General features: G+C 68.4%; 755 protein-coding genes, 2 tRNA genes, 3 rRNA genes, 5 pseudogenes and 1 riboswitch (1 of these 766 cut by a window edge). Of the genes and pseudogenes, 329 read left to right on the plus strand and 436 right to left on the minus strand.

Going from position 1 to position 786,943, the window contains the following annotated elements; all coding sequences use genetic code 11:
• On the plus strand, positions 1-117 hold the final stretch of the coding sequence (purU, locus tag LRQ07_RS14290) for a formyltetrahydrofolate deformylase (protein ID WP_047524587.1). Its footprint begins 735 nt before the window's first position; 117 of the gene's 852 nt are visible here — the last part of the coding sequence; its start codon lies off the left edge, out of view; its stop codon occupies positions 115-117.
• Positions 118-197: 80 nt separating this feature from the next.
• On the opposite strand, the gene LRQ07_RS14295 is transcribed toward purU, so the two are convergent.
• Complete coding sequence (locus LRQ07_RS14295) at positions 198-1,244, minus strand: NAD(P)H-dependent flavin oxidoreductase (RefSeq protein WP_256534996.1); 1,047 nt, start codon at positions 1,242-1,244, stop codon at positions 198-200.
• Between the two features lie 133 nt (positions 1,245-1,377).
• Between LRQ07_RS14295 and LRQ07_RS14300 the strand changes: the two genes are divergently transcribed.
• Positions 1,378-1,650, plus strand: coding sequence for a DUF6412 domain-containing protein (locus LRQ07_RS14300; RefSeq protein ID WP_256534997.1), 273 nt, complete (start codon positions 1,378-1,380; stop codon positions 1,648-1,650).
• Between the two features lie 66 nt (positions 1,651-1,716).
• Positions 1,717-2,496 (plus strand): YidC/Oxa1 family membrane protein insertase, encoded by a 780-nt coding sequence (locus LRQ07_RS14305; RefSeq protein WP_256534998.1) that lies wholly within the window; start codon positions 1,717-1,719, stop codon positions 2,494-2,496.
• On the opposite strand, the gene LRQ07_RS14310 is transcribed toward LRQ07_RS14305, so the two are convergent.
• The 3 genes from LRQ07_RS14310 to LRQ07_RS14320 all read right to left on the minus strand — a co-directional run bounded on the left by LRQ07_RS14310 (position 2,468) and on the right by LRQ07_RS14320 (position 4,768).
• Positions 2,468-3,385, minus strand: coding sequence for an EamA family transporter (locus LRQ07_RS14310; RefSeq protein WP_256534999.1), 918 nt, complete (start codon positions 3,383-3,385; stop codon positions 2,468-2,470). The genes LRQ07_RS14305 and LRQ07_RS14310 overlap by 29 nt on opposite strands.
• 50 nt (positions 3,386-3,435) lie before the next feature.
• Positions 3,436-4,320, minus strand: a complete 885-nt coding sequence (locus LRQ07_RS14315; protein WP_256535000.1) for an SDR family oxidoreductase — start codon at positions 4,318-4,320, stop codon at positions 3,436-3,438.
• 100 nt (positions 4,321-4,420) lie between these two features.
• Positions 4,421-4,768, minus strand: coding sequence for a hypothetical protein (locus LRQ07_RS14320; protein ID WP_021201203.1), 348 nt, complete (start codon positions 4,766-4,768; stop codon positions 4,421-4,423).
• Between the two features lie 189 nt (positions 4,769-4,957).
• Between LRQ07_RS14320 and LRQ07_RS14325 the strand changes: the two genes are divergently transcribed.
• Together LRQ07_RS14325 and LRQ07_RS14330 are read left to right on the plus strand one after the other, a co-directional pair.
• Positions 4,958-5,437 carry a hypothetical protein gene (locus LRQ07_RS14325; RefSeq protein WP_232763485.1) on the plus strand — a complete coding sequence of 160 codons (480 nt, stop codon included), beginning with the start codon at positions 4,958-4,960 and terminating at the stop codon, positions 5,435-5,437.
• Between the two features lie 87 nt (positions 5,438-5,524).
• A complete protein-coding gene (locus LRQ07_RS14330) occupies positions 5,525-6,073 on the plus strand; it encodes a CinA family protein (protein WP_232763484.1) in 549 nt (182 codons plus the stop codon).
• Between the two features lie 19 nt (positions 6,074-6,092).
• Here LRQ07_RS14330 and LRQ07_RS14335 read toward each other — a convergent pair whose 3' ends face one another.
• The 6 genes from LRQ07_RS14335 to LRQ07_RS14360 all read right to left on the minus strand — a co-directional run bounded on the left by LRQ07_RS14335 (position 6,093) and on the right by LRQ07_RS14360 (position 12,663).
• On the minus strand, positions 6,093-7,187 hold the full coding sequence (locus LRQ07_RS14335) for an alcohol dehydrogenase catalytic domain-containing protein (protein WP_256535001.1): 1,095 nt from the start codon (positions 7,185-7,187) through the stop codon (positions 6,093-6,095).
• Between the two features lie 11 nt (positions 7,188-7,198).
• Positions 7,199-7,906, minus strand: coding sequence for a phosphonatase-like hydrolase (locus LRQ07_RS14340; RefSeq protein ID WP_256535002.1), 708 nt, complete (start codon positions 7,904-7,906; stop codon positions 7,199-7,201).
• A complete protein-coding gene (locus LRQ07_RS14345; RefSeq protein WP_256535003.1) occupies positions 7,903-9,048 on the minus strand; it encodes a TIGR03364 family FAD-dependent oxidoreductase in 1,146 nt (381 codons plus the stop codon). Before LRQ07_RS14345 ends, LRQ07_RS14340 begins: the two co-directional genes overlap by 4 nt.
• On the minus strand, positions 9,045-10,799 hold the full coding sequence (locus LRQ07_RS14350; RefSeq protein WP_256535004.1) for a PhnE/PtxC family ABC transporter permease: 1,755 nt from the start codon (positions 10,797-10,799) through the stop codon (positions 9,045-9,047). Before LRQ07_RS14350 ends, LRQ07_RS14345 begins: the two co-directional genes overlap by 4 nt.
• On the minus strand, positions 10,796-11,626 hold the full coding sequence (gene phnC, locus LRQ07_RS14355) for a phosphonate ABC transporter ATP-binding protein (protein WP_256535005.1): 831 nt from the start codon (positions 11,624-11,626) through the stop codon (positions 10,796-10,798). The genes LRQ07_RS14350 and phnC overlap by 4 nt, the downstream gene beginning before the upstream one ends.
• Positions 11,627-11,733: 107 nt before the next feature.
• Positions 11,734-12,663 carry a phosphate/phosphite/phosphonate ABC transporter substrate-binding protein gene (locus LRQ07_RS14360; protein WP_256535006.1) on the minus strand — a complete coding sequence of 310 codons (930 nt, stop codon included), beginning with the start codon at positions 12,661-12,663 and terminating at the stop codon, positions 11,734-11,736.
• Positions 12,664-12,832: 169 nt separating this feature from the next.
• Between LRQ07_RS14360 and LRQ07_RS14365 the strand changes: the two genes are divergently transcribed.
• Entirely contained in the window at positions 12,833-13,576 is a 744-nt protein-coding gene (locus tag LRQ07_RS14365; RefSeq protein WP_256535007.1) for a GntR family transcriptional regulator, read from the plus strand.
• Between the two features lie 243 nt (positions 13,577-13,819).
• Here the strand turns inward: LRQ07_RS14365 and LRQ07_RS14370 are convergent, their stop codons facing one another.
• Positions 13,820-14,962: a sensor histidine kinase gene (locus LRQ07_RS14370; protein ID WP_256535008.1), complete on the minus strand. Its 1,143-nt coding sequence runs from the start codon at positions 14,960-14,962 to the stop codon at positions 13,820-13,822.
• Between the two features lie 227 nt (positions 14,963-15,189).
• Here LRQ07_RS14370 and LRQ07_RS14375 point away from each other — a divergent pair, with 227 nt between their 5' ends.
• Positions 15,190-15,846 carry a response regulator gene (locus LRQ07_RS14375; RefSeq protein WP_227991794.1) on the plus strand — a complete coding sequence of 219 codons (657 nt, stop codon included), beginning with the start codon at positions 15,190-15,192 and terminating at the stop codon, positions 15,844-15,846.
• 68 nt (positions 15,847-15,914) lie between these two features.
• Here LRQ07_RS14375 and LRQ07_RS14380 read toward each other — a convergent pair whose 3' ends face one another.
• The 4 genes from LRQ07_RS14380 to LRQ07_RS14395 all read right to left on the minus strand — a co-directional run bounded on the left by LRQ07_RS14380 (position 15,915) and on the right by LRQ07_RS14395 (position 24,954).
• Positions 15,915-16,664 carry a TIGR00266 family protein gene (locus LRQ07_RS14380; protein ID WP_256535009.1) on the minus strand — a complete coding sequence of 250 codons (750 nt, stop codon included), beginning with the start codon at positions 16,662-16,664 and terminating at the stop codon, positions 15,915-15,917.
• Between the two features lie 113 nt (positions 16,665-16,777).
• Positions 16,778-18,205 carry an HNH endonuclease signature motif containing protein gene (locus LRQ07_RS14385; protein WP_256535010.1) on the minus strand — a complete coding sequence of 476 codons (1,428 nt, stop codon included), beginning with the start codon at positions 18,203-18,205 and terminating at the stop codon, positions 16,778-16,780.
• 108 nt (positions 18,206-18,313) lie between these two features.
• Positions 18,314-19,177: an EamA family transporter gene (locus LRQ07_RS14390; RefSeq protein WP_256535011.1), complete on the minus strand. Its 864-nt coding sequence runs from the start codon at positions 19,175-19,177 to the stop codon at positions 18,314-18,316.
• A gap of 236 nt (positions 19,178-19,413) precedes the next feature.
• Entirely contained in the window at positions 19,414-24,954 is a 5,541-nt protein-coding gene (locus LRQ07_RS14395) for a DUF11 domain-containing protein (protein WP_256535012.1), read from the minus strand.
• Positions 24,955-25,105: 151 nt separating this feature from the next.
• On the opposite strand from LRQ07_RS14395, the gene LRQ07_RS14400 reads away from it, so the two are divergent.
• From LRQ07_RS14400 to LRQ07_RS14410, 3 genes are all read left to right on the plus strand, one after another.
• Positions 25,106-26,389 carry a M18 family aminopeptidase gene (locus LRQ07_RS14400; protein WP_232763471.1) on the plus strand — a complete coding sequence of 428 codons (1,284 nt, stop codon included), beginning with the start codon at positions 25,106-25,108 and terminating at the stop codon, positions 26,387-26,389.
• A gap of 66 nt (positions 26,390-26,455) precedes the next feature.
• Positions 26,456-27,898: a purine-cytosine permease family protein gene (locus LRQ07_RS14405; RefSeq protein WP_256535013.1), complete on the plus strand. Its 1,443-nt coding sequence runs from the start codon at positions 26,456-26,458 to the stop codon at positions 27,896-27,898.
• On the plus strand, positions 27,895-28,452 hold the full coding sequence (locus LRQ07_RS14410; RefSeq protein ID WP_256535014.1) for a cysteine hydrolase family protein: 558 nt from the start codon (positions 27,895-27,897) through the stop codon (positions 28,450-28,452). The genes LRQ07_RS14405 and LRQ07_RS14410 overlap by 4 nt, the downstream gene beginning before the upstream one ends.
• A 17-nt stretch (positions 28,453-28,469) precedes the next feature.
• Here LRQ07_RS14410 and LRQ07_RS14415 read toward each other — a convergent pair whose 3' ends face one another.
• A complete protein-coding gene (locus LRQ07_RS14415; protein WP_256535015.1) occupies positions 28,470-29,177 on the minus strand; it encodes an MBL fold metallo-hydrolase in 708 nt (235 codons plus the stop codon).
• Between the two features lie 80 nt (positions 29,178-29,257).
• On the opposite strand from LRQ07_RS14415, the gene LRQ07_RS14420 reads away from it, so the two are divergent.
• Entirely contained in the window at positions 29,258-29,782 is a 525-nt protein-coding gene (locus LRQ07_RS14420) for a TetR/AcrR family transcriptional regulator (RefSeq protein ID WP_256535016.1), read from the plus strand.
• Positions 29,783-29,962: 180 nt separating this feature from the next.
• Here LRQ07_RS14420 and LRQ07_RS14425 read toward each other — a convergent pair whose 3' ends face one another.
• A complete protein-coding gene (locus LRQ07_RS14425) occupies positions 29,963-31,336 on the minus strand; it encodes a pyridoxal phosphate-dependent decarboxylase family protein (RefSeq protein WP_256535017.1) in 1,374 nt (457 codons plus the stop codon).
• Between the two features lie 10 nt (positions 31,337-31,346).
• A complete protein-coding gene (locus LRQ07_RS14430) occupies positions 31,347-32,006 on the minus strand; it encodes a TetR/AcrR family transcriptional regulator (protein WP_256535018.1) in 660 nt (219 codons plus the stop codon).
• 80 nt (positions 32,007-32,086) lie between these two features.
• Between LRQ07_RS14430 and LRQ07_RS14435 the strand changes: the two genes are divergently transcribed.
• Genes LRQ07_RS14435 through LRQ07_RS14460 form a run of 6 tightly spaced genes read left to right on the plus strand, consistent with a single transcriptional unit; the run spans position 32,087 to position 38,859 of the window.
• Complete coding sequence (locus tag LRQ07_RS14435; protein ID WP_256536444.1) at positions 32,087-33,127, plus strand: agmatine/peptidylarginine deiminase; 1,041 nt, start codon at positions 32,087-32,089, stop codon at positions 33,125-33,127.
• Positions 33,127-34,854: an amidase gene (locus tag LRQ07_RS14440; RefSeq protein ID WP_256535019.1), complete on the plus strand. Its 1,728-nt coding sequence runs from the start codon at positions 33,127-33,129 to the stop codon at positions 34,852-34,854. The genes LRQ07_RS14435 and LRQ07_RS14440 overlap by 1 nt, the downstream gene beginning before the upstream one ends.
• A 59-nt stretch (positions 34,855-34,913) precedes the next feature.
• Positions 34,914-35,765 (plus strand): tryptophan 2,3-dioxygenase, encoded by an 852-nt coding sequence (locus tag LRQ07_RS14445; protein WP_256535020.1) that lies wholly within the window; start codon positions 34,914-34,916, stop codon positions 35,763-35,765.
• Complete coding sequence (locus tag LRQ07_RS14450) at positions 35,765-36,790, plus strand: hydrolase (protein WP_256535021.1); 1,026 nt, start codon at positions 35,765-35,767, stop codon at positions 36,788-36,790. Before LRQ07_RS14445 ends, LRQ07_RS14450 begins: the two co-directional genes overlap by 1 nt.
• A gap of 1 nt (position 36,791) precedes the next feature.
• Positions 36,792-38,030, plus strand: a complete 1,239-nt coding sequence (locus LRQ07_RS14455) for a kynureninase (RefSeq protein ID WP_256535022.1) — start codon at positions 36,792-36,794, stop codon at positions 38,028-38,030.
• Positions 38,020-38,859: a PaaX family transcriptional regulator C-terminal domain-containing protein gene (locus tag LRQ07_RS14460; RefSeq protein WP_256535023.1), complete on the plus strand. Its 840-nt coding sequence runs from the start codon at positions 38,020-38,022 to the stop codon at positions 38,857-38,859. Before LRQ07_RS14455 ends, LRQ07_RS14460 begins: the two co-directional genes overlap by 11 nt.
• Here LRQ07_RS14460 and LRQ07_RS14465 read toward each other — a convergent pair.
• On the minus strand, positions 38,856-39,350 hold the full coding sequence (locus tag LRQ07_RS14465) for an FBP domain-containing protein (RefSeq protein WP_131492322.1): 495 nt from the start codon (positions 39,348-39,350) through the stop codon (positions 38,856-38,858). The two genes, LRQ07_RS14460 and LRQ07_RS14465, sit on opposite strands and share 4 nt — an antisense overlap.
• Before the next feature lie 223 nt (positions 39,351-39,573).
• Here LRQ07_RS14465 and LRQ07_RS14470 point away from each other — a divergent pair, with 223 nt between their 5' ends.
• Positions 39,574-39,993 carry a DUF1380 domain-containing protein gene (locus tag LRQ07_RS14470; RefSeq protein ID WP_256535024.1) on the plus strand — a complete coding sequence of 140 codons (420 nt, stop codon included), beginning with the start codon at positions 39,574-39,576 and terminating at the stop codon, positions 39,991-39,993.
• A gap of 12 nt (positions 39,994-40,005) precedes the next feature.
• On the opposite strand, the gene LRQ07_RS14475 is transcribed toward LRQ07_RS14470, so the two are convergent.
• The gene (locus LRQ07_RS14475) at positions 40,006-40,383 is read right to left on the minus strand and encodes a hypothetical protein (protein WP_240740505.1); all 378 of its coding nucleotides are present in this window, start codon (positions 40,381-40,383) and stop codon (positions 40,006-40,008) included.
• Between the two features lie 215 nt (positions 40,384-40,598).
• Here LRQ07_RS14475 and LRQ07_RS14480 point away from each other — a divergent pair, with 215 nt between their 5' ends.
• Positions 40,599-40,808, plus strand: a complete 210-nt coding sequence (locus tag LRQ07_RS14480) for a CsbD family protein (RefSeq protein WP_047524645.1) — start codon at positions 40,599-40,601, stop codon at positions 40,806-40,808.
• Positions 40,809-40,888: 80 nt separating this feature from the next.
• Here LRQ07_RS14480 and LRQ07_RS14485 read toward each other — a convergent pair whose 3' ends face one another.
• The gene (locus tag LRQ07_RS14485; RefSeq protein ID WP_017201713.1) at positions 40,889-41,053 is read right to left on the minus strand and encodes a hypothetical protein; all 165 of its coding nucleotides are present in this window, start codon (positions 41,051-41,053) and stop codon (positions 40,889-40,891) included.
• 123 nt (positions 41,054-41,176) lie between these two features.
• Here LRQ07_RS14485 and LRQ07_RS14490 point away from each other — a divergent pair, with 123 nt between their 5' ends.
• The 7 genes from LRQ07_RS14490 to LRQ07_RS14520 all read left to right on the plus strand — a co-directional run bounded on the left by LRQ07_RS14490 (position 41,177) and on the right by LRQ07_RS14520 (position 47,008).
• Positions 41,177-41,443, plus strand: coding sequence for a Rho termination factor N-terminal domain-containing protein (locus tag LRQ07_RS14490; RefSeq protein WP_131492321.1), 267 nt, complete (start codon positions 41,177-41,179; stop codon positions 41,441-41,443).
• Positions 41,444-41,451: 8 nt separating this feature from the next.
• On the plus strand, positions 41,452-42,528 hold the full coding sequence (locus LRQ07_RS14495) for a YbdK family carboxylate-amine ligase (protein WP_256535025.1): 1,077 nt from the start codon (positions 41,452-41,454) through the stop codon (positions 42,526-42,528).
• A 43-nt stretch (positions 42,529-42,571) separates the two neighbouring features.
• Positions 42,572-43,969, plus strand: a complete 1,398-nt coding sequence (locus tag LRQ07_RS14500) for an MFS transporter (protein WP_232763456.1) — start codon at positions 42,572-42,574, stop codon at positions 43,967-43,969.
• On the plus strand, positions 43,966-44,823 hold the full coding sequence (locus LRQ07_RS14505) for an endo alpha-1,4 polygalactosaminidase (RefSeq protein WP_256535026.1): 858 nt from the start codon (positions 43,966-43,968) through the stop codon (positions 44,821-44,823). The genes LRQ07_RS14500 and LRQ07_RS14505 overlap by 4 nt, the downstream gene beginning before the upstream one ends.
• A gap of 90 nt (positions 44,824-44,913) precedes the next feature.
• On the plus strand, positions 44,914-45,954 hold the full coding sequence (locus LRQ07_RS14510; RefSeq protein WP_256535027.1) for an iron-containing redox enzyme family protein: 1,041 nt from the start codon (positions 44,914-44,916) through the stop codon (positions 45,952-45,954).
• Positions 45,951-46,157 (plus strand): CDGSH iron-sulfur domain-containing protein, encoded by a 207-nt coding sequence (locus LRQ07_RS14515; protein WP_047523425.1) that lies wholly within the window; start codon positions 45,951-45,953, stop codon positions 46,155-46,157. Before LRQ07_RS14510 ends, LRQ07_RS14515 begins: the two co-directional genes overlap by 4 nt.
• Positions 46,158-46,222: 65 nt before the next feature.
• Positions 46,223-47,008 (plus strand): DNA/RNA non-specific endonuclease, encoded by a 786-nt coding sequence (locus LRQ07_RS14520; RefSeq protein ID WP_256535028.1) that lies wholly within the window; start codon positions 46,223-46,225, stop codon positions 47,006-47,008.
• Between the two features lie 14 nt (positions 47,009-47,022).
• On the opposite strand, the gene LRQ07_RS14525 is transcribed toward LRQ07_RS14520, so the two are convergent.
• From LRQ07_RS14525 to LRQ07_RS14540, 4 genes are all read right to left on the minus strand, one after another.
• Positions 47,023-47,286: a type II toxin-antitoxin system RelE family toxin gene (locus LRQ07_RS14525; RefSeq protein WP_248541022.1), complete on the minus strand. Its 264-nt coding sequence runs from the start codon at positions 47,284-47,286 to the stop codon at positions 47,023-47,025.
• The gene (locus tag LRQ07_RS14530) at positions 47,283-47,543 is read right to left on the minus strand and encodes a type II toxin-antitoxin system prevent-host-death family antitoxin (protein ID WP_134352170.1); all 261 of its coding nucleotides are present in this window, start codon (positions 47,541-47,543) and stop codon (positions 47,283-47,285) included. Before LRQ07_RS14530 ends, LRQ07_RS14525 begins: the two co-directional genes overlap by 4 nt.
• A gap of 90 nt (positions 47,544-47,633) precedes the next feature.
• Positions 47,634-48,722, minus strand: a complete 1,089-nt coding sequence (locus tag LRQ07_RS14535) for an alkene reductase (protein WP_256535029.1) — start codon at positions 48,720-48,722, stop codon at positions 47,634-47,636.
• A 37-nt stretch (positions 48,723-48,759) separates the two neighbouring features.
• Positions 48,760-49,257, minus strand: a complete 498-nt coding sequence (locus LRQ07_RS14540) for a MarR family winged helix-turn-helix transcriptional regulator (RefSeq protein ID WP_131492306.1) — start codon at positions 49,255-49,257, stop codon at positions 48,760-48,762.
• Between the two features lie 53 nt (positions 49,258-49,310).
• Between LRQ07_RS14540 and LRQ07_RS14545 the strand changes: the two genes are divergently transcribed.
• Positions 49,311-49,466 (plus strand): hypothetical protein, encoded by a 156-nt coding sequence (locus LRQ07_RS14545; RefSeq protein WP_256535030.1) that lies wholly within the window; start codon positions 49,311-49,313, stop codon positions 49,464-49,466.
• 556 nt (positions 49,467-50,022) lie between these two features.
• Here LRQ07_RS14545 and LRQ07_RS14550 read toward each other — a convergent pair.
• From LRQ07_RS14550 to LRQ07_RS14565, 4 genes are all read right to left on the minus strand, one after another.
• The gene (locus tag LRQ07_RS14550) at positions 50,023-50,478 is read right to left on the minus strand and encodes a MarR family winged helix-turn-helix transcriptional regulator (RefSeq protein ID WP_047524442.1); all 456 of its coding nucleotides are present in this window, start codon (positions 50,476-50,478) and stop codon (positions 50,023-50,025) included.
• A 1-nt stretch (position 50,479) separates the two neighbouring features.
• Entirely contained in the window at positions 50,480-52,192 is a 1,713-nt protein-coding gene (locus LRQ07_RS14555; protein WP_256535031.1) for an MDR family MFS transporter, read from the minus strand.
• A gap of 113 nt (positions 52,193-52,305) precedes the next feature.
• Positions 52,306-53,337, minus strand: a complete 1,032-nt coding sequence (gene trpS, locus LRQ07_RS14560) for a tryptophan--tRNA ligase (protein WP_256536445.1) — start codon at positions 53,335-53,337, stop codon at positions 52,306-52,308.
• Positions 53,338-53,351: 14 nt separating this feature from the next.
• On the minus strand, positions 53,352-54,320 hold the full coding sequence (locus LRQ07_RS14565; RefSeq protein ID WP_256535032.1) for a DMT family transporter: 969 nt from the start codon (positions 54,318-54,320) through the stop codon (positions 53,352-53,354).
• Positions 54,321-54,354: 34 nt separating this feature from the next.
• On the opposite strand from LRQ07_RS14565, the gene LRQ07_RS14570 reads away from it, so the two are divergent.
• Positions 54,355-54,954 carry a TetR/AcrR family transcriptional regulator gene (locus LRQ07_RS14570; RefSeq protein ID WP_256535033.1) on the plus strand — a complete coding sequence of 200 codons (600 nt, stop codon included), beginning with the start codon at positions 54,355-54,357 and terminating at the stop codon, positions 54,952-54,954.
• A 65-nt stretch (positions 54,955-55,019) separates the two neighbouring features.
• A complete protein-coding gene (locus LRQ07_RS14575; protein ID WP_256535034.1) occupies positions 55,020-55,910 on the plus strand; it encodes an alpha/beta fold hydrolase in 891 nt (296 codons plus the stop codon).
• 1 nt (position 55,911) lies between these two features.
• On the opposite strand, the gene LRQ07_RS14580 is transcribed toward LRQ07_RS14575, so the two are convergent.
• Positions 55,912-56,673, minus strand: a complete 762-nt coding sequence (locus tag LRQ07_RS14580) for a glycosyltransferase family 2 protein (protein WP_256535035.1) — start codon at positions 56,671-56,673, stop codon at positions 55,912-55,914.
• 86 nt (positions 56,674-56,759) lie between these two features.
• On the opposite strand from LRQ07_RS14580, the gene LRQ07_RS14585 reads away from it, so the two are divergent.
• Complete coding sequence (locus tag LRQ07_RS14585) at positions 56,760-57,494, plus strand: GDSL-type esterase/lipase family protein (protein WP_256535036.1); 735 nt, start codon at positions 56,760-56,762, stop codon at positions 57,492-57,494.
• Here LRQ07_RS14585 and LRQ07_RS14590 read toward each other — a convergent pair.
• From LRQ07_RS14590 to LRQ07_RS14640, 11 genes are all read right to left on the minus strand, one after another.
• On the minus strand, positions 57,463-57,834 hold the full coding sequence (locus LRQ07_RS14590) for a hypothetical protein (RefSeq protein WP_047524437.1): 372 nt from the start codon (positions 57,832-57,834) through the stop codon (positions 57,463-57,465). The genes LRQ07_RS14585 and LRQ07_RS14590 overlap by 32 nt on opposite strands.
• Positions 57,835-57,933: 99 nt before the next feature.
• Entirely contained in the window at positions 57,934-58,083 is a 150-nt protein-coding gene (locus tag LRQ07_RS14595; protein WP_256535037.1) for a hypothetical protein, read from the minus strand.
• A gap of 302 nt (positions 58,084-58,385) precedes the next feature.
• Positions 58,386-58,625: a hypothetical protein gene (locus LRQ07_RS14600; RefSeq protein ID WP_256535038.1), complete on the minus strand. Its 240-nt coding sequence runs from the start codon at positions 58,623-58,625 to the stop codon at positions 58,386-58,388.
• A 1-nt stretch (position 58,626) separates the two neighbouring features.
• Positions 58,627-58,866: a hypothetical protein gene (locus LRQ07_RS14605; protein ID WP_256535039.1), complete on the minus strand. Its 240-nt coding sequence runs from the start codon at positions 58,864-58,866 to the stop codon at positions 58,627-58,629.
• Complete coding sequence (locus LRQ07_RS14610; RefSeq protein ID WP_256535040.1) at positions 58,863-59,180, minus strand: hypothetical protein; 318 nt, start codon at positions 59,178-59,180, stop codon at positions 58,863-58,865. The genes LRQ07_RS14605 and LRQ07_RS14610 overlap by 4 nt, the downstream gene beginning before the upstream one ends.
• A gap of 384 nt (positions 59,181-59,564) precedes the next feature.
• On the minus strand, positions 59,565-63,746 hold the full coding sequence (locus LRQ07_RS14615; protein WP_256535041.1) for a PQQ-dependent sugar dehydrogenase: 4,182 nt from the start codon (positions 63,744-63,746) through the stop codon (positions 59,565-59,567).
• A 100-nt stretch (positions 63,747-63,846) separates the two neighbouring features.
• Complete coding sequence (locus tag LRQ07_RS14620) at positions 63,847-64,599, minus strand: ABC transporter ATP-binding protein (RefSeq protein WP_131492300.1); 753 nt, start codon at positions 64,597-64,599, stop codon at positions 63,847-63,849.
• Positions 64,589-65,329: an ABC transporter ATP-binding protein gene (locus LRQ07_RS14625; protein ID WP_131492331.1), complete on the minus strand. Its 741-nt coding sequence runs from the start codon at positions 65,327-65,329 to the stop codon at positions 64,589-64,591. The genes LRQ07_RS14620 and LRQ07_RS14625 overlap by 11 nt, the downstream gene beginning before the upstream one ends.
• 20 nt (positions 65,330-65,349) lie before the next feature.
• Complete coding sequence (locus tag LRQ07_RS14630; protein ID WP_232763439.1) at positions 65,350-66,465, minus strand: branched-chain amino acid ABC transporter permease; 1,116 nt, start codon at positions 66,463-66,465, stop codon at positions 65,350-65,352.
• Positions 66,449-67,333: a branched-chain amino acid ABC transporter permease gene (locus LRQ07_RS14635; protein WP_047524433.1), complete on the minus strand. Its 885-nt coding sequence runs from the start codon at positions 67,331-67,333 to the stop codon at positions 66,449-66,451. Before LRQ07_RS14635 ends, LRQ07_RS14630 begins: the two co-directional genes overlap by 17 nt.
• Before the next feature lie 10 nt (positions 67,334-67,343).
• Positions 67,344-68,579, minus strand: a complete 1,236-nt coding sequence (locus LRQ07_RS14640) for an amino acid ABC transporter substrate-binding protein (RefSeq protein ID WP_197055682.1) — start codon at positions 68,577-68,579, stop codon at positions 67,344-67,346.
• 160 nt (positions 68,580-68,739) lie between these two features.
• Between LRQ07_RS14640 and LRQ07_RS14645 the strand changes: the two genes are divergently transcribed.
• The gene (locus LRQ07_RS14645) at positions 68,740-69,720 is read left to right on the plus strand and encodes a LacI family DNA-binding transcriptional regulator (RefSeq protein ID WP_256536446.1); all 981 of its coding nucleotides are present in this window, start codon (positions 68,740-68,742) and stop codon (positions 69,718-69,720) included.
• 100 nt (positions 69,721-69,820) lie between these two features.
• Here the strand turns inward: LRQ07_RS14645 and LRQ07_RS14650 are convergent, their stop codons facing one another.
• The 3 genes from LRQ07_RS14650 to LRQ07_RS14660 form a co-directional block, all read right to left on the minus strand.
• Entirely contained in the window at positions 69,821-71,323 is a 1,503-nt protein-coding gene (locus LRQ07_RS14650; protein WP_232763438.1) for an arylsulfatase, read from the minus strand.
• Positions 71,324-71,410: 87 nt separating this feature from the next.
• The gene (locus LRQ07_RS14655) at positions 71,411-72,304 is read right to left on the minus strand and encodes a formylglycine-generating enzyme family protein (RefSeq protein ID WP_256536447.1); all 894 of its coding nucleotides are present in this window, start codon (positions 72,302-72,304) and stop codon (positions 71,411-71,413) included.
• Between the two features lie 75 nt (positions 72,305-72,379).
• Positions 72,380-73,534, minus strand: a complete 1,155-nt coding sequence (locus LRQ07_RS14660) for an ROK family transcriptional regulator (protein ID WP_256535042.1) — start codon at positions 73,532-73,534, stop codon at positions 72,380-72,382.
• Between the two features lie 123 nt (positions 73,535-73,657).
• On the opposite strand from LRQ07_RS14660, the gene xylA reads away from it, so the two are divergent.
• The 3 genes from xylA to LRQ07_RS14675 all read left to right on the plus strand — a co-directional run bounded on the left by xylA (position 73,658) and on the right by LRQ07_RS14675 (position 77,390).
• The gene (xylA, locus tag LRQ07_RS14665; protein WP_256535043.1) at positions 73,658-74,848 is read left to right on the plus strand and encodes a xylose isomerase; all 1,191 of its coding nucleotides are present in this window, start codon (positions 73,658-73,660) and stop codon (positions 74,846-74,848) included.
• A gap of 7 nt (positions 74,849-74,855) precedes the next feature.
• Positions 74,856-76,160, plus strand: a complete 1,305-nt coding sequence (xylB, locus tag LRQ07_RS14670) for a xylulokinase (protein WP_256535044.1) — start codon at positions 74,856-74,858, stop codon at positions 76,158-76,160.
• Positions 76,161-76,622: 462 nt separating this feature from the next.
• Positions 76,623-77,390: a hypothetical protein gene (locus LRQ07_RS14675; RefSeq protein WP_256535045.1), complete on the plus strand. Its 768-nt coding sequence runs from the start codon at positions 76,623-76,625 to the stop codon at positions 77,388-77,390.
• Between the two features lie 41 nt (positions 77,391-77,431).
• On the opposite strand, the gene LRQ07_RS14680 is transcribed toward LRQ07_RS14675, so the two are convergent.
• The 5 genes from LRQ07_RS14680 to LRQ07_RS14700 form a co-directional block, all read right to left on the minus strand.
• A complete protein-coding gene (locus LRQ07_RS14680; protein ID WP_256535046.1) occupies positions 77,432-78,349 on the minus strand; it encodes an aldose 1-epimerase family protein in 918 nt (305 codons plus the stop codon).
• Entirely contained in the window at positions 78,349-79,863 is a 1,515-nt protein-coding gene (araA, locus tag LRQ07_RS14685) for an L-arabinose isomerase (protein WP_256535047.1), read from the minus strand. Before araA ends, LRQ07_RS14680 begins: the two co-directional genes overlap by 1 nt.
• A 34-nt stretch (positions 79,864-79,897) precedes the next feature.
• A complete protein-coding gene (locus LRQ07_RS14690; RefSeq protein WP_256535048.1) occupies positions 79,898-81,481 on the minus strand; it encodes a xylulokinase in 1,584 nt (527 codons plus the stop codon).
• Complete coding sequence (locus tag LRQ07_RS14695; RefSeq protein WP_256535049.1) at positions 81,478-82,197, minus strand: L-ribulose-5-phosphate 4-epimerase; 720 nt, start codon at positions 82,195-82,197, stop codon at positions 81,478-81,480. Before LRQ07_RS14695 ends, LRQ07_RS14690 begins: the two co-directional genes overlap by 4 nt.
• Before the next feature lie 99 nt (positions 82,198-82,296).
• Positions 82,297-83,307, minus strand: a complete 1,011-nt coding sequence (locus tag LRQ07_RS14700; protein ID WP_153242897.1) for a LacI family DNA-binding transcriptional regulator — start codon at positions 83,305-83,307, stop codon at positions 82,297-82,299.
• Positions 83,308-83,364: 57 nt separating this feature from the next.
• Between LRQ07_RS14700 and LRQ07_RS14705 the strand changes: the two genes are divergently transcribed.
• Positions 83,365-84,210, plus strand: a complete 846-nt coding sequence (locus LRQ07_RS14705; RefSeq protein WP_256535050.1) for an NAD-dependent epimerase/dehydratase family protein — start codon at positions 83,365-83,367, stop codon at positions 84,208-84,210.
• A 170-nt stretch (positions 84,211-84,380) separates the two neighbouring features.
• Here the strand turns inward: LRQ07_RS14705 and LRQ07_RS14710 are convergent, their stop codons facing one another.
• The 8 genes from LRQ07_RS14710 to LRQ07_RS14745 form a co-directional block, all read right to left on the minus strand.
• Positions 84,381-85,418 carry an ABC transporter permease gene (locus LRQ07_RS14710; RefSeq protein ID WP_256535051.1) on the minus strand — a complete coding sequence of 346 codons (1,038 nt, stop codon included), beginning with the start codon at positions 85,416-85,418 and terminating at the stop codon, positions 84,381-84,383.
• Positions 85,415-86,494, minus strand: a complete 1,080-nt coding sequence (locus tag LRQ07_RS14715) for an ABC transporter permease (protein ID WP_256535052.1) — start codon at positions 86,492-86,494, stop codon at positions 85,415-85,417. The genes LRQ07_RS14710 and LRQ07_RS14715 overlap by 4 nt, the downstream gene beginning before the upstream one ends.
• Positions 86,491-88,098 (minus strand): sugar ABC transporter ATP-binding protein, encoded by a 1,608-nt coding sequence (locus LRQ07_RS14720; protein ID WP_256535053.1) that lies wholly within the window; start codon positions 88,096-88,098, stop codon positions 86,491-86,493. The genes LRQ07_RS14715 and LRQ07_RS14720 overlap by 4 nt, the downstream gene beginning before the upstream one ends.
• A gap of 78 nt (positions 88,099-88,176) precedes the next feature.
• Entirely contained in the window at positions 88,177-89,184 is a 1,008-nt protein-coding gene (locus LRQ07_RS14725; protein ID WP_256535054.1) for a substrate-binding domain-containing protein, read from the minus strand.
• Positions 89,185-89,370: 186 nt separating this feature from the next.
• A complete protein-coding gene (locus LRQ07_RS14730; RefSeq protein ID WP_256535055.1) occupies positions 89,371-90,909 on the minus strand; it encodes a sugar ABC transporter ATP-binding protein in 1,539 nt (512 codons plus the stop codon).
• Positions 90,909-91,928, minus strand: a complete 1,020-nt coding sequence (locus tag LRQ07_RS14735; protein ID WP_047524284.1) for a LacI family DNA-binding transcriptional regulator — start codon at positions 91,926-91,928, stop codon at positions 90,909-90,911. The genes LRQ07_RS14730 and LRQ07_RS14735 overlap by 1 nt, the downstream gene beginning before the upstream one ends.
• Positions 91,929-92,076: 148 nt before the next feature.
• Entirely contained in the window at positions 92,077-93,003 is a 927-nt protein-coding gene (locus LRQ07_RS14740; RefSeq protein WP_256535056.1) for a carbohydrate-binding protein, read from the minus strand.
• Positions 93,004-93,303: 300 nt separating this feature from the next.
• Entirely contained in the window at positions 93,304-94,563 is a 1,260-nt protein-coding gene (locus LRQ07_RS14745) for an FAD-binding protein (RefSeq protein WP_256535057.1), read from the minus strand.
• A 77-nt stretch (positions 94,564-94,640) separates the two neighbouring features.
• Here LRQ07_RS14745 and LRQ07_RS14750 point away from each other — a divergent pair, with 77 nt between their 5' ends.
• From LRQ07_RS14750 to LRQ07_RS14770, 5 genes are all read left to right on the plus strand, one after another.
• Positions 94,641-95,687, plus strand: coding sequence for a LacI family DNA-binding transcriptional regulator (locus tag LRQ07_RS14750; protein WP_256535058.1), 1,047 nt, complete (start codon positions 94,641-94,643; stop codon positions 95,685-95,687).
• A gap of 95 nt (positions 95,688-95,782) precedes the next feature.
• Positions 95,783-97,120, plus strand: coding sequence for an extracellular solute-binding protein (locus tag LRQ07_RS14755; protein WP_256535059.1), 1,338 nt, complete (start codon positions 95,783-95,785; stop codon positions 97,118-97,120).
• Entirely contained in the window at positions 97,117-98,064 is a 948-nt protein-coding gene (locus LRQ07_RS14760; protein WP_256535060.1) for a carbohydrate ABC transporter permease, read from the plus strand. Before LRQ07_RS14755 ends, LRQ07_RS14760 begins: the two co-directional genes overlap by 4 nt.
• A complete protein-coding gene (locus LRQ07_RS14765; RefSeq protein ID WP_256535061.1) occupies positions 98,064-98,990 on the plus strand; it encodes a carbohydrate ABC transporter permease in 927 nt (308 codons plus the stop codon). The genes LRQ07_RS14760 and LRQ07_RS14765 overlap by 1 nt, the downstream gene beginning before the upstream one ends.
• 51 nt (positions 98,991-99,041) lie before the next feature.
• Positions 99,042-100,577 carry an alpha-N-arabinofuranosidase gene (locus tag LRQ07_RS14770; RefSeq protein ID WP_256535062.1) on the plus strand — a complete coding sequence of 512 codons (1,536 nt, stop codon included), beginning with the start codon at positions 99,042-99,044 and terminating at the stop codon, positions 100,575-100,577.
• Positions 100,578-100,584: 7 nt separating this feature from the next.
• On the opposite strand, the gene LRQ07_RS14775 is transcribed toward LRQ07_RS14770, so the two are convergent.
• Positions 100,585-101,592: a LacI family DNA-binding transcriptional regulator gene (locus LRQ07_RS14775; RefSeq protein WP_413775540.1), complete on the minus strand. Its 1,008-nt coding sequence runs from the start codon at positions 101,590-101,592 to the stop codon at positions 100,585-100,587.
• Between the two features lie 163 nt (positions 101,593-101,755).
• Between LRQ07_RS14775 and LRQ07_RS14780 the strand changes: the two genes are divergently transcribed.
• From LRQ07_RS14780 to LRQ07_RS14800, 5 genes are all read left to right on the plus strand, one after another.
• Positions 101,756-103,045 (plus strand): extracellular solute-binding protein, encoded by a 1,290-nt coding sequence (locus tag LRQ07_RS14780; protein ID WP_256535064.1) that lies wholly within the window; start codon positions 101,756-101,758, stop codon positions 103,043-103,045.
• Positions 103,026-103,964 (plus strand): carbohydrate ABC transporter permease, encoded by a 939-nt coding sequence (locus LRQ07_RS14785; RefSeq protein ID WP_052193815.1) that lies wholly within the window; start codon positions 103,026-103,028, stop codon positions 103,962-103,964. The genes LRQ07_RS14780 and LRQ07_RS14785 overlap by 20 nt, the downstream gene beginning before the upstream one ends.
• Entirely contained in the window at positions 103,961-104,833 is an 873-nt protein-coding gene (locus LRQ07_RS14790; RefSeq protein ID WP_256535065.1) for a carbohydrate ABC transporter permease, read from the plus strand. Before LRQ07_RS14785 ends, LRQ07_RS14790 begins: the two co-directional genes overlap by 4 nt.
• A 29-nt stretch (positions 104,834-104,862) precedes the next feature.
• Positions 104,863-107,190 carry a beta-glucosidase family protein gene (locus LRQ07_RS14795; RefSeq protein WP_256536448.1) on the plus strand — a complete coding sequence of 776 codons (2,328 nt, stop codon included), beginning with the start codon at positions 104,863-104,865 and terminating at the stop codon, positions 107,188-107,190.
• 64 nt (positions 107,191-107,254) lie between these two features.
• Positions 107,255-108,655, plus strand: a complete 1,401-nt coding sequence (locus tag LRQ07_RS14800; protein ID WP_248540984.1) for a threonine/serine ThrE exporter family protein — start codon at positions 107,255-107,257, stop codon at positions 108,653-108,655.
• Between the two features lie 33 nt (positions 108,656-108,688).
• Here LRQ07_RS14800 and LRQ07_RS14805 read toward each other — a convergent pair whose 3' ends face one another.
• On the minus strand, positions 108,689-109,294 hold the full coding sequence (locus tag LRQ07_RS14805; protein ID WP_256535066.1) for a flavin reductase family protein: 606 nt from the start codon (positions 109,292-109,294) through the stop codon (positions 108,689-108,691).
• A gap of 66 nt (positions 109,295-109,360) precedes the next feature.
• Between LRQ07_RS14805 and LRQ07_RS14810 the strand changes: the two genes are divergently transcribed.
• A complete protein-coding gene (locus LRQ07_RS14810) occupies positions 109,361-110,056 on the plus strand; it encodes an ArsR/SmtB family transcription factor (protein ID WP_232763417.1) in 696 nt (231 codons plus the stop codon).
• A gap of 5 nt (positions 110,057-110,061) precedes the next feature.
• Here LRQ07_RS14810 and LRQ07_RS14815 read toward each other — a convergent pair whose 3' ends face one another.
• The 3 genes from LRQ07_RS14815 to LRQ07_RS14825 are packed head-to-tail and all read right to left on the minus strand — an operon-like array spanning position 110,062 to position 113,664.
• Positions 110,062-110,358, minus strand: a complete 297-nt coding sequence (locus tag LRQ07_RS14815; RefSeq protein WP_134352195.1) for a hypothetical protein — start codon at positions 110,356-110,358, stop codon at positions 110,062-110,064.
• A gap of 45 nt (positions 110,359-110,403) precedes the next feature.
• Positions 110,404-112,788 carry a phosphoenolpyruvate synthase gene (gene ppsA, locus LRQ07_RS14820; protein ID WP_256535067.1) on the minus strand — a complete coding sequence of 795 codons (2,385 nt, stop codon included), beginning with the start codon at positions 112,786-112,788 and terminating at the stop codon, positions 110,404-110,406.
• Between the two features lie 48 nt (positions 112,789-112,836).
• On the minus strand, positions 112,837-113,664 hold the full coding sequence (locus LRQ07_RS14825; RefSeq protein WP_232763611.1) for a pyruvate, water dikinase regulatory protein: 828 nt from the start codon (positions 113,662-113,664) through the stop codon (positions 112,837-112,839).
• Between the two features lie 221 nt (positions 113,665-113,885).
• Between LRQ07_RS14825 and LRQ07_RS14830 the strand changes: the two genes are divergently transcribed.
• From LRQ07_RS14830 to LRQ07_RS14845, 4 genes are all read left to right on the plus strand, one after another.
• The gene (locus LRQ07_RS14830) at positions 113,886-114,098 is read left to right on the plus strand and encodes a heavy-metal-associated domain-containing protein (protein ID WP_047522544.1); all 213 of its coding nucleotides are present in this window, start codon (positions 113,886-113,888) and stop codon (positions 114,096-114,098) included.
• Positions 114,099-114,164: 66 nt separating this feature from the next.
• Positions 114,165-116,483 carry a heavy metal translocating P-type ATPase gene (locus LRQ07_RS14835; RefSeq protein WP_232763415.1) on the plus strand — a complete coding sequence of 773 codons (2,319 nt, stop codon included), beginning with the start codon at positions 114,165-114,167 and terminating at the stop codon, positions 116,481-116,483.
• Positions 116,480-118,588 (plus strand): heavy metal translocating P-type ATPase, encoded by a 2,109-nt coding sequence (locus LRQ07_RS14840; RefSeq protein WP_256535068.1) that lies wholly within the window; start codon positions 116,480-116,482, stop codon positions 118,586-118,588. Before LRQ07_RS14835 ends, LRQ07_RS14840 begins: the two co-directional genes overlap by 4 nt.
• Before the next feature lie 54 nt (positions 118,589-118,642).
• Entirely contained in the window at positions 118,643-119,350 is a 708-nt protein-coding gene (locus LRQ07_RS14845; RefSeq protein WP_256535069.1) for a haloacid dehalogenase type II, read from the plus strand.
• A 5-nt stretch (positions 119,351-119,355) separates the two neighbouring features.
• Here LRQ07_RS14845 and LRQ07_RS14850 read toward each other — a convergent pair whose 3' ends face one another.
• Positions 119,356-119,979 carry a metal ABC transporter ATP-binding protein gene (locus LRQ07_RS14850; RefSeq protein WP_256535070.1) on the minus strand — a complete coding sequence of 208 codons (624 nt, stop codon included), beginning with the start codon at positions 119,977-119,979 and terminating at the stop codon, positions 119,356-119,358.
• Positions 119,980-120,033: 54 nt separating this feature from the next.
• Here LRQ07_RS14850 and aztB point away from each other — a divergent pair, with 54 nt between their 5' ends.
• Genes aztB through aztD form a run of 4 tightly spaced genes read left to right on the plus strand, consistent with a single transcriptional unit; the run spans position 120,034 to position 124,308 of the window.
• On the plus strand, positions 120,034-120,948 hold the full coding sequence (aztB, locus tag LRQ07_RS14855; protein ID WP_256535071.1) for a zinc ABC transporter permease AztB: 915 nt from the start codon (positions 120,034-120,036) through the stop codon (positions 120,946-120,948).
• Positions 120,945-122,144, plus strand: a complete 1,200-nt coding sequence (locus tag LRQ07_RS14860; protein ID WP_256535072.1) for an ABC transporter — start codon at positions 120,945-120,947, stop codon at positions 122,142-122,144. Before aztB ends, LRQ07_RS14860 begins: the two co-directional genes overlap by 4 nt.
• Entirely contained in the window at positions 122,141-123,061 is a 921-nt protein-coding gene (gene aztC, locus LRQ07_RS14865; RefSeq protein WP_256535073.1) for a zinc ABC transporter substrate-binding protein AztC, read from the plus strand. The genes LRQ07_RS14860 and aztC overlap by 4 nt, the downstream gene beginning before the upstream one ends.
• 38 nt (positions 123,062-123,099) lie before the next feature.
• Positions 123,100-124,308, plus strand: coding sequence for a zinc metallochaperone AztD (aztD, locus tag LRQ07_RS14870; protein WP_256535074.1), 1,209 nt, complete (start codon positions 123,100-123,102; stop codon positions 124,306-124,308).
• Positions 124,309-124,379: 71 nt separating this feature from the next.
• On the opposite strand, the gene LRQ07_RS14875 is transcribed toward aztD, so the two are convergent.
• Entirely contained in the window at positions 124,380-125,300 is a 921-nt protein-coding gene (locus LRQ07_RS14875) for a HipA domain-containing protein (RefSeq protein ID WP_131492272.1), read from the minus strand.
• Between the two features lie 1,080 nt (positions 125,301-126,380).
• Between LRQ07_RS14875 and LRQ07_RS14880 the strand changes: the two genes are divergently transcribed.
• The 10 genes from LRQ07_RS14880 to LRQ07_RS14925 all read left to right on the plus strand — a co-directional run bounded on the left by LRQ07_RS14880 (position 126,381) and on the right by LRQ07_RS14925 (position 133,236).
• Positions 126,381-126,689: a helix-turn-helix domain-containing protein gene (locus LRQ07_RS14880; protein ID WP_131492271.1), complete on the plus strand. Its 309-nt coding sequence runs from the start codon at positions 126,381-126,383 to the stop codon at positions 126,687-126,689.
• A gap of 90 nt (positions 126,690-126,779) precedes the next feature.
• Positions 126,780-127,490, plus strand: coding sequence for a hypothetical protein (locus tag LRQ07_RS14885; RefSeq protein ID WP_131492270.1), 711 nt, complete (start codon positions 126,780-126,782; stop codon positions 127,488-127,490).
• Entirely contained in the window at positions 127,487-128,188 is a 702-nt protein-coding gene (locus LRQ07_RS14890; RefSeq protein ID WP_131492269.1) for a hypothetical protein, read from the plus strand. The genes LRQ07_RS14885 and LRQ07_RS14890 overlap by 4 nt, the downstream gene beginning before the upstream one ends.
• A 21-nt stretch (positions 128,189-128,209) precedes the next feature.
• Complete coding sequence (locus tag LRQ07_RS14895) at positions 128,210-128,509, plus strand: hypothetical protein (protein WP_131492268.1); 300 nt, start codon at positions 128,210-128,212, stop codon at positions 128,507-128,509.
• Positions 128,506-128,955 (plus strand): hypothetical protein, encoded by a 450-nt coding sequence (locus LRQ07_RS14900; protein WP_131492267.1) that lies wholly within the window; start codon positions 128,506-128,508, stop codon positions 128,953-128,955. Before LRQ07_RS14895 ends, LRQ07_RS14900 begins: the two co-directional genes overlap by 4 nt.
• A gap of 575 nt (positions 128,956-129,530) precedes the next feature.
• Positions 129,531-129,785 (plus strand): helix-turn-helix transcriptional regulator, encoded by a 255-nt coding sequence (locus tag LRQ07_RS14905; RefSeq protein ID WP_240740502.1) that lies wholly within the window; start codon positions 129,531-129,533, stop codon positions 129,783-129,785.
• Positions 129,785-131,215, plus strand: a complete 1,431-nt coding sequence (locus tag LRQ07_RS14910; RefSeq protein ID WP_131492265.1) for a type II toxin-antitoxin system HipA family toxin — start codon at positions 129,785-129,787, stop codon at positions 131,213-131,215. The genes LRQ07_RS14905 and LRQ07_RS14910 overlap by 1 nt, the downstream gene beginning before the upstream one ends.
• Positions 131,216-131,336: 121 nt before the next feature.
• The gene (locus LRQ07_RS14915; RefSeq protein ID WP_131492264.1) at positions 131,337-131,534 is read left to right on the plus strand and encodes a hypothetical protein; all 198 of its coding nucleotides are present in this window, start codon (positions 131,337-131,339) and stop codon (positions 131,532-131,534) included.
• The gene (locus LRQ07_RS14920) at positions 131,531-132,136 is read left to right on the plus strand and encodes a GIY-YIG nuclease family protein (RefSeq protein ID WP_131492263.1); all 606 of its coding nucleotides are present in this window, start codon (positions 131,531-131,533) and stop codon (positions 132,134-132,136) included. Before LRQ07_RS14915 ends, LRQ07_RS14920 begins: the two co-directional genes overlap by 4 nt.
• The gene (locus LRQ07_RS14925; protein WP_131492262.1) at positions 132,118-133,236 is read left to right on the plus strand and encodes a hypothetical protein; all 1,119 of its coding nucleotides are present in this window, start codon (positions 132,118-132,120) and stop codon (positions 133,234-133,236) included. The genes LRQ07_RS14920 and LRQ07_RS14925 overlap by 19 nt, the downstream gene beginning before the upstream one ends.
• A gap of 195 nt (positions 133,237-133,431) precedes the next feature.
• On the opposite strand, the gene LRQ07_RS14930 is transcribed toward LRQ07_RS14925, so the two are convergent.
• The gene (locus tag LRQ07_RS14930; RefSeq protein WP_131492261.1) at positions 133,432-133,854 is read right to left on the minus strand and encodes a hypothetical protein; all 423 of its coding nucleotides are present in this window, start codon (positions 133,852-133,854) and stop codon (positions 133,432-133,434) included.
• Between the two features lie 178 nt (positions 133,855-134,032).
• Entirely contained in the window at positions 134,033-134,518 is a 486-nt protein-coding gene (locus LRQ07_RS14935) for a hypothetical protein (protein ID WP_205802329.1), read from the minus strand.
• A 241-nt stretch (positions 134,519-134,759) separates the two neighbouring features.
• Here LRQ07_RS14935 and LRQ07_RS14940 point away from each other — a divergent pair, with 241 nt between their 5' ends.
• The 4 genes from LRQ07_RS14940 (at position 134,760) to LRQ07_RS14955 (ending at position 138,282) form a co-directional block, all read left to right on the plus strand.
• Positions 134,760-135,545, plus strand: a complete 786-nt coding sequence (locus LRQ07_RS14940) for a CPBP family intramembrane glutamic endopeptidase (protein WP_240740501.1) — start codon at positions 134,760-134,762, stop codon at positions 135,543-135,545.
• Between the two features lie 759 nt (positions 135,546-136,304).
• Positions 136,305-136,841 (plus strand): DUF5067 domain-containing protein, encoded by a 537-nt coding sequence (locus LRQ07_RS14945; protein WP_131492260.1) that lies wholly within the window; start codon positions 136,305-136,307, stop codon positions 136,839-136,841.
• Between the two features lie 128 nt (positions 136,842-136,969).
• Complete coding sequence (locus LRQ07_RS14950) at positions 136,970-137,782, plus strand: GIY-YIG nuclease family protein (RefSeq protein WP_131492259.1); 813 nt, start codon at positions 136,970-136,972, stop codon at positions 137,780-137,782.
• Between the two features lie 125 nt (positions 137,783-137,907).
• Positions 137,908-138,282: a hypothetical protein gene (locus LRQ07_RS14955; RefSeq protein WP_131492258.1), complete on the plus strand. Its 375-nt coding sequence runs from the start codon at positions 137,908-137,910 to the stop codon at positions 138,280-138,282.
• A gap of 87 nt (positions 138,283-138,369) precedes the next feature.
• On the opposite strand, the gene LRQ07_RS14960 is transcribed toward LRQ07_RS14955, so the two are convergent.
• Together LRQ07_RS14960 and LRQ07_RS14965 are read right to left on the minus strand one after the other, a co-directional pair.
• A complete protein-coding gene (locus tag LRQ07_RS14960) occupies positions 138,370-139,275 on the minus strand; it encodes a hypothetical protein (RefSeq protein ID WP_131492257.1) in 906 nt (301 codons plus the stop codon).
• Between the two features lie 523 nt (positions 139,276-139,798).
• A complete protein-coding gene (locus LRQ07_RS14965) occupies positions 139,799-141,127 on the minus strand; it encodes a hypothetical protein (protein WP_131492256.1) in 1,329 nt (442 codons plus the stop codon).
• A gap of 843 nt (positions 141,128-141,970) precedes the next feature.
• On the opposite strand from LRQ07_RS14965, the gene LRQ07_RS14970 reads away from it, so the two are divergent.
• Positions 141,971-142,435 carry a hypothetical protein gene (locus LRQ07_RS14970; RefSeq protein WP_131492255.1) on the plus strand — a complete coding sequence of 155 codons (465 nt, stop codon included), beginning with the start codon at positions 141,971-141,973 and terminating at the stop codon, positions 142,433-142,435.
• A gap of 543 nt (positions 142,436-142,978) precedes the next feature.
• Positions 142,979-143,341: a hypothetical protein gene (locus LRQ07_RS14975; RefSeq protein WP_131492254.1), complete on the plus strand. Its 363-nt coding sequence runs from the start codon at positions 142,979-142,981 to the stop codon at positions 143,339-143,341.
• A gap of 145 nt (positions 143,342-143,486) precedes the next feature.
• On the opposite strand, the gene LRQ07_RS14980 is transcribed toward LRQ07_RS14975, so the two are convergent.
• The 4 genes from LRQ07_RS14980 to LRQ07_RS14995 all read right to left on the minus strand — a co-directional run bounded on the left by LRQ07_RS14980 (position 143,487) and on the right by LRQ07_RS14995 (position 146,880).
• Positions 143,487-143,669, minus strand: a complete 183-nt coding sequence (locus LRQ07_RS14980; protein WP_131492253.1) for a DUF4314 domain-containing protein — start codon at positions 143,667-143,669, stop codon at positions 143,487-143,489.
• Complete coding sequence (locus LRQ07_RS14985) at positions 143,669-143,908, minus strand: hypothetical protein (RefSeq protein WP_131492252.1); 240 nt, start codon at positions 143,906-143,908, stop codon at positions 143,669-143,671. Before LRQ07_RS14985 ends, LRQ07_RS14980 begins: the two co-directional genes overlap by 1 nt.
• 365 nt (positions 143,909-144,273) lie before the next feature.
• On the minus strand, positions 144,274-145,455 hold the full coding sequence (locus tag LRQ07_RS14990) for a hypothetical protein (RefSeq protein ID WP_131492251.1): 1,182 nt from the start codon (positions 145,453-145,455) through the stop codon (positions 144,274-144,276).
• Between the two features lie 190 nt (positions 145,456-145,645).
• A protein-coding gene (locus LRQ07_RS14995) for an IS3 family transposase (protein ID WP_256534569.1) occupies positions 145,646-146,880 on the minus strand; the annotation gives its coding sequence in 2 pieces (ribosomal slippage) (positions 145,646-146,571 and positions 146,571-146,880; 1,236 coding nt in all).
• 755 nt (positions 146,881-147,635) lie between these two features.
• On the opposite strand from LRQ07_RS14995, the gene LRQ07_RS15000 reads away from it, so the two are divergent.
• From LRQ07_RS15000 to LRQ07_RS15020, 5 genes are all read left to right on the plus strand, one after another.
• Positions 147,636-147,854: a hypothetical protein gene (locus LRQ07_RS15000; RefSeq protein ID WP_131492250.1), complete on the plus strand. Its 219-nt coding sequence runs from the start codon at positions 147,636-147,638 to the stop codon at positions 147,852-147,854.
• Positions 147,855-147,932: 78 nt separating this feature from the next.
• A complete protein-coding gene (locus tag LRQ07_RS15005) occupies positions 147,933-148,907 on the plus strand; it encodes a hypothetical protein (RefSeq protein ID WP_165875432.1) in 975 nt (324 codons plus the stop codon).
• A gap of 171 nt (positions 148,908-149,078) precedes the next feature.
• Positions 149,079-149,756 (plus strand): hypothetical protein, encoded by a 678-nt coding sequence (locus LRQ07_RS15010; RefSeq protein ID WP_131492248.1) that lies wholly within the window; start codon positions 149,079-149,081, stop codon positions 149,754-149,756.
• Positions 149,757-150,474: 718 nt separating this feature from the next.
• Positions 150,475-150,960 carry a hypothetical protein gene (locus LRQ07_RS15015; protein WP_131492247.1) on the plus strand — a complete coding sequence of 162 codons (486 nt, stop codon included), beginning with the start codon at positions 150,475-150,477 and terminating at the stop codon, positions 150,958-150,960.
• A 286-nt stretch (positions 150,961-151,246) separates the two neighbouring features.
• Positions 151,247-152,035, plus strand: a complete 789-nt coding sequence (locus tag LRQ07_RS15020) for a recombinase family protein (protein ID WP_131492246.1) — start codon at positions 151,247-151,249, stop codon at positions 152,033-152,035.
• Positions 152,036-152,101: 66 nt separating this feature from the next.
• Here LRQ07_RS15020 and LRQ07_RS15025 read toward each other — a convergent pair whose 3' ends face one another.
• The 4 genes from LRQ07_RS15025 to LRQ07_RS15040 form a co-directional block, all read right to left on the minus strand.
• Positions 152,102-153,904 carry an AIPR family protein gene (locus LRQ07_RS15025; RefSeq protein ID WP_131492245.1) on the minus strand — a complete coding sequence of 601 codons (1,803 nt, stop codon included), beginning with the start codon at positions 153,902-153,904 and terminating at the stop codon, positions 152,102-152,104.
• A 165-nt stretch (positions 153,905-154,069) separates the two neighbouring features.
• Entirely contained in the window at positions 154,070-155,482 is a 1,413-nt protein-coding gene (locus LRQ07_RS15030; protein WP_256535075.1) for a tyrosine-type recombinase/integrase, read from the minus strand.
• A 116-nt stretch (positions 155,483-155,598) separates the two neighbouring features.
• Positions 155,599-155,689: transfer RNA gene (locus LRQ07_RS15035), tRNA-Ser, on the minus strand.
• Between the two features lie 54 nt (positions 155,690-155,743).
• Complete coding sequence (locus LRQ07_RS15040) at positions 155,744-156,790, minus strand: hypothetical protein (protein WP_256535076.1); 1,047 nt, start codon at positions 156,788-156,790, stop codon at positions 155,744-155,746.
• Between the two features lie 130 nt (positions 156,791-156,920).
• Here LRQ07_RS15040 and LRQ07_RS15045 point away from each other — a divergent pair, with 130 nt between their 5' ends.
• On the plus strand, positions 156,921-157,697 hold the full coding sequence (locus LRQ07_RS15045; protein WP_131492242.1) for a hypothetical protein: 777 nt from the start codon (positions 156,921-156,923) through the stop codon (positions 157,695-157,697).
• An 18-nt stretch (positions 157,698-157,715) separates the two neighbouring features.
• Here LRQ07_RS15045 and cydC read toward each other — a convergent pair whose 3' ends face one another.
• From cydC to LRQ07_RS15070, 5 genes are read right to left on the minus strand one after another with little or no spacing between them, the layout of a single operon-like run.
• Positions 157,716-159,383 carry a thiol reductant ABC exporter subunit CydC gene (cydC, locus tag LRQ07_RS15050; protein ID WP_131492241.1) on the minus strand — a complete coding sequence of 556 codons (1,668 nt, stop codon included), beginning with the start codon at positions 159,381-159,383 and terminating at the stop codon, positions 157,716-157,718.
• The gene (gene cydD / locus LRQ07_RS15055; protein WP_131492240.1) at positions 159,380-161,038 is read right to left on the minus strand and encodes a thiol reductant ABC exporter subunit CydD; all 1,659 of its coding nucleotides are present in this window, start codon (positions 161,036-161,038) and stop codon (positions 159,380-159,382) included. Before cydD ends, cydC begins: the two co-directional genes overlap by 4 nt.
• On the minus strand, positions 161,035-162,063 hold the full coding sequence (gene cydB / locus LRQ07_RS15060) for a cytochrome d ubiquinol oxidase subunit II (RefSeq protein ID WP_256535077.1): 1,029 nt from the start codon (positions 162,061-162,063) through the stop codon (positions 161,035-161,037). Before cydB ends, cydD begins: the two co-directional genes overlap by 4 nt.
• 14 nt (positions 162,064-162,077) lie before the next feature.
• Positions 162,078-163,493 carry a cytochrome ubiquinol oxidase subunit I gene (locus LRQ07_RS15065; RefSeq protein WP_256535078.1) on the minus strand — a complete coding sequence of 472 codons (1,416 nt, stop codon included), beginning with the start codon at positions 163,491-163,493 and terminating at the stop codon, positions 162,078-162,080.
• Positions 163,480-164,154 carry a helix-turn-helix domain-containing protein gene (locus LRQ07_RS15070; RefSeq protein WP_047520253.1) on the minus strand — a complete coding sequence of 225 codons (675 nt, stop codon included), beginning with the start codon at positions 164,152-164,154 and terminating at the stop codon, positions 163,480-163,482. The genes LRQ07_RS15065 and LRQ07_RS15070 overlap by 14 nt, the downstream gene beginning before the upstream one ends.
• Before the next feature lie 101 nt (positions 164,155-164,255).
• On the opposite strand from LRQ07_RS15070, the gene radA reads away from it, so the two are divergent.
• Entirely contained in the window at positions 164,256-165,623 is a 1,368-nt protein-coding gene (gene radA, locus LRQ07_RS15075) for a DNA repair protein RadA (RefSeq protein WP_047520255.1), read from the plus strand.
• 57 nt (positions 165,624-165,680) lie between these two features.
• Here the strand turns inward: radA and LRQ07_RS15080 are convergent, their stop codons facing one another.
• From LRQ07_RS15080 to LRQ07_RS15095, 4 genes are all read right to left on the minus strand, one after another.
• The gene (locus tag LRQ07_RS15080; protein ID WP_047520260.1) at positions 165,681-166,091 is read right to left on the minus strand and encodes a hypothetical protein; all 411 of its coding nucleotides are present in this window, start codon (positions 166,089-166,091) and stop codon (positions 165,681-165,683) included.
• A gap of 338 nt (positions 166,092-166,429) precedes the next feature.
• Entirely contained in the window at positions 166,430-167,074 is a 645-nt protein-coding gene (locus LRQ07_RS15085) for a hypothetical protein (RefSeq protein ID WP_131492236.1), read from the minus strand.
• Between the two features lie 70 nt (positions 167,075-167,144).
• Positions 167,145-167,645: an amino-acid N-acetyltransferase gene (locus LRQ07_RS15090; protein ID WP_047520264.1), complete on the minus strand. Its 501-nt coding sequence runs from the start codon at positions 167,643-167,645 to the stop codon at positions 167,145-167,147.
• A gap of 176 nt (positions 167,646-167,821) precedes the next feature.
• Positions 167,822-170,353: an ATP-dependent Clp protease ATP-binding subunit gene (locus tag LRQ07_RS15095; RefSeq protein WP_047520266.1), complete on the minus strand. Its 2,532-nt coding sequence runs from the start codon at positions 170,351-170,353 to the stop codon at positions 167,822-167,824.
• A gap of 176 nt (positions 170,354-170,529) precedes the next feature.
• Here LRQ07_RS15095 and LRQ07_RS15100 point away from each other — a divergent pair, with 176 nt between their 5' ends.
• The 4 genes from LRQ07_RS15100 to LRQ07_RS15115 all read left to right on the plus strand — a co-directional run bounded on the left by LRQ07_RS15100 (position 170,530) and on the right by LRQ07_RS15115 (position 173,577).
• Positions 170,530-171,153, plus strand: a complete 624-nt coding sequence (locus tag LRQ07_RS15100) for a hypothetical protein (RefSeq protein WP_256535079.1) — start codon at positions 170,530-170,532, stop codon at positions 171,151-171,153.
• Positions 171,153-171,791 (plus strand): hypothetical protein, encoded by a 639-nt coding sequence (locus LRQ07_RS15105; RefSeq protein ID WP_047520270.1) that lies wholly within the window; start codon positions 171,153-171,155, stop codon positions 171,789-171,791. Before LRQ07_RS15100 ends, LRQ07_RS15105 begins: the two co-directional genes overlap by 1 nt.
• The gene (locus LRQ07_RS15110) at positions 171,788-172,024 is read left to right on the plus strand and encodes a helix-turn-helix domain-containing protein (protein ID WP_256535080.1); all 237 of its coding nucleotides are present in this window, start codon (positions 171,788-171,790) and stop codon (positions 172,022-172,024) included. The genes LRQ07_RS15105 and LRQ07_RS15110 overlap by 4 nt, the downstream gene beginning before the upstream one ends.
• A 125-nt stretch (positions 172,025-172,149) precedes the next feature.
• Complete coding sequence (locus tag LRQ07_RS15115) at positions 172,150-173,577, plus strand: dicarboxylate/amino acid:cation symporter (RefSeq protein WP_256535081.1); 1,428 nt, start codon at positions 172,150-172,152, stop codon at positions 173,575-173,577.
• 66 nt (positions 173,578-173,643) lie between these two features.
• Here LRQ07_RS15115 and LRQ07_RS15120 read toward each other — a convergent pair whose 3' ends face one another.
• On the minus strand, positions 173,644-175,374 hold the full coding sequence (locus LRQ07_RS15120; protein ID WP_153242926.1) for a cation:proton antiporter: 1,731 nt from the start codon (positions 175,372-175,374) through the stop codon (positions 173,644-173,646).
• A 54-nt stretch (positions 175,375-175,428) separates the two neighbouring features.
• Between LRQ07_RS15120 and LRQ07_RS15125 the strand changes: the two genes are divergently transcribed.
• From LRQ07_RS15125 to LRQ07_RS15135, 3 genes are all read left to right on the plus strand, one after another.
• A complete protein-coding gene (locus tag LRQ07_RS15125; protein ID WP_256535082.1) occupies positions 175,429-176,469 on the plus strand; it encodes an LLM class flavin-dependent oxidoreductase in 1,041 nt (346 codons plus the stop codon).
• A gap of 225 nt (positions 176,470-176,694) precedes the next feature.
• Positions 176,695-177,615 (plus strand): endonuclease domain-containing protein, encoded by a 921-nt coding sequence (locus LRQ07_RS15130; protein ID WP_047520282.1) that lies wholly within the window; start codon positions 176,695-176,697, stop codon positions 177,613-177,615.
• 151 nt (positions 177,616-177,766) lie between these two features.
• Positions 177,767-177,976, plus strand: coding sequence for a methyltransferase (locus LRQ07_RS15135; protein ID WP_232763386.1), 210 nt, complete (start codon positions 177,767-177,769; stop codon positions 177,974-177,976).
• A 130-nt stretch (positions 177,977-178,106) separates the two neighbouring features.
• Here the strand turns inward: LRQ07_RS15135 and pheA are convergent, their stop codons facing one another.
• A complete protein-coding gene (gene pheA, locus LRQ07_RS15140; protein ID WP_256535083.1) occupies positions 178,107-179,090 on the minus strand; it encodes a prephenate dehydratase in 984 nt (327 codons plus the stop codon).
• 45 nt (positions 179,091-179,135) lie between these two features.
• On the opposite strand from pheA, the gene pgm reads away from it, so the two are divergent.
• Entirely contained in the window at positions 179,136-180,779 is a 1,644-nt protein-coding gene (gene pgm, locus LRQ07_RS15145; RefSeq protein WP_134352270.1) for a phosphoglucomutase (alpha-D-glucose-1,6-bisphosphate-dependent), read from the plus strand.
• A 17-nt stretch (positions 180,780-180,796) separates the two neighbouring features.
• Here pgm and LRQ07_RS15150 read toward each other — a convergent pair whose 3' ends face one another.
• From LRQ07_RS15150 to LRQ07_RS15175, 6 genes are all read right to left on the minus strand, one after another.
• Entirely contained in the window at positions 180,797-181,906 is a 1,110-nt protein-coding gene (locus LRQ07_RS15150) for a glycerate kinase (protein WP_256535084.1), read from the minus strand.
• Positions 181,903-182,973, minus strand: a complete 1,071-nt coding sequence (locus tag LRQ07_RS15155; protein WP_232763383.1) for a LacI family DNA-binding transcriptional regulator — start codon at positions 182,971-182,973, stop codon at positions 181,903-181,905. The genes LRQ07_RS15150 and LRQ07_RS15155 overlap by 4 nt, the downstream gene beginning before the upstream one ends.
• Before the next feature lie 186 nt (positions 182,974-183,159).
• Complete coding sequence (locus LRQ07_RS15160) at positions 183,160-184,038, minus strand: sugar phosphate isomerase/epimerase family protein (RefSeq protein ID WP_256535085.1); 879 nt, start codon at positions 184,036-184,038, stop codon at positions 183,160-183,162.
• Positions 184,035-185,216: a dihydrodipicolinate synthase family protein gene (locus LRQ07_RS15165; RefSeq protein WP_232763381.1), complete on the minus strand. Its 1,182-nt coding sequence runs from the start codon at positions 185,214-185,216 to the stop codon at positions 184,035-184,037. The genes LRQ07_RS15160 and LRQ07_RS15165 overlap by 4 nt, the downstream gene beginning before the upstream one ends.
• 8 nt (positions 185,217-185,224) lie before the next feature.
• On the minus strand, positions 185,225-186,388 hold the full coding sequence (locus LRQ07_RS15170) for a Gfo/Idh/MocA family protein (RefSeq protein ID WP_256535086.1): 1,164 nt from the start codon (positions 186,386-186,388) through the stop codon (positions 185,225-185,227).
• Positions 186,389-186,832: 444 nt separating this feature from the next.
• Positions 186,833-187,789 (minus strand): LacI family DNA-binding transcriptional regulator, encoded by a 957-nt coding sequence (locus tag LRQ07_RS15175; RefSeq protein ID WP_256536449.1) that lies wholly within the window; start codon positions 187,787-187,789, stop codon positions 186,833-186,835.
• 142 nt (positions 187,790-187,931) lie between these two features.
• Between LRQ07_RS15175 and galT the strand changes: the two genes are divergently transcribed.
• From galT to galE, 3 genes are read left to right on the plus strand one after another with little or no spacing between them, the layout of a single operon-like run.
• On the plus strand, positions 187,932-189,134 hold the full coding sequence (gene galT / locus LRQ07_RS15180; protein WP_256535087.1) for a galactose-1-phosphate uridylyltransferase: 1,203 nt from the start codon (positions 187,932-187,934) through the stop codon (positions 189,132-189,134).
• A complete protein-coding gene (gene galK / locus LRQ07_RS15185) occupies positions 189,131-190,324 on the plus strand; it encodes a galactokinase (protein ID WP_256535088.1) in 1,194 nt (397 codons plus the stop codon). Before galT ends, galK begins: the two co-directional genes overlap by 4 nt.
• A gap of 49 nt (positions 190,325-190,373) precedes the next feature.
• Positions 190,374-191,354: a UDP-glucose 4-epimerase GalE gene (gene galE / locus LRQ07_RS15190; protein ID WP_256535089.1), complete on the plus strand. Its 981-nt coding sequence runs from the start codon at positions 190,374-190,376 to the stop codon at positions 191,352-191,354.
• 3 nt (positions 191,355-191,357) lie between these two features.
• Here the strand turns inward: galE and LRQ07_RS15195 are convergent, their stop codons facing one another.
• Genes LRQ07_RS15195 through LRQ07_RS15205 form a run of 3 tightly spaced genes read right to left on the minus strand, consistent with a single transcriptional unit; the run spans position 191,358 to position 194,802 of the window.
• Positions 191,358-192,683, minus strand: a complete 1,326-nt coding sequence (locus LRQ07_RS15195; protein ID WP_256535090.1) for an MFS transporter — start codon at positions 192,681-192,683, stop codon at positions 191,358-191,360.
• On the minus strand, positions 192,680-193,609 hold the full coding sequence (locus LRQ07_RS15200) for a polysaccharide deacetylase family protein (protein ID WP_256535091.1): 930 nt from the start codon (positions 193,607-193,609) through the stop codon (positions 192,680-192,682). The genes LRQ07_RS15195 and LRQ07_RS15200 overlap by 4 nt, the downstream gene beginning before the upstream one ends.
• A 44-nt stretch (positions 193,610-193,653) precedes the next feature.
• Complete coding sequence (locus tag LRQ07_RS15205) at positions 193,654-194,802, minus strand: ROK family transcriptional regulator (protein WP_256535092.1); 1,149 nt, start codon at positions 194,800-194,802, stop codon at positions 193,654-193,656.
• Positions 194,803-195,382: 580 nt separating this feature from the next.
• On the opposite strand from LRQ07_RS15205, the gene LRQ07_RS15210 reads away from it, so the two are divergent.
• Both LRQ07_RS15210 and LRQ07_RS15215 read left to right on the plus strand, forming a co-directional pair.
• Positions 195,383-196,075 (plus strand): M23 family metallopeptidase, encoded by a 693-nt coding sequence (locus LRQ07_RS15210; RefSeq protein ID WP_232763375.1) that lies wholly within the window; start codon positions 195,383-195,385, stop codon positions 196,073-196,075.
• 48 nt (positions 196,076-196,123) lie between these two features.
• Positions 196,124-196,648, plus strand: coding sequence for a GNAT family N-acetyltransferase (locus tag LRQ07_RS15215; RefSeq protein ID WP_248540888.1), 525 nt, complete (start codon positions 196,124-196,126; stop codon positions 196,646-196,648).
• A 34-nt stretch (positions 196,649-196,682) separates the two neighbouring features.
• Here LRQ07_RS15215 and LRQ07_RS15220 read toward each other — a convergent pair whose 3' ends face one another.
• Positions 196,683-198,134 carry a gamma-aminobutyraldehyde dehydrogenase gene (locus LRQ07_RS15220; RefSeq protein ID WP_256535093.1) on the minus strand — a complete coding sequence of 484 codons (1,452 nt, stop codon included), beginning with the start codon at positions 198,132-198,134 and terminating at the stop codon, positions 196,683-196,685.
• Positions 198,135-198,233: 99 nt separating this feature from the next.
• Between LRQ07_RS15220 and LRQ07_RS15225 the strand changes: the two genes are divergently transcribed.
• The 3 genes from LRQ07_RS15225 to LRQ07_RS15235 are packed head-to-tail and all read left to right on the plus strand — an operon-like array spanning position 198,234 to position 200,476.
• A complete protein-coding gene (locus LRQ07_RS15225) occupies positions 198,234-198,701 on the plus strand; it encodes an Lrp/AsnC family transcriptional regulator (protein ID WP_047520308.1) in 468 nt (155 codons plus the stop codon).
• Positions 198,702-198,728: 27 nt separating this feature from the next.
• Positions 198,729-200,132, plus strand: coding sequence for an NAD(P)/FAD-dependent oxidoreductase (locus LRQ07_RS15230; RefSeq protein ID WP_256535094.1), 1,404 nt, complete (start codon positions 198,729-198,731; stop codon positions 200,130-200,132).
• Positions 200,129-200,476, plus strand: a complete 348-nt coding sequence (locus LRQ07_RS15235; protein WP_131494358.1) for a cupin domain-containing protein — start codon at positions 200,129-200,131, stop codon at positions 200,474-200,476. Before LRQ07_RS15230 ends, LRQ07_RS15235 begins: the two co-directional genes overlap by 4 nt.
• Before the next feature lie 22 nt (positions 200,477-200,498).
• Here the strand turns inward: LRQ07_RS15235 and LRQ07_RS15240 are convergent, their stop codons facing one another.
• A complete protein-coding gene (locus tag LRQ07_RS15240) occupies positions 200,499-202,001 on the minus strand; it encodes a carboxylesterase/lipase family protein (RefSeq protein ID WP_256535095.1) in 1,503 nt (500 codons plus the stop codon).
• Between the two features lie 29 nt (positions 202,002-202,030).
• The gene (locus tag LRQ07_RS15245) at positions 202,031-203,338 is read right to left on the minus strand and encodes an MFS transporter (RefSeq protein WP_256535096.1); all 1,308 of its coding nucleotides are present in this window, start codon (positions 203,336-203,338) and stop codon (positions 202,031-202,033) included.
• Between the two features lie 147 nt (positions 203,339-203,485).
• Here LRQ07_RS15245 and LRQ07_RS15250 point away from each other — a divergent pair, with 147 nt between their 5' ends.
• Positions 203,486-204,055, plus strand: coding sequence for a TetR/AcrR family transcriptional regulator (locus tag LRQ07_RS15250; RefSeq protein WP_131494361.1), 570 nt, complete (start codon positions 203,486-203,488; stop codon positions 204,053-204,055).
• Here the strand turns inward: LRQ07_RS15250 and LRQ07_RS15255 are convergent.
• The 4 genes from LRQ07_RS15255 to LRQ07_RS15270 form a co-directional block, all read right to left on the minus strand.
• Positions 204,041-205,060 (minus strand): DNA-methyltransferase, encoded by a 1,020-nt coding sequence (locus LRQ07_RS15255; protein ID WP_256535097.1) that lies wholly within the window; start codon positions 205,058-205,060, stop codon positions 204,041-204,043. The two genes, LRQ07_RS15250 and LRQ07_RS15255, sit on opposite strands and share 15 nt — an antisense overlap.
• On the minus strand, positions 205,039-206,088 hold the full coding sequence (locus LRQ07_RS15260; RefSeq protein WP_131494363.1) for a biotin/lipoate A/B protein ligase family protein: 1,050 nt from the start codon (positions 206,086-206,088) through the stop codon (positions 205,039-205,041). Before LRQ07_RS15260 ends, LRQ07_RS15255 begins: the two co-directional genes overlap by 22 nt.
• Positions 206,089-206,204: 116 nt before the next feature.
• Positions 206,205-207,056: an alpha/beta fold hydrolase gene (locus tag LRQ07_RS15265; RefSeq protein WP_256536450.1), complete on the minus strand. Its 852-nt coding sequence runs from the start codon at positions 207,054-207,056 to the stop codon at positions 206,205-206,207.
• 35 nt (positions 207,057-207,091) lie between these two features.
• Positions 207,092-207,829 (minus strand): copper homeostasis protein CutC, encoded by a 738-nt coding sequence (locus tag LRQ07_RS15270; RefSeq protein ID WP_256535098.1) that lies wholly within the window; start codon positions 207,827-207,829, stop codon positions 207,092-207,094.
• A gap of 64 nt (positions 207,830-207,893) precedes the next feature.
• On the opposite strand from LRQ07_RS15270, the gene LRQ07_RS15275 reads away from it, so the two are divergent.
• The 3 genes from LRQ07_RS15275 (at position 207,894) to LRQ07_RS15285 (ending at position 210,024) form a co-directional block, all read left to right on the plus strand.
• Positions 207,894-208,334 carry a MarR family winged helix-turn-helix transcriptional regulator gene (locus LRQ07_RS15275; protein WP_047520323.1) on the plus strand — a complete coding sequence of 147 codons (441 nt, stop codon included), beginning with the start codon at positions 207,894-207,896 and terminating at the stop codon, positions 208,332-208,334.
• A 5-nt stretch (positions 208,335-208,339) separates the two neighbouring features.
• Positions 208,340-209,674 (plus strand): MFS transporter, encoded by a 1,335-nt coding sequence (locus LRQ07_RS15280; protein WP_232763366.1) that lies wholly within the window; start codon positions 208,340-208,342, stop codon positions 209,672-209,674.
• 62 nt (positions 209,675-209,736) lie between these two features.
• A complete protein-coding gene (locus LRQ07_RS15285; RefSeq protein ID WP_047520327.1) occupies positions 209,737-210,024 on the plus strand; it encodes a hypothetical protein in 288 nt (95 codons plus the stop codon).
• 13 nt (positions 210,025-210,037) lie between these two features.
• Here the strand turns inward: LRQ07_RS15285 and rocD are convergent, their stop codons facing one another.
• The 9 genes from rocD to LRQ07_RS15330 form a co-directional block, all read right to left on the minus strand.
• A complete protein-coding gene (gene rocD / locus LRQ07_RS15290; protein WP_256535099.1) occupies positions 210,038-211,240 on the minus strand; it encodes an ornithine--oxo-acid transaminase in 1,203 nt (400 codons plus the stop codon).
• Complete coding sequence (gene ddaH / locus LRQ07_RS15295; protein WP_047520331.1) at positions 211,237-212,115, minus strand: dimethylargininase; 879 nt, start codon at positions 212,113-212,115, stop codon at positions 211,237-211,239. The genes rocD and ddaH overlap by 4 nt, the downstream gene beginning before the upstream one ends.
• A gap of 168 nt (positions 212,116-212,283) precedes the next feature.
• A complete protein-coding gene (locus LRQ07_RS15300; protein WP_256535100.1) occupies positions 212,284-213,291 on the minus strand; it encodes an NAD(P)-dependent alcohol dehydrogenase in 1,008 nt (335 codons plus the stop codon).
• Entirely contained in the window at positions 213,288-213,518 is a 231-nt protein-coding gene (locus LRQ07_RS15305) for a helix-turn-helix transcriptional regulator (RefSeq protein ID WP_256535101.1), read from the minus strand. Before LRQ07_RS15305 ends, LRQ07_RS15300 begins: the two co-directional genes overlap by 4 nt.
• Positions 213,518-213,952 carry a hypothetical protein gene (locus tag LRQ07_RS15310; protein WP_256535102.1) on the minus strand — a complete coding sequence of 145 codons (435 nt, stop codon included), beginning with the start codon at positions 213,950-213,952 and terminating at the stop codon, positions 213,518-213,520. The genes LRQ07_RS15305 and LRQ07_RS15310 overlap by 1 nt, the downstream gene beginning before the upstream one ends.
• 298 nt (positions 213,953-214,250) lie before the next feature.
• Positions 214,251-217,901 (minus strand): proline dehydrogenase family protein, encoded by a 3,651-nt coding sequence (locus tag LRQ07_RS15315; RefSeq protein WP_256535103.1) that lies wholly within the window; start codon positions 217,899-217,901, stop codon positions 214,251-214,253.
• A 104-nt stretch (positions 217,902-218,005) separates the two neighbouring features.
• Complete coding sequence (gene pntB / locus LRQ07_RS15320; RefSeq protein WP_256535104.1) at positions 218,006-219,403, minus strand: Re/Si-specific NAD(P)(+) transhydrogenase subunit beta; 1,398 nt, start codon at positions 219,401-219,403, stop codon at positions 218,006-218,008.
• Positions 219,400-220,953: a Re/Si-specific NAD(P)(+) transhydrogenase subunit alpha gene (locus tag LRQ07_RS15325; protein WP_232763360.1), complete on the minus strand. Its 1,554-nt coding sequence runs from the start codon at positions 220,951-220,953 to the stop codon at positions 219,400-219,402. The genes pntB and LRQ07_RS15325 overlap by 4 nt, the downstream gene beginning before the upstream one ends.
• Positions 220,954-221,125: 172 nt before the next feature.
• A complete protein-coding gene (locus LRQ07_RS15330; RefSeq protein WP_047523568.1) occupies positions 221,126-221,686 on the minus strand; it encodes an acyl-CoA thioesterase in 561 nt (186 codons plus the stop codon).
• A gap of 131 nt (positions 221,687-221,817) precedes the next feature.
• On the opposite strand from LRQ07_RS15330, the gene LRQ07_RS15335 reads away from it, so the two are divergent.
• Both LRQ07_RS15335 and coaE read left to right on the plus strand, forming a co-directional pair.
• Complete coding sequence (locus LRQ07_RS15335; protein ID WP_165875492.1) at positions 221,818-222,327, plus strand: GNAT family N-acetyltransferase; 510 nt, start codon at positions 221,818-221,820, stop codon at positions 222,325-222,327.
• Between the two features lie 68 nt (positions 222,328-222,395).
• Positions 222,396-223,031, plus strand: coding sequence for a dephospho-CoA kinase (coaE, locus tag LRQ07_RS15340; RefSeq protein ID WP_256535105.1), 636 nt, complete (start codon positions 222,396-222,398; stop codon positions 223,029-223,031).
• Here the strand turns inward: coaE and LRQ07_RS15345 are convergent.
• The 3 genes from LRQ07_RS15345 to LRQ07_RS15355 are packed head-to-tail and all read right to left on the minus strand — an operon-like array spanning position 223,006 to position 225,601.
• Positions 223,006-223,923, minus strand: a complete 918-nt coding sequence (locus tag LRQ07_RS15345; protein WP_256535106.1) for an NAD-dependent epimerase/dehydratase family protein — start codon at positions 223,921-223,923, stop codon at positions 223,006-223,008. The two genes, coaE and LRQ07_RS15345, sit on opposite strands and share 26 nt — an antisense overlap.
• The gene (locus tag LRQ07_RS15350; RefSeq protein WP_256535107.1) at positions 223,920-224,702 is read right to left on the minus strand and encodes a MaoC/PaaZ C-terminal domain-containing protein; all 783 of its coding nucleotides are present in this window, start codon (positions 224,700-224,702) and stop codon (positions 223,920-223,922) included. The genes LRQ07_RS15345 and LRQ07_RS15350 overlap by 4 nt, the downstream gene beginning before the upstream one ends.
• The gene (locus LRQ07_RS15355) at positions 224,699-225,601 is read right to left on the minus strand and encodes an SDR family oxidoreductase (protein ID WP_256535108.1); all 903 of its coding nucleotides are present in this window, start codon (positions 225,599-225,601) and stop codon (positions 224,699-224,701) included. The genes LRQ07_RS15350 and LRQ07_RS15355 overlap by 4 nt, the downstream gene beginning before the upstream one ends.
• Positions 225,602-225,768: 167 nt before the next feature.
• On the opposite strand from LRQ07_RS15355, the gene LRQ07_RS15360 reads away from it, so the two are divergent.
• The 4 genes from LRQ07_RS15360 to LRQ07_RS15375 are packed head-to-tail and all read left to right on the plus strand — an operon-like array spanning position 225,769 to position 229,206.
• Complete coding sequence (locus tag LRQ07_RS15360) at positions 225,769-226,527, plus strand: enoyl-CoA hydratase family protein (RefSeq protein WP_047523536.1); 759 nt, start codon at positions 225,769-225,771, stop codon at positions 226,525-226,527.
• Positions 226,524-227,390 carry a CoA transferase subunit A gene (locus tag LRQ07_RS15365; RefSeq protein WP_232763356.1) on the plus strand — a complete coding sequence of 289 codons (867 nt, stop codon included), beginning with the start codon at positions 226,524-226,526 and terminating at the stop codon, positions 227,388-227,390. The genes LRQ07_RS15360 and LRQ07_RS15365 overlap by 4 nt, the downstream gene beginning before the upstream one ends.
• Positions 227,387-228,136, plus strand: a complete 750-nt coding sequence (locus tag LRQ07_RS15370; RefSeq protein WP_256535109.1) for a CoA-transferase subunit beta — start codon at positions 227,387-227,389, stop codon at positions 228,134-228,136. Before LRQ07_RS15365 ends, LRQ07_RS15370 begins: the two co-directional genes overlap by 4 nt.
• Positions 228,133-229,206: an NAD(P)H-dependent flavin oxidoreductase gene (locus LRQ07_RS15375; protein ID WP_256535110.1), complete on the plus strand. Its 1,074-nt coding sequence runs from the start codon at positions 228,133-228,135 to the stop codon at positions 229,204-229,206. The genes LRQ07_RS15370 and LRQ07_RS15375 overlap by 4 nt, the downstream gene beginning before the upstream one ends.
• Before the next feature lie 108 nt (positions 229,207-229,314).
• Here LRQ07_RS15375 and LRQ07_RS15380 read toward each other — a convergent pair whose 3' ends face one another.
• The 3 genes from LRQ07_RS15380 to LRQ07_RS15390 are packed head-to-tail and all read right to left on the minus strand — an operon-like array spanning position 229,315 to position 232,438.
• A complete protein-coding gene (locus LRQ07_RS15380; protein WP_047523522.1) occupies positions 229,315-230,466 on the minus strand; it encodes an acetyl-CoA C-acetyltransferase in 1,152 nt (383 codons plus the stop codon).
• Positions 230,467-230,486: 20 nt separating this feature from the next.
• Positions 230,487-231,275, minus strand: a complete 789-nt coding sequence (locus tag LRQ07_RS15385) for an SDR family oxidoreductase (protein WP_256535111.1) — start codon at positions 231,273-231,275, stop codon at positions 230,487-230,489.
• On the minus strand, positions 231,272-232,438 hold the full coding sequence (locus LRQ07_RS15390; protein WP_256535112.1) for an acyl-CoA dehydrogenase family protein: 1,167 nt from the start codon (positions 232,436-232,438) through the stop codon (positions 231,272-231,274). Before LRQ07_RS15390 ends, LRQ07_RS15385 begins: the two co-directional genes overlap by 4 nt.
• Before the next feature lie 105 nt (positions 232,439-232,543).
• Here LRQ07_RS15390 and LRQ07_RS15395 point away from each other — a divergent pair, with 105 nt between their 5' ends.
• From LRQ07_RS15395 to LRQ07_RS15410, 4 genes are read left to right on the plus strand one after another with little or no spacing between them, the layout of a single operon-like run.
• Positions 232,544-233,410 carry an enoyl-CoA hydratase gene (locus LRQ07_RS15395; protein ID WP_256535113.1) on the plus strand — a complete coding sequence of 289 codons (867 nt, stop codon included), beginning with the start codon at positions 232,544-232,546 and terminating at the stop codon, positions 233,408-233,410.
• Positions 233,407-234,576 (plus strand): acyl-CoA dehydrogenase family protein, encoded by a 1,170-nt coding sequence (locus tag LRQ07_RS15400; RefSeq protein ID WP_256535114.1) that lies wholly within the window; start codon positions 233,407-233,409, stop codon positions 234,574-234,576. Before LRQ07_RS15395 ends, LRQ07_RS15400 begins: the two co-directional genes overlap by 4 nt.
• Positions 234,573-235,541: an acyl-CoA dehydrogenase gene (locus tag LRQ07_RS15405; protein WP_232763351.1), complete on the plus strand. Its 969-nt coding sequence runs from the start codon at positions 234,573-234,575 to the stop codon at positions 235,539-235,541. Before LRQ07_RS15400 ends, LRQ07_RS15405 begins: the two co-directional genes overlap by 4 nt.
• Positions 235,541-236,650 (plus strand): acyl-CoA dehydrogenase family protein, encoded by a 1,110-nt coding sequence (locus LRQ07_RS15410; RefSeq protein ID WP_256535115.1) that lies wholly within the window; start codon positions 235,541-235,543, stop codon positions 236,648-236,650. The genes LRQ07_RS15405 and LRQ07_RS15410 overlap by 1 nt, the downstream gene beginning before the upstream one ends.
• Positions 236,651-236,662: 12 nt before the next feature.
• On the opposite strand, the gene LRQ07_RS15415 is transcribed toward LRQ07_RS15410, so the two are convergent.
• Genes LRQ07_RS15415 through LRQ07_RS15430 form a run of 4 tightly spaced genes read right to left on the minus strand, consistent with a single transcriptional unit; the run spans position 236,663 to position 238,882 of the window.
• Entirely contained in the window at positions 236,663-236,920 is a 258-nt protein-coding gene (locus tag LRQ07_RS15415) for a type II toxin-antitoxin system RelE family toxin (RefSeq protein ID WP_256535116.1), read from the minus strand.
• A complete protein-coding gene (locus tag LRQ07_RS15420) occupies positions 236,917-237,528 on the minus strand; it encodes a nuclear transport factor 2 family protein (RefSeq protein WP_256535117.1) in 612 nt (203 codons plus the stop codon). The genes LRQ07_RS15415 and LRQ07_RS15420 overlap by 4 nt, the downstream gene beginning before the upstream one ends.
• Positions 237,525-238,142, minus strand: a complete 618-nt coding sequence (locus tag LRQ07_RS15425) for a gamma carbonic anhydrase family protein (protein WP_232763347.1) — start codon at positions 238,140-238,142, stop codon at positions 237,525-237,527. The genes LRQ07_RS15420 and LRQ07_RS15425 overlap by 4 nt, the downstream gene beginning before the upstream one ends.
• Entirely contained in the window at positions 238,142-238,882 is a 741-nt protein-coding gene (locus LRQ07_RS15430) for an SDR family NAD(P)-dependent oxidoreductase (protein WP_047523503.1), read from the minus strand. Before LRQ07_RS15430 ends, LRQ07_RS15425 begins: the two co-directional genes overlap by 1 nt.
• 55 nt (positions 238,883-238,937) lie before the next feature.
• Between LRQ07_RS15430 and LRQ07_RS15435 the strand changes: the two genes are divergently transcribed.
• Positions 238,938-239,375 carry a VOC family protein gene (locus tag LRQ07_RS15435; protein ID WP_256535118.1) on the plus strand — a complete coding sequence of 146 codons (438 nt, stop codon included), beginning with the start codon at positions 238,938-238,940 and terminating at the stop codon, positions 239,373-239,375.
• Here the strand turns inward: LRQ07_RS15435 and LRQ07_RS15440 are convergent.
• Entirely contained in the window at positions 239,369-240,247 is an 879-nt protein-coding gene (locus LRQ07_RS15440) for an aldo/keto reductase (RefSeq protein WP_256535119.1), read from the minus strand. The two genes, LRQ07_RS15435 and LRQ07_RS15440, sit on opposite strands and share 7 nt — an antisense overlap.
• Entirely contained in the window at positions 240,244-240,966 is a 723-nt protein-coding gene (locus LRQ07_RS15445) for an SDR family NAD(P)-dependent oxidoreductase (protein ID WP_256535120.1), read from the minus strand. Before LRQ07_RS15445 ends, LRQ07_RS15440 begins: the two co-directional genes overlap by 4 nt.
• 92 nt (positions 240,967-241,058) lie before the next feature.
• Here LRQ07_RS15445 and LRQ07_RS15450 point away from each other — a divergent pair, with 92 nt between their 5' ends.
• Both LRQ07_RS15450 and LRQ07_RS15455 read left to right on the plus strand, forming a co-directional pair.
• Positions 241,059-241,925: a CoA transferase subunit A gene (locus LRQ07_RS15450; RefSeq protein ID WP_047523498.1), complete on the plus strand. Its 867-nt coding sequence runs from the start codon at positions 241,059-241,061 to the stop codon at positions 241,923-241,925.
• On the plus strand, positions 241,922-242,671 hold the full coding sequence (locus tag LRQ07_RS15455) for a CoA-transferase subunit beta (RefSeq protein ID WP_232763342.1): 750 nt from the start codon (positions 241,922-241,924) through the stop codon (positions 242,669-242,671). Before LRQ07_RS15450 ends, LRQ07_RS15455 begins: the two co-directional genes overlap by 4 nt.
• 13 nt (positions 242,672-242,684) lie before the next feature.
• On the opposite strand, the gene LRQ07_RS15460 is transcribed toward LRQ07_RS15455, so the two are convergent.
• Positions 242,685-243,296 (minus strand): TetR/AcrR family transcriptional regulator, encoded by a 612-nt coding sequence (locus LRQ07_RS15460; RefSeq protein ID WP_052193694.1) that lies wholly within the window; start codon positions 243,294-243,296, stop codon positions 242,685-242,687.
• Between the two features lie 110 nt (positions 243,297-243,406).
• Between LRQ07_RS15460 and LRQ07_RS15465 the strand changes: the two genes are divergently transcribed.
• On the plus strand, positions 243,407-245,008 hold the full coding sequence (locus LRQ07_RS15465; protein ID WP_256535121.1) for an AMP-binding protein: 1,602 nt from the start codon (positions 243,407-243,409) through the stop codon (positions 245,006-245,008).
• A gap of 133 nt (positions 245,009-245,141) precedes the next feature.
• On the opposite strand, the gene LRQ07_RS15470 is transcribed toward LRQ07_RS15465, so the two are convergent.
• Together LRQ07_RS15470 and LRQ07_RS15475 are read right to left on the minus strand one after the other, a co-directional pair.
• On the minus strand, positions 245,142-246,362 hold the full coding sequence (locus tag LRQ07_RS15470) for an acetyl-CoA C-acetyltransferase (protein ID WP_256535122.1): 1,221 nt from the start codon (positions 246,360-246,362) through the stop codon (positions 245,142-245,144).
• Positions 246,359-247,177 carry an SDR family oxidoreductase gene (locus LRQ07_RS15475; RefSeq protein WP_231555029.1) on the minus strand — a complete coding sequence of 273 codons (819 nt, stop codon included), beginning with the start codon at positions 247,175-247,177 and terminating at the stop codon, positions 246,359-246,361. Before LRQ07_RS15475 ends, LRQ07_RS15470 begins: the two co-directional genes overlap by 4 nt.
• Before the next feature lie 73 nt (positions 247,178-247,250).
• On the opposite strand from LRQ07_RS15475, the gene LRQ07_RS15480 reads away from it, so the two are divergent.
• From LRQ07_RS15480 to LRQ07_RS15490, 3 genes are read left to right on the plus strand one after another with little or no spacing between them, the layout of a single operon-like run.
• Positions 247,251-248,084, plus strand: a complete 834-nt coding sequence (locus tag LRQ07_RS15480) for an SDR family NAD(P)-dependent oxidoreductase (protein WP_256535123.1) — start codon at positions 247,251-247,253, stop codon at positions 248,082-248,084.
• The gene (locus LRQ07_RS15485; RefSeq protein ID WP_232763338.1) at positions 248,081-248,626 is read left to right on the plus strand and encodes a nuclear transport factor 2 family protein; all 546 of its coding nucleotides are present in this window, start codon (positions 248,081-248,083) and stop codon (positions 248,624-248,626) included. Before LRQ07_RS15480 ends, LRQ07_RS15485 begins: the two co-directional genes overlap by 4 nt.
• Entirely contained in the window at positions 248,623-249,159 is a 537-nt protein-coding gene (locus tag LRQ07_RS15490) for a nuclear transport factor 2 family protein (protein WP_232763337.1), read from the plus strand. The genes LRQ07_RS15485 and LRQ07_RS15490 overlap by 4 nt, the downstream gene beginning before the upstream one ends.
• On the opposite strand, the gene LRQ07_RS15495 is transcribed toward LRQ07_RS15490, so the two are convergent.
• The 4 genes from LRQ07_RS15495 to LRQ07_RS15510 form a co-directional block, all read right to left on the minus strand.
• Positions 249,156-249,875 (minus strand): ABC transporter ATP-binding protein, encoded by a 720-nt coding sequence (locus LRQ07_RS15495; protein WP_232763336.1) that lies wholly within the window; start codon positions 249,873-249,875, stop codon positions 249,156-249,158. The genes LRQ07_RS15490 and LRQ07_RS15495 overlap by 4 nt on opposite strands.
• Positions 249,868-251,685: an ATP-binding cassette domain-containing protein gene (locus LRQ07_RS15500; RefSeq protein WP_232763335.1), complete on the minus strand. Its 1,818-nt coding sequence runs from the start codon at positions 251,683-251,685 to the stop codon at positions 249,868-249,870. Before LRQ07_RS15500 ends, LRQ07_RS15495 begins: the two co-directional genes overlap by 8 nt.
• Before the next feature lie 2 nt (positions 251,686-251,687).
• Complete coding sequence (locus LRQ07_RS15505) at positions 251,688-252,545, minus strand: branched-chain amino acid ABC transporter permease (protein ID WP_047522268.1); 858 nt, start codon at positions 252,543-252,545, stop codon at positions 251,688-251,690.
• A gap of 98 nt (positions 252,546-252,643) precedes the next feature.
• Complete coding sequence (locus tag LRQ07_RS15510; protein ID WP_232763334.1) at positions 252,644-253,864, minus strand: ABC transporter substrate-binding protein; 1,221 nt, start codon at positions 253,862-253,864, stop codon at positions 252,644-252,646.
• A 139-nt stretch (positions 253,865-254,003) separates the two neighbouring features.
• On the opposite strand from LRQ07_RS15510, the gene LRQ07_RS15515 reads away from it, so the two are divergent.
• Entirely contained in the window at positions 254,004-254,783 is a 780-nt protein-coding gene (locus LRQ07_RS15515; RefSeq protein WP_232763333.1) for an SDR family NAD(P)-dependent oxidoreductase, read from the plus strand.
• Positions 254,784-254,823: 40 nt separating this feature from the next.
• Here LRQ07_RS15515 and LRQ07_RS15520 read toward each other — a convergent pair whose 3' ends face one another.
• On the minus strand, positions 254,824-255,396 hold the full coding sequence (locus LRQ07_RS15520; RefSeq protein ID WP_052193436.1) for a PadR family transcriptional regulator: 573 nt from the start codon (positions 255,394-255,396) through the stop codon (positions 254,824-254,826).
• Positions 255,397-255,477: 81 nt separating this feature from the next.
• Here LRQ07_RS15520 and LRQ07_RS15525 point away from each other — a divergent pair, with 81 nt between their 5' ends.
• The 5 genes from LRQ07_RS15525 (at position 255,478) to LRQ07_RS15545 (ending at position 259,696) form a co-directional block, all read left to right on the plus strand.
• Positions 255,478-256,404 carry an alpha/beta hydrolase gene (locus tag LRQ07_RS15525; protein ID WP_256535124.1) on the plus strand — a complete coding sequence of 309 codons (927 nt, stop codon included), beginning with the start codon at positions 255,478-255,480 and terminating at the stop codon, positions 256,402-256,404.
• On the plus strand, positions 256,401-257,999 hold the full coding sequence (locus LRQ07_RS15530; RefSeq protein WP_256535125.1) for a flavin-containing monooxygenase: 1,599 nt from the start codon (positions 256,401-256,403) through the stop codon (positions 257,997-257,999). Before LRQ07_RS15525 ends, LRQ07_RS15530 begins: the two co-directional genes overlap by 4 nt.
• 85 nt (positions 258,000-258,084) lie before the next feature.
• The gene (locus tag LRQ07_RS15535; RefSeq protein ID WP_232763330.1) at positions 258,085-258,828 is read left to right on the plus strand and encodes an SDR family NAD(P)-dependent oxidoreductase; all 744 of its coding nucleotides are present in this window, start codon (positions 258,085-258,087) and stop codon (positions 258,826-258,828) included.
• Positions 258,825-259,265 (plus strand): acyl-CoA thioesterase, encoded by a 441-nt coding sequence (locus tag LRQ07_RS15540; protein ID WP_256535126.1) that lies wholly within the window; start codon positions 258,825-258,827, stop codon positions 259,263-259,265. The genes LRQ07_RS15535 and LRQ07_RS15540 overlap by 4 nt, the downstream gene beginning before the upstream one ends.
• Positions 259,262-259,696 carry a nuclear transport factor 2 family protein gene (locus LRQ07_RS15545; protein ID WP_256535127.1) on the plus strand — a complete coding sequence of 145 codons (435 nt, stop codon included), beginning with the start codon at positions 259,262-259,264 and terminating at the stop codon, positions 259,694-259,696. The genes LRQ07_RS15540 and LRQ07_RS15545 overlap by 4 nt, the downstream gene beginning before the upstream one ends.
• On the opposite strand, the gene LRQ07_RS15550 is transcribed toward LRQ07_RS15545, so the two are convergent.
• Positions 259,683-260,717 (minus strand): MBL fold metallo-hydrolase, encoded by a 1,035-nt coding sequence (locus tag LRQ07_RS15550; RefSeq protein ID WP_256535128.1) that lies wholly within the window; start codon positions 260,715-260,717, stop codon positions 259,683-259,685. The two genes, LRQ07_RS15545 and LRQ07_RS15550, sit on opposite strands and share 14 nt — an antisense overlap.
• Before the next feature lie 87 nt (positions 260,718-260,804).
• On the opposite strand from LRQ07_RS15550, the gene LRQ07_RS15555 reads away from it, so the two are divergent.
• Positions 260,805-262,202, plus strand: coding sequence for an MFS transporter (locus tag LRQ07_RS15555; RefSeq protein ID WP_256535129.1), 1,398 nt, complete (start codon positions 260,805-260,807; stop codon positions 262,200-262,202).
• Positions 262,199-263,359, plus strand: coding sequence for an NADH:flavin oxidoreductase/NADH oxidase (locus LRQ07_RS15560; RefSeq protein ID WP_256535130.1), 1,161 nt, complete (start codon positions 262,199-262,201; stop codon positions 263,357-263,359). Before LRQ07_RS15555 ends, LRQ07_RS15560 begins: the two co-directional genes overlap by 4 nt.
• A 15-nt stretch (positions 263,360-263,374) precedes the next feature.
• Here the strand turns inward: LRQ07_RS15560 and LRQ07_RS15565 are convergent, their stop codons facing one another.
• Genes LRQ07_RS15565 through LRQ07_RS15585 form a run of 5 tightly spaced genes read right to left on the minus strand, consistent with a single transcriptional unit; the run spans position 263,375 to position 268,041 of the window.
• On the minus strand, positions 263,375-263,827 hold the full coding sequence (locus tag LRQ07_RS15565; RefSeq protein WP_256535131.1) for a nuclear transport factor 2 family protein: 453 nt from the start codon (positions 263,825-263,827) through the stop codon (positions 263,375-263,377).
• Positions 263,824-264,570: a hypothetical protein gene (locus LRQ07_RS15570; RefSeq protein ID WP_256535132.1), complete on the minus strand. Its 747-nt coding sequence runs from the start codon at positions 264,568-264,570 to the stop codon at positions 263,824-263,826. The genes LRQ07_RS15565 and LRQ07_RS15570 overlap by 4 nt, the downstream gene beginning before the upstream one ends.
• A 57-nt stretch (positions 264,571-264,627) precedes the next feature.
• A complete protein-coding gene (locus LRQ07_RS15575) occupies positions 264,628-266,289 on the minus strand; it encodes a cytochrome b/b6 domain-containing protein (protein WP_256535133.1) in 1,662 nt (553 codons plus the stop codon).
• Between the two features lie 2 nt (positions 266,290-266,291).
• A complete protein-coding gene (locus LRQ07_RS15580; protein WP_131493985.1) occupies positions 266,292-267,263 on the minus strand; it encodes an electron transfer flavoprotein subunit alpha/FixB family protein in 972 nt (323 codons plus the stop codon).
• Between the two features lies 1 nt (position 267,264).
• Positions 267,265-268,041, minus strand: a complete 777-nt coding sequence (locus LRQ07_RS15585; RefSeq protein ID WP_232763321.1) for an electron transfer flavoprotein subunit beta/FixA family protein — start codon at positions 268,039-268,041, stop codon at positions 267,265-267,267.
• Positions 268,042-268,217: 176 nt separating this feature from the next.
• On the opposite strand from LRQ07_RS15585, the gene LRQ07_RS15590 reads away from it, so the two are divergent.
• Genes LRQ07_RS15590 through LRQ07_RS15600 form a run of 3 tightly spaced genes read left to right on the plus strand, consistent with a single transcriptional unit; the run spans position 268,218 to position 269,666 of the window.
• Positions 268,218-268,754, plus strand: coding sequence for a MarR family winged helix-turn-helix transcriptional regulator (locus LRQ07_RS15590; RefSeq protein WP_047522251.1), 537 nt, complete (start codon positions 268,218-268,220; stop codon positions 268,752-268,754).
• A gap of 1 nt (position 268,755) precedes the next feature.
• Positions 268,756-269,226 (plus strand): SRPBCC family protein, encoded by a 471-nt coding sequence (locus LRQ07_RS15595; protein ID WP_256535134.1) that lies wholly within the window; start codon positions 268,756-268,758, stop codon positions 269,224-269,226.
• Complete coding sequence (locus LRQ07_RS15600) at positions 269,223-269,666, plus strand: YdeI/OmpD-associated family protein (RefSeq protein ID WP_256535135.1); 444 nt, start codon at positions 269,223-269,225, stop codon at positions 269,664-269,666. The genes LRQ07_RS15595 and LRQ07_RS15600 overlap by 4 nt, the downstream gene beginning before the upstream one ends.
• Before the next feature lie 96 nt (positions 269,667-269,762).
• Here LRQ07_RS15600 and LRQ07_RS15605 read toward each other — a convergent pair whose 3' ends face one another.
• From LRQ07_RS15605 to LRQ07_RS15620, 4 genes are all read right to left on the minus strand, one after another.
• Entirely contained in the window at positions 269,763-270,539 is a 777-nt protein-coding gene (locus LRQ07_RS15605; protein ID WP_131493975.1) for an enoyl-CoA hydratase-related protein, read from the minus strand.
• A 109-nt stretch (positions 270,540-270,648) separates the two neighbouring features.
• Positions 270,649-271,536, minus strand: a complete 888-nt coding sequence (mmsB, locus tag LRQ07_RS15610) for a 3-hydroxyisobutyrate dehydrogenase (protein ID WP_232763317.1) — start codon at positions 271,534-271,536, stop codon at positions 270,649-270,651.
• Positions 271,533-272,738: an acyl-CoA dehydrogenase family protein gene (locus LRQ07_RS15615; protein WP_134352302.1), complete on the minus strand. Its 1,206-nt coding sequence runs from the start codon at positions 272,736-272,738 to the stop codon at positions 271,533-271,535. The genes mmsB and LRQ07_RS15615 overlap by 4 nt, the downstream gene beginning before the upstream one ends.
• A 39-nt stretch (positions 272,739-272,777) precedes the next feature.
• Positions 272,778-274,280 (minus strand): CoA-acylating methylmalonate-semialdehyde dehydrogenase, encoded by a 1,503-nt coding sequence (locus LRQ07_RS15620; RefSeq protein WP_256535136.1) that lies wholly within the window; start codon positions 274,278-274,280, stop codon positions 272,778-272,780.
• Between the two features lie 474 nt (positions 274,281-274,754).
• Here LRQ07_RS15620 and LRQ07_RS15625 point away from each other — a divergent pair, with 474 nt between their 5' ends.
• The gene (locus LRQ07_RS15625; protein ID WP_134352303.1) at positions 274,755-275,339 is read left to right on the plus strand and encodes an antibiotic biosynthesis monooxygenase; all 585 of its coding nucleotides are present in this window, start codon (positions 274,755-274,757) and stop codon (positions 275,337-275,339) included.
• Positions 275,340-275,397: 58 nt separating this feature from the next.
• Here LRQ07_RS15625 and LRQ07_RS15630 read toward each other — a convergent pair whose 3' ends face one another.
• Positions 275,398-276,909 (minus strand): alpha-N-arabinofuranosidase, encoded by a 1,512-nt coding sequence (locus LRQ07_RS15630; RefSeq protein WP_256535137.1) that lies wholly within the window; start codon positions 276,907-276,909, stop codon positions 275,398-275,400.
• 328 nt (positions 276,910-277,237) lie between these two features.
• On the opposite strand from LRQ07_RS15630, the gene LRQ07_RS15635 reads away from it, so the two are divergent.
• The 4 genes from LRQ07_RS15635 (at position 277,238) to LRQ07_RS15650 (ending at position 281,564) form a co-directional block, all read left to right on the plus strand.
• Complete coding sequence (locus LRQ07_RS15635) at positions 277,238-278,137, plus strand: carbohydrate ABC transporter permease (protein WP_232763313.1); 900 nt, start codon at positions 277,238-277,240, stop codon at positions 278,135-278,137.
• Positions 278,134-279,015 (plus strand): carbohydrate ABC transporter permease, encoded by an 882-nt coding sequence (locus LRQ07_RS15640; RefSeq protein ID WP_256535138.1) that lies wholly within the window; start codon positions 278,134-278,136, stop codon positions 279,013-279,015. The genes LRQ07_RS15635 and LRQ07_RS15640 overlap by 4 nt, the downstream gene beginning before the upstream one ends.
• A gap of 44 nt (positions 279,016-279,059) precedes the next feature.
• A complete protein-coding gene (locus LRQ07_RS15645) occupies positions 279,060-280,400 on the plus strand; it encodes an ABC transporter substrate-binding protein (RefSeq protein ID WP_256535139.1) in 1,341 nt (446 codons plus the stop codon).
• A gap of 126 nt (positions 280,401-280,526) precedes the next feature.
• Positions 280,527-281,564, plus strand: coding sequence for a LacI family DNA-binding transcriptional regulator (locus tag LRQ07_RS15650; RefSeq protein WP_256535140.1), 1,038 nt, complete (start codon positions 280,527-280,529; stop codon positions 281,562-281,564).
• A gap of 37 nt (positions 281,565-281,601) precedes the next feature.
• Here LRQ07_RS15650 and LRQ07_RS15655 read toward each other — a convergent pair whose 3' ends face one another.
• The 5 genes from LRQ07_RS15655 to LRQ07_RS15675 form a co-directional block, all read right to left on the minus strand.
• Complete coding sequence (locus LRQ07_RS15655; protein ID WP_047521627.1) at positions 281,602-282,735, minus strand: bifunctional 2-methylcitrate synthase/citrate synthase; 1,134 nt, start codon at positions 282,733-282,735, stop codon at positions 281,602-281,604.
• 2 nt (positions 282,736-282,737) lie between these two features.
• Positions 282,738-283,640, minus strand: coding sequence for a methylisocitrate lyase (gene prpB / locus LRQ07_RS15660; protein ID WP_256535141.1), 903 nt, complete (start codon positions 283,638-283,640; stop codon positions 282,738-282,740).
• Positions 283,640-285,166: an MmgE/PrpD family protein gene (locus tag LRQ07_RS15665; RefSeq protein ID WP_256535142.1), complete on the minus strand. Its 1,527-nt coding sequence runs from the start codon at positions 285,164-285,166 to the stop codon at positions 283,640-283,642. Before LRQ07_RS15665 ends, prpB begins: the two co-directional genes overlap by 1 nt.
• The gene (locus LRQ07_RS15670) at positions 285,163-285,849 is read right to left on the minus strand and encodes a GntR family transcriptional regulator (RefSeq protein WP_047521621.1); all 687 of its coding nucleotides are present in this window, start codon (positions 285,847-285,849) and stop codon (positions 285,163-285,165) included. Before LRQ07_RS15670 ends, LRQ07_RS15665 begins: the two co-directional genes overlap by 4 nt.
• An 80-nt stretch (positions 285,850-285,929) precedes the next feature.
• Positions 285,930-286,895, minus strand: a complete 966-nt coding sequence (locus LRQ07_RS15675; protein ID WP_256535143.1) for an EamA family transporter — start codon at positions 286,893-286,895, stop codon at positions 285,930-285,932.
• Positions 286,896-287,081: 186 nt separating this feature from the next.
• Between LRQ07_RS15675 and LRQ07_RS15680 the strand changes: the two genes are divergently transcribed.
• From LRQ07_RS15680 to LRQ07_RS15700, 5 genes are read left to right on the plus strand one after another with little or no spacing between them, the layout of a single operon-like run.
• The gene (locus LRQ07_RS15680) at positions 287,082-287,657 is read left to right on the plus strand and encodes a glucose-6-phosphate isomerase family protein (protein WP_256535144.1); all 576 of its coding nucleotides are present in this window, start codon (positions 287,082-287,084) and stop codon (positions 287,655-287,657) included.
• Between the two features lie 9 nt (positions 287,658-287,666).
• Positions 287,667-289,157 (plus strand): xylulokinase, encoded by a 1,491-nt coding sequence (xylB, locus tag LRQ07_RS15685; protein ID WP_256535145.1) that lies wholly within the window; start codon positions 287,667-287,669, stop codon positions 289,155-289,157.
• Positions 289,133-290,128, plus strand: a complete 996-nt coding sequence (locus LRQ07_RS15690; RefSeq protein ID WP_256535146.1) for a phosphoglycerate dehydrogenase — start codon at positions 289,133-289,135, stop codon at positions 290,126-290,128. Before xylB (LRQ07_RS15685) ends, LRQ07_RS15690 begins: the two co-directional genes overlap by 25 nt.
• Positions 290,125-291,090: a shikimate dehydrogenase family protein gene (locus tag LRQ07_RS15695; protein WP_256535147.1), complete on the plus strand. Its 966-nt coding sequence runs from the start codon at positions 290,125-290,127 to the stop codon at positions 291,088-291,090. Before LRQ07_RS15690 ends, LRQ07_RS15695 begins: the two co-directional genes overlap by 4 nt.
• Positions 291,090-292,061: a phosphotriesterase gene (locus LRQ07_RS15700; RefSeq protein WP_256535148.1), complete on the plus strand. Its 972-nt coding sequence runs from the start codon at positions 291,090-291,092 to the stop codon at positions 292,059-292,061. The genes LRQ07_RS15695 and LRQ07_RS15700 overlap by 1 nt, the downstream gene beginning before the upstream one ends.
• Positions 292,062-292,173: 112 nt before the next feature.
• Here LRQ07_RS15700 and LRQ07_RS15705 read toward each other — a convergent pair whose 3' ends face one another.
• The 5 genes from LRQ07_RS15705 to LRQ07_RS15725 all read right to left on the minus strand — a co-directional run bounded on the left by LRQ07_RS15705 (position 292,174) and on the right by LRQ07_RS15725 (position 297,555).
• On the minus strand, positions 292,174-292,755 hold the full coding sequence (locus LRQ07_RS15705) for a VOC family protein (protein WP_232763302.1): 582 nt from the start codon (positions 292,753-292,755) through the stop codon (positions 292,174-292,176).
• A 140-nt stretch (positions 292,756-292,895) separates the two neighbouring features.
• On the minus strand, positions 292,896-293,897 hold the full coding sequence (locus LRQ07_RS15710; RefSeq protein ID WP_134352317.1) for an ABC transporter substrate-binding protein: 1,002 nt from the start codon (positions 293,895-293,897) through the stop codon (positions 292,896-292,898).
• A 62-nt stretch (positions 293,898-293,959) separates the two neighbouring features.
• Complete coding sequence (locus tag LRQ07_RS15715) at positions 293,960-294,994, minus strand: ABC transporter permease (RefSeq protein ID WP_194239293.1); 1,035 nt, start codon at positions 294,992-294,994, stop codon at positions 293,960-293,962.
• The gene (locus tag LRQ07_RS15720; protein ID WP_131493943.1) at positions 294,994-296,496 is read right to left on the minus strand and encodes a sugar ABC transporter ATP-binding protein; all 1,503 of its coding nucleotides are present in this window, start codon (positions 296,494-296,496) and stop codon (positions 294,994-294,996) included. Before LRQ07_RS15720 ends, LRQ07_RS15715 begins: the two co-directional genes overlap by 1 nt.
• 189 nt (positions 296,497-296,685) lie before the next feature.
• Entirely contained in the window at positions 296,686-297,555 is an 870-nt protein-coding gene (locus tag LRQ07_RS15725) for a sugar phosphate isomerase/epimerase family protein (RefSeq protein ID WP_256535149.1), read from the minus strand.
• 195 nt (positions 297,556-297,750) lie between these two features.
• Here LRQ07_RS15725 and LRQ07_RS15730 point away from each other — a divergent pair, with 195 nt between their 5' ends.
• Complete coding sequence (locus tag LRQ07_RS15730) at positions 297,751-298,752, plus strand: LacI family DNA-binding transcriptional regulator (protein WP_256535150.1); 1,002 nt, start codon at positions 297,751-297,753, stop codon at positions 298,750-298,752.
• A 117-nt stretch (positions 298,753-298,869) separates the two neighbouring features.
• Here LRQ07_RS15730 and LRQ07_RS15735 read toward each other — a convergent pair whose 3' ends face one another.
• Both LRQ07_RS15735 and LRQ07_RS15740 read right to left on the minus strand, forming a co-directional pair.
• Positions 298,870-299,856, minus strand: coding sequence for an aldo/keto reductase (locus tag LRQ07_RS15735; protein ID WP_256535151.1), 987 nt, complete (start codon positions 299,854-299,856; stop codon positions 298,870-298,872).
• On the minus strand, positions 299,843-301,138 hold the full coding sequence (locus tag LRQ07_RS15740; protein ID WP_256535152.1) for an L-fuconate dehydratase: 1,296 nt from the start codon (positions 301,136-301,138) through the stop codon (positions 299,843-299,845). Before LRQ07_RS15740 ends, LRQ07_RS15735 begins: the two co-directional genes overlap by 14 nt.
• Before the next feature lie 124 nt (positions 301,139-301,262).
• Here LRQ07_RS15740 and LRQ07_RS15745 point away from each other — a divergent pair, with 124 nt between their 5' ends.
• Positions 301,263-302,123, plus strand: coding sequence for a fumarylacetoacetate hydrolase family protein (locus LRQ07_RS15745; protein WP_232763297.1), 861 nt, complete (start codon positions 301,263-301,265; stop codon positions 302,121-302,123).
• Positions 302,120-302,869: an SDR family NAD(P)-dependent oxidoreductase gene (locus LRQ07_RS15750; RefSeq protein WP_131493931.1), complete on the plus strand. Its 750-nt coding sequence runs from the start codon at positions 302,120-302,122 to the stop codon at positions 302,867-302,869. Before LRQ07_RS15745 ends, LRQ07_RS15750 begins: the two co-directional genes overlap by 4 nt.
• 163 nt (positions 302,870-303,032) lie before the next feature.
• On the opposite strand, the gene LRQ07_RS15755 is transcribed toward LRQ07_RS15750, so the two are convergent.
• On the minus strand, positions 303,033-303,893 hold the full coding sequence (locus LRQ07_RS15755) for an amidohydrolase family protein (RefSeq protein ID WP_256535153.1): 861 nt from the start codon (positions 303,891-303,893) through the stop codon (positions 303,033-303,035).
• 47 nt (positions 303,894-303,940) lie between these two features.
• Here LRQ07_RS15755 and LRQ07_RS15760 point away from each other — a divergent pair, with 47 nt between their 5' ends.
• Entirely contained in the window at positions 303,941-304,618 is a 678-nt protein-coding gene (locus LRQ07_RS15760; RefSeq protein WP_256535154.1) for a FadR/GntR family transcriptional regulator, read from the plus strand.
• Positions 304,619-304,637: 19 nt separating this feature from the next.
• Here LRQ07_RS15760 and LRQ07_RS15765 read toward each other — a convergent pair whose 3' ends face one another.
• Entirely contained in the window at positions 304,638-305,300 is a 663-nt protein-coding gene (locus LRQ07_RS15765) for a transaldolase family protein (RefSeq protein ID WP_256535155.1), read from the minus strand.
• A gap of 118 nt (positions 305,301-305,418) precedes the next feature.
• On the opposite strand from LRQ07_RS15765, the gene LRQ07_RS15770 reads away from it, so the two are divergent.
• The 4 genes from LRQ07_RS15770 to LRQ07_RS15785 are packed head-to-tail and all read left to right on the plus strand — an operon-like array spanning position 305,419 to position 308,716.
• The gene (locus LRQ07_RS15770) at positions 305,419-306,381 is read left to right on the plus strand and encodes a ribokinase (protein ID WP_131493405.1); all 963 of its coding nucleotides are present in this window, start codon (positions 305,419-305,421) and stop codon (positions 306,379-306,381) included.
• Positions 306,382-306,418: 37 nt separating this feature from the next.
• Positions 306,419-306,823, plus strand: a complete 405-nt coding sequence (rbsD, locus tag LRQ07_RS15775) for a D-ribose pyranase (protein ID WP_256535156.1) — start codon at positions 306,419-306,421, stop codon at positions 306,821-306,823.
• A complete protein-coding gene (locus LRQ07_RS15780) occupies positions 306,823-307,635 on the plus strand; it encodes a GntR family transcriptional regulator (protein WP_256535157.1) in 813 nt (270 codons plus the stop codon). The genes rbsD and LRQ07_RS15780 overlap by 1 nt, the downstream gene beginning before the upstream one ends.
• A gap of 22 nt (positions 307,636-307,657) precedes the next feature.
• The gene (locus LRQ07_RS15785) at positions 307,658-308,716 is read left to right on the plus strand and encodes a PLP-dependent cysteine synthase family protein (protein ID WP_248540848.1); all 1,059 of its coding nucleotides are present in this window, start codon (positions 307,658-307,660) and stop codon (positions 308,714-308,716) included.
• A gap of 4 nt (positions 308,717-308,720) precedes the next feature.
• Here the strand turns inward: LRQ07_RS15785 and LRQ07_RS15790 are convergent, their stop codons facing one another.
• Positions 308,721-309,245, minus strand: coding sequence for a DUF1992 domain-containing protein (locus LRQ07_RS15790; protein WP_256535158.1), 525 nt, complete (start codon positions 309,243-309,245; stop codon positions 308,721-308,723).
• Between the two features lie 109 nt (positions 309,246-309,354).
• Here LRQ07_RS15790 and LRQ07_RS15795 point away from each other — a divergent pair, with 109 nt between their 5' ends.
• A complete protein-coding gene (locus LRQ07_RS15795) occupies positions 309,355-309,870 on the plus strand; it encodes a glycine cleavage system protein R (protein WP_256535159.1) in 516 nt (171 codons plus the stop codon).
• 127 nt (positions 309,871-309,997) lie between these two features.
• On the opposite strand, the gene LRQ07_RS15800 is transcribed toward LRQ07_RS15795, so the two are convergent.
• Positions 309,998-310,681 carry a FadR/GntR family transcriptional regulator gene (locus tag LRQ07_RS15800; protein WP_134352329.1) on the minus strand — a complete coding sequence of 228 codons (684 nt, stop codon included), beginning with the start codon at positions 310,679-310,681 and terminating at the stop codon, positions 309,998-310,000.
• 166 nt (positions 310,682-310,847) lie between these two features.
• Here LRQ07_RS15800 and LRQ07_RS15805 point away from each other — a divergent pair, with 166 nt between their 5' ends.
• The 4 genes from LRQ07_RS15805 to LRQ07_RS15820 are packed head-to-tail and all read left to right on the plus strand — an operon-like array spanning position 310,848 to position 315,336.
• A complete protein-coding gene (locus tag LRQ07_RS15805) occupies positions 310,848-312,083 on the plus strand; it encodes an aminotransferase class V-fold PLP-dependent enzyme (protein WP_256535160.1) in 1,236 nt (411 codons plus the stop codon).
• Between the two features lie 56 nt (positions 312,084-312,139).
• Positions 312,140-313,450, plus strand: a complete 1,311-nt coding sequence (locus LRQ07_RS15810; protein ID WP_256535161.1) for an ABC transporter substrate-binding protein — start codon at positions 312,140-312,142, stop codon at positions 313,448-313,450.
• Positions 313,451-313,453: 3 nt separating this feature from the next.
• A complete protein-coding gene (locus tag LRQ07_RS15815) occupies positions 313,454-314,419 on the plus strand; it encodes a carbohydrate ABC transporter permease (protein ID WP_047522105.1) in 966 nt (321 codons plus the stop codon).
• Positions 314,416-315,336, plus strand: a complete 921-nt coding sequence (locus LRQ07_RS15820) for a carbohydrate ABC transporter permease (RefSeq protein ID WP_205802365.1) — start codon at positions 314,416-314,418, stop codon at positions 315,334-315,336. The genes LRQ07_RS15815 and LRQ07_RS15820 overlap by 4 nt, the downstream gene beginning before the upstream one ends.
• Positions 315,337-315,436: 100 nt before the next feature.
• On the opposite strand, the gene LRQ07_RS15825 is transcribed toward LRQ07_RS15820, so the two are convergent.
• The 3 genes from LRQ07_RS15825 to LRQ07_RS15835 are packed head-to-tail and all read right to left on the minus strand — an operon-like array spanning position 315,437 to position 318,448.
• Complete coding sequence (locus LRQ07_RS15825; RefSeq protein WP_256535162.1) at positions 315,437-316,450, minus strand: aldo/keto reductase family protein; 1,014 nt, start codon at positions 316,448-316,450, stop codon at positions 315,437-315,439.
• 23 nt (positions 316,451-316,473) lie between these two features.
• Entirely contained in the window at positions 316,474-316,965 is a 492-nt protein-coding gene (locus LRQ07_RS15830) for a hypothetical protein (protein ID WP_256535163.1), read from the minus strand.
• Between the two features lie 10 nt (positions 316,966-316,975).
• The gene (locus tag LRQ07_RS15835; protein WP_256535164.1) at positions 316,976-318,448 is read right to left on the minus strand and encodes a PLP-dependent aminotransferase family protein; all 1,473 of its coding nucleotides are present in this window, start codon (positions 318,446-318,448) and stop codon (positions 316,976-316,978) included.
• Positions 318,449-318,500: 52 nt separating this feature from the next.
• Here LRQ07_RS15835 and LRQ07_RS15840 point away from each other — a divergent pair, with 52 nt between their 5' ends.
• Positions 318,501-318,809: a hypothetical protein gene (locus LRQ07_RS15840; RefSeq protein WP_256535165.1), complete on the plus strand. Its 309-nt coding sequence runs from the start codon at positions 318,501-318,503 to the stop codon at positions 318,807-318,809.
• Between the two features lie 40 nt (positions 318,810-318,849).
• On the opposite strand, the gene LRQ07_RS15845 is transcribed toward LRQ07_RS15840, so the two are convergent.
• Together LRQ07_RS15845 and LRQ07_RS15850 are read right to left on the minus strand one after the other, a co-directional pair.
• Positions 318,850-320,475, minus strand: coding sequence for a DUF4407 domain-containing protein (locus tag LRQ07_RS15845; protein ID WP_256535166.1), 1,626 nt, complete (start codon positions 320,473-320,475; stop codon positions 318,850-318,852).
• A gap of 173 nt (positions 320,476-320,648) precedes the next feature.
• Positions 320,649-321,221, minus strand: coding sequence for a TetR/AcrR family transcriptional regulator (locus LRQ07_RS15850; RefSeq protein WP_256535167.1), 573 nt, complete (start codon positions 321,219-321,221; stop codon positions 320,649-320,651).
• Between the two features lie 65 nt (positions 321,222-321,286).
• On the opposite strand from LRQ07_RS15850, the gene LRQ07_RS15855 reads away from it, so the two are divergent.
• The gene (locus LRQ07_RS15855) at positions 321,287-321,913 is read left to right on the plus strand and encodes an NAD(P)H-dependent oxidoreductase (RefSeq protein ID WP_256535168.1); all 627 of its coding nucleotides are present in this window, start codon (positions 321,287-321,289) and stop codon (positions 321,911-321,913) included.
• Here the strand turns inward: LRQ07_RS15855 and rlmN are convergent.
• The 15 genes from rlmN to LRQ07_RS15930 all read right to left on the minus strand — a co-directional run bounded on the left by rlmN (position 321,862) and on the right by LRQ07_RS15930 (position 340,701).
• Positions 321,862-323,151, minus strand: coding sequence for a 23S rRNA (adenine(2503)-C(2))-methyltransferase RlmN (gene rlmN / locus LRQ07_RS15860; protein WP_047520961.1), 1,290 nt, complete (start codon positions 323,149-323,151; stop codon positions 321,862-321,864). The genes LRQ07_RS15855 and rlmN overlap by 52 nt on opposite strands.
• Before the next feature lie 58 nt (positions 323,152-323,209).
• Positions 323,210-325,120 carry a 3D-(3,5/4)-trihydroxycyclohexane-1,2-dione acylhydrolase (decyclizing) gene (iolD, locus tag LRQ07_RS15865; RefSeq protein WP_256535169.1) on the minus strand — a complete coding sequence of 637 codons (1,911 nt, stop codon included), beginning with the start codon at positions 325,118-325,120 and terminating at the stop codon, positions 323,210-323,212.
• Positions 325,120-326,028 (minus strand): 5-deoxy-glucuronate isomerase, encoded by a 909-nt coding sequence (gene iolB, locus LRQ07_RS15870; protein ID WP_256535170.1) that lies wholly within the window; start codon positions 326,026-326,028, stop codon positions 325,120-325,122. Before iolB ends, iolD begins: the two co-directional genes overlap by 1 nt.
• Before the next feature lie 24 nt (positions 326,029-326,052).
• The gene (locus LRQ07_RS15875; RefSeq protein WP_256535171.1) at positions 326,053-327,576 is read right to left on the minus strand and encodes a CoA-acylating methylmalonate-semialdehyde dehydrogenase; all 1,524 of its coding nucleotides are present in this window, start codon (positions 327,574-327,576) and stop codon (positions 326,053-326,055) included.
• Between the two features lie 42 nt (positions 327,577-327,618).
• Entirely contained in the window at positions 327,619-328,518 is a 900-nt protein-coding gene (locus LRQ07_RS15880; protein ID WP_131493381.1) for a deoxyribose-phosphate aldolase, read from the minus strand.
• A gap of 1 nt (position 328,519) precedes the next feature.
• The gene (iolC, locus tag LRQ07_RS15885) at positions 328,520-329,476 is read right to left on the minus strand and encodes a 5-dehydro-2-deoxygluconokinase (RefSeq protein ID WP_256535172.1); all 957 of its coding nucleotides are present in this window, start codon (positions 329,474-329,476) and stop codon (positions 328,520-328,522) included.
• A gap of 57 nt (positions 329,477-329,533) precedes the next feature.
• Positions 329,534-332,218, minus strand: coding sequence for a hypothetical protein (locus LRQ07_RS15890; protein WP_256535173.1), 2,685 nt, complete (start codon positions 332,216-332,218; stop codon positions 329,534-329,536).
• Between the two features lie 43 nt (positions 332,219-332,261).
• Positions 332,262-333,518 (minus strand): CehA/McbA family metallohydrolase, encoded by a 1,257-nt coding sequence (locus LRQ07_RS15895; protein WP_256535174.1) that lies wholly within the window; start codon positions 333,516-333,518, stop codon positions 332,262-332,264.
• Entirely contained in the window at positions 333,518-334,591 is a 1,074-nt protein-coding gene (locus LRQ07_RS15900; RefSeq protein WP_131493375.1) for an ABC transporter ATP-binding protein, read from the minus strand. The genes LRQ07_RS15895 and LRQ07_RS15900 overlap by 1 nt, the downstream gene beginning before the upstream one ends.
• A complete protein-coding gene (locus LRQ07_RS15905; RefSeq protein ID WP_205802363.1) occupies positions 334,591-335,445 on the minus strand; it encodes a carbohydrate ABC transporter permease in 855 nt (284 codons plus the stop codon). The genes LRQ07_RS15900 and LRQ07_RS15905 overlap by 1 nt, the downstream gene beginning before the upstream one ends.
• Positions 335,442-336,386: a carbohydrate ABC transporter permease gene (locus LRQ07_RS15910; protein WP_131493373.1), complete on the minus strand. Its 945-nt coding sequence runs from the start codon at positions 336,384-336,386 to the stop codon at positions 335,442-335,444. Before LRQ07_RS15910 ends, LRQ07_RS15905 begins: the two co-directional genes overlap by 4 nt.
• Positions 336,387-336,388: 2 nt before the next feature.
• The gene (locus LRQ07_RS15915) at positions 336,389-337,798 is read right to left on the minus strand and encodes an extracellular solute-binding protein (protein ID WP_256535175.1); all 1,410 of its coding nucleotides are present in this window, start codon (positions 337,796-337,798) and stop codon (positions 336,389-336,391) included.
• Positions 337,799-337,859: 61 nt separating this feature from the next.
• Positions 337,860-339,023, minus strand: a complete 1,164-nt coding sequence (locus LRQ07_RS15920) for a Gfo/Idh/MocA family protein (protein WP_256535176.1) — start codon at positions 339,021-339,023, stop codon at positions 337,860-337,862.
• Positions 339,020-339,928, minus strand: coding sequence for a sugar phosphate isomerase/epimerase family protein (locus LRQ07_RS15925; RefSeq protein WP_256535177.1), 909 nt, complete (start codon positions 339,926-339,928; stop codon positions 339,020-339,022). Before LRQ07_RS15925 ends, LRQ07_RS15920 begins: the two co-directional genes overlap by 4 nt.
• 71 nt (positions 339,929-339,999) lie before the next feature.
• Positions 340,000-340,701 (minus strand): MgtC/SapB family protein, encoded by a 702-nt coding sequence (locus tag LRQ07_RS15930; protein ID WP_256535178.1) that lies wholly within the window; start codon positions 340,699-340,701, stop codon positions 340,000-340,002.
• Between the two features lie 169 nt (positions 340,702-340,870).
• Between LRQ07_RS15930 and LRQ07_RS15935 the strand changes: the two genes are divergently transcribed.
• The 4 genes from LRQ07_RS15935 to LRQ07_RS15950 all read left to right on the plus strand — a co-directional run bounded on the left by LRQ07_RS15935 (position 340,871) and on the right by LRQ07_RS15950 (position 343,726).
• Complete coding sequence (locus LRQ07_RS15935; RefSeq protein ID WP_131493363.1) at positions 340,871-341,632, plus strand: GntR family transcriptional regulator; 762 nt, start codon at positions 340,871-340,873, stop codon at positions 341,630-341,632.
• 87 nt (positions 341,633-341,719) lie between these two features.
• A complete protein-coding gene (locus LRQ07_RS15940; protein ID WP_047520967.1) occupies positions 341,720-342,358 on the plus strand; it encodes a bifunctional 4-hydroxy-2-oxoglutarate aldolase/2-dehydro-3-deoxy-phosphogluconate aldolase in 639 nt (212 codons plus the stop codon).
• Between the two features lie 14 nt (positions 342,359-342,372).
• On the plus strand, positions 342,373-342,960 hold the full coding sequence (locus LRQ07_RS15945; protein WP_256535179.1) for an ankyrin repeat domain-containing protein: 588 nt from the start codon (positions 342,373-342,375) through the stop codon (positions 342,958-342,960).
• Positions 342,961-342,973: 13 nt separating this feature from the next.
• Positions 342,974-343,726, plus strand: a complete 753-nt coding sequence (locus LRQ07_RS15950; protein WP_256535180.1) for a sulfite exporter TauE/SafE family protein — start codon at positions 342,974-342,976, stop codon at positions 343,724-343,726.
• A 53-nt stretch (positions 343,727-343,779) separates the two neighbouring features.
• Here LRQ07_RS15950 and LRQ07_RS15955 read toward each other — a convergent pair whose 3' ends face one another.
• Positions 343,780-344,610, minus strand: a complete 831-nt coding sequence (locus LRQ07_RS15955) for an SDR family oxidoreductase (RefSeq protein WP_232763269.1) — start codon at positions 344,608-344,610, stop codon at positions 343,780-343,782.
• Between the two features lie 40 nt (positions 344,611-344,650).
• Complete coding sequence (locus LRQ07_RS15960; protein WP_047520971.1) at positions 344,651-345,409, minus strand: SDR family NAD(P)-dependent oxidoreductase; 759 nt, start codon at positions 345,407-345,409, stop codon at positions 344,651-344,653.
• 151 nt (positions 345,410-345,560) lie between these two features.
• Here LRQ07_RS15960 and LRQ07_RS15965 point away from each other — a divergent pair, with 151 nt between their 5' ends.
• Entirely contained in the window at positions 345,561-346,295 is a 735-nt protein-coding gene (locus tag LRQ07_RS15965; protein WP_232763267.1) for an aminoglycoside 3'-phosphotransferase, read from the plus strand.
• A gap of 6 nt (positions 346,296-346,301) precedes the next feature.
• On the opposite strand, the gene LRQ07_RS15970 is transcribed toward LRQ07_RS15965, so the two are convergent.
• The 4 genes from LRQ07_RS15970 to LRQ07_RS15985 form a co-directional block, all read right to left on the minus strand.
• The gene (locus tag LRQ07_RS15970; RefSeq protein WP_232763266.1) at positions 346,302-347,675 is read right to left on the minus strand and encodes a glutamate decarboxylase; all 1,374 of its coding nucleotides are present in this window, start codon (positions 347,673-347,675) and stop codon (positions 346,302-346,304) included.
• Positions 347,676-347,764: 89 nt separating this feature from the next.
• Positions 347,765-348,544, minus strand: coding sequence for an energy-coupling factor transporter transmembrane component T family protein (locus LRQ07_RS15975; RefSeq protein ID WP_256535181.1), 780 nt, complete (start codon positions 348,542-348,544; stop codon positions 347,765-347,767).
• A complete protein-coding gene (locus LRQ07_RS15980; protein ID WP_413775541.1) occupies positions 348,541-349,998 on the minus strand; it encodes an ABC transporter ATP-binding protein in 1,458 nt (485 codons plus the stop codon). Before LRQ07_RS15980 ends, LRQ07_RS15975 begins: the two co-directional genes overlap by 4 nt.
• A complete protein-coding gene (locus LRQ07_RS15985; RefSeq protein WP_232763263.1) occupies positions 349,995-350,648 on the minus strand; it encodes an ECF transporter S component in 654 nt (217 codons plus the stop codon). The genes LRQ07_RS15980 and LRQ07_RS15985 overlap by 4 nt, the downstream gene beginning before the upstream one ends.
• Positions 350,639-350,750: riboswitch (TPP riboswitch) on the minus strand. It overlaps the preceding gene by 10 nt.
• Positions 350,751-350,832: 82 nt before the next feature.
• On the opposite strand from LRQ07_RS15985, the gene LRQ07_RS15990 reads away from it, so the two are divergent.
• Positions 350,833-352,677, plus strand: a complete 1,845-nt coding sequence (locus tag LRQ07_RS15990; RefSeq protein ID WP_256535183.1) for a D-alanyl-D-alanine carboxypeptidase — start codon at positions 350,833-350,835, stop codon at positions 352,675-352,677.
• A 72-nt stretch (positions 352,678-352,749) separates the two neighbouring features.
• On the opposite strand, the gene LRQ07_RS15995 is transcribed toward LRQ07_RS15990, so the two are convergent.
• Complete coding sequence (locus tag LRQ07_RS15995) at positions 352,750-355,002, minus strand: ABC transporter ATP-binding protein (RefSeq protein WP_256535184.1); 2,253 nt, start codon at positions 355,000-355,002, stop codon at positions 352,750-352,752.
• Entirely contained in the window at positions 354,999-356,726 is a 1,728-nt protein-coding gene (locus LRQ07_RS16000; RefSeq protein ID WP_256535185.1) for an ABC transporter ATP-binding protein, read from the minus strand. The genes LRQ07_RS15995 and LRQ07_RS16000 overlap by 4 nt, the downstream gene beginning before the upstream one ends.
• A 232-nt stretch (positions 356,727-356,958) precedes the next feature.
• On the opposite strand from LRQ07_RS16000, the gene LRQ07_RS16005 reads away from it, so the two are divergent.
• Complete coding sequence (locus LRQ07_RS16005; RefSeq protein ID WP_256535186.1) at positions 356,959-358,020, plus strand: hypothetical protein; 1,062 nt, start codon at positions 356,959-356,961, stop codon at positions 358,018-358,020.
• Positions 358,020-358,409: a GntR family transcriptional regulator gene (locus LRQ07_RS16010; protein WP_047520986.1), complete on the plus strand. Its 390-nt coding sequence runs from the start codon at positions 358,020-358,022 to the stop codon at positions 358,407-358,409. Before LRQ07_RS16005 ends, LRQ07_RS16010 begins: the two co-directional genes overlap by 1 nt.
• Before the next feature lie 169 nt (positions 358,410-358,578).
• On the opposite strand, the gene LRQ07_RS16015 is transcribed toward LRQ07_RS16010, so the two are convergent.
• The gene (locus LRQ07_RS16015; protein ID WP_256535187.1) at positions 358,579-359,640 is read right to left on the minus strand and encodes an enoyl-CoA hydratase/isomerase family protein; all 1,062 of its coding nucleotides are present in this window, start codon (positions 359,638-359,640) and stop codon (positions 358,579-358,581) included.
• Between the two features lie 112 nt (positions 359,641-359,752).
• On the opposite strand from LRQ07_RS16015, the gene LRQ07_RS16020 reads away from it, so the two are divergent.
• Positions 359,753-361,768, plus strand: a complete 2,016-nt coding sequence (locus LRQ07_RS16020; protein WP_256535188.1) for an ATP-binding cassette domain-containing protein — start codon at positions 359,753-359,755, stop codon at positions 361,766-361,768.
• Between the two features lie 95 nt (positions 361,769-361,863).
• On the opposite strand, the gene LRQ07_RS16025 is transcribed toward LRQ07_RS16020, so the two are convergent.
• The 11 genes from LRQ07_RS16025 to LRQ07_RS16075 all read right to left on the minus strand — a co-directional run bounded on the left by LRQ07_RS16025 (position 361,864) and on the right by LRQ07_RS16075 (position 370,521).
• Positions 361,864-362,313: a hypothetical protein gene (locus tag LRQ07_RS16025; RefSeq protein ID WP_256535189.1), complete on the minus strand. Its 450-nt coding sequence runs from the start codon at positions 362,311-362,313 to the stop codon at positions 361,864-361,866.
• Positions 362,314-362,408: 95 nt separating this feature from the next.
• Positions 362,409-363,731: a glutamate-1-semialdehyde 2,1-aminomutase gene (gene hemL / locus LRQ07_RS16030; RefSeq protein ID WP_256535190.1), complete on the minus strand. Its 1,323-nt coding sequence runs from the start codon at positions 363,729-363,731 to the stop codon at positions 362,409-362,411.
• 75 nt (positions 363,732-363,806) lie between these two features.
• The gene (hemB, locus tag LRQ07_RS16035; RefSeq protein ID WP_232763255.1) at positions 363,807-364,784 is read right to left on the minus strand and encodes a porphobilinogen synthase; all 978 of its coding nucleotides are present in this window, start codon (positions 364,782-364,784) and stop codon (positions 363,807-363,809) included.
• A complete protein-coding gene (locus tag LRQ07_RS16040) occupies positions 364,781-365,581 on the minus strand; it encodes a uroporphyrinogen-III synthase (RefSeq protein ID WP_047520995.1) in 801 nt (266 codons plus the stop codon). The genes hemB and LRQ07_RS16040 overlap by 4 nt, the downstream gene beginning before the upstream one ends.
• On the minus strand, positions 365,578-366,573 hold the full coding sequence (gene hemC / locus LRQ07_RS16045; RefSeq protein ID WP_256535191.1) for a hydroxymethylbilane synthase: 996 nt from the start codon (positions 366,571-366,573) through the stop codon (positions 365,578-365,580). Before hemC ends, LRQ07_RS16040 begins: the two co-directional genes overlap by 4 nt.
• A 5-nt stretch (positions 366,574-366,578) precedes the next feature.
• Complete coding sequence (gene hemQ, locus LRQ07_RS16050; protein WP_047520999.1) at positions 366,579-367,259, minus strand: hydrogen peroxide-dependent heme synthase; 681 nt, start codon at positions 367,257-367,259, stop codon at positions 366,579-366,581.
• 77 nt (positions 367,260-367,336) lie between these two features.
• Positions 367,337-367,609 (minus strand): hypothetical protein, encoded by a 273-nt coding sequence (locus LRQ07_RS16055; RefSeq protein WP_047521001.1) that lies wholly within the window; start codon positions 367,607-367,609, stop codon positions 367,337-367,339.
• Positions 367,596-368,003, minus strand: coding sequence for a phage holin family protein (locus LRQ07_RS16060; RefSeq protein ID WP_021198266.1), 408 nt, complete (start codon positions 368,001-368,003; stop codon positions 367,596-367,598). The genes LRQ07_RS16055 and LRQ07_RS16060 overlap by 14 nt, the downstream gene beginning before the upstream one ends.
• Position 368,004: 1 nt before the next feature.
• The gene (locus LRQ07_RS16065; protein ID WP_047521004.1) at positions 368,005-368,436 is read right to left on the minus strand and encodes a hypothetical protein; all 432 of its coding nucleotides are present in this window, start codon (positions 368,434-368,436) and stop codon (positions 368,005-368,007) included.
• A 148-nt stretch (positions 368,437-368,584) separates the two neighbouring features.
• On the minus strand, positions 368,585-370,162 hold the full coding sequence (locus LRQ07_RS16070) for a protoporphyrinogen/coproporphyrinogen oxidase (RefSeq protein ID WP_256535192.1): 1,578 nt from the start codon (positions 370,160-370,162) through the stop codon (positions 368,585-368,587).
• Between the two features lie 26 nt (positions 370,163-370,188).
• Positions 370,189-370,521 carry a metalloregulator ArsR/SmtB family transcription factor gene (locus LRQ07_RS16075; RefSeq protein WP_131493328.1) on the minus strand — a complete coding sequence of 111 codons (333 nt, stop codon included), beginning with the start codon at positions 370,519-370,521 and terminating at the stop codon, positions 370,189-370,191.
• Positions 370,522-370,588: 67 nt separating this feature from the next.
• Between LRQ07_RS16075 and LRQ07_RS16080 the strand changes: the two genes are divergently transcribed.
• Positions 370,589-371,500: an NAD(P)H-binding protein gene (locus LRQ07_RS16080; RefSeq protein ID WP_256535193.1), complete on the plus strand. Its 912-nt coding sequence runs from the start codon at positions 370,589-370,591 to the stop codon at positions 371,498-371,500.
• Positions 371,501-371,559: 59 nt separating this feature from the next.
• Here LRQ07_RS16080 and hemE read toward each other — a convergent pair whose 3' ends face one another.
• Entirely contained in the window at positions 371,560-372,582 is a 1,023-nt protein-coding gene (gene hemE, locus LRQ07_RS16085) for a uroporphyrinogen decarboxylase (RefSeq protein WP_248540813.1), read from the minus strand.
• A gap of 86 nt (positions 372,583-372,668) precedes the next feature.
• Here hemE and LRQ07_RS16090 point away from each other — a divergent pair, with 86 nt between their 5' ends.
• From LRQ07_RS16090 to LRQ07_RS16100, 3 genes are read left to right on the plus strand one after another with little or no spacing between them, the layout of a single operon-like run.
• Positions 372,669-373,970, plus strand: coding sequence for a glutamyl-tRNA reductase (locus LRQ07_RS16090; RefSeq protein ID WP_256535194.1), 1,302 nt, complete (start codon positions 372,669-372,671; stop codon positions 373,968-373,970).
• 32 nt (positions 373,971-374,002) lie between these two features.
• Positions 374,003-374,575, plus strand: coding sequence for an HhH-GPD-type base excision DNA repair protein (locus LRQ07_RS16095; protein WP_256535195.1), 573 nt, complete (start codon positions 374,003-374,005; stop codon positions 374,573-374,575).
• Entirely contained in the window at positions 374,572-374,997 is a 426-nt protein-coding gene (locus tag LRQ07_RS16100; protein ID WP_232763247.1) for a DUF1801 domain-containing protein, read from the plus strand. Before LRQ07_RS16095 ends, LRQ07_RS16100 begins: the two co-directional genes overlap by 4 nt.
• Positions 374,998-375,156: 159 nt before the next feature.
• On the opposite strand, the gene LRQ07_RS16105 is transcribed toward LRQ07_RS16100, so the two are convergent.
• Positions 375,157-376,305: an epoxide hydrolase family protein gene (locus tag LRQ07_RS16105; protein WP_256535196.1), complete on the minus strand. Its 1,149-nt coding sequence runs from the start codon at positions 376,303-376,305 to the stop codon at positions 375,157-375,159.
• Between the two features lie 68 nt (positions 376,306-376,373).
• On the opposite strand from LRQ07_RS16105, the gene LRQ07_RS16110 reads away from it, so the two are divergent.
• Complete coding sequence (locus LRQ07_RS16110) at positions 376,374-377,330, plus strand: helix-turn-helix transcriptional regulator (protein ID WP_256535197.1); 957 nt, start codon at positions 376,374-376,376, stop codon at positions 377,328-377,330.
• Between the two features lie 136 nt (positions 377,331-377,466).
• On the opposite strand, the gene LRQ07_RS16115 is transcribed toward LRQ07_RS16110, so the two are convergent.
• The gene (locus LRQ07_RS16115) at positions 377,467-378,852 is read right to left on the minus strand and encodes a glycine--tRNA ligase (RefSeq protein WP_131494150.1); all 1,386 of its coding nucleotides are present in this window, start codon (positions 378,850-378,852) and stop codon (positions 377,467-377,469) included.
• Between the two features lie 113 nt (positions 378,853-378,965).
• Between LRQ07_RS16115 and LRQ07_RS16120 the strand changes: the two genes are divergently transcribed.
• Positions 378,966-380,435 carry a peptide MFS transporter gene (locus tag LRQ07_RS16120; RefSeq protein ID WP_256535198.1) on the plus strand — a complete coding sequence of 490 codons (1,470 nt, stop codon included), beginning with the start codon at positions 378,966-378,968 and terminating at the stop codon, positions 380,433-380,435.
• A 21-nt stretch (positions 380,436-380,456) separates the two neighbouring features.
• On the opposite strand, the gene LRQ07_RS16125 is transcribed toward LRQ07_RS16120, so the two are convergent.
• Genes LRQ07_RS16125 through LRQ07_RS16135 form a run of 3 tightly spaced genes read right to left on the minus strand, consistent with a single transcriptional unit; the run spans position 380,457 to position 383,175 of the window.
• Positions 380,457-381,146 (minus strand): GNAT family N-acetyltransferase, encoded by a 690-nt coding sequence (locus tag LRQ07_RS16125; protein WP_047521025.1) that lies wholly within the window; start codon positions 381,144-381,146, stop codon positions 380,457-380,459.
• Between the two features lie 50 nt (positions 381,147-381,196).
• Positions 381,197-381,817, minus strand: coding sequence for a hypothetical protein (locus LRQ07_RS16130; protein ID WP_232763241.1), 621 nt, complete (start codon positions 381,815-381,817; stop codon positions 381,197-381,199).
• Positions 381,818-381,849: 32 nt separating this feature from the next.
• Complete coding sequence (locus LRQ07_RS16135) at positions 381,850-383,175, minus strand: alpha-hydroxy-acid oxidizing protein (protein ID WP_256535199.1); 1,326 nt, start codon at positions 383,173-383,175, stop codon at positions 381,850-381,852.
• A 61-nt stretch (positions 383,176-383,236) separates the two neighbouring features.
• Here LRQ07_RS16135 and LRQ07_RS16140 point away from each other — a divergent pair, with 61 nt between their 5' ends.
• Positions 383,237-384,679 carry an MFS transporter gene (locus LRQ07_RS16140; RefSeq protein WP_232763240.1) on the plus strand — a complete coding sequence of 481 codons (1,443 nt, stop codon included), beginning with the start codon at positions 383,237-383,239 and terminating at the stop codon, positions 384,677-384,679.
• Positions 384,680-384,717: 38 nt separating this feature from the next.
• Here the strand turns inward: LRQ07_RS16140 and LRQ07_RS16145 are convergent, their stop codons facing one another.
• From LRQ07_RS16145 to LRQ07_RS16175, 7 genes are all read right to left on the minus strand, one after another.
• Entirely contained in the window at positions 384,718-385,311 is a 594-nt protein-coding gene (locus tag LRQ07_RS16145; RefSeq protein ID WP_248540805.1) for a dihydrofolate reductase family protein, read from the minus strand.
• A 57-nt stretch (positions 385,312-385,368) separates the two neighbouring features.
• Entirely contained in the window at positions 385,369-385,770 is a 402-nt protein-coding gene (locus tag LRQ07_RS16150) for a hypothetical protein (RefSeq protein ID WP_232763238.1), read from the minus strand.
• Between the two features lie 29 nt (positions 385,771-385,799).
• Positions 385,800-386,762 carry a serine hydrolase gene (locus LRQ07_RS16155; RefSeq protein WP_256535200.1) on the minus strand — a complete coding sequence of 321 codons (963 nt, stop codon included), beginning with the start codon at positions 386,760-386,762 and terminating at the stop codon, positions 385,800-385,802.
• 111 nt (positions 386,763-386,873) lie between these two features.
• A complete protein-coding gene (locus tag LRQ07_RS16160; protein ID WP_256535201.1) occupies positions 386,874-388,838 on the minus strand; it encodes a M13 family metallopeptidase in 1,965 nt (654 codons plus the stop codon).
• Positions 388,839-388,893: 55 nt separating this feature from the next.
• On the minus strand, positions 388,894-390,273 hold the full coding sequence (locus LRQ07_RS16165) for a hypothetical protein (RefSeq protein ID WP_256535202.1): 1,380 nt from the start codon (positions 390,271-390,273) through the stop codon (positions 388,894-388,896).
• Positions 390,273-391,343 carry an NAD-dependent epimerase/dehydratase family protein gene (locus LRQ07_RS16170; RefSeq protein ID WP_256535203.1) on the minus strand — a complete coding sequence of 357 codons (1,071 nt, stop codon included), beginning with the start codon at positions 391,341-391,343 and terminating at the stop codon, positions 390,273-390,275. The genes LRQ07_RS16165 and LRQ07_RS16170 overlap by 1 nt, the downstream gene beginning before the upstream one ends.
• Complete coding sequence (locus LRQ07_RS16175; protein WP_131494169.1) at positions 391,340-392,185, minus strand: MTAP family purine nucleoside phosphorylase; 846 nt, start codon at positions 392,183-392,185, stop codon at positions 391,340-391,342. The genes LRQ07_RS16170 and LRQ07_RS16175 overlap by 4 nt, the downstream gene beginning before the upstream one ends.
• 111 nt (positions 392,186-392,296) lie before the next feature.
• Here LRQ07_RS16175 and LRQ07_RS16180 point away from each other — a divergent pair, with 111 nt between their 5' ends.
• The 3 genes from LRQ07_RS16180 to LRQ07_RS16190 are packed head-to-tail and all read left to right on the plus strand — an operon-like array spanning position 392,297 to position 393,785.
• Positions 392,297-392,935, plus strand: a complete 639-nt coding sequence (locus LRQ07_RS16180; RefSeq protein WP_256535204.1) for a hypothetical protein — start codon at positions 392,297-392,299, stop codon at positions 392,933-392,935.
• Positions 392,932-393,534, plus strand: a complete 603-nt coding sequence (locus LRQ07_RS16185; RefSeq protein WP_256535205.1) for a molybdopterin-dependent oxidoreductase — start codon at positions 392,932-392,934, stop codon at positions 393,532-393,534. Before LRQ07_RS16180 ends, LRQ07_RS16185 begins: the two co-directional genes overlap by 4 nt.
• Positions 393,534-393,785, plus strand: coding sequence for a hypothetical protein (locus tag LRQ07_RS16190; RefSeq protein ID WP_256535206.1), 252 nt, complete (start codon positions 393,534-393,536; stop codon positions 393,783-393,785). The genes LRQ07_RS16185 and LRQ07_RS16190 overlap by 1 nt, the downstream gene beginning before the upstream one ends.
• Here the strand turns inward: LRQ07_RS16190 and LRQ07_RS16195 are convergent.
• Genes LRQ07_RS16195 through LRQ07_RS16205 form a run of 3 tightly spaced genes read right to left on the minus strand, consistent with a single transcriptional unit; the run spans position 393,754 to position 395,794 of the window.
• Positions 393,754-394,437 carry a class I SAM-dependent methyltransferase gene (locus LRQ07_RS16195; RefSeq protein ID WP_256535207.1) on the minus strand — a complete coding sequence of 228 codons (684 nt, stop codon included), beginning with the start codon at positions 394,435-394,437 and terminating at the stop codon, positions 393,754-393,756. The genes LRQ07_RS16190 and LRQ07_RS16195 overlap by 32 nt on opposite strands.
• A complete protein-coding gene (locus tag LRQ07_RS16200) occupies positions 394,434-395,135 on the minus strand; it encodes a DUF2064 domain-containing protein (protein ID WP_256535208.1) in 702 nt (233 codons plus the stop codon). Before LRQ07_RS16200 ends, LRQ07_RS16195 begins: the two co-directional genes overlap by 4 nt.
• The gene (locus LRQ07_RS16205; RefSeq protein ID WP_047521044.1) at positions 395,132-395,794 is read right to left on the minus strand and encodes a glycosyltransferase family 2 protein; all 663 of its coding nucleotides are present in this window, start codon (positions 395,792-395,794) and stop codon (positions 395,132-395,134) included. The genes LRQ07_RS16200 and LRQ07_RS16205 overlap by 4 nt, the downstream gene beginning before the upstream one ends.
• Positions 395,795-395,907: 113 nt before the next feature.
• Between LRQ07_RS16205 and LRQ07_RS16210 the strand changes: the two genes are divergently transcribed.
• The 4 genes from LRQ07_RS16210 (at position 395,908) to LRQ07_RS16225 (ending at position 399,659) form a co-directional block, all read left to right on the plus strand.
• Entirely contained in the window at positions 395,908-396,636 is a 729-nt protein-coding gene (locus tag LRQ07_RS16210; protein WP_047521046.1) for a response regulator transcription factor, read from the plus strand.
• A complete protein-coding gene (locus LRQ07_RS16215) occupies positions 396,636-397,772 on the plus strand; it encodes a sensor histidine kinase (protein WP_256535209.1) in 1,137 nt (378 codons plus the stop codon). Before LRQ07_RS16210 ends, LRQ07_RS16215 begins: the two co-directional genes overlap by 1 nt.
• A 41-nt stretch (positions 397,773-397,813) precedes the next feature.
• Positions 397,814-399,136 carry an MATE family efflux transporter gene (locus LRQ07_RS16220; RefSeq protein WP_256535210.1) on the plus strand — a complete coding sequence of 441 codons (1,323 nt, stop codon included), beginning with the start codon at positions 397,814-397,816 and terminating at the stop codon, positions 399,134-399,136.
• A 145-nt stretch (positions 399,137-399,281) separates the two neighbouring features.
• Complete coding sequence (locus LRQ07_RS16225) at positions 399,282-399,659, plus strand: hypothetical protein (RefSeq protein ID WP_047521154.1); 378 nt, start codon at positions 399,282-399,284, stop codon at positions 399,657-399,659.
• Positions 399,660-399,689: 30 nt separating this feature from the next.
• Here LRQ07_RS16225 and LRQ07_RS16230 read toward each other — a convergent pair whose 3' ends face one another.
• Positions 399,690-400,367 (minus strand): TrmH family RNA methyltransferase, encoded by a 678-nt coding sequence (locus LRQ07_RS16230; RefSeq protein WP_256535211.1) that lies wholly within the window; start codon positions 400,365-400,367, stop codon positions 399,690-399,692.
• Between the two features lie 79 nt (positions 400,368-400,446).
• On the opposite strand from LRQ07_RS16230, the gene LRQ07_RS16235 reads away from it, so the two are divergent.
• Positions 400,447-401,739, plus strand: coding sequence for an Nramp family divalent metal transporter (locus LRQ07_RS16235; protein ID WP_372491394.1), 1,293 nt, complete (start codon positions 400,447-400,449; stop codon positions 401,737-401,739).
• A gap of 20 nt (positions 401,740-401,759) precedes the next feature.
• The gene (locus LRQ07_RS16240; protein ID WP_232763225.1) at positions 401,760-402,056 is read left to right on the plus strand and encodes a hypothetical protein; all 297 of its coding nucleotides are present in this window, start codon (positions 401,760-401,762) and stop codon (positions 402,054-402,056) included.
• A gap of 22 nt (positions 402,057-402,078) precedes the next feature.
• Here the strand turns inward: LRQ07_RS16240 and LRQ07_RS16245 are convergent, their stop codons facing one another.
• Both LRQ07_RS16245 and LRQ07_RS16250 read right to left on the minus strand, forming a co-directional pair.
• Positions 402,079-403,524: a Na+/H+ antiporter NhaC family protein gene (locus LRQ07_RS16245; protein WP_256535212.1), complete on the minus strand. Its 1,446-nt coding sequence runs from the start codon at positions 403,522-403,524 to the stop codon at positions 402,079-402,081.
• 58 nt (positions 403,525-403,582) lie between these two features.
• Positions 403,583-405,196 (minus strand): amidohydrolase, encoded by a 1,614-nt coding sequence (locus LRQ07_RS16250; protein ID WP_256535213.1) that lies wholly within the window; start codon positions 405,194-405,196, stop codon positions 403,583-403,585.
• A gap of 83 nt (positions 405,197-405,279) precedes the next feature.
• On the opposite strand from LRQ07_RS16250, the gene LRQ07_RS16255 reads away from it, so the two are divergent.
• From LRQ07_RS16255 to LRQ07_RS16275, 5 genes are all read left to right on the plus strand, one after another.
• A complete protein-coding gene (locus LRQ07_RS16255; protein ID WP_232763222.1) occupies positions 405,280-405,936 on the plus strand; it encodes a TetR/AcrR family transcriptional regulator in 657 nt (218 codons plus the stop codon).
• Positions 405,937-405,945: 9 nt separating this feature from the next.
• Positions 405,946-406,575, plus strand: coding sequence for a metal-dependent transcriptional regulator (locus LRQ07_RS16260; RefSeq protein WP_232763221.1), 630 nt, complete (start codon positions 405,946-405,948; stop codon positions 406,573-406,575).
• A 70-nt stretch (positions 406,576-406,645) separates the two neighbouring features.
• Entirely contained in the window at positions 406,646-407,458 is an 813-nt protein-coding gene (locus LRQ07_RS16265) for an HAD-IIA family hydrolase (protein ID WP_047521068.1), read from the plus strand.
• A 3-nt stretch (positions 407,459-407,461) separates the two neighbouring features.
• On the plus strand, positions 407,462-408,040 hold the full coding sequence (locus tag LRQ07_RS16270; RefSeq protein ID WP_047521070.1) for a YdeI/OmpD-associated family protein: 579 nt from the start codon (positions 407,462-407,464) through the stop codon (positions 408,038-408,040).
• Positions 408,037-408,204 carry a hypothetical protein gene (locus tag LRQ07_RS16275; RefSeq protein WP_256535214.1) on the plus strand — a complete coding sequence of 56 codons (168 nt, stop codon included), beginning with the start codon at positions 408,037-408,039 and terminating at the stop codon, positions 408,202-408,204. Before LRQ07_RS16270 ends, LRQ07_RS16275 begins: the two co-directional genes overlap by 4 nt.
• Before the next feature lie 156 nt (positions 408,205-408,360).
• Here the strand turns inward: LRQ07_RS16275 and LRQ07_RS16280 are convergent, their stop codons facing one another.
• The 9 genes from LRQ07_RS16280 to LRQ07_RS16320 all read right to left on the minus strand — a co-directional run bounded on the left by LRQ07_RS16280 (position 408,361) and on the right by LRQ07_RS16320 (position 418,335).
• Positions 408,361-409,989, minus strand: coding sequence for an ABC transporter ATP-binding protein (locus tag LRQ07_RS16280; protein WP_256535215.1), 1,629 nt, complete (start codon positions 409,987-409,989; stop codon positions 408,361-408,363).
• Complete coding sequence (locus LRQ07_RS16285; protein WP_256535216.1) at positions 409,986-411,071, minus strand: serine hydrolase domain-containing protein; 1,086 nt, start codon at positions 411,069-411,071, stop codon at positions 409,986-409,988. Before LRQ07_RS16285 ends, LRQ07_RS16280 begins: the two co-directional genes overlap by 4 nt.
• Positions 411,068-412,279 carry an enolase C-terminal domain-like protein gene (locus LRQ07_RS16290; RefSeq protein WP_256535217.1) on the minus strand — a complete coding sequence of 404 codons (1,212 nt, stop codon included), beginning with the start codon at positions 412,277-412,279 and terminating at the stop codon, positions 411,068-411,070. Before LRQ07_RS16290 ends, LRQ07_RS16285 begins: the two co-directional genes overlap by 4 nt.
• Positions 412,276-412,779, minus strand: coding sequence for a GNAT family N-acetyltransferase (locus LRQ07_RS16295; protein ID WP_232763218.1), 504 nt, complete (start codon positions 412,777-412,779; stop codon positions 412,276-412,278). Before LRQ07_RS16295 ends, LRQ07_RS16290 begins: the two co-directional genes overlap by 4 nt.
• Entirely contained in the window at positions 412,776-413,966 is a 1,191-nt protein-coding gene (locus tag LRQ07_RS16300) for an anhydro-N-acetylmuramic acid kinase (RefSeq protein ID WP_256535218.1), read from the minus strand. The genes LRQ07_RS16295 and LRQ07_RS16300 overlap by 4 nt, the downstream gene beginning before the upstream one ends.
• Entirely contained in the window at positions 413,966-414,871 is a 906-nt protein-coding gene (gene murQ / locus LRQ07_RS16305) for an N-acetylmuramic acid 6-phosphate etherase (RefSeq protein WP_134352393.1), read from the minus strand. The genes LRQ07_RS16300 and murQ overlap by 1 nt, the downstream gene beginning before the upstream one ends.
• Positions 414,868-415,755 carry an ABC transporter permease gene (locus tag LRQ07_RS16310; RefSeq protein ID WP_052193357.1) on the minus strand — a complete coding sequence of 296 codons (888 nt, stop codon included), beginning with the start codon at positions 415,753-415,755 and terminating at the stop codon, positions 414,868-414,870. Before LRQ07_RS16310 ends, murQ begins: the two co-directional genes overlap by 4 nt.
• On the minus strand, positions 415,752-416,723 hold the full coding sequence (locus LRQ07_RS16315) for an ABC transporter permease (RefSeq protein WP_047521078.1): 972 nt from the start codon (positions 416,721-416,723) through the stop codon (positions 415,752-415,754). Before LRQ07_RS16315 ends, LRQ07_RS16310 begins: the two co-directional genes overlap by 4 nt.
• A 67-nt stretch (positions 416,724-416,790) precedes the next feature.
• The gene (locus LRQ07_RS16320) at positions 416,791-418,335 is read right to left on the minus strand and encodes an ABC transporter substrate-binding protein (protein ID WP_256535219.1); all 1,545 of its coding nucleotides are present in this window, start codon (positions 418,333-418,335) and stop codon (positions 416,791-416,793) included.
• A 164-nt stretch (positions 418,336-418,499) separates the two neighbouring features.
• On the opposite strand from LRQ07_RS16320, the gene LRQ07_RS16325 reads away from it, so the two are divergent.
• From LRQ07_RS16325 to LRQ07_RS16335, 3 genes are all read left to right on the plus strand, one after another.
• Entirely contained in the window at positions 418,500-419,402 is a 903-nt protein-coding gene (locus LRQ07_RS16325; RefSeq protein WP_232763213.1) for a MurR/RpiR family transcriptional regulator, read from the plus strand.
• The gene (locus tag LRQ07_RS16330) at positions 419,399-420,544 is read left to right on the plus strand and encodes an MFS transporter (RefSeq protein ID WP_256535220.1); all 1,146 of its coding nucleotides are present in this window, start codon (positions 419,399-419,401) and stop codon (positions 420,542-420,544) included. Before LRQ07_RS16325 ends, LRQ07_RS16330 begins: the two co-directional genes overlap by 4 nt.
• A gap of 121 nt (positions 420,545-420,665) precedes the next feature.
• Positions 420,666-421,001 (plus strand): hypothetical protein, encoded by a 336-nt coding sequence (locus LRQ07_RS16335; protein WP_256535221.1) that lies wholly within the window; start codon positions 420,666-420,668, stop codon positions 420,999-421,001.
• A gap of 17 nt (positions 421,002-421,018) precedes the next feature.
• Here the strand turns inward: LRQ07_RS16335 and LRQ07_RS16340 are convergent, their stop codons facing one another.
• Both LRQ07_RS16340 and pyrE read right to left on the minus strand, forming a co-directional pair.
• Entirely contained in the window at positions 421,019-421,921 is a 903-nt protein-coding gene (locus LRQ07_RS16340; RefSeq protein ID WP_256535222.1) for an ROK family protein, read from the minus strand.
• On the minus strand, positions 421,918-422,478 hold the full coding sequence (pyrE, locus tag LRQ07_RS16345) for an orotate phosphoribosyltransferase (RefSeq protein ID WP_232763209.1): 561 nt from the start codon (positions 422,476-422,478) through the stop codon (positions 421,918-421,920). Before pyrE ends, LRQ07_RS16340 begins: the two co-directional genes overlap by 4 nt.
• Before the next feature lie 37 nt (positions 422,479-422,515).
• Between pyrE and LRQ07_RS16350 the strand changes: the two genes are divergently transcribed.
• Together LRQ07_RS16350 and LRQ07_RS16355 are read left to right on the plus strand one after the other, a co-directional pair.
• Complete coding sequence (locus LRQ07_RS16350) at positions 422,516-423,376, plus strand: exodeoxyribonuclease III (RefSeq protein WP_047521093.1); 861 nt, start codon at positions 422,516-422,518, stop codon at positions 423,374-423,376.
• A gap of 11 nt (positions 423,377-423,387) precedes the next feature.
• Positions 423,388-424,197 (plus strand): HAD family hydrolase, encoded by an 810-nt coding sequence (locus LRQ07_RS16355; RefSeq protein WP_256535223.1) that lies wholly within the window; start codon positions 423,388-423,390, stop codon positions 424,195-424,197.
• A gap of 3 nt (positions 424,198-424,200) precedes the next feature.
• Here the strand turns inward: LRQ07_RS16355 and LRQ07_RS16360 are convergent, their stop codons facing one another.
• The 3 genes from LRQ07_RS16360 to LRQ07_RS16370 are packed head-to-tail and all read right to left on the minus strand — an operon-like array spanning position 424,201 to position 425,981.
• A complete protein-coding gene (locus LRQ07_RS16360; RefSeq protein ID WP_256535224.1) occupies positions 424,201-424,854 on the minus strand; it encodes a dihydrofolate reductase family protein in 654 nt (217 codons plus the stop codon).
• 10 nt (positions 424,855-424,864) lie between these two features.
• On the minus strand, positions 424,865-425,542 hold the full coding sequence (locus LRQ07_RS16365) for a winged helix-turn-helix transcriptional regulator (RefSeq protein ID WP_256535225.1): 678 nt from the start codon (positions 425,540-425,542) through the stop codon (positions 424,865-424,867).
• A 1-nt stretch (position 425,543) separates the two neighbouring features.
• On the minus strand, positions 425,544-425,981 hold the full coding sequence (locus LRQ07_RS16370) for a VOC family protein (protein WP_047521098.1): 438 nt from the start codon (positions 425,979-425,981) through the stop codon (positions 425,544-425,546).
• Between the two features lie 182 nt (positions 425,982-426,163).
• Between LRQ07_RS16370 and LRQ07_RS18535 the strand changes: the two genes are divergently transcribed.
• The 6 genes from LRQ07_RS18535 to LRQ07_RS16395 all read left to right on the plus strand — a co-directional run bounded on the left by LRQ07_RS18535 (position 426,164) and on the right by LRQ07_RS16395 (position 431,388).
• Entirely contained in the window at positions 426,164-426,688 is a 525-nt protein-coding gene (locus tag LRQ07_RS18535) for a hypothetical protein (protein ID WP_319944132.1), read from the plus strand.
• Positions 426,689-426,730: 42 nt separating this feature from the next.
• Positions 426,731-427,429: a sensor histidine kinase gene (locus LRQ07_RS18540; protein ID WP_319944133.1), complete on the plus strand. Its 699-nt coding sequence runs from the start codon at positions 426,731-426,733 to the stop codon at positions 427,427-427,429.
• On the plus strand, positions 427,426-428,112 hold the full coding sequence (locus LRQ07_RS16380; RefSeq protein WP_256535226.1) for a response regulator: 687 nt from the start codon (positions 427,426-427,428) through the stop codon (positions 428,110-428,112). The genes LRQ07_RS18540 and LRQ07_RS16380 overlap by 4 nt, the downstream gene beginning before the upstream one ends.
• A gap of 36 nt (positions 428,113-428,148) precedes the next feature.
• Positions 428,149-429,321, plus strand: coding sequence for a benzoate/H(+) symporter BenE family transporter (locus tag LRQ07_RS16385; protein WP_256535227.1), 1,173 nt, complete (start codon positions 428,149-428,151; stop codon positions 429,319-429,321).
• Between the two features lie 97 nt (positions 429,322-429,418).
• Positions 429,419-430,303, plus strand: coding sequence for an ABC transporter ATP-binding protein (locus LRQ07_RS16390; protein WP_256536451.1), 885 nt, complete (start codon positions 429,419-429,421; stop codon positions 430,301-430,303).
• Positions 430,300-431,388 carry an ABC transporter permease gene (locus LRQ07_RS16395; RefSeq protein ID WP_131494335.1) on the plus strand — a complete coding sequence of 363 codons (1,089 nt, stop codon included), beginning with the start codon at positions 430,300-430,302 and terminating at the stop codon, positions 431,386-431,388. The genes LRQ07_RS16390 and LRQ07_RS16395 overlap by 4 nt, the downstream gene beginning before the upstream one ends.
• Before the next feature lie 97 nt (positions 431,389-431,485).
• Here LRQ07_RS16395 and LRQ07_RS16400 read toward each other — a convergent pair whose 3' ends face one another.
• The gene (locus LRQ07_RS16400) at positions 431,486-434,956 is read right to left on the minus strand and encodes a proline dehydrogenase family protein (RefSeq protein ID WP_256535228.1); all 3,471 of its coding nucleotides are present in this window, start codon (positions 434,954-434,956) and stop codon (positions 431,486-431,488) included.
• A 134-nt stretch (positions 434,957-435,090) separates the two neighbouring features.
• Between LRQ07_RS16400 and LRQ07_RS16405 the strand changes: the two genes are divergently transcribed.
• On the plus strand, positions 435,091-435,999 hold the full coding sequence (locus LRQ07_RS16405; RefSeq protein WP_256535229.1) for a LysR substrate-binding domain-containing protein: 909 nt from the start codon (positions 435,091-435,093) through the stop codon (positions 435,997-435,999).
• Between the two features lie 28 nt (positions 436,000-436,027).
• On the opposite strand, the gene LRQ07_RS16410 is transcribed toward LRQ07_RS16405, so the two are convergent.
• Together LRQ07_RS16410 and LRQ07_RS16415 are read right to left on the minus strand one after the other, a co-directional pair.
• Positions 436,028-437,737, minus strand: a complete 1,710-nt coding sequence (locus LRQ07_RS16410) for an amidohydrolase (RefSeq protein ID WP_256535230.1) — start codon at positions 437,735-437,737, stop codon at positions 436,028-436,030.
• Positions 437,734-439,191: an APC family permease gene (locus tag LRQ07_RS16415; protein ID WP_256535231.1), complete on the minus strand. Its 1,458-nt coding sequence runs from the start codon at positions 439,189-439,191 to the stop codon at positions 437,734-437,736. Before LRQ07_RS16415 ends, LRQ07_RS16410 begins: the two co-directional genes overlap by 4 nt.
• A gap of 100 nt (positions 439,192-439,291) precedes the next feature.
• On the opposite strand from LRQ07_RS16415, the gene LRQ07_RS16420 reads away from it, so the two are divergent.
• The 3 genes from LRQ07_RS16420 to LRQ07_RS16430 all read left to right on the plus strand — a co-directional run bounded on the left by LRQ07_RS16420 (position 439,292) and on the right by LRQ07_RS16430 (position 442,155).
• The gene (locus tag LRQ07_RS16420; protein WP_232763197.1) at positions 439,292-439,894 is read left to right on the plus strand and encodes a TetR/AcrR family transcriptional regulator; all 603 of its coding nucleotides are present in this window, start codon (positions 439,292-439,294) and stop codon (positions 439,892-439,894) included.
• A 102-nt stretch (positions 439,895-439,996) separates the two neighbouring features.
• Positions 439,997-440,584 (plus strand): nitroreductase family protein, encoded by a 588-nt coding sequence (locus tag LRQ07_RS16425; RefSeq protein ID WP_047521123.1) that lies wholly within the window; start codon positions 439,997-439,999, stop codon positions 440,582-440,584.
• Between the two features lie 83 nt (positions 440,585-440,667).
• Positions 440,668-442,155 (plus strand): glycosyltransferase, encoded by a 1,488-nt coding sequence (locus LRQ07_RS16430; RefSeq protein WP_256535232.1) that lies wholly within the window; start codon positions 440,668-440,670, stop codon positions 442,153-442,155.
• Positions 442,156-442,380: 225 nt separating this feature from the next.
• Here the strand turns inward: LRQ07_RS16430 and LRQ07_RS16435 are convergent, their stop codons facing one another.
• Together LRQ07_RS16435 and coaBC are read right to left on the minus strand one after the other, a co-directional pair.
• On the minus strand, positions 442,381-444,597 hold the full coding sequence (locus tag LRQ07_RS16435) for an ATP-dependent Clp protease ATP-binding subunit (protein ID WP_153243046.1): 2,217 nt from the start codon (positions 444,595-444,597) through the stop codon (positions 442,381-442,383).
• Positions 444,598-444,695: 98 nt separating this feature from the next.
• The gene (gene coaBC / locus LRQ07_RS16440; protein WP_256535233.1) at positions 444,696-445,895 is read right to left on the minus strand and encodes a bifunctional phosphopantothenoylcysteine decarboxylase/phosphopantothenate--cysteine ligase CoaBC; all 1,200 of its coding nucleotides are present in this window, start codon (positions 445,893-445,895) and stop codon (positions 444,696-444,698) included.
• Positions 445,896-445,962: 67 nt separating this feature from the next.
• Here coaBC and LRQ07_RS16445 point away from each other — a divergent pair, with 67 nt between their 5' ends.
• Entirely contained in the window at positions 445,963-446,664 is a 702-nt protein-coding gene (locus tag LRQ07_RS16445; RefSeq protein WP_256535234.1) for an NRDE family protein, read from the plus strand.
• Positions 446,665-446,868: 204 nt separating this feature from the next.
• On the opposite strand, the gene LRQ07_RS16450 is transcribed toward LRQ07_RS16445, so the two are convergent.
• A complete protein-coding gene (locus tag LRQ07_RS16450; protein ID WP_047523817.1) occupies positions 446,869-447,843 on the minus strand; it encodes a GlxA family transcriptional regulator in 975 nt (324 codons plus the stop codon).
• An 87-nt stretch (positions 447,844-447,930) separates the two neighbouring features.
• Between LRQ07_RS16450 and LRQ07_RS16455 the strand changes: the two genes are divergently transcribed.
• Positions 447,931-448,092, plus strand: a complete 162-nt coding sequence (locus LRQ07_RS16455) for a hypothetical protein (protein WP_256535235.1) — start codon at positions 447,931-447,933, stop codon at positions 448,090-448,092.
• 58 nt (positions 448,093-448,150) lie between these two features.
• Entirely contained in the window at positions 448,151-448,717 is a 567-nt protein-coding gene (locus LRQ07_RS18500; RefSeq protein ID WP_134352410.1) for a hypothetical protein, read from the plus strand.
• Between the two features lie 52 nt (positions 448,718-448,769).
• On the opposite strand, the gene LRQ07_RS16465 is transcribed toward LRQ07_RS18500, so the two are convergent.
• Together LRQ07_RS16465 and LRQ07_RS16470 are read right to left on the minus strand one after the other, a co-directional pair.
• The gene (locus tag LRQ07_RS16465) at positions 448,770-449,999 is read right to left on the minus strand and encodes a glycosyltransferase family 4 protein (protein ID WP_256535236.1); all 1,230 of its coding nucleotides are present in this window, start codon (positions 449,997-449,999) and stop codon (positions 448,770-448,772) included.
• A gap of 5 nt (positions 450,000-450,004) precedes the next feature.
• Entirely contained in the window at positions 450,005-451,237 is a 1,233-nt protein-coding gene (locus LRQ07_RS16470) for a glycosyltransferase (protein ID WP_131494462.1), read from the minus strand.
• Between the two features lie 125 nt (positions 451,238-451,362).
• Here LRQ07_RS16470 and LRQ07_RS16475 point away from each other — a divergent pair, with 125 nt between their 5' ends.
• On the plus strand, positions 451,363-451,950 hold the full coding sequence (locus LRQ07_RS16475; protein ID WP_256535237.1) for a hypothetical protein: 588 nt from the start codon (positions 451,363-451,365) through the stop codon (positions 451,948-451,950).
• On the opposite strand, the gene LRQ07_RS16480 is transcribed toward LRQ07_RS16475, so the two are convergent.
• The 6 genes from LRQ07_RS16480 to LRQ07_RS16505 form a co-directional block, all read right to left on the minus strand.
• Positions 451,918-453,636 carry an amidohydrolase gene (locus LRQ07_RS16480; RefSeq protein WP_256535238.1) on the minus strand — a complete coding sequence of 573 codons (1,719 nt, stop codon included), beginning with the start codon at positions 453,634-453,636 and terminating at the stop codon, positions 451,918-451,920. The genes LRQ07_RS16475 and LRQ07_RS16480 overlap by 33 nt on opposite strands.
• Positions 453,637-453,638: 2 nt before the next feature.
• The gene (locus LRQ07_RS16485) at positions 453,639-454,484 is read right to left on the minus strand and encodes an ABC transporter permease (RefSeq protein WP_047523802.1); all 846 of its coding nucleotides are present in this window, start codon (positions 454,482-454,484) and stop codon (positions 453,639-453,641) included.
• Positions 454,481-455,365, minus strand: a complete 885-nt coding sequence (locus tag LRQ07_RS16490; protein WP_256535239.1) for an ABC transporter permease — start codon at positions 455,363-455,365, stop codon at positions 454,481-454,483. The genes LRQ07_RS16485 and LRQ07_RS16490 overlap by 4 nt, the downstream gene beginning before the upstream one ends.
• The gene (locus LRQ07_RS16495) at positions 455,358-456,536 is read right to left on the minus strand and encodes a spermidine/putrescine ABC transporter substrate-binding protein (RefSeq protein ID WP_131494466.1); all 1,179 of its coding nucleotides are present in this window, start codon (positions 456,534-456,536) and stop codon (positions 455,358-455,360) included. The genes LRQ07_RS16490 and LRQ07_RS16495 overlap by 8 nt, the downstream gene beginning before the upstream one ends.
• Positions 456,533-457,693, minus strand: coding sequence for an ABC transporter ATP-binding protein (locus LRQ07_RS16500; protein WP_256535240.1), 1,161 nt, complete (start codon positions 457,691-457,693; stop codon positions 456,533-456,535). Before LRQ07_RS16500 ends, LRQ07_RS16495 begins: the two co-directional genes overlap by 4 nt.
• A gap of 148 nt (positions 457,694-457,841) precedes the next feature.
• Positions 457,842-458,114, minus strand: coding sequence for a metal-sensitive transcriptional regulator (locus LRQ07_RS16505; RefSeq protein ID WP_017202671.1), 273 nt, complete (start codon positions 458,112-458,114; stop codon positions 457,842-457,844).
• 69 nt (positions 458,115-458,183) lie between these two features.
• Between LRQ07_RS16505 and LRQ07_RS16510 the strand changes: the two genes are divergently transcribed.
• The 3 genes from LRQ07_RS16510 to LRQ07_RS16520 are packed head-to-tail and all read left to right on the plus strand — an operon-like array spanning position 458,184 to position 460,527.
• Positions 458,184-459,461, plus strand: a complete 1,278-nt coding sequence (locus LRQ07_RS16510; protein WP_256535241.1) for a DUF445 domain-containing protein — start codon at positions 458,184-458,186, stop codon at positions 459,459-459,461.
• A 2-nt stretch (positions 459,462-459,463) separates the two neighbouring features.
• Positions 459,464-460,396 carry an arginase family protein gene (locus tag LRQ07_RS16515; protein WP_256535242.1) on the plus strand — a complete coding sequence of 311 codons (933 nt, stop codon included), beginning with the start codon at positions 459,464-459,466 and terminating at the stop codon, positions 460,394-460,396.
• On the plus strand, positions 460,393-460,527 hold the full coding sequence (locus LRQ07_RS16520) for an ATP-binding protein (RefSeq protein ID WP_256535243.1): 135 nt from the start codon (positions 460,393-460,395) through the stop codon (positions 460,525-460,527). Before LRQ07_RS16515 ends, LRQ07_RS16520 begins: the two co-directional genes overlap by 4 nt.
• Positions 460,528-460,532: 5 nt before the next feature.
• Here LRQ07_RS16520 and hutI read toward each other — a convergent pair whose 3' ends face one another.
• The 3 genes from hutI to hutH are packed head-to-tail and all read right to left on the minus strand — an operon-like array spanning position 460,533 to position 464,919.
• Complete coding sequence (hutI, locus tag LRQ07_RS16525) at positions 460,533-461,708, minus strand: imidazolonepropionase (protein ID WP_256535244.1); 1,176 nt, start codon at positions 461,706-461,708, stop codon at positions 460,533-460,535.
• A 12-nt stretch (positions 461,709-461,720) separates the two neighbouring features.
• The gene (gene hutU, locus LRQ07_RS16530) at positions 461,721-463,385 is read right to left on the minus strand and encodes a urocanate hydratase (protein WP_256535245.1); all 1,665 of its coding nucleotides are present in this window, start codon (positions 463,383-463,385) and stop codon (positions 461,721-461,723) included.
• Complete coding sequence (gene hutH / locus LRQ07_RS16535) at positions 463,378-464,919, minus strand: histidine ammonia-lyase (RefSeq protein WP_256535246.1); 1,542 nt, start codon at positions 464,917-464,919, stop codon at positions 463,378-463,380. Before hutH ends, hutU begins: the two co-directional genes overlap by 8 nt.
• Positions 464,920-464,971: 52 nt before the next feature.
• Here hutH and LRQ07_RS16540 point away from each other — a divergent pair.
• Positions 464,972-465,553 (plus strand): annotated as a pseudogene (locus LRQ07_RS16540) (IclR family transcriptional regulator); the annotation flags it as partial.
• Here the strand turns inward: LRQ07_RS16540 and LRQ07_RS16545 are convergent.
• Entirely contained in the window at positions 465,551-467,068 is a 1,518-nt protein-coding gene (locus LRQ07_RS16545; RefSeq protein ID WP_076689818.1) for an IS1634 family transposase, read from the minus strand. The pseudogene LRQ07_RS16540 and the gene LRQ07_RS16545 sit on opposite strands and share 3 nt — an antisense overlap.
• Before the next feature lie 115 nt (positions 467,069-467,183).
• Here LRQ07_RS16545 and LRQ07_RS16550 point away from each other — a divergent pair.
• A pseudogene (locus tag LRQ07_RS16550) lies at positions 467,184-467,366 on the plus strand (IclR family transcriptional regulator); the annotation flags it as partial.
• A 16-nt stretch (positions 467,367-467,382) separates the two neighbouring features.
• Here the strand turns inward: LRQ07_RS16550 and LRQ07_RS16555 are convergent.
• Entirely contained in the window at positions 467,383-468,900 is a 1,518-nt protein-coding gene (locus tag LRQ07_RS16555) for an IS1634 family transposase (protein WP_076689818.1), read from the minus strand.
• Between the two features lie 114 nt (positions 468,901-469,014).
• Between LRQ07_RS16555 and LRQ07_RS16560 the strand changes: the two are divergent.
• Positions 469,015-469,380: pseudogene (locus LRQ07_RS16560) on the plus strand (IclR family transcriptional regulator C-terminal domain-containing protein); the annotation flags it as partial.
• Positions 469,381-469,433: 53 nt separating this feature from the next.
• Here the strand turns inward: LRQ07_RS16560 and rrf are convergent.
• From rrf to LRQ07_RS16580, 4 genes are all read right to left on the minus strand, one after another.
• Positions 469,434-469,550 (minus strand): 5S ribosomal RNA (gene rrf, locus LRQ07_RS16565).
• A 108-nt stretch (positions 469,551-469,658) separates the two neighbouring features.
• A 23S ribosomal RNA gene (locus LRQ07_RS16570) occupies positions 469,659-472,763 on the minus strand.
• A 414-nt stretch (positions 472,764-473,177) separates the two neighbouring features.
• Positions 473,178-474,701 (minus strand): 16S ribosomal RNA (locus tag LRQ07_RS16575).
• The 16S, 23S and 5S rRNA genes sit together here, the layout of an rRNA operon.
• Positions 474,702-475,275: 574 nt before the next feature.
• The gene (locus LRQ07_RS16580; protein ID WP_256535247.1) at positions 475,276-478,296 is read right to left on the minus strand and encodes an alpha-mannosidase; all 3,021 of its coding nucleotides are present in this window, start codon (positions 478,294-478,296) and stop codon (positions 475,276-475,278) included.
• 160 nt (positions 478,297-478,456) lie between these two features.
• On the opposite strand from LRQ07_RS16580, the gene LRQ07_RS16585 reads away from it, so the two are divergent.
• Entirely contained in the window at positions 478,457-479,488 is a 1,032-nt protein-coding gene (locus tag LRQ07_RS16585; RefSeq protein WP_131493592.1) for a LacI family DNA-binding transcriptional regulator, read from the plus strand.
• A 51-nt stretch (positions 479,489-479,539) separates the two neighbouring features.
• Here the strand turns inward: LRQ07_RS16585 and LRQ07_RS16590 are convergent, their stop codons facing one another.
• Entirely contained in the window at positions 479,540-480,850 is a 1,311-nt protein-coding gene (locus LRQ07_RS16590; protein ID WP_256535248.1) for a glycoside hydrolase 5 family protein, read from the minus strand.
• Positions 480,851-481,026: 176 nt separating this feature from the next.
• Here LRQ07_RS16590 and LRQ07_RS16595 point away from each other — a divergent pair, with 176 nt between their 5' ends.
• The 4 genes from LRQ07_RS16595 to LRQ07_RS16610 are packed head-to-tail and all read left to right on the plus strand — an operon-like array spanning position 481,027 to position 487,405.
• On the plus strand, positions 481,027-482,328 hold the full coding sequence (locus LRQ07_RS16595; RefSeq protein ID WP_256535249.1) for an ABC transporter substrate-binding protein: 1,302 nt from the start codon (positions 481,027-481,029) through the stop codon (positions 482,326-482,328).
• A gap of 3 nt (positions 482,329-482,331) precedes the next feature.
• Positions 482,332-483,258, plus strand: a complete 927-nt coding sequence (locus LRQ07_RS16600) for a carbohydrate ABC transporter permease (protein ID WP_131493597.1) — start codon at positions 482,332-482,334, stop codon at positions 483,256-483,258.
• Complete coding sequence (locus LRQ07_RS16605; protein WP_256535250.1) at positions 483,255-484,190, plus strand: carbohydrate ABC transporter permease; 936 nt, start codon at positions 483,255-483,257, stop codon at positions 484,188-484,190. The genes LRQ07_RS16600 and LRQ07_RS16605 overlap by 4 nt, the downstream gene beginning before the upstream one ends.
• A complete protein-coding gene (locus tag LRQ07_RS16610) occupies positions 484,187-487,405 on the plus strand; it encodes a GH92 family glycosyl hydrolase (RefSeq protein ID WP_256535251.1) in 3,219 nt (1,072 codons plus the stop codon). Before LRQ07_RS16605 ends, LRQ07_RS16610 begins: the two co-directional genes overlap by 4 nt.
• Here LRQ07_RS16610 and LRQ07_RS16615 read toward each other — a convergent pair whose 3' ends face one another.
• Positions 487,406-488,614: an endo-beta-N-acetylglucosaminidase H gene (locus tag LRQ07_RS16615; protein ID WP_256535252.1), complete on the minus strand. Its 1,209-nt coding sequence runs from the start codon at positions 488,612-488,614 to the stop codon at positions 487,406-487,408.
• 226 nt (positions 488,615-488,840) lie between these two features.
• Between LRQ07_RS16615 and LRQ07_RS16620 the strand changes: the two genes are divergently transcribed.
• On the plus strand, positions 488,841-489,086 hold the full coding sequence (locus LRQ07_RS16620) for a hypothetical protein (protein ID WP_047524493.1): 246 nt from the start codon (positions 488,841-488,843) through the stop codon (positions 489,084-489,086).
• A gap of 24 nt (positions 489,087-489,110) precedes the next feature.
• Here the strand turns inward: LRQ07_RS16620 and LRQ07_RS16625 are convergent, their stop codons facing one another.
• Genes LRQ07_RS16625 through LRQ07_RS16635 form a run of 3 tightly spaced genes read right to left on the minus strand, consistent with a single transcriptional unit; the run spans position 489,111 to position 494,799 of the window.
• Positions 489,111-490,745 (minus strand): fucose isomerase, encoded by a 1,635-nt coding sequence (locus tag LRQ07_RS16625; protein WP_256535253.1) that lies wholly within the window; start codon positions 490,743-490,745, stop codon positions 489,111-489,113.
• Positions 490,742-493,309: a GH116 family glycosyl-hydrolase gene (locus tag LRQ07_RS16630; RefSeq protein ID WP_256535254.1), complete on the minus strand. Its 2,568-nt coding sequence runs from the start codon at positions 493,307-493,309 to the stop codon at positions 490,742-490,744. Before LRQ07_RS16630 ends, LRQ07_RS16625 begins: the two co-directional genes overlap by 4 nt.
• Complete coding sequence (locus LRQ07_RS16635; protein ID WP_256535255.1) at positions 493,306-494,799, minus strand: FGGY-family carbohydrate kinase; 1,494 nt, start codon at positions 494,797-494,799, stop codon at positions 493,306-493,308. Before LRQ07_RS16635 ends, LRQ07_RS16630 begins: the two co-directional genes overlap by 4 nt.
• A gap of 194 nt (positions 494,800-494,993) precedes the next feature.
• Between LRQ07_RS16635 and LRQ07_RS16640 the strand changes: the two genes are divergently transcribed.
• Positions 494,994-495,401, plus strand: coding sequence for a hypothetical protein (locus LRQ07_RS16640; RefSeq protein ID WP_256535256.1), 408 nt, complete (start codon positions 494,994-494,996; stop codon positions 495,399-495,401).
• 6 nt (positions 495,402-495,407) lie between these two features.
• Here the strand turns inward: LRQ07_RS16640 and LRQ07_RS16645 are convergent, their stop codons facing one another.
• Complete coding sequence (locus LRQ07_RS16645) at positions 495,408-496,391, minus strand: LacI family DNA-binding transcriptional regulator (protein ID WP_256535257.1); 984 nt, start codon at positions 496,389-496,391, stop codon at positions 495,408-495,410.
• 101 nt (positions 496,392-496,492) lie between these two features.
• Here LRQ07_RS16645 and LRQ07_RS16650 point away from each other — a divergent pair, with 101 nt between their 5' ends.
• Positions 496,493-497,626 carry a glycoside hydrolase family 172 protein gene (locus tag LRQ07_RS16650; RefSeq protein ID WP_256535258.1) on the plus strand — a complete coding sequence of 378 codons (1,134 nt, stop codon included), beginning with the start codon at positions 496,493-496,495 and terminating at the stop codon, positions 497,624-497,626.
• Positions 497,627-497,629: 3 nt separating this feature from the next.
• Here LRQ07_RS16650 and LRQ07_RS16655 read toward each other — a convergent pair whose 3' ends face one another.
• The 6 genes from LRQ07_RS16655 to LRQ07_RS16680 form a co-directional block, all read right to left on the minus strand.
• Entirely contained in the window at positions 497,630-498,070 is a 441-nt protein-coding gene (locus LRQ07_RS16655; RefSeq protein WP_256535259.1) for a DoxX family protein, read from the minus strand.
• 131 nt (positions 498,071-498,201) lie between these two features.
• Positions 498,202-499,302 carry a DUF4185 domain-containing protein gene (locus tag LRQ07_RS16660; RefSeq protein WP_256535260.1) on the minus strand — a complete coding sequence of 367 codons (1,101 nt, stop codon included), beginning with the start codon at positions 499,300-499,302 and terminating at the stop codon, positions 498,202-498,204.
• A 30-nt stretch (positions 499,303-499,332) separates the two neighbouring features.
• Positions 499,333-500,220 (minus strand): carbohydrate ABC transporter permease, encoded by an 888-nt coding sequence (locus LRQ07_RS16665; protein ID WP_256535261.1) that lies wholly within the window; start codon positions 500,218-500,220, stop codon positions 499,333-499,335.
• A 10-nt stretch (positions 500,221-500,230) separates the two neighbouring features.
• Positions 500,231-501,157, minus strand: coding sequence for a carbohydrate ABC transporter permease (locus tag LRQ07_RS16670; protein ID WP_134352435.1), 927 nt, complete (start codon positions 501,155-501,157; stop codon positions 500,231-500,233).
• A gap of 70 nt (positions 501,158-501,227) precedes the next feature.
• Positions 501,228-502,595, minus strand: a complete 1,368-nt coding sequence (locus LRQ07_RS16675; RefSeq protein ID WP_232763949.1) for an ABC transporter substrate-binding protein — start codon at positions 502,593-502,595, stop codon at positions 501,228-501,230.
• A gap of 154 nt (positions 502,596-502,749) precedes the next feature.
• Positions 502,750-503,898, minus strand: a complete 1,149-nt coding sequence (locus LRQ07_RS16680; protein ID WP_256535262.1) for a DUF4185 domain-containing protein — start codon at positions 503,896-503,898, stop codon at positions 502,750-502,752.
• Between the two features lie 71 nt (positions 503,899-503,969).
• On the opposite strand from LRQ07_RS16680, the gene LRQ07_RS16685 reads away from it, so the two are divergent.
• Positions 503,970-504,902, plus strand: a complete 933-nt coding sequence (locus LRQ07_RS16685; protein ID WP_256535263.1) for a hypothetical protein — start codon at positions 503,970-503,972, stop codon at positions 504,900-504,902.
• A 67-nt stretch (positions 504,903-504,969) separates the two neighbouring features.
• On the opposite strand, the gene LRQ07_RS16690 is transcribed toward LRQ07_RS16685, so the two are convergent.
• From LRQ07_RS16690 to LRQ07_RS16735, 10 genes are all read right to left on the minus strand, one after another.
• Positions 504,970-505,839, minus strand: coding sequence for a dihydrodipicolinate synthase family protein (locus tag LRQ07_RS16690; protein WP_232763946.1), 870 nt, complete (start codon positions 505,837-505,839; stop codon positions 504,970-504,972).
• Positions 505,836-507,491, minus strand: a complete 1,656-nt coding sequence (locus tag LRQ07_RS16695) for a tripartite tricarboxylate transporter permease (protein ID WP_131493610.1) — start codon at positions 507,489-507,491, stop codon at positions 505,836-505,838. The genes LRQ07_RS16690 and LRQ07_RS16695 overlap by 4 nt, the downstream gene beginning before the upstream one ends.
• Positions 507,488-508,036 (minus strand): tripartite tricarboxylate transporter TctB family protein, encoded by a 549-nt coding sequence (locus LRQ07_RS16700; protein ID WP_256535264.1) that lies wholly within the window; start codon positions 508,034-508,036, stop codon positions 507,488-507,490. Before LRQ07_RS16700 ends, LRQ07_RS16695 begins: the two co-directional genes overlap by 4 nt.
• An 87-nt stretch (positions 508,037-508,123) precedes the next feature.
• Positions 508,124-509,092 (minus strand): tripartite tricarboxylate transporter substrate binding protein, encoded by a 969-nt coding sequence (locus LRQ07_RS16705; protein WP_131493612.1) that lies wholly within the window; start codon positions 509,090-509,092, stop codon positions 508,124-508,126.
• A 121-nt stretch (positions 509,093-509,213) separates the two neighbouring features.
• A complete protein-coding gene (locus LRQ07_RS16710; RefSeq protein ID WP_232763944.1) occupies positions 509,214-509,876 on the minus strand; it encodes a GntR family transcriptional regulator in 663 nt (220 codons plus the stop codon).
• A 49-nt stretch (positions 509,877-509,925) separates the two neighbouring features.
• Positions 509,926-510,339 (minus strand): heat shock protein transcriptional repressor HspR, encoded by a 414-nt coding sequence (locus LRQ07_RS16715; protein WP_194239355.1) that lies wholly within the window; start codon positions 510,337-510,339, stop codon positions 509,926-509,928.
• Positions 510,340-510,379: 40 nt separating this feature from the next.
• Positions 510,380-511,363: a DnaJ C-terminal domain-containing protein gene (locus tag LRQ07_RS16720; RefSeq protein WP_232763942.1), complete on the minus strand. Its 984-nt coding sequence runs from the start codon at positions 511,361-511,363 to the stop codon at positions 510,380-510,382.
• Positions 511,364-511,370: 7 nt separating this feature from the next.
• Positions 511,371-512,024 carry a nucleotide exchange factor GrpE gene (locus LRQ07_RS16725; RefSeq protein WP_047519806.1) on the minus strand — a complete coding sequence of 218 codons (654 nt, stop codon included), beginning with the start codon at positions 512,022-512,024 and terminating at the stop codon, positions 511,371-511,373.
• Between the two features lie 2 nt (positions 512,025-512,026).
• Positions 512,027-513,892 (minus strand): molecular chaperone DnaK, encoded by a 1,866-nt coding sequence (gene dnaK, locus LRQ07_RS16730; RefSeq protein ID WP_047519808.1) that lies wholly within the window; start codon positions 513,890-513,892, stop codon positions 512,027-512,029.
• A gap of 136 nt (positions 513,893-514,028) precedes the next feature.
• On the minus strand, positions 514,029-515,405 hold the full coding sequence (locus LRQ07_RS16735) for an HNH endonuclease signature motif containing protein (protein ID WP_256535265.1): 1,377 nt from the start codon (positions 515,403-515,405) through the stop codon (positions 514,029-514,031).
• A gap of 170 nt (positions 515,406-515,575) precedes the next feature.
• Here LRQ07_RS16735 and LRQ07_RS16740 point away from each other — a divergent pair, with 170 nt between their 5' ends.
• Positions 515,576-516,376, plus strand: coding sequence for a MerR family transcriptional regulator (locus LRQ07_RS16740; protein WP_232763940.1), 801 nt, complete (start codon positions 515,576-515,578; stop codon positions 516,374-516,376).
• 29 nt (positions 516,377-516,405) lie between these two features.
• Here the strand turns inward: LRQ07_RS16740 and LRQ07_RS16745 are convergent, their stop codons facing one another.
• Positions 516,406-516,867 (minus strand): DUF3817 domain-containing protein, encoded by a 462-nt coding sequence (locus LRQ07_RS16745; protein WP_256535266.1) that lies wholly within the window; start codon positions 516,865-516,867, stop codon positions 516,406-516,408.
• Between the two features lie 145 nt (positions 516,868-517,012).
• On the opposite strand from LRQ07_RS16745, the gene LRQ07_RS16750 reads away from it, so the two are divergent.
• Positions 517,013-517,933: a helix-turn-helix domain-containing protein gene (locus LRQ07_RS16750; RefSeq protein WP_256535267.1), complete on the plus strand. Its 921-nt coding sequence runs from the start codon at positions 517,013-517,015 to the stop codon at positions 517,931-517,933.
• 16 nt (positions 517,934-517,949) lie between these two features.
• Here the strand turns inward: LRQ07_RS16750 and LRQ07_RS16755 are convergent, their stop codons facing one another.
• Positions 517,950-519,146, minus strand: coding sequence for an MFS transporter (locus LRQ07_RS16755; RefSeq protein ID WP_256535268.1), 1,197 nt, complete (start codon positions 519,144-519,146; stop codon positions 517,950-517,952).
• 282 nt (positions 519,147-519,428) lie between these two features.
• On the opposite strand from LRQ07_RS16755, the gene LRQ07_RS16760 reads away from it, so the two are divergent.
• Entirely contained in the window at positions 519,429-520,301 is an 873-nt protein-coding gene (locus LRQ07_RS16760; RefSeq protein WP_256535269.1) for a serine protein kinase RIO, read from the plus strand.
• Here the strand turns inward: LRQ07_RS16760 and speB are convergent.
• Genes speB through LRQ07_RS16780 form a run of 4 tightly spaced genes read right to left on the minus strand, consistent with a single transcriptional unit; the run spans position 520,295 to position 525,928 of the window.
• Positions 520,295-521,251 carry an agmatinase gene (speB, locus tag LRQ07_RS16765; RefSeq protein WP_232763935.1) on the minus strand — a complete coding sequence of 319 codons (957 nt, stop codon included), beginning with the start codon at positions 521,249-521,251 and terminating at the stop codon, positions 520,295-520,297. The two genes, LRQ07_RS16760 and speB, sit on opposite strands and share 7 nt — an antisense overlap.
• 48 nt (positions 521,252-521,299) lie before the next feature.
• A complete protein-coding gene (locus tag LRQ07_RS16770; RefSeq protein WP_256535270.1) occupies positions 521,300-522,916 on the minus strand; it encodes a thiamine pyrophosphate-binding protein in 1,617 nt (538 codons plus the stop codon).
• A gap of 10 nt (positions 522,917-522,926) precedes the next feature.
• The gene (locus tag LRQ07_RS16775; protein WP_256535271.1) at positions 522,927-524,594 is read right to left on the minus strand and encodes an amidohydrolase; all 1,668 of its coding nucleotides are present in this window, start codon (positions 524,592-524,594) and stop codon (positions 522,927-522,929) included.
• Positions 524,591-525,928, minus strand: coding sequence for an MFS transporter (locus tag LRQ07_RS16780; protein ID WP_232763932.1), 1,338 nt, complete (start codon positions 525,926-525,928; stop codon positions 524,591-524,593). The genes LRQ07_RS16775 and LRQ07_RS16780 overlap by 4 nt, the downstream gene beginning before the upstream one ends.
• Positions 525,929-526,149: 221 nt before the next feature.
• Here LRQ07_RS16780 and LRQ07_RS16785 point away from each other — a divergent pair, with 221 nt between their 5' ends.
• Positions 526,150-527,046, plus strand: a complete 897-nt coding sequence (locus tag LRQ07_RS16785) for an Lrp/AsnC family transcriptional regulator (protein ID WP_256535272.1) — start codon at positions 526,150-526,152, stop codon at positions 527,044-527,046.
• A 145-nt stretch (positions 527,047-527,191) separates the two neighbouring features.
• Positions 527,192-528,598, plus strand: coding sequence for an MFS transporter (locus LRQ07_RS16790; protein ID WP_256535273.1), 1,407 nt, complete (start codon positions 527,192-527,194; stop codon positions 528,596-528,598).
• Between the two features lie 146 nt (positions 528,599-528,744).
• Here the strand turns inward: LRQ07_RS16790 and LRQ07_RS16795 are convergent, their stop codons facing one another.
• Positions 528,745-529,317: a MarR family winged helix-turn-helix transcriptional regulator gene (locus LRQ07_RS16795; RefSeq protein ID WP_256535274.1), complete on the minus strand. Its 573-nt coding sequence runs from the start codon at positions 529,315-529,317 to the stop codon at positions 528,745-528,747.
• Positions 529,318-529,420: 103 nt separating this feature from the next.
• Between LRQ07_RS16795 and LRQ07_RS16800 the strand changes: the two genes are divergently transcribed.
• The gene (locus LRQ07_RS16800; protein ID WP_256535275.1) at positions 529,421-530,116 is read left to right on the plus strand and encodes a hypothetical protein; all 696 of its coding nucleotides are present in this window, start codon (positions 529,421-529,423) and stop codon (positions 530,114-530,116) included.
• An 84-nt stretch (positions 530,117-530,200) separates the two neighbouring features.
• Here LRQ07_RS16800 and LRQ07_RS16805 read toward each other — a convergent pair whose 3' ends face one another.
• Complete coding sequence (locus LRQ07_RS16805; protein ID WP_256535276.1) at positions 530,201-530,845, minus strand: TetR/AcrR family transcriptional regulator; 645 nt, start codon at positions 530,843-530,845, stop codon at positions 530,201-530,203.
• Positions 530,846-530,917: 72 nt separating this feature from the next.
• Here LRQ07_RS16805 and LRQ07_RS16810 point away from each other — a divergent pair, with 72 nt between their 5' ends.
• Positions 530,918-531,979 carry an alpha/beta hydrolase family protein gene (locus tag LRQ07_RS16810; protein ID WP_256535277.1) on the plus strand — a complete coding sequence of 354 codons (1,062 nt, stop codon included), beginning with the start codon at positions 530,918-530,920 and terminating at the stop codon, positions 531,977-531,979.
• Between the two features lie 23 nt (positions 531,980-532,002).
• Here the strand turns inward: LRQ07_RS16810 and LRQ07_RS16815 are convergent.
• Positions 532,003-533,103 (minus strand): annotated as a pseudogene (locus tag LRQ07_RS16815) (MFS transporter); the annotation flags it as partial.
• Positions 533,104-533,250: 147 nt separating this feature from the next.
• Between LRQ07_RS16815 and LRQ07_RS16820 the strand changes: the two are divergent.
• On the plus strand, positions 533,251-533,613 hold the full coding sequence (locus LRQ07_RS16820; protein ID WP_248539060.1) for a winged helix-turn-helix transcriptional regulator: 363 nt from the start codon (positions 533,251-533,253) through the stop codon (positions 533,611-533,613).
• Positions 533,610-533,924: an NIPSNAP family protein gene (locus LRQ07_RS16825; protein ID WP_047524237.1), complete on the plus strand. Its 315-nt coding sequence runs from the start codon at positions 533,610-533,612 to the stop codon at positions 533,922-533,924. Before LRQ07_RS16820 ends, LRQ07_RS16825 begins: the two co-directional genes overlap by 4 nt.
• A gap of 69 nt (positions 533,925-533,993) precedes the next feature.
• On the opposite strand, the gene soxR is transcribed toward LRQ07_RS16825, so the two are convergent.
• Positions 533,994-534,434 (minus strand): redox-sensitive transcriptional activator SoxR, encoded by a 441-nt coding sequence (gene soxR, locus LRQ07_RS16830; RefSeq protein WP_047524236.1) that lies wholly within the window; start codon positions 534,432-534,434, stop codon positions 533,994-533,996.
• Positions 534,435-534,549: 115 nt separating this feature from the next.
• Between soxR and LRQ07_RS16835 the strand changes: the two genes are divergently transcribed.
• The 3 genes from LRQ07_RS16835 (at position 534,550) to LRQ07_RS16845 (ending at position 537,522) form a co-directional block, all read left to right on the plus strand.
• Positions 534,550-536,016 carry an MFS transporter gene (locus tag LRQ07_RS16835; RefSeq protein WP_256535278.1) on the plus strand — a complete coding sequence of 489 codons (1,467 nt, stop codon included), beginning with the start codon at positions 534,550-534,552 and terminating at the stop codon, positions 536,014-536,016.
• Positions 536,013-536,423, plus strand: coding sequence for a hypothetical protein (locus LRQ07_RS16840; protein ID WP_134352455.1), 411 nt, complete (start codon positions 536,013-536,015; stop codon positions 536,421-536,423). Before LRQ07_RS16835 ends, LRQ07_RS16840 begins: the two co-directional genes overlap by 4 nt.
• A 67-nt stretch (positions 536,424-536,490) precedes the next feature.
• Positions 536,491-537,522 carry an FUSC family protein gene (locus LRQ07_RS16845; RefSeq protein WP_256535279.1) on the plus strand — a complete coding sequence of 344 codons (1,032 nt, stop codon included), beginning with the start codon at positions 536,491-536,493 and terminating at the stop codon, positions 537,520-537,522.
• A 6-nt stretch (positions 537,523-537,528) separates the two neighbouring features.
• Here the strand turns inward: LRQ07_RS16845 and LRQ07_RS16850 are convergent, their stop codons facing one another.
• On the minus strand, positions 537,529-538,005 hold the full coding sequence (locus LRQ07_RS16850) for a hypothetical protein (protein ID WP_256535280.1): 477 nt from the start codon (positions 538,003-538,005) through the stop codon (positions 537,529-537,531).
• 1 nt (position 538,006) lies between these two features.
• Positions 538,007-538,612 (minus strand): dCTP deaminase, encoded by a 606-nt coding sequence (dcd, locus tag LRQ07_RS16855; RefSeq protein WP_047524231.1) that lies wholly within the window; start codon positions 538,610-538,612, stop codon positions 538,007-538,009.
• A gap of 101 nt (positions 538,613-538,713) precedes the next feature.
• Between dcd and LRQ07_RS16860 the strand changes: the two genes are divergently transcribed.
• From LRQ07_RS16860 to LRQ07_RS16870, 3 genes are all read left to right on the plus strand, one after another.
• A tRNA-Gly gene (locus LRQ07_RS16860) sits at positions 538,714-538,787 on the plus strand.
• Between the two features lie 159 nt (positions 538,788-538,946).
• Positions 538,947-539,990 (plus strand): ParA family protein, encoded by a 1,044-nt coding sequence (locus LRQ07_RS16865; protein WP_256535281.1) that lies wholly within the window; start codon positions 538,947-538,949, stop codon positions 539,988-539,990.
• Between the two features lie 23 nt (positions 539,991-540,013).
• Positions 540,014-540,592: a hypothetical protein gene (locus tag LRQ07_RS16870; RefSeq protein ID WP_256535282.1), complete on the plus strand. Its 579-nt coding sequence runs from the start codon at positions 540,014-540,016 to the stop codon at positions 540,590-540,592.
• On the opposite strand, the gene LRQ07_RS16875 is transcribed toward LRQ07_RS16870, so the two are convergent.
• Both LRQ07_RS16875 and LRQ07_RS16880 read right to left on the minus strand, forming a co-directional pair.
• Entirely contained in the window at positions 540,564-541,730 is a 1,167-nt protein-coding gene (locus LRQ07_RS16875) for a tyrosine-type recombinase/integrase (protein ID WP_256535283.1), read from the minus strand. The genes LRQ07_RS16870 and LRQ07_RS16875 overlap by 29 nt on opposite strands.
• A complete protein-coding gene (locus LRQ07_RS16880) occupies positions 541,727-542,362 on the minus strand; it encodes a helix-turn-helix domain-containing protein (RefSeq protein WP_256535284.1) in 636 nt (211 codons plus the stop codon). Before LRQ07_RS16880 ends, LRQ07_RS16875 begins: the two co-directional genes overlap by 4 nt.
• A 111-nt stretch (positions 542,363-542,473) precedes the next feature.
• Between LRQ07_RS16880 and LRQ07_RS16885 the strand changes: the two genes are divergently transcribed.
• The 6 genes from LRQ07_RS16885 to LRQ07_RS16910 are packed head-to-tail and all read left to right on the plus strand — an operon-like array spanning position 542,474 to position 545,462.
• Complete coding sequence (locus tag LRQ07_RS16885; protein WP_256535285.1) at positions 542,474-542,698, plus strand: helix-turn-helix domain-containing protein; 225 nt, start codon at positions 542,474-542,476, stop codon at positions 542,696-542,698.
• Between the two features lie 2 nt (positions 542,699-542,700).
• The gene (locus LRQ07_RS16890; protein WP_256535286.1) at positions 542,701-543,144 is read left to right on the plus strand and encodes a hypothetical protein; all 444 of its coding nucleotides are present in this window, start codon (positions 542,701-542,703) and stop codon (positions 543,142-543,144) included.
• Complete coding sequence (locus tag LRQ07_RS16895; RefSeq protein WP_256535287.1) at positions 543,141-543,959, plus strand: hypothetical protein; 819 nt, start codon at positions 543,141-543,143, stop codon at positions 543,957-543,959. The genes LRQ07_RS16890 and LRQ07_RS16895 overlap by 4 nt, the downstream gene beginning before the upstream one ends.
• Positions 543,960-543,970: 11 nt before the next feature.
• Positions 543,971-544,465: a helix-turn-helix domain-containing protein gene (locus LRQ07_RS16900; protein ID WP_256535288.1), complete on the plus strand. Its 495-nt coding sequence runs from the start codon at positions 543,971-543,973 to the stop codon at positions 544,463-544,465.
• Positions 544,462-544,749: a hypothetical protein gene (locus tag LRQ07_RS16905; protein ID WP_256535289.1), complete on the plus strand. Its 288-nt coding sequence runs from the start codon at positions 544,462-544,464 to the stop codon at positions 544,747-544,749. The genes LRQ07_RS16900 and LRQ07_RS16905 overlap by 4 nt, the downstream gene beginning before the upstream one ends.
• A complete protein-coding gene (locus LRQ07_RS16910) occupies positions 544,746-545,462 on the plus strand; it encodes a hypothetical protein (protein WP_256535290.1) in 717 nt (238 codons plus the stop codon). Before LRQ07_RS16905 ends, LRQ07_RS16910 begins: the two co-directional genes overlap by 4 nt.
• A 174-nt stretch (positions 545,463-545,636) precedes the next feature.
• Here the strand turns inward: LRQ07_RS16910 and LRQ07_RS16915 are convergent, their stop codons facing one another.
• The 11 genes from LRQ07_RS16915 to LRQ07_RS16965 all read right to left on the minus strand — a co-directional run bounded on the left by LRQ07_RS16915 (position 545,637) and on the right by LRQ07_RS16965 (position 556,555).
• Complete coding sequence (locus LRQ07_RS16915; protein WP_256535291.1) at positions 545,637-545,795, minus strand: hypothetical protein; 159 nt, start codon at positions 545,793-545,795, stop codon at positions 545,637-545,639.
• A gap of 296 nt (positions 545,796-546,091) precedes the next feature.
• On the minus strand, positions 546,092-546,253 hold the full coding sequence (locus LRQ07_RS16920) for a hypothetical protein (protein WP_153243117.1): 162 nt from the start codon (positions 546,251-546,253) through the stop codon (positions 546,092-546,094).
• A gap of 114 nt (positions 546,254-546,367) precedes the next feature.
• Positions 546,368-546,643, minus strand: a complete 276-nt coding sequence (locus LRQ07_RS16925) for a hypothetical protein (protein ID WP_227991843.1) — start codon at positions 546,641-546,643, stop codon at positions 546,368-546,370.
• Between the two features lie 157 nt (positions 546,644-546,800).
• Positions 546,801-548,216: a rhamnulokinase gene (locus LRQ07_RS16930; protein ID WP_256535292.1), complete on the minus strand. Its 1,416-nt coding sequence runs from the start codon at positions 548,214-548,216 to the stop codon at positions 546,801-546,803.
• Positions 548,213-550,249, minus strand: a complete 2,037-nt coding sequence (locus LRQ07_RS16935) for a bifunctional aldolase/short-chain dehydrogenase (RefSeq protein WP_256535293.1) — start codon at positions 550,247-550,249, stop codon at positions 548,213-548,215. Before LRQ07_RS16935 ends, LRQ07_RS16930 begins: the two co-directional genes overlap by 4 nt.
• 53 nt (positions 550,250-550,302) lie before the next feature.
• On the minus strand, positions 550,303-551,469 hold the full coding sequence (gene rhaI, locus LRQ07_RS16940; protein WP_256535294.1) for an L-rhamnose isomerase: 1,167 nt from the start codon (positions 551,467-551,469) through the stop codon (positions 550,303-550,305).
• Positions 551,466-551,828 (minus strand): L-rhamnose mutarotase, encoded by a 363-nt coding sequence (locus LRQ07_RS16945; RefSeq protein ID WP_256535295.1) that lies wholly within the window; start codon positions 551,826-551,828, stop codon positions 551,466-551,468. Before LRQ07_RS16945 ends, rhaI begins: the two co-directional genes overlap by 4 nt.
• A 57-nt stretch (positions 551,829-551,885) precedes the next feature.
• Positions 551,886-552,917 (minus strand): rhamnose ABC transporter substrate-binding protein, encoded by a 1,032-nt coding sequence (rhaS, locus tag LRQ07_RS16950; protein WP_047524225.1) that lies wholly within the window; start codon positions 552,915-552,917, stop codon positions 551,886-551,888.
• Positions 552,918-552,960: 43 nt separating this feature from the next.
• Positions 552,961-554,016, minus strand: coding sequence for an ABC transporter permease (locus LRQ07_RS16955; protein ID WP_256535296.1), 1,056 nt, complete (start codon positions 554,014-554,016; stop codon positions 552,961-552,963).
• On the minus strand, positions 554,013-555,005 hold the full coding sequence (locus LRQ07_RS16960) for an ABC transporter permease (RefSeq protein ID WP_047524259.1): 993 nt from the start codon (positions 555,003-555,005) through the stop codon (positions 554,013-554,015). Before LRQ07_RS16960 ends, LRQ07_RS16955 begins: the two co-directional genes overlap by 4 nt.
• Positions 555,006-555,028: 23 nt before the next feature.
• Positions 555,029-556,555 (minus strand): sugar ABC transporter ATP-binding protein, encoded by a 1,527-nt coding sequence (locus tag LRQ07_RS16965; RefSeq protein ID WP_256535297.1) that lies wholly within the window; start codon positions 556,553-556,555, stop codon positions 555,029-555,031.
• A 160-nt stretch (positions 556,556-556,715) separates the two neighbouring features.
• Here LRQ07_RS16965 and LRQ07_RS16970 point away from each other — a divergent pair, with 160 nt between their 5' ends.
• Positions 556,716-557,720: a LacI family DNA-binding transcriptional regulator gene (locus LRQ07_RS16970; RefSeq protein WP_232763911.1), complete on the plus strand. Its 1,005-nt coding sequence runs from the start codon at positions 556,716-556,718 to the stop codon at positions 557,718-557,720.
• 20 nt (positions 557,721-557,740) lie between these two features.
• On the opposite strand, the gene LRQ07_RS16975 is transcribed toward LRQ07_RS16970, so the two are convergent.
• The 5 genes from LRQ07_RS16975 to LRQ07_RS16995 form a co-directional block, all read right to left on the minus strand.
• Positions 557,741-558,376, minus strand: a complete 636-nt coding sequence (locus LRQ07_RS16975) for a DUF1684 domain-containing protein (RefSeq protein WP_232763910.1) — start codon at positions 558,374-558,376, stop codon at positions 557,741-557,743.
• Between the two features lie 9 nt (positions 558,377-558,385).
• Positions 558,386-559,207 (minus strand): sugar nucleotide-binding protein, encoded by an 822-nt coding sequence (locus LRQ07_RS16980; RefSeq protein WP_256535298.1) that lies wholly within the window; start codon positions 559,205-559,207, stop codon positions 558,386-558,388.
• A 5-nt stretch (positions 559,208-559,212) separates the two neighbouring features.
• On the minus strand, positions 559,213-559,863 hold the full coding sequence (locus LRQ07_RS16985; RefSeq protein ID WP_232763908.1) for an MIP/aquaporin family protein: 651 nt from the start codon (positions 559,861-559,863) through the stop codon (positions 559,213-559,215).
• A 156-nt stretch (positions 559,864-560,019) separates the two neighbouring features.
• On the minus strand, positions 560,020-560,595 hold the full coding sequence (locus LRQ07_RS16990; RefSeq protein ID WP_256535299.1) for an isochorismatase family protein: 576 nt from the start codon (positions 560,593-560,595) through the stop codon (positions 560,020-560,022).
• Positions 560,596-560,691: 96 nt separating this feature from the next.
• Positions 560,692-561,981, minus strand: coding sequence for a serine hydrolase domain-containing protein (locus LRQ07_RS16995; protein WP_256535300.1), 1,290 nt, complete (start codon positions 561,979-561,981; stop codon positions 560,692-560,694).
• 97 nt (positions 561,982-562,078) lie between these two features.
• Between LRQ07_RS16995 and LRQ07_RS17000 the strand changes: the two genes are divergently transcribed.
• Together LRQ07_RS17000 and LRQ07_RS17005 are read left to right on the plus strand one after the other, a co-directional pair.
• Entirely contained in the window at positions 562,079-562,390 is a 312-nt protein-coding gene (locus LRQ07_RS17000; protein ID WP_256535301.1) for a DUF2470 domain-containing protein, read from the plus strand.
• A gap of 81 nt (positions 562,391-562,471) precedes the next feature.
• Entirely contained in the window at positions 562,472-563,119 is a 648-nt protein-coding gene (locus LRQ07_RS17005) for a heme oxygenase (biliverdin-producing) (protein ID WP_256535302.1), read from the plus strand.
• Between the two features lie 11 nt (positions 563,120-563,130).
• On the opposite strand, the gene LRQ07_RS17010 is transcribed toward LRQ07_RS17005, so the two are convergent.
• Positions 563,131-564,516: an ATP-dependent DNA helicase gene (locus tag LRQ07_RS17010; protein WP_047524258.1), complete on the minus strand. Its 1,386-nt coding sequence runs from the start codon at positions 564,514-564,516 to the stop codon at positions 563,131-563,133.
• Between the two features lie 115 nt (positions 564,517-564,631).
• Here LRQ07_RS17010 and LRQ07_RS17015 point away from each other — a divergent pair, with 115 nt between their 5' ends.
• Positions 564,632-565,702 carry a hypothetical protein gene (locus LRQ07_RS17015; protein ID WP_256535303.1) on the plus strand — a complete coding sequence of 357 codons (1,071 nt, stop codon included), beginning with the start codon at positions 564,632-564,634 and terminating at the stop codon, positions 565,700-565,702.
• A gap of 18 nt (positions 565,703-565,720) precedes the next feature.
• On the opposite strand, the gene LRQ07_RS17020 is transcribed toward LRQ07_RS17015, so the two are convergent.
• From LRQ07_RS17020 to LRQ07_RS17105, 18 genes are all read right to left on the minus strand, one after another.
• Entirely contained in the window at positions 565,721-567,733 is a 2,013-nt protein-coding gene (locus tag LRQ07_RS17020) for a cytochrome c oxidase assembly protein (protein WP_256535304.1), read from the minus strand.
• An 88-nt stretch (positions 567,734-567,821) separates the two neighbouring features.
• A complete protein-coding gene (locus LRQ07_RS17025; protein ID WP_017203554.1) occupies positions 567,822-568,109 on the minus strand; it encodes an HU family DNA-binding protein in 288 nt (95 codons plus the stop codon).
• A gap of 454 nt (positions 568,110-568,563) precedes the next feature.
• Positions 568,564-569,388, minus strand: a complete 825-nt coding sequence (locus tag LRQ07_RS17030) for an endonuclease domain-containing protein (protein ID WP_256535307.1) — start codon at positions 569,386-569,388, stop codon at positions 568,564-568,566.
• A gap of 481 nt (positions 569,389-569,869) precedes the next feature.
• On the minus strand, positions 569,870-570,175 hold the full coding sequence (gene rpsN / locus LRQ07_RS17035; RefSeq protein ID WP_017829734.1) for a 30S ribosomal protein S14: 306 nt from the start codon (positions 570,173-570,175) through the stop codon (positions 569,870-569,872).
• A 3-nt stretch (positions 570,176-570,178) separates the two neighbouring features.
• A complete protein-coding gene (gene rpmG, locus LRQ07_RS17040) occupies positions 570,179-570,349 on the minus strand; it encodes a 50S ribosomal protein L33 (RefSeq protein WP_017203558.1) in 171 nt (56 codons plus the stop codon).
• Positions 570,349-570,585 carry a 50S ribosomal protein L28 gene (gene rpmB / locus LRQ07_RS17045; protein ID WP_017203559.1) on the minus strand — a complete coding sequence of 79 codons (237 nt, stop codon included), beginning with the start codon at positions 570,583-570,585 and terminating at the stop codon, positions 570,349-570,351. Before rpmB ends, rpmG begins: the two co-directional genes overlap by 1 nt.
• A 154-nt stretch (positions 570,586-570,739) precedes the next feature.
• Positions 570,740-571,477 carry a DNA-3-methyladenine glycosylase gene (locus LRQ07_RS17050; protein WP_256535308.1) on the minus strand — a complete coding sequence of 246 codons (738 nt, stop codon included), beginning with the start codon at positions 571,475-571,477 and terminating at the stop codon, positions 570,740-570,742.
• Position 571,478: 1 nt separating this feature from the next.
• Positions 571,479-573,308 carry a hypothetical protein gene (locus tag LRQ07_RS17055; protein ID WP_256535309.1) on the minus strand — a complete coding sequence of 610 codons (1,830 nt, stop codon included), beginning with the start codon at positions 573,306-573,308 and terminating at the stop codon, positions 571,479-571,481.
• Complete coding sequence (locus LRQ07_RS17060) at positions 573,298-574,101, minus strand: TIGR03943 family putative permease subunit (RefSeq protein ID WP_256535310.1); 804 nt, start codon at positions 574,099-574,101, stop codon at positions 573,298-573,300. Before LRQ07_RS17060 ends, LRQ07_RS17055 begins: the two co-directional genes overlap by 11 nt.
• Positions 574,094-575,134 carry a permease gene (locus LRQ07_RS17065; RefSeq protein ID WP_131493527.1) on the minus strand — a complete coding sequence of 347 codons (1,041 nt, stop codon included), beginning with the start codon at positions 575,132-575,134 and terminating at the stop codon, positions 574,094-574,096. Before LRQ07_RS17065 ends, LRQ07_RS17060 begins: the two co-directional genes overlap by 8 nt.
• On the minus strand, positions 575,131-575,547 hold the full coding sequence (locus LRQ07_RS17070; RefSeq protein WP_047524209.1) for a Fur family transcriptional regulator: 417 nt from the start codon (positions 575,545-575,547) through the stop codon (positions 575,131-575,133). The genes LRQ07_RS17065 and LRQ07_RS17070 overlap by 4 nt, the downstream gene beginning before the upstream one ends.
• Positions 575,548-575,668: 121 nt before the next feature.
• The gene (locus LRQ07_RS17075) at positions 575,669-576,529 is read right to left on the minus strand and encodes a metal ABC transporter permease (RefSeq protein ID WP_047524250.1); all 861 of its coding nucleotides are present in this window, start codon (positions 576,527-576,529) and stop codon (positions 575,669-575,671) included.
• A 14-nt stretch (positions 576,530-576,543) separates the two neighbouring features.
• Complete coding sequence (locus LRQ07_RS17080) at positions 576,544-577,377, minus strand: metal ABC transporter ATP-binding protein (protein ID WP_256535311.1); 834 nt, start codon at positions 577,375-577,377, stop codon at positions 576,544-576,546.
• On the minus strand, positions 577,374-578,396 hold the full coding sequence (locus tag LRQ07_RS17085) for a metal ABC transporter solute-binding protein, Zn/Mn family (RefSeq protein WP_256535312.1): 1,023 nt from the start codon (positions 578,394-578,396) through the stop codon (positions 577,374-577,376). Before LRQ07_RS17085 ends, LRQ07_RS17080 begins: the two co-directional genes overlap by 4 nt.
• 164 nt (positions 578,397-578,560) lie before the next feature.
• Positions 578,561-580,249 (minus strand): glycoside hydrolase family 13 protein, encoded by a 1,689-nt coding sequence (locus LRQ07_RS17090; protein ID WP_256535313.1) that lies wholly within the window; start codon positions 580,247-580,249, stop codon positions 578,561-578,563.
• A 53-nt stretch (positions 580,250-580,302) separates the two neighbouring features.
• The gene (locus tag LRQ07_RS17095) at positions 580,303-581,181 is read right to left on the minus strand and encodes a carbohydrate ABC transporter permease (RefSeq protein WP_131493533.1); all 879 of its coding nucleotides are present in this window, start codon (positions 581,179-581,181) and stop codon (positions 580,303-580,305) included.
• Positions 581,181-582,119, minus strand: a complete 939-nt coding sequence (locus LRQ07_RS17100) for a carbohydrate ABC transporter permease (protein WP_256535314.1) — start codon at positions 582,117-582,119, stop codon at positions 581,181-581,183. Before LRQ07_RS17100 ends, LRQ07_RS17095 begins: the two co-directional genes overlap by 1 nt.
• Positions 582,116-583,435: an ABC transporter substrate-binding protein gene (locus LRQ07_RS17105; RefSeq protein WP_256535315.1), complete on the minus strand. Its 1,320-nt coding sequence runs from the start codon at positions 583,433-583,435 to the stop codon at positions 582,116-582,118. Before LRQ07_RS17105 ends, LRQ07_RS17100 begins: the two co-directional genes overlap by 4 nt.
• A 100-nt stretch (positions 583,436-583,535) precedes the next feature.
• Between LRQ07_RS17105 and LRQ07_RS17110 the strand changes: the two genes are divergently transcribed.
• Positions 583,536-584,756: an ROK family protein gene (locus LRQ07_RS17110; protein WP_256535316.1), complete on the plus strand. Its 1,221-nt coding sequence runs from the start codon at positions 583,536-583,538 to the stop codon at positions 584,754-584,756.
• 23 nt (positions 584,757-584,779) lie between these two features.
• Here LRQ07_RS17110 and LRQ07_RS17115 read toward each other — a convergent pair whose 3' ends face one another.
• Together LRQ07_RS17115 and LRQ07_RS17120 are read right to left on the minus strand one after the other, a co-directional pair.
• A complete protein-coding gene (locus LRQ07_RS17115; RefSeq protein WP_256535317.1) occupies positions 584,780-586,780 on the minus strand; it encodes a BCCT family transporter in 2,001 nt (666 codons plus the stop codon).
• 192 nt (positions 586,781-586,972) lie between these two features.
• On the minus strand, positions 586,973-587,917 hold the full coding sequence (locus tag LRQ07_RS17120; RefSeq protein ID WP_232763890.1) for an alpha/beta hydrolase family protein: 945 nt from the start codon (positions 587,915-587,917) through the stop codon (positions 586,973-586,975).
• Positions 587,918-588,083: 166 nt separating this feature from the next.
• On the opposite strand from LRQ07_RS17120, the gene LRQ07_RS17125 reads away from it, so the two are divergent.
• Positions 588,084-588,635 (plus strand): TetR/AcrR family transcriptional regulator, encoded by a 552-nt coding sequence (locus tag LRQ07_RS17125; RefSeq protein ID WP_256535318.1) that lies wholly within the window; start codon positions 588,084-588,086, stop codon positions 588,633-588,635.
• 22 nt (positions 588,636-588,657) lie between these two features.
• Here LRQ07_RS17125 and LRQ07_RS17130 read toward each other — a convergent pair whose 3' ends face one another.
• Positions 588,658-589,302 carry a hypothetical protein gene (locus tag LRQ07_RS17130; protein WP_232763888.1) on the minus strand — a complete coding sequence of 215 codons (645 nt, stop codon included), beginning with the start codon at positions 589,300-589,302 and terminating at the stop codon, positions 588,658-588,660.
• Positions 589,303-589,394: 92 nt separating this feature from the next.
• Here LRQ07_RS17130 and LRQ07_RS17135 point away from each other — a divergent pair, with 92 nt between their 5' ends.
• Entirely contained in the window at positions 589,395-590,006 is a 612-nt protein-coding gene (locus LRQ07_RS17135; protein WP_256535319.1) for a helix-turn-helix domain-containing protein, read from the plus strand.
• Positions 590,007-590,146: 140 nt separating this feature from the next.
• Here the strand turns inward: LRQ07_RS17135 and LRQ07_RS17140 are convergent, their stop codons facing one another.
• The 4 genes from LRQ07_RS17140 to LRQ07_RS17155 all read right to left on the minus strand — a co-directional run bounded on the left by LRQ07_RS17140 (position 590,147) and on the right by LRQ07_RS17155 (position 594,888).
• Positions 590,147-591,487 carry a dihydrolipoamide acetyltransferase family protein gene (locus tag LRQ07_RS17140; protein ID WP_256535320.1) on the minus strand — a complete coding sequence of 447 codons (1,341 nt, stop codon included), beginning with the start codon at positions 591,485-591,487 and terminating at the stop codon, positions 590,147-590,149.
• A 122-nt stretch (positions 591,488-591,609) separates the two neighbouring features.
• Complete coding sequence (locus LRQ07_RS17145; protein ID WP_256536452.1) at positions 591,610-592,575, minus strand: alpha-ketoacid dehydrogenase subunit beta; 966 nt, start codon at positions 592,573-592,575, stop codon at positions 591,610-591,612.
• Between the two features lie 11 nt (positions 592,576-592,586).
• Positions 592,587-593,714, minus strand: a complete 1,128-nt coding sequence (locus LRQ07_RS17150; RefSeq protein ID WP_256535321.1) for a thiamine pyrophosphate-dependent dehydrogenase E1 component subunit alpha — start codon at positions 593,712-593,714, stop codon at positions 592,587-592,589.
• Positions 593,715-593,820: 106 nt separating this feature from the next.
• Positions 593,821-594,888 carry a histidinol-phosphate transaminase gene (locus LRQ07_RS17155; RefSeq protein ID WP_256535322.1) on the minus strand — a complete coding sequence of 356 codons (1,068 nt, stop codon included), beginning with the start codon at positions 594,886-594,888 and terminating at the stop codon, positions 593,821-593,823.
• An 84-nt stretch (positions 594,889-594,972) separates the two neighbouring features.
• Here LRQ07_RS17155 and LRQ07_RS17160 point away from each other — a divergent pair, with 84 nt between their 5' ends.
• The 3 genes from LRQ07_RS17160 to LRQ07_RS17170 are packed head-to-tail and all read left to right on the plus strand — an operon-like array spanning position 594,973 to position 595,998.
• Positions 594,973-595,179 (plus strand): ribbon-helix-helix protein, CopG family, encoded by a 207-nt coding sequence (locus tag LRQ07_RS17160; RefSeq protein WP_256535323.1) that lies wholly within the window; start codon positions 594,973-594,975, stop codon positions 595,177-595,179.
• Positions 595,176-595,559 carry a type II toxin-antitoxin system death-on-curing family toxin gene (locus LRQ07_RS17165; RefSeq protein ID WP_256535324.1) on the plus strand — a complete coding sequence of 128 codons (384 nt, stop codon included), beginning with the start codon at positions 595,176-595,178 and terminating at the stop codon, positions 595,557-595,559. Before LRQ07_RS17160 ends, LRQ07_RS17165 begins: the two co-directional genes overlap by 4 nt.
• 34 nt (positions 595,560-595,593) lie before the next feature.
• On the plus strand, positions 595,594-595,998 hold the full coding sequence (locus LRQ07_RS17170) for a phage holin family protein (RefSeq protein ID WP_047524196.1): 405 nt from the start codon (positions 595,594-595,596) through the stop codon (positions 595,996-595,998).
• A gap of 32 nt (positions 595,999-596,030) precedes the next feature.
• Here the strand turns inward: LRQ07_RS17170 and LRQ07_RS17175 are convergent, their stop codons facing one another.
• Positions 596,031-597,320, minus strand: a complete 1,290-nt coding sequence (locus tag LRQ07_RS17175; protein WP_256535325.1) for a hypothetical protein — start codon at positions 597,318-597,320, stop codon at positions 596,031-596,033.
• Positions 597,317-597,574 carry a hypothetical protein gene (locus LRQ07_RS17180; RefSeq protein ID WP_047524195.1) on the minus strand — a complete coding sequence of 86 codons (258 nt, stop codon included), beginning with the start codon at positions 597,572-597,574 and terminating at the stop codon, positions 597,317-597,319. Before LRQ07_RS17180 ends, LRQ07_RS17175 begins: the two co-directional genes overlap by 4 nt.
• A gap of 113 nt (positions 597,575-597,687) precedes the next feature.
• Here LRQ07_RS17180 and LRQ07_RS17185 point away from each other — a divergent pair, with 113 nt between their 5' ends.
• The gene (locus tag LRQ07_RS17185) at positions 597,688-598,200 is read left to right on the plus strand and encodes a low molecular weight protein-tyrosine-phosphatase (RefSeq protein ID WP_256535326.1); all 513 of its coding nucleotides are present in this window, start codon (positions 597,688-597,690) and stop codon (positions 598,198-598,200) included.
• A 23-nt stretch (positions 598,201-598,223) separates the two neighbouring features.
• Complete coding sequence (gene purB, locus LRQ07_RS17190) at positions 598,224-599,606, plus strand: adenylosuccinate lyase (protein ID WP_256536453.1); 1,383 nt, start codon at positions 598,224-598,226, stop codon at positions 599,604-599,606.
• 13 nt (positions 599,607-599,619) lie between these two features.
• On the opposite strand, the gene LRQ07_RS17195 is transcribed toward purB, so the two are convergent.
• From LRQ07_RS17195 to LRQ07_RS17205, 3 genes are all read right to left on the minus strand, one after another.
• The gene (locus LRQ07_RS17195; RefSeq protein WP_256535327.1) at positions 599,620-601,050 is read right to left on the minus strand and encodes an MFS transporter; all 1,431 of its coding nucleotides are present in this window, start codon (positions 601,048-601,050) and stop codon (positions 599,620-599,622) included.
• Positions 601,051-601,126: 76 nt separating this feature from the next.
• Positions 601,127-601,483, minus strand: a complete 357-nt coding sequence (locus LRQ07_RS17200; RefSeq protein WP_256535328.1) for a hypothetical protein — start codon at positions 601,481-601,483, stop codon at positions 601,127-601,129.
• Positions 601,480-602,130 (minus strand): acyl-CoA synthetase, encoded by a 651-nt coding sequence (locus LRQ07_RS17205; protein ID WP_134352497.1) that lies wholly within the window; start codon positions 602,128-602,130, stop codon positions 601,480-601,482. The genes LRQ07_RS17200 and LRQ07_RS17205 overlap by 4 nt, the downstream gene beginning before the upstream one ends.
• A 303-nt stretch (positions 602,131-602,433) precedes the next feature.
• On the opposite strand from LRQ07_RS17205, the gene LRQ07_RS17210 reads away from it, so the two are divergent.
• On the plus strand, positions 602,434-603,357 hold the full coding sequence (locus tag LRQ07_RS17210) for a hypothetical protein (RefSeq protein ID WP_232763878.1): 924 nt from the start codon (positions 602,434-602,436) through the stop codon (positions 603,355-603,357).
• Here the strand turns inward: LRQ07_RS17210 and LRQ07_RS17215 are convergent.
• Entirely contained in the window at positions 603,345-604,184 is an 840-nt protein-coding gene (locus tag LRQ07_RS17215) for a sulfurtransferase (protein WP_256535329.1), read from the minus strand. The genes LRQ07_RS17210 and LRQ07_RS17215 overlap by 13 nt on opposite strands.
• A gap of 173 nt (positions 604,185-604,357) precedes the next feature.
• Here LRQ07_RS17215 and LRQ07_RS17220 point away from each other — a divergent pair, with 173 nt between their 5' ends.
• The 4 genes from LRQ07_RS17220 to LRQ07_RS17235 all read left to right on the plus strand — a co-directional run bounded on the left by LRQ07_RS17220 (position 604,358) and on the right by LRQ07_RS17235 (position 606,860).
• A complete protein-coding gene (locus tag LRQ07_RS17220; protein ID WP_256535330.1) occupies positions 604,358-605,239 on the plus strand; it encodes a DMT family transporter in 882 nt (293 codons plus the stop codon).
• Between the two features lie 61 nt (positions 605,240-605,300).
• Positions 605,301-605,960, plus strand: coding sequence for a GTP cyclohydrolase II (locus tag LRQ07_RS17225; RefSeq protein WP_256535331.1), 660 nt, complete (start codon positions 605,301-605,303; stop codon positions 605,958-605,960).
• 29 nt (positions 605,961-605,989) lie between these two features.
• Positions 605,990-606,463, plus strand: coding sequence for a MarR family winged helix-turn-helix transcriptional regulator (locus LRQ07_RS17230; protein ID WP_232763874.1), 474 nt, complete (start codon positions 605,990-605,992; stop codon positions 606,461-606,463).
• A gap of 64 nt (positions 606,464-606,527) precedes the next feature.
• A complete protein-coding gene (locus LRQ07_RS17235) occupies positions 606,528-606,860 on the plus strand; it encodes a helix-turn-helix domain-containing protein (RefSeq protein ID WP_256535332.1) in 333 nt (110 codons plus the stop codon).
• A 306-nt stretch (positions 606,861-607,166) separates the two neighbouring features.
• Here the strand turns inward: LRQ07_RS17235 and LRQ07_RS17240 are convergent, their stop codons facing one another.
• The gene (locus LRQ07_RS17240) at positions 607,167-607,757 is read right to left on the minus strand and encodes a ClpP family protease (RefSeq protein WP_134352502.1); all 591 of its coding nucleotides are present in this window, start codon (positions 607,755-607,757) and stop codon (positions 607,167-607,169) included.
• Positions 607,754-608,368, minus strand: coding sequence for a ClpP family protease (locus LRQ07_RS17245; protein WP_232763872.1), 615 nt, complete (start codon positions 608,366-608,368; stop codon positions 607,754-607,756). The genes LRQ07_RS17240 and LRQ07_RS17245 overlap by 4 nt, the downstream gene beginning before the upstream one ends.
• 124 nt (positions 608,369-608,492) lie before the next feature.
• Here LRQ07_RS17245 and LRQ07_RS17250 point away from each other — a divergent pair, with 124 nt between their 5' ends.
• Positions 608,493-608,966: an acyl-CoA thioesterase gene (locus tag LRQ07_RS17250; RefSeq protein WP_052193822.1), complete on the plus strand. Its 474-nt coding sequence runs from the start codon at positions 608,493-608,495 to the stop codon at positions 608,964-608,966.
• Between the two features lie 17 nt (positions 608,967-608,983).
• On the opposite strand, the gene LRQ07_RS17255 is transcribed toward LRQ07_RS17250, so the two are convergent.
• Positions 608,984-610,198, minus strand: coding sequence for a trans-sulfuration enzyme family protein (locus tag LRQ07_RS17255; RefSeq protein WP_256535333.1), 1,215 nt, complete (start codon positions 610,196-610,198; stop codon positions 608,984-608,986).
• Positions 610,199-610,310: 112 nt separating this feature from the next.
• Between LRQ07_RS17255 and LRQ07_RS17260 the strand changes: the two genes are divergently transcribed.
• Both LRQ07_RS17260 and LRQ07_RS17265 read left to right on the plus strand, forming a co-directional pair.
• Positions 610,311-610,778, plus strand: coding sequence for an Lrp/AsnC family transcriptional regulator (locus LRQ07_RS17260; protein WP_047524371.1), 468 nt, complete (start codon positions 610,311-610,313; stop codon positions 610,776-610,778).
• Positions 610,779-610,957: 179 nt separating this feature from the next.
• The gene (locus LRQ07_RS17265) at positions 610,958-612,667 is read left to right on the plus strand and encodes an AMP-binding protein (RefSeq protein ID WP_256535334.1); all 1,710 of its coding nucleotides are present in this window, start codon (positions 610,958-610,960) and stop codon (positions 612,665-612,667) included.
• A 4-nt stretch (positions 612,668-612,671) separates the two neighbouring features.
• On the opposite strand, the gene LRQ07_RS17270 is transcribed toward LRQ07_RS17265, so the two are convergent.
• From LRQ07_RS17270 to LRQ07_RS17290, 5 genes are all read right to left on the minus strand, one after another.
• Positions 612,672-613,088 carry a hypothetical protein gene (locus LRQ07_RS17270; protein ID WP_232763869.1) on the minus strand — a complete coding sequence of 139 codons (417 nt, stop codon included), beginning with the start codon at positions 613,086-613,088 and terminating at the stop codon, positions 612,672-612,674.
• A gap of 135 nt (positions 613,089-613,223) precedes the next feature.
• A complete protein-coding gene (locus tag LRQ07_RS17275) occupies positions 613,224-614,696 on the minus strand; it encodes an MATE family efflux transporter (RefSeq protein WP_131494443.1) in 1,473 nt (490 codons plus the stop codon).
• Between the two features lie 139 nt (positions 614,697-614,835).
• Entirely contained in the window at positions 614,836-615,459 is a 624-nt protein-coding gene (locus LRQ07_RS17280) for a response regulator (RefSeq protein ID WP_047524552.1), read from the minus strand.
• Positions 615,456-616,763, minus strand: coding sequence for a sensor histidine kinase (locus tag LRQ07_RS17285; protein ID WP_256535335.1), 1,308 nt, complete (start codon positions 616,761-616,763; stop codon positions 615,456-615,458). The genes LRQ07_RS17280 and LRQ07_RS17285 overlap by 4 nt, the downstream gene beginning before the upstream one ends.
• Entirely contained in the window at positions 616,729-618,858 is a 2,130-nt protein-coding gene (locus LRQ07_RS17290) for an MMPL family transporter (RefSeq protein WP_256535336.1), read from the minus strand. The genes LRQ07_RS17285 and LRQ07_RS17290 overlap by 35 nt, the downstream gene beginning before the upstream one ends.
• Positions 618,859-618,973: 115 nt before the next feature.
• Here LRQ07_RS17290 and LRQ07_RS17295 point away from each other — a divergent pair, with 115 nt between their 5' ends.
• The 11 genes from LRQ07_RS17295 to LRQ07_RS17345 all read left to right on the plus strand — a co-directional run bounded on the left by LRQ07_RS17295 (position 618,974) and on the right by LRQ07_RS17345 (position 630,896).
• The gene (locus LRQ07_RS17295; RefSeq protein WP_256535337.1) at positions 618,974-619,627 is read left to right on the plus strand and encodes an IMPACT family protein; all 654 of its coding nucleotides are present in this window, start codon (positions 618,974-618,976) and stop codon (positions 619,625-619,627) included.
• Positions 619,628-619,696: 69 nt separating this feature from the next.
• Positions 619,697-620,617, plus strand: coding sequence for a DnaJ domain-containing protein (locus LRQ07_RS17300; RefSeq protein ID WP_248539130.1), 921 nt, complete (start codon positions 619,697-619,699; stop codon positions 620,615-620,617).
• 195 nt (positions 620,618-620,812) lie between these two features.
• Positions 620,813-621,817 carry a LacI family DNA-binding transcriptional regulator gene (locus LRQ07_RS17305; RefSeq protein ID WP_256535338.1) on the plus strand — a complete coding sequence of 335 codons (1,005 nt, stop codon included), beginning with the start codon at positions 620,813-620,815 and terminating at the stop codon, positions 621,815-621,817.
• A 68-nt stretch (positions 621,818-621,885) separates the two neighbouring features.
• Entirely contained in the window at positions 621,886-623,151 is a 1,266-nt protein-coding gene (locus tag LRQ07_RS17310; RefSeq protein WP_256535339.1) for an extracellular solute-binding protein, read from the plus strand.
• Between the two features lie 4 nt (positions 623,152-623,155).
• The gene (locus tag LRQ07_RS17315) at positions 623,156-624,052 is read left to right on the plus strand and encodes a carbohydrate ABC transporter permease (RefSeq protein ID WP_131494437.1); all 897 of its coding nucleotides are present in this window, start codon (positions 623,156-623,158) and stop codon (positions 624,050-624,052) included.
• Positions 624,049-624,891 (plus strand): carbohydrate ABC transporter permease, encoded by an 843-nt coding sequence (locus LRQ07_RS17320; protein WP_256535340.1) that lies wholly within the window; start codon positions 624,049-624,051, stop codon positions 624,889-624,891. The genes LRQ07_RS17315 and LRQ07_RS17320 overlap by 4 nt, the downstream gene beginning before the upstream one ends.
• Before the next feature lie 26 nt (positions 624,892-624,917).
• A complete protein-coding gene (locus tag LRQ07_RS17325) occupies positions 624,918-625,919 on the plus strand; it encodes a glycoside hydrolase family 130 protein (protein ID WP_256535341.1) in 1,002 nt (333 codons plus the stop codon).
• 4 nt (positions 625,920-625,923) lie between these two features.
• Positions 625,924-627,951 (plus strand): hypothetical protein, encoded by a 2,028-nt coding sequence (locus LRQ07_RS17330; RefSeq protein ID WP_256535342.1) that lies wholly within the window; start codon positions 625,924-625,926, stop codon positions 627,949-627,951.
• A 59-nt stretch (positions 627,952-628,010) separates the two neighbouring features.
• Positions 628,011-628,430, plus strand: a complete 420-nt coding sequence (locus tag LRQ07_RS17335; RefSeq protein WP_256535343.1) for a Fur family transcriptional regulator — start codon at positions 628,011-628,013, stop codon at positions 628,428-628,430.
• A gap of 66 nt (positions 628,431-628,496) precedes the next feature.
• A complete protein-coding gene (locus LRQ07_RS17340) occupies positions 628,497-629,963 on the plus strand; it encodes a catalase (protein WP_047524506.1) in 1,467 nt (488 codons plus the stop codon).
• A gap of 132 nt (positions 629,964-630,095) precedes the next feature.
• Positions 630,096-630,896 (plus strand): alpha/beta fold hydrolase, encoded by an 801-nt coding sequence (locus LRQ07_RS17345; protein ID WP_256535344.1) that lies wholly within the window; start codon positions 630,096-630,098, stop codon positions 630,894-630,896.
• Positions 630,897-631,027: 131 nt separating this feature from the next.
• On the opposite strand, the gene msrA is transcribed toward LRQ07_RS17345, so the two are convergent.
• From msrA to LRQ07_RS17400, 11 genes are all read right to left on the minus strand, one after another.
• Positions 631,028-631,573 carry a peptide-methionine (S)-S-oxide reductase MsrA gene (gene msrA / locus LRQ07_RS17350; RefSeq protein ID WP_047522878.1) on the minus strand — a complete coding sequence of 182 codons (546 nt, stop codon included), beginning with the start codon at positions 631,571-631,573 and terminating at the stop codon, positions 631,028-631,030.
• Positions 631,570-632,046: a peptide-methionine (R)-S-oxide reductase MsrB gene (msrB, locus tag LRQ07_RS17355; protein ID WP_256535345.1), complete on the minus strand. Its 477-nt coding sequence runs from the start codon at positions 632,044-632,046 to the stop codon at positions 631,570-631,572. Before msrB ends, msrA begins: the two co-directional genes overlap by 4 nt.
• Positions 632,047-632,185: 139 nt before the next feature.
• On the minus strand, positions 632,186-635,131 hold the full coding sequence (locus LRQ07_RS17360) for an exo-alpha-sialidase (RefSeq protein WP_256535346.1): 2,946 nt from the start codon (positions 635,129-635,131) through the stop codon (positions 632,186-632,188).
• A 121-nt stretch (positions 635,132-635,252) separates the two neighbouring features.
• Positions 635,253-636,173 (minus strand): DUF4862 family protein, encoded by a 921-nt coding sequence (locus LRQ07_RS17365; RefSeq protein WP_256535347.1) that lies wholly within the window; start codon positions 636,171-636,173, stop codon positions 635,253-635,255.
• Positions 636,170-636,856 (minus strand): N-acetylmannosamine-6-phosphate 2-epimerase, encoded by a 687-nt coding sequence (locus LRQ07_RS17370; RefSeq protein ID WP_256535348.1) that lies wholly within the window; start codon positions 636,854-636,856, stop codon positions 636,170-636,172. Before LRQ07_RS17370 ends, LRQ07_RS17365 begins: the two co-directional genes overlap by 4 nt.
• The gene (locus LRQ07_RS17375; RefSeq protein WP_256535349.1) at positions 636,853-637,788 is read right to left on the minus strand and encodes an ROK family protein; all 936 of its coding nucleotides are present in this window, start codon (positions 637,786-637,788) and stop codon (positions 636,853-636,855) included. The genes LRQ07_RS17370 and LRQ07_RS17375 overlap by 4 nt, the downstream gene beginning before the upstream one ends.
• The gene (locus LRQ07_RS17380) at positions 637,788-638,735 is read right to left on the minus strand and encodes a dihydrodipicolinate synthase family protein (protein ID WP_256535350.1); all 948 of its coding nucleotides are present in this window, start codon (positions 638,733-638,735) and stop codon (positions 637,788-637,790) included. The genes LRQ07_RS17375 and LRQ07_RS17380 overlap by 1 nt, the downstream gene beginning before the upstream one ends.
• Before the next feature lie 16 nt (positions 638,736-638,751).
• Positions 638,752-639,552 carry an ABC transporter ATP-binding protein gene (locus LRQ07_RS17385; protein WP_256535351.1) on the minus strand — a complete coding sequence of 267 codons (801 nt, stop codon included), beginning with the start codon at positions 639,550-639,552 and terminating at the stop codon, positions 638,752-638,754.
• A complete protein-coding gene (locus LRQ07_RS17390) occupies positions 639,549-641,600 on the minus strand; it encodes a dipeptide/oligopeptide/nickel ABC transporter permease/ATP-binding protein (protein ID WP_256535352.1) in 2,052 nt (683 codons plus the stop codon). Before LRQ07_RS17390 ends, LRQ07_RS17385 begins: the two co-directional genes overlap by 4 nt.
• Before the next feature lies 1 nt (position 641,601).
• Entirely contained in the window at positions 641,602-642,558 is a 957-nt protein-coding gene (locus LRQ07_RS17395; protein ID WP_256535353.1) for an ABC transporter permease, read from the minus strand.
• Positions 642,559-642,635: 77 nt separating this feature from the next.
• Positions 642,636-643,997 (minus strand): ABC transporter substrate-binding protein, encoded by a 1,362-nt coding sequence (locus LRQ07_RS17400; RefSeq protein ID WP_256536454.1) that lies wholly within the window; start codon positions 643,995-643,997, stop codon positions 642,636-642,638.
• A gap of 366 nt (positions 643,998-644,363) precedes the next feature.
• Here LRQ07_RS17400 and LRQ07_RS17405 point away from each other — a divergent pair, with 366 nt between their 5' ends.
• The 5 genes from LRQ07_RS17405 to pnuC all read left to right on the plus strand — a co-directional run bounded on the left by LRQ07_RS17405 (position 644,364) and on the right by pnuC (position 648,804).
• A complete protein-coding gene (locus LRQ07_RS17405; RefSeq protein WP_240740538.1) occupies positions 644,364-645,089 on the plus strand; it encodes a FadR/GntR family transcriptional regulator in 726 nt (241 codons plus the stop codon).
• 78 nt (positions 645,090-645,167) lie between these two features.
• Positions 645,168-646,085: a DUF808 domain-containing protein gene (locus LRQ07_RS17410; RefSeq protein ID WP_134352516.1), complete on the plus strand. Its 918-nt coding sequence runs from the start codon at positions 645,168-645,170 to the stop codon at positions 646,083-646,085.
• 139 nt (positions 646,086-646,224) lie between these two features.
• Entirely contained in the window at positions 646,225-647,433 is a 1,209-nt protein-coding gene (locus LRQ07_RS17415; RefSeq protein WP_256535354.1) for a hypothetical protein, read from the plus strand.
• Between the two features lie 124 nt (positions 647,434-647,557).
• Positions 647,558-648,085: a GNAT family N-acetyltransferase gene (locus LRQ07_RS17420; RefSeq protein WP_256535355.1), complete on the plus strand. Its 528-nt coding sequence runs from the start codon at positions 647,558-647,560 to the stop codon at positions 648,083-648,085.
• 2 nt (positions 648,086-648,087) lie between these two features.
• Positions 648,088-648,804 carry a nicotinamide riboside transporter PnuC gene (gene pnuC, locus LRQ07_RS17425; protein ID WP_256535356.1) on the plus strand — a complete coding sequence of 239 codons (717 nt, stop codon included), beginning with the start codon at positions 648,088-648,090 and terminating at the stop codon, positions 648,802-648,804.
• 20 nt (positions 648,805-648,824) lie between these two features.
• Here the strand turns inward: pnuC and LRQ07_RS17430 are convergent, their stop codons facing one another.
• From LRQ07_RS17430 to LRQ07_RS17455, 6 genes are read right to left on the minus strand one after another with little or no spacing between them, the layout of a single operon-like run.
• Positions 648,825-649,562: an amino acid ABC transporter ATP-binding protein gene (locus LRQ07_RS17430; protein WP_047522888.1), complete on the minus strand. Its 738-nt coding sequence runs from the start codon at positions 649,560-649,562 to the stop codon at positions 648,825-648,827.
• Positions 649,559-650,425, minus strand: coding sequence for an amino acid ABC transporter permease (locus tag LRQ07_RS17435; protein ID WP_256535357.1), 867 nt, complete (start codon positions 650,423-650,425; stop codon positions 649,559-649,561). The genes LRQ07_RS17430 and LRQ07_RS17435 overlap by 4 nt, the downstream gene beginning before the upstream one ends.
• Entirely contained in the window at positions 650,422-651,270 is an 849-nt protein-coding gene (locus LRQ07_RS17440) for an ABC transporter substrate-binding protein (protein ID WP_134352519.1), read from the minus strand. Before LRQ07_RS17440 ends, LRQ07_RS17435 begins: the two co-directional genes overlap by 4 nt.
• Positions 651,271-651,328: 58 nt before the next feature.
• A complete protein-coding gene (locus tag LRQ07_RS17445) occupies positions 651,329-651,757 on the minus strand; it encodes a cupin domain-containing protein (RefSeq protein ID WP_134352520.1) in 429 nt (142 codons plus the stop codon).
• Positions 651,758-651,788: 31 nt separating this feature from the next.
• A complete protein-coding gene (locus LRQ07_RS17450) occupies positions 651,789-653,084 on the minus strand; it encodes an amidohydrolase family protein (protein ID WP_256535358.1) in 1,296 nt (431 codons plus the stop codon).
• Positions 653,081-654,523: an adenosylhomocysteinase gene (locus LRQ07_RS17455; RefSeq protein WP_256535359.1), complete on the minus strand. Its 1,443-nt coding sequence runs from the start codon at positions 654,521-654,523 to the stop codon at positions 653,081-653,083. The genes LRQ07_RS17450 and LRQ07_RS17455 overlap by 4 nt, the downstream gene beginning before the upstream one ends.
• A gap of 78 nt (positions 654,524-654,601) precedes the next feature.
• On the opposite strand from LRQ07_RS17455, the gene LRQ07_RS17460 reads away from it, so the two are divergent.
• From LRQ07_RS17460 to LRQ07_RS17470, 3 genes are all read left to right on the plus strand, one after another.
• Positions 654,602-654,850, plus strand: coding sequence for a type II toxin-antitoxin system Phd/YefM family antitoxin (locus LRQ07_RS17460; protein ID WP_256535360.1), 249 nt, complete (start codon positions 654,602-654,604; stop codon positions 654,848-654,850).
• Positions 654,847-655,104, plus strand: a complete 258-nt coding sequence (locus tag LRQ07_RS17465; RefSeq protein ID WP_256535361.1) for a type II toxin-antitoxin system RelE family toxin — start codon at positions 654,847-654,849, stop codon at positions 655,102-655,104. The genes LRQ07_RS17460 and LRQ07_RS17465 overlap by 4 nt, the downstream gene beginning before the upstream one ends.
• A gap of 96 nt (positions 655,105-655,200) precedes the next feature.
• On the plus strand, positions 655,201-656,583 hold the full coding sequence (locus LRQ07_RS17470) for an LLM class flavin-dependent oxidoreductase (protein ID WP_232763850.1): 1,383 nt from the start codon (positions 655,201-655,203) through the stop codon (positions 656,581-656,583).
• Between the two features lie 83 nt (positions 656,584-656,666).
• Here LRQ07_RS17470 and LRQ07_RS17475 read toward each other — a convergent pair whose 3' ends face one another.
• Together LRQ07_RS17475 and LRQ07_RS17480 are read right to left on the minus strand one after the other, a co-directional pair.
• Positions 656,667-656,843, minus strand: coding sequence for a hypothetical protein (locus LRQ07_RS17475; RefSeq protein WP_047522894.1), 177 nt, complete (start codon positions 656,841-656,843; stop codon positions 656,667-656,669).
• Between the two features lie 9 nt (positions 656,844-656,852).
• Positions 656,853-657,575: a MerR family transcriptional regulator gene (locus tag LRQ07_RS17480; RefSeq protein ID WP_256535362.1), complete on the minus strand. Its 723-nt coding sequence runs from the start codon at positions 657,573-657,575 to the stop codon at positions 656,853-656,855.
• A gap of 61 nt (positions 657,576-657,636) precedes the next feature.
• On the opposite strand from LRQ07_RS17480, the gene LRQ07_RS17485 reads away from it, so the two are divergent.
• From LRQ07_RS17485 to LRQ07_RS17510, 6 genes are all read left to right on the plus strand, one after another.
• Positions 657,637-658,083, plus strand: coding sequence for a DUF6194 family protein (locus LRQ07_RS17485; protein ID WP_256535363.1), 447 nt, complete (start codon positions 657,637-657,639; stop codon positions 658,081-658,083).
• Complete coding sequence (locus tag LRQ07_RS17490) at positions 658,080-658,610, plus strand: putative immunity protein (protein ID WP_256535364.1); 531 nt, start codon at positions 658,080-658,082, stop codon at positions 658,608-658,610. Before LRQ07_RS17485 ends, LRQ07_RS17490 begins: the two co-directional genes overlap by 4 nt.
• A 118-nt stretch (positions 658,611-658,728) precedes the next feature.
• Complete coding sequence (locus tag LRQ07_RS17495; protein WP_047522895.1) at positions 658,729-659,406, plus strand: response regulator transcription factor; 678 nt, start codon at positions 658,729-658,731, stop codon at positions 659,404-659,406.
• Positions 659,399-660,715: a sensor histidine kinase gene (locus LRQ07_RS17500; RefSeq protein ID WP_256535365.1), complete on the plus strand. Its 1,317-nt coding sequence runs from the start codon at positions 659,399-659,401 to the stop codon at positions 660,713-660,715. The genes LRQ07_RS17495 and LRQ07_RS17500 overlap by 8 nt, the downstream gene beginning before the upstream one ends.
• 79 nt (positions 660,716-660,794) lie before the next feature.
• Positions 660,795-661,598 (plus strand): hypothetical protein, encoded by an 804-nt coding sequence (locus tag LRQ07_RS17505; protein ID WP_256535366.1) that lies wholly within the window; start codon positions 660,795-660,797, stop codon positions 661,596-661,598.
• A gap of 96 nt (positions 661,599-661,694) precedes the next feature.
• Positions 661,695-661,922, plus strand: coding sequence for an RNA-binding S4 domain-containing protein (locus LRQ07_RS17510; RefSeq protein WP_131493235.1), 228 nt, complete (start codon positions 661,695-661,697; stop codon positions 661,920-661,922).
• Positions 661,923-661,926: 4 nt separating this feature from the next.
• On the opposite strand, the gene LRQ07_RS17515 is transcribed toward LRQ07_RS17510, so the two are convergent.
• Positions 661,927-662,541, minus strand: coding sequence for a class I SAM-dependent methyltransferase (locus LRQ07_RS17515; protein WP_256535367.1), 615 nt, complete (start codon positions 662,539-662,541; stop codon positions 661,927-661,929).
• Between the two features lie 60 nt (positions 662,542-662,601).
• Positions 662,602-666,570, minus strand: coding sequence for a lectin-like domain-containing protein (locus LRQ07_RS18505; RefSeq protein ID WP_264760417.1), 3,969 nt, complete (start codon positions 666,568-666,570; stop codon positions 662,602-662,604).
• A 676-nt stretch (positions 666,571-667,246) separates the two neighbouring features.
• Between LRQ07_RS18505 and LRQ07_RS17545 the strand changes: the two genes are divergently transcribed.
• Entirely contained in the window at positions 667,247-667,882 is a 636-nt protein-coding gene (locus tag LRQ07_RS17545) for a response regulator transcription factor (protein ID WP_256535368.1), read from the plus strand.
• 371 nt (positions 667,883-668,253) lie between these two features.
• Here the strand turns inward: LRQ07_RS17545 and LRQ07_RS17550 are convergent, their stop codons facing one another.
• Positions 668,254-671,775 (minus strand): hypothetical protein, encoded by a 3,522-nt coding sequence (locus tag LRQ07_RS17550; protein ID WP_256535369.1) that lies wholly within the window; start codon positions 671,773-671,775, stop codon positions 668,254-668,256.
• A gap of 883 nt (positions 671,776-672,658) precedes the next feature.
• Between LRQ07_RS17550 and LRQ07_RS17555 the strand changes: the two genes are divergently transcribed.
• The 5 genes from LRQ07_RS17555 (at position 672,659) to LRQ07_RS17575 (ending at position 677,949) form a co-directional block, all read left to right on the plus strand.
• Complete coding sequence (locus tag LRQ07_RS17555) at positions 672,659-675,256, plus strand: helix-turn-helix transcriptional regulator (protein WP_256535370.1); 2,598 nt, start codon at positions 672,659-672,661, stop codon at positions 675,254-675,256.
• A 252-nt stretch (positions 675,257-675,508) separates the two neighbouring features.
• Positions 675,509-675,979, plus strand: coding sequence for a hypothetical protein (locus LRQ07_RS17560; protein WP_256535372.1), 471 nt, complete (start codon positions 675,509-675,511; stop codon positions 675,977-675,979).
• 223 nt (positions 675,980-676,202) lie between these two features.
• Entirely contained in the window at positions 676,203-676,511 is a 309-nt protein-coding gene (locus tag LRQ07_RS17565; protein WP_232763122.1) for a hypothetical protein, read from the plus strand.
• Positions 676,512-676,705: 194 nt separating this feature from the next.
• Positions 676,706-676,930 (plus strand): hypothetical protein, encoded by a 225-nt coding sequence (locus LRQ07_RS17570; protein WP_232763121.1) that lies wholly within the window; start codon positions 676,706-676,708, stop codon positions 676,928-676,930.
• A gap of 56 nt (positions 676,931-676,986) precedes the next feature.
• Complete coding sequence (locus LRQ07_RS17575) at positions 676,987-677,949, plus strand: quinone oxidoreductase family protein (RefSeq protein WP_256535373.1); 963 nt, start codon at positions 676,987-676,989, stop codon at positions 677,947-677,949.
• On the opposite strand, the gene dnaB is transcribed toward LRQ07_RS17575, so the two are convergent.
• Positions 677,942-679,315, minus strand: coding sequence for a replicative DNA helicase (gene dnaB, locus LRQ07_RS17580; RefSeq protein ID WP_131493208.1), 1,374 nt, complete (start codon positions 679,313-679,315; stop codon positions 677,942-677,944). The two genes, LRQ07_RS17575 and dnaB, sit on opposite strands and share 8 nt — an antisense overlap.
• Positions 679,316-679,846: 531 nt before the next feature.
• On the opposite strand from dnaB, the gene LRQ07_RS17585 reads away from it, so the two are divergent.
• On the plus strand, positions 679,847-680,881 hold the full coding sequence (locus LRQ07_RS17585; protein WP_256535374.1) for a hypothetical protein: 1,035 nt from the start codon (positions 679,847-679,849) through the stop codon (positions 680,879-680,881).
• Between the two features lie 105 nt (positions 680,882-680,986).
• Positions 680,987-682,525 (plus strand): beta strand repeat-containing protein, encoded by a 1,539-nt coding sequence (locus LRQ07_RS17590; protein WP_256535375.1) that lies wholly within the window; start codon positions 680,987-680,989, stop codon positions 682,523-682,525.
• Between the two features lie 317 nt (positions 682,526-682,842).
• On the opposite strand, the gene LRQ07_RS17595 is transcribed toward LRQ07_RS17590, so the two are convergent.
• The 5 genes from LRQ07_RS17595 to LRQ07_RS17615 are packed head-to-tail and all read right to left on the minus strand — an operon-like array spanning position 682,843 to position 687,148.
• Positions 682,843-683,178, minus strand: a complete 336-nt coding sequence (locus tag LRQ07_RS17595; RefSeq protein WP_156118325.1) for a hypothetical protein — start codon at positions 683,176-683,178, stop codon at positions 682,843-682,845.
• Positions 683,179-683,186: 8 nt separating this feature from the next.
• Positions 683,187-684,029, minus strand: a complete 843-nt coding sequence (locus LRQ07_RS17600) for a hypothetical protein (RefSeq protein ID WP_232763117.1) — start codon at positions 684,027-684,029, stop codon at positions 683,187-683,189.
• A gap of 21 nt (positions 684,030-684,050) precedes the next feature.
• Complete coding sequence (locus tag LRQ07_RS17605; protein ID WP_256535376.1) at positions 684,051-684,914, minus strand: amidohydrolase family protein; 864 nt, start codon at positions 684,912-684,914, stop codon at positions 684,051-684,053.
• Positions 684,914-686,110, minus strand: a complete 1,197-nt coding sequence (locus tag LRQ07_RS17610; protein ID WP_256535377.1) for a CaiB/BaiF CoA transferase family protein — start codon at positions 686,108-686,110, stop codon at positions 684,914-684,916. The genes LRQ07_RS17605 and LRQ07_RS17610 overlap by 1 nt, the downstream gene beginning before the upstream one ends.
• Positions 686,111-686,143: 33 nt before the next feature.
• Positions 686,144-687,148 carry an alcohol dehydrogenase catalytic domain-containing protein gene (locus LRQ07_RS17615; RefSeq protein ID WP_256535378.1) on the minus strand — a complete coding sequence of 335 codons (1,005 nt, stop codon included), beginning with the start codon at positions 687,146-687,148 and terminating at the stop codon, positions 686,144-686,146.
• A 193-nt stretch (positions 687,149-687,341) separates the two neighbouring features.
• Between LRQ07_RS17615 and LRQ07_RS17620 the strand changes: the two genes are divergently transcribed.
• Positions 687,342-688,418 carry an ABC transporter substrate-binding protein gene (locus LRQ07_RS17620; RefSeq protein WP_256535379.1) on the plus strand — a complete coding sequence of 359 codons (1,077 nt, stop codon included), beginning with the start codon at positions 687,342-687,344 and terminating at the stop codon, positions 688,416-688,418.
• 370 nt (positions 688,419-688,788) lie between these two features.
• Here the strand turns inward: LRQ07_RS17620 and LRQ07_RS17625 are convergent, their stop codons facing one another.
• Genes LRQ07_RS17625 through LRQ07_RS17650 form a run of 6 tightly spaced genes read right to left on the minus strand, consistent with a single transcriptional unit; the run spans position 688,789 to position 694,661 of the window.
• Positions 688,789-689,622 (minus strand): ABC transporter permease, encoded by an 834-nt coding sequence (locus LRQ07_RS17625; RefSeq protein WP_131493192.1) that lies wholly within the window; start codon positions 689,620-689,622, stop codon positions 688,789-688,791.
• On the minus strand, positions 689,619-690,452 hold the full coding sequence (locus LRQ07_RS17630; RefSeq protein WP_232763113.1) for an ABC transporter permease: 834 nt from the start codon (positions 690,450-690,452) through the stop codon (positions 689,619-689,621). Before LRQ07_RS17630 ends, LRQ07_RS17625 begins: the two co-directional genes overlap by 4 nt.
• On the minus strand, positions 690,449-691,276 hold the full coding sequence (locus LRQ07_RS17635) for an ABC transporter ATP-binding protein (protein ID WP_232763112.1): 828 nt from the start codon (positions 691,274-691,276) through the stop codon (positions 690,449-690,451). Before LRQ07_RS17635 ends, LRQ07_RS17630 begins: the two co-directional genes overlap by 4 nt.
• A 40-nt stretch (positions 691,277-691,316) precedes the next feature.
• A complete protein-coding gene (locus LRQ07_RS17640) occupies positions 691,317-692,291 on the minus strand; it encodes an LLM class flavin-dependent oxidoreductase (protein ID WP_131493186.1) in 975 nt (324 codons plus the stop codon).
• Between the two features lies 1 nt (position 692,292).
• Positions 692,293-693,699, minus strand: coding sequence for a dihydroorotase (locus LRQ07_RS17645; protein WP_256535380.1), 1,407 nt, complete (start codon positions 693,697-693,699; stop codon positions 692,293-692,295).
• Positions 693,696-694,661, minus strand: coding sequence for an alpha/beta hydrolase (locus LRQ07_RS17650; protein ID WP_256535381.1), 966 nt, complete (start codon positions 694,659-694,661; stop codon positions 693,696-693,698). Before LRQ07_RS17650 ends, LRQ07_RS17645 begins: the two co-directional genes overlap by 4 nt.
• Positions 694,662-694,891: 230 nt before the next feature.
• On the opposite strand from LRQ07_RS17650, the gene LRQ07_RS17655 reads away from it, so the two are divergent.
• The 3 genes from LRQ07_RS17655 to LRQ07_RS17665 are packed head-to-tail and all read left to right on the plus strand — an operon-like array spanning position 694,892 to position 697,751.
• A complete protein-coding gene (locus LRQ07_RS17655; protein WP_256535382.1) occupies positions 694,892-695,872 on the plus strand; it encodes a putative F420-0 ABC transporter substrate-binding protein in 981 nt (326 codons plus the stop codon).
• On the plus strand, positions 695,869-696,942 hold the full coding sequence (locus LRQ07_RS17660) for a putative F420-0 ABC transporter permease subunit (protein WP_256535383.1): 1,074 nt from the start codon (positions 695,869-695,871) through the stop codon (positions 696,940-696,942). The genes LRQ07_RS17655 and LRQ07_RS17660 overlap by 4 nt, the downstream gene beginning before the upstream one ends.
• Positions 696,939-697,751, plus strand: coding sequence for an ABC transporter ATP-binding protein (locus LRQ07_RS17665; RefSeq protein WP_256535384.1), 813 nt, complete (start codon positions 696,939-696,941; stop codon positions 697,749-697,751). Before LRQ07_RS17660 ends, LRQ07_RS17665 begins: the two co-directional genes overlap by 4 nt.
• 12 nt (positions 697,752-697,763) lie before the next feature.
• Here the strand turns inward: LRQ07_RS17665 and LRQ07_RS17670 are convergent, their stop codons facing one another.
• From LRQ07_RS17670 to LRQ07_RS17735, 14 genes are all read right to left on the minus strand, one after another.
• Positions 697,764-698,207: a hypothetical protein gene (locus LRQ07_RS17670; protein ID WP_256535385.1), complete on the minus strand. Its 444-nt coding sequence runs from the start codon at positions 698,205-698,207 to the stop codon at positions 697,764-697,766.
• 148 nt (positions 698,208-698,355) lie between these two features.
• Complete coding sequence (locus tag LRQ07_RS17675) at positions 698,356-698,712, minus strand: hypothetical protein (protein WP_232763106.1); 357 nt, start codon at positions 698,710-698,712, stop codon at positions 698,356-698,358.
• The gene (locus LRQ07_RS17680) at positions 698,709-698,987 is read right to left on the minus strand and encodes a hypothetical protein (RefSeq protein WP_232763105.1); all 279 of its coding nucleotides are present in this window, start codon (positions 698,985-698,987) and stop codon (positions 698,709-698,711) included. Before LRQ07_RS17680 ends, LRQ07_RS17675 begins: the two co-directional genes overlap by 4 nt.
• A gap of 112 nt (positions 698,988-699,099) precedes the next feature.
• Positions 699,100-700,113: a 2-phospho-L-lactate transferase gene (gene cofD / locus LRQ07_RS17685; RefSeq protein ID WP_256535386.1), complete on the minus strand. Its 1,014-nt coding sequence runs from the start codon at positions 700,111-700,113 to the stop codon at positions 699,100-699,102.
• Positions 700,110-700,781 carry a 2-phospho-L-lactate guanylyltransferase gene (gene cofC / locus LRQ07_RS17690; protein WP_256535387.1) on the minus strand — a complete coding sequence of 224 codons (672 nt, stop codon included), beginning with the start codon at positions 700,779-700,781 and terminating at the stop codon, positions 700,110-700,112. Before cofC ends, cofD begins: the two co-directional genes overlap by 4 nt.
• 10 nt (positions 700,782-700,791) lie before the next feature.
• Positions 700,792-701,805 carry a glucose-6-phosphate dehydrogenase (coenzyme-F420) gene (fgd, locus tag LRQ07_RS17695; protein ID WP_256535388.1) on the minus strand — a complete coding sequence of 338 codons (1,014 nt, stop codon included), beginning with the start codon at positions 701,803-701,805 and terminating at the stop codon, positions 700,792-700,794.
• Positions 701,802-702,617, minus strand: a complete 816-nt coding sequence (gene cofE / locus LRQ07_RS17700; protein ID WP_256535389.1) for a coenzyme F420-0:L-glutamate ligase — start codon at positions 702,615-702,617, stop codon at positions 701,802-701,804. The genes fgd and cofE overlap by 4 nt, the downstream gene beginning before the upstream one ends.
• Positions 702,614-703,606: a TIGR03557 family F420-dependent LLM class oxidoreductase gene (locus LRQ07_RS17705; protein WP_256535390.1), complete on the minus strand. Its 993-nt coding sequence runs from the start codon at positions 703,604-703,606 to the stop codon at positions 702,614-702,616. Before LRQ07_RS17705 ends, cofE begins: the two co-directional genes overlap by 4 nt.
• A gap of 190 nt (positions 703,607-703,796) precedes the next feature.
• Positions 703,797-705,662: an ABC transporter permease gene (locus tag LRQ07_RS17710; RefSeq protein WP_256535391.1), complete on the minus strand. Its 1,866-nt coding sequence runs from the start codon at positions 705,660-705,662 to the stop codon at positions 703,797-703,799.
• 2 nt (positions 705,663-705,664) lie between these two features.
• Positions 705,665-706,825, minus strand: coding sequence for an ABC transporter substrate-binding protein (locus tag LRQ07_RS17715; RefSeq protein ID WP_232763098.1), 1,161 nt, complete (start codon positions 706,823-706,825; stop codon positions 705,665-705,667).
• Between the two features lie 59 nt (positions 706,826-706,884).
• The gene (locus LRQ07_RS17720) at positions 706,885-708,009 is read right to left on the minus strand and encodes an ABC transporter ATP-binding protein (protein WP_165875405.1); all 1,125 of its coding nucleotides are present in this window, start codon (positions 708,007-708,009) and stop codon (positions 706,885-706,887) included.
• Between the two features lie 56 nt (positions 708,010-708,065).
• Positions 708,066-709,556 (minus strand): DHA2 family efflux MFS transporter permease subunit, encoded by a 1,491-nt coding sequence (locus LRQ07_RS17725; RefSeq protein ID WP_232763097.1) that lies wholly within the window; start codon positions 709,554-709,556, stop codon positions 708,066-708,068.
• Positions 709,557-709,667: 111 nt separating this feature from the next.
• Complete coding sequence (locus LRQ07_RS17730) at positions 709,668-711,281, minus strand: LVIVD repeat-containing protein (protein ID WP_256535392.1); 1,614 nt, start codon at positions 711,279-711,281, stop codon at positions 709,668-709,670.
• A 124-nt stretch (positions 711,282-711,405) separates the two neighbouring features.
• Positions 711,406-712,374 (minus strand): LysR substrate-binding domain-containing protein, encoded by a 969-nt coding sequence (locus tag LRQ07_RS17735; RefSeq protein WP_256535393.1) that lies wholly within the window; start codon positions 712,372-712,374, stop codon positions 711,406-711,408.
• A gap of 83 nt (positions 712,375-712,457) precedes the next feature.
• On the opposite strand from LRQ07_RS17735, the gene LRQ07_RS17740 reads away from it, so the two are divergent.
• From LRQ07_RS17740 to kynU, 9 genes are read left to right on the plus strand one after another with little or no spacing between them, the layout of a single operon-like run.
• Positions 712,458-713,966, plus strand: coding sequence for a 2-hydroxymuconic semialdehyde dehydrogenase (locus tag LRQ07_RS17740; RefSeq protein ID WP_256535394.1), 1,509 nt, complete (start codon positions 712,458-712,460; stop codon positions 713,964-713,966).
• Positions 713,963-714,781, plus strand: a complete 819-nt coding sequence (locus tag LRQ07_RS17745) for a 2-keto-4-pentenoate hydratase (protein WP_319944134.1) — start codon at positions 713,963-713,965, stop codon at positions 714,779-714,781. Before LRQ07_RS17740 ends, LRQ07_RS17745 begins: the two co-directional genes overlap by 4 nt.
• Positions 714,778-715,716 carry an acetaldehyde dehydrogenase (acetylating) gene (locus LRQ07_RS17750; RefSeq protein ID WP_256535395.1) on the plus strand — a complete coding sequence of 313 codons (939 nt, stop codon included), beginning with the start codon at positions 714,778-714,780 and terminating at the stop codon, positions 715,714-715,716. Before LRQ07_RS17745 ends, LRQ07_RS17750 begins: the two co-directional genes overlap by 4 nt.
• Positions 715,713-716,744, plus strand: a complete 1,032-nt coding sequence (dmpG, locus tag LRQ07_RS17755; protein WP_256535396.1) for a 4-hydroxy-2-oxovalerate aldolase — start codon at positions 715,713-715,715, stop codon at positions 716,742-716,744. The genes LRQ07_RS17750 and dmpG overlap by 4 nt, the downstream gene beginning before the upstream one ends.
• Positions 716,741-717,544 (plus strand): 2-keto-4-pentenoate hydratase, encoded by an 804-nt coding sequence (locus tag LRQ07_RS17760; protein WP_256535397.1) that lies wholly within the window; start codon positions 716,741-716,743, stop codon positions 717,542-717,544. Before dmpG ends, LRQ07_RS17760 begins: the two co-directional genes overlap by 4 nt.
• Positions 717,541-717,993 carry a RidA family protein gene (locus LRQ07_RS17765; RefSeq protein ID WP_047523964.1) on the plus strand — a complete coding sequence of 151 codons (453 nt, stop codon included), beginning with the start codon at positions 717,541-717,543 and terminating at the stop codon, positions 717,991-717,993. The genes LRQ07_RS17760 and LRQ07_RS17765 overlap by 4 nt, the downstream gene beginning before the upstream one ends.
• On the plus strand, positions 717,990-718,514 hold the full coding sequence (locus LRQ07_RS17770; protein ID WP_232763091.1) for a 3-hydroxyanthranilate 3,4-dioxygenase: 525 nt from the start codon (positions 717,990-717,992) through the stop codon (positions 718,512-718,514). Before LRQ07_RS17765 ends, LRQ07_RS17770 begins: the two co-directional genes overlap by 4 nt.
• Before the next feature lie 6 nt (positions 718,515-718,520).
• Positions 718,521-719,513, plus strand: coding sequence for an amidohydrolase family protein (locus tag LRQ07_RS17775; RefSeq protein WP_248569975.1), 993 nt, complete (start codon positions 718,521-718,523; stop codon positions 719,511-719,513).
• Positions 719,514-719,542: 29 nt separating this feature from the next.
• Positions 719,543-720,817: a kynureninase gene (kynU, locus tag LRQ07_RS17780; protein WP_256535398.1), complete on the plus strand. Its 1,275-nt coding sequence runs from the start codon at positions 719,543-719,545 to the stop codon at positions 720,815-720,817.
• A 149-nt stretch (positions 720,818-720,966) separates the two neighbouring features.
• Here the strand turns inward: kynU and LRQ07_RS17785 are convergent, their stop codons facing one another.
• From LRQ07_RS17785 to LRQ07_RS18570, 6 genes are all read right to left on the minus strand, one after another.
• Positions 720,967-721,698 carry a GntR family transcriptional regulator gene (locus LRQ07_RS17785; RefSeq protein WP_256535399.1) on the minus strand — a complete coding sequence of 244 codons (732 nt, stop codon included), beginning with the start codon at positions 721,696-721,698 and terminating at the stop codon, positions 720,967-720,969.
• Positions 721,699-721,841: 143 nt separating this feature from the next.
• Positions 721,842-722,294, minus strand: coding sequence for a 50S ribosomal protein L9 (gene rplI / locus LRQ07_RS17790; RefSeq protein ID WP_047523968.1), 453 nt, complete (start codon positions 722,292-722,294; stop codon positions 721,842-721,844).
• An 11-nt stretch (positions 722,295-722,305) separates the two neighbouring features.
• Positions 722,306-722,560 (minus strand): 30S ribosomal protein S18, encoded by a 255-nt coding sequence (rpsR, locus tag LRQ07_RS17795; RefSeq protein ID WP_017203799.1) that lies wholly within the window; start codon positions 722,558-722,560, stop codon positions 722,306-722,308.
• A 56-nt stretch (positions 722,561-722,616) separates the two neighbouring features.
• Positions 722,617-723,129, minus strand: a complete 513-nt coding sequence (locus LRQ07_RS17800) for a single-stranded DNA-binding protein (RefSeq protein WP_045262453.1) — start codon at positions 723,127-723,129, stop codon at positions 722,617-722,619.
• A gap of 5 nt (positions 723,130-723,134) precedes the next feature.
• Positions 723,135-723,503 carry a 30S ribosomal protein S6 gene (gene rpsF, locus LRQ07_RS17805; protein WP_047523969.1) on the minus strand — a complete coding sequence of 123 codons (369 nt, stop codon included), beginning with the start codon at positions 723,501-723,503 and terminating at the stop codon, positions 723,135-723,137.
• Positions 723,504-723,724: 221 nt separating this feature from the next.
• Positions 723,725-724,039, minus strand: coding sequence for a helix-turn-helix transcriptional regulator (locus LRQ07_RS18570; RefSeq protein ID WP_413775524.1), 315 nt, complete (start codon positions 724,037-724,039; stop codon positions 723,725-723,727).
• Between the two features lie 149 nt (positions 724,040-724,188).
• Between LRQ07_RS18570 and LRQ07_RS17810 the strand changes: the two genes are divergently transcribed.
• Positions 724,189-724,416 (plus strand): hypothetical protein, encoded by a 228-nt coding sequence (locus tag LRQ07_RS17810; RefSeq protein ID WP_256535400.1) that lies wholly within the window; start codon positions 724,189-724,191, stop codon positions 724,414-724,416.
• A 40-nt stretch (positions 724,417-724,456) separates the two neighbouring features.
• On the opposite strand, the gene LRQ07_RS17815 is transcribed toward LRQ07_RS17810, so the two are convergent.
• From LRQ07_RS17815 to LRQ07_RS17840, 6 genes are all read right to left on the minus strand, one after another.
• Positions 724,457-724,744, minus strand: coding sequence for a hypothetical protein (locus LRQ07_RS17815; protein ID WP_256535401.1), 288 nt, complete (start codon positions 724,742-724,744; stop codon positions 724,457-724,459).
• 108 nt (positions 724,745-724,852) lie between these two features.
• Positions 724,853-725,692 carry an ABC transporter ATP-binding protein gene (locus tag LRQ07_RS17820; RefSeq protein ID WP_256535402.1) on the minus strand — a complete coding sequence of 280 codons (840 nt, stop codon included), beginning with the start codon at positions 725,690-725,692 and terminating at the stop codon, positions 724,853-724,855.
• Entirely contained in the window at positions 725,685-726,503 is an 819-nt protein-coding gene (locus LRQ07_RS17825; protein ID WP_256535403.1) for an ABC transporter ATP-binding protein, read from the minus strand. The genes LRQ07_RS17820 and LRQ07_RS17825 overlap by 8 nt, the downstream gene beginning before the upstream one ends.
• Positions 726,500-727,411 (minus strand): ABC transporter permease, encoded by a 912-nt coding sequence (locus LRQ07_RS17830; protein ID WP_256535404.1) that lies wholly within the window; start codon positions 727,409-727,411, stop codon positions 726,500-726,502. The genes LRQ07_RS17825 and LRQ07_RS17830 overlap by 4 nt, the downstream gene beginning before the upstream one ends.
• Positions 727,408-728,469, minus strand: coding sequence for an ABC transporter permease (locus tag LRQ07_RS17835; protein WP_047523973.1), 1,062 nt, complete (start codon positions 728,467-728,469; stop codon positions 727,408-727,410). Before LRQ07_RS17835 ends, LRQ07_RS17830 begins: the two co-directional genes overlap by 4 nt.
• A gap of 11 nt (positions 728,470-728,480) precedes the next feature.
• Positions 728,481-730,067 (minus strand): ABC transporter substrate-binding protein, encoded by a 1,587-nt coding sequence (locus LRQ07_RS17840; protein ID WP_134352555.1) that lies wholly within the window; start codon positions 730,065-730,067, stop codon positions 728,481-728,483.
• A gap of 204 nt (positions 730,068-730,271) precedes the next feature.
• Here LRQ07_RS17840 and LRQ07_RS17845 point away from each other — a divergent pair, with 204 nt between their 5' ends.
• Positions 730,272-730,805 (plus strand): Lrp/AsnC family transcriptional regulator, encoded by a 534-nt coding sequence (locus LRQ07_RS17845; protein ID WP_047523975.1) that lies wholly within the window; start codon positions 730,272-730,274, stop codon positions 730,803-730,805.
• Between the two features lie 13 nt (positions 730,806-730,818).
• Here LRQ07_RS17845 and LRQ07_RS17850 read toward each other — a convergent pair whose 3' ends face one another.
• Positions 730,819-731,175: a hypothetical protein gene (locus LRQ07_RS17850; protein WP_226533924.1), complete on the minus strand. Its 357-nt coding sequence runs from the start codon at positions 731,173-731,175 to the stop codon at positions 730,819-730,821.
• Positions 731,176-731,252: 77 nt separating this feature from the next.
• Between LRQ07_RS17850 and LRQ07_RS17855 the strand changes: the two genes are divergently transcribed.
• The gene (locus LRQ07_RS17855; protein WP_256535405.1) at positions 731,253-732,221 is read left to right on the plus strand and encodes a hypothetical protein; all 969 of its coding nucleotides are present in this window, start codon (positions 731,253-731,255) and stop codon (positions 732,219-732,221) included.
• Positions 732,218-733,321 carry a DUF3137 domain-containing protein gene (locus tag LRQ07_RS17860; RefSeq protein WP_256535406.1) on the plus strand — a complete coding sequence of 368 codons (1,104 nt, stop codon included), beginning with the start codon at positions 732,218-732,220 and terminating at the stop codon, positions 733,319-733,321. Before LRQ07_RS17855 ends, LRQ07_RS17860 begins: the two co-directional genes overlap by 4 nt.
• 210 nt (positions 733,322-733,531) lie before the next feature.
• Here the strand turns inward: LRQ07_RS17860 and LRQ07_RS17865 are convergent, their stop codons facing one another.
• Positions 733,532-734,857, minus strand: coding sequence for a glycosyltransferase (locus tag LRQ07_RS17865; RefSeq protein WP_256535407.1), 1,326 nt, complete (start codon positions 734,855-734,857; stop codon positions 733,532-733,534).
• Positions 734,858-734,921: 64 nt separating this feature from the next.
• On the opposite strand from LRQ07_RS17865, the gene LRQ07_RS17870 reads away from it, so the two are divergent.
• Positions 734,922-735,563 carry a TetR/AcrR family transcriptional regulator gene (locus LRQ07_RS17870; RefSeq protein WP_256535408.1) on the plus strand — a complete coding sequence of 214 codons (642 nt, stop codon included), beginning with the start codon at positions 734,922-734,924 and terminating at the stop codon, positions 735,561-735,563.
• 81 nt (positions 735,564-735,644) lie between these two features.
• Here LRQ07_RS17870 and LRQ07_RS17875 read toward each other — a convergent pair whose 3' ends face one another.
• Positions 735,645-736,148, minus strand: a complete 504-nt coding sequence (locus LRQ07_RS17875) for a GNAT family N-acetyltransferase (protein ID WP_256535409.1) — start codon at positions 736,146-736,148, stop codon at positions 735,645-735,647.
• On the minus strand, positions 736,141-736,425 hold the full coding sequence (locus LRQ07_RS17880; RefSeq protein WP_256535410.1) for a DUF1778 domain-containing protein: 285 nt from the start codon (positions 736,423-736,425) through the stop codon (positions 736,141-736,143). The genes LRQ07_RS17875 and LRQ07_RS17880 overlap by 8 nt, the downstream gene beginning before the upstream one ends.
• Before the next feature lie 121 nt (positions 736,426-736,546).
• Here LRQ07_RS17880 and LRQ07_RS17885 point away from each other — a divergent pair, with 121 nt between their 5' ends.
• The 6 genes from LRQ07_RS17885 to LRQ07_RS17910 are packed head-to-tail and all read left to right on the plus strand — an operon-like array spanning position 736,547 to position 742,185.
• Positions 736,547-737,242 carry a DUF1684 domain-containing protein gene (locus tag LRQ07_RS17885; RefSeq protein WP_256535411.1) on the plus strand — a complete coding sequence of 232 codons (696 nt, stop codon included), beginning with the start codon at positions 736,547-736,549 and terminating at the stop codon, positions 737,240-737,242.
• A 28-nt stretch (positions 737,243-737,270) separates the two neighbouring features.
• On the plus strand, positions 737,271-738,767 hold the full coding sequence (locus tag LRQ07_RS17890; protein WP_256535412.1) for an ABC transporter substrate-binding protein: 1,497 nt from the start codon (positions 737,271-737,273) through the stop codon (positions 738,765-738,767).
• Between the two features lie 52 nt (positions 738,768-738,819).
• Positions 738,820-739,782 carry an ABC transporter permease gene (locus LRQ07_RS17895; protein WP_047521443.1) on the plus strand — a complete coding sequence of 321 codons (963 nt, stop codon included), beginning with the start codon at positions 738,820-738,822 and terminating at the stop codon, positions 739,780-739,782.
• Positions 739,779-740,639 (plus strand): ABC transporter permease, encoded by an 861-nt coding sequence (locus LRQ07_RS17900; protein WP_134352565.1) that lies wholly within the window; start codon positions 739,779-739,781, stop codon positions 740,637-740,639. The genes LRQ07_RS17895 and LRQ07_RS17900 overlap by 4 nt, the downstream gene beginning before the upstream one ends.
• Positions 740,636-741,433 carry an ABC transporter ATP-binding protein gene (locus LRQ07_RS17905; protein ID WP_256535413.1) on the plus strand — a complete coding sequence of 266 codons (798 nt, stop codon included), beginning with the start codon at positions 740,636-740,638 and terminating at the stop codon, positions 741,431-741,433. Before LRQ07_RS17900 ends, LRQ07_RS17905 begins: the two co-directional genes overlap by 4 nt.
• A complete protein-coding gene (locus LRQ07_RS17910; protein WP_256535414.1) occupies positions 741,430-742,185 on the plus strand; it encodes an ABC transporter ATP-binding protein in 756 nt (251 codons plus the stop codon). The genes LRQ07_RS17905 and LRQ07_RS17910 overlap by 4 nt, the downstream gene beginning before the upstream one ends.
• An 11-nt stretch (positions 742,186-742,196) precedes the next feature.
• Here the strand turns inward: LRQ07_RS17910 and LRQ07_RS17915 are convergent, their stop codons facing one another.
• From LRQ07_RS17915 to LRQ07_RS17930, 4 genes are all read right to left on the minus strand, one after another.
• Positions 742,197-742,598, minus strand: a complete 402-nt coding sequence (locus LRQ07_RS17915) for a DUF779 domain-containing protein (protein WP_256535415.1) — start codon at positions 742,596-742,598, stop codon at positions 742,197-742,199.
• A gap of 64 nt (positions 742,599-742,662) precedes the next feature.
• Entirely contained in the window at positions 742,663-744,213 is a 1,551-nt protein-coding gene (locus tag LRQ07_RS17920) for an aldehyde dehydrogenase family protein (protein ID WP_256535416.1), read from the minus strand.
• Between the two features lie 184 nt (positions 744,214-744,397).
• Entirely contained in the window at positions 744,398-745,726 is a 1,329-nt protein-coding gene (locus tag LRQ07_RS17925; RefSeq protein WP_256535417.1) for a transcriptional regulator, read from the minus strand.
• A gap of 79 nt (positions 745,727-745,805) precedes the next feature.
• Positions 745,806-747,233, minus strand: a complete 1,428-nt coding sequence (locus LRQ07_RS17930; protein WP_131491679.1) for a CCA tRNA nucleotidyltransferase — start codon at positions 747,231-747,233, stop codon at positions 745,806-745,808.
• 268 nt (positions 747,234-747,501) lie between these two features.
• Here LRQ07_RS17930 and LRQ07_RS17935 point away from each other — a divergent pair, with 268 nt between their 5' ends.
• The 10 genes from LRQ07_RS17935 (at position 747,502) to LRQ07_RS17980 (ending at position 759,827) form a co-directional block, all read left to right on the plus strand.
• On the plus strand, positions 747,502-750,048 hold the full coding sequence (locus LRQ07_RS17935) for a fibronectin type III domain-containing protein (protein ID WP_256535418.1): 2,547 nt from the start codon (positions 747,502-747,504) through the stop codon (positions 750,046-750,048).
• Positions 750,049-750,275: 227 nt separating this feature from the next.
• Entirely contained in the window at positions 750,276-751,325 is a 1,050-nt protein-coding gene (locus tag LRQ07_RS17940; RefSeq protein WP_256535419.1) for an Lrp/AsnC family transcriptional regulator, read from the plus strand.
• 91 nt (positions 751,326-751,416) lie between these two features.
• Complete coding sequence (locus LRQ07_RS17945) at positions 751,417-752,907, plus strand: aldehyde dehydrogenase family protein (RefSeq protein WP_256535420.1); 1,491 nt, start codon at positions 751,417-751,419, stop codon at positions 752,905-752,907.
• Positions 752,904-753,662, plus strand: a complete 759-nt coding sequence (locus LRQ07_RS17950) for a gamma-glutamyl-gamma-aminobutyrate hydrolase family protein (protein WP_256535421.1) — start codon at positions 752,904-752,906, stop codon at positions 753,660-753,662. Before LRQ07_RS17945 ends, LRQ07_RS17950 begins: the two co-directional genes overlap by 4 nt.
• Positions 753,659-754,129 (plus strand): DUF3830 family protein, encoded by a 471-nt coding sequence (locus LRQ07_RS17955; protein WP_017829890.1) that lies wholly within the window; start codon positions 753,659-753,661, stop codon positions 754,127-754,129. The genes LRQ07_RS17950 and LRQ07_RS17955 overlap by 4 nt, the downstream gene beginning before the upstream one ends.
• A gap of 41 nt (positions 754,130-754,170) precedes the next feature.
• The gene (locus LRQ07_RS17960) at positions 754,171-755,250 is read left to right on the plus strand and encodes an ABC transporter substrate-binding protein (RefSeq protein ID WP_232763067.1); all 1,080 of its coding nucleotides are present in this window, start codon (positions 754,171-754,173) and stop codon (positions 755,248-755,250) included.
• Positions 755,247-756,074 (plus strand): ABC transporter permease, encoded by an 828-nt coding sequence (locus LRQ07_RS17965; RefSeq protein WP_047521401.1) that lies wholly within the window; start codon positions 755,247-755,249, stop codon positions 756,072-756,074. Before LRQ07_RS17960 ends, LRQ07_RS17965 begins: the two co-directional genes overlap by 4 nt.
• Positions 756,075-756,076: 2 nt before the next feature.
• Complete coding sequence (locus LRQ07_RS17970) at positions 756,077-756,877, plus strand: ABC transporter permease (protein ID WP_232763066.1); 801 nt, start codon at positions 756,077-756,079, stop codon at positions 756,875-756,877.
• The gene (locus LRQ07_RS17975) at positions 756,877-757,920 is read left to right on the plus strand and encodes an ABC transporter ATP-binding protein (protein ID WP_256535422.1); all 1,044 of its coding nucleotides are present in this window, start codon (positions 756,877-756,879) and stop codon (positions 757,918-757,920) included. Before LRQ07_RS17970 ends, LRQ07_RS17975 begins: the two co-directional genes overlap by 1 nt.
• 155 nt (positions 757,921-758,075) lie before the next feature.
• The gene (locus LRQ07_RS17980) at positions 758,076-759,827 is read left to right on the plus strand and encodes an alkaline phosphatase family protein (protein ID WP_256535423.1); all 1,752 of its coding nucleotides are present in this window, start codon (positions 758,076-758,078) and stop codon (positions 759,825-759,827) included.
• Positions 759,828-759,856: 29 nt separating this feature from the next.
• Here LRQ07_RS17980 and LRQ07_RS17985 read toward each other — a convergent pair whose 3' ends face one another.
• Complete coding sequence (locus LRQ07_RS17985; protein ID WP_232763064.1) at positions 759,857-760,471, minus strand: TetR/AcrR family transcriptional regulator; 615 nt, start codon at positions 760,469-760,471, stop codon at positions 759,857-759,859.
• 74 nt (positions 760,472-760,545) lie between these two features.
• Between LRQ07_RS17985 and LRQ07_RS17990 the strand changes: the two genes are divergently transcribed.
• The 3 genes from LRQ07_RS17990 (at position 760,546) to LRQ07_RS18000 (ending at position 763,100) form a co-directional block, all read left to right on the plus strand.
• Positions 760,546-761,763: an FAD-dependent oxidoreductase gene (locus LRQ07_RS17990; RefSeq protein ID WP_256535424.1), complete on the plus strand. Its 1,218-nt coding sequence runs from the start codon at positions 760,546-760,548 to the stop codon at positions 761,761-761,763.
• 385 nt (positions 761,764-762,148) lie between these two features.
• Positions 762,149-762,838, plus strand: coding sequence for a hypothetical protein (locus LRQ07_RS17995; protein WP_256535425.1), 690 nt, complete (start codon positions 762,149-762,151; stop codon positions 762,836-762,838).
• Between the two features lie 7 nt (positions 762,839-762,845).
• Positions 762,846-763,100 (plus strand): hypothetical protein, encoded by a 255-nt coding sequence (locus tag LRQ07_RS18000; protein WP_232763061.1) that lies wholly within the window; start codon positions 762,846-762,848, stop codon positions 763,098-763,100.
• 31 nt (positions 763,101-763,131) lie between these two features.
• Here the strand turns inward: LRQ07_RS18000 and LRQ07_RS18005 are convergent, their stop codons facing one another.
• The 3 genes from LRQ07_RS18005 to LRQ07_RS18015 form a co-directional block, all read right to left on the minus strand.
• Positions 763,132-763,302: a hypothetical protein gene (locus LRQ07_RS18005; protein WP_256535426.1), complete on the minus strand. Its 171-nt coding sequence runs from the start codon at positions 763,300-763,302 to the stop codon at positions 763,132-763,134.
• 72 nt (positions 763,303-763,374) lie between these two features.
• Positions 763,375-764,430 carry an LLM class flavin-dependent oxidoreductase gene (locus LRQ07_RS18010; RefSeq protein WP_256535427.1) on the minus strand — a complete coding sequence of 352 codons (1,056 nt, stop codon included), beginning with the start codon at positions 764,428-764,430 and terminating at the stop codon, positions 763,375-763,377.
• Positions 764,431-764,458: 28 nt separating this feature from the next.
• The gene (locus tag LRQ07_RS18015) at positions 764,459-765,970 is read right to left on the minus strand and encodes a methyltransferase (RefSeq protein ID WP_256535428.1); all 1,512 of its coding nucleotides are present in this window, start codon (positions 765,968-765,970) and stop codon (positions 764,459-764,461) included.
• A gap of 95 nt (positions 765,971-766,065) precedes the next feature.
• Here LRQ07_RS18015 and LRQ07_RS18020 point away from each other — a divergent pair, with 95 nt between their 5' ends.
• The 4 genes from LRQ07_RS18020 to trxA all read left to right on the plus strand — a co-directional run bounded on the left by LRQ07_RS18020 (position 766,066) and on the right by trxA (position 771,268).
• Positions 766,066-768,198: a DUF6049 family protein gene (locus LRQ07_RS18020; RefSeq protein WP_256535429.1), complete on the plus strand. Its 2,133-nt coding sequence runs from the start codon at positions 766,066-766,068 to the stop codon at positions 768,196-768,198.
• Positions 768,191-769,807: a murein biosynthesis integral membrane protein MurJ gene (murJ, locus tag LRQ07_RS18025; RefSeq protein WP_232763057.1), complete on the plus strand. Its 1,617-nt coding sequence runs from the start codon at positions 768,191-768,193 to the stop codon at positions 769,805-769,807. Before LRQ07_RS18020 ends, murJ begins: the two co-directional genes overlap by 8 nt.
• Positions 769,808-769,899: 92 nt before the next feature.
• Positions 769,900-770,880: a thioredoxin-disulfide reductase gene (gene trxB, locus LRQ07_RS18030; RefSeq protein WP_256535430.1), complete on the plus strand. Its 981-nt coding sequence runs from the start codon at positions 769,900-769,902 to the stop codon at positions 770,878-770,880.
• Positions 770,881-770,944: 64 nt separating this feature from the next.
• On the plus strand, positions 770,945-771,268 hold the full coding sequence (trxA, locus tag LRQ07_RS18035) for a thioredoxin (protein ID WP_047522319.1): 324 nt from the start codon (positions 770,945-770,947) through the stop codon (positions 771,266-771,268).
• A 73-nt stretch (positions 771,269-771,341) separates the two neighbouring features.
• On the opposite strand, the gene LRQ07_RS18040 is transcribed toward trxA, so the two are convergent.
• The 17 genes and pseudogenes from LRQ07_RS18040 to rpmH all read right to left on the minus strand — a co-directional run bounded on the left by LRQ07_RS18040 (position 771,342) and on the right by rpmH (position 786,627).
• Positions 771,342-771,842, minus strand: a complete 501-nt coding sequence (locus LRQ07_RS18040; protein WP_256535431.1) for a GNAT family N-acetyltransferase — start codon at positions 771,840-771,842, stop codon at positions 771,342-771,344.
• A 149-nt stretch (positions 771,843-771,991) separates the two neighbouring features.
• Positions 771,992-772,678 carry a PIG-L deacetylase family protein gene (locus LRQ07_RS18045; RefSeq protein WP_248539243.1) on the minus strand — a complete coding sequence of 229 codons (687 nt, stop codon included), beginning with the start codon at positions 772,676-772,678 and terminating at the stop codon, positions 771,992-771,994.
• A gap of 37 nt (positions 772,679-772,715) precedes the next feature.
• Positions 772,716-773,603, minus strand: coding sequence for a carbohydrate ABC transporter permease (locus LRQ07_RS18050; RefSeq protein ID WP_248539244.1), 888 nt, complete (start codon positions 773,601-773,603; stop codon positions 772,716-772,718).
• On the minus strand, positions 773,603-774,622 hold the full coding sequence (locus LRQ07_RS18055) for a carbohydrate ABC transporter permease (RefSeq protein ID WP_256535432.1): 1,020 nt from the start codon (positions 774,620-774,622) through the stop codon (positions 773,603-773,605). Before LRQ07_RS18055 ends, LRQ07_RS18050 begins: the two co-directional genes overlap by 1 nt.
• A gap of 18 nt (positions 774,623-774,640) precedes the next feature.
• Positions 774,641-775,945 carry an extracellular solute-binding protein gene (locus LRQ07_RS18060; protein WP_248539246.1) on the minus strand — a complete coding sequence of 435 codons (1,305 nt, stop codon included), beginning with the start codon at positions 775,943-775,945 and terminating at the stop codon, positions 774,641-774,643.
• A gap of 25 nt (positions 775,946-775,970) precedes the next feature.
• Positions 775,971-776,927: a GNAT family N-acetyltransferase gene (locus LRQ07_RS18065; RefSeq protein WP_248539247.1), complete on the minus strand. Its 957-nt coding sequence runs from the start codon at positions 776,925-776,927 to the stop codon at positions 775,971-775,973.
• A 113-nt stretch (positions 776,928-777,040) separates the two neighbouring features.
• Entirely contained in the window at positions 777,041-778,228 is a 1,188-nt protein-coding gene (locus tag LRQ07_RS18070; RefSeq protein ID WP_256535433.1) for an exo-beta-N-acetylmuramidase NamZ domain-containing protein, read from the minus strand.
• Positions 778,229-778,378: 150 nt separating this feature from the next.
• Positions 778,379-778,714, minus strand: coding sequence for a tryptophan synthase subunit alpha (locus tag LRQ07_RS18075; protein ID WP_131491656.1), 336 nt, complete (start codon positions 778,712-778,714; stop codon positions 778,379-778,381).
• Between the two features lie 9 nt (positions 778,715-778,723).
• Entirely contained in the window at positions 778,724-780,172 is a 1,449-nt protein-coding gene (locus LRQ07_RS18080) for a sugar porter family MFS transporter (RefSeq protein WP_256535434.1), read from the minus strand.
• 62 nt (positions 780,173-780,234) lie between these two features.
• Positions 780,235-781,206, minus strand: a complete 972-nt coding sequence (locus tag LRQ07_RS18085) for a ParB/RepB/Spo0J family partition protein (protein WP_131491655.1) — start codon at positions 781,204-781,206, stop codon at positions 780,235-780,237.
• Positions 781,206-782,081 (minus strand): ParA family protein, encoded by an 876-nt coding sequence (locus LRQ07_RS18090; protein ID WP_232763048.1) that lies wholly within the window; start codon positions 782,079-782,081, stop codon positions 781,206-781,208. The genes LRQ07_RS18085 and LRQ07_RS18090 overlap by 1 nt, the downstream gene beginning before the upstream one ends.
• 1,485 nt (positions 782,082-783,566) lie before the next feature.
• Positions 783,567-784,255: pseudogene (gene rsmG / locus LRQ07_RS18095) on the minus strand (16S rRNA (guanine(527)-N(7))-methyltransferase RsmG).
• Positions 784,224-784,715 carry a protein jag gene (locus LRQ07_RS18100; RefSeq protein ID WP_131491652.1) on the minus strand — a complete coding sequence of 164 codons (492 nt, stop codon included), beginning with the start codon at positions 784,713-784,715 and terminating at the stop codon, positions 784,224-784,226. The pseudogene rsmG and the gene LRQ07_RS18100 overlap by 32 nt, the downstream one beginning before the upstream one ends.
• Positions 784,712-785,782, minus strand: a complete 1,071-nt coding sequence (gene yidC, locus LRQ07_RS18105) for a membrane protein insertase YidC (RefSeq protein WP_047519766.1) — start codon at positions 785,780-785,782, stop codon at positions 784,712-784,714. The genes LRQ07_RS18100 and yidC overlap by 4 nt, the downstream gene beginning before the upstream one ends.
• 3 nt (positions 785,783-785,785) lie before the next feature.
• Positions 785,786-786,136, minus strand: a complete 351-nt coding sequence (gene yidD, locus LRQ07_RS18110) for a membrane protein insertion efficiency factor YidD (RefSeq protein WP_256535435.1) — start codon at positions 786,134-786,136, stop codon at positions 785,786-785,788.
• Positions 786,133-786,483 carry a ribonuclease P protein component gene (gene rnpA / locus LRQ07_RS18115; protein WP_256535436.1) on the minus strand — a complete coding sequence of 117 codons (351 nt, stop codon included), beginning with the start codon at positions 786,481-786,483 and terminating at the stop codon, positions 786,133-786,135. The genes yidD and rnpA overlap by 4 nt, the downstream gene beginning before the upstream one ends.
• Before the next feature lie 6 nt (positions 786,484-786,489).
• A complete protein-coding gene (gene rpmH / locus LRQ07_RS18120; RefSeq protein ID WP_013584598.1) occupies positions 786,490-786,627 on the minus strand; it encodes a 50S ribosomal protein L34 in 138 nt (45 codons plus the stop codon).
• Positions 786,628-786,943: the final 316 nt, after the last annotated feature.

Below are 786,943 nucleotides of genomic sequence, written 5' to 3' on the forward strand. Positions count from 1 at the left end.
GCGGCCGAGCTGCAGAGCCGCGGGGCCGATGTCGAGCGACTCGTCCTCGCCCGCGCCGTGCAGTGGCACGCCGAGGACCGTGTGATCGTGCACGGCAAGTCCACCGTCATCCTCTAGGCCCTCCTCCGGTCGCACTTTCGCACGCTAAACCGCTGTTTTGACGGCGAAAGTGCGACCGGAGCGACGGTAGAGAGCGATCAGGAGGCGCGCGGCACGCCGGCGGCCAGCTCCGCGAACACCTCGGCGGCGGTGTCGAGGCGCGCGAGCGGGGCAGCCTGCCCCATCCACAGCGACTGGAGCTCCCCGAGATTCTGCTCCCCCGCTGCGGCACGGAAGCGTCCGGTGAGCCAGTTCTGCATCGGGAACGGTGCGATCGTGCCGCTCGCCTCGATCGCCCGCACCGCACGGTTGCGGGCACCCCGGGCCAGGCGACCGCTCATGGCACGGGTGAGTACCGTCTCCTCGGCGGCGGTCGCACGGATCGCGGTGCGATGCGCGGTCGTGGCCACGGACTCCGCCGTCGCGAGGAAGGCCGTCCCGACCTGCACGCCGGTCGCACCCAACGCGAACGCCGCGGCGACTCCCCGTCGATCGGCGATGCCGCCTGCCGCGATCACCGGCACATCCACCGCATCGACCACCTGCGGGACGAGCGCGAACGTGCCGACGAGCGAGTCCTCAGCCGGACGGAGGAACGACACCCGATGCCCGGCCGCCTCGGCACCCGTGGCGACCACCGCATCCACCCCGGCGTCGGCGAGCGCGACGGCCTCGGCGACGGTGGTCGCGGTGCCGACGATGCGGATCCCCCGGCGCTGTGCCTCCTGGACCACCTCGGCCGACGGCACCCCGAACACCGTGCTGAGCACGGCGGGCCGGATCTCCCAGATCGCGTCGAGCTGCTCCTCGAGCGACGGGACGTACCGCTCCGGGGGCGCCGGGACATCGATGCCGACCGCCTCGTAGAAGGGTTGCAGTGCCTGCGCGAACACCGCGTGCTGCGGATTCGGCTCGACCTCGTCGCCGGTGGGGAGCCAGGTGTTCACCGCGAACGGACGATCGGTCGCCGCCCGCAGTGCCGCGCCGGTCGAACGGATGCGGTCGCCGTCGTAGCCGTAGAGTCCGAACGAACCGAGGCCGCCCGCAGCGCTGACCGCAGCCGTGAGGGCGGTCGAGGAGAGCCCGCCGAACGGGCCGAGGATGATCGGTTGCTCGATCCCGAACAGGGCGCGAAGGTCACTCATGCTTTCGACCGTACGCCCCGTCGGCTTTCGAATCGTGCACTGTGCGGCATAAGTGGCCGGGAGCGCACCATTCGCGCGATTCGAAAGCGGCGGCCGCCCCCGGTGCTACCCTCACAACAGGAAGGGAGCGCGCATGAGCGAGTGGTTCGGGCAGATGCTGAGCATCGTCGCGACGGCGCTCGGCCTCGTGTCGATGCCGGATGCCACGGCTCTCGGCCTCGCCGTCGCCCTGCTCGCGGTGACCGCACTCACCCTCGCGATCGTGCTGAGTGTGCGCCCCGAGGCCTCGACCGGTGCCCCGCATCCGTTGCGCGCCATCGACGTCGGCACCCTCCTCACGCAGAGTGATCCTGATGCCGCCGGGCATCCGCGCCCTCGGGCGCCGGGAGTCGCGACCGCCTCGTAGTCCGCTCTTTCGACGGGACCGCGCGGCCTTCGCCGACCCTTCCCAACACCTCGAACGGACACTTCCATGGACCCCTTCGCCTTTCCACCCCTCGCCGCCCTCCTCGACGCCGCCTACGGCGCGCTGACCGGGCTCTCCGACCTGCTCACCCCCATCGCCGGTGCCTCCGCCGCCGCTCTCGCCGTCGTCCTCGTCACACTGCTCGTGCGGGTACTGCTCATCCCCGTCGGCATCTCCCAGGCCAAGGCCGAGCAGACCAGGGCGCGTCTCGCGCCGAAGCTGCGCGAGCTGCAGCGCCGCCACAAGAAGAACACCGAGCGCCTGCAGAAGGAGACGCTGGCGCTGTACCGCGCGGAGAACACGTCGCCGTTCGCGGGGATGCTCCCGGTGCTCGCACAGGCCCCCGTGGTCGGCATCCTCTACACGCTGTTCCTCCGGCCCGAGATCGCGGGACACCCGAACGAGCTGCTCGCGCACGACCTGTTCGGCGCACCGCTGGGCACGAGCCTGGTGTCGGCGCTGTTCGGGGGCACCGCGACACCCGCCACCTTCCTCGTGTTCGGGGTGCTGCTCGCGGTCATGCTCGCGGTCGCCGAGATCACCCGCCGCGTGTTCCGCCCGACGCCGGTCGATGGGGACGACTCACCCCTGAACTCCCCCACCCTGCTGCGCGTCGTCTCGGTGATGCACTACGCGACCGCGGTCTTCGGCGTGTTCGTGCCTCTCGCCGCTGCGCTGTACCTGACGGTCACGGTGGTGTGGACGCTCGTGCAGCGCGTGATCCTGCGTCGCCGGTACCCGCTGCCGGTCCCCGCGGTCAGTCGGGCAGCGGTATCGGCGCGGTGAACGGGGCGGAGGGACCGTCGTCGCGGCGTTCCCTCCGCACCCCGAGCGTGGTCCCGACGCTCGCGGCGATCACGAGGGCGACGGCGAGCATCCGCAGCGGCGTGGCGTCCTGCCCGAGGATGAGCCAGCCGGCGAGCGTCGCGAACGCCGGTTCGAGGCTCAGCAGCACACCGAACACGCGCTGCGGCAGACGGCGCAGCGCCGCGAGCTCGAAGCTGTAGGGGATCACGGACGACAGCACCGCGGTGATCGCAGCGAGCAGGAGCAGCTGCGGATCCATCGCCACCGTCGACGCGGCCGGGATGCCGACCGGGATGAGCAGCACGGCAGCGACCACGAGTCCCATCGCCAGGCCGCTGCTGCCCGGGATGAGGGAGCCGACGCGGGCGCTCATCCGGATGTACATGGCCCAGAAGCCCGCTGCGATCAGGATGAACAGCACACCGAGCGGATCGAGCGGCTCGGCACCGATCAGGCCGTCGATGCCCAGCACGATCATTCCGAGGAGGGCCACTCCGACCCAGACGAAGTCCGTGACCTTCCGGGTGAGCACGGCCGCGAGCACGAGTGGTCCGAGGAACTCGATCGCGACGGCGGGGCCCAGGGGGATGCGGTCGATCGCCGCGTAGAAGAAGCCGTTCATCGCGGCCAGCGAGACGCCGAAGAGCACCGCGGCGAACCACTGCGGGCGGGTCCACTTCCCGGGCCGCGGGCGCACGATGACGACCAGGAGGACCGCGGCGATCGCGACGCGCAGTGAGGTCACCCCCCACGGACCGAGCACCGGGAAGAGCTGGGCCGCAACGGCGGCGCCGAAAGGAAGCGAGAGGCAGGAGCCGATGACGAGCGCGACTCCGACGAGGGGACGGGACGCGGCCGGCTTCTGCACCCCACAAGCTTAGGCGGCGGCTCCCCTCGGTGCCGCCGCCTGAGCACGTGTCAGAGGCCCTTGCCGCCGGTGACCGCGATGACCGAGCCGGACGTGTACGAGGATTCCGCCGATGCCAGGTACACGTAGGCGCCGGCCAGTTCCGCCGGCTGACCCGCCCGCCCCAGCGGAGTGTCGGCACCGAAGGTCGCCAGCCGCTCGGCATCCCATCCGGTCGCGGGGATCAGGGGTGTCCAGACCGGTCCCGGCGCGACGGCGTTGACCCGGATCCCGCGGGGTCCCGCCTCCTCGGCGAGCGCTTTGACGAACGCGATCTGCGCCGCCTTGGTCATGGCGTAGTCGATCAATCCCGGTGAGGGGTTGTAGGCCTGGATGGAAGCCGTCACGATGATGCTCGCTCCGGGCTGGAGGTCGGGGTAGGCCGCCCGCGCCGAGAACAGCATGCCCGCCAGGTTCGTGTCGAACACCCGACGCATGCGGTCCGTCTCCAGACTCCCGAAGTCGTCGATGTCGTGCTGATAGCCCGCGTTGAGCACGAGCACGTCGAGCCCACCCAACTCACTCCGCGTGCGGGCGGCGATGTCGGTCGCGAAAGCCTCTTCTCGCAGGTCGCCTGCGAAGCCCACACCCGTGCGCCCCGTCTCGCGGACCAGGGCGAGCGTGTCCTCCGCGTCGTCCTGCTCCTCGGGCAGGTGCGCGATCGCGATGTCGGCGCCCTCCCGTGCGAAGGCGATCGCGACGGCCCGACCGATCCCGGAGTCACCGCCCGTGATGAGAGCACGGCGACCTTCCAGGCGCCCGTGGCCGACGTAGGTCCCTTCGCCGTGGTCCGGTTCGGGGCGCGTCCGCTCGGTCAGCCCCGGCTGGTCCTGGTGCTGGTCGGGAAAGCCCTCTTCGCGGTGCGCGTGTCGGGGGTCGGTGGTGTCGTCGGTCATGGCCGATCCTCCTCGTCTCGTCGAACGAGGCCCACACTTCCACCCTTGCCCGCCCGTGGTCAGGGGCTTGACATCCCGGGCTCGGAGCCGCGGTCCCGGCTCAGAGCGGAGGGGTGACCGGAACCTCACCGGCACCGGGCTCGTCGCCGGCCTCGGCGGGTTCGGGCACGAGGTACAGCCCGCTCGGCGCGTTCGCGGTGAAGGCGAGTGCCTCGATCCACGCCCGGTTGATGGACGGCTGACGGCTGCCGAAGTACTTGAAGACGAGCGAGCTCCCCGGCTGGATCCACACCGTGGTGCGCCCGCCGCCGACGCTCGCATCCTCACGCCAGCTGAACGGGAAGGGCTCTCCGCGGCGCAGCTTCGCGGTGATGACGAGCTGAAGGTGGGTGAGGGCGCGATCCTCGATCTCGGTCTTCACGCCGCCTTCGTAGACGAATTTACCCATGGGTGGTGCTCCTTGGTCGCTGCCGGGCCGAGACGACGGCTCACCTCATTCTCCCGTACTCGGGAGAAGGTTATCGCCTCCGGGGGCGGTCGACCGCGCGCTGACGACTCGCTGCACCGAAGTCAACCCCCTTCGGCGGAGCGACGGCAGGACCCTAGCCTCGGGACACGCGATTCGAGGAGGACTGCCATGAACGACCGACACATCGACGACCGCCCGGATGACGGATACACCCCCACGACCACGCATGCCGAATGGGGCGCGGGGAACCCTCGATTGCGCATCAGCCGAGACGACGAGCGCACCGAGTTCGCGCTCGAGGTCGACGTGGTCCGGATCGGGTCGGCCGAGGGCAACGAACTGCGCCTCCCCGAGACCGACCCCGTGCACGCGACCATCACGCACGACGACCGCGACGAGTACGTACTGACCTTGAACGGGGAGGGCGAGACCAACGCGAGTCTGGGTGTCGACGCGACTCACGCCGACGAGTCCTCCGAGACGCTGCGCACGGGCGCGCACTTCACGGCAGGCCCGTGGACGTTCGTGTTCGCACGCGACGAGTTCGCCGACCATGGACGTCCGTACGGCGGACGCTCGGGCGGGGAGTATTCCGATCAGCCGCTGCAGCCGCCGCGTCCCGACTACGACGAGGGCGAAGAGCGATGACCACCACGCGTGACCTCACGAGGGCGTCGGCATCCGCGCTCGGGGTCAGCCAGCCTGGACGCATCGCGGCCCGTTGCCGCTGACGCCGTGGACACCGCTGACGCCGAGACCGACGACGCGAGCGCGGTCACCGGCACGCAGAACGACCTCACACGATTGAGCGACCTCGCCGCCGAGCTACGGCTGCGGGTCGGAGTGGCGGAGTCGCTCACAGCCGGCCTGCTCGCGCACACGATCGGTGCCGGCGACTCCGCCTCGGACTGGTTCTCCGGCGGCATCGTCGTCTACCGCACCGACGTCAAGGAGCGCGTTCTCGGACTGACGCCGGGGACGGATCCGTGTTCCGCAGCGTGTGCGGAACAGCTCGCCTCGGGCACACGACGCCTCTTCGACGCCGACATCGCCGTATCGACGACGGGCGTCGGAGGTCCCGACCCCCAGGGAGGTCATCCCCCGGGTACGGTCTACCTGGGTTGGGCCACCGCCGACGAGGTCGGGCATCGGAGACTCGCTCTGGTCGGCGAGCCTGAAGACGTCCTGGCCGCGACCGTCGACGCCGCTGTCCGACTGCTCGTCATCCGCTCCGCAGGTCTACGCCCACCGGGACCGCTGCGGGGTCAGGCGACCGAAGGCTAGTTCCGACACTCGTTCCGGCTCAGCGCCCCGGAACGAGTCCGATGCGCAGAGGCGCAGCCGGAGTGGCAGCTTCCGCGAGAGCCGCGTCGATGTCGGAAAGGTCCCGCACTGCACCGACCGCATCCACGAACGGGTACGCCCGCCCCCGTCCGGAGAGAAAGGCCACGGCCTCCGCCAGCTCGGCGCCCGTGTAGTTGTGGACGCCGGCGACCGTCACGAGGCGCCGCACGATGCTCTCGGCGTCGAAAGGCACCGGGTCCGCGGGGAAGACGCTGCCCACGAGCACGACCGTACCGCCGACTGCGACGCCCTCGAGCGCGTCGTGGACGGCATGGCCCGAGGCCTCGATCACGATGTCGGGCTCGCGGTCCACGGCGATCTCGGTCGCCCCGAATCGCGTGGCGAGTTCCCGCCGCTCCGGGTTCGGGTCGAGCACCTCCACGGTCGCGCCCTGCTCGACGGCGATGGCGGCGGCGGAGAGCCCGACCAATCCCGCGCCGTGGATCCGGACGGCCGCGCCATCGAGGTCTCGGCCCTGAGCGGCCCTGGCCACCGCTGCCCAGGCGGTCGCCGTGGCGCACGAGGCGGGAGCGAGCACGGCGGCGGGGAGCGCTTCCGGCACGCGCACGATCGCGGTGCCCGTGCGCAGTTGCACGTGACTCGCGAAGGCGCCGGTGAGGTCGCCGTGGACACCGACCCGGTCGTGACCGTACTTGCCGAGGTCGCGGCACTTCTGCGGTATCCCGCGCAGGCAGCGGTCGCAGCTCCCACAGGAGACGGTCACCGACCACACCACGCGATCGCCGATGCGCAGCGGGGTGCCGTCGACCCCGCTCGCCCCGGCGTCACCGGTCGCGATCACACGCCCGACGCTCTCGTGCCCGAGCACCAGCGGCACCGGGGCGGAGCGGCGCCCCTGCACGGTGTGGACGTCGGAGCCGCAGATGGTCGACATCTCGACCGCGACCAGCACGTCGCCATCGGCGAGCGCCACTCCCGGCACCGCGATCATCTCGTGCGGGTGTCCGGCGCCGATCCAGACCATCGCGGTCGCCGCCGGGCGCAGCGCGACGTCTCTGCGGTGCCCGGGAGGACGGATCAGCAGCGTTCCCATGTCACGGTCTCTCAGGAGGTCGTGACGAGCGGAAGCAGCTCGCGCTGGGCGAGCACTCCGCGCAACGCGGTGACGTCGGCGAGCACGGCATCGGCGCCCGCTGCGCTCAAGGCCGGTCGATCATGGGCACCGGTCAGCACACCGGCGACGAAGCCGGCGCCGGCCCGGCGTCCGGACTCGACATCGCTGACGGTGTCGCCCGCGACGGCGACCGCGGAGACCGACGAGGTCTGCGTGCGCAGCAGCGCCGTGAGCACGAGGTCGGGAGCGGGGCGACCGCGTCCGGCATCGATCGGCGACAGCGCGAGGTCGACGAGGCCGCGCCAACCGAGACCGTCGAGCAGGGCCTCTCGGGTGATCGGAGCGAAGCCCGTGGTCAGCGCGACCCGCAGTCCGGCGTCTTTGAGGCCCTGGATGGCGTCCGCCGCACCGGGGATCTCGGAGACGCCCTGCTCGGTGATGATCTCGGCGTAAGCGCCCTCGAAGGCCGCGGTCGCCCGTGCCGCGGCGTCGGCATCGCCGCCGGAGAGGTACGTGAAGACGTCGATCTTCGACTGCCCCATCGTCGCACGCACGTGGTCGAGTGCCTCCGCCCACGGCATCCGATCCGCGACGCCCGTGCGCTCGGCCGCGCGTTGGAACGCCTGCTCCACGACGCCGTCGTCGAGCACCGTGGTTCCCGCCATGTCGAGGACGACGAGTTCGATGGGAGTGGTCATGTTGTTCCTTCCCTTGCTGCCGCCCATCCGAAGGCGGCGGTGAGATTGTGTTCCGCGAGACCCAGGCCCGTGGTCATCCCGATCCCGGTCGTGGCGGCGAGCACGAGCACACCGTCGTCGCCCCGATCGATCAGGAACTCCTGCCGACCCTTGGCGTACACGCCCTGCCAGCGTTCGATCACCCGCGGCGCCGGCGCATCGAACAGCGCTTCCGCCTCGGTGAGGAACGCGGTGAAGGCGGCCTCGGGCTGGAACGGCGAAGGAGCCGCGGCGGTCGCGTGCGAGTCCCCGATGATGAGCGTGCCGTCGGGGAGCTGTGTGTACATCTGGTTCAGGTCGAGCGCGGCGAGATCAGGCCGTTCCGCGTGGAGACGTTCGCGCAGCACGGCGGCCTCCGGTCCGTCGGAGAAGCGCCCGTACCGCACGAGCGACCATCCGGTGAGCAAGGGCGCCGCGAGCGGATGCCGGAACGACACGGCCGCCCGCATCATGTCGAGGGCGCAGCGGACGATCCCGTGCCGTTCGGCCACTTCGGGCAGCAGCTGGTCGATGTCGTGGTTCACGGCGACGACCACGCTGCCGCAGGTGAGGGGCCCGCGGGTGGTGTCGACCCGGCCGCGCCCGACTCCGGTCACGCCGGTGCGGAAGCGGAAGTCCACGCCGAGGGCTGCGAGGTGGCGGACGATCGCAGACGCCGCCGTGCGCGGATCGGTCTGCAGGTCGCTCTCGATGTGTGCGCCGCCGACCAAGCCCTGGGCGCGCAGCGGTGCGAGTTGCAGGAGCTCGTCGGCCTCGAGCATCCGGATCCCGCCGTCGTGAGCGGCCGCCTCGAGCACCGCGATCTCGTCGTCGTGGCGGGCGGCGACCAGCGTTCCCGACTCGCGCAGCCAGAAGCCCGCGTCCTGGGAGAGGCGCAGCCACAGCTCGCGCGAGGCGTCGGCATACCGCCGGGCCTCGCCGCCCTGCGCTCCGATGCAGAGGTGTCCGAAGTTGCGGATCGTGGCGCCGACCGGTGCATCGGTGCGGTCGACCACCATCACCCGCAGCCCGCGACGGACCGCCGCGTAGGCCGCGCCGAGACCGACGATCCCGGCCCCGACCACCACGACGTCCGCAGAGTCCGCAGAGCGATCCGGGTTCATCGGAACACCTTCCGCATCCACATGGCGAGGCCTTCGACGACGAGCACGGTGGCGAGGATCATCAGCACGATCGCCGTCACGGTCTCGTAGCGCGAACCCTGGCTCGCGTTGAGCAGGTAGTAGCCGACCCCACCGCCACCGACGATCCCGAGGATGGTCGCCGCACGGATGTTCGTGTCGAGCATGTAGAAGCTGTGACCGATCAGCGCCTGGATCCCCTGCGGCACCGTGGCCGAGGCGTAGGTCTGCAGACGCGTCGCCCCGACGGCCCGGAGGGCGCGCTCGGGTCCGCGATCCACCTCTTCGAACGAGTCGGCGATGAGCTTGCCGAGGAGCCCGATCCCTCCGATCGCGAGGGCGATGACGCCAGCCTGCGCGCCGAGCCCCGTGATCACGACGAGCACGATCGCCAGGATCAGCTCCGGGATGCCGCGGATGCCGACGAGCAGGAGTCGTGCCGTCCCCCGTGCTCCGGAGTTCGGCGCGACGTTGCGGGCGGCGAGCGAGCCGAGCACGAGCGAAGGGAGGAGGGTGAGCACCGTGGCGGCCAGCGCGATCGCGACGGTCTCCCGCATCGCCTCGAACATGGCGCTCGCGTCGTAGTTCCCGAAGGAGGGCGGCCAGAACAGCGCGGCGACCTCGGGCAGCTTGGCCCAGAAGGTGATCAGGTCCATCCAGTTGATCTGGCTGACCACGATGCTGCCGATGACGACGAGCACCGCCACGACGCCGGCGACGGTGTGGCGCACCCGTCGGGCGGTCCAGGGCCGACGCACGGCGGTCTCGGGGCTCGTGGCCCAGGCGGGGCGACCGACCGGCGCGGTTGCGGTGTTCGCTCCGAGGCGCGGGTGGAGGATCCGGTCGATCCACGAGCGGGTGTGCCTCTGCTCGCCCAGCATCGCGCCGCGGACCATGCTCGAGATGACCTCCATCGCGATGCACAGGAGGAAGATGACGAGCGCGATGCCGAGACCCTTGCCGTAGTTCAGCGACTTGAAGGCGTACGACATCTCCAGGCCCAGACCGGCCACCCCGACGTAGCCGAGCACGACGCTGCCTCGCAGGTTGATGTCGTTGCGATGCAGCACGGTGGCCACCCAGCTGGGCAGCACCTGCGGGAGGATCCCCGCAGAGAACTCCTGCATCTTCGAACCGCCCGCCGCACGGATCGCGAGACGGGGGCCCTCGTCGATCTGCTCGATCGCATCGGCGAACATCTTCGAGATCATGCCGATCGAGTGGATGCCGATGGCGAGGATGCCGGGAAGGGTGCCGAGCGAGAACATCAGCACGAACGCCATCGCGAGGACCACATCGGGGAGCGCACGGGTGAGCACGCCGATGAATCGTGCGGCGGCCCGCCAGCCGTTGCCCGGAGTCGTGTTGGACGCGGCGAGGTAGGCGATCGGCACCGAGAGAACCGCGGCGAGCAGGGTTCCGACGAGCACGAGACCGACGGTGAGTGCGATCAGCCAGACGAGATCCCCGGGCGCGGGGAACGTGAGTCCGCCGATGCGGACCATGAAGTTCTCGGCGTTGCCCCAGCTCTGCACCATGGCGGGGATCGAGATGCCGACGTCACGGACGGCGAGGATGCCGAGGACCAGGAGCGCGACAAGGGTGAGGGATGCGGCGATGCGTTCCGGGGAGACCACCCGCTTCGGGGCGCGCTCCCTCACCTGTCCCGCCTGCCGAGAAGCCGCCCCGCCGCCCCGCGTCGAGGAGTCCGTCGACGCGTCGAGAGCCGTCATGATGCGGCCACCTGTGCTGCCGCCTCGACGAGTTCTTCCTGGACGGCACGGATCTCGGCGGTCGTGGTGGCGACGCGGCCGTAGATCTCCATGACCTCGGCCTTGGTGAGGTCGCCGGTCGGGGTGTCAAGCACGACCTCGCCGTGGCGGAGTCCGACGATGCGGTCGGCCCAGCTGATCGCGAGGTCGACCTGGTGCAGGCTGCACACGACGGTGAGTCCCTCGTCGGCGGCGATCTCGCGGATCAGTGCCATCACCTGCTCACTCGACTCCGGGTCGAGCGAGGCGACCGGTTCGTCGGCGAGCAGGATGTCGGGCTTCTGCATGAGGGCACGGGCGATGGCCACCCGCTGCTGCTGTCCCCCCGAGAGGATGTCGCTGCGCTGGTACGCGCGGTCGAGCAGTCCGACCCGGTCGAGGTGCTCGAGTGCGGTGACCTTCGCGGCTCGCGAGTAACCCCAAAGCCCGAGGCGCGGTCCGCGCAGGTCGGAGAGCGAACCGGTGAGGACGTTCTCGAGCACCGTGAGCGAGGGCACGAGCTCGAACTGCTGGAAGATGAAGCCCACGCGGCTGCGGAGGTCGCGCAGTGCCCGTCCCTTGAGCGAGGGGACCTCGGCTCCCAACACCTCGACCGAGCCCGAGGTGGGGATCTCGAGGCCGTCGAGGTGGCGCAGCAGGGTCGACTTGCCCGAGCCGGAGAGCCCGAGAAGCACGACGATCTCGCCGCGGGACACCTCCAGCGAGGCGTCCTGCAACGCAGTGGTCGTCCCGAAGGTCTTCGTCACGCCATCGAGGCGGATGAGGGCGTCGGATGCCGAGGCGGTCATGTCGTGGCTCCTGTGGTGTGGTGAGTCGTGCGGTGGTGCCCTCCGTCTCGTCCGTGCGAGGCGGACGGGACGGAGGGCGCCGATGAGGCGAGGTGGTCAGGCCGGGCTCAGGCCTTGCACTGCTCCGCTTCGGTCTCCTTGCAGATGTCGCGGATCAGGTCGTAGTACGCGTCGTCGACCGGCTTCGTGGCGTAGAACACACTGCGGAAGGAGTCGGTGTCGGCGCTGTCGATGCCTGCGGCGATGATGTCGTCGATCGTGATCTCGGAGAGTCCGTCGATGAGCTTCTTCGAGACGTCGTCGGGGAGCGTGGACGAGTAGACGAGCGGTGCACCGGGCACCATGGTCTCGTCGATGACCTTCACCTTGTCCGACTTCTCGACTTCGGAGTCCTCGGCGAAGCCCGCCTCGCACTCGACACCCTCGCCGACCTTGGTGACGCTGACGTCGTGCTTGCCGGCGAAGACCGGGGTGATGTCGGCCTTCGGGTCGATGCCGGCCTCGAGCAGGTTGTACGACGGGAACAGGTAGCCCGAGGTCGAGGACGGGTCGACGAAGCAGACCTTCTTGCCCTTGAAACCGTCGATGCTCGTGATGTCGCTGTCTGCGGGGACGATCGCCTGCGAGTAATAGCCCGGCTCCTGGCCCTCTTCGGTCACGATCGAGGAGATGGGAGTGAGTTTGGCGCCGTTGTTGGTGGCGGTGACGTAGGTGAAGCCCGAGAACGACGCCACGTCGACCTTGCCGGCCACGGCGGCCTCGATGAGCGCCGCGTAGTCGGTCGACTCGTGGTACTCGACGGACTTGCCCGTGAGGTCGGCGATGTAGTCCATCAGCGGCTGGTAGTTGGTCTCGGTGTCGACCGAGTCGGGCACGACGCCGAAGACGAGCGTGTTCTCGTCGACCGCGAATCCGCTCGCAGAGGACGACCCGTCGGCGCCCGAGGCACCGGTCGCCTCAGCCGAGCCCGAACAGGCGGCGAGACCGAGCGCGAGGATCGCGACACCGGCGAGGGCGGGGAAAGCGCGAAGCTTCATGAGGACCTTTCAGAGTGGGAGGGGTGATCCACGGAAGACTCTGACAGGTACCGCATCGAGATATGTACCTAACTCGGAAGAGTTCAGAACTCGTTTACCGGCCATTCGCCTGGATGAACGCTCCTGGAACGCGATCGCGTGGGTGGGCATGACGAAGTAATGTACCTATGTGGCTGAAGCTGTGTACACCCAGATCGCTGACGACCTCCGCGCTCGGATCGCCGACGGCGGGTTGCGCCCAGGAGACGACGTCCCGACCGAGGCGGAGCTCGCGCAGAGGTGGCAGACCTCGCGCGGCCCGATCCGCAACGCGTTGGCGGCTCTGCGCGCAGAGGGCCTGATCGAGACGACGCGCGGCCGCCCCGCGCGCGTGGTGGCGCGCAAGGCCAATCAGGCGGTGGACGTGTCGGTGCCGTTCACACGTTGGGCGCGCGAACTCGGGGTGTCCCCCGGCGCCCAGACCCAGGAGCTGAGCCTGCGGCGCGCCGGCGCCCTGGGGGCGGTGCTCGGCGTCGACGAGAGCGACACCATCGTGAGCGTCGTGCGACTGCGCTTCCTCGACGGGCGCCCAACCATGCTCGAGCGCCTCAACTACACCGAGGTCGCGGGGCGTCACCTGTTCGAGGTGAACCTGGATGAGGTCTCAATCACCGAGTATCTGGCGTCGGTGGGACACCCCATCGTCACCCTGGAGCACGTGATCGACGCAGTCGCGGCGGATGACCAGGATGCCGCACTCCTGCGCGTTCCACGCGGCACGCCGATCCTGCGCCTCACCCGCACCTCGCGCGACGCGGAGGGACGGATCTTCGAGGCGTCGGAGGACCGCTACCTGAGCGAGGTCGTACGTTTCACCGTCGCCGCGTCGGGAATCTCCACCGATGGGCACTACATGCGAGCGGTGGGCGCGTAGCCCGGGGCCAGAACGGGGCCGGAAGATCGCCCGTTAGCGCAGATGGCGATCGCGAGCGCGCAAAGTGTTTCAGAAGCCAGAAAGACCGCGCTCGCGATCGCAGCGCTGGGGACGCTTTATCTGGGGAGCCTCCAGAATACGGAGAGACTCAACCCGGAACGTAGGGCCGAACGTCGAGGTCTATCTAGACTTTTGTCCAGATTTTGCGGTCATCGACGAAGCGTGCTCACACACTCTAGAGCATCAGACGACCGGAAGGCGGGCCGACACGACCCAGGATCCTTCCTCTTCGCCGGCACTGAACTGTCCACTCGCTCCCATCACGCGCTCCGCCATGCGGGTGAGACCCGTACGGCTCGAGGAGAGCTCCCGGCGTGGGGTGGTCGGGAGAGGACTCCGGAGGATGAGATGCGCGACCTCGTCGTCGACCGCGAGGTGCATCTGCACTTCGCCGGGGCCGGCGTACTTCAGGATGTTCGTGGCGGACTCGCGCGTGATGCGCGCGAGGACGATCTCGACCGCACGCGGGATGCGCTCGTCACGAGGATCTCCCACGCGGTCCACGAAGTGACCTGCAGCCTCGAATTCTTCTTGGGCCTCGTCGATCGCCGCAGCGAGGTCACCGGTCTGCACGCTGGAGGATTGTGGCCCGTCGTCGGCGAGTTCGATCACGAACCGGAGATCGGTCATCGCCTTGCGCGCGGCGACGCGAATCGCCTCTTGCGAATCTGTACTTGTCTGGGGGTCTTCGAGCATCTGCACGTGCAACGACACCACCGTGAGGTGGTGAGCGATGCTGTCATGCAACTCACCGGCGATCCAGCGCCGCTCGGCGAGTACTGCTTGGCGCTCCTGTTCGGCCGCCGCCTGGAGTTCGCGCTCAAGGCGGCTGCCACGGGCGAACGCGAGCCGAAGGGCGAACCCGACGGCTCCGGCCACCGTGGCGAAGACGAGGAAGAGACCAACATTCACATCGGCGTCAGCGTCGCCGTAGGCGACGACTGCTGTCGCGATGAGGAACGCACCGGTGTAGGCGAGGATCAGGGAAGTCCACCCCAGCCTCATGACCAGACCCGACGCGACTGCGGCGGCGGTCAGAACCTGGGACTCAGTTCCCACGAGAAATGATGACGCGAACACGACGCCGAGGGCGCATGTCGCGAGGAGCGGCTTCCAGAGATAGAGGGCGAACGCTGCAGTGGATGCGACGCTCACCACCAGGGCGGCCGGGTTCACACCCGGCGTGGTGAAGAAGCCTATGACGTCGGTGGCGATGGTGATGCCGAGTATGACCAGGACGACGATCCGCTCGATCGTGCTGAGCTTCTCGCCTCGACCCAACCGGAACGAATCCGCAGATCGTCGGGGGGACTGGTCGAAGGCCATACTTCACTATCTCCTATTCGCCAGGTACGCTAGCGGACGAGACCAAAAAACTTGCCAACCTGCTGCCAGAAAGTCATTGCGTTCACCTCCATTATGTAGTCGTTCGTCGATGTCTGTATTCATCTTCTCGGTGATCTTCCCGGGGCACATCTGCCTCAAGTCCAGACCTTTTTAGCCAAAGGTCTACATGCGGTCGTCGAGCCGCTCACGCCGTTAGGCTTCCCTCTATGCAGGAAATCCGTGTCCTGATCGTCGACGACGATCCGCTGGTCCGCTCGGCGCTGTCTCACTTCGTCTCCCGTGACCCCGAGATCACCGTCATCGCCCAGGCGGAGGACGGACTCGAGGCGATCGCCACCGTCGAGCGCGAGCAGCCCGACGTCGTGATGATGGACGTGCAGATGCCCGAGATGGACGGCATCGAGGCCACGGGGGTGATCGCCGAACGTTGGCCGCACGTCCGAGTGCTCGCCGTGACGACGCTGGACGGGAGTGACACGGTCCTCCCCATGCTGAGCGCAGGCGCCTCCGGCTACCTCCTCAAAGACTCCAGCGCCGAAGAGATCGTCATCGGGGTGCGCGAGGTGCACAGCGGAGCGAGCTCACTCTCCCCGCGAATCGCATCGATGCTCATCAAGCACGTCCGCGACTCCACCCCGGCGACCGCCGATGTGGATGCCCTCGAACCTCTCACTGAGAGGGAGGCGGAGGTGCTCCAGTGCCTCGCGAAGGGCATGTCAAACGCCGAGATCGCCAAAGCACTGATCGTCTCCGAGGGGACGGTGAAGGCCCACCTCGGACGCATGATGTCGAAGTGGCACCTGCGCGACCGGGTGCAGATCCTGGTCACGGCCGCGCACGCCGGCCTCGTCAACTTCCGCTGAAAATCAGCGCGTCCCTCCCCTCGACACTCGGTCGACAGAAGGGACGCGGGGCTCAGCGGCGAGTGGCGTCAGCCGAAGATGCTGACGGTGTCGCCGCCGGAGCCGCTGGACGCACCGATGAAGGGGCTCAGCGAACCTGCGAAGGCCTCGACGTTCCGGGTCTGCATCAGAACGACGCCCGGCCCCGTGAAGTGCGCGACCAGCCCTTCGGCGGAGGTGACCGAGCGGAACAGGCTGCTCGCAGCCTTCTTGGTCTTGTACTTCAGGCTCGAGTCCCAGGCCACAACGTGCCCCGTGTCGACGATGTACTCCTCGCCCGCAGCGAGCTTCTTCTGGTGGAGCGCTCCGAACGCCGTCAGGAACATCACTCCGGAGCCGCTCGCACGCAGGATGAACAGGCTGTTGCTACCGAAGAAACCCGCGGAGCCGCCCCACCGGGTGTCGATGTCGATCGCCGGTTCGCTGGCCAGGTAGCCCGAGGCCGCGATGAGGTACTCCCCGTCGAGCCGTACGGGGACGACATCGCCGAGGGTGGCCGGTGCGAGCACGACCTCACCGCCTTCACGTCCCGCGGTAAAGGTGGAGACGAACGCCGAGCGGCCGGCGGCGGAGCGCTTGATCGCCCCCATGATCCCGCCCTCCATCTTGGAGGTGAGTTCGACGGACGCGCTCATCGAGACCATCGCCCCGGCCTGGGCTGCCATCGACGCGCCGGCGGCAAGACCCACGGTGGCCATGGGGAAGGGGGGGCGGTAGTCGACGCGGTAGCCGAAGCCGGTCGCGGCGCCCTCGTTCGGAAGAAGTTCAAAGCTTGACATGCAGCAAGGATAACTGCTATAGGGCGTGCAAAATGAGGGATTTGGCGATATACCGGAATGCGTTCTTCCGCGACGCCGATCACTGAGAGACGCCGATCACTGAGAGACGGCGATCACTGAGCGAGGCATGTCCCCGCAACGCTCGACGGAACCGGACGATGGGGAGCGCGCCAGCGACGCCCCGGATCCCACCACGCGGGACCGCGGATCTGCGGAAGCCCCTCGCTCATCCTGATCTCCCATCCGGAGGTCTCCAGCGAACGGTGATGCCACCAGCACAACGGCACGCCGTTGTCGGTCTGGGTGGGGCCACCCCGGGCATGTTCGACCACGTGGTGGATCTCGCACCAGGACGCGGGAACGTGGCACCCCGGAATCAGGCACTCCCCGTCGCGCGCGACGATCGCGCGCCGCTGGTGCACGGTGAACACCCGATCGCTGACCGTCACGCCGATGATCCGCCCCTCGTCGGTGAGGACACGCTGGATCGCTCCCGCGCACGCGACCTGCGAAGCCACTCCGAGAGGGACCGGCGCCTGCGTGTTCGCGATCGTGGCCCATCCGGTGCCGGTCGCCACACTTTCGGCCCCCACCTGCACGACCAGAGTCGGGGCGGCGCCGCCCAGGCTCGGCATCTCGTCATGGCGCGCTGCGATCCCCAACGCGACGGTCAGCGCATCATGTCGCTTCTGCGCCGCGGAGCGCCCGTCGATCACGTGCCGCGGATCCGTGTTCCACGGCTCAGCGTCCGGCGCTTCTCCCTCGGAGTCGCGGAAGACGACGCCGGGCGGAACCGGAGCGCCGGTCTTCGGATTGCACTGCGCGTCGAGGATCAGCTGCAGCTGCGCCGCGGCATCCGGCAGCAGATTGCCTCGCAGCGGATGCACCCCGTCGCGGAGGCGCCCGACCGTCACGAACCGCTGCTGCTGTGCCCGGAGGTTGGACGGCTCAGCGCCATCCGGATCGAGCGTCATGGCCAGCACCTGCGCGAACTGACGAAGGTCGTCGGGTGTCGCGGGCGGCGCGGAGTCGGCATCCGCGACGTCGTCCGCAGTGGGGTAGCCGCGGGCGATGTCTGCCAGCGCCGCGTCGGCCACCAGCCGCTCCGCGGTACCGATGCGATCGCCCGCCTGATCGATCGGGGTCGTGGCCGCGAGTACGCCGGTCACGCCGATCGCACCGTCGAGGAGTGCCTCACGCAGCGCGGGGTACCGAGCGGGCAGTCGCTCCCCCGCCGACAACGACACCTCGCGACGCACGGCGGAGGCTGCCTTCACGACTCGCGAGGCCCCCGGCGCGTCGAGCCGCAGCACCCTCTGCAGCAGTTCGTTCAGTGAGCGGCACCCGAAGCCGTCGGAGAACCGCTGGTCGGTCGATGCAACCGCCTCCACGATCACCGCCTCCACCCGCCGCAGCGCTTCTCCTGCGGTGCGGAGCACCTCCATCCGCCCGGCATCGGTCTGCCCCGCCAACGCTCCGCTGGAGAGCACTCGATCGAGGTCGGTGACCACCTGATCGAGAGAGTCCAGAAGCGGGTGCATGCCCTCATTCAACGCCCGACCACTGACATTTCGAGCCCGAAACAGGCCTGTTCAGGAGGTGTTTCGCGATATCCCGGAATGCGTTCGGCGGGGAGCGGAGCAGGACGCTCAGAGCGCGAGCAGCACGATCCCCGCGACGACCACGAGCGATGCGGCGATCCGCCATCCCGGACGCGACTCCCGCAGAACGAAGACCCCGAAGAGGCTCACCAGCACGACGCTCACCTCGCGCAACGGTGCGACCAGCGCGACCGGGGCGATCTGGATCGCCGTCAGCACCAGGATGTACGACAGTGGGGAGAGGATCCCGAAAGCGAGGATGCGGCGCCACTGCGTGCGACCGAGCGCCCACACCGCACCCCAGCGGCGACGAACCGCGATCGAGTAGAACGGCACTTGCAACACCGTGGTCCCGACCATGAACGCGACGGGCGAGAGGTCCCACGTGCGCACCGCGTGAGCGTCCCAGATCGTGTAGATCGCGATCGCGACGCCGGTGAGCAGGCCGAACACGATACCGGGGTCGATCCGCCCCGTCCCCGCCCCTCTGCCCCGATCGACGAGACCGACGGCGACGACCCCGGCGATCACCGCCGCCACGCCCACGAGCGCGACCGCCGACGGGCGCTCCCCCAGCACCAGCACGGCGACGATCACGGAGAGGAAAGGGCCGGTGCCGCGGGCGGTCGCGTAGACGGTGGAGAGGTTGCCTCTCTGATACCCGCGCTGGAGGACGGCCATGTAGCCGACGTGAAGGATCGACGAGACGACGACACCGAGGGCGAAGGACCCCACATCGTCGGTACCGAGGCCGCCTGTGAACGGCACGACTCCGGCCCACACGACGGTGCTCCCGACGGCTCCCCACCACAAGAACGGCGCTCCGGCCCTGCTGATGCCGTGCGCGATGATGTTCCACGCCGCGTGGGCGATGGCGGCTCCGAAGACGAGGACGAAGGCGAGAGGCGACACGGCGAGACCCTTCCGTCCGACGCACGGCGCGACGAACAGGGTCCTCCGGGCTTTTGTCCTGTCAGATGACGGCTCTCCTGCGGAGGAGTGCCGTGGCGCCGCTCGGACCAGGCGGGCGCGAACCCCGGAACCCTAGGCGCTATCGAGAAGACCCTACCGTGCCGTGATGAGCACCCGGAAACGTGAAGCGCCCCGCTCGAACCTGGAGCGGGGCGCTTCGCGCGACAGAAGCCGGGTCAGACCTGGATCTCGCGACGACGAACGCGCGCGATCAGAAGTACGAGGGCTCCGACCGCGAGCAGGGCGAAAGCCCAGCCGAGCCCGGTGATCACGCCACCGGTGGCCGCGAGCCCGTTCAGGTCGACCGTCGTGGTCGCGGCGGCGGTGACCGTCACCGTCCCGCCGATGCCGCTCACCGTCGCCACGTTGACGACTGTGCTCGCCGCGACATCGGCCGCCGTGAGGACGTACGTCACCGGACCGCAGTCCGCCGTGGCCCCGGGTGCGAGATCGGGGATCGTGCAGTCGACGAGGCCGCCGAGCTTCCCGTCGTCGATCTGAACGTCCGTCAGCGTCACTGCTCCCGTGTTGGTGACCGTGAACCGGAAGGCGATGGTGTCTCCCGCGGTCACCTTCCCGTCGCGATCGACGTCGACGTAGTCTCCGCCGGTCTTCGTCAGCGCGATGGCCGGCTGTGCCGCGAGCGGGGTCACCACGGTATCGGTGGCTACGGACGGCACATCCGAGGTGCCCGTCCCCGTGGCCGTGGCCGTGTTCTCGATCTCCCCGGTGTCGATCTCGGCCTGCGTGAGCTCCGCGGGGGCTCCGGCGGAGCAGACCGTCGACTCCCCCGGCGCGAGCTCCGTCGCATCGCAGGTGACGGCAGCGCCGAGGCGCGGGTCATCGACCGTGACATCCGAGAGGGTCGTGGTGCCCGTGTTCGTCACGGTGAACGTGTACGCGATCGTGTCACCGGCATCCGTGCGTCCGCTGTCGTTCGCATCGACCACGGCCGCCGCAGACTTCAACAGAGCGATGTCGTCCGCCCCGACGACCGGCACATCGACCTCCGCATCGTCTTCCGCACTGCCGTTGCGCGACTGCCCCTCGACAGTGGCCACGTTGTGCACGACGCCGTCGTCGACATCCTGTTGCGTGAGCGTGTAGTCGACCGGCCCGCAGATCACTTCATCGCCCGGGTCGAGCGCCAGTCCGTCGAGCGCAGCGCACGCGACCGAGCCTCCGAGCGGCGGGTCGTCGAGCACGATGTCCCGGAGAATCGTCGTCCCCGTGTTGCGGATCGTGAAGGTGAAGCCGACCGTATCGCCGGCACCGGCCCGGCCGTCCGCTCCGAGCGCGATCGCACCCGCCGTCTTGCTCAGCTCGATCGCACTCGTGCCGGTGATCACGACGTCGGCCGAGGCGTCGTCCGTGACCGGCCCCAGGGGGCTGGTGCCGGTCGTCGTCGCCGTGTTGCGGACGATCTCCGCCTCCACGTCCGCCTGCGTGAGCGTGTAGGTGAAGGTGCCGCAGGCGGATGATGTGCCGGGCGGGAGGGTGCCGATCGTGCACAGTTCGCCGGCCCCCAGCAGTGGGTCCGAGATCGACACTGCGCTCAGAGTCGTCGTTCCGAGGTTGCGCACCGAGAACGTGTAGTCGACCGTATCCCCGGCACCGATGAATCCGTCGCCGTTCGCGTCGAGCACCCGCCCGACGTTCTTGAGCAGTTCGATCGCGGCGGTCCCCGTGATGTCGACGTCGGCCTGCGCGTCATCGGTCACCGTACCGATCGGAGCGTCCGCCGTGACGGAGGCCTCGTTGTGCACGAGCCCGGCGTCGATGTCGTCCTGCGTGAGCGTGTAGGTGATCGGCGTGCACGAGACCGACTGCCCGGGTGCGAGCTCTGCGCCGCTGAGTTCGGGGCACGTGACGGTGCCGCCGAGCATCGGGTCGGTGATCACGGCGTCGCGCAGTGTCGTGGTCCCGTTGTTCGTCACCCGGAACGTGTAGTCCACGGTGTCACCGGCGCCGACGGCCGAATCGTTGTCCACGTCGACCACGGTCGACGGGGTCTTGGCGAGGCTGATGCTGTTGGTCGCCGCGATCGTGACGTTCGCCTCAGCATCGTCGGTCGCCGGCCCCTGAGCGGACTGCGCGGTCACCGAGGCGGTGTTGTTCACGGTCCCCGCGTCCGCGTCCGCCTGCGTCAGCGTGTAAGCGACCGGCGCACAGGTGACGGATGCCCCCGGCACCAGCGGTGCGGAGAACGCCGCGCAGGCCACAGCGCCGCCCAGAAGCGGGTCGGTGATGACCGCGCTGGTGAGCGTGACGTCGCCGGTGTTGCGGATCGTGAAGGTGTAGGCGACGGTATCGCCGGCACCGATGCGGTCGTCCCCGTTGGTATCCGTCGGAGCGCCGGCACTCTTGACGAGCTCGACCTGCGGGGTGCCGGATACCGGGACGGTCACGGTCGAGGTGTTGTCGTCCGTATCGGGGTCCGGCGTGTCCGAGGTCACCGTCGCCGTGTTCGACAGCGCCGTTCCCGCGGTCGACGGGTCGACCGTCCCGGTCACGGTCACGGTGAAGGTGGCGTCGACGGCGAGGGTCGGCTGCGTGCATTCCAGCTGTGATCCCGTGATCGCACAGTTGGGAGTGGTCGTCGACGAGTTCAGCAGTTCGACGGGGAGCGCGTCCGACACGACGACGGAGGATGCGGGGTTCGGGCCGTTGTTGGTGACGACCAGCGTGTAGGTCACGACGCCGTTGAGCGGCGCCGGATCGGCCGAGATCGTCTTCTCGATCGCCAGATCAGCCGACGGCGTCACCGTCACCGTCGCGGCGCCGGTGTTGTTCGACGTATCCGGATCCGGCGTTCGTGAACTCGCGACAGCCGTGTTGACCAGAGCGCCCTCCATGGTGGCCGTCGCCGTCACGGTGATCGTCGCCGACTCCCCGGGCAGGAGCGTCCCCACCGTCCACTGCGCGTCTTCCATCGACCAGGTGCCGACGGAGGGCGTTGCTCCGGTGAGTGTGAAACCGGCGGGCATGAGCTCGTCCAGCACGACGCCGGCGGCCGCGGACGGACCGTCGTTGGTCACGGTCACCTCGAAGGTCGCGGTTCCCTCGAGCGGGACCGTCGGGGTCGAGGTGGTCTTGACGACGCTCACATCGGCGTTCGGTGCGAGCGTGACATCGGCGGTCGAGGTGTTGTTGTCGGTGTTCGGGTCGGGGGTCGCCGACGTGGTCGTCGCGGTGTTCGAGACGACCCCGGTCGCCGTGGTGCTCCAGGTTCCGGTGACCTCGACGACCACCGATCCTCCCGGCGCGATGTCGCCGAGTTCGCACCCGACGGTGCCCCCGACGATGGAGCAGCCGGGGTCGTCGACCGTGGCATCCAGGAATCCGGCGGGGAGGGTGTCGGTGACGGCGGCACCGCGGGCGACGGACGGACCGTCGTTCGTGACCGTGAGCGCGTAGGTGAAGGCGCTCCCGGGCTCGCCGGTGGCCGGCGCCGTCTTCTGGATGCTCAGGTCGGCGCTCTGCACGACCTCGACATCGACGGAGCTGGCGTTGTTCGTCGTGTCGCGGTCATCCGCAGGAGCTGCCACCGCCGCGGTGTTCGTCACCGTCCCGATCGGGGCGTCCGCGGCCACGACGGCGTGCACGACGACATCCGCCGGTCCGCCGACCGGGAACGATGCCCAGTCGCACACGATGGAAGTCGCCGTGAAGATGCAGTCCGCGCCCGCAGGACCGTCGACGCCGGTCACGCTGAACCCTTCGGGCAGCGTGTCGGCGAGCACCACGTTGACTGCGTCGGAGGCTCCGAGGTTGCTCACTGCGAGCGTGAAGTCGATCACGTCTCCCGCGGAGACCTGCGCCGCGGATGCCGTCTTCTCGACAGCCATGTCTGCGATCACGTCGGGCTGGAAGCTGACGGAGGAGACGTTGTTGGCGGGGTTCGTGTCGGTCGTGCTCGTGGTCACCGACGCGGTGTTCTGGAGGACGGCCGTCGCGCCGGGGTTGATCTCCACCACCACGAAGGTCTCGACGGAGCTGGCGCCGGGCGCGAGCGTTCCCACCTGGCAGGTCAGGAGCGACGCCTGGGCCGAGCACGTCCCCTGTCCGGGATCGGCGCTGATGAAGGTCGTGTCCGGGTCCAGAGGGTCGGTGACCACGACGTTGCGCGCCTCGGACGGTCCGGCGTTGAAGACCGAGAGCGTGTAGGTCACCTGCTCGCCGGCGACCGGTACGGACGGGGAGAAGGTCTTGACGATCGACACGTCGGTAGCCGCGGACAGCGTGCTCACCACGCTGGCGGAGTTGTTCGCGAGGTTCGGGTCGGTACGGGTACCGGTGACCGTGGCCGTGTTCGACACGGAGGCGCCGGGGTCGGCCGAGGGCGACAGCGTGCCGGTCACCTGTATCTGGGTGCTCTGACCGACGGCCAGGTCGGGGACGGAGCACGTCACCGTCGCCGCGACCGTGCATGCGCCGGCTCCGGGGTCGGCTGTGACGTTCGTCATCCCTGCGGGGAGGGGATCGGTGACGGTCACGCCCGTCGCGGTCTGCGGTCCGTTGTTCGTCACCCCGATCGTGAACGTGACGGGCTCGCCGGCGACGAGCGGATCCGTGTCGATGCTCTTGGTGATCGCGAGATCGGCGGCCGGGTTCACCGGCGTCTCGGTCTCCTGGCTGACCGAGGTGCGGTCCTGTCCGACCACGTTGTCCCGGAAGGCCACCCGGGCCTCGTTGATGATCGTGGTCGCCGCGGACGAGACGTTGACCTTGGCGTCGAAGGTGTAGCTCGTGCTGGCGCCGACACCGATGGATCCGCCGACGGTGGCGTTCCCGCCGTCGCCGAGGCGCACCTGCACCGTGCGGTTGCCCGAGGTGTAGGTGCCTCGGTCGTCGCCGGCGGCGTCGGTGAGGGTGCCTGTGCCGGCACCGCTGATGATCTTGAGGGAGCCGGGGACGAAGTCGATCCCGGAGGCGAGCACGTCGGACGACACCGACTGCGTCGCCGGGTTGCCGCCGCCGTTGTTCGTCGTGACGGTGTAGCGGAGCGTGTCGCCCACCTCAGCGGTCGTGCCACCGCGAGTGAGGTTGGTCACCGACTTGGTCGTGATCAGGCAGGGCCCGGTGCCGAAGGTGATGTCGTCGAGGAAGTTGCCGACGGAGGCGTTGCCGCCCGAGGAGCTGACCGCCTCGAATCCGAAGCGCGTCACCGTCTGGCCCGCCGGGACGACGTAGGTGCCGGTGTGCGTGCCCCAGGCGCCGGTTCCGTCGGAGAGGTTGGGACCACTCTGGACGAGGGCGCCGGTTGGCGCGCCGATCACGACGCGCATCACGTCGGTGCCGACGCGCCCCCGGTGCTTCAGCGACCAGGAGAGCGTCTGCCCCGGCGTCGTCGCCACGTCCTGGAAGAGCCTGCTCGGGCTGTAGGCGTTGAGCTCGGCGAACTGACGGCCGGCGGCTGCGGTGACGCCGTTGAAGCCGCTGCTCCAGAGCTCGATGGCGTTCTGCGTGTCCGTGGTGAACCACGCGGGAACCTGGGACTGATTGAGCAGCGACACCGAGGCGTTCGGGATGACCGGCGCCTCGAACCCGCCGTTCTGGAGCGCGACGGTTCCTTGACAGCTGGTCGGATCCTGCGCTGCCGACGCCGATGTCGGTGCGACGGCCTCCGTCACGATCGTGAGGCCCGCTGCCAGCAGCAAGGCCGATGTGGCCGCCGCGACGGCGCGACGGACGGACAGACGTGTGTTCGCACGCATGTGAAGTTTCTCCCCGGTTCCCGGAAGACCCCGAACCGGCGTCTCCCCCGCTGGCAGGCTAACCCGGGTGAGCGGAATCGCGGTAGCGCTGATTCCGAAAGGAGGCCCGGACTACGCTCGAAGGACCGCACATCCGAAGGAAGGTCACGACATGCCTGTCACCCCCGCCGCGCTCGCCCACGCCGAGGATCTCGCCGACTTCGTCGCCGCTTCTCCGTCGAGCTATCACGCGGCGGCGGAGGTCGCTCGACGCCTGGAGAGCGCAGGGTTCACCCGGCTGCGTGAGGAGGACGCCTGGACCGCACCCGCAGGCGGGCGGTATGTGGTGGTCCGCGACGGCGCGGCGATCGCCTGGACGGTGCCCGCGGATGCCACGGCGACGACACCCGTGCAGATCTTCGGCGCCCACACCGACTCCCCCGGCTTCAAGCTCAAGCCACAGCCGACCACCGGGTCGCGCGGCTGGCTGCAGGCCGCCGTCGAGGTCTACGGCGGCCCGCTGCTGAACTCCTGGCTCGACCGCGAGCTGCGTCTCGCCGGACGCCTGGCCCTCGCGGACGGACGCGTGGTGCTCGCCGACACCGGCCCTCTCCTGCGCCTGCCGCAGCTCGCGATCCACCTCGACCGCGGCGTCAACAACGGCCTCGCCCTCGACAAGCAGGTCGAGACGCAGCCGGTGTGGGGCCTGGGTGACGCGAGTGAAGCCGACATCCTCGCCGAGCTCGCCGCCTCCGCCGAGGTGGCGGCCGCCGACATCCGCGGATACGACGTGGTGATCGCCGACAGCGCACGCGGCGCCGTGTTCGGCAAGGACGACGCCTTCTTCGCCTCCGGCCGTCTCGACGACCTCGCCTCGGTGCACGCCGGGGTGGTCGCGCTCGCGACGCACGAGCCGAGGGCGGGCGGCCCCATCGCCGTGCTCGCCGCCTTCGACCATGAGGAGCTCGGTTCCGAGTCGCGCTCCGGAGCGGCCGGCCCGTTCCTGGAGGACGTGCTCGAGCGCCTGTATGCCGGGCTCGGCGCCGATGCCTCCGAGCGGCGCCGAGGGTACGCGTCGTCGTGGTGCCTGTCGAGCGATGTCGGACACTCCGTGCACCCCAACTACGCCGCCAAGCATGACCCCGTCGTGCAGCCGGTGCTCGGGTCGGGGCCGATCCTGAAGATCAACGCCAACCAGCGGTACGCGACGGATGCCGTCGGCACCGCGTCCTGGCTGTCCTGGTGCGAGCAGGCCGGGGTGACGGCGCAGGAGTTCGTGTCGAACAACAGCGTGCCCTGCGGGTCGACGATCGGCCCCATCACCGCGACGCGCCTCGGCATCCGCACGGTGGACGTCGGCATCCCGATCCTCTCGATGCACTCCGCCCGCGAACTCGCCGGGGTCTCCGACCTCCACGACCTCACGCGCACCGCACAGGCGTTCTTCACCGGCTGAGCCTTCTGGCGCGGTTCGACCGCAGAAGTCCGCCCGGTGACGGGGCGGCAGTGCCAGGATGTCAGCATGACGGACATCAAGCCTGCTCTCATCGAGCGCGCGGGCATCGAGATCATCCCCGAGTCGGAGCGCACCGCGCGACCCCGCGACCTCTTCTGGCCCTGGTTCGCGGCGAACGTGTCGGTCTTCGGGATGTCGTACGGGTCGTTCGTGCTCGGCTTCGGCATCGCGTTCTGGCAGGCGACCCTCGTATCGGTCCTCGGCATCGTGGTGTCGTTCCTGCTCTGCGGGCTGATCGCGATCGCCGGCAAGCGCGGTTCGGCGCCGACCATGGTGCTCTCTCGCGCGGCCTTCGGCGTGCAGGGACAGAAAGTCCCCGGCATCGTCTCGTGGCTGACCTCGATCGGCTGGGAGACATTCCTCGCGATCATGGCCGTGCTCGCGACCGCGACCGTGATCACCCAGCTCGGCGGCGACGGAGACAGCATCGGACTCAAGATCGTCGCGACGGTGATCGTCGCGGCGCTGATCGTCACGGCATCCGTGCTGGGTTATCACACGATCATGCGGATGCAGTCGGTGCTCACCTGGATCACCGGCGTCGTCACCGTTCTCTACATCGTGCTGGCGGCGCCGCAGATCGACCTCGCCGCGGTGCTGGCCCGCCCGGACGGCGGCATCGGCCAGGTCATCGGCGCACTCGTCATGGTGATGACCGGATTCGGACTGGGCTGGATCAACATCGCCGCCGACTGGTCCCGCTACCAGAAGCGCACAGCGTCCGACGGGGCGATCGTGGCGTGGAACACCATCGGCGGTTCGGTCGCGCCGGTCATCCTGGTCGTCTTCGGCCTGCTGCTCGGCGGGTCGAACGAAGAGCTGATGAATGCGATCGCCGCAGACCCGATCGGCGCCCTCGCGTCGATCCTGCCGACCTGGGTGCTCGTGCCCTTCCTGCTGACGGCGGTGCTCGCCCTCGTCTCGGGTGCGGTGCTGGGCATCTACTCCTCGGGGCTGACGCTCCTCAGCCTCGGCATCCGCATCCCCCGTCCGTCCGCCGCGGCGATCGACGGAGTGATCCTCACCCTCGGCACGATCTTCGTCGTGTTCTTCGCCACCGACTTCCTCGGGCCCTTCCAGAGCTTCCTGATCACACTGGGTGTCCCGCTCGCATCCTGGGCGGGCATCCTGATCGCCGACATCCTGCGCCGCCGGAAGGACTACGACGAGGATGCCCTGTTCGACAGCCGCGGCCGCTACGGCGCCTGGGACTGGACCTCGATCGGCACCATGGTCGTGACCAGCGTGATCGGATGGGGGCTGGTCGTGAACAACTTCGCCGAGGATGCCGCCTGGAACAATTGGCAGGGCTATCTGCTGTTCCTGGTCGGCGGCAGGGACGGGGACTGGGCCTACGCGAACCTCGGGGTGTTCTTCGCGCTGGTGCTGTCGTTCCTCGTGACGTACTTCGCCCGGGCCGGGAAGATCCGGCGCCAGGAGGACGCGTGAGTGCGGGCCTGCTCGACGACACCTGGCTGGTGGTGATCGATCCGCAGGCCATCTTCGCCGCGCCGGAGTCCGCCTGGGGGTCCCCCTTCTTCACCGAGGCGATGCCCCGCATCCGTACCTTGGCCGACGCCTTCGGTGACCGCGTCCTCGTGACCCGCTGGATGCCGACCGCCGACCGGACGACGTCGTGGGGTGCGTACTTCGACGCCTGGCCGTTCGCGGATCAGCCGCCGAGCGATCCGCTGTTCGCGCTCGTGCCGGAGGCGGCCACCGTGAGCACCCACCCGACGATCGACCTGCCGACCTTCGGCAAGTGGGGGCCCGAGCTCGAAACCGTGGTCGGACGCGGAGGCCGCGTGGTGCTGGCCGGTGTCTCGACCGATTGCTGCGTGATCTCGACGGCGCTGGCCGCCGCGGATGCGGGTGCCCACGTCACGATCGCCGCAGACGCCTGCGCCGGATCGACGGCGGAGAACCATGAGGCCGCATTGCAGGTGATGAGGCTCTATCCCCCGCAGATCACCGTCAGCGACACGGACACGATCCTCGGCTGAACCAGGGCGTCGCCCGCTCAGGCCGCCCGCACGGCCGCTGCGATCTCGGACGGCGTTCCCTGCCACGGGGCGCCGTGTCCCGGCAGCACCCAGGAGGCCGACACCGCGGCCAGGCGATCGAGCGAGGACAGAGCGACCTCCGGCTCGTCCGTGAAGGGCGCGGGCTGTGCGCCGGTGCGGCCGGTGAGCACGTGCCTTGTCGTGAGCGCATCCCCCACGAACACGGCGTCGACGACCGGGACGTGCACCGCGATGCTCCCCGGCGAGTGACCGGGCATCCCGATCACGACGGGAGCGCCCGGCAGGTCGAGCACGTCGCCATCCCCGACCTCCGTCACCACGGAGACATGCGGTGTGCGCAGGGCGTTCTTGCGGAGGCCGTAGGCGAGGAATCCGAGCGTCGGCCCGACCCTCGCAGGCCCCATCGCCGTCTTCGGCTTCTCGCCCGTGCGCACGCGGTGACTGTCGGCCGCGTGGATGAAGACCGGCACCCCCACCTCGGTGCGCAGCCGCTCGGCGAACCCGATGTGGTCGCTGTCGCCGTGGGTGAGGACGAGGCCGCGGACATCGGACAGCGGACGGCGGAGTACCTCGAGCTCGCTCTGGAGGTCGTGCCAGTGCCCGGGAAGACCCGCATCGATCAGGGTGATCCCCTCGGGCAGGTCGATGAGGTAGGAGGCGACGATGTCGTTGCCCAGTCGGTGCAGGTGGGGTGCGAGCTTCATGGCGGATCCTCTCGGGGCTGTTGCGATAGCTACGATACGTAGCTATCATGGCTAATGTCAATAGCCATCCAGGAGGACCGATGCCGACCCCCGAACGCACGTCCATCGCGGAGATCGTCGCCGCCGGACGGGAGATCCTCGAAACCGCCGGACCCGCAAGCCTCACCATGCAGGCGGTCGCGACTCGCGTCGGCGTGCGCGCACCCTCGCTGTACAAGCGGATCCGCGATCGGGACGCCCTGCACACCGCGGTCGCCGTGGCCACGATCGACGCCCTCACCGCACAGCTCGAGGAGGAGGGCGACGACCTCGCCGGCCTCGCGCACGTCTATCGCAGCTTCGCGAAGGAGAACCCGGAGGGTTTCCGGCTGATGTTCACGATCGCGGCCCCGCAGGATGCCCTCGCGCGCTCCGCCGCGCCGGTGATCCGCGCGTCCTCGGCTCTGGTCGGCGACGACGACGCGCTCGACGCCGCCCGCCTCTTCACGGCGTGGGCGACCGGCTTCCTGCAGATGGAGCTCGCCGGCGCCTTCCGCCTCGGCGGCGACGTCGACCGCGCCTTCGAGTACGGGCTGACGCGACTCATCGCCGGCATGGGCGGCTGATCTCTCGCCCCCGAGAGCCGTCCCACACCCGGCGCCCGGACCCCGCACCCGGCTCCCGCTCCCGGTACGGATGTCGGGAGGAAGGACGGATGTCGGGAAGATCGGGCCGACTCCCCCGACATCCGGGAATCCTCCCGACATCCGACACGGCCATCCGGGCGGCGCACCCGAGAGCTCGGCCTACTTCATGGTGTCGAGGATGCCGGTGAGGTCTTCGAAGGACGTGAGCGGGTTCAGGATGGCGAAGCGCGTGTTCGGCCGACCGGCGTGCGAGCTGGGCACGACGAAGGCGCGCTGGGAGTCGAGCAGCTCCGCCGACCAGCGGTCATAGTCGGCGCGCTCCCAGCCGTCGCGCTCGAACACCACGACCGACAGCTGCGGATCCCGCACGAGGCGCAGCTCCGGGCGGCGGGAGATCTCTGCGGCGATGCGCTCCGTGAGGGCGATGGTCGCGCCGATCGCTTCGCGGTAGGCATCCACCCCGTAGGTCGCGAGCGAGAACCACATCGGAAGCCCGCGCGGGCGACGGGTCAGCTGGATCGAGTAGTCCGAGGGGCTGAACTCATCGGCGTCGGTCAGCGTGTCGAGGTACTCGGCGTGCTGGGTGTGCGCGCGGCGGCCCTGGTCCGGCTCACGGTAGATCAGCGCGCAGCAGTCGAACGGCGCGAACAGCCACTTGTGCGGGTCGACGATCACCGAGTCGGCACGCTCCACACCGCGGAAGCGGGAACGCGCGGCAGGCGCGAGCATCGCGGTGAGCCCGTAGGCACCGTCCACGTGCAGCCAGAAGTCGTACTCGTCCTTGAGCGCGGCGATCGCCTCGATGTCGTCGACGATGCCGAAGTTCGTCGAACCCGCGGTCACGACGACAGCGCAGATCTCGTCGCCGTGGGTGTCGAGCGCCTCGCGCACCGCGTCGGCACGCAGCATGCCGTCGTCACCCGCGGGCACGAGCACCACGTCGGCATCCATCACCCGCGCGGCGGACTTGTTCGAGGAGTGGGCCTCCGCACTGCACACGATCTTCCAGCGCGCCGGGAGCTCCTTGCCCTGGGCGACCAGTCGGGCCTTGGCGGCCTCGCGCGCCGCGACGAGGGCCGACAGGTTGCCGATCGTGCCACCCTGCACGAACACACCGCCCGCGGTGTCGGGCAGCCCGAACTCCCCCGCGAGGAACGAGAGCACCTCGTTCTCGGCGTGCACCGCGCCCGCACCTTCGAGCCAGCTGCCGCCGTAGAGACCGGATGCCGAGACGACGAGGTCGAACGCGATGGCCGCCATGGTCGGGGCGGTCGGGATGAAGGACAGGTAGAGCGGGTGGCTCGTGGTGAGACAGGCCGGCGCGAGGATGTGCTCGAACACGCTGAGCGCGCGCTGGGCTCCGAGCCCGGCGTCGGTGATCGTCGCCCCCACGAGACGGTTCAGCTCCGCCTCGGTCTGGGGCTTGTCGAGTGGCACGTCGGCGGCGAGCATGCGACGGCGCGAGTAGTCGAGCACGGCATCCACGATCGCCGTCGATTCGGGCGAAGCCGCGTGCATGCGCACAGCATCCATGAGCGTTCCTTTACTGGTCTTCGATGCGGGGTTCGGTCGGGGAAGCGAGGGAGATCGCGTGGGGTGCGGCACTGTCGAGGACGGCGGACAGCGCGCGGCGGGCGAGGTCGGCGCGATCGCTCGGCGCCCACTTCACGAGCGAGTGCGCATTCATGCCGTCGACCATGGCGAGCAGGAGCCACGCGGCGGTGTCGGCACGGCCGTCGGCGATCACTCCCGCCGCCGCTGCTCGAACGAAGATCTGCTCGAGAGCGCTCTGCCACCCGTCCATCTCAGAACGCACGCGGGCAGCGAGGATGTCGTTGCGCGCACCGAGCGCCCAGGCCTGCACCCATATCAGGGTGACGTCGTCGCGCTCGCCGTCGAGGAGGGTCTCGATCAGGTCGTGCAGACCCGCGCGGATGTCACCCACGCCATCGAAAGCCGCGATCACCTCATCGCGCTCGGCGGCGACGATGTGCCCGAAGATCTCGGCGACGAAGGCGTCCATGACGGGCCGATAGTGAGCGACCAGGGCCGGGGTGACACCGACGCGCGCCGCCACCGCACGCACCGTGAGCACCTCGAGTCCGCCCTCGCGTGCCAGGGCGATCGCGCCGTCGACGATCGATCGCTCGCGCTCCTCCGGGGGCATCCGCCGCGGCGCGGTGCTTCTTGACGTGATCTTCATCGCGGGCTACGGTATCACTCGTTGATCACGTGTTCAACAGCGGATTCCATCCGCCCGAGATCGTCGACGAGGAGATCACGATGAGTTGGCGCATGCCCGCCGAGACGGCACCTCACGAGCGCACCTGGATGGCGTTCCCCGCGGAGGGTGAAACGCTCGGCGCCACGGATGCCGAGCGCGAAGAGGGGTACGCGACCTGGACGGCCGTCGCCCACGCCGTCGCCGAGTTCGAACCCGTGACGATGCTGGTCGACCCGAGCGAGATCCCGCGGGCCCGACACATGCTCGGTGCCGGCATCGAGATCCTGGAGGCACCGGTCGACGAGTTCTGGATGCGCGACTCCGGTCCGACCTTCGTCGTCGACGACGAGCGCCCGGGCGTGCTCGGCGCCGTCGACTGGATCTTCAACGGCTGGGGCGCTCCCGACTGGGCCGAGTGGCGCAAGGCCGCACAGCACGCCCGCATCGTGGCCGGCGCCGTCGGGGCGGAGCTCGTGAGCTCGACGCTCGTCAACGAGGGCGGCGGCATCCACGTCGACGGCGAAGGCACGGTGCTGCTCACCGAGACCGTGCAGCTCGACCCGCGACGCAACCCCTACGCCGACAAACAGCGGATCGAGGCCGAGATGGCCAGGACGATCGGCGCGACGAAGGCGATCTGGCTGCCGCGCGGGCTCACTCGCGACTACGACGACTTCGGGACGAACGGCCACGTCGACATCGTCGCCACGATCGTCTCCCCCGGCCGGCTCCTGCTGCACGACCAGCAGAACCCGCAGCACCCCGACCACGCCGTCTCCCGCGACCTTCGCGCCCTCCTCTCCGAGCAGACGGATGCCGCCGGTCGCCGCGTGGAAGTGATCGACCTGCCCGCGCCCTCGACGCTGAGCGACGGCGAGGGGCCCGTCGACTGGAGCTACGTCAACCATCTCGTGACGAACGACGGTGTGGTCGCGTGCGGGTTCGGCGACGAGAAGGCGGATGCCGCGGCCCGCGAGATCCTCGCGGACGCGTACCCCGGACGCCGCGTGGTCACGGTCGACGCGCGCCCGCTGTTCGACCGCGGCGGCGGCATCCACTGCATCACGCAGCAGCAGCCTTCCGTGGACGGGTCGCGCTGATGTTCGACGTCGTCGAAGCCTCCATCGCCGATCTGCGCCGCGCGCTCGAGAGCGGCACCGCGACCGCGGTCGACCTCGTCGACGCCTACCGGGCTCGCATCGCCGCCTTCGATGCGCCGGGCACGCCGACCGCCCTGAACGCGGTGGTGGTCGCGAACCCCGACGCACGCGCCGAGGCTGCGGCCTCCGACGCCCGCCGTGCCCGAGGCGAGGTGCTCGGCCCCCTCGACGGCATCCCGTACACGGCGAAGGACAGCTACCTCGTGCGGGGGCTCACCGCCGCAGCCGGAAGCCCGGCCTTCGCGGATCTGATCGCCCAGCGCGACGCCTTCACGATCGAGCGCCTGCGCGCGGGCGGAGCGATCTGCCTCGGGCTGACGAACATGCCGCCGATGGCCAACGGCGGCATGCAGCGTGGGGTCTACGGCCGAGCGGAGAGCCCGTACAACGCCGCGTTCCTCACCGCACCCTTCGCGTCGGGCTCCTCCAACGGCTCCGGCACCGCGACCGCCGCGAGCTTCGCCGCCTTCGGGCTCGGAGAGGAGACCTGGTCCTCCGGTCGCGGCCCTGCGACCAACAACGCCCTGTGCGCCTACACCCCCTCCCGCGGCGTGATCTCGACCCGGGGCAACTGGCCGCTCGTTCCCACGATGGACGTGGTGGTGCCGCACACCCGCACCATGGCCGACCTGCTCGAAGTGCTCGAGGTGATCGTCGCCGACGACCCCGACTCCCGCGGCGACTTCTGGCGAGCACAGCCGTGGGTCCCGATCCCCTCGGCCACCTCGGGCCGACCGGACTCGTATGCGGCCCTCGCCACCGGCACCCCGGCAGCGCTCGACGGCATGCGGATCGGCATCCCGAAGATGTACATCAATGCGGATCCGGATGCCGGGAGCGCCCAGGCCCCGGGCATCGGCGGCCCGACGGGTCGGCGCATCGAGACGCGAGCGAGTGTGATCGAACGGTGGGAGGCGGCACGCCGCGACCTGAGCGCCGCCGGAGCGACCGTGATCGAGGTCGACTTCCCGGTGGTGTCCAACTACGAGGGAGACCGCCCGGGCGCCCCCACCCTCCCGACGCGTGGACTGGTGTCGCCCGAGTACCTGCGACGCGAGATCGTCGACCTCTCGGCGTGGGCGTGGGAGGACTTCCTGCAGGCGAACGGCGATCCGGCTCTCCGCACGCTCACGGAGGTCGACGGGGCCACGATCTTCCCGCACCCGGAAGGCGCCCTCCCCGACCGCTACACCGGCTTCGACGACGACATCGCCGAGTATCCGGACTGGGTGCGGAGCCACCCCGATACCCCCTTCACGGACATGCCCGAGCTCGAGAACGGGCTGCGGGGCCTGGAGGAGACGCGTCGCCGCGACCTCGAGGAGTGGATGGATGCGCTCCGCCTCGACGCCGTGGTGTTCCCCGCGGTCGCGGATGTGGCCCCGGCCGACATGGACGTGAACCCGGCCTCCGCCGACCTGGGGTGGCGTAACGGCACCTGGATCGCGAACGGCAACCTCGCCATCCGACACCTCGGCATCCCGACGGTCACGGTTCCGATGGGGCTGATGAGCGACATCGGCATGCCGATCGGCCTGACCTTCGCCGGACGCGCGTACGACGACACGATGCTGCTGCGCCTGGCCGCGGCGTTCGAAGCCACCGGCGCTCCGGGCACGCGGCGCACTCCCCCGCCGCGCACACCGGCCCTGCCGCCGGACGACTGATGCGGATCGAGAACATTTCATTTCTGTGACGCTCGCCACAGAAGTGATATGTTCGGCGCATGAGCACCGAGAACGAACGCGCCCTCGAATCCGGGATCGTCACCGACCTGTCCGGACGGATGACCTACGGGTCGTACCTGGCGCTGGACCAGTTGCTCACGGCACAGCACCCGGTGAGCGAGCCGCAGCATCACGACGAGATGCTGTTCATCATCCAGCACCAGACCACCGAGCTGTGGCTCAAGCAGCTGCTGCACGAGCTTTCGTCCGCTCGGGAGCTGCTCGCCCGTGACGACCTGCGCGAAGCACTCAAGCGCATCGCCCGGGTCAAGCGCATCCAGGACGTGATGACGCAGCAGTGGTCGGTGCTCGCCACCCTCACGCCCACCGAGTACGCACAGTTCCGCGGAGCGCTCGGCAACTCGTCCGGGTTCCAGTCCGTGCAGTACCGCGCGGTGGAGTTCGCCCTCGGCAACAAGAACGAGAAGATGCTGAACGTCTTCGCCGACCACCCCGCGAACCTCGCGCTGCTCACGGCCGAGTGGGAGAAGCCGACCCTGTACGACGAGTTCCTGCGGTTCGCCGCCCGGCGCGGACTGCCGGTGCCGTCGTCGATCCTCGACCGCGATGTGCGCGAGCCGTACCGCGAGACCCCGGAGCTGGTGCCCGCGATCCGCGAGATCTACCAGGCCCCGAACCGGTACTGGGACCTGTACGAAGCGTGCGAAGACCTGGTCGACCTCGAGGACAACTTCCAGTTCTGGCGCTTCCGGCACCTCAAGACCGTCTCCCGCACGATCGGCATGAAGGTCGGCACCGGCGGCTCCAGCGGCGTCGGCTTCCTGCAGCGCGCCCTGGATCTGACATTCTTCCCCGAGCTCTACACCGTGCGCACCGAGATCGGCAGCTGATGCACGCCGCGACGTTCTTCGACGGGGTCGGCTGGCGCGAGGGCGTCGTCGAGCTCGTCGACGGGCGGGTGCGGCTGAGCGATGGGCACTCCGACGCCGACCTCCCGCGCCTCGACGGCGTCGTGCTGGGCGGGTTCACGGACCACCACGTGCACCTGCAACTCGTCGACCACGCGCAGTTGTCGGGTTCGCGCCTGGGACGCGTGGTCGACCTCGGCGGCAACCCGGGCGTGCTGCGCCGACTCGCGCGTGGCGGGATCAAAAACGCGCCTGCGACCAGCGATTCCGGCACGTTTTTCATCCCGCACCCACACCCGATCCCGCGCGCGCTCGTCGTCGAGTTCGCGGGGGCGTTCGTCACGGCCCCGGGTGGATACCCCTCCGACCGCGAGTGGGCGCCGGAAGGCTCGGTGCGCGAGGTCGCGGACGAGAGAGCAGCGGCGAAGGCGGTGGCCGAGATGGCGGCTACCGGGGCGTCCTGCCTCAAGGTCACGAGCAACAGCACGGCCGGACCGATCTTCTCGGATGACCTGTTCCGCACGATCGTCGGACTCGCCGCGAGCCGTTCCCTCCCGGTCGTCGCCCACGCCGAAGGACCGGGTGAGGCGCAGCGCGTCGTCGCCCTCGGCGCTGCCCGCCTCGCCCATGCCCCGTTCACGGAACACCTCGATGATGAGGAGATCGCCCGGCAAGCGGCCTCCGCGTCGTGGATCTCGACCCTCGCCATCCACGACGGCCTCACGCGCACGGTCGCGATCGACAACGTCCGCCGTTTCCACGCGGCAGGAGGGACCGTGCTCTACGGGACCGACCTGGGCAACGGGCCGATGCCCAACGACCTGAACGCCCGGGAGATCGCCGCCCTCCGCGAGGCCGGCCTCCACTCCGATGCGCTCCTGCACGCGCTCTCCCCGATGGATCCGCTCGCCCCGTCGGCGACGCTCCTGTTCCTTCCCGGTGCCTCTCCCGCAACAGCCGACCCGCTCGCCGCCCGCCCCCTCATCCCCGCAGACCTGAAGGTGTGACATGACCGACCCCCTCGACCGTGAATTGCTCGACCTCGCCCGCACCCTCGACGCCGCCGACCCGCTGCGCGCGCACCTCGACGCGTTCGCCGACGCCCCGGGCGTCACGGCCTACCTCGACGGCAACTCCCTCGGCCGTCCGCTGCGCGACATCCCCGAGAAGCTCGCCGCGTTCGTGCGCGAGGACTGGGGCACGCGGCTCATCCGCTCCTGGGACGAACAGTGGATGGCGCTGCCGATGGAGTTGGGCGACCGCATCGGACGCGTGGCACTCGGAGCCGACGCGGGCCAGACCGTCGTGGCCGATTCGACCAGCGTGCTGATCTACAAGCTCATGCGTGCCGCCGCGACCGCCGATCCCACCCGGACGGAACTCGTGATCGAGGCGGGGAACTTCCCCACCGACCGCTTCCTGGCCGAAGGCGTCGCCGCCGAGACCGGCCTGACCCTGCGCTGGCTGGAACCCGACCCCGTGGCCGGCGTGACCGTCGCCGACGTGGCCGCGGTCGTCTCGCAGCGCACGGCCCTGGTGTCGCTCAGCCACGTCGACTACCGATCCGGAGCCCTGGCGGATATGCCCGGCATCACTGCCGTCACGCACGAGGCCGGCGCGCTGATGATGTGGGATCTGTGTCACTCCGCCGGCGTCGTGCCGATGCAGCTCGACGACTGGGGCGTGGACCTCGCGGTCGGCTGCACGTACAAGTACCTGAACGGTGGCCCCGGATCCCCCGCCTTCGCGTACCTCCGCCGCGGGCTCCACGGCGTGCTGCGGCAGCCGATCCAGGGGTGGTGGAGTGCCGCCGACATCTTCGCGATGGGCCCCGAGTACGTGCCGTCCGGCGATATCCGCCAGCTTCTCAGCGGCACGCCGCCGGTCACATCGATGCTTGCGATGCAGGGGATGCTCGACCTGATCGAGGAGTCGACGATCGAGAGCGTGCGTGCCAAATCCCGCTCCCTGACCGATCTGGCGGTCCGCGCCTACGATGCCGTCCTCGCGCCCCTCGGTGTGCGCTTGCTCAGCCCGCGCGACGCCGACCTCCGGGGCGGACACGTGACGATCGGCCATGCCGACTTCCGGGACGTGACGCGGAAGCTGTGGGCGGAGGGGATCATCCCGGACTTCCGCTTCCCCGACGGCATCCGCCTCGGCCTCTCCCCGCTGAGCACCTCGCACGTCGAGACGATCACGGGTGTGCTCGCCATCCGCGATGCGCTGGAGTCCGGTGACTTCTGACTTCCCGGACGCCCCCGTCCTCGACGACATCGATGCACGTCCCGGCAGCACGGCCTCGCTGCTGCGGACGTTCATCGGCGTCTTCCTGCGTCCTCTCGGCGGATGGATCTCGGCGGCGGACCTGGTGGCGCTCGCGGGCGACCTCGGCATCCCGCCCACGCAAGCCCGCACCGGCATCACCCGCCTCAAGCAGAAAGGGCTGCTGCTCGCCGAGCGCGACGACACGATCGGCTACCGGTTGAACCCGGCCGCGATCCCGATGCTGGAGCGCGGCGACCGTCGCATCTTCGAGATGCGCGAGATGACGGATACCGACCCGTGGTGCCTGGTCTCCTTCTCGATCCCGGAGAGCGCGCGCAGCACCCGTCATCAACTGCGTCGCCGACTGCAGTGGATCGGTGCCGGAGTCGTGTCGCCCGCGCTGTGGATCTGTCCCGGGCACCTCAAGGACGAGGCCCTGCAGATCCTCCACGAGCTCGACGCGCGGCGCTGGGCGACGCTGTTCCTGGCCTCCGCCCCTGCCCCGGCCGGCACGCTCGTCGAGGCGGCTGCCCAGTGGTGGGACCTCGACGCGCTGCGCGCCGAGCACCTCGCCTTCCAGGCGTCTCTCGCGACGTTGCCGACGGAGCCCTTCGCCGCGTCTGTGCAGCTGATCGACCGCTGGCGGGTGCTGCCGTACACCGACCCGGGCCTGCCGCCGTCGATGCTGCCGACGGATTGGCCCGGTCGGCGCAGCTTCGACGAGTTCGCCCGCCGGTCGGCGGCTCTGGCGGAACCTGCGTGGGAGCACGTGCGCGCCCGGCTCACCGAGCGCGCACGTTCCGTCTAGTCCGCGCGCCCGCCGACTTCGGCGAGGAATCCCGCCACGTGTTCCTGCAGGCGCAGGATGCGCAAGTCGCGCGCGAACTCCCGGTCGAAGCCCTGATAGGCCAGCGGCGGCAGGATGCGCACGTTGCGGTTGCAGCCGAACTCGGCGCACGTGAGGACGCCCACGGAGTCGCCCTTGCGCCCCGCAGGTCCGGCTTTGCGCGCGACGTACAGCTGCACGTCGTTGCGGAGCGTGACGTCTTCGCACCACGAGCACTGGGCGCGGGCGAGCACCCGCTGCTCGGCGCGCTGCAGGAAGACGCCCACCACGGCGTCGTCGACCCAGGTGACGACGTAGGCCCGACGGGGGATCTTCGGGTCGACCCAGCCGAGGAAGTCGAGCCGCTCGAAGTCGATCTCGGCGAAGCCGGGCGGAAGGGACAGGTCGGAGACCTCCTTGCGGGAGGCGTTGAGGAAGGAGGCGCGGATGGCGCGCTCGTCGATGGGACGCATGGGAGCAGTGCTTTCAGGTTTTCGCCGCGACGGGCGAGTCGATCGGAGTGAGGAGCCCGGACAGGGAAGCCGGGTACGACGCGACACCGGCGACGGGGTTCCGCCTCCGGCCGGTCCTCAGCCTCTGTCTGCGGCGCGAGGGGCGCCTGCAGCTCCGCTCTGCGCCCGAGGGGCGCTCATCGACGACAGCACCCGGCGATTCTACACCCGTATGTTTCGCCGCATGTCGGGCCGCCTGGCCCGGGATCGGCAGGCGACCTACTCTTTTCAGAACATCGATCCGAAGGAGACCACCGTGACCACGCCGCTCAACCGCCTTTCGCCCGTCCCGGTGCGTGAGCGTGCGGCGTGCATGTGCAGCAACGGCGGCCGCTGCTCGTCCTTCGCTCCGGGTCACGCTCTGCACCTGATCCAGGCGCGCATCGCCTCGGCGACCTCCGCGGAATGGGTCGACGGCATCGTGGAGGCGTCCGACCCGGTGGCGGGCGACCTCGTCGTGCGCACGCTCGACGGCGCCGTGCACGCGCTGTGGAACGCCTCGGGCGCGGCACTCGAGGCGGGGCCCGGAACACCGGTGGCGCTGCACGCCCGCTACGCGGTCCTCGCCGTGGGACGCACGCAGTTCAACGTCGCCGCCGTCTGAGCCGACCGCGGCTCAGGCACCCGCCATCATCATGTCCCTCATCGCCGCGCACGCGTCCATGCACGCCTGGCAGGCCTGAGCGCACAGACGGCAGACCTCACTCATGTCGGCGTGCTCCATGCACTCGTCCATGCAGGTCTGACACATGGCGATACACGCATCGAGCATCGCCATCATCGAGGCCGGCGTCATCCCCTGCATCCGCAGCATCGATCGCATCATCGTGCTCGCCATGTCCGCGCAATTCATGCAGGCCGGAGAACAATCCATCATCTGCGTCGAACACACCGTGCAGGCCTGTTCGCACGCCGCACACGCGTCCATGCACGCCTGCACCACCGACATGTCCATCATCTGCATGTCCGGCATCGACTCCATGTTCTTCGACATGGCGCCCATCATCATCGAGTCCATCGCACACCGCTTTCTCGGTCGGGTCGACGGGCAGGACCACCCGCCTGGCGCCAGGCTAGTCCTCCGCGCTCGCTGCGTCGATGGGGGCAGAACGTTGACACGACCCGTCTCGATTGTCAATCCCGTAGCTGCTTCCGCGCCCGCGTGGAAAGGTCGGACACAATCGAATCCGCCCACGAGAGGAGCAGAACATGAGTGCTGCAGACGACATGAAGCACGCTGCCGAGAAGGCCGCCGGAAAGGTCAAGGAAGGCGTCGGAAAGCTCACCGACAACGAGCGACTCGAGGCCGAGGGCCAGGCGGACCAGGTGAAGGCTTCGGCCAAGCAGGCCGGCGAGGACGTGAAGGACGCAGCCGGCAAGGCCGGAGACAGCGTCCGCGACGCGTTCGACAAGAAGTAAGGACCGGTCCCCCGGACACCGAAGAGGTGAGGTCCGCCGATGGGCGGGCCTCACCTCGATGGGTCAGACGTTGTGAGTCGTCAGACCTTGCGGCTGCCGCTGATCGCTCGGATCAACCAGGCGATCACAGCGATCGCGAGGAGGACGAGCCCGACCCACAGGAGGAACTGGAGCGACTGCACCAGTCCTCCGGTGATCGCAAGGATCACGGCGACGACGATGACGATGATCAGGAGGATGTTCATCGGTCTTTCCCTTCTTTCGGCAGGCGCGGACGCCCGACTGCGGTGCCCTCACGCTAGCCCGAGAAGACCATCTGCCCGAGGGGGTTGACTTCCACCCTCCGAGTGCGCGAAGGAGACGAGCACATGCCAGGAAGACGCGAGAACTCGCTGAAGGATCCCGAACTGTACGAAGAGCTTCGGAACGACGGGGCATCCAAGGAGAAAGCCGCCCGCATCTCGAACGCCGCCGCGAAAGAGGGCCGCAGTGCGGTCGGGCGCCGCGGCGGGGAGCACGGCGACTACGAGGACTGGACGGTCCCCGAGCTGCGCAGACGCGCCAAGGAGCTGGGCCTGACCGGCTACAGCGGAAAACGGAAGTCGGAGCTGATCTCCGCGCTCAGGGATCACTGAGGCTGCGGATGACGCGCTTCGGCATCGAGGAGGAGTTCCTCTTCGTCGATGCGCACTCCCTCACCCCGGTCACCCTGGCCGCAGGGACGCGCGAGCGCATCACCCGACTGCGGACGGGCGGCGAGGTCACGAAGGAGTATCTGACCTCGCAGATCGAATGCCTCACGGAGCCGGTGTCGACCGCCACGGATGCGGAGACGCAGTCGACCCATCTCCGCGGCCTGATCGGCTGGCACGCCCGCGAGCAGAGCGCGATCGCCGCGGGTACCGGCACCCCCTTCGCGACGACCCGTTCCTCGGCGGTGTCTCCCTCCGCGCACTACGACGACGTCGCGTCGTGGCTCGGCCACCTCACCCGCGACCACGAGGTCAACGGCCTGCATGTGCATGTGGAGGTGCTCGACGACGAGGAACGGGTGCGCGCACTCAACCGGGTACGGGGCTGGCTCCCGGTGCTGCTCGCCCTCACCGGCAACAGCCCTTTCGCGGGCGGGCGCGACTCGAGCTTCTCGAGCTGGCGAAGCATCCTGATCCGCCGGTTGCCGGGATCGTGGAGCCCACCCCGGTTCCGCGACTTCGACGACTACCGCACGCAGGTGGAGCGGCTCGTCGATCTGCGGGCGATCACCGACCCGGCGGCCCTCTCCTGGGCGGCGCGGATCTCGGATCGCTTCCCCACGGTCGAGCTTCGGGTCTTCGATGCGCAGCTGACCGCGGAGGATGCCGTGTTCGCCGCCGTCCTCTCCCGCGCGATCGTCCTCACCGACGAGCAGCCGCACGGGGATGCCGGGATCGACGGCCTCGACGCCTCATTGTGGACGGCCGCCCGCCACGGGATGGACGCCCGCATCATCGATCCCACGACCGGAGCGGTCGCCGCCGCCTGGGCGGTCGCCGATCGGATGCTCGCCGTCATCGCCTCCACGCTCCGTGACCTCGGTGACGACGAGCGGGTCCGCGAAGGGATCGCCCGACTGCGGGCGGTCGGCACCGGCGCCGACCGGCAACGTCGGGCCCTCGACCGGGGCGGGACGCCGATGCTCGCCCGGCTGCTCGCCGCAGGCACCCCGGCGCCGGTGGCCTGACCCCCACCGCCCCGGTGTCCGTCACCGGGAGTAAGGTCGGCCTGTGGCATCCTTCGCCCCTCTCCAGCGCCTCGTGATCTCGATCGCCGTGCTCGCCTCGTTCGTGACGTTCCTCGACGGCACAGTCGTCAACGTCGCACTGCCGGCGATCAGTCGTGAACTCGGCGGCGGCATCACCACGCAGCAGTGGGTGGTCGACGCGTATCTGATCACGCTCAGCGCCCTGATCCTGCTCGCAGGCTCCGTCTCCGACGCGTACGGACGCGTCCTCGTGATGCGCATCGGCCTGATCTCCTTCGGCATCGCCTCCATCGCGGTCGCCGCCGCCGTCGACCCGCTGATGCTGATCGTCGCCCGGGCCGCGCAGGGCGCCGCCGGAGCGCTGCTGGTCCCGAGCTCGCTCGCGCTGATCACCGCGACCATGCGCGCCGACGTCCAGGCCCGGGCCATCGGGGTGTGGACCGCGTTCACCACGGGGGCGCAACTGGTCGGGCCGCTGCTGGGCGGCTTGTTCGTCGACTTCATCTCCTGGCGGTTCGTCTTCCTCATCAACGTCATTCCCATCGGGATCACCCTGTTCCTGCTGGCCCGTCTGCATCTGCCCGAGCATCCGCGCGGCATCAAGGTCGACTGGTGGAGCGGTGCCTTGTGCGCGATCGGGCTCGGCGCCGTGGTGTTCGCGCTGATCGAGCAGCCCAACATGGGATGGCAGTCGCCCGCCATCTGGATCCCCGCGGTCGCCGGCGCCGCCCTGTTCGGGTTGTTCCTGTGGCGTCAGCAGCACTCCACCTCCCCGCTCATGCCACTGTGGCTGTTCCGCGTGCGCGACTTCGGGTGGGGAAACCTCGCCACCCTCTTCGTGTACGCCGCCCTGTCACTCAACGGCTTCGTCGTCGGTGTCTACCTGCAGCAGGGTGCCGGGCTGAGCGCGACGGCCGCCGGTCTCGCGAGCCTGCCGATGACCATCCTGATGATCCTGGTGAGCTCGCGCGCCGGTCGCTGGGCGGGCAGGTGGGGTCCGCGCATCTTCATGACGGTCGGACCGCTGATCATGGCCGTCGGCGCCCTGATGCTCCTGTCGGTCGCCGACGATTTCGACTACTGGTGGCAGGTGCTGCCCGCGATGATCGTGATGGGTCTCGGTCTGTCCCTCACCGTGGCCCCGCTGACCGCCGCGATCCTCGGTGCGATCGATGAGAACCACTCCGGCATCGCCTCGGCCGTCAACAACGCCGTCTCGCGCGTCGCCGGACTGCTCGTGGTCGCGATGCTCTCCACGATCGTCGGCGGACAGCTCGACCTCGATGGGTTCCACAGTGCGGCGTGGGTCACCGCGATACTGCTCGTGATCGGCGGGGTGGTGTCGTGGATCGGCATCCGTCGCAATCCGGCCGAGCCCGTCCCGGCGGACATCGCGGCCTCCGGCACGGATCCGCATTGACCTCGTCGAGGGGCCCGCGCAGACCCGACGGCCGGACGCGCCGGGGCGCGCTGCTCTCCGCCGTCGCGGCACTGGTGCTCACGCTCGGAGGGTGTGCCGATGCCCCGGCGACGCCCGAGTCCGAGCGCGCCCCTGTGCTCCCGCCGGCCGGTGCCGTTCCGGACTATCAGCTCGGTGGTGCCTATGATCCCGCGCCGGAAGTCGGCATCGTGGGGCGCGACCGTGGTGCCGATCCCGCACCGGGCGTCTACTCGATCTGCTACGTCAACGGTTTCCAGACCCAACCGGCTGAGCTCGGTTCCTGGCCTGACGATCTCCTGCTGCGACACGACGGCGAGGTCGTGTTCGATCCGGACTGGCCGGATGAGGCCCTGCTCGACACGGCGAGCGCCGAGCGCCGCGAGCGGATCGCGGACACGGTGACCGCGTGGATCGAGGGCTGCGCCGAGTCCGGTTTCGATGCCGTGGAGTTCGACAACCTCGACTCGTACTCGCGGTCGGACGGCGCGCTCTCGCTCGAGGACAACCTCGCGCTGGCGACCCTCTACGTCGAGGCCGCCCACGCGGCGGGGCTCGCTGCCGGACAGAAGAACGCCGCGGAGGACGCTTCCACACTGCATGAGCGAGCGGGCTTCGACTTCGCCGTCACCGAGGAATGCGCGGTGTACCGGGAGTGCGGCGTGTACACAGCGGTCTACGGAGAACACGTCATCGACATCGAGTACACGGATGAACTCCCCCGCCCGTTCATCGAGATGTGCGCAGACGGCGACGCGCCCTCCTCGATGGTGCTCCGCGACCGTGATCTCGTCACGCCCGGTGACGACGGGTACGCGTTCGAGACCTGCCCTTAGAGAGGCGTCGGAGCCTCCGCGTCAAGTCCCTGTACCTGTCAGGGGTTTGCGCACAGGATGCTCCTGTCCCCATCGTCAGGAGCCCGACCTATGACCGCATCCACCCTCGTCGCCCCCACCGCCCTCGCCTTCCGCGACCGCGGCCCGCTGAGCCGCGCAGTCATCGCACATCTCACGGAGGGCACCGCGTCCGACCACACCGCACTCGCCGCCGACGCCGTGGCAGCGAGCACCGAGGTCGTGCGCGACGACGACATCCAGCTCGCGCTGTTCGTCCTCTACGCCTCCGCCTACGGATCGCTGCCGCAGCTGGACGCCGACCTCGAGTGGGACCCCGCGCTCCTGCGGACCAGACAGGTCCTCGAGGCGGCGTTCGAGAGGTCACTGCGCGCGCGCATTCCGACGCCCGACTTGCCGGACCCGACCGTGGATGCCGTCGGCCGCTCCCTCTTCGCCCTCGCCGAGGCCGACACCGGGCCGAGCCTCTCGCGCTACTTCGTGAAGAAGGCGACCGAGGAGCAGGCGCGGGAGATGCTCATCCAACGTTCGGCCTACACGCTGCGCGAGGCCGACCCGCACTCGTGGGCGATCCCGCGGCTGGACGGTCGCGCCAAGGCCGCGCTGGTCGAGATCCAGTCCGACGAGTACGGAGGCGGGCGTCCACAGCGTGTGCACGCCACGCTCTTCGCTCGTGCGATGACGGCCGCGGGTCTCGACGCGACCTATGGCGCGTACATCGACGATCTGCCCGCGCTCACCCTCGCCTCGCTGAACATGATGTCGCTGTTCGGCCTCAACCGCCGCCTGGTGGGCGCGATCGTCGGACACCTGGCGGCCTACGAGATGACCTCCTCCATCCCCTGCCGCCTGTACGCCGACGGCTTGCGTCGTCTGGGCTTCGACGCCGCGGTGACGGCGTACTTCGACGAGCATGTGGAAGCGGATGCGGTGCACGAGCAGATCGCCACCCGTGATCTGGCGGGAAGCCTCGCCGAAGATCATCCGGAGTTGCTCCCCGACATCATGTTCGGGGCCGCCGCCTGCCTGACGGTGGACGGCTGGGGTGGCACCGCCACACTGGAGGCGTGGACGGCGGGGGCCTCCGCGCTCCGGCAGCGGGCGGGCGTATGAGCGCCGCACGGGAGCCGGTGACGATCACGCCGTACCCCGACGGCCCGCTGCTGGTGCGGGGCGACATCGAGGTGCTGACCGTCGAGGGGGATCCGATCGCGCCGCACCGCCGGACGGTCGCCCTTTGCCGCTGCGGCCTCTCCGCCCTCAAGCCCTTCTGCGACGGCACGCACAAGGCGGCCGGCTTCCGCACCGACGACTGACGGGGGAAGGGGTGTCGACTCGTGCACTCACTGTGCGCGTCGGAGGCCCCGTGCACGATAGGAGCATGACCGACGGCTACGACCCGGACTTCCTCGGCACGCCACTGCCACTTCCACGCCCCGCGCAACCGAGCCGTGAACTTCCCTACCCGCGCTTCACCGTGCTGCTCGACCCCGCACGCAGACTGGCTGCAGTGACGGCGGTCAACATCGACGGTGCCCGGCTCCGGGAACTGCCCCGCACGGGCGAGTGGCGGCTCGATCCCCGCATCCCCGCCGATGAGCAGACGGGACCGGCGGTCTACGCGCGCAACGATCTCGATCGGGGCCACTTGGTGCGGCGGCGCGACCCGGGCTGGGGCGAACTCTCCGAGGCGAGGTCGGCGGCGGAGGCGACCTTCTTCTATCCCAACGCCGCACCCCAGGCGGCGGCGTTCAACCAGTCCAAGGAGCTCTGGCTCGGCCTCGAGGATCACGTGCTCGCCTACGCCGAGACCACAGACCAGCGCGTGTCGGTGTTCACCGCGCCGGTCCTCGCCGACGATGACCCGCCCTACCGGGGTGTCCGGATCCCGCGCCGCTTCTGGAAGATCGCCGCATGGCGCAGCGGAGACGAGCTCACTGCGGCCGGCTTCGTGCTCGATCAGTCCGCGCTGGTCGACACCCGTGAGACGACACTCGTCGTCCCGCCATTGGCGGCGTTCCGCACGTTCCAAGTGCCCGTCTCCGACATCGCTGCCCTGACCGGGCTCGGCCTCGGGCCACTGCTCGCCTCCGACGTGCTCGTGCAGCCGGGAGCACGGGAGACCGGATGGCGACCTCTCGACACGGCCGGTGACATCGCGCTCTGACGACCGTCGTCCGCTCACATCTCGTAGACGTCACGCCGGTGAGCCACCCGGACGACGGTGACCAGCACCCGGTCGTCGATCACTTCGTAGAGCACACGGTAGTCGCCGACTCGCACCCGCCAGGCGTTGTCGTACCCTGCGAGCTTGCGCACCCCGTGAGGACGCGGCTCCCGCTCGAGTTCAGAGATCCCGGCGAGAATGCGGCGACGATTCTGTGGATCCAGCTTGCGGACCTCTTTCGCGGCCGCCGTCGTGAACTCGACCCGATACGCAGTCACGCAACTTCCGAGCGCAGTTCATCCAGCGTGACGCGCTGCCCATCATCGGCCGTGCGCGCCGCGGCGAACTCTGCCGCATCGCGGGCGGCCTCGAGCTCCTCAAGCAGCTCGAGGTCGTCCACACTGATCACCACGGCAGTGAGCTTTCCGTGACGCGTGACGCCCACGCGCTCCGAACCGTAAGCGACGCCCCCGAGGACGTCAGCGAGGCTGTCGCGCAGATCCTTCGATGGGACACTGCGGCTGATCGTGTTCATAGCGACATTATACAACTTATGTACATAAGTTACGTAAAGTGCATTGATTCCGCGTGCTTTCGTTCGTCGACGTCCGCCGGGAACAGCGGGTCACGCTCCGACGCGCACCGACTCCAGCGACGGGTAGTCGGTGTATCCCTCCGCGGTCCGGCCGTAGAACAGCGCGGGGCGGGGTTCGTTGAGCTCGGAGTCCTGACGCCAGCGCTCGATCAGGTCGGGGTTGGCGATCACCGGACGCCCGGCAGCGACCGCATCTGCGATGCCGTCGGCGACGAGTGCCTCTGCGGCTTCCCGCGTCGTCTCGATCGCGAAGCCGGTGTTGACGATCAGCGGGGCGCCCGCCCTGCGGCGGATGTCTTGCACGAGCTCGCCGGCAGGATCGGCGTTGAGCACGTCGATGAAGGCGAGAGCGAGCGGCGCGAGCCCCTCGGCGACGGCCGTGTAGGTCGCGTGTACGTCGGCGTCGTCCTCTTCCAGCACTCCCTGGATGTTGTGCTGCGGCGAGAGACGGATGCCGGTGCGATCGGCTCCGACGGCGGCAGCGACGGTCGACACGACCTCGATCGCGAAGCGTGCCCGGTTCTCGGGAGACCCGCCGTACACGTCGTCGCGGACGTTCGACACGGGCGAGAGGAACTCGTGCACCAGGTAGCCGTTGGCGCCGTGCACCTCGACGCCGTCGAAGCCGGCGGCGATCGCGTTGCGAGCTGCCTGAGCGAACTGCTCGACGACCTCGGGGATCTCCTCCAGCGTGAGGGCGTGGGCGATGGGCAGATCGGCCTTGCCCTCGGGCGTGCGGGTCTGTCCGGGTGCGGCGAGCGCGCTGGGTGCGACGACCCGGGGCTCTCCCGAGATCGCGGGGTGGCCCACACGACCGCCGTGCATGAGCTGCATCACGATCGTTCCTCCCTCGGCGTGGACCGCCGCGGTGATCGACTTCCACGCCTCGATCTGTGCGGGCGTGACGATGCCCGGCTGCCCGGGGTAGGACTTGCCTTCAAGAGCCGGCCAGACACCTTCGGAGATGATCAGTCCCTGCCCTGCGCGCTGCCGGTAGTACTCCGCCATCGTCGCGGTCGGCACACCGTCGTCATCGGCACGCGTGCGGGTGAGCGGCGCCATGACGACGCGATTGGTCAGCGGGAGGGCGCCGAAGCGGGCCGGTTCGTAGAGATTCACAGTGGGAGGTAAGGCCCGGAGCGCTCCCCGTATTCCCTCAGTTCCCGCCGAGCGCCGCGAGCAGGTCGGCGAAATGGTCGAGGTCGGCTGCCGTCCACCTGCGCAGCCGCTCCCCCATGCGCCCCTCGTACTGCGACCGCGCGAGCGCGACCCGCTCCTGCGCGAGGTCGGTGGCCACGAGGACGCGCGCCCGGCCGTCCTCCGGATCCGGGATGCTCTCGACGAGTCCCAGCTGTTCGAGCTGGCGCACCTGGCGGCTCACGGCCGACTTGTCGGTCTGCAGGCGTTCGATGATCGCCCCGGCCGAGGTCGCCTTGCCCGTCGCGATGGAGGTGAGCACCTGGTAGCCGAGGGGCTGCAGGTCGGGGTGCACGGTAGCCGCGGCCTCACGCCAGCTCACCCGGATCCGTGCGAAGAGACGTCCGAGTTCCTGTTCGACCCGGGTGATGGCGTGATCGATCTCCGCGTCCCCCAACAGTTCCGCGTCGGCGTCGGATTCGGGGGTCTCGGCGGGGGCGTCGGAGGAGGCGCTCATGCTCGCCAGTGTACGGCGAAGGGGGTGGCCAGCTGCTGCGCTACTGTCCCACCATGAGCATTGCTCGTCACCTGCGCCGCAGCATCGCAGCAGCGGCCACCGCCGCTGTCACGGCGCTCGCGCTCACCGCGGGCTCGCCCAGTTCCCATTCACCGGATGAAGACCCAGCGGACGATGGGCCTGCCGCACCGGTACGTGACGGTCTGTAGTCGCGCCGCGAGGGCGACGTCGGTGCCGGTTGAGGACGTTCGAGGGGCGGAGCGGCCCGGAGGTCAGTGCTACATTCCGTTCATGAGGGTGTGGATTGTGCACTTGGAAGATACTCCTGGTTTCATCGGTGTTTTCGATGTCGAAGATGACGCGTACGAATTCCAGGACAAATACGCGGCTGATAGCGGACTCCCAGTTCTGCTTACGCCTGTTGCGGTGCCCTATCGGGCCACGGGACTAGATGCGGCTCTCTATTCGGAGTAAACACGACAGAGCGCGCAACACGCGTCAAGCGGTGCGTGCGATCACCCTGGATACGCAAGAACGAGCGGCATGGTGTAGCTCGTGAGCCGGGGTGAGGTCCCCTACTGATGGGTTCGCCGCACCAACGCAGCCAGAATCCGATCCTTCACAAGGTGAAGCTCGCCACGGGCATATCGGATCTGGATGTGACCGTCGATGTCGGGTACGGGCCGCGAGCCCCCGCCACGGACTGCACGAGAACGCCAGTGTGAGACGAAGCCCCGCTGTCGATCGTGACAGCGGGACTTCGCCTCACACCTCTGCGAGCAGCCGGAAGACCTTGGACGCGGCTCGGATCTCCTCGGGAGTGAGCTCATCGATCACGGCTTGGAGGCGGGAGCCGTACTCGCGGCGGACCTCCGCGAGCGCCGCACCCGCACCTGCCGTGACCGTCAGCACCCGGAGTCGTCCGTCGCGCTCATCCGGTCGTGACTCCAGAAGCGCCAGCTCCTCCAGCATCCGCACCTGGCGACTGATGACCGACTTGTCCATCTCGAACCGGTCTGCGAGCTCGTGGGCATTGGCCGTACCCGCTCGATCGATGAACGTCAGCAGCTTGTAGCCGGCGACCTGCAGCTCGGGGTGGACCCGAGCGGCAGATTCCTTCCACAGCGACCTGGTCCGCGCGAAGATGAGGTTCAGATGCGCTTGCAGGTCGCCGAGCGCACTGTCGACATCCGTCGAGGCGACCGCTCCCGGGGACGACATGTCAGCGCTCCTGGTCCCGATCTTCGCGTTCGAGCACTCCCACCGAACCGGTCTTCGGAGTCGCGGACTCCCCACCGTCGATCCGGATGGCTCCGGTCGAGAGCGAGGCGCCGACCTCAGCCTCGGAGACCTCGATCACCGACTCCTCCGCCTGCTCGAGCATCTGCTCCGCGGCGTTCTTCGTCGACAGCGGCTTGTTCTTGATGAACGCGATGGCGATGATGGCGATCACGGCGAGCGGAATCGCGACGATGAAGGCGTCGGCGATGCCATGACCGTAGGCGCTCTCGACGATCGAGCGGATCGTGTCCGGCAGCTGCCCGACCTTCGGGACGTCACCCGAGGCGAGGTGCTTCAAGGCGTCGACCTCTTCCTGCGAGGTCGGCGTGAAGCCGGAGAGCCCGTCCGTGACGTACGTGCCGACGCTGGTGGACAGGAGCGACCCCATCACGGTCACGCCGATGGTGCCCGCGATCGTGCGGAAGAAGTTCACGTTCGACGAGGCGGCCCCCAGCTGCTGCGGGGCGGTGTCGTTCTGCACGATGAGCGTGAGGTTCTGCATGACCATGCCGAGTCCGGCACCGAGGACGAACATGTACACGGCGACCAGCGGGAACGGGGTGTCATAGCGCAGCGTGGACATCAGGCTGACGCCCACGGTCGCGAGGACCGAACCGGTCAGCATCCAGCCCTTCCACTTGCCGAACCGGCTCACGAGCTGGCCGATGATGATCGAGGCGCCCATCTGACCGATGATCATGGGGATGGTCATGAGACCCGACTCGGTGGGCGTGGCGCCCCGAGCGAGCTGGAAGTACTGCGCGAGGAACACCGACGTGGCGAACATCGAGACGCCGATCGCGATCGACGCGACGACAGACAGCGTGAAGGTGCGATTGCGGAACAGCGACATCGGCACGATCGGTTCCTTGACGAAGAACTCGACCGTGATGAATGCGGCGATGGCGACGCCGGCCGTGACGGCGAGCATGATGCTGGTCGAGGAGTCCCAGTCGAACTGGTTGCCGCCCATCGAGACCCAGATGAGGAGGGTCGAGACGCCGACCGCGAGCAGGACGATGCCGAAGTAGTCGATCGACACCTTCGAGTCGCGCTGCGGCTTGGGCAGGTGCAGGGTGAACTGCAGCAGCACGAGGGCCAGGATCGCGAAGGGCACGCCGACGAAGAAGTTGGAGCGCCAGCCCCACACGTCGGTGAGGAGTCCGCCGAGCAGCGGGCCGCCGATGGTGCCGAGGGCCATGATGCCGCCGACGACGCCCATGTACTTGCCGCGCTCACGCGGGGAGATGATGAGAGCCACCGCGATCATGACCAGCGACATCAGGCCGCCGACGCCGATTCCCTGGACGACGCGGACGGCGATGAGCATGTTCGTGTCGGTCGAGAATCCGGCGATCACGGTGCCGACGGTGAAGAGGATGAGGGAGATCTGGACGAGCACCTTGCGGTCGACCAGGTCGGCCAGCTTGCCCCAGATCGGGGTCGAGACCGCGGTCGCCAGCAGGCTCGCCGTGATCACCCAGGTGTACTGCGACTGCGTGCCGCCGAGGTCGGCGATGATGACCGGCATCGAGGTCGACACGACCGTGCCGGAGAGCACGGCGACGAACATGCCGACGACGAGCCCGGAGATCGCGGTGAAGACTTCGCGTGCCGAGCGCACGGCTTCGGGTGCGGATGAAGTATCTGTCAAGGGGAAACGCTCCTGCGTAGAAAGTTGATCGAGGTCAACCATACGCCTTTAGTTGCCAAAGTGCAACTAAAGGCGTATGGCGAGCTCACCGCTGGGGCTCGGGGCTCGACGCCTCAGCAGTACACGGTCCCCATTGCCTCGCGCACCTCGTCCAACGTCGTTTCCGCCTCCGCATTCGCACGCTCGTTCCCGCAGCGCAGGACCGAGCGCACCAGCTCGCCGTCTGCCGCAAGACTCCGCCGGCGCTCACGCATCGGCGCCAGGAAGTCGTTCACCGCCGCGGCGGTCACGGTCTTCAGCGCGTTGCTTCCCGCGTCACCGACGTCGTCCGCGAGCTCGGCGGGCGTGACATCCAGGCACAGGGCAGCCGTCGTCAGCAGTGCGGAGACACCGGGACGCGCTTCGGGATCGAACGTGATCCGTCGTTCCTGGTCCGTCCGGGTTCGGCGGATCGCCGCGACGGTCTCCTCCGGCGTCATCGAGAGGGAGATCGCGTTGCCGTAGCTCTTCGACATCTTCCGTCCGTCCAACCCGGGCACCTCCGGTGTCGCCGTGACGAGCGCATCCGGCACAGGGAAGAGCTCGCCGTAGCGCTCGTTGAACCGTCGGGCGATCACCCGGGTCATCTCGACGTGCGGCAGGTTGTCCTTCCCGACCGGAACGAGGTTGCCCTTGCAGAAGAGGATGTCGGCCGCCTGGTGCACCGGATACGTCAGCAGCAGCCCGCTCAGCGCGCGACCGGACGCCGCGTACTCCGACTTGACCGTCGGGTTCCTGTGCAGTTCCGCCTCTGTGACGAGACTGAGGAACGGCAGCAGCAGCTGATTCAGAGCAGGGATCGAGGAGTGCGTGAAGATCGTGGTGCGCTCCGGGTCGATTCCGGCGGCGAGGTAGTCGAGCACGGCACCGTGAACGTTCTCACGGACGTTGTCCGTCGTATCGCGGTCGGTGATGACCTGGTAGTCGGCGAGCACGAGAAACGTCTCGACTCCGGCTTGTTGCAGCCGGACGCGCTCCCGTATCGTCCCGAAGTAGTGGCCCAGGTGCAGCGGTCCGGTCGGCCGCTCCCCCGTGAGCACTCGGAACCGCTCCGGGTGTCGGTCCACGGCGGCCGCGACCTCCGCCGAGCGCTGCGCCGTCGCAATGAAGGACTCCGATGCTAGCGCGCAGCCTCGCCAGCTCCACGCCTCGGCCGCATTCTCACCCGGACGGACCCGTGATCGACAGCACCTGCGGGCCGAGCCTCGCCGACGAGCACCGCCGCCACGCCCACCGCGCAGAGGAGGAAGCCGAGGAGCGTCACGATCGTCAGCGGCTCACCGAGAAGGACGGCACCCGCGAGTGCCGTCGTCGGCGCGATCAGGAAGAGCAGGGCGTTCAGCGCCGTGATGCCGACTCGACGTAGCAGCCACCAGTACAGGCCGTACGCCGCAAGTGTCGGGAACACGGCCGCGAATCCGGCGGCGAGCCAGAAAGAGGCGGATGACGGCGGTGCGAGCGCCTCGAAAGCCGCAGCGACCGGCACGAGCAACGCGGCAGTGACCGTCACGTGGATGGTCAAGGTGACGAGGGTGCCCGTCCGTGGTCGGGACCGACGCTGGAGGAACGTGCCGATGATGAGGCAGGCCATCGCCGTCGCAGGCCACAGAAGCGCGGCCGGATGCGCGACGGAGTCGTCAAGCTGCGAGCGCACGATCAGGAGGACCCCGACCGCGCCGACCAGGAGTCCGGCCCACTGCGCCGCGCGCACCCTCAACCCGAGCAGTGGGCCGACGAGGACCGCGACGATGAGCGGCTGCACGGCATCGATCAGGGCAGTGGTACCGGTAGCGACACCGGAGGCGATCGCTCCGTAGACGGCGACGCAATAGCCGAACTGGGCGAACAGGCCGATGAGCGCCTGACGCCTCACGTCGGCCGCGGAGACACCCCGTGCCGCACCGGTGAACCCGACCACGGCCAACAGGATCACAGCGAGAGGCACGAACCTCCACACCAGCAGTGTCAACGGCGAGATTTCCACCGCGGCGAGCGCGGGCACGAGGAAGCCGGAGCTCCAGGTCACGACGAACGCCACGGAGGCCGCGACCGTCACACCGATGTGAAGGATACCGATCTGTTTACTCATCTGCTCGACTATACAGGTTGGTATACTCGGTGTCATGGCCGTCCCCATCCCTGAGCTCGCTCCCCTCACACCGGGTGCCACCCGCGTGCTCGACGCCGCATCAGCGCTCTTCTACGAACGCGGCATCCACGCCGTCGGAGTCGACACGATCGCGGAAGCCGCCGGCGTCACGAAGAAGACGCTCTACGACCGGTTCGGTTCGAAAGAAGTCCTGGTCGTCTCCTACCTGCAACACCGCGATGCGCGCTGGCGCGCCCACGTCGCCGAGCACCTCGCTCGTGTCCCGGACCCGGGACAGGAGCGCGTCCTGGCCATCTTCGACGCCGCGATCTCCTGGTCGGACGCCAACAGCCCGAAGGGGTGCAGCGCGATCAACGCGCGCGCAGAGATCGGTGACGGCCATGACGGCCACCCCGTCTTCCCCGAGGTCGCTCGGCAGAAGAGCTGGTTGCTCGAACTCTTCGCCGAACTGTGCCAGGAAGCGGGCGTCTCGAACCCGGAGAAGATGTCGCAGGCCATGATGCTGCTCTACGAGGGGGCGATCGTCACGGTCGGCATGGAGACCTTCGACCGACCATGGGACTCGGCCCGCGACCTCGCCCGGATGATGCTGGAGCAGGACCGGCCACACTGACCGGCCCGCGCATCTCCCGGCGCGCGCTCCCCCCGCGCACCGGAGCGCGGGAGTACCGTGTCAGCGTGTCGACGGATTCGCGAAGTGAGCGGGCAGCCGGATCCGCCGCCGCGCTCGATGCCGCGATCGGTGACATCGATTGGACGATTCCGCCCGCCGGCTCAGTGAGGTCATGGTTCTCGGCGCCGAGCGGTGAGCTGGCCGTCGTGTCGCTCGGTGATCCGACGCATCCTCGTGCGGTCCTGGTGCCGGGTGCGACGGGATCCAAAGAGGATTTCACGCTGATGCTGCCGCTTCTGGCACAGGCCGGATACTTCGTGCAGTCCTTCGACCTCGCCGGCCAGTACGAGTCGCATGCCGCCGGCGCGGACCGGGCCTACACGTACGAGCTGTTCATCGACGACCTCGTCGCGTTCCTCGAAGCAGGCGCCCCGGCCCATCTGCTGGGCTATTCGTTCGCGGGCACGATCGCGCAGTCCGTGGCGATCCGCCGCCCTGAGCTCGTCCTCTCGCTCGCCCTTCTCACGACTCCCCCGGGCGCCGGCAACGTCTTCGCCACCATGAAGTGGTTGGGTCCGATCGCCCCGATCGCGAGCCCGCGGCGCGGCGCCGGCCTGATGATCTGGGGCATCGTGACGAACAAGAACCGGGTGCCGCCCATGCGGCTCGAGTTCGTGCGATCCCGGTTCGCCCTCACACGGAGGCGCAGCGTCGACGAGATCATCGGACTGATGATGGCGACGCCCGACCTGCGCAGCAGCGTGCGCGCACTCCCGGTGCCCAAACTCGTCGTCGCTGGCGCGCACGACCTGTGGCCGCTGGCCGCCCACCAGCGGTTCGCCCGCGACATCGATGCCGATTTCCGTGCTTATGCGACAGGGCACAGCCCGAGCGAGACCACTCCGCACCAGCTGACGGAGGATCTGCTCGACCTGTACGCTCGCGCCCGCGGCTGACTCACCGGCCGCTCGCCGACGCCTCCGCCCGCCGCCGGGCCTGCCGTCGCCGATACAGCGCCTCCTGCGGCAGATGCAGCCGCACGGTCGGAAGCACGTAGCTCAGCCGACGTCGAAGCGAAGCCCAGTCCTGGAACGGCCGCGCCGAGACCTCGACGACGAGACGACGGTCACGCAGCACGGTCATCCCGGGTCGGATGTGGAACGACAGGTCGAAGTCGTCGTGGATGTTCTGCGGCTCGCGGTGCACCTCACCGCTCAGGATCCGCCAGGTCTCGGCCCGCATGGCCATGTTTGAGCCGAAGAGCGGCGCGTGTCCGAGCAGCGGAGTGAGGGCGGCGTACATGCCACCGATGTAGAGGCGTTCTCCCACCCAGTGCACGAGCGGCGTCGAGCCGTAGAAGCGCGGGTCGCCTGTGACGAAGTCGAGGTCGTCGCGTTCGCGGAACGTCCGCTCGATCCGCTCGATCCAGTCCGGTCCGGGGCGGGAATCAGCGTCCAGGCGCGCGATGATGTCGCACGACGCCGCGTCATAGCCGGCCGACGAGGCGCGAGGGATCCCCTGCACGGGTTCCGACACGACGCGCGCTCCGTGCCGTTCGGCGACCGCAACGGTGTCATCCGTACTGCCGTTGTCGACGACGATGACCTCATCGGCTCTGCGCGTCTGCCGCGCCAGGGCGCGGAGACACTGTTCCAGGAGGAAGGCGTCGTTGCGCACCGGGATGACGACGGAGACGGAACGAGGGAACACGGTCGTCATCGCTCTCCTGTTCTGCACGTCTCAGCACTCAGTGACAGTCTCCCCTCCTTCCCCCGCAGGTGCGGGGATTGAGAGAGGATGGACGGATGATCCGTCCCGCGCTCTCCGACGCGCGCCGGAGGATCCTCACGGCCGCTGCGAGCGTCGCCCTCCTGGCAGGCACCATCGCTGTGATGTATCGAAGGATCATGTATCCGCCGGTCCCCCGCCTCAGAGAAGACCGGATCCGAGTCGCAGCCGTCGGCGACAGCAACACCTACGGCGCGGGCGTGCTGTTCCGAGGCCGTGCGCGGCGCGCGTACCCCGGCCGCCTCCAGCAGATCCTCGGCGACCGGTATCAGGTGCTCAACTACGGCGTGAACCGGCGCACCCTGCAACGCGACGGCGACTGGCCGTACGACGAGACTCCGCACGCCGCAGCATCGCTCGCGTCCCAGCCCGACATCGTGCTCATCATGCTCGGCTCGAACGACGCGCGCGGCGACAACTGGAATCCGGAACGATACGCGTCGGAGCTGGCCGACTTCGCCGAACGCTACCGCACACGGGGAGCGACCGTGTTCCTCCTGACGCCACCCGTCGCCTTCGAGAACCGCCGCGGCGTCGATGAGCGGATCATCGCGAGCGAGGTCGCCCCGCTGGTGCGACGCGTGGCGAGCGACCTCCGCATCGACCTGATCGACGTCTTCGAGGTCACCGCCCGGACCGTGACGAGCCACCGCGACGGCATCCACCTCGGCGCCCGCTCCAGCGCGCTCGTCGCCGCCACGGTCGCCGGCGCGATCCGGCTCAGCCGCAGAACGCCGACGCCGACTCCTTGAGCTGCTCGACCGCTTCGATGGTCTCGGGTGCCCGCAGATCGGTCATCCCGCTGATCTTCTCGGCGCCGGAGCGGATGGCATCGCCCAGCGCCCCGTCGACACCGTCCGCGAGCCCGTCGAGCGACGCGACCAGTTGATCCCGCGCCGCATCCGCCTGCTCCGCCGACACCTCGCCCTGCTCGAGCAGCGCCTGGTACTGACCGTAGGCATCGTCGATCGTCGCGCACGTAGCCTGCACGTCGACGCCGAGAGCATCGCCGGCCAGCTGCGTGACCTGCGAGCATCCGGCGACGAGGAATCCGGCAGCGAGCACGAGGGGCAGAACGAGGAGACGGCGCATACCCCGAGGGTAGCGAGGGGATGCTGGGGCGGACATGGGAGCCAGCTTGCGGCAGCGCGCGGATGCGGGGCGCTGGGCACCCCGCATCCGCCGACGCGATCATCCTGCGGTGAGGGTGGAGCGCAGGATCGTGGCGTTGCCGGCGACGTCGTACACGACCAGGGTGTTCGCCCCTTCCACCGCACCGAAAGCACCCGGCTTCACGGCGTTGAGATCGGACCACGCGTTGTCGGTCAGGCCCTTGGCCACTGAGCTTCCCACACCCGCAGAGCTGTTCGAGGCGCTCGAAGAGGCAGTCTTTGACGAGCGGCGAGGAGTGGGACACGTCGCAGAGGCTGCGACCGTAGCGAACGACCGCGAAGCATTGAGCAGACGGCGACCGCCTCACGCAGCGTGCCGTGCGCTTCGCTGGTCTCCTGTCGGATAGCGTGCAGCGATGTCCCGGGGTCCACTTTCGTTCGACCTGCTTCTCAGTGTCAATGATCAGCACAAAGCGACGATGAGGCACCTCAATTCTGTGAGGTGCCTCATCGTCGCTTGATCGCGCTGAGTCAGCGGCGGGTGATCTTTGACCGATGGTTGAGGGCGAGAGCACCGATGAGGGTACCGATACTTCCAAGCAGGATGAACACTGTCGCGAGGGTCGTCTGGGAAGTGGTTCCCGATACCTGGCTGACGGTGATCGTGGTGATCGCGAGGGCAACTCCGATGAGGGCGAGGGCGGAGAACGCGAGCGTTCCGAGGGTGAGCCAGCGGGTGCGAATGTCGCTGAGGTTCTCTTTCAATCTCATGTCACTGCCCCCAGCATGCGGTACCGCCGACGACGAAGATGTTGACGTAGATCGCGTTCTTGCCGCTCGCGGCCTTGCACACGTCCAGCGGCCACGGGTTCGCGACGATCAGCACACCGACAGCTGCGACAATGGCTCCGCCGGGAAAGCCGATCGCGGACAGAAGGCCACCAATCGCGGCTGTCCCTCCACCAACGCCACGGATTGCCAGGATCAGCGAGCTCGTCTGACAGGAACTCAATGCGATCTGCCAGAAGGCCGTGTAGTACCCGGTGTAGCCGCTCCTGCCCGTGCATCCACCGTTCCGTAGTCCATGATCGCTTGCGCATCGACGCCTGCCGACGCAGCGACGGACGCATCGAACGTCGTCGTGTTGAAGTCGGATGCGTCCACGAGCGCGGTCAGCTCGGATTCCTGCTCGGTCGTCAACGTCGACTCGGTGCCGATCGAATCGGGCTGCGATTCTGTCGCATTCGCCGGGGCCGCGAACGCGACAACACTCGCCACCGTCGTCACCGCAACGCAGAGCGCCGCCAGCTTCCGCGTGATGTTCATCTTGGTCCGCCTGGCAACTGTCCACCTCTTCTTCATCGAATTTGTGTGGTCATCCACGTCCTCGGCGTGTGATGACGCGTCCCCAACGAAACCAGGCTGTCCCCCGAATGTCTGTCCACCATCTGGGGGACAGACGTGCCGACGACCCTCTAAGTCCGCGACATTCCGCGCGATTCACCCTCGAAACTCACCGATATATAACAGGTCCGGGTCAAGCTCCACCCGCCGCAATCATCTGACGCTCCACGCGCTCCCACTCCCCCACGCTGAACGACAACGCCTTCCGCACCGGCCGCGCACGAAAAGGCTGCGCGTCGCTCATCGCTCTCCTCTACCGGGATTGGGTGGGAATCCCACAACGGCACCCCGCATCCGCCGACGCGACTACCCGGCCGTCACGGTGAAGCGGACCGTCGTCGCGTTGCCCGCGACGTCGTACACGACCAGCGTGTTCGCCCCTTCCACCGCACCGAAAGCACCCGGCTTCACGGCGTTGAGATCGGACCACGCGTTGTCCGTCAGATCCTTCGCCACCCCGTTGAGGGTCAGGCGATCCACCTTCCCGGCATCGTGGAGCTTGAACGACACCAGACTGTACGTGCCGTTCGCACCGACCGTGAAGGAGCCGCCCGCTTTGACCGTAGCCGTGGGAGCCGTCGCATCGAGGGTGAAGCGGACGGTCGTCGCGTTGCCCGCGACGTCGTACACGACCAGCGTGTTCGCGCCTTCCACCGCGCCGAAGGCGCCGGGCACCACCGCGTTCAGATCGGACCAGGCGTTGTTCGTCAGATCCTTCTCGACGCCGTTGAGCGTCAACCGGTCGACCTTTCCGTCATCGTGGAGCTTGAACGACACCTTGCTGTAGACGCCGTCCCTCCCCACGGTGAACGTCGCGCCGCTCTTCACGGTCGCCGTGGGCGCGGTGGTGTCTGTCGCCGCCATGGTGACCGACAGATCGCGGAGGCGTCCGAAGTTGTCGAATGAGCCGAAGCCCACACGCCCCTCGGTGAACGTCTTGTCGTTCGCCGTCATCAGCGGTGTGTCGATCCCGTCCACGAAGACGGCGATGTCACCGCTGTCCGCGCATCGGAGCAGCCGCACCTCGTGCCACTCCTCGTCGGTGACAGCCGGTGGCGCTCCGACCGTTCCATCCCACTGGTCGTCGATCCGCTCGCGGTCGGCACCATTGACCTTGAAGATGCCGTTGTGGGCATAGATGGAGTTGTCCTGCGAGAGGTGCGCGTAGTAGTACTCCGTGTCGGACTTCCACCCGAAGACGATGATCACATCGCGGTTGTTGACCGACGCCTTCTCGTCGAGGCGCACCTGGCCGGTGAGATCGAACGAACCGAGCTCCGGGCCCTCGGTGAGCACGGCGTACTCGAACGGACGGCGGATCCCGTCGTTCGGGTTCGTCCCCGCTTCCGTGAGGATGACCTGGTCACCGGGGAAGTCCCACTTGGCAGGGGTCTTCGGCGCCCAGTCATCCTGCGACATCACATCGGTGATGACGGTGCCGTCCGGCGTGCAGGTCGGCGGCGTCGGAGGCTCGACCTCCGGCACGTCGTACAGCGCATACTGCGCGGCCACCTGCTCGGCCGTGGGCACCGTGTCGAGCAGCATGATGTCGTCCATCCGTCCGTTGAACGGATTGGCCTCTCTGGTGTTCTGCGGGAAGCTCCCGCCGATCTTGATGCCCGCAGGCGCGGTGTCGGACGTCGAGCCCTCACCCCACGGATTGGCTGCGGTGTACTTCCCCGCGAGCTCCTCGCCGTTCATGAAGAGCTTCATCTCGCCCTTGCCGAAGTCGAAGGTCGCCGCCAGGTGCACCCATTGCCCCTTCTTGAGAATCTCGTTCCAGGGCAGATCGGCCGCGAACGTCCACGAGCCGGCACCGTCGACGCGTCGCCCGAGCGCGACGAGCTTGAGCTCGCCCCCGACCGTGATGACCTCGAGCAACGCGCGCACCGCGTGTCCGTCCGACGTTCCGGTGAGCACCCCCGCGAGACCGATCGCGTTGTACACGTCGTCCGGATTCGTCGTGCCCGAGTTCAGCGCCGGGTGATCGCCGGTGGGCTTGAACCAGCCCATGACGGACGCCTTGTCCGTGCCGGCGAACCTGTCCAGCGACTCGACACCGTCGGCGTCGTAGATGCCCGCCTTCCAGTCGTCGTTCGACGCCGTCCGCGGACTCATCTGCTGCGTCTGCAGCGCCTCGCCCGCGCCCGGATAGGCACGATCGGCGACCCGCATCTCGATTCCGCCGTTGATCAGGGAGATGTCGGTACCGGAGCGACCCTGATCGGTCTCGGTGGTCGGCTTCGCCGCATCGGGGTGATCGAAGTCGTAGTGCGTGACGAGGTTCGGAGCGAGCGCCGGGAGCACGAACGGTGACGAGGGCTCGTCGACGGTCCGCGCACCGGTGACCTTCCAGATCTTCCCGTTCGCCTTCGACACGAGGTAGAGCTCGCCGTCGGCGTCGGAGCCGAATCGCAGATCGACGCGCTTGTCGCCGACCAGGTTCTGGAACGTCGTCTCCTCGCCGTCTGCGAACACCCGCAGCTCCTCGATCGTGGCGAGGTCACCGATGTCGCCGTCGTTGCGGATCATCTCCTCCGCATCGGTGGAGAGCACCCACCCGCGCACCAGATCGGTGAAGAGGTAGCGCCCCTGCAGCTCCGCGATCTCGCCGCGGTAGACGAATCCGCCGTTCACGGCCACTCCCGCGTCGCCGGTCTGACCGGGATCGCGATTGTGATCGTAGGCCGCGACGGGATAGGTGAAGCCGTTCTCCGCATCGTCCTCCGGAAGCGGGAAGATCTGCCGGTTGTCGGCCACGAAGGATCCCTCGCGAACAGACCAACCGAAGTTGTCCCCGGGTTCGACCGCGTAGATCGACTCGACCTGCCATTCGCCGATGTGGGCGAGGTACATCGTGTGGTCGCCCTCGGGGTCCCAGCTGATGCGGTGGGGGTCCCGCATGCCGACGGCGAAGATCTCCGGAAGGGCATCCGACTCGTCGACGAACGGGTTGTCCGTCGGCACACCGTATTCGCCGTTCGCGCTGTCGTCCCCGGTCGGGTCCACCCGGAGGATCTTGCCCTGCGGTGTGGCGAGGTCTTGCGGATTGCCGTTGCCGACCCCGTTGCCGCCGTCGCCCACGAGCACGTACAGGTTGCCGTAGTCGGCGTCACCGGCCGAGACGGTCGGGTTGAAGGCGATCTGCTGCACGGTGTGGACACGACCGGCGAACGGGATCCTCATCACCTCGCGGTGCGTGCCCGCGAAGGCCTCCGCAGACGGGTCGTCGGCCTTCCACTCGGTGATCACACTGTGGAAGGCGGTGTTCCCGAAGGCGGGGAAGTCGGGAGTGTCCTCCGTGAGAGCCGACCCGCCCTCAGTGTGCACCGTGTAGAAGAGCCCGTTCTCGGCGAAGTCGGGGTGGAACTCCGCCGACCCCAGACCGGTGCCGAGGCCTGCGCTGTTGTGGAAATTGTCGATGAACTCGTCGCGGACGTTGAGGTAGGGAACGTACTCGCCCGACTCCTTGTCGACCAGGTACAGGATGTCGTTGTTGTCCGGCACCATCAGCCGACCGGAGCCGTCGGGCACCTCGTCGAGGTGCGTGATCCGGTTGTGGCGCACGAGGCGCTGGTCCTGCGTGGCCGGGGTCGTGTGCGACTCCGGCAGCTGCGCCAGCTCGGTCACCTCGATTCCGAGGTCGGCGAGCGCGGGATCGGGGAGCGGGTTGAGCAGGGGTTCGGTCGCGGTGCCTCCGGGTGCGCAGTCACCCGGGTTCCCGGTGGCGATCGCGAGGTTCTCCCCCGTGGTGTCGACAGCCACGTCGTCGAGCAGCAGTCGTCCTGTGCTCGATGCGCCGTTCTTCCAGAAGAATCGATCGAGTGCGCCGTTCACCGCCTGACGGAAGCCGAACTGCTGCTCGGTGCCTTCGGGCAGCCGGGTCCTCTCTTCGTACGCACCGCCCTGGCTGTAGACGGTGACCTTGTCGGTCGCATTGTCGGCGACGATCCAGACGCACTGCCAGGCGTCACGAGACCAGACACCGGCAGATTTGAACGCTCCGCCGTCACGCACGCGAAGGATGTCGTCGTTCTGATTGTTCACGTAGGCCCGGCTGTGCACGTAGTCGTTCGGCGCGTCCACATCGGTGAGGCCGAACGAGGTGTCCACGCTCCCGGTGCGCAGGAACCGGAAGAACAACGTGCCGGTCTCTCCCTGCGCGATCGCGGGGATCTCCCGGTACGACTGCTGCCCTCCGCCGACGGATTCGACGACCTGGTTGTTGCCGTTCAACGGGTCCGCGACCACGCGCGGGGCCGTCGAGGCCACCCACCCGTCCTGCCCGTTCAATGCGACCCGTTCATAGGCCTCGAAGTCGATCAGCTCGGTGAAGGGTTCCGCGGCGGCCGCAGGAACCGCCGTCAACAGGGCTCCGACCACGGTCGCCGCGGCCACCACGGCTGCAGACCTTCGAAGTCGTCGGGAGCGCGGGGGCGCATCCGCTCGGGTCTCGCGGTTCGCCGGTCGCAGGGTTCGTTCGTGCATCACAGACCTCTCAACGTCATCGTCGTGCGGTGTCGTGCCGATAAGTGCCGTGCGTCTCCTCCGGGGCGGCACTGCAGCGGAGGAGCAGGAACGAAGGGCCTCAGCCCGCGTCGGTGACCGAGGGCTTGCCGCCCAGGTACAGAGCGGCGAGTGTCGGATCTGCGAGAAGCTCGGAAGCCGGACCGGAGATGTGCACGCGACCGAGATCGAGGACACAACCGATGTCCGCGGTCTCAAGCGCCCTCCGCGCGTTCTGCTCGACGAGCAGAACGGCGGTGCCGGCATCGCGCATCCGCACGATCTGCTCGAACACCTTCTCCGTGGTCTTGGGATCGAGTCCCATCGACGGCTCGTCGAGCAGCACCACCTTGGGGCTGACCATGAGCGAGCGTGCGAACTCGACCTGCTTCTGCTGACCGCCGGAGAGGAGACCCGCGAGCTGCTTCCACCGTTCCCCGACGATCGGGAACAGGTTCTGGACGAACTCGATGCGCTCCTGGATGACCGTCTGGTCCTTCAGCGTGAACGCACCGAGCATCACGTTCTCGCCGACCGTCATCTCACGGAACACACTGTGCCCCTGGAGGACGTGTGCAAGCCCGTGACGCAGCATCGACTGCGGTCCTTCACCGGTGATGTCGCGGTCATCGACGCGGATGCTTCCGGACCGCGGCTTGAGCATGCCGCTGGCCACCTTGAGCACCGTCGACTTGCCCGCTCCGTTCGGACCGACCAGACAGACCACCGACCCGGGCGGCACCTCGACCGTGAGACCGCGGAGCACGAGGGCCGCACGGCCGTATCCGGCCTCGATGTCGCGCAGCTCGAGCAGATTCTTCGCTTCAGACTCCAAGGTAGGCCTCCAGGACTCGGGGGTCTTGCTGGATGATCTCCGGGGTTCCCTCGGCGATCTGGCGGCCGCGGTCGAAGACCACGACGTGGTCGCACAGGCTCATGACCATCTCCATGTTGTGCTCGACGATGATGAACGTCTTGCCTTCTTCGTTGAGCTCGCGCACGAGCGTGGCGATGCGGCCGATGAGCGCGGGGTTCACCCCTCCGGCGGGTTCGTCGAGCATGATCGTGTCGGGCTCCCCCATGAGCACACCTGCCAGCTCCAGGAGCTTCTGCTGCCCGTAGCTGAGGTTTCGCGCCTCGGCGTGCTCGAGGTGGTCGATTCCGACGCGTCGAAGCCAGTTGCGCGCCCGCTCGAGCTCCTCCGGATCGTGCGCCGAACGGAGCTGCTGACGGATGTTCGTGCTGCGCACCGCGACGAGCAGGTTCTCCATCACCGTCATGCGCGGGAACACCCGGCACAGCTGGAAGCTGCGCCCGATGCCGGCGCGCGCGATGCGGTCGGGCGACTTGCGCGTGATCGCCTGCCCTCGGTAGCGCACCTCTCCGGAGTCGGGTTTGATCATCCCGGTCACGCAGTTGAAGAAGGTGGTCTTGCCCGAGCCGTTCGGCCCGATCAGACCGTTGACCTTGCCCTCCTGGAAAGTGACCGTGGCGCCGTCGACCGCGGTGACGCCGCCGAACGACTTCGTCATCGAGACCGTGCTCAGGCTTTCGAGTGTGGTCATGGGCTGAGCCGTGGGGGCGTTCATGACGACGTCTCCTTCGTCGAAGCGTCCGCTGTTCGCGTCTTGTTCTGCTCGAGCAGTTCGCCGGCGGTGACCTCACGGATCGAGGCCGCGTTCGACGAGCGGGTGAAGAGCCCCTTCACGGCCGGGATGATGCCGTCCGGCATGAAGAGCACGACGATGCCGAGCAGGATGCCGGTGGCGATGAGGTGGAACTGCGTGTCTCCGAACTCGAGCTTGAAGTACTCGAGGGCGACCCCGACCACGACAGCGCCGAGCAGCGGGCCGAAGAGGTTCCGCACCCCGCCGAGCAGCGCCATGAGCACCATGTAGGAGCCGATGAGGATCGAGAACTGGAAGATCGGATCCAGGTCGCCGAACCACAGCGCGTACAGACCGCCTCCGAGCGCTACGAAGAGCGCGGACAGGACGTAGGCGATCAGCTTGTACCGCGTGGTCGGAACACCGAGCGACTGCGCCTTGTCCTCGTCTTCGCGGACCGACTTGAGCGCTGTGCCGAACTTGGACCGATCGATGATCCACCACACCACCAGCGCGAACGCCAGGAGTCCCGCGAACAGGTAGTAGAAGATGCGGTGGTGCTCCGGCCGCAGAACGTCGAACGGACGCGGGACGTTCAGGCCCTCGGATCCACCGGTCACGTCGCGCCAGCTCTGGAACACCAGAAGCATGATCAGCACGAAGGCGATCGAGACGATCACGAAGGACGCACCGCGGACGCGAAGGGCGGCGATGCCGATCGGGATCGCGATGATCGCCACGACCACGGCTGCCACGATCCAGGCGAGGAATCCGGGAAGGTCGAGGAACTTGATCAGCAGACCGGTGCCGTAGGCGCCGAGCCCGAAGTACGCGGCGTGTCCGAGGGAGATGTATCCCGTGAACCCGCCCATGAAGTTCCACCCCGTCGACAGCACGGCGTAGTTGAGGATCACCACGCCCGCCGAGAGGATGTACGGGTTCGGGGCGATCGTGGGGAAAGAGAGGACGAGCGCGGCTCCGACGACGAGGAGGACGAGTTTCACCCACGTCGTCGACTTTCTCCGCACGGGAGCGGGTGGCGCGATCACGACCGTCTCGGTGGCGATCGGCTCTCTGCTAGAAACGCTGGGCAAGACGACCTCCGAAGAAACCTTGCGGACGGAACATGAGCGTGGCGAAGAGCGCGACGTAGAAGACCGTCTGCGCCCAGGTCGGCCCCAGCGGAAGCTGGAGCAGGCTCTGCGCGACGCCGAGGATGAGCGCCGCGATCGCGGCACCGGGGATGCTGCCGAGCCCTCCGACGACGATGATCGCCATGAGCGGTCCGATCCAGTGCCAGTGGAGCGAGGGGTAGATCGTGGCATCGAGTGAGAGCGCGGTGCCGCCGATCGCCGCCGTCGCGAGTCCGAGACCGAACCCGTAGCCGGCGACACGATCGGTGTTGATGCCGACCAGCCGTGCGGCTTCCGGATGCTGGATGGTCGCCCGCAGCGCCTGACCGAACTTCGTGTACTTGAGCAGGACGAAGAGGAGAGCGAGGGCCACGGCCGCCAGACCGAAGGCGATGAGCTTGACCACCGGCACCTGCGCGCCGAACACCTCGAGGCTGGCGCTGGCGTACGGCAGCGGGATGCGCCGCTGGGTACCGGTGAAGAAGAACCCGAGCGCTCCCTCGATGATCAGCGCCACCGCGAACGTGAGCAGCACCGACATCATGGTCAGCGTCAAGGGCTTGAGCCTCGACACCAGCAGCCGCTGCATCACCACACCGGTCACGAAGAACAGGGGCACCGTGACGACGAGCGACACGAGCGGATCGATCCCGGTTTCCCTGTTGAACCACCACGCGAGGTAGGCGGCCAGGATGAGGAAGGCCGAGTGCGCGATCATGACCACGCGCATGATCCCGAAGTACAGCGTGAGCCCGGCCGCCAGGAGGGCGTAGAGCCCTCCCAGCAGGACACCGAGGATCAGGCTTTGCAGCAGCAGTGCTCCACTCACGATGTGCGGATCACCACGTCGGCTTCGGGTAGAGGAACTCGGCTTCCTTGACGTCCTCGGGGAGGACGATCAGGATCTCGCCGTCGATCCACTGCTGGATCAGGTGCGCACCCGTGGGCTTGCCGGTCTCATCCCAGCTGAGTTCTCCGACGACCGTGTCGACGGAGTTGTCCCGCAGCCAATCGATGAGCTCCTGCTGGCAGTCCCCCTGCTCGGCGCAGCCGACGGCCTCGACCGCGGCCGCGACGACCTGACCGGTCGTGTAGGCATTGGCTTCGTCCTCAGACGGCGGGTTGCCGTGCATCTCGGTGTACTTCTCGACGAACTCGATGTTGCTGGGGAACTGGGACTTCGGCGAGTACCCCGTGGGGGCGAGGATGCCTTCGGTCGCACCACCGATCGCGGCGGCGAACTCCGGATTCGTCGGAGCGGTCGAGAACGCCGCGAGCTCCGGCTGATAATTCAGCTGCTGCAGCGCGATGATGAGGTTGACGGCATCCTGATACTGCGTGCCGCCGATCACGATGTCGGCGTCCGACTGCGCGATCTTCGCGGCGATCGTGGAGAAGTCCGTGGTGTTCGGCGGGTAGACCTCGTTCACGAGGATCTCGACGCCGGCCTCTTCGAGCTTGTCCCGGAGTCCGTAGGCGGTGCCCTGGGCGAAGGGGTCGTCCATGGCCGCGACCGCGGCCGTCTCCGGCCTCTGGTCCTCAGGAAGTGCCAGCAGATAGTCCGCGAGGTTGTTGTAGTGGTCGTTCGCGATGGCCGGTGCCGCGTAGAAGAGATTGTCGAAACCCTGCTCGAAGACCTCCTCGGCAGCGCCGGCCGGCTCGACGAACAACATCCCGTACTCCTGCGCGACGCGCGCCGAGGGCACGACCAGTCGCGTCGAGAACGGACCGAACACCAGGTCGACTCCGTCCTGGGCGATCAGCGACTCGTAGTCCGAGACCACCCGGTCGGCATTGGACTGATCGTCGAGGATCTTCAACTCGACCTGACGGCCCAGGAGACCCCCGCTCTCGTTCACGATGTCGCGCCAGGCCTCGTAGCCTCGCTCGACACCCTTGCCCGGTTCGGAGAAGTCGCCGGTGAGCGGCAGCGAGATGCCGATGACGATGGGATCGTCCGAGCCACCTCCCTCCGCCTCATCGCCGGGGGCCGAGCAGGCCGAAACCGTGAGCGCGGCGATCGACAGCGTCCCGATCGCCGCAGCGATCCGTCGACCGTGTCTGGGTGCAGTCATCCGAGTCTCCTACGTCATCGTAGCGAAAGCGCTTTCGTAAGCGCTTCCGCCACTATAGTGGGATCGAAGAACGAAGAGCAACCTACCTCGCAATCAGCGTTGATCTTGCTCCACAGGGGGAGGTTTCGTGAAGCGTGAAGGCGCGCCACGACTCATTGATGTGGCCGAAGCCGCAGGGGTCTCCCTCGCGAGTGCGTCGCGGGCGATGACGGGCGGACCGGGGATATCGCCCGAGGTCGCCGAACACGTGAGAACGGTCGCTAATCGGCTCGGCTACGAACCGAACATGCACGCGCGAGGACTCGCCGGCGGCCTCGTCCCGACGATCGGCCTGGTCGTGCACGAGATCGGCGACCCCTACTTCTCGGACATCGCGAGTGGTGTGATCCGCAGCGCGACGCTCGAGAACCGCTCCGTGCAGATCGCACAAGCCGACCGCACGCCCGACAGCGAGCTCGCTCAGGTCAAATCCCTGCTGCGCCAGCGCGTGGGATCCATCATCATCGCCGGCTCCGGCTACGCCGACCACCGCCGCGAGCTGGGCATGTCCGAAGCCCTGTTGGACTTCACCCTCGCCGGTGGCCGTGCCGCCGTCATCGGTCGACACCACCTTCCGGTCGACGCCGTGCTCCCCGACAACCACCGCGCCGGTATCTCCGTTGGCCGTCACCTCGCCGAGCTGGGACACCGCCGCATCGGCGTCGTCGCCGGGCCCCTGGACCTCAACACGGTCGCCGACCGCATCGCGGGCCTGCGCGAAGGCACCGCCGACACCGACGTCGAACTCACCGTGGTCTCGCAGGAGTTCACCCGGGAGGGCGGCATCGCGGGGGCCAGAGCCCTGCTCGATCGGGACGTGACGGCCATCGTGGGTCTCAACGACGCCATGGCCATCGGCATTCTCAGCGAACTGCGCCAGCACGGCATCCGCGTGCCGGAAGAGATGTCGGTGGTCGGCTTCGACGACATCGCCGTCGCACCGGATGTCGCGCCCGCGCTCACCACCGCGCGGATCCCGATGTTCGAGATGGGGCAGCACGCGGTCTCGCTCATCCTTCGCCCGGCGAGCGATGAGGCCCGTACGATCACGACCGCGCACGAGCTCATCATCCGTCAGTCCTCCGGCCCGCCCCGGAACTGACCCCCGCTCCGCCCCCACTTCGGTCGCTCCGGTCGCGATATGACAGTCTCCGGGCCACTTCTGGCTGCCATATCGCGACCGGAACCTTGAGGGAGGGGGCTCAGGAGCTGCCGGCGGTCGACGCCTCCAGCTTCTCCATGACCTGGTTGATCGTGAACGACGCCGATTCCTGCCGGGCCGGGAATTCCACGAGGGACTGCAGCATCCGCGCCACGTACGCCTGCGCCGGCACGAACAGGAAGACCCGGTCGAGCACCCAGTCCCAGTAGGTGTTCGACGTGATGTCCGCCCGCTCGTAGGGATCCGTGCGGAGGTTGAACAGCTTCGGGAATCGCAGTTCGATGTACGGTTCCTGCCAGATCTGCAGGGTCCCGGAGGCGCGCTGCTCGAGGAACACGAGCTTCCAGTTGTCGAAGCGCAGTGCGGTGAGGTCGCCGTCATCCGAGACGTAGAAGAAGTGTCGGCGCGGACTCTGATCGACGGCACCGGTGATGTAGTCGAGCTGGTTGTTGCCATCGAGGTGCACCGTGAACTCGGTCCCGTGCAGTTCCGTGCCCGACTTCAGCCGCTCCGCGATGTCCGTGTCGCCCGCAGCCGCGAGCAGGGTCACGAACCAGTCATTGTGGCTCACGATCCCGTTGAGCGTCGTCCCGGCCGGGATGCGACCCGGCCAGCGGACCATCGCGGGCACGCGGTAGGCGCCCTCCCAGTTCGAGTTCTTCTCGTTGCGGAACGGCGTCATGCCGGCATCCGGCCAGCTGTTCATATGCGGACCGTTGTCGGTGGAATACATGACGATCGTGTTCTCGGCCAGTCCCAGCTCGTCCAGGAGGTCGAGCAGACTGCCCACGACGCCGTCGTGATCGATCATCGTGTCGTGGTACTCCGACTGCCAGCGTCCGGCCTGCCCCTTGCTCTCTTCCTTGGTGTGGGTGCGGAAGTGCATGTGGGTGGAGTTGAACCAGACGAAGAAGGGGGTGTCGTCGTCCGCCTGCGTGCGGATGAAGTCCGCCGCCGCATCGCGGAACTCCTCGTCGACCGTCTCCATGCGCTTCTTGGTGAGCGGTCCGGTGTCTTCGATCCGCTGTGTTCCGTCGGCGTTCGCCCAGCTGTGGAGCACACCACGCGGGCGGAACTTCTCGCTGAAGCCGGGGAACTCCTCGTCGGTCGGGTAATCCGGATGCTCGGGCTCCTCCTCCGCGTTCAGGTGGTACAGGTTGCCGAAGAACTCGTCGAAGCCGTGCGCGGTGGGCAGGTGCTCGTCTCGATCTCCGAGGTGGTTCTTGCCGAACTGCCCCGTGGCGTAGCCGTGATGCTTGAGCGCGTCCGCGATCGTGGGGTCTTCGGGCTGGAGGCCCAGCTTCGCGCCGGGCATCCCCACCTTGGTGAGTCCGGTCCGATAGGGGTTCTGTCCGGTGATGAAGGCCGCACGTCCCGCCGTGCAGCTCTGCTCGCCGTAGTAGTCGGTGAACTTCACGCCCTCATCGGCGATCCGATCGATGTTCGGCGTCCGATAGCCCATCAGACCGTCGGAATACGTGCTCAGGTTGCTGATGCCGATGTCATCGCCCCAGATGATGAGGATGTTGGGCTTCTCGGCCATGGGTGACTCCTTGCTTCAACCGGTGAGAGGGGGCGGATGCCCGTGATCGAAGCCAAACAGGTCACCGACCTGAAGCCCAGTGACGCCTCACTCGGAGCGGGTGAGGCGGAAGCCGATGTGCGACATGCCCGTGTCCTCCGCCTGCGGCGAGCGCGCGGCAGGCCGGAACCGCAGGCAGTAGTCCGGCGAGCACAGGTGGGATCCACCTTTGAGCACGCGACGGGGGATGCCGGGGAAGCCTTCCTGCGCGCTCGCTGCGGCGAGGAGGTTCGTCCGCTTCCCCGCATCGACCGGGGTGTCGGAGAGCCGCAGGTGCCGCGGGGTGTAGAAGTCGGTCGTCCACTCCCAGACGTTGGCGATCATGTCATACAGGCCGTAGCCGTTCGGCGGATAGGAGCCGACGGGCGCTGTGCCGCCGACACCCTGGTTGTCGTAGGGGAAACGACCGAGCCAGGAGTTCGCTTGGGCGACGCCGCCCGGGTACGGCTCGTCCCCCCACGCGAACGGCGCGCCTTCCAGGCCGCCGCGCGCCGCGTACTCGTGCTCGGCTTCCGTGGGCAGCCGCATCCCGACCCAGTCCGCGTATGCCACCGCGTCCTCGAACGCGACGTGCACGACCGGATGCTGCATCCGGTCCTCGATAGACGAGTCCGGCCCGAACGGTCGACGCCAGAAGGCTCCGGGCTGCCAACGCCACCAGTTGCGCCAGTCCCCGAGATTCGTCGGCCCCGAGGTCGGCGTGAAGACCATCGCTCCGGGGACGAGGTCGGCAGGGTCGGCGCCCGGAAACGCGGCCGGATCGAGCTCCCTTTCAGCGACGGTCACGTACCCCGTCTCGTCCACGAACTCGGCGTACTGCGCGTTGGTCACCGGATAGCGGTCGACGAAGAACGAGGCGACCTCACGCTCGTGCACCGGGCGTTCATCGGGGTAGAAGTCCTCTGACCCCATCAGGAACGTGCCGCCCGGGATGTGGACCATGTCGCGCGAGTTCGTCACGTGACTCAGCGTAGTGTCCGACTCTCCGCGGCTGCAGGGGTGTTCTCGGAGGGGGTGTCAGATGACGCGGGCGGTCATCCATGCGAGTTCGGCGGCACCCAACAGCAGGCGGTCTGCCGCGAGGGAGGCGGGGAGGATGCGCAGTCCCTCTGCGTTCTCGGTCATCGCTCGAGCTGCCACGTCCGCGGCGAAGCCCTCCACGTCGACGCTCGCGAGGAGGGCGAGGAATCCGCCGAGGACGACGACGGAGGGGTTCAGGATGTTGACGGCGTCGGCGATCGCCTGCGCGAGGAAGGCCCGCTGGCGGGAGCACTCGGCGCGGACGGCGTCCTCCTCGGTAGCCGCGGCGAGCGCGCTGGCGAGCGTCGCCTCGTCTGCCACCGCGAGACCGAGCGCCGCCAGCAACCGCGCCCTGCTGACGACGTCTTCCAGGACCGCATCGGAGGAGACGTCGACGCGGTTCTGGCCGAACTCACCGGCGAATCCGCCCACACCGCCCACCGGCGCCCCGTGCACGATGATCCCCCCGCCGATGCCGGAAGGGCCGCCGTTGAGGTAGACGAGATTGTCCACGCCCTGGGCGGCACCGAACAGGTGCTCGGCGAGCGCACCGAGACTTGCATCGTTGCCCACCGCCACCGGGAGCCCGGTCGCCGCGGCGATGGATGCACGCAGCGGCAGATCGGTCCATCCCAGGTGCGGCGCATTGCGCACGAGTCCGTCCGCGGCACGCACCAGACCGGGCACCGCCACCCCCACCGCGATCACGCGCATCCCTGCGAGCGCACCGCGTGTCCAGCGGTCGATCACTCCGGCGACGAGGGGCGCCACCTCGTCCGCACCGAGCAGCGAGGTCGACTCGATCCGTTCCCGCACCGCGATCGTGCGCGCGAGGTCGATCGCTGCGATCTCGACCGCGTCGACCTCGGGGTTCACGGCGATCACGACCGTCGTCGGAGCTGCGGCGACCACGGGCGACGGGCGCCCCACCCGGCCCACCGGTCCCGGCTCGCGCTCGACGACCCAGCCGTCACCGGCGAGTTCTGCGACGAGGTCCGCGATGGTCGAGCGGTTCAGTCCGGTCGCGGCGGTCAGCTGGGCGCGCGACTGCTCGCCGCCCAGATGGACGAGACGGAGCACACGGGCGAGGTTGCCGGCACGCACCCCGCCGTTCGCGTCCTTGGCGGCGGCGCCCTCCCCGGGTTCGGTCACGTGGTCCTCGCATTCCCGCTCGGTGTCTCAGTCTAGGAGGCTGGACATCCTGCTCTTCTCCGTATAAGTTGCTGTCAACAACATATACGCGCACGCCGCCGTGCGCCCGTGCGAAGGAGCATCATGAGCCTCACCCCGACCCGCGCCGACAAGTTCTCGTTCGGTCTCTGGACCGTCGGATACAACGGCTCCGACCCCTTCGGCGGTCCGACGCGTCCGGCCCTCGACGTCGTGCACGCCGTCGAGAAGCTGGCGGAACTCGGCGCCTACGGTCTCACCTTCCACGATGACGACCTCTTCGCCTTCGGGTCGACGGATGCCGAGCGCCAGACGCAGATCGACCGCCTCAAGGGCGCGCTCGCCGACACGGGTCTCGTCGTGCCGATGGTCACCACGAACCTGTTCAGCGCCCCCGTCTTCAAGGACGGCGGCTTCACCTCGAACGACCGCCAGGTGCGCCGCTTCGCGCTGCGCAAGGTGTTCCGTCAGCTCGACCTGGGCGCAGAGCTCGGTGCGCGCACGTTCGTCATGTGGGGTGGCCGCGAGGGCGCGGAGTACGACTCGGCGAAAGACGTGCGTGCCGCGCTGGAGCGCTACCGGGAGGCCGTCAACCTGCTCGGCGACTACGTGACCGACAAGGGCTACGACATCCGGTTCGCGATCGAGCCGAAGCCGAACGAGCCGCGCGGCGACATCCTGCTCCCCACCCTCGGCCACGCGATCGCGTTCATCGACTCCCTGGAGCGCCCCGAGCTCGTCGGCGTCAACCCCGAGGTCGGACACGAGCAGATGGCGGGTCTCAACTTCACGGCCAGCATCGCCCAGGCTCTGTACCACGGCAAGCTCTTCCACATCGACCTCAACGGCCAGCGCGGCATCAAGTACGACCAGGACCTCGTGTTCGGCCACGGCGACCTGCACAACGCCTTCTCCCTGGTGGACCTGCTCGAGAACGGCGGCCCGAACGGCGTGCCCGCCTACGAAGGCCCCCGTCACTTCGACTACAAGCCCTCTCGCACGGAGGACGAGACGGGAGTCTGGGACTCGGCTGCCGCCAACATGCGGACCTACCTGCTGCTGAAGGAGCGTGCTGCGGCCTTCCGCGCCGACCCCGAGGTGCAGGAGGCGCTGGCCGCCGCGAAGGTCGCCGTACTCTCGACGCCGACCCTCGACGAGGGCGAGTCCTACGACGCCTTCCTGGCCGACCGCAGCGCCTACGAGGAGTTCGATGCCGACGCCTACCTCGGCGGCAAGGGCTTCGGGTTCGTCCGCCTCCAGCAGCTCGCGACCGAGCACCTGCTGGGCGCCCGGTGATCGGCTGATGGCGCTCGTCCTCGGCGTCGATTCGTCGACGCAGGCATGCAAGGTCGTCGTCGTCGACGCCGAGACGGGAGCGGTGGTGCGCAGCGGTCGCGCCCCTCATCCCGACGGCACCTCGGTCGATCCTGAAGCGTGGTGGTCCGCACTGACCGCCGCGATCGAGGCTGCCGGGGGTCTCGACGACGTCACGGCGTGGGCCATCGGCGGGCAACAGCATGGGATGGTGGCGCTCGACGCCTCGGGCGCCGTCATCCGCGATGCGCTGCTCTGGAACGACACGCGCTCCGCGGAGGCAGCGGCCGACCTCGTCGCCGAGTTCGGTGCGCAGGAGCTGGCCGAGCGCACGAACGTGATGCCGGTGGCGTCGTTCACGATCTCGAAGCTGCGCTGGCTGCGCGACCACGAACCCGAGAACGCGGCTCGCGTGGCGGCGGTCGCCCTCCCCCACGACTGGCTGACGTGGCGACTCCGCGGCTACGGACCGGCAGGCGCCGAAAGCGCGCCTCTCGGACCCGCGCTGGATCAGCTCGTCACCGACCGCTCCGATGCATCCGGCACCGGATACTGGAACCCCACGACCGGAGGCTACGATCGCGAGCTGCTGATCGCAGCCCTCGGACACGACGTCCTGCTGCCGCGCGTGCTCGGTGCGGACGAATCCGTGGAGGATGCGAGCGGTCGCAGGGTCGGGCCGGGGGCAGGCGACAACGCGGCGGCCGCACTCGGACTCGGCGCGGGCCCCGGCGACGTCGTGGTCTCGATCGGCACCAGCGGCACGGTCTTCGCGGTGAGCGCGGAGCCCTCCGCCGACCCGTCCGGCATCATCTCGGGGTTCGCGTCGGCCGACGGCCACTTCCTCCCCCTGGTCTGCACGCTCAATGCGGCACGGGTGCTCGACGTCACGGCGGCCCTGCTCGGAGTCGACCATGACGAGCTCAGCAGGTTGGCTCTGTCGGCGTCGGCCGGAGCGGCAGGACTCTCGCTCGTCCCCTACTTCGAGGGTGAGCGCACCCCGAACCTGCCCGATGCCACGGCGACCCTCAGCGGCATGACCCTCGCCTCGACCACGCGCGAGAACCTGGCGCGCGCCGCGGTGGAGGGCATGCTCTCGGGGCTCCGCGCAGGACTCGACGCCCTGCGGGAGGCGGGAGTGCCGCTGCGGCGAGCGCTGTTGATCGGCGGCGGGGCGCAGTCGGAGGCCGTGCGGGAGATCGCGCCGCAGGTGTTCGGCATCCCCGTCGAGGTGCCGGCCGCGGGCGAGTACGTCGCCCTGGGCGCTGCCCGTCAGGCCGCCGCGCTGCTCTGACCCGCCCCTTCACGTCCGCATCCCGTCCTCCACCCGTCCCGTCCTCCACAGCCGATCCGCGTCCCGTCCTCCACCCGTCCCGTCCTCCACAACCGGTTCCGTTGGCGCACCCACCCAACGCTCCGGTCGCGATATGTCAGCCTTTTCGGCTCCTAGCGCTGACATATCGCGACCGGAGGGGATGAAACCCTGGGGAGAGCCGTCCACGCGGCACGCGTCCGGTGCCAGCGTCGAGGAATGGGACGCACACGAGACCCCCTTCCTCCGAACCTTGGCGACACTTTCTGTCTGCGCGAGGCGCACCGCGCGGGGGTCGGACGAGGCCGACTCAGCGGTGACGATCTGGAGCGCCCGTTCCCGGCCGTACGGCGGCGACTCCCTCCAGACCGCTCAGAACAGCCGGACCCGTACCGACGCCAACGGGATGCGCGTGTCACCGCCGCCCGGGCCTACGCCCACCGCATGCACGAGCGGCAGCACATCAGCCATGAATCGGCGGCTGCGCTCTGGGGTGCTCCCTTGCCCCTGACCCGCACCCTGGAGGGGGCTGTCGCGGAGGCGGACGCGCTCGGCGTGCATGTCACCACGATCGGCACGGGCCCACTATCCCGGGTCCGCGGCGTGGTCAGGCATCGCGGGAAGGAGGATCGCACGGCCACGACGCACCTCGAGGGCATCCGTCTCTCGGATCCCGCGACCACCTGGGCCACTCTCGGCCGACTGCCCATCTTCGATCTCGTCGCACTCGGCGACTACTTCTGCCGCGCCTGGCGCTCCGGTCATGGTCGCCCTACACCGGGACGGGCACCGCTAACGACGATCGCTGAGCTCGAAGCTGCCCTGAGCACAGGTCGCCGTGTCGGAATCCGCAACCTGAGGGAAGCGCTCCCGCTGATCCGCGAGGACTCCTGGTCGCCGCGTGAGAGTCGGGTGCGCTGCCTCCTGGTCCAGGCCGGACTGCCGGAGCCCGAGCTCAACGTCGACATCTTCGAGGATGGTGTCTTCCTGGCCTGCGGTGACCTCGTCTACCGCCGATACCGGGTGCTCATCGAGTACCACGGCATGATGCACGGCGCGCAGTGGGCGGCGGACGTCGAGCGTGCCGCGGCGCTGCGTGCGGCGGGGTGGACGGTGATCGAGGTGACGGCGCCTCTGCTCGCTCGGCCCGAGGTGCTCGTGCATCGCGTACGTGCCGCCCTTCGCTCCGGTCGCGGAATGGCACCGAATTGAGCCGGGAGCCATGCGTTTTCGCGACCGGAGGCCGCTGGACGTTAGATCCCGAAGATCCGCCACGAGGCGGCGTGCGCCTCACCCGGCGCCAGGGTCACCAGGTCGACGCCGGAGTTGAAGGCATCGGGAGGACACGTCATCGGTTCGACCGCGAGCCCGATGCGATGGGTCGACGCAACGGCGGGGGTGTCGGCGGTATGCACCTGCACCCACGGGCACCGCCGGTCCCACGCGATCCCGACGCCCTCCCCCGCCGCTGTCACGACGCGGACCTCCGCGAACTCGTCCGCACGAGCGAGCGAGGTGAACGCGTGGTCGATGAACACGTCGCCGATCCGCCTCCCCTCGCGGAAGTCCCATTCCGGGTGCTCCCTCACGGACTCCACGGTGACCGGGCTCAGCCGCTCCGGGGTCACCGTCAGCACCTCGGATGCCGGAAGGGTGAGCGTCCAGTCGTCCACGCGTCCGGGCCCGGCCACGAGGTAAGGATGCGGTCCGGTACCCCACGGCGCCGTCTCCGCACCGAGGTTGCGCGCCGTGACGGTCTGGTGCAGTCCATCGGCATAGAGGCGATAGTCGACCTCGACCTCGATGCGGAACGGGTAGCCGGCCTGAGGGTCGATCACAGCGGCCAGCGACACGCGGTCCTCCCGCACGAGGCGATCTTCGAACTCCACCCAGACGAGGAGTCCATGGAGGGCTTGGCCGCGCTCCGGTTCAGTCAGTGCCAGCTGGTGCTCGACGCCGGCGAACCGGTAGCGTCCGTCGACGATGCGGTTGGGCCAGGGAGCGAGTGTCGCCCCACGATAGGCCGGGCGCACCTCATCCGCATCGAAGGGGACAACCAGGTCGCGCCCGTCGAAGGTCAGCGTCCGGAGAGTAGCGCCGACGCTCGCGATCTCCGCCGCATAACCGTGGCCGGTGAGACGCCGCTGTCGACCGGAGCGAGGCGCCACCATCAGAGCCCCTGCGCCAGGCGGTAGTACGCCTGATTCCAGCGCACCTGCTTCTGGAACTCCGGCAGCGTCGTGCTGTCGTCGATCACCAGCAGTTCGACCTCTGCCATCTCGGCGAAGTCGCGGAACGCCTCGATGCCGACCGCGGTCGACATGACGGTGTGGTGTGCGGCTCCCGCCGTCAGCCATGCGGCGGCGCTGGTGGTGAAGTCCGGTTGGGGCTTCCAGACAGCACGCCCGACCGGGAGCTTGGGCAGCGCGGCGCGCGGTGGCACGTTCTCGACCACGTTCGCGGTGAGACGGAAACGGTCGCGCATGTCGCTGAGGGCGACGACGACCGCGGGCCCCGGGTCCGCCGTGAAGACGAGTCGCACCGGGTCGTCCTTGCCGCCGATGCCGAGCGGATGGATCTCGAGCGTGGGCTTCGCGGTGGTCAGCGACGGCGAGACCTCGAGCATGTGGGCGCCGAGGATCAGCTCGTCGCCGGGCGTCATGTCGTAGGTGTAGTCCTCCATCAGGCTCGCGCCACCGGGGAGGCCGGAGCCCATGACGTTGGCGATGCGCACGAGCACCGCGGTCTTCCAGTCTCCCTCGGCGCCGAAGCCGTAGCCCTCCGCCATCAGTCTCTGCACTGCGAGGCCGGGCAGCTGCGTCAGGGCGCCCAGATCTTCGAACGAGGTCGTGAAGGCGCCGAAGCCGCCCTCTTCCAAGAAGGACCGCAGTCCGAGCTCGATCGCGGCACCGTCGCGCAGCGAGGAATGCCGGTCGCCGCCGCGCCGGAGCTCGGGGGCAACCTCGTACAGTTCCTCGTACTCGGCGACCAGTGCGTCGATCTCACCGTCGGATGCTGCCGCGACGGCATCCGCCAGCTCGTTCACGCCCCAGGTGTTGACCTGCACGCCGAAGCGCAGTTCCGCCTCGGTCTTGTCACCCTCGGTCACGGCGACGAATCGCATGTTGTCCCCGAAACGGGCGAGCTTCAGGTCGCGGGATGCCGCCAGCCCGGCGGCCGCACGCTGCCAGGTGCCGAGCTCCCGGCGCACGCGCGGGTCGGAAGCATGCCCCACGATGGTCTTGCGCGGCACGCCCAGGCGCGCCTGGATGTATCCGAACTCACGGTCGCCGTGCGCGGCCTGGTTCAGGTTCATGAAGTCGAAGTCGATGTCGGCCCAGGGCAGCTCGACGTTCGCCTGCGTGTGCAGATGGGCGAGGGGCTTGCGCAGGGCGTCGAGGCCGGCGATCCACATCTTCGCGGGGCTGAAGGTGTGCATCCAGGCGACGAGACCGATCACCCGATCATCGGCGTTGGCTTCGAGCGCCGTGCGCTTGATGGCCGCCGCATCCGTGAGCACCGGCTTCCAGACGATGCGCACCGGGATCTCGGGGGACTCATCGAGCAGCCGGGCGATCTCCTGGGACTGCGCCGCGACCTGCGCGAGCGTCTCGGGACCGTAGAGATGCTGGCTGCCGGTCAGGAACCAGACTTCGTAGCCGTCGAGCGAGGTGGTGAGAGCCATGGGGCGTGTGCCTTTCGAGTGAAGCGCAGATGCGTCAGAGGGATGCGACGGCCGCGGCCTCGACGGCCAGGCCCGCGCGGTAGCGATCGAGGTAGGAGGCGAAGCCGGCGACGTCCGCCGGATCGGGGTCGACGACCGTGACGGATGCCGAGGCGAAGACCCGCTGGTCGAGGTATTCCCCCAGCGTGACCTCGTCGGACGCGGCGAGGTAGGAAGCGAGCACCGCGATGCCCCATGCCCCGCCTTCCGAGGCGAGGTCGCCGACCGCGACCGGAGCCGCGAGCGCCCCGGCGAGGAACCGCTGGGCGACCCCGGCGGTGCGGAACATGCCTCCGTGGGCGAGCATCCTGTCCAGCTCCACGCCCTCCGCGGTCAGCACCTGCATGCCCAGGGCGAGGGTGCCGAACACGCCGTACACCTGCGCACGCACGAAGTTGGCGAGGTGGAAGTCGCTGTCGGGCGTGCGGACGAACAGCGGTCGCCCGGCGGCGAGCCCGGCGATCGGCTCTCCGGCCAGGTGGTTGTAGGCGAGCAGCCCGCCGGCATCGGCTTCTCCTGCCAGTGCCTCGCGGAACAGCACGTCGAACACGGCGTCCTCGTCGAGAGGCTGCCCCGCTGCTGCGGCGAAGCGTCCGAACAGGCCCGCCCACGCGGCGAGCTCACTGGCCCCGTTGTTGCAGTGCACCATCGCTACGGCGTCTCCCGCCGGGGTGGTGACGAGGTCGAGTTCGTCGTGCTGCTCCGCCAGCGGGCGCTCCAGCACGACCATCGCGAAGATGCTCGTGCCGGCACTCACGTTTCCGGTGCGCGGAGCCACGGCGTTCGTCGCCACCATCCCGGTGCCGGCGTCCCCCTCGGGCGGGCAGAGGGGGATGCCCGGCCGCAGCGCTCCGGTGGGGTCGAGGAGGGCGGCACCGTCGTCGGTGAGCGTCCCTGCCGCCGCCCCCGCCACCCGCACCGCCGGGAGCAGCGCGGTCAGCGGGGTGGGAAGCCGATCGCCCGCGAGCTCGGTGTAGGACCGCAGCATCCGCTCGTCGTAGTCGGCCGTGGCCGCGTCGATCGGGAACATGCCTGAGGCGTCACCCACCCCCAGGACGCGCTCGCCGGTCAGTGCGTGATGCACGTACCCCGCGAGCGTCGTGACGAAGTCGAGGCGGGGCAGGTGCGGTTCCGCATCGATCACGGCCTGATGCAGATGCGCGATCGACCAGCGCAGCGGGATGTTCACCCCGAGAGCCCCGCGGAGCTCGGCGGCGGCGGGCCCCGTGTTCGTGTTGCGCCAGGTGCGGAACGGGACGAGCAGCTCACCGTCGGCGTCGAGGGCGAGGTAGCCGTGCATCATCGCCGAGATGCCGATCGCCCCGAACGTCTCGGGGCGGAGGCCGTGCCGCCGCTCGACGTCGTCCACGAGCCCGGCATATGCGGCTCGCAGCCCGGTCCAGACGTCGTCGAGCGCGTAGGTCCACAGGCCGTCTTCGAGGCGGTTCTCCCAGGAGAAGGTTCCGGTGGCGAGCACCTCGGCCGGGTCGGAGCCGACCAGGCAGGCTTTGATCCGCGTCGACCCCAGTTCGATGCCGAGACTCGTGCGGCCGGCGGCGATGTCGTCGCGCGCGCTCATCGCCGGGAGTCCGTGCTCTGGCCGTAGACGTGCTGGTAACGCTCGTAGAGGCTGTCGATCGCTGCCTGCGGAATCGGGATCAGGGGCCCCGCCTCCCGGGCGAGATGCACGGTGCGAGCGATGTCTTCCACCATGACCGCCGCCTTCACCGCATCCTTCGCGTCGGCGCCGATGGTGAACGGCCCGTGGTTCTGCATGAGCACCGCCCGCGACCGATGGCCGCGGAGGGTCTCGACGATGCCACGACCGATCGAGTCGTCGCCGATGATCGCGAACGGCCCGAGCGGCACGGGGCCGCCGAACTCATCGGCCATGGCGGTGATGACGCAGGGGATCTCCTCGCCGCGCGCCGCCCAGGCGACCGCATAGGGCGAGTGCGTGTGCACGACTCCGCCGACCTCCGGCATGTGCCGATAGACGTAGGCGTGCGCGGCGGTGTCGCTCGAGGGCGAGCGTTCACTGCCCTCGGTACCGGGGATCACGTTCCCGTCGAGATCGCACAGGATCATGTTCTCGGGCGCGAGGTCGTCGTAGCTCACCCCGGACGGCTTGATCACGAAGAGATCGGCACCGGGGACGCGGCCGGAGACGTTGCCTCCGGTCCAGACGACCAGCCCGTAACGGACCAGTTCGCCGTGCAGGCGAGACACATCCGCACGGACGGTGGCGATCGCCCTCTCGATGTCGGGGGCGAAGGTGGGGGCGTCGTCGCTCACGGCTACCTCGATCGTCGTGACCGGTCACTGTGACCGGTCACGGAAGTCTGTCACGGCTGCTCGGCACCCGTCAACCCGCCGCCCCGGCGAGCGCAGCACTCAGCGCGGAGGAGCGATGGAGGCGCGCGAGACCAGCACCGGCGCCACGGCGGCGAGATCGGAGGGGGCCGCGGCTCCGTCCCCGATCACCGCAGCGACAGCCCTCCGTGCCAACTCGTCGAAGTCCTGGCGCACGGTCGTGAGCGCGGGCCAGTAGTAGGCGGCGTCAGGAGTGTCGTCGAACCCGACGACACTCACGTCATCCGGGACGTCGAGCCCCGCCTCGTGCAAGGCGCTCAGCAGCCCCAGCGCCATCTGATCGTTGGCGGCGAACACCGCGGTCACGCCGGACCGTCGCACCGCTTCGACCGCGGCATGCCCCGACCCGGCCGACCAGTCCCCCGCGATCACGGGGCCGGGCGTCAGGCCACGGGCGGCGAGCTCCGCGGCGAATCCGTCGGCGCGCGACTCCGCCTCCAGCCAATCGGTCGGCCCGGCGAGGTGCGCGATCCGCGTGTGCCCGGCGTCCGCGAGCGCGGCCACCGCCAGTCGCGCACCCGCGACCTGATCCACCGACAGCCCGGTCTCACCGAGCCCGGCCGAGTGCAGGGTCACGACGGGCACCCCGATCCGGAGCGCGGCGAGTGCCTCGAGTGTCTGCGCGTGCGGGGCGACGACGACGATCCCCTCCACACCCTGCACGACGAGGTGATCGACCGCGGCGACCACGGCCTCCGCATCCGCCGCGTCGGCGAACGCGGCACTCACCCAGTAGCCGGCCTCCCGCGCCGACGCCTCGAGCGCGGCAAGACTCCGCGATGGACCGTACTGCAGGGCGTCCGACGCCAGCACCCCGAGAGTCCGGGACCGTCGGGTGCCCAGCGCCCGGGCGGCGTTGTTCATGCGGTACCCGAGCTCCGCCATGGCCGCTCGCACGCGCTCCTGCGTCTCGGGAGCGACGTCCGGGTGGTCGTTCAAGACGCGCGACACGGTCTGACGAGACACCCCGGCCCGGGCGGCGACGTCACGGACGCCGATGGATCGGCCGCGGCCGTTGCTCGTGTCACTCACGCCGACGAGTGTACGGTGTGGGCGTCCGCCGCTCCGTCGGCATGGCACCCTGGTGACATGCGCATCGCTCTCACCGGTTCAACGGGCAAGCTCGGACGCGTCGTGGCACGGGAACTCCGTGCGAGCGGCCACGAGGTCATCGGCATGGACGTGGTGGGGGCCCGAGAGCCCGACTTCGTGCAGGTCGATCTGACGGACTACGGCCAGGTCGTCGACGCGTTCGCGGGGGTGAACGACACGCACGACGGCATCGACGCGGTGGTGCACCTCGGAGCGATCCCGGCCCCCGGCATCCGCCCCGACGTCGCCACGTTCCACAACAACATGCCGGCGACGTTCAACGTGTTCTGGGCCGCCGTGCGGCTCGGGATCCGTCGCATCGTCTACGCCTCGAGCGAGACGGTCCTGGGGCTGCCGTTCGACGCGCCGCCTCCCTACGTGCCGGTCGACGAGGAGTATCCGCCGCGTCCGGAATCCGTGTACTCGCTCGTGAAGACGCTCGAGGAGCAGCTGGCGGCCGAACTGGTGCGGTGGCAGCCGGAGCTGTCGATCACGGCCCTGCGGTTCTCCAACGTGATGGTGCCGGAGGACTACGCGGAGTTCCCCGACTTCGACACCGATGCGCTCCGCCGCAAGTGGAACCTGTGGGGCTACATCGATGCCCGCGACGGAGCTCAGGCGATCGAGCGGGCGCTCGAGAACGCGCCGGTGGGCTTCGATCGGTTCATCATCGCGGCGGCCGACACCGTGATGTCGCGGCCGAACGCCGAGCTGCTCGCCGAGGTCTTCCCCGACGTGCCCGTGACCCGCGCGGTGGCTCCGAACGAGACCCTGCTGTCGATCGACAAGGCCCGCCGCGTCCTGGGCTACGCCCCGCAGCACTCCTGGCGCGACCACGTGTGAGCCCCGCTCCCGCCCCGCCCCGCACCGCCCGCCCCCGTCCGGACCTCCCCGGTCCGGGCTCAAGCCCATGCTCCGGTCGCAATATGGCAGCCAGATCGCCGTTTCGGCTGCCATATTGCGACCGGAAGCCCCCGGCGACCGGCGGCGACCGGAAGCCAACTGGGTGGGTGCTACTCCCGTTTGCGCGTCACCACGCGCTGCAGCAGAACGAAGACCAGCAGGATGCCACCCGTGATGATGGTGGTCATCTCGGGCGGGATACCGCCGTCACGGGTGATCAGCACGTTCATGAGACCGAGGACCAGCGCCCCGACCACCGAGCCGAGGACGTACCCGTAGGCGCCGGTGAGGACCGTGCCCCCGATGACCGCGGCGGCGATCGCGTCGAGTTCCCACCCGATTCCCGTGATGTTCTGCGCGGTTCCGAGGCGGGCGGTGTAGAGCACCGCGGCGAGGCCGGCGAGCGCTCCGCTGATCACGTACACCAGGACCTTGGTCCGCCAGACCGGAAGCCCCATCAGGAGAGCAGAGCTCTCTGACCCGCCGATCGCATACACCGTGCGTCCGGTGCGCGTACGGTGCAGCACGAAGAAGGCCACGAGCACGACGACGACCGCGATGATCACGGCCGGCGTGATGACGAGATCATTCACCTTCGGGCCGTCGATGATCTTCAGCTGCACCCCGATCCAGCGGATCGGGGAGTCCTCGCCCAGCCGCTCGGGCGTGGTGCTGAGCAACGAGGCGAGTCCGCGACCGAGGAACATCATGGCCAGCGTCGCGATGAACGGCTGCACGTTGAAGTACCTGATCAGGATGCCCGACACCAGGCCGAACGCCCCACCCGCACCGATCATCACCGCGATGACGGCGTAAGCGTTCCAGCCCGCATTGGCGAGCATCACCCCCGCGACCGAGGAGAACGCGATGATCGATCCCACGGAGAGGTCGATACCGCCGGTGATGATCACGAACGTCATCGCCACGGCGAGGACGATCAGGTGGGCGTTGTTGATGAGCAGGTTGGACAGGGTGTTGAACTGCACCACGCGTCCGTAGGCGACCTCACCGTAGATGACCATCGCGACGAAGATGACGACCGATGCGATCGTGGGGAGGACGGAAGGATTCGCGAGAACCACCCGCCGGACGCGGGTCACCAGATCCGCGCGCTCGTGCTGCTCGGGGGCAGCGATCAGAGCGGTCATGCCTTCGCCTCCTTTTTGATGGCTTCCTGGGCGGGGGTGACGGTGACGACCCGTCGTCGTGTGCGGAACCAGCTGCGCACCCGTTCGGACTGCAGCAGGCACAGCACGACGATCACGATCGCTTTGAAGGCCGGGGTCGCCGACGACGAGACCCCGAGGAACAACACGGTCTTGTCGAGCGTCGCGATGAGCAGTGCCCCGACGAATGCGCCGCTGAGCGAGAACTTCCCTCCGGCGAGGGACGCCCCTCCGATGACCACCGCCAGGATGGCGTCGAGCTCCAGCTGATAGCCGGTGCGGGAGATGTCGACGGTCATGACGCTGCCCACCGACATGATGCCCGCGACGCCGGCGAGGATGCCGCTGAGCACGTAGGCCGTGAGCAGAAGCCCCGCCGGCTTGATGCCCGCCATGCGGCTGGCCTTGGGGTTGATGCCGATCGCCTCGATCATGAGGCCGAGCGCGCTGCGGCGCACGACCATGCCGACCGTGAGCACGATCAGGACGGCGATGATGAACACGACCGGGATCCCGATGAGGTACCCGTTCGAGATCCAGCGGAACGGCGCATTCGAGGCGGATGTGTTCTGACCGCCGGTGATGACCTTCGCGATCCCGCGCCCGGCCAGCATCAGGACGAGTGTGGCGATGAACGGCTGCAAACCGATGTACGCCACCAGGACGCCGTTCACCGCCCCCAGGATCGCGGTGACCAGCAGCGCGAGTCCGACGGCGGAGAAGGCGATGCCCACCGACTCGGAGTCGCCGGCCGCGCTGAGGAACTCCATCGAGACGGCACCCGCGACCGCCATCAGCGAGCCGACCGAGAGGTCGATGCCTCCGGTCGCGATCACGAGCGACATGCCGATCGCGATCATCATCACCGGGGCCGCTTGGCGAAGGATGTCGATCACGTTCCCGACGAGGTTGCCGTTGTTCGGATTGATCGTCACCGCGAGGTAGGTCGGGTCCTTGACCACGTTCAATGCGAGCAGCGCCACGATCGCGACGATGCCCCAGAAGAACGGTTTGCGGATCAGATCATGCCAGAAGGTCGTCCCTGCTGCGGCGGTCATCGCGCGCCCTCGCTCTCGGTCGTGTGGGTGACGGCATCGACGACTGCGCCGTCGGCGTCGTCGAGTGTCTCGGCGGCGGCGTCCAGACCGTGCGCGGCGATGACGTCGACGATCTCCTGAGCGGTCACCTCGGGACCGTTCTGGATCTCACCGATCTTGCGGTGGTCTTTGAGGACGATGATGCGCTCCGAAAGCCGCACCACCTCCTCGAGTTCGGAGGAGATGAAGACCACGGCGACGCCGTCCTCGGCGAGCTGCGCCACGGCTTCCTGGATCTCGGCCTTCGCGCCGATGTCGATCCCGCGGGTCGGCTCATCCAGGATCAGCAGGTCCGGGGAGGTCGCGAGCCAGCGCCCGAGCAGCACCTTCTGCTGGTTGCCACCGGAGAGGTTCTTGATCATGCGATCGGGATCCGCGGGGCGCACGTTGAGCGCGGCGATGTACTTGTCGACGATCGCGTCCTGCTCCTTGCGCGACATCGGTCGCGCCCAGCCGCGCTTCGCCTGCACGGCGAGGACGATGTTCTCCCGCACGGTGAGGTCGCCGATGATCCCCTCGTCGCGGCGGTTCTCGGTCGAGAACGCGATGCGGCGGGCGAGCGCGTCCGAGGGGGACTTCAGATCGATCCGGGTGCCGTCGAGGGTGAGGGTGCCGTCGTCCGCCCGGTCGGCCCCGTAGAGGAGACGCGCGAGTTCGGTGCGTCCTGCGCCGAGCAGTCCCGCGAAGCCGACCACCTCGCCCCGTCGGATCTCGAGGTCCGTCGCTTCGACCGCGCCGCGTCGCGCGATCCCGGATGCCGTGAGCAGGGGCTTCTCGTCGGGGTCGCGCGACTCCCGTCGACGGTTACCGCCGAGCGACTTGAGAGCGTCGAGGTCCTTGCCGATCATGGTCGAGATCAGCGCGTGGCGATCGAGCTCACTGGTGAGGAACTCGCCCTCGTACCGTCCGTTGCGCAGCACCGTGAGCCGGTCGCTGATCGCGTAGATCTGGTCGAGGAAGTGGGAGACGAAGAGGATGGCGACGCCCTGGTCGCGCAGGGAGCGGATCACTCCGAACAGCCCCTCGACCTCGGCGGCGTCCAGGCTGGACGTCGGCTCATCGAGGATCAGGACCTTGGCGTCGATGGCCATCGCTCGGCTGATCGCGACCAGCTGCTGCATCGCGATCGAGAGCGTCGCGAGCGGCTTGTGGGTGTCCAGGTGCTCGAGCCCGAGTCGGCGGAGCGCCGCCGTCGCCGCCCGATGGGTTGCTCGCCAATTGATGTCGAACAGGCCGCGCACCTCGTGCCCCAGCATCACGTTCTCGCCGATGGAGAGGTTCGGGGCGAGGTTGACCTCCTGGTAGACGGTCGAGATCCCCGCGGCCTGCGCATCGCCCGTACCGCTGAAGCTGCGCTCTTCCCCCGCGACCGTGATCGTGCCCGAGTCGATCGTGTAGACGCCGGTGAGGGCTTTGATCAGGGTCGACTTGCCGGCGCCGTTCTCTCCCATGAGGGCATGCACCTCGCCGGGGAAGAGGCGGAAGTCGACGCCGTCGAGTGCTTTGACACCGGGGAACTCGATCGAGATCCCGCGCATCTCCACGATGGGCCGTTCTTCGTTCATCGCTGTCTCTCCGTCTGAGAAGCCGGGTGACGCAGATCGCGCTGCGCCACCCGGCGTGAGGCCGAGGCCTCGGTCTGATCAGTACTTGCGGTCGGCCAGAACGGCCTGGGCCGCCTCGGCGGAGTCGAACGCCTCGCTGGGGACGATGATGTAGGACTCGACCGATTCGCCGGCCAGGGTCTTCTTCACCACGTCGAGGGCGGTCTCACCGAACAGCGGGTTGTACTCGTGCACGTAGCTGAGCTGTCCGTCCGCGAGTGCCTGCATCGCGTTCTTGGTGCCGTCGATCGTCGCGATCTTGACGTCCGTGCCGATGACCAGACCCGCCTCTTCCGCGGCCTGCGCCGCGCCGAGACCCATCTCGTCGTTCTGCGCGAACACGAACTGGATGTCGTTGCTGTTCGCCTTCAGCATGGTCTCGAAGACGCTCTTGCCCTCTTCCGCCGACCAGTTCGCGGTCTGGGCATCGAGCTTGTTCAGCGACGAACCTCCGAGGCCCTCGTCGAAGCCCTCGTTGCGCTCATTGACGACGCCGACGCCGGCCGGTCCCTCCAGCACGACGTAGTTGCCACCGTCGGGGAACGTCGCTGCGGCCCACGTGCCGACCTCCTTGGCGACCTCGACGTTGTCGGGGGCGATGCGGGTGACGTAGAGGCTGTCGTCGTCCGGCTCGATGCCGCGGTCGAGCAGGATCACGGGAATCTCCGCCTCCTGTGCACGCTTGAGCGAGTCCTCCCAGCCGGATGCCTCGGTGGCCGAGAGCAGAATCACGTCGACACCGGCGTCGACGAACGACGTGAACGCGTCGATCTGCGACTTCTGGTCCAGGTTCGTCGCGGGCGCGTACTTGAGGTCGAATCCGGCGTCCTCCGTGAAGGTGTCCTGGATGTTTCGCTCGTTCGCCTCGCGCCATGCTCCCTCGGGACCGACGGCGACGAACCCGACGGTCGTGAGCTCTCCCTCGTCACCGCCGTCGCCGCTGCCGCCGTCACCCGATCCACCGGTCGAGCAGGCCGCGAGACCGATCGCGAGAACTCCTGCAGCTGCCAGGCCCATCGCCGTGCGCATGCGCTTCTTCACGGACATTTCTCCTCCTTGAGACGCCGGGATGAACCCGGCAAACCGTTTCGGACCGATCGTGGTCCTGGTGATTGCAGAACACTGTCGTCGTGTCCCGGAGCCGATGTTACCGGGAACAAAGACTGGAACACAACGTGTAACTTGAATACCGGGGCTAGATCGTCATCCTCATAGTGTTACCGGGCACAATCGTCACAGCCGAGAGTCCACATCCGCCGCGATCATCTCAACCACGGTGTCGACGGTGACACCAGGCCCGTTGCTGAGCTCGCCGATCTTCTCGCGGTCCTTCAGGACGATGATGCGGTCGCTCACCCGCACGACCTCCTCGAGCTCCGACGAGATGAACACGACCGCGACCCCTCCGGCAGCGAGCTCGCTGACACGGCGCTGGATGTCGAGCTTCGCCGCGATGTCGATCCCCCGCGTCGGCTCGTCGAGGATCAGCACATGCGGGCGCACCGCGAGCGCACGGGCGAGGAGGACCTTCTGCTGCGCACCACCGGAGAGCATCTTCACCGGGCGATCGAGGTCGACGGTATCGAGATGCAGGCCCTCGACGTAGGAGTCGATCAACGCCGCGGACTCACCCGCCGACAGCGGCCTCGACCATCCGCGCAGAGCCTGCAGCGACAGCAGGATGTTCTCTCGCGCGGTGAGGTCGCCGATGATGCCCTGGGTGCGCCGGTTCTCCGTGGACATGGCGATGCGATGACGCAGAGCCACCGAGGGGCTGCGCAGCTCCACCCGCTCCCCCTCGACCCAGACCTCACCGGAGTCCGCGCGGGCGACGCCCGAGAGCAGGCTCGCGAGCTCGGTCCGACCTGAGCCGCGCAGCCCGGCGAAGCCGACGATCTCGCCTCTCTGCATCTCTATGTCCGTCTCGGCCAACTCGCCACGACGTCCGATGTCGAGGGCTTGGAGGGCGGGGAGGGCATCGGAGACGTAGTGATGCGACTTCCGTTCCGACTTCAGGGCGCGCAGACTCTCGATGTCCTTGCCCAGCATCTGGGAGATCAGCTCTGCCCTGTCCAGATCACGGGTGGCGTTCTCGCCGATCAGGCGACCCCCGCGAAGGACGGTCATCCGGTCGCTGATCGCGAACGCCTGCTCGAGGAGATGCGACACGAACAGGATCGCCACCCCCCGCTCGCGAAGGTTGCGGATGACCCGCATCAGGGTGGCGACCTCCGCCTGGTCAAGACTCGAGGTGGGCTCATCCAGGACCAGCACGTCGGGTTGATCCACGACCGAGCGCGCGAGCGCGACCAGCTGCTTCTGCGCCGGCGACAGCATCGAGACCGGTGTCCGCGGGTCGAGGTCGTCCAGTCCGAGTCTGCCCAGCGCCTGTGCCGCATCGGCCCGCGTGCGACGCCAGTCGATCCCGAACATCCCTCGACGCTCGTGGCCGAGCATCACGTTCTCCGCGACGCTGAGGTTCGGGCTGAGCTGCGTCTCCTGGAACACGGTCGCGATGCCGGCCGCGCGGCTGTCGGCGACACCGGACAGCCGACGCTGCTCCCCCGCGATCGTCACGGTGCCCGCGACCGGCGTGCAGGTTCCCGTGAGCACCGCGATGAGGGTGGACTTGCCTGCGCCGTTCTCGCCCATCAGCGCGTGCACCTCGCCGGGGAACAGACGGAAGTCGACGTCTTCGAGCGCGCGCACACCCGGAAAGTCCACCGTGATCCCGGAGAGCTCGACGATGGGCTCCGGTCCGGGGGCGGACATCACCGCACCTCCCGCGGTGGCCCGGTCGAGGCTCGGGCGACGATCTCGGTGGGGATGCGCGTGAACGCAGGGATCTCACGTTCCTCGATCGCCGCACGCAGCATCTCGACCACGGCGACTCCGAGGGCGTGGAAGTCCTGGCGGATGGTGGTCAACGGCGGCAGGAAGTGCCGCGCGAGGGGCACGTCATCGAAACCGACGACGCTGAGATCGTTCGGAACACTGAAGCCCTTGTCGTGCAGTCCGTGGATGAGACCGATCGCCATGTCGTCGTTCGCGGCGAACACGGCGGTGTAGTCGGGCAGCCGGTTCAGGCCCATCGCGAAGTCATAGGCGAAGTCGGCGGTCCAGTCGCCCACGACGATCGGACGTTCGCGGATGCCCCAGGACTTCGCCCGGGAGTGGAAGGCGCGCTCGCGGGCGCGGGCGTCGAGCCAGTCCAGGGGACCGGAGATGTGCAGGATGTCTCGATGGCCGAGGGCTACCAGATGATCCACCAGCAAGGTGGTCCCGGCGTGCTGGTCGATCGACACGGTCAGGAAGGTGGGATCGGCATCCGCCTTGACCACGAGCATCGGGACGTTGATGACGACCCGGCGCAACGCCGCCACCGAGGAGGAGCGCGGCGCGATCACGCACAGCGCATCGACTCCCTGCGTCATCAGGCTCTCGACCGCCTCCTGTGGCGAGAGACCATCGCCCTCGTGCAGCGCGATCTGGGCGACGGAGTAGTCCGCGCCGCGGGCGGCCAGCTCGACCGCGCTCAGGATGCTGGTCGGCCCGAAAGCGCCTGGGCTCTCGACGAGCACGCCGATGCGGCGGGACCGCTGCGTCGCGAGCGCACGTGCCACCAGATTCGGCCGGTAGTCGAGTTCCTCGATCGCCTCCAGCACGCGGCGCCGCGTATCGGGCTTGATGTTGGGATGGTCGTTCAACACCCGCGACACCGTCATGTGCGACACCCCGGCGATCACGGCCACCTGTCGGATGTTGGGTTTGTCCGAGCCGACGTTCACCATGCGCACCTCCGTCGGCCCTGTCTGAGCGATGTTACCGAGAACAGCGGGAACCACGCAACGGCAGAGGGACCCGCCCCTTCCTGCTGCGGGGAGCCAGGAAGGGGCGGGCCGGGAGCGGAGGTCACCGCGTGCGAGCGGCGACCTCACCTCACTCCCTCTCGACCTCCACGACCGCGCGGCCGCGGCGACGCAGGACCCAGAAACCGGATCCGAGCGCCAGGAGCAGCACCCCGAGCCACATCGCCGTCAACGACGCGCTGGCGTCGCCACCGGTGTTCGCGAGGGAACCGTCGGAACCGCCCGCGCCTCCTCCGGCGGAGGAACCGCCACCGGTGCCGCCACCAGCGCTCGACCTGGTGATGGTGAGCGGCACCCGTGCGAGCTCGGTCTCGCCGTCTCGGAGCACGATGTGATGTGCACCCGCCGCCATGTCGGCAGGGATCGTCACGGTCTCCTGGATCCGGCCGGCCACCGCCGTCGCGGTCGCGAGCGCCCGATACGTGCTCTCGATGCCGATCTCGACCTCGTCACTCGTCACGCCGGTGGCGGTCACGGTCACCGTGCTTCCTGCGGCAGCGGTGTCGACGGACAGCCGGACGTTCAGCTCGGTGCCCGGATTGTCGTCGATCGGAGTGAACGCCCAGTTGTCGACCTCGAACACGTCGGTCTCGACGTCCGCGCCCTCGGCTGCGGCGAAGACGAAGAACACATCGTGCTCGCCCGTCGCACCGGTGACCTCGGCCTCGACCGTCGTCCACTCCCCGATCGTGCCGTCGACGGGTATCTCCGCCACGACCGCGCCGTCGACGTCATCCAGACGCACCTGGATGCTGCCTCCGGCGGCCAACGGCTTCACCGTCGCGGACACCTTCCGGGCACCGGAGCCGAAGTCGACGCCGGAGATTCCGGAGAAGTCACCGTCGTCGACGCCGGACAGCACCATGTTCCCTGAACCGTTGTGCTCGGGGAACTCGACCGAATCGGCATCCCCCTCGATCGTCGTGATGCCCAGCTGCCAGGGCAGGGTCTCCGCTTCGAAGGTGCGGTACGGGTCGAAGCTCTCCACCTGCTCCACCCCGGCACGCGTTCCGACGATCGGCTTTATGGTGCCGTCCTGGTTGAACTCGAGCTTGTCGATGTGGACCGAGCGGTACCCCTGTGTCGCTCCGGGCGTTCCGAGCGCGGCGGCCCACGCCGCCCCGCTTGATGTTACCGGTAACAGAATTCGAGCACAAGACTCGATCCTCCCGCCCCGCCGCTCTGCTCTTCACCCAGGGGCTCCAGTCGCGATATGGCACCCAAAGCGGCCGTTCTGGCTGCCATATCGCGACCGGAGCGGTCAGGGGCCGACCCGGACGGGCGGGGCGAGAGCGGACTAGAGGCCGAGCCGCTCCAGGTAGGGGTTCACCAGGCGGCGGTCCGGGTCGTAGCGGGCGGCGAGCGCGGCGAAGTCGTCTCCGCGCGTGTATCGCGAGCGCGTCTCGGCGCCGTCGAGGGTGAACACCTTGCCCCAGTGCGGACGCGCCGTGGCGGGAAGCGCTGCCTCGATCGTCGGCAGCAGAGCGCGCACGGCCGCCTCATCCGGCTTCCAGGTGAAGTGGAGACCGACCGCATCCGTCCCGTACGACGGGCTGAGCCACAGACTGTCCGCGCGCACGGTGCGGATCTCGTTCACCAGCAGCAGGGGCGCGATCTGCCCCGCGAGGGTCCGCACGGCCTGGATCGCGGCCACGGCATCCTCACGCGGCACGAGGTACTCGCTCTGGATCTCGGCGCCGGCCGAGGGGGTGAAGTCGAGCCGGAAATGCGGCAGCCGCTCGAACCACGGCCCGGCGACCCCGAGCTGTTCGGTGCAGGCGATGGGGTCGACGCCGAGGATGGGATGCCGCTTGCTCACGGCAGCGACGGCTCCGAGCCGTTCGAACAGGGACACCCGGGCGGCCTCGCGCGCTTCGGGCAGACGCTGCTTGACCCAGATCTGGTCGATGACGTCGGTGCGCTCCCACGTCGAGAACAGGCTCACACTGGTGCCGATCGAGGTGACCTCGTCGAAGTCGGCGAGCACCGCGTCCCAATCCGGATGTTCGAAGACGTGCTGAGCGATCTCGTAGGTCGGCTCGACGTCGAGCGTCACATCGAGGACCGCACCGAGAGCCCCGAGGCTCACGACCGCGCCGTCGAAGTCGGCATCCCCCCGCTCCAGGCTGCGGGTCTCGCCGGAGGGCGTGAGGATCGTGAGGCCTCGGACCGCGCTCGCGAGCGAACCGATGGCGTCGCCGGAACCGTGCGTTCCGGTGGCCACCGCTCCGGCGACGGAGATGTGCGGGAGTGAGGCCAGATTGGCGAGCGCGAGTCCCTCCGCGTCGAGCAGGGGCGCGATGTCGCCGTAGCGCGCGGCACCGGAGACCCGCACGGCCGTCCGGTCGGCGCTCACCTCGAACACCGAGGGCAGACGGTCGAGCACGAGGAGCACGCCTTCGGTGTCGGCGATGTCGTTGAAGCAGTGCCGTGAGCCGAGCACGCGCACCGGCCCGCCCTGCCCGAGCAGGGCGCCGAGTTCGTCGACGGACTCGGGGTGCGCGACCGCCGAGGCCCGGTACGTCAGGTTGCCTGCCCAGTTGCGCTCGCTGCTCATTGCGCCATGATAGCCACCCGCCGATCGACTACATCGATGTACTCCGCATCAGCCGGGCTCGGCGCTAGGCTGACCGGATGACAGCGCTGCCGCCGCCCCGCGCCACCATGAAGGATGTCGCGGCCCTCGCCGGGGTCTCCCCCAAGACGGTGTCGAACGTCGTGACCGGCACAGTTCCCGTCAATGAGAGCACTCGGGCCAAGGTCGAGTCCGCGATGGCGCAGCTCGACTTCGTTCCCAACCTCAGCGCGCGGGGACTGCGCAAGGGGCGCTCCGGGATCATCGCCGTCGCCCTCCCCGATCTCGCGACCGCATTCTCGGCAGAGCTCGTGCATCGCATCGTCGAGGCTGCGCACGGAAAAGGCCTCGCCGTGCAGATCGAGGAGACGGCATCCGAGCCCGAGCGTGAGAAGGAGCTGGTCTCCCGCGCCCGCGCGCACCTGGTCGACGGCCTCATCCTCAACCCCATCCGCCTCGAGGACAGCGTGCTGAAGTACGCCGACCGCCTTCCGCCGCTGGTGGTGATCGGCGAGGTGGAGCAGAACCGCGCCGACCATGTGCGCATCGACAGCCGACAGGCTGCCGCCGATGCGACGCGGCATGTGCTGGCCCGCGGCGCGACACGGGTCGCGGTGGTCGGCGCCGACGACGATCCGTCGATCGCGACAGCCACGAGCCGGCTGCGCCTCGAGGGTGTGCACGATGCGCTCCGCGAGGCGGGCATCGCCCGGGATCCTGCCCTCGAGATCAATCGTCTGCCCTGGTCGATGGCCGGTGGCGCGGAGGCGGTGCGTGCCCTGCTCGATCGCCGCGTGCCCTTCGACGCGATCGTGGCGTTCACGGATTCGCTCGCGCTCGGGGCTCTGCACACCCTGCACGACAACGGCATCCGAGTGCCGCACGACGTCATCGTGACCGGCTTCGACGATGTCGAGTTCTCGCGGTTCACCTCCCCGGCACTGACCTCGATCGCGTTCGATCGACAGGCGTTCGCGATCGCGGCACTCGGCCTGCTGGAGTCCCGCATGGACGACCGCACGGCTCCGCCGCGGGCACTCACCCTCTCGCACCACCTCCTGGAACGCGCGAGCACGGAGGGCCGCCCGGCCGGCTACCGCCCCTGACCTCCGCCGGCATCGGAGCGCGATCGATGCTTGCACATCCGATTACATCGATGTAATGATGAGTCGTCCACCCGCCCTGTCACGAAGGAGTGACGATGACGCCCCCGCTCGATCTGTCCAGAAGGCAGTTCCTCGCTGCCACCTCCCTCGCCGCCGGCGCGGCCCTGCTCAGCGGGTGCGCGCCCGGTGCGGCATCCGCCACCGGCCCGCAGACCCTGCAGTTCTGGCACCTGCTCAGCGGAGGCGACGGTGTCACCATGTCGCAGCTGTTGGATGAGGTGAACGGTGCACAGAGCGCCTTCCGCATCCGCCCGACCGTGCTCGCGTGGGGCACTCCGTACTACACGAAACTCGCGATGGCGGGTGCCGGTGGTCGCGCCCCCGATGTCGCCATCATGCATGCGACCCGCACCGTCGGCTGGGCCCCGGGTGGTCTCCTCGACCCCTGGGACCTCGACCGCCTCGCCGAGCTCGGCGTCGACAGCTCGACCTTCCCCGCTCCGATCTGGGAGAAGGGCTTCGTGGGGAGCGACATGTACAGCGTCGCCCTCGACGCCCACCCCTTCGTGATGATGTTCAACACCGACATCTGTGATGCCGCAGGCGTCCTGGACAGCGACGGCGCACTGGCCGAGACCTCCTCACCCGAGGAGTTCCTCGACCAGTTGCGCGCAATCGGGGGCTCCGCCGAGGGGCATGCGCTGTCCTACGGCTACCTCGGCGACGGCGCCCAGATGTGGCGCCTGTTCTACACGTTCTACTCGCAGCACGGCGCGGCCATGGAACTCCCTCCGGGTGGGCCCGCGACGATCGACAAAGATGTCGCCGTCGAATCACTGTCTCTGATGCGCACCCTGCTCGACGGAGAGATCGCCCTGGCACAGGCCGACTACGGCAGCGCCATCGCCGAGTTCGCCACCGGCAAGAGCGGCATGCTGTTCACCGGTGTCTGGGAACTCCGCACCATGCAGGCCGCCGGGATCCCGTTCGACGCGACGATGATCCCCACGCTGTTCGGCACACCGGCGGTCTACGCCGACTCCCACTCGTTCGTGCTCCCGCATCAGTCCCACGCCGATCCGGTCCGACGCGACCTCACCTACCAGTTCGTGGCCGACATGCTCAAGAACTCCTTCGGGTGGGCCGAGGCCGGGCACATCCCCGCGTTCCTTCCCGTGACCGAATCCCCGGAGTACGCGGACCTGATCCCCCAGGCGAACTACGCCGAAGCGGCCCAGCACGTCGTGTACGACCCGACCGCATGGTTCACCGGGTCCGGTTCGAACTTCCAGTCCGAGTTCGGCGCGGCCGTCCAGGGTGTACTGCTCTCGGGCGACGACCCGGCGACCGCGATCGACCGCTTCGAGGCGCGGGTCAACACCCTGCTCCGACAGCCGAACCCGGCAGACCCCGAAGGGACGTTCGGATCATGACCGCGCTCACCGACTCCACGCGCACCATCGTCACCGGGTCCCGCACCACCCCGCGGGGTCGCCGCGCCGGCTCGCGCAACCGCGAACAGCTCATCAGCTGGGCCTTCCTCGCGCCGTTCCTCGTGGCCTTCGTCCTGTTCCTCGTCTGGCCCATCATCCACGGCATCATCCTCAGCTTCACCGACCAGTCCCTCACCGGGGCCGGCGGCGCGTTCATCGGCTTCGCCAACTACGCCGAGGCGTTCGGCGACCCGAAGATGTGGCAGTCGATGGGCAACACCGTCTGGTTCACGCTGCTCTCCACGGTGCCTCTCGTCGTGGTCGCCCTCGCGATGGCGGCTCTCGTCGACCGCGGCATCCCGGGACAATGGCTGTGGCGCCTCTCGTTCTTCATGCCGTTCCTGCTCGCCTCGACCGTGATCTCGCAGATCTGGGTCTGGATCTTCAACCCCCAAGTGGGCGCGGCGAACAACATCCTCGAGCTCTTCGGTCTCGAACCGCTCGCCTGGCTGCAGAATCCCGACACGAACATGCTGTCGATCGTGATCGCCACCGTGTGGTGGACGGTGGGCTTCAACTTCCTGCTGTACCTCGCCGCGATGCAGAACATCCCGCCGCAGCAGTACGAGGCCGCTTCCCTCGACGGCGCCGGCGCCTGGCGACAGTTCTGGTCGATCACCCTCCCCCAGCTCGGCCCGGCGACCGTCCTCATCCTGATCCTGCAGATCCTCGCCTCGCTCAAGCTGTTCGACCAGGCGTATCAGATGCTCGGCGGGGTCGCGAGCGACACCACCCGCTCCATCGTGCAGTACATCTACGAGGCCGGTTTCGTCAGCTACCGGTTCGGCTACTCGGCCGCCATCTCCTACGTGTTCTTCGCCCTCATCGTCATCCTCGGCGTCGCGCAGGCCCTGATCTCGCGCCGCCGGAAGGAGCAGCTCTGATGTCCACCGCCACCGTATCCCCCGTCGTCCCCACTGCCACCGAGACGATCACGACGGCATCGAGCCGTCGTGATCGGCGGCCGCGTCTTCCCGGCCAAAACCCCTTCGGCCCACTCCGCATCGCCGCTTTCGTCGTGCTGCTGCTCCTCGCGGTCGGCTGGCTGCTGCCCTTCCTCTGGGCGGTCGCGACCGCGTTCAAGACCGAGACGGATGCCGCCTCCGGCGATCCGGGCTGGATCGGCGCCAGCGGACCCACGATCGAGGCTTTCACGGCGATCCTGTCGCAGGGCAACGTCTACGTGTGGGGGCTCAACAGCCTGCTCACGTCCGTCGCGATCACCGTGATCACGCTGGCCATCTCCGCCCTCGCGGCCTATGCCTTCTCCCGCCTGGACTTCACCGGCCGCAAGTGGTTGTTCGTGGCGATCATCGCCTCCATCGTCGTCCCGCCCCAGGTGCTGATCATCCCGCTGTTCTACGAGATGCTCGCGTTCAACCTGGTCGACACCTACGCGGGGCTGATCCTGCCGCAGGTCGTGGCACCCGCGATGGTGTTCATCCTGAAGCGGTTCTTCGATGCCATCCCGATCGAGCTGGAAGATGCGGCACGGGTCGACGGCGCCGGACGGTTCCGGATCTTCTGGTCGATCGTGCTCCCGCTGTCCCGTCCGATCATGGCGTCGGTGGCGATCTTCGTGTTCATCAGCGCCTGGAACAACTTCCTCTGGCCGTTCCTGGTCATCAACGACACGACGCTCATGACGCTGCCGGTCGGCCTGCAGACCGTGATCAGCGCCTACGGCGTGCAGTACGCACAGGTCATGGCGCAAGCCGTGCTCGCGGCGCTGCCCCTGATCGTCGTCTTCATCATCTTCCAGAAGCAGATCGTCAAGGGAGTCGCGACCAGCGGCTTCGGCGGTCAGTGATCCCTGCCCTCCCGCACCACCCCACCCGCAGAGCCAGACCCGAGGAGAACAATGTCTCAGGCCCGCATCACCATCGACCGCGACTTCACGATCGCCGACGTCCCCCGGAGACTCTTCGGTTCGTTCGTCGAGCACATGGGTCGCTGTGTCTACACCGGCATCTACGAGCCCGGTCATCCTCAGGCCGATGAGCGCGGCTTCCGCCGCGACGTCCTGGCTCTGGTGAAGGAGATGGGACCGACCGTGGTCCGCTACCCCGGCGGCAACTTCGTGTCCGGATACCGCTGGGAAGACGGTGTCGGCCCCGCAGAGGACCGGCCGGTGCGTCTCGACGGTGCCTGGCACACCGTCGAGACGAACGCGTTCGGCCTGCACGAGTTCATGGCCTGGGCGAAAGAGGCCGAGGTCGAGGTCATGGAGGCCGTGAACCTCGGCACCCGCGGTGTCGAGGAGGCCCGCGCCCTCGTCGAGTACGCGAACCACCCCGGAGGCACGTACTGGTCGGATCTGCGTCGCAGGAACGGGGCCGAGCAGCCGTTCGACATCAGGCTGTGGTGCCTCGGCAACGAGCTCGACGGCCCCTGGCAGATCGGGGGCAAGACCGCGGCCGAATACGGGCGGCTCGCGCAGGAGTCCGCCAAGGCGATGCGACTGGTCGATCCTTCCATCGAGCTCGTCGCGGTCGGGTCGTCCGGCCGCTCGATGCCGACGTTCGGCACCTGGGAGCACACGGTGCTCTCGCACGCCTACGACGAGGTCGACTTCGTCTCGATGCACGCGTACTACCAGGAGCACGACGGCGACGCCGAGTCGTTCCTCGCCGAGTCCACCGACATGGACGCCTTCATCGAGGGCGTCATCGCGACGGTGGACGCGGTGAAGGCCGCGGGCAAGCACACGAAGCAGATCGACATCTCTTTCGACGAGTGGAACGTGTGGGATCAGGTGAAGTACAACGACGTCGAAGCGAAGGAGATCGAGAAGGCCGGGTGGAGGCAGCACCCTCGGCTGATCGAGGACACCTACAACGTGACGGATGCCGTCGTCGTCGGGACGCTGCTCAACAGCCTGCTGCGGCACGGCGACCGTGTGAAGATCGCCAACCAGGCGCAGCTCGTGAACGTGATCGCACCGATCCGATCCGAAGAGGGCGGAGCGGCCTGGCGCCAGACGAGCTTCTGGCCTTTCGAGCGCATGGCGCGTCTCGCGAAGGGCCGCATCCTCCGACTCGCCGTCTCGGCGGCGCAGATCGAGACGAAGCGCTACGGCGGCGTCGACGCGGTGGACGCCGCCGCCACGTGGGAGGAGGCGACCGGTCGGGTGGCCGTGTTCGTCGCGAACCGCTCGCTGGACGAATCGAGCGACCTGACGATCGACCTGCACGGGCTCGGTGACCTGCGCGTGGTGGAAGCCGAGACCCTCACGATCCCCGAGGGCGGCGACCGCCACACGTCGAACCTCGAGACCGCTCCCGACAGCGTCCACATGGTGCCGCTGGGTGCGGTCGAGGTCGTGGACGGCGCGGTGCGCGCGACCCTGCCGCCGCTGTCCTGGTCGGTCATCCAGCTCGAGGTCGCTCGCGCCTGACCCCGGCCTACGTGCGGGCGATCGCCGCCGTGGTCGCCCGCACGACCAGCCTCGTCGGCAGGGTCACGTTCATCTCCTCGATGGGCTCGCCGGCGAGCAGCGCGAAGACCATCTCCGCGGCCACCGCCCCGAGTCGACGCATCGGCTGCTGGATGGTGGTGAGCGGCAGGGCTCGGCGGGTGGCCTCCGGCACATCGTCGAATCCGACCACCGAGAGGTCCTGCGGCACCCGGAGCCCGAGCTCGTGCGCGACCTCGATCACGGCGATGGCGGAGAGGTCGTTCGCGGCGAACACGGCCGTCGGCCTCTCCGGACCCGCCAGGAGGATCCTCGCCGAATCCCGTGTCGTCTCCAGCTCGTAGCGCCCCGCGCGGATCAGATCGGGATCCACCGGGATGCCGGCGTCGGCGAGCGCACGCCGATAGCCGGCGTCACGCAGTCCCGCGGAGCGAAGGTCGGGACGACCACCAAGGAAGCTGATCCGGCGATGGCCGAGCTCGAGGAGGTGGCGGGTCGCGGTGAGAGCCCCGCCGAAGCTGTCCGACTCGACCGTCGGCAGGTCGGCCCGGCCCGTGTGCGGGTCGATCGCGACCACGGGAATCTCGGCCGAGGCCCCCACGACGGTGGGTGTGACCATGATCGCGGCATCGATGAGCGTTCCGGAGAGGCGGCTGAGTGATCGGCGCTCCCACCCCTCCCCTTGTCCGTGCCGCGACCCGCTGTACGCGAGCAGATCGAAACCGGTACCGTGCACCGCTGCGCCGACGCCCTTGAGGATCTCGGCGCTGAACGGCTCGAAGTCGGCGAGGAGCACCCCGATCACGCCGGTGCGTCTGGCGCGCATGCTGCTGGCCACCAGGCTCGATTCGTAGCCGAGCTCCTGCACGACGTCGAGCACACGTCGGACCGTCTCATCCGCGATCCCGTAGCGTCCGTTGACGGCTTTCGACACCGTCGACACCGAGACGCCCGCCGCCTTCGCGACATCGTGGATCGTCGTTCTCCTGCTCATGATCGCCCAGCGTATCCGGCTGCGCGCCCGCCATGGAAACTGTTTTCGAAAACGTTTGACGAAAGTTCTCGACGACAGCAGACTGCAACGCGACGCGGTCGCACCTCCTGCCACCGCGGCGCCCGCAGAGACGCGCGGCGCAACTCTCGATGAGGAGAACGATCACATGAACAGCACACGGCGCTCCCTCGTGTCCCTCGCCACGATCGCCACGGTCGGAGCTCTCGCGCTCAGCGGGTGCACGGCCGGCTCGACCGACGACGGCGGAGACTCGGCGATGACCCTCTGGCACAACTCCACGACGGGACCGGGGGTGGAATTCTGGGAGCAGACCGTCGCCGACTTCGAAGAGGCGAATCCCGGCGTCACCATCGACATCCAGTCGATCCAGAACGAGGATCTCGACGGCAAGCTCCAGACCGCTCTGAACTCCGGCGATGCCCCCGACATCTTCCTGCAGCGCGGCGGCGGCAAGATGGCCGCGATGGTCAAAGCAGGACAGCTCAAGGACCTGACCGACTCGATCACGGGTGCCGCCGCGGAGGAGATCTCCGATGCCGCCTACTCGGCGAGCAGCCTCGACGGCAAGATCTACGCCCTTCCCGTGGCCGTCCTCCCCGGAGGACTCTTCTACAGCCAGGACCTGTTCGACGAGGCGGGCATCGCCGAGAACCCGACCACGCTCGACGAGCTCGAGGCCGCGACCGAGGACCTCAAGAGTGCGGGGATCGATCCCGTCGCCCTCGGTGCCAAGGACGCCTGGCCCGCAGCGCACTGGTACTACTGGCTGGCCCTGCGCGAATGCGGCTCGGACACGCTCGCCCAGGCTGCCGATGAGATGAACTTCGACGACGACTGCTGGGTGCGCGCCGGTGAAGACCTGCAGGCCTTCGCAGCCACCGAACCGTTCAACTCCGGCTTCCTGACCACGACCGCGCAGCAGGGCGCTGCCAGCTCGGCCGGACTGATCGCCAACCACAAGGCGGCCATGGAGCTCATGGGCGCCTGGAACCCGGGCGTGATCGGCTCCCTGACGCCCGACCAGAAGCCGCTTCCCGACCTCTCGTGGTTCCCCTTCCCCGAAGTGGAGGGCGGCGAAGGCGAGCCGGGCTCGATGATGGGTGGCGTCGACGGGTACTCGTGCTCGGTCGATGCGCCGGATGCCTGCGTCGACTTCCTCAACTACCTGGGCACCTCCGAGGTGCAGACCGCCTACTACAAGGCGTTCAACGCTCCGCCGGTGAACACCGTCGCGCAGGAAGCCGTGACCGAGCCGTACCTGCAGGCCATCCTCGAGGCCTACAACGCCGCACCGTACGCCACCCAGTGGCTGGACACCGTCTACGGACAGAACGTCGGCAACGCCCTCAACGTCGCCGTCGTCAACATGCTCGCCGGTCAGGGAACCCCGGAGGACATCGTCAAGGCCGTCCAGGATGCCGCAGCAAAGGCATAGGGTCTCCGCCCGGCTGGAAGTGATCCTTCTGGCCGGGCCGGCCCTCCTCGTCTTCCTCGCCTTCGTCATCTTCCCGGTGCTGATGGCGGGCTACTACGGGTTCTTCAGCTGGCAGGGCTACGGCCCTCCGACCGACTTCGTCGGACTCAAGAACTACCTCACGATCCTGCAGGATCCGCTGTTCCACGACGCGCTCGCGCACAACGGGTTCATCCTGGTCTTCTCGCTCGTCTTCCAGGGGCCGGCGGCGATCCTGCTCGCCCTCCTGCTCAACCGGCGGATGCGCGGCCAGTCACTGATCCGCGTCCTCATCTTCATCCCCTACGTGATCTCCGAGGTCGTCGTGGGAACGGGATGGAGCCTGATGCTGCAGACCAGCGGTGCGTTCAACGACCTGCTGGAGAAGATGGGCCTCGGATTCCTCGCGAACGACTGGCTCTCGAATCCGGACATCGCGATCTGGACGCTGATGGTGATCATCACCTGGAAGTACGTCGGATTCGCGGTGATCCTGTTCCTCGCCGGGCTCCAGGGCATTCCCGAGGAGCTGCACGAAGCCGCCGCGATCGACGGCGCCTCGTACTGGCAGATCCAGTGGCGCATCACGCTGCCCCTGCTGGCTCCGACGCTGCGCATCTGGGCATTCCTGTCGATCATCGGCTCGCTGCAGCTGTTCGACCTGGTCTACATCATCTGGGGGCAGTACATCGCCTCCACCGCCGGGACCTCGACGATGGCGACCTACATGGTCTCCGAAGGACGCAACGCCGGCAACTTCGGGTACGGCAACGCCGTCGCGGTCGTGCTGTTCCTGATCTCGCTCGTCGTGGCGCTCGTCTACCAGCGCGCGGTGCTACGACGCGACACCGACGGCGCCCTGACCGGCGCCCCTGCACGGAAGAAGAGGACGACGCGATGACCGCCACCTCGCTACTCGTCACCCAGCGATCGGGGCGCGCCCCGCGCGCGCGGCTGCCGTGGGCCAACCCGACCGTCTACTTCGTCGCACTGATCGTCGTCGGATTGATGCTCGCTCCGATCGCGTACATCATCATCGGCGGTTTCCGCACGAACGCCCAGATCACGACGGACCCGTCAGGGCTGCCGAGCCCGTGGCTCATCCAGAACTACCTCGACGTGATCACGGGCGGCATCTTCTGGCGCCAGGTGCTCAACTCGACCATCGTCGCCCTCGCCACCACCATCGGCGTGGTCGCCCTGGGGCTGATGGCGGCCTACGTGCTCGCCCGCTACCGGTTCGCCGGACGCGGAGTGCTCTACGCGTTCTTCGCCGCCGGCCTCATGTTCCCGCTGACCGTGGCCATCACGCCGCTGTACATCGTGGTGCGGAACCTCGGCCTGATGAACTCCCTCGGTGGGGTCATCCTGCCGCAGATCGCCTTCGCCCTGCCGACGACGATCATCATCCTGGTGCCGTTCCTCCGGGCGATCCCCGACGAGATCCAGGAAGCCGCGTTCATCGACGGATGCAGCAGGATCGGCTTCTTCTGGCGCATGGTGCTGCCGCTGTCTATCCCCGGCGTGATCACCACCGGCATCCTCGCGTTCATCGGCAGCTGGAACGGGTACCTCCTCCCGTTGTTCATCCTCAACGATGCGGCCTCGTTCACGCTCCCCCTCGGCGTGCAGTCGTTCGCCTCCCAGTACTCCGTCGACACCGCGAAGGTGCTGGCATTCACCTCGCTGTCGATGATCCCCGCCCTGATCTTCTTCAGCTTGTTCGAGCGTCGGATCGTGGGCGGACTGACCGGCGCCGTCAAGGGTTGACGATGTCGACCGAAGTTCCACAGAAAGAGATGGATGTGCTCTCCCCCACCCCCCGCCCTCAGCTCTCCGCACGCGTGGCGAGCCTCCTGGACCAGATGACGCTGGAGGAGAAGCAAGCGCAACTCGTCGGCTTCTGGGTTGACCAGGGCAACGAACTCGTCGCCCCGATGGCCGGCGAGAAGCGGACGTCCACGCGCTACGAGGAGGCGACGGCTCACGGGATCGGTCACCTGACCCGCGTCTACGGCACGCGCCCCGTCGAGCCCATCGAGCGGGCGAGCTGGTTGTGGGGCGAGCAGGCGCGGCTGCAGCGGGAGACCCGGTTGGGGATCCCCGCTCTCGTGCACGAGGAGTGCCTGACCGGGCTCGCCGCGTGGAAGGCCGCGACCTTCCCGACGCCGCTCGCGTGGGGAGCGTCCTTCGACCCGGATCTGGTCGAACAGGTCGGGCGAGCGATCGGATCGTCGATGCGTACCCTCGGGATCCATCAGGGTCTCGCGCCGGTGCTGGATGTGATCCGCGACCCGCGGTGGGGACGCGTCGACGAGTGCATCGCCGAGGACCCGCTGCTGGTCGGAACCGTCGGAACCGCCTATGTGCGCGGCATGCAGGCGGAAGGTGTGCACGCCACGCTCAAGCATTTCGTGGGGTACTCCGCCTCTCGCGCCGGCCGCAACCACGCTCCGGTGTCCGCCGGTCGTCGCGAGGTGGAGGACGTGCTCCTTCCGCCGTTCGAGATGGCGGTGCGGGAAGGCGGTGTGCGCAGCGTCATGAACTCCTACAGCGATATCGACGGCGTGCCGGTCGCCGCGGATCCGTACTACCTCGATGAGGTGCTGCGCGGACGCTGGGGATTCGACGGGGTCGTGGTGTCCGACTACTTCGCCGTCGATTTCCTGCGCACCATGCATCATGTCGCCGCCGACTCCGCCCAGGCGGCCGCGCTCGCGCTCACCGCGGGAATCGATGTGGAGCTGCCCTCTCCCGACGCGTACACGACGCTCGCCGCACAGGTGCGCGACGGGTCTCTGCCGGAGAGCATCCTGGATCGGGCCGTCGGGCGCGTGCTCACGCAGAAGGAGGAGCTGGGCTTGCTGGACGCGGACTTCACCGATCCGCCGCGCGAGGTCGACCTGGATTCGCCCGAGCATCGTGGATTGGCCCGCCGTCTGGCCGAGGAGTCGCTCGTCCTCCTGAGCAACGACGACATCCTCCCGCTCGACCCGTCCGCGTCGCCGCGTATCGCGGTCATCGGACCGAATGCCGACAGCGCCGAGGCATTGATGGGGTGTTACTCCTTCGTCAACCACGTCCTCGCCCACCACCCCGAAGTACCCGCCGGCATCGCGCTGCCGAGCGTGCTCGACGCGCTCCGGGCGGAGCTCCCCTCGGCGACGATCACCCACGCCGTCGGCTGCGAGGTCGACGGCGAGGACCGCAGCGGTTTCCCCTCGGCGATCGCGCAGGCCACCGAGGCCGATGTCGCGATCGTCGTGATCGGTGACCGTGCCGGCCTGTTCGGACGCGGCACGGTCGGCGAGGGCAACGACGTCGACTCCCTCGACCTGCCCGGCGTACAGCGCGCACTCGTCGAGTCGATCGTCGCCACCGGCACCCCGGTGGTGGTCGTCGCTCTCACCGGCCGCCCCTATGCTCTGGGCTGGGCGCTCCCGCCGCGGGCGACCGCCGCCGGGACGAACGCGGGTCTCGGATCGGTCAATTCCCCCGCGCCGGCCGGCCGGACATCGCCGACGGAGCAGCCTCCCCTGCCGGCCGCCGTCCTGCACGGGTTCTTCCCCGGGGAGGAAGGAGGCGCGGCGATCGCCGCCGTGCTGAGCGGACGCGTGTCCCCGTCCGGTCGCCTGCCGGTGTCCCTGCCGAGATCCGCCGGCGCGCAGCCGTACTCTTACCTGCACGCCGCCCTCGGAGGACGCACCGATGTGACGAGCGTCGATCCGACGCCCGTGCGTCCCTTCGGATTCGGGCTCGCCTACACGACGTTCGAGCACGGGGACCTGACGGCTGACGAGACCGTGACCGCGGGGCAGACGTTCCAGGTCACCGTTCGCGTGCGGAACGTCGGCTCCCGCGAGGGCACCGACGTCGTGCAGCTCTACGCGCACGACGAGGTCGCGAGCGTGGCCCGCCCCGTCGCGCAGCTGGTCGACTTCCGCCGGGTGTCCCTGGCACCGGGTGCGGAACAGGTCATCGAGTTCGCGGTCCCCACCGAGCGCCTCGCCTTCACCGGCCTGGACGGCGTGCGACGCGTGGAGCCGGGGCGCATCCGACTCTGGGTCGGGTCGGCCTGCGACGACGTCGAGACCTCCGCCACGATCGACATCACCCCTGCTCCCTGACGGGCGGGCGGTCCGATCGCGGCGCGCCCGTGACGGATCGCCTCCCGGCCGGGAGAATGGAGACATGTCCGCGAGATCCCGCCGGCCGCTGCTCACGTCGGTGCGCCGCCTGCTGCACACCGATCCCTCGGCCGTCGCGGCCACCGAGGCGATGCCCGTCATCGACGAACGCACGGTACCGCGGGTGCTGGACCTTGCGACCCGTATCGGCGAGTCGATGTTCGCGGTCGGGGCCTCCGCGCACGAGGTGACGCTCGCGATCATCCGCGTGTGCGACGCGTATGGGATGAAGGGCGTCCAGGTCGACGTCACCTACAACTCGATCACGGTGTCGTTCCACCTGAGCGGCGAGGTCTGGCCGGAGACGCTGGTCCGCGTGGTGCGGGTGACGGCTCCGGACCATGCGAAGCTCCAGCGGGTGCAGGCCCTGGTGGCGGACATCGATGACGGACTCGACCTCGAATCCGCGCGCGCGACGTTCCGGGCGATCCGACGGGTGCCCTTCCGCTACCAGCAGCCGGTGGTCATCGTCGCGCGGGCTCTGCTCGCCGTCGGGGTGAGCATCATGCTCGGCGCCTCCCCGATCATCGTCGCCCTCACCTTCGTCGCGGCGCTCTGCGCGGCGCTGACCCAGGCGGCTCTCGCCAGGATCCGGGTCCCGTTGTTCTTCAGCCAGATCGCCGGTGGCTTCGTGACGACCGGGGTGGCGGTTGCCGTGTCGGCTCTCGGCGCCGCGGGGGTCGAACCCTTCGTCGGCATCCGCCCGTCCATCATCGTGGCCGCGGGTATCGTGCTGATGCTCGCCGGACTCACCGTGGTCGGGGCGGCGCAGGACGCGATCGACGGCTTCGCGCTCACCGCCGGCGGACGCATCCTCGACCTCACGATGCAGACGCTCGGGGTCGTGATCGGGATCCTCGTGGGCCTCGAGCTGGGCAGTGTCCTGGGCTTCACGATGGGTCTCCCCGACGACCCCGCGCCGTTCGGCCCGCTGCTGAACCAGTTCGCCGGTGCGATCATCGTCGCCATCGCGGTCGCCGTGTTCAACGGCGCCGGGATCCGGATCATCCTGGTGAGCGCACTGCTCAGTGCCGTCACGCTCGCGGGGTATTCGGCATCCATCGCCCTGAACCTGCATCCCGCGGCGGCGAGCGCGGTCGGCGCGCTGCTGGCGAGTTTCCTCGGCATGCTGATCGCCCGCAACCTGCACGTGCCGTCGGTCGCGGTGACGACCGCGGCGATCGTCCCCCTCGTCCCCGGTGTGGCCGTGTTCCAGGGTCTGCTCGAGATGGTGCACGCAGCCGGCACCTCGACCGGGATGCTGTATGCCGGAGGCTCGCTCATCGATGCTGCGGTGATCGGCATCGGTCTCGCCTCCGGCGCCTCCCTCGGGTTGTACCTGGGCACTCCGTTGCGCGCGACCCTCGCCAGCGTCGCGAAGACGCGCGCCCGCGTCCGCCGCTGATCCCCACCCGTCTCGCAACCCGAGCCGAACGGCTCACCGCTCCGCGCGGAAGTTGACCCCGACCCGCTCGCCCTGCGCGAAGTAGTGCCGGAACGTGTAGTACATCGGCTTCCAGGCATCGACGTCGACGTAGGAGGTCCCCGGCACCGCCAGCGCCTGATGCACGTGTGTGCGCAGGACTTTCGCATGGACGATGGTGGCGTCGCCTTTCTCATCCAGCGGGGTCAGGTTCGTGACACGAGCCTCCATCTGCACGGGGCACTCGGCGATCCGCGGCGGCCCGACGATCCCACTCGGCCGTGGAGTGAACCCGCCGAGCGTCCACTTGTCCGGCTCGAATCGGTATTTGTCCCGCTTGGGTGCCGGGACGTCCGCAACCCCCGTGGTGTCGGCGATCCTCTCGATCGACTCGCACAACCGAGCGTCGGGAAGGTTGATCACGAGTTCGCCGTTGTCGCGGAGATTGCGCATCGCCTTGCCCACGTTGCTCAGTCCCAGGACGTAAGTGTCGCCCAATGCCCATGCGGACGAGATGGGCGTGATGTTCGCGGTTTCGTCGCCGGCCTTCGCCGTGGTGAGCAGGGCCACAGGGGTGCCGAAGTAGAACACGGAGGGTTCGATCGCCAGAGTCGAGTTCATGAGGGCAAGTCTGTGGCTCGAACCGTTCGGGCTGGACCGAACGGTGCGGGCGATAAAATCCTCGACATGGAGGGGACGAGCAGCCCGGAGTTGGCGGCGACGGCCGCCGTCTTCGCCAACGAGGCGCGCGCGTCGATGCTGTTGCTCCTGCTCGATGGAAGGGCATGGACGCTCACGGAACTGTCCAGGGCCGCCGACATCGCTCGGTCATCCGCGAGCGAGCACGCCGACAAACTGCTCGATGCCGGTCTCGTCGAAGAAGTCCGCCAGGGACGACACCGCTACCTCAGACTCGCCGGCACCCGCGCCGCTGACCTGGTCGAGGCACTCGCCGCATTCTCCGGTCGTGTCCGGCCCGCCACGCCGTCGCTCGACGCCCAGCACCGTGACCGCGCCATCAAGGAGGCTCGTACCTGCTACCGCCATCTCGCGGGCACGCTCGGTGTCGCACTCGCTGACGGCATGCGCGCGACAGGCTACATCGAGTCCGATTTCTCACTCACCCCGGCCGGACGAACCTGGGTGGCGTCCTTCGGGATCGAACTGCCGACGCATCCGAGGCGCGCTCTCACCCGCCCGTGCCTCGATTGGACGGAACGACGCGAGCACCTCGCCGGGCTGGCCGCGGACATGCTGCTCGCGACGTTCACGGAGAACGCCTGGATCGAGCGCGTTCCGTCCAACCCCCGTGCCGTGCGTCTCACCGCAGCGGGGAGGGAAGGTCTCGCAGACCTTCTTCCGGGAGCCCCCGTCCGCCGCTGATCCTCCTAGCCGAGCTGATCGAGGACGAGCTCGCCGCGGGCGTTCAGGTTCTCCATCATGCGTTCGATCCGCTTCGAGTCGATCGCCGGCATCTCCGCGTGGTCGAACGCGAGGCTCAACGGGATGCTCGGGTGCATCCAGATCGTGAGCCGGCCGGCGGGGTTCTTCTCCTCCGGCAACCAGGTCATCATGAAGCTCTCATGACGGCGAAGCTTCGTCCCGATGACGATCTTCAGATGCGCCAGCGTCTCGTCGTCGACCACGATCGGAGGACGAGAGCTGTTGTACTCGAGGGTTCCCATGACCTGAGACTACTCGTGTCGACCGACACGGACGCCCCGGCGCGGTCAGGGAACCGGCACGGTCTGCGCGGCGAGCCGCAGCCAGGTCTCCACGACGGTGTCGGGGTTGAGTGACATCGACTCGATCCCCTGCGAGACCAGCCACTCGGCGAGATCGGGATGGTCACTCGGGCCCTGACCGCAGATTCCGACGTACTTCTCCGCACGGCGGCACGCCTCGATGGCCATCGAGAGCATCCGCAGCACGGCCGGGTCGCGTTCATCGAAGGTCGAGGCCACCAATCCGGAGTCGCGGTCGAGTCCGAGCGTGAGCTGGGTCATGTCGTTCGAGCCGATCGAGAAGCCGTCGAAGTACTCGAGGAACTCCTCGGCGAGCACGGCGTTCGAGGGGAGCTCGCACATCATGATCACGCGCAGTCCGTTCTCGCCCCGTCGCAGGCCGTTCTCGCTCAGCAGTTCCGTCACGGCCGCCGCTTCACCGAGGGTGCGCACGAACGGGACCATGATCTCGACGTTGGTGAGACCCATCTCGTCCCGCACGAACCGCAGCGCCTCGCACTCCATGTCGAAGCACGCTCGGAAGTCCGGTGAGATGTAGCGGGAGGCGCCGCGGTAGCCGAGCATCGGATTTTCCTCCTGCGGCTCGTAGAGCTCCCCGCCGATGAGGTTGGCGTACTCGTTGGACTTGAAGTCGCTCAACCGCACGATGACGGGTTCCGGCGCGAAGGCCGCGGCGATCATCGACACCCCTTCCGCGACGCGGCGCACGAAGTACTCCCGAGGAGACGCGTAGGCCGCGATGCGCTCGGAGATGTCGGCACGCAGGGACGTCGGCAGCGATTCATGGTCCAGGAGCGCGCGCGGGTGGATGCCGATCTGCCGGTTGATGACGAACTCGAGTCGCGCGAGCCCGACGCCGCGGTTGGGCAGTTTCGCGAAGGCGAACGCCTGATCGGGAGTGCCGACGTTGAGCATGATCTTCGTCGGGCTCTCGGGCATCGCATCGAGACGCGTGATGATCTCCTCGAACCCGAGCATTCCCTCGTAGACGAAGCCGTTGTCCCCCTCGGCGCAGGACACCGTGACCCGTTGCCCGTCGCTCAGAACGGTGGTCGCGTCGCCCGTGCCCACGACGGCGGGGATGCCCAGCTCGCGCGCGATGATCGCGGCGTGACAGGTACGACCACCGCGATTCGTGACGATGGCGGAGGCGAGCTTCATGATCGGCTCCCAGTCGGGATCCGTCATGTCGGCGACCAGCACGTCCCCGGGCCGGAAGGCGTCCATCTGCGCGAGCGAGGTCATGACCCGTACCGGTCCGGCTCCGATCTTCTGCCCGATCGCGCGACCGACGGTGATCACCGTGCCCGACTCCTCGAGCACGAACCGCCGCATCTCCTTGCCGTCGGCGCGGGAGACCACCGTCTCCGGGCGGGCCTGGAGGATGTACAGCCGTCCGTCGATGCCGTCCTTGCCCCACTCGATGTCCATCGGGCGCCCGTAGTGCTCCTCGATGACCAGGGCCTGCCGTCCGAGTTCTTCCACCTCGGCATCGGTGATGCTGAAACGGACGCGCTCGGCGGCGGGGACATCGGTGAAGACGGTGCTGCCGCCCGCGTGCGTGCCGTCGGCGTAGACCATCTTCACGGCCTTCTCGCCGACCGAACGCTTGAGGATCGCCGGCCGTCCCTCTCGCAGGGCGGGCTTGTAGGCGTAGAACTCATCGGGGTTCACCGCCCCCTGCACGACCGCCTCGCCCAGACCGTAGGAGCTGGTGATGAACACCGCACGATCGAATCCGGATTCGGTGTCGACCGTGAAGAGCACGCCGGAGGCCCCGACATCGGAGCGGACCATGCGCTGGATCCCCGCCGACAGCGCCACGTCGTGGTGGTCGAATCCGTGATGCACCCGGTAGGCGATCGCCCGGTCGTTGTAGAGCGACGCGAACACGCTGCGGATCGCGGCGAGGATGTTGTCGATGCCGCTGATGTTGAGGAACGTCTCCTGCTGGCCGGCGAAGGAGGCATCCGGCAGGTCCTCCGCCGTGGCACTGGATCGCACGGCCCAGGAGACCGACGCGGGCTCGGGATCGGAGTCGACGAGCGTGGCGTAGGCCGCACGGATGTCCTGCTCGAAGGCGGCCGGGAGCGGCTGCTGCTCGATCCACTCGCGGACGGTGGCGCCGACCCGCGCGAGTTCGGCGACATCCGTGACGTCGAGCGCTTCCACGGTGGATCGGATGCGCTCGTAGAGTCCTCCCTCGGCGAGGAAGTCCCGGTAGGCGTCGGCCGTGGTCGCGAAGCCGCCGGGCACGCTCACCCCGGCTCCGGAGAGGTTCGAGACCATCTCGCCGAGGGAGGCGTTCTTGCCTCCGACCTGGGCGACGTCGGCCATGCCGATCTGCGTGAACCAGAGGATGTTCGTCATGTGATCTCCAGAGAGTGGGGCGTCGTGTGCGAGGGGTGGAGACCGCGATCAGCTGCGCAGGCGCATGGACTGCATGATCACGGCGGACATCTCCTCCACGGATTTCGTGGAGGAGTTGAGGAAGGGGACGCGGTTGCGCCGATAGAGGTCTTCCGCGCGGCGGATCTCGAGCGTGCATTGAGCGAGGCTGGAGTACACCGTGTCCGGCCGCCGCTCGTGACGCACCTGACTCAGCCGGAGCGGCGTCGTCGTCAGCCCGAAGCACTTGCTCGCGAACCGTTCGACCGTCGCGGGCAGCCCGTCGGACGGGAAGTCGTCGTCGGTGAGCGGGTAGTTCGCCACCAGCAGTCCGTACTGCAGGGCCAGGTACATGGTCGTCGGGGTCTTCCCGCACCGAGAGGGCGCGATGATGATCACGTCGGCGATGTCGAGCGCCCGCATGCTCTGGCCGTCGTCGTGCTCGATCGCGTACTCGACCGCCCGCATCCGGGCGAAGTAACGCTCCATGTCGCCGACGCCGTGATACTGGCCCAGTTGCTCGGAGGCCGCACTGCCGAGGGAGGCTTCGAGCTCCCGCAGATGCCCGCCGAGGAGGTCGATCACGACCGCGCCCGACGCATGGAACTCCGCGAGGATCTGCGCGGACTTCACGGTCGTGAAGACGATCGGAGCAGCGCCCGCCGGGGTGACCCGGAGATCCCCGATCACGGCGCGGGCGCCGTCCACCGAGTCGACGAAGGGCACGGTGTGGCGGCGGAAGCGCGCGCCGGGGAAGTTCGCCAGAAGGGCGTTCCCCAGGGTCTCGGCGGTAATACCGGTGCTGTCCGAGACGAAGTACGCGTCCCGGACCTCGGCACCGGAGTCATCTCCGAGCACGCCGGCCGGAAGCACGGGCGATGAGGGCTGGCGGGTCGAAGCGTCGGACACGTTCCCGAGCCTAGGAAAGTAACTGCCTTCATCATGAGGTCTTCCCGAGAAAGAATGAGCGAATTTGCTCAGAGGGCAAGCCGGATCCAGGGATGCGGAATACCCCGGATGGGTATATGGTTGTCATGATCCGATACCCCATAGGGGTACACCAGAGGATGGGAGAGGCAATGACGACCAACGAGTACCAGGTCACCGGGATGACGTGTGGGCACTGCGAGATGTCGGTCCGCGAGGAGGTCGCCGAGGTTCCCGGCGTCGACGGGATCCAGGTCAGCGCACAGACGGGCAAGCTCGTCGTCACGAGCACCGACGGCGTGGACGACGCACAGATCCTCGCCGCTGTCACGGAGGCGGGGTACGCGGCCGTGCGCACGGCATGAACGCCGACACCACGGGCACAGTCTCTCACTGAGCCCACCGACGACGATCAGGAGAAGGATAGGACCATGGGCACATCAGCACTTCCGAGCATGGGATCGGGCGTCGAGCTCGAGATCGGCGGGATGACCTGCGCCTCCTGCGCCATGCGCATCGAGAAGAAGCTGAACAAGCTCGACGGCGTCGTGGCGACCGTCAACTACGCGACGGAGAAGGCGAGCGTCTCGGTCCCGGACGACTACGACGCAGCGCTCCTGATCGCCGAGGTGGAGAAGACCGGGTATTCCGCGGTCGTCGCTGCGCCACGGGGGAAGAGGAAGGACGCGGCCACAGGCGGCGACACCGACGACACCGATCCTGAGCTGCTCTCGCTGCGCAACCGACTGATCGGCGCGATCGTGCTGACGGTGCCCGTGATCGCGATGGCCATGATCCCCGCGCTGCAGTTCACGTACTGGCAGTGGGCCTCGCTCGCGCTGGCCGCCCCGGTGATCACGTGGGCGGGCTGGCCGTTCCACAAGGCCGCGTGGACGAACCTGCGCCACGGAACGGCCACGATGGACACGCTCATCTCGATGGGAACCTCGGCCGCCTTCCTCTGGTCGCTGTACGCGCTCTTCTTCGGCACCGCAGGCATGCCGGGCATGACGCACCCGTTCGAGTTCGCACTGGCTCCCTCCGATGGGGCGGCGAACATCTACCTCGAGGTGGGGGCCGGCGTGACGATGTTCGTCCTCGCGGGGCGCTACTTCGAGAAGCGGTCGAAGAAGCAGGCCGGCGCGGCTCTGCGCGCGCTCCTCGAACTCGGCGCGAAAGAGGTCGCCGTGCTGCGCGGCGGTGCGGAGACGAGGATCCCGGTCGAAGACCTCCGGGTGGGCGATGAGTTCGTCGTGCGACCGGGCGAGAAGATCGCGACCGACGGCCTCGTGGTCTCCGGAACGTCGGCCGTCGATGCCTCGATGCTGACCGGTGAATCCGTGCCGGTCGAGGTGGCCCCGGGCGGCAGCGTCACCGGCGCGACCACGAACGTCGGGGGGCGGCTCGTGGTCCGCGCGACCCGGATCGGCGCGGACACCCAGTTGGCACAGATGGCCAGACTCGTCGAGGACGCGCAGACCGGGAAGGCGGAGGTGCAGCGTCTCGCCGACAGGATCTCCGGGGTGTTCGTCCCGATCGTGATCGTGATCGCCCTCGTGACGCTCGGTGGCTGGCTCGTCGCGGGGTTCCCCGTCGCCGCGGCATTCACGGCGGCGGTGGCCGTCCTCGTCATCGCGTGCCCGTGCGCGCTCGGGCTCGCCACGCCCACGGCCCTGCTGGTCGGGACCGGTCGAGGGGCGCAGATGGGCGTGCTCATCAAGGGCCCGGAAGTCCTGGAATCCACCCGCCGGGTCGACACCGTGCTGCTCGACAAGACCGGAACGGTCACCACCGGCAGGATGACCCTGGTCGACGTCATCGTGGAGCCCGGCACCGACCGCGCGACGCTGCTGCGGCTGGCCGGGGCGGTGGAAGATGCCTCGGAGCATCCCATCGCGCAGGCAATCGCCGCGGGTGCCACCAGGGAGGTTGGGGCGCTGCCCACACCGGAGGAGTTCACGAACCTCGAAGGAAGGGGCGTGCAGGGCGTCATCGAAGGCCATGCCGTGCTCGTGGGACGCGAGTCGCTCCTCGCCGAGTGGTCGCAGAGGCTGAGTCCGAGCCTCTCCTCGGCGAAGGTCAAGGCCGAGGGCGAGGGTAAGACCGTCGTCGCGGTCGGCTGGGACGGACACGCACGCGGCATCCTCGTCGTCGCGGACACGATCAAGCCGAGCAGCGCCGAGGCGATCGGCCACTTCCAGGCGATGGGACTGACCCCCATCCTGCTCACCGGGGACAACGAGACGGTGGCACGGCAGATCGCGGCGGAAGTGGGGATCACGGAGGTGATCGCGGAGGTCCTCCCGAAGGACAAGGTCGACGTGGTCGTCCGGCTCCAGCGCGAGGGCAAGACGGTGGCGATGATCGGCGACGGTGTCAACGACGCCCCCGCCCTCGCCCAGGCCGACCTCGGACTCGCGATGGGCACCGGCGCGGACGTGGCGATCGAGGCATCGGACATCACGCTGGTACGCGGTGACCTGCGCAGCGCGGTCGACGCGATCCGCCTGTCGCGCAAGACGCTCGGAACGATCAAGACCAACCTGTTCTGGGCCTTCGCCTACAACGTCGCCGCCATCCCGGTCGCGGCGCTCGGCATGCTCAACCCCATGCTCGCCGGTGCAGCGATGGCGCTGTCGAGCGTGTTCGTGGTCGGCAACAGCCTGCGCCTGCGCGGGTTCACGAGCGTCACGCGACGAGGACGCTCCCGTCGAGCCACCCGCCCCGCTCTGAGGAAGGATCACGCATGAACGAGCCGCACGCGCACCAGGACGCACAAGCCCCCACCGCCGTCGACTCCGGGCACACGGGGCACGAGACCCCCGAGGGACACGGAGGGCACGGCGGACACGGAGGGCACGGCGGTCACGCGGGGCACGGTGATCACGTCGGGCAGTTCCGGCGCCTGTTCTGGATCAACCTCGTCATCGCGGTGCCCGTGGTGGCGTTCTCTCCGATGTTCGCGATGCTCTTCGGGTACGACGTCCCGGGCTGGGCGCAGTTCGTCGCTCCGGTGCTGGGCACCGTCATGTACGTCTGGGGTGGCTGGCCGTTCCTGACCGGCGCCGTCAGCGAGCTCCGGACCCGCACGCCGGGGATGATGCTGCTCATCGGGCTCGCCATCACCGTGGCCTTCTTCGCCTCCTGGGGCGCGACGCTCGGACTGCTCCACCACGAGCTCGAGTTCTGGTGGGAGCTGGCACTCCTCATCGTCATCATGCTCCTCGGACACTGGATCGAGATGCGATCGCTCGCGCAGACGACGTCGGCCCTCGACTCGCTCGCCGCCCTGCTGCCCGACGAGGCCGAGCGGGTCGAAGGGGACACGACCGTCACGGTCTCCCCCGCGGAGCTCGCCGTCGGCGATGTCGTCGTCGTCCGTCCCGGCGGGAGCGTCCCGGCCGACGGCCGCATCATCGACGGGACCGCCGCGATGGACGAGTCGATGGTGACCGGCGAATCCCGCCCCGTCACGCGGTCCACCGGTGACACCGTCACCGCGGGCACCGTCGCCACCGACTCGGGCCTTCGGGTGGAGATCACCGCTACGGGCGACGACACCGCCCTCGCCGGCATCCAACGACTGGTGACGGAGGCACAGAACTCCTCGTCCCGTGCGCAGCGCATCGCCGACCGCGCCGCCGCGCTGCTGTTCTGGTTCGCGCTGCTGTCCGCCGCGCTCACCGCCGTGGTGTGGACGGTGGTAGGGAATCCAGACGCCGCCGTGGTCCGCAGCATCACCGTGCTGGTCATCGCCTGCCCCCACGCCCTCGGGCTCGCGATCCCGCTGGTGGTGTCGATCGCCACCGAGCGGGCCGCACGTGGCGGCGTGCTGATCAAGGACCGACTCGCGTTGGAGAGCATGCGCACGATCGACGCCGTCCTGTTCGACAAGACGGGCACTCTGACCAAGGGCGCTCCGACGGTCACGGCGATCGAGCCGACCGGTGAGGTGGACGCCGATCGGCTGCTCGTCCTCGCCGCCTCCGCCGAAGCGGACAGCGAGCACCCCCTGGCCCGGGCGATCGTACGGGCAGCCGAGGAGAAGAGCCTCGCGGTCCTTCCTGCATCCGGATTCACCTCGTCCCCGGCGGTGGGCGTCACAGCGACCGTCGACGGCGCGGAGGTCCGTGTCGGCGGCCCGAAGCTCCTCGACGAGGTCGGCAGTGACGAGATCGCCGCCGCGGACGAGTGGCGCGAAGAGGGCGCCATCATCCTCCACGTCATCCTCGACGGCCGCGTGGTCGGCGGACTGCGCCTCGCCGACGAGATCCGCCCCGAATCCCGCGAGGCCGTGAACGCCCTCCACCGTCGGGGCGTCGAGGTCGTCATGATCACCGGGGATGCGCAGGCTGTGGCCGAATCGGTGGCTGCCGAGCTCGGCATCGACCGGGTCTTCGCCGGGGTGCGCCCCGAGGACAAGTCCGCCAAAGTCGCGGAGCTGCAACGCGAGGGCAAGAAGGTGGCGATGGTCGGCGACGGCGTGAACGATGCGCCGGCACTTTCGCAGGCCGACGTGGGCATCGCGATCGGGGCGGGGACCGACGTCGCCATCGCCTCGGCCGGCGTGATCCTCGCGAGCTCCGACCCCCGCTCGGTGATCTCCGTGATCGAGCTGTCGCGCGCCACGTACCGCAAGATGAAGCAGAACCTGTGGTGGGCGGCGGGCTACAACCTCGTGTCGGTGCCCCTCGCCGCCGGAGTCCTCGCGCCGATCGGATTCGTCCTGCCGATGTCGGTCGGAGCGATCCTGATGTCGTTGTCGACGGTCGTCGTCGCGCTGAACGCCCAACTGCTGCGTCGGATCGACCTCGCCCCCGACGCGCACACCCGGTCCGTCGACGATCCCGCGTGAGCTCTCGCTGGAGCGCGGCGGAACAGTCCGCGCTCCGGACGTGTTCTCTTCTGCATGATCGACGGATCCCGTGAAGTGGCGCCGGAGCGCGTCGTGGCCGTGTTCGACGTGCTGGGCACTCTGGTGAATCAGGCGGAAGGTCTCCGACGCCGGGTCGAGGCCGCGACCGGCCTCGACCGCGAAGAGGCGACCGCGATCGTCGACGAGTGGCTGAGCGGGGTGGCCGAACAGGAACGGGCCGTCGTCCGCGGTGAACGTGCCTTCGCGAACAGCGATCAGCTCGACGCCGAGGTCCTGGAGCATCTCGCCTCTGCAGGCGTCCTACCCTCCGCCGCTGTTCCAGCGCTCGCGGGCGCCTCGGCTTTCAGCCCGCCCTGGGAGGACTCCGCTGCGGGCCTGCGATCCCTCGCCGAAGTCGCCACCGTCGTGGGATTGTCGAATGCGAGTCGCCGGGTGCTGACCGGCCTGAGCGTCCACGCGGGCTTCCGCTGGCACCAGTTGCTCTCCGCGGAGGACGCCGGCACCTACAAGCCTGCCGCGGCGATGTACGAGTTGGCGATGGCGAGCGTCCCGGCGAGCGGTCGTCCCCCGCTCATGGTCGCGGCCCACGCGTGGGACCTCAGAGCGGCGCGGGCTGCAGGCATGCGCACGGCCTACGTGCCTCGGCCCGACGCCGACCCGCCTTCCCCGGGCGAGCGGTTCGACATCCACGCCACCAGCCTCGCGGACCTCGAGATGCGCCTGCGGGCGGAGACGGAGTAGGTCGCTCAGATCACTCGCCCGCGCTCCAGCCGGATGACACGGTCGGCGGCGAGTACGGCAGCGTCGTCGTGGGTGACGGTGCACACTGCGACGCCGCGAGCGGCCTCTTCCCGAAGGATCTCCTGCATCCGGGCAGCACTCTCGCGATCGAGACCGGCAGCCGCCTCGTCCAGCAGCAGGACGTCGGGCTCACACACGATCCCCTGCGCGAGGAACACCCGCTGCCGCTGCCCGCCGGACAATTCTGACAACGGCCGGTCGGCGAGCTCCGACATACCGACGCGGTCGAGGGCCCGATCCACCGCTCGACGCGCGGTGACGCGGGAGAGGCGTCGCCCTCGCTTCCACGTCCCGATGCGCACCACATCCGCCGCTGACACGGGCAACGCATCCGGCACGGCAGGACGCTGCACGACGAGCGCGAGGGCCCCTCGGCGGCGCACCGCACCCCGCCGAGGGACCTTCACACCGGCGAGGATCTGGACCAGTGTCGACTTGCCCGACCCGTTGTGCCCGGCCAGTGCGACGATCTCCCCGGAATGGACATCGACCGTGACGGAGTGCAGCACGTCATCGTCGGAGTACCCGAAGCACACGTCGCGCGCGGACAGCGCAGAGCTCTCTTTCATCGCCTCAGCCTAGCAATTGATAATCATTCTCATTCTCATATAGAGTCTCCTCTCGTGCCCTTCCTGCTCGAACCGTTCGCCGTGGAGTTCTTCGTCCGTGCCCTGTGCGGCGGGGTGCTCGTGGCCGTGATCTGCGGGGTCGTGGGCACGTGGGTCGTGATCCGCGGCATGGCTTTCCTCGGCGAGGCGATCGGCCACGGAATGCTGCCCGGCGTCGCGCTCGCCACCGTGGTCGGCGCCCCGGTCCTGCTCGGCGCGGCTCTGAGCGCTGCCGCCATGAGCGCCGCGATCGGCCTCCTTCAGCGACGGGGCCGGCTCTCGTACGACACGAGCATCGGTCTGCTGTTCGTCGCCATGCTCTCGCTCGGCGTGATCATCGTCTCCCACTCCCGCAGCTTCGCCACGGACGCGACCGCTCTGCTGTTCGGCGACATCCTCGCCATCCGCCCCGACGACATCGCGATGCTCCTCGTCGCCGCCGTCGTCACGGTCGGTGTCGCGTCCGCCTTCCATCGCGCCTTCGTGGCGACGGCATTCGATCCGCGCATCGCCCGCACGCTCGGGTTGCGCCCCCAGCTCGCGCACGTGGTGCTCGTCGCCCTCGTGACGCTCGCCGTCGTCGCGTCTTTCCAGGCCGTGGGCACGCTCCTCGTCGTCGGTCTGCTCCTCGCCCCCTCCGTCGCCGCCCGGGCCTGGACGACGCGGATCCCCACGACCATGCTCGGGGCCTCCCTCGTGGGCGCCGCCGCCGTCCTGGTCGGCCTCTTCGCCTCCTGGCACTTCGCGGTGGCGGCGGGGGCCTCGATCGCCACCGCGGCCGTGCTGCTGGCCGCTCTCTCCGCAGCCGCACGTTCGCTTCTGACCCGTGCCGTTCGCCGGCGCCATCCCGTCGAGCGCCCCGAATCCGCATCCCCGCGACGCGCATCGCCCGATGTTCCTGCCGTCGCGCTCACCGAAAGGACCCGATGATTCCGCGCCCCCTCCGGCTCCTCCCCGCCGCCCTGACGATCGTCGCGCTCAGTGCGTGCGCCTCTGCTCCGGAGAACTCACCGCCCGCGACCCCGGCGTCCGGAGACGGCCACGGCGCGATCGCCGGCGCTGAGGAGGTCGCCGAGCCGCCTCTGGGTCTGCTGTCCATCGATGCCGCGGGGAACGCCGCCGTGCTCGACCTGCGGACCGAGGAAGCGACCACCCTCGACCGCACGGCAGCTCCGTCGGCGCTCGCGAGCGATGGACGCTACGGGTTCGTGACCACGGAAGAGGGCGTGGAGGTGATCGACTCGGGCCGATGGAGCTGGGATCACGGCGACCACTTCCACTACTACCTCGCCGAGCCCGCGCTTCTGGGCACGGTCGTCGGCGAGGGCGTCGCCACCGTCGTGACGGGCCCGCTGTCGACGGCCGGGGCCACCGGCGTGTTCTTCGGCGGCAGCCGCGAGGCGGTGCTGCTCGACAACAAGGCACTCTCCGAAGGACGGCTCGATGAGCTGTTCCGCATCGAGGTGAACGCGGACACCGGCCTGGTCGCCCCGATCGGAGAGGGCGCACTCGTGGCCGTCGACGACACGCTCGTCTATCACGACAGCGACGGCGAGCCCGCGGAGTCCCCGGTCGACTGCGCCGACGCCTCGGGAGCGATCACCACCCGCGTCGGACTCGTCGTCGGGTGCGCAGACGGTGCGGTCCTGGCGGCCTGGCAGGACGCGGGCCTCACCGTCGAGCGCATCCCCTACCCGTCAGGCGCCGTCGAGCGCGCCCTGTCGTTCGACGGCCGAAAGGGTCGTCCGACGGTCGCCGCCGTCGCGGGGACGACCGGCTTCTGGCTGCTCGACTCCCGGGAGCGCACCTGGACCCTGGTGCCCACCGAACGTCCGCTGACGCACGTCGTCGCCGTGGACGACGCCGAGGGGCATGTGGTCGCCATCGACATCGACGGGCGGATCGTCGTGCATCTCGCCGACGACGGTGCACTCGTCGGCGCCACTGATCCTCTGCTCGCCGACGGCGGCGCCGCTTCCTCGCTCACCGTCGACGAGCAGCGGGCCTACGTCAGCGACCCGGCCGCCGGCGTCGTACACGAGGTCGACTACGCCGATGCCGCCCGCGTCGCTCGTTCCCTCGAGACGCCCACGGCTCCCTCGTTCGTCGCGGAGGTCGGGCGATGAGATCGCTGCGAGCGTCCTCCCTGCTGATCGCGACGACCGTGGTCCTTGCCGGCCTCGCGGGGTGCACCGGCACGGCGGCGTCGGATCGACCGCAGATCGTGGTCACCACGAACATCCTCGGCGACGTCGTAGAGAATCTCACCGGCGATGCGGCCGAGGTCACCATCCTGATGAAGCCGAACGCCGACCCGCACTCGTTCGAGATCTCCGCCCAGGAGGCCGCACGGATGGATGGCGCCGACCTGCTCGTGATGAACGGACTGGGCCTCGAGGAGGGGCTCCAGCAGCACATCGATCGCACCGCAGCCGCGGGAGTCCCGACGGTCGTGGCCGGCGACGTGATCGACGTGCTGCCCTACAGCTCCGAAGACGCGAGCGGGGCGGACGATCCGCATTTCTGGACCGATCCGGCGCGCATGGTCGATGTCGTGGACGCGGTGGAGGAAGCGCTGGCCGAAGTGGACGGGATCGACGTCGCGCAGGTCCGCAGCAATGCCGAGACGTATCGCGGCGAACTCACCGAGCTCGACGAGGAGATGTCGGCTACGTTCGCCGCGATCCCCGTGGAACGACGAGCACTCGTGACGAACCACCACGTCTTCGGCTACCTCGCGGACCGCTTCGACTTCCGCCTCATCGGCGCCGTGATCCCCGGGGGCACGACCCTCGCCGCGCCGAGCGCTGCCGACCTGCGCGATCTCACCGATGCGATCGACGAGGAAGGAGTGCGCACGATCTTCGCCGAATCCTCGCAGCCGGACCGACTCATCCAGGTGCTGGCCGCCGAGGCCGACGTCCAGGTCGAGGTCATCGAGCTGTTCACCGAGTCCCTCACCGACCCCGGCGAGGGCGCCGACACCTACCTGACGATGATGCGCGCCAACACGGACCGCATCGCCGACGGACTGACCCCATGAATGGACCCCGACCGGGGCCCGATACGAGAGGAAACACAATGAAGCGACACATGAGGATGAGTGCCGCTGTCGCGGCGCTGGCAGGCGTCTCGCTGCTCGCCACCGCCTGCGCCGGCGGTGCGGGCGGAGCAGGCGACACCGCGCCCACGGACGAGAAGTCAGGCACCACCGCGAGCGAGACGGGACGCGTCGCGATCTCGTACCCCGGAGGGATCGCGGTGCTCGACCCCGAGACGCTTGAGGTCGTCGACGAGTTCGAGACCGAGGAGTTCACCCGCCTGAACCCGTTCGGCGACGGCCGCACCATCGCCGTCACCACCTCCGCAGGGTTCCAGATGCTCGACACCGCCGAGCCCGCCCTCACCGACGCACTGTTCGAGGCGACCGCTGCCGGGCACGTCGTCATCCACGGGGAGAACACCGTGCTCTTCGACGACGGCACCGGAACGACCACGATCGTGCCGACCGACGGCTTCGCCGACGGCTACGACGCTCTTCCCGAGACCACGACGTACTCCGCCGATGCCCCGCACCACGGTGTCTCGATCGTGCTCGAGGACGGTTCGCTGCTCACCACGGTCGGCGACGAGACGTCGCGCACCGGGGCCACGGCCTTGCACGCACACGACGACCACTGGGACGAGGCCGCCGTCAACGCCGAGTGCCCCGGCATCCACGGGGAAGGCACCGCGGCCGAGGAAGCCGTGATCTTCGGTTGCGAGAACGGTGCGCTGCTGTTCAAGGACGAAGCCTTCACGAAGCTCGCGGCACCGGACGCGTACGGCCGCATGGGCAACGCCTTCGTCTCGGAGACCAGCCCGATCGTCGTCGGCGACTACAAGAACGACCCGGACGCGGAGGGCTACCTGCTGAATGCCGTCACGCTGATCGACACCGCCGCCGAGACCCTCGATGTCGTCGAGCTGCCTGCCGAGGTGCAGTACACCTTCCGCGACATCGCACGCGGCCCCGGCGACCTCGCCTACATCCTGTCGACCGACGGGCAGATCCACGTCCTCGACCCCGAGACGGGCGAGCTCACCGAGTCCTACCCCGTGATCGAGGCGTGGGAGGGTCCGACCCAGTGGCAGGACGCGCACCCGGCGATCAAGGTCGACGGCGACATCGCGTACATCACCGAGCCCGCCGCGAACAGTGTCCACGCCGTGGACCTCACCACCGGGGAGATCATCGCCTCGGTCGAGCTCGACCACACCCCGAACGAGATCGCGGTGGCCATCGGCTGACCCCGGCGTTCGCGGGCACCGGCGGGCAGGGCGTCCTCATCGGACGCCCTGCCCGCTTTCGTGCCGTACGATCAGCGCGCGCTTCGGCCGAGATAGCGACCCGTGACCCATCGGTCACCGCGCCACTCGCCCGGTTCCCAGATCCGCCTGACAGGAAGATCGACCGCGTTCGCCTCCGTGAAGCGAGGCAGCGCGCTCAGACTCAGGTCCTCGCCGTTCGCGCGGCGCACGAACTCGTCGGCGAAGGTCTGGATACGCGCGGGCATTTCCCGCAGCCGCGGAGTGACCATGTCGGCCGGGACTTCGGCGACCGCGGCTTCGAACGCTCCGTGGAGGCGGGGCGCCATCGCGTTGATGGTTTCTCGCATGAGTTCACGTCGTACGCCCAGGACGTCGGCGGCGCGCGCGATGTTGCGGCCGGAGATCTGACGATACCGGCGCTCCTTGCCGTACTTCACCGCCGCGCTGGATCTGAACATGACCCGGTCTTCCTCCCAGAACCCGTGCGCCGAGATGAGATCGTAGGCCGGCGCGAGCCGCGTCGCGTTCCCGACGTGCAGCATGCTGTGGTTCTTCGCGTGAGCGTCGACGCCTGCCACGAGCAGATTGAAGACGAACAGATCGGCGAGCTCGACGTGATCCTTGCCTCGGTAGAACGGTGACGAAGCGCGGTCGACCAACTGCACCATGTCGGCCATCGTCGGACCGCCGTCCTCCTCATACTTGCGCGACGGATAGACGCCGAGCGCCTGGCAGAAGTCCTCCTGGTGGATCCTGGCGACGGCGCCCTCGGCGGTGAGGCGGCGATCGAACCGCGTCGTGACGAAAGCGCGGACGCCGGCGAAATCGAGGATCTCCACCCTTGCGACTCGCAGGTCGAGCGCGCGCGCCGCGCGCATCGTCACGTAATCTGACGACCGAACGATCCTGCAAGGACGGGTCCTGCACGTCGACGAAATCGGCGTATACCTCGCGTCCAGCGGGGATGCCATCACTGTCGGTTTCGAAGATGACCGCGATTGCTTCGCCGCGCGCGCTCCCGGTTACCTCTTCCCATGGAACGCCATCAAGCTGCTCACTGTCGTCCAGGCATCCGAGGATTATGAAGCAGCGTGGCGGGAACACTACGCGAAGATCGAAGCGTTCGCGGCCGCACACGACGACCGCGCTCCTGGTTCCGACCGCGAGTACCGCGAATGGGCGGAGACCCAGGCCCTCCACGGCTAAAAAGCGATGCCCCGCAAAGCGAGCGCTAGCACCTAGAGCTGCCATCGAGGCGTACTACGAAGAAACGGGTTGCCCCCGGTTCGGCCGACCCGAAAGTAAATAAAATAGAAACGGTTCTACGCCGTGACTGGTCAGATGGGGTTGAGCGTACCGAATAACCGGTACGCTTCTCGAACCCGAGAATGACCAGTTCAGGGGTAAATACCCCCCGCGGGGGTGGAACATCGAAAGTCGCCGCGTACCGCGGCGACTAACGAAATCGGTACGCCCTGAAATCGCTGCCGAACTGGGGAAAGCCAGCGTCCAAGCGCGCATGTACCGGATGTACCGCGATTCCGAGAGAACTAACATGTGTGCGTGTGCGCATGCGCGCATGTGTGGAGTTTCTTCACATCCGCGGTACATCCGGTACATTCCCGCTTCATCTCTCTCTATTTCGTTGAGAAATCAAGGAAAATCCACCATTCCGCCCGTACCGTTTCTGCCCCTGAGCTCTCGAAAAACGGTACGCCGATGGGTCGAGCGGACCGAGATAAATAGCGTCTGACCAGGCGAAAGCAGGAGCTACTAGCGTACCGAATTTGCAACAGAAAAACGGTACGCCCGCCCCTCGTCTGCCTTCTGAGCTGACTGGCGAGCAGCTGCCCATCCACCTCCGTGCAGCGGGCAGGTGAACGAGATCCGCATGCCCTTGTTGGTCTCGAGCGAAACCGGCTCGCAGTCACGTCCGCACTCCGGACACGTCCTGTATTGCTCGTCGATATCGCCGCCGGCACTGCCGCCTTCCATTCCCCCATCGAAGCACGCTCGCCTGCCGGGTATGTAGCGACTGATTGAATAGTTCAATGGCTCACAGTTGGTCGACCTACTTCAACGGGATCACCGAGCACGCCACTGGCTCATCGATCGCGCAGCGTCTGGGCGTCTCAGGCTCCAAGGTCAGCTACTGGCGCCGGGGCGAGCGGCCACCGACACCTCGAGAGGCTGCCCACATCGCGCGCACCTTCGGACGGAGCCCACTCGAAGGTCTCGTCGCGGCCGGATACCTCACCGCTGAGGACCTCTCCGAGGATGTGTCGGTCGTCGCACACACCCTGGCCGACTACAGCGATGTCGAGTTGGCAGAAGAGATGCTGCGCCGCGCCAAACCATGAGCGGGTGACTCGTTCAGGCCCGAAGCGGAGATCGCCGCCCAATTGATACTTGCGCAAGCTATACTCGTTAGTAAGCGTTAGGAGCTGAAGATGTCGAACGCAACTGCCCATCCCCTCCGCAGCGATCGACGTGCGCATCTCCCGGCCACACGATCGGACGAAATCCGAGAGATCACCATCGTGTTCGACCGTGGTATTGCTCTCACGAGTCACGACGCCGAAGAACTCGCGCACGAGCTGAATGTGCTGGGTTCCAGTCTCCGTCACACGCATTTGGTCACCATCTTGAAGGGCGTGAACAAGGCGCTCCGGCATGAGGAAGAGCCTGGGCACTCGTCGCTGACGGAGGCTGAGCTGGACGCACTGCGCGCAGCCGGCTCGCTCGTCGAGCCTCAGAATGCGCTGCGCATCGAAGAGCGCCCGAGCGTGCGCACGGCGCTGCGTCAGCAGGACATCCTCGCAGAGGCCCTGACGACCGATGAGGTCGCTCGTCTGCTCCGCGTCACGACAAGCCGCGTGCGCCAGCGCCACGGCGATGGGACTCTCTTCGCGATCCCGGGCCCTGGCCGCGGCCTGCGGTTCCCGAGCTTCCAGTTCACCGACCACGGTGAGCTTCCCGGCTGGGGAACGGTGAGCCGAGCGCTGCCCGAAGGTGCGAACCCCGTGGCCGTGGAGTACTTCCTCACCCACGCTCACCCCGACCTGGGAGACGGCGAGCTGACTCCTGCCCAGTGGCTCGCCGCCGGCAAGCCCGCAGAACCCGTCGCGGCGCTGGCCGAGCAGGCGTTCTCGATCCGATGAGTGCGCTTCCTGCCCCCGACGCATTGAAGTTCCCGCATCCGCTCCCCCAGAGCGCTGTCCGCACGCTGCCGGCCGGCACGATCTTCGGCCGCATCTACGACGCAGGCGGCGCTCACCCGTCTCGGTGGCACGAGCTCCGCCACTTCGGGCCCACGGGGAGCCGATTCGATCACCACCCCGATCCCGCAGGCCATCATCCCGACCACGCCGTGACCTACGTCACGCCCCAGATCGCGGTTCCGCCGGCGACAGCAACTCAGAGCGTCCTGTTCGTCTGCCTGTCCGAGTGCTTCAGCGACCGAGGTGTCATAGAGCGCGGCGACGGTGCAGCTGGGGGTTCGCAGCCGCGGTTCGTGCTGTTCGCGTCCACCCGAGACATCACACTCCTGGACCTCGTCGACAGCACTTGGGCCACGGACGCCGGCGGGAACGACCAGATCAACACCGGAGACCGGGCACTGTCCCGCCCATGGGCCCGCGCCATCCACCAGACCTATCCCGACGTCGACGGCGTCTTCTACCGCCCCCGCACCATCGCGCAGCGTCCGCAGCTCCCCGAGACTCGTGCAGTGGCGCTGTGGGAGCGCGCAGAGGACGCCCTGCCGGTGAGCCCGACCGCGGACATCGAACTCAGCTCGCCCGGACTCACCGTGACGCTCGAGGCGTTCGCGAAGACCCTCGGCCTCGGCCTGGCGTAGACCCCCAAGGAGGGAGACATCGTGTCCACTCGCACCTGGTCTCAGGACCTCGAATCCCTTCGTGCGACGCTCACCCGTGCTCAGGAAGAGCGTTCGCAGCGTCAGGAGTTCGTCCAGCTCGAGAACGGCAGCACTGAGCTCGGGTGGGTCATGTACGAGCGCGCGCAGATGCTCACGGCCGTGAACGCTCTCCGCTCCGCGGCAGGCAAGCCGCCCGTCTCGGTCGACGCCCTCGAGGCGGCCGAGACCAGAGCCTGCGGGCACGTCGACTACACGTCGAAGTTCGCCATCGGATGCGCGGACCTGGTGGCTGCTGAATGACCGGTTCGCCCACCGCCCCGCATGCCTCCGACTCGGCCGAGCAACGCGCTGCAGAGCGCGCCATCGTCGCGGCCGTCGCCGAGCAGCTGGGGGTCGCGCTCGCACCCGCCAGGATCGCGATCGACGACGCGCATGTGGAGATCGACGGTGCAAGCTCGGACCGTACCGTGCTGGTGGAGGCCTACGCCCGCATCGGCGCGCTCAAGGGCGCCCAACCCCGCAAGCTCGCCACCGACGCTTTCAAGCTCGCCTGGGCCGGTCGGAAGCGCGGCGCGACCCGGCTCATCCTCGCCGTGGCCGACGAGACGGCAGCCGGCTACCTGCGTCGTCCCGGTGCTTGGCTGACTGCGGCTATCCGGGACGCCGGCATCGAAGTCGTCGTCGCTGGACTCGATGACGCGACGCGGCAGTCGATTCTCGCTGCGCAGGCGCGGCAGTACCGCTGAGATCCGCCTACTGCAGCTCGCGGCGCTCGCGGCGAAACTTCTTCTTCAGCGGCGCCGTCGGCCGAGGATCAACCGCCTCGCCGCTGACCGCGCGCTCGTCCCGCGCGCCTGGCGTCCTCAGCTTTCTCCTCGGCTACCCGGATGCTGATCCCGGCTCCCTTGAGCCTTCTATTCGCTTGGCCTCGGCCCGTCCCGCTGCCGCGTGGTTATTGCGATGAGAGTATCAGCCGCGATCGCTCGGCTAGCCTGAGCCGTAGGTATCCGCGACCTCGACCGCGTTGCCCCACACCCAGCACCGGTACGACTTGAGGTCGCATGGCTGGCGGATACGTCCGAGGCAGAGCGCCTGCAGTTCGTGATGGTCGATCTGGACCTCAAGAAGACATGCAAGGTTCTGGGCGTCGCGATCCCGGACGACCCCACGGTGCCCGAGAAGTAGTCCTCAGGCTAGGCTCCGGGCCGATGCCCCCGCCCCGCCTGAGCATAGGCATGTGCAGAATACTTCTCTTTTCGAGAGTTGTGCAGTATACTTCTCATAGAAGTCGATGAGAAGTATTCTTCACTCAAGGAGAGACATGGGAACCCTGATGCCCTCCGTACGGGCCTTCGCGCAGTTCGTCCGGAGAACCAGACTAGCCAGGAACATCACCCAGGATGAACTCGCCCAGGCGGTCGGCAAGAGCCGCCGTTGGGTGCATGACCTCGAGAACGGCAAGGTCGATCCCTCGCTCAGCGCCGCCGTGTCTGTAGCCGCAGCCCTTGAGTACACGGTCTCGCTCGAGCTGGACCAGCCCTCCGGCGACCTCGATCAGCTCTTCGAGGATCTGTAATGACTGACGCACTCGACGTCTGGCTCGATGGTCGCTTCGCCGGCAAGCTCATGCGCGGGGAACAGGACCTGGTTGAGTTCCTTTACGACGACCAGTACCGCGGGGACGCCGAAGCGACTCCTCTATCGGCGAGTATGCCCAAGAGCGTGCTGGGTCACGGACCCGACGTCGTCATGCCGTGGCTGTCGAATCTGCTTCCCGACGCCGAGGAAGTCCGCAGCCGATGGGCCGCGAAATTCGGCGAGCGACGCACCGACCCATTCACCCTCCTTGCTCACATGGGCGAAGACGCACCTGGCTCCGTTCAGATCGTCCCGGAAGATGTGGTGCCCGCAGAAGCGGGAGAGCTGTCCGAGATGACCGAGAGGGACATCGCCCGTCGGGTGCGCGACATCCTCGCCGACCCCGAGCACTGGGTGGATGACCGAGATGACGACGCGAGCCGCTTCTCGCTCGGCGGCAATCAGGGCAAGTTCGCCCTGGCACGTATCGACGGCAAATGGTTCGAGCCGAACGGGCGCGCGCCGAGCACTCACATCGTCAAGCCTGGGATGGTGCTCGCCACCGGTCACACCGACGACCACGTTCAAGCGGTCGAGTTCGTGACGATGCGTGCCGCGCGCGCCATGGGCGTTCGCACGGCCAAGGTCGAGCTCCTCGAATTCGATGGGATCAGAGCCTTCGTCACGACGAGATACGACCGTCAGGTCCGAGAGGACGGCAGCGTCCGCCGATTCCACCAAGAAGACTTCTGTCAGGCGCTCAGCGTCCTCCCCTCACGCAAGTATGAGCAGGACGGTGGGCCGACAATGGCTGACATGGAGGCCCTCGTGTCGCGGGAGTCATCGCCTGCGTACTGGGTACGCGATGGTGTGGCCCTCACGCAGCTGTTCGTCTTCAACCTTCTGACCGCCGGTGTGGATGCACATGCGAAGAATCACAGCCTGCTGCACGTGAGCGGAAGTACCCGTCTCGCGCCGGCCTATGATCTCATCTCCGCCCACGGCCTCTGGCCCGAAGACCGCGTCTGGTTCAAATCCGCTGCCGCTGTGAAATACGGCAAAGAGCGGCCATACCGTCAGATCAGCGGGCGCAACCTCGCCCGCGCAGCGGACGTCCTCGGCGTGCCCCGCGGGATGTTTTTCGCGATGCTCAAGGAGATGGCGGAGCAGGTGCCTGATGCTTTCGAATCGGCGATAGCGGAAACGCCCGGTGAGATGGTCACCGACCTGCTCCGGGCCATGCCCGGGCGCATCGACCGGTTCGCCAGCGAGTTCGTGATCCGCATGAGTGACGCGGACATCGGGCTCAAGGCGCTTCCCCGATTCGTGGGCTCTCATGCGATCGGCCAGTTGGACATCGGGAGGACGTGGATCCCAGGCAGCTGGCAGAACGGTCGATGGGTCACCGGGCGGTATCGGTCGCGGTAATGAATCTGGCCCACAGGCGGACGCTAGGACGATCCGTGCGGAATGGATAGCGCTGCTCCGTGACCTTCAGTCTCAGATCCGTGGGAATGCGGTCACCGAGGGCATCGTGCATGATGACCTCATGACCTCTTCCCACGACGTCATCACTCCGGCCGAGCTCGGCCGAGAACTCGGCCATAACGACGGAGACCGGCCCGGGATCACCGTGCGTCGCTACCTGCGCGAGCGCTACCCCGACCACCTCAAGAACCAACGCTGGGAGCTGACCCCGGAGCAGGTCGACGATGTGCGCGCGCACTTCAGCAGGAAGTCCGCGTGAGCGCTGGCGCCGTACGGGATCTTGCCACGGCCGCCGTCGCAGCGCTCACCGGAGAGCGTTGGGCGATCACGGACGCTGCAGCACACGTGCCGTCGCGCCCGGGCCTGTACGCGATCTACGGCGACGACCAGGCTTGGCGAGATCTGCAGCTCGAGCCGACACCCGCTGTGCCTCTCTACGTCGGCAAGGCGGAGGCGAGCCTGGTCTCCCGCGACCTGAACGGCCACTTCGCCATCAACCCGAGGTCCAAGCCCCGCACCGGCGGCTCGACCGTCCGGCGATCCTTCGCTGCTCTCCTGCGCGATGGGCTCGACCTGCATGCCGTACCTCGTAACCTCGCGCGCCCCGAGCGCTTCGCGAACTACGCCCTCGCCGAGGGTGGAGACGCCCGCCTGAACGAGTGGATGCACGCACGCCTCCAACTGGCCGTCTGGCCGACACCAGCCGGCATGACCGTGCCGCTCGGCGAGGTCGAGACCGCCGTCATCATGCACTTCGCCCCGCCGATCAACCTGGACAAGAACCCCGGCAAGCTCGCACGACTGAGCCGCGCGCGCGCAAAGATGGCCGCCGAGGCCGCCGCATGGCGCCCTGCGAGCTGACAGCGCCGATGGAACTCGAGGTCACCAGCACCCCGCGCGAGACCCTCGTGTGGGCGCCAACGACACAGGACGCAGCCCAGTTGCGTCGCGAGCTGACCGACACAGGCTTCCTGGTGATCGATGCCGACCCGTGGGAGCTGGACACCCTCGGGCGGATCCCCGAGGGTGAGCATCACGAGTTCGACCCGTCTCGCATCTTCAACGTCGAGATCGGCGCCGACGCCAACGCGAGCCTGCAGGCGCTCGTGGACGGCGGGCACACGCTCATCTGGCACCGCTGGCAGACGTATCTCGCCAGGAAGGTCTGGGGAGTCTCGGTCAAGATCCCGCCCCGCGGCCGCCGGCGATCCAGCGCGTCCACGTCCGAGTCCGCGGTGCACTTCGGTATCCCCATCCGTGCAACTCGCGGGCTGAGCCTGCGGATGACGCGCGACACCTACGCCCGGATCAACAGGCGCTCGTCCCTGCCGCGCTGGCATCGCGAGATGGACCCGGATTTGTGGGACTCAGTCGGCTACCGATACGAGGACGCCGAGCACCGGGTCTACACGGACGCCTGGTGCGAGGAGATGCAGATCCAGGCGCTGGCGAACTATGACCTCAACATGGCGCACTTCGCCTCCCTCAACCACGCTGCGTTCGACGCCGCGCTGCAGCGCGCTGTGAAGAGCCAGCGCCGCATGGTCGAAGTCACCGACCTCACGAAATGGGACGGTGTCGCTGGGCTCTACATCATGGTGCTCGACGAGTCCCGCCAGGCCTACGTCGGCGCCACGGACGCCTCGGTCGGCATCCAGAAGCGCATCAAGCAACACTGGACCGGCACCAAGTCCCTCGACCGGCTCATTTGGGGAAACCCTCAGACCTCGATCATCTCGATCGACAGTTTCCGCGCGCTCGACACCACTCGCATCTTCTCTCTGAAGACGACCCGCTCGTTCGCCGGGGAGAACCCGCTGCTCGAAAAGTTCCCGCCCGAGTACATGCTCAACCGCGTCCCTGGCGGCCGCGACGTCGCAAAGCTCGCCGACATTCTCGGTGTAGATGCACTGATGAAGCGCCGGGACTTCGCGGCGCAGCCGACAGACTCACAGACCTAGCCACGCATCGGCGTCAGCCATCCGAGTCAGCACCATCCGCGTCTGCTGGTACAACACTGATCAGTTCGGATGCCTGCGGGAACGCCTGCATTGTTCGTCTCGAACTCGGCATCAGCGAGAACGAAGGCGTCGCGGAGTGAGGGGCGTTTCGTCACGTATCGTTGCGCCGCACGCTGTGAACCGCAACATCATCGCTCACAAGTTCACGTCGACGCACTTTACGTTCTCGACTTCGATTGTGTCGATGACTTCTTCGGCCCACCACTGCGAGTCCCAGGAGAAGCTCTGACGCTGATCTGCAGCGACTCTCGCTTTCGCGTACTCGATGTAGCTCGAGAGCGCGCCACCAGAGGCATTTAGTTCGCGCATCGAGATCTCGAAGTAGCCTTCGCACCGTTCATTCGCCTGGATCACGACGTTCCAGCAATCAAAGAGTGCACCTTCTCCGCACTCGCTACCGCCGTGCTCAGGGGTACTGACCCAGATCCCAGACGTGTAAAGGTTCTCGAAGTCGAAACCTTTCGGTATTTCAAACGCCGGAGTTTCGATGGGGGCGGGTGAGGCGCAGCCGGTGAGGACAAGTGCAAGCAGACCCAGCAGCGTCATCGTGCGTTTCACACCCTGATCGTAGCGCTGGACACGCTCGAAGTCCGATTGCATTCCATCCCTCGCCTGGAGCAAACTCGCGTACCCACTTGCCGGCACTTTGAGCACCTCTACATCCACAGCCGGCGCGACACAGCCCCCACCACTCTCTCCGAGCGCGCGGGGGCCGTGTTACGTCAAGGCGCAGAGATCACTCGCGGCTTAGGCGCACCGTCATCGTCGTGCCCATCGCGGTGACCTCGTAGCTGAGCTCGTTGTTCTCGTACGTGAACGTCTTGGTCGCGTCGCTGGAAGCCATGATCGAGGACTCGGTCTTGGTCGTGTCGTTGGTCGAGTCGAAGGTGAACGAGTCACCCTCTGCGGGGACCGCGACGGTGCCGGCCCAGTACAGGGACTTCGTGTCGCCGCCGTCTGCGACCCAGTAGACCTCGATCGTGTCGCCGGTGATCGTGGCCTGCTGCCAGGCGTCCTCGGAGTTGGAGTTGTTCTGCTTCCAGGAGCCTTCCAGGCTCACCGGCTCCGGAGCTTCCTCCTCCTGGACCTGCTCGGTTCCCGGCTTCGAACCCTCGTTCGAGGACGAGCCGGACGACTCCGGCGACGAGCACCCCACGGCGCTGATGCCGAGGAGTGCGAGAACTGCGATGGTCGCGCCGAGCTTGGGTGCTGTGATGTTCAAGGGGTGCCTCTCCGAGCAGGTTGATGTCGACGCTGACCGTATCAGCGCCTACTGACACCTTCGGGTCGCAGTGCGAGACGCGAAAGGCGCTGATGGTCATCGTTACCGGACGGTCATCATCACTCACGTGGCGAGAATCCGGCGTGGACTAACTGTCACCCCTCAGCGTTGGGGCGAGAGTTCCAGGAATGGATGCCGTGATCCGAAGAAGGCGTGCCCGCCCGAGGTAGGGAGCAGAGCGATGGATTCGACAACTGATGGCCTGCGGGTGCGCCCGCGCGCGTGGATCGGGCTGGCCATCTGGGCCGGATATCTGATCCTCGTCTTCGCGATCCAGTCTCTCGGCGGTGTTCCCTACGACAGCTGGGGCGACAGCGCGGGCAACCTCTTCTCCGGCGCCGGTCTGTCGCTGATCATCGCGTCCATCTTGCTGGCGATCACCACGAGCCTGCTGGGCTGGTGGCGCCCCGTGATGGTCGAGCAGACGCGAAGCCGCCACCGGTGGCTGCTTTTCATTCCGATCCTGATGACCATCGCGGCCATCATGAACCTCGCAGGAACCGACTGGTCGGCATACAGTGGCGCGTTTCTCGCGGCCTCGCTGACTCTCGCGCTCGTCGGATTCACCGAAGAGATCGTCAACCGCGGCCTTCTCGTGGTCGGGTTCCGGAGTCGTCTCGGCGAGGGCTGGGTCTGGTTCCTCACCTCCCTTCTGTTCGGTCTCAGCCACCTGGTGAACATCGCCCTCGGCGCCCCTGTCGCTGGAACCGCGTCGCAGGTGCTCACGGCTTTCCTTGCGGGTACGGTCTTCTACATCCTGCGCCGCGTCACGGGCTCGCTGTTGTGGGCGATGCTCCTGCACGGACTGTGGGACTTCTCCGTCTTCGCCGCGGGAGTGGGGACACCGAGCGATATCGTCTACGTCGCGAACGTTATTGAACCCACAGTCGGCATCCTTGGGGTCATCTTCGTCGCCTTCGCCATCCGCGGCGCCAAGAAGAACGTCCCCGCTGCGCCGACCGCGTAGCGCCTGGCATGATCCGAGGAGCCTGGCTGCGCTGAAAGCGCGATCGCCGTGCCTGGTGTGCGGGATGCCGCGTGTGCGACGGAGGGGCACCGCCAATGGGGCATCCCGCGTGAGGCCTCCCCAGCCTCGTCCCCAGAATCAGAGCAACAGGCAGCCCCTACCGCCCTCTGACCCCATCGGGATCCCCTGTGGACCCTTCTGAGCACAAGACCGAGATGTCGGTATGACTACGGGGCTGATCCGCTAGTCGCCGTCCCCCGCTGCGCCATCGTCCACCGCTGACTCACCTGGCTCGTGATGAATCACCGAGGCGGTCGACGTCGCGTCACCTCCACGAAGTTGTGCGGAGTCGAGTGCTCGCTCAATCGCCGCTTCCGTTTCCGGGCCCAGCTTCGGATCGCTCATCACGTGCTCCACTCCTTGAGGCGTCTCTGCAATGCCGAGAGTAGTGCTGCGACGCCGGCATCTACAGCGGGGCGAGCCTCCGTACCGGCCGGCATCCAGTGAAGGGTCGGCGGACTCCTGCGACTTGCACACCCGGACACACCTAGAATGGACGCCGAGCAACTGCTCGCTCACCAGTGCAAACCTGCTAGCGCGCCATCCGATGACGGGCTGATAACGATCGCCTCGTCCAGTTCTTTCAGCGGGCTGTGCGGTGACCGTGAGGCGCTAGCTTGAGGTTCGCTGACTTATCGTCGGCGTTCACACACGCTCTTGGGGGATGCGCTCATGCGCCTATCGACAAACAACTCTGCCATGCTCGCTCTTGGGGTCGTCGCCCTGCTGCTCAGCGGATGCTCGGCTCCGGCCACCGAGCCGAAGCCGGAGACCACCACGGCTGTCTCCGAGGACACGGCCACCGTCGAGGAGGCGAGCAGCGATGCATCGTTCGCCGACAACGTGCTGACCCTGCCTGAGTACACGGTCACCATCACCGACACGAAGAAGATCGCGGTCGGCCAGCCCGGGAACGAGTACGGCGAGAAGCCCGTCATCGCGTTCTGGTACGAGGTCACGAACACCTCCGACGACGCGATCGATCCGACGACCGCCTGGGTCGGCACTTTCACTGCGATTCAGGACAACGACCCGAACGCTGTGAACGAGCTCAACGTCGCCTCCCTCCCGGACGCTCAGTTCCTCGACTCGCAGCTTCAGGACATCAAGAACGGCGGCACGGTCGCCAACGCCGTCGCCTACGAGCTGGACGACGAGACCACCCCCGTCGAGCTGGTCGCCTCCAACGACCTCGGCATGACCGAGATCGGGCGCGCGACGTTCACCCTCCAGTGATCTGCTGAGGATGACTCAAACGGCCCCTGGCGACTTCGCTGGGGGCCGTTGGAGTCGAAGCCTCCGGTCTCGCGAGCAGTTCACCCTCGCCGACGTCGCGCATCCTCTTGGTCGATAGTCTCAGTCCCATGCCGTTGATGCTCGGAACGATCCTCGACTCGGAGTCGCTGTCCATCCAGGACGTGTTGGTCATCCGGCATGCCTACAACGCGGAGCCTGCGTCGAGCCGCCTTGCTGGCGTGCACGCAGGCTCGACGGACGACGACATCCTCGCGTACACACGCCGCCAGTCTGCGAAGTCGCAGATCTTCCCCGTCACCCCGGCGCGATTCTGGATCGTTTTCATGCCGGAGGGCGGCGATCGTGGGCGCCTCTGGCGCGTCGTCGAGAACCGGGGAGAGCTCTCGAACGACGGTGAGCTCCGTGAGTTCGACCTCGTCGAGACCGATCACCTCCATGACCTGCTCGGCCGACTCGTGATCGGCTGGAAGGCAGGACGGGTGTGGCGCGTCTACGGCCCGACCGCCGCGACGTACCCGGTGCTCGAGGTCGCCGATGCTCAGCCTCCGCGATTCCCGGGATTCGATCAACTGGTCGTCTCGTATGACGTGCTGAAGGCGGTCGTGAAGGAGCGTCGCTACGCCGCCTGGCAGACAGCGCTCTCGTCGGTTGTCGGGATCTATCTGATCACTGACACCCGCGACGGTCGCCACTACGTAGGCAAGGCCGACGGGGCCGAGAACATCCTGCAGCGCTGGCGCACCTATGCCGCCAACGGGCACGGAGGTAACGTGGCGCTCAAGGGGCGGGATCCGTCGACCTTCCGATACTCGCTACTGCGGGTCTTCGATCCCTCAACGCCACTTCGGGATATCAACGCCGCTGAGAGTCACTTCAAGCGGGCGCTGGACAGTATCAACCACGGACTCAACCGCGTCTGACACGCTCTCTCCGCGCACTGGAGATCACCGACGCCGGCCGGATCTCCTTCGGGAACATCGGGGCATGGCGTGCGACTGAGCACCGGCACCACGCTCCATAGCCGAGACACCCCTATGCTGATCGCATGCAGGTGGTAGCTGGGGATCTTCCTCTGAAGAAGGACTATCAGGTGATGTCGCGTGAGATCTCGACGCGATGGGGCATGAAACGATGGTCGATCAGTCGTCAAACCGTGGAGTCGATCGAGATGAAGTCGGATCGGTTCCTCAACAGCGTCACGGCAACGTCGGCGCTCTTCGAGGTGGGAAAGACGCTCGCCGATCTCACCGTGACGAGTTTCGGTAACCCGGGGCAGGCGACGATCCTCTTCGAGATCAAGTTTCGCGACGGCAAGTCCGCGGTCTGCCATGGCTCGGCACAGGAGTACAAGAAGCTGCTCGGCTGGGCTTCGAAGGATGACAAGAAGGCTCTTCGCAAGGAGCGTAAGGCCGCTCGGTAGTTGGGGCACATCCCGCCACTTGACATGCCGCCCGAGCCTGATCCGCCGAGCGGACAGATCATGACCCGTGAGATCCATACTCTCAGGTCAGCCCGCCGGCACCCACAGGCCACAACCGCTCGTCGTGAAGCCCTCGCCGGCGTTCACGGTCACGGTCACACCGTTGTGGGCTGCGCCGACGAAGTTGTTGTCGAGGATGTCGCCGGAGCCGTTGTTGCGCTCCCAGTAGCAGTCCTTCACGCCCGCAGCTGTGCGGTACGTCCCGGGCTGAATGGTCTGGCCGACGACATGGTCGCCATCGTAGAAGCCGGTGAGCACCATATCCATCTTCGGCGCGAACTCCGGGCAGTAGACGCGCACCGCGGCGATGTCGATCTGACGGGACTCGGTCTGGTCGCCCCACAGCAACGGGTAGACGTTGTCCGGGGTGTAGAACTCGTGCAGGTACTCGCAGTACTCGCGACCGTCGTACGGCGGGATCATCCGGTTCCCCTCGAGCGACGCTGCCAGAGTGTCGTACTGGTCATCGAGCGCCTGATCGGCCGCGGCGGCCAGCTCCGCATCACGCTGCTCCTTCGAGCCAACCAACAGAACTGCGACGTCGACCGACGTCGCAGCCTCCTTAAGGTCGCCCGTTGACGGCTTCGATGAATCGAGAAGCTCTGCGAGAGCATCAAGCTCTGCACGAAGCTCCTCCCGCTTCGCCACATCGCCGTAGGACTCAGACTCGCTGTACCGAGATTCACCGGCGTCGAGCGCTGTCTGCGCGTCCTCGAGCGCCTCCGCGAGATCCTTCTCCTCCTGAACACGATCGGCCTCCGCCTGCGCTTCAGCCTGAGCTTGGGCTTCCGCTCGAGCGTTCGCATCCGACACCACCACCCCCGTCGTGATCCCGGCGGCGATAAGGACGACGACCGCTACTGCCCCGATGATCAGATTCCGCTTGCGGTTCCGCGCAGGGACCTGTGCGTCCGCCTCGGATGGCTCGTTCATGAGCCGAATTCTATCGGCCAGCCAGACACCCGCACCTCGGCGAGGACGCTGCGTTCGCGCGCCTGGTGATCCCCCACTCCGACCCGGACTCCGACCTGCTGTTCATCCACACCGCGCGCGGCAACGATGCGGAGCGATTCGAGGGGCGTCGTTACACGCGTCTCGGCAGTCTCGTGGACCGCGTGCTGCAAAGCGGACGTGTGGTTCTCTCAACCGCCGGTACGGCTTCGATCTCCCTGGAAGCCGAGACGGGACCCAACATGGTGCTCCGAGGCGTCTCGGCGACGGTCGACCTATGCGCCATCCTCACGAGTAGTGCTGCGACGCCGGCATCTACAGCCGGGCGAGCCTCCGGTCCGGCTGGTGTCCAGAAACGAGCAGAAACGACAGATTCACTCGTAATCGAGCGCATGACGCGTTAAGCTCGTGCTCAGCCTCATCTCACTTCACGGGGCGTGTTTCTAACCGTCGATATTCACAGTTATCCGAACTATCGGCGTCCGTTCTTCCTCAAGCGCGGCTACTAGATGGAACTGCTAGGCGGGTGGGCCCAACTGACAGTTCCCCACTGTATGGCGGACCAGAGTTCACGGAACTGTTTGTCGTCATCCGGTGCTGAAATTTCTCGTAGTTCCAGCAGCTGCATCGCGACCCACTGGGCATCTTCAAGAATCGATCGCGCACCACCGATTCGCGCAAGTCCGCGACTCGCGTCCCCACCGTGTGCGACCGCCGATCGAACACGATATACCTCTTCGTAGCGATCAAACCGAGCAGCTCGAGCAGCTGGGTCACGTTCGAGCAGCGCGAACCGGCCTTTACTAACTGCTCCAGGCACCGCGTCTTTCCCCGTGAGCATCGAATCCAAGGCGACGCTCACTGCGAGGGCCGCGTCGTCCTGCGCCTCGGCCCAGAACGCACGAGCGTACCAGCGCCCAGCCACACGCAGCCTTTGTGCGATCGCGTCCGGCGCAACCAATAGATCTCCAATGCGGGAACACCGGTCAGCTGAGAGGATGCGGTCCAGGGGTAACGGATCTGCGCTATGCCATCGGAAATTGTTGCCGGCGCTCCATCCGGTGATCGTAAGAACTCGGTCGGCGAGTTCACCGGCACCGCTGGTCGCCAGCAACGTGCTTACAGCAGAGCGGTCCAGAGTGGTGCCGCGAATTCCCGGCCTATTTGTCGCTCCCCGAAGTGAGAAGATCCCGTAGTCGGCAAGGTCACCCGACAACATCAACGAGAGCCCAATGAGGTCTTCAAGCGTTCGTTCGAAGTCCTCCATCGCGAGTTGACCCTGTCGAGGAGTGGTGGATGTCGCCAAAACGAAGTCGCCAAACTCTCGGAGCAGCTGTTGAGCATAAGAAACGAATGCTGTTTCGGCGGAGTCTGTGAGGCTCAGGGAAGCCGCTAACTGGCGCGCACCCGCCTCGTCCTGAACCTTTGCTATGGCTAGGCTTCCGAACGCGCTTGGCTCGCTCGTCCAGGCCACATTGGCCAGCGCGGCAGCAATGCGAACTGGGCGGGGCTTTACGATTCGCTCGACCGCCTCAGCGAAATCGGGCGCATGACCCACTGATGCGGCCGCGAGCAAGGACAAGACCGCGGTCCAGAGATCTTCTTCGCGCCAGTTTCTCGTCACTCGCTGATCTCTCAGGAGCGTCCCCATCGCGCTTTCCATCGCGGGCATGCCTTCATCGGCGATAGTGAGCGGAGCACTCTCCCCCAAGAAAGCTCGTACGGGAGATGCACGATAACTTGGTTCCGCCCAGGCCCATCCAGCTAGTGCGGAATCTGTCGATGTCCGGACCGCGGCCAACGCAGTCTGCAATTTCTCGGCGACATCGTTCATCGAGGCCTCCTGTCGAGGGGCGGATGCGAGACGTGGTGCCCGACCCAACGAACCTGTGACGTTCCAGAACCTGCACCTGACCAGGAGGCTCGACAGCCGCCGGCTTCTGACTTCTGGTCGAACTGCAAGACCGTTACCGCTGCGTTACCGCAACCGCCGCTCCAGACCAGAAGAAGGCCCCGTATCCCACTGTTTCCAAGGGAGTCGGGGCCTTCGTGGTGGCGGTGACGGTGGGATTTGAACCATTCTTTCTGAGAGTTTGATTTCTCGCGGCTCGTCGCATCGCTTGACTTTCGCGGTCAACTCACCCGGTCAACTCACGAACGTATCGAGGTCATAGCTCGCGATCTGAGCGTCGACTATCGATCTCTGGTGTCATCATTCGGTTTCGCGCTGCGACTTCGTCAGGCGGACAGCTACGACCAGCCTGACGTCGTTCAGGTCACATACCCGTGCCGATTTTGTGCTGGTGTTAGATGGAGAGGATCTCATTCAAGGAGCGTGAACCGTGCCGCTGATACCCCAACAAAGCGTCGTCGTCATCAACGGCCCCTACAAGCTTTCATCGGGGCAGAGCACTGAGGACGCAGCCGCCCAGCTGCTGCGCTCTCGGCTTGAGTCGTTCCCTCCGTGCCGCATCGTGTCGATCAGCGGCAGCGGTCTTATTCACGGATACTCGCTGACTGCTGTAGTGGAGACGATTTAGTGTCCACCGAGCGACCATATAGCGAGCGTCCTGCAGCTCAACCGATTCCACAGGCAGCCCCGGCGACGAGCGCGCATGGCCAAGTTCCGGCGTCCAAGCCCAAGAAGTCGGGCTGGGGCGGAATCATCGCTCTCTTCGTGGCGGTGGCCGTCGTCGGGGGAATCATAGTCATTGTGAATCTGGAACGCGAGCCAGTTTCCGAAGAGGCAAGCCCCGCCTGTGATGCCGCCTTCGCCGCTTCCAGCATCGCAATGAACCAGCACTACGCCACTCATCCACTCTTCGGCGCAGAGTATGACGCAATTTACGCGGATGGCGCTGTCTCAGACGAAGAGCAGGCAACCTTGGACGCAATGTTGGCTGACGAGGAGGCACAGTTCACGGCCCTGATCGATCCCGTCTATGACGCTTGCACAGGAGTCCAAGATCTCTACGCAGGAGCCTTCGCCCATCGGGACGACGCAGACTGGGGACTCCTCGATGTTGAATCGATAAGCACGGAGGACATCAAGTCTGACTTCATTTTCTCCTACTGCTACGAGAAGGAGTCGCGTCCAGGTTGCTCTGATTTCGTGCTCGAGGACTGGAACAGAAAGCTCTAGCAAACCACCGACTGGCCTAAGAGCCAGCACCAACCACATGAGGCCGGGGCATGGACGCCCCGGCCTTTATCGTGGCTGCCCGCACCTGAGCCAGGAGCCTCCGAGACGCGCAATGACGCCATCGGGACTCCCCGAGGCGCTTAGATCGCCTCCTACGGCCAGCCTGTGGCGACACGCCCGGGATGGACGTCCGAGAAAGACGGTTTTTTTAAAGTTTTTGCGGATTCGTTGGACGACCCCAATGATTCAGCGGCAAAACGAGCCTAATCCCCGTGCGACTATTTGGTCGCCAAGAGTGGCTTGCGCACCCTATTTGGCGCCTCATATGGTTATTAACACAAGCCGCCGCGGGGAGGAAACAAAGATCCAAGGCAGCGCTTCTGAATAGTGAAAACTGAATCGAGAGTGCATCACCCAAATAGAGCATCGCGCTCTATTTCCCCAGACCTCGGCGGAGCGCGCGATCCGACCGACCCACAGAATCGGCTCAACCGAGCCACTCATCAACAATGACCCATTGAAACGGGTAGAAAGCAGTTCACTATGTCCGAGATGATTTTCGATCACAAGACCGGCCTCCCCGTTGACGCAGGGCGCGTCGCGAATCGAGACCTATGGGATTCTGTTGACTCAGCTTTGGCTGAATCCGCTGGAATCTGCTGGGATGGAAGCCACAAGATCTACGTGCTCATGGATGATGCAGAGGTCGAGCGTATGCGCGAATACGGCTTCGGCAACAGAGGCACAGAGCTCATCAGCCTGGAGGACGACACCGTTGACTTCGGCGATCGTGTTCGCGAATGGTTCGAAGCCTCCGGCGATCTGCGGTTCATCTCTGGCTCCAGCAGCGCGGATGGTCCGCGCGAAATCTTCACTCTCATTCCCCAGTTCGCAGAGACAGCATGATGACGAAGCCTGCGATGTAGATTCCCGAACAGGCAAGCGCCCGGCACTCAATCGAGTGCCGGGCGCTGCTTCGTTTGCCGGGCGGATCTGTGCCTCCCCAGTGGCGTCAGAGATCCGCGAGCCGCTGAGGGGAGTCAGCCGCAGATCACTGGATCCTTTCGAACCGATCCTCGCCGGGGATCACCCCCAGGCTCCGACCGTTGTCCCAGTCCACGAAGATGGTTCCGAGATCATCGATGAGATCGACGCTTCCCTCGGTGCCTGTGGGGATCGGGCTGATGGGGTCCCGGCTCTCGATGAGTCGAACCCGAGAGCCGGGACCGAGCATCAGTTGCCTTCCTTCTTGAGAAGGTCGATCCGGTCGGCCAGCTCGGAGAGAACCTTGATCGCAGCGTCGCGCTTGGCGATTGCCTCCTCCTTGCTGGCGGCGTAGAACGGGCGCTGGCGTCCGGCGTCATCGACCAGGCCACTGACCTCGTGCTTGAGGCGAGCGAAGGTGCGCGTCACGCTGGAGCGGTCGAACGCGGGAACCTTGGGAGCGTTGGGGGTGGTGGTTGCGTTTGCCATGATGATCGAGCCTTTCGAGGAGTGGCGTTCGGTTTGGATGGCACAAATGTAAATGGATTCCTAGGTCTGTCAACTCTTTCGGCGTGTCCATTTCTTAGCGTGTTCCTTCCACCCCTCGAAAGCGGTTCCTGCCGACCATTTGCTGGGGCACGAAATGCTGTTCTGAGCGCGCAGCCTAGAGCGTCGATCTAACCGCGCCTCCAGCGTGCGCTTTCTGCCGTTAGCTCCAACCATTCGAAGATTGGGCCCTTTTGTGGTCATGATGCGAGAGTCGTCTATTCCTGGCGAAACATGACGAGTGGCTACCAACAGAAAAACGGCGGAAGGGGTGGTAGTCCCCTCCGCCGTTCTCTGTCGAACGTGGGCTAGAAGCGCCAGGCCTCCCCGGTGTATCTCTCACCCTCTGCGTCATTGAGCCGGGTCGCTCCGAGCAAATACCGCGCATGCCCACCCAGTCTGTCCCGCAGTTCCTTGACCGCCTTAAAGATTCGCTCCACATGGCTGACATAGATGACTCGACGGACGACGGGCACGGACCCTCGCTCGCGTTGGCGCACCATCGTGTGGACGATGCGCAGTAGGTCGACCGGATCTTTCGGCGTTAGCTCTATCTCAATACCGATAGACACGGGAGCGTCGAGAGTCTGTCTGTGTGCTTCCAAGTCGACAACGAGGTCAAACGGGTGGTTCTGATTGGCGTAGCTGCGGCTCGCGTAGTCGGTAGTAAGGGTCCAGAGCCCGGGGTTCTGAGCGAGAGCTTGCGAGACCGGTAGCCTGCCGGACTCGACTTCCTGCGCGACACGTTCCTGAGTCCTCCAGGCTTGCTGCGCGTCCACGACTGTTCGGCCGGACGTCTCATCGAAGCGGCTCGCCATCGTCCCATAGGTGCTGTTCATGTATTGCTCGGGGATGAGAAGCGGCATGAGATCGAGGCCGGTAGGGAGTGCAATCTCTGTCGTCTTCGCGATTGCTGACGCGCCGGCGACGAGCTGAGCTGCAACCTGGGTGGTCGCGAGACGATGCGCGAGCTTGCCTAGGTTCAGGCTTCCCAGCTTGTAGAGCCGCGAGATTCGCTCGTCTTCAGTGCCGTAGAAGGCGAGTAAATCCTTCCCCTTCTTAGTCGTGAACCAGAGCTGAGTCATTCCAATGACTTCCTCTGAGCCGACGAGACCAAGCTCTCGCAACGCCAACAGCCGTTTGTGAGCACTGTTCCTCTTGATCTTCCAGACGATGCCGAGCTGTTTGGAAGTGGCGAGTGGGAACTTCAGAAGGAACCAGAGGCCAAGCCGATCCTTGTCGGTGAAAACCTTCCTCCCATACTTCGTAGCGGCTGGTTCTCGCTGGCTCGCGGTCGTCTTCATTGGCTGTCGAGCGTCGTTCTCGGTGGTTCTAACTGCGCCAATGGTGGCACGCTTTGCGGTCTGAGTAGGCGCTGAGATCTCCACCTCCTCGTCCTCGTAGCTCTCTTCTTCGAAGAAGTCCATGACAGGAGCTTCATCGTCGTAGCTCTGCTCGTCGCTGTAAGGCGTTGCTGGTTTGTTAGTCATAGTTCCCGTCTCCCTGGTGAGTTAGTCGCTTAGATCTGTTCTCCTGGGCTTAGGAGGCACAATCCTTGACCGTTTCGCGACTTGGCTTCCGGTCAGGAGCACATATCGCAGGGGGTGTCGCAGGGGGCGCGAACGCGCTTTCGCGTGCTGCGGGCCTTGGCCCTTGATCGTGGACACGGTGTCGGTTCGATTATGCCGCTTCCGCGAGCGTAGCGGAGCGTGCGGCTTCGTAGGCGTTCGGGCTGATGTTGCCGATCGCGGAGTGGCGCCGGCGAGTGTTGTAGCGGTTCGCCCACCGGAACACGGCCCGGTAGGCGGTGGCCTGGTCCGGGAACGCTGACCGGCCGGCGAGGAGTTCGCGCTTGAGCGTGGCGTTGAAGCTTTCCGCGAGTGAGTTGTCGGCACTCGTGCCGACCGCGCCTGTGGACTGGGTCACGCCCAGCTGCTCGCAGAGCGCGGCGTAGGCCTTCGAGGTGTAGACGCTGCCGTGGTCGGAGTGGAAGATCGCGCCGACCAGCGACCCGCGGTCGCCGTGCGCGGCACGGAGGGCGTCTTCGACGAGTTCGGTGCGCATGTGGTCGGCGACTTGCCAGCCCGCGAGCTTCCGGGAGCCGAGATCGATGCAGGACGCGAGGTAGAGGTTCGTGCCGTCGGCGATAGGCAGGTAGGTGATGTCGCCCACGTAGCGGCGGCCGGGGTCGCCGACGGAGAAGTCCCGTCCGATCAGGTCGGGGAAGCGCCTGGCGGACTGGTCCGGGATCGTGGTCTTCACCCGTCGTCGCAACCGGATCCCCGCGAGACGGTGCTCACGCATTACCCGCGCGACGCGCTTGTGATTCACCCGCTCCGCCACGGGCACACCGTCGTTGAGGTCGGCAGTGATCCTGGGCGCCCCGTAGGCGCGGTCGCCACCCTGAGCGGGGTCTTGGAGCACCCGGATCCGCGCCGCCAACACCGCGTCGTCTGTCGCCTTCGCGGCTCGCCGCCCGGCGGAGTCCAGCCAGGCGTAGAACGACGAGCGGGCGACCTCGACGACCTCACACAACCGCTTCACGCCGTAGGCGTCCTTGTGATCCTCAACAAACTGGAAGCGGTTCACCAGTTCGTCTCCCCGGCGAAATACTTCGCCGCCTGACGGAGGATGTCCCGCTCCGTCTCGAGCTTGCGGGCCTCGGCCTGCAAGGCCGCGAGGTCGGCCTCCAACCGGAGGACCTTCGCCGCCTGCGACTCCGGTCGCCCCGTCGCCCCCGGCGGCGACGCAGCAGCAACCGTGACCCCGGAGCCGAACTTGTCGACCCACTCTTTCAGCGCACCCCGAGAGATCCCGAGATCCCCGGCGATGCCCTTGAGCGTCGAACCCGGCGTGGACTCATACAAGTCCACCGCGCGCTGCCGGAACTCGTCCGTGTAGTTCTTCCTAGCCATCCCTTGGATTCTCGCTTCCCCAGCATCGTGCTGGAATCAGCGTGTCCAAGATCAGGGGTCAAGCGCCCACCACTGCTGACCCTTCTCCCTGGACGAGAACCAAACTGCTGCATCAGTTGGATCCTGCCTACCTGCCGACCCGCCCAGGTAGCCATACGCCGGATGCACTGCGCATCGGTGTCGCACCACTGCTATCCCTTCTCCCTGGACGAGAACCAAACTGCCAGCAGTTGGATGCTGAAAGCCTGCCATCAAGGACTGACAGCTTTACCGAACAGCCCTACCCAGCTCCAGACGATGAGCCGACTAACGAGAATCTGAGTTCCCAAAGCGGGAGCAGCGCAGCGGGATAGCTCCGGCTATCTTTTTTGGTTTTGCTGTCCTGCGTCGACCTGAGCAGGAGTCAACAGAAGTTGATGGAAGCACTCAGCCCATCGGCAGCAGGTGCAAAGCGGGCAGGTGCTCTAACTGCGCCAATGGTCATTCGCGCTGCCCTGATATCCGGCTGGCGAGGTGATGACCATGGAATCGAAGCAACCCCTCGGTGAGTGGGTCAGCTATCACGCGCTGCCTATCTTCGAGCGACCTGATCCCTGTTGGCAGCCCTGCAGCTACTGCCTCGCTGGGATGACCCGCTACGACGATGAGGCCGAAGCGCAACGAGTCCTCGACGTTCTGCGCTCTGTCTGAGGTCTAACTGCGCCAATGGTCGATATGGCTTTCTGCCATAACCGCCCAACTACCCAAGGAGAGCCATGTATCACCTCGCCTATCATGCGGACGCACCCGTTCTCTGCCCCCAACCAGAGGCGTGTGGACTGCTCGCAAATCGCCACGTCGAATCATTCGAAGCCGGTATCGCGCTGCGCCATCGGCTTCTGCAAGAAGGCGGCGCGATTCCCACTTTCAACAAAGACGACCTCCCCATGCTCGACGAATGGGCACGGACCGGCGTCTCACCTTTCAAGTTCTAAGGAGCAACAATCATGGAATCTACGACTCTAGGCACTCGCCTCCACTACAGCCCCGTTCGCGGTAGATTCGCGCGGTGTATGGCCACAACGAGCTGCCCCTATGGTGATGCGCACACTACCGTCCTCGACATCGCCAGGGAGGGTGGTGCAGATCTTTCGACCGGCGGCCATAGCCAGGTGCTCTCTATTAGTCCCATCATCGGCGGGATCTTCTCGGTGGGATCTGACGCTCGAACTAGAACCTTCCGCGAGGACGGAGCGAAGCTCACTCCGAAGGAGGCGGCGAGATGGCGTGAGGCAGTCGCGGCCATACAAGAGATCGAAGCCGAAGAGATCGACCACGACGCTCCCGAGCCTTCAGCTGAGGAAATGGGTAGCCAGCCAGCTCAGCCGCCAAGGGCGAAGCCAACCTCGCGCTTCACCAATGCCAAGAACTACGCCCTGGCTGAGGGAAGCAAGGATCCCGGGATCCTATCCCAGCTCGCGCACTCTCCCGACTGGAACGTGCGGCTGTTGGTCGCTCGCAATCCCGCCACTTCTACCGACACTCTGGAACAGCTCGCTACAAGCGCCGACAAGGATGCGAAGCGCTACCGGGATGCGGCCCACGAGGAGCTGGGACACCGATACGAGGACATGCGGGACGCGGCGGAACTCGAAGCCTGCGCGCGGATGGATGCCGATGGGGTGTTCCAGCAGCAGGTCGCCAAGATGCCGAGCTATCGGCAGCTCGCCTACATGCCAGCAAAGCGCTGGGCTAGGAAGTCGGTCCCTGCGCGTCGCACGCTCCTAGCTGCGGCGTTCGATGAGGCCGCCAGGCTCTTTAAGCTCGGCGCTAGATTCGCTGGCTGGTCGGAGCTCAGACCTGGGAGGCTGTTCGATGCGCCGAAGAACCGCACGGCACGATCGAACTACATGCTCCCGGGCTACGCGGCTCGGCTCAACTCGCCCATGGAGGTTCTTGGCCTTTTCGCATCGGTATTTGCATCGCTCTTCGGATCGATCGCCCATCAGACCGGAGTGCGCAAGAAGCTCGGACTTGGTCCCGTGTGATATCTATTCTTGTGTTCTCGATGGCACTCCTCCGGGTGATCAGCCGGGGTCATGAAAGCTCCCTTTCGCTTTCATCACCCCGGCTTTTCTTTGCGCCTGGTGTTGACCTAACTGCGCTGGTGGTCGCGCATTGATATACAACTGCGATCACTACAACCACGGAGGTCGATCATGCACACATCACACGCAAGCACCACCACCACCACCAAGAAGAACCGACAGCCCGCACTCATCGCGGCAGCTCTCGGCCTCGCCGTCGCATTCGCTGGCTCGCTTGTCACGGTGCCCGCTGACGCTTCAAGCGAACCGCTAATGTTCTGCGTTGGTTCGCAGTATGGCGATGAGGATTTCACAGCCAAACACGGTGGCAAGCTCTGCGAAGCCCAGGCCGAGGCTGGTCCGGTCGATTCGTCAGCGCTCGACGGATACAGCATCAACATTAGAGAAAGCGGCGTCGACGGGATCAACTACGCGACGACAGCACGACCAGAGGGCGAGCCTACCGACTACGAGCCCCGGGATCTTCCTGCGGGCTACACAGTCGAATGGTTCGTCGAAGAGGCCACCGCTGACCGCACGGGATACACCAACGAGAAGCCGTTCGCTGCTGGATCGAAGGTGCTGATGCCGTGGGCGCAGGTGTCTGTCGATCCCCGGACTGTTCAGCGACTCAACGCCAACACTACGAGCACGCAGGGATTCTTCGCAGTGCACGGCAAGTTCTACCATGAGGGCAAGCTCGTCAGGGAGTCTGTAAAGCTCAGGATCATCTTCGTAGAAGTCACGCAGGGCACCGGCGCAAACGCCAAGTCTCACCGCAGCATCGTGGAGAGCGAGATCGCGGACTGATATATGGCTCTACCTCCAACAGAAACCCCCCCGAGAGTCTCACACTTTTCCTCGGGGGGTTTCTTCTTGCCCCCTGGAGTTTTGATATGACAGTTCCACTCGCACAGTGGGAAGAAGCCCCGGAGTTGATCTTCGATCCTCCGGGGCTTCCTTTCTGTCTGCTGGAGCTTTCGATATGCCACCTCGAACCCATGACAGGGCGAAAACGGTGAGGCAGACAGGAAACTACAGAAGCCCGTAAGACGGCGACGGAACTCCTTCCTCTGCCTTCTGGGCGAAACACTGAAACTCGATTCGGGGCAGCGAATCAGAAGAGGGGTGTCCCCCGTCCCAGGCTCTTGAAGATTCCCACTATGCGAGATGGGGATACAGACATACGGATCACGGACTGCAGCTGCGATCTAAGGAGTCGATCCGGATGGGCGAACCCGCCTCCGAGAGATACCAAAGGAATGGTGGCCGAGCGGGATCGCTCGGGTTTCGGCAGGCGGTGGCCGAACTCTCGCATCTCACCAAAGAGATGACTTTCAGCGTTGAAAGTTATCAGGTGGGGAAAGGGATAGCTGTGTCCTCTTGAGTGCATGCCTGCCTGCACGGGCCTCCCTCTCGCACTCGTGTGCGCATACCTCTGCCTCGTCTGGTCTTCCCGTGGTTGTGTCGCGCCACTGCTTGGGTCTGGTCCCTGATATGGAGTGCCGATCAACCCTGGAGGCATCTCATGATCAGAACTCTCTCGGCCACTCTGGCTCTCGCTCTCGTCCTCGCTGCTGGTGCTGTCGCTACTCTGCCGGAACCGGCTGTTGCTGCTGCGCCCGCTGTCAAGACTGCTGTGCCCGACCGCTCGCCCGATGGGGCTGCCTACGCGTGGCATAAGTCCAATCTGCGCGCCTGGAGCGGAACCCATGGCTTCGGCACCGGCACTCGCTGGGGGCACGCCATCACGGCTCCGGCTGGTTCGCTCGCTTTCCGGGTGGAGTATCCGGGCGTGATCGATTCTGCGCAGGTGGTCGGCGGTCCTTGGAGGATCGAGGCTCAGGATCTCAACAGCTTCACGATCACCAACACCCAGGCGGTGCACACTGGCTCGTCCAATGCCGCGTCGGTTCAAGTCAGTGGGCAGTTTGATCGGGGCTTCGTGGTGCCCTCGGTCGCGAGAGGCGATCAGAATGTCGTGGACATCGTCAGCAGCGCTCATGTGCTCTGAGCTGTAGTGCGATACCGCTGGGCGGCGATCTCTTCGGAGGTCGCCGCCCTTTCGCGTTCAGGTTGGCCACTGGCTGACAGTAGGCGGCTGAGCCTGGCGCTCGAAGGTCGAAGCGGTCAGGTTGTTCGTCTGCTCGATTCTGTGCGCTGAGGCGGGCAGGTAGCGACTACCGCTGGAACTCGGTCTGTGTGACAACTAACGAGCGTTAGTTGTCACCCCTTAGTTGATATGGGTATGCGCAACCACTAAACGGGTGCCATTTAGTCCCAGAGCAAGGAGCAAGAAGATGACCGAAGAGAAGCGAGGATCTGCATTCCAGCAGACCGAAGAGAAGCGGGATCCCATCGATTGGGGCTACATCCGAGCATCGACCGAAGAGCAGCGCGGGACGCTACTCACCCAGAGGGAAGAGCTTGAATCGAATGGCTGCGTCCGTGTCTTGGTAGACGATGATCAGTCAGGGATGAGCAACATGACCGACGAGGGGACCGCCTGGCACGAGCTTTCGGGCCTGGTGCAGCCGGGAGATCGAGTGGTGGTGATCTCGCTCTCTCGTCTGGGCAGGGAGAACCACGAGCTGATCTACGCAGTCGGCCAGCTCAACAAGCGAGGGGTCGCTGTCTGGACACTCGACGACAACCTGATCTATGACGACATCAACAACGAGACGCAGATTCTCAACCTCAACATCAAGTCATTTTCCGGCACTTCGGAGGTGCTCAAGACACGAGCCAGGACGAAGACAGCGCTCGGGCTTAGGACTGCGGCAGGGATGAAGCTGGGCCAGAAGCCGAAGCTATCGCGGAGCCACGTCGTCTATATCCAAACCCTGCGCGCCGAGGGCTATGGGATCAAGCACATCGCCGGAGCCGTCAAGGTCTACAGCAAGAAGCACGGCAAGGAAATGCCGATCAGTCCGACCACTGTTCAGAAGGTTCTGAGTGGTCGCTACGAGATGACGGTCGAGGAGTGGCAAGCGACCAACGATAAAGCCCGCCAAGACATGTTCAAGGTCGCGGACGCGATGCGGCGGATCAAGCAGATCGATCGCGAGAGGGAGGACTCTGATATGTGAGCGTTGAGCAATGCAAAGAAGGCCGGGGATGTTAACGAGGGTCCATCCCCGGCCTTCTTTGTGCCATCAGCGCGACTGGGCCTTCGGCTTCACCGTTTTCGCCTTCTGCAGAAGAGCCTCCTGATGGCGTCGGTTTCGCACATCGTCCTTCCGGAGGCTTCGTCCCTCGGAGAGAACGGTCTGGAACTGCTCCGTGGCAAGTTCCATCGCCTTGGAGATAGCGAACTCGATCCGGTCAGAATCGGTGACCTTGAACTGAGTCCTCTTGACGGCGACAAGCCGGCGCCTCGCGGCCTCGAGATCGGACGCTTCGAACACCGGAGCTATCTGCGGGTTGATGATGACAGAGACCATCATCGCAATGTGATACTTCGCCGCCTTCAGAGTTGTGGAGTCGGGAGTCCGAGCGAAGTATCGATCCACCCGGTAGAGGATCCAGGCTGCGTAGTAATACGCCTCGACTGAGTAACTACCCCAGACGAACGAGTCCTCGGCTTCGAGTTCCTTGGGGGAGCCAATCGCCCGGAAGGATTCTCCGAAGAGGGTGGCGGCGACGGCTCGGTTGAGCTCAGGGGTAGTGACGACGCGCGTCCTCGGGAAGTCGAGCGCCGCGTGCTGAATCTGACGCAGGTATCGCAGGCCGTCGGCACCTGACTGAGTGAAATACTCCTCCACATCCTTCGCGGTCTGTGAACTCGCCTGGATGTCCGTCGAACCGATTGGAGTTTGGAGGTTGGTGGCGATCGCGACGCTCGTCCTCACTCTTGCATCGTCTGAACTGACGATCTTCACCGGAATCCAAAGATCGGACAACAGTTCCGGCTTTTCTTTGACAGCCTCGCTCGCCGCCCACCTCACCAGCTGGTGGCTCGTCTGTCCGCCGTTCACGATCTGATAGCCAGATATGAAGAACTTGTCTCCGGCTCCCCTTAGTGAGCTAGCGATGATCGTGAGACCGTTGTTCAAGAACGGAAACTGTTCGCGCTCCCCGCTCTGAAGGGTTCGAGTGATGCGCGTATTGACGGTGTTGTGCGCACCAAGATCGAGCCGCACGTTGTCATCGAAGATACCGGGCCTGATGGAACCGGTCTCGTCCGTCAACAGCTTCAGAGCTTCCGTGCCAGACAACAGCCCGATGTAGGCCTCACTCACGCGCTCAGTTGCGGGGATGGTCTGCCGCTTGGTGAAGTCAAACCGGATGTTTTGTGGTCCGTGCCGTTCCTTCAGCTTCGCGGCGAGCGCATCGTGTCCGTGAGTCTTCAACTCGAACGGCTCCGAATACACCCCTAGTTCGTTGATCCGGCGAACCGCCTCGGTGACCTGCAGTTCCTTGCGAGCATCAGCCCCGTCGTGTCCGCTGGTCGTGACGTAGAACACTTCGCACGGGATTCGCGTTTCCTGGAACTTGTCACCGTTCTCGGCGATCTTGTCGATCAGCGCTGCCAGATCGACTAGCGCAGCAGGAAGAGCAATATTCTGCGGGTTGATCGCATACTTTGTAACTGACTCGATCCCATGGAGGAACTTCGAGATCAGCTTCGCATCGTAAGACTCACTCGTCTTGGCCTGGATGAACACGACCCGCGCGGTGTTCGATGCCTGCTCCGAGATTAGATCCTCGATCTCCGAAGGTTCGAACACAAGCTGCCCGTTGACGACCACGGCGGCGATGTCGATCCCCTCGTCCGACCCTCCTCCGCGAACGGACCGCTCGATCTTCTCCACGTCGTCCCGCAGGTAGGGATAGAGGTAGTTGGCCGCAACGTAGAGCTCGAACTGCTTATCCTCCGAAACAGCGAAGCCAAAGTCGCGCGCAAACTTCGCGACACGTTTACCTGTGAGAGTGTGCAAAGTGTTCCCCCTGATCATCGACGGCGGCGATCCTCACCGCGTCGTAGCACTGATAGTAGCGTCGGGACCGCAGACCAGACGTGGACCGTCACGCTCAGCGGCGATAGGCGACAGCCTCAGGCGGCATCGTCATCATCACCCACAACCTGACCGCCTGCAATCTCCGGCGGCTTAGGTGGGCAGCTACTTCGTTCCGTAGAAGCTACCCACATAGCTCAGGCTGACCTTGGAGGCGCGGCGCGCGTTGTCTGCGCTGCTGTAGGTAGCGATCTGCGCGTCGGCGTTCTTTGGGGACCAACCCATCATCGCGATCAGGGCCTCCCGGTCGGCTCCTTCCTCGATCATCGCTGTGGTCGCCACATGGCGCAGAGTGTGGACGGTCATCCCCTTGGGCAGGTTCTTGATGGATGCGACGAGATCCACGAGAGCCTGACGATCCCGCTGTGCATAGAGCGGCTTTCCATCTGGCCGCGTGAATAGCAGCGTGTCCATGTCCTCGCCTTTGTCGGGCTGGAAGCCTGGGAGCTTCCGTCGAGCGATCTGTCGCTTGCGGTGGGCGACGAGCATCTTCCAGGCATCCTCTGGGATGACGATCTCTCGCTCTCCGCTGTCGCTCTTGGTTGCTGTCAGTTCCCAGCGGGTCTCACCGATTCGCTGAGGACAGTTCGAGGTAGTTCGCCCGCAGCTCCATTTGCCGGTGGAGTGATTGAGCTCGCATCCGTGCTCAGCGCTGATCCGCTGGATCTGCTTGTCGATGACGATTCGCCGGTTGCCTGGCCCGCCATTCTTGAGTCTCTTTTCTGTCATCCCGAGCACTTCGCCCTGGCGCATCCCGAGCATCCCGAGGAACCAGCGCGCCTCTTGGTCTGCCGCCTTCGCTGCCGGGATCAGATACTTGCCGAGGAACTTCGACGCCTGGCGGATCTTCTTGGCGTCCTCCTTGGTCTTCTTCTTCTTCTTTGGTGGCGGCTTGATCCCAACCATCGGATGCCCCAGGATGATCCCGTCTCGCTGGTAGTAGTCGAGCGCGCTCTTGAGGCAGATGAACACTTGCCGGATCGAGTCGCCGCCTAGACCTTTCGCGGGCAGGTCGATGTTGATGAACTTCTTGAGTTCGGCGTAGGTCAGAGTCCGGACTGGGCGATCACCAAAGGCCGGGAGCAGATGATTCCTGATCCGAGCGTCATACATGTGGATCGTGTTGGGAGCCAGATCCTCACGCTTGCGCTCGTCGAGCCAGTCAGTGAGGCAGTCGCCCACGGTGAGGCGGGCGATACGCGGGTCGACGGGAATCGCATCCGGTGATTCGAGGCCATACTCCACCCGCTCAACGAGAATCGCGCGATCCCGCTTCTCGATCGCTTCGCGCTCGGTGCGGGCTTGGGCCGTGATCTTCTTCCGCACTGGGCCGAGTTCGATCGTCTTGGCCGCCCGGTAATAGATGACTGTGCTGCCGTCTTTGCGTTTTCGCTCGACTGGGAAAACTGATCCCTCGCCGGCGGCTCTCTTCTTCGGTCGCCTCGGCCCTTTCGGTCCGTGCTTTTTTCGAAGGATCGCCGCCAGACTCTCGGCGTCGTCGTCGGTGAACTCGCGCATGTGGCGATCATCGCCGTGGTCAACTCGCAAAGTCAACTCACACCATCATGCGACACCACCCCCAGACACACGAAAACCCGCCAGATTTGACATCTGGCGGGTTTTACGCGGTTACCTGGCGGTGACGGTGGGATTTGAACCCACGGTAGGGGGTTACCCTACACAACTTTTCGAGAGTTGCACCTTCGGCCGCTCGGACACGTCACCGCGGAATAGCTTACGCGAGAGCGGGCGAGCGCGCGAATCGGGCGCTCGGAGCGTTCACCAGGCGGCGGCGACCTCTGCGTGCGTGCGCAGGATGCCTTCCGTCGATCCGGCCGGTGCACGACCGATGCCGCACTCGGTGGCGACCCCGAACCGCTCCGCGAACGGGCGGGCGGCGGCGACACGGCGCCCTGCCCCTTCGGCTCCGTCTTCGCGGTGGACGAGCCCGAGGTACAGCTCTTCGACGGGGGCGAGGTCGGCGAGAGGGGCGAAGTAGCCCTCATCGTCGCGCTCGATCGGCACCGGCAGGTGCAGCCAGGTGAGAGGACGCGCCGTCGCCGCCAGGACCGTGTTCGCGTAGCGGACGAGGTTCGCGGAATCGGTCGGCTCGATGAAGTGCTTCTCCCCCGCGTCGCCGTAGCAGAGGTGCACGCCGGCCTCCACGTCTGCCGGCACCGCGTCGATGAGGCGAGCCAGCCGCGCGACGAGGCCGTCGAACGGCTCACCGGGCCACCAGGCCTCCATGACCGCTCCGTAACCGGCTGCTCGCTCGATGATGCCCATCTCGCTGGCCACATCCCACTGCACAGCAAGGTCGTCGTGCGGGATCGCGGCGAGGATCGCATCGAGCTCACGCAGGATCGCGGCGGTGTAGACGGGCTCGATCGCCGCCCGGTCGTCCCCACGGAAGAAGGAGGAGATCACAGCGAGCGGTGTCGGCAGCGACACCTGGAACCGCACCTCGGCCGACACGAGACCCTCCGCACGGAGGCGCGTGAACACCGCGTACGACTCGATCGCGGCCGCCGCGTATCCGAGCGCGGGAAGTTCGATGCTCGCTGCGTCCACGCCCTCGCCGATGCGCAGGCCACGGGCGTCTATCCCGGCCGAGAACGGGATGGGCTCGTCGCCGATGCGCTCGATCCCCTCGGCCTGGCCGATCACATCGGGCTGGAACATGATCCAGTGGAATCGTTTGCCGACCTCGCCGTCCGGGATGCGCCGGGGGCGGGCGCCGAGCACATCCACGGCTGTGCGGATCGTCGTCTCGGCATCGTCGAAGTTCACACTGCCCACGAGGAGGGCGCCCTGCGGCTGAGTCATCACCCCAGGATATCGGCGGGATTCCGCGCTTTTCCCCGGCCGGCCACCGGGCGCCGTGACGCCCGAAGAGTTAGGATGTCCTAAGAACCCGCCGCCTGTGGGGGCAGCGATGACGGGAAGGGTACGCAGTATGGGCTTCATCACCTCGGAGGCGCTGGCCGACACCGGCTATGTGGTCCTCGACGATCACTCCGCACCGGGCGACCCCGCCGAATGGCTCGACCTGGAATACGTCCGCTGGCGCTCCTCCGGCGTCACGCGCTTCGCCCCGCTCGCCAGCTACGCGGGCGACGTGGACTGCAACGGCTTCTGGAACCACACGCCGCCGCGCACCGACAAGGACGGCGTGTGGATCGACTCCCAGGTGGCGATCGCGCCCACCCTGCAGCGTCGCGCGCTGGAGCCCGGCGCGGGCATCGGACGGTGCCGCGTGATCGAGCTGCAACCGAACGAGTACGCCGATGCGATCTACAACCTGCACCAGGACGACAACAACCGGCTCAACGAAGAGGGCACCGGCTGGGTCGTCCGCGGGTTCTTCAATCTGTCCGACGACACCGAGTCGATGCTCATACTGCGCGCCGACCGCTTCGACCCGGCGACCGAGGTCCGGCTGCCGCTCCGCGCCGGCTCGCGCATCATCGTCGACACCCAGCGCTTCTGGCACGCGGTCTGGCATCGCGGCACCGCACCCCGCTACGCGCTCATCACCTCCTGGACCAGCGGCCCCGAACTCGACGCGTACATCGCGGCGAACCACGGCGACCCGCATCCGCCCACCGTCGACCTCGATCCGCAGTTCGTCGATGAGGCGCAGGTCGAGTTGCACCGCCGCATCGAAGAGCGCCGCCGTGCCTTCGAAGCGCAGGGCATCGTGATGGAACCGCCCGTCGACATGAACGCCTGACCCGCGCGGGTTCCTCGCTCAGAGCGTGCGTCCGCCGTCGAGTCGCACCACACGGTCGACGGTGCCCGCGGGCGGCACCACGTGCGAGATCAGCAGCACGGACTGCGACCCCGCAGCAGCCAGCAGATCACGCAGCAGCGCATCGGACGCCTCGGGGTCGACCCCGGCCGTGGGCTCGTCGAGCACCAGCACCGGGAAACCGCGCAACAGGGCCCGGGCGAGCGCGATCCGCTGCGCCTGCCCGCCGGACACGAGTGCGCCACGGTCGCCGACCCGCGCATCGAGACCACCGCGCTCCCGCGCCCACTCCCCGAGCCCCACCCGGTCGAGCACGGCGAAGAGTTCCTCATCATCCGCGGTGTCACGCGCGAAGAGCAGGTTCTGACGGATGTCCTCGTCGAACAGCTGAGGGCTCTGCTCACACAGGCCAATGACCCGGCGCAGCGTCGGACCGGACAACTCCGACGCGTCGCGGTCCCCGATCCGGTACTCGCCCTCCACGCGGAGAAAACCGACGAGGGCCGCGGCCAACGAGCTCTTCCCGGCGCCGCTCGATCCCGTCACCAGCACCCGCTCACCGGGTCGGAGATCGAGGTCGACGCCGGAGAGCGCCGGGGTTCCCCCCGGCCAGGACGCGCGCACGTCGCGCATTCGCACCACGGGCGTGCCGTCGACCTCGACGTCTTCACCCGCGTCGGAACGCAGCTCCTGCGGCATCCGGTCGGGGAGCACGTCGACGATGCGCTCCGCACTCGATCGGACACTCCGCCACGACGCCGCAGCGATCGGCACGGCGCCGAAGATCTCGAACACCACCATCGGCACCAGCACCGCCACGGCCAACCACGGCCCGTCGATCGCCCCGTCGACGAGGCCGGGCGCCGCGGCGGCGAGCGCCCACACCGACGCTGCTCCGGCGACCGCGGAGACCACCCCGGCAGCGATGGCCTGCGCCAGCGATGCGCGGGAGACGAGCCGACGCAGCTCCCCGTCGGCGGCGGTGATCCGTGCCCGCGCCTGCTCCTCCGCCCCATACGCGAGGAGGACATCGAGGCTCGCGAAGTAGTCGACGAGCGCCGCCGAGAGCTCAGCCCGACGCGCGGACACGAGTGCTTCGGCGCGGGAGCCGAACACCCAGCCGAGCCCGATCGCCGCGGCCGCGGCGACCAGCAGGCAGACGGCGAGAGTGAGGGCGGCGGGCGGCGAGACGAACGCGATGAAACCGACGGCACCCACCGCGACGAGCGCAGCGACCCCCAGCGGCTGCACCACCCGCAGCGGGAGGTTCTGCAGGTTCTCGACGTCGTCGACGAGGGCCGTGAGCACTTGACCGCGGTCGGTCGAGCCGAGTCCGGCCGGCGAGAGCGGGATCAGTCGACGCACCATGTCGGCGCGTGTGGAGGCGAGCTGACGCAGTGCCGCATCATGCCCGCTCAGACGTTCGAGGTAGCGGGTGACGGCGCGCGACACAGCGAAGAACCGGACGCCGACCACGGCGATCGACAGCGGAACCAGCGAGTCGACGATCGAGGCGCTCACGATCAACCAGCCACTGACCGCGAGCAGGCTCACGGCGGCCGCCGCGGACAGCACACCCCAGATGAGACCGGGCACGAAGCGTCCGACCGACGGCTGCGCGAGCCGGAGGATGCCGCGGACCCGCTGTCCGCGCGTCAGTCCGGTCATGCGTCCACCCCCAGCGCCACGACCTGATCCGCGATGCGGCGCGCCGACCGCCGGTGCGACACGAGCAGGATCGTCGCTCCGGCATCCGCCCGCGCCCTCAACGACTGCCACAACCGTTCCTCGGTCTCCGGGTCCAGCGCGCTCGAGGGCTCGTCCAGGGCGAGCACACGTCCGGGATCGGTCTGCTGCCGGTACAGCGCGCGCGCCACGGCCACCCGCTGCGCCTGACCGCCCGAGAGCCCACTCCCCTGCACACCGAGTTCGAGTGCCGCGTCGATGCTCTCGGCGCGTGCCTCATCCAGCGCTGCACGGACGCGGCCGGCATCCGGTGCCGGGTCTCCGAGGGCGACGTTGTCTGCGACCGTGCCGCGCATCAGCCCCGGTGCTTGCCCTGCCCAGGCCAGCCACCCGGCCGGAGCGAGCCCGCGAAGACTCTGCCCGGCGAACACGGCCGTCCCCTCATAGTCGGCAGCGCCCCGCAACGCCGCGAGAAGCGAGGACTTGCCCGAGCCACTGGGCCCCTCGATCAGCGTGATCGTCCCCGGCGTCGCGGTGAAGGACACCGGGGGCAGATCGCGCACCTGCACCCCCTCGACCACGAGCGCCGCGCCTTCCAGTCGGTCCACCTGCACGACGGATGGACGGATGTGGGAAGCTTCGACGGCGATTCGTCCGGCATCCGTCGGAAGCTCCTGCATCCGTGCACCTGTCCGCGCCGCATCGAGCACCTCGAACACGTCCTCGGTCGCGGCGACGCCCTCGGCCGCGGCGTGGAACTGCACCCCCACCTGTCGGATCGGCAGGAACGCCTCGGGCGCGAGCAGCAGCACGAACAGCCCCACCTCGAGCGTGAGGTCCCCCGACAACAGCCGGAATCCGACCGACACGGCGATCAGGGCGACCGCGATCGAGGCCAGCAGCTCCATCGCGAACCCGGACAGGAACGAGAACCGCAGCACCTTCATGGTCTCGCGCCGGTACTCGTCTGCCGTGACCTCGATGCGGTCCGCCGCGCGCCGGTCGCGCCCGAAGAGCCGCAGCGTCGAGAGTCCCTGCACCGTGTCGGCGAACCGGGCCGCGAGCCGCTGCAACGTCTGCCACTGCCGCTTCTGCACCGTGCGCGTCGCCATCCCGATCAGGATGAGGAACAGCGGGATCAGCGGCAGCGTGATGAGAGCGGTGAGACCGCTCGGCCAGTCCTGCCACCACATGACCGCGACCAGCACGGGCGTCGCGATCACGGTCAGCACGAGCTGCGGGATGTAGCGCGCGAAGTAGGCGTCCAGGGCTTCCAGGCCGTGGCCGGCGGTCACCGCGAGCTCGGTCTGGTTCCGCTGCGCCAGCCACCCCGGCCCCAGCCGTCCCACTGCCGCGATCAGCGCGGACCGCAGCTGCATGCCGGTCTTCGCCGCAGCGCGGGTCCCCGCGGCATCGGACGCGGCGATGAGCACACCGCGAAGCAGTGCCGTGACCAGCAGCCAGAGCAGGGACGCCGTGACGTCGCGCCCGGCGATCGCCCCGGTCACCGCATCCGTCAGCAGCCAAGCGAACACGATCACGACCGCCGTCTGGACCACGCCGATCAACGCGGATGCCGCGAGGAATCCCCTCGCGGCACCCGCGTAGCGCAGCAGTCTTGGATCGACGGGTTTCACGCGTGCGCCGGTGCCCCCTCGATGGATTTCCGAGTGACGCGCTTGCGGAAGACCCAGTACGTCCAGGCCTGGTACGCGAGCACGAGCGGCATCGCGATCAGGGCCGTCCAGCTCATGATCTGCAGCGTGTACGGGGTGCTGGATGCGTTCGCGATCGTCAGGCTGTACGCCGGGTCGATCGTCGAGGGCATCACGAACGGGAACAGCGCCGAGAAGAGCATGACCACGGCGAACATCACCGTGAGCATCCCGGAGAAGAAGGCCCACCCGTCACGTCGGACGAGCGAGAACCCGACGGCCGCGATCAGACTGACCGCCGCGAGCACCCCGGTGCCGATGACGAGCCAGAGCAGCGGAGCCTCGCGGCCCATCGCGATCGCCACCGTCCAGATCACCGTTCCGGCCGCGACGAGGATCGTCGGAAGAGCAGCCTTCTTCGCCAACTTCTGCGCATCCTCGTGCACCTGTCCATCGGTCTTGAGAGCGACGAACAGCACACCGTGCAGGAAGAACAGCAGCAACGTGGTGACGCCGACCAGCAGCGCGTACGGGTTCAGCAGCGAGAAGAAGCCGCCGACGTAGATGTGGTTCTCATCGATCGCCACCCCCTGCACGATGTTGCCGAAGGCGACGCCCCAGAGCAGAGCGGGAACGGCGGACCCGATCACGATCATCCGGTCGAATCCGGCCTTCCACTTCACGCTGTCGCGCTGGTGCCGGTACTCGAAGGACACCCCGCGCAGGATCAGCGCCAGCAGGATCAGCAGCAGCGGCAGGTAGAAACCGCTGAACAGGGTGGCGTACCACTCGGGGAACGACGCGAACAGCACGGCACCGGCGACGATGACCCACGTCTCGTTGAGGTCCCAGACCGGACCGATCGTGTTGATGACCTGACGGCGCGAGACATCGTTCTTGCCGAGGAACGGCAGCGACATGCCGACGCCGAAGTCGAACCCGTCGAGTACTAAGTAGCCCACGAAGAAGAACGCGACGATGAAGAACCAGAGTGTTGCGAGATCCATGATGCTCCTCCCCCTCAGTAGACGACCGACGGCAGCTGGGCCGTCTCGTCATGCGGTTGTTCTTCGGTGTCCGGGCCCTTCTGCGCGGCCTTGACGATGAGTCGGACCTCGACCACGGCGAGGGCCGCGTAGATCGCGGTGAACGCGATGAGCGATATCAGCACCTCGAGTCCGCTGACGCCCGGCGAGACGCCGTCCTGCGTGGTCATCAGCCCGAACACGATCCAGGGCTGTCGGCCCATCTCCGTGAAGACCCATCCCATGATGTTGGCGACGAGCGCGAGCGGGAACGACCAGATCGCGAGCTTCCACATCCACGGCGCCGGGGGCTTCTTGGCGCCCTTGCGGGTGAGCCACAGGCCGGCGACGGCCACGAGCGCGGCGGCCATGCCCAGGCCGATCATCCAGCGGAACGCCCAGTAGGTGACCCACAGGATCGGGGCGAAGTCCGTCAGACCGGTGGCGGCGTAGGTCTGGGCGTACTCGGCGTTCAGGTCGTTGATGCCGTGTACACACGCGTCGAGCGTATGCGTCGACAACAGCGACAGCAGGTAGGGGACGCGGATCGAGAACAGTTCGGAACTGCCGTCCGGGGTGCCGAGGGTGAACAGGCTGAACGACGCGTCCGGTCCGCACACCGTGTTGAAGGTCGCTTCAGCCGCAGCCATCTTCATGGGTTGCGCGGCGTACATCGCCAGGCTGAGCTGGTCACCCGTGAGCACGACACCCGCGGTCGAGACGATCATCGCCCACAGTCCGAACTTCAGCGAGATGCGCATGGTGTCGAAGTGCTGTCCGCGAGCGAGGTGCCAGGCGGAGACCGAGATCACGACACCGGCCGCGAACATCAGCGCGCCGAAGATCGTGTGCGGGAACGCGGCCAGTGCGACCGGGTTGGTCAGCAGCGCCCAGAAGTCGGTGAGCTCGGCCCGGTTGGTTTCGGGGTTGAACGTGTAGCCGACCGGGTTCTGCATGAACGCGTTGGCCGCGATGATGAAGTACGCCGAAAGGATGCTGCCGATCGACACGCACCAGATGGTGGCCAGGTGCAGCTTCTGCGGGAGCTTGTCCCAGCCGAAGATCCAGAGACCGATGAAGGTCGCCTCGAAGAAGAACGCCAGCAGGCCCTCGAAGGCGAGCGGAGCACCGAACACGTCGCCGACGAAGCGGGAGTAGTCCGACCAGTTCATGCCGAACTGGAACTCCTGCACGATGCCGGTGACGACGCCCATCGCGAAGTTGATGAGGAAGATCTTGCCGAAGAAGCGGGTCAGGTGCAGGTACTGGACCTTGCCGGTGCGCACCCATGCGGTCTGGAAGATCGCAGCGATCAGCGCCATACCGATCGTAAGGGGGACGAAGAGGTAGTGATAGACCGTGGTCAACCCGAATTGCCATCGGGCGAGCGCGAGCGGATCAAGCCATTCCATGCACGACTCCTGTTCTGTGCTGCCGCTGCCTCGTGCTGTCACGCAGCTGGACGGTGCAGTCCGATGCGAGGACGGCATCGCGGACGCACTCGGCTTCGAGGGGTCCACCGGCCTCGTTCAACACGCTCTGCATGAGCTCGAGGTGCACACGGCAGAGCATCGGGCGGTCTTCGGAACGGCCCGCCGCGTGCGGGCACGGGCTGAGGTCGACCGTGAGCCGGCGGTCGTCGACCACGGGCTCGAAGCCGCTCTCCTCCAGGTGCTCCACGAGCGCGTCGAGCTGATAGGTGGCTTCACGGCCGAGGTCGGGCGCCGAGTCCGGCAGCATGCTGCGCATCAGGTCGCCCCGACGAGCAGCCGCCTTGGCCTTGTCGCGCGCGACCGGGCTGGAGGCACCCGGAGCTCCGGTGGCCGCGCTGTACAGCGTGCGCGGACGCCCCCGCGTGGTGCGGTGCTCGATCGTCGGGATCACGTACCCGCCTTCGATCAGGCGCTGCAGGTGCTCACGGACCGTGTTCGCGTGGAGTCCGGTCGCCTCGCACAGCTCCGCGATCGACACGGCGGCTCGGGTCTGCGAACTTCCCGCTTCGAAGAGCAAGTGCAGGATCTGCACCCGGGAGTAGCTCGAGATCGGCCCGCAGACGGGCCCGCCGTTGGCCATGTCACCAGTATTCCGTGAGATCGCGGGTTTACCCAGAGGTACGGGCCGTGAATAAACACCTGGCCGATAGGGATGTCCGATCCCGCCGATAGCCTGAGAGCATGGCCACCCGAAAACCCGCTCCTCCTGCCTACGTCTGCACGGAATGCGGCTGGACGACCGCGAAGTGGGTCGGACGCTGCGGGGAGTGCCAGCAGTGGGGCACGGTGCAGGAACAGGCGGCGCAGACCGGCATCCTCCGCCGCGTGGGTCCGGTCGCACCGAGCGCCGAGCGGACGGCACGACCGATCACGCAGATCACGACGCAGGACGCACCGCGGCGCTCGAGCGGGGTCGGGGAGTTCGACCGCGTGCTCGGCGGTGGCGTGGTCCCCGGCGCCGCGATCCTGCTCAGCGGTGAGCCCGGTGTGGGCAAGTCCACGCTGCTGCTGGAGGTGGCCGCCCAAGCAGCCCGCGGCGGGCGGCGAGTCCTGTATGCGAGCGCCGAGGAATCTCCGGGGCAGGTCCGCCTTCGCGCCGAGCGCACCGGAGCGTTGCACGACGAACTGTACCTGGCGAGCGAGACCGACCTGGCGACCATCCTGGGGCACATCGACGAGGTCAAGCCGCAGCTGGTGATCGTCGACTCCGTGCAGACCGTCTCCTCGTCGCTGATCGACGGTGCGGCCGGTCAGCCGAGCCAGGTCCGCGAGGTCGCCGCGACGCTGATCCGCGTGGCGAAGGACCGCGATCTGCCGATCATCATCGTCGGTCATGTCACGAAAGACGGCCAGGTCGCCGGCCCCCGGGTCCTCGAACATCTGGTCGACGTCGTCTGCCACTTCGAAGGGGATCGGCAGACGTCGCTGCGCTTCATCCGCGCTCTCAAGAACCGCTTCGGTCCGACCGACGAGGTCGGCTGCTTCGAGATGACGGGCGACGGCATCGCCGAGGTCCCCGATCCCTCGGGGCTCTTCCTCTCTCAGGGCGCGACCGAACCCGGAACCTGCGTCGCGATCTCGCTCGAGGGCCGCCGGGCGCTCCCCGTCGAGGTGCAGGCCCTCACCGTGCCCAGCAACGCTCCGAACCCGCGCCGTATCGTGCACGGCCTCGACTCCTCGCGCGTGGCGATGGTGCTGGCCATCCTCGAACGCCGCGCCGGCATCCCCACCGGGACTCTCGACGTCTATGTGTCGACCGTCGGAGGCGTGCGCTTCACGGAGCCCGCCGCCGATCTCGCCATCGCGATCGCCGTCGCCGGCTCCATCCAGCAGATCGCGGTGCCGCGAACCGTCGCAGCGGTCGGTGAACTCAGCCTCGCAGGCGAGATCCGTCCGGTGACCCAGGCCGCGCAGCGGCGGTCCGAGGCGGCGCGACTCGGATACGAGCAGGTCGTCGACGACCGCTCGAAGACCCTCCGTGCCGCGCTCGGCGATGTGCGGGCGCGCAACACCTCACGCCGATCCGACCGCGACATCCCGCCGTTCTGATCCGCCCGGGAGCCGTTCTGGTCCGCCCGGGAGCCGCTGCGCCTGCCGCAGACCGTCTCAGGCGTCGAGCGCCTTGAGCAGCTCGGCGGGATCGGCCTGCATGGGGTGCGGGCCGGCGATGTCCAGGAACACCGTCGTGATCGGGTGCGCGGAGAGGAACTTGCGCAGCCAGTCCGCGGTGTAGATCCCGACGCCGGGCGGCAGGTTGGCCGGCTTGTTCTTCGCATCGCTGAACAGCAGCAGGGCCAGATCACCCGTCTTCGGGTCGCGGTACGTCCACACCTCCCCGCTGTCGAGCGGGTTGTCGCGCGCGCCCGGGGTGATCAGCGGCACGACCGTGGTGCCGTGACGCAGAGCGAGAGCGACCGCAGCGACATCCTGCTTCTCGAGAGCCTGAGCCAGGGCATCCGAGCGGAAGTCCTCGGGTGCGGGCTTCTTCTTCGAGGTCTTCGACTTCTTCGCTGCCATGTCTCCAGCTTATTCACGGAGGACGACGCGGCGCGCGGAATCGACCGCGGAGACGATTGGGGCCCTCTCGAGTCCCACATTGGGGACTGGGGTACTCGAGAGGGCCCTCGGACTCTCGAGCGGCGATGTCGAAGCGCTGGGGACGCTGTAGTTCGACGCCACTGGGGATGGCTTGTGCCGCATGATGCGGAGAGTCATCTCAATGGTATCCCAAAGATGAGCACCTGTCAGCATCATGCGGCGAACGATGCTCACATCGCCGCGATTCGCACCCCATAGGGCAGATGACGACGTATTTCGAATGCTTCCTGTCACCGTCGCTTCGAAGACGGAGGCCGCTAGTACAGCAGGATCTGCACGGTGCTGGGGCTCGTGAAGCCGCCGATCGACACCTCGACATGGTACGAGGCTCCCCCGCCGGGCGCGCGCTGACGATTCTCCTGGTCACAGGTCTCGACGCTCGAACGCGTCCGATCCCACGTCACCGGATCCTTGCTCGTGACGGTCGTCCCGGCGGTGAGCGTCGCGATCATGCTGCTCGGGTCCTTCTGGCAGTCGGTCGAGCGCCACCACACATCCGAACCGCTGGACACCGTGAACACCTGCGTCGTCGATCCGACGTCGATCGTGCAGTCCTTCGTGCTCTTGTTGGTCAAGGAGATCGAGAGCTTCGGCAGGACTCCGGCGGCATAGGTCTCCGCATCGGCCACCGCGGCGACTTCGACATCCTTCGCCTCACAGGCGACGATCGCGGGTGTCTGCGAGGCCGACGGATCCGGAGAAGGAGACGCCGTCCCGGGCGACGGTGAGGGCGTGGAGGTCTCCGATGAGGACGCCGACGGCTTCGGACCGGTCTCGGCGGAAGCCCACGGCTTCGCGATCAGCAGCCACACCCCGACGCCGATGGCCGCGAGGAGCAGGACGAGCCCGCCGATGACGACCAGTCGCCGACGGCGGTAGACGGCGGCGGAACGACGGGGCATATCTCCAGGCTAAGCGATCGCACCTGCGCAACCGGGGAGGCCGACGGACGGTCGTCGAGCAGGAGGCGCCTCAGAGCACTTTGAGCATGCGTGTGTTGCCGAGCGTGTTGGGCTTGACGTGGGCGAGGTCGAGGAACTCCTCGACACCGGCGTCACCGCTGCGCAGCAGTTGGGAGTAGACGTCGGGGTCGACGACCTGCTCCCCGATGGGTGTGAAGCCCCGACGGCTGAAGAACTCGACCTCGAAGGTGAGGCAGAACAGGCGGGAGAGCCCGAGCATCCGCGCCGTCTCCTCCAGCCGGTCGACGATGGCCCGACCGACTCCGTGGTGCAGCCAGTCGTCGCGCACGAGCAGGGTGCGGACCTCGCCCAGATCCTCCCAGATCACGTGCAGCGCACCGCAGCCGATCAGCACCCCGTCCGCCTCCGCCACGACGAACTCCTGCACGGATCCGTAGAGCACCGCGAGGTCCTTGCCGAGCAGGATGCGCTGCTCCACGAGGGGCTGCAGGAGGTTGCGGATGCCGATGACGTCGGCGCTGCGCGCCGGTCGGACGATGTACTCGCTCACGGCACAAGCCTATGACCCATGCCCCTGCGAAAACCCAGACGGTTCGCTCGCGGTACGGCGCGTCGTGTGCATGACGCGCCCGGGCGATCGCATCCCGTCTGGGTTTTCGCAGGAGGGACCGGGACACAGGAAAGGGGCGGATGCCGCAGCATCCGCCCCTCGTGGTCCTGTCTGACTTACTCGCCGCTGGCGACCGCCAGGTCGGGAGTGCCGGCGATCGCACCGCCACCGGTGTTCACGCCGACCGCGACCTTCTCGCCGCGCGGGCCGTGCTCGAACAGGAACTGCCCGTCCTTCGCATCGACCTTCACGTGGTCACCCGAGTTGAGCTCGCCGTGGAGGATCTTCTCGGACAGACGGTCCTCGACCTCGTGCTGCATCGCGCGACGCAGCGGTCGGGCGCCGAGCGCCGGGTCGAAGCCGATCTCGATCAGACGCTCCTTGGCGGCCTGCGACAGCTCGATCGTCATGTCGCGGTCCAGCAGACGCTCGCCGAGGCGCTTGGTGAACAGATCCACGATCTGCACCAGCTCCTCCTTCGAGAGCTGCGGGAACACGATGATGTCGTCGACACGGTTCAGGAACTCGGGCTTGAAGTGCCGCTTGAGCTCTTCGTTCACCTTGCCCTTCATCCGGTCGTAGCTGGTCGAGTCGTTGCCCTCGATCTGGAAGCCGACGGGGCCGCCTGCGATGTCACGGGCACCGAGGTTGGTGGTCATGATGATGACCGTGTTCTTGAAGTCCACGATCCGACCCTGACCGTCGGTGAGCCGACCCTCTTCGAGGATCTGCAGCAGCGAGTTGAAGATGTCGGGGTGGGCCTTCTCGATCTCATCGAAGAGCACCACGCTGAACGGCTTGCGCCGCACCTTCTCGGTGAGCTGGCCGCCCTCTTCGAATCCGACGAACCCGGGAGGGGCACCGAACAGACGCGAGACGGTGTGCTTCTCGCCGAACTCGCTCATGTCGAGGGAGATCAGCGCGGCCTCATCATCGAACAGGAACTCGGCGAGGGCCTTGGCGAGCTCGGTCTTTCCGACACCCGTGGGGCCGGCGAAGATGAACGAGCCCGAAGGACGCTTCGGGTCCTTGAGACCGGCACGCTGACGGCGGATCGTCTTGGAGAGAGCGGCGATCGCCTCCTCCTGACCGATGACGCGCTGGTGCAGGGCCTTCTCCATGAAGACGAGTCGGCTGGACTCCTCTTCCGTGAGCTTGAAGACGGGGATGCCGGTGGCCTGAGCGAGCACCTCGGCGATCAGACCCTCGTCGACGACCGCGGAGGTCGCGACGTCGCCTGCACGCCACTGCTTCTCGAGGCGGAGACGCTCGGCGAGAAGGCTCTTCTCCTCATCGCGCAGGGAGGCGGCCTTCTCGAAGTCCTGCTCCTCGGACGCGATCTCCTTCTGCTCGCGCACGGCGGCGATCTTCTCGTCGAACTCCCGCAGCTCGGGCGGGCTCGACAGGATCGACAGACGCAGGCGTGCGCCGGCCTCGTCGATCAGGTCGATGGCCTTGTCCGGAAGGAAGCGGTCGGAGACGTAGCGGTCGGCGAGGTTCGCCGCGGCCACGATGGCGCCGTCGGTGATCTGCACCTTGTGGTGCGCCTCGTAGCGGTCGCGCAGCCCCTTGAGGATGTTGATCGCGTGCGGCAGCGTCGGCTCGTTGACCTGCACCGGCTGGAAGCGACGCTCGAGCGCAGCGTCCTTCTCGAAGTGCTTGCGGTACTCGTCGAGCGTCGTGGCACCGATCGTCTGCAGCTCGCCACGAGCGAGGAGCGGCTTCAGGATGCTGGCCGCGTCGATCGCGCCTTCGGCGGCACCCGCACCCACGAGGGTGTGGATCTCGTCGATGAAGACGATGATGTCGCCGCGCGTGCGGATCTCCTTGGTGACCTTCTTCAGGCGCTCCTCGAAGTCACCGCGGTAGCGGGAACCGGCGATGAGCGAACCGAGGTCGAGCGAGTAGAGCTGCTTGTCCTTCAGGGTCTCGGGCACATCGCCCTTGACGATCGCCTGGGCCAGGCCCTCGACGACGGCGGTCTTGCCGACGCCGGGCTCACCGATCAGGACCGGGTTGTTCTTCGAGCGGCGGGAGAGGATCTGCATGACCCGCTCCGCCTCCTTCTCGCGCCCGATGACCGGGTCGAGCTTGTTGTCGCGCGCGGCCTGGGTGAGGTTGCGTCCGAACTGGTCGAGCACGGCGGAGCCGCCCTGGGCACCGGCCGGCGAGTCGTTCGTCTGCGCGCCGACGGAGGCCGGCTCGCGCCCGGGGGCACCGGAGAGCAGCTGGATCACCTGCTGGCGGACCTTGTTGAGGTCGGCACCGAGCTTGACGAGCACCTGAGCGGCGACGCCCTCGCCCTCGCGGATGAGGCCGAGCAGGATGTGCTCCGTGCCGATGTAGTTGTGGCCGAGCTGCAGCGCCTCGCGGAGGCTGAGCTCGAGCACCTTCTTGGCACGAGGGGTGAACGGGATGTGCCCGGTCGGCTGCTGCTGACCCTGGCCGATGATGTCCTGCACCTGCTCGCGCACGGCGTCGAGGGAGATGCCGAGGCTCTCGAGGGCCTTGGCGGCGACGCCTTCACCCTCGTGGATGAGGCCGAGCAGGATGTGCTCGGTCCCGATGTAGTTGTGGTTGAGCATCTTCGCCTCTTCTTGGGCGAGGACGACCACTCGACGGGCTCGGTCCGTGAATCTCTCGAACATGCTGTGACTCCTTATTCGCACGGGGCGAAGACGCGTGAAGCGCTTGTACATCGAGAGTAACCACCACATCGGGCGCGTATGCCCGTGTTCGCCGTGGGCATACCGGGGGTTGACCGAGTTATCGACAGTCGTTATGTTAACGAATGTCGATAACAACCAACCTCAAGGAGACAGGGATGCTCACCAGACAAGGACGCCCCTCACTCGCCGACGGGATCGCCCTCGGACTCATCGCCACCGGCGCCGTGAGCGTCGGGATCGGCGCGATCTTCGCGGTTGCCTCCGCCGCGTTCGAGATGTTCGGCGCGGCGCCTGCGGTGCTCATGCCGATCCACGACGTCGACCTGACCGCACTCGATGACGTCTCCGGCGTGAGCGCGGCAACCGTCGACTCCGCCCTCGTCACGTTCTCGACGATGACCACCGGCGCCCGCTGGATGCTTCTCCTCGAGGTCGCACTCCCGGCACTCGCCACGATGGCGCTGTGCGCGGGGGTCTGGTGGCTGGGCGTGTCCCTCATCCGCTCGCGACCTTTCCGTGCGTCGCTCGGGTGGATCTTCGGCCTCGCCGCCTGCCTGATGCTCGCCGGAGCGCTCCTCGGGCAGCTGGCCGGCGGGATCGGGCGGGCGATGATCGTCCAGGACCTGGCCGCCGCGGATCCCGCCGTCGAGGACGTGCTGTGGACCCTGCTGGTGCAGTTCGACCTCGCCCCGGTCGGCTGGGCGTTCGCCCTCGCCCTCATCGCCGGTGTCTTCGAGATCGGTCGACGCCTCGAACGTGACACGGAAGGACTCGTCTGATGCTCAGCACCGCCACCCCCACCCGCTCCGAAACGGCAGATGCCATCACCGTGATCCTCTACGCCGCCGCGGCGCTCATCACGGTTGTCATCGCCACGGTGCTCCGCATCGGCAGCACTTTCCGCGACTCCGGAATCGCGTGGTCGATCCCGATCGACGAGCAGCCGATCTCCGCGACGACCGACTCCGGCGCCCTCTCCATCGAGGGGATCGCGCAGGATGCGATGGTCTTCGCGACCGATGTGAACGTGGTGTCGGTCACCGCCATCATCGCCGCCATCGCTCTGTGGACTCTCGCAGCTGTCCTGATCATCGCGTCAGTGACGCTGGTCGCCTGGAACTTCCTCCGCGGACGCTTCTTCGTTCGCGGAAATGCACGTGCCTTCGACGTGATCGGCTGGACACTCGTCGCCGCCCCCATCCTGATCGTCATGCTCGAGACGATGGGGCGCAACGGCGTGACCACCGCGCTCGGCATCGGCGACGGAGAGCCCGTGCACCCGATCGAGTTCTGGACCATCGCGCCGATCTTCGCCACCGGGGTGACGGTCGGCCTGATCGCCGTCGCTTTCCGCCGCGGCATCCGTCTCCAACAGGAGAAGGCGGCGCTCCAGAAGGAGACGGAGGGACTGGTGTGAGCCCGGCGGAGAGCGACGACGAGTTCACCGGCATCCACTGCCGGCTCGACGAGCTGCTCGCAGAGAGAGGAATGACCCTCACGGAGCTCAGCGCCACGGTCGGGGTGAGCATCGTGAACCTGTCGGTGCTCAAGAACGACCGCGCCCGCGCCATCCGCTACTCGACCCTGCGGGCGATCTGCGACGCGCTCGACTGCGAGGTCGGCGACCTGCTGGTGCTCGCCTCCCGCTGACCCGACGATCATCGGGAGGAACCACGTCATCCTTCGTCATATCCACCCAGGGAATTCCCAGGGAGTCCTAGCGTTGAGCCTCATGGCGCGCACCCGGCGCACCGCGATCCTGGAGTCCCCACCCCATGAGCACCACCGCACGCGCGCAGAAGGCGCCTGACACCCGCGGACCGGTCCGGAAGCTGCTGACGTCGTTCGGCTTCCAGATCCTCGCCGCCCTCGTCCTCGGCATCGCCGCCGGTTTGATCGGCCGCCAACTCGGCGCCACCGCCGAGAACCCGACCGGCCTGTCCGCGACTCTCGACACGATCGGCAGCTCGTACGTCACGCTGCTGCGTGCCGCCGTCGTCCCGCTGATCTTCACGGCGATCGTCGCCAGCATCTCGAACCTGCGCCGGGTGCAGAACGCTGCCCGCCTGGCCGGTCAGACGATCCTCTGGTTCGCGATCACCGCCTTCATCGCCGTCATCATCGGTATCGTCCTCGGCCTCGTGATCCAGCCCGGCAACCGCGCCGGTGAGGGCCTCGAGCCCGGCGACCCGTACACGGTGGGCACCTGGTGGAACTTCCTCCTCGGCCTGATCCCGCAGAACTTCCTCGGCCTCACCGTCAGCACCTCGCCCGGTGCTGTCGAGGGCACCTTCTCGTCGAACGTCGGCTTCAACATCCTGCAGGTCATCGTGGTGGCGGCCGTCGTCGGCATCGCCGCGCTCAAGGCCGGCAAGAAGGCCGAGCCGTTCCTCGTCTTCACCGAGTCGCTGCTGAAGGTCATCCAGCGCGTGCTGTGGTGGATCATCCGCATCGCCCCGATCGGCACCTTCGGCCTCATCGGCTCGGCCGTGATCAAGTACGGCTGGGAGAAGCTGGCCTCCCTCGGCTGGTTCGCGGCTGCGGTCTACATCGGCCTCGCGCTGGTGCTCTTCGTCGTCTACCCGGTCCTGGTGCGCACGCACGGCCTGTCGATCAAGCAATACTTCTCCGGTGTCTGGCCGGCCGTGCAGCTCGCCTTCGTCAGCCGCTCGTCGATCGGCACGCTGCCCCTCACCGAGCGCGTCACCGAGCGCAACCTCGGCGTGCCCCGCTCCTACGCGTCGTTCGCCGTCCCGCTCGGTGCGACCACCAAGATGGACGGCTGCGCGGCGATCTACCCCGCCATCGCCGCGATCTTCGTCGCTCAGTTCTTCGGCATCGAGCTGAACTTCGTGCAGTACCTGCTGATCGTGATCGTCTCGGTCGTCGGCTCCGCCGCCACCGCGGGCACCACGGGCGCCGTCGTGATGCTCACCCTGACACTGTCGACTCTCGGCCTGCCGCTCGAGGGCGTCGGACTCCTGCTCGCGATCGACCCGATCCTCGACATGGGCCGCACCGCGGTCAACGTGGCCGGCCAGGCACTGATCCCGACGATCGTCGCCAAGCGCGAAGGCATCCTGAACGAGGAGCTCTACAACGCTCCGCGCGAAGGCCTCCCCTTCGCCGACGACTCCGGAGACGACGAGGGCGCCCCGGAAGCGGACACCTCCTCCGACAAGGAGCCGGTCGGCGCCCGCTGACCGCGGTTCCGCCTCACGCAGAGCGCCCCGTCCCCCTCCGGGACGGGGCGCTCCGTCGTCCGGCACTCAGGCGCGGCTCTGCGGACGCGTGGCACCCCGGGTGTCGAGCGCGAGCTCCTCGGCATCCATCGCGGCGATCAGCTCGCGCATGACCTCCTCGTCGAGGTTGCCCGCATCCCGCTCGGCGAGCAGGATCTCTCGCCGCACCTGCAGCCAGCCCTTCGTCAGGGCGACGAGGTCCTCGTACGAGGGCCGGCTCGCGGCATCCTCCACCTTCTGCACCTCGTCCGTGTCCTTCTCGACCCGGGTCATCCGCTTGGTGAACGCGTCGAAGATCCCGAGGTCGACCTCGCCGTACTTCGCCTCCCATTCGACACGCTTCGTCGCGAGGTAGGCCTTGCCGGCCTCGCGACTCTTCTCCCGGACGGCGGCGAGCGCCTCCCGGTCCTCTTCCTCGTCGACGTCGCTCGCGATCCCGAGACCGCGGATCAGCAGCGGGAGGGTGAGCCCCTGTATGAGCAGCGTGCCGACGGTCACGATGAAGGCGACGACGACGATGGCATGCGACGCCTCGGTGTCGAGGGTCGCGAGGTCGGCGGCGGCGACCGCGATCGCGAGGGTCACCACACCGCGCATCCCCGCCCAGGAGATGACGGCGCTGTCCTTCCAGCTGAGCTGCAGCCCTGCCATCCGCTCGCGCACGATATGGCTGCGCAACTCGTCGGGGGAGTAGTCCCCCCAGCGACGGGACTTCTTGTGTCGTTTCTCGAACTGCTCGGTCTCGACGCCGCGATCCCAGCGTTCGAGCCGTCGGCGATCCTGGAAGTTCGCCCACGCGCTGGTCGGATAGATGTAGAGCGGTCGCACAATCAGCACCACGAGCAACACCGCTCCCGACAGGAGCAGGATCCGCCCGACCGACTCGCTGCCCAGGTCGTTGAGCACACGCGGGAACTGCAGACCGATGTAGGCGAACACGAAGCTCTCCAGCAGCAGGTCGGCCGAGAGCCACAGCGGCTTCTCCTGCTGCCGCGTGGTGTAGTCGGTGCGCGGCGAGTTGTAGCCGACGTAGAGCCCCATCGCCACGACCGCGAGCACCCCGGATCCGAGCAGGTGCTCGGCGATCGCGTAGGCACCGAACGGGGCGAGGAGCCCGAACGTGCCGATCACCACCGGGTCGCTGATGCGGGTGCGCAGTTGGTGCAGGACGACTCCGAACACCAGACCGACGCCGACGCCGACGCCGACCGCCAGGAGGAACTGCCAGATGCCGTCCCAGACCGTCAGCGTCGCACCGGCGAGGATGGCCGCGAACACCCGGTAGAGCGTGAGGGAGGTCGCGTCGTTGATGAGGCTCTCGCCGGAGAGCACGGTCATGATGCGCCGGGGCAGTCCGAGGCGACGGCCGATCGCCGCGGCCGACACCGCATCCGGCGGAGCCACGATCGCACCGAGCAGCAGCGCGCCGGGAAGGGTGAGCGAGGGCAGGAGCCACCACGCCACGAACCCCACGGCGACCGCGGTGAGCAGCACGAGCCAGATCCCGAGCCGACGGATCTGCGGCAGGCTGCGCCGGAAGCCGACGAACGACACGTCGAGCGCGGCTGAGTACAGCAGTGGCGGCAGCACCAGGCTGAGCAGCAGGTGTCCGTCGATGTCCAGCTCGGGCACGAACGGCAGGAACGACGCGGCGAGCGCCACGACGGTCACGAGCAGCGGCGCCGGCCATCCTCTCCAACGCGCGAACGCGGCCACGGCGACGGAACCGACGAGGACGTAGAAGATGCCTGCTTCCATACGGCAACGCTACCGGGGGGAATGACGCCACCCCGCGAGACGTTGCAGAAGAGGATGTCCGCTACAGCTCTCTCCGTCCTCGATCTCGTCCCGGTGCGCACCGGCCAGACGAGCGCCGAGGCCATCGCCTCCTCCCTGTCCCTCGCCGAGACCGCCGACCGCCTCGGCTACCGCCGCTACTGGTTCGCCGAGCACCACAACATGCCGGCCGTCGCGTCCACCACACCCCCGGTGCTGATCGCCGCTGCGGCGACGCGCACGACGCGCCTGCGACTCGGATCCGGTGGTGTGATGCTGCCCAACCACGCGCCCCTCATCGTGGCCGAGCAGTTCGCGGCACTCGAGGCCATCGCCCCGGGACGCATCGACCTCGGCCTCGGTCGCGCCCCCGGCAGCGACCCCGTGATCACGCAGTTGCTCCGCGGCTCCGGCACCACGAGTGACGTCGAGCAGTTCCCCCGCCACGTCCAGGACATCGCCGCGCTCCTCTCGGGCGACGGCGCCACCGTGCGGTTCACCTCGGGCGGCGAGTACACCGTGCGCGCGACCCCGGCGGCGACCGGGTCCCCCGAGGTGTGGCTGCTCGGGTCGAGCGACTACTCGGCCCAGCTCGCGGCCTCCCACGGACTCCCCTACGTCTTCGCGAACCACTTCTCGGGACAGGGCCTCGAGCGCGCGCTCGACCTGTACCGCACGGGTTACCGTCCGAGCGAGGAGCACCCGGAGCCCCGGACCTTCCTCACGGTGAACGCGGTCGCCGCGCCCACCTCGGAGGAAGCGGAAGCTCGCGCGCTCCCGCAACTGCGGATGATGGCACGGCTGCGGCTGAACCAGCCGCTGGGAGCGCTCGAGACCGTCGAGGAGGCACTCGCCGCGGAGACGGACGCCAGCATGGATGAGGTCGTCCAGGCCGCCCGCTCCCGCTGGTTCGTCGGCACCGGAGAGAGCGTGGCCGCAGAGGTCCGCGGCTTCGCCGAGCGCCACGGTGTCGACGAGATCATGCTGTCCCCGGTCGCCGGTGCGTACGAGTCCGAGCCGAAGGACTCCCCTCTCGGCCGAGCCCAGACCCTGGAGCTCATCGCCGCCGCCCTCTGACCCCGTCCGTCCCCCCGGTCCCGGTCCCCCGTCCCCCCCGGTCCCCCGCATCCCGGTCCCCGCTCGGTTGCGGGATGAAAAACGCGCCTTCCCGGGCACCCGGAGGCGCGTTTTTCATCCCGCGACCGGAGCGGGCGCTCTCCACAGGCGGCAGTTGTCCACAGATGCCGGAGCGCGAGGCTGGAGGGCGGGACGGAGCGGAAGCTCGCGAGCGACCATGGGCGGATGCGACACCGGATCCCCCTCCCCGCCGAGCTCGGCGCGCACTTCTCCGTCCGCGATGCCGAAGCGTCCGGGGTCGGGCGCAAGCGGCACTCCGCGCGCGATCTCATCCGGCCGTATGCAGGTGTCCGCGCCGCGGAGGCGCCCGCCAGTTTCGTCGAGCACGTGGAGTGCTACGTGCCGCGGTTGCGACCGGGCCAGCGTTTCGCCGGACGGACGGCCCTGCGGCTCTGGGGAATCCCCTTCCCGGTTCGCTGGACGACGGCCGAACCCTTGGACATCGCAGTGGACACGGGCCACTCTCCCCCACGCACCGGAGGCATCCGCGGTCGTCGCATCGCCTCGGGGCGAGCGCACTCCTGGGAGATCGGAAGGGCACCGGTGGTCGACCCCGTGGCTGCGCTCTTCCTCTGCGCCGCGGAGCTGACCCGTGTGCCGATGACCGTCGCCCTGGAAGCCCTGATCACCGCGGCCGACAACTACCCCGGCCTCCACGAAGGCAGACCTTCGGTGGACGTCGAGAGGATCGAACAGCGGCTCCTCGAGTGGGGGCGCTTCCCCGGGTGTGGGCGCATCCGCAGGGCTCTCCCCCGAGTGCGCGGAGGAGTCGAGTCACCGAAGGAGACCGAGACCAGGATGCTGCTGGTCGACGCAGGGCTTCCCGAGCCGGAGATCCAGCACGTCGTCCGGGCCGCCGGACGCGCGATCGCCCGCGTCGACCTCGCCTATCCGCAGTGGCGCATCGCGATCGAGTACGAAGGGGACGGACACCGCACGAGCCGCGAGCAGTGGCGCACCGACATCCGTCGACAGCGCGACCTCGAAGCTGCCGGGTGGATCGTGATCCGCGTCACCGAGCTCGACCTGCGCGACGGCGGCGCCGCCCTCGTCTCCCTCATCCGCCGGGCGATCTCCTCGCGCTGACACCTGCGTCCTCCGGTGCGGGATCAGAAACGCTCCTCCCCCGGCCAGCGGAGGTGCGTTATCCATCCCGCAACCGCGCCGCGGATCCCGTCAAGGGGTGTCGACAACACACAGATCGGCGTACCCTCGACGGCAGAAAGGGGGTCCGAGGATGAGCACCACCAAGACGCTCGCACTCTGGGTCGCTTACGGACGCAACGGAGTGGTCGGCAGCATCCGGCACGACGACGATGGATACCACGTCACGATGGCGGGAGCGGATGCCGAAGCCAGTACCTATCCCAGCCTCGCTTCCGCGAAGGGTGCCCTGCACGCGCGCATGGCTCCCGGCAGCGACTGGCCGCGCTTCCAGGAGCATTGACCCCGAGTCCCGCTCGTGCGGGATGAAAAACGCGCCTCCGTGACGTCCCGGAGGCGCGTTTTCGATCCCGCAACAGCCTCGATCCCGCAACAGCCTCGATCCCGCACCGGCCGCACCGCGGGGGCGGAGGTCAGACCTCGGGCTCGCCGGAGAGGATGCCGCGCAGCCAGTCGCGCGCCTCGACGAACACGTCATCCGAGTAACGCTCGGGGTACTGCACGATCTGGCGATCCGCACGCGGGTAGGAGCCGAGGAACACCACGCGCGGGCTGAAGCGCCGGATGCCGAGCAGCGCGTCGGCCATGCGCTCGTGCTCGATGTGTCCGTCCGCGTCGATCACGAACCGGTAGCGACCGAGTTCGTCGCCGATCGGCCGCGACTCGATGAGCGAGAGGTTGATCCCGCGGGTTGAGAATTGCTCCAGCATCTCGAGGAGCGAACCGGGGTGATCGTGCGGGAGCTCCACGATCAGGGAGGTCTTGTCGGCGCCGGTCGGCTCGGGGGAACGGGTCGTCCGGGTGACCAGCACGAAGCGGGTCACGGCCTGCGCGTTGTCACCGATGCCCTCCGCGAGCACGTCGACGTCGTAGTGGCTCACGATGCCCGGGGCCGCGATGGCCGCCTGCGCGGCGAGGGTGCCGTCGAGGACGCCGATCGCCGACGCCACGTTGCTCGAGGCCGGCACGTGCGAGTGCGAGGGCAGATGCTCACCGAGCCAGCCATGACACTGCGCATAGGCGACGGGGTGCGCCGCGATCACCTCGACCTGATCGAGCGTCGTGCCACGCGGGGCGACGAGCACGAAGTTCACCCGCACCAGGTACTCACCGATGATGCGCAGGCCGGGCAGGGTCGCCAGCGCATCCTGCGTGGTGGAGACACCGCCCTCGATGGAGTTCTCGATCGCGATCATGGCGGCATCGCTGCGGCCCTCGAGCACGTCGGCCAGCGCCTCACCCACGTTGTGCACGGGGCGCCACGTCTGGCCGCGAGCCTCCGCCACCTGATCGAGCGCCGCCTCCGTGAAGGTTCCGGCAGGGCCGAGATAGCTGTAGGTGCGGCGTTCAGTCACGGGTTTCACCTTAGCCCTCGGCGCGACGACGGAGATACGCATGACTTCTCGGGTGCGATCCCGCCGATCAGGGGGCAGACTGAGAGGATGACCAGCCGTGCCGGCCTCCCTGCGGAGGAAAGTGACCTGATCGACGTCGACGAACTGATCGCCGCCTACTACGACCGCACACCGAACCCCGAGGTCGCGGCCGAGCGGGTCGTCTTCGGGACCAGCGGCCATCGCGGTTCCTCCCTTTCGAACAGCTTCAACGAGAACCACATCCTCGCCACGACACAGGCGATCGTGGACTACCGCGCAGCCCAGGGCATCACGGGTCCGCTGTTCCTCGGTCGGGACACGCACGCGCTCTCCCTCCCTGCCGAGCGCAGCGCCATCGAGGTGCTGCTCGCGAACGGTGTGGACGTGCGGGTCGATGCCCGCGACTCATGGGTGCCGACCCCCGCGCTCAGCCACGCGATCCTGACCTACAACCGCGGACGCGCTGCCGACGACCCCGGTCGCGCGGACGGCATCGTCGTGACCCCGTCGCACAACCCGCCCCGCGACGGCGGCTTCAAGTACAACCCGCCGCACGGAGGACCCGCCGACACCGACGCCACCGGATGGATCGCCGACCGCGCGAACGCCCTGATCGCCGCTGGGCTCGAGGGAGTGAAACTCGAGCGCTTCGCCGACATCGACTGGGATGCCCTCACCGGCTACGACTTCCGCGAGGAGTATGTGCGGGATCTGCCGTCCATCATCGACCTCGACGCGATCCGCACGGCCGGGGTGCGCATCGGCGCCGACCCTCTGGGCGGAGCGTCCGTGGAGTACTGGGCACTCATCGCCGAGATGCACGACCTCGACCTGGACGTGGTGAACCCCGAGGTCGACCCGACCTGGCGCTTCATGACCTTGGACTGGGACGAGAAGATCCGGATGGATCCGTCGTCGCCCTCGGCTATGGCGTCGCTGGTCGCGAAGAAGGGCGACTACGACGTGCTGACCGGGAACGACGCGGATGCCGACCGGCACGGCATCGTCACCCCGGATGCCGGGCTGATGAACCCGAACCACTACCTGGCCGTCGCGATCGACTACCTGTTCTCGCATCGGCAGGACTGGCCCCGCGATGCCGCGATCGGGAAGACGCTCGTGTCGTCGATGATCATCGACCGCGTCGCCGAATCGCTCGGTCGCCGCCTGCTGGAAGTCCCGGTCGGGTTCAAGTGGTTCGTCCCCGGGCTCCTCGACGGATCGGTCGCGTTCGGCGGCGAGGAGTCGGCCGGAGCGTCCTTCCTCCGCAAGGACGGCTCGGTGTGGTCGACCGACAAGGACGGCATCCTGCTGTGCCTGCTGGCCGCCGAGATCATCGCCGTCACGGGCAAGACGCCCTCGGAGCGGTACGCCGAGCTGGAGGAGGCCTTCGGCGCCTCGGCCTACCAGCGGGTCGACGCCCCCGCGACACCGGAGCAGAAGGCGACGCTCGGAAAGCTCGCCCCCGAGTCGGTGACGGCCACCACCCTCGCCGGCGAGGAGGTCACGGCGAAGCTCTCACACGCGCCCGGCAACGGTGCGGCGATCGGAGGTCTCAAGGTGCAGACGGAGCACGCCTGGTTCGCGGCGCGCCCGTCCGGCACGGAAGACGTCTACAAGCTCTACGCCGAGAGCCTGCGCGGCCCCGAACACCTCGCGGAGGTCCAGGCGGAGGCACGCGCTGTCGTGTCGGCCGCGCTCGGCGACTGACCCACGCGGGCGACGTCTCAGGCTGCGGTGGAACGGGCCAGCACGGCGCCGGCCTCGCGCAGCCAGCGCGCCGGTTCGGCGAGGGCCGCGTCGGACGAGCCGGCCAGCTCGGTGAGTGAGGCGGATGCCGCGAACAGCGCGGTATCCGAATCCTCAGTGATGCGACCGGCCGCGACCATCGCGCGCGTCCCGGCCTCAGCGGCGAGACCCGCGAGGTAGGAGGGCACCTTGCCGTCGCCGGACTGCCCGTCGTAGGACCCCTCCCCGGTGATGACCACATCGGCATCGGCGATCGCCTCGGCCAACCCGATGAGTTCCGCGACCTCGGATGCGCCGGGAGCGAGGACTCCGCCCCACACCACCAGGGCGGCACCGGTCCCTCCGGCCGCGCCGTTCCCCGCGCCGTCCGGATCGACGCCGAGCAGTGCGGCGAGCCGGCGCAGCCCGTCGTCGACGAGGACGATGTCGTCGGGGGTGCGCAGTCCCTTCTGCGGGCCGAACACCGCGGCGGCCCCGCGCGGACCGATGAGCGGGTTCGTCACATCGGTGAGAACGCGTACCTCCGGAGCCGGGCGCAGTCCGGAGAGGTCGACCGCGGCGATGTCTCCCAGTCCCCGTGCACCCGGAGCGACAGGAGCGCCCGCGGCATCGAGGAACCGCGCCCCCAGTGCCGACAGCATGCCGGTGCCGCCGTCGGTCGACGCGCTCGAGCCGATCCCGACGACGAGGCGCGAGACCCCGTGATCGAGTGCGGCGGCCATGGCCTGCCCGAACCCGGCGGTGTCGGCGTCCCAGGGGCGCAGCTCCGTCAGCAACTCGATGCCCGATGTCGAGCCAAGGTCGACGACAGCCGTCCCCGCGGGAGCATCCTCGGTCGGGGGAAGCAGCAGCCAGGAGGTCTCGATCCGGTGCCCCGCAGGCCCGTCGACCGTGACCGGCATCCGCACGGCCCCCGGAACCGCGGCCTCGAACGCCGACACGGTGCCCTCGCCGCCGTCCGCCATGGGCCGGTGCACGAACTCCGCCGCGGGGTCGACGGACGCCCATCCTTCGGCGAGCGCCGCCGCGGCATCGGCTGCCGTGATCGTGCCTTTGAAGCTGTCCGGGGCCAGCACGACCCGAGTCACCGCGGGACTCCCGGGGTGCTGGCGCGCACGACCACGTCGAGCGGCAGCGGCGCCTGCTCCCAGTCCGCATCCACCGTCGCACGGAAGGCCTGGTAGCCGACCTCGCTCAGCGGCACACGCACCGTCGTCAGTGCCGGGGAGACGTCGCTGCTCGCGGGCACGTCGTCGAAGCCGCAGACCGCGATGTCGGCGCCGATCTCCCGACCGGCGTCGCGGATCGCGGACATCGCGCCGATCGCGACGACATCGGTGATCGCGAAGACCAGGGTGCCGGTGGGCACACCATCGGCGAGCGCCGCGGCCATACTCTCCGCGCCTGATTCACGGAGGAAGCCGCCACGCAGCGTGCGCACGACAGCTCCTCCTGAAGCCTCGAACCCGGCGCGGAACCCGGCCAGACGATCATCCGAGGTCCACACGCCCTCGGCGGCACCGAGCGCGATCGCCGAGCGATACCCCCGCTCGGCCATCCGTCGTCCCAGCGCCTCGGCTCCGGAGCGGTTGTCGATCTCGATACTCCGCTCCACGCCGGAGCCCGGCCCGAAGGCGACCACCCTGCCGCCCAGACGCGAGAACTCGGCGAGGTCGTGGGCGACATCCGCCTCGATCGGCTCCTGCGTGCCGGAGGCGGCGAGGATCAGGCCCCGCGGCCGCTGACCCCGCAGAGCTCGGACGATGCGCGCCTTCCGGGCCGGATCGCGGTCGGTGATGGCGACCGTGACGACGAGCCCGTGCTCGTCGGCACCGCGCGCCACCCCCGAGGCGATCAGACCGAAGTAGGGATCGGCGATGTCGGCGACGAGCAGAGCGATGACGGGCGAGGTGCCACGCGCGGTCGCCTGGGCGGAGACGTTCGCGGTGTAGCCCAGTTCCGCGGCCGCCGCTTCCACACGCTCGCGGAACGACTCGGCGACCTTGCGCTCCGATCCGTTGAGCACACGGGAGGCGGTCGCAAGCGATACACCGGCCTCGCGAGCCACGTCGTGCAGGGTGGGTGCGGGTCCCCGCGTGTGACGCTGGGCCCTGGTCGGCGCCGGCCGCTCCGCCGACGATGCGGGCTCTGTCATGCCCCAGATCCTACTTCCCCGCCCGGTACCGCGCCGACACCGGGCAGCACGGGCGGCCCGGTGTCGCACCGACGCCCCATGCACGGTTGTCGGGCCGATGCATGGATGTCGGACGGAAAGCCGCCCGTGCGCCCTGCATCCGTGCGCGCTCCCGACAGGTGGTGCGCCGAACCTCCGGATCGGACCTCATGCGAGGTGCGGAGAGACGGCAGCCGCGAACGTCTCCGCCGTGCGGCGCACGACGCTCTCCGGGGCATCCGCCCAGATCTCGGCGTTGAAGATCTCGACCTCGATGTCGCGGTCGTACCCGGTCGCGACGACCGCACGGGTGAGTGAGCCGAAGTCGATCACCCCGTCTCCTGTGTAGTGCCGTGAGAGCAGCACGTCGGCGGCGAGGGGTGTCTTCCAGTCGCACACCTGATAGGTCGCGATCCGGTTCTCCCTGCCCGCCCGCGCGATCTGTTCGAGCACCTGCGGATCCCACCAGATGTGGAACGTATCGACGGCAGCCCCGACCACCTCGGGCGCGAAGTCAGAGGCGATGTCGAGTGCGTGCCCGAGCGTCGAGATGACGGCGCGATCCGACGCATACATCGGATGCAGCGGCTCGATCGCGAGCGTCACCCCCGCCGCCTCCGCCTCAGGAGCGAGGACACCGATCGCATCGCGCACCCGCTCCCGCGCTCCGATCAGGTCGCGTGATCCCGCAGGCAATCCGCCCGCGACGAGCACGAGCACGGCGGTCGAGCCTTCCGCGCCGGCCGCGGCCAGCGTCGCGGTCTCCTCGATCGCCCTGCGGTTGTCATCCAACGCCGTTTCCCGGTCCGCACCGGCCGGCAGGGTGAAGAAGCCGCCCCGGCAGTGGGTCGAGAAGCGCAGACCCGAGTCGGACAGCATCCGCGCGGCGACGTCGAGGCCGACCGCGTGCACGGGCTCCCGCCAGAGGCCGATCGATCGCACCCCCGCGTCGGCCGTGACCCGCAGCGCAGTGACGAGATCGGCATGCTTGATCGTCGCCTGGTTGATCGACAGGCGCGGGTCGGGGGTCTGCGAAGAAGGGCTCATGCGTCCACTCCGTTCACGCGCAGCATGCGGTGCCACCGTTCCTGCGCGAGGTCGGGCTGCTCCAGCGCGAGCGAGGTGTTCGCGAGCTCGACGATGCGGCTCAGATGCGGCAGGCTGCGCGCGGAATGCAGGCCACCGACCATCTGGAACGCGGGCTGATGCCCGTTCAGCCAGGCGAGGAAGGCCACGCCCGTCTTGTAATAGAACGTGGGGGCGGCGAAGATCTGCCGGCTGAGCGCTTCGGTCGGGCCCAGGATGCGCAGATACTCCTCCTGGTCACCGGCGTCCAGAGCCTGGATCGCCGCCGAAGCCACCGGGGTGATCGCCGCGAACGCGCCGAGGAGCGCGTCGGAGTGCATGTCGTCGCCCGGCGTCATCCCTTCCGCTGTGCCCCCGATCAGACGGACGTAGTTGAAGTCGTCGCCCGTGAACATCCGCACGCCTTCGGGAAGCCGTGCGCGCACCGAGATCTCGGACTCGGCGTTCAACAGACTCATCTTCACTCCCGCGATCTTCCCCGGGTTCTCGGCGATGATCTGCAGCAGCACCTCGGCTGCCTCCTGCCAGCCGTCTGCCCCGAAGTAGCCGGCGAGCTCAGGGTCGAAGGCGGTTCCGAGCCAATGCAGCACGACGGGGGTCGTCGCCCGGGACAGCACCTCGCGGTAGACGCGACGGTAGTCCGCGGCACCCGTCGCCGCGCGGGCGAGGTGCCGGGACGCCATCAGCACAGGACCGGCCCCGTGCTCCTCTGCGAAGTGCAGCTGTTCGGTGTAGGCCGTGATCACCTGCTCGAGGGAGATCTCCGACTCGGCGATGTGGTCGGTGTTGACGCCGACCACCACCGAGCCGCCTTCCTCGCGGGCGACTTCAGCGCTGCGAGCGATCAGTTCCCGCGTGGCCGCGGCGTCCAAGCCCATGTTGCGCTGCGCGGTGTCCATCGCATCGGCGACACCGAGCCCCCAGGAGAACACGTTGCGGCGGAACGCGAGCGTGGCGTCCCAGTCGATGTCGGCGGGTTGCCCGGGGGTGTTGTCGGCGTGCACCTTGGGCACGACGTGTGCGGCGGCGTACGCGACGCGGCTCCGCAGCGGCGCGGTCGGACGCGTGCAGGCACCGACATCGTTGAGGGCGACGTCGGTGGTCGCGCCTGTCGGGTGCAGGAGGCGGAGTGTGGCCATCGTGCGCCTCAATCCAGGGTCAACGACTCGAGGGCGATCTTGCGGCCCTCGGCGCTGGAGGTCAGACCGGCCTCGGCGAACTGCACTCCACGGGCGCCCGCGAGCAGGTCGAACGGGTAGTCGGTGCCCTCGACGTACGACACCAGGTACTCCTCCCACTGCTGGCGGAAGCCGTTGAGGAAGACATCGTTGGTCGGCACCTGTTGCCAGTCCGCGTCGTAGTCGCGGGTGTCTTCGAGATCAGGGTTCCACACCGGCTTGGGGGTGGCGTTGCGGGGCTGGATCTTCGCGCCGAACAGCCCGACCACCGCGGATCCGTGGGTGCCGTCGACCTGGAACTCGACGAGCTCGTCCCGGTTCACGCGCACGGTCCAGGAGGAGTTGATCTCGGCGATCACGCCGCCCTCGATCTCGAAGATGCCGTAGGCCGCGTCCTCGGCCGTCGCCGTGTAGTGCTCGCCCTGCTCGTCCCAGCGGTCGGAGATGTGCACGGCCGCCTGCGCGTAGACGCTCTTGACCTCGCCGAAGAGATTCTCCAGCACGTAGTTCCAGTGCGGGAACATGTCGGTGATGATGCCGCCACCGTCTTCCGTGCGGTAGTTCCAGCTCGGGCGCTGCGCGGGCTGCCAGTCGCCCTCGAAGACCCAGTACCCGAACTCGCCGCGCACCGAGAGGATGCGACCGAAGAAGCCCGAGTCGATCAGGCGCTTGAGCTTCTGCAGGCCCGGCAGGTAGAGCTTGTCATGCACGACCCCGGTCTTCACGCCGGCTTCCTTCGCGAGGCGCGCGAGTTCGAGCGCCTCCTCGAGCGACTCGGCGGTGGGCTTCTCGGTGTAGATCGCCTTGCCCGCGGCGATGGCCTTGCGGATCGCGGTGGCACGGGCCTTGGTGACCAGGAAGTCGGCGTAGATCTCCCACCGGGGGTCAGCGAGCGCGGCGTCGAGGTCGGTCGTCCAGTCCTCGATGCCGTGCTTCGCAGTGAGCTCGGCGAGCTTGGACTCGTTGCGGCCGACGAGGATCGGCTTCACGGTGATGCGGGAGCCGTCGGACAACTCGATGCCGCCCTGATCGCGGATCGCGAGGATCGAGCGCACGAGGTGCTGCCGATAGCCCATGCGCCCCGAGACGCCGTTCATGATGATCCCGATCTCGCGGGTGTTCGCCTGTGCCATGGTGTTCCGTTTCTGTCTCGGGAGGCTGGTCGTGGTTCCGATCCACCGGACCGGAAAGCGCTTTCCGAGATCATGTCATGAGCTTCCGCCCGAGTGCAACCACGCAATCCGACCCGGCGGCCCCGCGCCCCGATCCGGTCCGGGAGTCCGGCACCCCGCTCCGGTCCAGGAGTCCGGCGCCCCGCTCCGGTCCGGTCCGGCAGCCCCGCGCCTCGATCCGGCCCGGTCTGGGGGTCCGGTCCGGTCCGGTCTGGGAGTCCGGTCCAGCCTCACCACTTCCGTCGACGCCCCCCGTGCGCGCCGAGACCCCCTCGCGCGCACGACGTCAGGAGGGGGCGTCGACGACAGGAGGGGGTCTCGACGCAGGAGGAGGGGCGACGACAGGAGGGGGCGTCGGGAGGAGGCAGCGAGGGGGCGGGGGTGGGAGGAAGAGGCAGGGACGCGTCAGCGCGAGGATGTGCTGGCGCGCTCGACGAGCTCCGTCGGGACGACGACCGACACCGGATCTCCCGCAGTACCCTCGATCGCCGCGACGAGCGACGACACGGCCCGGTGTGCGAGAACCGCGAAGTCCTGGCGGATCGTGGTCAGCGGAGGACGGTAGTTCGCCGCCTCCGGCACATCGTCGAATCCGATGACCCCGACGTCGTCCGGCACCCGTCGCCCCGCTTCGGCGAGCGCGCGCAGCAGGCCGAGCGCCATCTGATCGTTGGCACAGAAGACGGCGGACGCCGCCCGCAACTCCCCGCCCGCTGCATACCCCGAGTCCGCACTCCAGTCGCCGCGGACCACCGGGGGCGGGCGGACTCCGGCGGTCACGAGGGTCTCGCGCCATCCGCGCTCACGCTCGATTGCGGCGAAGGAATCGGCTGGTCCCGCGAGGTGGTGCACCGTGTCGTGGCCGAGAGCGAGCAGTCGGGCCGTGGCCGCGGAGGCACCACCGGCATGATCGCTGTGCACCGACGCGAACCCGGCTTCGGTCGGGGCGTCCACCACGACCAGGCGCAGTCCGGCGGGCGGCTGTGCGCCGGGGACAAGCGCCGAGGCCTCGTTCAGCACGATCGCACCGTCGACCTCCTGCTCGGCGAGTCGATCGAAGGCCTGGGCGACACCGGCGGCAGCGGTCACGAGCGTGAGGGCGTACCCGCGTTCGGCTGCCGCTTCGGCGGTGGCCTGCAGCATCCGTGAGTTGCCGACCGTGGCGAGGGTGGTGACGACGAGCCCGATGGTCTGCGAACGGCCGGTGCGCAAGGCCCGAGCGGCACGGTGGGGTCGGTAGCCGAGTTCCGCCATCGCACGCTCGACCCGAGCTCGGGTGTCGGGATCGACCCGCGGGCTGCCGTTGACGACGCGCGAGACAGTCTGCCCCGAGACCCCGGCGCGGACGGCGACCATCGCCATCGACACGCGCCCCGTGGAGGAGCGTCGCCGATCGACCCTGAGGCCCTCGACCTCGCCGCGCTCGCTCACCCTGTCTCTCCGTCCACCGGTTCACAACTCCGTCATGTTGACGTTATCACGGCCCTGTGCGTACCATGTTTACGTGAACACGCACCATCTTCCTGAGTTGCGCACCGAGGACCTCGGCGCCGGCGTCGTCAAACGCACCACCACCCTCGCCGACGGCCGCGACCTCTTCTACTACGACGAGCCCGGCACGACTCTGGGCGCCGAGCGGGCGGTCGACGCCCGCGTGCTCGACCCGCGCCCCGACACCGCGACCATGCGCCTCGACGTGCTCACCGGCGACTGGATCACGGTGGCCGCGAATCGACAGAACCGCGTGATGATGCCGGGCGCCGACGCCGACCCCCTGGCGCCGCAGACCCCCGGGAACCCGTCCGAGGTCCCTTCGCGATACGACGTCGCGGTGTTCGAGAACCGCTCCCCCGCGTTCGGCCCCGCGCTCAGCGAAGCCGTGGGCGGTGCCCCCCAGGCACCCAATGCACCGCGCGGACGGGACGACCTCTCGGCGCTGGGCCTCGGCCGCACCCGCGCCGCCATCGGGCGCTGCGAGGTCGTGTGCTTCAGCCCCGAGCACTCCGGCTCCTTCGGGACGCAGTCCGAGACCCGCGCCCGCACCGTGATCGAGGCCTGGGCGGACCGCACCGCTGCCCTGTCGACACTGCCCGGCATCGAGCAGATCTTCCCCTTCGAGAACCGCGGCGAGGCGATCGGCGTGACCCTGCCGCATCCGCACGGCCAGATTTACGCCTACCCGTACGTGACTCCCCGCACCACCCGCGTCCTGGAGTCGATCGACCGGACGGCCCCCGACCTGTTCCAGCACATCCTCGAATCCGAGCAGGCGTCGGAGCGCGTCGTCCTCCGCGGCGAGCACTGGACCGCCTTCGTGCCGTTCGCCGCCCGCTGGCCGCTCGAGGTGCATCTGATGCCGCACCGCCACGTTCCCGACCTCGCCGAGACGACCGCGGCCGAGCGCGACGAGCTGGCTCCGCTCTACCTGCGCCTGCTGCGCGGCGTCGACGCCCTCTACGACTCCCCCACCCCCTACATCGCCGCCTGGCATCAGGCACCGGTGCACGTCGGACGCGACACCGTGCGCCTGCACCTGCAGCTCACGAGTCCGCGCCGCGCCGCCGACAAACTGAAATTCCTGGCCGGCTCCGAGGCCGCGATGTGGGCCTGGGCCGCCGAAGTCCCGCCGGAAGCGGGGGCCGCTCGCCTCCGCGAGGCCATCGAACGCGCATCGCCGACCACCACCGGAGAAGGAGCATCCGCATGACCACGGCCCACGACGACGCACGAGCGCTCTACACCGAGCTCACGGGACGGCGACCGGACGGTGTCTGGTCCGCGCCCGGCCGCGTGAACCTCATCGGCGAGCACACCGACTACAACGACGGCTTCGTCCTGCCGTTCGCCATCCCGCAGAGAACCTTCGCCGCGGTCGGCCGCCGCGACGACGACCGCGGCCGCGTGCGGGTCAGCTCCCGTTTCGCCTCCGATCCGGTCGAGGTCGGCCTCGACGAACTCGACCGGCTCTTCCCGACCGCGCCCGGCGCGTCTCCGGCCGTTCCCGAATGGGCGGCCTACCCGCTCGGCGTCGCGTGGGCGCTGCGCCAGGCCGCGACCGGCGACGGCCCGTTCCACGGTGTCGACATCGCGATCGCCTCCGATGTGCCGGTGGGAGCCGGGCTCTCTTCTTCCGCCGCGATCGAGGGAGCGACGGCCTCCGCGCTCGACGAGCTGTGGGGCACGGGCCTCGACGGCAGAGCCCTCGCCCGGATCGGACGACGCGCGGAGAACGAAGCCGTCGGCGCACCCACCGGGATCATGGACCAGATGGCGTCCATGCTGGGAGCGCCCGACACCGCTCTCTTCCTCGACTGCCGTTCACTCGAGACCGAACTCGTGCCGCTCGGCATCGCCGAGGCAGGCCTCGCCATCCTCGTGATCGACACCCGCGTGAAGCACGCCCACTCCACCGGTGGCTACCGCGATCGTCGCGCCTCCTGCGAGCGCGGAGCCGCAGCCCTCGGGGTGCCCGCACTGCGCGACGTATCGATCGCCGACCTGCCCCGCGCCCGCGAACAACTGGACGAGGAGACCTTCCGCCGTGTGCGGCACATCGTGACGGAGAACCAGCGCGTAGTCGACACGGTGCACACGCTCCGCACGGACGGCGCGCGGGCCATCGGCGACCTGCTGATCGCCTCGCACGCGTCGATGCGTGACGACTTCGAGATCTCGACCCCCGAGCTCGATACCGCGGTCGACACCGCACTCGCGGCGGGGGCGCTGGGGGCGCGGATGACCGGCGGCGGCTTCGGCGGTGCGGCGATCGCGTTGATCGAAAAAGATGCCGTCGAGACCGTGTCCGCAGCGGTGAACACGGCCTTCGTCGCGGCCCGGTTCGCGGCACCGCACCTGTTCACCGTCACCCCTTCTGCGGGACCTCACCGCGACGCCTGACAGAATGATCCATCGGGCCGCGAGGATTCCGCGGCAGGAGAGGAATGCAGTGTCCTGGATCGTCACCGGCGGTGCCGGCTACATCGGTGCCCATGTCGTCCGCGCCCTCGCGAGCGCGGGGATGACCCCCGTCGTCCTCGACGACCTGTCCAGCGGGGTCGCACCGTTCGTCCCCGAGGGCGTCCCGTTCGTGCGGGGCAGCATCCTCGACCGCGCACTCGTCGAGAAAGCGCTGCGCGACCACGACGCGGAAGGCGTGATCCACGTCGCCGGGTACAAGTACGCGGGCGTGTCGGTGCAGCGCCCCCTGCACACCTATGCCCAGAACGTCGAGGGCACCCGGATCATCCTCGAGGCCATGGAGGCCGCAGGCGTCTCGAACATCGTGTTCTCCTCGTCGGCCGCCGTGTTCGGCACTCCTGATGTCGCGCTGGTCGTCGAGGACACAGCGAAGAAGCCGGCCAGTCCGTACGGAGAGTCGAAGCTCATCGGGGAATGGCTGCTGCGCGACCAGGCGATCGCGACGGCCGACTCCGCACACCCGCTGCGCCACACCTCGCTGCGATACTTCAACGTCGTGGGCTCGGCCGACCCCACGGTCTACGACGTGAGCCCGCACAACCTTTTCCCGATCGTGTTCGAAGCACTGCTCGAGGGCAGGACGCCGAAGATCTTCGGCGACGACTACGACACCGAGGACGGCACCAACGTGCGCGACTACGTGCACGTCGGCGACATCGCGGCAGCGCACGTCGCCGCCGCCCAGCGCCTCGCAGACGGACGACCGATCGAGACCGCATACAACCTCGGATCCGGCGACGGACTCAGCGTCAAGCAGATCATGGATGCGGTCGCCCGAGTCACCGGCATCGACTTCACCCCCGAGATCGGACCCCGCCGTCCTGGCGACCCCGACCGCATCGTGGCCACCGGGGAGCTCGCCGCGCGCGACCTCGACTGGACCATGCGATACACCGTCGACGAGATGGTGCGCACGGGCTGGGAGGCGCGGAAGGCGGCGTCCCACTAGGGCTCAGAGGTCGCGGGTGCGGATCGGATAGAGCCAGAAGCACAGCCACGCGAGGACGGTGAACCCGAGCGGGATGACCGCGAGCATCAGACGGATACCCCCGTCGACGCTTTCGGGCTGGGCATCGCCGAGCGTGGCGTCGAACCCCGAAGCCGTCAGCACCACCGCGGCCACGACCGCCTGCAGTACGACCGAACCGCGCACCACGAAACCGTTCACTCCGAAGTAGGCGCCCTCCCGTCGGTGCCCGGTGCGCACGGCATCGTCATCGATGATCTGCGCGAGCATCACCTCGAGCAGCTGCAGCAGTCCGCCGACGCCGACCCCCACGGCGACTCCGACCAGCGACGCCCCGAGCACGGTCGACGGCGCGAGGTAGCCGAGCACGGCGACGCCGAACACCGCGACGCTCCACAGCACGGCGGTGCGCGGTGACGTGCGACGGACGACCGCGCTCCACAGCACGATCGAGGGGATCGCCGTGACGAAGATCGCCCCGAGGAGCAAGCTCCCCTCCCCTTCCTCGGCGTGCAGCGAGTACCGCACGTAGAAGGGGACCGCGGCCAGGATGACCGCGATCGAGGTCTGGACGAACAGCGAGCCCAGCACGTAGGGGACGAACGCCCGGTTGCGGAAGGTGTAGGTCAGCTGATCTTTCCACCGCATGGCTTCCGACGCCGCCTCGGGCACCCGGCGCTCGATCATCCCGCCGAAGAACGACCACGCGAGCAGCACCAGGCAGACCGCGCCGAGCACGAGCGCCATACCCGGCCATCCGAGAGCCCCGTACAGGGCGGGGGCACCAGCCGTGCCGAGGACCATGCCGAGGATCGCGAAGATCTGCCGGGGGACGTTGCCGCGGGCGCGCTCCTCCGTGGTGCGGAAGATCTCGGGGAACAGTGCCGAGATGTTCAGCACCACGACGACGAAGGCGATGTCGTACACGGCCACGACGACGAGGAACCAGACGATGAGACCGGCGACGGGGAGTTCGGGCGGCATCCACACCAGCGTGAACGCGACGACGAGCGGCACGATGCCCAGCCCGATCCACGGGATGCGACGGCCCCAGGGGGTGCGCAGCCGGTCGGAGATCGCCCCCACGACGGGGTTCAACACCGCGTTCAGGATGCCGTGGGCGATCATCGCCACGGCCACCCACCCTGCCGGCACCGCGAGGTGCGAGACGTAGAAGTAGACGACGAACGCGGAGAAGGTCTGCGCCATGAGCTGCGTCGGGAAGCCGGAGGCTCCGAACGCGATAGCCTGCCGTCGGGTCGGAGCCGCCTCGAGACGGCGGTCGCGCAGGCGCTCGCCCACCGAGGTCATCGGACGCCTGCCCGCTGCACGTCACGCAGGGCGCGCCAGCCGACGCGCACGAGCGCCTCATCCTCGATCGCCTGCAGCACCGCGGGGTCGCGGAGCAGTCTCAGCTCATAGCCGCGCTTCGTCGCGCTGAAGTCGACCGCTGACCGCAGCTCCTCGTCGTCGACCATCGGATGCAGGTAGATCTCGGTCACGCCGGCCGGAACGGCGCGCAACAGGGCGATGAAGCCGTCCCGTACCTGCTCGTAGGTCTCCTCCTCCGGCGTGCCCTCCCCGAGGAGCGGGAAGGGATGCGACCACAACCTGTCGATGATCACGACGCCGGATGCATCGGCGGCGGCAGCTGCAGCATCGAGCGTCGCCTCCAGGGCCGCGTCCTCGCCCACGCCGTCCATGCTGCGCGGCAACCGGAACGGAAGCCCGTGACGCGCGGCGAGCTCGAACACCGGACGGAGGAAGTCGCGTCCGGTCACGAGTCCGTAGACGGAGCCCATGTGATTGTCGAGGTGCGTCACATCGACACCGGCATCGAGCGCGGCCTGCAGTTGGGCGGCGAGCTCGACTGCCACGTCCTCCTCCGACGCCGCCTGCTCGACGGACGCGACGTCCATCGGGAAGAAGCCCGCCGCGTCGACCAGGCTCGTGTCCGTGCCGGTGAGCGGCCGCCACCGGTAGCGAGACCATTCGCTCGTGAGCACGAGATGCACACCGATGTCGAGGTCAGGGCGGGAGGCGGCGAAGGCGAGCGCCTCCGGGGACCACGAGCATGGCACCATCACGGTTGCCGAGTCGATCCGGCCGGCGTCCAGGAGGTCGACGATGGCGGTGTTCGCCGCATGGCACATGCCGAAGTCATCCGCGTTGAGGATGATCGCTCGTGCGCCGGGGGCGAGGCCGAGACGGTCGGCGAGGTCGGAAGGAAGGGTCATCGGTGATCCTGTCGGAAAGGGGCGGTGGGGACGGGCGGCGACCCTCAGCGTCCGGCCTTCGCGGCCGGAGTGAGGATACGCGTGAACAGGGTGCCGCGGAGCGCGGACGCCGCCTCGCCGACGGCACCGATGAGCGGCGCCTCGGGTCCGAACGAGGAGACGAGGAATCGCAGTGGGAGCTGCGCAGCGTATTCCTCGGCGATGCGCTCGATCACCGCCACGAGCGCGGGGTGAGCTGCCCGGCCGCTCAGGATGAACGCTTCGGGGTCGAGCACCAGGCCCACGCTCCCGGCCACGAGCACGATACGTCGTCCGATCTCCTCCACGACCCGGGCCGAGGCCGCGTCCCCGCGCGCAGCGGCCTCGAGGTGGTCTGCCAGGGAGACATCGGGGTCACACCCCTCGTTGAGAGCGAGATCGCGGACGACGGCATCGCTCACGATGGGTGCACCGATCGGGAGCGGGGGCTGCGGCAGGTACATGACCTCGCCCGCCACACCGGAGAATCCGCGGTGCAACGCTCCGTCGACCACGATGCCCGCTCCCAGTCCGTCGTCGAGCAGGAGCAGCGCGAAGCTGGCGAGATCGCCACCCGCACCGGCGGTGAGCTCGGCGAGGGCTGCGAGGTTGACGTCGTTCTCGATCCGGACCGGGCAGTCGAGGGCCGTGGCGAGCGCGGTGCGGAAGGCGCCGCCGTCAGGGCCGAGGTCATCCCGGATGCCGCCATCGGGGGTGACGATGCCGGGGACGCCGACGACTGCGAGGTGGACGGCGTCCTTCGTCGCCTTGACCGCACGACGGCAGCGGTCGACGAGGTCGACGATGTGCGCGACGCGGTCTTCGGTGGACGTCAGCGCAGCGTGCTGCTCGGCGCGCACGGTCCCGCTCGCGTCGACCAGGACGACATGCGCTGCGTGGTGGTCGATGTGCACGGCGGCCGCGAAGCCGAGTCGCGGATGCAGGGCGACCCGTCCGGCCGCGGGTCCGCGGGTCTCTCGATCCACGCCGGCCGCGGCGACGGCTCCTGCCCCTTCGAGCATCCGCAGCACCTGGGTGACGGCGGTGCGGGAGAGACCGGTCGTCGACATCAGCTCCGCGCGGGTCTGCGGCCCACTGCGCGCCAGGGCCTCCAGGATCGCGCGGCCGTTGAGCGTGCGGAGCAGGCCCTGCGGTCCCGCGAGTGGTCTGGACATGGGTTCCGGTGTCTCCCTCGCTCGCGCGTCCTTGACGCGGTGTCCGCAAGCATGCCACATCGCGTCGCACTCGTCGACGGTTCGCCACTCCTTTCCGCCCTCGATTTGACGCTCCCGGGGTTCGCCGCTTAGATTACAGATCGGTAACGGCGGCATCCGGGGGGATCGCCCGCCACGCACACCTCCCCTCCGGAAGGATCCCGTCACGAATTCCCTGCCGCCCGAGAGCGCTCACGACGCCTCGGAAGCCCCCACAGAAACCTCCGGCACGCCGCGACCGCTTCTGCGGCGCGACCTGCGCCGTTCCGCGAACGCCGAACAGCTGCCGACCGGCACCGCGAACACGCCGGGCACGGACACCCCTCGCCCGTCATCGCCCCCGGCATCGCCGGCCGAGTCCCGCCCGCGCGCCGCCCGCGAGCAGCCCCCGACGCCATCCCCGGAACCGACTGAACAGCCCCCGACGCCATCCCCGGAACCGACGCAGCCCCCGAGCGCGACGCGGACCCGTCGGCGGAAGGCCTCGGCCCCACGGATCCGTTCCCGCCGAGCGACGCGCCCGTGGGCGAAGGCCAAGGCGGTGGGAGCCACATTCGCGGTCGGCGCGATGATCACCGGGGCAGCACTGCCCGCGTTCAACCCGGAGATCACTTCGGTCGCCGCCGCCTCCGCCGAAGTCACGACCGCCGCGAGCGACTTCGCGCAGTCATACACCTCGACAGACGAGATCCGCGCGGAGATCGCGCCTCGAGGGAACTTCGCCGCGACCACGCCGGAGGAGATCAAGGAAACGCGTTCGCGTGCCGTCGCCGCCGCGATCGCCGCCGGCATGCCTCTCGGAAGTGCGATGGAGATCCCCGTCGCCGACCGCGTCGTGATGCCGATGGCCGACGGGACCTACACGTTCACCGACGGCTTCGGCGCCTCCCGCCCCGGCCGGTCACACCTCGGCCAGGACTTCGCCGCGGGGGTCGGCACTCCGATCAACGCCGCGATGACGGGCTGCGTCTCCCGCTCCACCGAGAGCTATCAGGGCTACGGAGTGACGATCCAGATCGAGAGCATCGTCGACGGCCAGGCCGTGAGCACCGTCTACTCGCACCTGAACTACGGCACCCGCGCGGTCGAGGTCGGGGACTGCGTCGACGCCGGGCAGTACATCGGCGACGTCGGATCGACGGGGTACGTGTTCGGCTCCTGCCTGCACTTCGAAGTCCACATCAACACGGTCGCCGTGGATCCCATGCCGTGGCTCGAGAAGAACGTGAGCTGACCGCACCCCGTCACGGAAAGCCGTTCGCCCCTCCCCTAGGGTGGACGGATGAGTCCGCTGGTGGTCCGGGAAGCGGGCGTCGACGACGCCGACGAGGTGGCTCGCGTGCATGTAAGGTCCTGGCAGGCTGCCTACCGCGGGCTCATCGACCAGTCCGTGCTCGACGGGCTCTCCATCGCCGAACGCGCGACGGGCTGGCGTCGCCTCATCACGGATCCGCTGCCCACGACTCTCGGACTCCTGGTCGCCGAACGCGACGACCGCATCGTCGGGTGGACGTCGTTCGGCTCCGGCCGCGACCCCGACGGCTTGGCCGACGCCGAGGTGTACGGGATCTACGCGGATCCCGATGCCTGGTCGACGGGCGCGGGACACGCGCTTCTCGACGCCGCCGAACAGCGCATGGCCGACGCCGGACACGCGCGCGCCTACCTGTGGGTGCTCGACGGGAACGTGCGTGCCGACACGTTCTACGCACGCCACGGCTGGATCGAAGACGGCGCCATCAAGATCGAGGAGCGCCCCGGGTTCACCCTCTGCGAGCACCGCCGCGTGAAGCTGCTGGCACCCTGATCGCAGGGTCTCCGGCGCGGGGGGGGGGGGGACGTCAGTCGAGGGCGCTCATCACGTGTTTGATGCGGGTGTAGTCGTCGAAGCCGTACTGGGAGAGGTCCTTGCCATAGCCCGAGTGCTTGAACCCTCCGTGCGGCATGTCCGACACGAACGGGATGTGGGTGTTGATCCACACGCAGCCGAAGTCGAGGTCTCGCGAGAAGCGCATCGCGCGGGCGTGATCCGTCGTCCACACCGATGACGCGAGCGCGTACGGCACATCGTTCGCCATCTCCAACGCCTCGCTCTCCTCCGAGAACGACTGCACCGTGAGGACCGGCCCGAAGACCTCTCCCTGGACCACCTCATCGTCCTGCCGCACGCCCGACACGATCGTGGCGTCCCAGAAGTAGCCCTGCTCCCCCTGACGGCGACCACCGGTCTCGATCTTCGCGTGCGCGGGGAGGCGGTCGATGAAGCCCTGCACCTGCGCGAGCTGTGCGGCACTGCTCAACGGGCCGTAGAGGATGCCGTCCTCACGCGGGCCGCCCGTGCGCGCATGGCTGCGCGCCCGAGCGACGAGCGCCTCGATGAGCTCGTCATGCCGTGACTCATGCACCAGCACGCGGGTCGCGGCCGTGCAGTCCTGTCCGGCGTTGAAGAAGGCGCCCGTGATGATGCCCTCCACGGCCTTCTCGAGGGACGCATCCGCGAACACGATCGCGGGCGCCTTCCCGCCGAGTTCGAGGTGCACGCGCTTGACGTCGCTCGCCGCCGACCGCGCGACCGCCATCCCCGCACGCACCGAGCCGGTGATCGCGACCATCTGCGGGGTCGGGTGCTCCACCAGCGCGACACCCGTGTCGCGATCGCCCAGCACGACGTTCAGCGTGCCGGCCGGCGTGTGCCGGGCGACGATCTCCGCCAGCAGCAACGTCGTCAGCGGAGTGGACTCAGCGGGCTTCAGCACGACGGTGTTGCCGGCGGCGAGCGCAGGGGCGATCTTCCACACGGCCATGTTCAGCGGGTAGTTCCAGGGCGTCACCTGTCCGATCACACCGACGGGCTCGCGGCGGACGAACGACGTGTGGCCGGCGAGGTACTCCGCTGCGGCTCGTCCTTCGAGACTCCGCGCGGCCCCTGCGAAGAAGCGCAGCTGATCGACCGACTGCATGATCTCGTCGGCCACGAGGCTCGCCCGCGGCTTGCCGGTGTCCTGCGATTCGAGGTCGGCGAACTCCTCCGCGCGGGCTTCCATCTCGTCGGCGATGCGGAACAGCGCGAGCTGTCGGTCGGCGGGCGTCGTGTCGCGCCAGAGCGGGAAGGCCGCGGACGCCGCGGCGTAGGCGGCGTCGACGTCGGCCGCGGCCGAGACGGGCGACTCCCCGTAGATCTCCTCGGTGGCAGGATCGATGAGCGGCATCCGCCCCGAGCCGTTCGCGGGCACGAAGTGTCCGCCGATGAAGTTCTGCAAGGGAGCGGAGGTCTTCAGAAGAGTGCTGGGCATGGCGTCATGCTAGCGCGTCGGGTGCGGAATCTGAAGATTCAGACCGATATTTCAACTGAATCAGTTGCAGATCAGTGTGATAGCTGACAATATCGACACATGAGCTCGAAGCCTGCCCAGCCCGCACTGGATGACATCTCCAAGCGCATCGTCGAACTGCTGCAGGAGGACGGCCGCCGTCCCTACGCGGAGATCGCACGCGAGGTCGGTCTGAGCGAGGCGGCCGCACGGCAGCGCGTGCAACGGATGACCGAGGCGGGAGTCATCCAGATCGTCGCGGTCACCGATCCGATGCAGCTCGGCTTCCGGCGCATGTCGATGATCGGCATCCGCGTGTCGGGCGACCCCCGCACCATCGCCGAAGAACTCACGACCATCCCGGAACTGGCCTACGTCGTGGTCACGCTCGGCACGTTCGACATCCTCGTCGAAGCCGTGTGCGAGGACGACGAGCACCTGATCGACCTCATCGCCACGCGGATCCGCACCATCCCCGGCATCGCGCACACCGAGAGCCTGCTCTACGCGGGGCTCTACAAGGACCTCTACAACTGGGGAACGCGCTGAGCCGCACCCCCTCACATCGGAGTGAACATGGGCACCACCGTCTTCGAACGCCGACGTCCGCCGCAGGGGGTCGTCGACGACTCCCTGCGCGAGACGGCTCTCCGCGTGTTCTGGCTCGACGACGTCGATCGGCCGACGCATCCCTCCCTGAAAGGGACGGTCCGCGCGGATCTCGCGATCGTCGGCGGTGGGTACGCCGGCCTGTGGACCGCCGTGCGCGCCAAGGAACGCGACCCCGGACGACGCGTCGTCCTACTGGAGGCGTCGCGGATCGCGTGGGCCGCGTCCGGCCGCAACGGGGGCTTCTGCGAGTCGAGCCTGACGCACGGCCACGAGAACGGTGTGAACCGCTGGCCGGAGGAGATCGACCGGCTCGAAGAGCTGGGGCACGCCAACCTCGACGGCATCGAGGAGACGATCGCGCGCTACGGCATGGACGCCGAGTTCGAGCGCACCGGACAGCTCGCCGTCGCCGTCGAACCGCACCAGGTCGACTGGTTCCGCGAGGAACCCGGATTCCTCGACCGCGAGGCGGTGCAGGCGGAGGTGCACTCGGAGACGTTCCTCGCCGGCGACTGGGACCGCGAAGGGTGTGCGATGGTGCACCCCGCGAAGCTCGGCGTCGAGCTGGCACGTGTGGCTGCCGACCTCGGCGTCGAGATCTACGAGCACAGCCTGGTGCGTGCGATCGAGGGCGACGGGTCCGGCCCCATCGCCCTCGTCACCCCGAACGGCCGGGTGGTCGCCGATGCCGTCGCGCTGGGGACGAACGTCTTCCCTTCCCTCCTCACACGCAATCGTCTGATGACCGTGCCCGTGTACGACTACGTGCTGATGACCGAGCCGCTCTCCACGGAACAGCTCGCCGCGATCGGCTGGTCGAACCGGCAGGGCCTCGCCGACAGCGCGAACCAGTTCCACTACTACCGCCTCACCGCCGACAACCGCATCCTGTTCGGCGGCTACGACGCGATCTACCACTTCGGCGGCAAGGTGCGCCCGGAGTACGAGGACCGCATCGAGAGCCACCGCCGGCTCGCCTCGCACTTCTTCACCACGTTCCCGCAGCTCGCGGGCCTGCGCTTCACGCACCGGTGGGCGGGCGCGATCGACTCGTCCAGTCGGTTCTGCGCTTTCTTCGGCACCGCGCGCAAGGGACGCGTGGCCTATGCGACCGGCTTCACCGGTCTCGGTGTGGGCGCGGCGCGCTTCGCCGCCGACGTGATGCTCGACAAGCTCGCGGGCGAAGAGACCGAGCGCACCGAGCTGCGGATGGTGCGGGAGAAGCCCATTCCGTTCCCGCCCGAGCCCGCCGCCTCGATCGGCGTCAACCTGGTGCGCGCGGCGATGGATCGAGCCGACCACAACGAGGGCAAGCGCAACCTCTTCCTCAAGACGCTCGACGCCCTCGGCATGGGCTTCGACTCATGAGCGGCCTCGCTGCGGGCGGCGGAGTGGATGCCATCGCCCTGGACCTCGCGCATGCTCCCCTACCCGCGGACGAGGTGATCGCCGGAGCTCCGACCACCGCCGTGCACGAGCTCGCGACCCTCGGCGGTGTCGAGGTGGGCATCTGGGAGATGACGCCGGGCACCGCCACGGACACCGAGACCGACGAGGTCTTCGTCGTGCTGTCGGGCCGTGCCACGATCGCGTTCGCCTCGTCCGGGCTTCCCGATCTCGAGGTCGGCCCCGGCTCGGTGGTGCGCCTCGCGGAAGGCATGCGCACCACCTGGACCGTCACCGAGACGCTCCGCAAGGTCTACGTCGCCTGACACCCCGGCGCGTCGTTCGATGTCAGCCGAGCAGTGGTCGCACGGACGCATAGGCGTCCGCGACGTCGCGCGTGGGGACGTCGTAGACCCGGGCGATGCCGTGCACACCCTGGTGACGCGGCCAGCCCGGGTCGCCGGTGGTGATGAAGGCGACGGCGGCCCCGTGCACCTCATCGGCCAGCTCCTGCGGAGGGTTCGGTCCGGCGAGCGGCTCCATGGCCGGACCGTCGAGGCAGTCGAAGAAGAACGGCACGTCGAGGCAGTGCTCGGCGAAGCCGAAGTGTCCGGACGGCCAGGAGAACCGGTACAGCCAGGTCGGCGCGTCACCGCGGTCGGCCACGATCTTGAGCAGCGCCGTGCGGAACATCCGATCGGTCAGCAGCCGACCGCCCACGCGGGCATTGCCGAGTCCGGTGATGTCGGCGTTGGCGGCCAGGTACGCCCGCCGCGCGCTCTTCGGCAGCCCGAGCCGCTTCAACAGGAGCGACCGCGGCACCCAGCGCAGCTTCTTCTCGGCCCCCGCGAACACCATGGTGAACTCGTCATCGGTCGCGCCGAGCACGAGAGGTTTGTCCGCACCGACCCCCGCGGCGATCGACTCCCGGGTAGGACGCACGAGCAGATCGCCGTCGACGGCAGGGCCGAGCGGGAGGCCGTCCTCCACCACGCTGCCGAGAGCATCGGGGCCGAGCTCGGTCGCCTTCTTCTGCAGTTCGAGGATGCGGTCTTCGGTGAGGGAGGAGAACCCGGCCACGGTCGGCTCCACCCCGGCGGACGCGGCGAGCCCCCGACCGAACTCCTCCGCGCGCGCCGGAGCCACATCGGCGAGGGCTCCGGAGATCGCGTAGACCCCGTGGAACAGGTGCTGCGCCTTCTCCATGCCGAGCAGGGTCAGCACGGCCCCACCCCCGGCGGACTGCCCGGCGATCGTGACCCGCGACGGATCCCCGCCGAAGCGGGCGATGTTCTGCTGCACCCACTCCAGGGCGAGCAGCCAGTCGCGCACACCGCGGTTCGACGGCGCATCCTCGATCCACCCGAAGCCGTCGAATCCCAGACGGTACGAGAGCGACACGGTCACCACGCCGTCGCGGTTGAAGTTCCGGCCGTCGTACCAGGGACTCGCCGGGGAGCCCGCGAAGTAGCCGCCGCCGTGGATCCAGACGAGCACCGGAAGACCGGTCCCCTGCTCGGTGGTCTCCGGGCTCGGGGTGAAGACGTTCACGTTGAGCGTGGAGTCGCCCTCGATGCTCGGCTCGGGGATGAGCGTCACCCCTGGGTCGCCGCGCTGTGCGGTGGCGGCGAACTGGAGCGCGTCCCGCACGCCGTCCCACGGCGCCTTGAGCACCGGAGCCTGGAAGCGTAACGGGCCGGTCGGCGCCTCTGCGAAGGGGATGCCGAGGAAGGCCGCCGTCCGCGGGTTGCCCCGCCCTCCCGTGGTCGGGCGCCAACGACCACGCACCCGTCCTGCGGTGGTGTCCACCTCGACGAAATCGGCGGCCGTCTCGAACTCGGTATCGGTCATCACAGCATTCTCCCGGTCATTCGTGGTCATCAGCGCACTCCCTTGATCGGTGCGGTCGCGACGGCGGCGAGGATCACGAACACGATCGCGAAGATGAAGAGCATCGCATAGCCACCGAGGGACGTGATGATGACTCCGCCGATCGCCGGGCTCAGCGCCTGCGGCACGTTGGTCGCGACGTTGAGGATGCCGAGGTCCTTGCCCGCCGACACCCCCTCGTTCGGCAGCACTTCGGTCATCAGCGCGGCATCCACCGACATGTACAGACCGAACCCGATGCCGTTGATGACGCTCATCAGGATCATCCCCGTCATGTTCGGCTGCAGCACGGGCATCGCCAGACCCACCACCATCACCGCGGAGGCGACGTAGATGAACACCTTGCGACGACCGACCTTGTCGCTCCACCATCCGGACAGGCCGATCGCGATCAGCGTCGGGACGAACGCCACGAGGGTAAGGGTGACGACGGCGCCCTGCGCATCCGCGAGCGGCAGCCCGATGTAGTCGGTGAGCATGTAGAGCTGGTAGGCGCTGACGACGAAGTAGCCGAGGATCAGCAGGAACCGGGCCGTGAACGCCCACGCGAAGTCCGGGTGACGGCGCGGATCGATCCAGAAGCCCCTGAAGAACGCACTCCAGCGGAACGGATCGACCGAAGCGTGCCGCGAGGACCAGTCCCGGTTCACGAACGCGAACAGCAGCGCCACCACGATCACGGCACCACCGAACACCGCGTAGCCGACGCCGATCTGCGCGGCGAAGGCACCGGCGAGCATGACGCCGACCGTCATGCCGACCTGCGTGCCGAGTCCGATCATCGCGCTCGCTCCGCCGCGCTTCGAGCGCGGGAAGCGGTCGGCGGTGATCGCGGTGAGGGGCGCCTGGAAGAAGTTCAGCGCCACCTGGATGATCACCCAGAACACCGTGATCCAGAGGATGTCCGTCAGGGACCCCATGCCGAACAGGAAGACACCGCCGACGATGGCACCGAGCACCATCCACGGCACGCGGCGCCCGAAGCGCGAGCGCGTGCGGTCACTCAAGGTGCCCACGATCGGCTGCGCGAACAGCGTGAACACGAAGGAGATCGTGGTGACGACGGCGAGGTTGCCGACCTTGTTCGCCTCGTCGATCATCAGCACCTGACTGGGCAGGAGGATCGCGATGAGACCGCCGTAGGTGGCGAACAGGGTGAGCGAGGCGATCAGCAGGCTGGGCAGCAGTCGCCGGTTCGCGGGCGGGCTCGCCGCCGGTTCTCCGGCCGCGGGCGGGGCTGAGCGGATCGTGCCGGTCGGGGCGAGTTCGGCGGCCGGGTCGAGAGGGGGAAGGGACATGTCGGCTCCTCGTTGAGCGGTTGCGATGAATACCAAACGATGTTCGGTATTCATCGGACATGCTGGCAGATCGACCGCCCCTGCCGCAAGACATTCACGAACGATGTTTGGTTTTCGTGATCCGGACACGACGGATACCCTGGGGCCATGTCGACACGAGGGGCCTACGCCAAGGGCGTGGCGAAGCGCGAGGAGATCCTCGACGCGGCGCTCGCCGTCGTCGCCGAACACGGGTACCGGAAGGCTTCCGTCCGCGAGATCGCGGATGCAGCGGGACTCAGCCCCGCTGGGCTCCTGCACTACTTCGGTTCCAAGGAAGAGCTGTTCGTCGCGATCCTGCGCGCCCGAGACGACCGGGACCAACAGCAGTACGCGGCCGAAGACGCCTCCGCAGCTTTCCTCGCGATCATGCGCCACAACGCATCCGTGCCGGGCCTCGTCCAGCTGTATGCGCAGCTGGCCGCGGAGGCCGGAGACCCCTCGCACCCCGCGCATGCCTACTTCCGTGAGCGCACCGACCGCATCGAAGCCTTCACGCGCGCGCAGGTCGCCGCCGACCAGGAAGCCGGCCTCCTCCGAGCCGACCTCGATCCGGCCTGGGTCGTCCGCTCGCTGCATGCCCTGGCCGACGGGCTCCAGACCGCGTGGATGCTCGATCCCTCCCTCGACATGGCCGCCGAGATCGAACAGTTCCTCGTGTTGCTACGCCCGGTGTGATCCCGCGTCGAGGGGTGTCACCTCGGCGTGCGGCATCCGCGCCCTCATGATCCCGATCGCCTCGGGGTTGTCATCGACGAGCACGGCATCTCGACCGAGTACCGATGCCACCGCGCCGGTCGTCCCGCTGCCCGCGAACAGATCGAGCACCCGATCGCCCGGGCGGCTCGAGGCCGTCACGATCCGCCGGAGGATCCCTTCGGGCTTCTGCGTCGGATAGCCGGTCTTCTCGCGGCCGGTCGTCGGCACGATCGTGTGCCACCACACGTCGGTGGGGAGCTTGCCGCGAGCCGCCTTCTCGGGAGTCACGAGCCCGGGGGCCATGTACGGCTCGCGGTCGACCTCGTCCGAGTTGAAGACGTACGCCCGAGGGTTCTTGACGTAGACCAGGATCGTGTCGTGCTTTGTGGGCCAGCGACTGCGCGACTTCGCGCCGTAGTCGTACGCCCAGATCAGCTCGTTCAGGAAGCAGTCGCGCCCGAACACCGCGTCGAGCATCACCTTCGCGTAATGCGCCTCCCGGTAGTCGAGGTGCAGGTAGAGGGTGCCGTCGTCGGCGAGCAGTCGCCACGCCTCTTCGAGCCGCGGCATCAGGAAGGCACCGTAGTCGTCGAAGCGGTCGTCGTAGGCACGGAGGATTCCGCGCACCCGCTCGTAGGCATGGCCGTGGAATCCGTGGCGCACCTCGGTCTCGGGCACGGCGGGCCCCGGTTCAGAACTCCTCAGTTCTGCACTGTTCACACCCTCGGCACCGCCGGATTCCCGAACGGGCTCCGCGACCGCCGCGGATTCCTGCGGAGTTGTGAACGAGCGTCGCGCGGTCACGACCTGGCGCTCCTGCGTGCGACCGGTGTTGAACGGCGGATCGAGGTACACGAGCGTGAACGACGCCGACGGCAGAGTGGCCGCGACCAGGAGGTTGTCGCCCTCGATGATCGTGACCGCACCGGTGCTCGGGGTCGGGAGGTCAGGCTCCGGAGCCGTCACGGCACCCGATGCAGCCATGCCTCGGTGGCGAACTTCGAAGCGACGAGTGCCTCGGCATCGGCATACTCGTCCGCTGTCACCGATCCGGTCTCCGCGTCGGTCAGCGAGCGGAAGGTGTCCTTGAAGCGCTCGATGATCTCCGCACGCTCGAGCCCGGTCTGCGTGCGCAGCGGATCGACCCGCTTGGCCGCCGACGTGGTGCCCTTGTCGCTGAGCTTCTCGCGCCCGATGCGCAGAACCTCGGTCATCATCTGACCGTCGATGTCGTAGGAGAGGGTGGCGTGGTGCAGCACTCCCCCGTTCGCGAGTCGCTTCTGCGCGGCACCCCCGATCTTGCCGGTCGGGCTCGCGATGTCGTTGAGCGGCTGGTAGACCGCGTCGATGCCCAGCGACCGCAGGGCCTGCAGCACCCAGTCGTCGAGGAACGCGTAGGAGTCGGCGAACGTCATGCCCGCGACGAGGGACGCCGGCACGTAGAGCGAGTAGGTGATGATCTGCCCGGCGGCCATGAGCATCGCCCCGCCACCGGAGATGCGGCGGACGACGTCGAACCCGTGCTTCGCAGCCCCTTCCGGATCGACCTCGTTCCGGTAGGACTGGAACGACCCGATCACGACGGCCGATTCGTCCCATTCCCAGATGCGCAGAGTCGGACGACGTCGTCCCTCGCCGACGCGTGAGGTGAGAACCTCGTCGAGCGCCAGGTTCATCCGGGGCGACACGGCCGCGTCGTGCACGATCTCCCAGTCGAAGTCACGCCATCCCGGAGCGGTCACGAGCGCGCGGCGCACCGCGGTGCCGACGGCCTCGGGGGTGAATCCGAGCAGCTGTGCACCGTCGGGCAGAGCTCCGCGGACGGCGGCGGCGATGGCCGAGGCATCCGACTCGGCGGGCATCCCGTTGACGGCGGCGTCGATGTCGTCCAGCGCCGAGTCCGGCTCGAGGAAGAAGTCGCCGGCGAGGCGGAAGCGAGCGATCCGGTCGTCCTCGATCTCGAGGTCGACGACGACGAGCTTTCCGCCTGGAACCTTGTATTCACCGTGCACGGTTCCAGCTTAAGGCGCGGAACTCCGCCCGCGGGGCCCGTGCGGGATGGATTTCGCGCCTCGCACCGACCCCTCAGGCGCGTTTTCGATCCCGCACCGCCGCGGGGAAGAAGCCGTCAACGCGCCGGGATGTGCTTGTCGAGCCAGGAGAGCACGTCGGCTCGCACCTCGTCCTGCTGCAGTTCCGCGAAGATCTCGTGGCGCGCGTCCGGATAGACCAGCGTCGTGACGTCGGTGAGCCCGGACCGGTTGCGGTACTCGTCGGCGAGCTTGTGCACGCTGCGGGGGCCGCCCACCGGGTCGTCGCGCCCGACCAGCAGCAGCATCGGGATGTCGTGGCCGAGGTCTTTCGCGGGCCGGCCGTAGAGCTTCGCCGCCTCGATCGGACCGAAGAGCTTGAGGAGCGGAACGTCGGTGGTCAGCGGATCCTCGTCGAAAGCGGCCCACACGGCCGGGTCACGGCTGAGCCATTCGAGGCCGGTGGCCTCCTCGCCGGCCCACCGGGCGTTCAGGGGCGCTGCGTTGAGCGACCCCGGCATCCGCAGTGCGGACCCCGAGAGGATGACGGCGTCCCAGGCTTCGGGATGGTCGTTGACGAGCATCTGCGCCAGGAACGAGCCCCAGGAATGCCCGAGCAGCACGAGCGGCAGATCGGGGTTCTCCGCACGGATGATGCCCGTCAGCTGCCAGACCGCCTCCTCAGCCGCGCGCAACCCGCCCTTGCCCAGGCGTCCGAGCTTCTCGGGGCCGCCGTGCTGACGGATGCCGGTGCGGCCGTGGCCCCGGTGGTCATCGGCGTACACGTGGAAGCCGGCGGTGGTGAGAGCCCCGATCAGGGCGCCGTATCTCCCGGCGTGCTCCCCGACGCCGTGCAGAAGCTGCACGACTCCGCGGGGCGTCCCGTCCGCAGGATGGACGTCATAGACGATGTCGACGCCATAGGCATCGGTGAACTCGCGGGTATCCATCACGGTGCGAGCCTATCGAGAGCACGGAGGAGCGGCTACCGCGCGAGCGCATCCCGGATCGCGAACGCGGTGTCGCGGTCGGTCACCTCGTAGCCGCCGACCCCATCGGAGGCCGATCCCATCCGCACGCCGCCGTCTTCGAGCACGGCCCGCTTGGCGGAGAAGTGAAGCGCGTCGACGCCGGCGGCCGCGAGCACGGGGGCGCTGTCGACGTCGACCCCGCTGCCTGCCATGACCTCGATCTCCCCCTCGGCTGCGGCGACGAGAGCACGCAGAGTGTCGATGCCGTCGATCGCGGCGGACGCGCCCCCCGAGGTGAGCACTCGGCGCAGACCGAGCTCGCGGGCACTGCGCAGCGTCGCGACCGGGTCCGCGGTCATGTCGATGGCACGGTGCAGCGTGACGGGGGCTCCCCCGGCAGCGTCGCGAAGCCGCGCCATGGCGAACAGGTCGAGGCGTCCCTCGGCGTCGAGCGCGCCGATGACCACCCCGCTCGCACCGGCACTGATCGCGTGGCGGACGTCGCGCTCGGAGACGGCGAGCTCATCCTCGGAGTAGTGGAAACCGCCGGCGCGCGGCCGGATCAGCACATGCACCTCGGGGCCGGCCTGTCCGGCCGCCTCGACCGACAGGCCGACGGTCGCGGGCGACGGGGTCAGCCCACCGAGGGCGAGGGCCGTCGCGAGCTCGACGCGGTCGGCGCCGACTTCTGCGGCGATGCGCACTCCTGCGGGGTCCTGCACGGCGATTTCGAGAGCGATCGTTCGGGTCACCCCTCCATTGTGCCCGGCCTCGGCCGCACCCGAGGGCCAGAAAATTAGATAGGCTATCTAAGTAATGTCTGCGTCCGATGAATCCCTCCACCTCACCGCCACAGACCTGCGTATGGCCACCTTCCGCCTGGCTCGGCGCCTCCGGTGCGCACGGGCCGCGGACTCGATGAGCGACGCGCAGCTCGCGGTGCTCGCCGACCTGCGCATGAACGGTCGCCGCACGATCTCGACCCTCGCCGAGCGCGAGCGGGTGACGGCACCCTCGATGACCAGCACGATCAACGGCCTCGAGGAACAGGGCTTCGTCGTGCGCACCCCCGACGAAGACGACCGTCGACGCGTGCAGGTCGACATCACCGACGCCGGCATCGAGATCGTCGCCGAGACCATCCGGCGGCGCGACGAGCTGCTGGCCGACATGCTGCGCGAGGTGGACTACACCGAAGACGAACTCACCACGCTGCGCGAAGCGAGCGCGTTGATGCGACGGGTGGTGGAGCGATGAGCGCGATGTTCCGTTCCTTCGCGAACATCAACTACCGGATCTGGTTCGCCGGAGCCCTGGTCTCCAACGTCGGCGGCTGGATGCAGGCGACAGCCCAGGACTGGGTCGTGCTGACTGAGCTGACCGACAACGACGCGACCGCGATGGGCGTCACGATGGCCCTGCAGTTCGGGCCGCCGCTCGTGCTGGTGAGCCTCACCGGCTGGGTGGCCGACCGGTTCGACCGACGACACATCCTGTTCGCCACGCAGTCGGCGCTGCTCGCCCTGGCCGTCGCGGTCGGCGTGCTGCTGCTGAACGGCCTGATGACGCTGCCGATGATGTTCGGCTTCGCCCTCGGGTTCGGCATCGTGAACGCTTTCGACGCTCCCGCCCGACAGGCCTTCGTCTCCGACATGGTCTCGACCGGCGACACCTCCAACGCGGTCGCCCTGAACTCGGCGTCGTTCAACCTGGCGCGGATGATCGGCCCGGCGGTCGGCGGTCTGCTGATCGTCGCGATCGGTTCCGGCTGGGTCTTCATCGTGAACGCCGCAACCTTCCTCGCGATGATCCTCGCCCTGTCGATGCTGCGCACGGGCCTCCTCGCGCCCCGCCTCAAGAGCCGCAGTCGCGGTGGCCTCTCCGACGGCTTCCGATACGTATGGGGCCGCAGCGATCTGCGGGTGGTGTTCGTCACGGTGTTCTTGATCGGCGCGTTCGGCATGAACTTCCCGATCTTCGCCTCGACCATGGCGCTCGAGTTCGGCGCCGGGGCCGACGGCTACGGCGTCCTCAGTTCCGTTCTCGCGATCGGCTCCCTCATCGGCGCGCTGCTGGCGGCGCGCCGCGACAGGGCCAGGGTGCGGGTCGTCATCCTCGCGGCCGGAGGGTTCGGTATCGCCGCGTTCGTCTCCTCCGCGATGCCGACCTACGCGTCCTATGCCGTCACCTTGACGTTCACCGGCTTCATGATCGTGACCCTGCTGACGACCGCGAACGGCTACGTGCAGATCACGACCGAACCGACCCTGCGCGGACGGGTGCTCGCCCTCTACATGGCGGTGATCATGGGATCGACCCCCGTGGGCGCGCCGATCGCCGGGTGGGTCGCCGACGTCTTCGGACCGCGCGCGGCCATCATGCTCGGTGGCACAGCCGGATTCGTCGCGTGCGCGATCGGCGTCATCTGGGTCGCGACCTCGGGGCGCCTGCGTCGCGCCGAGAACCGTCGATTCCTGCTCACCCTCGACGAGACCCGTCCGCTGCGGGTCGTCGAGGTGGACCCGATCGAGTTCAGCGACGAAGCCGCCGTGACCACGCCGATCCGCAGCCCGAAGAACCGCGACGACGATCGCTGACCCTCCGCGCCGGGTTTGTCAACGCCCTCCACGGCTGCCCCGGCCGTACGTATCGTCGTCGCATGGATGAGAACACGGAACGCACCCCCCACTCGACGGACCCGGCAGAGGGCGCACCGGAAACCGCCGTCCCGGACGAGGACTCGGGCCAGGGCGACGGCACCGGCGGAGCGATCCAGGGCGACAGCTCCCGGGGCGAGTCGACCGGTGGCGCCATCCAAGGCGACGCAGGTCAGGGCCATCGCTCGGCCCTTGGCGGTGACGAGAACACCGAGGAGCAGCTCGACGCGGACAACGAGGCCGAGGAGGACTCGCTGAAGACGCTCGACCCGGACTCCCCGCCCGCCTGAGCGCGGCAGGGGCTCAGGCCAGCACGAGCTTGAGCTGCTCCACCGCCCAGTCGAGTTCGGTCGCGCGGATCACGAGCGGCGGCGCGATGCGGATGGTCTGCCCGTGCGTGTCCTTGACGAGCACACCCCGCTCGAGCAGCTTCTCGGCGATCTCGCGGCCGGTGCCCTTCGCGGGGTCGATGTCGACTCCGGCCCAGAGACCGGCGAGGCGCACGGCCGTCACGCCGTGGCCGATCAGCGGCTGGAGGGCTTGGTCGAGGTGAGCGCCGAGTGCGCGCGCCCGCTCCTGGAACTCGCCGGTCTGCAGCATCTCGACCACGCGCAGGCCCACGGCCGCCGCGAGCGGATTCCCGCCGAAGGTCGAGCCGTGCTCGCCGGGCCGGATCACGCCGAGCACGTCGGCGTCGCCGACCACGGCCGAGACCGGAAGCAGGCCGCCGCCGAGGGCCTTGCCGAGCAGGTACAGGTCGGGGACGACGCCTTCCCGGTTGCACGCGAAGGTCTCCCCTACCCGCCCCAGGCCCGCCTGGATCTCGTCGGCGATGAACAGCACGTTCTTCTCGTCGCAGATCTCACGGATGCGGCGCAGGTAGCCCTCCGGCGGGATCACGACACCCGCCTCGCCCTGGATCGGCTCCACGAGCACCGCCGCCGTCTCGTCGGTGATGGCCGCAGCGATCGCGTCCGCGTCCCCGTAGGGCACGACGTCGAAACCGGGCGTGTACGGACCGAAGTCGTCGCGAGCCGTCTCGTCGTCGCTGAAACTGACGATGGTGGTCGTGCGACCGTGAAAGTTCCCGGCCGCGACGATGATGCGCGCCTTGCCCTCGGCGATGCCCTTGACGCGGTATCCCCAGGCCCGGGCGACCTTGATGCCGGTCTCCACGGCCTCGGCCCCGGTGTTCATCGGCAGCACGAGCTCTTTGCCGGCGAGTTCGGCGAGTGCCGCGGCGAACGGTTCGAGCCGGTCGCTCTGGAAGGCGCGGCTGACGAGCGTTACGCGTCCGAGCTGTTCGGTGAGCGCCGCGACGAGGGCCGGATGCCGGTGGCCGAAGTTCACGGCGGAGTACGCAGCGAGCAGGTCGAGGTAGCGTTTGCCCTCCACATCCGTCACCCAGGCACCCTCGGCGCGGGCGATGTTCACCGGCAGCGGGTGATAGTTGTGCGCGACGTGCGGCTCGGTGCCCGCGGTGGTGGTCTCGTCGAGGGCGGTCACTTCGCACCCCGCAGTTCGAGCGTGCAGCACTTGATCCCGCCACCGCCGAGGAGAAGCTCGGAGAGGTCGATCAGGATCGGGTTGTACCCGCGCTCGCGCAGCTGCTTCTCGAAGCCCTTCGCACGCGGCGAGATGACCACGTTGTAGCCGTCGCTCGCCGAGTTGAGGCCGAACACCGAACCGTCCTCATCCGAGACGAGGATCGCGTCGGGGAATCGCTCTTCGAGGATCGCGCGGCTGGCGTCGTCGAAGGCACCGGGGAGGTACGCGATGTTCGCGCGCTCGGGGCCGCCGTTCTCCGTGCCCTGCACCGGATCGAGCACGGCGATGGCGGTGTCGAGGTGGTAGAAGCGCGGGTCGACCAGGGTGAGCGAGACGACCTCGCGGCCGAAGACCTCGCCGACCTCGCGGTGGCTGTCGCCCGTCGACCGGAAGCCGGTGCCGGCCAGGATCACGTCGCCGACGAGGAGGAAGTCACCCTCACCCTCGTTGACCTCCTTCGGCATCACGGTGTCGAAGCCCGCGGCACGGAACCAGTCGGCGAAGGCCGGGGACTCGCCCTGACGCTCGACGAAGCGGAACTCGGGCACGTAGGCGCGACCGTCGATGAGGAACCCGCCGTTGGCCGTGTAGACCATGTCGGGGTATCCGGGGAGCGGATCGATGAGCTCGACCTCGTGGCCCAGCTCGATGTACAGATCGTGGAGCTTCTGCCATTGCGCGACCGCGTTGGCGGTGTCGGTCGGCCTGGTCGGCTCCATCCACGGGTTGATCGAATAGTTGACCGTGAAGTGCTCCGGCTTGCACATCAGGTAGCGGCGGTGGTGCGCGGTGCGGGCGGGGGCGGGGGAGACGGCGGCTTCAGGCGTCGACATGGGTGCTCTCCTCGGAGGACGGGCGCGGCGGACGCTGTCCAGGGGCCCGGCGGTCCTTCGACCCTTCGCTCGTTCAGAGCGGGCGTCGGGGAAGATGCGACTCGGGCACGCCGGGGTCCATTGTGTCACCCGCCGCCTGTATGCCGCCAGAGCACCGCGCGGGTCGGTTCAGGAGCCGGAGCCGGAGCCGGTGACGACAAGCTTGCCGACCGTATGACCGGCCGCGATGCGAGACAGGGCGGTGGCGGCCTCCGAGAAGGGGTACTCCTGTTCGACCACGGGAACCACACGTCCGTCGGCCACGAGTTCGAGGAGCTTCGCGAGCACTTCCGGACGCGGAGTCGCGGCGAGGGGACGGATGCTCCGCGATCCGATCGACAGGAACACCGCGCGCAGCATCCGGGGGATCGGGCCGAGCACGTGTCCGCCGTCTCCCGTGACCAGCACCACGGTGCCGCCGGAAGCGACGAGGCGCTTCAGCTCCCGCAGCGGCATCCCCCCGGCGATGTCGACGATCGCGTCGAACCGTCCGGCGGGGAGGTCGGCCAGCGGGGACTCCCGGTGATCGAAGGTGCGGACGGCGCCCAGCCGCTCGACCAGCGGTGCGTTGCGGGCACGGCAGGTCGCCCAGACCTCGGCCCCACGGAGCGCCGCGAGCTGCACGGCGAAGGTACCGACACCACCCGAGGCGCCGATGATGAGGACGCGCGGCGTCCCGGCATGCGCGAGCCCCACCCCGGCGAGGTCGAGCGCCTGCCACGCAGTCCCCCCGGCCACCGGAAGGCACGCGGCGGACTCGGGCGCGATGTCGGGCGGGATCGGCACGAGCCGTGAGGCCGGCACGCTCACGTATTCGCCGAGGCCTCCGCCGCCGACGAGCTCTCCGACCACGTCCTCCCCCAGCTCCGCGCCCACGACGTCGGGCCCGAGTGCGACCACGGTGCCGGCGACCTCCATACCGCGCACCGGATGCTTCGGACGGGTCAGGCCGTACACCGGCCGGACGAGCAGCGGATCACCGAGGAGGAGACGCACATCGCCCGCGTTCAGGGCTGTGGCGCTCACCCGCAGCAGCACCTCCCCACGACCGGGCGTCGGGACGGGGATGCTCTGCAGCGTCACGCCGTCGGCCGCGCCGTAGGTCTCCCGGGACCATGCCTGCATCGACCGGTTCATGCGGATGCTCCTGACGTGTCGGGATACTCGAAGATGTCGTCGAGGCCCACACCGAACGCGCGGGCGATCTGGAAGGCGAGCTCGAGCGTCGGCGAGTACTTCTGCTGTTCGATCGCGATGAGCGTCTGGCGGGTCACACCGACCGTGCGTGCGAGTTCGGCCTGGGTGAGTCCTGCCTGTTCGCGGTGCACACGGATGGAGTTCGAGACGCGGGTGGGCTTGACCATCAGACGAGTCCTCGCCGGTAGGCGATCACCCGCGCGATGCCGCCGACGAGCGCCGACACCGCGAAGCCCGCGAACATGGTGTTCGCGATCCAGAAGACGTCGGCTCCGACGGCGCACAGCGCGATGACTCCGAGTCCCGCGACCACGACGAAAGCCTGTTCGACCCGTCCGCCCATGCGGCTGATGTCGCGGTCGCGGATGTCCGAGCGACCCACCCCGTCCGGATCCGTCATCCCGGCGATGATCCCCCAGACGATGCTGAGGACGATGGTCGCGACGATGCCACCACCGATCACCCACAGCATGAGCGGGAACCAGTCGACGCCGGTGAGCGGTCCTCCCCCGGCCTGCTGAAGCACCAGCACGACGTACACGACCATCACGATCGGGCTGACGATGAGCCCCGACCAGGCATTGCGTTCTTCGTAGACCATGACGCCTCCGATGTAAAAGATTCTTGACACACTCAGCGTACGTCTGCGAAATGCATGTGTCAAGAATTCTTTACATCCGGGGCGATCCCATGCCGTTCCAGTCGCGATATGGCGCCCTATTCGAGGGAATCGGGTGCCATATCGCGACGGGAGCGGAGGGACGCGACGGGAGCGGAGGGACGGACGGGACCGGAGGGACGCGACGGGAGCGGAGGGACGCGACGGGAGCGGAGGGACGCGACGGGAGCGGAGGGACGGACGGGAGCGGAGGGACGGACGGGAACACGCGTGAGAAGCGTCAGATCACGTCACTGCTCCACGGGTCGAGGTTGCCGTAGCGGTGCGCGGTGATCGAGATCGACTGCTCATGCACGAACGGCAGCAGCTCGATGCGGGCCGCGCCCGTCACCTCGCCGTCGTACACCGCGAGGTCGGGATCGCCGACGGAGGCCGTGGCGAGCTTCGCGCGCAGCGCGGCCACCCCCTCACGACCGCCGACCAGCCGCACGCGGTCGGCCACCGGAAGCGCGACGCCCTCGGGACCAGCGTCCTGCCGCTGCAGGCGCTGCAGCCACTCGTCGTCGCTCTCCAAGAACACGGGGGCGTCGAGATCGCTGAGCGCGCGACGCACATCGGCGGGCAGCCCGACCGGAGTCGAGAGGACGAACGCCGCTCCGGCGCGCACACCGGCGATGACGACGCGCAGCAGCTCCTGCAGTCCCGCATCCGCCGTCGCGCGGACCTCGACCGGCACCGGACGGTAGCGGAACAGGTTCCGCTCGACATCGAGGTGCGACACGTCGCGCACCTGCCCGAACTCGCGGTCCCAGGCCAGCGCATCGGACAGCGCCGATCGACGCAGCCACTCGAACGACTCGTAGGCGAGCGAGGACTGCGCCGACTCGATCAGAGCCGTGATGCGGGAGTCGAGTCCGCGCAGGTGCAGCGTGCTGGACGCCGGGCCGCCCGCCTGCGAGCGCCACGACCCCAATCCGATCAGGTAGTTCGGCCCGCCCGCTTTCGCGCCGGGACCGACCGAAGACCGTTTCCACCCACCGAACGGCTGCCGTTGCACGATCGCGCCCGTGATGCCGCGGTTCACGTACAGGTTCCCCGCCTCGACCCGATCGAGCCACAGGGCGAGATCGTCCGGGTCCTGCGTGTACAGCCCGGCGGTGAGGCCGTAGGCGACGGCGTTCTGCATCTCGATGGCCTTCGCGAGGGTGGGGGCATGCATGACCCCCAGCACCGGGCCGAAGAACTCCTCCGTGTGGAAGCGCGACCCTGGCTGTACTCCGACGCGGATACCGGGCCGCCACAGTCGTCCGCTGCCGTCATCGCCCTCGGCGAGCGCAGGCTCGATCAGCCACTGCTCCTCCCCCTCGAGCTCGCTCAGCGCCCAGGCGAGCTTGCCGTGGGGTCGCTCGATCACCGGCCCGACCTCGGCCAGCGGATCGGTCGGCGGCCCGATGTGCAGCGAGCGCACGGCATCCGCGAGCTGGCGCGCGAACCGCGGGGACCGGCCGACCGGGCCCACCAGGATCGCCAGCGAGGCGGCGGAGCACTTCTGACCGGCGTGGCCGAAGGCACTCTTGACGAGATCGGCGACCGCGAGATCGAGGTCGGCGGACGGGGTGATGATCATCGCGTTCTTGCCACTGGTCTCCGCGAGCAGCGGGAGGTCCGGACGCCAGGAGCGGAACAGCGCGGCCGTGTCCCACGCCCCCGTGAGGATCACGCGATCGACCGCCTCGTGCGTGATGAGGTCGCGACCGAGATCGCCCTCTTCGACGTCGACCAGCGCGAGCAGATCACGAGGGATGCCGGCCTGCCACAGCGTCTCCGCGATGACGGCGGCGCAACGACGTGCCTGCGGGGCGGGCTTGAAGACCACGCCGGAACCGGCGGCGAGCGCGGCGAGCACCCCGCCCGCCGGGATCGCGAGGGGGAAGTTCCACGGCGGGGTGACCACGGTCACGGATGACGGCACGAAGACGGCCCCGGCGATCGCGTCGAGCTCGCGTGCCTTCGCGGCGTAGTAGCGGGCGAAGTCGACCGCCTCGCTCACCTCCACATCGGCCTCCGCGAAGACCTTTCCGGTCTCCGAGGCAGCGACCTCGATGAGATCCGCCCGCCGCCCTTCGAGCGCTGCCGCCGCGCGGAGCAGCACCTCGGCCCGCTCCGCAGCGGGTCGTCCGCCCCAGGCGGGAGCGGCGCGGCGGACACCCTGCACGATCCGGTCCAACGCCGCGGCATCGTCGACCCGCCCGGCAGCGACCGTCGCGGCGCCGAGATCGGACCCGGGGATGCGCTCGCGCACCTCGCGCGCCCAGTCGCGGTTCGCGGGGAGGGCGGGGTCGGTGTCGGCCGTGTTGACGAACCCCGGAGCGCCGCCCGCGTCGTGCTCCAGTTCGCGGGCGGAGTACACGGCCGTCTCGAGGAAGGCCTCCCGTCCGCCGTCGTCGGATCCGCGGGAGATGCCGAGCACCGCCTTGGTGAGGTCGGTCTCCGGGGCGGGAGCCGACGGGACGGGCCGCACGGACTCGTGCACGGGGGCGTGCCGGTCCTGGGTGCGACGCGGTCCGGTGCGGAGAGTCGGATCGGCGGCGCGATCGAGTGCATCGAGGAACCGGTCCTGCTCGCGCACGAACAGGGACTCGTCCTCGCCGAGCCGGAGCGCCGCGGAGAGGAAGTTCTCCGCAGAGGCGTTCTCCTCCAGCCTCCGCACCAGGTAGCTGATCGCGACGTCGAACTCGGCGGGCTCCACCACGGGCACGTAGAGCAGCACCGGACCGACTTCGCGGGAAACGGCCTGCACCTGCCCCTGCGCCATCCCGAGGAGCATCTCGAACTCGACGGCGTCCCGGACACCGCGCTCACCGGCGAGGAGCCAGGCGTAGGCGATGCCGAAGAGGTTGTGTCCGGCGACACCGATCTTCACCGCCGCCGTGTGCTCGGGTCGCAGTGCCCAGTCCAGGCAGCGCAGGTGGTTCGCATCGGTGTCGAGCTTCGTGTCGTAGGTCGCGGGTTCCCATCCGTGCATCCGCGCCTCGACCCGCTCCATCGCGAGGTTCGCACCCTTGACCAGCCGCACCTTGATGCGGGCCCCGCCGTGCGCGACGCGATCCTGCGCCCAGGCGGTGAGCTCCTGCAGGGCGGGCAGCGCATCGGGGAGGTAGGCCTGCAACACGATCCCGGCTTCGAGTCCGGCCAGACGCGGATCTTCCAGGAGGCGCGTGAACACCGCGATGGTCAGATCGAGGTCGCGGTACTCCTCCATGTCGAGGTTGATGAACGTGCTGTCCCCCGCGGCCGTGAGGTACAGCGGCAGAAGCCGTTCGACGACCTCGTCGACGACCTCGTCGAACGCCCACATCGACAGGTGGCTGACGATGGCGGACACCTTGACCGAGACATAGTCGACGTCCGGTCGCTGGATGAGTTCGTGGATGCCGTCGAGGCGACGCCGCGCCTCCGCTTCGCCCAGAACCGCCTCGCCGAGCAGGTTGAGGTTGAGCCGGGAACCGTCCGCGGCGATCCGCTCGATGGCGGCGCCGAGCTTCGCGTGGCGGGCGTCGACGACGAGGTGCCCGACCATGTCGCGCAGCACCCTGCGGGCGATCGGCACGACGGGTGCAGGGAGGATGGGGGCCACTCCTCCGCCGAGGCGCACCACGGAACGCAGGTACCACGGGAGGAACTCGGGCACGATCGGAGCGATCCGGCGCAACTGCGAGGCGGCAGCGGTCAGGCTTTCGGGGCGCATCACGCCGTCGACGAAGCCGAGCGTGAACGGGAGGCCGTTCGCGTCCTGCAGCACCCCCGCGAGCCGGGCGGCCGCGGGGTCGGGTTCGACGGCCGCGGCCTCGATCGCCCACCGCCGAGCGAGCTCGACGGCGCGGTCTGCGAGGGGTGCGGATGCCACGGCATCCGGCGGGGTGTCGGCCATGGATTTCAGCCTAGGTCGGGAGCAGGATCCCCCGGCCGTTCGAATCGCGCAATCGGTCGCTTTTCCCTCTCGGATGGCGTCGATCGCGCGATTCGAAACCGAGGTCACAGCGCCGCGATGATGTCCTCCACCCGCTGCTTGGCATCACCGAACAGCATCGAGGCATTGTCGCGGAAGAACAGCGGATTCTGCACCCCCGCGTAGCCGGCGGCCATCGAGCGCTTGAACACGATGACGTTCTCGGCCTCCCACACCTTGAGCACCGGCATCCCGGCGATGGGGCTGCCCGGGTCCTCGGCCGCAGCCGGGTTCACGGTGTCGTTCGCCCCGATTACCAGCACCACCGAGGTCGACGCGAGGTCGTCGTTGATCTCGTCCATGCTGAGAACGATGTCGTACGGGACCTTGGCCTCGGCCAGCAGCACGTTCATGTGACCGGGAAGGCGCCCGGCCACCGGGTGGATGCCGAACCGCACGTCCACCCCGCGTTCGCGGAGCCTGTGGACCAGATCAGCCACCGGGTACTGCGCCTGAGCGACGGCCATGCCGTAGCCGGGTGTGATCACGACGCTGCCCGCGGCGACGAGCATCTCGGCCGCCCCCTCGGCGGTGATCTCACGGTGCTCGCCGTACTCGGTGTCGTCCGCGGACGGTGCGGCGATCCCGAAACCGCCCGCGATGACGGAGAGGAACGAGCGGTTCATGGCCTTGCACATCACGTACGACAGGTAGGCACCCGACGAGCCGACCAGCGCACCCGTGACGATCAGCAGGTCGTTGTTGAGGAGGAAACCCGCCGCGGCGGCCGCCCAGCCCGAGTAGCTGTTGAGCATCGAGACGACGACCGGCATGTCGCCACCGCCGATCGAAGCGACCAGATGCCAGCCGAGGGCGAACGCGAGCACGGTGACCGCGATCAGGAGCCAGAGCTGCTGGTCGTTCACGAACCACACGGTGAGCGCGACGAAGGCGACGAGCGCGCCGACGTTCAGTCCGTTCTTGCCGGGGAGCATGAGCGGCGCGGAAGACATCCTGGCCGATAGCTTGAGGTAGGCGACGATCGATCCGGTGAAGGTGACGCCGCCGATGAAGATCCCGATGAAGACCTCGGCGTTGTGGATACCGACGAACTCGGGGGCGAGCTCCGGGTGCGCGAGGTAGCCGTTCCAGCCGACGAGCACGGCTGCCAGACCGACGAAGCTGTGCAAGAGCGCGATGAGCTCGGGCATCCCGGTCATCTCGACGACCCTGGCCCGCCAGAGCCCGATGGCTGCGCCGACCAGCACGGCGGCCACCAGCAGGCCGAGACCGAGGAACGCACCGGTGCTCCAGGCGTCGGCGACGGTGAGGGCGACGGTCGCGACGAGCGCGATGGTCATGCCGGCGATGCCGTACACCACCCCCGCGCGTGCCGACTCGTGGCGGCTGAGGCTCGCGAGACTCAGGATGAACAGCAGGGCGGCGACGATGTACGCCGCTCCGACGAACGCGTCGATGGTCATTTCCGGCCACCCTTCGCCGAGTTGCCGAGGGTGAACATCGCGAGCATCCGGCGGGTGACCGCGAATCCTCCGAAGATGTTGATGGATGCCAGCAGCACGGCGATCGTCGCGAGCACCTGCACGACCGGAATCGGTGAGGTGACCTGCAGCATCGCGCCGACGACGATGACGCCGGAAATCGCGTTCGTCACCGACATGAGCGGGGTGTGCAGCGCGTGGTGCACCTTGCCGATCACGGAGAAGCCAATCACGACCGAGAGCACGAGCACGGTGAAGTGCTGCGGAAGCGGCGCGGGTGCGAACGCGTTCACGGCGAAGAGGGCGGCGATGCCCAGCACGATCAGGGTCACCCGGCGCGCCGTCGACATCTTCTTCGGCGGGGCGACCTCGACGGGATCCGCGGCGGCTCTCGCAGCGGGCGCGGCGGCGACCTGCACGGCGGGCGGCGGCCAGGTGACCTCCCCGTCGCGGACGACGGTGACCGAACGCTGCACCACGTCGTCGAAGTCGATCACGAGCCGTCCGTCCTTCGCGGGCGTCAGCAGGGCGACCAGGTTCGCCAGGTTCGTGCCGTAGAGCTGGGATGCCTGAGAGGCCAGGCGCGACGCCAGGTCGGTGTACCCCAGGATGATCACACCGTTGTCGGTGACGATGCGTTCGCCCGCGACGGACCCTTCGACGTTGCCGCCCTGCCCCGCGGCCATGTCGACGATCACGCTGCCGGGCTTCATCCGGGCGACATCGGACGCCGTGATCAGGCGCGGTGCCGCACGCCCGGGGATGAGGGCGGTCGTGATGATGATGTCGACGTCGGCCGCCTGCTCGGTGTAGATCTCGGCGGCCCGTCGGTCGTAGTCCGCGCTCGTCGCCTTCGCATAGCCGTCGGTGGACGCGGCGACCTCGACGTCGACCGGGAGGTACGTCCCCCCGATCGAGGTCACCTGGTCGGCGACTTCGGGGCGCGGATCGGTGGCGCGGACGACGGCTCCGAGGCTCGACGCCGCACCGATGGCCGCGAGCCCCGCGACTCCGGCTCCCGCGACGAGCACCTTCGCCGGCGGCACCTTGCCGGCAGCGGTCACCTGGCCCGTGAAGAAGCGGCCGAACTCGTGGGCGGCTTCGACGACCGCCCGATATCCGGCGATGTTCGCCATCGAACTGAGCACGTCCATGGACTGCGCCCGCGAGATGCGGGGCACCGCATCGAGAGCGACCGCGGTGATCCTGCGCTGCGCGAGAGCCTCGACCAGGTCGGGACGCAGTGCCGGCGACAGCAGGGCGATGAGGGTCGCCCCGTCGGCGAGGAGGGCGATCTCCTCCGGTCCGGGCGCCGTGATCGCGAGCACGATCTCACTCCCCCACGCCTCCGCCCTGTCCACGAGTACGGCACCGGCGGCTTCATAGTCCGCATCGGGGAACGACGCCGCCGCTCCTGCTCCTCGTTCGACCCTGACCGTGTGTCCCAGCCTGCCGAGCGACGCGATGGTCGCCGGGGTGGCCGAGACCCGTGCTTCGCCCGCAGGCTCCCGCACGATGCCGATGACTGCCACTGCTTCCTCCTCCACCCGTCTGCGTCGACGGGATCACCGGGGCGTCCGCGCCCCTGACTTCCCGCTCAGAGTACTGAGAGGGCGATCGGGAGCAGCCCTCTTTCGGCTCTATGACGGGGAAAGAAGCGAGGTTCTTACGGAAAGCAGAGGAGGAGATCGCGGCGAGAGCGGCTCAGCCCCAGACGCTCGGAGCCTTCACGCGCACGGGCGGGAGGGCGGATGCCGCGGCCCAGTCGTGCACCCAGGCGTCGATCTCCGGCACGCCGTCGGGCTTGCCGACCGCAGCGAAGAGCTCTTCGTTGCTGACGGTACCCCCGGTGCGACGCAGCATCCGGGCGCGCACGATCGCCCGGGCGTAGACCTCGCCGTCGACCACGGCCCGGTGCTCCAGGAAGAGGGCCTTGTCGTCGTGCCCGATGAAGCGCGACTGCACCTCGAACCGCTGCCAGAGCTGCAGCGACTTGCGGAACGTGACCGTCTCGCTGGAGACGACCGCGTACCAGCCGCGGTCCTTCATGGCGTCGAACAGTCCGGTGCGGATCAGCTGGTCCCAACGCCCGAGGTCGAACAGCGACAGATAGCGACCGTTGTTCATATGGCGCAGGATGTCGAGGTCGGTCGGCAGCGTCGTCAGGGTGATGCTGCCCACCGCCGTCGGGTCGAGGGTCTTCCCCCGTCGCACGCGGCGGCGAGCGCCGAGGATCACCAGAAGGGTCCGCCAGATCACGTTCACGAGGATCGATCGTAGCCAGACGCGCACGAATCACGAACATCGTTGTGCGAACCCTCCATCCCGTGACGCCCCGTCTCCGCGGGTCTCCGCTCGATTTCCTGTTCGCGGACGCCGCGCGTAGAGTCACGAACATGAGCGCCGAAGCCCAGCCTGAAGTCATCGTCCGTCCGGTCCGTGATGTGGATGCGGAAGCCCTCGGTCGCGTGCACGCCCAGTGCTGGCACGAGACCTACGACCACCTGATCAGCAAGGCAGCGCTCGAGAAGGTCTCGCCGCGGCGGATGGCCGAGCTCTGGACGCACTGGGCCTCGCAAGGCCCCGACTTCAAGATGAACGCCGCGCTCGTCGACGGCGAGATCGTCGGCTTCGTCGGTTCGGGACCGGCCCGCGACAAGGATGCTCCGGCGTTCCGCGAGCTCTACTTCATCTACCTGCTCGACGCCTGGCACTCGACCGGTATCGGCCAGAAACTGTTCGACGCCGCCGTCGAGAAGGACGAGCCGCTGTACCTGTGGGTCGCGGAGGACAACCCCCGTGCGCACCGCTTCTACACGCGCAACGGCTTCCACCTCGACGGCGCATCGCACACCGAGCCGTTCCTCGGTGAGACGCTGACCGAGGTCCGCTTCGTCCGACCCTGACGCGGCGCGCCCGTGCGGGATCGATTTCGCACCTCGCACGTCCCTCGCAGGCACGTTCTTGATCCCGCATGCACCACACTTCGATCCTCGTCGGACTCACCGGTGGCATCGCTGCGGGCAAGAGCACCGTCGCTCGTGAACTGACGGCCCTCGGTGCGCGCATCGTCGACGGCGATGCGGCAGCACGTGACGTCGTCGATCCTCGGACGCCCGGCGGGGCTGCGCTCGTGCGTTCGATCGCCGAACTGCTCGACACCGACGTGCTCGCCGCGGACGGCACCCTCGACCGCGCCGTGGTGAGCGCACGAGTCTTCAGCGACGCCGACCTCCTCCGTCAGTACAACGCGCTGCTGCGCCCGGCGATCCTCTCCGAAGTCGGGGCGAGGATCGAACGCGCCCGGCGGGCACCTGGTGTCGTCGTCCATGAGATCCCGTTGCTGAGTCGCACGACGGCGCCGCTGCCGTGGACCTACGACCTGATCGTGACGGTCGAGGCAGCGGAGGACCTTCGGCTCCGGCGCCTGCAGGACGGACGCGGATACGCCCCCGCCGAAGCGGAGCGCCGCATCCGCGCTCAGGGTGAGGAAGTCGATCGGATCGCGATCGCCGACGTCGTCGTGCGCACGGACGGCACCCTCGAAGAGACGCGGAGCGCGACCGCATCGCTGTGGGAGCGTCTCACCGCAGATCGTCCACCGCGGTGACGATCTCGACGAGTGACCGTTCGACGTCGTCCTGGGCGTAGCCGAGCAGCGCCGTCTCGGCGGGGTCAGTGTCGTAGGAGATCACCGCACCACGACCCTGGACGATGAACCGATCGGGGAGGAACGGATGCTCCTGGTCTCGCTCCTCGATCACGCTCCCGCTGCCTGCAGCGTCCGCGAGCAGCTGGAAATACTCGCGGTAGGTGAGATTGCGATCCCCGATCAGATAGGCGCGACCCGCTTCTCCCCCATCGAGCGCGCCCTGCACGGCCTGTGAGAGCGAGCGCACCGACATGTAGTTCGTGCCCCCAGGAGGAGCGAACAGTTCTGGATCGGCGAGTTCCCCGCGCGTCCACGCGATCATGCGTGCGAAGCGACGCATCCCGCGCTCATCGGCACCCACGATCGACGGCGGGTTCAGCGTCATCGCCGCGAAGCCGTCACCGCTCAACACCCGCGTGCGCTCATCCGCATCCCGGCGAGCGGCGACATACGGGATGCGCGCCGTCCATTCCGGATGCAGATGGTGATAGTAGCTGCCGACCTGCACGAAGCGTCCGACACCCGCAGCCTTGGCCTGCGCGGCGAACTGCGGCACACCGACACTCTGCGTGCGCGCCCAGAACGCATCGTCCTCTTGTTCAGCGGGAACATGACGGATGTCGTTGCCGGCCGCGAACACGATCGCGTCGAAGCCCTCCAGCATCCGCGGCGACGTCCCGGTATCCGTGTAGTCCCCCTGGAGCCGCGGCATGCCCTGCACCGCGCGCGGATCTCGGTCCGATGGATCCCGACGCGCCATCACGGTGACGTCGTCGCCTCGGGCGGCGAGGTCGGCGGCGACATGGCTGCCGATCATCCCGGTCGCTCCGACCACCAGCACCCGGCTCATGCGAACACCGCCCGGCCGTCGGAGATCACGGGTACGCCATCGCGTCGGAGTTCGAAATCGCCGTCGGGCCATGATTCGACCTCGAGCGTGTCGCCGGGGAGCACCGGCCCGCTGAAACGGCCCTGCAGCGCGGTCAGGTCAGCCGGATGCGCCCCCTGCTCCGTGGCGAGCACCAAGGTGGTCGAGGCGAGGGTGCACAGCCCCTGCAGGATCGGCCTCGGCTGCCCGATGCGAGCCGACGCCTCCGGATTGATGTGGATATGGTGCCGGTCACCGGTCAGGCGGTACAGGGCGGCCTGCGTCGGGAAGGTCCGGACCACGGCGCCGATGCCCGCAGGACGTGTCACGGGCGCAGTCCGCGACGCACCGCGCTCTCCGCCGAAGCCGCCGAGACCGGGGGCGAACAGCGACCACATGGCGGTGAATTCCTCGCACTCGACGATCACGTCGAAGATCGCCGCCGAGCCCTTGTCCCAGACTTCGCCGACCCGGCCCGAAAGTCGCAGCGCACCGGTGCGGGGCAGTGGCCGACGCACCTCGAGCGTCTGCGAACCGTGCACGGCCCGGTCGTCGAACGCGCCGGCGCCGGCGAGGACATCGGGTGCCCATTGCGCAAGCGTGAGGCCGAACGTCGGCAGCACCCGCAGCCGGTCTTCGAAGACGAGGTCGAGGTCGGTGGCCTGCGCGCCGACAGCGAGCGCATAGAGGATGACGTCCTTCTCGTCGTACCCGATGGTCCGCTCGCCGAGGTCGCGCCCTGCCCAGTCCGCCGCGCTCATGCGCCGTACACCGCCTCGGGCGCGGTGCCTTCGGTGACGAGCGCCCGGACGGCATCGCCGACCTCCGCCGCCGACCAGCGTCGATCGAGTTCGCGGACTGCGCCGTGTCGCCACCCCTCTTCGAGGCAGATACGGCCGCCCTCGACTTCGATCACACGGCCACTGATCGTGCAGTCGGCACTCGCGAGCCACGCCACCACCGGCGAGACGTTCGCAGGATCCATCCGGTCGAAGCCGCCATCCGGTGCGGCCATCGCGTCGGCGAAGGGCCCCTCGGTCATCCGAGTGCGCGCGGAGGGGGCGATCGCGTTGACGGCGACGCCGTAGCGTCCGAGTTCAGCCGCGGCGACGAGGGTGAGAGAAGCGATGCCGCCCTTGGCAGCCGAGTACGCCGCCTGCCCGATGCTGCCTTGAAGGCCGGCTCCCGAGGAGGTGTTGATGACACGCGCGAGGGGCTGCCGTCCTGCCTTGGATTCCGCACGCCAGTATGCGCTGGCGTGGCGAAGCGGGGCGAAATGGCCCTTCAGATGCACGCGGATGACCGCATCCCATTCGTCTTCGCCGGCATTGACGAGCATCCGGTCACGCACGAATCCGGCGTTGTTGACGAGGATGTCGAGACGGCCGAAGGTGGACACGGCTTGCTCGACGAGCTCTGCGGCTTGGCCGAAGTCCGCGATGTCGGCGCCGTTGGCCACGGCGTCGCCGCCCGCGGCACGGATGATCTCCACGACCTCCTGCGCCGGACCGACCGAGTCTCCGGCACCGTCCAACGTCGTGCCGAGGTCGTTGACCACGACCGCGGCACCCTGCCGAGCGAGTTCGAGAGCGTGCTCGCGGCCGAGGCCGCGCCCCGCCCCGGTGACGATGGCGACGCGGCCTTCGAGGATTCCTGCCATGAGTCGACTCTCCTTTGAGGCTGTGGCTGCTGCGGACCGCTCTGAGAGCGGTGGATGCACCCGATGCTACCAACCAAGCAATTGCTAGGGCAAATGTCCACAAGGGGTTACCCTGCAAACCAAGCAAGTGCTAGGGTGCCTTGAGCAAACGTTAGGTTAGGTGTCCGATGACGATCACTTCCACCCTGCATCCTGACGGTGTCCGCACCGTCACGATGGACTATCCGCCGGTGAACGCGCTGCCCGTGGCCGGGTGGTTCGATGTCGCCGCAGCGATGCGCGAAGCCACAGCCGATGCCGAGACACGCGTCGTGATCCTGCGGGCGGAAGGGCGGGGCTTCAACGCCGGCGTCGACATCAAGGAGATGCAACGCATCGAAGGCTTCTCCGGCATCCTCGGCGCGAACCGCGGTTGCTACGAGGCCTTCAAGGCGATCTATGAGTGCGCGGTGCCCGTGATCTCGGCGGTCAACGGCTTCTGCCTGGGCGGCGGTGTCGGGCTCGTCGGCAACAGTGATGTGATCGTCGCCTCCGATGACGCCACCTTCGGTGTCCCCGAAGTCGACCGGGGCGCACTCGGCGCAGCGACTCATCTGTCACGACTCGTGCCGCAACACATGCTGCGCTCGATGTATTACACGAGCCGCACCGTCACGGCGCGACGGCTGGAGGAGTTCGGCTCCGTCGCCGCCGTCGTGCCGCGCGACGAGCTCGACGCCACCGCCCTCGCCCTCGCCCAGGAGATCGCCGCCAAGGACCCGCGCGTCATTCGTGCGGCCAAGGAGGCGCTGAACGGCATCGACCCGATCGACGTCAACCGCAGCTACCGGTTCGAGCAGGGATTCACCTTCGAGCTCAATCTCGCCGGGGTCGCGGACCAGCATCGCGACGCGTTCGTCGCGACCGGCGAGAACCTCTCGACATGAGCGTCGTGGCCTCCTCTCCCACGGAGGTCGCATCGTTGATCCACGACGACATGACGATCGGGATCGGCGGATGGGGCTCCCGTCGCAAACCGATGGCCCTCGTGCGACAGATCGTGCGCTCCGGCGCTCGCCGACTGCGCATCGTCAGCTTCGGCGGCCCCGACGTCGGCATCCTCTGCGCCACCGGGCAGGCCGCCGAGATCGTGCACGGCTTCGTGTCGCTCGACAGCATCCCGATCGACCCGCACTTCGCGTCCGCGCGCCAGTCCGGCGCGGTGCGCAATGTCGAGTACGACGAGGGGATGCTGGTCGCCGGACTCCGTGCCGCCTCCCGCAGGCTCCCCTTCGAGGTCACCCGTTCCGGGGCGGGCTCGGACGCCGTGACCCGCAATCCCGATATCCGCACGGTCACCTCGCCGTACGCCGACGCCGAGGTGCTGGTGGCGATGCCCGCCGTGCCCCTCGACCTCGCGCTGCTGCACCTCGACCGCGCGGACGCGTCGGGGACAGCCGTGTGCCTCGGCCCCGACCTCTACTTCGACGACCTCCTCGCGGGGGCGGCGGCGCGGACCGTGGTCAGCGTGGAAGCCGTGGTCGACACGGCCGATCTGGTCGTCGACGCCGGGCCCACGGCCTCGGTCCTCGACCGCACGCTCACCACCCTGGTCGTCGTGTCACCCGGAGGCTCGGGGTTCACCGCCCACCCGCCGCACACCGCAAGGGACGAGCATCTCCAGCGTGCGTACGCGGAGTCCGCCGCTTCCCCCGCCGCGTGGGCCGACTTCCGTGCCCGGTTCATCGACGTCGATGACGATGCGTACCGCGCCTCGGTCGCGGCCTTCCACACGAGGCCGTCGTCATGACCGCCACCCGCGCCGAGGTCGCCGCGGTGGCCTGCAGCGACCTGTTCCGCGGCGCCGGGACGATCCTCGCCAGCACCGTCGGCATCGTCCCCACGATCGGCGCTCGGTTGGCGCGCCTGACCCACGCACCCGACCTGCTCCTCAGCGACGGCGAAGCGACGCTGTACGCCGACACACCCGCCGTGGACGAGCCGTTCCGCGAACCCGAGGCGCCCTTCGCCTACGCACGTCTGTTCGAGTTGATCGCCCGAGGCCGCCGTCACGTCGTCATGGGCGCCGCACAGATCGACCGGCAGGGCGACCAGAACCTGTCCGCTATCGGCGACCGCGACCATCCGAGCCGGCAACTGCTGGGTGCACGGGCCGCGGCGACGAACACGGTGAACCACGCCACCAGCTACTGGATCGCCCGGCACAGCCCCCGCGTGTTCGTGGAACGGGTAGACGTCGTCACCGGCGTCGGGCCCGCCCGCGCACGAGCCGCCGGTGCCGACCGGTTCCAGGACCTGCGGCGGATCGTCACCGACCTCGCCGTGCTCGACTTCACCGGGCCCGCCGGCACCGTCGCGCTCGTGAGCCTGCATCCCGGTGTCGCGCTCGATCAGGTGACGGCTGCCACCGGCTTCCCCGTGCACATCCCCGCCGACGTCCCCGAGACCCGGCTCCCGACCGACGAGGAGCTCCGCCTCGTGCGCGAGCGACTGGACCCCCGCGGACTCCGCGACCGAGAGGTGACCGCATCATGACCACACCCCCACAGCTGTCCACAGCGCTCACCCGAGTCACGGGCGTCGATCATCCCATCGTGCAGACCGGCATGGGCTGGGTCGCCGGCGCCCGACTGGTCTCCGCCACCGCACAGGCCGGCGCCCTCGGCATCCTCGCCTCGGCGACCATGACGTACGACGAGCTCGAACGGCAGATCATCGAGGTCGCCGAACGCACCGACCGTCCGTTCGGCGTGAACCTGCGGGCGGATGCCGGCGACGCGGCGGAGCGTGTCGAACTCCTCATCCGTCACGGTGTCAAGGTGGCGAGCTTCGCCCTCGCACCCCGTCGCGAACTCATCGAGCGACTCAAGGAGAACGGCGTGGTGGTGATCCCCTCGATCGGCGCGGTGCGCCATGCGGAGAAGGTCGCCGCATGGGGCGCGGATGCGGTGATGGTGCAAGGCGGCGAGGGCGGCGGCCACACCGGTGCGGTGCCGACGTCGATCCTGCTGCCCTCCGTGGTCGCCGCGGTCGACATCCCGGTGATCGCGGCCGGTGGCTTCCACGACGGAAGGGGCCTCGCTGCCGCGCTCGCCTATGGAGCCGCTGGCGTCGGAATGGGCACGAGGTTCTTGCTCACGAGCGACAGCGCGGTGCCCGAGGCGATCAAGCAGCGCTACCTCGGCTTCGGGCTCGACGGCACGGTCGTCACCACCAAGGCCGACGGGATGCCACACCGGCTGCTGCGCACCGAGTTCGTCGAGGACCTCGAAGGCGGCGGCGGACTGCGCCGACTCGGCCCGACGCTGCGACGCTCCCTGGAGTTCAAGAGGATGTCGGGGCTGAGCTGGCCGCAGATGGTCAAGGACGCGGTGTCGATGAAGAAGGCGACCGGTCGTTCCTGGGCGCAGATGACACTCGCCGCGAACACCCCGATGCTCCTCAAGGCCGGCCTCGTCGAGGGCGACACCCGAGCCGGGATGCTCGCGGCGGGCCAGGTGGTCGGCATGATCGACGACCTGCCCAGCTGTGAGGAGCTCGTCGATCGGGTGGTGCGCGACGCCGTCACCCACCTCCGCACCGCTGCGTCCTGTCTCCTCGACTGAGGCCGCCCCCGGGCTTCGATCGCCGAGACCCCTCTCACGCGCCGAGACCCCTCTCCGCCGGCGTCGGCAGAGAGGGGTCTCGGCGAGAACTGGGGGTCTCGGCGTCGTTCAGAGGCGCTCGATGATCGTGGCGTTCGCCAGGCCACCGCCCTCGCACATGACCTGCATGCCGTAGCGTCCGCCGGTACGCTCCAGCTCGTTCAGCAAGGTGGTCATGAGCCGGGTGCCGGTCGCACCGATCGGGTGCCCGAGCGCGATGCCGCCACCGTTGACGTTGAGCTTCTCGCGCGGCACCCCGGTCTCCTGCAACCAGGCGAGCACGACGGACGCGAACGCCTCGTTCACCTCGAACAGATCGATGTCGTCGAGCGACATCCCGGAACGCTCCATGGCGTAGTGCGTCGCGGGGATCGGAGCCGTGAGCATGAAGACGGGGCTGTCGCCACGCACCGACATGTGGTGGATGCGCGCCCGTGGCGTGAGGCCATGGTCCTTGACCGCCTGCGCGCTCGCGACGAGCACCGCACTGGAGGCGTCACTGATCTGTGACGCGACCGCAGCCGTCAACCTCCCGCCCGGGGTGAGCGTCTGGAGCCCCGCCATGCGCTCGAGCGAGGTGTCGCGGCGCACACCCTCGTCGTGGTCGAGGCCGTTCAGCGGCGCGATCTCGTTCACGAACCGCCCCTCGTCCTGGGCCACGGCGGCGCGCTGGTGGCTCTCCAGGGCGAACTGCTCCATCTCCTCCCGGGAGATGTCCCACTTCTCGGCGATCATCTCGGCACCCACGAACTGAGAGATCTCCTGGTCGGGGTATCGGGCCTGCCAGCCCGGCGACTCGGCGAACGGTGTCGTGAAGCCATAGGCCTCACCCGCGACCATGGCCGAGGAGATCGGCAGCTGAGACATGTTCTGCAGGCCGCCCGCGATGACCAGGTCGTTCACTCCGCTCATCACGGCCTGCGCGGCGAAGTGCACCGCCTGCTGACTCGACCCGCACTGTCGATCGATCGTGACCCCCGGCACATGCTCGGGAAAACCTGCGACCAGCACGGCTGAACGACCGACGTTGCCGGACTGACCGCCGATCGTGTCGGTCGCACCGATGATGACGTCATCGAGCGCACCGGGGTCGATGCCGGTGCGCTCGACCAGCGCCCGCAGACTGTGCGCCCCGAGGTCGGCCGGATGGATGCCCGAGAGCGAGCCGCCGCGCTTGCCGACCGGCGAGCGGACCGCGTCGACGATGTATGCCTCTGCCATGTTCTTCCTTCTCTCTGAACTCACGCGTGCTGACTGCTGACGGCGACGACCTCGCCGGTCATGTAAGAGGAGTATGCGCTCGCGAGGAACACCATGACGTTGGCGACCTCCCAGGGTTCCGCCGCCCGCCCGAACGCTTCTCGGGCCTTGAGCTCTTCGAGCAGCTCGGGCGAGGTGACCTTCTCCAAGAACGGATGCATCGCCAGACTCGGCGAGACCGCGTTGACGCGGATTCCGTGCGGGGCGAGGTCCATTGCAGCGCTGCGGGTCAGCGCCATCACCCCGGCCTTCGCGGCAGCGTAGTGTGCCTGCTCGACCTGCGCCCGCCAGCCGATGACCGAGGCGTTGTTCACGATGACTCCAGCCGTGCCTGCCGCGACCATACGCCGACCCACGGCACGGATGCACCGGAAGGTACCGGTGAGCGTCACGTCGAGCACCTTGTCCCACTGCTCGTCGGTCATGTCGAGGATCGGCACCGAGCCGCCGAGCCCCGCGTTGTTGATCATGACGTCGATGGGGCCGCCGTCTTCCGCGAGGTCGAGGAACGCCGTGATCTGCTCCTCGACGGTCACATCGCACACGGCCGTGCTCACCCGGTCCGCCCCGAATCGATCACCGAGCTCCTGCTGCGTCTCGGCGAGGCGACCGGCATGCGTGTCGCCGAGGACGACGAGCGCCGCCCCTTCCTCCAGGCAGCGGATCGCCGCGGCCTGGCCGATGCCGGCGCCGGCGGCGGCCGTGATGACGACACGCTTCCCGGTCAGCAGTCCGTGGCCAGGAACGTACTCGGGTGCGGTGGGGATCATGGGCGGGCCTCTCGGGGCAGGCCGAGCATACGCTCAGCGATGACGTTGCGCTGGATCTCGTCCGAGCCGCCGTAGATCGTGTCGGAACGGCTGAACAGGAAAAGCGTCTGGAGGTCGTCGAGCGCATAGTCCGCACCGACGAGGAGGGAAGCGGGACCGGCGATCTCCATCGCGAGCTCGCCGAGCGAGCGGTGCCAGTTGGACCACAGCAGCTTCGTGACCGAAGCACCGTCGCCCTGCTCGCCGCCGAGCGCGCGCAGGGCGTGCTGTCGGATCACTTCGAGGTCCATCCTCGCCCGGACCAGCCGGTCGCGGAGCACGGCGTCGTCGATCGCACCGGTGCGCGTGGCCAGGTCGATCACCGCATCCATCTCGCGGCGGAACGCGATCTGCTGGGCCAGGGTCGACACGCCCCGCTCGAAGCCGAGCGTCGCCATCGCGACTTTGAAACCGTTGCCCTCACCACCCACGACGAGGTCGGCGGCGGTGCGGGCATCGTCGAAGAACACCTCGTTGAACTCGCTGGTGGCGGTCAGCTGCAGGATCGGGCGCACCTCGACGCCGGGCTGATCCATCGGCACCAGCAGGTACGACAGGCCCTGATGGCGGGTGGAGCCGGGTTCGGTGCGTGCGATCACGAAGCACCAGTCGGCGTGCTGGGCGAGCGAGGTCCACACCTTCTGCCCGGTGATCGACCATTCGTCGCCCACGCGTTGCGCCTTGGTGGACACCGCGGCGAGGTCGGAACCGGCACCCGGCTCGGAGTATCCCTGGCACCACAGCTCTTCGACGGCGACGATGCCGGGCAGGAACCGGGCCTGCTGCTCGGCGGTCCCGTGAGCGATGAGGGTCGGTCCGAGCAGTTCTTCGCCGAGGTGGTTCACCCGCGCCGGCGCATCCGCCCTGGCGTACTCCTCGTGGAAGATGACCTGCTGCGCGATGCTGAGTCCGCGCCCGCCGTGCTCGACGGGCCAGGCGACGCACGTCCAGCCTGCGGACGCCATGTGGCGGTTCCATTCCAGCCGCGCCTCGAAGTCCTCGTGCTCCCGTCCGGATCCCCCGCGGCCGCGCAGGTCGGCGAAGCGGCCGGTGAGGTTCTCGTCCAGCCAACCGCGGATCTCGGCGCGGAACCGCTCATCCGCGTCGTGCTGCGTCGCGTCCATCGGTGCTCCTCATCGAGTCATGGTCTTCGGCATGCCGTTCACGTATAGTATCAATAAACCAAGCGATTGTTTGGTTGATCGCAGGAGTTCAGAGAGGAACCCGTCATGACCGTCGAATCCGCCGACGCCGTGGTCACCTACGAGGTGCGCGGGGCGACCGCGATCATCCGCTTGAACCGCCCTCAGTATCGCAACGCGCAGAACTCCCGGGTCACCTACGCGCTCGACGCCGCCTTCACCCGCGCCGTCGACGACGACTCCGTCAAGGTCATCGTGCTCGGCGGCAACGGCAGACACTTCTGCGCGGGCCACGACATCGGCACACCCGAGCGCGACATCGACCAGAGCTTCGAGCGCAAGGCCGTCATCTGGTGGGACCACGTGGGCGCTCAGGGCGTCGATTCCCGCTTCGCGCGCGAGTCGGAGGTGTACCTCGGCATGTGTCGGCGCTGGCGCGAGATCCCGAAACCCGTGATCGCGATGGTGCAGGGCGCCTGCATCGCCGGCGGCCTCATGCTCGCGTGGTCGTGCGACTTCATCGTCGCCGCAGACGACGCGTTCTTCCAGGACCCTGTCGTGGCGATGGGCATACCGGGAGTCGAGTTCTTCGCGCACCCCTGGGTGACCAACCCCCGCGCAGCAAAGGAGATGCTCTACACCGGCGACCGGATGCCGGCCTCGCGTGCGCACGAGCTCGGAATGGTGAACCACGTCGTCCCGCTCGAGGAGTTGGAGGAGCGGACGCTCGAGATCGCGGAACGTATCGGACGAATGCCACGGCTCGGACTCGCGCTGACCAAGAAGGCAGTCAACCAGGCCGAGGATCTGCAGGGCATGCGCGCCGGAATGGACTCGGTGTTCGGGCTGCATCACGCCGCCCATGCGCACAACGCCGAGGTCGGCGGAGACTCCCTCAGCGGGGTCGATGTCCGATCGATCAAGGCCGACGCCGCACGCGGAGGAGAGAAGTGAACCTCGATCTGACTCCGGAGCAGGAGGCGTTCGCCGCGGAGGCGCGCGCCTGGCTCGACGTGCATGTGCCGAAGAGCCCTCTGCCCTCGATGGACACCGAGGCCGGGTTCGCCGCGCACCGCGAGTGGGAGGCCACGCTCGCTGCCGGTCGATGGTCGGTCGTGTCCTGGCCGGAGCGGTACGGCGGTCGCGATGCGGGAATCACCGAATGGGTGCTGTTCGAGGAGGAGTACTACCGCGCCGGTGCGCCGACTCGCGTCGCGCAGAACGGGATCTCACTCCTCGCACCGATCCTGTTCGAACACGGGACCCCTGCGCAGCACGAACGGTTCCTGAGACCGATGACCGACGGATCGCTGATCTGGGCGCAGGCCTGGTCGGAGCCGGGCGCCGGCAGCGACCTCGCCGCGATCCGCAGCACCGCACGCCGTGACGACGCCCGTGGAGGGTGGGTGCTCAACGGCCAGAAGATCTGGAGCTCGCGGGCGGTGTGGGCCGATCGCGGCTTCGGGCTCTTCCGCTCCGACCCCGAAGCGCAGCGGCATCACGGGCTCACCTATTTCCTGTTCCCGATGGACGCCGAGGGCATCACCGTGCGGGCGATCGCACAGCTCGACGGCACGACCGGATTCGCGGAGATCTTCTTCGACGACGTGTTCGTACCCGATGCCGACGTGCTGGGCGCTCCGGGCGACGGCTGGCGCGTGGCGATGAGCACGGCCGGGAACGAGCGCGGGCTCTCACTGCGCGCCCCCGGACGCTTCCTTGCGGCGACCGACCGCCTGATCGCACTGCAGTCCGAGCGTGGAGCACCGACGGAAGATGATGCCGTCGTCGACTCGTGGATCGGCGCCGAGGCCTACCGGCTCTTCACGTGGCAGACCGTCAGCACGCTGCTCGAAGGAGGGACCGTGGGCGCGGAGGGCAGCGTCAACAAGGTGTTCTGGTCCGAGCTCGACGTGCACATCCACGAGACGGCGCTGCGCATCCTCGGCCCGGATGGTGAGCTGCGGGGTGCCTCCGCGGTCGACGGCGGGCGCTGGGTCGACGACTACCAGTTCTCCCTCGCCGGCCCCATCTACGCCGGAACGAACGAGGTCCAGCGCAACATCATCGCGGAGCGGATCCTCGGGCTCCCCCGCGGCGGAGACGGAAGGCGCGCATGATGCGGTTCCTGCCCACGGAAGAACAGCTCGCATTCGCAGAGGCGATCGACGAGATCGTCGAGGGGAGCGGCGGCGCGGACGTCGCACGCAGCTGGGCTGACGGCGACACCGCCCCGGGCCTCGCTCTCTGGGAGCAGTTCGCCGAACTGGGCCTGCTCGGCCTGCGCGTCAGCGAGGAGACGGGTGGTTTCGGCGGCACGCTGAGCGATCTCGTGGTCGTGTTCGAGCGACTGGGGTACCACGGCGTTCCCGGCCCGTACCTCGAGACGGTCGCCCTGCTTCCCGGGCTGGTGGACGACGACACCAGGAGCGAACTCGCCGCCGGTGCGCTCGCGACGGCAGCAGTCGACGGCACAGCTCCCGCCGCGCTCGACGCTGCCCTCGCCTCACACCGATATCTCGTGCGCGACGGCGCACTGCACCACGGCGTGGCCGGAGACGAGCTGACTTCGGTCGCACCGACTCGGCGGCTCGCACGGCTCACTCCGACCGGCGACGCCGTGCCGCTCGGTCCCGGTGCGCTGGACGCAGCGCTCAACGAGGCGAGTCTCGCCGCTGCGGCGACCCTGGTCGGTGCCGGGGAGCGGATGCTGGCGGAAGCGGTGTCGTACGCGAAGGTGCGCGAGCAGTTCGGTCGCCCGATCGGCGAGTTCCAGGCACTCAAACACCAGCTGGCGGATGTGCGCATCGCGCTGAGCTTCGCGCGGCCGCTGGTGTGGAATGCCGCGCTCCGTGCCGATGAGCCCGATGAGGACCGGGCGATCTCCGCCGCGAAGGTCGCCGCCGGCGATGCGGCCGTGCTCGCTGCGCGAACCTCGTTGCAGGTGCATGGTGCGATCGGCTACACCGCCGAGCACTCGCTGCGGATCTGGCTCGGCCTCGCCCCCGCACTGAGCGCGGCCTGGGGTACTCCCGAGTTCCACCGGGCGCGCATCGCCCGCGATATCCTCCCGAAGGAGCGGTGATGTCGTTCGAACCCGACGAAGACCAACAGGAGCTCGTCGCTCTCGTACGCGGCCTCCTGAACCAGCGTGCAGACAGCGCGGCGAACCGGCGCGCACTGGAGAGCGCGGAGCGCTTCGACGTCGGCCTGTGGCGTCTGCTCTGCGAAGAGATCGGCATCGCCGGCATGGCGATCCCCGAGGATTTCGGCGGGGCCGGGTTCACTCTGCGGGAAGCGCAGCTCGTCCTCGAGGAGATCGGATACTCCCTCGCCCCCTCTCCCTATCTCGGCTCGGTCGCGATCGCCGCGCAGGCGATCCTCGCGACGGGCGACGTGGATGCTGCTGCACGACTCCTGCCCGGCATCGCGGAGGGATCCTCCTCGGCGGCGCTCGCCTGGGCCGCCCCCGACGGACGCTTCGCCCCCGACCGCGTCGACCTCCGCGCCGAGGACGGCGATGGCTGGAGACTCAGCGGCACGTGCGGGTTCGTGCTCGACGGCGCCCTCGCCGATGTGCTGCTCGTGATCGCGCAGACGAGGGAAGGCCCGCGGCTGTTCGAGGTGCTCGACCCGGAGGATGTGATCCGAGAGGACACCCCCACCATGGACCAGACGCTCCGCCTGGGGAGGCTCTCGTTCGACGAGGTGCCGGCGCGCCCGCTCGGTACCGCCGATCCCGCGATGTGGGAGACCGTACGCGCGCTCGCCCTCACGGCGATCAGCGCCGTGCAGGCGGGAACCGCGTCCCGGGCGCTCGAAGAGACCGTGGCGTACGCGAAGCAACGGGTGCAGTTCGGTCGCGCGATCGGCTCGTTCCAGGCGATCAAGCATCGTCTGGCCGACATGCACGTGCAGGTCGAGGTCGCCCGCACGGCGTCGCGCGCGGCATCCGACGCCCTCGCCGAAGGGGCCGTCGACCGATTCGAGCTCGCGGCTATTGCCAAGGCCACCGCGTCAGACGCGCTGGAACACGTCGCGGCCGAGATGATTCAGCTGCACGGCGGGATCGCGATCACCTGGGAACACGACGCGCATCTGGTCTTCAAGCGCGCGCACTCCCTGGGTCAGCTCTTCGGCACCGCGCGCGAGGAGCGCGAGCGCGCGGGGAGCTGGGCGCTCGCGAGCCGATGATTCGCCGTCACCTCAGCGTTCGTGGACGTCACGGCGATGCCCGGCATGGACGATCACGACCGTGAGCACGCGATCCTCTATGCGGTACACCACGCGATAGTCGCCGCTGCGCACCCGCCACTCGGCGCGAGCCGTGAGCTTCTTCGCCGCCGGAGGGCGCGGATCCTCCGCCAGCAGACCGATGACCGCCTCGACGCGACGCTTCGCCTCAGGGGGGAGCTTGCGGATCGCGCGAACAGCGACCGGGAGAACCTGGACGGTATACGTCACGAAGTCAAGCCGAGGTCTCGCTTGACGTCGTCCCAGGGGATCGGCGTCTCACTCAGGCGCTCCGTCTCGTCCCACGCCTCATCGACGGCACGGATGTCGGCGAGTTCCTCGGCGTCTTCGAGAAGACGCTCGAGGAGGGAAGCGTCGACGATGGCCGCGACCGGAGGACTGCGTCGCAACGCCGCCTGCTCCGTCCAGTCGGTGTACTTGCGCCGCTCCTGGAACAGCCAGCGTCCGTCGAGACGGACGAGCGTGTCGTCGTAGCGGTCTGCGAGGGTGAAGCGCACCCGCCCCTCGCCCGTCTCGCTGATGTGGTGCGACATGCAGGTGGTGTGCGCCCGCGCGGTGCCTCCGCCGATCTCGACATCGCTCGGCGACAGCGCATGAGTCGTCACGGTGAACGCGGCGAGCGCGCTGAATGCCGCGATCAACTCCTCCTGGCCCTGCGGCGATTCGGCGGGTTCTTCGGCGCGCGGACGGAACATCAGCATCCGCCCGTCCGGCACGAACAATCCCGCCATCTCCGTGAAGCGCCGCTGATCCGCGAACCGCGCGTAGCGGGCGATCACGCGGGTGATGGCGAGCCAGTCGGCGAATCCCACGCTCACGAGGCACCCCCGTCGCGGTGACGGTGCAGCGGGGTTGCCGCCTCCGCCGACCACGAGGTGCGACGACGGTCCGGCTCGACAGCGGCGAGCGGCTCGACGGGCCGAAGGGTCTCCCGGCTGCGGCGGGCGAGTTCCTGGTAGATCCGCACGCCGTTGCGCTTCCAGGCGAGCGCCTGTTCGTCAAGCGGGCCGACCACGCGTGCGGGCGTGCCGAGCGCTTTCGTCCTCGGGGGGATCACGGTTCCCGCCATCACGACAGCGCCGGCGCCGAGGAGTACCTCCGCACCGATCTCCGCGCCGTCGAGCACTGTGGCACCGATGCCGATCAGCGCGAATGATCCGATGCGACATCCGTGCAGCACGGCCCCATGCCCGACGTGACTGTTCGGCTCGAGCACCGCATCGGCGCCGGGGAAGGCATGGATGACACAGGAATCCTGGACGTTCGAACCTTCGCCGACGAGGATCCGCCCGAAGTCGCCTCGCAGACTCGCGAACGGTCCGATGTAGCACCCGGGACCGATGATGACGTCGCCGATCAGGCTGGCAGTCTCATGCACGAACGCAGTCGGATGCACGACAGGCACGACCCCGTCGAAGGCATAGGCGGGCATCAGGCGACCTGACCGCCGTCGATCACGAAGTCCTGCCCGGTGCAGTAGCTGCTGGCGGAGCTGGCGAGATACGCGACCAGATTCGAGATCTCCTCCGGGCGACCGGCCCGAGGGATCGGGATGCGCGAGATGAAACCCACTCCTGCACGCGTGTCCTCGGTGATCATGGGGGTGTCGACCGCGCCGGGGCACACGGTGTTCACGCGGATCCCGTTGTCGGCGAGCTCGCGGGCGAGCGCGCGCGAGACGCCGCGCAGACCCCATTTCGACGCAGAGTAGGGGACGCGGTTGGCGTATCCAGCGACACCGGCCGTGGACGCGATGTTGACGATGGACGCCCCCTCGCCGAGGAGCGGGAGCAGAGCCTGGACGCCGAGCATCGGTCCGATGAGGTTCACATCGAGGGTGAGGCGGATGACCCGCTCCGGGGTTTGCGCGAGCGGGCCTTCGGGACAGAAACCGGCGTTGTTGACGAGCACGTCGACGCGCCCGAACCGCTCCTTCGCGGCCTCGGCGACCCGCGCCCACGCGTCGGCCGAGGAGACATCGTGCGCGAGACCTATGGCTCGCTCCCCGAAAGCTGCAGCGACGTCGGCGACGGCCGCACCGTCGAGGTCGGTGAGCACGAGGTCGGCGCCGAGCTCATGGAAGAGCGCGGCGTGTGCGCGACCCTGTCCACCCGCAGCCCCGGTGATCACGGCGACGCGGCCGGTGAGATCGATGACGGGCTTTGCATTCATGTTGTTCCTCCGCGATAGTTAGCAAACAAGCATTTGGTTTATTTAGGGAGACAGGATGCCGCGACTGCATCACATCGGGATCACGGTGAGCGACACGGCGACCGCGACCGCCTTCTACCGGACCGCGACCGACGGCGAGGTCATCGGTCCGCTCGTCAAGAGCGGTGCCGCCGTCGAGGCCACCACAGGGTATCCCGGCGTCGAGATCCTGCTGACGTTCATCCGTCTGGCGGATGGCGTCTTCCTCGAGCTCGCCGAGTACCGCGGCGCGGACACCCCACGCATCGATCCCGACAACGGGCACACCGGCGCCGCGCATCCGGCCATCGTCGTGACGGACATCGAGGCGAGTCTCGCCCGCCTGGCAGCACTCGGACACCATCCGCTGTCGCCGACGATGACGGCGACAGCGGGCCCCCTCGAGGGCTACCGCTACGTGTACGTCCTCGGCCCGGATGACGTGCGCGTCGAGCTGCTGCAGGAACCTCACTGACCCACTCCCCGGAGTCCCGTGCCGAGCAGGCGCAGATCGTCGTCATCCAGCGCGAGGTCGACCGAAGCCGCTGAATCGCGCACGCTCTGGGCGCGACTCGCTCCCGGAATCGGGATCAGAATCGGCGAGAGGGACAGCAGCCATGCCAGCACCACCCGCTGCGGACTCACTCCGTGCCGCTCGGCGACCACCCCGGCGGAGGCGGCAGTGCCGCCGAGCTCCTTGGCCGCGCGCATGCCGCCCAGCGGGCCCCAGGCGAGGAAGGCGAGTCCGAGTTCCTCGCAACGGCGCAGCACAGGTTCACTCGACCGCTCCTGCACCGAATACTCGTTCTGAACACTGACCAGGGCATCGCCGAGCACGCGCCGCGCGATCTCCAGCTGCGCCACATCCACATTCGAGACGCCGACCCGCATCACCACGCCCTCGTCCACGAGCTGCCGCATCGCCCCCATCGATTCCTCGAAAGGCACGCGCACATCGGGCCGGTGGTGCTGGTACAAGGGCAGCGCGTCGAGACCGAGCCGCTGCGCCGACGCCCGGGCGGCGGCAGCCAGATGCTCCGGCGAACCGTCCACCCACCAGGTCGCGGCCGGTCCGCGCGTATGCCCGCCCTTGGTCGCGATCACCACGCGCTCGAGGGCATCCGGATGACGTCGCAGCGCCTCGATCAAAGCGCACTCGTTCACCCCCATCTCCCCCGTGGGTCCGTACGAGTCCGCCGTGTCGAACAGCGTGATACCGGCATCCACCGCGGCATGCACAGCCCGGACGCCTCGCTCGACATCGGCGTCGGGCACCTGCGTCAGAGTCATCGCCCCCATGCCGATGGCCGAGACCCGGAGGTCTCCGATCGCACGGTTCGGCATCATCGCCCCACGACCGTCCATCCCCCGTCGACGGGGAGGCACTGCCCGATCACGTGCGTGGCGTCGCGCAGCATCCACACGATCGCACCGGCGATCTCGGACGGATCCGCGAGGCGTCCGCGAGGCGTCCGCCGCTCCACCGCCGCCAGGTCGTAGCCCCCGTCGACCATGTCCTGCACCATCGGGGTCAGCGTGTGCCCCGGGGCGACGGCGTTGACCCGCACACCGAGCGGCGCCCACTCCACGGCGAGGTTCTCCATCAGCTGACGCTCCGCCGCCTTCGCGGGCCCGTAATCGGCCTGGTTCGCCCAGCCGCGGTACGCCGTCGTGGACGACACCAGAACGATCGAGGCCGGCGCTCCGTCGAGGCGCCGCACCAGAGCACGAGAGACCGCGAGCGTGCCGACGACATGCACGTCGTAGAGCAGGCGCAGGCGGTCGAGGTCGATCTCCAGGGCAGGCACGAACGCACCGCGGATGCCGTGGCAGGCGACCAGTCCGGTCACGGAGCCACGGGCCCATGAGCGCCCCATCGCCGCCTCGACCGCCGCCTCGTCGCGCAGGTCCACGACCTCCGTCTCGACCCCGGGGCGCCCACTCGACGCGAGATCGAAGACGGTCACCCGACAGCCGCGGTCGAGGAGCAGCTCGACGACCGCGGCACCGATGCCACTGGTGCCACCGGTCACGATCACGTGGTCACCTGTCGACTGTCGCGCCATATGCAGCTCCCTCGCTGTTCACCCTTCCGGGCATGCTACTGTGATTCCCAAACAAGCGCTAGGTTTAGCGCCGGTCGCGCGAAGGAGCGGGGATGTCGGACAAGCGGTTGAGCATCGAGGAGGCGGTCGCCACCATCGAGAGCGGTATGACGATCGGCATCGGCGGCTGGGGGTCGCGGCGCAAGCCGATGGCCCTGGTGCGCGAAATCCTCCGTCGTGACATCACCGACCTCACCGTCGTCGCCTTCGGCGGGCCGGATGTCGGCCTGCTCGCCGCCGCCGGCCGCATCCGTCGCCTGGTCTACGGCTTCGTCTCGCTGGACAGCATCCCGCTCGATCCGCTGTTCACCCAGGCGAGGGAGCGCGGCGGACTGGAGATTGAGGAGTACGACGAGGGCATGTTCGTCGCCGGGCTCCGCGCAGCGAGTGCCCGGCTCGACTTCCTGCCGATCCGTGCCGGCCTCGGCTCCGACGTCCTGCCCGCCAACCCGCATCTGCGCACCGTGCAGTCGCCGTATTCCGATGCCGAGTACGTGGCGATGCCGGCCCTGCCGCTCGACGTGGCCCTGGTGCACGTGAACCGTGCCGACGAGCAGGGCAACGCGCAGTACCTCGGGCCCGACCCGTACTTCGACGATCTCTTCGCGATGGCCGCCGATCGCACCATCGTTTCGGCGGAGCGGGTCGTCCCGACGTCCGCACTGCTCGACGAGGGATCGTTCCACACACTCCTCTTCAGCCGGATCTACGCGTCGGCGGTCGTCGAGGCCCCGCGCGGCGCGCACTTCACGACCTGCGCCCCCGACTACGACCGCGACGAGGCCTTCCAGAAGCACTACGCCGTCTCCGCCAAAGACCCTGAGGCGTGGGCCGAGTTCGAACGCACCTTCCTGCACACCGACGAAGCCGGCTATCAGGCCGCCGTCACACGCTTCCACACCGACCGAGGAGAGTCATGACCACCGCCACGATCGCCGAGATCTGCATCGCCGCGTGCGCCGACACCTACCGGGACTCCGGAGAGATCCTCGCGCACGCGGTCGGCATCGTCCCGGCACTCGGAGCACGCCTCGCGAAGCTCACGACCGCTCCCGACCTCGTTCTCAGCGACGGCGAAGCCTTCTTCCTGAGCGGCCCTCCGCGACCGGGAGAGCCGGGCGCCCCGCAGCCGACGATCGAAGGATGGGCGCCCTTCCGCCGGATCTTCGACATCCTCGCGACCGGACGCCGTCAGAGCATGATGGGTGCCAGCCAGATCGACCGCTTCGGAAATCAGAACATCTCCCTCATCGGAGACTGGGCGCGGCCCACCCGACAGCTCATCGGCGTGCGCGGGGCGCCGGGAAACACCGCGAACCACCGGGTGGACTACTGGATCTCACGCCATAGCCCGCGTGTGTTCGTGCCCTCGGTCGACATGGTCTCCGGCGTGGGCAACGACCGCGCCCGCGAAGCCGGACTCGACCACCACCACCTCGGCGTGATCGTCACGAACCTCGCAGTACTCGGCTACGACGAAGAGGGCGCCGTCACCGTGCTCTCGATCCACCCCGGAGTCGACCCGCAGAAGGTGGCGGACGGCACGGGGTTCGCGCTCGATGCCTCGGATGCACCGCTCACCCGCACGCCCGACGCGGAGGAGCTGCGTCTGATCCGCGAGGTGCTCGACCCGCGCGGCACCCGGACGCGCGAAGTCGCCGACTGACGCGGCGGCCAACTCAGTCGGCGAGGAGACCCTTGTGGAGCAGATCCAGGAAGTTGTCGGTCAGGGTCGAGGCGGTGTGTCCGCGGCCCGGCCGATACCAGGCGACGGTCGACCAGACGGCGTCGCGGATGAAGCGGTACGCGATCGGGGCGTCGATCGAGTCGCGGAAGACGCCGACCTTCTGCCCCTCGGTGATCTGCGCCAGCCAAAGCGCCTCGATGCGCTCACTGTTCTCTCCGAGGAACTCGAAGCCCGGTTGGCGCGCAAGGAAGGACAGCTCGTTCTGGTAGAGCCCGACCGCGTCGGGCTGACTCTCGATCGTCGCGAAGGCGTGCGCGATCAGCTTGTCGAGGATGTCGCGCGGACTCCCCCCTTCCGCGACGATCTCCTCGAAGCGACCGAGCAGCCCGCTCATGAAGCTGTGGAGGATCTCCTGCAGGATCGCTTCTTTGGAGGAGAAGTGGTGATACAGGCTGCCCGACAGGATGCCTGCTTCATCGGCGATGTCGCGGACCGTCGTGGCGGAGTATCCGCGCTTGGCGATCAGGCGCGCGGCGATCGAGATGATCTGGTCGCGGCGTTCGGAACTCTGCTCCTGCCGGCCCCCGCTTTTGGTCGTTGCCATTACTGCTCCTTCACAGAGAATCTCACAAGCGCTTGTTCAAGTGTGCCGCATGCGAGCGTTTTCCCGAAACGTCCACTCGGAGTGTACGCATGATATTGGAAAGGACGTCCATGACAGTCTCGGAAGCCACGACCGTGCCCGCCCTCCTCGCCGAGATGGCGACGCTCGGGGCGCATCCGGCCATCGTCGACGGAGACGTCGCCATCAGTTACGCGGAGTTGCAGGATCACGTCCGCGGAGTCGCCCGCGCCTACCTCGCGCACGGCATCGAACCGGGCGACCGGATCGGGCTCTGGGCTCCGAACCGGCACGAGTTCATCCTGGCGATGCTCGGTGCGCAACTGGTCGGCATCGCCGTCGTGCCCCTCAACACCCGCTTCACCGGCCACGAGGCCGCCGAGATCCTGGCGCGATCCCGTGCCACCGGGCTGGTGCTGGCCGACGGGTTCCTCGGCAAGTCCTACAGCTCCGCCTTGCGCGGCGCCGCAGCCGAGCGCGGCACCGACGGCCCGATCTTCCCGGGACTTCCCCACTTGCGCACCGCCGTCACGATCGATGGCGCGGGCGGTGACGGCGTCGTCTCCTGGACGGACTTCCTGACCGCAGCTGTCGCGGTCACGGAAGACCGCGTGACCGCCGCCGCGGATGCCGTGACCCCCGACGACATCATGGACGTGCTCTTCACCTCGGGGACGACCGGGGTGCCGAAGGGCGTGCTGAGCGCGCACCGGCAGACGCTCTCCGTCGCTCGCGCCTGGGGGCGGGGCGCGCAGTTGAGCCCGGCGGACCGCTACGCCGTCGTGAACCCCTTCTTCCACGGGTTCGGCTACAAGGCCGGGATGATCACCTCGCTGATGGCAGGCGCGACGATCTACCCCGTCGCCATGTTCGACGCCGACCGACTGCTCGAGCTCGTGCAGTCTGCGCGCATCAGCGTGCTTCCCGGCGTGCCGACGATCTTCACCTCCCTCCTCGACCACCCGCGGCTCGGCGAATACGACCTGTCGTCGTTGCGGTTCGCGATCGCCGGTGCCACGGCGGCTCCCGCGACGCTCTTCCACGACATGGTCGACATCCTCGGATTCGAGACGGTCGCCCAGGCGTACGGCCTCACCGAGTGCGTGGTCGCCACCCTGTCGCGCCCCGGAGAATCCCTCGAACACACTGCACACACGACCGGCCCGGCGGTCGAAGGCGTCGAGATCCGCGTCGTGAACGAAGACGGCGCGGATGCCGGGCTCGATACCGACGGGGAGATCCTGCTGCGCGGTCCCAACGTCATGCTGGGGTATTTCGAGGATCAGGCAGCCACGGATGCCGTGCTCGACCCGGACGGCTGGTTCCACACCGGCGACGTCGGCCGCCTCGATGAGCACGGATGCCTGAAGATCACCGATCGACTGAAGGACATGTTCATCGTCGGCGGCTTCAACGTCTATCCTGCCGAGGTCGAGAACGCCCTGCGCAGGCATCCGGCCGTGAACGAGTCCGCCGTGATCGGAGTCGACGACCACCGCCTCGGCACGGTCGGCCGCGCCTACGTGCTCCTGCTGCACAATGCGACTCCACGACCGGACGCCGCGGAGCTCGAGGCCTTCTGCCGCACGCACCTGGCGAACTTCAAGGTGCCGCGCGAGTTCGTCTTCGTCGAGGACTTCCCCCGCAACGCCACCGGGAAGATCCTGAAGTCGGAGCTCCGCGCCCACGCCTGACCTCCGTCCCCCTCCCGGCGGCCGTGCGAGTGCAGAAACGCACCTCCGCAGGCGCAAGGAGGCGCGTATTTGCACTCGCACGGGGCGGGGCGGCACGGGGCGGGGTGGGGCGGGGGGGCGGGATGGGGCGGGGTCAGCTCAGACGCTCGAGCACCAGGGCCATGCCCTGGCCTCCGGCGGTGCACATGGTCTCGACGGCGAACTGCTCGTCGCGCTCGCGCAGCGCGTTGATCGCCGTGGTCGTGATGCGCGCGCCGGTCATGCCGTAGGGGTGGCCGAGGGCGATCGCACCGCCGTTGACGTTCACCCGCGCGGGATCGATCCCGATGTCGGCGATCGAGGGGATGACCTGCGCAGCGAAGGCCTCGTTGATCTCGAGGATGTCGATATCGCCGATCGACATACGAGCGTGCACGAGTGCCCGCTCGACGGCCTGCACCGGCCCGAGCCCCATGATCTCCGCCGACAGCGCGGAGACACCTGTCGACACGATTCGAGCGAGCGGGGTGAGACCGAGCTCGGCGGCACGGGTGTCGCTCATGATCACGAGTGCAGCGGCGCCGTCGTTGAGAGGACAGCAGTTCGCTGCGGTCACGGTGCCGTGCGGGCGGAAGACGGGCTGCATGCCGCTGATGCCTTCCAGAGTGACACCCGCACGGGGACCGTCGTCCTTCGTCACGAGCGTGCCGTCGTCCAGTCTCACCGGAGTGATATCGGCGTCCCAGAACCCTCTGGCAGCCGCCGCCTCTGCCCGGTTCTGGCTGAGTACCGCCCACTCGTCCTGCTCGCGGCGGGACACACCGCGGAAGGATGCGACGTTCTCAGCGGTCTCCCCCATCGCGATGTAGATGTCCTCGAGCTCGCCGCGTTCGAGCGGGTCGGACCACACGAAGGCCGGGTCCTGCGCGTCACGCGCTGTGCGGGCAGCGGCCGGTGCCCACCGCGGATTCTTGGTGTCGGGCATGCCGTCGGACTTTCCGGATCCGAACTGCGACACGGCCTCCACGCCGGCCGAGACGAACACATCTCCCTCACCGGCCTTGATCGCGTGGAAGGCCATTCTGGTGGTCTGCAGCGACGACGCGCAGTAACGGTTGACCGTCGTGCCCGGCACTGAATCCCACCCGAGCTGCAGCGCCAGCATCCGACCGATGTTGTACCCCTGCTGTCCTGCCGGCTGCGCACAGCCGACCATCAGGTCGACGATCTCGCGCGGATCGAGATCGGGCACCGCATCGACGGCCGCTCGCACCATCTGCACGGCGAGGTCGTCGCCGCGCACGTCCTTCAGGCTGCCTTTGAACGCGCGCCCGATCGGAGAGCGGACCGCAGAGACGATCACAGCTTCGGTCATGATGGGGATCCTCCAGTGATGTCGAGACGGTCGGCCTGCTGCACGATGTCCGCGTTCGGGGTGTGGGTCAGGAATGCCGGCCACTCGCCACCGCCGTCGACGGGGATGACCGCACCCGTGACATGCGCCGAGAGCGGCGACGCGAGCATGACGCAGACGTTGCCGAGTTCCTCCGGTGAGGCGAGACGTCCACGCGGGATCGTGCGCGCGATCTCGGCGTACTGCTCCGGGGTGCCGTAGTGGTCGACCGCGCTCTCGGTGTGAACCAGCCCGCTGCTGACCGCATTGACCCGGATCTCCGGGGCCCACTCGACCGCGAGGCTGCGGGTCAGGCTCTCGAGCGCCGCCTTCGCCGCACCGTAGACGGCCGTACCGGGGCTGGCGCGACGCGCGCTGATGGAGGTGATGTTGATCACACTTCCGGCGCTCTGCCGCAGGGGCGCGAACGCCGCTCGGGTGGCGACCGCGGCGGAGAGGAAGTTGATCTCGGTGATCGCTTGGAAGTACCGGGAGGATCCGGCTTCGAAGCGACCGAACGGAGATCCTCCGACGTTGTTGACGAGCACGTCGAGGCGTCCATGCCGCTCGGCGATACCCCGGATCCAGGCCTCGTTCTGCGCGGCGTCGCGCACGTCGACACGACGGAAGGACGCAGCACGACCGTCACGCTCCGGCAGGTTCTCCGGCTCGGAACGACCGCAGAACTCGACCTCGGCGCCGGCGTCGAGGAAAGCCTCGACCACTCCGCGTCCGACGCCGCGTGCGCCGCCGGTGACCGCGACCACCTTGCCCGCGAAATCCATGACCAGGCTCACTCCGCCTCCTCCGTGCGCAGCGCTCCGATGCGCCGGCCTGTCCATGCTACCAACCAAATGCTAGGTTTGTCGCATGAGTCTCGATGACGCCGCTCGACGGCATCCGCGCACGGTGGTGGTGACCGGCGGCGCCCTCGGCATCGGTGGCGGTATCAGTCGCCGTTTCGCAGCCGACGGCGATCACGTCGTGCTCGTCGACATCGATGAAGGTGCCGCTGCCGCAACCGCCGCGGACATCACCGCGGGCGGAGGACGCTGCACCGTCCTGCTCGGGGACGTCACCCGGAACGACACGGTCACCCGCCTCGCGGCACTCGTCGACGACGCGCACGGCCACGCCGATGTGCTCATCAACAACGTCGGCGACTTCCGGCCTGCGAAGTCCTTCTTCGCCAAGAGCCCTCCCGGGCAGTGGCAGCGTCTTCACGAGCTCAATCTGTGGCACGTCTTCGCGGTGACGCACGCACTCCTGCCGGGGATGATCTCGGTGGGATCCGGCAGCATCGTCAACGTCTCCACGGTCGAGGCGTTCCGCGGGATCCCCGGCAACGCGGTGTATTCCGCGTACAACGCAGGCGTGTCGGCCTTCACGAAAAGCCTCGCCGTGGAGCTGGGGCCCTCCGGCATCCGGGTGAATGCGATCGCCCCCGACCTCGCCGACACATCGCAGACGCCGGCCGAACTCATGCTGGCCGGGCGTGACCCCGCCCTCCTGCGGTCCTGGCTGCCCGCCGGCCGCTTCGGCCGACCCGAGGACTTCGCAGGGGTCGTGGCCTTCCTCGCCTCGCCCGACGCCGCGTTCATCACGGGTCACACCATCCCGGTGGACGGCGGAACTCTCGCCGCCTCCGGCTGGTACGGCAAGGCATCAGGGCGAGGATGGACGAATATGCCGGATCAGGCATGAAGACGCTCGCCGAGCTGTCGGACAGGCAGGAGATCCACGACCTGGTCCTCCGCTACTGCTCGGCGGTCGACCGCGCCGACTATCCCGCGGTCCGCGACGTCTATGCACGCGACGGGGTCGATCATCACACCGGCTTCTCCGGCACGGCCGACGACTACGTGCACTGGCTGCGGGAGCGCACGTCCGTTTTCGACGGCACCATGCACCTCATCGGGAACCATCGGGTCGAACTGTTCGGCGATCACGCCTATGCCGAGACGTACGGCACGGCCGTGCACTGGGGCACACCGTCCGACGACGAGGCCCGCAACTTCACGAGCGGCTTCCGCTACCTCGACCACGTGCGCCGCGACTCCGATGGATGGCGCATCGTCGAGCGCACCGCAGTGCGCGAATGGACCCGCTCGGATGCCGGCCGGCTGCGCGAGCCGGAGGGCCACGGACCACGCGGCCGACGGGATGTCCACGATCCTTCGACGGCTTTGCGTGAACGCGTGCGCCAGGCGGCGGTGATCCACCCATCACAGAAGGGAACCCGATGACAACGAGCATCGAGCAACGGCTGCAGGCCCTCGAAGACCGGTTGGAGATCATCGACCTCGAGGCCACCTACGCCCGCACTTTCGATGAACGCGACGGCGACGCCTGGAGCAGCCTGTTCACCGCGGACGGGATCTACCAGTCGCGTCCGGTGGGCGATGCCCCACCTCAGACTTTCGTGCAGGGTCGAGCAGCGCTCCAGGCGTTCTGCACGGACGCCTCGTTCGCCGGCATCCACTTTCTGCACCTCCCGCAGCTGGCGGTCGCCGGCGATCGCGCGACGGCCCGCATCCACCTGGAGTTCCACGGCGACTACGCCGAAGACGCGGGAGCGCCTCGCCTCGCCATGCGGGGGTTCTACGACGTGATCTATCACCGGGTCGACGGCCGCTGGCTGATCGCCCACCGGGTCACGACCGCCTTCGCGCGCGAGCAGAACACGGTGCTCGGCTACCCCACCACCTCCTCGCTCTCGGGGGCCCACCGGGACGGGACGCAGGACCGGAGCGAAGAGGCGGCGAGGTCTCGGGCCTAGGCGATCGCCCCGAAGTACGCCTTCTGCAGATCCTCTATCGTGACCTCGGATGCCGCACCCGAAAGGGTTGTACGGCCCATCTCGATGACGGCCACTTCGTCGGCGATCGCCACCGACTCCTGCACGGCCTGTTCGACGAGGAGGATGCCGATCCCGGTGTCCTTGAGTTCGTGCACGCGCTCCATCACCTCCTTCACGATCACAGGCGCGAGCCCCTGACTCGGCTCGTCGAGGATGAGCAAGCGGGGCTTTGCCATCAACGCCTGGCCGATGGCGAGCATCTGCTGCTGGCCACCGGACATGCTCGCCGCCGGCAGGGAGCGCTTGCTGCCCAGGATCGGGAACAACTGATAGATCTCGTCGGCCGCAGCGACCAGCGCTCGCTTGCTCATCCGTCGCGAGAAGCCGCCGAGGATGAGGTTCTGCTCGATCGTCAGTTCCCGGAAGACCTTCTTGCCCTCCTGGACGTACGAGATCCCTCGGACGACCCGCTTGTGCGGGGCATCCGTCAACGTCTCACCGAGGTATGCAACCGTGCCGCCCGACATCTTGTTGAGCCCGGTGATCGCACGCAGTGTCGTCGTCTTGCCGGCACCGTTGCGGCCGAGCAACACGGTGATCTCTCCGGCCCGCACGGTCAACGAGACGTCGCGCACCACCGTCAGATCACCGTAGCCGGTCTGCAACCCCGCTACCTCCAGCAGCACATCACTCATGGTCGCCGCCTCCCGCCGCGTTCGTCTCCGCTGTGACGCCGAGGTACTCCTCCATCACACGCGGGTTGCTCTCGATCTGCGCAGGGCTGCCGTGTGCCATGACCGCGCCCTGTGCGAGTACGTAGATGTCATCGGCGACCCGCAGCACGAGCTGGAAGTTGTGCTCGACCAGGATGACGGTCATGCCCGCGTCGCGAAGCCGGGTCACGAGGCCTTCCAGAACCTCGAGCTCGTCCTCGTCCAGACCGGAGGCGACCTCGTCGAGCAGCACGACCTTGGGGGAAGCCGCCAGACTCCTGGCGACTTCGAGGAGGCGCCGGTTGCCGAGGGGGAGGGAGTCGGCGGGTTCGTCGCGCTGCTCACTGAGGCCGACGAGGGCGAGCGCGCGCTCCGTCGCGACGCGGTTCTCCCTGCGGGTCCGCCAGAACGTCGGAAGCCGCAGCACCGAGGCCAGGACAGACGGTCGCTCGGTGGCATACCGCCCCGCCTCCACGGCTTCGAAGACCGTCAGCTTCTCGGGGATGTTCGGTGTCTGGAAGGTGCGCGACACACCCGCACGCGCGACCCGATAGGACGACAGCCCTTGGATCGGTGCGCCGTCGAGTTCGATCCGTCCTGCATCCGTCTTGTAGAAACCGGAGATCATGTTCAGCAGAGTCGTCTTGCCGGAGCCGTTCGGTCCGATGATGGCGGTGACGGCTCCCGGCGGTGCCTCGATCGAGACCTTCGACAGGGCCTGGTTGCCGCCGAACGCCTTCGATACCCCTTCGGTGCGCAGCAGCGCTCCGTCGAGCTTCTCGACCTCCGCCGACACGGCCTCCGCCGGCCGCACGCCGATCTTGACCTTCGCCGCGATGTCCGCCTTGCGCAGCAGCGTGCGCAGCAGTCCGGCGAGTCCGCCTGTGAAGGCGACCCCGCCGATCAACAGGAACGCGCCCGAGATGATGAGTCCGAACTTGCTGAAGTTGGTCGACTGGTTCATGCCGAACTGCAGCACGGTCGCGCCGATGAGGGCGCCGTAGATACTCGCCGAGCCGCCGAAGATCGAGGCGGCGAGCACCGTCATGGCGAACGAGAATGCGAAGGCTTCCGGCGAGATGAACAGGTCGAGGTTGGCGAACAGCACGCCGGCGATCCCTGCGGGCACGGCCCCGATCGCGTAGGCGGTGAGCTTGGCCCGGAACACCGAGATGCCCATCGATGACGCCAGCACAGGGCTCTGCTTGAGGACCCGGAGGGCGGTGCCGTGGCCGGACAGGACCAGGTTGCGGATCAGCGCGAATGCCACGATGGCGACACCGACGATGATGATGTAATAGGTCCGCCCGTCGATCATCTGGCCGAACGATGTGGCGGGCATGATGCCTGCCAGTCCGTTACGACCGCCCGTCTCCTCCTTGAAGATCGACAGCACGTCCGGGACGATCAGGATCAGGAAGAACGACGTCATCGCGAGCGACCAACTGCCGAGGCGCAGGCCGGGGATGCCTGAGATGAGCCCGATCACGAGCGCGGCAGCCGCACCTATCAGCAACTGCAGCCAGATGTCGGTGACGCCGGCCTTGTTCGCGAGCCCGGCGGCATAGGCGCCGGCCGCGTACATCGCCACCTGACCCATCGCGAGCTCTCCGGCGTACCCGAGGGACAGGTTCAACCCCAGCACGATCAGCGCCAGGATGAGGGTGAGTTCGATCTGCCGCGTCGCGGCGTAGCTGAGACCGAGGAAAGGGAGGACGATCAACAGGATCCCGACCGCGAGGGGCCAGATCCACCCCGGGATCGCTCGCAATTTCAACCAGAGGGCAGCCATGGTCACACCGTCCGTTCCACGCGACGGGTGAAGAGCCCCGTCGGCTTGACCATCAGAATCACGATGAGGATGAAGAACACGGTCAGACCCGCGTAGTCCGCACCGATGTACCGGGTGGCGAGTGCCTCTGCGAGCCCCACGATCAGTCCGCCGACGAGCACGCCGCCGAGGGAACCGAACCCGCCGATCGCGAGCACGACGAAGCCCTTGAGCGCCAGCGAGGCACCCAGCGTCGCGACGGCGTAGGTCTTGGGACCGACGAAGACACCGAGGAATCCGGCCAGGACGCCGGTGAAGATGAAGGCCATGAGAGCGAAGCGCCGCACGTTGACACCCCGCAGCTGCGCGGCCTCTCTGTTCTCACTCATGCCGAGCAGAGCGATGCCGGTCATGCTCCGCTTGGCGTATTGGGTGAGCACGATCACCAGCAGGATGACGAGGACGATCAACGCGAGCTCGACCGGGTACACACGACCCCCGAGGAACTCCAGCACCTGATCTCCCATGAAGAACGGCACCCGCTTCGGTTCGCCGCCCCAGATCACCTGGGCGACGCCCTCCATGATGATGGAGGCGCCGAGCGTCGTGACCAGCAGGTTGTGCGGGTCCTTGACCGGACGGATCGCGACGCGCTCCTCGAGCGCGGCGATCGCGCCGACGATGACGGCAGCGGCGATCGCGACGAGCCACCAGGGCAGACCCCAGACGACGATGCCGACGTACGCGATGAACGCGCCGAGCATCATCAACGCCGCCTGCGCGAAGTTGAAGGTCTTCTGCGAGAGGAAGACGATGTTGTAGCCGATCGCCACCAGTGCGTAGATCGCACCGAGCGCCAGGCCGGACCAGATGATGGTCATTGCGGTCGGGTTCCTTCCATCATTGTGGCTTGGTGTGCCGACGGCCCGGATCCGATTCGAGATCCGAGCCGTCGGCGATGGTCACGCGCCGACCGCGGTCACGGCTGGAACTGACCGTTGACGAGTTCGCCCGGAGGGATGAACGAGAACTGGTCGGGGCTGACGTGAGGGCTGTACGAGTCGTCCGTGAACGCGTACAGGCTCAGGATCGCGGTTCCTGCCGATTTCTGCACGTCCGGGTCGACCAGGGCCTTGACGATCGCGTCGGGGTCGTCGAGTCCGCCGGCCTTCTCCGCTGCGGCCTTGAACAGGAACATCGAGTCGTAGTTGTACGCCAGGATCAGTGAGGACTTGATGTCCCCCGCGGCGAGCATGCGCTCGACGGCGTCGTTGACCTTGGTGTCGTCCGGGTTGTACTGGGTGCTGGAGTACACCTGCATCGTGAGGTTCTTGACCTGATCGGTGCCGAGCACGCCGTCGGGTGCCGGCGTGGCGATCAGTCCCGTGGCGGCGACGGAGGAGTTGCCCATGACGGGCACATCCCAGCCGAGCTTCTCCAGGCTCTGCAGCACGTAGCCGAGCGGAGCACCGTAGGCGTCGAGGACGAGCACATCGGGGTCACCCTGCTGCAGAGCCGACAGCTGCGCCGTCATGTCGAGTGCGGCGTTGTCGAAGCCCTCGTTGCCTGTCACGGTGAAGCCGGCGTCGGTGAAGGTCGTCTCGCCCAGCGAGCCGAAGAGCTCTCCATAGGCACTCGATCCGTGCAGGATCGCGACGTCCTCGTATCCGCGGTCCTCCATCTCGGCGACGAACGAACCGAGGTAGTCGGGAACGGATGCGCTGAGGTTGAAGCTGTAGGGGTTGGCGCTCGGGTCACCGGATGTGGTGGTCGGGCCGATGTTGAAGGAGACGATCTTGTTCTGCGTCAGGATCGGCAGCATCGCCTCGGTGATGGTCGAAGGTCCGGAGTTCATGACGAGGGCAGGAGCACCCTCGGTCGCGATGTACTCACGCAGCTTCGTCACAGCCACCGTCGGGTCCGCGTTGTCCTCGAGATGGGTGATCTCGACCTCACGGCCGAGCACGCCGCCGTCGTCGTTGATGGCATCGACCGAGGCGAGCGCCGCGGTGACGGATGTCGTGGCGTTGTCTGCCAGGATGCCCTCGGCCCCCATCCCGCCGAGCACGACCACCTTGATCGGGTCGTCCCCGCCATCGCCTCCATTGCCTGCGTCCGCGTCACCGCCCGAGCAGCCGGCGAGCACCACCGTCGACACCACGATCCCTGCGGCAACCGCCGCGAATCTGTTGAACCGCATATCCGAACCTCTCTCATCGTTGAGCTAGAGCGCAAGGGCGACCAAACGCTTGCTTAGTAAATCACACTCGGACAGCCCGAGCAACGCCCAACCGGTCAATTGCTTGGTTACGATTCGGACACCTGTTAGATTCCGGCTCATGGACACTGCACCGACCTCTGAGAACCGCCGCCTCCGTGACCTCCCCGGCATCGCCGTCGTGACCGGTGGTACCGGCGGAATCGGCTCCGCCATCGCTGAAGCCCTCGCCGCCGACGGAGTGCGCGTGGCGATCACGCACCGCTCGGAACCGACTCCCGCTCTGCTCGCCTCTCTCGGCGACGCGGGTGAAGCTCATCGATTGGACGTGCGGGATGAGGCCGCGGCGACGGCCCTCGCGCACGACCTCGTGGCCCGGCACGGTGCCGTGCACACGGTCATCCACGCCGCCGGCCCGCACGTGCCGATGGTGCATCTGTCGAAGGTCTCCGTCGAGCAGTTCGCCCGCCAGGTCGATGACGACCTGATCGGCTTCTTCGTCATCGCGACGGCGTTCCTGCCGGCCCTCAGGGCGGCCTCGGGCTCCCTCACCGTCGTCACCAGCGCCGGAACCCGTCGCTATCCCGTGCGGGACGGACTCTCGGTCGCACCGAAAGGCGGCGTCGAGGCACTGGCTCGCGGGCTCGCCGCCGAAGAGGGCCGCTTCGGTGTGCGCGTGAACGCCGTCGGCCCCGGCATGCTGTGGGATGGCATGTCCGCTCGACTCATGGCATCCGGCGACCTGGACGAGCGCGCCTTGGAAGTCGCCACCGCCAACATCCCGCTGCGTCGCTTCGGAACCGCCGCCGACATCGCGGCCGCCGTCTCGTTCCTCGCCTCCCCCGCCGCAGGATTCATCACGGGGCAGAAACTCGACGTGGACGGCGGTTTCGGAATCTGACAGCGGCGAGCACGAGAGGCTCACGCCGCCACCGCGGTGCTCATCGCATACCGCGGAGGCGCTCGATGAGCCAGTCGATGCGAGCCGCCTCGTCGCGGTAGTAACGCTCCGACCACTCCAGCGCGACACCCGAGAATCTCCAGTCGTCCTCGCGCCGCGCGCCCAGAGCGTGAGCGCCCGCCTCTGCGGCGCTCCGGACGGACTCGTCGCGATACTCGGCCAGGGCCGCGCGGAGACGATCGAGGTCACCGTTGTGCGCTGCCCACAGCCGCAGGATCTGGGAGTGCTTGAGCACCACCGGCTCCGCCGGGATCTCGTCCGACCACCGGCGCATGCTCCGGCGCCCCAGGTCGGTGATGCCGTACAGGCGCCTGCTCTTCGCCGCGTGCGTCTGCTCGACGCGCGAGACCGCGAGTCCGAGCTCCTCCAGCCGCCGCAGCTCGGTGTAGATCTGGCTCTGCGAGGGCGCCCAATAGAAGTACGCGAGGCTCTGATCCGCCCACTGCTTGACGTCGTAGCCCGAAAGCTCGGTGCCGAACGAGAGGATGCCGAGAACCGCCCAGCTCGTCGCCGGGAGATCGACCTGCTCGTCGGGGTGTTCGTGTTCGCTCACTTGACCTCCTCGTCGATGAGTGAGATATTCCTGATCGTACTATGACTAACAGTCATACCGCTGCTGATCGAAGGAGATCATGTGGACGAGACGACGCGCATGCTGGAACTCCTCAACTCCAGTTTCCCCGCGCTGGCGACCATGACGCCCCTGGAGGGCCGCGCCGCCGCCGACAGCCGGATCCGTCCGGCGGCGAATCTCGACGACGTCGTCTCCACGGATGACCGAACCGTGAACGCCGGCACGCACGACATCCCGCTCCGGGTGTACCACCCTCGCGTCGTGCATCGCGACGCCCCGACGACCGTGTACGCGCACGGCGGCGGATTCCTGCACGGCTCGATCGCCGGACACGACGGGTTCTGTCGACGGTGGGCGCGCGCGACCGAGGCTACCGTCGTGTCGGTCGGCTACCGTCTCGCGCCCGAAGCCGGGCCGGGGGACGCACGCGATGACGTCGTCGCCGTGGTCGACGAGGTCATGTCGGCAGGCCTCGCCGACCGCGGCATCCTCCTGGCGGGCGACAGCTCGGGTGGCAACATCGCGGCCGGCGCCGCCGTCGTTCTGCGCGACCGCGGAGCGAGCCCGGTCGTGGCTCAGGCGCTGCTGTACCCGTTCCTCGATCCGGAGATGTCGTCCGACAGTCACCGCACCAGGGCGAGCGGATACTTCATCACCTCGGAACTGCTCGCGCACTACTGGCGCACCTTCCTGGGCGATCATCCCGACCGCTTCGATGCCGATGTCTCCCCGCTCGCGGTCGACGACCTTTCCGGCCTCCCGCCCGCCGTCGTCGTCACCGCCGGCCTCGATCCGCTCTGCGACGAGGGAGCCGCCTACGCGCTTCGGATGCGTGAGGCCGGGGTGCCGGTCATCCTCCGCCACCACCCTGACCAGTTCCACGGCTTCCTGACCATCCCCGGATACGGACCCGCTCTCGGCGCCGCCGAGATCCTCTGGAGCGACCTCCGCTCCCTGATCACCTCTGACCCGAAGGACCACCGATGACCCCCGAACATGATGTCGTCATCGTCGGCGCCGGCCTTGCCGGCATGTATTCCACGATCCACGCCGAGCGCGCCGGGCTCGACGTCCTCGGCCTCGAGGCGGGAGACGACGTGGGCGGCACCTGGTACTGGAACCGCTACCCCGGCGCTCGCTGCGATGTGGAGAGCATCGACTACTCGTTCTCGTTCGATGACGGTCTGCAGCGTGAGTGGCGTTGGAGCGAGCGTTACGCGACACAGCCGGAGATCCTGCGTTACCTGAACCACGTCGCCGACCGTTTCGATGTGCGGCGGCACTACCGGTTCGGCCAGCGTCTGGCTTCCGCTTCCTGGAACGAACGGGCGCAGCACTGGGAGGTGCGCACGGAGTCCGGGCTGGAGGCTTCTGCACGATGGCTGGTCATGGCGACCGGCGGGCTCTCGAAGCCGCAGCTGCCTGAGCTCCCCGGTCGCGACGATTTCACCGGCATCGTCCTGCAGACCTCGGCGTGGCCGGAAGACCCCGTCGACCTGAGCGGCAAGCGGGTCGCGGTGATCGGCACCGGCTCCTCGGGCGTCCAGGCGATCCCGCTGATCGCACGGGATGCCGCGGAGCTGACCGTCTATCAGCGCAGTGCCAACTACAGCGTGCCCGCTTTCAATCGGGTGATCGACGACGCGGAGTGGCAACGCCAGCAGGATGACCTGGAACGTCGCCGCGAGTTGTCGTGGAACAGCACGGCCGGGTCCCCGTGGTCGAGCCATCCCACCCCGTTCGCCGAGGCCGACGAACAAGAGCGCGCCGAGGTCTTCGAGGAGAGCTGGACCCGCGGAGGGGTCCTCTTCGCGAAGGCGTTCCAGGGACTCACGGTCGATCCGGTCATCAACGATGCCGCCCGTGTCTTCTTCGAGCGGAAGCTCGCCGAGCGGGTACCGGACGCCGCGACGCGAGACACGCTGACTCCCCGCGACCACCCCCTCGGCACCAAGCGCATCTGTACCGACACCGGCTACTACGAGACGTTCAACGAATCGCACGTCGCTCTGGTGAACCTGCGGCGGGAGCCCCTCGCCGCAGTCACCGCCACCGGCATCCGGACCACGGAGCGCCACCGGGAGCACGATGTCATCATCTACGCCACGGGGTTCGACGCGATGACCGGAGCTCTCACGGCGATCGACATCCGCGGTCGGGACGACCGATCGCTGCGCCAGGAGTGGGCGGGCTTCCCCTCGACGTACCTCGGCGTCGCGCTGCCCGGCTTCCCGAACCTGCTGGTCCTCAACGGCCCCGGCAGCCCCAGCGTGCTGTCGAACATGGCGCTCACATCCGAGCAGCAGGGCGACTACGCACTGCGGATCATCACGTATTGCCGCGAACGAGGCCACACCTCGATCGAAGCGCGGTCCGACGCTGCCGCGGCCTGGACCGCACACTCGCTCGAGCTCGCCGATCGCACCCTGTTCGGCTCGGCCCCTTCCTGGTATACGGGCTCGAACATCGCTGGCAAGGCGCGCGGGTTCCTGCCCTACATCGGCGGCTTCAAGAACTACATCGATCGTTGCGAGGAGGTCGCAGCCGCCGACTACCGCGGCTTCATCCTGTCCTCCCGTTAGGAATCGTCGTCGCGGCGGGGGGTGGCCTTGCCGCCGCGACGACGCTAGAGTCAAACAAGCAAATGCTTGGGCAAAGGAGCGCGGTATGAGTGCAGTCGACTTCGGATTCGCGGCAGGAGACGCGGTGCTCATCACCGGCGCCGGGAGCGGCATCGGCCGCGCTACCGCAGTGCACGCCGCAGAGCTCGGACTCGCCGTCAGCCTGTGGGATCTGAACCCGGGAGGCCTCGAGGAGACCGCGCAGCTCGTGCACGACACTGCGCCCGCCGTGCACACCTGGGTAGCGGACGTGTCGGACGACACCGCGGTGGACGGCGGGTTCACCGATGCGCGTCGTGTGCTCGGGACCATCCGCTACCTCCACAACAACGCCGGCCCCGCCTCCAGCTCGGACATCCCGTTCGACCGAGCGCTGGAGATCTGTGTCGGAAGCGTCCGCCGGATGACGCAGGCGTGGTCGGCCGCCGACCCCGGAGAGGGCGCGGCGATGGTGGCGACGACGTCGGTGGCCGGCAACCTGGTCGGCACGGACAACGCCTGGTACTCGGCCTCTAAGGCCGCGATCATGGGCTACATCCGCCATCTCGCGGCGCACCACGCGAAGGAGTTCCGCTCCAACGGCGTCGCGCCGGGGATGACCGACACACCACGCCTGGCCGGGTTCGCCGGTAGCGAGATCGGCCGAAGGGTGCTCACCCGCATCCCGCTGGGCCGCATGGCCACCGCTGATGACATCGCCTGGGCGACACTCTTCCTGCTCTCGCCGCTCGCCGGCTACATCAACGGCGTGTTCCTCCCGGTCGACGGCGGCTGGACGGTGACGCAGTGATCGAGGCCGCCGACCGGCCGATCATCCATTCGCACACCGTGCGTCTCAGCTACGCCGACACGGACCCCGCCGGCATCCTCTACTACGCCGCCTGGTTCCCGAAGATGGAGGGATTGCAGTCCGAGTTCCTCTACCTGCAAGGGCTACGGCAGGACACCCTCGTCGAACGCTTCGGCTGGTGGACGGTGTCTCGCGCCACGACCTGCGAGTACCTGGCCGCAGCTCGGCTGTTCGACGAGATCCGGATCGACCTGAGGATGGGGCGCGTCGGCCGTTCTTCCTTCCGATTCGCCTTCGAGATGACCCGCCTGGAGGACCGGATCACGGTCGCCCGCGCCGAGAGCACGATCGTCACGGTCTCTCCCGCGCAGGACCCCGTACCGATCCCAGCCGCCCTCCGCGTGCATCTCGAGCGCTGGGCCGGGGAACTGACGTGAGCGCCGATCTGCGGACGATCGGCGACCGCCAGGACATCGCGATGCTCCTCGCGCGCATCGCGCATCTCGCCGACGCCGGGGATCCCGAGGAGCACATCGCGTGCTTCACCCCGGATGCGATCTGGGATCTCACCGATGCCACCGATCTGCCGATGGATGTGCAGACCATCAGAGGGCGGGACGCACTGCTCGCCGGCGTTCATGACCGTCGCGCGTCGGGCATCCAGGGTCCGGGCACCCACACCCGCCACGACATCTCGAGCATCGCGGTGGAGATCGACGAGGACCGCGCGAGCGCGCGCTCCTATTTCCGTTACTACCGGCGAACCGACGGGGCCCCGACCCTCGCCGCGATGGGCGTCTACGCCGACACCTTCGTGCGCACCGCAGCGGGCTGGCGTCTGCACCATCGGGTGATCAGTCGGGGTTGAGCCAGCCCTGCGCCCGGCCGCTGCGCACCAGCTCGAGGTGCATCTCGGTCTGCCGCAGGGCCGAGTGCAGCCAGAAGCCGTCGAGACCACGCCAGCCCGAAGTCCAGGTGAGTCGGCTGGCATAGGTCCACACCGAGCGGTCGCCGAGCTTCGTGACCAGCGCGGCCACCTCGCCGGTTCGCCGCAGATGATGGGCGGAGATCGCGCCGCGCCGCGACGCCAGCCCGACGAATCGGAACTCGTGGCCGGGAAGCACGGTGAAGTCGTCGAACTCGGCGAGACGGTCGAGCGACGACAGGAGGTCCCCCATCGGCTCTGTCCCGGCCAGTATCCCGATGCCGACCCCCGAGTAGATGCGCGGAAGTACGTGGTCCCCGGTGAAGAGGAACCGGCTCGCACGATCGGCGAGGCAGATGTGGCCGCCCGTGTGGCCCGGCGTCGCGATGACCTCCAGGCGGTGCCCGCCGAGCTCGAGCACGTCCCCGTCGACGACCTGGAGATCAGGCTCGACATCGCCGGTGAGGGAGGGGCGCGCGAACGAGGCGACGAGCTCCTCGCGCCGCCCCTCTGGGACGCCCCAGCGCGCCAGAGTGTCGCGGTATGCCTCCGGATCGCGCGCGGCGGGGGCGGTGACAGCGGCGAGCACGCTCCGCTCGGCTGCGGACATCACCAGACGAGCTCCGGTGAGCGTGCGCATGCGACCCGCGATCCCGAGGTGGTCCGGATGATGGTGGGTCACGATGATGGTGCGGATGTCGGACAGCGACCTCTCCTCAGCAGCCAGAGCCCGCTCGATGCGGTGGAGGTTCTCCGGCGTATCCCAGCCGGGATCGATCAGGTGCACACCGTCGTCACCGATGAGCGCGTAGCCGAGGGTGCCGGGCAAGGTCCCCTCCGGGATCGACGTCGGAACACTCCAGAACCCGTCACCCAGCTCGCGGGCTTCGAGCAGTCGCCCCGCCTCCCACGCCTCGCGCTCGACCTCGTCGACGGCGACCACGTCATCCGGAAGGCTGGTCATGACATCACCCTAGCAATCGCTTGTTCATTTCGCGAGATCCGGATAGCCTGACGAAGGGACAGCGCTCCCCCGAGCGGAACGGTGACGGTGAAGTCGGAATCAGAGCGCCACGAGCGCATGGTGGTGGCACTGCTCGCCGCCTGCGGCATGCTGACGTCGCTGCAGTTCACCCTCATCGTCCCCCTCCTCCCGCTCATCCCCGACCTCCTCGACACAACGGCCGCTGATGCCTCCTGGCTCATCACGATCACCTTGCTCACGGGAGTGGTCGGCACCCCCATGGTCACCCGACTCGCCGACCTGCACGGCCGACGCCTCATGCTCCTGGTGTCGATGGGTCTGCTCGTGCTCGGTTCCGTGATCGCCGCGGTGATCCCCGGTTTCGGTGCCGCGCTCGTCGGACGCGCACTGCAAGGCTTCGGCACCGCGGTCGTCCCGATCGGCATCGGTCTGCTGAGCGCGCTCGTGTCGCGCCGCCGGGCCGTCCTCGGCATCGCGCTCATGAGCGCGACCCTCGGAATGGGCTCGGCGCTCGGGCTCGTCCTCGCCGGGCCGCTACTCCAATGGGGCGGCCTGTCGACGGTGTTCTGGTGCTCGGCCATCGTCGGAGGCGTCTTCTGCATCCTGATCCGCTGGCGCATCGCCGAAGCCCCGACGGGCGGCTCCCACACCTTCGACCTCATCGGCGCGGCCCTGCTCACCGTTGCACTCACCGCCCTGCTGCTCGCGATCTCGCGGGGACAGTACTGGGGATGGACCGGCTCGCCCACGCTCACTCTCGCGTTCCTCGCACTCGTGACGCTCGTCGTCTGGATGCTATGGGAACGGCGGCATCCCGCGCCGCTGATCGACGTGCGAACGGCGATGCGTGCGCCGATCCTGCCGATCAACATCGCCTCATTCTTCGCGACGTTCGGGATGTACGCCAACCACCTGCTCACGACGCAGGAAGCCCTCGCCCCTGCGTCCACCGGCTACGGCCTCGAGGTCGCCACCGCCGCGGCCGGGACGCTCCTCCTGCCGTCCGCGCTGACGATGATCCTCCTCGCTCCGCTCGCCGCGCGCGTCATCAACCGCTTCGGCGGGCGCAGGGCGCTGCTGCTCGGGTCGGCGACGATGGCGGCGGCGTTCCTGTTCCGAATGCTGTTCCACGGCGGCGTGCTGTCCGTCGTCATCGGTTCCGCACTCGTGGGAGCCGGCGTGGCCTTCGCGTTCGCGGCGATGCCCTCCCTGATCACCGCATCGGTCCCGGGAGACGAGGTGTCGACGGCGAACGGCCTCAATTCCGTCATCCGCACCCTCTCGGGAGCCGTGGCATCCGCGCTCTTCGCTTTCGTGATCGCCGCCCTCCCCTCATCCGTCGATCCGGCCTTCCTCTCTGAACCGGCGCTGCAACTGTCACTCGGCTTCGCGTCCCTCTGCGGCGTGGTCACAGCGGTGTTCGCCGCATTCCTCCGTCCGCCGCCGAACAAGGAACCCGCATGACACTCTTCTCTCCGCTCGCCCTTCGCGATGTCACCCTGCCGAACCGCATCGGCGTCTCACCGATGTGCATGTACGCGTCCTCGGACGGTCTGGTCACCGACTTCCATGTCGCGCACCTCGGCCGCTTCGCCCTCGGCGGCGCCGGGCTGGTGATCGCCGAGGCGACGGCCGTGCACCCGCACGGCCGCATCTCGCCCTTCGACGCCGGCCTGTGGAGCGACGAGCAGATCCCCGGATGGCGTCGGATCGCCGCACTCGTCTCGGCGGCCGGCGCTGTGCCCGGCGTGCAGCTCGGTCATGCCGGACGGCGCGCCGCTGTGCGGGAACCCTGGCGCGCAGGTGCTCCCCTAAATGCTGAGGATGCGGCGACCGGATCCGGCCCCTGGCCCCTGGTCGCTCCCAGCGCCCTGGCAGCCGGCCCCGGCCATACCGTGCCCGCCGCCCTCACGACGGAGCAGATCAGCCGTTCCGTGCAGGACTGGCACGATGCGGCCACCCGCGCGGTGACGGCCGGCTTCCGGTTCGTCGAGTTGCATGGCGCGCACGGCTATCTGCTGCACTCGTTCCTCTCCCCCGTCTCGAACCGCCGCTCGGACGACTATGGCGGGAGCGCCGAGAACCGTCTCCGCTATCCCCTCGAGGTCGTCGCCGCCGTTCGCGCCGCGATCGGCGAGGGCATCCCCCTGTCGTTCCGCGTCTCGGCGGTCGACGGCGCCGAGGGTGGCGCCGGCATCGACGAGACGGTCGAGGTGGCACGTCGCCTCGCAGACGCCGGCGTCGATCTGATCGACACCTCCTCCGGCGGGATCACCACCGACAGAGCGGTCGACACGCGCATCCGGCGCGGCTTCTCCTTCCACGCCGACTTCTCGCGACGCATCCGGGCGGAGGTGGGTGTGCCCACCGCGACCGTCGGCCTCATCGTCGATCCGGAGCAGGCCTCCCGCCTCATCACACACGGCGACGCAGATCTCGTACTGCTCGGACGACAGGTGCTGGACGACCCCAACTGGCCGCACCACGCCCGGATCGCCCTCGGCGACGACAGCCACGACTCCTGGGATGTGCGCTTCGGCAGCGCACTCGGCCCGCGGGCCCGCACCCTCGCCCGCCTCGCCTCGTCCGGCGAGTCGCCTCTGTCGCGCTTCGGCGTCTGACTCCCCCCCCCCGGGTCAGAGAACGAGCAGTTCCCTGGCGGCGGCGGCGCCGTCGAGCAACCTGTTGCGCCGGTGCCGGACGCGCCACCCGTCGGGAGTGCGAAGCATCTCCCACCGATTCGCGCTGACCCGCTCGCCGACCCACCGATCCCCTTGGCGCAGCATCACCACGGAGTGCGTCACCGCCACGGCCTCGTCTCCGTCGATCTCGATCCGCGGCGCCGACACGATGTGCGCGCAGCCGCGGCGCATGTATTCCTCGTGCGTCGGGATGCCCACCAGGCCACGGATGCCGCCGCCCTCCAGCACCGTGTCGTCGAACTGATAGGTGCCGTCGGGTACCCACAGCGCTGCGACCGCATCCGGGTCGCCCGCGTCCACGGCCGGTCCGTACCGTGCGATGAGATCCGCAATCGCGGCGCGGTCCTCCAGAGACCGCAGCCGGCGCTCCAGAGCCTCGCTGCTCACCAGTCCTGCCAGGGGATGATCGTCTTCACAGGCGTGGAGAGCAGCCGCTCCCCCTGCTCCGAGAACTCTCCTTCGGCTGCCTGCAGCGCCGGCGCCATGTCGGCCGGATCCTCCTCCAGGTACACGAGGCGGATGCGGATGCCCCCCGACGGATCGGCGGGCGTCTCCTCGAAGGGCAGCGACGAATGACGCTGAGGGTGGCTGTAGGAGAAGGTCCATGCTCCGGCGACCCCGTCGAGCTCCAGCAGCGCTGGGATGAGCTCGCGGTCCTCGCGCCGGTGCGCCGCATGAGCCTCGGCACTGTGCGGCTCGGGGAACCGTGTGGCGGTGACATGGATGCCGCGGTGCGGCCGGTACGGCAGCACCTCCGGAGCGACCAGCGCGCGAGGAGCCGCATAGCCCTTGACCGGACGGAAGAATGCCAACAGCGGTCGGTGGATGCCGGGGATCAGCGGCCCCCGCCCCCACTGGAAGGACGCCTCGCCGAGGGCATCCCAGGCCGCGACGGATTCCTCGACCGGGTCACGGAACCAGTACATGGCGACGAAGTCGACGGCGCCGGCGAGTGATCCCTCACCGAGTCCGGCGTATTCCGGGCGCACCTCCCAGCGGTCCCCCCAGGCCACACCGGGGAGAGCGAGGTTCTCAGGGCGATGATCGAGCTGATGCCAGCGGTTGTACGCGGCATGCTGAGAGCGGTCGCCGAGGCGGACGAAGGAGAAGAAGGCGAGGGGCGCGAACACCTCTCCAGTCAAGCGTTTGCTTGGTTGCGTGTCAATGCTCGCACACCGTATCCGGTGTCAGCGACCCGAGACCTTTCCGAAGACCTTCGCGATCGGAGCGAGCACCAGCGGACGGGCGGCCGCCCAGCCGATGGCGATCACGACGATCGAGACGACGAAGACCCAGAATCCCGTCCAGGTGACGGCATCCTGCGCGGCGAACATGTGGTTCAGGTTGCGCAGGAATCCGGTCAGCATCACCAGCGCCACGTGCGCGATGATGAACGCCACGAAGTACAGCATGATCGGGAAGTGCAGGGCACGAGCCCATTCGACCGGATATGCCTTCGACAGCTTCTCGGCCTTCTTCGGCCACAGTCCCGACATCCGGAAACCGGTGATCGCCGCGAGGGGAGCCGCGATGAACACGGTCGCGAAGTACGCGAGCTGTTGCAGGCTGTTGTAGTTGTTCCAGCCGTTCTCATGCGGCCAGTCGAAGGAGACATACTGCAGGGCCGCCGACAGTGCGTTCGGGAAGACCTCCCAGCTCGTCGGCACGATGCGCACCCAGTGCCCGGTGACGAACAGCAGCACCACGAAGATGACGCCGTTCAGGAGCCACAGGATGTCGAGCGCCTGGTGGAACCACAGGTTCAGGCTGATCTTGCCCTTCGCATTGCCGCGGGGCGTCCAGAAGACCGTCGGACGCTTCTCCGTGCGCACCTGCAGTCCGGAGCGGATGATGAGCACCATCAGGAACATGTTGAAGAAGTGCGCCCAGTTCACCCACGGTGCGAATCCGGGCGCGACCTCGATAGCCGGCTCGTACTCACCGGGGAAGGCCGCGAGGAAGTCCTGCATGAACGGAAAGCTCAGGAGCGTGCGCACCAGCGCGATGGCGGCTCCGGCGAGCACCCCGAGCGCAGCGGCGCCGAACAGGACGGCGATCGCCTGGGTCCAGGTCGGACGACGACGTGCGGGCTCCGAGGCCACAGCCACGTGCCGCGGTGCACGGCCGTCCCACACCGTGCGCTTCCACGCCAGCGGCGTATCGACGGTGGCGACAGCAGCGGTCGGGACGGGCACTGCCGCGGAGGCAGAGGGCTCGGCAGCGACAGGATGCTCGGAAGCGGTGGCAGCAGCGTCGACAGGGGCCGCTGCTGCGGGGATGATCGGGGTGATGCCGGGGGGCGGCCAGGGCTCACCGCCGACGACACGAGGCAGCCCACGTCGAACGCCGGTCGCCGAGGAGGCGTGCGCCTCCGGTGTCGCGGCGGGCGCGGGCGTCGGCACAGGAGCAGCAGCGCCCACGGTGTCCGACACGACCGGGCCGGATGCCACAGCCGAGGCTGATGCCGCAACCGAGGATGCTGGCGTGGGCACCGCCTCCGCGGCTGCTGGTTCTTCCGCGACGGGAGCCAGCGCACCACTGGCCGGCGGCCACGGCTCACCCCCGGGCACGCGCGGGAGCCCTCGCCGGATGCTCGCGGTGGAGGAGGCGACCACACCCGTCGTCGCCGCGACGGCTCCGTTCACGGACCCCACACGCGGTGCGAGCGCGTCCGCCTCCGGCGCGACCTCGGCCGCGACGGGTTCAGCGACCGGCACAGCCGCCTCCGGGAGCGACACGTCCGAAGGCTCAGGAGCGTCGGCCGCTTCCACGGCCACGGCATCCGCAGGGGGCCAGGGGTCCCCGCCCGGCACCCGCGGCAGACCGCGTCGCAGCATCCGCGTCGCCATGACTAGTTCTTCCGCGCCTCGAGCGCCGCGATCACCTGGGGGACCACGGTGAACACATCGCCGACGATGCCGAAGTCCGCGACCTCGAAGATCGGCGCCTCGGGATCCTTGTTGATCGCGACGATGTTCTTCGACGTCTGCATGCCCGCACGGTGCTGGATCGCTCCGGATATGCCGAGAGCGACATACAGCTGCGGAGAGACCGAGACGCCCGTCTGTCCGACCTGGTGCGACTGCGGGATGTATCCGGCGTCGACGGCGGCCCGGGAGGCACCGACCGCCGCTCCGAGCGCGTCGGCGAGCTCCTCGACGAGCACGAACTTCTCCTTGGAGGCGAGACCGCGACCGCCCGAGACAACCCGTGTGGCGCCTCGCAGCTCGGGGCGGGAGGAGGCGACCTCGACCGCTTCGACCGGACCAGCCGTCGCGGCAACGACCCCGGACGGGGTGACATCGAGCACCTCGACCGAGTGCGACGGCACCGCCTCGGCACGCGCATCGACCGCGCCCTGACGCACCGTGATCACCGGGGTTCCGAATGTCGGAGCGGAGTCGACCAGATACGCGCCGCCGTAGACCGAGTGGTGCGCGACGACCCCCTCCTCGTCGCGGGAGACACCGACCGCGTCGACCGACAGCGCGCTCTTCGTTCGCACCGCGAATCGTCCTGCCACGTCTCGACCGGAGATCGAGTTCGAGATGAGCACAGCATCGGGTCGCACCTGGGCTGCCGCAGCCTGCAACGCGTCCACGATCGGGACCGTCAGCGCGGTGGGGTCTCCGTCGGCCGTCAGCACCACGGATGCTCCGGCCGCGGCGGCCTGATCGACCGCCGCAGGGCTGCCGCCGACGATCAGCGCCACGGGCGTACCGACCGTCGACGCGGCACCGATCAGCGCGGCCGTGCTGGTCGCGACGTAACCGGAGGGGTCGACGTCGACGAGGACGAGGATCGGGTTCTCGGAAGAAGTCATCTCACACCAACCTGTTCTGCACGAGGTAGTCGACGAGCTTGTCGGCGGCATCGCCTTCATCGGTGATCTTCACGCCGGCCGCGCGCGGAGGCTTCTCCGACACCGCGGTCATGATGGTTCGCGGCGCTGCGGACGGATCCGCCGAGACCTCGAGGTCGGCGAGCGAGAGCACCTCCAGCGGCTTCTTCTTCGCCGCCATGATGCCCTTGAAGTTGGGGAAGCGCGCGTCGGGGAGCGCCTCGGTGATCGAGATGACTGCGGGCAGCGACGCCGTGATCGGCTGACTGCCTGCATCCGCACCGCGGACCCCGGATACGCCGTCGTCGGTGATCTCGACCGACGTGAGAGCGGTGGCCTGCGCGAACCCGAGGTGCTCGGCGAGCATGGCCGGGATGACACCGCCCGAGCCGTCAGTCGACAGGTTCCCGGTGATCACCAGGTCGGGGTTCCCGCGGCGGATCGCGGCGGCCAGCACTTCGGCGGTGAGGCCGAGATCGGCACCCACGAGTTCCTCATCGGCGATGTGCACTGCCGACGAGGCGCCGATCGCGAGCGCCCGACGCACGGAGGCGGTCGAGCCGGCCGGAGCCATCGAGAGGGCGACGACCTCGGTCCCGTCGTTCTTGTCGGCGTAGCTGAGGGCGACCTCGAGAGCACGCTCGGTGATCTCGTCCAGGACGACATCTCCGGCGGCGCGATCAGCGAGCCCGGTCTCGAGATTCAGTTTGCGATCGCCATAGGTGTCGGGCACCTCTTTGACCAAGACGAAGATCTTCATCGATTGCTCCTCACGACACGCTGAGTCTATCCGCATGGGACTCTATGTAGCCAAAAGCGGAGGAAACCACGGTCGGGACCCCAGAATTGCCCCGACAATGTATACATACCCCACACTCCGGCTGCGGTATTCCCCACGCTCCGTCCGCCGCACGCCGCCGCCGGTACCGTAGAGAGGTGACCCGACCCCGCCCGCTCCCCGTTGACCCGCTCGCCGAGGCCAAGCGGCAGTGGATCGCGCACGGGTGGACGGATGCCGCCGACGGCATGGCTGTCGTCACCTCGGTCATGCGGGCCCAACAGCTCCTGCTCGCCCGCGTCGATGCGGCGCTCAAGCCGTTCGCGCTCAGCTTCGCCCGGTTCGAGGTGCTGCGTCTGCTCGCGTTCAGCCGCGCCGGACGCCTCCCCTTGTCGAGTGTCGTCGCTCGCCTTCAGGTGCACCCGACAACGGTCACGAGCACGGCGGAGCGACTGGTCCGCGATGGGCTCGTGGTGCGGGAGCCGCACCCGCACGACGGTCGGGCCGCGCTCCTCGCCCTCACGGATGCCGGGCGGGAACTGGTCGAACGCGCCACCCGGTCCCTGAACTCCGAGGTCTTCGTCGATCCCGGCATGAGCGGAGACGACGCCGCGGAACTCGTCGCGATCGTCGCACGGCTCCGCAAAGCCGCAGGCGACTTCGCGGACCCTCGCCCGCATCCCGAGCCGCTCTGACATGCGCCGGTTCGTCCTCGAGACGCACATCGCCGCATCACCCACTGCCGTGTTCGCCGCGTCGCTGGACCCTGAGCTGCACGTCCGCTCGATGGCTCGACACGGCGAGTCGATGGTGGAGGCACCGGCGGGGGGATCGTTCACGGAGGGGTCGACCGTGACGTGGCGGGCACGTCATTTCGGCGTCCCGTTCCGGTTGCGTTCCGTCGTGTTCGACATCGATCCACCCCACGGCTTCTCGGACCGGCAGATCGCCGGCCCGTTCGCGGCGTTCCTGCACGAGCACCGGTTCGTTGCGCATCCGTCCGGCACGCTCATGCGGGACACGGTGACGTTCCGGTCGCCCTTCGGTCCGCTCGGCCGGATCGTCGACGCCCTGTTCCTCGGCGCGTACATGCGCCGCCTGATCAGCGAACGCAACATGATTCTGGCCGCCGAGATCGAGGACCCGCGGCGTACCCTGTCGGCATGAGCGAACTGCGTCTGCACACCGTCCTCACTGGCCGCGGCCCCGCCGCGGCGATCCTGCTCACGGACGAGCAGGTCGCGTCCTTCGGTGCCGGGAAAGCCTTCCCGGTCGCCGTCACCATCGACGGACGCACCGCCCGCCTGCGACTGGCACGGATGGGCGACGAGAACCTGATCGGGTTCAGCAAGGCCGTCCGCACCGAACTCGGGCTGGAGATCGGGCAGGAGATCGATGCCGTGATCCGGCTGGATTCAGCCGAGCGCACCGTCGACATCCCCGCCGAGCTCGCTGCAGCCCTGGACGCCGACCCTGCCGTGCGCGCACGCTTCGACGCACTGTCGTACTCCGTGCGCAAGGAGCACGCGCGGAGCGTGGCCGAGGCCAAACAGGACGCGACGCGCGAACGCCGGATCGCGAAGGTCCTTGACGCCCTCTCCGACTGAGGGCGTTCACAACTCCTCAGGAATCTCCGACGAGCACCGCGCGAAGCGGCGTTTCCCGCGCGACGCACTCCTTTCTGAGGAGTTGCGAACGAACACCTAGCGGTTCTGGAAGTCCGGCGACCGCTTCTCCCGGAACGCCGACATCCCTTCCTTCTGGTCGGCGGTGTCGAACAGCGCCGCGAAGGCCTGCTTCTCGTGCGCGAGGCCGTCGGCGAGGGTCGTCTCCATCGCCGCATCCAGCGCGGCCTTCGCCGCATAGACGGACGGCAGCGACTTCGCGGCGATGGAGTCGGCGAGCGTCGCCGCCTCGGCGAGGAGCTCGGATGCCGGAACGACGCGCGACACGAGACCTGCGCGCTCGGCTTCCTCCGCCCCCATGAAACGTCCGGAAAGCACCAGCTCGGCCGCCTTGTAGTAGCCGACCGCACGGATCAGGCGCTGCGTACCGCCCATCCCGGGGATGACGCCGAGGTTGATCTCCGGTTGGCCGAACTTCGCGTTGTCCGCGGCGAGGATGATGTCGCACATCATCGCGAGCTCGCAGCCACCGCCCAGGGCGAAGCCGGAGACCGCCGCGATCACGGGGGTGCGTACCGCGGCGAAGTCATGCCAGACGCCGAAGTGGTCGGTCTCGAGCATCTCCGCCGCGGACATGCTCTCCATCTCCTTGATGTCGGCGCCGGCCGCGAACGCCTTCTCGGACCCGGTCACCACGATGGCGCCGACAGCGTCGTCCGTGTCGAAGGCGACGGCGGCCGCGGTGACCTCCTCCGCGAGTCGGCTGTTCAACGCGTTCAGCGCGCCGGGTCGGTTCAGGGTGATCCACCCCACTCGTCCGCGCTGCTCGACCAGGATGGTCTCGTATTCGGTCATGTCGCCCTCTCCGTCGGATCTCCTTCAGCATTCACCCTGGCCTTCGAATCGCGCAAACGAATCCGTCCGCACCGCGAATGGAACCATTTGCGCGATTCGAACGCAGTGCTCACACGCGATCGTCGCGGATATCCGTGATGATGCCCGAGAAGTCCCGGGTCGCACCGTCACCGGCGGCGAAGGCGGCATAGAGCTCTTGCGCCAGACGGCCCATCTTGGCGTCGGTCGATGTCTGTTCGATCGCCTGCAGCGCGAGGCCGAGGTCCTTCGCCATCAGCGCCCCGGCGAAGCCCGGCTGATAGTCGCGGTTGGCCGGACTCGTGGGAACCGGGCCGGGAACGGGGCAGTTCGTCGTGATCGACCAGCACTGCCCGGATGCCTGCGACACGACGTCGAACAGCGCTTGGTGCGCGAGGCCCAGCCGCTCCCCCAGCACGAACGCCTCGGCCACCGCGATCTGCGAGACCGCGAGCACCATGTTGTTGCAGACCTTCGCCGCCTGGCCGAGCCCGGGCCCGCCGCAGTGCACGATGCGCTTGCCCATGACCTCCAGCAGCGGCAGCGCTGCGGCGAAGTCCTCGTCCGAGCCACCGACCATGAAGGCGAGCGTGCCGTTCTCGGCACCCACCACACCTCCCGAGACCGGGGCATCGATGTTGCGGTGCCCCGCGGCGAGCGCGAGCGCGTGTGCCGCCCTCGCCTCATCGACGGCGATCGTGGACGACTCGATGAAGAGAGTGCCCGGTCGCGCGGCGGCGAGCAGTTCGGTGCGATACGCCTCGATCACGTGCTTTCCGGCAGGGAACATCGTGATGACGACGTCCGCCTCGGCCACCGCATCGGCTCCACTCGCCGCAACCGGGATCCCTGCCGCCTGCGCCGTCTCGACGGCGGCGGGCACCAGGTCGAAGCCGTGCACCTCATGACCGGCGGCGACGAGGTTCCTGGCCATGGGGAGGCCCATGTGCCCGAGACCGAGGAAGGCTACGCGAGTCATGACCCGCTCCGCATCTGGTCTCCGCCGCCGCGCTGGAGGGAGGCGGAACCCGCAGGTCGCAGCATCTCGCGACCGACGATGAGCCGCATGATCTCGTTGGTCCCTTCCAGGATCTGATGCACGCGCAGGTCACGGACCACCTTCTCGATGCCGTAGTCCTGCAGATACCCGTAGCCGCCGTGGAGCTGCAGCGCCCGGTTCGCGACGTCGAATCCGGCATCGGTCGCGAAGCGCTTGGCCATCGCACAGCGCATCGTCGCGTCGGGTGCATGCTCATCGACCGCCTGCGCGCCGTCGCGCACCATGAGGCGTGCGGCGTGCAGGTCGGTGCGCATGTCGGCGATCGCGAACAGGATCGACTGCTTCTCGGCGAGCGGCTCTCCGAAGGCCATCCGCTCGTGCACGTACTGCACGGCCTTGTCGAGCGCCCATTGCGCGCCGCCCAGCGAACAGGCAGCGATGTTGAGCCGACCTCCATTGAGGGCCGACATCGCGATGGCGAACCCACGCCCTTCGTCGCCGAGCATGGCGGAGGCCGGAACCCGCACGCCGTCGAGGATCACCTGGCGGGTCGGCTGCGCATGCCAACCCATCTTCTTCTCCGGCGCCCCGAAGCTCAACGCCTCGGCGTCGCCCGGCACCAGGAACGCGCTGATCCCCCGCGCGCCCGGCTCTCCGGTGCGTGCCATGACGACGTAGACGGCGGCCTCGCCCGCGCCCGAGATGAACTGCTTGACGCCGGTGAGTACGAAGTCGTCGCCGTCGCGGACCGCGCTCGTCGCGATGTTCGCAGCGTCCGATCCCGCGCCCGGCTCCGTCAGGCAGTACCCGCCGAACTCGGACATCGAGGTGAGCGCCGGCAGCCACTGCCCACGCTGCGCATCGTCGCCGTACGTGTCGATCATCCACACGACCATGTTGTGGATGGAGATGTAGGCCGCGACCGCAGGATCGCCCTTCGCGAGCTCCTCGAAGATCGCGACGGTGTCGAGGCGGCTGAGGCCGGTGCCGCCGAACTCCTCGTCCACGTAGATGCCGCCGAGGCCGAGCTCACCAGCACGGTTCAGCGATTCGCGGGGGAACAGGTGCTTCTCGTCGCGCTCCGCGGCGTGCGGGGCGAGCTCGGTCTCCGCGAACTCGCGGACGGCGCCGATGATCGCCTCGCGCTCTTCGGCTGTGGTGGTGACGGTGGTCATGGTCATCGTGGTTCCTTGTGGGAGTTTCGTGCCGGACGGTACGGATCAGTGCATGGTGGGGATGACGAAGCTGGCGCCGTCGCGGATGCCCGCCGCAGGCCAGCGGCTCGTCACCGTCTTGGTCTTCGTGTAGAACCGGAAGGCGTCGGTGCCGTGCTGGTTGAGGTCTCCGAACCCGCTGCGCTTCCAGCCGCCGAACGTGTAGTACGCGATCGGCACCGGGATCGGCACGTTCACGCCGACCATCCCGACCTCGACGCGGGCGGCGAAGTCGCGTGCGGCGTCACCGTCGCGCGTGAAGATCGCGACGCCGTTGCCGTACTCGTGCTCCGAGGCCATGCGCAGCGCCTCTTCGTAGTCGGCAGCACGGGCGATCACGAGCACCGGGCCGAAGATCTCTTCCCGATAGATCGCCATCTCGGTCGTGACGTGGTCGAACAGGGTCGGTCCGAGGTAGAACCCCTCTTCGTGACCGGGAACGGTGAAGCCGCGGCCGTCGGCGAGGAGGGTCGCTCCTTCGTCGACGCCCTGCTGGATGTACCCCTCGACCCGTTCCACCGCCGCGCGGGTGACCAGCGGCCCGTAATCGACGTCCGCCGCGAGAGAGGGCCCGACCCGCAGCTGGGCGAGCCGTTCGGTGAGTTTGGCGGCGAGAGCGTCGGCCGTCTCCTGTCCGACCGGAACGGCCACCGAGATCGCCATGCAGCGCTCTCCGGCCGAACCGTAGCCCGCACCGATGAGCGCATCCACCGCCTGGTCGAGGTCGGCGTCCGGCATCACGATCATGTGGTTCTTGGCTCCGCCGAAGCACTGCGCCCGCTTGCCGTGAGCCGTCGCGGTGCCATAGATGTACTCGGCGATCGGTGTGGACCCGACGAACCCGACGGCCCGGATGCGGTCATCGGTGAGCAGCGCGTCGACCGCCTCCTTGTCACCGTGCACGACGTTGAGCACCCCGGCGGGAAGTCCCGCTTCGAGGAAGAGCTCGGCGAGGCGCACCGGCACCGAGGGATCGCGCTCGCTGGGCTTGAGCACGACGGCGTTCCCCGCCGCGAGCGCGGGCCCCGCTTTCCACAGGGGGATCATGGCGGGGAAGTTGAAAGGGGTGATCGCGGCGACCACGCCCAGGGGCTGCCGCATCGAGTAGACGTCGATTCCGGTCCCCGCGCCCGTGGAGTACTCACCCTTGAGCAGGTGCGGAGCCCCGGCGGAGAACTCGATGACTTCGAGACCGCGCTGGATGTCGCCCTTGGCATCGTCGACCGTCTTGCCGTGTTCGCTCGCGAGGAGCTCGGCGAGCGGCGTCATCTCGCGCTGCACCAGGTCGAGGAAGCGCAGCAGCACCCGCGCACGCTTCTGCGGGTTGGTCGCGGCCCAGGCGACCTGGGCCTCCTCGGCGTTGGCGATCACCCGGCGGACCTCCTCGGCCGACGCGAGCGGCACCTGCGCCTGCACGGCACCGGTGCTCGGATCGAACACATCGGCGAAGCGACCGGAGTCGGGAGTGAGAAGCGATCCGCCTACGAAGTGGGCGATGGTACGAGTCATTGTGTGACATCCCTCCGTGCCGTCATTGGCATATTGAAGAGTTTACTCTGGCCTCCGGAGATTTACTAGGACGTCCTAGCATTTTTTCCCGCGTGGGTCTTCTCATCCGTCGGGGTTGTTCGCACCGCGTTCACCGGCCGGCCATCTCCCCCGGGTACAACTGCAGATGCGCGGACAGAGACTCAGACCGGATCGGGTGTCACGTCTACCGCGCGCACGGTGAGCACTCTCGCTCCCGTCGCGGCTCCCACGCCGCGAGACCCCCGCCGAATCGGGTCGGCGGGGGTCCTCTTCGTGGAGGCGGCATCCCTGGGGCGTTTCGAATCCCGCAACGGGTCGAGTAACCCCAGAATCCGACCGGGTGCGCGATTCGAACGCCGCGAGAATCCACCTAGAATCGACCGTGCGCTGCCACCCCTGGCGCATCCGCTTCGACGCCCCGACCCCGGGCGCCCGTTCTCCGAGGACCGCATCATGTCCGAGCCCGTCACCGTGTCCATCCGCCGCGAGGTCGACCCCGGCCGCATCACCGAGGCGACCGCCTGGGTGCAGACGGGGGTGAACCTCGCGACGAAGTATCCGGGCTTCCTCGGCTCCGGCTGGGTGCGCGCCGGCGAGGACTCGCAGGTGTGGCACATGCTCTACCGCTTCGCGAGCGAGGAGTCGCTGGTCGCGTGGGAGCAGTCGGCCGAACGCACCTGGTGGCTGTCGATGGGCGAGGGCTTCGTGCGGAGCGAGCGTTCGAAACGGCGTACCGGCATCGAGGGCTGGTTCGACGAGCCGACCACCGGGACCATCACGCTCCCGTCCTCCGAGGGCGGCACCGCCACGGTCACCGTCGCGCCCGCGCCTCCGCGGTGGAAACAGGCGACCTCGATCTGGCTGGGGTTCTTCCCGGTCAACCTGGCCTTCACCTACGCACTGAGTCCCGTTCCCGGCTGGGACGGTCTCCCGATCTGGCTGAGGGTGCTCGTCACGACTCTCGTCCTGACCCCGATCATGGCCTACTGGGTGCTGCCCTTCGTGACCCGGTCCCTGCGAAGCTGGCTCACACGCTGACGAGACCCCTGCGCACTCGGAACGCGATCACCCCGACTCGGACCTCGGGCCGGCGAGCTCAGCCGAGAGCGATCGCGGACCAGGACACGGGCGGCAGGGTCACTGTGAGCAGTCCTCCTTCGAGGGCGACCGTGTCGTTGTCGCGGACGGTGACGCGCTCCGGGTCGGCGAGCGTGTTCACGGCGTACACGTCGTCATCGCTCAGGGTGTGGGCCTCGCACACCCCGACGTCGCCGAGTCCGGCGATGTCCACGGTGACCGTGATCGCCTCCGTCGTGCTCCGATTCACCAGGAAGACGGCGGAGCGCCCGGTCTCGGACTCGTGCGTCGCCACCGCGTCGACGAGTGGCACTTCGCCATACAGTGCGGTGCGGTACGAGGGCGCGTCGAGCTTGAGCTCGAGCGCGTCCCCCTGGGCCAGGCGCGATGTGATCGAGAAGGGGTAGAACGTGGTCTGCCTCCACGCGGGTCCGCCCGGCTCGGTCATGATGGGCGCGATCACATTCACCAGCTGCGCCAGCGACGCGCTCGTGACCCGGTCGGCATGCTTGATCAGCGAGATGAGGAGGTTGCCGAAGACGACCGCGTCGACGACCGAGTACACGTTCTCCAGCAGACGCGGAGCGATCGGCCAGTTGTCGATGCCGGAGATCTTGTCCACGTCGCGGAACCGGTCGAGGTACCAGACGTTCCACTCGTCGAAGGAGAGGTCGATCTTCTTCGTGCTGCCCCGTACGGCCCCGACGTGATCAGCCGTCGCCACCACCGACTCGATGAAGCGATCCATATCGACGGCGGACGCGAGGAACGAGTCGAGGTCTCCGTCCTTCTCCTCGTAGTAGGCGTGGCAGGAGATGTAATCGACGTCGTCGTAGGTGTGCCCGAGCACGACGCGCTCCCATTCGCCGAACGTGGGCATGTGCCGGCTCGATGACCCGCAGACGACGAGCGTGACATCGGGGTCCATCTGTCGCATGGCCTTGGCCGCCTGCGAGGCGACCTTGCCGTAGTCGTCCGCAGAGCGATGACCGAGCTGCCACGGACCGTCCATCTCGTTGCCCAGGCACCACATCTCGACACCGAACGGCTCGTCGCGCCCGTTCTCTCGACGCCGCTCACTCAACGCCGTCCCTCCTCGGATGTTCGCGTACTCGAGAAGATCCAGTGCCTCCAGCGTTCCCCGGGTGCCGAGGTTGACCGCCATCATGAGGTCGCTGCCCACCTTGTCGAGCCACGAGACGAACTCATGGAGCCCGACCTCGTTCGTCTCGGTCGAGTGCCAGGCGAGGTCGAGGCGCCGGGGCCGCTGTTCACGAGGGCCGACCGAGTCTTCCCATCGGAATCCCGAAACGAAGTTGCCGCCGGGATAGCGGATGGTCGAGACGCCGAGTTCTCTGACGAGGTCGATGACATCCCGGCGGAGCCCCTCCGCATCCGCGGCCTCATGCCCGGGTTCATAGATTCCGTCGTAGACGTGGCGGCCGAGATGTTCGACGAAGCCGCCGAACAGTCGACGCTGAATGCGCCCGGTGACGAAGTGCGGGTCGATGGTCAGATGGGCCGATGGCATGGGTGCTCTTCCGAGTGAGGACGTGTGCGTCACCAATATACAACGTTGTAAATCTCTCGGCAGGAGCATAACCTGTTCAGCGAAGACAGGTGGAGGCGGAGCAAACGACCCGGTTCATGGAGCATCGACATCTCCGCGCCACCCGAAGCTCCGGCGAGAAACGCCACCCAGGCATGAGTTCGAGGAAGAAAGCTGCCATGACTGATCGAGAACCAGCGCGACGCCCCCACAGCCTCACGAGCACGCATCGCCGGCACGGTGACGTGGCGCATTGTCAGCCCGTTTACATCGTTGTGAATTCTGGAACGCTGAGAAGGGGTCGCGGCGCATGAAGAAGCTGCTCTACAACCAGCGTCTCGCCCCCTACCTGTTCATCCTGCCCTTCGTGCTCACGGTGCTCGTGTTCTGGCTGGTTCCCGTCGGCCGATCGGTGACGATGAGCTTCCAGGAGGTGCTCTACGGTCAGGCCACGTTCATCGGTACGGAGAACTACGAGCGGCTCTGGCGCGACCAGGTGTTCTGGAAGGCCATGTTCAACAGCATCCGCTACATGCTCCTCACCCTGGTCATCCTCGTCCCGATCCCGATGGTGCTGGCCGCGATCATCAACTCCCGACTGGGCAACAGCCGCATCAAGGACTTCTTCAAGTCCTCGCTCTTCATCCCCGCTCTGACGTCCGTCGTGGTCGCCGGCATCATCTTCCGACTGATGTTCTCCGAGACCGACTCGGGTCTGATGAACCAGGTCGTCGAGTTCTTCGGCTTCGGGCCCGTCCGCTGGCTGCGCGAAGACCTCACCGGTCTCACGGCGCTGCTCCTCCTGGCGCTGTGGAGATGGGCCGGCGTGAACACGATGTACTTCCTCGCCGGCATGCAGGCGATCCCGACCGAGTACTACGAGGCGGCGTCGATCGACGGTGCGAGCAAGGTCCAGCAGTTCTTCAACGTCACCCTGCCGGGGCTGAAGCCCACCATCGTCTACGTCACCACGATCAGCGTGTACGGCGGTCTGGCCATGTTCCTCGAGAGCTTCATGCTCTACGCCGGCAACAACTCACCGAACAACCAGGGCCTGACGATCGTCGGCTACCTCTATCGCAAGGGCATCCAGGACAATGACCTCGGCTTCGCCTCCGCCGTGGGCGTCGTGCTCCTCGTGCTGGTCCTCGCGATCAATCTCACTCAGCTCATCGCCACGGGCACGTTGAAGAAGGAGTCGGCTCGATGATGTACCAGACCTCCGCGACGCCGCCTACCGCCCGCACACGACCACGGATGTCGCGTCGAACGGCGGGGCTGATACAGAGCGGCTTCCTGATCCTCATCGCTCTCGTCTCGCTCGTCCCGGTGCTCGCGATCGTCTTCGGAACCTTTCAGGACGGCAACGACGTCATCCGCAACGGGATCTCGTTCTCGACCGACTGGTCGACACTGAGCTTCGACAACTACGTGATGCTCTTCACCGATTCCGGCCTGTACTTCCAATGGTTCTGGAACAGTCTCGTGCTCACGGTCGTGCAATTGGTGGGCACTCTCCTCGTGAGCTCGTTCGTCGCCTACGGGTTCGCGATGTACGAGTTCCGCGGCAAGAGCCTCGGCTTCATCCTCGTGATCATCCTCATGACGATCCCGTTCGAGATGCTCATGCTGCCGCTGTACGTCCAGGTGAACGACATGCGCGCCACGGACCAGTACTGGATCGTTGTCCTCCCGTTCCTCGCCCAGGCGGTCACGATCTTCTTCTTCCGGCAGTACTTCCTGGGCATCCCGAAGGAGATCCTCGAGGCCGGTCGCATGGACGGAGTGTCGGAGTTCGGCATCTTCTTCCGTCTGGTGGCACCGATCGCCAAACCGGCGTTCGCGGCGATGGCGATCCTCAACAGCATGATCATCTGGAACAACTTCCTCTGGCCGCTGCTGGTTCTGCGCTCGCCGGACAAGTTCATCCTGCCCATCGGCCTGAACACGCTGCTCACGCCGTACGGCAACAACTACGAACTGCTGATCATCGGCTCGTTCTTCTCCCTGATCCCCCTCCTCATCCTCTTCCTCGCGTTCCAACGGTTCTTCGTGCAGGGCATGACCGCCGGTGCGGTCAAGGGCTGACACCGAACCATCCTCTCCCCCGTATCCCCCACACAGTCAGGAGTATGACCATGCGATTCCGAAGGATTCTGACCGCGGCGACCGTGGCAGCAGTGACGGTCGGCGTTCTGTCCGCCTGCGCGAGCGGCACCCCGCAGGACGACGGCGCGAACGCCGACGGCACCACCACACTCGACATGTGGGTCTTCGCCGAGCTCCACGGCCAGGTCTACGAGCAGATGGCCGAGAGCTGGAACAAGGAGAACCCCGACAAGGCCATCGACCTGAACATCACCGTCTACCCCTACCAGGACATGCACGACAAGCTGCTGCTCGCCGTGAACTCCGGGGAGGGCCTCCCCGACCTGGCCGACATCGAGGTGGGCAAGTTCGCGAACTTCGTCAAGGGCGACAACCCGCCGTTGGCGGATCTGACGGAGGTCGCCGCGCCCTACACCGACGACATCGTGCAGGCCCGGCTCGACCTCTACAGCAGGAACGGAAAGATCTACGGCTTCCCGACCCACGTCGGCGCCTTCGTGAGCTTCTACAACACCGAACTCCTCGAGAGCGCCGGGATCGACTACACGACGATCGAGACCTGGGACGACTTCGCCTCCGCCGGCACCGAGTACTCCACGGCGACCGGGAAGGCGTTCGGCGTCGCCAGCACGAGCATCTTCTTCACCGAGCCGCTCGCGATCGCACAGAACGGCGGGCAGCTCTTCGCCGAGGACGGGCGGGGGGACGTCGACGTGAACAGCCCCGAGGTCGTCGACACGATGGAGATGTTCCAGGACATGAAGGAGTCGGGAGCGCTCTCGACGATCCCCGGTGGCAGCCCGGACAGCGAGGAGGCCTTCGGCGCCATCAACGACGGCGACTACGCCGCCGTCGTCTACCCCGCGTGGTACACCTCGCGTTTCGTCGACTACATGCCGGATCTCGCGGGGAAGATCGCGATCGCTCCCGCTCCGCAGATCGAGGGCTCCGAGGTGCTGACCATCGGCGGCGGTGGCACCGGCACCGCCGTGATGGCCGGCAGCGGGAAGAAGGAGATCGCCAGCGAGTTCGCGGCCTACAGCAAGCTGTCGCTCGAAGCGAACGTGAAGGTGTGGGAGGAGCTGGGCTTCGATCCCGTGAACATGTCGGTCTGGGAAGACGAGAAGGTCACGAAGAACCCGGACAACAAGTTCAACCAGTACTTCCAGACGAACCTGTTCGACGTGCTGAACTCGGTGAAGGACGGGATCGGTCACTTCGAGTCGTTCTCCAACCCGTCCCTTCCCACGGTCGACAACCAGTTCCGCACGGTCACGCTCAACGAGATCTACGAGAACGGCACGCCCGCGGAGGAGGCTCTCGATCAGGCGCAGACCGACCTTCAGAACGAGCTCGGCCAGTAGCAGCCGGCTATTCGGGTGCGGGCGGGAGAGCATTCCTCTCCCGCCCGCACTCTGCGCACGACGTTAGAGTGAGGGGAGCGCGCTGGCGTGACACACGGCGATTGGTGAGGCCCGATGGATCCGACGATGCACGACGTCGCGCGCCTCGCCGGAGTCTCCATCAAGACCGTCTCGAACGTCATCAACGACTACCCCCATGTGAGCGCGCAGACCCGCGAACGTGTGCAGACGGCCATCGATGAACTCGGCTACCGGCCGAACCTGTCGGCCCGCGGCCTCCGCTCCGGCCGCACGGGTGTCATCGGCCTCGCCGTTCCCGCTCTGAGCGAGAACTACTTCGCCGAGCTGGCGGATGCGGTCATCCGTGCCGCCGACGACCGGGGGCTCGGTGTCGTCGTCGAGCAGACCAGCGGCGACAGGGCCCGCGAACTGCAGGTGATCACCGGAGGGCGTCTGCGTCTCACCGACGGACTGCTGTTCAGCCCCGTGGCACTGGGGCAGCCCGATGCCGATGCTCTGGACACGGGCTTCCCCCTCGTCCTCCTCGGTGAGCGCATCTTCGACGGCCCGACAGACCACGTCGCCATGCACAACACCTCCGCGGCCCGAGCTGCGGTGGAGCATCTCCTCGACATCGGGCGCCGGCGCATCGCCCTCGTCGGCGCAGAAGAGGACGAGACGCCTGGCACCAGCTCGGCGAAGCTGCGACTCGCCGGCTATCGAGAGGCGTTCCTTGAGGCGGGCTTCGAGGTCGACCCACGGCTCATCCGCACGAGCGCGCACTGGAGTCGCAGCGGAGGTCTCCTGGCGATCCGCGAGCTGATCAGCGAAGGGGTGGCGTTCGACGGGGTCTTCGCCCTCAACGACGCCCTCGGCCTGGGGGCGCTCCGCGCGCTGGGCGAGGCGGGGTTGCGCGTCCCCGAGGACGTCGCGGTGATCGGGTTCGACGACATCGACGAGGCCAAGTTCTCGATCCCCTCCATGTCCAGCGTCGACGCCGGGCGCACACAGATCGCGGTGGCAGCCGTGGACCTGCTCATCGAGCGCATCGAGGAGAAGGGGGGTCGTCGCTCGCCGCGCACGGTGAAGACGGGGTTCCGCATCGTCAGACGCGAGTCGACGGGCTTCCCCGGGCGCACCGCTCACCCCGATCCCGCCCTGTGACCGTCGCCCTCTGAGCTCGAATCGCGGGCGGGGGCTCTCAGCCCTCGACGTGGCGCTCGTCCGGGCCGTCGTAGTGCGACAGCGGACGGATCAGCGCGTTCGATCCCGCCTGCTCGATCACGTGCGCGGTCCAGCCCGTCACTCGCGCCGCGACGAACAGCGGCGTGAAGGTGAGCGTGTCGAAACCGATCAGGTTGTAGGCAGGGCCCGACGGGTAGTCGAGGTTCGGATAGATGCCCTTGCGCGCCACGAACTCCGACTCGAGGGTGTCGTACAGCTCGGCCACGTCGGCGCGATCGTAGTGCTCCACGAGGGTGTCGAGCGCCGCCTTCATGGTCGGCACCCGGGAATCACCCTTCTTGTAGACGCGATGCCCGAAGCCCATGATCTTGCGCTTCTCGGCGAGCGCCTTGTCGAGCCACGGCACCACATTGTCTGCGGTGCCGATGTCGTCGAAGATGTGCAGGACCGCTTCGTTGGCGCCACCGTGCAGCGGGCCCTTGAGCGCGCCGATGGCCCCGACGACCGCGGAGTAGATGTCGCTCAGGGTCGAGGTGATCACGCGTGCGGTGAACGTCGAGGCGTTGAAGGAGTGCTCCGCGTACAGGATCATCGAGCGGTTGAACGCATCCACGACGACGTCGTCCGCTTCCTCGCCGAACGTCATCCAGAGGAAGTTCGCGGAGTAGTCGAGGTCGTCGCGGGGGGCGATGAGCTCCTGGCCACGACGACGACGCTGCCCGTAGGCGACGATCGCCGGGAGCGCGGCGAAGAGGCGGATACTGCGTTCGAGGTTCTGCTCGGGGCTGCCCCCGGCGTCGAGCACCGAGCCGCCGGCGCCCGGGTCGGAGGCACCGATCAGGCTCACCGCGGTGCGCACCTCGTCCATCGGGTGCGCGTCGAGCGGGACCAGGTCGATCGCGGCCTTGACGTTGTCGGCGAGTGCGCGGTGTCTGCGCTCCTCCACGCGGAACGCCGCCAGCTCCTCGGGCGTCGGCAGTTCGCCGTTCCAGAGCAGGTAGGCGACCGCTTCGAACGGCTGCGTGTCCGCGAGCTCCTGCACCGGATAGCCGCGGTACAGCAGACTGTTCGTCTCGGGATTGACCTTCGAGATCGCGGTCGTGTCGACGACGACCCCCGCGAGGCCCTTCTTGATGTCCGGCTCGGTCATGGTCACTCCTTCGTGATGGTGAAGTTGAAGACACCGGAGTCGAAATGGTTGTACGACTCGTAGTCGATCAGGTCGTAGAGGTCGGCGCGGTGCTGCATCTCGCCGAGCTTCGAGGTCAGGTGCCCCTCTTCGTTCAGCGTATCGAGCGCACGGCCCGCGGCCCCCATCGAGATGCGCAGCAGCGACACCGGCCAGATGACGAGGTTGACCCCGGCGTCGCGCAGCTGATCCACGGAAAACAGCTCGCTCTTGCCGAACTCGGTCATGTTCGCGAGGATCGGCACGTCGAGTGCCTCGGCCATCGCCTCGAACTCCGCGAGCGTGCGCATCGCCTCGGGGAACACCGCGTCGGCGCCCGCATCCGCCAGTGCCTTGGCGCGGTCGATCGCCGCGTCCAGCCCTTCCACCGCCCGGATGTCGGTGCGCGCCATGAGGAGGAAGTTCTCGTCGCGACGGGCGTCGGCGGCGGCACGGATGCGCTTGATCGCCGTGTCCTCGTCGACCACGGATTTGCCGTCGAGGTGACCGCAGCGCTTCGGGTTGATCTGGTCCTCGATGTGCATGCCCGCGAGGCCCGCATCCTCGAGCTCCTGGATCGTACGGGCGACGTTCATCGGTTCGCCGAAGCCGGTGTCGGCATCAACGATCGCGGGGAGGTCGGTCATGCGGGCGATCTGCTTCGCCCGACCCGCGACCTCGGTGAGTGTGGTGAGGCCGATGTCGGGGAGGCCCAGATCGGCCGAGAGCACGGCACCGGAGATGTAGACGCCGTCGAAGCCCTTCTGCTCGATCAGGCGTGCGCTCAGCGGGTTGAACGCACCGGGGAAGCGAAGCAGCTCCCCGCTCGCGAGCCGCTCGCGGAACAGGCGCCGCTTCTCCGACGGGGTGACGGTCGAGTACAGCATCAGAACAGCCCCTTCGGGGCGCCGGCGTTCTCGAGCACTCCCGGCTTCGCGACGATCGACAGCTCGCCGACCTCCGCTGCGGTCAGCTCGGGCAGACGCTGGACGAGGTCCAGGAACCGCTCGATCTCGGCGGGCTCGAGCACGGGCTCCGCCAGCAGACGGAACTTGGCGATGTAGTTCTCCCGGGCGAACGGACGCGCTCCGAGGGGGTGGGCATCCGCCACGGCGATCTCGTCCACCACGGTCGACCCGTCGGTGAGGCGGATCTCGACGCGACCGCCGAAGGCCTTCTCATCGGGGTCCTCGGAGTGATAGCGGCGCGTCCACTCGGCGTCCTCGGCGGTGGTGATCTTGTGCCACAGCGCGACCGTGTCGGCGCGGCCCGCGCGCTCGGGGGCGTAGGAGTCGACGTGGTGCCATCCACCGTCCTGCAGCGCGACCGCGAAGATGTACGGCACCGAGTGGTCGAGCGTCTCGCGCGAGGCGGTCGGGTCGTACTTCTGCGGGTCGTTGGCGCCGGAGCCGATCACGTTGTGGGTGTGATGGCTCGTGTGGATGACGATCTGATCGATGTTGGCGGGGTCACGCAGCGCCGGGTTCTCGATCCCGAGCTTGCGGGCGAGGTCGATGAGCGCCTGCGCCTGGTACTCGGCCGAGTGCTCCTTCGTGTACGAGTCGAGGATCGCACGCTTGGGCTCACCCGCGGCGGGCAGCGGCACGTCGTACGCGGCGTCCTTGCCGTCGAGCATCCAGGCGATCACGCCGTCTTCACCTTCGTAGATCGGGGCGGGGCTGGTCTGCCCCCGCATCGCCCGGTCGACCGCTTCGACGGCCATCTTGCCCGCGAAGGCCGGGGCGTGCGCCTTCCAGGTCGAGATCTCGCCCTTGCGGCTCTGGCGGGTGGCGGTCGTGGTGTGCAGTCCCTGCCCGACGGCCTGATAGATGGTCTCGACGTCGAGGCCGAGCAGGGTTCCGATGCCGGCGGCGGCCGACGGGCCGAGGTGGGCGACGTGGTCGATCTTGTGCTTGTGCAGGCAGATCGCGCGCACCAGATCCATCTGGATCTCATACCCGGTGGCGATGCCGCGCACCAGGGCGCGGCCGTCCTTGCCGGTGTGCTGGGCGACCGCGAGGATCGGCGGGATGTTGTCGCCGGGGTGCGAGTACTCCGCCGCGAGGAACGTGTCGTGGTAGTCCAGCTCGCGCACGGCCACGCCGTTCGCCCAGGCGGCCCACTCGGGGCTGGTGCGGTGGTCGAGTGCGGCGCCGAAGAGGTTCGCACCGACGCCGCCCGTCGAGACGGGATGGCTGAACGCCTGCGCCCTGGCCGCGTTGATCGGAGCGCGGGTCAGGGAGGCCGCGGCGACGGAGGCATTGTCGATGATGCGGTTGATGATCATGTCGACGACATCCTGCTCGACCTCGACCGGGTCGGCGGCGACCTCGGCGATCTTCCAGGCGAGCTGATCCTCACGGGCGAGGTTCTCGTCGCTGCGGTGCACACGGACGTGGTGGGTGACGGTCATGAGAGTCCTTCGGTCGTGGGAGGAGACGAGACGTCTTCGGGGAGGGAGTCGAGGATGCCGGTGAGCGCGTTGTGCAGGTGCACGTGCGTCGCGTGGGCCGCGAGGTCGCCGTCGCGGGCGGCGAGTGCCGCGGCGATGGTGCGGTGCTCCCCCGCGGAGGCGGCGAGCCGTGCGGGGTTGTCCCGCGCCATCCGACGAACCCGCACGAGGTGGGTGCGCACCGTGCGCAGCGCCGACGCGATGTAGTCGTTCGCCACGGCCGCGTCGAGGGCGGCGTCGAAGCGGGCGATCAGCGCATAGTAGGCGTCGCGGCCGGCGACCGCGTCGAGGTCGACGTGGGCGAACTCGTCGGCGAGCGCGGCGAACAGGGAGGCATCGCCCCGGGTGGCGGCAAGGCGTGCCGAGCTCTCCTCGAGCGCGCGGCGGATCTCGAAGAGCGAGCGGATGTCGTCGGCGTCGAGATCGGCGACGACCGTGACCCGCGGTGACTGCTGGACGACGAGGCCGTCGGCGGCGAGCCTGCGCAGCGCTTCGCGCATAGGCGTGCGACTCACGCCCAGGCGTTCCGCCTGCTCGACCTCGCCGAGCACGAAACCTGCCGCGAGCGCGCCGGACTGGATGTCATCGAGCAGCGCCGCATACGCACGGTCACCGGCCGAGGTGCGCTCCACGGGAAGGGTCATGCCCTCAGTGTATACATAAAGCGGCTCTGGCAGGCCGCATCTCTCGCTGGACTCGTTTCCGGTATACATTCCCCGCGGGGCTACGGCACCGATTCGACGAACTCCTGGGCGATTGGCTCCCCCAACTTGACCACGACGACGCCGGCGAGCACGAGCACCCCACCCAGCGCCTGCAGCAGATCGGGGAGCTGCCCGAGCAGCAGCCAGCCGAACAGGAGAGCCGCCACGACCTCGGCGAGCGCGACGAAGGACGCGAGCCGCGACCCCAGCATCCGCGTCGACGCGATCCCGAGCAGGTACGCGAGGGCGGTCGCGACGACACCCATCGCCAGCATCGGGACGAACCACGGCACACTGCCGAACCGGTACGCGATGTCGTCGGTGGTCCACCGGATCGGCAGCACGCCGATGGCCCCGGCGGCGGTGAGCCCGAGCGCACCGAGCAGCAGACCACTGCCGGCGAGCGCGATCGGCGGTAGCCCCGTGTCAGCCTTGGCCGACAGCACGAAGTACGTCGCCGCCCCCACCATCGCCCCGAGCGCCCAGAGGATCCCGGCCACGTTCACGTCGGCACCGGTGAGGATGTCGAGCATCAGCACGAGCCCGACGAAGGCGATGGCCGCGCCGATGATGCTCCGACGCGTCGGACGCTCCCCCCTGCGCAGCCAGAGCCACAGCAGCACCGCGACCGGAGCGGTGTACTCGATGAGCAGGGCGATCCCGACATCCATGACCGCGACGGCCTGGAAGTAGAACAGTTGCGTCGCCGCGACCGCGAGCAGACCGTAGGCGAGGATCATCCCCGCATTGCGCCGCAGCAGCCCCCACCGCCCACGCAGGGAGAGGATCGTGGGAAGAAGCAGCACGAGGGCTGCCACCCAGATGCGAGCGGTGACCGCGGCCCCGGGCGTCCACCCCGCATCGATGAGCCCGCGTGCCCAGGCTCCCGACATACCGAACGCGAAGGCCGCGGCGATCGCGAGTGGCAGCCCGAGGCGCACGTCGCGCGCGGGTGCGACCGCCGCGTCACTTCTCACCTTGCTCATGATCGATGACGCTACTCGTGACAGCCCCGGGTTTCGAATCGCACGATTGGCCCCTTCTCCACCCCGAATCCGACCATTCACGCGATTCGAAAGAAGAGGGACCCTGGACGTGACCTGTCATAACAGGTACAGTGAACCTGTCATTACAGGTTGCGCAACGACGCAACGCCCGTACGAGGAGCACCGATGCCCGAGTTCCACACCCCGCCGATCTCTCCGATGGCGATCGCGTTCGACGCCGAGAAGCTGATGCTCTCGCCCGAAGGGCCGACCCTCACCCGGCGGATGTCCGACCTGGAAGGGCTCTTCCTCGACGCCGAGGCCTGGGCCGACGCATCCGCCGGCGACAACCCGGTGGTCTACACGGTGGTGAGCTCGCCCGTTCCCGAGGTCGACCGCGAGCTGCCGCAGTCGATCACGACGATCATGCCCGGCGACACGTCCGGTGAGCTCTGGATGACCAAGGGCCACCAGCACCCGAACCACCAGGGCGAGATCTACCTGGCACTGAAGGGCCGCGGCGGTCTGCTCATGTTCGACGGCGATCGCACCGAGTGGCTGGACATGCTCCCCGGAACGATCGGCTACATCCCGCCGGGCTGGGCACATCGCTCGGTCAACACCGGCGACGAGCCCTACGCCTTCCTCGCGGTCTACCCGGGAGGAGCAGGGCACGACTACGGCTGGGTGCTGGAGCACGGCATGGGCGCACGCGCCTATCGCGCAGCCTCCGGCGTCGATCTGCGTCCCTACGCGGAATAGGCTCCGGCCATGATCATCGCGCACGATCTGGGAACCACCGGCAACAAGGCGTCCCTGCACCACGACGACGGCCGTCTCGTGGCGTCGGTCACGGTCCCCTACCCCGCGCACTTCGCCGCGGGCGGCGTCGCCGAGCAGAACCCCTCCGACTGGTGGAACGCGGTCGTCGGGGCGACGCGTGACCTGATCGCCCGCACCGGAACGGCCGCGAGCGACATCGCCGGACTCGTGGTGAGCGGCCAGATGATGGGGGCTGTGCTGCTCGACGCCGACGGCGAACCCGCACGCCCGGCGATCATCTGGGCCGACACCAGGTCGGGCGCCCAGCAGCGCGAGCTCGAGGCCGCGATCGGCGCCGAACACGCCTATGGCATCCTGGGCCATCGCCTCAACCCCACTTATTCGGTCGAGAAGATCATGTGGGTGCGCGACAACGAGCCCGACGTGTGGGCGCGCGTGCGCCGGGTGTGCGTCGCGAAGGACTTCATCGTGCTGCGCCTGACCGGGCACCTGGCCACCGACCGCTCCGACGCCTCCGGCACCAACGCCTACGACCAGGCCGCCGGAACCTGGTCGGACGAGGTCGTGCGCGCCGCACGACTCGACCCGGCCCTGTTCCCCGAGATCCTCGACTCGACCCGGATCGCCGGCACGCTGACGGACACAGCCGCGGACGCCCTCGGGCTCCCCGCGAGCGTCCGTGTGGTGATGGGGGGCGGCGATGGTCCGATGGCCGCCGTCGGCTCCGGCGTCGTCGCGCCCGAGGACGGCGCGTACGTGTGCCTGGGCACCTCGTCGTGGATCTCGTTCGCGGCCGATGCCCCGCTGCACGATCCCGCGATGCGCACTTTCACGTTCGACAACGTGGTCCCCGGCTCGTTCGTCCCGACCGCCACCATGCAGGCCGGCGGGGCCTCGGTGCAATGGATCTCGGAGGCTCTCTCCCCCGACCCCGCGCATCCCGAAACCGGACGGCTGACGACCGAAGCGTCCGCCGACATCGACACCGACGACCTCTACTTCCTCCCCTACCTCCTCGGCGAGCGCTCCCCGATGTGGGACCCGGACGCCCGCGGCGCCTTCGTCGGCCTCGCCCGCCACCACGGCAGAGCCCACCTCGTGCGGGCGGTGCTGGAGGGCACGGCGTTCAACCTGCTCAGCTGCATCCAGGCCTTCCGTGAGTCCGGTGCCGTGATCGACCGCATCGACGCGGTCGGCGGCGGAGCCCAGAGCGACGTGTACCTCTCGGTGCTGGCGGATGTGTGGGGCGTGCCGGTGCGCCGCCGGACGATCGTGGAGGAGGCGAACAGTCTCGGAGCAGCGGTCACCGCCGCAGTCGGGCTCGGGCTCACGGACTTCTCGGCCGCCCGCGCCCTGAGCGAGGTCACCGCCGAGTTCACCCCGGATGCCGGGCGCCATGCCGTCTACGCCGAGCGGCACGCCCGCTTCGCCGACGCCTACACGGCCCTGGCGCCGTGGTTCGCCGGACGGCCGCGCTGATGGGCGTGATCCTCGTCACCAGCCGCTCCTTCTCGGACGGCGACCTCGACCTGGTGGAACGCGCCGCCCAGGCGGGGCATCGCATCCTCCGCGGTCCGGCGCATCATGACCTCGAGGACTTGCGATCACTCCTGCACGGCGCTGATGCCTGGATCGCGGGCACCGGGGCGATCACGGACGCACATTTCGCCGCGGCTCCGAAGCTCAAGGTAGTCGCCCGGTACGGCGTCGGCACCGAGTCGGTCGATCTGGGCGCGGCGCGCGATCGCGGCATCCCGGTGACCAACACCCCCGGCGCCAACGCCGACGCGGTCGCGGACCACGCGATCGGGCTCATGCTCGCCGCGCTGCGGTTCATCCCGGACGGCGATCGCCGCGTGCGCACGGGCGATTGGGGCGTGCGGCGCGGACGTGAGCTCGGCGCCGCCACGGTCGGCATCGTCGGCTTCGGGCGCATCGGCCAGGGTGTGGCCGCGCGGCTGAGCGGCTTCGGGCCGCGCGTGCTGGCCGCCGATCCGTTCCTTCCTGACGAGGTCGTGCGGGCCCGGGGTGCAGAACCCGCCTCGCTCGACGACCTGTTCCGCACCGCCGACGTCATCACGCTGCACGCTCCGGGCGGGCAAAAGCTCGTCGACGCTGACCGTCTCACCGGCATGCGGCCGGGAACCGTGCTGATCAACACCGCCCGGGGTGACCTGATCGACGAGGCAGCCGTCGCGCAGGCGCTGCGCGACGGAACCCTTGCCGGCTACGCGGCCGACACCCTCGACGGTGACACGGCCGCGCACCACAGCCCTCTGCTCGCCCCGGACCTCGCCGACCGCGTGATCGTCACCCCGCACCTCGGCGCGCAGACCACCCAGGCCGTCGACAACATGGGCGCTCTCTCGCTGGCCGACGTGATCGCGATCCTCGCCGGCAGCGATCCCGCCCATCCCGTCCCCGTCCCGCTCGCCGAGGAGAACCGATGACCACCACCGCCGACACCGTCCACGCCGACGGGGCCTCGACTGCCGCATCCGCCGACTACATGGGTTTCGTCGGGGTGACCACGGCGTCGTCGTCGATCATGAAGGTGTTCCCGCTGTGGGCCGACATCCTGGGTCTCCCGACGCGCACCCTGCTCGGCCACGATCTGCCGATGGACGCCGAGCCGGCACAGTACCGCGCGATGGTCGAGCAGATCCGCGATGACCCGCACCACCGCGGAGCCCTCGTGACCACGCACAAGATGAACGTGTACGCCGCGGCCTCCGACCTGTTCGACGAGCTGGATCCCTTCGCGGTGTCCTGCTCCGAGATCTCCAGCATCTCGAAGCGCGGCCGGGTCCTGTCCGGACGGGCCAAGGATCCGATCACGGTCGACCTCGCGTTGAACGACTTCCTCCCGGCCGATCACTTCACGCGCACGGGGGCGGCGGTCGTGATCCTGGGTGCCGGCGGTTCGGGCACCGCACTGAGCTGGGCGCTGGCCGAACGTGAGGACGCCCCCTCGAAGATCACGGTGACGGCCCGCACACAGGACAAGCTCGACCACCTGCGCGAGGTGCACCGCCAGCACGGCACGCGGGAGGGACTGATCGAGTACGTGGTGACCGCTTCCCCTGCAGAGGCCGATGCCCTGGTGACCGACGCACCCCCGGGATCCGTCATCGCCAACGCCACCGGGCTCGGCAAGGACCGCCCGGGCTCGCCCCTGAGCGAGACGGCGGTGTTCCCCGAAGGCGCGTACGCGTGGGAGTTCAACTACCGCGGCTCGCTCGAGTTCCTGCATCAGGCGCAGGCGCAGGCGGCCGCGCGCGGGCTCCACGTCATCGACGGCTGGCGCTACTTCATCCACGGCTGGTCGCAGGTGGTGGCCGACGTGTTCGAGCTCGACCTGACCCCCGAGGTCGTCGAGCGACTCGCCGAGGCCGCGGAGTCGGTGCGCTGATGTCCGTCGTCGTCCGCACGGTGCTCGGTGACATCGCGCCGACGGCGCTCGGACGAGTGAACTACCACGAGCACCTGTTCCAGGTGTCGCCGCTGCTGCCGGGCGATGAGCTCGACGATGAGACCGCGTCGGGCAAAGAAGCGGCACTGCTGCGAGCGAGCGGGTTCGACACGATGGTGGATGCCACACCGTTCGGGCTCGCCCGGGACCCGGAGGCTTTGGCACGGATCAGCGCGACGACCGGACTGCACATCGTCGCGACGACCGGCCGTCACCGTGAAGCCCATTACGGCGCGGACCATCCGATGCAGGTGTGGACCTCCGATCGCCTGGCCGCTCTCTTCCTCGCCGACCTCACACGCGGCATGCCCGTGGACGACAGCGAGATCTTCGAGACGCCCGACATCTCCCTCGCACGCACACCGGGCGGCGCTCCCGTGCGCGCAGGGATGCTCAAGGGGGGCGCCGACTACTGGCGTATCAGTCCGTTCGAGCGCACGACGCTGATCGCCGTGGCCGCAGCGCACCGCGCGACAGGGGCTCCCGTCATGGTGCATCTGGAGTTCGGCACGGCGGCCCATGAGGTGCTCGACCTGCTCTCCGCCGAGGGGGTGCCGGCCCACCGGATCGTGCTCGCGCACGCCGACCGCGACCCCGACCCCGGGCTGCACGTGTCCCTCGCCGAACGCGGAGCCCACCTCGGCTACGACGGCTTCGCGCGTCCGCGCACCCGCTCCGATGCCGAGCTGCTCGCCCTGACCGTCGCCGTGGTCGAGCGCGGCGCCGGCGACCGGATCGTGCTCGGCGGCGATGTCGCCCGGCGCACTCGGTACATCGCGTATGGCGGCATGCCCGGGCTCGCTTACCTCGGCGACCGTTACCTCCCCCGCCTCCGCGAGGCTGTGGGCGAGGACGCCGTGCACCGGATGCTCGTGACCACGCCGGCACAGCTGCTGAGCTTCTCCGTCTGACCCCGAGCATGGGCACGGGCATGGGCATCCACATCCACATCCGAGAACGCCGAGGAGACACCGTGTCCGAACCGACGATCCTGCGCGCCCGCGTCTGACGAGCCGACGCTGCTCAGCGATCGAGCCGGGGATCCCGCAAAGACGCCATCGCCTCGACGAGGCTTTCGTGGATGTACTCGAGCTCAGGTGAGCTGAAGCTCGACCAGTCCTCTTCGGGGGCATCGTGGTCGTCCGCCCCTTCGCTCTCCGCGGATCCGCTCCACGCGGCGGCGTCCTCTCCAGCGGCATCCCACGTCTGACCCTGCGGAACGTGGGTGTAGACCCACCAGAGATTTCCTGACGGGTCGGCGAAGCGCGAGAACGTGTCACCGAAGAAGTCCGTCGGCCGGGTCACGATGCGTGCGCCGAGTCCGACTGCTCGTGCGAGCGTTCCTTCGACGTCGTCGACGTACACCTGGAGGAATCCGGGAGTGAAGGGCCAGTCGGGCTTACGGTCGGCGACCGTGATGACGGAGTCGCCGATGCGCAACTCGGAGTGCAGGATCAGTCCGTCGGTGTCGACGGTGCGGGCCTCGGGGACGTCGGTCGCCCCGAAGACCTCGATCACGAAGTCGATGATGCGAGAGGCGTCATCCGTCATGAGGAAGGGGTTGACGGTGTTCGATCCGGCGGGCAGGGCGGGTGCGTTGCTCATGGTGGGTGTCCTTTCGTCGCAATCACTTTGGCAGTCACCGCGGACAGATCCTGACCTGGATGTCCTGCGTGATCCGGTTCACGTCCCGACACGAAGAAACCCCCCGCCCGAAGGCGAGGGGCTTCTTCATGGATGCGGTGTCACTCGTAGAGGACGGCCGCGATCTTCGGGTCTTCGATGTTCGTGCTGTCGTACCAGTACGAACCCGTGTCGTAGAACTTCTCGACCGACTCACCGTTGGCGGCGTCGTACGCGGCCTGCACGACCTGCGCGCCGATGCCGATCGGGTCCTGCGTGATCGCGCCGGCCATGGTGCCGTCCTTGATGGCGTTGATCTGGGCCGCACCGGAGTCGAAGCCGACGATGGTGATCTTGCCCTTCTCGAGGCCGAGCTCGTTCACGGCGTTCACCACACCGATGGCGGAGCCCTCGTTGGTGCCGTAGATGCCCTTGAGGTCGGGGTGGGCCGCGATCAGGGTCTTGGCGATGTCGGCCGACTTGAGGTGGTCGCCGTCACCGTACTGGATGTCGACGATCTCGATGTCGGGGTAGTCCGCCTCGATCTTGTCGACGAAGCCGTCGCGACGCTCGACACCGGTCGAGTTGATCTGCGAGTGGCCGACGATCGCGACCTGTCCTTCGCCGCCGATCAGCTCGGCCATGTGCTCGGCAGCGAGCGCACCGGCGACCTTGCTGTCGGTGGCGGACAGGCTCAGGCCCACGTCACCGTTGCAGGGGGCGTCGAAGTAGACGACCGGGATGTCCTTCGACTTGGCCTGCTCGAGCGGGGCGACGCACGCCTCGGGGTCGAGGGCGGCGTAGGCGATGGCGTCCGGGTTCTTGTCGATCGCGGCGGTCAACATCTCGAGCTGCTGCGCGATCTCGGTCTCGGCCGCGGGGCCCTCGAACGTGATCTTCACGCCGAGCTCGTCGGCCTTCTCCTCGGCGCCCTTCTTGACGGCCTGCCAGAACTGGTGCTGGAAGCCCTTCGAGACCATGGCGATGTACATCTCGCCGTCGCCGCTGCCGCCGTCTCCGCCGGAACCTTCCTCGATCACGTCGCCGCCGCCGGCACAGCCGGCGAACACCAGGGCGGATGCGGCGACCAGCGCTGCGAATGCGGTCTTCTTCCCGAATTTCATGAAAACTCCATTGTTCGTGGGTGGGTGGGTGGTGCAGGGATGGTGGGTGGTGCAGGGATGGGTCAGGTGCGCTGCCGGTTGCGGAGCGAGTCGAGGAAGACCGCGAGCAGCACGACCACACCGACGACGATGTTCTGCCACTCGGTCTGGATCGACATGATGCGCAGTCCGTTCACGAGCACGCTCATGATCAGGGCGCCGATCACGGTGCCGAGGATCGATCCGCGTCCGCCCAGCAGCGAGGTGCCGCCGATGATGACCGCGGCGATCGCCTGCAGCTCGTACCCCATGCCGATCTGCGGCTGAGCGGAGTCGAGGCGCGAGGCGATGACGATGCCCGCGACGCCGGTGAACGCACCCGCGAACATGTAGATGAGGATGGTCCAGCGACGCGTGTTGACGCCCGACAGACGGGTGGCCTCCTCGTTCGAGCCGATCGCGAAGGTGTAGCGGCCGAGCAGGGTCTTCGACAGCACGAGCCAGGCGACGATCGCCAGCGCGGCGGTGATGAGCACCGCGTTCGGGATACCGGGGATGATCACGCCGAGGGCGATCTTCTTGAAGTCCGGTGCCGAGGTCGAGAAGTAGATCGGTGCGACGTTCGAGATCACGAGGGCGAGACCACCCGCGATCATCATCATCGCGAGCGTGGCGATGAAAGGAGGCAGTCGCAGGAACGTGATGTTCACGCCGTTGACGAGTCCCATCAGCACACCTGTCGCGACGCCGCCGATCACACCGACCCAGACGGGAAGGCCCATGTTCGTGACGATGACCCCGGTCATCACGGCGCACAGCGCCATGCCGGTGCCGATCGACAGGTCGATGCCGCCGGTGATGATGACGAAGGTCGTTCCGAGGGCGAGGATGCCGATCACCGCGGTCGACAGCAGCACCGTGGCGATGTTGCTGAAGGTGAAGAAGTTGGGGCTGGCGATCGAGAAGAAGATGACCAGAACGATCAAGGTGCCGAAGGCCAGCGACTGCTGGAACTGCCGCTTGATGAACCCGACGACATCCCTCTTGTCGGTGTCCTCGTTCACGGCGGTCTGGATGATCGTCGTCGTCGACGATCCGGGCTGCTGCGGAGCGCTCATCAGTCTTCCTCCCCGTGGGCTGCGAGTTGCATGATCTTCTCCTGGCTTGCTTCCTCGTTGCGGAGCGTCCCGGTGATGCGGCCGTTGGCGAAGACCGCGATGCGGTTCGCCACACGGAGGATCTCCGGGAGCTCGGATGAGATGACGATGATGGACTTGCCTGAGTCAGCGAGCTGCTGCATGAGGCGGTAGATCTCCTCTTTCGCGCCGACGTCGATCCCTCGGGTCGGCTCGTCGAAGATGAGGATGTCGCAGTCGCGCATCAGCCAGCGGGCGATGACGACCTTCTGCTGGTTCCCTCCGGAGAGGAGCTTGACGACCTGGTTGACAGAGGGCGTCTTCACGCGCAGCTGCTGCACGTATTCCTTGGTGCGGTTCTTCGCCTTGCTGTCGCCCATCCAGCCGATCGCGTTGGCGTAGGAGCCGAGCGAGGCGAGCACGGTGTTGAACGTCACATCCTGCTCGAGCATGAGGCCGAGGAGCTTCCGGTCCTCGGACAGGTACCCGAGGCCGTGATGCACCGCGTCCGCGGGCTGGGAGATCCGCGCCGGGCGACCATCGATGGTGATCGTGCCGCTGTCGCGGTGGTCGGCGCCGATCACGGCTCGGGCGGTCTCGGTGCGCCCCGCCCCCATGAGGCCGGCGAAGCCGAGGATCTCGCCCCGGTGCAACCGGAACGAGACGTCTTTCAGAAGGCTCTTGGTCGACAGCCCCTGCACCTCGAGGACCACGGGGTCGTTGGCGTGCTCACGGGCCTGAGGACGGGTTCCCTCGTCGATCACGCGGCCGACCATCATCTCGATGATCGTCGGGATGGTGATCTCGGACTTGTCGAGTGATCCGATGTATGTGCCGTCACGCAGGACGGTCACCCGATCAGCCAGGCGGCGCAGTTCGTCCATGCGGTGCGAGATGTAGACGATCCCGGTGCCGCGCGCCTTGAGCTGCTCGATCAGCACGAAGAGCGTCTCGACCTCGGTGTCGGTGAGGGCCGAGGTCGGCTCGTCCATGATGAGCACCTTGGCGTTGAAGGACAGCGCCTTGGCGATCTCGACCATCTGCTGCTCGGCCACCGTGAGCTCGCCGACGAGCTGACGCGGGTTCAGGTGGATGTCGAGGCGCTGCAGCAGCTCGGCGGTCTGCGCGTTCAGCTTGCGCTCCGACAGGAACGGGCCCGTGGTGGGTTCCCTCCCCACGTAGATGTTCTGCGCCACGGTCAGATCGGGCATCAGGTTGAGCTCCTGATGGATGATCGTGATGCCGAGCTCCTGCGCCTGGAGGGGGCTCGTGAGCTCGACCTCCCGGCCCTCGAACGTGATCGTGCCCTCGTCCTTGGTGTAGATCCCGGAGAGGATCTTCATCAGGGTCGACTTGCCGGCACCGTTCTCACCCACGAGCACGAGCACCTCGCCGGCGTGCACCTCGAGGTGCACGTCTTTCAGCGCCTGCACGCCGGGGAATCCTTTGCTGATCCCCTCGACCCGGAGGATGGGTCCACTCATGCGCTCACCTGCTTCCTTGAAGGTTCTGCTTCGACGTCGACGGATCATTCCGTCACAAACATCGGATCAATTCTGCGTCCTGCGCTACGGGCAGCGCAAGTTGTATCTAAATGTATCTAATGACCGCCGAATGCGGAAGACCTGTAATGACATCTTGATCTTCCGATCTTCGCGCCGGTGGATTCCGGCTCAGTGGAGGCGGATCGAGTCGACCGCCACGAGCTTGTCGCGGATGTACGCGTTGGCGTGGGCGCCGAGTTCGTCGTTGTCGCTCCAGAGGTTCCGCCAGATGCCGAGCATGCGGCTGAGGTCGGGAGCGACGACCGCCGAGGAGAACGACTCGAAGACGATCGGACCGTCGTAGCCGATGCGGCCGAGCGCCTTGAAGAACGTGTCGAAGTCGACCGTGCCGGTGCCGAGGTACCCGCGGTGACTCTCTCCGATGTGCACGTACCGCAGGGCGGGAGCAGCGTCGAGGACCGGCGCGAACATGTCCGACTCCTCGATGTTCATGTGGTATGTGTCGAGGTGGATTCCGAGGTTCGGCCGATCGACCTCGGCGACGTATCCCAGGGCCTGTCGCGCGGTGTTCAGCACGTTGGTCTCGTAGCGGTTCACGACCTCGAGCGAGACCGAGACGCCGCGCTCGGCGGCGTGGTCGGCGACGCGGGCGATCACGGCGCGGCTGCGCGCGAGCCCCGCAGTGGTCGCAGGCTCCATGTACTTCTTCATGGCGCTGTAGATCACCCCGCAGAAGTGCTGGCCCCCGAGGTCCGCCAGCACGTCCACGGCCTTGAGCAGCAAGGCTTCGCCGGCCGCGACGATCGCAGGGTCGGAGCTGGTGACATCGGTGGCCTCGGAGAGTCCGAGGGAGGCGCTGACGGCGAGGTCGTACTCCTCCAGCGCATCCTTCGCGACGGCGACGTCGAACGAGAACGGATCCATCAACGGGAACTCGATGAGGTCGAAACCCGCGCCTTTGGTCTTGCGCACCGCCAGACGGATGCCCTCGGCATCGAAGTTCCCCGTCCAGACGAGCCCGTGGCATCCGATGTTCATGAGACCTCTCACAGCGGGTGTGCGGCACCGTCGCCGTCCCGGAATTGGCACGTGCCAATTCCGGTGTGCGTGCCACGCTACGTCGCACGCCAGACGCTGTCAAGAACTTTCTTGGCACGTTGCAAGTCCTCCGCTATCCTGAGGCGACCGACGCGGTCGCCGTTCTCGATCGACGCGGTTCGACGAAGGAGTTCCATGCCCGCGAGCGTCAAGGACGTCGCCGCCCTCGCCGGAGTCTCCTCCTCCACCGTCTCGAACTACCTCAACCACCCGCATGTGCTCGGATCCGCGAGTCGGGAACGGGTGCGGGCGGCGATCGAACAGCTCGGCTACGTGCCCAACGAGTCCGCACGACAGCTGCGCGCCGGATCGAGCAAGGCACTCGCGCTGATCCTGCTCGACGCCTGGCTGCCCTATTTCCACGACCTCTCGCGCGGGGTCGAAGACGTGGCGCGCGAGGGGGGATGGTCGCTGTTCTTCAGCAACAGCGACCGCGACGATGCGCAGGAACGGCGCAACCTCGACATGTTCGAGGCGCACCGGGTGCAGGGCATCGTCATCTATCCGCTCGGCGACGTGGTGCCGCGCCTGGAGGGACTGGCCGACCGCGGTATCCGCTCGGTCGTGGTGGGTCCGATCCGGGAATCATCGAAGGTCGCATCCGTGCTGTTCGACGACCGCGGCGGTGGGCGCCTCGCGGGCGAACACCTCCTGGACCTCGGCCGACGACGCCTCCTCTTCCTCGGCAATCCGGCGGTGAGTCAGTCGAACGACCGCCTCGCCGGGCTGCGTGAGGCCGTCTCGGGGTCCGACGCGAACCTGTCGATCATCGACGTGTCGCACCTGGCGATCGAGGACGGACTGCGTGCGGGTGAGCAGATCATCGCGATGCCGGTCACCGAGCGCCCGGACGCGGTGTTCGCTGCGAACGACATGGTGGCACTCGGGGTGCTCACGCAGCTGCTGCGTCATGGCATCCGGGTCCCGGAGGAGATCGCCCTCATCGGCTTCGACGACGTCGCCCAGGCACACCAGGGCGTCGTGCCGCTCACGAGCGTGCGGCAGCCCGGCTACGAGATCGGCCGCGCCGCCGGAGCTGCTCTCCTGCAGCAGCTCGGCGACCCCACGGCACCGCCGCCCGCGACCACCCCCTTCCCCGCTGAACTCATCGTGCGGGAGTCCACGGTCGGACGGTGAGCACGGCCCTGCGTGGTTCACAACTCAGGAAGGCGACGAGCTTTCCCGTCTCGTCCTCGATAATCGGCTACTTCCGCGCCGACGATCCTGATCTATGAACGCGACACAGGCGCCGGGTCAGACCGTGGGGATGAGCCCCTCCTCCGCGAGGCTCGCCCACAGCGCCGTCGGGATGTCGAGTGCGGCGTACTCCGCGTTCTGTCGCAGCTGCGCCGGGCGACTGCCGCCCACCACGACCGAGCGCACGACATCGGACTGCAGCGGGAACTGGATCGCCGCGGCGGGCAGCGGCACCCCGTGGTCGGCGCACACGGCGGCGATGCGAACCAACCGATCCCACAGCTCGTCCGGAAGCTGCCCGTACTCGTAACGCCCGTCGCGGCGCGGCTCGTTCGACGCGAGCAGCCCGGAGTTGAACACGGAGGCCGCCACGATCCCGGTCGAGGTCTCCCGGCACGCGGGCAGCACGTCGACCGCGGCGGGCTGTTCGAGCAGCGTGTACCGGCCGGCCACCATGATCAGGTCGAGGTCGGCGGCACGCACGGCTGCGGCGAGAGCATCCGACACCATCGAGCCGATGCCGATCGCGGAGACCTCGCCATCGGCCCGCAGCTGCTCCATCGCGGGGAGGGCTTCCGCGAGCGCGAGGTCGAGGTCGTGCCGCTCGGGGTCGTGCAGGTACAGCAGGTCGATGCGCTCGATGCCGAGACGCTCTCGGGACTCGTCGACGCTCGCACGGATCCCCGCCTCCGAGAAGTCCCACACCCGCTGCAGGTCGGCGGGCACGTGGAAGTCGTTGGCGGTGTCGAGGCCACCGGCGTGGTCGGGGTTCGGTCGCAGCAGACGCCCCGCCTTCGTCGAGAGCACGAACTCGTCCCGCGGCTTGGTCTGCAGGAAGGCTCCGAGCCGGCGCTCGGAAAGCCCCAGACCGTAATGCGGCGCGGTATCGTAGAAGCGGATGCCGCTCTCCCACGCCGCATCGAGCACGGCCCAGGCCTCGTCGTCGCTGAGCGGTCGGAACAGGTTGCCCACGTTCGCGGCCCCATACCCGAGGGCGGGAACGGGCAGGCGGTCAGGCCTCGCCAGAGGATCAGGCACCGACATGCGCACCCGTCCAAGAGTAGGTCGCGATGCTGTCGGCCTTCATCTCCATGCCTGTTCCCGGCGCGGTCGGCGCCATGTACGAGCCGCCGCGGATGTCGGTGGGCACGACGAAGTGATCGTGCAGGTGGTCGACGAACTCGATCATGCGGCCCTCGCGGGTCCCGGTGACCGCGACGAAGTCGAACATCGACAGGTGCTGCACGGCTTCGCACAGGCCGACTCCGCCGGCGTGGGGACAGACCGGCACGCCGAACTTCGCGGCGAGCAGGAGGTTCGCGATGTTCTCGTTCACCCCTGCCACGCGCACGGCGTCGATCTGCATGACCGAGATGGCCTCGGCTTGCAGGAGCTGCTTGAAGATCACGCGGTTCTGGGCGTGCTCGCCGGTGGCGACCCGGATGGGTGCGATGCCCCGGGCGATCTCGGCGTGACCGAGCACGTCGTCGGGGCTGGTGGGCTCCTCGATCCAGGCGGGGTGGAACTCGGCGAGCGCGTTCACCCATTCGATGGCTTCCGACACCTCCCAGCGCTGGTTGGCGTCGATCGCGATGGGGAAGTCGGGCCCGCACACCTCGCGCGCCTTGCGGAAGCGGCGGATGTCGTCGTCGAGGTCGGCACCGACCTTGAGCTTGATCTGGGTGAAGCCGTCGGCCATGGCCTCGCGGGCGAGGCGTTCAAGCTTCTCGTCGGAGTATCCGAGCCATCCGGGGCTCGTGGTGTAGCCCGGGTACCCGCTGGCGAGGAGCTGCTGCTCCCTCTCGGCGCGACCGGGTTCGGCGGCGCGCAGGATCTCGAGGGCGTCCTCGCGGGTGAGCGCGTTGGTGAGGTAGCGGAAGTCGACGAGGTCGACGAGTTCCTCCGGCGTCATGCGGGCGAGCAGCTGCCAGAGCGGAAGCCCGGCGCGCTTGGCCTTGATGTCCCACAGCGCGTTGATGACCGCGCCGATCGCCATGTGCATGACGCCCTTCTCGGGCCCGAGCCAGCGCAGCTGCGAGTCGCCGATGATCTCGCGGAAGGTGCCGCCCATGTCATCGAGCAGCGGCTCGATCTCGCGCCCGACGAGGTGCCCGGCGAGCGCATCGATCGCCGCGACCTGCACGTCGTTGCCACGGCCGATCGTGAAGACGAAGGCATGCCCGTCGATGTCATCATCGGCATCGGTGCGCACGATGACGTACGCCGCCGAGTAGTCCGGGTCGGGGTTCATCGCATCCGACCCGTCCAGGCTCAGGGACGTGGGGAAGCGGATGTCGGTGGTGTCGAGGGCGACGATACGGCTCACGGGATTCCTCTCCATGCACGGCTGATTTCTTCCGCGCGGATCTCTTGGAGTGTAAACATCCGATGTCTATACTGTCAACGAGACCAGCCGCGTTGTCGCGGCTTCCCGACCGATCAGGAGAAACATGAAGTTCGCGCGGCTCGGCACCCCTGGCACTGAGATCCCCGTCCTGGTGGAGGGTGACCGATACCTCGACCTCCGCCCCGTAACATCCGATGTGGATGGAGCGTTCCTCGAGAGCGACTTCACCTCCCGCGTCGCGGCCGCTCGCGATGCTGGCGAGCTCCCCGAACTCGCGGATGCCGCGTCGATGCGCATCGGTGCCCCGATCGCCCGTCCGAGCGCCGTGATCTGCATCGGCATGAACTACGCCGCCCACGCGGCGGAGTCGGGGTCGGAGCCGCCCACCATCCCGATCCTCTTCCTCAAGACCCCGAACACCGTCGTCGGCCCGAACGACACAGTGACGATCCCCCGCGGCAGCGTCAAGACCGACTGGGAGGTCGAGCTCGGCATCGTGATCGGCACCCGCGCCGCCTACCTCGACAGCCCCGAGGAGTCCATGGCGCACGTCGCCGGCTTCGTCGCAGCGAACGACGTGTCCGAGCGCGACTTCCAGATGACCGTCTCCGGAGGACAGTGGTCCAAGGGCAAGATCGCGGCGGGCTTCAACCCCACGGGCCCCTGGCTGGTCACCCCCGACGAGGTCGACCATCAGGCGCTCGGCCTGCGCAGCTTCGTGAACGGCGAGCCGCGGCAGGACTCGAACACGAGCGACATGATCTTCACGGTCGAGCACATCGTGCACCACCTGTCGCAGTACGTGACGCTCGAGCCCGGCGACCTCATCCTCACCGGCACCCCGCAGGGCGTGGCCCTCTCGGGGAAGTACCCCTACCTCGCCGCGGGCGACGTGGTCGAGATCGAGATCGACGGCCTCGGCCGCCAACGGCAGGAGTTCGTGGCATGGGAGGCCCGGAAATGAGTGCACTGAACGGACTGGTGGCGATCGTCACCGGTGGAGCATCCGGCATCGGCGCGGCGATCGCGCAGCGCCTGCACGCCGACGGCGCGACCATCGCGGTCCTCGACCGGGACACCGCTGCGGCTGACCCCGCCTTCGCCGCCTTCACGGCCGATGTCTCGGATCGCGCGAGTGTCGACGCGGCGGTGGCTGCCGTCGCCGAAGAGTTCGGACGCATCGACATCGTCGTCAACAACGCCGGGATCGGCGCGCAGGGCGACATCGCCGCGAACGACGACGACGAGTGGGCCCGCGTGCTCTCGGTCAACGTCACCGGCATCGCCCGTGTCACCGCGGCGGCACTCCCCTGGCTGCGGAAGTCCCCGTCGGCCTCGGTGTGCAACACGGCATCCATCGCCTCGACCACCGGACTGCCGCAGCGCGCCCTGTACAGCGCCTCGAAGGGGGCTGTCTCCGCCCTCACCCGCGCGATGGCCGCCGACCACCTGCGCGAGGGCATCCGTGTGAACGCGGTCAACCCGGGCACCGCCGACACCCCGTGGGTCGGACGCCTGCTCGACTCGGCGGTCGATCCCGCGGCCGAGCGCGCGGCACTGGAAGCCCGCCAACCCCACGGACGTCTGGTGAGCCCCGAAGAGGTCGCCGCCGCCGTCGCATACCTCGTGAGCCCTGCCGCGGGTTCGACCACCGGCACCTTCATCGAGGTCGACGGCGGCATGGCCCAGCTGCGCCTCCGCGCGGAGTAGCCCCCCTTCGTTCCCTCGTTCCCCCCCTTGCCGGATCAAAAACGCACCTGGGCCCCGAACGCGGGATCAAAAACGCACCTGAACACGCCCACGGAGGTGCGATTTCGATCCCGCACCCGCCCCCCGCGCGCGTCGGGACGGCGGGACGGGACGGGGGGCGGGGTCAGAGGGAGTAGAAGGCGGCGGCGGTGTCGTGGAAGAGGGCGGTCTGGTCGAGGCCGCGCGAGTGCGCCCACGCGGCGACCGTGTCGAACCACCGGGCACGCGACGATGATCCGTAACCCGCGCCGCTGACGGCGGAGACCGGCCAGTCGCTTCCCCACATCATCCGCTCCGGCCCGAACAGGTCGGCCGCCACGTCGAGGAACGGGATCAGCTGCTCAGCGCTCCACTCCCCACCGGCCTCGGCGGGCAGACCGGAGATCTTGCAGAAGGTGAGCGGATGCCGGGCGAGTTCGGCCAGATCCCGCTCCCACTCCAACGGCGGCGCGAGCGGAGCCGATGCCGTTCCGACAGCGGGCTTGCCGAGGTGGTCGAGCACGATCCGCAGTTCCGGGATCGCTCCGGCCAGGCGTGCCACATCCGGGAGCTGCGATTGCCGCACGCACGCATCGAAGGTCCAGCCCCTGGCGGCGACCTCGCGCGCGCCCGTCACGAACGCGGTGGACAGGGCCGTGCCGTCGGGCTCATCCTGCAGGAGGTGTCGCACGCCGACCACGAGAGGCTCGGACGAGAGTTCCTCCAGGTGCACGGTCGTGTCCGTGCCGCCGTCCAGTCGCACGCCCGCCACGATCCCGACCACCCCGAGCTCCCCCGCCTGGCCCGCGACCCAGCGCACCTCGTCGAGGGACTCGTCCTCCCGCGCCCCGGCCTGCACGAACACGGCCGTCTCCTCGGAGGCATCCTCGATCCGAGCTCGCTCGAGCTCGCCGCCGCCGAACCTTCCGGCAAGAGGGCCTTCGAGCCAGGCGTAGGTCAGAACCTCGGGATCCCAGAGGTGCAGATGTGAATCGAGAACGCGCATGCCTCCATCCTGCCGGAGACATCCGATCAATCGCTAGGATGACGCTCATGGCAGTCACCGACGAGGCGATCGAGAAGATCAAGGCGATGATCGTGGCGGGCGAGCTCTCCCCCGGCGACCGGCTTCCCCCCGAGAAAGAGCTCTCCGAGCGGCTGGGACTCTCCCGCAACTCCATGCGCGAAGCGGTCAAGGCGCTCGAGGTCATCCGCGTCCTCGATGTGCGTCGGGGGGACGGCACCTACGTCACGAGCCTCGAACCCCACCTGCTGCTGGAGGCCATCTCGTTCGTCGTCGACATGCACGATGACGACTCGATGCTCGAGATCTTCGCGGTGCGCCGGATGCTGGAGTCGCAGGCGACCGGACTCGCGGCGACCCTGGGCACCGACGAGAAGATCTCCGAGCTGCAGGCCGAGGTCGATTCGGTCGATGCGGCGGTCACGATCGAGGCGCTCGTCGATCACGACATCCGGTTCCATCGGGAGATCGTCGCGATGTCCGGCAACGCGTACCTCGCGAGCCTCATCGAGCACCTGAGCAGCCAGACCGTGCGCGCGCGCGTGTGGCGAGGCCTCACCGAGGGGGGCGCCGTCGAGCGCACCCTGTCGGAGCACCGGGCCATCGCCGATGCGATCGCCCAGCACGACTCGGCTCTCGCGACCTCGCTGGCCACCGCGCACATCGCAGGCGTCGAGCGCTGGCTGCGTCAGGCCGCGACGAGCTGACAGCGGCGGCGGGCGCCGCTCATGCCCCCAGGCGCACCATCGCGGCGTCGAACTCCGCCGCGGAGCTGTCGCTCACCTCATGGAAGAGCACGCGGTCGAGCACGTCGGGGGCGGCGGTGAAGTACGGGACGCCGGCCAGGCGCAAGCCCGCGATGTCATCCGGCGAGCGCAGCGACGCGGCGAGCACGTTCGAGTCGCTGCCCGCGCACACCTCCTGCATCCGCGCGATCGTCGCATCGCCGTCGAGCCCGGCATCGCGCATCCGTCCGAGGTACGGAGCGATGTACTGCACCCCGGTCGACGCGCACGCGAGCGCCTGCGCGACCGAATACACGGCGGTCACCAGCACGGTCGCGCCGTCGCGCACGAGCGCCGATGCCGCGGCGAACCCCGCAGACGTCGCGGGCACCTTCACGGCTACCCGGTCACCCAGCGCGCGGATGCCCTCGGCATTGCGGAGGAAGGACGCGGTGTCGCCGCCCCAGGTCTGGAAGAAGATCTCCTTCGCCCCCTCCGACTCCCAGCGGGCGTAGAGCTCGGGGATCTCGGCGGCGGTGCGGCCTCCCCGTTCCAGGATGGTCGGGTTCGTGGTCACGCCGTGCACCACGCCCGCGGCGAGCAGCCGGGAGACGCGGTCGACATCGGCACTGTCGACGTACAGGCGTGGCGCGATCGGGGTCATCGGGGTCTCCTCGCGGACAACCTGTCGTTACAGGTACGGATTCGGCTAATGTAATGACAGCCACCGCGATCTGTCAAAGCGTCGGCTACACCTGCCGTCGAGGAAGATCAGGAGCAAGATGACCCCCGCACACTCCGAAGACCGCTCCGGTGTCGTCATCGTCGGCAGCGTCACGGCCGACGTCACCACGTTCTCCGGGCGCTTGCCCGCACGGGGCGAGACGATCCTGGGAGACGAGTTCACCCTCATGCTGGGTGGCAAGGGAGCGAACCAGGCCGTCGCGGCCGGACGCTCGGGTGCGCGCACGAGCTTCGTCGGCTGTGTCGGAGACGACCTGTTCCACGACCTCGTGGTCGACGGGCTCACCGCGGCCGGGGTCGACCTCACGCATCTGCGCACAGTTCCCGGCCCCACCGGCATCGCGCACATCCGTGTCGACTCCTCCGCGCAGAACGACATCGTGATGGTGCCGCTCGCCAACGCCGCCCTCAGCGCCCCGCAGATCGACGAGGCGCTCACGGCTCTCGCCCCCACGACCTCGGTGCTGCTCACCCAGCTCGAGACCCCCTCCGCGCTCACCGCGCACATCACCGCGCGGGGACGCGAACTCGGCATGACCGTCATCCTCGATCCGGCCCCGGCCGCCGAGCTGGACGCCGAGATCTGGCGGAGCATCGACATCGTCACCCCCAACGAGACCGAGGCGACGCTGATCAGCGGCATCGAGGTGACGGATGCCGCGTCAGCCGAACGCGCCGGACGCTGGTTCCTCGCACAGGGAGTCGGCGCGGCGGTGATCACCCTCGCGGGCCAAGGATCGTGCGTCATCACCGCGGAAGGCGCGTCCGTGATCCCGCCGTTCCCGGTGGAGGCGGTCGACACGACCGCGGCGGGAGACGCGTACGCGGGGTACCTCGGTGCCGCGCTCGCCAACGGCAGCACCCTGGCGGACGCCGTGCGCCTGGCCACAGCCGCCGGTGCGCTGACGGTCACGAAGCAGGGCGCATCGCCCAGCCTTCCGCACCGTGCCGAGGTCGACGCGTTCCTGACCGCACGCCTGGCCGCGCCCGTCGCGAACTGACTTCCTGAACCGGACCTGCGGAGAACCGAGGACACACATGCGCAAGACGGCCACCACCATCAATCCCGCGCTCTCCCGCGTGATCAGCGAGACCGGGCACACGGACCTCGTCGTGGTCACCGACGCCGGGCTGCCCATCCCTCCCGGCTCCGAGCGCATCGACCTGGCGTACCGCCCGGGCGCTCCGGCGTTCCTCGATGTGCTCGACACCGTGCTCGCCGAGATGGTGGTCGAGGGGGCGACGGTCTCGGCCGAGGTCGCCGAGAAGAGCCCGGAGGTGCTGGCCGCACTGCGGGAGCGGTTCGCCGGCATGGGGTTCGAGATCGAGCTCATCCCCCACGTCGAGTTCAAGAAGCTCAGCCAGGGCGCTCGCGCGTTCGTGCGCTCCGGGGAGTTCACCCCCTACGCCAACGTGATCCTGCACGCGGGGGTGGCGTACTGATGGTCACCGTCGACGACGCGATCGACCGCCACTCCGCCGCCCCCATGTATGACCAGCTGCGCCAGCTGATCATCGACGGCATCGCCCGCGACGGCCTGCAGCCCGGCGACCCGCTGCCGGGAGAGCACCGCCTCTGCGAGCGGTACGGCATCTCACGCACCGTCGTCCGCCAGGCGCTCGCCCAGCTGGAGCACGAAGGGCTCGTGGAGCGCGTGAAAGGCAAGGGCACGTTCGTTTCGCGGCCCCGCACGAGCGAGAGTCTCGTGCACACGCTGGTGGGCCTGTACGACGACGTCGAGCGCCGCGGCGGACACGTGCACAGCGACGTCCTGCGACACGAACGGACGACAGCCGACGAGGAGGTCGCGCTCGCGCTCGAGCTCCCCGCCGACTCCCCGGTCGTCGTCTTGGAGCGGCTGCGTCACGTCGACGGCGAGCCGTGGTCGCTGTCGACGACGTGGATGCCGGAGGCCACGGGCTCCGTGACGCTCGGCGCCGACCTGACCGAGGGGTCGCTGTACCGGCTCCTCGCCGAACACGACATCGTCGCGACGCACGGCGTGCGCTCGGCGGAGGCGACGGCGGCGACGCACGAACAGGCGCAATTCCTGGGCGTCAGCGCCGGCTCGGCCCTGCTGCGCCTGCGCAGCATCAGCCGCAGCGCCGACGGTGCACCGATCGAGTACTTCGTCGCCTATCACCGCGGTGACCGGTCGCGCTTCGAGTTCCAACTCCAGCAAGAGCAGTCGCAGGCGTCCCTGCTGCACGTCGACGGCGATGGCGGGGCATCGCGCGCCGGGACGGTGGGCTGAGTCGCCCGGTAGTGTCGAGGGCATGAGCGACTGGACCAGCACCGCGATCGCCCTGCTGGAAGCCGATGCCAACCGCAGCGCCGACACGCATCTGCACCTCTTCCCGCTGCCGCCCGAATGGGGCATCGACCTGTATCTCAAGGATGAGTCCGTGCACCCCACCGGCTCCCTCAAGCACCGTCTCGCGCGCTCGCTCATCCTCTACGGCCTGGTCAACGGACGCATCCACGAAGACACCACGCTCGTGGAGTCCTCGAGCGGATCGACCGCCGTCTCCGAGGCCTACTTCGCTCGGATGCTCGGGCTGAAGTTCATCACGGTCGTGCCGCGCTCGACGGTGCAGGAGAAGATCGACCTCATCGAGTTCTACGGCGGCACCTGCCACTTCGTCGACCGCGCCGAGGACATGTCTTCCGAGGCGCAGCGCCTCGCGTCCGACTGCACCGGCCACTACCTCGACCAGTTCACGTTCGCCGAGCGCGCGACCGACTGGCGCGGCAACAACAACATCGCCGAGAGCGTGTTCAGCCAGCTCGCCCAGGAGCGGCATCCGATCCCCACGTGGATCGTCACGGGTGCAGGCACCGGCGGCACGAGCGCGACCTTCGGACGCTACGTGAAGTACCGTCGGCATGACACCAAGGTCGCGGTCGTGGACCCCGAGGGTTCGGCCTTCTACGACGGATGGGCCGGCACCGTGGATCCGCCCGCCGGGCGTCCGAGCCGCATCGAGGGAATCGGTCGCCCGCGGGTCGAGGCGTCGTTCGTGCCCACCGTGATCGACGAGATGATCCGTGTCCCCGATGCCGGCTCGATCGCCGCGATCCGCCTGTTGCGCGAGCGCACCCTGCACTGGGCCGGCGGGTCCACCGGCACGAACCTCTACGGCGCGTTCCAGCTGATCGCCCGGATGCGCGCCGCGGGTGAGACCGGCAGCGTCGTGACCCTGATCTGCGACAGCGGCATCCGCTACGCCGGCACCTACTATTCGGACGAGTGGGTGGCGCAGCAGGGGTGGGACCTCACCCCGCACCGCGCACGGCTGGAAGGCTTCCTGGAGACCGGCGACTGGGCGGAGTGACGGTTCAGCTCGACGAGCGGCGCCACCACCGCCGCCGAGGGGCCGCTGGAGTCGACGGCGTCGGTGCGGTCGGACCATCGGGCTTCCGCCGCCGATGGCGCCACTCGTCGACCTCCGCATCCATGTCTCGGAGCGGCGTGACGACCGGGGGCCCGCCCGTCAACTGCATCCGCGCCGCACGGATGCGGGAGTTGAAATCCTCCACATGCCGACGCACGTCTTCTTCCTGAGAGTAGGTGTCGAGGACGGCTCGAAGGTTCGCGTCCTCCGTGCGCAGCTGGAACACCGGCGGCGCCAGACCCGTGAGGTTCTCCCGCTCGATCTTCTGCCGGATCCACCAGTCGGGGTCATGCGTGCGGCCGAGATTCTCGATGGGCTTTCCCGCGCCGGGCAGATCGTCGAACTCGCCGCGACGGATCGCCATCTGGATGTTCAGCTCGACCGCGGCCCAGCGTTCCTCGGTCGTCGACCATCGCGGCGGGCCCCCGGCACCGGCAGTGTCACCCTCGTCTTCCTCGGCGTCATGCATCAGCAGCCCCCTTCGATGGCGTGCTCGATTCACTGTGGAGGCTACCCGAATCACGGGGGCACTCGGTAAGTTCGCCGACCATCCCCGGACTCCCCCGTACGCTGGCCGCATGACTACTCTGATCCTCACCGTCGCGGGTGCAGACCGTCCGGGCCTCGTCGCCGCCGTCGCCGATGTCGTGGACGCGTACGGCGGAAACTGGGAGAACAGCTCGCTGGCCGAACTCGCCGGCACGTTCGCCGGTGTCATCGAGCTCTCGGTCGCCGACGACAAGGAGGCCGAGTTGACCTCCGCCCTGCGCGGCCTGCAGGGTCAGGGGCTGCTGACCCTGGCCGTGCTCACCGGCACCCCGGAGACCGTCGCCGCGGACGATCGGCTGCTCGAGATCCAGGTGCTCGGCAACGACCGCCCCGGCATCGTGCGGGAGATCTCGACCGTGTTGAGCACGCACGCACTGAGCATCGAGGAGCTGGCCACCGAGACCCGGGATGCCGCGATGGCGGGCGGCCGTCTGTTCGAAGCCTCGGTGGTCGCGAAGGTCCCCGCCACCGTCGACCTCCACGCCCTGCGCGCCGACCTCGAGCGGCTGGCCACCGAGATCCAGGTCGACATCACCGTCAGCTGACCCGAGACCCCCGCACCTCGCCGACGCCCCCGCCAGCACACGTCACTCCGCGGGGGTCTCGACGCGCAGAGGGGGTGTCGGCCTCCCGAGGGAGTGTCGGCGCGAGACGGGGTGCCGGAGCGCAGACTCAGTCCTCGAGGCCGGAGTAGCGCCGGACCCAGTATTCCGTGTACGCGACGTGCGCCGAGGCCGCTGCGCTCGCGGCGACAGGATCCGCCGCCGCCAGGCCGCGCAGGATCGCGCGGTGCCCCGCATCCGAGTGGATCTTAAGCTCGGCCGCATCCTCGGGATCGGAGATGCGATACGCCCGCGAACGCGAACGCAACACGTCGATCAGACTGGTCAGCGCCTCGTTCCCCGCCACCCCGGAGATGGCCATGTGGAACTCGTGGTCGAGGCGTGACTGCACCTCGAAGTCGGTGGTCGCCTCGATCTCGTCGAGCACGCGGTCCAGGGACTCCACGGTCTCGTCGTCGATGCGGGCGGCGGCGAGCGCGGCGGCATGCGGTTCGAGCACCCGGCGCAGCTCGGTGAGTTCGAGCACCCCCGCCATCGGCAGCAGTCCGACCGTGAGTGACAGGCTGCCGATCAGGTCGGCCGCGCGCAGTTCACTGACATAGCTCCCCGATCCGTGCCGGGTGTCGAGCACACCGAGTGCGGCCAGCATCCGGATCGCCTCGCGGAGAGACCCGCGGGAGACACCGAGCCGTTCACACAGTTCCCCTTCGCTCGGCAGCCGGTCACCGGGCCGCAGCGCACCGTCGGCGATCAGCGCCCGCAACCCGTGCAGCGCCGTGTCGAGTGCGCTCATCGTGATCCTCTCTGACACTCCCCCACCCCTCGTGAAGTCTGGCGGAACTCCCCTTCGCAGGGAACTCGTATGACAACTATGTTTCATAGTTCCTGTTTTCGTGGCAGTTTTCGCGCTCGTGTGGCAAAGTTGTGCAACAACTCGCCCCACTCATCGATGAGGACTGATGCCCGCACCGTTGTTCCCCGCACCGCTCACGCTGAACTCCGGTGTGCGCGCCCGTGACGCCTGGCCCCTCGACCCGGCGGTGATCCACCTCAACCACGGATCCTTCGGCGCGGTCCCCTCCGCCGTCGTCGCGCATCAGGACGCTCTTCGCCGCCGCGCGGATCTCAGCCCGGTCGAGTGGTTCCCCCGCATCGCGGAGCGTGTGCAGGATGCCCGCGAACGCACCGCGCCCTTCGTGGGTGCCCGGACGGAGGACAGCGTCTTCGTCCCCAACGCCTCCGCCGCCGCCACCGTGGTCTACAACGCGCTGCAGCTGGAAGCCGGGGACGAGATCCTCGTCACCGACCAGGGCTACGGCGCCATCACCATGGGGGCCGAGCGCCTCGCCCGCCGGTTCGGCGCCCGCGTCCGCACGGTCGCCCTCCCGCTGCTCTCCTCCGACGACGAGATCGTGCAGCTCTTCGCCGATCATCTCTCCCCCCGCACCCGTCTGATCGTGGTCGACCAGATCACGTCGCCGACCGCACGGATGCTGCCCACACGGCGCATCGCCGAGGCGGCGGCCGAGCGCGGGGTGCGCACGCTCGTCGACGGCGCTCACGCCCCCGGCCTCGTCCCGGACGCCGCTGCCGTCGCGGGCGGCGACTGGTGGTTCGGAAACCTCCACAAGTGGCCCTGCGCGCCCCGCGGCTCCGCACTGCTGGTCACCTCCGCCCCCGACCGCGACGAACTGTGGCCACTCATCGACTCGTGGGCGGCGCGCGAATCGTACCCCTCCCGCTTCGACACCCAGGGCACGATCGACGCCACGACCTACCTGGCCACCCCGACCGCGATCGACTTCATCGAGAACGAGTTCGGTTGGGCTGCCGCACGCGCAGCGATGACGGAGATCGCGGATGCCGGCGCCGAGCTGATCGCGGAAGCCCTGCGCCCCTACGGCGACGAGGACCCGCTCACCCCGCTCCCCTCCCCTGTGCCGTCGATGCGACTCGTGCGTCTGCCGCTCGGGCTGGGGGCGACACGGGAAGAGGCCGACGCCCTGCGCATGGATCTCCTCGATGAGGTCGGCGTCGAGACGGCCTTCACCAGCTTCCGCGGTATCGGCTACTTCCGACTCTCCGCGCACCTCTACAACGAGGCCTCCGACTACGAGGCCTTCGTGGAGCGGTGCGTCCCGCAGATCCTGAGCCGTGCGGGCATCCGCCGCGCCGACTCCCTCGTCCTGCCCTGATCCGCCCACCGTTCACCCGACCGCAACACCCACCCACCCCAACCGAGAGGCACTTCGTGAAGAACAAGATCTTGACGACAGCAGCGGGATTCGGCACCGTCGCCGTCCTCGCTCTCACCGGCTGTTCCGCGAGCTCCGGCCCGTCGGCCGACGGCGCGGTCACCCTGCAGATGGTCGAGAGCCTGACCAACCCGGCCCGCACCGAGCTCATCCGCGGACTCCTCGACGAGTTCGAGAAGGACAACCCGAAGATCACGGTCAACCTGGTCTCCCCTCCCACCGAGCAGGCCGACGCGAAGATCCAGCAGATGCTGCAGTCCGGCAAGGGCGTGGACGTGCTGGAGGTGCGCGACATCACCGTCGGACCGTTCGCGAACAACGGCTGGCTGTACGACCTCGGCCCCGACCTCGAGAAGTGGGACGGCTGGGACGCCCTGACCGACAACGCGCAGTCCGCGTCCGTGGCCGCCGACGGCAAGAGCTACTTCGTTCCGTACGGCTTCTACGGACTGTCGCTGTTCTACCGCACCGACCTCGTGAAGGACGCGGGCTTCGACGGACCCCCGCACAGCTGGAAGGACCTGCTCGAGCAGGCGTCCGCGATCCAGGACCCCTCGAACAACATCTACGGCTACGCGTTCCGCGGCGGCCAGAACGCGAACAGCAACGTCGTCGCGGCCATCGAGGCCTACACGATCGACGGGCTCGACACCGAAGACGCCTTCCTGATGGAGGACGGCTCGACGATCTTCGCTGCACCCGAGGCGCAGGATGCCGTCGACGACTACTTCGACCTGTTCACGGAGGCCTCCCCGCCTTCCGCCGTCTCGTGGGGCTACCCCGAGATGGTCGCCGGCTTCACGAACGGCACCACCGCGTTCCTGCTGCAGGACCCCGAGGTCATCGCGACCGTGCAGGACTCCTCCCTCACCGAAGACCAGTGGGACACCGCTCCGCTGCTCGTCGGCCCCTCGGGCAAGGCCGCGCAGCCGCTCGCCGTGGCCGGGTGGGGTGTTGCCGAGAACAGCGAGAACAAGGAGGCGGCCGTCAAGCTGGTCGAGTTCCTCTCGTCGGCCGAGCCCGCCACCGAGTTCGCCCAGGCCAACAGCCTGGTGCCGATCATCACGGCTGCAGCGGATGACGACTTCTACTCGTCGGGCCCCTGGACCAGCTACGTCACCATGACGGAAGACCCGGAGACGTACGTCAACGTGCGCCAGCCGCGCGGGGTCAGCTGGTGGACCGAGTGGATCCAGAAGTCCGACCAGGATGTGCAGAACGTGCTGCTGGGCAACATGTCGACCAGCGACCTGCTGGCCTCGTGGGACGCGTTCTGGACCGAGAAGTACGCCGCGGAAAAGGGCTGACCTGTGGCCCGCACCGCTCAGAAGGGAGGCTCCGTCGGCACTGCTTCGCAGCAGGCAGCCGTCGGGGCCTCCCCGGCATCGCGTCGACGTCGTCCGTTCCGAGGGCGCCAGGCATGGACGCTGCTGGCGTTCCTCGCCCCCGCGGTCGTCTTCGTGTGCTGGTTCACCTACTGGCCGATGCTGCAGGGCGCGCGCATGGCCTTCCACGACTGGAACCTGTGGGACCTCACGTCGACGCCTTTCGTCGGCTTCGACAACTTCCTCGCGGTGTTCCGTGACCCCGCGTTCCCGACGGTGGCAGGGAACTCCGTGCTCTGGGTCGTCGGCTCGCTCGTGCCGCAGCTCGTGATCGGATTCCTGATCGCGCTCGCCCTGCGCAAGCGGTTCCGGTTCCGCGGCGTCTACCAGGCGCTCGTGTTCTTCCCCTGGGCAGTGTCCGGCTTCTTGATCGGCATGCTGTTCCGGTGGATGTTCAACGCGGAGTTCGGTGTGGTCAACGACCTGCTCATGAAGGCAGGACTGATCGACGCCCCCCTCCCCTGGCTGGCGGATCCGAAGCTCGCGATGTTCGCGGTGATCGTCGCCAACGTCTGGTACGGGGTCACGTTCTTCGCGATCATGATCCTCGCCGCTCTGCAGTCGGTGCCCGACGAGATGCTGGAGGCTGCGAGCCTCGACGGCGCCGGCAAGGTCCGTCAGCTCTTCTCGATCATCATCCCGTACATCTCGATGACGCTGCTGCTGACGATCCTGCTGCGAGTGATCTGGATCTTCAACTTCCCCGACATCATCTACGCGATGACCAACGGCGGACCCGCCAACCAGACGCACATCATCACGACGTGGATGATCAACTACACCCAGCAGGGCAATTACGGCTTCGCGAGCGCGATCGGCCTCATCGTGATGGCCGTCCTGTTCGTGTTCTGCGCGTTCTACCTGATGGCGATGCGGAGAGTGCAGCGATGACCATGACAGACACCTCCCGCACGGGCTCCTCGGTCACCGAGACCCGCCGCATCACCGTGCCCGACCCGGCATCCGCCCCGCGTCCGAAGCCGCGCGTCACGGTCGGCGGCGTCATCCGCGTCGTGGGTCTCGGGCTCTGGCTCGTGATCACGCTGTTTCCGCTGTACTGGATCGCGCTGACCGCGTTCAAGTCGCCCGGGACGATCAACAGGTTCCCGATCGAGTATTGGCCGAGCGAGCCTTCGCTCGACAACTTCACGAGTCTGTTCGAGAAGAGCTCGTTCGGGGTGTTCCTCGGCAACTCGGCCCTGGTCGCGGTCGTCGGCGGTGCGGTGGCGACACTCATCGCCCTGCTCAGCGCCTATGTGCTCGCCCGCTTCGAGTTCCGGGGCAAGGGCGCGATCCTGATCGCGTTCCTGCTGACGCAGATGATCCCGGCCTTCATCGCGCTGGGACCGCTGTATTCGATGATGACGGACCTCGGGCTGGTCGACACCAAGCCCGGACTCATCCTCGTCTACATCGCGATCTGCATCCCGTTCTCGACGGTCATGCTGAGGGGCTTCTTCGAGAACGTGCCCGATGCCCTCGAAGAGGCCGCCATGATCGACGGATGCTCCCGCCTCGGAGCCCTGTTCCGGGTGCTCGTCCCGGTGATGACGCCCGGCATCATCGCGGCGTTCATCTTCAACTTCGTGAACTGCTGGAACGAGCTGTTCCTGTCGGTCGTGCTCATGAACACCGATGAGAACCGCACCGTGCCCTCCGCGTTGAACGGCTTCATCTCGACGTTCAACATCGACTGGGGGTCGATGAGTGCCGCAGCGGTGCTGACGATCCTGCCGACCATGGCGATGTTCGCACTCGCGAGCCGCTGGATCGTACAGGGCCTGACCGCCGGCGCCGTGAAGGAGTAACCCTCTCGCGACCGAGGCCCCCTCTGATTCGCAAGATTCAGAGGGGGCCTCGGCGGGCAGAGGGGGCGTCGACCCTCGCGACGAGCGGGCGGGCGGGTGGTCAGACCAGGCGGGACTTCGGAGACACGGAGTAGGTGTGCTCGGCGTCGCGGTTGACCGTGTCGCCCAGCGCGGTGTCGATCGCGGCGAGCGTGTCGGCGTCGAGCTTCACACCCGAGGCCTTGACGGTCTCCGCCAACTGCTCCGGACGGGAAGCTCCGACCAGCGCGGCCGCGACGTTCGGGTTCTGCAGCACCCACGCGATCGCGAGCTGCGGCATCGACAGGCCGGCTTCCTCGGCGATCGGCTTCAGACGCTGCACCGCGGTGAGGATGTCGTCCTGCAGGAAGCTCTTGATGAAGTCGGCGCCGCTGTGCGGGTCGGTCGCGCGCGAGCCCTCGGGCACCGGCTGCCCCGGCAGGTACTTGCCGCTGAGCACGCCCTGTGCCATCGGCGACCACACGATCTGCGAGATCCCGAGCTCTTCGGCCGCCGGAACGACCTTGCCCTCGATGACGCGCCACAGCATCGAGTACTGCGGCTGATTGGAGATGAGCTGGATCCCCAGCTGCTTCGCGAGTGCGTGCCCTTCACGCAACTGCTCGGCCGTCCACTCCGAGACGCCGATGTAGAGCGCCTTGCCCTGACGGACGACGTCGGCGAACGCCTGGAACGTCTCCTCCAGCGGAGTCTCGTAGTCGAAGCGGTGCGCCTGGTACAGGTCGACATAGTCGGTGCCGAGGCGCTGCAGCGAGCCGTTGATCGATTCGAAGATGTGCTTGCGGCTCAGCCCGGTGTCGTTCGGGCCCTTCGGACCGGTCGGGAAGTAGACCTTCGTGAAGATCTCGAGCCCCTCACGGCGCTGCCCCTCGAGTGCCTTGCCGAGAACGACCTCCGCAGCCGTGTTGGCGTAGGTGTCGGCGGTGTCGAAAGTCGTGATTCCCGCGTCCAGGGCGGCATGCACGGTCTTGACGGCGGCATCGTCGCCGACCTGTGAGGCGTGGGTGACCCAGTTGCCGTAGGTGATCTCCGAGACCTTGAGACCACTGTTGCCGAGATAGCGATAGTTGACCATGGATCAACGCTACTGGCTGCCCACTATGGCTGGGCCGGATGCCGGGATCTCACGACCGCCATCGCGCCGCCGACCACGATCGCGACGGCGGCGAGGGCGCTCACGACGTACAGCGGTCGGGCCCAGGACGAGTAGTCTGCTCCGCTGATCCCGAATGTGTCGGCCAGTGCCATGCCCGCGCCGAACGACGCGACGAAGTAACCGACCGCGCCGAGCATGAGCAGCGCCAGGAAGGTCATCGCAGGAACCACGGGATCCGCACGCCGGACGACCGAGACGACGGCCACCGCGACGGCCAGCGCCACACCGATACCGAGAACGGAGAACACGGCACCCTGACCGAGGTTCTCCCCCGCCTCCGCCATCGCGAAACGGATCTCATCCATCGTGAGCCCTGGAGCCGCGGCGAGCGGATTCAACACGAGGATCTGCAGTGCAGCGAGCACCGCGTAGGCCAGGACGGCGAGCACGCCGACGATCGAGATCCACACGGTTCGGCGCTGAATCCGAGTCATGCGGGTCAGCCTAAGAGGACATCCCGAGAGTCTGCCGATACTCGCGCCAGGCGGCTCCGAGACGCCGGACGCCCTCGGCGAGCACGTCGTCGGGTGCAGTGAACGGGATGCGGATGTGGTCGTCGGGCGAGTCCGAGACCGCGAAGGCCGCGCTCCCGGCGATCGAGACTCCGTGGGTGGCGGCGGTGCGGACGAGGGCCGCCGCTGAGCCTGCGGGCAGGCGCACCCACAGCGACAGCCCACCGCGCGGCGGCTCGGGTGTCCACTCCGGCAGGTGCTCGGCCATCAGCGCCTGCAGCAGACGCAGACGCTCCTGGTGGATGCGGCTGTTGGCTCGACGGAGGTCATCGGCGCGCGCGATCAGATCGAGTGCGAGCAGCTGTCCCGGCACGCTGGTGGACTGGTCGGCGAGCTGGCGCGCGCCGCGGAGCCGACGGACGAGCACGGGGTCCGCGCGCAGCCAGCCGATCCGCAGCCCCGCCCACACCCACTTCGACACCGACTCGACCACGATGATGGGGGCATCGGCGCGTTCGGCCGCGAGCGTCGGCGGCACGACCCCGTCGAAGGAGATGCCGGCGAGCACGCGGTCTTCGATGACGGGTACGCCGTACTGGGCGGCGAGCTCGGCGACGCGATGCCGAGCGGCGGGCGGCAGGCGCGATCCGGTGGGGTTCTGATGGTGCGGGTTCACCGCGACGAGCACGGGCCGCAGGCGGGCAAGCGCCTGTTCGAGCGCGTCGACGTCGAGTCCGTCCTCGCCCATCGCGATGCCGTGCACGGTGCCGCCGCGGAGGCTGACCGAATCCGTGACGCCCGGCCAGGTGATCTCCTCTGCGAGCACGATGTCGCCGGGACCCACGAGTGCGTTCACGACGAGGCTGATGGCCTGCTGCGCCCCGTGCGTGACGAGGATCTGCTCCGGCGTGGTCGGCGTGCCCTCCGCGGCGTACATCTCGGCGATGAGGGCGCGCAGTGCAGGAAGACCCGCGGGGTCGGTCTCCGGGAGCAGGGCGAGGTCGAGTCGCGGCTTGTGGTCGCGGATGAGCTGCACTCCGAGCTCGGAGATCTGCGGCACGGTCCGCAGCAGGTCGATGGCGTTCGGCAGCGCGGAGAAGAGCGCCTCCCCGCGCCCCGGCCGCTGGGCGGGCACGGCGGTTGCGACTGTCCCGGCGATACGGGTGCCGCTCCCCTGCCGCCGGTCGACCAGGCCCTGTTCCGCGAGGTCCGTGTATGCCGCGACGACCGTGCCCCGCGAGACGGACCCTGCGGCTGCCAGCGCGCGCTCCGCGGGCAGCCGGTCCCCGGGGCGTAGCTCACCGCTCACGATCAGGCCCTCGATGCCCCGTGCGAGCCGGGCGGCGAGAGTGCCATCTCCCTGTGTCCAACGGCCGAGCCGTGCCGAGAGTGCGTCCGACGACACGTCACCTGCATGCACGAGAGATGCCGCTCGCTCCGCAGCAATGGCCGAAAACTGATCCATTGGTCGGCCATTGGCACTGTCACTCGCGCTCATGAGATCCGATTCTGGACCAATGAACAGGAATCTCGCCACCAGTCTTCCAAGAACTGGTCCAATCAACCCCGATTGGACCATCACACAGCTCCTGGAGTGGCTCAGCGACGATGCCCGTCAGCACGATGTGGCGCTGCAGCATCCGCTCGCCCGCGTCGAGGCGCTGATGACCGGAGCGCGCTGGGCGCGCACCCCGTCCACGGTTGCGTTGATCCGCTCGATCGCCGCCGCTGTCCACGACGACCCGGCACGGGGAAGCCTCCGGATCGGCGAACTCTCCCCGCAGCAGGAGCCAGGGGTGCCGGAGCGGATTCCGCAACTCGCGTGACCGGAGGCTCGTGCCGTCCCGCCGAACCGCGATTCACCTCTCAGCCGATCGTCGGTCGAACCAGCTGCTCCTGCTCCTCGAGCGTCTGCGCCTGCGCGCGCTTCTCCGCCCTCTCCCGCTCCTGCGCCTCGGCCGCCTCGCGGCGTTCCGCACGCGTCTGCGGCTCACCGGAGCCGGCCTCCGCGTGTATCCCCTGGGACTGAGCCGTCACGATCTGCGCACGGTCTCGGAAGCCCTCCGCCGTCACCTTGTCGAGAGCGACCTGTTTGCGGATCGCGGCCGCCTTCTCGTACAGGCTCGGGTCACCGTAACTCGTGAGCACCTTGACCAGCACCGGCAGCAGCTCGATCATGAAGAACAGGGCCGCGATCAGGATGTGCGCCCACAGGATCGTGGGCTCCTTCTCGCTTAACCGGTTCAGACCGCTGATCTGGCTGAGCAGCCCCACGGCTCCGGCATTGCCCTGCGCCACGGCATCCGCCCGGGCGTTGTACGCGGCGAGCGCCTGGTCGTAGGTGTCGCGCGCGGTCGGCAGCTGCGACTTGGCCTGCTCCCGGTTCTGCGCCTCGGACGTGGAGGTGTTCTCCTTGGCGGCGGTGCCGGCCGCGGCGAGCTCCTCGTTGGCGGTGCGCAGCTGGGCGGCGAGCGCGTCGTACGTCTGCTGGGCCTCGGCGAGCTGTGCCTTCGCGGCATCCGAGCTCGCACCCTCTCCGTTGACCCCGGTGCACCCGGGGACCGTGCCTGCGCCCTCGCCGGTCAGCTCGCACTGGTACAGCACGCGCGCCTGGTCGATGACCTCCTGCTGCGCGGTCATCTTCGCGGTGACGTCGTCGACCGTGGCCTGTGCGGCCGACTCCGTCGCAGACGACGAGTCCGTTCCCGCCACGATCCCGGTCGCTGCCTGGTTCTCGAGCTCGGCGACCTTGGCGGAGGCCGCGTCCAGCGCGATCTTCTCCGGCCCCGACTCAAGGGCCTCCTGATCGGACTGCGACTGCGTGATGTTGGTCGACGCGACCTCACGGGCGATGTCGTTGTGGAAGATCTGGAGCACGAGCGGCTCCGCCACCACGAAACCGATGATCGCCGCCATGATCACTCGCGGGATCGCCAGGCCGATGAGCCGCCAGACGCTCCTCGTCGAGCTCATGGTCGAGGTCAGGAACCGATCGAGGTTGAAGATGATGAGCGCCCACACGAGAGCCAGGGGTACAGCCAGCCACAGCGCCGCCTGCACACCGGTGGTGAGGGCGAAGAGCATCGAGATCGCCGAGACGAGCGCGGTGCCGGCGAGCACGAAGAACATCTGGACGAAGCGGGGGGTCTCGCCCGGGACGCGGTCGAGGATCTCGCCCTCCGCGCCGCCGAGGATCGCCAGGGTCCGCGCGCGCGAACCGGGAGCACGCGGCACGCGCTTCTTCCGCTCCTTCGGGACACGAGGCGCACGCGGAGTCTTCACCGGGGCGGGCTCGTCTGCAGCGACCGCATCGGCGATCGGGGTCTGCTCGGCGGAAGCTGCGACCGACGCGTCGCGTGCGGCGTCTTCGGTGCCGGTGGGCTCGAACTCGCGCAGGAAGTCGAGGTCATCCGTGACGGCGTCGGGTTCGCTGTCGAGGATGATCCGACCCTGCGAGTCGTAGCGACCCGGTCGATGGGCGGAATAGGGCATCCCGACAATCTACGAAACCTCGCCTGTGGATAGCGTGGAAGATTCCTCGGCGTCCACCCGGAATCCCACGTTCCCGTCGCGATATGTCAGCTTCCGAGCCGCGATTGCCTGCCATATCGCGACCGGAGCAGGGGCCGGGAGACCGGAGCAGGGTCAAGGAGACCGGAGCAGGGTCAGGGGGACGGGAGCAGCCGATCGAGGGCCGCCGCGTAGGCCACGAGGGCATCGTCGAGGGTGAAGTGCCCCGCAGCGGCGAGCGTGCCGAGTCCATGGATCAGCCCCCACACCACGACGGCATCGGTCGGCTGGTCCAGACCTGCCGCGGCGACGCCCTCCGCGAGCACCGCCTCAAGTCCGTCGATCAGTGGCGCCATCGTCGCGGTCGGGGATCCGGGGACGCAGACCGTCGGGTCGTACACCGCATCGAACGCGTGCGGATGCTCGACGGCGAAGCGGATGTAGGCAGAACCCGCGTCCGTGAGTGCCGCGCGCGGGGTCGGTGCCTTCTCGGCGTCACTGCGGACCTGCGCCAGGAGGTCGGCCATGCTCCGCTCGGCGAGCACCTTGAGCAGCCCGAGCCGGTCGGAGAAGTGATGGTATGGCGCGTTGTGGCTGACGTTCGCGGCCCGGGCGACCTCGCGCAGGCTGATCTCCGCCGCGGGCATCCGCTCCAGCAGCTGCATGGCGGCATCCTCCAGCGCGTGGGCGAGATCGCCGTGGTGGTAGCCGTCCTTCGAACTTGACATGAGCAACATTCTCTCCTATCTTGACAGTGTCCACCAGCTTGACACTGTCCAGATAGGAACCTGACATGCCCGCTCTCGTGATCGACGGCCACCCCGACGCCCGCTCCCTGACCGCTTCCCTGGCCCGGCGGTACGCCGACGGACACGGAGACGCCCGGGTGCTCGCACTGCGTGACCTGGACTTCGATCCCCACCTGCGCTTCGGTTACCGTGAGCGCATGCCCCTCGAGCCTGACCTCGCCGATGCCAAGCAGGCCCTGCACGACGCCGACACGATCGTCGTCGCTACGCCGCTCTGGTGGGGTTCGGTCCCCGCGGTGCTCAAGGGCTTCTTCGACCGCGCCCTGCTTCCGCAGCAGGAGTACCGCTACACGAAGCTCGGCCTCCCCGAGGGGCTGCTACCCGCACGCCGCGGCCGACTGCTCCTGCTCGCGGACACCCCGTGGTTCGCGGTGCCGTTCACCAGGCTGCCCGCGCAGACCCAGGTGGCCCGCAACACCCTGCGTCTGTGCGGCGTGCGGTCCGTACGCGTCCACCGCATGCTCGGCGTCAAGGACGCCGACACCGCCACGGTCGCACGGTGGCTCGACCGCGCCGAACACCTCGGCACACTCGACGGTCGCCGAGCGGGCGTGACGCCTCAGCTCATCGCTGCGGAGGCGGCCTCGTCCTCGGTCGTGGCGACCAGCTGACCGCAGGCGCCGTCGATCTCCTTGCCGCGGGTGTCGCGGAGGGTCGTCGGGATACCGGCGTCATTGAGTCGCCGGACGAACTCGTTCTGCACCGGGATCTCCGACGAGGTCCAGACCGAACCGGGCGTCGGGTTGAGCGGGATCGGGTTCACGTGGACCCAGCCGCGTCCGCGCTGATTGAGCTTCTCCGCGAGCAGGTCGGCACGCCACGCGTGGTCGTTCATGTCCTTGATGAGCGCGTACTCGATCGAGACGCGACGACCGGTCTTGGCGTAGTACTCGTACGCGGCGTCGAGGGCCTCATCGACCTTCCAGCGGGAGTTCACCGGGATGAGCTCGTCGCGGAGGTGATCGTCCGGGGCGTGCAGCGACAGCGCGAAGGTCACCGGGATGTTCTCGTCGGCGAGCTTCTTGATCGCCGGCACGAGACCCACGGTGGACACGGTGATGCCGCGCGCGCTCATGCCCAGACCGTCGGGCTGCGGAGCCACCATCGAGCGGACCGCATCCATCACGCGCTTGTAGTTCGCGAGCGGCTCGCCCATGCCCATGAACACGATGTTCGACACGCGCTCCATGCTGTGGTCGTCGGCCTTCTTGCCACCGAGGCCGCCGTCGGCGATCAGTCGGTTGGCACGAACGATCTGCTCGATGATCTCCGCGGTCGACATGTTGCGGGTCAACCCCGCCTGGCCGGTCGCACAGAACGGGCAGTTCATGCCGCAGCCGGCCTGGCTCGACACGCACAGCGTGATGCGGCCGGGGTAGCGCATGAGCACCGACTCGACCAGCGCGCCGTCGTGCAGACGCCACAGGAACTTGATCGTGTCGCCGCGGTCAGTCTCGAGGCGTCGCACCTCGGTGAGCAGCGACGGCAGCATCCCGGCGACGAGCTGCTCCCGGGTATCGGCCGGGAGGTCCGTCATCTGCTCGGGGTCGGACGTGTAGTGGCGGAAGTAGTGCGTCGATAGCTGCTTCGCGCGGAAGCCAGGGAGCCCGAGCTCCTTGACCTTCTCGGTGCGCTCGGCCGGCGTGAGGTCGGCCAGATGCACGGGCGGCTTGCCGCGCTTGGGGCTCGCGAACTGCAGCAGCGGGCGCCCCTCGGCATCCTTCTGCTGCGTCCACCCCTCGGTCCGGGGGCGCACCTGTGCCGTGCGCGTCTCGCGGACCGCCCCCGAACGGGACGACGCGGGCGCTGCCTGGGGGCGCGTCTCGCGCGTGCGGGGATTCTCCGTCATACCTCCAGGGTACGCGGTGACGGATGGGAAGGCCCTGGGGTGCGGTGCTTCCGTGACGTCAGCCCAGCAGGGGACGCTGTGCAGCACGCTGCTGCCCGTACTCGTCGAGGGCCCGCTGTGCGGTGTCCGTGGTCGAGACCGCCGCCACCGGCACGTCCCACCATCCTTCCCCGTCCGGACCGTAGACCGTCGGGTCACTGTCGATGTGGATGAGCGTCGACCGCTCCGAGGCCTTCGCCGTGGCGACCGCAGCGCGCAGATCATCGATCGCCGCAGACCCCCGTGCGATCTCGATGACGTCGACGCCGTAGCTGCGAGCGTTCATCGCGAGGTCGACCGGGAGCACGTCACCGTGCTGGAAGCTCCGCGTCTCCTCGTCGTAGCTCCGGTACTTCGTGCCGAAGCGCTCCGTGCCCACCGTCTCCGAGAGATGCCCGATCGAGGCGTATCCCTGGTTCTGGACGAGCACGACGATGATCTTGATGCCCTCGGCCACGGCCGTCGCGAGTTCGGAGCTCAACATCAGGTACGAGCCGTCGCCGACCATGACGATCACGTCCCGTTCGTCACCGGATGCGAGGAGCCCCCGTTTGACGCCGAGGCCTCCCGCGATCTCATACCCCATGCAGGAGTAGGCGTACTCGACGTGGTAGCCGAGCGGGTCGCTCACCCGCCACAGCTTGTGCAGATCTCCGGGGAGCGAGCCGGCCGCCTGCACGATGACGTCCGCATCGGCCACCGACCCGCGCACGGCGCCGATGATCTCGGGCTGCCCCGGCAGTTCGCCACCCGTGGGCGCGAGAGCGTGGTCGACCACCGCATCCCATCGCCGCTTCTCGTCGGCGATCCGCGCGCTCAGATCGGTCGCGATCCGGAAGTCCCCGAGCATGCCCGTGAGCGCGACCAGCGCTTCCCTGGCATCGGCGATGAGCGGGAGCTGCGAGCCGTGCTTGTAGGCGTCGAAGGCGGCGACGTTGACGTTCACGAACACCGCATCCGGGTTCTGGAAGGCGGTGCGCGACGCGGTGGTGAAGTCGCTGTAGCGCGTGCCGATACCGATGATCACATCGGCGTCGGCGGCGATCCGGTTCGCGGCGGTGGTTCCCGTCGCACCGATCCCGCCGAGATTCTGCGGGTGGTCCCAGGGCAATGCGCCACCGCCCGCCTGCGTGGTGCCGACCGGGATGCCGGTGGCCTCGGCGAACGCACGGAGTGCCTGCTCCGCTTCCGAATAGATCACACCCCCACCGGCGACGATGAGCGGCTGCTTCGCGCCGCGGATCGCGGCCACGGCACGCTCGAGCGGTCCGCGTTCGGGCAGCGGCCGGCGGATGTGCCACTCACGCTCCTGGAGGAATTCGAGCGGGACGTCCACCGCCTCGGCCTGCACGTCCTCGGGGAGGGCGATCGTCACCGCCCCCGTCTCCGCCGGATCGGTGAGCACGCGCATCGCCGCGAGCGCGATCGAGAAGAGCTGCTCGGGGCGCTGCACCCGGTCGAAGAACACCGAGAGCGGGCGGAACGCATCGTTCACCGTGAGCCCGATGTCGTGCGGGCGCTCCAGCTGCTGCAGGACGGGATCGGCGACCCGGGTGGCGAAGGTGTCACTCGGCAACAGCAGCGCCGGGAGCCGGTTGGTCGTCGCGAGGGCCGCACCGGTGAGCATGTTCGTCGCGCCCGGCCCCACGGAGGCCGCACTCGCGAACGTGGCCCTACGCCGGTGCATCCGCGCGAAGCCCACCGCCTGGTGCACCATCGCCTGTTCGTTGCGGGCCTGGCGGTAGGGCATCAGATCGGGCTGCTCGAGGTTGTACTGCTGCAGCGCCTGACCGAGACCCGCGACGTTCCCGTGGCCGAAGATCCCGAACATACCGGGCACGGTGCGCTCACGGATGGTGCCGTCGACGGTCCATTGCCGCGAGAGGAACTCGACCAGGGCCTGGCCGACCGTCATCCGCTTCGTCTGCATCAGTGATCTCCATGTCCGTAGGGAAGCCGGGAATCGATGTCCTGCCCGCTCCAGTTGTCGCGCACCCACGCGTGCGCCGGGTCGTCGGTGATCAGCCACACCCGCTCCGGATCGGGGCCGGCCATGACGTTCAGGTAGTAGAGGTCGTAGCCCGGTGCGGCGACAGCGGGTCCGTGGAATCCGAACGGGACCAGCGCGATGTCACCGGTGCCCACCCGCTCGGAGATATCGATGGCGCCCGCGTCCGAGGAATAGGTCGCGAACATCCCGAACGCGGCCTCGGCGGCACCGGCATCGCCGCCGACCCGCGTGGGGGCCGCCTCGAAGTAGTAGATCTCCTCGAGCCGGGATTCCCGTCCCGACACGTGCTCATCGTGCTTGTGCGGCGGATACGACGACCAGTTCCCCGCGGGCGTGATGACCTCGCAGACGATGAGGCGCTCGGCGTCGAGCGCTTCCGGGGTGCCGAAGTTGTGCACCTGCCGGCTGGAGGTGCCGGCTCCGCGGAGCTCGATCGGGATCTCGGCGGCGCGGATGTGCCGGGTCGGATGCACGGCCGATGCGGGCGCGGAGGCCACCGCCACCCGACCGACTCCCGTGATGACCGCGGAGGCTGCGGACGACAGGTAGAGCACGTCGCTGGGCCCGTCGAAGACCGACCGGCGGCCGGCGAGCGTCGCCTGCGAGGTCGCGCCCTGCTCGGTGTGCTGCACCGTGAAGGAACCCGCGAGCGGCACGATGATCCGCTCGACCCCGGCCTCGGCGAGCGCGAGGGTCTCCCCCGCGGCGAGCGCTCCGATGCGGATGCCGGTGTGCGTCCATCCCGGGATCGCAGCGTCGACGACGCTCTCCCACCCGTCGCGGCCGATCGTCCCTCGGCGGTGGAACCATTGCCCCTGCTCGGTCATGACGCCTCCTGCCCGATCCGAAGCTCAGTTGTTCTGGGGGAAGCCGAGGTCGATGCCGCCGTGCAGCGCGGGGTCGAGCCAGCGGCTGGTGATCGCCTTCTCCCGGGTGAAGAAGTCGAAGCCATGGACACCGTACGCCTTCGCATCGCCGAAGAGCGACGCCTTCCACCCGCCGAAGGAGTGGTAGGCCACGGGGACGGGGATGGGCACGTTGATGCCGATCATCCCGACCTGCACCTCGTGCTGGAACCGACGTGCGGCGCCGCCGTCGTTCGTGAAGATCGCCGTCCCGTTCCCGAAGCGACCGGAATTGATCAGGTCCACTCCCTCCTGGAAGGTCTGCACCCGCACCACGGACAGCACCGGCCCGAAGATCTCCTCCTGGTAGGCGCGCGAGGAGGTCGGGATCTCGTCGATGAGCGTCGGTCCGAACCAGAAGCCGTCCTCGCGCCCGTCGACCGTCAGACCCCGGCCGTCGACCACGATCCGCGCTCCGTCGGCCTCGGCGATGTCGACATACCCGGACACCTTCGCCCGGTGCTCGGCAGTGATCAGCGGCCCCATGTCGGGCTCGCCGTCGACCCCACCCGCTCCGTCGCCGATGCGGAGAGCGGCGATGCGCTCCCGGATCCGCTCGATCAGCTCATCCGCCACCGGATCGACCGCGAGCACGACGGAGACCGCCATGCACCGCTCGCCGGCCGCTCCGAACCCGGCGTTCACCGCCTGGTCGGCGACGAGGTCGAGATCGGCGTCCGGCAGCACCAGCATGTGGTTCTTCGCCCCGCCGAGCGCCTGGACCCGCTTGCCGTTGCGCGATGCGGTCTCGTAGATGTACTGGGCGATCGGCGTCGAGCCCACGAACGAGATGGACGCGACATCCGGGCTCTCCAGCAGTCCGTCGACGGCCTGCTTGTCGCCCTGCAACACCGTGAAAACGCCGTCGGGAAGCCCCGCCTCGGCCCAGAGCGCAGCGAGCCACAGGGCCGCCGACGGATCCTTCTCACTGGGCTTGAGGACGACCGCGTTGCCCGCGGCGATCGCGATCGGGAAGAACCACATCGGCACCATCGCCGGGAAGTTGAACGGCGAGATGATGCCGACGACCCCGAGCGGCTGCTTCAGCGAGTACACATCGATGCCGGTCGAGACGTTCTCCGAGTACGCGCCCTTGATCAGGTGCGGGAACCCGGTGGCCAGCTCCACCACCTCCTGTCCGCGCAGGATCTCCCCCATCGCGTCCGAACGCACCTTGCCGTGCTCGGCCGTGATGATCTCCGCCAGCTCACCCTTGCGCGAGTGCAGCAGCTCACGGAACGCGAACATCACCGCCTGACGCCGCGCGATCGAGTAGCCGCTCCACACCTCGAACCCTCGCCGCGCGGACGCGATCGCTTCCGCGATCTCGGCGTCGTCGGCCAGAGCCACGTGTCCGGTCACGGCCCCGGTCGCGGGGTTGTGCACCGGAGCCGTCCGGCCGCTGGTCGACGCACGGGCGGCACCGTCGATCCAGTGTCCGATGGTGGGGATGGTGGAGGCGGTGGTCATACGTGTCCTTCGGCGAAGTGGCGTTCAGGCGGGAAGAGGCGTTCAGGCGGTGAGCCCGGGGTGGACCAGAGAGGCGGCGACGTCGATGGCGGACGCGACGTCGATGTCGGAGGAGTACAGGAGCGTGCGTCCGACCGTCAGTCCGCGCACTCCTGGCAGCGAGAGAGCATCCTCCCAGGACGAGAACGTGTCGTCGGGGTCGGCGCCCGCGTCTCCGCCGAGGAGCAGCACCGGCAACGTCGTCGCCGCCAGCACGCGCTCCATGTCTTCGACCACCGGCAGCTTCAGCCAGGAGCTGGCGCTGCTCGCGCCCAGACCGCTGGCGATGGCGATCGACAGCATCACGGCATCCGGACTCAGATCGTTGACGACCCGGCCGTCCACGCGTCGACTCAGGAACGGCTCCAGCATGATCGGCAGATCCGCGCGTGCGGCCGCCGTGACCGCTTCCGCCGTCGAGGCCAGCGTGGGTGCCGTCCCGTCGTCGTCGAGGTTCACCCGCAGGAGCGCTTTGGCGAAGTCGATTCCCGAGTCCACCATCGCCGGCACGTCGTACCCCGTGTAGCGGTCGTCCATCTCGAAGCTCGCCCCCCGCAGGCCACCGCGGTTCATCGAGCCGACCACGATCTTGTCGTCGAGCAGACCGAGCACGGCGAGGTCGTCGATGATGTCGGGGGTTCCCAGCACGCCGTCGACGCCCGGGTGCCGCAGGGCGATCGCGAGGCGGTCGAGCAGCTCGTAGCGGTCGGCCATCGCGAACGGCGAGCCGCCGACGGCGAGCGCACCGCGCGCAGGATGGTCGGCCGCGATGATGAACAGCCGCCCGTCGCCGCGGATGATCTCGCGACGACGTCGCCCGGCCAGCGTCTCGCGGATCGCTCGCGGCGACTCCGCACGCACCGTCCGGAGCCGGTGGAAGTCGTCCTCGGTCAGTGCTGTCATCTCATGCATCTCCGTTCACGACCTCGGCGACCTCGCGCTCCGTCGGCATCGCCGTCGAACATTCCCGGCGGCCGGCCACGATGCCGCCCGCCGCGTTCGCATAGATCAACGTCTTCTCCAGCTCCCATCCCGCAAGCAGGCCGTGGCAGAGCGCGCCACCGAACGCATCGCCGGCACCGAGCCCGTTGACGACCTCGACCGGGGTGGCCGGAATCTCCACCTGCGTCGACCGCGTCTTGGCGAGCACACCGCGCGGCCCCTGCTTGACGATCGCCAGTTCCACGCCGCGCTCCAGGAGCGCGTCCGCGGCACGCTGCGGTTCGGTCTCGCCGACCGCGACCTCACACTCCTCGCGGTTGCCGACGGCGACGGTGGCGAACTCGAGCGCACGCTGGATCTGCGTGCGCGCGGCCTCCGGCGCCTCCCAGAACATCGGTCGGTAGTCCAGGTCGAACACGGTGTGCGCACGGCGTCCCCGCGACGCGAGGAGGTCGAGGTGGGTCTGTCTACTCGGCTCCTCGCTCAGGCCTGTCGCCGTGAACCAGAGGAGCGTCGCTTCCCGCACGGTCTGCGCATCGACGTCGCCGGGGCGGATCTGCAGGTCGGGAGCAGTGGGCTCGCGATAGAAGTACAGGGGGAAGTCGTCCGGCGGGAAGATCTCGCAGAACGTGATCGGCGTCTTGTAGCTCGGATCGGTCGCGACGAAGTCGCTCCGCACCCCGAGTCGCTCCAGCTCCTCGCGAAGGTACCGCCCGAAGGGGTCGTCTCCCACCCGGGAGAGCAGAGCGGTGTCGTGCCCGTAGCGAGCAGCGGCGACGGCCACGTTGGCCGCACTTCCACCGAGGTACTTGCCGAAACTGGTGACGTCACCGAGACCGACGCCGTCCTGCAGTGGGTACAGGTCGACGCCCAGGCGCCCGATGGTCAGGATCTCCAGGACCGATCGTTCTTCCGACATCACCCCTCCACTCCTTCGCGCATTTGTCTTAACATTAGCACTAATGTCGTGATCTGCTCAGAGCGATCGTCGGATGCTCAGCATCGCGCCCGCGTCCGTGCGCGCGGAGGACGCGTCGAACGCGGCCTCCTGAACCGCACCGGCCAGGTCGACCCGCGTCCAGGACCCCGGTGCCGAGAACGCCACGTGGCGAGCGTCGGACAGGTAGTTCACGAATCGGAGCTCAGCGGCATCACCAACCCGACGCGCCGATTCCAGCACGACGTCGCCCGAGAGCTCGACCGGGAAGGCTGCCTCGGGCACCGGACCGTCGGTCTCGCCCGAACCACGGACCACGAGCGGGTCGTGCCGGAAGAGGTCGGCGGCACGCACGGCCGTCGCATCATCCGCGCCGACCAGGATCGCCAGGTCCGTGTGCACGGCCACTCCGAGGTACTGCGCACCGGGCACGGGGATCTCGGAACCGGCGGGCTCGTCACGCAACGGATGCACATTGACGCTCATCATGCCGACGGAGCGCGACAGGGTGACCGCGAGGGCATCGGATGCGCCCAGCGTCGACACGAGCTCGTATTCCGACAGCTTCTGCACCAGAACCGCGGTCGAACCCGCCGCGGCGAAGCGGTACGCCGGGTAGGTCGGCAACGGGAACTCACCCCAGCCACCCTCGGCCTCGCGACCACGGACGGTCGTCGCGTACTGCCCGGCACTGCGGGAGGCGTCGAGCTCCGCACCCCCGACGGGGACGAGCACCCGGAGCCGGTGGTCGGAGGCCGTGTTCACATAGTCGATGCCGACACGCAGGAAGCCCTCCCCCTCGCGCAGTTCGATCGTGGTCTCGGTCACCAGCGGCACGGTCTCACTCGAACGTGTCCGGTCTTCGGTCAGCCCCACCGGCAGGTCGTAGACCCGACGGATGCGGAGGCGTCCGCGCAGCGGCCCCTCCTCGATCACGGCGACGTCGACGGAGGACGCACTCCTCACCGCGGAGGCCGGATCGACCGGGCCGTAGTTGTAGGAGTCGCCGCAGTCGCCGTCATCGACGAGGGCGAGGGCGCCGTCGATCGAGGAGCCGTCCGCCCCGTCGATGCGCACGGTGCCATCGGCGTTCACGGTCGCGGTGAGCGCGGCGTTCGAGAGCGATCCGGTGGTCACCGTGACCGGGTCATCGGAAACCGCCGCCGTCGCCTCGGCCACCGCGGCGAGCGCGAGACCGTCGACGTCCACCGCCAGCAGCGCACGGTGGCGCGCATCGGCGATGGTCTCGACATGCCAGAGGTCGTCGCCGCCGGCATCCGCCGCCACGCGCTCCTCCAGTTCCACGGTGAAAGCCGCCAGGTCCCAGACACCCTCAGGGCTCTCCGCCACCTGGAAGCGGAGCGACTGCTCGCCCCACTCGTACCCGTTGATCTGCTGCCCGAAGAGCTCACGCCCGTGGATGCGGCGGAGGATCTTGGGCAGGTCGGAGCTGCGCATCCGCTCGTCGCCGAGCACGGTGGGCAGCGGGTCCAGCAGTTGCACGCCCGCCGGGAGCGCCGCCGCATCCACCCTGTGCAGAGTGACCTCCACCTGCGCACGCCGAGCGAAGCCCGAGGGGTTGAACACGAGGTGCTGCGCAGGCGACACTGCCGCCGAGACATCACGGAGGACGGTGTCGATGACCCCACGGGCGATGTGCCCCGCAGTATGGATGCGGGTCCCGACCTGCTCAGCCGTCGCGTCGATGCCACAGCCGGTCACGGAGTCGTGCGCCGTGCTCTCCACGAGGCGGTACCAGGCGGTGTCGAAGAAGGAGCGGTGGTCGCGGGATCCGAACATCAGGTCGAGTCGTTCGGCGGCCGTGAGCGCCTGCTCCGAACGGGCCATCTCGCGCTTGAGGTTCGTGCGGATCGAGAACACCCCGGGCAGCAGGTTGCCGCGGGCGTGCGAGCGCATCTCGCCGTGCACCTGCGGAAGAACGGCCAGCGCCGCGGCATCCGTCGCATAGCGCGAGAGGTGCCCGTCGAGGGTCGCGATCGACAGGTGCGGTTCGCGGCCCGTCGCGTCGTAGTCCCGGATGACCTCGGCGAGGTCTTCGGGAGGTGCGGAGTGATCGGTGCCCAGCATCGCGAGCACCGGGTCGTCGCCGTACCAGGACGCGGTGCGGGCGGCGTAGTCGGGGGCGAGCGCGGGGAGCTGACCCGGCAGAGCGAACATGTCGAGCCCGTTGCCGTAGCCGTCGAAGAGGTACTCGCAGCGCACGGCATCGCCGTTCGGGGCGACCCATGCGAACGCGTGCTCAGCGACGTCAGCGGGCACACCCCGCCAGAGCGCGCTGTGACGGATGCCGAACCCGGCCAGGATCTGCGGCATCTGCGCCGCATGGCCGAACATGTCCGGGAGGTAGCCGACCGGCATGGTGCGGCCCAGACGCGCGCTCGCGGCGCGACCGAGCTCGAGGTTGCGGATGATGGTCTCGCCGTCGCAGCCGAACTCGTCGAGCAGGATGAGGAACGGGCCCACACTCAGCTGCTCCCGCTGCACCAGAGCCATGACCCGGTCCCGCATCTCCGGACGCATCTCGAGGTAGTCCTCGATCGCCGCGGCCTGTCCGTCGAGCGTGAACCGGTACTCCGGCTCGGCCTCCAGGATCCCGATCAGCCGGTCGAGCATGTGCACCAGGCGCAGGCGGAAGACATCGTGCGGCTCATACCATTCGCGGTCCCAGTGGGTGTGGGGGACGACGACGATCTCACTGGTCACGGGCGGGGACTCCTGATTCTCTGCGGAAGATGCGTGCGGCCGGTCAGGCGCACAGGGCGGCGATGCTGCGGTCGGGATGCAGTAGGTAGTAGGGGCCGGCGGCCCGATCGGCGGTGAAAGAGGCGAGGTCTCCGTGCACCGAGCGACGCTCACCGGCACCGTCGACGAGGATCAGACCGTCGGCGTCGACGGCGAGCAGTTCGTCATCGACGCGCAGGAGGACCGGGGCGGTGAAGAGGTCGGGTGCGCTGAGCCCGTCCCGCACGGTGACCCCGCCCATGATCGCGGTCCTCCCCGCAGCGACTCCGGCGAGGATCGCCTCGGGCGAGGCGTCTTCCGCGGCGACCCAGGTGGTCGGCGTACCGGGCCCGATGCCCTGGCTCTGCATGTGGAAGTCGGCACCGCCGAGGAGGACGGCGTCCTTGCCCCAGCGCTCGTGGAACGCGAGCGGCGACGTGGCGATGAGCTCGCGGTACCACGTCGAATGCCAGAGCTCGATGGCACGCGGCAGGCGCGAGAGCGGGTGCAGCCACGAGCAGTCCCCCGAGATCGGGTGGTTCACGCTCAGGATGCCGCCACGGCGCTCGACCTCGTCGACCCATTCCTGCGCGGGACGGCGGAAGTCGATCCAGCCGATGTCCCCGAAGGCGTTCGCATGACCACGGTGCGTGGTCACCTCCTGGCCGGGCAGCAGCGTGATCGCGTGCTGCTCCCCGATCCCGGGGAGATGCGCGTGGTGGCTCGTGGTGTTGTGGTCGGTGACGGCCAGGAAGTCGAGTCCGGCGCTCACCCCGAGTGCCGCCAGGCCGGAGATGCTCTCGCGGCCGTCCGAATGGAGGGTGTGCGCGTGGAAGTCGCCGGCGAACCACCGCAGACCTGCGGAGGCGGGGAGGTTCCTCGAGCTTCCGCGGGGTACCCCCGCCACGGGGGCGACGACCGGGCCGTGGTCGATCGTCGATTCCGCGGGCAGGAGGATCTCGACGATGACGTCGGCGCCACCGGCGCTCAGTCGGTGCACCCCGAGGATCACGTTCCACTCGCCCTCTTCCGGGCGCCCGGGAAGGTACCCCGGGGTGGCGTCGTCCGTGCGGATCACATACGTGGTCCGCGCGCCGCCGGACCATCCGCGCCACCCTGCCGCCCCCTCGCAGCCGAGGTCGATCACGGCCGCCTCGGTGTCATAGGAGATGCGCACCTCGAGCGAATCCGTGCCCGAGGGCACGTCGAACGGCACCCGCACGTAGCGATCGGCGTTCTGAATGTCGTGCGTGAGATGGAGGGTGGTGCGGACGGTGCCCATCAGCCGATCCGCTCGGTGCTCTCGGCGTCGAACAGCAGCGCGCGGTTGAGCTGCGGGACGATCCAGCCACGGTCGCCCGCGGCGGGCTCCTGTTCCTCGGGAACGACGACCTGGAGCTTGTGCTCCCCCGCGCTCACGAGCACGAGGCTCGTCGCACCGAGGGTTTCGGTCACGACGACCTCCGCCGCGATTCCGTCCGCGACGGGTTCGGCCGACCAGCGCAGGTACTCGGGACGGATGCCCCAGCTCACGGTCTGCCCATCCCGCACCGCCGCGGCGGCTTCCGGCGGGACCGGGACATCCGCGTCGCCGATGCGGACATGACCGGCCGCGACCGTCGTCTCGAGGAGGTTCATCGGCACGGAGCCGATGAACCCGGCGACGAAGGTGTTGTTCGGACGGTGGAAGATCTCCCGCGGCGAGCCGATCTGCTGGAGCTTCCCCGCCTTCATGACGGCGATCCGATCCGCGAGAGCGAGAGCCTCCGCCTGGTCGTGCGTCACGAACACGGTGGTGACACCGAGGTCGCGCTGCAATTCCTTCAGGAAGGTCCGCGCCTCGAGCCGCAGCCGCGCATCGAGGTTCGACAGCGGCTCGTCCAACAGCAGTACATCGGGCCGGGTCGCCACGGCGCGAGCGAGGGCCACGCGCTGCTGCTGGCCACCGGAGAGCTGACCGGGTCGGCGCTCGATCAGGCCGTTGAGCGACAGACCGTTCGCGACGGATTCCGCCGTGGTGCGACGCTCCCCCTTGCCCACTCGGCGGATCCGCAGCGGGTAGGCGATGTTGTCGCCGACGTCCATGTGCGGGAACAGCGCGTAGTCCTGGAACACCATCGCCACGCCGCGCTCACCCGGCTCGGCGTTGGTGACGTCCTTCTCGCCGATCGTGAGCTTTCCGGAGGTGATGCTCTCCAGGCCCGCGATCGACCTCAGCAGCGTGGTCTTCCCACACCCGGAAGGACCGAGCAGCGCGAAGAACTCGCCGTCCGCGATCTCGACGTCGACGCTGTCGACGCCGCGCACCCCGCCGGGGTACTCCTTGACGAGTTCGGTTGCAATGATGGCGGCCATCAGGACTTGATCCCTCCGTGGAAGCGGAAACCGTAGCGACGGTTCACAAAGAAGTAGATGAGAAGGACGGGCACCGAGAACACCAGCGAGAACGCCGAGATCAGTCGGAGATCGGCCTGGCCGCTCTCGGTGTAGAAGGTGTACATGAGCACGGCGGCCGGCTGCATGTCGGGCGTGCGCAGAAGCAGGAACGGTACGAGGAAGTTGCCCCACACCTGCACGATGGTCCAGATCGCGATGAACGCGAGGCCCGGACGGGCGATCGGCACCACGACGTCCTTGAGGATGCGGAAGGGGCCCGCACCGTAGAGCCGTGCCGATTCCTCGTACGACTTCGGGATGGAATCCATGAAGTCCTTGAGGATGAAGATGACCGTCGGGAGGATCCCGCCGGCCAACACGAGGATGACGCCGACGTGAGTGTTGATCAGCTGCAGCTGATTGATGAGCTGGAAGGTCGGGACCATCGCGGCCGTCCCCGTCACGATGGACGACAGGAGCAGCAGCCCGTAGAGGATGCCGTCGCGCCCCGGGATGCTGATCCGGCTCATCGCGTACGAGGCCAGGGCTCCGAGCACGATCACGAGCGCCATGGTCCCGATGCCGAGGATCAAGGAGTTGAGGATCGACTTCAGGGCGTACGGGTTCTCCGCCAGGCGGGCGAAGTTGTCGAGCGTCCAGTCCGGCCACGACACCGTCAGCGACGGCGTCGCGTCGAACGGAGCCAGGACCAGCCACACCATCGGCAGCGCGAAGAACAGGGACACGAGCACGATCACGATCGTGAAGAGGATCCGCGACACGAAATGGGTCACCGACCGGTCGCGCACGACGGTCTTGATGGTGGTCATCATGAGCGCACCTTCTTCTTCGAGCTCTTCCCTCGCGAGACGCGCGTGTACATCAGCGCGATCACGAGGTTGATGAGGAGCATGATCAACGAGATCGCCGCTCCGAGTCCCAGCTGCCCGCCGGGGATGGCGGTCTGGTAGATGTACACCGACAGGATGTCGGTCTGACCGTTCGGCCCGCCCGCGGTGAGCAGGTAGGGGGTGAAGGTGTTGAAGGTCCACAGCGTGATCAGCAACGTGTTGGTCAGCAAGTGCCCCTTGATGTTGGGGAGGATCACATCACGCAGCTGCTGCCACGTGTTGGCCCCGACCATGCGGGCGCTCTCGAGCTGTGACGGCGGGACGGCGCTGATCGCCGAGGAGAACAACTGCATCGAGAACGCCGTTCCGACCCAGATGTTGAAGATGATGATGCACTCCATCGGATGCTCGATGAGCCAGGCCGCCCCCTCTGTCCCGAGAAGGGAGTTCAGAGTGCCCGTGCGCCGGTCGAGGAGCGCGAGCCAGAGGAACGAGGCGACCGACGCGGGGATCACCCAGGCCGCGAGGACGAGCGTCTCGACGAAGGTCTTGACGCCGGCCCGCACGTTGCGCAGCATCCAGGCGAGCGCGAAGCCGAGGACGGTCTGCCCGATGATCCCCGACACCAGCACGAACACCAGCGTCAGCCACAGCGAGTTCCAGAACCGCGGGTCGTTGAGCGCCGTGGAGAAGTTCTCGAGTCCGACGAACTCCGGGTTGGCGGCGGCGAAGCCGGTGAGCCGGTAGTTGGTCATCCCGAGGTAGACGGTCCAGAGCGCCGGGAAGAGGAGGAACAGGCCGATCAGGAGCAGACCGGGCGCCGCGAACAGGGTCGCCCTCGCCCGGCCGAGACCGGCGACATCCTCCGCGCGGCGCCGGCGGGGAGCGGTGACGCTCCCCGCCGGCATCGTTGCTTGCGTCATGGTCACTCGGAGATCGCGTCCGGGCCCACGACGCCTTCGAGACCACGGACGTAGGTCTTCAGGGCGTCATCGACCGACGTCCCGGTGGCGACGTCGAGCGTGGCCTGCTGGAGCAGCACGGACACCTGCGGGTAGGCGGCCAGGCCGGGACGGTAGGCGGTGATCGGCAGGACCTCTTCGCTGACGAACGTCAACATGGGGTCGGACGACAGGAGCTTCTCGTTCACGTCGTTGCGCGGGGAGATCGAGAGCGTGCCGGCGGCACGCGCCTCGTAGGCTTCCGGCGAGTTCATGAAGGCGAGCAGCTCCCAGGCGAGCGCTGCGTGCTTCGAGTTGGGGTTGAGCACGCGCCCGGTACCCCCGGACATCGAGACGTAGTCCTGACCGTTGATGCCGTCGCCCGGCTCGATCGCCGGGATCTTGGCGTACCCGACGGTGGTGTCGCGATCGGCCATCGGCGCCGTGCCCACACCCTCCGCGGGGTTGATCACGGAACGCCAGAAGTAGTCGCCTTCGAGCAGGATGCCGATCTTGCCCTCGGCGAAGAGCTGGAACGAGGTGTCGCGTCCCGACGCCTCCTGCTGGAGGACCGGGTCGCCCAGCCCCTCGTCGACGTAGATCGTCTCGTACAGGTCGAGCGTCTTCTCCATGCCGTCGGTGGCACCGATCCACTTGCCGTCCTCGTACACCTGCTCTCCGGTCCCGACCAGCATCGGAAGCAGACCCTGCATCGTCGTCGCCTCGCCCATCGCCGTACCGGCGTTCAGCTGGATCGGGGTGACGCCGTCGAGGTCCTTGAGGTCGCGCGCCGCGTCGAGGATGTCGTCCCAGCTCTCCGGAGCCCAGTCCTCATCGAGCCCCGCCTGGGCGAAAAGGTCCTTGTTGTAGTACAGCACGCGACCGTCGGCGCCCTGCGGGACGCCATAGCGGTCGCCGTCGAACGAGAGGGCGTTCTGCACGGCGTCGGGGATCTGCGCCCAGCCGTCCCAGTCGTCGACCGCCTCACCGCCGACGTCGGAGAGCGGCTTGATGTATCCGGCCTCGGCGAACTCGCCGACCCAGATGCCGTCCATCCCGATGATGTCGGCACCCTTGCCAGACTGCAGATCGAGGGCGATCTTGGTCTTGTAGTCCTCATCATCGACGCCCTGCGGCTGGAACTCGACGGTGACGTCTTTGCCTTCCGCGTCCATGGCCTTCTCGAACTCGGGGATGACCCAGTCCGCGATCCAGTCCGCTTCGGCACTGTTCTTGCCGCCGGTGATGGAGTTGGTGGTGAGGGTGAGGGTGACCGGCCCGGATTCGTCCTCGGTCTCCGGCTCCGATCCTCCGGAGCAGCCAGCCAGGACGACCGCACCGACAGTGGTGAGGGCGAACGCCGCAAGCAGGCGGCGCTTTCCGTACGTGACCATTTCTGACCTTTCTGTATCGCTGAACGCCGAGCGGATGCGCTCGGTCGCGGATGTGGGTGAACTACTGCGCGGCTTCGACGCCCGAGTCGAGCGTGACGCCCTTCGAGAGCGCGAGCGCGCGGATCATCCGCTGCCCGACCCGCACGTCGGCCATCGATTCCTCGACGCTCGCCCCGTCGGGACGCTCGCCGCGGACCAGTGCCGCCAGCGCGAACAGTTCGTTCTCGAAAGCCTCTTGCTGCATCCACCGCGACTCACTCACGCGGATGCCGAGCTCCGGGTGACTCTCCGTCACGCGGAGGACGGTGGGGAGATTGGTCACGTACGGAACACCGAAGAGCAGTTCGACGGTTCCGGTCTCGTGATGGAAGGTGACGGTCTCCTGGTAATCGGGGTAACCGTCGATGTAGTGCCAATCGAGGGTCCACGGGGTCTCGTCACGAGCGAGCGTGCCCCGCAGGTGCACCGATCCCGGCATCTTCGGACCCCAGTGCTGGGCGAAGTCGACATCGCCCAGACCGCCGACGAGCATACGGAGCAGTCCGACGTCGTGGACGATGGAACCCAGCACGACGTTCGTGTAGAGCGTGCGCAGGTCGGTCGGGAGGTCGGCGCCGACGGCCGAGTCCACGATCGTCCCCGTCGCTGCGATCAGCGGGGCGAGGACTTCCGCGGAGACGTCGTGGGTGCGCGCCGCGAGGCGGGCGTACTCCAGTTGCGAGCCGTCCAGCGGGTGCATCACCTGCACGCTGATCGCACGCAGGTCGACGTCAGCGAGGAGGCGCTTCGCGTGCTGCGACGCGAGGTCGTACTCCTTCATGTAGCCGACGCGCACCCAGTCACGCAGGTCGATCCCGGCGTCCACGGCGTAGGCGGCAAGGGCGTCGAGCTCGGCGATCGAGTAGGCGAGGGGCTTCTCGGCGAGCACACGGATGCCGGCCTTCACGAGCCGCAGCGTGTCGCCGGCGTGGGAGCCGGTGGTGGCGAGGATGGCGGCGTCGATCGCGAGCACGCCGTCGTCCTTCGCGGCGACGAGGGCATCGACGGACGAGAACCGACGGTCCGCGGCGACGCCGTAGCGGGCTCCCATGTCGGCGGTGCGCTCGGCGGAGAGATCGACGAGTGCGGCGATCTCGAAGTCCTCCGCGTTCCTGCGCAGCATCGGCAGGTGCACGCTCTGGCTGATCGCCCCCAACCCGATGACGGCGACGCGGGTGACGCTCACGCGAACCACGCCCGCAAGGCGTCACGGTTGGCGACCTGCTCGGCCTTGGCCCGCTCGACCTCAGCGGTCGAGCGCGGCACGACGTCCTGCTCGACGATGAGCCAGCCGCTGTATCCGCTGCCGATGATCTCTTCCACGAGCTCGGTGACGGCGAGATCCCCCTGCCCCAGCGGGACGAAGACGCGCTTCTCCCAGACCGAGCGCATCGGGTCATCGGCCTGCAACGCCTCGTGCAGGATCCGCGTGCGCGCGTCCTTGAGGTGCAGGTGATTGATGCGGTCACGCCACCGGCGGAAGTCGGGCAGCGGGTCGCCGCCCCCGATGAGGAGGTGACCGGAGTCGAAGGTGAGACCGACGTCGGTCGATGCCAGCAGCGCGTCGACCTCTTCGGGCGTCTCGACATACGTGCACGCGTGGTGGTGGAAGGTCGGTTCGAGCCCGCGATCGCGGACACGCGCCGTCGCGATGTTGACGCGATCGGCGAACCGCGCCCAGTCGTCCCCACGGAGCGTGAGTTCGGGAGCGCCACCAGGACGCGCCTTGCGTGCCGCGCTGCCCGAGTCGGCGAGCGTGGGCAGAGGAGCAAGGGTCGGCCCGGCCTCCGCCGCAGCGACGAACACGTCGAGGATGTCATCGAGGTCCGCCATCGCGCGGGCGAAGTCGTCGTCGGCACCGGCGAACGGAAGGTCCACCCATCCGCCCGCGAGTTCGAGGCCGTGGCGCCGCAGGCGATCCGTCAGCTCCGCGCCTCGTCCGAGAAGTCCGACCGGTCCGAGATCGATGCCCTGGTAGCCGGCCTCGCTGATCCAGCGCGCAAGTTCCTCGCCTTCGGGAAGTGCGACGAGGTCCGGGCGTGCGAGCTCGAAGACCCCGTAGCTCACCGGCGCATTCGCGATACGGATCACTCGATTTCCTTTCTCCATTGAACGGTCGGACCGAGGCCCAGTGAAAATGTTAGCAGGTAATTACATATGCATCAATCATCATCGGAGGCCCCCTGGACGACGACCGAACGCACGCCATCGAGCCGCGCGATCGCATCGATCAGGTCCGAGCGTTTGTCGGGAGAGGCCTCGACGAACTCGAGGGTCGCGCGCATGTCGGAATCGCCGTGGATCCGGGCCGCTCCGAGAAGGGTGCCCGGCAGACCGCGTCGCTCGGCGGCCGCGAGCGCCTCACGGAGAGCACCCCGATCGGCCTCGTACTGGACGGTGACCCGTAGCCTCTCGGGTTCCGGGCGCAGACGATCGCGCACACGGGAGAGCGGACCGACGGTGAGCAGATGCAGCCCGGTGCCGGCGATCGCCAGGAGAGGCATGTTGGCACCGCAGGCCATGCCGATCGCCGCCACGACCCAGATGGTCGCCGCCGACGTCAGCCCCGACACGGCATTGTTGCGCACAAAGATCACGCCGGCCCCGAGGAACCCGATCCCGGACACGACCTGCGCCGCGATGCGGGAGGGGTCGACGGCCACGTCAGGCCCGAGGACCCCCTCGAATCCGTACGCCGAGATCAGAGTGAAGATGGCGGAACCGATCCCGACGAGGACGTGGGTGCGCAGCCCCGCGCTCTTGAGCTTCCGGGAGCGCTCGACACCGACCGCCACCGAGAGCACGAAGGCCAAGGCGAGGAGACCGAGCTCCACGAACAGGTGCGGATCCCACACGTAGCTCACGCCGACTCCTTCATGTCAGCACAATAGCACTTTAAGCATCCTCAGGACTTTTCGCTGCTCAGCGCCGCCCCTCGCCACGCATCGCCGCTCGAAGTGCCCGGAAAATCGGGTCTGGGGTGGATCGTATGATTGTCGCTACAATATGACTCCCCACAGAAAGCGGAGGACCATGGCCGATCTCGTCACCCCGTGGCCGAACGATCTCTTCGCGGACATCGACCGCACGGGTCCGGTCCCGCTCTACTTCCAGGTCTCCACGCGCCTGCAGAGCGCGATCCAATCCGGAGCGATCCCCGCCGGCGCCCGCCTCGAGAACGAGGTGTCGATCGCCGAGCAGCTGGGCCTCTCCCGACCCACCATTCGACGAGCGATCCAGGAACTCGTGGACAAGGGACTCCTCGTGCGCCGACGGGGCATCGGCACCCAGGTCGTGCAGGGTTCCGTCACCCGCCAGGTCGAACTCACCAGTCTCTTCGAAGACCTGCAGAGCGCCCACCACGAACCGGGCACGCAGGTGCTGACGCACGAGGTGATCCCGGCTTCGGAGGAAGTGGCGACGGCGCTCGCCCTGCCCCCCGGTGCGGAGGTCCTCCACCTGCGACGCCGACGGAGCACCGACGGCGTTCCCGTCGCCGTTCTCGAGAACTACCTCCCTCGCGAGTTCGCGGACATCTCCGCCGAACAACTCGAGTCCCGAGGTCTCTATCAGGCGCTCCGCGCCCGAGGCATCGCCATCCGGGTCGCCAAGCAGAAGATCGGCGCACGCCGCGCAGAGGCCGATGAACCAGAACTGCTGGAGATCGAGGCGGGCGGTCCGCTACTGACCATGGAGCGCATCTCGTTCGACCAGTCAGGCGCTGCGATCGAGCTCGGCCACCACTGCTACCGCCCCGACCTGTACCGCTTCGAGACCACGCTCGTCGCGAAGTAGTCCGGCGCATACGTCCGTCTTCCGGCCGAGTTGTCATTACAGGGGATGCCCGGGAGAATGGAAGGATCCCCCACCGCAAGGAGCCTCATGTCCGACCGCCTCGACCGCGCCCGCAGCACCGGCATCCTCGCCGTCCTCCGCGCCCCCTCCCCTGAGCTGGCCCTGGAGGCGTCCGAGGCGATCATCCGCGGTGGCGTGACCGGCATCGAAGTCACCTTCTCGACACCCGATGCGCCGGCGGTGATCCGCGAACTGGTCGCGCGTCACGGCGACGCCGCGTACATCGGTGCCGGCACGGTGACCACCGCGGCTCAGGCCACTCAGGCCGCTGATGCGGGCGCGGAGTTCCTCGTCAGCCCCGGCACCCTCCCCCATCTCACCCGGTCGATGCTCGACACCGACCGCGTCGTGATGACCGGAGCGATGACCCCCACCGAGGTCATGGGCGCGCTGGAGCTGGGCGTCGACGTCGTCAAGATCTTCCCCGCGTCGCTGGGCGGCCCGTCGTACCTCGGCGCGTTGCGGGGCCCGTTCCCCACCGCGCCCCTGATGCCGACCGGCGGCGTGAATCCGGACAATCTCGCTGCGTGGTTCGCGGCCGGCGCTGTCGCCGTCGGTGCGGGCGGAGACCTCGCGAACGGCGCATCGATCGCCGCAGCCGACTGGTCCGACATCGAGCAGCGCGCCGCACGCTTCACCACCGCACTCTCCGCCGCGCGGGGCTGATCGCACCACACACGATGACCGACGCCACCACTGATCTGCTCGCCTCCGCCGCGGCCGGCGATGCGGATGCCGTGCGGTCGGCACTCGCCGCCGGTGCGGACATCGAGGCGCGAGGAGCCGGCGGGATGACTGCCCTGATCGCGGCCACCAAGGGCAACAGAGTCGAGGCGGCGCGGGCGCTCATCGACGCCGGCGCCGACGTGAACGCGAAGGACGACATCCAGGATTCCGCGTACCTGTATGCGGGCGCCCGCGGTCACGATGAGATCCTGCTGCTGACCCTCGAGAACGGCGCCGACCTGACGAGCACGAATCGCTTCGGTGGTACCGCACTGATCCCGGCGTCCGAACGCGGGCTGCTCGCGACCGTCGAGATCCTCCTCGAGGCGGGCGTGGATCCCGACCACGTCAACAACCTGAACTGGACGGCCCTGCACGAGGCGATCGTGCTCGGCGACGGTTCCTCCGCCTACGTGGAGGTGGTGCGGGCGCTCCTCGACGGCGGTGCCGATGCGCACATCCCCGACGGCGACGGTGTGCTGCCGGTCGAACTGGCACGGAGCCGCGGCTACGACGCGATCGTCGCCGAGCTCGAACGGTGATCGGGCGGCAACGGTGATCGCGCTCGACCCCTGGGCGTGGGCCGCACTCGCCGTGGCCGCGGTGACGATCGGCATCTCCAAGACGGCTCTCCCGGGCGGCAGCATCCTGGCGATCGCGCTGTTCGCGGCCGTCCTGCCCGCACGCACCTCCACGGCCGCGATGCTGCTCCTGCTGATGGTCGGCGACGTGTTCGCGTTGATCGCCTACCGCCGCCACGCCCATTGGCCGACGCTGCTGCGCCTCGCACCGGCCGTCGTCCTCGGGCTCCTTGCCGGATTCGCGTTCCTCGCGCTCGCCGGCGACGGCATCGTCCGCCGGGCGATCGGCGTGATCCTGCTGCTGATGATCGGCGTGACCCTCTGGCGGCGATGGCGGCAGGACCGTGCGCACGCAGCGGCCCCGCCCTCCTCCGGCGGCATCGTGCTCTCCGGCGCCTACGGCACGCTCGGTGGTTTCACCACGATGGTCGCCAACGCCGGCGGCCCCGTGATGTCGATGTACTTCCTGGCCACCCGGACTCCGGTGCAGGTCTTCCTCGGCACCTCCGCCTGGTTCTTCGCGATCATCAACGTGCTCAAGGTGCCGTTCCTCGCCGGTCTCGGCTTGTTCCCCACTCCGGTGCTGCTGATGGATGCCGCCCTCGCGCCGCTCGTGGTGATCGGCGCGCTCCTCGGCCTGCGCGTCGCGCGACGCCTGAACCAGCGCGTGTTCGACCGCCTCGTGATCATCCTCACGATCCTCGGCGCGGCCTACCTCCTGATCTGACCCGGGTCTCCCTGCCGGCGAGGCCAAAGCGCCCTGCCCGAATGAGGTGGGGGTCAGTCGAGGAAGATGTCGGGGAAGAGCGCACTGTCGGGAGTGCCGGGGATCGCGGCGTACCCGGAGAAATCGGTCACGCCCTCACCTTCGAGCACATCCTCGACGATGAGCGACTGCCCGGTGTAAGAGCCCGCGGGCTTGAGCAGCACGGCGTAGGCGGCGTCGGCGTAGATGGCGGGCGTACGGCTCGCGGCCATCACCTTGTCGCCGCCGAGGAGGTTCTGCACGGCGGCCGTGGCGATGGTGGTGCGGGGCCACAGCGTGTTGGCGGCGATCCCGTCGCGCGCGAACTCCGCCGCGAGGCCGAGCGTGGCCAGCGTCATGCCGAACTTCGCGAGCGTGTAGCCGGTGTGCGCACCGAGCCACTTCGGCGTGGGGTTCAGGGGCGGCGACAGCGAGAGGATGTGCGGGTTCTCGGCATCCTTCAGGATCGGCACCGCCGCGCGGGACAGCATGAACGTGCCGCGCACGTTGACGTCCTGCATCAGGTCGTACTTCTTGGCGTTCAGGTCGAGCGAGCGCGAGAGGTCGATGACGCTGGCGTTGTTGATGACGATGTCGATGCCACCGAACTCGCCCTGCGTCTTCAGGACCGCCTCGGTGATGTCGTCGTCATCGCGGACATCGCCCACGATCGGCAGGGCATTGCCCCCGGCCGCACGGATCTGCTCCGCGGCGGTGTGGATCGTGCCCTCGAGCTTGGGATGCGGGGTGTCGGTCTTCGCGAGCATCGCGATGTTCGCGCCGTCAGCCGCGGCCCGCAGCGCGATCGCGAGGCCGATGCCACGGCTGCCGCCCGACATCAGGATGGTCTTGCCTGCCAGTGTCATGGATTCTCCTGGGTTCTCGATCGCGGTTCTGAGGGCGGGGTCAGCGCGGGGCCATGCGGATCGCGCCGTCGAGGCGGATGGTCTCGCCGTTGAGGTAGCCGTTCTCGACGATCTGCTCCACGAGAGCGGCGTATTCGTCGGGTCGGCCGAGGCGGGCGGGGAACGGCACCTGCTGGCCGAGGGAGTCCTGTGCCTCCTGCGGCAGCCCCATCAGCATCGGCGTCTCCATGATGCCGGGCGCGATCGTGCAGACCCGGATGCCGTGGCGCGCGAGCTCGCGCGCGATCGGAAGGGTCATCGCGTGCACGCCGCCCTTCGACGCCGAGTACGCGGGCTGGCCGATCTGTCCGTCGAAGGCGGCCACGCTCGCGGTGTTGACGATGACGCCACGCTCGTCGTCGTGGAGCTCGTTCTTGGCGATCACGGCGGATGCCTGCGAGACGACGTTGAACGTGCCGACGAGGTTGATGCGGATCACCCGTTCGAAGTCGGCGAGCACGGCCGGGTTGCCTTCGCGGTCGAGCACCTTGGCCGGCGGCGCGATGCCCGCACAGTTCACCACCACACGCAGCGGCGCGGCGGACTGCGCGGCCGCGACGGCCGCCTGTACCTCCTCGGCGCTCGTGACGTCGGCGGCGACGAACAGCCCGCCGATCTCATCGGCCACCTCCGCGCCCTTCGACGAAGCGAGGTCGATGATCGTGACGTGGGCGCCCGCGGCGACGAGGCGACGAGCGGTCGCCAGGCCGAGCCCCGAGGCGCCGCCGGTGATGAGTGCACCCTGTCCGCTGATCTGCATCTGATGTTCTCCTTCGAACGTCGTCGTGCGTCTGCTGTGATGGAACGCGGTCCCAGCTTACGTGGTTCTTGGTGTCATCACGAATGGAGGTACGGCGTCGAAAGCGAGCCTACGACATCACTCCTGACGTGCCGTCGGGCAGGATGGATGGATGTCGATCCCCGCCGAAGACGTCGTCGTCCCCGAACACGTCCGCCTGCTCGCCCGGGGAGCCGACCTCGAATGTGTCTGGCGCAACGACTACGGCGGACTCACCTTCCGCGCCACCGGCACCGCAGAGCCGTTCTACATCAAGTGGGGGCCTCGGAACCTCGAATTCACGTTGAGCGACGAGGCCGAACGGATGAGGTGGGCGTCGGGCTGGATCACTGTGCCGACCGTGCTCGACGGCGGGGCGGACGACACGCACGAGTGGATGATCACTGCCGCCCTCGACGGCCTCAGCGCGGTGGACCCGCGATGGATCGCAGAGCCCGCGACCGCCGTGCGAGCAGTCGGCGAAGGGCTCCGCGCGATGCATGAAGCCCTCCCCGTGCGGGAGTGCCCCTGGGAGTGGAGCGTGCCTTCGCGCATCGCGAACGCGGAACGACGCGGGATCGCCGTGCCGGAAAGCCTCCGGACCGCTCCCGCGGTCGACCGCCTCGTCGTCAGTCACGGCGATGCCTGCTGCCCCAACACCCTGGTGGGAGACGACGGCCGCTGGCTCGCGCACGTCGACCTGGCTCTGCTGGGCGTGGCCGACCGCTGGGCCGACATCGCCGTCGCCTCCATGAGCACCGAGTGGAACTTTGGCCCCGGGTGGGAGGACGCTCTGATCGAGGCCTACGGAGTCGAACCCGACCGCGAGCGTCTCGCCTTCTACCGCGACCTCTGGAACGCGACCTGAGCACCCCTAGTGGTGGAACGCCGAGTCGGGGTGATCGGATGGCATCGGCGCGGTGAGGGCGTCGAGGTGGGCGACTTCCGCCGTGATCGCGTCCAGCAGGTCGGCGGCCAGGTCCATGCTCAGCCCGTTGCGCACGACGATCCGCTGCACCGTGATCTGCTCGAGATCCGCGGGCATCGGGTACGCCGGCACGAGCCATCCGCGCATCCGGAGACGGTCCTGCAGGTGGTACAGCGTCCAGTTCTTCGTATGGCCGTCCTTGAGGCGCCAGGCGAACACCGGGATGTCGCTGCCGTCGTTCCAGAGCTCGAAGGCGTCGAGCCCCGCGATCCCGGCCGACAGGTACTTCGCGACGTCCTGCGACTCCTGCTGCACGGCACGGTAGCCCTCGAACCCCAGCCGAAGGAACAGGTAGTACTGCAACAGCACTTGCGCCCCCGGACGCGAGAAGTTCAGCGCGAATGTGGGCATCTCGCCGCCGAGGTAACTGACCTTGAACACGAGATCCTCCGGCAGCCACTTCTCCTCGCGCCAGACCACCCATCCGAGACCCGGGTACACGAGACCGTACTTGTGGCCGGACGTACTGATCGAGTGCACGCGCTCGAGACGGAAATCCCACACGAGGTCGGGTTGCAGGAACGGCGCGATCATCGCCCCGGAGGCACCGTCGACATGGATGGGGATGTCGAGCCCGGTGTCCTTCTGGATCTCATCGAGCGCCGCAGCGATCGCGGCCACCGGTTCGTACATCCCGGTGTAGGTGACGCCCATGATCGCGACGACGCCGATCGTGTTCTCATCGACGTACTTCGCCAGATCGTGACCGTCGAGCGTCTTGTGCTCCTCGGAGATGGGGACGTAGCGCGGCTCGACGTCGAAGTAGTTGCAGAACTTCTCCCAGCACACCTGCACGGCGGACGACATCACCAGATTCGGCGTCGACGTGTCCTTTCCCGCGGCACGTCGCGCCTGCTGCCAGCGACGCTTGAAGGCGAGGCCGCCCAGCATGCACGCCTCGGACGAACCGACCGTCGAGGTACCGATGGCACCCGAGGCGTCCGGCGCGTTCCAGAGGTTCGCCAGCATGTGCCAGCAGTTGTCCTCGATCGCCGCCGTCTGCGGGTACTCGTCCTTGTCGATCATGTTCTTGTCGAAAGACGAGGTGTACACCTGCTTGGCGTCGTCATCCATCCACGTGCTGACGAACGTCGCCAGGTTGAGGCGCGCATTGCCGTCGAGGATCGTCTCGTCCTCGACGATCTGCCTCGCCGTGGCAGGGAGCGAACCCTGGGGCGGGATCAGATGGCGCGGGGCGACCGACGCCTCCCCCGGGCGCGTGAACATCGGCTCGTAGCCGGAGGAGGGCGTGCTGCTCATACGAGAACCTTTCGGTGGAGGCATCCTTGCGGCCTTGCCGCCCACCGTAGCGAGATCGCGCCGACGTATCGACCGGTTCGCGACAGACCCTAGCTCCACACGAAGCGGAACGTCCCCACGACGACAGCGGCAGCGAGCGCGAGCGCCATGATCGCGATGCCGCCGATCAGCGCCACTGCGTCTCTCGGGTGCAGCCGCGACGGACGCGACCAGGTGCGGGGGATGTCGGAACCGAAGCCGCGCGCTTCCATCGCGAGTGCCAGTTTGGAGCCGCGCCTCACGGCGAACACGAGCAGCACGAAGGCCATGGAAAAGAACCGTCGGAGCACTCCCCGGTCCCCCACACCGCGCGCACGACGAGCCAGGCTCATGGTGCGCCAGTCATCCAGGAACAGGCCCAGCATCCGCGTACCGGCGAGGATGCCCAGCACGAAGCGACTCGGGAGCTTGGCGACCTGGGCCAGCGCATCGGCGAGTTCGGTCGGGTCGGTGCCGCCGAAGAGCAGGATCGTGGGCAGCCCGAGCGCGACCACACGCAGGCTCACCGCGATCGCGAGGGTGATGGAGTCCTCGCTGATCGTCGCGAACCCGAAGGTCCAGTAGATCCGCCCGGCCGGTTCGGCGTACAGCAGCATGCTCACGCCGGCGATCGGCGCGAAGATCGCGATCGGCAGCAGCCTCCTCAGGACCGTCGAGGGACGCAGTCCGGTCAGCGGCAGGCAGAGCAACTGCAGGACGATCGCGGCCAGCGCGCTCGTGACATCGATGGACGCGAACAACGGCACCGACAGCAGCACGGCGAGCACCAGCTTCGTCACCGGGTTCACCCCGTCGAGCCATACCGGCCGTGCGGTCTCGATCGCCGTCACGCTGCCGCCCCCAACTCGATGCGATGACCACCCAGATGTCGGACCACGGCATCGTCGTGCGTCACCGCGATGATCGACCGTCCACGCGTGATCTCCTCCTGCAGGAGCGCGACGAGGGAGATCCATCCACGCCGGTCCTGACCGAACGTCGGCTCGTCCAGCACGATCACCTCCGGTGCACCCGCCAACGCCGTCGCGACGGACAGCCGCCGCTTCTGGCCGCCGGAGAGCGTGAACGGGTTGGCCAGCGCGAGCGGCGCGAGGCCGAGTCGCTCGAGGAGATCATCGACGACGGCGTCCGTCCTCGCACGGTCCCAGCCGAGCGCGCGCGGACCGACAGCGAGCTCGTCACGCAGTGTCTGGGTGAGGAACTGGTGCTCCGGCTCCTGGAAGACCATGCCGATACGGGTGAGCAACTCGCGCGACGTCCACCGGATCGGGCGGGTGCCTTTGCGCCCCGCCAGCTCGGGTGCCGACCGCACCTCTCCTGCCTCTTCGGGGATGAGTCCGGCGAGAGTGAGCGCAAGGGTCGACTTGCCCGCCCCGTTCGGCCCGGTGATCACGGTCGCATTCGCCCGCGGTGCGCGCAGGTCGAGTCCCGCCTGCACGACGACGCCCGCTTCCCTCGCAATCGAGAGCCCGGAGGTGGAGAGCGCATCGGGTGCCGTCACCCGCTCCAGTACGGGCAGGTCGATGTCACGCCCAGGCACCCACACCCCTGCGTCGGCGAGCACGTCACCGTGGACCGCGAACACGTGCTCGGGGGTCCCATCCGCGAGCAGCCCGCCGTCGGCCGCCAGCACGATCACACGCGTCATCAGATCGACCCAGACCGGCGTGCGATGCTCGACGACGATCAGTGTCGCACCGGAGGAGATCACCGCCCGCTCGACACTCGCCCGCACCTCGCGCACGCCCTCGGGGTCGAGGTTCGCGGTCGGCTCGTCGAGCAGCAGCAGGCCCGGGCGCATCGCGAGCACGCCGGCCAGCACCAGTCGCTGCTTCTGGCCGCCCGAGAGCGCCTTCGTGGGACGCTGCGGCGAGACGTCGAGGCCCACGGCGTCGAGAGCCTCCGCGACTCGGTCCGGGATCTCGGACGCCGCGACACCGAGATTCTCACAGCCGAACGCCACATCATCGCCGACTTTCGACAGCACGATTCCGGCATCGGGGTCCTGGAGGACGAGCCCCACGCGACCGTGCCGCGATTCCGGGGACGCGCCGTCGATGCGCAGGTCACCGGTCCGCTCCCCCTCATCATCGCCGCCCAGGACGCCGGCGAGACCGGCGAGCAGAGTCGACTTGCCCGCGCCCGATGCGCCGAGAAGCAGCACCCGCTCGCCCGGTTCGATCGTGAACGAGACGTCGGCGACGGCTGGGCGCTTTCGACCGGCATACCGCCAGCCCCAGCCCGCAGCCTGCACGCGGGCCGGGGCGGCGAAGCTCACGCTCAGACCTCGCGCACGTGCTCTCGCCCGACGGCGAAGCGGTTGAGTGCGCCGGTGACGGCGAGGGCGCGCACGAGCAGCCACCCGACCACGCCCGCGAGGATCGCGCCCGAGATGACGACGCTGACCAGATAGATGGTGTTGAACTCGAGCGACTTCAGGATGTTCGGCGAGCTGCCGTAGAACAGCTCGAACACCCAGGCGGCGACCGCTGCGCCGACACCCGCGAGCGCGGCGACCACGATGCCGAAACGACGATAGAAGAACAGCGCGAAGATGATCTCCGCACCGAGGCCCTGCACGATGCCAGACAGCACGGTCGAGACGCCCCACACGTTGCCGATCAGCATCGACACGATCGCCGCGACCAGCTCGACCACCAGCGCGGCGCCCGGCTTGCGGATCACGAGGCCGCCGACGACGCCGCCGAGCAGCCAGATGCCGACGGCGATGCCGCCGAGACCCGGCGTCAGGGCGTCAGCGGCGCCGAACCAGGCGTAGCCGATGGTGTTCCAGCCCCAGAAGACGAGGCCGATCGCGACGCCGAGGACGGCGGCGACGACGATGTCGACGACGCGCCAGCGCCAGATCGACGTGGGTCGCAGACCGTTCGCGGCGGATGTCTGCTTCGCGGATGCGGACGTGGACGTACTCATCTGAACTCCTCCCTGCGCTGGCATGACCCAGATCAGGTTCGACGGTCGAAGCGCGATTCGCTCCCTCTCAGCCCGGCTCGCCGGACTCCCGTGGTTGTGCTGACGATCTTACCCGGTGGCGACACCGGCGTGGCGACAGGGCTTCGCGCCGCGGAACACGCCGGGGATTGGGTACCGTAAACGAGTGACCGCTTCAGATCCCGCCGACGAGGCGACGGGCGTCGTCAGCGACGACGGCTCGCGGACGGCCGCCCCCTCCGGGCCTGTGGACGACCTGGCGATCGCGTCGGACCCCGCCGCCCCCGCATCGGAGAGCGCCGCACCCTTCGCCGCCGATCGACTCTTCGCCGGCGACACGCCCCCGTCGGATCCCTCCGTCGTCTCCGCCGTCCCGGTCGACGCCGCCGCGATCGGCGCGCTGTTCACGGTCGACCGGACGCCCGCACGACGCCACGAGACCGATGCCACGTCGACGTCCGATCCGGAGCCCGTGCTCGACCCGGAGCCCGTGCACGACCCGGAGCCGGCGCTCGACCCGGAGCCGGCGGATGGTCCCGCGACTCCGCCACTCACGAAGCCGCCCTTCCAGCCCCGCCGACGCGGCGAGGGTGAGGAGGCGCAGGAGCCCGATGAGGCCGAGGCGCTCGTCGACGGCGCGGCCGTGCAGTGGGCCGACGGCAAGACGGGCGCGACCGCACTGACCTGGGTCGATGCCGCCGCCGTCGGTGCGCACACGGCCACGGCGACGTTCGAGCAGACCCCGGAAACCGAACAGAACGGCGGGCTCCTCCGTGGGGCTCGCCTGCGGCCGGCCATCGCTCGCCCGGGAATCCTGGTGCCGCTGGTCGCGCTCACCGCGCTGGTCGCCGGCTATGCGGGCACGACTTTGCTCTGGCCGCTGCACGAGGTTCCGCCGACGGCGCAGTCCGTCGAGTTCGACACGGTTCCCGCTCCCGCCGCGACGATCACCTGGCCGAGTGAGGGCAGCGCGTCCGTCGGCATCGCCGGGCTCACCACCGCGGCGTCGATCACCGATCCGGTGAGCATCGCGAGCATCACCAAGGTCGTGAGCAGCTTGATGGTGCTCGACCGCATGCCCCTCGCCCTCGGCGAGCAGGGGCCGGAGTTCGGCTTCACCTACGGCGACAGCGTGGACTACTGGAACTACCGGCGCAGCGATCAGTCTGCACTGGATGTCCCTGTCGACGGCGTCCTCACCGAGTACCAGATGCTCCAGGGCACACTCCTCGGGTCGGCGAACAACTACATCGACCGGCTGGCCTCCGAGATCTGGGGCTCGGACCAGGAGTTCGCGGCCGCCGCCGAGGTGTGGCTGCGCGATCGTGCGCTCACCGACATCACGGTGGTCACCCCCTCCGGTTTCGACGAGCGCAATGTGGCGACCCCTGCGGCCCTGATCAAGCTCGGTGAGCTGGCCATGCAGAACCCCGTGTTCGCGGAGATCGTCGGCACCCGGTCAGTGGACCTCCCGGGTGCGGGCACGGTCGTCAACACCAACGGGATGCTCGCCGATCCGGGCGTCGTCGGCATCAAGACCGGCACGCTGGTCGGCTGGAACCTACTGACGGCGAAAGACCTGACGATCGGGGACACCACGGTGCACCTGTTCGCGGCGGCGCTGAATCAGGCGGGCGACGACGAGCGCCTCGCTCTCACCCGTTCGCTGTTCGCCGAGACGGAGGCCGCCCTGGATGCACAGGAGGCAGCCGTCGCGAAGGGCACGGTCGTCGGGCAGGTCACGACCGACTGGGGCGAGAAGGTCGACGTGGTCACCGAATCCGATGCCGATGTCGTGCTCTGGAACGGTGCTGTCGCCACTGCGACCACGGCCTTCGATCTCGGCGACAAGCGGGACGAGGACGCCACCGTGGGCACCTTGACCGCGGCCGGACCGCTCAACACCGCGACGGTTCCCCTGGTCCTGGCCGATGACGTCGAGGGGCCGAGCCCGTGGTGGCGCCTGACCCACCCCCTGGAACTGCTCGGGATCACGGACGACGGGTCCTGACACTTCGCTCGGCCGAGTACAGCACGACGCCCCATCCCGCGTGAGCAGGATGGGGCGTCTGCGTGATGCCGCTCAGTCGCGAGAGGCGGAGCCGTCGGCCCCCTCCTCGAGAATCGCCTGGGCAGCAGCCGTCTCGGCGGCGGGAACCTGCGCCCCCACCGACGCGCCGGCGACGGCCGCAGCCGCGTGCACGCTCTCCTCGTCCGCGTCACCGGTGACCACGACGGGCGTCGAGCCGGTGAGGGCCTCTTCGGCGTCGATGTCTGTGGCCGCCTGCTCGAACTGCGACTGGTACAGGCGCCAGTAGGCTCCCTGCGCGGCGATCAGCTCGTCATGTGTGCCCTTCTCCACGATGTCGCCGTGCTCCATCACGAGGATGAGGTCGGCATCGCGAATGGTCGACAGACGGTGCGCGATCACGAAGGACGTGCGTCCCTTGCGAAGGGCGGCCATCGCGTGCTGCAGCAAAAGCTCGGTGCGGGTGTCGACGGCCGACGTGGCCTCATCGAGGATGAGGATCGACGGCTGTGCGACGAACGCGCGCGCGATGGTGATGAGCTGACGCTCGCCCGCGGAGACGTTCGCGGCATCCTCGTCGAGCACCGTGTCGTAGCCCTCGGGGAGGGCGTGGACGAAGCGGTCGACGTAGGTCGCCTTCGCCGCGGCGAGGACCTCGTCGTCGGTCGCGGTGGAGCGACCGTAGCGGATGTTCTCGCGGATGCTCCCCGCGAACAGCCACGGATCTTGCAGCACCATCCCGGTGCGCGACCGCAGCTCATCCCGGGTCACCTCGGCGATGTCCTGACCGTCGAGCATGATGCGTCCGCCGCTGAGCTCGTAGAAACGCATGATCAGGTTGACCAGGGTCGTCTTCCCCGCACCGGTCGGCCCCACGATCGCGACGGTCTGCCCCGGCTCCACCCGGAACGACAGGTCTTTGATCAGCGGACGATCCGGCGTGTACGAGAATGCGACGTTCTCGAACTCGATGACGCCCTTGCCCTCGACGAGCTCCGGAGCATCGGCATCGTCTGCCTCCTGCTCGTCCGCGTCGAGAAGCTGGAACACGCGCTCCGCCGACGCCGTACCCGACTGGACCACCGCAGCCATGCCGCCGAGCTCGGAGAGCGGCTGCGTGAACTGCTGCGAGTACTGGATGAACGCCTGCACATCGCCGAGACGGAGCTGTCCGTTCGCGACCATCAGACCACCGAGCACCGCGATGCCCACGTAGCTGAGGTTTCCGACGAACATCATCGCCGGCATGATGATGCCGGACAGGAACTGCGCCTTGAAGCTGGCCTGGAACAGCTCCTCGTTCTCGGCCTGGAACTTGTCGAGCGCGTCTTTCTCACGTCCGAAGACCTTCACCAGCGCGTGGCCGGAGAACGCCTCCTCGACGCGGGCGTTGAGCCGTCCGACCTTGCGCCACTGCGTGCCGAAGGCCTTCTGCGAGCGCGGACCGATGATGCCGAAGATCACACCCATCAGCGGCAGCGTGATGAGGGCGACGAGCGCGAGCTGCCAGGAGATCGAGAACATCATCACGAGCACGCCGATCACGGTGAGCACGGAGGTGAGCGCACCGGACAGCGATTGCTGCATCGTCTGGGTGATGTTGTCGATGTCGTTCGTGACGCGCGAGATCAGCTCACCGCGCTGCACCTTGTCGAAGTACGACAGGGGCAGACGGTTGATCTTCGCCTCGACCGCCTCGCGCAGACGCCACATGGTGCGCACCATGATCACGTTGATGACGTACCCCTGGATCCAGGTGAGGAACGCCGCGGCGACATAGATGGCGAGGACAGCGGCGATGACCAGGCGCAGCGCGCCGAAGTCGACACCCTGACCGACGGTGAAGTCACCCAGCGCACCGACCTGATTCGCGAAGTCGTCCTGACCCGCGCCTCGCAGCGCCTCGACCACGACGTCCTGCGATGTTCCTGCCGGGAACCCCGGGGAGTCGCCGTTCGGCTGCCCGAGTTGGATGGAGATGAACCCCTTGTAGACGAGGTTCGTCGCCTCGGCGAGCACCTTGGGCGCGGCGACCGTCAGCACGACGCCCAGCGCACCCAGGATCGACACGAAGACGAACCAGAGTGCCGAGGGCTTCAGCAACCCGATCATGCGCGCGAAGCTCGGCCCGAAGTTGTCGGCCTTGCCCGGCGCGACGCTGTCCCAGTCGCCGGAGTTCTGTCGGGCCTGCTCCGCGAGCTCGGCCTCGTACTTCTCCTCCGCCGTCAGTTCGACCTCGGCCACGGGAGCCGTGGCCTTACGGCGGCAACGCGTGGGCTTGCCCTGTTCTTTGTTCTGCTCGCTCATGCGTCCACCCCCAGCTGCGACTCGACGATCTCGCGGTAGGTCTCGCTCGTCTCGAGCAGTTCCTCGTGCGTGCCGACGCCCACCATCGTGCCGCCGTCGAGGACGACGATGCGGTCGGCGTCCGTGATGGTGGAGATGCGCTGGGCGACCACGATCTTCGTCACATGCGGGAGCTCCCTCCACAACGCCTGGCGGAGCCGGGCATCGGTGGTCAGATCGAGCGCCGAGAACGAGTCGTCGAAGACGAGGATCTGCGGCTGGTGCACGATCGCACGCGCGATCGCGAGACGCTGGCGCTGACCGCCCGAGACGTTCGTACCACCCTGCGCGATCCGCGAATCGAGTCCGTCCGGCATCTCCTCGACGAAGTCGCGACCCTGCGCGATGTCGAGCGCATGCCAGAGTTCTTCGTCGGTCGCATCTTCACGCCCGTAGCGCAGGTTCGATGCGACGGTTCCGGTGAAGAGGAAAGGACGCTGCGGCACCAGTCCGATGCTGTCCCACAGCGCCTCGACGTCGGCCTCGCGCACGTCCGTGCCGCCGACGTGCACCGCGCCGCCCGAGACGTCGAAGAGACGCGGGATGAGCGACACGAGCGTCGTCTTGCCCGATCCGGTCGAGCCGACGATCGCGACGATCTCGCCCGGCTGCGCCGCGAAACTGATGCCGGTGAGGACCGGCGAATCGGCTCCGGGGTAGGTGAACTCGACGTCGTCGAGCGCCAAGGACCCTGGTACCGGGAACTCGGTGACGCCGTTCTCGGGACGGATCAGCGTGGATTCGGAATCGAGCACTTCACCGATGCGCTCGGCCGAGACCGCCGCGCGCGGGATCATCATCGCCATGAAGCTCGCCATGATGACGCCGCCCATGATCTGGCCGATGTACTGCATGAAGGCGAACAGCGTGCCGACCTGCACCGTGCCGTTGTTCACCTCGATGCCGCCGAACCAGATGACCGAGACGACGGTGACGTTGAGGATGAGCATGAACAGGGGGAAGAGCAGCACGAACAGCGAGCCGACCTTGCGGCCGACGACCATGATGTCGGTGTTGGCCCCGCGGAAGCGCTCCTCTTCGATGCCCTCGCGCACGAACGCACGGACGACGCGGACACCGGTGAGCTGCTCCCGCATGATGCGGTTCACGTTGTCGAGCTTGCCCTGGTAGCTGCGGAACAGTGGGACCATGCGCCCGATCACGAGAGCGGCGAGGATCAGCAGCAGCGGCACGGAGACCGCGATGAGCCAGCTGAGGCCGACGTTGGTCTGCACGGCGAAGATGATGCCGCCGATCGCGAGCAGCGGCGCCGTGACGAGCATGGTCGCGCCCATCATGGCGAGCATCTGCACCTGCTGCACGTCGTTCGTGTTGCGGGTGATGAGTGAGCCGGCACCGAACTGGGAGACCTCGCGCTCGGAGAAGCCGCTGACCTTGCCGAACACGTCGGAACGGATGTCGCGTCCGGCACCCATCGCGGCGCGCGCGGCGAAGTAGGTCGCGGTGACCGAGGCGATGATCTGACCCAACGAGACCGTGAGCATGAACAGGCCGGTGCCCCAGATGTAGGCGGTGTCACCGCGGGCGACGCCCTTGTCGATGATGTCGGCGTTCAGGCGCGGGAGGTAGAGGGTCGCTGCCACGCTGGCGAGCTGGAAGACCAGCACCGCGAGCAACAGCCACCGGTATCGAGAGAGATAGCGAAAGAGGATTTTTCCCAGCACAGGCGGACTTTCTAGGAAGGATGACGCGGCGGGTTTCTCGGCAGACGGATGCCGACCGACAACCGGCCACAAGACAGAGTGCCACGATCCGCGGACATTCGTATCCCCCTTTGGACGGACCTTCGCTGACAGCGAACCGGTTTCCCGTACGATCAGCGGTTCGGTCCGAGCTTGTATTTACGCACTGATACAACTTGTGATAGACATGCAGTACAAAGAGAACGGACTCCGGATGCCTGACCTTTTCACCTCCCCGCTCGCCTCCGCTCTGTGGCGCCTGGATGGCTGGCAGATGCTCGGCGCGCTCTTCACGATGCCGTGGGTCTCTCTGGTCGTCGCGGCGGTCATCGCGTGCGGCATCTGCGTGTTCCCCGGAAGGCGCGCGCAGAGGGAGAGCCGGATGCGGCTCGGGGCGGCCACAGCCGGCGGCGTCGTCGCCCGCTACTCGCGAGAGCACCGCACGATCGGTCTGACGGCGATCGCAGTGGTCGTCGTCTTCCTCGCCGACAATCTGATCTCCGGATACGTGCTCGATCTCAACGGCGTCATCTCCTGGTGGCGGTACGCGATGCCGGTGTTCACGGCGTCCGTCGGCATCGGACTCCTGCTCGCGATCGTCGCGACCCTCGGGAGCACACCCCCGGAACGACCGGTCGCCGTTCCCCGCCGCACGTGGCTGACCTTCAGTCCGCGCGCAGGAACGGCGGGAGCCGCCCTCGCAGCGCTTGCTCTCACGGCGACCACGGTCCTGGCCGGTCTCGCTTCGTCGAACATCAACGGGGGTCCCTATGTCTTCCTCGAGATCGCGATCAACAACGAGCCGATCGACCCGCTCCGACCCTGGTTCTACGGCTGGGCGTACGGCATCCCCGTGCTGATCTGCACCGCGGTCCTCCTGGCAGTCATGGTGGCCGCGCTCCACGCGAGCGCCGTCCGCCCGTTCCTGCGCCCGGAGACGGTGGCCGCAGAGCAGCGCGAACGCCGCGATGTCGCGACGGCGATCACCCGGACGGCGACGTCGGCGCTCCTCCTCACCCTTGCGGGGGCGTGGCGGTTCATCGCCGATGCCGGATCGGTCGTCGGGCTGACCGTCCAGCGCGACGGCGGCTCGGACTCCTACACGGCATTCTGGCGATACGGCGAGATCGCAGGTGTCGGGGGCGGTCTGGCACCGTTGCTGGAGATCGCCGCCTTCGTGCTCCTCTTCCTGGTGATCGGGCAGCTGTACCCGCGCGATCACGGCGCGCGTACGGGCTCCGAGGCCGAGAGCCCCGCCAACAGCGAGGCCGTGTGATGAGCCCGAATCCGAAGCTCTCGGCAGCAGATGAGACCAATCCTGCGCTCGACATCTACCGGCAGTTGCGCGGCCTCATCGTCTCGGGCCAGCTCGGTGCCGGCGAACGACTGCCGACCGTCCGCCAGACGGCGAGCGATCTGGGCGTCGCTCCCGGCACCGCCGCACGCGCCTACAAGATGCTCGAGGCGGACGGACTGGTGATTTCGCGCACCGCCGCCGGCACGCGTGTCTCCGAGTCGGCCGGGGTCCTCCCGGCCTCGGTGATCCGCCGCCTCCGTGACCTGGTCGACGAGGCCGACCCCCTCGGCGCCGAGCTCGACGACATCGTCGATGTGCTGCGGACGATCTGGCAGTCGCGGACGACGCCAGAGGACGCCGGGGAGTAGCCCGATCCCGCTCCGGCCCGGCCCACCTGCCGGGGACTCCCTGCCCGCCTGTCGGGAGTTCCGGGCCGAACCGACCGAAAACGGCCGAAACCGTCCGACAAGCGGGCACACTCCCGACGGGTGTGCACCGCACGCGGGCACACTCCCGGCGGCCCCACACCCCGGAACGTCAGAACAGCGGCGGCTGGGGCACGTACGCCCGCGCCGGGGCACCGGCGTCCGGCGCGAGCTCGGCCAGCGTCGGCGGGTCCCACTTCGGGTTGCGGTCCTTGTCGACGAGCTGCGCGCGGATGCCCTCGACGAGGTCCGGGTGCTCGTTGACGAACCACAGCACCCGCCGGTACTCGCCCTCGAGGGCGGCGCGCAACCCCGGGAGCTCGCGCGCTTCGCGCACGGCATCGAGCGTGACCGTGAGGCCGGTGGGGGCGAGGCCCGCCAAGAGCTCAGCCGTGGCGGCGGCCTCCGTGGTGTCCTGCGCCTCCAGGCGGTCGATGATCTCCCTCACGGTCGCGGCCGAGAACGCCTCGTCGATCCATGCCTTCGACGCGGGCAGCTGCGTGGGGTCCGGCGTCTCGTCGAAGAGCAGGACGATCTCGCTCGGGCCTGTCGGATCCGCACGGAACGCGAGGGCCTCCCTCAGCGCGTCCAGACGATCGGACGGCACGAAGTGGTCGGCGAACCCCAGGTAGACGGCATCCGCTCCGCTCATCGTCGCGCCGGTCAACCCGAAGTACTCCCCGAAGCGGCCGGGCGCTCGTCCGAGCAGCCAGGTGCCGCCGACATCGGGCGTGAAACCGATCCGGGTCTCGGGCATCGCCAGTTTCGAGCGCTCCGTGACGATGCGGATCGCGGCATGACCGGCCAGGCCGATCCCCCCACCCATCGTGATGCCGTCGGCGAACGCCACGACCGGCTTCGGATACTCCGCGATCATCGCGTTCAACGCATACTCCGCGCGGAAGAACTCGGCGGTGCGCTCGGACTCCCCGGCGACGATCTGCGCGTGCAGCGCACGCACGTCTCCGCCGGCGCACATGCCTCGCTCCCCCGCCCCGTCGATCAGCACGATCTGCACGTCGGTGTCGTCGCGCCAGGCGTCGAGCGCGTCGGTGAGCGTCTGGATCATCCCCTCGTCGAGCGCGTTGATCGCCTCCGGACGATTGAGCGTGAGCCGCCCGAGTGCTCCTTCGGTGCGGATGAGGACACGGGATGCAGCCTGGGATTCGGTCACGCGTGCCAGGTTACCGCTTCGCCGAGGGCGGAGATTCCGCGCGAAATGCGGGATCCGACAGGCTTTTCCGGCAGGATAGGGAGGAACTGTTCACTGCGACGAGAGGTCACGGATGCCTGAAGGACAGGTGCTGGAGTTCACGCACGTGACGAAGCGCTTCAATGAGGTGACCGCCGTCTCGGACTTCTCCGCGCGCGTCGAGCCCGGCGCCGTCACCGCCTTCCTCGGCCCGAACGGAGCCGGCAAGACCACCACCCTGCGAATCCTCCTCGGTCAGGTGCGCGCCACCTCCGGAACGGCCACGATCGGCGGGACGGCCTACGCGGAGCTCCGCCAGCCGCTGCGCACCATCGGTGCCGTCCTGGAAGAGACCGTCTATCGTCCTCGGCGCACCGCCGAACGTCAGCTGACGATCGCCGCCAAGGCGAACGGCATCCCGCTGGCCCGCGTCGGAGAGGTTCTGTCCCTCGTCGGCTTGGACTCCGAAGGCGACTCCCGGATCGGCGGCTTCTCGCTCGGCATGCGTCAGAGGCTGAGCGTCGCGCACGCCCTTCTCGGCGACCCGGGTGCGCTCGTCTTCGACGAGCCGGCCAACGGGCTCGATCCCGAGGGCATCCGCTGGATGCGCCTGCTGATGCGCCGCCTCGCCGACGAAGGACGCACGGTACTCGTGTCCTCGCACGTCCTCAGCGAGGTGGAGCAGGTCGCCGACAACGTCCTGGTCCTCTCGAAGGGCCGGTTGGTGCTGGCGAGCGGTATCGAGACGCTCGCCGACCCGCAAGGCGGCTCCGTCATCGTGGATGCCGCGGATCGTGGTGCGCTTCGTGTCGCGCTCGACGCGGCAGGATTCGACATCGAGGTCCTGCGCTCCGGCCTGACCGTGCGAGGCGGCGACGCCGGGACCGTCGGAGCTGTCGCCGCGGAGGCCGGAATCGCCCTGAGCACGCTCGTGCAGCGCGGCCCGACCCTGGAAGACGTCTTCATCGACCTCATGCGCGGCGGCCGACTCGCGCCCCGCACAGACACGAACACGCCGCCGCTCGACGCGCCGGTGCTCGCCGCCACGCCTGACGACGCCGATTCCGACTCCGCTGCCACCGACGCCGCTGACGCCGAGTCCACGGTCGCCATCCCGGTAGCCGCCGCCGCGGCCTGGGCCGCCGAGGCCGCCGCCGCACCCGCCGGTGAAGCCGTTGGCGATGACCTGGCCGCAGCGGCTTCCGCGTCGGCGACCGTCGACGAGGATTCGAACGACGGCATCTCCGGGCTGTTCACCCCCGAGGCGGACGACGAGACGCCGGTGGATGCCGCTCCCGTCGCTGCAGCCGCATCCGAGGCGGACGAACCGCTCCCCCACGAAGACCACGAAGATCGTCACGGCGACGAGGACCACGGTGACACGAGCCGGGACGACGAGACCGACCAGGCCGAGGATCCCCCGGCGCGGTCATTCGACGAGATCCTGTTCGGTGCGGCAGCCCCCGTCGCCTCCCCCGCGGCCACAGCTGACCCGGAATCGCCGCGCCACGACGTCGCCGAGGTCTTCACGACGAGTGACGCCCCCGAGACGGACACTCCCGCACAGACCTCTGCGCACGACGACACCGCCCCAGACGACACCGCCGGAGACGACACTGCCGGAGACGAGCAGATCGTCAGCACGGACGGCGCCGACGCCCACGACGACGACGCAGCGGAGGACGATGCCCCCGCCGGTGTCGAGATCTTCGCCGACCTCGACACCGCCGCGGACGTCGACGGCGGCGAGGACACTGCCGAGACCGAGGAGGACGCCGATCCGCGGTCGGCAGCCGTCAGCTCGATGCTCGCCGCGGCCGCACGCGCGTACTACGAGGACGAGCCGAAGGACTACCCGCTGGGGCAGGACGCCGAGGCCACCGACGATGCGCCCGTCGAGGACGGTGCCCACTGGAGCGTCGCCTCCACCGGCGTGATCGACACCGTTCCGCTGGCCGAGCCCGAGCCCGAGCCCGAGTCCGAGGAAACGAGCCTCGAGGAATCCGGCGACTCCGAGGCCACCGACGGCCAGGATCACGACGGCGGCCACGATCCCGACGGCGAGAACCACGACGGCCAGAATCACCACGGCGAGAACCACCACGGGTGACCCGCCCGCTCATGCAGCAGAACGCCCTCCCGGCCTGACGGCCGCGGAGGGCGTTCCCCGTCGTGGGGCGCGGATTCCCGTCGGTCGCCCTGTGCTCAGGCGGGCCGGGGGCGGATGACCGGTCGGCGGCTCCCCTTCAACACGGGGGTCGGCGCCGTGGCGACGATCTCCTCGACGTTCGCGGGCTCCGAGGACACGTCGAGTCGGAGCGCTTGCGTGAGCGCGAGGCCGTGTCTGGTCGTGAGGATCAGGCGGCGGTACTGCTCGTCGCCCTCGAGGTCGATGACGACGCTCGGGCGACGGCGGCGGATGAGCACGAAGTCGAGGCTGCCCGCGGCCTTCCAGCTTCCCGCGGCCAGGACGCCGGGGATGTGCGTGCCGGGATTCGGCACCCCTCGCAGCCAGGTCCACGCGTCGTCGGTCAGCTGGACCTTGGTGATGGTGTCGCGCACGATCCGGAGGTTCTCGCGGTGGAATGTCGCGGCTCGTTCCAGCGGCGAGAGCACGACTTCGAGTTGCGTCTGGTCCAGCAGCAACGTCACCATGACACTTAGTCTGCCAGCGCCGCCCTGCCAGTTGTCTGGAAGTTGCTCACAGGAACGCAACGATCCCTTGTGGGGTCACGCCATTCCCCGGCACACTACGGGCGAGCCGCCGCCGCGGCCTCCGCGGCAGACGGCAGCGCCGCTTCAATGAGCCCGAGCTCCTCGTCACCGTGCGCGGCGGTCAGGAACCAGGCCTCGAAGACACTCGGCGGCAGGGCCACACCCTGCTCCCGCAGCGTGTGGAAGAACGGCGCATAGCGGAACGACTCCTGCGCCTGGGCCTCGGCGTAGTTCCGCGGCACGGAGGAGCGGAACGAGGCGCTGAACAGGTTGCCCGCCCGCGCGACCGCGTGAGTGACCCCGGCAGATGCGAGCGCGGCGTCCAGCGCCGCGGAGAGCCGAGCGGAGGCGGCATCGATGGTCGCATAGACCTCGGGCGTCGCGAGCCGCAACGTCGCGAGGCCCGCCGCGACCGACAGCGGATTCCCCGAGAGCGTCCCCGCCTGATACACCGGCCCCAGAGGGGCGAGCAGGTCCATGACCTCGGCCCGCCCACCGAGCGCGGCCAGCGGCATCCCCCCGCCGACGACCTTGCCGAAGGTGACGATATCGGGCAGGTAGTCCTCGCCCTCCGAGGCCTGCAGTCCCCAGAAGCCTGCGGGATGCACGCGGAACCCGGTGAGCACCTCGTCGAGGATCATCAGCGCACCGTGCGCGTGCGCGGTCTCGGCGATCAGGCGGTTGAATCCCGGCAACGGCGGGACGACGCCCATGTTCGCGGCCGACGCCTCGACGATCACGGCGGCGATCCGCTGTCCGTGCTCGGCGAACACCGCGGCCAGCGCCTCGGGGTCGTTGTACCCGATCACGAGCGTCTGCGCAGCGATGGGAGCCGGTACCCCTGCCGATCCGGGGAGCGCCAGGGTCGCGACACCGGAACCCGCTTCTGCGAGAAGACCGTCCGAGTGGCCGTGATAGTGCCCGGCGAACTTCACGAGCAAGTCGCGGCCGGTGGCTCCGCGCGCGAGACGGATCGCCGTCATGGTGGCCTCGGTCCCGGTGGACACCAGTCGAACGCGTTCGATCGGGCGGATCTCGCCGAAGCGGACCCGGTCGGCGATCAACGCCGCGAGTTCCACCTCGCCCTCGGTCGGAGCACCGAACGACAGCCCGCGGGTCGCGGCCTCCTGCACCGCGGCGACGACTTCCGGGTGCGCGTGTCCGAGGAGCGCGGGCCCCCACGAGGCCACCAGGTCGACGTACTCGCGCCCTGCCGCATCCGTCACCGTGGCGCCCGTGGCCGACGCCAGGAAACGCGGTGTCCCCCCGACCGAACCGTAGGCGCGCACCGGCGAGTTCACGCCGCCGGGGATCACCGCCCTGGCAGCGGAGAACAGGTCGTCATTGCGGTCGGTCATGAAAGCTCCTTGCGATGCACGGAGCCGTCCCGGCATCCCTTCCAGGCTAACCGTCGTGCACGGTCTCCGAAGACGTCAGTCGCGCAGCCAGGCTGCAGCTTCGGTCGCCCAATAGGTCAGCACCGCATCCGCGCCTGCCCGTCGGATCGACAGCAGGGATTCGAGCACAGCGGCCCGCCGGTCGATCCAGCCGTTCGCGCCGGCGGCCTCGATCATCGCGTACTCGCCGGAGACCTGGTACGCCCACACCGGAACGCTCACGGTGTCGCGCACCTCCCGCAGCACGTCGAGGAACGCCATCGCCGGCTTCACCATCACGATGTCGGCGCCCTCGGCCTCATCGACGACGGCCTCACGCACGCCCTCGCGGCGGTTGCCGGGATCGAGCTGGTACGTGCGCCGGTCACCCTTCAGCTGCGAGTCGACAGCCTCACGGAACGGTCCGTAGAAGGCGCTCGCGTACTTCGCGGCGTAGGCGAGGAGAAGCGTGTCGGTGAAGCCCTCGGCATCCAGGGCAGCGCGGATCACCGCGACCTGGCCGTCCATCATGCCGGAGAGCCCGAGGAGCTGCGACCCGGCCCGCGCCTGTGCGAGCGCCATCGAGGTGTACCGCTCCAGCGTCGCGTCGTTGTCGACCGAGCCATCGGCCGCGAGCACGCCGCAGTGACCGTGGTCGGTGAACTCGTCGAGGCAGAGGTCCGTCTGGACAACGAGTGCGTCGCCGACCTCGGCCGCGAGCGCCGCCGTGGCGAGGTTGAGGATGCCGTGCGGGTCGTCGGCGCCGGAGCCGCGGGCGTCGCGGACCTCCGGGACGCCGAAGAGCATCACACCGCCGACACCCGCTTCCGCCGCCTCCACCGCCGCCGCGCGCAAGGAGTCGATCGAGTGCTGCGCGACACCGGGCATCGAGCCGATCTGCACCGGTTCGGTGAGTCCTTCGCGGACGAACAGCGGGAGCACGAGCTGCCGCGGCTCCAGCGAGGTCTCGCGCACGAGGTCGCGCACGGCCCGAGACCGGCGCAACCGCCTCAGGCGAACATCGGGGTAGCTCACGGTGCGAACTCGTCGGCCGCGTGCGGAAGGGTGAAGTGCGAGACCGCGTCGATCAGTGCGTCGATCGTCTGCCGGTCGGCGACCACCGACACGGGCAGTCCTGCGAGCTGGGCGTCCCTCGCCGTCCGTGGGCCGATCGCGGCGAGCAGCGTCTCATCCGGGATCTCCGGGAACTGCTCGCGCACCTGCTGGGCGACCGAGCCGCTGGTGACGAGGATCGCGTTGATGCGGCCGTTCTCGACATCGCGGCGGATGCGCTCCGTCACCGGGACGCCGACCGTCCGGTAGGCGACGACACCGTGGACATCGTGCCCCGCCTCGGAGAGCAGACGACTGAGCACCGGCTTGGCGATCTCGCTGCGCAGGGCGAGGATGCGGCGCGGTTCCTTCTCGAGTCCGATGAGCTGCCGCGCCATCCCCTCGGCGGAGTTGTCCTGCTCGGGGACGAGCGCGACCTCGTAGCCGACGGCCTGCAGAGCAGCGGCCGTCGTCTCACCGACCGCGGCGATCTTGGTCGATCGCGGCACGATCGCCCGATGGGCGAAGAGGACGTCCACGGTCGTCGCACTGGTGATCGTGAGCCAGTCGAACTCTCCGGCGGCGAGCTGCGCGAGCGCGGTGTCGAGCGTCGCCTGGTCGGTGGTCGGGGCGAAGTTGATCAGCGGCGCCACGACGGGGACGGCGCCCAGCGCCCGAAGGCTCGCGGCGACGCTGTCGCCCCACGGCCCGCCACGGGGCACCAGAATGCGCCAGCCGTCCAGCGGTCGGTCCTGCTTGATTTCTTCGGAAGTGGTCATGAGGATTGCTCTCGGGATACGAGGCCGGCCGCCCCTTGATCGAGCAGCCGACGGGCAACAGTGAACCCGAGCTCGCGCGCTGCGTGCATCGGGTCTGCACCATCGGCAGCATCCGCTCCATTGCCACTGCCGTTCCGACGAATATACTCCCCGTTCAGGTCTTCGGTGACGTCGAGGCCGATCCGGCGCCCACCGTCCGTCGCGTAGACCACCGTTCTGACACGGATCGACGAGCCGTCGACGACGGCGTGCGCGGCCATCGGCGCCTGGCATCCGGCATCGAGTCCTTGCAGGATCGCGCGCTCCACCGTGATGGCCAGCCGGGTGTCCCTGTCATCGAGACCGGCGAGGGCGTCGAGCAGCTCCTGGGGCGCGTCCGCACGGGTCTCCACCGCGAGCGAACCCTGCCCCGGAGCGGTCGGCCACTCGGCGAGCCCGAGCTCCTCGCGCTGGAGGGGAGTCCTCGCATCGAGCCGCGACAGCCCTGCCGCAGCGAGGATCACGGCATCCAGCTCGCCCGAGACGACCCGCGCGAGACGTGAATCCACGTTCCCCCGGATGTCGACGACCTCCGCACCCGGCGCGCGCCGATGGACCTGGGCGATGCGCCGCGGAGAACCGGTGCCGACCGTGCTGCCGGAACGCAGCTCGTGGAGCGGGACGCCGTCGCGGGTGAGGACCACGTCTCGCGGATCCTCTCGTTTCGGCGTCGCGGCGATCACGAGCCCTTCGGGGACTGCGGTCGGCAGGTCCTTGAGCGAGTGGACGAGGAAGTCGCACTCCCCCGCGAGCAGCGCCTCGCGCAATCGCGTGGCGAAGATGCCCTGGCCACCGATCTCGGACAGGGAGGCACGGTTCGTGTCGCCCTCGCTGGTGATCGGGACGAGTTCGACAGGGCGACCGGAGAGCTTCTCGAGCGCGGTCGCGACATGGCCCGACTGCGCCTGCGCGAGCGCGCTGTGACGGGTTCCCAGACGGATGGGGGTGCTCATGGCGCTTACTGGAGGACGTCCGCGATCTCGTCGAACCGGAGCCTGCGCCCCGTGTAGAAGGGCACCTCCTCCTTCACGTACATCCGCGCGTCCGTGTAGCGCAGGTCCCGCATGAGGTCGACGAGGTCGGTGAGCTCATCGGCCTCGAGCGGCAGCAGCCACTCGTAGTCGCCGAGCGCGAAGGACGCGACCGTGTTGGCGAGGACGCCGGTGAACGCCGCACCTCGGCGTCCGTGGTCGGCCAGCATCGTGCGCCGCTCCTCCTCCGGAGCGAGGTACCACTCGGGCGTGCGCACGAAGGGGTACAGGCACAGCCAGTCCTTGGGCTCGATGCCGCGCAGGAATCCGGGGACGTGTGCGCGGTTGAACTCGGCATCGCGATGGACGCCCATGACGTTCCACACCGGGAGGAGCGGACGCAGGAGCTCGGTGCGGCGCAGGCGTCGAAGGGCCTTCTGCAGCTCTTCCGCGGTGTCGCCGTGCAGCCACACCATGAGATCGGCGTCGGCCTTGAGTCCGGAGACGTCGTAGAAGCCGCGAACGGTCACCCCGGAGTCCTCGATATACGCGACGATCGTCTCGAGCTCCGTCGACTCGCTCTCCGTCACGGGCACATCGGGATTCCGTCGCCAGACGGCCCAGAGTGTGAAGCCGGACGGGTTCTCAGCGCTCTCTTCGGACATCATGCTCCCCAGTCTGCCTCGTTTGTGCAGGAGCCGCTAATCACCCCAGAAGCGGTCCCGACCTCTCGGAACTCCGCGCGTCAGCGGGAGATCACGCGCGCGATCGCCCAGACCGCACCGCCCACGGCCGCAGCGACGCCGACGGCAGCGGCGATCGCACCGATCGGGTTGCGATCGGCGAACACCCGGGCCTTGGCGGCGGCGCGCGTGGAGGCCTTCTCGAGACGGCGCGGCAGGTTGCCCTTGACCTCGATGGCGGCGAGCGCGGCCTTCAGTTCAGCGCGCGCGGAGGCGACGGGGTCGACGATCCCGGCGGGGACGGCGGTGCGCGGCATCGATTCAGAATTCGTCATCGCCGGCCTCCTTCACGAGTCGGATGTCTTCCGCAACGGCCTGCGCCGGGTTCTGGCGCGCGAGGACCTTGCGGAACTTCAGGATGCCGAGCAGCGCGAACAGCAGCACGGCCAGGATCAGGATGCCGAACACGGCGATCGCCGAGAGCCACACGGGCCACCACGACGAGAGTCCGGCGATCGCGAAGACCAGGATCACGGGCACGGCCCAGAACAGGAAGAACAGCGCGACGAGGAACCACACGGAGCCGATACCGGCGTCCTTCGAGGTCCGCGAGATCCACGCCTTCGCGGCGTCGATCTCGGCCTTGACCAGATTCGTGACGAGTTCCGGCAGATCCCCGAGCAGGGTCAGCAGACTGTCGTCGGCACGATCACGGTAACCGCGGGGCATGTCAGGCGCCGGACTTCTTGGGGGCGGACTTGGTCGCCGCGGGCTTCTTGGCCGCGGGCTTCTTGGCGGCGGGCTTCTTGGCGGGCGTGCTCGCCGTCGCCTTCGCGGCCTCGACCGCTTCCTCGGTGGCTTCGGCGAGGTCTTCCGCCGCCTCGCGGCCGGTGGCGATGGCGGAGTCGAGTCGCTGACCCGGGGTGCCGTTGCCGCTGACGGACTTGGCGACCTTCACCACGCCGGTCCAGAGCGCTCCCGGCACGGCAGCGGCCTTGTCGCCGACGAAGCCCTTGACCTTGGTGACCTGCTCCTGCACCGGATCGAGGTTCCACACCTTCAGCCACTGCGTCTTGATCTGTTCGTAGCGCTCACGTCCGGCACGGGTGCCGAGGACGTAGCCCACGCCGAGTCCGACGACGAGTCCGATCTTCCCCTTCATGGGGTCTCCTCACCTTGTTCCGGTTGTCCGGCCAGCTTCGCCCGGCTTGGATCGACCGCAGGCTTCGCGCCCGGCGGCAGGTTCCCAGCGTAACCCCGTATGCCGATTTCGGCATCTATACGCCGGAGGGTTGACATGGAGAGGTGTCTCAGTCCCACAACAGGGTGCGCCGCAAGCGGTCCGCCTCGTCCCGCGCATCCGGGATCACCTGCGCGAGCCCTGTTCCGGCGAGCCAGGCACCGACCGCAGCGAGGCCGGGAACTGCCTGAACCGCAGCCCGCGCGGCCCGACGCCGGGCCCCGGATCCGATGATCGACGCCGGCTGCGACTGCACGAAACGGCCGCGATGGGAGGCGAGGACGGCCGCGGGGGCGAGGGGGACACCGAGCAGAGCAGCGGCTTCCCTGCGGGCGAGGTCCGTAGCATCAGCATCGCTCAGCTCTGCGGTGGCGGCCGGTTCCCCCTGCGCGCCGAACGACACGCGGACGACATGGCGATCTCCTGCCGCTTCACGCACCCACCCCCACTTCGCGGTCGAGTGCGTCAGAGCCTTGGCCGTGTGGCTGCCCGGCACCGTGAGTACGCCGGTGCCACGCGGGGTGGCATCCAACGCGGGCGCGTCGAGGATCAGGGTGACGATCTCGATCTCGGGCGAGGCCGCCGCCTCCGTCTTCCGGAGATCGGGCACCACAGCGGAGAGGAGTTCCCGCGCCGTGGACTCGGGCGTCGCGATGATGACGGCGTCGGCGGCGAGCTCTTCGACCACCGGAGCAGCGGATTCCACCGCGGCGGCACGCAACTCCGTGACGACCGCGGCCTCGTCGTCGGTGACGGCGGGGAGGTCGACGACGGGCGCGGTCTCCACCTCCACCGTCCAGGCCGCCCCGGCCCGGCGCACGCTGCGCACCCTCACGCCCGTCCGCACGTCGGCGTCGAGGCGTCCCAGATCGGCGGCGAGCGCGTCGACGAGGGCGCTCATGCCTCCGGAGAGCCCTTCGACGGCCGCTCCGGGCGTCTTGTCCGCCGCGCTCGCCGTCGCCGCCCTCGCCGTGGCCGCCTTGTCACGGAGCGACTGCACCGCACCGGAGAGGGAGCCGACGCGGGTGAGCGCGGCGTTGAGGCCCGGAGCCGCCACGTCGATGTCGACGTCGTCGGGAGATGCGGAGTAGACGCCGGTGGTGACGGGCGCGACGAGACGGTCGCGCACCTTGGGTCCCATACGCGAGGCGACCAGCTTGCCGAGACTGAGCTGGTGGCCGATCGTGAGGGGCGGCCGGACACGATCGAGGTAGGCGCGCCAGACGCCCGACCATCCGATGATCCGACGCACGTCGTCCTGGAAGGGGTTCGCGGGGATCCCCAGGATCCCTCCGACCGGGAGCGGTGCCGCGCCCACGCCGGGGATGCCGGCCAACCAGGCGGCGCCCGCCTGCGGAGCCACGATGCGATCTGCGAGGCCGAGCTCCTCGACGAAGGCGCGCACGTGTCCGCCCCTGGTGGCATAGCTCTCGGCCCCGGCATCGACGACGACGCCGTCCAGCTCGATGCGACGGATCGCGCCCCCCGGTTCGTCCGCGGACTCGAGCAGGGTGACGCGCATGCCGACCTTGGCGCATTCCCGCGCCGCGACGAGGCCGCCGATGCCGCCACCGATCACGACCACGTGCTTCTGCGCCGCGCGGGCGGCGAGATCGGACGGCTCTGCAGAGGAAGGGTCGGGCGTCATGCCCTCAATTCTCCCATCGGTGCGGATCAGGCCTCGACGGGCTCAGAACTGCCGCGTCCACGCTTGCGGACCTCGCGCAGCACGATCTGCTCGGGGCACACCGTCGAGAGGAAGTCGCCGACGGACAGCGCGAGCCGTTCACCGACGAGCGAGTAGAGGATGCGGTTGGCGTCGCGGCGCTCGGTGACGAGTCCGGCCTGGCGGAGCACACTCAGGTGACGGGAGATGGTCGGCCCGCTCGCGGAGAAACGCGAGGCGATCTCGCCGGCCGCGAGTTCCCCCTCTTTCAGATCCTGCAGGATCTGGCGCCGGGTGGGGTGCGCCAGCGCCGCGAAGATGTCGCTCGCGCTGTCGGTCATGGTTGCAATATAGCACTCTTGCTAGATACTCTTTAGCCGCGTAGCTAATTAGCAAAGGAGAAGCACCATGCGGGTAGCGATCACGGGCGGCACCGGATTCGTCGGCAGGAACCTCGCCGACCGCCTCGACGACGCGGTCGTGATCTCCCGCCGGAACGGCATCGAGATCACCGACGTGGAGGCCCTGAGTAAAGCCTTCGAGGGGTGCGACGCCGTGGCGCACTGCGCCGGGATCAACCGCGAGATAGACGGGCAGACGTTCCGTCGCGTGCACGTCGACGGGACGAAGGCCGTGGTGGAGGCAGCCCGCCGCGCCGGCGTGCAGCGCATCGTCCTCGTCAGCTTCCTCCGAGCACGCCCCGACTGCGGCTCCGGATACCACGAGTCGAAGTGGGAGGCGGAGGAGATCGTCCGCGCCTCCGGCATACCGCACACCATCCTCAAGTCCGGGATGATCTACGGCCCCGGCGATCACATGGTCGACCACGTGACCAAGGCGGTGCGGACACTGCCCTTCTTCTGGACCGTCGGCTACCGCGAACGCACGGCACGACCGGTGCCCGTGGAGGACGCGGTCGACGTCCTCGTCGCCGCTCTCGAAGGCCGCATCGAGGAGCCGACGATCGCGGTCATGGGTGTGGATGAGGTCACACTCGGCGAGGCGATCCGTCGCATCGCCCGTGTCGCCGGACGCCGTCCCGCGTTCCTCCCGGTGCCGACGTGGGTCGTGCGGGCGCTGGCCCAGGTGACCGAGTGGACGATGGTCGTCCCGCTCGTGGCGAAGGCTCAGGCACGGATGCTCGCGGAGGGCGTGAGCGAGGCCGCACCGTTCGCCCCCGAGGCGCCGATCGGCATCCGCCCGGCCCGGGCGTTCGACGACGAGCGCATCCGCGCGGCGCTCCCGGCCGGGGGCTTCACTCTCGACGACCTGCGGATCATGCGTCGTCTGCGGCGGACTGCTGGCCCTCGAATCGCGTGAATGGTCGCTTTCGGGTCACGGATGCGACACCTTGCGCGATTCGAACGCCGATCTGATCGTCAGAGGGAGTGTGCCAGCTCGACGATGCGGGTGAGCTGGTCGGGGTCGGTCTCGGGCGGGACGCCGTGTCCGAGGTTGAGGATGTGGGCTCGCGCAGCTCGACCGCGATCGATCACGTCGCGCACATGAGCCTCCAGCACCGACCACGGGGCGGCGAGGAGCGCAGGATCGATGTTGCCCTGCACCGTGACGTCCGGTCCGAGGATCGCGGCCGCCTCATCGAGGGGCTGCCGCCAGTCGACACCCACCCCGTCGGCCACACCGTCGAGACGCATGTCGGCGAGGAACGGCCCCGTGCCGACGCCGAAGTGGATGGTCGGAAGGCTGATGTCTGCGAGCGCGGCGTGGGAGTGCGGAGCCACGAACGCGCGGTAGTCGGCGGTGCTGAGCGATCCGGCCCAGCTGTCGAACAGCTGCACGACGGAGGCCCCCGCGTCCCGCTGGGTCTCCAGGAAGCGACGGGAGACACGCGCCAGCCATCCGGCCAGCCGGTTCCACGATTCCGGGTCGGAGTGCATCATGGCCCGCGCGCGCAGATGCTCCTTGGAGGGACCGCCCTCGACGAGGTAGGCAGCGAGCGTGAACGGCGCACCGGCGAATCCGATCAGCGGGGTGTCGCCCAGCTCCGCCGTGACGATGCCGACCGCCTCCGCGATGGCCGTGCCGTCCAGGTCGTCCGGATCGATGGCGGTGACACGATCGACGTCGGATGCCGTGCGCACCGGGTCCGCGAACACCGGGCCACGCCCGGGCTCGATCTCGACGTCGACCCCGGCCAGGCGCAGCGGGATGACGATGTCGCTGAAGAACACCGCCGCGTCCACCCCGTGCCGGCGCACCGGCTGCAGCGTGATCTCGGCCGCGAGATCCGGAGTCAGGCATGCATCGAGCATCCGGGTCCCGACGCGCAGGTCACGGTACTCGGGCAGCGACCTGCCGGCCTGCCGCATGAACCAGACCGGGGTGCGGGCGGGACGGTCGCCGGCGAGGGCGCGCAGAAGCGGGGCGTCGGAGAGGGCCATGTCCCCATCCTCGCATTCCGCCCTTATGCAGCCGCCGAGTCGGGCCGCGCGACTCCCCGCTCTCCGCGCTCCGGTACAATCGAAACGTGCTGCTGTGTGTGACGGCGAGTCACAAGACCGCCTCCTTCGAACTGCTCGAACGCCTGAGCCGCACCCCCGACGACGTCGCTCCCACTCTCGTGGGCATGACGCCGTGCGTGCAGGGTGCCGTGGTCCTGGCGACGTGCAACCGGTTCGAGGCGTACGTCGAAATGGACGAACCGGTGACCGCAGCCGGTGCGATCGGCGTCGAGGCCGTCATCGAAGCGGTCGAGTCCGCGACGGGCATCCCTGCCGCCGAGCTCGACGGAGCCTACGCCGTGCACTCGGGGCGCCGCGTCGCCGAACACCTCTTCTCGGTCGCCTCCGGCCTCGAATCCGTCGTCTCCGGCGAGGGCGAGATCGCCGGGCAGGTCCGCCGCGCCCTCACGTCCGCGCGCAAGGACGGCACCACCTCCCCCGAACTCGAACGCCTCTTCCAGCGTGCGAGCCAGGCGCAGCGCAAGGTCAAGAACGTCACCGCCCTCGGCCGCGCGGGCCGCTCGCTCGTGCGCCTCGCCTTGGAACTCGCCGACAGCCGGATCGCCGACTGGGCCGCCGAGCGCGTGCTGCTGGTCGGCACCGGCGCCTATGCCGCGGTCACCCTGGCCACGCTTCGTGAGCGCGGTGCCGTGAACATCTCGGTGTACTCGCCCTCGGGCCGCGCCGAGGTCTTCGCCGCGAAGCACGGCATCCGTCCGATCGCCGCCGACGAGTACGCCCGCACCGCCGCACGCTCGAGCCTGCTCATCACGTGCACCACCGCCACGGAACCCGTGCTCGGCCCCGAGCACCTGCAGCTTCCGACCGGACCCGCCGCTGTCGGCTGCCCCGTCGGCGCCCACAGCCGGCTCGTGGTCGACCTCGGCATGCCGCGCAACGTCGACCCCGCCGTCGCCTCGCTCGAGGGCGTGGCCCTGCTCGACCTCGAGACCATCCGCCTCCACGCACCGCTCGAAGAGCTCCAGGCGACGGATGCCGCGCGCACGGTCGTCCGCGAAGCCGCCGAGACCTTCCACGTGGTGGGCGCACGACAGAGCGTGACCCCCTCGGTCGTGGCCTTCCGCTCGCACATCTTCGAGTTGCTCGAGCGTGAGATCGATCGTGCTCGCGCACGCGGCGACGAGGACGGCAAGGTCGAGCAGGCTCTGCGCCACCTCTCCGGCGTGCTGCTGCACACCCCGACCGTGCGCGCGCACGAGCTCGCCGCCGCCGGTCGCGCCGACGAGTTCACCGCCGCGCTGTCCGCGCTGTACGGCATCGCGCCCGAGACCGACACCTCCGCCGCGGACGACGCCGCGACCGCCTGACACGCTCCGCCGCGGGGTGGGACACTGGAGGCATGGCCCTTCACATCACCGGAGACACCGCCGCCGACGACTTGCTCACGAACAACCCGCTCGCGCTGCTGGTGGGGATGCTGCTCGACCAGCAGGTTCCCATGGAGACCGCATTCGCCGGTCCACTCAAGATCGAGCAGCGCACCGGAGCTGCCGACGCCGCGACGATCGCCCACATGGCGCCAGACGAGTTCCTCGAGGCCTTCAGGCAGACTCCCGCGGTGCACCGATTCCCCGGATCGATGGCGACTCGCGTGCAGACGCTGTGCCAGACCCTCGTCGACGACTGGGACGGAGACGCCGCCGCGCTGTGGACCGAGGGAGACCCGTCGGGACCCGAGGTGCTGAAGCGCCTGAAGGCGCTCCCCGGCTTCGGCGAGCAGAAGGCCAAGATCTTCCTCGCGCTCCTGGGCAAGCAGTACGGCTTCACGGGCGAGGGCTGGCGCGAGGCGTCCGCCCCCTACGGCGAGGACGGCTCCTACCGCAGCGTCGCCGACATCGTCTCGCCCGACTCGCTCACGAAGGTGCGTGAGCACAAGAAGGCCATGAAGGCCGCGGCCAAGGCAGCGAAGTGAAGCCGACCGGGGATGACGTCGCGGGGCTCATCGCCCGCTCCTCCCCCGCGGTCCGCCGTCGGGACGCCGAGACCCTGACCGCGCTCATGCAGGAGATCACCGGACGCGAACCGCAGACCTGGGGCACGATCATCGGGTTCGGCTCCTGCCACTACCGCTACCCCACCGGCACGGAGGGTGACAGCGGGCTGCTCGGTTTCGCTCCGCGCAAGGCTGCGACGACGATCTACCTGTTCGACGGAGTGGCCGCGCACGCCGAGGCCCTGGCCGAGCTCGGACCGCACACCACGGGCGTCGGATGCCTGTACATCAAGGATCTGGAGCAGATCGACCTCGACGTGCTGCGGGGTATCCTCGAACGCTCACTGGCCTGGGTCGAGGCGGGCGGCACCTCCGAGGTGCAGCTCACCGTCACGGGCTGACCCCCCGCCTCGCGGTGCTGCCCGCTTGATCGTCGGCGCCCCCTCTCGTCGCCGAGACCCCCTCCTGCAGACGGCTGCGAGAGGGGGTCTCGGCGCGGAACGGGGGTCTCGACGCGTGTGCGAGGGGGGACGGGGAGGGGGGACGGGGCGGGGCGGGGGTCAGGAGTGCGGGGAGAAGAACGCGCGGAGGTCGGCGGCGAGCAGGTCGGGGCGCTCCAGAGCGGCGAAGTGCCCGCCCTCGTCGAAGCGGCTCCAGTGCACGATGTTCGCGTTGTCGCGCTCGGCGAAGACCCGGATCGTCTGGAAGTCGTCCGCGAACACGGCGACTCCGGTGCGGGCGGTGCTGACGCGCGGTTCGGCCCCTTCCTCGGCGGCGTCCGCCCTGGCGTTCTCGAGGTAGCTGCGCGACATGCCGGACGCCGCGTTCGCGAACCAGTTCACGCTGACCTCGAGCAGGATCTTGTCCAGAGGCACGAGCGACGTGCCGTTGCCGAACGAGTTGAACAGCTCGCTGTACGCGAGGAGTCCGACCGGAGAATCACTGATCCCCACCGACACGGTCTGCGGGCGCGAGGAGTTCATGGCGTTGTACCCGCCCACCGACTGGAACCACTGCATGTGCTCGAGGCCGGCGTAGTCCGCGGGCTCCAGCTTCTCGAACTCCGCCGGGTCGCCCGAGGGGAACGAGAACAGCTGCAGCACGTGCAGTCCGAGGAATCCCTCGGGCTCGAGCAGCCCCAGCTCGCGGGCGACCATGGCGCCGTTATCGGAGCCGTGGATGCCGTAGCTGTCATAGCCGAGCCCCCGCATGAGGCGGTCGTAAGCCTCCGCGACGCGTGCGGTCGTCCACCCCGCCGAAGCGAGCGGCTGTGAGAAGCCGTAGCCGGGCGCATCCGGGATCACGACGTCGAATGCGTCCTCCGCCCGGCCGCCGTGCGCCACAGGGTCGACGAGCCGGTCGATCAGGTCGAGGTAGTCGATCGACGAGCCCGGGTAGGTGTGGGCGAGCAGCAGGGGTGTCGCTCCCTCGTGGGCCGAGCGCACGTGGAGGAAGTGGATCGTCTGTCCGTCGATCACGGTGGTGAAGTGCGGGACGGCGTTGATCCGCTCCTGGGCGGCGGTCCAGTCGAAGTCGCGCCAGGCGGCGACGGCCTCGCGCAGGTAGGAGTTGGGCGTGCCGGCATCCCAGTCATCCGTCGGCGACGGCTGCGGAAGACGAGTGCGGGCGAGACGATCCTGGAGATCGGCGACCTCGGCAGCGGAGACCGAGACGGTGAAGGGGCGGAAGGTGAGCGTCGTGTTTTCCATATCTCGAAGGTAGAAGCGCATTAGGTTGGATTCGTTCCTAATAAATGACCGACTTTCACGGAGTTCCGATGGCCGATCCGACCGCTCGTCTGCTCGCCCTTCTGGCCCTGCTGCAGACCGGCCCCGAGCGCTCCGGGTCCGACCTGGCCGCCCGTCTCGGCGTCTCGGCGCGCACCATCCGGCACGACATCGAGCGGCTGCGTGACCTCGGGTATCCGGTCGACGCCACGCGCGGATCCATCGGCGGATACCGCCTGGGGGCCGGCGGGAAGCTTCCTCCGCTGCTCCTCGACGACGAAGAGGCGGTGGCGGTCACGGTCGGGCTCCGCGCCGCGGCCGGCATCGCGGGGGTCGCGGAGTCGGGCGCCCGGGCCCTCGCCAAGCTCGAGCAGGTTCTGCCGTCGCATCTGCGTCCCACGGTGGACGCCCTCCGCACCAGCGTCGACCGCGCTCCGGAGAACAACGACACCGACGCCCCGGATCCCGAGGTGGACGCCGCATCGCTGCAGGCCATCGCGCGCGCGATCCGCAACGAGGAGTGGTTGCGCTTCGAGTACGAAGGGGCGCCCGTGCTGGTCGAGCCCTATCGGCTGCTCACCTGGCATCGGCGCTGGTACCTGGTTGCGCGCGATCCGCACACTGAGAAGTGGGGCACCTACCGCGTCGACTGGATGGAGCTGCGGATGCCGACCCACCGGCGCTTCGACCCGCAGCCGCTGCCCGGGGGCGACTACACGGCCTTCGCGATGCGGACCATCGCGGTGAGCGGGTGGATCGTGCACGCCCGACTACGGATCGACGCCTCGGCGGAGGCCGTGCTCGACCGGATCCATGCCGCGGTCGGTGTGGTCGAACCGATCGACGAGGAGCACTGCATCCTCGTCACCGGCGCGGACAGCCTCGACACGGTCGCCGCCTACATCGGGATGCTCATGATGGACTTCACGGTCGAGAGTCCGCCCGAGCTGATCCCCCGCCTCCAGCTGTTGTCCGAGCGCTACGCGCGCGCGGTGGCCGGCAGCTGAACCCTCCTCCTCCGTACCGAGACCCCGCCTGATCGTCGAGACCCCCGCCTGCTGACGTCAGCAGGCGGGGGTCTCGACGGGGCGCGGGGGTCTCGACCACCAGGCCCGGAAGTCGGGAGGGCAGGTGACCCGAGGCTCAGGCGCCGCGCAGACGCTCCGCGAGGTACGCGTGCAGCTGGTCGATCGAGACGCGCTCCTGAGCCATGGTGTCGCGATCGCGCACCGTCACCGCACGGTCCTCGAGCGAGTCGAAGTCGACCGTGACGCAGAACGGGGTGCCGATCTCGTCCTGACGGCGGTAGCGGCGACCGATCGCCCCCGCATCGTCGAAGTCGACGGCCCAGGAGCTGCGGAGCGTGTCGGCGACCTCACGCGCGAGAGGAGACAGCTTCTCGTTGCGCGAGAGCGGCAGCACCGCGGCCTTGACGGGCGCGAGGCGCGGGTCGAGCTTGAGCACGGTGCGCACGTCGGTGCCGCCCTTGGCGTTGGGCACCTGCTCCTCGCGGTAGGCATCGACGAGGAACGCCATCATCGCGCGGGTGAGGCCGAACGACGGCTCGATCACGTACGGGGTGTAGCGCTCGCCCGTGGCCTGGTCGAAGTAGGTCAGGCTCTGCCCCGACGCCTCGCTGTGGCTGGACAGGTCGTAGTCGGTGCGGTTGGCGACGCCCATGAGCTCGCCCCACTCCTTGCCCGCGAAGCCGAACTTGTACTCGACGTCGATCGTGCCGGCCGAGTAGTGCGCGCGGTCGTCTTCCGGCACGTCGAACTGGCGCATGTTCTCAGGGTCGATGCCCAGATCGATGAACCAGTTCCAGCACGCCTCGACCCAGTGCTCGAACCACTGCTGCGCGTCGGCGGGCGGCGTGAAGAACTCGATCTCCATCTGCTCGAACTCGCGCGTGCGGAAGATGAAGTTACCCGGCGTGATCTCGTTGCGGAACGCCTTGCCCACCTGGCCGATGCCGAACGGCGGCTTCTTGCGGCTCGCGGTGAGCACGTTAGAGAAGTTCACGAAGATGCCCTGCGCGGTCTCGGGGCGCAGGAAGTACAGGCCCGACTCATCGTCCACGACGCCGAGGTAGGTCTTCACCAGGCCGGAGAACGCCTTGGGCTCCGTGTACTGCCCCTTGGTGCCGCAGTTCGGGCAGGGGATGTCGGCGAGGCCGTTCTCGGCCTTGCGCCCCTTGCGCGCCTCGAAGTCCTCGATGAGGTTGTCGGCACGGAAGCGCTTGTGGCACTGCAGGCACTCGACCAGCGGGTCGGTGAAGGTCGCGACGTGACCCGAGGCCTCCCACACGCGCTTGGGGAGGATGATGCTGGAGTCCAGGCCGACCATGTCGCCACGGCCGCGCACGAACGTCTGCCACCACTGACGACGGATGTTCTCCTTGAGCTCCGTCCCGAGGGGGCCGTAGTCCCAGGCCGACCGGGAACCGCCGTAGATCTCACCCGCTTGGAACACGAACCCGCGGTGGCGGGCGAGGGCGATGACCTTGTCGAGGCGGGACTGTTCGGCCATGGTGGCTCCAATGGTCGGATGCGGGAGGAGACCCGTGAACACGGGCACCCCATTCTATCCGTCGCCCCGTGGCGACCCTGGCCCCGACGGCCGCACGGGAGTACCGTCCTGACATGAGCACTGCAGCGCGAGATCAGCGGGCCCGCAACGAAGACACCCGCTTCTTCGGCCAACCGTGGGCTCTGGTGCACATCTTCGGCGTGGAGATGTGGGAGCGCTTCAGCTTCTACGGCATGCAGGGCATCCTGCTCATCTACCTGTACTACTCGGTCTCGCAGGGTGGCCTCGGTCTCCCCGAAGCCGTCGCCGGCGGGATCGTCGGCGCGTACGGCGGTGCGGTCTACCTGTCGACCATCCTGGGCGCCTGGCTCGCCGACCGCTTGTTCGGGTCCGAACGGGTGCTCTTCGTCAGCGCGATGGTGATCGTGGCCGGCCACGTCGCCCTCGCCCTGCTCCCGGGCTTCGTCGGCGTGGGCGTCGGCCTGGTGCTCGTCGCACTCGGCTCCGGCGGCCTGAAGGCGAACGCGACCTCGGTCGTCGGCAGCCTCTACACCCCGGAGGATCCCCGCCGGGATGCGGGCTTCTCGCTGTTCTACCTGGGCATCAACCTCGGCGCGTTCCTGGGCCCGATCCTGACCGGCATCCTGCAGTCCTCCCTCGGTTTCCACTTCGGTTTCGGACTCGCGGCCCTGGGGATGACCTTCGGCCTCGTCCAGTACTCGTTCGGACGTCGCGCCCTGCCCGCGTCGGTCCGCGAGGTGCCGAACCCGCTACCGACGTCCCGCTACCCTCTCGTCGGGATCATCGCCGTCGTCGCCGTCGCCCTCATCGCCGTCCTGGTCCTGACCGGGCTGATCCGCGCAGACAACCTCGCGACCCTGGTCATCGGTGGCACCGCGATCGCCGCCGTCGCCTATTTCACCGTGATCCTGTCCAGCCGCCGCATCGACACCACCGAGCGCTCGCGAGTGTGGGGGTTCCTGCCGCTGTTCGTCACCAGTGTCGCGTTCTGGTCGCTGTACCAGCAGCAGTTCACGGTCCTGACCGTCTACTCGGACAAGCGCCTCGACAGGAACCTGTTCGGCTGGGAGATGCCCGTCTCGTGGGTGCAGTCGATCAACCCCGTCTTCATCATCATCCTGTCGGGAGTGTTCGCCGCGATCTGGACCCGACTCGGAAAGCGCCAGCCCTCGACACCGGTGAAGTTCGGGCTGGCCGCGATCATCATGGGATCGGCGTTCCTGCTGTTCCTGCCGTTCGCCGGAGGGGGCGAGAACTCCACGCCGCTACTGGCGATCGTCGGGATCCTGTTCGTCTTCACGGTCGCCGAACTGCTGCTGTCACCGGTCGGGCTCTCGGTGGCCACCAAGCTCGCGCCCGCCGCGTTCCACACGCAGATGGTCGCGCTGTTCTTCCTGTCGATCGCCCTCGGCACCGCGATCTCCGGATGGCTGGTGCAGTTCTACGACCCGGATGACGAGGTGCCGTACTTCTCGATCCTCGGTGGCATCGCCATCGTCGTCGGGATCGGCCTGCTGCTCAGCGTGAAACCCGTCCTGAAGCTCATGCGCGGGGTGCGCTGATCGCACCGTCGCGGAAGGCGGTCAGGCCGTGAAGAGGTAACCGCGCGCGTTGTCGTAGCCGGCGACCTTCAGTCCGCTGCCGAGCAGACCTTCCATCTGGGCCCGCAGACGGAGCCGCCACTCGTGTGCGGCCGCCGGGTCCGAGATGCGCAGCGCCTCGATGTCCGCCGGGATCTCCAGGGTCTCGACGACCTCGTCGTCTGCCGGCGGCTTGGCGATGTCGGCGAGGGCCCACTCGACATCGAGCCGGTCGCTCTCGTCACCCGCGTCCCCGCCGCCGAAGATCCCGTAGCGGTTCACCGAGTATCCCGTCGCGCGTGCGCCGAGCACCGTGAAGAAGAAGTGCGCGTTGCGCGCGACCAGCGGATCGAACACCCAGGTGATCCGACCGACGTCGCGGGAGAACGCCCACTGACGCTGGTGCTCCTTGAGCTCACGCCCCCAGCCGCGCCCCCGATACTCGGGGAGCAGAGCCGTGATGTGCGAGTGCATCGCCCGCCGGGCGGGTTCGCCGAAGAACGCGATCGATGCCCCGACCATGCGCTCCTCGTCGCCCTCGCCGTCGAAGAAGCCGACGACGTAGTTGCCCGACTGCTGCAGGGCGCGCAGGGTGCCGGCATCCACCACGCGCTGCGGACCCCGGATGGAGTCGAGCAGGCCCTGCGCGTCGAGGATGAGTTCAACGGTGTCGAGGTCACGGATGGTTCGCACGCACCCAGTCTGCCCCTCGTCGGCCCGTTCGAGGAATCGACGGGCCCGGATCAGCGATAAGGGAAGGCCTCACCGCCACCCGCCGCGAGCGTTTCCGCGACGATCCGGAGGTGTGCTTCGGCCATCTCCGGCGGCAGCGGCGGCAGGATCTCGTCCCAGAAGGCGAGCACGGCGCCGCGGCCCTGCATCATTCCCTCCGGGCGTCCCATCGCCCACAGATGCATGTGCGCGGAGCCGTCGTTCCAGCGACCGAAGTGGCAGCGCGCGACCCCAGGGACGCTCTTGACGGCCTGGGAGACCCGCTGCATCAGCGGACCCAGCGCGGCGAGCACATCGTGCGGGGCGTTCTCGAGCAGCCAATGCTCGCGCGGCGCGACCCCGCCGATGAACGGCAGACCGCCGATGTCCCATCCGGCACGCACTTGCCACAACTCGTCGTGCCAGATCGTGTGCACGCTCGGGCCGCAGTGCCCGCACTCGGCCGGGTCGATCTCTCCTCCGCGCGGCTTCTCCGGCACGAGCATCGGTTCGAGCGGACGCATCGTGATCGTCTCGAAGGCCCAGGGCAGACCCTCGGCGATCGCTGAGGCGTCGAGCACCTCGCCGATCGGGAGCCGGCGGTGGTATGCGGAGTCGGCGGGGTGCTGGTCGAAGGCGGCGTCATCGCTCATCTGCCCATGCAATCACGAACGGCGGAGCGTGCTCACACCTTCCTCAGCGCGTCCCGATCGAGTTGAGAGGCGGAGGTGAGCCCCGCCAGCCCGAGGGTGATGTCGATCTCGGCGAGCACGTTCCGCACGACCTCGCGCACACCCACCTCCCCCGCGATGCCGAGGCCGTAGGCGTAGGGACGACCGAGAGCCACGACCGTCGCGCCGAGGGCGAGGGCGATCACTGCATCAGCGCCGCCCCGCACCCCCGAGTCGAAGACGATCGGCACCCGGCCCGCGACACGCTCCGCGATCTCGGGCAGCACGTCGAGCGTCGGCACCGAGCGGTCGATCTGACGGCCGCCGTGGTTCGAGATCCAGATCCCGTCCATCCCCGCATCGAGCGCCGCCTGGGCATCGTCGGGGTGCACGATCCCCTTGAGGATGATCGGCAGACTCGTCCACTCGCGTGCTTTCGCCAGGTCTTCCCCCGTGAGGGCAGGAGTGGAGAACACGTCGAGGAACGTCTCGACCGCAGCCCGCGGCAAGGGCGAGCGGAGGTTGTCGCGCAACGAAGCTCCGCCGGTGAGCGGCGCGCCCTTGCGGGCGATCGTCAGGGCCGCGGCCACCGCGCGAGGTGTGACGCGGACGCCGGGCGCATCGCCCTTCGGCACGGCGGCGCGCTCGCGCACGAGCTGCTGGAACACCGGATCACTCGTGTACTGCGCGATCCCCATCCCGCGGGTGAACGGCAGGTACGCGAGATCGAGGTCGCGGGTGCGCCAACCGAGCAGGTGCGTGTCGAGGGTGATGACGATCGCTTCGCACCCGGACTCCTCGGCGCGGGCGAGCAGCGAGCGGTTGAGGTCGTCCGACGCCGACCAGTAGAGCTGGAACAGCCGGGAGCCGTGCGGTGCGGCATCCGCCACCTCCTCCATCGGGAAGGAGGCCTGGTTCGAGAGCGTGTACGGGACGCCGAGGGATGCCGCGGCACGCCCGACCGCGAGGTCGGCCTCCGCGTGGGCCATCTCCATCACCCCGAGCGGGGCGAGCAAGAGGGGCGTCGGGCGCATGCGACCCAGGAATTCCACGCCGAGGTCGCGGGACGAGACGTCACGGAGCGGCCTCGGCCAGACCTGCCAGCGGTCGAACGCGCGACGGTTGGCCGTCATGGTGCGCTCGGAACCCGCGCCACCGGCGATGTATGCGAACGCTTCGGCGCTCAGCGCCTTGCGGGCCGCAGCCTTGAGGGCCACGGGATCGATCGGCACCGCGGGCTTCGTCCCGCTGATGCCCGCGCGGTAGATGTCGGACTGGGTACGCCGGGAGATGCCGCGGTGGGCGGCGGGATCGTCCGGAGCGACGCTGCTCGTGACCATGCCCACATGCTAACCAGCGCCGGACGGCCCCGCATCGTCCGATCGCCGATAGCCTGAGCCGGTGGGTGCGAGCGACGACAGAGCCAGGAAGCGTCTCTCCCGCACCCCGCCGAAGTGGGCGATCGTCGCGGTCCTCGCGTTCGCCGGTCTGTGCTCGTCGTTCATGTTCACGCTCGTCGTCCCGTTGCAGGCCGAGCTGCCGCAGTTGCTGAACGCCTCCCGCGAGGACACCACCTGGGTCGTCACGATCACGCTGCTCGTCGCCGCGGTCGCCACCCCCATCTCCGGCCGCCTGGGCGACATGTACGGCAAGCGCCGGGTCGTCATCGCCCTGCTCGCGCTCCTCATCCTCGGCTCCGTGATCGCCGCGGTGTCCGGCTCGATCGTCGGCGTGATCATCGGTCGCGCGCTGCAGGGGGCCGTGACGGGCGTCGTCCCCCTCGGCATCGCCATCATGCGCGACGTGCTGCCGCCCGAGCGGCTCGGCACGGCCGTGGCCCTCATGAGCGCGACCATGGGCGTCGGTGGCGCCATCGGGATGCCCGTCGCCGCCCTGCTCGCCCAGAACGCCGACTGGCACATGCTCTTCTGGCTCGCGGCAGCGCTCGGCGTCGTCGGCCTCGCCCTCGTTCTGGCGGTGATCCCGGAGGACGTGCTCCGCTTCCCCGGTCGACTCGACGTGGTCGGTGCCGTCGGCCTCGCGATCGGCCTCACCGGGATCCTGCTCTTCGTCTCGCGAGGAGCGCAATGGGGGTGGACCTCCGCGCTCACGCTCACCTGCGTCCTCGGGGGAGTCGCCGTCCTCCTGGTCTGGGGCTGGTACCAGCTGCGCACGAAGGACCCCCTGCTCGATCTCCGGGTCGCCGCACGTCCGGCCGTCCTGTTCACGAACATCGCCGCGATCGGCATGGGGTTCGCGCTCTTCGCCTCGAACGTGACGTTCCCTCAGCTCCTCGAGATGCCGACCGTCGGCGGCGCGGGCTTCGGGCTCGACATGCTGGCGGCGTCGCTCGTGATCATGCCGGCGGGGCTCGTGATGATGGTCATCTCACCGCTCTCGGGCTGGCTCGAACGCACCGTCGGCCCCCGCCCGCTGTTCACGGTCGGCGCCGCGGCGATCGTGCTCGCCTACGTCTTCGTCCTGCTCTGGTCCTCCGAGGTGTGGCACATCTTCGTGGCCAACATCTTCATCGGCATCGGTATCGGGTTCACCTTCGCCGCGATGCCGATGATCATCATGCGCTCAGTCCCGGCGAACGAGACCGGGGCGTCGAACGGGCTGAACGCCCTGTTCCGCTCGGTCGGAACCTCGAGCGCCTCCGCCGTGATGGGCGGTGTGCTCGCGGCGATGAGCATCGATGTCGACGGGGTCGCCGTGCCCACGCGAGCCGCCTTCGAGGTGTGCTTCTGGCTCGCGATCGCGGCCGGCGTGATCGCCGTGGTGCTCTCGCTCTTCATCCCGAAGCAGCGCAGCTCCGAGCAGCATCCGTCCCTGCCCGGCTGAGCGCGGCGCGACGCCGCACATCCGCGACGTGGACCGGCTCAGATCCTCCGATAGGTGATGTGGGTGACCAAGGAGGTCGCGCGCACCGACACCCGTTCGAGCCGCTGCGGAGGCACCCCCTCGAAGACGCGCTCCCCCGCCCCGATGATGCACGGCGTGATGTGCAGGCGCAGCTCGTCGAGGAGACCCGCCGTGAGGAACTGGTTCACGGTGCGCGGCCCGCCCGCGATCGAGATGTCCTGCTCCCCCGCGGCGTCCCGGGCCAGCCCCAGTGCCCTTTCGATGCCATCGGTGATGAAGTGGAAGGTCGTGCCGCCCTCCATCTCGATCGGCTCGTGCGGATGATGCGTGAGCACGAAGACAGGGTTGTGGTACGGCGGGTTCGGACCCCACCAGCCACGCCAGTCGCGATCCCATTCCCCCCGCACCGGGCCGAACATGTTGCGGCCCATGATGGTCGCCCCCGAGGTGACGATCGCGTCGACCTCGGCCTTGTTCTCCTCGTAGGCGTCGAACATCCAGTTGTGCAGCCAGGAGTCGTCGACATCGCCGAACGGTCGCTCCTCCGTCTGGTTCAGACCGGTGGCGTAGCCGTCGGCAGAGACGGCGAGGTCGCTGAAGATGATGCCCACGCGTGACTCCTCATCGGATGCGGACGCCTCTGGTCTACGCGAACCGAGGGCCGTCCGTCAACGGGAGATCGTGCGCGGGTCCGGGTCGTCGTGCCGCGGAGGGCGCAGCCGGTCCGGGATCGGCCAGGCCAGCACGAACTGCGCGGTCGCCGGACGGGTCATGTCGCCGAAGTCGTCGATCTTCACCACGATCCGCCCCGGCACACCCTCCTCGTCGGGAGTCACCTCGAGGAGGCGCACGCGCAGCGGACGGTCGTCCTCACCGTCCAGCATCCACGGATCCGCGAGCCACGCGATCCCGTGCTCCTCCAACGCAGCCTCGGCATCGAGCCATTCGGCGGGAGCACCGACACGGCGGCCGAGCACGTCGACAGCCACCCACTCGTCTCCGGCAGGGTGGATCCATCCGAGCAGCTCGCCGTCGTCGCGGCGATGCGGGGTCCAGTCAGATCGTGGCATCCCTCGATGCTAGCGACGTGCCGTGCGCGTCAGTGCGTGTACTCCATGAGTTCGACACCGAGCACGCGGAAGGCGTCGTGCGCACGAAGCCGGTGCGTGATCGAGAGGTCGTCGAAGCAGACGATGAGCGAATAGGCGACCCCGGCGCGAGGGCCGGCGAGCACACCCGCCTCCGCACGCACCCCCCGGTCGCGACCGGTCTTGTTCACGAACAGCAGGCCGTGCGCATCGTGATCGTGCGCGAACGGGTCGAGCCCGGTGGAGGCTGCGACCAGACTCAGGTCCTGGTTCAGGCTCAGCCATTCTGACACCTGCGCGCTGACGGCGGCGTCGACGACCTGCGAGTTCACCAGCGCCGAGAAGAGCCCGGCGAGTTCGCGCGCCGAACCGACGGCGACCTGCGGGGCGTCGTCGGGGCCACGACGGTCGCGGAAACGGTCGAGCAGCGCCGTGCGACGGAGCCCGAGGGACTCGATGCGCTCGCGCACCCGTTCGTGTCCGACCTTCTGCAGCAGCGCGTTGACCGCGATCGGGTCACCCGCGGTCGCCGCCAGCACGGCGAGGTCCTCCAGCGGAAGCGCCGGAGCATGCAGGTGTCGCCAGAGCCCCGAGGTCTCCACGGCATCGACGCTCTCGCGCTCGACGATCTCGAACGGGTCCAGCGCACCGCTCTGGAACCCTGCGGCCACCTCGATGAGCAGCGGGACGACGCCGAGCCCCGCGACGGGCATGGTCACATGGTCGTCGCCGGCCAGGACGTGCACATGATTGTCGAGGTCGACGACGTGTACCGAGACCTGCGCGCCGGAATCCGCCAGGGCCTCCAGCGACCGGAGCGTGGCGGTGAACGACCGTCTCCCGGCGGCTGCGCGCCGAGGGAGTCGACGGCTGGTGCGCTGCGAGCGGCGACCGCCGGACGACTCCTGGGCACTCCGGAGAGACTCGGGGACCGAAGAGTTGCGGAACCCATCACCAGGCTCGAGAGCGCCCACGCTGATCCTTAAGGGGGGTGGATTTGCGGGATACCGAGGGAAGACGCTCCCCAGCGGCAGGGCTATCGTAACCCCACCGCCGGGGGATGCTTCACAGAGTGTGACGTTTGGTCACCAGATGGTCACCCGCGATGCCGCAGGCAGCCAGAGCGCGTCGGTCTCGGCCACCCCGAATGCCTCGTAGAAGGCATCGATGTTGCGCACGATCTGGTTGCAGCGGAACTCGTTCGGCGAGTGCGGGTCGATCGTCAGCAGGCGCAGGGTCTCGGCGTCGCGGCTCTTCTGCTGCCACACCTGCGCCCAGGAGAGCAGAAGTCGCTGCACGCCCGTGTATCCGTCGATCACCGGCGCCTCCGCACCGTCCAGCGACAGTTCATACGCCCGGAGCGCGATGCCGAGACCGCCGAGGTCGCCGATGTTCTCCCCGATCGTGAGGGCGCCGTTGACGTGATGCTCGGCGTCGAGGCCCTCTGGAACGAGCGCGTCGTACTGGGCGATGAGAGCCTTGGTGCGCACTTCGAACGCCGAGCGATCCGCATCCGTCCACCAGTCCTGCAGTCGGCCGTCGCCGTCGTAGCGGCTGCCCTGGTCGTCGAATCCGTGGCCGATCTCGTGACCGATGACCGCGCCGATGCCGCCGTAGTTTGCGGCCGCATCACGACCGGCGTCGAAGAACGGGTACTGCAGGATCGCCGCGGGGAACACGATCTCGTTCATGGACGGGTTGTAGTACGCGTTGACCATCTGCGGCGGCATGTGCCACTCGGTGCGGTCGATGGGCGTGCCGACCTTGTCGACGTTGCGATCGTGCTCGAAGATCGCCGCGCGGCGCACGTTGCCGAACAGGTCGTCCCGGTCGATCTCGAGGATCGAGTAGTCACGCCACACCTCGGGATGCCCGATCTTCGGCGTGAACGAGTCGAGCTTGGCGAGCGCGCGCTCACGGGTCTCCGCGGTCATCCACTCGAGGTCGGTGATGCTCCGGCGGTACGCCTCGATGAGGTTCGCGACCAGCTCGTCCATCGCGGCCTTCGCCGTCGGCGGGTAGTGCCGCTCGACGTACACCTTGCCGATCGCCTCGCCGAGGGCCCCTTCCGCGAGCGAGACGCCGCGCTTCCAGCGCTCGCGCATCGTGGGGACACCGGTGAGCTCGGTGCCGTAGAACGAGAAGTTCTCCTGCACGAGATCGTCGGTCAGGTACGGTGCCGCCGCGTGCACGACCTTCGCCCGCAACCACGCCTTCCAATCGTCGAGACGCTCCGGGGTCAGCAGCGAACCGAGGCCCTCGAAGAAACTCGGCTGCGACACGACGACCTCGTCGAACGCGCCGGGGTTCGACGGCGAGACCGCTTCACGCCACGGCGTCAGGTCGACACCGGCGAGCTCCTGGAGCTCGTCCCAGGTCTTGAGGTTGTAGGTCGCGACCGCATCGCGGCTGCGCACGTTGTCCCAGTGATGACCCGCCAGCTCGGTCTCGAGCGCGATCGCCCGGCCGGTGTTCTCCGCCGCCTGCGGGACTCCGGCGAGCTCCAGCAGTCGCTCGAGGTGGGCACGGTACGCGGCGCGGGTGTCGGCGAACGTGTCGAGGCGGAAGTAGCTCTCGTCAGGGAGCGACAGACCTGCCTGCACGAGCACAGGGAGGTAGCGCTCGGGGTTGCCGGGGTCGCCGTCGACGTAGAGTCCGATCACGGATGCACGACCGTCGCGGTCGTACGCGCCGACGGTGCGCAGGAACGCCGGGATGCCGTCGATCGCGTCGATCTCGGCCAGCGTCCCGGCGAGCGGGGCGACACCGGCGGCATCGATCCGCTCGGTGTCCATGAAGCTCGCGAACAGGTCGCCGATCTTGCGGGCGAGAGTGCCCTCCGCCGCGCCCTGCGACTCCTCGACGATCGCACGCACGTCTTTCTCCGCCTGCTCGGCGAGGAGGTGGAAGGAGCCCCAGCGCGCCTTGTCGCCCGGGATCTCGGTGCGTGCGAGCCAGGCGCCGTTCACGTGGCGGTAGAGGTCGTCCTGCGGGCGGATGTCGGAGCTGAACTCATCAAGGGCGAGGCCCACGGGAAGAACGTCAGTCATGCGCCCCAGCCTATGACGCCCCTCCCCCACCGCGTCGAGGCGGGCCCGTCCGCCGTCACCATCCGGTCTGCAACAGGGACTGGACGATGATCGCGGCGACGACCTGCACCGCCAGCAACCAGCGGCGCGCCCGTTCGTCGAAGAGCGCCAGACCGATCGTGATCCAGGGCACGAACGGCAACCAGATGCGCTCCACCTCCGCCCGGCTCATGTTCGACAGATCGGCCAGGAGCACCATGAGCACCCCCGCGGCGCAGAGCAGCAGCACGATGGTGCGCGGCTCCCATCCGCGCCCTGACTCGGTTCGGAGTTCCGGAACCTGACGCCGCTCTCGTGGTCCGCGGATCGCCCACGCCCCGACCGCCGCGAAGGCCGCACCGATCGCCGGCCCCGCGCTGACCGCGAACGCGGCGATGTTCCCCCACAGCCAGTACCCGGGCGGTCGGCGCGATGCCACCCCATCCCAGTAGCGCTGCTGCAACACCGGGAACGCCTCCCACCAGGCGAAGCCGAAGACCGCGAACGCCCCCACGACGGCGATCGCCGAGACCGCGGCGATCGGCAGCGGGATCCACGACCTCCCCGCCACCAGCACGGCGACCGCGAGCACCCCCAGCAGGGGGAGACCGTACGAGAGCATCACGCAGTATCCGAGCAGGAGGCCGGCCCCGACCGACCATGCGATCCGCGCGACACCACCTGCACGCGTCGCGAGCGCCAACAGACAGATGCCCCACGCGGCGACGGCCATGAACATACCGTCGCCCGAGACCGCCACCCAGATCGCCGCGGGGGTGAACACCAGGAACGGAGCCGCACGACGGGCAAGGTCGGCCGCACCGAGAGCCCGCAGCGTGATCAGCACCGCCACCACGGTCGTGGCACCCAGGAGCAGGACCACGAATCCGGCGGCGAGCGCGCTCCCGAGCCCCATCCGCACCAGGACGACGAAGAAGAGCAGGGCTCCCGGGGGATGGCCGGCGATGTGCACGGGCCAGTTGTCCTCATGCGCGTACGGGATCCGCTCGATGTACTCGCGGAGCGTGGCCCCGAAGTCGTCGACCTCCCGTGCGGTCCCGAGGTACTCGTACCGGTGGTCGAGGATGGTGCCGATGCCGTCGAGCCCGTCCACCGTGGCGAGCGCGAAGAGCCACAACGCGGACGCCGCGAACGCCAGCAGCAGCAGCCGCCCCCACCGGAGCGAGGAGGCGAGCCGCGGACCCCAGATCACGCCGGCCACACCGAGCAGCACCGCCACGGGTGTGCCCGGTCCGACTCTCGGCGCCCACTCCGCGTGCAGCGGCGGGAACGACTTGACGCGCACGTTCCATCCCGTGAGCGCCGGGATCAGGACCGCGGCCGCGATGAGCACGACGGCCGCGACCGTCCCCCAGACGGCGAGACGCGGCCCCGGACGCGTCGCGGCACCCGCCATCAGACGTCCGCCCCCGTGCGAAGCGAGGCATGCGCGAACTCACGCACCCCCTCGTCGAAACCGACCTGGGGCCGCCACCCCAGCTCTCGGCCGATGCGATCCGCCGACGCGGTGATGTGGCGCACGTCGCCCGACCGGAACTCCCCCGTCCGCACCGGCGGCGGCCCTCCGAATGCCGCGGCGAGCGCGTCGGCGAACTCCCCGATCGTGTGCGGGACTCCCGTGGCCACGTTGAACGCCCGCGTGGTCCCGCGCTCCACACGATCCGTCCACTCGAGGGCGGCGAGGTTGGCGCGTGCCACATCCCGGACATGGATGAAGTCGCGTCGCTGCTGCCCGTCCTCGAACACGCGGGGGGCCTCGCCCCGCTCGAGGGCGGAACGGAAGATCGATGCCACTCCTGCGTACGGCGTGTCCCGGGGCATCCCCGGTCCGTAGACGTTGTGATAGCGCAGCAGCGCCGCCCGCCCTCCGTCATAGGCCCACGTGCGGGCCAGCAGTTCCTGTTCGAGCTTGGTCGCCGCGTAGGCGTTGCGCGGATCGCAGGGCTGCTCCTCGGGGATCGACATCGGTCGGAGGGGCTCCCCGGTGTGCGGCGACCGCGGCTCGAAGCGACCCGACTCCAGATCGGCCCGGCTCCGCGGTGCGGGCTGCACGAGACGATCCCCCTCCCGGTACAGCCCCTCGCCGTAGACGACCATCGACGACGCGAGGACGAGGCGTTCGATCCCGGCCTCCGCCATCGCCGAGAGCACCACCGCGGTGCCGAGCGAGTTCGAGCCCACGTAGTCGGGGGCATCGTGGATGCTGACGCCGAGTCCGACCTTCGCCGCCTGATGACAGACCGCGTCGACCCCGCGCAACGCCTGGCGCACGGCGTCACGGTCGCGCACATCGGCGGCGACGAACTCGACCCCGCTTCCGCCTTCCGGCTCGGGGGCGGAGCTGCCATGCACGTCGGGGCGCAGGGAATCGAGGATCCGAACCCGCCAGCCCGCGGCGATCGCCTCGTCGACGATCGCGGAGCCGATGAAGCCGGCTCCGCCCGTCACGAGCAGAAGTCGGCTCATGCTCGTGCCCCGATCAACGCCGCGACCACCTGGGGCGCCAGGCGCTCGGGCGGCTCGTACCCCGGAGGGATGGCGGCGATGATCGCTGCGACAGCCGCGCTCAACCGCGGCTGCGCCTGTGCCATCACGGCGAACACACGTTCCGCGGTGGCCGAGGTGTCATCCTCCGTCTCGCCGTGCTCGGTGTCGGTGTCGGTCACGATCGCGAGGTTCACGTGCGCGAACCCGAGCTCCGCGGCGAGCGCCGCCTCGGGCAGCTGGGTCATGTTGACCAGGGCGGCTCCCATCGCGCGGTGCCAGTCGGCCTCGGCGGCCGTCGCGAACCGCGGTCCCTGCACCACGACGCTGGTCCCCGCGGGGTGCACGCGCTCCCCCTGGTCACGGAGCACCCGGAACGCGATCTCGCGCAGATGCCGGTCGTAGGGCTCCGCGAACGGCAGATGCTGCACACCGGCGATCTCGATGTCCCCGTCGAAGTAGGTGTCGGCCCTGCCGTGCGTGCGGTCGATGAGCTGATCGGTCAGCACGAAGTCACCGGGCGCGAGCGATGACGCCAGCCCGCCCACCGCGTTGGTCGACAGCAGCACCCGTGCCCCGAGCCGCCGAAGCCCCCACAGCAGCGCCCTGGCGTTGACCCGGTGTGGCGGCACCCGATGCCCCTCCCCGTGCCGCGGCGCGAACGCCACCGCGCGTCCGTGCAGTCGCCCGACGACGATCTCGGGAACGACTCCCCACGGTGAGTCCGACGCGGGAAGGACTCGTCTGTCCCCGAGGTCAAGCGCTTCGAAACCCGATCCTCCGATCACGGCGAACTCGATCCGGCCCGGCTGCGCGTCAGTCATGCTCCCAGCGTGCCCGCGGAGTCGGCATACCGGCACCCCATTTCCTTACACCCCGATGACAGGTTCCCGATCCGCCCGCGTCCGGGCACGCCCGGTCCGCATACTGAGGACATGCGCGACGACCACTCGACCGGTTCGGTGACCGAACGGCTCTCCGTCGCGCTCCAGGATCGGTCGGAACGTGCGCAGCGAGCCCTGGGCTCCCCCCTGCGCACGACGCGGATGGCCGTCGTCATCGGCAGACTGCTCGGTCTCGCTTTCCTCGTGTGCTTCGTCACCGGTCTGTACAGCCACCTGCAGCAAGACCCGCTGCCCTGGCTGACGTTGCCGACGCGCCCGATCCACCTCTATGCCTGGAATCAGGGGATCCACGTCGTCGCGGGGTCGATGCTCATCCCGCTGCTCCTGGCGAAGCTGTGGATCGTGTTCCCGAAGCTCTTCGCCTGGCCTCCGGTACGCAGCTTCCCGCATCTGCTGGAGCGCCTGAGCCTGGCGGTGCTGGTGGCCGCCGCGCTGATGGAACCGATCACCGGGGTGCTCAACACCCTGCAGTGGTATCCGTGGGACTTCTCCTTCCGCCGCACGCACTTCGCGCTGGCCTGGGTCCTCATCGGGGCGATGGCCGTGCACATCGCGGTGCACCTCCCCGCGATCGTCACCGCGTGGCGCGCACACCCGGACGATGACGATGCCGATGCCCCCTCCGATTCCGATGCCCCCTCCGATTCCGAAGGGACGGCGACGCGATGACCGCGCCCCTCTCCCGCCGCCGCTTCCTCACCGGGGTCGGCGGCGCCTCCGCACTGTTCGGCGCCGCGGCGCTCGCCCACGCGGTCGCCCCCATCGGCCCGTTCAGCCTGCGGGAGCCCCGCACCCGCGCCGACAGTCCCCAGGATCTGCCCGTCAACCGTTCCGCGCGGCAGGCCGGCGTGACGTCGCTCGCCCTCGACCCGGAGTGGATGCTGACGGTCGCCGGTGTCGGGATGACCCGCGCCTTCACAGCGGCCGGACTCGAAGCCCTGCCGCAACGCACGGTCCGGCTCCCGATCGCCTGCGTCGAGGGGTGGACGGTCGACGCGTCCTGGACGGGTGTCCGCCTGCGGGATCTCCTCGCCACCGTCGACGCGCCCGATGACGCCACGATCCGCCTCCGCAGCCTGCAGCAGCGCGGCGCCTTCCGGGCGACCACGATGCCGCCTCCGTACGTCGGCGACCCCCTCACGCTGGTCGCCCTCCAGCTCAACGGGGAGCGCCTCGACCTCGACCACGGCTATCCGGCGCGCGTCATCGCCCCCGGGCGGCCCGGCGTGCTGCAGACCAAGTGGCTGTCCTCGATCGAGGTGGTCTGATGAGGGCCGGCAGAATCGCGCTCGCAGCCGTCGGGGTCGCCCTGCTGCTGTGGGGAGCCTGGCTGATGCTCTCCGCACAGGACTTCGCTCAGCTGTTCAGCGTCGCCGTCTGGCTGCTCGCCGTCGTCGTCGTGCATGACGGTCTTCTCACCGTGGCCAGCGCGGTGCGCCATCGCCTGCGGCCTCGGACCGCGACAACGGCACCCGGCGGACCGGCCGTCACTCGTGACACGGATACGGCAGACGGGTGAGGCTCACGAACGCCCGCCCCGACAGCGTCCATGTCTCGATGATCTGCAACCCCGTCCCGTGCACCCGATCGCGGAGTGCCGTCGCTCCGATCTCGTACCACGGGAAGGGCGAGCTCGATCGGCCGTCGATGTCGACGACGGTCGCCTGATACCCCCGGTCCCGCGTCGGGTGCGGATCGACTTCGACGATCACACGTCCCCCCGGACCGACGATCTGCCCGCACCGGGCGAGCAGTGCGTCCGGCTCGCCCCCGATGCCGATGTTCCCGTCCAGGAGCAGCAGCGTGCCCCAGGAGCCCTCCTGCGGCAGCGGATCGAACACGGAACGCTGCAGCGCGGGCAGGCCCTGCTGCCTGGCGTGCTCGACGGCGGACATCGCGACGTCGACCCCCAGCCCGAGGTGTCCGGCCACGATCGCGGCGTGGAGTATCCGCCCCGGCCCGCATCCGACATCGAGCACGGGCCCTCGGATCCGGGCGATCACCGAGTCGTCGGCAGCGTCCGCAGCGGCGAGGAAGCGACCGACCTCGACCCGATGCTCGGTTCCCTCCCCGAGTTCGATCAGGCGCAGCATCCCTCCCCCGTTGCGCAGGGCGAAGTCGTAGGGCGCATCGCCTCCGGCGCCGAAGTGCGCGGCGGTCGCGTTGCTCATCCTCGCCCGTTCCCTTCGCCCGCGCGGCCGACGACAGCCGTGGCCTCGAGGACACCCGAGAAGCGGGGAAGCAGGCCGGCGAGATGCCCCTGCGGAGACAGAACGGCCGCGACCTCCCGCAGCGAGGCGAGATCGTCGATGTCCGTGAGAGGAGGGGCGTCGCGCACGCGGAGCCACATCCGCACCAGACGTCGGCGCTGATGCGCCCCGGTGTCCGACACCGACATCGGCACACCGCGGACGAGGTCCCCTCGCGAGCACGATCCCAACCGTCCGGGGCGAAGATCGTCGATCCCGAGGAGCCAGAAGCCTCCGTCGGTCGCCGGTCCGATCCAGGCGTCGACGTCTTCCGGCCAGTCATCGGCGAGTGCGCGCAGCAGAATCGGATCCAGCTGAGGGGTGTCCATGCCGACCAGGAGCACCCTCCCGGGAACGGAGTCCAGCGCTGCGCCGATCCGCTCGTCCAGCCCGCCCGAGACCTGGGGGATGACCCGGAAGCCCGCGGGAACGGATACGTCTCCCTGCGCGCAGACGACGACCGGGAGCCCGGTCGCCCCCACCGCGTCGAGGGTGTCGGCGAGGCTCGCCTGTGCGATGTCCGCCGCCTCCTCCAGCGTGAAGGGCGGATGCAGCCGGGTCTTGACCTTTCCCGGCAGACACTCCTTCGCCATCACGATGATCGTCGTCTCGGCGTTCATGCGAGCCTCCTCAACGTCCGGTGCATATCCGACACCGCGATCAGGGTGCCCCGGACCGTTCCGGTGACCTTCGACCGGCCGGTCCGCGGGCGGTAGGAGACATCGGTCTCGCCGATGCGCAGCCCCTTCCGCCAGGCACGCAGCAGGAGTTCGAGGGGATAGCCGCTGCGTCGATCCTCCATCCCGAGGTCGAGGAGCATCTCGCGACGCCCGGCCCGGAACGGACCGAGATCGTGCATCGAGAGCCCGGTGCGCCGACGCACCATCGACAGCAGCACCGTGTTCGCGAATCGCGCATGGATCGGCCACGCCCCTCGTCCACCGACCCGGCGACGCCCGAACATGAGGTCGCTCTCGCCTCGATGCACGGGGCCCGCGAGCCGATCGAGCTCGGTCAGGTCGAACGATCCGTCGGCGTCGCAGAAGGCGACGACGGGTGCTGTGGCCGCACGCAGTCCGGCATGCACGGCAGAGCCGTACCCGCGCCGTGGCTCCTGGATCACCAGCGCTCCGAGACGACGCGCGATCTCCGCCGACCCGTCGGTGGAGCCGTTGTCGACGACGATCGCCCGCGCACCGGAGGGAAGGGCAGCCAGCACCCCGGGCAGCGCCTCCGCCTCATTCAGACAGGGGAAGACGACGTCGGTGGGAAAGGCCATATCGCGACGCTAGAGAAGATGTCCCCCCGGCGACATCCGTCAACTCTTACGAACCGAGGAAGGTTGCCCTCCGAGCGGGTGACGGGGAGGACCTCCGAACCTACGATGAGAGCATGTCCGCGCCGTCCGTTCCGCCTCCGCACCTCGCGGAACTCGCCGACCGCCGGGTGCTCGTGATCGAGGACGATGCGACGGTGAGCGAGGTCGTCCAGGCGTATCTGCGCGCCGCGGGGTACCTCGTCGATCACGCCACCGACAGCTTCACCGGTCTGGCATCGGCCGCGGCGAGCGCTCCCGACCTGATCGTGCTCGACCGGATGCTCCCCGGAATCGACGGCGCCGAGGTGTGCCGACGGATCCGGGCCGCCTCGGACGTCCCGATCATCATGCTCACGGCCCTCGGTTCGGAGGAGGACCGCATCGACGGGCTGGAAGCCGGTGCCGATGACTACGTGGTCAAGCCCTTCTCCCCCCGGGAACTGGTCCTCCGCGTGAACTCGGTGCTGCGCCGGAGCCTTCCCGAATTCGCGCGGGAGGCTCCGTTCGACCTCGGCCCCTTCCACCTCGATCCCTCGGCCAGGATCGTCACCCGGGACGGCGTGCCGCTCGAGCTGTCGGTGCGCGAGTTCGAACTGTTCGCGTTCTTCCTCAAGCACCCGCGGCAGACGTTCGATCGGCCCACGCTGCTGCGTCGGGTCTGGGGATGGGAGATCGGAGACCTCTCGACGGTCACGGTCACCACCCGGCGGCTTCGGGAGAAGATCGAAGACGACCCCGGTTCCCCCACGGTGCTCGTGACGGTGTGGGGCGTGGGGTACCGCCTCGAATGGGAGGACCGCTGATGCCGTTCGCCGATGTCGTCACGATCGCGGCCATCGCTCTCGGATGGGCTCTCCTCGTCGGAGGGGCCGGCCTGCTCGCGCTGTGGCTGCTGCGGCGGCGCTCACTGATGCTGCAACTGTGCATCGTGATCCTCGCTGTGGTGCTGTCCTTCGCCGCCGGGGTGCTCGCGGTCGCCGAGGCGATGTACATCTCTCCCCACGACCTTCTCGTCGTGGTCGTGGTGACCGCCATCTCCGCCGTCGTCGCGGTCGCCGTCGCCGTGCTGCTCGCGGCCCGGCTCGTCCGCGATGCCCGCTCGCTGCAGAGGCTGACGTATTCGGTCGGCGAGGGCGAACTGCTCGAGGACACCGACGCCCTCCCCGTGAACACGGAGTTCGCCCGCGTGGCCGCCGAACTCGTGTCGACCAGTGAACGGCTCGCGGCGGCACGCGAGGAGGTGCAGCTCCTCGATCGCTCCCGGCGCGAGTTGATCGCGTGGATCTCGCACGACCTGCGCAGTCCTCTCGCCGGGCTGCGGGCGATGACGGAAGCACTGGATGACGGCTTGGCCGAGGACCCTGCCCGCTTCCATCGTCAGATGCGCCGCCAGGTCGACCACATGAGCGACCTCGTCGACAACCTGTTCGAGGTCTCGAAGATCTCGTCCGGCACCTTGACCCTCCGTCTCGAACCGATGTCCCTGCACGATCTGGTCAGCGACGCGGTCGCCGAACTCGCGCCGGTCGCCCGGGCGAAGGACGTGGCGCTCGTCGAGCTGACCAGCCCGGATCACACCGTCGTCGGTGACGCGCGCGAGCTCGCCCGCGTGATGACCAATCTGCTCGCCAACGCGATCGAGCACACACCGGCCGGAGGGACGATCCGCATCAGGACCAGCCGCGAGGACGACGCGATGGTGCTCTCGGTCCAGGACACCGGCTCGGGCATCGCCCACGAGAACCTGACGAGCGTCTTCGAACCGGGGTGGCGGGGCACCGACGCGCGAACGCCCGGAACGAGCGTCCACGGCACGAGCGGTGCCGGTCTCGGGCTCGCGATCGCGCGGGGCATCGTCGAGGCGCACAACGGGGTGATCAGCGCGCACAACGCCGACGGCGGGTCGCGGTTCGACATCCGCTTGCCCGCGGGCGCCTGAGTCGGGCGGACGAGGTCCGTGCCAGGTCATAGGCTCGGAGGATGACCACGCGCACCTCCCTCAACCGAGAGATCCTGCGCCTGGCCGTTCCTGCTCTCGGCGCGCTGGTCGCGGAGCCGGCCTTCCTGATCGTCGATGCCGCGCTGGTCGGACATCTCGGCACGACTCCGCTCGCCGGGCTCGGCATCGCCGCAGCCGTGCTGCAGACCATCGTCGGACTCATGGTCTTCCTGGCCTACTCGACCACGCCGGCGGTGGCGCGTCGCTTCGGCGCAGGTCAGCCGGGTGAGGCCGTGTCGGTCGGCATCAACGGGATGTGGCTCGCCCTCGGACTGGGAGCCGTCCTCGCCGTGATCGGCGCCGTCTCCTCGCCCTGGCTCGTATCGCTCTTCGGCGCGAGCGAGGCCGTCGCCGCACAGGCCAACGAATACCTCGTGATCTCGATGTGGGGTCTCCCCGCGATGCTGATCGTGTTCGCGGCGACCGGGTTGCTCCGGGGCATGCAGGACACCATGACGCCGCTCTGGATCGCAGGGCTCGGCTTCGGCGCGAACGCCCTGCTGAACTGGCTGTTCATCTACGGACTCGGCTGGGGCATCGCGGGCTCGGCCGCCGGAACCGTGACCGCGCAGTGGGGGATGGTGGCCGCCTACGCCCTGGTGGTCCGCCACCTGGCCACGCGCCACAGCGCCTCGCTCCGCGCGCAGCGCGCCGGCATCCGCAGCACGGCCACGTCGGGCGGCTGGTTGTTTCTGCGCACTGTGAGCCTGCGTGTCGCGCTGCTCGCGACGGTGGGGATCGCGACCGGGATCGGGACCGATGAACTGGCCGGGTGGCAGATCGTGTTCACGATCTTCTCGGCTGCGGCCTTCGCTCTCGACGCACTCGCGATCGCCGCGCAGGCGTTGATCGGCAAGGAACTCGGTGCCGGCGACGAGCGACAGGTGCACCGGGTGCTGGCACGGACGGTGGCGTGGGGTGCGTGGTTCGGCGTGATCATCGGCGGGCTGATCGCCGCCCTCTCCGGGGTGCTCGGCATCGTGTTCACCGGTGACGCCGAGGTCGCCGCTCTCGTGCAGCCGGCGCTGCTCGTGCTCGCCGTCGCCCAGCCCATCGCCGGTGTCGTCTTCGTGCTCGACGGGGTGCTTATGGGCGCGAACGATGCGCGGTACCTCGCGATCGCCGGTGGCGTGAACCTCGTGCCGTTCCTGCCGGCACTGTGGATCATCTCCGCGGTCGGCGTCGACGGATCCGCAGGCCTCGTCTGGCTGGCCGTGGCTTTCTTCGGCGTCTATCTGCTCGCCCGGCTCGGCACCCTCGGCTGGCGCGTGCGCTCAGGACGCTGGCTCACCGCGTCGGCATGATCCCGGGTGCCGGTTCCGCGCCCGAGCTGACTGCACAGACTTCCGCGAGAACGACTTCTCCACAATCGCTGAGTTCCCCGGAATACTAGGCCTCCGTTCCCTGGCGCCTCGACAATCATCGAGGAACAATGAGGGGATGCTGGGGATGACGGAACCACAGGTCTGGACACTGATCGGTGTCTTCGCCGCAGCCATGTTCGGAACGCTCACACTCATGTCGACGATGTTCCTGCGAACGATGCAGAACGGCTTCGACGGCGTGCGCACCGAACTGAAGAACGAGTTCGCCAGCGTACGGACGGAGTTCAGGAACGAGTTCGCGAGCGTGCGGACCGAGTTCAGGAACGAGTTCGCCAGCGTGCGGACCGAGTTCAGAAACGAGTTCGCCAGCGTACGCACCGAGTCGGGCAGCGAGTTCAGCGGCGTGCGCACCGAGATCCGGGCCATCCACGAGCGCATCGATCACCTCGACCGGGACGTCAGCGCGATCTATCGCCACATCTTCGGCATCGACCGCGGTTGACGACTGCTCGACGGTCGTCGTCGCGACGGCTCAGCCGGCGTAGCGGCGGCACCACTCGTACATGATCACGGCGGCCGCAGCGCTGGCGTTGATCGAGCGCGTCGAGCCGTACTGGGTGATCTCGATGTGCGCGGAGGCCGCGGCGAGCGCTTCGCTGGACAATCCGGGCCCCTCCTGACCGAAGAGCAGGACGCAACGGAGCGGGAGATCTGCCTTGTCGACGGGGACGGCACCGTCGACGTTGTCGACCGCGATGATCGGAAGCCCTTCGGCCGCAGCCCACGCCGCGAAGGTCTCGACGTCTTCGTGGTGCACGACGTGCTGGTAGCGATCGGTCACCATCGCCCCGCGCTTGTTCCACCGTCGCCGACCGATGATGTGCACGGTGTCGGCGAGGAAGGCGTTGGCGCTGCGCACGATCGACCCGATGTTCATGTCGTGCTGCCAGTTCTCGATGGCGACGTGGAACGGATGCCGCTGGGTGTCGAGGTCGGCCACGATCGCCTCCATCCGCCAGTAGCGGTAGCGGTCGATCACGTTGCGGGTGTCGCCCTCGGCCAAGAGGACAGGGTCGTACTGCTCCGCCTCGGGCCAGGCCTCCGCACCGCCCGGCCAGGGCCCGACGCCGTAGCCGGGTTGGCCGATGGAGCCCGTCGCCGCGGCCGCCGAAAGGTCCGGTGTCGTGCGGTCCGCTGAGGCATCATCCATCCCGCCAGGCTATCGCCGCCTCCGCGGAGCCGGCACCGAGGACTTTTAGGTAGACCGAAAAATACGCTACGGTTTCGGTGTGCCTAAAAATTCTGTGCTTCCGGGAACCACGAAGGATCTGACCCCGGCGACCGCGCCGCGCGGGCTGTGGCTGCTCGGACCCGCCCTCGTCGCCGGGGTCGCCTACCTCGACCCGGGAAACGTCGCGAGCAACATGACCGCGGGCGCCCAGTACGGCTACCTGTTGGTCTGGGTCGTCGTCGCCGGCAACGTCATGGCCTGGCTCATCCAGTACCTCTCCGCGAAACTGGGTGTCGTCACGGGGCAGAGCCTTCCCGAGGTGCTGGGCACCCGCCTGCGCCGCCCCTGGGCACGCCGGGCGTACTGGGTGCAGGCCGAACTCGTCGCGATGGCCACCGATCTCGCGGAGATCATAGGCGGGGCGGTCGCCCTGAACCTGCTCTTCGACGTACCCCTGCTGCTCGGCGGCCTGATCACGGGCGCCGTCTCGATGATCCTCCTCACGGTGCAGAACCGTCGCGGCGCACGTCCATTCGAGTTCGTGATCATCGGACTGATGGCCATCATCACGATCGGCTTCGTCGCCGGTGTGTTCGTGGCTCCGCCGGATCCGGCAGGGATCCTGGGCGGCATGGTGCCGCGCTTCGAGGACACCGGATCGGTGCTGCTGGCAGCCTCGATCCTCGGGGCGACGATCATGCCGCACGCGATCTACGCACACTCCTCCCTCGCCCGCGACCGTTTCGGGGCGACGACCGCGCACGCCGGCGACGAAGCCGTGCGCACCGAGAGCTCGCGCATCCGTCGGCTCCTCACCGCCACCCGCTGGGATGTATCGGTCGCGATGGTGATCGCAGGTTCGGTCAACCTCTGCATCCTCCTGCTCGCCGCCGCGAACCTGGCGGGAGTCGAAGGCACCGACTCGCTCGAGGGGGCGCACGCCGCCCTCGCCGCCGGCCTCGGGCCGGTCGTGGCCACGTTCTTCGCGGTCGGCCTGCTCGCTTCCGGTCTCGCCTCGACGTCGGTCGGCGCCTACGCGGGAGCCGAGATCATGCACGGCCTGCTGCACGTGCGCATCCCCCTGCTCGCACGGCGGCTGGTGACGTTGATCCCCGCTCTCGTGATCCTCGGGATCGGTTTCGATCCGACGCTCGCCCTCGTGCTCAGTCAGGTGGTGCTGTCCTTCGGGATCCCGTTCGCCCTGATTCCGCTGGTCGTGCTCACGGCACAGCGACGGACCCTCGGTGCCTGGGTCAATCGACGGTGGACGACAGCAGCCGGCATCGTGGCCTCGGTGCTGCTGATCGCACTGAACGGCGCCCTGCTCTGGCTGGTGCTGACGGGAGCCTGAGCCCGGATAGGCTCGGAGGCATGTCTGCCGAGAGCGCTCGCCGCACCGTCCGCATCCTCACCTGGACCGGCTTCGCGACCGGCGTCATCGGTGGGCTGCTGATCGCCTTCCCGAAGGTCATCGGGCCCGCCAGCCCCTGGGTGCAGCTGGCCCTCGGCGTGGCCACCCTCGTGCTGGCGTTCCGTGCCCGCAAGGTCGGCATCGACGAGGTCGAGGGGTTCGACGGCCGGCTCTCGCTGGCCGCCGCCCTCCTCGGATTCCTCGTCCTGTTCTTCGCGGGTCAGGCGGCGTTCATCTTCCTGAGCACCCTGGGCTGACCCCCGTCGCTGGGTCCCGCTGCTAGGCCGTCACGAAGCCCGTGACCAGGTAGAGCACGAACGACACACCGGCGGCGATCCCCGCGTACGGGAGGATCGCGATCATCAGGTTGAGCGGCTTGATGCCGATGGACCTCGACGCGAGGATGATGCCGTCCCCATAGAGGCAGGTGGTGCTGCCGAGCGCGGCGCCGGAGAACACGGCGGCACCCGCGAGGATCGGATCGGCGCCGAGCGCGAGCGCCAGCGGCAGCACGACCGGGGTGATCACGGCGGCCAGGTCCCAGAACGATCCGGTGGCGTACGCGTAGATGCCGCACACCGCGAAGACGATCGCCGGCAGCAGCGCCGGGGTGAGCACGGGCTCGGTGACCTGGATCACGAACTCCGCGAGCTGCAAGGCGATGTTCATCTCCTGCACCATGAACGCGAGGACCGTGAGGATCATGACGAACAGCATGCTCTCGATGCCCTCGAGCGCCGCGTCCAGCACCCCGCGGATGCTGAGCCGGCGCTGCACGAGCACGATGACCAGAGTGACCGCGAGAGCCGCGGCGGTACCGGCCACGACATTCGCATCGGTGGCGATCGTCACACCGACCAGCACGGCCATCGCGATCAGGAAGCCCCAGGGCTGCGGCTTGCGTTCGGTGTCGGTCGAGGTCGCGAGCGCGGTGGCCACGCGCTGCGCCGTGGAGCCGTCGGGGTCGTCGGTCTTGAGCTCCGCGAGGAGAGCGGTGCCCTCGGCCCGCCGCTCATCGTCAGTGGTTCCGAGCGGGAAGACATCACCGTCCCGGTCGGCACGCAACGCATCACGCTTGATCGCACCGAGCTTCGGCAGCCAGCCGGCGCTCATGAGGAGAGCCACGGCCAGGGCGGCCCAGCCGAAGAAGATGAACGGGATCGCCTGCAGGTAGGCGCCGAACCCTGTGCCGCCCACCGTGATCCCCTGCGCCTCGAAGAGTCCGGAGAAGAACAGCGCCCAGGTCGACACCGGGACGAGCACGGCGATCGGAGCGGCGGTCATCTTCGTGATCGCGCCGAGCTGCGTGCGCGGCACCCGGTATCGATCGGTGACCGGCTTCATCGAGGTGCCGGTGGTGAGCACGTTCAGGTAGTCGTCGACGAACAGCACGATCGAGAGCAGGAAGGTCAGCACGGTCGACTTGCGGCGCGAGGTGACGAACCGCTCCACCCACCGGGCGAAGTCCGTCACGATGCCGGACTTCTCGAACAGCATCATGAGTATGCCGAACAGCGCGACGATGAGCAGGAGCCACTGGGCGGTGGCGTTGGACAGCGCCTTGCCGGTGTACTCGACCCAGACGTCGAAGCCGCCCCAGCCGCCGAGGATCAGAGCCCCGGCGACGGTGCCGCAGAGCAGAGCGAAGAGAGTGCGCCGGGTGGCGACCGCGATGACGAGGATCACCGCGATGGGGAGGAGCGCGAGAGCGCCGAATTCTGGCATGGAAGTCACCTCAGTGTGAAGGGGATGCGAAGGAGGAGGAGTGGGGTCGAGCCGGGGGTCAGGACTCGGTGCCGCCGACGGTCGTCCCCTGCACGGGCAGGTCGGGGAGGTCGTCCGGAGAGACGTGCAGCGGGTTCTCCGCCCACACGGCGTAGTCGGCCCGGAACCCGGGAGCGATGCGGCCGAGGTCGGCATCTCCCTGAGCCAGGGCGGCGCCGACGGTGTAGCCGTGCAGCGCCTGGTAGGCAGTGAGCACCTGGTCGGGCTCGAACACCGGCGAGTCGGGGTCACCGGGACGCCGGCGCAGCATCGACCAGGCGAGGCCGATGCGGGCGTCGTTCTGGGCGATCGGCCAGTCCGAACCGAGGGCGAGCGGCGCCCCCGCTTCCCAGTAGTCCCGGACGCGCCAGGCGCGGGAGGCGCGTTCCGGCCCCAGCTTGCGCGACCAGTCGTCCGAGCCGTCGGCCTTGCGCCACTGCATGTGCAGGGGCTGCATCGAGGCGGTGATACCCGCAGCGGCGATGCGCGCGACGTCGCGGTCGGTCGTCGTCTCGAGGTGCTCGATGCGGTGCGGGGCTCCGCCGGCACTGCGCACTCCCGCAGCAAGGTACGCGTCGACGACCTCTCCGATGGCGCGGTCTCCGATCGCGTGCGTGGCCACCTGGAATCCGGCTTCCGCGTATCGTCGCACGGTGCGCGCATACGCGGCGGTGTCCTTCCAGAACGGTTCCCGTCCCGCGCCCGTCGTGTCGGGTTCGTACAGCCAGGCGGTGCCGGTCTCGACGACGCCGTCGGCGTACAGCTTGACGACACCGCCACGCCAGCGATCGCCGCGACGGTCACGCATGCCGAGGTTCACGGCCGTCCGCTCGTCATCGAACCCGGGCTCATGGTCGATCGCCGACACGATTCGGATCGGGAGACCCGGGCCGTGTTCCAGCGCATCCAGGAGCTCGAGCGTGGCGAAGCCGCCGTCCATGATCGTGCCGCCGGTGAGGCCGGAGTCGCGGAGCCCGCGGAGAAGCTCGTGGCCCACGGCCAGAGTCTGCGCCCGGTCCAGAGCGGGCGCGCGGAGGCGAACCGGTTCGTAGGCACCGAGTTCCCGCAGCTCGCCTGTCGGCCGTCCGTCCCGATCGACTACCACGCAGGAAGAGTCCTCGAATTCGCGGGCACCCGTGATGCCGGCGCGCTCCAGGCCGGCGCGGCTGGCGAGGGCGGTGTGCCCGTCGAACAGGATCAGGAGCGCCGGGAGCCCTCGGACCGCGTCCTCGATCGCCGCCGCCGTCATCGGCAGGTCGTGGAACACGTCGTAGTCGACGTTCCAGCCGCGCACCCACGGGTCGGCATCTTCGGCGAGCGCACGATCGGCTTCGACTCGAAGTGCGGCGAGAAGCGCCGCCCCGGCGGTCAGTCCTCCCAGGTCGATGCCCGCCGTCAGCTCGATCCCCTGGATCGGATGCAGGTGCGAATCGATGAGCCCGGGGGTCACGGCGGCGCCACCGAGATCCTGCACGATCGTGCGCGGACCGCGCAGGTCGCGGATCAGCGCGTCGTCCCCGACGGCGAGGAAGCGACCGTCGCGCACGGCGAACGCGGTGGCGTGCGGGCGGCGCGGGTCCATCGTCACCACGTGCGCGCCGGTGACAATGGTGTCGGCGTCGAAACCGGTCATGGGCAGTACCTTCGTCGGTAGTGAGTCCTCGGTATTGAAAGAGTTTCAATAAAGTACCAGACGCCCGAGCAGAATCGAGCACGATGACGAAATCCCCGCGCAGCGTCGGCCGTCCGTCCACCCAGGTACTCACCGAGGAGCGCATCCTGAAGGCGGCCTTCGCGCTCAGCGCCCAGCGCACGCCGCGCCAGTTCACCATGACCGCCCTCGCCGACTCGCTGGGCGTGCGCACCTCGGCGCTGTACCACCACTTCGCGAACCGGGACGCCGTGATCCGGGCGATGCGGGGACGCGTCAGTCGCTCGCTCGCCACCCCCGTGCTGCACGAACTTCCGGTCGAAGACGCGCTCCTGACCTGGGCGCACAGCTACCGGGACGCCGCGATCGCCGCCCCCGAAGCGATGGTCATCCTGGCGACCTCGCCGATCGACGCCGACGAGGGCTCGTTCGCCGACTACGAGCAGATCGCCCGCCTGCTCGCCGACGACGGCTGGCCGACCGACACCATCGTGGACGCCATCGTCGCCCTGGAATCGTTCATCATCGGCTCGGCACTGGATGCCCTCGCCCCCGCGGACAACATGGCTCCCGGAGCGCTTGCGCCGCAGTTCCCGACCTTCGCCGAGGCTGAGGCCGCACGTGCCCGTCTGAGCACGGACCCGGCGCGCCGCACCTTCGAGGTCGGAGTGCGGGCGTTGATCCGCGGGCTCGCTGCATGGGCGCGGGAGAGCACCGCGTAGGCTGGTCGGGTGGCCTCCCCCGCAGCTGACGACTATCTGAAGACCGTCTACGCGCACACCGAGTGGCAGGATGCGCCGATCACCCCGTCGGTGCTCGCCGCGAAGCTCGGCATCGCGCCCTCGTCGGTCACCGAGATGGTCAAGAAGCTCGCCGCCGCGGGGCTCGTCTCGCACGTGCCCTACGGCGCGGTGCGGCTGACGGAGGCCGGCACGGCCCGCGCCCTCGCGATGGTGCGCCGCCACAGGCTGGTCGAGACCTGGCTGGTGCAGGAGTTCGACTACGGCTGGGACGAGGTGCACGACGAGGCCGAGGTGCTCGAACACACCATCAGCGACCGACTGCTGGAAGGCATCGACGCCCGCCTGGGGCGCCCCCGCTTCGACCCGCACGGCGATGCGATCCCCGATGCCGACGGGCACGTGGAGCGGGTGCCGTTCGTGCTGCTGGCCGATGCCGCTGTGGGACACACGGGACGCGTGCTGCGGGTGAGCGACCAGGATCCGGAAGTGCTCCGCGCCGTGGAGGCCGCCGGCATCGCGGTCGGCGTCGAGGTCACGGTGACCGCCGCCGGTGTGTCTGTCGACGGCACCGACGCCGAGGTCGCGCACGCCGCGGACGTGATCTGGCTCACCGCCTGAACCGATCTGTTGCGGCACCCCTCTGCCACACGGACATGTGCCGGCAACACTCGCCCTCTAGGCTGTGCACATGGCACAACGTGACGACATCGAATGCTGGCTCACCGACATGGACGGTGTGCTCGTCCATGAGAACGACGCCATTCCCGGGGCGTCCGAACTGCTCGCCGGCTGGGAGAGCGCAGGCATCCCGTACCTGGTGCTCACCAACAACTCGATCTTCACCGCGCGCGACCTCTCGGCACGCCTCCGCATCAGCGGACTGCACGTGCCCGAGGAGCGCATCTGGACCTCGGCCCTCGCCACCGCCGACTTCCTGAAGCAGCAGCTGCCCGGTGGCTCGGCGTTCGTGATCGGCGAGGCCGGCATCCTCACCGCCCTGCACGACGCCGGCTTCATCATGACCGAGACGAACCCCGACTTCGTGGTCGTCGGCGAGACGCGCAACTACTCGTTCGAGGCGATCACGAAGGCGATCCGCCTCATCATCGGCGGCGCGCGGTTCATCGTCACGAACCCGGATGCCACGGGTCCGAGTACCGACGGGCCGCTCCCGGCCACCGGTGCGATTGCGGCCCTCATCACCAAGGCCACCGGCAAGGAGCCCTACGTGGTCGGCAAGCCGAACCCGATGATGTTCCGGTCGGCGCTGAACAAGATCGGCGCGCACTCGAAGCGCACCGGCATGATCGGCGACCGGATGGACACCGACGTCGTGGCCGGCATCGAGGCGGGCCTGCACACCGTCCTGGTCCTCACCGGGATCAGCGACCAGGCCGAGGTCGAGAAGTACCCGTTCCGCCCCGATGAGATCGTGCAGTCCGTGGCCGACCTGCTGCCGCGGATCACCGAGACGATCCCGACGGTGAAGACGAAGAAGTAGCCCATGGGCGCACTGGAAGACGGCGAGCGGATTCGGGCGGCCGATGCGGTCGCCTGGCGCACCTGGCTCCAGGAGAACCACGAGCGGACCACGGGCGTCTGGCTGTTGAGCGTGCGGGGTGCCGCCGACGGCGTCGAGTACGAGGACGCCGTGCGGCATGCGCTCTGCTTCGGATGGATCGACGGCCCGGTGCGCGTGTTCGGCGAGGGAACGGACGAGCGCGCCGTCGGACAGTGGTTCTCGCCTCGCCGTCCCGGCAGCGGATGGGCGGCGACGAACAAGGCTCGGATCGCGGAACTCGAGGCGGAGGGACTGCTTGCCCCGGCCGGGATCCGTGTGCTGGAGACGGCGAAGGCGAATGGCTCCTGGACCGTGCTCGACGGCCCCGAGGCCGGGATCGAGCCGGACGAGTTCGCCGCCGCCCTCGATGCCGTCCCCGCTGCGCGCGAGAACTGGGACGCGTTCCCGAAGTCGGTGAAGAAGTTCGGTCTCACGCACATCGCGATGGCCAAGCGCCCGGAGACCCGGTCGGCCCGCATCGCCAAGATCGTGGCGGATGCCGCGGAGGGGAAACGACCATGAACCAGAACGACCTGCTGTTCCTCGTGGTCTTCCTGATCCTGCTCAGCTCGCTGACCGTGTTCATCGTGCAGTTCGTGCGCTCCCGCCGTGGTCGCGGCGGCTCGGACGACGGCCGCGCGGGCTGGTGGGAAGGCCCCTGGGACGACGACGACCGCACGCGCTGAGCCCGCGCCCCCGCCCTTCCCCGCTGCGCGCCCGTCTGCCGTCCGGAGCAGATGTCGGGAGATTTCACGGATGTCGGGCGGATGAGGGGCATTCGCCCGACATCCGCCCATCCTCCCGACATGTGAACCGACGACAGGCGTGACACCTGCTCCCGCTCAGGACGCCAGCGACGCGCCGGGGATCGCGGCGAGCAGTTCCCGCGTGTACGGATGCTGCGGGTCGTCGAAGATGCGCTCCGGCGTGCCGCTCTCCACCACGACACCGCGCTGCATGACGTGCACCTCGTCGGAGATCATCCGCACGACGGCGAGATCGTGGCTGATGAACAGGTAGCTCAGGCCCAGGCGCTTCTGCAGGTCGGCGAGCAGATCGAGGATCTGCGCCTGCACCAGCACGTCGAGCGCCGAAACCGCTTCGTCGAGCACCACGAGCTCAGGCTCGAGCGCCAGGGCGCGGGCGATCGCGACGCGCTGACGCTGTCCGCCCGACAGCTCGTGGGGCAGACGCTCGGCCATCGCCGCGGGGAGGGCGACCTGTTCCAGCAGCTCGAGCACCCGCGCCTTGCGGGACGCCGTCGTGCCGATGCGGTGGACACGCAGCGGCTCGGCGATCGACTGCTCGACGGTGTAGCGGGGGTCGAGTGAGGCGTAGGGGTTCTGAAAGACGGGCTGCACCCGGCGGCGCAGGGCGAACAGCTCCTTGCGGCGGAGAGTGGTCAGGTCGAGCCCGTCGAACAGGATCGATCCCGACGTGGCGTCTTCGAGCCCGAGCACCATGTTCGCGGTGGTCGACTTGCCGGACCCCGACTCCCCCACGATCGACACCGTGGTGCCCCGCCGGATCTCGAAGCTCACCCCGTCGACCGCGGTGAACGTCTGCGGTTCCCCCGCTTTGGGGGCGCGGAGCGCGAACTCCTTGCGGAGGCCACGGATCTCCACGAACGGAGTGCCCGTTGCGGCCTCGCGCTGCGGCAGGGCATCCCGCCGGGACGCGAGGCTGGGCGCCGCGGCGAGCAGCTGCTTGGTGTACTCGTGCTGCGGGGCGCCGAGGACCTCGGCGGACGTCCCCTCCTCCACCACCCGGCCACGGAACATGACGACGATGCGGTCGGCGCGCTCGGCGGCGAGGGCCAGGTCGTGGGTGATCAGGAAGACCGCGGTGCCGAGCTCATCCGTGAGCGTGTCGAGCTGGTCGAGGATGCGTCGCTGGACCGTCACGTCGAGAGCGGAGGTGGGCTCGTCGGCGATGAGCAGGCGCGGCTTGCAGGCGAGACCCATCGCGATCAGCACGCGCTGCCGCATACCCCCGGAGAACTCGTGCGGGTACTGGTGAGCGCGCTGCGCGGCGTCCGCGATCCCCACCATCTCCAGAAGCTCGACGACCCGAGCCTTCGTGGCGTCTCCGTGCGTGTGACCGTGCACCTCGAGGGCCTCGCCGATCTGCTCGCCCACGCGCATGAGCGGGTTGAGGTTCGACATCGGATCCTGCGGCACGAGACCGATCCCCGCGCCGCGCAGCGAGATCATCGCGTTCTCGGGCAGATCGGTCAGCTCGCGCCCGTCGAAGCGGATGCTCCCGGCTGTGATCGCGCCGTTCTCCGGCAGCAGGCGGTTGACCGCCGCGGCGGTGGTCGACTTGCCCGATCCCGACTCCCCGACGACCGCGACGGTCTCACCGGCGGCGATGTCGATGTTGACGTCGCTGATCGCGGTGACCAGCTCGGAACCGGTCCGGAAGGCGACGGCGAGACCGCTGATGCTCAGCACGGGCTCGGTGATGCTCATGATGTTCTCGTTCCTTCGTTGTCGTCCAGGAGGGCGGGGAGCACCGCGCGCCAGAGCGCCTCGGTCGGTGCGGGTTCGGGGGCGAAGAGGCGGGTGCTCAGCAGCACCGCGGCGGTGCCGGTGTTCGGGACGATCCCGAGGGCACAGCCCGTGAAGCCGGGGTGCCAGAGCACGCGGGTCGGCCGGCCGGCGACGGCGACCGTGTCGCTGCGCCACCCCAGCGCCTGTCCGGCGTCCGGTCCGTCGCGGAAGAGCTCGGCGACGTCGTCCGGGCCCCACAGCGCGGGATGGCGCTCGGGTGCGGCGAGCGCCGCCCCCAAGGTCAGCAGGTCGGTCGCGGTGCTGAACAACCCCGCGTGGCCGGAGACGCCACCGAGAGCATGGAAGCAATTGCCGTCGTTCACGACACCGGTGATCTCCTCCTCGCGCCAGGTGAAGTCCCGCGCCGCGGTGAGGATCGGGTAGGGCTCCCCCGTGGCGACCATGCGACGTTCGGCGACGTCACCGATCGCGGACGAGGCCACGGGCCGACCCACGGGTCCGTATGCCGTGCGATCCAGGCCGAGGGGTGCGGTGACGAGCTCGCGGACGGCGGCGTCCAGAGGCAACCCGGTGACCGCCGCGACGATGCGGCCCAGGAGCATGAAGCCGAGGTCGGAGTAGTGGCGGGCGTCGTCGAGGGCGTATCGCAGCGGGATCGCATCCGCCGCGGCCGATGCGTCGCCTGCATGCTCACGGTCGAGGTAGAGAGGCTGCCACTCCCACAGGCCGGCGCGGTGCTGCAGGAGGTGGCGCACCGTCGTTCCCGGAGCGCAGGCGGTCCCGGAGACGAAGCGGTCGACCGGATCGTCGAAGCGCAGGTCGCCCCGGCTGATCAGTCTGAGGATCGCTGTCGTCGTCGCCGCGACCTTCGAGACCGAGGCGATGTCGAACACAGTCTCGGTGGTCATCGGGGTTCCGGCGAGGTCGGCCAGGCCGCCGGCCGTGACATCACGTCCCGCATCGGTCACGACGCCCGCGACGACTCCGCGCGGGGCGGCCTCCATCCCGAGGACGGCGGCGACGGCTGCGGCGGCGGTCATACGCGCACCTCCGTACCGCGGCCGAGGTCGCGATCGAGGTCGCGGTCGCGGTCGCGATCGATGTCGCGGTCGCGGTCGCGATCGATGTCGAGGAGGATGTCGGTCTGCGCGTCGGATGCGAGCCCGAGGATGCCCAGTCCCGTGCCCGCCCCGAGCGTCAGCACCTCACCGGACGGGGCGACCCCGCCCACCACGGGTGAGCGACGCAGCCAGGATGCCGCGTCCAGGTCGTGCACGACATCGGGGACGACGGCTGCTGCGAGGTGGGCTGCGGCACTCACGCCGACGTGGGACTCCATCATGCAGCCGATCACGACCCCCAGACCCGCCTCTCGTGCGGCCTCCGCGGCAGCGAGCGCCTCGGCCGGACCGCCCGTCTTGGCGAGCTTGATGTTCACGAGGGCGGCGGCTCCCCGATCGGCGATCACGCGCACGTCCTCGGCCGTCCGTACCGACTCGTCGGCCATGATCGGGGTGTCGACGGCCGCCGTCACCGCGGCGAGCGCGTCGAGGTCATGGGCGGCAACCGGCTGCTCGACGAGTTCGAGCCCGAGGTCCGCGTCCTCGGCGGTACGGATCACGCGGATCGCGGTCTCGGCGTCCCAGGCCTGGTTCGCGTCGATGCGCAGGGTGATGTCGGGCCCGACAGCCGCGCGGACGGCGCGCAGTGCGGCCACGATGTCGTGCGCGGCCGAGGCCTTGAGCTTGAGGCAGCCGAAGCCTGCGGTGACGTACTCCTCAGAAAGCGTCGCCACCGCCTCCGGCTCTCCCACGGACAGGGTCATATCGGTGCGGACGTGCGACGTTCTTGAGGAGTTGTGCACCGCGTGCGCGCGAGACAGCTCGGCCACGAGCGAGACCTCCCGCTGCTGGGCGGCGAGATCGGCGACCGCGCACTCGACAGCGTTGCGGGCGGCCGCATTGCCCCAGATCGACCGCGCGATGTCCCCCGGGAGCCCGGCGTCGCCGGCATCGCGACCGAGCACGGCGTCGGCGAGCGGACCTGCGACCGCGGCGGCGACGCTCTGCGGACTCTCCCCCGTGACGCGCCAGCTCGTGGCGGCTTCCCCGTATCCTCGGCGCCCCTCCGCATCGGTCGCCTCGACCAGCACGACGTCGAGACGGTCCGTCTGCCGCACGGCGGTGATGAACGGGCGCACCAGCGGTGACGACACCCGGAGCACGCGCAGACGCACCACGGTGCTCATGTCCACTCCTTGCGCATGCGCTGCTCGGGCTCGCCGAACTCCGGCTGCGTGCGGGTGGCCCCATCCGGATGCCAGCCCTTCGCCTCGTAGAAACCGATCGACGGCGCATTCGCTGCGAACACCCACAGTGTCGCAGCTTCGGCCCCGGCCTCCCGCAGCTCTGCCGTCGCCCGGGTCAGCAACGCTCCACCGATGCCGCCGCCGTGGGCACGGGGCGACACGTACAGGGAGTGCACGGCCCCGTCGATCCGCCCGTCGGTGTTCGACGTCGCCGCGTACCGGGTGATCCCGACGATCCCGCCGTCCCGCTCGGCCACGAGCACGATGCCCACCGGGTCGGAGAGCACCCGCCGCCACAGCGTCTCCGCGCGCGCGTCGGTCATGGCGTCGATCGCCGCATCGGGGAGGACGCCGCGGTAGCTCTCCCGCCAGCAGGCGAGGAACACCTCGAGCACCCCGGACAGGTCGTCCGGGGTGGCGGGGCGCACCTGGAGGGTCACGATGTCGCGGCCTCCGTGAGCACGAGGGAGTCGATGGCGGCGACGGGTTCCGGCATCTGCAGCGGACCGTCGCCCGGGGTGATCGTGCCCAGGATGCGCGGCTCACGAGCACCGGTGCCGCCCGGGACGATCGCGGGGACGCCGTGCATCGTGGACCAGCCGATCAGGGCGAGGAGGATCGCCTCCTTGCTGTCGGCCGCAGCCCCCAGCTCGTCGGCCAGCACGACCTCGGTCGCGGGCAGGGCGGCGCGCAGTCCGTCGAGGATCAGCGGATTGCGGCAGCCGCCGCCCGACACGGCGAGGAACCCGATGCCCGCGGCCTCCACGTCGCGTGCGACCGTGCGGACGGTGAGTTCGGTCAGTGTCCGCACGACATCCGCCACCGCGATCTCGCGCCCCTGCGCGGCGAGGTGCTCGTGCACGTAGCCGAGGTGGAAGTGCTCCTTGCCCGTGCTCTTGGGCGGGGTGAGCGCGTAGTAGGGGTCTTCGAGCAGAGCGGCCAGCAGCGTCTCGTCGACCTGTCCGGTGCGGGCGATCGCGGCGTCGTCGTCGTAGCCGAGCGGGTTGAGGTCGTGCTCCACGATGACCGCGTCGACGAGTGCGTTCGCGGGGCCGATGTCGTAGGCGACCAGGCCGTCCTGCCGCACCACCGTCATGTTCGAGATGCCGCCCAGGTTCAGGGCGGCGGACACCCCGGCGCGTGAGCGCAGCAGCAGCTCATCGAGGAACGACACCAGCGGCGCACCGTGGCCACCGACGGTGATGTCGCGGATGCGGATGTCGGAGACCACGGGGGCACCCACCTTCTCCGCGATCCAGGCGGGCTGCCCGATCTGCAGGGTGCCCCGCGCGTGCGCGCCGTCGACCCAGTGGTACACGGTCTGTCCGTGCGAGCAGACCGCGTCGATGCCGCCCACTTCTGCGGCGATGTCGGCCGCGACATCGGCGAACGCCTGACCGATGAGCGTGTCGAGCTCCGCGACCTCGGCGAGCGTCGTCTGCGCCGGTGGCAGCGCCGCGATCAGCCGTGACCGCAGTTCGGGGGCGTAAGGCACACTGGTCGCCGCGAGCACCGTGCCGCGCAGGTCCACGCCGTGCGCGGTGAAACCGCCACTGGTCGTGAAGTCGACGACGGCGGCATCGATCCCGTCGTGCGAGGTGCCGGAGATCAGTCCGAGGACGCGCATCAGTTCTCCTCCAGTGCGGTGCGCAGCCGGCCGTCGGCGGCATGCAGTCGTGCGGTCGCCGCCGCGAGATCCTCCCCGCGGCGGATCATGATCGACGCGAGCTTCACGTCATAGGCGGCCGATTCCAGAGCGGCCAGCGCCGCGTCCCGGTCGACCGCCGCGATGGTCTGCACCATCCGGATGGCCCGCTCACGCAGCTTGTGGTTGGTGGCCTTCACATCCACCATCAGGTTGCCGTACGCCTTGCCGTTTCGCACCATCGAGATGGTCGAGAACATGTTGAGCACGAGCTTCTGGGCCGTGCCCGACTTGAGCCGGGTCGAACCGGAGAGCACCTCGGGGCCGACCTCGACCTCGATCCCGTGCTCCGCCGTGGCACTGAGCGCGGTGCCGACGTTGCACGAGAGACCGATGCTGAGCGCTCCGAGCTCGCGCGCACGGCGGACCGCCGCGATCACATAGGGCGTGCGTCCGCTGGAGGCGATGCCGATCACGGTGTCGAGCGGACCGATGCCGGCCGCGTCGATCGCTGCAGCGCCCGCGTCCGCGTCATCCTCCGCACCCTCGACGGGGTTCACGATAGCGCCGGGGCCCCCGGCCATGATCGCGAAGACGAGCTCCGGCGGCGTGCTGAACGTGGGCGGGCACTCCGAGGCGTCGAGCACACCGATGCGTCCGGGGGTTCCCGCGCCGACGTAGACCAGGCGGCCACCCTGCGCCATGCGAGCGGCCGTCTCCTCGATGGCGGGCACGATCTGCGGCAGGGCGCGCTGCACCGCGGCGGGCACTGTGGCGTCCGCCTCGTTCATGGTCTGCGCGAGTTCCGCCACGCTCATCAGGTCGAGTTCCGCATAGCGCGGATCGCTGGCTTCCGTGGCCAGTCCGCCGAGATCCTCCCGGGTCATCGCTTTCCTCTGTTCCGGGGGTCGAGACTGTCGCGCAGCCCGTCACCGAGCAGGTTCAGGCCGACGACGAGGAGCACCACGATCACACCGGGCGCGATCATCGTCCACGGCGCGATCGTCACGAGCGTGCGCGCCTCGAAGATCATCGAGCCGAGCGAGGGTGCCGGCGGCGGTGTGCCGAGACCGAGGAAGCTCAGCGAGGCCTCGGTGAGCACGGCCCACGACAGGGAGAGCGTGACCTGCACAATGATGATCGACGTGATGTTCGGCAGCACGTGCCGGAACATGGTCGCCATGCGACTCTGACCCGTGCTCTTGGCCGCCTTGACGTACTCGACCTCGCGCAGCGACAGCACGGGCCCTCGGGTGACGCGGATGAAGATCGGCACGTACACGATCGCGATGGCCACGGCGATGGTGAACCAGTTGCGGTCGAACACCGACGCGAGCGACAGGGCCAGCAGCAGCGGCGGGAACGCGAACAGCACGTTGGTCACCGCCGTGATCGCGCCGTCGGAGATGCCGCGGTAGAAGCCGGCGATGAGTCCGCACACGGTTCCGACGACGGTGGCGAAGGCCACCGCGACCACCGAGATCAGCGCCGAGTTGGCGACACCGGCGGCCACGCGGGAGAACACGTCGCGACCGAACTGATCGGTGCCGAACCAGTGCACGGCGGACGGCGGCTGCAGGCGGGACGGCGGATCCTGCGCGAGCGGGTCGAACGGCAGCAGCCCGAACGCCGAGACGAGGCTCAGCACCGCGAGCAGGACGACGATGATGAGGCCCGTGAGTCCACTGCGACTGCGCAGCAGGAGACGCACGCGCTCCATGCTGCGCCCGCCGCCGGGGGCGAGGGTCGGAGTCTGAGAGATGTCGGTCATGCGGCACGCACCCGAGGATCGATGACCCGGTAGAGCAGGTCGGTGAGCAGGTTGACGATGACGAAGGCGAGCGCGATCACGAGGACGGTGCTCTGCACGAGTGCGTATTCCTTCTGCTGGATGCCGAGGAGCACCTGTCGCCCGATGCCAGGGAGCGAGAAGATCTGCTCCACCACCACGGCGCCGCCGAGGAGGTAGCCGAACTGCAGGCCGGTCATCGTGACGATGGGAACCAGGGCGTTGCCGAGCACGTGACGCACCTGCAGCCGCCGCGGCGGGACGCCCTTCGCCCTGGCCGTGCGGATGAAGTCGTTGGCGCGGATCTCGAGCACCGCGGTGCGGGTCGTGCGCATGATCGGCGCGGCGATGCCGAAGCCGAGCACGATCGAGGGCAGCAGCATCTGCTGGAGGTTCAGCAGCGGGTCCTCGAACAGCGTGGCGTAGGCCTGACCGTTCGGGTTGAAGCCGAACGAGGAGGCGAGGATCGCCAGGAGCGCCGTCCCGAGCAGGAACGCGGGGATCGAGAGACCGGCGAGGCCGACGACCTGTCCGACGCCGTCGCGGAACGAGTCGGGCTTCGAGGCGGAGAGCATTCCGAGGGGGATGCCGATGGCCAGGGCGATCACGATCGAGAAGATCGCGAGCTCGAAGGTGACGGGAAGAGCGGCGGCGGTGAGATCGAGGACGCTGGTCTGTGCTCGAGAGGAGAAACCGAGGTTGCCGGTGAAGATGTTGCCCAGCCAGGAGAAGAACTGCACGAAGAGCGGCTGGTCGAGGCCGTAGTAGGCCTCGAGGGCTGCGCGTTGCGACGGCGTGAGGGCGGCCGCCTCCGTGCCGAGGCCGGAGCTGATCTGATCGCCGGGGATGGCCCGCAGCATCAGGAAGACGAAGATGGCGACGCCGAGGAGCGTGCCGAGTGCGGCGACGATGCGTCGCAGCACGCTGTTGCGGAGGAGCTGTCTGAACATGCGCGTGTGGGGGTGCCTGTCGTCGGGGAGGGAGGGGGCGCGGGGTGGCCGCGCCCCCTCCGATCCGCTACTTGATGGAGGTGGTCCGCAGGTACTGCAGCGAGCCGTTCGCCATCGGGACGAAGCCGTCGACGGTCGAGGAGGTCGCGGTGTAGGTGTAGCTCGTGAACAGCCAGATCCACGCGGCGTTGTCCTCGAGGTTCTCGGAGACCTGCGCGTAGATGTCCTTGCGCTTCTCCGGGTCGGCCGTCTGGCGACCCTCGGCGAAGAGCGCGTCGAGCTCGGGCGAGGAGTATCCGGCGACCTTGTTCAGGTTTCCGGTGCTGGTGAAGTAGCGGCCGTACATGCCGTCGGGGTCGGGACGACCGCCGTTGAGGGCGACGGCGGCGTCGAAGTCGGCCGCGATCCAGCGGTCGACGAACGCGCCGGACTCGAGCACCTCGAGGTCGAGCGTGATGTTCGCGTCGGCCAGCTGCGCCTTGAGGTTCTGGGCCTCGTTCACCGACGTCGCATACTCACCCTGGGAGACGATCGTCTTGATGGTGACGCCGTCCTCCTTGCCCGCCTTCTTCAGGTACTCGGCGGCCTTGTCGAGATCGCGCTCGGGGCACGGACGCGCCTCCGGGTCGGACTTGTACGCGGGAGAGGTGAGGGGACCGGTGACTTCGCCCTCGCCGAGAGCTGCCGTGTCGAGCACCTCCTGGCGGTCGATCGCGCACTGCATCGCGAGTCGCACGTTGACGTCGGTCAGGTCACCGCGCGTGGCGTTCAGCTGCAGCGCGTGGTAGCTCAGCTGCGGGGTCGTGGCAACCTCGACGTTCGCGCCCTCGGCGGTCTGTGCGACCAGCGGGTCGTCGAAGACGGCCAGCTGCACGTTGCCGGACTGCATCGCCGACACGATCGATGACTCGTCGGGGATCACCCGGAACTCGACCGTGTCGAGCAGCGCCGCGTCGCCCCAGTAGTCCTCGTTCTTCGCCAGCGTGATCGACTGGCTCGCCTTGCGGTCGTCGAGGATGAAGGGACCGGTGCCGTTGGGCGTGGTGTTCAGCCCCTCTTCGGTGTCGTCCGAGGAGAGCATCGCCATGTTGATCACGGCGAGGTTCGCGGGAAGCGCGGCGTCGGGAGCGCTCAGGGTGAGGGTGACGGTGTTCTCGTCGGTGGCCTCGACCGCGGTGACGGAGGCGAGAGAGCTCGCTGCGACGGCCGCCGTCTCCTCGGCGGCGATGGCGTCGAGCGAGTACTTCACGTCTTCGGATCCGAAGGTGCTGCCGTCCGCGTAGGTGACGCCCTCGCGCAGGTGGAAGGTCACGGTGAGACCGTCTTCCGAGACGTCCCACGACTCGGCGAGGCCGGGGACCACGTTGAGGTCCTCATCGAACTCGGTCAGCGTGCCGTACAGGTTCTGCAGGACGTTGACGGCCTGGAACTGCGTCGCCTTCCAGGGGAAGAGCGTGTCGGGATCGCTCGTGACGCCGATGACGAGGTCGCCGCCGGCCTCACCCGTCGACGGAGTGTCGGACGCGGGTGCGGAACAACCGGTGATCACGAGCGCCAAAGCGACACCCGTGGCTGTGAGAGCGCCGAATGACGCCCGCCGTGCTGTGCTCATTGCTGATTCCTCCTGGCTGGGACGCGTCGCCGTGGCGTCGGGTCAGGCTCTGTTGCCTGCCGCCCGCGAACATCGTCGGTCTGGGTTGGTACTAAAAGTACACGACAGACACTACTGATGTAACAGAAGTTCCTCTACTGTTATGAACAGCGATCGGAGACCCTATGCCCCACGAAGCCGCCCGCGACGATGCCGGCGCACACCCCGTGCTCGTCCGCATGCGTGCGATCCGTCCCGAGCTGCGTCCGAGCGAGCAGCGCATCGCCGACCTCTTCCTCTCCGATCCGGCGGGGACCGCCGGACTCTCCATCGCCGAACTCGCCCAGCGCTGCGACACCTCGACCACCTCGGTGGTGAGGTTCTGCAAGCGCCTCGGCTACGAGCACGTGCGCGAGCTGCGCAACCACGTGCTGCGCGACGTCGAACGCGAGACGTTCGACACGGCCGCGCTCCCTGCCGTCTCCGGCGACATCGACCGCAACGACACGCTGTCCGACATCGTCGCGAAGGTGTCGCTGGCCGAGACCCTCTCGCTCGCGGACACCGCCAAGGTGCTCGACACGGAGTCACTGCGCGCTTCCGTCGACGCCATCACGTCCTCAACCAGGGTCGACATCTTCGGTGTGGGTGCGAGCTCCATCGTCGGACTCGACCTGCAACGCAAGCTCACCCGGATCGGGCGCACGGCACTGGACTGGTCGGACCCGCATGCTGCCTGGACCTCGGCGGCGACGCTCGGCCCCGGCAACGTCGCGATCGCGGTGTCGCACACCGGCACCACGACCGACACGATCGAGTTCCTGCTGCTCGCCCGCCAGACCGGGGCGACGACGATCGCGATCACGAACCATGCCGGCGCTCCGCTGGCCGACCAGGCGGACATCGTACTGACGACCGCCGCGCGCGAGACCGGCTTCCGGTCGGGTGCCCTCGGCAGCCGGATCGCCCAGCTGATGGTGGTCGACTGCATCTTCATCGGCGTCGCACAGTCGAACTACGACCGCTCGATGGAGGCTCTGCGCGACACCTTCGCCGCCGTCCACCGCGTGCGGAAGACGGGGGCGTGACCGCCCGCACCCGGCGAGCGCGAGCGGGGCTGTTCACCGCCTTCGCGGGCCTCGGGGTCACGGCCGCCTTCGTCCCCGCGGTCCTGCCCTCCACCGAACGCGCGATGGCGACCGACCTCAGCGCCGCGGTCCCCGCTCTCTTCGGCGGGCTCTTGATCGGAGTCTTGAGCTCGGGCCCGCTCTTAGTGCGCCGTCCACCGCGCACCACGCTGATGCTCGGCAGTGCCCTCCAAGCCGTGGCGATCATCGCCGCATCCGTGGCAGACGCACCCGCCGTGTTCATCGCCGCGGCCGCCGTCGCCGGATTCGGGTTCGGGCTGGTGGAGGCCTCGGGATCCGTGGCGGCGAAGTCCGTGGCCGCCGGCAGCGCGACGGGGCTGCTCAGCGCTCTGCTCGGCACGGTCGCGGCGTGCGCCGCGGTCACGCCCCTGCTCGTCGCCGTGGGGTCCGGGACGCGTCCGCTGCTCGGCATCCTGGCGATCGTGCCGCTCCTGGCTCTGGCGATGCTCGCGGGACCGGCGGCCCCGATCTCCCCCGCCGAGACTCCCGCGCATCGGGACGTTCGCGGGCTTCTCACGCTCCTGCCCTTCGCCGTCGCACTCCCCCTGTACGTCGGCGTCGAGACCGTGCTCTCCGGGTGGTCGGCGGTGATCCCGGAGCGGATCCTCGCGGTCGATCCGGGCCTCGCCGCGCTGGGGACCTCGGCGTTCTGGACGCTCATGGCCGTCGGGCGGTTCAGCGCAGCGGGACTGCGCCGCCTCTTCATCTCACCGATCGTGATCCTCGTGTCCGCGACGGGTGCCGCGGCGGTCCTGATGGCGACCGCGGGGATACTGGTGGAGTCCGCGCCGGGAGTGGCGCTCGGTGCGCTGGCCGCCGTGGTCGTCCTTCTCGCACCCAGCTACGGCCTCATCCTGGGACTCGCCCTCGATCATCTCGATCCCGCGCGCAGCGCTGCGGTGACCGGCGCGCTCGTCGCCTGCGGGGCCGTCGGGGGGACGTTCGTGCCGACGGTGATCCTCCTGATCGGACGGGATCCGGCATCGAGTACGACGTTCCTCGTGTCCGCCGGGCTGTGCGCGCTCATCCCGGTGCTGATGCTGGTCGCCGCACGTTCCCCTCGTCGGGCTTCCGTACGCTGACACCTCCTGCACACCCGCCGATATCGTCGATCCCTTCACGGATGCCGGAATACCGGAGCACCCACCCGCGAGTCCGGCGTAACGTCGACGACACACCCATCCGCAGCGAGGAGAGCACGCGTTGTCCACCGAGGTCCTGGCGATCATCATCAGCGCGATCGGCGTCGTGCTGACGATCACGGCGAGCCTCTTCGCTGCTGGCGCCTGGATGGTCCGCCGCATCGATGACCGCATCGATGCCGTCGACGAAAAGCTCAGCACCCGCATCGACGCCGTCTCCGAAACTCTGACCGCCCGCATCGACGCCGTCTCCGGAACTCTGACCGATCGCATCGATGCCGCATCCGAGACGCTGACCGCCCGGATCGATGCGGTCGCGGCCGATGTCACCGACCTGAAAGTCGCCGTCGCCCGGCTCGAAGGACCACCCCGACACCTGCTCACTGCGCGCCGGTGAGCAGGGCGTGCGGGGGCCTACCGGAGCACGAGAGCAGCGGCGCCGATGAGCGGCCCTTCGTCGCCGAGCCCCGAGCGCACGACGCGGGTACGGCGCGAGTACTCGTGGGCCGCGCTCGCGGCGAGTGCCTGCTGCACGAGGTCGATGTAGTCCGCCGACACGCGCGAGAATCCGCCGCCGATGGCGACCACGTCGAGGTCGACGAGGGTCGCGGCATCCGCCAGCGCCTCCCCCACCTCGCGGGCCGAACGCTCGATCGCCGCCCGCGCGAGGGGATCGCCGGCCGCCGAGTCCCGCGCGAGGTCTTCGCCGGTGGCGCCGGTCCACCCCTGTTCCTGCGCCCACGCGGCGCTCGCGGGGCCTGACGCGATCTCCTCGAGCGTCAGGCCGCCCTCGCGACGCACCTGCCCGAGGTGACCGGCATTGCCGGTGGCTCCGGGGATGTAAGCGCCGTTCGCGACGAAGCCGCCGCCGACACCGGTCGAGACCACGATCGACAGCGAGGCGCCGGCGCCCTGCGTGGCGCCGAGCCACGATTCCGCGAGCGCGAGAGCACCGCCGTCATGGCCGAGCACGGTGCGCACGTCGCCCCCGAGGACAGTGGACGCCGCGGCGCGGACCGCCTCTTCCAAGACGAAGCCGCGCGCGAGCGGCATGTTCACCGGCATGATCGCGCCGAGAGAGCGGTCGACGGGACCGGCACTGCCGATACCCGCGCCGACGAGCTCCGCGTCGGCCGGAAGGGCGGCGAGCGCGTGCTCGACGATCGCGACGACGGCCGCGTCCAGAGACTCGAACGTGGCGTCCCGACCGGTCGGCTGGCGACTGCGACTCCCGGGGAGCAGCCGGCCGTCCTCCGCGACGAGTGCGGCCTCCATCTTCGTGCCGCCCACATCGACGGCGAGCGCGTAGCGCGTCACTGGGGGTCGAGCCCGAGGTCGTCGAGGTCGAAGGCCGCGCGCCATTCCAGACCCTCGGCTTCGATCGCGGACTGTGCGCCGGTCTTCCGGTCGACGATCACGGCGACCGCGACGATCTCGGCGCCTTCTTTGCGCAGGGCTTCGACGGCCTTGAGCGCGGACTGGCCCGTGGTCGAGGTGTCTTCGAGCACCACGACGCGCTTGCCCTTGACGTCTGCGCCCTCGATCTGACGACCCCGACCGTGGTCCTTGGGCTCCTTGCGCACGACGAAGGCGTCGAGCGGGGTGTCGGTGGCGACCGACGCGTGCAGCACCGCGTTCGCGATGGGGTCGGCGCCGAGTGTCAGCCCACCGACCGCCACGACGTCGAGGTCGCCGATCAGGTCGAGCATGATGCGGCCGATCGCGGGAGCGGCACGGTGGTCCAGGGTGAGCTTGCGCATGTCGACGTAGTACGTCGCCTGCTTGCCGCTGGAGAGGGTGAAGTCGCCGTGGAACACCGCCTCATCTTTGATGAGGTCGAGGAGTGTCTGGCGGTCTGCGTCGAGTGCGGTCACGGCATCCAGTGTAGGAGGCACACCCTAGGCTTGAGGCATGCGCTTGGCCACCTGGAACGTCAACTCCATCCGCACCCGCGTCACCCGCACCGTCGAATTCGCCGTCCGCGAAGACATCGACGTGCTGGCGATGCAGGAGATCAAGTGCAAGCCGGAGCAGTTTCCCTACGCGCCGTTCGAGGAGGCCGGGTACCACGTCGAGGTGCACGGGCTGAACCAGTGGAACGGGGTCGCGATCGCGAGCCGCCTGCCGATCACCGACGTACGCACGGCCTTCGACGGAATGCCGGGCTTCGCCAAGGGCCATGAGGGTCCGGATGCTCCTCTCGAGGCGCGCGCGCTCGGCGTCATGGTCGACGGAGTCAGGGTGTGGAGCCTCTACGTACCCAACGGCCGCTCCCTGGAAGACCCCCATTACCTGTACAAGCTGCACTGGCTGGAGCAGCTCAAGAAGTCGACGGCGGCCGAGCTCTCGGCGAACCCCGACCTCCCGCTCGCCCTGGTCGGCGACTTCAACATCATCCCGTTCGATCACGACAACGGCGACCCCGACATCGTGATCGGCCGCTCCACCCACGTCTCCCCGCAGGAGCGCGACGCGTTCTTCGCGTTCCAGGATGCCGGGGTCACCGATGTGGTGCGCCCATTGATCCCCGAGGGCTTCACCTACTGGGACTACCAGCGGCTGAAGTTCCCCCGCAACGAGGGCGTCCGCATCGACTTCGTCCTGGGCTCGCGCACGCTGGCCGAAGCGGTGACCGGAGCCTCCATCCACCGTGACGAGCGCAAGGGCGAACAGCCCAGCGACCACGTACCGGTGGTGGTCGACCTCGATGGGCGCCGGTTGGGCACCGGTGGCGCTGAGGACGACGACGACCTGCCGATGATCTTCTCCTGAATGCCCATCCGATGAGCGTGCGGCTGATCGCCACCGACCTCGACGGCACCCTCCTGGACTCGACGTCGGCCGTCAGCACGCGCACCCGCGCGGCGCTCGACGCGGCACGGGAGCGCGGCATCCACGTGGTCCCCGTGACGGCCCGCCAGCCGATCGGGCTGCGAGCCATCGCCGCGGATGCGGGTTTCGACGGATGGGCCCTGTGCAGCAACGGCGCCTACGCCGTGCGCCTCGACGACGGACGGATGCTTTTCGCGGAAGAGCTTCCGCCCGAGACGATCCGTGCCCTCGCCGAGGCTCTGCGCGCGAGCATCCCTGGCCTGTTGTTCGCGAGCGTGCGCGAGGCCGGCGAGACGTTCGTGGCCGAAGACGGTTACGCCGCGATCGCTGCACTCACCGACCACAAGCGCGACCCCGCCACGATGGGCGGTGTGCCGTTGGAGCAGGTGCTCGCCGCCCCCAGCCTGAAGTTCGTGATCCGCCACCCCGAACTCGCGCCCGACGCGCTGTTCGACACGGTACGTTCCCTCGGGCTGACCGGCTTCGAGGCGACGCTCTCGGGCGCTCCGTTCGTGGAGGTCATGGCCGAGGGCGTCACCAAGGCCACCGGCTTGGCCCGACTCTGCGAGCACCTCGGTATCGACCGCACCCATGTGGTGGCCTTCGGCGACGCGCTCAACGACGTCGAGATGCTCCGCTGGGCAGGGCGCGGCGTCGCGATGGCCGACGCCGAACCTCTCGTGCAGGATGCGGCCGACGAAACGACCTCCTCCAACGATCAGGACGGTGTGGCGCGTGTGATCGAGCGGCTTCTCGGCTGAGACTCACTCGAACGTCCCGACCTGCGGCACCCGATCGGTCCGCGCGTAGCGGAGCAGCGTCACTCCGGCCTCGTCGACGATCGGCGGCTCCAACAACCGCAGCACCGAGGGAAGCGCATCGTCGTCGAACACCTTCTTGCCCGGGCCGAGCAGCAGCGGATACACCCAGAGGTTCAGCTCGTCGAAGAGCCCCTCGGCGAGCAGCGTGTGGACGAAGTCGATGCTGCCGATCACGTGCACTTCGCGGTGGGCCGCCCTCATCGCCGCGACCTCCGCGGCGAGGTCGGCACCGACGCGCGTGCTGCCCTCCCAGTCGAGCGTGAGATTCGCATCCCGGGTCGCGACGTACTTGGGCACGCGGTTGAAGAGCCTGCCGATGTCGCCGGACTCGCCCGAGGTGTGATGCGGCCAGTATGCGGCGAAGATGTCGTACGTGCGCCGGCCGAGCAGCAGCGCGTCGAGCCCGCGCATGCCCTTCTCGATCTCGGGCCCGACACCGGACGAGGGGTATCCGGCCTGCCAGCCGCTGAACCGGAAACCGCCGGAGGGGTCCTCATCGGTGCCGCCCGGCCCCTGAGCGACGCCGTCGAGGGAGGTGAAGAGATCGATCAGGATGCGGCCGGATGCCTGTTGTTCATCGGGATACGGGCTGTTCATGTCGTGCTCCCTAGGTCAGTCGTGCGATGCGGAAGGTGTCGGCGAACGAGTCCAGCAGCGATTCGTCGCCCCGGACGACCGCGACGATGTCCTGCGCGAGGGCCTCTGCCGGGGTGACATCGCCGCCGATGAGACGACGGATGCCGGGTCCGGCGACGATCACCGCGTCCGGAGCGCCGTCGGGAAGACGTCCGCCGACCGGCGGCGCCGGAGGTGCGATCTGCGCGACCCGGAGCTCGCCGTCGTGCACGGACGCACGGAGGGCGACGTCGCCGACATGCAGCTCGTACTCGGCATCCATGGCGGATTCCGCCTGGAACGCCGTGCGCAGGGCCATCGTGAGCGAGTCGGGCGTGACGACGTCACCCTCTGCGGGATCCCCCATCGCCTGGAACCCCCATCGTCCGAGGGCGAGCATGATCGGCTCGAACGAGCGCCCGTACGGGGTGAGTTCGTACACGAGCCCGCAATTGAGCAGCGGTACCCGCCGTACGACCCCACCCTCCTGGAGATCCTTCAGCCGGGTGGACAGGATGTTGGTCGGAATGCGCGGCAGGCCCTGCTTGAGGTCGGTGTAGCGACGGGGTCCGACGAGCAGATCACGGACGATGAGCAATGCCCACCGCTCCCCGATCAGCTCGACCGCCGTCGTCACACCGCAGTATTGACCGTAGCTGCGCGCCGCCATGTCAGGCCGACGCGGCGGTGTCGGCCACGTGGTCCGGCCCGTTCTCGACGGCTTCGGGGGTCATGTAGAGGAAGCCGAGGGAGTTGCCGTCCGGGTCGTCGAGGTCGCGCGAATACATGAAGCCGTAGTCCTGCGCGGGCTTCGGCTCGGATCCACCGGCGGCCAGGCCCTTGGCGAGGATCGCGTCGACCTCCTCGCGCGAATCCTGGCTGAACGCGACCGACACCTGCAGAACGTCGTTCGGGTCGGCGATGGGCTTGTCGGTGAACGTCTCGAAGTACTCACGCCGGAGGATCATGAAGTAGATGTCCTCGCTCCACACGACGCACGCGGCGTTCTCGTCGGTGAACGGAGGGCTGATCTCACAGCCCAGCGCCACGTAGAAGGCCTTGGCGCGTTCGAGGTCACGGGTGGGCAGATTCACGAAGACCTTGGTCATGTCGACTCCCTTGTCGGTGTGGATATCGGTGTGGACCCATCGATCGTGAGCCCCTGTCGACAAGCTTGCAAAAAACAACTTTGCTTGTCAATAGCAAGTAATCGCTGGCAAGCAATCGTCCCTACCCACCGATCCGCCGCCAGGGGGATGCCACGGCAGACGCCCCGCCCTACGGTGGAGGGATGGCCGCCGAACCGTTCACCCGCACGCCGACCGAACGCGAACGGCGCAACGACCTCTTCCTGGCGCTCGCACTCTTCGTCGGCGCGATCCTCAGCGCAGCCCTGTCCTCGATCGCGCAGGTGTACGGCGACGAGCAGGCCGACCTGTGGACCGCGCTCGTGTACGCGGTCGTCGTCGCCATCCCTCTCGCCTTCCGTCGTCGTTGGCCCGGCACCGTCGCGGTGGTCGTCTCCGTCGCCTACTTCGCCGCCGTCACCGTGCGGGTTCCCGAGATCTATGTCGGGAACATGGCGATGTTCATCGCCCTGTACACGGTCGGCGCCTGGATGAACGACCGCCGGCGTGCACTGATCGTGCGGGTGGCGATCATCGTCGGCATGTTCGTGTGGCTGCTGATCACGATGTACCGCGATGCGATCACGGAGGCGGACGACGCCGATGTCATCGCCGGGGCCATGTCACCCTACGTCGCGTTCATGCTCATCCAGCTCCTGCTGAACGTGCTCTACTTCGGCGGTGCGTAATACTTCGGCGAGCGCTCGTGGGCGGCCGCGGAGCAGCGGTCGGTGCTCGAAGATCGCACGGTCGAGCTGGAACGCGAGCGCGAGGTCACGGCGGCACAGGCCGTCGCCCTCGACCGGGTGCGGATCGCCCGCGAGCTGCACGACGTCGTCGCCCACCACGTCTCGGTGATGGGCGTGCAGGCGGGGGCGGCGCGTCTGGTGCTCGATCGCGACACCACCGAGGCCGCACGCATCCTCTCCGGCATCGAGGGGTCGGCGCGCGACGCGATCCACGAGCTGCGCCAACTGCTGGAGACTCTGCGCACGCCCGGCGGCGAGGCCACCGACACCGCCTCCACGCTCACCCTCGACGACATCGCCGCGCTCGCCGAAGCATCGACCGAGGCGGGGCTGCCGACCGACTATGCCGTGATCGGCGACCCCGTCCCGGTTCCCTCCCTCGTTGCCGTGAACCTGTACCGGATCGCACAGGAGTCGCTGACGAACGCCCGTCGCCATGCGGGCTCCGGTGCCACCGCCGACGTCCGTGTGCGCTACGACGACGACGGCGTCGAGATCGAGATCGTGAACACGGGGCGCGCGGTCACCCACGTGCGTCCGGGGCTCGGTCAGCTGGGAATGCGAGAACGCGCCGCGGCATCCGGCGGCACTCTCGAGGTGACCTCCCGGCCGCTCGGCGGGGTGCGCGTGCGGGCCAGGGTGCCGCTTCCGACCCCGGACCGGGCGGGAGCGCGCCGATGAACGGCCCGTTCCGTGTGCTGCTGGTCGATGACCATGCGCTGCTGCGCGCGGGCTTCCGCACCATCCTCGACACCCAGCCCGACATCACCGTGGTGGGCGAAGCGTCCTCGGGCGCGGAGGCCGTCGCTCAGGCATCCGCGCTGCGCCCCGACGTCATCACGATGGACGTGCAGATGCCCGACATGGACGGTATCGAGGCGACCCGACGAATCGTCGCCGACCCGGAGATCACCGCGGCCATCGCGATCGTCACCACGTTCGATCGCGACGACTACCTGTACCAGGCACTGGATGCGGGAGCCAGTGGCTTCCTGCTCAAGAACGCCGGTGCCGAAGACCTGATCGCCGCCGTCCGCGCGCTCGCCGCCGGCGACGGGATGCTCGCCCCCGAGGTCACACGCCGCGTCCTGGCACGGTTCGCCGCCGCCCCCGCACAGCCGATCGCGGCCCCCTCGATCGAGAGCGCCGCGATCCCGAAGCTCACCCTCGCCGAACCCCTCACCGAGCGCGAGGCCGAGGTGCTGACGCTGCTCGCCGACGCCCGCAGCAACTCCGAGATCGCCAAGGCGCTGTTCATCGGTGAAGCCACGGTGAAGACGCATGTCTCCCGCATCCTGCAGAAGCTCGGCGCGCGCGACCGGGTGCAGGCGGTGGTCCTCGCGCATCGCATGGGTCTGGCGTGAGCACCGCGGCCCACCGCGCGCGCTAGCCTCGGAGCCATGCCCGAAGCCGCACCCCTGTCCCGTCCGATCCTGGCGGGGGTCGTGACGGCACTCGTCGGATTCACCAGCTCCTTCGCCGTCGTGCTGACCGGGCTCGACGCCGTGGGAGCGGACGCGGCGCAGGCGGCGAGCGGACTCCTCGCGGTCAGCCTCACGATGGGACTCGCGTGTGTGGTGCTCGCGTGGCGGTATCGGATGCCGATCACGGTCGCGTGGTCCACACCGGGTGCGGCACTCCTCGTCGCGACCGGCACCGTCGAGGGCGGCTGGTCGGCGGCGGTCGGCGCGTTCCTGGTCACCGCCGCGCTGATCCTGCTCACGGCTCTCTGGCCCGCGCTCGGCGCCCTGATCGCGCGCATCCCCCCGTCGATCGCGCAGGCCATGCTCGCCGGTGTCCTGCTGCCGCTGTGCCTGGCGCCGATCACGGGCATCGTCGCGAACCCCTGGGGCGTGGTGCCGGTCGTGCTCACCTGGCTGGTGTTCGCCCGCCTCGCGCCGCGCTGGGCGGTACCGTTCGCCTTCGTGGCGGCGACCGCGGTGGTCGCGGTGTCACTGATCGGCGCGGGCACGACCTTCGACGCCGCGCTGCTCCTGCCGCGCCTCGAGTTCACCGCCCCGACGTTCACGGTCGGCGCGCTGGTCGGTCTCGCCCTCCCCCTGTTCATCGTGACGATGGCCTCGCAGAACGTCCCGGGGATCGCGATCATGCGCAGCTTCGGATACGAAGTGCCGTGGCGTCCGGCGATGCTCGTGACGGGTGTCGGCACCGCGCTCGGCGCCACCGCCGGTGGGCACGCGATCAACCTCGCCGCGATCAGCGCCGCGCTCGCCGCCTCACCGGATGCCGATCCCGACCCGAAACGTCGCTGGGTCGCCGGCGTCTCGACCGGGGCGTCGTACCTCGTGCTGGCGGTGTTCTCCGCCGCGTTCGCCGCGCTCGTGGTGCTCGCGCCCACGGCGGTGATCCCCGCGGTGGCCGGTCTGGCGCTCTTCGCCGCTTTCGGATCGTCGGTGCAGCAGGCCATCGACGATCCCGGCGAGCGCATCCCCGCCGTGGTGACCTTCCTGGTGGCCGCCTCCGGGATCGCGGTGCTCGGCGTCAGCGCCGCGTTCTGGGCGCTCATCGCCGGGCTCCTGGTGCGCACGGTGCTGCACGCAGGGCGCTCCTGATCCCCTCCTCCCCCGGACGGGTGATCCCACGGACTCCGCCGCAGGGGGGATGCCGTGGAATGCCCCCGGTCCGTAGCGTGAAGACATGACCACAGGAATGCTCGAACTCTCCGGCATCACCAAGAGCTACGGCTCTCGGCGCGTGCTCGATGACGTGTCCTTCACGGTCGCCCCCGGGCGACTGACGGGCTTCGTCGGCGGCAACGGCGCCGGCAAGACCACCACCATGCGCATCGTCCTCGGCCTGCTCTCTTCAGACGGTGGCGACGTCACCCTGGACGGGGCGCCGGTCACCGCGGAGGATCGCCGGCGCTTCGGCTACATGCCCGAGGAACGCGGTCTCTACCCCAAGATGAAGGTGCTCGAGCAGATCGTGTACCTCGCGCGGCTGCACGGCTTCAGCAAGCAGGATGCCACCGGGCGAGCGACGACTCTGCTCACCGAGCTGGGCCTCGGCGAACGGCTGAACGACACGATCGAGTCCCTGTCGCTGGGCAACCAGCAGCGTGCGCAGATCGCCGCCTCACTCGTGCATGACCCCGAGGTGCTGATCCTCGACGAGCCGTTCTCCGGCCTCGACCCCCTCGCGGTCGACGTGGTCGCCGGTGTCCTGCAGTCCAGCGCCGCGAAGGGCGCATCCATCCTCTTCTCGTCCCACCAGCTCGACGTGGTCGAGCGCCTGTGCGACGACCTCGTCATCCTCGCCGGTGGCACGATCCGCGCGGCCGGTTCCCGCGACGCACTGCGCGCCGAGCACGCCCGTGACCGCTACGAGTTGGTCTCGGCAGGTGACGCCGGCTGGTTGCGCACCGAACCCGGCGTGACGGTCGTCGACTTCGAGGGCGGGTACGCGCTGTTCGACGCGGACGGTCCCGAGACCGCTCAGCGGGTGCTCCAGTCCGCGGTGCAGCGCGGAGACGTCGCGAGCTTCGCCCCCAAGCATCCGTCCCTCGCCCAGATCTTCAAGGAGGTCATCCGATGAGCGCTCCGACCCCCGTCCGCAGCCCCAACGGCATCTGGCTCGTCGCCGAACGCGAGATCGGATCGAAGCTGCGCAGCAAGGCCTTCCTGATCTCCACCGGCATCCTGCTGGTGCTCGCCCTCGCCGGCATCATCCTCGGTGGCTTCGCGAGCAAGAACACCGACGCGATGCCGGTCGCCGCGACCGCCGAGACCGCGGCCGCCGTGTCCGCCCTCCCGAACGTCGAAGTCACCGAGGTGTCCGACCAGGCCGCCGCCGAGAAGCTCGTCCGCGATGACGAGGTCGATGCCGCGGTGCTCCCGGGCGACGGCCCCTCCGGCTACACGATCATCGCGCTGCAGGACGCCCCGGGCTCGCTCGTCTCGGCGTTGTCGATCTCCCCCGAGGTCGTCATCCTGGAGCCGGCGACGACCAACCCTCTCCTGCGCTACTTCATCGCGATCGCCTTCGGACTCGTGTTCATGATGGCCGCGGCGACGTTCGGCGGCACGATCGCGCAGAGCGTCGTGGAGGAGAAGCAGACGCGCGTGGTCGAGGTGCTGCTCTCGGCGATCCCGGCGCGGACGCTGCTCGCCGGGAAGGTGATCGGCAACACGGTGCTGGCGATGGGGCAGATCCTCGCCCTGGCGGCGGTGGCGACGATCGGTCTGATCGTCACGGGTCAGCGCGAGGTGCTCACCACGCTCGGGTCGCCGATCATCTGGTTCGCGGTCTTCTTCCTGTTCGGGTTCATCTTGCTGGCGGCGATGTTCGCGGCTGCGGCGTCGATGGTCTCGCGACAGGAGGACATCGGCTCCACGACCACACCGATCACGATGCTGATCATGGCCCCGTACATCCTGGTCATCGTCTTCAACGACAACCCGCTGGTGCTGACGATCATGTCGTACGTGCCGTTCTCCGCTCCGGTCGGTATGCCGATGCGCCTGTTCGTCGGTGAGGCGCAGTGGTGGGAGCCGCTGCTGAGCCTGGTGATCCTGCTCGCCAGCTGTGTGGCGGCGATCGTCATCGGCGCGAAGATCTACGAGAACTCGCTCCTGCGCATGGGCTCACGGGTCAAGCTCTCGGAGGCCCTGCGCGGCTGACACGCACCCACCGCCGACACCCCGTCTGAGTGCCGAAACCCCCTGCTGCCGACGTCGGCAGCAGGGGGTTTCGGCGCTCAGCGGGGGTCTCGCGCGATCAGATCACGTCGTCGCCGAGGGTGGTGGGGTTGCCGAAACGGTGGTTCGTGATCGACACGGCCTGCTCGTGCAGGAACGGGAGCATCTCGACGCGGCCGGCGCCGGTCACGGCATGCGACCACACCGCCACGTCCGGGCTGCCCTCGAGCGCCTCGAACAGCGCCGAGGCGTCGCCACCGACCAGACGGACCCGCTGCCACGTGTTCGCCGCCTTGGCGTAGCGCGTGGTCCATGCGGCATCCGACTCGCGCTTCACGGTCACGCCCTGCGCACGCAGCACCTTCTCGATGCGGGCGGGCAACGCCGGCGCCGACACCGTGAACGGGCTGCCACTGCGGAGGGCGGCTGCGAGCACACGGACCCCGTCTGCGACCACCGCGTCCTCGGAGATGCGCACGTCGACCGCGACCGGGCGGTAGCGGAAGAGGTTGCGCTCGACCCCGAGGCCGGACTTGTCCGACACGGCGCCGAACTCGTCGATCCAGGCGCGCTCATCGGATGCGGCGGCGCGCCGCAGCCAGTCCGACGCGGTCGCATCGACATCCGCCCCCGCGGCGTCGAGCAGGGCGGCGACGGCCGGAGCGACGGCGGCACCGGGGGAGACAGCGGGAAGCTCCGCCGGAACCCACTCGCCGAGGCCGTGGAGATAGTTGGGTCCGCCGGCCTTCGCGCCCGCCCCCACGGCCGAGCGCTTCCACCCTCCGAACGGCTGACGCTGCACGATCGCACCGGTGATGCCGCGGTTCACGTAGAGGTTGCCCGCCTCGACGCGGTCGAGCCACGTGGTGACCTCACCGGAGTCGAGCGAGTGGATGCCGGCCGTGAGGCCGTAGTCGACCGCGTTCTGCAGGCGCAGCGCCTCGTCGAGGTCCTTGGCGTGCATGATGCCCAGCACCGGGCCGAAGAACTCGGTCAGGTGGAAGTACGACCCCTCGCGCACACCGGTCTTCACACCCGGCGTCCACTGCCGGCCCTCGGCGTCGAGCTTTCGCGGCTCGACGAGCCAGCGCTCACCCTTCTCGAGCGTCGTGAGCGCCCTGAGCAGCTTGCCGTCGGCGGGCTCGATGATCGGACCCATCTGGGTGGCGGGGTCATCGGGCAGACCCACGCGCATCGACGTGACGGCATCGACGAGCTGACGCTCGAACCGCTTCGAGTCGGCGACCGATCCGACGAGGATCGCGAGGGATGCCGCGGAGCACTTCTGCCCCGCGTGCCCGAACGCGCTGCGAGCGACGTCGGCGGCGGCCAGGTCGAGGTCGGCGGACGGCGTGACGATGATCGCGTTCTTCCCGCTCGTCTCGGCGAGGAGCGGCAGGTCGGGGCGGAAGGAGCGGAACAGCTGCGCCGTCTCGTACGCCCCGGTGAGGATCACCCGATCCACCGCGGGTCCGGCGACCAGGCGGGTGCCGAGGTCACGGGAGGCCAGGTCGACGAGCGCGAGCAGATCGCGCGGCACACCGGCGGCCCACAGCGCCTCGACCATCACGGCACCGCAGCGCTGCGTCAGCTTCGCGGGCTTGATGATGGCGGCCGAGCCCGAGGCCAGCGCCGCGAGCACCCCGCCGGCGGGGATCGCGACCGGGAAATTCCACGGCGGCGTGACCACGGTGACCTTCGACGGCACGAACTCCGCACCCGAGACGGTCTCGAGGTCCTTCGCACGCTCGGCGTAGTAGTGCGCGAAGTCGATGGCCTCGCTCACCTCCGGGTCGCCTTCGGCGATGGTCTTGCCCGCCTCGTGGGCCATGATCTCCAGGAGCTGCCCGCGACGAGCCGCGAGTTCGTCCCCGGCGCGGTGCAGCACGGCGGCGCGCTCGGCAGCGGGGAGGGCGGCCCACTTCTCGGCCGCGGCGGTCGCCGCGGTGAAGATGCCGTCCAATTCGGCTTCCGTCTCGACCTTGGCGATCGCGATCGTGTCCAGCCCGAGGGTCGATCCGACCGATCGACCGAGGATCGCCCGTCCCCACGCGCGGTTGGCCGCGATCGCAGGATCGGTGTCGGCCTGGTTCCGGAAGCCGTCGGTCGTTGCGGCGTCTGCCTCTGCGGTGCGGTCCTGCACACGGTGCGGACCGGGGACGAACCCGGGCTCATCCGTCGCGAGCGCGGCCAGCGACCGCTCGAAGCGCTCCCGCTCCCGGGTCAGCAGGGTCGGGTTCGAGGCCAGTTCGAACACCGCCGACATGAAGTTCTCGGAGCTGGCGTTCTCCTCGAGACGACGCACCAGGTAGGCGATCGCCACATCGAATTCGGCCGGGTTCACGACCGGCGTGTAGAGCAGGAGGCGACCGACGTCCTTGCGGACGGCCTCGGCCTGCCCGGTCGCCATGCCGAGCAGCATCTCGTACTCGACCAGCGGGTCCGCACCCGTCGGATCCGCCACTCCCCGTGCCTGGGCGAGCAGCCACGTGTAGGCGATGTCGAACAGGTTGTGCCCTGCGATGCCGATGCGCACGGCGTCCAGGCGCTCCGGCGTCATGGCCCAGTCGAGCACCCGCTTGTAGTTGGTGTCGGAATCCTGCTTGGTGCCGTAGGTGGCGAGCGGCCAGCCGTGGATCGCCGCGTCGACCTCCTCCATCGCGAGGTTCGCGCCCTTGACCACGCGCACCTTGATCGGCGCTCCGCCCTTGGCGCGGCGGGCGGCGGCCCACTCCTGCAGGTGCTGCATGGCACCGAGCGCATCCGGCAGATACGCCTGCAGCACGATGCCGGCTTCGAGGTTCTCGAGCCCCGGCTGGTCGAGGATGCTCGTGAAGGCCGCGATCGTCAGATCGAGGTCGCGGTACTCCTCCATGTCGAGGTTGATGAACTTCGCCTTGCCCTCGGCCTCGGCCGCAGCCGCCAGTTCGTAGAGCGGGGTGAGCTTCTCGACGACGTCTGCGACGGCCTCGTCGAACGACCACATCGAGAGCTGGCTGACGACGCTCGAGACCTTGATCGAGACGTAGTCGACGTCGTCGCGGGCGAGGAAGTCACGGGTGCCGCGCAGACGGTGTCCTGCTTCACGCTCGCCCAGCACGGCTTCGCCGAGGAGGTTCAGGTTGAGGCGGTTTCCGCTCTTGCGGAGCTTCGCGATCGCGGGGCCCAGCTTGGCGGGGGTCGCGTCGAGCACCAGGTGCCCGACCATGGCACGCAGCACACGACGGGAGATCGGCACGACGACACCGGGCAGCTTGGGCGCCCAGAAGCCGCCCGTCTTGATCGCGGCGCGCAGGTAGCCGGGCAGCAGACCCGGGGTGATGTCGCTCAGCTCGGCGAGCGTGCGCCCGGCGACGCGCAGATCTTCGGGACGCATCACGCCGTCGACGAAGCCGACCGTGAACGCCAGCCCGTTCGGGTCTTTCAGGACCTCGGAGAGGCGCTGGGCGGCAGGCTCGACGGGGTGAGTCTCGCTCTCGGCGAGCCAGCGCTGCACGAGGGCGGCGACCTCTTCGGTGCGGGGAGTGGTGGTGTCGGCGGCGACAGGCATCGGTGGGACCTTCCAAGTGATCGCACACCGGGGTTTCGTGTGCGGCTGGATCATTGTCCTGCCAGTCGGTAGGCTCCGTCTATCAACCGATTCGAGTGGATTCTGTTCACTCTGACTGAACGGATGGAACGGTCGTGCTGGACGTCAATCGGCTGCGGATGCTGGTCGAGCTGTCTCGGCGCGGAACGCTGTCGGCCGTCGCCGACGCCCTCTCCTACAGCAAGGCCTCGGTGTCGCAGCAGTTGAGCGCCCTGGAGCGCGATGTGGGGGTGCCCCTGCTGCGTCGAGTGGGACGCGGGGTGCAGTTCACCCCGCAGGGGAACGTGCTCGTCGCCGAGGCCATCGGCATCCTCGACCAGCTCGAACACGCCGAGGTCGCCGTCGCCGAATCGCTCACCGAGGTGACGGGCACCGTACGCGTGGCGGTGTTCCAGTCGACGGCGCACTCCCTCCTCCCCCGCGCCCTCCGCGCTCTGAAGGACCGGCATCCGGCGTTGCGCGTCGAGGTCACCGAGTGCGACCCGGAGACCGGCCTCGTCGGGGTGTCCAGCCGGGACTTCGACCTGATCCTGGCCGAGCAGTACCCCGGACGCACCCGCCCGATCCACGCGGATCTCGACAGGGTGGAGCTCGCGCATGATTCGATCGCGCTCGCCCGACGCCCTGGAGCCCCGACCCCTGCGGATGCCTTCGCCGCACTGTGGTCGACCCGCGGGGAGCCCTGGGTGCTCGAGCCCGCCGGTACCGCTTCGCGAGCGTGGGCGGAACAGCTGTGCCGCACGGCCGGCTTCGAACCGGACGTGCGCTACGAGATCGCCGACCTCACGGCACATGTGCGACTGATCCATGCGGGGCTCGCCGTCGGGCTGCTGCCCGACCTGGTGTGGGCGGGTGACACCCCGACCGTCGACCTCACCCCACTTCCTCATGACCCGCGGCGCGAGATCTTCTCCTCGGCGCGACGCGTGTCGGCGGATGCCCCGTCGATCCGTGCGGTCCGCAGCGCGCTGGCTGACGCAGCCACCCACAACCTCCCGGACTGAGGCGCCAGAAGCGTGATCCCGAAGAGGATCAGTGCCGGTGCACGTGCTTTTCGCCCGTTCCCGCCGCCACCGGATCCGCCGACCGGGGGGCGGTCGACGGCGCGAGCGCTCCCGCGGAGTGAGCGATCCGCCCACCGACCACCGTGAGCTCAGCATGCTGATCGAGCAGGCCTGCGGGGTCGTTCTCATGCCGGTAGAGGTCGTCCGACCACACCACCAGATCCGCGAGCATTCCGCGCCGCACCCGCCCCCGGTCGCTCTCAGCGTGCCAAGCCCGCGCACCGTGCACGGTGTATGCCTCCAGCGACCGGTCGATACCGACCCGTTCGGCCGTGGTCCACGCCTCCCCACCGTCCAGACCCGCCCGCGTGGCGGCCGAGTACAGCCCGACGAGCGGATCCATCTCCCCCACCTGCCAGTCGCTCGAGAAGGCGACGGTGGCACCGCTGTCCAGAAGGCTCCGGAACCGCCACGCCCGGTCCCAGCGATCCTCGCCGATGTTCTCCATCCACGTGCCGGCGACGAGGTCCGGGGAGCAGTGCCGGGGCTGCATCGCCGCTGTCACGCCGAGTTCACGGAACCGGGGCAGATCATCCGGATGCAGGCACTCGACGTGCACGACGCCGTGTCGACGGTCCTTCGTGCCGTTGCGCTGGGCGGCTTGCTCGATCGCGTCGAGCGCCAGACGGATGCCTGCATCCCCTGTCGCATGCGTGTGGGTCTGGAACCCCAGCCGATCGAGCTCGCTGATCACCTCCACGAGTTCACGACCGGGATAGCTCGGTCGGCCGCGCACACCGGGCCGATTGGCGTAGTCGTCGAGCATGAGGGCTGTGTGCGGCTCGATCACATCGTCGGCGTACAGCTTGAGCGGACCGAGGCGCAGCAGTCCCTCGGCGTCGGCATCCGCCTCGGCACCGCGCACCGCGTCCCGCAGCTGTCGACGGAAGTCGCCGTCGGCCCCGACCGGGTGGAACAGTGCCGTGATGACGCGCGACGGCAGCTCCCCTGCAGCCAGGGCACGCTGGAAGAGCCCGAGCTCTGCGAGCGGAACCTGCGGCTCGACTGCCGTGGTGATTCCACTCGCCGTCGCCATGCGCATGCTGGCGAGTAGCTTGCGGTAGCGGCGCTCCGGCGAGTACATCGGGATGTCGCGCTGAAGTTCCGCGAGTCCGGCGATCGTCATGGCGCTCGTGTAGAAGTCGGTCACCCATCCCGTCGGCTCCCCCGTCCGCTCCTCCCGCTCCGGCCGACCCCACGCGATGTCGACGCCGGAGGCGATGCCGAGGATGCCGAGCGCCGGCCTGTTGAGCCACACCGAGTGCTGATCGTAGGTCGTGACGAAGACCGGGCGATCGGTGAGCCCCTCCAGATCCGCCGCGTTCGGGCGGCGGCCATCGACGATCGAGTACACGGCGTTCTCGGCGCAGATCCAGGTGAGATCCGGTCTCCGATCGGCGAACTCGGCGATGCGCCGCCGTACCTCGGTCAGCGTCGAGGCCCCCTCCAGCGATACCGCATCCTCATCGAATCCGAGGAGGAGGTGGTTGTGGCTGTCGATGATGCCCGGCGTGAGCAGCCGCCCCTCCGCATCGATCGTGCGGCGTGCCGCGGGGGCGTCCGAGGCCGGCCCCACATAGGCGATGCGGTCGCCATCGATGCCGACGACTTCAGCCCACGGCTGCACGGGGTCGAAGGTGCGCACGCGCGCACCGGTGATCAGAGTGTCGACGGTCATGCGTTGTGCTCCTCGGTCTCGTCGACGGATGCGTCCGCCTCGAGCAGATGGATGGCGCCCGGGTGTGCCCGCAGGTACAGCGCGTAGTACAGGAATCCCGCCGCGACGATGCCGGCGGCGACGCCGAGGCTCAGCCACTGAGCGGGATCGAGGAGGCCGATCACGAAGATCGTGGCGATCGCGGCCAGCGCCACGAGGGGTGGCACCGGCCACAGCGGCATGCGATAGCTGCCTCCGGCTTCGTCGCGCTGGCGCCGAACCACGAACGCGGCGAGCGCGATGAAACCGTAAGAGAAGGCGAGGGTCGAACCGGTCGCGTTCAAGAGCACGTCGAACGGGACGAAGCAGCCGACCAGGGCGATGACACCCATCGTGATCGTCGCCACGACGGGCATCTTGGTCCGCGGGGAGATGCGGGCGAGGGGGCGTGCGAGCGCAGCCGGGAGCGCCTGGTCACGCGCCGCTGCGAACAGCAGGCGCCCGGCCTGCAGGGCGATCGCGATGATCGCATTGATGATGGCGAGAGCGATCGCGATGAGGATGATCATCGTCACCGTGTCGCCGCTGCGCTGGGAGAGGAACGATTCCACCGGAAGGTCTGCACCGAAGAGCTCCTCCAGCGACTCGGCTCCCAGCAGGATCGCCGTCAGGGGGATGATCTCGGCGAGCACGGTGATCAGCGCGCTCCACAGCAGAGCCCTGGCGATGGTGCGGCGGGCATCCTTCGTTTCCTCCGCGAAGTAGATCGCGCCACCGTAGCCGTTGTAGGCGAAGATGCCTTGCGTGACGGCGAGCACCAGTCCGGCGATGCCCAGCGGAGCGAGGCCGCCGGCGGCATCGAGTGCTTGCGGATCGAAGAGGTCGGTGATGGGCCGCTCGATGCGGATCACACCGAGGATCGAGAGGTAGGCGAGCGCCGCCATCTCGATGAAGAGGAAGAGCCCGGTGACCCAGGCGTTGGTGCGGATGTTGAAGCAGGCGGTGATCGTGGCGAGCACGATCACCACGACGGCTGTCCACAAGGGGTCGAGCCCCGCGATGGCGACGCCGAGGTAGTCGGCGACGCCGAGCGCGAAGATGGCGATGATCAGCGGCAGCGTGATGAGACTGATGAAGAACACCGCAGCACCGGGCGCCGGCCCCAGCACCCGGCTGACCAGGGTGTAGTCCCCACCGGCGAGCGGATGCCGCGACCCGAGCTCCGCGTAGCACAGGGCGATCAGCAGGCTGATGACGCCCGCAAGGATGAACCCCCAGAACACGCCCGTGCCGTATCCGGCGAAAGCCGCGCCGCCCAGGATGAAGACGCTGGAGGCCGGGGAGATGCCGGAGAGCGTGATGAGTACGTTGCCCCCGACTCCGAGCGAGCGCGAGAGCTGACCACCGTGCGTGGTCGTCGCTGCCGTGTCGAGCGCGGGCGCCGGGACTCTCGAGGGTGGAATCGGGTGGGACATCGTCGGGACTCTCTTCATCGTGATCCGAGGCGAAGCATTCTTTGACTCCAACGTCAAAGAATTCCTCGAGTGTGCCATGCAGCTCGGGTAGTGTCAAGGAATGGCGCGACCACGACGGCAGGAAGAGCGACGCGCGGCACTCATCGACGCGACGTATGCGGCAGGCAAGGAGCACGGTCTGCGCTCGCTCTCGCTCACCGATGTCGCGGCCGCCGCCGGCCTCACTCGCGGGGCGATCCTGTACTACTACGAAGACCTCGACGCCCTTCTCGTCGAGGCTCATGCCGCAGGAATCCAACGGTTCTGCGACGAGCGGGATGCAGCGATCGCCGCTCTCGCCGACCCTCGAGAACAGCTCGCCGCCGCCATCGACGCCGGCCTCCCCGACGGCGCGGACGACGCACTGATGAGCTTGCTCTACGAGTTCGACGTGCTCGCCGGCAACTCCGCGCTTCACGATGAACTCGTACAGAAGCTCTATCTCCGCCAGCTCACGACCTACCGTGGCGTGATCGCGGCCGGACGCGAGAGCGGGGTCTTCGCTCCGGCACTCGACGACGAGCAGCTCGCGATGACCATGGTGGCCCTGGAGGATGCTTACGGACTGCACATCGTGGGCGGCAACGCGCTGATGAACGTGCCGAAGGCGGCCGCCGCGATGCGCGCTGTCGCTGACCGACTGGGTTGCCCGGTGAGCACCTGAGGGAGGCGCACTCGAGTCCGGGAATATGCATGCACATGCATCTGTTCAGTCCCGTGTACCCGGACGATGGAGTCCGATCCACTCCGTCCGAAAGGCACTTCTGTGAGCACTCCCGTCATCGACCGCACCGCACCGACCGAGCACCCCGTCCTCGACGTCCTCGCCGGCCGCTGGAGCCCCCGCGCTTTCGACGCGCAGAACACGATCGACGAGGCCAAGCTCGCCACCGCGCTCGAAGCGGCCCGTTGGAGCCCGTCCGCCAATAACACGCAGCCCTGGCGCTTCATCGTCGCCCGCCGCGGCACCGCCCTGCACGCGCAGGTGGTCGACGCGCTGATGGGCTTCAACCAGGCCTGGGCGGGCAACGCCGCCGTGCTGGTCGTCGCCGTGGCCGAGACCGCGACCGCCGACGGCACACCCCTCACCCACGCCCTCTACGACCTCGGCCAGGCAGTCGCGCACTTCTCGGTGCAGGCACACCACGACGGCCTGCTCGTGCACCAGATGAGCGGCTTCGACCCTGAGGTCGTCCGCGAGTTCGCCGACCTCGAACCGCGCTTCGTCCCGGTCACGGTCTTCGCGGTCGGCGAGTTCGGTGACGTGAGCGCGCTCCCCGAGGTGCTGCAGGAGCGCGAGGTCGCGCCGCGCGTCCGTCGCCCCATCGCCGAGTCGGTCATCCTCAGCGCCTGACACCCGGTGGGGCACCCGCTCTGGGGGTGCTGCCACAGACATCCCCCAGGCTGCGCAGAAGCGTCGAACCTATGGTTGCTCGGGTGCTCCGCCCTCACCCTCAGCTTCCTCCCGCTCGGCACTTCGCGCTCACCTGGGGGATCGCCGATCAGCACGGGGGGATGACGAGCGCGATGCTTCGGCGCTCGCGGGCGTTCCGCCGCCTCGGCGGAGTCGACGTGGACATCCTGACGCTGGACGACCGACCCGACTATCCCGAGTTCGCGGATCGTCTCCACGCCGCAGGTGAACTCATCGACGGGCTGCGCATCCGCAACCTCTGGGACGAGCTGCGTCGGGAGTCGCCCCGGCCACGCGGGATCACGCCGACCGCTGCGGAACTGCTGGTGCCGCAGGCGGGCGACGTGGTCGCGTCCCACGACGGCACCGTCCTGAGCCGCGCACGCCGCGACGATGCCGGCCGGATGCTGGTGGATCGGTTCCGCCGCGACGGCTCGCTGCTCGCCACCGAGCGCCCCGGCGACGACCGGAAGGTCGTGCTCTATTCGACGGACGGCGCACCGCTACGGGACTGGCGCACGACGTGGGGCCTGTACCGCTGGTGGTTCGACCGCCTGACCGGCAAGGCGCCCAGCTTCCTGCTGGTCGACTCGAAGACGGCCGCGCGCTCGGTCGCAGGCTATCGGCGGGACAACGTCGTCACGGTGCACATCGTCCATGCGTCTCATCGCGTGGGCGGGCGGCCGGGGACGCTCCGGGCGACACGCGAATCCGTGCTGCGTCGCGCCGGGGAGTTCGACGAGATCGTCGTCCTCACGTCGAGACAGCGCACCGATCTCGTCGAGGATCTCTCCGCGCTCGACGTCACAGCCCGGATCCGCACGATCCCGAACGCCGTAGCCCTGCCCCCGCGCGCTGCCGTGACCCGCGACGCGTCGCACGGCGTGGTCGTCGCCTCGCTCACCCGCCGCAAGCGACTCGAACACGCGGTGGAGGCCGTCGCGGTCGCGCACGCCGCCGATTCGACGATCGATGCCGACATCATCGGAGAGGGCCCCCGCGAAGCAACCCTGGAAGCGCGCATCCAGCACCTGCACGCCGACGGTCATGTGCACCTGAGCGGATACGACCCCGACGCACGCTCGGCGTTCCGTTCCGCGGGATTCAGCCTGCTCACGTCGACCTCCGAAGGGCTGCCGCTCGTGCTCGTGGAGAGCATGGCCGCCGGTTGCATTCCGCTCGCCTACGACATCCGCTACGGGCCCGCCGACATGATCAGCGACGGGGTCGACGGCTTCCTCGTCCCGGACGGCGACGTCCAGGCCCTCGCGCGACGCATCGTCGACCTGCAGGCCATGCCACCCGCGGCAGTCGAGGCGATGCGTCGTCGCGCGGTGGCCCGCGCCTCGGAGTTCTCCGATGACGCCGTCACCCGACGCTGGTCGCGGGAGCTGCGGGCCGTGTACGACGCGAAGCTGTTCGCCGCCGCACGCGATCAACCCCTGCCCGTGCGCCTGCGCCGTCGTGCGGGCGCGCTGCGACGCCGGGCGCTCTGGATGCTCGGCCGCTGAGCGGTCGGTGCCGCACGGTCGGTGCCACCCACATACACACTTCCCTCATCCCCCACGCGCGCACACGCCGCGAAGGAGAACTCACGCTTTGAAGGAGGCCTTGACGCATCTCCTCCTTCGTAGCGTGAGTTCTCCTTCAGACAGTGCGGCGCGCGCACAGCGCGGCGCTCGAACAGCTCAGTCCTGATACCACTCAGTCCTGATACCACTCAGTCGTGATACCACTCAGTCGTCGAGCAGCTCGGCCTCGATCACCTCGTCGTCTTCCGGCTCCGGCTCCGGGTCCGGAGTCGTCGCGGTGAGCACGAGGCCCGAGCCATCTGCGGCCACGTCGACGCGGACCGTGTCGCCGTCGTGCACGCCGCCCGAGAGCAACGCCGTCGCCAGCTTGTTCTGCACCTCGCTCTGGATGAGGCGGCGCAGCGGTCGGGCTCCGAACATCGGGTCATAGCCGCGCTCAGCGAGCCAGGCCCGCGCATCGGGGGTGACCGCGAGCGTGAGGCGACGGTCGCGCAGCCGGTCGTGCAGCTGGTCGACGGAGAGCTCCACGATCTGCGCGAGGTCGTCTTCGCTCAGCGCCGAGAACATCACGATGTCATCCAGTCGGTTCAGGAATTCCGGACGGAACGCCTGCCGCACGAGCGCCATGACCTGGTCACGCTTCTCGTCCGGTCCGAGCACCGGGTCGATCAGGATCGGCGATCCCAGGTTCGATGTGAGGATCAGGATCACATTCGAGAAGTCGACCGTACGACCCTGGCCGTCGGTCAGGCGACCGTCGTCGAGCACCTGCAACAGCACGTCGAACACCTCGGGGTGGGCCTTCTCGACCTCATCGAGCAGGATCACGCTGTACGGCCGACGACGCACGGCCTCGGTCAGCTGACCACCCTGCTCGTAGCCGACGTACCCCGGAGGGGCGCCGACGAGACGGGACACCGAGTGCTTCTCGCCGTACTCCGACATGTCGATGCGCACCATGGCGTGCTCGTCGTCGAACAGGAACTCCGCGAGCGCCTTGGCCAGCTCGGTCTTCCCGACACCGGTCGGGCCGAGGAACAGGAACGAGCCGGTCGGGCGACCGGGGTCGCTGATCCCGGCACGCGAACGACGAACGGCGTCGGACACGGCCTTGACGGCATCCTTCTGTCCGATCAGTCGCTTGCCGAGCTCGTTCTCCAGGTGCAGCAGCTTCTCGCTCTCGCCCTGCAGCAGTCGGCCGACCGGGATTCCGGTCCACGCGGCGATCACGGCGGCGATGTCCTCTTCGGTGACCTGCTCGTTGACCATGCGCGGCTCGGCGGGTGTCGCGGCTTCGGCCTGCTCCGCCTCGGCGATGTCGCGCTCCAGGCGCTTGATGGTCTCGTACTCGAGCTTCGAGGCCTTCGTGTAGTCCGCGTTGCGCATCGCGAGATCGCGCTGGGTGATCGCGTCGTCCAGTTGCTTCTTCAACTCACCGACCCGGTTCAGGCCCTGCCGCTCGCGCGCCCATCGGGACTCGAGGCCGGCGAGCTCCTTCTCCATCTCGACCAGGTGCTCGCGGAGCACGCCGAGGCGCTCCTTGGAAGCAGCATCCTTCTCCCGCTTGAGCGCGAGCTCCTCGAGCTTCATCCGATCGACCTGCCGCTTGAGCTGGTCGATCTCGACGGGCGAGGAGTCGATCTCCATCTTGAGCCGGGACATCGACTCGTCGATCAGGTCGATCGCCTTGTCGGGCAGCTGTCGGGCCGGGAGGTACCGGTTCGAGAGCGCGGCGGCCGCCACGAGGGCGCTGTCGGAGATCGTGACCCCGTGGTGCGCTTCGTACCGCCCCTTGAGGCCACGGAGGATCGCGATCGTGTCCTCGACCGTGGGCTCGCCGACGTAGACCTGCTGGAAGCGTCGTTCGAGCGCGGCGTCCTTCTCGATGAACTCGCGGTACTCGTTGAGCGTGGTGGCGCCGATCAGCCGCAGCTCACCACGGGCCAGCATCGGCTTGAGCATGTTGGAGGCGGCGACGGATCCTTCTCCCCCGCCGGCACCCATGAGCACGTGCAGCTCGTCGATGAAGGTGATCACCTGCCCGTCGGACTCGGTGATCTCCTTGAGCACCTGCTTCAGCCGCTCCTCGAACTGCCCGCGGTACATGGCACCGGCCACGAGGGCGGAGATGTCGAGGGTGACCAGCTCCTTGTCCTTGAGGGATTCGGCGACGTCACCCGCGACGATGCGCTGGGCGAGTCCCTCCACGACGGCGGTCTTGCCGACGCCGGGCTCCCCGATCAGCACGGGGTTGTTCTTCGTACGGCGGGTGAGGACCTGGCTGACTCGACGGATCTCGCTGTCGCGTCCGATCACGGGGTCGAGCTTGCCTTGGCGGGCGCGGTCGGTGAGGTTGATGCCGAACTGCTCGAGGGCGGACTGCTGTTCTTGATTCTGGCTACCGGTCTGCGGGGTGGTCATGCGCTCCTCCTGGAGATGCTCCTTCTGGTCGTCTCTCGCCTGCCGGGTCGGAAGGCGGGGTTAAAGTTGAGTGGTCTTGACTCAAGTTTAGCATTCCTTCAGCGCGCGCGTGCGATCGCATCCCAGATCGCGGCCGCGACCGCGCGCTTCGACCCCGATGCACTGCCCGCGTCGGCACCGTGCGGTCCGAGGATGTGCACGGCGTTCTCGGGGCTCTCGAATCCCCGCTCCCACCCGACCTCGTTCACGATGAGCAGGTCCACACCCTTGCGCTGCTGCTTGCGGCGGGCACGGGCGAGGAGCTCCGATGCATCCTCCGGGGTCTCCGCGGCGAACCCGACCACGAGCTGACCGGATCGCCGCTGCGAGGCGAGCGCCGCGACGATGTCCTCGTTCTCGACCAGCTCGATGGCGGGGATCCCGCCCCCCTCCTTGGTGAGCTTGCGCTCCGACACCGCCGCCGGTCGATAGTCCGCCACCGCCGCCGCCATCACGACCACATCGGCGAGGGAGGACTCGTGCTTCATCGCCTCGGCGAGCTCTGCCGCCGTCCCGACCGGCACGACACGGATCGACGGGTGCCGCACCTCGGCGAGCACCTCGCCCGAGATGTTGGCCGACACCAGGGTCACCTCAGCACCTCGGGCGGCGGCCTCCGCAGCGAGGGCCGCCCCCTGCCTGCCACTGGAGCGATTGCCGAGGAAGCGCACCGGATCGATCGGCTCGCGGGTGCCCCCCGCCGAGACGACCACGTGCACACCGGCGAGATCGCCAGGAGTCAGCAGCGCCTGGGCGGCGGCGAAGATCTCCTCGGGCTCCGACATCCGGCCGGGGCCGCTGTCACCGCCGGCGAGCTCTCCGTCCGCGGGGCCGACGACGTGCACACCGCGCTCCCGCAGCGTCGTGATGTTCGCCTGCGTCGCGCGGTTCCGCCACATCTCCGCATGCATCGCCGGGGCGATCAGCACCGGAGCCTCGGTGGCGAGCAGGGTCGTGCCGAGGAGGTCGTCGGCGAGCCCGGCGGCCATCTTGGCGATCGAGTTCGCCGTCGCCGGCGCGACGATCACCAGCTCGGCGTTCTGCCCCAGGGCGACGTGCCGCACCTTCGCGACGTCGTCGTGCACGCTCGTGGTGACCGCATGACGACTGATCGCCTCCCAGGTCGGGAGCCCCACGAAACGCAGGGCGTCCTCCGTGGGCACCACGGTCACGTCGTGCCCGCCCTTCGTGAGCAGGCGCACGAGGTGCACCGTCTTGTAGGCGGCGATGCCGCCTGTGACTCCGACCACGATGTTCACGTCTCGATTCTGCCCCAGCATCCGCCGCCATGGGCCGACACCTCTTGCTCAACCTAGACTTGGATGCGTGTGCACGGTTGTCATCGATGTCGAGAAGGCCGGTTCTGCACGACTCCTCGCGGTCCGCGACGAAGATCCGCTGCGGGCGTGGGACTCCCTCGGACCCTGGTGGCCGGCGGACCATCCCGGTGTGATCGGGATCCGCGATCGCCGTGCCGGGGGCGCCTGGCTCGCCGCGAATCCCGCCGAACGCCGGCTCGCGGTGCTGCTGAACCGAGCGGACGTGAGCGACCTCCCCGCCGCACGGGCCGTCTCCCGCGGCGCCCTGGCACTGGAGTCCGTGCAGGGGCGCTCGCCCGTCGCCCCCCTGTCCATGCACGGCTTCAACCTGCTCGAGGTCGGCCCCGAAGGCGCGCGCGTGCTGTCGTGGGACGGCGTCGAACTGCGCGAGACACGCATCTATCCCGGCACACACATGATCGCGCACGATGACCTCGACGATGCCACGACCCCGCGGATCGAAGCCTGGCTGCCGGAGTTCCGCGCCCTGGGCCCGACCGCCGACAGCGCCGACTGGACGGCTGAGTGGACCGCGCTCCTCGCCTCCTCCGCCGAGCTGCCGCCCGAAGACGACCGGGCCATCATCCGCGACAACCGCCCGCACGGCTATCCCACCCAGTCGCTGCTGTACTGCATCGCCACCGTGACCTCCGAGGGCGTCGAGGTCCGCGACGTGACACTCCCCTCCCCCGCGCACTTTCCGGAGTGACTCCCCCCGTCGCCCCCTCGCCTCCCCACTCCCGCACTCCCCCACTCCCGCACTCCCGCCGAGACCCCCGCCTGTCGTCGACACCCCTCCTGTGTCGCGCCGCCCAGCGGGGGCTTCGACACTCAGCGGGGGCGTCGACCTGATCTTGCGCCGCAGAAGCCCGCACCGCAGAACCCCGCACCGAGGGGAGAGGGAAGTGCGGGGTCAGGCGGCGGGAAGCGCCGGCTCCTCGACGCAGGAGAATCGTGCGCGGTAGGCCGTGGGGGTGAGGCCGAGGACGCGGGCGAAGTTCTGCCGCAGCACCGCCGCCGACCCGAAACCGCATTCATCCGCGATGTGCTCGAGCGGAAGACCGGTGCGCTCCAGCATGCGCTGCGCGTGGATGATGCGCTGACGGGCGAGCCAGGCCGCGGGTGTCGCACCGTACTCGGCCTTGAACCGCCGGGCGAAGGTGCGCGGCGACATCAGCGCCCTGGCGGCGAGCTGCTCGACACCCAGATCGTCTCGCAGGTGTTCGACGGCCCAGTCCGCCACCGCGGCGAGCGAGTCGGTGGGGACCTGCGGGATCGGTCGGTCGATGAACTGCGCCTGTCCGCCGTCACGCTGCGGCGGAACGACCATGCGCCGTGCGATGCGGTTGGTGAGCTCGGCGCCGACCTCCTGACGGAGCAGGTGCAGGCAGGCATCGATCCCCGCAGCCGTGCCCGCGCTGGTGATGACCTTCCCGTCCTGCACGAACAGCACGTCGGGGTCGATGTCGATCTGCGGGTACATGTCCGCCATGGTGTGCGCGTACATCCAGTGCGTGGTGGCTCGACGGCCGTCGAGCACTCCGGCCGCCGCGAGGATGAAGGATCCGCTGCAGACGCTCATCACCCAGGCGCCACGCGCGACGGCGTGCCTGGCGAGGTCGAGCAGCAGCGGATCGATGTCTCCCCAGTGCTCCCGGGGAAGGGGGCAGAACACCACCAGATCCGCCTCGTAGGCGAACGTCAGATCGTGCTCGACGTTGACCGAGAAACCGATCTTCGACGCCACGACGCCCGCGCGGGGGGCGACGATGCGGAAGTCGAAGTTCGGCACACCGTCGTCAGCGCGATCGAGGCCGAACGCCTCGCACGCGACGCCGAACTCGAAAGGTGCGAACCCGTCCTGGATGACGCAGGCGACCGTCTTCATGTACACGCTCCCGAATGGCAGTTTTCATACGCTCAGAGTCTTCTCTGCCACTCGTGGCGGTTCAACGATGAACGTAGCGTTTCTGCCATGATACTCGTCATCGCACTTCTCGCCCTCGCCGCCTGGGCGACGATCTCCACGTTCGTCGAGCTCCGCCGCGACGGCTACCGTCGCGTGCCGACGGACTGGAGACGCCTCGCCGGCCGCGACCTCCATCAGGAAGCGGAGTCCGGACGCCTCTACCGGTGACTTCGGTGCAAGGCGAGGCGCGGTGCACATCCGGCACCCCACGGCTACGCTCGACGTCATGAGCGAGCCCGTGCAGCCTCCCGTTCCGCCTTCCGGACACGACCTCCCGGCCGCTCCGGCGGCACCGCCGCCAGCCGCCACGCCTCTGCCCGCCGCACCTCAGTATCCCGCCGCGGCGCAGGGATACCCGAGCGCTCCTCCGTATCCGACAGCACCGCAGGCGGCCGCCCCGCCACAGGCGTATCCGACGGCGAACCCGGCTCCCCAGGCCTATCCGCTGGCCCCTTCCGGCGCACCGGCACCCGTCCGCGAGAGCAATCCGCTCGCTCGCGCGGCTTTCATCATCGCCGTGGCCACCTTCGCGATCAATCTGTTCGGATCCATCGTGCGGCCGTTCGTCTACAGCGGTGGCGGCGTCGGCGGATACGAGTTCATGCTCGCCTTCGACAACGGGATCGGCATCCTGAGCTTCTTCGTCTACGTCGTGGCGCTGATCCTGGGTCTGATCGCGATGCGCCGCGCCGGGTCGAGACTGCTCACCGGCATGGCGATCGGCATCGCGGGAGTCGGCGCCATCGGGTTCGTCTTCACCAGCATCGCCATCACGCTGCTCCAGTTCATCTGAGAGCGGATGGCGTCTCCCCGTCACCTCGACGCGTGCTCGGGATCGCGAGCTCTCAGGACCTCGCGAGCACCCGCTCGTAGACGGCGATCATGGCGGCCGTGCGCGAGGACTGCCGGAACGCCTCGGCGACCTCGGGGACTGGAACGGGGGCGGTGCCGCCCGCGATGTCGGAGGCGGCCCGCCGCAGGGTCTCCGCGAGCGCGGTGACCCTCTGCACCTCGATGTCCCGGCTCGATGCCGCAGGGTCGGCATCCGGTACCGCCCAGAGTCCGCCGCCGAGTTCGGCGCCGATGTCGGGGTCGCAGATCACGGAGGGCGTGCCGAGCGTGGCCGCCTCGAAGGGGGTCATCCCCTGGGTCTCGAAGCCGATCGACGTCTGCACGAGCGCGTCGGCGGCGGCGATCCGCTCCAGCGTCTGCGCGTAGGTCAGACGTCCGGCGAATCGCACGCCGTCGATCCCACGGACGACCTTCTCGGCGGCCGCACGCTGAGCGCCGCCGCCGATGATCTCCAGGTCCGCATCGACACCCGAGGCGACGAAGGCCTCCAGGAACGGGAGCAGGCGCTTCTCCGGACTCATCCGTCCGAGCCACACGAATCGCGGCCGTCCCGGTTCCCGAGTCGCGGGACGCGCGGCGAGCGTCTGCGCGCGCAGGTCGTCGTCGATGCCGTTCCAGATCACGTCGACCTGCGGGAAGACATCGTGCTGTTCCAGGCGCCGGGCGAAGTGGGTCGACGGCGCGGTCACGGCCGATGCCCCGGCAGCGAGTCCGCGCAGGAACGCCCACCCGTCCCGCCCGCGCACGGATCGTCCGTTGCCGCGCATCGCGATGCCTCGCCACGTGTTCAGCACCGCGAGCACGGGCCGGTGCAGCGGGGTGACCGCGGCGATCCCGACGTCCACGCGGTTGTGCATGGTGTGCACGACGGGGAGTCCGTGCCGCTGCGCGTAGCGATGCCCGATGAACGCACCCCAGAAGTCGGCCTGCACGTGCACCAGGTCGACGGGGGGACGGCGGGTCATCGCCCGGTCGAGGAAGCGGTCCGTCGCCCGGCCCGGCCAGCTCATCGAGTACTCGCGGTCGACCGTGATCGGCATCGACGGCAGATCGACGAAGGCGCCGCCGTGAGAGCCGGATGACGCCCGCGAGCCCTGCATCCTCGGCGCGACGACCGTGACGGTGTGCCCGGCTCGTTCGAGGAACTCACGTTGGAGCCGCATCGACACCTGGGCCCCGCCGAGGGAGTCGAGGTGCTGATCGCCGAAGAAGACGATGTGCATGGCCGCTACTCCGGCAGCGGCTCGTCGCGGTACAGCGCCTCGAAGGTGTCGAGGGTGCGGTTGATGTCGTGGATCGCGACGCCGTCGAGCGAGGCCCGCTGCATCCGCTCGTACTCCGCAGGCTCCGCCGTGAGCACGTCGGTCAGACGCGCGGCGAGCTCGTCGACGTTCCCGGGCTCGAACAGGTAGCCGTTCTCGCCGTCGTGCACGAGGTGCGGGAGGGCCACGGCGTCCGCGGCGACGACCGGCAGGGCCGAGGCCATCGCCTCCATCGTCGCGATGGACTGGAGCTCCGCGATCGAGGCGATCACGAACAGACTGGCACGGGACAGCAGGGCCCGGAGCTCCTCATCGCTCGTGCGCCCGTGGAAAGTCACTCGATCGGCGAGTCCGAGCTGAGCGGTCAGGTGCTCCAGCTGCTTGCGCTGGTCGCCGCCGCCGACGATGTCGAAGGTCGTGTCGAGCGCGGGGTCGAGCTTCGTCATCGCCTTGAGGATGACCTCGACCTGCTTCTCGGCCGTGAGCCTGCCGACGAAGATGATCCGGTTCTCGTCGCGCGGGGCGAGGACAGGCGTGTACTGGGTGCGATCGATACCGCAGCTGACCGGGATCACGCCCTTCACCTCGACCGTCTTCTCGAGGAAGTCGGCGGCACGGCGGGTGGGTGTGGTGATCGCACGGGTCTTGTCGAACGTGCGCTTGGCGTCCGCCCATGCGAACTTCAGCACGAGGTCGTCGATGAACTTCGGCATGGTGGTGTGGTCGAGGATGTTCTCGGCCATGACGTGGTTGGTCGCGATGACCGGGATGCCGCGCTCGTTCGCGATGTACGCGAGTCCGCGCCCGATCACGATGTGCGACTGGATGTGCACGACATCCGGCTGCACCTGATCCAGGACCTTGCGGGCATAGTGCTTCGATCGCCACGGCCACACGAACCGCAGCCAGTCGTGCGGCGCCCAGCGCACCGACGGCAACCGGTGCAGGGTCATCGGCTCGCCCTCGATGACCTCGGTGTGCGGCTGGGCACGGCGATACGCCTGGTTGGGCGCCACGACGTGCACGTCGTGGCCGCGCTGCACGAGGCCGGCGGCGAGGCGCTCGGCGAAACGGGCGGCGCCGTTGATGTCGGGCGCGAACGTGTCGCAGCCGATCACGATCTTCAACGGTCGGGGCGCGGATTCGGCGGCGGGGCCGCGCGACGGATCGGTCGGATCGTCGGAGGAGGTCACAGACATGCTGCCTTACGATGTGGCGGCCAAGGAGGAGCCCTGGTCGGGCGCTGGCCACTCTACCCGAGCGCCCTGATCCCACGGCCGAGGCATACCGGCATCCCCTCAGCCTCAGCCGTTAGCGTGGGAGCATGCGACTGACTGCCGAGGCCGATCCCCAGCTGTGGATTCCCGTGACGGACTCGCTCGGATGGAAGGGACGCCGGCACCGGAAGGCGGCGATCCGGATGCTGCTCGGCCAGGTCAACGCCGCCGTCGGTGCGACCGAGCGCCCCGGCTCGAGGTTCGGCGCCTGGGCGATGAGCCAGGCGGCACCGATGCTGATGAAGCGGGCCGACGGGCGCGTGCTGGCGTGGACGTGGAAAGCGGAGCCGGAACTGGTCGTGGCGATGGCGACGGCGCAGGTACTGACACCGGAGGTCCGCATCGCCCGTGCCTCGATGCCGATGGACTACGACGACACCGAGTCTTTTCCGAGCCGACTCGGCGTGGGCGAGAAGCTCCTCGTGCCGATGCCGCCGTCTCCCGCGTCTCCCCCGTTCGCCACCTACACCTGGGACACCGGGACGCATCTGGTCACGCTCACGGCGGTGTGCAGCGACAAGGAGCGGTTCGGCACGCTGACCGGCGCGCTCGACGACCTGGCCCGCAGCCTCCGCATCGCCGACGACCTCACGGGCGGCGAATCACCCGAGGTCCTGCGTCTCGACCCCGCCTGACCGACCGCGGGAGTCCCCCGCGGCCCCGTCGGCCGCGTCGTACACCCGCACGCCTTCGACCCAGGTGCCGCGCACCTCGGTGAGCCCGATCTCCTCGACGGGGTGCTCGAACGGGTCGCGGTCGAGCAGGGCGAGGTCCGCCCGCATCCCCACCGCGATCGTGCCGGTGTCGTCGAGGTGGTTCACGTACGCGGATCCCGAGGTGTACGCGGCGAGCGCGGTGCCGAGGTCGATCGCCTGCTCCGGCAGGAACGGCGGATAGTCCCCCTCCCACTCGGTCGGAGCCGACCGGCGGTTCACGGCCACGTGCATCGCGGCGAGCGGATTCGGGGTGCTCACCGACCAGTCGCTGCCCGCGGCGAGCACGGCTCCGGAGCGCAGCAGATCGCCGAAGGGGTACTGCCAGGCGCTGCGCGTGTCCCCGAGGAAGGGGATCGTGAGGTCGACCATCTGCGGCTCCAGTGTGGCCCACAGCATCTGCATGTTCGCCGTCACGTCGAGCGCACGGAACCGGGGGACGTCGTCCGGGTGCACGACCTGGATGTGGGAGATGTGGTGCCGGTTCCCGCGCGGACCGTTGTGCAGGAGGGCGGCTTCGACCGCGTCGAGGCACTCGCGCACGGCACGGTCGCCGATGGCGTGGAAGTGCAGCGTGAACCCGAGGGCATCGAGCCGGGTCGCCGCTTCCTTGAGCAGTTCCGGCTCGACGAACGAGATGCCGGAGTCCTCACGCGGATGCCCGTGGCCGTCGCAATAGGGTTCGAGCATCGCGGCGGTGAAGTTCTCGGCCACACCGTCCTGCATGATCTTCACGCTGCGGGCACGGAAGCGACCGACGGAGCCGGCAGCGCGCCGTTCGACGATGTCCTCGATCTGCTCCAGGCCGCGCGAGCGGTCCCACCACAGGGCGCCCACGACCCGACCGGTGAGTTCCCCGGTGGCTGCCGCGGCACGGTACGCGGGCAGCGGGTCACCCGCGTCGCCGTACTCGGTGCCGACGATCGCGTCCTGCCAGGCGGTGACGCCGAAGGAGTGCAGGTACCGCTGCCCCTGCACCAGCGCCTCCACCAGACGCTCGACCGGCTCGGCCGGGAGCAGCCGGTTCACCAGGCCCATCGCTCCCTCGTGCAGGGTTCCGCTCGGGGCACCACCCGCGCCGCGTTCGATGCGCCCGTCCGCGGGATCCGTGGTCTCCGTGGTGATCCCGGCGAGCGCGAGCGCCCGCGAGTTGACCCAGGCACCGTGCCCATCGCGATTGGGGAGGAAGGCGGGGCGATCGGGCACGACCGCGTCCAGATCCGCGGCCGTCGGCGTACCTCCGGGAAAGGCCGACATCTGCCAGCCACCGCCCAGGATCCATTCGTCGTCGGGGTGCTCCGCGGCGTACTCCGCGATCCGCGCCAGATACTGCTCACGCGTCGCGAGGCCCGAGAGGTCGCACCGGAGCATGTCCAGTCCGCCCCACACCGGGTGCACATGCGCGTCCTGGAACCCGGGCACGAGGAGCCCACCGGCCAGATCGACGACCTCGGTGTCCGGGCCGATCATCTCCGACAGGTCGTGGCCGATCGCACTGATGCGGCCATCGGTGACCGCGACGGCGCGGGCGGTGGAGCGTGCTGCATCGGAGAGGAACGCCCTCCCGCCGCGGGAACCACCGGTGAAGACGAGGTCTGCCGCTGCCATGCTCAGCCTCCCGCCATCGTGCGGGCGATCTCGGTCGCCGAGTCACCGGCACGCTTGAGCACCACCGCCACCAGCGCCAGAGCGAGGAGGGTGAGCACGAGCATGATGGTCGACACCGCCGCGATCTCAGGACGGAGTCCGCTACGCAGTGCACTGAGCACGTACACCGGCCACGGTGTCGTGCCGGACACCTGCACGAACGCCGACACGACCGTGTTGTCGAGGCTCAACGTGAACGAGAGCAGGAACCCGGCGAGCACGGCCGGCATCGCCAGCGGCAGCGTGATCTTCAGGAAGGTCCGCACCGGCGGGGCGTACAGGTCGGCGGAGGCCTCTTCCAGGCGGGCGTCGAGTCCGACCAGTCGCGCCCGGACGATGTACGACACGATCGCGATCGAGAACAGCGACTGCCCGACCACGAGCCTCATCGTTCCGTCGTTGAAGATCCCGATCCCGGCGTCCTGGCCGAGGAAGACCAGCCAGGGCAGCAGCGCGACGGCATCCACGATCTCCGGGGTGACCGAGACGAGCAGCAGGAGCCCGAGGAACCACCACACCCACTTGCCGGGGTTGCGGGCCATCGCGATGCCGGCCAGGGTTCCGAGCGCGGTCGCGAGCAGGGCGGCCAGCAGGCCGGTGCGCACCGACACCAGCACCGCGTCGCGGATCGCCGGCTTGTTGACGATCGCGAGGAACGAGTCGAAGCCGAAGTGGTCCCACGAGACCAGCAGACGGCCGACGTTGAACGAGTAGACGATGATCACCAGGATCGGCAGGAACAGGAACAGGAAGACGAGTCCTGCCCAGATCGGCAGCAGGAGACGTGCTGCTCCACGACGTGAACTCATGAGCCCTCCCCCAGGACGAGTCGGTTGCGTTGTCTGAGTGGCAGCGTCACGAGCCAGAGCAGCCCGGCCGCCACGGCGATCGAGATCATGATGACGATGATCAGCAGCACCGCCATCGCCGAACCCAACGCCCAGTTCTGCGCGGTCTGGAACTGACTCGCCACGACCTGCCCGATCATGTTGCCTTTCGCGCCACCGAGCACGGTCGCGGTGATGTAGTCGCCCATGAGCGGGATGTACACGAGCAGCACGCCCGCGATGATGCCGGGTCGGGCCAGGGGCACGGTCACCCGGAGGAAGGTCGTCGCGCTGTTCGCGCCCAGGTCCTTGCTCGCCTCGCGCAGCGGACCCGACACGCGGTCGAACGCGACGAACAGCGGGAGGATCATGAGCGGCAGGTAGTTGTAGACCACGCCGAGCAGCACCGCACCCCGCGAATACAGCAGATCGAGGGGACCCGGGATCACACCGATGCCCTGGAGCAGCTGCGACAGCCAACCCTCCGGGGCGAGGATCACCTGCCAGCCGATCGTGCGCACCAGGAAGTTCGTCCAGAACGGCACCATGACGAGGGCCAGCAGCAGTCCGCGCTTCGACGGCGGCGCCTTCACGGCGATCCAGTACGCGACAGGAGCCCCGATCGCCAGGCACAGCAGCGTACCGAGGATGCCGATCCACAGGGTGTTCAGGAAGGTGCTGAAGAACGTGGGCGAGAGGGCCTCGAGGTAGCGGTCGAAGGAGAGGTGGTCGAGGGCGTGGGTGGCGAAGATGCTCGGCTTGTAGCCGAAGCTGAAGACGATGACCATGCCGATGGGGGCGACGAAGAAGATCAGCAGCCACACCCAGGCGGGGATCGCGAGACCGAACTTGAGCTTAGGCACCGGCGGCCGCCTTCATCGAGTTCCAGATCGCGACGACCCGGTCCTGAGCGTCCGTCAGCTTGCCCTCATGCATCGTCTGCACCTGCTCCTCGTCGAAGAACACCATGTCGAGCCGTTCCAGACCTGCGGCCTCCGCGGCTTCGCGGACGCCGGAGATGCCCGTGTCATAGCCGATGTAGTCGACCTGCGCGAGCTGCACATCGGGCTGCAGGACGAAGTTGATGAACGCGTGCGCCGCCTCGGGGTGCGGCGCGCCCGCGGCGATCGCCCAGTTGTCCATCCACAGTTCGGTGGCCGGACTCCCGAGCACCCATTGCCAGCGGTCGGGATCGTCGGACTCGAAGATGCCCAGGCGCGCGTCACCGTTGTAGGACTGCAGCAGAGCGTGCGACGCCTGCGGGATCGACGAGCCCCCCGGGTAGGAGTCGAACGCCGAGATGTGCGGCGCCAGATCCTTCACGAGGAAGTCCTCGACCGCGTCCAGGTCGTCGGGGTCGGTCGTCGTCCAGTCGATGCCGTTCGCCCAGAAGTAGATGCCGAGCAACGGCGCCGGGTCATCCAGCACCGAGGTGGAACCGGACGCCTCGTTCTGCGCGGCGTCGATGAAGTCGTTCCAGGTGGTCAGCTCCCGCGAGATCACCCGCTTGTCGTAGACGAACCCGGTTGTCCCCCAGGCCTTGCACACCGAGTACTCGTTGCCCGGATCCCAGGCGCGCCCGCGGAACTCCGGGGCGACGTGTTTCATGTTCGGCAGCAGGTCGAGGTTGAACTTCTGCAGCAGCCCGTTCTCGGCCATCGGCCCCACGAAGACTCCGGTCGGCACGACGATGTCATACCCCGACGTGCCTCGGGCCGCGACCAGCTTGGCGATCAGCTCCTCGTTCGAGTTGAAGGCGTCGAGCACGATCCGCGGACCGTTCTCGGCCGTGAACTGCTCGAGCACCTCCGGCGCGTCGTAATCGCCCCAGCTGTAGATGGAGAGCTTGTCCTCCAGCGGTCCGCCCTTGGCGTGTACCGCTGCGGCGTTCTGGCCGGGGGCGCAGGCGGTGAGCACGACGGCTCCGCCCGCCAGCAGCGCGGTGGCGAGGAACCCGCGACGGGAGAGTTCGGTGCGGATCACCCGGGCGGCGCTCCGGTGCGCGAGCACGCGGACCGGAGGAGCGCCCGTCACCGGCCTCCCTCCTTGGGAAGCGCGATCACGTGCGTGGCGGTGGTCGGGATGCCGTCGGCGGCGAAGAGTCGCACGTCCGCGGGATCCCACACGCAGCGCACCTCCTCGTCGACCCCGACGCGCGGCGCGGTGGGCGCCGGCATCCTCGAGAGGAACGTCGCGTCTTCGCCGACGCGCACGGCGACCTGCATGGTCTCGCCGAGATGCGAGACACCGAGCACACGACCGCGCGCGCCCGTGCCTTCCCCCTGCTCGAGCCGCACATACTCCGGGCGGATCGCGGCGACGGCCGGCTGCCCGGCAGCGACCCGCTCCCCGCCCCAGCGCCCGGAGATCGCACCGATCGCGGTGTCGACGGTATCTCCGTCGGAACGGACGGTGCCGTGCACGAAGTTCTGCTGGCCGATGAACGAGGCAACATACGCGGATGCCGGTTCCGCGTAGATCGCCGCCGGCTCGTCGAGCTGCTCGATCCGGCCCGCGCGCATCACGGCGATCCGGTCGCTCATCGACAGCGCCTCGGCCTGATCGTGCGTGACGAAGACGAACGTGGTGCCGAGTCGCGCCTGCAGGAGCTTCAGCTCGAGCTGCATCTCCTCGCGCAACTGCCGGTCGAGGGCGGCGAGCGGCTCATCGAGCAGGAGCACGCTGGGGCGGTTGATGAGGGCTCGCGAGAGGGCGATGCGCTGCTGCTGACCGCCCGACAACTGGGTGGGCTTGCGATCGGCGAAGCTGCGCAGCTGCACCATGTCGAGCGCCTCGCTCACCCGGGTCCGCTGCTCCGACTTGGGAACGCCTCGCTGCTGCAGCCCGTACGCCACGTTCTCCGCGACCGACAGGTGCGGGAACAGCGCGTAGGCCTGGAAGACCGTGTTCACCTCGCGTCGATACGGCGGCAGACTCAGCACGCTCCGGCCCGAGATGCTGATGTCACCGGCGTCCGGATACTCGAAGCCCGCGATCATGCGCAACGTCGTGGTCTTGCCGCAGCCCGAGGGCCCGAGCAGCGAGAGGAATTCCCCCGGCTGCACGTCGAGGGTCAGATCGTCGACCGCCACGGCGGTGCCGTAGCGCTTGGTGACGCGGTCGATGCGTACCGCACCAGTGGCTGTGGGTGTGTCGAGCGTCGCCGAAGACGCGGGCAGAGTGCCGGGCATGGAGCCTCCCCATTGAGAATCGCTTGCGGCGAGTCTGTCACAGGAAGGGCCTCAGGTATAGCGAAATCGGAAGTCTCTTGATCACTTCGCAACGGTATCCGTTGTGATTCTCGAAACCTGCGACCGATTAGCGCCTCGGGGTGATCTCCTACTTGCGGTCGAAGTCGAAGGCCTTGAGCAGTTCGAGGACGGCCTTGTCGCGCTCCTCGCCGCCCTCATCGAACATGTGGGTGACGTGCGTGCGCAGGTGGTTCTCGAGCAGCAGCCGGTTCAGCGATTCGAGGGAGCGCTGGATCGCCCGGGACTGCGTGATGATGTCCATGCAGTACTCCTCGTTCTCGATCATCCGCGCGACACCGCGCATCTGCCCCTCGAGGATGCTGGTGCGGTGCAGAGCACGCTTCTTGATGTCTTCGATCACCCCTTGAGGGTACTCCGCCCGCTGCGAAGCGAGACCTCCCGCCCACGCCCACCGTGAAAGGATGACGTCATGCCGCGAACACCGATGACGCAGCTCTCGCCCTCCGACCAGGAGCGCCTCCGCGCGCTCCGGCGCATGAAGGCGGTCGCCCTCGGAGCGCTGCTGTTCATGGCCGTCGTGTTCGTGATCGCGTTCGCCTTCCAGCAGCGGGTCGGCTGGCTCGGCTACGTCCGCGCCGCCGCGGAGGGAGGGATGGTCGGTGCGCTCGCGGACTGGTTCGCCGTCACCGCGCTGTTCCGCCGCCCGCTCGGGCTGCCGATCCCCCACACCGCGATCATCCCCAACCGCAAGGACGAGATCGGCCGCACGCTCGGAGAGTTCGTCGAGACCAACTTCCTGGCCGGAGACGTCGTGCGCACCAAGCTGTCCAGCACGCACATCGCGCTGCGCGCCGGAGAGTGGCTGCGCGAGCCTCCGCATGCCGAGCGGGTGGGCGCCGAAGGAGCCACGATCGCGACCGCCGTCCTGGGCGCGCTGAGTGACGACGACGTGCGCGACCTCATCACCGATCTCGCCCGCGAGCACCTGGTGACTCCGGAGTGGGGTCCGCCGGCCGGCGCATGGCTCGAGAAGATCGTCGATGCGGGGGCCCACCACGGCGCGGTCGACCTCGCCGCCGACAGCATCGCGCGGTGGCTCGACGCGAACGCCGCATCGTTCACCGGACTCGTCTCTCGGCGTCTCCCCGGCTGGGTGCCGAAGCTGGCCCATCGCTTCGTCGACGACACGGTCTACCACGAGGCGGTCAAGTTCGTGCACGCGGTGCAGGCCGATCCGCATCACCCCGCGCGCATCGCGGTCGACGGCTACCTGACCCGCCTGGCGGACAACCTGCAGAACGATCCGGCCACGCGCGCCAAACTCGAGAACGCCAAGGCCTCGCTCTTCGACAGCCCGCGGGTCGGCGCTCTGGCGGCTGAAGCGTGGAACACCGCGAAGAACGGCCTGCTGACCGCTCTCGCCGACCCCGACAGCGGGCTGCGTCGCCGTGCCGTGCAGGCGCTGCAGGAAGTCGGCGAGCGCCTGACCACCGACGTCGCCCTGCAGCACCGCGTCGACACCTGGGTATCTGACGCCGCCGTGTTCCTCGTCGACCGCTACCGGCACGACATCGCCTCGATCATCACCGATACCGTCGAACGCTGGGATCCCGCCGAGACCACCGAGAAGATCGAGCTCATGGTCGGCCGCGATCTGCAGTACATCCGCCTGAACGGCACCTTCGTCGGCGCCCTCGCGGGTCTCGCCATCTTCTCCCTCGCCCACGCCCTGATCCCCGGAGTCTGACAATGACGCCCACTTCCCGACCGTTGAGTCACGACCCGCTCTGGCCCCGCGCCGGCTCCTGGCCCGCCTTCACGGCTGCGGCCGATGCCGTGCTGCTCGGGGTGCCGACCTGGCGCACGTCGCTCTCGCCGACCGGAGCCCACGCGACGCCGGCCGCCATCCGCGAAGCGCTTCCCCGCTACGGGACGACGCTGATGGGTCCGCCGGTGCTCGAACTCGACGAGGTTCTGCGCATCGCGGATGCCGGCGATGTGAGCGATCCGGACGGCGCGGACGGCGAGGCGAGGGTCATCTCCCGCGTGCGTGAACTCGCCGTGGCGACCAAGCTCGTGATCGCACTCGGCGGTGACAACTCACTCACGTATCCGGTCGCGCTCGGCGCCGAGGCCACGGGCCTCATCACGTTCGACGCGCACTTCGACCTGCGCGACGGCGTCTCCAACGGCACGCCGGTACGACGCCTCGTGGAAGACGTCCCGACCGCGTCCGCACTGACGACCACCCGGATCGACCCGACCAGGATCGTCCAGATCGGCATCGCCGACTTCGCGAACTCCGCCGCCTATGCGCGGCGCGCGGCCGACTGGGGCATCCGCGTCGTCACGCTCGACGAGGTGCGCCGCCGCGGCATCGACGACGTCGTCGCCGAAGCGCTCGAGATCTCCGGTGCGGGGGCGGCCCCGCGTGTGCACCTCGACATCGACGTCGACGTCTGCGACCGGTCGGTCGCGCCCGGCTGCCCGGCGAGCGTCCCCGGTGGGCTCCACGCGTGGGAGCTGCGCGCCCTCACGCGTGCCGTCGCCGCGGATGGGCGCGTCGTCAGCGCCGACCTCGCCGAGGTCGACGCGACCACGGACGCGGAGGACGCCCGCACCGTCCGTCTGGCGGCGCTGTGCGTGCTCGAGCTGCTGGCCGGCCTCGCGTCCCGGCGATGAGGATCGTCGTCTCCGGTACGCACGCGAGTGGCAAGAGCACTCTGATCGCGGACTTCCTCGCCGCGCATCCGGACTTCCTCGCCGCGCGTCCGGAGTATCTGTCGCTCGGTGACCCGTTCATCGTGGAGTGACGGCGTCACCCCACCCGGTTGCCGTCCTTCCACACCTGCCGCACGAGCGGCACTCCCGGCCGGTACGCGAGGTGGATCCTGGTCGGTGCGTCCAACAGCGCGAGATCGGCCCTGGCACCGGGGGCGATCACCCCGACGTCGTCCCGGCGGAGTGCCTTCGCTCCGCCGGCCGTCGCCGCCCACACGGCTTCCCCCGGGGTCATCCCCATGTCCCGGACGGCCACGGCGATGCAGAACGGCATCGATGAGGTGAAGCTCGACCCCGGGTTCGTGTCGCACGCCAGCGCCACGGTCACGCCCGCGTCGATCAGGCGCCGCGCGTCCGGATACGGCTGCCGCGTCGAGAACTCGACGCCCGGCAGCAGAGTGAGCACGGTGTCGGAGCCGGCGAGCGCTCCGACATCGGCATCCGTCAGATAGGTGCCGTGATCGATCGACGCCGCACCGAGCTCGACCGCAAGACGGACGCCGTCGCCCGGGCCGAGCTGGCTCGCGTGCACCCGGGGCGCGAGTCCGCGCGCGATGCCGGCCTCCAGCACCCGACGTGACTGCGCCACCGTGAAGGCTCCGGTCTCGCAGAACACGTCGATCCACTTCGCGTGCGGAGCGCAGGCGTCGAGCATGGGCCCGGTGACCAGATCGACGTACTCGTCCGACCGCTCGGCATACTCGGCGGGGACCACGTGCGCGCCGAGGAACGTCACCTCGGGCGTCGCCTCGGCGGCCAGGCGCACCAGGCGCTCCTCGTCGACGACGCTCAACCCGTAGCCGCTCTTGATCTCGACGGTCGTCGTGCCCTGCGCGAGCATCTCGTCGAGGAAGCCACGCAGACGTGCACGCAGCTCGTCCTCGGTCGCGGCACGCGTGGCGGCCACGGTCGAGCGGATGCCACCGGCGGCATACTTCTGCCCTGCCATGCGGGCCTCGAACTCGGCCGCGCGGTCGCCGCCGAAGACCAGGTGGCTGTGACTGTCGACGAACCCGGGGATCACAGCGCGCCCACCGGCATCGATCACCTCCTCGGCCACGGGCGCATCCGCAGCGGCGCCCACCCAGGCGATCCGTTCGCCCTCGATCAGCACGGCCGCATCGGTCAGGGTTCCGGTACGGTCACCGGACCCGTCGCCGTGCAGGGCGACGTTGGTGGTCAGTTCCGCGATGTTCGTGAGGAGCGTTGCCATGTCCTGACCCTCTCAGAGCATCGGTATGTTCAGGCCACGCTCACGCGCGATCTCGCGGGCGTGCTCGTAACCCGCATCGACGTGACGCATCACCCCGGTGCCGGGGTCGTTCGTCAGCACGCGCTCCAGCTTCTCCGCGGCGAGCGCAGTGCCGTCGGCGACGGTGACCTGACCGGCGTGGATCGAGCGGCCGATGCCGACGCCGCCCCCGTGATGCAGCGACACCCACGAGGCGCCGGAGGCCGTGTTGAGCAGCGCGTTCAGCAGAGGCCAGTCCGCGATCGCGTCCGAGCCGTCCTTCATCGCCTCGGTCTCCCGGTACGGCGATGCCACCGACCCGGAGTCGAGGTGGTCGCGACCGATCACGATCGGCGCCGACAACTCACCCGAGGCCACCATCTCGTTGAACCTGAGTCCGGCGAGGTGACGCTCCTTGTAGCCGAGCCAGCAGATGCGGGCGGGCAGCCCCTCGAAGTGGACCTTCTCGCCGGCCTTCTCCAGCCAGCGGTGAAGGGCGGCATCGTCGGGGAAGAGCTCGGCGATCGCACGGTCGGTCTTGTAGATGTCCTCGGGATCGCCGGAGAGGGCCGCCCAGCGGAACGGTCCGCGTCCTTCCTCGAACTGCGGGCGGATGTATGCCGGCACGAACCCGGGGAACTCGAACGCCCGATCGAAGCCTCCGAGCTGAGCCTCGGCACGGATCGAGTTGCCGTAGTCGAACACGGCTGCACCGGCATCCTGGAATGCGACCATTGCCTCGACGTGCGCGGCCATCGACGCACGCGAACGGCGCGTGAAATCTTCGGGGTCGCGTTCCGCCTCGGACTTCCAGTCCGCCACGGTGATGCCGACCGGGAGGTAGGCGAGCGGATCGTGGGCGCTGGTCTGATCGGTCACGATGTCGATCGGAACGCCCCGACGCCGCAGCTCGGGGAACACCTCGGCCGCGTTGCCGACCACTCCGACCGAGAGAGCTTCGCCCGACTCCTTGGCCGCGACCACTCGGGCGACGGCCGCATCGAGGTCGGTCGTGTACTCGTCGAGGTAGCCGTGCTCCACGCGCCGGGCGAGACGCGACTCGTCCACGTCGACGATCAGCACCGCGCCGTCGTTCAGGGTCACGGCGAGCGGCTGAGCGCCACCCATCCCGCCCGCGCCGCCCGTGAGGGTGAGCGTGCCACGCAGAGAGTCACGACCGAGGGAACGGGCCACGGCGGCGAACGTCTCGTAGGTCCCCTGCAGGATGCCCTGCGTGCCGATGTAGATCCACGATCCGGCCGTCATCTGTCCGTACATGATGAGCCCGAGTTCCTCGAGCTTGCGGAACTCCGGCCAGGTGGCCCAGTCCCCCACCAGGTTGGAGTTGGCGATCAGCACGCGCGGCGCCCACTCGTGGGTGCGGAAGACACCCACCGGCTTGCCCGACTGCACCAGCAGTGTCTCGTCCGGTTCGAGCTCGTCGAGGGTGCGCACGATCGCGTCGTATGCCTCCCAGCTGCGTGCCGCCTTTCCCGTGCCGCCGTAGACGACGAGGTCTTCGGGGTGCTCGGCGACCTCGGGATCGAGGTTGTTCATCAGCATGCGCTTGGCGGCCTCGGCACCCCAGCTCTTCGCCGTGCGCTGATTGCCCCGGGCGGCGCGGACGACGCGGGATCCAGTAACGGTGGACTCAACCATGGATGTGCTCCTTTGCGATGCGGGCGACGGCGCCCGATTGGACGAGGGCGGTGACGGCCTCCATCTCCGGGGAGAGGAAGCGGTCGGGTCCGGGACCCGCTGCGACGGTGCGGACGAGATCGCGCACGGCGCCGGTCACCGGTCCGGCTTCCAATGGCGCCCGCAGGTCGAGAGCACGCGCGCCGGTGAGGATCTCGATGGCGAGCACCCGGCCGAGGCCGTCGATCGCGCGCCGCAGCTTGCGGGCGGCGGCCCATCCCATCGAGACGTGGTCCTCCTGCATGGCGGAGGACGGGATCGAGTCCACCGACGCCGGCACGGCCAGGCGCTTGAGCTCGGAGACGATACCGGCAGCCGCATACTGCGCGATCATCAGGCCGGAGTCGACACCGACCTCGTCCGCGAGGAAGGGGGGCAGACCGTGATTGCGGGCGGGGTCCAGGGCGCGGTCCGTGCGACGCTCGGAGACGGAAGCGACATCGGCGACCGAGATCGCGAGGAAGTCGAGGACGGCCGCGACCGGAGCACCGTGGAAGTTCCCGTTGGACTCGATGCGTCCGTCGACGGTGATCACGGGATTGTCGATCACACTGGCGAGCTCGCGGTCGGCGATCATCGCGGCGTGGGCCATCGTGTCGCGCGCCGTGCCATGCACCTGGGGCGAGCACCGCAACGAGTACGCGTCCTGGACACGCCCGTCATCCGGCCCCTTGTGGCTGGCGACCATCCGCGAGTCCGCGAGGAACCGGCGCAGGTTGCCGGCCGACTCCGCCTGCCCCATCTGCGGTCGCAGCGCCATCAGGTCGGCAGCGAACACCGCGTCGGTCCCCAACTGGGACTCCACCGACATCGCCGCGGCGACATCGGCGGTGACGAGGAGCGTCTCGAGATCGTGCAGGGCCAGCACCAACATGCCGAGCATGCCGTCCGTGCCGTTGATGAGGGCGAGCCCTTCCTTCTCGACGAGGGTCAGGGGCTCGATCCCGGCGCGTGCGAGGGCAGCGGAGGCCGGTACCAGCTCCCCGGCGGCATCACGTACCTCCCCCTCTCCCATCGCGGCGAGGGCGATGTGGGCCAAGGGGGCGAGATCGCCCGAGCAGCCGAGCGAGCCGTACTCGCGCACGACCGGCGTGATGCCGGAGTTCAAGAGCGCCGCGTAGGTCTCGACGACGATCGGCCGGACGCCCGTGCGCCCCGAGGCGAGGGTCTGCAGACGCAGGAGCTGAAGCCCGCGGACGACCTCGCGCTCGACCTCGGCGCCGGTGCCCGCGGCGTGGGAGCGGATCAGACTCGCCTGCAACTGGAAGCGCCGGTCCGGCGCGATGAAGGTGGTCGCGAGGGCACCGAAGCCTGTGGAGACGCCGTAGTGGGGATTCGGATCGGCAGCGAGACCGTCGATCACTCGACGGGTTTCCGCGACACGAGTGAGTGCATCCTGGAATATCGACACGGGAGCGTCGTGGCGGGCGACGGCGACGACGTCGGCAGGCGACAGTGGAGCCGCTCCGACAAGCACGGGGGCGAGTTCGATCATGACTCGATTCCACACCCGGTGGGGCCTGCGGGGCACCCTTTCGTGCCATGCTGTGTCTGTGATCCCAGACAAGCCAGAGGCCGCGAAAGTCCCCGCCGCCGACCAGACGCTACGCATCCTGAGCTATCTCGCCGGACGCCCCGCCCCGGTGGCGGCGTCTGCAATCGCACGGGAGCTCGAGCTCCCCCGCTCGACCGTTTACCACCTGCTGTCCACGCTGGCGGCTCACGGCTTCGTGCTCCACCTGCAGGAGGAGCGCCGCTGGGGCCTCGGCACATCGGCGTTCGAGCTCGCCGGCGGGTACACCCGACAGCAGCCGCTCGCTCGGCGAGGCGCTCCCCTGGTCGCTGCGCTGTCCGACCGCCTGGGCGAGAGCGCCCACCTGGCCGTGATGAGCGGTGGGGACGTGCTGTACATCGTCGAGGAACGTGCGCCACGCCGCCCCGCACTGGTGACCGACGTCGGGGTCCGCCTTCCAGCGCACCTCACCGCGTCGGGCCGGGCCATGCTGGCGGCGCTGCCCCGCGAGCAGGTGCGGGCGCTCTACCCCGATACATCTGCGTTCCCGGTTCGCACGGGCCAGGGGCCACAGACACCACGCGAGCTGCGGGAGCTCCTGGATCGTGTCAGATTAGTGCCCCACGCCCGGCCGGAGTGCGGCGATGATGTCGGCGGCTTCCCCCGTTGGCGGGGTGGTCGCGGTGAGTTCGTGTCCGTCGATGGTGATCGTGACGTCACGCAGCGGGCGCAGCGCGCGGACGATACGGCGGACCGTCACGCCGGTGGTCTTGTAGAGGTGCCGGCTGATCGCGAGAGCGCAGAACACGACGGTGAGGTGCGCGTGGATCGAGTCCGCGGTCGACGCGAACATCGGTCTCGCCCGCAGGTCGGTCTTCGCCATCCGGAACGTCGCCTCGACCTGGAACAGGTCATGGTAGGCCGCCACGATCTCTGCAGCGGAAGCCGTCGCGGTGCTGAGGTTGGTGACGTACCCCTTGAGGCCGATGTATTCGCGGGCCTTCTCGACTCTTGCCCAGTTCACGCCGGGCTTGGTGCCGAGGGTGACGAACCGGTCCTTCTTCGCCGGGCGGGTGCCGGCAGCGATCTGCTCGGCGCGTTCGATCTGCTTGTTCAACGTGATGTTGTCGCGGATCTTCCGCTTGTGGGAGTACTGCCACACCACTCGCCGCTCCCGCGCGTTCACACCCGCACCCATGGTTCGGGTGGTCTCGACCGTCTCCCCATCGGTGACGATGTTCCCGACGGTCGCGTAGTGCTCGGCGAGATCGTATGGCGCGGAGGAGGTGCGGGAGCCGACGATGAACCCGAACCCGGCGTCCTCCAGCCGGTTCAGGTTCGCTGCGGACAGCATGCCGGCGTCCGCGACGACCACGACCTCGGTCGCGGAGTGACGTTCGCGGAACTGGTCGAGGACGGGCAGCAGGGTGAGGGTCTCGCCCCTGTTGCCCGCGAACTCGTGGACTTCGAGGGGGAACCCGCCCTGGTCCACGAGGAGGCCGACGAGGATCTGCGGGTCGACGCGGCGCTCTTTGCTCATCCCGACCTTGCGGAGCTTGTCTTCACGCTCCGCCTCGAAGTAGAGGGTGGTGACGTCGTAGAGCACGACGGTGAGCGGGCCAGATCGGGTCGCATGCGCGTAGGCTGCGGCGGCGATCTTCGACCGCCAGTCCTGCTCAACGCTGCGGGCGAGGGTCCGCCACACGGTCGACAGCGACGGCGCACCCGGGACACCGAGCTCGTCCCACACCCGCAGCGTGTCCGCCTTGCTGGTCGGCTCGACGACGCGGGCCAGGACCAGCTTCTTGAATGTGTCGTTGCCGACCGCGTCGAACCCGAGACGGGCGTAGGCGTCCTCGAGGACATCCCACAACAACCTGGACCTCGACCCGGTCACCGTCGGCGCGGTCGTGGCCGGCGGCGTCGCGCCCAGCCCGTCCAGATCGAACGGGACATGCCCGGCCAGCTCCGCGATCCGCTCCCGCGCGATCGCGACCAGCACCGCGAGCTGCTCATCGTCGTGCGCGGAGCCGAGGTGCTCCACGATCGTCCGCACACCACGGGTCTTCGACGCGATCTGCACCGCCGTCGCACCCGACGCGGTGCGCACCTTCCGCACGAACCACCCCACCGAGCGAGTCTAGATCGACGCCGTTAGTGCCCCGCACGAGGCACCAACACCCCCGGAAAATCAAGCCTCAACAGTCCTCAACCCGCGAAATCACCCGACGGTGACACGATCCAGGTTCGAGCTCGCCGGCGGGTACACCCGACAGCAGCCGCTCGCTCGGCGAGGCGCTCCCCTGGTCGCTGCGCTGTCCGACCGCCTGGGCGAGAGCGCCCACCTGGCCGTGATGAGCGGTGGGGACGTGCTGTACATCGTCGAGGAACGTGCGCCACGCCGCCCCGCACTGGTGACCGACGTCGGGCCTGGATCGTGTCAGATTAGTGCCCCACGCCCGGCCGGAGTGCGGCGATGATGTCGGCGGCTTCCCCCGTTGGCGGGGTGGTCGCGGTGAGTTCGTGTCCGTCGATGGTGATCGTGACGTCACGCAGCGGGCGCAGCGCGCGGACGATACGGCGGACCGTCACGCCGGTGGTCTTGTAGAGGTGCCGGCTGATCGCGAGAGCGCAGAACACGACGGTGAGGTGCGCGTGGATCGAGTCCGCGGTCGACGCGAACATCGGTCTCGCCCGCAGGTCGGTCTTCGCCATCCGGAACGTCGCCTCGACCTGGAACAGGTCATGGTAGGCCGCCACGATCTCTGCAGCGGAAGCCGTCGCGGTGCTGAGGTTGGTGACGTACCCCTTGAGGCCGATGTATTCGCGGGCCTTCTCGACTCTTGCCCAGTTCACGCCGGGCTTGGTGCCGAGGGTGACGAACCGGTCCTTCTTCGCCGGGCGGGTGCCGGCAGCGATCTGCTCGGCGCGTTCGATCTGCTTGTTCAACGTGATGTTGTCGCGGATCTTCCGCTTGTGGGAGTACTGCCACACCACTCGCCGCTCCCGCGCGTTCACACCCGCACCCATGGTTCGGGTGGTCTCGACCGTCTCCCCATCGGTGACGATGTTCCCGACGGTCGCGTAGTGCTCGGCGAGATCGTATGGCGCGGAGGAGGTGCGGGAGCCGACGATGAACCCGAACCCGGCGTCCTCCAGCCGGTTCAGGTTCGCTGCGGACAGCATGCCGGCGTCCGCGACGACCACGACCTCGGTCGCGGAGTGACGTTCGCGGAACTGGTCGAGGACGGGCAGCAGGGTGAGGGTCTCGCCCCTGTTGCCCGCGAACTCGTGGACTTCGAGGGGGAACCCGCCCTGGTCCACGAGGAGGCCGACGAGGATCTGCGGGTCGACGCGGCGCTCTTTGCTCATCCCGACCTTGCGGAGCTTGTCTTCACGCTCCGCCTCGAAGTAGAGGGTGGTGACGTCGTAGAGCACGACGGTGAGCGGGCCAGATCGGGTCGCATGCGCGTAGGCTGCGGCGGCGATCTTCGACCGCCAGTCCTGCTCAACGCTGCGGGCGAGGGTCCGCCACACGGTCGACAGCGACGGCGCACCCGGGACACCGAGCTCGTCCCACACCCGCAGCGTGTCCGCCTTGCTGGTCGGCTCGACGACGCGGGCCAGGACCAGCTTCTTGAATGTGTCGTTGCCGACCGCGTCGAACCCGAGACGGGCGTAGGCGTCCTCGAGGACATCCCACAACAACCTGGACCTCGACCCGGTCACCGTCGGCGCGGTCGTGGCCGGCGGCGTCGCGCCCAGCCCGTCCAGATCGAACGGGACATGCCCGGCCAGCTCCGCGATCCGCTCCCGCGCGATCGCGACCAGCACCGCGAGCTGCTCATCGTCGTGCGCGGAGCCGAGGTGCTCCACGATCGTCCGCACACCACGGGTCTTCGACGCGATCTGCACCGCCGTCGCACCCGACGCGGTGCGCACCTTCCGCACGAACCACCCCACCGAGCGAGTCTAGATCGACGCCGTTAGTGCCCCGCACGAGGCACCAACACCCCCGGAAAATCAAGCCTCAACAGTCCTCAACCCGCGAAATCACCCGACGGTGACACGATCCAGGTCGGGGTCCGCCTTCCAGCGCACCTCACCGCGTCGGGCCGGGCCATGCTGGCGGCGCTGCCCCGCGAGCAGGTGCGGGCGCTCTACCCCGATACATCTGCGTTCCCGGTTCGCACGGGCCAGGGGCCACAGACACCACGCGAGCTGCGGGAGCTGTTGCGCGAGGTTCGAGCGCGGGGATACGCGACTGAGGACGGTGAGGTCGCGGTGGGTCTGCGCAGCGTCGGCGCAGCCGTCCTCGATGCTTCGGGATGGCCGGTCGCAGCCGTCGCCGTGACCTGGGGCATCGAAGAGTTGGACGAAACTCTTCTGGCCAGGGCTGTGCAGGAGACCGCAGCCCTGCTGGAGTCTCGACTGAGACGGTGAGACTTAACGCAAAATGGCCACCCAGCGTTGGGTGGCCATTTTGTTTAAAAGGAGTCCGGCGGTGTCCTACTCTCCCACAGGGTCCCCCCTGCAGTACCATCGGCGCTGTGAGGCTTAGCTTCCGGGTTCGGAATGTAACCGGGCGTTTCCCTCACGCTATGGCCGCCGAAACACTATTGATGTTTCAATCAAACACATAACAAAGTCATTGTTGTTATGCGGTTCTCGACCGTACATCGAGAACCACTCAGTGGACGCGTAGCACCAACAAACGGTGTGTTATCAAGTCATCGGCTTATTAGTACCAGTCAGCTGCATGCATTACTGCACTTCCACATCTGGCCTATCAACCCAGTAGTCTGGCTGGGAGCCTCTCACCCGAAGGTATGGAAATCTCATCTTGAGGCCGGCTTCCCGCTTAGATGCTTTCAGCGGTTATCCATCCCGAACGTAGCTAATCAGCGGTGCTCCTGGCGGAACAACTGACACACCAGAGGTTCGTCCAACCCGGTCCTCTCGTACTAGGGTCAGATCCTCTCAAATTTCCTACGCGCGCAGCGGATAGGGACCGAACTGTCTCACGACGTTCTAAACCCAGCTCGCGTACCGCTTTAATGGGCGAACAGCCCAACCCTTGGGACCTACTCCAGCCCCAGGATGCGACGAGCCGACATCGAGGTGCCAAACCATGCCGTCGATATGGACTCTTGGGCAAGATCAGCCTGTTATCCCCGAGGTACCTTTTATCCGTTGAGCGACAGCGCTTCCACAAGCCACTGCCGGATCACTAGTCCCGACTTTCGTCCCTGCTCGACCTGTCAGTCTCACAGTCAAGCTCCCTTGTGCACTTACACTCGACACCTGATTGCCAACCAGGTTGAGGGAACCTTTGGGCGCCTCCGTTACTTTTTGGGAGGCAACCGCCCCAGTTAAACTACCCACCAGGCACTGTCCCTGAACCGGATTACGGTTCGAAGTTAGATATCCAGAGTGACCAGAGTGGTATTTCAACAATGACTCCACACGAACTAGCGTCCATGCTTCAAAGTCTCCCACCTATCCTACACAAGCCACACCGAACACCAATACCAAGCTGTAGTAAAGGTCACGGGGTCTTTCCGTCCTGCTGCGCGTAACGAGCATCTTTACTCGTAATGCAATTTCGCCGAGTTCGCGGTTGAGACAGTTGGGAAGTCGTTACGCCATTCGTGCAGGTCGGAACTTACCCGACAAGGAATTTCGCTACCTTAGGATGGTTATAGTTACCACCGCCGTTTACTGGGGCTTAAATTCTCAGCTTCGCCTTACGGCTAACCGGTCCTCTTAACCTTCCAGCACCGGGCAGGCGTCAGTCCGTATACATCGTCTTGCGACTTGGCACGGACCTGTGTTTTTAGTAAACAGTCGCTACCCACTAGTCTCTGCGGCCTCCAAACGCTTTCGGGAGTAAATCCCTATACGCCGAAGGCCCCCCTTCTCCCGAAGTTACGGGGGCATTTTGCCGAGTTCCTTAACCACGATTCTCTCGATCTCCTTGGTATTCTCTACCTGACCACCTGAGTCGGTTTGGGGTACGGGCAGCTAGAACCTCGCGTCGATGCTTTTCTCGGCAGCATAGGATCACCCACTTTTTATCCGCATCGTGTCTCAGCCTCAATGAATCGCGGATTTGCCTACGACTCGGCCTACGCACTTGCACCAGGACAACCATCGCCTGGCTTGGGCTACCTTCCTGCGTCACACCTGTTAATACGCTAACCGCACCAGAATGGGGTCGTACGCTAGGCCCAGAGCGTCACCCCGAAGGGATCAGTCACTGGGATTCAGATACTTAGCACTACTGGATTAGCTTGGGCGGTTCTTCGCCGGTACGGGAATATCAACCCGTTGTCCATCGACTACGCCTGTCGGCCTCGCCTTAGGTCCCGACTTACCCAGGGAAGATTAGCTTGACCCTGGAACCCTTGGTCTTTCGGAGGACGTGTTTCTCACACGTCATTCGCTACTCATGCCTGCATTCTCACTCGTGTAGCCTCCACGGCTGGTTTACACCGCCGCTTCGCTGGCCACACGACGCTCTCCTACCCATCAACACGGCTGGACCACGAAGGCCTACCAATAATGTCAATGCCACAACTTCGGTGGCGTGCTTGAGCCCCGTTACATTGTCGGCGCGGAATCACTTGACCAGTGAGCTATTACGCACTCTTTCAAGGGTGGCTGCTTCTAAGCCAACCTCCTGGTTGTCACAGCAACTCCACATCCTTTCCCACTTAGCACGCGCTTTGGGACCTTAGTTGGTGGTCTGGGTTGTTTCCCTCTCGACTATGAAGCTTATCCCCCACAGTCTCACTGCTGCGCTCTCACTTACCGGCATTCGGAGTTTGGCTGACGTCAGTAACCTTGTAGGGCCCATCGGCCATCCAGTAGCTCTACCTCCGGCAAGAAACACGCAACGCTGCACCTAAATGCATTTCGGAGAGAACCAGCTATCACGAAGTTTGATTGGCCTTTCACCCCTATCCACAGCTCATCCCCTCAGTTTTCAACCTAAGTGGGTTCGGTCCTCCACACGCTCTTACACGTGCTTCAACCTGGCCATGGATAGATCACTTCGCTTCGGGTCTAGGACATGCGACTGAATCGCCCTATTCAGACTCGCTTTCGCTACGGCTACCCCACACGGGTTAACCTCGCCACATATCGCTAACTCGCAGGCTCATTCTTCAAAAGGCACGCTGTCACCCCTACTAAGGAGGCTCCAACGGTTTGTAAGCAAACGGTTTCAGGTACTATTTCACTCCCCTCCCGGGGTACTTTTCACCTTTCCCTCACGGTACTTGTCCGCTATCGGTCATCTGGGAGTATTTAGGCTTATCAGGTGGTCCTGACAGATTCACACGGGATTTCACGGGCCCCGTGCTACTTGGGATACTCTTCGCGCCAAGAGAAGCATTTCGACTACGGGGTTGGCACCCTCTATGACCGGCCTTTCAAGACCGTTCGTCTATACCTTCTTGTAACGCCGCCACCTCGGCAGAGATGACTGAAAAGTCCCACAACCCCCAACGTGCAACGCCTGCCGGCTATCACACACGCTAGGTTTAGCCTGATCCGGTTTCGCTCGCCACTACTAACGGAATCGCGGTTGCTTTCTCTTCCTGTGGGTACTGAGATGTTTCACTTCCCCACGTTCCCTCTACCCGCCCTATATATTCAGGCGGGAGTCACTAGGTCGGCACGCCGCCCAGCGGGGTTTCCCCATTCGGACACCCTCGGATCAAAACTTGCTTATCAGTTCCCCGAGGCTTATCGCAGATTGCTACGTCCTTCTTCGGCTCCAGATGCCAAGGCATCCACCGTTTGCTCTTAAAGACTTGAAATCACATGAGTTTGAATCAAAAACCCGACCAGTCCGAAGACTGAATCAGAAATTGACTAATGATCTTTAAGATCATCTTGTGCAACAACCCGAAGGCTGCTGCAAGATGCTCGCGTCCACTGTGTAGTTCTCAAAGTACGGGCGGTACCCCTCACCGCTTCCCCACCGGGGAAACAACGAAAGGCCCAGAGTAACCAAATGCTTCCAACCCGAAGGTCAAAGCGCATCCGGTCCCTCAGGACCCAACAGCGTGCAGGCACCGACCCCCTCACCCAGAACCTTCCAACCGCAAGCGGCGTACTCATTCCAAGATCAGATCTCGATGCCATGTCAAATGTTCCACCCATGAGCTCCCAGCGAAGAACGTATGCCTTCGATCTGGGTTCTGGACGCCGAAGCGTCAGATGCTCCTTAGAAAGGAGGTGATCCAGCCGCACCTTCCGGTACGGCTACCTTGTTACGACTTAGTCCTAATTACCGATCCCACCTTCGACGGCTCCCTCCACAAGGGTTAGGCCACCGGCTTCAGGTGTTACCGACTTTCATGACTTGACGGGCGGTGTGTACAAGACCCGGGAACGTATTCACCGCAGCGTTGCTGATCTGCGATTACTAGCGACTCCGACTTCATGAGGTCGAGTTGCAGACCTCAATCCGAACTGGGACCGGCTTTTTGGGATTCGCTCCACCTCACGGTATTGCAGCCCTTTGTACCGGCCATTGTAGCATGCGTGAAGCCCAAGACATAAGGGGCATGATGATTTGACGTCATCCCCACCTTCCTCCGAGTTGACCCCGGCAGTATCCCATGAGTTCCCACCATTACGTGCTGGCAACATAGAACGAGGGTTGCGCTCGTTGCGGGACTTAACCCAACATCTCACGACACGAGCTGACGACAACCATGCACCACCTGTTTACGAGTGTCCAAAGAGTTGACCATTTCTGGCCCGTTCTCGTATATGTCAAGCCTTGGTAAGGTTCTTCGCGTTGCATCGAATTAATCCGCATGCTCCGCCGCTTGTGCGGGTCCCCGTCAATTCCTTTGAGTTTTAGCCTTGCGGCCGTACTCCCCAGGCGGGGAACTTAATGCGTTAGCTGCGTCACGGAATCCGTGGAATGGACCCCACAACTAGTTCCCAACGTTTACGGGGTGGACTACCAGGGTATCTAAGCCTGTTTGCTCCCCACCCTTTCGCTCCTCAGCGTCAGTTACGGCCCAGAGATCTGCCTTCGCCATCGGTGTTCCTCCTGATATCTGCGCATTCCACCGCTACACCAGGAATTCCAATCTCCCCTACCGCACTCTAGTCTGCCCGTACCCACTGCAGGCCGGAGGTTGAGCCTCCGGATTTCACAGCAGACGCGACAAACCGCCTACGAGCTCTTTACGCCCAATAATTCCGGATAACGCTTGCGCCCTACGTATTACCGCGGCTGCTGGCACGTAGTTAGCCGGCGCTTTTTCTGCAGGTACCGTCACTTTCGCTTCTTCCCTGCTAAAAGAGGTTTACAACCCGAAGGCCGTCGTCCCTCACGCGGCGTTGCTGCATCAGGCTTGCGCCCATTGTGCAATATTCCCCACTGCTGCCTCCCGTAGGAGTCTGGGCCGTGTCTCAGTCCCAGTGTGGCCGGTCACCCTCTCAGGCCGGCTACCCGTCGACGCCTTGGTGAGCCATTACCTCACCAACAAGCTGATAGGCCGCGAGCCCATCCCCAACCGAAATTCTTTCCAGACGCAGACCATGCGATCACGTCACATATCCAGTATTAGACGCCGTTTCCAGCGCTTATCCCAGAGTCAGGGGCAGGTTGCTCACGTGTTACTCACCCGTTCGCCACTGATCCCACAGAGCAAGCTCCGTGTTCACCGTTCGACTTGCATGTGTTAAGCACGCCGCCAGCGTTCATCCTGAGCCAGGATCAAACTCTCCGTAAAAAAGAAATGCATACGAACACCGGGAAAACGATGAACGCAGCGAGTTTGATGCTGACCAAAGAGACAAATTCATTGCTGACTTCATCCATTGCCAGCCCCCGGAAGGGCTGGTCTTTGATCCAAAGGAATTCTCACCCAGCCGAAGCTAGACGAGGATAATTTGGCATTTGACAAGTGCACGCTGTTGAGTTCTCAAGGATCGGATGCTCCCACGACCCAGTCATCACAACCAGGCCCGCAGGGCAACTTCTCTATCTTACCGATCTCATCCCCGTTGTCAAGTCCGATTTTCTTCGGCCTGAGTGAGGGAACGAGTCAGCACCTTCATCCTGTTCACTCAGTGAGTGTCTGGGATTCGGGAGGTGTTAGCTGCTTGACGGGAGCCGGTCCGAGGACCTCCGCTCAACCGTTTGGGGCGAACAGGTAATAAGTTACGCGGATCCCGGGGATCGGGCAAATCAGGCTCGACCGCCGGGCGTGTCGTGCGCGTCCGGCGGCGGCTTGCGGGATCGAAACCGCGCCTCCGCGCCGGTTTTCCGGCGCGTTTTCGATCCCGCACGCCGCGGATCTCTGCTCAGCGGGCGATGCGGAGCGTGCGCACCTCGAACGGACGCAGTCGCAGGTCCCCGCCGGTGCGCGCGCCCGATATGTCGTCCTCGAGCAGACTCACCTCGCGCACCCCGCGGTGCTCGAACCCGACCGTCAGCTCGCCGGCCGTGCGTCGCCCGAGCGCCTCGTACACGCGCACGATCACGTCACCCGATCCGTCGTCGGCGAGCTTGACCGCCGACACGACGATCCCCTCACCCCGGACCGACACCAGGGGTTCGACCTCCCGCGCACCCCGCACGACGGTGGGGAGCGCGTTGATCCGGATGCCCTCGGCCGTCGCGATCTCGGCGTCAGCCCCGATCACGAAGCCGACCTCGATCTCGTGGTGGCCGTGGTCGGTGTCGGGGTCGGGGAACCGCGGGGCACGCAGCAGCGAGAGCCTCACCGTGGTCGTCACCGCATCCTCCGACACCTCGCGGGATGTGTCGTAGCCGTAGATCGAGTCGTTCACGAGTGCGACGCCGAAGTCCTGCTCGCGCACCAGGACGAACCGGTGCATCGACGTCTCGAACTTCGCCGCCTCCCAGCTGGTGTTGGTGTGCGTCACCCGCGACTGGTAGCCAAACTGCGTCTCGGCCTCGGTGTGCGCCGCCTGGATGTCGAGCGGGAAGGCGAGCTTGAGCAGCTTCTCGGTCTCGTGCCAATCGATCTCGTTGCGCAGCAGCACGGTCCGCGAGTCGGGTGCGAGAAGGATCGTCTGCGTGATGGTCGACTCCGAGAACGGGCGCACGACCACGATCTTCGCCACGGTGCCGACCATGGTCGCCTCGATCGACGTGACGGCGGTGAGGTCGTCGACGCTGTTACGGTAATAGCGATCGATGTCCCAGGCGTCCCACATGTTCGGGAAGTCCTGGTGGAGCTGGAACAGGTTCGCGGCCTTTCCCGCAGCGACCGCCTCGCGCCCCGATGCCTTGTCGACGGCGGAGACGATCAGACCGTCGGCGGACACGCGCACCGAGACGAGCTCGTTCTCCAGCCGCCAGCCGTCGTCCTCCTGCGAGAGCGAGACGGCAGCGGGGGTCGCCTCGGGAAGGAACGCCGCGCCGAGAGCGTGCCCCTGTCCCCCCGCGCGCCCGACCGAGGTCGGCTCGAACCGCAGTTCGCGATCGCCCTCGCCCGCGAGCGAGCGTCGGGCGGCACCCGCGATGTCCTGCGCATCCGAGAGCACGTCCGTCAGCACGGCGACGGCCTCGCGGTGCACCCAGGCGATCGAGGTCCCCGGGAGGATGTCATGGAACTCGTGCAGGAGAACGGTCTGCCACAAGCGGTCGAACTCGGCCTGCGGGTAGGCGGCACCGGTGCGCACCGTATCCGTCGCCGCCCACAGCTCCGCCTCGATCAGCGCGTGCTCGGCCCAGCGGTGCAGTGCCTTGGTGGCGTGCTGGCTGGTGAGCGTTCCGCGGTGCAGCTCGAGGTAAAGCTCCCCCACCCACACCGCCGGACGCGGCAGCTCGGCCCTCGCGGCGTCGAAGAAGTCGTCCGGATGCTCCCACACCACCTGCGCGCTGCCCTCGAGGTCGCGGAGGCGTTCGGCCTTGCCCGTCATCTCGCGGGTCGTGCCGCCACCGCCGTCACCCCAGCCGACCGGGGCGATCGAGCGCGAGCTGACCCGGTTCTCCTTGAACTGCCGGGCGGCCTTCGCGACCTCCATGCCGCTCAACTGCGAGTTGTAGGTGTCCATCGACGGGAAGTGCGTGAACACCTGCGACCCGTCGATGCCCTCCCAGAGGAAGGAGTGGTGCGGGAAGACGTTCTGCTGGTTCCACGAGATCTTCTGCGTGAAGAACCACTCGAACCCGGCGCGGCGCATCAGCTGCGGCAGGGCGGGCGAGTAACCGAAGCTGTCCGGGAGCCACACGCCCTTGGACCGGATGCCGAACTCGCGCTCGAAGAACCGTTGACCCTGCGAGAACTGCCGCACGAGCGACTCCCCCGTCGGCATCACGGTGTCGGACTCGACCCACATGCCGCCCAGGGGCAGGAAGCGCCCTTCGGCGACCGCGGCCTTGACCCGCTCCCACACCTCGGGGCGGTGCTCCTTGATCCAGGCGTACTGCTGTGCGCTGGACATGCCGTACCGGAACTCGGACTGCTCCTCCAGCAGAGCCGTCATCGACGAGGTCGTGCGTGCGACCTTGCGGATCGTCTCGCGCACGGGCCACAGCCACGCCGAATCGATGTGCGCGTGACCGACGGCCGAGATCCGGTGCGCACTCGCCTCGGCGGGTGCGGCCAGCACCTCGGTCAGGCGGGCACGGGCGTCGGACGCGGTGGCGACGATGTGCTGCAGGTCGAGGACGTCGAGCGCATCGTCCATGGCCTGCAGGATGCGCATGCGACGGGGCGAGGTCGCCGGCAGCTCCGCCTGCAGCTCGAAGAGCACCTCGAGGTCGAGCGCCAGGTCGAACACTTCCTGCTCGAACACCGCCAGATCCATCCGCCGGGCGCGGTAGAGCGGTTCCTTCGAGGACGTGAGGATGTCGCCCTCCTGCGTCGGGAGGAAGGGGTGGTAGTCCAGGAGCACCGGGTTGGAAGCCGCCTCGAGGTACAGCTCGACCGGCTCGTCGCCCGCTGCCGTCTCGACGATCGGGACCCACTGGTTTCGCGGGTTGATGCTCTTCACCGGGATCGGGTCGGACCCCCTGCCGCCCGGTCGGTAGGCGAGGGCCTCGCATTGGAAGCCCGTCATGTTCACATCGAACCCGAGGTCGATCAGCGCCTCGACCTTGCGGCCGGCCCACTCGGACGGCACCCGCCCGGTGAGCTTGAACCACGTGGTTCCCCAGGCCGGTCCCCACGGGGCGCCCACGGAACCGGCGGTGTAGTCGAGGGCGAGCCCTTCCGCCGGTGCGATCGGCTCCCCGGGCAGTTCGTGGATCTCGACCTGCAGCGGCACCGACGCCGAGTGGATCGACGGGCGGATGCGCTCCTCCAGCACACGCTTGACGCGGCCGACGGTGAGCGAGGTGTCGTCATGCATAGGGGATCTCCGACTCGACGGTGAGGGCAGGTTCGCGGGACGTCGCCGCGAACCCGTGTGATGAATGCTATCCGATTTACTAAAACGATCTAGTGGCGAGTCTAGAACACACTCGATCCGCCTTCCACCGGGCTAAACCGATCAAGTAGGGTGAGGGACTATGAGTCCGGCGAAGCGCGTCACGATCGCCGACATCGCGCGCATGGCCGGCGTCTCCCCCGGCGCCGTCTCCTTCGCCTTGAACGGGCGCCCCGGAGTGAGCGAGGAGACCCGGCAACGGATCCTCGCCGTCGTCGAGGAGAACGGCTGGCAGCCGAGTTCAGCGGCACGCGCCCTCGTCGGTGCGCGGGCGAACACCGTCGGCTTCGCACTGGCGCGCCCCGCCCGCTCCCTCGGATCGGAGGCCTTCTTCACCGACCTCATCGCCGGTATCGAATCGCGTCTCTCCGAGAGCAAGGTCAGTCTGCAGCTGCGTCTGGTGGCGGACATCGCGGAGGAGATGGAGGTGCATCGGCAGTGGCGCTCGTCCAACCAGGTCGACGGTTTCATCTTCATCGACCCGCGCGACGACGATCCTCGGGCCGACCGCATCGCCGCCCTCGACGCCCGCGCCGTGATGATCGGGTCGAAGCCGTCTCCCGACGGGACGGTGCCCAGCGTGTGGATCGGCGACGACACGGTGGCGGAGACGCTCTACTCCTATCTCGCCGCGCTCGGGCACGTGCACATCGCCTACGTGGCGGGACCGGCGGAGCTCGAACACACCCGGCTGCGGGCCGAGGTCTTGGAACGCCTGTCGGCCGATGGCGTGGAGGGCGAGGTCATCACCACCGACTTCTCCCCCGCCCGCGCCTCCGCCGTCACGCGGGCGCTGCTCTCCGGACGGCGGCGACCCACCGCGATCGTCTACGACAACGACGTGATGGCGGTCGCCGGTCTCCGCGTCGCACAGGAGATGGGACGCAGGGTTCCCCGCGACGTCTCACTGGCCTCCTTCGACGACTCGGTCATCGCGGGGCTCATCAACCCGTCGATCACGGCGATGACGCGCGACACCTTCGAACTCGGCGAGCGCGCCGCCACCCTGCTGCTCCAGCAGATCGAAGCGGGCGCGAACCTGCCGAGCGTCGAAGGCCCGACTCCCGTTCTCACGGCGCGCGAGAGCACGGCCCCGCCCACGCGCACCGACTGAACGTCAGGCGTCCTGAACGTCAGGGGTCCTGAACGTCAGGCGTCCTGAACGTCAGGCGTCGACCACGGTGTTGACCGACCCGTAGGGATCGACCGCGCCCGCCCGCAGATCGGGGCGGATGAGCCGGCGGATGCCACGGGCCTCCCGCACGGCGGGATCGAGCGCGTCACGCGACGTGATCACGGCCGGGTCGAGCCCCGCGGCACAGGCGTCGACCCAGGCCTGGAACACGGGACCACCCGGGCTCAGCGCCGCCCGGCTCACGGGCACCTCGCGCTCGTCGACCTCCACCACGATCGCCGTCTCCCGCGGCGGTGCCGCGACGCGCTGCCGCAGCTCGGGGATCACCTCGGCGAAGCGTCGACCGAGGGGCTTCGCCCCACCGTTCTGATCGATCAGGCCGAGGGTGTACTCGAGTTCGGGGAAGTCACCCAGGTCGCGACTGACGTCGTGCGAGCACCACCACGTGACGCCCCAGAGGTTGTCGGTGCGCAGCGCGGAGCGCACGGTCGCCTCCAGGAAGTCCGGCATCTCGTCCTCCGTCAGGCAGTTCGACGGGGCGCCGACCTCCTGCAACCACACCACCCTGTCCGGATCGGTGGCGAACGCGCGGGAGAGCTCGATCAGGTACTCGGCGTGCCGGTCGGAGGCGATCGATCGTCCTCCGTAGCGCTGGGCGGTGCCGTTGAAGATCCAGGAGTGGATCGTGGTCATGGCGCCCAAGCGTGACGCGTGGGCCGGCGTGAAGCCGTGGCCGTCCATGTACCAGACGGCGTCGTACTCGCTGTGGACGTGCGGGAAGCCGGGCGCTGCGGCGTCGGCTGCCGACAGCAGGGCGGAGATCCAGCCGCCCGCCTCGTCCGGCGTCACCGGCCAGGGCGACGGATGGGTGTGCGCGGAGAACTGGTTCGTCTCGTTCCCGAGGGTGAGCCCGAGGAAGTTGGGGGCATCGCGCAGCGCCCGGCCGAGCCTGTCGACGAGCGCGACCTGACCCTCGAGCGCTCGGGGATCGGTGAACATGTTCTTGTCGTGCCACGTGTACAGCCACGACGGCACGAAGTCGAAGCTCGACAGATGGCCCTGGACCACGTCGATGCTCGCATCCATCCCGAACTCGCCTGCGATGTCGACCACCGCACGCACGTCGTCGACCGCCTTCTCGCGGATGAGGGTGCGATTCGGCTGCAGCACGGTCCACAGCGGGAAGACCCGGACGTGATCGAGCCCCAGCTCCGCGAGAGCCGCGAAGTCGCGACGCACATCGTCCGGGGTGAAGTCGAGCCAGGAGTGCATCCAGTTCTTCGACGGCGTGTAGTTCGCCCCGAATCTCAGGGGAGCATCGAGGGCGCCGCGCTGCGTCATGGAGGACCTTTCGGACAAGCCCCGAGGGGGACGGATCTGCACCACTATAACGCTTGAGCACCGGCGCTCGCACACACTTCTTGACAGAAGGAGAATCGGATGGTTTCATCTGCTAAAGCGTTGTAGTCCGTCGACCGGACACCACGCGGAATCGCCCGCCTCGAGGAAGAAGCACGATGAAATCTCCCACACGCATTGTCGCTCTGGCAGCCTTCAGCATCGGCGTTCTGGCGCTGACCAGTTGCACGGGAGGCGGAGGGGCATCCGGCGCCTCGGGCCCCATCGACACGTCCGGCGAGCTGAGCGGCACGATCCAGTTCCAGACGTGGTCGCTCAAGAACGAGAAGTTCACCCCGTACTTCGAGGATCTGATCGATGCGTTCGAGAAGGAGCACCCGGACGTCACCGTCGAGTGGCTCGACCAGCCGGGAGACGGCTACCAGGAGAAGATCCTGAGCCAGGCGAACGCCGACACGCTCCCGGACGTGCTGAACCTGCCGCCGGACATCGCGTATCCGCTGGTCGCTGCGGGCAAGCTCGTCGACCTCCACACCGCCGATCCCGAGCTGGAGTCCGCCTACAACGCCGGCGCGTGGGAGGCGTACAGCGCGTACCCAGGCATCGACGGCACCTACGGCCTGCCCTGGTACCTCTCCAGCGACGCCTCGTGGTGGAACCTCGCACAGCTCGCCCCGTACGGCGTCACGGAGGACAACCTCCCGACCACGGTCGACGAGCTCCTCACCCTCGCCGAGGAGGTGGCCACGGAATCCGGCGGCAAGGTCCAGCTCCTGTCCTCCATTCCCGCGCTCGACACCTTCACGGCGGCGGGCATGGAGGTCATCAATGCCGACGGCGAGTTCGATTTCAACACCGACGAAGCCGCCGCGATCATCCAGAAGTACGCCGACGCCTACGCAGCCGGAGCCATGCCCGCCGAGGCTCTGACCGGCGACTACGGCGGAAACGCCGAGGCCTACATCCAGGAGAAGGTGGCCTTCACGACGGGCGGCACCGGCTTCACGACCGACCTGCAGAAGGATGCACCCGCACTGCTCGAGAACACGGTGGCGACCCCTCGCCTCGGGGTCGCACCCCTCTATGTGCAGGGTCTCAACGTCTCGGCCGACTCCGACAACAAGGAGGCCGCACTCGCGTTCGCCGAGTTCGCGACGAACCAGGAGAACCAGGTGGCCTTCTCGTCGCTCGCCGTCGGCACCGCTCCCGGCACCGCGGACGGCGGGGATGAGGTCGTCGAGAACATCGCGTCCTCGGTCACCGACGAGAAGCAGCTCGCGGCGATCGACACCGTGTTCGGCGCGATGAAGGATGCGAAGGCCCTGCCGTTCCAGTGGACCTCTGACATGGCGACCTACATGACCCAGCAGATCGCCCTCGCCGTCAACGGTGAAGCGGACGCCAAGGCCCAGCTCGACAAGATCGTCGAGTACGCCAACGCCAACCGCGTGGACCAGTAAGCCATGCGCGCGAACACCGGCATCCGCGACCGCGGATCGTCGATGAGATCCCACCGATGGTTCACTCCGTGGCTGCTGTTGGGCCCCGCCGTCGCCTGGGTGCTGGTGTTCGCGCTCTGGCCGTTCCTCAACACGGTCTTCCTCAGCTTCACCGACGCCCGGCCGCTGCGAACGCCCGAGTTCGTGGGGGGAGCGAACTACGAGCGCATGTTCGGCGACGAGATGTTCTGGAATGCGCTGACCACGTGCCTCATCTACGTGGTCGTGTGCGTGCCCCTGCTCACGATCCTCCCCCTCCTCCTCGCCCTGCTGGTGCAGAAGAAGCTCCCGGGCATCTCGTTCTTCCGCACCACGTTCTACTTCCCCGTGATCGCCTCGGTGGTCGTGGTCGCCCTCATCTGGACCTGGCTCTTCGACAGCCGCGGCATCATCAACCAGACGCTGGAGTTCCTCGGTCTGATCGACAAGCCGATGGCCTTCCTCGTCGATCGCTGGCTGCTGCTGGGCTGCGCGATCCTGCTCACGGTCTGGAAGGGCTTGGGCTACTACATGGTCGTGTACCTCGCCGCGCTCGGGAACGTCGGCAAGGAGCTGCACGAGGCCGCGATGCTCGACGGAGCCGGGGCCTTCCGCCGCTTCCTCTCGGTCACGATCCCGTCGGTGCGAGGAGCCATGCTCCTCATCGCGGTGCTCATCGCCGTGTCCGCGATGCGGGTCTTCGCCGAACTCGACGTGCTGTCAAAGAGCACCGGAGGGCCCGGCGGGTACGACATGTCGCTCGTGATGCTCATCCGCCAGGTGGGGTCCGGCCTGAACGGGAACATCGGCTACGCCTCCGCGATCAGCGTGGCGCTGTTCCTGCTCACCCTCGTGCCACTCGCCGCGATCGCCGTCATGAACCGTGAGAAGAAGGCGAAGGTCTCCGCATGAGCACCCTCACCCCGCAGCGCCCGGCCGACGACACCCGGTTCACCGACGGCCCTGTGTCGCCCACGCGCGAGCGCATCTTCCGCCGTCGCGGCTCCGGAGACTTCAGCACACCCAGCCTCGGCGGACTGATCGGGCGCTATGCGCTGCTGCTGTTCGTCCTGTTCCTCGTGATCGGGCCGTTCGTCTGGCAGCTGTCCACCTCTTTCAAGGGCCCTCAGGAGAACATCTACTCCTTCCCGCCCGAGCTCATCCCCCGCGAACCCACGCTGCAGAACTACAGCAAGGTCGCCGACATCGTCCCGGTCTACCTCTACGCCTGGCACTCGCTGCTCGTCTCGGTCGGGACCGTCGTGAGCAACGTCGTGCTGTCGACGTTCGCCGGATACGCGCTGGGATGCATGAGATTCCGGGGCAAGTGGATCGTGATGGGGATCCTCCTGTCCACTCTGCTCTTCCCCGGCGAGGTGACGGTGACCAGCAACTTCCTCACCATCCGCGCACTGGGACTCGCGGACACCCTCTGGGGCGTCTTCCTCCCCGGAGCGATCAGCGCGATGAACGTGCTCCTGATCGCCACCGCGTGCCGCATGATCCCGAAGGACGTGCTGGACGCCGCGACGGTCGACGGGGCCACCACGTGGCAGCGCATCCGCCACATCGTCTGGCCGAACATCCGCGGCATGGTCTCCGTGGTCGCGATCTTCGCCTTCATCGGTGCCTGGGACGACTACCTGTGGCCGCTCATCGTCCTGTCCGATCCCTCGAAGTACACACTGACGGTGGGCATGGCCTACCTCAACAGCAGCTTCTCCGTGGATCCGCGCCTCATCGCGGCCGGCACCATGATCGCCCTCGTGCCGATCGTGATCATGTTCTCCTTCACGCAGCGGTTCTTCTTCAAGGGCGTGCAGGAGGGCGCGATCAAGGGGTGAACGCCGTGCAGCTCCTCCCGGCGGATGGGCCGGCCGATCCCCCGTCCTCCCGCCCGCGCTCGGGAGTGCTCCCGGGTGCGGTGTTCGCCTTCGCCTTCGACCCGACCGGCGGGGTGCAGCGGATCGATGCCCCGGGTCTCGCCGACATCGCGATCACACCCCACACGGTGCTGCACTGGGCCTTCTACGCCGACGGCCCGGCAGCGACCCTGGCACCACACGCCGCCCTCGCGGTCTCGGCCGACGTGCGCTTCGACGACGGATCACGGCTGAGCGACGACTCCGCGGTCCGCGACCGCTACGGCTTCCCGATCACCGCCGATGCCCAGTTCGCCGCGCGCTGGAGCATGCCGGAGCAGTGGAATGCGGACACCGTCTCGCTCGCTCCCCGCACCGGAGGACGCGGCACGGTCGAACTCGTGCTCGGCGCCGACGCGCTGTCCGACGAGGCGGATGCCGGAGGCGTCACCGGCTTCGTGCAGGTCCTGGTCGAGGAGCGGATCGCACCGGGCGATCCCACCCGCACCCCCACCCCCGTCGACCGCGTCGACACCCGACGCGGCACGCATGCGGGACCGCGCTTCTCGCGGGGCAACACCATCCCCGCCGTCGCTCTCCCGCACGGGTTCACCTTCGTCACGCCGGCCACCGACGCAGCCGACTCCCGGTGGCCGTACCGTCCCTTCGTGCACGACGACGCGCAGGGACGCCGACTCGAAGCCCTCCAGTTCTCCCACCAGCCGAGTCCCTGGATCGGCGATCGCTCGGTGCTGCAGCTGATGCCCTATCTGGCAGATCCGGTGTCGAGCCGCGAGCGACGGCGGCGCTGGATCGTCCCGGGGTCCGAACGCGCGCGTCCGCACGAGTACGCGGCGGACCTCGGCGATAGTCTGACCGTCGAGATGACCGCGACGATGCACGCTGCCGCCTTCCGGGTGCGGTGCGCGGACCCCGACACCCCGATGGGCTTCGTCATCGATCAGCTCACCGATGAGGGCCAGCTCACCTGGACCGGCGCAGACGGGTTCGAGGGATGGATCCCGGAGGGCTCGGCGGACTGGGGCAACGCGCCCCGGTGCTTCTTCGCCGGCACCACCCTGCGCCGCGCGGACGACGGCGTGATCGAGCGCGGCCCGCTCGACGACGACGGACGCGGTCGGGTCGCCGGGTATGTGGGCGGACGCGGATCGCTCGAACTACGGATCGGGATCTCCTTCCTCTCCGTCGCCCAGGCCCGGCACGCCCTGGAGACCGAGGCGCCCCCGACCCGTCCCTTCGAGGAGTTGCGCGCCGAGGGCGCCGCGATCTGGAATCGCCTGCTGGGCCGGGTGTCGATCCCCCCGCTGCCGGCGGAGGAGATCCCCTACCGCGGTCTCGCCGATGAGGAGCACCGCGCCCGGATCGCCGCAGCACTGCATCGGATGCACCTGTACCCCAACAGCGCCGGGGAGAACGTCGCGACCGCGGCGGAGCCGCGCTGGCGATTCGCGGACGTCTTCTCCGACTCGGTCGACACGGTCGCCGACGGAGAACTCGTCGTGAACAACGGCTACTGGGACACCTACCGCACCGAGTGGCCGGCGCTCGCCCTGCTCGATCCCGCATCGACCGGCAGGCTGCTCGACGGCCAGCTCGAACAGTATCGACGCGGAGGATGGATGGCGCGGTGGAGCGCGCCCGGTTACGTGGACAGCATGGTCGGCACGTCCAGCGACCAGATCTTCGCCGATGCCGCGCGCTGGGGTGTGAGCTTCGACCGCGAAAGCGCGTTCGACAGCGGATGGCGCAACGCGTGCGAGCCGGGTCCGGATGCGCGACGGGGACGCAAGGGCATCGATCGCGGCCGATTCACCGGCTACATCTCGTCGGAGACGCCCGAGGGTATGAGCTGGAGCATCGAGAACGCACTCAGCGATGCCGCCCTCGGCCGGTTCGCCCTGCAGCTCGCCATCGGCGCCGGATCGGCCGAGGAAGCCGCTCGCTACCGTTGCTTCGCACGCTACTTCGCCAACCGCTCCCAGTCGTATCGACAGCTCTTCGACGACGGCACCGGGTTTTTCCGCGGGCGGGATTCGCGCGGGGCGTTCGCTCCGGAGTTCGACCCGCGGGCCTGGGGCGGGGACAACGTCGAGACGAACGCCTGGGGGATGTCGGTGGGGGCGGTGCACGACGGAGCCGGGCTCGCCGCCCTCCACGGCGGACCTGTCGGGCTCGGCCGTCACCTCGATGCCCTGTTCGCCGAACCCGAGACCGCGGACGAACGGTTCGCCGGCGCATACGGCACCGTGATCCATGAGCAACGGGAGGCCAGGGCCCTGCGCTCCGGGATGTGCGCGCTCTCCAACCAGCCGGCACACCACATCCCGTTCATGTACGCGTTCAGCGACCGCCCGTGGCAGTCGGCTCCGCTCGTCCATGAGTTCGCGGGGCGGCTGTTCGCCGGGGCCCACATCGGTCAGGGTTTCCCGGGCGACGAGGACAACGGGGAGATGAGCGCCTGGTGGCTGTGGGGCGCACTCGGGCTGTACCCGCTGGAGCTCGCATCGGGCCACCTGCGGATCGGCTCGCCGCTCTTCGACGACATCCGGGTGGATCGGGGGGACGGCTCCTCCCTCCGGATCCGCTCCCGGCGACGGTCCGCCGGGGCCCACATCCTGCAGGAGGCATCTCTCGACGACGTATCCCTCGCCTCCGCGGACCTCCCGATCGATGCGCTCGTGGGGGATGCCGTCCTCGACCTCACGTTCGGGGACGACCCGGCGTCCGCGCTCGAGAAGTCCGGGCGCTCTCCCGTCCTCCCTGCGGTCCCTTGGTGCGCCGATCTGACCGCGACAGAGGGCGAGGGCGAGGGCGAGGTGATCGCCTCGGCTCTCGTCGCCCACCCCGAGCGGGTGTTCGACGACGGGGCTCCCTCGGGTCGTCCTGGCGTCGTCCTGCGCCCCGGCGACTGGGTGGGGTGGCGGTTCCCCGAGGCTCGCGGGATCAGCGACGTCACGGTGACGACGACCGCCTCCGCCTCCTCTGCCGCGCTGCACTGGGAGGCCCTCGGCCCGGATGGGCACTGGCGGACCCTGGCGCTGACCCATCGGGAAGAACTGCGGACCGACCGCACGACGCCGTTCACCCTGGTCGACCGGACCGTGACCCCGGCGCTCCGCGTGCGTGCGGAGTCCGAGGTCACGATCCGTCAGATCGAGCTCTTCGACCTCGCGTGATCACCTGGTGAGGGTGAAGAGCACCTCGGTGCGGTTTCCCGACGCGTCGAACACCTCGAGCACGTTGGCTCCGGCCACCCCACCGAAGACACCCGGCTTCACGAAGTTCAGGTCGCTCCAGGCGTTATCGGTCAGGTCCTTCGGCACACCGTTGACCGACAGCCTGTCGACCTTGCCGGCGTCGTACAGCTTGAAGCTGACCTTCGAGTACGCGTCGGGAGATCCCGTCGTGAACGCCTCCCCCGGCTTCACGGTCACGGTCGGAGCCGTGCGATCCCGCGGAGCGGCGCGATACTCGGTCGGCTCCCCCTTGAGCTCCTGCGTGATCCCCGAGAGGTACGCCGACTGATCCGTCGCGGTCAGGTTGTACGCCACGTAGACCCCGTATCCGTCGGCGACCGTGCGTCGGGCGAAGTCCGCGGCGGTCGCGGCGCTCGTGTTCGCCAGGTCGATCGCAGCGGCACCGAGGCGGGTGCGATCTTCGAGCCCGGGCACCGTGGGGGCGTCGTACGTCGGGTAATAGGGATTCCAGGCGTAGTCGATCACACCGTCGACGTCGAACGCATCGAAGTCGGTGGTGGTGTAGGACGGGCCGATCGCGTAGAGGCTGATGATCTTGTCCGATCCCAGGCGCTCGCGCAGCGCGGTCGCCAGCCAGCCGAACGACTGCGCGTTGGGCTGTGGGGTGCCGTTCGCGCCGTAGTTCGTCCACTCGTCGTCGAAGTCGATCCCATCGAGGCCGTAGGTCGTCACCGCATCGGCCAGCTCTGCGGCGAAGGCGTCCGCCGCGGCGAACGAGGTGAAGTTCGCGAAACCCGCACCCTGGTGGTTGCCGAGCACGGAGAGCAGCACCTTCGTGCCCTGTGCCTGCAGCGGACGGATCTGGTTCTCCGCGTCCTGGAGCGTCTCGGTGACCCGATCATTCAGGTGCAGATACGCCTTCTCTCCGTCGTAGTTGATGTTGGCGGCGAAGATCATCGCGAGGTCGACGGCGGCGCGCCCGGAATCCGCGAGCGTGTAGTCGGCGACGTTGGCTAAATCGTTCGAGTTCACCTCGACATAGACGGCGAGCTGGGGATCCGCCTCCGCCCCCTCTGCAGCGGTCGCGGGTGAGGCTCCCGCGACGAAGGACATCGCGATCACCGCACTCGCGGCGACAGTGAATCCCTGTCGTAGACGGTGAAGCTTCGTGGAATGTAGCCGACTCATGGCAGATCGTCTCCCTCTTCATCGAAATCGAGATCAGGCCGCATCAGCGCGACCTGCCGCCGACTATATCGCTTAAGTAGAAGCCCGTACAGATCGGACGAAGGACGACATCTGTCTGTTCCTGCACCCGGTCAGCGATCCGTGGGTTCTACACGTGCGCCGGGTTCTCCACGCGCCGGAACCGGAATACCGTGACATCGTGACCGTCCGGAACGACACTGGAGGCATGCGCTTGAACGACCCGCAGGTATGGACGCTGATCGGAGTGTTCGCCGCCGTCATGCTCGGCGGGATGACGCTCATGACCACGCAGCTCAGTCGCATCATCCGCGCCGAGACCGATCGCATCCACGGCACGCTCTCCGCGCGCATCGACGCCGTCGTCGACCGCCTTGACCGCATCGAGGCGAAGGTCGACGACCTCGACAAGGAGCTCACGAACCTCGCCGTGCGGTTCTGGCGCTCGCAGTGACCCCTCCGGGCTTCCCGTGATCTCTCAGAGGGTGACGTCGCCCACCAGATTCACCTGGATGCCCATCCCCGCGAACATCGAGGCTTTCGCGATGAGTGCCCGATCGGCCGTCTCAGCATCCGGTGCGTAGACGAGCTGCGCGTGGTTGGCCTTGTGGCGGGCCATGAACTGATCCCGTGAGACGCCGTGCAGCACCACGTGAGCGATCGGCCACTCCGGGTTCGTGGCATCCTTCCGGCGCTGCGTCTCGTCGGCCGGGAGCTCGACGACCGAGGCACGGATGATGTCGGCCTGCAGGACGCCGTCGGCGATGAACACCCGCGACAGCACGATCTCCCCCGGCTGGGAGACCCCGTTGATCGTCGCACCGCCCGCCGGGAAGAACACGTGGCCCTGACGCCATCCCTCCGCGTTCTGCCACCCGCCCAGGTGCGAGGCGGGGACGGAGCCGGAGATCTCGTAGACCCACACGAACTCCCCGTCGTACTCCTCACCCCACCGCACGTCGTGCAGCGTGTTGTCCGGCACGAGTCCCATCGCACGCCACACGCGGTCGGTCACCAGCGCGTCGACCGCCACGCCCTCATCCGCTTCGTTGAAGTGCGGGAAGGCGCGTCCCTCGTGCAGCACCCGGGCACCGTCGCGCGACCTCACCGGCGGGCGCTCGGTCGAGTTCAGGATGCCCTCGGCCAGGTCGGACGCCGGCACCAGGTCCTTCAGACCCTGCTGGTACTGGATCCCGACGGCGTCGAGGCCGAAGTCGTCCGCGATACGAAGCGCGGCGATGTACATCTTCAACTGCCACTGCACCTGCTCGCGCGTGAGCTCGGTGGCGGCATCCGTCCCGAAGCGGAACGTCATGCCCGCATCGATCAGCCAGTCGTACGCGGCGTCCGCCTCGTCTTCGGTGACGGTGAGCATCTCGGCGTAGAGCGCCGACTGCGACAGCCGCTCCTTGTAGATGCCCGTCTTGTTGAGCAGCTCGTCGTCGAAGATCGCGTTATACATGCCCATGCAGCCCTCGTCGAACACGCCGATGATGGCCTTCTCGGCGAGCAGCTCCGCGGCGAGCGCCTCGCCCAGCTGCTTCTCGGGGCTGTCCGGCAGCTCCGGCAGGGGACGCACGTGCGAGGCGTCGTGCGCGATGGAGCCCGTCTCGGTCCACTCCCGGATGCCGTTGCGGAACCACTCGTCGGTGAAGTCGACCGACCAGGTCGTGGCGTACGGCTTGCCCATCTTGGTGAGGCCCGCGTTCAAGCCGAGGAGGCCGACGAGGCCGGGCCAGTCGCCGGCGAAGTTCGCGACCGTGAGGATCGGGCCCTCGTGGGTGCGGAGACCGGCGAGCACATGGTGGGAGTACTGCCAGTTGGCGATCGCGACGATCAGAGGCGCGTCGACCGGGATGCTCCGGAAGACCTCGAGCCCCATGCGCTGACTGGAGATGAACCCGTGACCGGTGGCGGGGTCGACGCCGAAGGGACGGATCACCTGCCACCCGAGGTCGTCGAGCACACCGGTGACCCCGGTCTCGAGCTCGACCTGGGTGGGCCAGCCCGCGACGTTCGCCGACTCTCGCAGATCACCCGAGGTGATGAGGTAGGCCGTCTTCGGGGCGGCAGCCGGACGCGATGCCGGGGCCGGCAGGGTGTAGGTGGTCATGATTCCTCCGGTGTTGGGGTCGGGGTGAGCGGGGAGCGGTGCGACGCGCCCGCTCGGAGTCGGATATCGCGGCCGATGGTCTCGCCGGACAGCTGCAGTTCGCCGACGTCGAGGACACCACCGTCGACATGGACGGTCAGAGCGTGGTCGTCGATCTCGACGCGTCCCCAGCCGGTACCCGTCGTGAACAGGCTGCGGAACGGCCCCGGGGCCGCCGGGGCGAACGACAGCACACGCGTCGGGGCATCCCACTGCACTCCGCTCGCCGCGAGGAGCAGGGCCCAGGACGCGAGCGACCGGGCGTAATGGTTGCCGCATTCGATCTCGTTCCACGGATTGCGGTGGGTCCCGTCGTATCGGGCACGCAGGGAACGCTCGATGCGGAGCGCGTCCTCGGCCCGACCGGCGTAGAGGAGCGAGGCGGCGACCTGATGCTCGATGCCCGTCCAGACCTCGTCGGAGTAGACGAACGGAATCGACGGTCGACCCCCGCGCGGCCACGACGCCAGCAGCAGCCCTCCTTCATCGTTCAGGGCATACACCCGCTGCGTGCTCTCGTGGGCCGTCAGGTCGTCCCGATGGTTGTGCGCGACGATCGCGGCGAGTGCGGACCCGACCCGGTCGGCGGGGAGGATGTAGCCGAGTCCGTTCACGAAGGCGTGGAACTGTCCGAGGAGCTGGTCCGTGAGGATGCCGTCACCGTACTGGTAGCGGTGCGCGTCGACGTCGTCGATGACCTGGCGGTAGTACTCCCCGTTCCACAGGGTCTCGTCCATCGCCGCAGCGACGTGGTCGGCCCGCGCGGACCACCCTTCCGCGCGCTCGCGCTCGCCGAGGTGGGCGGCCATCCGAGCCCCGGCGCGGAGGGCCGCGAGGTAGACGCCGTTGGCGAGCGGCTCGGCACCGTGGAACTCGATGTCGTAGGTGTTGTGCAGCTCCCCGTCGAGCAGCCCGTCCCCGTCGCGGTCCCATTCGCGGATCGCATAGTCGAGAGTGCGGGCGGCGGCCGGCCAGAGCTCGCGGAGGAAGTCGTCATCACCGCTGAACCGCCACTCACGATGCAGGCGCAGGAGCGTGCCCAGCTGCCCGTCGACGGCAGGCCCCATGAACCAGGAGGGTCCGCCGAAGACGCGATTGCCGCGGAACTTCTGCGCGCCGGCCGCATCGGTCTCGAGCAGGTACTCCACGCGACGGGCACTCCGCTCGAGAGAGGGGAACAGCCACGCGAGCGTCTGCGCGTACGACCAGACGTGCGTGCATGTGCCCTCGCAGGAGCCACCGTGGTCGAAGGATCCTTCCCACGCCGCGAAGACCGGCCCCTGACCCAGCTCCGCGTTCGGCGACTCGACCACGAACCCGGTCGTGGATCGCACAGCTGCGATGTTCGCACCGACCGCGTCGGCCAGCACCGGATCGAGGCTCCCTCCGTACAGCGCTTCGACGAAGGCATCCGTCGTTTTCTCCAGCTCGCCGAGGTTCGTGTGCAGATGGGCGGCGGCCGCCCACGCATCGGGCCAGAGGACGGCGTAGCGGTTCCGCACGACCTCGTCGAGGTTCGGGTCGGCGAAGACGATGTGCCCGTTCCACCCGCGGCGGCGGTTCGGGAAGCTCCACGACAGCACGAACTCGAAGTCGCGGCTCTCGCCGGGCCCCACGGTGTGCACGACGCCGAGTGAGCCGGTACGCACCCGAGGGAGCTTGGCGAGCATCTCCTCCTCGGTGAGGGGCGCGGCCTCCGCGTCGGCATCGAGCTCGGCGAACAGCCCGCGAGGGCGATCCTCCAGGGTCAGCCGAGGCTCCGCCGCGAGCAGCCCGTCATCGGTCAGGTCGTTCCAGAAGAGACGCGCTCCGTCCGGCCAGTAGCTCGTGACCCACTGCGGCTTGACCGTCGTGGAGCGGTCCGTGGTGGTGAGGCTCAGCGTGCCGTAGCCGGGGTCGTCCTCCGGCAGGTCGATCCCGAAGTCGAGTCCGCGCACGTCGCCGTCGTCCCGCCATCGCACCGTCTGCGTCGCACGCATGCCCCACGGGGCGTCCGGTCCGGGGGCTCCTCGTCCCGCCGTGTGGGAGACGCTGCCCACCACGGTGACCGCGACCGGGACGGAACCGGGGTTCGTCACGTGGTACCGCAAGACCGCCGCAGGGATGCCCGAGGCGTCGGCGTCGAGCGGCACGAGCGGTGTGAACGCGTGCAACGACACATCCACCGGGAGCGTCCGGTCAGTGAAGTCGACGTCGACCACCGGGTACTCACCGTGCAGGGTCGCCGCGTCGAGGCGCGGAAGACCTGCGAGCTGGTCGAACGCGTATCCGGCGTCGGCATCGTGTCGCCCGCTGAGCCTCGCCTCGAGGACTCGGGTGACCGCCGCGCCTCCTTCCGGGGCGGCATGGATCGCGAAGAAGGAGTACGGATTGCGGCGTCCCTTGTCGGGAAGGTTCTCGAACTCCCAGTCGCGCAGTTCCCCGCGCGCGCCGATCGAGACGTTGCCCGTTCCGATGCCGCCGAGCGGGAAGGCCGTCGCCTGCGACGTGTGCGGGATGCCCGGGGCGCGTCGTTCGCGGGTCATGCGGATTCCCCCCGCTGCACGGCGGCGAGCTCATGCACCACATCTTTCGAGCCCTCGTACAGTCGCAGGTACTTGTCGAACAGGTCATCGTAGAGAGCGCGCCGTGTGTCGTCCGGCCTGACGGAGTGGACGATCGGATTCCAGTCCGTGATGACCGGTGCCCGACCCGGCGCGGCGATCGCGCCCGCTGCGAGGAACGCCGCCCCGTAGCTCGCACCGATCGTGGTCTGCGGCACCTCTTGCACGAGGCCCGTGACGTCGGACACCACCTGCAGCCAGAGCCGTCCCTGGGTGCCGCCGCCGACCGCGACGATCCGCCGGATGTCCGCTCCCGCCGCACGCATGGTCTCGACGTTGTGCCGCACCCCCAGCGCCGTGGCCTCGAGCGCCGCCCGGTAGAGGTCACCGCGCGTGTGCTCCAGGGTCAGCCCGGCTATCACGCCGCGGGCGTCCGGGTCCTGGATCGGTGTGCGCTCCCCCGCGAAGTACGGCAGCAGGAGGAGCCCTCCCGCGCCCGGACCGGATTCCTCCGCCTCAGCGAGCAGTCGGGGGTAGTCCGCGCCGGTCAGCCCCTTCAGCCAGGTGGTCAGCGCTCCGGAGGTGGAGAGGCCGCCGGCCAGGTTGCGGGTGCCCGCGAAGGCGCCCGCCGTGGTCCACATCGACGGCGTGCGCAAGGTGTCTTCCCCCGTCGCCACGAGGAACATCGTCGTGCCGTACATGAGCATCAGATCGCCGAGCTCGTGCGCACCGACGCTGACCGCCTCCGTCCACGCATCGATCGTTCCCGTGATCACGGGCGTACCCGCCGGGAGACCGGTGAGGGCTGCGGCGGGCGCCGTCACCTCGCCGGCGACCTCCCCCGCCCACCGCAGCCTCGGCTTCTCGATGCCACCCGCATACGTGTTCCACCACGGGTCGTACCAGTCCTCATTCTCGATGTCGTAGAGCGGTGAGAACTGGCTCGCGGACTGGTGGTCGAGGACGTATGCACCGGTGAGCTTCCTGGCGAGCCAGGAAGCCGGCATGAACAAGCGCCGTGCCCGGGCCCACGCCGCCGGCTCCTCGTCGGACACCCACAGGAGTTTGGGCCCACCCGCCTGCGAGGTCAGGACGGATCCACCGACGCGCGTGATCGCGTCGGCACCGAGCTCGGTCGTCATGCGGTCGATCTGTGCGGCGGAGCGGGTGTCCACGCCGTAGAGGATGGCGGGACGCACCGGTAGGTCGTCATCGTCGGCGAGGAGGACGCACGGCCCCATGCCGCTGACCCCCACCCCGACGACCTCCGCGTCCGGTGCTCCGCTGAGCAGTTCGCGGGTGATCGCGATGAACTCCTCCCACCACACGTCGCCGTCCATCTCCACCCAGCCGGTGCGTGGGCGGCTGACGTCGTGCGCGCGCGTCGCCGTCGCGATGATCTCGCCGTCGACGCCCACGAGCACACCCTTGCTGCTGGACGTGCCGATGTCGACGCCGAGGGTGCAGCGCATGGAGTCCTCCTCGAATCCTGAGCTCGGATATGAAACCTGTGGCCACTGTACGCGAAATCGATTTCATGCCGCAAGGAGCCACGTCGTTCCTGCACATTTCGCGCATGGAGTGCGGTCTCCACAGAGCGTGGGTTCGCGTCGATGCGGCACCGGAATACCGTGACAATCTGGGCTTTCACTCGCAGGATGGAGATGTGCATTTGAACGAGCCCCAGATCTGGACACTGATCGGCGTCTTCGCCGCCTTCATGCTGGGATCGCTCACGATGGTGATCCGGCAGAACGACCGGATGATCACCTCCGTCCGCAGCGAACTGGACGCGAAGTTCTCGAGCATGGACGCGAAGTCCGACGCGCGTTTCGAAGCCTTGGACGCGAAGTTCGACGCCCGTTTCGAGAGCATGGACGCGCGATTCGCGACGATGGACGCGCGATTCGAGACCTTGGACGCGAGACTCTCGGGCGTGGACGCGAAGTTCGAGGCGCGATTCGACGCGATGGATTCGAAGTTGGACTCGCGGCTCGGCGCGATCGACGGTCGCCTCGAAGACCTCGACAAGGAGGTCGCGAATCTCGCGACGCGCTTCTGGGGGTCTCGCTGATCCCACTCAGCCGCGCGGGCTGGCGGGCTGGATCTCGTTGCGCAGCACCACCGTGCGAGCGGGCTGGCGATCGCCCTTGATGCGCTCGAGCAGCATCCGTGCTGCGGTCACTCCCATGTGCCGCGCGGGCAGTCGCACCACCGTGACCGCCGTGGGTGACAGCGTCGTGAACGGCAGCGAGCCGATGACCGCGACGCCGACCTCAGGAGGGGTGAGACCGTGCTCGGTGAGCACCTGGATCGCGCCGACCCCGATGAGGTTGTTGCCCGCGACGACCGCATCGGGAGGTTCGGGAAGCGCGAGCAGCTCTTCCATGGCGGCGCGCCCGCCGTCGACGCGGAATGTCGCGAAGCGTGCCAGTTCATCGAGGTCGAGCTGGGGGCGCGCAGCTGCGAGTGCGGCACGCCAGCCGGCGGCACGTTCCGCTGCGGTGTCGATGTGCTCCGGTCCGCCGATGTACGCGATGCGCCGGTACCCGGCGTCGATCAGATCCCGCGTCGCCGACGTGCCGGCCGCACGGTTCGCCATCACGACGCCATCGATGTCATAGGTCGTGCTGCGGTCGACGGCGACCACCGGACGCCCGGTCGCGAGGATGCTGTCGAGATCAGATTGCTCGTCGGCCGTCGCGATGATGACGCCGGACATGTGCTCGGCGATCGCGATCCGCAGATACGTCGCCTCCTTCTCGACCTGCGCGTCGGAGTTGCAGAGCACGACCGAGTAGCCGGCCTCGGAGGCGACATCCTCGACGCCGCGCGCCATCTCGGTGAAGTAGGGATTCTCGATGTCGGGAATCACGAGCGCGATGACCTCGGAGCTCTGGCGACGCAGCGTGCGGGCGGTGCGGTTGGGGGTGAACTTCAGCTTCTCCGCGGCGTCCCGGACGGCCGCCACCTTCTCCTCGGACACACTCGTTCCGTTGAACACGCGCGAAACCGTCGCAGGAGAGACCCCGGCGAGTTCAGCGACGTCGTAGATCGTGGTCATGCACCCTCACAGCCTGTCCGGCCCCGCCGGACGTGAAGCAACAGTATCGCGGACGCATCGTTCTCTGGTGTTCCTTCATGAAATCGATTACATTGGCGCCCATGACTTCTGCACCTTCTGATCTGGCCTCCCTCGCGGCGTTGCGACGGATCCAGACCCGTTCGATCTCGCCGGAGAACTTCGACGGTTCCGCTGGGGGCGGCGGCCGGGCGACCGAGGGAACGGGTGCCTCCTGCGCCCGCGACCTCGGCCCCGGTTGGAAGATCTCCCCGAGCATCGACATCCAGGCCGGGGAAACCCTCGAGCTCGCGAACATCGCCGGCCCGGGCAAGATCACGCACATCTGGATCACGACCCACACCGACAACTGGCGCACCCTGCTTCTTCGGGCCTATTGGGACGGTTCGGACGAACCCGCGGTCGAGGTGCCCTACGGCGACTTCTTCTGCAACGGCTGGGGTGTGTTCGCTCAGGTGAACTCGCAGACGATCGCTGCGAATCCGCACGGCGGGTTCAACTCGTACTGGCCGATGCCCTTCCGGGACGGCGCGCGGCTGACCGTCGAGAACACGTCCGCCGTCGATGTGCGCGTGTACTACCAGGTGACGTACGAGATCGGCGGCGACCATTCGAACGATGCCTACTTCCACGCCCAATGGCGACGGTCGAACCCGCTCGAGGACCTCACACCGCATGTGATCCTGGAAGGCATCGAGGGCCAGGGCCAGTATGTCGGCACCTACATCGCGTGGGGAGTGAACTCCAACGGATGGTGGGGCGAGGGTGAGATCAAGTTCTACCTCGATGACGACACCGACTACCCGACGATCTGCGGCACCGGCACCGAGGACTACTTCGGCGGCGCGTGGAACTTCGACATCCCGGGTCAGGGCTACACCGAGTTCTCGACCCCGTACCTCGGGATGCCACAGGTCATCCGCCCCGACGGTCTCTACGTGTCGCAGCAGCGGTTCGGCATGTACAGGTGGCACCTGCTCGATCCGATCCACTTCGCGACGGGCATCCCGAAAGTCGACATCCAGGCGCTCGGATGGCGCAGCGGATGGCGGTACCTTCCTCTGCGCGACGACATCGCGTCGACCGCCCTGTTCTACCTCGACCGCCCGACCGCGAGGCGTCCGAAGACACCGACGGCCGACGATCTGGAGGTCCACCTAGGAACGGCCCCGGTGCCGGACATCGGCGCGACGCCTCCGCGTGATCCGCGGGACTGAAGCTCAGGCGAGCCAGGCGGGGGCGCGTCCGCGCAGGGCGGCTCCGTCGATCGAGTATCTGCCCGCGCCGGTGAGGGCGAGCGCCAGTGCGGCGACCCCGAGCACGGCGACGAACTCGTAGCCGCCTTCAGCGACCCACAGTCCCGCAGGCAGATGCACCAGGGCCAGGGCCACGGCCATGTCGATCGTCAGCAGGATCCCGACCGGACGGGTGAGGAACCCGAGGACCAGCAGGATGCCGCCGACGAGCTCGAGGAAGGCCACGACGGGGGCTGCGATCTCCGCCAACGGCACCCCCATGTCGGCGAAGCTGCCGACGGTTCCCGGAATCGTGAACTCGAAGATCTTCTGCGCGCCGTGTGCGGCGAAGATCGCGCCGACGACGACCCGGAGGACCAGGAGGCCCACCGAGGCAGCGGCGGAGGGGGCTTTGGTGTTCGTCATGAGGAGTTCTTCCTTCGTGGCAGGACACCCGCGCCGGGCGCGGACCAGGGTCGTTCCCTGCCTCCACGCTAGGAAGCGTTGCTTTCCGTCTCCTGGACGCCTCCCGCTCGCTCCGGTGGCGGGAAGGAGCGTCAGACCAGACCCTGCACGCGGAACTGCTCGGAGTGGTAGACGCTGTTGTCCCCCGTTTTCCACTGACTGACGCTCAGGTGCAGGTCCGACAGCGTCGATCCGGGGATGATGTAGCCACCGTAGAGCTGTGCGACGTGCGAGGTGTCCTCCGTGTTCCATTCGGTCCCGTGCAGCAGGGTGGTCTTCGTGGCGGTGTAGAGGTTGTCGGTCGGGGTGTTCAGCACCATGGCGTCGATCCGATACGCCCCCGAGTTGAACCAGGTGAGTATCCACTTGCCGCCCAGGGGGCGCAGACACATCTCACCGAACTGTCCCGACAGCACCTCGGTGACGGGTTTACCCCACCCCCAGGAACCGTTCGCGAACCCCCAGGGCTGATAGGCAGACAGCGTCGTCATGTCGTTCGACGGCACCCGGTAGAGCACGATGCCCTTGTCGCGCTGGAACCCCGTGCCGTAGATGTACACGTAGCCGTCGTTGCCCTCACCCCAGGTGATGCACTGGAACCTGCCGCCGGCCATATCGGCCGGGAACTGCAGGCCGGTATGCTGCCAGGTCGCGCCGTTGTCGTCGGACTTCCACAGTTCGGTCCAGCGCACGGCGCCGAAATGCGGGCCGTTCACGATGGCGTGCAGATACATCCGCGAGCCGATAGTGATCACGTCCGAGGGGATGACCGTCGTGAAGTAGGCGTCGTGGGGGTAGTACCAGAGCTGCGGAGCGGTGCCTTGCGTGTTCGCGCCGGCTCCCGCGCATCCGTCGAAGGTGACGCCGGCGGCGAGGTTCGTCGTCGACGAGTACAGCGCGACGGGCGAGCGCCAGTTCGTGCCACCGACTCCGTCGGCCCAGGTGTCGCCGAACATGAACAGCATCCGCCCGTCCGGAGTGGGGGCGGGGATGCCGAGGTCGGTCGCCCCGATCCCGTACTGCACGGGGCTCTGAGTGCCGGCGAGCACCTTGACCCGCGTGACGGTCAGCCCGGCGGCTGCGGCCGGACTCGGCAGGGCGGTCGCGGCGAAGAACGCCGCTCCCGCCGCCACCGCTCCCTGCAGGACTCCCCTGCGGCTGATCCGTGGTCCCTGCGTGTTCTCGGTCTCCATCGACCTCTCCTTTCGGTACCGCGCGTGTGGCTACTTGAGACCTGCCATCTTGATGTTGCCGATGATCTGTCGCTGGAAGATCAGGAACAGGATGATCACCGGGGCGGCGGCGAGCACGGACCCGGCCATCAACAAGCCGAGCTCGGTGCTGCGCTCGGACCGGAACGTCGCCAGATACTGCTGGAGCACGAACTTGTCGGGGGAAGTGATCGTCAGGATCGGCCAGACATAGGAGTTCCAGTAGGCGAGGAACGCGGTGATGCCCATCACGACGAAGGGCGGCTTCGACAGCGGCAGGAAGATCCGCACGAAGATGCCGAAGCGACCGCAGCCGTCCAGCATCGCCGCCTCTTCGAGACTCTTCGGGATGTTCAGATAGAACTGGCGGATGAAGAACACCATGCCCGCGCTCGCAAGTCCCGGGATCACCAGCACAGCCAGGGTGTCGAGCATCGAGAGACGGGTCACGACGATGAAGCTCGTGAGCAGGATCGTCATCCCGGGGATGAACATCGTCGTGATCACGATGGTCCAGATCGCGCCCTTGAAGCGGAAGTCCAATCGGGCAAAGGCGTAAGCGGCGAGGGAATTGACCGCGAGACTCCCGACCGTGAACAGCACGGCGCCGAAGAACGTCCACGCGAGCGTCCGCAGGAACGTGGGGTCGGCCAGGATCTGCGTGTAGTTTTCCCACAGCCACACCTCGGGGAAGAACTGGAACGGTGTTTCGACGACCTCGGTCTTGGACTTGAAGCCGGCGATCACCATCCAGGCGAGCGGGAAGAGCGAAGCTCCGACGAAGAGTGCGCCGAGGATCACCTTCCCGAGGACGACGAGCCAGCCGCCGGGGGTGCGCGGAGCCCTCCGCGACGCGCGCGGCTCCTTGCCTGCGAGGACGATGCGGGTGGTCTCCTGCATGACGGCCATCTCAATCCACCAGCCTCTCGGAATTGACGAACTTGAAAACGAGAGCGGAGATCGTCCCCAGCACCACGAAGAGCAACAGGGCCGCAGCGATCGAGTAGCCGACGTTCACGTCGTTGCGGAAGTGATTGAAGATGAAGAGGTTGGGCAGGGTCGTCGAGTCCAGGGGCCCGCCCTGGGTCATGACGAGGGGGAGTTCGAATTGCTGGATCGCGGCCACGAATCCGGTGATGAGCAGGTAGAGAACCACGTTCTTCATCTGCGGGATCGTGATGTACGCCGTCCTCTGTCCCCAGTTCGCCCCCTCCATCGCGGCAGCTTCGTAGTACTCCGCCGGGATGTCGACCATCGCGGCGACCATGATCAGCGAGGTCAGCCCCATGCCGAGCCAGATGGCGGGAACCGCGATCGCCAGCAGCGCCCACTTCGGATCCCCGATCCAGGCGATCGGTTCGATTCCGAAGACGCCGAGGAAGGCATTGAGGAGACCACCGGAGTAGTTGTAGATGAGCACGAAGATGATCGATGCGATCACGGCGGAGATGATCGTCGGGATGTAGATGCTCACCTTGAGCAGGCTGGCGGCGCGACGTGAGACGCTGACCACGAGACTCGCGAACAGGAAGGCGAGGACGAGCATGATCGGCACGGTGAGCAGCACGAAGGCGAATCCTCGCCCGATCGTCGCCAGGAACAGCGGGTCCTTCAGCACGTTGGTGTAGTTGCGGACGCCGACGAACTCCGGATCCTTGTAGAAGCTCCAGTCCTGGAAGGACAGGTATCCGGCATAGATCGCGGGCCAGATGACGAAGATCCCGAGCAGCGCCACGAGGGGCAGCAGGAACCAATACGCGGTCTTGTTGTCTCGATAGCGATAGCGATTCTGCCGCTGCCGGATCGCCCTACGCTCTTCCACAGCCTGACTGGCCATACCCACCTCGTCGTGTCTTCGGATGCGTGACCGTCCGGGGCCGGAACCCGACCCCGGACGGTGAGCGGTGTCAGTTCTTCGGCGCCTTGTCGGGCAGTCCGTCGCGATCGATGACGGTCTGGATCGCCGCGTTCGCGGTCTTGATCGCGTCATCCATCGAGGCGGAGCCCTTCATCACCGATTCCATCGCGGTTCCGACAGCGAGGTTGACGTCCCAGGGGTAGGTGGATCCGGGGATGGCATCCGGGGCGATGTCGTCGACGATGATGCTCGACCACGGTGCGTTCGCGGCTTCTTCGCTCGCGGCGACCGCATCCTGCACCGACTGCCGCACGGGGACCTTGGTGAACTGCGTGTTCACGAAGAACGGAACGAGGTTCTCCGGGTCACCGGCGATGGCCCACGAGAGGAACTCGCCGGCAGCCTCCGGGGCCTTGCTCTTGGCGTCGACGACCCACGTGAAGTTCCCCATCGTCGTGGCGGTGCGCCCGTCCGCGTCCGGGGAGCTCGGGAAGGCACCCACCCCGGTCTTGGTGAGCAGGTCGGGGTAGTCCGACCCGATCTCGGACATCATCCACGATCCGGAGACCTTGAACGCGACCTTCTGCTGCCCGAAGTCCTCGCCTGCGACGTACGCGGCCAGCGGCTGCTTGGGCATGTACCCCTTGTCCCAGAGTTCCTTGTACTGCTCCATCAGAGAGCGGTAGCCGTCGTTGTCGATGGCAGGGGCGGTCCAGTCGTCCGTGAGTGCGAGGTGACCCGCGAAGTTGTACTGCTGCCCCACGGTGGACCAGGCCATGGTCACGGCATCCTGGGCCGGGGAGATGCAGTATTGCCCGTCGGACAGCGTCGGCTGGATCTTGGCGCAGGCCGCCAGCAGGTCCTCCCAGGTCTCCGGAGCCTTCGACGAGTCGACGCCCGCGGCGTCGAGGAGGTCGGTGTTCCAGAACAGCACGGTCTGCGGCTCGAGCAGCAGCGGGTAGGCGTAGTGGGTGCCGTCGATCTCGGAGATGGAGGTGGCGTTGTCGAGGATCTCATCCAGCGCCTCCTGGGGGACGATCGAGTCCAGCTCGTGCACGGAACCGGCGTTCACCAGGTCGTAGAGGTTGGCGGAGCTGGTGTAGATGTCGGGCGCCTTGCCGGCAGCCTGCGCGGCCTTCATCTTCTGATCCCAGGCGTCGGCGGGCACTTCGGTGTCGACGACCTTGATCTTGTCCTGCGAGGCGTTGAACTTCTTGACGATGTCGGCGTACCACTCGTTCTCCACGGGGGTGAACGTGCGATGCCAGAACTGGACGGTGGTGACGCCGTCTGCGCCGCCGTCGCCGCCTGCCGACTCGCCGGGTGTGCCGGAGCCGCAGGCTGCGAGCATGGCGCCCACGGTGAGCGCGCCGAGAGCGGCGAGCGTGACCCTGCGCGTACGAGTGGTGATTCTCATGGGTTCCTCCTCAGGAACGGACTCCTCATCGAGTCGCTGCTGTGTGTTCGGCTGCCGCCGACGAGCACCGGCCGTGCCCGTGGATCCTCAGTGACCGGGTAGCGCCAGAGTAGGCGAAATCGATTTCATGCGCAAGGCTCGATTCGCGCCTCGATCAGCGCGAGCGCTCCAGGTCGGCGGAGAACCAGAAGACGTTGTACGGGTCCCACAGCGATAGCGTGAAGTAGATCCGCCGACCGTCCTCGGTGACGTATCGGGGGTTCAGATACGGCGAGTAGAGCCCCGGATACTCGGCACGGGGCACGAGCTCGATCGCCTCGCCCCACGGACCCCACGGCGTGAGGCCTTCCCGGATATAGGCGCTACCGGCATCCGAGTAGGTCATGATCCAGCGCTCCAGATAGGTGGACCACATCACCGAGAGCTCGCCGATCGTTCCCTCCAGGATCGTCTCGGCATCGCTCAGCTCATCGCTCCATCGGGGCTTGTCGCCATCGAGGCCGGCGAAGTACGAGTAGGACGCCTGCTCCTCGACCGCGTCTTCGGCGGCGGGCACCCTCATCAGCTGCACCCCACCGAACCGCCCGGAGGGGATCGACCAGAAGTAGATCCAGTCCCGGCTGCCCTCTCTCACCTCGGCGGTCGCGAACTGCACGAAGTTCGAGTCCCCCGGCCACTCGACCCCCTCGACCGGAGACCAGGTGCGCCCGTCATCCCGCGAGACGATCAGGGCGGAGTAGTTCGAGTCCCACGCCCCCGGTTCCCCCCAGAACCGCACCGACATGTACGAGACGTAGATCGTGTCGCCGATCGCGAAGCCGTACGTGGGGATCTTCGTGACCTCACCACCCGCACCGTTCGCATCATGGTCACCCTCGATGAGAGGGGCGGCGAGTCCGATGTCGTCCTCCACCCACCCGTCGAAGTCGATCCCGTCCGCAGGGTCGTCGTCCGTGGTCCACGCGGCGACGTTGGAACGCCAGAAGCCGCCCTGACCGCCGATCGACTCGGGGTCACGCTCGCCGAAGGTGTCACCGAAGAAGAAGAACGTCTTGTCACCGACATTCGTCATCGAGCCGAGGTCGGTACCGGCGACGGAGACCGCGGCGGTGTCGTTCATCGCGTCGGGGCCGGTGAGCTGAGCGATCTCGGTGAGATCAGAAACCCCGTCGAGGACGAAAGGCTTGTCCGGGTCGGAGTCGACGTTCACGGGTCCGTCTCCGGCGCACCCCGCGAGACCGAGGAGAACGACGACGGATGCCGCGAGTGCAGCGGGGCGAGATGCGGTGATGACACGGGGCATGATCCTCCTCGATCGATGACGAATGACCTCGAATCTAGCGAAATCGATTTCAACACACTAGGGTCTTCGGCATGTCAGACTCCTCTTTCGACCGTTGGCTGCGCCCCTCCGGCGACCCGGTGTCCGAGCCCCGCTGGGGACACGTCGAAGGTCTCCAAGTAGGCATCCCCCCGCTCCCCGGTCCCCGAGGCCTGATCCGGATCTTCACCCCGTACCTCGAACACCCCCGCGAGCGGCTGATCAACTTCCTCGCCGTCGAGCCGATTCCCCTCGGCGCAGCCGAGCGCGGTTTCTCGGAGCTGGAGCAGAGCACCCTCGACACCGGCGAGCGAGGGAAGCGCTTCTGGTCAGCGGATGACGCCGCGAGTGCAAAGACCCCCTCGTCCCGGCCCCCGGCACGCGGGCGGATCGCCACGGCCGACGGCATCGAGACGCTCACCGTGTGGATCGGGGTCGAGCGATTCGACAACGGAGCGGACGTGAGCGTCCGGGTGCGCTTCTTCGCGGACCGCCCACACGAAGTCGAGGTGGCGGGCTTCGCCAATGAGAGCTCCGTCGCCCTCTCCCACCTGATCCTCACGGCGACGATGGGGAACTGGGCGCGATTGCGGCGACTTCAGCTCGCCGGCCGTGCCGTGACACCCGCAGAGCTGTGGCCGAACTTCTCCGGCACCGGATTCACCCGGCACGGACGCTTCCCCCTCGCCGAACTCACGCGCGAGGGGAGAGCGGCGGTCGTGAGCGCGACGGGTGACGAGGAGGATCCCTGGTCGGTCGATCACTCCGCCGACACCGCGGAGCACTGGCACTTCCTCGGCCGACGTGCGGTGCAGACGTGGCGGGTCGACGACCCCCACCCCGAGCTCGAGGCAGTGGTGAACGCGCGGTGGTCCTACTGGGCGAGCGCCTCGCCGATCCCTGGCGGTCCCGCCTACGAGAACTTCGAGATCATCGAGCCGTTCCGCCAGGGAGCGGCGTTCCGGTTCTCCGTCGAACCCCTCTGAGGAGCGCGAGGCGCCCGCCGGACACCGGCCCGCCGCCTCACCGGCAGCCGTCTCACCGGCAGCCGTCTCACCGGTGCGCGGCCACCACCTCGGCGACGGCGGTGCGCTCGGCGGCACTCGGCTCGGCGATCGCCATTCGGCAGTGCGTGTCGACCACGTCGAGCACGCGGTAGGCCTCCTTCATGCGCGCCATGTCGCCGCCGATGAGGGCGACCACATCGTCGACCGCGGCCTGCGCAGCGGTGATGGCTGCCGCATCCCCCGACCGCCCGGCGTCGGCGAGGGCGCGGAACGGCTTCGGCGTCACGGATGACACCCCGGAGACGACGCCCTGGGCGCCCACCTCGACGGCGGCGATCAGGTCGCGGTCGGCGCCGGTGTAGAGCTCGAAGTCGGCGGGCACGACGGCGCGGTAGGCGGCGATGTCGTCGAGTGAGAGCTCGCTGATCTTGGCTCCCACGACGTTGGGCAGCTCCGCGAGCCGCACGAGGAGCTCCGGCGACACCGGGTTTCCACTCCGCGCCGGGTAGATGTACACGTACAAGCGCCCGTCGCCGACGGCGTCCGACACCGCACGGTAGTACTCGAAGATCGAGTCGTCCGTCGCCTTCAGGTAGTAGGGCGTGAGCGCGGCGAACTCCACGGCGCCCAGCTCACGGGCGATGCGGGTCAGGCGCACGGCCTCGAAGGTACTGGGCCGACCGACATGCACGACCACGCGCATCCGCTCCTTCAACTCGGCCAGAGCGGCTTCCACGATGGCCGCGAACTCGCCGGCGTCCACAGCGGGGAACTCCCCCGTCGTTCCGAGCACGAAGGCCCCCTCGTTCCCCGAGTCGGCGACGAATCGGAAGATCGCACGCGAACCCTCGATGTCGAGGGTGCCGTCGCGGTGGAACGCGGTGGGCACGGCGGTCAGGATGTCGTAGCGGGTCACTTCTCGGTCTCCTCGGAGTTCTTGCGGGACGTGCGGGCTCGACGCTTCGGGGCGTCGATGTTGCGGACGGTGGAGGTGAGCAGGTCGGGCTGCGCGGCGAGCTCGTCGTGCGCCTTCTCGATCTGCTGGATGCTGTCGTCGTGGAGGATCGAATCCGCGAGGGAGCCGCGCTCGGCACGGGGGCGACGAGCGGCGCGGATCGCCGGCATCACGATCGAGAGCACGGCCAGGGCGAGGAGCACGAGCGCGATGGGGCTGACGACCTCGAAGAACGGACGCGTGGGCAGGATGGCCAGCGTGCGGGCGAGGTTCTCTTCGGCGAGCGGTCCGAGCAGGAGCCCGAGCACCACGGGGCCGGCCGGCACCTGCATGCGCTTGAGCATCACCCCGATCACACCGAAGACGAGCATCGTCACCACGGTCGAGAGGCTGTTGGAGGTGGCGTAGGTACCGATGATGCAGAAGATCAGGATGCCGCTCCACAGGTACGGCTGCGGCACGTCGAGCAGCTTCACCATGCCCTTCATCCGCACCAGGCTCAGAGCGAGGGACAGGATCGTCGCGATCAGCATGATGCCGACGATCGAGACGACCAGGTCGGGGCGGTTCGTGAAGAGGGTGGGTCCGGGTGTGATGCCCCAGATGATCATGGAGCCGATCATCACGGCCATCACGGAGTCGCCGGGGATGCCGAGTGCCATGGTCGTGGTGAGGGAGCCGCCCAAGGTCGCGCTGGAAGCACTGTCGGACGCGGCGACGCCCTCGATCGATCCCTTGCCGAACATCTCCGGACGCTTCGACACCTTGCGTGCCCGTTCCCACCCGATGAGACCGGCGATGTCACCGCCCGCGGCGGGGATGAGACCGACACCGAGTCCGACCGCGCCGCCGACCGCCGTGGCACGACCGCTCTGCTTCAGCTCGGACCTGTTCGGCAGCCAGCGACCGAGGCTGGAGATGGGGCGCACGCGGGACGCGCGATGCGTGAGCAACTGGTCGAAGAGTTCCGCGATGCCGAAGAGGCCGATGATCACGGCGATGAAGTTCACGCCCTCGACGAGGTCGAGCACCCCGAAGGTGAAGCGCTGATCGGCCGTCGCGGCGTAGGTGCCGACGGTGCCGAGCATGAGGCCGAAGAGCCCGGCGAGGATGCCCTTGAGCATCGACTTCGACGAGATGCCGATCATGATCGAGATGCCGAACACCACGAGGGCGAACAGTTCGGGGGACTTGAAGTAGTCGCGGGCGAAGCTGGCGATCGGGACGGCCGCGACCGCGAACAGCACCAGCGAGGCGAGGATCCCGACGGCCGAAACGATTGCGGAGATGGTGAGGGCGAGACCTGCCCTGCCCTGCTTGGCCATCGGATAGCCGTCGAGGGTGGTGGCGATGGAGGCGGGCGTTCCCGGGGTGTTGATGAGGATGGACGGCACCCGATCGCCGAAGTTCGCCGCGACGTAGATCGTCAGCAGCACGGCGAGGCCCTGCACGGGCTCGAGGGTCATGGTGAATCCCGCGGCAAGGGCGACGGCCATGGTCGCGGTGATGCCGGGGAAGGCGCCGACCATGAAGCCCAGCATGAGCCCGACGAGCATGTAGAGCAGGATCGAGATGTCGAGGAGCGAGTTGAGCCCCTCCAGGAGCGCGTTCACAGGGGGATCCTCAGGAGCAGCCCGAACACGACGTAGACGAACGCCGTGACGGAGGCGGGGTAGATGATCAGGCTCAGCCAGCGGCGGTGACCGTAGAGGAGCATGAGGGAGGCCATCAGCAGGGCTGCGGCGATCGGGAAGACCTCGATGCGGTACCCGAAGAGGATGACCGACCCCAGCGACCACAGCGCGATGAAGGCGCCCGTGATCACCAGCGTGGCGATCACGCGCAGATAGCCTCCGGGCTGGATGCGCTCGAGGTCGTCACGACCGGGTGCGGGGCGGGTGATCGCGATGGCGAGCAGCGCGATGGCGACGACGACTCCGGTGACCCCGATGACGAGCGGCCAGAAGCGGGCATCGATCTGACCCGGAGCGGCCTCGCGGCGCAGCGGGATCTGCGTCGAGAGGAAGAGATATCCGGCGGTGAATGCCAGGGCGAGGACGGCGAAGACGATCTCGAGAGGTCGCGACGCGGTCGCACCCTGGTACTCGTCGCCCGCGGAGGCGTCCGATGCGGAGGCGTCCGATGCAGAGGTCGACATGATGCTCCTTTCGTGATCCGAGAACTGAAGGAGAGCACTGCGGGGCCGGTGATGAGCCCGGCCCCGCAGTCTTCTCTACCGGGCTCCTCAGCCCAGGAGGTCCTTGAAGAGGTCGAACTGCTCGTCGACGAACGTCGTCCATTCGGCGGAGTCGCGGTACACGACCAGGTTTCCGGCGTCGGCCTGGAACTTCTGGTAGCTGTCGGATTCGACGGCCTCCTTGACGGCGGCTTCGAGCGTCGACTTCACGTCGTCGGGCAGACCCTTGGGCGCGTAGATGCCGCCCCAGCCTCCGAAGACGACGTCTTCGCCGATGGCCTCTTCGACCGTCTCGACGTCTTCTGCGTCGGGGTGGCGCTCGTCGTTCATGACGGCGAGGATGCGCACCGCGTCGCCCTGGGCGAGAGCCTCGCCGAGGCCGGAGACGGCCGCGACGGTCTCGCCGGATGCGGCTGCGGCGACGGCCGTCGCTCCGCCGTCGTAGGGCACCGGAGTGAAGTCGGCGTCGGTCGCGGCACCGAGTCCGAGGGTCGCCGCCTCCCAGATGGAGCCGGCGCCGGAGTTCGCGACCGTGACGGCACCGGACTGCGCCTGGGCGACGAGGTCTTCCAGCGTCTCGATCCCGCTGTTCGCACCGACGGTGACGACACCGGGGGCGAGCATGATCTGGCCGAGCAGGTCGAAGTCGTCCGGCAGCACGTCCGCGCTCTGCGTGGTGTTCAGCATCGCGATCTCGACGGGCGCGAATCCGATCACGTAGCCGTCGGGATCCTGCGCACCGACGTACTCCATAGCGAGCGCTCCGGCGGCACCCGGCATGTTCTCGGGGATGACGCTGACGTCGAGGATCTTCTCGAGCTCCGTGGCGAGTGCGCGCGACGAGAGGTCTGATCCTCCCCCGGGGTTGGCCTGGATGATGAGCCGGATGTCCTTCTCCGGGTAGGTCGATTCGGCGCCCTCGCCCTCTTCGACCTTGGTGCAGGCCGAGACGATGAGAGCGGTGGCTGCGAGGGCGGCGATCGCGGCAGCCGCCCGGGTGATGCGCTTGCGGGGCATCTTTGCTCCTCTACGTGGGTCGACCTTGTTGTCGACTCCCCCGACCGTAGCAGTGTTGACTGTTAACAGTCAACACTGGGACGACAGGTGCGCCGCAAGGGCCGCAGGCACGGCCCCGCACTCAGGCGTGGGTGGCGATCTCGCTCAGCATGCGTCGACGAGCACCGTCGAGGTGCTCGGACAGCACCTTCGCCGCCTGCGCCGGCGTGCCGGTGCGCATCACCTCCATGAGCGTCACGTGATCATCGGAAGACTCGTGCAGGTCTTCGTCATGGTTGATCGTGACCTCGAGCAGCGCGGTGAACGTCGGGAGGTACTGATTCCATGCACCCTCGAGACGCGGGTGATCGGCGAGCGCGTAGATCTGCGAGTGGAACTCGAGATCCGCGGTGACGAATGCGGCATGGTCGCCGCGGTCCGCCGCCTCGCCCATGCGGTCGACGGCCGCCGCCATCGCGGCCCAGCGCGCCTCGTCGTCGACACGCATGGCCCGCGAGAGGGCAAGCTGTTCGAGCGCACCCCTCAGGCTGTACAGCTGATCGACGTCATCCCCCGTGAGTCCCACGATGTACACGCCGCGGGGACGCTGCACCTCGACGAGCTTCTCGAAGCTCAACTGGGTGAGCGCATCGCGCACGGGTCCACGGCTGACCGAGAACTCCTCGGCGAGCGCTTCCTCGGTGATCCGCGCGCCGGGGGCGAGTTCGCCGCGCACGATGCGCTGGCGGAGCACCCGTGCCACCTGGGCGCCGAGGGATTCTCCGCGCGTGACGGTCTGCGTCATGGTGACCTCCTGTTAACTGTTGACAGGATACACACCACGAGATCGGTGTCTAGGCGTGTCCGCGCGGATCCCAGAGCACGACGTCGGTCGAGCGGCGGATGCGACGGCCGCTCGGCACGGGCACCACCCCCGCGGATCCGGCGGCGAACACCCGCACGCCGGGGCGGTTCTCGCGCTCGGTGCGTAGAGCGCTCTCGAGTACCGCGATGCGGTTGCGCAGCGCCCGGTTCTCGTCTTCGAGGTCGAGCAGACGCGCGATCGCGGGGAGGCTCACACCTTCCGAAGAGAGCTGGGCGACCTCGCGCAGCTGTTCGATGTTGCGGGCGGAGTACCGACGCGAGCCGCCCGACGTCCGTCCGGGGACCACGAGTCCGATGCGGTCGTACTGCCGCAGGGTCTGCGGGTGGAGACCGGAGAGCTCGGCCGCCGCCGCGATCGCGAACACCGGGGTGTCAGCGTTCATCACGAACGCCTCCGACCCCGGTGCCCACTTCGACGCTCGGTCATCGACGCGCCTTCGCCATCAGCTCCGCCCGCGGATTCTCCTTGGGCTCGAGCTCCTGGAACTTCTCCAGGGCCTCCCGCGCGGCGTCGTCGAGGTGCGTGGGCACAGCGACCTGGAGTTCGGCGAGCAGGTCTCCGGTTCCCTTCGCCGTTGCCACACCACGGCCCTTGACGCGCAGCACCCGCCCGGAGGGGGTGCCGGGAGCGACGCGAAGCTTGACCACGTCACCGCTGAGCGTCGGGACCTCGATCGTCGCGCCGAGGGTCGCTTCAGTGAAGGTCACCGGGACCACGACGCGCAGGTTGAGCCCGTCACGCGTGAAGACGGGGTGCGGGCGCACCGAGATCTGCACCACGATGTCGCCGCTCTCGCCGCCGTCGGGTGAGGGACGGCCACGACCGCGCAGACGGATCTTCTGCCCGTCCGCCACACCGGCAGGGATCTTCACCTTGAACGGCTTGCCGTCATCGCCCTGCAGAGAGATGGTCTCGCCCTGCACGGCGGTGACGAAGTCGAGCGTCGTGCGGGCGGTGACGTCGGCACCACGCTGCGGTCCGCCGAAGCCGCGGTAGCCACCGCTCGGCTGCCCGAAGCGTCCGCCTCCGAAGCTCGCACCCTGCCCCTGGTTGAACATCGCGAAGATGTCCTCGAAGTCGGCCGTCTGCCCTCGGCCCTGCTGGCCGAAACGGCTGAACACGTCTTCGAAGCCGCCGGCACCCTGGCCGCCCGCCGTGAAGCGGGCGCCGGAGCCCATGGCGCGGATCTCGTCGTACTCTTTGCGCTGTTCGGCGTCGGAGAGCACCGAGTAGGCCTCGCTGATCTCCTTGAACTTCGCCTCTGCTTTGGCATCACCCTGATTGGAGTCCGGGTGGTACTTCCGCGCAAGCTTGCGATACGTCTTCTTCAGATCCGCATCACTGACGTCCTTGGAGACCCCGAGGGTCTTGTAGAAGTCCTTGTCGAACCAATCCTGGCTGGCCATCGATCACCTACTCCGCAGGGACAGCGACGACGACCTTCGCGGGGCGCAGCTCGATGTCACCGAGGCGGTAGCCCACCTCGACGACCTCGAGGATCGTCGTCTTCTCGGCGCCGGGGGTCGGCTGCTGGAAGATGGCCTCGTGGCGCTGAGGGTCGAATTCCTCACCCTTCTCGCCGTATGCGGCCACCCCGAGACGCTCCACGACCGCACGCACCTTCTCGGCGATCACGGCGAAGGGCGTGCCCTCGACCAGGTCGCCGTGCTGAGCGGCACGGTCGAGGTCGTCGAGCACCGGGATGAGGCCCTTGGCGGCCTCGCCCTTCGCCCGCTCGATCTCGACCTGGCGCTGCTCCTCGGTGCGACGACGGTAGTTCGCGTACTCGGCCTGGAGGCGCTTGAGGTCGTTCAGCAGCGTCGACTCGAGGTCGGCGAGCACGGCGTCCTCCGCCGCGGCCTCACCGGTCTGCGTCGCTCCGAGGATGTCATCGACCGTGAGGTCATCGACACCGTCTTCGGGAGTCTCGTCCGACCCCTCGGCGGCCTTCGCCTCGGTGGAGTCCGGGTTCTGCGGCGCGGGGCCGGACGCCTGAGCGTCCGACCCCTCGCTGCGACCTTCGGCGGACTCAGGATTCTGGTTCTCGTCGAAGTTCTTGTCCGTCATGATTACTTCTTCTCGTCCTCGTCGTCGACGACCTCGGCGTCGATGACGTCCTCGTCGGAGGAGGGAGCGTCACCGGTCGGGGCCTCGCCGTCAGCCGAAGCGTCGGCAGCAGCATCCGCCTGCGAGGAGGCGTAGATGGCCTCGCCGAGCTTGGACTGCGACTGGTTGAGCTTGTCGAACGCGGTCTTCACGGCCTCGTCGTCTTCGCCCGCCAGCGCCGTCTTGAGCGCTTCGACGTCGGCCTTGACCTCGGTCTTCACGTCTTCGGGCAGCTTGTCGTCGTTCTCGGTGATCAGCTTGTCGATCGAGTACGCGAGCGTCTCGGCCTGGTTGCGGACCTCGGCGGCTTCACGGCGCACCTTGTCCTCAGCCGCGTGCTCCTCGGCCTCGCGCACCATGCGCTCGATGTCTTCCTTCGACAGCGAGGAGCCGCCGGAGATGACGATCGACTTCTCGGTGCCGGTGCCCTTGTCCTTGGCGGACACGTGCACGATGCCGTTGGCGTCGATGTCGAACGTGACCTCGATCTGCGGGATGCCGCGGGGAGCGGGAGCGATGCCCGTGAGCTCGAACGTGCCGAGCGGCTTGTTGTCGCGGGTGAAGTCGCGCTCGCCCTGGAAGACCTGGATCGCGACGGACGGCTGGTTGTCGTCTGCCGTGGTGAAGGTCTCGCTGCGCTTGGTGGGGATGGCGGTGTTGCGCTCGATGAGCTTGGTCATCATGCCGCCCTTGGTCTCGATACCGAGGCTCAGCGGGGTGACGTCGATGAGGAGGACATCCTTGCGCTCACCCTTGAGGACACCGGCCTGGAGAGCGGCGCCGACGGCGACGACCTCATCCGGGTTGACGCCCTTGTTCGCGTCCTTACCGGTCTCGCGCTTGACGAGCTCGGCGACCGCGGGCATACGGGTGGAACCACCGACGAGCACGATGTGGTCGATCTCGGACACCTTGATGCCGGCTTCGCGGATGACATCCTCGAACGGCTTCTTGGTGCGGTCGAGCAGGTCCTTCGTGAGGTCCTCGAACTTCGCGCGGGTGATCGTCTCGGAGAGCGAGACCGGGCCGGACTCCGTCAGCGACAGGTACGGCAGGTTGATGCTCGTCGAGGTGGAGGAGGAGAGTTCCTTCTTCGCCTGCTCCGCGGCCTCCTTGAGGCGCTGCAGCGCGATCTTGTCGCCCGCGACGTCGACGCCCGTGGTCTCCTTGAACTGCTTGATCAGGTAGTCGACGAGACGCTGGTCCCAGTCGTCTCCACCGAGACGGTTGTCACCGGCGGTCGCACGCACCTGGATCGTGGAGAAGTCGTCGTCCTTGCCCACCTCGAGCAGCGAGACGTCGAACGTTCCGCCACCGAGGTCGAAGACCAGGATGAGCTCGTCTTCCTTGCCCTTGTCGAGGCCGTAGGCCAGAGCGGCCGCGGTCGGCTCGTTGATGATGCGCAGGACGTTGAGACCCGAGATCTCCCCGGCCTCCTTGGTGGCCTGACGCTCGGCGTCGTTGAAGTACGCGGGGACGGTGATGACCGCATCGGTCACCGTGTCACCCAGGTAGGCCTCGGCGTCGCGCTTGAGCTTCATGAGGATGCGCGCGGAGATCTCCTGCGGCGTCCACTTCTTGCCGTCGACGTCGAAGCTCCAGTCGGTGCCCATGTGGCGCTTGACGGAAGCGATCGTCCGGTCGACGTTGGTGACGGCCTGGCGCTTCGCGGTCTCACCGACGAGCACCTCCCCGTCCTTGGTGAAGGCCACGACCGAGGGGGTCGTGCGGAAGCCCTCGGCGTTGGCGATGACCTTGGGCTCGCCACCCTCGAGGACGCTGACGACGGAGTTGGTGGTTCCGAGGTCGATACCGACAGCACGTGCCATGTGTTCTCTCCTTTGTTGGAAGTTCGTTGGGATCGGAAATCTGCGGCGATCAGGGAAACCTGAGTCGCGATGACTCAACTGTACGCCGGCGCTCCGCAGGTGTCAAATCAACTTGATACGAGTCGACTCAACTTTTTCAGAAGGGCGCGAGAATCGCCGGATCCTCCGTGAACGTGACGGTGTTCTGGGGCGGAGGCCGGTCCACGTAGACCTTGCCGGTCGGGCTCGTCCAGGCGTAGACGCCACCACCCAGGGGCTCGACCGCCCACGGCGAATGATGCTTGAGCACGTGATGGCGACGACACAGGTGACCGAGGTTCGACTCCTCGGTGGCTCCCCCGAGCGCGGCCTCGTGATGATGGTCGATGTCGCAGTCCACGGACGCGTACCCGCAGGTCGGGAATCGGCATCGCTGATCCCTCGCCCTCAGATGCCGCTTCAGATCCGGACCGGGACGATAGCGGTCGACCGCGAGGACCGCGCCGGTGACGGGGTGGGTGAGGATCCGGTCCCAGCCCGCTGCCGCGCCGGCGATCCGACGGGCGGTCGCAGGGTCGACCGGAGTGCGGCCGTTCAGCTCGGCCGGAGTCGAGTCCTCGCCGATCAGCGTCGTGACGGGGACCGTGATCGACACCGTTCCGCGAATCGCCGCCAGGAGCCCCTCGCCGCGATCATGTCCGGCCGGAGCGCCGGTGAGGAGCAGGTCGAGAGCGAGATCGGCGCGGCGCTGCGCGAGGGTGCGCTCGTCCGGCTCCGGAGCCGGGAGCTCCGGGGATTCATACTCCGAGTACTCATGCCCCGGGGACTCGTGCTCCGTGGATTCACACTCCGGGTACTCACACTCCGGGTACTCACGCTCCGGGGACTCGTGCTCCTGCACCGCCTCGGCCATCTGCGTGAGCCGCTCGAAGACCCCGTGCACGAGCGCCGACGGACCGAGCAGGCCGAGCTGCGTCATCCCGTCTCCGACGTCTTTCACCCACATGGATCTCTTCTCCCGCGCATCGAGGTGCCGCTCATCGATCGACCGCGCCTGGAACCGTTCAGCCACCCGCCGAGCCATTCGGCCGACACGAGCGGGAGACTCGATCTCGGCGAAGGGGATGATCTGAGCCGCATAGGCGGCGCGGCTCGCCGCATCGGGGAGGTGCTCGCCCGCTTCGCAGACGACTCGGGCGTGCGCCGCGCTGATGCGACCCGCCCCCTGCGCCTCCCAGACCAGCGGGAAGTGCTCCACGACCCAGGCCGCGTCGGCCATCCGGCGCTGCACCGTTCGATCACTCACCCGCAGGGCCGTGGCGAACTCCGCGGCGACCGTGCGGGCCGACATGTCTCCGTGATCGGGATGCCCCGCCTGCGCGGCCACGTCGAGCGCGAGCCGCGACCCGACCGCCAGGATGCCGTCTCGCGCGGCCTGCAGACTGCTGATCGTGCGCTCGACCTCGACGAGCATCTCGGTGAGCGCGGCGAGAGCATCCACCTGCTCGAGGGTCGCATCCGCCAGCGCTGTCATACCTTCAGTGAACCAGGGACCACCGACATTGAAACACCCAGATCAGCGCCAGAAACCAAGATACCGGAAGGGGCTGGGAGCACCTTCCCCTCCGCCCTGGACGAGCCGACCGCAGACCGGACCGAGGCGATACTTGACCCTGACACGGTGGCAGACGGGAGAACAGACACATGTTGTCCATCGGAGCGTTCGCGCAGATCGGCCAGGTGACCCACCGCATGCTGCGGCACTGGGACACGGCCGGACTGCTCGTGCCCGCCCACGTGGACGAGTTCAACGGCTACCGCTCCTACGACCCGTCGCAGTTGGAAAGGCTGCACCGGATCGTCGCCCTGCGCCAGCTGGGCTTCGGCCTCGACGACATCTCGGCCATCCTCGAACGGGGAGTCGATGCCGAGCGCATCGCCTCGCTGCTGCGGATCCGCCGGGCAGAGGTCGAGCAGGAGCATCGGATCGCCGCGGAGAGACTCGTCGACGTGGAGAGGCGCCTCCACCTCATCGAGAGAGAGAAGCACATGTCACGGATCGAGATCGTCGAGAAGCCCCTGCCCGCCGTCCGGCTCGCCGCCGTCCGCACGGTCGTCCCCGATCAGCCGGCCGTCGCCGGTGTGGTCGGTTCCGCCTTCGACGCGGTGGCGGACGCCATCGGCGGCGAACATCCCCTGACCACACCGATCGCCCAGTACACGACGCTCGACGACGGACTGGAGGTCATCGTCGGCTACACATATGCGGGCCCCGCGCGTGAGGAGTTCGACATCATCGAGCTCCCTGCGGCGGATGAAGCCGTCTGCGGCATCCACCTCGGCTCGATGGAGCACATCGCGGAGAGCTGGCATGCGATCCACGCCGAGATCTTCGCTCGCGGCCTCGTGCACGACGGTCCCTGCAGGGAGCTCTACGTCCGCGCCGTCGGCGACGACCAGTCCGATTGGGTCACCGAACTGCAGCAGCCCGTCCGACGCGCCTGAGCGGAATCACGCACTGAACGTGTGCGGGCTCACTTGCCGCCGGGAGGACCGATCAGCAGCAGGATGACGTACAGCGCGACGATGCCGACCACGAGCAGCACCGCGAGCACCCACGGCCGCTGCAGGAACCACCGCATCAGCCGGTCGTACCACCGTCGATCACGCGGATCCTCGGTCGCCGCGAGGCGCCAGGCTCCGGTGAGCCGGCCGGTACGGTGCAGCCAGATCTCCATCGGGATGGTCGCGTAGGGCACGACGGCGCTCGCGACGGCGAGCACGCCGACCCCGACATGCCAGCGCTGGTTCAGGGCGACCAGGATCGCCGTCGCCGCATAGCTCAGGAAGATGAAGCCGTGGATGCCTCCGCCCACCGTCACCACCACGCCGGGGGCGCCGACGGCGCGGGCGATGATCGCGGCGATCAGGATCGTCCAGGTGATCGCCTCCGCGATCGCGAGGACTCGGTACAGACGGTCGGGGGTGCGGAACACGGTACTCCTCGGGTGGGGTGCTTCCACCGTATCCGTCCCTCCATCCCCCTCGAATCAACCGAATGGTTGAGTCCGTCAAGACGGTGCGACCCGTCTCGCGCACCGACATCGGAATAGCAGCCCGCGCGACGACGTTGCCGAAGGCATGGTGACAGTGGATGCGGATGCGCTCTCGCACGTGCTCGGTGCGGTCGATCTCCGCGTCGGCATCGGACGCCGATCGTCGCTCGCCGCGGGAGCGCTACTGCCGATCCCCGCCGACGCCATCACCCTGGTCTACATCGTCGCCGGCGCCGTGCGGGGGCATCCTCCGCTCGGAGACGGCTGCCGTCTCGACGTCGATCCCGATTCGCAGCGACTCCGGCTCGACAACACGCAGGCGCGCCATGACCTGCTCGTGACGGGCGACGCGTTCCTGACCCTCGGACGGTCGCCGTTCGCGCTCGAGGCACACGACGAGACGATCCTCATGATCGCCGACATCGAGCTCGCAGATGTCGCATCACCCCTGCCCGCACTGCTGCCCCCGTTCCTCACCGTGACCGGCTTCGACGCCGTGGAGCCCGCGGCCGCCGCCCTCGCCCTGAACATGGGGGTGATCGACCACACGGTCACACCCGCCCGCCAGGGGGACCCGGTGATCTGCCGCCTGATGGCGACGACCGTCCTGTTGTCGGTCATCCGTGCCTGGGCGGCGAACGGCTGCGCGCCCACCGGCTGGCCCTCCCTGTCGAGCGACCCCTTCCTCGACCGCGTGGTCGACGCCATCCACGAGGAGCCGGGGCGCGACTGGACGGTCGAGCGCCTCGCCGGGATCGGGGCGATGTCGCGCTCGACCTTCGCCGAGCGGTTCCGCAGCGCTGTCGGACGCTCACCCGCCGACTACGTCACCGAGGTGCGGGTCGATGCGGCGAAGCGGATGCTCGACGCCGGACGCTCCGTCTCGGACATCTCCCGCGAGCTGGGCTACGCCTCGGACGAGGGATTCAGCCGCGCATTCCGACGCCGCACCGGGCAGACCCCCTCGTCCTGGCGCCTCGCCAACCGCACTCCCGTCCCGGCCTGAGCGACACCCGCCCGGGTCAGGCTCTGCTGCTGACCCGATTCGATGCGCCGAACAGCACCGCGCCGGCGAGCAGCGCGACGGCACCGATCACGTAGACCAGTTCGACGCTCAGAGTGTCCACGAGCAGTCCACCGATGCCGGCGGCGAGCGTGATCGCGCCCTGGAACCCCACGACGACCAGGCTGCCCCCGGCTTCGAGCCGATCGGGCATCCGGTGTCCGACCCAGGTGTTCACGACGATCAGCCAGGACGAGAAGAAGAAGCCCCACACCAGCACGACGATGCCCACGCCGACGATCGATCCGGAGAAGAGGATCATCGCGGTCACCGACACGGCGATCACCAACGGCGCGAACACCGCGAAGAAGGCGAACGTGCGGTCGATGACGAGCCCGATCGTGATGTTGCCGAGCAGACCGCCGACGCCGAACAGCGCGAGCAGCACGACGATGGTCGAGGCGTCGACGTCGGGGATGCGCTCCAGCGCGAGGCGCACGTAGGTGTAGGCGAGGAAGTGCCCGAGGACCACGAGCACATGCCCGACCATGCCGAGGCCGATGCCCGGGCGGCGCAGGGTGTCGACGAGCAGTCGCAGACTCGACGCCTGCTCCGCCGGAACGGAAGGCAGCGCGAACCGCAGCACGGCCGCGAGCACGACCATGAGCACGCCCGCGAGGGCGAAGACGGCCCGCCAGTCCATGAGCTCACTGAGCATGACGCCGAGGGGCACACCTGCGACGGTCGCCAGCGACACCCCGGCGGAGGTGAACATGACGCCGCGTCCGAGGTTCGCGGGTCCCGCGAGGCGCGCTGCCACGGTGATCGACATCGCCCAGTACGCGCTGATCGCGGCGCCCAGCAGGAAGCGCGCCAGCAGCACGATGATCAGATTCGGCGCGATCGCCACGATGAGGTTCGACACGGCCGCGGCGAGCGCCATCCACAGCAGCAGCGACCGGCGGTCAAGGCGCGGGAAGATCAGTCCGACCGTCGGGGCGACGACGAGTCCGACGAGCGCGGTCACGGTGACGGTCTGTCCTGCCTGGCCCGGGGTGACCCCGAGGCCGTCGGCCATCTCGGTGAGCACACCGTTGGGCAGGAACTCGGCCGTGACCAGCAGGAAGCCCATCAGCATGAGCACGATCAACCCGCCGTAGCGGATGCGGGTCGCCGCAGAGGAAGACACGGTGGGAACGGGGGCTGTCGTGGTCATGGTTCCACGCTCGCAGGATCCGGATGCCGCCGCCCGACCAGGCGTCCGCGGCATCCGACCGATCGTCCGGAGCGATCCCGGCCGGCCGGGCGTTGACCTCCGCCTCTGGACACGCTCGCCGCGGACGCCCTATGCTCGACGACGCACCGGGACGAGCCCGGGAAGCCCGAGCGGAAGGAGCCGAAGACATGAACACGGTCTTTGTCGCGCTTTCCGCCGACCACCTTCCCCTCGAGGCCACCCGCTCCTGATCCTGGCGTGGCCTCCCTCCTGGAGCCACACTTGTCTGATCCCTCCGCTTCCTCGGAAGCCGCGTCGTTCGACGCCTCCTCCTTCGAAACCCTCGAAACCGAACTCTCCTTCGCCGACGTCGACCCCGGTGAGGGCCAGCGCTGGTCCACGTGGCCGGCGATCACCCCGTCCGAGCGCGGGCCCGAGCCGTGGCCCGCGTGGGTGGTGACCTCGGCCGGTGCGCTCGACACCGAACGGGGCGTCCTCAAGACCGGCAAAGAGGCCGACGTGTTCCTGATCGAGCGCGCCGTGCCCGGTGATCCGGCGCAGCACACCCTGCTCGCCGCGAAGCGCTATCGCAGCGCCGAGCACCGCAGCTTCCACCGTTCCTCGACATACACGGAGGGGCGCAGCACCCGGAACACCCGTGACACCCGCGCCCTCGCCAAGAAGTCGAGCCACGGTCGCGACGTCGCAGCCGCGCAGTGGTCCTTCGCCGAGTTCGAGGCGCTGTGCCGGATGTGGGAGCTCGGCGCGCCGGTGCCGTACCCCGTGCAGGTGAACGGCACCGAGGTGCTGATGGAGTTCCTCGGCGACGCCGACGGCACGGCCGCACCCCGGCTCGCCCAGTCACGCGGCGACCGTGTCGATCTTCAGGAGTGCTACGCGCAGGTCGTCGATCTGATGCGGATCTTCGCGGCAGCCGGCTTCGCCCACGGTGACCTCTCGGCCTACAACCTGCTCGTGCATGAGGGGCGGGTGCGGGTGATCGACCTGCCGCAGATCGTCGACATCATCGCGAACCCGCAGGGACTCGACCTGCTGCATCGCGATTGCGTGAACATCTGCGACTGGTTCACCCGACGCCGCATCGACGCCGACCCCGAGGAACTGTTCGCCGAGCTGCTCGCGGCGCTCTACTGAGAGTCAGACGCCACGCGGGCGGCCAGCAGCGTCACGAGCTCGTACACCACATGGCTCGCGGCGATGCCGGTCATCTGCGCGTGGTCGTAGGCGGGCGACACCTCGACCACGTCCGCGCCGACGATGTTCTGCGACGTCAGGGCACGCAGGATCCTCAGCAGCTCCCGGCTCGTGAGCCCCCCGGCCTCGGGTGTACCGGTGCCGGGCGCGTGGGCGGGGTCGAGCACGTCGATGTCGATCGACACGTACAGCGGCTTGTCGCCGATGCGCTGGAGGATGCGGGCGATGCCGGCCTCGACGCCGTGCTCCTCGATGTATTCGCTCGACACGATCGAGAAGCCCAGGCGCTCGTCGTCCTCCAGATCCTGCTTCGAGTACAGGGGGCCTCGCGTGCCGACGTGACAGCTGGCGGTGAGGTCGATCAGTCCCTCCTCGCTCGCGCGGCGGAAGGGGGTGCCATGGGTGACGGGTGCCCCGAAGTAGGTGTCCCACGTGTCGAGGTGCGCGTCGAAGTGCAGCACGGCGACGGGGCCGTGCTTCGCGGCGACCGCGCGCAGCAGGGGCAGCGCGACGGTGTGGTCCCCGCCGATCGTGACGATGCGCTGCACCTGCTCGCCGAGAGCCAGGGCCGCGCGCTCGACCTCGGTCACGGCTTCCGTGAGGTCGAAGGGGTTGACCGGGATGTCACCCGCATCCACGACCTGTGCGATCGCGAACGGCGACACGTCCTGCGCGGGGTTGTACGGCCGCAGCAGTCGCGAGGACTCGCGCACGTGCGACGGACCGAACCGCGTGCCCGGTCGGTAGCTGACGCCCGAGTCGAACGGGATGCCCACGACCGCGATGTCGGCGCGCGGCACATCTTCGATCCGCGGCAGCCGCGCGAAGGTGGCGATACCGGAGTAGCGGGGGTTCACGGACGCGTCGATGGGGCCCACGTTCTCGGTCATGGCTCGTTCCTGTTCGTCGGGGAGGTCAAGAGAGGGAGGTCACGAAGTTCAGAGGGCGCTCTGCGGGAGGTGCACCAGCTGCACGCCGCCCTCGGCGATCGCGGCCCGGATGCTCGAGGCGATGTCCTCGCGGCGCTCCACCCGGCGCCCGGTCGCGCCGAAGGCCGTGGCGAGCGCCGCCCAGTCGGGCTGCACCAGATCGACGCCGATGGGGGTCATGCCCCGATCGACCTCGTTCTGACGGATCTCGGCGTACCCGCCGTTGTCGACGCACACGATCGTGACGTCGAGACGCTGCTCGACCGCGGTGACCAGCTCGTTCACGCAGAACATCAGCGCGCCGTCGCCGATCACCGTGACGACCGGATGCTCCGTCTGCGCGACTCTGGCGCCGATCGCCGCCGGGAGGCCGTAGCCGAGCGTCGCATAGGTGGGCGTGTAGAGCAGCGAGTGCGGATGGGCCGACTGCAGCACGCTGCCGAGGGCCAGATAGACGATCTGGGACGAGTCGCCCGCGACGATCGCATCCTCGGGAAGGGCGTCGGCGATGATCTCGGCCAGGGCGACCGCCTCGGGCGCGGTCTCGCGCATCTCGGCGGCGATCGCGCTCCGCTCGGCGGTGAGGTCGCGCGGCGGGCGGGTTTCGTCAGGGACGACGGCCAGCAGCGCCTCCACGACGGCAGCCGCGTCGCCCGTGATGCCCACCGTCGCGGCGAGGTTCTTGTCGTGCTGCGTCGGCGAGATGTCGACACGGATCACGGATCCGCGGGCTTCGAGCCGCGGCGCCCACAGCTCGGCCTCACCGAGCTTCGAGCCGACGACGAGCAACACGTCGGCGTCCTCCGCGACGGCGCGGGCCGCGGCGAGGCGCAGATTCGAGCCGAGCGAGAGCGCGTGCTGCTCATCGACCACGCCCTTGCCGTTCAGGGTGGTGAGCACCGGAGCGCCGAGTCGCTCGGCGAGGGTCGTGACCTCGTGCGCAGCATCCACCGCTCCCCCACCGGCGACGATCACCGGGGTCTTCGCGGCGACGAGCAGACGTGCCGCCTCGGCGAGCGCTGCCGGCTCCCCGGACGCGCGGGCCGGGACCGGACGAGGCCGGCGCGCCTCGGCGGAGACGTCGGCCGGCGCCTCCAGCACGTCGAGGGGGATCTCGATGTGCACGGGCCGGGGACGCCCGGTGCGGAACAGGGCGAACGCGTCGTGCACCGCATCCACCGCCTCGGCGGCACTGGTCACCCGACGCGACCACTCGGCGATCGCGCCGACCATGGCCGTGGCATCCTTCGTCTCATGGAGCGTGCCGACGTCGGCGAACTCGGCGCCGAGCGGCACTCCCGGGGAGAGGACGATGAGGGGTCGCGATTCGCAGAACGCGGTGCCGATCGCGCTCATGGCGTTCTGCAGGCCGGGACCGGACGTGGTGATGACCACGCCGGGGAGTCCGGTCTGCTGTGCCCAGCCGTCGGCCCCGTAGCCGGAGCCCTGCTCGTGACGGTTCGTGACGGCACGGATCCCGAGCTCGGCGAGCGGCCGGTACAGCTCGAGGTTGTGGGTGCCGGGGATGCCGAAGATCGCGGTCACACCGTAGGCGCGGATCGTCTCCAGGATCGCCCGGCCCGCGGTGTCGGCGTACTGCTCGGCCGTCGTGGTGTCGGAGTTCATCGGATCATCCTCACACCCGATGACGACGAACGCCGTCGACCCAGGTCTCGCGCACGGTGATCGCCGAGATCTCCTCGGCCGGAACGGACAGCGGATCGCCGGACAGCACCGCGAAGTCGGCGTACTTCCCGACTTCGAGGGAGCCCAGATCGTCGTCGCGGCCGATCGACGCGGCGCCCTCGATCGTGTGGGCGCGCAGGGCGGCGAGCGCGGAGATCCGCAGGTCATCCGGTCCGAGGGTGTGTCCGCGCCGGGTGACGCGGGTGACGGCGGTCTGGATGGCCTCGAGCGGGATCGGCTCCGCGACCGGCGCATCCGAGGAGATCGTGATCGGCACGCCGGCCCGTTCGAACTCCCCGAGCGGGTTGAAGCGCTCACCCGGGGTGCCGATCGCCTCCTCGACACCCTCGCCCCAGTTGAAGTAGTGCTGCGTCTGGTTGACCGGACGGATGCCCGAGGCCGCCATCCGCTCGATCTGCTCGGGAGTCGGCAGACCGCAGTGCTCGATGCGGTGCCGGGCATCGGCATCCGGATGCTCGGCGAGCGCGGACTCGATCGCCGACACGACCATCTCGATCGCGGTGGGCGACTGCGCGTGCGTGGCCGTCTGCAGGCCCGCGGCGTGCGCCTTGCGGATGAGCCCGGCGTACTCGGCAGGCTCGTGGTACAACTGCCCGGTGCGGCAGGGGTCACCCACGTAGCCGTCCGGGAAGTACGCGGTCCAGCCGCCCAGCGTCCCGTCGGCGTAGAACTTGATGCCCGCGAAGCTCAGGTGCGCGTTGCCGAACTGACCGACGAGTCCCATCTCGAGCGCCTCGTCGAGCAGGTGCGACAGCAGGTACATCGACACCCGCAGCTCGAGGCGCCCGGCCTCGGCGAGACGCAGGTACATGTCGAACTCGCGGCGCGTGACCTGACAGTCGCCGATCGAGGTGACACCGCCGGCGAGGAAGCGCTGCGTCGCGGCATCCAGCTGGCGCAGGTGCTCCTCCGGCTCATCCGCGAGGTGGAAGTTCGGGCCGTGGTGGCCGATCTTCACGCCGTGCACGCCCGTGAGGATGTTGCAGGCGGCGTCCGACAGCTCACCCGTCAGCTCGCCCTCCGCGTCGCGGAAGAACTCGCCGCCGTCGGGGTTCGGGGTGTCCCGGTCCACGCCGCCCGCCTGCAGGGTGTACGAGTTCACGACGCCGCCGTGGCCGGACGCGTTCATGAGATACACCTCGCGATCGCTCGCGACCTCATCGAGCTCGAAGCGGGTGGGGTGCCGCTTCTCCGCCAGGTTCCGCTGCTCGTAGCCGTAGCCGCGTACCGGCCGCCCGGCGGGCAGGTCGGAGGCCGCCGCCTTCAGCAGTGCCACGATCTCGGGGATGCTGCCGGCCTTCTCGGGTCCGCAGTCGACCCAGGTCATCATCTGCCCGAACATGAGCGGATGCGCGTGGGCGTCGACGAACCCGGGGACCACGACCGCGTCACCGAGGTCGATGCGCTCCGGGGAGAGCCCTGCCCGTTCGACCGCCGCCTCGCACTCCGCGGGGGTGCCGATCGCGAGGATCCGTCCCCGGTCGGTCAGCATGGCCGTGACCGTGGTGGCTGCGGCATCCGCGGTGTGGATCGCCTGCGCCGTCAGGAGGACGGGTGTCTCCTGCGCGGAGCGGTCGAAGGGGGTGAGCTTTCTCATGGCAGCCTGTTCGCGGTCGTGTCGGTGCGGGCGGTGAAGGAGGCGGTGACGGGGGCCTCGTCGGAGTGCTGCGGCGCGAGACGCGTGCAGACACCGGCGATGAGAGCCATGCCGATGAACATCGCGATGACCGACCAGATGCTGCCCGTCCAGGCGATGAGCTGGGTCGCGAACCACGGGGAGAACCCGGCCCAGACCGCCGCGCCGACGCCGTAGGACAGCGCGATCGAGGTGTAGCGGGCCTGCGGACGGAACATCTGCGAGAGCAGCGCGGCGATCGGCGCGTAGGTGGCGCTCATCGCGATGCGCACCAGGGAGGCGAACAGGAAGATGAGCGGTTCGACTCGGCCGGGCAGGATCAGCAGGAACGGCACGAAGGTGAGCACCGAGGTGAGCAGGCCGAGGTACATGACGTTCTTCCGGCCCCACTTGTCGCCCAGCCAGGCGACGGGAAGCGTCACCACGAACTCCACGAAGGAGGCGATGGTCATGGCGTCGAGGATGACCTGCTCGCTGATCGCGACCGTGTCGCCGGTGGCGTACGCCGTGGCGAAGGTGGTGGCCAGGTAGTAGCCGCCGGTCGAGATGGGCAGGATGCCGATGCCGAGGAGGATCGGGCGCCAGTTGGTGCGCAGCGCGAAGGCGAGCGGCATCGACTGCTTGCGGCCCTCGATCTTCGCCTCGAAGACCGGGGACTCCTCGACGCGGTAGCGCACCCAGAACCCGACGCCGACCAGCACGATCGAGAGCAGGAAGGGGATGCGCCATCCGCCGTTGATGATGAAGTCGTCGCCCATGCGCGTCATGACGGCGAAGATTCCCGACGCCAGCAGCGCACCGGCCGGGTTGCCGAGCTGCGTGAAGCCGCCGTAGAAGGTCTTGGACTTCTCGGGGGCGTGCTCGACGCTCATGAGCACCGCGCCGCCCCACTCGCCGCCGACCGCGAGGCCCTGCACCGCACGGAGCAGGATCAGGAGGATCGGGGCGAGGATGCCGATGTTCTCGTAGGTCGGCAGGCAGCCCACGAGCACCGTGGCCGCGCCCATCATCAGCAGCGTGATGACGAGCGACACCCGGCGTCCGAGCTTGTCGCCGATGTGGCCGAAGATGATGCCGCCGAGGGGGCGGACGAGGAAGGCGACCGCGAAGGTCGCGAAGGCCGCTGCGGTCTCGGCGAGTCGGTCGCCGCTCGGGAAGAAGAGGGGACCGAAGACGAGCGCCGCGGCGGTCGCGTAGACGTAGAAGTCGTACCACTCGATCGTGGTGCCGACGAAAGCGGCGATGCCGGCGCGTCGTGCCCGGCTGTGGGTACCGGTGCTGGGTGTGGAGGTCATGAGGGTGCCCGCTCCTTTGCGGAAGATGTCGGATAGCGAAGGATGCTACGGACGTGCGGAGCCGTCGGCAAGGTCAGAACTCCAGCGAGAATGAGCATTCACTGGATTTCTGATCATGAAACCATGCAATGCTTCCCTTCTCGACGGCACAAGCGCTTCTAGACTGAACAAGCGCGCGACGATCCGTGCGTTCGCGGGAATCTGACGAATCGAGGGCGACCATGGATTTCGACGCCGAACTCATCCGCGCGCTGCAGGAAGACGGTCGCGCCAGCATCCTCTCACTCGCCGAGAGGCTCGGACAGTCGCGGGCGGCGGTCGCGGCGCGGTTGCGGACGATGCTCGCCGACCGCACGGTCCGGGTCGTCGCGGCCGTCGATCCGGTCTTCCTCGGGCAGCACGTGCTCGCCCACGTCTCCCTCCGCACCGACGGCACGGTCGAACACGTCGCCGAGCACCTGCGCGATATGAGCGAGACCGTGCTGGTCTCGGCGGTCGGGGGCTCGCACGACGTGGTCACCGAGGTGCGCGTCGGGTCGATGTCGGAGCTGCACGATCTGCTCGCGCTCATCCGTGCGATCGACGGCGTGCACGACATCAGCACCATCATCTACTCGACCGTGATCAAGGGCTTCTTCGTCTCCGAATACCACGGTGACGTCACCCTCGACCTGATCGACGAAGCCCTGATCGAGCGACTCCAGGCGGACGGACGGGAGAGTTTCCGCGCCCTGGGTGAGGAGGTGCGCCTCTCCCCCTCGGCCGTCGCCACCCGGGTGCAGCGACTGATCGACGCTGGGGTCATCAAGATCAGCGCGGTCGAGGCACGCGGGCTCGCGCATCGGCAGCTGTCGATGGGAGTCGGGATGACACTCGGCGACGACGACGGGGTCGTGATCCACGAGCTCCGGCGCGGACGCGGGGTGGACTTCGCCGCACGAACGCTCGGGCGGTTCGATGCGGTCGCGACGCTGGTCGAGCCCTCGGCGGGCGCGCTGTATGCGAGCCTCGAACGCCTGCGCGCTCTGCCCGGCGTCACGCGGATCGAAGCCTGGCTCCACCTGGCGGTCCTGAAGGAGGACTACGCCCGTACGCTCCGCCCCCTCCGTACGGACTGAGCCCCCTCCGCGCGGCCCCCGCACCGGTGCGGGCTCGAAAACGCGCCGCTGCGGGCCGTCGGAGGCGCACTTCTGATCCCGCACCGGGCGTGTCGACGCGGCGCGCCGTCACCGGACGTTCACCGGGGGCCGCCAGACTTCCCCCATGAGCGAACCCGAATCTCGCCCTGGCATCCCCGAGCCCGCAGCGACCGCCAACAGTGGTGCCGTCGCCGTCGTCGGCCTCGATCTGCGCGGCGAGACCCCCGCCCCCAGGAAGCAGGTCTACTCGTGGGCGCTGTGGGACTGGGCGACGCAACCGTTCAACACCGTCATCCTGACGTTCGTCTTCACCGCGCTCTACCTGGTCAGCGAATCCTTCCTCCCCGCCGACATCGCAGCTCTGAGCGAAGACGATCCGGCCCGGCTCGCGGCGGAGGCGGACCTCGCATCCGGGCTCGGCCTCGGATCCACCATCGCGGCCTTCGGCATCCTGCTCCTCGCGCCGGTGCTCGGACAGCGCGCCGATGCCGCGGGTCGGCAGAAGCTCTGGCTCGGGATCGGCACCGGCGCCCTGATCCTGTGCATGCTGGGACTGTGGTTCGTGGAGCCGGCCCCGAGTCTGTTCTGGCTGGGCGTCGCGCTCATCTCGGCGGCGACCGTGTTCCAGGAGATCGCGGCGGTGAACTCCAACGCGATGCTCATCGGCATCGCCACCCCTCGGAACGTCGGCCGCATCTCCGGTCTCGGATGGGGCTTCGGTTATCTCGGCGGCATCATCGCCCTGGTGATCGTCGTGGTGCTGGACACCTTCGACTGGTTCGGGATGTCCACCGACAACGGACTCGCCTACCGGTTGATCGCGGTCGGGTGCGCGGTGTGGGCGATCATCTTCAGCATCCCGATCTTCCTCAACGTGCCGGAGCCCTCGCTCGGACGCCCGGAGCGCAGGGTCGGCTTCTTCGCCTCCTACCCTCTCCTGATCAAGGACGTCGCCGGGCTCTACCGCAACGAGGAGACCCGGCCCACCTTCTGGTATCTGCTGGCGAGCGCGGTGTTCCGTGACGGACTCGGCGGCGTCTTCGCCTTCGGTGCGATCATCGGGACGGCCGTCTTCAACTTCGGCACGCAGGACATCATCATCTTCGGCATCGCGGCGAACCTGATCGCCGGAGTCTCGACGATCGCCGCAGGACGACTCGACGATCGACTCGGACCGAAGCGGATCATCCTCGCCTCGATCGGCTCGATGATCGTCGCGGGGCTCGCAGTGTTCTTCCTGCGGGACGCCGGGTCGATGGTGTTCTGGGTCGGTGGCCTCATCCTGTGCGCATTCGTCGGACCAGCTCAGGCAGCGGCCCGGTCGTTCCTGGCGAGGGTCACCCCGGCCGGCCGCGAGGGCGAGATCTTCGGCCTGTACGCCACGACGGGCCGCGCGGCGAGCTGGATGGCCTCCGGCGCCTGGACCCTGCTGATCGTGCTGACGAGTCAGACCGCCTTCGGCATCCTGGGCATCGTGATCGTGCTGCTCGCCGGCTTCCTCCTGCTGCTGCCGGTGAAGGCGCCGCGCTGACGGCAAGCCCCCGTTCACAACTCCGGACAAACGGGCCGAAACCGCACCTTCAGGGGCGTTCAGACGGCGGGTCGCCGGCTTCTTCCTGAGTTGTGCACGGATCGTCGGTCGGGACCGTCGGTCAGATTCGCGTCGGCCTGACGGTGTCAGCGCTGCCAGTTGTCGGCGAGCTTGTTCAACAGCCGGGCGAGTTCGACGCGCTCCTCGTCGGTGAACGAGGTGAGCGCGGTCGTCAGCATCTCGCGACGCTCACCGCGCATGCCGCGGGCGAGGCGGCGGCCTTCGTCGGTCAGTGCGATACGCGTGCGCCGCGCATCGTCGGGGTCGGCCTCGCGACGCACATAGCCGCGCTCGACGCCTTGCTGGACGAGCCGTGACGCTCGCGGCTGATCGACGCCGATCGCGGCACCGAGGTCGCTCACGCTGAGGGGAGTCGCCGCCGCGGCCAGCGCCTCCAGCATCCGCATGCGGGCAGGACCACCGAGGCGCCCGGACGGGTCGGCCATCCACGGCGGCATGCCCGGATGGCCGCGGTGGTGATCGAAGTGGTCGTGCACGTCGTCGCCGTGAGTCCCCTGCGGTCCGCCGTGCCGACCGTGGGGACCGCCTCTCCCGCCGTGCCCCCGATCGCCCGGACGACGTCCTCGTAGGCGGGACAGCGCCTGCGCGATGGCTTCGGCCGGATCCGATTCCGCGGATTCGTTCTTGTCGGTGGTCACGCTCTGATTTTACATGCGACTTGACATGCATCGTTACTGCATGTCACACTACATGTACATGCACTGTGACATACACATGCACCCCGACAATGAAGGACTTTCCATGAACACCTCTGAATCACAGAACCCTGAAAACACCAGCCGCCCCTTCGGCTACTGGCTGAAGGCCGCCGATCGCCTCATGGCGGCCGAGTTCGCCACCGCCTTCGACCGCGAGCACGCGAACCGCCGCGACTGGCGGATGCTCAATACGGTCGACGGCACCGTCGCCCTGGATCGCCCACTCAAGGCGCACAAGCTGCGCGACCTGATCGAGCGCGGCTGGATCGCCGCCGACGGCGAGGACTGGACGCTCACCGACGAAGGCCGCGCGGCGAAGGATCGCCTCGGCACCATCGTCGACGAGATCCGCGCGAAGGTCGCCGATGCCGTATCCCCCGAGGACATGGCCACCACCCTCGCGTCGCTGGAGAAGATCGCGCGCGCGTTCGGCGGGGACGAGGAGACCCCTCTGCCCCGCGGACGTCGGCACGGCTTCGGCGCCCCCCGGCATGGTCGCGGAGCCCGGCACGGCTTCGGACGCCCGTTCCGCCGGGGCTTCGGCCCGGGTATGGACGCCGAGTACGGATGCCGTCACGACGACGGCCACGGCGAACGGCACGCCCACGCGCAGAGCCACGGCCACGGACACGGCCACACGCACGGCCACGGACACGGACACCCCCGCGCCGGACGGATGGCGCAGCACGCGTTCGAACGCGGCTTCGAGGCGGGCTTCACCCGCGGTCGCGACGCCTGACGCTCCGGCCACCATCGACGAGACGCCTCATCCGACAGCGGGTGAGGCGTCTCGTGCGCCTGGGGTCGGCGTCTGGGGCCGGCGTCAGAGGTCGAGGAGCGCCACCGCGGACTCCGCCGCGCCGGCAGCACGGAGGCGAGCGCGGATCGCGGCGGCCGCAAGCGCGTAGGGGCGCTCATCGTCCATCAGCAGCGAGCGCGCATTGGCCTCCTCGTTCAGAGCGACCAGTTCGAACGCGAGAACCTCCGCGTCGGCATTGATCTCCCCCACGGCGACCGCGTGGCGGATCTGAGCTTCGATGTAGCCGTACCAGTCGACCAGTGCCGCACGCACCGCATCACGCACGGGTCCGGACTTCGAGTCGACGTCGGCCGCCGTGGCAGCGAAGAAGCACCCGCCGGTGAAGACCCGATCCTTCGAGTACGCGAGGGAGTTGCGCAACAGCGCGGCGAGGCGGTGGACACCCCGCGGATGCTCCCGGGCGGGCTCGACGATCTGCGCGGTGAAGATCTCCCGCGCGGCCTCGACCGTGGCGAGCTGCAGGCCCTCCTTGCTCCGGAAGAGCGTGGCGATGCTGCTCTTGCTCGACCCGGAGGCTTCGGCGAGCCGCCCGATGGTCAGCCCGTCCAGCCCCTCGACGGAGGCGAGATCGGTCGCACTGTCCAGCACGATGCGGCGCGAGGCATCACCACGTGCTCGCCGCCCGTCCTGCACCGCATGAATCGACACGTCCCTAGTATACGAACGATCGTTCGCCTAGTATACGTATGATCGTTCGTATTGTTTGGCGAAGGAGTCCCCATGCCGTCCCTCCCCGCACTGCTCACCCGCAGCATCCACGCCGCCGCCCACGTCTCACCCGCGCTCGCGGGCGACCTCGCCTACCGCCTCTTCTTCACCACCTCCCCGCGGATGCCGGTGCGCGAGGCCGATGCCCCGACACTCGACGACGCGCGCCGCGGGACCCTGCACGTGCGAGGCATCGAGGTGCCCACCTACGAGTGGGGCGGCGGCCCTCACGCGGTGCTGCTCCTGCACGGATGGCGCGGCCGAGCCTCGCAGTTCGCCCCGCTCGTGCGCGAACTGGTCGCGGAGGGGTTCCGCGTGATCGCGTTCGACGCACCCGCGCACGGCGCCTCCGGCGGCGGTCGCACCGATGTGCGTGACTGGGTGGACGCCGCCGAGCAGCTGCACGCCGCGCACGGACCCTTCGCCGCAATCGTCGGGCACTCGTTCGGCGCCTTCGCCGCGTTGACCGTGGCCCGGTCGACCGTGCCGACCGGCGCCGTCGCCGCGATCGCCGGTGCGGCCGGCCCCGACGCCTTCCTCGCGGAGTTCGCGAGAGAGTTCCGCCTCGATCCCGCGACGACCGCGAGGCTCACGGAGCGATTCCATCGTCGGCTCGGTCTGGACCGGGCCACGGTCTCGGCGCGCTACGACGCCGCGCGGCATCCGCTTCCGACGGAGACCGCACTGCTGGTCGTGCACGATCGCGATGACCGACGGATGCCGGATTCCGACTCCCTGCGTCTGCACGAGGCCCACGGCGAGCGCTCCCGCCTGCTCCGCACCGAAGGGCTCGGTCACACCCGCGTGCTGTCGGCGGATGCGACCCTCGATGCGGTCGTCGCACTGGTGACGGGCGGACTCGAGGCCGTCGATGCGCTCGGGTCGATCGCACCGGATGAGACTCAGGCCCGTCGACGGACTCCGCGCCGCACCACCGGAAGAACCGCGGCCGCCACGACCACGACGGCGGCAACGAGCACTGCCACGACGAAGCCGCCGGTGACGAGGACGGCGGCGATGGTGCCGAACACCGCGATCCCGAGCCCGCCTCCGAGCGCGAATCCGATTTCCTGAATCGCGCCCACCTGTCCGGCCTGGTCCTCGGTCGTCGCCTCGAACAGCGCCGTCGCGGCGAGTGTCGCACCGACGCCGAACCCGAGACCGACGAGCACGAGCGGGATCGCCACGACGGCCGGGTCGAGCGCGAGCCACCCCAGCCCCACGGCCTGCAGGACGAGCGCCAGCACCGTGAGGGAGTTCGCCGACAGCACGCGCAGCGCCAGCGGCGCCAGCACGCCCCCGATCGCGATGGCCGCGGCCTGGGGCAGCAGGGCGATGCCCGCCTCGGCCGCACTCTGCCCGCGGGTGTCCTGCAGGTGCAGACTCACCAACAGCACGGAGGCCGCCGACGCGCCGCTGCTCACGACGATGCGGATGATCGCAGGGCTGAAGCCCGGGATCCGGAAGAGTCCCATGTCGATGAGCGGATCGCGGAGCCGACGCTGCCGACGCACGAAGAAGATCAGGCTCGACGTCGCGATGAGGGCTGCGATCCCGGCCGAGAAGGGCGCGGCGAGGGCCTCGTGGAGCGCGAAGACGAGAGCGCCGAGCGCGAGGATCGAGGACAAGATAGTCGGCACGTCCCAGGAGGGCAGCAGGGCACTGCGTGAGTCCGGAACGAGCCACAGGGCCAGCACTCCGGCGATCACCGCGAGCGGAACACTGCCCAGCATCAGCCATCGCCATCCCGGGCCTTCGGCCAGCAGCCCGCCGAGCACCGGACCGAGTGCGCTTCCCGTGCCGAAGGTCGCCGTCCACAGCCCGTAGGCGAGAACGCGCTCGCGCGCCTGGAACTTGGCACCGATCGTCGAGACCACTCCCGCGACGACGAAGGCCTCCGCGACCCCCAGCAGAGCACGGACGACGATGAGCAGCAGGCCGCTCGTGGCCATCCCACCCACGGCGTTGAGCGCGGCGAAGGCCGCCAAGCCGATCAGGACGATGCTCTTGCGTCCGAACGCGTCACCGATCCGGGAGGCGAGGATCAGTGTCGCCGCCAGAGAGAGGGCGTACACGTCGACGAGCCAGAGTCCCTCGATATCGGTCAGTCCCAGGTCACCCCGGATCGCGGGGAGGGCGGTGGAGACACTGCTGATCGCGAGAGCGCCGATGAGGATCCCGAGCAGGAGCGGGACCATCGCGAGCCAGAGGCGGACGGATGAGCGGGACGGGACACGGATGGGGGTTGTGGTCACACCATCAGTCTGCAAAGGTACACACAGGAGCCACAAGTACGGTCATTTCTGATACGTACGGACATTTTGGATACTGTGGAGGGCCGACAGGTGAGAGAGAAGACGGAACGGATCGTCCGCGAGTGGACCGAATCGTGCGACGCCGAGGTGTCGATCGCGGTGCTCGGGGGCGCCTGGAAGCCCAGCATCCTCACCCTCCTCGGCGAACATGAGGTGCTTCGCTTCGGCGAACTCGGACGGCTGCTGCAGGATCCGACCCCGCGCGTGCTCACGCGTCAACTGCGCGAGCTCGAGGCCGACGGCCTCATCACCCGGACCATCTATCGCCAGGTGCCCCCGAAGGTCGAATATCGACTGAGTGAACTGGGTGCGAGCGCCGGGCAGCTGCTGACCGAGCTCACCCGCTGGGGGACTCTCTACGCAGGACGACAGCGCACGGCGGTGGACGCATGATCACGTGTGTCGTGACGTACACGATCGATCCGAAGAAGATCGACGCCTTCGAGTCGTTCGCGCGCGCGTGGATCGAGCTCGTGGGACGCCACGGGGGTGTCCACCACGGCTACTTCCTCCCGTCCGAGGGAGCGAGCGACGAGGCCCTCGCCCTGTTCACCTTCCCCTCCTTCGCCGACTACGAGGTGTACCGGGCGAGGTTCGGGGTCGATCCGGAGTTCATCGAGGCCGACCGTATCCGGGATGAGAGCGGCTGCGTGCTGCGCTACGAGCGCACGTTCATGCGCCCCCTGCTGCCCTCCGACCTCTGACGTCCGAGCTCTGACGTCCGGGCTCTCACGTCCGGGCTCTGACCTCCGGCCTCCGGCCTCCGACGAGGCTCAGATGCGGCGCGGGCCAGGGCCGTCGTCGGCGAGCGCGTCTTCGGGGTTCAGCAACCGGCAGGCCTTGAGCGACAGGCACCCGCAGCCGATGCAGCCGGTGATCTCGCGACGGAGGTGCTCGAGCTGGGTGCGACGGATGTCGAGCTGCTCACGCCACAGCCTTGCGACCCGCTGCCAGTCCCGCTGAGAGGGCGACTCATCGGCAGGCAGGCTCTGGAAGACCTCGTGCACATCGGTGAGGGGGATACCGAGGCGTTTCGCGACCACGATCAACGAGATCCGCCGCAGCATGTGCCGCCTGTATCGGCGTTGATTCCCTGCGGTCCGGGTCGACGAGATCAGCCCCAGTTGCTCGTAGAAGTGCAGGGAGGTCGCCGGGACGCCGGTGCGCCGGACGACCTCGCCGATGGCGAGCAGATCGTCGGGTTCCAAAGACATCGCCGCCTCCTCTTGACCTCGAGTTTACTCGAGGTATTAGCGTGACGATCGGCCGCCGAGAACCGGCGCCGACGGGCGAGACCAGCGCCCGCTCCGACGCCACGAAGGGCAGCCGATGACTCAGACACCGCACCGCACGCACCCCGCCGGAAGCTGGCGCGAACTGCTCGGCAGCCGCTACGCGCCGATCGCCTCCGTGCTCGCGGGAGGCGTGCTCCTCGAGGCGAGCAACGTCTATCTCACGACGAGCCTGCTCCCCACGATCGTCGGGGACATCGGTGGCGCGGAGTTCTACGCCTGGACGATGACGACCTTCCTGCTGGCTTCCGTGGTCAGCTCGATGATGGTCAGCCGAATCCTCACGCAACGGGGTGCGGTGCAGGCCTACCTGTGGGCACTCGGCCTGTTCGGACTCGGCTCGCTGCTCTGCGCCGCGAGTCCGTGGATGTGGGCACTGCTCGGCGGTCGGGCCGTTCAGGGCCTCGGCGGCGGTCTGCTCGCCGGACTCGGCTATGCACTCATCCAGCGCACCCTCCCCGAGCGCCTCTGGGCACGGGCCGCCGCCCTCGTGTCGGCCATGTGGGGCGTCGGCAACATCGTCGGCCCGGTGGTGGGAGGCGTCTTCGCGCAGCTGGACGCCTGGCGCGTGACGTTCATCGGATTGGCCGTCGTCTCGGCACTGATCGGCATCGTCGTCGTGCGCGCCCTGCCGCAGACGACTCGGATGCGATCGAGCGAGTCCGTCCCGTGGACATCCCTCGTGCTCCTCGCCGGTGGCGTCGCCGCCGTGGGTGTCGCGAGCATCGTCCCCGCCGGCTTCGGCACGGGAGTCGCCATCGTCGTCGGTGTCGTCCTCGGTGCGTGGTTCCTTCGTCACGAGCGGCGAGGGGGCAACGGCATCCTGCCGCGCGTCACGTTCGCCGCGGGGTCCTCACTCGGATGGGTGTACATCACCGTCGCCGTCCTGGCCTTCGCGATCGGCACCGAGGCGTTCATCCCACTGTTCGGGCAGGAGATCGGCGGGCTGATGCCCTTCGTCGCCGGCCTGCTCGGCGCCGCGCTCTCGCTCGGGTGGTCGGTCACGCAGGTGTTCACGGCCAATGCCACCGGCGTCCGCTCCCGTCGCCTGCTCATCACCATCGGCCCGGTGACGGTCGCCGCCGGCCTCACCGGCTATGGACTCCTCCAGCACGAGGGCCCGTCCGCGCTCGTCATCGCGCTCTGGTTCGCCACTCTCTTCCTCGCCGGTGCCGGCATCGGCCTGGGATTCCCCCATCTGACCGTCGCCGCGCTCGGCAGCACGCCCGGCGAGGAGGAAGGTGCCAAGGCAGCCGCAGCCGTGAACACGGTCTTCATCATCGCGAGCGCGTTCAGTGCGGCGATGGCCGGAGTGCTCGTCAACCTCGCGATGCCCGACGTCGTCGACGCGGCCCGACTCCTGATGCTGGTCTTCGCCGGAGTCACTCTTCTCGGCGCATTCGTCGCCAGAGGGGCGAGCTGGGGCATCGGCGAAGACACCGACGTCGACAACCGCACCGACACCGACACCAACACCAACACCAACGAATTGGAAACGCCATGATCCCCTTCGGACCCCAGCTCATCGGCCAGACGGAGAAGGCGCTGAGCGCGCTCCTGCAGACCGTCCTCACCCCTCACGACCTCAGCGAACGCGAGTGGGTCTCGCTGAGGCTCACCGCACAGTTCGACGGCGCCGGGGAGCTCGACGCCTTCCTGGCCGATCGTCTCCCCGCCACGGAGGTCGGACCGATCCTCACGGACCTGCGCCACCGTGGACTCCTCGCCGGCTCCGCGCTCACCCCGACAGGCGAGGCACGGGTCGCCGAGATCGGCCGGGAGATCGCAGACCTGACGGGGCCCCTGTGGGCGGACCTCGACCCGCACGAGACCGACGCCGCGGCCGCGGTCCTGAACCGCGTCCTCGACAAGGCACGCCTCCTGCTCCTGCGGGGCGCCACGGCGGGCTGAGCCCTTCGGGACACCCGGAGCCGGAGCCCGAGTCGGAGCGGTTCGGCATCGGACGTAGGCTGGATCGGTGGCGGAATCCCGGGGAAGAGTATGGACCGGCGTCCTCCGCGTCGAACCGCACCGCGGTGATCACCGAGTGGCGCTCCGCGCGGCGATCAGCGTGGCGGCGCCGTTGCTCGTGCTGTGGATGCTGGGCCGCCTCGACCTGAGCATCTACGCGAGCTTCGGCGCCTTCGCCGCGCTGTACGGGCGCCATGACGTGTTCCGCGATCGCATCCGGATGCAGGCGAGCGCCGGGGGCATCATCCTCGCCTCGATGCTCGTCGGCACCGCCCTGTCGGTTCTCGCCGTCCCCGCCCCGGTCAGCATCCTCGTCGTCGCCGTCATCGCCTCCGCCGTCACCCTGCTCGCCTACACGATGCGGTGGCACCCGCCGGGGCCGCTGTTCCCGGTGTTCGCGGTCGGGGCGTGCGCGACCATCCCGGCCACCATCGCCTCGTTCGGCGATGTGCTGTTGGTCGGCGGACCGAGCGTCCTGTTCGGACTCTCGATCACCGCGCTCATCGGCGTCTTCACGCGCCGCACGGACGACGTGCCGCCGAAGACCCTGCAGCCCGTGGGACCGATCGCCCGAGAGATGGCTTTGTCGGTCGGCGTCGCCATCATCGGGGCAGGTTTCGCCGGACTGCTGATCATGGACTCGCACTGGTACTGGGCGGCCGTCGGCGCGGTCGCCGCCGTCAGCGGGCCGCAACTCAACGCCCGCGTGATCCGCGGTATCCAACGTCTGCTCGGGACGTTGCTCGGCGTGCTCGTCGCGGCCGGGATCCTCGTCTTCGACCTGCCGCCGCTCGCGGTCATCGCCCTCGTGGTGCTGCTGCAGGCCGCCGCCGAACTCTTCGTCGGACGCAACTACGGCATCGCGATGGTGTTCATCACACCGCTCGCGCTGCTCATGGTGCACCTCGCCGCCCCGACGCCCGTCGACGTGCTCCTGCAGGATCGCGCGATCGAGACGATCATCGGGGTGACCGTCGGCACGCTCGTCGCCGTCGCTTCGGCCGCGTTGCGCCGGCGACCGCGGAAGACGCGGGTCTGAGCGACCTCAGAGCCGCAGGGCGACGGCGAGCGACACCGCACTGTCGCTGCTCGCCCAGGGGAAGCTCACGGTGTTGAGCAGGAACACCACGAGCCCGATCGCGGCGATCAGGAGCACGAACAGGAAGACGAAGATCGCCACCGTGAGGCCGCCGTAACCACCGGAGGTCGGAACCTCCGGCGCGACCGACGGCTGTGCCCAGTCGTCGGCGACCGCGGCGGGAGGCTCACCATCGAGGATCGCGGGAGTCGGGCGCGGGCGGTCCGAGCGACGGCGCGTCTCGGCCGGAGGCGGCGGGATCACCGCGTCCGCCGGCGGGATCGCTGCGGACGAGGGCGGGGCCAGCAGACCGTCCGGGATCGGGATCTCGGGCGGGGGCGGCGGGATCACCGCATCCGCGGGCGGAATCAGCGGCTCCTCGGGAACCCCGCCCTCCTCAGGCTCGATCGGTTCTTCCGGGGTGGTGCCGCTGATGTCGCTCATCTCAGCCTCCGACTGCTCCGACGTCGGTCACGCCGACGTCCGTTCGATGGAAGTTCTGGAACGACCGGGAGGCCGTCGGTCCGCGCTGCCCCTGATAGCGGTTGCCGTAGGGGCCGGACCCGTAGGGGCTTTCCGCAGGTGAGGTCAGCCGGAAGAAGCAGAGCTGCCCGATCTTCATCCCCGGCCACAGCTTGATCGGCAGGGTCGCGACGTTCGCGAGCTCCAGCGTCACGTGACCGGTGAACCCCGGGTCGATGAAACCGGCCGTCGAGTGCGTGATGAGCCCGAGTCGCCCGAGCGAGGACTTGCCCTCGAGACGGGCGGCGATGTCATCCGGGAGGGTGACCTGCTCGAACGTCGCGCCGAGTGCGAACTCGCCGGGGTGCAGGATGAACGGCTCCTCGGGATCGACCTCGATCAGACGCGTGAGCTCCGGCTGATCGACCGACGGGTCGATGAACGGGTACTTGTGGTTGTCGAACAGCCGGAAGTAGCGGTCCAGACGCACGTCGATGCTCGACGGCTGGATCATCCCCTCTTCGCGCGGCTCGAGGCCGACGCGGCCGGATGCGAGTTCTGCTCTGATGTCGCGATCGCTGAGAAGCACGGCACCAGCCTAGTTGCCAGGTCGCGACCGTGCCGCGTTGCTTTGGCCATCGGGCGGCGTGCAGGTAGGCTGGCCTTCACCTGCTCCTCGGATGCGGGTACGGGGCTGTAGTTCAATGGTAGAACTTCTGCTTCCCAAGCAGACAGCGCGGGTTCGATTCCCGTCAGCCCCTCCACATCAGGAAACCCAGGTGAGTAGGCCTTTCTTGCGTCTACCCCAACGCCCCGGGAAGTGACCGCGCAGCGCTGTCATGCCATAGACGTGCCAGTAGTCGTCTACAAGACGCATTGCGTCGCTATTGTGGGTGCTGATTCCATAGAGCAAGGGAGCCCGCGTGGCCACGGTTATTGCGATGTTCAACAACAAGGGTGGCGTCAGCAAGACGACGACGACCTTCAACCTCGGCTGGATGCTGGCGGAGCGCGGGCACAAGGTGGTTATGGTCGATGCGGATCCTCAATGCAACCTCACCGGGATGGTCTTGGATCTGAGCACTGAGGGTTCCCTTGACCGCTTCTACGTCGACAACCCCGGGCGAAACCTTCGCGACGCTCTCGAACCTGCCTTTGCTTCGCGCCCGCGAGCGATCCAGGCGGTGGATTGCATGCCAGTGGAGGGCCGCGAGAATCTGTACCTACTCCCAGGCCATGTCGGCCTCGCTGAGGATGAGGTGTCCCTCGGAATTGCGCAGCAACTGTCGGAGACCTTGCAGCCGCTGAAGAACCTCCCGGGCAGTTTCCGCTACTTGTTCGATGTGACGGCGGCCGAGTACGACGCCGACTACGTGATCGTGGACCTCAGCCCGGGCCTTGGCGCGATCAACCAGAATCTTGTTGCGACGTCTGATTTCTTCATCATGCCCGCCAGCCCCGACGTCTTCTCGCTCATGGCGATTGAATCGCTGTCGCGTGTCATCCCCCGTTGGAAGAAGTGGGCCACGGGCGCAGCAGCACTCGACGCCCTCCGCACCGCGGACTACCCCTTTCCTGAGCCGGACCTCAAGTTCCTGGGCACCATCGTTCAGCGATATCGACTGCGAGGTGGAACTGCGACAGAGGGATTCCAGGAGTACTTCTCTGCACTCGACAACGCCATCGATACGATCCTCATCCCCGCCCTCAAGGACGCCGACCTCCTCCTGCCCGACGCGAAGTACGACGAAGCAGGCATGGAGGGGTCGTATCGTCTGGCAAGCATTCCAGACTTCAATTCCCTGATTGCCGACTCGCAACGCGTGCGCAAGCCCGTGTTCGCATTGAGCAAGGCCGACACCGGCAAACAAGGGTTCGTGTGGGAACGCCAGGCGGAAAGCGTCGAGAAGTTCAGAGCCATCTTTGCGGGGATGGCGGAGCGGATCGAGACATTGACGAGCGCATGAGCACCCTGAGGCTCACGCACGCGATGGACGACTTGGATCGCGCCCGCGACCTAGTCGGGCTTGGTCAAGCCATGAGCACGCTGACCGTAGGTAGGGTCAGCGCCGATGATGTGTATCGTGCCGCACTTGTTCAGGCCGTTTCCGCTCTCGACCACTACTTCCACGGAGTCGTTATCGATCGCGCGGTAGGCATGATCTGCGGGCGCATCTCGACTACGGGAAGCGAGAGCATGAAAGTCGGCCTTTCCTTTGAGTCCGTGCGTGAGATTGTGCACGCGCTCACTCCAGTTGACCAAGAAATCGCGGCGCGCAAACACGCCGCGTCACGCTTGGCCCGAGAGACCCTTCAAAGCCCTGACAGCATCGCGAGCGCCCTATCCTTTGTTGGGGTGCCCGGCATCTGGCCGCTGGCATTCAACAAGAGCGCAGGAGCGTGGAAAGCCACCCTCGGCACCATCGTCACTCGACGCAATCGAATCGTCCATCAGTCGGACGGCGATCCTTTGAACCCAGGTGTGCCAACTCCGATCACCCCGACGGACGCGCTCGACGCTATCGGGTCAGTTCGAACGGTCATCGCAACATTCGATCCGCACCTCTGACCGACTCGACCCTGACTGCTCCGACCAAGTCCATACGCTCCGCGAGCACTGCGTTCCGCTCCTCCGCGGCGTGCTGATAGATCAGGGCCGCGCGTGCGGTCCGATGGCCAGCGCGCGCCATGAGTTCGCGCGTCGTACCGCCGGCCTGAGCGGCCAGCGTGAGCCCGGCATGCCGGAGGTCATGCACGTGGAACTGACCTAGCCCGATGCCGCGAGCCGCTTTCCGCCAGGCATGGCTGAGGGCGTTTCCCGTGATGGCCTCCCCGTCCCGCCGGGGGAACATGGGGGACTTCGGGAATCCGGTGGTGCTGGCCAGATGAGCCTCAACCTCCGCGGCGATGCTCGGCGGGAGCACCACCGTGCGGGCCTCCCCCGTCTTCGTGGGAGTGATGATGCCCTGACCTCGGACGTAGATTCGCTGGCGCTCGACTCGTACGGCCCCGTTGGAGTAGTCGCCGCGCTGGAGCGCTTCCAACTCCCCGACCCGTAGGTGTGCTCCGAAGGCCACGCGGATCGGCAGGTGCCACTTCTCCGGCATGGCCCCGACGATGGCGGCCAGGTGTTCCGGCGACAGGTACGGGCGCTCCGGGTCGTTGACCTGCCCGGCCCCTTCGATCTGGCAGGGGTTCTCGCTGATGAGGCGGTCCTTCACCGCGGCGTTCAGGATCGTGCGGAGGAGGCTGTACGCCTGACGGAGGCGGGCCTCTCCAGTGGCCCCGGGCCGGTTCTTGACGGCCTTCTGGAGCGTCTTCCGTGTGCGGGTGTACCAGGCGCGCACGTCCGCGGGCGTGATGGCGGAGAGGGCGCGGTCGTGGAGTCCGGCGAGGGGCCCGGCCAGCAGGTCTTCGTAGAGCGCCTGGGTCTTGGCGGCGAGGCGTCCACGAGTGCCACCGTTGGCCACCCACTCCGCGGCGTAGGGGCCGAAGGGCTGAAGTCCGGCGCGGTGGTCCCGGTAGGTGCCGCGCATTCGGTCCGCGCGGACTCCGGCGATGTGGTCCTGGGCCTCCCGCTTCGTGGGGAACGTGGCGGGCGCGTTCATCGGCCGCCCGGCGGGGTCCGGGTAACGGGCTTGCCAGCGCCCGGAGGGGAGTTGCCGGACGCTCCCGAATGCCTGGCGGTTCGTCTTCTGGCGGCTCATTGTCCGCTCCTCTCCCGGCGCACCGCGCCGCGCATCCATCCGTTCTCAGGGACGCGGTAGGTGCCCAGCGCGTCCGCGGCCGCAAGCATTGCCGGGCTCGGGTTGCGTCGCGCGGCGGCCTCCGCGTCGAAGTCCGGCAGGCGCCCGAAGCCGTCACGCATCTGGCGCACAGCATCCTGGAGCGCCTTCTCGCCGTAGCGACGCACCTGCCGCTCAACCGCGGAGACCTCTGCCACGCGCCGTCGGGCCACGTCGATCAGGTGCGCGTACCGCTCCCAGGCGTGGCGCACGTCCGCCAGGGCCTCGGCGGCCTCTCGGAACCGGGCCATGCCCTCGGCCTCCGGCATGGCCTCCACGCCGCCCACGATGGCGTCGGTGCGTGGCACGGTGCTCCCACCCAGGCTCACGGCCTCGGTGGTGCTAGTGAGGTCCGCCACGGTGCACGAGAGGACATGCGCCACGGCCACCAGGTCGGATGCGCTGACGGGCTTCTCGCCGCGCTCCACCTGCCAGACGACCTGCCGGGACCATCCGGCTCCGACGAGTTCCCGCACCTGCTGGCCGAAGTCCGTCTGGCTGATGCTCCGCAGTTGCCGGACCTCCGCGATGCGCCGCCCAATGTGCGCGTCCAATGTTGTCACTTTCACAACAGCCTCCTTCCACAGACAACATAACACCATACGGTCGAAACAACACCAGGACCGCACGGAGCGGCACCCGAGGACGGACACCAGGAGGGCCACATGAGCACCGACAGCACCACGACGGAGGCACCGCTGACCATCGCGGACCTCCAGGACCGCGCCACCTGCACCATCGAAGAGGCCGGGCGTGTGCTGGGCATCGGCCGCTGGGCCGCTTACCGCGCCGCCACCCGCGGGGAGATTCCGACGCTGGCCCTGGGCCGCCGCAAGGTCGTCCCTGTCCCTGCACTCCTCCGCCTCCTGGGCGCGACCGAGGAGGAGTGACCGTGGCTCTCGCAGGTTGCGAGCCCACGACGCGGGCCCGCACGTATGGCGGGGTGCACCAGGCGCTGAGGCGGTTCCGGGGCTCCGCAGTCGGCAAGCCGTGCGCCGCACGCTGTGGCCGCCTCGCGGATGGCTGGGGCCTCATCGGTCACCCCACCCACATCGGCCCGCACCCCGACCATGGCCGCACGGTGCGCTGGAGCGTCCGCATCTTCACGGACTACGCCCCGCTGTGCTCCTCGTGCAACAACCTCCGCGACCACGGCGGCTCCTGGACGTTCTGTGCCCACGGACACTCCAGGCTGGCGTTCGGCCGGAGCGGCGGCAAGTGCCGCGGGTGCCGCCGGGATGCTGAGCGCCGCCGGACGGCCGCGAGACGCACCGCAGGGCCCGCCGCACCGGCTGGCACGTCTGAGGCCGCCGACGGGGCGGTGAGCGCTCCGTGAGCCGCGTTGACGGATTCGCCCGCGTACCGGACTGGGTGACCCGCCACGCGCGACCCGCCCTTGGCATGAGCCCCGCGGACATCGCCGCCTACGTGGTGCTGGTCAGCCGGTCCAACGCCCAGGGTCTCACTCGGCCGTCCTACCCGCTCATCGCATGGGAGGCCGGGATGAGCGAGACGACCGCGGCGGCCGCCGTGAAGCGCCTCCTCCGCTGGGGCCTGGTGGAGGTCGTGGAGCCCGGGCGACAGAACCACGCGACGGTGTATCGGCTGGTGGACCGTCCGGACCTGCCGCCCCTGCCAGAGCGGCCACGGTCGAAGTCCGAGCGCCGGGCCCGCACCCGCCGCTCCCAGACTCCCGCCTCCTGGGAGTCTGACGATGCGGCGAGCGCTCAGGCTCCCAATTCCCGGGCCCAGGCTCCCAGCACGCGGGTGTCCGGACTACCGGAATCAGGTAGCGAAGTAGACACAGAAGTAGACACAACTCAAGTAGCAGGGGCCCAGCGTGCGCTGGGCGTGAGCGCGGATCGAACACCGGATGCCGGATACCTCGACGCTCCCACCCCTGCACAGGTGACGCTCCTCCAGGACCTCCACCTCCTCAGCGGCCTCGGCATCCCCGAGGCGGACCGGGTGGACGGCTGGACGCGCATGACCTCCCGAGATGCCACCGCCCTCATCGCCCTCTACCGGCGCGACATGGACCGCGGAGGCGGATACGCCGGACCGTGGGCCGGTGACGACGACTACGACGCGCTCAGCGCCGAGGGCCAGCGCTGGGCGGACGCCGCCATGGCCCGGCAGGACCTGATCTGAAGGAGCACACGATGATCACCACCGCCCCCATCGCACACCTGGAGGTCCCGGCGTTGCCGACTCCCGACGTGCCCGCCCTGCCCCAGGACGTTGACCTGACCGAGTACGCCCTCGGGGACACCCCGCGGCGTCGACGCACGTCCAAGCGCATCGAGCGCGCCACCCGCCGCGCCGAGGCGTTCGCTCTCCGCCGCAACGGCGTCTCGACGGCCACCATCGCCCAACACCTGGGCGTTCACCCCCGCACGGTGAGCACCTGGATCAGGGAGGCCATCCAGGCCATCCCCGAGGAGGACGTGGCCGCCATCCGCGCGATGGAACTGGAGCGGCTGGACGCGATCCTGGCCCCGCAGATGCGTCTGGCCCTCGCCGGGGACGGGTATGCGGTGGACCGCGTGCTCCGGATCATGGAGCGGCGCGCACGCCTCCTCGGGCTGGACGATGCCAAGACCGGCGGCTTCGAGCAGGTCGGGGCACTCCTCGACCGCCTGGTGCTCGGGGAGTGAGCGCCGTGGTGTACGTGCCCCCTCGCCAACCTCAGACGCCCCTTCAGCGGGCCAGCGCCCGCAAGAGGCACACCAGCCCCGCCTACGAGCGCACGGTGCGTCTCCTGCCCGCTCAACAGCGGGACGCCATCCAGGCGTACGTGGGGGCGCTCTGCGCGGAGGCCGCCGCTCACCGCAACGAAGCCGCCCGCGCCACCGCCGCCGTCGACGACCTGACCAGCCGCCTCCGGGCGTCCCATGAAGCCCGCACCAGCGGGAACCACCACGAAGGAGAATCACGATGACCCGTACCGACCTCACCACCACCGCTGTGCGCGCCCGCCAGGCGCTCGCCGCCGCCTGGAGTCACCAGGACCCGCACCTGACGCTCGACGGCCTCCGCGCCTACCAGAGCGCGGAAGTCGCCAGCATCCGCGCCACCCTGCACGCCGCCATGCCCGCGGAGCCCACGATGCCGGACCGCGGCACCGTGCTGGACACGCTCCGCCCCAGCACGGCGGACGACCACGCCACCCTCAGCCGGGAGCGGGAGAAGGTCCGCGCCCTCGTCTACGCCGAGCAGGACCCGTCCCAGGGCTTCGAGCGGGAGCCCGGAATGCGCCTCCAGGACGTGATCGCGGCCGCGGACCGCACCCGTCTGGCGGCCATCCTGGACGACCTGGAGGTCATGCCGCACCTGCTGGTGCACGACGACCGGGACCGGCTCATCGCCGCCTACGAGGGCCTGATCTGGAACCGCCTCACCCAGGTAGACCCCGCCGCCCTCGCGGTCGCTGAGGAGGAGCGTGCGGCCGCTGAACCCGCCGCGTGGCGTGCGGTCCTCGGGGACCTGGAGGAGCACGGCGAGGCCACCCAGGAATCACTGGGCCTCCTGCACCGGGCGGACCCGGACGGGTACCGGCTCCTGATGGACGGGGACCGGGTGCACATCGACGTGCCCGGCTCGGACAACGGCATCCGCTACATGCTGGAGGACCTGGAGCGCGCCAGCGCATAGGTGGTTCACCCCACAGACTGGGGCGGTCCGGGTGGTGGAACCGGACCGCCCCTCTTCGTGTCTGCTCGCCACCAGACGCAACCCCATGTAGGAACACGCTGGAGCGACGACCCGAAACCCATGTCGGAGCGCTCCGACGCGCTCGGCGGGCTCTATTGCCCGCCGAACCATCGCCTACTTCTGGGCGCTCGCGATCCTCTCCGGCGTCCACGTCTCCGGCAGGTCACCGGCTCTGATCAGCCTGTCCTCCGCGAGTGCGGCCGCGAAGCCGTCAACGATCCGTTTCGCAAGAGCCTGCTCCTTCAACGGGAGGGCGGCGTCCTTGAATCCCATGCTGTGCCTCTTTCGCCAGTCCGGTCGGGGATTCCCACTTTGGCACCCCCTACGTTCTAGAGGGCGCAATGCGCGTCGATCAGGAGGCGATTCCATGCCAGATTCGTGCCACTAGGGGCCATCACGTGCCACAACTCGGCACCACTAGACACCACGATCAACCCAGCCAGACCCGTGATTCCGCGGGTCACGCACAACACGCTCCCTGCTTCCCAAGCAGACAGCGCGGGTTCGATTCCCGTCAGCCCCTCCACTTGTGACTTCCAGAGCGACTCCGGACGTCGAACCCTCGACCGCTACGGCAGGTCAGCGAGATCGATGTCGTCGTCCTCGTCGCGCTCCTGATCTTCCTCATCCTCGGGAACGACTCGATCGTCGTCGGTCGAGGGGATGTCCGGGTCGATGCCTTCGGCCTCGACTTCGCGCTCCTCGTCCGGGTACATCTGCGGGTCTGACATCGCAGTCTCCAATCGCATCGGCGGTGACGCCAGTCTCGCTCTCGCAGGCCGTCGCCGACTCCCCGTTGACACGCGGCCTGGCGAGGCGCGACAATCCGCCTCGCCAGGCCGTGCTCAGGCGGTGGCGAGCGGCGGCCGGTGCGGGATCGCCACCGGCCTGCGGTCGCGCGCAGGGGCGTGGAAGCGCTGGACGTCTTCCAGCACGTCGGCCGCCGACATGTACGAGGTGGCGAGCGGAAGGTCTCGCAGCCACAGCACGTCCACCTCGACCGCATCCAACTGGTACACGCACGCGACGGTGCGCCGGGAATCGTTCGACTCGTAGCGGTGGTCGAGGATCAACCACTCGGTCTCGGTGATCTTGCGGAGCTCGAATCGGGGATCGGGCATCGTAAACATCGCAACACTCCAATCAATCAGCCAAAGGCGGTGACCGAGAGGAACGCACGACCCTGCGACCAGGGATCGGAACCCTGCCCGATGGGTCGACGGGCGCCCTTCAGCCCGCCGGAATTCACCCTCATTTTAGGATCCGCCGGGCTGGTCCTCAAGCGCGGACGACCGGGTCGAACCTGCGGACCGGATGGGTCGCGGCGACCAGCGCGCGCAGCTCTTCCAGCTCGATGTCCACGCCCTCCAGAGCCCGCCACTGCACGAGCACGTTCCCGAGCGCGGTCGCCTCGACGGGGCCGGCCAGCACGGGGAGGCCGGCACGGTCGGCCGTCGCCTGGCACAGAAGCGCGTTGAGTGATCCGCCCCCCACGAGATGGATCACGTCGACCTCTCGCCCCGACAGTGTGGACGCCGTCCGAACCGTCTCGGCGAACGCCGCGGCGATGCTCTCCACAATGCTGCGCGCGAACACTGCACGACTCGCGGGGACAGCCGCCCCCGCCTCTCGGATCAGCGCGGCGATGCGAGACGGCATGTCACCGGGCGCGCTGAGGGACGGGGCGTTCGCATCGAAGAGCGGCACCTCCTGCGAGACCGCGGACGCCCCCACGAGCAGCTCCGACAGGTCTACTGAGGCACCATCCTCCGCCTCCCACGCGCGCACGCTCTCGCTCAGCAGCCACAGGCCGGTGACGTTGTGCAGGAAGCGGTATCGACCGTCGACGCCGCGCTCGTGAGTGAAGTTCGCCTTGCGCGCGGCCTCCGTCAGCACGGGCTCGGTCAGCTCCAGACCGACGAGGCCCCACGTGCCGCACGAGATGTAAGCGGCGGACGGCGAGCTCAGCGGGACCGCGACCACGGCAGAGGCGGTGTCGTGTGAGCCGACCGCGATCACGGGGAGGGTCCTGCCGATCCGCTCGGCGAGTTCCGGGCGGAGCGATCCGATCAGCGCGCCGGGGTCGAGAAGCGGAGGCAGGACGCGGGTCGGGATGCCGATGCGCGTTGCGAGGTCGACGTCCCACTCGCCGTCACCCATTCTGAGCAGCCCGGTCGTCGAGGCGTTCGTGCGCTCGGCGGCGCGAACACCTGTGAGCAGGAACGCGATCAGGTCGGGGATGAGGAGCGCCGTGTCGGCATCCGCGGCCCTCTCGTCGATCCGGTACTGGTAGAGCGTGTTGAAGGGCAGGAACTGCAGTCCGTTGCGTGTGTAGAGCTCGGAGAACGGGACGACCCCGTGCACCTCGCCGACGCCGCGCGCGGTGCGCTCATCGCGGTAGTGGAAGGGCTCGGCGAGAAGCTCCCCGCCCGCGATCAGGCCGTAGTCCACAGCCCACGAGTCGATGCCGATGCTCTCGATCGCCGGCTCACGTCGCACGGCCTCCGCCAACCCCTCGAGCACGTTCTCGTAAAGGGCGCCGAAATCCCAGTGCAGCCCGTCGGCGCGCTCGACGGGTCCGTGGGGGAACCGCGAGACGAGCTCGAGGTCGAGCCTGCCGTCGCCGACGCGACCGATCATGACCCGGCCGCTGGTCGCACCGAGATCGACGGCCGCGACGGCGCGCACGCTCATCGCAGGAACGCCGCGGCGACGCCGGAGTCGACGGGGATGTGCAGACCCGTGGTGCGACTGAGCTCCGGGCCGGTGAGCACGTAGACCGCGTCCGCGACGTTCTCGGGGACGACCTCGCGCTTGAGGATCGTGCGGTTCGCATAGAACTGGCCGAGGTCCTCTTCGGCGACGCCGTAGGTCGCGGCGCGATTCGCGCCCCACCCGGAGGCGAAGATGCCCGAGCCACGCACGACGCCGTCGGGGTTGATCCCGTTCACACGGATCCCGTACTCGCCGAGCTCGACCGCGAGCAGGCGGACCTGATGGGCCTGGTCGGCCTTCGTGGCGGAGTAGGCGATGTTGTTCGGGCCGGCGAAGACCGAGTTCTTCGACGAGATGTAAACGATGTCGCCACCGAGCTTCTGATCGATGAGCACGCGCGCGGCGGCCTTCGACACAAGGAAAGAACCCTTCGCCATGACATCGTGCTGGAGATCCCAGTCCTTCTCGGTCGTCTCCAGCAGAGGTTTCGAGAGCGATAGTCCGGCGTTGTTGACGACGAGGTCGACGCCGCCGAACGCGAGCACCGCATCGTTCAGCGCAGCCTGGATCGCGTCGGCGTCGGCGACGTTCGCGGCGACGCCGATCGCGACATCGGTGCTCCCGAGCTCGGCCGCAGCAGCCTGGGCCTTGGCGAGGTCGAGGTCGGCGATGACGACACACGCACCTTCAGCCGCGAGGCGGGTGGCGATGGCCTTGCCGATCCCGGAGGCGGCGCCGGTGACGAAGGCGATGCGGCCCTGATGTGACTTCGGCTTCGGCATCCGCTGCAGTTTGGCCTCTTCGAGCGCCCAGTACTCGATGCGGAACTTCTCGGCATCCGAGATGGGGGAGTACGTCGACAGCGCTTCGGCGCCGCGCATGACGTTGATCGCGTTGACGTAGAACTCCCCGGCCACGCGAGCGGTCTGCTTGTTCGCCCCGTACGAGAACATGCCCACACCGGGGACGAGCACGATGAGCGGATCGGCACCGCGGATCGGCGGAGAATCGGCCGTCGCGTGCGCGTCGTAATACGCCTGGTAGTCGGCGCGGTACTCCGTGTGAAGCACATGCAGACGGGCGATCTGCTCCTCAACGGACGCCGTGATCGGCAGGTCGAGGAGGAGCGGCTTGACCTTGGTGCGCAGGAAGTGATCGGGGCAGCTCGTGCCCAGCGCGGCGAGGGACGGCGCCTTCTCGGAGGCGAGGAACTCGAGCACCTCCGGGGCATCGGTGAAGTGGCCCACCATCGGACGGTCCGTCGAGGCGATCCCACGGATCGTCCCGGCGAACGCGGCGGCGCGTTCACGACGCTCTCCCTCGGGCAGAGGCTCGAAACCGGAGCGGACCCCGCCGAACGGATCGGCCTCGCCGTTCTCCGCGATGTACGAGGCGGCGGTGTCGATGATCCACAGCGAGTTCACCTCGGCCTCGTCGGAGGTGTCGCCCCACGCCGTGATGCCGTGCCCGCCGAGGATGCATCCGATCGCCTGCGGGTTCGCCGCCTTGATCTCGGCGATGTCGAGGCCGAGCTGGAAGCCGGGGCGACGCCAGGGCACCCAGACGACCTTCTCCCCGAAGATCGTCCGGGTCAGCGCTTCACCGTCGGCGGCCGTCGCGATCGCGATGCCGGAGTCGGGGTGCAGATGGTCCACGTGCGCGGCGTCGACGAGGCCGTGCATGGCGGTGTCGATCGAGGGAGCGGCTCCGCCCTTGCCGTGCAGGCAGTAGTCGAATGCGGCCACCATCTCGTCTTCACGATCGACGCCCGGGTACACGTCGACGAGCGCACGCATCCGGTCCAGGCGCAGCACCGCGAGGCCGTTCTCGGTGAGCGTGCCCAGGTCACCGCCTGAGCCCTTCACCCACAGCAGTTCGACGGGCTGCCCGGTCACGGGATCGATCCCGTTGCCCTTCGCGGACGTGTTGCCGCCGGCATAGTTCGTGTTCTTCGGATCGGCGCCGAGGCGGTTGCTCCGCGCGAGGAGTTCGGAGGCGGTCGGATTCGTCATGTGAGTCGTTCCTTGGGAGAAGGGTCGAAGATCGAAGGGTCGAAGGCCGGAGCTCAGGCGCCCCAGCCGGCCTGGACGCCGCCCACACGGTCGGCCGCGATCTTCTGCGGGTATCCCGAGGCGAGGTAGGCGGCCATCGGGTCGGCGGCGAGCCCGCGGGACTCCCGCCAGTCGGCCAGGGCAGGGCGCACGTCGGTGTAGAACGCATCCATGAACACGGCGTTCGCGGCCAGCACGTCGCCCGACTTCTGCGCGGCGGTCAACGCCTCCCGGTCGACGAGCAGCGCGCGTGCGGTCATCTCCTGCACATTGAGCACCGAGCGGATCTGACCGGGGATCTTGTCCTCGACGTTGTGGCACTGGTCGAGCATGAACGCCACGTCCGGGTTGTTCAGACCGCCGCCGCGCACGACCTCGAAGAGGATGCGGAAGAGCTGGAACGGGTCGGCCGCGCCCACGATCAGGTCGTCGTCGGCGTAGAAGCGCGAGTTGAAGTCGAACGACCCGAGCTTGCCGAGACGCAGCAGCTGCATCACGATGAACTCGATGTTCGTGCCGGGGGCGTGATGCCCGGTGTCGAGGCACACCATCGCCTTGTCGCCGAGGGCGCTCACCTGGGCGTACGACGTGCCCCAGTCCGGAACATCGGTGTGGTAGAACGCAGGCTCGAAGAACTTGTACTCGAGCACGAGCCGCTGGTCTTCTCCGAGACGATCGTAGATCTTCTGCAGCGAATCCTGCAGTCGATCCTGGCGCCCGCGCAAGTCGGCCTGGCCGGGGTAGTTCGACCCCTCCGCGAGCCAGATCTTGAGATCGCGGCTCCCGGTCGCATCCATCACGTCGATGCAGGCCAGGTGGTGGTCGATCGCCTTCCGACGGATCGCGGCGTCCTCGTGCGTGAGGGCGCCGAACTTGTAATCGTCGTCCTGGAAGGTGTTCGAGTTGACGGTGCCGAGCGCCACGCCCAGGTCCTCGGCATACGTGCGCAGGTCGGAGTACGAGTCGACCACGTCCCACGGAATGTGCAGCGCGACGGTCGGGGCGAGTGCCGTGTACTGGTTGACCTGCGCGGCATCGGCGATCTTCTCCCAGGGGTCACGCGGGGTTCCGGGGGTGCCGAAGACCTTGAACCGGGTACCGGAGTTGCCGAATGCCCAGCTGGGAAGCTCGATGCCCTGCTTCTCGAGGACGGCGAGGCTTTCAGGGGAGAGGATACTCACGATGCACTGCTTTCGTTCTGGAGACCGGAGGTGGGGAGCTGGTCCTCGAGGTGGAACACCTCGGGAAGTGTGGGAGCGGCCTGGTCCGGCCTGCCGTCGAGACCGACGAAGAACCGGGCCATCTCGGCCTCCCACCGGGCGGCGATGGGCGACGCGGCGAGATACGCCTGAGCCGCGTCGTCGTCGTCGGTCTCGTAGTACCCGATGAGTTCACCGTCGGGCGCGAGGAAGAGCGAGTAGTTGCGGCGTCCGGCCGCCGCGATCTCGGCGAGCATCTCCGGCCACACGGGCGCATGACGCTCGCGATACTCCTCCAGAAGCTCGGGTCGCACCTGGAGCTTCACGCACACGCGCATCATCCCTGCCTTTCTGTGAACGCCCGGTCGACACCCTGCCGACCGGGCGTTCGATGATCATCAGAAGTCGAACTCACCGATGTTGTCGGCGTCGAACACGAACGGGTCGCCGAGCAGCACGACGCCGTCGTCTCCGACCGTGTACTCGCCGAGGTCGCCTGCGGTGAAGGTGTCACCCTTCTCACCCGTGATGTCGCCCTCGATGAGCGCCTGGGCCGCGAAGGCCGCCAGATAGCCGAGGTCTTCCGGGTTCCACAGCGCGAACGACGTGACAGTGCCGTCCTCGACGTACTCGCGCATCTGGTTCGGGGTGCCGAGACCGGTCAGCGAGACCTTGCCCTTGTAGTCCGAGGTGGACAGGTAGCGAGCCGCCGCAGCGATGCCGACGGTCGTGGGCGAGATGATCCCCTTCAAATCGGGGTGCGTCTGCAGCAGCGCCGCGGTCTTGTCGAACGACGTCTGGTCGTCGTCGTCACCATAGACGGTCTCGACGAGGGTGATGTCGGGGTAGTCGCTGGCGAGGTAGTCCTCCATCAGGTCGATCCAGGCGTTCTGGTTCGTCGCGTTCGCCGAGGCGGAGAGGATCGCGATCTCTCCGGCGCCGCCGATCTGCTCGGCGATCTGGTCGACCTGGACCTTCGCGATGCCCTCGGAGTCCGCCTGGTTGATGAAGACATCGCGGCACTCCGGGTTGGTGTCGGAGTCGAAGGTGACGACCTTCACGCCGGCGTCGCGTGCCTCGTTCAGCGCGTCGCAGATCGCCTTCGGATCGTTCGCCGAGACGACGAGCGCTCCGACGCCCTGCTGGGTGGCCGTGTTGATGTAGCTGACCTGTGCGTCGGGAGTGGCCTCGGCCGGTCCGACCTCAGCGAAGGTGCCGCCGAACTCCTCGACGGCCGCCTTGCCACCCTTGCTCGACGTGTCGAAGTAGGGGTTTCCGAGGTTCTTGGGCAGGAAGGTGATGGCGAGGTTGCCGTCGCCGCCGCTGTCGCCGCCGTCGTCACCGCCGGTGCTCGCGCATCCGGAGAGGGCGACCGCTGCGGCCACCGCGAGGGCGGCGACCGCGGTCACACGCTTGCGTGCAAACATCATTGTTCTGTTCCTTTCGTGGGGTGCCGCGAGTGCGGCGTCGGCGTCATGAAGCTGTGGAGGTGGCGCCGGTGGTCGAACGCCCTGGTCTGCGCCGGGCCTTCTGCAGCCAGGCGAGGAAGCTCGCGGCCACGACCGAGACGATCAGCAGGGCGCCGGTGATGATGTTGATCACATCGGAGGTCACGTTCATCAGACGCAGCGCACTGGCCAGCGAGCCGATGAGGAGCGCGGCGGCGACGACCCCATAGATCTTGCCCCGCCCGCCGAACACCGACACACCGCCGAGGACGACCGCGGCGATCACCTGCAGCTCCAGGCCGGTGGCGTTGTCACCGCGGGCGCTGCCGTAGCGGAGCGTGTAGAACACCCCGGCGAACGCGGCGACCAGTCCGGAGAGCGCGAAGAGGATGAACTTCGTCCGCTCCACGTGCACGCCGGAGAATCGAGCGGCATCCTTCGCCAGGCCGATCGCGTACACGCCACGTCCGAAAGGCGTGTAGTGCAGCAACAGGATGAACGCCACCAGCAGGATCAGGAACGGGATCATGACCACCGGAACCGTCGTGCCCGCGATCTTCGCCTTGGCGAGGTCGGTCCAGAACTCCGGGAACTCGGTGACCGCCGCCGTGCCGAGGATGCCGACCGCGAGGCCGCGGAACAGAGCGAGCGTTCCGATCGTGACGGCGAGCGACGGCAGCCCGACTACGGTCACGAGGAACCCGTTGAAGGCTCCGCCGACCAGACCCACGAGCAGCGCAGCGAGGGCCGCGACTTCGAAGGGGATCCCACCCTGGACCAACGCGCCGGTGACGACGCTGGAGAGGCCGACCATGCTGCCCACCGACAGGTCGATCTCGCCGGTGATCATCACGAGCGTCATCGGAAGGGCGATCAACAGGATCGGGGCGATGTCGAGGAGCAGGTAGGTGAGCGTGATCGGCTGACCGAAGCCGCGGACCGTGCTCGCGGAGATGATGACGACGAAGAGGAGCAGGGCGACGATCGCCATCTCCCTGGTGAGGAGGACACGACGCCAGAGCGGCTTGTCGAAGTCTCGGATGATCCGGGTGGTCGTGGTCGTCGTGGTCGCGGCGGTCATGACTGGTCCCTCGCTTCGATGAGCCGTCGTTTCTGCCGGACGGCGAGGACGCGGTCGAGCACGATCGCGCCGATGATCAGGAGGCCGACGACGGCGCGCTGCCAGAAGTCGGGGATGCCGAGGATGGGAAGAGCCCGGTTGATCGTGAGCAGGAGCACCGCACCGATCGCCGCGCCCCACACCGAGCCGATGCCGCCCGTGATCGCGACGCCACCGATCACGGCCGCCCCGACCGCATCGAGCTCCCACCCGGCTCCGGCCTGCGAGTTGATGGTGCCGTAGCGGGCGGCGTAGAACACTCCGGCGAGACCCGCGAGAGCACCGGACACGACGAAGGCGGTCAGCACGCGGCGCGTGACGCGGAGGCCGTACAACTCCGCTGCTGCCGGATCCGAGCCGATCGCGTAGTACTCGCGGCCACCGCGTGTGTTCTTCATGTACCAGGCGGCCGCGGCCAGGACGATGAGGGCCACGATCGTGAGGATCGGGATGCCGACGAGCTGCCCCGTGCCGAGCGCCAAGAAGTCCTTCGGCATGTCCGAAGCGTTCACCCGGTCACTTCCGGTCCACAGCACGTTGATGCCGCGGTAGGCGTAGAGCGTGCCGAGGGTGATCACCATCGCCGGCACCTTGGCAAAGGCGACCAGGGCGCCGTTGATGAGTCCGAGGAGGGCGCCGAACACGACCGCGGCCACCACGACGATCACGATCGGAATGCCGGGGACGTCGATGAACAGGCGACCGGTGAGGTAGGCGGTGAGTCCCATGACCGAGCCGACCGAGAGGTCGACGTTGCGCGTGATGAGGACGATCGCCTGCCCGACCGCGACGAGCACGAGGATCGACGGCGTGAGCAGCAGGTCGCGCCACCCGTCAGGGCTGAACAGGAAGTTCGAGTTGTTCGTCGTGGCGGCCACGATCACGAGCGCGAGGGCGAGGAGGATTCCGAACTCCCGCGCCCGGCCGAGCGCGGAGAGCCTCTTCGTCATCGAGGAGACGGGGATTGCGGTGGTCACGAGGAGAGCTCCGATGCGTGCGTCGCGGCGTACATGACGTTCTCGGAAGTGGCCTCCGAGCGGGCGATCTCTGCGGTGATCCGCCCCTCGCGCATGACGAGGACGCGGTCGGCCATTCCCAGCACCTCCGGAAGCTCGGACGAGATCATGAGGATTCCGATGCCCTGCCCTGCGAGCTCGGAGAGCAGCCGGTGCACCTCGGATTTGGTGCCGACGTCGATCCCACGGGTGGGTTCGTCGATGATGAGGACCTTCGGCTGCGTGGCGAGCCACTTCGCGAGGACGACCTTCTGCTGATTGCCGCCGGAGAGTGTGGCGGCGACGGTGTCGAGGGCGTGCGTCTTGACCTCGAGCCTGGTCGCCCACTCCCGGGCGGCACGGTTCTCCATTCCGGTGGTGAGGAACCCCAGCTTCGCGAGCTGGCGGCGGATCGAGAGGGTGATGTTGCTGCCGACGCCCGATTCGATCACGAGACCTTGCTTGCGGCGGTCTTCCGGCACGAGCGCGAGGCCGGCGCGCATGGCGTCGGTGGGACGACCACGCGGGATGGGCACGCCCTGCATCGTGACGGCGCCCTCGCGGTAGGGGTCGACCCCGAAGACGGCACGAGCCACCTCGCTGCGCCCCGCGCCGACCAGACCGGCCAGGCCCACGATCTCCCCTGCGCGCACGGTGAAGGAGATGTCGTGGAAGACACCGGGGCTGGTGAGGTTCTCGACCTCGAGCAGCGGGGCGCCGACGGTGGTCTCCTGCTTGGGAAACAACTCGGTCACCTCGCGGCCGACCATCTGCTGCACGATCTCCTCGACCGAGGTGTCGGCGATCGCGCTGGTGGCGATGTAGGCACCGTCGCGCATGACCGTGACGGTGTCGCAGAGCGCGAACACCTCGTCGAAGCGGTGCGAGATGAAGATGAGCGCGCGGCCCTCGTCGCGGAGACTGCGCGCGATCGTGAAGAGGCGCTCGACCTCGACACCGGACAGCGCGGCCGTGGGCTCATCCATGACGAGCAGACTCGCGTCGAGGGAGACGGCCTTGGCGATCTCGATGACCTGCTGGTCGGCGATCGACAGACCTTCTGCCGGACGGTCGGGATCGATCGTCACGCCGAGTCGAGTGAAGAGGCGCTCGACCTCGTGCCGCATGGCCCTGCGGTCGATGCGCCCGAAGCGCCCCGTGGGCTGACGACCCATGAAGATGTTCTCGGTGACGGACAGGTCGGGGAAGAGCGTCGGCTCCTGGTAGATCACGGCGACGCCCGCGCTCTTGGACTGCGCGGTCGATGTGAAGTCCACGTCTTCGCCATGGAAACGGAAGATCCCGTCGTCGCGCTGGTAGAGCCCTGCGACGATCTTCACGAGGGTCGACTTGCCCGCACCGTTCTCGCCGACCAACGCGTGGATGGATCCGCCGTCGACGGAGAGAGTCCCGGAACGGAGAGCGACCACCGCACCGAAAGACTTTCGGATGTCGCGGAGTTCGAGCGCCGGCGGAGAGCCGGGAGCCCCAGAGGGAATCGTCATTGATCGGACCTAAACTGCAGGATCATCCCTGCGGATTGAATCGTTTTAAAGGATGGCGCATCTGTAAGTTACGACCCTCGGCGACCTGCTGTCAAGTCATGCGATGGTCGATGGTACGTTTCAGGAACAGGTTTCGCGGTCCCGCGGGAAGGAAGACGCCGTGGTCGTCAGTGTTCGAGATGTCGCTCTCGCCGCATCCGTCTCCGTCGGGACCGTCTCGAATGTGCTGAACCATCCGGACAAGGTCTCCCCCGCCACGGTGGAACGCGTCACGGCCGCCATCGAGAAGCTCGGCTTCGTGCGCAACGATGCGGCCCGGCAGCTCAGAGCAGGCCACAGCCGCTCGATCGGCCTCGTCGTGCTCGATGTGCGCAACCCCTTCTTCACCGACATCGCCCGGGGCGCGGAGGAGCGAGCGGCCGAGGCCAGGATGACGGTCATGCTCGGCAACAGCGATGAGAAGGCGGAGCGCGAGCGTGCCTATATCGACCTGTTCGAAGAGCAGCGCATCGCCGGTCTCCTCATCTCCCCCCTCGCCGACGACCTCCCGCGTCTGCGCCGCCTGCGTGACCGAGGCACGACCGTGGTGCTCGTCGACCGCGAAGTCGCCGACGAGAGCTTCTCGTCGGTCTCGGTCGACGATGTCGGCGGCGGCTACCTCGCCGTGCAGCACCTCGCGGCCCAGGGGCGACGACGCATCGCCTTCGTCGGCGGGCCGATGGGCATCCGCCAGGTGGTCGACCGTCTCGAGGGAGCCAGCCGAGCGGCCAACGAGGCCGGAGTCTCGCTCGAAGTCATCCTGACCGATTCCCTGAGCGTGCTCGCCGGTCGTGCCGCGGGCGACGCCCTCAGCGCCCGTGCCCCGGAGGACCGTCCCGATGCCGTTTTCGCCGCGAACGACCTGCTCGCGATGGGCGTGCTGCAGGCGCTCATGATGCGGAACAGCATCCGGGTCCCCGACGAGATCGCCCTGATCGGATACGACGACATCGACTTCGCCACGGCGGCCGTCGTCCCGCTCTCGTCGATCCGCCAGCCCGCCGAGCTCATCGGCTACACGGCCGTCGACCTGATGCTGCGCGAGGCGGGTGGGAAGTCCGATCCCGAGCGCGTGGTGTTCCAGCCGGAGCTCGTCGTGCGCGAGTCGACCGCGCGACAGGTCTGAGCGACGTCCGAAGCGAGAGATCAGGTGCTGTCGACCCCGTACATCTCCCCCACCGGGATCGGCACCGCCATCACGTTGCCGGGTTGCGCGAGCGGGCAGGCCCAGGCGGGGTCATAGGCGCAGGACGGGTTGTAGGCGAAGTTGAAGTCGAGCACGATCGTCCCGCTCGCGGCATCCGATCCGAGGTCGGCGCCCTTGATCGTGTCGATCAGATAGCGGCCACCGCCGTAGGTGCCGCCCGGGCGCCCCGCGAGGGCGTCGCGCACCGGGATGAACAGCCCACCGCCATAGGACATGAGCCGCCAGACGTCGAGTGATCCGGCGTCCGGGATCTCGACGCGACCCACGCGCTCAAAGGGCACGACGCCGTCGGTGCCGGTCGCGAAGTCGAAGCCGCCGGGGTCGGCGGGGAGGACCGGCAACTCGAAGCGCCACTCCGGGTCGTACGAGGCGATCGGCAACCCCTCGAACGCAGAACGATCCTCGGCGCGCAGCGGCGTCGCCGGATGATGCAGCATCAGCTCATCCCGTTCGATCCGCCACAGCTCATGTGCGTCCTCCGGCGAATCGGAGAGACGCACGGCGGCGTAGAGAGCGAAGACGCGGCGGCGCCAGTCGACGACCTCGGCAGCCGTCCGTGCGAGTGTGTTCGTCATCCCCCCAGGCTACGGGCGCGGCATCGAGTCCTCGGCGATCATCTCGGCGTATCCCGCTTCGAAGGTCGGGTACTCGAGGCGGCCCAGCACGGATCGCAGCAGCGTCCCGTCATAGACGACCCCGCTCGGACCGCCGGACGCCACGTCCGGCGGCACGTCCACGCCCAGCTTCCCGGCGATGAACGCGACGACCTCCGCGAGAGGTGCGGGCCGCTCGTCCACCGCGTGCAGGAGCGGTGGGGGATCCTCCATCCGCACCAGCAGATCGAGCGTCCGCACCAGATCGACCTCATGGATCCGATTCGTGCGCCGGGCGTGGTCGACGGCAGCGCCCTCGCGCACCTTCCGCAGAAGGAACTCCCGACCGGGCCCGTAGATCCCCGCGGGGCGCACGATCACGGCGGAGAACAGCGCCACGGCCGCCTGCTCACCGTCGTACAGCTCCTGCGATCGCGCGCTCGTCGGTGCGGGGACATCCTGTTCGGTCAACGGATGGTCGGCCGCAGCTCCCTCGAACACTCCCGTCGACGACACGAACACAGTGCGCGCCGGCAGCACGGGCAGCGCGGCCCTCAGATTCGTCAACGCGGTGCGGTACCCCGAGCTCACGCCGCTCGGGGGCAGCGTGATCACCATCGCGTCGACGACCGGAAGGGGCGAGTCGAGCGGATGGGACGGATCGGCGGAGAATCCGATCACGCCCGCCTGCAGGGAACCGGTGCTCCGTCGCAGGGCGAAGACCTCGCCGTCGTCGGCGAGGAGACGTGCGGCGAGTCGCGCGCCGAGCTTCCCGTACCCGACGAGGAGCGTGCGACGAGGTACCGGGGTCACGAGGATTACGCGGCTACGGCGATCTTCTTGGCGTCATCCGCGTTGAGCACGCGGAACAGGATCGCCGCGATCACGGCACCCGCGACCGGCGCGACGATGTACAGCCAGAGGGAGCTCCAGTCGAAGTGACCGCTCACCGAGAGCCCGAGCGCGACGGCGGGGTTGAACCCACCTCCAGAGATCGAGCCGACGGTCGCCGCGCCGACGAACACGGTCCCACCGATCGCCAGACCGTAGAAGGAGTTGCCGGCCGTGTCCTTGGAGGTCGCTGTGTTGAGCACGACCCAGACGAGGATCAACGTGAAGAGGGCTTCCACGAAGAACGCCGGGCCGACCTCGATGACCATCGCCTCGTCCCCGGCCGGCCAGACGGCCATGCTGACGAGCGCAGCCAGGGCACCACCGACGAACTGGGCGATGAGGTACGCGATGAAGTCCACGACGCTCAGTCCGCCGCGCAGGAAGACGCCGACCGAGACGGCCGGGTTGAGATGAGCACCCGAGATGTGCCCCGTCGAGAAGATGAGCACCATCAGCGTGAACCCGATCGCGAGCGGAGTCAGCGGGCTGCCGCTGTTCACCGCCGCGATGATGGCGAGGACGAAGAGGAAGGTGGCGACTGCTTCTGCGAGTGCCTTGCGTGCCGTACCGGTCATGAGAGAGCCCTTTTCTTGGGATTCGAGGGAGGGGGAACCACCCGTTCGGCCGCGCACACGACCGACAACCCCTCGCGCGGCACTGACGCTATCGCCGCCGCCCGCCGGAGAACGGGATGCCGCGCGGGAATCCTGTGAATTCGCTGAACTGGAGCGTTAGTGGGCCGAGACGTTCCCCGCGCGATCGCTGGTGCGGATGATCGTCGCGAATCCGCGAGCGGCGAGGATGCTCTCGGTGCGGCGCATGATGTCCTCGCCCGAGACCGCGGCCAACGGCCCCGCGGCCGGGATCGCGGAGGTGGTCGTCGCGTCCGTCACGAAGTCCACCTCGTAGCCGAGATCAGCGGCCGCACGAGCGGTCGTCTCGCAGCACTGCTCGGTCCGGATGCCGCAGGTGACGACCCGTCGCACGCCGGCGCTCCGCAACCGGTCGTCGAGGTCCGTCGAGAGGAAGGCGTTGATCGTGGTCTTGGTGACCGCATCCTCCGAGTCGAGGGGACCGAGCTCATCGATCACGCGCACGAACCCCTGCGCGGGGTCGAACACACCGCCGGAGCCGGGCTCGGAATGCGTGATCCACACCACCCGCTCGCCACGCTCGCGGGCGTCAGCGACCAAGAGGGCGATGTTGTCGAGCACGGCGGGGTTGGCGGTCGCCGCCCAGTCATCGGCACGAGCACGGAAAGACTCCTGCGCGTCGATGACGAGCAGGACGGTGTCGGAAGAGGCCATGCGCCCCATGCTTGCCGGGATCCGCCCCCGCGCCAAGCCGCTGCACGGACAACGACCGAACGGTTTCCGCCAGTGGTCACCCTCGTGCGGCGGTGCTCACTCCGCAGGCGGCTCAACGCAGGTGATGGCTGCGTCGGTGATCGACTGGTGGTACTGCTCCGCGGTGAAGGGGAGCCCGAACTCCGGCGCGGTCTGCCCGGACGCTGCCTGCGCCTTCGAGGCGATCGCCGCGAGTTCCCACGAGAGCTGCTGAGCGAACCTCGAACCCGCCGTCGAGTCGTTCAGCACGACCGCGACGGTGAACCCGGTCGCCGGGTCGGAGTACGCCGATGTGGCGTAACCGGGGACCCAGCCGTGCTGGCCGACCATCGACCCCACGAGATAGGCCCCACCGGTGGCCTGGTACCAGGAAGGACCGCCGTCCGCTGCCGGCAGCGGGGAGCCGAAGCGCTCCGGCTTCGCGTCAGCACCACGCAGCGCGTCGCGGGCTTCGGCCTGGATGTAGCGGCCGAGGTCGTCGATGGTCGAGACGGCGCCGGAATCGGTGAAGCCCGAGCTCGACGAGATCGTGGTGATGTCGGTGGGGGCAGCGCAGGTGAACCCACCCTCGACCGCGGGGAGGAAGTGCCCCTTCATCGGGTCGTCGCCGGGAGCAGCCGGAGCGGGGCCGGGGAGCGACGTGGCCGTGAGCTCGAGCGGGTCGGCGACGTACTCGGCGATCAGCTCGGACGCGGTCATCCCGGTGGCGCGCTCGAGGGCGAGGCCGAGCAGGAGATACCCCGCATCCGAATCGCGGAAGGTGGTGCCCGGGTCGACACGAGGGCGCGCCAGTCCGTAGCCCGCGAGCTCCAGCGGCGCCCAGATGCGGTCCGGTGTGTTCAACAGAGCGGTCTTGGTGGTCGGCTCGGACGAACCGGCGCCGCTGGTGCCGTTGCACAGGTCGAGGAGCGTGACACCCTGTTCCCGCATGTCGGCGACCCCGGAGACGTAGTCGGCGACGTTCGCATCGAGTTCGAGCGTTCCCTCATCGGCGAGGGCGTAGAGCACGTCGCACGCCATCAGACGCGTCACGTCGGCGATGCGGAAGGACATGTCGGTGGAGATCTCCCCACCCCCGTCACGGTCCTGCGTGCCGACGGCTGTGACCCAGCTGCCGCTCCAGGGCACCCAGACCCCCACGATCGCCCCGGTGGCCCCGGAAGCGACGAGTGCATTGTCGACCGCGGCCTGCATCGAAGCGACCGTGTCGTCGGGCAGAGCACCGTCGACCTGAGCCGGTGGCGTGTAGCTGAAGGAATCCTCGGATGAGCATCCGGTGAGGACGAGAGCGAGCGCGGCCGCACTGGCCGCAGCGGCACGCCAACGGCGCGACGAGAGAAGCTGCATGAAGGAACCCCCGAGGATGTATCTCCCGAGTCTAGAACGCCCTTCCTGAAAGACGGCATCGCGCCGGGCGCCTTTGCGCGCACATAGGGTGAGAAACGTGCCCCACTTCTTCGAAGCCGACGTGATCGCCGCTGTCCTGCGCCACATGAACGGTGACCACACCGATGACAACCTCTTGATCGCCCGCGCCTTCGCCGAAAGCTCCGCCGAAGTCACCGCCTGTGTGATGACCGGGTTCGACGGCGACGCTGGTGTCTGGGAGATCACCGTCGACGGCGAACCCTCCGAACTGCGCGTCCCGTGGCCCGGCGGACCCATCACGGATCGCCCCGCTGTGCGCCGGGAGATCGTGGCGCTCTACGACGAGGCCTGCGCGCGCCTCGGGGTCGAGCCCCGCCCGCACGCCTGAACGATTCGGACGCGGCCCGTCACACATCCGACTCGGCACAGCCACTACCGCCCGAGGTAAGGCAACCCTTACACTAGGCACATGCCCGAGATCCTCTCCTTCTCCGCCGCCCTGCGCGAGCGCTCGTCGGGATCGCACTCCCGCAGCGAGACCGCCGGCTTCATGTCCGACCTCCTGAAGGGCGAGGGCTCCCGCGAGGACTACATCTCCCTCGTCGCGCAGCACTACTTCATCTACGAAGCGCTCGAAGGAGCCGGGGAGCGCATGCGGCAGGATCCGGTGGCAGCGGTCTTCCTCAGCGACAAGCTCACGCGGCTCCCCGCACTGGAAGCCGACCTGGAGTTCCTGCTCGGTGGCGACTGGCGCGACCAGATCGTGCCGCTGCCCACCACCGTGCGCTACGTCGAACGCATCCGTCAGGTGGGTGCCACGTGGGCGGGCGGCTTCATCGCCCACCACTACACCCGCTACCTCGGCGACCTCTCCGGCGGGATCTTCATCGGCCGGGTGATGGCCCGTCGGTTCGGCTTCGAGACGAACGGCATCGGGTTCTACCTGTTCGACGACATCGCCGACCCGTCCGCATTCAAGGACGTCTACCGCGAGCAGCTCGACGCCGCCCCGTGGGACGACGCGGAGCGTGAGCGTGTGATCGACGAGGTGCTCCTCGCCTATCGATTCAACACCGAGCTCTTCGAGGATCTCGACCGGGCCCGCGCCGCCGCCTGATCCCTCTTCCGTCAAGTCTTCGGCAGCTCGGGCGTCGACGCCGCCAGCCAGGCGTCGCGCATGAACCGGCGCACGTCTTCGTCCACCCGGATGTCGCGTGGCCGCAGGTCGCGTGACAGGTACAGGCCGTCCAAGGACGTCAGCCGGCTCAGCGCCACGTACGTCTGCCCCGGCGCGAACGCCCCGGACCCGAGGTCGATGATCGCCCGCTCATACGTCTTGCCCTGCGACTTGTGGATCGTGACCGCCCAGGCGAGGCGCAACGGGAACTGGGTGAATTCGGCGACCACGTCGCGAGTGAGCTTCTTGGTGTTCTGGTCATAGGCGTAGCGGAAACGCTCCCACACGGCGGGCTCGACGTCGACCTCCTCGCCGTCGATGTCGACTCGTACGGCACTGCCGAGGATGCGCGTCACCGTGCCGATGGTGCCGTTCACCCAGCGCGGCGGCTCGCCGGACATGGCGGTGTCGTTGCGCAGGAACATCACCTGCGCGCCAACCTTCAGCTTCAGTTCGCTCTCGGCGGGCAGGGCGGCTTCACCGCGTCCGAAGTCACCGCTCACCTCGGCCCGCGCGGTCTGCTCCTTGCCGGGCAGCGCATTCAGGTGCTGACTGTTGATCTTGTTCACGATGTCGTTGCGCGTCGCGAGGGTGATCATGGGCACCTCGCCCGGCTCCGGCTCCGGGGGCGTGCGTCGTCCCTGCGTGTTCAGCACCCCCGCGATCTCCGCCGTGACGCGGCCGTAGCGCACGGCGTTGAGCATCGATTTGAAGCCGTCGTCGGACTGCCGGTGGATCTGCACCAGTTCCCGCACGTGCAGTTCAGCACGGGTGTCGACCTGGAACAGCCCCTCCTGGTCGGAGAGCCCCGATCCCCCTGCCCAGACCTTGGCGTCGAAGAACCAGAACGAGCGGTAGTGGTCCTGGACGTAGCGGGCCTCGTCACCGCGGGGTGGGACGGGGGCGAGCTGATAGGGGTCGCCGAACATGACGACCTGGACACCGCCGAAGGGCTCCCCCCTGCGCCCCCTGGCCTGGCGCAGTGAGCGATCGATCGCGTCCATCAGGTCGGCGTTGACCATCGAGATCTCGTCGATCACCAGCGTCTCGATGGCGTTCAGGATGCGCCGCGTCGCGTCGTTCTGGTCGATGTCGGCGTCGCCGATCAGACCGATCGGCAGACGGAAGAGGGAGTGGATCGTCTGGCCCTCGACGTTGAGCGCCGCGACGCCCGTCGGAGCACATATGGCGATCTGCTTCTTCGTGTTCCAGGCGAAGTGCTGAAGCAACGTCGACTTCCCGGTGCCGGCGCGACCGGTGATGAAGACGTGCTCGCCGGTGTCCTCGATGAGCCGGAACAGCTCTTGCTGCTCCTCGGACAGGGCGGGAAGGGACACGGCACTCACAGGGGCAGTGGGCGGAAAACGGGGCGCCACCCATGCTACGTCCCGGCATCCGCGCCCGGCCGCCGACGCTCGGCGTCCCCCCAGGACGCACTCCTAGACTGGCGCCATGGAGCGGGCCAGGTCGAGCGCGCCCCGGCGGTCACGCCTGGGCGTCGATCTCGCGATGCTCGCGGTGGTCGGGCTCATGCTCGTCGCAGCGATCGGTGCCGGAGGCGCCACGCTGTACCAGCAGTTCTACGGCCCGTCCGCGTTCGTGACCCGCTACCTCGACCTGCTCTCCTCCGGACGCGCCGCGGACGCACTACGGGTGCCCGGCGTCGCGATCGACCGCGAGATCCTCGAGGAGTCCGGCATCGACCCGGCCGCGTCCGAGGCCATGCTGCGCCGCGCCGCACTCGCACCGCTGACCGATGTGAAGGTGGAGTCGGAGGAGCGGGCCGAAGGGGGCACCGCCGTCACGGTCAGCTACGAGGCGAGCGGTCACGCGGGCACCAGCACCTTCCTGATCGAACAGGACGGCTGGGCGGGCGTCACCCCGAACTGGCGCTTCGCGGAGAGTCCGCTGGCCGTCGTCGAGCTCACGGTCCGCGGCGTGGATCAGTTCGCCGTGAACGGCTTCGAGGTCGACCGACGGCAGGTGTCCGCAGCGGGCGCCGAGGCCGACGCGATCGAACCGCTGCCGCTGCTCGTGTTCACCCCGGGGCTGTACGCCGTGACGGTGGACACTCCGATCGCGACGGCCTCCGGACACGGTGTGCTCGCGGACACCCCGCTCGCCGTCACGCCGCTCGATGTGCAGACCACGCCGACAGACGGATTCGTCGAAGTCGTGCAGCAGCGGGTCGAGGAGTTCCTCACCGCGTGCACCACGCAGGACGTGCTCCTGCCGACCGCCTGCCCCTTCGGCCTGCGGGTCACGGACCGCATCTCGTCGCCGCCGAAGTGGTCCATCGCGTCGCAGCCTCAGGTCACGGTCACGCCCGACGGCGGACAGTGGCAGATTCCCACGACCGATGCCGTCGCGCACGTCGAGGTCGAGATCCAGTCGCTCTTCGACGGCTCCATCGACCCCGTATCGGAAGACGTGCCGTTCCAGCTCAACGGCACCATCGCGATCCTGCCCGACGGTTCCGCGTCCATCAAGATCGGCTCACCGGGCGAACCTCCCGTCGACTGACGGATTCACCCGCGGGCCTCAACGCCTCTCGCGCTCCTCGCGACGCTGGTCCTGAGCGGCGAGCTCGGCCAACTTGGTGTTGTACTCCTCGAGTTCCCTGTCTCCGGTGCGATCCGCATGCCGGTCACGCCGACGCTGCAGCTTCGTGTCGCTGCGGCTCCACTGGATCGCGACCGTGATGGCCAGGATCAAAGTCGGGATCTCGCCGATGGACCAGGCGATGCCCCCGCCGACGTACTGATCCTGCAGCGGATCGGCCCCCCAGTCACGGCCCATCGATCCGAACCACTCCGCGACCATCAGGCCCTCCTGCATCATGATCGCGATGCCGAAAAAGGCGTGCATCGCCATGACGGCGATCAGCGTGATGAGGCGGCCGGGGTAGGGAAGTCGGTACGGCACCGGGTCGGCACCGATCAGGCTCATCACGAACAGGTAGCCCGAGATCAGGAAGTGGATCACCATCCACTCATGACCGATGTGCTCGACCATCGCCCACCGCACCAGGTCGGTGAAGTAGAACGCCCACAGCGACAGGATGAAGATGGCCGCGGCGACGAACGGATGGGTGACGACTCGGGCGAACGGCGAATGCACGGCCCACATGATCCACTCGCGGCCTCCGCGGGTGCCGTCGTCGCGCTTGTGGATCGCGCGCAGGGCGAGTGTGATCGGTGCGCCTGAGACCAGCAGCAGCGGGATGGCCATCGACAGCATCATGTGGCCCATCATGTGGATGCTGAACAGGTACTCCTGGTATGCGTTGAGCGGGCCGCAGGTCACCCAGAAGAGCATGAGCAGCCCGAGCACCCAGAAGACCGTGCGATGGATCGGCCAGCGATCTCCGCGCAGATGCAGGCGCCGGACGCCGGCGAGGTAGAAGAACAGGCCGAAGGCCGCGACGACGATCCAGAGCACATCGAAGTCCCACGCCGTGAACCAGCGCTCCAGCGTCAACTCGGGCGGCAGCGTCGACCCGGTGAGGATCTGGGCGGGCGTCTGCGCAAACGCGGCGACCTCACCGGTGGGAGGGGGCGTGCGCGCGAGCGCGGCAGCGACGCCGGACGCGAACCCCATCAGCGCGACTTCGCACAGGACGAGGAGCCAGAACCAACCCGCCGCGCGCTGTCCGGCGAGCTTCGGGATGAGACGAGCGCGGTACCAGGCGCCGAGCAGTCCCATGCCGCCCAACAGCGCGGCTTTCGCGAGCACGATCCAGCCGTATTGTGTCGTCCACAGCGCATCCCAGCTTCCGACGGCCACGATCGACCGGGTCAATCCGGAGAAGGCGACCACCGCGAACGCCGCGATCGCGAGGGAGGAGTAGCGTCCGACGAGTCGAGCGGTGTCGACGTCACCGCGCCCGCGGAGCAGCACGAGGAGCAGGAGCCCACCCAGCCAGACCGCGGCACCGACCGTGTGCAGCAGGATCGAGTTGACGGCCATGTTGTGGCCTGCGAGGTCGCCCGCGTGCCCCTGCGTCGCGAGGGGGATGAAGGAAGCGGCGGCGAGCAGTGCGGTGATGAGCGTGGGCGTCCACGAGCGCCAGGCGAAGGCGAGCACCGTGATGATCGCGCCGAAGATCGTCGTGATGAGCCAGGACTGTCCCAGAGGCAGCTCCAACAGGAAGCGGCCGAGCTGCGTGCCGAACTCCCGCTCGATGCTGAGCTTCGGGTTGAAGGCGGCCATGAACGCGAGGAACCCGGCGAGGCCCGCGGAGACCGTGAAGACGGCAGCACCGACGGAGGCGATGTTCAGCGCCGCATCGAAGGAGCGCTCCCCCGCGCGCAGACCGAACAGCGCGAGGACGAGAGAGCCGAGCATGACGGCGGCCGACATGTTCATCACGAGCTTCGCGAGCGGGGTGCCCCAGAGCACGATCGGCCCCGGATCCTGCAGCAGCGGTGCATCGGCACCGCCTCCGACGAGGAGCGCCACCACCAGGGCCACCAGCGCGGCGGCGAGGAGGATGACCACCCCGGCGATTCGATACGCCGAAATCCGACTCGTCGACTCGCTGCGGGAACTCACCCCTCCAGCCTAGGCGCGCCGCGAGGGGCGAAAGCACGAAGGCCGCTCCCGTCGGAACGGGAGCGGCCTTCGAAGAGGTGCGGTCTGCTTACTTGACGGCAGCCTTGAGCTTGGAGCCAGCGGTCACCTTGACGCGCTTGCCGGCCGGGATCTTGATCTCGGCGCCGGTCTGCGGGTTGCGGCCCGTGCGAGCAGCGGTGTCGACCTGCTCGAAGGAGATCCAGCCCGGGATGGAGACCTTGCTGCCCTTGGCAACAGCGTCGGAGACCGTGGCGAACAGCGAGTCGAGGACACCGGAGACGGTGGCCTGGCTCTGGCCCGTGGCGCTAGCGATGCTCGCGACGAGCTCGGTCTTGGTGATGGACTTGTCAGCCATGTCATCCTCCAGCGACGAGATCCCGTCGCATCGTTGTGGGTATCGGGGCGGGTGCCCCTGGTCTAGTGACCGCCTCGAATGTATCAACGACCACCCACATATCCGCGTCATTTCGCGGGTTTTGGGCAATTACTGGGCGTGTCGCGTCACATTCGTCACTCCAGTCACAGTTTTGGGGAGCTCACGCGGTGCGCGCGCGGGCTGACGCAGAACTGTCGGGGTGAGGAGATCTCTCGCTGGTGAGGAGAATTCCTGGGATGAAGGAGCAGTCGCAGGGATGAGGAGAACTCACGGAATGAAGGAGATCTCACGGAATGAAGGAGCAGATGCGGAATGCACTCCTTCATTCCGTGAGTTCTCCTTCGCAACGCGAGGCGTGAGTCCAAGGAGGGGCGAACACGAGGGGGGTGTTCAGGAGGCGCGAACAGGAGGGGGGGGTGTTCAGGAGGGGGAATCACGCGAGGTGTGCACCCTGCGCCACGGCTTCCATGATCACGGACTGCACCTCGGGCCAGCGGTGCATGACCTGTTCGTAGCTGAAGCGCAGCACACGGTAGCCACGGAGGACCAGCTGCGCGTCGTGAGCGATGTCCTTGTCCCGCTGCTCCCCGGTGTGGGTCGCACCATCGATCTGGATCACCAGTCGATCACCGATGAGGAGATCCACCCGCCGATCGAGGCACCAGGCTTGTGGCAGTATGCGGAGCCCCAGCCAGCGGAGCCTGTGGATCACGATGGTCTCCAGCCCCGAGTCCGCGAACGGTCGCGCCCGCTCGAGCAGCGCTCGTGCCGGCGCCGGAAGGTCGAGGCCACGGAGGCGCGCGCCATCGACGTACCCCTTGTTCATGGCCGACTCCCAGATGACCAGAGCGGTCTCGAACGGCTGGCATTGCGCGATCACGGCCAGCACGTTGAGCAGTTCATCCACCGTCGCGTCGGGGGGCCGAGGGACCACCGGTTTCGACCAGTGCACGACGACCTGGGACGGCACCCGGATCCGCGCCGCGTTCGGGCGGGCAGCGACGTGCAGTGAAGTCTTCTCCGGAATCCAGAGTCCTCGCCTCGCCGCCGCCGTGACACAACTGAGCACGACACCGTGAGCCACCGCTCCGACGATCTGGGGGTCGGCATCCGGCAAGGCCACCCACCCCTGCCGCACGGTGACGACCTCGCGCCGCTCCTTCGACCGTCGGAGCGCGTGCGCGCTCACTCCGACCGCGCGCAGAGTGCGCACGCGCGCGATCCCTCCACGACGCCACAGCTCATTCACGGGATCCATCGGACGATCCTGCCTCCAGCGGGGGCGCGCACGCCGCCCGATCACCGGCAGAAGGGCAGAGCTCTATCGCCGAGGCTTCTGTGCAGGAACAGACCTCTGAAGGAGATCTCACGGAATGAAGGAGTGGATCCAGCGTTCGCTCCTGCAATTCGCGAGAAGTCCTTCAGAACGCGCGGGGAAGGACGGGGAAGAGGCAGGGAGTGAGGGACGGCAGGAAGGAGGGAGGGTGGGATGCAGGAGGGAGTGAGGGACGGCAGGAAGGAGGGAGGGTGGGATGCAGGAGGGAATGAGGGACGGCAGGAAGGAGGGAGAGCGGCAGGAGAGAGGGCAGCAGGAAGGAGGGGGGAGGGCAGCAGGGGAGAGGGAGCAGGTGCGGCAGGGAGGGTGGGATGCAGGAAGGAGGGTGGGATGAAGGGAGGGCGGAGACGCGAAAGGGGCGAGGATCCGAAGATCCTCGCCCCTCTCGGCTGTCTGCTGAGACTTACCAGCTCGACTTGGTCACGCCGGGCAGCTCGCCACGGTGCGCCATGTCACGGAAGCGGACACGCGAGATGCCGAACTTCGTGAGGACACCGCGGGGGCGGCCGTCGATGACGTCGCGCGAACGCACGCGAGCAGGCGACGCGTTGCGCGGCAGCTTCTGCAGACCGACGCGTGCGGCCTCGCGGGCCTCGTCGGTGGCGTTCGGGTCGACCAGGGTCTTCTTCAGCTCGGCGCGACGCTCTGCGTAACGCTCGACGATGACCTTGCGCTGCTCGTTGCGAGCGATCTTGCTCTTCTTAGCCATTGATCAACGCTCCTCTCGGAATTCGACGTGCTGACGGATGACCGGGTCGTACTTCTTGAGCACGAGGCGGTCGGGGGTGTTGCGGCGGTTCTTCTTCGTCACGTAGGTGTAACCCGTGCCTGCCGTCGAACGCAGCTTGATGATCGGACGTACGTCCTGAGCCTTCTTGGCCATTAGAGCTTCACACCCTTCGCCTGGAGGTCCTTGACCACGTTCTCGATGCCGCGGACGTCGATCACCTTGATGCCCTTGGCGGACACATTGAGCGTGATCTTACGACCGAGCGACGGGACGAAATAGGTCTTCTTCTGCACGTTCGGGTCGAAGCGGCGCTTCGTCCGGCGGTGCGAGTGCGAGACGTTGTGACCGAAGCCGGGAACAGCTCCGGTCACCTGGCACACTGCTGCCATGATGGTGACTCCTTCTATACCGTGAGGCCGGACGGCCCCACCCAAGATCCCTTGTCTGCACGCAACCCGACCCGCCGATCTCGCGGCCGCGGAAGGAGAAGCATGCGAACTGCGCACAGGAGTGTGCGCAGACAAAGAGTCAGTTTAGCACGGCTCATCTCGCCGTCCGAACCGCCGATTCCGCCTGAACCGCCGATTCCGCCTGAGCCCCTCTCCCCCACCGGAACGGCGACACGGTGGGGTCGGCATCGATCCAGAAGCGCCAGGGGAAGGCAGCGGTCCCGGCGACGCCCGCCACGCCGACCCGGGGGCCGCGCACCACATCGTCCCGCGGCTCGCCGAGCCACAACTCGGCCCTCGCCTCGTGCCGTTCCTCGCCGGTGATGGCGTCGATGCCGTCATGCAGGGGATGCCGCAGCCCCACGGCCTGTCCGAGACGACCGGGCCCACGCGCCAGATCCCGCCGGGCGAGGCGGCTGAGCGGCAGCGTCGCACCTCGGCGCCGTGCCGCAGCATCCACTCCGGTCACGATCTCCCCCGCACGCAGCAGCACGCCGTCGCCCTGCCCGATCGGCCCGCACACCACGTTGACGCAGGAGTGGATGCCGTGGCTCAGGTACACGTAGAGATGTCCGGGCTCGCCCCACATGGTGGCGTTGCGCGGCGTGCGTCCCATCCGCGCGTGGGATCCGGGGTCGGCGATCTCACCGGTGCCCTGCCCGTGATAGGCCTCGACCTCGGTGATGCGCAGTCGCACCTCGACAGGTCCGCGTTCGTCCGTCACGGGGGCGAACGTCCGAAGCTCGGCCCCGAGCAGGAGCGGCGCGACCTCGACCGCCGAGCCGCTCAGGTCCGCACGGACCGCTCGACGCAGACCATCCTGCTGCGGCATCTCAGAACCGCGGGGCCGTCTGGCACCAGGAGGCATCGAAGCCGGTGAGGGCGACCATCTCCTTGCCGCTCTCCATGTCGATGAGGTGCGTCTCGACCTGCGCGGGCAACGGCAGCAGCATTCCGTCGTAGGGGTTGTTCGCGAGGTCGGGAGCGATCGCCACGGCCGCATACTGACCACTCGGGGAGGCGCACGCCTGCAGGATCGAATCGGTCGCCCCGATCTCGACCAGCGGGGTGGCTTTGCCGTCGTCGTCCACGCGGATGACGGCCTGTCCGATCGGGAGCCCCGCATCGTCACGGGCGACGACGTGCCGGAGCGTGCCACCGGGGAACGGGGTGATGGAGGTCGCCGTGCCGTAGTCGGGGTCGGATGCTGCGAGCGGCTGCTCCGATCCGTCCGCGAGGTTCAGTTCGACGACGGCCCCGTCGAGGCGCTCCACGATGGCGGTGTAGGTGCCGCGGGAGATGCCCTGGATCATGGCTGCGAGACCGAGGGACTGCACGCCCGCGTCGCTCGAGCGGTCCACGAGGGACAGCGCACCGTCGAAGTCGATGAACAGCACGGCGGCGCTGTCGGGGACGAACTGCCACACGAAGACACTCGCCTCCGCGCCGGCGACCTCGATCACCTGCGGCTCGTCCTTGCCGCTCAGCGACTGGGTGACGAGCACGCTCGCCCGCCCTTCGTCGTCGCTGAGCTCGCGGTCGGAGTAGCTGTAGCCGACCAGGCCACCTCGTTCCGAGACCTGGACGGCGCCGACGTAGCCGTCACCGGGCAGGTCGAGTTCGCGCTGGTTCTTCCCGTCGCGGTCCATCACGAGCAGGTGGGAGCCGTCCTCTTCCTCCACCGCGACGACGAGCTGCGTCGAGGTGGCCCGGAAGTCGTTGATCTTCTCGTGCTCGTACACCGCAACCCCGTCGCCCTTGAGGTCGGTGAGGAAGATCTTGTCCTTACCGTCGACGTCTCGGCGCAGCAGGAAGATGGTGGACGGCGGCGTGGTGAACGACGTGGTCAGGGTCGTCGACGGACCGCCACCCGCACCGGCCACGTCGGCCACCCGGATCGTGTACTCCGTCGAGTCGTCGAGCGGCACCGTGAAGCGGACGCCGACGCCGCGCCCCGAGGCATCGACCGTGAACGGCGTCGCCGGCTCGACGGTGACCTGCTCGGGATCGATGTCGGCGAGCGCCTGGTTCGCGGTGAGGATGACCCTGCTCCCGGAGGACTCGATCGCATGTTCCGCGTCCACCTGCACGTCGCTGATCCGCGGGCCCTGCAGGAGACTGACGATGCCGAGCCCGGTGCCGGCGAGCACGAGGACGCCCAGCACCGCTCCGAGTGTGAGGAGGAACCTCCGCGGGTTCCGCGGCGCGCTCGGGGCCGCGGGCTCGGACGCGGCCGTCAGCGGGGGCTCGGCGGGAGGGGATGTCGCCGGCTCGTCGTCGATCTGCGGGGCGGCCCCCACGAACACGGGCTCAGGTGCGACCGGGACGGCCGGCAGGGCGGTCGCTTCGGCATCCTCTCGCGCTGCAGCCTCGAACGCGGCCATCTTCCGTGCGGCCGCCTCCTGCTCCGCGACCTCCCGTTCACCGGCCCGGCGCACCGCCGCCTCCCGAAGAGCGGCGTCCCGAAGAGCGGCCTCACGGACAGCGGCGTCGTCCGCTGCGGCTTCCGGCTCGTCGGCGGGGTGCGCGGCGTGATCCGGCGGGGTGACCGCACGCTCGATCCGCTCGGCCTCCGCCGCCTCTGCGGCTTCACGGGCGGCGCGCAGCTCGGCGCGGGTCCGCGGAACGGCGGGCGTCTCGGGGCGCTCGTCGTCAGTACTCATATGGATCACCGGGCTCGTCGATCGCGACGACGTCGGTCGGTTCGATGTGGAGCTTGCCGTTGCTGTCCGCGCGCACGGTGCCGGTGACCTCGACCCACTGTCCGGTCGGATAGTCGTCCGGATCGACGGTGACCGGCAGTGCGGCCGTCTGCGCATCGATCACGCAGTGCGTGATGACCAGCCGGGTCAGGTTCACACCGTCGCTCGATCCCGGGGTCACGAAGCCGGTGAGGGCCACGGGCGCACCGTCGTAGGCCGAGGTGTTCGTCGAGGTCGCGAAGACGCTCGCCCAGTCTCCGACGCCGAAGGTCGAGGTATCGGCGACGCCGAGCGCGACGGTGTCGGAGCCGGCGAACAGCGCGCTCTGCTCCCCCGCGCGCGACATCGCGAGCTCGACCGAGAGCGAGGCCGGGGGCAGCACCAGGGCCGCGATGACGACGCCCGAGGCGATCACCCCTCCTGTGACCGCGCCGACACCCGCGAGGGAACGGCGGCGCGGGGTCGCGGACGAGCCGGACTCCGCGTCGTCGGAGACGTCCGTGCCGTGTCCGTGACCGTGGTCATGACCGTGATCGCCCTCTTCGCCGAGGGGCAGGGTGCACGACCAGATCGCGCCGGCCAGGGTCACGACCGCGGCCGCACACGCAAACCACACGGTCTCGGGACTGATGTAGAGCGTGAGGCGCCCCGTGACGCCGAGCCCGAGGGTCACGACCGCGATCACCGCGGCGAGGCCGACCCCGAGCCAGCGGGTGGCGAGGGCACGCGTACGTGTGGCGGTCTGCTCAGACAAGGACGTTCACCCCGATCCCGATCGCGAACGCCGAGGCCAGGACGATTCCGACGATCCCGACGAGCGTGCGCCCGGTGAAGGTGGTGCGCATGAGCGCGAGCATCTTGATGTCGACGAGCGGTCCGACCAGGAGGAACGCGACGATCGCGCCGGACGAGAACGTCGAGGCGAACGACAGCGCGAAGAACGCGTCGACGTTCGAGCAGATGGCGACCGTCATCGCGAGCGCCATCATGGCCACGATCGACAGCACCGGGTTCGAGCCGATCGCAAGCAGCCACTCCCGGGGGATCAGCACTTGCACGGCACCGGCGAGTGCGGAACCGATGACCAGCGCGGGCATCACGGCGCGAAGCTCGATGAGGAACTGGGTCAGGCTGCGGCGCACCGGCGTCCCGGGCTCGTGCGTCACCCGGTCGCAGGTGTCGACGAAGCGCTGCGTGAGCATGCCGTCGGGGTCGGGGTGGCGGCTGTAGATCCAGCCGATCAGGTTCGCGATCAGGTATCCGCCGACGAGGCGCGCGACGAGGATCCCGCCGTCCCAACCGAACGCAGCGTGCGTGGTGAGGATCACGATCGGGTTCACGATCGGCGCCGCGATCAGGAAGGTCATCGCCTCGGCCGGGGCGAGACCGCGCATCATGAGCCCTCGGGCGAAGGGCACATTGCCGCACTCGCACACCGGGATGAGCATCCCCAGCAGCGACAGCACGGCCCGCCGCGCCCACGCGCGCTTCGGCAGCCAGCGGTGGATGACATCGGCAGGCAACCAGACCTGCACCACGATCGACAGCAGCACGCCGAGGATCACGAACGGGAGCGCCTCGATCAGCACGCTCAGGGCGAGGGTGAGGCCGTCCTGCGCACGGGTGGGCAGCGACGCCGGGAACAGCGTCGGCAGGAACGCATCGACCAGGAACAGTGCCGCGATGATGACGGCACCGAGGCCGACGCCGATCCATGCCGAGCGCGCAGTGGGCGCCGGGCGATGGGAGTGACCGTGACGGGTCGCCGTCGCTGCCGAGGGGCTCACGCGTTCGCAGTCCGTTCGGCGTCGCGCTTGTTCGCGCACGGGGTGCACAGTCCGAAGATGTCCACCACGTGAGCGGCATCCGTGAAGCCGTGCAGGGCTGCGGTGCGATGCGCCCACTGCTCGACGTCCTTGGCCTCGATCTCCACGGTCAGGCCGCACGATCGGCAGATCAGGTGGTGGTGGTGTCCCTGGGTCGTGCAGGCGCGATACAGCGCCTCACCCTCGGGGCTCTGCAGGGAGTCGGCGTCACCGGAGGCGGCGAGTCCCGCGAGAGCGCGGTACACGGTCGCCAGGCCGATGCCGGTGTTGTCGTCGCGCAGGGAGGCATGCAGGCTCTGTGCACTCACGAATCCGCGAGCGTCGGCGAGTGCTTCGCGCACGCGTTCGCGCTGCCAGGTGTTCCGCTGAGCCATACGTCGAGTCTAGGCCGACGCGGTTGGCGAGGGCTGGGAGCGGCCAGGACCCTTTCGAATCGCGTGAATGGTCGCATCTCGGGCTGACTCCCGACAATTTGCGCGATTCGAAAGCACGGTCTCAGACCCGAACCCGCCGGACCCTGGCCCGCGCCCGCTGCACGATCCAGCACACGACGTAGATCGTGAACGACAGCGTCGTGATGTACGGGCTCACGGGCAGCGTGCCGGCGAGGGCCAGCAGGATGCCGCCGACCGCCGAGACGAACCCGAAGAGCGCCGCGAGCAACGGCACGGCGATCGGACCGGCGGTCACACGCATGGCCGCCGCCGCCGGGGTCACCAGCAGTGCCATCACGAGCAGCGCCCCGATGATGTGCACGCTCACCGCGACGATCAGGCCGAGCAGCACCATGAACAACAGGCTCACCGCGCGGGTCGGCACACCACGGGCGGCAGCGGATTCCGGGTCGAGGGAATCGAAGCGCAGAGGGTTCCACATCACCAGGAGTCCGATCAGCACGACCAGGCTGATCCCGATGAGCCACCCGAGGTCCGGCGTGGAGACCGACACGATCTGCCCCGTGAGCAGGCTGAAGCGGTTGGCGCTGCGACCGTCGTAGAGCGAGAGGAAGAGGATGCCGAGCCCCAGTCCGAACGGCATCAGCACACCGACGATCGAGTTTCGGTCCCTGGCCTTGGCCCCCAGGATGCCGATGAGGATCGCGGCGGCGAGCGCGCCCGCGAGGGATCCGGCCACGACGCTGCCACCGAAGAGCAGAGCCGCCGCGGCGCCCGCGAACGACAGCTCGCTCACGCCGTGCACCGCGAAAGCCAGGTCGCGCTGCATCACGAACACGCCGATCAGACCGCCGACGACGCCGAGGACGGCGCCCGCGATGATCGAGTTCGCGAGCAGGGCCACGAGCTCGCCATAGTCCTGGAAGGAGAAGACGTCGCTCCAGTCGACCAGCGGCACCATGACCGATGCGACGTTCATGCGACTCCTCCGTGCTCGTGATCGCCGTGGTCGTGGTGCGGTTCGGCATCCGGAACGCCGACGACGACCAACCGGTCACCCGCACGGAGCACGAACACCGGGGTGCCGTAGAGGTCGGTGAGCACGCGGGTCTGCAGCACCTCGTCCGGAGTCCCGAGCAGGAACCGCCCACCGGCGATGTAGAGGATGCGGTCGACCCGGCCGAGGATCGGATTGATGTCATGCGTGACGAACAGCACCGCCGCCTCGCGCTCGCGCCTCTGACGGTCGATGATGTCGGTCACGGCGACCTGGTTGGCGAGGTCGAGGTTCGACAGCGGCTCATCACACAGCAGCAGGGCGGGCTCGTCGGCGAGGGCCTGTCCGACCCGAAGCCGCTGCTGCTCTCCGCCCGACAGCAGCCCGACCCGTCGTTCGGCGAACTCCGACGCGCCGACCGCCTCAAGTAGACGGTCGACCTTCGCGCGGTCGCCGCGGTGCGGGATCGGGAAGCCGAAGCGGCTCCCCTGCACTCCGAGGGCGACGAGATCGCGCGCGCGCATGCTCGTGTCCGGGGCCAGCGAGCGCTGCTGCGGGATGTAGCCGATTCGGGGGTTGCCGCGGTGCACGGGCTCCCCCGCGACCTTGATCACGCCGGACGACAGTGGCTGAAGCCCCAGGATGCTGCGCAGAAGAGTGGTCTTGCCCGATCCGGAGGGTCCGAGCACGGCGATGAACTCTCCCGGCTCGACGGTGAGGTCGAGTCCCGACCAGAGCTCTCGATCGCCACGATGCAGTGAGGCGTCGGAGATCTCGAGGACTGGATTGTCGCGTGGTGCGGCGCCGCTCACGACTCGACGGCGGCGGCGAGGCTCTGGATCGCGTCACTCATCCACTCAGAGTACGACGATCCGTCTTCAAGCAGTTCCGTGAAGGCGACGACGGGAATGCCGGCCGCCTCAGCTGCGGCCTCGACACGCTCGGTCTCCGCACCACCGGTCTGAGCGTTGGTCAGCAGAGCGCCCACCGTGCCGCTGCCGATCACGTCGAGCGCTTCGAGCAGGACGGCGGGCGCGACATCGGTGCCCTCTTCCACGGACTCCGCGAATCCTTCCGGGGTGACGTCGGTCAAGCCCGCAGCCGCGGCGAGGTACCCGGGCAGCGGCTCGGTGATGAACACCTCGACGCCCGCCGCGTCCGCCTTGATGCCCTCGAGGTCGGCCTCGAAGCCCTCCAGGTCGGCGATGAGGTCGTCGGCGTTGGCCGTGAAGTCCTTCGCCCCGTCGGGGTCGAGCTCGGCCAGCTCCTCGCTGATCGCCTCGACGACGTGGATCATGGTGTGCGGGTCGAACCAGACGTGCTCGTTGAAGCCCTCGATGTGGTCGTGCCCCTCATGACCCTCTTCACCGTCGGCATGATCGTGGTCGTGGCCCTCTTCCTCGGGCGCATCGGTGGCGGACTCGTCGGCGTGGTCGTGGTCCGCATCGTCGTCGTGGCCCTCATTGCCGGGGAAGTCGTGCGAGTACTCGACGGCCGTGATGACGTGCGGGTCCTTCGCATCCTGCAGCAGCGTGTCGATGAAGGCGTCGTATCCCCCGCCGTTCTCGATCACCAGGTCGGCCTTCTGCACCGCGAGCCGGTCGCGGGCACTCGCCTCGTAGGAGTGCGGGTCCTGCGAGGCGGAGGTGATGATCGACTGCACATCGACGCGGTCACCGCCGATCTGCGCGGCGATGTCGCCGTAGACGTTGGTGCTCGCGACGACCGTGATGGCGCCGTCGTCGCCTTCCCCCGCGGCGGGGGTGGAGCATCCGGCCAGCGTGAGGGCGGCAACGGACGCGAGGGCGAGGGCGACGGCGGGCTTCTTCATGCTCCCACTCTAAACGCTAATGAGAACCATTATCAAACTGAGAGTCGAGCCTCTTCGTTTTCCTGCCGTCCACGCCCCCCATGCGCGTCGAGACCCCGGCTGACGCGCGGCGACAGACGGGGGTCTCGACGACAGACGGGGGTCTCGACGAAAGACGGGGTTGGCTAGCCGAGCAGGCGCGCCGGAGCGATCCAGGCCGTGGCCTCACCCGGAAGCGCAGCGCCGTCGAGGGGAGCACTCGCGAGGACCACGTCGGCGGCGTCCGCGCCGAGGTCGAACGGGGCCGTGCCGAAGTTCGACACCACCTGCCATCCGTTCGGCCGGGCGAAGCGCAGCACGTCGTCGCGCCCGGTCTCGATCCACTCCAGGGCCTCGCCGGTCTGCAGCAGATGCCGCAGGCGCAGGGCCTCCCGGTACAGCGAGAGTGTCGACGACGGATCCGCCGCTTCCACGTCGACCGCGTACTCCGCGAACCACTCCGGCTGCGGAAGGTGCGAGCCCGCGGCACCGAAGCCGTGCGAGGAACCCTCCGCCGTCCACGGCAGCGGCACGCGGCATCCATCACGGCCCAGTCCGTCGAACTCGGCGCCGCGGAAGAACCCGGGGTCCTGACGCTGCTCGGGCGTGATCTGCGCGACCTCGTGGAGTCCGAGCTCCTCCCCCTGGTAGAGGTACGTGCTGCCGGGGAGGCCGAGCAGCAGAAGGGTCGCGGCGTGCGCCCGGCGGAGTCCACCCTCACGGTCCAGCGCCTCAGCCGGCCCGCCGGCCTTCACCCACTCGGTGCCCTGCTTGACCGGGCGGCCGTTCAGCGCGGGAAGTCCGTAGCGGGTGGCGTGACGCGTGACGTCGTGGTTCGACAGCACCCAGGTGGTCGACGATCCGGTGGCCCCCGCCTGCTGCAGGTTGTCGGCGATGATGCTCCGGAACTGCGCGGCGTCGAAGTCGGCGACCAGCAGGTCAAAGTTGAACGCCTGCCCGAGCCCCTCGGCCGAGGCGTACTTCGCACGACGTTCCGGGGTCTCGACCCAGGCCTCGGCGACGGCGGTGCGGGGCGGGTCGTACTCGTTGAAGACCGCGCGCCACTCGGCGTAGATCTCGTGCACGTCGTCGCGGTCGACCATCGGATGCGTGCCCGAAGTGCGATCCATCGCGTCGAGCTCGGCGCGTGAGGGCAGCGGCTCACTGAGGTCCTTCGTGAGCATGTGGGCGACATCGATGCGGAACCCGTCGACGCCGCGGTCCGACCAGAAGCGCAGCGTCTTCAAGAAGTCGGCGCGCACCTCGGGGTGATCCCAGTTCAGGTCGGGCTGTTCGACGGCGAAGTTGTGCAGGTACCACTGCCCATCCGCCACGCGCTCCCACGCGCTGCCACCGAACACCGAGTCCCAGTCGGTCGGTGGCTCGGATCCGTCGGGTCCGCTGCCTTCACGGAAGATGTAGCGCTCGCGCGCGGCCGACCCCCGACCGGCGGCGAGCGCCTCCTGGAACCACTCGTGCTGGTCGGAGGAGTGGTTCGGGACGATGTCGACGATCACGCGGATGTCGCGGGAGTGCAGCGCCTCGACCATGTCGTCGAAGTCGGCGAGTGTGCCGAGCCTCGGATCGACGTCGCGGTAGTCGGCGACGTCGTACCCGCCGTCGGCGAGCGCCGAGGGGTAGAACGGGCTGAGCCAGACCGCATCGATGCCGAGGTCGCGGAGATAGTCGGCCCGGGAGACGATGCCCGGGATGTCGCCGATGCCGTCGCCGTTCGCGTCCGCGAAGCTGCGCGGATAGATCTGGTAGACGGCGGCCTGACGCCACCAGGCGGCATCTTCGGCGGTGCAGGTCTCGGCGAGAAGCGCGTCGGTCATGAGAGGAGGACTCCTTCTGTGTTTCCGGTGGTTCGTGTCGATCGACGGGGCGGTCAGCCCTTGACGGCGCCCTGCGTGACGCCCTCCATCACCCATCTCTGGGTGAACAGGTAGGCCACGATCGCGGGTGCCATCGCCATCAGGTACGAGGCGAAGGCGACGTTGTAGTTGTTGCTGAACTGGTTCTGGAACAGGTTCTGCCGCACGGGCAGCGTCTGCAGCGCCGGGTCGGCGATGATGAGCGACGGCATCATGAAGTCGTTCCAGGCGTAGAGGAAGGCGAAGATGCCGACGGTGGCGCTCATCGGGGCGAGCAGCGGGAAGATGAGCTTCCAGAAGGTCTGCCAGGTCGTGGCGCCGTCGATGCGGGCGCTCTCCTCGAGCTCGATCGGGATCGACCGCAGGAACGCGGTGAACAGCAGCACACTGAAGCTCAGCTGGAACATGGTCGCGAGGATGATCACCCCGAACGGGTTGTCGAGTCCGACGCGTCCGGTGAGCTGGATCTGCGGCAGCGCCACGACGGGGAACGGGATGAACATCGCCGCGAGCAGGTAGAAGAACGAGTAGCGGAACAACCGGCGGTCCCAGTTGCGCACGATCGCGTAGGACGCGAACGCGGCCAGCACGATCGTCGCGGTCACCGTACCGGCGGTGACCAGCAGCGAGATGCCCGCGCCGACGGGGAACTTCGTCAGCGTCCATGCCTCGACGAATCCGTCGAAGCTGAACGGGGCCGGGAGCGAGAAGGCGTTGCCGTCGACCGCCTGCCCGGTGGTCTTGAGCGCCATCGAGATGGTCACGTACAGGGGCAGGAGGACGGTGACCGCGCACAGGATCAAGATGACCGTGCCCGACCAGTTCACGCGCTCCATGCGCACGCGCGGCTTCTTGCCCGAGGTAGGGATCGTGGTGAGTGTCTGCGTCGACATCAGAGTGCGTTCCTTCCGCGCGTCAGCGACAGCTGGAGGAGGGAGATGAGCACGGCGACGATGAAGAAGATGGTCGCGTTGGCCATCTGGTAGGCGTAGTCGCCGCCGTTGAAGCCCGCGATGATCGTCATCGCGACGCTGCGGGTGGACGTGCCCGGACCTCCGTTGGTGAGGCCGACGATGATGTCGTAGGCGTTCAGGAAGCCCTTGAACCCGAGGATCACGTTGATCACGACGTAGCCCGCGACGAGCGGGAGCGTGATGCGGGTGAGCTGCTGCGCCTTGCTGGCCCCGTCGATGCTCGCCGCCTCGTACACCTCGCCGGGGACGGACAGGAGCCCGGCGATGTAGATCAGCAGTGTGCCGGGCACGGCCTGCCAGGCGGTGACGATCACGATGGCGATCCAGGCGAGGTCCGGATTGGCGAGCAGGCTCGTCTCGAGCCACGGGATGCCGGCCGCCGCTCCCGCCGCCGGGATCGAGTTCGAGAACAGGAAGTTGAAGACGTAGGCGATGATGATGCCCGAGATCACCATCGGGATGACGAAGATCGTCCGCAAGCCCGTCTTGAACCGGATGCGCGAGGTGAGCCCGACCGCCAGCAGGAACGCGACCACGTTCACGACGACGACCGTGGCGATCGAGAACCCGAACGTGAACAGGTAGCTCTGCAGGATCGACGGATCACTGAACAGGGCGATGTAGTTCGTCAGCCCGTTGAAGCTCCACTCCCCGATGCCGATCGAGTCCGTGAAGCTGAAGAAGATGCCGATGACGCCCGGCAGCGTGATCGCGAGCGTGAAGAGCACCAGCGTGGGAAGCAGGAACAGGTAGTAGATCGGCTCGACGCGACGCGTGTGCCGCCGGAGCTTCCGGTCGCCGCCCGTCACGATGACGGTCGTGCTGTCCGACGCCGAGGGGGTCGTCGCGGTGCTCATGATGCGCCCTCCTCACCGGCGGCGTTGTCCTGGGTCGAGGGGATCGGCGCACGGAAGGCGATACGGGCCCAGTCCGCGTCCATCGTGTGCAGGATGGAAGTCGGCGAGGCCCCGAGCACCATCGCCTGCGCGTAGTTGAAGATCGGGAGGGTCTTGGGAACGAGCACCGACGGGCCCTGATAGATCTGCCCCTCGTCGTAGTACTCGATCATCCCCTCGACGCGGGGGTCCTCCGGAGCCGGTGCCCCCTTCGTCGGGGTGAAGCCCAGCTGCGAGGCGTTGTACTCCTCGATGTTCCGGGGCTCGTAGAGGAACTCGAGGAAGTCCCGGGCGGCCTCCTTGTGACGGGAGCCCTCCGGGATCATCGCGGCGAGGTCCATGTTCACACGCACGCCGAGGTCGTCCGGATCGTCGGTCATCGGCAGCGGGAAAGTGCCCAGTTGCAGATCGGGCGCGGTCTTCGCGATCTCGCTGAACGCCCACGGCCCCTGCAGGTACATCGCGGCCTCCCCCTTGGCGAAGGCCAGGTTGCCGTCGCCGTAGCCGCGGCTCGGCGCATCCGCATTCGTGTAGTCGTTCGCAAGCTGCATCATCTTGTCCATCGGCTCGGCGAAGTCCTTCGAGAACGAGACCTCGGAGTCGGGCCCCACCTCCGCACCCTCGTCCGCGAGGGCGTCGAAGAACTCGATCACGTCGACCGAGCCACCCGCGGTGTAGTCGTACCAGCCCTGCCCCACGGTCCAGTCGTCCTTGAACGTGCCGTAGAACGGGTCGATGCCGGCGGCCTTCAGCTGGTCGCACACGGCGAGCAGCTCGTCCCAGGTCTGCGGAACCTCGAGACCCTGCGCCTGGAAGATCTCCTTGTTGTAGATGACCGATGCGGCCATCACCGAGTACGGCAGCGCACTCGTCCGCCCCTCGCAGGAGCCGTACTGATCCATGAGCGGCTGCAGGTCGTCGCGGATGTCCGCGGCCGCGGCGGTCTCGGACAGATCGGTGAGCGCGCAGCGCTGCACGAACCGGGCGATCTCATAGTTGTAGTTGGCGAGCATGATGTCGGGCGGATTGCCCCGCACGAAGCTGGCCGAGACGACATCGACGCCCGAGGTGTCGATCTCGACCTTCACGTCGCTCTGCGAGGCGTTGTAGTCGGCGACCAGGGCGGTCATGAATTCGATCGCCTCGCGCTTGCTGAAGGTGAAGCGGATGGTCTCCGCTCCCGAGCCCGGGGCGCATCCGGCGAGCGCCGTGCCGACCAGGGCGACCCCCAGGGCTGCGGCCACCGCTCGGGCCGCTCGTGTTCGTCTCTCAGACACCGTCGTCCTTCCGATATGTAAATCCAAAGACTAAATCTAGTGAGCGAATTTACTCTGTCGAACGGTACTCTCTCATTGGAAGACAGGGAGGTCAAGTGTCGTGACAGAAGTCTCCGCAGATCTGGGCACCGGACGCGCGAGCGTGGGGGCGGTCCTCGACTTCGCCTGGACGGCCGGCGAGTTCACCGCGACCGAGGCGATGGCCGGCACCTCGCTGACCCGTTCGACGGCCATCGACGCGATCGACACCCTGGTCGGGGCTGCAGTGCTGCGCGAGCTGCCGAACGCCCGTGCGGTCGGCGCCTATCGCTCCGGCAGGCCCTCGCGACGCTTCGTCTTGGCCCCCGACCTCGGGGTGGTGATCGGCGTGGATGCGGGAGACACCCACCTCGCCGTCACCGTGGCCGACCCGCTCGACCGCACGCTCGTGCACCACCGTGTGGAGTTCGCGCCGTCGCAGACGGCGGACGAGCGGCGCGCGACGATCCTCGAACGCCTCGGCGATGCGCTCATCGAGGCCGAGGTGACGCGCGACCAGGTGCTCGCGCTGTGCGTCGGCGTCGCGGCGCCCGTGAACCGCGACGGCATCTCCCCTCCGCACCCCGACGGCTTCTGGGAACGCACGAACCCCGGACTGGCCGAGGCCCTGGGCGACTGGGCGCCGGTCGTCGAGATCAAGAACGACGCGCAGCTCGCCGCCATCGCCGAGGGGGCGGAGGGAGCGGCGATCGGATGCCGCGACTACGTCGCTCTGCTCGCGAGCGAGAGATTCGGCGGCGGCGTGGTGGTCGACGGCCACGTGCTGCACGGCGCGCACGGCGGCGTCGGCGAGGGCGTCGTGTTCGACCACATCGTGGGCGTCGGATCGGCGTTCGGGCTCCGCTACGCGGTCGCGGATCAGGTGCGGGCGGCGGTGGAGGAGGGCGAGATCGCGGCGGACAGCGCGGTCGGACGCCTCGTCGAAGCCGACCGCATCGATCCCCGCCTCGTGCTCACCCTCGCTGCGTCGGGTGACCCCGATGCCGAGCTGGTCACCTCTCGCGTCGGGGCCACCGTCGCCCGTATCGTCGGCGTGCTCGGCAGCATGTACGACCCGGCGCGCGTCATCGTGTGCGGAGCGGTCGCCGAGAGCATCGAGCCCGTGCTGACCGCCGCCCGGCGCATCCTCCCCGAGGAGCTGCACCTGCCGGCACCCGAGATCCTCGCCTCGACGCTCGGTGCCGAGGTCGTCTCACGCGGGGCCGTCGCGACCGCTCGCCGCGCGGCCAGGGAGTATGCCGTGCCCCGGCTCGCCGAGGAACGCCTCCGCGCGAGCGCATAGCGCCGACGGTCTCAGGCGCGAGGTCAGTCGCGACCCTCGTCGTCCCCCAGCGGCTCCTCCGGCTTCCGGCGCGCACGGAGTCGGTCCTCCCGGCGGTTCTCGCCGACGGTGAGGGAGGCGTCTCCCGAGGCCGTGTGAGCGGGATTGCCCGGTCCTCGAGGCTGGATGCGACCGGGCTCGAGCGTCCGGGTGACGTCTTCGGCCGAGACGACGACGGGGATCTGGCCGGTGGCGGTCTCGTACCACTCCGTCAGGGCGGGATCGTCCGTGTCGATCCCCGCTCCGGCGCCTTCGTCGGCGGCGACCTCGGTCGCCCCGAACACGAAGTCGTCGCCGTGCTCCGCGATCCCGAGACGCACGCCCTGCGCGATCGCCGCACGCGCATACCGGTGACGCAGCATGTACGGGTCGGTTCGCAGCTCCTTCGCCCACGCGATCATGATGCCGATCACGATGATCGCGAACGGCAGCGCCGACACCACCATGATCGATTGGAGGCCGGACAGCGCCGTCTGACCACCCGCGAGGAGAAGAGCGAGCGCTGCGGCGCCGAGGAGGAGCCCCCACGTGATCGTCACCCAGGTCGACGGCTCCGGTTTGCCGCGCTGGCTCATCGAGCCCATGACGATCGCCGCGGAGTCCGCAGAGGTCACGAAGAACAGGATGATCGAGATCATCGCGAGCACGGAGAGCACCACGCCGAACGGCAGCTCGCCGAGCACCGCGAAGAGGATGGCTTCCGGCGAGCCCGCCTCCGCGAGCCCGCGCCCCTCGGACTCGAACAGCATCGTGGTCCCGCCCATGATCCCGAACCAGACGACACAGACGATCGACGGCACGACGATCACGACGGTGACGAACTCCCGAAGCGTCCGACCGCGGGAGATCTTCGCGATGAACATTCCCACGAAGGGCGTCCAGGAGATCCACCAGGCCCAGTAGTAGTTCGTCCAACTCGACATGAACGCGGCGGCGTCCTCGCTCTGGGCGGGGTTGCGTGTGAGCATGATCCACAGCTCCCCGAAGAACGCGGAGACGCTGGCGGGGATCATGTTCAACAGGAACAGGGTGGGACCGGCGATGAAGATGAACAGACCGATCACGGCGGCGATCACCATGTTGATGTTCGACAGCGCCCGGATGCCGCGCTTGATGCCGGAGACGGCGGAGACCACGAACGCGGCCGTGAGGACGGTGATGATGACGATGAGGCCCGCGTTACCGAGCGGCCCGATGCCCGTGACGACCTCCACACCACTGGCGATCTGAAGGGCTCCCATGCCGAGCGTGACGCCGGTACCGAAGAGAGTCACGATGATCGCGAAGACGTCGATCACGGCGCCGATCCAGCCATCGGTGCGCTCGCCGAAGATCGGACGGAAGATCGCCGAGATCAGCGGTGCGCGGCCCCGTCGATACGCCGCGTAGGCGATCGCCCCACCGACGAGCGCATAGAACGCCCACGCCATCGGACCCCAGTGGAGGATCGACTGCGCCAGGGCGTCGAGCATCGCATCGCGGCTCCCGTCGGCGGCCGTGAAGCCCGGCGGAGGATCCATGAAGTAGGTCAGCGGCTCGGCCGGCCCCCAGAACAGAAGGCCGATCCCCATGCCCGCGGAGAACAGCATCGCGATCCACGACACGGTCGAGAACTCCGGCGACTCGTCGTCCGCGCCCAGCCGGACGCCGCCGGTGCGGCCATAGCCGACCACGAACATGAAGGCGATCGTCACCACAGCCAGCAGGGAGAACAGCCACCCGAAGTTATCCGTCACCCATCCGAGCGATGCGGCACCCGCCGCGCTGATGCTCTCCGGGGCGAGGAAGCCCCAGATCACGACCGCCAGCACGAGCACACAGGCGACGCCGAACACGATCCAATTCGTGTTGAACACACGGGGTGTGTCCTCCACACCGATCCCGGGGATCAGCGCGGGGTGGGTCACTTCTTTCAGAATCTTCTTCGGCGAAGGTTTCCCTGGCGTCGGGGTCGTGCTCTCGGCGTCTCGTTCTCGGTCGATCATCGTGATCTCCTTACACGGCCGGTTCTTCGGGTCGAACTGGTCTTTCCCGCGAGGGCTGAGGTACTGGACCTCACGATAGGCGAGGTTTCCGCGCGGAACCGCGCAGGAACACACGACTCCGCGCCAACCCGAGATCTCCGCAGTGCGGTGTCGGACTGAACGCAGCAGGCTTCCCCGCAACAGCCCCGCTGATCACTTGCTGTGGACGCGACCGATCGAATCGACGCTGTCGGCGAATGCGGCGCGGGCCGCGGCCCAATCGCTCTCCGAAACGTGGAGGGCGCTCCGGAGGTACGCGGTACTCATCCGTTGGACGACGGCGACCCGCTCCGGGTTCTCGTCGGTGGTCTCGGCGACTTCGTATCCGACGATCCCGCCGAGGGAATGCTCGGCGCCGAAGAGCGTGAGGAGGTCGGTGGCGCCGGGGCTGTGGGTGTACGCATCGGTGAACCAGTCGGGTCCGCGGCTGGACATCTTGGACTGGTCGCGGTCGCCGGCGACGACGAACGTCGGCACCGTCAACTCCCGGAAGGAGGGTCGCATGAAGGGGAAGTTCGCCTGCGCGAACGGGTGGAGGTCGTCGCCGCCGATGCCGGTGGCGGCGAAGAGGACGCCCGCGGTGACGCGACTGTCGGACATGTCCTCTCCGACCCGGCCCGCCTCATCGACGATGCGTGCTCCGAGAAGCGACTGCGCGGTCTGTCCGCCCCACGAGTGACCGGTGGCGGCGACGCGGCTCCGGTCCACGCGACCGGCAAGACCCGGCACGGCGTCCTCGATGGCGTCGAGCTGGTCGAGGATGCGGGTGAGATCCGAGATCCGCTCGGTCCAGATCGTCGGGAACACGGGGTGGTCGAACCCGAAACCGTTCCGACGGGAGTCCAGATGCGTGGGCTGGATCACGACGAAGCCGCGCGACGCCCAGAACGAGGTGAGCGGCGCGTACCCGTCGAGGTTCCACCCGTTGCCATGCGAGAACACCACGACGGGCAGATTCGCACCGGTGGCGGGGGCAGACACTCGCACCTCGAGCGGGACCGGCCGATCCGGAGCGAGCAACGGGATGGGAGCGACGGAGACGACCGGGGCTCCGGTACCGATGATGTCGTCCGCGGCGTGAACGAACGGTGAAGCCATGAGGTCGACCTTTCTGGAGCTGCGCTCTGCGATATGATTATCGGAGCATCGTTCCGCAACGATACGGAACGATGATCCGAAATACAAATTTCTGCAGATCACGCCCGTGGGGAGAGACGTGTCCGACAGACCGAGCAACCGATCCCGCGATGCGCACTCCTCGCCAGTGGGTCGCCCGCGCCGAGATCAGCAGGCGCTCCTCGACGCGGCGGCAGCGGTGTTCGTCGCGTCCGGGGTCGACGCCCCGGTGCGGGAGATCGCCGCGAACGCAGGCGTTGGCGTCGGAACGATCTACCGCCATTTCCCGTCCCGCGCCGACCTCGTGGTCGCGGTCTACCGACACCAAGTCGAGGCCTGCGCCGACGCCGGCCCCCGGCTCCTCGCCGAGAGCGAGACGCCGGAGGCAGCCCTTCAGGCCTGGGTGGCCATGTTCGTCGACTTCCTCACCACCAAGCACGGACTCGCCGACGCGCTGCAAGGGGACACCACCCGGTCCGGCGACGCTCTGCACACCTACTTCGTCGGCCGCCTCGTCCCCGTGTGCGCATCACTCCTCGATGCAGCACGACAGCCTGCCGACGCGTACCCGCCGATCGACGCCTACAGCGTGCTCAAAGGGATCGGGAACCTCTGCATCGGCGCCGCGAGCGACACCGACTACGACGCGGCCACGCCGGTACGACTGCTCCTCTCCGGCCTGCTCACCCGAGACGGCTGATACAGGCGAGACGACGCAGGGCTCAGCCGGCAAGGTCGTCGATCCAGCTCGAACGCATCCGCAGGGCTCGCTCCGTGCTGCCGAGAGCAGCGGCGAGCCCGATGAGCAGATTGACCTGGAGGGGAAGTCGGACGGGCGACGTGAAGGTGCCGATCGAGTCGGCGATCAGTGGGATCTGCGAGAGCGCTTCGATGATCTGAGGGACCTCGACGCTGAGGCCGACAACGACGAATGCGATGGAGACGAAGCCGATGATGCGACTCACTCCCGGATGACGTCGGTGCAAGCGAGCGCGACGCCCTTCGGCGGACCGAGGATCGGGTGACAGCTGCTGTTCGACACCGTCTGCCCGCACATAGTGACAGCGTTTGAGGCCGAACCCGGTGATCGCCACCTCGATGTGGCCGCCTGGCACCGCGAAGCGTGTGGGCATCTTCGCGTAGGACTGAAGGGCGCCGTCGACGTAGAGACGGGCGCGGATCTCGCCGTCGGTCATGTCCCCGGCGTGACGGACGTCAACCGTGTATGTCGACGTCGTGCCAGCGGCTGAGCGCAGCGTGATCGATCGGAGAGATCGGCCGAACATCTGCCACCAGCGATAGCGGCGCAGCGGTTCACCGGAGCCGGCACGGACTCGACGGTTGCGCCAGTTCTTTCCCGCCTTCATCTCGACCTCACTCTCGATCCTAGTACAGCGTGATAGACACCGACGGGCTAAACTAGCACACTGTTATAGTCAGATGGCTCGGGAGACGGAAAATGGCCGAAGCATCGAAGGAACCGGGAACACGAGCGAAGATCCTCATCGCCGCGGCAACCATGCTGGGCGAGAACCCCACCGCACGTCTGAGTGTGAGAGCAGTCGCCGCGCGAGCTCAGGTGAGTACGGGATCGCTGCGCCACTTCTTCCCGACACAGCGAGAACTCATCGAGACGGTGGTGGCCGCGATGTACGACCTGGAGATTCCCGATGATCCGATCAATGATCGTTCTTTGACGGCGGAGGAACGACTCATCGCGTGCTTGCAGCTCGTCCTCCGTCAGGTCGGGGTGGGCGAGAGCGTCCGGAAGCAGTGGGGGGCGCTGTACGAGGCGTATGTGGCCACCGCCCCCGCCGAGGACGAGGCAGCCACCTACCTCGCCCTGGACCGCATGGGGCGACATCGCATCGCGCAATGGCTGACCGCCTTGATCGACGAAGGCGTGATCCCTGCCGGTCGGGTCGAGGAGCGAGCGCGATTCCTCTCGACGGTGCTTGCGGGGCTCATGACCGAGCGTGCGCTGCCCTCCGACGCAGTGGCCGTCGACGCTGAGACGACGAGTCTGCGGCTCGCAGTCCACGCGGTCATGAGCGAGCGGGCCGCAGTATGAGCGCGCTGCTCACGAGTGGGCAAGGCGCCGCACCATGATCACCAGTTCCGACTCCCACACAACGAAACAGTCGACCTGGTGGGATTGCATTCAGAGCGCGCCACGGAGCACGCACCCCGGCTTCAGCGCTGTCTGACACATCAGTCGACCAGCAGCGCGGGCTCCTCGAGCACGGAGGCGACGTCGGCGATGAAGCGGCTCATGCCGTCGCCGTCGATCACGCGGTGGTCGAACGATCCGGCGACCGTCGTCACCCATCGAGGACGCACCTCGCCGTCGACGACCCACGGCTTCTGACTGATGGTGCCCATCGCCACGATGCCGGCCTCGCCGGGGTTGATGATCGGGGTGCCGGCATCCATCCCGAACACACCGATGTTCGTGATGGTGATGGTGCCGCCCTGCTGATCGGCCGGCGGGGTCTTGCCCTCGCGCGCGGTCAGCGTCAGACGGTTCAGCGCTCGCGCGAGGTCCTTCATCCCGAGGTCCTGCGCGTCCTTGATGTTCGGCACCAGCAGGCCGCGCGGGGTGGCGGCGGCGATCCCGAGGTTCACGTAGTGGCGCACGGCGATCTCCGCGCCGGCCTCCGTCTCGATCCACGCCGCGTTGACCATGGGCGTGCGGCGGGCCGCCCAGATCACGGCGCGGGCCATGATCAGCAGCGGCGAGACCCGGATGTCGGCGTAGTCGGGCGAAGCCTTGAGGCGCTTGACGAGTTCCATCGTGCGGCTCGCGTCGATCTCCTTCCACACCGTCACGTGCGGGGCCGAGTACGCACTCTGCACCATCGCCGAGGAGGTGGCCTTGCGCACACCCTTGACCGGGATCGACTCGGTGCGGTCGTCTCCCGCGGCCGACGGCTGGGTCGGGGCCAGACCACGCGCGAGTCCTGCCGGTGCGGCCTGCGGAGCGGGCACGGTCTCCTCGCGCACGGTCCCCCACTCCGGGGTCTCGATGTTGCGGAAGACACTCACCTGCGACGCGTGCTTCATCACGTCATCCCGGGTGACCTCGCCGTCGGAGCCGGTCGCGGCGACCGTGGTGAGGTCGACGCCGAGGTCGCGGGCGAGCTTTCGGATCGGCGGCTTCGCGATGACACCGACCGAGGAACGCACCGGGCGCTCGGCCGGGCGCTTGCGACGGGAGGTCGCGCCGCCGCCTGTGCCGTAGCCGACCAGCACCGAGCCGCCTCCCTCTTCCGCGGCCGGAGCAGCGGGTGCAGCCGGAGCAGGTGCCGGGGCATCGGTCACGAAGGTGATGATGGGCGTGCCGACCTCGACCGTCGCGCCCTCCTCGACGAGCAGCTCGCCCACCACGCCCGCGTGCGGAGACGGCAGCTCGACGAGGGACTTCGCCGTCTCGATCTCGCAGATCACGTCGTTGATCGCGACCGTGTCGCCGGGGGCGACCTTCCAGGCCACGACCTCGGCTTCGGTCAGCCCTTCCCCGACGTCCGGGAGGTTGAAGTTCTGCGTGCTCATGACGAGTCCTTTCGGCTGGTGTCTCGTTCGCAACTCAGGAAGATCGTTGGCGTCTGGGCGAAACCAGCCCGAGAATCCGAGATCGGATGAGTTCTTCCTGAGTTGTGAACATGAGGTAGATGTCAGTAGGCCAGGGAGCGATCGACGGCCTCGAGGATGCGGTCCGCATCCGGGAGGTAGGTGCCTTCGAGCTTCGCGGGCGGGAACGGGGTGTCGTAGCCGGAGACGCGCAGCACCGGAGCCTCGAGCGCATAGAACGCCCGCTCCATCACGGTCGCCGCGATCTCGCCGCCGATGCTGCCGAAGCCCTGCGCCTCCTGGGCGTAGACCATGCGTCCGGTCTTGCGCACCGAGTCGAGGATGGGCTCGTAGTCGACCGGCGACAGCGAACGCACGTCGACGACCTCGCAGCTCGTCCCCTCGGCCTCGGCGAGCGCGGCGGCCTGCAGCAGCGTCGTGACCATCGCGCCGTGTCCGACGAGCGTCACATCGCCGCCGGTGCGCACGACGCGTGAGGAGTGCAGCGGCACAGCGGAGGCATCGAGCTCGACCTCACCCTTCTGCCAGTACCGGCTCTTCGGCTCCATGAAGATCACCGGGTCGTTCGACGCGATCGCCTCCTGGATCATCCAGTACGCATCGTTGGGCGTCGACGGCGAGACCACGCGCAGGCCGGGAGTGTGCGCGAAGTACGCCTCCGGGCTCTCCTGGTGGTGCTCGACCGCGCCGATGTGCCCGCCGTAGGGGATGCGGATCACGATCGGCATGCTGATCGCACCCTCGTGCCGGTTCGTGAGCTTGGCGAGCTGTGTCGTGATCTGGTCGAACGCGGGGAACACGAATCCGTCGAACTGAATCTCGATGACGGGGCGGTACCCGACCATCGCCATGCCGATCGCGGTCCCGACGATCCCCGACTCGGCCAGCGGGGTGTCGAGCACCCGGCGGTCGCCGAAGTCGCGCTGCAGGTGCTCCGTCACACGGAAGACGCCGCCGAGCTTGCCGATGTCCTCGCCCATCAGCACGACCTTCGGGTCGTCCTCCATGGCCTTGCGCATCCCCGCGTTCAGCGCCTTGCTGAGCGGCATCGTCTCGAGGGTCACTGGGCTCCTCCTTCGAACGACGCCTCATACTGCGCGCGCCAGGCCTTCTGCTGGTCGATCAGCGGATGCGGCTCGCTGTACACGTGGTCGAACATCTTGTCCGGGCTGGGCGGCCCCAGCTCGACCGTGCGGTCGCGCAGATCTTCCGCGGCATCCGCCGCCTCGGCCTCCACGTCGGAGAACAGCTGCGCCGATGCTCCCCGGCCTTCGAGGAACGCGCGCATCCGGACGATCGGGTCGCGCCCGGCCCAGTACTGCTCCTCGTCGCTGCCGCGATACTTCGTCGGGTCATCGCTGGTGGTGTGTGCGCCGAGCCGGTAGGTGACCGCTTCGATCGCCTGCGGACCCTTGCCGCTGCGGGCCTCGTCGAGAGCTGTGCGGGAGACCGCATAGCTGGCGAGCACGTCGTTGCCGTCCACGCGGACGCTCGGGATGCCGTAGCCCGCGCTGCGCTGCACGAGCGGAACCCGCGACTGCGTCGAGACCGGCACCGAGATCGCCCAGTGATTGTTCTGCAGGAAGAACACGGTCGGCGCCTGATAGCTCGCGGCGAAGACCATCGCCTCGTGCACGTCGCCCTGACTGGAAGCGCCGTCGCCGTAGTAGACGATGACCGCTTCGTCACGGTCGGCCTCACCGGTTCCGGTGCGGCCGTCGAACACGAGTCCCATCCCGTAGCCGGCCGCATGCAGCGCCTGCGAACCGAGCACCAGGGTGTACAGCCGGGTGTTGCCGTTCTTCGGGTCGGTCGGATCCCACCCGCCATGCGAGACGCCGCGCATCAGTTTGATGATGTCGACCGGATCGACGCCGCGGATGCGGGTGACCGCGTGCTCCCGGTAGGAGGGGAAGATCGTGTCCTGCGCACGGGCGGCACGACCGGAGCCGACCTGCGCCGCCTCTTGTCCCCGGCTCGGCGGCCAGAGCGCCAGCTGCCCCTGTCGCTGCAGGTTCGTCGCCTGGGTGTCGATCGCACGGATGACGACCATGTCCCGGTAGAACTGCTCGAGCTCAGCATCGCTGATCGCCTCGATCAGGGGAAGGTATCGCTCAGCGGCGGCGGACGGAGCGAACCGTCCGGTCTCGTCCAGAACGCTCACAAGGGGTGTCTCGGAGGTGGTCACGCTCTCACGCTACCCGCGCCCGCATGCCCGGTCACGCATACCTAGGACGCCCTTGCAACTGCCCGGAAACCGGAGAAACACGGGCGAAGACGCCCGGGCGACACGTTCAGCGGACCGAAGACGCGACCTCGAGCACTCGGGCGATGGAGGCTTCCTCGCCGACGGAGATGCGAATGCCGTCTCCGGAGAACGGACGGACGATGAGGTCGTTGGCGACGAACGCCGCGGCCACGTCGTCGGTGCGCTCTCCCGTGGGCAGCCACACGAAGTTCGACTGCGAGTCGGGGACGTCCCAGCCCTGCGCGCGGAGCCCCTCGGCCAGGCGGTCACGGCGCTCGACGATCACGGCGACGCGCTCGAGGAGCTCCGCCTCGGCGTCGAGGCTCGCGATCGCGGCGTTCTCCGCGGCGGAGGTGACCGAGAGCGGGATGCCCGTGGTGCGTGCGGCGTCGAGCACCTTCTCGTGCCCGATCGCGTAGCCGACGCGGAGACCGGCGAGGCCGTACGCCTTCGAGAAGGTCCGCAGCACCACGACGTTCGGGTGCGCGTCGAACACGCGCTCGGCGAGACCGTCGACCGCGTCCGGGGCCGTGACGAATTCGGCGTACGCCTCGTCGAGGATGATCAGGACGTCGTTCGGGACGCGCTCGACGAAGGCGGCGAACTCGGCCGAGGTGATGGTGGGCCCGGTCGGATTGTTGGGCGTGCACACGATGATCGCGCGGGTGCGTTCGGTCACCGCATCCGCCATGGCGCCGAGGTCGTGGCGGGAATCCGCGGTGAGCGGCACCTGCACCCCGGTCGCCCCGGCCACGAGCGGCAGGCTCGGGTACGCCTCGAAGGAGCGCCAGGCGTAGATGACCTCGTCGCCCTCCGACGCGGTCGCGAGGATCAGCTGATGCAGGATCGACACGCTGCCGGACGCGACGTGCACCTGGTCGGGCTCGACCCCGTAGCGCGCACCGAGTCGTTCGCGCAGACGAGTCGCGGTGGCATCCGGGTAGCGGTTGACGGGCGTCGTCCGCTCCAGTGCCTCGAGCACGGAGGGCAGCGGATCGAAGGGGTTCTCGTTGCTGGACAGCTTGAACGCGTCTGGCCCCGCTTGCTTGCCCTGGCGGTACGGCGCGAGTGCGGCGATGGCAGGACGGATGCGGGGCAGGATCGGCTCGGTCACGAGGTCGAGTCTACGAGGACCGCGGCCGTGGCAGCAGTGTCGATACGCTCTGTTCCCGCGCGATGCACGTGGTACCATTTTGGTATGGCGATGACGGTGCGACTTCCGGAAGAACTCGATGCGCAGCTCGAGGAGATTGCGCGCGCGCGGCACACCTCGAAGCACGCGGTCATCATCGAGGCGGCCACGCGGTTCGCGAACGATACCAGCCGCTCTGCACTCGTGAACTCTGCCGTCGACTTCGTTCTCGACAATGACAAGGTTCTCCTCGAGCGCCTCAAAGACGCATGACCGAGTACCTCTCACTTGAAGACGGCCTCCAGATCGTCGAAAGACTCGGCTTCCACGTTCGCGATCCCGGGCTACTCGCTTCCGCACTCGCGAGGCCGGCGGCCTCTCTCTTCGGTGATGACGCCTACGCCACGATCGACCGGAAGGCCGCAGCACTCCTCGAATCCCTCGCCCGCAACCACCCATTGTTCGATGGGAACAAGCGCACAGCGTGGACGAGCTTCGTGGCGTTCTTGTGGATCAACGGCTGGAAGCATCGCTTCACCACCGATGACGCATTCGACCTCGTGATCGGGGTCGCCTCCGGCACGATCGATCTCGATGAGTCACAACGCCGCATCCGCGCCAACCGCATTCCCACCAGCCCGGCAGCAGGCTGACAGCCGCGGACGTCCGTGGGACACTGGTCGGACTATGCGCTTCCTCATCCGCGTCGTCGTCAACGCCTTCGCCATCTGGGTCGTCACCCTGATCCCGGCTCTGCAGGTCGTGATCACGCCCTTCCCGCCCGGCGAGACCCTGCAGCTGGTACTCACCCTGCTCGCGGTCGCCGCGATCTTCGCGCTCGTGAACACGATCATCGGCACCGTCGTGAAGATCGTCGCGTTCCCCCTCTACATCCTCACGCTCGGCCTGATCGGCTTCGTCATCAACGGCTTCCTACTGTGGCTGACGGCATGGATCACGAGCGGCTTCGGATGGGGCCTCGCGGTCGGCGACTTCTGGTGGGGCGTGCTCGCCGCGCTCATCATCTCGGTGATCAACGGCATCTTCGGCTTCATCCTGCGCCCGCAGAACAAGAACTCCCGCCGCGACTGAGGCCCCGGCCTCGAGCCGGAGCGTCGTCCCGCTCAGCGGGGTGTCCTCTCGGCGCGGTACTCGGTGCGTTCGATCTCCACCGCGGTGGCGAGCTCGGCCCAGTAAGCGTCGAGGGCCTCGGCCCGCGGGTCATCCGACGCATCGACCATCCCGGCCGTCTCGATGTAGGTCTCGAGCGCGTGCGCCCGCAGCGCGACATCCTGGAGCCCGGCCCGAGGATCACCGACACGCGTGGCCGTGAAGCTGTCCGCCGACCCGGTGCCCGCCGCCGACCCACCCGCGGCGAGGTTCGAGACCAGGTCATCGGAGTGCCGAAGCTGGATGAGCGTCTGATCGTGACCCAGCGAAGGCTGCTGCGGACTCCCCGCAGTCACCTGCATGCCGACGTCGTAGGGGCTCTCCGTCGCCAGGTGCGCCGCGATCATGCCCCCTTGCGAGTAGGCGACCACGTCGACCCGGTCGCCGGGCTCCGCCCCCGCCTCGGTCAGCGCATCGAGGGTCGCCTGGTACGACGCCGATGTGTGTCCCTGATACAGCTCGACGTTCGACTTCATGTCCCACGGCTCCTCCTTCCCGCCCTCCCACGGCGCACCGTTCCTCGTTCCCGCGATGTACGTCACGAAGCGGGTCCCCCCGTCGGCCATCGTGTACTTCTCCACCGCGACCTGTGCGGTCGAGGACGGCATCCGCCGGAGCGCGCCGGCGAGGTTCTGCGGCGCGGCAGGGGTCGAGGCCTTGACCGGAGTCACCCGGATCGGATCCGGCCGCCCCTTCAGCGGCGCCCCTGCGACTACCGCGCCGAGCCCCGTGGCGACGCCGATGAACGCCCCGGCCAGGAACAGAGGAGAGAGCAGGCCGCCCGCGTCGAACTGGCGTCCCGCCCCCTGGAACCGCCGATCCTCCCAGCCCGCCACCAGCCACTCGGCCATCGCCCCGACCCGCTCGTCGCCGCTCACCAACTGCTCCAGACGCGCCTCGGCCGCTGCCGCTGCCGCAGCATCGGTGAGGGCCAGCGCCTCGACCTCGGCCCGCAGCTCGACGACCTCGAAAGCATCGGCCATCAGCTCCGTGCCTACGCACGCGTCGAGGAGTTCGGCCGCCACGGCGCCGAGTCGCTCCGCACTCGCCGCCAAGGCGTGCACATCGACCTGCGGACAGGCGGCCGGTGCCGAGAGGATCACCTCCTGCGCTCGCACGACCGCGGAACGGGCGTCTTCGTAGCGCTCGGCCACGCCGCGCATCCGGGATCCGACGTCGCGCAGCTGTCCGGTGTCGACGGCGATCGCCCCGCCGTGCCCGATCTCGATCTCGAGCCCGCTCACCCCTGCGCTCCGAGCTCCCACTCGCGCACGGTCAGGTGTCCGAGTTCGACGCCCGTCTCCTCTCGGAGCCGTCCCAGCAGGTCGTGCAGCGCACGGAATCCTTCGGACTGCCAGTCCGCGTCGTCGACGAGTCCCACCAGCGCCGCACCCGCATCCTCCAGCATCGACACGGCCGCCCCGATCTCTCGGTGGGCGACGAGCCGAGCCCAGACCTCGGCGGAGGTGAACACACGTCCAGGGGAGAGCGAGTACATGGCTTCAGCCTGCGGGATCGGCCGACGTCTCTGAGCGCCATACCCACGGCCGGTGGAGAGGTGGGCCATCCTCCACGCTGTGCAGGATGGCCCGAGGCGGGCAGAATGTACCTGTGACGTCCCCCGTTCCCTTCCGCGTGATCTTCGTGTGCACAGGGAACATCTGCCGCTCCCCCATGGCCGAAGTCGTGTTCCGCGACCTCGCCGAGAAGCAGGGACTCGGGTCGCGCATCGTCTCTCGCAGCGCCGGAACCGGAGACTGGCACCTCGGCGAGCGCGCCGACGAACGCACGATCGAGTCGCTCTCCCGCCGCGGGTACGACGGCTCGCTCCACCGCGCACGGCAGTTCACGTTCGCCTCGTTCGCCGAGAACGACCTCGTCGTCGCACTCGACCGCACGCACGAACGCATCCTGCGGGAGTGGGCGCGCGACGAAGATGAGGAGGGCAAGGTCACCCTGCTGATGGCCTTCGACCCGAACGCCTCGACCCACGATGTCCCCGACCCCTACTACGCCGGGGCGGAGATGTTCGATTCGGTGCTCGGTATGATTGAGACGGCGACCCGGGGTCTGTTCCGCCAACTGGAGCCCGCCCTGCGCCAGCCCCGCACGCCCCGCATCTGAGGGGCCCGATCAGGAGGACTCCCCTGACTTTCCAGCCTTCGCTCCCGCCGCAGCCCCTGAGCCCGCTCGACGGTCGCTACCGCGGCGCCGTCACCGGTCTCGCCGACTTCCTCTCCGAAGCCGGACTCAACCGCGCGCGGGTCGAGGTCGAGGTCGAGTGGCTGATCGCCCTGACCGACCGCTCGCTGTTCGAGACGACGCCGCTCTCGGACGCCGACAAGGATCGCCTGCGCGCGCTGTATCGCGACTTCGGCCAGGCCGAGATCGACTGGCTCGCCGAGAAGGAAGCCGTCACGCAGCACGACGTGAAGGCGATCGAGTACCTCGTGCGCGACCGTCTCTCGACGCTCGGCCTCGACGCCATCGCCGAACTCACGCACTTCGCCGCCACGAGCGAGGACATCAACTCCGCCTCGTACGCACTCACCGTGAAGCGGGCGGTCGAGCAGGTCTGGCTCCCCGCTCTCGACACCGTCATCGCGAAGCTCCGCGAACTCGCCGTCGAGCACGCCGATGCGGCCATGCTCTCCCGCACGCACGGCCAGCCCGCGACCCCGTCGACCATGGGCAAGGAGCTCGCGGTGTTCGCGTGGCGTCTGGAGCGCGTGCGCGGTCAGATCGCGGCATCCGACTACCTCGCCAAGTTCTCGGGTGCGACCGGGACCTGGTCGGCGCATCTCGCGGCCGACCCCGACGCCGACTGGCCCACCATCGCCCGAGAGTACATCGAGGGCATGGGGCTGGGCTTCAACCTCCTGACGACCCAGATCGAGTCGCACGACTGGCAGGTCGAGCTCTACGACCGTGTGCGTCACGCCGGCGGCATCCTGCACAACCTCGCCACCGACATCTGGACTTACATCTCGCTCGGGTACTTCGCGCAGATCCCGGTCGCCGGGGCCACCGGCTCGTCGACGATGCCGCACAAGATCAACCCGATCCGCTTCGAGAACGCCGAGGCGAACCTCGAGATCTCGGGCGCTCTGCTCGCCTCGCTCGGCCAGACGCTCGTCACCAGCCGCCTGCAGCGCGACCTGACCGACTCGACCACGCAGCGCAACATCGGTGTGGCCTTCGGACACTCGCTCCTCGCGCTCGACAACCTGCGTCGCGGCCTCAACGCGATCTCGCTCTCGCGCGACGTGCTGCTCGCCGACCTCGACGTGAACTGGGAGGTGCTCGCCGAAGCCATCCAGACCGTCATCCGCGCCGAGGTGGTGGCCGGTCGGTCCACGATCACGGATCCGTACGCGCTCCTCAAGGAGCTCACGCGCGGTCACCGGGTGGGCGCGGCCGAGCTCGCGACGTTCGTCGAGGGCCTCGAGATCGGGGATGCCGCCAAGCAGCGACTCCTCGCGCTGACCCCCGCGACCTACACCGGCATCGCGGAGCGCCTGGCCCGCTGACCCGCTCTCGCCGCTAGGCCGGTTCGCCGGAGTGGCGCTCGACGTGATCGCGCGGCATGAACGCGGCAGCGAGCAGCGTGAGCATGGCCGTCGCGGCGACGGCGACGAACACCCACACCGAGGCGTGGATGATCGTCTCCGGGTCGTCGGCGCCCGCACCCTGCGCGATGACCGCGTTGGAGATCGCGCCGAACACCGCCACGCCCACCGCACTCCCGGCGGAACGAGCGAAGGCGTTCATGCCCGTCACGGCACCGCGTTCCCCCCAGCCCACCGAGGACTGTGCGGCGATCAGGGTCGGGGCAGCCGACCAGCCGAGGCCGAAGCCGAGCACGAACGCGATCACCGACATCACGAACGGGTTCGGCCACGAGGAGACCGCGGCGAGCACGGTCGCCGCGAACGTGGCGATGCTCATGCCGATCAGGGTGGTGCGGCGGAAGCCGATGCGCAGGTACAGTCGTCCGACGTTCGCCGCGGCGATGGGCCAGCCGAGCGTCAAGGCGGCGACCGCCAGACCGGACAGGAGGGGCGCGATGCCCAGTGACCCTTCCAGGTACGCGGGGGCGAAGCTGGTCACACCGATCATGAGCGCCCCCACCCCGAGTGACACGAGCGTGGTCGTCAGGATCAACGGCCGCGCCGCGAGCCGGAGGTCGACGATCGGCTCCGCCGCCCGCCGCTCGACCATCGCGAAGAACGCGAGGGCCACGACGCCCACCCCGAAGCAGAGCGCACTCGGCACGGAGATCCAGTCCCAGGCGTTCCCACCCTCGAGCATCCCGAGGATGAGGCCGGTGAGCCCGATCGTGAGCAGGACGGCCCCGGCGTAGTCGATCCGGTGCCGACGGGTCTGCTTCTCCTCCTTGTACTTGAGCTGCAGCATCCACGCGGCGATCAGACACAGGGGGATGTTCACCCAGAAGATCCATCGCCACGCGTCGAGCTGCGCGAAGATGCCGCCGAGCGCGGGTCCGACCACGGAAGAGACCGCCCACACGCTCGCGATGTACCCCTGCACCTTCGCGCGCTCGGCGACCGTGTAGATGTCTCCCACGATCGTCATCGCCATCGGAGCGACCGCGCCCGCCCCCAAGCCCTGGATGAGGCGGAACAGGATGAGCGCGGGCATGCTCCACGCGAACCCGCAGAGCACGGAGCCGAGCAGGAACAGGGCGATCCCGAGGAGGATGATCGGCTTGCGGCCCACCGTGTCGGCAAACCGGGAGTAGATGGGGACGCTCACCGCTTGCGCCAGCAGATACACCGAGAACAGCCAGGGGAACTGCTGGTAGCTGCCGAGATCGCGGACGATGCTCGGGACCGCGGTCGCGAGGATCGTGGCGTCGATCGCGATGAGGCCGGTGGCGAGCATCAGCGCGCCGAGGATGGGGCCTCGCGCCGAGCGGAGTCCGATGGAGGCGCGGTCGACGGGGGCGGTCACTTCAGGAACAAGCGGTCGGACGGCGCGACTATTCCGGACGAGGGCGGAACAGCAGGGGATGCCGCACGCCCGACGGTCACGACGAAGCCGCGCGTCCGGGCTGCTCGCCGTCCGCCTCGCCCTCGGGCTCGGGGCCGTCGTAGAGCACCGGACGGTCGATGGTCTTGGTGACATCGGCGGGGTCGACCGCCAGAATCAGCATCGCGAGGATCAGGAGCGTGACGATGAACGCGCCACCGCCGACCACGAGGCCGAGCGCGACCGGGGTCAACCCGTCATAGCTGCCGTTCGCGATCGCCGTGTTCACCCTGGCGGTGAAGGCTCCGGTCGAGACCAGGGTCACGACCATGGCGAAGACACCGCAACCCAGCGCGATCAGCAGCAGGTGCAGCGGGCGCAGGATGTCCCGACGGGTGGGCTTCTCGTCGCTCATCGCGTTCCTCCGTGCTCCGCAGCGGCGGTGTCGTCGTTCGATTCGGAGACCGCGGTGACGGTGTCCACTCGCTTCGGGGTGAGGCCGGCGATGCCGAGGAAGACGGCGAGGATCGCCGCGTACCCACCGAACATCCCGACGCCGAGGATGATGCCGGACAACACGAACGTGCCGGCCTTCTCGATCGTGTACTCCTGGACGAAGCCGGCCGGGATCAGCAGCAGCACGATCCCGAGCAGCACCCCCAGCGCGCCGACCGTGATCGCGTCACGGGACAGCGGATCGGCGTTTCGACGAGAGCGGATGCCGGCGAGGAGCTCGATGCCGCCGCTCAGGATCGCCCAGGTCGAGACGACGATGAAGAACAGGTCATCGGAGCGCCAGGCCGGGATGCCGCTCACGGCGCCGGCGAGGGTGCCGAGGACGCCGAGCAGGATGTACGGCCAGCGGGACCCCGCGGGGAGCACCAGCCACGCGGCCAGCAGCTGGATGAGCGCGGTGACGAAGACGAAGCCGCTGAACACCGAGAGGCCGACGGGAGCGGAGTGGTCCGACGAGAAGGTGATCATCAGGGCGGCGACGGCGGCGAACAGTGCGCGCAGCAATTGCACGTGGCGCATGGTGAATGCGCGAGCAGGGGCAGACATGACGATCCAGAGTCCTCCGGGGTGTTCCTCCCAGTCTACGCGGGGGCGCAGAGCCGCAACGCCCGCGGCGTGCGGAGGAGGTTTCGTGAAGCCCGGCGGATCTCCCCAGATCGATTGCCGGGCTTCACGACGTACGCAGCAAGGGGGGCATCACTGCGTCAGGCCGGTCCTCGCACGGTCGGGCACCCTACCTGCGACGACGGCCAAGTGACCCCACATGCCCACCCGGTCCCCTGAGGTATGCGCGTGCGGTCGTATGCTCACTCTAGGGCGGTGGGCTTCACATACCGGATGGGGGCTGTGATGAGTTACGAATATGACGCGCGCAGACCCGGATCCGGCGCATTCGCGGGAGCGCTGCGCGACGCGATCAACGCCAGGGACGTGACACTCTCCTGGTTGCAGCAACAGCTCAATGCGCGCGGGAACCGCGTCTCGATGGCCACCCTGAGCTACTGGCGCTCCGGCGCCCGGCACCCCGAGGGCGTGCAGTCGCTCGCCGCACTCGCCGACATCGAGGACCTCCTCCGACTCGAGGCCGGGGCCCTGAGCAGGCTTCTCCGGTCGACGAACCGCACGGGACCGCTCGGGCCCAATCAGTTCCCGATCGATGAGGAAGAGCTCGAGCGCGCGGTCATGGACGCGTTCCAGGCGCTCGGTGCGTCGTATCCCGACACCTCCCGAGAGCTCACGACGCACTCGGTGACGGATGTCGGGGCCGACGGCAACATCGCCTACAGCGTCACCCGCAGCATCGTGCAGTCCACGGTCGGCACCATCACGGCGATCCCGTTCCTGGAGATCACTCCCGGGGTTCGCACGCCCGCACCCGTGATCGAAGCCGTCTCCGGAGGCAGGATCGCCGCACGGTACTCCCACCCCGACGGCGAGGTCCACGGGGTGCTGTTCGAGCTCGATATCCCTCTGACGGCCCCGGACACCGCGATGGTCGAGTGGTCGGCGGAGTATCCGCCCGACTACCCGGAGACGCGCGACACCGGGCACGCGCTGGCCCAGAAGGCCCGGGAACTGCTGGTGTGGACCCGTTTCCATCCGGATGCGATCCCGGACTGGTGCGAGGAGCACCTCGAGACGCCTGAAGGCGTGACCCTGACACCGCTACCGCCGCCCCGAGGCACCTCGGTGCACCTGGTGCGCCGGGCGTTCGGCCCCGGTGCGCTCGGCCTGCGCTGGGGATACGGACCCCGCGAGGATCAGCCCGGCTGATCACCGGTCGCCACCGGGCGGCCAGGGGTGTTCGACCACTGGCTCCAGGATCCGGGGAACACCTTCGCCTCGATGCCCACCTCGTGCAGGACCAGCGCGGTGTGCGCGGCGGTCACGCCCGAACCGCAGTACGCAGCCACCGGTGTGCCCGGGGTCACCCCGACCGCCGCGAGGGTGGCGAGCACGGTATCGGTGTCGAGGAGTCTCCCCTGGTCGTCGAGGTGGAGCGTGGTCGGCAGGTTGCGCGCGCCCGGGATGTGACCGGCCACCGGGTCGAGCGGCTCGGTCTCGCCGCGGTACCGCTCGGGGGCGCGCACGTCGAGCAGGACTCCGGTTTCCGGGAACGCCGCCGCCTCGTCGATCGAGAGGGCATCGCGCCCGATCTCACCGAGCACCACGTCGCCGGGCTCCGGGCTCACGTCATCGGTCGCGACCTCGAATCCCTCGGCCTGCCACCCGCGGAGGCCGCCGGCGAGCACGCGCACGTCGACCCCTGCCTGCCGCAGCAGCCACCACGCGCGCGCCGCCGCCGTGCCCTTGGCATCGTCGTAGGCGACCACCGTGTCGCCCGCGCGGACGCCCCAGCGCCGAGCCGCGGCCTGGAGCGTGGCCGTCGACGGCAGCGGGTGCCGTCCGTCCGAGGGCTCTCCGTGCGTGGAGAGCTCCGTGTCGAGCGCGGCGAACACGGCGCCGGGGATGTGTCCCGTGAGGTAGTCGTCGTGCCCCGCCTCCGGGCGATCCAGCCGCCACCGCACATCGATCACGCGCACCGGTGCGCCCCGGGTCAACAGGTCGTTCAGCTCGACGGCACTCACGAAGTCGCTCATGCTGCGAGGCTACCGAATCCCCGGGTCACCCCGTCCTCACCTTCGAATCGCGTGAATGGCCGCATCCGGCGCCGGAATCGGACCATTTGCGCGATTCGAAAGAGGATTCCGGCCACTAGGCTCGATCCGGCAACGTCGAGAAAGGGCCCACGATGCCCTCTCGACTTCGCTGGATGCGATTCCGCCCGGAGGAGGCCGCGCTCCTCGCGATCACCGCGGTCTGGGGTGGCACCTTCCTGCTCGTGCACTGGGCGATGGACCATTCCGGACCCTGGTTCTTCGTGGCCATCCGCTTCCTGATCGCGGGTTTGATCAGCGTCGTGATCTTCCGCCGGGTGCTGCGCGGGATCCGGTGGCGCGACGTCGGCGCGGGCGTGGCGATCGGGGTGATGATCTACCTCGGCTACGGCTTGCAGACGCAGGGGCTGCAGACGATCGACAGCAGCACCTCCGCCTTCATCACCGCGATGTACGTGCCCCTGGTCCCGCTCGCGCAGTGGGCCGTGTTCCGCACGCGTCCTCCGGTCCTGGCCTTCGTCGGCGCGGGGCTGGCGTTCGTGGGACTGCTGTTCATCGCCGGGCCCGACGCCTTCGCGCTCACCCTCGGCACCGGTGAGATCGTGACCATGATCAGCACGCTGCCGATCGCCGCCGAGATCATCCTGATCAGCCTCTTTGCGGGAAAGGTCGATCTCGGCCGCATCACGGTGATCCAACTGCTGACGGCCGGCGTCCTGGGGCTGCTCACGATGCCCGTGGTGGGTGAGAGCGTGCCGGAGTTCTCGTGGATCTGGGTCGGCTGCGCGGTCGGCCTCGGAGCGGCGAGCTGTCTCATCCAGCTGACGATGAACTGGGCGCAGAAGTCGGTCTCCCCCACGCGCGCGACCATCATCTACGCGGGTGAGCCGGTGTGGGCCGGCGTCATCGGACGCATCGCCGGGGAGCGCCTACCCGCGACTGCACTCATCGGCGGGGCACTCGTTGTGCTCGGGATCCTCGCGAGCGAGCTGAAGCTCGTGCGGCGCACTCCGGCGGAACGCCCGTCTGACAGGTAGACAAACAGGAAGACATCCGAGGGTCGGGGAATACTCCGCTGGACTGCGCGTTGCACCCGGCATGATTGAAACTTCAACCGTCGCTCCGGTCGCCACGGAACGCACGCGCGTCCGGGTGCCGCTGCGCTTCGGCGACGGCTTCTCCACGACCGCCGACGTCGTCACCTTCGACGGGCTCGTCGACGGCCGCGAGCACCTGCTGCTCGGACTCGGCGATTGGCGTGCAGCGCTCGAACGCGCGACCGAAGGCGGGGAAGCCCCGCTCGTGCGCCCGCACAGCGAGTGCCTGACCGGCGACGTCTTCGGCTCGGAGCGCTGCGACTGCGGCCCGCAGCTGCGCGAAGCCGTGGAGCGGATCGCGGAGGACGGCGGCTTCCTGCTCTACCTGCGACAGGAAGGTCGGGGCATCGGTCTCTACGCCAAGCTCGACGCCTACGCCCTGCAGGACGCGGGGCTGGACACCTACGAGGCGAACGTCGCCCTGGGACACGGCGAGGACGAGCGCGACTACACCGTGGCCGCCCAGATGCTGAACGCGATCGGCGTCGACGGCATCCGCCTGCTCAGCAACAACCCCGACAAGGCCGTGCAGCTTGAAGCGCTCGGCATCCGCGTGACCGAGCGGGTGCGCACCGAGGTGCACCTGTCGGAGTCCAACTCGCGCTACCTGCAGGCCAAGAGGGACCACACGGCGCACACGCTCGACCTGTCGGCGGCGTGACACCCGGCGTGACACCCGAGGAGGACACCATGACGGCGGAGCAGCAGCATCCGCGGCGACTCGACGACACCGAGATGGACACCTGGCTCCCCGTCATCCGGTTCGTCCAGCTCCTCCCGCAGGTGCTCGACCGCACCCTCAAGGAGGAGGTCGGCCTCAACCACGCCCGCTACGCCATCCTCGTCACACTCGCCGGGCAGGGGGACGGCATCGTCACGATGACCGAACTGGCACGCATCGCGGGGCTCAGCCGCTCACGCCTGAGCCATGCCCTCGACTCGCTCGAGGAGCGTGGCTGGGTCGAGCGCACGTCCTGCAGCACCGACAAGCGAACCCTGTCGGCCGCTCTCACCCCTGCGGGTCGGGAGATGCTGCGCACGGCGGCTCCGGTGCACGTCGAGCAGGTGCGCGAACTGGTGCTGGATCCGCTCACCCCCGAGGAGCGCGACCAGCTCGGGTCGATCCTCGGCAAGTTGCTGCCGGGAGTCACCGCAGCCCTGTAAAGGTCCGGTTCTGCTCTGAGCAGAACCGCTCGAAGCCTCCACAGACACCGGTTTATCGTGAGGCATGGCCGACATCGTCCCGTTCCCGCGCACTCCTCGTTCCGACCGTCCACAGCCCCACGGACCCGAGCCCCTGTGGCGACACCTCCTGGGCGACCAGCTGCGCCGACGTCGACACGACCGCGACGAGACGCTCACCGTCACCGCGGAGAAGGCCGGCCTCTCGCCGCAATACCTCTCCGAGGTCGAGCGCGGGTTGAAGGAGCCGTCGAGCGAGATGATCGCCGCCATCGCGGGGGCTCTGGACACGAGCCTGATCGAGCTCACGAGCGCCGTCGCCGAGGAACTCCGCGCGACCACCACGGTCCCGCGCGGCGCCTTCGCTCTCGCCGCCTGAGCCGCGCGCGTCAGCCATCCGTCCGGCAGCGTGCTCACCTGCCCTGCGGCGTGCTCACCTGCCCGGCAGCGTGCTTCACCTGCATGAGCCGCGGACGGATGCATGACCACGAGCACCGCGCCACTCATGCATCCGTCCCCGAGTCATGCATCCGTCTGTCATCATCCGTCCGTCATCCGTCCGCGAGTCATGCATCCGTCCCCGAGTCATGCATCCGTCCGCGAGTCGTGCATCCGTCCGCGAGTCATGCATCCGTCCGCGAGTCATGCATCCGTCCGCGAGTCATGCATCCGTCCGAGGGGGTCGTCAGGTGCGCGCGCCCAGCACGGTGTCGATCAGGCCGTAGTCCCGGGCGGCGGAGGCGGTGAAGACCCGGTCTCGGTCGGTGTCGGCGCGCAGCTCCGGAACCGTGCGACCCGTGTGCTCGGCGAGGATCTCTTCCATGTCGGAGCGCACCCGCACCACCTCGTCCGCCGCGAGGATCAGGTCGGGGATCGCACCTCGGGACTGTCCCGCGGGCTGATGCAGCACGATGCGCGCGTGCGCGAGGGCGGCTCGCTCCCCAGATTCACCCGCGGCGACGAGCAGCGCTGCGGGTCCGATCGCCTGTCCGACACACGTCGTGGCGATGCGCGGGCGGATGTGCCGCATGGTGTCGTAGATCGCCAGCGCCGCTCCGGGGTCGCCGCCCTCGCTGTTGATGTAGAACTGGATGCCGGACTCCGGGCTGTCGGCGTCGAGGTGCAGCAGTTGGGCGATCAGCGCGTTGGCGACGCCCGCATCGATGCCGGTGCCGAGATAGATGACGCGCTCGGCGAGGAGGTGCGAGTACACGTCCATGACCCGCTCCCCCCGGGGATGCTGCGCGATCACGTTCGGGATCGTGTAGCTGCTCATGCGTCCGCCCCCAGTCCGACCCGCGGGCGTCGTCGCGGCATCACCTCGGCGATCGAAGCCACGATCCCGTCGATGAACCCGTACTCCTGCGCCTGGGTCGCGGTGTACCAGCGGTCGTGGAGCGAATCCTCGAAGATGCGCTCGAGGGGCTGCCCCGTGTCGGCGGAGATGAGTCCGAGCACGGTGTCACGCATGTGGCGCAGATCGTCGGCCTGCGTCTCGAGCTCGCCGGCGGACCCGCCGATCCCCGCGGACCCCTGATGCATCAGGATGCGCGCGTGCGGGAGGGCGCGTCGCTTGCCCGGCGTGCCCGCGGAGAGCAGGAACTGCCCCGCACTGCAGGCAAGGCCCAGGGCCAGGGTCGCGACGTCGTTCGGGACGAGTTGCATGAGGTCGCGGATCGCGAGCATGGACGGCACGGAGCCGCCGGGCGAGTGGATCCAGAGGGCGATGTCGGCGACGGGGTCCTCGGACGACAGTGCGAGCAGCTGCGTCATCAGCAGGGTGCCGTTGTCGTCGTCGAGCGCGCCGTCGAGCACGAGCACCCGCTCGTGGAACAGCGCACGCCGGGCCTCGGGGCCGAAGTGCGGGATGGGGTTGTCTTCGCTCATGCCCCCAGCTTCCGCTCTCGCGTGCCGCGTCCGGCGGGATTCTGCCGTGGGCGGCTCTGCCCTGAGCAGATGTCGAAAACGCGCCGTAACATCGCCGACTCACGGCACCCCTACCCTCGAGCTCATGGCGAAGCAGAAGGCACCGGCCTGGCAGTGGTCGGAAGACGGACTCAACTTCCGCACCCGCAAGTGGGTGCGCCCGGAAGACCTCAATGCGAACGGCTCCCTGTTCGGCGGGAGCCTGCTGAAGTGGATCGATGAGGAGGCGGCGATCTACGCGATCGTCCAGCTCGGCAACTACCGCGCCGTCACCAAGCACATCTCGGAGATCAACTTCGAAGCCTCCGCGGTGCAGGGGGATCTGATCGAGATCGGCCTGCAGGCCACACACTTCGGCACGACCTCATTGACGATGCGCGCGGTGGCCCGCAACATGATCACCCGCAAGCGCATCCTGACGATCGAGAAGATCGTGTTCGTGAGCCTGGACGACGACGGGGTGCCCACCCCGCACGGCTACCACGAGATCACCTACGATCGCGATCGGATGCCGACCGAGCGCATCGCGACCGGGACGATCCGACTGCCCTCGCTCTGACGCGGATCCCCCTGCGGCTACGCGGGAACGGCCTCTGCCGGCGCGCCGTTGCGGGAGGAATCGGCGACCGTGAAGGCCTGCGCGAGATCCGCGATCAGGTCATCGACGTCCTCCAACCCGATCGACAGCCGCAGCACATCGGCGGCCGGGCGGGCCTCGGGCGGCACGGGCCGGTGGGTGAGCGCCGCCGGGTGCTGGATCAGCGAGTCCACGCCGCCGAGCGAGACGGCATGGGTGAACAACCTCGTCGCCGTCGTCACGGCGGAGGCGGCAGCGAATCCGCCGCGCATCCGGATCGCGATCATCGCCCCCGTGCCGCGCATCTGCCGTTCCAGGATGCCGCGCGGATCGCCGTCGAGCCCGGGATAGAAGACCTCGGCGACCTCCGGCCGGTCGATCAGCCACTGCACGACCCGCTGCGCACTCCCCTGCTGGTGCCGCACCCGCACCGGCAGGGTCGTGAGGCCGCGGTGCAGCAGGTACGCCCCGAGCGGATGCAGGAGCCCCCCGGTCACCGCCCGCACGCGGCGCAGCGCCTCCGCGGTCTCTTCGCTGCAGGCGACGACACCGGCGATGACATCGCCGTGGCCGCCGAGGTATTTGGTGGCGCTGTGCAGCGACATCGCGGCGCCCAGATCGATCGGGTTCTGCAGCACCGGGGTCGCGAACGTGTTGTCGACCACGACCGGCACCGACCCGGCCTGGCGCACCACATCGGCGATGTCGGCGATGTCGAGGGTCGGGTTCGCCGGGGTCTCGACGACGACGAGGCCGGTGTCCGGACGCACGGCGGCGGCGACCTCGTCGGGATGGCAGTACGTGGTCTCGACGCCGAGCAGTCCGGAGCCGAGCAGGTGATCGGTGCCGCCGTAGAGCGGACGCACCGCGACCACGTGGCGTGCGCCCGTCGCGCCGGTGTGCGCGAGGATCACCGCTGTCATCGCCGCCATCCCCGAGGCGAACGCGACCGAGGCCTCTGCATGCTCGAGTTCGGCCAGAGCGTCCTCGAACCGGGCGGCCGTGGGGTTCCAGAGCCGGGCGTAGACCATGCTGCCGTCCGCCGGCGGGCGACCACCTGTGGCCATGGCCTCGTACGAGTCGCCCCCGCGCTCGATGTCGGGGAGCGGATTGGTCGTCGACAGGTCGATCGGCAACGCGTGCACCCCGAGACCCTCGAGGTCGGAACGGCCGCTGTGAACGGCGACGGTGTCGGGATGCAACGGTGCAGTCATGCCTCCACGTTGCCGGAATCGCGGCGCTTTTGCAGGAAGTCGACAGGATCCACCGTGAATCGAGGCTGTTTCGCTATTCTGTGCAGGATCCGTCCGACGAAGGAGCCGAAGGTTGGCGAAAGCACAACTCGATGAGACCGACCTCGAACTGCTCGCGGTCCTCACCCGCGACGCCGAGATCACGAACAAAGCCCTGGCGCACCGCCTGCGTCTCGCCGAGTCGACCTGCGCGCATCGCGTGCGCTCCCTGCGCGAGCGCGGGGTGATCCGCGACACCCGCATCCGTGTGGATGGCGCAGCCCTGGGCTTCCCGCTGCAGGCGATCATCAAGGTGCGGCTCGCGAATCACACGGGCGACAAGGTGACGGCGTTGTTCGATGCGCTCGCCGGCGTCCCGCGTGTGCTGCAGGTGTTCCACGTCGCCGGCGTCGACGACTTCCTCGTGCATGTGGCTGTGGAGGACGCGACGGCGCTCCGCGACATCGTCCTCGAGCACATCACCGTCCATCCCGTCGTGCGCGGCACCGAGACCCAACTCGTGTTCGAACTGCGCGACGGCCCCGGCCCCCTCCCCCGCTGACCCCCCTCCCGTCCCGTCCCCCCCGTCCCGTCCCCCGTCCCGTCCCCCGCCGGTTGCGGGATCAAAAGTGCGCCGGAGACGGGGCTGTCAGGCGCGTTTCTGCACTCGCACGCGACAAGATGGAACGCGCGTCAAGATGGAACGCGCGACAAGATGGAACACGCGAGCAAGGGAGCACCATGAGCCGCAGCGCGACCGCCGCCACGCAGAGCATCCGCGAGATGCGGGACTTCCTCTTCGCCCATGCGACGGACTACGCGGCCGCGCGAGCAGGGTTCGCCTGGCCCGAGGTCGACGAGTTCAACTTCGCCCTCGAATGGTTCGACGTGGTCGCCGCCGAGAAGCCGGATCGCCCCGCGGTGCAGATCGTCGAAGCCGACCTGAGCCTGCGCACCTGGACCTACGGCGAGCTCTCGACGCGATCCGACCAGGTCGCCGCCTGGCTCACCGGCCTCGGCCTCCGCCGGGGCGACCACGTGATCGTGATGCTGAACAACACGATCGAGCTGTGGGAGGTGATGCTGGCGATCACGAAGATCGGCGCGGTGTCGATCCCCACGTCCACGCTCCTGTCGGCATCGGACCTCGAGTACCGCGTCGACCACGGCCGCGCCCGCGCCGTCATCACCCTCGGAACCCTCGGCGACCGGCTCCTGACCCTCGACCCCGGCATCATGCGCATCGGTGTGGGCGACGGCATCCCCGGGGGGTGGGAGCGCTTCGACGACTCGGCCGACGCCCCCGCCACCTTCGAGCCGGTCGGACCCACCCCCGCGTCCGACACCGCTCTGCTCTACTTCACCTCGGGCACCACGAACCGCCCGAAGCTCGTGCAGCACACCCACGTCTCGTACCCGGTCGGACACCTGTCGACCATGTGGTGGCTCGGGGTGCGCCCCGACGACGTGCACCTCAACATCTCGTCGCCCGGTTGGGCGAAGCACGCCTGGTCGAGCTTCTACTCGCCGTTCCTCGCCGAGGCGACCGTGTTCGTCTACAACTACGCGCGCTTCGACGCGAACACCCTCATGCAGGTCATGGAGACTCACCACGTCTCGACGTTCTGTGCACCGCCCACCGTCTGGCGGATGCTGATCCAGGCCGATCTCTCGCGTCTCACCCACCCTCCGCGCGAGCTGGTCGGTGCGGGTGAACCGTTGAATCCCGAGGTCATCGACCGGGTGCGCGATGCGTGGGGCGGCACGATCCGCGACGGGTTCGGGCAGACCGAGATGACGGCGTGCATCGGGAATTCTCCGGGTCAGACCGTGAAGGTCGGATCCATGGGGCGTCCCCTCCCCGGCTACCCCGTCGTCCTGCTCGACCCGGTCACCGGGGCCGTCGTCGAGCACGAAGGGGAGATCGCACTTGATCTGACGAACCCGCCGCTCGGGTTGATGGCGGGCTACTTCGACGACCCGGAGAAGACGGCGCAGTCACGCGCCGGCGGCTACCACCACACCGGTGACATCGCGGTGCGCGATGCCGACGGATACCTCACCTACGTCGGGCGCTCCGACGACGTGTTCAAGGCCTCGGACTACAAGATCTCGCCGTTCGAGCTCGAGTCGGTGCTGCTCGAACACGACCTCGTGGTCGAGGCGGCGGTGATCCCGAGCCCGGATCCGACACGGTTGGCCGTGCCGAAAGCGTATGTCTGCCTTACCCCCGGAGCCACAGTCGCCGACACGGACGCCGCCCAAGCGATCTTCACCTACGCCCACGAGCGCCTGTCGTCGCACCTGTGGGTGCGGATCATCGAGTTCGTGCCCGAGCTGCCGAAGACCATCTCCGGCAAGATCCGTCGTGTCGAGCTGCGTGGGCGCGAGGCCGCGCGCGTGGAAGCCGGCGACGAAGCCGGACAGCACCGCGACCGCGACTATCGCTGACGGCTCAGGGGACCACCGCGATCGACGCGGTCGTCGGTGACGTCACCACGCGCGCCGTTTTGGACCCGACCGCGGGCCTCGACACCGGCACGGCTGCGGGCAATGCCTCATCCGTCTCACGCGCCGGCCGTCCGGCACCGGCCGCGGTCATGATGGCCCGCACGACACCGCCGATCACCAGCATCCCGACCAGCGCCGCTCCCGAAAGGATCAACGGCGTCCATTCCTGGGCGAACGACGCCGTGACGCTCAGCAGCGCACCGACGATCCACACCCCCACGGCTCCCCCGGCGAGCCCTCCGGACCCGCGGATCACCGCGACCGCCGCCACGATCGCACAGGCGGCGGCGATCGCCGCGCCCACATAACCGATCGGCACCATCACCGCAGCCAGATCGCTGGCCACTCTCATTGTCGTCATGACGACCCCCCGTCAGCGGAAATCCCGCTACCTCGACACTAGAAGTGTGTCCCGGAAAGGCCATCCGTCTCAAGTCCGATCCACATCATCCTGCAGACGGATATCTCGCTGGCGCGAAGGCGGCGTGGCGGACCCTCAGCGCCGACTCGGCCACCGCAGCCGGCGGGCGCGCACCACGCGCACGGGCTGGGTGACGACGGCGTCCACGACCATCGAGCCGTCGGTCGGTCCGACGATCGCGATCGCCGAGGTCTCGGTCGCCTCGGCAGGCGCGACCGGGAGATGCGCGAGCGCCCGGTGCGCGCGGATGTAGGCGGGCACCAGCAGCACGATCGCCCCCACCCAGGCGAGCGGATTGCTCAGGGCGACGCCGTCGAACCCGATCCAGGCTCCGAGGACGATGGCTGCCCCGACGCGCATCACCAACTCGATCACGCCGGTCACGGTGGGCACGAGCGTGTGGCCGAGGCCCTGGAGTGCGCCGCGCAGCACGAACAGCATGCCGAGCGCCCAATAGCCGCAGCCGTTGATGATCAGCATCCGATGCGCCATGTCGACGACGTCGTCGGATCCCTCTCCGATGAACAGGCGCACCATCGGCGCACCGAAGGCGATCAGCAGCACGCCGAGCACCACGCCGGCGCCGACCGCCATCCACGTCGCTTCGACGACACCACGACGGATGCGATCGGGCCGACGTCCGCCGTGGTTCTGCGCCACGTACATCGAGACCGCGAGGCCGAGCGAGGAGAGCAGCGCGACCGCGAGACTGTCGACCCGGGATCCCGTCGTGTACGCGGCGACGGCATCAGCTCCGAGGGTGTTCAACGCCACCTGCACGGTGAGCGTGCCGATCGCGATGATCGAGGCCTGGAAGCCCATCGGCAGGCCGAGGCGCAGGTGCTCGGCGATGTCGTCCCGCCCGATGCGCCAGTCGGCACGGCGGAGGTGCAGCATGGGCAGGCGGCGGCGCACGAACTCGAGACACAGCGCCACCGAGACGGCCTGCGCCACGACGGTCGCGAGGGCGGCTCCGCCCACACCCCATCCGAGCGGGCCGACCATCAGGACGACGAGTCCGACGTTCAACGCACAGGCGATGGTGAGGAAGACCAGGGGCGTCTTGGAGTCGCCGATGGCGCGGATGATCGCCGAGAGGTAGTTGAAGAACATGGTCGCGCTGGCGCCCAGGAAGCTGATCTGCGTGAAGGTCGTGGCTTCGGGCATGAGCTCGGCCGGTGTCTGCAGCAGCGCCAGGATGGGACCGGCGAGCAGCGGCGCCGCGACCGTGAGGATCACACTGGTGATGGCGCTGAGGAACACACCCGTCGCGACGGAGCGGCGTACGGCGGCATCGTCACGCGCGCCGAACGCCTGCGCGATCGGGATCGCGAATCCACTCGTCAGACCCCAGGCGAACCCGAGGAGCAGGAACAGCAGGCTGCCGGTTGCACCCACGGCGGCGAGCGAGGTGACGCCGAGGTGCCTGCCGACGACGATCGCGTCGGCGAACTGGTAGAGCTGCTGGACCACATTGCCGAGCAGGAGGGGGATGGAGAAGGCAAGGATGACGCGCCACGGACGGCCCGTGGTGAGGGAGGTGGCCATGAAGGAGCGGCTCGCAGAGCTGGGGGATGGATCGGGGTGCACACCAGCATATCGAATCGATTCGAAGGCGGGGTCAGGCGGACTTCGCCGGGAGCAGACGCTTGCGCAAGGCCAGGAAGAGCTGGAGATGCCGGAAGGCTCAGAGCAGACCGGTGTCGCGGGCGATGGCGATGGCGCGGGCACGACTGTCGGCGCCGAGCTTCTCGAACACGTGCACGAGGTGCGTCTTCACGGTGGCCTCCGTCACGAACAGGGTCTTCGCGATCTCGCGGTTCGAGGCGCCCGTGTCGAGCAGCCGGAGCACCGCCAGCTCACGTTCGGTCAGCCGCACCCGCGGTGCGCGCATGACCTGCACGACCCTTTCGCTGAGTTCCGGGGTGAGCACGAGCCCTCCGGCGGCCGCCTGACGGATCGCGCGAACGATGTCTTCGGGTGCCACATCCTTCAGCAGGTACCCGGATGCGCCGGCTTCGATCGCCCCGAGGATCTCGGCGTCACGGTCGAACGTGGTCAGGATGAGGACGGCGGGCGCCGGATCCAGCCCGCGGAGCGCGGCCGTCGTCTGCACACCGTCCATGCCATCACCGAGCCGCAGATCGCAGAGCACGACGTCCGGATGCAGGTGTCGCGCGAGAGCCACGGCCTCCTCGCCGGAGGCGGACTCCCCGACCACCTCGACGTCGTCACGATGGTCGAACAGCGAGCGCACTCCGGCCCGGACGATCGGATGGTCGTCGACGAGCAGCACGCGTACGGCGGTCATGCCGTGCCCTCCGTCCGCTGCGCCGGCGCTGTTCCACCGAGCGGGACATGGGCGGACAACGCGGTGCCGTCGCCCGGGGCGCTCTCCACGTCGAGCCCTCCGCCGAGTTCCCGCAGCCGCGCGCGCATCGACCGCAGCCCGTAGCCCCCGCCCCGGCTGCCGATTCCGCCCTGCGTGTCCCAGTGCCGGGCGTCGAAGCCGATCCCGTCATCGACGATGTCGAGCCGCACCGCGTCACCGGCGTCGGCCAGGGTGACCACGACGCGAGAGGCCTCGGCATGGGACCGGACGTTCGCGAGAGCGGACTGCGCCGTCCGCAACAGGGCGACCTCCGCGTCGATGCCGAGCGCCGGGAGGTCGTCGTCGGCGTTCAGCGTGCCCTCGATCCCGGTCTCTTCGGCCAGTCGTGCGAGCATGCGGGCGAGCGCGTCGCCGAGCGCGGTGGACTCGAGTTCGGCCGGCATCAGCGCGTTCACGATGCGCCGCGCGTCCGCCATCCCCTCCGTGGCGAGCGCACCGATCTGTTCGAGCGCGCGGGTGCGCTGTGCCGGATCATCCGCCTCCAGCGCCGACCGTGCCAGCATCCCGATCGAGGACACGCTCTGCGCGACCGTGTCGTGGATGTCGCGAGAGACCCGGGTGCGTTCCGCGCTCGCCCCCGACTCGCGCTGGGTACGGGCGAGCTCGTCCTGCAGGGCCGCCATCTCCTCCTGCGTCGCGACGAGAGACGCGATCAGTCGACGCCTTTCCCGGCCGTCACGCACGAGCTCGAGGTACCCGCGGGAGATCCCCAGCGCGAAGACACCGCCGACGAGAGGACCGATCACGTTCGCGTAAGTCGTGGTGCCGGTGTGCAGCAGCGGGGCGGTGACCACGACGGCGAGCACCACCACGCTCAGCAGCAGCGCCCACCGCAGGCGCATCACGAAGCCGGCGAGCAGCCACAGCGGGAACGCGAGCCACACGAACTCCGGAGAGACCACGACCGCGCCGAGCCAGATGAGCGTCAGCCCGAGCAGCCACCCGGTCGCCAGACGACGGTCGGAGGTCCGCTCGCCCAGCAGCAGGCCGCCGCCGTACCAGCCGAGGAAGACGAGTGAGAGGGCGAGCACCCACGGCAGCGGGACGCCGTCGGCGGCCGCACGCCAGGCGCCGATCGCGACCAGCACGACCGTGATGACGGCCTGGCCGATCCGGATCGACCCGACCAGGCTCGCCCACGTGCGCGGCGCGCGGATCCCTGCCGCGGGGTCGACGCGGCCGGGACGCTCAGCCCGCGTCTGCGGGGACGGCGACTGCGGCATCCTCGTATTCTCCCCCGCGCGGGCGGTCTCCGTGTCGATCGGAGCGGGATCCGGCACCCCCGACCTTCCCCGGCCACCACATCCGCTCGCCGACGAGGGCGAACATCGCAGGGACCACCAGGGTGCGCACGACGAAGGTGTCGACGAGCACCCCGATCCCGACGATGAGCCCGATCTGTCCGAGCGTGACCAGGGGCAGCAACCCGAGCGCCGCGAACACCGCCGCGAGCACGACTCCGGCGCTGGTGATCACCCCACCCGTCGCGGTGACGGCTCGCACCATCCCCTGCCGCGTCCCGACCGTCTGCGCCTCGATCCTGGCGCGATGGACGAGGAAGATCGTGTAGTCGATCCCGAGCGCCACGAGGAACAGGAAGGACAGCAGCGGCACCTGCAGGTCGAGCGACTCCCATCCGAACACGACCCGGCTCAGCCACGTGCCCGCACCGATCGCCGCGACCGCGCTGAGGATGTTCACCGCGAGCAGCAGCACGGGTGCCACCAGGGAGCGCAGCAGCACGATGAGCACGAGCAGGCTGACCGCGAGCACGAGCGGGACGATGAGCAGCAGATCGCGCTGATTGCCCTCGCGCGCGTCGAGATCCGCGGCGACGGGCCCCCCGACCACGGCATCCGCCTCCGGCACCGACGCCGCGGCCGCCCGCACGGCACTCACCAGATCGAGACTCTCGGTCGTGCCCGGCGCCGGCTCCCCGACGACGAGCAGACGGGTGAGCGCGCCGTCGCTGCTGTCGCCCGTGGCCGACACCCGCAGCACACCCGGCACGTCGTCGATCGCCGCGGCCAGCGCCTCGGCCTCCGCCGTCCCCCCGATCACGACCATCGGCTGCGCCTCTCCTGCGGGGAAGTGATCTCCGAGCGTCGTCAGCCCTGCGGCGGATTCCGACGCGACCCGGAACTTCTCGACCTGGGTGAGCCCGACGGATGCCCCGGCCAGACCGCCGGCGAGGACACCGAGGAGCGCGAGGCCGCCGACCAGAGGCACCCACGGGCGACGGGACACGCGCTGTGCCACCACGCCCCACACGCGCCCGGTGACGGCGGTGTCGCCCACGCGCGGCGCGAACGGCCAGAAGAGCCGACGACCGCACACGGCGAGCGCCGGCGGGAGCACCAGCAGCACGGCGGCGAGCGCGATCAGGAGTCCGACGGCCGAGGCGATGCCGAGCCCCCGCGTGCCCGGGATCACGGCGAGGGCCAGCGTCGACAGCGCAAGGACCACGGTGACGTTCGAGGCGACGATCGCCGAAGCGGTGGCCCGCCACGCGGCGACCAGGGCGCGGCGGTGATCGGCCTCACGGGCGAGCTCTTCGCGATAGCGCGAGATGAGCAGCAGGGCATAGTTCGTCCCGGCCCCGAACACGAGCACGCTGACGATGCCGGAATCGAACTGCAGACCGAGCCCGGCGCCGATCGCGGCGGTCGCCTTGTTCGCCAGCTGATCGGCCAGCGCGACGACGACGAGCGGGATCATCCAGAGCACGGGTGAGCGATAGGTGACGATGAGCAGCAGTGCGACGATCCCGAGGGTCACGATCAGCAAGGTGAAGTCGGCGCCATCGAACGCGGAGGCGACGTCCACACCGAACGCGGGACCACCGGTGACCTGCACACCGACCCCATCGATCGGATGCGCCGCCACCGTGTCGCGCAGAGCGTGCACGGCCTCCGCGGCGGCATCATCACCGCCGTCGAGCGTCAGCGTCGCCTGGATCGCTGCGGCCTCGCCGTCGTCGCTGACGATCGGACCACGCGGTTCGTGTCCGGTCTCCTCCTCGACGTCGGCCGCGAGGGCACCGAGGGCGGTGAGGTCGGCGTCGCGGAGCTCCCCGCCGTCGTCACGGGCGGCGACCAGCAGCACCGTGTGCTCGTCCGCGTCGGGGAACTGTTCGGCGAGCATCGCCGCCTGTGCGGATTCCGAGTCGGGCGGGGCGACGTCGGTGCCGGCGGGAAGCGACGCCCGTCCGAGCGCACCGAGGAGGGCGGTGAAGGCGACCACCGCGATCAGCAGGGAGACCCACGCGCCGCGACGGGAGGTGAGCCACAGGGGGAGGGAACGGAGGGTGCGGAGCATGGATCCAGTCCAGCCGCCGCGACTCCCCCGTGGATCGCGCGCGGGGCGGAGACGGGTCTCCACCCTTCGATGGATCCGCTCCGGGCGGAATGCCGGCCTGGGTATCGTGAGGCGGGTGACCTCCGCCCGCACCTATCCCGCCACCATCGCCGCGGCGGTCGCGCACGAGACGGTCGTCCGCAAGTCGCGCTTCCTCACGCACGTCGAGCCCGTGACCTCGGTCGAGCAGGCGGAGGCGGTGATCGCGGGGATCCGCAAGAGGGCCTGGGACGCGAACCACAACTGCACCGCGATGGTCACCGGCCTGCTCGGCGATCAGGCCCGGTCGTCGGATGACGGGGAGCCCTCGGGCACGGCCGGGATCCCGATGCTGGAAGTGCTGCGTCGGCGTGGCCTGACCGACGTGGTCGCCGTGGTGACGCGGTACTTCGGCGGGGTGAAGCTCGGGGCGGGAGGGCTCGTGCGCGCATACTCCTCCGCGGTGTCGGAGACCCTCGACCAGGCGGCCCTCGTGCGCAGGGCAGCGCTGCGGCAGGTGACGCTCGAGGTGCCGCACGCCGACGCGGGTCGCTACGACAACCTGCTGCGCGAGTGGGCGGCTCATCACGGTGCGACGCTCGGTGAACCGACGTATGCCGCGACGGCCACGCTCGAGCTGTGGGCCCCGCAGACGGAGCTCCCTCGACTCACCGACGATCTGGCCGCCGCGTCCGCGGGAGCTGTCGTCCCGGTGCTCGGCGTCGAGCGCATCGTCGACGTGCCCGCCTGACCCCCTTCGAATCGCGAAGGAAGCCAGTCGGGTGGATATCCTGGATGCCGCGGTCGCGGAGGGAGAGCGATGTTCGACAGTCCGCTCTCGGCGTCGGCCTATGAGGTCCTCGGCGTCGACCCCTCGATCGATGAGGACGGGTTGCGCCGCGCCTACCGCCTGCGCCTCCGGCAGACCCATCCGGACACGGGCGGCGACGCCGCTGTCTTCATCCAGGTGCAGCGCGCGTGGGAACTGGTCGGCACCGTCGAGAGCCGTGCCGCCTACGATCGCCGAACCGGCGTGACCCACGATGCCGGTGCCGAGTGGAGCGGATGGCGACCCCCGGCCGCTCGCACCGACACACGTCCGCGCGCCCGTGCCTACGGCCACCCCGGAGGCTGGCGCCGGGAGCGCTACCTGGCGCTCATCCGCGAATGGGCGGGACGCGGCGTCGACGTGCCCGACCCCTACGACCCCGCCCTGGTGCGCTCGGCACCGCGTGACGTGCGCCGCCTCCTCGCCGATGCCCTCGCGGAAGAGGCGACGGCGCGCACGGTCTCCGACCTCGGCATGGGCTACACCGTCTGGCACGACGTCGTGGCCGGAGCAGACGCCGACGACAAGCTCGACCATGTGATCCTCGGCCCCTCGGGTCTGTACGGCGTGATGTCGGAGGACTTCGGCGGGGTCGTCGGCTTCCGTCGCGGCGAGATCACCGGACCGAGCCTCGGCACGCGGGCGCCCGTCACCGCGGCCCTCCGCCGGATGCGAACGATCGCCAAGGCCGCGCGCGTCCGATTCAGCGGCGCCATCATGGTGCTGCCCGATGACGACCTCGCCCAGGCCGTCACACCGTTGGGCACCAGTCGCGGAGTCCCGGTCGTGGTGGTGCGCCGCAGTGCGCTCGCCATGGTGCTGCGCCAGGGTGTGCCCCACGCGCGCGCGATCGGCGGCAACGAGCTGTTCGACGTCCGGACGCGCCTGCAGCAGACCGTCCGCTTCGTCTGACCTGCCGGTCCTCCGCTTTCGGATCGCGCGAACGATCGTATCCAGCGTCGTCGTCGCGCCATTCGGGTGATTCGAACGCCGACACGACCGGACAGGACCGCCGACAGGACCGTTGACTTCCGGAGTCAAACCGGTTTACACTCATCAAACCGGTTCACGCTGTACATCTCTGTGCCGGGTCCACGAGGAGGTGGCATGAGCCGCACGACGATCGCCGATGTCGCCCGGGAAGCCGGCGTCACGAAGGCCACGGTCTCGCATGCCCTGAGCGGCAACCGCCCCATCTCCGAGGAGACGCGGGCGAAGGTGCTCGCCGCGGCCGAGAAGCTGGACTGGGCCCCGAGCCAGAGCGCACGGGCACTCGCCACCCGCCGGGCCAACGCCATCGCCGTGGTGCTCGCCCGCGACCCGGAGGTCATCGCGAACGACTCCTTCTTCCCGGCCTTCATCGCCGGGGTCGAGTCGGTGCTCGCGGAGACCGAGACGGCGCTCCTGCTCCAGGTCGTCCCCGACCGCCACGCCGAGGAACGGGCGTACCGCACGCTGACCCACGGCAGGGCCGACGGGGCGCTCCTGCTCGATCTGCGTACCGACGACTGGCGCGTGCCGTTCCTCAACGACCTCGGCCTGCCGACCGTGCTGGTGGGCGCCTACGACCAGCCGACCGGGCTCTCGTGCGTGCGCACCGACGATGCCGCACCGATCCGCGAGCTCGTCGCACACCTCCGCGCCGCCGGGCACGGACGCATCGCCCACGTCTCCGGCCCCCTCGACTACGTGCACTCGAAGGCACGCGCCGAGGCGTACGTCGAGGCGGTCGGCGACGACGAGCTGCTCCGCGAGGGCGACTTCACGGCCGCGAGCGGGCGCGCCCGCACCGCCGAGCTCCTCGCCCTGCCCGACCGGCCGACCGCGATCCTCTACTCGAACGACACCATGGCGATCGCCGGCCTCTCCTATGCACGCGCACAGGGACTCTCGATTCCCCAGGACCTCGCGATCTCCGGATTCGACGACGATCACCTCTCCGCCCACCTGTCGCCGGCGTTGACCAGCGTCTCCTCTGATCCCGCCGCCCGGGGCCGCGCCGCCGCCCGGCTCCTGCGGGCGGAGATCATCGGAGCGCCGCCGCGCACCGAGGTCGTCGACTGCAACGTCGTGCACTTCCGGGAGAGCACCGGGTCGGCAGCACCCGCCTGACCGCACCACCACCTACCGCACCACCCCACGGCCACGCAGCCGTACCCCGCAGTGTCAAGGAGGACATCATGAAGAAGTTCCGCGCAATCGCCCTGATCGGCGCCACCGCTCTCGTCGCCACCGGATGCTCGGCCGGAGGTGGTGGCGGGGAGGGATCCGCCGACGGCACCGGCCCCATCAGCATCTGGCTCTCCAACAACGAGCAGGAAGTCGCCTGGGGCACCGCCGTCGTCGAGGCCTGGAACGCCGAGCATCCCGACGAGCAGGTGAAGGCACAGGAGATTCCCGCCGGATCGTCGTCGGAAGAGGCCATCACCGCCGCGATCACCGCCGGCACCGCGCCCTGCCTCGTGTACAACGTGGCCCCTGCCGCGGTCTCGGGCTGGGTCAAGCAGGGAGGCCTCGTCGACCTCAGCGCGATCGACGGGGGCGCCGACTACATCACCGAGCGCGGCGGCGATGTCGACGCCTATGCCAGTGACGGCAGCTTCTACCAGCTGCCCTGGAAGTCGAACCCGGTGATGGTCATGTACAACAAGGCGCTCTTCGAAGCCGCCGGCATCGACCCCGAAGACCCGCAGATGAACACCTACGATTCCTTCCTCGAAGGCTCGCGTGCGATCGTCGACTCCGGTGTGCAGAGCGCCATCTGGCCGGCTCCGACCAGCGAGTTCTACCAGCCGTGGTTCGACTTCTATCCGCTGTACCTGGCCGAGACGGACGGCACGATGCTGGTGGAGGACGGCAGGGCCACGTTCGACTCGGACGCCGGGCGCACGGTCTCCGAGTTCTGGAAGACCTTCTACGACGAGAAGCTGTCGCCGAACGAGGCGTCGACCGACGACGCAATGTCGGCCGGCACCACCGCCATGCAGCTCGCCGGCCCCTGGGCCATCCCCTCGTACGCCGACACCGTCGACGTCGGCTTCATGCCCGTGCCGACCAGCGACGGCCGCGAGAACCCCACGACCTTCGCCGACTCCAAGAGCGTGTCGATGTTCACGGCCTGCGAGAACCAGGGCACGGCGTGGGAGTTCCTGAAGTTCTCGACCAGTGAGGAGAGCGACGGACAGCTGCTCGAGGCGACCGGTCAGATGCCGATGCGCACCGGCCTCACCGACGCCTACGGCGACTACTTCGCCGCGAACCCGAACTACGTGGCGTTCGCCGAGCAGGCCGAGAAGACCGCCGACGTCCCCAGCATCCCGAACTCCGTCGAGGCATGGCAGGCGTTCCGCGACGAGTACTCCTCCGCCGTGATCTTCGACAAGGAGTCGATCGACGACTTCCTCGGGAATGCGGCGACGAAGATCGACGAGCTCGTCGCCGAGTGACATCGTGACCGACAAGAAGCGGTTGCGCACCCGATGGCTGGGTGCGCAACCGGTCGGCGGGCTGTTCGCGCTGCCGTACTTCGTGTTCGTGATCGCGATCTTCGCGTATCCGCTCGCGTTCGCCGTCTACATCGCCTTCCACGACTACTTCTTCACGGCACCCGGCACCGAGGTCGACCGCCCGTTCGTCGGCTTCGACAACTTCGTCACGGTGCTCACCGACCCGCGGGTCCTCGGATCCTTCCGCAACACCCTGATCTTCCTCGTCATCAACGTGCCGCTCACGGCGGTGCTCGCCCTGGTCCTCGCCGCGGCGCTCAACACCGGCATCCGCTGGGTCGCCGCCTACCGAGTCGCGTTCTACGTCCCCTACCTGACGGCGAGCGTCTCCCTCGTGGGCGTGTGGATGCTGCTGTTCTCGGGCAACGGGCTGATCAACACCATCCTCGGCCCGCTCGCCCCGGATCCGTCGTGGCTCGTGAACAGCGGACTCGCGATGCCGATGATCGCGTTCTACGTCACCTGGAAGCAGCTCGGGTTCTACATCCTGCTCTACCTGGCGGCCCTGCAGAACGTGCCGAGGGAGCTCTACGAGTCGGCGGAGACCGACGGCGCCGGAGTGTTCTCGCGTTTCCGGCACGTCACGATCCCCGGGGTGCGCAGCGCCACGACCCTCGTGCTGATCCTCTCGATCATCACCGGAGCCAACCTCTTCACCGAGCCGTACCTGCTCACCAACGGCGGCGGCCCGGACGGCGCCTCGACCACCCCCGTCCTGCTGATCTACCAGCTGGGCATCCAACAGCAGAACCCCGACACGGCAGCGGCGATCGGCATGATCCTCGTGATCTTCGTCGGGATGCTGTCGCTGGCGGCCAATCGCGTGACGAGGGAGCGATGATGCGAAAGAAGCGTTCACTGCCCCGCATCCTGAGCATCATCCTGCTCACGATCGCGGCCATCGGCTTCGCCTTCCCGTTCTACTTCATGATCGTGGGGGCGTTCCAGGAGAACCCGACGAACTCCCCCAGCGAGCTGTTCCCCACCAGCGGGTGGACGGTCGACAACTTCGTCGCGATCGACTCGCGCATCGACCTGGCCGGTTCGCTGGTCAACTCGCTGATCTTCACGGCGGGCGTCCTCCTGGGAACGGTCGTGTTCGGGCTGCTCGCCGGCTATGCGATCGCCCGGCTCGACTTCCGGGGGCGTGGCGTGATCTGGGTGCTGATGCTGCTCGTGCAGATGGTGCCGTTCCAGTTGCTGATGATCCCGCTCTACGTGCAGATCACCCGCAGCTATGGACTCGGCGACTCGTATCTGGGCATGATCCTGCCGTTCCTGATCAACACCACGGCGGTGTTCATCTTCGTGCAGTTCTTCAAGGCGCTGCCGGTGGAGATCTTCGAGGCCGCACGGATCGACGGTGCCGGCGAGATCCGCCTGCTCACATCGGTCGCGATCCCGCTCATCCGCCCCGTGCTCGTGACGGTCGTGCTGGTCACGTTCATCGGCCCCTGGAACGAGTTCCTCTGGCCGTTCCTCATCACGAAGGATGCGAGCCTGCAGCCGCTGGCCGTGTCCCTCGCCAACTACATCTCCAACGTGGCGCAGTCGACGGCCAACCCGAACGGCGCGATCCTCGCCGGCGCCACGGCGCTCGCGTTCCCCGTCGTCATCCTCTTCATCGTCTTCCAGCGCTTCTTCAAAGCCACCGACCTCGGCGCGGCCGTCAAAGGCTAGCCCCCATCCCCGACAGAAAGTGCCCCATGTTCACCGGAGCCTCCTTCCCCCTCGGTCCGTTCACGCCCTACGAGAGCAACCCGATCCTGCGCCCTCGGGGTGACAGCTGGGAATCGGCCAACCTCTACAACCCGGCGGCCCTCGTCGATGGCGACGAGGTCGTGCTGCTCTACCGAGCGCACGCCGACGACATCGTCTCCCACATCGGCATCGCCCGGTCGAAGGACGGGGTGACGTTCACCCGCGAGGACGCGCCGATCCTGTCCCCGTCCGAAGACTACGAACGCTACGGCTGCGAAGATCCACGTATCGCGCTGATCGACGGCACGTACTACCTGACCTACACGGGGTGGGATCGCCGCAGTGCACAGCTGTGCCTGGCCACCTCGACCGACCTGCGCACCTGGACCAAGCACGGTCCGTTGTTCGACGACTTCGACACGTTCAAGACCATGGACCCGCGCGGATTCAACTGGTCGAAGGCCGGGGTCATCGTGCCGCAGCGCATGCACGGCACGTGGTGGATGTACTTCGGCGAGGGCGCGATCTACTGGGCGACCAGCGACGATCTGATCCACTGGACCCCCGGAACGCCCGACACCGAGCCGATGTACTCGCCGACGCCCGGCACCTGGGACGAGGCGCTCGTCGAGATCGGCGCCTCTCCCGTGGTGACCGACAACGGGCTGCTGCTCTTCCTCACCAACGGCGCCACCCGCACCGTGCACGACGACGGCACGGTGGAGGTGGACTACCGCTGCGGGCAGATCGCGATCGACCCCGACGAGCCGACGCGTGTCATCGCGCGACTGCAGGAGCCCTGGCTGCGCCCGCAGACGTTCGAGGACACGCACGGACTCGTCTCCAACGTGACCTTCGTGGAGGGGCTGGTGAAGTTCCACGGCAAGTGGTTCGCGTACTACGGCCAGTCCGACACGACTCTCGCTGTGGCGATCCACGACCCCGCACAGCCCTGGGGACGGGCGCTGCACACCGATGCCCCCTCGCGTACGGAAGCCGGAGAGTGACGCCGTGGAGACCTCACGACGCACGTTCCTGACCCTTGCGGCGACGGCGTCCGCCCTCGCTCTCGTCCCCGCGGAGTCGGCCGTCGCCGCGTCCGTGACGCCCGACTCGGCTGTCCGGCTCGGGGGCCCGCACCGGCGGAGGCTGACGAACCTCGCCCACCTGCGATTCCTCCTCGCGGAGGTCCCGGTCACGGCGAGCGCGACGCACACCACGTTCGGCATCGAGGCGAAGCCGACGGTCCGCGCTCCCTGGACCTACGCGGACACCGATGGAGCGGGCGGGTACCGCCCGGTCGGCGGTGGCACCCTCGACGCGGCGACGGGGTACTGGTCGCAGGGAGCGTACAACGCGGACGACATCGCGCGCGCGGCGATCGTGTTCCTCCGCGACTGGAAGGCGACGCGCGACACGCAGAGCCGCGACGAGGCGAAGGACGTCCTCCGCTCTCTGGCGTTCCTGCAGACGACGTCGGGGCCGAACGCCGGGCGCGTGGTCCTGTGGCAGCAGGAGGACGGCACGCTGACCCCGAGCGCGATTCCGGTCGAGCTGCCCGATCCGTCCGACTCCGCCGAGTCCTACTGGCTGGCACGCAGCGTCTGGGCGTTCGGTGAGGGCTACGCGGCCTTCCGTCGCGAGGATCCCGAGTTCGCGGCGTTCCTCCGCGAGCGGTTGCACCTGTGCCTGGATGCGCTGCGCCGCGAGTCACTCTCCCGCGCGGGGCGATGGGTGAAGAGCGACGGTCGCCGGCTGCCCGCCTGGCTGATCGCCGGTGGCGCGGATGCGACGGCCGAAGCCATGCTCGGCCTCGCCGCCGCGGCCGAGGTCGGCGACTCCCGCAGCCGCGCCGCGCTGCAGACCTACGGCGAAGGCGTCGCCGCGATGGCCACCGATCCCTCGAAGGGCTGGCCCTTCGGCGCGGTCCTGCCCTGGACCGGATCGCTCGGGTTCTGGCACGCCTGGGGTGCCGCGGCACCCGAGGCGCTGGCTCGCGGCGGGGCGCTGCTCCGGCGGCGGGAGTGGTCCGCCGCCGCCATCGCGGATGCCGGGCGCTTCACCCCGCAGGTGCTCACGTCCGGGGGTCCGCACAACGCCTGGGCACCTCTGCCGGCCGAGGCCCAGATCGCCTACGGTGCCCACGGCCGCGTCGCGGGAGCTCTGCAAGCGGCGGCCGTCGGCGGCGACGGGCTGCGCGTGCTCGCGGGTCTCGCCGCCGGGTGGTTCTTCGGCGCGAACACGGCGGGGGTTCCGGTGTACGACCCGGCGACGGGCGTGACCTTCGACGGGGTGGAGACCGACGGGCGGGTGAATCGCAACTCCGGCGCCGAGTCGACGATCCACGGGCTGCTCACGATGCTCCTGCTCGACGCCAACCGTGATGTGGCCGACCTCGCGACCTCGATCACCGGCCTCGCCTCGTTCTCGGGGCTGCGGGTCCTGGAGGCCGAGGCAGCGCGACGGTCGCCCGGCGCCGCGATCGTGACCCCCGAGACGGGCGCGTGGATCGGCGAGGGGAACCTGTCCGGCGGATCCTTCGTGCACCTGCCGAAGGGCGAGTGGGTCGAGTTCGACGTGACGGAAGCCGACGCCGTCCTGCACGGTGTCGTCTGGCGTCAGGCCGCGCAGGCAGGCGAGGCGGTGTGGGAGGTCTTCCACGGTCGACGTCGCCTGTGGACGACACGGACACCCGCCGGAGGCACCGGCGACCCCGGGCTCACCGAGGCGGAGGGGATGCTGGTACCGCAACGGCTCGGCGGCGACCTGCCGGATGCTCCGGTGACCGTGCGGTGCACGAGTCGCGGCGACGTCCGGCTCGACGCGCTTCTGATCCAGCCGCGGGTGGCGAGCGCGGTGTACTCGACGACCGGACGCGCTGCCGTGCTCTACGCCGAGGCGACCGGTCGCACGCACCACGTCACACCTCTGGCCCCCGGTTCCGGACGCGCCTACAGCGCCGACGGCAGCCAGCGCGGCGGGGCGGTCGGCCACGGGAAGGTGCGCGTTCACGGCGGAGGCTTCACCGTCACCCGCTGAATCGGGCGCCGACACGCCGTTCTTTTGAATCACTCAAAAGAAGCGCTAGGCTCGGGGACATGGAGACAGAATTCGACTCGGTGCTTCGCGGCGCCGGGCTACGGTCGACCGCGGGCCGCGTCGCCGTTCTCGAAGCTCTCGACTCCATGGCCCATACGGATGCGGAGCGGCTCTACCGCGCCGTGTCCGTCGTGCTCCCGACCACGTCGATCCAGTCGGTGCACAACATCCTCGCGGACCTGACGACGGCGGGCCTCATCCGTCGGATCGAACCGGCAGGTTCCGCGGCGCTCTACGAGCGGCGTATCGGCGACAACCACCACCACGTCGTCTGCACCTTCTGCGGTGCGGTCGGCGATGTGGACTGCGTGGTCGGCGACGCGCCGTGTCTCACCCCGTCCTCCGCGGCGGGATTCACCGTCCAGACAGCCGAAGTCACCTTCTGGGGCGTCTGCCCCAGCTGCCAGAACGCCGCGTAGGTCCCCGGCGATCCTCCCGTCAACAGATGGGTCATTCGTCGCGCCTGCGCGCAGAAGGAGAACACCATGACGAACCCTGCCACCCCGAAACCCGCCACCACGACGCAGACCGGCACACCGGTCGCCAGCGACGCGCACTCCCTGACGGTCGGGGCCGACGGCCCCACGGTCCTCCACGACCGCTATCTGGTCGAGAAGCTCGCCTCCTTCAACCGCGAGCGGGTGCCGGAGCGCAACCCGCACGCCAAGGGCGGCGGCGCCTTCGGCACCTTCGTCGTCACGGAAGACGTGTCGGCGTACACCCGTGCAGCCGTGTTCCAGCCCGGAGCGGAGAGCGAGACGCTCCTGCGCTTCTCCTCGGTGGCCGGTGAACAGGGCTCCCCCGACACCTGGCGCGATGTGCGCGGCTTCTCGCTGCGCTTCTACTCGACCGAGGGCAACCTCGACATCGTCGGCAACAACACCCCGACGTTCTTCCTGCGCGACGCGATGAAGTTCCCCGACTTCATCCACTCGCAGAAGCGTCTGGGCGACTCCGGACTCCGCGACGCCGACATGCAGTGGGACTTCTGGACGCTCTCGCCCGAGACCGCCCACCAGGTCACGTACCTCATGGGCGACCGGGGCCTCCCGCGCAGCTGGCGGCACATGAACGGCTACGGCTCGCACACGTACCAGTGGGTGAACGCGGCCGGAGAGCGCTTCTGGGTGCAGTACCACTTCCTCTCCACCCTGGGCTTCGAGACCATGGAGGCCGACGAGGCCGAGAAGCTCGCCGGGTCGGACGCCGACTACTACCGCCGTGACCTCTTCGATGCGATCAGCCGGGGCGACCACCCCTCGTGGGACGTGTACGTGCAGATCATGCCGTACGACGAGGCCAAGGCCTACCGGTTCAACCCGTTCGACCTCACGAAGACCTGGTCGAAGAAGGACTACCCGCGCATCAAGGTGGGCACGTTCACGCTGAACCGCAACCCGCAGAACTTCTTCGCCGAGATCGAGCAGGCCGCATTCTCGCCTGGGAACCAGGTGCCCGGCACGGGGATCTCGCCCGACAAGATGCTGATGGCACGCGTGTTCTCGTACTCCGACGCGCAGCGCCACCGCATCGGCGCGAACTACAACCAGCTGCCGGTCAACCAGCCGCACGCGGCCGAGGTGCGCAACTACATGCACGAGGGCCAGATGCAGTACCGGTTCAACCCGGCCGAGCACCGCACCTACACGCCGAACTCCTACGGTGCGGCCGGCGGGCCCGAGGCCGATCCGGCAGCAGGCGTCGAGGCGAGCTGGGAGTCCGACGGCGAGCTGATCCGCTCCGCCGCGACGCTGCACGCCGAGGACGACGACTTCGGCCAGGCCGGCACGCTCTACCGCGAGGTGTTCGACGACGTGCAGCGGGCCCGGTTCCTGGAGACACTGACCGGCCAGGGCCGTTCGATCACGGTCGACGGCATCCGTGAGCGCTTCTTCCAGTACTGGACGAACGTCGACGCGGGGCTGGGTGAGGCGCTGCGCGCGCAGGTCTGACCCCCCTCCCCCTCCCCTTTGGGTCGAGGCCCCCGCGGCTCGTCGAGGCCCCCTCCTGTACACGCGTGCAGGAGGGGGCCTCGATGGTGAGAGGGGGCGACGGGCGCGTGCGACAGGACCAGAATGGATGGCGTGACCGTCCCGCTCTCCGACCTGACCTCCATGCCCGACCCCCAGCACGTGTACGCCCTCGACGGCACACGGCTGGCCACCTACACCTGGGGCGAGCTCGATGCCCCGGTCGTGGTGATCGTGCACGGCTTCGCTTCGAGCGCGCGCGACAACTGGGTGCTCACCGGGTGGGTGCGCGCGCTCACGGGCTCCGGATACCGCGTACTGGCACTCGACCAGCGCGGGCACGGCCTCAGCGAGAAGCCGCATGACCCCGACGGGTACCGCATCCGCACCCTCGTGACGGACGTCGAGACCGTGATGGACACGTACCTGGTCGACGACGCCTTCTACGTCGGATACTCGCTCGGAGCCCGCGTGGGATGGGAGGTCGTCCGTGAGCTTCCGCACCGCATCGGACGGGCCGTGCTGGGTGGCGTGCCCGACGGCATCCCCCTCGCCCGGCTCGACCTCGAGCAGGTGCGGGCCTACATCGCGGACGGCACTCCCGTCGCGGATCGGACCACGCAGAACTACATCACGCTCACCGAGAGGGTTCCCGGCAACGACCTGCAGGCGCTGGTCGCGCTCGCGGAGGGTATGCGGGCCTCGGGCATGATCGACCCCGATCCTTCGGATGCTCCGACCCGGCCGATCCTCTTCGCCACCGGCTCCAAGGACGCGATCATCGAGGGGTCCCGGGCTCTGGCCGCCGCGGCCGCCGACGGGCAGTTCTTCGAGATCCCGAACCGGAACCACTTCAACGCGCCCGGCTCGCGCGACTTCAAGGAAGCGGCGGTCGCGTTCCTCGCCGAGGCATAGCGCCGAAACCCCCCTCCACCGCCGAGACCCCCTCCTGCTGGCGTCAGCAGGAGGGGGTCTCGGCGAGGTGACGGGGTCTCGGCGCGGTGGGCGACCGGGCAGCGCCGGGCAGCTCCCGGGGGAGGTCCGCGTCAGACCGCGGCGGCCTCGTCACGCTTCGGCAGCACCCAACCCGCACGCGGGAAGTGGCAGGTGTATCCGTTCGGGTACTTGACCAGGTAGTCCTGGTGCTCCTCCTCGGCCTGCCAGAACGGACCGGCGGGCTCGATCGTGGTGACGGCCTTCGCCGGCCACAGGCCCGAGGCGTCGACGTCGGCGATCGTGTCGCGTGCGACCGTCTCCTGCTCGGGAGTGAGCGGGAAGATCGCGGAACGGTAGCTCGACCCGATGTCGTTGCCCTGACGGTTCAGCGTCGACGGATCATGGATCTGGAAGAAGAACGCGAGGATGTCGCGGTACGTCGTCTTCGCCGGGTCGAACACGATCTCCACGGCCTCCGCGTGACCGGGGTGGTTGCGGTACGTGGCATGGTCGTTCGAGCCGCCGGTGTAGCCGACCCGGGTGTCGAGGACTCCCGGCTGGCGGCGGATCAGGTCTTCCATGCCCCAGAAGCAGCCGCCGGCGAGGACGGCCGTCTCGGTCCCGGGCGTGCGGGTGATGGTTCCGGTGTCGGTCATGACTGCTCCTCAGAAGAATCGGTGGTGGGGTGTGCGAAGAGGGGACTGTAGCGACCGTACCCCTCCTCTTCCAGCCTGTCAGCCGGGATGAAGCGCAGGGCCGCCGAGTTCATGCAGTAGCGCAGGCCGCCCTCGGCGCGGGGACCGTCGTCGAACACGTGCCCGAGGTGGCTGTCGGCGCCCGCCGAACGTGCCTCGGTGCGCGTCATCCACAGCGAGCGGTCGGTCCGCGTGGTCACCGCATCCGCATCGATCGGCTTGGTGAAGCTCGGCCATCCGGTGCCACTGTCGAACTTGTCGGTGGACGAGAACAGGGGCTCGCCCGAGACGACGTCGACGTAGATGCCCTCGTCGTGGTTGTTCCAGTACGCGTTGCGGAACGGAGGCTCGGTCGCGTCCTGCTGGGTCACCTCGTACTGCAGGGGGGTGAGGCCGCTGACGGCCTCGGGGGTCTTGCCGTAGTCGTTCGACATGATCTGACTCCTTGTCCGACGTCGCTGGCTGCGGCGTCATTAGAGGAGAACCGACGAGCGGCCCGTTTTGGTCCCGCAGCCCTGGGAGCGGGCTGTGAGTTTCGGGCCGCTCGTCGGAGCGATGCCGTCCGGTGCCGACTCAGCCGACCTTCTGCCAGGGACCCCCGGTCGCCGCCGCGTACGGCTGCTGGTTGCGCGTCCACCACTTCGCCTCGAAGCGCGTGCCGTCGTGCACCACGTCGTCGCCTGCGGTGAAGACACGGGAGGGCGTCCACACCGTCGCGCCCTCTTCGTCCGACGCGAGCTCCTGCCAGGGACCGACGGGATCGCCGGGGCGCTGGTCGCGGGTCCACCACGACGCCTGCCACAGGCGGCCGTCGAGCGAGACGAGCTCCCCCTCGGTGTAGACGCTCTTCGCACTCCACGCCTCCGCGGTGGGCAGACTCAGCGTCCCGGCGTCGGACGAGGACGACACGGTGCGGGCCCCGTTCGCCGCCGTCGCCTCGAAGGGCTCCGCCGCGAGCGAGCCCTGCGCCACGTCGTCGGTCGTGAGCCGGACCACGACCGGATCGAGGGTCACCGCTTCACCGGGCGCGAGCGCACCCACGTCGGCTCCGGCGGCCGTCACGGCTTCGAGCGCGACGTTGCCGGTGTTCTCGACGGTGCGGGTCCAGGTCACGGTGTCGAACGCGTCCGCCACCCCGTTCCCGTTCTCGTCCGCCCACTCGCCTGCGGTCCGGCCGGAGACCGCGGGGGTGCGCGCGATCACATCGACTTCTCCCCCCGCCACCGTCAGCTGCGTCGTCGTCTGCCCTGCCGCCTCGACGGTCCAGGTCGTGTCGGCGACGAAGAAGCCGCGGTCGATGTCGGTCTGGGTGACGGTGTGACGTGCCGTGCCGCAGTCATAGCCCGCGCCGAGCGGCAGGTTCCGGTAGCGGCAGTTCCCGGCCGCGGGTGGGAGGAACGGCGAGAAGTCGCCGGTCGCAGGAACGACGGTCACGGTCATCGGGCTGCCGTTGTCGACCCGGAACGCGTAGGGAACCTGCTCGCCGACCGTGTAGGGGTTCGACCCGAGGTCGCGCCCGGCGTCGGCCCGCGCCCCCGTGATCGTGGCGGTCAGGACCCCGTCCCGGAGCACCACCGGAGCCCCCGTGTGGGTCACGGTCACGGCGGGGGCGGAGCCGTCGGCCGGCGCCACCGTGAAGGCGAACTCGGGCGTGTACCAGCCACGGTCGATATCAGCCTGAGTGAACGTGCGCCGCGGAGTGTTGCAGTTGTAGGCGTCGTAGGCCGGCAGGCTCAGCCACCTGCAGGCGGTGGGGGCGAAGCCCGTGGTGAAGGTGTTCGCCGCCGGGGTCACGACCGTCGTCATGCCCGCTGTGCTCACGACCCGCACCTGAAAGCTCAGCTGCTCCCCCGCGGTGTACGGGTTCGTGACGACGTTCCGCGCCGCCGACGTGTTCGTCATCGTGAGGGTCGCTCCGAGCACCGACGTCTGCGGCAGCGTGAACGTCGCGGTCGTCTGGCTCAGGCGTCCGTCCGCGGCGGTGAAAGCGGCCTGCAGGCGCTGAGCGCCGGCGGCCCCTTGCGGTGCGGTGACCTGCAGCTCGACGGTGGTGCTCGCGCCGGGTGCGAGATCCGCGATCTGCGCGGTGGTCGCCGTCCATCCGGCCGTCGTGTGGAGGGTGACGGCCCCACTGAGCGCCGTCGCCTCCTGGTTCGTGACCGTGACGGGGACCGCGGTGGCCACGCCTGCGGTGAGTGCTGTCGCCGGCACCGACAGCGGCGCGCACACCGCATTCATCCACTCCTCGTCGAACGACGAGAACTGCATCGTGTCGGTGTACCCCGCCTCCCACAACACGCCCACCCTGCCTTCGTCGATCGCCGTCGCGCTCGAGTAGGCGAAGGTCCCCGTCTCGAGCGTGCGCAGCCCGGGCCAGGTCTCGCCGTCGTCGCAGGAGAGCCGCACCGCTCCGTTCACGCGGTTGCCGTTGGCGCCGTTGTTGGCGTTGGTGAAGATCAGCTTCTTCGCATCGACGGTGCCTTCGGCGGCCTCCGGGTGCAGACGGGTGATCGAGGCGTTGTTCGTGGGGTCGGGCAGCTCGGCGTCGCGGATGACCGGACCGTAGCTGTGGCCCCCGTCGGTCGAGATCGCGACTTTGCGCAGACGCCCGTTGGAGCTGTCCCGTGAGTTGAGCATGACACGCCCGTCGGACAGCTCGACGACCTTGTTCTCGTCCATTCCGGTGCCGATGTACTCGCCGCGCTCCCAGGTCTCGCCGCCGTCGTCGGAGTACACCGAGTACGCCTGGATCGCGGTCGATCCATCGGCCTGGCGCACCGTGCCGGCGTACTGCTGGAGGAGACGCCCGGCGTGCTCGCCGTAGCGCAGCTGGATCCCCTCACCCGAGGTGGCGAACGTTCCCTTCACGTCTCCGGCGACCGGGCTGTAGACGCCGCCACTGATCGTTCCGTTCGAGGTCTTCACGACGTCCGTGATCAGTCGTGGCGCGCTCCACGTCGCTCCGCCGTCGTCGGAGTGGATCACCGCAGCGCCCATGATCTGCCGGTTCGCATCGTCGTCTCCGTACGCGCTCCCCTGGAATCCCTGATCCTTGGAGTGCACGAAGAACGCGAAGACGCGACCGCTCTCCCGGTCGACGACGTAGCTCGGGTCGGAGTATCCGTACCGGTCGCTCCCCGTCTTCCCCGCGGCGATGATCTGCAGCGGACCCCAGGTGCGACCGTTGTCGGTCGAGCGGCGCTGAATGATCGAGTTCGGGTTCGGGGCGTCAGCCGCACTCCCCGGCCGCGCGTCCCATGCCGCGATGACGACACCGTCGCCGAGGTGGGCGAGCGCGGGGATGCGGTAGAAGTAGTTCGCCGCGGTGCGGTCGGCACCGAGGTTCAGTTCGAGGTAGTCGCCGGGCTCGGAGTTCGGGTCGGTCAGGTAGCCGGGTGCGGGCGCAGCCGTGGCCGCCGTGGCCGGGAGGCTCAGCGCGAGCACCAGCGCCCCGATCGTGCCGCATCGCAGCCAGTGCCGACGGCGACTCCGGGGGGCGGGCGTGGGAGGAACGTGCATGGACAGACCTTTCTGTTCGTGCGGAAATCAGACGTCTGATGTCTGATTTCAAGTCACTCTAGCGAGGGTCCTCCCGCCGGACAAGAGCTCGATCTCGCGAGGATGCGGGAGTGCCCGGCGCTCAGCCCGCGGCGCGCACGACCGCGAGGTTCCGGGCGACCGTGCGCAGAGCATCCGCAGCGGTGACGTCATCGGGGCGTCTGGCCACCTTGAGCCCCAGCCAATCGACGTGACCCGCGGCGGTGAGCGCCTCGACCACCTGCGCCTCATCGAGGAGGGAACCGGATTCGGGATGGGTCGAAGCGATCGGCAGGTGCGCATCGACCCACGCCGCCCCGTACGGTCCCTGAACCGGCGCAGCACCCGAGAACGCCAGACCCGTGAGGAGCCCGGAGGCCGCAGCCGTCGCGATCTGCGCGGTCACGGCATCGGCATGGCGCAGCTCGATCGCGGAACGCCCCCAGTTGAGCCACAGTCCGATCGGCACCTCGGCCGCACGGATCGCGGTGATCTCCTCGTCGAGCGTCAGGAACCCCTTCTCCGGCACCTGGCCGGGCACGAACGCGTCGCAGTGCTCGACCACCAGACGGGCACCCGACCACTCGAACGCGGCGATCTCGTGGAGAGACCGCACGAGGGGCTCCCCGGCTCCAGCCGCTCGCGGAGCGGTGTGCACCATGACCACCGCGACGGAAGCGGCACTCTCGTCGTTGATGCGTGCGACGTCGGCGGCGACACGCTGCAGGTCGGCGATCGCCGCCGCCCGCCCGTCCTCGTCGACCGACGCGAGGCCGTACCGAGGATCGTCCCCGAGTCGCCTCATGACGAACGGGATCGGGGTCACGGCGAGCGCGACCGCCGGCACGTTCGCGAGGAACCAGGCGTCGTCGTGCGGATGGAGGCCTCCCATCCACGGCACCTCGAGCCCGCCGACCCCGGGCAGCGCGCACAGTGCGGGCAGCAGCTCGGCTTCGAGCGCCGGGTCCCATCGTGCGTGCGCGGGAGAGGCGGGGTACGCGCTGACGAGGACCGGCGCGGTCATGAGCGGGCTCCCCCGACCGCCTCAGCGAACCACGCCGTGATCGTCGAGGGATGGGTGATCGCGGTGCCGACGCACACGGCGAACGCCCCGGCGCTGATCGCGGCCGCGGCCTGCACCGGGGTGTGGATACGCCCCTCGGCGACGATCGGACGGCTGCACCGGCCGGCGGCCAGCTCGATGAGCTCCACGTCCGGCCCCGTGCTCTTCGGGCGCTCGTCCGTGTAGCCCGAGAGGGTGGTGCCGAGGAGGTCGGCGACCGCGGCCTCGGCGGCGATCGCATCGTCGAGGGAGCCGCAATCGGCCATGATCAGCGCATCGGTGTGCGCACGGAGGCCGGTGATCGTCTCCGCGAGGGTCAGTCCGTCCGGGCGGCGTCGGCGCGTCCCGTCGAGCGCGACGATGTCGGCACCGGCGTCGGCGACGGCCTTCGCGTGCACGAGGGTCGGAGTGATGAACACCTCGGCGTCGCCGTCCTTCCACAGCCCCACGACGGGGACCGGGAGGTGCGCGGTCGCGCGGAGGTCCTCGATCCCCTGCACGCGGATGCCGGCGGCCCCACCGACCACGGCGGCCGCGGCGACCTGCGCCATCGTCCGGGGGTCCCGCATGGCCTCGCCGGGGTAGGCCTGGCACGAGACGATCAGTCCGCCCCGCAGTCTTTCGAGGGTGTCGGTGAATCTCATGGGTTCCTCCAGGCGGATGCCGCGGCTCCCCGCAGCGGCGCGTCGTCGCCGAGCGTTCCCGGCAGGATGGGGGTGCGCTGCAGCGCATCGATCGCCTCGGCGTGGAACGCGGCGCGCATCGGGCGCCACCAGTCCTCGCCGATGTTCGGGACACCCCCGGTGACCACGATGCGCTCGGGGTCGAGCAGCGTCGCCGCGCCTGCGAGAGCACGCCCCACGGCGGCGGCCGACTCGTCCAGGGCGCGTCGGGCGATGGGGTCCCCCGCCGTGACCGCGATGGCGATCCCGCGCGCATCGGAGATGCCGGGGTCGCCCCCGAGCGAGAGGAAGTGCCGGTGCATCCCGATACCGGAGCCGATCGCCTCGAGGTGACCGTGGCGTCCGCACGGGCAGCGCAGGTGCGCGGCGCCCGGCACGGGAAGGTGCGCGATCTCGCCCGCGACGTGATGGGCTCCGCGGATCGGCCTGTCACGCACGAGGAGCCCTGCGCCGACCCCGGTGCCGACCGCGATGACGAGCGCGCTCGGCGCCCCGGCTGCGGCGCCGTGCCGATACTCGCCCAGGGCGTGCGCGTCGACGTCGTTCTGCACTTCCACGGGCGCGTCCGGCATCAGCCGGTCGTGAAGCCCTGCGCGGACGAGTGCGGCGAGCGGTGTGCCCGGCCAGTCGGTGAAGGTGTCGGTGGCGGAGACGATCGTGCCGCTCCCGGCGTCGACGACGCCCGCCGTGCCGATGCCGACCCCGGACAGACGCAGCCCGGATCCCGCGAGCAGCCGCCGGGCGAGCGCGACGACGGTCGCCACGACGGCTGACGGTCCTTCGGCTGCGGGGGTCGCTGCCACCTCGGTCCGCAACAACCGGTCGTGGCGGTCGGCGAGCGCTGCGGCCGTCTTGGTACCGCCGATGTCGACGGCGAGGACGACCTCCTCCATCAGCCGACGGCGACGGGGAGCAGATGCAGCTCGTCGAGGATGTCGCGGATCCGGGACACCGCGTCGGCGTCGAGCGCCTGCACGGTGTTCGCCATCGTGGCGTGGTCGATGATGCCGCGGGCGTGCATCGCCGCCTTGAACGCACCGACACCGGTCGCGTCGCCCGACAGCCCCTTCGGCTGGAAAACGATGTCGAACAGCCGGTTGATGCGCTCCTGCTCGGCCCGAGCCGTCACCCAGTCGCCCGTCTTCGCGGCTTCCCACAGTCGGACGTATCCCGCAGCCTCCACGTTCGCGAGTCCGGGGACCACACCGTCGGCGCCGGCCAGGGCCATGGCGTCGACGACGACCTCGTGGCCGGTGAGCAGCTGCAGCGGTCGACCTGCGGCGTCGTTCGCCGCGATCAGGCGCCGGAACGACACGTCGTCACCCGAAGAGTCCTTCACCCCGTGGATGACCCCTTCGGTGCCGAGCTGCACGAGCAGGTCGATGCCGAGCTTGGAGTGCACGCGCACGGGCACGTCGTAGGCCCACAGCGGGGCATCGATGGCGGCGGCGATGGTCCGGAAATGGTCGGCCACCTCGGTGGCCGAGTTCAGGGTGTACAGCGGGGCCGTCGTGACGATCGCCTGCGCACCGGCATCGATCAGCCGTCGAGCGGTCTCGATGATGCGGGGCGCGGTGAGCTCGATGGCTCCGGCGATCACCGGAACCCGGCCGGCGTTGGCGGACACGATCGTGCGGAGCAGCTCGACGCGCTGGTCGTCGGTGAAGTACGCGGTCTCACCGGTGGAGCCGAGGGCGAAGAGCCCGGACACCCCCTCGGCGACGAGGCGGTCGACGAGGCGGGCGAGGGAGGTGTGATCGATCGACCCGTCGTCGAGCAGCGGGGTGGCGACGGGCGGGACGACGCCCGCGAAGACAGGGGCGGAGGAGGTGGCAGACATGTGTGTTCCGGTCGTTTCAGTGGTGGGGTTCGAGCAGCGAGGGCGCAGCGCCCAGCAGCGTTCTGGTGTAGTCGTCGGAGGGGGCCTCGAACACGCGGGCCGCATCGCCGAACTCGACGACCCGCCCCTTGTTCATGACGGCGATCTCGTCGGAGAGGTAGCGGACGGTCTGGATGTCGTGGGAGATGAAGACCATGCCGAGGCCGAGCTGCTCCTTCAGATCGGTGAGCAGGTTGAGGATCTGCGCGCGCACCGACACGTCGAGCGCCGAGGTGGGCTCGTCGGCGACGATCACCTGCGGCTCCAGCACGAGTGCTCTCGCGATCGCGACGCGCTGACGCTGGCCACCGGAGAGCTGGCTGGGCAAGGCGTCCAGGGCGGATGCCGGGAGACCGACGAGACCGATCAGGTCACGGACCTTCCGGTTCCGGGTCGACGGGCTGCCGAGCCGGTGCACCTGCAGAGGATCCAGGAGCGCGTCGCGCACCGTCATCCGTGCATTCAGGGCGGTCGCCGGATCCTGGAACACGACGGAGAGGATGCGGCCGAGCCGCTTGCGCACGGCGGGCGTGAAGGACCGCACCGGCTCCCCGCCGAACACGACCTGTCCGCTGGTGGGCTTCTCGAGGCCGATCAGCACCTTGGCCGAGGTCGACTTGCCCGAGCCGGACTCGCCGACGATGCCGAGCGTCTGCCCGCGCTTCACTGTGAGCGAGACGCCCGCGAGTGCATCCACGTACTCGGGCCGGAAGAGCGAGGAGGCACGTGTCTTGTAGCGGACATGCACGTCCTTGAGCTCGATCACGGACTCGTTCATCGCCCTGCTCCGATCGCCTGAACGGGCGCATCGTCCGGATGCGCGGAGTAGTAGTGCTCGGTGCCTTCGATGTGTCGCCGCACGGGGGTGACCCCCGCGTATCGCACGGGATCGCTGGAGCGCGGTGCGAAGCGGTCTCCTGTCGGGAAGTCGCGCGGTGACGGCACGACGCCGGAGACCTGGTGCAGCCGGTCGGACCCGGCCTCGATCGAGAGCACAGCCCCGAGGAGACCCTGCGTGTACTCGTGCACGGGCTGGGTCAGCACTTCTCTGGTGGTGCCCTGCTCGACGACCTGCCCCGCGTACATCACGGTGATGCGGTGGGTGAGTTCGGCGACCAGCGCGAGGTCGTGCGAGACGAACAGGAGCGCGAAGCCGAGCTCCTTCTGCAGACGCATGAGCAGTTCCACCACCTGCGCCTGCACCGTGACGTCGAGGGCTGTGGTCGGTTCGTCGGCGATCACCAGTCGCGGGTCACGGGTCAGGGCCATCGCGATGAGCACGCGCTGACGCTGACCTCCCGAGAGCTCGTGGGGGTACGAGGCGAGCGTGCGGTCGGGGTCGAGTCCCACCAGCTCCAGCAGTTCCGTCGCGGTGCGGGTGCCGCCGCGCGAGGTGAGCTGCTTCATCTGCGAGCGGATGAGCATCGCCGGGTTGAGCGAGCTCAGTGCGTCCTGGTACACCATCGCGATGTCGTGTCCGCGCAGGGCGTTGCGCTCCTTCGGGGCCATCTGCAACAGGTCTTCCCCGTCGAACAGGATGCGCCCGCGGATGTCGGCCTTCGGGTCGAGCAGGCCCATGATCGCCAGTGAGGTGATCGACTTGCCGCAGCCGGACTCCCCCACCAGCGACATGGTCTCGCCGGGACGCACCGTGAAGCTGACGTGATCGACCACGTCGACGTCGCCGTGCCGGGGGAACGAGATGCACAGGTCCTGCACGTCGAGCAACGGCGTGTCATCGCCCGTGTAGTCGAGTCGGTCGGTGCGCGAGAACTCGCGCTGACGCAGCTCGGCCAGTCGCTCGGCGAGGGGCACGGCCTCGGCGCGCGGCACCAGGGTGTCGGGCACCCCGCTCGGCACCGAGAGGTTCACCGCCGTGTCGACGGTGGGGATCACGTGGGTGTCGTCCGGCACGGCAGCGACCTCGAGCTCGTGGGTCGACTCCTCGGTGTTGGCGGCATCGGTCGTGATCTTGCGCGCCCGCGGCGAGACCATCGCATCGGTCATCCCCTCGGAGAGGATGTTGAGGCACAGGACCGTGAGCATGATGAGGATGCCGGGGAAGAAGGTCGCCCACCATGCGCCGCTCATCAGCAGGTTGCGTCCGGCGGCGATCACGTTGCCCCACGACGGCTCGGGATCCGGTACCCCGGCCTGCAGGAACGACAGCGAGGCCTCGAACACGATCGCGTCGGCGACGAGCACGGTGGCGAAGACCAGCACCGGGGCCATCGCGTTGCGCGCCACGTGACGGACGATGATGCGCGGGGTCCCCGAACCCATGACTCGCACGGCCGAGACGTAGTCCTCTCCGTACTGGTCGAGGATGTTCGCACGGACGATGCGAGTGAGTTGAGGCACGTAGAGGAACGCGATCGTGAGCACGAGCACCGGAAGCGATTTGCCGAACACCGCCACGAAGACGGCGGCGAGCGCGATGCCGGGGAACGACATGATGACGTCCATGACCCGCATGAGCGTCTCGGAGATCCACTTCGGCGCCGTGGCGGCGATGGTTCCGAGCACACAGGCGGCGAGCAGGGCGACCAGGGTCGCGCCGATGCCGATCACGAGCGAGTAGCGGGCTCCGTACACCAGGCGGGAGAAGATGTCGCGGCCCTGGCGATCGGTGCCGAACCAGTGCTCCGCGCTCGGCGGCTGCACGGGTGTTCCGGAGGCGAGCGGATCGAACGGGGAGATGAGCGGCGCGAAGATCGCGGCCAGGCCGATGATCGCCAGCACGGCGATGCAGATGGTCGAGCCGAGGGACAGTCGACCCCAGCGGAGGCCGGGGACGGAGAGCCGTTCCGTGAGTTTGCGTCGCATGTCACACCGCCCGGATTCGAGGATTGATGAGCACGTACAGGAGGTCGACGATGATGTTGATCACGACGAAGGCCAGCGCCACGGCGAGCGTTACGCCCTGCACGAGGTTGGGTTCGTTGTTGGTGACGCCGTTGAGGATGAGTGTTCCCATCCCGGGGATGGCGAAGATGATCTCGATCACGACCGCGCCGCCGAGCAGGTAGCCGATGCGGAGCCCGAGCACCGTCACCGGAGTGATCAGGGCGTTGCGCAGCACATTGCGTCCGACGACGATCACCCGCGGGATGCCGGCTCCGAGAGCGGTCCGGACGTAGTCGCGGTCGAGCTCTTCGACCATCGAGGTGCGCACGACGCGGGACAGCTGCCCGATCACGGGTACGGCGAGCGCGATGGCAGGCAGCGCCATCCGGGCGAACCATCCGGCGGGGTCGGCCCAGAAGTCGGGGAGGGGCCCGGAGGCGGGAAGCAGGTTCAGGCCGAGGGTGAAGATCTGGATGAGCAGGATGGCGAGCCAGAACGACGGCGTGGAGAGCGCGGCGACGCCGAAGACGCGGATCACCTGATCGGGCCAGCGGTCGCGGTACACCGCAGCCAGGACGCCGATCGCGAACGCCACGATCACGGCGATGATGAGACCGAGGAAGGTGAGCGCCAGGGTGACCGGGAAGGCGCGGGCGACTTCGTCGATCACAGGGAGGCTGCGCGCGGAGTAGGTGCCGAGGTCGCCCTGCACCAGCCCGAAGAGGAAGTTCACATAGCGGGCGAACAGCGGAAGGTTGAGGCCGTGGTCCTCACGGTAGGCCTCGAGGGCCTCGGGTGACGCCGTCTCACCGAGCGCGGTGCGCGCGGGGTCGACGGGAGAGAACGACATCACGAAGAACACGAGGAACGTGATGCCGAGGATCATCAGCGGCAGCTGCAGCAGTCGCCGGCCGATGAGGCGGAGCGTGTGGGACACGTGCCGCTCCTTCCGGGTGGGGTGGGGCGGGGGTGCGCTCCTCGGGTGAGTGCACCCCCGCCGGGGTCGGTCGGGTGCTACTTCGCCGCCACGCCGACGTCGAGGAACGACAGTCCGGTCGTGGGGACGGGCTGGAATCCGACGAGCTCCTGGCCGCTCCAGGCGGTCGGCAGCTTGCGGTGGAACAACGGATAGAGCACGGCCTCGTCGGAGATCAGATCGAAGGCCTGGTCCCAGGTCTTCTGCTGCTCCTCGCCCTCCTGCTGGACGGCGGTGTCGAGGAGCGTACGCAACTCGGCGTACTCCGGGGAGTCGGCCCAGTTCGTGCGGGTCTGGGTCCAGACGTTCTCGCCGTACCACCAGTTCATCAGCAGGTCGGGGTCGACACCGAAGACCGAGGGGTCGCCCGGCGCGACGGCGACCGTGTAGTCACCGGAGTCGACCTTCTCGTACATCGAGGCGGACTGCCCGATGTCGAGCGTGGTGTCGATGCCGATCGCGTCGAGGGACTCCTTGATCAGCGGAGCGACCTCCTTGACCCATCCGGTGTCGGTCGTGAGCAGCGTGATCGACAGGTCGGAGACGCCTGCATCCGCGAGCAGCTCCTTCGCCTTCTCGGGGTCGTACGTGTAGACCGTGGAGGCCTCGTGGTAGTTCGGGTACGTCTCCGGCAGGAACGACGTCGCCGGAGTGGCGTTGCCGAGCATGCCGGTGCCGATGATCTTGTCCATGTCGAGGGCGTAGTGCAGGGCCTGACGCACGCGGACGTCGTCGAACGGCGCAGCCTTGGTGTTGAACATCATGAAGAGCAGGCCGAACGACTGCACACTCTCGACGTCGGCTGCCGAAGCCAGGGTGTCGACGTCGATGTACGGCACGTCCTCGATCGCCTGCACGGTTCCCGTGGACATCGCGGTAACACGGGCGGAGGCGTCGGCGAGCAGGTTCCAGTTCATGCCGGCAGCGAGCGCGGGGCGCGGGCCGTTGTAGTCCTCGTAGCGCTCGAAGACGAGCTTGTCCTCGGGGACCGCCGAGACCAACGAGTACGGGCCGGAGCCGACCGGGTTGGCAGCGAAGCCCTCGGGGTCGGCTTCGACGACCGACTTCGGAACGATCTTCACGACGCCGAGACGATCGTCGATGAGCGAGAACGGGTAGTCCGTGGTGATCCGCACCGTGTCGTCGTCGACCGCGGTGACCGTGTCGATGAAGTCCACGAACGACAGGAAGAGCGAGTTGTTGTCCGGGTCGAGCACACGGTCGTAGCTGAAGACGACGTCGTCCGCCGTGACCGGGTCGCCGTTCTGGAAGGTCGCTCCTTCGCGCAGGTCGATCTCGTAGGTCGTGTCGTCGACCTTCGTCGGGAGTCGGCCGCGAGGGCCGGCGCCGCCTTCTGCGTGACGGGGTCGAGGTCGATCAGTCCCTCGAAGACGTGCCAGTTCGCCGAGACCGTGACGGCGCCGGACGCGACCATCGGGTCGAAGCTGCCGTTCAGGGTGTACGAGATGCCCGCTTCGATGATGCCGTCGGGGTCGATCTCACTTGCCGCAGCGCTTCCGTCGGAGGTGCTGGTGGTGCCTGCGCCGCAGCCGGCGAGGGCGACGGACGCGGCGACCGTGCCGGCGACCGCCATCGCGAATCGACCCGCGCGGCGGCGGGTGATGTATCGGTTCATGTGTGCTCCAGGGTGGTGGGGGTGGACATCTTGAGGACATCTGATGTCTGATGTACTCTAAACACAGGTTCGATCAGATCACAAGGGTGAGATGATCGGAGCGTTTCTGCCAGGCACGAGAAGGAGCCCCATGAAGTCCACCACGAGTAGGGCGTCACGCATGCGGCGCTCGACCACGGCGGATCAGATCAAGCAGCTCATCCTGACCCGCGGACTCACGCCGGGCGACCCGCTGCCGACCGAGGCGGAGCTCTGTGACGAGCTCGACGTCTCGCGATCCTCCGTGCGTGAGGCGATCCGCACGCTCTCCACGCTCGACATCGTCGACGTGCGTCACGGGCACGGCACCTACGTCGGCGCGATGTCGCTGGATCCGATGGTCGAAGCCCTCGTGTTCCGCGGGGTGCTGTCGCCGGAGGGATCCCTGCAGGCACTGCGCGAGGTCGTGGAGGTGCGCCTGGCGCTGGATCTGTCGATGGCCGAACGCGTGGTGGCCGCCGCCCAGCACGACCCCGATCCCGAACTGGATGCACTCGTCGCCGACATGGTCGACAAGGCCGGGCGTGGGGAGCACTTCCTCGACGAGGACCGGGCGTTCCATACTCGGCTCTTCGGCGCGATCGACAACCGCCTGGTCGGACAGCTCGTCGGTGCCTTCTGGGATGTGCACACCGCCGTGCTTCCACAGCTGGGCATCCCTCAGCCCGACGACATCCACAAGACGGCGAAAGCGCACGGCGAAATGCTCGAGGCCGCACGCTCGGGCGATGTCGAGCGCTACCGACGCGCGGTCATCGAGCACTACCAGCCGCTGCAGCGCGTGCTGGCGAGCGCGGAGGCCGACGCCCAGGGCTGAGCCGCGACACCGCACGGAACACGTCCTCCGTATCGATAGAGTTGCCTCCGCACCGCAACCTCTCGAGGGGAACCGCCCATGTCCGTTGGACTGCTCGCCGTCGTCGACGACATCCTGAGCGCCGCGATGAAGGCGTCGGCCAAGGCAGCCGGCGTCGTGATCGACGACGCCGCGGTCACCCCGCAGTATGTGCAAGGTCTCACACCGGCCAGGGAGTTGCCCGTCGTCGGCAAGATCGCTCTCGGGTCGCTGGCGAACAAGTTCCTGATCATCATCCCGGCAGCGCTCCTGCTGACCGCATTCGCCCCGTGGGTGCTGCCGTATCTGTTGATCCTCGGCGGGGCGTACCTGTGCTTCGAGGGCGCCGAGAAGGTGCTCGAATGGTTCGGGGTGCAGCACGGTCACGCCGATGAGGGCGCCCGCGACGAGAAGAAGCTGGTGCTCGGCGCCGTGCGCACCGACCTGATCCTCTCGACCGAGATCATGCTCATCTCGCTCGCGAGCCTCGAGAAGGGGCTCGACATCTGGGCGACGCTGGCGATCCTCGCCGTGATCGCCCTCCTGATGACGGGCGTCGTGTACGGCGCGGTCGCACTGCTCGTGAAGATCGACGACATCGGCCTGAAGATGGCGAAGAACCCGGTGCAGCGCGTGCGTCACACCGGCACCAGGATCGTCCGCTCCATGCCTGCGGTGTTCCGCTTCATCAGCGTGCTGGGCACGGTCGCGATGCTCTGGGTCGGCGGTCACCTCGTGCTGGTGAACCTCGGCGAGGTGGGCTGGCACTTCCCGGTCGACGTGCTGCACGGGATCGAGCATGCGCTGGAGCCGTTCGGCGGTTTCGTGGTCTGGGTGGTCGAGACGATCGTGTCGGCGATCGCCGGCCTCGCGCTCGGGCTGGTGATCGTCGGAATCGTCCTGGGCATCGCCCGGCTCTTCGGCAAGACTCCCAACTTCCACGAGGGCGAGGCGTCCCCCGCCGACGTGCACGTCTGAGCGGTACCGTGCGACGGATCATTCCGACGGTCGCTTCCCCCTCTGCCCGTCGATCGAGTTGGTCGCGGGAGCGAGGCCCCCTGTATGACCCCGCGACCGAGTGACACTCCGGCATCGCCGTTGCCGTATCCTCGACGCCATGTCCGCCTCCCCGCACACGCTGAAGCCCGGCGACGCGTCGCGCGGTGCCGACCGTTGGTTCCGCGAGCAGGGGCTCCCGACGTTCGTGCCGCTGCGCCGCTGGTTCACGGATCTGCCCCGACGCGTGGCGCCGCTGATCGCCTGGGTCGCCGTGGCTGCGTACCTCTTCCAGGACGGGATCGAGCTCGTGATCGAGTTCGCCATCGATGACGAGTACCCCGAGGTGGCCGCTTTCATGCTGCTCCTGGCGCTGGTCATCTTCGTGCTGGCGGCGGGTCTCGCCTGGGCCGCCTACTTCCTCGTCCGTGCCCTGCTGCGTCGGCTTCCGGTGGGCATCGGCACCGCGGTCGCCCTCCTCGTGATAGCCGGATGCCTCGCCTTCACGATCGCGTGGGGCTACAGCACACAGCCGGACGCCTCGGTCGGACCCGTCCTCCGCACGCTCCTGGTGCTCGGCCTCTGCATCCTGGTGACCGGCATGGGCGGTGGTGCCTTGATCTCCTGGGCCTCCCGCCTCGCGGTGCGCAACGCATCGGCGATCGGTCACATGGCCTCGATCGCGCTGCCGGTGATCCTCATGCTCGTCGTGTTCTCCTTCTTCTCCGTCGAGGTGTGGCAGATGGCCTCCGCGATGTCCTGGGGATCGATCGCGCTGCTCACCCTCGTCGTCGCGGTGCTCGCGGGTATCGTCGTGCTGCGGGTCGCCGCCTCCGAGATCGAGGACGAAGCGCAGGCACCGTCGGATGAGCAGCGCACCGCCCTGCTCGTCGGCACACCCGCCGAAGGACGCCGCGTCGCGCCCGGCGCACCGCGAAGGCTGCGCGCACCGCAACGCATCAACATCCTGCTCGCCCTGACCGTCGCTCAGTTGGTGCAGGCGCTGTTCTTCGCCGGGCTGCTCGCGGCGCTGCTGATCATCATCGGCGCGATCACCGTCCCCGCGGGGCTCGTCGGCCTCTGGCTCGGGCCCGGCAGCGTCACACAACCGATGACGGTGCAGCCTCTCGAGTTCTTCGGGGCGACGCTGCCGCTCACCGTCAACCTCCTCAAGGTGGCGACGATCCTCGCGGTGATCGCGGCCCTCCCGTTCGTCTTCTCCGCCGTCAGCGAGACCCGCTACCGCGAGCGATTCTTCGACCCGATCATGGTCGACATGCGCCGCGCAATCCTCGTGCGCGATGCGATCGACACGACACCGTCGCGCTGACGGGCGTAACTGTTCGGTTGCGACGCATCCGTGGTCCTCGCATCCTGCTAGCGTCGGCGATGCGCCCCGAAGCGCCGACGCAGCATGCGCACCCGAAGCGCAGAAGAAGAGAGACCGCCCGCCGATGACAGCCGTGCGAATCAGGGATGCCGAGACCGCCGATCTCGAGACGATCACCGCGATCCACAACCACGCCGTGGTGCACACCACCGCGATCTGGAACGAAGAGGCGGTGGACCTCGACGACCGCGCCGCCTGGCTCGCCGACCGCACCGCGCACGGCTATCCGGTCCTGGTCGCCGTCGACGAGTCCGGCGTGCTGGGCTATGCGTCCTACGCGCAGTGGCGACCGCACAGCGGCTATCGGCTCACCGTCGAGCACTCGGTCTACGTTCTCGGTGGTCAGCACGGCCGCGGCATCGGCACCACCCTGATGGCCGCGCTCGTCGAACGCGCCACCGCTGCGGGAATGCACGTGATGATCGCAGGCATCGAGAGCGGGAACACCGCATCCATCGCCCTGCACGAACGGCTGGGCTTCGTCGAGGTCGGGCGGATGCCGCAGGTCGGCGCCAAGTTCGGGCGCTGGCTCGATCTGAGCATGCTCCAACTCGTCCTCGACGACCGCCCCGATCCCGACGCAGGATCCTGACGATGAACCTGCTGCAGTGGTTCGTCGAGGCGTTCACCTCCCAGTGGGTGTTGCCGGGCGGGCAGACGCTCCTCGTGCGTGAGGTCGTGGGCAACGCCTTCGGCCTCGCGAGCGCCCTCGGCGGCATGCGCCGCAAGGTGTGGGCCTGGCCGGTCGGCATCATCGGCAACCTGCTCCTGCTCACGGTCTTCCTGGGCTCCGCCCTGAGCCCTGACCCTTCGTTGCCGCACCTGCTGGGTCAGGCCGGACGGCAGATCATGTTCATCGCCGTGGCCGTCTACGGCTGGATCCGCTGGCGGAATCTCGACGGCGGCCGGGTGGTGCCGCGCTGGGCGCCGACGAGCGCGCGCATCGGCATGGCCCTGGTGATGATCATCGGCACCGTCGCCCTGACCCCGCTGTTCCGGCTGCTCGGATCGTGGGAGCCGGTCTGGGCCGATGCCTGGACCTTCGTCGGTTCCCTGCTCGCCACCTACGGCATGGCGAAGGGGTGGACCGAGTTCTGGCTGATCTGGATCGCCGTCGACGTGGTCGGGGTACCACTGCTGTTCAGCTCCGGCTACTACGCGACCGGCTTCATGTACGTCTTCTACGGAGTCTTCACGGCGATCGGGTTCGTGATCTGGTGGCGAGCGCAGCGCCGCGCCGCCCACCCGATCGAGATCCTGCCGCCCGACCCGAGCCCGCGGCGGCCGGAGGAAGAGGAAGAGCTCGCCTGACGCGGAGGATCGGACCGCGGTCAGTGCCGCACGCGAGCGAGGAACTCCGCGGTCGCGGCCTCCTGCGGGGCGTCGAACACCTGCGACGGCGGCCCCTGCTCGACGACGACGCCGTGCTCGAGGAACACGATGCGGTCGGCGACCTCGCGGGCGAACGACATCTCGTGCGTCGCCATCACGATCGTCGCGCCCTGACGCTTCAGCTCCCGCACCAGGTCGAGCACCTCACCCACCAGCTGCGGGTCGAGCGCACTCGTGATCTCGTCGAGCAACAGCACCTCGGGCTGCGTGAGCACCGCGCGCACGATCGCCACCCGCTGCTGCTGGCCACCGGAGAGTCGGTCGGGGTATTCGTCGGCCTTCGCACCGAGTCCGAGCGTCTCCAGGAGAGCGCGCGCCTTGGCACGGGCTTCCGCCTTGCGCATGCCGTGCACCCGGACGGCGGCGAGCGTGACGTTGTCGAGCACGGTCAGGTGCGGGAAGAGGTTGAAGTGCTGGAAGACGACACCGATCCGCGCCCGCACCCCGTCGGCGTCCACGCGCGGGTCGGTGATGTCCTCTCCGACGAGGAAGATCTGCCCGTCGTCGATGTTCTCGATGAGGTTCATCGTCTTGAGCAGGGTAGACTTGCCGGAGCCGGACGCGCCGATCAGCACGACCACCTCGTGGGTGCCCACCGACAGGTCGATGCCGCGCAGCACGTCATGATCGCCGAAGCGCTTGCGCACGCCCCTGGCCTCGATCACCGGGACACTCATACGACTCCTCCGGCCTGCTCGCGCTTGTTCATCCGAGCGGTCACGATGTCGGTCAGGCGGATCATGGGCCAACTGAGGATGATGAACATGAGCCCTGCGACGAGGTAGGGCGTGTAGTTGTAGGTCTCGGCGACCATCAGCTGAGCGGCGCGGACGGCGTCGACGGCTCCGAGGACCGAGATCAGACCCACGTCCTTCTGCATCGACACGAAGTCGTTCATCAGCGCCGGGACCACCTTGCGGACGCCCTGCGGGATCACGACGATGCGGAGGGTCTGCCCGTGCGTCAGCCCGAGCGATCGCGCGGCGATGCGCTGCGAAGGGTGCACCGCCTCCATCCCTGCGCGGAGCACCTCCGCGACATACGCCGAGTAGGTGAGGACCAGGGCGATCGTGCCCCAGAACATCGCGGGCATGCGCGGGAAGATCATCAGTGCCGGGATGCCGAAGCCGACCAGGTACAGCACGATCAGCAGCGGGATGCCGCGGAAGAAGTCGGTGTACGCGGCGGCGAGCGCGCGCAGCGGGAAGAACACCGGTCCGCGCAACGAACGCATCGTCGCCAGGAGGGTGCCGAAGATCGCGACGCAGACCACCGCGATCGCGAGCACCAGGAGGTTGACGAGCAGGCCCTGGAAGATCGGCCCGATGCTCTCCAGTGCGACCTGCGGGTCGAAGAACGTCTGACTGACGACCGCCCAGCCGGGGGTGTTGACCACGACGATGAGCAGCACCGTCACGAGGACGATGCTGCTGAGGAGCGCGATCAGGACGGAACGCGTGGTCGCCCGTCGCCGCAGAACGCGGCGTGACAGCTCGAGTTCGCTCGGCTGCCACTCCGCGTCGACGGAGGTCGAGGTCATTTCAGGACGGGGACGTCGACGGCGTCGCTGAGCCACTTCTGCTGCAGCTCGTCGAGCGTGCCGTTCTCGCGCAGGGCGTCGACCGCCTCGGTGACATCCGCCGTGAGTGCGGATCCCTTGGGCAACACGATGCCGAAGTCGTCGCCGCCGTTCGCGTCGGCGAACTGGCCGGTGACGACACCGTCGTCGAGCTGAGCGCCCACGACGTAGAAGGCGCCGGGGAGGTCGGTGATCATCGCGTCGATCTGGCCGCCCTTGAGCGCGAGCACGACGTCGTCGACCGAGTTGAAGACGCTGAGGTTCGCCTCGCCGAGCTGCTCCTTGGCCACCGTGTAGCTGGTGGTGCCGCTCGCGACGCCGACCGTCGTGGCCTTGAGCTCGTCGATGGTCGTCGCGGAGGCCGCGGGCGAACCGCCGACCGCGACGACCGCCTGCGTGGTCGTGTAGTACGGCGAGGAGAAGTCCACGGCCTTCTTGCGGTCGTCTGTGATGGAGAACTGCTGGAGGTTGATGTCCCAGTCCTTCGGACCCGGAGCGATGGCACCGTCGAAGGTCGTGCGGACCCAGACGATGTCGTCGGCCGCGAAGCCGAGCTGCTCGGCCACGGCGTTGGCCACCGCGCCCTCGAAGCCCTCACCGTTGGAGGGGTCGTCGTCGACGAACCACGGCTCGTAGTTCGGCTCCCCGGTGGCGATCGTGAGCTTGCCCGCCGTCACGGTCTGCAGACCGGAGTCGCCACCGTCGCCGGTGTCGGCGGACGGAGAGGCACAGGCGGCGAGGGTGACGGCGAGGACGGTGGCAGCAGCGGCGGCTGCGGCACGGCGGAGGGAGGGAGCGAAGGGCACGATGACTCCAGTGCGAGGAAGGGTGAGGAGGAAGCTGCGAGGCAGGACGGGTCTGCCCTTACAGAGTAGGCGATGCGGCGAGTCGCCAATCCGCGAAATCGAAACCTGGGGACACGAAACACGAGACGAGGACTTCCTCGGCATCCAGGGGACGCGCTGCCTGCCAGACGCCGGCGGGCACCAGTACCTGCGCCGCGTCGTCGGGACCGAGCACGATCGCGGTGGCTTCGCCCGGCTCTGCCGCATCTCCGCCGAGACGGAGCTCGAGTCGGCCGGGACCGTGCCACAGCCACAGCTCGTCGCTGGTCACGACGTGCCATTCACTGCGCTCGGAGGGCCGCAGCAGGTAGTGGATGCACGTCGCCGCGGGTCGCGGGCCGTTCGGGGTCTCGACCGGAAGCGGACTCGTCCACGTGCGGCGGAACCATCCGCCCTCGGGATGCGGCGCGAGGTCGAGGCGCTCGGCGGTCGTGGGGCGCTGTGTCACGCGACACCTCCGGGTTCGGATGCGGGTACGGTCACGGGGCGACCGCCGGACGGTCGAAGCTGTCGATCGCGTAGCGGACCTCGCCCGACACCACGGTCGCGGCGGTGCGGCCGGCGCCGTGGTCGACGAGTTCCGCGACGGCATCCGGTCCGGCGGGCACGTCGAAGAAGGTGAGGTCGGCGAGCGCACCCACGGCGAGGTAGCCGGTACGGTCCGGGCCGACGTCGATTCCCATCGCGTGCGCGCCGCCGAGGGTGGCCGCGCCGAGCAGGCGTGCAGGGAGATCACGGTCGGTGTATCCCTGCGACCGGGCGATGCGGGCCAGTTCAGCCACATCGGCGAGCACGTCGAGCGAGGGACTAGACGACAGCGAGTCGGTCCCCACCGCGATCGGGTTGCCCTCACGCAGGTACGCGGCGATCGGGGGCTCCTCGAGTCCGATGACGGCGTTGGACCTCGGGCACAGGGCCACCGTCGTGCGGCGCTCGCGCAGGATCGCACGATCCCTGGCGCTCATGTACACACCGTGCGCGATGTGGCAGTCGGGTCCGAGCACGCCGAGCTGGTCGACGAACTCGGTCGCGCTGGTGCCGAATCCGGCCTTGCGCAGCTCCTGGAAGCTGGCGAGCCCGGCCGTGTGCCACGCCTGCGGATGCTCGTGCGCGAACTCCCTCTCGAATGCGGCCTCGCCGAGGTGGATGTGGATCCGCCCGCCGCGCTCGCGCACGATGTCGGGGATCTCCAGGAGGGGCTCGATGTCCAGTGAGTACGGGGCGTGCGGCGACAGGCCGGTCCCGGGCGGGGTGGGCAGGGCGTCCAGCGCCTGCTCGACCTGCGCGCGTCCGGTGCGCGCCCAGTCGGCATTGGTCCAGCTCATCACCTCCCAGTAGGTGATCCCGTGCAGCCCCGCGTCGTGCAGGGCGGTCGCGGCCGAGCGGTCGGTCACCACGTCGGCGAGCGCCGTCGTACCCGCCCGCAACGCCTGCGTCGCGCCGTCCGCAGCATCTGCGGCCCAGTCACGCCCGCCTTCGTACACCGGGTCGAACGCCCGCACCCAGTCTTCGAAGCCGTCGTACTGCCCGCTTCCGACCGAGGCCATGCCGGTGTATTGCAGATGGGTGTGCGCGTTCACGAGGCCGGGGGTCAGGACACCCGGCCAGTGCACCTCGTCGGCGTCGATGCCCCGTTCCGCGAGGGAATGCAGCACCCAGGCGCGCTCCCCGACGTGCATGATCCGGCCGTCCCGCACGGCGACCGCCCCATCGACGATCGGCGGCGCGGTGATCGGCACCACGAGTCCTGCCGAATAGACCGTGACAGCACTCATGCGGACTCTCCTCGGAACCGTGGCGAGCGCCACTCCTGCTGCGCTTCGACCTGCGCCGGACTGCGCTGGTCGATGCGCTCACCGCGGGCTACGAGCGCGGCGGCGCCGATCGTGGTGTCGGCGTCGGACGGAAGCGGATACACCCCGGGCGGCAGGTCGTGCGCGAGCAGGTGCCCGACGGCGAAGAGCTGCACCGAGAACGACAGATCCATGATCTCGATGGGGTTGCCCTCACCGGCGGACAGATTCACGCAGCCTGCCCGGGCGATCACGAGTGCTCCGTCACCGGCGCGTTCGACGGCACTCGAGGCCTGGCCGTTCTCGCCCGTGTACGGTCGCAGCATGGCAGGGTCGAGGTCGACCTCGTGCGGAACTCCCCCGGCGACCGCGACGATCGCCGCAGCGCGCAGCACCTCGGCGTCGATGGTGTGCGGAGCACCGGTGGCCGAGACGACGAGCGCGCCCGGGGCGAGGTCGTGCAGGCGGCCGATACGGAATCCGTCGTGGGCGGCGCGCAACGCGCGGACGGGGTCGGTCTCGGTGACGAAGACGTCGACCCCGAGGGCGCGCAGGTGCGCCGCGACGCCTTCACCGACGGGGCCGTAGCCGACGACGACGGCCGTCTGGTCGCGGAGGTCGACCCCCACGGCGTCCAGCGCATCGGCGATCGCGAACACGCACGACTGACCGGTGCCGTACCGGTTGTCGAAGGAGGTCTTGGTCAGGGCGTCGTTGACCGCGATGACGGGGATCTCGAGCACTCCCTCACGCTCCATGAGCCGCAACGGGGTGAGCCCGCTCGTGGTCTCCTCCGCGGCACCTCGCAGGTCGGCGGCGAGGCCTTCCTCGTGCGCCAGGCGGATCAGGTGCGAGCCGTCGTCGAGCAGCAGGTCGAAGCCGCGGCGCAGGAAGTCCACGGCGGCAGCGCGCTCGGCGGCACCCGAAAGGGACGGGTCCCCGTCGACCGGGATTCCGCGCCGGCGCAGCACCGCGGCGACCTCGACGTCGATCTCGTCGGGATGGGCGTAGACGGCCACGGTGGCCCCGGCGCCCCGCAGCAGCAGGGCGAGTTGGGCGGTCTTCGGCTCGAGCACCATAGCGATGCCGATCCGGAGTCCTCTCACCGTGCCGGCGTCGCCCAGGCGTGCGGCGAGAGCGGTGGCGACCGACATGTGCCGTCCGGCCGCGTCCACGCGGTCCTCGGCGGTCTCCCGTACCGGGAGGGGCCCACCGTCGAGCAGGATCTCGCAGGATCCCCCCGGCGCGAAGGTGACACCGCCGTCTCCGAGGCGCGCACCGAGGGCGGGGAGGAGGGATCGCAGCGCATCGGCCACCGCGTCCGTCCCGATGACCGAGAAGTCCCGACCGGACACGAGCAGGTTGGTCTCACGGGCGAATCGGCGCACCAGACGCTGGGCGGTCGAGATGTCGTCGGTCACCAGTCAAGGGTAGAGCCCGCGGAGGAGACCGAAGGACGGGATATGTACATCTCTGACACCCAAATGTACAATTGGTGCATGTCCACGATCAGCGTCGCCGACGCACGCAACAACCTCTCCACGGTCATCGCCCGCTCTCAGGAGGAGGCGGTCTTCATCGAGCGGCGCGGTCAGCGCACTGCGGTTGTGATCAGCCCCGAGCAGTATGAGCGGATGCTCGATGCGCTCGAAGAAGCCGAAGATGTCGCCGCGTTCGACGAGGCGATGGCAGAAGAGGGTCCCGACGTCCCCTGGGAGCAGGTGAAGGCCGACCTGGGCTGGATGTGAGCTACCGGATCGAGCTGCGCCCCGCCGCAGTCCGCGCGCTGAAGAGGGTCGACCACCAGGACCGCGACCGGATTCGCGGCGCGATCGCTCTCCTCGGCGAGAACCCCCGACCTCCCGGTGCCAAAGCCCTGCAGGGACGCGACGGACTCCGCGTCCGCGTCGGAAGCTATCGGATCATCTACACGGTCGACGACGATGTCCTCATCGTCGCAGTGGTCACGCTCGGCCACCGCCGCGAGGTGTACAAGCCCTGACCCGACCGATCGAAGTGACAGAGTCATCGTCCTGAAATGTGTCCGTGCGTGTCGGCCGCCCTGGATTCGCGCACGCCGTTCGCCTTTCATGGGTGCATGACACGTCAGATCCGCTTCAACGCCTTCGACATGAACTGCGTCGCCCACCAGTCGTCCGGGCTGTGGCGGCATCCCGACGACCGGTCGCGGCAGTACAACACCCTCTCGTACTGGACCGACCTCGCGAAGCTCTTAGAGAGCGCGACGTTCGACGGCATCTTCATCGCAGACGTGCTCGGGACCTACGACGTCTACGGCGGCACGAACGAGGCCGCGATCCGCAACGGCGCCCAGGTGCCGGTGAACGACCCGATCCTGCTGGTGAGCGCGATGGCTGCCGTCACCGAGAACCTGGGATTCGGCATCACCGCCGGCACCGCCTTCGAGCACCCCTACCCCTTCGCGCGCCGGCTGAGCACGCTCGACCACCTCACACAGGGACGCGTGGGGTGGAACGTCGTGACCGGATACCTGCCCAGCGCCGCGCGGAACATGGGCCAGGAGGACCAGCTCGCGCACGACGACCGCTACGACCATGCGGACGAGTACGTCGAAGTGCTCTACAAGCTCTGGGAGGGGTCGTGGGAGGACGACGCGGTGGTCGAGGACCGCGAGCGCGGCATCTTCACCGACCCGGCCAAGGTGCATCCCATCGGGCATGACGGCAAGCACTTCAGCGTGCCGGGCATCCACATCTCCGAGCCGTCACCGCAGCGCACGCCGGTGATCTACCAGGCCGGCGCCAGTCCGCGCGGGGTGAAGTTCGCGGCCGAGAACGCCGAGGCCATCTTCGTCGCTGCACCCTCGAAGGAGGTGCTCGCCGGCACCGTGAAACGCATCCGCGATGCCCTCGAAGCGGCGGGCCGCGACCGGTACGACGCCCGCATCTACACGTTGCTCACCGTGATCACCGCCGCCACCAGCGAAGAGGCGACCGCGAAGCACGCCGAGTACCTCTCCTATGCGAGCCCCGAGGGTGCGCTCACCTTCATGTCGGGATGGATGGGCGTGGACCTGTCGCAGTACGCCGAGGACGAGCCGGTCGGGAACGTCGAGTCCAACGCGATCCAGTCGGTGCTGCAGCACCTGAAGGAGGAGGCCGACCTCGGCCGCGAATGGACCGTCGGGGACTTCGGGCGGCACAACGCGATCGGCGGCCTCGGCCCCACGATCGTCGGGTCCGGCGTCGAGATCGCCGACGAACTGCAGTCCTGGGTGGACGAGACCGACATCGACGGCTTCAACCTCGCCTACGCGGTCACCCCCGGCACGTGGCAGGACATCATCGAGCACGTGATCCCGGTGCTGCGCGAACGCGGTGCCTACCCGGAGGAGTACGCGCCGGGCACCCTCCGCAACAAGCTCCACGGTCGCGGCGACCGGGTGCAGGACACACACCGTGCCGCGAAGTACCGGGTCGGGGAGTTCGCCCGGGCCTGACGCGGAGGCCTTTCGAATCGCGCACAGTGTCGCTGCTGAGGTGAATTCGCAGCCGTTTGCGCGATTCGAAGGGCAGGAGTGTGTCAGTCGTCGCTGCGGCTGAAGATCCCACGGAGCACGAGGAAGACCACCACGGCGACGACCGCGACGATCGCGAGCTTGAAGATGAACGCGAGGACCGAGAACAACGCGCTCACGATCCACCACGCGATCACGACGGCGAGGATGACGCCGAGGATGGTCCAGATGTTCTTCGTCATGTCTCCAGCCTACGGAGTAGAACCTGGGCGGACGAGCAGGTCGTGCACGTGCCCCGCGGCGGCGAGGAGCGCGACGCTGCGTCGGGTGAGCGCCGCGAGCCGTTCCGCGAGGATCACCTCCACCTCGTCGGTGCGATCGTGGGCGCGCACCTGGTCGAGGATGCGGGCGATCGCAGGGATGCGGTAACCGCCCGAACGGAGCGCCGCGACGATACGCGCGTCGGTGATCGCCGTGGAACCGTAGGAGCGCGCCGACGCCGCGCCCCGGAGCGGGTGGACGAGCCCCTCACGCTCCCAATGGCGCAGGGCGGAGGGGCGGATGCCGAGCGCCTGGGCGAGTTCACCGATGGCCATCGCATCGTCCTCGTCGAAGTCGTCGTCGGCTTCCTCCCTGGCGACCTCGAGGCCGCGGAGCGCTTCCCGCACGCGTGAGCGCTCCTCGGCGAGGTCGGCGTGCAAGAGGTCGATCCGCTCGGCGGCGTCTTCCATCGATGCGTCGATCAGTCCGGGCATCAGTCGTCGTGCGAGCACAGGACCGAGGGCCGCTGCCATCGCCCGATAGGCACGCAACGCCGTTTCATGGTGCGGACCGTAGCGGCGGTAGCCGTTGGTCCCGCGCTCGGCCGCGGGGAGGACGCCGAGCCTCTCCAGGTCTCGCACCTGTTGGGTCGAGTACCCCACGCGTCGCCCGAGCAGCGCTGTCGTCAGAACCGCCTCTTGAGGGTTCACCATCGAATTTCCCTTCGCCGTGGAGGAAAACTCCACATAAGCGCTTCAACTTCATCATTGAAGCATGAACATGCAGGAGATCATCGACGCCGTCCGTGGATTCGACGGCGTCCTCGTCATCACCCCCCAAGCAGGTGACCCCTGCCCCGAGCTCTCCTGGGGAGACGCCTACTTCTCCTACGCCCCGGACGGGCGGATGCCGGAGCGCACACAGCCCTACGGGACGATCATCACGAAGAACTATCCGGACGACGAGTCCTCCGCGCTCGACACCCCCGGGCGCTTCCGGGTGAACATCCACGTCGGCCAGGGCAAAGCCGACCCGCTCGTGGCCGCGGACGCACAGCCGACCGATGTCGATGTGTTCCAGCCGCATCCGCTGTACGGCACGGCCGGGTGGGTCTGCGTGATCGATCCGGCCGAGCGGACGTCAGACACCGTGCTCGCCCTGCTCCGCGACGCGCACGAGTCCGCCCGCGCTCGCGCCGACCGCCGAGCGCGACGAGGATGAGCACCGTGCAGGGCATGGCCGAGGGGGATCGGCGCCTGGTCGCGGTGTGGGCCGCCGACTGCGCCGAACGCGTGCTGCCCCTCTTCGAGAGGGAGGCGCCGGACGATGACCGTGCGCGCGACGCCATCGCCAGGGCTCGCGCCTTCGCACGGGGAGAACTCACCGCTGCGGGAGAGATCCGCCGCCGCTTCGTCGCCGGTCGCGCCGCCGGCGCAGCGACCACGCCCGCCGGCGCGGCCGCTGCGCGGTCGGCCGCCCAGGCTGCGGGCGTCGCGCACATGGGTGCTCATGCGTTCGGGGCGGCCGCCTATGCCGCGAGCGCGGTCGAGCTCGCGCACCCCGACGACTCCGACGCTCGCGCCGGAGAGGTGCACTGGCAGCTCGCGCTCCTCTCCCCCGAAGCCGCGGCGGCGCTCCGACGACTCCCGCCCCTCGGTACGGATACGGCGGGCCCGCTCGGCCCGGGCCTCCTCGCCGCCGGAACCCTCGGCGCCGTGATCCGGGAGCTCCAGGCCGCCCTCTCCTGACCCTTTCGGATCGCGCAACTGGTCGCATCTGACGCCGAGATCGAGCTGTTTGCGCGATTCGAAAGGGCGGGGAGGGCGCTTCAGCCGCGATTCAGCGTCGACGGGCCACACTGGAGGAATGCGGATCCTGGTGGTGGACGACGAGGTGCGTCTGGCCGAGGGCGTGCGCCGTGGTCTGGAGGCCGAGGGGTTCGCCGTCGACGTCGCGCACAACGGTGTCGACGGGCTCTGGCGTGCACGGGAGACGCGGTACGACGCGATCGTGCTCGACCTCATGATGCCGGGTATGAGCGGGTGGAAGGTGTGCGAGGCACTGCGCGCCGAAGAGAACTGGACCCCCGTCCTGATGCTCACCGCGAAGGATGGCGAGTGGGATCAGGTCGAGGCACTCGAGACCGGGGCCGACGACTACGTCACCAAGCCGTTCTCCTTCGCGATCCTCGTCGCACGCCTGCGCGCCCTCGTCCGGCGCGGCGCGGTCGCGCGCCCGGCGATCCTCGAGGCCGGGGATCTGCGCCTCGACCCCGCCGCGCATCGTGTCTGGCGAGGCGACACGCCGGTGGCACTGACCGCGCGGGAGTTCTCCGTGCTCGAATACCTTCTGCGGCACCGCGGCCAGGTGCTGTCGAAACGCGCCCTCATCGAGGGGGTCTGGGACGACGACTTCGACGGCGACCCGAACATCGTCGAGGTGTACGTGGGGCATCTGCGCCGCAAGCTCGACAAGCCGTTCGGACGCGAGGCGATCGAGACCATCCGCGGTGCGGGGTACCGGCTGGCGGCCGACGGTGGCTAGCCGCAGTTGGCGCTCCGTGCGCGGCAGGACGACGCTCGGAGCCACGGTGGTCGTGGCCGTCGCCCTGCTCATCGGCTCCTTCTCCTTCTACGGCGTCCTGCGCAGCAGCATGCACGACAACACCGTGCGCGCGGCGGAGCAGCGTCTCGAGCAGCTCTCCGACCGCACGGGCGGGCCGGGCGGCCGGGGCATCGACGCTCTCGACGATGAGATCCTGCAGCTCGTCGGACCGGATGGCTCCGTCCGCGCCGCGAGCGAGGACGCCCGCGAGAAGCTGGGCTCCACACCGCTCCCCATCGACGATGACCCACAGACGACGACGGTCGACGGCGACCCCGTGCTCGTCGTCTCGGAGGAGCTCGACGATGACCAGACGCTCGTGCTCGCCGTCGCGATCGACGACGACGCCGAGACCCTCGCGACGGTGGCGACCTTGCTGGCGATCGCCGTCCCCCTCCTGCTGCTGCTCGTCGCGGTGACCACATGGCTCGTCGTCGGTCGCGCCCTGCGTCCGGTCGAGCGCATCCGTGAAGAAGTGGACGGCATCACCGCCGAGCGGCTCCACCAGCGCGTACCGGTGCCCGAGACGGCCGATGAGATCGCGGCACTCGCGACGACCATGAACGGCATGCTCGATCGCCTCGACGCCGCCGCCACCGCACAACGACGCTTCGTGTCCGATGCCTCCCATGAGCTGCGTTCGCCGCTCGCGACCATCCGCCAGCACGCCGAGCTCGCACAGGCCCACCCGGAGGTGACGAGCATCGGCGAACTGGCCGAGGTGGTGTCGGAGGAGGGACTCCGGCTGCAGGGCATCGTCGAGTCACTGCTGCTCCTGGCGCGTCTCGACGAGGGGGCGAGCACGCGCGGCGAAGCGGTCGACCTCGATGACATCGCGCTGGGCGAGGTGCGCCGATTGCGCGCGGCGGGACTCGATGTCGACGGCTCGGGGATCGCCGCGGCCCGGGTGCACGCAGACCCCCGCCTCCTGGGCCAGCTGGTGCGGAACCTCGCGGACAACGCCGTCCGTCACAGTCGCGGCCGAGTCGCCATCGGTGTCGTCCCCGCGGACGGGCACGTGTTCGTGATGGTCGAAGACGATGGCGCCGGGGTCCCCGTCGAGGAGCGGGAGCGGATCTTCGAACGATTCGTCCGGCTCGACGAGGCGCGCAGCCGAGACGCCGGCGGGAGCGGTCTGGGGCTTGCGATCGCCCGCGGCATCGCCGTCTCCGCCGGCGGGACGCTGATGGTCGACGACTCGCGGTGGGGCGGCGCGCGCTTCGTGCTCGCGCTGCCCGTCGCGCCCTGAACGCCCGGGGTGGTCGATCCTGAAGAGGTCTTCAGGTCGCTTCAGGATGGCTTCAACGACTCCGGGGGACCATCGGGTCATGGATGACAAGACCCCCACCCCCGACCAGACGCCCGAGAGCACCCCGGATGCGCAGACCGTTCCGGTATCCCCGGCTCCGGAGTCCGCCGCTCCGACCGTCGGCGACGGGCAGCACCCGACGTTCCCCGCAGCCGATCCGGTCGCCGCTCCGGCGAAAGCTGCTCCCAGGTCGGGCCGCACGCGCGCAGTGCTCATCGGGGGCGGCATCGCGGCAGCCGTCGTCCTCGCAGGCGGCGGTATCGCCGTCGGCGCCGCGATCAGTGATGAGTTCGACGACGATCACCGCCCCTCGATCTCCGACGACAGTCGCCACGACGACGGTCGCCATGAGGAACACCGCGGCGAACACGACGACGCGCGGATGAACGACCGGGGTCCCTCGACCGGCATCGGCGCGGCTTCGGCCGATGAGCTGATCGACATCGTGGATGCCGCGCGCGGCGCCGCCGAGGGCGAGGTCACATCGATCGACGCGAAGCGTGACGGGACCTGGGAGGTGCAGTTGACGGCCTCCGACGGCAGTGAGAGCGAGGTGCGAGTCACCGAAGACCTCGCCGCATCCGTCATCGCAACGGACGCCGCCGACGACGATGACACCGCACCCACGCTCACTCTCGACGATGCCACCATCCGCGCCCTCGTCGCCGCAGCCTTCGAGGAGGCCGAGGGCATGATCACGGATCTCGACGTCGACGGGGATGACACCAGCCCTTACGACGCTTCGGTCCTCACCTCCGACAACCGCTCGATCGACATCGACTTCAGCGCCGACTTCGCGGTCGTCGGGACCGACCTCGACTGATCGAGCCCCGTCCGAATCGCGCACATGGCTTCATCCGGTGCCCCCATCGAGCCGTGTGCGCGATTCGAACGCTTGTCGCGCGACTAGCATTCAGGGATGACGAGTTCCGGACCGATCGACGACATCTCCATCGGCGGTGAGGTGATCCGCCTGGGGCAGTTCCTCAAGTTCGCGGGTCTCCTCGACTCCGGCGGTGACGCCAAAGAAGTGATCATCGACGGCTACGTGACGGTCAACGGCGAGGTGGATCGCCGCCGCGGACGCCAGCTGCGCGATGGCGACCTGGTCTCATTCGAGGGCCGCACGGTCCGCGTCCGCCCCTGACGCCTCAGACCGCGACGGCGCTGATCGACGCGTGAGGTCGTGCTCCGGTCGGCACGCGGGTCTCACTGTCGATCACCGAGAAACCTGCCGCTTCCAGCAGCGCGGACATCCCGTCGACGCTCCAGTGGTGCGCGGTGGTCACGGCATGGGGGAACGGCTCACCGTCGGGGCCGTCGAAGAATCCGAGGAGCAGGGCCCCTCCGTCTTCGAGAGCCGACCGCACCGCCGTCAGGAGCGAAGGAAGCTCATCCGGGCTCGCATGGATCAACGAGTACCAGGCGAGCACGCCACGGAGCGACCCCTCCTCGAGGTCGGCCTCGGACAATGACGTGACCCGGTAAGGCACGCCCGGGTACCGGGCGGTCGCGAGGGAGATGAACTCCGGCACGAGGTCGATGCCCTCCGCCGCGTGGCCTCGCGCGGCGAGAAACGCCGTCCAGTGGCCGGGACCGCACCCCGCGTCGAGGAGGCGACCGTCGATCCCCTCCGCCCAGTTCGCGATGCGCTCGCGGTCGTCGGCATCCATCTGGTCGATGTCGCCGAAGAGTTCCGCGTACTCCCCCGCGCGGGCGGAGTAGCCCTCGCGGATGCGGCCGTCGCTCCCGGTGTTCTCCGGCATGGATGTTCGTCCCTTCACCGGATCGTCCGGATCGTCGAAACCCACGGTATCGGGCGGCTCCTAGAGCACGCTCTTCGCATTCATGAGCAGTTCCTTCCGGCTGACACGATCGGCTGCGCGAAGGGCTGCACCGAGCGACAGGAGCAGTGCAGCGAGTGTGAGTCCTCCGCCCAGCGCCGCACCGGTGACGGCGAGACCGCCGCCCCCTCCGCCCGGGGGCACGGGGGGAGCCGGAGGTGCCGCGGTGGCGACGGTGACGGTGGACTCACTCGGCGGAGGCGGCGCGACGCCGTTCGGAGGCGTCCCGTTCGCGGTCGCCACGTTCACGACACTGCCCCGGGCGATGTCGTCCGTCGTGACCGTGTAGGGCGCACCCGCGCACTCCATCATCGTCGCCGGCGGCAGCGACTCCGAGTCGCAGGTGACAGCACCGATCATCGGGTCGTCGATCGTGACGGGGTCGAGCGTCACGTTCCCGGTGTTGCGCACCTGGAAGCGGTAGTCGATCGTCTCGCCGACGTCGGCGAGGCCGTTTCCGTTCGCATCGTCGAGAGTCGCGCTCTTCACCATCTCGATTCCGGCCGTCGGGAAGTCGGTCGGCGTGGTGACGGAGTCGGTGGGTGGCTCGACCGGTTCCACCCCGTCAGGCACCGTGCCGTCAGCGGTCGCCGTGTTCACCACCCCACCGGCGAGGAGATCCGCCTCCACCACCGTGTACGGCACATCCGCGGTGCACGTCATCGACGCACCACCCGCCAACGACGTCGCCGGACACGTCACACTCCCCGCCAGAGGATCCGTGACCGTGATGTCACTCACCGTGACCGTGCCCGTGTTCATCACCACGAACGAGTAGGCGATCGTCTCACCGAGCCCGGCGAGACCGCTCGAGTCCGCGTCATCCACCTGGGCGATCTTGGTGATCGCCAGCCCCGCGCTGTCAGCAGGGGTGGGGGTCGTGACCGTGTCGGTGGGTGGCTCGATCGGTTCCACCCCGTCAGGCACCGTGCCGTCAGCGGTCGCCGTGTTCACCACCCCACCGGCGAGGAGATCCGCCTCCACCACCGTGTAGGGCACATCAGCTGTGCACGTCATCGACGCGCCACCCACCAACGACGTCGCCGGACACGTCACACTCCCCGCCAGAGGATCGGTGACCGTGATGTCACTCACCGTGACCGTGCCCGTGTTCATCACCACGAACGAGTAGGCGATCGTCTCACCGATGTCCGCGAGACCGTTCCCGTTCGTGTCGTCGATCGTCGCGTCCTTCACGATGGACAGCCCCGCCGACGCCTCGACGGTCGGGACGATAGCGGTGTCGATCGGGGGAAGGAACCCGACGTTCACCGGCGGTGTGGCCACGCCGGTCGCGGTGTTCGTCACCGCCCCGGCAAGGATGTCATCCTCCGTCACCACGTGCGTGGCAGGAGCGACACACGTGGTGGACTCGCCGACCGCGAGAGTGGTCGTGTCGCAGATCACCGTTCCGACTGTCGGGTCGCTGACCCCGACATCCACCAGGGTCACATTGCCGACGTTGGTCAGGACGAACTCGTAGCTGATGACATCGCCGATCTCGGCGATCCCGTCACCATCCGCTTCAGCGAGATTCGCGATCTTCTCCAGAGTGAGCCCCGCGTCGGGAATCGCCGTCGGAACCGTGACGGTGTCCTCCACCGGATCCGGAGGAGTCACACCCGCCGGAGGCGTCGCCGACACCGACGCCGTATTCACCACCCCACCCGCGAGGATGTCCCCCTCCGTCACCGTGTAATCCGCATCCGCCGTACACGTCACCGTCTCCCCCGGCGCGATCGACACCGGACACGTCACCGACCCCACCAGCGGATCATCCACCACCGGATCCGTCACCGTCACCGTCCCCGTATTCGTCACCGCGAACGAATACGTGACCGTCTCCCCCGGCTCCGCCAGGCCATTCCCATTCCCCTCATTCAAAACAGCGATCTTCTCCAAACCCAGACCCGCAACAGCCACCGGCGTCGGAACCGTCACCGTGTCCTCCACCGGATCCGGAGGAGTCACACCCGCCGGAGGCGTCGCCGACACCGACGCCGTATTCACCACCCCACCCGCGAGGATGTCCCCCTCCGTCACCGTGTAATCCGCATCCGCCGTACACGTCACCGTCTCCCCCGGCGCGATCGACACCGGACACGTCACCGACCCCACCAGCGGATCATCCACCACCGGATCCGTCACCGTCACCGTCCCCGTATTCGTCACCGCGAACGAATACGTGACCGTCTCCCCCGGCTCCGCCAGGCCATTCCCATTCCCCTCATTCAAAACAGCGATCTTCTCCAAACCCAGACCCGCAACAGCCACCGGCGTCGGAACCGTCACCGTGTCCTCCACCGGATCCGGAGGAGTCACACCCGCCGGCGGCGTCGCCGACACCGACGCCGTATTCACCACCCCACCCGCGAGGATGTCCGCCTCCGTCACCGTGTAATCCGCATCCGCCGTACACGTCACCGTCTCCCCCGGCGCAATCGACACCGGACACGTCACCGACCCCACCAGCGGATCATCCACCACCGGATCCGTCACCGTCACCGTCCCCGTATTCGTCACCGCGAACGAATACGTGACCGTCTCCCCCGGCTCCGCCAGGCCATTCCCATTCCCCTCATTCAAAACAGCGATCTTCGTCAAGGCGAGCGAGGCATGAGCGATCGTGATGTCGACCGTCGCCGAGGATTCATCGGTGACCTGCTCCCCGACGCTGTTCTGGGCGATCACGGTCGCCGTGTTGACGAAGCTGGTCTGCTGCGCATCCCCCGCGGTGACCGTATAGCTGCCGGTGCAAACCATCGACGAGTCCGCCCCGCCGGCCGGGCCCAACACGGTGGACGGACAGCTGACGTCCGCGATCAACGGGTCGTCGACCACGACCCCGGTGAGCTGCTCTACTCCGGTGTTGGTGACGACGAACTGGTAGGGAATCGTGTCGCCGAGCCCGTATGCCGCCGGCTGAGGATCGGTGCGGTCGACCTGCTTGACGAGGCTGATGTCGCCGAGTGGATTCACCGACATCACCTGCACATTGCGGATGAGGTGCACGTCCGTCTCTGCACCCGTCGATGCGGCGAAGCCGAACTTGTAGGTCGCCGGCGGGCGCTCGTCCATGACGTAGGAGAGGACCGTCTGGTACGCGGTCCGGGTTCCCGTGAAGTCGATCTCGACGGTCACGACAGGGAACTCATCCGGCGATACCGTCACCCGGACGTTGCGGACAGCCTCTTCGGGACCCACGGCATTGCGCAGTGTGCCCGGCAGCGTGGAGGCACCGCCGGGAGGGCCCAGTCGTGTCGACGCGAGGAAGCAATATCCTTCGTAGCCGTCGCCGGGCCCACGCAGGGTGACGGTGTTGCCGACGCGCGGCGGGGAGAGGTAGCCCGACAGGGCCGGGCACCCGACGCCACGGCCTTGATCGTCGTTGGTGTTGTACCCCCAGGCATCGAAGGCGACACCGAGGTATCCCCCCGCGACCCCCTCTTGCGATGTTCCCCCGAAGATGAACGGCGCGTAACCCAGAGATGCACCGATGCCGCCGGTGCTCGTGAGCGACCGCGAACCGTCCGAGAGGAAGAAGGAGATTCCGTCCGCACCGCTGCCGCCGTACTGCGCCTGATCGAACTCGATCGCCAGTCCGGCGTTCGCCGGGAGTGCGCGATCGAACACCATCCCGCCGTTCCGGTTCTGACTCTCATCGTTGAGTTGGAGCCATCCCGGAAGAAGCCCCGGCGTCGGGGAACCGTTCGTGAACGTGCACGGGCCCAAGTTGGAGGCTCCGGGTGGCGGCGCAGCGGTGGCCCCGGTGATGCATGCCCCATCGAGTCCGATCGCTCGGACATCGGGAACGGTTTCGCCCCCGAACGTCTCGTCCAGGAGGACCGACCCCGCAGCATACGCGGGGGACGCGAAGATCAGAGAAGCGGCGACGACGCTGACCGCGGCGAGCAAGGCGGCCACGCCTCGCTCACGTGATCGGGCTTTCACGATTCGCATCTTCACCACCGCACCAATCTCGTGTGAACAGCAGATGAGATCGACCATCCACGCGAATGCCGGTACTGCCACGACGAGACCCGCGGGTGGGTGGCCCGTGTGTCTGTGCCTCGGACAGTAGCGCGGGGAAGGGCCGGCCACAAGGCATGGTTGTCGACAGGCGTCAGGTACCACGGCACGGAGACACCGGGTCGCTCCTACGCAACGTCCCCCGAACAGCACGCAAAGCCGATCGACGCGCGATGCCAGCACCAGGCCATCGGTTTACATGTCCTACGGAGGGCGGGTTCGGGTCCTGCCCTCGACAGGGCGTCTTCGAGCCTTGTGTCGCGTCGTGCCCGCGGCACGACGTGAGGGGGCCTGCGGGAACGGGTTCCTCAGGTCCCCTCTTCTCCATGCCGGGCGAGACTCCCTCCGTATCCCCACAACTGGGGATTTACCTTCCGCGGGAAGCGCCATAGGTTGTGACCATCTCATGGTCCGGGCTGGACGACCGCCCATCTCCCCTCCCCCATGGTCGTCCAGCTCCGGCACGCGCGGGTCGACGTCGTCACACCGGCGACGACTACGTAGCGGCTGGAACCGACTACGCAATTCTCGGCCCGCGGTGTACCCCTTTCGACGCAGGCGACCACCGCGGTCACGGTTCGGCATCGAATCTTGATGCGTGCCGATTCGCGTGGGGATCATCGACAACCAGCCGGCGCTCGTGCTGGGCATCACGGTCCTGATCAACGCGCAACCGGACATGACTTTCGTCTGCTCGGCACGCAGCGTCCGCGAACTGCTCTCGGCCGGGAAGACCCTGGACGTGGTGCTGGTCGACCCCGCGATCGGGGGGCCCCTTTCGCAGCCACCTCACTGGGAAGCACTCGTGTCGCGCGGCATCGGAGTCCTGGTCTTCTCCGGCGTCTCACCGATGCTCTCCGCCGCACAGGTGCCGGGATCCGCCGGTGTGGAGAGCATGCGGAAGACCGATCCTCTCCACCGGGTCATCGCCGGTATCCGTGCGACCCAGCGGAACCGTTCAGCAGCGCGGGAGCTCGACTCGAGCACGAGGACTCCGCTCTTCGCACCCGAGGTCGCGTTGTCTCCCCGGGAACGTGAGGTGCTGGAGCTGTACGCCACCGGATACACGGCGGCGCAGGTGGGTGAGGCGCTGGGCATCAGCCGGAACACGGTCGTGGATCACATCAAAGGCATCCGCCGGAAGTACGTGACCGCAGGTCGACCGGCCTTCACGAAGGTGGATCTCTTCCGGCGCGCCATCGAAGACGGCCTCGTACCGGACGGCAGCGTCTGACGACCCCTTCCGGCCGCAGTGCGCCCGGGGGAAGAGCGGCGACGGTGGCTGGTGGCCTTGCTCCCCACGGCAAGGCCACCACACCGAGGCGCCTCCCCACGGCGCCACTCCGACGGCGGCCCCCCAGCCGCGCGTCGGAGCACTGACGGGCGTCCCCGTCTCCCCCAGTCACAACATCACCAGTTCGAGCGCGACCTTGTTCCAAGAACCGTTCGACTTAAGTAGAAGGTGCGACGGAATTCCGCATAGGAGCAGAAGCTCACCCTCTCAGTGAGTACCGTCGGCTCCGGAGAGTCCGTTTGAGAGACGACAGAGCGGCGTGCCACGTCGGTAGACATGGCACGCCGCTCTGTGACGTGATCAGGCGGTTGTTACGCCTCGATCACCGGGCGCTTCATCCGTCGCGCGAAGAGGAGCACTCCTCCCGCGACCACGAGCAGCGCAGCCGCGCCGCCGATGATGCCCAGGCTGCTTCCACCCGTCGACGCGAGGTACGTAGCCTCGTCAGCGGGGGTGGTCACATCGCTCTCGGGCGGATCGATCGGCTCGACGTTGTCGGGGACCTCGGCGTAGCCGGTCGCGGCGTTGTACACCTGACCGTCCTCCACGTCCTGCTCCGTGACGGTGTACCCCTTCACGGCGTGACAGGTCATGGACTCGCCGGGCGCGAGCGCCGTCTGCGGGCACTCGACCGCGATACCGGCGTCAGTCAGCATCGGGTCGTCGACGAAGACATCTGTCAACTCAGCGGTACCGGTACTGGTGAGGTCGAAAGAGTAGTCGATCGTCTCACCGGCGTCAGCCCAGCCGTTGCCGTTGGTGTCGTTGAGCTGCGCAGACTTGACGAGCTCAAGGCCAGCCACGAGCGGCTCGAGCGGGATGACGACCTCGTCGGGCGGGCTGACCGGGTCTTCCGGGTCACCCGGGGTCCCCGGAGGAACGGCGCCCGTCGCCGTTGCGACGTTGTGGATCTCGCCGGCGAGGGCGTCGACCTGCGTGATGGTGTAGTTCTCCGACTCGCACACCGCGGACTCACCAGCGGCCAGCGAGGTCGGACCACACGTGATCGCGACACCCAGCTCGTCCAACAGCGGGTCCACGACACGGACATCGTCCAGCGGCACGTTGCCGGTGTTGGTGACGGCGAAGGTCCACTTCACGACGTCGCCCGGGTCGTTGATCCCGTTGTCGTTCGCGTCGTCGACCAGGACGTAGTCCTTCTCCAGCGCGATGGCCGGAGTCGGGGTCGGCTCGGTCGGGACGACGACCTCATCGGGCGGGCTCACCGGGTCTCCCGGGTCACCCGGAGTACCCGGCGTGACGTTACCGGTCGCGGTGGCGACGTTGTAGATCTCACCGGCCTCGGCGTCAGCCTCGGTGATGGTGTAGTCCTCCGAACGGCACGTCGCAGACTCGCCTGCGGCCAGCGACGTCGGATCACACGTGATCGCGAGACCCAGCTCATCGAGCAGCGGGTCATCGACGACGACGTTCTCCAACGCGACATTGCCGGTGTTGGTGACTTCGAACGTCCAGGCGATCACGTCGCCCGGGTCGTTGATCCCGTTGCCGTTCGCGTCATCGACCACGACGTAGTCCTTGTCGAGCGCGATTCCCGGAGCCGGGGTCGGCTCGGTCGGGATGATGACCTCATCGGGCGGGCTCACCGGGTCACCCGGGTCACCCGGGGTCTCCGGAGGAACCGTTCCGGTTGCGGTGGCGACGTTGTAGATCTCACCGGCTTCTGCGTCGGCCTGAGTGATCGTGTAGTTCTCCGACTCACACACCGCAGACTCGCCAGCGGCAAGGGAGGTCGGGTCACACGTGATCGCGACACCCAGCTCGTCGAGCAGCGGGTCCAGGACACGGACATCGTCCAGCGGCACGTTGCCGGTGTTGGTGACGGCGAAGGTCCACTTCACGACGTCACCCGGATCGTTGATTCCGTTGTCGTTCGCGTCGTCGACGAGGACGTAGTCCTTGTCAAGCGACAGCGCGGGAGTCGGAGTCGGTTCGGTCGGGATGATGACCTCGTCCGGAGGGCTCACCGGGTCTTCGGGGTCGCCCGGGGTACCCGGCGTGACACCACCCGTTGCGGTCGCCACGTTCAGGATCTCACCGGCTTCCACGTCGGCCTCAGTGATGGTGTAGTCGCCCGAGCGGCACAGCACCGACTCACCAGGAGCCAGAGGAGCGGGGTCGCAGGTCACGGCGATTCCGAGATCCTGCAGGAGAGGGTCATCCACGACGACGTTCTCCAACGCGACGTTGCCGGTGTTGGTGACATCGAACGTCCACGCGATCACATCGCCCGCGTCGTTGATCCCGTTGCCGTTCGCGTCCTCGACGACGACGTAGTCCTTGTCGAGCGCGATTCCCGGAGCCGGGGTCGGCTCGGTCGGGATGATGACCTCGTCCGGAGGGCTCACCGGGTCTCCCGGGTCACCCGGGGTGCCCGGAGTCACGTTGCCCGTCGCCGTCGCCACGTTGTAGATCTCACCGGCATCCGCGTCGGCCTGAGTGATCGTGTAGTTCTCCGACTCACACACCGCGAACGCGCCGGCGGCCAGGGAGGTCGGGTCACACGTGATCGCGACACCCAGCTCATCGAGCAGCGGGTCCAGGACACGCACATCATCCAACGACACGTTGCCAGCGTTAGTGATGACGAACGTCCACTTCACGACATCACCCGGGTCGTTGATCCCGTTGCCGTTCACGTCATCGACGACGACGTAGTCCTTGTCAAGCGTGATCGCAGCATCCGGCGTGGCGAAGACGACGAGGTCGACCGAGACACTGGCCATCTTCACGAGGGAGAGGTTGTCCACGGCGAAGTCGTTGCCGAAGCCGCCGGCCGCGTAGTTGCGCAGTCCGATCGTCGCGGTTCCCAGCGAGTCGGCGACGAACGTGCCGACGTTCTGTCCCCAGACGACATCCTGGTTCAGGCAGGAGCTCTGCTTCGCGATCGGGAGGGACGAGCCGATGTTCTTCGTCTCTTCGCTGTCGGTCACGTAGAACGCGGACTGCACCGGCAGCACGTTGCCCGCGCTGTAACTGATGTTCGTCACATGACCCTTGACCGTGTAGGTGGCGCCGGGCTCCAGGCCATTGACCGTCGTGGAAATGAGGTCGTGGGGCGTGGGGAACGACATCGATCCGTTCATCATCAACACCTTGCCCGAACCGGCGGACTGCTCGGTGGTGACCTGAGTGAGGTTCGTGGCCGGGCTCCTCATCGGATCCGCACCGCAGATCACGTCGCTGGAAGTCGCGCCGGTGTTGGGGAGTGCGTCGTCAATCGACCGGACATCAGCCCAAAGGTTGTTGTAGCGATCCGCATCCGGACCACCGAAGTCGGTCGTCGGCCAGATCGTGTACTGCCCGTCGCAGGGTCCGTAGTACGGCGTCACAGGGTTGCACCCCTCCGTCTCGTGGACCGTCGAGGGGTCGTCCCAGGCGTAGATCGTGTTCGCTGGGATCTGCGGCATCGACTCACCGAGGTAGTCGAACGTCCCGTTGTCGAAGTCGGTGACGAGGTTCGGGCCGTTGGTGTCTCGCGCGATCTTCACACCGGACAGGGTGCCGACGTAGTCGGCAGGGGCGACGACGCGCAGCTCGCTGTGCGTACGCGGAATGGAATAGATCAGCGGATCGGGCGAGACCACCTCAGCCGCCCCGCCGTCGAGGACGACCGACCAGCCGGTCGGGATTCCCGACACCTGGTAGGAGTCGAAATCTGCGCCACTGAGATTGTCGTCAGTGATCGTCAGCGTGAAGCCGTCGGCATCCGCTTCGACGACCTGGTTCGGGGAGACGTCGACCGTCAGGCCGTCCTCCCCCACGACCGTGGCGGCGAAACTCGGAGGGACGACGACGAGACTCGTGAGCACGGCAATCGTGCCCGCGAGAATCGTCGACAATAAGTATCGGGTTCGTGGTTTTCGTGATCCCATGGAGAAGGTACCTTTCGTGCAGGGAAGCTTTTCGGCGCGCGGGAAAGAGAGCGCGCCAGGTTTCGGCGCGCTGGAACAGACAACGCCGCATGCAAGTAGACGGGTCAACGCGCTGAGCGATCGACGATCCGGCCCGAGAGCAGTACCCGAATGAGGACAGCTCCGTGCCCGGGCGCCTACTCCCCGTATGCGGCTCCGTGTCGCTACGCGCTCTATCCGTAGCCGGACGGCTGGGGTTCCGCGTTCGCCGAGCGAGAGCATGACACGGGCGGGGAACCGTCAGGATGGGCCGCGGAAGACCGCCCGTGTCACATCACCTCGGCGGGCGCCGACGGCGATCCAACAGTGTTGGGCATCTCCAAGGTAGGCCCGGAGGGAGGCCACGGACGGTGCCGTACCGAGAGTGCCGTAGCCCCGCGCACAGGTTGCGTAGGTCGCGGCGAGGAGGCCGTAGTCGCTGCGGAGCGTGAATCGGATGCGCTCTCCCACAGTCTTGAGATAGCAGTACCGAGTAGACACGAAAAACGCACCTAAGTCGTCGGCGGAGTACGCAAAACACCACGTTCCACCGCGCACGGACTGCGTGCGCGCCCGGACAGGTCCCTCTCGTACTGAAAGGTGTCCCTGGGCCAGCTCCCCCCGTGCGTGATCGCTCAACGACGATCGCGAACCCGCATGGAAACAGAATCCGACTCGGTAGCGCCGTTGTCATCTCATCCTGATCCGCGCGCGCCGCGGACGGCTGCGCGGCCGAACCCCACAGGAACACGGACTTCCGTCGCGCAGGGATCAGGTCTAGTTTTCGGTTAGGAGTGTCCGCGTGAGGAAGCGGGGTCGTGCCATGGTCATCGGTCGGGAGCAGAGCCTGACCGCCGCGCTGGATCTGGTGCATGCCGGCGTCAGCGTAGACGTCGTCGGCGGACGAGGCAGCGGCCGCAGCGCCTTCCTGAGGGCACTCCGCGCTCGGCTGGAAGAGGGCGAGTGGAAGGTCATCCAGGTTCGGGGCGTCGCCTCGCTGCGTCAGCATCCGCTCGCCGCACTGCACCTCGCCGGCATTCCCCCCACGGGGACGCAGCGCACGACGAGTGGGCTCCACGAGACGGCCGAAGCTCTGCGACATGCTCTGCGGTTGCCTCGCTCCGTGCTGTTCCTCGACGATTGGGACGACCTGGATGAATCGTCCTGGGGCGTCGCCGAGGCCGTTCGTCGCTCGAGCGGCATCCCCATCGTCCTCTCCCGGCTGCAGGGGCTGCGTGCGCGCCACACCCCGACCGGCCTCGCCGCCTCCACTCTGGAACCCTCCTATGTGATCGACATGTCTCCTCTGCGCTTCGAGGAGATGGAGAAGGCGCTGGAGCATTACCTCAAGGGGCCCATCGAGGCGGCGACCATGAGCCGTATCTTCGCGAAGTCCGGGGGCAACATCGGGCTGGCGTTGAGCCTCGTCGACGCCTGCATCCGCGAGCAGAGGATCACGCTCCGCGGAGGCAAGGAGTGGGTCGCCACCCGTGACCTCTGGAGTTCGGGCCTCCGCGCCGTCCTCGAAGCGCACCTCGAGGATCTGGACGATGCCGCCCGGGACGCGATCGAGATCATCGCCATCGTCGGCGTGGCCGACATCGAGACCGTGCGCAAGCTCATCGACTGGGGCACGCTGGAGCTGCTCGAGGAACGTCGCATGATCACGTTCATCTCCAGTGGCGCGCGGCAGCTCGTGACCGTCGTGCCCCCGCTCATCGTGGAGTTCTTCCGCCACGAGCCGCTGACCGCGCGACGCACCCGACTCACCGCCCTGATCGTCGAGCGCCTCGGCACGGCCGGATCCGCCTCGGCGATCCTCGCCGAACGTGAGAATCGCCAGCCAGCGTTCGGGACGCAGGAGGCGCTGTTCGTCCGCTTGCTCCAGGAGCGCGCCCGGGCGCGCAGGATCGTGACGGCTTCCGAATGGGAGGCGAACCCCTCGGCGAGCAGCGCCGTGCGGTATCTGCGTGCACTGATGCACACGCACACCCCGACCGTCACCGAGACCGTCCGCCACGTCTTCGACACCACCGACGCGAGCAACGGAGACGTTGCCGGACGCGCTGACTTCGAGAGCCTGCGGGCGGAGTGGACCGCCTACGTCGACCACGATCTGGACGGTGCTCAGCGACGTCTGAGCGAGGCTTCGATCACGCTCGGTCCCTACGCCCGGATGCTCGACGCCGTCGACGTCCGCCTCCAGGCCAACCTCACACGCATCCCGGACGACTTCGGCGCACGGCTCGAGGTCACCGACGACCTCCCCGACGATGTGAAGCTGCAGCTGTGGGAGACGCAGATGCTGGTGCTCGTCTCCACGGGTCGGTTCAGCGACGCGCTCAGGGTGCACGTTGCCACGGAGACGGTCGAGCGCCCACGAGACGCTTACATGATCCGCGTCCTGCACGGCCTCGCCCTGCTCGGGATCGGATCGCATCGTGCCGCGCTCGAGACCCTCCAGCAAGGGTTCGACGAGGCGCACGGGTATCTCGACATCGATGCACTCCGCGCGTTCGGCGCCGCGGTGATCCTCGTGCAGCTCCTCGCGGGTGACTACGCCGCCGTGGACGAGATCGTGGAGACGGTGTTCGCCGCCGGTGAGCCCTCGCCGCTGCCTCCCGGCGTTCAACTCTCGCTCTTGACCATCGCGTCCGTCGTGGCGATCCGACGCGGACAACTGAGCCTGGGAGAGAAGATCGCCCAGGAGATCAACGGCTCCTCCATTCTCGACGGGCCGCTGCCCGGCCAGACCCACGCCTGGCCTCGCGCGCAGCTCCTGGCTTTTGACGGGAAGGTGCAGGCGGCCGCGGATGACATGTGGGCGTCGTCGCAGTCGCTGTGGGACCGTGGCGCACGGTTCGCCGCAGTGCTCGGCATGCTGTCCTCGCTCGAGCTCGCCCCCGTCGGGGAGCGCCTCGCGGTCGCCCGTCGCGCGCTCGACGAACTCCCGGACGCCCGCCTGCTTCAGGCGCACGGCGACTACGTCTCCGCCCTCGCCGAGGGCGACCCGGTCACGATGCTCGCGTGCGTGGAAGAGCTCGAGCGGGTGGGGCTCGTCGGACTCGCCCTCTCGGCGTGCCAGATCGCGCGCACCACCGCGCTCGAGAAGGGCGATGACCCCACACGCCGGGCTGCAGACAGCGCGGCGCACGCGATTCGTGCCGCTCATGGAGACCGGGCCTTCGACACGGCCAGGTTCGGGGCCGCGGCCGTCACCCTCACAGATCGCGAGCGCGAGGTCGGCAGATTCGCCGCGATGGGTCTCTCCAACCAGGAGATCGCCACGCGCCTCGTGCTCAGCGTGCGTACGGTCGAGAGTCACATGCATCGCATCATGCGCAAGCTCGACGTGTCGAACCGGAAAGCGCTCGCGCAGCACGTCGAGGTCCTGTCTTAGCTCTCCGTAGAGAGAACGCACCGCGGAGTTCCGCCCCTCCGGACCACGGAGCGGGCTGCCGTCATCACTGAATCGGGGGCGTGAGGCTACGCGACCTTTGTGGCGACCGGTACCCGCAGACCGCTCCGTGACGATACTGGTCAGCTGCCCTTCTCGTCCGGAGCCACGACCATGCCGCATCCCCCCTCTCGCCCGCTCACCCGATCCTCGAGGTCACGCCGAGCGCTTCGCCCGCGCACCCAGTTCGCGGGGATGCTCCTGGCTGTGGGCGCGGCGGCGCTCGTCGCCGTGGTCTTCGCTCCCTCCGAGGTCGAGCGCGTCTACGGCGAGACGAAGATCGCGATCGCCACGGTTCAGACCCAGGCCAGCGGAGCACTCCCCCACATCACGCTCGGCACCTCGGGCGACGAGAGGGAATTGGACCGGTGCGATGGCACGTTCACCGAGATGGTCCGCTATGAGAACCCCGGCACCGTGCCCACGTGGGCTGCCCACAACAACTGCGGTGGGGACGTGATCCTCCCGTGGGAGGTGGGCCAGCAGCTCTCCATCGACGGAGTCACCTATGCCGTGGTGGATGTCCGGATGCTGCCGAAGCGCGTCGCGACCTCGGACGACCTCATCGGCATACAGGGCGAACTCACCCTGCAGAGCTGCCTCTACGGCCAGCAGATGATGAAGTTCGTCGGAGTGGAGAAGGTCTCAGCGACCGCGAGTCGCTGAGACGGCGGCTACTCGGCTCACACGTCGACTACCGCCGATCACGTCATCGGCGCGCGCGGTTTCGTCTCGAAGACACGGAGAACCACGCGAGGAGCACGGCATCGGATGCATCCTGCGCCGACGGGGAAGTCTCGCCACGTAGCTTTGCTGAGTTCCTTGCGCTGCGCCCTGAAACCCGAAGGGCTGCGCAACTCAAACTCAACCATGAAGGTAAAAGCAGATCATGTCAACATCCACAATGTCGAACGGTTCCAGTAGCGCAGCCCCCGCGCAGGGACTGCGCTCCAAGGCGATCGGACTGGCGAGCTTCGTCACCGGAATCGTCTCCTTCCTTGCCGGCTTCACACTTCTCGTGCCGCTCGCGGGCCTGATCGCCGGTTTCATCGCGCTTCGCCGCGAACCTGCCAGCAAGAAGTTCGCGACCTGGGGAATCATCCTCAACGCGGTGGCGCTCGTCGGTGGTGCGATCGTCGCCATCGGGTTCATCGTGGTGTTCTGGGGCAGTGGCCTCGAAGCCGTGTTCCCCAACTGAATCAGCATCGTCGATAGCTGAACCAGCACCCCATCGGTCGTCGCCGAGGCCCCCACGCCCGGCGGCGACCGATCGCTATATAGAGGGGCTGCGCGCTGAAACGTATTGACATTTTTCGATGCATGCGAGATCGTCTATGCATCGAAGTTTTTCAATGTGACGTCGCAGTCGGCGTCAGGAGGGGAGAGGTCGGCGTGGATCCGCAGTTCGCTTTCGAGGTTCATCAGCGTCACGAGGTGGAACTCAACCGGAGACTGGAGTACGAACGCGTCGCCCTGGAGAGGCTCGACGCAACCGGCCCGTCACCGCGGAGGAGTCGTGGTGCCCTGTTCCGCGGTCTGCGCGAGGCATACCGCGCGGCTCGCGCCTCCACCCAGACACCTGCCGTCTGCTGCGCCAACGCGGTGGCCTGCGCGTGAGCCCCGAGCGACCGATGTCCAGCACCCCCTCTGCCCAACCACGGATGAGGGCCATCGTGCTCGATCGCTTCGGCGGCGTCGATGAGCTCGTCCCTCGGACGATCGACGTTCCGATCGTGGGCGAGTCCGATGTTCTGATCAAGGTGTCCGTGGCGGGGGTGGCCTCCTGGGACGCCGTGGAGCGTCAGGGGGAATATGAGGATGCGTTCGGTATCGCCTCGACCTTCCCTTACGTACTCGGTTGGGATGCCGCCGGCACGATCGCCGCCGTCGGCAGCGCAGTCACACGCTTCGCGGTCGGCGATCGCGTCTACGCCGCCTCGATGCCCGTGCCGCGCGGAGGGTTCTACGCCGAGTACGGGGTCGTCGCCGAGGAGCACGTCGCCCACGTCCCCGAGCGCCTGTCGATGACCGAGGCCGGCGTGATGGCGTGGGATGCCCTGACCGCCCTGAGCGGAATCGATCTGCTCGATCTCGCGCCCGGTCAGACGCTGATGGTGTTCGGCGCGAGCGGGGGCATGGGACACATGGTCGTGCAACTGGCGCAGCAGCGCGGCATCCGGGTCCTTGCCGTCTCCTCCGGCGCCGACGGCGTTGCTCTGTCCCGAAGCTACGGCGCCGCGGCCGTCGTCGACGGCCGCTCGCATGACGTCGTGGCAGCGGCGGAGGCTTTCGCGCCGAACGGGCTCGATGCGGCGTTCGTCACCGTCGGCGGACCGGTGCTGGAGCAGGCGCTTCGCGCGATGCACCCTTCAGGACGCGTGGTCTGGCCCCACGGCGTTCACCCGCTGCCCGCGACACCACCCGCCGTGCCGATCCTCCACTTCGACGGTGACCGGAGCCGTGCCGCCCTCGAACGACTCAACTCCCTCATCGACGCCGGCACGTTCACACCGCACGTCGCGCAACGGTTCACCTTCACTCGTGTGCAAGACGCCCACCGTGCGCTCCGCGAACACTATGTCGGGAAGCTGGCCCTCGACGTCGCGGGCGACGATGCGGAACCTACAGTCAGTTGAAGTCGCCGCCGGGAGCCATGTCGGCGAAGCGTGAGTAGTGACCCTGGAACGCGACGGTGATCGTGGCGGTCGGGCCGTTGCGGTGCTTGGCGACGATCAGGTCGGCTTCACCGGGTCGCACGTCTTTGTCGTAGACGGAGTCGCGGTGCAGCAGGATGACCATGTCGGCGTCTTGCTCGATCGAGCCCGACTCTCTCAGGTCGCTGATCGCGGGCTTCTTGTCGGTGCGCTGCTCGGGGCCACGGTTCAGTTGCGACAGGGCGATGACCGGAACCTGGAGTTCTTTGGCGATGAGCTTCAGACTTCGCGAGAACTCCGAGACCTCCTGCTGACGCGACTCGACGCGCTTGCCCGACGTCATCAGCTGCAGGTAGTCGATGATGACCATGCGCAGCCCCTCGCGCTGCTTGAGGCGACGGCACTTGGCGCGGATCTCGACGAGCGTCATGTTGGGGCTGTCGTCGATGTAGAGCGGCGCGTCGTTGATGCGTCCGCGGGTCGCAGCGACAGTGGTCCAGTCGCGGGGGTCGAGGTTTCCCTTGCGCATGTTCTGCAGCGGGATCGCACCCTCGGCGCTGAGCAGACGCATCGCGATCTCGCTCTTGCCCATCTCGAGGGAGAAGAAGACGGAAGGAAGGTCATGGCCGATGGAGGCCGCACGCGCGAAGTCGAGCGCCAGCGTCGACTTACCCATGGCGGGTCGCGCGGCGACGACGATCATCTGACCGCCGTGCAGACCGTTCGTGAGTTCGTCGAGTTCCTTGAACCCGGTCGGGACACCGGTCATCGAACCGTCACGTCCGCTCGCTGCCTCGATCTCTTCGAGCGCGGCATCGACGGCGATCTGCAGGGGGACGTAATCTTCCGCGGTCTCGGATCCGGTGATCGAGTAGATCTCGGCCTGCGCGTTGTTGACGAGGTCGGTCGCGTCACCTTCGCCCGCGTAGCCCAGCTGCACGATGCGGGTGCCGGCGTCGACGAGTCGGCGCAGGATCGCTCGCTCCGAGACGATGCCGGCGTAGTAGCCCGCATTCGCCGCGGTGGGGACGATCGAGGTCAGGGTGTGGAGGTAGTCGGCACCGCCGGCGCGACCGAGCTCGCCCGTCTTGATGAGCTCGTCGGTGACGGCCACGACATCGGTGGGCTCGCCGTGCGAGTACAACGAGAGGATGGCCTCGAAGATCAACTCGTGCTTCGGGATGTAGAAGTCGGCGCCCTTCAGCGTCTCGATCACATCGGCGACCGCGTCCTTCGACAGGAGCATTCCGCCCAGAGCACTCTGCTCGGCGAGAAGGTCGTGGGGAGGCGTGCGCTCCGGCCCGCGCGACGAGCCCATGCGCTCCTCTGAGATGTCGGCGATCGACACAGTCTTCCCTTCGATGCGACGTTTCCGATGCGATGCCCTGATGAGGCGTCTCGACGGCTGAGCCGTCTGATCCTCGACCGTCACGCCGTCCTGCACAGCGAAACAGGTGCCTCCGACATTCGGTCGCTCGCTCACGCTACGAGCGACTCTTTCCCCATGCAACACGGCCTGTGGATAACCATGTGGAAAGCGTGCGGACAAAGTCGGAGTGTCTGTGCACAACAGGTGTGGATAACCCCGTGGAGTGCTCCGACTTCAAAGTTTTTTATCTTGCTTGAGCAGGGCTTTCCTGTTTCCCCACCCTGTGGATGAGAATCAGTTTAAATCGGGCGTTGAAGGTTGGCCCCGTCGGGGATGGGATGTGTAGAACCTGGGGAAAGTCAAGCCGAGATTTCGTCGGGCGCGTCACGGGCCGACATCGGCGGAAACTCGCGGATACCCCCCTAGACAGACGGTCCGGACGCGAGTATCGTCACCGGCAATCGACGCATCTGCGCCGAGGTGACGTTGCCTTCGGAGGGGGAGGTCGACGTGGACGTTCGGGCCACCCGACGCGGCGTTCCAGCCGCCGTCCTCTGGGGTGCCCTGGGAGTGCTCGCTTGGGCGACTCTCGCCGTCTTCCTCGGAGGCGGGTCCGCGCATGCGGACGACCGCGACGATGGCCCACTCGACGGACTCACTTCGCTCGTCGGCGACACGGTGTCGAGCGTGACAGCTCCCGTGAAGCCGGTCGTCACGGAGGTTGTCGCTCCGGTCGTCACGAAGGTGGTCGCGCCGGTCGTCACCAAGGCCGTCGCCCCCGTGCAGCACACCGCACCGGCGGTCGTCGAGACCGTCACGGAGACCGTCGCCGCAACTCCGGTCGTCGGCACCGTGACAGCGCCCGTCGTGCAGGCGGTCACGGAGACGGCGCACGACGTGGTCGCCCCCGTCACCGCGGTGCTCTCCGACGCGCCGGTTTCGCAGATCACCGATCCACTCCTCGACACCGTCGCCGACCTTCCGCTCGTCGGAGGACTCGTCACCGATCTCGGCGTGATCACCACCGTCGACGACCTGGTCGACGTCGTCGACGACACCACGGCCATTCTCGGCGGCGTGGTGGATTCGACCGTCCCGCCCGTGCTCGACGCCCTGGACCCGACGACACCCGATCCCGCACCGGGTACCGGAGTGGTCGTGGAGCCCTCGACGCCCGGCGCCACCACGGTCGCGCCCAGAGATGAGGCCGCGCCCGGACCGGCGCCGCTCTCGGCGTCGTCCCGGGTGCTCGCCGGCGGGGCATTCGTCGCGACCGCTCCGACGGTGTCGACCGGGTCTTCCGACACGGTCGGATCCGGCGCCGACGCCACCGGTGCGCCCGAAAACTCTCCCCCGGGAACCCTCCCGGGCGGCCCTGTTCCCGCGTCTTCCTCCGCCGGTTCCGGCGGAGGGTCAGGCGCTGCCCACGCGCGTCTCAGCGACGTGGATCCTTCTCCGCTCCGTGCTGGCGAGCGGACCTCCGGCGCATCCGACGACGCTCTTCCGACGTCGCCGGTCGCCGACACCGACGTCTCTCCTGACTGACGGACCGTCACGTCGTTCCCTCGGGGACGACAGATGCCGTGCTGCGCGCGCACGTCGATCGCGCGCACCCATCAGACGATCCCATCATCAGTCAGGAGAACGATCATGCGCACGTACATCAAGCGGGCCCTGTGGGGCACGCTCATCGCCGGGGGCATCACGCTCCTCGGTGCGACGACCGCCAATGCGGCCGAGACGACCGGAGAGGACGGGCTGCTCTCGGGCACCCAGGCGGAGACAGCGATCACCGCCCCGATCACGGTCGTCGGCAACGCGATCTCGGTGCTGGGCGACACCGTCGTCTCCGCACCGGCACCCGCGCCCGCACCGGCACCCGCCCCTGCACCCGCGCCCGCACCCGCCCCCGCACCCGTCACCAGCGGGTCGGACGGCACGGCATCCGGCACCCAGGCCGTGGTGACCGTGAACCTTCCCGTCACCGTGTCGAACAACGCGGTGAGTCTGGTCGACGACAGCGCCTCGACCAGCGCCCCGGCCGCGGCTCCCCAGACCCCGGCTCCCCCGTCCGGGACACCGGCCGAGGCGCCTCTCGTGACCACGAACGGCGTGGACGGCGTGCTCTCGGGCACGCAGGCGCTCCTCGCGGTCAACGCACCGATCGCCGTCACGGGGAACGCGATCTCCCTCCTCGGCGACAGCGCCAGCACCGGCACGGGCACGCAGGGAGCCGCAGCACCGGCACCCGCCACCCCCACCGACGCAGCCACCTCCGGCGAAGACGGCATCGGCAGCGGCACACAGGTCACCGCCCCCGTCACAGCACCGATCACGGTGTCGGGGAACGCGATCTCCCTGCTCGGCGACAGCGCCAGCGCCAGCGCCGGCACGCAGGGAGCCGCAGCACCGGCACCCGCCACCCCCACCGACGCAGCCACCTCCGGCGAAGACGGCATCGGCAGCGGCACACAGGTCACCGCCCCCGTCACAGCACCGATCACGGTGTCGGGGAACGCGATCTCCCTGCTCGGCGACAGCGCCAGCACCGGCACGGGCACGCAGGGAGCCGCAGCACCGGCCAGTCCGGCCACCGGCGGGAACACCACCAGTGGTTCCGACGGCGTCCTCGGCGGCACCCAGATCACCGCACCCGTCACCGCCCCCGTGGGCGTGACCGGCAACGCGATCTCACTGCTCGATGACGCGACCGTCACCGGCACCGGCGGGAACGCCTCCGCACCGGCCACCCCGACCACCGGCGGCATCACCACCAGCGGTCTCGGCGGGCTCCTCGGCGGCACCCAACTGGCACTGCCGATCAGCCTTCCGATCACGCTCGGCGGCAACGCCATCTCGGTGCTCGGCGAGGCCACAGTGACGGACCCGGGCACGGACCCCGGTACCGACCCCGGCACCGACCCGGGAACCGACCCCGGTACCGACCCGGGAACGGATCCCGGCACCGACCCCGGAACTGACCCGGGAACCGACCCGGGAACCGACCCCGGAACGGACCCCGGCACTTCGACCGGTTCCGCCACCGCTTCGGGCGCGGCGTGGACCGGCCAGTCGACGGGGCTCGCGATGACGGGCGGGGCCTCATCGGCAGGGCTGATCGTCCTCGCCATGATCCTGCTCACCCTCGGAGGAGCGGGCCTTCTGCGACGTCGCGGAGCGTCGGCGTAAGGAGAAACGCCGGCGGTGCGGCTGTCCTCGGGGGAGGAGACCCCGCACCACCGGTGCGCCGACGCGTCATCACCCACCCCATCGCGACGGGTTCGTAGCCCCCAGCTCCCCGTCGCCCGACGCCGGCGCAGAACGGGCGGATGCCCCGTGGAAATCCCACCACGGGGCATCCGTCGCGCCCGCGCGAAGCATCCGAGGTCCACTTGTCGGGAGCCTGGGCAGATGCAAGGAGAAAGTAGCCTCGAACGCCGCCTCCGGACGAATTCTCCCGACAGGTGCACCGCCAACCGGCGAGGAGGAAGCGCGGGAAGACCGAGTCAGGGAATGTCGTCGACCTCACCGTAGGGGATGATCGCCGCGCGATACCGCTCCACGAGGTCACGCCATCCGAACCCCTCGGTGTACTCGTGCTCGTAGACCGCCTCCGTGAAGTGCCAGAGCAGATACGGGTGCGCGCCCAAGCCATAGAGCGCACCGTAGTCACGGTTCACGAAGGCGACACGCTCCTCCGGCGTCAGCACCCGGTCGTCCGCGACGGCGTCCGTACCCGCTCCTCCGGCGAGCCAACGATCGACGAAGCCCTCGGTGTCGGCCACGTACGCGTTCACGTTCGCGGTGCTCATCTCGACGGCGCGGATGAACTTGTTCATCATGTATCGGCTCACGACGCGGCCCCCCACAGGAAGAACGGACTGGAAGCGAAGCGCGAGGTCGTGGCCTCGGCGAGCTCCGCCGGTCGACCCTGCATCGCGGCGAGCGCGGCGACGATGTTCACGTACTGATAGGTGACGTTGCCCGCTGCCATGATCCGGTCGAATCGGCACCCGGCGATCGCTCCTTCGAGGTCGCCGTCACGCATCCAGGCGACGGCCTCGGCATCGAACTCGGGATCGGGGGAGCCGTTGAACGTGCGCGGTCCCCCGACGTCCGTGGCCATGTGCCCCGAGGTGAGCAGCCCCACCCTCGCATCGTTGTCCCACGACTCCACCGCGGTGCGCAGGTGGTGCCCGAGAGCGGCAAAGCGCGCGGCGGTCGGCAGCGGAGGGAGGATCGAGTTCGCATGGATCGGCACGATCGGCAGGTCGAGCTCGGGCCGCACGTACTGCAACGGGAGCACGAAGCTGTGGTCGAGGCGCCACTCGTGCGACACCGAGAAGTCGATCGTCTCGGGCAGCACCTCGCGGCCGGTGATCTGCGTCGCCAGCTCGGGGCTGCCGGTCAGCTCGGCGTACTCCATGCCGAAGGTGCGCACCTCGTTCTCGTAGGTCCCGTGGTACGACGCAGCCCGGCCGACGATGAACGCAGGCGAGTTGTCGGAGAAGAACTGGCGCACGTGATCGGTGCCGAGCACGATGAGCGTGTCGACTCCGGCATCGGCGATGGCCTCGCGGATGCGCCGGAAGTTCGCCTCGACCGCGACCAGATCATCGGGCATCGGCTCACGCATCGCCCGCCACAGCAACGGGTTGTGCGGGGTCGCGGCGGCCATGACGAGTTCAGCCACGATCGGCTCCTTCCCGGGTGCTCACAGTCGGAACAGCTTCCGTGCGTTGTCGAGCAGGATCTTCCGGCGCGACTCCTCTTTCAGCCCGAGCGCGTCGAACTCGGTCATCCACCGATCCGCGGTCGTCACGGGCCAGTCCGACCCGAAGAGGACACGGTCGGAGATCAGCGAGTCGGCGTAGCGGACCACTTCCGGCGGCAGATACTTCGGCGCCCAACCGGACAGATCGAGGTACACGTTCGACTTGTGCCAGACCATCGCGAGGTTCTCGAGGTGCCACGGCCAGGCCGGGTGGGCGCTGATGATGTTCAGTTCGGGGAACTCGGCAGCCACGTCGTCGATGTACGGCACCGGGCGGGCGTTCTCGAGCCGGTAGCCGCCACCGCCCGGGGTGCCCGCGCCGGCTCCGGGGAAGCCGGAGTGGAACATCACCACGAGTCCGAGTTCGGCGCAGGTCTCCCAGATCGGGAAGAACCGCCGATCGTTGGCGAGGAACTTCTGCCGGGACGGATTGAGCTCGCCGACGCCCTTGATGCCGTACTCGTCGTGCATCCGTCGGATCTCGGCGACCGCGGCCTCACCCTTCCACGGGTCGATGCCGGCGAAGGCGAGGAAGACGTCGGGGTGGTCCTGCTGCGCCTTGCCGAGGAGATCGTTCGGCGCACCCTTGATCCCGCTCGTGGTCTCAGAGTCGGAGTTCACGATGACGGCCATCATCTTGCGTTCGCGATACTGATCCGCCTGCTCGGCGAAGGACACGACCGGCCGCTCGCGCCCGAAGTGGGCGGCCATCTGGGAGTGCCTCCGGCCCATCGCGGCGATGAACTCCTCGGTCTGCGGGTGGGTGTGGACGTCGATCGCGACGAGGTCGTCGATGCCGGGCATCAGGCAGCCCCTTCCTTCGCTGGTGCGGGTTGGGAGTCGGTGGCCAGGGATCCGGGCCGCAGCCCGGTCAACGCTTCGGTGTCGGCCCCGAGTGCGGGTGCATAGCGCAGCTCCGGCCGACCGGAACGCTGGAAGCGGATGCTGGGAGCCGGGACGCGCAGTGCGCCGTCCGGCCCGTCGATCTCCTCGACCAGCCCCATGCTCGCGATCTGCGGGTCATCGAACAGATCACCCATCGTGTTCAGCGGCCCATGCGGGATGTCGTGCGCGGCGAGCCGGTCGAGCCAGTACGGGCGGGGACGGGTCGCCGCGATCTCCTTGAGCACCGCGTCCAGCTCGTCGTAGTTGCGCACGCGCCCCTCACGGGTCGAGAAGCGCGGGTCCTCGGCGAGGTCGGGCCGCTCCAGGACGTCGAGCAGTCCGGTCCAGAACTTCTCCGGCACCGACATGTGGATCACGAAGGCCTTGTCGTCTGACCCCCGGCACGCGTAGGCCTGCGCCCGACGCGGCCGCGAATCGGGCGAGGAGACCTGCCCCGTCTCGAGGAAGGCCGACGCCGACTCGGTGAGGAAGTCCAGCAATGCGCCGACCATCGTGACCTCGACATGCTCCCCGACCCCACTCACATCGCGAGCGTGCAATGCGGCGAGCACCGCTTGCACGGCCGACATCCCGGAGAGCAGATCGGAGAACGCCGGGCCGAGCGGGCGGATCGTGGACGCGGGGACGACCTGGCTGTACATGCCGCCGGTGGCGGAGATCACGGTGTCGTAAGCGGGACGCTTCGCGGCAGGGCCGGTGGGACCGAAACCGGTGATGGAACACGAGATGATCCGCGGGTTGCGGGCGTGCAGGTCCTCCGGACCGAATCCGAGCCGTGCGGCGACACCCGGACGGAAGTTGTCGAGCACGATGTCCGCGTCATCGACCAGGGCGAACAGCGCGGCGAGGCCCTCAGCGCTCTTCAGGTCGAGCACGACCCCTCGCTTGCCCCGGTTGTACGCAGCGAACTGCGGGCTCATCGTCGCCCGCCCCTCCCATCGGCGCATGGGGTCGCCCTCGGGCGATTCGACCTTGACCACGTCGGCACCGAGGTCGGCCAACAGCTTCGCCGCGAACGGACCCGAGATGTACTGACCGAGTTCGATCACGCGGATCCCGGCCAGCGCTCCGGCGCCCGGCAGTGCAGTGCTCATCACTTCTGGTCTCCTCTTCGATACCGAGGGCGGTCATCGCACATCGACGATGACCTTCCCCTCGCCCTTGCGGGGAAAGTCGCGATACGCCGTGGCGACGTCGTCGAACGCGTAGCGGCTGCCGACGAGCGAGGGCAGCGCACCGGCAGCCGCGAGTGCGAGCGCCTCAGCCACATCGTCGTAGCGGGCACTGGCCACGCCGGCCAGCCGCTTGCGGCGCAGGTAGAAGTCGCGAGCGTCGATGCGCAGATCGCTGTCGACGGAGGCGGCGCAGAACACGGCTCTGCCTCCCCACCGCAGGGCCGAGATCCCGGCGCTCAACGTCGGAGCGTGCCCGGACACGTCGAGGACGACGTCGAAGCCCTCTCCCCCGCTCACCGCAGAGGCCAGAGCCGCAGCATCCGGAGCCTGGATGATCTGCTCCTCGCCGAGCGCCGTGAGGGCACGGCGAGACGCGGCGACGACGTCGGCGCCGCGAGCGAGGGCGATCGCGACCGCCGCGCGGCCGAGTGTCCCACCGGCACCCGTGATGAGCACCCGCTCGCCTGCCGTGAGTGCGACGGTGCGGACGGCGTTGATCACGATGGACGCGCTGTGGACGACGGCGGTCGCCTGCGCAGCGTCGAGGCCCCGACGGTCGATCGCGTTGCGGGCGGGGGTGACGACGAACTCCGCTGCTCCCCCGTCGCGATGCACGCCGACGACGGTCTGACGCGGGCAGTCGGCCTCATCTCCCGCCTGGCAGTGCGCACAGACACCGCAGGCGATGTTGGGCTTGACCACGACGGCCTGGCCGACGCGCTCCGGATCGACACTCGCTCCGACTGCGACGATCTCGCCGGCAGGATCGATCCCGAGGATGCGCGGCAGCTGCGCCTGCGCCCCCGGCCCGGTGCCGGCGATGACGTTGAGGTCCAGCTGATTCACCCCGACGGTGTCGACGCGCACGAGCACTTCGCCGGTGCCGGGCGTGGGCACAGCCGTCTCCGCGACGGTCAGACCGTCCAGATCATGGCGGCTCAGCACAGCGGCTCGCATCTTCACCTCTTCATCGCGGGAATCTGTTTCGGATACTGTATCCAATTTGCATCTCGGACGTCTAGACCCTGTTCGAGCACGATATCCCCCAAACGATGGACACCGGAACCCAAATTGGATACCGTATCCCAAAATCCGCGTGAGGCGCCCCACTCCACGGAGGAGTCGCACGCACTTGCCCGAATGGAGAGTCATGCGCACGACACGAAACAGACTCGGCCTCGCCGTGGTCGGCGGCACAGCAGCACTGATGCTGCTCGCCGCCTGCGCCTCGCCGACACCGACACCGGAAGGCCCCGTCGAACTCGGCGACGGCGAACCCGGAGCCGCCGAAGACACCGACATCACGGTGGCGATCCCCTTCCCCGACATCACGATGTACTCGATGTACGTCCTCGCGACGGATCTCGGCTACTACGAGGAGGAGGGCCTCACCGTCGAGGTCATCACCGCCGACAACGTCACCGCCGCGGTCGCCAGCGGCAGTGCCGACATCGGCGTCGAATCCACCGGCACCGTGATCGATGCCATCCGCGGCGGCGTCGAGATCGACCTGGTCTCCGGGCATTACTGCCGGCAGAACTTCGACTTCGCGGTGCAGTCGGACATCGATAGCGTCGAGGACCTCGACGGCACGTCCATCGTGCTGGCGGGCACCCCCGGCGATCCGGCCGAGTTCCAACGAGCCCAGGTGCTCAAGGAGGAAGGCTGGGACGTCTCGTCCGTCAACACCGAGGTCGTCTACCCCGGCCCCGGATCGGAGTCGTGGACGGAGTTCTTCGTCAACGACAAGATCTCGCTGCAGCCCTTCTACGCCGATGATCGCGCCGCCCTCGAGGAACACGGTGCGAACATCGTCGTGGAGTCGCTGCGCAACTGGGCCAACGACGTGCAGATCGCCGGCACGCAGTGGGCGCAGGAGAATCCGAACACCCTGGTCCGGTTCCTGCGCGCCACGCTCAAGGGCACCGACTTCATGACGGCGCCCGCGCCCGGCGAGTTCCCCGAGAACGCGGAGGAGGCGCTGGACATCTACGAGGCCAACGACTTCGACGTCGCGGAGCTGCGTGAGTCGGACAGCGTCTGGATCCTCGACGGACACCTCGCGTGCCCGAACCTGTACTTCGACGACGAGGCGTGGGACACCACCATCGAGACACAGAAGCTCGAGCCCCTCGACTTCGACGACGCTCAGCTGGCGTACCTGTTCAAGGCTCAGGAGCTCCTCGGCCTCGACAACGCAGGACCGGCGACACTGCCCTACCCGTGACCGACAGACTGTTCCCGTCGCGAAAACGCACGCTACCTCGCTGTTTGGCGTGACATATCGCGACGGGAGCAGCTTTCGGCACCCGTCACACGAAGAGGCCCCACCGTTGCGCATGGCGGTGGGGCCTCTTCGCGTGTGCGGCGAGCCGTGCCCGGGGCTCGCACCCGGGCCGCGCACCCGGGCCGCGCACCCGGGGCTCGCACCCGGGCCGCGCACGGGGCTCGCGCCGCAGGTTGCGGGACGGAAAGCGCACCTTCGAGGTGTGTCTCAGGTGCGGTTTTGATCCCGCAGCACGAAAGAGGCGGACGACGCGACGAAAGACCCGGTCCCCGTCGCGCATGAGACGGGGACCGGGAGTCGAAGCGGCGGATCAGCCGACGATCTTGCGCTCGTCGTACCAGGGCGCGAGACGGCGCCGGAGAACCGAGATGAGCAGCAGCGTGAGGTTCGCGATGATGACCATCACCACGACCATCGCGATCGCCTCATCCATCCGGAACTGATAGGCGGCGAACTCCAGCAGGTGACCGAGGCCGCCGGTCCCGCCGAGGAACTCACCGAGCACCTCTCCCGTGAAGCCGAGCGCAGCACCGCGCTGGATCCCGGAGAGGCTGTAGGGAAGCGTGGCGGGGAAGATCACCTTCCAGCCGAGTCCGATCCCCTTGGCGCCGTACACCCGTGCCGCGTTGACGAGCGAAGGGTTCACGGTGACCGCACCCTCCATCGTGTTCAAGAGGATGGGGAACACGGCCAACAGGATCACGAGGGCGATCTTCGACTCGCTGCCCAGCCCGAGTCCGAGGATGAACAGCGGGGCCAACGCGACCTTGGGGGTCGAGTACAGCACCCAGAGGAACGGCGCGACCATGAAGCGCAGCACCGGCGACCAGCCGACCGCGAGCCCCACGACCACGCCGACGACGATCGCGATGGCGAGGCCGATCAGGAGGTTCGTGACGCTGAACACGAACGCCGACCAGAACTCCGGGTCGACCATGAGCTGACCGAACGCGACGGCGATCGCACTGGGGGCCGGCAGGAACGCGGCGGGTATCCACTGGAACCAGCTGACCACCGCCTCCCAGAGGAGCAGCACCGCGGCGACGACGCCGATCAGGAGCAGCGTCCACCTGCCCTCCCCGGAGCGCACCACGCGCCGTGGCCGCACGATTCGGACCGTTCCGGTTGCCGAGACCACGCTCATCGCTTGCCCTTCCTCGTCCACGGTGCGACGCCGCGTTCGATGGCCGTGACCACCTGCGTCATCCCCACGCTCCACAGCACGACGACCGCGATCGCCGCGAACGCCTGATCGGTCTGATACGTGTTCGAGGCGCGGATGATGAGTGCGCCCATGCCGCTCGAAGAACCGGCGAGCTCCGCCACGACCATGCCGATCGTGGCGAGCACCACCGCCTGCCGGAGGCCCGCGAACAGGAACGGGATCGTCGACGGCAGGTAGACCGAGCGGTACAGCCGCATTCGTCCCGCGCCGTACACGCGCGCGGCGCGGATGATGGAGGGGTTCGTGGTGCGCATACCGGCGGCGACGTTGAGCAGGATCGGGAAGATCGCACTGATCGTCACGAGGAAGATCACCGGACCGATCCCGAAGCCGAACCAGGCCTTCGCGAGCGGCTGATACGCGATCGACGGCGTGGCGTAGATCGTCCAGGCGATCGGCCCGATCACCCGATCGACCGGGAGCGAGGTGCCCATGAGGAGTCCGACCGGGATGCCGACGACCACGGCCAGCGCGAAACCGGTCAGCCATGCCTGCGCCGAGACACCGGCGTTGGCGGCGAGTGATCCGTTGGCCACGATCTCACCGAACCCCTGCGCGATGGCCAGGGGCGGAGGGAGGAAGACCGGGCTGATCCACCCGAGCACACCCACCACCAACTGCCACAGCACGAGGAGGATCACGACCTCGACCGCGATGACGGCGGCCTTGCCCCTCGCGCTCAGCCCGGCGAGCCAGGCGGCGACACCACCCCTGCCGAGATTCGGACCGGTGGCCAGGAGCGCGGTCATTTCGACACCGCCGCCGCCGTCGCCTCCCCTTCCAGCGCCTCCCAGAGGTGGTCGCGGAGTTCGAGGAAGCGTGGGTCGTGCTGCACCGAGCGCTCCGAGCGCGGGCGCGGGATGTCGGTCGTGATGATCTCTTTGATCGCCCCGGGGTGGCTCTTGAAGACGACGATGCGGTCGCCCAGGAGGATCGCCTCCTCGATCGAGTGCGTGATGAAGAGGACGGTCTTGCCCGTCGCCTCGATGAGCTTCTCGATCTCATCGCGCATCACCTCGCGGGTCAGGGCATCGACGGCGCCGAGCGGCTCGTCCATCAGCAGGATGCGCGGCTCGGCGACGAACGCTCGGGCGAGGCCGACACGCTGCTGCATGCCACCGGAGAGCTCTCGGGGATACGAGGACTCGAACCCCTTGAGCCCGACCATGTCGATGGCCTCCTGCACCTTCGCCCGCCAGTCGGCGGTGCGCAGGCCCTTCTGCATCTCGAGTCCGAACTTCACGTTGTCGAACACGGAGCGCCAGGGCAGGAGCGCGTAGTCCTGGAAGACGACGGCCCTGTCCGGCCCTGGCCCCTCGACCTGCTGCCCATCGACGAGGACGGATCCGGTGCTCGGCGCGACGAGGCCGGCGATGACGTTCATGAACGTCGTCTTGCCGCACCCCGACGGGCCGAGCACCGTGATGAACTCGCCCTCGAACACGTCGAGGTCGACGTTCTCGATGGCGATCAGCTTCTTCCCCGTCCGCGCGACGTCATAGCTCACCGAGAGCCCGGTGACCGAGATCAGCGGATCCGCCGAGTCCCGTACGGTGTGGTTCACGTCAGTCATCGTCGACCTCTCGTCTCATCGCCGCGCGTCGGTGCGCGGCTTATCGCAGCTTAGGAAGCACCTCGGTGCCGAGGAGTTCGATCTGCTCGAAGAACCGATCGAACTTGAACCGGAAGTCGAACACGAGGTGCTCGGTGCCGACCTCCTCGAACCGCCGGATCTGCTCGACGGCCTGGTCGGGGTCACCCACGATGAGCTGGCCCTCGAGGTCTTCGACGGTTTCGAAGCTGCCGGACGGCGGCTTCACCGCGAACTTGGCCTTGTTCGCCCAGGCGAGAAGCCCTGGGATGTTCACGTGCTTCAAAGCCTCCTCGCGCGTGTCCTCGATCGAGGTCGGCGGGATGACGGCGACGGTCGGCATCGGTCGGCCGTTCTCGTCGGTCATCTCGCGCATGGTCTGGATGCGCTTCTCCATCGTGAGGAGTCCGGTGCGCCCGGGCATCCACCCGTCGGCGAACTCCGCCGCGAGACGGGCCGAACGCGGGGTGGCGCCGCAGTACCAGAACGGGATGCGTCCTCCCACAGGCTTCGGCTCGATGGTGACGTTCTCGAACGAGAAGATGCCGTCGTCGTAGGTGACGTCGTTCTCGGTGAACACCCGGCGCAGGATCTCGGCGTTCGAACGCACCATCTCGACGCGGTCCAGGTCGCCCCAGCCGATCGCCTCGAACTCGTGGTCGAAGGTTCCTGCGCCGAAGCCGAGGATCAGGCGCGGGCCGAGCAGCTGCGTCATCGTCCCCGCCATGAGCGCCGTGACCAGCGGGTGACGGAACGGGATCAGCGATCCGGTGCCGAGCTCGATCTTCTCGGTGACGGCGCCGATGGCGGTGAGGGTGGTCAGCGCGTCGTAGAACGTGCGGTTCGGCTTCTCCATCTCCCCGTGCGGTTCGAAGACCAAGTGGTCGCGCACCCAGACGGAGTCGAATCCGAAGCTCTCGGCGAGCTTCGACCCCTCCAGGAGCTTCTCCTTGCTCGCCTCCTCGCCGAAGTGCGGCAGCAGCAGTCCGAATTTCATGTCAGTTCCCTTCCGCGGCGAACGCCGCCCTGTCTTCCGCCGATGCGGCGAGCTTTCCGAATGTGCGGTCGCCTGTGACCTCGTCTCCGACGTAGACGTCGACGCCGCGCACGAGGGTGCGCTGGATGCGGGCACTGATGGTGCGTCCGTCATACGGGGTCCAGCCGATCTTCGACAGCACGCCGTCGTTGGTGATGGTCCACTCCTCGGAGAGGTCGGCGATCACGATGTCGGCGTCCGCCCCGATGGTGAGAGAGCCCTTGACCCCTTCCAGGCCGAACTTGGCGGCGGGGATGTGGGCGACCATGTCGATCGCGCGCTGCAGGTCGAGCTCACCCTTGTTCACGGCGTCGAGCATGAGCTCGTAGTAGTACTGGATGCCGGGTGTGCCGGTGTGCGAACTCCACATCTTGGTCCACCCGACCTCCTTCTCCTCGCGGGTGTGCGGGGCATGGTCGCTCGCGGCGATGTCGATCGTCCCGTCACGCATGCCCTCCCAGACAGCGGCGCGATTGTCGTCGGGCACCCAGTAGCTGAGCGCGTACGGTCCGAGTGTCTCGACGTCATTCCACGTCGACAGGAACGGTGCCCAGTGGTTGACCTCGCAGGTGACGTCGATGCCGTTCTGCTTGGCACGGCGCACGGCCTCGATCGAGCGTCGGGTCTGGATGTGCGCGATGTGCACGGGGCAGCCGGAGGCCTCGGCGAGACGCAGCACGACGTCGATCGCGGTGTCCCAGATCACGCCCTCGCGAGCCGCGTAGGCCGAGGCGTATCCCTCCGGGGTGTTCTCGCCACGGGCGAGGTAGGCGCCCTCGATGTAGTCCATGAGCGCCTGGTCGTGCGGGTGCACGATGAAGCGCTTGCCGGTCCGGGCGATGTGATCCATGATCTCGAGCAGGTGCCCGTGGTTGTGGATGCCGGTACCGGAGGGGTGCGGATAGTCGCGGCCGGTGTCGACGACCATGTAGATCTTGTACGCCCGGATCCCCATCTCGCTCATGCCGGCGATCTCGTCGAACTTCGTCGGTGCGGGGTTGTGGTTCCAGTCGACGATCGATGATTCCTCGTACCGGCGGAACACGTCGGTCAGCGTCGCGACGTCGGTCGTCGGCGGCTTGAGGTTCGGCATCCCGAACATCGTGGTGACGCCGCCGGCCGCAGCCTGCAGGCTCGTCGTGTAGATGTCATCCTTGTGCTCGTAACCGGGTTCGCGGGTGTGCACATGCACGTCGACCATTCCGGGGAGCACGAGCTTTCCCGCGGCATCGATCGTGCGGGCGGCCGGGATCTCGGTGCCTCCCGCGACGATGCCGGCGACCTTGCCGTCGGCGACGAGCAGGTCGGCCTGCACCGGCCCTGCGGGGGTGACGACGGTGCCACCGGTGATCTTCAGATCCACGCTCATCGCGCGACCTCCTCTTTGCTGACGGATTCTGTGGTGATGGATTCGCCGATCGCGGGCGACGGCGACGACCGGTGGATGAGATGCGCCGGCCGCACGTACCGGTCGAACCACTCGACGATCACCGGAGTGGTCTGCTCCCAGTAGGCGTCGTAGGCGGCGTAGTGGGTGGTGTGCCGCTGCATGATGAGCTGCTTCGGGCCGCGGGCGGCCTCGTACAGCGCTTCGGCGTGGTCGGTCGGCGTGGTCGCATCGCCTTCGACGCCGATCACGAGCAGCGGCGTGGTCAGGCGGGACGCCGCTTCGATGGGCCGGTAGGCGAGGATGCCCTCGGCGCACGCGAGCGGGACGGCCGTCGGGATGCGGTCGTCGACATCGGCCTTGATCGTGGTGGCGCGACGTTCGGCCGTGGGGATCATGATCTCCTCGCGGGGGTGCACGATCCGCCCCTTCCCCTCGGTGACGCGCAGACGGCGGTCTTCGGCGAGGGAGTTCTGGAAGTCGAGCCATTCATACTCGCTGCGCATGCGGTGCAGCCAGTCCTCACCGTCGGCGACGGGCACCTGGCTCACAGCGGCCTTGATGCGCGGGTCGGCGTCGGCCAGGAGCACGGCGTTGCCACCTCCCGTCCCGCCCGTTCCGAACACCCCGATCGCGTCGGCGATCACGTCCTCGCGCGTGGTGAGGTACGTCACGGCGTTCACGAGGTCCTCGAGCTGCCAGGCCGGGGACAGGTAGCCGCGGTCGCCCTCGGAGTCGCCGAAACCGCGGTAGTCGATCACGAGCACGGCGAAGCCCGCCTGGACGAGGGCTTCGTGATAGCGGACGTAGAGCTTGGCATCTTTGAGCCCGAGCCAGCCCGGCCCCTGCACGAGCGCACGGTAGGGGCCCGCGTGATCGGGGGTGCGCCACACGGCGGAGATGCGCTGACCCTCGCTGAAGTACGAGACGGGTGTGGTCTGCATGGGTTCCTCTCGGCTGAACGCGGCGTCGCGATCGGCGATCTGCGCCGCTGCGGTGGGGCGATTCCCATCATCACGCATTTTGGATCCAGAATCCAGTATTGATTTGGATCCAGAATCCGCGCTAGCATGACCGCATCGCGTCGACCCGATTGGCCGACGCCGGTGGTCCCGACTTGGACTGCGAACGTGCTCTCGCTTGCGCCCTTCCCTTCCTCGTCTTCCGGAGAACCATGCCTGCCACCACCCGCGCCCTCGCCGCCACCCCGCTCCTCGCCCTCCTCGTCACCGCCGGATTGAGCGGATGCAGCGGCGCTCCCGCAGCTCCCGCCGCTGCCGCCGATCCGAAACCCGTCGTCCTCGACAACTGCGGCACCGAGGTGCCGGTGGATGACGCCCCGCAGCGGATCCTCACCATCAAGTCCTCGACACTCGAGCTCGCCCTGGCGCTCGGCGCCGGCGACCGCATCATCGGCTCCGCCTTCTCCGACGGGCCCCTGCCGGACGATCTCGCAGCGAGCGCGGAGGGCATCGACGCCGTCTCCGACAAGGTGCCGTCGAAGGAGGCCGTACTCGAGCTCGAGCCCGACCTGGTGTTCGCCGGGTGGGAGTCGAACTTCTCGGTCGACGGTGCCGGCGAGCGCGCCGACCTGCAGAAGCTCGGCATCACCACCTACGTCGCGCCCGCCGCCTGCAAGGCGCCGGGCTACATGCCCGACCCGCTCACCTTCGACGCCGTCTTCGACGGCTTCGCCGAGGCTGGCCAATTGCTCGGCGAGCAGGATGCCGCGTCCGCGCTGATCGCGGAGCAGCGCGCCGCCCTCGACGAGATCGCCCCGGACGACCGCGGACTCACGGCGCTCTGGTACTCCTCGGGCACGGACCAGCCCTTCGTCGGTGCGGGCATCGGGGCACCGCAGATGATCATGTCGGCGGCCGGCCTCGACAACGTGTTCGCCGACGTGCACGACACCTGGACGTCGAGCTCCTGGGAGCTGATCGCCGAGGCCGACCCCGACGTGATCGTGCTGGTGGATGCCGCGTGGAACACCGCGGAGTCCAAGATCGCGCTGCTCACGTCGAACCCGGTCACATCCGAGCTCGACGCCGTGCAGAACCAACGGTTCGTGATCGTCGACTTCCCCGCCACCGAGGCGGGGATCCGCAACGTCGACGCCGTGGAGTCGATCGTGACCCAGCTCGGAGAACGATGAGCGTCACTGTCCCGTTGCGGGCGGCGGTCCCGGTCGCGGCGACATCGACCGCCCACCCGAGACGGCGGCGCGCGGTCTCTGCCGTCGCCGTGCTGCTGCCCGCCCTCGCCGCCACCGTGATCGCGGCCGTCGCGATCGGACCGGCCGACATCACCCCCGGGGAGCTCCTGGCGAGCGTGTGGTCGCACCTGACTGGGGCGGCCAGCGGCCTCACCCCGATCCGCGACGCGATCATCTGGGAGGGACGTGTGCCCCGCGTGCTCACGGCGGCCGCCGTCGGTGGTGGTCTGGCCCTCTGCGGTGCTGTGATGCAGGCACTCACCCGCAACCCGCTCGCCGATCCGTATCTGCTCGGGCTGTCGTCAGGCGCGTCCACAGGGGCGGTGATCGTGATCGTCCTGGGCGCCGCGGTGGCGCTGCCGTTCGCGGCCTTCGCCGGTGCGGTGCTCGCTCTCGTGCTGACGCTCGCCCTTGCCCGCGCCGCCGGCTCCGCGGGACCGACCGCCGTCGTGCTCGCAGGTCTCGCGGTGTCGGCCGTGCTCGCCGCATTGACCAGCCTGGTGATCTTCTGGAGTGCGACGAACGACAGCTACCGCGAGATCCTCAGCTGGCTGCTCGGCTCACTCGGCGGCGCGGACTGGGCGGATGCGACCTTGGCCGGTGTCGCCGTGCTCGTCTGCGCCGTCCCCCTGCTGGCGTCGGCCCGTCCGCTCGACAGTCTCACGCTCGGGGACACCGCCGCCGAAGCCCTGGGCGTGCCGGTCACCCGGATGCGGGTGCTCCTCTTCCTCTGCACGGCCCTCTTGACCGGTGCGCTGGTCGCGGTCAGCGGCTCGATCGGATTCGTCGGGCTGATCCTCCCGCACGCGGTGCGCGCGGTCGTCGGCGCCCGGCATCGCGCGCTGCTGCCGGTCTCGTTCCTCGCCGGGGCGGTGTTCCTCATCTGGGCGGACACGATCGCTCGCACCGTGTTCGAACCGCGCGAGCTCCCGGTCGGGATCGTGACCGCGCTCATCGGCGGACCGGTGTTCGCACTGCTGATGCTGCGGATGCGGAGGAACCGGACATGACCGATCACCGAGACGGGCTCGACGCGCGGCGCATCCGCTTCCATCGCGACGATCGGCTCATCCTCGACGGGATGCACCTCACCGCGCCGGGCGGGGCGGTGACCGCTCTGCTCGGCCCGAACGGTTCGGGCAAGAGCACGCTGTTGCGACTGATCGCCGGCACGCTGCGCGGCGAGGTCGAGTCCGCCTGCCTGCACGGGGACTCGCTCCTGACGATGAAGCGCCGGGAGCGCGCGCAGCGGGTGGCCCTGGTGGAGCAGGAGTGGTCGGCGGCCGAGGGAATGACAGGACGCGACATCGTCGCACTCGGGCTCCTTCCGCACCGGGGCTGGCTGTCGTTCGAGAGCGAGGCGACGGACGCCGCGGCCACGGAGACGGCACTGCGCCGTGCCGGTGCCCTCGCGTTCGCCGACCGCGATGCGGCGACCCTCTCCGGCGGCGAGCGTCAGCGCGTGAACCTCGCCAGGGCCCTGGCGCAGCGTCCGGCACTTCTGCTGTGCGACGAACCGACGAACCATCTCGACATCCGCGCCCAGCTCGACGCCCTCACGCTGCTGCGCTCACTCGCCAGGGACGGGATGACCGTCTTCGCGGCACTGCACGACCTCAACCATGCGGCGGCCTTCGCCGATCGAATCGTGGTCGTCGCGAACGGTCATGTGCAGGCGGCCGGGTCGCCACAGGAGGTCCTCACCCGCGAGCTCATCGCCCGGGTGTGGAACGTCGACGCCGTGGTCCTCTCCCGACCGGACAGCGATCGCCCCCTGATCGTGTTCGAGGAGGCTGCGGTTCCCGTCCTAGGGCTGTGACCGTCGCCTGGACTAGACGAGCAGGGCTCGCGACGGCGCGGAGTCCGCAGCGAGGACGAACGCGCTCAGTCGCCGGGAGATCTCTTCCGCCTCGGCTTCCTGTCGGTGCAGGAGCTCGTGGGTGAGACGGTCGGCCGACGTCGGATCCGGCGACCCCTCGAAAGACATGGGCAGTGCCGCGCACTGCGTGTGCCCGCACAGCAGATGCGACAGTTGGTGGATCACGGCGTGGAGCCGGTACCACCGCGGGTCGGATTCCCGGAGGAGGATCCGCGCGCGATCACCGCTCACGAGCACGAAAGGCGCGATGCACGCCCACTCCCCCTCGCCGAGCAGCTCGACCTCGATGTCCACCCCCTGCAGGACCGACACCCGGTCCGTGATGCACTCCACACTTGCGCCGCATTCGACTTCCAGCTCCTCGAAGAGCTGAGTCACTCCGTTTCGTCCGTTCATGAGGCCCCTCCGCCCGATGAGCTCGCACCGTGATCGGCCGAGCATTGCTCCCACTAATGAGACGGGTCGAGGGCACGTCTCATTACGCCGATATATTGGCGACTTTCGTCCAGATCTCTCGCCGAACGTCTAAGGTCCGGGGGCGGAATCACCCGGCCAGTCGCTGGCCCACGAGGTACTGGTGCACGGCCTCACGGACCAGTTCTGCTTGTCGCGCACCCCTCTGTGCACGCAGTTGCTCGAACGCCTCCCAGTCCCGATCGGAGAGCGTGGCTCGCACTGTGCGCGCCGTCGCCGCACGCTGGGGCTCCGCACCGATGCGGGGACGGCCCCGGCGAATCTCGCCCTCCATTGCCTCGACCGATCCGTACTCGGCGATCGCGAACTCACGGCCAGCGGCAGCGGCCGCCTCGCCGGTCAGCGCGGGACCTACGGCCGTGAACGTCGCGTCCGGGTCCGCATAGCGATCGCTCAACGCGTCGTAATCGATGTTCTTCCCACTCATTCCGGATTCTCCTCTCGGTATCGCCGGATCGCCGGCCCCAACTGCATGACGTGAAAGATGACCGCCTCTCGTCCGGAACCGTCCACAGCCACCCGCACGATCACCTCAAGCTCGCGCTCGGTCTGTCCGTGCTCGGGACCGATGAAGAGCCGGTTGACCGTGCCGTCACCGTTGTCCTCCATGTCGCGAACATAGTTCGGATGCAGGAGCGCATACATGACATCTCGACGATCGACACCGTGCTTGCCCGCCGACTTCGCCCAGGATGGTGCCACGGCCTCGATCTTATCCAATCCGAGCCAATAAAGTAAGCCGATAAAATGGACCGAGACGCACGCCCGAACCGATAGGCAGCGTTGGATGAGGTGTGGACAGGCACATCAGGACCTAGTCCCGCGTCCTCCGAACCTCGTCGACCAGGTCGAGCACGGCTCCGGAGAGCGCGGCGGCGGTGTCGCGGTCGCGCATCCAGAGCGGACGGACCGGGGCGGAAAGCCTCTCGGCCTCGAGCGCGGGGGCGAGCGCGGCATCCTCTTCGGCGATCACCCACGCATCGAGCAGCCCCCCGGATGTCCGCGCACCGTAGTGGCGCCCGACCGCATCGGCGGCAGCGGGGATTCCGACCGCGGCGAGACACGCATCGGCCATTCCCCGCACCGGAGCGCCGGCGATGATCGGGGAAACCCCGACCACCGCTCCGGGAGAGGAACGCACCGCCTCGGCGATCCCGGGGACGGCGAGGATGGGGCCGAGGGAGACCACGGGGTTCGAGGGCGCGAAGAGCACAGCGTCCGCCTCCGCCAGAGCCTCCCGCACCCCGGGCGCGGGCGCGGACCGCTCGATGCCCGGCCAGTCGAAGCCCTGCGCCGGGAGACCCGCCCGATGCCGCGTCCACCATTCCTGGAAGTGCATGCGCCCCTGGTCGGTCGTCACGTGCGTGTCGACCTCGGAGTCCGTCATCGGGAGCAACCGGACACCGAGCGGCCAGCGCCCGGCGAGACGACCCACGACCTCGGTGACCGTCGCACCCTCATGGAGCCACCCCGTGCGCGCGACATGCGCTCCGAGGTCGAGATCCCCCAGTGTGAACCACGGCCAGCCGGCCCCCCAGGCTCCCAGCTCCGCTGCCACTCGCTCGCTCTCTCCGGCTCGGCCCCACCCCCGCCCGGTATCGTTCACCCCGGCGAGGGCATAGATCATCGAGTCGACGTCCGGCTGCAGGCGCAGACCGCTGAGCCACAGATCGTCACCGGTGTTGATGATCACCGTGATCCGGGCGCGGGTGCCCCCCTCCCCGTCGGGCCAACGTCGGCGCGCAGCCTCTCGCACGCCGACGACGAACTTCGATCCGCCGACACCGCCGGCGAGTACCACGACGCGTGGTGCCGCGGGGACTGTCATGACGCCAGCACCAGGGGCCGATCCACGAGCGCCGCGGTCCGCGGCCCGAGACCGGCGCGGCGTGCCGCACGGAGGTGCTCGGCATGATCGAGGTCACGCCTCAGTCCGCTCAGCACCGGGAACCCGACCTCCGCGAAGCCGGCCTCGTGATGGGCGACGGCCGAGCGATCGCCGAAACACGGGCGCAGCTCGAAGCCCGCCCGGGCGGTCGCGAGCACGGTGCCCGTCCCCTCCGCATCCGGAACGAACGCCCGAGGATGCGAAGACGCGAAGGCGAGTGCCCTGGCCAGTTCATCTGGGCGCAGCGCCGGGAGGTCACCGAGCATCACGGCCCGCGGACGAGCATCCGGCGCCGCGCTCACGCCGAGCGCGATCGCGGCGCCCAACCCCTCTCCCCGGTCCCGCACGACCCGCACGCGGGGCAGCACGCGGAGCGCGGTCGCCGTGATCTCGTCGCTCGTCACGACGATGACCTCGGCGACCCGCTCACAGGCCGCGGCGGCCTCGACGGTGTCCAGCGCTATCGCCCGAGCGAGCGGCTCGCGCTCGACCCCCGGCAGTCGCAGGCGCGACTTCCCGATCTCGGCCCGCTTGACCGGGATCACGACCACCCACTCACGCACGGGCGCCCCCAGCACCGAGGGCCCGACACCACCACTGCGGAGCATGTCGGCGTCCTCAGCCGCGCAGTCGGGGCGCGATGTCGCGCTCGAAGAGCTGCAGGAAACGCCGCTGGTCATGACCCGGCGCATGGAAGACCAGGTGGTTGAAGCCCCAGTCGATGTACTGCTGGATCTCGGCGGCCACCGCATCCGGGTCGTTCCCGACGATCCAGCGCTTCGCGATCGTCTCCAACGGCAGCGCGTCGGCGGCCTTCTCCATCTCCACCGGATCGGTGATGTCGTGCTTCTGCTCCTTCGAGAGCGACAGCGGCGACCAGAAGCGGGTGTTCTCCAGTGCCGCGTCGCGCGTCTCCTCATAGGACAGCTTGATCTCGATCATCCGGTCATAGGTGTCACTCGAGCGCTCGGCCTGCTCGAGTCCCTCCGCCACCGCCGGGAGCAGCTGGTCCACGTAGAGCGCGCGTCCCTTGCCCGAGGTGCAGATGAAGCCGTCGCCCGCACGCCCGGCGTAGCGCGCGACCATCGGCCCGCCTGCGGCGATGTAGATCGGGATACCGCCCTCGGGCCGGTCGTAGATCGAGGCGTCGTGCGTCGAGTAGTACTCGCCGTCGAAGTTCACCCGGTCCCCGGACCAGAGCGCCCGCATCAGGCGCACCGACTCCCGCAGTCGCGCATAGCGCTCCTTGAACTCGGGCCACTCCTGCTCCCCCGCGCCGCGGAAGCCCGTCGCGATCTCGTTCAGCGCCTCACCGGAGCCGACCCCGAGGATGATCCGGTCCTGGTACAGGCAGCCCAGGCTCGCGAACGCCTGCGCGAGCACGGCCGGGTTGTAGCGGAAGGTCGGAGTCAGCACCGAGGTGCCGATGCGGATGCTCGACGTGCGCTCGCCGACCGCCGCCATCCAGGTCAGGGAGAACGGGGCGTGCCCGCCGGTGTGTCTCCAGGGCTGGAAGTGGTCGCTGGCGAACACGGACTGCATGCCGTGCGCCTCCGCCGCCACCGAGATCTCGACGAGCTCACGGGGGTCGAACTGCTCCGCGCTGGCCTTGTATCCGAGGGTCAGTGTCATGTCGCATCCTTCTGTTCGTGTTCGTGCGGTTCGTGTGCGTGGACGGCGGCCAGGGCGGCGGCATAGCCGTCGCGGTACCCCTGGTCGAGTGCTTCGGCGGTGCCCAGCCAGAAGAGGTCGCGCTCCGAGGAGCGCACGATGCTCGACGCACCGGGCAGGGTGAGGGGACCGACGAGATCGGGGCGTCCGCGCACCACGGCGACCGGGTTGCCGCTCGCCTTGCCCTTGACGAGGTCGGACGCCGCAGCCAGCTCGTCGGCGAGGCACGGGGTCGTGACACTGAGCACCTTGCCCGCCTGATCGGTCGTGCCGCGGAGGTCGGCGATCATCCGCACGCCTCCGCCACCGATCGCGACGTCGGTCTGTCCCTCTCGCCAGGGACGCCCGAGGGTGTCGCTCAGGATCACCCCCACCTCCGCCCCCGTGGCCGCACGCAGGCCGGCAGCGAGCGTCCGCGCCGAACGGTCGGGGTCTTCGGGGAGCAGGAGTACCCAGCCGTCGGGAGTGTTACTGGCATCGACACCGGCGGCCGCGGCGACCATCCCCAGGCGGTTCTCGACGATGCGCATGGTGTGGCCGTCGGCGGTGCGAGAGGCGACGAGGCGCACGGTCTCGGCGGTGATCGCCTCCTCGCGGTCGGCGGCCTGCACGTAGCAGCCCTCGGCCTTGGACACGATCTTGGAGGTGACCACGAGGATGTCGCCGTGCGCGAGCTCGACGCCGGTGTCGAGGATCAAGGCCACGAGGTCGTCACCGGGCTGCACCTCGCCCATGCCGGTGAGGGCGAAGACGGTGATCGCGGGGGCGCTCATGAGTGCACCTTCGGAAGGACGTCTCGACCGAACACCTCGAGGAACGACCTCTGGTCGGGGCCGACGTTGTGCAGGTAGATGCGCGTGAAGCCGAGGTCGGCATAGCGCTGGATCTGCGCCCGATGCACGTCGGGGTCCGCGGAGATCAGCATCGACGCGCGCAGGTCCTCCGCCGTCACCCCGCGCACCAGCTGTTCGAAGTCATACGGCGAGCGCACGTCGCCCCGGCGCATCCGGAGACCCGCGATCGGCCACTCCGACAGCGCGTTCGCGAGCGCCTGCTCCTCGGTCGGCGCCCAGGAGAGGCGGAGCTGGAGCACCTTCGGGAGACCGTCGGGATCGTGGCCCGCCTCCCGTGCACCCTCGGCGAACCGCGCGAGCAGGGGTTCGAGGCGTTCGACCTCGGCGGAAGTCGTGATCAGCCCATCGGCATTGCGGCCGGCACGACGTGCGGTGGCGGGCCCCGCGGTGGCGATGTAGACCGGCGGCGCGGCGGGCGGCATCGTCCACAGTCGGGTGGTCTCCATCCGGAAGTGCTCACCCCGATGGCGCGCGTCCCGCCCGGCGAGGGAGGCGGTGAAGAGTTTGCGGATCAGGTCGACGGCCTCGAACATGCGGTCGATCCGCTCGGCGGGCTCCGGCCAGTAGCCGCCGACGATGTGCTCGTTCAGCGCCTCCCCCGAACCGACGCCGAGCCAGGCACGACCGGGGTAGAGCGCGGCAAGGGTCGCCGCGGCCTGCGCGACGACCGCGGGGTGCGTGCGGAAACCGGGGGTCGTGACACCGGGACCGAGGTCGCCGGTGGTGTGGGCGCCGATCGCGCCGAGCATCGTCCACACGTGCGCGGCGTTGCGATGGCGAGGCAACCAGGGCTGGAAGTGGTCGGTGGCCATGATCCCGCGGAACCCGTGCGCCTCGGCGAGGACGCAGTTCTCGATCGCGGCGGTCGGCTCGACCTGCTCGAGCATCGCGGCGTATCCGATATGCATGTCGGCCTCCTCGCCTCTCTGTCTCCATTGAATGGATACTGGATCCAAAAGTCAAGCGTGTGAGCTTCCGGGCCGCGTCGAAGTGCGAAAACGCGCCTCCGGACCCGCCCTGAGGCGCGTTTTCGATCCCGCAATAGCGCGGCGGGCGGGACGGGCGGGACGGGGGCGGGGCGGGGGGCGGGACGGGGGGTCAGGGACGGGGGCGGGACTGGACGGCCAGGGTTGCGGTCGCGGAATCCGCAGCGGGGGCCGGAGGGGTCGCGAGGTCGGGAAGACCGGCACCGACCGCCTTGCGGGTCCGACCGATCGCGCGACGAGACAGCGCCCACTGCAGGCCGTATCCGATCGCGAACACCATCAGCGTGAAGATCAGCGCCATCGCGGCGCCCTGGTCCGGCGCATAGAGCTGTGCGGAGCGCGGGTTGATCATCGCGTAGATGTACATCGACAGCGGACGGGATGACGGGGTGGCCAGGAACGCGGGAAGCGTGAACTCGTTGGTGCCGAGGATGAACATCTGGATCCACACGGCCATCACGGTGGGCATCAGCAACGGAGCGATGATGCGGCGGAACCCCTCGAAGCGACTCGCCCCGCTGGTGAGCGCGGCCTCCTCCAGCTCGGGCCGGATCTGCAGGGTCGCGCTGTACGACGAACGGTAGGCGATCGACACCCGATACGAGTAGGCGATCACCAGCGCCAGGAGGGTTCCCGCGATCGGGATGTAGGGGTTGATCACCATGAAGGTGAGGAACATCGCGAAGCCGGCGATGGTCGCGGGGATAGCGACCGACGACGAGGCGAACAGGTCCAGGGCCTTCACCCAGCCGGTCTTCTTGCTGCGGGCGATGCCGTAGGCGAGGACCGTGGCGAACACGACCGCAATCGTGGCGCTGCCGCCCGCGATGAGGACCGTGCGTCCCAGCGACACCCAGAACTCCGGATCCGCGAGCACCACCCCGAACGCACCGAAGTCGGTGCTGCCGAGCATCGCATCGATCGAGAACGCCACCGGATAGGGCGTGATCGCCGCCCACAGCAGGGCGAGCAGCGGGAGGATGCCCGTGAGCAGCACGAACACGGCGACCAGCAGCATGACCGGGATCTTCCACGGCCCCATCCGCATGGTCGACGGCCGGAAGCCCTTGCCCGAGACCGATGCCCTGCGCTCGGCATTGCGGGTCGCGCGGAGATAGACCGCGAAGGCGATGGTGGTGATCACCAAGAACACGAGTCCCCACGCGGCGGCCAGGCCGTACTGCGGCAGCTCGCCCGCGTTGGAGCTGATGAGCGTCCAGAGCTTGAGGGCGAAGATGTTGCGCCCGGACTCCTGACCGAACAGCAGCGGAACCTCGAGACTGCCGAGGCCGAGGATGAAGGTGAGCACGGTCACCCCGAGCAGGCCCGGCCAGAGCATCGGCAGGGTCACCCGTCGCAGCGTCTGCGGCCAAGAGGCCCCGGACACCCGCGCGGACTCCTCGAGCGAGCCGTCCATGTTCGTCAGGATGGGCACGATCATCAGGTAGGGGAAGGTGACGTTCGTGAGCGCCTGGATGAAGATCATCGTCGGGAAGGCGTACGGATCGATCGGCACGTCGCTCGCGAACGGGAGCAACCGCAGCAGCTGGTTGAGCACCCCGGACTCGGGCGAGAGCATCAGCAGGTAGGCCTGTGCCTTCACGATCGGCGGGATGATGTACGGCACGATCACCAGCACCGAGATGAGGCGACGCCACGGCGCATCCGTGCGCACCGTGACCCAGGCGAGGCCGAAAGCCATCAGGAGCGTGAGGAGCGTCGAGCCGCCGACGAACGCGCCGGTCGCGCCGAGCACACCCCAGAAGTCCTCGCGCAGCTGCCACAGGGTGACGAAGTTCTCGACGCCCCACTTCGCCGACGAGACGCCGAAGGGCAGGAACGGACCACGGAACGCGGTGATCACCTGGACGATCAGCGGTACCGCGAGAAGGATGAAGATGACCGCGCCCGAGACGATCATCGCGATCGTCATCGTGGTGGGACGCTTTCGCCCCGTGGTCCGTCCTGCCTGGAACATCGTTATCCGTTCAGCGCCTTGTCGGCGGCGTTGATCATGGCCTGCCAATCGTCACGAGTGGCCTGCGTCTCGGTCTCGGCCCCGTTCTCGAGGCCGAGCAGCAGTGCGTCGGAGTTCGTCTTCATGAGCCCGGTGGCCTCGGCGAACGTCGCAGCGGGAAGCCCGGCGAACGGCACCTGGGTGCTGGCGAAGCGCTCGTCCGTCATGCGGAGCTCGATCCAGTCCGGGTCGAACGCGTTCCACAGGGTCCACAGCGCCGCGCCCGGCTTGTTCTTGGCGTCGGAATTCACACCGGAGAACTGCGCCCAGACGCCGGCGTGCTCGAACGGCGAGACCTGGAGCGCCGGGTTCGGGTTGAAGAGGGTCTGGTTGAGGGCGATCGGCACGTCACCGCTCGACAGCGGAGCGCCCTGATCCTCGAGCAGCTTCAGGTTGCCGGACGACATGAGGTCGCCGATCAGGTCGACCATCTTGTCCTCCCCCTCGGCCATCCCGTATCCGGCGAAGACCACCGCGTTGTAGCCGGCGACCGACACCTTGTCCTTGTACTCGGGGTCGAGGAGACCGTCGAGCGTCTCGGGCACCGACTCGACCTTCTCGGTGTTGTACTGCATGAGGGTGCCGTTGATGCTGTCGGGCATGAGCTCGGGCGCACCGATGGTCAGGTACTCCGCGGGGACGCCGAAGCTCTCCCAGTCGACCTTCTCCCAGAACCCCTCGTCGTACATGGCCGCCATCGAAGTGATCGAACCGGACACCACGTCGGTGTTGCGGGCACCGGTGGCCTTGGCCGAGATGATCGCCGAGGACAGGTTGTAGGTCAGACCCCGGGTCTCGACCTTGATGTCGGGGAAGCGCTCGTTGAACTGCGCGATCACCTCGGGCGCCAGCTCGTACCAGTCCCAGATGACCAGCGTGCCGCCATCGGCCTTCTTCGCCTCTTCGTAGAGGGTGTCGAGCTGCTTGTCGATCTCCGGCCAGTAGTCGTCGTAGAAGTTCTCGCAGCGCGTGATCGCGCCGATCTCGACGGCGTCGCAGACGGCCTCGGCGGCGTCGCCCTTCAGGGCGCTGTCGCCCCCGGTTGCTTCGCTCGGCGTGCTGCATCCGCTCAGCGCGAGTGCGAAGACCGCCACGACGGCGGTCGCTCCCAGTGTTCTCTTCATGATCTGAATGTCCTCTCTGACATCAGGAATGTGATCTACGGGTGTGGTGCGGGGTTGCGTCATGCAGCCAGCACGCGGCAGGCGTGCGGGACGAGTTCGAGGAAGACCCTGCCGCCCTCGGGGGGTGTCGCCAGCGGTGCTCCGCGGCCGACGATGGTGCCGACGGACTCGCCCTCGGCGAGCACTTCGGCCTCGTACTCGACGATCTCGCCGAGGAACTCCACCCGCACGATGCGGACGGGAACGACGTTGGGACGGTCGGCGTCGGTCTCATGCCAGCGCACGGTTTCGGGGCGGAAGGTCAACGTGACCTCGTCGCCCGCCGAGACCTCGTCCGGCACGGGCGTGCGCAGCCGGGTCCCGAAGGCCTCCACCACCGCGTCACCCGCGCCGTCGCGATCGATCACGAGGGCGGGGATCATGTTCGCGCGACCGACGAAGTCCGCCACGAAGCGGTCGGCCGGCTGATCGTAGAGCTCCCGAGGGGAAGCCTCCTGCACGATGCGCCCGCCGTTCATGACGGCGACGCGGTCCGACATCGACAGCGCCTCGGACTGATCGTGTGTGACGTAGAGCGCGCTGATCCCGAGGGTGCGCTGCAGACTGCGCAACTCATTGCGCATGGTGTCGCGCAGCTTCGCGTCGAGGTTGGACAGCGGCTCGTCGAGCAGCAGCAACCGCGGCCGGTGGGCCAGCGCCCGTGCGAGAGCGAGGCGCTGCTGCTGGCCGCCCGACAGTGCGGTGGCCGGACGCTGGGCGAGGTGATCGAGCTGCACGAGCTCGAGTGACTCCATCGCCCGCTTGCGCGCCTCCTGCTTGGGAAGACGGGAGCCGGCCACCTGGAGCGGGAAGATCGCATTGGCGAACACGGTCATGTGCGGCCAGATCGCGTAGTTCTGGAACACCATCCCGATGTCGCGCTTGTCGGGCGACACGTGCGCGGTGCCGGTGGAGAGCACCTCGCCGTCGAGCGAGATGACCCCGCCGTTGCTCCGCTCGAGCCCGGCGACACAGCGAAGCGTGGTCGTCTTGCCGCATCCCGACGGGCCGAGGAGGGAGTAGAACATCCCGGGCTCGATCGTGAACGTGACGTCCTTGACCACGGGCACGGCGGCACCGTCGAGCTCGTAGTCCTTCTTGAGGGCGTCGACGACGAGTCTTCCGCCTCCGGATTTCGCGGTCATCGGAACCCTCTCGTCGTTCTTCATTCTGGATTTTGGATCCACTGCGATCGCCACCATCATCGTCCCTCTCTCACGACGGATTCCACTGTCTGCGGGGCCGCCGGCGCACCCCACGGCCGCGGCTTCTCGAAGAACACCACGACGATCGCGCACACCGCGAAAGCGACGGCCGACAACAGCAGCGACTGCGACATGGCCGTGGCCAGCCCGCTGCCGTCCTCCGCCGACAGGTCGCTGCCGGGGTGGATCGCCCCCGGCACGAAGCCCGAGATATGCAGGGCGAGCGTCGCGTTCATCAGGACGGCCAGCAACGCCGACCCGATCACGGAGCCCATCTGCCTGGTCGTGGAGTACACACCCGATCCCGCTCCGGCCTGCGTGTGCGGAAGGTTGCGAGTGGCCGTCGACGCCAGAGGTCCGAACATCCCCGAGACACCGATCCCCAACAGGGCGGACGGGAGCAGCAGGAGCCAGAACGGGGCATCGAGCGTCATCGTCGCCGCGTACCAGACCATGGCCGCAGCCGAGACGACGAAAGCCGCGAACGTCACCCAGCGCGGCCCGACCCGATCGCTCAGCTTGCCGACGAACGGACCGAGCACCCCCGAGACGACGGCCATCGGCGCGAGCATGAGTGCGGCCAGCGTGGGGTCGAGACCCCGGCCGACCTGGAAGTAGAAGGCGAGCGGCACCGGCATCGCCGTGATACCGACCCCCACCAGGAAGATCGTGGCGTTCGCGACCGAGAAGTTGCGGTCACGGAACAGCGCGAGCGGCATGAGCGGTTCGGCGCGATTGACGCGCTGCCAGACGACGAAGAGCACGAGCAGTACGACCCCGGAGATGATCAGGCTCCACACCGTGATCGGTCCGAGGATCACACCCCAGTCGTAGACCTCACCCTCCTGGATGCCGAACACGAGAAGGAAGAGACCGACGCCGGACAGCGTGACGCCGAGCCAGTCGAACCGATGCGGGTGTCCTTCCAGGTTCGGCACCAGACGCCAGGCGACGAGGAACGCGACGATCCCGACGGGCACGTTCACGAAGAAGATCCACTCCCAGCCCACCGTGTCGGTGAGCACGCCGCCGAGGATCGGACCGACGAGCGTTGCGAGCCCCCCGACCGCGCCCCAGGCACCCATCGCCTGACCGCGTCCGCGCGGAGGGAAGACCCGCGCGATGATCGCCATGGTCTGCGGCGTCATCAGCGCCGCACCGAAACCCTGCACCGCCCTGGCCGCGATCAGCATGCCGATGCTGTCGGCCAGACCGCACGCGAGCGAAGCGAGGGTGAACACCACGAGACCGATGAGGTAGACGCGCTTGGGCCCGAAGCGATCGCCGAGCCTGCCGGTGATCAGCAGCGGGACGGCGTAGGCGAGGAGGTAGGCGCTGGTCACCCAGATGACCGTGGTCAGGTCGGCGTCGAAGGCCGCGAGAATGACCGGGTTGGCGATCGCCACGATCGTCGTGTCGACGAGGATCATGAAGAAGCCGATGCACAGCGCCCACAGGGCCGGCCAGGGCCTGACTGTCTGAGTCATGGATCACTTTCGGGAGGGATCGTCGCGGAAGGTACGGGAGCGGGGATTCGGCGTCCGCCCTGCAAGCCCCTTATGTGCAGGGCGGGCGCCGAAGTTCCGGGGTGCCGTGTGTCAGCCGTCGGCGGCGGGGATGCCGACGACGGGCTCGCCCAGCAGCGGGGTCGAGACCGCGTAGATGCCGTGATTGGCGAAGAGCCAGATCAGGTTCCGGTCCCACTCGACGAAGATCCCGTGCACGGGGGCGGCGAGGTCATCGTCGTCCTTCAGACCCATCGGAGGCACGAAGTAGGCGCCGACCTGCGGGTTCTCGGGATCGCGCACGTCGAAGATCTGCAGCCCCGCGGCGTAGAACGCGTAGGGGACGACGCCGCCGTGCGGGGTTCCGGTGTTCGTGAAGTACCCCGAACGCTTCGGGCCGAACGAGCCGCGGCGCTGTGCCCAGTCCGTGAACGCGGCCTCTGCCGGCGGCGTCGGGCGGGGCAGAGTGCGCACCACCCGCGGGTTCGTCGGGTCCGACACGTCGATCTGGTAGATCTCCTTGGCCGGCTCGTAGCAGTCGGTGTTCATCGGGTAGCCCGAGACGTACACGTACCCGGTCTCCTCGACCTGGGTGGTGTCGACGTTGTCGCCTTCGGTCCCGGCGACGCTCGTGGGCAGCGGGCACCATCCGACGTGATGGATGTTCGTCGGATCGGAGACGTCGAGGACGAAGAAGCCCTGACCCCCCTGCGCGGCGTAGGCGTAGCGGTAGCCCGACTCCACGGAGCGGGGCATGAAGACGCCCATGCGAGAGCCGAACCAGCTCGTCTTGTTGTTCCAGCGGTCGTTGTCGGCGAGGTACTCGGAGTCCACCTCCTCGCCGGCGCGGGATCCGGGCACCCACCAGGTCGAGAGCAGTTCGGGCTTCGAGGGGTCGGAGACGTCGTAGGCCGCATGCCCCGCCGTCCACAGCGTGGTCTTGTACGGCTGGTTGGTGAAGGTGTTGTCGGGCGCGGTCGCCACGAAGAGGTACTTGTCGCCGTAGTAGACCGGCAGGTCGAGGACGCCGTTGCCCTCCTGGATCTCGTCCGGCCCGTGGTTCGGATCGGTCGAGACCTCGGTCAGGAGCGTCCACTCCCTCGGGCTGGGTCCGTTCATCTCCCAGGTGCGGAAGCCGCGCAGGCCCTCCCACTCCTTCAACTGACCCTCGACGGTGTCGTCGATCCACTTGTTGGCGACCCGCCCCTTGAGGAAGTACCGCGGGGTCTCGCTCGCCTGGATGGCGATGTGCTTCCCGAGCTTCTCGTTCCACTGCACCGTCGTCGCGCCGAACTGCGGACGCGGATCATCCCACCCCCACTGCTCCTCGTCGACGATCGTGAGGTCGCGCGGGTCGGTGATGTCGTACAGCTTCCAGTGGTTGCCACCGCCGTAGTGCAGCATGAGGCGTCGGCCATCCCAGTCGTAGATGCACTGCCAGGAGTGGCTCGTGTTCACCACGATCGGGTAGAACGCCTCGGCGGTCGCATTGAACGTGTACGTCTCGGGATCGCGATAGTCGAGCTGACCGGGCCAGTCGACGAACACGTCACGCGGGACGGACGGCGTGTGCGCCGGCGGCAGAAAGGTCCCGTCCGGCTGCATACCCCAGGTCGAGGGGTCGGGATCGGCCGGTTCCCCCGCGACCCGGCGGAAATCCTCCGGGCGGTACTTCTTCGCGTCGGGCACGTAGGGAGAGCCGGCCATGTCGCCTCCATTGGCTGAATCGGGTGAGATCGTCACGACGTCGTGTCGTCCTCCTCAGATTCACCCTGGAGAAGCGATGCTGTCCAATATCCATACGGGTCAGAGCTATGACCATTCGGGCATATCAGCCGATCGGGCGGGCCTCCGTCAGGGCGTACTCGCGCTCGAACTCGGCGAGCCGCGCACCCTCTTCGCGCAGATGACTCAGAAGTGCGGACGCCGCCGGCGACGGTGCCCGATCCTTCGGCAGCGTCACTCCGACCGATCGGCGGATCGAGCTCAGTGGGGTGGGCAGGATCCGCAGCTCGCGGTCGTCGACGGCGATGAACATGGGGAGAGCCGCGATCACGTCGGTCGAGATCAGCAGAGTCCGCAACGTCAGCATCGACGTGCACTCCACCCGGTCGGGCGGCAGCGGCAGCCCTTCATGGAAGAACACCGCTTCGAGCTCGGCGCGCAGCGCGGTCTGAGCGACCGGGAAGATCCAGGGGTACGCGAGCAGCTCGGCGAGCGAGTTCGCCTTGACACCGCCGAGCACGGGATGCCCCGCGCGAGCGACCAGACGTATCGGCTCCTGGTGCAGCCGCTCCTGCTCGAGACGGACCGGGACCGTCGGCGAGAGCCGTCCGACCGTGAGATCGAGGTCACCTGCGAGGAGAAGCTGCTGCAGGGTGTCGGGCGTCCCTTCGCGCACGACCACCGTCAACCGCGGATGCTCGGCCTTCAGCGCGGCGATGGCGCGAGGCAGCAACAGGTTCGATCCGGCGAGATGCGTGCCGACCGTGACGGTGCCGAGCTGACCGGACTGCAGCAGCCGCACCTCTTCGCCCGCGGCGCGCAGCTCGGCGAGCACCGACCGGGCGCGCTCGATGAACGAATCGCCGTACGGGGTCGGCTTGACGCCGCGCGGCATCCGCTCGAACAGGGGCACACCCAGCACCTCCTCGACCTCACGGAGCCCTCGGGTGACCACGGGCTGCGTGATGTGCAGCGACTCCGCGGCGCGCACCAGGGTGCCCTCGTCGGCGATGGCGGTGACGAGGACGAGGTGGCGGATCTTGACCCGTCCGTCGAGCAGTCGATCGGTGACCATGATCGGGACTATAGCCGTACGGGCATGGCAGTGCATCAAGAGAGTATTTGTCGGCATCCCTCGAACCTTCCTAGCCTGAGCCCATGCCTTTCGAGACGATGACGCCTCCCCTCCGTGCTGCGGAGCAGGGCCAGGCGCCCCGCGCGATCCACAACATGATCGCCGGCGAGCGCGTGGAGGGAATCGCCACCTTCACCAAGATCAGTCCGGTCGACGGTTCGGTCGTCGCCGAGGTGCACGAGGCCGGCACCGAACAGGTCGATCGTGCGGTGGCGGCCGCCCGTGCCGCGTTCGACGGCCCCTGGGGGCGGATGACCGTCGCCGAGCGTGCCCGCCTGCTGCGCGGAGTGGCCGACGCCATCGACCGCCGCGCCGACGAACTCGTCTCGGCCGAAGTGGGCGACACCGGCAAGCCCGAGACCCTGGCCCGCGACCTCGACGTGGCCCGGGCCGCAGCGAACTTCCGATCGTTCGCCGACACGGTCTCGACCGCCGGGCTCGACTCGTTCCTCACCGAGCTGCCCGACGGACGCCGCGCCCTGAACTACGCGGTGCGCAAGCCGCTGGGCGTCGTCGCCGTGATCGTGCCCTGGAACCTGCCGCTGCTCCTGCTCACATGGAAGCTCGCACCCGCTCTCGCCACCGGGAACACCGTCGTCATCAAACCCTCGGAGGAAACGCCCTCCTCGGCGACGCTCCTCGCCGAGATCCTCGCCGAGGCGGGTGTCCCCGCGGGCGTCGTGAACGTGGTGCACGGTTTCGGCGCCGACTCCGCCGGCGAAGCGCTCACGACGCACCCGGGCATCGACGGCGTCACCTTCACCGGTGAATCGTCCACTGGTTCCGCCATCATGCGGGCGGTCGCGCCGCGCGTGCGCCCCGTCTCGTTCGAGCTCGGCGGCAAGAACGCCGCGCTCGTGTTCGCCGATGCCGACCTCGACTCGGCCGTCGCCGGACTCGCCCGCTCCACGTATCTCAACACCGGCCAGGTGTGCCTGTGCACCGAGCGCATCTACGTGCAGCGCGCGATCTTCGACGACGTGGCAGCCGGACTCGCCGAGCACGCCGCCCGCCTGCGGCTGGGCCGTCCGGAGCAGCCGGCCACGACCACCGGCCCCCTCATCTCGCAGGCCCACCGCGACAAGGTCCTGTCGTACTTCGACCTCGCCGTCGCCGAGGGCGCGACCGTGCTCGCGGGCGGGGGCATCCCCACGCTCGGCGATGGACTCGATGGCGGATCGTGGATCGAGCCGACGCTGTGGACCGGCCTCGACAACAGCCACCGCACTGTGCGCGAAGAGGTGTTCGGCCCGGTCGCCGCCCTCATCCCGTTCGACACCGAGGAGGAAGCGATCGCGCTGGCGAACGACACGGACTACGGACTGGCCGCCGTCACCTGGACGACCGACCTCACCCGCGGACACCGCGTCGCGCAGCAGATGCGCACCGGCATGTCGTGGGTCAACACCTGGTACCTGCGCGACCTGCGCAGCCCCTTCGGCGGGGTCGGGCTCTCCGGCATCGGCCGAGAGGGCGGCCACCACTCGCTCGAGTTCTACACCGAGCCGACGAACGTGTGCGTGCAGCTGTGAGCACCGAGCACGACGTCGACGCCGTCCGCGCCGCCGACGAGCGGTTGCGGCGGGCCGCCGAGTCCGGACGGCCGTGCGCGCCGGTGCGCGACCTGCTCGGCGAGACGGATCAGGATGCCGCGTACGCGGTCCAGTCGTTCGGCATCGCCCGGCGACTGCAGGAGGGACGACGCCTCGTCGGTCGCAAGATCGGGCTGACCTCCCCCGCCGTGCAGACGCAGCTCGGCGTCGACAGCCCCGACTACGGCGTGCTGCTCGACGACATGATCTTCGCCGACCGCGAGCCGATCGACCTCGCGCGCTTCCTGCAGCCGCGCGCCGAGGCCGAGGTCGCCTTCGTGCTCGGCCGCGACCTGGACTCCCCCACGACGCACGTCGCCGATGTCATCCGGGCCACGGAGTTCGTGCTGCCCGCGATCGAGGTCGTCGACTCCCGCGTGGCCGACTGGGACATCCTCATCACCGACACCATCGCCGATAACGCGTCGAGCGGGGCGGTCGTGCTGGGTACGACGCCCCGGCGCCTCGACGGGTTCGACCTCACGACGCTCGGCATGACCCTCGACCGTGAGGGCCGCCCGGTCTCGACCGGATCCGGTGCCGCGTGCCTTGGGAGTCCTGTCATCGCGGTCGCCTGGCTCGCGCGTGAGGTCGCCCGGCGCGGACAGCCGCTGCGCGCGGGCGAAGTGATCCTCTCCGGCGCGCTCGGCCCGATGGTCGACGCGACCGCCGGGGTGTTCCGCGCACGCCTCGAAGGACTCGGCGACGTCCGAGCAGACTTCTTCGGCACCGTATCGGAAAGGGCTGCAGCATGACCATCGGCATTGCCATCATCGGCTCGGGCAACATCGGCACCGATCTGCTCATCAAGGTGAAGCGGCTCTCGACGACCCTCCACGTGGTCGCGATGGCGGGCATCGACGAGCGCTCGGACGGCCTGGCCCGCGCACGTCGACTCGGTGTCGCCACCACCCATGACGCGGTGGACGGGCTCATCGCGATGCCGGAGTTCGCCGACGTCGAGCTGGTGTTCGACGCGACTTCGGCGGGAGCCCATGCCCGCAACGACGCGCTCGTGCGCAACGCCGGACGCCTCATGGTCGACCTGACCCCCGCCGCCATCGGGCCGTACGTCGTACCGGTCGTGAACCTCGACGCCCACCTCGGTGCGACCAACGTGAACATGGTCACCTGCGGCGGCCAGGCCACGGTGCCGATGGTGGCCGCCGTGTCGCGCGTCGCCCCGGTGGCCTACGCCGAGATCGTGGCCTCGATCGCCTCGAAGTCGGCCGGCCCCGGCACCAGGGCCAACATCGACGAGTTCACCGAGACCACTGCCCGCGCGCTCGAGGTGATCGGCGGCGCCGAGCGCGGCAAGGCCATCATCGTGCTCAACCCCGCCGACCCGCCCCTCATCATGCGCGACACGGTGTTCTGCCTGGTCGAGGGCGACCCCGCCACGCTGGATCGCGATGCCGTGAGCGCCTCGGTCGATGCCATGGTCGCCGACGTGCAGGCCTATGTCGGGGGCTATCGCCTCAAGCAACAGGTGCAGTTCGATGCGGTCGACGAGGCGTACGTGCCGGCTCTCGACCGTCCGTTCCGAGGAACCCGCGTCACCGTCCTGCTGGAGGTAGCGGGCGCCGGCCACTATCTTCCGGAGTACGCGGGCAATCTCGACATCATGACCTCGGCCGCCCTGCGCACGGCCGAGCGACTCGTCGCCGAACGGACAGGGGTTCCCGCATGACCACCACTCCCCGCGTGTACGTGCAGGACGTCACCCTCCGCGACGGCATGCACGCGATCGGCCACGGCTACACGACCGATCAGGTGCAGGGCATCGCCCGCGCTCTCGAAGCGGCGGGAGTGGACGCCATCGAGGTCGCCCACGGCGATGGTCTCGGAGGGTCGAGCGTCGCCTACGGACAGGGCGCGCACACCGACTGGCAGTGGATCGAAGCGGCGGCCGGGGTGCTCGACCGTGCCGTCCTGACCACCCTGATCCTGCCCGGCATCGGCACGATCGACGACCTCGCCCGCGCCCGTGATCTCGGTGTCGGGAGCGTGCGGGTGGCGACGCACTGCACCGAGGCCGACGTCGCCATCCAGCACATCACCTGGGCGCGCGAGCACGGCATGGACGTCTCGGGGTTCCTGATGATGAGCCACCTCAACGACCCTCGCGGCCTCGCCGCGCAGGCGAAGATCATGGAGTCCGCGGGCGCGCACTGCGTGTACGTGACCGACTCCGGCGGGCGCCTCACGATGCGCGACGTCGCCGACCGCGTCGACGCATACCGCGAGGTCCTCGACCCCGGCACGCAGATCGGCATCCACGCCCACGAGAACCTCTCGCTGAGCGTGGCCAACAGCGTCACGGCCGTCGAACACGGCGTGTACCGGGTCGATGCTTCGCTCGCAGGGCAGGGAGCGGGGGCGGGGAACTGCCCGATCGAGGCGTTCATCGCGGTGGCCGATCTGCTCGGCTGGGAGCACGGCTGCGACCTGTTCGCGCTGCAGGATGCCGCGGAGGAGCTCGTGCGTCCGCTGCAACGCCGTCCCGTGCGCGTCGACCGCGAGACCCTCACCCTCGGCTATGCGGGTGTGTACTCGAGCTTCCTGCTGCACGCCGAGCGCGCCGCCGAGAAGCACGGCCTCGACGCCCGCGACATCCTCGTGGAGTTGGGCCGCCGCCGCATGGTGGGCGGCCAGGAGGACATGATCGTGGACGTCGCTCTCGACCTCGTCTCCGCGCGGACGGCGGTGACCGCATGACCGCCGACGCCGTGTTCGCCGCCGCGCTCGACACCGCTCAGCGCACGGCGACCTCGATCAACCAGCTCTCCTCCGAGGAAGAGGTCGGGCTCGACACCGCCTATGCCACGCAGCACGCGCTGATCGCCCGCCGCCTCGCCCGCGGCGAGCGCATCACCGGCCTCAAGCTGGGCTTCACGAGTCAGGCGAAGGCCCAGCAGATGGGCGTGCACGACGTGATCCTCGGCACTCTGACCGATGCCATGCGCCTGGACGACGACGCCGTCTTCGACCGTCGATCGGCGATCCACCCGCGCATCGAACCCGAGGTCGCGTATCTCCTGGCGACCGACATCGACGGCTCCGCCCCCGGACGCCCGCTGTCCGACCTCATCGCTGCGGTCGCTCCCGCCCTGGAGATCATCGACTCGCGGTACCGGGACTTTCGCTTCAGCCTCGCCGATGTCGTGGCCGACAACACGTCCGCCGCCGCGTACGTGACCGGCCCCTGGACTCCCTTCGACCGCGCCGGCGACCTCGACAACAGAGCGGTGCTGCTCGAGGTCGACGGTCGGGTCAGCGCTACGGGTTCGACGTCCGCCATCCTGGGCGACCCGGCGCGCGCCGTCGCCGCGGCCGCACGACTCGCCACGCAGTACGGGTTCGCACTGCGTGCCGGCATGGTGCTGCTCGCCGGAGCCGCGACCGCCGCCGTCCTCCTGCCCGACCGCGGCGTCGTCGAGGCGTCCATCGCCGGACTCGGGCGCGTCGGCGTCCGCACGCACGAGGGATCCGACGAGCCCGAGGAGGGAGCACGATGACCGATTCACGAGGGATCCTCGTCGAGGGCAAGGCGACGCCCCGAGGGCGCTTTCCGCACGCGAAGGTCTCCGGTGACCTCGTGTTCGTCTCCGGGACGTCGAGCCGGCGCCCCGACAACACGATCGCCGGTGCGGAGGTCGACGAGCTCGGCGCCACGCGTCTCGACATCGCGGTGCAGACCCGCGCCGTCATCGAGAACATCCGCGCGGTGCTCGCCGCCGCCGGGTGCGACCTCGGCGATCTGGTCCAGGCGACCACCTTCCTCGTCGACATGAACGACTTCGCCGCGTACAACGCCGTCTGGGCCGAGTACTTCGACGAGCAGGGCCCGGCCCGCACCACGGTCGCCGTGCACGCCCTGCCCCATCCGCACCTGCGCATCGAGATCCAGGCGATCGCGCGCCGGCCCGACCCCATCACCGCTGCCACTCTCGAGGAGGAGAAATGAGCACCATCCCACCCGTCATCGATTTCCCCGCATGGATCAAGGAGAACGAGCATCTCCTGAAGCCACCGGTCAACAACAAGGCCGCCTGGACACCGATGGGCGACTTCATCGTGCAGGTCGTCGGCGGACCCAACCAGCGCACGGACTTCCACTTCGATCCCTATGAGGAGTGGTTCTACCAGTACCGCGGCAACATGCACGTCAACATCCAGACGCCAGAAGGTCTGCAGCGCATCGACATCCGCGAGGGCGAGATGTGGCTGCTGCCGGGCAACGTCTTCCACTCTCCGCAGCGCCCCGAAGAGGGTTCCATCGGCATCGTGATCGAGCGCATCCGCGAAGAGGGCACGCTCGAGAAGTTCGCCTGGTTCTGCCCGAACTGCAACGCCAAGGTGCACGAGGTCGAGCTGCAGGTGCGCGACATCGTCGAGGACCTGCCGCCGGTGTTCCGTGACTTCTACGAGAGCGAAGAGGGGCGCACCTGCCCGCAGTGCGGAACCGTCCACCCCGGCAAGGGCTGAAGCCCCTTGGGCACGATCGACGTCCACACGCACTTCGTGCCGAGCGCCTGGCCCGACCTGTCGACGCAGGTCGGGCCAGGTCTCTGGCCGACCCTTCGCGTGGACTCAGAACGCGACGCGATGATCATGCTCGGCGAGACCGAGTTCCGCCGCATCGGCGACGACTGCTGGGATGCCTCGGTGCGCCTGGCCGACATGGATGCCGACGGCGTCGAGATGCAGGTCGTCTCCCCTACCCCGCTGTTCTTCTCCTACGACAAGTCGGGGGATGAAGCGGTCAAGGTCGCACGTATCTTCAACGATCTCGCTCTGGAGATCTGCGCCCCGGCACCGGAGCGGCTGATCCCGTTCGCCCAGGTGCCGCTGCAGGATCCGGATGCCGCGTGCGCCGAGGCCGACCGTGCGCTCGCGTCCGGCCACGCGGGCGTCGAGATCGGCAACCACGTGGGTGACCGCGACCTCGACGACGAGGGCATGGTGATGTTCCTCCAGCACTGCGCCGACAACGACATCCCGGTATTCGTGCATCCGTGGGACATGCCGGGTTCGCCGCGGCTCGACCGATGGATGGCACGCTGGCTCACCGGCATGCCCGCCGAGACCCACCTGTCGATCATCGCCATGATCCTGGGCGGTGTCTTCGATCGTGTACCACCGACTCTCCGTCTCGCGTTCGCGCACGGAGGAGGCTCCTTCGCGTTCTGGCTCGGGCGCTTCGAGAACGCGTGGCTCCAGCGCCCTGACCTCATCGGGGTCAGCGAACGGCCGCCGTCGGCGTACCTCGACCGCTTCAGCGTCGACAGCGTCGTCTTCGACCCGATCGCGTTGCGGGCGCTGGTGGAGACGCTCGGCACGAGTCAGGTGATGGTGGGCAGCGACTACCCGTACCCGCTGGGCGAGCGTCCGGTCGGCAGCGTCGTCGACCGGGCCGACTTCCTCGACGAGGCGCAGAAGCGCGCCATCCGCCGCGACAACGCGCTGCGGTTCCTGGGGCGCTGACCCCGCATCGACTTCGAACGGACTGTTCCATGAGCATCACCCCGACCCGCACCGCCATCGACCGCGCCACGTGCCTGGCCCTCGACGACGCCGACCCGCTCGCACCGATGCGGGAACGGTTCGTGCTGCCGGAGGATGTGATCTACCTCGACGGGAACTCGCTCGGTGCGCTCCCCCGCCACACCGCGGCACGCCTGGAGCAGGTCATCACCGAGGAGTGGGGCACGGGGCTCATCCGCAGTTGGAACGAGGCCGGATGGTTCGCCAAGCCGCGCACGGTCGGTGACCGGATCGCACCGCTGATCGGCGCCGACGCCGGCGAGGTCGTGCTCGGCGACTCCACGTCGGCGAGTCTGTTCCAAGCGGCGGTCGCCGCGGTCCGGCTCCGCCCCGGTCGCCGCGTGATCGTCGCGGAGCGGGGGAACTTCCCCACCGACCTCTACATGCTCGAGGCCGTGCAGGAACTCCTGGGCGGCGGGGTTCCGCTGGAGCGTCGACTGATCGCCGACGACGGACCGACCCTCGACGAGGTGCTCGACGATCATGTCGCGGTCGTCGTGCTCACCCAGGTCGACTACCGCACCGGGCGGATGCACGACATCGCCGAGGTCACGCGCAAGGTGCACGCCGCGGGCGCGCTCGTCATCTGGGACCTCTGCCACAGTGTCGGCGCCGTGCCGATCGACCTGAACGCTGCGGAGGCGGACTTCGCGGTGGGCTGCACCTACAAATACCTCAACGGCGGACCGGGCTCGCCCTCGTTCATCTGGGCCGCCGCCCGACACCACGACACCGCTCGGCCGGCTCTGACCGGCTGGCACGGCCACGCACGACCGTTCGACTTCACGGTCGACTACGCCCCCGCCGCGGGGATCGAACGCTTCCGCGTCGGCACCCCGCAGCTGCTTTCGGTGGCCGGACTCGAAGCGAGTCTCGACATCTGGGACGACGTGGATCTGACCCTCGTGCGGGAGAAGAGCCTGCGCCTCACCGAGCTCTTCCTGTCCCTCGTCGACACGCGCCTGACCCCGCGCTGGGGCATCGAGCCGGTCACTCCTCGCGAATCGGCTCGCCGTGGCAGCCAGGTCTCCCTGCGCCATGAAGACGGCTACGCGGTGATGCAGGCGTTGATCGAGCGCGGCGTGATCGGCGACTTCCGCGCTCCCGACCTCATCCGCTTCGGCTTCACCCCCCTCTACACCTCCTACACCGACGTGTGGGATGCCGTGGAGGCCCTGGAGGACGTGCTGCACAGTGAGATCTGGCGCGAGCCCCGTTTCGCGCGCCGCGGCACCGTCACCTGAGCCCGGGCCCTGCCTCACCTGCATGCCCCGCGCCCTCGCCTCACCTGCATGACCCGGGGACACCTGCATGACCGTGCCCGGCGTTCCCGCCATGCATCCGTGCGGGAGTCATGCATGCGTACGCGGACGGCGGCGCCGAACTGTGCGTGTCAGGATCCGTCGGCTGCGGCCTCCGTGGCGGCGGCGTCCAGGAGTGCGATCACGCCGTCGCGCACGTGGTTCAGGTGCGACTCGAGCACGCGCAGTGCCGCCTCCGCATCGCCCGCGGCGACCACGTCGATCAACTCGCCGTGCGAGTGGTCATGGCTGCCGGGTGAGACCAGACGCCAGCCCAGCACGTAGCGGCCGAGCTTCAGACGGAGCTGCTCGATCATCTCCCACATCAGCGGACGCGACTGCGCGTCGTAGAGCGTCGCGTAGAACTCGGTGCGTGCCTCCACGAACTCCCCGCCTTCGGAGATGTCGTCGGCGGTCTGGGCGAGCTCACGCAGAGCAGCGACCCGTTCCGGAGTCATCTCGGCCATCGCCAGCCGCAGCGCCTCCTTCTCGAGCAGGGTGCGCAGGTGGTACACCTCGGTGGCTTCCTCGACCGACAACGCGCGCACCATCGCCCCGCGGCGGGCGTGGAAGATCACGAGGCCGTCCGCCTCCAGCTGGATCAGCGCGGATCGGATCGGCAGGCGCGAGATGCCGATCGACTCGGCCAGCGTCTCCTGCCGCAGCTTCATCCCGGGAGGAAGCGTGCCGTCGAGGATCGCATCACGGATGATGTCGTACGCCATCGCGCCCACCGAGCGGTATCCGGCTCCGTGCCGCTGCGCGAGTCTCTGCAGCGCGTCGGCCCGATCCTTCGCCGACGCGACGTTTCCTGATTGCACCATGGAGCGACAGTATCGGATGATCGCACCGAACTCTGCATTCTGGATCCAAAATCACGTCCGTGTCCTCGTGCGGCCGTGCCCTCACGCCCCGGAGACGCCGAACGCCCCCTCTCCCGAAGGAGAGGGGGCGTTCGAGAACAGCGTTACTTCGCGGCGATGACCTGCAGCGTGATGACTGCAGTGACGTCTTCGTGCAGACGCACGGTCGCCTCGTGGTCGCCGGTCGACTTGATCGGCGAGGTGATGTGCACCTTGCGCTTGTCGATCGACCCCAGGCCGGCGGCTGCGACAGCATCCGCGACGTGGTCGGTCTTGACCGAGCCGAAGAGACGACCCTCCTTGCCGGCCTTGACCGTGAGGCGCACCTTGGTGCCCTCGAGAGCGTTCTTCAGCGCGACAGCGTCGTCACGATCGTGGATCGCGCGTGCCTGACGCGCGGCCTGGATCGATGCGACCTGCTTTTCGCCACCGCGGGTCCACGCCGTGGCGAAACCCTGCGGGATGAGGAAGTTCCGGGCGTACCCGTTCTTGACCTCGACCACGTCACCGGCGCTACCGAGCCCGGCGACCTCATTCGTGAGAATCAGCTTTGCCATCTCGATACCCCTTACCGGCCGGCGCCAGCGTAGGGCAGGAGCGCCATTTCGCGCGCGTTCTTGATCGCCGTGGCGATCAGACGCTGCTCCTGCACCGAGACACCGGTGATACGACGGGCGCGGATCTTGCCGCGCTCCGAGACGAACTTGCGAAGGGTGGCGACATCCTTGTAATCGATGACACCGACCCGGATGGACTTCGCGGGAGCAGCGTTCTTCGCGCCCTTCCGCGGCTTGCGGCGGTCGCCGCTCGACTTTCCAGCCATTGTTTTTCCTTAGTGATGAGCGGATGCCGGCCCTGCGGACCGGATCCAGAAGTTGTTCAGAACGGAGTGTCGTCGCCGAAGCTGCCCGGAGTGCTCCAGGCATCCGCGCTGGTCGACGAGCCGGGCGTGGACCACGGCTCCTCCGACACCTGCTGCTGCGCGGGGCGAGACTGTCCGCCGCCGCCGCCACCGGCACCGCCGGTCGAGGCCGCGCGCGTGACCTGAGCGGTCGCGTACCGGAGCGAGGGGCCGATCTCGTCGACCTCCAGCTCGATCGCGGTGCGCTGGTTGCCCTCGCGGTCCTGGTAGGAGCGCTGACGCAGACGGCCCTGCGCGATGACGCGCATGCCCTTCGTCAGCGAGCCCGCCACGTGCTCGGCGAACTCGCGCCACACGGATGCACGGAGGAACAGCGCATCGCCGTCCTTCCACTCATTCGCAGCGCGGTCGAAGTTCCGAGGCGTCGAAGCGATGGTGAAGTTCGCCACCGGCAGCCCGTTCTGCGTGTAGCGCAGCTCGGGGTCGGCCGTGAGGTTTCCCACCACGGTGATGACGGTTTCGCCAGCCATGGACGTCAGGCCTTCGCAGCCTTGGCGGCCTTGCGAGCAGCCTTCTCTTCGCTGCGCTTGGCCTCGGAAGCGATCATCGCCTGAGCCTCTTCAGCGCGGAGGACCTTGGTGCGCATGATCTGCTCGTTCAGCTTCAGCTGACGGTCGAGCTCCTGCGTGGCGGCGCTGGTCGCGGTGAAGTTGACGACGGCGTAGATGCCCTCGTTCTTCTTCTGGATCTCGTAAGCGAGACGGCGCTTGCCCCAGATGTCGACGTTCTCGATAGAGCCACCATCGTTGGTGATGACCTTCAGGAACTTGTCGAGCGTCGGGGCGACCTGGCGCTCGTCGATCTCGGGGGTCAGAATGACCATGAGTTCGTACTGGTGCGTCACTTACCCACCTCCTTCGGACTAGAACGGCTCTCGGGACTTTCCCGGGAGCAGGAGGGTGTGTGCACGTGTCTGCCCCAGGATTCCCGATTGGAGTCCGGAAGGCAGACAACCTGGACAGTCTAGCGGATTCCGCCCTGGGCTGCTGAACCGCGGCCGCTGTGCGAAAGCGGAGAGCATCCGCGCCGGCCATCCATGGTTGACGATGGTCACGTAGCTCTTGCTCATGCTGGCCATGCAACGGGCCGAACGGTTGTTGAAAGCTGTCCAGTTTCGTCATCCGTCGATGACGAAAGCGTCAAGTGAACTCTGATCTCGAGCGTGTCCAACACGAGCAGCAAGGTCCGGATCGTCGGGTTCGCAGCTTGGCCGGATGGAGCCACCCCGCGCTCGATGCATCCATATGCCCGGACGGTTATGGCCGCCTGGTGAGCAATCTGTTCTTGCGATAGTCCTTTTCGTAGTCGCGCTCTTCGTAGCGTCTCACCAAGGCACAGCGCAGTCATTCGGTGCTTCTCACGTTCAGCCCGACTCGGCATCTTCGCCCCCCACTCTGGAGGCCCGGGTTATTGCATCTTTATTCGCGGAGTGCAAGGCATCTCAATGCCTGGCACCGTGATATCCGGGTAGCCAGAGTGAAGGACACGGCTCGTTCACTCGCACGGCCGACTTCGACAGGAGGAATGGCATGCTGAACACCAAGAAAAAGCTGGCCGCAGGCGCAGTTGCCTCGATGATTCTCATCGGTGGGTTCCCTGCAGCTGCGCACGCCGCCACCACTTATGCATCGGGAAGTCACTCATGCCGCTCGGGCGAACAGGTATATGTGCGGATTACCCTCGACAGCTACGGCCCCGTGATCGTGGCCGGCGGCAGCCAGCCGATCGGGCAGAAGGGCACTGATCATGCGGGATGAGCACGATCGATTCGTGCTCATCCCGCGTGAAGATGTTCGGCTACGATTCGCCGTTGGCACGCAGCCGTGTGATTGTGCGTTCATCCTCATCGAGCTGAGCACGCATTCCCTCGACGGCGAGCGGCGAGAAGCGCTTGACTTGCATGTCGAGGATCACCTCCGCTTGGAACTCGGTCAGGCCACACGCGGAAGCCAATCGCCGGGCAATGTTGTCCCCTGCTCTCGAAGGCGCGGAGCAGATCTCGATCACCTGCGCGGCGTTTTCCGCGGCGTAGATCATCGCGGAAACCATCTGCTGCCGACCTACGAGATCTTGAAGTTCACTCATGGCGCCCTACCTTAGCCTTCACATCAGACGTCCTCGGCTCGTGCCTGTCGCCGTGGACGTCCGCCGCCCGCGGTTCGTCTCCGTTTCGGCCGCCCCGACCGGCAGGGATCAGTACATGACCGGCGGTACTTCCGCCCACACGGTGCGGTCGTCGACCGAGGGCGCTGCGGGGATGCGGCCGGCCCCGTCCGGTTCCGGGATCGCCGCCAGCAGCGCCTGCGTGTAGGGATGCTGCGGTGCGGCCCACAGCGGCGCCGTCGGCCCAGCCTCCAGCACGCGACCACCGAACATCACGTGGGTCCGGTCGGCGATGCGTCGCACCACCGCGAGATCGTGCGAGATGAACAGCATCCCCGCTCCCGACTCCGCGACCAGGTCGCGCATGAGCCGGGCGACACTCGTCTGCGTCGAGGCGTCGAGGGCGGAGATCGGCTCGTCGGCCACGAGGAGCGACGGCCGCGCAGCCAACGCCCGCGCGATCGCGAGGCGCTGCTTCTGCCCGCCCGAGAACTGGTGGGGGAAGCGCGTGCTGACCTCGGTCGGCAGCCCGACGCGGTCGAGCCATTCGTCGACGGTCGATCCGGCCTCGCCGCGGGCCCGTGCCGTCGCGATGCCGTCCGCGATCTGGTCGCCCACACGCCGTCGGGGGTTCAGCGACGTGGACGGGTCCTGGAACACCATCTGGATACCGGTCATCGCGGTGGGTCGACGACGGATGCCGAGCGGTGCGACGGGCACATCGCGGAAACGGACGGCACCGCCCGCGATCTTCTCGATGCCGACGACGGCGCGGGCGAGGCTCGACTTCCCGCTTCCGGACTCGCCGACCAGAGCCACGGTCTCCCCCGCGGCCACGCTGATCGACACGCCGTTCACGGCGACGACGGGCGGATTTCCCGGGTAGCGCACGACCACGTCCTGCGCGTCGAGGACGGCGACCTCACTCATCTGCGGACTCCTGTTCCGGTGCCTCGTCGACCCGCGAGCCCGGCAGGGCCGCGAGCAGCATGCGCGTGTAGTCGTGTCGAGGATCGAGGAAGAGCGTCTCCCGGTCGGCGAGCTCGACTATCCGCCCGTCCTTCATGACGGCGACCCTGTCGGCGATCGCGCTCATCACGCCCAGGTCATGCGTCACGAGCAGCACCGCGAGGTTCCGCTCGACCGCGAGGTCGCGCAGCAGCTTCAGGATGCCGGCCTGCACCGTGACGTCGAGGGCCGTCGTGGGCTCGTCGGCCAGCAGCACCTCGGGGTCGCACGCGAGGGCGCACGCGATCGCGATGCGCTGGCGCTGTCCGCCGGAGAACTGATGCGGATAGCGTTTCAGCGCCTCGTCGGGGTTCGGCACCTGCACGGTCTCGAGCAGCTCCACCGCCCGCGCCCGTGCGGCAGCGCCCGTGAGCCCGAGGTGCACGCGCATGTGATCGGTGAGCTGACGGCCGACCGGAAGCTGCGGGTGCAGCGAGGCGGACGGATCCTGGAACACCATGGCGATCCGCTTGCCCCGCACACGGTTGAGCGCACGTCGACGCAGGCCGACGAGTTCTTCGTCCCCGAGCAGGATCGATCCACCGGTGCGCGCCTGCCGCGGCAGCAGCCCCAGCACGGCGAGCGAGGTGAGGGTCTTTCCGGATCCGGATTCCCCCGCGAGCCCCTGCACACGACCCGCCTCGAGTTCGAGCGAGACGCCCTTCACCAGCGGACGGCCGATGTCGATCGTGAGGTCGCGGATGCGCAGGACCGTGGCTCCCTGGGCGCTCATGCCGTCGCCCCCGTCGCCGATGCCGCGTGCTCGTCGGCCTTCTCGTGCGTGATCTCCGCGGTCGGGTCGAGCACGTCGCGCATCGCGTCACCGAGGAAGTTGAACGCCAGCACGACCGTGAGGATCGCGAGGCCCGGGAACACCCCGAGCCACCAGGCGTCGAAGTTCTGCATCGCTGCGGAGATCATCGACCCCCACTCCGCCGTCGGCGGCTGTGCACCGAGACCGAGGAAGGAGAGTCCGGAGAGGAGGAGGATGGCCGCGCCGATGTCGAGCGTGGCGAGGACCAGGATCGGGCCGGCGATGTTCGGCAGGATGTCGATGAACAGCGTGCGCACCGGCGAGTGTCCGAGGAGCCGGCCCGCGATCACGTAGTTCTGCCCGCGCAGCCCCAGCACGATGCTCCGTGTGACACGCGAGTACTGCGGCCAGGACACGACGATCGCGGCGATCACCGCGTTGAAGAGGGAAGGTCCGAGCGAAGCCGCGACCACCATGGCCAGGATCACGGTCGGGAACGCCATGAACAGATCGGTGATGCGCATCAGGGTCTCGTCGACCCAGCCGCCGAAGTACCCGGCGACGGCGCCGATGACCGTGCCGATGATCATGGCGGCGATCACGAGCATGAGCGCGAGCGGAAGGCTCACCGTCGCGCCCGTCATCAGCCGGGAGAAGATGTCGCGGCCGTTGCCGTCGGTGCCGAGGAGCGTGTCGATCCCCGGCGCCTGCAGACGGGGCAGCACCTGCGCGTTCGGCGGATAGGGCACCCACCACTGGGCGGTGAAGGCCACGATGACCCAGGCGCCCGCGATCACGGTGCCGATGATGCCGAGCGGGGTGCGCCAGGCTCGGGGCCAGCGGAAGCGGAAGCGACCGGCCGGGGTGGCGGCGGCGATGCGGCTCATGCGATCCTCACTCTCGGGTCGAGCACGCCGTAGAGGATGTCGACGATGAAGTTGATGAGGAGGTAGATGATGCCGACCACGAGACCGACCCCCATGATGCCGGGCAGATCGAGGTTCGCCGCCGAGTTGTACGCGTAGGTACCCAGTCCGGGCCAGGCGAACACGGACTCGACGAGCACCGTGCCCGAGAGCAGGGCTCCGAACGCGACACCCACGACCGTGAGGATCGGCAGCGAGGCGCCCCGCAGGACGTAGCCGAGGATCACCCGCATGGCCGGGAGCCCCTTGGCCCGGGCGGCGCGCACGTAGTCGCTGCCCAGGACCTCGAGCACCGAGGTGCGGATGAAGCGGGTCAGCAGGCCGATCGTCACGAGCGAGAGCACCATGACGGGGAGGGCGAGGTGCGCGAGGGCGTCGAAGAACCCGACCGCGTCTCCGTTCAGGAGATAGTCGACCGTGTAGAGCCCGGTCACGCGCGGCGGCGGGGTGATCGACGGCGAGATGCGCCCGGAGCCCGGAGCGATCCGCAGCTCCAGGAAGAAGACGTAGAAGCTGACGAGCGCCAGCCAGAACGTCGGCACACTCAGGCCCACCAGCGTGACCACGCGGATGACCTGGTCGGTGACCAGTCCACGACGGTAGGCGGCGAGGGTGCCGAGCACGATGCTCACAGCGAGACTGACGATGATCGCACCGATCGCGATCTCGATGGTCGCCGGCACCGCGGTGGCGAGGTCGCTGGTGACCGGGCGTCCCGTCACCAGCGACGTGCCGAGGTCTCCGCGGAGCAGATTCCCCATGTAGATGAAGTACTGCACGAACAGTGGCTGGTCGAGACCCTGCTCCTTGATGAACGCTTCGCGCGTCGCGGGGTTCTGCGACGCGCCCTCACCGAGCGCAGCCGAGACCGGGTCCCCCGGCACCAGGTTGGTGAGCGCGAACGTGACGATCGTCACGCCCACCAACAGGAGCAGGGAGGTGCCGGCCCGCCGCAGCAGGTATCCGACCAGAGGCGATCGACGCCGCTGCGCCTGCCTCTGCACCGCCACTGTCGTCATGAGATGTCCGCTCAGCCGGCCGGCGTGATCTCGGCGATGTCCATCTCCCACACGGAGTTGTACACGGCGCCCTTCACGCTGTCGGCGGAGGAGATGTTGCGACCGGGGACGATCATCGGGACGAACGGCCCCTCGGCCTGCATGGCCTCGGCGAACTCCGTGAAGGCGGCCGTGCGCTGGTCGGCGTCGGTCGCGGCAGCGGCACCGGCGGCGATCCCGGCGATCTCCGGGTTGGCCTCTGCGGCCCAGCCGGCACGCAGGCCGACCTTCAGCCCCGGACCGAACGGCAGGAAGTTCGCGGAGTCCGCGTAGTCGGGGCCCCAGAACCAGAGGCCGAAGCCCTCGGTGCCGTTGACGTAGGCGTCGAGCTCGGTCGCGAACGGCGCGGGGGCGAGGTCGACCGTGATGCCGGCGTCCTTGAGCTGCGCCTGGATGCGCTCGGCGAGGGGCGTGAACTCCACGCCGCCGACCGGGTAGTCGTTCGGGAACTGCAGCTTCAGCGTCTGGCCGGTGTAGCCGGCTTCTTCGAGTGCGGCCGCGGTCTTGTCGAGGTCCTGCTCCACGCCGCTGTCGAGCGCGCCCTCGAATCCGGGCGGGATGACGCCGGTCGCCTGCACGGATCCGGCGCCGGCCAGCTCCAGCAGCGCGTCGTAGTCGAGTGCGTAGCGGATGGCCTCGGCGATCTTGACGTTCGCCAGGTCGCCGGCGACCGCTTCGGACTGGTTCAGCAGCAGGAAGATGGTCTGGCCGGAGGGGACCGAGTCGACCGTGATGCCGTCGCCGAGACCGGCCACCTGGTCGCCGTTCAGGTCCATCGCGACCATCGAGTCGCCGCCCTTGAGGTTGGCGAGCTGGGTGGCGCTCTCCGACACGTTGCGCACGACCACGCGCTTGTAGTCCGATGCCTCGTCGCCGTTGTACTCGTCGTTCTTGGTCAGCACGACCTGCGAGCTGAGGTCGAGCGTGTCGAGCACGAAGGGGCCGGAGCCCGCGGAAGCGCCGTCGAGGAACTTCTGCGCCGAGTCGGTGCCGTCGGTGGCGCCGCCGTTCTCGAGCACGACATCGGAGTTGACGATGCCCAGGGCGGGGTTCGCGAGGATCGCGGGCAGCTGCAGCAGCGGGGTCTCGGAGGTGAAGCGGATCGTCTTGTCGTCGACCTCGGTGATGGTCAGGCCGCCGAGGAGGAAGTTCGGCTTGGCGTCTTCCATGCCCTGGATGCGCTGCAGTGAGAAGACGACGTCCTTGGCCTCGATCGGCGTCCCGTCGGAGAAGACGCGGTCGCCCTCGAGCGTGAACGTGAACTCGGTGGCCTCGTCGTTCTGCTCCCACGAGGCGAGCCCGGGAACGGGGGTCGAGACATCGGAGCCCTCGAAGTCCACGAGGGTCTCGTACAGTGCCTTCGCGATCATGTTGCCGGTCGGGTCGTAGGTGTGACCCGGGTCGGTGGTCTCGATCGAGAACGCGGTGTCGATGACGAGGGAGTCGGAGCCGGAGGAGTTGTCGCCGTTGTTGGCGGAGTTCCCTCCCGAGCATCCTGCGAGCGCGAGGAGCGCGACGGCTCCGAGCGCGATGACCGGCGTGATACGGCGTGACGACATGAGGGCCTCCAGAGGCGAGGAGTACATTCGGGTGAGTCGCCACCGATGTGGACGACCGTGGATCAGATTCGCATCATATGCGACGATGTGTCCAGCAAGAGTGGGTCACCTCGACACGCTCTGTCCAGAACCTCGACCGTGAGGAACAATATGTCCAGCAAGGATGCGGAACACTCGAAGCATTCTGGACGAAGTGCTGCCCCTTTGGACGAGACGGCATACAGAATCCTCGAAGTCCTCCGGGATAACGGTCGCGTCTCGATCGCGGCGCTCGCGGAGAAGATCGGAATATCGCGCGCGAACGCCTACACCCGGGTCGAGTCGCTGGTGCACGACGGCGTGATCACGGGATTCACGGCGCGTGTCGATCAGGCGAAGGCGGGGCTCTCGATCGGAGCGCTGGTGTTCGTCACCGTGATGCCCCAGGCCTGGGCGTCGTTCCGCGAGCGGGTGCTCGAGATGCCCGATGTGGAGTGGTGCGCCATCACGACCGGCGAGCACGATGCCATGCTGCTGATCCGCGCGGTCGACGTCAGCGGCGTGCACGAATTCTCGACCGGGGTGATCGCGCAGCTTCCCGAGGTGCGAACGGTCGTCAGCGTCGTGGTGCTCGACGAGGTGATCCGCCGGCCCTATCTGCTGCCGGGAGACCTGCCCGAGCGCGACACCGAGATCCCGCTCGGGATGACGCGCTGGACACCGGCCTCACCCGGACGCGACACCTTGCCGCCGCGCTGAGGCCGGCTCGACGTCAGGCTGCGATCTCCTCGCACACGCTCAGCTGCGGGAGTCCGTGCATCTCGTAGTGCTCGACCAGACGAATGCCACCGTCGTCGGTGAGCTCGAGCTCGCTCTCGCCGTCTCCGGTCACGACCGTGCCGTCGGCCTTGAGCACGTGCACGAACGACACCCAGATCGTGTCACCGGTGCGGGTGCCCACGAACTTGCCGAAGGTGACCGTGTCACCCTCGTACCCGCCCCAGATCGCGCCGTCGCGCTCGAAGTACTCGAAGATGCTCGGGGATTCCGGATCGACCGCCGAGGTGGTGGACGAGATCATCCGGAAGCGGCGGCCGTCGAGGGAGGGGAGGGTTGCAGTCGCAGTCACACCCTCGATTATGGGGGATCCCGCCACGAGTCGTCCGTGCGAGCATCGGAGGCACCGCCCCCGGGTAGCGTGGTGGCATGGAGTGGATTTCCGATCCCTCGGCGGGGGCATGGCTGCGCGAGCGGCTCGACGCAGGTCACGAGACGATGCACGGGGTGGTCCCCCGCGGCTATGCCGCCTACGCCCGGGTGCTGCATCCCGCCGTCGCCCGGACCCTGCCGGATCGCGCGGTGCCGACGGCCGAGGAACTGGTGCGGATGCCCGAGGCGGAGCATCAGGCCCTCGTCGCCCGGTTCGTGGATGAGCCCGTCACCTGGGCGCAGACGGCGGCCGCATTCGGCACGGTCCTGCATCCGCTCGCGCAGTGGCAACGGATCGTGCGCGCCCCCGCGGATGGCGACTGGGGCGTCAGGATCGCCCCCGACGGCCGCGAGTTCTCGGCCCCGATCGACGGGGAGCTCGACCCGGATCTCCTGGCGGCCGTCGCCGAACATCTCGCCGACCACACGCAGACCCCTGACGCCGGGGTCGCAGCGCTCTGGGAGGGACGAGGCGGCCTGCTCGGGTTCGTCGGCATGTCGCCTTCTCGGGCGTTCCTGACCTTCTCGGATGACCCGAACCATCAGGCGATGCTCGATCGCAGTACGAAGGACCCGTTCAACAACGTCTTCCGCAAACCCACGTGGCAGGAGGGCATCCTGTCTCGCGAGATCTCCGAGGGGCCACGCCTTCAGCTGACCGACCGCGCCCACGTGCTGTTCTCCGTCGCCCCGAGCGCCTTCGCCGACCCGGACTGGATCCTGCACGTTCCCTGGCGCGATCACGTGGCCGAGGAGCACGGGTTCCTGCCGTCGGCCCAGAGTCCGAGCATGCTGTGGCCGGAAGACCGCTCGTGGGTCCTGGTGAGCGAGGTCGACTTCGATTCGACGATCGTGGCCGGCTCGTCCGCCCTGATCGACGCGATCTGCGCGGACGAACGCCTGGAGGCCCTGCCGATCCCCGAGGGTGCCGCGCTCACGTGGGATGCCGACACGGTGAACCGGTGACCTCGCCGCAGCTGAGCTTCGACCCGCGGCCGCTCACCGAGCCGGTCGACGCAGCATCGGTGCGCGCTTTCGCCGCGGAGCTCCGTTCACGCCGGACCGCGGGCATGTCGGCGTCCACCGTCATCGGCATCGCGGTGGCGGTGATCGCCGCGGTCGTGATGATCCCGATCTTCGTGAGCGTGGTGCTGGCGCTCACGTCCTTCGGCGGCTCTCCCGCTACCGCCGCCATCCCGCTGGTGCTCATCCTGCTCCTGCTCGGGGCAGTGGGGGTCATGATCTGGCTGAGCGTGCGCAACGCCCAGGCGACGCGGTACCGACTCGATCGCTTCGCCCGGGCGAACGGCATGTCGTACGAGCCGAAGATCGTCGATCCGCCTCTTCCCGGCATGATCTTCAGTCTCGGCCGCGCGCGCCAGTCGACCGATCTGATCCGGGGCACCCGGCCACGTTTCGTCGAGTTCGGCAACTACCAGTACACGGTGCAGTCGGGGAAGAACTCGACGACCTACCGCTGGGGCTACGTCGCCGTGAAGCTCGACGCGCCACTGCCGAACATCGTCCTCGACGCCAAGGGGAACAACGGTTTCGGGTCGAACCTGCCCGCGTCGTTCCAGAAGGCGCAACGCTTGTCGCTCGAGGGCGACTTCGACCAGCACTTCACCCTGTACTGTCCCGCCGGGTACGAGCGCGATGCCCTGTACCTGTTCACGCCCGACATCATGGCGCGGTTCATCGACAATGCCGCCCAGCTCGACGTCGAGATCGTCGACGACTGGCTGTTCCTCTACACGCAGCGGAAGGTATCGACCCTCGATCCCGCCACCTGGGCCTGGCTGTTCGGCGTGGTCGGCGCGCTGCTGACCAAGTTCGATCAGTGGGCGCGGTGGCGTGATGACCGGCTGATCGCCGAGAATCCGGGGGCCACGGCATCCGCCGCTCCGCCGAACCACGCACTCCCCTTCGCACCACCCGCGGGCCTGCTCACACCGCCGCCGGGCGTCGCACCGCAGGGGCGTCGTCTGAAGCGCGGCGGAACCTGGGTGCCGATCATCATCGTGATCGGGTTCATCGCGTTCTGGATCGTGAGCCGGATCATCTGACGCAGAACCGAGTGTGGGGGTGGGTGCCGGCTGGGGACCGAACTCCCACCCCATCCCCCCTCGGGATCGAAAGAAGATCGACTCTCCCTCCGCATGGCGGCTGAGCCGCCCCGCCCACGGTCAGCTGGGGACTGACGCTGCTGGGCGTATACCGGAATGGTATACCGGACGAGGTTGCAACGCGTTGCATTCATGCGTGGGAATGCGCTTTCACACGCCCTCCGCTCCACCGGCGCGGGAGCGAGTGCGGCCCCTCCCCGCCGAGACCTCGTCCAGGACGCGATCGAGCGCGCGTCCTGCATCGGCCTCGCGCATGGCGGCGCCGATGCGTTCCGCGTTCGCACGGAACGCGGGCTCCGACAGGACACGCTCCACGGCACGGGAGACCTGAACCGGCGTCGCGTTGGTCATGCGCAGGTTCACCCCGGCACCCGACCACCCGACGCGCGCCGACACCTCGACCTTGTCTTCGGTCTGGCCCGCGACCACGAGCGGGATCCCGTGGGCGAGCGCCTGCTGGACACCGCCGTAGCCACCGTTGGTGACCAGTACGTCGACCAGCGGGAGCAAGCGGTCGTAGGGCAGATACTCCGCCACGCGCACGTTGTCCGGCAGCGTGACCCCCAGGGCGTCGACCGGTCGTCCGCCCGTGGTCACCACCACGAGGACATCGGAGCCCGCGAGCGCCGTGATCGTCGGGAGGACGAGCTGCCCGAAGTCCGAGTTGGCGATCGTGCCCTGGGTGACATGCACCACGGGACGGGATCCATCGAGATCGGGCCACCACTCCGGCACGCCCGCCGTCGACGTCACGGCCGGCAACGGTCCCGCGAAGTGCACGGTCGCGGGCAGGTCGGTGCGCGGGTACTCGAACTCGGGCACGGTGAACTGCACGTAGGCGTCTGCGCGGCCGGCCCAGTCGAGCACGAAACCGCCGAGCTCACGGCCGACCGTGCGGCGCGCCATCTCGTCGGCCTCCTTCTGCACGCCCCCGAAGATCGCTCTCTCGGCGATCACACGCAGGGCGGCGTTGCGGAGGCGGCCGAACGGCCCCGGGATGGGCATGGCCCCGAGGCCGAACGGCGCCGTGTCCCTGCTGCGCACTCCGAGCGGGAAGATGCCGAGGACGACGACCGGCGGCCGTTCGTGGACGGGCATCAGCTGCAGGAGAGCACCCCCGACGAAGAGCGGCTCCGTGAGGACGGCATCGACCGGGTGGGCGTCGAGCTCGGCCTGGACGGCAGCGAGCTGCGCCGCGCCAGGACGCACGAAGAGAGTGCTCATGTCGAACCGCAGCGCGGCGGGGCCGGTGAGCCCCGCACGCTCCGGGAACGACCCGTCGGCGTCGTCGAGGTCGACGTCCGCCTCGGCAGGCAGAGCGAGGAAGCGTGCGCCTGCATCGGCCACCCGCTCGGCGTAGCGGCTGCTCGTGAGGAAGCTCACCTCGTGGCCGCGGGAGAGGAGGTGGCGCGCGACCTGCAGCAGCGACAGGACATGACCGTGAGCCGGTGTGCAGGTGAGGAGGTAGCTGGACATGTCGAGCCCTTTCGCTAAGATTGAATGTACCGTCGTAGTATTCATAACACCAACAGGAAAGTCAATGGTTGAGATCGCTCCCCGCGCCTATCGATCCGAGTTGCGCGCACGCCAGGCGCTGGAGACCCGCGAGCGCATCGTCTCCGCATCCGCACGCCTGTTCGCCACGCAGGGCTACCAGGCGACCACGATCGCCGCGATCGCTCGTGAGGCAGGGGTCTCGGCCGAGACCGTGAAGACGACGGCATCGAAAGCCGAGCTGCTCATCGCCGCTTTCGAGGTCACCTTCTCCGGCTCGGAAGGAGCGGAGACGCTCGCCGACACCGAAGTCGCGAACGGACTCTTGGACCTCCCGGACGACGTCTTCCTCGATACCGTGCTGACGCAGATCACGACCGCGAACGCGCGTGGACACGGCTTGTGGACGGTGCTGCTGGGGGCTGCGCTGTCGGATCCCGTCGTCGATGAGGCGCTCCGCCGGATCCTCGAGCACCGCAGCGCGGACTACCGGGGGCTGGTTTCGGAACTGCGCCGCCGCGACCTCGCCTCACCAGGCATCGACGACTCCGCAGTCGCCGATGCCCTGTCGTTCCTGCTCTCCCCCGAGAGCTACCAGCAGCTGGTCACGCAGTCGGGGTGGACGAGACGGCGCTACGCCGAGTGGCTCCGCCGCGCGGTGCACGCCGAGATCGCCGCCAGGCGCTGATCCGACCCGACGACGGAGCTCTAGCGCGCCCAGACGCACGCGTCGAAAGCGATGCTCGACGGCGTGAGCGGCTGAGGTCGGTCACGCCGACAGCGTCGCCCTGGCATCCTGGGCGAGGAGGAACAGCGAGCGCTGCGCTCCGGGGAACCGTTCGAAACCGAAGCGCTCGTAGAACGGCACGACCTCATCGTTGATCGCGTGCACCAGGATGGCACGCACTCCGATGGCGTCTGCGGCTTCGAGCGCGCGCATGGTCGCGTGCTGCAGGAGGGAGACGCCGAGGCCGCGTCCTGCGTACTCGCGGTCGACGGCGAGACGCCCGAGCAGCACGATGGGAACGGAGACGGGCATTCCGGCCGCGAGGGGCGGAGGTCCGTCGCCACGGTCCAGCGCACTCGACGAGAGGCAGTAGTACCCCGCGACCCTCCCCTCCCGCGTCACCGAGACCATCGTGCGGGAAGCACCGCTCTTCTCGTTCGAGCGGGGCCGTCCTCGCAACCAGCTGTCGAGACTCTCCTCCCCGCAGCGGAAATCGGACAGCTTGTCGCCGGCCGCGAGAGGCCGCGGGGTGCGGAACTCAGTCAACGAAGACGGATTCCCGTCTCAGCAGCTCTCGCAGACCCTCGACAGTACGAGGCGGGCGTTCCATGACCTCGATGAAGGCATCGAACCGGACAGCATCGACGCGCAATCGACGTTCGCGTTCGATGACCTCCTGCGCCCGCTCCACCAGCACCGATGCCGAGAAGTCCGTCACGCTGCGGCCCTCGATAGCGGCTGCCTCTTCGATCGTCTCCTTCTGGTCGGCCGTGACACGGAATTCCAGGCGGGCGCTCTTCAGCGGCGTGGTGGAAGTATTCATGAGGACAGCGTACGGCAGATACCCGTACAGGGGTCCTCGGAATGGAGAGTGCGTCCCCCAGCGTTACCCCGGGTGACGAGGCCGACCCCGCCGCCTTCTCCATGCAAGAGAATTGAAAGTGATGCCTGAACGCGAAGAACACACCCACTGGCAGGCCGAGCGCCGCGCCGCCGTCACCTCGGCGACCGGGAACCTCGCCCTGATCGAGACCCGTTGGACCGGCGAGCGCCCCGACCTCGAGGCCGAACAGCGCGCCGCGGCCGACACGGTCACGGTGACACCGATCGAGCGCACGAACATCGAGACCGGTGAGGCCGAGCATGGGCTGCGCGTCTGGGACGCGGATGCCCCCGCCATCCGCGCCTTCGACCGCATCGACACCTACGAGTACGACCCGGCCTGGGTGCTCGAAGGGCACTTCACTCCGGTCGCCGGGGACCGCCGCGTGTCGTTCGAGCACATCCGCGACAACGGTGGAACCCGCGACCTGGTCGTGCCGGGCGACATCCGCCTCGAGCTCGCGGGCCAGGAGTACACTCTGGCCGCGTTCGACGACGGCGGCACGCTGCTGCTCGTCTTCGGCGACGAGACGAACGGCGCGGAGACCTACGGATCCGGACGCTTCCTGTTCGTGCGGCTGCGGGATGACGAGGGCTCGGTGGTCCTCGACTTCAACCGCGCGTTCGTGCCGCCGTGCGGTTTCAGCGCCCAGTACAACTGCCCGCTGCCGCCGGCATCCAACCGCTTCCCCCTGCCCATCCGAGCAGGCGAGAAGAACGTCGTTTTCCGCGACGGCTTCGACATCTACGCGGCGTGACGCCGCACACTCTCACCCTGGAGCACTCATGAGAAGAACCCGCATCCTCGGCGCGCTCGGCGCCGTCGCCACGCTCGCGCTCGTGGCCGGCTGCGCGTCGGGCACGAGCGACGACGCCACCGCGAGCGAAGACGCCACGATCTTCATCGGGTCGCTGTACGAGCCGACCAACCTGAGCAACACCCAGGGCGGCGGGCAAGGCGTGACCGAAGCGCTGACCGGCAACGTCTACGAGGGCCTGTACCGGCTCACGGATGACGGTGAGGTCGAACCTCTTCTCGCCGAAGACGCCCAGGTGTCCGACGACGGCCTGACCTACACGATCACGCTCCGCGACGACGTGACCTTCCACTCGGGCGACCCGCTCACCTCCGCCGACGTGAAGTCGAGCATCGAGGCCGTCACCGCCGAAGATTCCGTGTCGGCCCGCAAGTCGAGCTTCACGGCAATCGCCGACATCGCCACCCCCGACGACAGCACCGTCGTGTTCACGCTGTCGCAGCGGTCGATATCGTTCCTTTACAACCTCAGCTACGTCTGGATCGTGAACGACGAGGCCGGCGACATCACGAGCACGGAGGACGGCACCGGCCCCTACACGCTCGACGAGTGGAAGAAGGGCTCGACCCTCACCCTCCAGCGCTGGGACGACTACTGGGGCGAGCCCGCCAAGAACGGCGAGGTCGTCTACACGTACTTCACCGACGCGACGGCCGAGAACAACGCGCTCCTCACGGGTGAGATCGACGTCATCACCAGCGTGCAGAACCCGGACTCGCTGACGCAGTTCGACTCCGACGACTATGTCGTGAGCGAGGGCACCTCCACCACGAAGGAGCTGCTCGCCTTCAACGACCGCGTCGCACCTTTCGACGACACGCGCGTGCGCAAGGCGGTCTACTCCGCGATCGACACGAAGAAGCTGCTCGAATCGATCTGGGGTGACTACGGCACGCTGATCGGCTCGATGGTGCCGCCCACCGATCCCTGGTACGAGGACCTCACGCAGGTCAACCCCTACGACGTCGACCTCTCGAAGAAGCTGCTCGCGGAGGCGGGCTACGCCGACGGTTTCACGTTCACGCTCGACACCCCGAGCTACGACCCTCACCCCGCGGTGGCGGAGTTCCTGCAGTCGCAGCTCGCCGAGGTCGGCATCACGGTCGAGATCAACACGATCAGCGCCGACGAGTGGTACACGAAGGTCTTCAAGGAGCAGGACTTCGAGGCCACGCTGCAGGAGCACGTGAACGACCGCGACGTGGTCTGGTACGGCAACCCCGACTTCTACTGGGGCTACGACGACGCCGACGTGCAGCAGTGGGTCGCCGCCGCCGAGCAGGCCGCGACGACCGACGAGCAGACCGCTCTTCTCAAGAAGGTCAACGAGAAGATCGCCGCCGATGCCGCGAGCGTATGGTTGTACCTGTACCCGCAGATCGTGGTCGCCTCGAGCGACCTCAGCGGGTACCCGGTCAACGGCCTGAACTCGCAGTTCTTCGCCTACGACATCGTCAAGTCCTGACGTGCGTGGGGGATGCCGCGCGTCGGCATCCCCCACGTCATCCTGAGAAGCCATGCTCGCCTACCTCCTGCGCCGCCTCGCGTTCCTCGCGGTGTCGCTCGTCGTCGCGATGGTCGCGATCTTCGTGCTGCTGCGCCTGCTCCCCGGCGACCCGGCCAACGCGCTGCTCTCGGTGAACGCCACCCCCGAGCAGATCGCCGCCGCGCGCGCTCAGGTCGGCTCGGACCAGCCCCTGCTGCAGCAGTTCACCACCTGGGCGGGTCAGCTGCTCCGCTTCGATCTCGGTGAATCGTTCCTGAGCTCCCGTCCGGTCGGACCTGACATCGCCGATCGGCTCGCCGTGACGCTCCCGCTCACGCTCATCGCTTTCACCCTCGCGCTCCTCGTCTCACTCGTGATCGGTATCACCGCGGCCGTCAAGTCCGACCGCTGGTACGGGATCGCGCTGTCGGGGTTCGCGCAGCTCGGCGTCGCCGTCCCCGTGTTCTGGGTTGGCGTCGTGCTCGTCTGGGTGTTCGCGCTCGGTCTCGGCGTACTGCCTTCCGGCGGATTCCCCCGGAAGGACTGGGAGGATCCGGCGGATGCGCTCCGTTCGCTCGCGCTGCCCATTCTCACCATCGTGATCGTCATGAGCGCCTCTCTCAGCCGCTACGTCCGCTCGGCGACACTCGACGTGCTCGGAAGCGACTACCTGCGCACCGCGCGCGCCGGCGGTTCCGGCATGGGAGAAGCGCTGCTGCGGCACGGGGTGCGCAACGGGGCGGTGCCCGTGGTCGCGGTGCTCGGCATCGAACTGTCGACCACGCTCCTCGGCGCGGTGGTCGTCGAGAGCGTGTTCACACTTCCCGGGCTCGGCAGCCTGCTGCTCTCGGCCATCGAGCAGCACGATTTCCAGGTGATCCAGGGCGTCCTCGTCGTCAGCACGCTCTTCGTGCTGCTGGTCGGGTTCGCCGCCGACATCGTGCAGCGTCTGATCGATCCGCGCCTGCGCACGAGCGTTTCGGGGAACCGATGAGCCGCGTCGCCGAACAGCTGATCACCGCCTCCGTACCCGTGCGCCGACGGCCGAAGGCGACCCTGGTGATCGGGATCGTCCTCACCGGCGTCATCGTGCTGATCGCGCTGGTCTCCCTGTTCTGGCTGCCCTATCCGCTCGCCGACACCAGTGGAGGCCGACTCGAAGGCCCGAGCGCACAGCACCTCCTCGGCACCGATCGACTCGGCCGCGACCTGTTCTCGCAGTTGATGTGGGGCGCACGGATCGCGCTCATCGTCGGCACGGGCGCCGTCGCGATCGCCGCGGTCCTCGGAACGATCATCGGCCTGCTCGCCGCGTTCGCCCGCCCCTGGGTCGACGACACCCTCTCGGCTGGTCTCGACGTGGTGATCGCGTTCCCCGTGCTGCTGCTGGCGATGCTGGTCGTCGCGGTGCAGGGAGCATCGCTGTGGTCTGCGGTGCTCGCGATCGGCCTGGCGATGTCGGCGGTCGTGGCGCGACTCACGCGTATCCTCGCGCGCCGCGTGCTGCAGGAGCAGTACATCACCGCCGCGCGCACGAGTGGCACCGGCGTGCTCGGGATCGTGTTCCAACACGTGCTGCCGAACATCGCACCCACCCTCGCCGTGAGCCTGGCGCTGCAGTTCGGCGCCGCCGTGCTGGCCGAGGCGAGCCTGTCGTACCTCGGGCTCGGGGCACCGCCGCCCAACGCTTCGTGGGGACGGATGCTGCAGGAGGCGCAGGGCACCGTGCTCACCGCACCCGTCGGTGCCATCGCTCCCGGAATCGCGATCATCGCGCTCGTGCTCGGTGTGAACTTCCTCGCCGATGGTCTGCGCGACCTCGCCGACCCGACCCGAAGGAGGAGCCGATGAGCCTCCTCGATGTCTCCGGCCTCACGGTCCGCTCCGGCGCCGGCGCGCTCGTGCGCGATGTCTCGTTCTCCCTCGGGGCGGGGGAGCGCCTGGGGCTGATCGGCGAGTCCGGCTCGGGCAAGTCGCTGACCTCGATGGCCGTGACCGGCCTGCTGCCGGATGCCCTCCGCGCGTCGGGTTCGGTGATGCTCGACGGGCACCAGGTGATCGACGCTCGGGACGCCGACCTCCGCCCGCTGCGCGGACCCGTCGCGCAGATCGTGTTCCAGGAACCGCTCACCGCGCTCGACCCCCTGATGCGGGTGGGCCGGCAGATCGCCGAACCGCTGCGGCGCCACCTCGGTCTGCGCGGGGCGGAGCTGAAGAGCGCCGTCGCCACGGCCCTCGACGAGGTCTCCCTGCCCGACGCCCGCATCGCGCGCGCCTACCCGCATGAACTCTCGGGTGGTCAGCGTCAGCGTGTCGCCATCGCCATCGCCCTCGCGGCCCGCCCGCAACTGCTGATCGCCGACGAGCCGACCACCGCACTCGACGTGACCGTGCAGGACGGCGTGCTCACGCTGCTCGAACGCCTGGTCGACGAGCGGGGCATGGCGCTGCTGTTCATCAGCCATGACCTGGCCGTGGTCTCGCGCATGGTGGACCGGATCGTGGTGCTGCGCGACGGACTCGTCGTGGAAGCGGGCGCGGTGGCGCAGGTGCTGCAGGAGCCGGCCGAGCCGTACACGCGGATGCTGGTCGACAGCGCCCGCGCGCTCGATGCTTTCCTCGATGCCGGGGAGGTCGGACGATGACGCTGCTCGAAGTGCGCGGAGCCGGCTTCGCCTATGGATCGCGCCGCGTTCTCCACGACGTGTCACTGCGCATCGACGAGGGCGACTCGTTGGGCCTCGTCGGAGAATCGGGGGCGGGCAAGTCCACGATCCTGCGGCTGATGCTCGGGCTCGATGCTCCGCACGACGGACGGGTGCTGTTCGAGGGCGCCCCGCTCGCCCTGCGCGACCGCGCACAGATGCGACGGTTCCGCGCGAGCGTTCAGCCGGTGTTCCAAGACCCGTACTCGTCGCTCGATCCTCGCCAGCGCATCGACCGGATCGTCGGCGAACCACTCCGCTCGCTCGGCCTGGCATCCGGCGCCGACGCGCAACGCCGCATCGCCGAGGCCCTGGACTCCGTCGGGCTTCCCGCTGACACCGCCCGCCGCTATCCGCACGAGTTCTCCGGTGGGCAGCGTCAGCGCATCGCGATCGCCCGCGCCGTGGTCTCCCGCCCGCGCGTGCTTCTCGCCGATGAGCCCGTCAGCGCGCTCGACGTGACGACGCGCGTGCAGGTGCTCGAGCTGCTCGATCGCTTGCGCCGCGAGAACGGCCTGTCGCTCGTGATGGTGTCGCACGACCTCACCGCGATCGCCTCGGCCTGCGACCGCACGCTCGTGCTGCAGAACGGCCGCGTCGTCGAGCAGGGTGCCACTTCGGCCGTGCTGCACGACCCGCAGGACCCGTACACGCGAGCGCTCGTCGACGCTGTTCCGCGGCTGCCGCGCTGAGGCGGGGCGACTCAGCCTGCCGGCGTCGCCAGCCCGAAGTACGCAAGCTCCGCCTCGTTCAACATCCGCGACCGGATGAGGAATCGCATACCCGTCGGCCCCTCGACGCTGAACCCGGCGCCGCGACCGGGGACGACGTCGATCGTCAGGTGCGTGTACTTCCAGTACTCGAACTGCGCCTGCGACATGTAGACCTCGACGGGGTCTGCGAGTCCGACGTCGAGTGCGCCGAGCAGCACGTCGCCCTCGCCGATGAGGAACATGCCGACGGGGAAGCACATGGGCGCGGAGCCGTCGCAGCATCCGCCCGACTGATGGAACATGAGCGGACCGTGCTGCACGGTGAGCTCGCGCACGAGAGAGGCCGCGGCCTCCGTCACATCGACCCGCTGCTGTGTGCCGCTGATGGCCACGGTTCCCCCTTCCAGAGATGGTCCGGGCGGGCGCTGAGGGAGCAGCGCCCGCCCGGGGTCGAGCTCAGAAGAAGCCCATCGGCCCTTCCGCGTACGAGACGAGGAGGTTCTTCGTCTGCTGGTAGTGGTCGAGCATCATCTTGTGGTTCTCGCGCCCCACACCCGACTGCTTGTATCCGCCGAACGCGGCGTGGGCCGGGTACTGGTGGTAGGTGTTCGTCCACACGCGTCCAGCCTCGATCGCCCGGCCCGCGCGATAGGCCGTGTCGCCACTGCGGCTCCACACACCCGCACCCAGTCCGTAGAGCGTGTCGTTCGCGATGGAGATCGCGTCGTCGAAGTCATCGAACGACGTGACCGAGAGCACCGGACCGAAGATCTCCTCCTGGAAGATGCGCATGTCGTTCGTGCCCTCGAACACGGTCGGGGCGACGTAGAACCCCTCGCTGAGATCACCGCCGAGGTCGACCCGCTCCCCTCCGGCCAGCAGTCGCGCACCGCCCTGCTTGCCGATGTCGATGTAGCTGAGGATCTTCTCCAGCTGGTCGTTCGATGCCTGCGCACCGATCATCGTGGCGGGGTCGAGCGGGTTGCCCTGCACGACCTTGCCGACGCGCTGGAGTCCGTCGGCGAGGAATCCGTCGTAGATCGACCGCTGGATGAGTGCACGCGAGGGGCAGGTGCAGACCTCGCCCTGGTTCAGCGCGAACATCGTGAAGCCCTCGAGTGCCTTGTCGTAGAACGGGTCGCTGGTCGAGCGGGCGACGTCGTCGAAGAACACGTTCGGGCTCTTGCCTCCGAGCTCCAGCGTGACCGGGATCAGGTTCTGCGAGGCGTACTGCATGATCAGACGACCGGTCGTGGTCTCTCCCGTGAAGGCGACCTTGCGGATGCGCTTGTGCTGCGCGAGCGGAGCGCCCGCCTCGATGCCGAACCCGTTGACGATGTTCACGACACCCGCCGGGAGCAGGTCACCGATGATGTCAAACAGGAACAGCAGGGATGCCGGCGTCTGCTCGGCCGGCTTGATCACGACGCAGTTGCCTGCGGCGAGCGCGGGCGCGAGCTTCCACACGGCCATCAGGATCGGGAAGTTCCAGGGGATGATCTGCCCGACCACGCCGAGCGGCTCATGGAAGTGGTACGCGACGGTGTTCTCGTCGAGCTGGCTGATCCCGCCCTCCTGTGCCCGCAGCACACCGGCGAAGTAGCGGAAGTGGTCGACGGCGAGAGGGATGTCGGCGGCGAGGGTCTCGCGCACGGGCTTACCGTTCTCCCACGTCTCCGCGACCGCGATCTCCTCGAGGTGCTGCTCGATCCGATCCGCGATGCGATTCAGGATGACCGACCGCTCGGCCGGACTCGTCTTCCCCCATCCGGTGAACGCCTTCCAGGCCACGTCCACGGCGCGGTCGATGTCTTCGCTCGTGCCGCGGCCGACCTCCGTGAAGGGCTTGCCGTTGACGGGGCTGATGTTCTCGAAGTACTGGCCCTTGACGGGTTCGACGAACTCTCCGCCGATGTAGTGGCCGTATCGGGGACGATAGTTCGCGAGGGCGCCCGGCCGGCCCGGGGCCGCGTAGGCGAGGGACACGTCTTCTTCGACGATGCTCATGGAGTCTCCTTCGACGGGCCGCGCTTCGTGCGCGGCTGTGTTCCGAAGGTAGGTCTCGGGAGGTTGCACCCCGATGCGCAACGTTGCAGCGGGTTGCAGTCGCGGGATCGACCCCCGTGCGGGATCAGAAACGCACCGGAGAGGTGCCCGGGAGGGGCGTTTTCGATCCCGCGACCGGGGGGGATCAGGTGCCGAGGCGCTCGATCCGGGTGACCAGTGCCGCGCGCTTCGGCGACCGTGCGGGGAGCATCTCCAGGGCCAGGCGCAGCACCTCGGCGTCGCTCTGCCCCTCGGGGATCTCGGCGTAGGAGAGCAGAACGTCGAGGCTGGCCTCCGAAAGCATCACCTCACGCAACGCCCCGCGCACCGTCTCGCGGAACTCCTCCACCCCGGGCGAGGTCGACTCGGGCAGCACGGGCCCGCGGTACGCCGTCAGTGCGACACGGTGAGCACCGCGGTCGAGCAGCGAGAGCACGTCATGCGCGTCGGTGTCGATGGCGACGGGCAGCCGATAGGGACGGGACTCCGGCACGAGGTCGGGGGCCGTGCGCTCGAGCACCTTGCGCAGACGCACCATCTCCGGGCGGAGCGTGTCGGGCGAGACCCCTTCGCCGTAGACCAGCTCGCACAGGCGCTCTGCCGAGAGCCCCTGACGGTGGACCGCGAGCATCAGGAGGATGGCGGCATGTCGCGCGCTCAGGTCGATCATGGCCTCGCCGTGCGCCGACTCGGTCTCCAAGCGCGCACGGTCGCGTCCGAGAACGTGCAGCGTCGCCCGGGCGGTCGCCGGGATACGCGCCTTCGACGGGGTCGACCGCAAACGCGGCGTCTCACCCCTCGCCCGGAGGCGTGCGACCATCAGCTCGGACTCCACGGCCCGTGCCGTCGCATCGACCAGCAACCGTGCCTGCGCGGACACGACCTCGGGTCCGCCGGTGATGTCGATCACTCCGAGCACACGCTTCGTCTCCGGGTCGCGCACAGGTGCGGCCGTGCACGACCACGGATGCACGAGCCGGTTGTAGTGCTCGGCACCGCCGATCTGCACCGACTGCTCCAAGGCGAGAGCCGTGCCGGGCGCACTCGTCCCGACCGCATCCTCCGACCAGTTCGCACCGGCGACGAAGCCCATGTCGTCCGTGAGCGAGCGCAGCTGTTCGTCGCCTTCGATCCACAGCAACCGACCCGCCTGGTCACCGACGGCGATGATCACTCCGGTGTCCTCGCTCGAGCCCGGCAACAGCAGGGCGCGGATCATGTCCATCGCGGAGGCGAGCGGGTGAGCGAGCCGATATTCTTCCAGTTCGTCGCTGATCAGCTCCAGCGGCGGTGTGTCTTCGGGTCCGACGCGGCGGCGCCACGAGCGTTCCCACGACTCGCGGACGAGCGGACGCACCCCCTGCAGCCGCCGGTCGTCGAGATTGCCGGCGAGCAGTTCCTCGTGCGCGCGCTCGACGAGAAGGCGCGATGTCGCCGGAAGGGACTCGCGGGATACCTGCCACGGCGCAGACACAGCGATCTCCGATCATCGAAGAGGCTTCGTGGATTCAGTGTACGAGCGTGGGGCCACGCGCGGAATAGGTGGGCCGGAGTCAGCCGCGCGAGGCCCACCACTCGCGGAGGCGCTGCTCCGCGACGTCGGGACCGAGCACCCCCTCGTCCAAGCGCAGGTCGAGCAGGAACCGGTACGCCTCGCCCACCTCACGCCCCGGTGAGATGCCGAGCACCTCCTGGATGCGGTTTCCGTCGAGTTCCGGACGGATCGAGTCGAGCTCCTCCTGCTCACGGAGGGCGACGATGCGCGATTCGATGTCGTCGTACGCAGCGGCGAGACGACCGGCCTTGCGCTTGTTGCGCGTGGTCACATCGGCCCGGGTCAGGATGTGCAACCGCTCGAGCAGGTCGCCCGCGTCGCGCACGTAGCGTCGCACCGCGGCATCCGTCCAGGTCCCCTCGGCATAACCGAAGAAGCGCAGGTGCAGCTCGATGAGGGTGGCGACGGCGTCGGTCGTGGCGGTGTCGAAGCGCAGAGCCTGCAGCCGCTTGCGGGCCATGCGCGCCCCGACCACGTCGTGGTGATGGAAGGTCACCACTCCCCCGGCCTCGAGCTTGCGGGTGCGAGGCTTGCCGATGTCGTGCAGCAGGGCGGCGATGCGCAGGGGCACATCGGGGGCGGCACCGGGGTGCCGGGAGTGCTCGAGCTCGATCGCCTGACGGAGCACGGTGAGCGAGTGCTCGTAGACGTCCTTGTGATGATGGTGCTCATCGACCTCGAGGCGCAGCGCGGTGACCTCGGGGAGGAACTCGTCGATCAGGCCGGTGTCGACCAGCACGCGGATGCCGCGCACCGGATCGTCTGTCTGCATGAGGCGCACGAGCTCGGACTGGATGCGCTCGGGGCTCACGATCGTCAGGGTCTCGCGCAGCGCGGCGATCGCCGCGGTGGTGGCCTCGTCGACGCGGAAGCCGAGCTGGGCGCTGAAACGAGCCGCCCGCAGCATCCGCAACGGGTCGTCGCCGAACGAGATCTTCGGGTCGGCGGGGGTGCGCAGAACACCGGCGATGAGGTCTTCCACTCCGCCGGTCGGGTCGACGAGCTTCACAGCCGGCACCTGGAGCGCCATCGAGTTGACCGTGAAGTCGCGGCGCACGAGGTCGCCGTCGATCGTGTCGCCGAACTCGACCGTGGGCTTGCGGGTCACGCCGTCGTAGCTGTCGGCGCGATACGTCGTGATCTCGACCTGCTCGCCCTGCACGCGCGCACCGATCGTGCCGAACTCGCGGCCGATGTCCCACCGGGCGGTCGAGATCGGTGTGACGATCGCCAGGATGTCGTCGGGCGATGCGTTGGTGGTGAAGTCGAGATCGTGCGTCTCCCGACCGAGCAGCGCATCGCGCACCGGACCACCGACCACGGCCAATTCGTATCCGGCGCTCTCGAACGCCCTCGCGAGGGTGCCGACGACCGGATTCTCGGCGAGCGCACCGAGACGAGCGAGGCCGTCAGCCATGTTGAGCATGGGTTCCAGCGTACCGGGGTGAGCCGACTCCGCCCGGGCTCTGCGCCCCCTCGCCTGCCAAAACGCAGACCATCCGCTCGCCCCTCGGCGCGCCGCCCCTCGACACGCGGGCCCGCGCGCGATCGGTCTCCGTTTCGGCCGGTGACGCGGCCCGCATCCCATCGTTCACCTTCCGGTCTCCGCGGGGTCAGGCTCCGGCCATCCGTCTTCGGTGGAGTGGATGAGCCCCGTGCGGCTGAGCACGGACCCCCCTCCACAAAGGACTGACATGACCTCCCCCACCCCTGCGGTGCGGTGGCGACGTCGCGGACTCACATCCGTCGCGCTCCTCGCCCTGCTCGGCGGCGCCGTCGTCGCCCCCGCGGCCCTCGCCGCACCCGACCCCGACGTTCCGACCGGCTCGCTGATCACCGGCGACACCGCCTGGCACTACCTCGACGACGGCTCCGATCCCTCGCCCGCTCCCGCCGCGCTCCGCGACTGGACGCTGCCCGCCTATGACGACAGCGCGTGGAAGACGTCCCCCGGCTCCTTCGGCGCAAAGCGCGGGGAACTCGCCCCGGTCGGCCCGCAGACGCCTGTGACGCTCCTGAACCACTACCTCGACGGCAGCCAGGCCCCGACCGTGCCGACGTACTTCTTCCGCACCACCTTCGAGCTCGAGGCGGGCGTGGCGGAGAAGGTCGCTGCTCTGCAGAGCACCATCACCTACGACGACGCGATCATCGTCTGGATCAACGGCGAAGAAGTCGCCCGCTACGTCGACGGCCGCATCACCGACACGAAGAACGTCGAGTACGCCGGCGACAGCAACGGCGACCCGCTGACGAGCACGTTCAGCGCCGAAGGCGAACTGCTCAACGACGGCACCAACACCATCGCCGTCTCCCTCTTCCAGGATCGCGAGACCAGCTCCGACATCTACTTCGACATGTCGTCGTTGACCCTCGTGAAGGCGTCCGATCCCGGCATGCCTGTGGTCGCCCCGCCGACCCGCGTCATCCTCACCCCGACCGAGCAGCCCGAGGTCTCCCAGGCCTTCTCGTGGCTCGCGGGCGACGCCTCGCACACGGTCGGACAGGTTGAGATCGCCCCGTCCGCCGGCGGTGGGACACGCACCGTCGATGCGTATGACGCCGGTGTCGTGAACGGCAACCCGAACAAGCACTTCTCGGCGACCGTGACCGGACTCACGGCCGCCACCGAGTATCGCTACCGTGTCGGCCTCCCCGGCAGCTGGAGCGACTGGTTCACGTTCCGCACCGCGGATCCTTCAGCGACGGACTTCCAGTTCATCTACTACGGCGACGCCCAGATCGGCCTCGACACCACCTGGCCGAGCGTCGTGAAGCAGGCGGAGGCGAAGGCTCCCCGGTCGATCGGCTCGGTGCACGCGGGCGACCTGATCAACACCTCGAGCAACGAGAACGAGTGGGTCAACTGGTTCAAGGGCATGAAGGACTCGGCGGTCCGCACCAACGTGATGGCAGCCCCCGGCAACCACGAGTACTCCGGCGACAAGCTGCTCACCGCCTGGAAGGCAGCCTTCGAATACCCGCACAACAACCCGTCGACCAGCTCGATCGGTGAGCTGGCGGACCTCGCGAACGGCGACTCGGAGGTCGCGCAGCAGTACCGCGCGTTCTTCGACCACTGGAGCTCATTCGCTGCCGAGACCGCGTACTACACCGACTACCAGGGCGTGCGCTTCATCACGCTGAACGCGACACGCGACACCACTTTCCTCACGCCGGCCGGACTCCCCTCCTGCACCGGCGCGGAGTGCCCATCCACGCAGATCGGTGTGCTCTGGACCCGCTTCCAGGGCGCATGGCTCGACCTGCTGCTGCAGAACAGCCCGTCGAAGTGGAACGTCGTCACCTTCCACCAGCCTGTGTTCTCCGCATCGGCGGGCCGTGACGAGCCGGTGCTGCGCGCGGAGTGGCTGCCGGTCTTCCAGCGCAACGACATCGACCTGGTACTCATGGGCCACGACCACACCTACGCCCGCGGCTATGTGAACACGGACGCGACCGAGACCCCCGGCCTCACCACGGGTCCCGTCTACGTCGTGTCGAACTCGGGCGCGAAGCACTACGACCTGGAATCCGCCGAGAAGAACGTCTGGACCAACAACGGCGCCACCCAGGTGCTGCGTGGTCAGGACGTGACGACGTACCAGGTGATCGACGTCTCGAAGAACCAGCTCGTCTACCGCTCCTACCTCGCGGAGAAGCAGCCGGGAGCCACGACCGACCTCCCCGTCGGCGCCGTCTACGACACGTTCACCGTGACGAAGTCGGACGCCGGCGAGAAGTGGGTCACCGAGGAGGGCGTCACACCCCCGGTCACGCCGGAGCCCGAGGTTCCGGCCAAGATCGAGCTCGGCGCGGCCGCGGTGAAGGCCGGTGGCACCGTCACGGTCTCGGGCAGCGGCTTCGCGGAGGGCGCCGAGCTTCGCCTCGAGCTCCGCTCCGACCCGGTGCAGCTGGGCACCGCGACCGCCGGTGCGAACGGCTCGTTCCAGCGGACGGTCACGATCCCCGCGAACACTCCGGCGGGCGCACACACCCTTGCCGTCATCCTGCCCGATGGCACCGAGGTCACCGCGGCACTCACCGTCGCTGCGGTCTCCGGCGGAGGGGCAGTGACCCCGGGCGCGGGGAGCTCGACCGCGGACGACCTGGCCGCGACCGGTGCCGACAGCACGCCGTACATCGTCGCAGCCGTGGTGCTCCTGGCAGCAGGCCTCGGTCTGTTCGCGATGCGCCGTCGCCGGCAGCACACCCCGGCGGATACGACCGAAGCGGACTGATCCGCGATCGTCGTCACGGGACGCCGTCCGGGCTTCGGCCTGGACGGCGTCCTCGTTCGTGGCGCTGCTCCCGCGCGCGGATGCCGAAACCGGGACCGTCTCGCGCTCCGGCGGCAGGTCGGCTCGAGACACGCCGCGACGACCGCGTCCGGTCTCCGTTTTGGTCCCGGCGGCTCGGCGCACTGGGATAACCTTCACCCGAGTCCGTCCCCGGTGAAGGAGAGCCCGTGCCCACGAACGATGTGATGGCCGACGAAACCGATCGGATCGTCGCCGCGGCCCTGCAGGTGAACGGCCGTGCGTCGTGGGGGGAGATCGGCCGCGTGGTCGATCTGCCGGAACGCACCGTCGCCCGCCGTGGACAGCGACTGCTCGACCGCGGACTGGTGCGGGTCTCCACCTATGTCGACCCCGCCAGAGTGCTCCACGCCCGCGCGGTGCTGTTCCGCATCACGACCGAGCCGCACGCGCTCTGGCATGTGGCACGCACGCTGGCACGTCGGTCTGACGCCTCCTCCGTCTCGGTGCTCGAAGGCAGCAGCGACATCGCCGGAATGCTGCTCCCCCACGACGACGCCTCGATCCGCGAGCTGCTCTTCACCGACTTCCCCGAGCTCGAGGGCATCGACTCGATCAACGTGACGACGGTGCTGAAGTTCTTCCGCTCGGGGCACGATTGGCGCGCGGGAGTGCTCACCGACGAACAGGCCCGCATGCTCGACGAGTCGTCCGGCTCCGAAGTCGACCCCGCCGATTCCCTCAGCGCGGACGAGGAGGCACTGATCCGGCTGCTGCTGAAAGACGGTCGGATGCCGGTCGCGCAGCTCGCCCGGTCACTGGGACTGAACGTCACCACCACCCGGAGGCGGATGGAGTCCCTGAGTCGTCGCGGCCTCATGCATCCGCGCACCGAGGTGGTGCCGAGCCTGTTCGGCCTCGGTTTGGAGGCTCTGGTGTGGCTCCGTGTCCCGATGGCGCGCCTCGAGAAGGTGGGAGCGGCTCTCGCCGCCGCGCCGGAGGTGAAGTTCATCGCCGCCACCACGGGGACCTCGCAGCTGCTCGCCAATGTGCTCGTCAAGGATGCGGATGCGTTCTACGAGTTCCTCACCGGGCCGGCCGTGGCGGGGCACGACGGACTCGAGGTCGTCGAGTCGCTGGTGGTGATCACTCCGGTGCTGCGCGGATCTCTGATCGTCGACGAGGCACCCGCCGCGCTGGCCAATGACATGCCCACGGGCGCGATTCGCCTCTCGGCCGATTCTGTTACTGGCGTGTAACGAAATGGCGAGATCGGTCTCTATAGCTTGACCTAGTGGCGAAATAGGGCGAGTATCCTCTCCAGGGCCATCACCCCTGGAGAGGACGACCGTGTTCACGGCTACTGGAGACGACTGGGCGGATCGCGCGGCGACGCTGCCCCTGCACACGCGCATGTTCATCGACGGCGCGTGGGAGGAGGGCTCGGCCGAACCCCTGTCTCCCGTGAGCCCCCGCGACGGTCGCGCACTTCCGCAGATCAGCGCCGCCTCGCCGGCGGATGTGGGCCGCGCCGTCCGCTCCGCGCGGATCGCCTTCGATTCCGGGGTCTGGTCGCGGATCGCCCCTCGTGAGCGCGGACAGCGGCTGATCGCCTTCGCGCAGAAGATCCACGACAACGCCGAAGAGCTCGCCCTCACGATCTCGCTCGAGATGGGAAAGCCCGTCCGTGAGGCTCTGCAGACCGAGCTTCGCGCCGTCGTCACCTGCTTCCGCTGGTACGGCGAGGCCGCCGACAAGATCCTCGACGAGGCCCCCGTCACCGCGCCGAACAGTCTCGCGCTCGTCACCCGGGAGCCCGCAGGCGTCGTCGCGGCCGTGGTGCCGTGGAACTTCCCGCTGACCATGACCGCCTGGAAGCTCGCCCCGGCCCTCGCGGTCGGCAACAGCGTGGTGCTCAAGCCCGCCGAGCACACGACCTACTCGGCGCTGCGACTGGCCGAACTCGCGCACGAGGCCGGCATCCCCGCCGGCGTGCTCAACGTCCTCCCCGGCGCCGGACACGTCGCCGGTCGCGCCCTCGGCGAGCACCCTGACGTCGACATCGTCACCTTCACGGGATCCCCGGAGGTCGGACGGCGCTTCCTGGGCTACTCGGCGGTATCCAACGGCAAGCGGGTCTGGCCCGAGCTCGGAGGGAAGACCGCGAGCCTGGTGCTGCCCGACGCCGACCTGGAGCGCGCGGTGCGTGCCACGGCCGACGGATGCTTCTACAACCAGGGACAGATGTGCACGGCGTCGTCCCGCCTGCTCGTGCCCCGAGCGCAGCATGACCGTGCGCTGGAGATCGCCGCCGAAGTCGCGCGGACGAGTCTGCCCGCCGACCCGTTCGACGTCACCACCTCGATGGGAGCGATCGTCAGCGAGAAGCAGCTCGCCGGCATCGCCGGTTTCGTGGAGCGCGCCCAGGCGGAAGGCGGAGAGCTCGCGGCCGGAACCCCGGAGCGTTTCGAGGCCGTCGACGGCGGCAGTTACTTCGCCCCCGTGGTGCTCGGAGTCACACCGCAGCACGAAGTCGCCCAGCGCGAGGTCTTCGGCCCCGTCCTCTCGGTCATCGCCTATGACGACGTGGAGGACGCCCTCGAGATCGCCAACGGCACCGAGTACGGACTCGCGGCCGCGCTGTGGAGCACCGACCTCAACGCGGTGCACACCCTGTCGCGACGTCTGCGTGCCGGCGTCGTCTGGGTGAACTGCTTCGAGGAGGGCGACATGACGATCCCCTTCGGCGGGGTCAAGGGGTCGGGCTTCGGCCGCGACAAGAGCCTGCATGCGATCGACAAGTTCACTGATCTCAAGACCACCTGGATCGAGCTGTCATGACCCGTCCGCTCATCGGCATCACGACCTGGCGTCGCTTCATCGACACCGATCTCGGGGCGGGCCGCCCCGCACACACCCTGGGTGCCGAGTACGCCGCACCCGTCGAAGCCGCCGGTGGCGCCGTCGTCCTGCTGCCCCCGACGGCGGGCGTCGACGACGTTCTCGACCGCCTCGACGGACTGCTCCTCTCGGGTGGAGAAGACGTGCACCCGTCCCGCTACGGCGCGGAACCGCAGGAGGGCAAGACCTACGATCCGTCCCGCGACGGGTTCGAGATCGCCCTGGCGCGGGGCGCCCGCCGACGCGGCATCCCGGTCCTCGCCGTCTGTCGCGGGCTGCAGGTGTCCAACGTCGCCTTCGGTGGCACCCTCCTCGTCGACATCCCGCACACCGAGGATCACCAGCCCGTGCGCGGAGCAGACCAGCAACTCGCCGCCCGGCATCCGATCAGACTCGCCGACGGCAGCCGTCTCGCCGACCTGTACGGCACACGGCACCGGATCGTGAACACCATCCACCACCAGTCCATCGCCGCCCCCGCCCCCGACCTGCACCCGGTGGCGTGGGCCCCGGACGGGATCGTCGAAGCCGTCGAAGCAGACGGCGACTGGCCCTTCTGGGCCGTGCAGTGGCACCCCGAGAAGATGATCGACCCCGATGAGGCCGCGGAGGAGATGCCGCTGTTCGCGGCGTTCGTCTCGGCCGCCCGCGAACGAGCAGCGGAACAACCCGCTGCGGAGAAAGGAACACGATGACCAAGCAGGTCTTCCTCGAGTACGAGAACGGCGTCCGCGCCGTCGCCACCCTGTTCGAGGACCTCGCCCCTCGCACCTGCGAGGCCATGTGGGGTGCACTGGAGAAGCCGGTCACCATGCAGGCGATGCACGCGATGTACGCCGGCCCCGAGGTCATGGTGGGCCTCCCCGAAGAGGCGCAGAACTTCGACCCGGAGAAGGTGCCGTTCGAGAACCAGCAGGTCGTACCCGCGCCGGGTGACCTGCAGTGGTACTGGCAGCGTCCCATGCAGATGGGCGGCCTGCCATTCGAGTGGTACGAGATCGGCGTCTTCTACGATCGTGGTGCCCGTACTCTCGGCCCGCTCGGATGGACACCCGTCAACATCTGGGGCGGCATCACCGAAGGACTCGCGGAGTTCGCCAAGGAAAGCGCGGCGATCCGCATCGACGGAGCGAAGCAGCTCACCATCGGACGCCTGGTCTAAGGCGTCTACTCAGTGCTGGACCCATCCCGAAGGAGCAGTGCATGAATACCCGAAGAATCCTCACCACCGGAGCGCTCGTCGCCACCGGCGCCCTCGTCCTCGCCGGCTGTGCGGCCGGCGATGACACCGCATCGTCCGGCGACAAGGAGTTCGCCGGCGAGACCCTCGTCGTCACGTCGTTCGGCGGCGACTGGGAGAAGGCCTTCATCGAGGCCGTCGTCGATCCTTTCGAGGAGGAGACCGGCGCCAAGGTCGAGCTGATCACGCTGTACAGCGCCGACGCCCTCGCCCAGGTCACCGCCCAGAAGGCCAGCCCGCAGATCGATGTCGTGCACTTCTCCGGCGGGCAGGAGTTCACCGCCGCCGCGGACGGTCTCATCGCGCCGATCACCGCCGACGAGCTGTCCGAATCCGGTGACCTGATCGATCTCGCCACGGCGGGCCTCGAGCGCGGGGAGGGCCCCGTGATCCAGCTCGCACCGATCGGACTCGTCTACAACACCGAGGCCGATGCTCCGGCACCGACCTCGTGGCTCGACCTGTTCGACGAGGCTTACGCCGGCCACATCGCCCTCACGGACTTCTCGAACACGTACGGCGTGCTCTCGATGCTCCGTGTTTCCGATGCGCTCGGCGGCGGCATCGAGGACCCCTCGCAGGCCATCACCGACCTCGGGGAGCTGGCTTCGTCGGGCGACGCGATCGTCGTACCCACCTCGCCCGACCTGCAGACCGCCTTCGCACAGCGCGACACCTGGCTCGCCCCGTACGCGATGGACTACGCCGGCACGCTGCAGGACGCGGGCCTTCCGGTAGAGTTCATCGTCCCGGAGGAGGGCGTCACCGCCTCCCTCATCACGGCGAACGTCGTCGAGGGCCGGGACAACCCCGACCTCGCGAAGCTCTTCATCGATTTCGAACTGCGCCCCGAAGCGCAGGCCGTCTTCGCGGAGAACATGCGGTACTCGCCGGTCAACACCCAGACCGAACTCTCCGGCGACGCCGCGGAAGCCGTGCTCACCGGCGACGAGCTGGAGACGGTCGTCGTCTACGCTCCGGGCGATGTCGCAGCTTCGCGGCAGTCCTGGACCGATGAGTGGAATGCGCTGATCACCAAATGAGTGTCCGAACCCGTAGGGAGCCCTGGCTCCTGCTCCTGCCGGCGATCGTGCTGCTCGCGCTCGCCTTCATCACCCCGGTGGCTGGCATGCTCCTCATGAGCGTGCAATCGTCGGCAGGCGGGTTCACCCTCGACAACTTCACCCGGTTGTTCACGAGTGAATATCACCTCCAGGCGGCGCTGCGTTCGCTCCGCCTGGGGGTGATCCAGACGATCATCACGCTCGTCATCGCCATCCCGCTGTCGTACGTGATGGCTCGCGCCGGCTCCCTGGTGCGCTCCTTCCTGCTCATCGTGGTGATCCTCCCCCTCATGACGAGCGTCGTGGTCCGCACCTTCGGCTGGGTCGTCCTGATGGGACCGGCCGGGCTGATGATGCAGATTCCCGGCGTGGAGTTCCTCGTCGGCGGCACGCAGGGCTTCCTCGGCACCGAGACCGGGGTCGTGATCGCGATGGTGCAGGTGCTCCTGCCGTTCGCGGTGCTCAGCATCCTGGGTGTGATCTCCGGCATCAAGCCTCAGCTCGAAGAGGCGTCGCGCACGCTCGGCGCCGGATTCTGGCGCACGCTGTGGCACGTCGTCCTCCCGCTCGCGATCCCCGGCATCGTCGCCGGTGCCTCGCTCGTCTTCGTCCTCTCGGTGAGCTCGTTCATCACGCCGCGCTTCATCGGCGGGGCGCAGATCCCCGTGTTCGCGCAGACCATCTACGTCGACGCAACCACCAACCTCGACTGGTCGTTCGCGGCCGCACAGGCCGTGCTGCTCTTCGCCGGGGTCATGCTCGTGCTCGCAGCGACGTCCCGACTCGGGAAGCAGAAGGTGTGACCATGGTCCGTTCCGTTCCGATCCTCGGCAGGGTCCTCGCCATCGTCCTCGGCGTCATCGTGACGCTCTACATGCTCGTCCCGCTCCTGGTCGTCGCTGGTGCGTCCGTCGGCGAGAACCGCTTCCTCACCTTCCCCGGCCAGGGGTTCACCCTCGACTGGTACGTGGAGGCGCTCACCTCGGACACCTACCTCGAACCGTTCCGTCTGAGCCTCGTGGTCGGCGTCACCGTGGCCGTCGTGGCCGCGTCGATCGGCACCGCTGCCGCCCTCGCGCTGACCCGCTTCAACATCCCCGGCGGCGCCGCCATCCAAGCCCTGCTGATGTCGCCGCTGACCATCCCGACGATCATCCTGGCGATCGGTGCCCTGTCGATCTCGTCGCTCACGATCGGCGCACCGAACGTCGGTGTCCTGATCGCCGTGCACGTCGTGATCGCGATCCCGTACGTGATGCGCACCGTCACCGGCGTGATGGCGCGGGCAGACCACTTCACGGAAGAAGCCGCGCGCACCCTCGGCGCCAGCGCCTGGAACCGCTACCGCCTCGTCGTGCTGCCCATCGCCCGCCCTGGCATCGCGGCTGGTGCGTTCTTCGCCTTCAACATCTCGTTCGACGATGCGGTGATCGCCCTCTTCCTGCGCACACCGCAGCTCGAGACGCTCCCCATCGCCATCTACGGCCAGCTGGAGTTCAGCACCTCGCCCACCGTGGCGGCGGTATCGACTCTCATGGTCCTGCTCACCGTCGTCCTCATGATCGTGCTCGAACGCATCATCGGCCTGGGAAGGTTGTTCGTCTGATGACAACACTCACCATCACTGCTCTCACCAAGGACTTCAAGGGGACATCGGTGCTCAAGGGCATCGATCTCTCGATGCGGTCTGGGGAGTTCGTCTCCCTGCTCGGCCCGTCGGGGTGCGGCAAGACGACGCTCCTGCGCTGCATCGCGGGGCTCGAGTCACCCAGCAGCGGCACCATCGAGATCGCCGGCCAGGATGTGACGAAGCTCCCGCCCGAGAAGCGTCACCTCGGCATGATGTTCCAGAGCTATGCCCTCTTCCCGCACATGAGCGTGGTCGAGAACGTGCGCTTCGGGCTGCGGATGTCGGGCGAGAAGTCCAAGACCGAGCAGAAGGAACTCGCCGTGCGGGCTCTGGAGCGCGTGCAGATGGGTCACCTCGCCGACCGGATGCCGGCGCAGCTGTCGGGCGGCCAGCAGCAGCGTGTCGCCCTGGCCCGCGCGATCGCGTTCGAGCCGCGTGTGCTCCTGCTGGACGAGCCGCTGTCGAACCTCGATGCCCGGCTGCGGGAGGACATGCAGGTGGAGCTCAAGGAGCTGCACCGCACTCTCGGACTCACCACCGTGTTCGTCACGCACGACCAGGAGGAGGCGATGAGCCTCTCCGACCGCATCGTCCTGATGAACGCGGGAGTGATCGAACAGGAAGGTGCGCCGGCCGAACTCTACGGCGCACCGCGCACCCCGTTCGCGGCAGACTTCATCGGCGCGGCCAACCTGCTCCCGGCCACCCGTTCCGGAGCGGTCGCGACGCTCGACGGCACCGCGATCCAGGTGCCGCTGACGGGGGCGGGCCCCGATGGCACCGGTGAGGTCGTGCTCCGCCAGGAGGACCTGCGGCTCTCGCCGACGGTCGGCGCGGAGACTCCGGTGGACGTCGACGTCGTCGCCCACGTCTACCGCGGGGCCGACATCGTGTACATCGTCGAGCTCGCGGGGAAGCGGATGCGCGTGGTGCGCCCGCGGCACGAAGCACCCATCCCGGAAGGCGCAGCCGGCCTCGGCTGGCGCGACGGCGCGGTGCTCTGGATCGCCGCCGCCTGACCTCCCCTCCCTCGCCCCTCGCCCTAGGCCCCGGGGCTGAAACCAGACGACCCCTCGCACGCCCGGCGTGTCCCACCCCGACACGCCGGGTCGCGCGCATTCCGTCTCTGTTTTCGCCCCTGTGCTCGACACGGGCACGGTCATAGGATCGGGGCGTGACAGACGACTCCGCCACCCGTGCCACCTCGCGCCGCGGTTTCTTCAAGATCGGGGGCGCCGCGCTCGCGGGCGCGGCGGTCGGGGGTGCGGGCGGGGCGGCGATCGGCGCGTCGATGGCCGGCAACCCGCGCGACGGCTTCGCAGACGACCCGGATCCGTTCGCGGCCCTCACTCCGCGCAGTGAGCCGGGGTTCGATCACCTCGTCGTCGTGATGGGTGAGAACCGCTCCTTCGACAACCTGCTCGGATACCTGTACTCCCGGGAGAATCTGCCGGCAGGCGAGACGTTCGAGGGCCTGGACTTCGGCACGTACAGCAACACCTCCTCCGACGGAACGGTCGTCGATGCGCACGTGTACGAGGGCGACACCGACCGGATCATGAGCCTTCCCGACCCGGACCCCGGCGAGGAGTACCCGCACGTCAACACGCAGATCTTCGGCACCGTGGATCCCGCGAGCAACGCCAAACTCTTCGTCGACGAGATGACCGCGCCGTTCAACGCCCCGACGCACGGCGAGAAGCCCACGATGTCAGGGTTCCTGGAGGACTACATCATCAACTTCCGGCGATTGCGCAAGGGGGTCAACCCGAAGCCCGAGGAGGCCAGACACATCATGGGTTCCTTCTCTCCGGAGATGCTCCCGGTGCTGTCGACGCTCGCCTCCGAGTTCGCCGTGTTCGACCACTGGTACGCCGGGGTCCCGTCGCAGACCTTCTGCAACCGTTCCTTCTTCCACGCCTCGACCTCACACGGCTTCGTGACCAACCAGGCCGGCGGCGGATACAAGAAGTGGCTCGATGCTCCGGCAGCCCCGACGGTGTTCAATCGGCTCGAAGACGAGAAGGTGAGCTGGAAGATCTACATCGACAAGCTCCAGCTCGTGTCGTTCACCGGGATGCTGCATGCCCAGGTGCTCGAGAAGTACTGGCGCACCGAGCACTTCGGCACCATGGAGGACTTCTACGCCGAGGCGAAGGACGGGAAGCTCCCCGCCTACGCGTTCATCGAGCCCCGCATGGTCTACGACCACAACGACTTCCATCCGCCGTTCGGCCGCCCCCGCGAGGGCGAGGTCGAGGGTGAAGCCGTCTTCGACAGCGCGATCTCGGACGTGCGCGCCGGAGACCGACTCATCCATGACATCTACGAGGCCGTGCGCACGAGTGCGTCCGCGACGGGTTCGAACGCGGTCAACACCCTGCTGCTCATCACCTTCGATGAGCACGGCGGCTGCTACGACCACGTGCCCCCGCCCGCCGCCACCACGCCGACGCCCGACACCGAGGCCGGCGAGATGGGCTTCACGTTCGACCGGCTCGGATGCCGTGTCCCGACGATCGCGGTCTCGGCGTACACGAAGCGCGGCTCGATCATCCATGACGAGATGCACCACGGCTCGGTCATCGCGACGCTCTCCCGTCTGCACGGGTTGAAGCCGCTCAACGATCGCGACCAGTCCGCCAACACCCTGCTGAACGTCGTCAATCTCGACAAACCCCGCCACCCCGCCGACTGGCCGGTGACGACCCCCGCGTACACGCCGCCGAACCCCGAAGAGTCGGCGCCGCGACCCGGTGAGAAGGATCAGCTGAGGCCGTTGACCCCGCCAGCTCGCGGGCTTCTCGGCCTGCTGATCGCGCGCTACGGCAAGCCGGGAGAGCCCGAGCCGGAGACGTTCGCGGATGCGTACAGGCTGCTCCACGAGCACGGCGAGGAGCTGTTCGGTCCGCCCCGGGGCGGCTGACGGAGGCTGCGCGCGACGTGCGCGTGGTGTCACGCAGCGGAGGAGGGACGCCCCAGCATGCCGCGCAGGAGCATCCCCGGAACCGCGGCCTGATCCCGAGCGCGTCGCGACGCCTCCTCAGCGGTCGCGTCGAGAGCCCACTCGTCCACGCCGCGGAGCATGCCGAACGTCGCCGCGGCGAGCGCCGCCACGGGCACGTCATCGCGCACGGCTCCGGTGCGCACACCCACCTGCAGCACCTCGGCGACCCACGCGTGCACGGCATCGAGCAGAGTGGTCCTCGCGTCGACGCCTCCCGCTGCGGGCAGGTAGAAGATGCGCCCGAGCAGACCGAGAGCAGGATCGACCGCGGCCAGTCGGCCGAGATCCGTGAGCACTCCGTCGAGGCGCGGCCAGAAGTCATCGCCGGCGAACTGCGCGGGTTCCGGGGCGACCCAGTGCGCGCGCACGTCGGCGATCAGGGTCTCGACCACCGCGTCCAACAGCTCCGCCTTGGAACCGACCGCGTGATAGAAGGAGCTCTTGCTGATGCCGGCCGCCTGGATGATGCGGTTCAGCGACGCGCGCTCATATCCGACCGAGGCGAACTCCGCCACCGTCGCCTCGATGAGTCGGTCGCGGTGATTCCCCGTGAGCGCTGCCATGCATCCACCCTACTGGACCAGTCGGTCCAGTAGGCGTAGTGTGGGCATTGGACCAGGTAGTCCAGAGGAGGAACATGCTCACCGACACACCACTCGACTCCCAGATCGCCGCACAACGGGACGATCGCCTGAGAGTGCTCATCGTCGGTGCCGGCATCGCCGGCATCACTCTCACGCAACTGCTGCGTCGCGACGGACTGCATCCGGTTCTCGTCGATCGGATGCCCGAGATGGACCACCCGGGCTACATGCTCGCGCTCATGCCGACCGTCGACCAGGCTCTGGTCGATCTCGGCGTGCACGAGGACTACCTCGCCGCGGGCACACCCATGCAGCGCTATGCGTTCCGATCCCACCGCGGCAAGATGCTGCGCTCCGAGTCGATGAGCGATCTGCTGCGCGTCTACGGCGACTACAACGGCATCTCGCGTGGCGCTCTGATCAAGGTGCTCACCGAGAGCGGGTGCCCGGTGACGTTCGGCACCACCGTGCAACAGGTGACCGATCGCACCGCGCTGTTCGTCGACCGTGACGGGTCGCCCGCCGGCGAAGGTCGGTTCGATCTGATCGTCGGTGCCGACGGCATGAACTCACGCATGCGCTCCGTGCTGGGTTCGGCCGTACCGCAGGTCGTCGAGACGGGGTGGTCGGGCTGGGTGGGGTGGGCGGATGATCTCAGCGATCCGACTCTCGGCGAGGAGATCTGGGGCAATGGGTTCTTCCTCGGGGCCTACCCCGTGAAGAACCGGCTGGGTGTGTTCCTCGGCGGTCCGGACGCCGACCTTGCGGACGGTCCCGTCGCGTTCGCCGCATCCGTCCGCGAGCGGGTCGATTCCCTCGGCCCTCGCCTGGAGGCATCGTTGCGCGCGATCGAGACTGCACCGGATCCGTACCTGTGGCGACTCGCCGACGCCCGTGCCCCTCGGTGGGTGCTCCCCGGCGGCGTGCTGCTCGGGGATGCCGCCGCGGGGTTCCTGCCGACCGCGGGCATCGGAGCGGGGATGGCGATCGAGTCGGCCTGGATGCTGGGCCGCATGCTCGCGCACGCCGACCGGCAAACCCTGCCGGCACTGCTTGGGGCATGGGAGCGGGTCGAGCGCCCTCGCGTCGAGGCAGCGCAGTCGAACTCACGGATGCTCGCGCGGCTCATGTTCCGCCGTGGCCGTGTGCTCGCGTGGCTGCGGGAGACCACGCTCCGAGTCCTGAGCGTGCGAGCCGTGCTGGGACCGATCGTCAAGCTGGTCGCCGGACGCCCCGACCCCGATGCCGTCGCCCGCGAGACACTGGCATGAAGCCGTGCTCCGTGCGGAGAGGCCGGCCGGGCCCGTGCGGTGATGCTGCCGTCGGTCCCGATGGTGAACGTGGGCACCGCCCATCTTTAGTACCCAAGCCAGAATTCTTTGGTCTCGGGTTGCACCAGAACGATTCCGGAATCTAGAAGTACGCCCCAGTGAATCGGGGTGGTGAGAGGGTGGAAGTTCGTCTACCCCTCACATGGGGGATATGGACAGGTATCACAACGTTTCCTACGTTTCCGAGAACACGAGAAAGGTTGTGCCGTGAACTACACACGAAAGACCCACATCGGAGCCGCCACGACGTTGGCCATCGTGACGATGCTCTTGACCCCGTTTTCCGCCTCCGCGACGAGCCTAGGAAGTCCCAGCGGACGCTGAAGTGCCCACCCCCACGGTTGAGGGTAGCGCTGTAACCGTTGAGCTAGCCGCGAGTGACGTAGGCGTCGCGCTGGGCAGTTCGACGGACGTCACGATCTCTGAATCCGGCCAGTACGCAACCGTTGAGGATGCTTCGGTCACATACGCAGTCAGTCACCCAGAGGAGGGTTCGACGCGGTTCGCCGCGATCCTCGACGCCCCGGTGAAGGAACAGCCCCAGTGGACATTCGATGAGGGCACACAGCTGCTACTGCTCGATAACGGGACGGTGAGCATTTCTGACGGCGAGAACTTCATCGGCGGCATTGATGCCCCCTGGGCGGTCGACGCCGAGGGCCGTACTCTCTCCACGCACTACGAGATCGCTGGTTCGACTCTCAGACAGGTCGTTGACACCACAGGCGCAACCTTCCCCGTCGTTGCAGACCCGACGGTCAACTTCTACGGGCCATATATCCAGGTCCATCTGAACCGGTCTGAGAGCCTGGCCGCCATCAGTGGGTTCTCGGCCTGCGCCGCGGTTCTCAACAAATCGAAGGTTTCCTACGCGAAATTGCTCCAGGTTGCTTGCGCCACCGTTGTCGCGATCAGCGGTACACAGCTGGCCGGTGGGAACTGCGTCTCGATCCACTACGTCGTCGGCGTCGGCGGGCCGGCCGGCATATGGTGGCCGTGGATTCACAAGTGTTAGGAGAGCAATGATCTATGCAATCGTGGGAATTGCCCTGCTTGCATTGGGCGGTATCGCTGGGAAGCTCAGCGCTAAAGCAGGTACTGTCCTCGCCGCGGTCCTTGTGCTGTCATGGCTTCTTGCCCTGGCATGGTTCTCCGTGTCGGGCGACCTCGATTCCATGGTGCAGCCCCTCGCCGCTTGCCTCGTGGTCGGCCTCCTGGCCTTCCTGATCGGAGCGAATACCACTCGCCGCTGGCCGGCTCCGCAACGCAACAAGTAGTCGACCACCAGGGGGCGAGATGGTCACGACACTAGCCCTCGGGGAGCCGTAACGCCTTCTCGGTGAAGTACCTCACTTCACCTGCGGAGTTCTCGACGCCGAACACCCACTTGCCGGCGGGAGTTGCCCGGACGTCGATGACGGTGCCCCGTTCGCGGCCGACGATCACATCGGTTCCCGCTGAGAAAACGGATTCGCTCATGGATGAGAGCTTGCCCCCGCAAGCTCTCATCCGCATCCCTCGCACGACGGACATCCGCCGCGAAACCGACTGTCAGACCGGGTCGCCCTGCACCGGCCCGTCGGTGTTCGGCCTCCAGCCGAGTGCCGGCGCCACGTGCGTCGCGAAGGCTTTCAGCACATGCAGGTTGTACTCCGGGCCGAGCTGGTTGGGGATCGTGAGCAGCAGGGTGTCGGCGGCCATCACGGCCTCGTCCTGCTTCAGCTGGGCGATCAGCACGTCCGGCTCGGCGGCATAGGTCTTCCCGAAGGTCGAGCGGAATCCGTCGATCACACCGATCTGGTCGGCGTTCTCCTCGCTGCGCAGCCCGAAGTAGGCCCGATCCATGTCGGACACGAGCGGGAACACGCTGCGGCTCACGGAGACCCGCGGTCGCCCGGTGTGACCGGCTTCCTTGTAGGCCGAACGGAACAGCTCGATCTGCTCGCGCTGCAGCTCGTGGAAGGGCTGGCCCGTCGCTTCGGTCACGAGGGTCGAACTCATCATGTTGAGCCCCTTGCGACCCGTCTCCACGGCGGTCGAACGAGAGCCCGATCCCCACCAGATGTGGTCACGGAGCGTCGGCGACTGCGGTTCGATCTGCAGATACCGACCCGCTCCCACCATCCTGGGGTCACCGGGGGCGAGACCCTCGCCATCGATCGCCCGAAGGAAGAGGTCGAACTTCTCCCGCGCCAGCACGCTGCCGCGCTCCGTGTCCTCCTCGTCGACGTAGCCGAACGTCTCGTAGCCGCGAAGCGCGGTCTCGGGTGAACCTCGGCTCACTCCGAGCGCGATCCGTCCATCGGCGATCAGGTCGAGCGCTGCCGCTTCCTCGGCGAACTGGAACGGGTTCTCGTAGCGCATGTCGATCACACCGGTGCCGACCTCGATGCGCTTCGTGCGCGCCGCCATCGCGGAGAGCAACGGCATGGGGGACGCGGCCTGGCGCGCCCAGTGGTGCACGCGCACCGAGGCACCGTTCACTCCGATCTCGTCGGCGCCTTCGGCGATCTCGATCGTCTGCTTGAGCATGTCGCCCGCTGTGCGGGTCGCCGATCCGGGGACATCGGCGTAGTGACCGAAAGAGAGGAATCCGAAAGCCTTCATGATCTATTCCAACGCATGTATTCGGGGTCTATTCCCCCGGCAGCAGGATGCCGTCGAGGATCAGGGCACGGATGCGGGGTTCGAGGTCCGCCCACAGCTCGGCCAACGGGACGTCGAACAGGTCCGCCAGCGCCGCCACGATCTGTCCCACGGTGAGTTCACCGTCACAGGCCCCGACGAGTCCGGCGAGCGCGGGGTCGACCGCGATGGTGCGGCTGAATCCTCCGCCCTGACGCAGCTCGATCACGCTCGGGTCGTCGTTGCCGGGCAGCAGGTGCCGCGCCTCGGTGACGTCGGCAGCGACCGTCAGGGTCGCCGGCATCCCCTGGGTGAGCACGTCGTGGGCGGCGAGCCCCGTGGCCAGTGCCGCACCGACGTTCGAGACATGCTGGCCGATCTTCTCGGTCCGTCGCAGCGGGTCGCCCGTTGACCCCCGGCGCATCAGGACGTAGCCGAAGCCGATGGAGGTCACACCGCGGGCGGCGAAGTCATCGAGCCACGCGGTGAGCAGCGGGGTGAACCCGGGATCGCGCGGGGTGGTGCCACCGTCACGGATCCACAGCTCGGCGTACCCGAGGGGCGAGAGCTCTTCGCGTTCGATCACCCACAGGTCGAGCTCGGCCGGTACCCACGCCTCCAGGCGGGCGAGGCCCCCGACTCCCGCCTTTGACTCCCAGTTCCCCAGCAGCTGGACGATGCCGTTCTCCGTGAGGAATGTCGGGGCCGTGCGCACGAACTGCTCGACCAGCGCGTCTCCGACCAGTCCGCCGTCGCGGTATTCGTACGCGGGAACCCCGTCGACGCGCGGGGTGATCACGAACGGCGGATTCGAGACGATCAGGTCGAACGCCTCCCCCGCGACCGGCTCGAACATGCTCCCCTGGCGGAACTCGATGTTGGCGACTCCGTTGAGGTGCGCGTTGAGCTCGGCGAAGGCGAGGGCGCGCGCGGAGATGTCGGTCGCGATGACCCTGCCCGCCCGACGCGCGACCAGGAGCGCCTGGATACCGCACCCGGTCCCGAGGTCGAGCGCGCGATCCACCTCGATCGGGACGATGGTCTCGGCGAGGGTTCGGGACGCGCCGCCGACACCGAGGACGTGATCGTCGGGCAGCGCTCCGTCGAGCGCCACCTCGTCGAGGTCGCTCGCGATCCACCACTCCCCCACACCATCCGCATCGACGAACGACTGCGGTCGCAGCAGTGCCGTGGGCGTCACGGTGTCGGCATCAACGGTCGCGAGGCGGAGGGCGACGAGCCCATCCACCCCGAGGTGCGGGAGCGCGGCGGCCACGGGCTCCCGCGGCTGGGCCATCCCGAGCACGAAGAGGCGCCCGAGAGTGGCGAGCGCACCGGTGTCGCCGGCGATCGCGCGCAGGATCGGCTCCCGCATCCCTCGCGCCAGGGCATCGTCCGCCTCTTCTCCCCAGAGTCGCCGAAGCGGCTCGGAACGGAGGTCCGCAGCATCGAGATCCGCTGCGAGAGCGGCGCTGTGGAGCGGGTCGGGAACGGGTGAGAGGGTGTCGGACACGGCCGTCACTCTACGCGTCTTCAGGCTTCTCCTTCATATGGCCTCCTAGAATCAGGAGGTCAGTACTCACGGGCAGCTCTCTCCGGCGCCCGAGGAAGACCTCCATGACCGCGATCACCCCCGAAACCGGCCTCCGTGCGCGCCTGCATCGGCTCGCAGGCAGGGCCGCGGTTTTCGCGATCGCAGCGGGCACCTGTGCCCTGGGTGCGCCGGGCGCCGCTTTCGCCGCGGACCAGGCCCCGAAGGACGACGATCAGACCGTCGAGCTGCACGTCTCCGCCGGCATGCGCGGACTCATCGCTCCGGGGTCGTCGACCTCGGCGACGCTCACTCTCGACAACGGCACGGACACGAGGCTCAGCGGTGGACAGGTCGAGGTCGAGCTCAACCGCACACCCCTGCCTGACGATGCGGCGGTGACGAGCTGGCTCGACGACGGTGAGGCTCCCGGCGAGTTCGCTGCGATCGGGGCCGACGACACCGAGCCGATCGATGCGGGCGCCTCCGCGACGACCACGATCTTCGTGCCCGAAGACACCCTCGGCGACCTCGCCCCCGGCGTGTACCCGCTGCGCGCGGAGCTCACCGGGGCGAAGACCGGCGAAGACGCGGCGGCCGAAGCGGACACGACCGCGACGACCGTCCTGATCGTGGCGGACTCGCAGACCACGCAGATCGGCGTCATCGTTCCCCTCACGGCGACGCCGGAAGGCGGTGCGCTGCTGACCGCCGAAGAGCTCGCAGAGCTCACCGCCGCCGACGGCGCACTGACCGCCCAGCTCGACGGGATCGCGGGGACGACGGCCGTGATCGCGATCGACCCGTCGATCCTCACGGCGATCCGGGTGCTCGGCACGGCCGCTCCTGAGACCGCACGGGAGTGGCTCACGCGGCTCGATGGGCTTCCGAACGCGCGGTTCGCCGTGCAGTTCGGGGATGCGGATGCCACGGCGCAGGCACAGGCGGGGTTGCCCGAGCTGCTCCAGCCGACGACGTTCGCCCCCTTCTTGAACGCCGCGGACTTCCCGCAGACGCCGGAGACGGTCGCCCCCACGGACGGCACGGGCGCAACACCCGGCCCGACTCCCGGTCCCACGGACTCCACCGCGCTCCCGACGGATGAGGAGCTCACCGCGGTCGAGGGTGCGCTGCCGCGAATCCTCTGGCCGCACGATGCGCTGACCGAGACCGACTTGGCCGCGTTCACCGGGTACCTCGGAGAGGGGACGACCACGATCGTTCCCTCGTCGGCGGTCGGCGGACAGAGCGCTGCCCACGCGACCGCGTCGGGCCATGATCTCCTCGTCACCGATGCCACCACGTCCGAGGTGCTGTCAGAAGTGGCCGCCGAGGGTGACAGTGTCGACCGCCAGCGCCTGCTCGCCGAAGCGACGGCGCGACTCCAGTTCGCTCAAGCCCGTTCCGCCGGCGCTCCCCTGCTCATCGGCTTGGACCGCGATGAGAATCGCCGCGCGGACGCTCTCCGCGACGCGATCTCCGCGGCGGACTCCCTCGGATTCGAGTTCTCCGCGCTCCGGGCGACGACACCCGTCGCGGCGACTCTGACCGCAGAACCCGACACCGCGCGCTCGGCCGCCGTGACGACGCTCCTGGCCGACGAGGGCAAGCTCACCGCCTTCTCGTCCATCCTCGAGGACCCGCAGGTGCTGCTGAGTCCGGAGCGCATCAGGATCCTCCGCACACTCGCCGTCGGGACCTCGGCGAACGCGTTCACGGAGGACCTCGCCGATCATCAGGCACAGACGCGCGCGACGCTGAACGCCGTGAACATCCCGCCGTCCAGCACCATCCAGCTGCTCGCGGCCAACGCCGACCTCCCGATCGCGGTCCGCAACGACCTGCCGTGGCCGGTGACCGTGCAGCTCTTCGTCTCGCCCACCGACCCCCGTCTCGACGTCAAACCCATGACCGAGACGGTCGTGCAGCCCAACTCGACGACGCGGGTGAAGGTTCCGGTGTCGGCACGGGTGGGCAGCGGCGAGGTCGATCTGCGCCTCAGCCTCTACAGCCCCACGGGTGTGCAGATCCAAGGGGATCAGACCGTCCGGGTCGCGGTCCGTGCCGAGTGGGAGACGATCGGCCTCGTGATCTTCGGAGGTCTCGCGGTCCTCCTGATCGCCCTCGGCGTGATCCGCACCATCCGCCGCAAGCGCCGTGAGACAGCGGCGGAAGACGAGGAAGCCGTGGCCACGGAGCCCGAGGAGAAGCGTGACTAGTCTCGGACGCGCGAGCGCCATCATCGGAGCCGGCACCATGGTCTCCCGCGTCACGGGGCTGCTGCGCAGCATCGTGCTGGTCGGTGTGATCGGCTCGGTGGCCTCCGAAGCAGCAGACGCCTTCACCTACGCGAACCAACTGCCCAACAGCGTGTTCTCCCTGATCTCGGTCGGGGTGCTCACCGCCGTCATCGTGCCGCAGATCGTCAAGGCGACAGCCGATGCCGACGGCGGCAATGCGTTCATCTCGAAGCTCTTCACGCTGGGCACCGTGGTCCTGGTGGTGGTGACGGCCATCGCGACAGCTGCCGCTCCGTGGCTCGTGCATCTCGTGGCCGGCAAGGCCAACGAGGCCACGCTCGCCCTCGCCACCGCGCTCGCGTACTGGTGTCTCCCGCAGATCCTCCTCTACGGCCTGTACGCGATGCTGGGCGAAGCTCTCAACGCGCGCAAGATCTTCGGTCCGTTCACCTGGGCCCCCGTGATCAACAACATCGTCTCAATCGCCGGGTTCATCGCCCTCGGTGCGCTGTTCGCTCCCGTGTCCACCAAGGCCACCGACTGGACGCCCTCGATGATCACCCTGCTCGGCGGCACGGCCACCCTCGGCATCGCGCTCCAGGCCGTCGTGCTGCTGGTGTTCTGGAGACGCACGGGACTCGCCTTGAAGCCCGACTTCCACTGGCGAGGCGTGGGTCTCGGCAATGTCGGACGACTCGCCGGGTGGACGTTCCTGATGGCCTTCGCCAGCCTTTCCGCCGGGGTCCTGCAGGGATACATCGTCAGCGAAGTCGCGGGACTCGGCGCATCTGCGACGGTGACCGCGAACGCCTGGTTGATCTTCATGCTCCCGTACTCGGTGATCGTGCTCTCGATCGGCACGCCCTACTTCACGCAGATCAGCGGGCACGCCGCGGCCGGCCGCCACGACGAGGTCCGCTCGGACATCGCGAGGAGTATCCGCACGTTGCTCTTCTTCATCGTCGCGGCGACGGCGGCGGTCGCTGCCGCGGCGATACCCGCGTCACGTGTCTTCACCGAATCGGCGGCGGACGCACAAGCCGCCGCTCTGGTGCTGATCGCGTACCTCTTCGGTCTCATCCCGCTCACGATCCTGTTCATCGTGCAGCGCACCTTCTATGCGTATGACGACACGCGCACTCCGTTCTGGTTCACGATCATCCAGTGCGCCCTCATCGTGGGAACCGCTCTCATCGCCCTCGGCTTGCGGGAAGCGGACATCATCCCGCTGACTTCCCTCGCCGCCGCTGTCGCACTCGGGCAGTCACTCGCAAGCACCCTGCAAATGATCATCGCCACCTGGCTGCTGCATCGAAAGATCGGTGGCCTGCACGTCCGCTCGTGGATGCTCGCCATCCTCCGTTTCGCGATCGCGGGCGTGCCCGCCGGTCTTGCCGGGTGGGGGACCTTCCTGCTGCTGGGAGGAGTGGACGGCTGGGCCACGTCGGGCGTCATTCCGGGCATCTTCGGCACCGCGATCATCGGCCTCGCCGTGGTCGTGGTCTACGTCGCCATCCTCGCCGCCATGCGGGCCCCGGAACTCAAGGCTGCCGGTGGTCTGGTGCGCAGGTTCCTTCCCGGACGCTGAGCCTCCCGCACTGGGCGGGGGAATGCCTCGCGGTTACCATGGGTTGAAGCACTCGAAGGTCATTCGACTGCAGTTTCTAAGACGGAGAGCACATGCGTCAGGTCATCATCATCGGCTCCGGCCCCGCCGGATTCACGGCTGCCATCTACGCGGCCCGAGCGAACCTCAAGCCGCTGCTCATCGCGAGCTCGGTCGAAGTCGGCGGCGAGCTGATGAACACCACCGAAGTCGAGAACTATCCCGGGTTCCCCGAGGGCATCCAGGGCCCGGAACTGATGGCGAAGTTCCAGGAGCAGGCGGAGAAGTTCGGCACCGAGGTCGTCTACGACGACGTCACCGAACTGCAGCTCGACGGACCCGTCAAGAAGGTCATCCTCGGCAGCGGTGTCGAGCACGAGGCTCAGTCCGTGATCTATGCGACGGGCTCGGCGTACCGCAAGCTCGGCATCGAGGGCGAAGAGCGCCTGTCCGGTTACGGCGTCTCCTGGTGCGCCACGTGCGACGGGTTCTTCTTCCGCGAGAAGACGATCGCGGTCGTCGGCGGCGGCGACTCGGCGATGGAGGAGGCGACCTTCCTCACGCGTTTCGCGGAGAAGGTCTACGTCATCCACCGCAAGGACACGCTGCGTGCCTCGAAGATCATGCAGGAGCGCGCGTTCGCGAACGAGAAGATCGAGTTCGTGTGGAACAGCGAGGTCGCCGAAGTCCTCGGTGGCGACTCCGTCAGCGGCGTGCAGCTGCGCTCGACGGTCGACGGCACCCTGCGCGACCTGCCGATCGATGGTCTGTTCATCGCGATCGGTAACGACCCGCGCACCCACCTCGTGCACGACAAGCTCGAGTTGACGCCCGAGGGCACGATCTGGGTCGACGGCCGCTCGTCGAAGACCTCCGTGCCCGGTGTGTTCGCCGCGGGCGACGTCATCGACCCCACGTACCGTCAGGCCATCACCGCTGCCGGCACGGGCACGGTCGCGGCCCTCGACGCGGAGCACTTCCTCGCGGACCTCGAGGACGCATCCGTCGAGTTCCCGGCTGCGGAGGCCGCCGAGATCCTCACCGCCTCGGCATAGTCCGGGAACACTTTCCCCTCGTCGGCTGTTGTAGCAGACGAACCTCGAATCAAGGAGAACTCTGATGAGTGCAAAGGCTACGAGCCAGGCGACCTGGGAGCAGGACGTTCTGCAGGCCGACGGTCCCGTGCTGGTGGACTTCTGGGCCGAGTGGTGCGGACCGTGTCGTATGGTCGCGCCGGTCCTGGACGCGATCCAGGCGGACAACCCCGACAAGATCACCATCCTCAAGCTCAACGTCGACGAGAACCCCCAGCTGGCCATGAAGTACCAGATCACGTCGATCCCGGCGATGAAGGTCTTCCAGGGCGGTGAGGTCAAGACGACCATCATCGGCGCCAAGCCGAAGCCCGCGCTCGAGAAGGACCTCGCCGCGTTCATCGGCTGACGTTCTGAGCCGAAAGGGCCGCACCTCCCGGGGAGGTGCGGCCCTTTCTCGTTTTCTGCGCGCTCAGGCCGTGTCAGTCGATGGAGGGAACCGACAATCTCTTCCCGAATGTGACCGCGCCCTCGGGCTCGTGAAGTCGATCAAAACCCATTCGGGTGTAGAAGGCGGTCGCCCCAGCGTTGCGTGCGCCGGTCGTCAGTTGCACTCCAGGGACACCGTGATCACGAAGATGCGTCACGAGCACGTTGATCAGCTTTCTTCCGGCGCCCTTCCCCTGCGCCGCTGGCAGAAGATCGATGTGCAGATGCGCCGGGTACTCCTCCAGGAAAGAGCCGGGCCGTTTACCGACAGCGTCGGCGTAGCGCAGCAACGCTGCATCCTTCCGGCTCTCCGCCGCGGAGGCTCGATGCCGCTTGGACATGCCCGGCCACCACTCATCCCGGAACCAGTGGTCGAACGCCACCGTATTCGGCGCGCACACGACATAACCGACAACGCGTTCGGGGCCTTCGATCACGAAGGCGCTCTCGGGATGTCGCGCGACGTACGGCAGCACGAAGATGTCGGCCAGCAATCCAGACGAACGGTAGAGACTGGTCGCGTCGGCACCGCTGTCTCCTGTGCGCAGGCAGATATCGGCGAGCTCGTCCTCATCGCCGTGCCGGAAGGGCCGGAGGAACGGTCGCTCCTTCGGCCCCTCACCCGATCCCGTCGATGTCGAGGTCACGGTCCCGCGAGCTTGGCACCCTTGTCGGCGCGGACGAAGCCGCACGCACGGGTGGTGTTCGCCAGGCAGCCCTTCGCCAGCATGTTCGCGCTGTAGTAGTCGATGTAGCGGAAGCCGTACGTCTCTCCGCGAGCAAAGGCCTGCCCCTGGATCGCCGCGCGCCATGTTTCGTAGGCGGCGTCCGGGATCTCGACGTACATGTCCGGAGTGAAGCCCTCGGCGTCCTCCCAGTTGTCGGCGTGGAGGAACTGCGATATGCCGTGCCGGCCGAACGGACTTCCGACCGGGAGCGAGGCGAGGAATCGAGCGCGTTCTGCCAGCAGGGCTGCCCGCTCGTGATCCCGATGAATGCTCTTGGTCCAGTGGGTGATGAGGATTTCAGGCTTCTCCTGGCGGATGATGTCGGCGATCTGCTCTGCGGCCGAATCGTCGTCGGGAAGGAAGCCGTCCGAGTAGTCGAGAACGCGGAACTCCGCGCCGATCGCCGCGGCGAAGGCCTCGCCCTCCGCGACCTTCTGCTCGCGGTACTCCTCCGGACTGATGGTGGGGTGACCGCGCTCGCCGTACGTGCAGGCGAGGATGATCGCGCGATCGCCCTCCTGCACCATCTTCGCGAGGGTCGGACCCGCGGTGAGGTCCATGTCGCCGATATGACCGCCGATGGCGAGGACTGTCCTGCCCATGTGTGCTGACTCCTTGAGTGGGGCTGTGGGTGGGGGTTTACTTCATCCCGCTGAGCATGACGCCGCGGACGTAGTACTTCTGCAGGAAGAGGAAGATGATGAGGACCGGCAGAGTGCTGATCACGATTCCGGCCATGACGATCGGCATCGTGCGGTTCGGATCGATGAAGCTCTGCAGCATCTGGATACCGACGGGAAGCGTCATCAGATCGGGGTTCGCCGAGGCGATGAGCGAGGACCAGATGTACTCGTTCCACTGCCCGACGAAGGTGATCACACCGAGTGTGATGGCGACGGGAGTGGCCTGCGGCAGCACGATGTTGAAGAACAGGCGCCATTCGCCCGCTCCGTCGATGCGCGCCGCCTCGAGCATCTCGTCTGGCACACCCACCATGAACTGGCGCATCAGGAAGATGCCGAATCCGCTCACGAGGAACGGCAGCATGAGCGACACGATGTTGTTGGTCATGCCGCCGAACCCACCCTGACCGAGGATGTTGTTACCCCCGACGAGAGGCCAGTTCAACATGATGAGGAAGTCCGGGATCAGCAGGAGGAACGGGGGGAGCATCATCGTGGCGAGCACGAAGCGGAAGATGACGTCACGTCCACGGAACCGCAGCTTCGCCAGCGCGTAGCCCGCCATCGCCGAAGTGATCAGGACGGACGCCGTCACGACCAGTGTCACCACGACACTGTTGAAGAAGAGCCTGTCGAGCTGAAGTTGCTCGAACGCCGCCGTGTAGTTGTCCCAGGTCCACGTCTCGGGGAAGAAGCGGTAGGGGAAGATCCCATACTCGCCCGGGCCCTTGAGCGAACTGAACACCGTGTCGAAGAACGGCACGATCATCATGACCCCGCCGATCGCGACGACGAGATATGAGATCCATGGGAACGGGTGACGCTTGCGCTGACGAACGCCCATCAGTCGTCTCCTCCGGTGCGACGGCTGATCCAGAGCTGGAGCAGCGTGATGATGAAGATGATGAGGAACAACACCATCGCCATGGCGCTCGCGGTGCCCCAAGCGCCGAACTTGAACGCCTGCTGGTACATCTCGAAGGCCGCGACGTTCGTGGCGTTTGCGGGACCGCCGTCCTTGGTCATCACGATGATGAGAGCGAAGGATTGGAGTCCCGCGATGCACTGCGTGATGAAGACGAACACGAGGGAGGGACGCAGCAGCGGAAGGGTGATACTCCAGAAGGTGCGCCACGGACCGGCGCCGTCGATCTCTGCGGCCTCGTACATCGTCTTGTCGATGCCCTTGATTCCCGCGGTCAAGATGAGAACGGCGGCACCGATCGATGCCCACGCCTGCACCACGGCGACAGACGGCAGAGCGAGGCTGGGGTCTGAGAGGAATCCGATCGAGTTGACGCCCACCGCGTTGAGCACCGCGTTGATGAGCCCAGCAGGCTGGTAGAGCATCTTCCAGACGTTGCCGATGGCGACCACCGTCGCCACAACGGGAAGGAAGTACAGGAACCGCCAGAATCCCTGGAATTTCAGCCGCTCGATCAGCTGGGCGACGACGACGGATCCCCCGACAGCCAGGATCACCGCGATGATTGCGAAGAGGAAGGTGTTCACGAGGATCGGCTGGACGAATTTACTGTCCAGCTGCAGGATCTCCGCGTAGTTCTGGAACCCGGTGAACTCAATCTTCGTGAGGTCGAATCCTCCCCACGTCGACAGCGACAGGAAGATCGCAAAGAACGTCGGAAGAATGAGAAAGACCGTGAAGAAGAGCAGGGAGGGCGCGAGGAAGAGGTAGCCGGCCCGGGCTTCGCGGCGGAAGCGCCGTGCTCGCGGCTTGGTCTTCGTCGTTCCGACCGTGACCGCGATCGTATCCTCGGCGGCTTCCTGCGCCGCCGTCATGAGTGTGGGATTGGCCATCGGCCCTCCGTGGGTGGTCTCGGACAGGAGGCGGGGATGCTCCATCCCCGCCTCCTGATGGGGCTACTGTGCGTCGATCTCCTTGACCAACTTCGAGAAGGTCTTCTTCACGTCTGCCCCGTTGACGATGATGTCGTTGAGAGCGGTGTTGGTGGATGTCTTCGCCTCGTAGGCGTTGGACGCATTCGACTCGGCCATCGCGTACTCAGCGGCGGCGTAGATCGGCTCGAGGTTCGGCTCCTGTGCGAGATACTTCGGGCCGAGGATCTCGGCATCCGCGGTCCTCGGCGGAATCAGGCCCTGCTCAGCGAGGAACTCACCGAGCGCAGTCACGCCGTCCTCGTTCTCGTGGGAGTTGAGCCAACTGAGGAACTTCCACGCCTCCTCCTGGTGCTGGCTGCCCGAGTTCACACCCGTGAAGAACGTGTAGGCGAGCGAGCCCACGTCTCCGTCCTTGGGCCCTGGGACGGGGGCGACACCGACGTTCGCGTAGTCATCCCCCATCGAGGCCTTGAGACTGCCGATCCACCATCCGGCCTGCACGGCCATGGCGACGCCCCCGGTGGGGAAAGCCTTGGTCGGCATGATCGAGGTCGAAGTGGCACCCGTCTCGGCGAGATCGGCCTCGAGCTGCATGACGTCTTCGGCAGTGTCGTCCATCGCGGACTTGCCATCGGGGGCGAGGAACTCGCCACCAGCTGAGTCGAGTAGCGACAGGAACGGGTGCACCGTGTGGTTGTCACCGTCCTGAATGAGAGAGATGCCCTGGACGATCGTGTTACCTGAGCCGTCCTTCTCCGTGGTCGCATTGGCGATCTCGGTCAGCTCGTCCCAACTCTTCGGCGGTCCGTCGTAACCGGCGTCGGCGAGGAGCTTCTTGTTGTAGAACAGCGCGTAGGTGTTGAACTCGGTCGGGTAGCCCAGCAGGTCTCCGTCGCCTGTGGTCACCGAATCGAGCGCGGCCTGGCTGTAGTTCGCCGTGATGTCCTCTGCGACGTCCGCGGGCGGTGCGGAGAGCACGCCGTTCGCCTGAAGCTGCCCGCCCCAGAGTGAGTACGAGCTGACGATGTCGGCACCACGGCCGCCGGTCTGACGGACGTTGAGGGTCGTGAGCAGCTCGTCGAAGTTGACAGCCTGGGAGGTGACCTGGATGTCGGGGTTCTCTTCGTTCCACTGGTCGATGAGAGCGCCGATCCCCGACTTGAAGGGGTCGCTTCCGTAGTGGCTGAGGAACGTGAGCTCGACGACTCCGTCATCTCCTCCGCCCTCGGCTCCTGTCGTGCACGCGGACAGGGCGAGTGCGGCAGCACTGCCGAGCGCGATCGCGGTCACCACTCGTCGGCTATGACGCTGGTTTGCAGACTTCATGTGATTCCTCTCGGGTGGGTCCGCGCTAGGCGGCTGTGGGGGCGTGCATGATCGTGAAGGTCCGTGTGATCTCGAACCCGGTGTTCAGGTACAGATGGCCGGCGGCCGAGGTCTCCTCGGTCCACAGGAACCATGCGCTGTGAGCGCCGAGTGCGCGCATGCGCTCGAGGGTGAGGTGCAGGAGGATCTTGCCGAGTCCAGTTCCGCGACTCTCGGGCAGGACACCGAACGGACCGAAGCGCTCCAGGACGTTCTCGTAGGTGCCGTGCATCGCCCAACCCAGCATCACGCCGTCGGGGTTGCGGCACGCCATGATCCGCTCCAACGACTGTCCGCCGAGGACTCCCTCACGGATGCCACGGGACCAGTCTGGGTTGAAGGTCTTCGCGATCTCGATGAGATCGACGAGATCGTCACCGCTCGGGGAGAAGAAGGTCCATCCCTCAGCACGCAGTTGCTCGATGCGGGCACGGATGTCGTCAGGCATCCGGTAGTCGTTCAGTGTGCGGTCCATCGCCACCGAGGTGTACTGCGTCTCGAAGCCCATCGAGCGCAGGAACATGTCGGCTTCGGGGTACCGCTCCGCGTCCAGGCCGGGCAGGAAGTAGTTCGGGGTATAGGACGAGAAGTACATCTTCTCCACGCCGTGACCGCGAAGCCAGCTTCTCGCTTCCGTCATGAGCGCGGTGGCGATGCCGGCGCGGCGTGCCGAAGGAACGACGAAGAAGAACGGGATCCAGCCCGAGGTGGGTTCCAGATCGTCGGCGTCGACGGCGATCTGGCGCCGCACGGCATACACGGCTCCGACGATCCTGCCCTGATCCTCAGCGAGGAAGAGCCCCTCAGCATCGAAGTTACGATCCAGGAGGATCAGGTCGCGGAACCGCTCATAGCTGATGCCGTCGCCGGGGGCCGACTCCGTCCACGCTCGCGCGATCTCTGGCCCGTCTCCGGTCTGGAACGTCCTGATGCTGCTCTGCATGAGTCTCTCCTGTGGTGGTGTGGTGAGCGTCCGGCGCGATGGATCGAAGCTACATTCACGAGCGCCGGACTGTCAATAAGTTTTAAACGTGTTTAACAGAATGGAAATAGTTTTCAGCGCGGATAGAGGAGGACATCGTCCCCATAGGTGTCCACCACGCGTCCCGAGGCCCGGTGCAGTGCGGAGAACCCGCCCTCACCGTTGATCGCTTCACGAAGAGATGTCGACCCCCACAACCGGTCCATGGCGTACCCGGTATCCCCAGGATCCAGTCGTTCGCCGGCGTTCAGACTGCGAACCTCTCCCGGAGACGCCGCTCGCGCTTCCTCCAGGATCGCCAATGCCGTCCCCACCGGGTCGAAGTCTCGATGGTCGGTGATGTGCAGCTGAATGCCGTGAGCGGTCGCGCCGCTGTACTTGTGAAACGTCGGTACGAACGCGATTCCTCGGATCAGGACACCAGGAAGATCTCTAGAGCGAAGCGCTGCTGCAAAATCGGCGGGGAGGAAGGGCGCCCCGATCGTCTCGAAGGGGCGCGTCGTTCCGCGTCCTTCGCTCAGGGTCGTCCCCTCCACCAGTCCCGTGCCGGCGAAGGCATAGACGGAATCGAGCGTGGGGATGTTCGGCGAAGGCGGTACCCAGGCCAAACCCGTCTCCGTCCAGTCGGCGGCGGGGTTCCAGTTCTCCAGAGTGATCACGCGCAGGTCGATGCTCAACCCCTCCTCCGCGAGGTCTCGGACCGCGAACAGACGTGCGAGCTCGCCTGCTGTCAGGCCGTGTCGCTGGTGGATGTCGCTGCGTCCGACGAAGCTCGTGAACCGGGATTCGCTCACACCGGGGCCGCTGAGCACCGCACCGCCGAGGGGATTGGGGCGGTCGAGGACGGTGAAGCGGAGCCCGAGGCGCGCCGCACTGCGCATGGCGTCGTACATGGTCCAGATGTAGGTGTAGAAGCGCACCCCGATGTCCTGCATGTCGAAGACGAGCGCATCGACGCCGGACTCGAGGATCATCGCGTCGAGACGGTCTCCCTCGGCCAGATACGTGTCGCTGAAGGGAAGCCCTGAGCGTGCGTCTCGCTCGATGGATGTGCTCTCCCCCGCTTGGACGGAGCCGTCCAAGCCGTGTTCAGGCCCGAACAGATGATGCAATCGGGCGCCGGCGGCCACGAGTGCATCGATGTTCCTGGACAGGTCGGGCATCGTGCCGGTGAAGTTCGTGAGCAGACCGACGCGTGCACCGATGAGAAGGTGCGGATCTGCAGCCGCGCGTTCCGCGCCGGTGCGTGTGCGTGACGCCATGACGAACTCCCTTGTCTCATGAACGCGGAAGAACCTGGGTCGGATTGTGGGTCAGCCGCATTGCTGTCACCTTTTTACCAGTGTTCTATGATTTATGAAAATCATGTTCACAAAACGGGTGCGCAAAACCCGCTTACCAGGTTGCCGTGCTCAGGAAGCGTCGGCGACGGTGGGGTCCCAGCGACGGTGGCGCTGGGTCTCGTCCAGCAGGCCCCACACGGCAGAGGTCAGTTCGGGGTACTCCAGTGCGATCTGTCGCAGCACCCGATAGTGCCGGGCGGCATTGGGTCGCACGCCGTCGTTCGCGTTGATGTTGTCGGCCCGGAGGAGGTACACGACGAGCTCGTCGATGCTCGGCAGGTCTTCCATGAACTCCCAGGGGTCTTCGCCCCCGAGAAGACGCTCCTGGATGAGCACCGCGAGTTCGTCAGCCGCCTCGGCGCGCAGCACTTCCAGGCTGGCGCGGCGCTGTACGGACTCGGACATACGTCAAGCCTACGTCTCCCGTACGACCTTCCGGCGCCGTACGGCCAGTTCATCGCTCATCTCCTCGAGCTCCTTGCCCTTCGTCTCCGGCACTTTGAAGAACACGAAGAAGAACGAGAGGAGAGCGAAGAACGCATAGAACCCGTAGGCGAACGTGAGACCGATCTCCGCAAAGGCGGGGAACGTCGTCGAGATGAAGAAGTTGGCCACCCACTGGGCCGCGGCGGCGACGGCGAGAGCTCCCGCGCGGATCGAATTGGGGAAGATCTCGCCGAGGAGGACCCACACCAACGGACCCCAGCTCGCCCCGAAGAAGACCACGAAACCGTTCGCGCAGATCAAGGCGATGGTCGCCCAGGGATCGGGAAGGGTCGCCGTCCCCTGCGCATCGAGTGTCCCGAACGAGAACGCGAGCGCCATGAGTCCCAGCGTCACCGTCATACCCACCGAGCCGACGAGCAGCATGATGCGTCGGCCGACCCTGTCAACGAGCAGGATGGCGACAATGGTCACCACGATGTTCGTGACCGACGTGATCACCGACGTGAGCAATGCGCTGGATTCGTCGAAGCCGACCGACTGCCACAGGGTGGTCGAGTAGTAGAAGATCACGTTGATGCCCACGAATTGTTGGAACACCGAGAGCAAGATCCCCACCCAGACGATCGGCTTGAGGCCGAGACGGCTTCCGCGCAGGTCGCGCAGCGACTCCGAGCGTTCGGTGTCGATCGTGCCGGTGATCTCCGTGATCTTCGCATCGACGTCGATCGTCCCCGTGACGGTCTCCAGCACCTCTGCGGCACGCTTCAACTCGCCCTTGCGCACCAGGTAGCGCGGTGATTCCGGCAAGCGCAGCGACATGATGCCGTAGACCAGCGCGGGGATGGCCTCGACGATGAACATCCAGCGCCACGCGGTGAGTCCCCACAGCGGCTGATCGGCGGCACCGGCGATGCCCGCGAGCAGAGCATCGGAGAGCAGCGCGGCGAAGATACCGGTCACGATCGCGAGTTGCTGCAGTGAACCCAGACGACCACGTATCGCGGCCGGCGATACCTCGGCGATGTAGGCAGGGGCGATGACGGACGCCGCACCCACCCCGAGTCCGCCGATCACACGCCAGACGATCAGGTCGACGACACTGAACGCGAGCCCGGAACCGATCGCGGAGACGAAGAACAGCGTCGCAGCGCCCACCATCACCGGGATGCGTCCGTACTTGTTGGACACCGGTCCGGCGAACCATGCACCGACCGCACAGCCGATCAACGCCGACGACACCGCGAAGCCCTTGAGAGCCGTTCCGAGATCGAACCCAGAGACGTCACCCGCGAGCGCGTCGACGGCGCCGTTGATCACCGCGGTATCGAAACCGAACAGGAATCCGCCCAACGCCGCGGCGATACTGACCGCGATCACGCGGCGTTGGACGGTTGCGGGACCCTCTGCTGCGGACATGACATTCCCCCCTCGTCGTCGAGATGACGCGAGTCTAAGGGACCGAAACGGCCCCGGGGATGTCATCGCGCCGAGCCGTAGCCGCTTTCGCCGAGCTCCTCGAGGATCCGATTGAGGTCCTGGATGGAAGCGAAATCAATCGTGACCTGGCCTTTACGAGCGCCGAGGGCGATCTTGACCCGTGTGTTCAGTCGGTCGCCGAGTTTGCCGGCCACCTCGTCGAGATACGCGCGGCGCGCCCCCGGGGTCGCCTTCGCCGACTTGCCGGCGGCCGGCTGCGCCTTCGCCGCCTCCTCCGTCGCGCGCACCGAAAGATCTTCGTTCACGACCTTGTCGGCGAGGCGCTGCATCGACTCCGGAGTCTCGAGGCTGAGGATCGCGCGGGCATGTCCAGCCGTGAGCACTCCGGCTGCGACCCGCTGCTGCACCGGGACCGGCAGCTTGAGCAGACGGATGGTGTTGCTGATCTGCGGACGCGAGCGACCGATCCGTGTGGCGAGCTCTTCCTGGGTGATACCGAAGTCATCGAGCAGTTGCTGATACGCCGACGCTTCTTCCAGCGGATTCAGCTCGGAGCGGTGCAGGTTCTCCAGGAGGGCGTCGCGCAGAAGGTCTTCATCGGCGGTGTCGCGGACGATCGCGGGGATGACATCGAGACCGGCCTCGCGTGCGGCACGGGTACGCCGCTCCCCCATGATGAGCTCGTAGTCGCCTGTCGCGTTCTTGCGGACGACCACGGGCTGCAGCACACCGAACTCGCGGACGCTGTGCACGAGTTCCGCCAGGTCATCGGCATCGAAATGCGTACGCGGCTGTCGGGGGTTCGCGACGATCGAGTTCGGATCCACCTGGATCAGGTGGATTCCGGGCACCTCTTCGAGCTCAGGAGTCTCGGAATCCGGACCGATCGTCGCCTCCGTCTCCGCCGGTCGCAGACTGGATCCGGGGAAGAAGACGTCGACGGGACGCTCCGCCTGATCTGCGGTGGGGATCAGCGCCCCGATTCCCCGACCGAGCCCTGTGCGCTTCGCCATCATTTCTCCTTGCTCTGCGTCGCCATGCGCGACGCGATCTCGACGGCAGCTTCGCGGTAGGCGATCGCGCCGGCGGACTGCCCATCGTAGGCGATCACCGTCTGGCCGAAACTCGGGGCCTCCGACACTCGGACGGATCGAGGGATCACCGTCTCCAGCACCTGATCCGGGAAGTGTGTACGCACTTCTTCCGCGACCTGCTGCGCGAGGCGCGTACGTCCGTCGAACATGGTCAGCAGGATCGTCGAGAGGTGAAGAGCCGGGTTCAGGTGCTTCTGGATCATCTGGATGCTCCCGAGGAGCTGACTCAGACCCTCCAGTGCGTAGTACTCGCATTGGATCGGGATGAAGACCTCAGATGCGGCCGTGAACGCATTGATGGTGAGCAGTCCGAGCGAAGGAGGGCAGTCGATGATGACGAAATCCATCGCGTTGTCGACGAGGTAGTCCTCCAGTGCTCGACGGAGGCGGTGCTCCCTCGCCACCTGGGCGACCAACTCGATCTCCGCGCCCGCCAGGTGGATGGTGCTGGGGGCGCAGAAGAGGTTCGGGTCTTCCGGGCTCGGCTGCACGATCTCCGCGAGAGGGAACTCGTCGATCAGGACGTCATAGACACTGGGGGTGTCCGCGCTATGGGGAACCCCCAGGGCAGTGGAGGCGTTTCCCTGCGGGTCGAGGTCGATGACCAGCACCTTCGCCCCCAAGCCAGCAAGCGCCGAGGCGATGTTCACTGCCGATGTGGTCTTGCCGACGCCGCCCTTCTGGTTGGAGACGGTCAGAACTCGGGTATCCCCCGCGAACTCCACCTTCGCTGCCTCAAGCGCGCGCCTCCGGGCAGAGAGGTCGGCGAGTTCCCGCGCGAGCGGTGTGTCCATCCCGAACGATTCGTTCGCCGATGTCTTCTCGGACTGTTTCACGTGAAACATCCACTCCTTTCGGGGCCGCGTTCCACTCTAATCGCACGGGGCGACGTTCGACGACGACGAGGCTCTCCCGCCCTCGTCACGGTTCTTCGGAGAAGGTCCCGACGGTCGTTTCACGTGAAACATCACGCGTGGGGGCATCTATACGAACGCCGCTCCCCTGGGGTCAAGCTCCTCGATCATCCCAGCTTCACCCTCATTCCGCGCACTGACGACCACCCACCCAGTACCCGTCTTCGTCCGATCGAGTTCGCTTCTCACCCCTCTCGGTTGGGCCCGCCGACAGCATCAGCGTTCTGACAGTCGCAACCGTGGTTGTTTCACGTGAGACACGTGCTCAGAGGAGGGAGGCCACCTACAGGCGCGCACCCCGATGTCTACGAGGGATGGGAGGTCTAGGTGAAAGCGACCGCGTGCGCACCAATCCCACCCCGGGGATGGCACACGGCGAACACAGTTGCCCCGAACAGTCTTCCCGAGCGGTACAGAAACGCAGCACAGACAGTGCAGCGGGCGGGATGCGCCTACTTCCGACCAGCCGTAGACGACACGCACACAGCCCCGTCAGGCACCGTTTCACGTGAAACATCATTCCGCCGCTCAGGGACACCGCACACGGGAACAACGGACACCTACAAGAAAGCATCGCGTCGTCATGCAGCAGAAGCCTCTGAGCGCTCGGCAGGGCGAGTCTCCCGACGGACCAGGCAACTCGGGTCGGGCGTCACCGGCCGCAGGGAGGCGCGTATCGAAGCGTCGTGCGCCCGCCCGATTCCCTTCTGGTCGGTGCTCTCAGAGACGAGCAGCTCTGCCGGACGCCTTTTCACGTGAAACGTCATCGGACGGGAAGGCTGTGGGAGCTGAACATCGGCGACTCCTCGCAAAAGCCGCCGCAGTTTTCCGTTGCTTGGACCAGACGACGCCCGTATGCACACGTCACGCTCCGCTCTCGTGCTCTCCCCTAAGACGGGCGCCGGCACCACAGCACCCAGGCCAGAGGGACTAACGTCTCCGTTTCACGTGAAACATCGTCGGAATGCAAGGACTCCTTCGTCCCCCTCCCAGCGGTTCGAAGGCAACGAGACCGGAGCATGCATGACGATGCCCTGCGAGAAGCGGCTCGCGTAGTCGACGCACTGTATGAAGGAGAACTCACGCTGCGAAGGAGGAGATGCGTCGAAGCCTCCTTCAAAGCGTGAGTTCTCCTTCGCGGCGTGTGCGGGCGCGCGTGAGGTGCCGACGGCTGAACGCGACACTCACACCGTCCGCTCGTCCGCGACGCCGCGACGACGCCGATGCCTCAAGCGCCGATCGGTGCTCTATCCGAGAGACCCTCCACCGGCACCAGAAGGCCCAAAGGCCTCGTGACGGCGAAATCCACCCCACGCAAAAGCGGGGTGTTTCACGTGAAACACCCCGCGTTGATGTCAGGAGGAACTACCGAACGCGGGCGCGAACCACGCGGGTGGTCTCGGTGAGAACACCCTCCCCCAGCACTTCCACTCGCACGTCCGACAGACGGAACTTCTTGATCTGCTTCTGGGCCGCTTCGATCTCGTTCGCCGCGTTCATCCCCTTGAGCAAGGCAAGCTCTCCGCCGTCGCGAACGAGCGGGGCGGTGAGAGGGATGAGCGTACGCAAAGCGCTGACCGCCCTCGCCGTGACGACATCGAAACCCTCGGCGGGATGAACATCCTCGGCACGCGCACGCTGCACCACGACATTGGTCAGTCCCAGCGCCTCCATCTGCTCGGTGAGCCACGTGACCCGACGCTCCATCGGTTCGATGAGAGTCCACTTCACATCAGGACGCGCGATCGCGAGCACAATGCCCGGGAGGCCGGCCCCGGATCCGATGTCAGCGACCGAACCGTGGAAGAGCGGAGCAGCGATCACACTGTTGAGGATGTGCCGCGTCCACAGGCGCGGAAGCTCGAGCGGTCCGATCAGACCCCGCTCCTCACCCTCACGCGCAAGGGAAGCCGTGAACGCTCGAGCGAGATCGATGCGGTCACCGAAAAGCTCCGCGGCAACCGCAGGCTCGTTTTCGGTCTCAGTCATCGGCAGTTCCCGAACGATGTTTCACGTGAAACATCAACGGCGACGGAGAACCGTGTGACGGTCAGCGCCCTCGCCGTACGACTCCGACACCAAGCCACGCTCAGCCGCGATATCGTGCACCAGCTTGCGCTCATAGCTCGACATCGACGGCAGAGAAGCCTGCGAGGAGCCTTCATCGAGCTTCGCGGCCGCTGCATCGACCAGTGTCTCGAGCTGCCGACGGCGCGTGTCACGCGAGCCGGCGATGTCGAGGATCAAGCGGGAGAATGACCCCGTCTTGCTCTGCACCGCGAGACGGGTGAGCTCCTGGAGCGCCTGCACCGTGTCCGGGGCGGAGAGAAGAGCGAGGCCATCGCCCTCCGCCTCCACAGAGACATACGCGCGCCCCTGACGCACGTCGAGGTTGAGGTCACCGTCGATGTCCGCGATGTCGAGGAGTTCCTCGAGGTAGTCCGCAGCGACGTCGCCTTCGTTCTCGAGCTGAGCCACGGTGGGCTCGGAGCTCTCGGTCATGGTTTCACTCATGAACCGTTCCCCTTCTTCTTCGCACGCTTCTTGCCCACGGGCTGCTGACGCTTGGGCGCCTGGGCCTTCGCCTTCTCTGCCTCCTCGAGCAGACGCTGCTGCTCGGCCTCATACGCAGCCATCGGAACGACCTTGCCGGAGGAGTCGATCGCCTTCCCCTTGCGAGCGAGTCGCTCTTCCCGGGCCTTGGCGGCTTCCGAGCCGGGAGTCGGCATCTCTCGGATGACGAGGAACTGCTGTCCCATGGTCCAGAGGTTGGAGATGAACCAGTACACGACCACGCCGAGCGGGAAGAAGACACCGGAGAAGATGAATCCCAGCGGCAGCACGTAGAGCATGATCTTCTGCATCTGGTACGCCTGGCCGGTCTTGGCCTCCGGCGACAGGTTCTTCGAGATGATCTGCAGCTGCGTGAAGAACTGCGAGGCGATCATGAGCACGACGAGCGTGACGAGGATGATGATCGCCGTGGTGTTGTTGGCGTCGACCGCGTCGCCGAGGGTCTCATGCAGGGACGCGACCCCGAAGAGCTTGGCGTCGTAGAACTCCTTGGTGAGCTCGGGGTTGAGCAATCCCACACCGCCGAGGCTTTGCTCCGCATGCTTCTTGACATCGCTCAGCACGCTATACAGCGAGAAGAAGATCGGCATCTGCACCAGAAGGGGCAGGCAGCTCGACATCGGTGTCGTGCCGTGCTTCTTGTAGAGCGCCATCGTCTCGCGGCTCATGGCCTCACGAGAGAGCTGATCCTTCTTGCCCTTGTACTTCTCCTGAACTTTCCGCAGTTCAGGAGCGATTTCCATCATCTTTCGCTGGCTCTTGATCTGCTTCACGAAGAGCGGGATCAGCGCAGCACGGACCACGACGACGAGGCCGACGATGGACAGTACCCAGGTCAGACCCGATGCGGACGGAAGACCGACGGTGGTCAGAAGCCAATGCCAGGCGACGAGGATCAGCTCGACGACCCACTTCAGCGGCCAGAGGATGGTGCCGAGCAGGTCGAATCCCCCCGCCGCAGGTTCGGGGCTGGGAGTCGCGCTGGCGAGCAGAAGGTCAAGACCCACCGATCAGTCCTTTCGGGAAGGGACGACGAAACCGTGTGTGGTCAAGTCGTAACGGAAGTGGTCGTGCGGCCGGACGTCATCGACGCCGCCGCTGGTCCAGGGATTGCAGCGGAGGATGCGCCACGCCGAGAGCGCCGCTCCCTTCACTGCACCATGCTGCTGCACCGCACCTACAGCGTAAGCCGAACAGCTGGGGTAGTACGCACAGACATCTCCATACATCGGGGAGATGACCTTGCGGTACGCCGTGAGCAACCCCAGCACGAGGTTCCGGGGGATCACCGGGATGGTCCGCACCAGGTCACGCGCATGCCATCGCGCCGTTCCCACAGAAGACGCCGGTAGCGCGGTCATGCCGACACCGTGGCGGGCGCGAGTCTGCTCAGGCAGCGATCGACGTCGGCGCGGAGATCCGCGAAAGACGCGGTGGAGGACGCAGGAAGGGCACGGATGACGACATCCGTGCCCTCAGGGACGCGCGGGAGCGCCTCCGCGCACACGGCTTTGAGTCGCCGACGCACGGTATTGCGCACCACAGCGGTGCCCACCTGCTTGCTGATGATGAATCCGAACCTCGCGGCCCTGTTCTCGCCCGTCGCCAGCACCGAGGTGATGACGCGCGCCCCACCACAACGGGATCCGCGTCGAACGACCAGACGGTAGTCGCTCCCGCGGGTCAGTCGATACGGGCGGGCGAGCACAGCGGACTACGCAGAGAGCTCGGTGCGGCCCTTCGCGCGGCGTGCAGCGAGGATGCCGCGGCCGGCACGCGTACGCATGCGGGCACGGAAGCCGTGCTTCTTGGCGCGACGACGGTTGTTGGGCTGGAAGGTGCGCTTGCTCATGGAATCACTCCGGGAATGCTGCCACCGGATTCACTTCGACCGGAGACATGGGGAACTGCCAAAAATGGCATAAGTCAACCGACTTAGGGTACGTCCTACCGGCGCGCAGAGCAAATCTGCGCGCTTCCGCGAGGGCGGCCCGGCGGGCACCGCACAGCCATTATCCACAACCGGGGCGCGCCCGGCAGGCACAACACGCGCGCGTGTTTTCAAGGGCAGGTTGCCGTTCACAGCCGGGATGACTACCGTGGCATCCTAAGTTATCCACAGGGGGCACGGCACGTCGACCCCGCATCGATTCCTCGTCCGGAGCGTC

The sequence above is a fragment of the Microbacterium sp. J1-1 genome (genome assembly GCF_024498615.1).
In the GTDB taxonomy this organism is placed as follows: domain Bacteria; phylum Actinomycetota; class Actinomycetes; order Actinomycetales; family Microbacteriaceae; genus Microbacterium; species Microbacterium aurugineum.

What these genes read in the sequence shown, in the direction of transcription:
- LRQ07_RS16605 (WP_256535250.1), top strand. Translation starts at nt 483,255, where the DNA reads ATGAGCACCCTCACCCCGCAGCGCCCGGCCGACGACACCCGGTTCACC.
- LRQ07_RS17085 (WP_256535312.1), bottom strand. Translation starts at nt 578,396, where the DNA reads ATGAAGAAGCCCGCCGTCGCCCTCGCCCTCGCGTCCGTTGCCGCCCTC.
- LRQ07_RS16770 (WP_256535270.1), bottom strand. Translation starts at nt 522,916, where the DNA reads ATGAACTCCGACACCACGACGGCCGAGCAGTACGCCGACACCGCGGGC.
- LRQ07_RS15705 (WP_232763302.1), bottom strand. Translation starts at nt 292,755, where the DNA reads ATGAGCAACGCACCCGCCCTGCCCGCCGGATCGAACACCGTCAACCCC.
- LRQ07_RS17675 (WP_232763106.1), bottom strand. Translation starts at nt 698,712, where the DNA reads ATGAGTGGGAAGAACATCGATTACGACGCGTTGAGCGATCGCTATGCG.
- LRQ07_RS16350 (WP_047521093.1), top strand. Translation starts at nt 422,516, where the DNA reads ATGCGCTTGGCCACCTGGAACGTCAACTCCATCCGCACCCGCGTCACC.
- LRQ07_RS15430 (WP_047523503.1), bottom strand. Translation starts at nt 238,882, where the DNA reads ATGAATGCAAAGCCCGTCATCGATCTCACCGGCCGCGTCGCCGTGATC.
- LRQ07_RS17385 (WP_256535351.1), bottom strand. Translation starts at nt 639,552, where the DNA reads ATGAACGAGTCCGTGATCGAGCTCAAGGACGTGCATGTCCGCTACAAG.
- LRQ07_RS17560 (WP_256535372.1), top strand. Translation starts at nt 675,509, where the DNA reads ATGCTCCTGGCTGTGGGCGCGGCGGCGCTCGTCGCCGTGGTCTTCGCT.
- LRQ07_RS16590 (WP_256535248.1), bottom strand. Translation starts at nt 480,850, where the DNA reads ATGACGCAGCGCGGCGCCCTCGATGCTCCCCTGAGATTCGGGGCGAAC.
- LRQ07_RS17300 (WP_248539130.1), top strand. Translation starts at nt 619,697, where the DNA reads ATGTTCGACAGTCCGCTCTCGGCGTCGGCCTATGAGGTCCTCGGCGTC.
- hutU (WP_256535245.1), bottom strand. Translation starts at nt 463,385, where the DNA reads ATGGTTGAGTCCACCGTTACTGGATCCCGCGTCGTCCGCGCCGCCCGG.
- LRQ07_RS17660 (WP_256535383.1), top strand. Translation starts at nt 695,869, where the DNA reads ATGAGCGTCACTGTCCCGTTGCGGGCGGCGGTCCCGGTCGCGGCGACA.
- LRQ07_RS16110 (WP_256535197.1), top strand. Translation starts at nt 376,374, where the DNA reads ATGGCCGATCCGACCGCTCGTCTGCTCGCCCTTCTGGCCCTGCTGCAG.
- kynU (WP_256535398.1), top strand. Translation starts at nt 719,543, where the DNA reads ATGAGCATCACCCCGACCCGCACCGCCATCGACCGCGCCACGTGCCTG.
- LRQ07_RS15100 (WP_256535079.1), top strand. Translation starts at nt 170,530, where the DNA reads ATGCTCACCAGACAAGGACGCCCCTCACTCGCCGACGGGATCGCCCTC.
- LRQ07_RS16455 (WP_256535235.1), top strand. Translation starts at nt 447,931, where the DNA reads ATGATACTCGTCATCGCACTTCTCGCCCTCGCCGCCTGGGCGACGATC.
- LRQ07_RS16160 (WP_256535201.1), bottom strand. Translation starts at nt 388,838, where the DNA reads ATGACTGACGTTCTTCCCGTGGGCCTCGCCCTTGATGAGTTCAGCTCC.
- LRQ07_RS16325 (WP_232763213.1), top strand. Translation starts at nt 418,500, where the DNA reads ATGCCCCACGAAGCCGCCCGCGACGATGCCGGCGCACACCCCGTGCTC.
- LRQ07_RS15205 (WP_256535092.1), bottom strand. Translation starts at nt 194,802, where the DNA reads ATGTCCAGACCACTCGCGGGACCGCAGGGCCTGCTCCGCACGCTCAAC.
- LRQ07_RS14360 (WP_256535006.1), bottom strand. Translation starts at nt 12,663, where the DNA reads ATGAAGCTTCGCGCTTTCCCCGCCCTCGCCGGTGTCGCGATCCTCGCG.
- LRQ07_RS15850 (WP_256535167.1), bottom strand. Translation starts at nt 321,221, where the DNA reads ATGTCAAGTTCGAAGGACGGCTACCACCACGGCGATCTCGCCCACGCG.
- LRQ07_RS16465 (WP_256535236.1), bottom strand. Translation starts at nt 449,999, where the DNA reads ATGCACATCGTCTTCTTCGGCGATCAGCACCTCGACTCCCTCGGCGGG.
- LRQ07_RS15835 (WP_256535164.1), bottom strand. Translation starts at nt 318,448, where the DNA reads ATGGATCAGTTTTCGGCCATTGCTGCGGAGCGAGCGGCATCTCTCGTG.
- LRQ07_RS14640 (WP_197055682.1), bottom strand. Translation starts at nt 68,579, where the DNA reads ATGACTGCACCCAGACACGGTCGACGGATCGCTGCGGCGATCGGGACG.
- LRQ07_RS17750 (WP_256535395.1), top strand. Translation starts at nt 714,778, where the DNA reads ATGACCATCGGCATTGCCATCATCGGCTCGGGCAACATCGGCACCGAT.
- LRQ07_RS15895 (WP_256535174.1), bottom strand. Translation starts at nt 333,518, where the DNA reads ATGGGCACCGTCCGCACCACCCTCCATCTCACGCACGACATTCAGAAC.
- LRQ07_RS14465 (WP_131492322.1), bottom strand. Translation starts at nt 39,350, where the DNA reads ATGCGTCCCATCGACGAGCGCGCCATCCGCGCCTCCTTCCTCAACGCC.
- LRQ07_RS14320 (WP_021201203.1), bottom strand. Translation starts at nt 4,768, where the DNA reads ATGGGTAAATTCGTCTACGAAGGCGGCGTGAAGACCGAGATCGAGGAT.
- LRQ07_RS15355 (WP_256535108.1), bottom strand. Translation starts at nt 225,601, where the DNA reads ATGGCAGGAATCCTCGAAGGCCGCGTCGCCATCGTCACCGGGGCGGGG.
- LRQ07_RS14325 (WP_232763485.1), top strand. Translation starts at nt 4,958, where the DNA reads ATGAACGACCGACACATCGACGACCGCCCGGATGACGGATACACCCCC.
- LRQ07_RS16165 (WP_256535202.1), bottom strand. Translation starts at nt 390,273, where the DNA reads ATGGCGGGTGCCGCGACGCGTCCGGGGCCGCGTCTCGCCGTCTGGGGG.
- LRQ07_RS17380 (WP_256535350.1), bottom strand. Translation starts at nt 638,735, where the DNA reads ATGTCTGCCACCTCCTCCGCCCCTGTCTTCGCGGGCGTCGTCCCGCCC.
- LRQ07_RS17025 (WP_017203554.1), bottom strand. Translation starts at nt 568,109, where the DNA reads ATGGCTGACAAGTCCATCACCAAGACCGAGCTCGTCGCGAGCATCGCT.
- phnC (WP_256535005.1), bottom strand. Translation starts at nt 11,626, where the DNA reads ATGACCGCCTCGGCATCCGACGCCCTCATCCGCCTCGATGGCGTGACG.
- LRQ07_RS17655 (WP_256535382.1), top strand. Translation starts at nt 694,892, where the DNA reads ATGCCTGCCACCACCCGCGCCCTCGCCGCCACCCCGCTCCTCGCCCTC.
- LRQ07_RS17990 (WP_256535424.1), top strand. Translation starts at nt 760,546, where the DNA reads ATGCTCACCGACACACCACTCGACTCCCAGATCGCCGCACAACGGGAC.
- LRQ07_RS15455 (WP_232763342.1), top strand. Translation starts at nt 241,922, where the DNA reads ATGACCACCGCCACGATCGCCGAGATCTGCATCGCCGCGTGCGCCGAC.
- LRQ07_RS15010 (WP_131492248.1), top strand. Translation starts at nt 149,079, where the DNA reads ATGCACACATCACACGCAAGCACCACCACCACCACCAAGAAGAACCGA.
- LRQ07_RS14565 (WP_256535032.1), bottom strand. Translation starts at nt 54,320, where the DNA reads ATGAGTAAACAGATCGGTATCCTTCACATCGGTGTGACGGTCGCGGCC.
- LRQ07_RS15530 (WP_256535125.1), top strand. Translation starts at nt 256,401, where the DNA reads ATGACCCCCGAACATGATGTCGTCATCGTCGGCGCCGGCCTTGCCGGC.
- LRQ07_RS15495 (WP_232763336.1), bottom strand. Translation starts at nt 249,875, where the DNA reads ATGAGTGATGTGCTGCTGGAGGTAGCGGGGTTGCAGACCGGCTACGGT.
- LRQ07_RS17130 (WP_232763888.1), bottom strand. Translation starts at nt 589,302, where the DNA reads ATGAAGGCGGGAAAGAACTGGCGCAACCGTCGAGTCCGTGCCGGCTCC.
- LRQ07_RS14590 (WP_047524437.1), bottom strand. Translation starts at nt 57,834, where the DNA reads ATGCGCCGTCTCCTCGTTCTGCCCCTCGTGCTCGCTGCCGGATTCCTC.
- LRQ07_RS16290 (WP_256535217.1), bottom strand. Translation starts at nt 412,279, where the DNA reads ATGAGCACCGTGGTGCGTCTGCGCGTGCTCCGGGTGTCGTCACCGCTG.
- LRQ07_RS16800 (WP_256535275.1), top strand. Translation starts at nt 529,421, where the DNA reads ATGAACACCTCTGAATCACAGAACCCTGAAAACACCAGCCGCCCCTTC.
- LRQ07_RS16780 (WP_232763932.1), bottom strand. Translation starts at nt 525,928, where the DNA reads ATGACCTCCACACCCAGCACCGGTACCCACAGCCGGGCACGACGCGCC.
- LRQ07_RS15965 (WP_232763267.1), top strand. Translation starts at nt 345,561, where the DNA reads ATGTCGATCCCCGCCGAAGACGTCGTCGTCCCCGAACACGTCCGCCTG.
- LRQ07_RS16170 (WP_256535203.1), bottom strand. Translation starts at nt 391,343, where the DNA reads ATGAGCCGACTTCTGCTCGTGACGGGCGGAGCCGGCTTCATCGGCTCC.
- LRQ07_RS16115 (WP_131494150.1), bottom strand. Translation starts at nt 378,852, where the DNA reads ATGGCCGAACAGTCCCGCCTCGACAAGGTCATCGCCCTCGCCCGCCAC.
- LRQ07_RS17735 (WP_256535393.1), bottom strand. Translation starts at nt 712,374, where the DNA reads ATGGTCACCGATCGACTGCTCGACGGACGGGTCAAGATCCGCCACCTC.
- LRQ07_RS14965 (WP_131492256.1), bottom strand. Translation starts at nt 141,127, where the DNA reads ATGAACGATGTCGCCGAGAAATTGCAGACTGCGTTGGCCGCGGTCCGG.
- LRQ07_RS15170 (WP_256535086.1), bottom strand. Translation starts at nt 186,388, where the DNA reads ATGGCACAGGCGAACACCCGCGAGATCGGGATCATCATGAACGGCGTC.
- LRQ07_RS17725 (WP_232763097.1), bottom strand. Translation starts at nt 709,556, where the DNA reads ATGACTCAGACAGTCAGGCCCTGGCCGGCCCTGTGGGCGCTGTGCATC.
- LRQ07_RS17435 (WP_256535357.1), bottom strand. Translation starts at nt 650,425, where the DNA reads ATGACCTCGACCTCCGTCGACGCGGAGTGGCAGCCGAGCGAACTCGAG.
- LRQ07_RS14750 (WP_256535058.1), top strand. Translation starts at nt 94,641, where the DNA reads ATGACAGCGCTGCCGCCGCCCCGCGCCACCATGAAGGATGTCGCGGCC.
- LRQ07_RS14835 (WP_232763415.1), top strand. Translation starts at nt 114,165, where the DNA reads ATGGGCACATCAGCACTTCCGAGCATGGGATCGGGCGTCGAGCTCGAG.
- LRQ07_RS15595 (WP_256535134.1), top strand. Translation starts at nt 268,756, where the DNA reads ATGCGCCGGTTCGTCCTCGAGACGCACATCGCCGCATCACCCACTGCC.
- LRQ07_RS15350 (WP_256535107.1), bottom strand. Translation starts at nt 224,702, where the DNA reads ATGAGCGCGGCGGACTGGGCAGGGCGCGACCTCGGCGAGCGGACCATC.
- LRQ07_RS15645 (WP_256535139.1), top strand. Translation starts at nt 279,060, where the DNA reads ATGACCATGCGATTCCGAAGGATTCTGACCGCGGCGACCGTGGCAGCA.
- LRQ07_RS14650 (WP_232763438.1), bottom strand. Translation starts at nt 71,323, where the DNA reads ATGGCCGAGAAGCCCAACATCCTCATCATCTGGGGCGATGACATCGGC.
- LRQ07_RS14810 (WP_232763417.1), top strand. Translation starts at nt 109,361, where the DNA reads ATGGAGGGGACGAGCAGCCCGGAGTTGGCGGCGACGGCCGCCGTCTTC.
- LRQ07_RS15390 (WP_256535112.1), bottom strand. Translation starts at nt 232,438, where the DNA reads ATGGACGCGACGCAGCACGACGCGGATGAGCGGTTCCGCGCCGAGATC.
- LRQ07_RS15280 (WP_232763366.1), top strand. Translation starts at nt 208,340, where the DNA reads ATGTTCCGTTCCTTCGCGAACATCAACTACCGGATCTGGTTCGCCGGA.
- LRQ07_RS16415 (WP_256535231.1), bottom strand. Translation starts at nt 439,191, where the DNA reads ATGTCCCACCCGATTCCACCCTCGAGAGTCCCGGCGCCCGCGCTCGAC.
- LRQ07_RS15940 (WP_047520967.1), top strand. Translation starts at nt 341,720, where the DNA reads ATGTCCGACCGCCTCGACCGCGCCCGCAGCACCGGCATCCTCGCCGTC.
- LRQ07_RS16735 (WP_256535265.1), bottom strand. Translation starts at nt 515,405, where the DNA reads ATGACAGCGCTGGCGGATGCGACCCTCGAGCAGGTGGATGCTCTCGCC.
- LRQ07_RS17405 (WP_240740538.1), top strand. Translation starts at nt 644,364, where the DNA reads ATGAAGTCCACCACGAGTAGGGCGTCACGCATGCGGCGCTCGACCACG.
- LRQ07_RS14925 (WP_131492262.1), top strand. Translation starts at nt 132,118, where the DNA reads ATGGCGCCCTGCGAGCTGACAGCGCCGATGGAACTCGAGGTCACCAGC.
- LRQ07_RS16960 (WP_047524259.1), bottom strand. Translation starts at nt 555,005, where the DNA reads ATGACGAAGAGGCTCTCCGCGCTCGGCCGGGCGCGGGAGTTCGGAATC.
- LRQ07_RS17370 (WP_256535348.1), bottom strand. Translation starts at nt 636,856, where the DNA reads ATGAGATTCACCGACACCCTCGAAAGACTGCGGGGCGGACTGATCGTC.
- LRQ07_RS17485 (WP_256535363.1), top strand. Translation starts at nt 657,637, where the DNA reads ATGAACATGCAGGAGATCATCGACGCCGTCCGTGGATTCGACGGCGTC.
- LRQ07_RS15910 (WP_131493373.1), bottom strand. Translation starts at nt 336,386, where the DNA reads ATGACGCAAGCAACGATGCCGGCGGGGAGCGTCACCGCTCCCCGCCGG.
- LRQ07_RS17715 (WP_232763098.1), bottom strand. Translation starts at nt 706,825, where the DNA reads ATGAAGAGAACACTGGGAGCGACCGCCGTCGTGGCGGTCTTCGCACTC.
- LRQ07_RS16250 (WP_256535213.1), bottom strand. Translation starts at nt 405,196, where the DNA reads ATGACCGGTTTCGACGCCGACACCATTGTCACCGGCGCGCACGTGGTG.
- LRQ07_RS17770 (WP_232763091.1), top strand. Translation starts at nt 717,990, where the DNA reads ATGAGCACCATCCCACCCGTCATCGATTTCCCCGCATGGATCAAGGAG.
- LRQ07_RS17480 (WP_256535362.1), bottom strand. Translation starts at nt 657,575, where the DNA reads ATGGTGAACCCTCAAGAGGCGGTTCTGACGACAGCGCTGCTCGGGCGA.
- LRQ07_RS16320 (WP_256535219.1), bottom strand. Translation starts at nt 418,335, where the DNA reads ATGAGCACAGCACGGCGGGCGTCATTCGGCGCTCTCACAGCCACGGGT.
- LRQ07_RS16885 (WP_256535285.1), top strand. Translation starts at nt 542,474, where the DNA reads ATGAGCACCGACAGCACCACGACGGAGGCACCGCTGACCATCGCGGAC.
- LRQ07_RS16975 (WP_232763910.1), bottom strand. Translation starts at nt 558,376, where the DNA reads ATGACGAACACACTCGCACGGACGGCTGCCGAGGTCGTCGACTGGCGC.
- LRQ07_RS14340 (WP_256535002.1), bottom strand. Translation starts at nt 7,906, where the DNA reads ATGACCACTCCCATCGAACTCGTCGTCCTCGACATGGCGGGAACCACG.
- LRQ07_RS16850 (WP_256535280.1), bottom strand. Translation starts at nt 538,005, where the DNA reads ATGAGCGACATCAGCGGCACCACCCCGGAAGAACCGATCGAGCCTGAG.
- LRQ07_RS16650 (WP_256535258.1), top strand. Translation starts at nt 496,493, where the DNA reads ATGACTTCTGCACCTTCTGATCTGGCCTCCCTCGCGGCGTTGCGACGG.
- LRQ07_RS17490 (WP_256535364.1), top strand. Translation starts at nt 658,080, where the DNA reads ATGAGCACCGTGCAGGGCATGGCCGAGGGGGATCGGCGCCTGGTCGCG.
- LRQ07_RS15215 (WP_248540888.1), top strand. Translation starts at nt 196,124, where the DNA reads ATGAGTCCGCTGGTGGTCCGGGAAGCGGGCGTCGACGACGCCGACGAG.
- LRQ07_RS18050 (WP_248539244.1), bottom strand. Translation starts at nt 773,603, where the DNA reads ATGGGCGTTCGTCAGCGCAAGCGTCACCCGTTCCCATGGATCTCATAT.
- rpsN (WP_017829734.1), bottom strand. Translation starts at nt 570,175, where the DNA reads ATGGCTAAGAAGAGCAAGATCGCTCGCAACGAGCAGCGCAAGGTCATC.
- LRQ07_RS16700 (WP_256535264.1), bottom strand. Translation starts at nt 508,036, where the DNA reads ATGTCGACCTCTGCATCGGACGCCTCCGCATCGGACGCCTCCGCGGGC.
- LRQ07_RS16785 (WP_256535272.1), top strand. Translation starts at nt 526,150, where the DNA reads ATGGATTTCGACGCCGAACTCATCCGCGCGCTGCAGGAAGACGGTCGC.
- LRQ07_RS14905 (WP_240740502.1), top strand. Translation starts at nt 129,531, where the DNA reads ATGGGAACCCTGATGCCCTCCGTACGGGCCTTCGCGCAGTTCGTCCGG.
- LRQ07_RS17785 (WP_256535399.1), bottom strand. Translation starts at nt 721,698, where the DNA reads ATGGTGCAATCAGGAAACGTCGCGTCGGCGAAGGATCGGGCCGACGCG.
- LRQ07_RS17275 (WP_131494443.1), bottom strand. Translation starts at nt 614,696, where the DNA reads ATGGCCACCTCCCTCACCACGGGCCGTCCGTGGCGCGTCATCCTTGCC.
- LRQ07_RS14885 (WP_131492270.1), top strand. Translation starts at nt 126,780, where the DNA reads ATGTCGAACGCAACTGCCCATCCCCTCCGCAGCGATCGACGTGCGCAT.
- LRQ07_RS16120 (WP_256535198.1), top strand. Translation starts at nt 378,966, where the DNA reads ATGAGCACTGCAGCGCGAGATCAGCGGGCCCGCAACGAAGACACCCGC.
- LRQ07_RS15535 (WP_232763330.1), top strand. Translation starts at nt 258,085, where the DNA reads ATGAGTGCAGTCGACTTCGGATTCGCGGCAGGAGACGCGGTGCTCATC.
- LRQ07_RS14790 (WP_256535065.1), top strand. Translation starts at nt 103,961, where the DNA reads ATGACCGCCACCTCGCTACTCGTCACCCAGCGATCGGGGCGCGCCCCG.
- LRQ07_RS15575 (WP_256535133.1), bottom strand. Translation starts at nt 266,289, where the DNA reads ATGGCGACGCGGATGCTGCGACGCGGTCTGCCGCGGGTGCCGGGCGGG.
- LRQ07_RS15710 (WP_134352317.1), bottom strand. Translation starts at nt 293,897, where the DNA reads ATGAAATTCGGGAAGAAGACCGCATTCGCAGCGCTGGTCGCCGCATCC.
- LRQ07_RS16520 (WP_256535243.1), top strand. Translation starts at nt 460,393, where the DNA reads ATGAGGATCGTCGTCTCCGGTACGCACGCGAGTGGCAAGAGCACTCTG.
- LRQ07_RS15490 (WP_232763337.1), top strand. Translation starts at nt 248,623, where the DNA reads ATGACAACGAGCATCGAGCAACGGCTGCAGGCCCTCGAAGACCGGTTG.
- LRQ07_RS14860 (WP_256535072.1), top strand. Translation starts at nt 120,945, where the DNA reads ATGATTCCGCGCCCCCTCCGGCTCCTCCCCGCCGCCCTGACGATCGTC.
- LRQ07_RS16870 (WP_256535282.1), top strand. Translation starts at nt 540,014, where the DNA reads ATGGACGACTTGGATCGCGCCCGCGACCTAGTCGGGCTTGGTCAAGCC.
- LRQ07_RS17595 (WP_156118325.1), bottom strand. Translation starts at nt 683,178, where the DNA reads ATGATGAACAAGTTCATCCGCGCCGTCGAGATGAGCACCGCGAACGTG.
- LRQ07_RS15700 (WP_256535148.1), top strand. Translation starts at nt 291,090, where the DNA reads ATGTCCGTCGTCGTCCGCACGGTGCTCGGTGACATCGCGCCGACGGCG.
- LRQ07_RS17120 (WP_232763890.1), bottom strand. Translation starts at nt 587,917, where the DNA reads ATGGCTTCACCGTTCGTTCACGCCGCGGACGACATCATCGGTACCGGA.
- galK (WP_256535088.1), top strand. Translation starts at nt 189,131, where the DNA reads ATGACCACGGCCCACGACGACGCACGAGCGCTCTACACCGAGCTCACG.
- LRQ07_RS15165 (WP_232763381.1), bottom strand. Translation starts at nt 185,216, where the DNA reads ATGGCCACACTCCGCCTCCTGCACCCGACAGGCGCGACCACCGACGTC.
- LRQ07_RS17255 (WP_256535333.1), bottom strand. Translation starts at nt 610,198, where the DNA reads ATGACTGCACCGTTGCATCCCGACACCGTCGCCGTTCACAGCGGCCGT.
- LRQ07_RS15175 (WP_256536449.1), bottom strand. Translation starts at nt 187,789, where the DNA reads ATGGCGATGGTCGCCGTCCGCGCCGGGGTCTCGGGGCAGACTGTCTCG.
- LRQ07_RS17075 (WP_047524250.1), bottom strand. Translation starts at nt 576,529, where the DNA reads ATGGTGCCGCTGGTCGACTGGAGCGACGTCTTCTCCTTCCAGGACTAT.
- LRQ07_RS17460 (WP_256535360.1), top strand. Translation starts at nt 654,602, where the DNA reads ATGTCCACGATCAGCGTCGCCGACGCACGCAACAACCTCTCCACGGTC.
- LRQ07_RS16660 (WP_256535260.1), bottom strand. Translation starts at nt 499,302, where the DNA reads ATGGAGACCGAGAACACGCAGGGACCACGGATCAGCCGCAGGGGAGTC.
- LRQ07_RS17235 (WP_256535332.1), top strand. Translation starts at nt 606,528, where the DNA reads ATGGCCGACATCGTCCCGTTCCCGCGCACTCCTCGTTCCGACCGTCCA.
- LRQ07_RS15160 (WP_256535085.1), bottom strand. Translation starts at nt 184,038, where the DNA reads ATGAGCCCTTCTTCGCAGACCCCCGACCCGCGCCTGTCGATCAACCAG.
- LRQ07_RS16370 (WP_047521098.1), bottom strand. Translation starts at nt 425,981, where the DNA reads ATGACCAAGGTCTTCGTGAATCTGCCCACCCGTGACCTCGAACGCGCC.
- LRQ07_RS17610 (WP_256535377.1), bottom strand. Translation starts at nt 686,110, where the DNA reads ATGAGCACTGCACTGCCGGGCGCCGGAGCGCTGGCCGGGATCCGCGTG.
- LRQ07_RS15995 (WP_256535184.1), bottom strand. Translation starts at nt 355,002, where the DNA reads ATGAGCGAGCAGAACAAAGAACAGGGCAAGCCCACGCGTTGCCGCCGT.
- LRQ07_RS14980 (WP_131492253.1), bottom strand. Translation starts at nt 143,669, where the DNA reads ATGCTCGGTCCCGGCTCTCGGGTTCGACTCATCGAGAGCCGGGACCCC.
- LRQ07_RS17640 (WP_131493186.1), bottom strand. Translation starts at nt 692,291, where the DNA reads ATGAAATTCGGACTGCTGCTGCCGCACTTCGGCGAGGAGGCGAGCAAG.
- LRQ07_RS16195 (WP_256535207.1), bottom strand. Translation starts at nt 394,437, where the DNA reads ATGAGCAACGCGACCGCCGCGCACTTCGGCGCCGGAGGCGATGCGCCC.
- LRQ07_RS16915 (WP_256535291.1), bottom strand. Translation starts at nt 545,795, where the DNA reads ATGGGATTCAAGGACGCCGCCCTCCCGTTGAAGGAGCAGGCTCTTGCG.
- pnuC (WP_256535356.1), top strand. Translation starts at nt 648,088, where the DNA reads ATGAACCTGCTGCAGTGGTTCGTCGAGGCGTTCACCTCCCAGTGGGTG.
- LRQ07_RS17920 (WP_256535416.1), bottom strand. Translation starts at nt 744,213, where the DNA reads ATGAGCATCGTCGAAGAAGACGTGTCCCTCGCCTACGCGGCCCCGGGC.
- LRQ07_RS17100 (WP_256535314.1), bottom strand. Translation starts at nt 582,119, where the DNA reads ATGAGCACCGCGACGACCCCCTCGGCGTCGGACAGCACGACCGTCATC.
- LRQ07_RS16065 (WP_047521004.1), bottom strand. Translation starts at nt 368,436, where the DNA reads ATGAAGGGGAAGATCGGACTCGTCGTCGGACTCGGCGTGGGCTACGTC.
- LRQ07_RS14515 (WP_047523425.1), top strand. Translation starts at nt 45,951, where the DNA reads ATGAGCGCCGCACGGGAGCCGGTGACGATCACGCCGTACCCCGACGGC.
- LRQ07_RS16600 (WP_131493597.1), top strand. Translation starts at nt 482,332, where the DNA reads ATGCGCGCGAACACCGGCATCCGCGACCGCGGATCGTCGATGAGATCC.
- hemC (WP_256535191.1), bottom strand. Translation starts at nt 366,573, where the DNA reads ATGAGCACCCCCATCCGTCTGGGAACCCGTCACAGCGCGCTCGCGCAG.
- LRQ07_RS14910 (WP_131492265.1), top strand. Translation starts at nt 129,785, where the DNA reads ATGACTGACGCACTCGACGTCTGGCTCGATGGTCGCTTCGCCGGCAAG.
- LRQ07_RS17960 (WP_232763067.1), top strand. Translation starts at nt 754,171, where the DNA reads ATGAATACCCGAAGAATCCTCACCACCGGAGCGCTCGTCGCCACCGGC.
- LRQ07_RS16010 (WP_047520986.1), top strand. Translation starts at nt 358,020, where the DNA reads ATGAGCCCGAATCCGAAGCTCTCGGCAGCAGATGAGACCAATCCTGCG.
- LRQ07_RS14830 (WP_047522544.1), top strand. Translation starts at nt 113,886, where the DNA reads ATGACGACCAACGAGTACCAGGTCACCGGGATGACGTGTGGGCACTGC.
- LRQ07_RS16105 (WP_256535196.1), bottom strand. Translation starts at nt 376,305, where the DNA reads ATGGAAAACACGACGCTCACCTTCCGCCCCTTCACCGTCTCGGTCTCC.
- LRQ07_RS16645 (WP_256535257.1), bottom strand. Translation starts at nt 496,391, where the DNA reads ATGACCACGATCTACGACGTCGCTGAACTCGCCGGGGTCTCTCCTGCG.
- LRQ07_RS14430 (WP_256535018.1), bottom strand. Translation starts at nt 32,006, where the DNA reads ATGAAGATCACGTCAAGAAGCACCGCGCCGCGGCGGATGCCCCCGGAG.
- LRQ07_RS15505 (WP_047522268.1), bottom strand. Translation starts at nt 252,545, where the DNA reads ATGACCATCATCTGGTCCGGCCTGGCGCTCGGTGCGATCTACGCACTG.
- LRQ07_RS15725 (WP_256535149.1), bottom strand. Translation starts at nt 297,555, where the DNA reads ATGAACATCGGATGCCACGGGCTCGTCTGGACGGGGAACTTCGATGCC.
- LRQ07_RS16270 (WP_047521070.1), top strand. Translation starts at nt 407,462, where the DNA reads ATGGGCGCACTGGAAGACGGCGAGCGGATTCGGGCGGCCGATGCGGTC.
- LRQ07_RS17505 (WP_256535366.1), top strand. Translation starts at nt 660,795, where the DNA reads ATGGATGACAAGACCCCCACCCCCGACCAGACGCCCGAGAGCACCCCG.
- LRQ07_RS16655 (WP_256535259.1), bottom strand. Translation starts at nt 498,070, where the DNA reads ATGACGAACACCAAAGCCCCCTCCGCCGCTGCCTCGGTGGGCCTCCTG.
- rpmB (WP_017203559.1), bottom strand. Translation starts at nt 570,585, where the DNA reads ATGGCAGCAGTGTGCCAGGTGACCGGAGCTGTTCCCGGCTTCGGTCAC.
- LRQ07_RS17290 (WP_256535336.1), bottom strand. Translation starts at nt 618,858, where the DNA reads ATGCTCCGCACCCTCCGTTCCCTCCCCCTGTGGCTCACCTCCCGTCGC.
- LRQ07_RS17930 (WP_131491679.1), bottom strand. Translation starts at nt 747,233, where the DNA reads ATGCTCAACATGGCTGACGGCCTCGCTCGTCTCGGTGCGCTCGCCGAG.
- rplI (WP_047523968.1), bottom strand. Translation starts at nt 722,294, where the DNA reads ATGGCAAAGCTGATTCTCACGAATGAGGTCGCCGGGCTCGGTAGCGCC.
- LRQ07_RS15020 (WP_131492246.1), top strand. Translation starts at nt 151,247, where the DNA reads ATGACCGAAGAGAAGCGAGGATCTGCATTCCAGCAGACCGAAGAGAAG.
- LRQ07_RS17720 (WP_165875405.1), bottom strand. Translation starts at nt 708,009, where the DNA reads ATGACCGCGAAATCCGGAGGCGGAAGACTCGTCGTCGACGCCCTCAAG.
- LRQ07_RS15485 (WP_232763338.1), top strand. Translation starts at nt 248,081, where the DNA reads ATGAAGACGCTCGCCGAGCTGTCGGACAGGCAGGAGATCCACGACCTG.
- LRQ07_RS15465 (WP_256535121.1), top strand. Translation starts at nt 243,407, where the DNA reads ATGACAGTCTCGGAAGCCACGACCGTGCCCGCCCTCCTCGCCGAGATG.
- LRQ07_RS17885 (WP_256535411.1), top strand. Translation starts at nt 736,547, where the DNA reads ATGCCTGAACGCGAAGAACACACCCACTGGCAGGCCGAGCGCCGCGCC.
- LRQ07_RS15765 (WP_256535155.1), bottom strand. Translation starts at nt 305,300, where the DNA reads ATGACCCCGATCGCGCCACGCCTGTACGTCGACAGTGCCGATGTCGAC.
- LRQ07_RS14770 (WP_256535062.1), top strand. Translation starts at nt 99,042, where the DNA reads ATGTCTCAGGCCCGCATCACCATCGACCGCGACTTCACGATCGCCGAC.
- LRQ07_RS14370 (WP_256535008.1), bottom strand. Translation starts at nt 14,962, where the DNA reads ATGGCCTTCGACCAGTCCCCCCGACGATCTGCGGATTCGTTCCGGTTG.
- LRQ07_RS16255 (WP_232763222.1), top strand. Translation starts at nt 405,280, where the DNA reads ATGACGAAATCCCCGCGCAGCGTCGGCCGTCCGTCCACCCAGGTACTC.
- dnaK (WP_047519808.1), bottom strand. Translation starts at nt 513,892, where the DNA reads ATGGCACGTGCTGTCGGTATCGACCTCGGAACCACCAACTCCGTCGTC.
- LRQ07_RS16630 (WP_256535254.1), bottom strand. Translation starts at nt 493,309, where the DNA reads ATGACCCGCGAACGACGCGCCCCGGGCATCCCGCACACGTCGCAGGCG.
- LRQ07_RS17705 (WP_256535390.1), bottom strand. Translation starts at nt 703,606, where the DNA reads ATGCATATCGGATACGCCGCGATGCTCGAGCAGGTCGAGCCGACCGCC.
- pheA (WP_256535083.1), bottom strand. Translation starts at nt 179,090, where the DNA reads ATGCGTATCTCCGTCGTCGCGCCGAGGGCTAAGGTGAAACCCGTGACT.
- LRQ07_RS17470 (WP_232763850.1), top strand. Translation starts at nt 655,201, where the DNA reads ATGACACGTCAGATCCGCTTCAACGCCTTCGACATGAACTGCGTCGCC.
- LRQ07_RS16995 (WP_256535300.1), bottom strand. Translation starts at nt 561,981, where the DNA reads ATGCAGCTTCTCTCGTCGCGCCGTTGGCGTGCCGCTGCGGCCAGTGCG.
- LRQ07_RS17730 (WP_256535392.1), bottom strand. Translation starts at nt 711,281, where the DNA reads ATGGCCGGCTCTCCCTACGTGCCCGACGCGAAGAAGTACCGCCCGGAG.
- murQ (WP_134352393.1), bottom strand. Translation starts at nt 414,871, where the DNA reads ATGACCCGGGAGGATCTCGGCGGACTGGCCACGGAAGCCAGCGATCCG.
- LRQ07_RS17280 (WP_047524552.1), bottom strand. Translation starts at nt 615,459, where the DNA reads ATGACCGCCGTACGCGTGCTGCTCGTCGACGACCATCCGATCGTCCGG.
- LRQ07_RS14420 (WP_256535016.1), top strand. Translation starts at nt 29,258, where the DNA reads ATGCCGACCCCCGAACGCACGTCCATCGCGGAGATCGTCGCCGCCGGA.
- LRQ07_RS14335 (WP_256535001.1), bottom strand. Translation starts at nt 7,187, where the DNA reads ATGGGAACGCTGCTGATCCGTCCTCCCGGGCACCGCAGAGACGTCGCG.
- LRQ07_RS15220 (WP_256535093.1), bottom strand. Translation starts at nt 198,134, where the DNA reads ATGCCCAGCACTCTTCTGAAGACCTCCGCTCCCTTGCAGAACTTCATC.
- LRQ07_RS17975 (WP_256535422.1), top strand. Translation starts at nt 756,877, where the DNA reads ATGACAACACTCACCATCACTGCTCTCACCAAGGACTTCAAGGGGACA.
- LRQ07_RS15580 (WP_131493985.1), bottom strand. Translation starts at nt 267,263, where the DNA reads ATGACTTCTTCCGAGAACCCGATCCTCGTCCTCGTCGACGTCGACCCC.
- fgd (WP_256535388.1), bottom strand. Translation starts at nt 701,805, where the DNA reads ATGACACTGACCCTCGGATACAAGGCCAGCGCGGAGCAGTTCGACCCC.
- LRQ07_RS14940 (WP_240740501.1), top strand. Translation starts at nt 134,760, where the DNA reads ATGGATTCGACAACTGATGGCCTGCGGGTGCGCCCGCGCGCGTGGATC.
- LRQ07_RS15445 (WP_256535120.1), bottom strand. Translation starts at nt 240,966, where the DNA reads ATGGCGCGACAGTCGACAGGTGACCACGTGATCGTGACCGGTGGCACC.
- LRQ07_RS14690 (WP_256535048.1), bottom strand. Translation starts at nt 81,481, where the DNA reads ATGAGCGCGCGCGACGACATCGCCGCCGGCCGCACGAGTCTCGGCATC.
- LRQ07_RS14600 (WP_256535038.1), bottom strand. Translation starts at nt 58,625, where the DNA reads ATGAGATTGAAAGAGAACCTCAGCGACATTCGCACCCGCTGGCTCACC.
- LRQ07_RS18020 (WP_256535429.1), top strand. Translation starts at nt 766,066, where the DNA reads ATGACCGCGATCACCCCCGAAACCGGCCTCCGTGCGCGCCTGCATCGG.
- LRQ07_RS16930 (WP_256535292.1), bottom strand. Translation starts at nt 548,216, where the DNA reads ATGAGCGTGCGCGCCGTCGCGGCCGTCGATCTCGGTGCGACCAGCGGC.
- LRQ07_RS14485 (WP_017201713.1), bottom strand. Translation starts at nt 41,053, where the DNA reads ATGAACATCCTCCTGATCATCGTCATCGTCGTCGCCGTGATCCTTGCG.
- LRQ07_RS15405 (WP_232763351.1), top strand. Translation starts at nt 234,573, where the DNA reads ATGATGCGGTTCCTGCCCACGGAAGAACAGCTCGCATTCGCAGAGGCG.
- LRQ07_RS14395 (WP_256535012.1), bottom strand. Translation starts at nt 24,954, where the DNA reads ATGCGTGCGAACACACGTCTGTCCGTCCGTCGCGCCGTCGCGGCGGCC.
- LRQ07_RS16365 (WP_256535225.1), bottom strand. Translation starts at nt 425,542, where the DNA reads ATGGCGGCGCGCAGCTACGGTCAATACTGCGGTGTGACGACGGCGGTC.
- LRQ07_RS14550 (WP_047524442.1), bottom strand. Translation starts at nt 50,478, where the DNA reads ATGTCGTCCCCGGGAGCGGTCGCCTCGACGGATGTCGACAGTGCGCTC.
- LRQ07_RS17270 (WP_232763869.1), bottom strand. Translation starts at nt 613,088, where the DNA reads ATGACGACAATGAGAGTGGCCAGCGATCTGGCTGCGGTGATGGTGCCG.
- LRQ07_RS16625 (WP_256535253.1), bottom strand. Translation starts at nt 490,745, where the DNA reads ATGACCACCTACACCCTGCCGGCCCCGGCATCGCGTCCGGCTGCCGCC.
- LRQ07_RS14785 (WP_052193815.1), top strand. Translation starts at nt 103,026, where the DNA reads ATGCCGCAGCAAAGGCATAGGGTCTCCGCCCGGCTGGAAGTGATCCTT.
- LRQ07_RS15585 (WP_232763321.1), bottom strand. Translation starts at nt 268,041, where the DNA reads ATGAAGATCTTCGTCTTGGTCAAAGAGGTGCCCGACACCTATGGCGAT.
- LRQ07_RS14840 (WP_256535068.1), top strand. Translation starts at nt 116,480, where the DNA reads ATGAACGAGCCGCACGCGCACCAGGACGCACAAGCCCCCACCGCCGTC.
- LRQ07_RS16200 (WP_256535208.1), bottom strand. Translation starts at nt 395,135, where the DNA reads ATGAACGCCGAGACGACGATCATCGTGATGGCGAAGGAGTGTCTGCCG.
- LRQ07_RS17205 (WP_134352497.1), bottom strand. Translation starts at nt 602,130, where the DNA reads ATGTCTGCCCCTGCTCGCGCATTCACCATGCGCCACGTGCAATTGCTG.
- LRQ07_RS16380 (WP_256535226.1), top strand. Translation starts at nt 427,426, where the DNA reads ATGAACGGCCCGTTCCGTGTGCTGCTGGTCGATGACCATGCGCTGCTG.
- LRQ07_RS17635 (WP_232763112.1), bottom strand. Translation starts at nt 691,276, where the DNA reads ATGACTGACGTGAACCACACCGTACGGGACTCGGCGGATCCGCTGATC.
- LRQ07_RS14710 (WP_256535051.1), bottom strand. Translation starts at nt 85,418, where the DNA reads ATGACCGCTCTGATCGCTGCCCCCGAGCAGCACGAGCGCGCGGATCTG.
- LRQ07_RS15845 (WP_256535166.1), bottom strand. Translation starts at nt 320,475, where the DNA reads ATGCCCTATTCCGCCCATCGACCGGGTCGCTACGACTCGCAGGGTCGG.
- LRQ07_RS14805 (WP_256535066.1), bottom strand. Translation starts at nt 109,294, where the DNA reads ATGAACTCGACTCTGGCGATCGAACCCTCCGTGTTCTACTTCGGCACC.
- LRQ07_RS17070 (WP_047524209.1), bottom strand. Translation starts at nt 575,547, where the DNA reads ATGGCTCAGCGGAACACCTGGCAGCGCGAACGCGTGCGCGAAGCACTC.
- LRQ07_RS16060 (WP_021198266.1), bottom strand. Translation starts at nt 368,003, where the DNA reads ATGCCCCGCGGTTACCGTGATCGTGCCGACGACAGTCTGCTGACCCTG.
- LRQ07_RS16470 (WP_131494462.1), bottom strand. Translation starts at nt 451,237, where the DNA reads ATGTCTGTGACCTCCTCCGACGATCCGACCGATCCGTCGCGCGGCCCC.
- LRQ07_RS15695 (WP_256535147.1), top strand. Translation starts at nt 290,125, where the DNA reads ATGACCACCACCGCCGACACCGTCCACGCCGACGGGGCCTCGACTGCC.
- LRQ07_RS16510 (WP_256535241.1), top strand. Translation starts at nt 458,184, where the DNA reads ATGCCGCGAACACCGATGACGCAGCTCTCGCCCTCCGACCAGGAGCGC.
- LRQ07_RS17855 (WP_256535405.1), top strand. Translation starts at nt 731,253, where the DNA reads ATGGAGTGGATTTCCGATCCCTCGGCGGGGGCATGGCTGCGCGAGCGG.
- LRQ07_RS16725 (WP_047519806.1), bottom strand. Translation starts at nt 512,024, where the DNA reads ATGACGGACAAGAACTTCGACGAGAACCAGAATCCTGAGTCCGCCGAA.
- LRQ07_RS16810 (WP_256535277.1), top strand. Translation starts at nt 530,918, where the DNA reads ATGCCGTCCCTCCCCGCACTGCTCACCCGCAGCATCCACGCCGCCGCC.
- LRQ07_RS16790 (WP_256535273.1), top strand. Translation starts at nt 527,192, where the DNA reads ATGAGCGAACCCGAATCTCGCCCTGGCATCCCCGAGCCCGCAGCGACC.
- LRQ07_RS14435 (WP_256536444.1), top strand. Translation starts at nt 32,087, where the DNA reads ATGAGTTGGCGCATGCCCGCCGAGACGGCACCTCACGAGCGCACCTGG.
- LRQ07_RS16680 (WP_256535262.1), bottom strand. Translation starts at nt 503,898, where the DNA reads ATGCCCCGTGTCATCACCGCATCTCGCCCCGCTGCACTCGCGGCATCC.
- LRQ07_RS15315 (WP_256535103.1), bottom strand. Translation starts at nt 217,901, where the DNA reads ATGGCCGACACCCCGCCGGATGCCGTGGCATCCGCACCCCTCGCAGAC.
- LRQ07_RS16300 (WP_256535218.1), bottom strand. Translation starts at nt 413,966, where the DNA reads ATGCGCGTCCTCGGACTGATCTCCGGCACCTCGCACGACGGGATCGAT.
- LRQ07_RS18010 (WP_256535427.1), bottom strand. Translation starts at nt 764,430, where the DNA reads ATGAAGGCTTTCGGATTCCTCTCTTTCGGTCACTACGCCGATGTCCCC.
- LRQ07_RS16005 (WP_256535186.1), top strand. Translation starts at nt 356,959, where the DNA reads ATGCCTGACCTTTTCACCTCCCCGCTCGCCTCCGCTCTGTGGCGCCTG.
- LRQ07_RS17055 (WP_256535309.1), bottom strand. Translation starts at nt 573,308, where the DNA reads ATGAGTACTGACGACGAGCGCCCCGAGACGCCCGCCGTTCCGCGGACC.
- LRQ07_RS16635 (WP_256535255.1), bottom strand. Translation starts at nt 494,799, where the DNA reads ATGCGCTGCACCCTCGGCGTCGACATCGGCACGTCCAGCAGCAAGGGT.
- LRQ07_RS15235 (WP_131494358.1), top strand. Translation starts at nt 200,129, where the DNA reads ATGAGCGGCCTCGCTGCGGGCGGCGGAGTGGATGCCATCGCCCTGGAC.
- LRQ07_RS17645 (WP_256535380.1), bottom strand. Translation starts at nt 693,699, where the DNA reads ATGAGCGTGGATCTGAAGATCACCGGTGGCACCGTCGTCACCCCCGCA.
- LRQ07_RS14975 (WP_131492254.1), top strand. Translation starts at nt 142,979, where the DNA reads ATGTCCGAGATGATTTTCGATCACAAGACCGGCCTCCCCGTTGACGCA.
- LRQ07_RS17760 (WP_256535397.1), top strand. Translation starts at nt 716,741, where the DNA reads ATGACCGCCGACGCCGTGTTCGCCGCCGCGCTCGACACCGCTCAGCGC.
- LRQ07_RS14475 (WP_240740505.1), bottom strand. Translation starts at nt 40,383, where the DNA reads ATGTCGAAGAACATGGAGTCGATGCCGGACATGCAGATGATGGACATG.
- LRQ07_RS17180 (WP_047524195.1), bottom strand. Translation starts at nt 597,574, where the DNA reads ATGTACTCGCTCTCCCCTGGACGTGTGTTCACCTCCGCCGAGGTCTGG.
- LRQ07_RS18065 (WP_248539247.1), bottom strand. Translation starts at nt 776,927, where the DNA reads ATGCAGAGCAGCATCAGGACGTTCCAGACCGGAGACGGGCCAGAGATC.
- LRQ07_RS16835 (WP_256535278.1), top strand. Translation starts at nt 534,550, where the DNA reads ATGACTCAGACACCGCACCGCACGCACCCCGCCGGAAGCTGGCGCGAA.
- LRQ07_RS16990 (WP_256535299.1), bottom strand. Translation starts at nt 560,595, where the DNA reads ATGGCCTCTTCCGACACCGTCCTGCTCGTCATCGACGCGCAGGAGTCT.
- LRQ07_RS17365 (WP_256535347.1), bottom strand. Translation starts at nt 636,173, where the DNA reads ATGACCGCGCCGGTCCTCGTCAGCGCGTACCCCGCCTCTCCCGCGCAC.
- ppsA (WP_256535067.1), bottom strand. Translation starts at nt 112,788, where the DNA reads ATGACGAACATCCTCTGGTTCACGCAGATCGGCATGGCCGACGTCGCC.
- LRQ07_RS15755 (WP_256535153.1), bottom strand. Translation starts at nt 303,893, where the DNA reads ATGCGCGTTCTCGATTCACATCTGCACCTCTGGGATCCCGAGGTTCTG.
- prpB (WP_256535141.1), bottom strand. Translation starts at nt 283,640, where the DNA reads ATGCTGTACTCGACCGTCACCCCGTCGGAGAAGCGGCGCCTGTTCCGC.
- LRQ07_RS17985 (WP_232763064.1), bottom strand. Translation starts at nt 760,471, where the DNA reads ATGGCAGCGCTCACGGGGAATCACCGCGACCGACTCATCGAGGCGACG.
- LRQ07_RS15275 (WP_047520323.1), top strand. Translation starts at nt 207,894, where the DNA reads ATGTCTGCGTCCGATGAATCCCTCCACCTCACCGCCACAGACCTGCGT.
- trxB (WP_256535430.1), top strand. Translation starts at nt 769,900, where the DNA reads ATGCGTCAGGTCATCATCATCGGCTCCGGCCCCGCCGGATTCACGGCT.
- aztD (WP_256535074.1), top strand. Translation starts at nt 123,100, where the DNA reads ATGAAGCGACACATGAGGATGAGTGCCGCTGTCGCGGCGCTGGCAGGC.
- LRQ07_RS16450 (WP_047523817.1), bottom strand. Translation starts at nt 447,843, where the DNA reads ATGAAGACGGTCGCCTGCGTCATCCAGGACGGGTTCGCACCTTTCGAG.
- LRQ07_RS15025 (WP_131492245.1), bottom strand. Translation starts at nt 153,904, where the DNA reads ATGATCAGGGGGAACACTTTGCACACTCTCACAGGTAAACGTGTCGCG.
- LRQ07_RS15335 (WP_165875492.1), top strand. Translation starts at nt 221,818, where the DNA reads ATGAGCGCCGAAGCCCAGCCTGAAGTCATCGTCCGTCCGGTCCGTGAT.
- LRQ07_RS16280 (WP_256535215.1), bottom strand. Translation starts at nt 409,989, where the DNA reads ATGAGCATCACCGAGCCCGTGCTGAGCATCAGCGGTCTCGCCGTCGCC.
- LRQ07_RS15255 (WP_256535097.1), bottom strand. Translation starts at nt 205,060, where the DNA reads ATGGCTGCATCGGGTGCCGTGACGGCTCCGGAGCCTGACCTCCCGACC.
- rpsR (WP_017203799.1), bottom strand. Translation starts at nt 722,560, where the DNA reads ATGGCTGGAAAGTCGAGCGGCGACCGCCGCAAGCCGCGGAAGGGCGCG.
- LRQ07_RS17090 (WP_256535313.1), bottom strand. Translation starts at nt 580,249, where the DNA reads ATGACCGACGCGCTTCTCGCCGAGACCTGCACCGCCGAAGATGCCGCC.
- LRQ07_RS16410 (WP_256535230.1), bottom strand. Translation starts at nt 437,737, where the DNA reads ATGACCGTCGACACTCTGATCACCGGTGCGCGCGTGCGCACCTTCGAC.
- LRQ07_RS17420 (WP_256535355.1), top strand. Translation starts at nt 647,558, where the DNA reads ATGACAGCCGTGCGAATCAGGGATGCCGAGACCGCCGATCTCGAGACG.
- LRQ07_RS17340 (WP_047524506.1), top strand. Translation starts at nt 628,497, where the DNA reads ATGACGAACCCTGCCACCCCGAAACCCGCCACCACGACGCAGACCGGC.
- LRQ07_RS16670 (WP_134352435.1), bottom strand. Translation starts at nt 501,157, where the DNA reads ATGGCCAGTCAGGCTGTGGAAGAGCGTAGGGCGATCCGGCAGCGGCAG.
- LRQ07_RS17415 (WP_256535354.1), top strand. Translation starts at nt 646,225, where the DNA reads ATGTCCGCCTCCCCGCACACGCTGAAGCCCGGCGACGCGTCGCGCGGT.
- LRQ07_RS16205 (WP_047521044.1), bottom strand. Translation starts at nt 395,794, where the DNA reads ATGGCCTTTCCCACCGACGTCGTCTTCCCCTGTCTGAATGAGGCGGAG.
- LRQ07_RS16945 (WP_256535295.1), bottom strand. Translation starts at nt 551,828, where the DNA reads ATGATGCGCGTGTGCGTGAAGCTCCAGGTGCGACCCGAGCTTCTGGAG.
- LRQ07_RS16585 (WP_131493592.1), top strand. Translation starts at nt 478,457, where the DNA reads ATGAGTCCGGCGAAGCGCGTCACGATCGCCGACATCGCGCGCATGGCC.
- LRQ07_RS17165 (WP_256535324.1), top strand. Translation starts at nt 595,176, where the DNA reads ATGACCGAGTACCTCTCACTTGAAGACGGCCTCCAGATCGTCGAAAGA.
- LRQ07_RS18045 (WP_248539243.1), bottom strand. Translation starts at nt 772,678, where the DNA reads ATGGGCAGGACAGTCCTCGCCATCGGCGGTCATATCGGCGACATGGAC.
- LRQ07_RS15200 (WP_256535091.1), bottom strand. Translation starts at nt 193,609, where the DNA reads ATGACCCTTCCTTCCGACCTCGCCGACCGTCTCGGCCTCGCCCCCGGC.
- LRQ07_RS16615 (WP_256535252.1), bottom strand. Translation starts at nt 488,614, where the DNA reads ATGAGTCGGCTACATTCCACGAAGCTTCACCGTCTACGACAGGGATTC.
- LRQ07_RS16075 (WP_131493328.1), bottom strand. Translation starts at nt 370,521, where the DNA reads ATGACCGACAGCGCGAGCGACATCTTCGCGGCGCTGGCGCACCCCACC.
- LRQ07_RS17230 (WP_232763874.1), top strand. Translation starts at nt 605,990, where the DNA reads ATGACGGCGGAGCAGCAGCATCCGCGGCGACTCGACGACACCGAGATG.
- LRQ07_RS17215 (WP_256535329.1), bottom strand. Translation starts at nt 604,184, where the DNA reads ATGAGCGACTTCGTGAGTGCCGTCGAGCTGAACGACCTGTTGACCCGG.
- cydB (WP_256535077.1), bottom strand. Translation starts at nt 162,063, where the DNA reads ATGGATCTCGCAACACTCTGGTTCTTCATCGTCGCGTTCTTCTTCGTG.
- LRQ07_RS16755 (WP_256535268.1), bottom strand. Translation starts at nt 519,146, where the DNA reads ATGACCACGACAGCCCCCGTTCCCACCGTGTCTTCCTCTGCGGCGACC.
- LRQ07_RS15800 (WP_134352329.1), bottom strand. Translation starts at nt 310,681, where the DNA reads ATGAGCGCACTCGACACGGCGCTGCACGGGTTGCGGGCGCTGATCGCC.
- LRQ07_RS16705 (WP_131493612.1), bottom strand. Translation starts at nt 509,092, where the DNA reads ATGCCCCGCAAGCGCATCACCCGGGCGGCTGCCGCGATCGCCGCCCTC.
- LRQ07_RS14875 (WP_131492272.1), bottom strand. Translation starts at nt 125,300, where the DNA reads ATGGCATCCCCGCTGGACGCGAGGTATACGCCGATTTCGTCGACGTGC.
- aztC (WP_256535073.1), top strand. Translation starts at nt 122,141, where the DNA reads ATGAGATCGCTGCGAGCGTCCTCCCTGCTGATCGCGACGACCGTGGTC.
- trxA (WP_047522319.1), top strand. Translation starts at nt 770,945, where the DNA reads ATGAGTGCAAAGGCTACGAGCCAGGCGACCTGGGAGCAGGACGTTCTG.
- LRQ07_RS15310 (WP_256535102.1), bottom strand. Translation starts at nt 213,952, where the DNA reads ATGGTCTACGAAGAACGCAATGCCTGGTCGGGGCTCATCGTCAGCCCG.
- LRQ07_RS14455 (WP_256535022.1), top strand. Translation starts at nt 36,792, where the DNA reads ATGACCGACCCCCTCGACCGTGAATTGCTCGACCTCGCCCGCACCCTC.
- LRQ07_RS17950 (WP_256535421.1), top strand. Translation starts at nt 752,904, where the DNA reads ATGACCCGTCCGCTCATCGGCATCACGACCTGGCGTCGCTTCATCGAC.
- LRQ07_RS15500 (WP_232763335.1), bottom strand. Translation starts at nt 251,685, where the DNA reads ATGGCTGCCCTCTGGTTGAAATTGCGAGCGATCCCGGGGTGGATCTGG.
- LRQ07_RS16480 (WP_256535238.1), bottom strand. Translation starts at nt 453,636, where the DNA reads ATGGCAGCGGCAGACCTCGTCTTCACCGGTGGTTCCCGCGGCGGGAGG.
- LRQ07_RS17815 (WP_256535401.1), bottom strand. Translation starts at nt 724,744, where the DNA reads ATGAGTGAACTTCAAGATCTCGTAGGTCGGCAGCAGATGGTTTCCGCG.
- LRQ07_RS17835 (WP_047523973.1), bottom strand. Translation starts at nt 728,469, where the DNA reads ATGACGACAGTGGCGGTGCAGAGGCAGGCGCAGCGGCGTCGATCGCCT.
- LRQ07_RS14530 (WP_134352170.1), bottom strand. Translation starts at nt 47,543, where the DNA reads ATGAACACGATCAGCCGCAGTGTCCCATCGAAGGATCTGCGCGACAGC.
- LRQ07_RS17865 (WP_256535407.1), bottom strand. Translation starts at nt 734,857, where the DNA reads ATGTCCAGCTACCTCCTCACCTGCACACCGGCTCACGGTCATGTCCTG.
- LRQ07_RS15735 (WP_256535151.1), bottom strand. Translation starts at nt 299,856, where the DNA reads ATGTCGGTGCCTGATCCTCTGGCGAGGCCTGACCGCCTGCCCGTTCCC.
- LRQ07_RS15970 (WP_232763266.1), bottom strand. Translation starts at nt 347,675, where the DNA reads ATGAGCAGCACGCCCTCCTCCGGCTACGAGCCGATGTTCACGCGCCCG.
- LRQ07_RS16220 (WP_256535210.1), top strand. Translation starts at nt 397,814, where the DNA reads ATGACCACGCGCACCTCCCTCAACCGAGAGATCCTGCGCCTGGCCGTT.
- LRQ07_RS16420 (WP_232763197.1), top strand. Translation starts at nt 439,292, where the DNA reads ATGGCGCGACCACGACGGCAGGAAGAGCGACGCGCGGCACTCATCGAC.
- LRQ07_RS18535 (WP_319944132.1), top strand. Translation starts at nt 426,164, where the DNA reads ATGGCCGCCGAACCGTTCACCCGCACGCCGACCGAACGCGAACGGCGC.
- rlmN (WP_047520961.1), bottom strand. Translation starts at nt 323,151, where the DNA reads ATGACGGAGAATCCCCGCACGCGCGAGACGCGCCCCCAGGCAGCGCCC.
- LRQ07_RS16620 (WP_047524493.1), top strand. Translation starts at nt 488,841, where the DNA reads ATGCGCTTGAACGACCCGCAGGTATGGACGCTGATCGGAGTGTTCGCC.
- yidD (WP_256535435.1), bottom strand. Translation starts at nt 786,136, where the DNA reads ATGACCGCGCTACCGGCGTCTTCTGTGGGAACGGCGCGATGGCATGCG.
- LRQ07_RS17765 (WP_047523964.1), top strand. Translation starts at nt 717,541, where the DNA reads ATGACCGATTCACGAGGGATCCTCGTCGAGGGCAAGGCGACGCCCCGA.
- LRQ07_RS17620 (WP_256535379.1), top strand. Translation starts at nt 687,342, where the DNA reads ATGCGCACGACACGAAACAGACTCGGCCTCGCCGTGGTCGGCGGCACA.
- LRQ07_RS16715 (WP_194239355.1), bottom strand. Translation starts at nt 510,339, where the DNA reads ATGAACGCTGACACCCCGGTGTTCGCGATCGCGGCGGCGGCCGAGCTC.
- LRQ07_RS17910 (WP_256535414.1), top strand. Translation starts at nt 741,430, where the DNA reads ATGACGCTGCTCGAAGTGCGCGGAGCCGGCTTCGCCTATGGATCGCGC.
- cofD (WP_256535386.1), bottom strand. Translation starts at nt 700,113, where the DNA reads ATGACAGTCCCCGCGGCACCACGCGTCGTGGTACTCGCCGGCGGTGTC.
- LRQ07_RS15380 (WP_047523522.1), bottom strand. Translation starts at nt 230,466, where the DNA reads ATGGCAGAGGCATACATCGTCGACGCGGTCCGCTCGCCGGTCGGCAAG.
- LRQ07_RS17740 (WP_256535394.1), top strand. Translation starts at nt 712,458, where the DNA reads ATGCCTTTCGAGACGATGACGCCTCCCCTCCGTGCTGCGGAGCAGGGC.
- LRQ07_RS17015 (WP_256535303.1), top strand. Translation starts at nt 564,632, where the DNA reads ATGGAGCGGGCCAGGTCGAGCGCGCCCCGGCGGTCACGCCTGGGCGTC.
- LRQ07_RS15480 (WP_256535123.1), top strand. Translation starts at nt 247,251, where the DNA reads ATGAGTCTCGATGACGCCGCTCGACGGCATCCGCGCACGGTGGTGGTG.
- LRQ07_RS14300 (WP_256534997.1), top strand. Translation starts at nt 1,378, where the DNA reads ATGAGCGAGTGGTTCGGGCAGATGCTGAGCATCGTCGCGACGGCGCTC.
- LRQ07_RS14380 (WP_256535009.1), bottom strand. Translation starts at nt 16,664, where the DNA reads ATGTCAAGCTTTGAACTTCTTCCGAACGAGGGCGCCGCGACCGGCTTC.
- hemE (WP_248540813.1), bottom strand. Translation starts at nt 372,582, where the DNA reads ATGGCCCTCTCCGACGCCCCGCTTCTGCGCGCCCTCGCCGGCGACCGT.
- hutI (WP_256535244.1), bottom strand. Translation starts at nt 461,708, where the DNA reads ATGGCAACGCTCCTCACGAACATCGCGGAACTGACCACCAACGTCGCC.
- LRQ07_RS14890 (WP_131492269.1), top strand. Translation starts at nt 127,487, where the DNA reads ATGAGTGCGCTTCCTGCCCCCGACGCATTGAAGTTCCCGCATCCGCTC.
- LRQ07_RS14450 (WP_256535021.1), top strand. Translation starts at nt 35,765, where the DNA reads ATGCACGCCGCGACGTTCTTCGACGGGGTCGGCTGGCGCGAGGGCGTC.
- LRQ07_RS15560 (WP_256535130.1), top strand. Translation starts at nt 262,199, where the DNA reads ATGACACTCTTCTCTCCGCTCGCCCTTCGCGATGTCACCCTGCCGAAC.
- rbsD (WP_256535156.1), top strand. Translation starts at nt 306,419, where the DNA reads ATGCGCAAGACGGCCACCACCATCAATCCCGCGCTCTCCCGCGTGATC.
- LRQ07_RS17955 (WP_017829890.1), top strand. Translation starts at nt 753,659, where the DNA reads ATGACCAAGCAGGTCTTCCTCGAGTACGAGAACGGCGTCCGCGCCGTC.
- LRQ07_RS17630 (WP_232763113.1), bottom strand. Translation starts at nt 690,452, where the DNA reads ATGACCGCGCTCCTGGCCACCGGTCCGAATCTCGGCAGGGGTGGTGTC.
- LRQ07_RS15460 (WP_052193694.1), bottom strand. Translation starts at nt 243,296, where the DNA reads ATGGCAACGACCAAAAGCGGGGGCCGGCAGGAGCAGAGTTCCGAACGC.
- LRQ07_RS15985 (WP_232763263.1), bottom strand. Translation starts at nt 350,648, where the DNA reads ATGAGTACGTCCACGTCCGCATCCGCGAAGCAGACATCCGCCGCGAAC.
- LRQ07_RS17145 (WP_256536452.1), bottom strand. Translation starts at nt 592,575, where the DNA reads ATGCCGCTCAGCAAGGCGCTGAACGCGGGGATGCGCAAGGCCATGGAG.
- LRQ07_RS17310 (WP_256535339.1), top strand. Translation starts at nt 621,886, where the DNA reads ATGAAGAAGTTCCGCGCAATCGCCCTGATCGGCGCCACCGCTCTCGTC.
- LRQ07_RS14795 (WP_256536448.1), top strand. Translation starts at nt 104,863, where the DNA reads ATGGATGTGCTCTCCCCCACCCCCCGCCCTCAGCTCTCCGCACGCGTG.
- LRQ07_RS16900 (WP_256535288.1), top strand. Translation starts at nt 543,971, where the DNA reads ATGATCACCACCGCCCCCATCGCACACCTGGAGGTCCCGGCGTTGCCG.
- LRQ07_RS17390 (WP_256535352.1), bottom strand. Translation starts at nt 641,600, where the DNA reads ATGCGACGCAAACTCACGGAACGGCTCTCCGTCCCCGGCCTCCGCTGG.
- LRQ07_RS14705 (WP_256535050.1), top strand. Translation starts at nt 83,365, where the DNA reads ATGCGCATCGCTCTCACCGGTTCAACGGGCAAGCTCGGACGCGTCGTG.
- LRQ07_RS15635 (WP_232763313.1), top strand. Translation starts at nt 277,238, where the DNA reads ATGAAGAAGCTGCTCTACAACCAGCGTCTCGCCCCCTACCTGTTCATC.
- LRQ07_RS17495 (WP_047522895.1), top strand. Translation starts at nt 658,729, where the DNA reads ATGCGGATCCTGGTGGTGGACGACGAGGTGCGTCTGGCCGAGGGCGTG.
- LRQ07_RS15750 (WP_131493931.1), top strand. Translation starts at nt 302,120, where the DNA reads ATGAGTGCACTGAACGGACTGGTGGCGATCGTCACCGGTGGAGCATCC.
- LRQ07_RS18070 (WP_256535433.1), bottom strand. Translation starts at nt 778,228, where the DNA reads ATGGCGTCACGCACACGCACCGGCGCGGAACGCGCGGCTGCAGATCCG.
- LRQ07_RS17210 (WP_232763878.1), top strand. Translation starts at nt 602,434, where the DNA reads ATGAGTTACGAATATGACGCGCGCAGACCCGGATCCGGCGCATTCGCG.
- LRQ07_RS15650 (WP_256535140.1), top strand. Translation starts at nt 280,527, where the DNA reads ATGCACGACGTCGCGCGCCTCGCCGGAGTCTCCATCAAGACCGTCTCG.
- LRQ07_RS16175 (WP_131494169.1), bottom strand. Translation starts at nt 392,185, where the DNA reads ATGACTGACGCGCAGCCGGGCCGGATCGAGTTCGCCGTGATCGGAGGA.
- LRQ07_RS15830 (WP_256535163.1), bottom strand. Translation starts at nt 316,965, where the DNA reads ATGACTCGGATTCAGCGCCGAACCGTGTGGATCTCGATCGTCGGCGTG.
- LRQ07_RS18090 (WP_232763048.1), bottom strand. Translation starts at nt 782,081, where the DNA reads ATGGACACACCGCTCGCGCGGGAACTCGCCGACCTCTCTGCCCGGAGG.
- LRQ07_RS16685 (WP_256535263.1), top strand. Translation starts at nt 503,970, where the DNA reads ATGTCAGACTCCTCTTTCGACCGTTGGCTGCGCCCCTCCGGCGACCCG.
- LRQ07_RS17880 (WP_256535410.1), bottom strand. Translation starts at nt 736,425, where the DNA reads ATGAATACTTCCACCACGCCGCTGAAGAGCGCCCGCCTGGAATTCCGT.
- LRQ07_RS15155 (WP_232763383.1), bottom strand. Translation starts at nt 182,973, where the DNA reads ATGACAGAGCCCGCATCGTCGGCGGAGCGGCCGGCGCCGACCAGGGCC.
- LRQ07_RS16040 (WP_047520995.1), bottom strand. Translation starts at nt 365,581, where the DNA reads ATGACCACTTCCGAAGAAATCAAGCAGGACCGACCGCTGGACGGCTGG.
- LRQ07_RS17800 (WP_045262453.1), bottom strand. Translation starts at nt 723,129, where the DNA reads ATGGCTGGCGAAACCGTCATCACCGTGGTGGGAAACCTCACGGCCGAC.
- LRQ07_RS15410 (WP_256535115.1), top strand. Translation starts at nt 235,541, where the DNA reads ATGTCGTTCGAACCCGACGAAGACCAACAGGAGCTCGTCGCTCTCGTA.
- LRQ07_RS15745 (WP_232763297.1), top strand. Translation starts at nt 301,263, where the DNA reads ATGAAGTTCGCGCGGCTCGGCACCCCTGGCACTGAGATCCCCGTCCTG.
- LRQ07_RS17900 (WP_134352565.1), top strand. Translation starts at nt 739,779, where the DNA reads ATGAGCCGCGTCGCCGAACAGCTGATCACCGCCTCCGTACCCGTGCGC.
- LRQ07_RS14425 (WP_256535017.1), bottom strand. Translation starts at nt 31,336, where the DNA reads ATGGATGCTGTGCGCATGCACGCGGCTTCGCCCGAATCGACGGCGATC.
- iolB (WP_256535170.1), bottom strand. Translation starts at nt 326,028, where the DNA reads ATGACCGAGCAGGGGCAATGGTTCCACCGCCGAGGGACGATCGGCCGC.
- LRQ07_RS14735 (WP_047524284.1), bottom strand. Translation starts at nt 91,928, where the DNA reads ATGGTGAACGTCGGCTCGGACAAACCCAACATCCGACAGGTGGCCGTG.
- LRQ07_RS14510 (WP_256535027.1), top strand. Translation starts at nt 44,914, where the DNA reads ATGACCGCATCCACCCTCGTCGCCCCCACCGCCCTCGCCTTCCGCGAC.
- LRQ07_RS17305 (WP_256535338.1), top strand. Translation starts at nt 620,813, where the DNA reads ATGAGCCGCACGACGATCGCCGATGTCGCCCGGGAAGCCGGCGTCACG.
- pgm (WP_134352270.1), top strand. Translation starts at nt 179,136, where the DNA reads ATGACCAGCCGTGCCGGCCTCCCTGCGGAGGAAAGTGACCTGATCGAC.
- LRQ07_RS15120 (WP_153242926.1), bottom strand. Translation starts at nt 175,374, where the DNA reads ATGGAAGCAGGCATCTTCTACGTCCTCGTCGGTTCCGTCGCCGTGGCC.
- cofE (WP_256535389.1), bottom strand. Translation starts at nt 702,617, where the DNA reads ATGAGCGCCCCCGCGATCACCGTCTTCGCCCTCACCGGCATGGGCGAG.
- LRQ07_RS16135 (WP_256535199.1), bottom strand. Translation starts at nt 383,175, where the DNA reads ATGGTCACGAGCAGCGTCGCTCCGGACGATCCCGCCGCCCACCGCGGC.
- LRQ07_RS16720 (WP_232763942.1), bottom strand. Translation starts at nt 511,363, where the DNA reads ATGGCCAGCCAGGATTGGTTCGACAAGGACTTCTACAAGACCCTCGGG.
- LRQ07_RS15620 (WP_256535136.1), bottom strand. Translation starts at nt 274,280, where the DNA reads ATGACTCGTACCATCGCCCACTTCGTAGGCGGATCGCTTCTCACTCCC.
- xylB (WP_256535044.1), top strand. Translation starts at nt 74,856, where the DNA reads ATGGCGCTCGTCCTCGGCGTCGATTCGTCGACGCAGGCATGCAAGGTC.
- LRQ07_RS15015 (WP_131492247.1), top strand. Translation starts at nt 150,475, where the DNA reads ATGATCAGAACTCTCTCGGCCACTCTGGCTCTCGCTCTCGTCCTCGCT.
- LRQ07_RS14580 (WP_256535035.1), bottom strand. Translation starts at nt 56,673, where the DNA reads ATGACGACCGTGTTCCCTCGTTCCGTCTCCGTCGTCATCCCGGTGCGC.
- msrB (WP_256535345.1), bottom strand. Translation starts at nt 632,046, where the DNA reads ATGTCGAACGACTACGGCAAGACCCCCGAGGCCGTCAGCGGCCTCACC.
- LRQ07_RS14765 (WP_256535061.1), top strand. Translation starts at nt 98,064, where the DNA reads ATGTCCACCGCCACCGTATCCCCCGTCGTCCCCACTGCCACCGAGACG.
- LRQ07_RS14730 (WP_256535055.1), bottom strand. Translation starts at nt 90,909, where the DNA reads ATGTCCGCCCCCGGACCGGAGCCCATCGTCGAGCTCTCCGGGATCACG.
- LRQ07_RS18060 (WP_248539246.1), bottom strand. Translation starts at nt 775,945, where the DNA reads ATGAAGTCTGCAAACCAGCGTCATAGCCGACGAGTGGTGACCGCGATC.
- LRQ07_RS15715 (WP_194239293.1), bottom strand. Translation starts at nt 294,994, where the DNA reads ATGAGCGCTCCGCAGCAGCCCGGATCGTCGACGACGACGATCATCCAG.
- LRQ07_RS15115 (WP_256535081.1), top strand. Translation starts at nt 172,150, where the DNA reads ATGAGCACCACCGCACGCGCGCAGAAGGCGCCTGACACCCGCGGACCG.
- LRQ07_RS17820 (WP_256535402.1), bottom strand. Translation starts at nt 725,692, where the DNA reads ATGAGTGAGGTCGCCGTCCTCGACGCGCAGGACGTGGTCGTGCGCTAC.
- LRQ07_RS17605 (WP_256535376.1), bottom strand. Translation starts at nt 684,914, where the DNA reads ATGCCCGGCATCGACGACCTCGTCGCGATCGACGTCCACACCCACCCG.
- LRQ07_RS15105 (WP_047520270.1), top strand. Translation starts at nt 171,153, where the DNA reads ATGCTCAGCACCGCCACCCCCACCCGCTCCGAAACGGCAGATGCCATC.
- LRQ07_RS16190 (WP_256535206.1), top strand. Translation starts at nt 393,534, where the DNA reads ATGAGGGCCGGCAGAATCGCGCTCGCAGCCGTCGGGGTCGCCCTGCTG.
- LRQ07_RS16985 (WP_232763908.1), bottom strand. Translation starts at nt 559,863, where the DNA reads ATGACCGGTACGGCACGCAAGGCACTCGCAGAAGCAGTCGCCACCTTC.
- cofC (WP_256535387.1), bottom strand. Translation starts at nt 700,781, where the DNA reads ATGCTCCGCAGTGGTGGTGTCGGGCCCTCGGTGCTGGGGGCGCCCGTG.
- pntB (WP_256535104.1), bottom strand. Translation starts at nt 219,403, where the DNA reads ATGACCATCGACGCGTTCGTCGGAGCGGCGTACATCGTCGCCGCCCTG.
- LRQ07_RS14955 (WP_131492258.1), top strand. Translation starts at nt 137,908, where the DNA reads ATGCAGGTGGTAGCTGGGGATCTTCCTCTGAAGAAGGACTATCAGGTG.
- LRQ07_RS16025 (WP_256535189.1), bottom strand. Translation starts at nt 362,313, where the DNA reads ATGGTGACGTTGCTGCTGGACCAGACGCAACTCGAAGTCGTGCTCTCG.
- LRQ07_RS15770 (WP_131493405.1), top strand. Translation starts at nt 305,419, where the DNA reads ATGACCCCCGCACACTCCGAAGACCGCTCCGGTGTCGTCATCGTCGGC.
- LRQ07_RS17615 (WP_256535378.1), bottom strand. Translation starts at nt 687,148, where the DNA reads ATGCGAGCCGCTGTGCTGAGCCGCCATGATCTGGACGGTCTGACCGTC.
- LRQ07_RS14540 (WP_131492306.1), bottom strand. Translation starts at nt 49,257, where the DNA reads ATGAGCGCCTCCTCCGACGCCCCCGCCGAGACCCCCGAATCCGACGCC.
- LRQ07_RS17430 (WP_047522888.1), bottom strand. Translation starts at nt 649,562, where the DNA reads ATGAGTGTCCCGGTGATCGAGGCCAGGGGCGTGCGCAAGCGCTTCGGC.
- LRQ07_RS16920 (WP_153243117.1), bottom strand. Translation starts at nt 546,253, where the DNA reads ATGTCAGACCCGCAGATGTACCCGGACGAGGAGCGCGAAGTCGAGGCC.
- LRQ07_RS14545 (WP_256535030.1), top strand. Translation starts at nt 49,311, where the DNA reads ATGAGCATTGCTCGTCACCTGCGCCGCAGCATCGCAGCAGCGGCCACC.
- LRQ07_RS16310 (WP_052193357.1), bottom strand. Translation starts at nt 415,755, where the DNA reads ATGACCGACATCTCTCAGACTCCGACCCTCGCCCCCGGCGGCGGGCGC.
- LRQ07_RS17905 (WP_256535413.1), top strand. Translation starts at nt 740,636, where the DNA reads ATGAGCCTCCTCGATGTCTCCGGCCTCACGGTCCGCTCCGGCGCCGGC.
- LRQ07_RS14985 (WP_131492252.1), bottom strand. Translation starts at nt 143,908, where the DNA reads ATGGCAAACGCAACCACCACCCCCAACGCTCCCAAGGTTCCCGCGTTC.
- LRQ07_RS15030 (WP_256535075.1), bottom strand. Translation starts at nt 155,482, where the DNA reads ATGCGCGAGTTCACCGACGACGACGCCGAGAGTCTGGCGGCGATCCTT.
- msrA (WP_047522878.1), bottom strand. Translation starts at nt 631,573, where the DNA reads ATGACCGACACCGGAACCATCACCCGCACGCCCGGGACCGAGACGGCC.
- LRQ07_RS14850 (WP_256535070.1), bottom strand. Translation starts at nt 119,979, where the DNA reads ATGAAAGAGAGCTCTGCGCTGTCCGCGCGCGACGTGTGCTTCGGGTAC.
- LRQ07_RS16515 (WP_256535242.1), top strand. Translation starts at nt 459,464, where the DNA reads ATGACGCCCACTTCCCGACCGTTGAGTCACGACCCGCTCTGGCCCCGC.
- LRQ07_RS17650 (WP_256535381.1), bottom strand. Translation starts at nt 694,661, where the DNA reads ATGCAGACCACACCCGTCTCGTACTTCAGCGAGGGTCAGCGCATCTCC.
- LRQ07_RS15130 (WP_047520282.1), top strand. Translation starts at nt 176,695, where the DNA reads ATGCGACACCGGATCCCCCTCCCCGCCGAGCTCGGCGCGCACTTCTCC.
- LRQ07_RS15125 (WP_256535082.1), top strand. Translation starts at nt 175,429, where the DNA reads ATGTCCGCTACAGCTCTCTCCGTCCTCGATCTCGTCCCGGTGCGCACC.
- LRQ07_RS16245 (WP_256535212.1), bottom strand. Translation starts at nt 403,524, where the DNA reads ATGCCAGAATTCGGCGCTCTCGCGCTCCTCCCCATCGCGGTGATCCTC.
- LRQ07_RS15360 (WP_047523536.1), top strand. Translation starts at nt 225,769, where the DNA reads ATGACGATCACTTCCACCCTGCATCCTGACGGTGTCCGCACCGTCACG.
- LRQ07_RS18085 (WP_131491655.1), bottom strand. Translation starts at nt 781,206, where the DNA reads ATGGCGAAGCGCACAGGGCTCGGTCGGGGAATCGGGGCGCTGATCCCC.
- LRQ07_RS15470 (WP_256535122.1), bottom strand. Translation starts at nt 246,362, where the DNA reads ATGACCGAAGCTGTGATCGTCTCTGCGGTCCGCTCTCCGATCGGGCGC.
- LRQ07_RS17285 (WP_256535335.1), bottom strand. Translation starts at nt 616,763, where the DNA reads ATGCCGCAGTCGCCGTCCCCGCAGACGCGGGCTGAGCGTCCCGGCCGC.
- LRQ07_RS14615 (WP_256535041.1), bottom strand. Translation starts at nt 63,746, where the DNA reads ATGCACGAACGAACCCTGCGACCGGCGAACCGCGAGACCCGAGCGGAT.
- coaE (WP_256535105.1), top strand. Translation starts at nt 222,396, where the DNA reads ATGCACCACACTTCGATCCTCGTCGGACTCACCGGTGGCATCGCTGCG.
- rpmG (WP_017203558.1), bottom strand. Translation starts at nt 570,349, where the DNA reads ATGGCCAAGAAGGCTCAGGACGTACGTCCGATCATCAAGCTGCGTTCG.
- hemQ (WP_047520999.1), bottom strand. Translation starts at nt 367,259, where the DNA reads ATGATGTCCGAAGAGAGCGCTGAGAACCCGTCCGGCTTCACACTCTGG.
- LRQ07_RS15785 (WP_248540848.1), top strand. Translation starts at nt 307,658, where the DNA reads ATGAGCGACTGGACCAGCACCGCGATCGCCCTGCTGGAAGCCGATGCC.
- LRQ07_RS17135 (WP_256535319.1), top strand. Translation starts at nt 589,395, where the DNA reads ATGGCCGAAGCATCGAAGGAACCGGGAACACGAGCGAAGATCCTCATC.
- LRQ07_RS17115 (WP_256535317.1), bottom strand. Translation starts at nt 586,780, where the DNA reads ATGATCGACCGAGAACGAGACGCCGAGAGCACGACCCCGACGCCAGGG.
- LRQ07_RS14780 (WP_256535064.1), top strand. Translation starts at nt 101,756, where the DNA reads ATGAACAGCACACGGCGCTCCCTCGTGTCCCTCGCCACGATCGCCACG.
- LRQ07_RS16675 (WP_232763949.1), bottom strand. Translation starts at nt 502,595, where the DNA reads ATGAGAATCACCACTCGTACGCGCAGGGTCACGCTCGCCGCTCTCGGC.
- LRQ07_RS15720 (WP_131493943.1), bottom strand. Translation starts at nt 296,496, where the DNA reads ATGAGTGGACCCATCCTCCGGGTCGAGGGGATCAGCAAAGGATTCCCC.
- LRQ07_RS16710 (WP_232763944.1), bottom strand. Translation starts at nt 509,876, where the DNA reads ATGACGCAGACCGTCACGCGCGGAGAATCCCTCGGCGCCCAGGTGGCA.
- LRQ07_RS15240 (WP_256535095.1), bottom strand. Translation starts at nt 202,001, where the DNA reads ATGACCGATACCGAGTTCGAGACGGCCGCCGATTTCGTCGAGGTGGAC.
- LRQ07_RS15955 (WP_232763269.1), bottom strand. Translation starts at nt 344,610, where the DNA reads ATGACACTGGCAGGCAAGACCATCCTGATGTCGGGCGGCAGCCGTGGC.
- LRQ07_RS15825 (WP_256535162.1), bottom strand. Translation starts at nt 316,450, where the DNA reads ATGGTCAACTATCGCTATCTCGGCAACAGTGGTCTCAAGGTCTCGGAG.
- LRQ07_RS14470 (WP_256535024.1), top strand. Translation starts at nt 39,574, where the DNA reads ATGTCGGGCCGCCTGGCCCGGGATCGGCAGGCGACCTACTCTTTTCAG.
- LRQ07_RS17265 (WP_256535334.1), top strand. Translation starts at nt 610,958, where the DNA reads ATGAGCCGCAGCGCGACCGCCGCCACGCAGAGCATCCGCGAGATGCGG.
- LRQ07_RS14725 (WP_256535054.1), bottom strand. Translation starts at nt 89,184, where the DNA reads ATGTCCGTGAAGAAGCGCATGCGCACGGCGATGGGCCTGGCAGCTGCA.
- LRQ07_RS16500 (WP_256535240.1), bottom strand. Translation starts at nt 457,693, where the DNA reads ATGCCCGGCACTCTGCCCGCGTCTTCGGCGACGCTCGACACACCCACA.
- LRQ07_RS15805 (WP_256535160.1), top strand. Translation starts at nt 310,848, where the DNA reads ATGCCCGCACCGTTGTTCCCCGCACCGCTCACGCTGAACTCCGGTGTG.
- LRQ07_RS16875 (WP_256535283.1), bottom strand. Translation starts at nt 541,730, where the DNA reads ATGAGCCGCCAGAAGACGAACCGCCAGGCATTCGGGAGCGTCCGGCAA.
- LRQ07_RS15730 (WP_256535150.1), top strand. Translation starts at nt 297,751, where the DNA reads ATGCCCGCGAGCGTCAAGGACGTCGCCGCCCTCGCCGGAGTCTCCTCC.
- LRQ07_RS16130 (WP_232763241.1), bottom strand. Translation starts at nt 381,817, where the DNA reads ATGAGCGATGACGCCGCCTTCGACCAGCACCCCGCCGACTCCGCATAC.
- LRQ07_RS14655 (WP_256536447.1), bottom strand. Translation starts at nt 72,304, where the DNA reads ATGGTCCACATCCCGGGCGGCACGTTCCTGATGGGGTCAGAGGACTTC.
- LRQ07_RS14815 (WP_134352195.1), bottom strand. Translation starts at nt 110,358, where the DNA reads ATGGGAACCCTCGAGTACAACAGCTCTCGTCCTCCGATCGTGGTCGAC.
- LRQ07_RS15945 (WP_256535179.1), top strand. Translation starts at nt 342,373, where the DNA reads ATGACCGACGCCACCACTGATCTGCTCGCCTCCGCCGCGGCCGGCGAT.
- LRQ07_RS15855 (WP_256535168.1), top strand. Translation starts at nt 321,287, where the DNA reads ATGCCCGCTCTCGTGATCGACGGCCACCCCGACGCCCGCTCCCTGACC.
- LRQ07_RS17450 (WP_256535358.1), bottom strand. Translation starts at nt 653,084, where the DNA reads ATGAGTGCTGTCACGGTCTATTCGGCAGGACTCGTGGTGCCGATCACC.
- LRQ07_RS15605 (WP_131493975.1), bottom strand. Translation starts at nt 270,539, where the DNA reads ATGACCGAATACGAGACCATCCTGGTCGAGCAGCGCGGACGAGTGGGG.
- LRQ07_RS16385 (WP_256535227.1), top strand. Translation starts at nt 428,149, where the DNA reads ATGCCCGAAGCCGCACCCCTGTCCCGTCCGATCCTGGCGGGGGTCGTG.
- LRQ07_RS17670 (WP_256535385.1), bottom strand. Translation starts at nt 698,207, where the DNA reads ATGAACGGACGAAACGGAGTGACTCAGCTCTTCGAGGAGCTGGAAGTC.
- LRQ07_RS17590 (WP_256535375.1), top strand. Translation starts at nt 680,987, where the DNA reads ATGCGCACGTACATCAAGCGGGCCCTGTGGGGCACGCTCATCGCCGGG.
- LRQ07_RS16265 (WP_047521068.1), top strand. Translation starts at nt 406,646, where the DNA reads ATGGCACAACGTGACGACATCGAATGCTGGCTCACCGACATGGACGGT.
- LRQ07_RS16825 (WP_047524237.1), top strand. Translation starts at nt 533,610, where the DNA reads ATGATCACGTGTGTCGTGACGTACACGATCGATCCGAAGAAGATCGAC.
- LRQ07_RS15510 (WP_232763334.1), bottom strand. Translation starts at nt 253,864, where the DNA reads ATGCGGTTCAACAGATTCGCGGCGGTTGCCGCAGGGATCGTGGTGTCG.
- LRQ07_RS16955 (WP_256535296.1), bottom strand. Translation starts at nt 554,016, where the DNA reads ATGACCGCCGCGACCACGACGACCACGACCACCCGGATCATCCGAGAC.
- LRQ07_RS16580 (WP_256535247.1), bottom strand. Translation starts at nt 478,296, where the DNA reads ATGCATGACGACACCTCGCTCACCGTCGGCCGCGTCAAGCGTGTGCTG.
- LRQ07_RS16240 (WP_232763225.1), top strand. Translation starts at nt 401,760, where the DNA reads ATGTCTGCCGAGAGCGCTCGCCGCACCGTCCGCATCCTCACCTGGACC.
- LRQ07_RS15600 (WP_256535135.1), top strand. Translation starts at nt 269,223, where the DNA reads ATGAGCGAACTGCGTCTGCACACCGTCCTCACTGGCCGCGGCCCCGCC.
- LRQ07_RS14900 (WP_131492267.1), top strand. Translation starts at nt 128,506, where the DNA reads ATGACCGGTTCGCCCACCGCCCCGCATGCCTCCGACTCGGCCGAGCAA.
- LRQ07_RS18005 (WP_256535426.1), bottom strand. Translation starts at nt 763,302, where the DNA reads ATGAGCGAATCCGTTTTCTCAGCGGGAACCGATGTGATCGTCGGCCGC.
- LRQ07_RS15670 (WP_047521621.1), bottom strand. Translation starts at nt 285,849, where the DNA reads ATGACCCTTCCCGTGGAGCGCACCTCGGCCGGTGACCGTGCGTATGCG.
- LRQ07_RS15900 (WP_131493375.1), bottom strand. Translation starts at nt 334,591, where the DNA reads ATGGCCGCCATCATTGCAACCGAACTCGTCAAGGAGTACCCCGGCGGG.
- LRQ07_RS16775 (WP_256535271.1), bottom strand. Translation starts at nt 524,594, where the DNA reads ATGAGAAAGCTCACCCCCTTCGACCGCTCCGCGCAGGAGACACCCGTC.
- LRQ07_RS15045 (WP_131492242.1), top strand. Translation starts at nt 156,921, where the DNA reads ATGGGCTTCATCACCTCGGAGGCGCTGGCCGACACCGGCTATGTGGTC.
- LRQ07_RS15615 (WP_134352302.1), bottom strand. Translation starts at nt 272,738, where the DNA reads ATGACCATGACCACCGTCACCACCACAGCCGAAGAGCGCGAGGCGATC.
- LRQ07_RS16740 (WP_232763940.1), top strand. Translation starts at nt 515,576, where the DNA reads ATGTTGTCCATCGGAGCGTTCGCGCAGATCGGCCAGGTGACCCACCGC.
- LRQ07_RS15285 (WP_047520327.1), top strand. Translation starts at nt 209,737, where the DNA reads ATGGATGAGAACACGGAACGCACCCCCCACTCGACGGACCCGGCAGAG.
- LRQ07_RS15095 (WP_047520266.1), bottom strand. Translation starts at nt 170,353, where the DNA reads ATGTTCGAGAGATTCACGGACCGAGCCCGTCGAGTGGTCGTCCTCGCC.
- radA (WP_047520255.1), top strand. Translation starts at nt 164,256, where the DNA reads ATGGCCACCCGAAAACCCGCTCCTCCTGCCTACGTCTGCACGGAATGC.
- LRQ07_RS18080 (WP_256535434.1), bottom strand. Translation starts at nt 780,172, where the DNA reads ATGTCCGCAGCAGAGGGTCCCGCAACCGTCCAACGCCGCGTGATCGCG.
- LRQ07_RS17410 (WP_134352516.1), top strand. Translation starts at nt 645,168, where the DNA reads ATGTCCGTTGGACTGCTCGCCGTCGTCGACGACATCCTGAGCGCCGCG.
- LRQ07_RS17050 (WP_256535308.1), bottom strand. Translation starts at nt 571,477, where the DNA reads ATGCCGCAGCAGGATGGTCTGCGTCGAGCGGTCCGTGCGGACCTGAGC.
- LRQ07_RS14520 (WP_256535028.1), top strand. Translation starts at nt 46,223, where the DNA reads ATGACCGACGGCTACGACCCGGACTTCCTCGGCACGCCACTGCCACTT.
- LRQ07_RS16180 (WP_256535204.1), top strand. Translation starts at nt 392,297, where the DNA reads ATGCGCGACGACCACTCGACCGGTTCGGTGACCGAACGGCTCTCCGTC.
- LRQ07_RS14490 (WP_131492321.1), top strand. Translation starts at nt 41,177, where the DNA reads ATGCCAGGAAGACGCGAGAACTCGCTGAAGGATCCCGAACTGTACGAA.
- LRQ07_RS15875 (WP_256535171.1), bottom strand. Translation starts at nt 327,576, where the DNA reads ATGACCACCGCCTCCACCATCCCCACCATCGGACACTGGATCGACGGT.
- iolD (WP_256535169.1), bottom strand. Translation starts at nt 325,120, where the DNA reads ATGCAGACGAAGCGGATGACGGTCGGCCAGGCCCTGGTCGAGTTCCTC.
- LRQ07_RS18000 (WP_232763061.1), top strand. Translation starts at nt 762,846, where the DNA reads ATGATCTATGCAATCGTGGGAATTGCCCTGCTTGCATTGGGCGGTATC.
- LRQ07_RS15760 (WP_256535154.1), top strand. Translation starts at nt 303,941, where the DNA reads ATGGCAGTCACCGACGAGGCGATCGAGAAGATCAAGGCGATGATCGTG.
- LRQ07_RS17825 (WP_256535403.1), bottom strand. Translation starts at nt 726,503, where the DNA reads ATGAGCGCCCAGGGAGCCACGGTCCTGCGCATCCGCGACCTCACGATC.
- LRQ07_RS17325 (WP_256535341.1), top strand. Translation starts at nt 624,918, where the DNA reads ATGTTCACCGGAGCCTCCTTCCCCCTCGGTCCGTTCACGCCCTACGAG.
- hutH (WP_256535246.1), bottom strand. Translation starts at nt 464,919, where the DNA reads ATGATCGAACTCGCCCCCGTGCTTGTCGGAGCGGCTCCACTGTCGCCT.
- LRQ07_RS16185 (WP_256535205.1), top strand. Translation starts at nt 392,932, where the DNA reads ATGACCGCGCCCCTCTCCCGCCGCCGCTTCCTCACCGGGGTCGGCGGC.
- LRQ07_RS16315 (WP_047521078.1), bottom strand. Translation starts at nt 416,723, where the DNA reads ATGTTCAGACAGCTCCTCCGCAACAGCGTGCTGCGACGCATCGTCGCC.
- LRQ07_RS15840 (WP_256535165.1), top strand. Translation starts at nt 318,501, where the DNA reads ATGAACAGGAATCTCGCCACCAGTCTTCCAAGAACTGGTCCAATCAAC.
- LRQ07_RS17030 (WP_256535307.1), bottom strand. Translation starts at nt 569,388, where the DNA reads ATGGATCCCGTGAATGAGCTGTGGCGTCGTGGAGGGATCGCGCGCGTG.
- LRQ07_RS16070 (WP_256535192.1), bottom strand. Translation starts at nt 370,162, where the DNA reads ATGACGCCCGACCCTTCCTCTGCAGAGCCGTCCGATCTCGCCGCCCGC.
- LRQ07_RS16925 (WP_227991843.1), bottom strand. Translation starts at nt 546,643, where the DNA reads ATGCCCGATCCCCGATTCGAGCTCCGCAAGATCACCGAGACCGAGTGG.
- rpmH (WP_013584598.1), bottom strand. Translation starts at nt 786,627, where the DNA reads ATGAGCAAGCGCACCTTCCAGCCCAACAACCGTCGTCGCGCCAAGAAG.
- LRQ07_RS14400 (WP_232763471.1), top strand. Translation starts at nt 25,106, where the DNA reads ATGCCTGTCACCCCCGCCGCGCTCGCCCACGCCGAGGATCTCGCCGAC.
- LRQ07_RS15395 (WP_256535113.1), top strand. Translation starts at nt 232,544, where the DNA reads ATGACCGTCGAATCCGCCGACGCCGTGGTCACCTACGAGGTGCGCGGG.
- LRQ07_RS17240 (WP_134352502.1), bottom strand. Translation starts at nt 607,757, where the DNA reads ATGAGCAGCTACACGATCCCGAACGTGATCGCGCAGCATCCCCGGGGG.
- LRQ07_RS14405 (WP_256535013.1), top strand. Translation starts at nt 26,456, where the DNA reads ATGACGGACATCAAGCCTGCTCTCATCGAGCGCGCGGGCATCGAGATC.
- LRQ07_RS17840 (WP_134352555.1), bottom strand. Translation starts at nt 730,067, where the DNA reads ATGTCGTCACGCCGTATCACGCCGGTCATCGCGCTCGGAGCCGTCGCG.
- LRQ07_RS17220 (WP_256535330.1), top strand. Translation starts at nt 604,358, where the DNA reads ATGCGATTCCGCCCGGAGGAGGCCGCGCTCCTCGCGATCACCGCGGTC.
- LRQ07_RS15680 (WP_256535144.1), top strand. Translation starts at nt 287,082, where the DNA reads ATGCCCGAGTTCCACACCCCGCCGATCTCTCCGATGGCGATCGCGTTC.
- LRQ07_RS15245 (WP_256535096.1), bottom strand. Translation starts at nt 203,338, where the DNA reads ATGTCCCTTCCCCCTCTCGACCCGGCCGCCGAACTCGCCCCGACCGGC.
- LRQ07_RS18100 (WP_131491652.1), bottom strand. Translation starts at nt 784,715, where the DNA reads ATGAGTGAAACCATGACCGAGAGCTCCGAGCCCACCGTGGCTCAGCTC.
- LRQ07_RS17515 (WP_256535367.1), bottom strand. Translation starts at nt 662,541, where the DNA reads ATGCCGGAGAACACCGGGAGCGACGGCCGCATCCGCGAGGGCTACTCC.
- LRQ07_RS14915 (WP_131492264.1), top strand. Translation starts at nt 131,337, where the DNA reads ATGACCTCTTCCCACGACGTCATCACTCCGGCCGAGCTCGGCCGAGAA.
- LRQ07_RS14570 (WP_256535033.1), top strand. Translation starts at nt 54,355, where the DNA reads ATGGCCGTCCCCATCCCTGAGCTCGCTCCCCTCACACCGGGTGCCACC.
- LRQ07_RS16360 (WP_256535224.1), bottom strand. Translation starts at nt 424,854, where the DNA reads ATGAACAGCCCGTATCCCGATGAACAACAGGCATCCGGCCGCATCCTG.
- LRQ07_RS14295 (WP_256534996.1), bottom strand. Translation starts at nt 1,244, where the DNA reads ATGAGTGACCTTCGCGCCCTGTTCGGGATCGAGCAACCGATCATCCTC.
- LRQ07_RS14950 (WP_131492259.1), top strand. Translation starts at nt 136,970, where the DNA reads ATGCCGTTGATGCTCGGAACGATCCTCGACTCGGAGTCGCTGTCCATC.
- LRQ07_RS15000 (WP_131492250.1), top strand. Translation starts at nt 147,636, where the DNA reads ATGTATCACCTCGCCTATCATGCGGACGCACCCGTTCTCTGCCCCCAA.
- LRQ07_RS18075 (WP_131491656.1), bottom strand. Translation starts at nt 778,714, where the DNA reads ATGTCCGAGTCCGTACAGCGCCGCGCCAGCCTGGAAGTGCTGCGCGCC.
- LRQ07_RS15450 (WP_047523498.1), top strand. Translation starts at nt 241,059, where the DNA reads ATGTCGGACAAGCGGTTGAGCATCGAGGAGGCGGTCGCCACCATCGAG.
- LRQ07_RS14585 (WP_256535036.1), top strand. Translation starts at nt 56,760, where the DNA reads ATGATCCGTCCCGCGCTCTCCGACGCGCGCCGGAGGATCCTCACGGCC.
- LRQ07_RS15960 (WP_047520971.1), bottom strand. Translation starts at nt 345,409, where the DNA reads ATGCAGATCAGCGGACAGGGTGCACTCATCACCGGCGGCGCCTCGGGG.
- LRQ07_RS14945 (WP_131492260.1), top strand. Translation starts at nt 136,305, where the DNA reads ATGCTCGCTCTTGGGGTCGTCGCCCTGCTGCTCAGCGGATGCTCGGCT.
- araA (WP_256535047.1), bottom strand. Translation starts at nt 79,863, where the DNA reads ATGGCTCTCACCACCTCGCTCGACGGCTACGAAGTCTGGTTCCTGACC.
- LRQ07_RS15880 (WP_131493381.1), bottom strand. Translation starts at nt 328,518, where the DNA reads ATGACAGCACTGACCGAGGACGACTTCCACCGGCTCCGGACGGTGCGT.
- LRQ07_RS16595 (WP_256535249.1), top strand. Translation starts at nt 481,027, where the DNA reads ATGAAATCTCCCACACGCATTGTCGCTCTGGCAGCCTTCAGCATCGGC.
- speB (WP_232763935.1), bottom strand. Translation starts at nt 521,251, where the DNA reads ATGACCGAGAACGTGGGCCCCATCGACGCGTCCGTGAACCCCCGCTAC.
- LRQ07_RS15435 (WP_256535118.1), top strand. Translation starts at nt 238,938, where the DNA reads ATGCCGCGACTGCATCACATCGGGATCACGGTGAGCGACACGGCGACC.
- LRQ07_RS15005 (WP_165875432.1), top strand. Translation starts at nt 147,933, where the DNA reads ATGGCCACAACGAGCTGCCCCTATGGTGATGCGCACACTACCGTCCTC.
- LRQ07_RS15195 (WP_256535090.1), bottom strand. Translation starts at nt 192,683, where the DNA reads ATGACCTCGGTGGGCGAGCGCCTGCGCGACCGCCGTCTCGAGGCGGCT.
- LRQ07_RS16285 (WP_256535216.1), bottom strand. Translation starts at nt 411,071, where the DNA reads ATGACCGCCGCCGCAGCCGTCGCCGCCGTCCTCGGGATGGAGGCCGCC.
- LRQ07_RS16665 (WP_256535261.1), bottom strand. Translation starts at nt 500,220, where the DNA reads ATGCAGGAGACCACCCGCATCGTCCTCGCAGGCAAGGAGCCGCGCGCG.
- LRQ07_RS16435 (WP_153243046.1), bottom strand. Translation starts at nt 444,597, where the DNA reads ATGACCACCCCGCAGACCGGTAGCCAGAATCAAGAACAGCAGTCCGCC.
- LRQ07_RS15935 (WP_131493363.1), top strand. Translation starts at nt 340,871, where the DNA reads ATGGCCGATCTCGTCACCCCGTGGCCGAACGATCTCTTCGCGGACATC.
- LRQ07_RS15305 (WP_256535101.1), bottom strand. Translation starts at nt 213,518, where the DNA reads ATGGTCAAGCCCACCCGCGTCTCGAACTCCATCCGTGTGCACCGCGAA.
- LRQ07_RS16395 (WP_131494335.1), top strand. Translation starts at nt 430,300, where the DNA reads ATGAGCGCTCCGACCCCCGTCCGCAGCCCCAACGGCATCTGGCTCGTC.
- LRQ07_RS17360 (WP_256535346.1), bottom strand. Translation starts at nt 635,131, where the DNA reads ATGCACGTTCCTCCCACGCCCGCCCCCCGGAGTCGCCGTCGGCACTGG.
- LRQ07_RS17665 (WP_256535384.1), top strand. Translation starts at nt 696,939, where the DNA reads ATGACCGATCACCGAGACGGGCTCGACGCGCGGCGCATCCGCTTCCAT.
- LRQ07_RS15905 (WP_205802363.1), bottom strand. Translation starts at nt 335,445, where the DNA reads ATGATGACCACCATCAAGACCGTCGTGCGCGACCGGTCGGTGACCCAT.
- soxR (WP_047524236.1), bottom strand. Translation starts at nt 534,434, where the DNA reads ATGTCTTTGGAACCCGACGATCTGCTCGCCATCGGCGAGGTCGTCCGG.
- LRQ07_RS16080 (WP_256535193.1), top strand. Translation starts at nt 370,589, where the DNA reads ATGCGGGTAGCGATCACGGGCGGCACCGGATTCGTCGGCAGGAACCTC.
- LRQ07_RS15640 (WP_256535138.1), top strand. Translation starts at nt 278,134, where the DNA reads ATGATGTACCAGACCTCCGCGACGCCGCCTACCGCCCGCACACGACCA.
- LRQ07_RS15625 (WP_134352303.1), top strand. Translation starts at nt 274,755, where the DNA reads ATGTCCGAGCCCGTCACCGTGTCCATCCGCCGCGAGGTCGACCCCGGC.
- LRQ07_RS16910 (WP_256535290.1), top strand. Translation starts at nt 544,746, where the DNA reads ATGACCCGTACCGACCTCACCACCACCGCTGTGCGCGCCCGCCAGGCG.
- LRQ07_RS15915 (WP_256535175.1), bottom strand. Translation starts at nt 337,798, where the DNA reads ATGGTCACGTACGGAAAGCGCCGCCTGCTTGCGGCGTTCGCCCTCACC.
- LRQ07_RS15425 (WP_232763347.1), bottom strand. Translation starts at nt 238,142, where the DNA reads ATGCCCGCCTATGCCTTCGACGGGGTCGTGCCTGTCGTGCATCCGACT.
- LRQ07_RS14415 (WP_256535015.1), bottom strand. Translation starts at nt 29,177, where the DNA reads ATGAAGCTCGCACCCCACCTGCACCGACTGGGCAACGACATCGTCGCC.
- LRQ07_RS17830 (WP_256535404.1), bottom strand. Translation starts at nt 727,411, where the DNA reads ATGAGCCGCATCGCCGCCGCCACCCCGGCCGGTCGCTTCCGCTTCCGC.
- mmsB (WP_232763317.1), bottom strand. Translation starts at nt 271,536, where the DNA reads ATGACTCGCGTAGCCTTCCTCGGTCTCGGGCACATGGGCCTCCCCATG.
- LRQ07_RS15655 (WP_047521627.1), bottom strand. Translation starts at nt 282,735, where the DNA reads ATGACCGAGCCGGACATCAAGAAGGGCCTCGCGGGGGTCGTCGTCGAC.
- LRQ07_RS15230 (WP_256535094.1), top strand. Translation starts at nt 198,729, where the DNA reads ATGGGCACCACCGTCTTCGAACGCCGACGTCCGCCGCAGGGGGTCGTC.
- LRQ07_RS14610 (WP_256535040.1), bottom strand. Translation starts at nt 59,180, where the DNA reads ATGAACATCACGCGGAAGCTGGCGGCGCTCTGCGTTGCGGTGACGACG.
- iolC (WP_256535172.1), bottom strand. Translation starts at nt 329,476, where the DNA reads ATGTCGGAAGAACGATCGGTCCTGGAGATCCTGACCATCGGGCGCCTG.
- LRQ07_RS15080 (WP_047520260.1), bottom strand. Translation starts at nt 166,091, where the DNA reads ATGGCAGCGAAGAAGTCGAAGACCTCGAAGAAGAAGCCCGCACCCGAG.
- LRQ07_RS15665 (WP_256535142.1), bottom strand. Translation starts at nt 285,166, where the DNA reads ATGACCGTCACCCACCACGTCCGTGTGCACCGCAGCGACGAGAACCTC.
- LRQ07_RS15440 (WP_256535119.1), bottom strand. Translation starts at nt 240,247, where the DNA reads ATGATGCCGAACCGTGCGATCGGAGACCTCCGGGTCTCGGCCATCGGC.
- LRQ07_RS14350 (WP_256535004.1), bottom strand. Translation starts at nt 10,799, where the DNA reads ATGACGGCTCTCGACGCGTCGACGGACTCCTCGACGCGGGGCGGCGGG.
- LRQ07_RS17895 (WP_047521443.1), top strand. Translation starts at nt 738,820, where the DNA reads ATGCTCGCCTACCTCCTGCGCCGCCTCGCGTTCCTCGCGGTGTCGCTC.
- LRQ07_RS15550 (WP_256535128.1), bottom strand. Translation starts at nt 260,717, where the DNA reads ATGACCAGCCTTCCGGATGACGTGGTCGCCGTCGACGAGGTCGAGCGC.
- LRQ07_RS14480 (WP_047524645.1), top strand. Translation starts at nt 40,599, where the DNA reads ATGAGTGCTGCAGACGACATGAAGCACGCTGCCGAGAAGGCCGCCGGA.
- LRQ07_RS14495 (WP_256535025.1), top strand. Translation starts at nt 41,452, where the DNA reads ATGACGCGCTTCGGCATCGAGGAGGAGTTCCTCTTCGTCGATGCGCAC.
- LRQ07_RS17225 (WP_256535331.1), top strand. Translation starts at nt 605,301, where the DNA reads ATGATTGAAACTTCAACCGTCGCTCCGGTCGCCACGGAACGCACGCGC.
- LRQ07_RS17245 (WP_232763872.1), bottom strand. Translation starts at nt 608,368, where the DNA reads ATGAGCGAAGACAACCCCATCCCGCACTTCGGCCCCGAGGCCCGGCGT.
- LRQ07_RS14625 (WP_131492331.1), bottom strand. Translation starts at nt 65,329, where the DNA reads ATGACCACACTCGAAAGCCTGAGCACGGTCTCGATGACGAAGTCGTTC.
- LRQ07_RS15630 (WP_256535137.1), bottom strand. Translation starts at nt 276,909, where the DNA reads ATGCCATCGGCCCATCTGACCATCGACCCGCACTTCGTCACCGGGCGC.
- LRQ07_RS15345 (WP_256535106.1), bottom strand. Translation starts at nt 223,923, where the DNA reads ATGAGCCGGGTGCTGGTGGTCGGAGCGACCGGGATGATCGGCAGCCAT.
- LRQ07_RS14845 (WP_256535069.1), top strand. Translation starts at nt 118,643, where the DNA reads ATGATCGACGGATCCCGTGAAGTGGCGCCGGAGCGCGTCGTGGCCGTG.
- LRQ07_RS14720 (WP_256535053.1), bottom strand. Translation starts at nt 88,098, where the DNA reads ATGAACGAAGAACGGCCCATCGTGGAGATGCGCGGGATCTCGATCGAG.
- LRQ07_RS15225 (WP_047520308.1), top strand. Translation starts at nt 198,234, where the DNA reads ATGAGCTCGAAGCCTGCCCAGCCCGCACTGGATGACATCTCCAAGCGC.
- LRQ07_RS15300 (WP_256535100.1), bottom strand. Translation starts at nt 213,291, where the DNA reads ATGAACCGGTCGATGCAGGCATGGTCCCGGGAGACCTACGGCGCGGCC.
- cydC (WP_131492241.1), bottom strand. Translation starts at nt 159,383, where the DNA reads ATGACCGGACTGACGCGCGGACAGCGGGTCCGCGGCATCCTCCGGCTC.
- LRQ07_RS16230 (WP_256535211.1), bottom strand. Translation starts at nt 400,367, where the DNA reads ATGGATGATGCCTCAGCGGACCGCACGACACCGGACCTTTCGGCGGCC.
- LRQ07_RS14760 (WP_256535060.1), top strand. Translation starts at nt 97,117, where the DNA reads ATGACCGCGCTCACCGACTCCACGCGCACCATCGTCACCGGGTCCCGC.
- LRQ07_RS14990 (WP_131492251.1), bottom strand. Translation starts at nt 145,455, where the DNA reads ATGACTAACAAACCAGCAACGCCTTACAGCGACGAGCAGAGCTACGAC.
- LRQ07_RS16095 (WP_256535195.1), top strand. Translation starts at nt 374,003, where the DNA reads ATGGCCCTTCACATCACCGGAGACACCGCCGCCGACGACTTGCTCACG.
- LRQ07_RS15385 (WP_256535111.1), bottom strand. Translation starts at nt 231,275, where the DNA reads ATGATCCCCACCGCACCCGAGTACGTTCCTGGCCACGGACTGCTGACC.
- LRQ07_RS16400 (WP_256535228.1), bottom strand. Translation starts at nt 434,956, where the DNA reads ATGCCTGTCGCCGCCGACACCACCACTCCCCGCACCGAAGAGGTCGCC.
- LRQ07_RS16475 (WP_256535237.1), top strand. Translation starts at nt 451,363, where the DNA reads ATGCGACTGACTGCCGAGGCCGATCCCCAGCTGTGGATTCCCGTGACG.
- LRQ07_RS14960 (WP_131492257.1), bottom strand. Translation starts at nt 139,275, where the DNA reads ATGAACGAGCCATCCGAGGCGGACGCACAGGTCCCTGCGCGGAACCGC.
- LRQ07_RS17170 (WP_047524196.1), top strand. Translation starts at nt 595,594, where the DNA reads ATGCGCTTCCTCATCCGCGTCGTCGTCAACGCCTTCGCCATCTGGGTC.
- LRQ07_RS17970 (WP_232763066.1), top strand. Translation starts at nt 756,077, where the DNA reads ATGGTCCGTTCCGTTCCGATCCTCGGCAGGGTCCTCGCCATCGTCCTC.
- LRQ07_RS17095 (WP_131493533.1), bottom strand. Translation starts at nt 581,181, where the DNA reads ATGTCGACGCAGACACTCACCACGATCCCTACCTCGGGCAAGAAGCCG.
- LRQ07_RS14745 (WP_256535057.1), bottom strand. Translation starts at nt 94,563, where the DNA reads ATGAGCAGCGAGCGCAACTGGGCAGGCAACCTGACGTACCGGGCCTCG.
- LRQ07_RS15250 (WP_131494361.1), top strand. Translation starts at nt 203,486, where the DNA reads ATGTCGACACGAGGGGCCTACGCCAAGGGCGTGGCGAAGCGCGAGGAG.
- xylB (WP_256535145.1), top strand. Translation starts at nt 287,667, where the DNA reads ATGATCATCGCGCACGATCTGGGAACCACCGGCAACAAGGCGTCCCTG.
- LRQ07_RS17710 (WP_256535391.1), bottom strand. Translation starts at nt 705,662, where the DNA reads ATGTTCCAGGCAGGACGGACCACGGGGCGAAAGCGTCCCACCACGATG.
- LRQ07_RS16020 (WP_256535188.1), top strand. Translation starts at nt 359,753, where the DNA reads ATGCCTGAAGGACAGGTGCTGGAGTTCACGCACGTGACGAAGCGCTTC.
- LRQ07_RS14715 (WP_256535052.1), bottom strand. Translation starts at nt 86,494, where the DNA reads ATGACCGCCGCAGCAGGGACGACCTTCTGGCATGATCTGATCCGCAAA.
- LRQ07_RS17625 (WP_131493192.1), bottom strand. Translation starts at nt 689,622, where the DNA reads ATGAGCGTGGTCTCGGCAACCGGAACGGTCCGAATCGTGCGGCCACGG.
- LRQ07_RS16215 (WP_256535209.1), top strand. Translation starts at nt 396,636, where the DNA reads ATGCCGTTCGCCGATGTCGTCACGATCGCGGCCATCGCTCTCGGATGG.
- LRQ07_RS17335 (WP_256535343.1), top strand. Translation starts at nt 628,011, where the DNA reads ATGGAGACAGAATTCGACTCGGTGCTTCGCGGCGCCGGGCTACGGTCG.
- LRQ07_RS15790 (WP_256535158.1), bottom strand. Translation starts at nt 309,245, where the DNA reads ATGCATGACGCCGAGGAAGACGAGGGTGACACTGCCGGTGCCGGGGGC.
- LRQ07_RS17510 (WP_131493235.1), top strand. Translation starts at nt 661,695, where the DNA reads ATGACGAGTTCCGGACCGATCGACGACATCTCCATCGGCGGTGAGGTG.
- LRQ07_RS16485 (WP_047523802.1), bottom strand. Translation starts at nt 454,484, where the DNA reads ATGAGTTCACGTCGTGGAGCAGCACGTCTCCTGCTGCCGATCTGGGCA.
- LRQ07_RS16750 (WP_256535267.1), top strand. Translation starts at nt 517,013, where the DNA reads ATGGTGACAGTGGATGCGGATGCGCTCTCGCACGTGCTCGGTGCGGTC.
- LRQ07_RS17250 (WP_052193822.1), top strand. Translation starts at nt 608,493, where the DNA reads ATGGCGAAGCAGAAGGCACCGGCCTGGCAGTGGTCGGAAGACGGACTC.
- LRQ07_RS15040 (WP_256535076.1), bottom strand. Translation starts at nt 156,790, where the DNA reads ATGACTCAGCCGCAGGGCGCCCTCCTCGTGGGCAGTGTGAACTTCGAC.
- LRQ07_RS15370 (WP_256535109.1), top strand. Translation starts at nt 227,387, where the DNA reads ATGACCGCCACCCGCGCCGAGGTCGCCGCGGTGGCCTGCAGCGACCTG.
- LRQ07_RS17140 (WP_256535320.1), bottom strand. Translation starts at nt 591,487, where the DNA reads ATGAGCACGCAGAACTTCAACCTCCCGGACGTCGGGGAAGGGCTGACC.
- LRQ07_RS14345 (WP_256535003.1), bottom strand. Translation starts at nt 9,048, where the DNA reads ATGAACCCGGATCGCTCTGCGGACTCTGCGGACGTCGTGGTGGTCGGG.
- LRQ07_RS14800 (WP_248540984.1), top strand. Translation starts at nt 107,255, where the DNA reads ATGTCCGCGAGATCCCGCCGGCCGCTGCTCACGTCGGTGCGCCGCCTG.
- LRQ07_RS17200 (WP_256535328.1), bottom strand. Translation starts at nt 601,483, where the DNA reads ATGAGCGACGAGAAGCCCACCCGTCGGGACATCCTGCGCCCGCTGCAC.
- LRQ07_RS17475 (WP_047522894.1), bottom strand. Translation starts at nt 656,843, where the DNA reads ATGACGAAGAACATCTGGACCATCCTCGGCGTCATCCTCGCCGTCGTG.
- LRQ07_RS15265 (WP_256536450.1), bottom strand. Translation starts at nt 207,056, where the DNA reads ATGGATACCCGCGAGTTCACCGATGCCTATGGCGTCGACATCGTCTAT.
- LRQ07_RS14755 (WP_256535059.1), top strand. Translation starts at nt 95,783, where the DNA reads ATGACGCCCCCGCTCGATCTGTCCAGAAGGCAGTTCCTCGCTGCCACC.
- LRQ07_RS16210 (WP_047521046.1), top strand. Translation starts at nt 395,908, where the DNA reads ATGTCCGCGCCGTCCGTTCCGCCTCCGCACCTCGCGGAACTCGCCGAC.
- LRQ07_RS16390 (WP_256536451.1), top strand. Translation starts at nt 429,419, where the DNA reads ATGCTCGAACTCTCCGGCATCACCAAGAGCTACGGCTCTCGGCGCGTG.
- LRQ07_RS15085 (WP_131492236.1), bottom strand. Translation starts at nt 167,074, where the DNA reads ATGCCCCGTCGTTCCGCCGCCGTCTACCGCCGTCGGCGACTGGTCGTC.
- LRQ07_RS18500 (WP_134352410.1), top strand. Translation starts at nt 448,151, where the DNA reads ATGAGCGAGCCCGTGCAGCCTCCCGTTCCGCCTTCCGGACACGACCTC.
- LRQ07_RS16225 (WP_047521154.1), top strand. Translation starts at nt 399,282, where the DNA reads ATGACGGAACCACAGGTCTGGACACTGATCGGTGTCTTCGCCGCAGCC.
- rhaS (WP_047524225.1), bottom strand. Translation starts at nt 552,917, where the DNA reads ATGATGTTTGCACGCAAGCGTGTGACCGCGGTCGCCGCCCTCGCGGTG.
- LRQ07_RS15070 (WP_047520253.1), bottom strand. Translation starts at nt 164,154, where the DNA reads ATGGCCAACGGCGGGCCCGTCTGCGGGCCGATCTCGAGCTACTCCCGG.
- LRQ07_RS18055 (WP_256535432.1), bottom strand. Translation starts at nt 774,622, where the DNA reads ATGGAGCATCCCCGCCTCCTGTCCGAGACCACCCACGGAGGGCCGATG.
- LRQ07_RS16275 (WP_256535214.1), top strand. Translation starts at nt 408,037, where the DNA reads ATGAACCAGAACGACCTGCTGTTCCTCGTGGTCTTCCTGATCCTGCTC.
- LRQ07_RS14675 (WP_256535045.1), top strand. Translation starts at nt 76,623, where the DNA reads ATGCACGAGCGGCAGCACATCAGCCATGAATCGGCGGCTGCGCTCTGG.
- LRQ07_RS16150 (WP_232763238.1), bottom strand. Translation starts at nt 385,770, where the DNA reads ATGCCACGATCTGACTGGACCCCGCATCGCCGCGACGACGGCGAGCTG.
- LRQ07_RS17320 (WP_256535340.1), top strand. Translation starts at nt 624,049, where the DNA reads ATGATGCGAAAGAAGCGTTCACTGCCCCGCATCCTGAGCATCATCCTG.
- ddaH (WP_047520331.1), bottom strand. Translation starts at nt 212,115, where the DNA reads ATGTCGACGCCTGAAGCCGCCGTCTCCCCCGCCCCCGCCCGCACCGCG.
- LRQ07_RS14385 (WP_256535010.1), bottom strand. Translation starts at nt 18,205, where the DNA reads ATGCACCCGCTTCTGGACTCTCTCGATCAGGTGGTCACCGACCTCGAT.
- LRQ07_RS14445 (WP_256535020.1), top strand. Translation starts at nt 34,914, where the DNA reads ATGAGCACCGAGAACGAACGCGCCCTCGAATCCGGGATCGTCACCGAC.
- hemL (WP_256535190.1), bottom strand. Translation starts at nt 363,731, where the DNA reads ATGACCGACCGCAATGACGACCTGTTCTCCGCTGCCAGGGCGGTGATC.
- LRQ07_RS15675 (WP_256535143.1), bottom strand. Translation starts at nt 286,895, where the DNA reads ATGAGCAAGGTGAGAAGTGACGCGGCGGTCGCACCCGCGCGCGACGTG.
- LRQ07_RS15820 (WP_205802365.1), top strand. Translation starts at nt 314,416, where the DNA reads ATGACCATGACAGACACCTCCCGCACGGGCTCCTCGGTCACCGAGACC.
- LRQ07_RS14375 (WP_227991794.1), top strand. Translation starts at nt 15,190, where the DNA reads ATGCAGGAAATCCGTGTCCTGATCGTCGACGACGATCCGCTGGTCCGC.
- LRQ07_RS15365 (WP_232763356.1), top strand. Translation starts at nt 226,524, where the DNA reads ATGAGCGTCGTGGCCTCCTCTCCCACGGAGGTCGCATCGTTGATCCAC.
- LRQ07_RS17810 (WP_256535400.1), top strand. Translation starts at nt 724,189, where the DNA reads ATGCTGAACACCAAGAAAAAGCTGGCCGCAGGCGCAGTTGCCTCGATG.
- LRQ07_RS17935 (WP_256535418.1), top strand. Translation starts at nt 747,502, where the DNA reads ATGACCTCCCCCACCCCTGCGGTGCGGTGGCGACGTCGCGGACTCACA.
- LRQ07_RS16935 (WP_256535293.1), bottom strand. Translation starts at nt 550,249, where the DNA reads ATGACGAATCCGACCGCCTCCGAACTCCTCGCGCGGAGCAACCGCCTC.
- LRQ07_RS15515 (WP_232763333.1), top strand. Translation starts at nt 254,004, where the DNA reads ATGGACACTGCACCGACCTCTGAGAACCGCCGCCTCCGTGACCTCCCC.
- LRQ07_RS14680 (WP_256535046.1), bottom strand. Translation starts at nt 78,349, where the DNA reads ATGGTGGCGCCTCGCTCCGGTCGACAGCGGCGTCTCACCGGCCACGGT.
- LRQ07_RS17870 (WP_256535408.1), top strand. Translation starts at nt 734,922, where the DNA reads ATGGTTGAGATCGCTCCCCGCGCCTATCGATCCGAGTTGCGCGCACGC.
- LRQ07_RS15065 (WP_256535078.1), bottom strand. Translation starts at nt 163,493, where the DNA reads ATGGAATGGCTTGATCCGCTCGCGCTCGCCCGATGGCAATTCGGGTTG.
- LRQ07_RS17160 (WP_256535323.1), top strand. Translation starts at nt 594,973, where the DNA reads ATGGCGATGACGGTGCGACTTCCGGAAGAACTCGATGCGCAGCTCGAG.
- dmpG (WP_256535396.1), top strand. Translation starts at nt 715,713, where the DNA reads ATGACCACCACTCCCCGCGTGTACGTGCAGGACGTCACCCTCCGCGAC.
- LRQ07_RS18570 (WP_413775524.1), bottom strand. Translation starts at nt 724,039, where the DNA reads ATGCCGAGTCGGGCTGAACGTGAGAAGCACCGAATGACTGCGCTGTGC.
- xylA (WP_256535043.1), top strand. Translation starts at nt 73,658, where the DNA reads ATGAGCCTCACCCCGACCCGCGCCGACAAGTTCTCGTTCGGTCTCTGG.
- LRQ07_RS14440 (WP_256535019.1), top strand. Translation starts at nt 33,127, where the DNA reads ATGTTCGACGTCGTCGAAGCCTCCATCGCCGATCTGCGCCGCGCGCTC.
- LRQ07_RS16055 (WP_047521001.1), bottom strand. Translation starts at nt 367,609, where the DNA reads ATGACGAATTCTGAATCGATGCCGCGCACCGCCGTCCCCGCCGGGATC.
- LRQ07_RS17565 (WP_232763122.1), top strand. Translation starts at nt 676,203, where the DNA reads ATGTCAACATCCACAATGTCGAACGGTTCCAGTAGCGCAGCCCCCGCG.
- LRQ07_RS14315 (WP_256535000.1), bottom strand. Translation starts at nt 4,320, where the DNA reads ATGACCGACGACACCACCGACCCCCGACACGCGCACCGCGAAGAGGGC.
- LRQ07_RS16965 (WP_256535297.1), bottom strand. Translation starts at nt 556,555, where the DNA reads ATGACGATTCCCTCTGGGGCTCCCGGCTCTCCGCCGGCGCTCGAACTC.
- LRQ07_RS16355 (WP_256535223.1), top strand. Translation starts at nt 423,388, where the DNA reads ATGAGCGTGCGGCTGATCGCCACCGACCTCGACGGCACCCTCCTGGAC.
- LRQ07_RS17005 (WP_256535302.1), top strand. Translation starts at nt 562,472, where the DNA reads ATGCCCGAGATCCTCTCCTTCTCCGCCGCCCTGCGCGAGCGCTCGTCG.
- LRQ07_RS14880 (WP_131492271.1), top strand. Translation starts at nt 126,381, where the DNA reads ATGGCTCACAGTTGGTCGACCTACTTCAACGGGATCACCGAGCACGCC.
- LRQ07_RS15375 (WP_256535110.1), top strand. Translation starts at nt 228,133, where the DNA reads ATGACCACACCCCCACAGCTGTCCACAGCGCTCACCCGAGTCACGGGC.
- LRQ07_RS17890 (WP_256535412.1), top strand. Translation starts at nt 737,271, where the DNA reads ATGAGAAGAACCCGCATCCTCGGCGCGCTCGGCGCCGTCGCCACGCTC.
- LRQ07_RS16840 (WP_134352455.1), top strand. Translation starts at nt 536,013, where the DNA reads ATGATCCCCTTCGGACCCCAGCTCATCGGCCAGACGGAGAAGGCGCTG.
- LRQ07_RS14305 (WP_256534998.1), top strand. Translation starts at nt 1,717, where the DNA reads ATGGACCCCTTCGCCTTTCCACCCCTCGCCGCCCTCCTCGACGCCGCC.
- LRQ07_RS17375 (WP_256535349.1), bottom strand. Translation starts at nt 637,788, where the DNA reads ATGGAGGAGGTCGTCCTCGCCGTCGACATCGGCGGTACCAAGACGGCC.
- LRQ07_RS15780 (WP_256535157.1), top strand. Translation starts at nt 306,823, where the DNA reads ATGGTCACCGTCGACGACGCGATCGACCGCCACTCCGCCGCCCCCATG.
- LRQ07_RS15135 (WP_232763386.1), top strand. Translation starts at nt 177,767, where the DNA reads ATGAGCACCACCAAGACGCTCGCACTCTGGGTCGCTTACGGACGCAAC.
- LRQ07_RS17965 (WP_047521401.1), top strand. Translation starts at nt 755,247, where the DNA reads ATGAGTGTCCGAACCCGTAGGGAGCCCTGGCTCCTGCTCCTGCCGGCG.
- LRQ07_RS15795 (WP_256535159.1), top strand. Translation starts at nt 309,355, where the DNA reads ATGACTACTCTGATCCTCACCGTCGCGGGTGCAGACCGTCCGGGCCTC.